Source organism: Hymenobacter sp. R533113, assembly GCF_056835965.1.
The window spans coordinates 1-922,746 of record NZ_JAKWBD010000001.1; the positions used below are offsets into that span (position 1 = coordinate 1).

Genomic DNA, 922,746 nt, shown 5'->3' on the forward strand with positions numbered 1-922,746 from the left:
CCTCCGGGTCTTTGCCCAGATTTCCAACTAAGATTACTTTGTTTACTCCTGCTGCCATCACTTGATTAATAAGGGGTTACGAAGCAAAATACGCCGCTTCCTATTCCTTTAAAGATACAAAAAGGCCCCCTGGCATCCAAACAAAAAATCGCTTAAAACCCAATTCTTTCCAAGTAATTACTGATCAAAACGGCCTTGGGCAACTGCTCGATTTCGGCCCTAGTGAAAGGCGCCAAACCGCTAGCTGCCAGCGCCGCCGCCGGCAGCGGAGCCTGCAGCCGAACGGCATGAAAACGAGCCTCCACCTTCTGATGACTGAGCACATGGCGGGCCGCATACGCGGGCTCCTCAACCGTATTTGTATCTAATTTGCCCCCCAGGTCTTCTACTTTATTCACCAGGTCGGTGGGGGGCAAATCCGGACTTTCCGACTCAGTGAGCGCAAAGTCGTAGAGGCCTTGCCAAATGTCTTTATCCGTGCGCTTGCGCAGATACACGGTATCCTCGTAGCGCAGCACCATGTAGTGAAAGTAGCGCGTGCGGGCCGCCTTGGCCCTGCTTTTGACGGGCAACTCCTGCACCATGCCGTGCTGAAAGGCAAAGCACTGGCCCTGTAGCGGACAAAACAAGCAATCCGGCTTCAGCGGCGTACACTGAATAGCCCCGAACTCCATAATGGCCTGGTTAAACTCGGCGGGCGCGGCGGTCGGAATAAGCGTATCGGCCAGCTGCTGAAACACTTTGCGACTGGCGGGCGCGGCAATATCGGCGCTAATGCCGAACACGCGGGCCAGCACCCGGTACACGTTGCCATCGAGCACGGCCACCTGCTCATCGTAGGCAAAAGAGGCAATGGCCGCGGCGGTGTACTGTCCCACGCCTTTGAGTTGCAGCAAACCCGCGTAGGAGCCCGGAAATTGCCCCCCAAACTCGCTGGTGACCTGTTTGGCGGTGTAGTGCATGTTGCGGGCCCGCGAGTAGTAACCCAACCCTTGCCAGTGGCGCATCACCTCATCCTCGGGCGCGGCAGCTAAGTTCTGCACGGTGGGGTAAGATGTAACAAAGTCAAGGTAATAGGGGAGGCCCTGCTTCACGCGGGTTTGCTGCAAAATGACCTCGGAGAGCCAGATAGCGTACGGGTCGCGGGTATGGCGCCAGGGCAGGTCGCGGCGGTGGCGCGGGTACCAATCGAGGAGAGCCGAAGCGAAGAAAGGGTGGGCGAGAGTAGAATTGGAAGAAGGCAATATATTGAGAGCAAATAATTTAGGAAAGAAAGGGAGAGGCGTGGGGAATCAGGGAATAATGTTGCAAAACCAAAAAAGGAAACTACCTTTGTGGCCCGAATTCATAAGCGAACAGCCTGCCGGGCAAAGGCTTACGTATTGAATCGGAACTTTTTGCCCTGCCTATTTTTTTCTCTTCATAGTACATTTCATTTACCAGCGTGACTAAAGCAGAAGTAATCGCCGAGATTGCCGACAAGACCGGCATCGAAAAAGGAGACGTGTCAGCTACCGTTGAAGCCTTCTTCAAAGTAGTAAAGGATTCGATGGCCGACGGCAACAACATCTACGTACGCGGCTTTGGCAGCTTCGTAAACAAGAAGCGGGCAAAGAAAGTGGCTCGTAACATCTCGAAAAATACGTCAATCATCATTGACGAACATTTCATTCCTAGCTTCAAGCCGTCGAAAACCTTCATTGGTAAAATCAAAAACAGCAAGAAAATCAAGGAAACGGCTCAGGCTTAATCCTTCTTTCTCTTCTACTTATCTCTTTGCTGGCTAGCCGTCGGGCGCTCCCTAACAGGAAGCCCGGCGGCCTGCTTTTTCTGCATGGCTTCACGTCCTTTGTCGCATCAATTACTGGTATTAGCTGTCGCCCTAGCGCTGATAGCTGGCTTGTTTGTGCTGCCTAAAGTAATGGTGAAGCCCAAAGAAGGCAAAGGTGAGCTAACCCAGGACGCGGCCCGCACGGCCAACCGCGACGGCGGTGGACCTGCTACTAATGGCTCTAAAGCTATTGCCTCTTCGGGTGAGCAGGAGCAAACCGCCGACCCTATTGCTGGTACGCCCGAGCAGCCTCACCAGCAAGCTACGGCCGAGCAAAGCCGCGAGATAAAGCAACTGGCCGCCCGCTACAATAAGGAGCGCGACCCGCAGGCTCGCCTGCGCGTGGCCTCCGACCTGGCCGCTAAGTATAAAGCCATCGCTAAGTTTGACAGCGCTGGTTATTACTACGAGCAGGTCGCTATTGCGCGTCCGGGCGAACAAGCTTGGAAACGGGCCGCTGATGAGTACTTTGAAGCCTTTGGCTTTGCTGCTACCGAGGAACGGGCCAAAGCATTAAGCACTAAAACTCGGGAACTGTATGAGAAGGTGTTGAAAAACAACCCCGATAATCTCGACGCTAAAACCAATTTAGGCATGGCCTATATGGCTAGCGACAACCCCGTGCAGGGCGTTACGTTACTGCGCGAGGTGCTGGCTGCCAACCCCCGCAACGAGAAGGCGCTCTATAACCTGGGCATCCTCTCTATTCAAAGCAATCAGTACGATAAAGCCGTAGAGCGTTTTCAGGAGCTTGTAAAAGTGAATCCGAATAACGTGAACGGCCAGTTTTATTTAGGCGTTTCTTTGGCCCAGACGGGTGCCAAAGACGAAGCCCGAACGGCTTTCACCAAGGCCAAAAGCTTAAGCAGCGACCCAAGTCTGGCGGCTTCCGTGGCCGAGGAGTTGAGCAAGTTGGAATAAATCAGCAGATTTGCGCTTCCAACGCCTACTGCTTTCCAGCAGTAGCGGCGGATGAGCAAGCAGCTATTCGAGCATAAAGTAATTCAACCATTTAACCTACAACCACATGCCCTGCGGTAAAAAGAGAAAGCGTCATAAAATCGCCACCCACAAGCGCAAGAAGCGTCTGCGCAAGAACCGTCACAAGAAGAAGTAAGCCCCGCGGGGTTAGCTGGCGGACGGTTGAGGCTTCAACCAAAGTCCGTTTATCTCTCATTTAGTATCCTTGAGAGTGGCTGGTTTGATGCTTTCCCCGTGGCTCGGAAGGGAAGCTGGTGCCTTGGTGCACTGGCTTCCCTTTGTGGGTTTCGGGGGGCAAATTCGGGCGCTTTTGGGGAGATTAGTTAAGCTACCGAGACATTGAGTAACGAATTAATCATTAATTCTGCTCAGGATGGCGAACGAATTGCCCTGCTCCAGGACAAGCGGCTCATCGAATACCATTTCGACCGCAACGACACCAACTATTCCGTTGGTGACATCTTCCTGGGTACGGTCAAGAAAGTGATGCCCGGTCTGAACGCTGCGTTCATTGACATCGGGTATCAAAAAGACGCTTTTCTGCACTACGGCGACCTGGGCGAGAATTTCCTGTCGTTGAATAAGTGGGTGAAAGGCGTACAATCGCAGAAAACTACCGTCGGGCCCCTGAAAACCTTCCAGTTTGAGGAACCGCTCGACAAAGTCGGCAAGATCGACAACGTGCTCAAAAAGGGCCAGCAACTGCTGGTTCAGATTGTAAAAGAGCCCATTTCGACCAAAGGTCCGCGCCTGTCCACCGATATTTCGATGGCGGGTCGCTACCTCGTATTGGTGCCTTTTTCCAATACCATCAGCGTTTCCAAGAAAATTGTCAGCCGCACGGAGCGGGATCGGCTCAAGCGCCTTATCGCCTCCATCAAGCCCGACAACTTTGGCGTTATCATCCGGACTGTAGCGGAGGGCCGCGAGGTAGCCGAGCTGGATAAGGACATGCAGAGCATGACGGCCAACTGGGAACAACTCTTCCAGACCCTGCGCACCGCCAAGGAGCGCGATAAGATACTGGGGGAGCTGGGCCGCACGAGCTCTATGCTACGTGATATGCTCAATGAGTCCTTCGATGCCATTACCGTCGATTCGGCGCCGATGTACGAAGAGATGCGCGCCTATCTGGAGAAAATTGCGCCTGATAAGCTGGGCCTGCTCAAGCACTACACCGGCAAGGTGAAGATGTTTGAGCAGTTCAACATCGAGAAGCAGCTCAAAACCCTGTTCGGCAAAACCGTGACAGTGCCCGGCGGCGGCTATCTTGTTATCGAGCACACCGAGGCCCTGCACGTTATCGACGTGAACTCCGGCAACAAGAGCAACCAGGAAAGCGACCAGGAAGCGAATGCCCTGCACGTAAATATGTCGGCGGCCCGTGAGGTAGCTCGTCAGCTGCGTTTGCGCGATATGGGGGGCATTATTGTCGTCGATTTCATCGATATGAAGGCGGCGGAGAGCCGTAAGAAGGTGGAGGACGCGGTGAAGGACATTATGAAGCACGATAAAGCGCGCTACACCATTCTGCCCATCACCAAGTTTGGGTTGCTGCAAATCACGCGGCAGCGCGTGCGGCCCGCCGAAAACATCATCACCGGCGAGCTATGCCCTACCTGTGGCGGCACCGGCAAGATTTCGGCCTCTATTCTCGTCACCGATGAGATTGAGAACAGCATCGAAGACTTGCTGGTGACCCAGAATCAGTCGGGCATTACGCTGCACGTGCATCCCTTCCTGTACGCATACTACACCAAAGGCTTGGTTTCCAAGCAGATGAAGTGGTATCTGAAGTATTATAAGTGGGTAAAAGTGACCAAGGATACCAGCCTGGGCCTCACCGATTACCGCATCGAGGACGAGCGCGGCGAAGACATTGAGCTGCACTCACCCGCAGCCGCTATGGCTCGTCTCCAAGACCGCGAAATAGAGATTACGGACTAACGGTTTTTTCTGCGAAAAGCCCCTGACCAAGACGAAAGCCCGCCTCGCTCTGGATGAGCAAGGCGGGCTTTATGGTGAAATAGTGAGTGGTGAAATGGTGAGTTTGACGTTCTCGCGCCGCCGACCACACGAGGATGATAACAACTAGAACGGTAAACTCACCATTTCACCACTCACTATTTCACCACTTAAAACTTAATGCCCAAGTCAAGCGCTACTTCCCCGTTTTTGATAGTTACATCGTTGTCAAAATAACGGTCTATGTTAGCAAGACCATGATGATACGAGAGGCCAGCAAATACTTTCGTGCTCTGTCCTACTTGGTATTCAGCCCCTAAGCCGCCAAGTAAAGCTGCATCAGGAATAATAAAGTGAGTGCGAGACCTTTCATTACCTTGGTAAAACTTGTCGCCGTCGATGCGAGCCGCCACTACACCACCAATTTTGCCCCCCAGCTGAAAATAGAGCTTGGTATCCGTGGTAATATCGTTGGTGAACAGCTTCACTGTCAGCGGTATTTCCAGGTATTGAAGACTAATCTTCTGCTTGTTATTTGAGTCGAATCCGCTGTAGGAAATTGTGCCGCCCTTGCTGGTAAGCTGCAAGCCCGTGCCGAAAGCGTAGTTCTGCCCAAAGAAATAATCGACGACCAGGCCACCACCGATGCCCAGCTTGCTCTTCTCTGATTGAAAATTGCTTGCGCCCGGCGAATCAGCCCGCAGATAGGCGATAGAAGGCGAAAGCTTGATGCCTATCTCAACCTGAGCGGAAGCCGTACCGAGGGAAGCGCCAAGTAAGAACAGGGCTAAGAGTATTTTTTTCATAATTAAACTGATAAAACGACACCTGAAACACGAAAGCTGACCGGCTAGCGTTTCGTTTTGGCTATTTTCGTCCCAAAGATAGAACCGTGTATTACAAATCTGCCCCCCTGCGTACCTGTTTTGCTATTTGGTTGAGTACTCTATTGCTGTTGACTGGCTGCAAAAAGGCCACTATCTGCGAAATAAACCCAGAAATAGCCAAGATAGAGGCTCCTGTACAAGTCGAGCGGCTGGAGCAATCATTCTTTGCAATCAAGAATGAGGCAGAGGCACAGCAGTTTTTGGCTCGAAACCCGCTGCTGGCTAACCAGTTTTTACAGCGCCGGCAGTATCCCTCCGATGCGGCGCTGGCTGCTACGCTTACCCGCCTGGCTACTAATCCGGGTTTGCAGAAGCTAGGCCGCGAGACGCTGGCTGAATTCTCCAGCACCGACACCCTGCAGATGGAGCTAAAGCAGCTCATGCAGCACGTGCGCTATTACTTTCCCGCTTTTCGGGTGCCGCCGGTCAAGACGTTTGTGAGCGGGCTCAGCCAGGACTTATTCGTGAATGATAGCCTGATGGTGCTCAGTCTTGACTTTTTCGTAGGTCCCAAAGCCAGTTACCGCCCCAATGTGCCCGCCTATATCCTGCGGCGCTACACCCCGGCTCACCTTATGCCGACAGTCGCCCAGGCTATTTCCAGTAAGTATAACCAGGCGCCGCCTGCCAAACAGCAAAACATGCTCAGCGAAATGGTACAGCTAGGTAAGGCGCTTTATTTCACGCAGGAAATGTTACCCTGTGCTCCTGATTCAGTATTGATCGGATATACAGCCACTGAGCTAACCAATCTGCAGTTCAATGAGGGCAAAGTATGGGCTCACTTTATCGAGAAAAATCTGCTTTATAATACCAGTCCATTCACAATCCAGAAATACGTGAGTGAGCGGCCTAATGTGCCCGAAATCGACAAAACGGCCCCTGGCCGCGTCGGGGCCTGGGTGGGGTGGCAAATTGTGCGTAAGTACATGGATACACACCCCAAAGTGACGCTCGCGCAGCTGATGGCGAATAAGGACCCGCAGGCGATTCTAAACGAGTCGCGCTATCGGCCGAAGCGCAAATAGGCTACCAGTATCAGCGGCTTTAAAGGGGGCAAAGAAGCGCTCAACTAGTGTACACTTATCAAATACCAGGTGCACATCGCGGTTTTCAGTCAGTATCATACGAACCCCGATTGTCCGGCTACCAGTCGGCACTATACGCTGCTGGCTCACCTAGCTCGTAAGCACCGCGTATCGCTGATTACTACGCATATCTGGGAGGCGCAGGCGCTAACTAAGCAGTTCCCGTGGCTTCCCGAAGGCGTAGAAATGCGGGCCGCTGCGGTACCTTATAACAACAAGATGGGCGTGGGCCGGCGGGCGCTGGCTTTTGGGCAATACGCGGCCTATGCTGTGCGCGAGGGACTGCGCCTGGACAAGCCCGATGTTATCTGGGGAATATCTACTCCGCTCACCGCTGCTTGGGCCGCCGCGCAAGTTGCGCGGCTACGTCGAGTACCGTGGGTGTTCGAGGTGCAGGACTTATGGCCATCATTTCCCATCGCCATGGGCGCGGTGCCCAGTCAGATAGCGCAAAAACAGTTATTTGCCCTGGAAAGGCGATTGTACGCCAGCGCCGCTCACATAATACCTCTGTCGCCCGATATGGCGAGTTATATTGAGCAACTGGGCGTAAGTGCCGAAAAAACAACCACTGTACTCAACGGCACGGATTTCGATTTAGCCGCTATTGCTACTGATAGCGCCGTGGCCACTCTACGGCAAGAGAAGGGCTTAACGGGCCGACGCGCTATTCTCTACGCCGGTACTTTCGGCCGGGCCAATGACATCCCGACGCTGGTGGCCACCGCCGAAAAAATGGCCCCCACGCATCCTGACGTACTCTGGTTATTTATGGGCCATGGCTTTCATGAGCCTCTGATTCAAGCAGCCGCGGCGCGCTGTGCTGGTATTCGGCTAGTCCCTCCTCAGCCCCGCCACGCGGTTTTTACCTGGTTCCGGATGGCCGAAGTTTCGGTGGTTTCTTTCCTAGCGCTGCCGGTGCTCGATGCCAACTCGCCGGCTAAGTTTTACGACAGCCTCGCCGTTGGCACCCCCGTAATAGTGACCAATAACGGCTGGACCCGGCAATGGGTGGAGAACTACCGCTGCGGTTGGTACTCGCCCGCCGGCAATGCTGACGCTCTGGCTTCGTGTATCAGCACCTTGCTGGCCGACCCTGCCAGGCTGAAGCAAGCTGGCACTAATGGGCAAGCCACGGCCCACGCCCACTTCGACCGACAGACATTAGCGGCGACAATGCAGACAATTTTAGAGTCAGCAGCCGGGCAGAGAGGTGTTAATACTACTTAAGACTAGTTTTGTGCTAAGTTGTACTGATTAGATAATTTTTTAGGCATTGGGGGGCAAATCTGAGTTGTTTGGCTCCGAAATGGGCGCGGCAACGTGCTGAGCGTAGTATTTGCAGAAATCAGTGAGAGGGCAGATAGCGCACTTAGGCTGGCGCGCCACGCAGATGTAGCGACCATGCAGGATTAGCCAGTGGTGAGCCTTCGGGACTAAGTTTTCCGGAATGTAGCGCACCAACTCTTTTTCTACCGCTAAGGGCGTAGTAGAAATGCGGTTTACCAAGCCGAGCCGATGCGAAACGCGAAACACGTGCGTATCCACGGCCATAGCGGGCTGATTATAAATGACCGAAACCACGACGTTGGCCGTTTTGCGCCCCACGCCCGGCAGGCGCTGTAGCTCCTCAATGGTGCTGGGCACTTCGCCGCCAAACTCTTCTATCAGCATCCGGCCCAGGCCCGCCAGGTGCTTGGCCTTGTTATTCGGGTAGGAAACGCTACGGATAAATGGATATACTTCTTCGGCCGAGGCGGCGCCCAGGTGGGCCGGCGTCGGGAACTGGCGCAGCAGTTCGGGCATCACCAGATTTACGCGCTTGTCGGTGCACTGGGCGCTGAGCACCACGGCCACGAGTAGCTCGTAGGGGTTGGCGTAGTGCAGCTCCGTTTGGGGCTCCGGAAAGTGCGTGGTGAAGTACTCTAGAAAGCGACGAAACCGCTCAGTCTTGCGCATAAAAAAGAGGGAAGGAGTAATGGAGCAGCAAAATACGCTACTCTCGTTACTCCTCCCCTCTGCTTTTTTGCTAAGAGGGGGTTAGAAAGGTCCGCGAGTACTGCAGGATAGCCTGCGTCGTGGCGGAGTGGGGGCCGCGCTGCAACCCGTTGAGGCAGCGTTGGGCTAGTAGCAAGTCGGCACAGCGGGCAGCCAATTCCGCATCATGTACTAAGGCTTGCTCTACTTCCTGGTGTTCCTCATCCGGCAACTCGTTGTACACGTACCGGATCAGCTTCTCGTGGGTAAATGTTTTGATCATAGAAAACAGGTTGCGCGGCCATTTTTTTCCGCAGGTTGATGAGCGCGTAGCGCATCCGACCCAGAGCGGTATTAATGCTGACCCCTGTCGCATCGGCGATTTCCTGAAAGCTCATATCGCCATAGTGACGCATAATGAGCACTTCCTTCTGCGCCGCGGGCAGATCCTGAATTAATTCGCGCAACCGGGCATGGGTCTCTTCGCGGGTGATGGCCGCTTCCGCGCCCTCCTCCGCTAAAGCCAACGAATTAAAGGCGTGGCTTGTTGTATCAAGACTCAATAAAGGCTTGCGTTTTTCGCGGCGGAAGCAGTCAATGGCCAAATTATGGGCAATGCGGCATATCCAGGAAGAAAATTTACCTTCCTCATTATAGCGTCCACCCTTCATGGTGTGAATGGCTTTAATAAAGGTGTCTTGCAACAGGTCTTCGGCCACCGCTTCATCCCGCACGATGAGCATAATAGTGGTAAAAACGCGGGCTTTATGCCGCTCTAGTAAGAGCGCAAAGGCATCTTCTTTGCCGGCAATGTAGAGCGAAATCAACGCGGAATCGCTCGGCTGCATGGTTTCCATAAAGGCTACGGGTTAAGGGAACGTAGAGCTTCAGGTCAAATAGTGCAGTTTGCCGGTGAAAGAGATAATTCTTGTAAAAAGATAACTGGGAAAGTCAAATGTAGAAAACTACTAGGGTATTCACAACGCCAATAGAAGCCAAACGAAACTTTTTTTTCTGTTGAGCTAAAACAATCTATTAAATATTATAAATCAATTATTTACTATTTCAGACGCACCAGACTTTTTAAGCGGACATTAGAGAAATGGTGAATAATTCTAGATGCAGCAAAAATAACACCGTAGTCAACTGCAAAGCGTTGTAGGTTCTCAGCGACTTGACGCAATTGCCCGAAACTGCCTGAAAGCTACGCCTCTACAATACGAGGGCTTTATAGCATCCGGATTTAGCAAGGCCAACAGTATATCGCGCAAAAAAAAGCCCCCCAGCGACGGTAGCCGTACTGGTCGTTGGTGTGAGAGAAGGTAAAAAGCTCCAGCATACTGGGTTCAAGCAGGTTGCGCTACCTTTGCCCGCGCTTTTGATTTGCGCCTTTCTATGTCCGCTATTTTTTCTGCTGGCTCCCACGATCCATACGCGGCCCTGCGGCTGCCGGAGTTTCGTCGTTTATTATCGGCTCGCGTGTGCATGACCGTCGCCACCCAGATTCAGGGCGTGGTGGTGAGCTGGCAGATGTTTCGGCTGACGAACGACCCGCTGGCTTTGGGCTTGATTGGTTTGGCCGAGGCGATTCCCAGCATTGTCGTGTCGCTCTATGCCGGGCACGTGGCCGACTCGGTGCGGCGCAAGAACATAATTGTGGCGGCCGTCGCGGTATTACTGCTGTGCTCTGTTTCACTGTTTCTGCTCACTCGGCCTGTTGGGTCGTGGCTACTGGCTAAAGATCAATTTTATACCCTGCCACTGTACGCAGTCATTTTCGTGAGTGGCATCGCGCGGGGCTTTCTGGGACCGGCGCTGTTTTCCTTCATGCCCCAGCTCATGCCCGACCGCGAGCGGCTGGCCAACGCTATTACCTGGAATAGCACCACGTGGCAAGCCTCGGCGGTGATAGGTCCGGCTGTTGGGGGCTTTTATTTGCCAAAGCCGGCATTAATACCGCTTATGGAGTAGACGCGGTGCTAATGGCCGTGGCCTTATTGCTGTACAGTAGCATTGCTAGTCGAGCATTGCCTGATAGGATAGGCGAGCGGCTAAATCTTAAGGAAAGTGTACTGTCGGGCGTGCAGTTTATCTTTAGCAACCAGCTGGTGCTAGCGGCCCTGTCGCTCGATCTATTCGCAGTGCTTTTTGGCGGTGCGGTAGCTCTGCTCCCTATTTTTGCCGACGATATTCTGCGCACTGGTCCCGAAGGCTTGGGTTTCCTCCGCGCCGCGCCGGCCGTTGGCTCAGTACTTATGGCCGTACTGATGACGTATTATCCGTTGCGTCGCCGCGCCGGAAGCAAGCTATTATGGGCCGTAGCAGGCTTTGGCGTAGCTACCATCTGCTTTGCGCTGTCGCACAGTTTCTGGCTGTCGCTGGTGCTGTTGTTTCTCACCGGCGCCTTCGATTCGGTATCGGTTATTGTGCGGTCCACGCTGCTGCACACCTTCACGCCGGAGCACATGAAAGGGCGGGTATCGGCCGTGAACAACATCTTTATTGGCTCCTCTAATGAAATTGGCTCCTTCGAATCGGGGGTGGCGGCCCGACTAATGGGCGTGGTGCCGTCGGTCGTGTTTGGCGGGGCTATGACCTTGCTGGTCGTGGCTATTACAGCTATTAAAGCTGATAAATTGCGCCGCCTGGATTTGACTCCCGAGCCTAAGCCTGTGGCCGCAACCTAGTCTGGCTTTTCTCGGTCCTTGGGGCATTATTTAGCTGAGTGTCTTTTTCAATTAAAGGATTTATCAGCTAGAATATAGCAATGTGTTGTGGGACATCATGTTGCAAAGTCGTAATGTTGCACCCAATTAGCCGGTACAGTATTTAGCTCCATCACCGGTTACGATCAAAGCTGGTTTTCAGCGGCCAAAATCCTACTGCCTGCTTATCCAAGGTAGCTGATAGCAGAGCGCATAATTTCGCTGTAATAAACCACGGAAGCGCGCTTGCTACACAGAGTGTACGAACAGTAGTTCAATCTTCCGCCGCTGTTATGACCACCGCTACTAACCCAGCCGCTGCCCTCGAACAACGCTTGGCGGGGCTGCAGCAAACGGATGGGGAAGCATTTATGGAGGCGCTGTATCGGGCCTACTACCGGTCTCTGGCCACGACTGCGGTGCGGGTGGTGCAGAACCGAGCGGTGGCCGAAGATCTGGTGCAGGAGGTGCTGCTCAACGTGTGGAAGAACCGCGAGACCCTCGTCATTACCTCCACTTATCAGGCTTACCTCACCCGGGCCGTGCTAAATGCGGCTTTACGCTACACAGATCGCCACAAGCGCCAGGTGGCTTGGGCCGAGGCGAGCCTGCCCGATGCGGGCCGCAATACGACCGAGGAGCACGTGCACGGGCAGGAGGCGGAAGCGGCCGTGGCGGCGGCGCTAGCCACGCTGCCCCCACAGTGCCGAGCGGTGTTTCTGCTCAGTCGCCAAGACGGGCTGAGCTACCAGCAAATTGCTGATGCTCTGGAAGTGGCCCCCAAGACGGTGGAAAACCAGATGGGCAAAGCCTTGCGCCTGCTCCGCCAGGGCTTGAAGGGGCTGTTGCCTAGTTTTCTATTATGGTAGAGAGCTGGGGGCAAAAAAATAGTTGTGAGCGGCGTAGGGGTAAAGCCGGAGCTGTGACTCTTAGTACTGAAAGCATCCTCATCTCCCACTCTATCACGTGTACGCTATGAAAAAGCTACTGCTCCTATTGGCTCTACCGGCCGCACTGCTCACCACTGCCTGCCACCACGAAGGCGACATAATCGGACCCAGCGTGCGCGGTACTGGTCCTAGCCAAACGGAAACCCGGACGCTCAACAGCTTCAACCGCCTGGAGCTCAAGATTGACGCCGACGTAATTATAACCCAAGGCAGCCCCCAGCAGGTGCGGCTGGAAGCCCAGCGCAATATTCTGGACATCCTCGAAACCGAATTGTCCGGCGACAAGCTCGAAATAGAGTACGGGCGCTACCGGGTGCGCGGGCACGACCCCATACGCATCTACGTTACGGTGCCTACCCTGACGGAAGTAGAGGTGTCGGGCTCGGGCAAAGTAAGCAGCACTTCGTCCTGGACGGCGGCAAGCTTCCGGGTCGGCGTGTCGGGTTCGGGCGAGGCCAATCTGAACTTAGCCCAGGTGGAGGCCCTGCGTACGAACGTATCGGGGTCGGGTGAGGTGAAGCTGAGCGGTACTGCTCCGAGCCACAATGTCAATATCAGCGGATCGGGGCGGGTAAGCGCTTTCGAGTTGGCTACCCAAGATAGCTACGTGGCTATCAGCGGGTCGGGCAGGAGCTATGTGCGGGCGGCGCGGACCCTCACCGCGGATATAGCGGGCAGTGGCTCCATCTATTATCGAGGCAACCCCACCGTAAGCAGCCGAATTTCCGGCTCTGGCAAGGTGCTGGCTGATAACTAAAGCAAGTATTTTGCTTTAGGATAAATGCTAAACTTCCTTCCAAGCCCCCGTCCGGTTTCCAGAAAATACCGACTTTAGCAGGCTCACTTGCCGCCCTCCTTCATGCCCGACCTGTATTTCGATGCGGAAGCCCCCTGGGACCTCCTGGCCAAACACCTGGCCGGTGAAGCCTCTGCGTCGGAACAGCAGGAATTGCATGCTTGGATAACGGCCACTCCCGACCATCTGCCCCTGCTTACCGATGCTACCAGGGCCTGGGAGCGAGGCGGCACCGTAACTGAGGAATTTTCGGATGCAGATGTAGAAGTAGCCTGGCAGCAGTTTCGCGTAGCCGCCGAATTAGCTCCAACTCTAACCGCCGTGCCCGCGCCGATAGTGACGGAAGGCAAGGTGGTACCGCTCTGGCCAGCCGCGCAGCCCTGGCTGCGCGTGGCGGCGGCTGTACTGCTGCTGATGGGCGTATGGAGCTTGTTGCGCATTTTTCTGCCACTCAATCAGGAGGAAATGGTAACTGTGGCGGCTGGTGCCCAGCGTCAGCAAACCACCTTACCCGACGGCAGCCAGGTCTGGGTAAATCGCCATTCAACCCTGAGCTACGCCGCCAACTTCAACGAAACGGTACGCGAGGTGCAGCTGCAAGGGGAGGCATTTTTGAAGTCAAGAAAGACCACGGCCGCCCCTTTACGGTGCTAGCCAACGAGACCCGGACGCAAGTGCTGGGCACCTCGTTTAACGTGCGGGCCTACGGTGCCGAAGACTCGGTGGAGGTAGCCGTAGTGACGGGGCGCGTAGCCTTCAGCCCGGTGCGCCGCCTACTAACCGGCTCCGATTCGGTGCTACTCACGCCGGGCCAGCGGGGTGTAATTCATCGAGTGGCTCCCACGGCCGCCGTCCAGAAACCTATTATAGATCCCAACTTCCGCGCCTGGCAGCAGCAGGAGCTGGTGTTCGATAACCAGTCGCTGGACCAGCTAGCCCAAACGCTGACTCGCTACTACGACACGCCCGTGACGCTGGCCAACCCAGCCCTCGGCAGCTGTCGTTTCACCGGCAATTTTGCCCGCACCAGCCTACCCCAGGTGCTGCGCGTGGTGAGCTTATCGGCCAATCTCACGGTAAGCCAATCGGCTACTGGCTACACACTTGACGGACCGGGCTGCCGCTAGCGCCCCGGCTTTTTCTCTCGCTTTTTATTTCCCTACTAGCTATGCGAAACCGCATATGCCTGGTCCTTGCCTTGTGTTGTGCATTGGCCGGCTCGCCGCTACCTGCTCATTCCCAGACCCGGCCCAGCTCCGTGCTGGACCGCCGGGTAACGGTCACCTTTAGCCAAGCTCCGCTCGAATCGGTGCTGCGGACGTTGCGGCGCGAGTACGGAGTGCGCATCTCTTATAGCAATACGGCGCTAAACTTAAGCCAGCCCGTGACGCTCAGCGTGCAGAACCAACCGTTGCGCACGGTCCTGAATACAGTGCTGGCAGATAAGAACATTGGCTACGAACTGGTAGGTGATCAAATTGTGCTGCACTCCGTGAAGCCCGCCAAGCCCAACCCGCCGAGTGATTCACCATCCAGCGCCGGCGGCAAAAGCTCAGCCGCCAAGCCTATTCCTGCTGATTCTCCGACCGCAAGAAGTAAGGCAACGGCGGCCGTTAAAGCGCCGGCTGCCAAGCCAGCACAGGTCAAGCAGCCGGCTCCTCAACCCAAAGACAGCAGCCCCACTGCCAGCTCTACATCGGGTGCTCAATCGGTTGAAACAGATGCGCCGGTAACACCTAGCACTACCGCCGTTGTTACGGCTATAACGGCAGCCGATTCGGTGGCACAGCCTGCTGTTGCTGAGCCGGAATTTGAAGAGCCAGCGCGGCCTACCCGTACCAAAACCGCGCAAGTATCTTTCCTGGGACCATTGGGCTCTAATGGAATACGTAGCGGGCAAACGGTAAATAAAGTGTCACTGAACGTGCTGGGCGGCTACGCGGCGGGAGTCGATGGATTTGAGGCCGCTGGCCTGTTCAACGTAGACCGCGACTCGGTGCGGGGCGTGCAGGTAGCGGGCCTGGCCAATGTGGTAGGCCGCCACCTCAACGGTTTTCAGGGAGCGGGCCTGCTGAACGTGCTAGGTGGTACGGGTACAGGCTGGCAGGCCGCAGGCTTGCTCAATGTCGCCACTCGCCCCGTGAGCGGAGTGCAAACTGCTGGTTTATTCAACTATGCTGGCCCTGTTAAAAATGCCCCCCAGGCAGCTGACTCAGCCAGTAGCGCCGCAAAAATGCCCCCCAGCCAGGCCACCATACAGGCGGCCGGCTTATTCAATGTAGCCCTGAGCGAAGTGCGGGGCGTACAAGCTGCGGGCTTGTTCAATGCGGCGGGTACTGTGCGCGGGGTGCAGCTCGCGGGCCTGCTCAACATTGCTGACTCGGTAGATGGCGTCAGCATTGCGCCGCTCAATTTTGTGCGCCGGGGCTACCACCGGTTCGAAGTGGTCAATACCGAATCCTGGCCGGTGAGTGCCAGCCTGAAACTAGGTGGCTCGGCCAGTTTTTACACCTTTTTCACAGGCGCCTACGACGGCTTCGGCAGCCGCGACCGGCGTTGGGCGCTGGGCTACGGCGCTGGCACTGAGTTGCTGGCCCGTCGGCGCATCAGCCTGAGCCTCGACGCAGTAGCCATGCACGTAAACGAGGAGAGCCGCGGCTGGACCGACGAGCTTAACCTACACAACCAATTGCGCTTCCTGGTAGGCTTTGCGCCGCTGAAGGCCGGGGGCCACTTCCGCATTGTGGCCGGGCCTACGGTGAGTGTGCTCGTCACCCAGCGCTACGATGCCGATAAGGGGCAAATTTACTCCAGCCTCCTGCAAAACCGCAGCCTCTGGCTCGACGAAGGCAACACGAATACCCGCGTGCTCGGCTGGTTTGGCTACTGCGTTGGGATCCGCTTGTAGCTGTGTGTGAATAGTCGCCTACGGTAGAGACGCAAAATGTTGTGTCTCTACCGCGTTCTGGGGGCAAATTCTCCCTCAATTTCCAACTCAAAAATATTTTCGAGGGAGGCGTAGGGGGAAAGCCCAGTCTATGTCTCTTATAAGCGGAACGTTCCGCTAAGCCGCCTCGCGCGGCACCGCTTTCTCTTACTCGGGCTTCGCGGCCAAATTCTGTCTTTTCCTGCTTTTCACCGACAGCTGCTAGCAGCTGGGCCAGCTACCGCAAAAATGCCCCCATGCCTCGCACATCATTTCCCTCGACATTCGAAATGCCAGCAATAACCAGAACATCTACGGCCGTTTCTACGATCGATATTCTCAGCAAATAGAAACCACCTATCAAACCTCACTCGTGCCGTTTCTGAACTACAGGGTAGAGTTTTAACCTAAAACTCAACATGCCCAACTCCTTCGCCAGTGCAATTGAGGCATCAGCGAACGAGTTGAGCATGTTGGGTTTTGACTTGATAAAACTACCGGCTGGCCTGACTTTTAGGCTGCTTAGTAGAGCTAGGCTTCAGACGTTTGAAGAAAGAAGCGGAAGACGCTAAAAATGAAGATGATGGCTTTTTAGCGTCGGGCTGACCGCTGCGCACCATTACCCACTCCCGAATAGTATCCAGTGCCTTGGGCGAGAAGGCAGGCTGTTGCTCCCCATTCACTACGGGCCAATCTTTAGCGTCGGGTTGAAAAGAGTGGTTAACGCCGGCCAGCTTCTCCACGGTTACGTCGCGGTTGGAATTCAGACCTTTCGACAAAATGATAAGGTTAGCGCGAGCCGCTACCTGCAAGTCATCGAGTCCATTGAGAGCCAATACCGGACACTTTACGTCCGTTAGCTTGAGGCTGGGGTCGAAATCCATAAAGTAGCGCGACCACGGCGTGGTAAGCTGAATGGCGCGGGCCTTAGCCATTACCGGATCTATATTCGTGTTGTTCAGCCGCAGAATGCCAGCCAGCTTAGCCCGCGCCTGGGTATTATCGGGCGTTTGCCGGATCACCTCTACCATCCGGTTGTATAGCTCCACGGCGGCTTTTACCTGCGGCGCATCAGCCCCAATCAAGCGCATAATTTCTACTTGCTGGCGCAGCAGCACGTCCCGCCCAGACACACCATAGCCAGCTAGTGAGACCACAAAGTCAGGAGTCTTGGTATGCTGGTCGGCGGCAGCCAGCAGCGCTACGTTGGCACCTTCTCCGTGGCCCAGCAAGCCCACATGCTGCGGATCGATGAGGTCGCGGGAGCGGAGGAAGTTCAAGGCGGCTTGCGCATCACCGACCAGGTCGACGGTAGTCGCGGTACGGTAGTCCCCACCCGATTTGCCTACGCCGCGGTCGTCGAAGCGTAGCACGGCAATACCGCGGCGAGTCAGATAATCAGCCAACTGCCCAAACATGCGGTAGTCCTGCTGTCCTGCGTCACGGTCTTGAGGGCCCATGTCGGAAAGTAAGACCACGGCGGGGAAAGGGCCGGGTCCGGCGGGCACAGTAAGGGTGCCGGCTAGCTTAATTTTGGCCGCAGCATTAGTAAATACTACGTCCTCTTCCCGATAAGGCGGGGTTAGGCGGGCTTTTTTGGCAATTGGGGGCGTCGAGACCAGTACGCGCTTCAGCACCAGTGGGGCCGTGAGACCGGGCTGCTTCCAGGTGCCGGTAATAGTAGCTGCCTCTTGGCCCACTTTGCCCGTGAAGCTGCTGCCGGCCTGCTCTATGCGTAGTACCAGATCGTTGCCTTTTAGCTCCACTTCTACCGGCATCCGGTTCACGCGTTGCTTGGGCACGTCGAGGGCCGCGTAGTAGGAGCCGTTCGTGAGCGGCACAATCGTAATAATCAGATCCAAAGTGCCCCCCGGCACTTTCAAGAGCCCCTTCCATTGGCCTTTCAGAGGGGCCGGGTCACCAGCCACGCCCACTAGCGGCAGCCACAGCGTCAACCAAATTAAGAGGGAAAAGAGTAAGCTTTTCTTCATAAAATTAAATTATAATCAACGGTTAAGATGCTTTCTGCGAAAGGTACACTAGAAATGATGAAATAGCCATAATCTTACCAATCATGCTTTTACGCAAGTAATAGGAATAATATATAGCAAGATTATTTCGCGCTTTCGAGAAATAAATAGCTTAAGGCTTCAGCAAGCTATATAAAAAAAGGAACAATTCGCTCGCAGCACCGCGCCCAGCAAATTGTTCCTTTTAGATAGTCCGCGCTAGGTACTAGCGGCCAGCCGCGTATTACTTAGCTCGTTGAGCAATCCAGTCGCCCATGGCTTGCAGAGCGGTGGGGGAGAAGGTTTCAGTAATGCCCTCGTACTCGGTTACGGCACCGGTAGAAGCCGTCTGAAAAAGATGATTCAGACCGGATAACTCCCGCACTGTTACGTCGCGGTTGCCACCGTTTTTTAGAGCTTTCTCGATAGACTTCAGATTAGGCTCGGCAGCGACCAGCAGATCTTTGGAGCCATTGAGGGCCAGCACCGGGCACTTGATGGTGCGCAGGTTGCGGGGCGGATTATCCTCCAGCATAAAGCGGTAGGCGGGAGTCGTCATCATGGCGGCTTTGTCCTCGGCTAGCTTCTGCATCTGGGCGGCTTGCTCGGGCGGCAACGGGATAGGCGGAATCATGGCCGGAATGAGGCGGGCCCGCGCGTGCTTATTGTCGCTGATCTGCTGCACGATGTTGAGCAAGGCCCGCTGGCGCTGCTCTACGCCAGCTAAGATTTTGGTGTCATTGGTTTTGAGGCGAGAGATATCCAAGGTCTGACGCACAATGACCTCTGGCCCCAGCACGCCAGGCGTAGCTAGCAATATTAAGAAGTCGGGGCTTTGCGCTTTATTGGCGGCAGCAATGGCAGCTGTGCCGCCTTCGCTGTGGCCTACCAGTCCCAGGTGCTTGGCGTTCAGGTCGCGGCGGGTGCGGAGGAAGTCCAGCGCGGCCTGGGCATCAGTAGCGTAGTCGGCAGCCGTAGCCGTGGCCGAATTGCCCCCCGACTGGTCTACACCCCGGTCGTCGAAGCGGAGCACGGCGATGCCGCGGCGGGTGAGATAGTCGGCAATTATCCAGAAGGGGCGGTGGCCAAACACGGCCTGGTCGCGATTTTGGGCACCAGAGCCGGAAAGCAATACTACCGCCGGAAACGGGCCGGCGCCTTGCGGCACCGTCAGGGTACCAGCGAAATTGATGCCGGCACTTTTGTTCGCAAATCGAACTTCCTCCTCGCGGTAAGGAAATGGTCCCTGTGGCTCTTGCGGGCGTTTTGAGTTCTTGCTTGCTACCGCTTTAGCAGGCGTGATGGTTGGCGTAGCGGCTGCGGCTGCGGCCACTACTGCGGTGCTCGTGCGCTGCAATAGAAGCGGAAGCCGCGCGCCGTTTTGCCGCCATTTGCCGGTTATCAATCCACCATTGGGTGCAATGCGGCCCGCAAAGGAGGCCCGAATAGCACTAGCCTGTAAGTGCAGACTGTCGCCCCGCACCTCCACGCGCTCCACGGTAATATCGTGAGCGTTTTGGGTGGGTATGTCGAGGCTGGCGGTGCGCTTACCATTCGTATCAGTGATATCGATTTGAAGCTGGAGCAGCTTACCGCTTGGTATTTTCAGGGTGCCGCTCCATTTGCCCCCCAGTGTCGGGAGTGGCGCAGCGCTCAGCGAGACTGCGCTAAAAGCAAGCAGTGCTTGAAAAAAAGCAGAAATGAGGTGGCGGGGCGCATAGGATGGGATAAGAATAGCTGACGCAACTAGGTGCAAAACGCCGGCCAGGGATACGAATAGTATAATCTTCTCGAAATTTTACTACACCAGAAATCTATACTTCGCTACTCCTAAGCAGGAGGCGCTAAAGTGAAACGCCTTTAAACAGGTTAAATTTTCGTTGCTGAAAGTTTATCTGGTCTGTGTGCTGCTGCCAGCCAACTCCAGTTTAGTAGTACCTTATCAAGCAGTCTCACTCTTTTCTGTCTACCCGTATGCTTAAGCCCAACTACCTGCAGTACAGTTTTGCACTTCTGCTGCTGTCGTGGCTGACGCTCACTAGTTATGCCCAAACGGCCCCGCCAGCTGTAAATCCTGCCCAGTGGACAATGGAGTTACAGGCTTTTGCCCGGCAAGACAGCCTGAAAAAGCCCCCCATAGCGTCCATTTTGTTCTACGGCAGCTCCTCCATCCGCATGTGGGAAACGCTGGCTACCGACTTCCCCGACCAGCCGGTGCTGAACCGCGGCTTCGGCGGCTCGCGCTTTCCAGATGCTATTCAGCTTTTCGATAAGCTGGTCGTGCGCTACCGGCCGCGGCAAGTGGTGCTCTACGAGGGCGACAACGACATAGCCGCCGGCGCCACGCCCCAGGAAGTGTACGCGTCATTCCGAGCGTTTGAGAAGCTGATGCGCCGGAAGCTGCCCAAGACGCAGCTGGTTTTTCTCGCCATCAAACCCAGCCTGGCGCGGTGGGAGCTATACCCCAAAATGCAGGAAGCGAACAACCTCATTCGCCAATACATTCAGGCTCACCCCAAGCGGTTGCGCTTCGTGGACGTTGGCGCGCCCATGCTGGGCGCCGATGGCAAGCCCCGCCCGGAGCTATTCTTGGAAGATGGCCTGCACATGACCCGCGCCGGCTATGAAATCTGGACGCGGGCGGTAGCGCCGTTTCTGGTGAAGTAAGGAAGCTGTTTAAGCGGTCGTCTGTTTGAGAGGTCGTCCGCAATAGTTTTGAACGTCATGCAGAGCGAAGTATCGCGCGCGCTGATGCTGAGCTTGTCGAAGCATCTCTACTGGATACTAACCACAAGGCCAGTGCAACGAAGCGGTAGAGATGCTTCGACAAGCTCAGCATGACAATACCGTTGCACGCGAGATGCTTCGCTGTGCTCAGCATGGTGGTCTAAAACTTTATAAACGGCTTTATTAAGAATAAAAAAGCCCCCCAGGCATCCTTTCAGGCTACTTCAGGCATCTGTTCGCCTACAACCTATTCTTTATCAAAAGCTAAACAGCAACAGTGAAACAAACACTACTTCTCCTCCTCACTACTACGCTGCTATGCGCAGGCTTCAGCAGCCACGTCAGCGCCCAGGCTCCCCTCGAAGTCGTGCTGGTGGCTTCATCCCACGGCAACCCCAGCAAGCCGGAAAAATATCGGCCTATTATTGACAAGCTAAAGGCCTATAATCCGGATATGGTGTTTGGCGAGTACATGTTGCCGGCGGAGCTGGCAGTGGCCGACGACAGCACCTACAGCCGCTTTGCGTTTATGCCCCGCTACCGCTATATCCTGCGGCGTACCCCGGCAATGCCCCGGAACTTGGCGCGGGAAATCAACAAGCAGGAAAAGACCATTCGCAAGTCGCCCGACAAGCACGCAACCCGGATAGAGCTGGCCCGCAACTACGTGCTGGCCTACGACTGGGCTAACGTCGAGTACCAGCTGCACATTCTGGAAAAGTATCAGAAGCCCAAATTCAGCCCCGCCGACCTGGCGCATTTCGATACGGTGCTCGGCGGCACCGACTCCCTGCGCAAGGTGAAGCTGCTGCGCCCCGGCACCGAATACGACCGCATTTATTTTCCCCTGGTGTATGAATTGAGGCACAAACAAGTGTACCCCATGGATTGCCAGAAGTACGATAAGCAATGGAGCGAGGAATGGAGCCGTACTACAGTTGCTCTAGAAGCGCTCCAGGCGCGGGTAAAAGCGGATTCCACTTCCGCCGAAGCGCTAACTGCCAGGAAAATGCAGGCCGCTGTGGCAGCCTACCAAACATTTGGCGATGATACGCAACCCAGCGAGACCCTGACGCAGGAGATGCTTACGTATCAGCTCCTGAATACGCCCGCCTACGATACGGTAGACGAGGCCATGAATTTCTACGGCGGCGAGGCACTCTACGGAATGCCGGGCTTTCCCACGGAGTCCGTGAAAGGCATGAAGGTGCAGTTTGAGCGGCGCAACCAGGGTATGTGCGAAAACATTGTGCGCCAAGCGCGCCAGCAGGGCGCTAAAAAGGTAGTCGTTGGGGTTGGGGCTTCGCACGGTAAAGGCATGCGCGACATCCTAGCGGCCATGCCCGGCGTGAAAGTGCTCAACTACAACGATCTGCCTTAGAGTGTGTTTGAATTTCAATTTTTTGTCATGCTGAGCCTGCCGAAGCATCTCTCCCGCTTCGTTGCAATAACGTTGAGATTACCATTGCGGGAGAGATGCTTCGACAAGCTCAGCATGACGTTCAAAAGGTGTTTCATCAAAATTCAAACAGCCTCTCAGCCCCCGCTGGGGGGCTTTTTTACGTCGGTGGCAGGCAGCTTGTAGCGCTGGGGGGCAAATTTGCCAGCCGCGTGCAGGCGGTTTCGGCGCGGGCTACTTTCTGGTCATCGGTGGGAGCGGCGGCTACCCACGCCACCCAGGCCTGTTGGTGCGCGGCGGGCAGCTGCTCGTAGGCTGCCAGCGCGCCGGGCACCTCCGCCAGGCACTCCCGAAAATCAACTTCTGACACGGTGAGGGGCGCCGCTTCCTCGGTGCGGAAGAGCACCAGCCGCACACTGTCCCCGGCCTGCTTACCGATCTGCTTGCGAATAGCGGCCTTCACCGGCAAAAACAGCCGGCCCTTGCCCATCGACATCAGGTGGGCCTCCGGCAACTCAAACGCATCAATGCGCCCGCTCACCCGCAGCGTGTTGAAATACGTTTTGGGGCCCGACTCAAACCACGGTACGGGCGCGTAGGTCCAGCCGCCTTTGCCGGGAAAGCGTTCCAGCGTCACGTCCGCATTGATGATTTCGATGGGCATAATGGGGAGGGAGTTTAGCCTAAAACGCCCGAGTGCTGGCGCGAGTTTAGCGCAGCGTAACTCGTGACTAACCCTGATGTGGGGGCTGTGCCTCCACTGCCGCGTTAGCGGCAAACTCACGTGAGAGTTAAGTACCGGGACGTTCTGATGCGAGGCACAGCCTCGCCCGAATAGGTGTCACGAGTTACGCTACGCTAAACTCGCGCCAGTTGGGGAGCCGGAATATTGCCAATGCAATGTTAGCGGCTGCCTTGGCCACTCCCATTTGTTGCATTTTCAGTCTCAATAATAAAATCCATAACAGGTTTAGCGCCTCTCACTGAATTGTGAAGGAGGCAAGATGTTACTAAATTTTCAAATGAGTTATCCCCACCTTGACTAACTGGTTGTATATGGTCAAGTGTCGCACTAAATCTAGTCAACTGCTTGTTACAATAGTGACATTTATAACTGTCTCGTTCAAAAACTTTTTGTCTATTTTCCTTAATATTATAATAGTCTGCTTCTTTTCTGGGATCAACCTTAGGTAGTTCTTCAATAATTATTTCTTTCATTCTAGCTTGACATATTTCGATTTCCTCAGGAAGAAATATTTGGTATAATGTTCCATCTCTATTCGTGTCACCAGCCTTTTTAATTACTCCTTTATTTTCTAATCCATTCAAAGCGGCTTGAACTCCATGATAACTTAATCCTTCCGATTGTCCCGAAGATGACTGGATAACCGTTCTTGGCTTGCCAAGTCCTCTTGTACTTACACGAACAAAAGTTTCTCCTGTTGAAATAATGCTTCGTCTAAACATGTACCAATAGATTGCTGCTTCATAAGGAAGTAAGAGCGGCTGCAAAAAGTCAATTACAGAAGAAATAATGTCAGGAAGTTCAAACAGTTCAAATGTCTCCTTAAATGACATTTCATCGTTTGTAGATTTGTCATTTTCAAGTTTGTCAAGTAATTCCCGAATTTGCTTTATTTCTTCTGTCATGATTAATTGTTATGGTCTGTCTGTAGGGTTGCAGCTAACATTTGTATTGCTGCTGCTCCTCAAAGCGACAATACGTCCTTAGCACGCAAGATAGTAGCGTAAAGCACACTAAAGGTAGAATGATTTACGCCACTCAACCATCTACTAGCAGCAACGCAAACAACTGTGCCATTACCAACCCAGCCACCCCCGCCGTACCTTTGCGAATTCAAACCACCGCAGACGAAACCTTCCGCCCGCTGCCGGCTGTTACGTTACCTATGCCCAAAACTGCTTCCCTCCAGGTGTCGGCCCCCGCGGACGACCCGATTGATGCGCTTGATCCGCGCGAGTTTATTCTGATTAAAAATGCCAGGGTTCATAATCTCAAAAACCTGAGCGTAGCGCTGCCGCGCAATAAGTTTATCGTGGTGACGGGGCTGTCGGGCTCGGGTAAGTCGAGCCTGGCGTTTGACACGTTGTACGCTGAGGGTCAGCGAATGTACGTGGAGAGCTTGAGCAGCTACGCCCGCCAGTTTCTGGGCCGCATGGACAAGCCCGACGTGGATTATATCCGGGGCATTTCGCCGGCTATTGCCATCGAGCAGAAGGTCTCCATCAAGAACAACCGCTCCACCGTGGGCACCAGCACCGAGATTTACGATTACCTCAAGCTGCTGTTTGCGCGGGTGGGCCGCACGTTTTCGCCCGCCAGCGGTGAGCAGGTGCGCAAGGATAACGTGGCCGACGTGGTCGATTTTCTGTTTAAGCTGCCCGACGGCACCCGCGTGATGCTGCTGGCGCCGCTGCTGGCCTCCGAGGAAGGCCGGAAGATGAGCAAGGAGCTGGATTTGCTGCTGCAAAAAGGCTACTCGCGGGTAGTGACCGAAGATGGCGAAGTGTCGTTCATCGAAGACCTGATTGGGGAAGGCAAGCCGGAAGTGAAGGGCGCGGTGCACATCATGATCGACCGCGCCGTTATCCGGCCCGGCGACGAGGACTTGCAGTTTCGCCTCTCCGACTCGGTGCAAACGGCCTTCTTCGAGGGCCACGGCATCTGCCTGGTGCGCCTCGACGACGAAACCCGCACCTTCTCCGACCGCTTCGACCTGGACGGCCAGAGCTTCGAGGAGCCGAGCGTCAACTTCTTCAGCTTCAATAACCCGTATGGCGCCTGCCAGACCTGCGAAGGTTTCGGCTCGGTGCTGGGCATTGACGAAGACCTGGTTATTCCCGACCAGAACCTGACCGTGTACGAGGGCGCAATTGCCCCCTGGCGCACCGACAAGCAAAGCGAGTGGCTGAAGCCCTTGCTGAAAAACGGCATCCGCTTCGATTTCCCCATTCACCGTCCTTATAACGAGTTGAGCGAAGCCGAGCGCACCTTGCTTTGGAAGGGCAATAAGTACTTCGACGGGCTGGATGATTACTTTAAATGGGTGAGCACCCAGACCCACAAAATCCAGTACCGCGTGCTGCAAAGCCGCTACCGGGGTCGCACCACCTGCCCCGATTGCCGCGGCACCCGTCTGCGCAAAGACGCTCAGTACGTCAAAATCGACGGCCAGAGCATCACCGACGTGGTGCTGCTGCCGGTGAGCAAGGCTCTGGAGTTTTTCAACAACCTGGCCCTGACCGAGCACGACGCCAAAGTGGCCGAGCGCCTCGTGACGGAGGTGACCAACCGCCTGGGCTACCTGCACCGCGTGGGCCTGGGCTACCTCACCCTCAACCGCCTGAGCAGCACGCTCTCGGGGGGCGAATCGCAGCGCATTTCGCTGGCTACGTCGCTGGGGTCGGCGCTGGTGGGCTCCATGTATATTCTGGATGAGCCCAGCATCGGCCTGCACCCCAAGGACGCGGAGCAGCTTATTGGCGTGCTGCGCTCTTTGCAGAAACTCGGCAACACCGTGATTGTGGTGGAGCACGAGGAGATGATGATGGAGCAGGCCGACCAGATTATCGATATCGGTCCCGAAGCTGGTTCGGGTGGCGGCAACCTGATGTTTCAGGGCACTTACCCGGAGATTCTCAAAAACACCAGCACCTACACCGGGCAGTATCTGGGGGGCAAAATGGAGGTGAAAGTGCCCACCTCGCGCCGCCCCTGGCGCAATGCGCTAGAAGTAACCGGCGCCCGCGAAAACAACCTCAAAAACGTCAACGTGAAGTTTCCGCTGAACGTGATGACGGTGGTAACGGGCGTATCGGGCTCGGGCAAATCGACGCTGGTGAAGCGCATTCTGGCCCCAGCGCTCATGAAGCAGCTCGGCGGCGGGGCCGGCGAAGCTACCGGCCGCTTCGACCGCCTCATGGGCGTAAACGGGCAGGTGACGCACGTCGAGTTTGTCGATCAGAACCCGATTGGCAAATCCTCGCGCTCCAACCCGGTGACGTACGTGAAAGCCTACGACGCTATTCGGACCTTGTTTTCGGAGCAGCCGCTGGCTAAAGCGCGGGGCTTGAAGCCTTCGCACTTCAGCTTCAATATTGAGGGCGGGCGCTGCGAAGTATGCCAGGGCGAAGGGCAGGTGAAGATTGAGATGCAGTTTATGGCCGACATCTACCTGACCTGCGAAAGCTGCAACGGCCACAAGTTCAAGCAGGATATTCTGGACGTGAAATTCCAGGATAAAGGCATCGACGACGTGCTCGACATGACCGTGGCTGATGCCGTGGAGTTCTTCAAAGGCCAGCCCAAAGTAGCCGAGCGCCTCAAGCCCCTCGACGACGTAGGATTAGGCTATATCCGCCTGGGGCAGTCGGCTAACACGCTTTCAGGCGGCGAGGCTCAGCGCGTAAAGCTGGCTTCCTTCCTGACCAAAGGTGCCACTTTGCAGCAGGACAAGATCCTGTTCATCTTCGACGAGCCCAGCACCGGCCTGCATTTCCACGACATCAACAAGCTGCTTAAAGCCCTGAACGCGCTCATCGAGCAAGGCAACTCGGTCCTTATCATCGAGCACAACATCGACATCATCAAGTGCGCCGACTGGGTTATAGACCTTGGCCCCGAAGGCGGCCTGAACGGGGGGCATTTATTGTTCGAAGGCACGCCCGAGGACCTGGTGAAGCTGAAGGACACGAATCATACGGCGCGTTTTCTGGCCGGTAAGGTATAGCGCATCGTACAGTTATTTTTAGCGTATAGAAAAGGAGTCGCGGCTATGCGGCTCTTTTTTTGTCCATACGATGTTACTAGGCGCTGAAGAAAAATTCTTAATAGGAGAACCAGACCCAGGGGAAGAGAATCGATTAATTGATAGTAAAGATTCACGCGAGGAGTTTGAAGTCATGTTCGACGATGATGGCACCACCGGGTACTTCTATGCTTTGCGCAACGCCGAGGAATTAGAATTACTCGATGCGCTTCACATCTACAACGTAGCCGATATCGAGGATCGGGAGGTGCCCGTAACTGCCCAGATTTTCTGGGACGAAGCCCAAAACACGGCCGTGCTGCTCATCAACGGCAAAAGCCATGCGCTTTATGATTTCCAGCGCCAAGCTGGATTTTGTCGTAACGCTTTTCCGCCCGCCAAAAATGGACAGCTAAGCTCACGGGAGCTAACGGATGAGCTGGTAGATAAATACTTTGCTGCCTGAAGACGGATTGGGGGGTAAATTTGGCTGTCAGAACGATGTAGAGACGCAACACTTTGCGTCTTGTCGTTGCTGATGTTGTTATGACTGAATCCTACAGTTCTGGTCGCTCAATGGCCGTAATGATGAGACGCAAAGTGTTGCGTCTCTACACCGTTCTGATAAACAACTATTGCTCCGCTGCCAAGCTGCGTCAAATGCCCATTTTTAGGCTGATTGGCTTCGTACTCTGGTACTGCTGTCCCAAATAGCATATAAGTATATTGAACAAGAAACTACTATCACTGTCATAGTACAGACGAGGAGCTTACGGAGCAGTGATACCGCCGCGTCCTAGTATTAACACCAGCGCCAACGCCTTCGTAAGAAGAGATACATGGCCTACACATCTACTCCTTCCTACGCATGACGACTACTGCTTCTTTCGGCTCCCCCACGGCTCCCGTTGCGGCCGCGCGAGTCTGGCGCTGGCTCGCGGCCCTGAGTATTCTGGGCAACATCGCCCTTAATTATTACAGCCAGGCGTACCCGTTCAATGGGCAAACGATGGGCGCAGTGTCGGCCCAATACCCCACCATAATCACCCCGGCGGGCTATGCTTTCAGCATCTGGGGGGCAATTTTTCTGGCCCTCACCATTTATGCCGTGTGGCAATTGCTGCCCGCTCAGCGCTACAATCTGCTGCCCGATACCATAGCCGTTCCGCTCACGGTGGCTAGCGTCGCTACGGCCGCCTGGGTGGTGCTCTTTGCCTACGAGCTGATCGGGCTCAGCGTACTAACCATGATACTTATTCTAGGCGCCCTGATCGTCGTTTATGGTCGGGCACGGCAGCAGGTGCTAGCCGAGGAAGTACCCCGTTGGGTCAGTGTGCCCTTCGCCTTGTATCTGGGTTGGATTTCGGTAGCTTCAGTCATCAATATTACCCTCGGATTGGGCGAAGTGGGCTGGCAGCCAGCCCTCAACATTGGCGTGCTGCTCGCGTTTGGCCTGCTGGCGGTAGTAGTTGCGCTGGGCCTGCTCATCAGCTCGGCTTTTCGGGAGAGTGTGTATCCGCTGGTGCTTACCTGGGCGCTGGTCGCCATTTGGGTGGCGCAGCGCGCTACCTACCCCGAGTTGGGTTGGGCGGCTCTCATCGGGGCCGTGATAGTAGGGCTGGGGGCATTTTTCTGTCCCGAAGTCGCACCTAGCGCCAACCCCGGTAGCCATTGCCGATACTCCACTTAACTTGCGGCTCCATCCATTCTCTCATCCTCTTACCCTTCGCTTATGCGCCAAAACCTCGTTGCCGGCAACTGGAAAATGAACATGACCTACCAGGATGGTCTGGCCTTGGTCTCTGAAATCACGAACATGGTAGCCGACGAGGTGTTCGGTCCTGATTCACCAGCGGTAGTGATTTGCCCTCCATTTCCATTTCTGCACAGTATTGGTCAATCTCTGCGACCTGGGTTTCACCTTGGTGCCCAAAACTGTCACCAGAAAGAAAGCGGCGCTTATACCGGTGAGGTTTCAGCTAAAATGCTGGCTTCCGTAGGCTGCGAGTACGTGATTCTGGGCCACTCGGAGCGACGCCAGTATTTCCGGGAAGACGACGAGCTGCTGAGCCAGAAGCTGAAAGCCGCGCTGGCCGCCGGCCTGAAGCCTATCTTCTGCGTGGGCGAAAGCCTGGATACGCGGGAGATGAACGAAACCAACGACTTTATTGGCAAGCAGCTCCAGAATGGCTTGTTTCACCTCTCCAATGAGGAGTTCGAGCAGGTAGTTGTCGCCTACGAACCCATCTGGGCCATCGGAACGGGCAAAACCGCCACCAGCCAGCAGGCCCAGGAAGTGCACGCTTTCATCCGCGAGCAGATTGCCCGCGCCTACGACGCCAAAGCAGCCCTCGATACCACCATTCTCTACGGCGGCTCGGCCAACGCCCAGAATGCCCGCGAGCTATTCTCTCAGCCCGACGTCGACGGTGGCCTCATCGGTGGTGCATCGCTTAAGTCGCGCGACTTTACCGAGATTATCAAGTCCTTCTAAGTAGTGAAGGCCGAAGTCACCGAACCAAAGCGAACGATAAATTTGTCTGGCAAGCAGGTATATTCTTACTAAGAAATCATGATGTTTTATCTGCTGCTCGTAAGTTGGCTGACGTCAGGTTGGGGGGCAAATTTTGCCTCCCAACCGGCTCCCGTTTTGCCCCCCGACGCGGTCCAGTCCATTGAGCCTTGCCGCATCTACGGCAGCATTTACCTCGAAACGGACCCACGCCGCCGCAGCAACTGCTTTGCTACTATCTACTTAGAGCCCGACGAAGCCTTCGCCGATGTGCTGGTGTTCAAGGAATCCAACAAGCTCTTCGCCGATAAGGCTGGGTTCTGGTACTTCACTATGGCCCGCGACTTCGCCGATTATTCCCTCTTTGTAACCGACAACCGCAACCTCGCCGACTTTAGCATTCACTACACCGACGTGCGCTCCTACGCCGGCTGCCGCAAGCAGTAAGCAGCCCCCACGGCAGCGTATTTTTTAGCGTAGCGCCCACCCAAAATAGTTTGGGTGGGCGCTATCTTTTTGTGTCATGGAGTAGATAGCGCCCGGCTGGTTTATGGTACCTTGTTGGCAAAACTGTTTGGGGAAAGCGCTCTGCTTATTCGCGTTTATACATCTTGTTATATGGAGCTAGAATTACGCAGTATTACCAAATCTTTTGGCCCCAAAACGGTCTTGCGTGATGTGTCGTTCGCGGCGCAAACGGGCTGTTGCGTGGGCGTGCTGGGTCGGAATGGAGCCGGTAAAAGCACCTTATTCAACCTACTCACCAACGTGCTGCTGCCCAGCAGCGGTGAGCTGTTGTTGGATGGCGTTCCGCTGGGCGAAACCTTTCCGGTGGCCGTAAAGCAGCGCATGGGCGCGCTCATCAACCAGGGCTACTTAGTAGAAGAGCTGACGCCCGTAGAATATTTGCAATTCGTGGCCCGCATCTACGAGCTGCACGACGCCATGACGCGCATCGAAAGCCTGCTGGCTCACTTGCTGGAAGACTACGAGACGGTACGCACCAAGCGCGTCAGCTCCTTCTCCACGGGTATGAAGCAGAAAGTAGCCGTGGCTTCCTGTCTGCTCCACCGCCCCGAGCTGCTTATCCTCGACGAGCCGTTCAATGGCCTTGATGTGTTCTCGGTTGAGCGTATGTTGGCTTTGCTCAACAGCTACCGTCCGCAAGCCATCACGTTCGTGTCGTCGCACAACCTTACCCACATCGAGAAGGTAGCCACCCATCTGCTTATTCTGGACGAGAGCGAAGTAAAATACTGGGGCACGATAGGAGACTTTCTGCAGGGCCAACAAGCTTACCTCAACGACGCGCTACTTCAGTTGCTCCAACCTACTACCGCCTCCACCCAGGACCTGACATGGCTGACAACCCAACGCTAGGGCACTTTCTGCCTTACCTGATAAAGCGGCGCTTTCTAGCCGTCGTCTGGCCCGCGGCTGGTGAAGAGCGCGCCGTAAGTATGCTGCTGCTCGGCGCGGGTTTATTCTACGGTGGGCTGCTTGGGGCCGTTTGCAACAGCGACATGAAAGTGGCCACACTACAGAGCTTCCTGCTGGGACTGAATAGTGTTCTGTTCACCTCTACTTTGTTGATAGATTTTGTACCCTCCTTTCGGACGGTGCAGCGGCCTTTGCCCGAGCATTTTCCCGTGTCAGGAAGGCTGAATTTGGTAACGGCTTTTCTACTTGATATTATTTCTCTGCGTCGGCTTGCCTTGGTTTTTGGGCTGCTGCTGGCCCTGGCCATCGCGCAGCGCCTGCGACTGGAGATAGGGTTGAGCCTGCTGCTGATTCTGAGCGCCACCGCTTCCAGCTTCAACCTGCGTTTGCTGTTGTCGCTGGGGCGCTGGCGCCATCCGGTAGTCGTGCTGCACTTGATTAGTCTGGCGGCAGGCGGCGTGTGGCTGGCTTTGCCCAAAGCGCCGTACCACGCGGCGCTGGGAGTAGTAATGGCCTTGCTGGCGTGGGTACTATGGGGCGTGCAGATGTGGTGGCTGGGGGGCTTTTTCAACGCCCGTCATCTGATAGCCGATACCACCGAAAGGTCTATCCGCCTACTGGACCGCTTAGCGCCCGAGAGCAAAGCCTACGTGTTGAAAGTCTGGGCGCCGCTGCTGGTAAGCCTGTTGTTCAAGTTAGTCATGATGGGTATTTGTACCATGATGGAGCTAATAAAAGACGACGGTACCATGAAAACGAATGGTATCTTCTACATAGCCTTCCTACCCGTGCTGAGCTTCACGTACATCAATAACAACCTCTTCGGCTACCTCATGCCAATGGTTGCCAACGAAATCCAGCGAATCGGCCTGACGCCGCGCATATTGAAGCTGTACTTTCGGCTGACGCTCCCCGTGGTGTTGACCGATTGTCTCATATCGGCGGTGTTGCTGCTGGTGCTGTTTCCGTCCAGCGTGTGGGAAGTGCTGTGGCTGTTGCCGCTGAGCGTAGGCGCGTTGATGAGTGTAGGCTTGTGGGCTAGCTTCTGCCATGCCAAGCCAGTGAAAAAAACCAGGGAGCTGAGTGCGATGCGCAATAATACCTCCCAGCTTATGAGTGCGGGGTCTGCTTTGCTGTCGGCTGACTTATGGTTCCTGCCGTGGTGGTGGGTGCGCGTAGCTATAGTAGCTGTCCTCATGGCGTCGGTGTGGCTTTTGGTTGGCCGTGTTCGGCGCAACGAGGGCTCCCTGCGCCGCCAGCTGTGGAGTGCTATCGGGGCCTAAGCCCATCACTTACGCCCGCTGTAAAGCAGCCTATTATAGCTGAGTTTTTCCTGCGAACTTTGCCGCCCCATCTTCGGGCGGCATTTTCGTTTCTGACTTTTCTTTTTGACCCTTATGGATTTTGTGGAAGTGCGCGTACTAGCCCCGCGCGAGTTGGCCGACATTCTGGTAGCCGAATTGGCCGAGGTTGGCTACGACACCTTTGAAGACAACGACGAGGGTTTTTGCGCCTACATCGGCGAAGGCGACTTCAACCCCGATGCCGTGGCCGAAGTCATGGCCCGCTACTCGGGTATCGGTACGCTCGACTACAGCCACCGCATCATCACGCGCCAAAACTGGAATGCGGAGTGGGAGAAGAACTTTCAGCCGCTTGTGATTGCTGATAAGGTATCGGTGCGGGCGCCGTTTCATCCCAAGCCCGAGCCCATTGAGTACGACATCGTGATTATGCCGCGCATGTCGTTCGGCACGGGCCACCACGAAACCACGGCCCTGATGATTGAAAACCAGTTGGGCGTAGACCACGCGGGCAAACGCGTGCTGGACATGGGCTGCGGCACGGGCATTCTGGCCATCATGGCCGCTCAGCTGGGCGCCCGCGAGGTGCTGGCCGTGGACGTAGAGCCCTGGACCGTGGAAAACGCCGCCGACAACGCCGCCGAAAATCACTGCGCCAATATCGAATGCCGCTTAGGTGGTGTGGAAGTGCTGGAAGGAGAAGCTCCATTCGACCTGATTCTGGCCAATATCAACCGCAACGTGCTGCTGGAAGATATGGTCGCTTACGCGGCCCTGCTGCCTACTGGCTCACCCATTCTGTTCAGTGGTTTTTACCAGGAGGATTTAGCCCTGATTGAGGAGGAAGCTAAAAAGCATAAGCTGGTTTTTCAGTCTCATCTCACCAAAAATAATTGGATTTCTGCCGTCTTCACGAAAGTAGCATAACGCTAAGCTTCGCGCTACACACTGACTTTTTTCCGGATAGAAGAATCCCGAATAATTAAGTCGGGCTGAAGCACGATGCGACGGGGTGAAAACTTGGTATTTTTTTCCTCTACCAGCTCCAGAAACAAGCGCACCGCCGACTGACCCATCTGCTCGCAGCGTTGGTCGACGGACGTAAGCATGGGCTCGGTGAGCGACGTGAACGACTCATTGCTGAACCCTACCAGCGCTATATCCTCCGGCACCCGCAAGTGGTGGGCTTTAAGCACCTGCATCGCCCCCACAATAGAAAAGTCGCTGGCCGAAAACACGGCATCCGGTACCTCAGGCAGCTGAAGCAGATGCTTTATGCCCGTAATGCCGTCTTCCAGAGTCATATCGCAGTAAAAAATCAGATCCTCGTTAATGGGCAAATCGTGCTCCCGCAGGGCATCGAGGTAGCCTTTGCGGCGGTTTTTGTAAATATTCAGGTGCTGCGGACCCGCAAAATGCGCAATGCGCCGACAGCCTTGGGCGATGAGGTGCTTGGTGGTCAGATAGCCGCCTTCGCGGTCGTCGATTACCACGGCATTCACATCCTGACCTTCCAAAACACGGTCGAAAAACACGAGCGGGATTTCACGCTTGCGGACTTTCTCGAAGTGCTTGAAATCGCGGGTGGTGCGGGCCAGCGACACCAGAATGCCTTCTACCTGCGCATTGATGAGCGTTTCGATGTTTTTCCGCTCGTGCGTCACATCTTCATTCGACTGACAGATCAGGACGTTGAAGCCCGCTTTGCTGGCCACCGTCTCGATGCCGTGCATCACGGAAGAGAAAAAGTGGCCATCGATATGGGGGACTATCACGCCCAGCAAATTGCTTTTGCCTTTGCGCAACGCCGCCGCCAGATGGTTGGGCTGGTAGTTGAGGTCCTGCGCCAGCTTCCAGACTTTTTTCTTGGTAGCCTCACTGATGCTGGAATGATTGCTAAGGGCCCGCGAAATGGTAGAAACGGATACATTCAGCTCTTTCGCCATATCCGAAATGGACGCTCGCTTGCTGGCCACAGATGTAAATTTTAGATAGTAGAGATGGAATAGCGCAACACTTTATGCAAAAAATAGCGCAAAACGTGGGGTAATCTACGCAAAAATCATCTTACTTTTTGCCCTCCGTAATACCTGGCCAGCTATCGGTGCGAAAGGAAGAGGCGGGCAGGTTTTCTCTGTTATAGAGATTGACGAAGGGACTGTTTCCCCAGGCGTAGCGCACGGCTACCGGCTTTGGTACCTGGTCGCTGTAAAGCACGAGCGTATTACCCTCCAGCTTGCCCTGTGCCCACACAAACTTGCGGTCGGGGCCGGCAATGGCGAAGCCTTTCAGGTGCGGGCCGCTGCTGTCTTTCAGCGCCAACCCACTACCAACATTATCGAATTGCAGCCGGACGCGGTTGCCATCCACCGTCATCGACTTATAAGTTGGCCCGGAAGAAATGACCGAGTTATCGCCATAAGCCACTCGTCGGGCCTCCAGGGCTAAGCGGTGTCCCACATCCTGCTTATTTAGAGGGTGAATGTCGTCGGGGTTGCCGAGGTCCAGGGCGACGGCCATGCCGGTGCGAGGCTGAGCGAGCGTCATCATTTGGGCCTCCCGCAACTCGGCCCAGGCATAGTCGGCGGGTTGGGCTTGCTGGGGGCCAAAGCTGGCAAGCTGCACGTATAAAAACGGCAACTCCTGCTGCCCGAACTGCGTGCGCCAATCCTGAATCAGGGCCGGAAAAAGCGTGCGGTACTGATACGCCCGCCCGGCATTGGCCTCGCCCTGATACCATATTATACCTTTCAGCGCGTAGGGGACCAGAGGAGCAATCATGGCATTGTAGAGCATCGCCGGCTGGTTTTGGGTGCCGCCGGGAAAAGGGTTTTTAGGAACGCCGGTCGGGTCGTAAGCCGTTTGGTATTGCCAGGAGCCGGTTAGCGGCATGGTTTGGGTGGCCGTTTTGAGGTAAAGCTCTTCGGGCTTGCCCCAGATGCCCCCACTTCCGCCGGTATCTACCACGCGCACCGTCAGCACGTTGCGGCCCGCGCGTACTGCCGCGGCTGGCACGGTATAGCGCCTGGGCTGATTGTAGCCCCTTGTGCTGCCCACCAGTACACCGTTGAACCAAGTAGAGTCGCGGTCGTCAATTTGCGCGAGCGAAAGGGTAAGCGGCTGTCCGGCCGCCGCCACCGGCAACGTTACTTCCCTGCGTAGCCAGAGGATGCCGTCGAAGCCGCTAAGCTCGGGATGATCGGTTTGTTCCTCCCAAAGGCCAGGCAGCTGCATAAGTGGCCAACTGGTAGCTACATAGGCCGGATCGGCCCAGGAAGGCTGCCCAGGAATTAAGCCACGATCTTGCCCGGCGGGGCTTTTCTTCCACGCGGCCAGGGCGGCCTGATAATCGGCCTGCTGGCGCGCCGGGCCCGTGCCGGACTCCAAAGCTGCTACTTGGGGGGCAAATTCCGGAAATTTGCGCAGGGTCTGCCCGCTGGTCCAGGCTTCGGCGGGCGTGCCGCCCCACTCACTCGAAATCAGCCCAATCGGCACTTTATATTGTTGGTGCAAATCGCGCCCGAAAAAGTAAGCTACTGCCGAAAAGCCCCCCACCGTCTGAGGGCTGCATACTTGCCAGCCTTCGCTGCTGAACTCCGTCTGCGGTGTGGCGGCCGTGGCATCCTGCACATTGAGCAAACGAATACGCGGAAAGTTAGCCTGCGCTATTTCCTGCTTGAAGTTGACCACATTCTGTTGCAGAGGCCACTCCATGTTCGATTGGCCCGACGCCAGCCACACATCACCGAGCAGAATGTCACGAATTTGAAGGGTGTTCGTGCCCTTAATGGTCATCTCATACGGGCCACCAGCTGGCTGAGCGGGCAACGTTACTGTCCATTTGCCCCCCGCTCCACGCGTTTTAGCCGGGTAGCTTTTTCCCCGGAACGCAACCGTCACGGCTTCGCCCGCGTCGGCCCACCCCCAGAGTTGTAGAGGTTTATCTCGCTGAAGCACCATATGGTCGCCCACCAGCTTGGGCACGCGCACGGTGGCTTGGGTGGGGAGTTGGGTGAATAAAGCCAACAGTAAGAAAGGGTATTTGATACGTCTCATAAATAGTAGTACTTAGAAAAGCAACTTGCTGGAAGACAGTTGATTAATAAGAGGCGGTCATGCTGAGCGGAGTCGAAGCATCTCTACTGGTTAGTAATCAGACGAAGCGGGAGAGATGCTTCGACTCTGCTTAGCATGACCTTTCGTAACCTAGCATCAGCACGCGAGATGCTTCGCTGTGCTCTGCATGACCGCCTGGGGGGCTTTTTGCGAAATTCCCTATGTCAGGCGGGGCTGGGGCGTGTAGGTAGGCCCTTGGCAACGTGGGCCTTCGGGCGTCCAGAGGAGCGGGTCGATGCATAGCTGCCGCTCTTTCATTGCTTCGTCCCAGGCATGATACACGAGCACTTCGGTTTTACCATCGGGGCTCATGGCGTGGGAATGATGACCGGGGCCGCGCACTTTGCCGGGCACTGAGTGCAGCACGCGGGCTCCTTTCTCGGCTCCGGCATCAGAGTATGGGCCGAGGATAGAATCGGCCACTACAAAATCGACGCCGTAGCGGTCGGTCAGGAAGTTGGCGCCGCTGTAGAAGCAGTAGTATTTGCCTTCGTGCTTGCGCATAAATGGCCCTTCCAGCGTGTGCCACTGCGCAAATACGCGGTTGTCGTAGATGGGCATGCGGCGGTTGGCTTCAAATAAGGTCCAGGGGTGGCGGGCCCGCATCACGGTCCGGCTCTCATTGCCTAGCTTGGTCATATCCACGAGCCGATCCACGACAAGGCCAGTACCGGGGTAATAGCCATTGTCAGTGTCGATGAAGTCGCGGGCGTAGAAGATGTACCACGAGCCGTCGGTGTCCTGAAAGGGGTGAGCATCAATGGTAAACTTGCTTTCCGGCACATCCATCAGCGCCACTTCCTGGTACGGACCGGCCGGTGTGTCACTGGTAGCCACGTGCAGGCGGTGGCCTACATTGGCATTGATGGCACCACCACCCCTGGAGTAGTACATGTAGAACTTGCCGTTGGCAAATACCACTTCCGGGGCCCAAAAATCGGCCCCTTCCGAGCCGGCCGGCGGCGTAAGCGCGCCGCCCGCTTCCTCCCAGTCGTAGAGGTTTTTTGAAGTCAGAATAGAGAAAATACGCCCATCTTTCTTCTGGCTTTGGCCAGTAGTGGCGAAGGCGTAGTAAATGCCTTCGTGCCGCAGCACAAACGGATCGGGAAATTGCCCGGCGTACACAGGGTTGGTATAAGTAGCGCTGGCTTTGCCTTCAGTAGCAGCCGTTTCTGCATCGGTGCTGGTGCGGGAAGTGCAGTAGGGCAACAAGGCAAGCGCACCCAGACCGAGAGTGCTACGCTGAAGAAATTCGCGACGGGAGGAGAAAGGAGACATGCGAGGGAATGAAAATGCTAGAATGAGAGGTGGAGCTAGCTCAAAAAGACGAGTTGGCATCAGTGCAAGTATGCGCAAACGTTTGCACAATATAATAATCTACCATAGATTGCCCTTAGCCTGCGTCCAAACTTATCTGGGCAACTTCCTACTCAGCTCTGGGCAACTTCCTACTCAGCAGCAGAAATCAACTGCGGCTACTTATGGACGACGATTTTTGTGCAGAATCAAAAGCTTGCGTGTACCATCTGATACCTCGCCTTTCATGAACCCCAAACGGCAATTTCTTCTGCTATTCCTGCTCATTGGCTTGACGTTCAGTGGTCAGGCTCAGGAAGCACCGGCTACCTTTACCAACCCGCTCCTGCCCGCCGGCGCTGATCCGTGGAGCATTTACAAAGACGGTTATTACTACTACACCCACACCACCGGCCGCAACATCACGCTCTGGAAAACCAAGTCATTAAGCCAGCTGAAAAATGCCCCCCAGAAGGTGGTCTGGACGCCGCCCGCGATGGGACCGAACTCCAAAGACATCTGGGCACCGGAACTCCACTTTCTGGGGGGCAAATGGTACCTCTATTATGCTGCCGACGCGGGTACGAATCAAACCCATCGGCTCTGGGTGCTGGAAAATTCGTCGCCCGATCCGCTGCAGGGCACTTGGGTAGACAAAGGCAAGATCTCAGACCCTACCGATAAGTGGGCTATCGATGGCTCGGTCTTCGACCATGCGGGGCAACTGTACTTTGTGTGGTCGGGGTGGGAGGGGGACGTGAATGGCCGCCAGGAAATTTATATCGCCAAAATGAAAAACCCCTGGACCATCGAAGGGGCGCGGCACAAGCTGTCGACGCCCGTGTTTCATTGGGAGCGCAACGGCGACCTTAATACGCCAACTGACCCGCCGCACGTCGATGTAAACGAGGGTCCGCAACTGTTGCGCCGCGGCCAGAAGCTGCACCTGATTTATTCGGCCAGCGGCTGCTGGACTGACACTTACGCGCTGGGTATGCTCAGCGCCTCGGCTACCAGCGACTTGCTCCAGCCCGGCTCCTGGACTAAAACCACCGTGCCCGTTTTTCAGCAGGTGCCCGTGGCTGGGGTGTATGCGCCCGGTCACAATTCCTTTTTCAAGTCGCCGGATGGCACCCAAGACTGGATTCTATATCACGCCAACGACGAGCCGGGGCAGGGCTGCGGCCGTTTTCGGACACCTCGTGCCCAGAAATTCACCTGGAACGCCGATGATACCCCCAACTTCGGGCAGCCTGTTTCGACTCAAACGCTCCTGCCAAAGCCTTCAGGCGAAAAGTAAAATTGCCTGCTTCTCCTACTGACTAAATTCTTATTCCACCCGAAAAATTTACACGCATGAAGAAAGCCCTGCTATTTGTCCTGCTACTGCTGCTGGCTGCTCCCGACGTTCAGGTACAAGCTCAGAGCCGGAAAGCGAAAGCGGCCAAAGCTGCCGTGGGTACGCGCTGGACGCCCGAGAAAGCCAACGCCTGGTATAAAGCGCATGACTGGCTTTCGGGGGCCAATTTTACTCCCAGCACGGCCATCAACCAGCTGGAAATGTGGCAGGCGGCCACCTTCGACCCCGCCACCATTGACAAAGAATTGGGCTACGCTGAAGGCATTGGTTTTAACACCATGCGCGTGTTTTTGCATCACCTGGCCTGGGAGCAAGACCCCAAAGGCTTCAAGCAGCGCATGGGCCAGTACCTCGACATCGCCGATAAGCACCACATCCAGACCATGTTCGTGTTCTTCGACGATTGCTGGAACAAAGATTACAAAGCGGGCCCTCAGCCCGCGCCCAAGCCGGGCATTCACAACTCAGGCTGGGTGCAGGATCCCGGCGGTGAGCCAACTTCCCAGGATTCGACCCAGTTTCCGGCCTTGCAGAAGTACGTGACCGACGTAATGACTACGTTTAAAAATGACAAGCGCATTCTGCTCTGGGACTTATACAATGAGCCGGGCAACAGCAACCACAAGGAAAACTCTTTGCCGCTGGTGCGCAACGTATTCCGCTGGGCGCGGGCCGTGAATCCCGACCAGCCGCTCAGCGTGGGTTTGTGGGCCTGGGAATTTGAGAAGCTGAACACCTTTCAGGCGCTGAATTCGGATATTATCACCTACCACTGCTACGACGATACGCCCGCCCACCAGCGTATCATTGAGCTGCTGGAAACCCACGGCCGGCCGCTCATTTGCACCGAGTATATGGCGCGTATTCGCAACAGCCGCTTTGCCAATATTATGCCCCTGCTCAAAAAACAGAACGTAGGTGCCATCAACTGGGGCCTGGTAGCGGGCAAAACTAACACGAAGTACCAGTGGGATACGCCCCTGACCGACGGCAGCGAGCCTATTGAGTGGTTTCACGAAGTGTTTCACCCCGACGGTACGCCCTATCGCCAGGATGAGGCGAGCGTGATTAAACGACTAAATGCTGAAAAGCCCGATGCAGCCATTGAAGCAGCACTGAAGGTCAAGTAGTTATTAGCTTCACAAAAAAGCCCCCCAGAGCGACTCTGGGGGGCTTTTTTGTGAATTCATAGCGGCTCTCGCAGCTAAAGATGCTCAGCTTATGCACTAAGCTACGGCCTATACCATGCGATTCAGCTAAACTAAAAAGCCACTGCGCTAAAACGGATACCTGACAAAAGCCTCCATTGCTTCGTATTCCGCCAACCCAAGCTCATTATAGCAATGAGCCGTCTCCCGGTTACGATCTTCGGCCCGCACCCAGAACTCACGCGCGTCATCCCCAGGGAATACCGGCCGGTCTTTCTGCGACTGATGCTTATAGATGGCATGACGCTTCTTCAGCACTTCCTGCGGCGAAAGCGGAACCGCCATTTCTATCTCATGGGTTTCAAACTCGTGCCAGGCGCCCCGGTAAAGCCACATCCAGCAGTCTTTTACCCAGTCCTCGGTTTGCTTTAGGCGCTGTAATGCCGCGAGCAAGATGTGAAAGCAAACTAAGTGCGTGCCGTGCGGATCGGCAAAATCACCCGCCGCAAACACCTGATGCGGCTTGATTTTTTGCAGTAAATCGACGGTAAGCTGTACATCTTCTTCGCTGAAAGGCTCACGCTTTATTTTGCCTTTTTCGTAGAAGGGCAAAGCCATAAAATGAATATTCGCGTCAGACAAACCGGCATAGCGTGCGCTTGCCGTGGCCTCGCTCTTACGAATTAGCCCCTTTACATTCATTATCTCCGGGGTGTCCGGCTGATTGGGCTGCTTGTGCTGAATAAAGGCCCGCATGTCCCGATAGATAGTCTTCAGGTGGTCAGCATCCTGGTGCAAAGTGGTTTCAAAGTCGATTGCCACTTCCATATAGCGTAATACTTCGTCATCCCAAACGGCGGTATTTCCCGAAGTCTGGTAGGCGACGTGTACCTCATGGTCCTGGTCTACCAAACGGATGAAAGTGCCCCCCATCGAAATTACGTCATCATCGGGGTGGGGAGAAAAGATCAGCGAGCGTTTCTTTACCGGCAGCGCACGCTCGGGCCGTTGCGAATCATCCGCGTTGGGCTTGCCGCCCGGCCAGCCAGTTATGGTATGCTGTATCTGGTTGAAAATGTCGATGTTGATATTATATACCGGGCCCTGTAATACGGCTAGCTGAGCCATGCCGTGGTTGTTGTAGTCCTCTTCGGTCAGCTTAAGCACGGGCTTTCCAAGATGCCGACCCAGCCAGATTACCGCCTTTTTCTTGAGCTGATTCGTCCATACACAATCCTTCACCAGCCAGGGAGTATCAAAGCGGGTAAGCTCAGAAGCAGCATCTTCGTCAAGCACAAACTCCACCTGATCGGATAATTGCAAATACGTGGCGGGCACTTCACTGGAAAGCTCGCCCTCCACCGCTTTTTTAATGATGGGGGCCTTTTTACGGCTCCACGCCATCAGTATTATTTCCCTGGCCTTAAAAATGGTGCCTATGCCCATGGTGATGGCTTTGGTCGGCACGTTTCCTTTGCCGCCAAAATCGCGCGAAGCATCGCTTCGGGTCAACTCATCCAGGGTAACCAGCCGGGTACCCGAATTGGGGGCCGAGCCCGGCTCATTAAACCCAATATGCCCCGTACGACCGATACCCAGCAGCTGTAAGTCAAGTCCGCCCAGCTCTTCAATCTGCCGCTCGTAAGTAAGGCAAAAGTCAACGACAGACGCTATGGGTAGCGTACCATCCGGAATATGGATGTTAGTCCGCTGTATATCGATATGGTCAAATAGATTCTCGTTCATGAAAGCAACATAGCTCTGCTTTGCTTCCGGCCGCATCGGGTAGTACTCATCCAGATTAAACGTAATAACGTTCTGAAAGCTTAGCCCTTCCTCCCGGTGCATCCTGACCAGCTCCGCATACACCTGCACGGGCGTGGCGCCGGTAGCCAGCCCCAGCACAGCATGTTTACCTTCTGCCTGCTTGGCTTGCACAACCGCCGCTATCCTTTCTGCTACCCGCACCGACGCTTCTTCGGCACTAGCATAAACTGTTACCGGTAACTTCTCATACCGGGTTTCTTCCAAAAAATTCAGTCTTGCCATAAAAGAGTTAGTAAGCTTTGGTTTTGAGATCAGAACTCTCTGTCAGTTTGATTTTATCCAACGTAGTCCATACCTGAAAAAGGGCTCGGGGTATGTGAAAGCAGCCCTTCCATTTCCCTCCTTTCAAGGGAAGCAATACCTCACCCCGACGGTTGAGGTAGCCAAACCACTCCCCGTACTCCGCGTCCCGAAAGTGGCTCCAGGTATACTGGTGCAACTTTTCAAACCAGTGCAAGCACTGCTTATTCCCGGTCAATTGGTAGGCTTTGGCCATGCAAACTAAGGCTTCTACGTGAACCCACCATAGCTTCTGGTCCCACTCCAGCTGCTGTACTGGATGATTTTTCAAGTCTTTGAAATATAGAATACCCTCAAACTCCTCGTCCCAGCCATACTCCACCATCCGAAGCGCGATAGCCACGGCTTTATCAATTAAAGCAGGATTATTCAATCTGGAACCCAGATCCATAATAAACCACATGGCTTCAATGGCATGCCCAGGGTTAACCAGCCGTCCTTCATGCGAATCAGATAATTGCCCATCGGCCTGAACGTTCTCTACAATTAACCCGCTTTCCTCCCGATAAAACACGTGCATTACCTCATGGATAACCTCATCAATTAAATTATTAATAAGCGTAGTATCCAGCAGGTGCTCCAATTCCAACGATAAGTTACACAGTATCATAGGCAGTGAAAAATTCTTTAGATTCCGGGTTCCGGGATAGGTTTTATTGTATTCCCCTTTAGGATTTTCTCGCCGCTTAAGAATATTTTCAAACGTAGAGCGCGCGGTTTCCGCATACATATCTTTAGGGTCTGCTTTATACAAAGCCCCAAAACCCAAGGCAGCAAAACAGTCCGAAAATATATTATAAGGCTGAACCAATGGGTTTCCCTGCTGATTTAAGGAAAAATAAAAATTGCCAGCATCGTCACGGCCATTCTTGAGTAAAAAATCCGCGCCATGCTGAGCAATTTCTAACCATTCTCTATTCTGCCCGACCTGATTATACAGCATGGAATAAGTCCAGACCTGCCGTCCTTGCAGCCAGATAAATTTATCCGTATCATACACCCGCCCGTAGCGGTCAAGGCAAGTGAAAAATCCTCCATGTTGATTATCAATAGAGTGCTTGGTCCAGAACGGAATAATGTTTTCTAGTAATTCCGTTTTATAAAGCTGCGCATGTTGTTTCATGATGACTTAAAATGCGGTTATATATTCTTTATATCGATTGTACAAATGCCCCGCTTGCAAATAAGCAGATTGAGGACTCATGAAATGTGAGAACTCAAACGTGATGGCTTTATCGTAACCTGCTTTGCGGGCCGCTTCCAGTTTTAAGCGAAGCTTTTCGAACTTAATGGGCAAAAATTTGATCGGCATATCCCGATCAAACGTTTCCGCATTTGTCCAGCACTCCAAGCCGAATTTGTCTGCCATGCTTTTATTAACCGCAAAAAAATCGTCCAGCTCATGGTAATCTATATGCCCATCCTGAAAAGCAACGGCATCTACGGCACCTTGTATGCCTTCAAATATTTCGCTCCACTCTTTCTCATGCTCCAGCACCGAAATGCTTTCTTGCTTGCTCAAAGATGCGGAAGCCGCTAATACCGCTTTTTTGCCATCTATCCAGGGAGAAATAAACGTTGGTAGCCCGTTGCTCACTGCTTTGCATTGTAATCCCAGCGTACGAAAAACGTCGGTCGCTTCTTTTGTTTGCCGACTAATTTCCATACTCAAGTACCATCCGCCGAAGCTTTTATAATGCCCATATTTGGTCCAAACTTCATCAATTACATAGCGGTTGGCGTCAATTTCGTGTTGCAGGTCGCCCGTGTCCCAATAATGACCACTATCATATAAGCCGAAATAAAACTTCATGTCATATTTATCCGCTAGCTTAAGATAAAGCTCAACTAAATCAACTGGTGGTTCATAGCAGCCAAACGTGTTTTTGAGGTAAGCTGATGGGTACGTAATAAACCGACGATACCCACTCCTAATCAGAATAACAGTATCAATACCTATAGCTTTCATATAAGCGAAATCACGGTCCCATTCCATTTCTCCCCAGTTTTGGTGAGGAATATCATGAGAGATTTCATCTATAAAAGTTCCGGTTAATTTCATCTTTACCCCGTTTTATCTAAGTTGTTTAATGGCTGACTTTTTGTTATTGTATATCAAAATCCTTTAAACGGTCCCACCAAAACTTCTTCAACCAGATACTAGTTAGTATTAATATTCCACACCAGATTATCATTTGCGTATTTTCTCTAATCATGAAGTAAATAGGAATAACCACTTGGGCCATTTGCCATATAATGCCTATAATAATATTAGAGAAGTCTCTTTGAAAGTCTTTGTTAGGTATAAAAGTGGCATCTTCAGCCATTACTTCTTTTTTAATTGGCCCCCAAAATCCCCATGGCTTGGTCGTGCGATAAAATTCTTTAACAGCTGCCAAATTGGAGAGTGGTTCTATATACGTACCGATAATACAGCCAAGTGTAGATATAAATAGAATTACTGGAAAAAAGTATATATCAACAATCTCTGGAAAGAAGAACAATTTAGTTGTAGAAGCAATAAGCCCAAACAGCATTCCCCAGAAATAACCATTGCCGGTAAATCGCCACCAAACCCATTTTAATAAATTAGCAGCAACGTATCCGCCATATAAGGCAGACGTTAGCCATAGGGTGAGCTTGGTTAGGGATGAAGCGTAGAAGCCGAAACAAATACCAACGATTACTAAAACAATAGAGGATATGATACTTAAGCGTATATATTTTTTATTTGAAGCATTAGGATTTATATATTTTTTATAGATATCATTTACAATATAAGCAGGGGCAGCATTCACAAAAGCAGAAAAGGTGCCCATAAAGGCGGAAAGAAAGCCAGCTAAAATTAGCCCCTTTAAGCCAATGGGCACGAAGCGGTTGATGGCTAGTGGCAGCACTTTCTCAAAATCAATGCTACCGCCCATCTTGCTCATCTCTGGGCCCAGGTATACTAAACCTAGCACTGCAAAAGATGCAACCATCAGATAGCGTGGAATATACATCACCAAGATGGTGCTGAAGCTCATCTTAGCTGCCTCCGCTGGTGTTCGTGCCGAAAGCACCCGCTGCATATCGTAACTCGGAACGGGGCCAGCAATGGAAGCAAATACGCCTTTGAAAAGCATCATCATGAATAGAGCACCGAACATGCTAAATCCATCATCTTGTATTTTATTGTTTACGTTTGGAAAAGCGGTTTTACTCCAGTCTAAATTCAGCTTCCAGCTAAATAATAAATCACCCCAGCCAGCAGGCACAGCCGCCTGAATTTGCTCAGCTGTGACACTGGTATAAGCAATGTATCCAATGCAAAAGCAAGAAACTGTCATAATCAGAAACTGCAGTACCTCAGTGGCCACCACACTGTACATGCCACCCTTAACCGTATAGATCGTAGTAAGCAGACATATAATAAGCGCGTATGAATGTTCCGATGACAACTGCCAATTGCCAATTTTGTAACTTAAGTCCCAGGGTAAGACTGCTGTACAGTATTTACCTATTCCTTCAAAAAAATACGCGATAAATCCAACGACGCTGATTACTGCAAAGACAACGATAATGATATGCGACAATTTTGCCCCCCGGCCCTCACCAAAACGGAATGTTATCCACTCGGCGCCCGTCATGACACCAGACCGACGCAGCCAAATTGCCAGATAAACAAAAATGAATACCTGATTCCATACCGGCCAGAGCCATGGTATCCAGGCGCTTTTTAATCCGTAGATAAATAAGATACTTACGGTCCACATAGTGCCTGACGTGTCAAACATGCCGGAGGCATTGCTTAAGCCGAGGTAATACCATTTTAATGTATTGCCCCCCAAGAAGTAGGAGTTCAAGTCTTTTGAGGCTTTTTTTGAGATATAAAAACCTAAAAAGAGTATGCCTACAATGTAAAGCAATATGATGGCTATATCGACAAAGCTTAAATTCATGAATTCTTAGTTAAATTCTGGTTTAGGTTGCTTAACCATAATTTTATTTTAAATTTGCCTTAGCTGTTTTTTTCAACGAATTCATTTAAATAATATTTAATCAACTCCTAAGTTACATAACCGCTATAATTTGTTTACTGAATTTATTGTTTGACTATCAAGCTTAGCTGATTCGATTTTTCCATTGAAGTTAATAGTTTGGGCAAAAGGATTTAAAAAATGGTCTGTTAAGACTGCAATAGCCCTTCTAGAAAGATTTTCTTTCTGTATTCCCTGGTATGGCTCTAGATCTTGTAACTTGAGATAATTTGAAATATCATTGGTGGTTATTGTTTTTTTTGTAATTAAAGAAAAAAGCCCCCCACAAAACTCTGTGTCAACTAATTTTCCTGAAGGAGTAGCAATATCAAGTTGTGGATAAAACGACTTAAACCCTTCAACTAATTCTAATTCATTAATTGGCATTTCGGGATAAAACCAGGTTTGGTTAGCCCACTTATAAGTAATGCCAGTGCCTTTAAGTATACCTGTTGCTCCAATTCGCTGTATTTCTTTGAAGTATTTATCGTCTGGTTTAATGTCAATGTAAGGCATGATATAAGCCTTACTGTCTAATAGAGCTGATTGTACATCCCGGATATTAATTTTTGAGACGGGCTGATTACGCTTAATAGAGACAGCCGCCAAAGCACCGGCAGCTTGACCTATGCCTAACACAACTGGCTGAAGCCTGGTAGTGCCAGCAACAATATTGCTTACACTGATACTCTTTTCCGCAACAATAATTCCTTCGGCGTTCACCGGAATTAAAGCGCCCAGGGGAATAGTATAAGAAGGCACTTTTACGCTGATAAACTCAATTTTTGGGGCCTTCGGGTTTTTGGCGTGGTGATGGTCTATTGGATAGTCACCTACCGCGATTCCCGTGCGGTACAAGGCGCTTTTTTGGTGATACGGCTCCGAAAGATCATTCGCCGTAAGCAGCACTTTTCCTTGTAAGCGTCTGGCTTCCCGGTAATAAGGAATTAATGGCAAATGGTCGGGGGTTGGATACTCATCTTCTGCCAATCCTAAGTTCCTGTACCCAAGCTTTGTCTGCATATAATAAATAAATCGTAGACTATGAGCTTTTGCTTCTTTTATAGCTTCAAATCGACTGTTTCTGTCCATGTCGATAAGATTTACATAATAATCATTTCCACATTTTGGCCAGTTGATCATGTATTTATTATTCGGAAGTTTACCATAGCCAAGCATTTTATCGCAGTCTGACTGGGATTTCACACCAGATGCTGCTGAACTGTCTGCCTTACACGAACATTCAAATTCAGCTGGGTCATATTTTGCTGGTTTAGTTATCGTTTTATCGGCAGTCGAGCCATAATCTTTTAAAGTTGCTACATAAGTTAAATCCTGAACAATATTATTGTTCTTATCAGGCGCAATTGTTTCACCCGTAACTTCCTTGCTGTCCATTCCAAGTGAATAAGGAATTTTAAGGTAGGCCATTACGTCACCTAGCTCAGTAGCATCAATAATCAACTTGGAATGAATAGTGGATTTTTCTGATTTGTTCTTAACTATAACTTCCCAACCATCCTTCTTTTTCTTGATGTCTATCCACTCTGTCTGATATAAAATAGAGAGGTTAGGGTTTTTAGCTAAGTCCTTGAGGAGCTTATTGGCTACTGAAGGCTCAAACAGCGTATTACTTACCCAGCCGGTCTCTACTGCTTTCGGTCCACCATAGTGGTTATAAAGCTTTTCCCGAAATTCTCCCCAGATACCTGAGGGCATTTGATGATTGCCGTCTATCGCAGATACGCCTGCTGCGCTTAGCATACCGCCCAGCCAAGGGGTTTCTTCCACTACCACTGTCTTTACCCCCATGCGTGAGGCCTGGATAGCTGCGGCAGTACCACTAGCGCCCCCGCCAATAATCAGAAGTTCTGTGCGTATGTCGGCTGCCAGTGCCGGGCGCAGGATAGCAGTTGCGGCTGTCAAAGCTAGAAGCAGGCACCTAAAGAACCGGTTCTGGTTTACCATAAAGCCATTCTTGATTGTAGTCATCGAGGCAAAATTGGAGGCGCTGTCCTTCAGGTGAGTAAGCCTGCTTTGCTGCTCGTGTGCTGGCTGGTTCTAGTATCAGAGCAGAGCAATGAGCTGCAAAGGGTGGCTATGGTGATGAATCTTTGTTTTATCAGGACTTCAGGGCTATGACTCGCGTCAAATAAAACTCCCAGATCAATTGGTGAGGCTAAATATACCTACACAGTTTTATTAAAAAAATTAATAAAACTGTGTATATTAAAAAATAAATTTTGTAACTATCGATGTTATGCTTCGGCAAATACTTCAGGCACAACACCAAGCTTTGTAACAACCCGCGCAGACACGACTCGATGGTAATCGGCTTAAGCTCGCAGGATGCTCGTACTCTTCGCGTAGTCGAAAGGCACAGGCAAGGCCATCAGTCTCCTGCGATTAGCGTGTCTGCCGGACGAATGACTGTTCGGATTTGAAGATATTGCAGGTGTTCCTGCTATGCGAAAGCCTGGCAGTATGGTTTAGGTGTTGCACACCTTCATAGTTGTTGTCATACTGAGGCAAAGAGTATGCTTTCTGCGCAAACACCTTACCTGAGTAGCTAGATTGTATTCTTAAGGCAGACTTTTCTATGTACTTGCGCATAGAAAGATACCGTAACGTTGCTTGGTAGCGCTAGAGTGATGAACTTAAATCCGCAAATTCAATTACTTGTAAAAGATGACTTTTTTGAAGAAATTAATCAAGAAAACTTAAGTGGAGTAGCTTATAAGAATATTGCGCTCAAAAAATCTATTATCTCTTTGTTCGCAAACAATGGCAACTGCACCATTGCAGATATTTGCGTAGAGGTTGGACTAAGCGCACCGAAAATAAATGCGGTGTTGACCGAGTTGATAGCCGATGGCTTAGTTATGGATTATGGTAAGATAGGATCAAAAAGCGGGAGAAAACCAAATTTGTATGGCTTGGTATTAGGGTCTGGATTTTTTCTTGGAGTCGACGTGAGGCAGGATTTTTTGTATTTTGGTTTCACTGATATTCAAAAAAATGGAATCAATCTCTTTAAGAAGAAGGCGTACCAATTTCAGAATAACAAAGAGTCACTTATTGAGCTGTGCTCAATTATAAATGCTTACATTAAAGAATCACGAATTCCGAAAGATAAAATATTGGCTGTTGGTATTAATCTTTCGGGAAGAATAAATTATTCTACGGGCTATAGTTTTAGTTTTTTTAACTTTAGCGAGGAACCATTAAGCAAAATGATCGAAAGCCGGATTGCATTAAAGGTTTATCTTGAAAATGATTCGCGAGCCATGGCTTACGGAGAGTTTTGTCTGGGTGTCGTTCACGAAGAGAAAAATGTTTTGTTTCTTAACGTTGATTATGGTTTAGGTATTGGCATCCTGATAAATGGCCAATTATATTATGGCAAGTCGGGATTCGCGGGTGAATTTGGTCATATTCCTTTCTTTAATAATGAGATTATATGCCGCTGTGGTAAGAGAGGCTGCCTGGAAACAGAAGTCTCTGGCTGGGCTTTAACAAGAATTTTTAAGGAAAAACTTCAGGAAGGTTCATCTTCAATCTTGTCCTCAATGAAAATTGAGGATATATCTATGGAACATATTATTAAAGCAGCAACAGATGATGATGTCTTAGCTATTGAATTGATTGCTTCCATTGGAGAAAAATTGGGTAGAGGAGTAGCCACACTTATTAATATATTTAACCCTGAATTAGTCGTTTTAGGAGGTAGGCTTGCCGCTGCCGACAGCTACCTGCGGCTGCCTATTAAGAGTGCGTTGATTAAATACTCATTGAGTTTAGTAAATAACGATACCCAATTAAAAATGTCGAAATTAGGGGAGCAAGCTGGAGTTGCCGGAGCATGCTTATTGGTCAGAAACAGGATGTTGTCTTTGTAAGGATCGTGCTGTTAGAGACAACACTCACCCATTGCTCTATATACAATTAATGCGTTAAGCGAGTGCATCCAACAGTCATAGTATTTGACATTGTTATTGGGGTTTATCTATCACTTGCTGAGCTAGGCCAGCTCTCTGGTTTTGCCCCCAGCGCAGGTTCGGCTTAGGTCCCATTACAAATTGTAAGGTGCCGCCTTGCATCAAATCTGAATGAGTTAAATACGTTTGGTCGTAAGGCCTACCATTCAGCTTTACGGATTGTATATATTTATTTTGTTTAGAATTATTCTTTGTGCTGATTACCATTTTTTTATTCGGCGATACCGTTATAGTAACTGCATCTGCCAAGGGACTGCCAAAAATGTATTGTCCGCTCACGGGATTTGCGGGATACATACCGGCTACATTCCATATTAACCAAGCACTCATCTGGCCACAGTCTTCGTTTCCGGCATACCCGTCCGGCCGATCGTGATACATTGACTCAGTAATCATCCTGACTTTTTCCTGCGTTTTCCAGGGAGCACCAACAAATGTGTATAAATAAGCGATGTGGTGGCTGGGCTCATTACCATGAGCATATTGCCCTATAAGGCCACTAATATCACCGGAAATATTTTCGCCTTTTATTACCGAGCTTATAGTGAACAAAGAATCCAGCTTTTTAATAAAGTTATTATAGCTGCCATGCTGCATTGCTAACCCTCTGGCATCGTGGGGGGCAAAAAATGAATGCTGCCAGGCATTACCCTCTATATAAGCAGCTTTTTCTTCGTGCTCGGAATAATAAGGGTCAAATGGTAAATCCCATTTTCCGTCTGAATTCTTTGCTCTGATAAAACCCGTAATCGGATCAAAAAGCTTTGTATACGCCATTGATCTTTTTAAATAGTTTTGGTAGTCATCCGTATACCCTAATTTTTTAGCAACCTGGGCAATACAATAATCATCGAAAGCGTATTCAAGCGTAACGGTGACGCTCCAACCGCCTTTGTCTTGGGGCAAATAGCCGTATTTAATATACTCTGGGGTACCTCTCTGCTGTTGCAGAGAGCTTTTCTTCATCGCTTCGTACGCTTTTTGTGCATTCAATCCAGGAAATCCTTTCATAATAGCGTCGGCTATAACCGGTATAGCATGATACCCGGTCATCGTATTTGCTTCCCAGGTGCTAATATCCCAGACAGGAAGTAGCCCATTCTCCTCATAGAAAGCCATCATGGAGTTCAGCATATCCGAATAGCGCTCTTTTTGCAGAACGGTGAATAGGGGATTTAGGGCCCGAAAAGTATCCCATAACGAATACACCGTATAACGCTGGCTGCCGTCAGCCATCTTTAACACTTGTCCTTTCGCGTTCTGATACTGCCCATCTGCGTCGGAGTATAGTATGGGCGCCAGATTGGTGTGATAAATCGCAGTATAAAATGTGCGTTTTAAATGCTCATCTGTAGTGCTGATCTGTATTTTTTCCAGTTCGCTTTCCCATTGTTTTTCTGCGGCAGCTTTTACTTTATTAAAATCCCAATCAGGTATTTCTTGCAAGGCTAGAAGTGCTTTATCTGTATTTACGGATGACAAGGCTACTTTCATCAGTATTCTTTTTACGGTTTGAGGAAATACGAGCTGGCCTTTTACAAGTAGTCCCTTAGCCTTAGGAGAAGGCACGGAAGAGCCATCAGCATATACTAATAGCTGCTTGAAAGGCACAGATGTGCGGGCCGCAAAATATACTCGTTGATTTTTTGCCCACCCGGTAGAAAAACGATAGCCAACTATAGTCGAGTCGTTTAGCTGCTGTATATATGCTTCGGTTGGTTTATCCCAATTAATAGCAAAACCAAGATCAAAGCGAATGACAGGAACGCTTTTATCTGGGAAACTATACTGATGTAGACCGCAGCGCGCCGTGGTAGTAAAAGAGGCTGCGATGCCATTATCTAGTGTAACACCATAATAGCCGGGGCTAGCTTTTTCATTGTTATGGCTGAACTTTACCTTAAATCGTTTAATGGTATCAGCTATAATATTTGTATTGGGCATGACCGATATATCGCAATAATCGCCGATGCCGGTGCCGCTTAAATGGGTATGGCTAAAGCCGGCAATAGTTGAATCGCCATAATAATAACCGCTGCTCCAGTCCCAACCTGCCGAGCCATTATCGGGGCTAAGCTGCACCATGCCAAAAGGAACAGTGGCTCCCGGATATGTGTGCCCGTGGCCACCCGTGCCGATGAAAGGATCTACATACTTCGTTAGCTTTTGAGAAAACAAGGATGTAAAACAAAATAGCAGCAAGTGCAGGAGTATGAGTTTTCTTTTCATTTGCGAGTTTTTGATAGTGCAGCAATAAAAATTATATGCTGATACTATTTGCCTATATTATAATAAAACAATTTATATTAGTAGCTGCAAATAAAGTAAAATCTTCTAATCATAAACGCACCTTGATGAGAGCTCAATTAAACAAAATTTCACGTGCCATCGTAGCGGCTTCTTTGCTAACAATATCTGCTTTTGCAAATGCTTCGCCGTGCGCAGCTAATACACAGAAAGAGGAAGAAACCGCCGCTGCTAATGACCCTATCAGAGGAGTTTGGCTTACGAATGTCGCTAGTAAAGTTTTAGATTCGCGGGAGAATATTCGGGAAGCGGTTGCTTTATGCGCACAAAGCGGAATTAATAACATCTATGTGGTTACCTGGAACGGCGGCCACACGCTGTATCCTAGCTTGGTTATGAAAACAACATTTAATAAGTTAATTGATCCAAGGTTTGCCGGCCGTGACCCTTTGCGGGAGTTGATAGAAGAAGCGCATCAAAAAAATATTAAAGTACATGCCTGGTTTGAGTTTGGTTTTTCTCCCTCACACAAGCAAAATGGTGGCGATATTATCAAGCGTAAACCCCATTGGGCTGCTATCGACAACCAAGGTAAGCTGGTTTCTAAAAACAACTTTGAATGGATGAATGCTTTTCACCCCGAGGTGCAAAGCTTTATGCTGTCGTTGATTAAAGAAGTAGTAGAAGAATATGATGTTGATGGAATTCAGGGAGACGATAGGTTGCCAGCAAATCCTTCAACGGCAGGCTACGATAAATATACTGTATCCATTTATAAAAAAGAACACCAGAATTTGTCCCCCCTGCTAATTATCAGGATGCTGCCTGGGTGAATTGGCGGGCAGATAAGTTGAATATGTTCATGAAGCGTTTGCACGACGAGGTAAAAGCGGTCAAGCCAACAATTATTATATCTATGGCGCCAAGTATTTTCCCGTGGAGTAAGGAGGAATATTTGCAGGATTGGCCAACTTGGGTTAAAAACCATTGGGTTGACTATATCTTTCCACAAGTTTATCGCTATAATATTGAGGCTTATACGGCCGCGTTAGACGCTAACCTGAAGCTTATATCTGCGGCTGATAAGAGTATATTTTATCCTGGGCTGCTTTTAAAAGTTGATGACTATTCTCCGTCGCAGCAATTTTTAAATCAGATGATCGAGGTAAATCGTAAGCGAGGAATCAGGGGAGAAGTCTTCTTCTTTTATGAAGGATTAAAATTGCATCCGGAGTTTTTTAAAAGTTACAGTTTGTCCCGCTGAATTCGCTCAAGGCTATATTCTTTAACATAAAATAGTGGTTTGCTATTTCTTATGGAATACGTTCTGCGCTTTGAGTAGCGCCCGTACTCCTTGCTTTAATTTAAATTGTAAGAGTTGGGACAGGTGGAAAAAGTACCCCAATTAAGGTTTATACTACTAAAAACAAATTGCCAGGCGTTCATCCCGGCAATTTGTTTTTAGTAGTATAAAATTTACTTCTCTGGGAGGCTAGTAATAGCTTTGTGTATAGATAGGAACCTACCGCAACTTATGGTTTGTCCCACCACACCCTGGTAGTCATGGTATTTGGCCCCTGAGCCGCTATTGCTGCCTGATACGCATCGGCATTTAAGCTGGCCTCAGCGGGTGGGTAGATAACCCGACGGGGAACCGTGCCGTTGGTTTCGCCTTGGTTAGGAATTGGCAGCAAAGCGGGGAAGCCGGTTCTCCGCCACTCGGCCCAGGCCTCAAATCCATCCGGGAATAAAGCCAGGTATTTCTGGGTAATGATCCGTTGTAAAGAGCTGTTGTAGGCTACGGTTGACTGGGCCAGATAAGCGTCTACCGCTGCCGTATTCGTAATGGCTCTTTTGGTCATAGAGGCGCGTATGCCCTGCTCATAGAAGGTAGCGGCGTTGCCGGAGACCCAGCCTTTCTGCACGGCTTCGGCCTTCAGGAAAGACACTTCTGGATAGGTAAGAACGTCGATCGGGGTGCCTTCCGCCCGGATGACGGTGCCCATTTTGGAATACAGGGTTTTGGCGTTCTGGGGCTGGGCCAGCTGCTGGGCATTCAGCCCGTTTTGCAAGCCCGCGTACGTTGCGGGGGTGACGCCCTCAACAACCGGCTGGGCATACGCGGCCAGCCGGGGATCATTCAGGCTTTTTAGCAGATCAACCATGGTTTTGCTGACCCGCAACTCATCGAAGTTGAATAGAATGGCTAAGGGGTAGCGGTTGATGAACTGCCCGGTTGGCTGGGTGTTCATCTGGGCGTTTTCCGCGTTGGAAGAAATCAGATTGTTCTCGGCCATTACTTCTGCCACCACTGACCGGGCAAAAGCAGGATCAGCCTTACTCAGGCGCATGGCTAACCGCAGGCGCAGGGAGTTGGCAAACTTCTTCCATCGGTCAAGGTCGCCCCGGTAGATCAGATCGTTGGTAGTGAACTTGATCGTGTTGGTGTTGTCAAGGGCCTGGGCAGCTTCTTTTAGCTCCTTGATCATGTCCTTGTAGATGAATTCCTGGGCGTCGTACTTGGGCGTGCGGAGGCCCGCAAACCCTTGGCCGGCCTCGCTATACGGAATGTCGCCCCAGTAGTCGGTGGCGCGGTGAAACAGCCAGGCCCGCCAAATACGAGCGACGTTGGTTTTGTTGCTCTGGATAGGATCCGCTTGGGTCAGGCGAATAACCTCTTGAATATTAATAATGTAATTCGAGTAGTACGTGTTCCAGAAGGTAGCCGCCCAGTTTGGATTGCTAACGTACTGATCGGTTTGAAAGCCAGGGTTAGTGTTGGCGAAATACTGCACAAACTGGTCAGCGTGCAGATTCTGCCCGATCTGATAAATATCCCAGTTTAAGGTGCCATTGCGGAGCGCGCCGGAAAAAAGCAGCTCCGGCGAAACCTCCGTTGGACTTACGGGATTGACGTTCAACTCATTGAATTTTTCGCAGCCCGACATGCTCAGCAATCCGGATGCGAAAAGAAGTATATACGTGATTTTTTTCATGATTTCTGATGTGTGCTCCGCTGAACTTACAGGCCTACGTTAAGATTAAATCCAAGGCTTCGGGTGCTGGGGAAGGCGGCAGATTCGATGCCCTGCACGTTGGTGATGTTGTAGCTGGCAACATCGGGGTCGAAGCCGGGCGTGTTGCTCTTCAGCAAAAACAAGTTGCGGCCAATAAATGACAGAGAAGCATTCTTGAAGGGCGTTTTAGTCAGCCAATCTTTAGGCAAAGAGAAACCGAAGGAAAGCTCGCGGAATTTGATGAAGCTGGAATCGTAGATGAAGGCTTCCGCGATGGCCGCATCAGGGGAAGCTACTCGGCGCCAGTAGGCTTCGGGATCGACAAACTTGGTATTGGGGGAGAAGGTGTCGTTGCCGTTATTAACCACGCCGGGCACCAAGAAGCCGCCGGTGCCGCTATACCAGGCATCTCGTCCTTCCAGGGTAAAGGCGGCGTTGCCGTTCTGGGCTGCGTAAATGTTGCTTAACGACAAAATATCACCTCCCTGGCGCATGTCTATCAGGAAGCTCAGGCGCAGATTTTTGTACGTAATAGTGTTCGTCAGGCCACCGATCCAATCAGGTAGGTAGTTGCCCAGCACTTCATCCACCGCCCCTCTGGTGGGCAGGCCATCAGCCCCCACGAGTATATCGCCATTGACATTGCGCGCGAAGCGCCGCCCCGGAAGTCGCCAAACGGACTGCCCGCCGAGGCTGCGATGGTGATGTTCCGGTCGTTGCCGATAAAGAAATTGTCGACTCCGTTGGCGGTTTCAACAATCTTGGAGCGGTTTCGGGACCAGTTGACGCCTATATCCCAGCGGAGCCCGGTGGCGGTGCTCACGGGCGTGCCCGTAAGCACAACTTCTACGCCGCTGTTCTGCACATTGCCTGCATTGATGAGGCTGGATGTGAAGCCCGCCGTAGCAGAGATGGGAGGAGTAAAGATCTGGTTGAGCGTGTTCTTTTTGTAGTAAGTGAAGTCCAGGCCGAGGCGGTTGTCGAAAAAGCGGATATCGGTGCCAAACTCCAGGGCGCGGGTAATCTGGGGCTTCAGATCGGCGAAGGGCAGCTGTGGCCGAATAGTGGCCGAGCCCTGATTCAGGTGGGGCAGACCCAGGTTATAAGTCAGGGCGAGCTGATAGGGTTGGGCGGCGCCGCCCACTTCGGCTACTGAAGCCCGCAGTTTGGCGAAGCTCAGCGCCTTGGGAGAGGATTTGAGCGCGTCGGTCAGCACGAAGCTTAGGCTGGCGGACGGGTAAAAGAACGAGCGGTTCTCTTCGGATAACGTAGAAGACCAGTCGTTGCGCGCCGTCAGGTCAAGGTACAGGTAACGTTTGAAGCCCAGCTGCGCGGTGCCGTACAGCGAGTTGGTTTGCAGCTCGGCAAAGCCGTACAACGGCACCTGCGCGGCTCCGTTGCTGATCGTGAACAGGTTAGGAATGTTTAGGCCGCTGGTCTGCGCGCCCACTTCCTCGCGCTTGAAGACGCGAATATTGCCCCCCGCCGTGGCGCCTAAAAAGAAGTTCTCGTTCAGGTCCTGATTGTAAGCCAGCAGAAAGTCGGAGTTGGTTTCCTGAATGGTGTGGGTAGTGATTACGTACTTGCCCCGGTCAACGGAGCTTTCAAACAAGGTGCGGGTAGCGGTGCGTTCCTCAATGCGCTGGGTGCTGTAATCAGTACCGCTCCGCACCTGCAAGCTCAGCCAATCAGTAAACTGATAGCGTAAGGACAGAAAGCCCAGAAACTTATTCAACTCGTCGTTATTGGTGTTTTTATATACCGACCAAAAGGGGTTTTGCCGGCGGCTGGTCAGAAAGCCATTCGTCGGATCGACGCCGGTTTGGGCCCAGGTAACCGGATTGCCAGCCTCGTTCTCGTACGTTCTTAAGTCATCCAGATCAATGCTTCTCGGCATAAAAAGGAAGCCGTAGACTGGGTTATCCGGGTTGTCCGTCAGGTTGGGACGGTTAAACGAGGATTGGTTGATGTAGCTGATTTTGCCATCGGCCGTGAGCTTATCCGTGATGGAAGCCGTGGTGCGTAAGCTCAGGGTTCCACGGTTTAGCTTGCTGTTGGGCAGCAGGCCCTTGTTATTCAGTAAGCCAGCGGAAAAACGGGTCTGGATTCGCTCGTTGCCGGAGCTGATGGCCAGCACATTATTATAGGTCTGGCCGGTTCTGTAAAAGTCCTCAATATTATCCGGCTGTGGCGAAAATGGCCGCACCTGCCCGGTCCAATCCAGCACGGGCTGCCCGGCCATGCGCGGCCCCCAGCTCGACTCGATGTTGCGGGGAATAAAGGCTTGGCCCTGCGCATTGATTGGATGCGCGCCGCCAACTCCCTGCCCAAACTCATTCTGAAAGTCGGGCAATACCAGCGGATTTTCAAACGTAGCGCTCGAAGTAAAGTTGATTCCGAAGCCCTGAGCGCCTTTTTTAGTAGTAATGATAATAGCCCCGGCAGCCGCCCGCTCCCCGTACAAGGCGGCGGCGTTGGGGCCCTTCAGCACGTTTACCGACTCTATATCCTCTGGGTTTACCGCGCCGATTCCACTACCGTAGTCTATACCGCCAAAGCGGCTGGGCGTGCGGTTGTTGGAGTTGTCCAGCGGAATGCCGTCTACCACGATAAGGGCGTTATTGTCGGTACCGGTCAAAGAATTTGCCCCCCGCAGCACTACCCGCGACGACCCGCCCACACCCGTAGCCGATTGCGTGATCTGCACGCCCGCCACCCGACCTTGCAGGGAGTTGAGCACGTTCACTTCCCTGGCCCGTGTCAGGTCTTCGCCTTTCACCTGTTGGGTAGCGTAGCCCAGGGTACGGGTGCTGCGCTCAATGCCGAGGGCCGTAACCACTACTTCTCCCAGCTGTTCAGTGCTTTCTTCTAAGGTGATGTTCAGGGTCGTTTGCTCACCAATGGTCACCTCTTTGGCCTGATAGCCAATAAAAGAAAATACCAGCACCGATGAAGGTTCGGCCGGGATGCTGAATCGCCCGTTTGCGTCGGTGGCGGTTCCGGTCGTAGATTCGCTAACCCTGACGGATACTCCGGGTAAAGCCGCCCCTTTGGCATCCGTCACAATACCTCCTACTGTCTTACTCTGAGCCATAGCCGCCAATCCGAAGATTGTCAGTAGAAAGCTCAACATTAGGCGCACAAGAAGTTTGCTTTGATGAGTAAGAAAATTTTGCATAATGGCCGGTTTAAAGTGTGCATTAAAAAGTGTTGTAATTAGCAAATTATTTTAATAAAAATACAGTGTTATTAATAATATTTTAAAATGCAGTCCACTGATACTCAATGCTTGGTGCAGGGAAACGCCTAGCCATAAAAATTAAACAAAAAAGCCCCCCAGAGCAGCTCTGGGGGGCTTTTTTGTGAAGGCCACTATTCGGATTCTCTATGGGGAAAAAATGCTGATTTGCTTCTTTCGCCTAATTGGGCCCCTCTTCTGTAGACGCTGTCTGCTTATAATGCACGGCCGGCAAGCTGCGCAAGCGTTCGGCGGCAAACTCGGCGGTTACGTCGCGCTGCGGGTTGGCCAGCATTTCGTAGCCTACCATAAACTTGCGTACCGTAGCCGAGCGCAGCAGGGGCGGAAAGAAGTGCATATGCAGATGCCATTCGGGGTGCTCCTGGCCGTCGGTGGGGCGCTGGTGCAGACCGGCCGAGTAGGGGAAGGAAATCTGGAACAGATTGTCGTAGCGGATGGTAAGCTGGCGCAGAATGGCGGCAAAAGCGTCTTTCTCGGCGCTGGTCAGCTGCTCAATGCTGGTTACGTGGCGGCGCGGCACTACCAGCGTCTCATAAGGCCAGATGGCCCAAAAAGGCACCAGCGCCACAAAATGCTCGTTTTCGACCACCACGCGGGCTTTATCGCGCAGCTCCAGCTCCAGGTAGTCGCTGAGCAGACTACGGCCGTGCTCCGCGAAGTACGCCGTCTGGTGCACGGTTTCCTTGGCCGGATCGGACGGGACGGTGCGCTGCGCCCAGATCTGGCCATGCGGGTGCGGATTGCTGGCGCCCATCATCGCGCCTTTATTTTCAAAAATCTGTACGTAGTTAATATCCGGCCGGGCGCCTAGCTCCAGATACTGCGCTACCCACACGTCCACCACGGTACGAATGGCCGCTTCGTCCATTTCGGGCAAGGTAAGATCATGGCGGGGCGAGAAGCAGATGACGCGGGCTAGCCCCGATTCGGCTTCGGCACGCAATAAGCCGCCCACGTTTATCTCGCCCACGGGCGCCTCGGCTTGCAGGGCGGCAAAATCATTAGCGAATACAAATGTGCTGTCGTAGGGCGGATTCACGATGCCGCCCACGCGGGTGTTGCCGGGGCAGAGGTAGCAGGTAGGATCATAGGTGAGCCGCTCGTCGGGCTCCGATTCCTCCTGCTGGCCCTGCCAGGGCCGCTTCGAGCGGTGGGGCGACACTAAGATCCACTCGCCGGTAAGGGCGTTATAGCGGCGGTGAGAGTGTTCGGCGGTATCAAATTTCATGGCGAATAGCGGAGTAAGGTTGAGCAATTAAGTAGTCGGTAGCCGGAGCCCAAGGCGGGCGAGCACCCTCGCCAGCAAAGGCGGGGGGCTTTTCTGACGCCTAGCGGCCGGCTAGCACCGCTTCCATTGCTTCCACGCCGTCCACGATAACAGCCTGGTACGTTTCCAACGATAAGTTTAGCTCCCGCTGATACCCAGCCGTCATGCGCTCCACGAAGCTCTCTACCTGCGCAACCTCTACCAGATTAATGGTGCAGCCGCCAAAGCCGCCACCCATCATGCGGGCGCCCAGCACGCCGGGCGCATCCTTGGCCAGCTCCACCAGTACGTCCAGCTCCCGGCAGCTTACTTCATATTTGTCGCGCAGGCCGGCGTGCGAGCCGTACATCTCTTGGCCAAACGCGGGCATATCGCCCGCCAGCAGGTGTTGGCAGGCCGCCTCCACGCGCAGGTTTTCCTCTACCACATATGAGCAGCGCCGGTACAGCACATCGCCCAACTCCTCACGGTGCTCTTCGAGCTGTGGTAGGGTTACGTCGCGCAGGGTCTTCACCTTCGGATAATAGTTGTGCAGCAGAGCTACGCCCTGCTCGCACTCCAGCCGTCGATTGTTGTACTCGGAGCTGGCCAATGAGTGCTTCACCCCGGTATTGCAAAGGATAAGGTGATAAGCGGTAGTATCAAAGGGAAAGTATTCGTAGTCGAGCGAGCGGCAATCGAGGCGAATAACGTGGCCCGCCCGCCCGTGCAAGCTGGCAAACTGGTCCATAAGACCGCTTTTTACGCCGGCAAACTCATGCTCGGCCGCCTGGCCCATGTGGGCCAGCTCCAGCCGGTCAAATTTGCCCCCCAGCAGCTTGTTTAGGGCAAATGCCAGCCCGCACTCCACCGCCGCCGACGATGACATACCAGCCCCAATCGGGATATTGCCGCCAAATACGCAATCGAAGCCGGGCACTTTGAGACCTCGGCGCTGCAGTTGAGCCACTACGCCCTTTATATAGTTGGCCCACTGCACATCACCGGGCTTTACCTCCTCCGTCAGTGAGAAGTCATAGCTTTCGTGCAGATCGTGGGCAATGAGATGAGCGGTGTCAGTCTTATTCAGGCCTACGGCAAAGTGAATCTCCTTATCCACAGCCGCCGGCAGCACGAAGCCAGCATTATAATCGGTGTGCTCACCAATCAGATTAACCCGGCCCGGCGCCCGCACTATTAGCGGAGCATAACCGAAGTGGCGTTGGAAAGCAGCAGATACAGATTGAGTCAACATAAGCGCGTGCGGCTAAAAATGGAACAAAAACAGGTAAAGATATGATCAGTCATAAAGGTGAAAAATGAGCACGGAAAACGCAAACGATTGCGTTGTTTGTTTCTTACTAAAGCTTCTCTTCGCCTCTTTATTACCGAGTGAAATAGAGCTTAACATGATGTTTAACAGCCGGGGGGTAATAAGCCGGATTTTAATTCCTTGGTCATATAGTTATTTAATCTGCTTATCGATATAAGTTGTTGACAAACAAAATCTTAATAATAAAACTGACATTTACTTAGACGAGATTCAGGCCCTGAGTTCGGTCGTGACAACGTAAGGGCTGTGAAGTGTATGGGAGGCCACTATTTTAAATGTAGCTGAACAATGGTTGGATATGGTGGCATACATCCGACTCAATATTGTACAGAAATTTCTGCTAACAATTTTATAGCTATAAAGTTAGGTACATAAGAATTGAATGATTTACTTTGGTATTAGTGCGATTTCATGGTACTCTTATACCGTTTTACAGAATGTAAGTGCACCCAGTGAGGCGCTTACCTGTTGAGCCCTCTCACCAATACAACCAGATTTTCAACGCAACTCAAGGACAATAAATCAATGGAGATTCTGTTTTTTTGTCCCTTACTCCGCAAACGTTTGCGGAAACTGCGTTCCAAACTTGGTTTTAGTCTTCCTGTTTACTCTCATCATTTCCCACCACCACCTAACGATTCCATATGAAAAAGCCCGTACCCAAACTGCGTTGGCTAGCCATTCCAGCGCTTCTCTGCTCCTTGCCGCTGACTGTGGCCGCTGAAGCCAGTGCCGCGGCTAGCGTTCGTGCGGCCCTGCCTTATGCGCTACTCCAAGCCGCCGATATTACGATCAGTGGTCGCGTCACCGATGAAAGAGGCGAAGGCTTGCCCGGCGTGAATGTGGTCGTAAAAGGTACTACCAACGGCGCCCAGACCGATGTAGATGGTCGCTATACCATCACTGCTCCCGACAATGCTACTCTAGTGATTTCCTATGTTGGCTATACATCTCGGGAATTAGCTGTGGGAGGCCGCACGACCATTGACGTGCCGCTAGCGCCCGATGCGCAGTCGTTGAACGAAGTAGTAATAGTTGGTTACCTTACCCAGAACCGCCAAGATGTAACGGGCTCGGTAGCTTCAGTTTCTTCCGAAGATATTCGGCGGGCACCGGTAGCCACCGTGAACGAAGCTATTCAAGGCCGCTTGCCCGGTGTAACAGTTACCAGCTCGGGTCAGCCAGGTCAGGCATCGAACGTAAACGTGCGGGGCATCGGCACGCTGGGCGGCAGCAGCAGCGGACCGCTGTATATTGTCGATGGTCTATGGACTGATAACGTGCGTGATTTCAATCCGGCTGATGCTGAATCAGTGCAGGTGTTGAAAGATGCCGCATCGCTGGCCGCTTACGGTTCGCGGGGGGCAAATGGCGTAATCATTATCACTACGCGCAAAGGTAAGGCAGGTACTCCAGCCATCACATTCAACGGCTACACCGGCGTGCAGAATATCGCCAACCGCTACGACCTGATGGGCGCACAAGAGTGGGCCGCGGTGAACAACCTGGCGTACGAGAATGCTGGCTTGCCGCGGCAGCCTGCATCCAGTCAGCTTACGGGTACCGATACTGACTGGCAGGATGAGCTGTTTCAAACGGGCCGAATCCAGGATTATAATCTGGGCTTTTCGGGTGGTGGCGAGTCGTCGAACTTCCTAATCTCGGCGGGCTATTTCAACCAGAAGGGCACCATCGTGGGTCCTAAGTTTGAGCGCTATAGTCTGCGCCTCAACTCAGGCTTCAATCGGGGCCGCTTGCGTGTTGGGCAAAATGCCTTGCTCACCCGCGCCGATCAGGTGCGCGTAAATGGTCTGCCCTTTATCGATGTAGTCCGGCTTCCCCCTACGCTGCCCGTCTTAGATCCGGCTAATCCAGGGGGCTTTGCGTTCGGTAATTCCAACAACAGCACGTTCGGAACCAACCCTATCGCTTCCCAGGATTTGTTGCGTAGCACGGGCCTTTCCTACCGTTTGCAAGGAAATATCTACGGGGAAGTATCCATCTTCGATTTCCTGCGTTACCGGCTCAACCTGGCAACCGAGCTGCACAACTTTCGCGATGAAGACCGCCGTAAATATGGACAGCAGCGTCAGAATGACCCCTTGAATCCCTCATTCTTGTTTCAGGGCCGGGGCAGTGAGCTGTTCCTGATGGCCGAGAACACGCTGACCTTTGACCAAAGCTTCGGCAACAACAATATCACGGCGGTAGCTGGCTACTCGGAGCAGAAGAATACGTTTGAAATCTCGCGCGCCACTAACCGGGGCTATGGCACCGGACCTACGTACTACTGGTCGTTGGATGCGGGCTCTCAGAACCCCGCCGTAAGCGGCGCCACCGACACTTGGACCAAGCGCTCTTATTTTGCCCAGGTGACTTACGACTACAACCAGCGCTACCTGCTGACGGGCGCGTATCGCCGCGATGGCTCGTCCCGCTTCAGCCCCGAAAACCTGTACGGTGACTTCTATGCTGCCTCAGCTGGCTGGCGCATCTCCGAAGAAGCTTTCTTCGATGGAATAACGGCCATCAGCAACCTGAAGGTGCGGGGTAGCTACGGGCAGCTCGGCAACGACGGCCTACCTGGCAACTACTTATATCAGGGCTTCATTAATCCGAACGTGAACTACCCTTTCGGCACAGGTCAGACAGTGCTGAATGGCAACGTTCAGACGCAATTGGCTAGCACCGGCATCAAATGGGAAACCCGCGCCACCACCAACATCGGCTTCGACATAGGGCTGCTGGAAGATCGGTTTACATTCTCGGCCGACTATTACGTATCGCGCACCAAGGATGCATTGGTGAATCCGGATCCGGCTTTCTTTTTGGGCAATGCTGGCATCAATCCTTACATTAATCTGGGCCGCATTGAGAACCGGGGCTTTGAGTTTATTGCGGCCTATAATGAGAACCGAAGCAAGCTTCGCTACGGAGTTCAGGCTAACCTGAGCACTATAAAGAACGAAGTGCTGGAGCTGACCGATGTGCCAGGCCAGGTATTCGTGGCCGGTCCTGAAGGTGGCATCACCCGTACCGAAGTCGGCTACCCTGTAGGTTCGTTTTATTTGTATCAGTTTGATGGCATCTTCCAGACAGGAGACAACATCGCCAACAGTGCCCAGCGTGATGCACAGCCCGGTGACGTGCGCTACAAAGATCTGAATAACGACGGAGCAATTACCGAAGCCGACCGGGCCCACTCTGGTAGCCCTTTCCCCAAGCTGCAATACGGCGTCAACCTGACCTCCGGCTACGGCGGATTCGACTTGGCGGTGTTCTTCCAGGGCGTTGCAGGCAACGAAGTTTGGAACGGTACCCGCTTCTGGACCGATCGGCTGGACGAGAACAGTGCATATCGGAGCGATTTGAATCCGTGGACTATCACCAATCCCTCAAACAGTACGCCTCGGCCAGTGAAAGAAGGTCCATCGGCTCGTAATAACAGCCGGGCGGCTTCTACACGCTGGTTGGAAAGCGGATCGTATCTGCGTATGAAAAACGTACAGCTCGGCTACACGCTTCCAAAAGAAATGATGGAGCGCGTGAAAGGGCTAGGCAGCGTACGAATCTACCTCACGGGCCAAAACGTGTTCACTATCACCGACTACACCGGATACGACCCTGAAACCATCGGTGGTGTAACGGGCGGAGTACTTACCCGTGGCCTCGATGAAGGCAGCTACCCCAACGTGCGAACCTTCACAGCGGGTATCCAGTTGGGTTTTTAGCCTCAGTCGTTTCCTCCAACTCTCAACTGATCAGACATGAATATTTCAAAACTCGGACTTTGCGCGCTGGCTGGCTCTCTGCTGCTGACTACAGCCTGCGAAAAAGATCTGCTCGAACAAAATAATCCTAACATAGCCACTACCCAGTCGTTCTGGCAAACCAGCGACGATGCTATTAAAGGGGTAAACGCCGTCTATAGCGGTCTGCAGCAACTCGGCACTTACCGGCGCTGGATTCACTTTGCCTTTGACCTGCGCTCCGATGATGGCTTTAGCTCCAGCCCCTGGGGCGAGTTGGCTGACTTTACCAAGTTCAGACAGGTAAACTATGACTTCGAGCCCTCGCGTGATATCTGGCGCGACCATTACCGGGCCATAAACCGAGCTAATCAGGTTATTGCGTCGGTGCCGGGCATTACCATGAACGAAACCTTGAAAAAGCGGGTGATTGCGGAAGCCAAATTTCTGCGGGCGCTTTACTACTACAACCTTGTGTCTTTGTACGGTAACGTACCGCTGGCTCTGGAGCCAGCTACGGTAACGTATCGGCCTGCGCAGGGTACGGAAGCTCAGGTATGGGACCAGGTTATTGCCGATTTGCAGGCAGCCGAGCCTGACTTGGAGGTAGCTTATACCGGCAGTGATGTTGGGCGTGCTACCCGTGGGGCGGCGGCTACTTTATTGGGTAAAGTGTATATGCAGCTGCGGCGCTGGCCCGATGCATCCACTCAGTTCCAGAAGGTGCTAGCCAATACGAGCTACAGCCTGGTAGCTAATTATCAGGATAACTTTAAGCATACCACCGAATACAACTCGGAGTCGATTTTTGAAGTTGGCTTCTCCGACGTGAACCTGGGGGGCAATGATGGCGACGACGCTAGCTCATCAGAAGGTGGTCAACGCTCGCAGTTCTGGGGCGTGCCGGGCGACGGATTTACCGATGGAGAGGCGCGGCCCTGGGTGCGCGATGAGTTTCTGACAGAAGCAACGGCTGCTGGCACCCGCGACCCACGCCTCGGAGCGACCTTCTTTTATAATCCTCAGCTCACTCCAAATACTATTCCCCGTGGTGCCGAGCCCATGGTATATGGTGAGCCGTTCAATACCCGTTTTGCCCCCGGCAGCGGTAATAACTCCCGCATCTACTGGCGTAAGTACTCCACCGATTATTATCGGACTTTCGAAAACTTCGACTCACCCATCAATCACCGGGTGATGCGCCTCGCCGACGTGCTGCTGTTGCAAGCTGAAGCACTGAACGAGCAAGGGCAGACTGCCGCGGCTATTCCGCTAATCAATCGGGTGCGGGCACGGGCTGGCATGACGCCGCTGGTAGCAGGCAGCTTTACGCAGGCCACTTTGCGCACGCGCATCATGCACGAGCGGGTAACGGAACTGTCGGGTGAAGGCCTGCGCTGGTTTGACTTAAAGCGCTGGGGCGTGGTAGATCCGCAGCCGGGCATCGACCAAGCAGCGGCGCTTAATGCTGCCAGACAGCGCGACCCTGACTTTACCAGCTTCGAGCTGAATAAGTCACGCTTGATACCCATCCTCCGTACCGATGTCGACGTAGCTCGTCTCACGCAGAACCCAGGGTGGCAATAAACGCCAGCCTAGTCAAATGTAGCGTAACAGCCGCGCCGGCCCAGGTCGGGGCGGCTGTTTCGTTGCCGGGCCTGCCAGTTTGTTCACCGCGTACGTGGTTTTAGCGTATTACTAATACCAGTTACTAATTACTCAACTTATGCTTCCCACCCCGTTTCGCCGCCTTCTGAGTTGCATGTTGGTGTTGGGGCTGCTAGCCTGTGAAAAAGACAAGCCTCAGGCCGTCGTTCCGCAGCCTACTCCCAGCGTTGATGCCACTACTTTCCAAAATCCTGTACTTTCCTCCGGCCCCGACCCGTGGGTAACTGAGAAGGGCGGGTTTTATTACTACATGCACACCACGGGCAACAACCTGCGGTTGTGGAAAACGGCGAAGATGTCGGAGCTGGGCTCGGCGACGAGTAAGGTCATCTGGACGCCGTCGGCTAGCGGTGCGGCTTCGCGGGATATTTGGGCCCCCGAAATTCACTTTCTGGACGGCAAGTGGTACGTGTATTTCACAGCCGGCCCTGGTAACTGCTGCGGTGGGCAGCGGATGTGGGTATTGGAAAACGACGCGGCCGATCCTACCACGGGCACCTGGGTGGAAAAAGGCCAGATTGCGGTGCCCAATCAAGATTTGTGGGCCATTGATGCGACTATTCTGGAGCAAAACAACAAGCGCTACCTACTATGGTCGGGCCAGGAGGCTGGCTCGGTGGAGCAACGCCTGTACATTGCCCCAATGAGCAACCCCTGGACTATAAGCGGTCCACGGGCAGAGCTGAGCCGACCTGAGTACCCGTGGGAAAGAAACGGCGAACCAAAGGTGAACGAAGGCCCCCAGATACTGAAGCGCAACAACAAGACCTTCATCGTGTACTCGGCCAGCCACTGCAACACCGACGACTATGCCCTCGGCCTGCTCTCCACCAGCAGCACCGCCGACCCTATGATTCCCACTTCCTGGACGAAGTCGGCTACGCCCGTCTTTACCAAAGATCCAGCGGACCGGGCGTACGGACCGGGCCACAACAGCTTCTTTAAATCGAAAAACGGTCAGGAAGACTGGATTCTGTACCACGCCAACGCGGGGCCCAACCAGGGCTGCGGCGACGCCCGTAGTCCGCGCATGCAAAAGTTTACCTGGAACGCGGATGATACGCCCAACTTCGGAACCCCGGAGCCCATTGGGGTTCAGTTGCCGGAGCCAGGCGGCGAGTAATCCTGAAAAATGCCCCCCAGCGTGCCTCCACCCATTAAAGTACTTGTAGCTCTCTCCTTTATGACACTAGAAAAGCCTACAAACCTGGTTTTAGGTCTAGCCCTATGCTTGCTCGGTGCTTGCCAACAAACAGCGTCTACTGTTGTCAGCACCCCGACGGCCAACACAGCCGAAAACCTGGCCGAAGCCGATGTGCCCGCGTTGAACATCGTCAATCCAGTATTAGCCGGCGACTTTCCCGATCCATCGATTACGAAGGTCGGTGACACCTACTGGGCCACGGCTACTTCCTCCAACTGGGGGCCGGCATTTCCATTGCTAAAATCAACCAACCTAACGGATTGGGAGCTGGCGGGCCACGTATTTCCGAACGAGCTGCCAACCTGGGCCGACTATTATTTCTGGGCGCCGGAAATCAGTCAGGAAGGTAACAAGACCTACATTTATTACACGGCTCATAAGAAAAATGGTCCCCTGTCCGTGGGCATAGCCAGCGCCGACAGCCCGGAAGGTCCTTACCGCGACCACGGCCCCATCGTAGGGCAGGAGGCCGGCTCCATTGACGGCTTTCCCATGCGCGATGAGAAAGGCGAGCTGTATCTGATCTGGAAAGAGGACGGCAACAGCCGCAACTTACCGACGCCCATTTGGGCCCAACGCCTCAATGAAGAGCACACAGCGCTAATGGGCGAGAAAACGGAGCTGTTTCGTAACACGGCGCCCTGGGAAGGCAACCTGGTGGAGGGCGTAGCCATGGTGAAGCGCAACGACTATTACTACGCTTTCTATGCCGGCAATGGCTGCTGCGGGCACACTTGTACGTATGGAATTGGGGTAGCCAGGTCCAAGACTTTGCTGGGCCCTTGGGAGAAATATGACAAGAATCCCATTCTGACTAAAAACGAAAAGTGGGCTTGTCCGGGCCACGGCACCGTATTCAACCGCGGCGACCGCTGGTATATGCTGCACCACGCCTACGACACCGGCAGCTTCGAGTTTGTGGGCCGACAGGGCGTAATAAGCGAGTTCACGTGGACCGCTACTGGCTGGCCTGAATTCCGTAGGGATGAGAAAATGCCCCCCACGGCTGCGCCTATGGCCAAGGCTCGTAATCTGAACGACGAATTCGACAATACTACCTTGTTACCCACCTGGCAATGGCCCGTGGAAGAGCGTCCCACCGTGGCCGTGCGCGACGGCAAGCTGCAACTAACCGCCCGGCCGCAGCACAGCGGAGCCGTGCTCGGCCAGCACACAACCACCGCCAACTACACTGCTACAACTATATTGCTGAGCCCCAGTACTTTGCCTGCCGGCACGGTAGCTGGTATTGCTGCCCACGGTGACCCGGAAAATACGCTTGCCTTAACAACGGGCAGCGGAAAGCTGCAACTATGGCAATTGGAAAAGGGCAAGCAGAAGACGCTGAGTGAAGTAAAACTGCCCGCTGCCTCGGCTCTGACCTTGCGCATGCAGGCTCAGGGCGGTAACCAGTTCAGGTTTGATTGGAGCGTTGATGGCGGCAAAACCTGGCAGTCTATGCCGGGCATTGCGGGTGCCATCAACGGCACGTATTTGCCGCCCTGGGATCGGGGTGTTCGGGCGGGAGTATTGGCCAAAGGTCCGGCTACGGCCACCGCGGCCTTTGAAAATTTTACGCTGCAAAATCAACCCGCCATTGCCCAAGCTACTGACACTAGAGAAGCTAAGTAAAAGAGGCGCATTGCGTCGTTCTACGATGCTTCGCACTTGCTCCTATCTATCGGCAAGGCGTTCTGGCTACTCAAGATTTAGCAGCCAGTGATGCTTTGCAATTCGACACGGCTTAAGGGTTGCCAGATTACATAGTGCAGTTAATATACTTAGAGGCCAGCTTGGTATATAATTTCTTATTGTACTGATTTTGGTGCAATAGTAATCATACAGTCAAGACGCATAACAAGCAAGGCGCTTATTACGGGTTTACTTGTGATTCCACAATGATAAAAAAGCCCCCCAGATTCACGACTGGGGGGCTTTTTTGATACATGGTTATTTTGAAGCGACTACAACTCTAACCCGACTGCTGATCTGAAGGACTCCGCAATAGGTTTTTTGTTTTTGTACTTTGGTAAGATTAGGTAGGAGGGTTTGGTTTCATTTATAGTGTATTAGCTAGGTACTATGCTATTCAAAAAGCCGCAAATCCTGCAACTACGCGGTTTTAAGGTCGTCACTAACAAAAACTGCGTGGTTTTTGCGAAATTGTAGGCGTCTTATTATGGTCCTGATGGCGTGAGTATGAAGTATCTTGTCTTTGGCTGGCTTTGGGGTTGGTTTTGTTTGCTGATAATAGGGGAAGCGTGCCCGTGTGGGCGCAGCAAGCCAAGCCGCCAGTCGCAGCTGCGCCTCGGACGAAGGCAGGCAAGCTTTCACCGGAGCCAGCTCAGTATATTCTGGATGTGCAGGCCATGATGGCCAGCACCAACAACGTGGCGGCTAAAGCCTCCGCTGCCAGCTTGCAGCAGCTATGGGCCAGCAATAAGCTTACGGCTACTCACCAGGCCACGATTATCGCCGTTTCCCAGCAGATGCTGGAGAAGAAATATCGGCCCCGGCCGCACTTTGAGTCACTCTTTAACGCCGTGCTGGCGGGAGCAAGCCAAAACCTCTCCGACCAGCAGACGACTGAGCTACTTGGGGTAGTAGCCAAAGCGGTGGATAAAGAGGATTTGCTGACTACAGAGAAGTTTTTAGCCAGCACCACTCAGTTTTTGAACACCAAGACCCTGTACCGCTCGCGCTACAACAATCTGCGCGTGCTGGGGGGCAATTTTACCTTTGCCTACAATGAAAACGACAACCCACTGCCTGCGCCGCCCCGGCCCAAGCCGGTAGCCGCACCCGCGCCAGTGGTGAAAACAGAACCGCTGGCTGCCACTCCCGCCGCCAAGCCTGCTGCCAAGCCCAAGCCCGCAAAGAAGAAAAGCAATGACGGTTGGGACACTGCCGACCTCTGGGACTCCGGCAGCGATAATGGCTGGGGCAACGACGATGGCTGGGGCACGCCCAAGAAGAAAGCCCCGGCGAAAGCGCCCGCCAAAACCGCCTCCAAAACGCCGGCTAAAGCCGCGGTACCCATAAAAGCGCCCGAGCCGGCTCCAGAGCCCGTATTTGCCGATAACAGCTACGATACGTACATGGCTCCGCCCACGCGCGGCCCGGTGCTCATCATAAAGGAAGCCGACCTGCTGATGGCCACTCCCGGCGACAGCATTGTGCTGCGCAAAACCAGCGGCATTGTGGTGCCCGGTCGTAGCCGCTTTGTGGGGCAGGGCGGGCAGATGGCCTGGACCTTGAACAATAACCCCGTCACGGCTGACATGACCAGCTACGACTTCGATATTGCCAAGGCCGAGTTCACCGCCGAGCCCGTCACGCTGACGTACCCAGCGGTGCTGGAGGCACCCATTGAGGGAGCATTTTCTTATAAAAGCGTGAAGAAAAAGCCCGGCGCTACCGACTCAGGCTACCCGCGCTTCATCTCCCTTACCAATGATGCCCGCGTAAAAAACCTCGGCGATAATATTCGCTACGTGGGGGGCTTTTCGTTAGCTGGCAGCAAGATGCTCAGTGCTTCCCTCGACGGCAGCCTGTCGCGCATTACGGTGGAGGCTGACGGCAAAACCAAGTTTGCAGCCACGTCGCGCGCCTATGTGCTCGGCGACTCCATTATCACGGCAGCCCGCGCCGGCGTTACCATTTATCAGGATAAAGCGGATTCCCTGACGCATCCCGGCGTGAAGCTTAAGTACAGCAAGCGCGGGCAGGTGTTGCAGCTAAACCGGGAAGATGGCTTGTATAAAACCACGCCTTACTACGACTCCTATCATCAGATGGAAATCGCGACGGAGCTGCTCACTTGGCCTATTCGCACGCCGCTGATCGACTTTTCCATGCTGACTGCCAAGAACCAGGTAACGGCCAGCTTCGAGTCGAAAGAGTTCTACACCAACACCCGCTACCAGCAAATCAAGGCCATTAACAAGCTTCACCCTCTACAGATGGTGGTGGGCTACAGTCAGACCCACGGCGATGCCAAAACCTTCACGGTAGCGCAGATGGCCGCCGATTTGAAAGTAAAGGAAGCCAACGTGCGCTCCGCCGTGTCCGGCCTCGCCCGCGACGGCTACGTGGCCTGGAATGCCACCACCGACGAAGTAACCCTGCTGCCCAAAGCCAGCCACTATGTGCGCTCGTCGCGGGGCAAAAAAGATTACGACCACATTGCTATCAAGTCGTTGTCGCCGAGCGGCAAGAATGCGACGCTCGACCTGAACAGTAACGACCTGATTGTGCGCGGCGTGGACCGCTTCAACTTCTCCGACGACTCCATAACGGTGTACGTAAAGCCCGACAGCAGCACGATTCGCATTCAGAAGAATCGCGGCGTGTTGTTCAACGGTACCGTGGTGGCCTCGGCGTTTATCTTCAAAGGCAAAGAGTTTAAGTTCGACTACGACGGCTTTTTCATTGATCTGGTGAAGATTGACTCCATCATCGTAAAGGGCAAAAACTCGAAAGGCTCCGTGATGAAGACGCGCAAGGACACCGACTTCGCCTTGACCAACAAGAAGAAAAGCTCGTCGGGAAAGCTCTACATCAACGACCCTAAGAACAAATCGGGCCGCAAGAGGCTGGGCGCGTATCCTTCCTTCGACGCTTCCACGGGAGCCTACGTGTTCTTTAACAAGCCCGAAGTATTGGGCGGCGCCTACGACACAGCCGTGTACTTCGATATTCCGCCCTTCCGCCTCGACTCGCTGAATAACAAGAACCGCTCGGCGGTCGGGTTTAAGGGCACCTTTATGTCGGGGGGCATTTTGCCGCCTATCAAGACCAAGCTTAGCTTGCAGGAAGACGGCTCGTTGGGCTTCAACTATAGCGCGCCCAAAGAAGGCTTGCCGGTATACGGCGGCAAAGGTCGTCTGTACAATAAAGTGCAGATGAGCAACCGTGGTATTCAGGGCAACGGCGAGCTGACTTATCTCGTGGGCAAGCTTCAAAGCGAGCAGTTTATCTTTTATCAGGACTCCGTCGTGACCTCGGGTAAGTCGGGGAATATCGCGCAGGGGCCGCTGAATGGAGTGAATTATGCCAACGTGGCGCTGTTGCCGGGCTATGAGATGAAGTGGGTAGTAAAAGCCGATTCCATGTACATCAGCACCCCGCGCGACGGCATGGCTATGAAGTTCTACGCCGGCGACTACGGCTTTAAGGGCACGACTATACTTACGCCTGGGGGGCTTTATGGCAACGGCGGTATGGACGGGCCGCAGTCATTTATTCGCTCGCAGCAGTTTACCTTTTTGCCTACCAGCTACAAGGGCAAAAAATCGACACTCAGCATTAAATCATCGGAAGCCAATAAGCCCGCGCTGACTGCCAACGAGGTAGCGTTCGACTACGACATCAAGCAAGGCTACGCCAACTTCACCCGCGAAGAAGGCAGCAAAGCCAGCATCGATTTGCCATACTCCGATTTCAAAACCACGCTGAGCGGTGGCCGCTGGGACTTCAAGAAGAAGTTGGTGCAGATGCGCGTTGCGCCCGGCGCCGATTCTACGAAATCATTCTTCTTCTCCACTAAACCAGAGCAGAAAGGGCTGAAGTTTAGAGGCACAACGGGCCAGTATGACCTGAGCCGCTACCGCCTGGTAGCGGGTGGTGTACCCTACATTGCCGCCGCCGACGCCTGGATTACGCCCGACAGCAGCAAAGTATATGTGCTGGGCAGCGGCCAGATGCGTTCCTTCCAGAATGCCGGCATCGTGATGGATACGCTGAGCAAATTTCACGAACTGTACAAAGGCCAAATAGAAATTAAGTCGCGCACGTCCTTCACAGGCAATGCTTTGTACAGCTACCAGAATGCTACGGCCGACTCGTTTGCCATCAAATTTGCCAATTTCGCCGTCGATTCGGTGGCCGTGAAGGGTAGCTTGGCTAGTGCTGGCAAAGGCAGCGGCAAAGGGTTGCTGGGGGGCAAAAAAGAGAACATCATGAGCCCCTTGTCGCCGCCTACGGTGGCGGTAGCGAATATTCAGGCCGCCGAAAAATTCCGGCTGGCACCGCGGGTACCTTATCGGGGTAATGTGCGCCTGAACTCCCAGCGGCGCGGCTTCATCTTCGATGGGCAGGCCCGCCTTGACTTCAGCTCACAGCCGTCGGCGAGCGGCTGGTTTGCCGTGCAGGACAGCATCGACCCCAAGGACATGCGCATCAAGGTGCAGGATTTGACGTCGGAAGATGGCGTGCCTATGCTCACGGGCCTGTTTATGTCGGGAAGCACGGCCAAAGTGTATCCGCTTTTCGTGGCCGTAAAGCCCGACGTAACCGACCTGAACATCTTTAGGGTGGACGGCACCATGCGCTTCGACGCCAAGAAGCGCAACTTTACCATTGCCCGCCACGACCCCAGCGACATCAACATCTATGAAGGTCAGGTATTAAGGCTGGACGACTCCACGGGCGTAATGAATTTCCGGGGTAAGATGGAACTCATAGCTTCCAACAAGGACTACTCGCTAACCGCCGCCGCCGTAGGTCGGGCCAAGCCCGATAGCAACCGCTACGAGCTGGACACCTTCATGGCATTTGATATTAACATGCCCGAAAAAGCCATTGAGGCAATGGCAGCCGACATAGCCGGTAGCATTAAAGGTGCTCCTGAGGCACTGGACGGCTCGCAGAATGAGCTGTATAAGCTGGGCGAGTTCATTGGCAGCAAAGCAGTGCAGGGCTACGCGGCCCGCAAAGGCAGCTATGTGCCCCTGCAAAAGCTGTCTTCCAAATTCCTGCATACACTGGTGCTGAGCAAGGTGAACCTGGAGTGGTCGGAGAAGAAAAAGGCCTGGTACTCGGTGGGCAAAATCGGTCTGGCGAGCGTCGGCAAAAAAGACCTGAACGCCCTGATTGATGGCTACATCGAAGTAAAGCGCGAGAGTGCCGGCGACGCGGTTGAAATCTATCTGGAAGCCGAGCCCCGCACCTGGTACTACATCAAGTACACCAACAACGTGGTGCTGGCCAAAGCCCAGCACGGCTCTTTCGACGAGATTATCAGCCTCAAAGCCAAGGGCGACTACAATACGGCCACCCAATACGGCTTCTACCTCGGCGACGACCAGGAGGTGCAGCTCTTCCTCGACCATTTCCGCAAGGATTATCTGGGCGAAGACCTAAAGAAGCGCAAAGCAGCCCCCATCGTAAGCGGCAACGACGACACCGGCAACTTCGATAACATGGTGGACAGCGGCAAAAAGAAGAAAAAGAAAAAGCAGGAAGCCGTAGTTGACGAAGGCACCACGCCCGCCCCCGACGCGCCGGTAGAAGAGCCCAGCCGCAAGAAGAAAAAGAAGGACGAAGCCGTAGACCAGGCCGCCCCACCCGCCGACGCCCCGGCTCCGGTGGAGGAACCCAAAAAGGAGAAGGAAAAAAAGAAGAAGAAAAAGGCTGACGAGGAAGACCCCTTCGGTGGCTCGTAAAGGCTTCACGTATAAAAAAGCCCCCCAGAGAATTTCTGGGGGGCTTTTTTATATGTGAAGCCGTTCTAGGTGGTCGGTAAAGTGTGTCGTGGTACCCATTATGACGGCCTTTTTAGGTAATCTCATGTAGCAGGCGTTACCACTTGCGTATAAGGGTGGAGTCAACTTCTATCTTTGAGCAACTCCGCCCTTTCTGCCCTTCCGCCCTATGAACATTGCTACCGTGCTTGGCCTCCTTGTGGCCGCTTACCTTGTCGGCTCCATTCCCACGGCTTTGTGGGTAGGAAAGTGGTTTTTCGGGCTCGATATCCGGGAGCACGGCAGCGGTAATTCGGGGGCTACCAATACCTTCCGCGTGCTGGGCAAGCGCCCCGGCTCCGTAGTAATGGCCATTGATGTATTCAAGGGCTGGGCGGCTACGTCGCTGGCCACGGTGATGCTCAATCAGGGAGCCATTCAGGCCGGGCACCTGCTGTACTTTCAGCTGGCGTGCGGTGTGCTGGCCGTGGTGGGTCACATCTACCCCATCTACGCGGGCTTTCGGGGCGGTAAGGGCGTGGCCACGGTGCTGGGCATGATGCTGGCCATTGCGCCGGGCACGGTAGGCGTGTGCATTCTGGTGTTCTTGGCCGTGCTGCTGCTCTCCCGCTACGTGTCGCTATCCTCTATGGCGGCGGGCGTGGCCTTTGCCTTGCTGCAGCTGCTTCCCCCGTTTCGCCCGGATAACTCGCTGCTACTCGTGTTTGGCTTCGTGCTGGCCGGGCTCCTAATTTATACTCACCGGGCTAATATCGGGCGGCTCAAAGCCGGGACGGAGAGCCGGGTGCCACTGTTTGGGCGGAAGTAGAAGAACAAAAACACTTTGTGTTATGAAGATTTTCTGGAAGTGTTGTAAGGAGTATAATGATGCTAAAGATTATTCTGGCGTCATCTATCTACATGAGTGGAATAGTAAACCTTTTTACTGGGGCAAAGCTCATAACAGCTTCTTTGGAGGCAACCGACGCCTCAGAAATGGCGTGAATTCATGCGGGCGCTATAACTCAGGCTATAAGCATTGGATTGAAGGATGCTTACGACATGGCGGGCTCTTGTATATAGGCATCCTCACCGCTGAAGCTCTACCATTGATCAATGAAATCGAGAATTTTCTCATTGATAGCTATCCATCTGAGATGAATCGTAAGTTACCAATACTCCGACCTGCTTTACAATTAGAGCATGAAGGCGATGTTCCGGTATCAATAAGGCAGATAGTGAGTTTTTCAATATAGAGTAAGATTTCCCCACAGTCGAGCGACGACAAAGACTCCTCCGCAGCCGCTCGGCTGCGCCGAGTGACGACGCCTACGCCGGAGCGGCTGTGCCGCGAGCATCCCGCGCCGGTCGCCCAACTATCAACCAGTCAAAGCAGATGCACACAGCACAGCTGCTTGAGCATAAAAGTCACGCGGCGCAGCCGAGCGACTGCAAAGAAAGTTTACTCTATTTGCCCAAGGGCGCTACCACCAATAACCCACATAGAACCAAGCTTAGAAAAACTATCGCCCCAACTCCTATTTGTTGGCGCGCAGTATTATTGGCTTCTACCGGATTCAGGAAAGGCAGGGCAGCATATAATAATGATGGCATCACAACAAGGCCAATAAGCATGTACTTACTACCGAAAGTATCTGCTCCGCCGCGCGAGAAATGTACGGGAATCTGCATGGGTAAGGCATTCCATTGCCACAGAAGACATCCAATAGGCATGAGAATAAGAGCGAACAGAAGCGCTTTTTTACCCGTCACTTGAGCAGGGGTCTTTAGAATGTTCATAATTAGATTATCAGGTTATATTTCCTGAGTTGGATATATCAAGGTAGGTAAAAGTCAACTCTTTAGCTTCGGAATAATGGCGCTCTGCCTGGTTGTCCTAAGTAGGCTTACGCTAGTTATCGAGAAAATTGTGCAAGCGTACCGTAGCAGTCAGCGTAAGGGGAGGAGATAAGCTGGAGTTAAGCAGAAATGCTGTTTATTGGTAATTACAACTATTATCGTGCAACGACGGGCGCGTACAACGTGCCCCTACTACCTTCGCATTCCCAATCAACCTCACCGCCCTATGCCCACGTACCTCGACCAAAACAAAGACCGTTTCCTCGCTGAGCTGCTCGACTGGCTCCGTATTCCCTCCGTTTCCGCCGACCCCAAGTTTCAGGGCGACGTGCTGAAGGCCGCTGATTTTCTCAAAACCCGCCTCGAAGAAGCTGGCGTAGAAAACGTGGAGCTGTGCCAGACCGCCGGATATCCCATCGTGTACGGCGACAAAATCATTGACCCCAGCCTGCCCACGGTGCTCGTGTACGGCCACTATGATGTGCAGCCCGCCGACCCGTACGAGCTGTGGACGTCGCCGCCGTTTGAGCCGGTAATTAAGGACGAAAAGATCTACGCTCGCGGGGCCTGCGACGACAAAGGCCAGGTGTACATGCATGTGAAGGCCTTCGAGATGATGAGCCAAGAAGGCGGCGTGCCCTGCAACGTCAAGTTTATGATTGAGGGCGAGGAAGAAGTAGGCTCCAACAACCTCGGTATCTTCGTGAAAGCCAACAAGGAAAAGCTGAAGGCCGATGTTATCTTGATTTCGGATACCGGCATGCTGTCCAACGACGTGCCCAGCATTGAGGTAGGCTTGCGTGGCCTGAGCTACCACGAAGTGGAAGTAACCGGTCCTAACCGCGACCTGCACTCGGGTATTTACGGCGGCGCGGTGCCGAACCCCATCAACGTGCTGTGCAAGATGATTGCCAGCCTGCACGACGAGCACAACCACATCACCATCGCCGGCTTCTACGACAACGTAGACGAGCTAAGCGCCGCGGAGCGCGCCGAGATGGCCAAGGCCCCGCACTCCGACGAAGATTTCAAGCAAAGTATCGGCCTGAAAGACATCCACGGCGAGCAGGGCTTCAGCACCATCGAGCGCACCAGCATCCGCCCCACGCTGGACGTGAACGGCATCTGGGGTGGCTACACGGGCGAGGGCGCCAAAACGGTGATTGCCTCCAAGGCCTACGCCAAAATCTCGATGCGCCTGGTGCCTCACCAGACTTCAGCCGAAATTACCCAGAAATTCCAGGAGCACTTCACGAAAATTGCCCCCCAGGGTGTCACGGTGAAGGTAACGCCGCACCACGGCGGCGAGCCCGTCGTGACGCCGACCAATTCCGTAGCGTATCAGGCGGCGGCCCAGGCCATTGAAACGACTTACGGCAAAAAGCCGGTGCCCACGCGCGGCGGCGGCTCTATCCCGATTGTGGCCATGTTCAAATCGGAGCTGGGCCTGGATACGGTGCTGCTCGGCTTCGGCCTGGATTCCGACGCCATTCACTCGCCGAATGAGCATTTTGGGGTCTTTAATTTCTTCAAAGGCATCGAAACCATTCCGCACTTCTACCGCAACTACGCGGCAGCCAGCAAGTAGCTTGTTCTACGATAGTGGTACTACGAGGCCCTGCGGGCGACTCGTAGTACCACAAAAAGCCCCTCAACACATGTATTGGGGGGCTTTTTGCTTTATTTCTTCTTATTAAAGAATCGATACGCGACATAAAACTGAAGCGCACCATTTCGAGCCTGGAGCTGCTGTATTTCATTCTCCGAAAACTGCACGGCCTTAAAAATATTGCTGAGGCCACCCAGGTAGCGCCAGCCCGCGCTGAGTCCCCCCGGATCCTGGTAGCCAAAGCCGAAGGCATAGCCATACTCCAGCTGACGAAAGGGGCCTTTTTCTAAGCTGAACTCCTCTACATTATCCAGATTGCTCTTCACTGACAGCAGACGCCCCATCTGCGGGCCGGCTTCAAAGAAGATATCGGTGGTAGTGTAGCGCAAGAGCACCAGGCCATCCAAGTAGCGCAGCTCCGATAAAATGTTCGGGCCGTAGGCCAGCGACTTGTCGCCTTTTATCGTGTACAGCCCTTCCGTCTGCAACGAAAAACGCTCCCCAACGCTCAAATTCAATGTAGCGCCACCGTGGTAGCCCACCCGGAACTTGCTGTCCTCCACATCCCGGCCCACGCCGCTGCTCAAATTGCCCCCCACCTTAATACCCGGCCGCAGGCGCACGAGCTGGGCGTGGCTAGTGGTGCTGGCTATGAGCAGCAGTAAGAAGCCTAAAAATGTCTTTATCATGTAGATGTCGAGGGCGAAAGACTACTAACGAAGTCATCAGTCAAAAGTAGCTACAGATGCTGAGGCTTTTTTCCAGGACTACTATCATAGTAAAAAGCCCGTCTTCCAAGGTGGAAAACGGGCTTTTCCAGTTTTTGCGAGCCCTAGTTTTTACTTAGCACCAAAAGTATAGCCCGCGAAAACCTGGAAAACAGAATGGTAACCTATTAACCGCGCCGAATTTGGGGGCGGGAACGGTTGAAAAATATTGCGTAAGCTTCTATTATAGCGGGCTGTTAAATTAAAGTGTTTAGAGACCCGGCAACCTAGCCCGGCTGCAACTCCTACATCAAGGCGATTATAAACCTCGTAGTCATAATTATTGGTAATCAGTATACCTATTTGCGGGCCAGCTTCGATAAAAAAACGTTTGATATTTAGTTGCGCTAGCACAGGAAGGTTAAGATAATTAATAGGTTCACGGTAGCCTCTGCCAAGACTTATTCCGAAGCCGCCACCACCACCAGAATAATACTGGAAGCCCTGCATAGAATAAAGCAGTTCTGGTTGCACTGAGAAGCGGTCTGATAGAGCAACGTTTAGAGTAATACCACCTGCCGCGCCCAGAATGGCGTACTGATCGGTGGGAGTAGTGCCAACGACAGTGGCTAAGTTGGCACCAGCTTTCAATCCAAGCTTTACGCCTTGCGCACGGCTAAAGGATGTAACAGTAACGGTTAGTAAGAAAAGAAGAACTAGCCTTGTCATTAGTTAGAAGAAGTTGGATTGTAGCACATGTTTGATTTCAAATATCGTTTCAGGACTGTAGAGTATAAACTATGCCACTTCTTCGTGAAAAAGCCCCCCAGCCTATCAAATAGATAGACCGGGGGGCTTTTTCGCACGGTTACTTACTCTAACTACCGGCTCGGAATCAAATAGCAGAGCGACCCCTGAACCACCTGATTGCGGGCGTTGCGCAGTTCTTCATCGCGGTAGTCACCGTTGGCAAAACCGGTGAAGGAGCCGTTGTAGGCCCCGCAAAAAGGAACTATCCGAGTTTTCAACTGCACAAAAAAGCGGGCTGCCATACCATGGCAACCCGCTTTTAAGAAGCTGAACAGCAACTACCTATTTTGTCGGAATCAGATACCCCAACTGTAAGGTGAAAGCATTGTTAAATGCTTTCGGCTCGTTGTCCTGATTCTTGGTGTCGATCAGCGAATTGAAGCCACGAGCATAACGTAGCCCCAAGCTTAGCCCGCCTTCCGTCATGTATCCGAGGCCGGCTACACCACTGATGTCGAACTGCGCCAAGTCAGACTTGTAGGCGTCGTCACGGCTGACGCCGGTGTAATCGCGGAAGCCTGAGTTGTCTTCAACTTTGTCCTTATCGCCGTTAGTATACTTGGTGGTTGTCTGGCTTTTGCTCTTAGAGCCGAACAAGTAGCTCACTTGCGGGCCAAGCTCAAAGAAAAGCCCCCCAGCGTTGATTTTAGCCAGCAAAGGCGCATCGATGTAGTGTAGTACGCGCTGCTGCTCCACTTCGAGCTTGTCGATCCCGGCTCCTGCGTTGCTTTGCGTAGAGCTAATTTCGTAGCCTTTACGGTTGTATAGCACTTCGGGAGCGAAGGAGAAGAAGCCATCGGAGCTAAGCGGAATGGTGAGTGCTACACCAGCATTATAGCCCAGTTTGTAATCGCCAAAATCGCCGCTATATCCTGCGCCGGTGATCTGCTCTACGTTGTCACCGCTGATGTTCGAGTAAGTGGCACCGGCTTTTAAGCCAATGCGAAAGCCGCCCGGGTCCTGAGCTTGGGCGACGGAGGCCGTCAGAAGGCCTAGAGCCAGTACTGCAAACTTTTTCATAAAAATGAATAAATGGTTTTGTAAAACATTGTAAATCTGGTGTTAATGCCAGAACGACAAACAATTGTCAGGCCCTCATATCGTAAAAGCGAGTATAAAAGTTGCGGCCCAGGTTGTAATTAATGTTAGTTTAATAACAGCGAAAACCTATTCTTAGCGCTTGTGTTTCCGACAAGTGCAATAAGGTCAGTTGCTTACTCGCTTGCTGGTCGTGGCCTTGTTTCCCAAACGCGGTGCCATAGGTTTTGCTAATTTTGAGTCGCGACACGCTGCTCTATGGTTATTTTTGGTCGGTTGAATTGGGGCCGTATTGTATTAGCTGCTTTTGCTGGACTCAACTTATTGGGCCAGTCAGTGCAAGCTCAAGGCACAGATGCCGCGGGGGCGCCACGCGGGCCGCTGGTGTTGGGCGCTTACGTGCAGGGCGGGTTTATTATTGCCCATACGCCGCGGGTAGTGCACCTTGTGCAGGCGCACCCAACGGGTTTTGAGTTGAACTGGCAGCGCCAAACCACCGGAAATGCCCCCTGGCACGCGTGGTATCGCTATCCGAAAGTGGGCGTGGCCTTTACCTACTACGACTACCACAATCCGGTGCTGGGCAAGTCGTACGCCGCTACCGTGTACCTGAACAAGGCGTTTCTGCGCACGGTGCGCCATGAGCTGAACCTGCGAATGGGCACGGGCCTGGGTTACTTTCCCGTGCGCTTCGACCAGGAAACCAACCACAAAAACCTGATTGTCAGCTCGCGCCTGAACGCGACCTTGCAGCTGCGAGCCGAGTACGATGTGGCCATTTCAGAGCATCTGGGCTTATTGCTGGGCGTGGGACTCAATCATTATTCCAACGGTGCTACCACCAAGCCCAATTTGGGCATTAATATCCCGACAGTAGTGCTGGGCTTGAACTATCATCAGCAGCGCCCGTTTCGGCCGGTGGCTGCGGTGCCGGGCTACACGCCGGAGAATATTGGCCGGAATTTCCTCAACCTAAGTAGCACGCTCGGCTACAAGCAGCGCAACGAATCGAGCCGGCAGAAGTACCTGGTAAACTCCCTGACGGTGGTTGCCGGCCGGCGTATTAATCGCAAAAGCAACCTCGTGGCCGGCGTAGAAGGCTTCTACGACCGTGGCCTGCTGGCCGAACAGCGCGATACTATTCGCAATGGGGAAGCCCTTATTGACGTGAAAAAAGCCGGGGTCCTTGTGGGTCATGAGTTGCTGTTTGGGCGTATGTCCGTAGTTACGCACCTAGGCATTTACGTGTATAATCCCTACAAATCGAACAGCTTTTACTACGAGCGCATTGGCTTGAAATACCACGTCACGGAGCGCCTTTTTGGCTCCATTGACTTGAAAGTGCACCGCGGCGCTGCCGATGTAATTGAGTGGCGGGTGGGAATGAAGCTCTAGGTAATTCAGCCATTACGGCGCTTTACGCGAGGTTGACCCGATAAAAAAGCCCCCCAGCGGCGCTCCAGGCCAGCAGCGCCACTCATCAGCCTAAGCCGTTACTTCGGCTGGTTATTCCTACGCTTCAGTATCTTTTCTGGCACACGCAGCCTGATTTCGTCCATGTTTGACAGCAAACAACCAGAATTGGTTGATATACTCGACGCTTATTGCTGCTGTCATGGAGGAGTTGTTGCTACTAAACCGCTGGGTACATATTGGCGCCGGCTTTGTGGGCTTTTTTGTGGCGCCGGCTGCTCTGGCGGTGCGCAAAGGTGGCGCCGCGCATCGGCTCTGGGGGCGTATCTTCTTTTGGGCCATGGTGATAGCAGGCACCACGGCTGTCTTCTCGGCCAGCGTCAAGGGGCTCACCTTCTTGTTGCTGACTGGTATCTTCAGCTTATACCTGGCTTGGTTCGGCTATCGCTCCCTCTACCACAAGCACATGGGCCAGGGCCAGCAAGCTGCCATCTACGACTGGATAGGAGTAGGGCTGGGACTGACGGTTTTTGGAGGCACTGTTGTCTATGGCTTGGTTACGCGCACTGTCATTTCGCTCGTGCTTGGCAGTATTGGGGTCAACTTTGCCGTGCAGCAGCTGCGCGCGTTTCGCCGCCTCGGTCCTTGGCCCGTAGGTCAATGGCTGCACAACCATATATCGGGGTTCGTGGGGGCTTATATCGCGGCAGTGTCAGCTTTTTCGGCTACCAGCCTTACGTTTATTCCCTGGCCCTGGAATTTTCTGTGGCCTACGCTGGTCATGGTGCCGCCGCTAGTGTGGGTACAACGGCGTTACAAGGCTAAATTCAAGCAAGGTCAGCGGCCCGAACAGATGGTAGAAGTGCGTTTGCAAAAACAAGCGCCAGCTTAAGTCTTCGTTGCCAGCACCAGCCGGAAAATTCTCTCTTGAGCTAACTAATACTCATTCAGAACGTCATGCAGAGGTGGAGCCGAAGCATCCTCGCGTGCTGACGTTGCCAAAGCTACTGTCATGCTGAGCGGAGTCGAAGCATCCCTACTGGGTACTGACCTCACGGCATTGCAACGAAGCAGCCACGATACTTTGACTTCGCTCAGCATGACCGCCTGTTTATTGGTGGATAGTACTCCAACCTCAGCACGCGAGATGCTTCGCTTGCGCTTTGCATGACGTTCTTATTAGAAAAGGTTATCGTACTAAGGCCTGATTGATACGCTTCACAAGCGCCGGGCCTTCATAAATAAAGCCGGTGTAAAGCTGTACCAGCGCCGCGCCGGCTGCTAGTTTCTCCTGGGCATCGGTGGCCGAAAAAATGCCCCCCACACCGATAATTGGCAGCTCGCCATTCGACTTTTGGTGTAAATACCGAATGACCTCCGTGGCGCGCTGCCGCAACGGACGACCACTCAGACCGCCTGCGCCTAGCTGCTGTACCTGCTGGGGGGCAATTTGCAGCCCTTCGCGACTGATGGTCGTGTTGGTGGCGACCAGACCGCTCAACTGCGTTTCGCGGGCGATGAGCAGAATGTCATCGAGTTGGCTATCGGTGAGGTCGGGCGCAATTTTGAGCAGCAGCGGCTTGGGATTGGGGTGGCTCTGGTTGCGGTTCTGTACTTGGTGGAGTAAGTCAATCAGGGGGGCTTTTTCCTGGAGCTGGCGCAAATTGGGCGTATTCGGCGAGCTGACGTTGACCACGAAATAGTCTACAACATCAAAAAGCGCGTCGAAACAGGCTATGTAATCGGCGGCGGCGCGCTCATTGGGCGTGTCCTTGTTTTTGCCAATGTTGCCGCCGATAAGCATAGCTGAGCGGCGCTGGTGAAGGCGCAGGGCTACTGCTTCAGCGCCCTCATTGTTGAAACCCATGCGGTTGATAAGGGCCGCATCGGCCGGCAGCCGAAACAGACGCGGGGCCGGATTACCCGGCTGGGCCTTGGGCGTCACCGTTCCAATTTCGACAAAGCCGAAACCCAGCGCCGCTAATTCATCGGTGAGGTCGGCGTTTTTGTCGAAGCCCGCTGCTAAGCCGACGGGGTTCTTGAATTTTAACCCAAAAACCTCTCGCTCCAGGCTGGGATGCTGAAAATCGTAGAGGCTGCGCAACAAGGCCGCTGTGCCGGGCAGCCGGTAGCCGCGCTTGAGATTATCGAAAACAAAGTGATGCGCGCGCTCCGCGTCGAGTTGAAAGAGAATAGGTTTGACGAAGCGCTTATACATTTAACAAGTAACATTTAACAATTAACACTGTGCAATTAAGCTATGAGCGTTAAGCATGTCAATCAGTTGATGTGCATTGCTCATTGTTAATTGATAATTGTCAAATGAAATCATCCTGCCCAGCCTTCCCGGTCAAGACTACGGTACTGAATGGCCTCGGCCAGGTGCTCGATGCGGATTTCCTCGGTGCCCGCTAGGTCGGCGATGGTGCGGGCTACTTTCAGGATGCGGTCGTAGGCGCGGGCCGAGAGGCCGAGGCGCTCCATGGCCGTTTTGAGCAGGGCGCGGCCGGCCGTATTTATCTGGCAAATGTCCTTTACCATTTGCGAAGGCATCATGGCATTGGAATGAATATCCGGGAAGTCTTTAAATCTGTTGCTTTGCACGGCCCGCGCCTTTTCTACCCGTTGCTGAATGTCGGCGCTGCTCTCCGATTTGCGGGTTTCGGTCATCTGATCGAACGTGACGGGTGTGACTTCCACATGCAAATCAATACGGTCGAGCAAGGGGCCGCTCACTTTATTAAGGTAGCGCTGCACCACGCCGGGGCCGCAGACGCACTCCTTCTCCGGGTGATTATAGTAGCCGCACGGGCACGGGTTCATGCTGGCGATGAGCATAAAGTTGGCCGGAAACTCAATGCTCACTTTCGCCCGTGAGATGGTTACGCGGCGCTCTTCCAATGGCTGGCGCATTACCTCCAGTACCGTGCGCTTAAACTCGGGTAGCTCATCCAGAAACAGCACCCCATTGTGCGAAAGCGAGATTTCGCCCGGCTGCGGATTACCGCCGCCACCTACCAGCGCCACATCCGAAATAGTATGGTGCGGTGCTCGAAACGGCCGCGTAGTCAGCAAGGAAGCATTGGTGCCCAGCTTGCCCGCTACGGAGTGAATCTTGGTGGTTTCGAGCGCCTCCTGCATGGAGAGCAGCGGCAGAATACTGGGCAGGCGCTTAGCCAACATGGTTTTGCCAGCGCCCGGCGGGCCAATCATAATGGCATTATGCCCCCCAGCCGCCGCTATTTCCAGCGCACGCTTGATGTTTTCCTGACCCTGCACGTCGGCGAAGTCAGCGGTGTATTGGTTAACCGTGTGCTGAAATACGTCGCGGGTATCGATGCGCAGGGGGGCAATTTCCTCGCGGCCCTCAAAGAAGTCGATAGCCTGCTGCATGCTGTCCACCGGAATAACGTCGAGGTTATTGACGATGGCGGCTTCCTGGGCGTTTTCGCGGGGCAGAATAAAGCCTTTGAAGCCTTCTTTGCGTGCCTGGATAGCAATAGGCAACACGCCGCGAATAGGCCGCAAGCCGCCATCGAGCGCCAATTCGCCCATGATAATATACTCGCCTAGTCGTTCAGTATTCAGCTGCTGGGAAGCGTGCAGAATACCCAAAGCAATGGGCAGATCGTAGGCCGAGCCTTCCTTGCGTACGTCGGCGGGGGCCATGTTCACGACTACCTTAGTGCGTGGCATCCGATACCCCCGAAACTTCAGAGCTGCCTCAATGCGCTGCTGGCTTTCCTTAATCGCATTATCGGCCAGACCGACTACGTAAAATAACGTGCCTTGTGATACAACTACCTCAATCGTAATAGTATTGGCATTTACTCCCTGCACGGCCGAGCCGTAGGTTTTGGTAAGCATTGATAAAAACTAAAGAAGATAGGTCGAAAGCTGGACCAAAGATAGACACCAAAAAGCCGGCCTCATTTGGAGGCCGGCTTTTTTCGCTGGGTTAATAAGAAGCTGAGTCGATTGTGTAAAGCCCTTGACAGGATTTAGCTTTCTGCTTTTTCGTTTACCAGCTCTTCAATCAGCATAATCATGATGTGAATGGCCTTGATATGAATCTCCTGAATTCTGTCGGCATAACCCGAATGTGGCGCCCGAATCTCCACGTCGCAGAGGGCAGCTAATTGCCCGCCATCCTTGCCGGTGAGACCTACAACGCGCATTCCGGCAGCTTTGGCGGCCTCGGCAGCGCGAAGGATATTGGGCGAGTTGCCGCTGGTACTGATGGCCAGTAGCACATCGTTGGGGCGACCCAAGGCCTGCACGAAACGGCCGAAGACGTGGTCGTAGCCATAGTCATTCGCTACGCAGCTCATGTGCGAGGCATCGGTGAGAGCAATGGCCGCCAGGGCAGGACGGTCGTGGCGGTAGCGGCCGCTGAGCTCCTCGGCGAAATGCTGCGCATCGCAAAGAGAGCCGCCATTACCGCAGCTCAGAATTTTGCCCCCCAGCCGCAAGCTGTCGGCCATGAGTCGAGCGGCTTGCTCGATAGCGGTAATGTTGGCCGGATCAGCCAGAAAACGGTCGAGGACCGTGCGGGCTTCAATAAGCTCAGCCTGAATGCGGTTGGTAAGCGAATTGGTCACTAGGGTTGCGAAGAGGGATACTGTGTAGTCCGCGGGGTCTCGAGGTCGGCGGCAGAAGCAGGCGGAACGTTAGAGTGTGGGGGCGTCTCGACTACACTGGTATTGGGGGGCAAATTGGTATCCGGCGTAGAATCAGCGGGCACTACATATACCGGGTCGAGGCGGGTAGTGGTGGTAGTCGTAGTTGCGGCTGGCGCTGGAGTTGGCTGCGCTACGGGAGTAGGAGGCGCAACGGGCGTAACGAGCGGCGCTGTCGTAACAGGTCGAGAAGGTGTTGCTGGAGCGGGGCGCGCTTGCAAGTCCCGGTCGCGCTGTTCCATCTGGTGGTCGTAGAGGCGGGCTTTCAACTCGTTTACCTTGCCTTCCTGGCGGGAAAGGTCGCGTTTCAAAGCCACGTTGTACAGGTTCTCCACGATCAACTCCAAAGCCAGCAATACGGCTCCGATGACAAACATCGTGTTATAAAATGTTGCCAACCCCAAGTCGCCACTCAATCCCATTGATGACATCATAAAGTCGCGGGACGCGGGCATCAGGATGAACAGCAGCGCCAGGAGCAAGTACACCATGACGACCACATTGACTAAGCGTTTGAAAGCAAGCATAGGAGGGGAGAGCTAAGTGGAAGAAAAGCCGGTGATTGGACCACGCGTGGAAGCCACAACGGCGGGCTAAATATAGGCCTTTACCCATTTTAGTCGCGCAGTGCAACCCCGGCACCATCCTGCTAAACGCAACCAAGCCGTATTCGGTTGAATGTAAGTGCTTTTTCCAAGGTCTGGGGCGCTTTTTAGGCGAGGCTCATTTATTTTCACCCGAGTTTTATACTAGTGCTTAGTCAGGGGGATTGGTTAACAAAACAAGCGGGTTAGCGTTGGGAATCTATGGCCCGTCCAATCACTCCCTTTCCCCTGCCGGCTGCTGACCAAGCCGCCCTCGAAAATTTTACGCGCACTGGTCGCCGGTCGGTACGGGCGGTGCGTCGCGCCCAGGCCCTGCTGGCGCTGGCCACCGGTATCGGCCAGCAGGCCGCCGGCCAAGCCGTGGGCTTAAGCCGACAGGCGGTGAGTCAGCTCCGCCGCCGCTACGAAGAAGGCGGCTGGCAAGCCGCCCTCAGTGAAGCGCCACGGAGCGGCGGCCCGCGGCGTTTCGACGGGGCAGACCGGGCCGCTATCACGGCCCTGGCCTGCACCCAGGCCCCGGTGGGGCACAGCCGCTGGACCCTGCGTTTGCTGGCCGACAAAGCCGTGGAACTGGCCCTGGTGGAAACCATTTCCCACGAAACAGTGGCGCAGGTGCTCAAAAAACGAATTGCAGCCTCACCGCCAGCAGCACTGGTGCCTGGGGGCGGTGAGTGCGGCCTTTGTGGCGCGGATGGAAGACGTGCTGGCCGTCTACGAGCGGGCCCACGATCCACGCTTTCCCGTTGTCTGCTTCGATGAGCGGCCCTGCGTGTTGCACGGCCAGCCCGTCGAGCCGCTGCCGCCTGTGCCGGCCCAACCCGCCCACGACGGCCAGCGCGCCAAAGCCGGCCGGCCCCGGCGCGAAAGCAGCACCTATGTACGCCAGGGCACGGCCTGTTTGCTGGCCGCTTTTGAACCAGCAACCGGCCAGCGCCTGGTCGAGGTTTCCGCCCGCCGGACCGGGGCGGACTACTGCCGTTTTATGCAGCGCCTGGCGGCGGCCTACCCGCAGGCGGAGAAAATCGTGTTAGTGCAGGATAATCTCAACACCCACACCGATGCCGTCTTTTACCAGCACCTGCCCGCCGCGCAGGCCCGCGCCCTGGCCGCGCGCTTCGAGCTCCATTACACGCCCAAAAATGCCTCCTGGCTCAACATGGTCGAACTTGAACTCTCGGCCATTGCCCGCCAGTGTCTCCACCAGCGCATCCCCACCCAGGACGAGCTCACCGCCCACGTGGCCGCTTGTGTAGCCGAGCGAAATGAGCGCCGGGCCACGGTCAACTGGCAGTTTTCCCTCGAAAAAGCCCGCACCAAACTCGGCCGACATTACCAGAAAATTAGGGTGCCTAATTCCCCTGACTAAGCACTAGCATACCGTTGGTTTGCATGCTATTCAGGCGCTGGTACAGGCCGCCAGCCTGTGCCAGCAGCTCTTCGTGAGTACCGCGCTCCACGATGCGGCCATTTTGCAGCACCACAATCTCATCGGCGTGCTGCACGGTGCTCAGGCGGTGGGCAATAACCAGCGACGTGCGACTGTGCATCAGGCGCGTCAAGGCTTCCTGCACCAGCTTTTCCGACTCCGTATCGAGGGCAGAGGTAGCTTCGTCCAGAATCAGAATGGGCGGATTGCGCAGAATAGCGCGGGCAATGCTGAGGCGCTGCCGCTGCCCGCCCGAGAGGCGCGAGCCCCGGTCGCCGATAAAGGTTTGGTAGCCCTCGGGGGTTTGCTGAATGAATTCGTGGGCGTTGGCAATCTTGGCCGCCTCTATCACCTGCGCTTCTGTGGCCTCCGTGTTGAAGCGGATATTATTGAAGATAGTATCGTTGAAAAGGATGCTTTCCTGCGTTACAATGCCCATTTGCTCGCGCACAGAATGGACAGTACAGTCGCGCACGTCGTGGCCGTCGATCAGAATTTGCCCCCCAGTAGGGTCGTAGAAGCGCGGCAGCAGGTCGGCCAGGGTCGACTTGCCGCTACCCGATGGACCTACCAAGGCCACAGTTTTGCCTTTGGGAATGATTAGGTTGATGTCGGTGAGCACAGGCTGGTCGCCGTAGCTGAACAGCAAATCGCGCAGCTCGATCTGGTGCTCGAAAGGAGGAAGCACATGCGCGTCGGGCTTGTCGCGAATAATGGGCTCTGTATCGACCACTTTCAGAATTCGCTCGCCGGCTACCAAGCCCCGCTGAATGTAGCTGAAAGCACCGCCAAGGGCTTTCACCGGCACCAACACCTGGGAAAACAAAATCAAATAGCCGATAAAATCCGATGCGGTTAGCTCCGATTCGCCCGACAACACCAGCGTGCCACCATAGAACAGCAACCCTGCTACTACGCCCACGCCCAAAAATTCAGAGATGGGCGACGACAAATCGCGGGAGTTGGCCATAGCCCGCAGCGTACGTGCGTACTCGTTGTTCTGCGCCCGAAACTTGCCCATGATATAGGGCTGGGCATTGAAGGCCTTGATAACCCGAATGCCTCCCAGCGTCTCGTCAATTACCGACAGCATGGTGCCCAGCGACTCCTGGCTCTGGTGGGCCTGCCGCTTGAGCCGCTTGGAAATACCCGAAATCAGCAAGCCCGACACCGGCAGAATAAGCAGGGTAAACAGCGTGAGCTTCACCGACATATACAGCAGCAGTATGAAATAAGCCACGATAAACAGCGGGTCGCGGATGACGCCGGTCAGCGTGTTTACGACGGAGCCTTCTACTTCCTGCACGTCGTTGGTGAGGCGCGACATCAGGTCGCCCTTGCGCTCGCCCGAAAAGTAGCCGAGCTGCAGCTGCGTGATGCGCTCGTACAACGCGTGGCGCATATTGCGGATGACGCGGGCCCGAACGCGGGCAATAAGGCGCAAGCCCAAATACCGGAACAGATTGCTCAGAAAAACTGAGATAATCAGAATCACACATACGAAGCTCAGCGCGCCCAGCTTGCCACGGGAAAGCGTGACCCGTGTGAAGTAATAATCGAACGTCGTTTTGATGTAGTCGATTGACAGCGCAAAGTCCGGCGGCGCGGCAGCAGTGGCGGTATGCTGCTCCGTGGTGCCAAACAGCACGTTGAGCAGCGGAATGACCAGCGTGAAGTTGCAGAGTCCGAATATGATGCCAAGCACCGTATACAGAAAATACAGGGGCACGAAATCGGCGAACGGCCGCGCATAGCCCAAAATGCGGAGGTAAGTTTTCATGGAAGCCGCAAAGGTAAGGCCGTAACGCGAAGCGCCGCTTCGCCTCGCGTTGTGGTCGTTGGAATGTAGCGCGAAGCTTCTGCTTCGCGTACCCTTGCTGAGGTTGAACAATTTCGTTCAACGATACGCGAAGCAGAAGCTTCGCGCTACATTCCAACGACTCACCAACCGAGACAACGCAGTCAGGCTGGAGCTTGGCGTTACACTATCCGACCACTCTCAGCAGCCATTTCTTCACCCACGCATGGCGCGCCAGGCCAAAGCCCGCGTTTACCAGCCAGGGCTTGGTGGAAATAAACCGCATCAGCCGGTAGCTGCGGGCCAGCTTCTTGCCTATCTGTTGATACACCGCTTGCTCGTACCGGCGCATTTGCGCCGCGCTAAAGTCCTGCTGTTCAAAGCAGCGTATGACCTGTTTAGCCGCCAGTATGCCGCTCTGAATGGCCGTGTCGATGCCGTGGCCTTGCAGTGGGTCGATAAGGGAAGCTGCGTCGCCGCAGAGTAGAAAACGGTGGCCGCTAATAGGCCTAGATTTGCCCCCCAGCGGCAATCCAAATCCGCTGACCGCGCTCAGCTGCTGAGCCTGGGCAAAGCGCTTGGCTACCTGCGGATGCTCGCGGGTGATGGCCAGCAGCACTTTCTTTAAATCAATCTTCTGGGCCGCCACGTCAGACGAGAGCATGCCGAAGCCGATGTTATAAACGCCGTCACCCACCGGGAAAATCCAGAAGTAGCCAGCCAGATACTCGCGCAGGAAGTAAAACTCGGTCGTGGTTTCGTCGGTGTCGGTGAGGCCCCGGAAGTAGGCGCGTACGGCTACGCACTGATGGGCGCGGTCGAGGGGGCGTTTAATAAGCTTGCGGGCCGCTACCGAGTTGGCCCCGTCGCAGCCAATCAGTAGCTGGCAGGTAAGCGGCGCCTGGTCATTGGCCGGAATTAAAGTGACTTGCCCGGCCGTGATGTGAATATCCTTGACCGGAAAATCAAGCTGCACCTGCGTTGCGGTATGCGCTTTTACCATCTCCAGTAGCCGCGCATCGAAGTGCAGGCGTGGACTGTTGAAGGTTTGAATCTGCCAACGCACCCGAATATCACCACCGTCGGGGGCAAACAGCCGACTGTCGCGGGTTTCGGCTTTCTGCGGCAGCGCGTACAGCTCCTCATACAAGGCGGGCGAGAGCTGTCGAATGGCTTTTAGCGCCAAGCCAGGAATGGCGTCGCCGCATACTTTATCACGAGGAAACTGGTCTTTATCTACCAGGGCCACGCGCAAACCACTTTCTCGGAGCGCCAGCGCGCAAGCCGTGCCCGCCGGCCCGGCCCCGAGAATAATGACATCGTAGTGGTTGGTCATTGTTTGTAGCGCGAACTTTCAGTTCGCGTATCGTTGCTAAAATGCCCCCAAGCTGCCTCGTTCAACGATACGCGAACTGAAAGTTCGCGCTACATCAAAACTCGTGGAGGCGCTGCGCGATATTCCAGCGAAAGGCCAGAGACGGGTACACCGTGCTATTCGTCAGGTTGTCTACGTCGGGGCTGGTTACGCGGCGCATAATGAGCTTCGCATCAAGCCATACATTGTGGCGGGCCTGATACGTAGCGGTAAAATCGGTGTGGATAAGGTCAGTTTGGATACCATCGCCCACCCGAAAGTCGTCGATGCGCAGGTTTCCATCTTCCTGGAGCGGACGGTTGGTGTAGGGCAGGCGTACATTGCCCCCGTAGTTTATTAGAAAGCCATTCTCGTCCACCACATCATTGCCCTGAACGGTGTAAAATCCTTTGGCCACTAAGTTCAGACGCGGCAAGGGCTGGTAGCTAATAATGCCGAGCAGCTCCACCAAATTGCCCCCCATCGGGTGGGCCAAAGGCTGATTGTAGTGCTGATAGTTGCGGTACTGATCGAGGTGCTGATAGGTGTAGGGCCGGATATAGTTGAACTCGCCCTGAAAATCGAGGTTCCGGATACCCGCTACGTTAATATAGCGGCCCCCTAGCTGTACGGATTGCTTGTTGCGCCACGAGCCTTGGCCCGCCCGTGCCTCACTAATAACGAACTCATCCAATACTACCTGCCCATACAACTGCAACCGCCGCTTGATATTCCACTTGAAATCGAGGCCCAGCAAGGCATTGTCGTTTGAGCCAATAGCCTGCTCAACAGATCGGTAGAAGATAATAGGGTTGAGGTATTGCAACTCATAGCGCCCCTTGCCCCGCCCAAATACCACCGACTCAAATACGCCCACATTAAAGTTAGGCGCCAGATCAAGGCTGAGGTGATGGAGCGCGAAGTACTTCTTTTGATAAATAGTGTCCTGATTGGCCTTTTCAGCCGTCATTTCCGCAAACAGATTCTGATAATTAAATTTCCAGATGCGAGTATTTACCTTCAAAAACAAATAAGGCGCCGCGTAGTCCGACAAAATAAGCGAGCGGTAGCCGTTGCCGATGGTATTGCGGTCGTAGCCAAACTGTAAGTTGATGTGCTTCGTGGCCGAGTACGTCAGGTAGCCGCGGCCCGAAAGGAAGTCGTACTGGTCGGAGCGGTCTTTGTAGGTTTTCCAGAAAGCCTCGTGAGGTACGATGTTGTCGCGCAGTACCCGTTGCTGTACATAAAATGGCGCTGCCGTCTGATTATCGGCCAAAAAGGTATAAAACCCCAGCTTCTGGTCGATGGTGCCTTCCACCTGCACGCCGCGGGTATTGAGGTAGCGCAGTCCGTCAATGTCGGTGTCGTGGCCCACGGAAAGATTGGCTACCGGATTCACGCGCAAGGTGAAACCAGGTGTTGCTACATGGAAAAAATCGGACTGGTTGCGGTAAAAGCGCCCTAGCACCGGCTTTTTTGAGGTATTGGCAGCGACACCCTGCTTGGTAAACTGCCAGTTGTCGCGCAGCAGATAACGGGCGTTGAAGCGGTCGGCGCGGGAAATGCCCGCTGTAGTACTGTCGCGGATGATGCGCTCGGCCAGGCGAGCTACGCTGGCGCGAGTGTAGGGCCGCACCGAAGTATGCGGGTCGTTGAGCGAATCGGGGCCGAAAAGGATGGCATAGCGGTCGATAAGCCGGTACACATCGCTGTCGAGCGGCACATACGTAGTGCCCTGCACATCGCTTTGCGGCTGAGTCGGAACGACTGGCGGCTTGGCGCCCAGCGTATCAATGCGGAGATACGTGGGGCCAGCTGGGTTCACCTGGGCGACGGCCTGCCCAGCCAGAAAGCTCAACGCTGTGAGCAGCAATACTGATTTTCTCATACTATTTAATAGGACCAAACGACCACTGAGGTGCCCGGCTGTACAAAACTACGCACTTGGGGGGCAAAGTAGGTTGCGCGCGAAAATCGGTCCGGCTTCGCTGGCTAGAATGTTCACTGGCTAAAATGTGGGTAGGCTGGTTTATTGAAACTTTTCATCTTAAAATAGCCCCCCAAGGCCGTGCTCCTTTTGCTTCGGGTTGCCGTACTAAGCTTCGTAACTTTCGACCGTACCCTTGCCGCTTCGTTACCTACGTCATTCTGAACTCAATTTGCCCGCTTGGGAAGCCTGCATCGCTGCCGCGCCCGAAGCTCTGCCGTATGTGCGCGCTTGGTGGCTGGCGGCAACTGCTGGCCGCTGGGATGCCGTGGTAGAGGTGAACGAGAGCACGGGCGCTTATGCCTCAGTATTTCCGCTGCCGATAAAATCGCGTCCCTGGGGCCGCGACGTGTATCAGCCGCCTTTTACCCAGCAGCTTGGCCTGATGACCACCGCTGCCAGTCGCCACCGCAATGTGCTTGACTATCTGGCTTTGCTGCCCGCTGGTCGGTTTGCGCATCTGTATTTGCAGCTAAGCACCCAAAATGAACTGGTATCCGCGCCGCCCAGCTTTAAGCTGGGGCAGCGCCAAACCTACCAGCTCAGTTTGGCGCCCGTTTATGCTACGTTGCTGGCCGCCTATGCCCCCGACTACCGCCGCCGTATTAGCCGTAGTAAGGAGCAGCCTCAGCCTTTAACAGTTGTTGAAACTACATTGGCAGCGCCTGTTATCGAGCTATTCAAAAAGGAAAAGGCCACTGTTGGGTTGAAAAGCCAAGACTATAAATGTTTGCTGACTTTGGTAGAAGCCTTGCAGATGCACAGCCGATTGCTGATACTGGAAGCGCGGGCGCCGGACACTGGCGAGTTGCTGGCTGGGGCACTGTTCGTCCGGGATGCTCACATTATTATTTATTTGTTCGCCGCCGCCTCGCTGGGGGGCAAAAAAGCCGGCACCCCACTGCTGCTGCTCGACCATGTAATTCAGCGCTACGCGGGCTCGCCCGGTTTAGTCCTCGACTTTGAGGGTGGAATGATTCCTTCTATTGCTCGTTTTTTCGCCAACTTCGGCGCCACGCCCGTGCCTTACGCGGCCCTCACTCAAACCCGCCAACCCTGGTATTTGCAATGGATGCGCTAAACCCTACGCCCGAAGCCACTTCCGACCTTTCCGAGCGCGTGCACATTGTGTGCGCCGAGCCTTCCATCGCTAATCATTTCCTGGCCGAGCTGCGCGACGTGGACGTACAGCGTGATAGTCTGCGCTTTCGGCGCAACCTTCAGCGCTTAGGCGAAATCATTGCCTATCGCATCAGCTCTTTGCTTAGCTATACCGATAAGGCCGTGCAAACACCTTTGGGCACCGCTAACAGCCAGCAGCTCCGCGACTTTCCGGTGCTGGCTACCGTGCTGCGGGCGGGCTTGCCGTTTCATCAGGGCTTTCTGAATTATTTCGACCAATCGCCCAGCGCTTTTGCGGCTGCCTACCGCATTGAAGGCACCTCGCAGGTGCAGGTACAGGTCGATTATCTGGCTGCTCCTTCCCTGGATGAGCGGGTACTTATTCTGGCCGATCCGATGCTGGCTACGGGTAAGTCGCTGGTGCTCACGTATCGGGCGATGCTGCGCTTTGGCACGCCGCGCCAGGTGCACATTGCGGCCGTTATTGCCAGCCCGGAGGGGGTAGCGTATGTAACCCGCGAAATTCCGGAGGCGACGCTTTGGGTAGCTGCCATTGATGAGGGCCTGAATGCCCAAGCCTACATTATGCCCGGCCTCGGCGACGCCGGCGACTTATCGTACGGGAGCAAACTGTAAGTAGGGGAGTGCTTGTGAGAAGGCGGCTTCACGAAGACGGCACACAACCTGCCGGCGTATAGGGAACCAAAGGTTGCACAGGCTTCGTGTTACCTTTACGCCCCGAAGCTATTGGCTGCTATTTGTCATTCAAGCTGTAAACATCTCTTGCTCGTGCTACCCGAACTCGCCAAAGAACTGGCCCAATATGCGTCCGTTTACCTGCTGAGCACTCTGAAGTTCTTTGCGGGCCCGGTTGCGGGCACGGCGGCGGGTTTGTCTTTCGCTCTTACCTGGGGGCTGACCGTGGCCGGCATGATGACCAGCGTCCTGATCGTGTCGGGCGTGGGTCGTGCCTGGGCGCTGCACATTCGGGAGCGGCGGCAGCGCAAGGGGAAGCCCGTATTTAGCAAGCGCAGCCGCCGCATCGTGAGCATCTTTCGTCGCTTTGGCATGCCTGGCATTGCTTTCCTGACGCCTATTCTGTTTAGTCCCATTGGTGGTACCGTCATTGCTACCCAATTGCACGTGCCCCGCTCCAGTATTCTGCTGCACATGCTATGGAGTGCGGCTCTCTGGGGTGTTGCCCTCACCTTTATAACCATCAAGTTTAGCCACCTGCCCATTTTTCAACATTGACACTAAAGTTGCGTGATATAACTACGTAGAAATGCCCCCCAGACTATCGGTCTGGGGGCATTTCTACGTAGTAAAAATTATGACGAAAATACCCTGATCTGGGTATTGGTTACAAGGAGATTATAGTGTTGCTTTGATGTAAAGTAAATCATAAATATTTGTGCTAAAGATAGTTAATCTTCGTTCGTGACCTATTATAGTTAGCTCTGTCTATTATCTAAGTTCTTGTTCTTCTCTCCCTCGCTGCTATGAAACCCCAATCATTCACCTTGCAAGGTCGTTCTTCAACCATACACGAACGGTCGTCTGCCGCTCCTGTATTGGTTTTCTTGCACACTAATGCTTTAGGAGTCAGGGTATATCTGCCGCTGTGCGAAGAAACCGTGCGGGCGGGCTATCGTCTGATGGCTTGCAACGAGTAAAACGGAGGGTAGAACCAAACTTTATTTGCGACGATTGCGGGCCTTAGCTACCGCTTTTTTCGCTGGCGACGACGACCGTCCCTTCGACGGATTAGCCTTACGCCCTTTCACGCTCCGGTTTGGGCCTTCTACATAAGGCAAACCAGTGCGCTTGTCGATATCCTTTTGCAGCGGTACCTTCTTCTCGTGGAATGCGCCCTTGAAGTTCGGATCGAGGCGGCGACGACGCTCATCCATCTCCCGATCCATGCCCTGTTGCTCATCAAAGGCAGTAGCGGCCACCGTTACGTCCGGCGGCAGGGGCAACTCTGGAATTGCTTGGTTAATAAGCTCCGCAATGCGACCCATATGGTGCATTTCGGCGGCGTTAGCAAACGTAATGGCCGCGCCCGTATGCTGCGCCCGCCCCGTGCGGCCGATGCGATGCACGTAATCGTCGTATATCAGCGGCACATCAAAATTGATAACATGGCTTACCTGCGGCACATCAATGCCGCGGGCCGCCACATCGGTAGCCACCAAGAAGCGCAGCTCACCAGCACGGAAAGCCTCCATCGCGTTGATACGCACATTCTGGCCCTTGTTGCCGTGAATAGCGCGTACCTCTCCCGTGCTTTTACGCCCCAGAAAGTGAGCCACGTTGTCGGCGTGTTCCTTGGTGCGGCAAAAAATCATGACGCGGTTGAAGACTTCCTCATCGCGCACCAGATAGCCCAACAAGTTGATCTTAGTGAGCAGATTAGGCACCTGATACATCGTCTGGCTCACGTTTTGGGCTGAAGTAGCCGATGGCGTCACTTCTACCCGCACCGGAAACTCCAGAAACTCCTCGCTCAGCGTGGCTACCTTATCCGGCATGGTGGCCGAGAACAGTACGTTCTGCCGCTTCGTCGGAATGACCTCCAGAATACGCCTGATCTGGGGCATAAAGCCCATGTCCATCATCTTGTCGGCCTCGTCGAGCACCAGGGTTTTTAGCTCTTTCAGAACCAAGTCGCCCTTCAGGTACAGCTCCAGCAACCGCCCTGGTGTGGCGATTAGAATATCAACGCCCTGGGCCAGGGTTTCGATCTGCGTTTTGGGCCCCAAGCCGCCATAAATAGCGTAAATCCGCAGGTCGGTTTGGGTAGCAAGGCGCTTTATGTGCGTTTCGAGCTGAATGGCCAACTCACGAGTAGGGGCCAAAATTAAGGCCCGGGGATGAATACCCTGCGCGTATTTTACCTTCATGAGCAAGGGCAAACCAAAAGCGGCGGTTTTGCCGGTGCCAGTCTGGGCAATGCCCAACACATCGTGCCCGGCGAGGAGAAGCGGAATGGTTTGCTGCTGAACCGGAGTAGGCTCCGTAAAGCCTGCTTCAGCCACGGCCGTAAGTAGCTGCTTATTGAGCTTGAAATCGGCGAAGGAAATAGGTTGGGGCGTGGCGTCGGACATGATAAAAAAAGCTAATGCGAAAGACAAAGGTACGACGCTTCGGTAGGAGAGTAGCGCGAAGCTTCCACTTCGCGCACGAGCATAGCGAGTTCCTACGCGTTGGCATAAGCAGGGCGGTGCCGCATACTCGTGTTGCTCGTGCGCGAAGCGGAAGCTTCGCGCTACTTCCGCGCTGCTCAAAAAACTCTCTCATATTTTTTGATTAACCCCGGCATACCGCTACTTTTGTCCCTCCATTACCCATCTGGTAGGCATAGCTCAGCTGGTTAGAGCATCGGATTGTGATTCCGAAGGCCGTGGGTTCGAGCCCCATTGCTTACCCTGAAAAGGTCCCCGAAAGTTTTTCCGGGGACTTTTTTTGTTTGTGCCGTTGTCAACTTCAAATCATCTGCTTGAATCACTTTTATTCCCTCTTCTTATGAGTCTGGTAGTTATCGGTTCGGTGGCGTTCGACGCCCTGGAAACGCCTTTCGGCAAAACGGACAAAATTATTGGTGGCGCGGCTACTTACATCACGCTGTCAGCCTCTTACTCCGTGAAGCCGGTGAAGCTGGTGGCCGTAGTAGGCGACGATTTCCCGCAGTCAGATGTGCTGTTGTTGCAAGAGCACGGCGTCGACACGGAGGGGTTGCAAATAAAAGAGGGGGAGAAGTCTTTTTTCTGGTCAGGTAAATATTCAACGGATCTGAACTCGCGCGAAACTCTGCAAACGGAACTCAATGTGCTGGCTGATTTCGACCCTATTATTCCAGATTCTTACCAAGACTGCAAATACCTGATGCTGGGCAACCTGACGCCCCAGGTACAGCGTCTGGTTATTCAGCGCCTCGTCAATCGGCCGAAGCTTATCGTGCTGGATACCATGAACTTCTGGATGGATGTGGCCCTCGAAGAACTCATCACGACCATTGAGATGGTGGATGTGCTGAGCATCAATGATGAGGAGGCTCGTCAGCTTTCCGGTGAGTACTCGCTGGTAAAAGCGGCCCGTAAGATCATGGCTATGGGGCCTAAGTATCTGATTATCAAAAAAGGGGAGCACGGTGCATTGCTGTTCTGCAAGAACAAAGTGTTTTTTGCTCCCGCGTTGCCATTGGAAGAAGTATTTGATCCAACCGGCGCCGGCGACACTTTCGCAGGCGGCTTCATCGGCTACCTCGCTGCCACTGATGATATCAGCTTCGACAACATGAAGCGCGCCGTCATTCACGGCTCGGCAATGGCTTCGTTTTGCGTGGAAAAGTTTGGCACCGAGCGCCTGATCAATTTGACCAAAGAAGAAATTGAAGCCCGCGAGCGGCAATTTGCTGACCTGGTAAACGTAGAGCCGATTAGCGTAGAAGCATAAGCCTGATTAAACCAAAAAAGCCCCCAGCCGTCGGTGCTGGGGGCTTTTTTATGTGCTTGCTTCTACCCTTTAAGCAACTAAATAAAGAGAAGCTGGGTAAAAGAGCGAAGTAATCTTCTCACCCTTAGCTCTACTATCATGGCAGAAAATAAGAAGCCCTCGAAGAAGAAATCTGTAGCCTCTGACTCGCCGCAGAATGAAATCAATTCTGTAGCACCGGATATGAAAGGCGGCTCCAATAGCGGCGGAACAAAAGTGCAGAACGCCAACCAGAATATACTCACCGAAGCGGGCAACAATATTAAGGGCAATACGCCCGGCGGCAACGTCAACGAAATATTGTCGGCTCGTACCAACAAGCCGCGCAGTAACCCCAATCCTTCCCAGCAGAAGGCGAAGTAAAAATTGGTATATCGCACAAAAAAGCCTCCCACAATTACATCTGGGGGCTTTTTTGTGCGATAAGCTACTGAGGCAGCAACAGACGCGCATACTTGATCTGAGGGGTGCTATCCGGGTAGTACTGCCGGATGATGAGCGTTTTATTATTCAGCCAGCGTACTTCTTCCGGTCCCCAAGTATTCACTACACGGTTCCAGCGCAACATCGGAATGCCACTCTCCAATGACCAAACCTGCAGGCCATTAGGTGAATAGTGCGCTTCCATATCGGAGTTGGACGTGACCAAGTGCGTGCCGTTGGGCGCTAACACTGGACGGCCCCAAAGCCGGGTGCGCCTACCCGTATGCTGATTAACGAGGAGCACAAATCCTGACTCCCACCGCGTAACATCCAGCACCCAGAAGTCGCTGTTATCTAAAGGTCCCCGAAAGCGGTAGACAACGTGTTTTTCCTCGTCGGGGTCGGTTATATTATTGGTTAGCGTAAGCGTACGGCCATTTGTGAGCGTAAGAAGAAGTTGATCAGCGCGGCGGTGGGCACGGCCCCCTGCCAACTGGATATATTTCTGTTCGGTGGTGTCAGTGTCAATGCCATTGAGGCGAGCAAACTCAGCTTCGCGGGCTGGAGTAAGCTGAGCTATACTGCCGTTGCGAAGCCGAAGAGTATCCGTCTCTGAGCGAAGGATTTTAGCCGTAGGTGCCGCCGTTGCTGGGGTAGCGGGTGCCGCAACCTTTGGCTGCACAGTTGCTACAGGTGGCCCTACTTGGGTTTTAGCGCCTTCTTGGGGACTACTATCGCAGCTTATCAGCGAAATGCCCCCCAGCGTAAGAAGAATCGGATACAAGTTCATACAAGCACAGAATTAGAAATCTTGCTTCAGCCACTGCCGAAAGCTCATTTGCTGTTCTGGCGTAGCATCGGGGCGTTTTTCAATGGTAATCTTCGGCCAAAAACGCTTGCTTGGATCAGCCACTAGCTGTACAGTAAGCAGGCGACTCTGACGAAACACGCTTACTTCATAGCTTGGTGCTCCGCTGTTGAGCAGCACCTGTAAGTTCATCTGCACCCGCTGCCCATTCACCGCTATTATTTCGTCGTCAACGGTAAGCGCTGCGGCCGCGGGCGAGTGGGGGAGGATGTTCGTTACTTCGGTTCGCTCGTTTTTAACAATTGTTTTAAAGCCAAATACGCCTTCCGCAGCCGATACGTTTTCCTGCTGCAGGAGAGTGCAGCCCACAAAGTGTAAAGCCTTCGTCAGAGGCTCTTCCAAGGGGGCTATGCCATAAATAAAACTGTCGAAGTATTGTCGCATGGGCCGGCCTGCTACTTCTTCTACCAAGCGGATATAATCGTCCTCGGTGTAGCCCACACCCGGCTGCCCAAACTCCAGCCACAGTCGCCGCAATACGTCGTCGAGGCTGCGTTGATGTTTGGAGAGCTGCCGCAGCGCCAGATCCAGGAGCAGCGCTACCAGCGCACCCTTGTGGTACACCGACACTTTACGATCGGGCACGCCGTTCTTATAGCCATCCAGCCAAAGGTCCACCGAGGCATCGGCCAGCGACAGGTTGAAGCGGCCGTCGTCTTCGTAGTGCTTGCGCAGCACCGTATTCAGCTCCTGAAAATACTGTTCGGCCGTGCGCACGCCGCTGCGCGCCAATAGGTACTCACCGTAATAAGTCGTGATGCCTTCGGCGATGTAGCAGGTGCGGAAGTATTGCTCCTGGGTATAATCGTACGGCAATAGCTCTACCGGTCGGATGCTTTTAATATTCCAGGTGTGGAACAACTCGTGGCAGCTTACCCCCAACAGTTCTTTATAAAGCCCCTCCGTCATCAGCAGCGGCGCGGGTCCCAGCGTGATAACCGTGGAGTTGGTGTGCTCAACGCCGTGATAATGGCTGTAAGGCAGTATTTGATTGAGAAAATGGTAATCAGCCACCGGAAAGCTGCCGAATAAACTTAGCTGCTCGTCCGAGAAGGCCGCAAAATCCTGGAGCAGACGCGGCCAGTCGGGGTCACATTCGCCCTGCACCCAGACATGAAAGGGTATACCCTGCGCCTGGTATTCGTGGTGCTGCAATGTGGGACTGGCTATCAGCGGACATTCGATGAGGTGCTCAAAACTATCGGCTTGCAGCATGTGGGGGGCTTTTTGGGGCAAGCCACACGCAATCTGATAGGTGTCGGGCAGTTCCAGCGTCAATTCGCAAGGCTCCTGCTGATGGCCCTCGGCGTACAGTAAGCATTGCACGCCATTTATGTATAGCTGACTCTCATCAAACCAGGAGCCGCCCGCATCCATCTGATGAGCATAAAAGTTGTAGCGCACCCGCACTGTTCGGCCCGCTGCTCCCGTCAGTTGCCAGCGGTCCTTTGTCAGCTTACGGTAGGGGAGAACTTCGCCCGAATCGGCATCATCTATCACCACCCGCTGAATCTTTTGCGCAAAGTTCTGCAATTCATAGCGCCCAGGGCGCCAGGCTGGCAGCTGCAGCTCCAGCGCCTCAGTAGCTTCAGCCGGCACAGTCAGGGTCAGCTGAATTTGCAGATAAAAAGTAAGCGGATTCTCAAACGAGACGTGATAGTGAATCATAAAGGGGATATATGCTTCGCGGCTGCAGTGTACGTCGGTGCTCCAAAAACAAGGTAGGTTGCTGAAGTCAAATGTATACGGAGTAGCTTCCCATACAAGCTCAAGCATATGGCTGAATACCTAAATAGGCCTGAAAGTCAACAAAGCAACTACTACTTTTCTATACTGTTTGGCATTTACAAATGAAGGCCTTACCTTTGCCGGCCATCCCCGAATAGCATTCCAAGACGATGAAAAGAACATTTCAACCCTCGCAGCGCAAGCGCCGCAACAAGCACGGTTTCCGCTCACGCATGGAAACCGCCAACGGCCGCCGTGTGCTGGCCTCCCGCCGCGCCAAAGGCCGCAAGCGCCTGACGGTATCCGACGAGGGTCGTCATAAGCGCTAAACCGCTGACGGCTCCCGCCGATTCGCCCCAGCCCGCCAACTCTATGGCGCCGGGCGCGCGCTCCTACTCATTTCCGAAAGAAGAACACTTGTGTCGCAAAAAGCTCATTGACGAGCTTTTCGGCCGGGGTTCTTCTTTTGGTTTATACCCTTTGCGGCTGGTCTGGCTGCCCGCGCCTGCGCCCACTACGGCCCCGCCCCAAGTACTGGTGAGCGTGTCGAAGCGCTCCTTCAAGCGAGCCGTGGACCGCAACCGGCTAAAGCGCCTGATGCGTGAGGCGTACCGATTAAATAAATATCGGCTGCTGGAGGCACCTGGGGGGCATTCTGTTGCATTGCTGGGCATTATCTATTCGGGCAAGGAAAAAAGCCTTTCGCGCTGGTTGAAAAAAAATTAATTTCAGGGCTGGAGCGTTTGCTAACTGATGCAACCCCCACCGTTGAGGTGGTGCCTGTATCGTAGGTTGTTTTCCACGCTTTCAGCCTTTTTATGCGCAAAAAATATCTGGCTGCCCTATTTTTAGGTGGGGCCACGTTGCTCGTCTCTTTCCGCAGTGCCTCCGATAATGAGCGCTACTTCGAGATTGCCAAGAACCTCGACATTTTCGCAACCTTATTTAAGGAAGTGAATACGTATTACGTGGACGAGATAACACCCGCGAAAATGGTGAAAACGGGCATCGACGCTATGCTCAAGTCACTGGACCCGTACACCAACTATATTCCCGAAGACGATATTGAGGACTTCCGTACCATGACCACCGGGCAATACGGCGGCATCGGGGCTGTGGTAGTAAAGCGGGGAGCAAAAACCGTGGTTCAGGCTGCTTACGAAGGCTATCCGGCGCAAAAAGCTGGCTTGCTGCCCGGCGATGAGATTCTGACTATTAATGGAGTCAACGTTGCGACCAAGAATAATTTCGATATCAGCAAGTTGCTGAAAGGGCAGGCCAACTCCGTGGCGAAGCTGTCGGTGACGCGCTATGGGCAGGAAGTGCCGGTAGAAATCAACATCACCCGCGACAAGATTCAAGTGGAAAACGTGCCGTATTACGGCATGCTGACGCCCGACATCGGCTACTTTCAGCTGGCTGGCTTTACCATCGACGCAGGTAAGGAGGCGCGCCTGGCCGTGATGAAGCTGAAAGAGCAGGGCGCTAAAAAAATCGTGTTCGATATACGCGATAATCCGGGCGGTTTGCTCAATGAAGCTGTTAACGTTTCTAACCTCTTTGTAAATAAGGGTTTGGATATTGTGAGCACCAAGGGCAAAGTCACGGACTGGAACAAGACCTATAAGGCGCTCGATGCGCCTCTGGACACGCAGATGCCGGTTGTGGTGCTGACCAGCAACCGCTCTGCTTCCGCCTCTGAAATCGTGTCGGGCGTACTCCAGGATTACGACCGGGCCGTGTTGGTCGGCAAACGGACGTTCGGCAAAGGACTAGTGCAGGCTACGCGGCCTTTGTCCTATAACTCCCAGTTGAAAGTAACAACGGCCAAGTATTACATTCCTAGCGGGCGCTGCATTCAGGAAATAGACTACGCTCATCGGGCCGACGATGGCACTCTGGGAAAAGTGCCTGATTCCTTACGCACCGCCTTCAAAACAACTAGCGGCCGCGTGGTGTACGATGGCGGCGGCGTAGCTCCCGATGTGGAAGTGCAGGAGCGCGCCATCGCCGATATCACCCGTGTGCTCCTGACGAAAAACTATCTGTTTGACTATGCTACCCGCTACCGCGCCGCGCACGCTACTTTGCCCCCGCTCGCGAGTTTCACCTCTCTGATGCTGAGTACCAGAAGTTCATTCAGTTTTTAGGGGGCAAGGATTTGAGCTACTCAACTGATATGGAAAAAAGCCTTACTCAGTTAAGTAGCAGGGCAAAGGAGGAAAAACATTACGACGACGTAAAAGCCGAGATCGAAGCTATTCGTCGTAAGGTTTCTACCAACAAGAGCAACGACTTAACTCGCTTCAAACCCGAGATTCGGGAGTTGTTGGAGCAGGAAATCGTGTCGCGCTACTACTTTCAGAAAGGCCAGATCGAAGCCAGCTTCGATGATGACCCGGATATCCTTATGGCTATGAATGTGTTGAACGATCAGGCGCGCTATGCAGCACTCCTAAAGCCAGGCACGCCCGAGGCCAAATCTCGGCCCGAGGGAAAGAAAACAGGGGAGAAGTAACCATTAGGCATTTTATGATAAGCAAAAGCAGGCTCCGTAGGGGTCTGCTTTTTTTAGTTTTGCCGGCCGAAAGGTGACTTTCATCCGATCAGCATGGCGCCTCTTTCTAGTTGTACCTTTGCACAAATAACCCTGGCTTATGCTTATTCTTTCCCTTGAAACCTCTTCTCCTGTGTGTTCTGTGGCCGTGCACCAAGCGGGTGTTTTAATGGGCCAGGCGGAACTGCGACGGGAAAAATCGCACTCATCTCACCTAAGCGTGTTAATAAACCAGTTGCTGGAAAACACGGGTCACAGACTGCAAGACGTGGCGGCGGTGGCTCTATCCGATGGGCCAGGTTCGTACACGGGCCTGCGGATCGGTGGGGCGGCCGCCAAAGGATTGTGCTTCGCCTTGGATATTCCGTTGCTGGCCGTTAGTACGTTACAGGCATTGGCTTGGCAAGTAGCCGCCTATACCGCGTCTCCCGAAACCTGTCTTTATTGCCCCATGCTAGATGCGCGGCGCATGGAAGTCTACACCGCTTTATATACCCACGACAGCCAGGAAGTTTTGCCCCCACAGCCTTAGTGTTGACTCCTGATGCACTAGCTGAACAATTAGGTGAGCATCGGGTGTTATTCTTTGGCAACGGAGCAGTTAAATTTCAGCCACTGCTAGCTGGGCAACTCAACGCTGGCTTCTTGGTGGGCATCGAGCCGTCAGCGGTGGCGGTGGGTGCTTTGGCCTGGGGGGCATTTCAGCGTCAGGAGTTTCGGGATGTTGCGTACTACGAGCCGTTTTATTTAAAGGAAGTATATACAACTACTCCAAAGGCGAAGTAGATAGTCTTAGAAACAATGCCATAGCGCTCCTGAGTCATCGAAGCTGTTTAGAAAGTAGTCGTTGGTCAACAGAAACGCAAAGGACTCCCACAATACGGGCGAAATTTGGGGTGCGACCCACCTCATCTCACCTGCTTCATGGAAGTCCTGCCCAAAGATATTATTCGTACCTGGATTCTGCCACATCTGCCCCAGTCTCCCATTGGTCGCCCTAGTCGGGTGGACCCGGTCGAGTTGCTTGAAGCGCTGCTCTACAAACTCAAAACCGGCTGCCAGTGGCGCTATTTGCCGGTTAAACAGTTCTTCACCGGTGCCATTGTGACTTGGCAAGGCGTATATGCCCGGTTCAATAAGTGGCGCAAAGATGGGTCGTGGAAAGTAATGTGGCTAAACGTGTTACGGCGCAACAAACACCTGCTCGATTGTTCCAGCGTGCAACTCGACGGCAGCCATACACCGGCCAAAAACGGTGGGGCGGCCGTGGGCTATCAGGGGCGCAAAAAGGCCCGCACCACCACGGCCCTGTTCCTGGCCGACAATCAAGGCCAGCCCCTGGCTTGTGCGACCCCGCAAGCCGGCAACCACCACGACAGCTACCGCTTGGCGGTCTTGTTTGAGGAGTTGTGCGTACTGCTCGAAGCGGCCGGCATTGCGGTAGCTGGGCTGTTTTTAAACGCCGATAGCGCCTTCGATACCACCGAGTTGCGCCAAGCTTGTGCCGCCCGTGACATCGAAGCCAACATCGCCCGCAACCGCCGCGCCACCGATTGGCAAACGGCTGATGACACGTTCTTTGACCCCGAACTCTACCGTCGGCGCGCCGTGGTGGAACACGCCAATGCCTGGCTCGATAGCTTCAAAACCTTACTCGTACGCTATGAAACCAGCATCGGCAACTGGCTGGCGTGGCATTGGTTGGCGTTCATCGTCCTCTTTCTGCGAAAAATCAACCCTAAACCGACTTTCTAAACAGCTTCATCTATTGATGAGTAGCTGAAGAAAATCTTTGCACTAATTTGAAGCCTTTTGGGTCTTATTTATATGGAAGAAATCATTAACCGCGTAGCACAAAGCGCCCTCACCACGCTTAATCTGGAATTGCTATTGCATCCCGGCGAGCGCATCGTGTATGATATCAAAGACAACCTATTTCAGGGGCTTATTCTGCGCGAAAAGGACTTTCGCGAATTCGTTAAGACCCACGACTGGAGCCAGTACGACGGTAAAAACGTAGCTATCATCTGCTCGGCCGATGCCATTGTGCCTACCTGGGCTTATATGTTGCTGGCCACAAAACTTCAAGGGCACGCCCATCGGTACGTATTTGGCGACTTAGAAGCCTTGGAGCAGGAGTTGTTTCAGGAGGCCATTGCAGCCATCGATGCCGAGGAATATCGCGACGCGAAAGTGGTAGTGAAGGGTTGTGGCAACATTCCGGTGCCGACGTATGCTTATGTAGCTATTATGCAAAAGCTATTGCCAGTAGCAGCCAGCATGATGTACGGGGAGCCATGCAGCACCGTGCCATTGTATAAGCGTCCTAAAATATAGCTGCTGATTTTGCAGTACAGTGAGCCAGTATAAGTGAGGTTGGTTTACGCCCTGTCTTATTATATAGAATACACTTGGTAAGAATGTGCTCTGAACTTGCCCTATTAGATAGGAAGACTTAACCGCCTTGCATGAGTAAACCCACGGCACCCGTTCCTACCATATTAGCTACTACTGGCGTTGCCTTAGTAGTAGCTAATATGGTAGGAACGGGTGTTTTTAACACCTTGGGCTTTAAGTTGCTTAATATCCAAAGTGGCTTTGTGGTGCTGATGCTGTGGGTTGTTGGGGGGCTTATTGCCTTATGTGGCGCCTAGTGCTACGCCGAGTTGGCTGCTGCCATGCCTCGCTCCGGAGGCGAATACCATTATTTATCCCAGATATATCATCCGGCTGTCGGCTTTTTGTCGGGCTGGGTATCCGCTACCGTGGGGTTTGCTGCTCCGACGGCGCTTGGCGCAATAGCCTTAAGCAGTTATGCTACCAGTGTATGGCCAGCCCTGAATCCGCTGTGGCTCTCTGTAGCGGTAGTGCTAGTGCTGACGGCTATTCATGCCACGAGCAGCCGGGCTGGAAGCTACTTGCAAGTGGTTATTACCGCAGTCAAAGTGATGGTGCTGCTGGCATTTATCGGAGCTGGATGGCTGCTTGCTGAGCCACAACCTATCCAATTTGCCCCCCAGCCTACCGATTGGAGTCAGTTGCTCAGTCCGGAGTTTGCTGTGTCATTGATCTATGTCTCGTATGCCTACTCCGGTTGGAATGCGGCTGTGTATTTGACCGGCGAGGTAAGAGCCCCCCAGCGCAACTTGCCGCGTATCTTGCTTATAGGTATATCAATAGTATCCTTATTATATGTGGCACTAAACTTCATCTTTTTTTATTCAACTCCTATTATCAAGCTTGCTGAACAAGTAGAAGTAGGATATATAGCTGCCAACCATCTTTTTGGACCGTCAGTAGGACAACTCATGGGGGGCATCATTGCCGGCTTGCTCTTGTCTACTATCAGTTCAATAATTTTTGCCGGCCCGCGGATCATGCAGATTATGGGTGAGGATCTGCCAGCTTTGCGCCAACTAGCAGTCGTAAGTAAAGCAGGTGTTCCAGTGCGTGCCTTGTTGATTCAAACGGCCCTCACGCTCCTGTTTATTTTTACCTCCACGTTCAAAGCGGTGCTGCTCTACGCGGGCTTTGTCCTCAGTTTGTTCACTTTTCTGACAGTAATGGGCTTATTTGTGCTCCGATGGCGTCAGCCCGACCTGGTGCGGCCTTACCGCGCGTGGGGCTATCCCCTCACGCCGATCCTATTTTTAACCCTTAGTGGCTGGACGCTACTTTTTATTCTTCGTAATAGCCCTACTGAATCAATTTATGGGTTGGCAACGATCTTGGTGGCTTAGTAGTTTATTATGGAGGGCACCGAACAAGGGCAAAGTCCTGAATGTTCATATATAAAGGTCTCAATCTGCCGGGCTTCTAGTAAACATCATTGGCAGAGATAATTACATGATATCACAACCACCTATTGCTGATATCATGAATGGTGATTTCCATATACTCTTACAAGCCTAGTATCTACAACCAATTGAGCTGTATTATTGAGGCAGTAGCGCTCTGTTAAAATAATTTGGAATAGGCAGTGGTACTAATCTGTTGTGTATCAGCACCATAATGGTTATTTAAGAAATTCGATGTCAAATAAAGCTCGAAAACACTTTTTCCCGCTTGCAAACAACAAATTTATCCTGCACTTTTGCGCTCCCAATCCGAAACGCGGTGGGCAAATAAGATGATTTGATTAGACTTAATGTAGTGAGCAAACAATTTTATAAAATTTATTTGCCTCTTTAGTTAAGACTTTCATATCTTTGCACTCCCAAATCGAGAAGCTAGTAAGTCAGGCAAAGTATCAAGGGTTTAAATTTGCATTCGAAAGAAAAACAGGGCTCAAGAAAGAGTTGAAATAAAGATTGTAAATTTTACCTCTTTCGCTTTACAAGCCAAAAACAACTCTTATATTTGCATCCCCAATCCAAAAGAAGGTTGGTTTTTAACAACAGTACGAGTCGCTCGACTCGCTAGGTTTCTTCGAAAGGAAGAGACAAATGTTCTTTGAATGATTGGAAAGTAACAAATGGTAAAGCTTTTAATTAGCTCTCGGTAACACGGAAGGCAAGTTAAAACAAGTAGAACCAAGCAACACGAATTAAATGATTACGTCAATACGTGAGCAAGGATTACGCCCAAGACAGCAGCCTATGTTCGCATAGGTGAAGAGAATTTATACAATGGAGAGTTTGATCCTGGCTCAGGATGAACGCTAGCGGCAGGCCTAATACATGCAAGTCGAACGGGTGTAGCAATACACTAGTGGCGCACGGGTGCGTAACGCGTAACCAACCTACCCGCAACTGGGGGATAGCCCGCCGAAAGGCGGATTAATACCGCATAATATAGAGTGACGGCATCGTCGTTTTATAAAAGATTTATTGGTTGTGGATGGGGTTGCGTAGCATTAGCTAGATGGCGGGGTAACGGCTCACCATGGCGACGATGCTTAGGGGACCTGAGAGGGTGATCCCCCACACTGGCACTGAGATACGGGCCAGACTCCTACGGGAGGCAGCAGTAGGGAATATTGGGCAATGGGCGAGAGCCTGACCCAGCCATGCCGCGTGCCGGATGAAGGCCTTCTGGGTTGTAAACGGCTTTTCTCAGGGAAGAAAAAGGTCTTGCGAGACCAACTGACGGTACCTGAGGAATAAGCACCGGCTAACTCCGTGCCAGCAGCCGCGGTAATACGGAGGGTGCAAGCGTTGTCCGGATTTATTGGGTTTAAAGGGTGCGTAGGTGGCTTGGTAAGTCCGGGGTGAAAGCCCACAGCTCAACTGTGGAACTGCCCTGGATACTGCCAGGCTTGAGAGTCGTCGAGGGTGGCGGAATGGACGGTGTAGCGGTGAAATGCATAGATACCGTCCAGAACCCCAATTGCGTAGGCAGCTGCCTAGGCGACATCTGACACTGAGGCACGAAAGCGTGGGGAGCGAACAGGATTAGATACCCTGGTAGTCCACGCCGTAAACGATGGATACTCGTTGCCAGCGATAGACTGTTGGTGACTTAGCGAAAGCGGTAAGTATCCCACCTGGGGAGTACGCTCGCAAGAGTGAAACTCAAAGGAATTGACGGGGGCCCGCACAAGTGGTGGAGCATGTGGTTTAATTCGATGATACGCGAGGAACCTTACCTAGGCTAGAATGCGCGTGACCGGTTCAGAGATGAGCCTTTCCTTCGGGACACAAAGCAAGGTGCTGCATGGCCGTCGTCAGCTCGTGCCGTGAGGTGTTGGGTTAAGTCCCGCAACGAGCGCAACCCCTACTTTTAGTTGCCAGCATGTCATGATGGGGACTCTAGAAGGACTGCCTGCGCAAGCAGTGAGGAAGGCGGGGACGACGTCAGGTCATCATGGCCCTTACGCCTAGGGCTACACACGTGCTACAATGGCCGGTACAGAGGGTCGCTACACGGCAACGTGACGCCAATCTCACAAAACCGGTCTCAGTTCGGATCGGAGTCTGCAACTCGACTCCGTGAAGCTGGAATCACTAGTAATCGCGTATCAGCAATGACGCGGTGAATACGTTCCCGGGCCTTGTACACACCGCCCGTCAAGCCATGGAAGTCTGGTAGACCTGAAGCTGGTGCTCGTCACAGAAGCCAGTTAGGGTAGAACAGGTAACTGGGGCTAAGTCGTAACAAGGTAGCCGTACCGGAAGGTGCGGCTGGATCACCTCCTTTCTGGAGCTACCTTGCTCACGACATAATTGTTCGTGCCTAATGATTTTACATGCCATTTGTTACTCCTTTCATTCAACGTTTTTAGGATTCGCTTTGCTTTCATTATAAAAATGATGGCAAAGTTGACTCGGGCTAGTAGCTCAGGTGGTTAGAGCGCGACACTGATAATGTCGAGGTCCGTGGTTCGAGTCCACGCTGGCCCACGGGAGAAGGTTGGATAGACAGAACATGGGGGATTAGCTCAGCTGGCTAGAGCACCTGCCTTGCACGCAGGGGGTCAACGGTTCGAATCCGTTATTCTCCACCTATATGCAACTACAATTGGTAGCTGCGTAAGGAGAGTAAACAGTACTAGTTAGCTGTCTTGGTGACAAGCAGCTAACACTATGTCTTCAACAGGAAGACACACGTTCTTTGACGTAGGATAACGAGTAAGAAGAAAAAGAAAGAAGCGAGGACTACTTTTAGTGGTTTCTTGTTACGAGCCGGCCTTCCTGTTTACGGGAGGGCTAGAAGGTAAGTAAGTAAGGGCACACGGGGGATGCCTAGGCTCTCAGAGGCGAGGAAGGACGTGATAAGCTGCGAAAAGCCGCGGGGATTGGCACATACGAAGTGATCCGCGGGTATCCGAATGGGGCAACCCACTACCGTGAAGCGGTAGGGCCTATAGCTTTAGTGCTATAGGGGCAAACCCGGGGAACTGAAACATCTAAGTACCCGGAGGAACAGAAAATAACAATGATTCCCTAAGTAGTGGCGAGCGAACGGGGACGAGCCCAAACCGAGTTGGTTACGGCCAGCTGGGGGTTGTAGGACCTCAAGATCTGATTGTTTGATTTTAGCTGAACGACGTGGGAAAGTCGACCAGAGACGGTGAGAGTCCGGTAAGCGAGCAAGTCAAGCACGGTAGAGGATTCCTGAGTAGGGGGGGACCGGAGAAATCCCCTCTGAATCCAGCGGCACCATCCGCTAAGGCTACATACTCCTGAGAGACCGATAGTGAACCAGTACCGTGAGGGAAAGGTGAAAAGAACCTCGAATAGAGGAGTGAAAAGAACCTGAAACCGTGTGCTTACAAGCGGTCGGAGCCTTCTAGTGGGGTGACGGCGTGCCTTTTGCATAATGAGCCTACGAGTTACTCCTCCCTGGCAAGGTTAAGTGTCTGAAGACGCGGAGCCGCAGCGAAAGCGAGTCTGAACAGGGCGCAGAGTCAGGGGGGTAGACGCGAAACTTTGTGATCTACCCATGACCAGGGTGAAGGTTGGGTAAAACCAACTGGAGGCCCGAACCAGTTTCCGTTGAAAAGGATTTGGATGAGTTGTGGGTAGGGGTGAAAGGCCAATCAAACTGAGAAATAGCTCGTACTCCCCGAAATGTATTTAGGTACAGCGTCGCGGTCAAGTCAGCCGGAGGTAGAGCTACCGATTGGACTAGGGGGTGTCACAGCCTACCGAATCCAGACGAACTCCGAATGCCGGTTGATATACGCGGCAGTGAGGCGTGGGGTGCTAAGGTCCCATGCCGAGAGGGAAAGAACCCAGACCATCCGCTAAGGTCCCTAAATCCGGACTAAGTTGAACAAAGGAGGTCCACTTGCCTTGACAGCCAGGATGTTGGCTTGGAAGCAGCCATTCATTTAAAGAGTGCGTAACAGCTCACTGGTCGAGCGAGAGGGCATCGATAATACGCGGGCATCAAGTCCGGTACCGAAGCGATGGATTTACACGGATGTGTAAGTGGTAGGGGAGCATTCTAGCAGCGGAGAAGGTATGCTGTCAGGCGTGCTGGAGCGGCTAGAAAAGCAAATGTAGGCATGAGTAACGATAAGGCGGGTGAGAAACCCGCCCCCCGATAGACTAAGGTTTCCTGCTCAACGCTAATCGGAGCAGGGTTAGTCGGGACCTAAGGCTACGCCGAGAGGCTACGTCGATGGACAGCTGGTTGATATTCCAGCACTTACTCTAAGAAGTGATGCAGTGACGCAGAAGTGAAAGATGCGCGGGCGGACGGAAGTGCCCGTTGAAGCGCGTAGGTATAGGGTTGGTAGGTAAATCCGCCGACCTTGCTGAACCGTGATAGTACCCTACGGCCTCGGCCACGGGGATAGTCATCCTAATCAGACTGCCAAGAAAACCTGCTAAGCGTTTTAACCTTAGAGTAACCCGTACCGCAAACCGACACAGGTAGTCAAGGAGAGTATCCTGAGGGGCTCGAGTGAATCACGGCCAAGGAACTCGGCAAAATGGACCTGTAACTTCGGGAGAAGGGTCGCTTCCTCTTAGCAATAAGAGAAGCCGCAGTGAAAAGGCCCAGGCGACTGTTTAACAAAAACACATGACTTTGCGAACGCGCAAGCGGAAGTATAAGGTCTGACACCTGCCCGGTGCCGGAAGGTTAAGAGGGAACTTAGTGGCGCAAGCTGCGAAGGTTTGAATCGAAGCCCCGGTAAACGGCGGCCGTAACTATAACGGTCCTAAGGTAGCGAAATTCCTTGTCGGGTAAGTTCCGACCTGCACGAATGGTGTAACGATCTGGGCGCTGTCTCAGCCGTGAGCTCGGTGAAATTGTAGTCTCGGTGAAGATGCCGAGTACCCGCCACGGGACGGAAAGACCCCGTGCACCTTTACTATAGCTTGACATTGACGCTGGGTAACACATGTGTAGGATAGGTGGGAGGCTTTGAGCCGGGGGCGCCAGCTCTCGGGGAGCCAACGTTGAAATACCACCCTTGTGTTACTCGGTGCCTAATCTCCTGAACGGGGAAACAGTGTCTGGTGGGTAGTTTGACTGGGGTGGTCGCCTCCAAAAGAGTATCGGAGGCTTTCAAAGGTCCGCTCAGACCGCTTGGTAACCGGTTGTAGAGCGCAATAGCAGAAGCGGGCTTGACTGTGAGGCCTACAAGCCGAGCAGGGTCGAAAGACGGATATAGTGATCCGGTGGTTCCGCATGGAAGGGCCATCGCTCAAAGGATAAAAGGTACGCCGGGGATAACAGGCTGATCTCCCCCAAGAGCTCATATCGACGGGGAGGTTTGGCACCTCGATGTCGGCTCGTCACGTCCTGGGGCTGGAGAAGGTCCCAAGGGTTCGGCTGTTCGCCGATTAAAGTGGCACGCGAGCTGGGTTCAGAACGTCGTGAGACAGTTCGGTCCCTATCTGTGGTGGGCGTGAGAGATTTGCGAGGACCTGTCCTTAGTACGAGAGGACCGGGATGGACCAGCCGCTCGTGCACCGGTTGTGGCGCCAGCTGCAGCGCCGGGTAGCGACGCTGGGATGAGATAAGCGCTGAAAGCATCTAAGTGCGAAACTCACCTCAAGATGAGATCTCTTATATAGGAAGAGTCGTGGGAGACGACCACGTGGATAGGCTACAGGTGGAAGGTCGGAAACGGCCGAGCCGAGTAGTACTAATGACTCGAACACTTACCAGACAATGCTCTTTTTCTGCTTTCTTCTTACCCGTTACCTGCGTCAACGTTATTTGTTGTGTCTGTGAACTAGACACGAGCGCCAGTAATGGTGGCTTTAGCCCGGGTGTTCACCTCTTCCCATTCCGAACAGAGCAGTTAAGCCCCGGTGCGCCTATGGTACTACCTTCACCGGTGGGAGAGTCGGTCGCCGCCAACCTTATATTCCAACAGCCCCCCAGCGTCCCACTATCCGGATGCGGGGGCTGTTCCCGTTTAGGCCAACTTGGAAGTAAAAAGAGGCTACCCGTCATAATTCTCGTTTTCAACTGAAAATATATTCCAACCAACTACTCTTCCCTTAACGTGTGCTAGAACTTCACTATGTATAAGCATAATAAAAGAGCAGCTATAGTTTGTGACTATAGCTGCTCTTTTATTATGCTTATACATAGTGAATTGTCAGTGTTTTCTAGTTCAAGCGATATGGAAGTTTCGGTGATTGTGAGTCAAGACCACCTATCGAACTGGTCCAGCAACTACTTCAATCATATTTTCAGGCGACAAGTATCTCTGGGCTAATTGCTGCAGAGTATTAGAATTCACTAAATTGATTTGTGCTAGAAAGTCAGAGTAGTGAGAACTGGGTAGACCAAGCAACACGACAGCTTTGTACTTGTCACACTGCTCGAAAACAGTGCTCAGCTCATTGGCAAATTTACCGGTCATATATGTTTTAACGGTTTGTAATTCCTCATTTGGAATTAGTTTTTCCTGCAATTGGCGTAATTCATGATGTACCTCTTTGATTGCTACTTCAGCACTTGCTGCATTTACATCAGTGCCGATAACAAACATATTTGCATGTTCACGGGGGGCTATGCTGGAATAAATACCGTAAGTAAATCCTTTATCCTCCCGGATATTCTTCATTAAACGAGACCCAAAATAGCCCCCCAATACCTTAACTAGTACTTGCAGATGATGTGCATCAGGGTGTATAGGTGCTGGCCACAAACGCCCGATTCGTAGTGAAGCTTGTAGGCTTTGTGCCACAGTAACATACTCGTGTTGAGCAACTGTTATGCTATGGGGGGCGTTTTGTTCGTTTAATGTGCCTGCCAAATCGGAGCCCTGGCCAAGAACTTGAACAACGAGCCGTTCGTGTTGGTCCGAAATGTCACCGCAAAGGAATATCTCTGCAGAGCCAAGTTGGTAAGCCGAATAATAGAAAGCCTTGACTATCTCAGGAGTAAGATTTTTAAACGAATTCTCATTAAAGGTTACACCATAAGGATAACCGTTGCCAAACAGGTTATGTGAGAAGCGTTCGGCAGCCAAATAACCCGTTTTTTGCCGTTCAATTAGCACGTTTTGAATCGTGCGTGACTGTAGTAAATTAAATTCAGTAGTTGGAAATGTAGCCTCTGTAGCTACATCTAGTACTAATGGTAATAGAGCTTCCAGATGGCGTGTAAGACAGTAGAGGGTTAAGGTAGCTCGATCGAAGCCCTGCTCACACTCAAGTGAAGCGCCATAAAAAGCTATAGTATCAGCAATTTGGCGAGCTGTGCGGTTGCTCGTGCCCTCCAGAAGCATACGAGCGGCAAGAAGTGATACACCAGGTTGTGGCTCATACCATTTGCCAGCCGGAAATACTATTTGCAGTCTGATTACAGGCTGCGCATCATTGCGCAGTACGTGCAGACGAGCACCATTAGGGAGTGAAAACACGTCAGCCGCGGGCAGTGTAACACTGGCCAGCGGCTGAACGGGAGGAGCGACTTGACGGTCGAGCATAGAAGCGAGTTAGTTGGTAGAGGAAGCGTCGCTGCCGAAGGCTTCTTCCAGCTTATTAAAGTTAAAGTGTAACGACACTCGAATAGTTTGGGCTAGGGGATTCGCGCGGGAGTTGGGCACTAAGTAAGCACCATCGATACCGAACACTTGGAACCGCCCTCCTAAGCCTAGGCTGAGGTAGCGACGGTCGCCTTTATCGGGATTTTCGTAAAAATACCCTACACGAGCCATCAACAAATCTTTGTACGTGTACTCCAGACCAGCCGAAAGGTTAATTTCTTGCAGCTCTTCTGAAAAGCCCCCCGGTGCGTCACTAAAAGAATTGGTAATAGCACTAACTACGCCTTGCTGTCTTCTTTTTTCATTCTCGGCATCACGACGCGCTAAGTACGCGCTTTGACTGGCATCATCAGTAGGCACATTATCTTCATAGTAAGGACTAGGAACCAATAGTTTAGTGCCATCGAGAGTCAACGTGAGCTTGTTATACGGATCAAGCTCGCGGGTGATGGCTGTGCCCAGCTTGATATTCATGGGCAGAAAATCGGCCTGATTGGCATCGGTATAAGTCATTTTGTTACCGAAGTTCGCAATCGCAGCACCCAGCGCCAAATTATAAGCTCCACCACCAATACTCAGGTCACGGGTATAATAAGTGCCTAAGTCAACAGCCAGCGCATTTCCAGGCTTGGAATCACCACCGCTGATAGGGCCAACAAGGTTGGACCGAATATAGCGTGCCGTTACGCCTACGCCTAGATACTCGCTGAGCTTCTGCCCGTATGATAAAGCAAAAGCGTACTCCTTTGGGTTAAACTGTCCTTCAGACTTATTAAATGCAGAGCGCAATTCAATTTCTCCCAAATCAAAATACGAGAGCGCCGCGGAAATAGCTGCCCTTTGGTTGAGCTTAGCGTAGCCTGATAAATAGGCTATGCCCATGTCGTCAGCAATAGGGCGCAGCCACGGCGAGTAAGATGGCGAAACGCTGTATTGGGTAGGTACGAAGCCTAATTTGCCAGCGTTGTAAAAAGAGGAGTTGGCATCGGGTGAGGTAGCCACACCAGCATCACCAAGCGCCGCGCCGCGCGAGTCGGGGCTAATCAAGAGAGTAGGGACGGCCGTAGTAATAACTTTGGTGCCGTAATCTTGAGCTGTGGCCACAAGTGACAAACCCAGCAAACCGGGGAGAAGCGCATAGCGCAGTGGCAGCTTCGACAAGAGCATATTAAGCGGGAAAAGATGAGCTGAAAGATAAACGTGAGGCCAGTAAGTTAATTCAGAAGAACTAGTTTTTCGTATTTGGAAGCAGTAGAGCCATCACGCGGGGAACGCACGCTGACCCGGTAGACGTATACACCGCGGGCTAATTGATCATTAAATTCATCCCGCCCATCCCAAGTAACATCGCCAAGGTGCGAGCCGCTGCTAATGGCTGTTGTGCGCAAAGTGCGAACCAATTTGCCAGATACGGTAAAAATCTGCACTTGAATGTCAAGATCGTCGCCGGCGCGGTTGTGGTCAAAGTGAAATGCTGTGGTGCTTGCAAACGGGTTGGGGTAGTTGAGTACGTGGTCGAGTGCCAGTTTTTCGGTGCGGGCCGCAATAAATTCAATTTCTTTTTCAGCGGAGTTATTAAACGTATCCCAGGCTTTCACCCGCAGCAGATGAGGCCCAGGAGCAAGATCTTCGAATTGGTAGCGGACCCGGCCAACTTGGAAGCTATCAACCTCGGCTGTATAATAATCGTTTAGAACGACGAGTTGGCTTACATCATTATCCAGGGTGGCCGTTATTTCGTGGCCAATACCTGAGCCCGCCGTGTTAATGCCATTATCGTCGCGCAGACGACTTATCAACGTGGTGGAAGTACCCGTAAGCCCGCCAAACACGAAGGACTCGGTATCCATGAACAGGCGGATGTCCGGCGGTATTGTGTCGGTGGCTGCATTGTCTAAAACGCCCCCCACAACTAAATTTGTGGCGCCGCTGGCATCGGTTCGCCGGATGGTGTCGGCGGCATAAAGGCTTATTTTACCTTGGCCGAAGCTGTAATTGATATCTTTGGGTACGATGAAGGTGAGCTTGAACTCACCGTTGCGCACGCTGGCCTGACCATCGTAGATGATATCGCGCTGCACGGCTACCGTGGGCCGTCCGTCGTTTATTTCATTGCCAAGTAGCGTAACAGCGGAAGGCTTATCAAACACGGTCACCTGCACTTTGCCTGTAAAACCAGCGTCGATGGTACCAGCGGCTGTTGTTACATCGCCAGCCAACTCCACTCGGGAGAGGGCCCGGAGCGTATCGGTAGCAGCAGCGAGTGGCTTTCCATTCAGCTGCCGAATAGCCGCCGACTGCTCGGGGTAGGCTAAGCGCGCAGAAGGGTCACCGAGCAGGGAGAAATTTCGATTGTTGTCGCCAGCCTGGCTACCGTTTTTGGTAAGCGCCATCACATCTCCTAAGCGGGGCATCCGACCATTGACGGGCGCAAAGACAACGGCAAAGAAACGCTCATTCAGAAAGCGATTAAACGTGGAGATAACTACGCGGGTCGTCGTGAGCAAACCGATAGCACCACCCGCCACATTGGTGAGCGCCACCTCGCCCGCTGAATCAAATTCTGGGTTGTCATAGGTACTAAAGTCGCAGGTGGCGGTGAGCATAAAAGTGGGCCGCGTGACGTTTTTTAAATTCAGAACGTCTGATTTGGTGAATATCTGCTCCTGAGTCCATCCCGTTATTCCTCCGTGACCAGCATAATTGATAATAAGCGACCCTTGCTCAATGGCTTCATCGATGGCACGGCTGGCACCAGGTGAATTTTGCTCCCCAGCACCGGCTACCTGCGGATACATATCGAGGTAAACCTTGTGCACGTTATACGCGGGGCGGCGCGATAGTAAGTCGTTAGCCAAGGGCTCAGTGGATGACAACACGTGCTCATTGGCGTCCCCATCGTCGGCAACGAAAGTCACGCGGTTGCGCCATTTGCCATACGCGGCCGGCGAGTCGTAGGTAATAAGCTTATCCACTACCAGCTTGGCCTGAGCAGTAGAGCGAGGCTGGTTGGCGGGTGTGCGCACGGGTAGGCGCCCAATTCCAATATCCAGGCCTTCACTAATGGGGCGGCCGCCTTCGTCCCAGCGGCCCTCAGTATCATCTAGGAGGCCGAAATAATCATCGGAGGAATAAGAAAGTGCCGGGGCGCCGGGGCGGGGAAAAACCAGGTTAAAGGATTCCCGCGACTCGTACACCGGCACGAAGTTTTGATTGATTCTATCGATATCAGGCGAACCACTTTCGGACAGGCGCCGCTGTTTCCACCACGTTGGAACTTTGGTCAGGTCGTTCGTAGGGTCAGATTTATAGTCATATGAAGCGTCGCCGAAGAGCAAGAGCATCGTGCGCTTGCCAGCCGGGGTTCGGTCATAAATCATCTTCATAAAGTCGCGGATGGCCGTTACATCCTGGCCGCCGGAGCTGAACTCGTTGTATATCTGCTCAGTAGTAACTACGGCTACGTTCAGCCTGTCAACTGAGCGGACGGGGTTGCGCCGATACTCGGCCAGGCGCTCAGCTTCGGCCCGAAACAGCGGGTGCGTAACGATGACAAAGTCCAGCCGTCCGTCGAGGTTGAGCGCGTGCAGGTTTTGGGGCGCTACCCGGCCAAAGCTGCGCGGAATTTCAAAGCTGCTGCCTGTAAAAGCGATGAACTCGCGCAGGGAGTCCGTTGGGGCTACAAAAGTGCCACTGGCATCAAGCGAACGAGCTACCGGACGACGTGGGTTAGTGACATCCCACACCGTAGCACTGGCTGCATTCGCTAAAGTGAATCGACTGAAAGCACCCAAAGCAATATTCTCGAACGAGCGAAATTCAAGCTGGGGAGCTACAAAGCGCAACTGACGCTGGGCGTTCAACTCCAGAAAGTCAAGGTAGCCGGCAGCGGACGGGCTATTAGCATTGTAGGTCAGCGATACACGCAAATCAGCGGTGCCCGGTGCTGGCACGGCCACCGTGAGTAAGCTGGTATTGGCTATTTCGGGAAAGAAATTAGAGCTATAGCCAGCTACCGATTGGGAAGCCACATTTTGCCCCCCAACGCTGATTTGGAAGCTAGAAGCACTGTTTGAGGCGGCCGCTACCGATGAAGTAAGCTGCACCGGGGAGCCGGGTACGAGGTCTGGAATGGTAAACGGAATTTCCTGGCGACTCCCTGACTCAAACTTCTCGCCCAGCCATTGCCGTCCCGATTTAAGCAGATTGATCAGATCAATCTCATAGAATTTTCGCTCAGCGAAGGTCGTGATGGTGGCAGTAGGAGCAGCCGTTACGGCCGGAGCCATGGCCACCCGCTTGCCCGACGCCGCGCCAACCGTTATAAAATAGTAGGCTGTATCGGTGTACAGGTGGTAAGAGTGACGAAAGCGGTTAACCGTAGGCGCCTCGCGTTCCCAGATGTGCGGGCCGCGGGCATAGAACAGCACGTACTCGTTGTCGTTGAAAGTGGCATCGTTGTTATCGTTGGCCACAAAAACGGCATTTTCAATTAAGTCATCGGGCCGGTAGGTGCTGTTGGGCTGCGGTAGCATACCCGTGGCGTTGCCGTAGAGTTGGAGACGGCGCGGATCAAGGGTCTGCGGATTGAGGCCCATAGCCGACAAAGCGGCCTTATCAAGCTTATAAATACCGCTAGCCGGCACTCCAATCTTAAACCAGTCGCCTTGCTGAAGTACTGAAGCATTGGGATGAGGACGCCCACCGCGTGAAGCCGTTGGCGGGGCAACTATATAGGTGTACTCGAAGGAAACCAGCCGTTCGGCCTGCCCACTCTGAGCGTGGCGCCGTACGGGCTGGAGAGTAAGAAAACTCACGGGAGCGCGCAGCTCCGTAGCGGTACGCAAGCTTAGTGCGGGCTCGGGGAGCAAATTTGCCGTAGCCAGAAGAGCGGCGTCAGCGGCAGGGAAGGGCTCATAAATGGCATTGCGTAACTGGCCGCTGACTACCCGACCAGCGAGGCGCAGCGTGAACATGCCAATGCGGTCGGTGGGGGCATAGGTGGCACCCCGAAACGAGGGGGTACGGCTGGCTTGCCCAGCCCGCGTGTACACGGTTTCGTAGCCCTGCCACTCCACGATGGTTTGCGCTGTCTGCTCAGTGGCTTGGGCCTGCGCAGTATTCGCAAAGCTCACCAACCCGCAAATGAGCAGCAAAAGCCGAAAAAAGCGCATAGATGTATAAAACGATAGAGAGCGGATATGCGAAGGATAAAAAACAGCTGCAAGCGAGCCAGCTATATAACTACCAGCAGATACAAATATTGTGGTACGCAGTTTCACGCCGGCAAATCATCCAAAAGATGGTTGAAACAAGGAAAGCAGCACGTAGAGTAAAATAATAAGCGGAATGGCTGCTGCCTGCAAAACAAACAACAGGATCATTGATACGATTAGAAACAGGAAACGCACCGAATTGTCCTGCCAGCGTAGGTTCTTAAACTTTAAAGCAAACAACGGCAGTTCCGCTACCAGCAAGCCCGACAATAACAGCGTCAGGCCAAGCAGCACCCACGGATTCAAGATAATCGACGTTAGATTGTAAGTGTCGTAAGCCAGAATCAGGGGCAGAGAAGCTACTACCAGCGTACAGGCCGGCGTGGGCAAGCCAATAAAAGAGCTAGTCTGGCGGGTGTCGTTATTGAACTTAGCTAAGCGTAACGCCGAAAACACGGTCACGATGAAGCCAGCGTAGGGCAGCCATTCAGGCAGTGAATTTGCCCCCTGACCCAGCAAATGGTACAGCATAGCACCTGGCACCACGCCAAAGGAAACCATATCGGCCAATGAATCAAGGTCTTTGCCAATGGGCGAGCTGGCGTGCAAAGCGCGGGCTACCAATCCATCGGCGAAATCAAAAACAGCAGCCAGGCCTACAAGGTAAGCGGCCAGCTCCAGGCGGCCGGCAAAGACGTTGCAAAGCGCCAGACAGCCCGCAAATAAATTAAGACAGGTAATTGCGTTGGGCAAATGATTCTTCATGAAGACTAAAAAACGACGTTAGCGCAAAAACGGATTGGAACGCCGTTCGGCCCCAATGGTAGTAGCCGGCCCATGCCCAGGATACACGGTCACCGAATCGGGGAGAGGTAGAAGTTGAGTACGAATACTTTCGATGAGCGTGTCATAATTGCCCCCCGGCAAATCGGTGCGGCCGATGCTGCTCTGAAACAGCACGTCGCCACCGATGACGGTTTCAGTAGGCTCGTGATAAAACACGACGTGGCCGGGCGCGTGCCCTGGAGCGAAGCGTACTTCCAAGCTAGTCTCGCCGAAAGTGACGGGCTCGCTAGGCGTTAAAAACCCAGTGGGTTCGGCTGGGTTATAATGGGGAAAGCCATAGCTGGGCGCATAAGTCGGTACAGCCCTTAGAACGCTCAGGTCAGCTTCGTGAATCAGGAAAGGCACCTGATACGTGTCGATTATAAACTGATTGCCAAATACATGGTCGATGTGGCAATGGGTGTTCAACAGCAATACAACCTGTAACTCCTGGGCTTCAATGAATGCTTTCAGGGCTTGTTGCTCAGCCTTCTCGTAGCAGCCGGGGTCAATGACAACGCACTGCCTAGTGGCATCATGCAGCAGGTAAGTATTTTCGGAAAAAGCGTTGAAAGTGAAACCAGATACGGTCATGGAGCTACTAAATGGGAACCGGCGCGGGCCGAATGAAATTGGGAGGGTAAGTTACGAGGAGCGGCGCGAAGTTGCGCGAGCACCGGCTAAGTCAAAAAGCGAAAGAGGTCCAAGCAATGTGCTTGAACCTCTCTGAAGCTGGATAAGCCGAAGTTATAAATTGGCTTTACAGAAACCGATACCGCAGGCCCAGGCCATAAGCGCGGGTGAGGCCGCCGGGTGCATCCAGGTATTGATACGTGCCCTTACTGAACTGCTCAATATTGCGGTTGACCAGCAAGTCCAGCACGGCCTCTACCCGGCGCGTCTTGCCGAAGCCGAAGCGCCCGCTAACGCCTCCGGTCAGGTAAGTGCCGGTGGTTTTTTGCGCATCGCGGTATTCCTCAATAACTTCGCTGCCTACCTCATATGTGCGGCGGGTATTGAAGCGAGTGCTAATGAAACTGACTCCAATTGCTCCATCAACTTGGAAACGACGCGTGGGCTGGCGGGTAAGGGTATAGCGTACTCCTATCGGAATAGCTGTGTTCCATGTGTTGTAGACGGCTTTAGTCGCAGTAGGCTCGCCCGTATCGCTGGTACCCGTACCAATGGAGCTTAAATTTCTACGGCGATATAAGCCACTAATTTGCACCGCTAAGCGCGGTGATAACCGATATCCTATAACCATCTGAAAAGGGTTAGGGCTACCCATACTAGGTAAACCCGAAGGATAAATTACAGCATAGTAATGAGAGGCCAACTGCGCACCAACGTACCACCGATGGTATGTTGGCTGGTCGGTTGACTGACCCCGGCAGGGAGTTCTACACCACAGCATTGAAGCCATAATCACAAACAAGATATGCTTGTTCATAGAGTATATCCTAACGGTTTTTATAGCAGAAATAAATATAATCACCTCCGGCCCTTTCATTCAAATCTTGATTATCAGCTTTCCTCCACCCTGATGGTGGTTGGATACTACTGCTATTCCCTCGTAATACACCTACTTCAATGCCTCGGCCCGTTGCTGTTTTACCCATGAATGGATAAATATAGTAGCCGCCAGCCCCATCATTTAAGTCTGGATGTTTCCACTCATTAAAGAAGGGGCCTGGGGCCCACACAGGAATACCATCTGGGATCCCCCATTTGTCCATATTTCCAGTTACAAGGGCAAAAGATTGTATCCAGCGTACAGCCCCTCTGATAGTGCGGTCGGTGCGGCCGGCTTCATCGCCGAGGCGTACTTTGCTGGGGTCACGGGTGAAAGTCAGGTAGATAGTTTGCCCACCCGCCCCGTAATTCAAGTTTATGCGGATGCTAGTGTAACCATCTAATGGATAAGCGTCAGGCTCGAAATTGGGGGCCTTCGCGATTTTTAAATCCAGGATGTCCCCGGCAAAGTTGCCGGCCCCACTGTAAGGAGCAATGCCCTCACTGCTTAAAAAGGCCGTGGTAGGGACGGGTGGGAGAGGAGGGGAACTGCAATCCGGGTCGTCGGGCCGGTCCTCACAGGGAATTTTCAAGATGCCGACGTCTCCATATTTGCTTGTCAACGCGACTCGTTCCGACACATCTAGTTTAGGCCGCATCGGGCGCGGGCTGGTGCCGTCACTCTCCACCCACGTATCATCGCTCACGTATTAGCCCACGGGGTCTTTCGCGATTCCTTTGCGGACATCAGTCACAAACTTGTCCCAGGCTTTTTGGGCTTTCTCAGCCGTGGAGCCGCCTTTACTCTTAGCCGCTTGTTGAGAAGAAGCCGCAGTCGGGCCGGTTGGCTCTAATTCTTCTTTGCCGCAGCTGTAGAGCGTGCAGAGGGTGGCGGCCAGAAAGGTCGCCATGCCCATATGTAATGGATGTCTCATACGAAATAAGGAATAAGTGAAAAAAGGAAATACGACACGACCGGCGCGGGCAATAATTGCCTGTTAAGCTCTCGGGCAAGGAGAGCCGGGCACCGGAAAATATTGCAATAGGTATAGGAGGGGCGGGTAGTCGGATTAGCAATCCGGCTATGATAGTTCTAGGTATAGAAAAATTACGATTAAATAATTACTAGGACAAGTGTTTATTTTTCAAGTTGTGACAATCACCTTTTAAAGGTATTGTAGCAAAGGAGGTGCAGTTAAATAAATCTAAATCAGGCGGCTGTTCATTACTCACCCTTTGTCTATAATAGCCAGGCTTCACCAAATTGCATCCTGTTCACCTTGCCCTCAATGACCACTTACGACTATCTCATTCTCGGTCACGGCCTGGCCGGCGCTACCCTGGCCTACGAGTTGCGGCAGCGCGGCCACGCGGTACTAGTGCTCGATGAACCCCGACCTGACTCGGCCTCCAACGTAGCCGCCGGCCTGATGAATCCCGTGACCGGCCAGCGCTTCGTCCTGACCTGGCTAGCCGACGAGCTGCTACCCGCCGCGGCCGTGTTTTACCGGCAGCTGGAAGCAGAATTTAAGCAGCAGTTTTTCTTCGAGACGCCTATTCTGAAGCTATTTGCCTCGGTGAAGGAGCAAAACTATATTATGGCCCGTAGCGCGGACCAGCCCTGGGGGGTATTTGTGGATGAAATCAGAACGGACCTGCCTGCCATACCAGGCGTAAAAACTGGTCTGGGGGGCATTTTTATTCGCCATTGCGGCCATGTAGCCGTGCGCGAAATGTTAGCCGCTCTTGCCGCTGATGGCCTCGAAAAAGGCTGGCTGCGGCACGAAACTTTTGCCTGGAATGACCTTGTTATCGACTCGGCTGGTGTGACTTACAAAGGCGCAATCCAGGCGCGTCACTTTGTTTTTTGCGAAGGCGCCACTGCCATGCAAAATCCGTACTTCAACTGGCTGCCGATTATTCCTAACCAGGGCGAGGTACTGGACGTGCAGTGCGAGGGTTTGTCGGCGGCGCAGGTGCTGAACAAAGGTGGCTACGTGGTGCCGCTCGGTGACGGGCAGTTTCGGGTAGGTGCTACGTACCGCTGGCCACCACTGCCGTTGGGCACTACGCCTGAGGCACTGACGGAGCTTGGGCAGCGCTTTATGGAGATGTCAGATCAGCCATTTACGGTGCTTGATCAGCGGGCCGGTTTTCGGCCCGCCGTGCGCGACCGAAAACCCGTGCTGGGCAGACATCCAGCTTGGCCGGTTTTGAGTATATTTAATGGCTTCGGCTCCAAGGGCGTGATGCTGGCTCCGCGGCTGGCAACCCATTTTGCCAACGTGCTGGAAGGCACCGAAGCACTTTGGCCCGAGGTCAATATTTCGCGGTATCATTCGTTGTATATTTCCGTACCTGCTGAGGTCGGCGTTTCTTCCTGATTTTCTGCCCTTTTGCTTTCTATATGGAGCACCTATCCTTTTTTATAACGCGCCGACTTTGGGTGGTTGGAGCGCTACTGCTGGGAGTATTGCTGGAGGCTGGCGAGGCCCAGGCCCAAACGGCCCAGGAGCAGTTCGGGCGCGTGCGCATCCAGTATAAGAATTTTGACTGGCAGCTGTTCAGCACTCAGAACTTCAACATCTATTACTACGCTGGCGGCGAAACCACCGCCCGTCGGGCCGCTGAGTACGCTGAAAAAGAGCTGCAGCGCGTCTCTTCCCTCATCGGCTACTACCCTTACTCGAAGACCACGCTTATGCTCTACAACTCCGTGGGCGACCTACGGCAGAGCAATATTGGCCTCGACAGCGACAAGTATCAAACCGGGGGCGAGACCTCGCTGCTGCGCATGAATAAGGTGCAAATCGCCTTTCAGGGCCAGCAAACGCTCTTCAAGCGCGATGTAAGCTCCCAGATTACCCGCGTGCTGCTCAACGATATGATGTATGGCGGCTCGCTGAAGGAAGTTATTCAGAGCACCTACTTATTGCAGCTGCCCGAGTGGTTTATTGCCGGAGCATCGTCGTACGCCGCCGAGGGCTGGAGCGTGGAGATGGACGACTACATGCGCGATATGACCCAGCAGTACGAGGGCGCCAAAACGGCTCCTTTCTTTCTGCGCAATCCGCAGCTGGCGGGTCAGAGCGTCTGGAATTATATTGCGGAGCGCTACGGCTACACCACCATCCAGAACATTCTGAACCTCACGCGTATTACCCGCGACGTAGAGGTAGGTATCAGCAGCTCGCTGAATGTTCCTTATAAGGTTTTCCTGCGCGATTGGCTGGCTTATTACCGTCAGCTGAACGCTCAGCCGCTGGTACCGCTAGTGCAGCCCGACGAGAAAAACCAAGTAGTAAGCAACAACCGGAAAGCAGTGCTGTACTCGCAGCCAGTGCTGAGCCCCAATGGGCAGCGGCTGGCGTACGTGGTCAATGACCGCGGCCGCTATCGGGTAATGACCGTCAACCGCAACGGTTCGGGCCGAACTACTATTCACCGTGGCGGCTACAAAACGCCTGATCAGCAGGTAGAAAATCGGCTTCCAGTGCTGGCTTGGCGCGGCAATGGCCAGGTAGCCGTGGCTGAGATGGACAAAGGCTACATGGCCTTGCGTCTGCGCCCTGCCGATGGCGGCGGGTTTGGTAGCATAGTAGACAATCTGCTGGAGGCCCTGCCTTTCAGCAAAGGGGGCTCATCTATATTCCAACCCTTCTCCCAGGTGCTCGACCTGGCGTACTCGCCCGATGGTAAGTCGTTGGTATTCAGCGGTACGCGTGGGGGGCAAAATGATCTGTATTTGTTGCGGGCCGGCAACCGTACGCCCGAGCGCATCACCAACGATCTGTTCGACGACGTGCAGCCGACCTTTCTGCCCAACGGCGCGGGCATTGTGTTCAGCTCCAACCGGTGGTCGGACGGCACGGCCGAAGGCAGCTTTGCCAGTGTTGTGAACAACTACGACTTGTTTCTCTATCACCTCGACGGACGGGAGCAGCCGGTTGAGTCGCTGGTGAGCACTATCTCTAACGAAGGCCGGCCGCGGGCCGTGTCCGATACTGAGATTTTGTACTTGGGTGAGGAAAGCGGCATACGCAGTTTGTACCGCTTCTCACTCACTACCCGTCAACGGACGGCCGCGAGTAACTTTTCGACCAACCTCAAAGACTTCGACTTCAACGCTAGTACCGGTGCTCTGGGCTTCGTAGCCGCCGACCGCGCCCGCGACATGGTGTATGTGTACCCTGCGTACGCATTGCCGGAGAATATGGCGCTGGCCAAAACAGCGCGTCAGGAAATACTGGAAGAGCGGTCAGCTCCCGCGCCGCCACCCGCTCCAGTTCCCGCGCCCGTACCCGCGCCAGCTCCTGATTCAACTTCCACCCTTGCAGATCAGACTGGGGGCAAATTACGACTGACTCGACGGCGACGCCGCAGCCGCAGGTGGCTCAGAAGCAGGATGAAGCGCCCATCAATACCAGCAACTACGAGTTTGATGAGGACGCGCCCACTCGCACGAATGCGCGGCGGCGGTCGGCTACGGCGGCTAACCTACCCACCGCCCCACCGGCTGATGCCTTCGCGCTGACGGGCCCCTACCGTTACCGCCCCCAGTTCAGCATCGACAATGTGGTGTCGTCGGTATATGTAGATCCGTTGCTGGGCTTTGGCTTGATCGGGCAGGCCAATATGACGGACCTGTTTGAGAACCAACGGATTCAGGCAGGCATCTTTGGTCTTACTGATTTAAAGACCAGCAACATATTCGCGGAGTACACTGACCTGCGCCGCCGCTTCGACTGGAGCATCCGCTACCAAAAACAAGCTTACTTCTTCGACCTTACTGGCTTGGGCCGCACCCGCTACGGCCGCCACGAGGTAGCGCCGACCATTGCTTACCCACTCACGCACAACCTGAGCTTGCGCGGCGGACCCCGATTTGTGAACGTGAACCGGACGCTGCTCAACGTGTTCGACGATTCGCTGGACGTGAGCCGCAACTATTTGGGCGCAACCGGCGAGCTGGTGTATGATAACGCCATTGCAACCGGCGTCAATATGTTGCAAGGCACGCGTATGAAAGTGGGCGTAATGAAGCTCAATAGCTTAAATGACAAGTCACAGAACTTCGGCAAGATCTACGTGGATCTGCGTCATTACCAGAAAATCCACCGTCAGATTATCTGGGCCAACCGCGCCAGCTACGGCCAATTCTTCGGTGATACGCGGCAGCAGTTTCGCCTCGGCGGCATGGACAACTGGCTCTTCAATGAATACGAGGGTGACCAGCGCGTTTTGCCCTCGACCTTCGATCCGACGCAAATGTTCTACCAGCAATTCGTGACCAACCTGCGCGGGTTTGACTACAGCAAGCGCGTGGGTCCGAAGTATGTATTATTCAACTCCGAGCTGCGGGTGCCCATTATTCAGTACCTCACCCGTAAACCCGTTGAGTCAGGGTTCTTTCGCAACCTTCAGCTGACTGCTTTTGCTGATGCCGGCTCGGCTTACTCCGGCCCGAACCCATTCAACGAAAATAACTCCTTCAACACCCAGATAGTGGGCGGCAATGGCAACGCCTTCTCGGCTACTGTTGTCAACTTCCGCAACCCCTTGCTCGTCGGCTACGGCTTCGGAGTCCGGACAACTTTGCTGGGCTTCTACGGAAAAGGAGATATTGCCTGGGGGCAGGAAGACTATAAGCAGCTGGGACCAAAATTCTACCTTACGCTCGGCTACGACTTCTAAAGTCGAAGGGCTGAAAACCTCGTTTTTTTAAGCTGAAATACATTGTAAAAAGCCCCCCGGAAATAATCTGGGGGGCTTTTTTTGGCCCTTCATTGTTTAGCTGCCTGCATAGCCTACCCCCTAAACATCAGGCCTGAAGCGCGAAAAACCAGCGGCCAGCGACTATCTTTGTGGTCCCATTCACTAGTCCCGTGGCCGTGTTGCTCCTTCGTGAGATTTGGTATTTAATGCAGAAGGATTTTCGTCTGGAGTGGCGGCAGCGGGCGGCGCTGAATGGTATGTTGCTGTACGTAGGCAGCACCGTATTTGTCTGTTATCTCAGCTTTGCGCTGCGTGGGGGGCAATTGCCAGCCCCAGCCTGGAACGCGTTGTTTTGGATCATCCTGCTTTTTACCGCTGTAAATGCCGCCGCCAAAGGGTTTTTGCAGGAAAGCCGGGGCCGCCTGCTCTACTACTATACGCTGGTCCGGCCCCAGGCCGTGATTCTGGCCAAAATAGCCTACAACGCGGTGTTGCTGCTGGGTTTGGCGCTGGTTGGCTTTGCGCTGTACGCCGTAGTACTGGGCAATCCGGTGCAGGATGTGCCACTCTTCGTTGGTAACGTTGGACTGGGCGCAGTGGGCTTTGCTACCACGCTCACGCTGGTGTCCGGTATTGCAGCCAAAGCCACGAACAGCAGCACGCTCATGGCTGTACTCGGCTTTCCCATCATGATTCCGATGTTGCTGCTGCTCATCAAGGTTTCCAAAAACGCCCTTGATGGGCTGGAGTTTGAGGCCAGTAGCGGCTCCCTGCTCACGTTGCTGGCTCTCAATCTGATTGTGACGGCCGTGTCGTACCTGCTGTTTCCGTTTTTGTGGCGCGGCTGATTTTTTTAGAAGTGAGAAGTGAGACAGGAGAAGTTAGAAAAATGCCCCCCAATTGTCACAAACCACTACATCGGCTTGTTAAGCACAGTAGCTACTGCCTACGCCTTCCACCATTATCAGTTCTCATGTCTCAGTTCTCACCTCTCACCTCTACTTAAAGACTCATGTCTATAAAAAGAAACTGGTGGAAAGTGCTCGCTATCGTGTTGGTGCTGTACACGGTAGTAGCGGGGTTGTTGGTGCCAGTGCCGCGGTTGGATATCGTGAATGAAAGCATTCGCAACCTCTACTTCCACGTGCCCATGTGGTTCGGCATGACTATCATTCTGACCACCTCGGTTGTGTACTCAGTTCGCTACCTCCGCACGCCCACTGCCCGCCTCGATACGCTGGCGCACGAGTCTGCCAAGACGGGTATCGTGCTGGGAATGCTGGGCTTAGCTACGGGCAGTATATGGGCGCGCTACACCTGGGGCGCCTGGTGGACCTCCGACCCGCGCCTTAATGGGGCCGCTATTGCGATGCTTATCTACGGAGCTTATATTGTGTTGCGCTCTTCCTTTACTGATGAGCAGCAGCGGGCGCGCATCAGCGCCGTGTACAATATCTTTGCGTTCGCGGCGGCTATTCCGCTGCTTTTTGTGTTGCCGCGCCTCACCGATTCGCTGCACCCCGGCGCGGGCGGCAACCCTGGTTTTAGCAACTATGACCTGGATAGCAACATGCGCATGGTATTCTATCCCGCCGTTATTGGCTGGACGCTCATTGGCTTTTGGATTACGCAAGTGAGCAGCCGCCTCGAATTCCTCAAACAGAAAATTTATGAAAAACAGCTGGCGTAACGCCTTTTTGCTCCTGCTGACGCTGCTTGCCTCTGCACTGCAAGCCGCCGCGCAAACCGCTGATACGCCTGAAATGGCAGACGCCTTGCGCCAAAGCGGCAAAATCTATGTGGTTGTAGCCGTGATTTTGATTGTAGTCATTGGCCTGATTGGCTACCTGATTTCGCTCGACCGCAAAGTGAGCCGGCTGGAGAAGGAGATTCAGTAAGCGAAATACTCATCTATAATTGCCCCCCACGGATTTTTCAGTCCACTTTAGTTGTTCAGAATTACCGACCCGCACCTTTCGCAACATGAAAAAAACCCACATTCTCGCCATCGCCGTAATTGCCATCGCTATTGGTATTATTATGAGCGCGGCCGGCGATGCCAGCGTCTATGTATCCTTTAAGGAAGCGCGTGAGCGCGCCGCCGAGGGCAACATGACCAAAGTACACGTAGTGGGCCGTCTGCCCCGCGACAATCAGAAGAACATCACGGGCCTGGAGTATAACCCCACGCTCGACCCTAACTACTTCGCTTTCACGTTGGTAGATACGAATCGAATTGCGCAGCGGGTGATTTATTTTAACCCAAAGCCCCAGGATTTCGATAAGTCGGAGCAGGTGGTAATTACTGGCGCTATGCGCAACGACATTTTCGTCGCCGACAAAATCCTGCTGAAGTGCCCCTCCAAATACGTGGAGACGGAAGTGAAAGGCGCAACAGCTGCTGTTAATTAAGGACTAGACGAATGGGTAAAGAACAAGCAGATTTGTGGGCTGAGAATGCACAAGTGCGTTTCTGGCTGCGCGTTTTCGTTGTTCAGATTCTCATTCTTCATTTTCCATTCCTTACTGAATCTGCGGCCGCGCAAGTCGCAAACGATGACATTGAGCGGCGCCTCGTGTTGAAGGCCGAGCAAACCTTGGCATCAAACACCACTAACTGCACCGTGCAGTGGCCATGCGTAGATGAGGCGCTAACAGGCAAGCGCATCAAGTACCACAACGACCAGTGGTTTGAGTTTACGCCAAAAGCTGCGGGCCGCTATTTCGCGAACATTGGGGGGCAAAAATGCCGCGATACGCGTGGGGTGCAGCTAGTGGTAATGACCGGCGAGCCGTGTCAGCCCAGTACCTACCAGATAATATCCTGCACCTCCCTAGGGACTCAGGATGATGTGTTTGTGACACTAAATAGCCTGAAAGCGGGCCAGCGCTACTTGCTCAACGTGGACGGCTACCTAAACGACTTCTGCTCTTTTGCTCTAACAGTAAGCACGACACCAAAAGGTTTGCCGGTAGCTGAACCAACGGATGCCGAGGCGGTTTTTACTCCGACGCAACTCGTAACCTTGAACTGGACCTTGCCCGATTCTACAACCACTACCCGAAGCCGTATTCTGCGGCGTGAGGCGCGCCAGAAGCAGGCTACGGCGGTAGGTGAGCAATCGGTGGTGCGCACTGTGTACGGCGGTCAGCAAGCCGACTATGTTATTACTGATACGTTGCCCGGTCCCGGACGGTATCATTATCAGGTAATCACTGCCGCCACCGATGGGCAGCCGCCCGTGGTAGTAAGCAGCCGTTGGGTGACGTGGATGGGTCCAAAGGTTAAGCGCAACGTGTACGAAGCCTTTTTGCCGCTGCAAGGTCAATCATCCTCGGCCGCTAAGGCAGCATCTTCCGCAGTAAGTGCAGAACGGCGCGGTCATCAGGCTCGAATGAAAAAGCTTATCCACTCGCGCCGCAAAGCAAACTAACGATTGGGCTCTGACCGGCTAATTCCTGTCAGCAGCCCCTACATTATACCCGATAACCATGCTTAATACTTTCATCGGCGACCTCGGACACTTAAGTGTCATTATAGCGTTTGTGGCCGCCACCGTAGCGGCCTATGCCTATTACATGGCTACCAACCGTCGGCCCCTAGGTGAGGACGACACTGACTGGCGCCGCTTGGGCCGGGGGGCTTTTTTAGTGCACGGCGTGGCGGTGCTATCCATTATCGGCTGCTTGTTTAGCCTGATTTATGGCCACCGCTACGAGTATTACTACGTTTGGAGCCACTCCAGCAACCATTTGCCGGTGTACTACATGATTTCCTGCTTCTGGGAAGGGCAGGAGGGCAGCTTCCTGCTCTGGATATTCTGGCAAGTAGTGCTGGGCCTGGCCATCATTCGCTTTAACAGAAAGTGGGAAGCCCCCGTGATGACCGTGTTTGCCGGCGTGCAGCTCTTCCTGACCTCCATGATCTTGGGCGTCGTAATCGGTGAGCTCAAAATCGGCTCGTCGCCGTTTATTCTGCTGCGCGACTTCCTCGTCGATCTGCCCGTCTGGAAAACTGACCCCAACTTCGTGCCCAAAGACGGTACTGGCCTGAACCCCCTGCTCCAGAACTACTGGATGGTGATTCACCCGCCCACACTCTTCCTGGGCTTCGCGCTTACGCTCGTGCCATTCGCTTTTGCCATTGCCGGCCTATGGAAAGGGGAGTTAAGCAAGTGGGTGAAGCCCGCTTTGCCCTGGACCTTGCTTGGCGCTTTGGTGCTGGGCGTGGGTGTGATGATGGGTGCTTACTGGGCTTACGAAACCCTGAACTTCGGGGGCTACTGGAACTGGGACCCAGTTGAAAATGCCGTGTACATTCCTTGGCTGGTGCTGGTAGCCTCCATCCACGGCATGATTCTGTGGAAGCGGAGCCGTTTGGGCCTGCGCACCTCTTTCGTGCTGGTTATTGCCTCCTTCCTGCTCATTCTGTACGCTACCTTCCTGACCCGTAGCGGTGTGTTGGGCAATGCGTCCGTGCACTCCTTCACCGACCTGGGCCTGTCGGGCCAGCTGCTGATTTACATGGGCTTCTTCTTTGTGGTGGCCATCAGCATGCTGGTGTGGCGCTGGAAGAGCATCCCGATTTCTGAGAAAGAGCTGACTACCTATAACGCTGAGCTGTGGGTATTTGTAGGGGCTACGGTGTTGTGCCTCGGCGCTTTCCAGGTACTGGTAACTACGAGCATTCCCGTTTATAATGCTTTCCTGGGCTTTCTGGGCATCAAATCCAACCTGGCCCTGCCCGCCGACCAGATTGCGCACTACACCAAGATTCAGCTGTATATCGGCGTAGGCGTAGCCTTACTTTCAGGCTTGGCGCAGGTGATGTGGTGGCAGAAAAACGACAAGCAAAGCCTGACGAACTCCTTGGCCGTGCCCGGTATCCTAACCCTGCTGGGCGCGGCGCTGGTTATTCTGCTGGTGCGCTATAACAAGCTGCAGATGAGCCCAACCTATATTTTGCTACTCACGGCGGCCCTGTTTGGAGTGCTGGCCAACCTGGGTATGCTGCTAAATCTAATCATGCGACGGGTGAGCTTGTCGGGTGGAGCTGTGGCTCACATTGGCGTGGCGCTGATGCTGTTGGGTATTCTGGCTTCGGCCGGCTACTCCAATATTATTTCCGCAAACGTGTCGGGTCTGGTGTATTCGCGCGAATTTCCGGAGGAGATAAACCGCGACAATGTACTACTCTGGCGCAACGACACCGCGCCGATGGGCAAGTACGATGTGAGCTATACCGGACAGTATTTTGAAGTGCCCGGCCTGCCCGACTACGTCAATAAAGAGTTGATTTACCGCACTGATGATGAGTACAAGGTCATTGCGCGGGGCGACATAAAAATCAAGGACAAGACGTATTACAAGACCGGCGATACGCTCGAAATCCTGCCTGAGAATACCTACTACCGCGTCGAGTACAAAGACCGTGAAACGCAGGAGGCTTTCACGCTTTTCCCGCGGGCACAGGTAAACGAGGAGATGGGCCTGCTGGCCTCACCGGCGCTCAAGCAGTTCGTTGACCACGACATTTACTCGCACATCAGCACCGTGCCCGACCCGAGCAAGGAGAAAGACTGGACCGAGGTAAAAGAGCACGAGATTACCGTAGGCGACACGATTTTCCTGAATGATTACTTCGCGGTGCTCCGCGCCATCGAGCCGGCTCATCAAACGGCTGGCCTGGGCCTGAAGCCCGGCGACTTAGCCATCCAAGGCGATTTTATCGTGCATGGGGAGAAGAAAAAATACCACGTGCACCCTATGTTTGTAGTGCGCGACCGGCTTATCGGCCGGGTACCCGATGAGGTGGAAGACCTGGGCCTGCGTCTGTCTTTCATCAACGTAGATCCTGAAAAGGGCAAGTTTACCTTCGGCGTGAGCACTACGGCCAAGGATTATATTATCCTGAAAGCGATGGAGAAGCCTTTCATCAACCTGCTCTGGAGCGGCACGCTGCTCATGACAATCGGCTTCGGTATGGCCTTCACGAAGCGCCGCCGCGAGTTGCGCGAAAATACCCCCAGCCCGTTCCCGCAGGCGCAAGCACCGTTAAGAAGACTCCCGCGCCGCGCCGCGCAGAGTCGGTAGCGTAGGAAGAGGTTGGATTTAAAGCGCTTGCAGTAAACTAAATTGATGACCTAGTAAAGAAGCCCTTCAGAACTTATCTGGGGGGCTTTTTTGTGAAGTTGAAGAGCTATTTCTGAATACTACTGCGCTTCACAGTTATTTAGCTATCGATCTAGTTCAACTACTGGTTTGTTGTGAGTAACCAGCTAATCGGTAGGGCCAGATTAAAGAATTAAGCACTTTCTTGCGCCCGATGAGTACCCTTCAGCCAACATTTGCCCCCCAGCGTATTGCCTTGCTTGGCGCGGGCCGCGTAGCCAGTCAGTTAGGCCCTGCGTTGATAGAAGCGGGCCACCTGGTCGTCTCGGTTTGGAGCCGAACGGCTGCCAGCGCCCAAAGCTTAGCCGCTAAGCTACCCGGCGCGGTTGCTAGCACCGGCCTCGATTTTGCCCCCCAGCCGCCCGCTGATCTTTATCTGCTATCGGTGCCCGACGCGGCGGTGCCGGTGGTGCTGGCTGCCGCTAACTTTCCGGCTGGTGCCTTGGTGGTCCACACTGCTGGTGCTTTACCACTGGCTCTTTTTGAAGCCTACCCCAAGGTGCGGGGGGCGTTTTTTACCCGTTGCAAACGTTCAGCCCCGGCCGCGTGATTGATTGGTCGGCCGTGCCGCTTTGTATTGAAGCTGCCAATGAAGCCGGGTTAGCCGTGCTTCTGAGCTTAGCACACAGTTTGAGCAAAATGGTACAGCCGGTTGCTACCATTCAGCGCCAGCATCTGCACGTAGCGGCCGTATTTGCCAGCAACTTCACTAATCACCTGTTGGGCATCAGTCACGCCCTGCTAACGGAGGCACACCTGCCCTTTGATCTGCTGGCACCCTTACTGCGCGAAACTGTGGAAAAAGCGTTGGCTGCACCACCTTTCAGCGTGCAAACCGGGCCCGCTGCCCGCCGCGACGCGCCCACGCTGGCCCGCCACCAGGCTGAGCTAGCTGCTCACCCCACGTGGTTAACTTTATATAAGTCGCTGAGCGACAGTATTCAGCAGCAATTGCCCCCCACGATACCAAACAACGGAGCGAGGTTCTAGCTTTGATTCGGGACCAGTGGTGCGTACCTTCGTGCCCGCAATTGCCCCCAAGAACCCTACTTTGTGAACACCGTTAACATCACCTTCCAGTTTCAGGATGGCCAGCCCACGCAGACTCACGTGGCAGCCCAAGGCGAGTCGGTGCTGGACGTGGCCCTCAACAACGATATTCAGCTCCAGCACAACTGCGGCGGTGTATGCGGTTGCAGCACCTGCCATGTGTACGTGCTGCAAGGCGAAGATGAACTACCCGAGATTTCTGATAAAGAAGAGGATTTCATCGACCGCGCCGTAAACCCACGCATCAACTCCCGGCTGGCCTGCCAGTGCGTAGTGCAGGCCGAGGGCAACGATCTGGTTATCCTTATCCCACCCCAGGATTTCCTGGGTCACTAAGGCTACTTTTGAAAGGTGGGAATGAAAGAGTCAGCAAGCTGGAAACTGCGTTAAGTCAGTTCTAACTAGATTCTTCTCTTCTCCACTCGCACACTTTCGTCTATTCAATTTCTGACCTTTCCAACGTCCAGCTATGAATCATTTCGAGCCCCCTATTCAGTGGAGCGACCACGAGGATATCGCCATTGCTCTCTACGAAAAGTTTGGCAATGACTTTACGGAGGCAAAAATTTACCGCATCCGCTTCACCGAGCTGCTGGAATGGGTACTCACATTGCCTAACTTCGAGGGCAACCGCGAACAAGCCAACGAAGGCCACCTAGAGCAGATTCAGGCCAAGTGGGTGTACGAATGGCGTGATAATCAATAGATACTTTATATGGTTAAATGGCTGGGGGTTAAATGGCTGCTTGTTCTTGTTTTAGCAACTCGTTAAACAAGCAGCCATTTAACCTCCAGCCATTTAACCATTCTTATTTTTACAATGGATACAACCATTACTCCTTCTAAGTTGCTTGCTATTCAGGCCTTTATCCTTGATGTAGACGGCGTACTTACCGATGGCACCCTGCTGGCCCTGAACTCGGGTGAGCAGGCGCGGGCCTTTCACATCCGCGATGGTTACGCTATTCGCTATGCCCTCACCAAAGGCTACCGCATCGTGGTTATTTCGGGCAGGGAGGAGGAGGGCGTCCGCAGGCGCCTGGAGTCGTTGGACGTGCGCGACATCTACTTGGGCGTGGATGATAAGATGAAGATTTTTAACACCTACATCAACTTGCACCGCCTCGACCCGGCTCACATTGCCTATATGGGCGACGACCGCCCCGACGTAGAAGTAATGCGCCGCTGCGCCATAGCCGCCTGCCCCGCCGACGCCGCTGCCGACGTGCGCGAAATCAGTAACTATGTGTCGGGGCTGCCCGGCGGCCACGGTGCCGTGCGCGAGTTGATCGAGGCAGTGATGCGGGCCCAGCAAACCTGGTAGTGTCTGGTAATGCAGGCGTTACGGCTGAGTAAGTAGATAATTTCTTAACCTCGACAGTGGGTTAATACAAGTTGTGTTTTTCCAAAATCCATTTATATTTACCCCATCATCCATTCAACCCATTTTTTATTTTTTGCATGAAAACAGGAACCGTAAAATTCTTTAATGAGTCGAAGGGCTACGGCTTCATTACAGATGACAATACGAAGGAGGACTTCTTCGTACATATTACCGGCCTTAACGGGGGCCAAGTCCAGCAAAACGACCGCGTAGAGTTCGAAACGCAGGAAGGCCGCAAAGGTGTAAACGCGGTAAACGTAAAGCGCGTGTAGGTTTCCTACCTGAATTTTACTTTCCAGAAAGCCTCTCCCTACACGGAGAGGCTTTCTTTTTGAACGTTTGGGGAAGATATTTGTCGGCTTACTTCGTGGGGGGCATTTTTATCCGGCCTCTCTGGTTTTTTATTTATGCTGCCTCCCGTCGCGTCCGCCGCATTTGCCTCTGCACCAGGAGGGACCACCGAGCCCCGAGGGTGGCGGCCGCTGCTGCGCTTGGTACGCCTGCCCAACCTGCTGCTCATGGCCCTGTGTCTGCTGCTGGTACGGGCCTGCTTACTCCAGTCGCCTCAACCGCTGCTCACCCTCTCGTTTGGCCTACTTATCCTGGCTTCTTTGTGTGTAGCGGCCGCGGGCTATATTATCAATGACTATTACGATGTCAAGATTGACAGCATCAACCGACCCGGTCGGCTGGTAGTAGGGCGTATCATCAACCGGCGCCATGCCATGATGGCGCACTTAGTCCTGACAGGTATAGGCTTATTGGTGGCGGGAGCTTTGTCGCCGCTGCTGGGATTGGTGCATCTGGGGTCGGCGCTGCTGCTGTGGGGGTATTCGGCCCGATTCAAGCGGTTGCCGCTGGTGGGCAACGTCAGTATTGCAACGCTTACGGGCGCTTTGGTGCTGCTGCCGGAGCTGCAATTGCGCACTGGCCATTCGGCGGTGTGGGTGTACGCATTGGCTGCTTTTCTGCTCACAGTAATACGCGAAATCATCAAGGATGTGGAAGATATGCGCGGCGATGCTGCACACAAATGCCTGACACTTCCTATTGTGTGGGGGGTAGCGCGCACCAAATGGATAACCGGCCTCTTCCTGCTCAACTTACTGGTGCTGATTGGCGCGGCCAGTGTGCAGGCCTTAGTAGTGGGGCAAACCCGCGGGCTGGGCTTATGGCTACTGCTGACTGTGTTAGTGCCATTATTAGGGCTGGGGTGGCGCTTATTGCGCGCCGATAGAAGGCTTCATTTTACGACGCTAAGTACTTGGTGCAAATGGATTATGCTGGCGGGTGTGCTGTCTATGCTGTGGGTAGCGGGCGGCAGCTAAAACAGTTTGGTTAGCTAAGCCGTTAGCGATGAAAACTGAATGGCATTTACTACCTTATCTGTGGGTTTGTGCTGCGGTTCGGTTTCCCCATCCTTTCTACCAAGCCATTTTATGCGCTTTCTCTACTCGTTGCTGACCCTAAGCGTGTTAGCTGCCCCCGGCGCCTTCGCCCAAGTAACTTCCACGCCCGACTCAGTCACCACCGCTCCGGCACCTGGCCTTAGCCAGCCGCGCAAATCTGCCTTTGCTCCGAGCGACAAGCCCAGCTTTATTCCGGTGCCGATAGCTTTTTATCAGCAGGAAACGGGCTTTGCGGCCGGGGCAGCCATTTTGCCGGTGTGGCGCTTCGGCACCGATACCACGGTGCGCAAGTCCAATGCCCGCCTCATTGCCTGGTTTAGCCAGGAAAAGCAGAGCACCCTGCAACTGACGCACACCATTTTTACACCCGGTGAAAAGCTTTTTCTATCCGGCGAGTTAAGCCGCTATGATCAAAAGCTGTTTTACTACGGTATTGGCAACGACAACAGGGAGGATGCCGAGTCGGATCTGGAGTTTAAGCTGATCGTTTTCGACGAGAAAGTAATGCCGCGCATCGCGCCCAATTTGTTCGTGGGCCTGCGCTACCGCCTTACTAGCCTCACCGATATTGAGGCGCCCGATAACGCCAAAGACGGCGGCCCCAACTTTTTCCTGCGTGATAACTTCCGCATTGACCCCCGCGAGCGGGAGAATACGCTGATATCGGGCATCGGTCCTTCGCTGCTCTATGATGGTCGCGACAATGTGCTGGCTACCTATAGCGGCAATTTTTTGGATGCCCATGTGCTGGTAAATGGTGGCGCGCTGGGTAGCGACTTTAAGTTTACGCGCTACCAGCTGGATGCCCGCCACTTTCAGCCTTTGTTTGGCTCTAATAATACGATTCTGGCCCTGCAATATCTCACTCAGCTCCATACCGGCGACGTGCCGTTTCGGGAAATGGGTGGCTTAGGGGCCAATTTGGGCGGTGCTATCTACAACAATGCGAGCCTGATGCGGGGACTTTATGAAACCCGCTTCCGCGACCGGCAGATGATGACCTTTCAGGCGGAAGTTCGTCAAAAGCTCTTCTGGCGCATCGATGCTGCTGCCTTCTTAGGCGCCGGTCAGGTAGGGTATAAGCTCTCAGATTACAGGTTTGATGGCACCAAGTTCGCCGGGGGCGCGGGCCTGCGCTTCCGCTTCAACCGCCGCGACCGTCTGAACATCCGCTTGGATTACGCTGGCGGCACCGATACGGCTCCTAGTATTTACTTCGCAGTAGGCGAGGCGTTCTAAGCCAGCTTTTCTGGTCAAACCCATCACAAAAAGCCCCCCAGCCGTCATTCGGCTGGGGGCTTTTTGTTTTATTTTAATTTAACTCAAAGCAAGCTCCCGCTACTCAGCGAAACGCAGCTGCAAGGAAGCCTCGGCGCAAAAACCATATTCCTATCCCAACGCGTATCTTCCGGCGCTACGGCTTGCTCTGGCCGTTTTTTGTTTTCGATATGCGCTTTTTATACTCCTGTTTGCTGGCTGGCTTTATAGCCGGTTCCGCCACCGCCCAAACAACACCCGCAACTCCCGATTCGGTTGTTGCCATCACTGAAAAAGCCCCCCAGCCTAAGCGCGACAAGCCCAGCTTTATACCTTTCCCCATCGTTTTCTCTCAGCCCGAAACCGGCCTCGGTTACGGCGCAGCCGTGCTGCCGGTATGGCGCTTCGGCACCGATACTACCGTGCGTAAGTCGAACGCTCGCCTCATTGCCTGGCGCACCCAGAAAAAGCAGAGCCTGGTTCAACTCTCCCACACCATTTTTACGCCCGGCGAGCGGTTTTTGCTTAGTGGCGAGCTGAGCTATTACTACAAATTTCCCATCAACTACTACGGCTTCGGCCCGAGTACAGATATTGATGATGCGTCGGTGATTGAGTATAAAGTGCTGATTTTTAATCAGCGGGTACTCAAAAAAATAGCCCCCAACCTGTTCGCTGGCTTCCAATATCGCCTCACCGACCTACGCGACGTGCAGGTGAACGCCGATATCAACGAGGGCAGCCCCACGGAGGAGCGTCCCAGCCGCCTCTATGAGCGCGATGCCCGCGAACGACAAAATACGCTCAGTTCCGGTCTCGGTCCATCTATCCTCTACGATGGCCGCGACAATGTGCTGAGCACTTTTCGGGGCAATTACCTGGAGCTGAGCAGCTATTTCAACGGCGGCCTGCTGGCTAGCGACTTTCGCTTCAGCCGCTTCCTGCTCGATGCCCGCCATTTTCAGCCGCTTACCAAAGACAACAAAACCATTCTGGCGACGCAGCTTGTGGGGCAGTTTCACACGGGCCGCGTGCCCTTCCGGGAACTGGCCAACCTAGGGGGTGAAAAAATACTGCGCGGCTACTACGAGGGCCGCTACCGCGACCGGCAACTGGTTGCCTTGCAGGCGGAGGTGCGCCGGCACTTGTTCTGGCGCTTCAATGGAGTAGTATTTGGTGGGGTGGGGCAGGTCGGAAACTCGCTTTCCTCGTTCGATGAAGGTGGGCTAAAGGCAACCGGCGGTGCCGGGCTGCGCTTTCAATTCAATCGCCAAGACCGCCTTAACGTCCGCTTCGATTATGGGGCGGGGCGGGGCGGCTCCTCCGGTTTCTACTTTAGCATTGGCGAAGCATTTTAATTTCCCTACTCAGGTTGACAGAATAAGGTAGTCGGATGTAATTTATATATCTGATTTCTAGCGTAATACCTCACTACTTCGCTGTTGCTCTAAACCATAAAAAACTGCGCCTGTTTAGTCTGCAAGTTCAACTGATGAAGCACAGCCTACCCGCCCGTTTTCATGCCGCCCAAGAGGCTACGGCCGCGCCTCCACGTATCCGGCTAGTGGCAGGGCCGCCGGCCGCTGAGCTGTTGGCTTCCGTTGTTATTCCGGCTAAAGACGAAGCCGAAAATCTGCCGTTGGCGTTGGCTGCTTTAGCTGCCCAGATCGATTTGCAGGGCCGGCCGCTGCCCCCACGCAGCTACGAGGTTATTGTATTAGCCAACAACTGTCACGACCAGACGGCGGCCGTGGCGCGGACGTTTGCCCGGCTTCACTCCCAGCTTGTCGTTCATGTGGTTACCATTACGCTTCCGTCCGCCCAGGCGCATGTAGGAACTGCCCGTCGCCTACTTATGGATGAAGCTTGTCATCGACTGGAGGCCGTAGGGCAGCCGATGGGCCTGATTGCCAGCACCGACGCCGATACGCAGGTCAGTAAGACTTGGCTTGCGGCTATTATGGCCGAAGCCGCTGCCGGGGTGGAGGCAGTCGGGGGCGTATTCTGACTACGCCTTCCGCCAGCCTCGAACCCTCGGTACGCCGCTATCACCTGCGCGATGCATCCTATCAGCTATTACGCGCCCAATTAGAGCATTTGCTCGATCCTGATGCAGCCGACCCCTGGCCGCGTCACCACCAACACTTTGGCGCGAGCCTGGCGCTTACGGCTCGGGCTTACCGCCGTGTGGGCGGGCTGCCAGCCGTCAGTTTTCTGGAAGATGAAGCCCTCGTACGGGCCCTGCGCCGCCACGATATCAGCGTGCGCCACAGTCCGCAGGTGCGCGTGTTTACCTCTGATCGGCAGGAGGGTAGGGTGGCTGTGGGCCTCTCGTGGCAGCTGCGCGTGTGGGCCACCATGAGCGAAGAGCAGCACGAGCCCCTGGTGGAAAGCGGCCCGTACTTATTTGCTCTATGGCAGGCCCGGCAAGCGTTGCGCATGCATTGGCAGGCTAGCCGCACTAGTCTGCCCGCCGCCATTGGAAATCATGGCTTTAGCAATGCGCTGGCAGCTACACTGCACGTGCCGGTAGTAGGGTTGATGAAAGCGTTTTATCGGGTCTCCACCTTTGGAGAGCTATGGGAATGGGTGCAGGCGCAGCAACACAAAACAATGCGGTGGGCCCGCCGGTGGCCGTTGGTGCCCTTGGGCCAGGCCCGCGGTGAGCTACGCCAACTTATAGGGCAGCTGGGGGGCTAAATTTTCTCTAGCAAGTCCAGCCGGTACTGCTCATAGCGTTGGCCGTGGAGGTGGCGCAAGGGGCCGTTGGCTAGGCTCTTCTGCAAAAAGAAAGCGTGTACCTCGTCCCCAGTGAGCGGGTAATCATGCACGGGTGGGGTCCAATGCACCAGCAATAATTGCCCCCCAGGTGCTAATCCATCCACTATCTGGTCAGCGGCACGCAGCAAATCGGCTGACGACCAGTAATAGCCGACTTCCGACACCACAATCAAATCGAAGGCAGCCGGTGCCGGAAATTCTTCGGGTACGCGTAGAAGTTGGAACTCAACCTGCGGTAAGTGCGCGCACCGCTGGCGGGCACGTAGCAAGGGCGCTTCCGCAACATCTACCGCCAGCAAATGCCCGCACCGGGCCGCTAACTGCTCGGTAAGCACGCCTAGGGAGCAGCCAATTTCGAAGGCCCGCGCATACTGTGAATGGGGCAGCGCGGCCAGCGTGGTAGCGTATTTCTCCCGCTCGTACGTGCTGGTTTCAAATTCCCACGGGTCCTCTTTAGCCCGATACACGTCATCGAAGTAGGCGGGTGGCAGGCTGTTGGGTTGATTTGGGTTCATAACAACGCAGAATTACTCCCTGATTTAAATTCGAGGTATACTTCAAATGGCTGGGCAAAGTGGGCCAACATAGCCGGCGAAAGTTGAAAGCCACTGGGGTCGTCATCAATCAGATCGGTAAGCTGGGAGCGGTGGGCAGCAATGCCTTGCTGTTTTTGCTCCAGGACCGAAGTAATATCCAGCCGCCAGCCTTCCACCTCCCCGGGCTGAGGCAAATCGGCGGGCGTGGCCCGCTCCCATGCCCACACTACGTATTCCAGGAGACGCGGTGGGGCAGTCAGCTGGGCTAACGCGGCCCGCACCAGCTGACTGGTAGCGCGGTGGTCGGGGTGCGGGTCGCGCCGCCAGGGAGCCACTACCGTAGTGGGAGAGAATTGACTGAAATACAGCCGTAGCTGCTCCACGGCCGCTTCGAAGCCTGCTGCGCCCGTTGTTGGCACGTTGCCATCGGGCAGGCCCAAGTAGTGCGGAGCCGTTGTGATGCCCAAGGTAACTAACGCCGCTTCAAACTCCGCTTCCCGTAATTGCCGACGAGCTGCCGGTGGGTATTTCCGCGAGTTGGGGTGCGACATGGTGCCATCCGTTATAAGAATGGCCATAACTGGCACTCGTGCCTTACGCAAAAGGGCCAGCAAGCCGCCGCACCCCAATGACTCATCATCGGGGTGGGGGGCAATGACTATCGTAGGGCCTAGCTGGGGGGCAAATTCTGCCGGGCGCAGCGGCTGCTCAGCAAAAGAGAACGGCGAGGTTTCTGACATGACTGAGGCGGCAACCTGCGCTACTATTGCCAGAGGCGGTGAGCGGGTTCCGTTTGAGTTAACGCAAAACGGCCGGCATCCGCGATGGCTGCATCGGGGGCGGGCTGGCGCAGATAGTGGGTCAGGTCGCGGTGGAGGCGCTCAAACGGCTCGGGCCGAAGCAGACCGCGGGCCCCCACGCAGCGCTCCGCTAGTTGCAGCACACGTAGGCAGATATCCTCAATGGCCGTGCGCACCAGGTTGGCATACGCCACGGTAGCCGTGGCCTCCGCCGCGGCCGTAGGGCGAGTGGCGTGGTCGGCGGCGCCGCGCAGCCACAGGTTACCGCCTTCCACTAGCCCCGCCAACTCGCCCAGGCGCATTTGCTGATACGGGTCGTCAGTTCGGCTAAGTTCCTGTAAAAAGCGTCTGGTTTCGTTGAAAACCGCCTCCGCCGCGCCCAGCTGCACCGCCGCAAACCGAATGGCACCCCCGCTGAAATCAGGCTGACGGTAATAGTCGCCGGGCTGGCCTACCAGGTCCTCCGCCCTGATTTCCAAGTCCGTCAAATCGACCCGAAAGCTAGCGGTGGCCCGCATGCCCAGCGGCCGCCAGAAGCTGGCGTCGAGCGTGGGGGGCATTTTGTCGGTTGGTAGAATAAACAGCTGCCAGCCGCCGTCGGGCAAAGCACCCGTGATAAGGGGGCGCGTCACATGGCCCGCACCCGAGCCAAAAGTTTTACTGCCCGCCAGCCGAAAAAGCCCCCCAGCCAGTGGCTCCAGCCGCACACCATCGTGGGCCTGCGTATTCCAGACGCCGAATAGGTGGCCAGCGTGGGCATCGGCCGCCCAGCGGCTGGCTTGTTTGGGCTGGGCGTAGCGCTGCATTAGTTGCAAGGCGTTTACGTGGCCTTCGTACACCCGCCCAACCGCTAGGTTGCCGCGGCCGATGTGCTTCAGGGTTCGAAGCAACGTCAGAGTGTGGGTGGGCAAGTGCAAATCGGCGCCACCCAACGCTTCGCTTAGAGGGGCCGTGAGCAGAGCCGCTTCGCGCAGCCACTCAAATTCCGCCACCGGAAAACTGCCTTCCTGATCCGACGCCGGGGCTTGCGCCGCCAAGCGAGGCACTAGCCGGGCGGCAGCCTCCTCGGGGGCCAGTGAGCCAGCCGGAGCCGCTATAACTGGCAAAACACGCTCTGTAACCTGTTCAACTTGCATACGCAACAGTGAGGTAGAATTAGCTCAACTTTGATAAGCGGGCATAGGTTTAGGTTTTATTGAAAAAGGCAGTTGCAGAAATCCAGCAGTGATATAGAAAGGCCTTATCATAATTCCGTACCCGAAAGAATTTGGTGGGGGCAAAGGCAGAGGCCTACCTTCGTACTGTCATTCTTTCAGCCCAAGCCCCTGTATTATGCCTTCTCAGCCAATTCGCTCCGCGCTTATTTCCGTGTATTACAAAGACCGTTTGGAGCCGCTGGTGGCGGTGTTGAAGCAACACGGCGTGAAACTGTACTCGACGGGTGGAACGCAGCAGTTTTTGGAGGAGCAAGGCGCCGAAGTAACGGCGGTAGAAAGCCTGACTGGGTTTCCCGCCGTATTTGGTGGCCGCGTCAAAACCCTGCATCCGAAGGTGTTCGGCGGTATTTTGCAGCGGCGCCACGAAGCCAGTGATACCAAAGAAGCGGAGCAACACGAAATTCCGCCCATCGATCTGGTGATAGTGGACCTGTACCCATTCGAGGAAACCGTGGCTTCGGGCGCGCCGGAGGCCGACGTGATTGAGAAAATTGACATTGGCGGCATTTCCCTGCTTCGGGCCGCCGCGAAAAACTTCCGCGACGTGCTCGTGGTCAGCGGCCGCGACCAGTACGAGGCCGTAGCCGCGCTGCTCACGGAGAAAAACGGCGCCACTGATCCGGAAGACCGTCGGCAGTACGCCGCCGCCGCTTTCGCCGCCACCTCGCACTACGACACCCAGATTTTTAATTACGTGAGCCAGGAAACGGACCTGGGGGGCAAATCTTTGCGCGTAAGTCAGCAGCCGGCCACGCCCCTGCGCTACGGCGAAAATCCCCACCAGGCGGGCACCTTCTACGGCGACTTGTCGACACTCTTTGACCAGTTGCATGGCAAGCAGCTTAGCTACAACAACTTAGTAGACGTAGATGCCGCTGTGGCTCTCATGGCTGAATTTGAGGACAGCCAGCCAGCTTGCGCTATTCTCAAACACACCAATGCCTGCGGCGTGGCCCAAGCCAACACGCTCCACGATGCCTACCTGCAAGCCCTGGCCTGCGACCCGGTTTCAGCCTTCGGCGGCGTACTCATTGTAAATAAACCTGTGGATGAGGCCACGGCGGAAGAGCTAAACAAGCTTTTCTTTGAGGTGCTTATTGCACCGGAGTTTGGTGAGGCGGCGCTGCCCATCCTGCAAAGCAAGAAAAACCGCATTCTGCTGCGCCAGAAACCAGTAAATTTCCCCCCAAGCAAATCAAAACGCTGCTTAACGGCATTATAGCGCAGGATTTTGACCGTCAGACCGAAACCGCCGCTGACTTCAAGGTCGTTACCAACTCGGCCCCGACAGCCGAAGAAACTGAGGCGCTGGTATTCGCGGCCAAAGTTTGCAAGCACACCAAGAGTAATACGATTGTGCTGGCGCGGCGCGGCCAGCTGCTGGCTTCCGGCGTAGGCCAAACCTCACGAGTAGATGCTCTAAAACAGGCCATTGAGAAGGCCAAAGCGTTCGGCTTCGACCTGCACGGCGCCGTCATGGCCTCCGACGCCTTCTTCCCCTTCCCCGACTGCGTGGAGATTGCCGGTCAGGCGGGCATCCGAGCGGTGGTACAACCCGGTGGCTCCATCAAAGACCAGGACAGCATTGCCGCCTGCGACCAGCTCGGCATGGCCATGGTCATGACGGGCGTACGGCATTTCAAGCATTAAAGACTTGAAATATAGAGGGTGACGCAAAAAAGTTTGCGTCACCCTCTAACTAGGCAGCACTATACTATTGTGAATGCTGGGGGGCATTTCTGCCACAATTCCGGCGCTCTTTTTTTGTTAAAGGGCCTGTTTAACTACGGAGTACCGTAATTTTTACTGGTAGCGCTTCGGTCAAACTTGCGTACTTTTGCCCCCTATTTGCGTGGCGCAACCCGCGCATTATCTTCTAATTGCCGTAAAATCAATGGGTTTTTTTAACTTCCTCACCAGCGATATCGCCATTGACCTGGGAACGGCCAATACCCTCATCATTCACAACGACAAAATCGTGGTGGATGAGCCGAGCATCATCGCTAAAGACCGCACAACCAATAAAGTAATTGCCGTGGGCCGGCAAGCGCAGCAAATGCACGAAAAGACCCACGACAATATTCGCACCATTCGGCCTTTGAAGGACGGCGTAATTGCCGACTTCCACGCCGCCGAGGAAATGATTAAGGGCATGATTAAGATGATTGACACGCGCAATCGTCTGTTTCAGCCCTCGCACCGCATGGTAATCTGTATTCCCTCGGGTATTACAGAAGTAGAAAAACGCGCTGTGCGCGACTCCGCCGAGCACGCCGGCGCCAAAGAAGTCTGGATGATTCAGGAGCCGATGGCCGCCGCAATCGGTATCGGTATTGATGTGGAGCAGCCCGTGGGCTCCATGATTATTGACATCGGTGGTGGCACCACCGAAATCGCGGTTATTGCCCTTTCCGGTATCGTCTGCGACCAATCAATCAAGACGGCCGGCGACGTATTCAATCAGGATATTCTGGATTACATGCGCCGGCAGCACAATCTGCTGATTGGTGAGCGCTCAGCCGAGAAAATTAAAATTGAAGTAGGTGCCGCCCTCACTGAGCTGGACGTTACGCCTCCCGACTACGAAATCCGGGGTCGTGACCTGATGACGGGTATTCCGAAGGTAATCAAAGTGACTTCTTCCGAAATTGCTATTGCCCTGGATAAGTCGGTGGCCAAAATTGAGGAAGCAGTGCTGAAAGCCCTGGAAATTAGCCCCCCAGAGCTGTCAGCCGACATTTACGACAACGGCATTCACCTGACCGGCGGCGGTGCGCTACTCCGTGGCCTCGATAAGCGCCTGGCAGCCAAAACCAAGCTCGCCATTCACATTGCTGACGATCCACTGCGCGCCGTGGTGCGCGGTACAGGCGCCACAATTAAAAATTTGCAGGGCTTCCGTAGTGTTCTGCTCTCGTAAAGAATAAGTGAATGGGTGAATGAGTGGATGGGTGATTGCTCTACGTTTGAGCAACAGGCCTTTTTCTCATTTACTCATTCACCCATTCACTCATTGACCCTCCGTGCGTAATCTTTTCACCTTCATTTTCCGCTACCGGGGCATCCTGGTGTTCGGGCTATTGGAGGTGTTAAGTTTGTATCTATTGATTCGAAACAGCTCGTACCAGCGGGCTGCTTTCTTCAATTCAGCCAACACCTACGCCGGGCGGGTGCTGGAAATGCGCACCCAAGTGCTCGATTACTTTCGGCTGGTTGACGTAAACCGGGGCCTGGTGGCCGAGAATGCCGCCTTGCGCCAGCAATTGTATCGCCCCGACCTCGCGGGCCGCCTGCCCGATAGTCTCGCGCCCGTTGAGCCCCTGCGTCCGGCCCGCCGCGATTCTATCTTACTGGGTTTACGCCAATTGCCCGCCACCGACCCTGATTATCCGCTCATTCCAGCCCGTGTGATAAGCAATACCCGTCGACGGGTTGATAATTATCTGACAATTAATGCCGGCACCCGCGAGGGCGTGCGGCCGGGAATGGGCCTGCTATCGGCCGATGGCGTAGTGGGTCGAGTAAAAGTAGCCAGCGAGCATTATGCTACGGCCACATCCGTATTGCATTCCAAAACGGTTATTTCAGCCAAGATAAAGCGCGACGGTACCGAAGGCGGCATCAAGTGGCTGGGCGACGACGCCGCTCACGTGCTCCTCGACCAGATTCCGCGGCAGAATGAGCTGGTACGCGGCGACACCGTCCTGACTTCCGGCTACAATGCCGTATTCCCAGAGGGGGTAATGATTGGTACAATTGACGCCTTTAGTAAGGAGCCAGACAAGGATTTCTGGACCATACGGGTGCGGCTGGCCGTTGATTTTTCGCGCCTGACTTATGTGTATGTGGTGAATAGCCGTCCCAAAGCGGAGCGTGACACGCTGCAAATGCGGGCCGGAGCTAAGCCCGAGGAAGAAGAGGAGATTCAGAAGCCATGAGAGCAGCCGGCGGATTCGTACTACACCTGATTTTGCTGGTTCTGTACGTGCTGCTGCACGTACTGGTGGCTAGTAAGTTGGTGCTGTTTGATCTGGGCTGGTGCTTTTTCTACCTCGGATTTTTGTTGTTTTTGCCTATTACTACACCTATCGTAGTGCAATTGCTCCTGGGTTTTGCGGTAGGCATCACTATGGATATTTTCTACGATACGGGCGGGGTGCATGCTGCTGCCGCTGTGCTAGTTATGTATTTGAGACCCTGGGTATTGCGCTTGCTCACGCCCCGTGATGGTTATGATGCCGCCGATGCCGTGAACGTGCACCAAATGGGGTGGCAGTGGTTCCTCGTGTATATGGCTTTGCTAGTAAGTATTCACCACTTAGCATTTTTTCTGTTGGAGCTGGGTAGTTTTCAGATTATTGGTGTTACGCTGATTAAAGTGGTAGTAAGCACCTTATTCACGGGCATCACACTGCTGATTGTGCAGTTGCTGTTTTTTCCGTCGCGCCGAAGTAATAGGTAGGAGTTGAGGGATGGCCACTTGTCTTACAGACTAAACAGTGAGCCTGTGTGTTGTGTACCTTTGTAAACCCAGATACTAGGCTGGGGGCTTTTTATTCAGTTTCATTCGCTTTGCAATACCTTGAAGGTCGTAAGTATGTGGTGCAGACCATTTTCGTGGTCGTGGCCCTACTGTTTGCGGCGCGCTTATTCTATATCCAGGTGCTCGATGGCAGTTATAAGCTGGCCGCCGACCGCAACTCCTTGCAGCGCATCGTGCAGGTACCCTACCGGGGCCTCATCTTCGATCGCAACGGGCAGCTGATAGTACAGAATACGCCGGTGTACGACCTGATGGTAGTGCCGCGCGAAATAAAACAGCTCGATACCGTTCGCCTCTGCGAGCTTCTTCAGCTGCCCGTCGAGGAGTTCCGCCTCGCTTTATCGGCTGCTAAAAGCTATTCGCGGGTAAAGGCCTCGCCTTTACTACAAAACCTAAGCACGCCCGAGTTGGCTGCTATTCAGGATAACCTGATCGATTTTCCGGGTTTCAGCATCAAGGCCCACATGGCCCGCTCCTACAAAACCGAAAACCTGGCGCACGCCCTGGGTTACGTGGGAGCTATTACTCCTAAGCTGCTAGAAAGCCCTAAGTACATCAAATACATTGCGGGTGATAATCTGGGAATCACAGGCTTAGAGTCTTTTTACGAGAAAACGCTAATGGGACGGCGCGGGGTGCAATACCGCATGGTGAACGTGCGCGGTATTGAGAAAGGCGCCTTCCGGGGAGGCGAATTTGACACCCTCTCAGTCGCTGGCTTAGATCTACACACCAGTATTGACAGCGAACTGCAGCAGTACGGCGAAATGCTCATGGCCCAAAAGCGGGGCTCGATCGTAGCTCTTGACCCCAAAACGGGCGAAATTCTCGCTTTCGTATCGGCCCCGAACTTTGAGCCGGCTCGGCTCAGCGGCAAGGGCATGGGCAACCGCTACATGGACCTGCTCAATAATCCTGAGCGGCCCCTTTTCAACCGGCCCCTGATGGCAACTTACCCGCCGGGCTCGGTATTTAAGCTGGTAAATGAGCTGGTGGCCTTGCAAATGGGAGTGGTTACCCCTTACACAAATTTTCCCTGCAATCAACGGCTGGTAAAATGCACCCACCGCCACGAGCCGCCCACCAATGTGGGCATCGCCATTAAGCAGAGCTGCAACCCGTATTTCTACCAAGTGATGCGCACGGCCATTATGCGCGGGCGCTCCAGCAACCCCAAGGAAGACGCCCGCCTGGGCCTGGCTGAGTGGCGCCGACAGGTAATGTCATTCGGGCTGGGCCAGCAGCTAGGCGTAGATCTGGGCTCGGAGCGCAAGGGCTCTATTCCATCGCCGGAACTGTACGATAAGATGTACGGCCGCCACGGCTGGAACTTCCGCACGATTTACTCTTTAAGCATCGGCCAGGGCGAAATCGGAATTACGGGTCTGCAAATGGCTAATATCATGGCTACTATTGCCAACCGCGGCTATTATTACACGCCTCATTTCGTGCGAGGTATTGGTCAGGATGGCCCGTTGCCGGAGTATCGGGAGCGCCATTATACAAATATTGCCCCCCAGCATTTCGCTGCTATTATTCCGGGTATGCAGGCGGTGGTAGATGGCCGTGGCGGCACCGGTAATCTGGCTAGTCTGGCGCAGTTTGGCATTTCGGTGGCGGGCAAAACCGGGACCGTGCAAAATGCCCACGGTCCCGACCACGCCACCTTCGCGGCCTTCGCACCCGCCGAAAATCCTCAAATCGCCATTGCCGTATTTATCGAAAATGCCGGCTTCGGCGGCACCTCCGCCGCCCCGATGGCTGCGCTGATGATCGAGAAATACCTGCGCGGCAAAGTGGAGCGCACACAGTGGGAAGCCTGGTTGGAGGGCGACGCTTCCAAGTTTATCAAGAAAAAGCACTGAGAGACGCCGCGCTTAATGAGGAATGGAGAATTTCGTTCTACCAGCCACTTCCTCATTCTTCATTCCTCTTTCTTCATTCAAAAAATGCCCTCCTCACCCGCCAGATACAGTCGCAGCCTTGATTGGGTAACCATCGGTATTTATGCCCTGATGGTGGGCTTGGGCTGGCTCAACGTGTACGCCGCCAGCTACTCACCCGATGCGCCTGCCGGCTTCGATGGCCAGAGCTTTCAGGAGCTGATGGCCAACAACTGGTTTAAACAAATCATCTGGATCGGAACGGCCATGGTGCTGATGGTCATTTTGGTGGTAGTCGATTATAAGGCGTACGATACGTTCGCCTATGTTTTCTACGCCGTGGTGGTCTTGCTGCTGCTCGTAACGCTGTTTGTTGCGCGGCCAATTGCAGGTTCCCGGTCGTGGCTGGAGCTGGGGCCAGTACGCTTGCAGCCGGCCGAGTTTGCCAAATTTGCCACTGCTCTGGCCGTATCACGCTTTATGGCCGGCATTAACCTGCGTCATCAGAACTGGCGCGACCAGGCAGTGCTGGCCGGGATGACCCTGTTACCGCCTCTGCTCATTATTGCCTCCAACGAAACCGGCCAGGCGCTCGTGTTCGGCGCGTTTCTGCTGGCCTACTTTCGCGAAGGAATGTCGCCGCTCATTCTCATCATTCTGGCCGCCGCGGGTGTCATTCTGATTCTGGCTTTGCTAATTCCCAAGCTCTGGCTCATTGGGGGAATCACCCTCATTCTGGGGGGCGTTTTCCTGGTCAATTCGCGGGTGATGCGCCACCATTTGCCCTTGGCCTTAGGCGTGTGGGCGGTAGTAGTCGGGATGGTATTTGGGGTTGACTTCTTCTTTAATCAGGTGCTCCAGCCGCACCAGCGCAAGCGCATTGAAGTACTCATCAACCCGTCGGCCGACCCGCTGGGCGTAGGCTGGAACGTAACCCAATCCAAGATTGCCATCGGCTCGGGTGGTTTGATGGGCAAAGGCTTTCTGGAAGGTACCCAAACCAAGTTCGACTTTGTGCCCGAACAAAGTACTGACTTCATCTTCTGCACTGTAGGCGAGGAGTGGGGCTGGATGGGCAGCCTGGTGGTAATTATCCTGTTCATGGCCCTGCTGATGCGCCTGGTGTACATAGCCGAGCGCCAGAAATCCGTATTTGGGCGCACCTACGGCTACTGCGTAGCCAGTATTTTCTTCTTCCACTTTGCCGTCAACGTGGGCATGACCATCGGTTTGGCGCCGGTAGTCGGTATTCCGCTGCCGCTGTTCAGCTACGGCGGCTCCTCGCTTTGGTCATTCACCATTCTGCTGTTTATCATGCTGGCCATTGATGCCTACCGCAAGCAGGATTTGGTGCGCTAAATATGAGCCATAGAGCTATGTAAATAGCCGTGCAGGGCACAAAAAAGCCCCCCAGCAAGTCGCCGGGGGCTTTTTTGTGCTTCTCTAAGCAAACTTTCGGTCGATGAGCTTAAGGAGCCGGCTGACGTGCTCTTCCTTACGCGTCCAGTCATATTTGGCCGACAGGTCCTGAGTCACGTAGCGTTTGGCCGATTCAGGATCATTGAAGGTATCAAGGTGCTGGATAGCATTATGATACTCCATATTTTCCCCATTAAACAACTCGTTGATAAAGCCAAAACGCTGATTAATGGAAATGGCCTCGCGCAGTGATTCCACTTTGGGGGGCTTCTCTGCCAGCGTAGCCCCGGCTTTTTCCGGCCGGAGCGTTTCGCTGAGCGGAGCAGCAGCAGAGCGTTCCGCTTTTAGCTTTTCGTAGAGAGGTACGCTGGTCGGGCCGGCTTCCGTGAGCGGACGACGGGACGCTACGGTCGGCTCATAAGCCGGCTTGGGTTCGGGCGCTGGTGCTGGCGTAGGTACGAAAGCGGGTGTGGGCACAAACGTAGGTGCCGCTACTGATGGCTGGGGGGCATTTTGTGCCGGGACAGGCGTCGGTATTGCTGCAACCGGTGCAGCTACCGGCTCCGGTGTATGTGCAGCAGGCTCGCTAGCGCGCACAGGCTCTGCAACTTGCATGGGTTCTGGCTTAGGCTCCGGCTGCGGCTGAACCGGACGAGGTGCTTCCGCAATGGGCGGCGCAGGTGTGCTCACGGGACCATCGGCCCATAAATCAGCCTCGGTGAGCGGGAGCAAAGCGCTGAACTCTGCTACCAGCTTTTCCATCAACTGGTGACCTTTATACGTAGCCTCCTGGTGCAGCCGGAAGCGCTCCAGCAGAAAATCGCGCTCCAGTGGCGCCTCTGGCGAGAGGCTGTCGATGAACTCCGCGAACAAACCCTTATTCAAATCCAGATAGCGCAACGCATCGCGCAGTTGGGTGGCCGTTGCGGTTGGTTGGTCGCCCAGCAGCTTTTCCTCAAAAGTCAGCACCGGATCGGCCACTACGCCGAGCGTGTCGGCAACAGCACGAGCTAATAATGGCTCGAAAGCTCCCCGCGTTAGCCGGATGCGGCGCGAAAGCGTGTTCATAAATTGGGTGAGCGCCTGCCGTACGTCGGGAGCCTCAAAGTCGAAATAGGGGCTGCGCAACCGAGCCATTTCGGCGGTCCATTGCGCCAACAATTGCTGCACTACTAACAGATTTACCTGCCGGATAGGAGTGAAGCGCAGTACCGCCGGGCCATCGAGGGTGGCGGTGGGCTGGGGGCCAAAATGCTGGTCGCAGAGGTGAGCGGCCAGCCGGCGGCCGTAGTGTTCGCGCTTGGCGTGGCTATATTTGTCCTTCATTTTAGATCCTGATTCAATCGGCAATTTAAGGAAAGATGCCTAGTCTGACCGTGCAAAACTTGCCGGACGCTGTAGTTTCGGTGCCCGCTGGCTCCACCTTGCTGGCTGCCCTGCATGCCGCCGGCCACGACTGGATGCACGCCTGTGGCGGCAAAGGTCGCTGCACCACCTGCCGTTTGGAGGTGCTTAGCGGCGCGGAAAACCTAACGCCGGATACGGAGGCAGAATTGCGTTATCGTCGGGCCGGTCGTTTGCTGCCCCACGAACGGCTCACGTGTCAAGCTCGCTTACCTGAGGGCGAACTTACGGCCCGTGTGCCGGAAGCTACCAAACTGCCGCACGTAACGTACGCGAAGTAGCGCGCAAATCCGTTCCGTGCTACTGGCGAAACCGTTACTTTAGAGGTTTAAAGTAAAGCCACGCCACGCGCGGCTGTCTTATATAAAAGTCCCTATGTTTCTAGAACCCCGCGTCGGCACCAACCGCGAGGCCCCTCGCCGGGGCTGGATCGAGGTAGTGTGCGGCTCCATGTTTTCGGGCAAAACGGAGGAGTTGATTCGCCGCCTCAACCGGGCCACCATTGCCCGGCAGCGCGTTGAAATTTTCAAGCCCGCTATTGATACTCGCTACCACGACCATGACGTGGTGTCGCACAATGCGAACAGCATCCGCTCGACGCCCGTGGCTTTGGCGCAGGAAATTCTGCTCATGACCAGTGGCTGCGATGTAGTCGGCATCGACGAGGCGCAGTTTTTCGACGAGTCGCTGGTGGAAGTGTGCGTGCAGCTTGCCAACCGGGGTACCCGCGTCATTGTCGCCGGCCTCGATATGGATTATGCCGGTAAGCCCTTCGGTCCGGTGCCCGCTCTCATGGCCGTGGCCGAATACGTAACCAAAGTACACGCCGTGTGCATGTGCTGCGGCGAGCTGGCCTCGTATTCGTTCCGTATTGCGGCCTCTAAGGATAAAATTTTGCTGGGCGAAACCGACTCCTACGAAGCACGCTGCCGGCCCTGCTTTTTAGAGGGAATGAAAGAAAAAACCTCTTCAGCTCGCGTTACCGCCAGCCACGATTCCTTATAGCACGAAGCTAAAGGTAGTGCAGCCACATACGTGGCCTGGGGGGCTTTTTGCAGCGGAACCCATCAACTGCCTCGCCGCGTCGGGCTGGGCTTCGCGTTATATCCTATTTTCGCCCATGACCTATCTGCTACGTACCTGCCGTTGGCTCAGCTTTATTGCTGCCTGGCTTTTCAGCCTGACCTCGGCCGTTGCTCAGGGGCCCGTAGGCTTTGGCGACTGGCAGCTGCATTTGCCTACCAACCAAGCCAAAGCGGTAGCCGATGCGGATAAGCGGGTGTATGTGGCTACTGAAAACTCTTTTTTCTATTTCGACAAAGAGCTGAACACAACCCGGCTGCTTTCCCGCCGCGACGGCCTCAATGACGTAGGCGTCAGCACCGTAGCCTACGATTCGGTTAGCCAGCAGCTACTTATCGCCTATAACAGCGGCAATCTTGATGTACTGCGTGCCAATGGCTCCATCCAGAACGTAACAGATATTCTGCGGGCTGGGATTAGTCAGGCAAAAACGGTCAATCACATAAACTTTAGTGGGCCTCGGGCTTATCTGGCGGGCAGTTTCGGTTTGGTTGTATTTGATATGACGCGCCTGGAAGTGCGTGATACCTACGTCAATATCGGGCCGGGCGGGCAGGCGGTGCAGGTGTACGCCAGCGCCGTGCTCCGCGACTCCGTGTATGCGGCTACCTCGGCGGGCCTACTGCGGGGCCGCCTGACGGACAACCTTGCCAATTTTCGCAGCTGGACCATCGATTTGCCCGCGCGGGCCGGTAATCCGTTTCGTACCCTCGCTACCCACAATGAGAAAGTATATGCGGGTGCTAATGGCGACCAGCTATACCGATTTACGGGTGGCACCGGCGCGGGCAGAGGCTGGCAGCCGGTAGCAGGTTTCACTGGGGGGCAATTTCGGCAGCTTACGACCTCGCGCGCTGGCTTATTGATAGTTGGGCTGGATAACCTATCGGTGCTTGACCGGCCGGGCGGCACGATCCGAACGTATCGAAATGCCTTGCTGCGCGATACGCGGGCCGCTGTCCGCTCCCGCGACGGTGCATTTTATGTGGCTGATTTTCAGAATGGCTTAGTGAAAACAACCGGCGCTCAGCAGTTCGAGAACTTTGTAACAAATGCGCCGGCCAGCGCCCGTGCTTTCAGCGTGTACAGCGATGCGCGTACGGGCATCACCGACGTCTTCAGCGGCGGCTTTTCCGACCGGTTTCTGCAAAACGGCTCTTTCGGCGGCTTCTACGAGTACAAGGACGGCCAATGGACCAACATTACCCCCCAAACGCTTCCTAACCGCACCCAATATCCCAATTTTCAGGACCCAAGCCACGGCGTACGCACCCCCGATGGTACCCTCTACATTGCCAGCTACGGCAATGGCCTACTGGAATGGAAAGGTCCAGGTGCTTTTCGCCAGTTTACTGATGGGAGCGGCAGTAGCCCGCTGAAGACGGCGCTGGCGCCGCCCAGGTTTCTCAACGTCGACCCCAACTACACTCGCATCACCGACCTGACCGCTGATGCGGAAGGAAACGTATGGGTAGTGAACCGGCATGAGTTTGCGGGAATACCGGGCGTACATATCTTTAATCCCGTAGCTACTACCTGGCGCTCACTGCCTTATTTTGCCGGAGTTGATAACCTCAATGGCATCGTGCTCGACGATAATGGCTACGTCTGGCTGTCTACCTCGCGCCAGCCTACGGGCAACGGCGTTATCGCCTACGACGAAACCACGCGCACGCCGCGCTATTTCTCCACGGCCAATGGCCTGCCTTCCAACGATATCTATGATATGGTGAAGGACCGGCAGGGCAGCATCTGGGTAACAACCAGTGCCGGCGTGGCCGTGCTTACCGATCCTGGTCAAACCTTTCCCACCAGTTTAGAAGCTGAATTTCAACCGCCTATTATTCTGCGTGGCCCACCAACTAGTCAAGGTTTTCCAGCCCTGAATAGCGATGTAGTGCGGTGCGTAGCCGTGGATGGCGCTAACCGCAAGTGGTTCGGGACTGACCGGGGCCTGTGGCTATTCACCGAAAGCGTAGATGAGGCGCTGCTCAATTTTACCACCGACAATAGCCCGTTGCCTTCCAACCGTATTCTGGATGTGGCGGTGAACGACCGCACAGGCGAAGTATTTGTCGTCACTGATGCCGGGGTGGTGTCTTACCGCGGTTCGGCCACCGTTACGGAAGGCAAGCCAGCCTGCGCTAAAGTATTCCCCAATCCTGTTCGCACCGATTTTACGGGCCAGGTCGGCATTTCGGGGTTAGCCAATAACGCCATCATCAAAATCACGGACGTAACGGGTAAGCTCGTGTATCAGACCCGCGCCAACGGCGGTACCCTCACCTGGAACCTGGCCGACTACAACGGCCGCAAAGTGCAGTCGGGAGTGTATATGGTTTTGTCGTCCGACGCTGATGGCAAAAACGCCTGTATAAGTAAGATAGCGGTGGTCAAGTGACATCTAACATTTATCAATTAACATTTAACAACCGGGCTATGATTGGGGGTAAGGAAAATGTGTTGTATGAAAAGGCTTATGCTTTCGCCCTCCGCATTGTGAAGGCATATCGGTTTCTGGTGGCAGAGAAGAAGGAATTTGTTTTGTCAAAGCAGCTGTTGCGTTGCGGAACAGCTATAGGAGCAGATATCGCGGAGGCCAACGGCGCTATTTCGGATGCCGACTTTTCCGCCAAAATTTCTATTGCCTATAAAGAAAGCTTGGAGGTAAAATACTGGCTTAGTTTGCTCCACGACTCGGAGTTTATTGGTACTAAAAACTTTGAAAACATACACGCCGACGCCGACGAGCTAAGCAAAATGCTGTTCACCACCATTCGCTCCACCAGAACTATGAAAAGTGCTCTACCCCAGCAAACAACATAAATAGCGGCTGTTAAATGTTAATTGATAAATGATAACTGTAAATCCGTGCTTATAAAAACGCGTGGCTTGGTTCTGAGCTACATTAGGTACCGCGAAACCAGCATTATCGCGCGGGTTTATACGGAGCGGCTGGGCTTGCAGACCTACATCGTAAATGGGGTGCGCAAGGCCAAGCCGCCGGGGCGCATTGCCTTATTTCAGCCCTTTACGCTATTAGACTTGGTGGCGTATACCTCGCGGACGGGCGGTATCACGCGCTTGTCGGAGTTTCGCTGCGCCGAGCAGTTTGCCAGTATCCCGTATGACGTGCGCAAGGGCAGCGTCGTGCTGTTTTTGTCGGAAGTGGTGAGCCGGACGGTGTTTGAGGAAGAAGAAAACGAGCCTTTGTTCACTTTTCTGCACGATTCTATTCTGGCTTTTGATAAGCAGGCCGCTGGCTACGAGAACTTTGCCCTGGTTTTTCTGCTTCAGCTGGCGTCTTATCTGGGCTTCGGCATCTTGTCGGGGGAGCAGGTCACGACTCAGGTTGCTTTTGCCGGGGAAGCCAGCAACCCGGCCACGAGCAGCAGTGCTCCCACGGTGCTGCGGTTCCGCGAGTTCGACCACTACTTCGACGAGCTGCTCCGCGACCCCGCCACGGCTACCGTGCCCAATGGTCGTGTACGGCGGGAGCTGCTGGCCGTGCTCATTCGCTACTATCAGCTGCACATCGAAAAGCTCGGCGAGATTCGGTCTTTAGCAGTTCTTTCGGAAGTATTGGGGGAGTAGCGCCCACTATTGTTGCCATAAAAAAGCCCCCCAGCGACGCTGGGGGGCTTTTTTATTTATTCACTTTCACCATTTCCAACTCAAATACCAGATCAGTATTCGGTGGAATAATGTAGCGGTTATCATCGTCGGGGTTGCGGGCGCCTTTAGCCCCGTAGGCCAGCGCGGCCGGTATCCAGACGCGGGCCCGGCTGCCGGCCGGCAACAGCTGCAATACTTCGTCCCAGCCTTTAATTACCTCGCCCCGCCCTACCCGGCAGCGCAATGGGCCCCCATCCGAAGCGGAGGAATCGAAGAGCTTACCATTGGGCAAAAAGCCCGTGTAGTTCACCGTTACTTTGTCGCCCACCTTGGCGGTAGCACCTTTGCCGGGCTGATGAATGTAGTAGCGCACGCCCGAGGCAGTACGAACCGTATCCGCCAGCCCTTGTGCCTGGGTACGCCCCGCGCTGCTCAGGAGCAGGAGTAGCAGCGCGATGTGCCACCCGTGAAAGGTTGTGGGGGACTTTTTCACCGAATTTCGGTGATTTCAACGTCGTAGATCAGCACCTGATTGGGTAGGATGTCGTAGGAGCCAGCACCGTTGAGGCGCCCGCTCGCCCCGTAGCCTAAATAGGACGGAATAATGAGCGTTTTACGTTCGCCTTTTTTCATCTCAATAAAGGCCTGATCTAAGCCCTTTAGCCCACTGTCGCCAGCTAAGAATTCGCCGCAGTCACAGGGAATGCGGCGGTCGAAGGAGCTGTCGAACACGACGCCATTTTCCAGAAACGTAGCCCGATACTTCACCGCCACCCGGTTGCCAGCTTTTACCTGGGGGCCGGTGCCATTTACAATCGGAACCATAAACAGGCCCGAGGGCATGCGGGTGAACTCCGTAATATTATTTTTGGTCAGGTAAGCCTGAATTTTGGTCTCATCAATTACTTTATACTCTTCTTCCTGCTTGCGCAGCTCTTTGGCAAATTTCTCTTGGGTGGTGTCGCCACAGGCAACCAACAAGGGCCCAACGGCCAGCAACAGCAAGAAAAGGCGGTTGAGCAAGGGGTAAGTAAAAAAAGTCTTCATCATCGTATCGCCTTTATTTTTAGAAGTAGCCAAGTAGACTTACAACGTAGTAGCGCGCCTTATTATTTAATGCTCACCAGCTCCACATCGAAGCGCAACACTGCGTTGGCCGGAATAGCTCCACCAGCACCACGAGCGCCATACGCCTGGGCTGAGGGAATCAATAGGATGGCTTTGCCGCCTTGGTTCATCAGCGAAATGCCTTCGTCCCAGCCAGCAATTACCTGGCCTACACCCAGTTGAAAATCAATTGGCTTGCCGCGCTTCACCGAGTTATCAAACTCCTGGCCGTTGAGCAACGTGCCCACATAATGCACGGATACCGTCTGGCCGTCCTTGGGCTTTGCGCCGGTGCCTTCCACTACTGGCACATAGTACAAGCCTGACTCCTGACGCTGAGCACCGGCAATATTATTCTGCGCGATGTATTCCTGAATGATTTTTTCATCCTCCTTTACATAATCGGTTTCTTTTTCGCAAGCCGTGAGCAACGGTACGCTGGCTAACAGCAGAACGGCTAATCGGGAGAAGATAGAGCGTTTGAGCAACTGAATCATAAAGGCAAAAAATGGATGATAAAAAAAGCCGCCGTGGCCGGCCTACCTAAAGTAAAGGCCCGCACACGACGGCTGGGGGGCTTTTTACTTTACGTCAACCAGCTCCACGTCGAAGCGGAGCACGGCGTCGGCTGGAATGTCGGCGCCGGCGCCACGCTGGCCATAGCCCAGCGTAGAGGGAATAAGCAGCGTAGCCTGGCTACCTTCGTTGAGCAGCGCAATGCCCTGATCCCAACCCGGAATTACCTGGCCTACGCCCAACGGAAACTCAATGGGCTTGCCTTGCTTGTCCGACGAGTCGAAGACTTTGCCGTCGAGCAGCATGCCTTTGTAGTTCACGGCTACGGTCTGGCCCTGCTTGGGCTTCGCGCCGGTACCGGCCTTGTTTACTACGTAGTAGATGCCGGAAGGAGATTTCTCGGCCTTCAGGTTATTCTTCTTGATGTAGTCCTGCAGGATGACGTCGTCTTTTTTGATCTGCTCTTCGGCGTAAGCCATCATCTTTTTCTGCTGCTCTTCCATCATCTTCTGCTGGTCGGCCATAGCCTCCTGCTCGGTCTGAAGCTTGTCAGCCTTCACGAACATGGTCATCGTGTTGCCGGCTTTCTTCATGAAAGGCGGCACGGGAGCCTTGAATGATTTAGCGAAAATGGTGTCTACGTTGAAGCGGAACACGGCGCTGTCGCCGGGCTGAAGCATAGAAAGCGCTTCCTCCAGGCCACCTTTGGTCTTCAACTCTTCCAGTTTTATGCGCATCGGCACGCCCATCTGCGCCTTACGCGAGTTGAAAAGGATTGAGTCCTTGGCGGTGCGATATTCTACGTTCAGGGCCAGAATCTTGCCCAGACGGTCTTTATAGGTTGCGTCGCCCTCGGGGCTTACTTCCCGCTCGGTGTACTTGCCACCTTCACTCTTGAAAAGTTTGTACTCAAAGCCGGATTTGGCCTTTGTGAAATCACCGCCGCCCTTGTTGCAGGAAGCGAGGCCTAAAATGCCGGCGGCAAGCGCCAAGCCTAGGAAATTGCGTTGAAAAAGCATGAAAAGGAAAAGAAGGTGAGTTTAAAATCGAGGCAAGTTACGCCACGGGCGGCGCAACCGCTAGCGGGGCCGTCACGAGCTTGGTTTGATACTGAGGCAAATAGCTTAGGAAGCGTTGCACGGTGTCGTCCAAAGACTCGTAGCTGATGCCACCCGATGCATTATGGTGGCCGCCGCCCTGGAAGTGCTGACGGGCAAATTCGTTCACCGAAAAGCCCCCCACCGAGCGGAAAGAGATTTTGACGGCCTGCCCACGGTCGATGAGTACGGCTGCAAACACCACGCCTTCAATGCTTAAGGCGAAATTAACGAGGCCTTCGGTGTCGCCGGTTTTGGACTCATACTGGCGCAGCTCATCCTGCGTAATGGCGATGTAAGCCGTGTTGTATTCGGGCAGCACCACCAGCTTATCCTTGAGCACAAAGCCCAGAAAGCGCAGACGCATTTCGGAGTGCGAGTCGTAAATGCGGCGGTGCACGGAGCTCAGGTCGATGCCTGCGTCGAGCAATTCAGCAATAATCAGGTGCACATTGCGTGAAGTGCTGGGGTGGCGAAACGAGCCCGTATCGGTCATGATGCCCGCGTAAAGGCTCTCGCCAATGCCCACGTCAATCATGTCCTGGTCGCCCAGGTCGCGGATTACCTCGAACACCAGCTCGGCCGTAGCCGCCGCTTTGGGATTGGAGAAATCGAGGTGAGCAAAGTTCTCCGGCTCGAGGTGATGGTCGATCAAGACCTTGGTGCCGGGGGCGTTGCGGATGTAGCCGCCCAACTCGTTAATACGACCCAAACAGCTAAAATCGAGGCAGAAAATGACTTCAGCCGTACCAATTATCTCACGTACCTGCGCATCATTGCGGCGCGCATCATACACGATAACATCCTCATTTCCGGGCATCCAGGCCAGAAAGTCGGGATAATCGGAGGGGGTGACGACGGTGACGTGGTGCCCTTTTTGCGGAGGTAGCCCGCCAGGCCCAGGGAGGAGCCTAGCGCGTCGGCGTCGGGTTTGTGGTGTGTGGTGATAAAAATCTGCCGGGGCTGCGCTAGCAGCTCCTTCAGAGCGGAGATTGTGGACATTGCCTACTGATAGGTGGCTGAAATTCGGTGGTTTAGGCCGGAAGCAAGGCGGCAAAATTCGGAAATAATCCGCAAATAATTTTCGTCCTAACAATAGACCGTTGGGTTTAGGTTCGGTAAGCGAGTAGGAGGCGGTAAAGTGTTGGGGTAAAGATGTTTCTGTTTTTGAGGCGCTTGTACTTCTATCATGTGGCCATTAGGCGCAATGCTCTGCCAATGATCGTCCGTAAGAAGTATGGCCGCCTGAAGCAGACTGGGGGGCTTTTTTCGTGTTGTTTGTGGCTTACCAACTCCTTACTATCTCAACCCGACCAACTTTAGCCTACTTTTGCCGCCGCAATCGCCTAACGATTTGCGCATCGCAAGCATTCCACATTTCCCAACATCACTTTACAATACTAGAATGGCCACTAACCGCACATTCACGATGATTAAGCCCGACGCGGTGCAGGAAAACCACATTGGTGGCATCCTGCACATGATCGAAGAGGGTGGCTTCCGCATCGTTTCGCTCAAGAAAGTACGCCTGACGCCCGAGCGCGCCGGCAAATTCTACGAAGTACATAAGGAGCGTCCTTTTTATCAGGATCTGGTAACCTATATGTCGTCGGGCCCCATCGTGGCGGCTATTCTGGAAAAAGACAACGCCGTTGCCGATTTCCGCACCCTGATTGGTGCTACCAACCCGGCTCAGGCCGAAGAAGGCACTATCCGGAAGAAGTACGCTAAGAGCATTGAGGCCAACGCCGTGCACGGCTCCGACTCCGACGAAAATGCCCAGATCGAAGGCGACTTCTATTTCAGCGCCGACGAGCAATTCTAAGCTTCTGTCGTTCTGAGCGGAGCAAGGACTCTACATGAAGGGTCTTGACAATTTTGACTCAGATTCCTCGCTTCGCTCGGAATGACAACTAAAAACCCGCTCTGCATTGTGCAGGGCGGGTTTTTAATTATACTAAGAATAGACTTATTTTGTGCTAATTTTATACTTCAGCGATGGTCTGCTCTCAATTATAATTCACTGGCGGTTAGTAACGGCCCGGTTGGCTCCACTTCTTCTTCGGCTAGTGAGTTGTGTTTATGTTTGAACAGGATGAGAAACAGCACCGCGACGACCAGAGCGTAACCGGCAAAAGACAGCCAGATGCCTTGCCAGTCCTTGGTGATGCCATCGGCGGCGGTGAAATACTCTTCGATAACAAAGCCACTTATCAGACTGCCGAAAACGGCACCAAAGCCGTTGGTCATCATCATAAACAAGCCCTGCGCACTGGCCCGGATAGACGGGGCGGTCTGCGTTTCGACGAACAGCGAGCCGGAGATATTGAAGAAGTCGAAGGCCATACCATACACGATGCACGAGAGGATGATCATCCACAGCCCGTCGATGGGGTTGCTGTAGGCGAGCAGCCCGAAGCGCAGCACCCAGGCTACCATGCTGAATAACATGACTTGCTTGATGCCGAAGCGGCGCAGAAAGAAGGGAATAGCCAGAATAAACAGCGTTTCGGAAATCTGCGAGATGGACAGGATGATAGCCGGATGCTGTACCGTGAACGTGTTCTGGTAGGCCGGTACTTTATCAAAGTCGTGCAGGAAGGTGTCACCGTAGGCGTTGGTGAGCTGCAAGGCCGCGCCCAGCAGCAGCGCGAACATAAAGAACGTGAGCATCTTGGTGTCGCGCAGCAAAGCGAAGGACTTCAGGCCCAGTACATCAACCAGCGAGCGGCTGGGCGTGTCTTTGGCAAGGGGCGGGCACTTGGGCAGCGTGAAAGAGTACAAACCCAGCAGAATGGCCGCGCCGGCCGCCACGTAAAACTGGTTGGCCGACTTCTCAAACCCCAGCAAGCTAACCGCCTGCATAGCTACAATGAAGCCAATGGTGCCCCACACCCGAATGGGCGGGTAGTCCTTGACCACATCGAGCCCCTCGCGCTTGAGCACCGAGTACGACACGGCAATGGACAAGGCCAGCGTGGGCATGTAGAAGATCATGTTCAGCAGCATCACCCAAAACATGATACCGGGGTCATTCACCATGGGTATAGTGAACAGCACGATGGCGCCCAGGATGTGCAGGGTGCCGTACAGTTTCTCGGCATTCACATACTTATCGGCGATGATGCCCATGATGGAAGGCATGAAGATGGAGGCAATGCCCATCGTCGAGAAGATGGCCCCGAACTGCGCCCCCGACCATTGCTTGGTCTGAAACCAGTATGCCCCGATGGTTATCAGCCACGAACCCCAAATAAAAAACTGTAAAAAGCTCAGGATAATGAGACGCAGCTTGGTACTCATGTATTATCAGGTTAGAGGAGGGGAATTTTCGGTAAGTGAGACGACTTGGCAGTTCCACACTGCCAAGCTGTAGCGTAGGCGTCTGAACATCGCCAGGAGCCACGAAGCTGGAACCAGGCCGATGAGCCGGACTTCTGAAAAGAAGTGAGAAAGGCAGAAAAAAGAACAACCCGGCCACTTGCGCAGACCGGGCATTCAAAGATAGAAAAAAACGAAAACGAAGCAGGCCGAAGTACGTCTGCTTTAGATAGTAAAAAAGTTTGCGTTGTAATTTGGTTTATAATGTAAAGTAGTTTACGTTTGTCATGTCCAATCACTACTAGCTACTCCAACCCATGAAAACGCTCGCCAGCTTCGCCGCCTCTGTTACCGCTAGCAACTTTGATAGCTCCGCTGCCGCTACTCCCAGCCAGGTAGTAGCGCTGGCTGATTTGCGGTCTTACGCCTTCACGTATATGCTCCGCGGCTCCGTGGTACTGATAGCATCTCTCAGCGAAGTAGTATTGGAGATTGTCGGATTTGCCGCGCCCTGGCTGCCTTGGATGATACTGATGCCGTTGATGGCCATTGTGCTGAGCGTGCGGAGCCGGCGGGAGCGGAAGCTGCGCCCGGCCAGCACAACTCCAGTCGCCAAAACCATGCGTCTGCTGCAGAAGAGCTTCATCATTATCATGCTCATCGCTATCATCTGCGCCATGCAGTTTGGTTGGGTAACTGCCCACCCCATCCTCCTGCTCTTTAACGGACTGGCCGCGCTGATTGCCGGGCGGGTGCTGAGCTTCCGGCCGCTGGTGCTGGGGGGCATTTCTTCGGTGGTGTTGGGCGTGGCAATCATCTTTATGCCGGCTCACATTCAATTGATTGTCATTGCCGCGGCTATGCTGGTGAGCTACGTGATTCCGGGTTATCTGCTCAATGCGCAAAGCCGCGCAGCTGCTTAGTTCGCGCACTGCTCTTTCCTCTGTCTTTCAACTTTACTTTTTATGGAACCCTTAGAAAAATCGATGTCGCCAGCCGATAGCATGCGCCTGATTCAGGAGATGATTCACACGGCCAAGCAGGACCTCAGCGACCACTCGTTTGAGCTGCTGCTGTGGGGCTGGCTGGTGTTTGTCGCGGCCCTGAGCCACTATGGCCTGCTGCAAATCGGCTACGACAAGCCGTGGCTGGCCTGGCCGGTGCTCATGAGCCTGGGTACGGTAGCTGCCTTCGTAAATGGAGCCCGCCGGAGCCGCCGTGAGCGGGTGCGCACTGCCCAGCACGACTTTATGATCTACCTCTGGGCCGGCTTTGGCGTACTAATGCTCATGCTCATCGGCGTGGGAACCGTCGCGGGTTGGAGGATTGCGTATCCGCTTATCATTGCTTTGTATGGTCTGGGCACGTTTGCCACGGGCGGGGCGCTCCGGTATCGGCCTCTGCTGTGGGGTGGGGCGGCCTGCTGGCTGCTGGCTACCGTCGCGTTTCGCGTATCATTCGAGACGCAGCTGCTGCTGGTAGCGGCGGCCGTGCTGGTGGCGTACATCGTGCCCGGACATTTGCTAAAAAACCAATACCGCCGTGGCCGCACCCTTTGAAGACCTCGATCCGCTATTGCACTCCCAGCTTCGATTGGCAATTATGTCCCTGTTGCTGAGCGTACGGGAGGCGGAGTTCAACTTCCTGAAAGAGAAGACCGGAGCTACGGCCGGCAACCTGAGCACCCAGATCAGTAAGCTCAAAGACGCGGGCTACCTCACCATGACCAAGGAGTTTAGCGGCAGCTATCCGCTCACGCGCTGCGCCATCACGCCCGAAGGTGTCACGGCCTTCGAGAACTACGTGCAGAGCCTGCAACGCTACCTCAAGCCCGAGTAAGCCTCCTTTCCTTTTCGCTGTTTTTTCCCTCTCTGGCCACTTTTTCGGGCTGGTCGGGCCGTGCCTTGTCTTTTTTTGTCCACTGTTTTTTCTCTACAACTATGAAAAAGTACCTGCTTCTGCTCGCGTTTGTGTTGTTGGTAATGCCTGGTCAGCTGTTGGCGCAGGCTGGGGGGCAAAATCAGTCGGCGGCTTCCGTGCTGACCAACATTCAACAGAAAATAACCTGGCGTACCCCCGCCGATTCGCTCCGACAAGTGGCGGCGGCCCTGAATGAGCTGCGGGCCAAAAGCCCCAATGCCTACCTGAGCTACTGGGGGGCTTTTACGCAATATCACCTGTATTTTCGCGCTGGTCAGGATAGGAAAACCGCCGAGAAAGCCCTGCAAACCGGTATTGCCCTGCTGGAAGAGGTCTCTGCCAAAACCGCCGAGCACTATGCGCTGCTTTCCCTGCTCCAGGGCCTGAACCTGGAATTTGCCAGCTTCCTGACCATTCCTTTTAAGGCGAATGCCGTGAAGGAAAATGCCGAAAAGGCCCTGGCCCTGGACCCCAACAACCTGCGCGCCCACTACGCCCGGGGCATCAATGACTTTTACACGCCCTCGCAGTACGGCGGCGGCAAAGTAGCGGCCGAGCACTTCAAGAAAGCTATTGCCCTGCCCGAAAAAACTGATCCTAACCCCTACGCTCCCGACTGGGGCAAGGCCGATGCCTACAGCTACCTGGCCCAGACGTATCAAAAAGCCGGGCAGGCGGATCTAGCCCGGCAGATTGCTGCCGAAGGCTTGGCCAAGTACCCAAACCACAGCCAGCTGAAAAGTCTGGTAGCCAAGCTGTAACGCGAACCGAAGGACGGCAAAGCCAAGCGGCGCTTCGCCTCGCGTTGAAGCCGGCTAAAAAGCCCCCCAGCGTCATCGTTCAACGGGCGAAGCACCGCTTCGTGGTACTCCCAACGCTTAACCTCCCTTCCCCATGTCACGTCTTTTCGCTTCTCAGGCCCGCCTTATGGTGCTGGCTCTGGCCTTGCTGTGCGCTTTCAGTAGTCCAGCGGCGGCGCAAAACCGCCTCGTATTGCGCGGCACCGTCACCGACCGCAACACCGGGGAAAAGCTGCTCGGGGCCACGGTGCGGCTGAGCAGCCTGCCCACCACCGCTACGGCCACCGACCTCGACGGCCGCTTCGGGCTGCCCACGGTGCTGGCTCAGGGCGATACGCTGGTCGTGACCTACATCGGGTACGCGCCGTATCGGCAGTTTCTGGGGGCTGGGGGGCAAAATCAGGCGGAGATACTGGTGCGTCTGCGGCCCCAGGCCAGTCAGCAGCTGGGGCAGGTGGAGGTGACGGCCAAGCGGCCTATTGCAGAGGAGTTTATTGTGCGCGAGCTGGATTATCTGCAAATAGTAACCAACCCGGCCGCCGCCGCCGATCCGCTGCTGGCCGTGCGCACCCTGCCCGCCGCCTCCAACACGGACGAGTCGGCCAGCATCAGCCTGCGCGGCTCCGACCCGGCCCAGACGGGCATTTACCTGAACAATGTGCCGATTTATGATGCCGTAAAATTTGCCCAGCTCAGCGGCATCGGCACGTTCAGCATCTTCAATGTGGATCTGGTGAAGTCGGTGCTGGTGTTTCCCTCCAATCCGCCCCTGGAATACGGCAATGCCGGCGCGGGCCTCATCAGTCTCACCACCGACGATAAGCCGCGGCCGCGCTTTGTGCAGGGTGGGTTGGGGCTGGCCAATTCGGGGGTGATGGCGGGCACGCCGGTAGGGGAGAAGGGCATGCTGAAAGTGTACGGCAACTACCAGACGGGCGAGCTGATCAAAGCCCTGAATCCGGAGTCGTTCCGCAAGCTTTCCAAGTTTGGCAACCGGGACTTTGGGGGGCATTTTTCGACCAGCCTGGGGCAATACGGCACGCTGAAGCTGTTTGCCTACGGTATCAGCGAGCAGTACGCCTATCAGTTTCAAAGCCCCTCGCTGAATGATACCTACCGCTACCGCAAAAACCGCAGTTTTGGCATCGCCAGCTACGAAAAAGTCTGGACCGGCGCCGACCTCAGCCTGAGCCTGGGTGCCAGCCGCAGCCGGGCCACCGACGGCGTGGGCAACTACCGCGCCGCCCGCCGCAACGCCGACTACTACGGCAGCGCCCACTACCGCCGCTACTGGTCCGATACCCTTTCCACCCGCGTGGGCCTAAGCTACGATGAGCGTACTATTCGCGTTGGGGGGCAATTTCCGGCCTTACCCTACGCCATGAGCGAAACGGCCCCGGCCTATGCGGCCACCATTCGGCAGCAGCGCACGCTCTGGGAGGCCTACCAGTACACCAAGTGGAAGCACCAGCGCTGGGTAGTAGGCGTGGGCCTGCGCACCAACGTGCCGCCCCGCCAGCAGGCCGCCTACCTGAGCGGGCAGCTCAACCTGCGCTACGATATCAGTCCGCGCCAGTTCCTGAACCTCTCGGGCGGGCAGTACACGTCGTTTTCCTCGCCTGATGCCGCGTATTATCCCTTTCTGCGCTACCGCACCCGCCAGGTAGCCCTCGACTATGCCTACACCTCCGACGAGCTGAACTTGTCGGCGGCCGTGTATGCCAAAGATGAAAGCTCCTTGCTCGACAGCCGCGTGTACGGGGTGGAAGTGTACGCCCAGCGCACGTTTTTCAAGAAGCTGAGCGCCGATATTTCCCTGGCTAGCATTCGGTCAAGCTTGCAAACGGATGACCCGGAGGCCGCGGCGCTGGTCCTCAATCAGCGGCGGTATAACCTGCCGTTTATCGTGAAAAACAACCTGAAATTTGGTTTTAAAGGCGGCGAAATCGGCAGCTTTACCCAGTACCGCTCGGGCGCGCCCTACACGCCCGTTTTGGGCGCTCAGCTCGACCCCGAATCCGGGTTTTTTGCCCCCCAGTACGCCGCCGAAGCCGGCACTGGCCGCTTGCCCAACTACTTTCGCACCGACCTGACGGCCAGCAAATTCATCCGCAGCCGTCAGAATCAAAACACGCTTGTGCTCTACGCGGTGCTAAGCAACGTGCTGAATACCCGCAACGTGAGCAGGTATTCGTATTCCGCCGATTACACCCAAGCCAACCCGGAGTATTTCCAGCGCCGCTTCCTGTACTTCGGCGCCGTCGTGACTTTGCAGTAGAGGTACAATATTTTGTGTATTGTCATTGAACGACCAGTCCTGCACCGGAACAAAGTCAGCAACGACGAGACGCAAAGTATTGCGTCTCTACAACCCACTAATTCATAAAAAAATCCCCTTAGCAGTGTGCTGGGGGGATTTTTTTATGAATGAAGAACGTCATGCTGAGGCAGCAAAGCGTCTCGTGGGCCGATGTTACCAAAGAAAAAGACGGTCATGCTTCGACAAGCGGACGCCAGATCCAGTATGACTGCCTCTGCATGACGTTCTGGCGTAATTGCTGGCTACCGTCTTAAGCGGCGGCTTGGAAACGCTTGTTCACTTCGTCCCAATTGATGAGGTTGTAGAACGCGGCGATGTAGTCGGGACGCTTATTCTGATACTTCAGATAGTAAGAATGCTCCCACACGTCGAGGCCGAGTACGGGCGTGCCTTTGCAGCCGGCGTCGGGCATGAGCGGGTTGTCCTGGTTGGGCGTCGAGCAGATTTGCAGGGAGCCGTCTTGCTGCTTGCACAGCCAGGCCCAACCCGAACCGAAGCGCGTGGTAGCGGCTTTGGTGAATTCTTCCTTGAATTTATCGTAGCTGCCAAACGACTGCGTGATGGCCTCACCGATAGCGCCGCTAGGCTGTCCACCGCCATTAGGCGTCAGGATCTGCCAAAACAACGAGTGATTCCAGTGGCCACCACCGTTGTTGCGGACGGCTGCCGGAGCGGCGGCAATGTTTTGCAAAATGTCCTCAATAGACTGGCTTTCCATCTCCGTGCCCTGAATGGCATTGTTCAGGTTGGTAACATAGGCCTGATGGTGCTTGGTATGGTGAATTTCCATCGTCTGCGCATCGAAATGTGGTTCGAGGGCGTCGTGGGCGTAGGGCAGTTGGGGCAGTTCGAAGGCCATGGGAAAGAAAGGTTTGGAGGTGAAAGGAAACGCGTAAGGCCGCCCGGCGTTCGAGCAGCTACTATATTTACTTAACTGACAAAGCCGCCGCAGGGTTAGAATTTGCCCCCCAGCCGCCACCAAAAGTAGTTATTTCCGCTTGCGGGCAAAAAACTCCTGCATTAGCTCAGCGCTTTCCGCTGCCATGATTCCGGTAACCAACTCCGTGCGCCGGTGCAGAAGGTTACCGTGCCGCCGAAACCCATGTTTTTCCTCCGGCGCGCCGTATACTAAACGCCGCATCTGAGCCCAGGCGCTGGCGCCCGCGCACATCACGCAGGGCTCCACGGTAACGTACAAAGTGCAATCGGTGAGGTATTTGTTGCCCAAAAAGTTAGCCGCCGCCGTGAGGGCCAGCATTTCGGCGTGTGCGGTTACGTCGTTTAGCTTTTCGGTTTGGTTGTAGGCCCGCGCAATAATCTGCCGCTCCAGCACTACCACTGCCCCGATTGGAATCTCGTCTTCGGCCAAGGCGTAGCGCGCCTGCTTCAGCGCCTCACGCATGTAGCTCTCGTCGCTATAAAGGGAAAGTGTCATAAGCTAATTGATAGTTCTTATGCTAAACTGAAACAGGCGGTCATGCAGAGCGGAGCGAAGCATCTCGCGTGCTTCGTTGAGTTACCCTTGCAACATCAGCACGCGAGATGCTTCGCTTCGCTCTGCATGACCGCCTGTTTTATAGTTACGTTACTTCAACGCAATACTTTTCATCATGGCTTGCGCCGTGGGCTGCCACTGGGGCTGCTCCTCGGCCGGACAGTTGAAAGTAAATACCATCAACTGGTCGCCCTCAATGGCGTACTGCACCAATTGGTAGCGACGGATGGGCGCCAAATTGCCCCCTCGCCGCGTATCCGCCACCGACGATACGAATTCTAGCACCACAAAATCACGCTTGTTGATGGTGCGGATGTCTTCGGCCAGGAAATCCACTTTGGTGTAGGTGTTCTGAATGCTGGCTTTGTAAATCTTGAGTAGAATGCCGTAATCCTTGCTGGTGAAGGTGCTGGGTTTCTGAGCTACGCTGAAATCGACGCGGCCACTGGGGTTAGTAAATACGGCCAGGGGCTTGCGCGGGGCGGGATATTTGGCGGCTATGCCATCGTCGGGCAAGGCTGAGAAGCCATCGGGCACCCCGATGGTGAGGTTTTTAGTGATCTGGGTTTTCTTGAGTTTGGGTGCCACAAAAGCGACCAAAACCAGGAGGAGCAAGGTCCAGGGGGCAAATCGGAGCAGACGCAAAGAGCTTTTCATATTGGGGAGAATCAAACGAGAAAGTTGCAAATGAACGGTGTAGAGACACATACTTGTGTCTCGCCGTTGCGGACACTGTTTAGTTCTGTCATCCTGAGGAACGAAGGACCTTATAAAATGAGAACGACAGGCGTAACAAAGACATGTGTAGATGAAATAAGGTCCTTCGTTCCTCAGGATGACAGAACTAAACAACTCTGCTAACATCACCACAAATAAAAAACCTCCGCAGCCGAAACGACTACGGAGGTAAAAAAGCTAACTAAATAGGCGGATTTAGCGTCGCTTCTTTTTTGCTGGCCACCGGTACCGATGGATACTTAATGCGCACCTTTTTCCAGTACACGTAGTTGCCGGTTTTAGCCTCTACCAAATATGTGCCAGCCGGAATGCGACCCAGATCTACGGGCTGGCCCGTGTTGTTCTGGGGGTTGATGGCGGCGGTGTACACGGGGGTGTTTTTGTAGTTGGTCATCACCAGCGTGCCGGGCTTAGTGAATTGCTGGGTGAAGCTCAGAAAAATAGTATTCGTATTCGGATCTGGGTACACGTCGATGCCCGAAAGGGTTTCGACGCGCTTAATCGGGCCATCCAGCACAATGGGCTCGGCGCTGGTCTTGGACTTGACGCTGGTGCCGTTGACCTGCGTTTTGGTCTTGCCTTTAGTGGAAGTTTGGGCTTGGGCAGATGCTACGGTGAGGAAGGCCGCGGCGAGAAGAGCAGTATATTTCATAGGAAGAATAGACAAAAGGCCGGAAAACAAGAGTGTCTTCCGGCCCTTTGCACAATCCGGGCCAAACCCAAAAAGCCCCCCAGCTAGCTCCGCGGTAAGTTTTTTAGGTTGTCGTCTGGGTCGCGGTCAATTAATTCATTAAATGGGTCAATACCAGCCTTTACGGGTTTCTCGGCCACAATAATTTCCAGCTTATTAGTGCCGGCTTTTAGGCGCGTTTTGCGCCGGTACAAAGGCTCGTCGCGCCACTTGCCGTTTACTTTGCGCTCGGTAAGCACCGCAATATCCACCCAGTCGTTCATGGGCGCGGGCCGCTCGTTACCCAGACTATCGGCGTAGAATTTCTTGCTGTTCAGGTTCAGCGTAACGCGGTATTTGCCCCCCGGCAGCTTTTTGTAAGACACCGAATCGACCCGGTTTTCATACAGCGTAATGCGCTCAAACATATCCGTGACCAGGTACTGCAAGGAGTCGGGCGTGACCTGGCGCAGGTGGCGCACCAAATCCGGCGAGGTAGTATAGGGCGGTTGCTGAAATTTCACCTCTTTAATATAGGCCGCCAACGCTTGGTTTACCTTGTCTTCCCCCACGTAATCCTGCAAGGCGTACATCGCCACTGAGCCCTTGCGGTAATGAATATATTGTTGATTTTCAACCTTATATAAGGGAAGTTCCTTGCTTTGCTCGGTGGCCCGGCCCGTGAGGTAGCGGTCCATTTCGTGCTTCAGGAACTTGCGCATCCGGGCCTCGCCGTAGAACTGCTTCATCACCATCAGGGCCGCGTACTGCGAAAGGGTTTCCGACATCAGCGTAGAGCCTTGCACGTTGGCCCCAATTACCTGGTGGGCCCACCACTGATGCGCCACCTCGTGGGCGGTCACGTAGTAGGGGTAATCCACGTCTTCAGGGTCGGCGGAGTCAATTCTGGCGACAAAACCGATGTTTTCAGAGAAAGGAATAGTGTTGGGAAAGCTTTGGGCGAAGGTCTGATAGCCCGGAAACTCGATAATGCGCACCTGCCGGTGCTGGTAGGGGCCGAAGTTCTTGGTGTAATATGTTAGCGCGTCCTGCACGCCGCGCACCATGCGGTCGAGATTGTACTCGTGGCCGGGCTGGTAATAAATGGCGATGTCCACGTCGTTCCATTTGGCCTTGCGCACGGCGTAGCGGGCCGATTGGAAGGAGTAGAAGTCGAGAATGGGCGCGTCCATCTCGTAGCGGAAATAGCGTCGGCCGTTTTCTTTCCATTCCTTTTTCAAATAGCCCGGCGCAATAGCTAGCTGGCCGGGCTCGGTGCTGACGGTGGCCGCGAAGCGCACCCAGTCCGAGTCGTGGCTGATATACGTGTTGCGCCGGGCGGCCGTATCGGTAAAGGAGGCCATGCGTGGCTTGGGGGGCAAATTGTAGTCCTTGCGCGTTTCCTCGTCGCTGATTTCGGCGTTGGAATTATAGCCAATGCTGGGCATGAACTGGAGGTTGTTGATAAAAGTGCCGTTGTATACCACGCCGGTACGGTTAGTCACGTTCTCAAAACCCGGCGCGGCGTAGTACAAATCGAAGCGCAACGGCAACGAATCGCCGGGCGCCAGAGGCTTAGGTAGGCGCTGCACGTAGAAACCCAAAAGTGAATCGGTGAGCACGGTGCGGGCCGGCGTAGCCCCAGCCACGCCGAGAGCCAGCAGGCGGATTTTGGCTTCGGCAGGCAGATTCAGATGGATGGAGTCGATGGGAAAGCTGGTCTTGTTGCGCAGCCAGTACTGGCCCCGCAGGCGCACTTCCTGCTTGCTCGGAAATAAGTCGGCTTGCACCTCCACGGCCGTGATACGCGGTTGGGGGCGACGGCCCAGGCGGCTGTATTTCTTCTCAAACTCAACCGTCAGCTTCTCCTGGGTTTTGGAGCCCTGGTAGCGGTTGAGTACATTGGTATTATAATAAATAAAGCCCCCCACAACCAGGAAAGTAAGCAGACCGGCACCCATCGCCAGGCGCGCGGGGCCAGTAAAGCGACTGGCTGCCAGCTTTTGGCGCACGCTGCCGCTGGTTTCGGTGCCGCGCACCCAGAGCAGATTGGCCCCTACGGCCAACACCAGCGCCAGCGCCGCCCAATACAGCTTAAACCATAAAAACGGCCCGATGAAGTGACCGAATTTATTCAGGGCCGAGTACTGCACGCCGGGATCGGAGCCATATATCGCCAGGTTGTGCTCCAATCCGATTTGGCTTGCGAAAAGCGTGAACATGTAGTAAAGCAGCATCACGAAGTGGCCCAGATACTTATGATTGACGAGCACGTGCACTGCTATTGCCAACACTACCAGCAACCAATAATCGATAAGCCGCAGTCCGAACAGGTATTGGAAGTACAGCCCTAACTCGAACTGGTAGTAGCCGGAGAATATCTGCGTCAGGAGGCCGCAAACCAGCACGACTACTTGCAGCACCACGGGCACCAGCAGCAGCGCGGCTAGCTTAGAAGCCAGAGGCACCCAGTTAGGCAGCGGCAGCGCGTCGTAAATCTGGTTGAGGTGAGCGTCCCGCTCCCGCCACACCAGCTCGCCGGCGTAGAAGGTGATAATTGCCAGCGAGAAGAGGCTAAATGACCCCGACAAAATGATGGCCACCTGAGCCGTTACGGGAAAGGTTCTGGTGTCGAAGATCTTACCGATCTGTAGGGCCGCGGCCAGCAAAAAGGCCAGACCTGCCACCACGATAGCAATGAAATAGGGGCTGCGGATAATGTCCAGAAACTCCAGCTTCGTCAGGCGCGCCCATTGCCGCAGATATTGACTAGTGCCAAATTGCTGGTGTACGCGGGGCAGTACCACGCTGGCTGTGGCGGGTACTACATCCAGGCCGGGCCGCTCAGCGCGGCGGCGCACAGGGCCTTCGGCGGCACTTTGGGCGAAGCGGAAACGCCAGAAGCAGAAGCCCAGCAGCGCCAGGCCCACCCCCAGCCACACCAGGCGGTTGCCGAGCAACAAGCCGGTCAGCGGTACGAGCTGGGTGTTTTTCTCGGCTGTCGTCCAGTATTTGGTGAGTTGGCGGGTGGCGCCGCTGCCCATCGGGTCGAGCAGGCTGCCAATGGTTTGGTTGTCGAGGTCGGAGAGCTGGCTCTGGGCTACAAAATACAGCACCAAAAACACGATGCTGCCCACATAGGTTGCCAGAGCCTTGCGCGTGAGCGTGCCTAAGGCAAAGAAAATGCCCCCCATCAGCACTACGTTGGGCAGCACCAGCGTGAGGTAAGGATTCACGTAGCTCATTAGTCGCTGCGGCCCAATGCGGTCAGCCGGCATGCCCGGTATCAGCGTTCCAATAAATAAGCCCACCGCAATGCCGCTGAGCACCAGCATTGTAATAACGAGCGTGCCGGCGAAGCGCCCGCCCAGATACCCCAACCGCGAGATGGGTGTAGTAAAGAGCAGCGGGTGCATGCGGGTTTCAAAGTCGCGCAAGATAGCCGGCCCGAACATAGCCGAAATCAGCAGCACGCCCGGCACCAGGGTAAGTACAGTGGTATAGCCATTCAGGGAGAATGGCGAATTCACAAACACCTTACTGCCCACACTCACCGATAAGTCCTTAAAAAAGCCCCCCGACGTGAGCATCAGGAGAAAAGCCAGCAGCAGCAGGATGCCGAAATAGATATACGTAGCTGGTCGCCGCAGTCGGTACCACAGCTCAAAGCGGAATATTTGGAGGAACATGGGAGAGGATGTTTTGAAGTCTTATGGATGGAGTGATAGTGACCTCACCCCCTAGCCCCCTATCCCCGGGGAGAGGGGGCTAGGGGGTGAGGTCACTAAGCCACTACTGTCACACCCCGTTCAGCCTCCGCAATGCGGGCGAAATACACATCCTCCAGCGAAGGCGTTACCGGCTCATAATCCGGCCCCGGCGACCCGTCGCTGACCACGTGCACAATGGTTTGACCGGCATACAGGCGGGAGGAAATTACCTGCTGCTCCTGCTGCAACGCCGGTAGCTGTTCTTTGGCAATGGCGCGGCGCCACACCTGGCCCTGCAACTCGTTCATCACCACCAGCGGGTCGCCGGTGAGCAGCACCTGGCCTTTATTGATGATGGCCATATTGCGGCACAAGTCACTTACATCCGACACGATGTGGGTGCTCAGGATGACGATAATGTTTTCTCCGATTTCCGACAGCAGGTTATGAAAGCGGTTGCGCTCGGCGGGGTCGAGGCCGGCTGTGGGCTCATCTACGATGATCAGGCGCGGGTTGCCCAGCAAGGCTTGCGCAATGCCGAAGCGCTGCTTCATACCGCCCGAATAGCCTCCCAGATTCTTGCGGCGCACGTCATACAAGTTGGTTTTGTGCAGCAGGGCCGCCACGGTGGCTTTGCGTTCCTTGCTGTCTGACAAGCCTTTGAGCACCGCGAAATGATCGAGCAAATCCTCGGCGGCTACTTTGGGGTACACCCCGAACTCCTGGGGCAAATAGCCCAGAATCCGGCGCACGCTGTCTTTTTCGCGCAGTACGTCCAGCTCGTCGAGGTGAATGCTGCCGCTGTCGGCTTCCTGCAGAGTGGCAATCGTGCGCATCAGGCTGGATTTGCCCGCACCATTGGGCCCTAGCAGGCCAAACATACCTGTGGGGATGGTGAGGTTCACGTCGCGCAGGGCCTGCACACCGTTTGAGTAGGTTTTCGACAGATTTTTAATGACGAGGGCCATGCGTAAGGGAAGAGAGTAAAGGGAGGAAGAATGGTAAACTCTAAAAGGTGGTCATGCTTGATCTGGCGTCCGCTTGTTGAAGCATCTCTATTGGGTAATAATCAAAGCATTGCAACGAAGCGGGAGAGATGCTTCGACAGGCTCAGCATGACGTTCTGGTGGAAAAGGCGGAAAGAATCAGCTGAAAGATAGAGCATAGGCTATAATAGTTGCCCTTATCGACAAGAATCTTTTCCAGCAGCTCAAGCCATAAATCGCAGCCTTGATGTGGGTATTACAGCGCCGAAAAAATAAAGTAGCCAACCCCGGCGCATTTTCGGGCCCGCCATATCTTCCTACCTTCGCTCTCAAAGTCCCGATTACCTCTTACCGACTATTCAAGCACATGCTCCGTACCCATACCTGCGGCGAACTTCGCCTCGACCACGCTGGCCAATCTGTTACTCTTTGCGGCTGGGTGCAGCGCACCCGCGACAAAGGCGGCATTCTCTGGGTTGACCTGCGCGACCGTTATGGCCTCACTCAACTGGCTCTGGAAGAAGGCGTTGAAACGGCCGAAGTCCGGGAGCAGGCCCGCCAGCTGGGTCGTGAGTTTGTGCTCTGCGTGACGGGCAAAGTAGCCGAGCGCCACTCCAGAAACGATAAGATGCCCACCGGCAACATCGAGATTCGGGTGGAGAAGCTGGATGTGCTGAACCCGGCCAAATTGCCCCCTTCCTCATCGAAGACGACACCGACGGCGGCGACGACCTGCGCATGAAGTACCGCTACCTCGATTTGCGTCGCTCGCCCATACGCCGCAACCTGGAGCTGCGCCACCGCGTGGCCCAGGCGACGCGCCGCTTCCTGGATGGGCAACAGTTTATTGAAGTAGAAACGCCAGTCCTCATTAAAAGCACGCCCGAAGGTGCCCGCGACTTTGTGGTGCCTTCGCGCATGAATCCGGGCGAGTTTTATGCCTTGCCCCAGTCGCCCCAGACGTTTAAGCAGCTGCTGATGGTGTCGGGCTTCGACCGCTATTTCCAGATCGTGAAGTGCTTCCGCGACGAAGATTTGCGCGCCGACCGCCAGCCTGAGTTCACCCAGATTGACTGCGAAATGTCATTTGTGGAGCAGGAAGACATTCTGCGCACCTTCGAGGGGCTGGTGCAGTATCTGTTTAAGGAAGTAAAGGGCCTGGAAATCGGGGAGCTGCCGCGCATGACTTACGCCGACGCCATGCGCTTCTACGGCAACGACAAGCCTGACACGCGCTTTGAAATGAAGTTCGTGGAGATGAAGAATGCCGAAAAAACGCCCCCCACGGCTGCTCAAACGCAGGATATCGTGTCGGGGCAAGGCTTTCCGGTATTCGAGAATGCTGAGTTGGTCGTTGGCATCAACGCCATCAACTGCGCCGTGTACACGCGCAAGCAGCTCGACGAGTTGACCGAGTTTGTCAAACGTCCGCAGATTGGCGCTACTGGTCTCATCTACGCCCGCGTGGAATCTGATGGCAGCGTGAAATCCTCGGTTGATAAATTCTATTCGCAGGAAGTTTTACAGCAGTGGAAAGCGTCGTTCAACGCGGCTCCCGGCGACTTGCTGCTCCTGCTGGCTGGCGAGGCCAGCCGCACCCGCAAGGCGCTGTCGGAACTGCGTCTGGAAATTGGCCAGCGCATGGGCCTGCGGGATAAGGATACGTTCTCCCCGCTTTGGGTGGTGGATTTCCCTTTGCTCGAATTCAACGAGGAGGAAAACCGCTACTTCGCCATGCACCACCCCTTCACCTCCCCCAAGCCCGAGGATATTGCCCTGCTCGACAACCCGGAAACTATCGGTCAGGTGCGCGCCAATGCCTATGACATGGTAATTAACGGCGTGGAAGTGGGAGGAGGATCCATCCGGATTCACGACCGCACGGTGCAGGCACGCATGTTCTCGCTGCTCGGCTTCTCCGATGAGGAAGCGCAGGCCCAGTTTGGCTTCCTGCTCGATGCCTTCGAGTACGGCGCGCCGCCCCACGGCGGCATCGCCTTCGGCTTCGACCGCCTCTGCAGCCTCTTCGGTGGCGCCGACTCCATCCGCGACTTCATCGCCTTCCCGAAAAACAACTCCGGCCGCGACGTGATGATCGACTCGCCTTCGCCGATTTCTGGGGGGCAATTAAAGGAGCTGAGTATTGCTACGGCGGTAGTGGGGAAGTAACAAGTGTAGCCGAAGGAGTACCCTCACGTTTTTTACAACGTGAAATGGGCGGGTTACTTTTGCCTTTTGTTCGGTATAGCAATCGTTCTGCTTGCCGTGTATGGGGTAGCGGTTAGGCCAGTAAATGGATTAGCTACATTCTGGGTTTTATGTGTTGGTTGTGTTTTTATATGGCTTGGCAAAAAGTCCGCAATGGAAACACAACCAGCCTTGCAACTTAGCCCTGCCGGACTTTGGACTCCGAAACTTGGGTTTGTAGCATGGAAACAAATTCAGGTGAGAATTGAGTCGGTTTCAAGTGGTAGAACTGGGCTTATGAAATATCTGATGATTGCTCATCATCAGACACGCAAACATTTAGATGCAGTATGCATTACCGCACTATCAGGCTCAACTCATGACTTGGAACATTTGATACGCCAGTATCAACAAGGTAGAATAGTTAGGTAATTGCCTAAAGCACCTTACGAAATAGGTGCTGCTTTCTTTTTTGCGATAAGGCACTTAAAAGACAAAATTTGCCCCCAGCGCCCAAAAACGCTATCTTCAGCAGTATCGCTCGCTAACCACACCTGTCTGCCCGCCATGCACTTTCGCCTCGACCGCACGGCCTTTCACGCCGGTACGCACGAACAAAACGCGCAATACCACGCTGCCCAGCAACCCGCTACGCCCACCGAGCGGCTACGGGTAGCAGCGTACTTAATTAGTGTGGCCTTTAGATACGACATTAACAACCCTCCTCGGTTAGACCGTACGGCATTCTCTTGCCGGCAACATACGCACAACCGTGAGTAACCTCTTTCATATTGATTTTCAGGATTTTTTGAGGGCTTTACAGCTAGCCCAGGTAAAGTACGTGCTGGTCGGCGGCTATTCCGTGATTCTGCACGGCTACAGCCGCACCACCGGCGACTTGGATATTTGGGTGGAGAAATCGGCGGAAAATTATGAGCGATTAGCGCAGGCATTTCAACGGTTTGGCATGCCTGTGTTCGATATGACTCCGCACAATTTTTTGCATAATCCGACGCTGGACGTTTTTACCTTCGGTCGTCCGCCAGTAGCTATTGATATTATCACGCGACTGAAAGGCTTGAATTTCACCGAAGCACACACGCAAGCAGCAGATACTGAAGTAGATGGAATAACTGTGCGCCTGATCCAGTATAAACACCTGCTTCAAGCGAAGCGAGCTGCCGGACGCCCCCGCGACCAAAATGACATTGAAAACCTAAGCAGAAGGGAAAGCCTATAGCGTAGCACATCTAGAAGTGGTTCAGAAGATAAGATTTGCCCCCCAGCGCCCAAAAACGCTATCTTCGGCACTACCAGCCGCTAGCCACACCTATCTCATGCAGATTCTGCGCAAAACTCCGCTCGACCAGATCTTTGTCCTCGACATTGAAACGGTGCCGTGCGTGGGCTGCCACGACGAGTTGAACGACATGCTGCGCCTGCTCTGGGAGCACAAGTGCCACGCCCTGCGGCGCGACAAAGGTTGGCGCACCGGCCCCGAGGAAGTGGAATCTATGCCCTCGCACCTGGAGGCTGCCAGCTTATTCGCTCAGGCGGGTATTTATGCTGAGTTTGGCCGGGTGGTATGCATTTCGGTGGGTTGTTTCAACTTCGATAGGCAGGAAGAAACCTGGCGCTTCCGCGTGAAGTCCTTCGCAGATGAAGACGAGAAGCTGATGCTGCGCGAGTTCTCGGCGCTGCTGGCCCGCAAGCCGCAGTACTTGCTTTGTGCCCACAATGGGAAAGAGTTCGACTTTCCTTACTTAGGCCGGCGGCTGCTCATCAACGGCCTGCCGCTACCGCCGCAGCTGGATATTGCCGGCAAAAAGCCCTGGGAGGTAGCCCACTTCGACACCATGGAGCTGTGGAAATTTGGCGACCGAAAATCCTACACGTCGTTGCCGCTGCTGGCGGCTATGTTCGGCATTCCCACGCCCAAAGACGACATCAACGGCGGCGACGTGGCCCGCGTGTACTACGATGAGAAGGATTTGCCGCGTATTATCAAGTATTGCCAGAAGGATATTATCACCACGGCGCGCGTGCTACAGAAGTTTCGGGGCGACGAGCCTTTTCACGATGAAGCCGTGGTGTACGCCGATGAAGCTAGCACGGTGATGCGGCGCTCCTAAAAGAGGCATCTGTAGCCCGTAGGTAGATGAAGTCGTATAAGACTCTTATAAGGCTAAATCCGGACCGGGGCAACCTCACTACAGGTGCTTCTCATACGTTGGCTGCTTCCTGTATACACTGTTGAGTTCCAGTATTTTGCTTCACAAAATATGATATTTATTCAATAAAAATTATTAATATCATGTTCTTTCGACGCATATTCATTCATCTACTGCTATGATTTACAATTTACTGGAAGCTGTAAAAAACCACTTCTCTTCAGAAGTTATTCGGCAAACCGGAGTAGCGGCAGTCGGAGAGAGCGAAGCTGGTATTGAGGGAGCTCTTAGCCGAGTTGTTTCTTTGGTAATAAACAGTTTAGCCACTCTGGCTGAGCAAGCTGGTGGTGCCGAAGTGTTATGGGGCATGGCTCGCGAAGCGCATGAGCAGGGCGTGCTGCGGCCAACCACCGGCCGACTAATCGGTGGCGGTGGTTGGCAAAGCCGGGGCGCTGAACTAATGAAGTCACTCCTTAGCGATAGGTATAATGGTACCATTGAGACGGTTGCAAATGGTGCGGGGAGCCATAATACGACCGTGGTCAACCTGCTAGGCTTGGCCACACCTATTACACTGGGCCTATTGGGCCAGCAGGCCGCCGAAAGAGAGCTGGATGCCAACAGCTTGAGTCATTGGCTACAGGAACAGCGCCGCATGATGGGTACGATTCAGCCCGAAATGACCCAGTCTTTTGCCTCTCAGCCTCGCTCAGAAGCCCAAGTTCAGCCGCAGACTATTCCCCGGCCGAGTCCGATGAGTTTCGAGCCGCGCATGAATGGGCAGGGATACAGCCCCGATATGGTTGGGCTACAAAACCGACGCACAACAGCCGTCGGCGATTACTATCATCCGGAAGAGGCGCCGGCCAAAACCTCCATCTGGTCCTCTAGCTGGCTGGGCTTGGGCATACTGCTTATAGCTATTGCCGCTGCTCTGGGCTACTTCTTGGGCCAAGACCGGATAGATGCAGGCTTGAATAGTTTGTCTGGGAACTCCGAATCGAATACTGAATCGACTTCAGCTACTAACGTGGTAGCTGCTGGCCCGGCCGGCGCTGGCCAAGGACGCTATGATGAGGCTACCGGCAACTACATTTACGACACCGGACTTCCCACTCTTATTAAGCTGAACGATGGCACCCGGCAAATGGTGGGCGCCAACTCGACGGAAAACCGGTTGTATCAGTTTCTGGCCAATGATGCCGCTCAGGTAGATTCGGTGAACCGAACGAAAGGCTGGATTAGCTTCGATCGGATTTATTTCGCTCCTTCCAGCGCCGTGCTCACCCCTGAGTCGCAGCAACAGCTTCGGAATGTCGCGGCTATTTTGAAAAACTTTCCACGTACTAAAGTCCGCATCGGTGGCTACACCGACAATAGCGGCAGCTTCGCCAGCAACATGAAGATGAGTGAGGACCGGGCCAATGCGGCTATGGCAGTTCTCGCCGATTTGGGCGTTGATGCTACCCGCATCACGACCAAAGGCTATGGCCCGAAAATCCCGATTGCCAGCAACGACACTGAGGACGGCCGCGCCCTCAACCGCCGCATTAGTCTGCGCGTTACCCGCAAGTAGATATTAGTGCCCCATTTTCATAAAAAAGCCTGCCTTATATACGAGGGGGCTTTTTTATGAAGATAGGGCACTAAAATGCCCCCAGAAGTTATCAAATCAGCCGACCTGGTTTGCGACTAAGCTATGCGGTAATGGAAGTATATTATTGGAAAAATGGAATGGCAGGCATGGGAATCAACTGGGGCGAGGTTTTGGCAAATGTTAGCGTATATGCGCTGCTCATTGGGGCCGCCTCGTGGGTGGCGAAGGCGCTGGGCGAGCAGTTTCTGAAAATGCGGTTTCGGGCGTATGAGAAGGAGTTGGAAAGCAAGTCGATTGAATTCAAGGCGCAGCTTGATCGGAGCCTGGAGCAGTTTAGGGCCGAGCTACAGCTAGCCAATACCAAGGATTCGCGGCTCCACGAAAAGCGCATGCTCGTGCTGGAAAGCCTGTACCAAAAAATAGTAAGCCTGAACGCGGCTCTGAAAGAGATGACGGCCACGCTAAAATTCATTCATGCGGATGCCGATCTGGAAGAAGAAGAGCGGATTAAAACCGCCAGTCAGGCATACGAGGCTTTTCTAACTTATTACACCGCAAACAAGATCTTCTTTTCTCTGGAGTCTTGCGCCCAACTGGATGCGCTGCGCAATAGCTACTTCGATAGTATGCACAAATACAGCGCGTCAGGATTTGGTGGGGAAAATGACTATTTCCGTCCTGATTTTGCGAAGGCACAGCTAGCTTCTGAAATAGTGCGAAAATCAATTCCGGTAGTTATGCGCAATATTGAAAATGATTTTCGACAATTATTAGGAGTTAAATAGGGCAGCCGCTTGCCTAAAGATAAATACAAGAAGTAATAGCGAATAAATCGTCTGTCATGCTGAGCAGCGCGAAGCATCTCGCTTGCTGATGTGGAATTAGTAACCCAGTTAAACACGCCAGATTCTTCACTGCGTTCTGCATGACCGGCTAATTTGAATCTATAACAAGAAAAGAGCGGCTTATTAAGCCGCTCTTTTCTTGTTATAGATTCAAATAGTATTCTCCTATAAAATTCCGCTTACTAAGCCAGGCAATATGCCAAGTACCACAGTAAGCAAAGCAAGGACAATCAGAACGGCCGACTGAAAGCTGCTTACAACGATAGGAGCCGCCGCTTCATCATCGGCAGGCTTCATGTACATGGCAATAATGGGCCGCAAGTAATAATAAATACCGACCATGGACATGATGACGGCGAAAACAACCAGGCCAATATAGCCTTTATCTACCGCCGCGCCGAAGAGGAAGAACTTGCCAAAAAAGCCCCCCGTAAGCGGAATACCGGCCAGGGAGAGCATAGCAATTGTCATCACGAAAGCCAGCAGCGGATTGGTGCGGGCCAGGCCGTTGAGGCCGTCGTAGTCCTCGCGCTGGCGCTGATCGTGCACGAGCTTGAGCACCCCGAAGGCGGCAATAGTGGCAATGGAATACGCCAGCGAGTAAAAGAAAATACCGTTGGCCGACAAGCCACTAAGCTGTCCATTGAACGCGACCAGACCGATAAGCAAATAGCCTGCGTGCGATATACTGGAGTAAGCCAGCATCCGCTTTACGCTCTGCTGGGCAACGGCACCCACATTGCCGATTAGCAAAGTGAGGGCGCACATAGCCACGATAGTCGGAATCCAGAAGCCTTGGGCGGCGGGGAAGGCCTGCACCAGCAACTTCAGAAAGGCGGCAAAACCAGCAGTTTTCACCACCGTACTCATGAAGGCGGCGAAGAACGTGGGCGTGCCTTCGTACACATCGGGCGTCCAGTAATGGAAGGGCGCCGCCGACACTTTAAAGCCAATACCAATGAGCATCAGCAGAATGCCGATATAAAGCATGGGCCGCAGCGAGTCGTTGGCGGGATTGGTAACCGCCGTGCCGATGTCGCTGAGCTGGAAAGCACCGGTGGCACCATACACTAAGGCAATACCAAAGAGCAGAATGCCGGTGGCAAACGAGCCCATCAAAAAGTACTTCAGCGCTGCTTCATTGGAGCGTACGTTGCGCTTGTCGGAGCCAGCTACCACATACATGGATATGCTCAGAATTTCGATGCCCACGAACAGCATGAGCATGTTGTCGTAACTAACCATCATAATGGCCCCCACGAGCGAGAACAGCAGCAATGAGTAATATTCAGCGAGGTTAGCCTCGTTGTCGTGCACGTACTTTTGGGAGAAAGGGAGCAGCAACAGCGTGGTGAGCACCACAATGCCCGTGAAAGCGACCGAGAAACGGTCGATGGTAAGCATGTTGTTGAAATACGACTGAGATGGCGCATTCCAATCGAATAGGTTGGCTCCGAAAACAATCAGCAGAATAACCATGGCCGCGGGCAGCAGCATGCGGTTGGAGCGCAGAAAGCCTAAGAAGAGGTTGGCGATGCCAAGAACGGAGAGTAATATAATAGAGGCCATTGGCAGAAGGTTGCCCCAAGCTCCAGCTTGGGGAATCGTTGAACGAAGTCGTTGTTTGTAGCGCGAACTTTCAGTTCGCGTATCGTTGCAGTTATTGAACAAGCCGTTGCAAAAGACCCTCAACCGGTCGTTTAACGATGCGCGAACTGAAAGTTCGCGCTACATTCTACCGCTGCATTAAGCTCAGAATCCGAACTACGCTCGGCTCCGACATTTGCAGGAACGTATTGGGAAACAAGCCAATCCAGAAGATCATAACAATCAGGGGCACCAGAACGGCCAGCTCGGCGCCGTTCAGGTCGCGGAAGGCAGCGGTAAACGAGGTAGACGGACCCAGCATCACGCGCTGGAACATGCGCAGCAAATAAACGGCCCCCAGAATGATGGTAACGCCCGCTACGGCGCCCAGCCAGTTGTTGTACTGAAACACACCCGCCAGCAGCAGAAACTCACCCACGAACCCACTGGTCAGGGGCAGGGCTACCGTGGCGAGCAGCACTACCAGGAAGCTCACGGAGAGCAGCGGCGTAGTTTGGGTCAGGCCACCCAGTTCCGGAATCAGGCGGGTGTTGGTGCGGCGCTGGATGATGTCGGCAATGAAGAACATGCCGACTACGTTCACGCCGTGGGCCAGCATCTGCACGACGGCGCCCTGCAAACCCATTTGCGTGAGCGAGAACACGCCCGCCGCCATCAGCCCGACGTGGGAGAGGGAGGAGTAGGCAATCAGGCGCTTCATATCGCGCTGCCGAATGGCGATGATGGCGCCGTAGATAATGCCGATAACGGCTAGAATCATCACCAGCCAGCCCCACTGGCTAACTCCCAGCGGGGTAATGGGCAAGAGCCAGCGCAAACAGCCGTAGATGCCCATCTTCAACATAATACCCGACAACAGCATGGTAGCCGGAGCCGGGGCTTCGGTATAGGTGTCAGGCTGCCAGGTGTGGAAGGGGAAGATGGGCATCTTCACCGCGAAGGCAATGAAAATCAACCAGAAAAGCCACGATTGCTCGGCCGCGGTCAGGCTCAGGTTGTAGAAAGCCTGGAGGTCGGAGGTATGGGGGGCCAGGCCATTGGCGGCGGGGCCGGTTTGATAATAGAGGTACACGAAGCCGGCCAGCATAAACAGCGAGCCGATGATGGTGTACAGAAAAAACTTGAACGTGACGGCCACGCGCCGCTCCCCGCCCCAAATGCCCGCCAGAAAGTAAATCGGAATGAGCGCCACTTCCCAGAAGAAGTAGAACAGAAACGCATCCATGGAGGTAAACACCCCAATCAGGCCGGTTTCCATAAACAGCACCAGCGCGTAGAAAGCCGACTCGTTTTTATAGTCGTGGCGGAAGGAAGCCAGCAGAATCAGCGGCACCAAGAAGGTGGTGAGCAGCACGAGCAGCAAGCTCAGCCCATCCATCCCGACGTGAAAACTGATGCCCGCCGAGGCAATCCAGGGCAGGTTCACCTCCAGCTGTCCGGCGTTGCTGCCGTTGAACGTAACCGCCGCATACACCGCGACCAGAAACTCCAGCAGCGCCGCCCCAAGGGCGAATACACGCCCGGCTTTGCCTTTGACAAAGTGCAGCAGCAGCGCGGCGGCAAGAGGGAAGAAAAGGAGAAGAGCTGTAAGCATTATTTACTGTGTGGTGCGTGTCGAGAATTATTTAATTTTTTTTAGAAAATACCCTATAAATATCTATTTAATAAACTTCCTTTTCTGGTTTATTCTTGTGAATAAAAAAATACTGACTGCTATTAAAGTAGTAAATAAGATTGGTGTTGACACATAAAAAACCTGATTAAAATAAAAGCTGAAAATATTGGTGTCACCAATATCTCTCACTAAAAAAATGTGCAAAACCAAATTTTGGATGAGGACAAAAGCGAAAAACAGTTTTATATAGTTTAAAAAGAATTTTTGAGAATTATAATATTTGATGATAAACGCCAAGCAAATAATAAATGGAATAAAAGTGAGCACTGCAACAATAAAAAGAATTACTACAGTATCAGTTATAATTAAATCAAATAACAGCATACATAGTATTCGTCTAGAACTTGCCAAAGTTCAGCGCCAGAATAAGCACGATACCTACCACCATTAAAATCAAATACACGCCAATTGTACCCGTCTGTACGTAGCGTAATAATTGCCCTCCACCGAGAGTCAGGCGGCCCAGTCCATTTACCAGCGGGTCGATGATGCCTTGCTCCACGAAGCGGTACAGTCCGCGCGATAATCCCATGATGGGGCGCACGAAGAGGGCGTTGTACAACTCGTCGATGTAGTATTTGTGGTACACCAGACTCTCGGGAGCCGAGCGTTGCGCTTCGTCCGAAACTGGGCGTACGCCGCGCGTAACGTACTGCACGTAGGCGAAGATGATACCTAGGACACCGGCCGCCACGGAAGCGCCAATAAGCATGAGTTCGGTGCTATGGTCAATTTCGCCGGCGAAGGCGGCCGGGTTGAGCTGGCGGGAATAAGTAAAAATGGGAGCTAAGAAGTCAGCCAGGTAATGTTTGCCCCCCAGGAATATGGGTGCGCCCATAAAGCCCCCCACGGCCGCCAAAATAGCCAGGATAATCAGCGGCAGCGTCATGGAGGCTGGCGACTCGTGCAGGTGGTGCTTCTGCTCCTCGGTGCCCCGGAACTCGCCGAAGAACGTGAGGAAGAGCAGACGGAACATGTAGAAAGCCGTCAGGAAGGCGGTGAACAAGCCGACTGCCCACATGAGCTTGCTGTGCTCGTAGGTATGCGCCAGAATTTCATCTTTCGAGAAGAAGCCCGAGAGCGGCGGAATACCTGAAATAGCCAGGCAGCCAATAAAGAACGTGAGGAAGGTAATGGGCAAGGCTTTGCGCAGGCCGCCCATGCGACGAATGTCCTGCTCGTTGCTCATGGCGTGAATCACGGAGCCAGCGCCAAGGAACATGAGCGCCTTGAAGAAGGCGTGGGTCAGGACGTGAAACAGGGACGAGGTATAGCCCATTACGCCCAAAGCCAGGAACATATAGCCCAGCTGGGAAACCGTGGAGTACGCCAGCACCTTCTTGATATCGTTCTGCGCCAGCCCGATGGTAGCCGCGAACAGAGCCGTTGCCAGACCGATAATGCCCACTACTTCGAGCGTAGCCGGAGCCAAGGTGAAGAGCACGTTGGCCCGGAGCACCATATAAATACCCGCCGTTACCATGGTAGCCGCGTGGATCAGCGCTGATACGGGCGTGGGGCCGGCCATGGCGTCGGGGAGCCAAGTGTAGAGCGGCAGCTGGGCCGATTTGCCCATGGCACCCACGAAGAGGAGCAGCGTAATGGCTGTCAGGATGCTAACGGTGTAGGGGCCAAACTGGCTGAGCGCGGCCTTCTGAAACACCTCAGCGTACTGCACCGAGTCGAAGGTAAGGTAGATGAGAAAGATGCCGAGCAGGAAACCCAGGTCACCGATCCGGTTGATGATGAAGGCTTTCTTGGCGGCGTTGTTGTAGTCGTGGTTTTTGTTCCAGAAGCCGATGAGCAAATAGGAGCATAGACCGACGCCTTCCCAGCCAATGAACAGAATCACAAAATTGGCCCCCAGCACCAGCACCAGCATACTGAAAATAAACAGGTTGAGGAAGCTGAAGAACTTACCCACGTTCTCATCGTGGGCCATGTAGCCGATGCTATACACATGAATCAGGAAGCCTACGCCCGTCACCAGCAGCAGCATAATCAGGCTGAGCTGGTCGATCTGGTACTGGAAGGGAATGCGCATGGAGCCCACCGTAATCCAGTCGAAGAGCTGCACGGTGTACTGACGCTCGAAGGTGGTAAACAGGTAGATCGAAATCAGGAAGGAGCCCAACACCGTGGCGCTGCCGATCAGGCCCGCCACGGTGCTGGATAGGCGCTTGTTGAGCAAGCCATTGATCAGGAAGCCCAGGAAGGGCAACAGCGGAATCAGGACGTACAGCAGCGTAGGATGAGGGGCGCCGTAATTGGGTAAAACGAGTTCTTGCATATGCTGGTGGGGACCTCATCCCCTAGCCCCTTCTCCTCGGGGAGAAGGGGGACTAGTTTTTAGCTTTTCTAGCTGCTAGTTATTCTACAAGATTAAAGCTAGTCCCCCTTCTCCCCGAGGAGAAGGGGCTAGGGGATGAGGTTACCATTACCACTTCAAACGACTCAATAAATTGACGTCGGTATTCTGAAAATTGCGGTAGATCATCACGATAATGCCTAGCCCTACGGATACTTCGGCGGCGGCCACGGCCATAATGAAAAATACGAAAACCTGCCCATTTGGGTCGGCGCGATACGCGGAGAAAGCGGTTAGTAGCACGTTTACGGCATTGAGCATCAGCTCTACGCACATGAAGATAATAATGGCATTGCGCCGCGTGAGCACTCCTACTACGCCAATGGCAAACAGGGCCGTGGCAAAGAAGACGTAGTACTGAAGCGGGACGGTGCGAATGACTTCCGGGATGGTCTGTTCCATGCAGTTGGGCTAGCCGACAAAGCAAAAAGCCCCCCGAAGCTCGGTCGGGGCTAATTAGCTGGCAAAGGTATCCTGAAAATCGGAAAACGCACACTCTATAATAGGTAACAACGCGCGCTTGCCCGGAGGGAGGTGGGAGTAGTAGGTACTTTATCGGCCTCCCGGGAAGACGATGGCTGGGGGCATTTTTAACAAAGAGTACCTCGGCACACATACTTTGTCGGGCATAAAGTAATTTACCGATTCATCCGTCTGTGTGAGCAGAATGGAAACGCTACCCCTCACGCTTGACGCCACGCTGGCCATGACCGCAGGCCACCAGGACCAGCAGATACAGGAAGCCGTACGCACCCAGCGCGGCCGGCTGCTGCAATTCATCCGCCGACGCATCCCCGATGAGGCCGAGGCCGAAGATGTGCTACAGGATGTCTTTGCCGAACTCGTAGAAAGCTACCGCCTGCTAAAGCCCGTAGAGCAAGCGGCGGCCTGGCTTTTTCGGGTGGCCCGCAACAAAATCACCGACCTCTACCGCCGCAAAAAGCCGGTTTCGCTGGAAAATGAACTCATTAGCGGCTTTGATGACGAGGAGAATTCTCTGCTGCTCGCCGATGTGCTGCCCGCTGCTGCTGACTCGCCCGAAAACCGTTTGTTGCGCGAGACCTTAATGGAAGCCTTGGCGGAAGCCCTGGAAGAATTGCCCCCCAACCAGCGTCAGGTGTTTGTGTGGCACGAGCTGGAAGAGAAAACCTTCCGCGAAATGGAGGCCGAAACCGGCGTCCCGCTCAAAACCCTGATTTCGCGCAAGCACTACGCTGTGCAGCACCTGCGCAAGCGCCTGCAGAAACTGTACACCGAGTTATTCACTGACTAAAAAAGCCCCCCAGAAGGCAACGCTCCGCATGAGTGCCTCCTCGGTGACAAAAATACTTCATAAATCGACCCTCATGAACCGTTCATTCTGGCTGCTGCGCGGCCTCAAGTTTTTCTTCTTCGCCACGCTGTTTGTGGCGGCTGCCGGCTTTGTAACCATGAGCTTGTGGAACTGGCTGGTGCCAACGCTTTTTAGCGGGCCTGCCATCGGCTTCTGGCAAACCCTTGGTTTATTGGCGCTTACCCGTATTCTCTTTGGTGGCTGGGGGCGCGGCGGCCGGCCTGGGGGCTGGGCCCCCAGCCGCGAAATCTGGCGCAAAAAGATGGAGTCCCGCATGGCTCACCTGACGCCCGAAGAGCAGGAGAAGTTTCGGCAGAAAATGCGCTCCAGCTGCGGCCCAGCCTGGATGCGGCGACCGGAAGCGCAGGAAGCCTCGGCGGCTACCACTGTTCAGTAATCAAAAAAGCCCCCCGATGCGTCGGGGGCTTTTTTGATGTACTACCACGCTGCCGTTTTATTCCACGCTACCACCAGCGGCCCAGCGCAGCGTGGCCTGTGTCTGGGCATATTTAGCTTGTAGCTCCGCCAGCTTTACCCGCGCACTGACCAGGGAAGCTTCCCGCGAATTGAGCAGGAACACCGAGCTTTCACCGTTCTCAAAGCGAATCTGCTCGCCGTTGCGCAGAGTCTGCGAGTTCTGAACCACTTGCTCTTGTACACGGAGCTGCTCGCGCAACGCCTCCCAATCATTGGCGACAGTACGCACGGTGGTTTGCACTTCCCGCGTGTCCTGCTGCAGATCGAGTTCGGCTTCGCGGCGTTTGAGCTGGTTGAGCTGGAGCTTGCTTCTTTCCTGGCGCAGCAACAGCGGATATTGAAAGCTCAGGCCCAGCTTATAGTTGTTGGAGAGGTAGGTGTTAGTCCACTGCATATCGCCTTCCGGTTGGAAGGGCTGACCAGTACGCAGGAGGTTATAATCAACCGAGAGCTTAGGTAATAGCTTGTTTGACAGGAGCCTGCGTTCTACGCCTAGCTGGTTGAGCTTAGCGCGGGTCTTGGCTAGTTCAGGATGAATCTGGCTGGCTAAGGTTACCAGCGCTTCTACCGAGTCAGGCGGTAGGGAGAGCCAGGCGGTAGGCGCGGGCAGCGCGTCGGGGCGCATTGTGGGGGGCAATTCGCGCGGCTGATTCTGCTCGTCCCAAAGGTAGTTGCTGAGCAGCAGCGTCACGTTTTGCCACTGCACCCGCGCCTGCACCAGCTGGGCCTGACGGTTTTGGAGTTCGGTAAGTGCCTCCACCGAGTCGATAGCCGCCAAATCGCCCTGCCGGACACGCTCGCGCACAGCCCGGAATCGTACTTCGGCCAGCTCCGCATTGTAGCGTAAAAGCTCCAGGCGCTGGTAGCTTAGGCTCCACTCCCAATAGTCCTTAGCGGCCGACAGCAACAGCTTGTTGAGGGCACCGCGGCGCTCAGCCTCCGCCAGGCCAGCCAACGCCTGAGCTTGGCGAATAGCCGCCCGCCGCTCATCAATAAGTAAGCCTTGCGCCAAGGGTACCGATACTCCTAAGTAGCTCAGGCCGTTTTCGGGCGTGCGTACTTGCTGGCTTACATAGGTGCCCACATTGCGCTCGAAGCCCGCTTTTACGTCGAAGCCAAACCACACCGGTATCCGCAGCGTGTTGTCCCAGGTGTTGAAATAGTCCTTGCTACCCAGGGTCTTGCCATAATACTTGCTGCTCACGGATGGGTCAAGTAGGCCGCGGGCATACCGAATTTCCTGCCGTGCGCGCTCAGGCAGCAAGCCCGCCTGACGGGCTATTGGGTGCCGCAGTGTGACGTGGGTAACCAAATCGGTAAGCGTGAAGACGGATTGCGTCGTATCGCGCGGCACTGCTTGCGCCGTCGCCCGGCTAGCCGGCAACAGCCCAAGCACACCAGCCAGAAGCACAACCAGCAAAAAGGCGTAACGAGCCATGGGGGGCAAAAAGGGGATATATGTGCAGCGAATGATAATGTCTTGCAACCTTCTGAACGAGCAAGGTTTATTCTTCAGCAGTGACGTACTTTTCTGCTTGAGCCGCTTTGTCGCCGGCCTTTACCAGCTTAGTGGCGCCGTTCGGCTGACCTACAAAATCAGGGGGAAGCCGTTGAGCTGGCGCCATAGCTCATACCAAATCGGTACGTCGTCGAGCAAGGCCCAGCCATACACGCCACTGCCTACGCGCAACGGGGCAGGCCAGGCTTCCTCAGCAGGATCAGGGGTGACGAGCACGCGGTACTGTCCTTGGCTATCGATATTATCAATGACGGCCACCACGCCCCCAAAGGTGCCGAAGCTGGTGCCAGGCCACCCCGAAAACACCAGCGCTGGCCAACCATCGAATTGCAGCCGAACCTTCCGGCCCACTGAGAGCAGCGGAATATCCATGGGCTTCACGTACAGCTCTGCCGCCAGCTGTGGGTGCGAGGGCATCACCGTCACGATGGGCTCGCCCTCCTTGATGATTTCGCCCAAACCTTGTTTCAGAGCACGTACCACGTAGCCATCCTGGGGGGCAGTTATGCGGTAAAAGGCGTTGCGCAGGCTCAGGTTTGCATATTCATTACGCATTTTGGCAATCTGGCCCTCCGTGTCAAACTGGTAAGCGGTGGCGCTGCGCCGGTCGCTTTCCGACTTAGCCAGCTTATCCTGATACTCGGCGCTTAGCGAAAGCAACTCCAGGCGCGAATTTATCAGCTCCTGCTGGCTGCCGCCCAGCTTGTTGGTCACCGCCTGCTGTTTAGCCGTCGACTCCTGAAACTTGAGGCGGCGCTGCTCCAGCTCCGTCAATGACTTCAGGCCCTGCTGGTAGAGCGTTTCCTGGCGAGCGAGCTGCTGCCGCGCAATGGCAAAATCGGCATTTACAGCCACTAGCTCGGCGCTGTCGCTGAGCACTTTAAGGCGGCTTTGGCGCACTTTGTTTTGAGCTTTATCCAGGCTCACCCGCAAAGCCTGCCGTAGTGCTACCTGCTGTTGGCTCAGCGCGACTGTCTTCGCACTATTCTCGCGTAGTGAGCCCTCTTTGGCCTGCAGTTGCTCACGGGTACGCAGCAGCAACTCAGGATCGAAATACTTGTCCTTGATTTCCGCTATTTCCACCAGCGTATCACCGCGCTGCACGAGTTGTCCCTCTTGCACGCGCCACCGCATAATGCGGCCGGCAATGGTGCTCGGTACCGTCTGAGGCCGGTCTTGGGGCCGTAGCGTAGTTAGGGTGCCCGTAGAGCGAATATTCTGAGTCCAGGGCAGAAAACCACATAGAAGCGCCAGCACACCCAGTGCGCCGCACCAACGGGCCAGCACCCGCCCAGTACGGGGCGTCTGCACCCGCGCAAACGACGTGAAGCGTTTGGCTTCGGGGTGCGTCTCAGGAAAAGTATACTCAGCGAAAGGCATGCTATGAAAAGCTAATAAATGTCAGGTAGAGGCTTGAGCGGCCAATGCTACTTTTTTCAGCATCAGAAGGAAGAAGCTGCCGGGGTAAAAGTTCTGGATTGGAGCCAGGTGAATCATCAATCAAAAACCGGCTGCTAGGCTACCTGGGCTTATATCAGACAAGCAGGAGATCCTGTAGGTGAGGCTCCTGGGCCATAGACTCGTAATCACCGCTAGCTACCAAGCGGCCTTCGCGTAGCACCGCGATGCGTGGGCATAATGCCAACAAGCGCGCGTCGCTGGAGGCCAGAATAAGCGTCCAGGGCATGCCAGTGGCCAGGAGACGCTTGAGAATTCGCAGTCGCTCAGCCAACTCTACCCCGGGCAGAAAGTGGTCGAGTAACAGCAGGCGGGGACGGCGTACCAAGGCCCGGGCCAGGAGCAGCTTCTGTCTCACATTGTCGGGTAAGGGTGTACCAGCAGTTATGTGCGTGGTCAACCCGTGTGGCCAGGCGTGCAGAGTATCACGCAGGCCTACCAGCTCCAGTACCCAGGCTACGTCGGTGGGCTTTATCTCCGGCTGATTAAGGGTCAGGTTTTCTACTACGGAGCCGCTGAATAAATGCTGATGCGACAAATTCTCGCCCAATGCCCCCGATAAGGCCTCGGGGGCAAGGTCGCGAAGCGCAATATCGTCGTAGGTTAACACGCCTTGATAGGTATCCAAAAGTCCACCCATAATGCGCAGGAGCGTAGTCTTACCCGAACTATCGTAGCCTGCTAAGCCCAGGTGCTCATTTGGTTGCAGCTGCATCGATACCTCCTCAATAGTAGAATGGTCGGCGTCGGGGTAACGGTACGAAACCATGCGCAAATCCACTTGCAAGCCCTGCGTATTGGTAGCCAAAAAGGTGAGGTTAGCTCCCGACTGCTTATTGATGGTGGGTAGCTCCAGCACATGGCCAATTTTATTAATTGAGGTCAGGGCGTCGTACAGTACATCCAGCTTGATTAAGATCTTTTCTACCGCTTGAATTGTCAAAATGATAACAATCTCAGAGGCTACAAACTGACCAATATTGATTTGCTTATTGACCAGTAGCCAACAGCCTATAGCCAGCAAACCCGCTGTTATAAGCGTTTTGAAGCCTACAAAGCCTAAATACTGCGTCATTAGTACCCGGAAATGCAAGCCGCGGGCCTTGAGGTAGCCATTTACATGGTCGTCGGTGCGGTCGAGGATTATCGCTTGGCGGGGAGCCAAGCGAAATGTGTGTACCGTGCGAGCTACGTCCTCAAACCAGGACACGACCCGGTATTTGTATTTAGACTCAGTCAGGCTCGTTTCGAGGCCTCGCCGCCACGTGAGACGCAACAGCAGGGTGAGCATGAAGACCAGTAAGAGGCCAAAGGCAATAAAGATGGGGTGATAAAAAGACAGCAGAAGCAGCCCAAACAATATTTGTAAGCCCGCCGATGAAAAGTCGATTAGCAGAATGGCTAATCCTTTCTGTAAGGTGGGCGTGTCGAACATGCGGTTCATGAGCTCCGGCAGGTATTCGTCGCCGAGCGCTTCCGTGCGTACGCGCGGTAAGTGCACGGCAAAATCGAAGGCGACCCGCGCAAACAAGCGCTGCTGCAAGAACTCTACAAGATAGATCTGCATGATCTGCAGGCCGCCCACCAGCACCGTGCCCACCGTAATAAAGGCAATGAGCACCACCAGCGACGTACTTACTGCTCCACTCGACACAAAGCCAATGACACTCTGCACGCCCAATGGCAACGATAAGGTAATAAGGCCAGCCAATGAGGCGTAGACATACAGATAAACGATGTCGCGGCGCTCAGAAAGCAACAACCGCCATAAGCGTCGGCCAGGGGTTGACTTTAATGGGGTTTTAGCCATGAGTATAGCCTGTTGAGGGTCAGTTATTGTGAAGAACTGAAAAGGCTAGGTTTTCTAGAAACTTAAAGATGTCCTGGCCAGCGGTGGCCGGCGTAGGAGTATCGGCCAGGGAGGGCAGATGCTGCGAGAAAAAGAGCTGTTTGCGGGCCGTTTCCAGCAAGGTGCTGACTAAAGCGTGCGGATAAAGATAGTGGGGGGCAATTTCCTGCACCACGGCTGTCACATCGGCACACAAACCTTTGTACTCACGATAAAAGCCGTTGTGATTTACTTCGTCAACGTCGTGCGTGAGATAGGTTTTGGAGGCCTCTGCCACCACTACCCGGTACAGCGCAGCCTCGTCAATTTCGGCGGTAGTAGCGCTGTCGCGATAAGCATTAGTGATGATGCTCAGAATTAGCCGAAGCCGTTCGCATGGATCAGCCACATTATGAGTATGAAACCGAATTTGAAAGCGAAGCCATGCCCAGTGCCAAGAAATAAGGTACACCAGCAGGCGATGCTTATTCTCGAAATAGCGGTAGAGCGATGCTTCCGTGGAGCCCATTTGCTGGGCTAGCTTTTTAAACGTAAACTGTTCAAAGCCAAGCTCATCAATAAGCCCTATGCTAGTTGCAACGATCTTGCGCCCCAAGTCAGTTTCCTGTGGATCACGTAAGAAAAGCTTGCTATTAAGCTCCGGACGTAGAGTAGTCATTGTAAGGAAGTGAGTATACACGATTAGGCTTGTAGGCCAGTATTTTAGTCCTGTGTAAGAGCTATAATCTGCTTCTCCAGTGCAAATATAAGCTACTTCTATGTATAATAGCTTTACTATTATACATAATTAATATGCTTTTAATAATAGAATTAAAATCAGATAAAAATCGAGTTGCTCAGAACGAATAACCTGACACGGTAGCTTTAACAAAAAGAGCGCGACCCCTGATGCATCAGGGGCCGCGCTCTTTTTGTGGGAAAGAACTTTAGAAGTTTCGCTCGCCGGTTTCCCGCTTACCCAGCATCATGGCACCTACCATAGCCACAATAAACAAAACCGACACCAACTCAAATGGCAGCATGTACTGCTTATAAAGTACCATACCCAGCCGGTCTACCATCCCAATTTGGGAATCGAAGGTAGTAGCGTTGGCGCCACCAGGCTGGATATCGCGTAGTGCTGCTACCAGGATGAGCAGTAAGGAGCCGCCAGCTATAGCCGCCGCTATTTTAGATAAAGCTGACTTATGAGGCTCCGTGTCAGCGTTTAGGTTCAGGAACATAATCACGAACAGAAACAGCACCATAATAGCCCCTGCATACACGATAATGTTCACGGCCGCCAAAAATTGCGCATTCAGCAGCAAGTAGTGCCCTGATATCGTAAAGAAGGTCAGAATCAGGAACAACACACTGTGTACTGGGTTCTTGGCGAGCACTACGCCCAAGGCGCTGAACAGGGCTACAAATGACAGGAAGAAGAAGAGAGGAGACATAAGCGAAGGTAACACCAAACTTCAGCTTGGCGAATCAGTGAACAGTATTAGGGCGGTAAAGATACTTCTCCACAACGCGAAAATTGTCATCATTGCACGCGCTGTACTAAATCACATTAGCTCTAAGCACATTTTCACTAACGATAATCATCCGGTAGCCAATGTCAAGGCAGTAAATAAAATCAGGTAGAAAAACGCAGATGCTTGTTGCTAGAAAAGCATCTGCAGAAGCAATGCAGGCGAGTTTATTTACCTGTTGACCAAACAGAAAAGGCAGCACAAGTGCTGCCTTTTCTGTTTTTTACCAATCAATCAGGAGTTATTCTACCGTTTCCAGCTGCTTAACTACCTGCTCGGCAATCCAAGGATACGTTCTTTCCAGTCCTTGACGGAGGTTAAGCTTAGGCTCCCAGCCAAGCTTTTCCCGGATTAGGGTGTTGTCGGAGTTCCTTCCGCGCACGCCAGTTGGACCGGGGATGTTCTTGATGTTCAACGGTTTGTTACCAATTTCCATTACCATCTTGGAAAGGTCGTTAATGGTAATCATCTCCTCCGAGCCGATGTTAACGGGACCAGAGAAATCGGAATCCATAAGCTGACGAACAGCATCGCAACAATCCTGTACGTGCAGGAAAGAACGGGTCTGCTTCCCATCACCCCAAATCTCGATAGTGCCACCTTCATCGGCAGAAGCTACTTTCCGGCACATAGCTGCAGGCGCTTTCTCCTTGCCACCCATCCAGGTACCTTCTTCTCCGAAGATGTTGTGAAAGCGGGCTATGCGCACCTCAATACCGTGGTTCCGGTTATAAGCGAGATACAGCCGCTCGCTAAACAATTTTTCCCAGCCGTACTCACTGTCGGGGGCAGCGGGGTAAGCCGACTCTTCGGAGCATTTAGGGTTGTCAGGGTCCATCTGATTGTATTCAGGATACATACAGGCCGAGGAGGAGTAAAAGATTTTCTTTACTCCTGCCAAGCGGCTGGCTTCAGCAATATTGAGGTTGATGGTAGCTGAGTTATACATCACAGCCGCATCGTTGTTACCAGTGAAGATGTAACCTGCCCCACCCATATCAGCGGCCAATTGGTAGACATCTTCTATGTCTTTTACTACTTCCCGGCAAATCACCGGATCAGTTAGATCACCCACGATAAACTCATCGGCAGGCGAGGAGCTGAATTCATTATGCTTCAGGTCACATACGCGTACCCAATAGCCTTCGCTTTTTAATCTTTTGACTAAATGGCCGCCAATGAAACCACCGCCGCCACAGACGAGAACTTTTTTGCTCATAACTGTTAATGTTAAATTTTTGAGTGTCTTAAATTTAAAAAGTTGTAGTAAACGAACAGCGGCACTATTTGTAAGTAGCGCTTCCAAAGACGCTTAGGCTCTACACACAGGCGGAAAAACCACTCCATGCCCATCTTTTGCATAAACCCCGGGGCCTGCACTACATTCCCAATATGAAAATCAAAGGCGGCCCCCACGGTGACAATAAAATGTACGTTAGTATAGCGAGCGAGTTGGTAAGCGAACTTTTCCTGCTTGGGGGTGCTAATGCCAACCCACACGACATTGATATCCAGGGAGTTGATTTTGTCACCTAATTCTTTGAATTCCTGATCTGATAATTCTCGGAAAGGAGGACAAAATGTCCCAGCGACGTTATGATTGTCGAACTTACTAGCGCAAGCCGCCTTCAGTTCGTCTGCCACTCCTTCCTTACCACCGCAGAAAAAGTGCCGGATTGGCGCTTTGCTCGTCGATTGCATCATTTCAGCAAAAAAATCGGGGCCGTAGCACCGCTGCATCTCTTTTTCTCCCTTCATTCTCCCCACCCATACCGTAGGCATGCCGTCGGGCAGATTTATATAAAAGCTAGAGAGAATATTTTTTAGGTTTGGGTCGGAGTGAGCCGTGACTAAGCCATGCGCCCCTGTAGCACTGATACAGTAATTGTGCCGGGGTTCTTCCCGCATCTCATTCCTCAGAATGCCAGACGCCTCCTGAATATTCCCCGCAAACAGAGGGATGTCCAAAACCTGGACTGATTTGATCTTTTTCATTAAAAGCGCGATTTGCAGCGAATACGAAAACGCAATAAAATCAGATGAAAAAATATGAAGATTTCTAACTAAATGACAGATAAGAATGAAGAAACGTCCAATTAGAGCAGTGTGCCTTGAGCTAAAATGTTACTTCTGTAAATAAGTGGAGTCCAGATGGCAGAACACTAAATGGCCTAGGTCAAGTTATAATAAGTGCAGTATAAAAGCTGACGTCCATATGGGCTTGTATCAAATTATAGCCCTACTGTCAAGGAGCTACTATTAGGGAACAGCATGGGCGTACGTAGCAATTGTCGTAGCATTTGAAGCTTGACTCACCTTTTAAGTGAGTCAGCTTGCTCTTTTACTATATGGTGAGGTATTGGTAGCGTCGCCGGACTTTACGATATATCCGGCTACAAGTTGGCAGATGATACTACACTACAACTTATTAACCTTTTGGGTATGGTTGCACAGAAGCTCTAACCAACCATATTTCGCACAATGAATGTAGCTAAATGGCCAGGTATGGCTAGTCCCCACGGCACGCAGACTAGGTGTATGGATGCAGGGAAACTGCTACATTATCCAACGCGCAATCAACTCCGCTTACTAAACAAGCGAAAGAATAGACGACGGCGGGCTCAAGCGGGCTGATTTATGATCAGTAGCCGCTCTATGGTTGTATGTAGATACTCAGAGTGCAGTTCACTATGTGTTGGCTAGTCGGCGGCAAGGGACTCAAACTGCACCTGGAGCCACGCGTTACCTCACCTGTTCGTGAATCGTAGGGCCGTTCCGAGTGCTTTAAATCTCGCCTACCCAGCGCAAAAAGTTGACCTCAATGGCATTCCGTATGGATGTCGTTTATGGAAGATGCTCCGCTCTTATTTGTCTTTAGCACAGATAAAAAGTCTGGCCTTCTATCACGCACCTAATTTAGATCACCTTGTGTACGGTACTCAGTATAATTATCAAGTGGAAGCAAGCTGTCTGTGAAATTCAGAGAGCTTGCTGGGCCATTTTATTATGTAATGCCTCCACCTGATCCGGCGTAAGCTGAATGCCGCGCTGGGAGCGGGCGTCCGGCGAAATAGGTTCTACCAGTCGGTCTTTACCGTAAATGAACTCATCACGCTCGAAGCGTGGTGGAGCCATTTTGTCGGCTTGCAGGTACACGGCAGCTTTCGGGCATGCTTCTTCACACAGGCCACAGAAGATGCAGCGCAACATGTTTACCTCGTAGCTGACAGCGTATTTTTCCTCGCGGTAGAGGCCTTCCTCACCTTTTTTACGCTCGCCGGCTACCATAGTAATAGCTTCGGCGGGACAAGCCACCGCGCACAAGCCGCAGGCGGTGCACCGCTCCCGGCCCTGCTCGTCGCGCTTGAGCACGTGCAGGCCCCGGAAAATAGGAGAAAACGGCCGCGTTTCCTCCGGGTACCGAATGGTAGCCTTCTTGGAGAAAAAGTGCCGCATGGTAATGCTTAGACCTTGGAAAATAGCCGGCAGGTATGCCCGCTCAGCGAGCGTCATCGGCTTCTTCGCCAGTATCTTGGCTCTATTGCTTAAGGGTTGCATGATGGTTGGGTTCTAAATCCGATTGAATCGGATGAGCAGCCTAGGAATCCACTTTTGGGCTGATTTACTGTAACAGCCACCACTTGGGCACCTGTGGGATGACGTTGAAAATAATTAGCCCCCCAGTGAGCAGAATGTTGAAGATGGCTAGCGGAATCAGGATGGTCCAACCTAGGCGCATGAGTTGGTCGTAGCGGAAGCGCGGCAAAGTCCAGCGCACCCACATAAAGAAGAAAATGAAGGAGAAGATCTTTACAAAGATGGCCACTACTCCTAAGCCCGTCACAATGTTATGAGCTGCAACCATCCCCTGCGACTCTGCCAGGAAAGCCCGTAACTCGTACTGGAATGGGAAGTTGAAGCCACCAAAGTACAGCACGCTCATCACGGCAGAAGCCACAAACACGTTGATATACTCGGCGAAAAGATACAGACCCATTTTCATAGAGCTGTACTCGGTGTGGTAACCGCCTACCAATTCTGTTTCGCACTCGGGCAAGTCGAAAGGGGTGCGGTTGGTTTCGGCAAAAGCGCAGACAATAAAGATAATAAAGCCTAAAGGCTGCTTTACAATATTCCAGAAGTGCCACTCGCCGGGTACTGACTGTTGCAGGGTGATTTCGCGCAGGGATAAGGTCTCACTGATCATTAAGACAGCAATCAGCGCCATGCCCATTGCTAGCTCATAGCTGATATTTTGCGAAGCAGCTCGAATAGCTCCCAGCAGGGAAAACTTGTTGTTGGAAGCCCAGCCGCCAATCATAATACCGTACACGCCCAGCGACACCACGCCAAAAATGTACAGCATACCAATATTTACCTCAATGCCCTGCAGCCAGATAATGGTGCTACCGAATTGGAGGTAGTTGCCGAAGGGAATGACTGCCGACGCCATCAGGGCCGTGACCATAGCCAAGCAAGGACCAAAAACGAAAAGCGCACGGTTGGAGCCGGCCGGAAAGAATTCTTCTTTGGTGAAGAGCTTCACGGCATCAGCCAGAGGCTGAAGTAGGCCGAAGGGACCAGCACGGTCAGGGCCGACGCGGTCTTGCAGGAAGGCCGCAATAACGCGCTCCGCATAAGTAGAGTAGGTAGCGATGAGCAGCGAGACGCCGAACACTACCAGAATAACGAGGGCTTGCCAGCCCAGTGCGGGAAGTTCCATGTGGAATGTTACTAGTTTTGGCGCTGGTTATGACCTGTCGTTTAGCTAATTAGCAAACCAATAGGCATAACTAGAGCCTAATTAATTACCCAATTTCAGGGGAGGATTTTGCTCCAAATCGCGAACTGAACTCTCGGGCAAATCTGCAATAATCTGCGGATTTACCACGGGCAGCTCATAATGGTTAGCTGCAATAACGGAGGCCCGATTAATGTGCGCGGGGCCTTCAATGGTCCAGTTGGCGGTTTCTTTTTTCTCGAAGCGGCACTCGTTGCAGATCCACTCTTTTACTTCGCCATACTCGTTTTTGCGAGCAGTTATACGCAGTACGTCTTTGCCTTTGTACCACAGCACAACGTTGCCAGTGCACTTGGGGCAGTCGCGGTGGGCGTTTACGGGTTTCGTGAACCACACTCGCTGCTTAAAGCGCCAAGTCTTGTCAGTCAGAGCACCAACCGGGCATACATCAATGACATTACCGGAGAAGTCGTTGTCGATGATATTCTCGATGTACGTACCGATTTCGGACGCATCGCCGCGGCCTAGTACGCCGTGCACGCGCTCGGGGGTGAGTTGGTCGGCGGTGTACACGCAACGGTAGCACAGAATGCAGCGCGTCATGTGCAGCTGAATCAGCGGTCCGATATCGATCTTCTCGAAGGTGCGACGCTCCTCTTCGTAACGGGTAGTGGATACACCGTGCTCGAAAGCGAAATTCTGTAAGTCGCACTCACCGGCCTGGTCGCAGACGGGGCAATCCAGAGGGTGATTGATGAGTAGCATTTCTACAATACCCTTGCGCACGTTGAGCACCTGCTCGGAGGTGGTATTTTCTACTACCATGCCGTCTTGCACGGGTGTAATGCATGAGGCCACTAGCTTGGGCATCGGCCGCGGATCCTTAGTGGAGCCAGCGGCTACGCGCACCAGGCAAGCCCGGCATTTGCCCCCTGAGCCTTTCAGCGGGGTATAGTAGCACATGGCAGGCGGCACGATACCGCCGCCAATCGTGCGGGCCGCGTTGAGGATGGTTGTTCCATCTGGAACTTCTACCTCGATGCCGTCAAAAGTTATTTTAGCCATTGTGAATGGTCAGAACCAATTAGCTTGAAGCAAAGGTAGTTCCCGCAGAGTTTCGCAGAAGAATACGCAGAGTTTCGCAGTGTTCGGGAGGAGTAGTTAATCAATTATTTTAAGCAAGCACCGCTTTGCCTGGGTATACTGCGCCGGGGCGAGTGGCCTCCTGCGAATGCTTTACGTGCCACTCAAACTCGTCGCGGAAGTGACGCACCGCAGCTGCCACCGGCCAGGCCGCCGCTTCACCTAGGGGGCAAATTGTATTGCCCTCAATCTGTTTAGCCACACTCACCAGCAGGTCAATGTCGTGCAAGGAGCCGTGGCCATGCTCTAGGCGATGCAGCACTTTTTCGAGCCAGCCCGTGCCTTCGCGGCAGGGCGAACACTGACCGCACGACTCGTGGTGATAGAAGCGCGAGAAGTTCCAGGTGTTACGCACGATGCAGGTTGTCTCGTCCATGGCAATAAAGCCCCCCGAGCCGAGCATAGTGCCGGTCACGAAGCCACCATCGGATAAGGACTCGTACGTCATCAGACGTGGCTCGCCAGCGGCAGTTTTCAGGATAAGCTCTGTGGGCAGAATCGGTACAGACGAGCCACCAGCTACCACGGCTTTCAACTCACGTCCTTTCCAGATACCACCACAGTATTCGTCGGAATAGATGAATTCTTCAACAGGAACACCTAATTCGATTTCGTAGATACCTGGCTTATTCAAGTGGCCGCAAGCGGAGATAAGCTTGGTGCCCGTGCTTTTGCCGATACCGATTTTAGCGTACTCGTCGCCGCCTTCGTTCACAATAACGGGCACCGCCGCAATCGACTCTACATTATTAACAACCGTAGGCCGAGCATAAAGGCCTTGGACAGCCGGGAATGGCGGCTTGTTGCGCGGGTTGCCTCGCTTGCCTTCCAGTGATTCCAGCAGAGCAGTTTCTTCCCCACAGATATAAGCGCCACCACCAGGGTGCACGTGCAAATCCAGTGAGTAGCCAGAGCCAAGGATGTTTTCGCCTAAGAAACCAGCCGCATATGCTTCTGCAATGGCTTTTTCCAGAATGCGCAGCACATACAGCAACTCGCCACGAATGTAGATATAGCTGGTGCGCGCACCTAAAGCGTAGCTACCAGTAATCATGCCCTCGATTAGCAAGTGCGGTAGCTTCGACATCAGTTGACGATCCTTGAAGGTACCGGGCTCCGATTCGTCGGCGTTGCAGACGAGGTAGCGCGGCACACCTTCTGGCTTAGCCAGAAAACTCCACTTCAGTCCTGTAGGAAAGCCCGCGCCGCCGCGCCCGCGCAGGCCCGACTTCTTGACTTCCTCCACCACCTCATCGGGCGTCATCGTCTTGAGGGCCTTTTCCACGGAGCGATAGCCGCCGTGTTTGCGGTAGACCTCAAACGTGTCGATTCCTTCGACGTTTATATGTTCAGTTAATAGCTTGCGTCCCATAAGTGCTATTCGTTTTCCGACTGACTAATGCGACCTTCGTGGTTGTCTAAGCGTCGCCGAGTTTCCTGAGCTTCATCCCGAAAAGCATCAATTAGCATCGTAGTGTTCTGGCGATTATCCTCCATCAGCGCTCGAAACTGATGATTGGTTTGCTGCTGCTGCGTCAGCATCAAGGAAGCCATTTGTTGCAAAGCCGTTTTGACTTCGCGCATATCCTGCTTCATCTCGTGCATCTCAATGAGAATTTCGGAGACAATTAATGGCAAATCTTTATTTCGGTCTTCCATAGTATCAGTGCTTAGTTATTAGCTACTGCGTCTGGCAGACCCGTTTCTTCCCAGGGCAGTGCCGGCCGGTGTACCATGTTGCGCAGTTCGTTCAGCATAGCGTCTACCGCTTCAGGCGTTTCGAGGCTCTCGTAGTACTTCTCCCGCACCTGCACAACCGGCGCAAAACCACAGGCCGCCAAGCACTCCACCATCTTGATAGTAAACATGCCGTCGAGTGAGGTTTCACCTACTTTAGCTCCCGTGATACGCTCCAGATTCTCCGTCAGCTCATCCGAACCGCGCAGCATGCAAGGGCCCGTGCGGCAGATTTCGAGCACATGTTTGCCTACCGGTTTGAGGTTGAACATGGTATAGAAAGACGAAACCTCATATACCTCGATTGGTTTGAGGTCCAGCGTTTCGGCTACCAAGTCCTGTACTTCGGGGCTTACCCAGCCACCAAACTCTGCTTGGGCAATGTGTAGCACCGGCAGCAAAGCCGATTTCTTACGGTCTTCTGGGAATTGCTTAATGATGCGCTTAATCTCGGCTTGGGCAGCGGCCGAAAACTGAGGCTTAGCGGGAGCAGTTGTAACTTCCATAGGGGGCAAATTCAGCAAAAACTACGCGTCCAGCTCGCCGGCAATTACGTTCATCGAACTCAGAATCACGATGGCGTCGGAGAGGCTGGTGCCTACCACCATTTCGGAGTAGGCTTGGTAGTAGATAAAGCAGGGGCGACGGAAATGCAGGCGATACGGCGTGCGGCCACCATCTGAAACAAGGTAGAAGCCCAGCTCGCCATTGCCACCTTCCACGGAGTGATACACCTCGCCTACCGGCGCTTCAATCTCACCCATAATGATTTTGAAGTGGTAGATCAGGGCCTCCATATTTTTGTATACGGCCTGCTTGGGGGGCAAATAGTAATGCGGCGCGTCGGCGTGGTAAGGGCCTTCAGGCAAGTTGTCAAGCGCCTGGTTAATAATGCGCAAGCTCTGCCAGATCTCCTCGTTGCGAACCAGGAAACGATCATAGGTGTCGCCGTTGGTGCCTACCGGGATTTCGAAATCGAAATCCTCGTAAGACGAATAGGGATTCATCACGCGCACATCGTAGTCGACACCGGCGGCGCGCAGGTTGGGGCCGGTAAAGCCGTAGTTCAGTGCCTTTTCTGCCGTGATTGGTCCCACGTTTACCACCCGATCCATAAAGATGCGGTTGCGGGTAAACATAGTCTCAAACTCGCGCATCACGGCCGGAAACTCCTTCAGCCACTTACGCAGCTTCTCGATAGCCACGGGCGTGAAATCCCGTTCCATACCGCCCACGCGGCCCATATTGGTTGTCAGGCGCGCCCCGCATACTTCCTCGTAGATCTCGTAGACCTTTTCCCGCTCCTGAAACACATACAGGAAGCCGGTAAAAGCGCCCGTATCTACTCCCAGAATCGAATTACAGATCAGGTGGTCCGTGATGCGGGCCAGCTCCATCATAATCACGCGCATATACTGCGCGCGCTTCGGAACGGTAATGCCCAATAGCTTCTCCACCGTCATGTGCCAGCCCATATTGTTGATGGGGCTGGAACAATAGTTCATCCGGTCGGTGAGGGGCGTGATCTGGTAGAATGGGCGCCGCTCGGCAATCTTTTCGAAAGCCCGGTGAATATAGCCAATGGTCGGGACGCCGGAAATAATCCGCTCCCCGTCCATTTGCAGGATATTCTGAAAGATGCCGTGCGTGGCAGGGTGCGTTGGTCCCAGATTCAGCGTCGTCAGCTCCTGGCTGAAGTCGTTGAGGGTGGGCACGAGCTGGTTATGCTGCTGCTCGCGGGCCTCTTGGTGAATCTTATGGGTACTTTCCAGCGTGTCGTTTACTGCCATGATAAGGGTATCAGGGGCCTAGCGGCCGAAAAACAGATCAGTTTTGTCTTCGCGGGTACCATCCTCCAGCGGATATTCACGCCGCATGGGGTGGTAGTCCATATCCTCAACATTCAGAATACGAATGAGGTTGGGATGACCCGTGAAGATGATGCCGAAGAAGTCGAAAGTCTCGCGCTCCATCCAGTTTGCCGTGGCATAGATGTCGGTGAGCGTAGGAACGGCCGGATCGGTAATCGGGAAGAAGATTTTCAAACGCAGGCGCACATTATGCACCAAGCTGTGGAGATGATAAATCATCCCCAACTCCTGATCTTCCTGCTCAGGATAGTGAATCCCGCACATGGTAGTCAGAAAGTTGAACTGCATGGTTGGCTCGCCATGCAGGGTCTGAATGATTTCGTGAATCCGCTCGCGCGTGGTAGTGGCCGTAAGTAAGCCGTAGGGCTCTTCTACATCCGTAAAAGCATCTTCGCCAAATAGCTGATGAAGGGTAGTAAGCACCCGCGCATTAGTCAACTTATTAGGGTCGGTTTCGGCTACAGCAGTTTGAGCAACAGTGGATTCTTCGTTCGATTCAGCCATTGGAGAGAGGTGAGAAGTAAGAAGTGGGAGGTGAGACTTTTGGCACTTTTTGGGGTAATGAGCCTCACCTCTCACTTCTCAATACTCAGGTCTATTTAATGTTATAGGAAGCCAACAGCGCCTGGTATTCAGGAGAATTGCGGCGCCGCATAGACTCGTTTTTAGCCAAATCCTGTACCCGCATTAGTCCGTCGAGTACTTGCTCAGGACGGGGTGGGCAGCCAGGCACGTACACATCTACGGGGATGATACGGTCGATGCCCTGAAGCACGGAGTAAGAGTCAAAAATGCCCCCCGAGCAGGCGCAAGCACCCATAGCCAACACCCAACGAGGCTCAGCCATTTGTTCGTAAACCTGTTTCACAATGGGCGCCATTTTCTTAGCAATGGTACCCATTACCATGAGCAAGTCGGCCTGACGGGGCGAAAACGACGGCCGCTCTGAACCGAAGCGAGAAATATCGTAGTGCGAGCCCATGGTAGCCATGAACTCAATGCCGCAGCAGGAAGTAGCAAAAGGTAACGGCCAGAGCGAGTTAGCGCGGGCAATACCAACGACCTTTTCCAGGGAAGTTGCAAAGAAGCCTGCGCCCTCAACTCCTTCCGGTGCGCCTACTGTTTTGATTTCAGGAACTCGTATATCAGTCATAAGAAAGAGTCAATTTCAGAAATGGGAACACCCATCTGACGAACACCAACCAAGTCGCAAAAGTTTGCCTTTTAGCGCTCTGTCCAGCGTAATACGCCCTTTTTGATGACGTACACAAAACCTGCCATGAGCAAGGCCAGAAATACAATCATCTGCACAAAACCTTCAGTACCTAACGAGCGAAAATTGACGGCCCAGGGATACATGAAGATCACTTCCACGTCAAATAGCACGAAGAGAATGGCTGTCAGAAAGTATTTGACCGAAATCGGAGTGCGGGCGTTGCCCACCGACTCGATGCCGCACTCGAAGGAGCTGTCCTTGACGACGCTCTTGCGATTGGGGCCTACTAGGTGAGATACGATCATCGCAAAAGCAACGAAAGCCAAAGCAAACCCAAGCTGAACCAGAATGGGTAGATAATCAGAAGGCTGGTATTGCGCAGCGGGAAGGGCAAGAAACATAGTAGCTAGATTAGGGCTAGAGGTAAATTCAGCACTGAAAAGCAAAGGTAAGGCCTACGGGTTTGGGAACAAAGGTGAAGGTGAGGGAGGGCGTGAAAGCCTTATATTTGAGAAAATGGAACAGCCAATGGAACAGGTACGTAACGCAACTACTCACTACACGGCCGAGGAGTACATGGCTTTGGAAGCGGCTTCTGAGGTGCGGCACGAGTTTTATCGTGGGGAGATTATGGCCATGTCGGGCGCAACAAGCATCCATAATCTGATTGTTTTGAATTGTGCATTTGGCTTGCGCTCTGTATTTGGAAATGGTTGCCGAGTATTCACAGAAAGTGTACAACTGGAAGTAGCACAGGGCCTTCAGTATACTTACCCCGATGTAATGGTAACCTGCCACGATGAGGATGTGACGGCCGAGCGCACTATGCGTCACCCGTTGCTGCTCATCGAGGTGCTTTCTCCTTCCACCAATGACCGCGACCGGGTTTGGAAACTGTTTCGCTACCAGCGCCTGCCATCGTTGCGGCACTATCTGCTCATTTCTCAGCAGTACCAGGCCGTAGAATGGTACTACCGCACCAGCGAAACCAGTGAATGGCAGCGGCAGCTATTGACCAAGCCGGAAGACGCAGTGGAAATCCCTGAGTTAGGAACTCGCCTGTTGCTGGCGGATATCTACGCTAATCTGCGTATTCCATTAGTAACCGACGACGAGCCGCAGGAACCTCAACTTTAACACTTAGCATATAGTACAGAAAAAGCCCCCCAAACATTTGCTTGGGGGGCTTTTTTATAAACAAAGAGAGTCGATTAGAATCCGCCTTGCCCAGTTATGTTCAGGTTCTCGCCCGTTTCAACACCCAGGAAAGGATAACGATAATCTACGGGTGTCACGAAGGTTTCCTTGATTGCGCGCGGCGACACCCAACGCAGCAGGTTCAGCATAGAGCCGGCCTTGTCGTTGGTGCCGCTGGCGCGGGCACCACCGAAGGGCTGCTGACCCACCACGGCTCCGGTTGGCTTATCGTTGATATAGAAGTTGCCGGCGGCGTTTGCTAAGCGCTTCGAAGCCAGATCAATAGCATAACGGTCCTGGCCGAAGACAGCGCCGGTCAGCGCATAAGGTGAAGTGCTGTCAACTAAGTCGAGGGTTTCCTCGAACTGGTCCGCGTCGTAGACGTGCATAGTCAGTACCGGGCCGAACAGCTCCTCACACATAGTCACATACTTGGGGTCTTTGGCCACCAACACCGTCGGCTCCACGAAGTAGCCTTTCGACTTGTCATATTTGCCCCCCGCAATGATTTCTACCGCCGGGTCCTGCTTGGCGCCGTCGATGTACTTGGCTAGTTTATCGAAGGAAGCTTCGCTGATAACGGCGTTGATGAAGTTGCCGAAATCTTCTACGTCGCCCATTTTCATCGACTTCAAATCTTCCTGCAAATAAGCTTTCACCTCCGGATACAGATTAGAGGGAATATAAACGCGACTCGCGGCTGAGCACTTTTGCCCCTGATACTCAAATGCGCCTCGGGAAATAGCGGTAGCCACCTGGCGCGGGTGCGCCGAATGGTGCGCTATGATAAAATCCTTGCCGCCCGTTTCGCCCACGATGCGCGGGTAAGACTTGTACTTGTGAATATTCTGACCAATCGTCTTCCAGATATTCTGGAAAACACCCGTCGAGCCAGTAAAGTGAATACCCGCGAATTCAGGGTGATTGAAAATTACATCGCCCGCTGTTGGGCCATCCACATATACCAAGTTGATAACGCCGGCCGGCACGCCTGCTTCCTGGAACAGCTCCATCAGCACATGAGCCGAATAAATCTGCGTGTTGGCGGGCTTCCACACCACCACGTTGCCCATCAGCGCCGCCGATGTAGGCAGATTGCCGGCAATAGAAGTGAAGTTGAAAGGCGTTAGCGCAAACACGAAGCCTTCCAGTGGCCGGTGCTCCAGACGGTTCCACATGCCAGGTGCCGACTCCGGCTGCTGCTTATATATTTCCTGCAAGAAATGCACGTTGAACCGGAAAAAATCAATCAGCTCGCAAGCTGCATCGATTTCGGCCTGATAGGCGTTCTTGCTCTGGCCCAGCATCGTAGCTGCGTTCAGGCGAGCACGATAAGGGCCAGCCAATAGCTCGGCGGCTTTCAGGAAAATAGCAGCCCGGTGCTCCCAGGGCAGCTCCGCCCAATCGCGGCGAGCAGCCAAAGCAGCTTCGATAGCCTGCGTTACGTGCGTGCCATCGCCCTCGTGAAACTGGCCCAGTACGTGCTTATGGTTGTGGGGGGGCGAAATGGTTTTGGTCTTGCCCGAGCGCACTTCCTGCCCACCGATATACATCGGAATATCTACCTGCTGCTGCTTCAGGTCTTTGAGGGCCTGCTGCAACTCGGCGCGCTCCTTGGAGCCGGGCGCGTAGCCTTTAACGGGTTCGTTAATCGGGGTGGGAACGTTGAAAAAGCCGTTGGCCATGGAGTTAGTCTTTGGGTGTAGGTTTATGGATGGGGGACGGGGGCAAAGGTAACAGGGAGTTGAACAACCATAATTGGACCTAGCTGCTTGCGCATCTCTGTGCCCAATTTAGGCTTGGCCTCGTCGGGAATGCTATAGGGCTACGTCTACAAACCAGCCAGTAGCGCCAGCACTTGCTCCTTTAATTCTTCCTGTGAGCCAGTATTGTGGATAATAGTAGCGAAGTGTGGATAAGCGTCCATCATCGTTTCGCTGGGGTGATTATCATCGCGGGTGCCGTCGCCGCGCTGACTGAGCGGGTCGCCTTCTATGCGCAACATTTGCCCCCCACGTTCCCGAATAGGGTCAGCTTCGTTGGCAAAACGTATATCAGGCACAATAACAAACTGATCCTCGGGGAGGCGAGCAAAGAAGGCTTTTACCCAAATTTCCGGCTCCCATGCGCGTAGGGCGTGGCCTACTTGCTGGAGCATTTCGCCGCGGGTACGACCAAAAACGGGCAGCAGCTGCGCCTTGCCGTCCTGGTAGTAGTAGGGGGCAATTGCCTCGCCGGCTAAGGTGGCGCACACCGCCTTGATAGCGTCACCAAAGGAAAGAATTTGCCAGTTGCGCTCCGGCTGTGATTGTTGGATGAGGCGGGCTACCGTATCCTTGCCGCTGCCTCGGCGGCCCGAAATACCAAGTAAGTGTATCATATCGGCGCAAAGGTAGGCGGCATCGGGGGGCTTTTGCTCCTACAATATCTCCTTTAGCTCGCTCAGGCAGCTAATCTCGTAGGTTATCTCGTTAAAGTGACGCCGCTTTTCCGGGTTGAAGTACACCTGATCAATGCCGGCATTAAAGGCACCCAATACGTCGCATTCGAGGTTGTCGCCAATCATAAGGCTCTCGGCGGCACTGGCACCGGTACGCTCCAGCGCGTGCTCAAACATGCGCCGGTCGGGCTTGAGGCAGCCGCTGCACTCGGAAGTAATTACCTCCTGAAAGTAGGGCGTAAGCTGCGATGAGTCGAGCTTGATATATTGGATTTCCTTGAAACCATTCGTGATTAGATGCAGCGTGTATTTAGTCTGCAAATACTGTAGCATGTCGTAGGTGAAGGGAAACACGGCCGACTTAGTAGGCAGCAAGTCGGTGAAATGCTGAGAAATACCCTCCGGCACGTCAGCTTCCTCTACGCCCAGGCGTACTAGTGTGCGCGTAAAACGCACGCTACGCAACTGCTGCTGCGTGATTTTGCCCCCTGATACAAGCGCCACAGCGCGTGGTTGATGTCGCGGTAGCGGTCGATAAATTCCTCCACTGTGAATGTACCAAATCGGCCTAAATCATAGTGAGTGAAAAGGGTGCGCAGGGTTTCGTCGGCGTTCTTCTCAAAGTCCCAGAGCGTATGGTCGAGGTCGAAGAAGAGGTGACGGTAGGCCTTAGTGGGGCGAAAGGAAGTGCTGGGGGGCATTTTTAATCAAGTAGGAGTTTAGATACAACGCGCCCGCCAAGCAGATGTTCGCGCACAATGGCTGAAGCGTCGTCGGGCTGCACGTCGCCGTAGAGGGCGCCTTCCGGATACACAACGACTGCCGCGCCGCAACTTTTTTTGCAGTGCTTGCACACATCGAGGCAGCCGGTGGGCATAGTGCGGTTGAGCTTTTTGCTCAGGCCGTGCTTTTTAATTTCTTTTTTGAGGGCCTTCACAACGTCGCGGCCTACCTCGTTTTTTTGGTTGGTGCAAACGTAAAGATGATGTTCGTACTTCATAAACTGCTTAGGTAAGCCCAACCGCTCCGTGAGCCAACAATGTTAGGTTTGTGGTTGGCCGGTCCACCGCCGATTCTGGAGCTTGTACGCGGCCAGTTCCCGATTCGACCAGAGTGTTTGGTAAATCTGCTGGTCGCGCACGAGCTGGGCATCTTTTTCCATATAACTCAAAAACTGATGAACCAGGTCCGCCATTTCGTCCTTTATAAAATAGAACGCCCAGTTGTCGAGGCGCCGAAAGCTGACCAAGCCCGCATTCTTCAGATACAATAATTGGCGGGATGTCTTGGTTTGGGTGAAGTCCAGCACCTGTTCGAGGTCGGAGATGCACATTTCCTGATTGCGCCAGAGCAAATGCAGCATCCGCACCCGCGACTCGTCGCCGAGGGCCTTAAATAGTTGTTGACCAAATGCAACGCTGAAGTGTTTGAGGCGCATCCTTTATCGAACAAAGCAGGGAAGTGCCCCGTGCATCGAACTGAACAAATTTACACCCCGTCCGGCTTCGACCTTCTAAAGAGCCGTATTATTGCAGTATAGCACGCCCAAGTATGTTTGATAAAAGTCGATTTTCTTTTGTTTTCGCCACCCTGGGGCTATTGTTAGTGCTGTTCGTGCTGGCACCCACCGCGAGCCATGCCCAAGGCCAACGACGCGTAGTACAGTTCTCGGGCATCGTGGCCACTGGCGACAGCCTGCTAGGCGTGCCGGGCGCTACTGTATTCGTGCCCTTGGCGGGGCGGGGTACGGCTACCAACCTCTACGGCTACTTTTCCCTGCCCGTTCTTACCGGCGACAGCATCGTGATTCGCTCCTTGGGCTATCGCAATCAGTACGTAATTATTCCGCCTGATTACCCGCGCCAGAGCTATTCAGTCATTGTCTCGCTCCAGGAAGATGTAACGGTGTTGCCGGAGGTTCGCGTTTTTCCTTATGCTACAGAAAAGGAGTTTAAGGAAGCCTTTCTGGCGTTGAAGCTGCCGAAGGAGCGCGGCAGTAGTGCCGCGAACAACCTGAGCGCGGATGTGCTCAAGCAAATTTTCATTAATGCGCCCGTCACCAGCGCTGGCAATTACCGCCAAACGCTTCAACAGCAGCAGAACAACTACGACCGCCGCATGGGCGTTGCCCCCAATCCTCAATCTAACAACCCGCTCCTGAATCCATTCAGCTGGATCCAGCTGATAAAGCAAGTCAAAGACGGCGAGTTCAAGAAAAAGGAGGGCGTAGACTACTAGCGTCTGTTTAGAGCAGTAAGCAAACAACCGATGATCAGGCAGAGGCGGAGCCGAAGTATCTCGCGAGATGCTTCGGCTCCGCCTCTGCCTGACCACTTACTTTACCGCCGCCTGATTTTTAGTTGGTAGAATAAGCGCCTAGACAAGCTGCCAAGCTCAACCATCTGAAAAACAAGACAACAAGTGAATGAGTTTTACTGTAAAACCATCTGTGCTAGCTTCGTGTGGAAGTTAGCCAGTGAGTGCTCCACGCAGCACCTTACCCCTTGTTTTTCAATTTTATGGATACGAACCTTCCGGTCTCTTCCCATCCGCGTGTCGTCATTATCGGCTGCGGATTCGCGGGTTTGCGGCTGGCCAAAGAGTTGCGCCACGCACCCGTGCAGGTGGTCATCATCGACCGCAATAATTACCACAACTTTCAACCTTTGCTTTATCAGGTTGCCACCGGCGCCCTCGAAGCAGACAGTATTGCTTACCCCATTCGCAAAATTTTCGCCGGCCAGAAGAACTTCTTCTACCGCATGGCCGACGTGCAGCGCGTAGATCCGCAACGCAATATGATACAGACCAGCGTGGGCGATATTCGCTACGATCATCTGGTAATTGCCACGGGCTCGCTCACCAACTTTTTTGGTATCGAGAGCATCGAGAAGAATGCTATGCAGATCAAGAGCATTCCGAATGCACTGAATCTGCGCAGCTTTATTTTCCAGAATTTTGAGAAAGCCCTGCTCACCGAGAACCCCGAGGAAAAGCAGGCCCTACTAAACATTGTAGTGGTAGGCGGTGGCCCTACGGGCGTCGAAATCAGCGGCTCGCTGGCTGAGATGCGCCGCCACGTGCTGCCCAAAGACTACCCCGAACTTGATCTGCGCCAAATGCAGGTCATTCTGGTAGAAGCTGGTAAGGAAGTGCTCGGGCCTATGTCGGTGAAGTCGCAGCAGGAAGCAAAGCAATACCTGGAGGAGCTAGGCGTGATTGTGCGCTTGAACACGTCCATCAAGCGGTTCGAGAATTGCCGGGCTTATTATTCTGATACGGAGTACATTCCGACCGAAAACCTGATCTGGGCCGCCGGTGTGAATGGCGCCGAAGTGCCCGGTTTGCCCCCCGAAGTGGTGGCCCGCAACAAGCGCATCACGGTGAATCAGTGGAACCAGGTGCAGGGCTTCCAGAACGTCTTCGCCATCGGTGACGTGGCTAATATGGTGACCGAGGATATGCCCAAAGGTATGCCCATGCTGGCGCCGGTAGCGCAGCAGCAAGCCGAACTATTGGGTCAAAACTTACAACGCATTATGCGCAATGAAGCGCCAAAAAACTTCAAGTATGTCAATAAAGGCGTAATGGCCATCGTGAGCCGCAACAAGGCCGTAGTTGACCTACCCAAAGACGTGCATTTCAGTGGTATTCTGGGCTGGTTTACCTGGCTTTTCGTGCACCTAATGACGCTGGTGGGCTTCCGCAACAAAGTGGTAGCCTTCGTCGATTGGGCTTTCAGCTATTTCAGCTCCGACCAGGCCCTACGCCTCATCATTCGTCCTTTCAGCCGCCGCGACGTGAAGGACGATCAAGGCAAGAAAAAAGCCGAGCATCAGAATTCTACGCCGGAGTATAACCCCACGCCGCCCGCTATTCAAACGCCGGTAGCGCGGTAAATCGAGGACGCAAAAAAGCCCCCCGGCAGCTGCTGGTGGGCTTTTTTATGGGTTTTTTGATAAAGCCGGCTACCGGCTAAAACGTGTAGCGGACACCAAGCTGAATCTGATACGGTGTGCCGTTTTTCTGGATGACGCCCACGTTGGGATTGATTGAGTAACTGTATTGCTGCGTTCCTTGGTCGAAGCCCGCGACGTTTAGTAAATTCCCATTTACATTACTTAAGTTAAAATTGCCCCCCAATCCTTATTCAGCAGGTTGGCGAAGTTGAACACGTCGATGGACAACTCCAGGGCCTGTGTTTTAAACGTCTTAATGGTTTTCAGCAAACGCACGTCTACTACGCCCGTCAGCTGCTTGTTTTCGCCGCCGTTGCGGTCCGCGATTTTGCCGAAGCTCTCCCGGATGTAGTCTTTGGCGCGGCTGTCCGACTCGTTCAGCAGGCGGTTGAGATCGGCGCGGATGTTCTCGGGCGTGTTGGGGTCGTTCGGGTCGGGCACGAAGGCCAGGTCATTGCGTACGCCGGTCTGGCCCACGAAGTCGCCGTTGATGTCGCCGGCCACCAGCAGGGAGTAGCGCGTGCCGCTAATGCCGCTGAAGCGGGCATTTAGGCTAAACCCTTTCCACACCGGCGACACCCCGTAGAGCACCACTTTATGGCGGAAATGATTGTCGGAGTAATTCAGCTCCGAGAGGCTGCGCGGGTCGCTCTTCACGGGTCGGAACGTGGAGGTGTTGGCCACGTTGCCGTTGTAGGAAGTGTTGTCGCGGGCATCATTCAGCGTGTAGCTGGCGTTGAATGCCCCGATTTTGGGTAGTTCCACCTGCGCGTCCACGATGAGAGAAGCGGTACGTAGCTTAGCGCCGTTGGTCAGAATCAGGGTGCGGCCCACCAGCGGGGAGCGGCGGCTGAGCACGTTGTTGGTCTGGCCCCGGCTCGAAATAGAGCTGGCGGGCACGAACACGCCCCGGTTGTCCTCGTTAGCCAGCCGGAAATCCGGCTCATCGCGCAGGTTGCCGTCTAGGTACACGTAGTTGTTGTTAGTGCGCGACACCAGTGCGTTCACGCCCACCCGCAGCCACTCGTTCACGATGCGGTTGTAGCTCAGATTGGCCTTGTACACGGTGGGCACCTCAAAATTGGGGTCCGTCAGGTTGATGGTCGCTACCGAGGTAGTGCCGGCCGGCACGCCCGGCACCGTAGAGGGGTCCTGGCGGTAGCTGGGAAAGTCGGGCCGGGGCACGGGGTTGGGCGCGGCAGGGTTGTTGGGCCTGGTCACGTCGATGGCCGCAATCTGGGTGCCATCGTTCTGAATATTGTTCAGCTGGGCGTAGTTGATGACGTAGGCCGAGAACACGCCCCCGCCCAGGCGGAAGATATTGCGGCTTTTGCCCCCCACGTCCCAGGTCAGCTGCAAGCGGGGCTGGATGTTGTTCCAATCGGTAATCTGCGCGTCGGTGCGCAAACCCAGCTCCTGATCCACCAGCGGGTTGTAGGCGGCGGGCGTGAGGTAGCTGGTTACGTCGTAGCGCACCCCCAGCTGGGCCGTCACGTCGGGGTGGGGGTTGTAGAGGGCCTGGGCGAACAAAGAGGCGTCCAACACAGCATGCTGCACGTCGGGAATGCCGTTCAGGGGCACCTCGCGGGCGTAGCGGGAAGGATTAAGGTTATTGAATTCGCGTAGGCTGTTGAAGATAAAGCGCCCGTTCTGCTCATTCGACACGTAATTGTCCAGGAACGTGAGCATGTTATCCGTACCGAAGGTGAAGTTGAAGCGGCCGGCCGTGAGGTAGCTCGTGTTTACCAACTGGAGTTGATTGACCTGCTGGGTTTCGGGCGTGAAGCGCTGCCCGCCCAGCTGCACGTCGGTCTGGCCCGTCCGGCCGTCGGGCAGTACCGAGCGCACCGTCACGATGGCCCGCGGAATATTATTGGCCGGCAGTTGGGAGTTGGGCTCGATGGCGTTGTACGAGTACACGTACTGCATTTTCAGCTCATTGAGCAGCTTACTGGAAAACGTAGAGCGCAAGGACAGCGCCGTGCTGTTCTCGCGGGAGCTGAAGCCCGCCCAGGTTTCGTAGAGGTTGATGCGGGAGTTGTCGTTGGTGCTGGTGGGGTTATCCCAGTCGCTGTAGTTGTTGCGCAGCGTGAGCCGGTGCTTGTCGTTGATCTGCCAGTCAAGGCGGGCGAAAATGGTATTAGCTACGGTCTGGCGGTCAAACGAGCCGGTTTGGCGCTCACTGCTCAGGCCATACTTTTCCCGTCCGATAGTCAGCACGCTGTCCAGTACGCTGCGGGTAATACCTAAAGCCTGCTCGTCGTCGGCCCGCTGAATGTCCGCAATGAAAAAGGGCAAGGCCTGCTGCTGCCGGTCCAGGGCCACGAAGAAGTGCAGCTTATCCTTAATAACAGGCCCGCCGAGGCTAAAGCCGTACTGGGTGGTGCTGAAATCCACGGTGCGCTCGTTGCCCCGGATGTCGCGCGGGTTGGCCAGCCAGTCGGCGCGGTGATACGTAAAGGCCGAACCCGTAAAGGTGTTGGTCCCCGACTTCGTAGCCGCGCTGATGGAGGCACCGCCCTGCCGGCCCTGGGTCACGTCGTACACATTATAGGCGACTTCAAATTCCCGGATGGCCTCCAACGACAGCGTGTAAGGGCCGCGACCTATCGGCCCGCTGGTGAGCATATTCCGGGCGCTCAGGCCGTCAACCAGGTAGTTAGTGGAGGAGGGCAACTGGCTGCCGACGCTGCGGCCGTTTGAGGTAGGTGCCAAGTCAGCTAGACTGGTAAAATCGCGGTTAAGGGCGGGCAGGCGGCTTATGGCCTGCGCCGTGATGGCGGTGCTGCTGCCCAGGCGGTCGACCCGGCTCGTCAGGGCATTCTCCGTCACCACCACCTCCTGCAGCTGGGCGGCCGACTCGCTGAGCTTGAAATCCACCGCTATCCGGTCGCCCTGGTTCAGGGTGTAGCCCGTGCGCTGCTGGGGGGCAAATCCTACGAAACTAACGTTAATCTCGTAGGGTCCGCCCAGGGGCAGTTGGCGCAAGGCGTAGCGCCCGTCTGCGCTTGTCGCTACGCCGGTCTGGAAGCCAGTGGAGGTGTTTTTAACCACAACTGTCGCGCCGGGTACGGCCTCACCCTGAGCATCTTGCACAAAGCCCGCGATAGATGCATCCGTGGATTGGGCTCGTGCCGGAAGATAAAGACACAAGAGGACCAGCGCCCATAGGAGCGCTACTGCTACGCGGGGCCGTTGCCTAGATGGCAGTAGAATAGGTGTCATACAAAGTGAAAGAGGTTAGATGGATTGGTACCCAAAAGTATCTCACCTTTGTATGGTTTTGCTTACCTATTCGTATGCTTTACATAAGCTTTATTGTTGGTTAACAGTGTGTTAACATTGATGAAACGTATATTATGTCTTGATTAATTTAAGATTGACTATTGGTTTTAAGCTATGGTTTGCTACTAGTATCGCCTGATGCGTGCTCACTTCTTGGATTGGTGATAAGCTGCGTTCACGTTAGCGTAGTGGAAAGTTAACGTTATGTTATATCTATATTAACTATAAAATATTCTGGAATAACGTGTCTTTGGTGCTCTAGCTTTGCTCCGCATCCTGCTCTATTTCTGCTCAATGAGTTCACGGTTACTTAGTTTCTACCCGCACTTAGCTGCGATCTGTTTAGTAGCCGCTCCAGCCGCCGCCCAGACTTCCGCAACGCCCGAAGCCGACACGACGCGGCGGGTTCGTATTCCCGAAGTCACGATTCTGGGCAGTCAGCAGAATGAGCTGTTTACGAACATTCCCGGCTCAGTAAGTAAGGTATCAGCCAAGGAAATTCGGCTGCTGGCGCCCGTGAGCAGCAATGAGGTATTTCGGCGGGTGCCCGGCCTGAACGTGGTGGACGAGGAGGGGGTGGGTTTGCGGGCCAACATCGGTATTCGCGGCCTCGACCCCGACCGCTCCCGCACGGTGCTCATCCTCGAAGACGGCGTGCCGGTGGCCCTGGCACCCTACGGCGAGCCGGAGTTGTACTACACGCCCGTCATCGACCGCATGGCTGGGGTAGAAGTGCTCAAAGGCAGTGGGCAGATTCAGTTTGGTCCCCAGACCATCGGTGGGGTCATCAACTACCTCACGGCCGACGCGCCCACGCAGGCGCTGACTACCGTACGGGTACGCGGGGGCGGGCGCGGCTATTTCTCGGGCCTGGCCAGCTACGGCAATACTTTTGGCAACACCGGCCTGATCGTGACCTACCTGCACAAGCGGGCTGATAACCTCGGGCCGGTGCAGTTTCGCCTGCACGATCTGAGCGCCAAGCTCACCGTAGCCCTGACGGCGCGCCAGACCCTGCGCCTCAATCTGGGCGCCTACGACGAGTTCAGCAACGCCTCTTACCTGGGCCTGACCCAAACCCAATACGACCGGGGCGACCAGGATTACGAACAATTGGCCCCCGACGACCGTCTGCCCGTGCGGCGCTACTCGGTCAGCGCCGGCCACACCGTCCGCCTCTCCGACCGGGTGCAGCTCAGTACCACCGCCTTCGGCTACACCACCAGCCGCAACTGGCAGCGCCAGGATTTCTCGTCCTCGCCCACGGCCGCCAACCAGACCGGGGTGGTGTGGGGCGACCCGGAAGTGCCCGGCGGGGCGGTGTTTATGCTAAACAGCAACGGCCACCGCAACCGCCAGTTTCAGGTGGCTGGCCTGGAGCCGCGCCTGACCTTAAACTACACGCTCGGCAGCCTGAACGGCGACCTGACTACGGGCGTGCGCGTTCTCCACGAGCAAGCCGAGGAACAATATATAGTAGGCAAAAAAGCCGACGCCCGCGGCGGCGATCAGCGCGACTTCGAGATTCGTAAGGGGCTGGCTTTCAGCGCCTTCGCGCAAAACAAGCTCCAGCTCACTGACCGCTTGGCGGCTACAACTGGCCTGCGCGGGGAGCGTTTCGCCTACGAGCGCGACATCCGGCGCGGCCTGTTTTCGATAAATGGCCGCAACCAGGTGCGCGACACCGTAGTCGTGGCCGAAAGCAGCGTCACGGCCCTGATTCCGGGCGCGGGCCTGAACTACACGCTCAGCGACCGGGCCACGCTATTCGCGGGCGTCCACCGCGGATTTGCCCCCCGCGCATCAAGGACGCTATTTCCGGTGCCGGCGTGGCCCTCCAGCTCGATGCTGAGCTGAGCTGGAACTACGAGCTGGGCACCCGCGCCCGCCCGCTGCCTGGTCTGGACGCGGAAGTAACCGGCTTTGTGATGGATTTCTCGAATCAGATTATTCCCGTCTCGCTGTCGTCGGGCAACGCGGGGGCGGGCTTCCTGAATGGGGGTGCCATCCGTCACCTAGGCGCGGAGGGCAGCCTGGCGCTCCATTTTGGCGAGCTGCTGACCCTGGCCCGGCCCGTACTATTGGATGTGAAAGCAACCTATGTGAAGGCCACTTACACCGACGACCGCCTCGCCGCGACGCCCACCAATGAGCAGCGCAACATTAAGGGTAATCAGACGCCCTATGCCCCCAACGTGTTGCTCTCGGGTGGCCTCAGCGCCGAGCCCCTGCGCGGTCTGAGCCTGCGCCTGACCGGCACCTACGTCGGCCAGCAGTACACCGACGAGCTGAATACGGTGCCCGCCACGGCCAATGGCCGCACCGGTCGCCTGCCTGCCTATGGCCTGCTCGATGCCACCATCCTCTACCGCCTGCCCGGCGACCATGTGAGCTTGAGCTTAGCCGGCAAAAACCTCACGGATGAGCGCTACATTGCCTCCCGCCGCCCTCAGGGTATTCGCGTAGGCACGCCAAGGCTGCTCACCGCTGGCCTGGATGTAACGTTTTGAAGCTGATTACGCGTAGGGGCGGCTCGCAGCCGCCCATTTTCCCGCGCGGTAGTGGGTGCCCGTGCCGCTCGTTATTCAACCAAATGCCAACATCAGCCAACGCCGGGCGGCTGCGAGCCGCCCCTACAAAACCCTCACTACCTATGAAACTTTCTGCCTTACTCGTCCCCGTTCTGGGCTTGCTGCTAGCCGGCTGCGCCTCCACAACGCGCCCGGATAAGGCCCCGGAAACGGCCGCTGCGCCGGTACTGCCGGGGCCAGTGGCGGCCACGCAGCAAACGCTCCTGCCCAACGGCTGGAAATTGGCCCCCGCTGGCCGCCAAGTGCCGCTTGGGGATTTGCCCCTGAATCTGGTGGTGAGTCCTAGTAACAAGCTGGCGGCCGTTATCAACTGCGGCTGGGGGGCAAATTCGGTGCAATTGCTGAATCCTACTTCCGGTGCCGTGCTTGATGAGCAAGTCATCAAAGCTGGTTGGGTGGGGCTAGCTTTTGGGCCCGAGGAAAAGACGATTTATGCTTCCGGGGGGCAAAAAAACCGCATTTATTGCTTCAAGATAGAAGGCCAGAAGCTGGTGCCCGACAGTGCCATCGTGTTAGGAAACGAGTGGCCTAAGCAGAAAATAGGGGTAGCCGGCCTGGCCGTAGATGCGCGCCGTCAGCTGCTCTACGCCGTCACCCGCGAGGATAGCGCCCTGTATACCTACGACCTGCGTACCCGCGCCCTGGTGCGCCGCCTGCCCCTGGGCAGTGAGGCCTACACCGCCGTCCTGGCGCCCGATGGTAATGCCCTCTATATCTCCCTTTGGGGCGCGTCGGCGGTAGCCGTGTACGACCCGCGCCAGCAGCGCCTCACGGCCCGGATTCCCGTCGAAAGTCACCCTAATGATATGACGATCAGCCGCGACGGCCGCCGCTTATTCGTGGCCAACGCCAACAGCAACTCCGTGTCGGTGCTGGATACGCGCGCGGGCCGCGTCATCGAAACCTTGGCTACCACGCTGTTTCCCAACGCCCCCGCCGGCAGCACCACCAACGGCGTGACGCTTTCAGCCGATGAAACCCAGCTTTTTGTCGCCAACGCCGACAACAACTGTCTGGCCGTATTCGACGTGCGCGAACCGGCCAAAAGCAAGTCCCTGGGCTTTATACCGACGGGCTGGTACCCTACCGCCGTGCGCACCGCGGGCCAAACGCTGCTGCTAACCAACGGCAAAGGCAGCGCTTCCGCCCCCAACGGCCAGGACGGCCCCAACCCGCTCAAAAATGGCCCCCGGCCGACCCAGTACATTGCCGGGCTGCTGCGCGGCTCCCTCTCGGTGCTGCCCGTGCCCGATGCGGCCACGCTGGGGGGCTTTTCGACCCAGGTGTACGCCAACACGCCCTATACCAAATCCCGCGAGCAGGCCCCCGATGTGCCCGCAGGCAACCCCGTACCCCAGCGCGTGGGCCAGCCTTCGCCCATCAAGCACGTGTTCTACATCATCAAGGAAAACCGCACTTACGACCAGGTATTGGGCGATATGCCCGAGGGCAACGGCGACAAAAGTCTGTGCTTGTTCGGGGAAGACGTGACGCCCAACCACCATGCTCTGGCCCGCGAGTTCGTACTGCTCGATAATTTCTACGTGGATGCCGAAGTCAGCGCCGACGGCCACAACTGGAGCACGGCCGCTTACGCCAACGACTACGTGGAAAAAACCTGGCCCAGCAACTACTCGGGCCGGGGCGGCAGCTACGACTACGAGGGCGGCCGGGGCGAAGTAGCCGTGCCCAAAGACGGCTTTATCTGGGACTACTGCCAGCGCGCCGGCGTGAGCTACCGCAGCTACGGCGAGTTCGTGGCCAAAGGCAAAGCCACCGTCAAGGCCCTGGAAGGCCACGTCGCGGCCGATTATCCCAGCTACGATCTGAAAGTGCTGGACGTAGACCGCGAGAAAATCTGGGAGCAGGACTTCGATAAGCTCGTGGCGGCGGGGCAGGTACCCCAGTTTCAGGTGATTCGCCTGCCCAACGACCATACGGCCGGTGCCCGGCTCGGTGCCCGCACGCCCCTGGCCTACGCCGCCGACAACGACTTGGCCCTGGGTCGCCTGATCGAGCATTTAGCCCAAAGCCCGGTCTGGAAAGAGTCGGTGGTGATGGTAGTGGAAGACGACGCCCAAAACGGCCCCGACCACGTGGATGCCCACCGCAGCACGGCCTACCTGGCCGGCCCCCACGTCCGGCGCGGGGCCGTCATTCACACCATGTACTCTACCTCCGGGATGCTGCGCACGATGGAATTAATCCTGGGTTTGCCCCCCATGAGCCAATACGACGCGGCGGCCGTGCCCATGTGGGAGTGCTTCACCAATAAGCCGGACCCCGAGCCCTTCGTCGCCCTTCCCGCCCACGTGGACCTGAATGCCAAGAATGTAGCCGTCAACCGCAGCTCCCGCGAAGCCGAAAAGTTTGACCTCTCCCGCGAAGATGCCGCCCCCGACATCCCCTTCAACGAAAACATCTGGCGTGCTATCCGCGGCGAGAACAGCATAATGCCCGCGCCACGTAGAAGCTCCTTCGTGCGCGTTGTGGCCGGGAAGGAGGAAGATGAGGATTAAAATAGCCTACCTTAGAACGTCATGCGCGGAATGCTCTGCATGACGTTCTAATCGAGCTTGTGAAAACAAAAAAGCTCCCAGACTGCTCTGGGGGCTTTTTCTGTGTTAGAAATTACTTGTGACTACAATGCGTAATCAGCCAGGGCCTTGCTCACGTCGTATATATTCCGGTCGTTGCGGAAGGTTTTGCTGATAGCATCCGTCTGGCCTCGCACCCAGATTTTTAGCTCCGCGTCGAGGTCGAAATGGCCGGTGGTTTCCATGGAGAAGCGCTCAATGCTGCGGTAGGGTACGCTCAGAAACTCCTTTTTCTTACCCGTTACTCCTTGTTTATCCACCAGAATCAGGCGCTTATTGGTGAAAATAAGCTGATCGCGGATAATGACGAAGGCTTTCTCTACCCGTTCGTCAGTGGCCAGTAGGCGGCTGAGTTCCTGTTGTAATTCCTGGGCATCGCTCTCCGAAGCATTGCCGATTAATCCGTCGAGAAGTCCCATAAGTGAGTAAGGTGAAATGGTAAAAGTTATAGGACTTACGCACTTGCGGGGAGCAGGGCAGGAATGAGGGGCTTGGCGAGCAGCTGGCTCAAGTAGGGAGCCCATTGGTGCTGGTGGGCCTGATAAATCGTTTGGGCCGTTGATCGGGCAAACTCGCGCAGGGACACCCACGCCAGGTAGCAGCAGGCCAGATGGTTGCGCTGGGCCTGGGCACGGCGGCACTGGCATTTCTCGGCCCCGGTCAGCTGCTTGAAGCTGCGGTGAAACTCTTCCACCTGCCAGCGGGTGCGGGTGGTGGCCTCGACCAGCGGTTGGGTAAGCGTAAAGGCGAAGTTGTTGGTCACGACCCATTCAATGTCGCCGTTTGGGGCGACCAGCCGGAACAAGCGCACCGCAAACGGCACCTTCTGCAAGCGTACTTCCAAGCCGGTGCTCCACCCACCCGGCGGCGGGGCTACGTCGGCCAGGGACTGGTAGCCCCCTCTTTGCTGGCACTCACTAACCGGTTGCTTTTCAGGGTCGTGAAAAACGTCCAACCGGCCCGCTGAATCAGCTTCAGGTTGTCGCTGCCGCTGTACCAGGCATCGAACAGGAGCGTGCGGGCCTGAATTTTATTTTCCGCCACGACGTGGGCGAACATGGCCTGGAAATGCTCGTTTTTGGTCAGGCCATCCAGCTCCGGGGCATAGACGCGGTAGTCCAGGGGCAGAAAATCCCCGGCCTGTCCGCTGCTGTGGACCAGGTTAACCAGGCAGATGCCGGTGACCAGGCCATGTTCGTTGCCCGAATACTGGCGTTTGGCTACTTCAATGAAGCGACTGTAGCGCTTGTCCTGCACGCTATCATCGACCAGCAAAAAGGCCTCCGGCGAGTCGTGGAGCAAGGGCAAGACCAACTCGCGCAACTGCGTGGGCGAAAACGAGCTGCGGCGCAGAAATCGGTTCACTTGATCGTGGCTCACCTGCGACAGGTGCTCGGCCAAGTGCGTACACGTATAATTGCGGGGCGTACTAAGCAGGTACTCGATGTAAGTCGCTTGCGTCACCATAAAGCCAGGCTTTTTCTCAAGTTACTACTAAGTGCGTAAGTCCTAAGTTAAAAGAAAAAGTAGCCGTTATGTGCTCTTAGCAAGCTGCCGCCGCAGCCAGTGAGTCAGCCGATTGGGGAGCCAGAAAGCCTCCATCTACGATAATAAGGGTAGCACCGTGTTCAGTAAAGGAGCGGTGTGAGCTTAGCTCATCCGACACTTTATACGACATGCCTTTGGTCATGAGATAAATTCTGCCGTCGGCTAGTTCGGTGGTCAACTCGCCTTCGGTTAAGAAAAGTAAATGACCTTTTTGGCACCAATGGTCAGCTTTATAACCAGGAGAGAGCTCGACCATGCGTACCCGCAAATTGCCAAACTGCAACGTGCGCCAGTAAGCCATACCGGTTTCGCCGGGATGCTCAGTGGTGGGAATATCTTGCCAGTCGGTTACTTGAAAAGGAATAGTCATTAGGGGTGCGACGGGCGTGAACAGAACGGGATGATAAAGCCCAAAAGACAAAACGCCAGATGATTGTCATCTGGCGTTTCTTAATTGGTTAATTCTAATTCGTACCGCCGCCCGTAGCACCGCTGCTGGCTGGCACGGTCGGCTGCGTGGCGCTGGGCTGCTGTTGCATAGGGTTGGACTGCGGGCGCTGCTGCTGCTCAAACAGCTCGAAGCGGCTGGGGGCCAATTTGCGCGGATAAGCGTTGTTGCTCAGGTCCGTGTCGGCGGTTTGCAGGAATGGGTCGAGGGTGAAGGCTACCACGGGCTTATCGGTTACGAATACCTTGGTCACCTGCTCGTTGTTGCGCCGCCAGATTTCGGCCGGAATGTTCACCACTTCCTGCTTGCCGTCTTCATAGGTCATTTGCACGACTACGGGCATTACCAAACCGCCAATGTTGCGCAGGCCCACTTCGTAGAAGTGAAGACCCTCATTGAGGCGCTTCTGCTGCTCGGGCTTCAGCGTCTTTACGTACTGCTGGTAGCGCTGTTTATCGGCCTCGGTGGTGGCGATGGGGTCATACGTGTTGTAGAAGTCCTTCAGGCCGGGCTTTTCATCGTCTACCAAGGTGCGCTTGATATCCTGAAGGTTGCGCTGCTGCGACAAGGTCTTCGGCTCAGCATTCAGTTCCTGCCGCTTGCGGGCATTCTCAATTTCGGGGTTTTTGGAATCGACGGTATACCACTTCACGCCTTCAATAGCTAGGTCGGTGCGGTCATTCGTGTAGAACCACCCGCGCCAGAACCAGTCGAGGTCAACACCGGAGGCGTCTTCCATGGTGCGGAAGAAGTCGGCGGGCGTGGGGTGCTTGTAGGCCCAACGGCGGGCGTACTCCTGGAAAGCATAATCGAATAGCTCGCGGCCCATAATGGTTTCGCGCAGGATATTCAGGCCGGTAGCGGGCTTGCCGTAGGCGTTGTTGCCGAGCTGCAATACCGACTCCGAGTTAGTCATGATCGGGGTTTGCAGGCTCTTATCCATGCGCATGTAATCCACGATTTTGGCCGGCTCGCCGCGGCGCGATGGATAGTTACGCTCCCATTCCTGCTCCGAGAGGTACTGCATAAAGGTGTTCAGACCTTCGTCCATCCACGTCCACTGCCGCTCGTCGGAGTTCACGATCATGGGGAAGAAGTTGTGACCCACTTCGTGGATAATCACCGAAATCAGGCCGTATTTGGTGCTGGCCGAATACGTGCCGTCTTTCTCGGGGCGGTAGCCATTGAAAGAAAGCATGGGGTATTCCATGCCGCCAATAGAGCCGTGCACCGAAATAGCTACCGGGTACTGATACGGAATGGTACGCTTAGAGTAGGTTTTGAGCGTGTGCGCTACGGCCTCCGTCGAGTATTGGCCCCAGAGCGGGTTGCCCTCTTTCGGGTAATACGACATGGCCACAATCGGCTTGCCTTCGATCTTCAGACCCATCGCATCCCAAACAAACTTGCGGGAGCTGGCGAAAGCGAAGTCACGCACGTTCTTAGCTGCAAAATTCCAGGTCTTGGTGCCTTTCGCGCGGCCTTTCTCGGCTTGCTCAGCCTCGGCTTGCGTCACGACAACCACGGGCTTTTTGGCATCGGTAGCCTGAGCCAGGCGCTTGCGCTGGGTGGTGGAAAGCACCTGATCGGGGTTTTGAAGCGTGCCCGTAGCGCCCACCACGTGGTCGGCGGGGGCGGTGATGCTCACCTTGTAGTTGCCGAAGGGCAGGGCAAACTCACCGCTGCCCAGAAACTGCTTGTGCTGCCAGCCGTTCACATCGTCGTACACGGCCATGCGGGGGTAGAACTGCGCAATTTCGTAGAGGTAGTTTTTATCCTCGGGGAAATACTCGTAGCCCGAACGACCACCAAGCTTAGGCTGGTCGTTGATATTGTAGCGATACACAATGCTGAACGTGAAAGACTGCTTGGGCTGCAAAGGCTGGGGCAGATCCACACGCATCATGGTATGGTTTACCACGTGCGGCAGTGCCTTGCCGCCTTTCTGCTTCACTGATTCAATCTTATACCCGCCATCAAAATCGGCGCGGGCTAAGTAGTCCATGGCTCCAAACGACATGCGCGGCTGTAATTCGGCCGTCTGCGTGGAGGTAGTCATGGAGTTTTGGGCGTAGATATTCTGGTCGAGCTGCACCCAGAGGTAAGTCAGCACGTCGGGCGAGAGGTTGGTGTAGGTGATGTCCTCGGTGCCCGAAATGGCTTGCTTCTCGTCGTCGAGCCGCACATTGATATCGTAGTCGGCGCGCTGCTGCCAGTACTGGGAGCCCGGCGCGCCCGACGCCGTCCGAAACGTATTGGGCGTGGGCAGCTCCGTGCCGAGCTGGGCAAATTTGTCGGTGCCGGAGTTGATGTTCTGGATGGAGGGCGTTTGCGCCAGAAGTGGCGCGGCGCTCAGGCCAACGCAGCCGACGAGCAAGAGAAGATTTCTCAACATAAAAACAAGCAGAAAATCAGGAAGGAGGAAAGCAAATTTACAAAAAACCACTTAATGATTCCGTAACAGATAATCTCTATATAATACCGTTATACAAGTTGGAATTTGCCCCCAGAATACGCTTTTAGTCAGCGAAGTTCCCCAGCAGCAGAATAACGGCAATGCCGGCTGCCGCGCCACTTATCACCAGCACCCAGTCGCGACGGGCGGCCCGAAAGCCGCGTAGCACGATAAAGCCTAACATTAAAATGAGCGTTACAATCAGCAGCTGGCCTATTTCCACGCCAATGTTGAATGCCAGCAGCTCCAGCACGGGGCGAGTATTCTGCCCCAGCAGCTCGCGCAGATAACTGGAGAAACCCAGCCCGTGAATCAGCCCGAAGATGGCTGCCAAGGCATTGGGTAGGGTCACTATAATAGGCTGATTACGCTTGAAGTCGCGGCTGGCCCGGCTCATATTTACCAGGCAGGTAAGCAGAATGGTAGCCGGAATTAAGACCTCAATCAGGCCCGCGCTGTACTGCACAAAGCCCAGCGTAGCCAGCGCCAGCGTGATGCTGTGGCCCACCGTGAAGCTCGTAACCAGGGCCACCACCCGCCGCCAATCACTCAAAACGTAAGGCGCACACAGGGCCAGCAGAAACACTAGGTGGTCGTAGGCCTGCAGGTTGAAAATGTGGAAAAAGCCGAGCTGTAGATAAGTTGAGAAAACGGACATGCAGCAAAGCTAATATTTATTCTAACGTGTGCTTTTCAGGGAATTAATACCAAACAGTGCCTTTTAGCGAGAAGGCAGAGCCGTAGTTTTTTATTCGGACCCGACCAGCTACTTTTCCGAATCTACACCATTCCCTGGTTTCCTCTTCTCATGCGAGTAGTAATAATGCTTTCCTGTAATGCTCCTTGTCGCTTCAGCAAAGCCTTTCTACCGCTGTTCCTTCTGCTTTGCGGCACGATGCTTCATGCTCAGACAATCATCCCGCCTTCGCCAGCCCCTGTCCCTGCTTCAGGTGGAGTGATGCTCGTAAATGACTGGTATTTACCGCCATATCAACCAACTGGATCTGAAGCGGACACTACCGGCGCGTTGCTCGCTTTATTTTTGAAGCAACGACGTGCGGGCTATGCGTTTGTGATTCCCTTTTTCACGGGAATGTTTCTGACTGTACCTCTTTCCACTAGTCATGGTGGCTACACCCAAACGGCTGAAAAGGCGATTTCACCACCACTTGGTATACCTATCCTAGCCGCTACAGTTGCAGGCTTTATTATCCATTCTACCTCCAATAATAAAGCTCGCCTGCTCGCTATAGACCAGGCATATATGGCTGGCAAACTTATCCCAGCTAAATACAGGCGACGTCTGAGACAGCAGCACTTTAGTGAAGCCGCCTGTATGAGGGAATCTTTTTTCAGCAAACTCAGTGTCAAGGCAACAACAAATGAGATGGTAAGCTACAGTAAAAAGCCCCCCAGATAGTGCCTGGGGGGCTTTTTACTGTAGCTCTGAATGATTGCCTGCAAGCTTTATGTTACCTAACAGAATACCGCTGGGCTACATGAAATTAACCTTCACAATCTCAAAAAACGGCGAAGTAGCCTGGTACGGATACAATACATACGCATCGGTGAGGCTGCGGCGGGTGATGGTGGTAGGGCCAACGGCGCCCGTAACGAAGCTGCCGGTAGCGCGGGCGGAGGCCCAGGTATCGGTGCTATTGAGGCGAAACACCGTCTGCTGACTACCGGATACTACTAGCAGCGTTTCGGGCGTGAGCAACAGCAGGCCATCGGCACCTACCAGGCTCTGCGTTTTGCTCACAGTAGTAAAGCTTTGGGGGTTGTTGATGGGCACCTTAAACAACGTCCCGTCATTGGCTTTGGCTACCAGCAAAAAGCCTCCTTCCCCCGGATGAAACACAATGCCATTCAGCCCAAAGCCCGTGCCGCCACTGAGCTGTGGGTTTTCCAGGAACACCGAGGCATTGCCTTGTAGATCTACTTTGTAGATAATAGGGGAGAAGCTGTCCGTGACGTAAGCATTGCCTTGCAAGTCAACCGTTATATCGTTGGCAAAATGCTGCTGGCCGGGGCGCAGGGCGCCCAGATCCACGTAGCGCTGGAGGCTGCCGTTGTTGGAGTTGAAGATGGCCAGTCCGGCTAGTTGCCGCAGCGTAGCTGGCGTCGAGCGGCTGGTGTTGCTTCCTCCATCCGACACGGCCGCCAGCAGGCGCTGCCGGGGCAAGTCGAGGTTCAGGCCGATAGTAGATACCAGGCGCGGATCGTCGGCGAAGGTCTGGTAGGTGCCGTTGTCCTTTACGGTGCCAATGCGCCCCTGCGTGCGGGAGCTGACGATGAAGCGCTGATTCAGCTCATCGTACTGCACGCCTTCGGGGTGCAGCCGCGCTTCGGCCACGGTTACTTTGGCAGGATTAAACGGGTTAGGAATAGTGCCGTCTTCGTTGACGCAGCTGGGCAGCACGCTGGTCAACCCAATGGCTAGTGCAACCAGACGAATAAAGCGCGGCAGGACAACGAGTCCTGGCCGACGGAAAGAGAAAGGGTGGAGCATAGAAATGGGTGTTAAAAGTCAATAGTTCAATTGACTAGCTATACGCACCCCGGTGTGAAGCGACTGCCCAAGGCAAAGATTATATACACGCCTGCAACAGAAGTGGGGCGGGTCGGTAAGCACCCGCCCTGGTACCTATATTCTTCTGGCAGAGCATGCAGGATCACGCCTACCGACCGGCATTAAGGTTAAAGCTGAACATTAGTGACACGTACAGGCTTTAGTAAAAACATTCCTGCCTTGAACATTCATTGCGCTGCTTAATAAGGAATACGTAAGCAGAAGACGGCTCTGCAAGAGTTTGCTACCTGCTCGACTATCCGTAACATAACTTTACCCCAACTATGAGCCCAATAATCATAGCAGCCCAACTTGTAGTGGCCTTTTCAATAGTGATTGTGTGGGTGTTTCGCTTCGATAATATCGTTAAGGAATTCAAGCAATACGGACTGCCCGATGTGGTGCGCACGATGGTCGGTGCTACCAAAATAGTCCTGGCTACTCTGCTTGTTGTGGGTATTTGGTATCCCGATCTAGTAGTTGTTCCCGCCTTGCTGATGGCCTTTTTGATGCTCTGCGCGCAGGTTGCCCACATTAAGGTGAAAAACCCTTGGCACAAGTATGTACCGTCGTTTTTCCTGCTGCTGTTGTCGCTCCTTGTTGCCGGTGCTTACGCGGGCGTTATCACCATTTAGGCTCAATGGAGACCATTCCTATTTGGGTTTCAAGCATCTCTTTCCTGTTTTTTGGAATTCATTATTTCGCCTTCCAGCACCTCAAGGACGAATTCAAGCGCTACGGCCTGGAAAAGTTTGGCCCACTCACGGCAACGCTCCAAATACTAGGGGCAGTGGGGTTGTTGGTAGGTATGAAAGTGCCGCTAATTCTGTCAATATCATCGGGTGGTTTGGCCCTTTTGATGCTGTTAGGCTTTGGCGTCAGAATCAAGATTAAAGATGGCTTTTGGCTGTCGTTGCCTTCGCTTCTGTTTGCGCTGCTGAATGGTTATATCCTGTATAACTCGCTGCAACTTATATAACTCGTTTTAAGGATTAGCAACGCCAAAATGAGCCTGTAGAACCAGCACATCCAAGCGCAATATTTCTTTTAATATCTTTGATTTATTCTGCACAAAAAAGCCCCCCAGCACAACGCTGGGGGGCTTTTTTGCACTCAAACCAAATGTACTCACACGCCCGGAATCTCCACGTTCACGTTGTTGAAATGAATGTGCCCGTCTTCCAGCACCGCTTCTACCACAGCGTCTTTGCTCACGCGACCCGAGAGGATGTCTTTCGACAGCTCATTCAGCACCAGGCGCTGCAACACGCGCTTGAGCGGCCGCGCCCCAAACTGCGGGTCGAAGCCCTGCTCGCCGAGGAAATCGAGCACGTCGTTGGTGGCTTCCAACCGGATGCCGGCCTCGTTCAGGCGTTGCTGAATCTGCTTGAACTGGATGTCCACGATGCGGCGGATTTCCTTGCGCTTCAGCGGCTGGAACATCACGATTTCGTCGATGCGGTTCAGGAACTCGGGGCGCATGTGCTGGCGCAGACGCTCAATTACTTCCTCACGGGTGCGGTCCACCACTTCGTCGTGGTTGTACTCATTCAGCTCCTTGAAATTGCGCTGAATGAGGTCGGCGCCCGTGTTGGAGGTCATGATGATGATGGTGTTCTTGAAGTTGGCCACCCGGCCTTTGTTGTCGGTGAGGCGACCATCATCCAGCACTTGCAGCAGGATGTTGAACACGTCAGCATGCGCCTTCTCAATCTCGTCGAGCAGAATCACCGAGTACGGCTTGCGGCGCACGGCCTCCGTGAGCTGCCCGCCCTCGTCGTAGCCCACGTAGCCGGGAGGTGCCCCGATGAGGCGCGACACGGCGTGGCGCTCCTGGTACTCGCTCATATCAATGCGCACCATCGAGTTTTCGTCGTTGAACAGGTATTCGGCCAGAGCCTTCGCCAGCTCGGTTTTACCCACGCCGGTCGTGCCCAGGAAAATGAATGAGCCAATCGGCCGCTTGGGGTCCTGCAAACCAGCCCGCGAACGGCGCACGGCATCCGAAATAGCCGCAATGGCCTCGCTCTGGCCCGCCACGCGCTTGCCCAACTCTTGTTCCAGGTTCAGCAGCTTCTCGCGGTCCGATTGCAGCATCTTGCTCACCGGAATACCGGTCCACTTGGCTACTACTTCGGCAATATCCTCGTGGGTTACCACTTCCTGCAGCATCGAGCCACCATCTTTATTAGCGTTGGCCTCATCCTGCAAGGCCTTGAGCTTGGCCTCGGCTTCCTGAATCTTGCCGTAGCGCAGCTCCGCCACGCGGCCGTAGTCGCCCAGGCGCTCGGCCTGCTCGGCCTCCACCTTAAAGCGCTCAATGTTTTCTTTCTCGGTTTGAATGCTGGTCAACGCCGACTTCTCGTTTTCCCACTGCGCTTTCAACGTGTCCCGCTTGGCGGTCAGCTCGCTGAGGTCTTTCGTAAGCACGTTTTCCCGGTCGTGGTTTTCCTCGCGGCGGATGGCTTCCCGCTCGATTTCCAGCTGCATAATGCGGCGCTGCACTTCGTCCAGCTCCACGGGCATGGAGTTTAGCTCAATGCGCAGCTTGGCGGCCGCTTCATCCATCAGGTCGATGGCTTTGTCGGGCAGGAAACGGTCGGTGATGTAGCGGCTGCTCAGCTCCACGGCGGCAATGACGGCATCGTCGGTGATGCGCACGCCGTGGTGCAGCTCGTACTTCTCCTTGATACCGCGCATGATACTGATGGCGTCCTCAATGCTGGGCTCATCCACCATCACGGCCTGGAAACGACGCTCCAGGGCCTTATCCTTCTCAATGTATTTCTGGTACTCCTTGAGCGTAGTAGCGCCGATGGCGTGCAGCTCGCCCCGCGCCAAGGCAGGCTTGAGCAGGTTGGCCGCGTCCATCGCGCCTTCGCCGCCCGCGCCGGCCCCAATCAGCGTGTGCATCTCGTCGATGAACAGGATGATCTGGCCGTCGGAGTCGGTTACTTCCTTGATGACGGACTTGAGGCGCTCCTCAAACTCGCCCTTGTATTTGGCCCCCGCAATGAGCAAGCCCATGTCCAGCGACATGATGATCTTATCCTTGAGGTTTTCGGGCACGTCGCCGGCCACAATGCGCTGGGCCAGGCCCTCCACAATGGCGGTTTTGCCTACGCCCGGCTCACCCAGCAGCACGGGGTTGTTCTTGGTGCGGCGCGACAGAATCTGGAGCACCCGCCGGATTTCCTCGTCGCGGCCAATCACCGGGTCCATCTTGCCGGTGCGCACCTGCTCGTTGAGGTTGCGGGAGTAGCGGTTGAGGCTCTGGTACTGGTCCTCGGCGGTCTGGCTGGTCACCTTGCGGCCCCCGCGCAGCTCCTTGATGGCAGCTTTCAGGTCTTTTTCATTGAAGCCGGCATCCTTCATCAGGGTAGCTACGGCATCTTTGCCCCCCAGCAGCCCCAGCAGCAGGTGCTCCACCGACACGTACTCATCCTCAAACTCCTTGAGGAAGCCGGTAGCCCGCTGCAAAGCCGCATTGGCATCATTCGCTATATATGGTGAGCCGCCGCTTACTTTCGGATAAGCCGCCACCAACGCATCAAGCCGGGGCGTAAGAATATTCAGGTTCACGCCCAGCTTCTTGGCCAGAAACGACAGCACATTCTCGTCGCTCTGGAAGAGACCGAGCAGCAGGTGGCCCGTCTCGATGGCCTGCTGCTGATTGCCCCCGGCAATTTCAGTGGCCTTCTGCACGGCCTCCTGGGCCTTGATCGTATAGTTATTAAAGTTCATGGCTGCTAGGTCTTTAGTAGTTGCTTCGGGTTAAGAAGTTCTACGAGAGGCGTAGCAAACGGGGTGCAGAAGAGGTTAGGCTGACGTTTTGGCGGGTTTTAATGAGACGTTTTCAACGAAAGCAGACTAAATTTCAGTTGGTCTCGTTGTCCCCTAATGCATCCGGTTTCGGCTGATCAAGTGCTTGTGGAATAATGTATAGCTCCCGAAACATCTGTTCCACCTGGGGTAGCAGGTCGGGTTCCAGGTTCGTTTTATTTTCCAGGAAATACGCGCTGATTTCAGGCATTGGACGGTGCCGAAACGATGTAGTGCTCACAAAAGTCACTACGGACTGGAAGTATACTCGGAAGCGTTTCGTGCGTGCTATGTCCTCACCTGCCAACGCCTCCCCAACGAAACCGGCCGACGCCAGCGGGTCGCGGCGTATGATATCAGCAAACACCCGCAAGCAGGTGCTCAGGATACGAAAAGCGTCGCCATCGTGTACCAGGAGTTTGAAGCGGTTAGGAGAATGCTTGAGGGATAAGGGGTAGAACTTTAGCACATACACATGATGCTGATACTGCTCGGCCTCCACCACGTAGCGACGGTTCTTGCGGGTTCGAAACGTATAAAAATGCGTGCAAACCAAAGGGCCATCCTGATGGGACGGCCCTTTGCGGTAAATAAACGAGTAGCCTTCGCCGGGTAGGCGCGGCTCAAATGAGGTAGGCATAAGCGTTGCGACGCAGGCGTTTCAATTCTTCCTCACTCAGCGTATCGAAGGTAAAGCGTTTGGCGTATTCGCGGGCCTGGGCCAAGCGCTGCTCTTTAGTGAGCTTGATGCTATTGGTTGGCTTGGGAGTATTGTCGGTGGTACCCATAATGCAGCGGAGTTAATAGCTGTATTACTGCGAAGGTACGGTAAAAGGTTCAGCAGGTGGTTCGTATTGGCAGTGCGGGCGTATTCGCAGCGTAGCTGCTCACACCCCCGCAGTCACTCGGCGCAGCCGAGTGACTGCGGGGGTGTGAGCAATTATTTGTTGATATTTTAGCTATATATAGCATATTTATTTCTTTAATATTAGCTCCTGTGTTTTGTTGTCAAAGCTCCATTGACTGAACTTATTGAGAAAGCTCTTTCCTAATAACAAGTACGGTGCATCAGGAACAACACATACTTCAGTATTTGGAATAGAGTAATTGCCTAAAATAATATTTCTTAATAAAAATCTTCTTGCCAATATCTTTCTACCATCTGCAAGGGTAATACTAACTGGAGGTAAATAGCTTAATTTAGTAATCAATCCTTCTAATAATAATTCTCTTTCCTCATTATCCGAAATAATTGTCCAACTAGCTCCTGTGTCAATAATAGATTTTTTATTATTTGATAATCAGTAGCTTGTGGGCATTAACAGTTCTTTTCATTTTTGTATGGCTTTCAGCATCTACCACAACCTGCGAACGGACAACCAATACAAAGCGGCAACCGGGCTAACTCAAGTTCAGTTCGACCAGCTTTACGAGCTATTCGCGCCTTTTTATGAACCCAAAATCCCGCAACCCTACCTAAAATCAAACCCGGTTTTAACCGATACACGCGAAGCCTTATTTTTTATTCTGCACTACTATAAAGCCTATCCCACGCTGCATAATATGGCCATCTACTTCGGCTTTTCTGAATTTGCGGTGAGCCAGTATTTAGAGCGACTAAAACCGTGTTTAAAAGCAGCTTTGCAAGCACAAGGCCTGACACAACGCGTTTTATTTACCAAGCAGACGCAATTTGACGACCTCTTCGCGGGTATCGACGATTTAGTCATTGACGTAACCGAAGTTCCGATTGAACGGGCTGCTAATCAGCAGCTTCAGGAGGAATTTTATAGTGGTAAAAAAAGGCACACCCTGAAATGGTTGCTCATCTGCTCGCTCAGCGGCCGGCTGTTGTGGATCAGCAAAGCCTATAGTGGCCGAACGCATGACTTCACTATTTTCAAAGAAATTTTCGCACATATAACCTTAAAAAACTATCGGATTCATGTGGATGCAGGCTTTGTGGGTATTAAAAAATTTATTAACTGCAAGTATGTTTTTATTCCTTTTAAGGCGCGAAAAAATCATCCACTCACGCCACTCGAACGTCTTATTAATCAGGTGTTGGCTCCACTTCGCGTCGTGGTGGAGAATGTCATTGCACGACTCAAATCGTTTTTCGTGCTTCGTACAACCAACCGGATGAGAAAAAGGAAAAGCTAACCGATGCCTTCGCTTTGTGCGCCGAAGTAGCACATTTCAAGAATATCTGCTCAATCTGCTGATTATCAAATAATAAAAACTCTAATAAAATAATAATTCTTCTCTGCCATTCTTATTCCAATAGCTTGGAGTTGATTTTCGAGAGTTAAAGTCTGAATTCTAGAGGGGTCTGTAGGTCCGTCTACACTACCGAGTATATTATTCGATCTGCTAAACACTTTGCTATCTGTTTGGGACTTCTTGGCGGATGTAACACACGGTAGAAGGACATTCTTCGCGTAGAAGCCATTAGGGTCCTTTACTTCTGCAAACTCCTTTTCACCAGGGTTGATGTATTTTATCTTATCATATATACACTCCAGTGCTACATTTATGTCTATATCCATTTTTGCAAGCGCTACTGTATCCATACTTGCAAGCATAGCCTTCTTCAAAGATTCTTTTTCAAAGACTTCAATCTTGTTAGGCCCTTTATTAATTGCAGATATTTGTATAAGAGTAGAGCTAAGACACTCTTTTAGCTTCTGATCAATCATGGGGTGGTCACCGTTGGCATTTTCAAAGGCTTTTTTATCAACACTGTTTGCATTAGTGTACCAAGTTAATAATTCAATTGATGCACATTCAAACCATATGTCCTCTACTTGACTAGAATACATTGTTGTATGGTGTTCTTTGAGGAGATTTTTTGTCTTATTGACAGCAGATTGATCGAACTTCTTGCTTTGTGCAGCGCTTGGAAATATTTGAAAAGCATATATTAATGTTATAATAATAATATTTCTCATATTAAAAAAGACAGTGTGAAATTTAAATGCTCTAACTCGCCCCCCAACTGGCGCGAGCTTGTAGCTCGTGACCAGCCATGCGGTGGAGGTTGTACCTCCGTTGGCACGCAGCGACAAGCTACGCAGGAAACAGCCCGGCTGCAAGTGGTGCGGCCAATAGAGGGAGCCAGAATGGGAAGCAGTGAATTTGGTGGCTACTTAACCAAGCTGTATTTCCTCCACAAACCCTGCCAGCGTCAGGATACGGGTTTTACGAATGCTGCCTAGTACCAGCAAATCCTCGTCGCCGGTGAGTAGCTAATCAGCTTGGCTGTCGAGGGCGAGATTGAGTAGAAAGTTATCCTTCGCATCGCGGCACAGCGTGACGGCCGACGTAACCGGCGTTGTTGGGAAAGCATCGAGATAAGCGCGGTATATTTCCAGATCAGCAGGTGTAAGATACTTGCGGAACTTAGGCCGCTGCATAACTTGACGGATTTCGTCTTTCAGCTCCTGACTAAAAACCAGCTCCAAGTCCTTCGCAGCAGAAAGCCGCTTCACTCGCTGACCAGTAAGGCTACCAGGCAGGATAAAGCGGCTTATCCAGGAGTTAGTGTCGATAATGACCCGCTGCTTACTTGCGGCGGGCATAACGCGCGGCACGTACGGTTTCTACTTCGCGGGCAATGTCTTCGTCGGTTAGTGCCGTAGGAGCCTGACGCACTCGGTCGTGTACCTTCTGGCTAGTAGCATCGGCCAACGAACTTAGGTTTCGCTGGATGCGGTTTGCTAAGAGTGCCTGCTGCTGCGGCGTGCAATGTAGTACGGCATCCGCTATTTCCCGGAAGTTGCCAGAGGAGTTTGAAACGGAGGCCATAAGCTGTGAGGATATAGTATACAATCAAGGCAACCAAAGTAACGAAGACACAATTTGCTCAGTTCAGTTTTCCCCCACCTAGCGCGAGCTTGCAGCTCGTGACCAGAAAGGGTGTACGTTGCACCTCCACCGGCGCGCAGCGACAAGCTACGCAAGAACCAGCCCGGCGGCTAGCGGCGCGGCTAACGGGAACAAGATACTGATACCAAGCAATATCGTCAGCCGATACCGCATCCTCTTCCTTATCAATCCAGTTCTCTAACTGAATGCCGCTCAACTCGGCGAAGTGGCGGGTGTTGCGGGTGACTAACGTGAGGCTGTGCGCTAGGGCCGTGCAGCCGATAAGAATGTCAAAATCATCAATGCGGCGGCCGATTCGCCGCAGGTGCACTTTCTGGTCAGCGAATAGTTAGAGGGTGGGGCCAATAGGCAATACTTGCTCGGCAAACAGCTCCCGGAATTCTGCTACCTGTCGGTGCTGCCGAGTCTGCCAGACCGGGGAACTGTTAGCTGCGCCAAAGAGCAGCTCCGCAATGGTTATCTCGGACACGAAGCATTGCGCCAAGCCAACCGTAGCCAGCTTCGTATCAAGCTGATGCTCTCCCCGCAGAAAATGGACGCAGATGTTGGTGTCGAGCAGATAGCCAGCGTTCATAGCTCGATATCGGGGCGGTTGCTTTGGCGGGATTCCCGCAGACGCTGATTTATTTCGTCGCCGGTCTCATCGGATGGCCAAGAGCCGAACAGAGCCATAAAACGCCGCTCCCTCTCGTCCAGTGATACTTTAGCTGCCGGCGAAGCCGTGGCTTTTACCCCCAGTCGCTGCGCCAGACTTAGCAGCAAATGCAGGTCAGAATCGTTGGTTGGCTCTAATACGATGGTAGTGGGCATAATTAACTGGACTACAACTGTGATAGGAAAAGGCTGCGCCTCGTTAGCTAAGTTACGATGAGTCCTGCGTTTCGCTACAGGTGGCGGCTCATAGGTCTACTGCGCGGGGCTGGTCTTGGCGGTCGGCATAGATGCGGCGCACCATTTCATCTCCGCTTTCCTCGGATTTCCACGAGCCAAATACCTCATGAAGCAATCGGGTTTGTTCCTCCGCAGAAGGATCAGCCTCTTTGTTAGTAGTGGCACCAGCCGACGCGGGATGTGATAGGATGCGGGCCGTAACATCGGGCACGCTTTGGAGCAGCCGTAGCACACGGGCGGCTTGATCGTCGGGAAATTCCAGTTCGAGGGCGAGTTTCATACTCTTGAAGATAGGATGTAGGCTTGATAACTGATGTTACGCAGCAACTGCATCCATTAGTCGGTAAGGCTGTTTCTGAGCGTAGCAAAAGCCGCTTTTTGAAGCGCAGCAGCAAGTCGTGCGTAACATGAGTTGATAACTCTACAACTACAACCTGAGTTTCTCCGAACACCTTCAGCCGCAGTTGTGGTGGACGCTGGGGGGCTTTTTTTGTCTTGCAGGGAACAGCTAGAATGTATGAGCCAATGCCACTACCCTAACCGGCGCGAGCTTGTAGCTCGTACCAAGTTATACCTCCACCGGATGGGTTATTTGCGGCTTATTTTTGCTTGCTGAATACCTTCTTGAATAGCAGCACTATTTTTTCAACCACAAAACCAATCATTAACCCGGCAACCGCACAGGCCAGCGCCTTGGCAAGCCAGGCCACAACCGGTATGTGAGCTAAAGCCTCATCCAGATCGTCCAGTAAATGACTGGTAAACGGAATGCCGTGGGCTATGATTTCGGCCCCTACCCACAGCATGGCGGCCGTACCCACGTAGCTTAAGATACTCAGGAAGTGCGGCATAAATTTCACGATACCGCGCCCCAATTTTTGAGCAGCGGGGTGGTATTTGTCCTGGGCCAGGTGTACCCCTATATCGTCGGCTTTCACAATTAAGCCCACAAAGCCATATACTGCCACGGTGATAAAAACGGCCACGGCCAGCATTACGACAATCTGGTTTACTATCGGCTGGTCGGCCACCTGGCTATAGGCAATGGCCATGATTTCGGCTGACAGGATAATATCGGTGCGAACGGCCCCCGCCACCCGCTGCTGTTCCAGCTCCTCCGGCGTAATCACTTTCAACTGCTCGCTTTCAACCGGCACGTCGGGGGGCTTGCTAAACATGGAGTGCACCTTTTCATACCCTTCGAAGCATAAATAAGCCCCCCAACATCAAAATGGGCGTAATAGCCCAGGGAGCGAAATACCCCAGCAGTAAGGCCGCCGGACTCAAAATGAGTATTTTATTGATCAGTGATTTCTTTGCTATCTGGTAAATGATAGAAAGCTCACGGGATGGGTCGAGGCCCACGACATACTTGGGCGTAACCGCCGTGTCGTCGATGACAATGCCGGACACTTTACCGGTGGTTTTGGCTACCTGGGCAGGCACATCATCTAAACTAGCGGCGCTTACCTTTACTAAAGCGGAAATATCATCCAGTAGCGCAAAAAAACCTGAGGCCATATTCTATGTGTTCGTTACTTGATTCTCGTTCTTAGATGGTTATGCGTTTTTGCTTTGCTCAGCTTGCCAGCAAGTTATAGCGATTTGGCTAACGGTACATGACTTGCCCTGGCTACGCAGCACCGTGCCCCCAACTGGTGCGAGCATGTAGCTCATGCCTAGCCGTGTAGCAAGCAACAACGCCCTGGAACCTGTGTGGTTGCGGGGCGTTGCTTGTTTTTATGTAGCTATGAACCTTTAATTACTTGTCTATCAATTCTTAAAAGACAATTCCATGGTTTATAAATTCGTCAACTGTTACACGGTCAGTTGCTATTGTGTGCAGTTTCGTGCCTCTACACCCCGCTACGCCAGCTGTCGGTTCTGATTGGAGCCTGTAGCGCTGGCGCGCCGAAACAGCCAACCCGCACCGGCCCACACTGCGGCGAAGAGCGCATTTGCAGCTATTTCATTAATCCTAAGCACGGAAGGTTCTGTAACCTCAGCCGAGGGCTTCCAGATGAATAAGGCTATTACGGTAATCACCACATAGGTAAGCGACGCGGCGAACATGGCGTTGGACATGCCTAGTGGCCGGAAGCGCGCAGCTATGGCCCCGATGATGGCGACGGCCAGCACCGCACCACACAGCAGGTTGGCGGGGTTGTCTTCGCTACCGACGAGCCCTACGGCCAGATTCGCCCACACGAGCATGAGTCCGGCTCCCACCGCTAAGCCAGCGGCCAGTCGATAGGTGGTATTGTCCCCCATCCGCGCAATCAGGACAAACGTGAGGCCCGCGCCGAATAGCAGGATGCCAGCGGCAACAAAATCGCCCACGGTCCAGAGCATATCAGCCATGACCAGCTTGGCCGTCAAGGGTATGAGCAACAGGAGCGCCGTAGCAAGCGCAACGAGAGAAATGCTTTTGGTGAGTGTCATGACAATTGGGTTTTGGGTTCAAGGATGAATGAAAAGCTCTGTTGCTAGTGGTATAGATGCTGTGCTGCCGAAAAGGTAGGCGGTTACTTCTGCTGCTCCTGAAGTGCTTTGCGAAAGGCTCCTTCTGCCTTATTAATGTCCTCCAGATACCCTTCCCGATCAATAAATGGGGTCACTGGGTCTTTTGCTGTGGTGCGTTCCTCAAACTTGCGCTTCAGGCTAAACGGCCGCGCATGGGAGGAGAGATAGATGTCGGCTGGAAGGCTCCGGAGCGTTGCAAAGCTGCGCTCCAGCTCGCGGCGCAGAGTCGCATCGTAATTCCAATTAAACATGGAGGTGGGCATGGGCAACGATAGGCTCCCAACGCTAACTGCCAGCAACTCTTGGTTGCCGTCGCGGACCGGAAACGCCCAGGTGGTGCAGCCCGGCGTGTGGCCTGCCGTAACATGCGCAGTGAGTTGAATAGGCCCCAGGCTGATCTGAGCGCCGTCCTTGAACTGGTGGTCCACGCGGGGCGCAGGGTATTTGATGAGGCCTAGGTACACCAGCCAGTTCACCGGAGCCATATTTCGGTAGCTGACCCCTCCCGACGAAATCATGTTGGCATCTCCTTCACTTATCCACAACTGCGCACCGGATGCTTGCTGCAGGGCCGCCAGGCCACCGGCATGGTCAAAGTGGGCATGTGAGTTGAGCAGAATTTTTACATCCGTGATGTGAAATCCGAGGGTAGCAATGTTCTTCAGAATCATGGGGGCGGTTCCGGGGTAGCCGCCATCAATCAGCACGTGACCCTTGAGGCCGGTGAGTAAAAAGGACGTTACGTCGCGGGCGCCGACGTAGTAGAGGTTGCCCGAAATGCGAAACGGTTGCCGGGGCAGCTGTCCGCCGTTGTTGATGGCGGATTTCCACTTCGTAACAACCAGCAGGGCACCCACAGTAAGAATAGCTGTAATACCGGCTAGAATCTGCCACTTGCGGTTCTTCCCGGGTTTGGTGCTTTCTGTGCTACTCATGGAAACAACCCTACGAATTCTTTGGTAATGTTCAGCCTGCATTGTTACGTCTTCAAAAGTACTTTGTTTTTCAAAGTAAACAAGCAAAGTCAAATAAATCTTGTCCTTTTCGCTCATGGAGCTACAGAGTAGCTACTGCAGCCGGATGGTCTGTTCCGCCCTCAGTTCCGGAGCCGCGTAGCGCCCACCGTTCGCCGCTTTGCACCTAGAAGTACAGGGCCTCGCGCCCCAGCAGGCGCGGGCCATAGCTGAAAGTCCATGATTACCGCCGCTCAACGTGTATGTTTGGGCTTTCACAGTCTTTCGTAGCTCACCCGTAGTCTATGCGCACCATTACCAGCTTAGTTGAATTAGAAAGCCTCGTAGGGCAGGAAATGGGCGTCTCGGCCTACCACACGGTCACCCAGGAGCAGATTAACCAGTTTGCCGCCGCCACGCTGGACCACCAATGGATTCATGTGGACCCCGAGCGGGCGCTGGCAGAGTCGCCATTTAAAACCACCATTGCTCACGGCTACCTCACGGTGGCACTACTGCCGTACCTGTGGCAGCAGATCGTGGCTATCGAGAACTTGAAAATGCAGGTCAACTACGAAATCGAGCAGCTGCGCTTCAACCAGGCCGTGACCGTGAATAGCCAGGTGCGCCTGCGCGCTACGCTGCTTTCGGTGGCTAATCTGCGCGGCATTGCCAAAGCGCGGCTGCAGGTTGCGCTGGAAATTCTGGATTCAAAAAAGCCCGCGTACACGGGGGTAATTACCTTTCTGTATCATTTCCAAGAGCAGTAAAATACTAGGAATAGGGCGACCCTGCTTACATGCCAAGCGTGCGCTGAGCTCATCAAATGGAAGGATTTGATGAAAAAAAGCCCCCAGACTACCGGCGGAAGCAAGACATAGCACGCCTTGTATAGGATAAATCAGAAGCAAAGTCAAGGCAGATAAGTAGCACCAAGCAATGCTAAGAATTTACTATATTTAAGTAGGCTCTCGCGTTTCCTCTCCCGTGTTTTTCCCTGATCCAATGAATACTGACACATTATTAGGCCCCCTGAAAAACGCTGAGCACCATGAAATCGGCGGCGTGCAGGTTGACGTAGTACGCACCGGCAATTCGCGCGTGAAGCGGCTGGTGTATCCGATTGGTTTCCGGTGGTCCAAGGATGTGAAGCCGGTGATTGGGACGGAGCTATGCGAGCATGCTCACGTCGGCTTTCTGGCGGCGGGCCGCCTTGCTATTCAGTACCGCGATGGAGAAACGGAAGAATATATCGCCCCCCAGATTGTAGCTATTGCGCCAGGCCACGACGGTTGGGTAGTGGGCGAGGAGCCCGCAATTCTTATTCAATTTGATTTTGAAGGCGAAACAGTGGAGCGTATGGGCCTGAAACGAAGCTAAGGCTCCTGAATCTCCCCTCCGAATTGGCGTGGCCCTCGCGTACGCAAGCCACCGCCGACATAATCTGGCCGGGCGTGCAATAGCCGCACTGAAAACCGTCATGCTTCAGAAGTGCTTCCTGCATAGGGAGCAGGTTGTCACCGTTGGCCAAGCCCTCAATGGTCGTGATTTTGCGACCTTCCTGCATCACGGCCAGCGTTAAGCAGCTGTCGATGCGTTGCCCATCGACGTGGACGGTGCAGGCGCCGCACTGTCCATAATCGCAGCCTTTCTTGGTGCCGGTGAGGTGGAGCTGTTCGCGCAGCAGGTCGCGCAGAGTGGTGCGCGGCTCCACCGGGAGCTTATGCCGCACGCCGTTCACATCCAGCTTCAGGGGTACCTTGTCGAAGGCGCCGGCTACTTTTTCGTCAAACTGCGCCGCGGCAGCCTGCACAATGGGGCCGGGCGTGAGCGCCATGGCCGTGAGCAGGGAGGACTAGTTGAGAAAGGTACGCCGAGCCTCATTAGGAGAAAAACCCGGTTCAGCGGGGTTGGTTTCCGGTTTATCGGCTGCCATGACGTGGTCGGTCAGGTTAACAACTCAGCGCAGAGGTTAGCAGGCTGAGAGTTGGTGAATGGCTGTGTATAAACCAAGGACGCCAATAACGAAGTAGCTGGTTGAGTAGAACGGGTAGAGACGCAAGAGTTGGAGTCTCCTTATTCAATAACCGAAACTACGTTATTTAGGTAGAGCAACCTCAGCACCCAAAGGTCAGCGGAGCTAACGACAAGACTCCAACTCTTGCGTCTCTACCCGTTCTGATCTTTAATGGCTAATTCAAACAGCTTCTCGGTAGGGCAGCAACTGATGCACTATATTCTGCAGTTGCTTGACGGCGTCAGGAAATGCTTTAAGCACACGCTGACATTGCTTGGTTTAACCGTGAGTTTTACGGGGTGGGCCGGCAAATGGCTGGGTATTTTTCAATGAAAAAGCCCCCCAGGTTTAGCTCGTCGGCAAAGCTGAACAGGTGCGTAACACTGAAGCTGCAGAAGAGTCTGTTAGAAACGCGAGCGTATGATCTGTTGGGAAAAAGACGGGTAGCAAACCAAAAATCACGTACAAGCCAACTTCATTCCATCCGTTTGCTATGCCTACGTACTACATTGGCTGCTCCGGCTTTTCCTACCGCGACTGGAAAGGCATTTTGTATCCCGAAGGCCTGCCGCCGCGCAAGTGGTTTGCATATTACTGCACCCAGTTTAATACGCTGGAGGTAAACGTAACCTTCTACCGCATGCCGGAGCTGAAAGTGTTCGAGACCTGGTATACGCAGAGCCCGGCGGATTTCCGGTTGGCCGTAAAAGCCCCCGCATCGTTACGCACTACAAGAAGTTCAACGCCGAAGCTGCACCCGTGCTGGCCGACTTCTACGGCACGGTGCGCGAAGGCTTAGGCGAGAAGCTGGGCCCCATTCTGTTTCAATTGCCCCCCAAAGCCGCTTACACCGAGGAGCTGCTGGGCCGCATCCTGGAGCAGCTCGACCCTGATTTTCATAATGTGGTGGAGTTTCGGCACCCGAGCTGGTGGGAAGGCGAAATCCTGCGGGAGCTGACGCGGCACGGCATCACGTTTTGTGGCCAAAGCTACCCGGCCGCCCTGCCCGATGAGGTGATAGTGAACACGCCGCAGGTATATTACCGCTTTCATGGCGTGCCGGTGCTCTATACCTCGGCCTACGACGACGCCTTTTTGCAGCGCGTGGCCCAGGAAATTCGGGCGCAGCCGATGGTAAAAGAAGCCTATATCTACTTCAACAATGGCATCGGTGGGGCTGGGGTGTTAAATGCGCAGCAGCTGCAAAAAATACTAGGCGCACAGCCTGCAATCAGCGCAAGCGTGGCGCTTACAAATAGTTAAAAAGTGCCGTAGCAGCATAGTCAGCCCTTATAAAAATGGCAAAGCCGTAGCAGGCGCTATCTTCTGCAGCAGGCTGAGCATAAGATGATATACTTCCCGTAGCTGGGCCGGATCTACAATAGCGGCGTCTTTGGTAAACATCAGATAAACTTCGGCGGCGGGGCTTTCGGAGGTGGGAGCCAGGGCAAGGCGCGCAGTAGGGTGGTGCAGCAGGGTTTGGCGTAGCTCGGGGTCGGAGAGCAGCAGGTCGCGGAGCGCATCGGCGCTATTGGTGGTGGTAATGAAGGTGGCATCCAGCTCCGGGTCGCCGAGCTCTATGTCGGTGAGGCCGAGCAGCTTCCCAATCTCATGCACCCAGTCCTGCTCGTGCATGGAAAAGCGCAGGGGCCTATGGTTGGGAACCAGAGCAGTAAAGGCCGTGGTTTCGAAGCCGCCCTCAAAACCGCCCCCCAGGTCAATATCGATGGCCATGCGGATCTGGTAGCCTGCCTGCACCAGTTCTACATCGTATTCAAACAGCTCGCTTTGCTGCTGTATATCGGCAGTTACTTGCTGCCACAAGGCGTCTTCCGTATCGGCGGAAAAAACGCGCGGGGTATCGGTATCCATTATTTGCAAAGAGTAAGGATTGATGGGGCAAGCCCGCGTGAGTGTCAGGTACAAATAAAAACGCCCCCCAGCCGAATTGGTTGGGAGGCGTTCTCAGCGGAGGATTGGTTTAGCGTCTGGCACTTTGTAATTGGGTGTTCATCAGGGTGGCCAGCATGGAATCGGGGAGAACCAGGCTGGAGAAAAAGTTGAATTTGGCGCTGACGGTGGGCAGCGAGCGGGCCTCGCCTTCCATCATGTCGTCGTAGCCGCCCTGGGCCACTTCGCGGGCGGAGGCGGGGTGGCTGGCGGCGCGGGTATGCTCGGCGTGGGCTACATGGAAGAAGTTGGTATCGGTGGGCGGTGGGCAGAGAATGGTCATCGTGACGGCCGATTTCTGCTGCTTCAGTTCGTGCTGCACGGCCTCGCTAAAGCTGAGCACGAAGGCCTTGGTGGCGGCGTATACGGCCTGGCAGGGGCTGGGCGAGAAGGAGGCAATGGAGCCCAGCTGCAAGATGCGGCCGTAGTTGCGCTCCACCATACCGCGCAGATACAGCTTGGTCAGGTGCACGAGCGAGGTCGCATTTACCTGAATCATGTTCAGCTCGGTGTCCATATCGGTATCGACGAAGTAACCGGTTTCGCCAAAGCCGGCATCATTCACCAGGGCGTCAATCTGTAGGCCACGCTTATTCGTTTCCTCAAAAATCATTAGAGGAGTTTGGGGATTGCTCAGGTCGAAGGGCAGCAGTATAATGTCAACACCTTCAAATTCCTGATGAAGCAGGCGGGCAGCCTCCTTTAGCTCATCGAGGTGGCGGGCTATCAGCACAACGCGATAATCGTCGCGGGCGAAGCACCGGGCCAGCTCAAAACCAATGCCGCTGGAGGCACCGGTGATCAAAGCGGTTTGGTCGTTCATGACTGAGAGGGTTTAAAGGTGATGATTGAACCTTAAGTTACTGATAAACAGACAAACTAATTTGGGAAAGGTGGCTTATTGGGTCGAGGATATACTAGCGTAGTATGGATATGATTTTGGCCTTCCCACCGTATGCGAAAGCCTCCTGAACAAAGCGCCTACCCTAAAGCAGCGGATAACGAGTTTTGCGCAGTGCTTACTTATGCTTTCACCCGGCGAATCGGGCAAAAAAGCCCCCCACGCGCCGACTCTTGCTCCGATTATCTTCGGCCCGACTGGAGCAGCTACTCAGTAATCCAAACCCGCATTTTTTGGATAGGAGCACGCTGATAACACTCCGCTAAGCCATCGGCCGTAAGCTCATCTTTGCGTAGCTCTTTATAGGGCAGCGTCACGCAAAAGTCCTCATCGAAGGGAAATGGCGCGACCTGCACTTGGCTCTTAGAAACCCATTTGGTTTGAATTAGCTGGTGGTCGGTGAAGTCGAAATAGTCGGAAAACGGAATGCCGTCTTTGTACCAGGGGTGCTCATGTTCTTTGGTCGCGCCCGGCTCATTCAGGCACAGGTACAGCGACAACCGATCAAGAAACTTGAGCAGCTGCACGTGGAAGTCGAGGGTAAGCTGCGACGAAGAAGTGAGGCCCAGCTGCCGCTTTAGCCGCTGCTGACGGCTTTCCTCGCGCTTTAGGAACTGCCGGCCCGCCTCGATTTTGTCCATCTCAGGAAACCCAGTGTAGTGCAGGCTGGATAGCAGACCCGCGTAAGGCGTAAGGTTCTCCAGCTCCGTGATGCCCTGTTCGTAGTGACGAAGGCGGGGCGCGGGCGGGAAATCCCGGAAGGAAAAGGGCGCCTGCTTCTGTTCGTTCCACAGTGGTTTGGCATCCAGCGACATCCAGCCGCGGTCGTGCTCGTACACGGCCAGCACGACATCTGCCCGACGCGCTGCATCGCCAAAATACACGCCCAGCCAATGATCCACCATGACCCCGGAAACATGGGCGTGGTCGTGCTGGCAGATGCAGGTAAAGCTGGAGGGCGTTTCTCGAACAATCATAGCTTAATAGAAAGCGCTAGTGGTGGATGAAGGCGAGAAAGCATACCGCACTTACAGCCGGGCCGCAGATCCGCAGAGCACATGGGCGCAGTAGTAAGCTAGAAAAGAAATAGGGTGGGTTGCAAGCGCCACCGTGGTCCGTCAGCGGAATTTCGGGCTGGTATTACGTTAGAAAAAGCCCCCCAGAAATGCTTCTGGGGGGCTTTTTTGATCTTTATTCACATTTGAAGTAATAGGCAGACTAGCCACCTGATGCTGGAGAACTATCTACGGCGCCTTTACTGACTTATGGAAAGCAATTGTAAGTTCCAACTCCCGGCTACGGTTAAGCTAGCGTGGAATTATCCATATATTTAGAACCTTAAACTTTATCAAAATAATAAGCCTGGGCGCAGAGTGTAGTTAGTCGCTGCGGAGACTTTATAAGCTATTTATGAAAATCAGATTCCTTCTGCTGGCCGTCTTGGCGGTAGTATTTTTATCCTCTCTGCCTGCTTTGAGCCAAAGTAGCATTCCCGCAGATAGCGGCGCTGTGGCAGCGGCGGTTGAAGCCGCAACCACGCGCTACACGAAGGCAATAGGTGATAACTCGCTGCTATACACGGGGCCTGAATACCTGGATTACAGCCAGCCTTATATGAACGGCAATCAATTTTTTGGTGCCGGCAAATTGCACAGCGGTACCGTCCATTATCACGGAACAGTCTATACCAAGGTTCCGCTGCTGTATGATATCAAGCTGGATCAGGTGGTAATACAGCCTCCCGCAAATCCGCTGCAGTTCAAATTGGTCGATGAAAATGTGAAGTATTTTGTAATCGATGGCCACACTTTCGTGCGAATTATAAAGGACGATACAGTACAATATTCGGTGCCAACGGGCTACTACGATTTAGTGGTTGATGGCCCGGCAAAAGTGTTAGCAAAGAGGACGAAAAAAACACAGACCCGACGCGGCCTTTACGGCTTGGAGGGAAGCTACCGGGAAGAGGCAAAATTCTACCTCCAAACAGACAATAAGTTTCATTCCGTGACGTCCCGGCAATCAATTGTGCGTCTATTTAGCGCTAAGAAAACGGACCTGGATAGCTATGCGCGGCAGCAGAAGCTGAAGTTTAAAAAAGCCAGTCAGGAAGCCTCCATTATCGAGCTGGTGAAGCACTATAATTCATTACAGAGCCAAACAACACAAACAAACTAAGCAGTGAAAGAAAATCTACACTCTCAAAAAGCGCCAGCTACAGTAAATGAAATTATTTAGCTGGATTAGCCTGATTTATCTTATTCTATTTAGTAGCCTTTCGGGTTATGCGCAAGAGTTGGCGCCATTAATTAGCGGCAGTTTTGAGAAGACAGACTTTGAAACTTTCGCCAAATCGGTAGAAGCAAAGACGCCGTATCGGTTTTACTTTAATCCTGCTACGGTCGATAGCGTGGTCATCAACGCGCAGGTACAGGAGCGGCCTTTAGCGGAAGTGTTGGATCTGGTGCTGAAAGGCACAAACCTGCGGTATGCAATTGACGCCGAAAAGCGCGTGTATATCACCGCTGGCTCACCGCTCACCACAGAATTGCCCCCCGGCTATTTCAGCCAGGAGCCCGCCGATAATCTGGCCACTACCGACACCGATGAAGAGGATGCTAGCAGGAAACCGGTGTCGGCGGCTACGCTGCAATTGAAGGTATATGAAATCGGGAGGAGCGGCGGCGCGAATGCGAAGGGCAACGCTACGCTGGCCGGGCATGTGCGCGACATCAAATCGGGCGAAGCGGTAATCGGCGCATCGGTATTCATTGAGTCGCCCTCCATTGGCGCCGCCACGGACCAGTTTGGCTACTACTTTCTCACGCTGCCAGTGGGCCGGCACGAGTTGAAAATAAGAGGAGTAGGGGTAAAAAACACCAAGCGGCAGATCGTGCTCCGCTCGGACGGCAAGCTTGATATTGAGGTGGAAGAGGACATCACTACGCTCCGGGAGGTGGTAGTGGAAGCCGAGAAAGACAAAAACGTAGCCGGCATGCAAATGGGCCTCGAACGGCTCGATATCAAAACCATGCGGCAGGTGCCCACCGCTTTTGGCGAAACGGATATTCTGCGCATTGTGCTCACGCTGCCGGGAGTAAAGTCGGTGGGAGAGGGCAGTACCGGCTTGAACGTGCGTGGCGGCTCCACCGACCAGAATTTGATTCTGTTCAACGACGCTACCATCTACAATCCGTCGCACTTATTCGGTTTCTTTTCGGCTTTCAATCCCGATATCCTAAAGACCGTAGAGCTGTACAAAGGCACCATTCCGGCGAAGTTTGGCGGGCGTCTGTCGTCGGTGCTGGATATAGCCACCCGCGACGGCAACAAAAAGAAATTTGCGGGCTCCGGCGGCATTGGTCTGCTGACCAGCCGGCTGGCCTTTGAAGGCCCAATTGTAAAGGATAAAAGCGCTTTCCTGGTGAGTGGGCGAACCAGCTATTCTGACTGGATTCTGAAACGGCTGTCGAACAGCAAGCTAAAGCAAAGCTCAGCGGCTTTCTACGATTTGAATGCCCACATCAGCCACGACATAAATGATAAGAACTCGCTCTACCTTACCGGGTACCGGAGCCGGGATGAATTTCAGCTGGCCAGCGACAGTGTGTATCAGTATGAGAACACCACGGCCAGCCTGAAGTGGCGGCATACGTTCAATAACCGACTGTACGGCGTGCTTACCAGCGCTTACAGCCAATACCAGTATAATATTTCGAGTCAGGACAATCCGGTCACCAACGCGCGCCTGCGCTACAGCATCAGGCAGCTAAATACGCAGGCTGATTTTAGCTATTTGCCCAGCGCCAGGCACACCATTGATTTTGGCGCCAGCTCCATTCTGTACAACGTGTCGCCGGGCAGCTTTTCACCCGTGGGGGGCGAATCATTGATACTTCCCAACACATTAGCCCGCGAACAAGCGTTGGAAAGCGCCCTCTACGTTTCCGACCTGATTACGCTTTCCCCGCGGCTGTCGGTTTCCGTTGGCCTGCGCTATTCGCTGTATAATGCGCTGGGGCCCAGAGAGGTGTATGAGTACTTGCCGAATGTATCGAAGTCGGTGAATACAATAACCGACACGCTTCAGGTTGGCAAAGGCAACGTACTGGCTACCTACCACGGGCCCGAATACCGTCTGTCGGCAAAGTATGCCCTCTCCGATAAATCATCGGTAAAACTGAGTGTCAACCGGATGCGCCAATACATCCACATGCTCTCGAATACGGCTTCTATGTCGCCCACGGATAGCTGGAAACTAAGCGACAGTAATATCCGGCCGCAGGTTGGCGACCAGGCATCAGTGGGCTATTACCGCAACTTTAAGAACAACACCATCGAGACTTCCGTGGAAACCTATTATCGGGTGATGCACGATTTTCTGGACTATAAAAGCGGCGCTACCTTGCTCCTGAATCCGCACATCGAAACGGACGTGGTAAACGCCGAGGGCAAAGCCTACGGCGTGGAGATGATGGTAAGAAAGCTGACGGGCAAGCTGAATGGTTGGCTTAGCTACACCTATTCTCGCTCCCTGGTGCAGGTAAACCTGGGAACAACCGGCGATATGATTAATGGGGCGCGTTTTTACCCCAGCAATTTTGACAAGCCGCACGACGCCACGCTGGTGGGTAACTACCGGTTTAGTCGGCGCTTCAGCGCTTCGCTGAACGTTAATTACAGCACTGGTCGCCCCATTACGCTGCCGCTGGCCAAGTACGTTACAAACGGCTCGACCAGGGTATTTTACTCCGAGCGAAACGAGTACCGGGTACCCGATTATTACCGCGCCGACTTTGCCCTGAACATTGAAGGAAACCACAAGGTGAAAAAGCTGGCCCACAGCTCCTGGACCGTGTCGGTGTACAATCTGACGGGGCGCAAAAACCCCTATTCTATTTATTTCAGATCCGAAAACGGGCAGATAAAGGGCTATCAGCTAGCCATTTTTGGCCAGCCCATTCCGACCGTTACCTATAACTTCAAATTTTAGATGCGCTGCTTTTTACACCTGCTGCACCGCGCCGGGCTTGGCGTAGTACTCCTGACGCTTGCGGGCTGCATCGATACCTTCGAGCCGGAAGTTATTGCGTCGGCCGAAAACTATCTGGTGGTGGATGGCACCATTAATAGTGCCGGCGTGACCACTATTCGCCTCTCGCGCACCGACAACCTAACCAGCACCGCGCCTCCACCCGCCGAGGCCAAAGCCACCGTATTTATTGAAGAGGAAGCAGGTCCGCGCTACACTTTATCAGAAACAGCCCCCGGCATTTATACATCTACCGCTTTGATGTTAGCCCCTTCCAGGCGGTATCGACTGTTTTTTCGGACCCAGGCGCGGCGCGACTACGCCTCAGACTACGTGGCTGCAAAGACTACCCCACCCATCGACTCCGTGACGTGGAAAGCTAGTGCCCAGGGCCTGCAAGTGTATGTGAGTACCCACGATAACAACGATGCTTCCCGCTTCTACCGCTGGGACTACGACGAAACGTGGGAATTTACCTCTGCTTTCCGCTCCTTTTATGAGTACCGAAATGGCCGGCTTGATTTCCGTCCCAGTGGAGACATCTTTTTTTGCTGGGGAAATGAGAGATCCTCAGCCATTAAGCTTGGCAGCACCTTAGCTCTTAGTCAGAATGTAGTGTCCGATTATCCGCTCACGCTCATGCCCCCGACTTCCACTAAGCTGCGGTATAAATACAGCATCTTAGTTAAGCAGTATGCACTGAGCGCGGAAGAGTTTGCCTACTGGGAGTTGCTGCAAAAGAACACCGAAAACATCGGTACTATATTCGACCCGCAGCCCAGCCAGCTTACGGGCAACGTGCGCAGCCTCACCGACGCAGCTGAGCCCGTTATTGGCTATGTAGGTGTGCAGTCAGTTACGGAGAAGCGTATTTTCATTGAGCGCAGCCGGCTGCCCCAAAGTTGGAGGGCTCTCACGGGCTACGAGAATGACTGTGGCCGGCCCGATACATTAAGGCCTGCAGTGATAGATTTTTTTAGGAATAGCAATTTTATTCCTATCGATGTGCTGGAGGGCGGCGGGTATCTTTATTCTACTGCTGAGTGCGCAGATTGTCGCAAGCGTGGCACCAATGTGAAGCCAGCTTTTTGGGAATAGATGGCCTGCCTGCACCACCAACCAGTCTAGCTTAAGTCTGCTTGCCTTCTACCGTTATTTCAGATGAAAACACACAAAATTATCCTGTTCTCTGTCTTCGTCTGGGCACTAAGCAGCGGTAAAATACACGGCCAATCAGACTCGCTCAAACGCATACAAAAACAGTTTGATACCTACAGCCAGCAGACGCTGCAGGAGAAATTATACGTGCACGTAGACCGCCCTTTTTATGTGAGTGGGGAGATACTATGGTTTAAGATAAACGCCGTGGATGGCACTCAGCACAAGCCTTTATCACTTAGTAAGATTGCGTATGTAGAAGTGCTGGATAAAGAGCACAAGCCAGTGTTGCAAGCGAAGGTTAGTTTGCAGAATGCAGCCGGCAGCGGCTCCTTTTCATTACCTGCTTCTTTGGCGTCCGGCAACTATGTGGTGCGAGCTTACACGAGCTGGATGAAAAACTTTAGCCCCGAATTTTATTCGTACACGCCTGTCACCATCGTTAATACCCGAAAGAATTCGGGGCTGAAAGCCAGCAAAGATTCGGCGGCATTAGATGTTCAATTTTTTCCGGAAGGCGGTAATCTGGTTAATGGACTAACGAGCCAGGTAGCCTTCAAAATTGCTGACAAAGCAGGCAAAGGAGTAGATGCCGAAGGTGCCATCGTAGATGCGCAAGGTGCGGTGCTAACTCAGTTCAAAACGCTGAAATTCGGCCTCGGAAGGTTTACTCTCACGCCAACGCAAGCAGGCTCGGGATACACGGCGATACTGAGGTTTGCAAATCGGCCGAGTGTTACCCAAAAACTACCCGTCGTGCAGGCGCAAGGGTATGTGCTGCGTTTGGAGGAGAAAGGCCAGGGCCAACTCAGGATAGCGGTAACAGCAAACGTGGCGGATAAGTCGGAAGAGGAGCTGTTTTTGGTAGGGCACGCCGGGCAGAGAATTTCCGTTTCGGCAACTACGCGCCTCGCTAACGGACGGGCAGAATTTGTGGTAAACAAGCTGGGTTTAGCGGATGGTATTACTCACTTTACGGTCTTCAACGGCCGCAAACAGCCACTTAGTGAGCGGTTATATTTTCAGCTCCCCAAGCAACAGTTAATCATTGCGTCCGCAACCAATAAGCCGCAGTACAGTACGCGGGAAAAAGTGTCGCTCCAACTGTCTGCTGCAACTTCCGGGGGGCAAATTTTGCCTGCTGATATGTCGCTTGCTGTGTATCGGCTGGACTCTTTGTCAATGGATTCCGGGGCTGATATCAACAGCGTTTTATGGTTGACTTCGGATTTAAAAGGGACTGTTGAAAACCCCAATTATTACTTCACCAGCACGGGTGCCGAAGCAGCTGAGGCAGCTGATAATTTGATGCTGACTCATGGCTGGAGTCGCTTCCGTTGGACGGACGTATTCTCGAATATTCTACCAAAGTTTGACTACCTGCCGGAGCTAAACGGGCACCTGATTGAGGGCAGAGTAATACACCGGTTTACGGGTAAACCGGTGCCGAAAATTGGCGCTTATCTGACTAGCCCCAGCCGCCTTAGCCGGTTATACACCGCTACCAGCGACGAGAGTGGCCGCGTCCGGTTTGAAACGCAGAATTTGAACGGTATCAAGGAGTTGATGGTGCAAACCAACACCCAGACGGATAGCATGTACCGCGTGGAAATCCTGAATCCGTTTTCGTTGCAATACCGCGCTGCGGTGATGCCGCCGCTGGTTTTGTCGGAGGCTTCCCGTAGTGATTTAAGCAAGCGCAGCCTGCAAATGCAGGTGCAAAACGCCTACTTCCGCAAGCAGCTTTCTACTTACCGAATGCCGGTGGCAGATAGTGTCTCGTTTTATGGCAAGGCGAATGAAACCTACAAACTAGACGATTATACCCGGTTTAAAGTGCTGGAAGAAGTAATGCGGGAGTACGTGCCGGGTGTGCTGGTCAGGCGGCGAAATGATGGCTTTCATTTCATGGTAGTGGACAACGTAAACGGCGGCGTTTTCAGTAAAAACCCGATGGTACTGCTGGATGGATTTCCGGTGTTTAACATCAATAAGCTTATGACCATCGACCCGCTTACTATTCAGAAGCTGGAGGTGTTTACCAGCCGTTACATTCAGGGTGCTATGATGTACGAAGGGCTAGTAAACTATACCACGTACAAAGGTGATTTGGGTGGCTTCCAGCCCAGCCCTAACGTGCTGGTGCAGGAATACGAGGGACCACAATGGCAGCGCGAGTTTTACTCGCCGCGCTACGAAACAGCCGCAGAAAAGCAAAGCCGGCTACCAGACGCGCGCAACCTTTTGTACTGGAATCCCAGCGTTGCTACCACCGCTGATGGCAAAAAAACCATCGAATTTTATACTTCCGACCAGCCAGGAAAATACATGGTGGTAGTGCAAGGAATTGCTCCGAATGGACTGGCCGGTAGTCGGCATATTGTCTTTGAAATAAAGCAGCCGCTGTAGATAAAAATTGAATTTTAGATTGTACTCACAAGTAAAAAAGCCCCCCAGAGGTAATTCCGGGGGCTTTTTTAGGCTCTAATTAGAATGCTGCTAGTTGGTAGCAGCCGAATACGGCACGCCCATGTTCTGAAACATGAAGGCCCATTTGTCGGTCTGCTCGCTGATGACCTGGGCGGTAGAGCGGCCCGCGCCGTGACCGGCTTTGGTCTCGATGCGGATGAGCACGGGCGCCGGACCTTTCTGCATTTCCTGCAAGCGCGAGCCGAACTTGAAGGAGTGCGCGGGCACTACCCGGTCGTCGTGGTCGGCGGTGGTGACCATAGTGGCAGGGTAGGCGGCCGGCTTCAGGGCGTGGTAGGGCGAATACTTGTAGAGGTACTCAAACATCTCCTTGCTGTCCTGGGCCGTGCCATAGTCGTAGGACCAGCCGGCGCCGGCCGTAAACTGGTTATAGCGTAGCATGTCCATCACGCCCACGGCGGGGAAGGCCACCTTAAACAGCTCCGGGCGCTGGGCCATCACGGCTCCCACTAGCAAGCCGCCGTTCGAAGCGCCCGAAATGGCCAGGTAGTCTTTGGAAGTGTAATTGTTCTTCACCAAATACTCGCCGGCGGCAATAAAGTCGTCGAACACGTTCTGCTTTTGCAGCTTGGTGCCGGCCACGTGCCACTTCTCGCCGTACTCGCCGCCACCGCGCAGGTTGGCCACGGCGTAGATGCCGCCGTTTTCGAGCAGCACGATGTTGGAGGTGCTGAAGCCGGGCGTCACGCTGCTGTTGAATCCGCCGTAGGCGTAGAGCAGCGTGGGGTTTTTGCCGTTCAGGGCCACGCCCTTTTTGTGGGTGATAATCATCGGGACGCAAGTACCGTCCTTGGAGTTATAAAACACCTGCTTCGACTCGTACTTGCTGGGGTCGAACTGCACGCCGGCCTTCTTGTACACCGTCGATTTGCCGGTGGTAATATCGTACTTGAAGATGGTGGGCGGGTAGATGTAGGAGGTGAAGGTGTAATACGTTTCCTTCTCCTCTTTTTTGGTGCCGAAGCCGCCCGCCGTGCCCACCGAAGGCAGGGTGATGCTGCGTTCCTTCTTGCCGCTCATGTCGTACTGCTCGATGAGCGAAGTGGCATCCTTGAGGTAGTTGGCGAAGATTTTGCCGCCGCCGGTGGTGGCGTTCAGCACGTTTTTGGTTTCCGGAATCAGGTCTTTCCAGTTGGCGGGCGTGGGGTTGGCCGCGTCCACGGTCACCACGCGCCTGTTGGGCGCGTTCAGGTTGGTTTCGATGTAGAGCTTGCTGCCCACGTTGTCGAGCAAGCCAACTTCGCTCTTCTCGTTGTCCACTACCTGCACAATAGCGCTGTTCTGCTTGCTTAAGTCCTGGATGTAGAGTTCGTTGCCGCTGGTAGTATTAGCCCCGCTGATAACCAGAAACCGCTCATCCTCCGTCAGGTAGGCGCCGATGTAGCGGCGGGGTGTTTTCTCACCGCCGAAAATTAACTTGTCGGTCCTTTGGGGCGTGCTCAGCTTGTGGTAGTACAGCTTGTGAATCTGGGTTTTGCCGGCCAGCTGGCTGCCCGCGGTGGGCTTGTCGTAGCTGCTGTAGTAGAAGCCGTCGTTGCCGCGCCAGGCCAGGCCCGAAAACTTCACGTCCTTCAGCGTATCACCAACGATGGATTTATCGGCCGCTTTGAGCACGATAACCTTACGCCAGTCGGAGCCGCCTTCCGAGATTTGGTAGGCGGCCATGCTGCCATCTTTTGAGAAGGAAAGGCCAGCCAGCGACGTAGTGCCGTCCTTGGAAAACTTGTTCGGATCGAGGAATACTTCCGGGGAGCCCTGCCCCACCTGCCGATACACAACAAACTGGCTTTGCAGGCCGGTATTTTTCGTGAAATACGTGTATTTGCCTTCCTTAAAAGGGGCGCTGTATTTTTCGTAATTCCAGAGCGTTTCCAGGCGCTTGCGGATGGCGTCGCGGTAAGGAATCTGGGCCAGATAGTTCTGGGTTACTTTATTCTGCTCCTGCACCCAAGCCTTGGTTTCCGCCGATTGGTCGTCTTCCAGCCAGCGGTAGGGGTCGGCTACCTTCGTGCTGAAGTAAGTGGTGACGGTGTCTACCTTTTTGGTTTGCGGGTAGGGCAGCGTTTTCGGGTTGCCTTGCGCGAAAGCCTGACTGCCAAGCAGCAAAGCAGCCAGGGCGGGAAGAAGTAGTTTCATTGTGTGAAGGCTTAGTGAGCAATAACTTCCGGTAAAATACTGGAAGTAACTCAGTTTTGCCTTCTAACCATTTCATTATCGGCTACAGCCCGCGGGAGAGAAGCAATAGTTGGAGTCTTGGTATTGCTGATGTTGGTAAGCTAAACGGCGCAGCTTCGATCATTGAACAACGAGACTCCAACTGTTGGGTCTCTACCTCGTTCTGGCGAAGCCAAAAAAGCCCCCCAGATAGTCTGTTTACTTAACTATTGCACCTGAATACAAAGTAGCTCACCACCGCAACCAAAAAAAGCGAGCCGAAGCGAATCAGGAGAAATACCCAGGCGGGAAGCTCAGGGCCTTTGGAGTTTTTTAGCATCGTTAAGGTGAAAAGAATTTAATCAGCCAATAGTTGCTGGTCTTTGAGCCAGTCGAAAATCAGCTGATCGACGGCCGATACCTGGGGGCGGTGCTGGTAGGTGAGCCAGACTACTTCCTCAATCTCGGCAGCGGGCTGTAAGTGGCCGGTGTAGCTGGCGCTATAGCACGTCATGCGAACAAAGACATCGGCCGCGTGGCCGTGTGCGGGCGCTTCAAACGTACCCCGATATAAGAGGCTTTCGGGCATCAACTCCACGGTTAACTCTTCCCTTATTTCGCGCCGCAAGGTTTGCTCATCTGTTTCGCCCGCCTCGCGCTTGCCACCCGGAATGTAGTAGCAGTCTTTGCCTCTGCTGCGCGTGCTTAGCAGCTGGCCGTCGTGCAGGTGCAGCCAGGCTATTTTGTCGATAAGCGTAGGGCTGGGGGGCATTTTTTGGCCTTGCATCAGCTGAAGGCCTTTTCCTGGGGCATGGTTTGAAGCAGCCATTTATATAGCTTGTCCACGTCGCTTTTGTGGAAAAGCTCGGTGCCTGGGTTCATGGTGGCGGCCGTGCCGCAGGCTACGCCCAGCCGTATTACTTCGCGTAGGGAAAGGCGGCTGGCCAGGCCATACACCATACCGGCCACCATGCTGTCGCCGGCACCTACGGTGCTGCGTTTTTTCACGGCCGGGGCGGGTACGTGGTCTGTCAGGTCCTGGGAAATAAAGCAGGCGCCTTGCGGGCCCATGGATGCGGCTATAAGCTCACATTTACCATCAGCAATAAGCTCTCGTGCGGCTTCCGCCACGCAGGCGCTGTCCAGCTCACTCACTCCCAATAGCTTGCTCAGCTCACCCAGATTGGGCTTAATCATAAACACGCCCCCATCTTCTACCACGCTCTGCAAGGCTGGCCCCGAGGTGTCAATCACTACCTTCACGCCCAGCTGTTTGGCGGCTTTCGCAATCCTGACCACAAATTCTGGCTCGACGCCCGGCGGTAAGCTGCCGCTGATAACCAAAAACTCCGGTCGTGGCGTGATGGATCTGAGCGCATCCAGAATGCGCTCCTGCTCCGCTGCTGTGAGCTCCCGGCCGGGCATGCCGAAGCGGTACTGCTGGTTAGTCGACGCATCGACCACTATAAAGTTCTCGCGGGTCCAGTTAGTCGTTTCGATGGCTTGCTGGGCAATACCTTCCTCTGTGAGTAGATGCTGAAGCAGGATGCCGGTGGGGCCGCTAGCCGGAAAAACCGCCAACGAATCGCCCCCCAGCCGCCGAAGCGCCCGCGACACATTGATGCCGCCACCTCCGGGCTCAAATTTGGGCGTAGCACACCGCAGCTTATGCTCGGGCACAATTTTGTCGACGGAGGTGCTTTTATCGACCGTGGGGTTCAGGGTAAGCGTAACTATAGGCTTCATCGGGAAGGGCCAAAAGACGATTTTCGTGACCAAATGCAGCTTCGGTCAGCGTTCATTACGTGTGTACTGACCACGTAGCTACGGGTTGCGAAGATCCGGCTAAGAGCGGGTAGCTATTGCATTGTAGCTGGTTTGCTTTAGTATAAAGCGGGGAAGCAGCTACGTAGCAAATTACTTGTGCTACTCAGATTTAGGTTTCGGAAACTGCGGATTCATATCCTGTAAAGCTTGGCGCAGCATTTTGGCTACCACATACGCTTTGTGCCAATTCTGGTCGGCGGGCACGATAATCCAGGGGCAAGATTTGGGGCTGCAATGGCGGAAAACGTCCTCGTACACGGCGCGGTATTCGGGCCACTGCTTGGCTTTGTCTTCGTCGCCGGCCTCGTATTTCCATTGTTTGGCCGGGTCCTTTACGCGCTCAGTCAGCCGTTCGCGCTGCTCCTTTTCCGAGACGTGCAGGTAGAATTTTAGCACCGTCGTGCCGGCCTGCTGCAACAGCTTTTCAAATGCATTGATGGCCTCGAAGCGGTGTTTGGCTTCCTTATCATCAATGAGGCCCAGTACGCGGGTGATAAGCACATCTTCGTAGTGAGAGCGGTTAAACACGTGGATCATGCCGTCCCGCGGCGCATGTTGATGCACGCGCCACAAAAAATCGTGGGCCAGTTCCTCTTCAGTGGGCTCTTTGAAAGCGTGCACCCGCACGCCCTGCGGATTGATGCCGCTGAAAACCCGTCGAATCAGGCCGTCTTTGCCGCTGGCATCCATGCCCTGCAATACCACCAGCACGCTCCGCCGGTTTTCGGCGTAGAGGCGGTATTGTAGCTCCTCCAGCTCCTGACGAATAGCCTCCAGCTCACGCTCGGCGTCTTCTTTCTCAAGGCTCTTAGGTGCGTGGGAGGAAACCGTGAGCAGGTTGTAAGCAGCAGGAGTTTTCATAGATAAAGGCTAAGTAGTTACTTATTCAGATACGCGCAGCCGACCAGAGCGTTAAGCTGAACCCTAACAACTCTGGCTTTTTGCCCAACGTAGCTTTAAACTGGTCGCTAGAGTAGCGAAGGAAGCTAAAAAAAGCCCCCCAGATGAAAAACCTCCTTGTCGGGCTGCTAACGTGGGCGCTGTGGCTGGTCAGTTCCGCGGCCTGGGCCTGCCGCGTTTGTCGGCCCCGCGTGCAAGCCACCATTCACACCCCCGAATACACCGGTAATCTACTGCTATTGCTTTTGCCCATAGCTATTCTGCTGGCGGGAGGCATCGGGCTGTACTTCGCCGCCCATATCAAACGCTTTTTCTTAACTCTACTTACGCATGACTAAACACGTACACCGAACCCCATTGGTCGCGGCCGGGGTACTAATGGGCGCCGGCCTGGGCGGCTTTGTTGATGGCATTGTGCTGCACCAGATCTTGCAGTGGCACAACATGCTATCCTCAAAAATGCCCCCCGATACGCTGGTCGCCGCTAAAACCAATATGTATTGGGATGGCATGTTTCACGCCGCCGTGTGGGTAATGACGGTCATAGGACTGCGCATGCTCTGGGCCGCCGGCCGCCGAACGGACGTGCCCTGGTCGGGTCGCACCTTTGGGGGGCGCTGGTGCTGGGCTGGGGCTTGTTCAATGTCATTGAAGGCGTGATTGACCACCAGCTGCTGGGCCTGCACCATGTGCACGAGTACGTGGCCGACAAGCTGCCCTGGGACTTGGGTTTTCTAGCCTTTGGGGTAGTGCAGCTGCTCGTCGGCTGGCTGTTGATTCGAGCAGGTCGGGCAGATGCAGTCGTGCGTGGATACTGATTAAAGTGTTATCTGAGTTAAAAAGAACGTCATGCAGAGGCGGAGCCGAAGCATCTCGCGTGCTGACTCATGATTAGTAATCAAACGACCGCGAGCGAGATGCTTCGTGTTGCTCTGCATGACGTTCTTTTTTGCAATAGAAGTATTTCACAGACTTAGCCTCCCAACTAACACTAAACCAACACGCTATGCCTGTTTGGCATAGTGGCTGTTCGGGGTATCACTATCGTCATTGGCGGGGCGTTTTCTATCCAGAAAAGCTCCCTATAAAGCGTTGGTTTGACTATTACAGTCAACACTTCCGGACGCTGGAGCTGAACGTGACATTCTACCGATTTCCGCAGCTCTCTTTTCTGGAAAACTGGTACCAAAGCAGCCCCGCCGACTTTCGCTTCGCCATGAAAGCGCCCCGACTGATAACACACTACACACAATTCAACGACGTAGCCCAGCTGTTGGCCGATTTCTACGGCGCAGCGCAGGAAGGCTTGCGCGAGAAGCTGGGGCCGATTCTGTTTCAACTGCCGCCCCGTCTTGCTTACTCCGATGAGCGTTTGCACCGCATGATAGAGAGCCTGCACTCAGAGTTTACCAATGTACTGGAGTTTCGGCACCCGAGCTGGTGGACGGGCGAGGTGTACCAAACCCTGGCCCGCCGAGGCATCAGCTTTTGCGGACAAAGCCACCCGCTGCTGCCCGATGAAATGGTGGCCAATACGCCGGTGCTCTACTACCGGCTGCATGGGTTGCCGGCGCTGTACCATTCGCCTTATGGTCCGGCAGCTTTGCAGCGGATAGCAGCCGAAGTAACGGCCGCTACCCACGTGCAGGAGGCGTATTTGTACTTCAATAACGACATCGGCGGCTCGGCCATTGGCGATGCTACATGGCTGCAGGCGTACGTGGGCGCAGGGCGCTAAGGGCTAACCCGATTTTTACGCCCGCTGGGAAGTAGAAACCACGGTGGCCGTAATCGGAGGAGCCAGCACGGTACTGACTGCCTGCAAACTCCGACTTGGTGTGGCTTTGGCGCCAGCCCAGACCTACGTAAAGGTCGAGGAAGACGGGGCCGGGCGGCAGGGGCGCCTGGTAGCCTATCTGCACGGATCCGCCGTAGCGAATGATGTTTTCGGTGAAGCGCACGGGTCCATACTCGTAGTAGGGCAGGTCGCCGGGGCCTTGGACTTCGCGCCAGCTGCTACGATGAAAAGCCATCGAAAAATACTGAAGGTGAGGTCCGTAGCTTAAATAAACGCCCGCTGGAAAGGCTGCCCTCTTGGCGGGCACGACATAGAACCGGTGCTGGCCCTGTACGCCAAAGCCGCGCACCGACTCATCTTCGTTCAGCGGGTTGGCTTCCCGCGTGCCGTCGGGCCGGCCAGTGGGGCCGCTATAAAGCTGCGGGGAAAGCGTGAAGCTCTGCTGCGGGTGGCGGGCTAACTGATGCTCTACTTCCAGCCAGTACCCACTCATTACCAGGTGCTGGGGGGCAAATTTGAGCGCCAAGGAATTTAGCGAAGGCAAATTTTGCCCCCCAGCCTTCAGACTAAAACCCAGCAAAGCCAGTACCAGCCCGAGGCCACCCCAGCGCGGCGCTGGGGGGCAAATTTGCAGCGGGGTAGTCATTACTTTTTCGTAATCGGTAAAAAGCTCAGCTGCTGCAGCTGGGCGCCGGCGTAGCTGTACTGGTACAACCCATCGGAGCCGATAGCCAGCAGAGTGCCGTTATTAGGAATCACGTCGGTGACGGCTACTTTATAGTGCTGCTTCTGCGTCAGCAAAGGGGCCTGACTGGTATCGAAAGTTTTCAAGCCGTCGGAGTCGCACACGAAGAGCTGATTTGTATCTACTCCTAAGCCTTGCGGGCCGGTCATCGGGTAAGTGCGGGCTAGTTTGGGGTTGCTTAGATTTGTGAGGTCAACTACTTGCAGCTCATTTACCTGCATGCCCCCGCCCCGGCAGAACATAGGGCCCGTGCGTAGGGTCACGTAGGCGAAGCGGTTGTCTACTACCACGGGGTCGCAGCTCATTACGTGCTGAAAATAAGAAACCTGGCGGGGCGACTTTGGCGTGGCGACGTCATAAATGTACATGCCGCGCTGGGTGCCCAGAAACAGGTAATGGTCGTAGGGGAAGATGGTTTCGACGCCAAACATCAGGGGCAGCTTGGGGCCGGGCGCGGGCGCGGCGGGCGAAGCAAGATCGAAGAGGCGCAGACTGTTCTCATCCACGGTGTACAGCATGTCATCGAGCACCGCGAACCGGGCCAGCGACCCAGCTTTACCCGTGCCGCCAGGGCCCCGATCCGAGGAGAAGAAAGTAGGTGAGTTGGCGGGCGACAAGGTGCGCCAATTAACTGCTGGGTTGATGGGCATGGTAACCTCTTTTTTCTGCCAGCCTACCACCACCGTATTCTCGGGCCGCTTGTCGGTATAGCACTCCGGATGCACGGGCATTTGCTCCGGCACCGGCAACTCGCGGAAGGCATCACGCACCCGGCTCACCACGCTCACCGCCACCGGATTGCTGATGTCAATAGTAACCAAGTCGGGCCCGTTGTCGGCGTAGAGCAGGTTGTCTTTGATGGCAATGTCTACGTTGCCAGGAATGCGCAGGAAGCTAATAATGCGTGGATTTTTCGGGTCCTGATTATCAATTACGTGCACGCCCTCATAGCGCTCATTTATGAACACATAGCGACCGCGCAGATAAATCTTGCCGGTGTTGTGCATGGCCTGTGCCGGCCGCGACGCCACCGATTGCTCCAGCACTTCGCGCGATATGAGCAGGGGACAATACGCCGTCATGCTGTTGCTGCCGCCCGGAAGCGTACCGGCCCAGTTGGTATCAATAAGCCTGCCCGGCTGCGGGGTTTCCTCCGATCCATCGGAGCAGGCGCCCAGGCCCAGTAGCAGCGCGCAGCTGAGCAGGTACGTGTAAAATCTAGCCATTGCAATAAGTAGCTTGAAGTGGAAGGAATAAGTATTGGGAGCGAAGCGTGGAAGTAAAGTCGCGGCTTCATTACTTGGAGACAGGAGCAGCGGAAATAGTTGCAATGCTTTTTGCGAAAAAAGAACACGCTAATTACTTAAGGTGGTCATGCAGAGGCGGAGCCGAAGCATCTCGCGTGCTGATGCAGGATTACTACTTTAATGACCGCTAGCCAGATGCTTCGCTGCCGCTCAGCATGACCGCCTTTTTTGGAATATTGGCTCAACGGCACAAAAAAGAACCGCGCCATCGGCGCGGTTCTGTAGGTTAAGCGGTAATTATACTTTGTGCTTAATTTGCCGGTGGAGTGGGGGCTTCTTTCACGTATTTATTCAGCCACGAATCCATTTCCCACAGCATGTGCATGATGGACTCGCGGGCCGCGTAGCCATGCGACTCGAACGGCAAGACTACGTAGCGGGCGGTGGCGCCGTGGCCTTTCAGGGCGTTGTAAAACCGCTCGCTCTGGATGGGGAACGTGCCGGAATTGTTGTCGGCCTCGCCGTGAATAAGCAGGATGGGGGTCTTGATTTTGTTGGCGGCCGTGAAGGGCGACATCTTATCATACACCTGTGGCGCTTCCCAGTAGGTGCGCTCCTCGGCCTGAAAACCAAAAGGCGTAAGCGTGCGGTTGTAGGCCCCGCTACGAGCAATACCAGCTTTAAACAAATTGCTGTGGGCAAGCAAGTTTGCTGTCATGAAAGCGCCGTAGGAGTGACCCATCACACCCACGCGCTTGGGGTCTACTACGCCTAGGCGCTGGCCTTCCTCAATAGCCGCTTTGGCACCGGCTACCAGCTGCTCGATATAGGTGTCGTTGGGCTCGGCATCGCCTTCGCCTACAATCGGAATGGAGGTGTTTTGCAGCACGGCGTAGCCCTGGGTTACCCAAAAGATGGGTGAGCCCGAGGTGATGCGAGTAAAAGTGTAGGGCGAGCCTTTTACCTGGCCAGCGTTGCTTTTGTCCTTGTACTCAGCGGGGTAGGCTTCGAGTAGCGTAGGCAGCGGGCCATCCGACTTTTTATAGTTGGGGGGCAAATACAAGTTGGCCGTGAGCGGTAAGCCATCGGCGCGCTTGTACTGGAGCACTTGCTTTTTGAGGGTGCCCAGGGCGGGGTAAGGGTTGGGGAAACTGGTAAGCGCGGTCAGCTTGTTTTTCTTCTTCGCGTCGCGCAAAAAGTAGTTTGGCGCCTGCTCCACCGACTCGCGGCGAGTTACGAGTAAGCGCTTATCCACGTCCAGAATATCGACGGGTACCTCATAAAAAGGTGCCTCCGAACGCCACCAGCGCTCCGTTTTGCGGGTTTTTAAGTTCAATTGATCCACAAAGGGGCGGTTGCCTTCGGGCGAGGCACCTTCGCCCAGCAGGTAAATAGTCTGCTGGTCGGGGCCGCCGAGGGCCAGCACGTAGCGACCCGCGGCGTTCTGCTTCTGGTAAGGCGTGCCGGGGTCTTTGTACGTGTCCTGGGAGGAGCGCTCAAAGAGGACTGTGGGGGGCATTTTCGTGCGCGGGTTAATAACCCAGGTCATCACTTTGCGGTCGGCCCAACGGTAGCCATTGACCAGGGCCGTCGAGTTGTTGCCCCACGTAATACCCCGAAAACGCAAAGGCAAATCCACCAGATCCATGGGGGTGGTGAAAGGCGCGGCCATAGTCACCACCTTGTCGCGTACGGCAACCACCTTTTTGGGGTCGCCGCCGTCCTGGGCTTCTACCCAATAAATAGTAGCCGGAGCGTCGTCGCGCCAGTCGTGGTTGCGCGGGCCGATAGGCACCGCGTCGAAGCTGGTGGGTACGTTGTCGGCCAGCGGCAGATCAGCTATGGACTTCACCAAATTGCCCGACAAATCCAGCACGTCAACTTTTACCGGGAAGCTGCCCACGGTGAGCTGGTAGGAGTAAGGCCGATGGCGGGTTTCCACCAGCAGGTACTTGCCGTCGGGCGAGGGCGAAGCTCCTTGAATCACGCCGGGCTGGCCCAGCGGCTGGCTTTTGCCATCCAGGCTCACTTTCATGAGTTGGGTGGTGGCGTAGTAATCAAAAATCTTCTCGTCGGCGGGGTTTTTCAGCAAGTCCTGGTAAGTGCGGGCAGCGGCGGTGCGGCCCACGTTTTCCTGCACAATGGGGCCAGTAGGCGCGGCGGTAGCATCCGGCACCTGGCCCCGATTGGCGGGCACGGTGCGGGCAATCATGGTTTGGTTGTCGGGTAGCCAGCGGTAAGCAGTGCCAAATACGCTGTTCAGGCGCACCCCCGGAATCTGGCGGGCCGTGGCGGTGGCTACATCCAATACCCACAGCTGAATTTGCCCCCCAGCCGCGGCCGTGGCCTCCGTGGTAAGCGTGAAGGCAATCTTGCTATCGTCCGGCGACCAGGTCACCTCGCTGATTTTAGCCGGCGCGGGTAAGCCCTTTACCGGTATTTCGGCGCCGCCCGAAAGGCGCTTCAGCCTCAGCGCCGTGGAGTAGCTCACGCGGCTAGGGCCGTTGGTGCGCGGATTCAGGCGCAGGCCGGCAATACGCAGTTCTGGCTGCGACAAGTCGGCGATGGTGGGCAAATCCTGCACGTCCATGAGCAGCATCCATTTGCCATCGGCGGCTATGCTCACGCGGGGCGTGATGGGCGCATCCACCAGATCGGCAATGGCCTTGGGGGGCGTTTGGTACGTTAAATCCTGCGCCTGCACCGACAAGTGGCTGAGGAACAGGATTCCTAGAAAGAAGAGTTTTTTCATGAGTTGAAAGATAAGTGAGGGTGCGGGTTGGAGGTGGTAAGATAAGTAAGTTGATGCAACGAAGCACCTGACTTCCAACGAGTGGCCTCACCCCCCGGCCCCCTCTCCTAAGGGAGAGGGGAGCCAGCCGCTCGGCCTACGCCGCCCTGTCGGCTCGCGCCTCCACGACGGCTACCGGTTCCATGCTGTCAGGTTAGTGCTATTCATACTAAAAATGCCTTCCAGAGCCATTATGGAAGCTTTTTTTAAATAATACGATAGTGGTTGCAGAGGCGGAAGCCGACGCAGCCGCGCAGGCCGAGCGGCTGGCTCCTCCTCTCCCCTTGGCGAGGGGCCGGGGGTGAGGCCACTCGTTGAACGACCGGCGCACCCCTCAGGCAACTGTAAGCACCCAAGCTGCATCTTTCCCAAACCTTCACTTAAGAAAGCCCCCGGCCTATGAATTTCCAACGGACCAATAACCTGCTTGGCTGGCTGATTTTTGCCAGCGCCCTCACGGTATATATACTCACGTTGGAGCCGACGGCCAGCTTTTGGGATACCGCCGAATTTATTGCCAGCGCCCATCATTTGCTGGTGCCGCACCCGCCCGGAGCACCGTTATTTTTGCTGCTGGGCCGGGTGTTTTCGTTGTTCTCCTTTGGTGATGCTACTCTGGTGGCGGGTCTTATAAATGGCATTTCAGCGTTGAGCAGCGCCTTTACGGTGCTGTTTCTGTTCTGGACCATCACGCTGCTGGCGCGCAAGCTGGTGCAAGGCCAGGGGCCCGCGGCGGAGCCTGCGTCAAGTGAGAAAATATTGATTCTGGGAGCAGGTGCCGTGGGCGCGCTGGCCTTTACCTTCTCCGATTCATTCTGGTTCAACGCGGTGGAAGCCGAAGTGTACGCCATGTCCACGCTCTGCACGGCCTTCGTGGTGTGGGCGATGCTGAAGTGGGAAGCCCGCGCCCATCAGCCCGATTCTGATCGGTGGCTTATTCTGATTGCTTACGCGGTGGGCCTGTCTATTGGCGTACATCTGCTCAATCTGCTGGCGCTGCCGGCTCTGGGCTTCATCTATTATTTCCGCCGTAGCGCCCGACCAACCTGGCAAGGCGGACTGCTGACTCTAGTGGTTAGCGGAACGATTCTGGGGGGCATTTTGGTGGGCGTCATTCCCGGCTTGCCGTCTCTGGCCGGCGACTTTGAGGTGTTTTTGTGAACTCCGTAGGGCTGCCGTTCAACTCCGGCCTGCTGATTTTTCTGGCCGTTTTTGCGGCCCTGATTGCGTTTGGATTTCGCTACGCCGCGCGTACTCAAAACCAGGTGCTGAACACGGCCATGTTGGCTTTCGTGTTTATCCTGATCGGCTACTCGTCGTATCTGATTGTGCCGATTCGCTCAAGCTTCGACCCCACTATCGACGAAAATAAGCCCGACGATGTGCTCTCCTTCGTCAGCTACCTCAAGCGTGAGCAGTACGGCGACCGGCCTTTGCTATATGGTCCGCAATTCAACGCCCAGCCCACAGCTCAAATCGAAGGCGCGCCGCGCTATGAGCGTCAGGGCGACAAATACATCATCATTGAACGTCGCATCGAGAATGTGTACGCCTCCGAAGACAAAACCTTGCTGCCTCGCCTTTACAGCAACCGCCCCGGTCATATCAGCGAGTATCAGAAGTGGGTGGATGTGCGGGAAGACGCGAAGCCTACGATGGCTCAAAACCTCAGCTTTCTGCTGCGCTACCAGCTGGGCCATATGTACTGGCGCTATTTCCTCTGGAATTTTGTAGGGCGCGAAAGCGACGTGCAGCAGGCCGGCACACTGTGGCCCACAGCTACCAAAGATGGCTTGCCCCAGCTTCTAGCCGATAATAAAGCCCGCAACAACTTCTTGCTGTTGCCCTTGCTGCTGGGCGGTCTGGGCCTGGTGTACCAGGTTCGCCGCGACGGGCGCAATGCCCTGGTGCTGGGGCTATTATTTGGCTTAACCGGCGTGGCTATTGTGCTGTATCTGAATCAGCCGCCAATTGAGCCACGGGAGCGGGATTATACGTTTGTTGGCTCCTTTTACGCCTTTGCCATCTGGATTGGGCTGGGCGTGCTGGGCCTGAATGAGGTGCTGCGGTATCTGCTGCGCACCTCCAATCTGCGAGTGGCTACGGCGATGGTGCTGGCCTTGCTGGTGCCGGGCATTATGGCCGTGGAAGGCTGGAACGACCACGACCGCTCCGGCCGCTATAGTGCCGCCGACTCGGCTCATAACCTGCTCAATTCCTGCGCCCCAAATGCCATTCTCATCACTTTCGCCGACAACGACACCTTCCCGCTCTGGTACGCCCAGGAGGTTGAAGGCGTACGCCGCGACGTGCGCATTGCCGTGCTTCAATACCTGCCCACCGATTGGCACATTGGGCAGCTGCGCCGCCAAAGCTACGACTCGGCCCCGGTGGCGCTTACTTTACCTCAAACCAGCTACCAATCGGGTACCAACGACTACCTGCCCTACGTGGCCAACCCCGCGGTGCCGGCCGTGAATGTGCGGGAGTTTATGCAGCTGGTGCGGCAAAATAGCCCCCTGCTGCAAGTGCAGACCCAGAGCGGCCAGCAGCTGCTGTCGTACCCATCCGATCAGTTTTATCTGCCCATCGACAAGGATAAAATCAAGCGCTTGGGCATTATCCCCAAAGAGCGGGAAGGCCAGCTGGTCGACCAGATGGAGTGGAGCGTGGGCAAGCAGTATCTGGATAAAAGCAAGCTGGTGATACTGGATATTCTGGCCACCAACGACTGGCAGCGGCCGGTGTATTTTGCCAATGCTGTGGCTCAGCAGGAAGGAATGGGCCTGGAGCCTTACCTGCAACTGGAAGGCATGGCCTACCGCATTCTGCCCTGCCGCAACCCGGATCCAAAGCCCCAGCGCGTGGGCTACGTAGCCCGCCAGCTTACCTACGATTCGCTGATGAACAAATTCGCGTATCGCAATCTGAATAATCCGGACGTACTCTACGACGAAATTAACCGCCGCACGCTGGCTCAATACCGCGACAAGTTTGGCCAGCTGGCCCAAGCCTACCTGCGGGCTGGCGAACCAATGAAGGCAAAGGAAGTAGCCCTGCGCTGCCTCCAGGTAATGCCCGACGCGGCTATTCCCTACGACCTCTACACGCCCGAGTTGGTGGCGCCCCTGGCCGCAGCCGGCGAAAAGCCCCGCGCCGATGAAATCATGGATACGCTCACCAGCCGCACCCAGCAGGCCTTGGCCTACTACAGCACCCACGACGAACAGGCTTTATTCGAGCAAGAAATAGCCACCAACCTCATGACCTTGCAGCGCCTCTACCAAGCCGCCGCCGACACCGGCGACCAAGTGCGCGCCGCGCGGGTGGTGGCGCTGGCGGAGCAGTACGGGCGGTAGGAGCTTACGTATGCCTCACCCCCCCCCAGCTTGTTCAACGGGTGCCTCCCCCGGTCCCCTCTCCTAAGGGAGGGGGCCGGGGAGGCACCCGTTGAACAAGCCGCGAGGAAGCACACGGCCAACGGCTAAGAAGTCCCGTCCAGCCACACACTAAACACCGTCCGCCTCTCTTCAATCGTCTCTAAGCTAAAGCGAAACCCGTGCTGCAGGAGAATATCCCGAATCATGGTTAAGCCAATGCCCTGGCCGTCGCGCTTGGTGCTAAAGAAGGGCGTGAATAAGCGGCGCTGCACCTCCGGCGCAATGCCGGGGCCGTCGTCCTCGATTTGCAGTAAGGGCGGATTCAGGCGGGTGCGGACAGTGATGTTGCCATTCTCACCGATGGACTCGAGAGCATTTTTGGTGATGTTGATGAGCACTTGTTCGAGCTGTTGCGCGTCAACATCAGCCCAGAAGGGTTCGGGGGCCAGGTCCCAGTGCCAGGTGACGTGGTGCCGTTGGCTGGGTACCTGCATGAGGCGGTGAATGTCGTGCAGCAGCTCATGCATTTCGCAGGCGCGCCGGGTAGGCACGGGTAGGCGCACGAGGTTAGCAAAGCTGGCTATAAAGTTGGCCAGATGCGTATTGCGGGCAATTGACACGTCCAACGCTTCAATGAAATCGGGGCGGTCGGCGGAGGTGAGCTGGGGCGCGTAGTGGTGGAAGCTTTGCAGAATGGAGTTGATGGCGCCAATGGAGTTATTAATTTCGTGGCTCATCATCCGGATCAGCTTTTCGTAGGCCTGCTTCTCCTGGCGGATGAGGGCTTGGGTCAACTCTTCCAGCAGAATAAAGTAGCGCGTAAAGCCCCGGTCCAAAAAGTGAGCCGTGGAAGCCCGGTAGGTTTGCAGGCCCGATAGCTGAATTACCAGGGGCTCATTGGGCTTTAACTGGCCTAAAAAGCCCCCCAGTCGCCGGGCAAATCGACGGGGTGCTGGCTTAGTAGATCGGTCGTGGTGAGCCCCAGGAACCGTTCGGCGGCGGGGTTCACGGCCTCTATCTTGCCATCAAAATCGAGCAGTAGAATACCAGCCGGCGAGGCGTGAATCAGGCGCTCCAGCAAAAAGCTTTTCTCGTGCTGGGCCACCCGTTCCTGCCGCAGCTCATCAATCATGTGATTATACACGTCGATAAGCTGGTCCATTTCGCGCTGGCCCACGGGCACAAATTTCATGGAGAAGTCCTTCGCCCGAATAGCCTCCGTGCCGGCGGCAATCAGCTGAAACGGTCGCACAAAGCCCCGATAGAGCTGGGTAGTAAGGATAATCGAAACAACAAGTAATGCCTCCGTGGCCAAAAACAGCACCGTGTTGGTGCCCGCAAGCTGGGCCGCCAGTGCAATCAAAACCCCGTGAATGATGACGACAAAAAGCAGGAATTTGACGCGCAGGGTCATAGATAGAATGAAAATTCGGGTGCCAAGCTAGAGAAATAGGTGGTTAGAACGAAGCTCCCCTCCTCAGATGAGGAGGGGACGCAGCGCCAACGGCGCGGCTGGGGTGGTTGAAGTCGTTGTTTGGTTGTTTAGTGTGAACGATAGAAGAGGCGGTCATGCCGAAGCATCTCGCTCGCGGTGCCAAGATTAGTAATCCAGCATCAGCACGCGAGATGCTTCGCGCTGCGCTGCATGACGTTTCTTTAAACAACTAAACAACGCCCACAACCACCCCCGTCTCAGCTTTGCTTCGACATCCCCTCCTCATCAGAGGAGGGGAGCTTCGTTCTAACCACCTATTTCTCCGCCGCGTCATATGGAATGCCGAATTTCTCCAGGCGCCGATATAGGGCCCCGCGGCTGAGGCCCAGGGCTTTGGCTACACGGCTCACGTTGCCGCTGTAGTGCTCCATCGACTTGCGGATCATCTGCGATTCCAGCTCGTCGAGGGTCATGGTGCCGACGGGGGGCAAATCGGTGATTTCTGCGCTTCTGGGGGGCATTTTTTGGAAGTGAGCCTGGAAGTCTTCGGGCCCCAGCTCGTCTTTGCCGCTGACCAGCACGGCCCGCTCCACCAGGTTTTTCAGCTCCCGAATATTGCCCGCTAAAGGCAGCCCGCGCAGCCAGTGCAGGGCGGCGGTACTGATGCGCAGGGCCGGCCGGTGGTAGGTAGTGCGTAGATTTTGGACGAAGAAATTGACCAGCAGCGGAATATCATCGGGGCGCTCGCGCAGGGCGGGTAGGCGTACGGTGATGAGGTTGATGCGGTAGAAAAGATCCTCGCGGAATCGGCCTTCGCGCACCAGCTCGGCCAGGTTGCGGTTGGTAGCGCAGAGTACGCGGATATCGAGGGTGCGGGGGCGGCTGTCGCCGAGCACTTCGTAGGTGCGGTCCTGGAGTACGCGCAACAGCTTTACCTGACTGCTCAGGTCCAGCTCGCCGATTTCGTCCAGGAAGATGGTGCCCTTGTTGGCCAGCTCGAAACGGCCCACGCGGTCGGCTTTGGCGTCGGTAAAAGCCCCCGGCGGTGCCCGAACATCTCGCTCTCAAACAACGACGCCGAAATGCCCCCCAGATTCACTTTCACGAAGGGCTTGTCGCGGCGGTGGCTGTTCTGGTGAATGGCTTCGGCAATCAGCTCCTTGCCCGTGCCGCTTTCGCCCTCAATGAGCACGGAAGCATCGGTGGCGGCCACCTGGCCCACGCTACGCAGCAGATGCAGCAGCTGCGGGTCGTGGCCCACGATGTTGCCGAAGTTGTAGCGCTTGTCCAGCTCCCGGCGGCTTAGGGTATCATCTTTGGCCGTGGCTTCCTGCAGACTCAAAATAGTGCGAATCGTCTGGAGCAGGGCGTCGTTGTTCCAGGGCTTCGTCACGAACTCAGCCGCTCCGGCCTTGATGCCTTCCACGGCCAAGGTGATAGAACCCCAGCCGGTGATAAGAATAACCGGCACCTGGGGGGCAATTTTCTTCACTTGCCCCAGCAGCGCCAGCCCATCCTGCCCGCTGGTGTCGAGCGAGAAGTTCATATCCATGAGCATAAGCTGAGGTGGAGCTTCCTGGAGGACTTGCAGCGCGTCGGTGGGCGTGGCTACGCCTTTAGCTTGGTAGCCGGCCTGCTTCAGCAGCAACCCCAGGGAGGTGCGCACCGCCACATCGTCGTCAATTATCAGAATCATGGAGTGAAGGTAAGGAGTGGGTTCAACGAGGCCTCAACCCCTAGCCCCTTCTCCAGGGGGGAGAAGGGGAACTAGCTCTAAAAATTGAATACTAGAAATGAGCTAGCAGTCTAGAACAGCTACAAGCTAGTCCCCCTTCTCCCCCTGGAGAAGGGGCTAGGGGTTGAGGCACCTACTCTTCCCGCAGGGCCACGGCCGGCTGTATCCCCGCTGCCAGCCAGCTCGGATACAGGGCGCAAACGGCCGTGAGGGCATAAATAAGCGCCGTGGCCAGCAGCATGGCCGTCAGGTACACGTTGGTCTTGACGCCCAGCACGCCCAGCAGCGGAAACTGCGCCGCCACCAGCAACCCAAGCGCCAGCCCAAAGGTGCTGACAACCAGAATCTCGCCCACGATCTGCGTGCTAATGGCCGGGCCGGTGGCCCCCAGCGCCCGGCGCAACCCAATTTCGGCGCGGCGCTGGTTGATGGTTTGCCACAGCACACCGAACAGGCCCAGGGCTACGTTGATAATCAGAAACACGCACACCACTACCAGCGCCACCAGCGGCGTCACTATTCGCTTCAGCTGGGCGGCCCGCTGCTCCGCCAGTGGCGTAATATTGCTAGACCAGCCCTTGCCAATGGCCAAAATCTCGGTGGTCATGCGCTTTTCCAGCGCGGCACCGGCTCCTGGCTGCACTCGCACCAGCAGGGTTTCCAAGTGCTCAAAGGATGTATCCTGAGGACTGACGCGCAGAAAAGCAGCCGCTCGCGGCTCGCTTAAATCGCCGCTGGCGCGATAGGTGCCTGCCACGCCCACTACCTGCATTTCCTGGTCGCTACCAGTAATGATTTTGCCTAAGGGTGATTCCCCCGGAAATAGTTTCTCTCTGGTTTCCTGGGTAATAATGACAGGCTGCCGCGTCGAGGCGTCGTCGCGCTTATCAAACCAACGGCCTTCGATAAGATGCGGGGCCAGTACGTCGCGCATAGCATCTTCCATGTAGTAAAAATTGCCGTTCACGTAAGCGCCACCGCTTTCTTTGGTGCGGCGCAAATCGCTCCGGGTACTATTGCCCGAAAAGGGCGTGTTCGAGCTGCTGCGTGCCACGAAACGCACCCCAGGCAGCGACTTCAGACGCTGAATAACCTGACGCTGCGTGGCGGCCCGCTGGCCTCGGGGCTGCATTCCGGGATCTAGGTCAACCTGCCACACCTGCTCGTAATCGAAGCCCAGCAGCGTACGGTAATTCTGCTGGTTGTAGACCAGAGTGCTGCCCACCACGAACAAGATCACGAAGGCGAAGAATATTTCGGTGATTAATAAAAAGTTGGCCCGCTTGCGGTTCCAGATCAGCGTAAATAAATGGCGTAGCATTAGTTGGTTCCTCCTTTCAGGGCCTGCACGGCTTGTAGTTTCGACATCTTATAAGCCGGGTACACGCCCGACAGCATTCCAAAAAACACGGCCACCCCCAGCGCCGCCCCAAACACCCGCCCGCTGAGCGTGAAATGGGCGTAGGGAATAAATTCGCTGCCGTTGAGCAGATGCAGCACCCCGGCGGCCAGTCCGAGCCCGAGCAGACCGCCCAGCAGAGTCAGAAAGATGTTCTCGACCAAAAATTGCCCCACCAGCACCCCGCTGGTAGCCCCAAAAGCCTTGCGGACGCCGATTTCGGAGCTGCGCTCCAGCATCCGGCTCACATTCAGATTAACCAGGTTCAGGGCTGGCAGCAGCATGAATAATAAGCTAAGTCCGAATGCCAGGGCCACGAACCGGCTTGTGCCATTGTCCGGGCCCGTTGCCTGGAAAAGCTCCCGCGTCAGGAGGTTGCCCAGTATCGGTTCGGCGTACACGCGCACCTCCGTATAGTCCTTCGGATCGGGTACGGGCACTCGGCTTACTACCTGGCGGAACTCTTGTTGAATAGCGGGCAGGTCGGCCGCATCGCGGGCCAGCAGAATGGCCATGCACGGCCCCAGGTAGCTGGGGTCGCGCAGGTCAACCGTACTCACGGTAATCGGTTTCCAGAGGTCAGCGGTGGAAAGCATCCGGGAAGCCGGCACGTCGCGCACGATGCCCACCACCCGAAAGCGCAGAGCATCGGCTTCAAGGAAGCGGCCTATTACGCCTTGCGTCGTGCCAAAGTAGCGCCGGCTGGTGCTCTCATTGATAACGGCTACGTAAGCTCCTTCCCGTACCTCGCGCACGGTATATGGCCGGCCGGCAATGAAGTCAAAGTCCAGCACCTGCCAGAATTCGCCATCCGTCGATTTGGTGTCCAGCTTCAGCTTCTGATTGCCCACGTAGGCCACCAGCGAGCCACCATCGGTGGCGATAGACACTTTTTCGGGCGTACGCAGCGGCCGCACGTAGCGGTCCAGAAAAGAGTAGCTAGCCCCGGAATTGCTCTGGCTATGGTCCGACCACAGCTCCAGCTTGGTGATGAACAGCAGCCGATCTACCCGCTTTTCCGGCGTGTGCGGTCCCATCGTATAGTCGTACATGGCGTACACCACCAGTAGAATCATCAGCGTAAAGCTGATGCCAAACAGGCTGATAAAAGTGAAGAACTTGCGCCGCAAGAGCACTTTCCAGGCAATTTTTAGATAGCTAAGAAGCATGAATATTTGGGGGTTTCAGACTTTATTAGAACGTCATGCAGAGCGAAGCGAAGCATCTCGCCCGCTGACGGCTGATTAGTAATCCAATGAAGAGGGCGAGATGCTTCGCTTTGCTCTGCATGACGTTCAGGCCACTTGGCTACCATCAAAAAAGCGAATGAGGCGCTCCGTTTTCAGGGCCTGATGCTCGTCGTGGGTCACCATCACGATGGTGGTGCCTTCCTCGCGGTTCAGGGTCAGGAGCAGGTCCATGATTTCCTCGCCCATCACCGAGTCGAGGTTGCCGGTGGGCTCGTCGGCGAGGATAATTTCGGGCCGGCCGGCCAGGGCGCGGGCAATGGCGACGCGCTGGCGCTGCCCACCGGAAAGCTGGCTGGGAAAGTGCGTAGTACGAGCACTCAGTCCCACTTTGTCGAGTGCTTCATGGGCGCGCTGCCGCCGCTCTTTGCCCCCCACACCGGCGCGGTAGAGCAGGGGTAGTTCCACATTATCCAGCACCGAGAGGTCATTGATCAGATGATAGCTCTGAAAGACGAAGCCGATTTTCTGGTTGCGCAGATGCGCCAGCTCCTTATCGGAATACGACTTCACGGCGCGCCCATCCAGCTCCAAAATGCCCCCCGTAGGCTCATCCAGCAGCCCAATGATACTGAGCAGCGTCGATTTGCCGCAGCCCGACGGTCCCATTACCGACACGAACTCGCCTTTGTTGATGCTTAGGTTTACACGGTTCAGCGCCACCGTTTCAATGGTTTTGGTCTGATATACTTTCTCGATGTTGGTGAGCTTAATCATGGGCGGCACGGTAGCAAGAAGGGACGATGAGGAAGTGGGGCGAGGCTGAGTTGTGGCGGAGTTCATGGCAAGGAGAAAATATCGGAAGATGAGTGAGTCAAAAAGTAGAACGTCATGCAGAGCGGAGCGAAGCATCTCGCTCGCGGTAGTAAGGCGTTGTTAGAAAAGAACGTCATGCTTAATCTGGCGTCCGCTTGCCGAAGCATCTCTCCCGCTTCGTTGCAGTGATATTCAGATTAAGCATGACACGTTCTGGGGAAGAATTATTACTTGCTGGCAATTAGCGGGCGTTGGCGTTCGAAGTCGTAAAGGGTGAGGGCGCGGAGGCGGTAGTAAGCAACCCAACCGTCGCGCAGGGCCAGAATGTAGGCGCGTTTGGCTTGGTCTTTTTCGGCTAAGGCAATGTTCAGATCGGTGAGGCTATAGCGGCCGACCTGGTAGGTAGCGCGGGCAATGGCGTAGCGGCGCTGGGCCAGCGTATCGGCGCGGGCGGCCAGGGCTAGCTGCTCGCTAAGGGTACTCAGCTGAGCAGCTTGGGCCAAGACCGTCTGCTCGAAGGTCGCTTGGTTTTGCTGCACGTTGCGCTGAATCTGTTGACGGGTCAGCTCGGCCGTTTTAATGATAGACTTTTGCCGGCCCCAATCCACCAAAGGCATGGAAAAAGCCAGGCGCACCTGCTGCTGACTCTGCGGGTCCTGGTAGCTCTCCACGAAGCCTTCGGAGCGGTTCACGTAGCCCAGGTTGGCCGTGAGGCTGGCGCGCAAGCCGGTGGCGCCTTTGGCGCCGGCCACACTGCTATCGGCCTGCAACAGCTGACGCTGATAAGTAAGCATTTCGCTGCGGTTTTGGCGGGCCAGACTCAGAGCCTGCTCGGGGGCTACTACTAGTTGGGCCGGGGGCGGCGGCACCAGCAGGGCCACGGCCATGCCTCCGATGCTGGTGTAGTTCTGTAGTTCCAGCGCCGCATTCTGCGCATCCAGCACGGCTTGTCCCTGGTTGCGACGGGCCGTGAGCACGTTTACTTCCAGCTGCAATAAGTCATTCTGGGAAAGCCGGCCGAGCTGATACCGCTCCCGGCCCGTGCGTAGCATCTCTTCATTGGTTCGCACGTTCTGGCCGGCAACTTCGGCGTTTACCTGCTGCTGTAGTACATCGAAATACAGCTCTGTTACGCGCTGGGCAATGTTTTCGCGCTGAGCCACAAACTGCCGCTGCGATTCCTCGTAGCGCAGGGGCTCGATGCGCCGCGCCCAGTACAGGGAGTTGTAGCCGCCAATGGGCTGGGTAAGGCCGATAATAGCCGGCGTGGTATTGTAGCGGCGCTGGTCGCGGTCGAAGTCATCGAAGCGCTGCACGTCGGAGCTGACGAAAATTTGCCCCCCAGTGAGCCCAATGTTCTGGCTCAGGGTCACGGCCAGGTTGGAATTGTTGTTGCGCACAGGCCGAAACTCGGTGGTGCCATCGGGCTGAACAACTGGGGCAATATTGCGGCTGAATTCGGGGATAACACCCTGTAAGCCAAGCTGGGGCATGAAGGTGGCCCGGTACGTGCGCCACCGCCAGTAGCTGGTTTCGCGGCTGGTCTGGGCCTGCTGGGCTACGGCCGATTCTCCCAGCGCCAACTCAATTACTTCCGCCAAACTCAGCGGCTGCTGGGCCTGAGCAGGCAATACCAAGGCCAGCAGCCAGCCGATACAAACGACCCGTACGCCGTTGAAAAAGGTTCTGGGGGGCATTTTAGAGCGTAGCATGGCGCGTTAGGGCTTTATGGTTAGCTCGGGAGTGTCGATAAAATCTTTCGTGTCGGTCAGGATGATTTCGTCGCCGGGGCGCAGGCCTCCGGTTATCTGCACGAAGTCGAAGTTGCTGTCGCCGAAGCGCACGGTGCGGCGCACGGCTTTATAGTCCTGCACCACAAACACAGCCTGCTCGTTGCCACCTTGGTAGAAAGGGCCATTTTTGACTCGCACCACACCTTTCAGGGCCTTCGTTACCACATACACATCCACGCGCAGGTTGGAGCGCAGAGCGGGGTGATGGTCCTCGTCGAGCTTAGCATAAAACGTAACCACGCCCTTATCTGCGGCCGGACTCACGGTGCTGATGGTGCCGCGCAAGTCGGTGTTATTTATCCGCACTACCACTGGGTCGCCAACATGCAAAGCATCGGCGTAGGCATCCGAAATAGTAGCGCGCACCCGGAAGCTGCTCAGGTCAGCTACCCGGGCCAGCACGTCGCCCTGGTTTACGGTCGCGCCGATGTCCTCATTCACCCAGGTCAGCACGCCGGGCTGCTGGGCGCTGATGTCGGCTTGGCCTAGTTTGCGGGCCAATTCGGTAATGCTGCGGTCCTGAATCTGCATGGTGAAACCCAGCTCGCGGGCGTCGGCGGCGTTGGCGCGGCGCTGGTTACGAATCTGGTCTTGCAGGCGCTGGAGTTCCAGCTTGGCCAGGCGCAGGCTAAGCTCAGCCTGGCGCACGTTTTCAGCCGTGCCGCTGCCTATCTTCAGCAAGTGCTCCTCGTCGCGCAAGGTCGATTCCAGGCTGCGGATTTTCACCTGTTGCACCTGCGCCTGGCTTTGCAGGTCGTTCAGGGTGCGCTCCAGGGTCAGGTTGAGCTGGGTGCTCTTGTTGCGGTTTTGTAATTGGGCGTCCTGGAGCTTGGCCAGCTCACTGCTGGTTAGCTCTTTGTCCAGCTCCAGAATGGTTTGCCCCGGCTGCACGGCCGCGCCCGGCGCCAGCGCCACCCGCCGCACCGTCGATTGAATAGGGCTGGTAATAACGGCTTCCCGACCCGGAATCACGAAACCCGTGGCCGTGAGAGAAGCTTCCAGGTCGCCGATTTCGGCCGTTGCCGTGAGAATATCCTGACGCTTGATGCTCGGCTTTAGCACGCTGCGGAAGGCAACCAGCACCGCAATGGACCCCAGCACTACCAGGCCGGCCAGCAGCCACGTACGACGGCGGCGCTGAAGGTGGGTGGCGGGAGAAATAGCTCTGTCCATTTTTGGGTAGAAAGTAGTTAGTTTCCTCCCTAGATAGCCAAGCGCTATGCCAATTCGCTAAGTGATTATAAATTAGATATTTATCAATAAAATTTGGTTTGGGTAGACTGAAAAAAGTGTCCATTCCTGGACAGGGTGTTCATTATTGAAAATGGAAATGAACAACGATGGACAATATTTCTAGAGCGATGTAGAGACGCAATATTTTGCGTCTTGGTGTCCGCGCCGTTTGCCTGAATCTGTAATCAAGGTCGTGGATCAGGGGCTTAACGGCTGAACAATGGCTAAGTAACCAAACAACATCAGCAACGTCTTCAACCACCCCAGCCGTGCCTTCGGCACGGCGTCCCCTCCTCAGATGAGGAGGGGAGCTGGTCGTTCTGACAACCAAAAATATTCTGACAACAAAAAAGCGGCAAGCCATATTGGCTTGCCGCTTTTTTAGCTGCTACTGTTGCCTGGGGGGCTATTTCTGCTCGCCTTCTGGCTTGGGCGTGTCGTTGGCTTCTTCCGGCAAGACGAGGTCGAACTCGACGCGGCGGTTGAGGGCGCGGCCGGCGGCGGTAGCATTAGTCGTGATGGGCTTCGTTTCGCCGTAGCCGCGCGACTGAATGCGTTCGGCTGGAATGCCCTTTGTCAGCATATAGGTGCGGGCGGCGGCGGCGCGGTCGTCGGAAAGCTTCAGATTGTAGGCGTCGCTACCCTGGCTGTCGGTGTGGCCGGCAATGCTCAGGATATAGTCGGGGTACTCGTTGAGCACTTTCGCCAAATCTTCGAGCGTGGGGTAGGAGCTAGGCTTAAGCACCGCTTTGTTCAACTCAAACTGAATGAACTTGGTGGCGGCTTCGAGGCGCTTTTTCGTTTCAACCTTAATCTCCGGGCAGCCTCTATTCGACGCTGGGCCCGCCGAGTTAGGGCAGCGGTCTTGGAAGTCAGGCACGCCGTCACCGTCGGTGTCGAGGGGACAGCCCGTGGCATCCACTTTCACGTTGGCAGGCGTATCGGGGCACTTGTCGTCAGCGTCGGTTACGCCGTCGCTATCAGCGTCGGGGCAGCCTTGCAACTCGGCTTTGCCCGGCGTGTCGGGGCATTTATCGTCGCCGTCGCGAATGCCATCACCATCGCGGTCTGGGCAACCTTCGAGGTTAGCCAAGCCTTTCTCGGTGGGGCACTTATCCTGATAGTCCGGAACACCGTCGCCGTCGCCGTCGAGTGGGCAGCCATTCGCATCCACGGCTACACCACTAGGTGTGCTGGGGCACTTGTCTTTGCGGTCGGCTACCCCATCCATATCCTCATCCTTGGGCTTGCCAAAGTTGTAAGTGATACCAGCCGAGTGCTGCAGGTAGCGGTCATTCAGGTCGCCTTTGTCTACGTTGTCAATCGTGTTGGTAGCGGCATAAATCTGGCCCGTCTGCACGAAGATGCCGAACGAAGGCGAGAAGTTCAGAGCAATACCGGCATTACCTTGCACGTAAGCGGCGTAATGGTCACGGTTGCCCAGGAATTGCTCCCCGCCGCCCACGTTGCTGAACTTGTCGGAGGAGGCAATCATCAAGCCCGGCGCTAAGCTCAGGTAGGGAGCAAATACGGCGTCCTCTTTCAAAGCCCAGCCGTTGTTGAGCTTAAACTTGATGGGCACCCCGATGGTGGTCACGTTTGCGTCGAAGCGGCGGATAGCGGGGGGCAAATCCTCAATGCCTTTGAGCACCTTGGTGGAGAACTTCATGTCCCCGTAGTTGGCGGCTATGCCAATGTCGAGGCCCGGCGTGAGGTAGCGCGAGAGGGTGATGCCCCCGCCGTACTCGATCTTGTTGGACTTGAACCACTCCGAGCCCAGGTCGCCGTGGTATTGCAGGGTGCTGCCGTAAAGGCTAATGCCGGTCTTGCGGTCCGCGCTTTGGGCGTGACCCTCGGGGGCCGCCGCCAGCAGCGCCAAGCCCGAAAGCAGCAGGTTGGATAAAGTAGGGAGTAACCTCACAGGAATAATTAGATGAAACAGATTTATTGAATTAAGGCTATATACTATCAATAGTGATAATGGGTTTCCTGCCTTTTCTATTGTTAAGATGAAAGCGACTTTTAGCGGGTATTTACCGTCTCATGTTCCAGCCAGAGCCTTCGGGTAGCACCAGAAACACGCTGTCCGGGAGGTTTTTGGCGCGTAGTGCTTCGCGTAAGTCGGTAACGGGCTCGGTCAGACCATCGTCGGCGAGCTGGAAGGTGCCGAAGTGGGTGGCAATGCTGCGCCGGGCGCCCAAATCCTGTTGAGCCTGCACCGCCTGGGCGGGCGAGATGTGAATAGGAGCCATAAACCACTCGGGCCGGTAAGCGCCAATGGGCAGAATAGCCAACTCAATCGGCCCCAGCCGCTGCCCGATTTGCTTAAAAAACGCGCCGTAGCCCGTGTCGCCGGCATAATAGATGTTGCCGCGCGCGGTGCCCAGTACCCAGCCCGCCCATAGTGTAGCGTCGCGGTCGCGCAGGCCGCGGCCGGAAAAGTGCTGGGCGGGTACGGCCGTGAGCTGCACCGTGGGGGTGAGCGGCAAGGCTTGCCACCAGTCTAGCTCCGTCACGTTGCCGATTTTTTCTTCGTCCAAAAACGCCTTAATGCCTAGCCCCACGAAGATGCGCGGCTGGTTGCGGGCGGCGAGGCGGCGCAGGGTGTTCAGGTCGAGGTGGTCGTAGTGGTTATGGCTGATGACGATGGCATCGATGGGGGGCAAATCGTCGAAGCGCAGGCCGGGTGGGCGCAGGCGTTTGGGGCCAATCCACTGATACGGGCTGGTGCGCTCACTCCAAATGGGGTCGGTCAGCACGTTCAGGCTATCAAACTGGAGCAGAAAGGTGCCATGATTGACGAAGGTAATGCGCACTTGGCCACGACCCACGCGGGTGGGTGGCTTGGGTCCGGGGGCAAATTCAGCTGTTCGGGCCACTCGCCTTTGTCGCGGTTCAGCATCCATTTCAGCAGAGGCCCCATTCCTTCCTGTGCCTTTACGCCGCCAGCATTCTCGAAAGTTTTGCCATTGAAATGATCAGGAACGGGGCCGCGGTATTTGGGCGCCGAGATGGAACAGCCTAGCATAAGGCCACCCGCGCTCAGCAGTACAAGCAGGCCCAAAAGCCAGAATAAAGAACGACGCAGCATAGGGAGGCAGTAGTAGGCTCCTCGTTTTACCGGCTTGCCCGTCAAATGGTTTGCTTAGCCAAATGCTTCGCCGCTGATCAGCTAGTGAATTTGCCCCCCGTGCGTAATTTGCCCCCCAACATGGCTGATTCAGGTTTCAGTGAACCAGTACGCGGACGTTTGGCCCCTACGCCCAGCGGCTACCTGCACCTGGGCAACGCGGTGAACTTCGTGCTCACCTGGCTGCTCGTGCGCCGGGCCGGCGGCATCCTGCACCTGCGCATCGATGACCTCGACCGGGCCCGCCTGCGCCCGGCTTACCTGGATAATATCTTCCAAACGATCCGCTGGCTCGGCTTGGATTATGATACCGGTCCCCGCGATTCGGTGGAGTTTGAGCAGCGGTATTCTCAGCTGCGTCATCTGGCCGAGTATCAGGCTCTGCTCGATGAGCTGCGCCTGAAGCCGGGGCTACTCTATGCCTGCACTTGCTCGCGCACCACCAATTTGCCCCCCAGCCCAATGGCGGCTGAACCGGGCTGCAGTAGCTGCCAGGCCACATTTGCTACGGCCGGCGCCGCCTGGCGCGTGCGTGTGCCCGCCACGCCCATTGCCGTTGTCGATGCGTGGCAAGGTACCCTGCTGGTAGACCTGGCGGCCACGGTGGGCGACTTTGTGGTGCGCAAAAAAAATGGATTACCCGCCTATCAGCTAGCTTCCTTGGCCGACGACTTACGCCTTGGGACTACACTTATTGTTCGTGGTGAGGACTTATTGCCCAGCACCGCCGCTCAGCTTTTTTAGCTTCTCACCTGTCAACTACGGCTGGTTTTGCGCAAACGCAGTTCGTACACCACGCCCTGCTTTCCGGTGCTGGGGGGCAAAAATTATCGAAGTCCCAACAGCAGCCTCTGGACTGCGGAATCATGGGTGCAGCCAGCTCGCCGCGAGCAGTATACGCCGCCGTAGCGAAGTTGCTGGCCCTGCCTAAAGCGGCCGGTGAGTCGCTGGCTGTCTTGCAGCAGACGTTTGCCGATTTCGGGGTAGAAAGCAAAAAGCAGCATAGTACGTACCCAAAAATTAAATAACCCTCCAACACAAGAACGTAATGCCGCCCAGCGCCCAGCATCTCGCATGCTGACGCCAATAGAGCATAACCGCCTTTTATAGAGCAACGAAGCGAGCGAGATGCTTCGCTACGCTCTGCATGACGCTCTAGTAAGGAAGCTTAGCGAATCTCTTTCTTGAACTGCTCCGCCCAATGATCCGCCAGGCGCGTGGGTTCTGGCAATTTGTAGCCGCGCGTACAAGCTATAGCCAGGCGGGTAGCAGTAGCTTGGTCGCAGCGGTGACCGGGGCTCACAAACACGGGCAGCACGCGGTCTTTGGTGCGCAATACTTCGCCGATCAGCTCGCCTTTATCAAGCAGCGGCGACAAACTGCCGGCCGAGGACGCTGGCTCTTCGAACTTGCCGGTAAGCAGGCTCTTGGCTACGCCGAATGTCGGCATATCGAGCAGTACGCCGAGGTGAGCGGCAATGCCCATGCGGCGCTTGTGCGCAATGCCGTGCCCATCCACCATAATCACGTCGGGCTTTTGCTGGAGCTTTTCGTAGGCTTTCAGCAGGTTGGGTGCTTCGCGAAAAGCTAGAAAGCCGGGCACATACGGGATAGTTACGGCCCCCACGCTATAAACCTTCTCCACCAGCTCCAGCGACGGGTAGCGCAGCAGCACGAATACCGACAAGATGGTTTCGGGCGTTGGAAAGGAAGAGTCGCAGCCGGCAATGAGTGTGGGCTCGGCGGCCAGCGGCTCTATTCGCACGTGGGTGCGCATTTCTTCCTGCTGCTGGGTCAGGTCGCGGACTACAAGCGGGTCGGCAGGCGGGTGGTAGGGGCGGTACATACGAGGGGAGGGGCTGGGGGGCAAATTTTCCTTCTACGGCCGGTTTGTCGAAAAGCTGAAAGAAGTTTGAGCCAATACGCCAGAACGGCGTGGTCCTACGACTTTGGAGTCGTAGGACCACTTTCGTTGCTGATGCCTGCCTACGCGTGGGGTCGTTCAACGATAGTGGTCCTACGACTTTGGAGTCGTAGGACCACTCCGCCGCCTCGCTTACATTCAACTCTACCTTCTCGCCTCCGTTAAACAAAACCCACGCACGCCTTAGCCCCGAATTCCTATGAGCAAAGCCGAACAACCAGCCAGCACCGGCTCCGGGCCGTTTTTTGAGCGCTGCTACCAGGTTTCTTTCCAGCACTCCAACCTTTCGGCCGCCGAGCTTTTCCGTACCATTACCTGCGAGCTGGAGCGTTTTTCGCCCAATTTACTGGCCGATTTCGAGAAAACGAAAGGTGCTGGTCACTGTCTGGGCGTAGGCGACGAGTTCAAGATTCGCATTCTGGGCCCCTGGAACGGCAGCGTGCGCGTCACAGAAATGGGAGCCGATTATTTCGAGCTGGTTACGCTTGAAAACCACCCCGAGGCCGGCCGCATCCGGTTTTCTCTGCGCCCCCACCCGCTGCTGCCGGATACTTTACAGTTCGAGATTCACTCCTGGGCGCGCTCCCGCGACGGTCTGGTGGCCTTCACCTACGACACGCTGGGCATTGGCAAGAAATTACAGGAGCATACCTGGCGCACGTTCTGCGAGCGAGTAGCCGACTACTGCGGTGGGCTGCCGCTGGGCCCGGTTTCGGTGGAGACGGTGAAGCAGCACGAGGCCGGAACGGAGGTGGAGCGTGAGGCCTAAGTCTGCCGCCGCGCCGCCGCTGTGGGAGCGGTACCACGACCGCCTGTCGGCCTTTAACGGGGCTAAGTACAACTTCGACCCTGAGCGCGCCCACGAGTACACTACCGCTACCGGCTGGAACGTAGATGATTACGCCACCGATTTGCCCCCCGAAGCCCCCGGCGCACCCGCCGAGCACGGCTCCTGGGCGGCGGCGCGCCAAGTACTGCTCAACTACACTTTCCCGCCGCCCGACCTGATTACCGGCATTTTCGTGCCCGACGCTCCGCTGGAAAAGCGCACGCTGTTGCTGCGCGGACAGTTTCTGGGCTTCTCTTTTTGGTTTGGGGTGCGCGTGGGGGGCGTTTTTGATGAAACCCGCCCCACCGACACCGGTCCCGAGCAGGTGTGGGGCTACAACTACCGCACGTTGGAAGGCCACTTTGAGCGTGGTGAAATAAACTTCACTGTCCACAAGCATTTGCAAACCGGCCAGGTTGAGTTTCGTATTCATGCGTACTCACAGCTGGGACGCATTCGCAACCCGTTTTATTGGTTGGGCTTTAAGTTATTTGGGCGCATGTTGCAGCGGCGCTTCGGCCGTGAGTCGCTGCGGCGGATGCGCGAGCAAGTGGAGGCCGCGCTGGCAACCTCGCCAGTAGCTACATAAGCTTTCCACAATTTGTTTATAACCTGTTGATATCAAAGGTAAAACACTGCTCAGGCCGGAGTAGGCAGTCGAACTGCTAAACTTCCCGCTCAGCAGTTGGTTATTGCATTTCGCTCTTTCTACAACTCTCCAAAACCAACACCATGACCCAAGTAAAAGGCTATGCGGCCGAGAAGGCCAACGCGCCCCTGACTCCCTTCAACTTCGAGCGCCGCGAAGTTGGCCCGCACGACGTCCAAATTGAGATTCTGTTCTGTGGCGTGTGTCACTCCGACGTACACCAGGTGCGCGACGAGTGGGGCGGCTCCATCTTCCCGATGGTGCCCGGCCACGAAATAGTGGGCCGCGTAACGCAGGTCGGCGACCATGTGAAAAACTTTAAAGCCGGCGACCTGGCCGGCGTGGGCTGTATGGTCGATTCGTGCCGCACGTGCTCTAGCTGCGAGCAGCAACTGGAGCAGTACTGCGAAGTCGGCTTTGTCGGCACCTACAACGGCCGCGAGTACAAAACCCAGGAGCCAACGTATGGGGGCTACTCAAACCAGGTAGTAGTCGATGAAGGCTTCGTGCTGCGCGTATCCGACAAGCTGGATCTGGCGCGCGTAGCGCCGCTTTTGTGTGCTGGCATTACTACTTACTCGCCGCTGCGCCAGTGGAACGTGAAAGAAGGCGACCGGGTGGGTGTAATGGGCCTCGGCGGCCTGGGTCACATGGCCGTGAAACTGGCCGCCGCTATGGGCGCTGAAGTAACGGTGCTCAGTACCTCACCCAATAAGGAAGAAGACGCTAAGACGCTGGGAGCTCACAAATTCGTGGTGACCAAGGATAAGGAAGCCATGAAAAGCATCCAGAACTACTTCGACATCATCATCAACACCGTGTCCGCCCCCCTCGACCTGAACCTATACCTGGCCACCCTGCGCCTCGATGGTACCATGGTGCTGCTCGGCGTACCGCCGGAAGCACCCCAGGTTAATGCCTTTAACCTTATCAGCAAGCGCCGCCGCCTGGCCGGCTCGCTCATCGGGGGCATTGCCGAAACCCAGGAAATGCTGGATTTCTGCGCCGAGCACAACATCATGTCCGATATAGAAATGATTCCGATTGCCAACATCAACGAAGCCTACGACCGCATGGTAAAAAGCGACGTGAAGTATCGTTTTGTAATTGATATGGCGACACTGTAATAAACTTCGCAAAACGCAACAAGAAAGGCCGTCAGCAATGACGGCCTTTCTTGTTGCGTTTTGATGCAATGCACTCTGCTCTAGAAGCTCAACTGCATGATCGCCTAGAGTTAAATTATTTTACTCCCGAAACAGCTTCTTATCGGCGTAAAAAGTGCCGAATGGTACTACCGAAGCTATGAAAGCCAACACTGCTTTCTTAAAGGACCAGTTCAGTTCGATAGTCGCCATAATGACCAGCAACACATAGAGCACAAACAATACCCCGTGGGCCATACCTACCATACGCACCGCTTCGGGCTGGCCGGCCAGGTATTTCAGGGGCATAGCAATGCCGAGGAGTACCAGAAAAGAAAGACCCTCCAGGAAGCCTACGATGCGCAGGCGGCCGAGGGTAGAGGAAAGTAACGTGAGCATAAGAAGTGTTTGGGGGGCAAAAGTACGGCTTAACAACAAGCTTGGCCTGTAAGGAGTTACAGCGTCCGGCCCGGATAAACGGCGAGGGCCTGCTCCAGGCAGGTTAAAGCTGCATTTAGCGTGTCAAGGTTGAGCACGTAGGCCAAGCGTACTTCGTCGCGGCCCCGGCCGGGAGTGGCGTAAAAGCCGGCCGCCGGCGTAATCATCAACGTTTGATTCTCGTACGAAAACGACTCCAGCAGCCATTGCCCGAACGCTTCACAGTCGTCGATGGGCAAGCGGGCCATCACGTAGAAGGCGCCGCCCGGCATGGGGCACTCTACGCCGGGCATAGCGCGCAGGCGGCGCACCATCAGATCGCGGCGGGCCAGGTACTCCGTTTTGGTGGCGTCGAAGTAGGTGGGGGGCAAATCGGTGGCGGCCTCGCCTAATAGCTGCGCCAGGCCGGGCGGACTTATCCGCATCTGCGCGAACTTTAAGGCCACGGCGTACAGCTCTTTGTTTTTCGTAATGAAAGCTCCCAAACGGGCTCCGCAGGCACTGTAGCGCTTCGAAATAGTATCCAGCAATACCACGTGCTCCTCCACGCCAGCCAAGTGCAAGGCACTCACGTAGGGCGAATCGTAGCAGAATTCCCGATAAGCCTCATCCGAAAGCAGATATAGGTGGTGGCGCAGGCAAATGTCGCGTAGCTGCTCTAACTCCTCGCGCCGGTACACGTGGCCCGTCGGGTTGTTGGGGTTGCAGATGAGAATAGCCTTGGTGCGCGGCGTAATAACGCGCTCGAATTCCTCGATTGGCGGCAGCGCAAAGCCATTCTCAATGTGAGCCAGAACCGGCACGATATGCACGCCAGCAGCAACGCTGAAAGCGGTGTAAGCGCCATAAAAAGGCTCCGACATAATGACCTCGTCGCCGGGGTTCAGGCAGCTCAGCATAGCAAACAGAATAGCCTCCGAGCCACCCGCCGTTACGATAATCTCGTCGGCCGTTACGTGGATGCCGGCACGCTCATAGTAGGCGGCCAGCTTCTGGCGGTAGCTTTCGTGGCCCGCGCTGGCGCTGTATTCCAGCACCCGGATGTTGGCTTTCTGTACCGCCTCAATTACCGCGGGCGGCGTTTCTATATCGGGCTGCCCAATGTTGAGGTAATGCACCTGAAGGCCGCGCTTCCGGGCCGCTTCGGCGTGGGGCAACAACTTCCTAAAAGGCGACACCGGCATGGCTTGGCCGCGCTGTGATACTGCTAACATAAGCGAAAGATAGGCGCAAGCCACCGCAAATGGCTGAAGTTTTTAGTGTACACCGGCTGGACTTATTGCAATTTCAAACACCGGGTACGCGGCACCGGCAGGCAGGTTACCTTTGCGCTTCCGCGCCCGAACTGCTAGTTTATTTCATGAAGATCTTATTGATAGAAGACGAAGCCAAGCTTAGCTCATTCATTCGCAAAGGCCTGGAAGGGGAAGGCTACTGGGTCGATACTGCCTTCGACGGCCAGCTGGGCCTGAGCATGGCCCTGCACGGCGACTACGAGCTGGTGATTCTGGATGTGAGCCTGCCCCAGCTCAACGGCTTTGAAGTGTGCCGCCGCCTGCGTGCCGAGCGGCCCCAAGCCGCTATTCTGCTGCTGACCGCCCTGGGCGGCATTGCCCACAAAACCGAGGGCTACGACGCGGGCGCCGATGATTACCTGGTTAAGCCCTTCGAGTTTCAGGAGTTGCTTCTGCGCATCCGCGCCCTCTACCGCCGCTACCACGATGCCGGCCCCGGCCGCACCCTCGGCCTAGCCGACCTCACCCTGCACCTGACCACCAAGCGCGTGGAGCGCTCCGGCCGGCCCATCACTCTTACCGCCCGCGAGTATGCCCTGCTCGAATACCTGCTGCTGAATCAGGGCCAGGTAGTGTCGCGGGTGGACATCGCGGAAAAAGTCTGGGAGCTGAAGTTCGATACCAATACCAATATTATCGACGTGTACATCACCTACCTGCGCCGTAAGATTGACAAAGACTTTTCGCCCAAGCTCATCCATACGGTAGTGGGTATGGGCTATGTATTGCGCGGATAAATTCCCATCTGCTTAGGCAGTTGTCATTCCGGGCAGTGCGAGGAATCCGGGGGCTTTTTCACTGGTTTCACTCAGATTCCTCGCGGTGCTCGGAATGACAACTGCCCCCAGCTTCCGCCAACCATCTACTACATGACCATTCGCGCCCGCCTTACGCTCTTCTTCGCCGGCCTGATGCTGGCTTTAGTCGCGGCCATGTCATGCGGGGTGTACTTTTTTGAGCGCACCAGCCAACGCCGCCTGTTCGAGCAGCTGCTGCTACGCAAGGCGGAGGCCACGGCAAAAGTGTTCGTGCGCCGGCACGAGCGCCTGGAGCCGACCGACGCCCTGTTGCTGCTCACCCAGCAAAACCAGTACGAGGCTATCTACAACAATAGCAGTGAGCTGCTTTATGCCAGCCGGTCCAATCCCGGACTGCGTATCACGCCCGACTTTCTGCGGCGGGTGCGCAAGGCCGGGCGGCTTTCTTTAAGCCAGGGGCCGGCTCAGGGAATAGCCCTCTACGCCCAGGACGGCAACGAGCGGTTCGTGGTAGTGGTAACGGCCGAGGACAGGTTTGGCCAGGATGGGCTGCTGAGCTTGCGCAACAATCTGTTGCTTACCAGTGCCTTGGGTTTGGCGTTGGTGGTCGTGCTGGCCAACCTGTTTGCGGGCCGCGCCCTGCGTCCGGTGCAGCAGCTAAGCCAGCAGATGCAGGCGCTTTCCTCCCGCACCCTCGACCAGCGGCTTTCTACCGGCAACGGGCGCGACGAGCTGGCCCACCTGGCGGCCCAGTTCAACGCCCTGCTCGCCCGCCTGGCCGATACCGTGGCCCGGAACCGCAATTTCGTGTGGCACGCCTCACACGAGCTGCGTACGCCTCTGGCCAATCTGCTGGGCACGCTCGACATCTCCCGGACCTACGACGAGCGCCCCCAGGACCTGCGCGCCACTCTGGCCTCGGCTACGGAGGAGGTGCGCCGCCTCATCTCGCTTACCAACGACCTGCTGCTGCTGGCTGAGCTAAGCCAGGAAAACTCCGCCCCCGACCTGCCCCTGGCGCCCGTGCTGCTGGCCGAGCCTCTGCTCGATGCCGTGCAGGTGGTGCAGCATCGTTACCCGGCTACCCCCATCGAGCTGCACCTGCCCGACGCGGTGGAAGACTGCCAGGCCCGCGCCCACCCCGACCTGCTTACCCTGGCCCTCATCAACCTGCTCGATAACGCCTGCAAATACTCGCCCGTCGGCTCGCCCGTGCGCGCCAGTCTGGCCCCTGGCCCTGGCGGCGGCCTCTACACCGTGCGCGATACCGGCGTGGGCATCGCCCCCGACGCTCTGCCGCACATTTTCGAGCCGCTGTACCGTGCCGAGGCCGTACGGGCCAGCATCAGCGGCAACGGCATAGGACTCAGTCTGGTGCAGCGAGTCGCTGAGCTGCACGGTGGCGGCGTGGCCGCCCAATCGGTAGCCGGAGGGGGCACGGAGTTCCGGCTGTGGCTGTGAGAAAAGGCCGTTACCGGCATTTCCCGCCTCTGGGGGGCTTTTTGGCCGGGGTAGCGACTTTCGCACCTTTAGTAATTGTCTGATCCCCATTTCGACGCTGATAAAAGCGGAAAGCCTTGGCCTGGCGGCAGTTACCCAAAGCAGACTTTTGCTGGTAACTACTCTGCATTAGAAAATTCTAATTTCATTCCAATCCTACGTTAATCATGCCTCCGCACCTTTACGCTTACTAAGGGGGAATAACTCAAGGGGATAGCCTCATTTCAGCGTTTTTCAGGGCTGCGGGCAATACCGGCGTGCATGGCTTCCGGCGGGTCGAGTTCTTTCGGCGAAAAAAAGAATGTTTATCCATGCCTTTTTAATAGAACTTTTCCTTGAAATCCAGCTGGCAAAAGCCTGTAGGCAAGCAGCCTATATACTCCAGCATCTTTTAGGATTACCAATCACCCCTCAGAGTACTTAAGGTCTTTATGAAAAGAACGTTCATGCTCGTCGTTATGAGCTTATGTGCCTTATACGGTGGCACAAGCTGCTCGACAGAAAAAAAGGAAAAGGAAGAAGTAATTAAGCTTCTGGTCACCAGCGCTTTACTTAAAGACTGATGTTACGCACGGAGTAGGCCAAGTTGGTGGTACATGGCTTTGAGGCCCACGGCGTAGAGCTGGGCTTTGAGGCGAAAATGGCCCATCCCACACTTGAGTTTGAGTATCTCGAGCTTGGTGTAGGCCAGCACGGCCGCGAAGAAATGATTGGCCTGCGTGGTCAGGGTTTTGGTGGGCGATTTGCCCATGGAGGCATTCTGTTTGAGCGATTTATGATATTCTTCCACTTTCCACCGTCTCTGGTAAATCGCAGTCAACTGGGCCTGGTTCAAGTCGGTGTCGCTGCTGACCAGATATAACACGCCCTGGCTGCCGTCTTGGTTTGTCAAGACGTGCCTGCTCACCAGCACCGCCTCTTGGACGGCCCGCAAATAGACCCGCAGGGGCTGCGTATCGGGAAACACCAGCGTTTGCACGGCCTGAAACTGGCCTTGCGCCCGTGCCGCTTCGCTCAGGGCCACGGTGCGGGAGGATTCGAGGGCAAAGACGAAATGGTGGCCCAGGGCTCGCACCAAGCTCATGTTCTCGGCCGAGGCATACCAAGTATCGGCCAGCAGGTAGCGGTAAGCCACTTGTTGCTGGGCCACGCGCAGCATCTGCTGCAGGTACTCGTTCTTGGTAAAGGCACTTTGATAGCTGGTTTGCTGGGTCTTGGCATGGTAGACCGGGACCGTTTTGCGCACCAGCTCGACGGCCAGCGGCAGGGCCAACTCGCCGGCCTGGTAGAGCAGGCTGACGAAATTCAAGCCCTTCACGTAGCGCTGCTGGCTGTGGTCCCAGTGGGTGCAAATCAGCTCGTTGGCAGCGGTATGGGCCTTTTCCAGAATCGAATCGTCGACGATAAGCACCGCAAATTCCTCGGCTCCACGCTGGGCTTCGGCCTGGCGAATCAGCGGCTTGGCCGCTCGCCAAATAGCGGCCGAGCCCCACGCGGTGCTGCTCAGCCAGCGCGTGATCTGGTCGTGGCTCAAGGCCCCGTCTACCAGGCGCGACAAGCCCGTGGCCGTTGTCGGACCCGTCGAACTCAACAAATAATCCGTGTACAAGTCCAGCGTGCAAGTCGTCATAAGCGTAGTAAACGGGCAGAAGCCGACTCTGACTGCGTAACAGCAGTTAAAGACACGACCGTTACCAAAGAGTACGTGGCGCAGATTCATTCCATTCAGCACATCGAGCTACGGGCCCTGGAGAAAGGCTACCTGGAAAAGATTTATGTCGACGAGGGGCAGCACGTCCAGCAGGGGCAGCTCATGTTTCAGATTAAGCCAACGATATACCAGGCCGAGCTGAAAAAGTCGCAGGCGGAAGCCAACTACATAGGACTCGAATACGACAACACCAAGAAGCTGGCTGACAAGAATATTGTGTCCAAGAGCGAGTTGGCGCTGGCTCAGGCCAAGTACGATAAAGCCAACGCCGATGTGTCACTGGCCCAAACGCACTTACAGTTCACCACCGTTAGAGCACCTTTTAGCGGCATCATGGACCATTTTGAGGGCCGGCTGGGGAGCCTGGTCGCGGAGGGTGATTTGCTGACGACGCTTTCCGATAATAGTAGAATGTGGGTCTACTACAACGTGCCGGAAGCGGAATACCTGGCTTATAAAACCCGCGTCAAAGCCACCGACAGCGCGACGAAAGTGAAGCTGAAGATGGCCAATAACGAGGTTTTCCAGCACCCTGGCGTAGTGCAAACCATTGAGGCCGACTTCAACAATGAAACCGGCAACATTGCCTTCCGGGCGACTTTCCCCAACCCCGACGGGCTGCTACGCAACGGCGAAACCGGCAGCATCCTCATGACGGTGCCGCTGAAAAACACCTTGCTTATTCCGCAGAAAACCACGTTCGAAATTCTGGAAAAGAAATACGTCTTCGTGGTCGATAAGAACAATGTAGTGCACCAGCGGGAAGTAACCCTCGCCTCCGAAATGCCGGACCTATATGCCATCAAGTCGGGCCTATCCGCGGGCGACAAGATTTTGCTGGAGGGATTGCGGAAAGTAAAAGATGGCGATAAAATCAGCTACGACTACAAAGACCCGCAGTCGGTCATCGCCCACCTGAAAGTGTACAGCGAGTAAGGTATCAAGCCTCAAGCCAGAACGTCCGGCTGACCGCCTGTTGGCTTAACAACTCATTAGCTATGTTTAGTAAATTCATTCGTCGGCCAGTATTTGCCATTGTTATCTCGGTGGTCATCCTCCTGATGGGCGGGCTGGCCATCATGCAGCTGCCCACCTCCCAGTTTCCGGAGATTTCGCCGCCCCTCGTGATGGTCAGTGCATCGTACCCCGGCGCCAGCGCCAAGGTGCTTACCGAGTCGGTGCTCATTCCCCTGGAGCAGGCCGTGAACGGCGTGCAGGGCATGAAATACATGACCTCCGATGCCGTGAGCGCCGGCGAAGCCAACATCCAGATTGTCTTCAACCTCGGCACCGACCCCGACCAGGCCGTCGTGAACGTGAATACCCGCATTGCCCAGGTGTTGAACCGTTTGCCGGTGCTGGTGCAGCGCGAGGGCGTTATCGTGAACCGGGTGGTGCCCAATATGCTGATGTACGTGAACTTGTACAGCAAAGACAAGAACACCGACATGAAGTACCTGTTCAACTTCGCCGGGGTGAACATGATACCGGAGCTGCAACGCCTGAGCGGTATTGGACGGGCCAGCATTCTGGGTAGCCGGCAGTACGCCATGCGTGTGTGGCTGAAGCCCGACCGGATGCGTGCCTACAACATCTCGGTCGATGACGTGATGAAGGCGCTGGAAGAGCAAAGCGTTATTGGCTCGCCCGGCCGCATTGGCCGCAGCGACGGCAAGCAAGCGCAGGCGCTGGAGTACGTGCTCAGCTACCAGGGCCGCTTCAACGACGTGGAGCAGTACAAGAACGTCATCCTCCGGGCCAACGCTAACGGCGAAAGCCTGCACCTGCGCGACGTGGCCAATGTGGAGCTGGGCTCGGAGTATTACGACATCTACTCCAACCTGAACCAGTACCCCTCGGCCGCCATCGTTCTGAAGCAAACCTATGGCTCAAATGCCAGCGACGTAATTAGGGAGGTGAAAGCCAAGCTGGAGGAGCTGAAGAAAACCAGCTTCCCGCCCGGCATGGACTACAAAATCACCTACGACGTTTCCAACTTCCTCGACGCTTCCATTGAGAACGTCATTCATACCCTGCGCGATGCTTTCATTCTGGTGGCCCTGGTGGTGTTCCTGTTTCTGGGCGACTGGCGCTCCACGCTGATTCCGGCCCTGGCCGTGCCGGTGTCGCTGGTGGGCTCGTTCATGGCCATGCAGGCGTTCGGGCTGACCATCAACATGATTACCCTGTTCGCGCTGGTGCTCTCTATTGGCATCGTGGTCGACAACGCCATTGTGGTGATTGAGGCCGTGCACGCCAAAATGGAGGAAGAGCACCTCTCGCCCTACAACGCCGTCAAGAAGGTGGTGGGCGAAATCAGCGGGGCCATTATTGCCATCACCATCATGATGACGGCCGTGTTCATCCCGGTATCGTTTATGAGCGGCCCGGTGGGCATTTTCTACCGCCAGTTCTCTATCACCATGGCCACGGCCATTGTAATTTCTGGTATCGTGGCCCTGACGCTGACCCCGGTGCTGTGCGCCATGATTCTGAAAAATCACCACGGCCAACCCAAGAAGAAAACACCCATTCAGCGCTTCTTTGACTGGTTTAACCGCGGGTTTGAGAACCTGACCAACGCCTACACCAGCCTGCTGGAGAAGATTGTGGCCAATCGGCTTGTCACCTTCGCCATGCTGCTAGCTTTCGGGCTAGGCATCTGGGCTATCACGGCCAAGCTGCCAGCCGGCTTTATTCCCAGCGAGGACCAGGGCCTCATCTATGCCATCGTGCAGACGCCACCGGGCACCACCCTGGAGCAAACGAATGCGGTATCGCAGCGCTTGGCCGCTTTGGCCAAAGACGTGCCGGGCATCGCCAACATTTCGACGCTGGCCGGCTATGAGGTGCTCACCGAAGGCCGCGGCTCCAACGCTGGCACCTGTCTGATTGACTTGAAGCCCTGGTCGGAGCGCAAGGAATCCATTGCCGACATTATTGGGAACTTGGAGAAAAAGGCACACGAAATTCCGGGCGCGACCATTGAATTCTTCGAGCCGCCGGCGGTGCCGGGCTACGGCGCGGCGGGCGGCTTCCAGCTGCAGCTGCTTGATAAAACCAATACCGGCGACTACAAAGCGCTGGAAAAGGTGAACGAGGAATTTATGAGCCAGCTGAAAAAGCGCAAGGAGCTGACGGGATTGTTCACCTTCTTTTCGGCCAACTACCCGCAGTACGAGCTGAAGATTGACAACGAGCTGGCCATGCAGAAAGGAGTGAGCATCGGCAACGCCATGAACACGCTCTCCATCATGGTAGGTAGCACCTACGAGCTGGGGTTTATTAAGTACCAGCGCTTTTTCAAGGTGTTCGTGCAGGCTTCGCCGGAGTATCGGAAGCTGCCCGAAGACATTTTGAACATGTGGGCCAAGAATGACAAGGGTGAAATGGTACCGTTCTCGGCCTTCATGAAAATCGTGAAGACCCAGGGCGCCAACGAAATTAACCGCTACAACATGTACACCACGGCCTCCATCCGGGGCGGCGCGGCGGAGGGCTACAGCAGCGGTGAGGCCCTCAAAGCGGTGCAGGAAGTGGCTAAGTCCCTGCCCCGCGGCTACGCTATCGACTGGGGCGGCCTGTCGAAAGACGAGGTGTCGCGCGGCAACGAGTCCGTCATCATTTTCCTTGTCGTGCTGGTATTTGTTTATCTGGTGCTTGCCGCCCAATACGAAAGTTTCCTGCTGCCTTTAGCAGTGGTGTTTTCACTGGTAGCGGGGGTATTCGGGTCGTTCCTGTTCATCAAGATAATGGGCTTGGCCAACGACATCTACGCTCAGGTGGGGCTGGTGATGCTGGTGGGGCTGTTGGGTAAGAACGCCGTGCTGATTGTTGAATTTGCCGCCCAGAAGCACGAGGAAGGAATGTCGGTGCGCGACGCGGCCATTGAGGGTGCCAGAGTACGTTTCCGCCCCATTCTGATGACCTCCTTCGCCTTCATCGCGGGCTTGATTCCGCTGGTAGTTGCTACCGGCGCCGGGGCCATCGGTAACCGCACCATCGGCACCTCGGCCCTCGGCGGCATGCTGTTCGGCACTGTCTTCGGGGTCATCATCATCCCCGGCCTGTATTACCTTTTTGGCACCCTGGCGGGAAACCACAAGCTGATCCGGGACGAAAACGAATTTCCGATACTGGAAGGCATTGAGCCTCGGGTATTAATTGAAGAAACCGAGCCGTATGCATAATCGACGCCTTTATCAATTCCTGAGCGCAGTTGGCTTAACGTTGGCGGTAGCGGCCTGCAAAACGCCGGAGCTAGCGGTGAAAACCGAGAGCCGCCGAGTGCCGGTCAGCTACGCCACCGCCCAGGACAGTGTCAATACGGCCCGCATCCGGTGGCAGGAGTTCTTCACCGACCCCGACCTGAAAGCCCTGATTGACACCGCCCTGCAAAACAATCAGGAGCTGAACATTACGTTGCAGGAAATCGAAATTGCCCGCAATGAGGTACGTGCCCGTAAAGGCGAGTATCTGCCCTTCGTGGGCTTGGGAGCCCGCACTTCGGTGGAAAAAGCCGGGCGGTATACACTTCAGGGTGCTACCGAGGAAAACGTCGACATTAAGCCCGCCCGACGGACGCCCGATCCGCTGACGGACTTTCAAGTAGGCGCCTTTGCCACCTGGGAGGTCGATATCTGGCGGAAGCTGCGCACGGCCCGCACGGCCGCGGCCACCCGGTATCTGGCAACCGTCGAGGGCCGGAACTTCATGGTAACGAATCTGATTGCCGAGATTGCCCGTTCGTATTACGAGCTGCTGGCCCTCGACAATCAGCTGGCCATCGTCAAGCAGAACATTGACATTCAAAGCAATGCCCTGGAACTGGTCCGTCTGCAAAAGGAGTCGGCCCGCGCGACGGAGCTGGCGGTCAAGCGCTTTGAGGCCCAGGTTCAGAATACCCGCAGCCTCCAGTATCAGCTCCAGCAGCGCATCGTCGAAACCGAAAACCAGCTGAACTTCCTGGCGGGTCGGTACCCGCAGCGCATTGCCCGCAACGATCAGTCTTTCAATGATTTACTGCCGGAAGTCATTCGGGCGGGCGTTCCTTCCCAATTGTTGAGCAACCGGCCGGACGTCCGGCAGGCTGAGCAGAACCTGGCGGCCGCCAAACTGGATGTGCGGGTAGCGAGGGCCAATTTTTACCCGTCGCTGAACATTTCCGGGGCCGTAGGTCTGGCCGCTTTTCAGCCCGGTCTGCTGGTATCCACGCCCCAATCCATGCTTTTTTCGCTGGCAGGCGACGTCGCTGCTCCCTTGATTAACCGCAATGGCATAAAGGCTACGTATTACAGCGCCAACGCCCTCCAAACCCAGACGGTGTATAAGTACGAGCGCACCGTGCTGAACGCCTACGTAGAGGTAGCCAATCAGCTGTCGAATATCAGTAACCTGGGAAAAAGCTACGAGGCGAAAGCGAGGGAAGTGGAAGCGCTAAACCAGTCCGTTGCGATTTCCAACAGCCTTTTCCGGTCAGCCAGAGCCGACTACACGGAAGTCCTTTTCACCCAGCGCGACGCCCTGGAATCGAAGTTTGACTTAATAGAAACCAGGATGCAGCAGCTGAATGCCACGGTCAACGTGTACCGGGCCCTGGGTGGGGGCTGGCAGTAAGACATGAGGCAACAGCCAATGGGTTTTTAAGGGCGCGAAACGGCTACGACAGCGCTGGGGGGCTTTTTTCAGCTTCTTCAGCCGCTGCCTGCTTTTATGCTGGCTGTCATTAGGCGCGTGAGGGCCGGTTCTGACAAGGCCAGTCCCTACCCGAACTGACTGATTAAGTTGCTCCACACGCTCTGGTCGAACACTACGGAACTCTACGTGACCGAAGGAGGACGAAGACAAACACTGCGGAGAATGATGCCCGGCTGGTTGCCAATTTAGCTTGTCCGCTCAGCTGACAGCGAAAGGCTTAACCTGGTAAAGCGCACGAGCGGCCCGCGGCCAAGGCAAGGGCTGGGAGGAAGGAGTTACTTTTGTTGGCTCGCCTTTCCTGCAAACCCGCCAAAAATGCCCCCCACCGATACCCATGAAGTCTGGTTGTGCGGCCCCCTGCCCGACGTGCCGTCGCTGCTCCAACCCGTAGCTCATGCCCTGCTACAAGCCCGCGAAGAAGTAGCCAAGCTGCTGCACGGCTTCCCGGAAACACTACTTTGGGAGAAGCCGGCGGGTGTGGCCTCGGTTGGTTTTCACCTCCAGCACCTCAGCGGCGTGTTGGACCGCACCTTTACCTACTCCCGCGGCCAACAGCTCACGCCCAAACAACTGGAGGCCCTGGCGCTGGAGGGAAAAAGCCCCCCAGCGGGCTGCACCGTACCAGAGCTGGTGCAGGCTTTTCATCAACAGGTAGAACAGGCACTTACCCAGCTACGTACCGCCGACGAGGCCACGCTAACGGAGCCGCGCGGCGTGGGGCGGGCCCAATTGCCGTCCACGGTGCTGGGGCTGTTGGTTCATGCTGCCGAGCACACCATGCGCCACGTCGGGCAGTTTTCCGTGACGGTGCGCGTGCTGCGCCACAGACTTTACTGAGGCAGCAGCACCGTGAAGGTGGAGCCGATGCCCGCCTCGCTCTGCACCTGAATGGTGCCGCCGGCATTTTCCACGATTTTCTTGATCATATACAGGCCCACGCCCGAGCCCTCCACATGGTCGTGCAGGCGGCGGAACAGGCCGAACAGCTGCGGTATCTGCTCGGAGCTGAGTCCCAGGCCATTGTCGGTTACGCTGAGCATCGTATTGGTGCCCACCGACTGGCACTGAATCAGCACGGATAACACGCGCGCCGGATCCCGGTACTTGATGGCATTGCTGAGCAGATTGTAAATGATGCTGCGCAGATTTTTGGGTGAGAAGGAGTGGGTCGGACAACCGCTGACGTTCACCGTTAGCTGCGCGCCGGCCGCCTTCACCAAAGGAGCCAGATCCAGCTGCACATCGGCGATAACCGCGGTCATGTCTACTGCCTCGTTGGGCTGAGCCATATTCTGCTCCAGGTGGGCAATGTCCGTCAGGTGGCCGAGGGTGCGCTGAAAGCGTGTTACCGCGTTCTGCATCATGGCCAGCAGGGGCTCTACGGCCGCTGTAATGGGGTGGTCGGCCGGTAGCGCATCGCCAACGGCGCTCAGCAGACCCTCAATGTTGCTGATTGGTGCCCTCAGATCATGCGAGGCAGTATACACAAAGGTGTCCAGCTCGGCATTGGTGCGCGCAAGCTGGTGGTTGGTATCACCCAGCTCCCGGTTGACGGTCCGTACTTCCCCGTTGGCCGCCAGCAATTCCTGGTTGATAGCGGCTAATTCTACGTTGGCGACACCCAGATCGAGGGCGGAGATGTTCAGTTGCGTCTGGCTCTGCTCTGCCTGCTTTCGGGCCAGCACCTGCTCCGTCACCTCAAAAGCAAACATGGAAATGCCGATGGTTTGGCCGTTACGCTGAAAGGGTTGGTACGTGAAGTCGAAGTAGCGCGCCTGCGGCGGGCCGCCCGCCGGGCTTTGCACCATCCCGAGCACTTCCGCCGCCTGATACGTCTCGCCGGTGTTATAAATTTTATCGAGCAGGGCTACAAATCCCTGGGCCACGGCTTCGGGCTGCGTTTCGGCTACGGTGCGGCCCATCAGCTCCCGGCCGGCATAAAGCTGCCCGAAAGCCGGATTGTGATAGTCCATCCGATACTCCGGCCCGCTGAGAATGCAGATCAGGGCCGGGGTTTGCTCAAATACCTGATAGAAACTCTCGCGCTGCGCCGCCAGCTGCTGCGCCGCGACCAGCGTTTCGGCCTGTAAGGCGTTGGCCCGCTGACGGATCAGCACTTGCTCGGTTACCTCGGAGCCGATTACCAGAATGCCATCTATCAAGCCGGCACCGCTGTAGCGGGCCTGATAGATGAAGTTGAAGTAGCCATCTTCTGACACGCCACCGGGCAAGCGGGTCAGCGGCAACCGTATCTCGCACTCCTCAAAGGAAAGGCCCGTCGTGTACACGTCGCGTAGCTGCAACGGCAGCGCCTGGCCCACTAGCTCAGGCAGCGCCTCCAACAACGGCAGGCCCAGCAGGAGCCGGTTTGGAAACAGCTGCTGGTAAGCGGGGTTAATCAGCTCGTACACAAAGTCGGGGCCGGCCAATACGCAGATCGGCGCGGGAGCTTGCTCAAAGAATAGGGCCAAGCACGCCTGATCAGCCGCTTTTCCGGATACTTCGGAGGCTGCTGGCGGAAGAGCAGCAGAAGCAGAAGATTTGGGTGTCGGGGAGATCAACATACTTAAAGGTACTCCTTCTACGGTCGTAACTGCGTAAAACTGCCTAAAAAACTGAGTGTTACGCTACCGTGACGCTACTAATTGCACTCCTCCTTCAGTTCGCGCCGTCACCAAAAGGGACACTGGGTGCTTGCATGGCATCTACATCTCCCAACAATGCTTGCGCTTACGCGGCAAATTTATATTCTGTCGGCAAGCAAATCATTTGTCCGGGGGGCTTTTTTGTGAAATAGAAGCTGTTTAGGAATTCGGGAAAATTATCCAGAACGTCATGCAGAGCAGCGCGAAGCATCTCGCGTGCTGACATTGCAATGGTAACTCAACGAAGCGAGCGAGATGCTTCGCGTTGCTCTGCATGACGTTCGGTTGTACTTCCCAAATAACGTCTTTGTAAATCTTGCTGCTATTCCATGCTCTCTTGGCAAACGCCATTGCGGGTGCTGTTCCCGCGTGCATTTCCGCTACTTTCATTATATCCCCAGCAGCCTTCTCGCCTTCCTAGGGTATTTTTGCGTATTCCCTGTAGCTGGGTTTGCCTTCTTCACATATATTACATTTATACAATGACACCGCGAATCAAAAGTGCAAACCCAAGGCATCACCGGGACATTGTGGTCATTGGAGCCTCGGCGGGGGGCGTAACAGCGTTGCTGGAGCTGGTGAAAACCTTGCCGGCCGATTTTCCGGCCCCGATTTTCGTGGTCCAGCACGTAGCCGCCGATTCGCCCAGTATTCTGCCGCAGCTGTTAAGCTCGTTTTCGGCCCTCACGGCCCGGCATCCGGAGAATGGGGAAAGCATCGAGCCGGGAGTTATCTACGTAGCTCCGCCCAATCATCATTTGCTGGTCGAGGACGATAAAGTGCTGGTAACACGGGGCCCGAAGGAAAACCGATTTCGGCCCTCTATTGACGCGCTGTTTCGCTCGGCGGCGTACACTTATGGCCCCCGCGTAATCGGGGTGGTGCTGACGGGCTACCTGGACGATGGCACCTCCGGCCTGTGGTCGGTGCAGCGCATGGGCGGCGTGGCCGTAGTGCAAGACCCACTGGATGCCCAGCAGCCCGCCATGCCCACCAACGCCCTGGAGTTTGTGACGGCCGATCATATCGTGCCACTGGCCGAGCTGGGGTCGTTGCTGGTTCGCCTGACCACAGAGCTTGCTCCTGGCAAGCCCCGCCTGCCTGCCGCTCAGCTAGACCTGCTCAAAATCGAGCTCAGCATTGCCAAGCAGGGCGGTGGGTTTGAACTGGGCATCATCGAAAAAGGCCTCCTGACGCCCTTTACCTGCCCGGATTGCCACGGGGCCCTCACTCAACTTATTGAAGGCAAGCTGATTCGCTACCGTTGCCACACGGGGCACGCTTACACCCTGAGCGCGTTGTTGGGCGAAGTAACCCAATCGGTGGAAAGCCTGCTTTACCAGTCGATGCGCGGACTGGAGGAAACCAAAATGCTGCTGCAAAGCCTGGGTGAGCATTTTAGTAAAGACAACCAACCCGACGTAGCGGCACTATTTCTCCAAAAAGCCGAGCAAACTGGCAAGCAGGCCCTCGTAGTGCACGATTCCATCCTACGGCACGAAGCCATCAGCGGCGACTTGCAGTTTCAAAAGATAAAGGCCAAAGTAAAGGAAGTCTAAGTAGTAGAATGTGAAAGGGAATATACTTCGGCTAGTACTTTACAGCAGGTTTACGAACGTTGTAGAGATGCGTATTCGCGTCTAATCGTCGCGGTCGTTGTTTATTTAGTCGGTAGCCGGTCGTTCAATGACGAGACGCAAGTATGCGTCTCTACAACGTTCGTGAAACCGCTATAATACCGCGTGCTGGGGGGCTTTTTCTGTCTGCAAATCCATTCTACAACAAGAAACCGGCCGCCACTGCCCATGAGCAGCGACGGCCGGTTAGCTTGCAGGCAACCGTTCACTTCTTATTCGCGGCCCGAATTGCCTTCACCTCCGGCGCTAGCACGGCCGTAGCTTTGTTGCCGAAGCTATTGCGCACATACGTCAGGACATCGGCAATCTGCTTATCGGTCAGCGCGTCGAAGGCGGGCATTATGTTGGCGTATGATTCGCTGTCGATGTCCTCGCCCTCCATGCCGTTGAGTACCACTTTCACCAGTCGGGCTTTGTCGCCGAGCACCCAGGTCGTTTGGGTCAGGGGCGGATTCATGCGGCCCGCACCGCCACCGTCGGCGAGGTGGCAGGTCAGGCAGTTCTGGGCGTAGACCGCTTTGCCCGCCGCAATAGTCGCTGCCGAAACGACGGCGACTTTAGGAGCCGTTGCAGCTGATTTGGCAGCGGCAGGTTCGGCTTTGGGGGGCGTTTTTTGTTGGGCAACGGCCAACTGGCTATACCAGGTCAGCGCGCCCACAACGGACAAGATCTGCTTCATCAAAGAGCTTATTTTTTAGCGTAAACAATACGGTAAATCGTGCCCTTTTTATGATCGGTGTGTGTGGGCGGGGTAAGCCGCGGCTGGCTCTAGGAAATTACCGGTCGCTACTTTCTTACCGTCGCCGCCGTACTCGGGGGCCATCATCTTTTTGCGCTGCACATTGTCGTAATATAGGTAGGGCCAGCCGGCGTTGTCGCCTTTTTTGAGCGCGTACATGCACTCGGCCGACTGCTTCGTATCGTAGGGCTCCGGGAAGTTGTCGTGCAACTGGTCGCGGCCGTGCTGCATCACAAAGACTTTTCGCCCAAGCTCATCCATACGGTAGTGGGCATGGGCTACGTATTGCGCGAATAAGCGGCAGCGGCTGACGGGTTGCTGAACGGCCATGGTGAGGTGACACACAGCCCCTGATCGGGCACTGCGCTTAACCCTACGAAACACTGCGGGAAATGATGCCCGGCTGGTTGCCAATTTAGCTTGTCCGCTCAGCTGACAGCGAAAGGCTTAACCTGGTAAAGCGCACGAGCGGCCCGCGGCCAAGGCAAGGGCTGGGAGGAAGGAGTTGCTTTTGTTGGCTCGCCTTTCCTGCAAACCCGCCAAAAATGCCCCCCATCGATACTCAGTGGCGAATATATAGTAAGCGTGTAGGAACGATACTTTATGATTAATTAAAGAAATGCGCCTAACGGATCTTAAGCCAGCTTGTGCTTCTCTATAACAATTAAAGATTCATCCGTTTAAGGGCTTGTATTTGGTTATACAAAAACGTTTGGCATTATTGAAAATTAATCAGTAAAAAACCAATAAAATAATGGAATTATATAAAAACAAGCTACCACGGTTGAACATTAGGTCATATTATACTCAAGTAGTACTATATAGCTTATGGTTCGGGCTAGTCCTATTACTGATGCCTCGACAAAGTCATTTTCTGGATATGCCAACTTTTGCCCGGTGGACTACCTACGGCTTTGAGCACGGAATAGGCAATATCTATTTGAATGACGATATTAATTATTTACCTGTTTATAATTATATTCTTTATCTGTATGGTCAATTGGCCGGGAGTGTGGCAGCTATATGGAATAATATCCATTGGTTAAAAGCATTCACATTAGTCTTTGATTTTATTGGGGCTTTAGTTGCCGTGTCTTTTGTACACGATTCGAAGAAACGGTTTGTCCTTTCGTTTTGGCTACTGCTGAATATTGGATATTTATATAACACCTTGGTATGGGGACAGACAGATGGCATTTATACGTGCCTTGCTTTTATTGCAGTGGCTCTAGCGTTGCGCGGACAACCAATTTGGAGTTTATTGTTCTTCGTGTTGTCTTTAAATACTAAAACCCAAGCTATCGTTTTTCTTCCTGCTTTATTAATGCTATGGCTTCCGCTGTGGCTAAAATCTGTCAGAGTATTGCCACTAGCTTTGCTAGCCGCAGCCGGACTACAATTTGTCCTTTTAGCGCCATTTATATGGCTTGGGGAAGAGAATTATCTGGCGACTATGTTTAGGCGCCATATCAGTAGTATCTATTTTTTCAATGTAATATCCTGGGATTCCTATAATTTCTGGCACTTGATTGCCGAAAATCACCCAGCTACCCACAGAGACGACATACTAGTAGTGGCAGGACTTACTTATAGAAAATGGGGAGTAATCCTGTTCTGTCTGTCTTCAGCTCTAGTGTTGTTTCCCTTATTTGCTTTTACAGTGCGAAACTTGCTTTTTCGTGCCCAAAGGGTCCCGATTGAGCGTGGACTAGTGTTTTTAAGTTGCGGTCTAGTGACTATCTGTCTGTGCTATTTCAAAACCGAGATGCACAGTCGGTATTGGCACCCAGCTATCATATTCCTGGCAGCCTATAGTTTCGTTAGCAAACGGTACCTGTTACTCCTGCTCTGCTCATTAGCTTATACGCTTAATTTAGAAGCGGCTATGCAATTCCTGAAAAAAGACATGCATATTTATCTTGCCTGGAATCCGCAGTTTAATTCTAAGTTTATAGCTAGCATTTTTACTGTAGTGTTTGTACAAGGAATACGTGAATTGTATGGTCATGCGGAAGTGAAACAGTATGTCAAAGAAATAATCGGGTCATTAACTGTTAAGAGGCAAGAAGAAATAACAGTGCAACTCAAAGGCCGCACGCAAGAATTGCAGTAATAGAAATTTAATGAGCACAGTTTTTTATGTTAATTGGCTCAGGTGGGTAGATCTACCAATAAGAAGGGCCCTCGCTGCTTAAAAGTAGCGAGGGCCCTTCTTATTGGTAGGCGAGCTTTTGCTTTTTATTCGCGGGCTTATTGACTTTACCTCCGGCACACCACGGCTGTGGCTTTGGTGCCGAAGCTATTGCGCACAATACGTCAGTACATCGGCAATCTGCTTATCGATGAGGACATCGACGGCGAGCATTACACTGGCGTATAATTTGCCGTCAATATCTTCGCTCTCCAGTCCATTAAGTGCCACTTTTACCAATTGAGCTTTATTGTCCAAATACCCAGATGGTGCCTGAATAAAAAGCCCCCGCGGCTTCCCTTTAGTATATTTAGTGGGTTGCGCCGATCATTTGCGAAAATATATCATTAAGCGTGCGGCCAAAATATGCATAATACATAGTTTAATATGTATATTTTGAAGATGAAGTATGCCCTAACGGTTAGTTTGATTACGTGTCTTGGTTTGCAGGGAAAAGCACAAGAAACTGCCCCATTGCCACAACCAACGTTTGCAGCGAAGGCACACCCTGCGCCGCAAATGCCATTAAGAAATAAGGTAGTCTACTTTGGAGCCAGCGTGGGGGGCAATTTGTCCGCTATGAACTTCAACAAGGGTTATCCGAAGCCGCCCTCTCCCGTTGAGAATAACTGGAAGCCGGGCTTTACCACTGGCTTGCTGGTAGGTATTAGCGTGAATGAAAAACTCGCTTTTCAGCAAGAATACCTATGGTCGCGCATGAAGGGTAAGGACACAAGTAGCACAACGGACTACGTTTTCGATTATCTTTCCCTGCCGGTTATGCTGAAATACACTGTTTTTCCACGCATTAGCCTTTTGGCAGGTCCACAATTTGATTTATTGATTCAAGCCAAAGCGCGTGTGAATGGCCAAGAAATCAATACTACACGCGATACAGAGGAGCGGGGTATTGGCGCTACGGCCGGCATAGGAGTGAGGCTATTGGATAACCTAAGCCTTAACGCTCGATATACGCACGGCCTAAATCACATAAATCTCAAGCAACGCTCGAGCCTGCAGGAATTCAAGTTGCAATCAGTGCAGATGTCCGTGGTCGCTATTTTTTAATAACACCACCGGCCCCACTGGCCCACTGGCGCGAGTTTAGCGTAGCGTAACTCGTGACTGTTATTGTATGAGGCTGCGCCTCATCCGTTAGAACGACAGCTCTATTTGATTTTATCTGGATGCAGCGCTTCCGGCTTGCCGCTGGTGCGGCAGTGGAGGTACAACCTCCACAATAAGACTAGTTACGAGTTACGCTGCGCTAACCTCGCGCCAGCTAGGAGCCGCCCAGTTTATGTAGGCGGCGCGGTTTCATTTTGCCGCTAACGCGGCAGTGCAGGTACAACCTCCACTTCAAGGCTCGTCACGAGCTACAAGCTCGCGCCAGTGGGGTATAGACTATACGCGTAATGACGTTGAGAAAGGTAAAGAAGGAATGGGTATATATCATGAACATGAATTTGAAATTGTTATAGTGAACTTGGCAAAAGAAACAAGATATTTAAGCCATGTTAGAGCCTGTTAAAAATTAGGCAGACTCTATGTTTTCGACATTCAATAACACCGTTCTGGGCGCTTTTAAAGCTTCAACCCTGTGCTGACCCAACCACAAATATGCCGTTTTTGGCTTGTTTCGGGATCGGAAGCATTAGCCAATACTAATTTTCAACAGGCTCTAAGAACAAAAATCCCGCGCCAGCTAAAGCCAACGCGGGATTTTTGTTAGGTGAGTTGGCAGAAGCCAAGCTACTACATATCCTTAATAATCTCATCCCCGAACTCACTGCATTTCAACAGCGTAGCGCCTTCCATCAAACGCTCGAAGTCGTAGGTGACGCGCTTGGAGGCGATGGCGGTTTCGAGGCCTTTGTAGATGAGGTCGGCGGCTTCCTGCCAGCCCAGGTGCTCCAGCATCAGGGCGCCGGACAGAATCACCGAGCCGGGATTTACTTTGTCTTGGCCGGCGTACTTGGGAGCCGTGCCGTGGGTAGCTTCGAAGATGGCGTGGCCAGTGAGGTAGTTGATATTGGCCCCCGGCGCGATACCGATACCGCCCACGATGGCCGCCAGTGCATCGGAGATATAGTCGCCGTTCAGGTTCAGGGTAGCTACCACCGAGTAGTCGGCGGGGCGGAGCAGAATCTGTTGCAGGAAAGCATCGGCGATGCTGTCCTTGATCAGGATTTTGCCACCGTCGAGAGCTGCTTTCTGCTGGGCGTTGGCTACGTCCTGGCCCTGCTTGGCCGCTACGCGGTCGTACTGGGCCCAGGTGTACACTTTGTCGCCAAACTCACGCTCGGCCAGCTCGTAGCCCCAGGTTTTGAACGCGCCCTCCGTGAACTTCATGATGTTACCCTTGTGCACAATAGTCACCGACGGCTTCTTGTGCTCAATGGCGTACTGAATGGCCGCGCGTACAAGGCGCTCGGTGCCTTCCTTCGACACCGGCTTAATGCCAAACGACGACGTCTCAGGGAAACGAATTTTCTTCACGCCCATCTCATCCTGCAGGAATTCCAGCATTTTCTGGGCCTGGGGCGTGCCGTTCATGTACTCGATGCCGGCATAGATATCCTCGGTGTTCTCCCGGAAGATAACCATGTCGGTCAGCTCGGGCTGTTTCACGGGTGAGGGCACGCCCTCAAACCAGCGCACGGGGCGCACGCACGCGTACAAGTCCAACTCCTGACGCAGAGCTACATTCAGGGAGCGAATGCCACCGCCCACGGGCGTGGTCAGGGGGCCTTTTATGCCTACCAAATACTCGCGGAAAGCATCTAAAGTCTCATTAGGCAGCCAGTTGCCGGTTTGCTTAAACGACTTTTCGCCGGCCATCACCTCTTTCCACATCAGCTGGCGTTTGCCGCCGTAGGCTTTCTCCACGGCCGCGTCAAGCACTCTCCGAGAAGCAGCCCAAATGTCCGGCCCCGTACCGTCGCCTTCAATAAAAGGAATAGTAGGCTTATCAGGGACATTCAGCTTGCCGTTTTTGATGGTGATCTTCTGTTCTGCCATTGTGTAAGAGTTGTCAGTGGTTAGTTGACAGTTATTGGTAAGATGAAGTTTTTTTAATGTGTTGGGGGGCTTTTTAGTACCCAAATATCTCTTTCAGCGTGAGCTGCTCTACTTTGCCATAGTTGGCCAGCTCCTTGAAATTCAGCCGGTCTTTCGACCCAATAACCAGAATCGTCTGGGCTTGATTTTTCACCTTGGCTTCCTGGAATTTCTTTAGGTCGTCGAAGCTCATGTTGGCCGTCTTCTCATACACGTCGCGGCGCAAATCGTAGTCGAGGCCCAGGCGCTTAGCGCGCTCGTAGCTGAACAGAATATCCGACTTGGTGATGCGCTCCGTGGCAATGCTGTTGCGAATGGAGTTCTTGGCGATTTGCAGGTTAGCCTCAGCCACGGGCATATCGTTGAGAAGTGTGGCCATACCGGTCATAGCTTCTGGCAGCTTGTCACTCTGGGTCCCGATGTAGCTCATCACGTAGTTGGAGCGGCCTTGCTTATCGGCATTCGAGTAACGCGAAGAGGCCGAGTACGCCAGCGCTTTCGATTCGCGCAACTCCTGAAACACGATGCTGCCCATGCCACCGCCGAAGTACTCGTTGTACAAGCTCACCGTAGGCACGATGTTCTTGTCGTACACGTCACCCTTGGTCAGGAACAGGATTTCGGCCTGTACCATGTTGTAGTCTACCCAATACACCTTGCGGTCCTTCATAGGCTGCTCGGCGAAATCCTTGTTGGCGGGTACGGGCGTGAGCGTGGGGGGCGTTTTGTGGGCTGTGTTCAATACGGCTACCAAACCATCGGCGGGGCGAGGACCGTAGTAGAGCGCACGGTGCTGATACGAAGTCAGCTTCTTCGTAAGAGCCGTCAGATCCTGGGGCTTCAGCGCTTTCAGCTCCTTCTCGGAAAGCTGCGTCGTGAAGGGATTCTTGGAGCCGTATTTGGCGTAGTTCACCATCGCCTGACTCAGAATCACCTGCTTATTCAGCTTGGCATCTTTGCGGGCTTTCAGTACGCCGGCCACCATGTCGCTGAGGGCCTTAGCGTCGGGCTTGGGATTAGCGAGCAGACTTTCAAAGAGCTGCAAAGCCGGCTCAAAGTTGCTGTCCAGACCGGCCAGGCTCACGTACACACGGTCGGCGCCGCTGCTCACACTGAACGAGCAGCCCAGCTTATAAAACTCCTGCTGCAGCTGGGCTGCCGAGTATTTATCAGTGCCGAGGTATTGCAGATAGTCGGCCGCCAAACCCAGCTTGGGGTCGTTGTTGGTGCCGAGGTCCAGAATATAGTACAGGTTAAATAGCTCGTTCTCCGTATTCTTGGTATAAAACACCGGAATACCTGAGGCCAGCTTCAACTCCTGAATATCCTTCTTGTAATCAACGAACACCGGCTGCAACTCCGGCGTCGGCTTGTCCACCACTTCCTTGTAGAAGGACGAAGCCACTTCCCGATTCACCGGCACGGGCGTAATAGCGGGCTTTACCACTTTGGGCGAGCTGGTGTCTTTGCCCGTGCGCTTGTAGATGAGGGCGTAGTTATTCTTGTAGTACTCGTTAGCCACGCGCATTACATCCTCCTTCGTTACGGCGGCAAACTCGTCGTACTGCTTCAGATAATCCTTCCAGGGCATGCGCGCCACGAAAGCCGCCACAAAAGCACCGGCGCGCGACTCGTTGCTCTCGTAGCTCTTGGTGCGCTGAAGCTTTTCGTTGTTGATGATGGCCGGAATCAGCCACTCCGGGAAGTCACCCTTCTTCACCTTATCCAGCTGAGCCAGCAGCAAGTCGCGCACCTGGTTCAGGCTCTGGCCCTGGCGAGGCGTCGCGTAGAGAATGTGAGAAGAATAGTCGTTGTTGATATCTGTGAATGAAGCCGCCTGCAACACCTTCTGCTGCTGGTTCAGGTTCAGGTCAATCAAGCCCGCCTGTCCGTTGGTCAGAATCTTATCAATCATGCGCAGCACCACCGCGTCTGGCGTAGTCGTGCCCGGAAAGCGAAAGCCCAGCATGACGTTCTCCGCATCCGGGCCCATAATTTCCTTCACGATAGGAGCCGTAATCGGGGCTTCCTGCGCGACGGAAAAGGTCGGTTCCGCCTTGCGGGGCAGCTTGCCGAAATACTGGTCGATGATGCGAATGGTCTGGTCGTAATCCAGGTCGCCACTCAGCGCCAGCGCTACGTTATTCGGGATGTAATACTTGTCGAAATAGCTCTTAATCTCCGTGATAGACGGATTTTGCAAGTGCTCAATCGTGCCGATGGTCGTCTGGGTGCCGTACTGGTGCTTCTGGTACAGACTGGCATTCAGGGCCTGAAACTCCTTGCTGAAATCGTTGTCGAGGGTCCGGTTTTTCTCCTCGTACACGGCCTCCAGCTCCGTATGAAATAGGCGCGGTACCATCTCGCCCATCCGCTCCGCCTGAATGGCAGCCCATTTCTCCAACTGGTTACTCGGAATATCCTCCTGGTACACCGTCTGCTCCACCGAAGTGTAGGCATTGGAGCCTTTGGAGCCAATGGTGCCCATTATCTTATCGTACTCATTGGCCACAGCATACTTAGCCGCCACCCCCGATACGGAGTCGATCTGATGATACAGTTGCTTGCGCTGAGCTGCGTCGCGGGTGCCGCGGTACTGCTCGTAAAGCGCTTCAATCTTAGCTAGTTCGGTCTTCTCGGCTTCCCAGTTCTGGGTGCCCAGGCGCGAGGTTCCTTTAAACACCATGTGCTCCAGGTAGTGCGCCAGGCCGGTCGCAGTGCTCGGGTCGTTCTTGGACCCTGCCCGCACTGCCAGATAGGTTTGGATACGCGGCGCATCGTCGTAATCCGACAAATACACCGTCAGGCCGTTATCCAGGGTGTAGATACGCGCCTTAAGTGGGTCGCCTTCTACCGTCTCGTATTTGTATTCTTTAGCGGCCGGGGCACTGGCTTGCGTTGGAGCATCAGTGGTAGCGTTGCCGGTAGAGGCCGTTTTCGTTGATTGGCACTCGGTAGTCAGGCCAAGCGCAGCTATGGCCGGAAATAGAAGCAGAAAGGGTTTTTTCACAGAATTTCCGGTGCAGAAAATAGGGCAGAGTAATAAGGAATCAAAGATACTTGGTGGGGGCTGGAATTAAAAACGATACAGCATTTAGGTAAGATTATGCTGTATCTAACCCAAAGGGCTGGCCCCGGGTGCTTCAGTCAGCAGCTATAGGAATTCCGGCTTTGAAAGCTTGAGGCCCAAAGCGTCAGCTTTCACTACTGCCTCAGTTCATTCGTATGTGGAGTTAGCCATTGTATTGAATAAAAAAGCCCCCCAGAATAGGTTTGGGGGGCTTTTTAACGTTTCTGTTGCTGGTGCACGGAAAGAATGGGGATGCCTTCTACCCGAATGGTATGCACCTCGCGCCCCAGGCCCACGCTATCGGGGTAGGAGTGCGGATAGTTGTGCTGGTGGTGGGTGGTTAGAAAGTAGCGAACTTCCGGGCGGTTGGCATTCCAGACGTATTCAAGCCTGGTTTTCTGGTCTTCGGCCAGCAGCAAAGTGCCGCAGTACAGCATCCACGGGTCGCCACTATAGGTTATTTTTGGGCTAGGGTCGTGGGCGAGAATCCATTCCAGGCCCTGACGGTAGGAGAGGCCCCAGTAGTCGCGGTCGAACTGCTTAATCACGGTATCGGGGGGCAAAAAGCTGAAGTACATGTGCTGGTACGGGTGCATTCTGACCATGCGCACAGCGGTATGAGCCACTTCCAGACCTCCCAGCAGCAAGAGCCCATACGCCAGCCGGCGCCGCGTAGCGGATTGTTGACCAAAGTGTACCAAAGTTCGCACGCCCTGCACCGCAAGCAGCAGCAGGGCCGGGTAGACAAAGTACAGGTGTCGCCAGCCATTGTAAACCACCGAGTGCAGCCCGATAACGAGTAGAATAGGTCCCAGCAGCCAGACGAGAACAAGCAACCCTAGCCGGGCTTGTAGTGAGCGCAGGTAAAGGATACCGCCGCGGAGGCCGGCCCGAACCTCGGAACCCAATCCGAGCCCGGCCGCTACCAAGTACGGCAGAGGCGTCGTGATACTGATCCAGACCGGAATGTAGTGCCACGGGATCTGACTGCCGGACAAATACTGGCCGAAGTAAAAGACGTTGGAGTGCCAGCCAAAATGGCTCATGCTGCGAAAAATTGCTACAAAATTGGCGAGGGGCGCTTCCCAGAGCGCGGGCCAGCCCATCACAACAAAAGCCGCCGCTGCTACCACGTAAACTAACGTGCTCTTGAAGAGCCGCTGCTTAATAAAGCGCTCAGCCTGTGGCCTCAGCAGCAACTCCAGGCCCACCATCCCGAGGGTAAACGCCACAAGCATAACCCCCGGAATGCGCACGTCGATAGTCAGAGCCGTAGCCAAAGCGTGCAGCAGGGCGCGGACGTACGTGGGGTGCCGCAGGAAACAGACCAGGGAGTAGATGCTCAGCGTAAACAGCGCCATGAACACAATATCCTGGGCATTATAGAATGCCTCGGCAAAAAAGCGTGGCGAGAGTACTAATAAAAATGCCGTTAGCAGACCCCAGCGCCAGCTTTGGAAGCGGATTGTACCCAACCCATACAACGCATAAACCCCCGCCACGAAAACCAGAAAAATACATAGGTGGCGCAGCCAATAAGCGGCCTGGGGATCATTGCGCGTAAGCGCAAAATTCAGCAGCGCCATTGGCACCTCGAAGCCCACGCCGTGGTCATTCTCGCTGAAGCCTTTGAGGGCTGGAATAAGCTCACCGCCCGTTTGCCCGCGCACGAGCTCTGGCGCCAGCAATTCGCCCACGTACTTGATGTTTACCATCGCATTGAGCCGATGGCGCGGCTCGTCGGTGGATACGCCGTAGTCGCGGTACAGCAGCAGGCCGGTGAGTAGCAGAAGCCCGAAAAAGAGACCAACTACCCCACGGGCAGTAAGCAACGACTTCAAGAACGAACCTGGAGATGGCATAAGGCAAAAGATAAAGCAGCTTACCAGCGCTTAAATACCGAGAAGATGCGCAAGCCATCGGCCCGGATGGTATATACCTCCCGCCCTAAACTGTCGGGATAAGTCTTGGGGCGTCCGCCGTAGTAATGGTAAGCTGTCAGAAAGTAGCGAGCCTCCGTGGGTGTCTCGGCCTGACTGGGAATGTAGCGGAGACGCGCGCGCTGGCTGGGGGGCAAAATCAGCATGTTATTGTCCAGATAGCTCGGGTTGCCGCTGAGGGTTATCTGCGGGCTGGAGTCGTGGGCGAGCACCCATTCTAAACCTTCTCTATATGACAGGCCCCAATAATCAAGCTCAAACAAGCGCTCAGCCGCGCTGGGGGGCAAAAAGCTGAAATACACGTACTGGTGCGGATGCATTCTGACCATGCGCACTGCGGTATAAGCAACTTCCAACCCTGCCGCAGCGAGTAGCAGCGTGGCGGCCCAGGCCCGCGCTCGGGAAGCGTGGCGCGTGAGAGTATACAGGTACTGCAGGCCCCGAACCGCCAGGATTAACAGCGCTGGATAAATGAAGAACAGATGCCGCCAGGCATTATAAATAATTGAATTCAGCCCAACAACCAGCAACGGCGGCACCAACAGCCACAGCAGCAACAGCAGGCTTTGGCGGGAATCAGGCGCCCCCAACCAAGTGCGCCACGATTGGAGCAAGAGCCGCAAAGTGAGCAAAAAGCCCCCACGGCCGCCAGCGTGTACGTCAGCGGCGTCGTGACCAGAATCCACCCCGGAATGTAGTGCCAGGGCAGCGAATCGGTTGGTACGTGAATGATATTTCCCCAATACAGAAGCCCCCCGGAAAGGGTAGCTTTTCAGGCTACGAAACGAGTGCAGTAAGTTGGCAACTGGTGCCTCCCAAAGCGCCGGCCACCCAATAAACACCAGCACCGGCGCAACAGCCAGACACAGCAGCGCACCACGTACAAGTTGTTGGTTGGTTACCCGTTTCTCGGTTGGCAGCAACAGTTCCAAGCTCACCATACCCACGGTAAAAGCCACCAGCAGCACACCCAGAATCCGGATATCCACGGCCAGGGCAGTGACCAAGGCGTGCAGCAATGCCCGCCGGTAAGAAGGCTGCCGCAAGAAGCGCAGTAGCGTATAAATGCCCCAAGTGAACAGCGCCATAAAGACGATGTCCTTGGGGTTGTAAAAACTATCGGCAAAAAGACGGGGCGAAAGCACCAGCAGCAGCGCCGTGAGTAGCCTCCAACGCCAGCTTCTCAGGTAAAGGCTGCTTAGCAGAAACAGGGCATACACCCCGGCCACGAAGATTAGAAAGATGCATAGGTGCCGCATGTAATAAGCACTTTGCGAATCGCTGCGCGTGAACAGGAAGCTCAGCACGGCCATGGGCACCTCAAACGCTACCCCATGGGTGTTGTCAACAAACCCTTTTAACGGGGGAATGAGCTGGTAGCCAGCTTGCTGGCGGGCCAAATCGGGCGCTACCAGTTCGGTGATGTACTTGACATTGATCATCCCATTCAGCCGGTCGATGCGCTCATCAGCAGATACGCCGTAGTCGCGGTGCAGCAGCAGGCCCGTGACTAGGAGCAGTCCGAAAAATAAGCCCGTAATCAGACGTTGATGACGAGCGGGCAAAAGCTTGTTGATCAAGCTGCTGAGGAAGGGCAAGCTGATTTGGGATTAAATGTATAAGAACCGTAGAGACGCGATACTTCGCGTCTTGGTGTTGAACGATTTGCGCTGCGCTGATCAAGCAGCCTCAGCAACGCCAAGACGCGAAGTGTCGCGTCTCTACACCGTTCGGCCAACTTAATCAGCTTCTTAAAAATCCGTGTCCAGCCCTAGTCGGTGCTTCATCTCGCGCAACGACGGAAACTTCTCGGCCAGGTACTCAAACTTATCGGCCGAGGTGTACAGCTTGCGCGCCGTCGGCGCCTGCTCCGTGATTATAGGCTGCACATTAAGGCGCGGGTAGCCCGTACGACGGCGCAGCTCGGTCAGAAACTCCTGCCGAAAATCGTTGAACTGATCAATTTGAATGGGGTTATCCACCGCCAGTTCAATCACATGCTGCTCGTTGGCAGTCACGTCCCGATTCAGAACCATGTACTCGCTCATGCGGTCCTGAGCCCGCTTTTCCTCTTTCAATTCCTGCCACACGCGCCGCAGTAGCTCTCCATCCACGGTGGGCAGACCAAGAGCCGGACCGCTCGGCTCCGCCACTTCCTGGGGGGCATTTTTAACCACCGCCGCCTGCTGAGCTACCTGGGCTTTCAGGTCTTTAAGGCTCGGAATTTTGGATGCGCCATTTCGTGGCATCAGAGAAGGTGCCAGCGAGGGACTGGGGGGCATTTTTGGCACTGTTTGCTCCGGCTCGTGACCAGCCATGCTGGGCGCGCCGGTATCCACATGCGGAACGCTGTCCAGCACCTGATGCTGCGCCGTCGGCAAATCAGCCTCTTCGTCTTCGATGCTGGGCGTGTCGTGCAATTCCTCCACGCCGCTTTCCACCGGAATTATCTCCTCCGGATCGGCCGGGGCCGAAATAAGTTCTGACTCTGGCAGAGCAGCACTGGGGGGCATTTTAGCTGCTCCATTGCTCGCAACCGCAGCCGTGGGCACTCCCGCACCTGACATAACTGCTGGCCGTGCCGCCGATCCACCAACTGCCGCCCCATTAGACGAAGCAGCCGCTCCCGAAGCGCCATTCGTAGCTATTTCATGTGGCTGGGGGGCAATTTGCGGAGCTGCGCCGGTTACACTACTTTTTTAGCCTCGCCGTTGGCTGACCCATTAGAACCAGCGCCCAGCTCGCGGGCAAACTGCACCGCTCCATTGAGATACGTCAGCTTCATCAGCATCAGCTCCACATGCAAGCGCTGATTCTTGGCCTGCTTAAACTCCCGGTCGCACTGACTTACCAGGTTCAGGGCCGAGAGCAGGAATGGCAGCGGAGCCGCTTGGGCCTGCTGCACGTAGCGCACCCGAATACCCTCGGATACTTCCAGCAGCTGCACCGTCACGGGGTCTTTGCACACCAGCAAGCCCCGCAGATGCTCGGCCGTGCCCACCACGAAGTTGTGCAGGTCGAAGCCGTTCTGCATGATTTCCTCCAGCAAAAGCAAGGAGCCGGACAGGTTTTCACTCACCAGAAAATCGACCAGCCGGAAGTAATACTCATAGTCCAGAATGTGCAGATTCTGCACTACATCCTGGTAGCGCAAGGAGTTGCCCGAAAACGTGACCATCTGATCAAAGATGGACAGCGCATCGCGCAAAGCGCCATCGGCTTTTTGGGCCACTAAATGCAGGGCGTCGGGCTCAGCCGTAATCTGCTCTTGCTTTGCGATGTAGCCCAGGTGCCCCACAATGTCATCGACCCGAATCCGGTTGAAGTCGAATATCTGGCAGCGCGACAAAATCGTGGGGATGATCTTGTGGCGCTCGGTGGTGGCCAGGATGAAAATGGCGTAGGAGGGCGGCTCTTCCAGGGTCTTCAAAAACGCATTGAAGGCCGCGTTGGAGAGCATGTGCACCTCGTCAATAATATAGATCTTGTACTTGCCGGTCTGCGGGGCGTAGCGTACCTGCTCCACCAGCGAGCGGATATCTTCTACCGAGTTGTTGGAGGCCGCATCCAGCTCGTGCACGTTGAACGACGCATTCTGGTTGAACGAGCGGCAGGATTCGCACTGGTCGCAGGCTTCAGTTTCGGGCGTGAGGTGCTGGCAGTTGATGGTCTTGGCCAGAATACGGGCGCAGGTAGTTTTGCCCACCCCACGGGGGCCACAAAACAGGAAGGCCTGGGCCAGATGATTGCTGACAATGGCATTTTGCAGCGTGGTAGTCACGTGCTGCTGCCCCACCACACTCCGAAAGGTGGCAGGCCGGTACTTACGGGCCGAAACGACGAAATTTTCCATACTTCTATCTACAAAGATAGCTAATCCAACTGGCGCATCCGATTGCGTTTTGGGCATTGCTGCCACAGAAAATCCTTAGCCGTATTTCTGCTGATAGAGTATTGTAATTATTTTATGTAATTGAATATCAATCGAATAATCAGTGTATCAGATTGACTTAGAGGAAATTCATGCCTACCTTTTTGCCACCATAGCAGCTAACGGATTGGAGCTAATAGGTCAGCTACTAAGACGCCGCACAGGTTTGGCGTTTCGGCAAGCACTTTCCTTTAGTAGTTATGGAAGTGGTACCGCATACAGACTGATTGCTTTATCAGCACACGCATTCAGGCATCCCAATACCAAGCAGTTTTCCCATTCTTCTTATTGGCAGCTAGTATGCTTTCCGTCCTGCCTCATTGCGGCCTCAATAGTCCTCTCTAACCTTTATCCTATGAGTCCCAAAGGTTTATTCCTGACGATTTGGTTGCTGGTGCTAAGTGTGCCTGCCTGGACGCAAACTGCACCCGCTACCCGCCCCGAAACTGGTTTTCTCAAACGTACCGTCACGATAGGCCAGCGCACCTACGGCTACCGCGTGTATGTGCCCGAAAATTATAAGCCTGACAAAGCTTACCCGGTCGTGCTCTACTTGCACGGAGTAGGCCAGTGGGGCCAAGACAACGAGCTACAGATGGGCGGTCCAAATCTGGGCAGCGTTATTCAACTGTACGCCAACAAACAGGCAGTATACAATCAGTTTCTGGCAGTGTTTCCGCAGGAGCCGGAACCTGAAATATGGTTTGGAGAAGGCGCGGAGCAAGCCCTAAAGGCCCTGGATCAGACCGTAGCAGAGTTTAAGGCCGACCCTACCCGGCTATATGTAACGGGACTATCGATGGGTGGGTACGGGGCATGGTATCTCACGGCCAAATACCCTGGCAAGTTTGCCGCTATGGCACCGGCGGCCGGGGGCGTGGTGGTTCCGGACTGGTTCGACCAAGCTTTTCCGTCGCCTATGCTGACTGCTTATAGGGGTCAGCCACTATATGCTTATGCGGCCACTGCCAAGGCGGTAGGCAATACCCCTGTCTGGATATTTCATGGGGCCAAGGACGAAGTGGTGCCCGTGACGGAAGCGCGGCAGATGGCAGCCGCTCTTAAAGACGCGGGCCACCCAGCCCAGTATACCGAATACGAGGCGGAAGGACATTTTATAGCCGATAAGATGTACACCGATCCTGCCTTTTGGCAGTGGCTGCTGGCCCAGCAGCTGCCCAGTGCTACGTCGCCGGCCGCTGCTACCGTGCCGCGTAGCAGACCACGCACGGCAAGCCCTAAATAGTTAATTACGAGACAGAGCGACTATTTCCCTTACATAAAACCAGCGTCCGTATGAACTCATCCTTCCTGAAAAATTGCGCTGTGATTCTGGCTGCATTGGCCTCTGTCAGTGCCCAGGCTCAAACCATCTTGTCCGCGGCGCCCGCAGTACCAGCTACCGACACCTATTTCGGAGGGAAGGTGGAGGACCCTTACCGCAACCTGGAAAACCTGCAAGACCCGGCCGTAGCAGCCTGGATGAAGGCCCAGAGCGAGTACGCGCGCAAGACGCTGGATGCCATTCCCGGTCGGCAAGGACTCATCGACAAAATGATGGAATTCGACAAGCGCAAAGCCACGCGCGTCGGCAAACTGCTGGTGGCCGACAACGACCGGTATTTCTATTAGGACTTACGCACTTAGTAGTAACTTGAGAAAAAGCCTGGCTTTATGGTGACGCAAGCGACTTACATCGAGTACCTGCTTAGTACGCCCCGCAATTATACGTGTACGCACTTGGCCGAGCACCTGTCGCAGGTGAGCCACGATCAAGTGAACCGATTTCTGCGCCGCAGCTCGTTTTCGCCCACGCAGTTGCGCGAGTTGGTCTTGCCCTTGCTCCACGACTCGCCGGAGGCCTTTTTGCTGGTCGATGATAGCGTGCAGGACAAGCGCTACAGTCGCTTCATTGAAGTAGCCAAACGCCAGTATTCGGGCAACGAACATGGCCTGGTCACCGGCATCTGCCTGGTTAACCTGGTCCACAGCAGCGGACAGGCCGGGGATTTTCTGCCCCTGGACTACCGCGTCTATGCCCCGGAGCTGGATGGCCTGACCAAAAACGAGCATTTCCAGGCCATGTTCGCCCACGTCGTGGCGGAAAATAAAATTCAGGCCCGCACGCTCCTGTTCGATGCCTGGTACAGCGGCAGCGACAACCTGAAGCTGATTCAGCGGGCCGGTTGGACGTTTTTCACGACCCTGAAAAGCAACCGGTTAGTGAGTGCCAGCAAAGAGGGGGGCTACCAGTCCCTGGCCGACGTAGCCCCGCCGCCGGGTGGGTGGAGCACCGGCTTGGAAGTACGCTTGCAGAAGGTGCCGTTTGCGGTGCGCTTGTTCCGGCTGGTCGCCCCAAACGGCGACATTGAATGGGTCGTGACCAACAACTTCGCCTTTACGCTTACCCAACCGCTGGTCGAGGCCACCACCCGCACCCGCTGGCAGGTGGAAGAGTTTCACCGCAGCTTCAAGCAGCTGACCGGGGCCGAGAAATGCCAGTGCCGCCGTGCCCAGGCCCAGCGCAACCATCTGGCCTGCTGCTACCTGGCGTGGGTGTCCCTGCGCGAGTTTGCCCGATCAACGGCCCAAACGATTTATCAGGCCCACCAGCACCAATGGGCTCCCTACTTGAGCCAGCTGCTCGCCAAGCCCCTCATTCCTGCCCTGCTCCCCGCAAGTGCGTAAGTCCTATCTATCTAAAAACCCGTCCCCAGGACCAGCAGCCCAAGCTCTATTGCCGCGATGGCTACAAAGGAGAAGAAGTGCTACTCTTCGACCCAGAGAGTTTTGAGAAAGGCAAAGTGTTTACTATCAATGCCTTTTCTCCTTCCTTTGATGGGTCGAAGGTGGTCTTTGGAATCAGCGAAAAAGGCTCGGAGATAGGGCAAGGGCTAGTAATGGAGGTGAAAACTAAAAAGCTGTACCCCGAGCGCCTTGCGCGGCTATCCTTAGTTGAGGCTGGCGAATGGCTGCCCGATAACACCAGCTATACCTACACGCCCCTCAACAGCGCCGACGTACAGGATGGCGCCGCCCGCCTGAATACCCAGTCGCTGCTGCACCGCGTAAGTACCCCACAAAGTCAGGATAAGGCGGTGTTCTCGTCTAAAACGGCGCCCGAACTGGCCATTAAGCCCGAGGAATATCCGTTTGCTTTCTACGACAAAGACAGCAAGCTCCTTATTGGCGTGCTTTACACCGTAGATCGGTATCTGAAGGCCCACTACGCGCCGGCGACTGAGCTGAAAAATGCCAAAATTGCCTGGAAGCCCTTGTTCAAGCCGGAGCAGGAAGTAACCGCCGTGGTTGCCGACGACCAGTACCTTTACTTCACGACGTCGAAAGACGCGCCGCGGCAGAAAATAATGCGCACGTCTGTCGCCAAGCCCGACGTAGCCACGGCCGAAGTGCTGGTGCCCGGAAGTCCCGAAGAGGCCATACTCGACGAGCAACTGAAAACCACCAAAGACGGGCTTTACTTTGTGCGCTCCCGCAACGGCGTGCAAGCCAAGCTCTACTTTGTGGCGAAAAATTCGAAAACGGTGCGCGAGCTGAAGCTGCCGCAAACGGCCGGCCGGCTGGAGCTAGTAGCTAAAAATGCTCAGTCATCGGATTTGTGGGTGACCATGGGCGGTTGGACGGCTGACCGCAAGCGCTACCGCTACGACGTGGCCAGCGACAAGTTTGTGCCCGAGCCGCTGTCGTCGGAGGCACAGTACCCCGAGTACGCCGACTTGGTGGTAGAAGAGCTGATGGTGCCCTCCCACGACGGCACGCTGGTGCCGCTTTCTGTCATATACAAGAAAGGCTTGAAGCGCGACGGTACCGCCCCCACGCTGATGGTAGGCTACGGCGCGTATTCCCGCTCAATGGAGCCCTCGTTCCTGCCACCTTTCTTGCTCTGGACCCAACAGGGCGGCATTTTGGCCTGCCCGCACGTGCGCGGGGGCGGCGAGCTAGGCGAGGATTGGCACAAAGCCGGGCAGAAAGCTACCAAGCCTAATACCTGGAAAGACCTGATTGCCTGCGCCGAATACTTGAACAAAAATGGCTACACCGCCCCCGGAAAAATTGCCATCAACGGCGGCAGCGCGGGTGGCATCCTTATCGGCCGGGCCATGACGGAGCGCCCGGACTTATTTGCCGCCGCCATTCCGGAAGTGGGTATTTTGAACGCCGTGCGCATGGAAAACTCGCCCAACGGCCCCGCCAACGTGCCGGAATTTGGTACTATGCAAAAGGAAGATGAAGCCAAAGCCCTGCTGGAAATGGATGCTTACCTGCACCTGAAGCCAGCCACGAAGTATCCTGCCACGCTGGTCACGGCCGGCATGAACGACCCGCGCGTCATTGCCTGGCAGCCGGCCAAGTTCGCGGCGCGCCTGCAAGCCAGCACCGCCTCCGGCAAGCCCGTGCTGTTCTTTACCGACTACGCCGCCGGCCACGGCATCGGCGACTCCAAGCAGAAGCAGTTTGAAAGTATTGCCGACCTGATGGCCTTTGGCCTGTGGCAAACTGGGGCGCCAGCATTTCAGCCCAAAGCCACGGCAGTGAAGTGATGCAATTGATAGTTAAAAGGTAGCCTGCTTACTATGAGTTGGGGCGTAGCACTGGCCCAGTAGATTCATGCGGTGGCCGCGACGGTGATTACGGGGTGGCCTTATCAGTAACTATATCTCCAGGCCTATCGGGCGGAACAAATTTGCCCCCCGGCAACGTTTTCCCGATGCTGTGCGTACATTCGCACCCCGCGCTTCGGGGCGGGTATCGTTCTTTCTAATTTGGGGCTGACTGGAATTGACAGCTTGTGCAGGTCGCGAGTAAGCGTGTCGGGAGTTGAATGGATCTCCCGCAAAAAAGTCATTCGAACAGTAAATGGCGAGTATAGCTACGCCATGGCTGCTTAGTCTAGGTACTAAGTAATGCCATCGTTCCGCATCCGTCCGCCTTTTCACGGGTGAGCACGGGACGTCGTAAGTAAAGGGCTAGTTTGGGCAGAGGTGTGATGCTCAGGCGAAAACAACTGCATCTAAGGGAAATTCAAAGGCCTGATGTGCGCCCGGATTTCCCCGACAATTCAAGCATAGATACACACGTAGAAAGCTCGTCGGTTTCCTTGTCTGGACCAGGGTTCAAGATTCGGACCTCCCAACCGGTGACGGTTGGGTAATAAAGCGGATGAATTCAGGGAAAGCTACGTCGGTTGCTTGCAGCCGATATGCCAATCCTGAGCCAAGCCGGCCGTACACGGCCGGAAGGTGCAGAGACTACCGGGGGACTAGAGCGTCCTTAATTACCGGCTAGAGCGTCCGCCTTCTCCCGTTGCTGGGAGAAGAAGAGATAGTCCACGCCGTTAGGAAACTAGCGGAAACAAGCCAGGCGAATCCCTGCAGCTCCACATAAAAAAAGCCCTCCGGTTTCGGGGGCTTTTTTTGTGTGGTTACACTACTACATTCTAGGTTGTGCTAGGCTCCTTTTTAAACAAGTATTCAGATGTCTGACTGTCGCCATATCTCCTGCATCGTAGTGATGCACCTTTAGGCTAGGTAATTCCGATTTGTCTAAAAGGAACCGCTCGTTTCCTTCTCTGTCAATGAATAAATACTTCTCGCTTACAGCGCCTAAGAAGATGAGAAATGGTTTACTAGTCGCAACCTTTTCCTTCATATCTTCAGTCATTACATAATTATATTCTTTGCCTGATCGAATTCTAGCTGCCTCAATCTGGCCGGAAACGACTGAATTTATGGTTAATAAGATAGCGCTGTAAAGAAAAAATATATTGGCTGTTTTTTGAATAAGGAAATCACCGTTCCTTTCCGTCTCATCTTTAAGGTGAAATTGAAATATTAGATACAGGATTATAATTAAGAATGAAGCAACAATAGATAGGGACATGCCGACGAATATGTTTTCTGGAAATTGACAAAAAAATACAAGTAATAATGGTGTAATAATACTTAAAAACGTCACCAATTTCTTTGTATTTGAAGAAAGTTTAAAGGTTTTATTTACTGCTAAAACCACTGCTATAGTTAATAAAATCAGGAAACAAAATATTGATAATATCCAGACTCCTGCGTAGCGTAAAGGGTATGCAATACCTTTTATTATATCTTCTACAGCCATGTATTGAAACACATTTATATCAAAGTTGCTCCAGAAGGATAAGTAATAAGCAACTGACAGGAAAAATAGAAATCCTAGTACAGATGCAGTAGATTTTATCATTGCAGATAGAGTTTAACAACAAAAAGCCTGGCCATTAGGCCAGGCTTTCATTTAAGTATTTGTTCTTGCGTACCAAGAAGAGGTCAATTATGCGGAGCTATTTAGGCTCTATCTTCTGATGTGGATGCTTTGCCATGTTAATGGCCGACACCGATACCGTTGCAGCAGAAGCAAGTAGCGCAACAATGCTAACGACAATAGCTAACGTTTCCATGATGAAGTAGTATGGGTTGCTGAAGCTATGATTTTAATCAGGGCAACAAATATAGCCGATGATTTTTGATTATGTAACGCTATAACTACTGAATATGTTTGAACAAACCTAATACCAGTTATAAATATGCCATTGGAAAGGCAAAATGACCATATTCGCCCAACATAATGTCCTAGGGGTTCTTTACTACTTTCCTTCACAGTGTTTTCCGCCTGTAATAGCACTAAGTTATAGTGCTTATAGCTCTACAAAAACCTCCGACCTCGGAGGCCCATTTGTTTGAAGCCGCACAGGATAACCAAGAAAAATGCCCCCCAGGCTGGTCCGCCTACGACACCACCTCATACGTCATCACGGGCAGAGCCTTGTTCTTAAGCGTGAATTCCTGCACGGGCTGGCATTGAAACGACTCTTTCACCTTTTGATAGGTAGCCTCCGTAATGAGAATCTGCCCTGGCTGCGCTACTGACTGCAAGCGTTGGCCCAGATTCACAACATCGCCGATGACGGTATAATCCAGGCGCTTCAGCGAGGCCGAACCGATATTGCCCGATACGACTTCTCCCGTGCTGATGCCGATGGCTACATCGGGCCGGTATGTGATGCCATCGGGGAGGGGCTCCGAGTTGGTTTGGAGCAAGGTCCGCACCGAGAGCACCGCATCGATGGCGCGGTCGAGGTGAAAGGTGCCCCGGAATACGGCCATTACGGCGTCGCCCATAAACTTGTCGATGTAGCCGCCTTGGGTAATGATTTCCTTCACCATCTGATCGAAGTACATATTCAGCAAGCGCACCAACGCATCGGCCTGGAGCTTCTCGCCCAGCGCAGTGAAGCCGCAGATATCAATAAAAACCACCGTGGCCTCAATACTTTCGCTGGCCATCAGGCGGTTTTCCAGGCCGGGGCGGGCCATAAAGTTGATGACCGTTTCGTCCACGTACATTTTCAGGATGTTGTTTTCCTGAATAGCCCGAAGCGTCTCGCGCAGTTGCTTTACCTGCCCGATCGTCTTCTCCAGCGTCACTTCCAGGTCAGCAAAATCGACGGGTTTGCACACAAAGTCGAAGGCGCCGCGGTTCATGGCCGTACGGATGTTCTGCATATCGCCATAGGCCGAAACTATCACGGTTTTAAGGATCGGATTTACCTCCGGCAGCTTGGTGAGCAGGGTCAGCCCATCCATCACGGGCATATTGATATCGGAGAGCACAATATCGACATCGGGCTGCTCCCTGAGCTTATCCAGCGCCTGCTGCCCATCGTGGGCAAACCGAAACTCATACGTGCCTTCGCGAATCTTGCGTCGAAACTTCTGCTTGATAAGCAGCTCTAAATCAGCCTCATCGTCTACCACCAGTATCTTAGTCTTCATAGCGTGACTTTCAGGTATTATCCAAAAGAAGTAGTTTTTGCCTTAACGTAGCAAAATCAAGCGGCTTTGATAAAAAATCATTGGCCCCCAGCTTCATAGCCGTGTCGTAGCTCTCGGCATCGGCATAAGCGGTAATCATCATCACCGAGGGAGGCGGATCAGGATGATCTTTCTTAATGTGGCGAAGCAGCTCCAGGCCACTCATGCCCGGCATGTTAATGTCGGACAAAATCAGCACTACTTCCGAGTAATGCGGTTCCTGTTCCAAATACGATAAGGCTTCCTCGCCGGAAAAAGCGAAAGAAAACGAAAATATTCCCTCCCGGATTTCCCGCCGAAAGCGCTGCTCAAACAGCAGTTGTACGTCAGCCTCATCATCGACAACCAGGATCTTTCTCATGTGGAATAACTTAGCGTTTGTGTCTGTACGTGCTCCTGGCTTATGGGCAGGGATACTGCAAACTCCGTGTACTCTCCCGGCTTCGTCGCAACCGTGAGGGTACCGCTGTGGCCTTTGGTGATGATGTCGTAGCTGAGCGAGAGGCCCAAACCGGTTCCCTCGCCGGGGGGCTTGGTAGTGAAAAAGGGGTGGAATATTTTTTGGCGGATAACATCTGGTATTCCCATACCATTGTCCTTCACCCAGACGCCTACCTGCTCATTGGGCAGGCGCTTGGTGGCCACGCACACCTCGGGCCGGTAGCCTGCCTGTTCTAGCCTTTGCCGCTGCTGAACGGCATAAAAAGCGTTGTTGATCAGGTTGAGCAGTACTCGGCCTATTTCCTGCGGCACAAGCTCTACGAGGCCCAGATTCTTGTCAAAATCGGTGGTGAGGGTGGCGTTGAAGTCTTTGTGCTTGGCGCGCAGGCCGTGGTAGGCCAGGCGCAGGTACTCGTCGGCCAAGGCGTTCAGATCCGTGGGCTGCCGCTCCCCCCGACTCGCGCGCGAATGCTCCAGCATGCCTTTCACAATGCTGTCGGCCCGCTTGCCATGGTAGGTTATCTTCTCAAGGTTTTGCGATAGGTCATCAACCAGCTCTGCGGCCGATTTTCGCTCCTTATCAGGCAAGCTGAGCAAGGGGCCGGCTGTTAGCTCCGTCAATAGATCTACTCCTACCTCGGCAAAGTTGTTGACGAAGTTTAAGGGGTTCTGAATCTCGTGGGCGATGCCGGCTGTCAGCTCGCCCAGCGAGGCCATTTTCTCGCTTTGAATCAGCTGCTGCTGCATGGCTTGCAGGTTGCTCAGGGTTTGCTGCAAATCGGCTGTGCGCTGCTGCACCTGCTGTTCCAGCAGCTCATTCTGCTGCGCCAGCAATTGCTGCTTTTCCTCCTGTTGGGCCGTAGCCTGGGCCGAAAGCCGGCGTACCTGGGCCAGCTTAATCATGAGCAGACGACTGTCCAGGGCAAATCGGCAGGCCAGGAACAGTGAAATAGCCAGCACGGGACACAAAAAAGCGGCGAACGTAAGCATGGTATGCACCGGAATACCCAGCACCTCCTGCCGAAGAATTTCTGACTGGAGTATAGACAGCAAAGCAAACGTCAACAGAAGCACGAAGGCGATGCCAAAGCCCAGAGCGATAATGCCCGCAGCCCGTTTGGCCTGCCGAAGGGCGCCCAGCGTAATACGCAGCTGCTCCGCCGTAACAAGCAGCATAAAGCCGACAGTAGGATACCAGCTCAGCCCCTGACAAAACATCAAGAGTAACAGGCTGAAAATATTAGCTATCCAGAGGCCATAGTAAATGCCCCCCACTCGCATGTAAAAGAAGCTGTAGAGCGCCCGAACGGCCAACACGCTCCCTATCTGCAGACTCGCGTAGGATACGATATCCATTCCAAGCCGTAGCCCATGCGCGCCGATATCATCCAGAAAACCAGTACAGAAAAAGGCGCTGGCTTCAGCCATGGTATATAGCGCGAAGTAAAAATTAGCCCGCTGATTGGGGTTATATACATAGAACGCGACATGCAGCGTGCTAAGCAGGAGCAGCGCCCCAAAAAGGAGCATGTCGGCCACTTTATATTTGGACTCCAACTGAAAATTCTCCTCGATCTGCGCTAGTCCGGCCAGGCGTGCCTGAAAGAAAGTAGGAACAAAAAAATCGTTGAAAGAGGAGAAGGGTGCCCAATGAGCAACCCGAACGGCCAATACCTGTTCGCCCTCATCAGCAAGGGGTAACTCGATAGGCTCCCGGTTGGGCCAATAGGCTTTTACCAGCACGGGGATAGAGCTAACTACTCCGTACTGACGCAGCAGTTTGCCATTCAGGTAGACCTCCGAGGCGGCGTATTGGGAAATGCTCAGTATCAGGGCTTGGCGCTGAAGCTCGGGGCTTACCCGAAAGCGCAGCCGCAGCCAGCCAAATCCCGCCTGCTGCACCTGCGGGAGCCGCCGGGGCGGGAGAGTCGGGTTGATCGGTTGCCAGCTCCGGTCGTCCGTTTCCAGCTTAGCCCATTGCTCATCGTCGCCAGCTTGGAATTTCCAGCCCTTGTCAAGCACAATGCCATTGGGGGGCATTTTATCGAAATAGACCGCCTCGGTAGTGCTCGGTTGTGCTATTCCTGCCCGTAGGACACAAACCAGTACCAGCAGCAACAGAGCTTTTATGGGCAGGTAGCAGTGCATAATAGGCAGTATTGCTTCTGATGCGGTGGCGAGAAATTCCAGCTACAACAGCTGGTTATGCTCGTAGTATGATAGAATGCTTATGCTTTAGTTGGGCATAAGTGCAACGGCCTAAGCAGATACATCATTCATCCTGCTTAAAGTCTCAGAGTCAATATTATGACTACTAAATATAGTATGATTATAAACGGAACAATTATAAATGAATCCGTTTCAACTAAATTACTTATTCTTAGCCAATCGGCATACCTGTTTCTCTCCACAAGCAACGATAGCCAAATGCGCTTGTCATTTCAGTAACACCCGCGCTGTTCTACTCTTAGTCAGTTAGTTCTGTTATGCTCACACTTCACAAGTCGGCTGGGGATGGTATTTCGGCTGGACTTCTGGCTAAGGTGGCTTCGCCCTTCAAGGAGCTGTGGAAGCGCATCATCAATATAGGTATCCACGAGGGACTTACTGAATGGCAAGGGAAGCGGGTGCGGCTGCTGAATGGAATTAGCGCTATTACCATTACCATCTATGCCGGCTACGTTGCCGTGTTCTTCAACTCGCCGGACTGGCTGACGTTTCGGATCTGCCTGGCGGGCGTGTTCCTGAATTTGCCCCCTTGATTCTCAATTACTATCGGCGCTATAACATCTCCGCGTATTACTGTATCCTGATTGTCACGGCGTTGTGCTCCTTTATTGCCATTGCCCGCAGGTACGATGGCGTCGAGTATTACCTGATTTCCAACAGCATTGTAGCCATGCTGTTCTTCCGCAGGTTCTGGAAAATACTCATGCTGTTTTCGCTTAATGTAGCCGCCTATTTTGCGGTGCGTTACGCCATGCAATATGTGCAACCCTTTCTGTATGTGAAGGATAGTACCTACTTCTACAATGCCAATGTGGTGCTGTTTTTCATGACGCTGTTTTTTGTGGTGTACTACTTCCGCGCCGAAAACTTTCGGCAGGAACAGATGCTTAGCCAGAAAAATGAAACCCTGGGCCAGTCGCTGGAGCATTTGCAGAACACGCAGGCCCAACTCGTGCAGCAGGAAAAGCTAGCCTCCCTGGGCGCCCTCACCGCCGGCATTGCCCACGAGATTCAGAACCCGCTCAACTTCGTCGATAACTTCTCGGAGGTAGGGATGGAGCTGGTGGAAGAGCTGCGCCAGGAGCTGGACCGCGAGCCCATTTCGGAGAAGCGCAAGGTTATGATAACGCTGCTGCTGGATGATCTGGCCCAAAGCCAGAAGAAGGTAAATGAGCACGCCGACCGCGCCGGCAATATCGTGCGGGGTATGCTCCTGCATTCGCGCGCTAGTCGGGGCGAGCGGCAGCCCACGGATCTGAACGCATTGGCCGATGAGTACCTGCGCCTGGCCTACCACGGCCTGCGCGCCAAGCACAAAGACTTCAACGCCACCCTCACCACCGATTTCAACCTGCAACTAAGGCCTGTAACCGTGGTAGTCGAGGATATCAGCCGGGTGCTGCTGAATTTGTTCACGAATGCTTTTTACGCTATTCATAAAAAAGCCTCCCAACTGCCGCCCGGCACTTATAAGCCAACCGTGTCGGTGAGTACGCAGCGGGCGGTGAATGGCGTGTTGCTGCGGGTGCGCGACAATGGCACCGGCATCCCGCTGGATGTGATTGACAGGATCTTTCACCCCTTTTTCACCACTAAGCCGCCGGGCGAAGGCACGGGACTAGGCCTCTCGCTCAGCTACGACATTGTCACCAAAGGCCACGGCGGCACCCTCACGGTGAACTCAGAATTTGGGGAGTATAGCGAGTTTACGGTGTGGCTGCCCGCGGCGCGCGCCTAAAAAAGCCCCCCAGCAGTTAAGCTGTAGAGACGCGACACTTCGCGTCTCCGCGCTGAACGACCGACAGCGTGTCAACTAAACAACCGAAGGTCAGCAGAGCTAACGCGGAGACGCGAAGTATCGCGTCTCTACATCGTTTCAGAAAACAACACTAAATGGTAGGGAATTATCCTACGTGAAAAAAGCCCCCAAGCTGGTTTATCTGCGCTTTAAAGTCGGATAAACCAGCTTGGGGGCTTTTTAAAAATAAAGTTGATGGCTTCCTGTAACCTTCGCGAGTTGGCGCGGTGTCCACATCAAAATAAGCCCAAAAACTACCTCCTCCCGGTTGAACTCGCTCACAGACAATGCGCTCATGCTTCGGGTGAAGGCCGGAGACGTGGACCGGATGGGGTTGCTCTTTGAGCGCTACCACCGCAAGCTGTTCGGCTTTCTGTATCACATGCTGGGCCAGGCCGATGCCAGCGAAGACCTGGTGCAAACGGTGTTCTACCGGATGCTGAAATACCGTCACACCTTCACTGGCGACGGGGAGTTCAGAACCTGGATGTATCACTTGGCCCGCAACGTGCTGGCCGACCATGTGAAGAAGAATCGGCACGCGGTTCGGCACTCCGACGTGGCTGATTATGCGGAGAAAATCGGGGGTGGGATAGGAGCTGATGAGCAATTACAGCGCGAGCAGGAAGTAGCTACCCTGCACTGCGCCCTGGCCCGGCTAAGTGCCGAAAACCGCGAGGTGCTGGTGCTGAGCCGTTTCCAGGAATTGAAATACGAGGAAATAGCCCGCGTGATGAACACGACCGAAGGGGCCGTGAAGGTGCGGGTGCACCGGGCAATGAATGAGTTGCAGACAATCTATCTGCGAATTGAAAACTGACGGGAAGGCCATGAACTGCGACCACATAAAAGAACAATTACCCGACTACCTGAACCACCAGCTGCCGGATGCCGAACGGTTTGCTTTGGAAACTCACGTAGCCAAATGCCCCGAGTGCCAGGAAGAGCTGCAAGCCATGCAGCAGATGTGGCAGATGCTGGGCAGCATGCCTGTGCCGGAGCCGAGCGAAAACCTGCGCCCCGAGTTCTATGCCATGCTCGCTTCCTATAAAGAAACCATGCCAGCGGCGTCGGCTAAGCCGCTCGGGGGCTTTTTTGAATGGCTGCAAGGGTTGTTGGTGCCCCAGCACGCGGTGCGGCTGGCGTATGGCCTCAGCTTGCTGGCTATTGGGCTGGTAGGTGGGTATTGGCTGAATAATAAAAAAACGGCCACACCTGAGCAGCAGCAACTCGCGACGCTGACCACGCAGGTAGAGCAAATGCGCCAGGTGATGCTGCTGTCGCTCATCAAAAACCCTTCGGCCAGTGAGCGGCTGCGGGCCGTGAGCTACACCAAGGAAATAAGCGGCCCCAACGACCGCGTGATTGACGCTCTGCTCAGCACCCTCAACCACGACGATAACGTGAACGTGCGCCTCGCCACGCTGGAAGCCTTAGCCGAGCTGGCCAATGAGCCGAAAGTTCGGATGGGGCTGGTGCAGTCGCTGCCGCGGCAGGAGTCGCCGCTGGTGCAGTCGGCTCTGGCCGATGTGATGGTGCAGCTCCAGGAAAAGCGGTCGGTGCAGCCTCTGCGCCGCCTGCTCCAGCAGCCTGACCTGAACCAGACGGTGAAAGATAAAATCAAAGAAAGCATCAAAACCTTGTCCACGGGCCAGCCAGCCGCGCCCTCAACTTCAACCGACTACGATGAAACGTTCCTTTCTCCCCAGCCTGACTGGTCTGCTGGTGCTATTGTCTAGCTGCCAGCTTTGGGCCCAAAACCGTGAAAACACGGAAAAGATTAACAAAGAGTTTACGCTCACCAGCGACGCATCTCGCAGCACACTGGCCGTGTACAACATCTTCGGCTCGGTGCGCGTGCAGGGCTACAGCGGCAATAAAGTGGTCATAGAAGCCACCAAAACCATCACTGGCCCCGATGGTAAAACCATAGAGCAGGGCGTAAAAGAGGTGAAGCTGGGCTTTGAGCAGCGCGGCGACAGCGTCATCGCCTACATCGCCGAGCCTTACGACTCGCGCCCCAACCGCAATAACAACCGCAACAATAACCACGAAATCGACTACAAAGCCACCATCGATTATGTAGTGAAAGTGCCCTCGCAAATGCATGTGCACGTCTCGACAGTAAACGATGGCGAGGTGATGGTGCAGGATGTCAGCGGCTCATTGCGGGCCTACAACGTGAATGGGGCCGTAACGCTCAAAAATGTGAGGGGCACCACGAAAGCACGCACCGTAAACGGCAACGTGGAAGCTATTTACCTGGCCAGTCCACCTGAAGCCTCATCCTACAACACCATCAATGGGGATATCAAAGTGACGTACCCCGCCAACCTCTCGGCAGATGTGCATTTCAAAAGTATGCACGGCGAGCTGTTCACGGACTTTCCCGAGGTAGAAACCCTGCCGGTTCAAGTCACTCAAAATAAGCAAAGTACCGGCAGCGGTACCAAATACAAATTAACCAAGGACACAGCAGTACGGCTGGGCAAGGGTGGAAAGGACTTCCGTTTCGAAACCCTCAACGGCGACGTGACCATCAAACAGCAACCCCAATGAAATCTCCTTTGCATAATCAATCCCGCCTTCGCCAAACCCTCCAAGCCAGTCTGTTAGCACTACTCCTGAGCTCCTCACTGCCGCTTCTGGCCCAAACCCGGGAGAAAACCAAGGAGCAGGTGAAAGAGCAGATAAAAGAGCAGGTAGTCGTGGCTCTGACCTCGCCCGGCAAGCCCGGAATGCTGAGCGTGAAACTGGTTGGTGGCTCCATCAGCGTGATGGGCTACAACGGAAAAGACGTCGTGATCGAAGCTTCGGCCCGCAGCGAACAACGCAGCAGAGGCACTTCCTCAGGCGAGAATACTTCCGGCATGCGCCGCATTGACCGCAACCCCAGCTTCGATCTGACCGCCGAGGAAAGAGACAATAAGGTCTATATCAAGACCAACTCCTGGCAGCAGCCTATCGACTTGGTTATCAAAGTTCCGCAGCAGTTTTCGCTGAAAATCGGCACGGTGCAGGACGGCGACATTATAGTGGAAAACGTGAGTGGAGAGCTGGAAGTCAGCAACGTGAATGGGAGCGTGCAGCTCAGGCAGGTATCGGGTTCGGCGGTGGCCAATACGGTGAATGGCTCTGTGGTGGCGACTTTCAAAAACGTGACCAGCGGCGCGCCCATGGCCTTTTCTACCGTGAATGGCAAAGTTGACGTGACCTTCCCAGCCAACGCCAAAGCGGCCTTCAAGATGAAGTCGGACTTCGGCGAGATTTATAGCGACTTCGATCTAGCCACGGAGAAAAGCGCTCCGAAAGTCAATCGGACAGCTCAGGGCGGCACCTACCGCGTCAGCACCGACGATTGGAGCTACGGCAAGATCAACGGTGGCGGTGCCGAGGTGATGATGAAGTCGCTAAACGGCAACCTGTACATCCGCAAGGCGAAGTAGAGAGGTTGTCAGATGTAGAAACGCAAAATCTTGCGTCTCGTCGTTGAACGATAATCGGCCGTCAGATCAAGGATGACATAGTAAAAAATGAAGCTGTTTAGGAAGTCAAAAGAACGACATGCTGAGCTTGCCGAAGCATCTCTCCCGCTTCGTTTAGGCAGTTCAATGAAGCGGGAGAGATGCTTCGGCAAGCTCAGCATGACGGACTGCCTAATTTCAGCCACTTCCTGAACAGCTTCAATATTAAAAAACGACCCTAGAGCGCATCCTTGATTACTGCTACGGCTTCGCGTAGGGCCAGATCCTTACGCAGCGGCTTCACAAAACGAGCAGCACGGTTGGTCAACGTGGTGTCGACAGTAGTGGCCGTAGAGGCCTTGAGGTTGAGGGGGCAATTTCCAGGGCCGGCAGCAGCTTTTGCGACTCCGTGTACTTTTTGGAAGCGGCGCGCGTCAGTTCCTGCTCGGCCCGGTAGCCCGCCAGATTCAGGGAAACCTTGGTGTCGTTCTTGCGCTTTTGCATCCGCTGTACTGATTCCGTAATGAGTTTTAAGCCTGGACTGGTGGCCACGCGGTTATTACTAGCGGCTACCAGCTGCGGCAGGGAAGCAGCCCCCGCCCACGTCTTATAAGGAGCAGGCGCAATTTCGTCCCAAGGCAATGGATACTCGGTATCTTTTTCCCCGTCGCCGAGCGTGCTGTAGGCATCCGGCACCACTACATCCGGTATCACGCCTTTGAACTGCGTGGAGCCGCCATTGATGCGGTAGTACTTCTGCACCGTCAGCTTGAGTGAGCCAAAAGGCTTCAGGTTGTCGAAGGTGGCCGGCAGCACCTGGTCTAAGTCGAACATCTGCTGCACGGTGCCTTTGCCGTAGGTGGTGTTGCCCAGAATAAGTCCCCGCTGATAATCCTGGATAGCGGCGGCCAGAATCTCGGAAGCGGAAGCGCTGTACTTGTTTACCAGCACTACCAGCGGGCCTTCGTACTGCACCTCATTGTCGGGGTCGCCAATAATCTGGGCGGGGCGCTGCCGGCTTTTTATCTGTACCATCGGGCCGTTTTTCACGAATAAGCCCGCCATTTCTACCGCATCCTGCAAGGAGCCGCCCCCGTTGAAGCGCAGATCGAGCACGACGCCCTGCACCCCCGCTTTCTTCAGCTTTTCTAATTCGTTCTTTACATCGTTGGCCGAGCTGCGGCCGCCGTTGTGGTTGAAATCGGCATAAAAGCTGGGCAGAAAAATATAGCCGATTTTGCGCCCGCCTTCATTCACCACCGCCGACTGCGCATAGGTGTCCTCGATAATGACTACGTCGCGGATGATGCTGATAACGTGGGTGCTGGCATCGGGCTTGCGCACTGTCAGGCGCACTTCCGTGCCTTTCTTGCCCCGAATCAGCTTCACCACTTTATCCCGGCGCATGCCGCTTATGTCCACCGGCTCCGCATCGCCTTGCCCCACCCGCAGGATGATGTCGCCGGTTTTGAGCTCGCCCTGCCGGTAGGCCGCGCTGCCCGGCACTATATCCGCCACCGAAATCTGGCCATCTTTCTCATTGAGTAAAGCCCCGGTGCCTTCAAGGCGGCCCGTGAGCGCAATATCAAAGTTGTCTTTGTCCTGGGGGGCAAAATATTCGGTGTGCGGGTCGTAGGCGTTTGTGAGAGCAGAGGCATAGAGCGCCAGGCGGTCAGCCGCGTCGGTTTGCTTTATGTCGCTGAACCACTCGTCATAGTATTTCAGTACGCGCTTGCGGGCATCCACTTCCAGCTCGGCCGCAGTGCGCTTGGTTATGGGGCCAGCTTGCTTAGAAGCTAAGGGTTTTTCGGCTTTTTTAGCTTGCTCGTCCATCATTTCTGACACCTGCACCAGCGTTTGATATTTGAGCAGCCGGTGCCAGTAATCGCGGCGCGCGGCGGCGTCGGCAGGGTAGTCGAGCTTGTCGGGGTCGGTTTCAAACGATTCGGCTATGGTCAAATCGAACGGCGTGGCCAGCAGCTCGCGGTACATCGTTTGGGTTTCCGCGATGCGCTGCTCAATCAGTTTGGTGCTCAGGTCCAGAAATGGATGGTCGCCTTGCTTCAACTCATCATCGAGCGCATTCTGATACTTGCGAAGCTGCTGCGCATCGGCTTGTAGCAGGAAGCGATGACCTGAATCCAGGCGCTTCAGATACAGCTCAAACACCCGTTGCGAGAACTTGTCGTCGACGGGCAGAGGCTGGTAATGTGCTTCGCTTAAACCCTGCACCAGCGTTTTCAACAACACCTCATCCTTCGGATTCTCCGCCTGCACGCTGCTCGACCTTAGCCACGAAGGCGGCGAGTTGAAGGCCGTTAAACCAGAAATACCGAGGAGCAGAACGGTGCCGTAGGTAGCAATAGCGCGGGAGGAAAGCATGGCGGAGCGAGTAAAAACGGAGAAAAGCAGGGTGAAAAGCCGATCAGGACACCTAGCAATAAGATACGAAGAATTCAGCTACAACATATATGGAGCCGGAATAGGATAAAGATGGAATCATAGTAGGCAGGTTGTTCCGATGCGGAAAATTATTTCGGTTGTGTGCAACTTCAATGATATGTCATAGTCTGTAGTACGAAATCTTTCGTGATGCTAAGCGAAATCCTCTTTTACTCTCTCGACCGGGCCATCCGCCAGTACCGCAAGTTTGCGCAAGCCAACATTGATCGGGCCGGTATCAACATCACCGTAGACCAGTGGCTGGTGCTGCGCGTGATTGAAGAGCACAACGATTTAACCCAAGCCGACATAGCCGACCGGATTTTCAAGGATCAGGCATCAGTGGCCCGCATTATTGCCCTGCTGCTGAAGCGGGGCCTGCTAAGGTCCGAGCCGTTGCCCAACGATGGTCGGCGCACCCGGCTGCGGGTAACCGCGGCGGGCCACGACACGCTGGTGGCCGTGCAGCCAGTGGTGCTGAGCAACCGCGCTACTGCACTGGAAGGCCTAAGCGAAGCCACCCTGGACCAGATGCGGCAGGGCTTGGAGCGCGTCTATACGAATTGCTTACCTCCTCAGGAAGCACTTGCGGAAGCAACTCAACTATCACCCGCTGCTGACAAGCCCTTGCCTGCTGTAAAGAGTTCTTAAGCACATTAGAGGCGTTTTTTATGGTTGCAAGTTATCGTCCGCCGCCTGCCTGCTAGGCCGTTTTGCCCCCGGCTTCTTTGTAAGCCCACCCCAAACTATTGCTTGTCAGTACCGTGGCCAAAATGGTCACGCTCCTCATTGTGCCCATACTTTTCTCCCTATAGCCATGCTATCCTTCCTTCTTTTTCGGCATTTACCGGCTACAAAGCGCGTTTTTCAACTTCTTCTGCCAAGCTTACTGGCTGGCTTCAGCGCCCCGGCGCAGAGCCGGGTGAGTGGCACCGTACGTAGCGAAACGGCGGGGGCAGCCATAGAATACGCCACCGTCACGCTGCATCGTGCCGCCGACTCTGCTATGGTCAAAACCGAGTTTAGCGATGCGCAGGGGGCTTTTCGCTTCGAGCAGGCAGCGCAGGGACGCTATTTGGTGTCGGCGGCCCAGGTCGGGTTTGTGCGGGCGTGGCGGGGCCGTTTGAGGTGGCGGCCGACAACTACACGCTGCCCGCTTTGGTGTTGAAGTCGAGCCAGGCTACGGCCCTGAAGGAAGTAACAGTGATCGGGCAAAAACCGCTGTACGAGCGCCTCGCCGACCGTACCGTGGTGAACGTGGAGGGCTCGGCGCTGGCCGCCGGCAATACGACGCTGGATGTACTGGGCCGCGCACCCGGCGTAACCGTGGACGGCAGCGACAACCTGGCTTTGCGCGGCCGTCAGGGCGTATTGGTGCTGATTGATGGCAAGCGCCAGCCCATGACCGGCTCGGAGCTGGCCGACTATCTGCGCGCGTTGCCCGCCAACCAGCTGAAAAGCATTGAGCTCATCACCAACCCACCCGCCAAGTACGACGCGCAGGGCGGCGCGGGCATCATTGCCATCAACCTCAAAAAAGACCAGCGCCAGGGCACCAACGGCTCCGTGAATGCCAGCTACGGCCGTAGCCAGTACGATAAGTCTACGGGGGGCTTTTCGCTGAACAACCGTCGTAAAGGCTTGAATACGTTTGGCAGCTACACCTACTCAAACCGCGAAGGCATTGGCAAGCTGGATATCCAGCGCGATTTTTTCAATAATGACACCGGTAGCCAGCAGCTCATTGGCAGCAGCGAACAGCAGAACCGCGGGGTCAATCACTCGAAGTCGCACAGCGGGCGGGTAGGCTTTGACTATACCCTCTCGGAACGGACGGTAGTAGGGACAGCGTTCAGCGGGCTTGCTAATAAAAGCCCCGGTCTGGCACTCAACAACACGACTGTTTCTGAAGGCACCGGCGCGCTGGCTGATGTGTATAACGCTAACACCGACCGCGATTTTCGGTCGGCAAATGGCACGGCTAACCTGAACTTCAAGCACACCTTTGCTGACTCGGCAAACAGCGGCGAGCTGACGGCTGATGTGGACTACGCCCGCTATACCTTGGACCGCTTGCAGGGGCAGCGCACGGAGTACTTGCTGCGGGAGCGTGTCAGCAATTTGCTCGTGGGTGACCAGGAAGGCGATTTAGCCATCATGTCGGCTAAAGCAGATTATACGCAGCCGCTGCCCCGCAAAACGCGGCTCGAAGTGGGGGCGAAGATCAGCCGGGTGACTTCGGATAACGACGTAATATTTCAGAATACCGGGGGCAGCGTCACGACGATTGACCTCAATCGTACCAACCGCTTTAAGTACGAGGAAAATATTGGTGCTGCTTACCTAAATCTGAATCGGACGTTGGCAAAAACCAGCTTGCAGGCCGGATTGCGGGTGGAGCAAACTAAAGCCATCGGCCGCCAGGTGGTGGGCGACAGCTCGTTCCGCCGCAACTATGCCCAGCTCTTTCCCAGCGCGGCGATAAAGCGTACCATCAGCGACAAGCATGAGGTGAATCTGACCCTGAGCCGGCGCATCAACCGGCCTTCGTACAACCAGCTTAACCCCTTCCGGATTATTATAAATCCGACTACTTCGGGAGCGGGCAACCCCAATCTGCTGCCTGAAACCAGCTACAACATGGAGTTGTCGCACACGTTCAAGCAAAAATCTACCAGCACCCTCAGCTATAGCCGCACCGACCAGCCCATCATCGGCGTGGTGCAGCCCGAAACGGACTCGACGGTTGTATCAACCAGCGTGAACCTGAGCCGCCAGGATTACTACGCCCTGACGCTGACGGCTCCTTTGGAAGTTAAGAAATGGTGGCAGATCTACAACAATGCCGTGTTCTATTACAGCCGCTTTGTCGGCGATTTGGCCGGTACGTCGCTTAATAAAGGTCGGCCGGCGTTTAACATCACCAGCAACAGCACCTTCACTTTTGAGAAGGGCTGGGGGGCCGAACTGAACACCAGCTTTCAGTCGGGCGAGCAGTATGGGTTTCTGCACGTGCAGCCCAATGGGCAAGTTTCGCTGGGCGTCCAGAAATCGGTGTGGGAGCGCAAGGGTAATATCAAGCTGAACGTAACCGACCTGTTTTACACCCGTAAAGTGCGCGCTACCTCTACCTACGATAACTACGTGGAGCGCTTCTACCAGCGCCAGGATTCGCGCGTGGCCACGCTCTCCTTCACCTATCGGTTTGGCAACGACAAACTGACCCCCACGCGTCGCCGCCAAGGTGGCGCCGAGGATGAGAAGCGCCGGGCCGGCGGGTCTTAACATCCTCTTCCTGAAAAAGCCCCCAGCTGTAGCGCGGTTACAGCTGGGGGGCTTTTTTGTGGGGTAGAAATCTGTTTTAAGAATCCTCTTTTCTTGTCATGCCTCGCGCTGCATGACGTTCTAAGATTTTATCATGTATTCCTGGACAGCTTTTTTACCTCCCCAGAAAAAAGTTTGCTACCCTTGTAACGATTGCCCGATCTCCCGGTACTCGCTGCAATCCAACTCCAAATCTTACGCGGTGGAAACCAGAAGCGACGAAGAATTAATGGCAGCCGTGCAGGCCGACGACCTCGACCAGGTGGTGCCGTTGTTCGAGCGCTACCAGGGGCCACTGTTCAACTTTCTCTACCGCCTCACCAGCGATTACGAAGCCAGCCAGGACCTCACCCAAACCGTGTTTGAGCGCCTGCTGAAGTACCGGGCCAGCTACCGGCCCGGTCAGCCTTTCCGGGCCTGGGCCTACCAATTGGCCCGCAACATCCACACTGACCACTGGCAGCGCCAGCAGCGGCTGCGCACTACCGACGTGGTGGAAGTGGAGCGCAAAGGAGCCTTGGGCGGAGCCGCCTTCCGTCACACGGCCGCCGTGGACCGCGAGCAGGATGTGCACGAAGCTATGGCCTTATTACCTCCCGCTCAACACGAAATCCTGGTGCTGCACCGCTTCCAGGGCTTCAGCTACGAGGAAATAGCAGACATGCTGGGCTGCACCGCCGGGGCGGCCAAAGTGAAAGCGCACCGAGCCTTACAAGCCCTGCGCACCATCTATTTCAACTAACGACCATGAATATTACGCCTAATTCTTCCGATTGCCTCGACGTAGCCGACCTGCTGGTGGACTACGCTGAGCACACACTACCCCCGGAGCAAACGGCCCGGATGGCAGCCCACGTAGCTGACTGTCCTCGCTGTCAGGAGCGCGTAGCTCAGCTGCGGGAACTGGGGGGCAAATTTGAAGCTGCCGAGCCCGTAAACCCGCCGCCAGCACTTCGCATGAGCTTTATGGCCGCACTTGAGCGGGAAAAAGCGGCGCTAGCGAAGCCCGAATCGGAGGTGCGCGAAGCGAAAGTAGTGCGCTTGGAGCCCGCTACGTCGGACCAGTCGGGTATGTGGTGGCTGCGCATTGCCGCCAGCTTGCTGCTATTAGCTACGGGCATTCTGCTAGGTAACCTGTGGCGGCCAGTTGGTCCCGAGGTGGCTGCTAATACTGCTACTACTGCCGATGAGCGCCTTCACGCCCTTAAAGTCAATCCTGCGACGCCTGCACTCTCCGCCAGCGACCGGATTCAGCTGGTAAGTGAGCTTGCCGGTGAGGCCGAAGGCGATAGCGACCCAACGGTGCAGGTGCTCATTAATACGCTCAATTTTGACCCCAACACCAACGTACGGCTGGCCGCCGGGCAGGCGCTCTATCGCCTCCGCGACGACCCACGAGTAGGGGAGGCCTTTGTGCAGTCGCTCACCATTCAGACTGACCCCAATGTGCAGATCATGCTCATTGAGCTGCTGGTAGCCCTGCGTGAGCGGCGCGCCGTGCCGGAGCTGGAGCGCTTGTCTCAACGCCGCGATGCCTTACCTATCGTGCGGCAGCAGGCGGAGTCGGGGCTGGGGCAACTGGTCCAGATATAAAGTGCAGTGTCATGTCTGACCGCCCCACAAGCTCGACACACACTGTTTCAATTCTCTTTCAGTTCATTTTTCCCAACGAACCGGGCTTGAAAAAGCCCCCGGAAGTCGCGGTTGCGGGTGCGTTCGACTCCTCTTTTACTATACTTCTCTTTGTCATGAAAAAGACTCTGTTTCTCACTCTACTCTACCTGCTGGCCGCTAGTCCTGCCTTGTGGGCCCAGGAATACAAGCTCAAGCTCGGCGGCAAGGCCCGCAAAATTGTGCTGGATATGCAAGGCAGCGACGTCACGCTGGAAGGCTACAACGGCGATGAGCTCATCATTCGGGGCAACGGCTATGAGCCGACGCCTAAGCGCGCCGAAGGGTTGCGGGCCGTGTACAACTCCGCCGTTGATAATACCCGAATTGGCCTCGCCGTTACCGAAAAGGATAATGTAGTGCGCGTGGTGCAGGCTTCCCGCAAGGATACCGACTACGTCATTCGGGTGCCACGGCAAACGTCGGTGGTATTCACCCAGAACCAATTTGGCAGTGGCGACCTGAAAGTAACCGATTTGCAGGGCGACATGGAAGTAAACATGAAGGATGGCAATGCGCAGCTCCTGAATATGGGCGGCGGGGTAGTGGCCAACAGCATCAGCAGCGACATTATAGTGCGCTACGCTGGGGTGGGCAAATCTCCCAGCTCTATTTCCAGCGTGAGCGGGGCGGTAGATGTCACAATGCCCGCCAACAGCAAAACCACCTTGCAGCTGCGCACCATCTCGGGCGAGGTTTACACCGACTTCGACATCAACATGGGTAAGGGCAATGAGAATGACGATATGCGCCGGGTAGGCGGCCAAACCGTGGAAGGCACCGTGAACGGCGGTGGTACCAAAATCGCCCTGCAATCGATAAGCGGCGACGTGTTCGTGCGCAAAGCCAAGTAAGTGGTGATTTAGGGAGATGGTGATTTAGGGAGTTTGTCGCCCGACTTGCGCAATCCTCTACTTCACCACTCTCCACTTCACCAAATCACCATCTCCCTAAATCACCATCTCATGAAACTCTTCCTGCTATTTGGGGCCCTAGTTGCCCTGCTCCTGGGCACTAGCCCTACCCAAGCCCAGAAAATTATTGAGAAAAAAGCCCCCCTGAACTCTAAGCAGCGACTGGTACTGGATCTGCAACAGGCGTCCAGCATCCAGATCAAAGGCGGCAGCGGCAAGGAAGTGGCCGTGCGCGCCAGTGTCACCATCAATCAGAACAAGCTGAACGACGCCCTGCTGCTGACCCTGGCTACGGACGGCTACGAGGTAAAAGTGAAATCGGCGTTCGACAAAGAGCTGCTACGCACCAGCCAGGAAGCTAATTGCCCTGATGGTGATGGACACAGCATGTGGAACAATACGAGCAGTAACGGCAAGGACGGGTACCGCCTCTGCGCCCGCATCGACTACGTGATTGAAGTGCCCGCCGGCGCCACCGTCAGCGTGAACACCATCAGCGGCAACATTGAGGTAAAAGGCCTGAACGGGCCATTGGAAGCCAAATCTATCAGCGGCTTCGTGGATGTAAGCTGGTCACCGGCCAAAGGCGCGGATGTGGCACTCAAAACCATCACGGGCGAAGTGTACACCAATCAGGATATTGCTCTCAATGGTCAAAGAAACAACTCGCCGGTAGGCTATCAGGTGCGCGGCACGCTGGGCAGCAGCAGCCCCGCCGTTCGCCTCGAATCCATTAGCGGCGACGTATTCTTCCGCAAGCAGAACTAGGCAGCCTCGCTCCGGTTGAACACTAGCCAGGGCGCAAATTGCTTGGGTCGTAGAAAGGGGGTATTTACTTTTACTAAAATGACGAATGAAATTTAAAATACTACATGATTTAAATTTCATTCATACATTGTAAGGTATGCTTTGTGAACGTATTAGCTACATATTTGGTGGATTCGAGAGGGAAGTTTATTTTAATAAATACGAAGCTCTGTAACCTATTCGTTATTTTTGACGCTGAGGGCTTGCGATTATCTTTTAATAGATAGCGCTAGTGCATTAGCACCTGATTTTGACCTCTTATTTTCCTTTTCAACTTATTACCACCTTATGAAAAAGTCCTTGCTTTTAGTCGCTTTGTTGGTTACCGGAATTTCTGCTGCTAATGCTCAGACTACCACAACGCAGAGCACGACCACGACGCAGCCCACCACGCCTACCACGACTCAGAGCACCACAACTCAGACGACGCCGGCCACTGACGCTACCATCAACACCACTACTACTGCCCCTACGCAAACCTCTACTACTGTAGAAACGCAGAGCACCACTACGCAGCCAGCCGTTGCCGCTCCTAAGAACAAAGCTGCTGACGTAAAAGTGAAGAACAAAAAGAAGAAGTCTAAAATGAAGTCTGATCCATCAAAATAAGGTTTTTAATCTGATTTTGATTAAGCTAATAAAGCCTGCTTTACAGATGTAAAGCAGGCTTTATTTTTTGCTATACTTATAATCTAAGCAATGCGTATTATCATTATTATTTGTGACGTTTGAATATTGTATGATGTAAAAAGGTCATAATTGTGTACATCGATAAAACTAAATTTGGTTATTGCAGGTTGTAACCCGTATATATTTTACTCTTTGATTCGTTTGTAAAGAAATTGTCTTGACCTAATTATCTAAATAATATGAAGACTAAATTTCTCTTTGCTGCAATGCTCTTAAGCGGAGGCACGTACGCCCAAACGACACCCGCGCCCGCCGCGCCACCAGCTTCTACCACTCCTCCGGCTGCGCCTCCGCAACCAGCCGCACCGACACCCATCAATCCGGCTTCAGACCCGCAGAATACCCAGCGCGGCACCATCGATGAAAGCGCGCCGGCTGCGGCTTCTACCCAAGAGCGCGTGCGCAAACGCCAGACAGTGATGGATGGCCAGGCTTCGCCGGGTGTGGAAACTAAGCAGCGTCGGCGCTCACCCGCAATACAGAATCGCCGCCTCCGCGAAACCCATCGCAATAAACCTTGAGCACAGCATTGTTTTCCCACAAAAAAGCCCCCCAGAAGATATCTGGGGGGCTTTTTTATGCGCTGCTATTATTCCTTGAGCTTGGCGCCGTGCTGTAACAGCAAGTCGCCGAGGGCGCGCAGGGCAGTTTGCGCGTCGGGGGTGGCGTGGGCAGCGGCTTGCAACGTCTGTGTGCCCAGCATATCCAGCGACTGCCCGACGGCAGTACCATCAATCCCATCGGTATTGCTGAGCAAGGATTGTAGATTACCTAGCTCACGATCAATATCCTGTAGCTCCGGAATGCCGCTTTGTTGGAGCATCTCCTGCCAAGTGTCGATGTTGGTATGGGCGGTGCTCAGGGGCAGGGCCGTAAGGCCGCCTTGCAGGGCGTGCACGGTGCCGGCAAGCAGATCGGCACCGGACTGGGGGGCATTTGGCTGGTTCATAGGAGGAAAAGTTACAGGGAATGAATAAGTTAGGCCGAGGCCACTAAAGGAGCAGAAGCCGCTAGGCCCAGCTCGCGCAGAATAGCCACGGCGCGGAGGGCGCTGGCTTCTTTGTCTTTAATTTCGAGCATCATATCCATGTCGAGGCCGTTGAGGTGAGTCACGAACTCGCGGAACCGGTCTTCGTCCAGCGAGGAGGTGTGCTTGCCTTTGCGCTCGCCCAACTGCTGGGAGCTGTAGTCCATCATCAGCACGCCGTCGCGGGTGGGGTGCCAGGTGCCGGCGGCCAGGCGCAGCGCTTCCTGCATGGGCTCCTCGTGGTTGAGGCACTCGTGGTGAAAGTTGTCGAACAAAATAGGAATGCCCACGGCCTCGTGCACCCGCAGACAGTCGCGCAGGCTGAACAGGCGGTCATCGTTTTCGATAACTAAGCGCACCCGCACCGCCTCGGGCAGGGTGCGGTAGGTAGCAATGAAGCGCTCAATGGCCACGTCCCGGTCACCGTAAAGGCCACCCACGTGGATTTGCAGCTTGGCGGTGCTGTCCAGGCCCATCAGATCCAGCATAGAGCCCTGGTACACCAGCTCGGCAATGCTGCGCTCCACAATACCCGGATCGGGCGAGTTGAGCACCACAAACTGATCGGGGTGGAAGGAGATGCGCATCCGCTCAGCTTTGATATAATCGCCAATGGCGCGGAACTGGGGGGCAAATTCCGTCTGCCACGGATACGTATTGATAGCGTGAGAACCAAACGGCACGATGCCCGAGCCAATCCGGAAAAAGAGCAGGCCACGCTGGACGTTAAACTCCAGAATTCGCTGCAAGCAAGCCAGGTTGTTGGTAACGGTAGTCACCAGGCGCTCATCGTTGTAGGAGGCCAGCCGAAAAGTGGTGGCGGCACTGCAGTCGAGCGTTTCATTCACGCAGGGATACCCGATTTTCATACTGGGGCTTACGTGCGTTGCGGGCTGCCTGTTATGGCAAGCAGCTGATCAGCGGGCTATGGGCGCGTCGCTGCCCTCGTGCTGGGCCTTGTTGGTACGCTCCACCGACACGGCGCGGGCCTCAATAAAAATGCGCTGTACATCGGGGTGCAGCTTGCGGATGCCTTTCTCCAGCCGGTCGACTGCCTCTTCCACTTCCATCGCTGACAAGCCCGGCTGAAAGTTCACGTCGAGGGCCAGAAAAACGTCGTTTGGACCAAAATGCATACTCAACGGCCGCTTGGCATTAAGAATAGCCGCATCAGCCTGCACCAGCGCCCGAATGCTTTGCAGCACCGCCGGGTCGGCGCCTTCGCCAATGAGCAGCCCTTTGCTTTCATAAGCTAAGAATATGGCCGTCAGGGCCAGAATGCAGCCAATAACAATAGAGGCCGCGCCATCGATATAGGGATTGTTCAAAGCATGACCCAGGAATACGCCGGCCGCCGCTACCACCAGGCCCAGCAAGGCGGCCGTATCCTCGAAGATGATGGCAAAGTTGCCGGGGTCTTTGCTGGCCCGCAGGGCAAACCAGAAAGGTTTGTCGCCGCGGGTGGCATTGAAGTTTTTCAGGGCCAGAAACAGCGCTGCCCCTTCAAAAGCGGCGGCCAGGCCCAGCACCACGTAGTTCCAGGTAGGGTCAGAAAGCGGCGCGGGGTTGCGGATGTGGGAGATGCCTTCATAAAAAGACATGCCGCCACCGATGGAAAAAATCAGAATGGCGACAATCAGCGACCAGAAATACAGCTCTTTGCCGTGGCCAAACGGGTGGTCATCATCAGGCGCTTTTTTGCTGCGCCGAATCCCGAGTAGCAGCAACAGGCCGTTGCCCGTGTCCACCACTGAGTGAATACCCTCTGAGAGCATCGCCGACGAGCCCGTGAAGCTGGCCGCTACAAACTTAGAAATGGCAATAGCCGTGTTGGCGGCAATAGCAGCGTAGATCCCGGTTTTGGAAGAGTTGGCCATAAGCAGAGTGGTTAGGAGCGATATGCACCGGGGCCGCAATAGCAACTACTTATGAGGTATCTATTGCTATCAACCAAAGCCCTGGCGCAGGTATATGGGCGTGGCGATGTACCTAAACAAACGCTGACGGGCGCGCCAGGGTTGGTAACTATCTCGCTTCGCAAGGAAGCCGTTTACTCGTAGCCTCGGTTATCCTTGAAATTGCGGTTGTAGCGCGCCCGGTCGCGGCGGGCTTGCTCCAGCTTCTTTTTCAGCGCCTCCTGCTGTTGCAGCTCCTCCAGCTTACGCCGCGCCTTGCCCTCCCGCGACAGGGCATCGTAGAGCAGGCTGGCGGGATTTTCCAGCGTAGCTACCGGAGCTTTGGGCGCCGTGGAATCGACGGGAAACAAGGGTTTGGGCGCTGGGGGGCGTTTTACGGCGTTGGCGGGCGGCTCGGGGCGGCGCACGTTGCGCAGGGCTTTCTTGATTTGAGCATCGGCCGGGCGGCCTTCCTGCACTCGCACTTCTCCCAGCTGAATGCTGGCGCGGTCCATTTTTACCTGCACAATAAGCTGGGAAAGACCCGAGCGGCCCAGCGCCAGGCGCTTGGTTTGGAAGCCCAGGGAAATAAACTCCAGCGTATCGGTGTACGCCACGTCGATGCGGAAGTCGCCGTCGTTGTTGGCTATCACGCCGATTTTACTGCCCTTAATGCGCACCGTAGTTCCGGGTATGGGCTTACCGTCGGCGGCATTGGTAATCGTGCCCGCCACGCGCAGCTGAGCCGAAGCCGACAAGGCCAGCAACAGGCTCAAAACCAGCAGCAGGGCAGCTTTATTCCAGAATCCGGTAACCAAACGAGACGATAAACCCATCAATTATTCTAACGCAACCAAACTGCAAGGTAGCCAACTACAGAGTCAAAAAAAGCCCGCACCGTTGCAGGTGCGGGCTTTTTTAAAACTCTAAAACAGATGAAGGGGTTCGTTATTCCTCTTTCATCTTGGTTTCGCCGTCGTCGTCCACTTTTAATTTGGAGCCGTCATCGGCCTTTATCTTCATCTCGCCGTCCGACTCCGCTTTCATTTTGGTGCCGTTGGCGGTCTTTATTTTCATCTCACCGTCCGATTCCGTTTTTACCTTAGTGCCGTTGGCATATTTGGTTTTCGTGTCGCCGTCGGCCTCTACTTTGGTTACGCCCTGGTCAACAGCTGCGGGGGCTGCATCCACATACATTTCCTCGGCGTAGTTCATGCGGTTGGCCACATACGCTTGGTACTGAGCGGGGTCGGAGAAAACGGTTTTGAACTCCGTATCGATTTCGGTATTAATGGTTTGCATGGCTGCGTACATGCCCGTGGTATCGGCGGTGTACTGCGCTTCCAACTCGGCAAGGCGGCGCGAACGGTTGAAGTAGATGTCCTCGGCGCGGGCTACCACAGTCGTGTCCGTGATTTTAAGGTCAGTAGCCATGCGTGTGGCAATGCGGTTAGCGCGGCTGCGGTACGTAGCCTCCGTCGCAGGCGTGCTCATCGTCTCGGTAGTCGTAGTGGTGGTCGTGGTTTCGGCCGCTTTTTCCTGTGAGCAGGATGCAAATGCCAGCGCACCGGCGCAGGAGAATAGTAGGAAGGTCTTTTTCATGACAAAATTTAAGAGAAAGAGGAGCAGTCCAAAAATCAGACCACGGCCGCTATACGGTTGAGGTTGTTTGTAGTTGTATAGTTGAATTATTATATATAAAAAAGCCCCCCAGGGTAATGAATGGGGGGCTTTTTTATATATAAATGATACGGCCGGTTATGCTCGCCGCAATTCAAACACGGTAATCTCGGGCAGGAAACCGACCCGGCCCGGATAACCCAGGAAGCCCAGGCCAGTGTTCACGTACAAGTATTGCTGCCCTTGCTTGTACAGTCCCGCCCACTGCTTGTACACGTATTGCACCGGGCTCCACTTGAAGAAGGGCAGGTTCACCCCAAACTGCATGCCGTGGGTGTGACCCGATAGCGTCAGGTCGATGTCGGGGTAATTCAGCACCTCACCTTCCCAGTGCGAAGGGTCGTGGGAGAGGAGGATTTTGAAGGGCGCGTCGCCGCTGGCGGCGTGGGCTTTGGGCAGGTTGCCGTACTTGGGGAAGCGCATCTGGGCGCCCCAGTTCTGCACGCCCAGCACGGCTATCTTCTCGCCGCCGCGCTCTATCGTGTGGCTTTCATCCAGCAGCAACCGCCACCCAATTTTCGCGTGATTCTGGGCCAGGCGGGCTAAGTTTTCGCGCTTGGCTTCGGGGCTGGGCCACTGCACGTAATCGCCGTAGTCGTGGTTGCCGAGAATGGAAAGCTTGGGCAGCTTGGACTGAATCTGGGCCAGCGTATCAATGTGTATTTCTACCTCCGTGGCCACGTTGTTTACCAGGTCGCCGGTCATAAAAATAAGGTCGGCCTGCTGATTATTAATCATCCTGACGGCCCGCTCCAGCGGCTCGCTGGAGCTGAAGCTGCCCGTGTGCAGGTCCGAAATCTGCAGCACCTTGAAGCCATCGAACGACGCGGGCAGGTTGGGAAAGCGCAGCGTCACGCGTTTCACCTGGTAATCGGTAGCCCCGCGCACCATACCCCAGATAAAGGCCACGAACGGAATGCCCGCCACTACCAGCGCCAGAGAGCTCAGAAACTGATTGCGGCTGATGGGCGAATCACTGGTTCCGGTATCCTGCTGGGTGAACTGGCGTACCACCCAACGCCCCAGCCGGATCAGGTCTTCGGGGAGCAAAAACAGGACGACGACCATCTTTGCCAGCAAAAGGCCCACTAACAAGCTGGATAAGTACGTTTTGTAAGGTGCTGGCCCGCTATGGCGAGTCGAGATGGCCCAAATTGCCAGAATCCAGGCCAGCGCAGTAACCAACCAATAGATAGTTCCGGCGATGCGGCGGCCGCTAATGGAGCTGGCCGGAATAATTGTGCGAATGGCCTGGTAACCATACCATTCGGCTAATACCAGAAAAAGGATAAAGGGAAAGCTCAGAAGTCTTGACATGAGGTGGGTAAAATGGATTCCGGAAGCTTTGGTTTAGTTATTGAAACTACCGGGTAAGAATAGGGTAAACGGCGAAGTACACGGTTTACTTTAAGCGCCAGCCCTCAGCAACAATAGTGCAGTATGAAATCAGTTGACAATCTGGCGGAGGACGCAGCCGCCCCCGTCCGTTACGTAGCGCCCACTTCTTTTGGTATTAAAAGCTGGGCCGAGGAAGACCGCCCGCGCGAAAAGCTCCTGCAAAAAGGCCGCTCTGCGCTGTCCGATGCCGAGCTGATGGGCATTCTGCTCGGCTCGGGCACCACCAAGCTGTCGGCCGTGGACGTGGCTAAGCTGATTCTGAGCGCGGTAGAAAACGATTTGAATGAGCTGGCTAAATTGTCGGTAAAGGAGCTGATGCGCCACAAAGGCATCGGGGAGGCGAAAGCTATAACCATCGTGGCGGCCTTAGAGTTAGGCCGCCGCCGCAAGGAAACGGCCGCCGCGGCCCGCACCACCATCACCTGCTCGCGGGATATTTACCAGCTCATCCGCCCTAATCTGCAGGATTTGCCCCACGAAGAATTCTGGGTGATTCTGCTCAACCGCGCCAACGTAGTCATGCGCAAGCAGTCCATCAGCAGCGGGGGCGTGGCCGGCACCGTCGCCGACCCGAAGATGATTTTCAAGCACGCGCTGGAACAGCTGGCCAGCTCCATTATCTTGGTGCATAACCACCCCAGTGGCAACCAGAAGCCCAGCGCCGCCGACATCGCCCTCACCCGCAAGCTCAAAGAAGCCGGCCAATTCCTGGACCTGCCCATCCTCGACCACCTCATCTACACTGACCATGGCTACTACAGCTTCGCCGACGAAGGCGTATTGTAGGATGTAGCGCGAAGCTTCCGCTTCGCGCATCGTTGTTTACAGCGAAATGTATTGCTAAGCCTCCGCTTCGCGCATCGTTGTTTAGGTGAACAAGGTGTTGAAAAATGCCCCCCACGCAAGTCGTACAACAATACGCCAAGCGGAAGCTTCGCGCTACAAACAACGAATCTTACCTTTGCCGCTACCATGCGCCTCAATCCCAAGCTTTTTATCCTTCTCGGCCTCGTCCTCGTGCTCGGCTATTTCCTCCAAGACCTTGTGCTGAACGACGAGCAGTACGTCGCTCGCATCGAGAAGGAGCGTCACGCCAAAAATGATGAATTCCGCCGCGTGCAGGGTTCGCCGCTTTCCGCCGAGCAGCGCCAGGAGTTCGACAGCCTGCACTACTACGAACCCAACAAAACCTATCGCCTCACGGCCCAGTTCGAGCCCTTCCCCGTGCGCGACACTATCGCCATGCGCCTCACCGACGGAAAGGCCGAAAAGTACCTGCGCTGGGGCCGCGCCTCCTTCGAGTGGCAAAAAGAAGCGCAGCGCCTCACCGTTTTTCGCAAAGCCAACGGCCCGGACACCACCCTTTTCATCCCCTTCACCGACAAAACCAACGGCTTCGACACTTACGGCGGCGGCCGCTACCTCGATGCTGACCCCGTAGCCGAGGGCGACGACGAAATTGTGCTCGATTTTAATGCCGCTTATAATCCGTTCTGTGCCTACAATGCGTCGTTTGCCTGCCCCGTGCCGCCCGCCGAGAATATTTTGTCGGCATACATCAAGGCCGGGGAGAAGACTTTTCACAAAGATTAAAGATGCTTTATGCTTCCCAAGCAAGATGAGTTACGAGTGTTACTTAAGGCTGAATACCCAAATGGCCCTAAGCTTCTTACATTGGTAAACTCTGTGGTTTCAACTGCTAAGATTGACTTCGTAATTTCCCGTCTTCATATGCATGATATTTATGAGACTCGACTTGGCCTGAGCCGAGAAGTGACGAATGAATGGTATGAAGGTCTTAAAGAAACAGTAGATGCTTTAGGAAGCAGCCCGTTAGAGGAAGTACGGTTTCTTGAGGTTGAATTCGAAGAAGGAGATTGTATAATTTTTGCTGATCAGGCTGTTAAAGAAATTCTTGGAGTGATTTATTTTCAAGAGAAGAAAGAATGAAGCTGTTTAGGAAGTAGTCAGGCGGTCATGCTGAGGAATCGAAGCATCTCTACCGCTTCGTTGCATGGCCCATACTAAGCGGTAGAGATGCTTCGATTCCTCAGCATGACGTTCCGAAGAATTTTAGCAACTTTCTAAACAGCTTCAATAATAAGCACCTTGTTTACAAGTGAAAATAGCAATTTATTATAGTTGATTATTCCTCACGCAGCGGCCGCAGGTCCAGCACGAAACCAGGCAGCACCGGCTCACCACTGAGTTCATTATCATAGCCTTGTACTTCCAATGGTGGCTGGTCGGGGCGGTAGACGAAGGCGGCTTCCGCTTCGGTGTCCAGCAGGAAGGCTAGCTGAACGCCGTTACGCAGCCACTGCTCCATCTTGGCGTGCAAGGTCGTCATGCGGTCGGAGGGCGACTTCACTTCCACCACAAACTCAGGGCACACGGGCAGAAACTTGTTGCGCTGCTCCGCTGGCACCTTTTGCCAGGTAGCGTTGCTGAGCCACGACACGTCGGGCGAAAGTGTAGCCTTATCCGGCAAAATAAACGCCGCTGACGACTCGCCCACGCGGCCTAAGCAGGTCTGCTTGTTCCAAAGCGTGACTTGAAAATGAACTTCGCCGCTGTGGGCGCTGGAAAGGAAGCCGGCGGGCGACATAAAGATTATTTCGTGGTCGGAGGTACGCTCCACGCGCAAGTCGGGGTTGTCCTGGCAGAATTGGAAAAACTCCTCGTCGCTGAAGCCCGTGATGAGGGGGCCACGCAGGATAACGGCTTCTTCCGAGATAGTGGGTCGGCTAGTCATAACGCGTTTCATTGCTTTTTTCGAAGATACGCAAAACTCTTCGGGCTGGGGGGCTTTTTGGCCCGCTTCGCAAATCCCTACCTTTGTCGGCCTGGCCGATGTTTACCCTCACCAAACTGCCGCTGAATACGAATATTCTATATGAAAATCTCCCTTGACTGGCTCCGCACCCTCATACCCACCGATAAATCGGCCACTGAGCTGGCCGCTCTGCTCACCGGCTCGGGCCTGGAAGTGGAAGGCGTAGAGGAGTTGGAAAGCATTCCCGGCGGCCTGCGCGGCGTGGTTATCGGCGAAGTATTGACCTGCGAAAAGCATCCCGACGCCGATAAGCTGAGCCTGACCACCGTAGCTGTGGGCGACGCTATCCCGCGCCAAATTGTGTGCGGCGCTTCCAACGTGGCCGCGGGCCAGAAGGTGGTGGTAGCCCTGGAAGGCGCCACCCTCCACCCAGCCCAGGGCGAGCCCTTCAAAATCAAGAAGTCCAAGATTCGCGGCGCCGCCTCCGAGGGCATGATTTGCGCCGAGGACGAACTCGGTATCGGCACCTCTCATGCCGGCATTATGGTCCTCGACACGGATCTGCCCAATGGCACGCCTGCCGCCGAGTATTTCGGTTTGGGCTCCGATGCCGTACTGGAAATCGGCCTGACGCCCAACCGCGCCGACGCGGCCTCCCACTACGGCGTGGCCCGCGAGCTGCGCGCCTTATTGCAGCAGCCCTGCCATTTGCCCAATGTAAGTGCGTTTTTGCCCCCCACAGCCGCCGCGCAGCAGGTGCGGGTGCTGATTGAGGACGAAGATGCCTGCCCGCGCTATGCCGGCTTGCTGCTGGAAAACGTGCAGGTTGGCCCGTCGCCGGAGTGGCTACAGCGGCGCTTGCGCAGCATCGGCTTGTCGCCGATTAACAACGTGGTAGACGTGACCAACTTCGTGCTGCACGAGTTGGGCCAGCCCCTGCACGCCTTCGACGCCGACCAGATTTCTGGGGGGCAAATTCGAGTAAAGCGCGCCGCTGAAGGCGAAAAATTCACAACCCTGGACGGCATTGAGCGCACCCTGCGCGCCGAAGATCTGGTGATTGCCGGTGGGGGCGGGGAGCCGCTGGCCTTAGCGGGCGTGTTTGGGGGGCAAACTTCCGGCGTGAGTCCGACCACCACGCGAGTATTTCTGGAAAGCGCCTACTTCTCGCCCGCCGTGGTGCGTCGTACCAGCCAAACGCACCAGCTCAAAACCGACGCCTCCTTCCGCTTCGAGCGCGGCACTGATCCAAACATGGTGCTGATAGCCTTGCAGCGGGCCGCCCTGCTGCTTCAGGAAGTAGCCGGCGCGCGTATCGCCGCACCCGTGGTGGATGAATATCCGAAGCATGTGCTGCCCGCCACCGTGCGCCTGCGCCTGTCGCGGGTGGAGCGCCTCGTAGGTCAGCACATCGCCACCGACCGAATCCGCCAGATTCTGACTGATTTAGATATAACCATTCAAAATGAAAACGGCGACGACTGGTGGCTGATTGTGCCATCCTTCAAAGTAGACGTGACCCGCGAGGCCGACGTTATTGAGGAAATCCTGCGCATCTACGGCTACAACAACGTCGCTTTGCGCCCGCACAACTCGGCTTCCTTCCTGGCCAAATTCCCGAACCCTGACCCCGAGATTCTGCGCCAGAACACAGCGCGTCTGCTCAGTGGCCAGGGCTTTTCGGAAGTCATCACCAACTCCATCACCAACGCCCGCTACTTCGAAGCCGAAGGCGAAACTAATGAGGCCCTGGTGCGCGTGCTGAACTACAATAGCGCCGACCTGAACGTGCTGCGCCCCACGGTGCTGCACAGCACCCTGGAAGTAGTCCGCTACAACCTCAACCGCCGCCAGCGCGACCTGAAGCTCTACGAGTTCGGCAAAACTTACTACCGCAAAGCCGACGGTCAGTACGAGGAGAAAAACAGCTTAGTGATTCTGCTCACCGGCAACTCCACCGCCGAAACCTGGCAGCACAAAGCCGAAAAAACGACCTTCCACCACTTGGCCGGCGCCGTGCAGCAAGTGCTGACGGCGCTGGGCCATGCCGCGCCGACTTCCCAGCCGGTACAGCATCAATACCTGGTGGGCGGCCTCACGTTGTTAGCGCAAAACCAGCCGGTGGCTCACCTGGGGGGCATTTCTGCGGGAGTGCTCAAGCGCCTCGACGTGAATCAGCCCGTGTGGTACGCTGAGCTGGACTGGGATTGGCTGGTGAAGAAATATAAGAACGCCCTCGTGGCCCGCGAGCTGCCTAAGTTCCCGGAGGTGCGCCGCGACCTGTCGCTGGTAGTCGACAAAGCCGTGACCTTCGACCAGCTGCGCCAGATTGCCCAGCGCGCCGAGCGCAAGCTCCTGCAAGGCGTGAACGTGTTCGACATGTACGAAGGCGATAAGCTGCCAGAAGGTAAGAAGTCGTACTCCGTCAGCTTCAGCCTCCAGGACCTCACCCAAACGCTCACCGACCAGGCAATTGATGGCGTAATGCAACGTCTGATTCAGCAATTTGAAAAGCAGGCCGGGGCTCTAATTCGAAAGTAATACGGCAAACAATCTATTATTGCCATGCATTACTAATTAAAAGGAGCCTGAGATATTTCTCAGGCTCCTTTTAATTACTTCCAAAATGCGATTTCAGGTATGACAACTCAAGAACAAGATGGTATCGATTGGAATGAAATAGCAGAGCTATATCCAATAGGAAGTGTAGTTGAGGGAATAGTAGTGCACCATGCTCCTTTCGGAATATTCCTCAATATCGGCCATCCCTGTGTTCTGGGTCTGGTTGCAATTGTGAGCTTCCTTGACGAAGGGCGTATGACACCTGATCAGTATCCACCTATTCATGCATCAGTGAAAGGTGTTGTTCTTTACTAATGCTAATGCGAACTACTTCGGGAGATTCGTACGTGCGTGCGCAAGATAAGCCCGGTGCGGACTGAGGACGCGCAGGTTGTGTAGGCCACAGGCTACGACCATGACCGTGTCGCGCACCCATGCGCCGCGCAGCCGCAGTGGGTCGCGGACCATGCGCAGGCGCTTAATACCGCTGTGGGCGTGCTCGATGACGACGCGCAACGAACTGAGCAGCTGGTTATAGCGCTTTTGCGAAAACGTCAACTCCTGCTTCGGGGGCTTCTTGTGGGGCATCTCCACCACGACCCCGGCCGGGGCATGGCCCAGCAGGCCCAGATCCTGGCGCACCACGCTGCCGGCCGGCAACTGCAACGGGTACTCGTCGGCCATTTTCTTGTCATGCACCCGTCCGCCTTCCGTGGCCGAGAGGAAATACACGTACTGCGTGGCATCGCACAAGGTCATGTTTTTCAGGCGATGCGCTTTTTTAGCACTGTATTCTTCCGCCTGCCCCTCACCGTCGGCGTTGCGCGGGATGCCGCGCTCGACGCCATCGTAGGCAAAGACCTTGTCCGGGTGCTGAGCCAGCCGCTGCACCAGTTGCGCCCCGTCGCGCACGGGCAGCAGGTGGCGGGCGGCCAGTACCTGGTTGAGCACGGCCAGCAACACGGCCGCCAGGCGGCTGACGCGGGTCTGGGAGACGCCGAAGCTGGCGGCCTGGTGTTGCTGCAAAGCATTGCTTTTGAGGTAGGTGAGCAGAAAAAAGAGCTTGGTGTCGGTACCCGGCAGCGTGGCGTTGGCCCGCTCCTGGTGAGCGGGAAACCCGCGCCGCTTCCCCTCCAGGGTATGGTAGCGGTGGTAGCGCTCCCAAGCGGGCGCAAAGTCGAGCAGTAAGTCGTCAAATTCAGCGGGCAGTAGGCTAGTCAGCGCCAGAAACTGCGTCGGACGCTCCCGTAGGGCCAAATAATTCATGCCCAAATGTACAGCCCCGACTCGCGGGTTATGATAGAAAGACTTTCCGCATCAGCACTACTATACTCCGCACAACAGACAGGTTAGGATAAGTATGAAGTCAACTGACTTATCCTCAATAGATCTTCAGTCGCCACTGTAAACAGTTTAGCTTCTATATACTGTAGGAAAGAGGATGAAGCAGGCGACATTTTGTTACTTTGCCTAACAAATTTATTTATTATGGCCTCCTCCCAGCAGCTTGCCCAACTAGACCGCCTGGAGCGGCAGGTAACCACCTTAGTGGCTGCCTATCAGCAGTTGCGCGAGGAACTGGCCGATGCCCAAACGACTATCCAGCAGCTCCACGCCGACGTGCGCGACCGGGAACGGCAACTCAAGGATTTCCAGAATCAGGAGAATATCGCTAAACTTGTCCATACCATAGCAGAGGAACCTGCCAACGCCAACGAGCTTAAACTGCGCCTAAACGAATATATCCGCGAGATTGATAAGTGCCTTGCCTATTTGAGGGAGTAACGACCATCGAACGTATAGATATCTGCTGATGAGTGATTTATCCATAAAGATCCGAATTGCCGACCGGGATTATCCCATGCGCGTGAGCCCCCGGAAGAGGAGCGCCTGCGCCTGGCCGGGCGACAGCTCAGCGAACGGATCAAGGAATTTCGCGAACAGTATGGCATCCAAGACAAGCAAGACTTGCTAGCCATGATTGCCTTATCCACTATGGCTGATGGCTTGAAAGTCAGCAAAGAGAAGGATGGCACTGATGCAGCTCTTACTGAGCGCCTTACGCGCTTAGATAAGCTGCTTTCGTCGCTGGTGCTCAGCTGAGCATTAGTGCAGTTTTAAGCCCGACCGGGCGGGGCAAATGCTCCGCTACTTGGAGACTGTTGGGCAGATTTTTTTGTTGTGGTTTAGTAGTACCCCTAAAAACCATAACTCATGCCCAACTACATAATCTATATTGTTCTGGCTGCCGTCGTTGCCCTTGTGGCCGGCGTGGTGCTGGGACGCCTGCTGGCCGGCAAGGCCCGGCAGGACCACGAGGCCCAGGCGCAAGCCCGCGCCCAACAGTTGCTTCAAGAGGCTGAAGATAAAGCCAACCGCGTCCGCGACGAGCGTATTCAGCAGTCAAAAGACAAGTTTCGGACCCTTAAAAACGAGTTTGAGCAGGAAAGTAAGCGCCAAAAGCAAGCCTTAGAGCAAGAATTAACCGAACGCAGAGCCACTGTACTAGAGCAGGAGCAGAGTATCAAGCGCCTCACTGAGACCACTCAAAAGCAGCTCGAACAACTACAGCGTAAAGAGCAGGACGTAGAAACCCTCCGCGAAAAGCTTCAGGCCGACGCTCAGCAGCAGCGTGAGCGTCTCGACAGCCAGGAGGAGAAGCGCCGCGTGACGCTCGAAACGCAGCAAGCTAAGCTTCAGCAGAAAGAGCAAGACCTCGACGCGCGCATCCACGACGTGCAGCATCAGCTCGAAACTATTGCCAACCTATCGGCCGCCGAAGCCCGCGAGCAATTGGTAGAGTCGTTGAAGAATGAGGCCCAGATTCAGGCTTCCTCTTATATCAAAGACGTGGTAGCTCAGGCTAAGTTGTCAGCTACCAAAGACGCGAAGAAAGTGGTGCTGGAGACTATTCAGCGCACGGCTGCTGAACACGCTATCGAGAACTGCGTATCGATTTTCAACATCGAGTCAGATGACGTTAAAGGCAAAATAATTGGTCGTGAAGGCCGCAACATCCGGGCGCTGGAAGCTGCTACCGGCGTAGAAATCATCGTGGATGATACGCCCGAGGCCATCATCATTTCCGGCTTCGACCCGGTACGCCGCGAGGTAGCGCGCTTGTCGCTGCACTTGCTGGTAAAAGACGGTCGTATCCACCCGGCCCGCATCGAGGAAATCGTGGCTAAAACCCGCAAGAACATCGACGAGGAAATCGTGGAAATCGGGGAACGGACTATCATCGACCTCGGTATTCACGGCCTGCACCCCGAACTGATTAAGATGGTCGGTCGGATGCGCTTCCGCTCCAGCTACGGCCAAAACCTGCTCCAGCACTCCCGTGAAGTAGCCAACCTCTGCGCCACCATGGCCGCCGAGCTGGGCCTGAACGTCAAGCACGCCAAACGCGCCGGCCTGCTACACGACATCGGTAAAGTAAGCACCGAGGAGCCCGAGCTGCCCCACGCCATCCTGGGTATGGAGCTGGCCAAGAAGTACAAAGAGCACCCCGACGTGATTAACGCCATCGGCGCCCACCACGACGAGATTGAAATGACCGCCATGGTCTCGCCTCTGGTGCAGGCCTGCGACGCCATCAGCGGCTCTAGACCTGGTGCCCGCCGCGAGATGATGGAGAGCTACATCAAGCGCCTTAAGCAGCTGGAAGAAACCGCCGTCGGTTTCGATGGCGTGCTTCAGTGCTACGCCATCCAGGCCGGCCGCGAGTTGCGCGTGATGGTCAACGCCGAGAACGTCTCGGATGAGCGGGCCCAGGAGCTGAGCTACGAAATCTCGCAGAAGATTGAGAAAGAGATGCAGTATCCCGGTCAGATTAAGATTACCGTCATTCGCGAAATGCGCGCCGTGGCCTATGCTAAGTAATTATCTGATTTCAGTAAGTAAAAAAGCCCCCCAGCGTCCGTGCTGGGGGGCTTTTTGGGGAAAGCAAATAAGCGTAGAATGTTTATTCTGCCTCTTGGCGTAATGTTGACTGGGCCTGCTTGGCTAACCAGAAGTAATACAACAGGCCATACACGCCGCCGCCCACGCCAAAGCTGACGATGTCGAGCGCCCTGGACTGACTAAACGTTGGAAACACCGTGACGATGACAACGGGACTGAACACGAGCACCACTACGATACTCATCGCCAGGACGCTGCCAATGCCGACCGATGCCCACCAGGTAGGTAGGGCGAGGCGTTGGAAAAGCAAAGAATGAAACCTGGTGAAGGGAAAATACACCCACCAGCCGTAAAACAGCATGATCAAAAAAACATAGATCAAGGTTGAGAGGAAACCTACCTTGCTAGAAATACTAAAGAGCATGGCTGACACTGCCAATGCAACAGCTACAGCGAGCAGAGTTTTGAAGAAAGCTTTCATAAGATGTAGGCGCTAATTACAGTCCAGTGTTGATAAGGGCTGACCATTTTATAAAGCATTTTGTAGCTAACTAAACTTGGAGTAAAATATCGTTGAAAAGTTAAGTGACACAGTTTACCACCACAATTTTGTATGTGGTGGTTTATCTACCCAGAAATAATATAGCATACCATACAAGCCGCCCCCAATACCAAAACTAGTAATAGTTCTTAGCTTACTTAATATAGGGGTCACAGTAAAAATAGGGGCAGAGCCACTCACCAAAATGGACATAATAATCACTGCCAGTACTCCCCCTATACCTGCTGATGTCCACCATGCATATCGGTTAAAATAATGGAATGCTATATAATGTATTACAATGAATGAACCATAAATCCATATTCCATAAATCATTATCATAAAAAATAAATAGATAGCTGTCGAATAAATTTCTGAAGAGTTAAAAGCACTTGCAAGTATAGACGAAATAACTAATGCAGTAGCTATAGATATTGTTAATTTGAAAAGAGTTTTCATACAGTTCAGCTTAATTACAATCTAAGGTTGACATTGAGCGACCGTTTTGTAAAGCTTCCTGTAGCTTATCAAAGTTAGTTCGATTGATCACTGGCGGTTTAATTTCGGCAGAGATGCCCTGATTACCAAAAATACCTCCAGCGTCAAATAAACCCTTCACATTTCCCATCAGCCCTTGCCATAGCCTATCACCTGCTTCAAACTGAAATGCATTTTTGCCTCCTCCTCCTTTAACATCTGATAGTGCGCCCAATGTATTATCAAGATAACCTGTAAGCCGATCTACCCCCTGCGTGTAAAAAATATATCCGTTTGCTGTTTCATACACACCAAAGTAGCGAGTACCAGAAACAGGATGATCATGATTGAGAGGGTCACGAATTGTGGTGAAGGCCCAACCTGCCGATTCATAACCAGGGCCATACTCACTGACAATCACAGACCCTCCGTCAACGAAAATCCCGATATCAATAACTGCGCTGAACGGAGAATTTTGCCAAAGCTGCGCTTCATACTCTGGAGCAGGAACTGCCGTGGAAGGAGTAAATGAGGTCCCTGAAAGTTCAGTTAAGTGCAAACGAATATAATTCATGAACTCAGTGAGCGACAATCTTTGGTTGTTGATTGTTGGTAGGTCTGATAAAAAGACTGAGTATTTATCCAAATTTATGATAGGGCCTACTGCATTCTGAATGGATTGTACATGGTAATCATGCTGAGTAGGAACTTTAGAATTAAAATTAAATCCCGCATTAGACAATTGTTGTAGCTTGTCTTTTATTGATTGTGGAGGCACATAAGAGATCTGCCACTGCCAATCCCTGATTAGCTCAGGGCAGGGGCCCAATAGAGCAGTTTCATTAGCAACAAGCTCATTGATTACTGTTTGCTCATAGGTCGGCGCGGGCGGCGTCTCACCACCCCCACCAGGGCTGGGGTACGGCTCTGGCGTGGGCCCACCCCCATAGCCTGGGTCGTAGGGATCGTAGGGCGGATACGGATCGTACGGATCACCTCCAGGGGGGCCGGGATCTTCCATGGGGGCACAAACGGTTATCTCATAGGGTGGGTCATGGGAGATAATGGTGTACGTGTCGCAACCCCACGACATCGTGCCCATCATCGGCTCGCCGGTACTCATGTCCGCTGAGCCGGCCGCATTCAGGCGCGGGGTACCGGCCTGGGCCACGCCCCGCACGTAGCGCGTACCAGACTGGTACTGATAATTAAGGTTATAGAAGAAGGCAAAGCCGGTAAAGCCCGGCTGATTGCCTGCGGCCTTGCCCTTTCGCTGCTGGTGAAGATTGAGAAGCAGCGTCTGCGCCTGCTGGTCCGTTTTACGTTCGTCTTCAGCCAAGACCTCCACAATCGTGGCTTGCCACGCTTGCTCGCTCGTGGGAGCGAGCAGCAGGTAACGGAAGCCGTGGTACTGGGTGCCGCGAAAAGTCTCTTTCGTCTCCAGCAGGGGCACCAGGACGAGGGCCTCCGGCTCTCGTAGGGCCGCTTTTTCCAAGCCAGGGGTAAGCGCCGGGCCGCCGGTACGTGCGCTTCGTACCAGGTGCGTGCCTGGGCCACGTTGCCCGGATGTTGCGTGTGGGTGGAGGAGGCTAGGTAGCTCGCCCGTGGCGCTTCCAGAAACTCAGGCTCCTGCGGGGTACAGGCGGGCAGGCCGACTACAAGCAAGCTAACGGCTAGGGCCGCTCGGCGAAGAAAAGGGTAATGCATAAGGAAAGTAGGTAGGATAAAGGGTGAAAAGAATATTTTCTTCCCGGCCCGCTCAGGCACACACAGCCTGCGGTACTTTCCTGCGAGGAAAGCCGGGCATGGGAACTCACTTGCAATAGGTAGTAGTAGCGGCGGCCAGAGCCGGGGTCGGGTAACGTAGGCCACACCCATAAAGAGGAGAGCGTTGCCGGGGCCAAGATTACGATTTCTTGGGAATGAGTAAGAATGCTATTTAAAAAATACTCAATTTATTAACTGATGTTACGCGGCAACTGCACCTCTGCCTCAGAAAGAAGCTATTGCTGCTTCAGGAAACATCCTTTCCAAGCAATCGACTAATATGCCGCGTAACATCAGTTATTAATATAGTAACTGTTACTTACGCCATACAGGCCGGCTGGGAGCTGCGCGTGCTGGTGAACGCGGAGAACGTGAGCGACGAGCGGGCCCAGGAGCTGAGCTACAAAAGCGTGCAGAAGATGGAGAAAGAGATGCAGTATCCCGGTCAGATCAAAATCACCGTGATTCGGGAGATGCGCGCCGTGGCCTACGCCAAGTAAAAATAGCGTCTGCTTCGACTGCCAATCGGCAGTAAAAAGCCTGCTCCACGAAAGTTGCGGCAAGCTTTTTATTTTTGTTCAGGCAGCAGTATAAAAAAGCACTTATATTAAGGGAAAGCCTAAAGTCATGAGCAATCAGCTAGTATCCATTAACCAAAACGTGATGAGCGGTACCCCGGTCTTTGCCGGCACCCGCGTACCGGTCAAAAACCTGTTCGACTATCTCGAAACGGGCGAAACGCTGGAAGCTTTTCTGGATGATTTTCCTTCCGTGCGGCGCGAGCAGGCCGTTGCCTTACTGGAACGAGCCCAGCGGTTTCTGACCTCTGATGATTTCCTGCGTGAAAGTGCTGCTTGACGAATGCCTGCCCCGTCGCTTGCGGCGCGAATTACCCGAATTCGAAGTCTACACGGTAACCGGGATAAACTGGAACGGTGAGTCCGACGACACGCTACTGCCCCGTGCCGCCGCTGCTGGGTTCGACTTTCTGCTCACGGCCGATCAAAACCTGCCTTTTCAACAGAATCTGGCGTTGCTGCCCTCGTTGCGGGTTATCGTGTTCCGTACTTATCGCAACACGGTTTCCGAGCTGTTGCCTTTGATACGGCAATTCGCAACACAGCATTCCCACTTACCAACTGGAGTAGCTACTGTTTTCAGTAGTCGCGATTAAGGCGAACCCTCATTAATTTAAAAATCTGGGCGGTGGTCTAAAGCGTGGTGATAAGCCTAATGCATGACCAACTGAAAAAGGCGCTGAACAAGCTATTCAAGCTCCTTTTGATTCAACCTGAAACGGCACCATCACCACGCTTTAGACCACCGCCAAAATCTGATATAATTGCTGACATCGCCCAGGAGCTGAGCTACGAAATCTCGCAGAAGATGGAGAAGGAGGTGCAGTATCCGGGCCAGATCAAAATTACCGTCATTCGGGAGATGCGCGCCGTGGCTTACGCCAAGTAACGTTTCAGATCTAATTATGAAAAAGCCCCCCAGCATTGGATACTGGGGGGCTTTTTTGTGCTCAACGGTAAGGAAGTAGTGCTTGACTACCAAGTTTATCGCATTTGATCAACGCACTGTTATCTCACTCAAATGAAGTAACTTCCGCAAACACCTAAGATGCTTTTCCCTTGCTGAAGTTTATTCTCAACAATCAAGAAGTAGATACGGACTTGCCGGCGGGTACAGTGCTGCTGGACTATGTGCGCTATCATCAGCATCTGCCGGGCACCAAAATCGGGTGTCGGGAGGGTGACTGCGGGGCGTGCACGGTGCTGCTGGGCGAGCTTGCCGATGACCAGGTGCGCTACCGCTCCTTTACTTCTTGCCTCACGCCGCTTGGCAATGTGCAGGGCAAGCACGTGGTAACGGTGGAGGGAATAAACATGGAGAGCCTTAATCCAATTCAACAGGCCATGGTGGACGAATCGGCGACGCAATGCGGGTTTTGCACGCCGGGCTTTGTGATGTCGTTGGCCGGCTTTTGCTTGAGCGGAAAAAAGCCAACGGCGCAAAATGCGGTGGCCGCCGTGGATGGTAATATCTGCCGCTGCACGGGCTACAAATCCATTGAGCGAGCGTCCGCCAAAGTAGCGCAACTGTTGGAAGCAGGTGAGGGAGAAGAGCCGGTAATTTATGTTGCCCAGCAGCAAATTCTGCCCGAATACTTTACCTCCATCAAAAGCCGTCTGCGGACATTAGCTGCGGATAGTGCACCCAACGGACATATCCTCAACGGCACGCTACAATTTGTGGGCGGCGGCACCGATCTGTACGTGCAGAAGCATGACCAGATGAAAGAACTGGCCACGCGCTTTCTCTTCAATCAAACTGATTTACGCGGGATTATCAAGCAGGAAGACCGCTGCGTAATCGGGGGCGCGGCCACAGTGAGCGACTTAGCAGAGTCGGCCGTTATGCAGGAGTACTTTCCTGATTTTCGGCGCTTTCTGCGGTTGGTGTCGTCAACGCCGATCCGCAATATGGCCACCGTGGCGGGCAACTTCGTCAACGCTTCCCCCATTGGCGACCTAACCATTATGTTCCTGGCCCTGGATGCGCAACTGGTACTGAGCGATGGACAAACGCAGCGGGAAGTTCCGCTACGCGAGTTTTATCAGGGCTACAAGGTGCTAGCTAAGACGCCACAGGAGAACGTTACGGCTATCTGGTTTGAGCTGCCAAGCTCTGCTACTCTTTTCAACTTCGAGAAAGTCAGCAAGCGGACCCACCTGGATATCGCCAGCGTCAACTCGGCCTGTTACTTTACAGTGCAGGATGGCTTTATTGTAACGGCTGCAATTGCTGCCGGTGGCGTAGGGCCAACTCCTATGCTTTTACACAAGGCTTCAGCCTATCTGGTGGGCAAAGAAATTTCCGAAGAGCTTATTCAGGAGACTTTGGAAATAGCACAGACAGAAGTTTCACCCATTAGTGACGCTCGCGGCACCGAGGCATACAAACGCCTCCTGTTAAATCAGCTGATTAAAGCGCATTTTCTGGCTCTGTTTCCGCAGTTGAATGTGCAGGAATTACTGCGTCGCTGAAATGCCTGCTAAAAAAGAACGTCATGCAGAGGCGAAGCCGAAGCATCTCGCTCGCTCCGTTAAATTAGTAACCTGGCATTAGCACGCGGGATGCTTCGGCTTCGCCTCTGCATGACGTTCTTTCATTACCAGTCAATACCATGAAAAATATAGATTCCGGTAACCACACAAAAGGGCAGTCGGTCTACCTGGATGACATTCCGTTGGTGGCCGGAACGCTATTTGGGGCCGTATTCAGCTCGCCGGTCGCGCACGGGCATATTCAGCAGCTGCATTTGGCCGAGGCTATGCAACACGCCGGTGTAGTGCGTATTTTTACTCACCAGGATATTACCGGCGAAAACCAGATTGGCGGCATCATTCCGGATGAGCCCTTGCTGGCGGAGCACGAGGTGGATTTCTGCGGAATGCCCATTGCCTTTGTCGTGGCAACGTCGGATGAGGCGGCGCGGGCGGCGGTGAAGAAAATAAAGGTTGATATCACGCCGCTGCCAATTGTTACCGACCCGCGCGTGGCGCATGCCCAGGGTGAGCTCATTGTGCCGCCGCGCACCTTCCGCCTCGGCGATACCGCGCAAGCCTGGGAGCACTGCGCGTATGTATTTGAAGGCACCGCCGACACTAACGGGCAGGAGCACCTGTATATTGAAACGCAGTGCGCCTACGCCATTCCGCAGGAAAACGGTGAGCTGAAGATCTATTCTTCGACCCAAAGCCCCACGGCCGGGCAGCGCACGGCGGCGCGGGTGCTGGGCGTGCCCATGCACCAGCTGGAGGTAGACGTGATTCGGCTGGGGGGCGGATTTGGGGGCAAAGAGGATCAGGCGAATGCCTGGGTAGCATTGTGCGCTCTGGCCGCGCATCACCTGCGCCGGCCGGTGAAATATGTGCTGCACCGGCTGGAAGACATGGCCATGACCGGTAAGCGCCACCCGTATTCCTCCGACTTCAAAATCGGACTGGATAAAGACCTCAAAATCATTGCCTACGAGGTAGACTTCTACCAGAACGCCGGAGCCGCCGCCGACCTGTCACCGGCCATTATGGAGCGGACGCTGTTCCATACCACCAGCACCTATTTTATCCCCCATGTGCGGGCCACCGCCTTTAGCTGCCGCACACATTTGCCCCCCAATACAGCTTTTCGGGGCTTCGGCGGGCCACAGGCCAAGTTTGTGATGGAAGCGGCCATTGCCACTGCCGCCGAGAAACTTGGCGTGGAGGCCTGTGTGATTCAGAAAAAGAACCTAAACCAAACCGGCGATGAGTTTCCTTTCGGGCAAAAAGCCGTGAGTGAGGCGCGCGCCTGCTGGCACAAGGCGGAAGAGCTATACGAGGTGGAAAAGCTGCGGCAGGAAGTTGAAGCTTTCAATGCAGCCAATATTCTCTATAAAAAAGGCTTGGCACTGATGCCAGTTTGCTTTGGTATCTCGTTCACCAACACGTCCATGAACCAGGCGCGGGCGCTGGTCCACGTCTACTACGATGGCAGCGTGAAGGTAAGCACGGGGGCCGTGGAAATGGGGCAGGGGGTGAACACCAAAATGCTGCAAGTAGCAGCCCAAACGCTTGCCATCAGCCCAGCCAAAGTGCGCGTGCAGACTACCAGCACCAACCGCATTGCCAACACGTCGCCTTCCGCCGCCAGCGCCACCGCCGACCTCAACGGTAAGGCTGTGCAGTTGGCATGTCAGGCAATCGTGCAGCGACTTAAAGAGGTAGCGGCCCAAGTGTTGCAAGCGCCAGAAATAGCCATTAAGCTACAGGATGAACAGGTATTGCTCAACGGCCAGCAAACGGAGTTGGACTGGAAAAAACTGGTTACGGCCGCTTTTCTAAAGCGGGTGAGCTTATCGGAGCACGCCCACTACGCCACGCCGGATGTACACTTCGATAAAGCCACCGAGAAAGGCCACCCGTTCGCCTACCACGTGTATGGCACGGCCATCACTACCGTGACCGTGGATTGCCTGCGAGGCACGTATCAGGTAGACGCGGTACGGGTGGTGCACGACTTCGGCCGCAGCATGAATCCCGCCGTGGACCGGGGCCAAATTGAAGGCGGTATTGTGCAGGGGATAGGCTGGATGACACTGGAAGAGCTGCTCTACGACCCGGCCGGCCAGCTGCGCTCCAACACGCTCTCCACTTACAAAATACCCGATATCTACTCGGTGCCGAAGGAAATTGCCATTGAACCCCTGCAAACCGAGCAAGACAACCTCGCCATCTTTCGGTCTAAGGCCGTGGGCGAGCCACCATTTATGTATGGTATCGGCACTTATTTCGCCCTGCGCAACGCCATCAAAGCCTTTAACCCCCATTCTCCCATTGCCTTCGACGCTCCGATGACTCCGGAAAAAGTGTTGCTAGGTTTATATCCGCAGTCGACTGTCGGCACCCCACTTGTACATGAGCAGAGCCTTCGCCACGTGGCAGCTTCTTGACGAAAGTTTGCGTCGTGGAGTCCCGGCCATGCTGCTTTATGTGGTTCAGAGCCAAAGCAGTAGTCCAGGGCGGCAAGGCTTTGCGATGAGCGTAGATGCGCTCGGAGCTATGCAGGGCTCCATCGGCGGTGGCATTATGGAGCACAAGCTGGTGCAGCTGTCCCGCGAACGGCTTACTCAGCCGGCACGTAGCAGCTCCTTGCACCGTCAGATTCACAACAAAAAAGCCCCCCAAGACCAGAGCGGCATGATTTGCTCCGGCGAGCAAACCGTTTTGCTGTATCCTATACAGCAAACTGATGCGCCAGTAATTCAACAACTTCTCACGGTTCTTGAACAAGAGCAAACCGGCATGCTGACCTTAACATCGGGGGGCATTTCTTTCGAGGCCGGTAAGCTGCCAACGCAAGATTATCTGTTCCGTCAGGAGTCCGAGAATGAGTGGCTTTACCAGGAAAAAATCGGCTATAAAAACCACCTGCATATTATTGGCGGCGGCCACTGTGCATTGGCTTTATCTCGCTTATTGCAGTCGTTGGATTTCCGTGTCCAACTCTACGAAGACCGGCCGCAACTCAATACTTTCTTAGCCAATGACTACGTCCACGAAAAAACGACCGTAGCCAGCTACGCCGACTTAAAAGAGTTGATTCCCGAAGGCCAGAATCAGTACGTAGTCGTCATGACGGTGGGCTACCGCACCGACGATATCGCCGTGCGGGCGCTGCTGGGCAAGCAACTGCGGTTTTTAGGATTGCTAGGCAGCCAAAAGAAGATAGAAAAAATGCTCCATGACTATCAGGCAAAAGGTGTTCCGCCCGAGCATTTACAGCGCTTACACGCCCCGGTTGGCCTTCCTGTCAATAGCCAAACGCCCGAAGAAATAGCCATCAGCATCGCCGCGCAGCTGATTGCGGTGAAGAACAAGAGAAATAATTAACAGGTGGTCCCGCCACATCGGATGCGGCGGGATAAGTTAACTTACAAGTGAAGGTGAGATAGGTAGTTTAATTATAAACGTAGTGAGTGAATCCTGCTTCGTATCAACAGATATATTTCCTTTATGATTTTTGATAATATCCTGACTGATGAATAGCCCTAAACCTGTTCCTTTCGAGGTAGGCTTGGTGGTGAAAAAAGGCGAAAACAACTGTTCTTTGTCAACATCTGAAATTCCTTTACCATTATCTTGAATTAGTATTTCCATGAATTCTTCGTAAAAAGAAGTTTTCACCGTAAGCTTAGGTTTGAAATCTGTATCTACTAATGCTTTTTCGTGTAAAGAATAAACAGCATTATTTAATAGATTAAAGATAACCAGACTCATTTCTGTGGGTAATATTCTTATGGAAAAGTCATTGTAATCAGAATCCTTTATTAATTCCAATGGAATATAATCGTAATATTGCTTGTTCTCATCTTTATATTTAACTATTTGATCCTCAATAAAAGAATGAATATTAGTTTCTGTGAAAAGGTCGGATTTAACTTGTAATAGTTTGTCCATGCTCCTTACTATTCTTGTTAAACTAAAGCCGTGTTCCTTTATTTTTTCGGTATTATCCTCAACCATAGTAAGTAGTGGTATCAATTCTGTCTGGATGTATTCATCGGATGTATATTTATCAACTGCTAATAGCTCTTTGCTTTCTTTTAGGAATTCGTTTGATAAAGCGGCGAAATTGTTGACGTAGTTTAAAGGATTAAGCAGCCTGTCAACTAATCCTTTGGTTAGTTGACCAATAGAGGCCAGTTTTTCCTGGCGTATTAGCTGCTCCTGCGTCGCTTTTAGATCAGTGAGCGTTTTCTTAAGATCTTCCAATAAGTCGTCCGACTTCTTCTTTTCTATTATTAATTCCCTGGTTCGATCTTCTACTTCCTGACGAGCCATTGATAAATCAGTGACCATTTTATTAAAGGCAATACCAAGCTCTCCAATCTCGTCTCGCGATTTATTTAAGACTCGCTGGGTAAGGTCGCCCCGGCCCACTTTAGTTGCCGCATCCCTTAGCTCCAATACGGGAACGGATATGTTTCTGGCTAAGCCAAAGCCAATTACAATACCTATACTAAAGACTAAAAAACTAAAGCTTAGCGAGGTAAGCCGAATTTGCTTTTTGCTTTGAATAATATCTCGAGTTGAGGAAGCTAATACTATTTCGCCTTTCATCATTGGCGTGCTAAAGCCTGCTCGTTTTACGACTGTTGAATCATTTGATATGGCGTTAACATCAATTTTTTTTGTGCAGGATAGGTTTTAAAAACTGTTCGGTTTATTTGATAACTAGAGTGGCTATTGTTCCAGACCGTGTCAGTCTGTACTAAGCTTACGAACTGCAACAGCGGATCCTTCTTAACATAATCCATGGCGGTTTGGACGCCTTGAAAGTTTTGTTCGGTCATAGCAATTTTAACCCCTAAAGCAACCGTATTTGCATGGTTCTGAACCTCTTTATTGAAATTACTTAATAGATATTTTTCCTGAATGGATGGTAAATAAAACAGAACGAAGAAAGAAAATAGTAATACAATACTAGTCACCGCCATCCAGATCTTAGTCTTGACCGTCAGTCGTATGTGCCTTATATTTTGAAATAATGATCTATATAGTCTGTTTGTCATACGAGACGTCAAGTAGTGTATTAGGCTTACTATCGTATGATATTCAGTGTGTTACACAAAATTGAGTACCATGCTTTGTTCTTGTCTGCAGCCAACCGGTGGCGCAATCTACTTGTAGCGGGTCTGGCTGTCTCTGATAGCCTCAACCGAAGCCATAAAGTGTATACTTTAAAAATTATTAACTATAACTTATTAATTAACCCTACATAACTACTTGACCATCAAGAAATAGTAAGCCTATTGTATAAAAACGTTTTTATAAAGATGTTTTTCCGTCAATGACTATGGTTTTATTACTAGTAGAGGGCTGGTTAATAACGCCAATAGCACCCTTTGTTTGCGACACAAATTCTTCAAGCTCAACTTCGGAATTAAAAAAATTAGGAGCATCTGCTTTTCCTTGAAATACCAGTGCCAACCAATACTTATTTAATTCATTTGCACTCATGTTATAAATCTTTTTACTAGTGTTCATTCCAATGGGAGTACTACTTTTCATGAGTGCTATGATAACCTTGCTGCCATCAGGCCAGCGTAGTTTTTCGCCTCTCATTGTCGATTTAAGCTGCGCCACCTTCATCTCTGCTGGTACGCCTTTACCATTAGCAATCACCACCAAGTTCATTTCTTGGGATCTTGCCGGTGAATGGCAGTATAGAGTAATTATGAATACGTTGAAAATAAGTCGACAAACCCAAGTCATAAGTATTTATCTTTAAAAACCAACCGCTATCTGGAAAATCACTTTGTTTGAATTATCCGACGTGTTGTTTATGGCGTATTGGTGTTCATTGGTATGTTGATATTCGAGCTTAAGGACGGCTAGGTAATTTAATTCATAGCGTAGTCCGCCAACGAATGATTGTACGTTGTTGTTTGAAAAGTACACTTCCTTGTTTCTATAATGAACATTATCAACTCTGACGTAAGGTATAATTTTATCGGTGAGCCTTAGGCCAGCATACGCGTAAGAAGCTATTGTATTTTGTACCCCAAGGCTGTCAGATTTATTTATTGCCATAGTGCTCTCTACTAGCAATTCATATTTTTTAGAGAAAAGCGAATCGTTGTAAGCAATCGAGGCGCTCATTAAATTCTGATTTATTTTGGTAAGCGCCCTGGTACTAATACCACCCGAGTGGTTATGAGTAATACTACCTTTTGAGATGACGTCATGATAAATTGATGCTCCAATACGCAAACCGTCCTTAGGTTTCACGTGCACAGCGACTGTAAGCGACTTGAAAATATTATTGTCAACTATATCACCTGATCCTAATCCATTCCCAACCATGACATCATATCCGAATCGGACTTGACCAAGATTTTGCCCTTGCAAGCTAACACCAGTGGTATGAAGCGGTATAATCCCTTGAGAAAATAGTAGTGGTCGGTCAATTGTAGGAAAAAATACTCTACCGTGATGATAAGTATCGTTCCAATAATTGACTGGGGTATGATGCTTTCCGATTAAAATACTATGATTTCCTGCGTAATTATATTTCAAAATTATACGCTCAATGCTAAGATCAAAATCAGTAGGTGAATCAAATGAATATTTAAAAACGGTTTCGCCCAGAAACGATAAGCGCTCAGTTATTTCTGATGTAATAAATAAATCCTGCTCGCCCAGGCCAAAATTTAGCTTGCCATTCTGGTAATAAGTATACGCATCCACAAATCCCCTGATTTGTGTTCGCTGTGCCGCTGCTCTTTGTGTTGAGCAAAGTATTAGGCCAACAATGGATAAAATAACGAGCGTATATTTTGTATTTTTCATACTTCGTTCTTTAGCTAGAACAGTCTCAAAGGTACCTTATTTTTTCACAGTTTAGTACTATATCATACTGCCAGCGCGAGAGTATCAGCGCCTGCCTTTGAGCGTCATGCCGGCCAGGCAACTAGCTGTAATTGGAGCACGGGCTGTGTGGAAGTGGCTGGGCAAACGCTCGGTCCTAATTAGCTTCGGGGAAAGCACGCTTAGGGTCCGTGAGTCACCAAGTCAAAAATGGCAGAGGGCCTTTGCAATAGCTTAAGTATCAAGCTTTCCATATTAAAATTCTCCATTACACTTATAGCACCTGGAAGCAAACCCAAACCAAGCGATAAGCGCACGCTGAAGTGGCGAAAGTGTTTTTTGCGGTAGAGGCATCAACTGTTGAATTTCACCAAAAAAACGTCATGCTGAGTCGCGGCCGAAGCATCTCGCGTGTTTAATGGGAGTACTAATCTTACTATCCCGAGCAGCGAGATGCTTCGTCGCTGCTTCATGCGTAGGATGCTTGGCCTGACTGCTTTGTGAGTAGTATTTTTAGCCGTTCACTCCCGCATTATCGTGCCGGTGATATAACCAAAAGGCTCATCGGTGGCCATGAAAACCTCGTTGTTATTTTCCACGCCAAATTGCTCCAAATTGAAGGGAATGTGGTGCTTGTTGGGCATGACAAGGCTGACTTCTTTCACTGCTTCATTCTCCAGTAAAATTTGCCCCCCAATAGCATACAAGGTGTGCTGCACCGAAAGGCTTTTGTGGCCGGCGAAAGTGCGCAGCAGCGACGTGCGAATCTGCTGGTAGGTAGCTTCGAAATCCAGGTTTGGAGTTGTGTATTCCCAAGTGGCTTCGCACTTGGTGGCCAGAATACGGTTGGTGGTTTCTTTCAGGATGGTGTACTCGTCTTGGATATACTTCGTGAAGGCTGAATCGGTGGTTTTTAGGAGTAGCAAATCCTGGAGGCCAGCAGAAACCTGCACGCCTTGGGCGGTCTGGGTAATGATGGCGCGACGCTTTTCTGTGCTGCCGCCCGTGAAGGAATGCTTGTGCGCTTCCCCGTCGAAAAACATGCGCTGCCAGCCGTGCTCCACCAGCTCAATTTTGACCTTGCTTAGCTGCGGATTTCGGGTGAAAAAGAAGTTGGCCAGATGAATACCAAAGGCCTCAATGGTGGACGTGAAATGCTCTTTAGCCAGCGCATACACTGTGTTCTTCTGCGTATCGGTAGGTAGGATTTGGGAGTTGTCGCCGAGCGTGTGGGCCGTTTCGAAATCACCTTCCAGCGCTACACTCACCGAAATCTGGCGAAACTCGTGGTGGTCGGCGTGGCGGATGATCTTGGATAGATTGACCGCGTTTTTGCCGTAGGCATTGATTCCTAGTTTGATACCCATTTGTGGTGGTTGGTTGCGCTGAGAAAGATTTCCAATCTAGAAAATTATCCTGCTAGATTGAAGGACCAATCTTGTCAATCTTTGATCCTGCCCTCATATATGCTGGATGCAGCTATAAAAAGCAAAAATGTAGTAACTCCGCAGGGTGTGCGGGAGGCGCTAGTGTTGCTGCAAGAAGGGCGCATTGTGGACGTAGTGCCAATTGATACAGCCGTCGACTGCCCAATTCATGACGTGCAGGAAAGGGCGCTGCTGCCGGGCCTAATTGACCCGCACGTGCACATCAACGAGCCAGGGCGTACCGAATGGGAAGGCTTCAACACAGCCACGCGCGCTGCCTTGGCCGGTGGCCTCACAACCTTAGTGGATATGCCCCTGAACTCGGCGCCGGTGACGACGTCAGTGGCTAATTTGAAGTTGAAACTATCTGCCACGGAAGGTCAGCTGCACACCAACTGTGGGTTTTGGGGTGGCGTCGTGCCGGGCAATGCTGGCGAAATAGAAGAGCTGATTGCGCACGGCGTGCTGGGTTTCAAAGCATTTCTGACCCACTCCGGCATCGATGATTTTCCGAACGCCACGGAGGATGATCTGCGGCAAGTGATGCCTGTTCTGGCCCGCTATGGTTTGCCGCTACTGGTGCATTGCGAGCTAACAACCGACAACGAGGCGTGGAAGCTAGGAGATAAGCGCTCTTACCAGAACTATCTCGCTTCGCGCCCCAAAAGCTGGGAAGATGAAGCCGTGGCGCTAATGATTCGGCTGTGTGAAGAATATAATTGCCCAACTCACATCGTGCATTTGTCGTCGGCCAACTCTCTTGCAGCCATTGCCGCGGCCAAAGCCGAAGGGTTGCCACTCACGGTAGAAACCGCGCAGCATTATTTAGCTCTCAATGCCGAAGACATCGAAGATGGTAAGACGCAGTTCAAGTGTGCACCACCAATTCGGGAAAAGTCTAACAATGACCAGCTCTGGGAGGCTTTGCAGGACAATATCATCGATTTTGTAGCCACCGACCATTCGCCCGCACCACCCGATTTGAAGCAGCTGGAGAGCGGAGATTTTACTACCGCCTGGGGAGGTATTGCCTCTTTGCAGCTGGCCCTGCCCGTGCTGTGGACAGCCGCTAAAAAACGTGGCGCCAATCTGACGGACCTCGCCCAGTGGCTAAGCACCAACCCAGCAAAGTTGATCGGGCAGCAGGGCCGCAAAGGTCAAATTGCCAAGGGCTACGATGCCGATTTATTAGTCTTGGAGCCGGAACAAGTTTTTACTGTAACGGCTGATATGCTGCACCATCGGCACAAAGTGTCGCCTTATATCGGGCAGGAGCTACGAGGTGTGGTAATGCAAACATTTCTTAAAGGGCGCCAAGTGTTCGATCATCCAAACTTTACTCACCTAACTCAGGGTGAAGTCATTACGCGCTAGTTGCATGGAGGCATACGTACGTCGCGCGGAGAAAATTCTACAGCGTATCAACGCCTTGGCGGCCATCAGCGAAGACTCAAATGGCGTGACGCGCACCTTTGGAACGCCCGCCTTTTTGGAAGGAAGCGCCTTGGTAAAAAGCTGGATGGAAGCGGCCGGCTTGGCTACCCGCACCGACAATATCGGCAACGTGCGGGGCCGGCTGGTCAGTTTACGATCGGGAGCCAAAACCTTTGTTATTGCTTCGCACATTGATACTGTAGTGAATGCCGGCAAATTTGACGGGCCGCTGGGCGTGTTGCTAGGACTTGATTTGCTGGAACAGCTAGCGCAGAAGCGCATAGAGCTGCCGTTCCACCTAGAGCTTATTGCTTTCAGTGATGAGGAAGGCTGCCGGTTTCATACCACCTATCTGGGCAGCAAGGTCGTGGGGGGCTTTTTTGAACCTGACTTACTTCAAAAGCGCGACGCGATGGGCATAAACCTGGCGACGGCCCTGGCGACTATGGGTGGCGATGCACAACAGCTTGCCAACGATGCTATTCCCGCTACTGATTGGCTCGGCTACTTCGAAGTACACATTGAACAAGGGCCAGTGTTGTATGAACGCAATATTCCCGTCGCTCTCGTGACGGCAATTGCGGGGCAGGAGCGTGTGGAGCTAGTCTTCAAAGGCATGGCCGGTCATGCAGGCACCGTGCCGATGAATATGCGCCAGGATGCGCTTTGCTGCGCGGCCGAAGTTATTTTGGCTGTGGAGCGGTTTGGCTTAAAGCATCAGCAGTCGCTCGTCGCAACAGTAGGCAAGCTTGATATTCGCCACGCGGCCAGCAACGTGATTCCCGGCGAAGTGGTGTGCAGCCTGGACCTGCGCAGTGCCGATGCAGCGCGCTTGGCGTGGGCGTCTCAAGTACTGCGGGAAGAGGTGCAAGCCCTTGCCCAGCAGCGTTCTATATCACTAGCATGGAACGCTGTGCAGCAAACGGCTCCCATTACCTGCGACGCTGCTTTGAACAGCCAACTTGCCCGCGCCATTGCTGACTCCAGCTACGAAGTAATTTCCCTGGTCAGCGGCGCCGGCCACGACGCAGTGCCGATATCGAAAGTCGCGCCGGCCACCATGCTGTTTGTGCGGTGCTATAAAGGCATAAGTCACCATCCTTTAGAGAACGTGGAGCTGCAAGACCTGGCGGCGGCATTGCGGGTGGCCGAGCATTTTCTAACCCAACTCATTACTCATCATTCGTAACTCTTCATGGAAATTTCCGCCCTAACGCGCTCCGTCGTCAAGCGCAACCACGCCGTCATCAGTCCCGATGGCTACATCAACAGTAACGTGCCGGGATGGACTGGCTGCACCGTCAACGTAATTATCAACGAGCAAATGGGGGCTCGGCTTTGCCAAACGCTGGTTACGTTGCAGGCTGGGGGGCAATTACTTGGCAAAACGAAAGCCTCACAGATTTTTTTCTACCTGGTCGAAGGTCAGATACAGGTTCGGGTTGATGGTGAGGAGCGCACGCTCACAACCGGGCAGTTTGTGTACGTGCCTATTGGTAAAGAATACCACTTTGAAAATCCCACGGCCGGCACCCAGATTCTGACTTTTCATAAAGCATATGAGCCACTGGAAGGCCAGGATGTGCCCGCCGTTTTGTTCGGCGAAAAGGACGATACTAAGGCGCCCATCTACATGAATGATGAGGCTCTGCGCATTCAGGTATTGCTTCCCGATCATTTGGGGTTCGATATGGCTGTGAACATCTTTACCTATCAGACGGGGGGCAATTTGCCCATGGTAGAAACCCACATTATGGAGCATGGTCTGCTATATCTCCAGGGCCAGGGTATCTACATGCTTGACCATGAGTGGTATCCCATCAAAAAAGGCGACTCTATCTGGATGGCTCCCTATTGCCAGCAGTGGTTCACGGCCATGGGCAAAGAGCCGGCCGTGTATATCTACTATAAAAACGTCAACCGCTTCCCAACGGTAGTGTGATTAAGCGGTCATGCAGAGCATTCTGCGTATGAAGCAGCGACGTAGCATCTCGCCAGTAGTAGTTAGATTACTAACCTTACATCAGCATGCGAGGTGCTTCGTCGCCGCTTCATACACAGACTGCTCTGTATGACGGGATTTTGGTTTATTTTAGTACAAATAAGTTTATAAGTCAAATGACCTTAGCTGAACTCAATACCCTGCCAGAATCCGCGCTACCTGATGCCCTGTGTAAATGCTGCGGTGCTAAGGCTTGGGTGGAGGCTATGACCCAAATCTTCCCTGTGCCAGATAAGGAAACTTTGTTTGAGCAAGCTTCCATCATCTGGTACAGCCTTTTGGAGCAGGATTGGCGCGAGGCATTCACCCATCATCCGAAGATTGGCGATGTCAACTCACTGAAGGAAAAATTTGCCACTACCAGCGCCTGGGCCGCTGGCGAGCAGGCGGCGGTGCAACATTCTTCCCAAACGGTGCTGGAGGATTTAGCCGAAGGAAATACCCGCTACGAGGAGAAATTCGGCTATATTTTCATCGTCTGCGCTACCGGCAAATCGGCGGAGCAGATGCTCGCCCTGCTACAGGCTCGACTGCCGAATGAGCCCGCCGAGGAAATGATAATCGCTATGGGCGAGCAAGCAAAAATCACTCAAATTAGGTTGGAAAAGCTATTAGCAGCATGAGCCAGATTACCACCCATATTCTCGACACAACTCGAGGCAAACCTGCTCAAGGTGTTACTATCGCCCTCTATGAGCAACGAGCCGAAACGTGGCAGGAACTAGCCCGCGGCACGACCAACCAAGATGGCCGCGTTGCGGATTTGCTGCCGGAAGGAGAGGTGCTGGCGCGAGGAATCTACAAGCTGAAGTTTTTCACCCAGGAATACTTTGAGCAGCTCGCAACCACCGCTTTCTATCCTTTCGTGGAAATTGCCTTTGCCGTCAGCGCGCCGGAGCACTACCATGTACCGCTGCTCCTGAACCCCTTCGGCTACTCCACTTACCGCGGTTCCTGAACAAGGTAAAGACGCGGATTCGCATCTGTCGTTGAACCGGAGGTCAGCGCAGCTAACGATTGGAACTGCACCAGCTAAACAACGACCGCAACGATTGAGACGCGAAGTGTCGCGTCTCTACAGCCCTTAACTATTACTTGATTTTCCTATGAAGCTCAGCATACAAGAATCTGATAAGGAACAGCTACTCAATCAGCTCGGTGTAGCCAACCTCAGGTTTCAGCAAGCCTACCCCGGCGACAAGCCTGACCGGCAGCCCGTGCACACGGTGTACGGCGGCGCCAACCTGTTCAAATCGGATACCTGCGTGCGCATGGGTGACATTGCACTGAACAACCTGCGCACCTACGCGCCCAACTTCGTGGAACTGGCCAATGTGCTTCAGCTCAAAGGGTGCGAGCACCTGCCGAAATCGGGAAAAGACATTGCGGAGCTAACTGCTAAGCTGGACGCTTTGTCGCCCGATGACCGCAAAAAAGAGGCGGCATGGCTGGCGTATTCGGTGTATAATAAGATTGTCGCCAAACTCAAGGCTGAGCCCGTCGAGGATTTCCGGATTGACTTTGAGGATGGCTTCGGCAACCGCCCCGACTCGGAGGAAGATGCCACGGCCGTGCAAGCCGCCAACGAGGTGGCCCGCGGGATGCAGAACGGCACGTTGCCGCCCTTCATTGGTATTCGTATCAAGCCCTTCACGGAGGATTTGAAGCAGCGCGGCGTTCGGACGCTGGACATTTTTCTGACGACGCTGCTGGCGCAAACCGGCGGCAGGCTGCCCGACAACTTCGTGGTGATGCTGCCCAAGGTGACCATTCCGGAGCAGATGACGACGATGGTGCGCTTGTTCGAAATCCTGGAAAAGGCGAACAATTTGCCCCCCAGAACTTTGCAGATGGAAACCATGGTGGAGGCTACCCAAATCATTATGGATGAGGAAGGCCGCAACCCTTTGATGCGCATCATTAGGGCCAGCGAAGGCCGCTGCGTGGCCGCCCACTTCGGTACGTACGACTACACGGCTTCGGCCGGCATTACAGCCCGCTACCAAACCATGGCGCACCCCGTCTGCGACTTTGCCCATCACATGACTAAAGTAGCGCTGGGCGGCACCGGTATATTTCTCTCCGATGGTGCCACCAACGTCATGCCCATCGGTCCGCACCGGGGCGAAAACCTGACGTTTGAGCAGCAGAAGGAAAACCGCGAATCGGTGCACAACGCGTGGCGGCAGGGATTTCACCACACTACGCACTCGCTCATCAATGGCCTCTACCAGGGCTGGGACCTGAACCCCGCACAGCTACCGATGCGCTACGCGGCTACGTATTCCTTCTTCCTCAGCAGCTATGAGGACGCCGTATTCCGCTTGAAAAGCTTCGTGGAGCGCGCCGCTATTTCCACGCTCACCGGCGATATTTTCGACGATGCGGCCACTGGTCAAGGCTTACTCAACTTCTTCCTGAAAGCACTTAATTGCGGCGCTATCACGGAAGAGGAAATTACCGCTACTGGCCTGACGAAGGAAGAAATTCATACTCGCTCCTTCTTCCGCATTCTGGAAGGCCGGCGTAAGCGGCAGACTCACTAGAGTCGATACTATCAAACTCTTGCAGTGTGTGGACAGTCAACCCCGTGAGGTCGGCATGCAGAGCGCAGCGAGGCATCTCGCCCGCTTGATTGTCATGCTCATCTGGCGTCCGGCACGAAGCATCTCGCGTGTTTAGTAGGATTACTACTCCAGCATCAGCACGCGAGATGCTTCGCTCTGCTCAGCATGACGTTCTTTTATCAATTGGCCACACACTATTGCTGCCGAAGCCTCTCATACACTCGCACAAGGTGTGCGGGGGGCATTTATGGAAAAGACAGCGCTGTAATCACTAGCGGATTGGTGAACAGGGTATAAAAGATGCTTTAGACCCGAAGCAGCATCTACTCCAGTCCAGTTGCGTCTTTATAAGTAGTGGTACAATTCATATCTTGTAATGGATTGTGCCAATGCTTAACGGATTGGCCCACGTAGCGCTGGCGTGTATAAAGAAGCTCCTGTTCATCTGCTGGCTTAGCGCACTTTCGAGGGGTGTAGACGCGCAGGATACGGCCACCAAATCTCTGCGAGTTGCCGTGCAGGCCTACCCGCAGCCTGATACCATTCGTGTCAATCGGCTCATAGCGTTTGCCGATAAGGAAAAGACGACTAGTCAAACCTTAGCCAGTTATCGGGAGGCATTGGAGCTGTCGCGCAAGCTTACGTATACATCGGGGGAGGCGCGGGCGCTAATGGGATTGGGGTATTATTACCGTTTCCGAGGCGATTACAAGGAGGGCCTTACCTATACGCGCCAGGCCCAGCAGCTATTTAGGCAACTCAACGACCGTCTGAACCAGATTTCGTGTCTGTACAATTTGGCCTTTGTTTATTACGGACAGGGAGATTTTACCCAAGCCATGGCCCACAGCTTCGATGGTCTGAACTTGGCTGAGTCGTTGCTCAATCAAAAATGGTTGACGCTTATGAATAGCCAGCTGGGGCTGGCGTGTGTGATTGTGGGCGAGTACGCCAGGGCCCAGCAATACTTAGAACGTGGCTTGAAGCTGGCAACGAAAGCAGGCGACAGGGAGGGCGCGGCATTTTGCGAGAATGGATTGGGGAGGCTGGCCGGTGCCCAAAGCAAGTGGTTGGAAGCGCTCCGTCACTTTGAGGAGCAGATGAGGCTGGCCCACGAAGCGGGCAATGAGCGGCTTGTTACGCTTGGGCAACTACGCAGCGCGGAGATGAACGAACACTTAGGTCGCTATTCAGAGACTTTTTCCGTTGGTCGGCTCGGCCTACGGCGCCTTAATCAAATGGAAGATATAGGCAACATTCCCCTCATTCAAGTCATTTTTGCGCGGGCTTTTCTGCATACCGGGCGGCCAGATAGCGCCTTGGTGTACGGGCGCGCCAGCCAGCGCAGCGGCACCAAACAGGTAATACATGATGCCGCCGACGTGCTGGCCCAGGCAAGTGCCCGGCTGGGCCACTTCGATGATGCCTACCGTTACCAAACGTTGTTTACGGCTTACAAAGACAGCCTTAGTACGCAGGATATTATCCGGCGCACGGCCGCGCTGCAGTACACCTACGAGCTGGACAAGCAGCAGTCGCAGATACGGCTGCTGACCCGCAATGAGCAGCTGAGCCGTCAGCAGAACCAGCAGCAGCAGTTGCTGCTCGTTGGGGCGCTGGTCGCTTTGGCGGTAGTGGCGGGGCTGAGTGTTCTGCTCTGGAACAACAACCAACAAAAGCAGCGGGCCAATGCCCAACTCCAACGCCAACAGGAAGAGCTGCAAGCCACACAAACGCAGCTGATTCAACGGGAGAAGATGGCCTCGCTGGGCGAGTTTACTACGGACATTGCCCACGAGATTCAGAACCCGCTCAACTTCGTCAATAACTTCGCTGAAGTGTCGACTGAACTTGTTGGCGAACTAGGAACAGCCAGCCAAAGCTCTAACCGCGATACAGCACTGGAAGCGGATCTGCTAGCGTATTTATCACAGAATCTGCAAAAGATTCGGGAGCACGGCGGCCGCGCCGCGCGCATCGTTCAGGGGATGATGGAACACGCCCGCCCCTCCACCGGGGAGCGTCAGCTAACCGACCTGAATGCTCTCTGCGAAGAGCACCTGCGGCTTGCCTATCATGGGCTGCGTGTCAAAGAGCCAAGCTTCGAAGTCAAGTTTACGACCAACTTCGACTCGGACCTGGGCCTGGTGCCGGTAGTGCCCCAGGAAATCGGGCGGGTGCTACTGAATCTGTACGCAAATGCCTTTTATGCCGTGCGTCAACAAGCTGCCCACCAGGAGAATGGCTATCAGCCGCAGGTGCAGGTAACTACCCGCCGCCGCAATGGGCAGGTGAAGCTGCGCGTGCGCGACAATGGTATTGATATCCCCGACGCTATTCAGAAAAAGATCTTCCAGCCTTTCTTCACCACGAAGCCCGCCGGCGAAGGAACCGGTTTGGGCCTCTCGCTTAGCTACGACATTATAACAAAGGGCCACGGGGGCACGCTCTTGGTAGAAAGTCAGGAGGGTAAATACACGGAAGTGATTGTTTCGCTGCCCGTCAGCAAAGAAGAAGGAGCATCTTAGGAAAAATATAGAAACTCATGCTCCAGGAAGCCTATAAACAAGAGCAAGGAAGGAAAGTGTAATTGCGTGTCCGTATCAATTGGGAATAGTATATATTGAAGCTTTTATAGCTATTGATATGATTCTGACCTTACTCCGCCTTGGCGTAACGGCGCTGGTCGTCTTGGTTTTAGGGGGTTTATCAGGCTGCTCAGTGTACGTGCCCCTGCAGCCCAGCGTGCCCCTGCTCCGCGACAAAGGGCAGTCGGAGGTAGCGGCCAGCCTCTACCTCTCAGGTCGGCTGGAGGGGTCAGTAGCTTATTCACCGGCCAAGCATGTGCTGGTGCGCGCGGCGGGCGGACTGTCACCTAACAATGAGGACTCCGTTAGTTTTCATATCCGCCAATTTGAGGTGGGAACTGGCACCTATTGGTCGCTTTCCGACCAGTGGCTGGTAGGAGCCTTGGGCGGCTACGGCCGGGGCCAGAGCCAGCGCCGCTTCACGATAAATGAATTTGAGTATTCCGGTCCCGATCCATCTATTAGGTTTAACTACGCCTCTCGCTTTCACAAGCTTTATGGCGAAGCTTTCGTAGCCTACGAGGGCGATTGGGCCACCGTTGGCGCGGCGTATAGGCTGTCACAGGTGCGGTTTTCTTCTCTGACCAATAACGGCTTGCCGGTAGATCTGCGGCGCATGACCCGGAGCGAGCCGATGTTGTTTATGCGCTTCGGCAACCGAACCGGCTTTCTGCCGTGGGGGCAGTTTCAGGTAGCTTTCAGCACGTCCTGGTCGCCAGATTACGATGAGAACATACCTATTGAACAGCACCGGGCATACATCAAAGAGCCCCGGGCTTTTACGTCGGTGGGCTTTGTTATTTATCCCCACCGATTTAAAAAGTTCGCCGACTACTAAGCCGAGAAATAAAGGACTGTCTGCCCCCAAAGGCGATTTACTGCTTCTTCGGCTCTTCCAGCTTCGCAAAGGCATTGTTCAGCGCTTCGGCCCACAGCGGGTGAGCAAAGATCATTCGCTCCAACACCTGGTACTTGAGCTTGCCCGTCATGGCCAGTTGCAGCATGGTCATGATTTCACCGCCCTCAGCGCAGAGGATGGCGGCCCCGATAATCTGATCCTTGGCATCGACCATTATCTTAAAAAAGCCCCCCATACGCCCAGTTTCGCGGGCCCGACCGATGGTGGCCACGGGCATCACGGCCACACGGTACGGTATCTTCTTTTCCTTAGCCTGCTCTTCGGATAAGCCGATGCGACCGAGCTGTGGGTCGGTGAAGACGGTGTAAGGCAACGGGCGTTGCTTAGCCGAGCGCGATTTGCCCCCCAGCAGCGCGTCGCGCACGATGCGGTAGTCGTCGTAGCTGAGGTGGGTGAACTGCGGGCCGCCGTGCACGTCACCGAGAGCATACACCCCGCGCACGTTGGTTTCCAGCCGGCTGTTTACCGCTATATATCCTTTCTCATCAACCCGGACGCCAGCCGCAGCCAGGTTGAGCTTATCGGAGTTGGGCGTGCGGCCGGTGGCTACCAGCAGGTGAGTGCCGCTCAGGCGCCGCTCGCCGCTGCGGGTGCGGGCCGTGACGGTAATTTGCCCCCCAGCGCCTTTGTTTGCGCGGTAAGCCTCCGCGCCGAGCACAAATTCAACGCCTTCGGCCTCCAATAATTCCTGCAAAGTGGCGCACACGTCGGCGTCCTCGTGCTCCAGTACCTGCTCGCCCGATTCAATAATGGTGACGCGGCTGCCGAAGCGCCGGAACATTTGCCCAAACTCCAGTCCGATGTAGCCACCGCCCAGAATCAGCAGATGCTCGGGCAATTCCGTCAGGTCGAGCAGCTCGGTGGTGGTCAGGAAGCCGGTTTCAGTTAAGCCTTCCACCTCCGGAATAGCGGCGCGGGTGCCGGTATTGATAAAGATGAGGGGCGCGGTCAGCTCTTTTTCGGGGCCGCTTTCCATGGCTACGCGCAGGCTGTGCGGGCCCGTAAAAACAGCCCGACCAGCCAGCACGGTAATGCCGGGGTGCTCTTGGGTGAGATTCTTACGCACGCCATCCCGCATCGCGCCAATTACCACGTCTTTGCGGGCCACCACGGCGGCCATGTCTACGCGGGGCGCGTTAGTTTGCACACCAAAGTCAGCGGCGGTGCGTACCTGGTGGGCGCGCTCGGCTGAGGCCAGCATGGTTTTGACGGGCGAACAGCCATAATTAATGCACGAACCGCCCAGCAGGTACTCCTCAATCAGCACCACGCGCCGACCGGCGTCGGCCAGAGCGGTAGCCAATGGATTGCCGGCCTGGCCGGAGCCAATTATCACAACATCATAGGAATCAGGCATAGAATGCGGAAATCAGAGAGCTAGAAGACGAGTAATGCGCGGGGTAATGCTATTTTTGCCCCCCAGAGCTATTCCTATACGGTTCAGCTTGCCAGCCGACCATCCTATCATCAGATTGTTGGCTCAGGTACTTTTAACAATAACTCCCGCCTTGTGGCTAATCGATTTCTGCGCCGCCTCGCCTTGCTTACCGTTCTGCCGGGGCTAGGCGCTTGTACGTCCCTGTACTTTCCGCCGCCGCCTAATGTGCCCCTGCTCACGCAGAAAGGCGAATTTAGCGGCGGTATTCATACCAATCTGGATAACAACCTTGCTCTTCAAGGGGCTTACGCCGTGGGCGAGCACATCGGCGCCATTGGCACGTTTACGACGCTGAATACCGACAAAAAACGCAAAGCTGAAGAGCACCGCTTCGCCGAAATAGGCGGCGGCTACTTCACCCGCCTCCCCGACAAACGCGCGCTGGAAGCCTATGTGGGCATTGGCGTCGGCTCCACCAAGCGCACCGATTTCAAAATCGAGAATAATATTAAAACCGTGGAGCGCACGGTAGAAGGCGACCTGAATAAATATTTCCTACAGGTAAATTACAGTTCTAAGGAAAAAAAGTCGTTTCGGCTGTTCGGCAACGAGTTCCCAGTTTCCTACGGCACAGCGTTGCGTCTGAGCTATCTGGAGCTAAGCAACTTGCGCGTCAATAATATAGCTACCACGCCTGAAGACAACGTTTTCGTGGAGCCCATCACCTTCACCCGCGTGCAGCTAGCCGGCCCGGTGCAGCTGCAACTCATCAGCGGCGGCATGTTTGGCTTGCGCAGCCAGAAATTTCTAAAAGCCTCTAACTCGGTGTTTAATTTTGGTGTGGTCGTGAATGTTGGGGGGCAAAGTGGGCGGAAGTAGTGCTACCTGCCTTGAGGTTGTAGCTCTTGCTAATCATACTGCTATCTAAGGATGATATTAAAATTATGCCTTACAGTAAGTAACATGAAAATAAGTAGCAACAGAACAATAACTGAGAAAGAAGGCTACGAAGCAATGCTTTATATGCTCAAAGCCTATTGGCAAGCCACAGGCTCAAATGATTTAACCGATATTTTAAGTGGCGGTGAATATTGGCTTGAAGATGACACACCAGCTGACAGTGCTTTTTGGGAGTATTGGTTGGAAGCCATTGAAAAAGTAAGAAAAGAAGGTCCGCCGCCATTGAAGGAATTGAGGTGACATAAAAAAGCCCCCAGCAATTTGCTGGGGGCTTTTTTGCTTTTAAAGCAGTGAAACCTACGCAGTTACCTTGTCGCCTTGCAGCACGCGCAGCATCGTGTCGCCAATCTCGGCGGGTGAGTCTACTACGTGGATACCGCACTCGCGCATGATGGCCATTTTAGCAGCTGCCGTATCATCAGCGCCACCTACGATGGCACCGGCGTGGCCCATGCGACGGCCGGGAGGTGCTGTTTGGCCAGCAATAAAGCCAACAACGGGTTTCTTATTACCGGTTTCCTTGATCCAGCGAGCAGCTTCCGCTTCCATGCCGCCCCCGATTTCACCGATCATCACGATGCCTTCGGTTTCGGGATCGTTCATGAGCAGCTCCACCGCTTCTTTGGTAGTGGTGCCGATGATCGGGTCACCACCGATGCCGATAGCCGTGGTCTGGCCCAGGCCGGCTTTAGTAAGCTGGTCAACCGCCTCATAAGTCAGCGTGCCCGACTTGGATACGATGCCGATTTTGCCTTTAGTGAAGATAAAGCCGGGCATGATGCCCACTTTACACTCGCCAGCGGTCATGACGCCGGGGCAGTTCGGCCCAATCATGCGCAGACCTTCGCGGCCTTTCAGGTATTCCTTTACCGCAATCATGTCCTTGGTCGGGATGCCTTCGGTGATGGTCACGATGACTTTAATACCCGCGTCGGCGGCTTCCATGATAGCATCGGCGGCGAAAGCCGGGGGCACGAAAATAATGCTCGTGTTGGCACCGGCCTGCTCTACGGCTTCAGCCACGGTGTTGAACACGGGACGGTCGAGGTGGGTGCTGCCACCTTTGCCGGGCGTCACGCCGCCAACTACGTTGGTGCCGTACTCAATCATCTGCTGGGCATGAAACGAGCCTTCGGAGCCCGTAAAGCCTTGCACAATCACTTTGGAATCCTTATTGACCAGAACACTCATTAGGAGAAGGGTTAGGGAAAAATTCGAGTTGGAGGTGGTACGGCCACCTTATAGTACTTGGGGTGGCCGGTCCGCAAAAGTAGGCTTTTTTGAGGCCGGGGCAAGAACCCATTGTACCCCAACCGGATAGTTGCCTCCTAGCGCCAAAAATTTGTCCTTAAGCTCCTCCATAACCAGTCCAGCAGAATTCCGACCCGGCCCAAAGGGTGAATTTCGTACCTTTGTGGTCCACCCAACTACTCCGCTTACCCAACTGTATGTATCTGAATAACATAGTTGAAGCCATCGGCAACACTCCCTTGGTCAAACTCAATAAAGTAGCCGACGGCATCAAAGGCACGGTACTGGCCAAGGTTGAATACTTCAATCCGGGCAACTCCGTGAAAGACCGCATGGCCGTGCGCATGGTAGAAGACGCGGAAAAAGCTGGCTTGCTTAAGCCCGGCGGCACCATCATCGAAGGCACCAGCGGCAACACCGGCATGGGCCTGGCCTTGGCGGCTATTCATAAAGGCTACAAGTGCATCTTCGTGATGAGCGACAAGCAAAGCAAGGAAAAGCAGGATATCCTGCGGGCCGTGGGTGCCGAGGTGGTTATCTGCCCCGTTGATGTGGCTCCCGAGGACCCCCGTTCCTACTACTCCGTGGCCCGTCGCCTGAACGCGGAGACGCCTAATTCCTTCTACCCAAATCAGTACGACAATCTTTCAAACACTGCGGCTCACTATGAGGGCACCGGCCCTGAGCTGTGGGCCCAAACAGATGGAAAAATCACTCATTTCGCTTGCGGCGTGGGCACCGGCGGCACCATCTGTGGTACGGCCAAGTATCTGAAGGAGCAAAATCCTGACCTCGTATCTATTGGCTTAGACACCTACGGCTCGGTATTTAAGAAGTATAAGGAGACGGGTATTTTCGACGAGAACGAGATTTATCCTTACAAAACCGAAGGCATAGGTGAGGATATTCTGCCCAAAAACGTCGACTTCGATCTTATTGACCTTTTCATTAAAGTAACCGACCAGGATGCGGCCGTAATGACGCGCCGACTGGCCAAAGAGGAAGGCTTATTTGTGGGCTGGTCTTGCGGATCGGCAGTGTACGGCGCCTTGGAATACGCCCGTGAGCACTTGCAGGAAGATGACACGATGGTGATTGTGCTGCCTGACCACGGCACTCGCTACCTGGGTAAAATTTACAATGACGACTGGATGCGCGCGCAAGGTTGGCTGTAAAGAAAAAATATCTTTATCGCCGGCTTCCGGTTTAGTATTCTCAATTATAAGTAATACATATACCTATGACTGTGACCAAAAAGCTGCGCAATATCGTGCTGGTGGATGATAACGAGACCACCTGCTTTCTGAACAATCGCTTGCTCAGCCGCCTCGATCTGGCCGATAATGTGCTGATTTTTACCCGTGCCCAGCAGGCTTATGATTTCTTCTGGGGCGAAGGTCGCAACCTCATTGACCCGGTGCCCAACGAAACGCCCGCCCTGGTCTTTGTCGATTTGAAGATGCCCGGTATGGATGGATTTGAGTTTCTGCAACGTTATAGCGCCCTGCCCGCCGAAGTGAAGGCTCGTACTGTGCTGGCCGTGCTCACCACCTCCATGCACGCCGCTGACACCGCCCGCGTGGCGCAGTATCCCGATGTGGAGTATCTGGCCAAGCCGCTCACGCAGGAAAAGCTGACCAAGCTGATGAGTAAGCGGTTTGCGGAGGTGTAAGCTTTTGAGGTCTAACCTTTAGTAAAAAGCCGTTGCACAGAAGTGCAGCGGCTTTTTTTAGTGCTTAAAGGCGGAACGTCATGCTGAGGTCACGAAGCATCTCGCGTGTTTAGTGGGATTAGTAATCCAGCATCAGCACGCGAGATACTTCGTGACCTCAGCATGACATTCTGAAATAAAGCTTGTCAGACGGCGTACTTCAGTCTACACTACAGCTTCCACGAACCGGAACGCTTCGCCATCAAATAAGCCTTTGTCACTGAGCTTTAAACTGGGAATTACCAACAGGGCCATGAATGACAAGGTCATAAACGGGGCGGCAAGTGGCGAGCCTAGCTCTTTGGCCAGTGCATCGACGGCAGCATATGCTTCGGCTACGCGGTAGCCATCCTGATCAGACATGAGGCCGGCTACGGGCAGCGGCAGCAGTATTTCCTCGAATTTGCCCCCCACAGCGGCCAGGCCTCCTTTCGCCTCGATAACCAGGTTTACGGCTCTGGCAATGCTCTCGTCATCGGTGCCGACGGCGGTAATGTTGTGCGAATCGTGGCCGACGCTGGAAGCTAAGGCGCCGCGCTTCAGGCCGAAGCCAGTAATAAATGCTACGGCTGGTGGAGCCACTTCGTAACGATTTACTACCGTGAGCTTCAGGATGTCGCGGGCTACGTCGGGCACGACAAGGCCATTTTCAACGCTGGCAAGTAAGTCGTGGCGGGCGGTGATGAGCTGGCCGTCGAAGCACTCAATCACACGAATTTCCGACGGCTGCGCCTGGGGGGCTTTTTGCGGTGTAGAAAGGTGAAAGTCGTTGGGCCTGACAGGCTGCGCGTGGAAATTATTAACCACGGCTACGGGAGAAGACGGAATGAGCGTTTGGCCGTTTTGGGCTACCAATTCGCCCCCCACGTAGGTTTGGCGCACCCGAAAATCAGTCAGGTTATCGACCACGATGAAATCGGCGGAGTCGCCTTCGCGCAGCAGGCCTACGGGCAAGTTGTAGTGCAGCACCGGGTTCAGACAGGCCGCGCGCAACACTTTTAGTACGTCTTGGCCGCGCGCTACGGCCCGCTGTACCAGCTGATTGATGTGGCCCAGGACCAGCGTATCCGGGTGCTTGTCGTCGGAGCAGAACATCATGTTCTCGTAGTGCTCAGGCAGCAGGTCAATGAGCGCTTCAAAATTGCGGGCCGCCGAGCCTTCCCGAATAAGAATTTTCATGCCCACGGCCAGCTTGTCGCGGGCCTCGTCGGCGGTGAAGCACTCATGGTCGGTGCTGATGCCGGCGGCCGCGTAGCGCTGGGCGTCGGCGCCGCGCAGGCCGGGCGCGTGGCCATCCACGGGGCGGCCGTAGCGCTGGGCCAGGGCAATTTTGGCCGCTACGTCGGGGTCGTTGTGGAGCACGCCGGGCCAGTTCATCATCTCGGCCAGGTAGCCGATTTCGGGGCTCTGAAACAGCTGCTCAATGTCCTGCACCGAAATAATCGCCCCGGCCGTTTCGAAAGGCGTGGCCGGCACGCAGGAAGGCGCGCCGAAGCAGAATTTAAACGGCACGCTGCGGCCACTGGCCAGCATATACTCCACGCCCGCCAAGCCCAGCACATTGCCGATTTCGTGCGGGTCGGAGACGGTAGCTACCGTGCCGTGCACCACGGCCAAACGGGCAAACTCGGCGGGCACCAGCAGGGAGCTTTCTATGTGTACATGAGCATCCACAAATCCTGGCAGCGCATAAGGCAACGTCGGATCAGGCGTGGGAGAGGAGAGTGGTTCGAGGCGCTGAATTTGCCCCCCAGCTACATAAATGGTAGCCGGAGCTATGGTGTTAGCAAACAGATCAATAACGTTGGCGCGCAGGCTGAATTCGGCGGGCATAAGGCAGAAAAGTAGACGGTTCAGAATTTGCCCCCCAGGCCGGCGGGCGGGTAAAGAACCTTATATTTGGTTAATTATCCCTGCCAAATTCGTCTCGTGAGAAAGATTATGACTCTTCTGCTGGCCGCAGCGCTGGCCGGTTCTGCCGTGGCCCCCCTGGCCGGTTGCGCTCAGCGCACGGCCCAACAAAAGAAAACCAAAGCCTTCAAGCGCCAGAGCAGAGGTGGCCGCATGCCCTGCCCCACCCACGACTGCTAATGCCGGCTGCCATATTTACAGCACTCAGCCGTCGTTTAGTAATTCTACTCGTGCTGGTTAGTGGAATGGCCGCTTCTGCCGCGGCGCAGCGGCGGCAGCCGGCCAATTTCCCGACGCCCACAACGCCATTGCCGCCCGAGGACCTCACCGTACGCCGGGAAGGAGCCAGCAACGGAACCAGCGTCCGTTACCAACTGCCCGACAGCACTTGGCATGAGGCGCTAGTGTATGAAATAAAGCGTGACCGAATATACCTGTCTGCCCTTGGAGCCAATGTTTCGCAGGCGTATTCACCGGGACAAATCATCCGCTTTACTGCCGACGGTGAAACGTACAGTGCTTTGCCGCAAGGCTTTGCCAGGGAGCTGTTCAACGCGGGTGGTTACACGCTATTTGAATTTCAAAAAAGCGATAACCCATCTGCTTTTCTGGGCTGGACGACGCGCCAACTTCTTCTGCGTGTAAATAATGAATTGCCCCGCCGCCTGCCCACTGGCCGGCGTAAGTTCAACAAAGCAATGTTGTCTGTTGTGGGTGATAACACAGACTTAGCTCGGCAGTTGCAGGCGAATGAGTTCCGGGCGTGGCCTGATGCGGCAAATATCCTGACGAGGTATGTGTTGGCGAAAAAGGATTTATCAAAGTGAAAAGCTTCTCCATTTACTAGATTCTGCCAAAAATGCCCCCCGAGCCAAATCCCTTAACCGCCCTCCGAGCCGCCGCTGATGCCGTGCGTCAGCAATTGCAGGTCAATGGCTTTGATGCCGCCGGTGTGCAACGCCTCTCCGACTTTATTGAAGGACAGCGGGCACAATTGCCCCCCGCGAGCCGCGAAGGCGTAATAAATGCTTTGGGTTGCTTTTTGGGCGAGTGCATCGCGCAAACCTACCAGGGCGAGTGGGCTGCCGGCCCTGATGGCACCACGGGCATAGGCTTGCGCAATAAGCTGTTTTTAAACCCTTTCTATCGCGTAGGGCAGCAGTTGAAGCATGGGCTCGCGGATTCGGTAATTACGTTTTTTGAGCAAATACCTGATCGTTTGGAGGCGGAGACAACACGTAAGAATTGGATTTAATTGACGTGTTTTCTCTGAATACCAGTCGTTATCTTTTGTAGTTTTAAAGCTCAACCAATTCGGTGATTTTCATTTCGACTCTGCTTTGAGTCGGTTATCGGATGCTACTTTTTTGCTACTATGGAAGAGCTAAGAAGCGCTGCCGAAGCCGTGCCGCAAAATTTAAACCTCGCCTCCTTTGATGAGTTAGCAGTGCGTCGGCTCACGGAGTTTATTGATCGTGAGCGCGCTGGTATTAGCCACGAGGCTAGAGCTGGTGTAGTAAATGCGCTGGGATGTTTTTTGGGGGAGTGCATAATCCGTAGCTTTGGGGGCCACTGGCACCGCGACGCCTCCGGGTTGGTCGGAGTACGGATAGCCGGTTGTACCTTTGTGAATCCGTTCAGCTACGTAGAGTGGCAGCTAGTGCATGGTGCGGACGAGGCTGTAATGGTACTCTTCCACTCTGTGCCCACCCGCTTAGCCGCGGCTGCCGTACCTCGTCGCCGGACCTGGATTCCTGTCCCCTTGCCCTCGCGCCGAACGACTTCCCCATGAGAAAAATCGTCATTGCCATCGACGGCTACTCTTCGTGCGGTAAAAGCACTACTGCCAAAGCCGTAGCCGCCGAGTTAGGCTATGCCTACATTGACACGGGCGCCATGTACCGGGCCGTGACCCTGTATTTGCTCGAACACAAAATAAGATTTGACGATTTGCCCCGTATCGAGCAGGCTCTGCACGAGTTGCACATCTCGTTTAAGCGCAACCGCCGCACGGGACGCAACGAATTGTGTCTGGACGGTGAAATCCGTGAAGATGAGATTCGCCAGATGTATATCTCCAACTCGGTGAGTGAGGTGTCAGTGATACCGGCCGTGCGCCACGCAATGGTTAGCCAGCAGCAGCGCATGGGCCGGAAGCGGGGGTAGTAATGGATGGCCGCGATATCGGCACTACGGTGTTTCCGGATGCTGAGGTAAAGGTCTTTATGACGGCCGAAACCGGCGTACGCGCCCTGCGCCGCCAAGAGGAGCTGGCAGTAAGTGGAGAGCATGTGAAAGTGGAGGAGATTGTCGAAAACCTCACGAAGCGTGACTACCTGGATACCACCCGCGCCGAAAGCCCCCTGCGCCGCGCCGCCGACGCGGTGTTGCTGGATACCACCCACATCACCATTGATGAACAGGTCGACTTCGTGCTGGAGCGCGTCTCAGCCACGCTTTTTTCGCTGGCGGCGGCCGGCCTGACGACGCCCAGCACCGAAGAAATGCCCCCCACGGCGCGGCATCCATAAAGCAGAAAGGCAGCCGGTTCCAAACACTAAGTTTTGTGGCTAAACAAGCTCAGCATGCTCTGCTGGTCTATAGTCATAGATATGTTACAGCTATGGCTTATGAAGGGCATTTTTCTGCGCTGAACTTCGTCTTACGCAGGAGCTTAGGTTCGTAAATGCCAAAAAAATGAACAAGGGCTCACGTTGCTGGTAGTTAGTTGGGGCACTAAAGTTGCAGCGGCAGCTACTGATATATTTCCTCTGCCATGAACATCACTATTGATAAAAACTCGGGCTATTGCTTTGGCGTTGAGTTCGCCATTCAAATGGCTGAAGATGAGTTGGAGCACGAGTCTACCCTGTATTGCCTGGGCGACATTGTGCACAACCGCATGGAGGTGGAACGCCTGCACCAGCGGGGCCTGCGCATCATTGACCGCGAACAGCTACAGCAAATACACGATAGCAAAGTGCTTATCCGGGCCCACGGCGAGCCGCCCGAAACCTACGAGCTGGCGCTGCGCAACAACCTGGAGCTGATTGATGCTTCCTGCCCGGTAGTGCTGAAGCTGCAAAACCGGGTGAAGCACGCCTATGATGTCAGCCGCCGCCACGAGGGCCAGATTGTCATTTATGGGCAGCCAGGCCATGCCGAAGTTACCGGTCTGGCCGGCCAAACCGGAAATCGTGCGCTAATCGTGATGACGGAGGCTGACCTCGATCAGATCGACTTTGCTCGCCCCATCACCCTATTCAGTCAGACGACCAAAAGCACGGCCGGCTTCTACCACATGAAGCAGCTCATTGAGGAGCGTATTGCGGCCGCGGGGGGCAGTTTGGATAGCTTTGATGCCAACGACAGCATTTGCCGGCAGGTAAGCAACCGCGAGCCGGCCTTAGCCAGGTTTGCCGTTGAGCACGACGTAGTGGTATTTGTGAGTGGGCGCAAAAGCTCGAATGGCAAGGCCCTGTTTACGGTGGTAAATCAAAATAATCCGCGCAGCTACTTCGTTGAGAATGAGCAGGAGCTGAATGAAGACTGGTTTGTGGGCGTTGACTCCGTAGGAATTTGCGGCGCCACCAGCACTCCCATGTGGCTGATGCAGCGCGTAGCCGACCGCATCGAGCAGGTAGCCCTGGCAGTTGCGTAAGGACGCACGGATTTCTGTCTTACATCGTCGTTATTTGCCCGGCCGGTTTCTTCTGGTCGGGCATTCTTTTTCTCTGCTGCTGTATGCGCAAGCTCTTTACTTATTTCCTCAACGGCTTTCTGATTGTAGCCCCGGTGGGGCTGACCATCTACATTCTATTCGCGACAATCCGGTGGCTGGATAGCTTGTTTCGAATGGATAATGTGCCCCCCGGTATCGGGTTGCTGATGGCTATGGTGCTGCTGACCATTGTGGGCTTTGTAGCCAAGTCCTTCATGGTGCGGCCCTTTCTCATTATTGCTGAGCGTATTCTGCATCGCACGCCTCTGGTGAGCATTATTTACTCCAGCCTCAAGGATCTGTTCGACGCCTTCGTAGGCGACAATCAGAAGTTTAACTGCCCCGTGGTGATGTGCATCAACCAGGAGGCCAAAATCTTTAAAATGGGGTTTGTAACCCAGGATAGCATAGAGCCCGCCAGCCGCCCCGATCTGGTGGCCGTGTACTGTCCGCACTCTTATAACTTCTCCGGTGAGTTGTTTCTGGTGCCCAAGGAAAACGTGACTTTCCTGGATTTGCCCAGTAGTGAGGTCATGAAGTTTGTGGTGTCAGGCGGCGTGTCGCGGCTGTAGTAAAGAGGCAAGGCAGGCTTTTGCCTCGCGCCATTACTGACGATGTTGGGCTGGAAAACGTAGTAGATTGTTTACTGGTAGGGTACCAAATCTGGCGTTTCTCCCTTATCCGACTAACTTCTTGTAGCGGCTTTCTTTGAAAACAACTCTGCATTATCAGACTTATGGCACTGGCCCGCGGGTGGTGCTGGCTTTCCACGGCTACGGGCAGAGCGAAGGCCACTGGCGCAGCGTGGCCGCCGTGTTGGGCGGTGCGGCCAGTATCTATGCCTTCGACTTATTTTATCACGGGCAAAGCCGCTTAGCCAAAGTAGATGCGCCCCTAACAAAAAGGTGCCTCGGGGAGCTGTTGGCTGCATTTCTGGCCGAAAAAAACATCGACACCTTTAGCCTGCTGGCTTTCAGCATGGGGGCCAAATTTGCCCTTACGGCCGTGGAGCACTTTCCTGGTCGGGTGCAGCAAGTCTGGCTGATCGCCCCCGATGGGCTACAACGACAGTTCTGGTATTCGCTGGCTACGTATCCGCCCTGGATGCGCGGCATATTGGGGCGGGCAGTGCTGCGCCCGCAGCGCCTGCTACGGTTCATTGATGCATTGGGTCAGCGCCGAGTGGTTGACACCAACCTGGTGCGCTTTGCTCAATGGCAACTCGAAAGCCGCGAAAAACGCCTGCGCGTGTACCGAAGCTGGGTGGGGTTTCGGCTGCTAGTATTCAACCTGAAAGACTTGGCCCGCAACCTGAATGAGCACCAGGTACCCGTCACGTTTTTTCTGGGCAAATACGACCGGGTGATTCCGCACGCGGGCTTGCAACAATTTATTGGGTCGTTACGGCAGGCAAAAACGGTGCTGCTGGAGGCTGGCCACGCTGGCCTGATCTACGATGTGGCGGCTTACCTGCGCCGCCACCCGGAAGTGATTACGCCGACGTCTTAGTCACCAGTTCACGCTCGTATAGTCGCTTGCTCTCTGCATCGAACACCACGAACACCACCTCTGCTGGCAGCTCATTGGTTTCCAGAAATGCCAGCACCTCGCGCACGGCAATGGCGGTGGCTCCCGGTTTAGGATACCCATAAATGCCGGTGCTGATGCCCGGAAAAGCAATGCTCGCCAGGTTATGTTGGGCGGCCAGACGCAGGCTGTTGCGGTAGCAGTTGGCTAATAACTCCGGCTCTTGCTTCTGCCCACCATTCCAAACTGGCCCCACAGTGTGAATAACATACGGAGAAGGTAAGCGCCCACCTGTAGTAATAACGGCCTCCCCTGTGGGTAAGCCTTTGTCATAGTGACTAGCTCGTAAGCGGCGACATTCTTCTAAAATCTGAGAGCCGCCAGCGCGGTGAATGGCACCATCTACGCCGCCACCGCCCAGGAGGGAGGAGTTAGCGGCATTTACAATAGCGTCGGTGTCGAGGGTCGTAATGTCACCTTGGCATAAATAGACCCGGCCAAATGATTGGGCACTGGAGCGCCAGGAACCGTTAGAAGGCTGATTGCTCATATCAGGATGGGAAATAGACGCTGGAAAGGATACACAGTTTTCTGGGAACGTCAGGCAGGTTTTAGGGTTTAAGCTAAAATGCCCCCCAGTTCGTAATAAAACACGTCCACATCTTTTTACGGTTCTATGCGTCTCCGCCTCTTCTTTGCTCCCTTATTGCTGAGTCCACTGGCTCTGGCCTTTACCACTGAGCGGCCCGCCGTAGCGCCCCCTGCCGAGTTGGCGCAGATAAAATTGCCCCCCGGCTTTACTATCAGCTATTTTGCTCAAAATGTAGGCAGCGCCCGCGAGCTGGCGCTGGGTCCCGACGGCACCGTGTACGTAGGCACCCGCGGCGATAAAGTGTATGCCCTGCCCGACCGAAACAAAGATGGTAAGGCCGACGAAGTCATCACCATTGCCAGCGGCCTGAACGCGCCCAATGGCGTAGCTATGCGCAACGGGGCGCTATATGTAGCAGAAATCAACCGCATTATTCGCTACGACAATATTGCCCAAAAGCTCAAGCAGAAGCCCAAGCCAGAGGTCGTATATGATCAGCTGCCCGATCGGGACCACCACGGCTACCGCTTCATCGCCTTCGGGCCCGATGGCAAGCTGTATGTGCCCGTAGGTGCTCCGTGCAATGTATGTGAGCCCGAAGAACCCATTTTTGGCACCATCAATCGGATGAATGCGGATGGCACCGGCCTGGAGACTTTCGCCAAGGGCGTGCGCAACACGGTGGGCTTCGACTGGAGCCCCGTTACCAAGGAGATGTGGTTTACTGACAATGGCCGCGATATGCTCGGCGACAACACGCCTCCCTGCGAGCTGAACCGCGCCCCGCAGGCCGGCTTACACTTTGGCTTCCCCTATGTGCACGGCGGCGACATTCTGGACCCCAAATTCGGGGCAGGCAAAAAGCCCGCTGACTATGTGGCCCCGGCCCGCAAATTAGGCCCCCATGTTGCGCCGCTGGGCATGACCTTCTATGCGGGCAAGGCGTTTCCGGCCCAGTACCGCAACCAGATTCTTATTCCCGAGCATGGCTCCTGGAACCGCAGCAACAAAATTGGCTACCGCATTACCTTAGTGCGCGTAGATGCCACTGGTAAAAAAGCCACTGCCTACGAAACCTTCGCCGAAGGCTGGCTCCAGAACGGCAAGTCGTGGGGCCGCCCCGTAGCGCTGTTGGAGCTTCCAGATGGCTCCCTGCTTGTGTCTGACGACCAGAACGACGCCGTATATCGAATCAGTTATAAAGGATAAAAGTGAGTGCCGAGAGGTGAGACGCTGTTCAGGAACAATCTGTCAGAAGAACGTCTCACTTCTCACTTCTCGGTACTCACTTCTATAGCTTATCTTGCCTCTGCCATGATAAAAAAGCGGGTTCCGAAGAAGATAGTAGGACGAAGAGAGTTGGTTGATTTCCCGCAATTAAAGCTGCGAGGCGTAGAGGCGAAGGTCGATACGGGGGCGTATACGGGGGCTATTCACTGCTCCAATATTCATATCGAAACTTTGCCCGACGGCCGCGAGCTGCTCTGTGTGCTCTTGCTCGACCCCTCACATCCAAATTTTAATGGCCGTGCGCTGCAGTTCGCTGAGTTCTCTTTGCGCGACATCAAAAGCTCGAATGGTGATGTGCAGGAACGCTATGTTATTCAGACAGTTATTCAGTTATTTGGCGAAGATATTTCCGCCGAGTTTTCTCTGTCCGACCGTTCCGATATGCGCTATCCCGTACTCATTGGGCGGGCCTTATTGCGCAAAGCACAACTGGTAGTTGATGTGGCTCGCCTACATTTGTCGTATAAAAGTCAGGCGGTGGCCAAACATCCGCGGCCCCGAATTGATTAGGCTTTTCCCCGCTTTCCTGCCTCCGCTCCCAACTCTCCTCTGACCTATCTTTCCAATGAAACTGGCCATTCTCTCGCGCGAGCCGAGGCTGTACTCCACAAAGCGCCTAGTTGAAGCAGCTACGCAGCGCGGCTACGAGGCGGTGGTCGTCGACCATCTGCATTGCAATCTGGTGCTGGAGCAAGGCGAACCAGGCATCATTTACGAAGGCAAAAAGCTTACGGGCATCGACGCCATTATTCCGCGTATTGGTGCCTCGGTTACGTTCTATGGCACGGCCGTAGTGCGGCAGTTTGAGATGATGAAAGTGCGCACCGCTGTTGATAGCCAGGCCATTGTGCGCTCGCGCGATAAGCTGCGCTCCATGCAGATTCTGTCGCGGGCCGGGTTAGGTATGCCCAAAACGGCCTTCACCAACTACTCTGATGAGGTGCCCGAAATGATCAAGCAAGTAGGTGGCGCGCCGGTGATTATCAAGCTGCTGGAAGGTACGCAAGGCTTGGGCGTCGTGCTGGCCGAAACCGAAAAAGCCGCTCAGTCGGTGATTGAGGCCTTTCATAACCTGAAGGCCCGCATCATTGTGCAGGAGTTTATTGCCGAGAGCAAAGGCGCTGATCTGCGGGCATTTGTGGTGAATGGGGAAGTGGTGGGTGCTATGAAGCGCCAGGGCAAGGAAGGCGAGTTTCGCTCCAATCTGCACCGGGGCGGCTCGGGCAAGCTGGTGAAGCTGAGCCGGGCCGAAAAAGCTGCCGCCTTGCTGGCTACCAAAGCGCTGGGTTTGGGTATTGCCGGCGTTGATATGCTCCAAAGCAAGCGAGGGCCTCTCGTATTGGAAGTAAACTCTTCGCCGGGTTTGGAGGGTATCGAGAAGGCAACCGGCCTGGATATTGCCGGCAAAATCATCGAATACACGGCTGCGCTGGTGCATAGCAAGCGCAAGGATTCCATTAAGAAAACGACCAGAAAAGCCCCCCAGCCCGATACCCAGCCCGATGTAGTGTAACGCGAAGCGGTGCTTCGCTCGTTGAACAACTGGCCTTGCGGTCGTTGTCGAAATACCTCCAACCTTATTGTTCAATGAGCGAAGCACCGCTTCGCGTTACAGCCCAGCCATTGCCCCACACCTACGGCCCAACCGACATGCTGATTAACGGCTTGGTTATCAGGCCGGGCGAACGAATGCTGACGCGGCTGGTGATTTCGCGCCTGCCGTCTCGCACCGTCATTGATATACCCGTGTACGTGTATCGGGCGCAGGAACCTGGGCCTACGGTGCTGCTGATGGCCGGTATGCACGGCGATGAAGTAAATGGCATCGAAACGATCCGCCGCCTGGTGCGCCGCGATTTGTTGCAGCCGTTGCGCGGTACTATCATCGCCATACCCATTCTCAACATCTATGGCTTCATTAACTTCTCCCGCGAGGTGCCCGACGGAAAGGATGTGAATCGCAGCTTTCCGGGCAATCCGCGCGGGTCGCTGGCTAGTAGGGTAGCGCACCGCTTCATGCGCGAAATCATGCCGCTGATTGATTACGGCATTGATTTTCATACGGGCGGCGCGGCGCGGGCCAATATGCCTCAGGTGCGCTGCCTGCTGGGCGAAGACGACCAAACGGATGCGCTGGCAGCCGCTTTTGCCGCACCATTTACGTTGCACGCGGCCTTGCGGCCCGGCTCCTTGCGTGAAGCCGCTATGCAGCAGGGCCGTCGCATTATCGTGTATGAAACCGGCGAGTCGCTCCGCCTCGATGAGGCCGGAATAGAATTGGCTATGGCGGGCACGTTTCGGGTGCTACAGCACCTGGGGATGGTAGAATCGGCGGCTTCGCCTTTGCAGCCGAGCGTCGTGTGTCGGCGGCATACGTGGCTGCGGGCCAAGTTCGCAGGCTTATTTCGCAGCCACGTACAGAATGGGCAGTTCCTGGAAAAAGGAGAGGTGTACGGTAGCGTAGCCGATCCGTATGGCGAAGGCACCGTGCGCCTCGAAACGCCGACGGCCGGGTACGTAATTGGCTTGAACCATATGCCGGTCGTGAATCAGGGCGACGCGCTGGTGCACATTGCCTGGCCGGATAGTTTGCCCCCCAGCCGCTCGTCGCATTGGCCCCACCTGGAAGAAACGCCCCCCAAAACCAAGGAGGAAGACGACGAGCAGGTTTAACTGCTTGTTTGAAGCGCTCTGAATTCAGCATCAACCAAGCGGCGCACGGCCCATATCCGGTCCTTAATTTCTGATCCTGCCGGTTTCTGCGTTTCTTTGGGGTGCCGACGAGGTGTCGGCCGCTACTATTTTTTGAATGAAGACGAATTCATTGCTCTTAGCCATCAACGCGGTCCTGGTTGTCGCCGTGGCCGTATTATTTTACCTGCACTTTGCCCAGAAGCCGGCCAGTGTGCCCGCTGTAGCCACTGCCGCTCCCGTCGCTGCTGCTGCTGACAGTATTACCACCGCCCCTGAGGATACAACGGCTGCTACTCCCGCTCCCGCAGTAGCCGCCGTTCCCGCCGCCCCCAAAATCGGCTACGTAGAATCAAGCAAACTGCTGGATGGCTACAAAGGTATGCAGGTAGCCCGTCGCAGCTTCGAGGCGAAGGCTAAAGGCTGGGAGAACCAGAACAAGACGCTGGTAACCAGCTTTCAGACGGCCGTGCAGAAATACCAGACCCAGGCCGCGAGTCTCACGCCTGAGCAGCGAGCCGCCACCGAGCAGCAGCTGCAACAGCAGGAGCAGAAGGTAGCCCAAGAGCAGCAAAAGCTTCAGCGCCAAGCGGCTGAGGAAGAAGCCAAAATGAGCCAGCAGGTACTGACCCGCGTGAACAAGCTGATTGAGCAGTATGGCAAGGAGAATGGCTACCAGTTTATTCTCATTGCGCAGCCCGGCGGCTCTATCGCCTATAGCCGCAAAGAGCTCGATGTCACGGCTCCCGTACTAAAGCGCCTGAACACCGAATACGGAAAAAAATAGCGCGTTTTTGGCGCTAATGAAGGTTAGAAAACGCCCGCTGCCCACTGAAGCAGCGGGCGTTTTGTATTGCTGGCAACTTTATGTAAAATTTCTGCTACGGTCTATTAAACGCATCGCGCTAATCTTTGTCTAATTATAAATGGAAGCCGAACCAAGGCGCCATTGTACAGACTATGAAAAAGCTGATAAAATCCTCTGTGGTACTGGTGGCGCTGGTTTTCTCGGCAGCACTGCTGACGGGTTGTGTGGCCTCTGCCCAACCCGGCGTTGTGGTGGCCGGCGGCCCCGCTTATTATCCGCCGCCTCGCCCATATTACGGGTATCGACCTCGGCCTTATTACCACCGCCCATCCCGGATAGTAGTAGTGGAGCGCCAGCCCGTTATCGTACGTCCCTACCGGCAGCGGCCCGTAGTGGTGCGGCCCCGGCCCGGCTACTACCGCCACGATGCTCGCCAGCCCGTGCGTGATGGGCGCTCCTATGGTCGTGAACGCGGCAGGATTCGCTAGCGGCAGCTAAGTCATTGCACAAAAAAGCCCCCCAGATAGCATCTGGGGGGCTTTTTTGTGGTTTAAATGAGGAAAGGATTGGTTCAGTGCCTTAGAAAACAAAACGTAAACTAAAGGCTGCATCTGAATAAAGGCCGGTATAGCCATCAAATACCTCAAAAAATGGCTTGTAGTCTACGCCTGCTACGAAGGGCAGATCCGGAAATTTGTACTCCAGGCCCAAAATCAAGTCAGCACCGAAGGCGATATAGGTACGGCCGTCATCATAGCCTCTGAGATCCTCCTTATTTCTGCCACGATAATAGCGTCTGTCCAAAAAATAATATTGTCCGTCATAGGCCCCTACGTGGCCCCCGGCCCCATAGTAAAATTGCAGGCCTCGAACGTCAGACACGGGCAGGTGTTTTTCCAGCAGTAAGGTGAGGCGACCACCCCGCGCTCTGTATTCCCTTGTCAATAAGCCTTCAAAAGCAACGTTATTCTTGCCACTCAAAAAGTGCTTTACGGTAAGGCCCGAAGAGTAGCCGCCGCCGCGCAGGCCAATACCCGTGGTGTAGCCGCCTTTTTGGGCGTAGGCAGCCGGGGCCGTTAGAAGTACTAATAAGACAAGATGGTACAAAAACTTCATTACGGAGATGTTAGGGTTAAAAGTCAATTGACCCCCTAAAGCACAAAATCCGTGCTCAACTTAGCCTCGCTCGTTGGCTTCAGCGCTCCTCGGCAATCTCATCGGACAGGTGAATGCGAATGCCTCCACCGTCTTCCTCGGCGGCGCGCAGCATAGCGCGGGCTACCGTAGCGGCCTCAACAGGTTGATACTTACGCAGTGGCCCCACCATTAGCGGACGCAAGGCTTTCATCAAAACGGCCCCAATCTGCTCGCCCAAGCGCTTTTCAGTGCGGTTACCCAGTAGCAAAGAAGGACGGAAAATATGGATGGCCCGAAAGGGCGCCTGCCGCACCGCTTGCTCCATTTCGCCCTTCACCCGATTATAGTAAATGCGTGACTCCGCATCGGCGCCCATGGCTGAAACTACTAAGAACTGAGCCGCGAAATTGCCGGCCGTAAGGGCTGCGAGCTTCACCACGTACAGGTAATCGACCTTATAAAATGCCTCTTTAGAGCCTGCCTGCCGCATAGTAGTGCCCAGGCAGCAGTACACATCATCGGCAATCAGACCCAGGCGGTGCTGATCCAGGTGGCCGAGGTCGAGTACGCGCTGCTCCAGCTTGGGGTGCACCTGGGGCAGAGGGCGGCGGCCAACCACGATGACTTTGGCGTAGCGCTCGGAGGCTAGCAAGAGCGTGAGGAGCTGGCTGCCAACCAAGCCGCTGGCGCCGGCAATGAGAGCAGTTTTTTGAGGTGTCATAAGGTGGCTGGAAGCACGGGAGCGGAGCGAAGGACGGTAGCAAACCTTCTACGATGAATACCACTTGAGGGCAAAGAAGCCAAAGGGCATCTCAAAGGAAACGGCGCCTGTTGTACTGTTTCCTTTGAATGTCAACTTCTTAGACTACGGCTTGCTTTGGCTGCCTATTCCTGCTCCAGTAGTCGGGTTTCATCGGGTGCTAGTTGCACCAGGCCACGCTTGTAGAGGGTGCCGAGCGCTTTTTTAAATACTTTCTTGCTCATGCCCAGGCGGCGGTAAATGTCGTCAGGCTCGCTTTTGTCGGAAAGCGCCAGGGTGCCGCCGTTGGCGCGCAGGGCAGTCAGAATGGTTTCGGTGGCAGCTAGAGCCTCGTCGTAGCCTACTTTTTGGAGGCTCACATCCAACTTGCCGTCGGGCCTGATTTGGCGCACGTAGCCATTTGGCGTATCGCCGAGGCGCAAAGGGCGAAATACCTCGTTGTGATACAATAGCCCGAGGTAAGCGCCATTCACGATGACGGTGTAGCCTAAATCCGTATCCTGCGCTACAAATAGTTGGACTTCGTCGCCAACTTGGCCCGGAAAAACCCCCTGCGGCAAGTATTTCTCCCATTTGGATGAGGCCACGATGCGGTCGGAATTCTCGTCGAGGTAAACGTAGACGGTAGCGCGCTGCCCCACGCGCAAGGCTTGGCGCTGATTGCGGTAGGGCAGAAAAAGGTCTTTTTCGAGGCCCCATTCCAGAAAAGCACCATTGGAAGATACATCCTTAACGGTGAGAGCCGCAAACTCGCCCACCCGCGCCAGTGGCTCTAAGGTGGTGGCGATTAGGCGGTCTTCGGAGTCGCGGTACACAAATACGCGTAGCCGATCACCGATTTGGGTGTCTGCGGGCACGTACTTAATGGGCAATAGCAAGTCGCCATCGTCGGAAGTCAGATAGAGGCCGAAATCCACGGCGCGGGCTACTTCCAGTTCGTTATAGTCGCCGAGGGCAAGCATGGGAGGGGCGTATGAGGTTGAAATAATTTAAGTATCCAAAGGTACTAAAGGCTGGGGGGCAAATTTCGCTTAGGTTTATCTGCCTTTTACGTAGATGTTCAAACCGAGTAAAGACGCGTTTTCGCGTCTCAATCGCTGCATTCGTTGTGTAGTCGGCGCTTGACCCAATTGCTCAACGATTAGACGCAAGATGTTGCCTCTTACTGATACGGCGCGACACCGGGGCGGGAGAAGTTGAAATCATTGAAGTCGTAATAGGCCCCCGAATTCTCAAAGATTCGATAGCCATTATTAGTCAGCTGGCCCCCCGGATAGAAGCCAAACAAAATCTGAATGGTGCGGAGTGCCGTGTACTCATTACGAAAACGCAAACCCAGGCCAAAGCCCGTAAATGGCTTGTCCAGAAAGGGAGAGTCGCGGCCGGGAGTTGTGGCCAGCCACGCCGCATCGGCAAAAGCTACGCCGGCCAGGCGAAAGCCCAGAAAAGAAACGGGCGTGTACATAGTAGCTTCGTAGTTGAGCACAAAACGACTGGTACCGCGCAGGGTGCCATCGGAGCGAAAGCCGCGCAAGCCCCGTTCGCCCTCGATAGATAGCAGCTGCTCACCAGGACGCCGGTCGAAGCCTAAGTCCATGCGGTTCCACAGAAAATGGCGCCACTGGTAATTGCCCGTGTTAAAAAGCCGCGTAAAATACAGCACCTGCGTGCTCAAAAGGCCCTGCTGCCAGTCATGGTCGCGCTGGCGCACAAAGGAACCGTACTCCCCGCTCAAATACAGGTAACCCCGGCGCACACTGTACAGGCCACTAGCGGCACGCACACCATAGTAGCGCCGATTACCCAGCTCATTCAACTCGTAGCCCCCGGTGAGGCTGAGCAAAGTGCCCGTTGGTACGTCCTCGGTGCGACCAAAGCCGAAGAGATATTTGTCCTTATAATAGTGCCGGACGCTATAGCCGATGGTGCCCAGAAAAAGGCTCGCATCCGCGTAATCCTCAATGGGCCGCTCGCCGTAGGTGGTATTCAAAAAGCGGGCTGAGATGACAAAGCGGGCCGGATTCTCATAGCCCAGATCGTAGCTTTTCAGGCGCAAGGCCCGCCCCAGCCATATATCGCGGGTGCTGTAGCGCAGCCGCTCCAGACGAAACGGGTCGATGGGGGGCAATTGTGGCAGCTGAATAAGCCGATCATAAAAATCGAGCGCCACCGCGCCGGCATACTGCGTATTAATGGAAACAAAGTCGCGGGCCACGTAAGCGCCTATTTCCTTGTTCTCGTACTCGTTGCGGTAGCGCACCTCCGCATTAACAAAGTTGCGGAAAGGCACCAGGTAGCTGCCCCGGTAGCGCCAGGGCTGGGGGCTGGCGCGGCCATACTCGTAGCGGTTCCGGAACTGATGGCCCAGCCCCATGAAGTTCACGTCGTTCAGCCCAATGACGGCCGCGTCCACATCGCGAATCTGGAGCGAGCCGCTCAGACTAAATACATCCTTGGTAATGATCTGCACATCCACGCTGTCGGGCGTGGTCGTGGCCTCGTTTACGAATACACGGGCGTCGAGCAGCTCCCCCGTCTGGCGCAACAGACGCTCCGATTCACTGAGTTCCTGCGGCTCCAGCTCCTCGCCCACCCGAAACAGCAGCAGTTGGCGCACCCGTGAAGGAGCCGTGCGAATGTGAAAAATATTCCCTCCTTTTTCCAGAAAGTTGCGCGGCTTACGGTCGGGGTTGTTGATGCTGTAACCGAAGGCGTTGAGGGTGGTGATATTGATGCTGCGTACAATCTTGTAGTTGTGCTGGCTGTATTGGCGGTCGAGCAGCGTAGCGTCGATGCCAGCCCGCTCCTCGGCGCGGGCCGTGAAGTTGAAGAGCGCCGCGACTGCCTTGCCCGCAATGGTCTTGCGCTTAGCATAAGCCTGCAAACCTGTGAGAATGCGCTCCTCATCGAAGCGCCGCCGCAGGGAGTCGGGGCGGGTTTCGGGCTGCGTACGCACGGAGTCGACGATGGGCGGCTGCGGGTCCTGAGCTTGAATTGTGCCTGCTAACAATACCAACGGCACCACCAGCCGCCACCGATTCCGGCACAGCAAATGGAAAGCAGACATGAGGTAAACGAGCATAAAGTGGAACAATACGAAAGCCAGATGGCACCCTGCAAGTTACAAACGAAGTAGGGCTTCAGGTAAGTACGAAGCTGAAGCTTAGCTGGAATTATCAACCCAGCCACCGGAGAATAATATCCCAAATCAAGGCCAAAAAAGCGCCGGGCGCACTAATCTGAGGATTGACGGTTTGGGGGCAAAATTCTAGCAGGAACCAGTCTTATTAAGCGGCGATATTGAAACCTTTCCTAAAAAAATTAGCTTAAGGTAGTATTGCGTATATGAAGTCTAATTGCTATTTTTAAGCCATCAAAAGCCCTCGAATGAACGAACGGATTCAGGAAAAGCTAAGTATTTTGGCAGACGCCGCGAAGTACGATGTGTCGTGCTCCAGCAGTGGCGGAAAGCGCAAAAACGAGAACAAAGGCCTGGGCAATGCCGAGGGCATGGGCATCTGCCATAGCTACACCGAAGACGGTCGTTGCGTGTCATTGCTCAAAATTCTGCTCACCAACTACTGCATCTTCGACTGCGCCTATTGTGTGTCGCGGCGAAGCAATGACGTGAAGCGCGCTGCCTTCACGGTAGACGAAGTGGTCGATCTGACGATGAACTTCTATCGTCGTAATTACATTGAAGGCCTTTTTCTGAGTTCCGGCATTTTTAAGGATTCTGACTACACGATGGAGCGCTTAGTGCGCATTGTGAAAAAGCTGCGTACGGAGCATAAGTTCAACGGCTACATTCACGTCAAGACCATTCCGGGCGCTTCGCCCGAGCTGATTGCGGAAGCTGGCTTGTACGCCGACCGCTTGAGCGTAAACATTGAGTTGCCCTCAGAGCTGAGCTTGCAGAATCTGGCCCCCGAGAAGAACTATAAGGAGATTCTGACCCCGATGAAGCAGATTCATCAGGGCATCGTGCAGAATAAAGAGGAGAAGGCCTTATTTAAGAAGGTGCCGGCTTTCGCGGCGGCGGGCCAAAGCACCCAGCTTATCATAGGCGCCTCCGATGAGAATGACCATCAGATTCTACAGCTTTCCGATTCGCTGTACAAAGGCTACGGCCTGAAGCGGGTGTATTACTCTGGTTACGTGCCCGTTACTGATGACGCGCGCTTGCCCCAGCTCACGCGCCCGCCGGTCATTCGGGAGCACCGCTTGTATCAGTCCGACTGGCTGATTCGCTTCTATGGCTTTCAGGCCGACGAGATTCTGGACCCCCAGCATCCGCACCTCGATCTGGAAATTGATCCTAAGCTTGCCTGGGCTCTACGCAACCGCCACGTTTTCCCGGTGGATGTCCAGACTGCTGATTACGAGATGATTCTGCGCGTGCCCGGTGTGGGCGCACGCTCGGCTAAGCGCATTGTGGCGGCCCGTCGCTTTGCTCCGCTCACCCTGGATCATCTGCACAAGTTTGGCGTGGTGCTCAAGCGGGCCAAGTTCTTTTTGACTTGCCGGGGTCAAGCCCTGGATAGCCGTGAATACGATGAGCAGAGCCTGCGTCGGCAGATTCTGTTCGGGTCAGGAGCGGTGCGCTCTGCCCTCGTTACCCAGCAGCTCGATCTTTTTGCTCAGGCTTCTTAATCTGTTAAAACTCATTCCTTTTTAAGTTTTAAAAGAAAAGTATAAGGACACTGCGGTATCCTTTTGGTGTTCAAAAAGCCCCCCAGAAAGCAACAGGTCTCACTTCAGTACACCTCCCATCACTGCGGTGCGACCTGTTGCTTTTTTCTCTGATTCTGCCACCCCCACGCCGCCTGGCGGCTCTTCATCCAACCAACCATTAGCGACTAAAAACTACTACCATGACTGTTTCTCACCGCGGCGCCGACGCGTCGGCCTGCTCCTTCTGAAGTCTCCAAATCCTTGAAAGTGGCACGCCTGGCCTGCTGCTGCAAGCTCAGCGACCTGTTGCCACTCGTTCGTCAGTTGCATGAGTCGGTGCGCACTGCCGCTGCTCGCGACGAGGCGCACCCGGAGGCCGCCTAATGCTGTGAGGGAGGTTTGTGGCTGATTTGCAACTTCTTACCGCAACAGTCGGTAAGACGGGTTGTGCGCTACGAACTTGAACACCACGACGTCCCTACGAATGGCATTACGCTGCACGTTGTGCAATGCGGACCCCAGAATGGCCCGCTGATTATCCTACTGCACGGTTTTCCCGAGTTCTGGTACGGCTGGCGACGCCAAATCCCGACTTTGGCCGAGGCGGGCTACCGTGTATGGGCCCCTGATCAGCGCGGCTACAACCTCAGCGACAAGCCTGCGCGCGTAGCTGATTATAAGATGCCGGTTTTGGCAGCCGATATCATCGGGCTGATTGATGCGGCCGGACACGAGCGCGCCTTTCTGGTCGGCCACGACTGGGGTGCGCTTGTGGCCTGGAACCTGGCGGCTTATTTCCCCACCCGCGTGGCGCGAGTAGCTATCCTGAATGTGCCGCACCCGCGAGTAATGACCCAGGAGTTGCGGCACAGCCTTCGGCAGTTGAGCAAAAGCTGGTATATTTTCTTTTTCAGCTGTCGTGGCTGCCCGAAAAGTCATTTGCCTTTAATAACTACCAGCTTGGCGAACAGACCCTGCGCGGAACCAGCCGTCGGGGGGCATTTAGCGCCGAAGATCTAGGTTATTACCGCGCAGCCTGGAAGCAGCCTAGCGCTCTGACTAGTATGCTCAACTGGTATCGGGCCGCCGCGCGCTACGTGCGGCAGCTGAATCCGCCGGGGCGCGTGCGGGTGCCCGTGCATATTATATGGGGCAAGCGGGATGCTTTTCTCAACCCCAACATGGCACAGGAAAGCTTAGCTTGGTGCGAGGCGGGCCGGCTCACGTATTTTGATAAAGCCACGCATTGGGTGCAGCACGAAGAGGCCGAAGCTGTTAACGAGTTGCTGATACGGTTCTTTGGCCAGACCCACGACACAGGAGAGCACTAAATAAGGGAGAGCCAAGGGTGAAACGCCCACTTACTTAACCCCAAAGTGCTGTATGCAGTAAGTGAGGTTATACTGTGTACTTAAACCCCATCGATTTATGAGCATTTCCCAATCTGCCGCCGCCACTCACCTAGGGGCCTCTCTCGATATTCTTAAAGGGAATATTACCAACGGTAAAAATCCCGGTATTAGCAATATTAATGGCTGGAGCCAACTGCTGAAAACAGGTGACGATCCGGCGTATGAAACCATTGCCGCCGATTTGCAAAGCTTGGAAGGCGTTATCAACGCGGGCGACGCGGCTCAGATCAGCAGCCTGCTACTGACCTTAGCTGAGCATATCAACAGCGTGGTAGATGGCGCTACGCCCAATACTATTGACCAACTCCATCAATTAGCTCAGGCCCTTAGCGACGCAGCTCGCCAACTGCAGCCCGTACAGGGGTAAGCTTGTATGTCATGCTGAGCGGAGCGAAGCATCGGGCTTGCAATCGTTGAATTCGTGCTCCGCCTAGATACGTCAGATGCTTTGCTCCGCTCAGTATGGCATACGATTTCTGTGTTTGCTTCCTACTTAAGGTGAGCTATTTCCTGCCCATTCCGCTTTATGCACGACTATACCTACGATGGCTCTTTCGATGGCTTGCTGACGGTATTGCTGGAGATGTACGAGCGCAAAACGCCCCCCAACAGCATTCAGCCGGCTGAAGCGGCACAGGGGGGCTTTTTACCGCTACGGTGCCCATTGCCACCAGTGAGGAAAAGGCCGCCCGCGTTTGGCAGGGCTTGCTCAAATACATAGATAAAGAGGCGCGTTCCCGGCTCTACCATGTATTTCTGTCGGAGCGAGCCGACCGCGAAATTATCATCTGCCGCTATGTGCAGCTGGCGGTGGAAGCTAAGGGTCGGGTTGATATTTCGGAAAACTATACCAATGACAGCGTGCGCCTCGTGGCCGACATCGATAAGCAGATGTTCCGCGAAAAGCACCGGATGGAGGCCTTTGTGCGCTTCGAGAAAACCCAGGATGAGCTATTCCACGCCACCATCGAGCCCGATTTTGATGTGCTGCCGCTTATTGCGGCCCACTTCACCAAGCGCTACGCCGACCAGCGCTGGCTGATATTCGACCGACGTCGCGGCTACGGTTTGTACTATGATTTGCACCGCACTGACATCGTGCAGTTTGAGGAAAAAGCCCCCCAGCGCTCCACCGACGTGTCGGCCACGGTGCTGGACGAGCGCGAGCCGCTGTTTCGGCTGCTGTGGCAAACGTATTTCGACCACGCCAATATTCCGGAGCGCCGCAATATGAAGCTGCACCGGCGCCACATCCCGCTGCGCTACTGGAAATACCTGAGCGAGAAGCAGCCCCGCGAAACCAGGTTTGAGCCAATTAAAAACAAGCGCTAAAAGGTGGCTTAAGCAAGCTGGCATCGTACGGGCTATCTGATTAAGGCGGCCAACGTTAGCCGAAACCGTGCGTACAGGAACGCGCCATAAGTAGCAACACGCCTTCCTCACCTTCTAGCTTATTTCTATGCACCGAACCCTGGAACTTGCGGTTCCGTCCTCAGCCACTGATATTCTTCAACAGGAATTAATTAATCTGGATGAGGTGATAGGCCTGACCGTACAGCGCGGCGCCTCGCTCAAGCCCGTGGGCGATGTATTGACCGTGCACGTACTCAACCGTGGGGCCGATGAGGTACTGCGCCGTGCCCGCGCCGCCGTGGCTGACGAGCACGCGTTGAGCGTAGTCACCAGCGAAGCAACCAGCTTTATTTCTCCGGCCAGCCACCACGCCGTGGACGACGACCGAGATGAGGCCATTTGGGAAGAAATGGAAAGCGGCCTCCGCCACCAAGGGCGCATCACCACCAATTACCTGCTGCTGATGGGCCTGGGGGGCATTATTGCCGCTATTGGGCTGGTGTCGGAGCCCGTGCCGCAGGCCATTGCGTTTGTGGCCTCAGCTATCATCGCGCCGGGCTTCGACTCTATGACCAAAGTGCCGTTAGGCTTAGTGCTCAGGCGCTGGCCACTGGTGAAGCGGGGACTGCTTTCGACGCTGGCCGGCTACGCCGTGCTAGTAGCGGCGGCAGCTCTGGCCATGGCGGCCCTGGTAGCGGCCGGCGAAACCAGCGCGGAGGCGTTGGCCGCCAATTCCGAAGTGCAGCACCTGGCCCACCCGAAGCTAATGGAACTGCTAATGGCCGGTAGCGGAGCCTTAGCTGGGGCAGTGATTCTGGCTTCCTTCCGGCGCAGCTTTCAGGCCGGGCCGCTGATTGCGATGGCCTTTATTCCGGCCGCAGCCCTGGTCGGGGCTGGGCTGGCCGTAGGCCGCACTGACTTGGCCGCCGAAGGGCTGGAGCGGTTTCTGGCCGACTGGGGCTTCATTGTTGCGCTGGGAGCCCCGGTTTTGTGGCTGAAACAGCGTTTTTTGCACCGGCGCAAGCCTTTAGTTTAAGGGCAATACGAATTACTTCCTACGTTGAATACCAGACGTTTGGCAACAGTCTGCAAGCCCTGAAACCGTTAAGATACAAACACTTACAGTTGAGCTTACCGAAACGGAAAGCGAACAACAAGCAGAATTCAGCCGTATGGAAGGCCATCTGCCGCAATGACAGGTGTATTTCTCCACTAGGTAGCCGGCCTAAGCCGCTTCCACAACCATGTATTCCATATGGCAACTGTTACTGATCCTAATGAGCCCAACCAAGTGGTCGCGTCCCTCACGGGCACCACTCATCCCACCCATTCTGCCGTAGCTGGCGCGGTGCCCGTCGTCAAACGCATTTCCTGGGGGGCTGTTTTTGCTGGTGCCGTACTGGCACTGGTAATTCAACTCTCGCTGAGCCTGCTGGGCCTGGGTATTGGCCTGGGCACTATTGATCCGCTGGAGGAGCAAAACCCGATGTCCGGTATTGGCATCGGGGCGGGCATCTGGTGGATAGTCAGCATGCTGGTTTCGCTGTATCTGGGCGCGACGGTCGCCAGCCGGCTGGCGGGTATGCCCCGGCCCACCGACGGGCTATTGCATGGCCTGCTGACCTGGGCCGTCGTGACGCTGCTGACTTTTTACCTGCTCACCACGGCTGTGGGTCGTATCATCGGGGGCGTAACGGGCGTAGCCGGTCGAGCATTGTCGGGTGCGGGCCGCGGCATTGCCGCCGTAGCTCCCGAAGCGGGGGAAGCCATCAAAGGCGAATTGCAGGAGCGCGGCATCGACGTGAATGACCTCAAGCGCGAGGCCCGCCTGTTGCTGCGTCAGACTGGCAAAGCCGAGCTGAGCCCCGAAAACCTGGAGCGCCAGGCTAAAGCCGCCGGGCGCGATGCCAAAGCGGAGGCTGGCCAGAGCGCGGCCAATCCGCAGGCCGCCGATGACAACTTCGACGACGTAATTGACCGCCTCACCAGCCGGGCCGAAAACATCGGCGCCGCCGCCGACCGCGATGCGGCCGTGAACGTAGTGATGCAGCGCACAGGCAAGAGCCGGGCCGAGTCGGAGCAGGTGGTGGACAACTGGATTGCCACGGCCAAGCAGGCCCGCGTGAAGTTTGACGAAGCCAAAGTTGCAGCCGAGGCACAGGCCCGCGAAACGGGTGATAAAGCCGCTGAGGGATTATCTAAGGCTGCTTTGCTAGCCGCGCTGGGCTTAGGCTTGGGAGCTGCTGCCGCCGCCTTCGGGGGGCGCCGCGCCGTGCCTCACGATGTAGCCGTAGCCGGTACGCCGGTTGCTTAATAGCCTAGCACTACAACAAAGAAGCCCCGCCGAAAGGCGGGGCTTCTTTGTTGTAGTGCTGGCTGTACCTCACAGTCAAGGCGTCTAGGGGCGGCGGTTGAGCGAGTCGCGCTTTTCTACGGCATCCAGCACTTCGCTGGCGGTGAACTCCTTATCGACATTCACGTAGCCAGCGGGCGCGATGCGCCGGCCGCTGCTGGTAACGAAGGTGGGCCGGATGCGCAATGTTAGGTGCAGAGGCTGCCGGTCGCGGTCGGCCAGGCCCAGCACCATATCAGCCAGACTCTCGATTGACCGTTCGCCCAGAGCATCGCGCAGATTGCTTTCCAACGTGACGGGTGCCAGCGCCACGCCCCCGTTGGGCGCTACCTCAATGCGCTCGGTGGTGCGGCCCGTTGCCACCTGCTTGCCGTCGATAAGGGCAATGTAATCCAGCTCGTTGAGGGCGGCCATCTCATCGTTGGGGTTGCGAATTTCCAGGTTCACGCGCATGCGCAGCGGCAGGTTGCCGGAGGCATAAGCTGCCGCCAGGCGGGCGCGGTCCAGGGTGCTCAGGTCGCCGGGCTGGCGGATCTTGGTCACGTCGATGCCCGCTACGGTGGCTTGCTCTACCGAGGCCAGGCGGAAGTCGGCATCTTTAAAGGCCTTGGCCTGCTGCACTTGCTCACTGATGCCGCAGCTACTCAGGCCCGCGAGGAGCAGCAAACTGGTCATTGCCCATATAGACCATGAAGGTTGGGAGAAGAAGCGCTGACGCATGGAGGTAGAATTTAGAAAGCTGTAGTAACACTGGTTGCGTGTCTTTCTACCATGACTTCCACGAAATAGTTGTACCGTGCCAGCCAGCACCATCACCGACAACAATCTGGACTACCAGGAAGGCAAGCAGGACGAGTGGCTGAACAACCTCCGGCGAAAAACCGGCCAGACAATGAACCACAGCAAGAATTGACTTCGGCGCACTTTTTAATTTATGTCCGCTACGCCGGATATTAAAAAGCCCCCCAGCATATTCCTACCGGCATCGTTTCTTATACAGGCCGGGCGTGATGCCTTCGTACTTCTTAAAAAGCGACTGGAAGTAGTTTGTGTTGTTAAAGCCAGCCCGAAAGCACACATCGGCTACCGTGGTCAATGGGTTGCGCAGCAGACGCTTAGCCTCACTCAGCCGCTCCTGAATAATATACTCCACCGGCGTCAGGCCGAACTCGCGCTTGAACAGGCGGAAGAAGGTGGCTTTGCTCATACAAGCCAGCTCACTGAGCTTTTCCACGGTTATCTGCTCCGTGAGATGGCGCTTGATATACTGCACCACGTGGGCGAAGCGGTGGGTGCTCAGGTGCTGGGCGTAGTTATGAAAAATAAGCTGGCGGGCTTGGGTTTGCATCAGCCGAATCAGCAGCTCTTGTAGGGTGAAGGAGGCCAATACATCCTTGCTGGCGTGGGTTTCCTGGGAAAGATGAATAAGGCGCTCTAGGGTACTTGTGAGTTCAGGCGTGTTGGTGAGGTGGGCATTATCAGTCATTGCCAGGCTCCAGGGGGCTTTTTCCTCGGCCAGCGGCAGGCGCTCATTTAGTAAATCAACGGTTTGACGGATGGTATCGGCGGGGATGGCCAGGGCAAGGCACTGGGTGGGATTGGTAGCGCTGGCTTCGGGAAAATCAATTTCCATCAGCTGTTGCTCGCCCACAATCACCGATTCGCCGGGCAGATACTCAAAAGCTGGCCGGCCCGCCAGATGCATTACTTTCTTGCCCCGCAGCATGGTAGTCAGCACCAGGTTGCCCATGCTCAGCGGCACTTTACTGGCCGTTTGGCGCGTCTCGAAAATATTCAGCTCAAAAGCATCCAGCGAGTACACCGTGCGGTTTTCGACCAAGGCATGGAGCTGATCGGGGTGGCGCAGCGCAACGGGCGAAGGCAAAAAGGCTTGAGACATGGCGGGCAGGCTGAAGGGCAGAAAAACTTGCGACTATAGGCGGGAAGACTGAGAGAATACTACACACTTTTTAGCAATAACGAAAGCTAACTTGGGCTAAGTGTTTCATTCATAACTCTCACCGCATGGAAACGTTAGAAAATCCCACCACGCTCATCGCTCGCCCCCAATTCAAATCCCACTACGACAACTTTATTGGGGGCAAGTGGGTAGCCCCGGTGAAGGGCCAGTACTTCGACAACCCGTCGCCCATCGATGGCAAGGCGTTCTGTAAAGTAGCCCGCTCCACCAAGGAAGATATTGAGCTGGCGCTGGACGCGGCCCACGAAGCGTTCAAAACCTGGGGCAAAGCCTCGCCCGCCACGCGCAGCAACGTGCTGCTCAAGATTGCCGACATCATGGAAGCGAATCTGGAGCATCTGGCCGCCGTGGAAACAGTGGAGAACGGCAAAGCCATCCGCGAAACCATGGCTGCCGACCTACCTCTGGCCATCGACCATTTCCGCTACTTCGCGGGCGTGATTCGGGCCGAAGAAGGCTCGGCCACGGAGCTAAATGAAAACACGCTTTCCCTTGTGATTCAGGAGCCGCTGGGCGTAGTGGGCCAGATTATTCCCTGGAACTTCCCGCTGCTGATGGCCACCTGGAAAATCGCGCCCGCCTTGGCCGCCGGCTGCTGCGTGGTCGTGAAGCCCGCCGAGCAAACGCCCGCCTCTATTATGGTGCTCATGGAGCTGCTTCAGGATGTAGTGCCCGCTGGTGTTCTGAACGTGGTGAACGGGTTTGGCCTGGAAGCCGGCAAGCCGCTGGCTAGCAACAAGCGCGTGCAAAAAGTAGCCTTCACGGGCGAGACAACCACGGGCCGCCTCATTCTGCAATACGCCGCCGAGAACATTATTCCCGTCACGATGGAGCTGGGGGGCAAATCGCCGAATATCTTCTGCAAATCGGTGATGGACCACGACGATGACTTCCTCGACAAGTGCCTGGAAGGCGCAGCCATGTTTGCCCTGAACCAGGGCGAAATCTGCACCTGCCCGTCGCGCCTGCTCATCCACGAAGACATTTACGACGAATTCATGCCCCGCCTGATTGAGCGCGTGAAAGCCATTAAGCTCGGCCACCCCCTCGACCCGGATACCATGATGGGCGCCCAGGCCTCGAACGATCAGTACGAGAAAATCCTGAGCTACCTCGAAATTGGCAAGGCTGAAGGGGCCGAAGTATTGGTAGGCGGCGAGGCCCACACCCAGGAGCACGACGAGCTAACAGAGGGCTACTACATTCAGCCCACTATCTTCCGGGGGCACAACAAAATGCGCATCTTCCAGGAGGAAATCTTCGGCCCAGTGCTGTCGGTGACCACCTTCAAGGACAACGACGAAGCCATTGAGCTGGCCAACGACACGCTCTACGGCCTCGGCGCCGGCCTCTGGAGCCGCGACGCCCACGAGTTGTATAAGATGCCCCGCGCCATTCAGGCCGGCCGCGTGTGGGTCAACTGCTACCACGACTATCCCGCCGGTGCGCCTTTTGGCGGTTATAAGGCGTCCGGTTTTGGCCGCGAAAATCACAAGATGATGCTCGCGCATTATCGCCAGACCAAGAACATGCTCATCTCGTACAGCCAGCAGAAGCTGGGCTTCTTTTAAAATCGTGAAACAGTGAGATGGTGAAATGGTGAGCTTCATGTTCTTATTGGCCAAGTTGAACGTCGGACTCACTATTTCACCATCTCACTGTTTCACCTTTCACCAATGTCCACTCCCCGCGTCCTCGTAACCGCCGCCGCCGAAGCCACCATTGATTTGCTCCGCGATGAGCACGGCCCCCTGATGTTTCACCAAAGTGGCGGCTGCTGCGACGGTTCCTCGCCCATGTGCTTCGCGGCGGGCGAGTTCCGAGTAGGCGGCTCCGACGTGTGGCTGGGCACTATTCACGGCTGCGACTTCTTTATGAGTGCCAGTCAGTTTGAGTACTGGCAGCACACCCAGCTCACGGTTGATGTCACGAAGGGGCGGGGCGCCAGCTTCTCGCTCGAAATTCCGCTCGGCGTGCGCTTTCTGATTCGCTCCCGGCTCTTCACGGAAGAAGAGTCGAAGCATATGGAGCCCGTGCTGGACGGGGAAGAGTACCTGGCCCGCGCTACCGAGTCGTAGCGAGAGCGCAAACATAAAAAAGCCCCCCACAGCTGACTGTGGGGGGCTTTTTTATGCATAGTATTAACGAGGACAGACCAAGTTATCTATTTAACGCGCACTGGCAAGCCTTCGAGCTGGGCGTAGCTCAGTTTCCAGCTGCCTTTCGGATTCTGTTTCCAGAGCAGAATGAAGTTGCCTTCGCCCTCGCCCAGGGGCGCACCCGGAGTTGAGGGTTCTACATCCACCGAGTACGTGCCGGCCTCATAGGCTATCTGCGCGTCGGTGCCGGAGCTTACCACGTTGGTGCGCAGATTAGATATGGTGCCCATCGTTTCGCGCACCCAGCGGTTGGCAACTTCCGACTTGCCCTGAAAATGAGCTTCACCTTGCAGGAAATGCACATCATCGGCAAATAAGGTGTCCAGCTGAATAGCATTTTTGCTGTTCCAGGCACTGATAAACTGCTGATTGAGCGCCTGCGCATTCACGGCGGAGTCTTTCTCATCAGTTTTAGTGCAGGATGCCGTCAGAAGTACGGTAGCGGACAAAATCCAGAGATAGGATTTCATAAAAAAGAAGTATTAGAATGAAGATTGTAAAGAAATTCGCCGACTCCAGCATAAAGCTAGGGTCGGCGAAAGTAGAAAAATTCCGAAGTTACCAGCTCTTCCGGCGCACTTCCGAAGAAGGATATGGCGTGTTACGCTCGCCATATGACTCATTGGGCAGATAAGCGGCATTTGAAGCGGTAGGAGCACCATCAGCCCCCATTAGCATCATAGGAGCAGTGGCAGCGAAGCCATTAGCCATCATGGGGTATTGCTGAGCCTGTGATTTCTGAGCAGTGGCTACAGCAGCTTTCTTCTCGGCAGCCTCTACGCGGCGGGCCAGGGCGGCACGCTCGGCGCGGTCGGCCGCGGCGCGGTTAGCAGCAGCTTGGTTGGCCGCCGCCACGCGGGCAGCCTCTTTGCGCTTGTTGTCGGTGCGCTTACCGATGGCATAGCCTACGCCAGCCCCAGCCGCGCCACCAACTACGCCACCCACCGCGCGGTTGCGCTTATTGATGATAGCACCAGCGGCCGCGCCGCCTACGCCCCCTATTATGGCACCCTTAGCCTGGGGGCTCCAGGGCTTTTTGGTCTGAGCCTGAGCGAAGCTGCTAAATGTCACCGTGAGCAGCAGAACCAGAGCGGTGATATAACTGAGCTTTTTCATGACCAGATTCTTTTGGTTGGGAGATTTTATACAAATTCTTAGCAGGTAAATACAAGCACCATGCCACAACAGCTCATCCATTGCTACAGCCATGAACGGAGTATAATGCAAAAATAATTATATAATTTAAAATAAAATACAGATAAGATGAGTATTTAGCTCTCTTTTAAGGAGAAAATCTCCGAGATTTTTTGCTCTTAAAGTGCTGTTTTTGTAAACAATAAATCAGAGAATGAACGGCAGAAATAAAGGCTTTCTAGAGTTCCGTCACGGTGATCTGAATATCCGTATTGCGGCCATGGTCATCGGCGCAGGAGATTTTCAATGGCCCCACCGATGGCCGGAAAAAGACACGCTCGGTAGCCGGTGCGGCACGCAGAAACTCATCATTCACGTACCAGTACACCTGTCGTACTTCACTGTCGGTCGTGCAGCTCAGCAGTAACTGCTGCCCCTCACCCCGGTTGAGCACATAATCGGTGCCCGCCAGCGGCGACACTATGCTGGGGGCCATTTCGGCGCCGCCCCGCACCAGTTGGCAAGCCGGATTGTGCGGTGGCAGACGCCGGTAGGGCAGACCCTGCGTTTCGCGGAAAGCCGCTACGCCGGGGGGCAAATTGGGATATAGCTCGCGCCGAAAACCGGCCGCTGGCGCGCAGGCCCGGCAATACACCGTCGCCCCATCAGCCGCTAGCAGTACTTCGCGCTGGTGCTGGCAGCGCTTCCCCGACGACACGCCCGGCAGGAAATAATCAATGAGCTGGTTGGGGCAATACTCGCCCGGCGGTCGGCCGCTCTCGGCGCACACTAACCGAAAGTCGAGGATGCTGGGGGGCAAAAACCAGTTGTTGGGCGAGTTGTAGGCTAGTGCATTAAACAAGTCGAACAGCAGGGGAGTAGCCACCTCCGAGCCGGTAAGCGCCGGCACTCCGTGCCCGTTGAAGTTGCCTACCCACACGCCAATGGTATACTCGCGGTTGTAGCCGATGCTCCAGGCGTCGCGGCGGCCGTAGCTGGTACCGGTCTTCCAGGCAATTTTGGGTAAGCGCCGGCTGGTTTCATAGCCCACGGGCAAGTCGGGGCGGATGAGCTGGGCGAGGATGTCGGTAGTGAGGTAGGCGGCCGATTCGGAGATTAGCTGGCTGTTCAACGAGGCCTCACCCCCTAGCCCCCTCTCCAAGGGGAGAGGGGGAACTAGCCTAGCCTTTTTCTCTAGGTTACTAGTTTTTATTGCTAGTTCCCCCTCTCCCCTTGGAGGGGGCTAGGGGGTGAGGCCAATCATTGGAGCTAAGGAAGGTCCACATCAGGGGCGCATACTGCCCGCCATTTGCTAGCGTCACATATAAGTTAGTCAGTTCCTCCAGCGTCGCCCCGCAGCCACCGAGAATAGTACTCAGACCTAGGTGCGGCGCATCGTGGGCCACGCGGCGGAAGCCAGCCTGAGTGAGCTTGTCGGTAAAAGTGGGGACGCCTAGTTTGGCCAGCACACCCACGGCCGGTATGTTGAGCGAAAAAGCCAGCGCCCGCTCTACGGTTACTTCGCCGTGGCAGCGCTTATCGAAATTCTCGGGGCGGTAGCCGTAGAAGTTGGTTGGCACGTCGGGCAACAGCTGCTTGGGCGTGAGCAAACCACGGTCCAGGGCCAAGGCGTAAAGAAACGGCTTGAGCGTACTGCCCGGCGAGCGAACGGCCTGCACGCCATCGTTCTGACCCTGGTTAGCGGCATCTCCGAAATCGGCGGACCCCACGTAGGCTTCCACGGCGCGGGTACGGTTATTAATGACTAATACCGCCGCATTGCTGATACCCAGCGAGTTCAGGCGGCGCACGTAGTTACGGGTCAGGTCTTCGGCCTTGGCTTGCTTGGCCCGCTGCAACGTAGAGCTAATGGTAGCCTGGCCCGGAAAACGCACCACCAGACGCCGCGCCAAGTGCGGCGCGAGGGCGGGCGCAGCGTGGCGGCGCACCTCCAGCGGCTCCAGCAGCGCGTCATCCACATCCTGTTTGGGAAACAGATTTTGCCCCCCAAAGCGCCGCAGCCAACGGTTTCTTTCCTGCAGAATAGCCGCGTTGTGCTTGCCTAAAACCAGACCCGTAGGCCGGTTCGGGATGATGGCCAACGTCACGATTTGGGCCAGGGAAAGGTAATCGGGAGTCTGTTGGAAATAGAGGAGCGCCGCTGACTTCACGCCTTCCACGTTGCCGCCGTAGGGTATCAGGTTCAGGTACAGCTGCAGGATTTCGTCTTTACTATAATGCGCTTCCATCTGCACGGCGCGCAGCATTTCGAGCAGCTTGTTACCCACGGTGCGCTCCTTGGGCTCCAGCAGGCGCGCCACCTGCATCGTGATAGTGCTGGCGCCTGTAGTGCGACCTTCTTTAAACAGATTACGCGCCGCAGCTTTGATAATTGCCAGCGGATTGACGCCGAAATGATAATAGAAATAGCGGTCTTCCTTTTCGATAATGGCAGTGCGCAAAACCGGCGTTATCTCCCGCAGCTCGGTCTTCATCCGCCACTTCTGGGTGGGGTTGAGGTAGGCGTGCAGCACCGAGCCATCAGCGGCCAACACAATGGGCGAGTACTGTGGAGCGGGCGGAAGAGGAAAGAATCGGTCTAAGCAAAGCAACGTCAGCAACCCCGCCAAGAGGGTGCCTAGTAGGTACAGTGCGGTTCGCCAAGTCATAGCCAAATATAGCCGTGCGCAGCTTGCAAGAACAGCACCCGGCGCCGATGATTAGCGCTAGTTTTTGGGGGAAGTAATCAAATCATCGGAGGCCATCAGAGGCAGTGAAAAGAGCGAAGGCTGGCTTACCTGATAAAAAAGCGAAGCCCTGTGGTGTTTCACTCGCACCTACAGTCGGTTGTGTAGGGTCAAAAATAACCGAAATCATATGTCACAAATAGGGGGTATTTTTTCCTTTTGCACAGGATAAATAAGCGCATTTAAGTAAATCCATTCGGGTAAGAAACAACGTAGCGCTCCTTCTTATGGAAGTTAATAAAATGCGTTTGGGCACGAATCCGATGATTTCAGCGCAGTATTTCCAGTGTTAATATTTAATAAAGATTCATAATTAATTACGTCACAAAATTTGTTTTATCTTCCTTTTTACGCTTGTGCCAAGTCCGTAACCTTGTAATGATAATAGACCCTTAAATATTATGAATTTATTTGCAAATAACTGTAAATCAATTCATAAAAGTAAAAAAATGGCTAATGCATCACTGCAAAGGCTTCTTACAAAGAAGAAATGCTGCCTTTATTTTTAGAAAAAAGTGCCTCACGATTTAGTTTTATAAAGGTTACAGTTGATAAAAATAAAGTAGAAAATTTTTATAAATCAAGAGTAAATCCGCTCATAAAACATCCATCGTAAGTAGTAGCGTAGGTGTAAGGCTGACCAAGCACATTTTTCTTTTAGTACCTCGTGTTTCCGCCTTTTTTAAAGCATTTCCCACCTGCTTCATTCTCTCATCAACCTCTCTCTATTCCAAACCACTACATGAAAGGCAAATTCTTAGTAACCCTCCTTGTGATTGGCCTCAAGGTCAGCACATCTTTTGGGCAGGCAACGGTTGATCCGGAGTTGCGCGCCGCCCTCAAAACCACTCCTCTGGCGCAAGTAATTGTCACCTTTAAAGGTGATGGTGCGCCGCAAGCCACCCAATTGAGCTTGCTTCAGCAACTCGGCATTACCAGGGGCATCACCTTTCGGGCTTTGCCAATCGCGGGGGTATTGGCAACCGCCAGTCAAGTGGATGCTCTGGCCAGCAATCCGCAGGTACGCTCGCTCTACATCAACAAGAAGCTCGACTACTACAACTTCGACGACACCAACCTGACCGGCGTAAAGCGCCTGCGCACCGATAAGGAGACAACTGCCCGCAACGGCGGCACGCCCGTATCCGGAAAAGGCATTGGGGTTCTTATCAATGATAGCGGCGTGGATGGTACGCACGACGATATCAAGTTTGGCTCGCACCTGGTACAGAATACGCTGGGCTCCACAAACCTGAACTCGGTGGATGCCATGTTGCCCGTTACTTATGTAGAAGGTGTGCCAAACACGGATACCAACTCTGGCCACGGCACGCACTGCGCGGGTACCGTGGGAGGCAATGGCGCTAAGTCGGGGGGCAAATATGAGGGCGTAGCGCCCGGCGCTTCGCTGTTGGGCTACGGCTCGGGCGGTGCGCTGCTTGTGCTCGACGCCATTGGTGGTTTCGACTACGCTCTTACGCACCAGGCTCAGTACAACATCCGCGTTATTAGCAACTCTTTCGGCACCAGCGGTGACTTCAACCCTGATCAACCGATCAATGTGGTGACCAAGAAGTGCTACGACCGTGGTATGGTAGTCGTATTTGCGGCCGGCAATGAAGGCCCCAGCGCTGATACGCATAACCCCTACGCAATTGCCCCCTGGACTATCTCGGTAGGCGCCGGCGACCGCAACGGCTTGCTGGCCGACTTCTCGTCGCGCGGTGTACGCGGTGAGCGAGGCACGTTCACCGTTGATGGCGAAACCTGGACTTTCAAGAATGAGCCCTCTATCGTAGCTCCTGGCGTAGATGTCGTTTCCACTCGCGCTATTGCTCCGGTGTCTTCATTGGGTGCACAGCAGGATGCTGAAGTACTTCCTCCCGGCCAGATTCCATTCTACACGCACAGCAGCGGCACTTCCATGGCAACGCCGCACGTAGCAGGTATTGTAGCTCTTATTTTGGAAGCTAAGCCTTCTTTATCGCCAGCCCAAGTAAAGGAGCTGCTGATGAAAACGGCCACCAACATGCCCGGCCATGAGTCGTGGGAAGTGGGTGCGGGCTACGTAAATGCCTTTGCTGCCGTGGATCAGGCCTTCCGCTCTTCCAACTTTGGCTCGACGGTGAATGCTACTCGTCGCTTCAACAGCAGCGTAAATGCACAAACCACCACCATTCCTTTTACGCTCAATTTCAACCCCATTTTGACCACGGGTAACTCACTTACTTTCCCCGTAAACCCGGGCACTAACAGCGTGGAGGTTAAAATTTCTTCCAGAGGCCTCTTAGGCGAAACGGGCAACCTCACAAACCTGGTTTTGATTGATCCGAATGGGGTTCGCTATACCTCCGGCACGCCTGTTACGTTCACCCTTACTACCGACCGGGGCGTAGCCGTTGCCTCTCCCATTGCCGGCACTTGGACTGTGCGGGTAGAAGGGGTACGCGGCGTGGCTGCTCCTGAAACGGTAACGGGTAATATTTCGCTCCTAACGCCCAGCGGTACCACTAACCTAGCCGACATCGTAGGCCATCCAGCTGAAGCTGCCATAAAAATGGCCGTTACCAGCCGCTTAGTTGATGGCTTAACTACAGGGTTCCAGCCTAACGCTAACCTAACCCGCATTCAGCTGGCTGATTACCTGCTGATGGGCCAAGGCATCCGTCAGTTTTTGCCCACTAGCGGCACGCGTACCTTCTCGGACGTAACCACGGCCAATGATATTCTGCTCACTGAAGCTGTAGCCGCCAAGGGCGCCGCCCAGCGCGACCGGTTCCACCAGTTCAACGGCGTAATGCGGCCCACGGCCACCGGCACTTTCGCGCCAAGCGGCACTGTTAGCCGCGCTGAGCTAGCTTATTCGCTCGTGCAAGGCTTAGGCTTCCAGCAGTTTGCGCTGGAGCGCAACGGTAAGCCAGTGACAGTGCAGGTAAATGGCCAAACCATCGCCGTTGATGATGCTTCCAAAATCCCAGCTGGCCTGGAAGGCTATGTGAGCATAGCGTTGGAACTGAACCTGATCAATGCTTACTACACCGTAAAGCAAGGCCCATTCGATTTGCAGCCGACCATTCAGGCTACCTTCAAGCCCGCGCAAACCGTAACCCGCGCCGACTTTGCCGTGATTGTGAGCCGCACGTTCCCACAGTATAACGCCCAGACGCAGCCCACCGCTCAGGCTAGCACGAGTGCTGCCACTACAACCAAGGGCGCAGTAGCCCAGGAAACGGTAGCGTATCCGAATCCCTTCTCCGGCACAACCACCATCAATTACTACGTAGCCGAAGAAGGCCCGGTAAGTGTGGAAGTGTTCAGCACGATGGGTCGCAAAGTACAGACCTTGGTGTCAGGCTCGGAAGCAGCCGGCAACCACCAGGTGAAATTCGACGCTGGCAACTTATCGCGCGGTACTTACCTGTACAAGGTGAAAACTGGGGCGAACATGACCACCAAGCGCTTGGTAGTGCAGTAAATCTGCTTTATAGAATTGCTTAAAAAGAAGCCTGCTCCACGGAGCAGGCTTCTTTTTTGGGTTTTGCTAAATGCAGCAAAGAATCTCAATTGGCTTTAAGCATTATCGAGGTGGTTCAAGATTCTGGTGCAGACCGGAGTAAAGGAAAAAGCCCCCTAGCACGAGCGCGAGAAACCAAAAGCGTACAGAGGTAAGAGGAAGCAGCAGTTTCATAAGTCGCACACGAAATAGGACTGGATAAACAACAGGACAGCCGGCGCTTGCTAAGCCGTCGGCTGTGTCTATGAGTAGTGAAGGTGTGTACGATTGAAGCTTGGAAAAAGCTTCTGATGAGCTTGTTAGACGATCCAAGAGGTCAGGGTGAAGCATATACCTATAGACAAACGAGCATTGCGAATAAAACAGATATGGCGTTAGAGCTTAATATCAGTCCCGTTCCACGTAACACTGAGTTACTTTCTCATCCTGAAATCTGATAAATAAAACGCTCGGATTTATTTGTATGAAACTTGGTTCATATCCTAATTCATAAAGCCATTGGTCGCCTTCAAAGTCAATAGGTTCGCCCAATATTGTTGCTACTTGCTTCTTCGAAAGACCTATCAGTTTTCCAGAATTAAGTAAATCATCAACCATTTCGTAACGGCTATCTTCTGATGTAGCTCAACGCTTCTGATCAAACGACCGATGAGGATAAGAAAAAGTAAGTGTTCCCCAAATTCCTACTGCGAATAAGATCAATAAGGGCGTAAAAAAGAGTGCTGTAGCTATAGTGAGAAGCCATTCCAACCAGACCGGTTTTCGTCTTTTTCGTAACGCTTTTAAGGCTAATACATAGCTTGTTCCAACTAATAATAAGATTGCAAAAAATTTCAACAGAGCCATTGTTCGATTACATTTTTTATCGCACCTGCACAATTCCAGCCCCATTATAGCTGTGATATTCTGCGTTGTACATAGCGTCGGCGCTTACCGGGCCTAGCTGGAAGGTGCCTTTCGAGACGGCGCGGGCGACGTAGTAGAAGGACTTGGGCTCGGCGGTGGCGGTGGTGAATAGGTTGAGGCGGTCGTCGCGGAGGTCGAGGTAGTCGGGTTGGGCGGCATCGGTGGCCCAGGTGATGTCGCGGATAGCCCCGATGCGTGGGTTCTCGATTTCCAGGCCGGCGGGTAGTAAGTCGGTGATGGCCACGTTGGGTACGTCGCCGGCCGCGTCGGGGGCTTGCAGGGTGATTCTGACGACCACCAGATCATTCTGCCGGAAGGTGTTGCCGATGGGTTGTCCTGCCCGGTTCAGGTACTGGCGGCGCACGCGCAGGTAGGCGTCCTCCTCCAGAATTTGCCCCCCAGCGCTGATTCCTTCCATTTCCCAGAAGTAAAAGAGGCTGCCGGTGCCGCTGGTGCGCAGGCTGAGCGCCCGGTTGGCTACGTTGTTTACCGTGAGGTCTTTACCCGAAAACTCGCCCAGCTTTTTGCCATCGGCCAGCAGCGTGGCCGTGGCGGTGCTGCGGGCGTTTTGGCGGGCTATTTTGCCTAAGGCCAACAAGCCGAAAGCCCGCTCCTGGGTGTTGAGCCAGCCGGCCTGCTTCATCTGGCGACTGAGCTGGCGGGCCTGGGGGGCAATTTGGGGATTGGTGGGGTCGGCGGCGAGCAGGGCGTTGAGGGTGAGGGCCTGGTCGCGGAGGGGCGAGGAGAAGCTGCCGTCGAGCTGGCGGCGGGCGGCGGTTTCGGTGCCGAGGCGGGTGGGCATTACGGCTTGGAAGCTGCGCTGGTCGCCGTTCAGAGCGTAGGTGGCGGCCAGCAGCACCCGCGAATCCTGGGAGAGAAGCTGGCGGTTGGCTTTGTAGTAATTCAGGGCTACAGCATCCTGGCGGCCGGCCAGGGCCAGCACGTAGAGCGAGTAGGCGATTTCCTTTTTGGCGATGGTGCGGAGGTGAATCGCGTTCTGGGCGTCGAGGTAGTTGTAGGGCTCGGTTTCGCGCTTGCGGAGGCGGAATTGCAGGTAAGCCAGGGTTTTGTCGAGCACGGCTTTGTTTACCTGAAAGCCGGCTTGCTGGGCTTCGAGCAGGAAATGGGCGGCGTAAGTGGTGGCCCACCAGTTGTCGTAGTCGCCCCCTGGCCAGTAGCTGAGCGAGCCGTTGTAAAGCTGCTGGGCCTCTATTTTGCGGATGGCCTCCTGCACGTGGTAGTTCGGATTGTAGCCCGCGGCTTTGGCTGGCTGGCCTTTCTGCTGACTCAGTGTGGCAGCCAGGTCGCCGTAGTAAAGCTGGGGAAACGCCGCCGACACGATTTGCTCCAGGCAGCCGTAGGGGTATTGCAGCAGGTAGCGCAGGTCCTTGGCAAACTCCGTCATGGGCGAGCGGCTGACTACCAACTGGCTCCGCAGGGAAGCCGGCAGGAAGTCGGTTTTCAGATTCAGGCTCTGCATTTGCCCCCTAGCCACTACCCCGGAGCCCGTGCGCTTCTGCAGCGGCGACGCGGGCCGGATGGGGATAGTTACTTCTTCGGAAAAAGAAACTTGTAATCCTGTTCTCTCCGGTTGAACAGGGTTTTTCTCTGGCTTGGGCAAATTGCCCGCTATGACTTCAGCGGTAATTTCTATTGAACCCTCACCAACCGATTTTCCATAAGCACCACTAAATACAAACCGGCTTTCCTGGTTGGGCTGCAATACTAGTTCATGGTTGTATTCAGTGTCAAAGAGTTTAGAGAATATAAAATAGCGGCCTTTAAATCTGGATTCATAGGTTGATGGAATTCTAATGTTACCCCTAGTAGTCAAGTCTAATTTAACTTTAAGTGGTTTGTCCGTCGTATTCGTCAGCGTTACCGGCACGTCAATCGTGTCGCCGGGGCTTAAGAAACGGGGGAGGCTGGTGCTGATGACCACCGGATCGGCGACGCGCAGGATGTGCTCGGCGGCCCCGAACGCTGCTCCCTTGTACGCCACGGCCATCACGCGCAGGGCACCCGAAAACTGCGGCACGCGCACCCGGTAGCGCACTTTGCCCTGGGCATCGGCGCGGAGAATGCCGCTCCATTTGGCTACCAGCTGCACCCGGCGCGAGGGCACGGGCGTGGTGCGGCGGCCGAGGTCGTAGCCGTCGCCGCCGGTGCTGGAATTGCCCCCCAGCTCGGGCAGCAGGAAGGGGTACACGTCGTAGGCCTGCACTTCCAGGGCGCGCTTCTGGTAGAAGTAGCCGTAGGGGTCGGGCGTGCGGGTATCCTTCATCTGTAAAATGCCCTCATCCACCACGGCCAGCGTCACGGCGGCGCGGGGCGCAGTGGTCACCTCAATGGTCTGCCAAGTTTGCGAACGGCTCTGCTGGGGGGCTTTTATAGAAATAAGAAGCCTAGTATCAGGCTTTTCCACAACCAAGGGCACGAAGCCCCGCGCCACCGTGAGCGGCAACCGGTTATCGGTGATGGCGCGAATGGCGGTGGCCGTCACGTACACGTTGGGCACATGGCCGCTGCTAATCGGGATGCGTACCCGCGCCGATTTCTGGTCGGTGTTGACGTAAAAATGGTTCAGCACTCTGTCGCGCTCCACGGTCACGAGCACGCGGCCGGGGAAGGGCGTTTTAAGCAGCAGGCTGGCCGTTTCGCCGGGTTGATATTTGGCTTTATCGGCCTCAATCGTGACTTCGCCCTCGTTGTTTACCTCGAAGGAATTGCTCTGGGTGTCGCCAAAGCCGTAGGCGTAAAAGCGGCTGGCCACGTAGGTGGCGGCCCCCGGCCGGCCCACGCGCACCTCGTACTCGCCAGAGTAGGTGGGCGTGAAGCTGAAGGCCGTTGCGGGGCCCGAATTACCTCCCACGGTGCGTTTTTGGGTACTCATTACTTCTTCCCGCTTCTGCGAATTGTAGATATAGCGGCCACCCTGGCGCTCAATCACGGTTTCCCAGAGCAGGCGCACCACGCGCACCTCAGCGGGCGCGCTCGTCGGCTGGCCCTGGGGCGTGAGGGCTACCAGCTGCGTTGTCACCGGCTGACGAGTGCTCACCAGCTCGGGCAGGTTCTGGATGCCAAACAGCACCGGCTGGGTTTGCACTTCAAAGGTCGCCAACCGATTCACCGGCCTGCCCGACTCGTCGAAAACCGTGGTGAAGGCCGCGCCTTCCAGGGTGCCCAGGTCGGTGTAGTCGGGTACTTCGTAGGTGGCGGTGCCGCGGCCGGCGGCGTCGGTGGTGCCTTCGCGGGTGGTTTTCTCGAAGCGGTCGGAGATGGGCGTGGCTTCCTGGTAGCCGCCGCCCGTGCGCCGCCGCTTGCCGCTGCTGATCTGAAAGGTGTAATTGGGGAAGTTTTTAGGCTTAAAAGTTTTTCCTTGAGCGAAAACTCCACCTCAAACTTCCGGTCGGCGGCCGGCGGACCGAACAAGTTGAGAGCCGTAATCTGAGCCTCCACGGGCTGGCTGGGCCGGGCCACGGTGGGCGCGGCCTGCACGGTTACTTTCAGGCGGTCGGGAATGAATTCTTCCACGCTGATCTGGCGCGAGGTCAGCAGCACGTCGTTGCCGGTGAGCACTTCCAGGGTGTAGAGGCCGGTCATGATGGCGGGGGGCAAAATGAAGCGCGACTCAAACGCCCCGTCGGCCGACAGCTTCTGGCGCAGACTCGCGTATTCCTTGCCCGTGGGCAGCAGCAGACGCAGCTTTACCGGCAGATTCGCGGGTGGAGCCTGCCAGGTTTCGGTGCGCACAATGGTGTTGGTGCGCACCGTGTCGCCGGGGCGGTAGAGGTCCCGGTCGCCGTAGAGGAAGGCCTGGTAGCGGGCGGCGTTGCTTTGCAGCCCGCCCACGTCGAAGCGCGAGGTCTCGACCCGGCTTTGGGGTAAGTTCAGGAAGGTAAAATCGGCGTCTTTCTGGGCCGTAATCAGGCTCAGCCGAAAGCGCGACGTAGCCGCCGTGCTGTCAAATACCGCTACGCCGTCGCGGTTGGTAGTACTGGAGTTAATCACCTGGTTGTTGCTGCTCACGAAGCGCACCGAAACGCCCCCCAGCGGCACCGCCGACCGGATGGAATTGGCAAAAACCAGCGTCCGCCCCTTCAGGCCCTGCTTCACGATCAGCCCGATATCCGACACGGCCACCAGCTTGCTTACTTGCAGCCACTGCCGCTCCGTATCCTGCACCCGCACCACGTACAGCCCCTTCAGCGGCCCCGAAAACTCCAGGTCTTTCAGGCTCAGATTCAGCAGCCGCAAACCATCTTGCTTGGGCAAGCCAGCCACTGTATAAGTGCGCTCGGTGAGCACATTGCCCAGGGTTTCGGTGTCGTAATAGTTGTAGGAACGGTCTTCGTATTCGCCTTCTTCGCCCTCGCCGCCACCTTCGTAGTCATCTGCTCCGCCGCCGTAGCCGTACTGCCGGCCGCTGCGCAAGAGGTGCTGAATATTGTTGGCGTAGACCTTGGCAATGGTCACCTTCACTTTCTCCACCTCCGACACCCGCAAACCCAGGTTGCGCGCCCCCAGCGCATTGAGGTACATAGACTTATCGCCGTGGGCAAACGCCAGGCTGGGCCGCTCATCCACAAAGGAAACTGACTGCGCAAACGCCGCTTCCAGCTGCCCACCCAGCGCCCCCCGAATGCCGGTATTCAGCCCGATCTGGTAGATTTTATCAACGTCAAAACTGCCTTTCAGCGTAAACCCGCTTTCCAGCGCCTCCACCGTATACGTCGCCATCGGCTGCACCGAAAGCAGGCGCTCCACCTCGCTCGCCACCACTGGCTGACTGGTCAGCACCGTAATCACCGGCTCGCCCTCCACCAGCGCACCCGTCGCTTCGCGCACCAGCAGGGTTTCCTGGCTGGGCACGGCGGCCTGGGCCGTGAGTGGTTTTTGGGTGGGCTGATCACCGCCCACGGCCCGCAGACCCGGCGCTACTTCCAAGAGTAACGGGCTGCCCGGCCGCACGCTCTGGGTCAGGGTCACGCCCACGGTGCTGTCGGGTTGGGTGGCGGTAATCTCAAACGCCACCGGCTGCCCCTCCTGGCTCACTTTCAGCAGAGACTTTACTTCGCCCGGCTGCACCAGGTAGTTAAACCGCAAAGTAGCGCGCATTTCCGCCGTGCCCGCCGCCCGCCGACTCTGCCCCCAATACGCCTGCGCCGCCCGCAGCTGCAGGTAGGGCGTATGAAACCGGTTCAGGTTCAGGGCTGGGGGCTTTTTTGCTGACTGGGGGGCAAATATTGGGGTTGGAGCGTGGCCGTAAACGCCGTAGTCGGCCGAAACGGCTCCAGGGGCGAAAACGTCAGCTCCCGCTCGCCGGTCCACTTAAACTTGCCCCGCACCGCCGGCTCGAAGCGCACGTACTGGGTCGTGTCCCAGCGGTTGAGCTGGGCTTCCGCCGCCACCGCCGCATCCAGCTGAAACACCAGGTTTTGATAGGGGCTAATCTCCTCGCCGTCAGCGGTATCGTTGTTGGTGCCAGGCTTGGAGCAAGCACACAGCAACGCCAGCAGCACCAGCAGCGGCAGGCGAGAACAGGGGAGGGGCAGCATGGTTAGGGAGGAGGTTGTAAGGACGCGGGAAGGTATAGAAAAACCTGAATCCCTTACCTCTATATCTTATAAACCCGCAGTCGCTTGGCTTAGCCAAGCGACTGCGGAAGGGCTTTTCTATATATCAAACCTAATAGGAACCTCAATGTCATCCTCCTTAACATCTACTTTTTCTAGGGTGAACTGCCCGTTTATTTCCGAACTGGTGGACCTCTTTCGATGGGCAGATACCACTACCACATAATAGCTACCAGGCAGCACTTTCTTAGTAAAAACGCCGGTGCCGTCCGCTGTAACTCTCTTTGATTTCCATTCAGGCCCAACATCCAGTTTTGCCATGACGGTACTAACTGAATCGTTCACCTCATTTAACCTAGCCAAAAGTGCAGGTTTATCGCCCAACCGTTCCTCTAAAGCTTTTTTTGCCTTCTCTGATCGGGCGTTAGCACGGGCATTATCGATTATGATCTTCAAATCGATTGGGTCTCCCCCTATACGTGTGTAGGCGATTAAATAGCGGTATAGTTGGCCTTCGGAAGTACCTAAAGCAGCAAGGTCTCCCTCGGTGAGGATGTAGGCCTTCGCTCCTGTGTCAGGTTTATCGCCGTAATTCTGATTAAAATAATAAGAGACGACGCCTTTAAGGGTATAGCGTCCATCTTGGGCTTGAACACCTAGAGCGGTGAAAGCCAGCAAACTGGAGAGTAGTAGTTTTTTCATGCTATAAGAATACAAAATTACCACTAGATTATACTAAAAAGAGGGTGATGCAGTCACCGATAGGTGAAGTAGAGTGTCCGTTTAGTTTTATAATGGTGATTCTCCGCAGTCGTTCGGTTGCAGAGACGATGGATAGGTTGTCTACTATGCTGCTAATGAAGGAACGTTTGTCTCTCTGCCGACTACTTGCCAATCAACTACCCGCAAACCATCATCTAATAATGACCCATGTATTCTAACCCTCACGGATCTATAAAATCTCTCCCCGATTTTTGTCTTTTGTTCTTCGGATAAAGAGTTCCACCAAGTGGGAGACATTGCTACGGTTTCATAGTATTCAAATACAAATCTCATTACAGCATGGATAATCTCGGTATCCGAATGCTTGCTCAAAGATTGTATTAGATTTAATACGTAAGGGTGTTTCTCTATCCAGCTGAATAGTATTAGGCCATTATCATTCCCGTAATCAATTATAGTTAATGTAACTCCTGTAAAATTCTTATTGTAATCCATAGCATATTTAAAAGACAGAATAGTTTTATCAGAGAAGTCTTTTAGAATCATTTGTGCTGATCCACTGCACATTATGTCTGGCTTCCTGTCAGTTATTATAGCATAATAGCTAGTGCCTGAGTAATCCTCTTTATGTGATGCTTCTTCATAGGCTTTTTTTGTTTTCTCCAAATCTTCTAATCCTTTTTTGATTCCGGCTTCATAAATTCTGAGCTGTTCTTGAATAAAGCGCTGTTCAACTTCGCTCATTCCTTTATCCATCTTCTTGTCTATATCTATAATGTTTATTTGAAACTGCTTTTGAAATAATTCATTGCATATAGACCTGTAATTGAGTAGATGAGCTGTTTTATTATTTAAAATAATAGCTTCATTTTCTATTTCTTTAAAAAGCAATGTGTCATGATAATTACAGAAGCCAGTAAATGTAGTAGCCTCTCTGATTCCGATAAGTTGAGGAAATATATTTCCCTTCATGTGAGTAGAGGGTTTTGGCCTGAACTGGTATACATGTCCTTTGTCCGCGATGGTGCTAAGTCTACCATTTCTCTGTATTGTATGTGCTCTAATTATATGGTTGCAATTATTCGGTGCTTCTGAATGAAAGCAGTAGCGCATCTTCTCAATAACTTTTCTCTTTTCATGGAATGTTTTTATAGGCAATTCAGGTTCTTCTTGCTCTCTGTTGATATGACACTTTTTATATTTAATACCTGAACCACACCAGCAGCTTTTATTTCTTCCAGGATTTTTCATTGCTTCTTTACTTATAATAATTTTATTTTGAATAACTGCTAATTAGAAAATCACACCCCTTCAAATACCTCATCCCATTCAATACTAAACCCTGCCAGCGTTTGCACCGGGATGGGGCCGGGGGTGTAAAATTCGCCGCGCACCTGGTAGCGACCGTCTTGCAGCACATACACCGTCACGCTCTTGTCGCCGGGCGATACAATCCAGTATTCTGGTACTTCATTTTCCTCATAGAGGTCGAATCTCTCCTTCGTGTCTCGGGCGAGGTTGCCGGGGCTCAGGATTTCAATAATCCAGTCGGGAGAGCCCAGGCAGCCTTTCTTATCAATTTTATTCGGGTCGCAGACCACGCACAAGTCAGGTTGCACAACCGTCTCAACGGTCGCGTCACCGTTGGCGGTAGCCTGGCTTAGCCGTACATCGAAAGGGGCCGCAAAGCCCCGGCAGGATTTACCGCGGAGCGCTGGTCCAATGCTGGTGTTCAGGTTGAAGGAAATTGACTGATGAATAGGCTGAGGCGCCGGACTCATGGGGCGCACCTTGCCTTTGATCAACTCTACCCATTCGCTGAACTGCCACGTCAAATAATCGGCGTAGGTGTATTTTTTAGATAAGTCGAGCTGGGAGATGTCGGTGATGGGCGGCATGGCAGGAATGGATTGGTGGCTGGTAAGAGCGAGTTTACGATTCTATAAAACTAGGCGGTCATGCTGAGCTTGTCGAAGCATCTCTACTGGTTACTAATCTCACAAAGCGGTAGAGATGCTTCGACAAGCTCAGCATGACCGCCTTTTACATTAACAACGACCACGGGCGAGATGCTTCGCGCCGCTCTGCATGACCTGAATAACACGTTCTAAAGATAAACGCAATACGCCGCCGTTTGCTACAGTGTGCAGCCAAAGCGCTAAACTTGCCCGCTCCACGTTTCCCTTGCTCCCTATGCGTCTGTCGCTACTCTCGCTGCTTCTGATTCTCAGTTCCTTGGTAGCGTCCGCTCAGCGCATTACCGAGCGAGATTTTCAAAAGTACTTCGACGAATACGGGCTGCAAGGCTCGTTTTTGCTGCTCGACGCCGACGCCAGACAGTACACGGCCTACAACCTGAAGCGCTGCCGCCAGGGTTTTCTGCCCGCATCCACCTTCAAGATTCCAAACACGCTCATCGGGCTGGAAACCGGCGCCGTGCGCGATACGAGCGAGCTGTTTCGCTGGGACGGCGTGACCCGCACCATCTCGGCGGCCTGGAATCAGGATATGACGCTGGCTACGGCCCTGCGCGTGTCGTGCGTGCCGTGCTACCAGCAGCTGGCCCGCCGTATTGGGGCGGCGCGCTACCAGCAGTGGCTGCCGAAGCTGCGCTACGGGCGCATGGCGGTGACGCCGGCCACGGTCGACATGTTCTGGCTGGAAGGCCCCTCGCGCATCACGCAGTTTGAGGAAATAGATTTTTTGCAGCGCCTGGAGCGCGGGCAGCTTCCGGTGGCGCGGCAGCATCAGGAAACGGTGAAGGCACTGCTGGTTTTGAGTAAGGGTAAGGGCTGGACGTTGCGCGGCAAAACCGGCTGGACCTCCATCAAAGACTACAACAACGGCTGGTTTGTGGGCTGGGTAGAGCAGGGCGGCAAGCCGTATTTTTTTGCTTTAAATGTGGAGCCTAAAAACAACGGTCCGGCGACGGAAGCCTTCATCAAAGGTCGCCGCGCGCTAACGGAAAAGCTGCTGCGCGAGGAGTTTAAGCTGATGCCGTAAATTGTAATCGGCCGTAGAGACGCGATGCTTCGCGTCCTGATCGTTGAACGGCTGGTATACTCCATGTTCAGGCAGAACAACTTTAGCAACGACCAGACGCGAAGTGTCGCGTCTCTACGGCGAATAAACCCCAAAATTTGCCCCCAGCCACTCGCTAACCCCTTATGCTTTCTCACAAGCACGAAATTTTCCTGGAAGTGGCCCGCCTGCTGAGCTTTACCAAAGCCAGCCAGACCTTGTTCATCAGCCAATCGGCCATCAGCAAGCAGATAAAGGCGCTGGAAGAATACTACAAAACCGGCCTCTTCGAGCGTCTGGGCAACAGCGTGGTGCTCACGCCGGGGGGCAAATTGCTGTACAAAAAGCTGCTGATAGCCAAGCAGCTGCAACACGAGCTGCACCAGGAGTTTGTAAAGATCAACTCCGACTTCTCGCCCCGTATTCAGATGATGATCGGGGCCAGCACCACCATTTCGCTCTACGTGTTGCCCCCCGTACTCTCGGCGTATCTGGAGCAGAATCCGAATACCCAGCTCACGCTCAAAAACCGCAACAGCGAGAATATTCTCCAAGCCTTGCTGGCGCACGAAATTGATTTGGGCATTATTGAGGGCATCAATAAAGTCAGCAACGTGACGTACACGCCCCTGCTTACGGATGAGGTAATTGCGGTGTGCTCGGCCAAGAATCCGTTGAAGATGCAGCAGCTCAGCGCTCAGGATTTGTACGGTATTCCGCTGGCTTTGCGCGAGCAGGGCTCTGGCACGCTGGCGGTGCTGGAGGAGGCGTTGGCGCAGCAGCATATCAAGCTCGGCGAGCTGCCGGTGAAGGTGCGGCTGGGCGGTACGGAGGCACTCAAAAATTTCGTGCGGGTGGATACCTGTTTGGCTTTCTTGCCCCGCCAAGCTGTCGGAAAAGAGTTGATTTCTGGTGAATTGGTACAGGTGCAGATTCCAGATTTGCCGATGGTGCGCCACTTCAACTTTATCCAGCGCAAGGGCACCGAAAACAATCTTCCCTACAAGAATTTCGTGCAGTTTACAAAGCGCTATTATTCCAAAAAGGAATAGACTATTCCAAATTGCTATTTTGTTTTCGCATAGCAACTAACCTACTTGCCGGGGTAATACCACCCACCCAAGATGTCAGTTAGCACCGAAACTACCACCCACCTGCAGGCCCTGGAATGCTCAGCCTGTGGCACTCCGCACTCCGCTTTTACGCTGCAAAAAGTATCGACGTGCTGCGCCATGCCCTTGGTGGCTACCTACGATTTGCGTCAGCCCCTGCCCAAAAGCAGCATCAACCAGGCCGATGGCAGCATGTGGCGCTATCAGGCTTTGCTGCCTTTGCTCGACGAGGCCAACAAAGTAACCTTGGGCGAAGGCTTTACGCCTCTGCTCAACCTGACCCGCTTGGCTGGGCAGTATGGGTTGCAGTCTTTGCTGCTAAAAGATGAGGGTCAGAACCCGACGGGCTCTTTTAAGGCGCGGGGCCTGAGCATGGCTATTTCCAAAGCGCTGGAACTGGGCGTGAGCGGCTGTATCATCCCGACGGCCGGCAACGCGGGCGTGGCTATGGCTGCCTATTGCGCCAAAGCTGGTTTGAAAGCCGTGGTGGCTATGCCCCGCCACACACCCAACGCCTTCAAGGAAGAATGCTACTGGTATGGCGCCGAAGTACAGCTAATCGACGGCCTCATCAACGACTGCGCCGCCTGGGTGCGCGAAAAAAACGCCAACGGCGAGCTACTGGACGTATCGACCCTGAAGGAGCCTTACCGTCTGGAAGGAAAAAAAACCATGGGCTACGAAATTGCCGAGCAGTTAGGTTGGCAACTGCCCGACGTGATTTTGTACCCCGCCGGCGGCGGCACGGGCCTCATTGGCATCTGGAAAGCCCTGCACGAAATGCAAGCGGCGGGCTGGCTGCCGCTGGGGGGCAAATTGCCGCGCATGGTAGCCGTGCAAGCCGAAAATTGCTGTCCGCTGCTGGAAACCTACCTGGGCCGCCAGCCCAACGCCCACAACTACATGGGCAAACCCACCATTGCCAACGGACTGGCCGTGCCGCGCCCCCTGGGCGAGCCGATGATGCTACGCGTGCTGCAAGAATCGGGTGGCACGGTGGTGAGTATTTCCGAGGAAGGAATGCTTAAAGGCATGCGTGAGCTGGCCCGCCACGAAGGCTTATTTGTGGCGCCCGAAGGTGCGGCCGTGTGGATGGCCGCCCGCCAATTGCTGCAAACTGGCTGGCTACAGCCAAACGAACAGCTCTTACTGCTCAATACTGGCTCGGGGCAGAAGTACATGGATAATGTAGCCGGCCGGTTCAGCGAGTAAGCCAGCATCTGCAAACTGTCAGCACCGTGCAGAGACGCGATACTTCGCGTTTCCTCGTTGAACGATAGATACTGCGCAGTAGCAGCTAACGACAACAAGACGCGAACCGAAGGTCAGCGGGCGCAACGAAGTGTCACGTCTCTATACGGTCCAATTTTTTATTCTAAACAGCTAGGCTATAATTAGTTAGCGCGCTCAGGCAATGGGCAGGGTGAAGCAGAAGGTGCTGCCGGCGCCCAGGTCGCTTTCCACCCACAGCCGACCGCCCTGAGTGGTAATAAACTCGCGGGCAATGCTCAGGCCCAGCCCGGAGCCGCCGCGGTAGCCGGATTTGTCGGGAATCTGGGCGAAGCGCTGGAAGATGCGCTCATGATAGTGTGGGGCAATGCCGGGGCCCCGGTCCTGCACCCCGATTTGTACTTGCTGGCCCTGAGTCGCGGCGCGTACCGTAAGCGGCTCACCGATGGGGGAGTAGCGAATGGCGTTGGCGAGAAGATTAATAAGTACCCAAGTCGTTTTCTCGACGTCGGCGCGCACGGGGGGCAAATCGGGGGGCAAATGTAGCTCCAGCGTAATGTCCTTATCGTCGAGCTGGGCCTGCACGGTGGCCGTAGCGTATTCTACCACGTCGGCCAGATTGGTGGCGCTCAGCTCCAACTGAATGCCCACGCCCGAGTCGAGGCGCGACACGTCCAGCAGCTCGCCCACCATGCGCTGCAAACGCCGGGTTTCCTGGCTGACGCTCGCCGTGATGCGCTGCCGCTCCTCCGGCGGCAGGCGCTCATCCTGCAGCAGCTTCAGGTTGATATTCATGCTCGACAAGGGCGTTTTCAGCTCATGCGATACGGTGGCCAGAAAGTTGGACTTCACCTGATCCAGGCGCTTAAACTCTGATACGTTGCGCAGCGCCAGAATATACCCCACAAATTGCGTCTCATCCACAGCCTCATTAAACGACACCATATCATGCACCGTGAGGCGGAAATAGGCTTCTTCGCCTTGCTGGGTAATCGTAAACAGGGGCGCCTCCGCCACCGCTTGTTGGCGCAGCGGCGCATTCAGCGGAACCAGCAGGGCCCGCAGCAGATCATTGGTACGGGCCAGCTCATCGGCGGCCTGGCCAATAAGACCGGCCGTAGGCACGCCCAGCAAAGTGGCGGCGGTAGCATTCACCAGCATAATGCGCCGGTGCTGATCAATGAGCAGCAAGCCTTCGTCGAGGCTGTTTACGAGGCTCTCCATGCGGTTGCGCTCCGTAATAAGCTCCGCCGTGGTCGATGCGCGAAAGGCCTGTAGCTGCACCAGCAAGTGGTTGAAAGCCGCCGCTACTTTTCCAAACTCATCCGCACTCTCCACCGGAATAGAGGAGCGATAATGCCCCTGGCTGGCGTGGTGAATGGCCGCCGATAGCTTTTGCAGCGGCAGTACGGCGGCCCGCGGCACGCTCAGCACCAGGCCTAGCCCCAGCAATATCGTGAGGGCGACAATGGTGAGCAGGTTGCGGTTGGCCTGCTCGGCGCTCTGGTTGCTGGCCGAGTTCTTGGCCGTGAGGGCCCGCACGTTCAGGTCGGTGATGCGGTGAGTTTCGCCCCGCAGCTGCTCCAGCTTGTTTGCTTGTTGTCTGGGCGCGGCAACAATTATCCCCCGCTGATAATCGGCCAGATGCCGGGTCAGGGAGTCAATCAGCTCCCGCTCGCCGGGCTCCGTGATGTTGCCGGCCGCGCGGGTGAGCGCCCGCTGAAACTGCCCCAACCCGTCGGGGGCTGCGGGCTCTTTCTCCATACGATCCAGGGCGCGCAGCATCTGCTGACCCAGCTCGATGCTGTAGAAATTGGCCCGTAGAATACTGCGCGAGGCCATATCCAGGCGTAGCATGCCGTAGTAGGCATAGCCGCTGATAGTCAGCAGCAACACCAGCATGGCCGCAAAACCCAAAGTTATTTTGGTTTGAAATTTCATGAGAAAGGAAAGGTAACAGCTGCGCCACGTTTGGCCGGCTCCGCGCTTATCACCACGTCAGTAGCTAACCAGAAACACGTCCAGGTCCTGACCGGAGCGGGCCACGGCGCGTACCAGGTCGGAGGTGATGCCGCGGCGCGTGAGGCCTTCCCACAGGCTTTTGTCGCGCGTCACGCCGCACACCAGCAGGGAGGCGTGTTTCTCGGCGGCCACGCGCAGCACAGCGGCCGCCACGTTGTCGGCCTTTACGCGCAAAATCTGCGCGCCCAGCTCCGTGGCTAGCTGCAAGTTGTTGAGCAGGTGACGCTGGGTGGCCAGTCCAATGCGGTCCGACGCTTCCTTCGGGGTCTGCACGTAGAGCACGTACCAGGCCGCGGCCGACAGGCGGTCGGCCAGGCGCGAGGTTTTGCGGATGATTTCCTTGGCGGCCGGCGCGTTGGAGTTAATGCAAGCCAGCAGGCGGTCGGTGTTGCGGCGCTCGGGCGCGACGGGCGCGGCCCCACCCGCGTCGCTTTCGATCTGCCGACCCAGCAGCAAGGCCACTTCGCGCACGGCCAGCTGCCGCAGCTGCAATAGATTTTCGGCCTGAAAAAGTTGCTCAGCGCCGCCGGTACCTTTTGCGGGTCGTATATCTTGCCCTCTTCCAGGCGGGCCCGCAGCTCGCCCACCGTCAGGTCGACGTTTACCACCTCATCGGCCTGCTTGAGCAACAGATCGGGCACGCGCTCCGTCACGTCGGTGCCCGTGATTTTCAGCACCTGGTCATACAGACTTTCCAGATGCTGCACGTTCAGGGCCGTAATCACGGAAATCCCCGCCTTTATTAGCTCCTCCACGTCCTGCCAGCGCTTATCGTTCCTGGAGCCCGGCACGTTGGAGTGGGCCAGCTCATCGACCACTACCACGGCCGGGCGGCGCTGCACAATGGCCGCTACGTCCATCTCTTCCAGGGCCCGACCTTTATAAAAGAGGATTTTGCGCGGCACCACGGGCAAGTCGCGCAGCTGAGCCACGGTTTCGGGGCGGCCGTGGGTTTCCACGTAGCCCAACATCACGTCTACGCCGTGCTGGCGCAGCTCGTGCGCTTCCTGTAGCAGCCGGTAGGTTTTGCCCACGCCCGCGGCCAGGCCCAGATACACCTTTAGCCGCCCGCGCCGCTTCTGCTGCACCAATCGCAGAAACCGCTCGGCCGATTGGTCGCGGGCGTCAGCGGCGGAAAGCTCATCGGGCGGCGTCATAGGGGGAGGATGAGAACTTTTTTATCTGGTAGCTGAATCTTAAAAAAGCCCCCCAGCAGGCTAACAGCGCAGTGGTGAGCTTAGAATGACACCGCAATGCTGCTGGTCAGGTTGCCGTAGCTATCCGTCGTATCGCCGTTTTTTTGCTGAAAGATATTGTCGCGCGCCTGCAACACGCGACCCTCCACGCGGAAAAGCACGTTACTGGCAGGCGCGTAATCGAAGTTAAGCGAAGCTCCCTGCACCTTAAAATCAGCATCGCCCAGGGCGGGCGAAATAGAGCTGATAATGACGCCCCGATCCGCATTGTAGTACTCACCCCGGAGCGTGGTGCTCCACTTAGCTGCCAGCTTGTAGCGCACAAAGGCTGCACCGGTATGCCAGGTGTCGGCCGGGGCGCCGCGCTCCTCGTGTTCCTGCTTACCTACGTCGAACACCAGCGCCAGCGCCAGCCGGTCGGTAGGGGCGTAGCTCGCGTAAAAATTGTGGAAGTAGCGGCGGCGGCGCACCAGGTCCTGCGGCTGCTCGCTGCCGTAAAAGGTGCTGCTGTTGAGGAGCAGCTCGTCGGTGGGCTTCCACTGAATCTGCGTGCCCAGGGCCTTGGCCTGGTTGTTTTCGCGGATGTTCTGCCAGCCGTTGAGCACCAGCGCAGTCAACGTCAGCTGGGGGGCGATTTCGTAGGTAAAACGCCCCCCAGCCTCGTAGTAGGGCGAGTTCTCGGCCATGAGCGAGCGGGTGAGCGTCCAGTTATCCTTGCTAATGGCCGACTCGAAGCCAATGTGGGAGCCAAAAATACCCACGTCGAGCCAGGCTTTTGCAAACGGCCGAAAGCCCGCGTACGCCTCAAAAATGTGCTTGAATACCTGATCTTCGGCCGCGTAGTTAGCCGCTACATAGGCGCCGGCGTGCAAGCCAATGGCTCCGCGCACCTGCCCGTTGTCGTAGCGCAGCCCAACGAGGCCCTGATTCACCGTGAACTCATTCTGGCGGTTGTGCGAGTAAAGAAATCCGGGTCGGCTGTTGGTGTCAGCATGGTTGAAATCGTAGCCGTAGTAGCCATCCACAAACCCGTAGAAGGTCAGCGGCTTAGGCTCGGCCTCCACCGGCGCGACCGCAAAAGGCACGGCCAGCGTGGAGTCGGTAGTAGGAGTAATTTGCGCGGAAGCAGCCGAGGTAAGCAGCAGGCTTGCGAGAAGAAAAACAGCTTTCATGGAGAAGGAAGCGTCAGAAGGCGGCAGTGAAAGGCGCGAAAAAGTGAAAACAAAAGCGACTAACCTCACCTACGAGAGTAAGCTACAGAATGAGAAAAACAGGGACAGTTAGTGGGCACTGAGGCTTATTCAGTACTCCTAGCGGCCTTGCAAGGAATCCAGCGCCAGGTTCAGGCGCAACACGTTCACCTTGGCCGGACCAAAGAACACAATCAGGGGCTCCTCTACGTGGGCAGCTACCAGCGCCCGGACTCGCGCTACGGGCAGGCCCCGCCGACGAGCTACCCGCTCGGCCTGCGCGTAGGCCCCCGCCGGCGACAGATGCGGGTCGAGGCCGGAGCCGCTGGCTGTAACCAGCTCCGCGGGCACCTGGGCGGTTGTTAGCGTCGGGTTCTGTTGCAAAAAAGCGCTTACTCTAGTGTGCACCTCCTTCAGGTAGGCCGGATTCGATGGACCTTTGTTGGAGCCCGCTGAGCCGCTGGCGTTGTAGCCTGCGGCCGAGGGCCGGGTGTTGAAGTACTCGGGCCGGTCGAATTTCTGGCCAACATTGGCAAAGCCTACTACGCGGCCTTTGTGAGAAATCTGTACACCCTCGCCCTTGCCAGGGGCAAGCTGGGCAGCACTCCACACCAGCGCAGGATAAAAGACGCAACACAAAAGGAGCATGGCCAGCGTGAGGCGAAAAGCAGGAAGCAGATGAGTTTTCATGTTGATTGAGTTTGGGTGGTTAAATTCCCCTCCTTACCAAGGAGGGGAGCGTTGACTTTCTACATTCCTACAAAAAGGCCCCCACCACCAAGTCCAGCAGCTTGATGCCGACAAAAGGCACCAGAATGCCCCCCAGGCCATACACCAGCAGGTTGCGACGCAGCAGCGCGGAGGCGCCAATGGGTTGGTAGGGTACTCCGCGTAAGGCCAGCGGTACCAGGGCCGGAATGATGAGGGCGTTGAAAATCACGGCCGACAGAATAGCTGACTGCGGGGAGTGCAGGCCCATAATATTCAGCGCCCGTAGACTGGGAATAGCGGTCATGAACAGGGCGGGCACGATGGCGAAATACTTGGCCACGTCGTTGGCGATGCTGAAGGTGGTGAGCGTGCCGCGGGTCATGAGCAGCTGCTTGCCGATTTCAACTACCTCGATGAGCTTGGTGGGGTCGTTATCCAGGTCAACCATGTTGCCGGCTTCTTTGGCGGCCTGGGTACCCGAGTTCATGGCTACGCCCACGTCGGCCTGGGCCAGGGCGGGCGCATCGTTGGTGCCGTCGCCCATCATGGCCACCAGCTTGCCCTGCTGCTGCTCGTTGCGGATGTACGTCATTTTATCCTCGGGCTTGGCTTCGGCAATGAAGTCGTCGACGCCGGCTTTTTCGGCAATGAATTTGGCGGTGAGGGGGTTGTCGCCGGTCACCATCACCGTCTTGATGCCCATCTTACGCAGGCGCTCAAACCGCTCCTGAATGCCGGGCTTGATGATGTCCTGCAACTCCACCACGCCCAATACCCGGTCGTTTTCGCTCACTACCAGTGGCGTGCCGCCGTTGCTGGCAATGGCTTGCACGCGCTGGCTGGTTTCTTCAGGGAACGGCTGGTTGGCTTTGGCCGCCAGCTGCCGAATAGCATCTGACGCCCCTTTGCGAATGCGGACGCCACTGGGCAGCGTAACGCCGCTGCTGCGCGTTTCGGCCGTGAACTTGATCAGCTCGGCACCTTGCAGGCGGGGCCGTAGCGCCTCGGGGCTTACCTGCTTTTCGCGGGCCAGCTCTACGATGCTTTTGCCCTCCGGCGTTTCATCGGTGAGCGACGAGAGGGTGGCAACTTCTACAAACTGCCGCTCATCGACGCCGGGAGCGGGCCAGAAGTGGGTGGCTTTGCGGTTGCCGATGGTAATGGTGCCGGTTTTGTCGAGCAGGAGCACGTCGATGTCGCCGGCCGTTTCTACGGCTTTGCCGCTTTTGGTGATGACGTTGGCCCGCAGGGCCCGGTCCATGCCCGCAATGCCGATAGCTGATAAAAGCCCGCCGATAGTAGTCGGAATCAGGCACACGAACAGGGCGATAAAGGCCGAAATGGCAATGGGCGTCCGGGAGTATTCGGCAAAGGGCTGCAACGTGACGCACACCAGCACAAACACCAGAGTAAGGCCCGCCAGCAGAATAGTCAGGGCAATTTCGTTCGGGGTCTTCTGCCGCGACGCGCCTTCCACCAGCGCAATCATCTTATCCAGAAACGACTCGCCGGGGGCCGTGGTGACGACTACTTTGATGCGGTCCGAGAGCACCTTCGTGCCGCCCGTCACGCTGGATTTGTCGCCGCCCGCTTCCCGAATTACCGGCGCCGACTCACCCGTGATAGCCGATTCGTCGATGGTGGCCAGGCCCTCTACTATTTCCCCGTCCGTGGGAATGATTTCGCCGGCTTCGACCAGAAAGATCTGACCTTTTTGGAGTTGGGAAGAGGCTAGGGAAGTGATGTTGCCCTGGGCGTCGATGACGCGGGCGGGCGTTTCCTGACGAGTTTTGCGCAGGCTTTCGGCCTGGGCCTTGCCCCGCGCCTCGGCAATGGCCTCGGCGAAATTGGCGAACAGCAAGGTCAGCAGCAGGACCAGAAACACGGTGAAGTTGTACCCAAAAGAGCCCTGCGCGGCATCGGGCTTGATGAGCAGGCCCAGCGTCACGAGCAGCATGACCACGGTCCCGATTTCCACGGTAAACATCACCGGATTGCGAAACATGATGCGCGGGTCGAGCTTCACGAAAGCCTGTTTTATAGCTTCATAAACCAGCGCCGGTTGAAAGAGAGATTGAGATTTGGGGGGCATTTTTGGAATGTTCTTGTGGTGCCTCACCCCCTAGCCCCCTCTCTCACGGAGAAGGGGGACTAGCTACTACATTGTAGAGCTAGTACTTGAATAAGAGGGCTAGGCAGTTGAATTTCTGGAGCTAAAAAGCTTGGCTAGTTCCTCCTCTCCAAGAGGAGAGGGTGCTAGGGGGTGAGGCTGTTAGTAGAGCGAAAAATGCTCGGCCAGCGGCCCCAGGGCCAGGGCAGGGAAGAAGGCCAGGGCGGCAATAATCCAGATGACAAAGAAGACCATCACGCCGAAGGTGGCAGTGTCGGTGGGGAGGGTACCGGCCGACTCGGGGATGTACTTTTTGCGGGCCAGCAGGCCGGCAATGGCTACGGGGCCAATGATGGGCAGGTAGCGAGCCAGCAGCAGCACGATGCCGGTGGAAATGTTCCACCACGGCGTGTTGTCGCCCAGCCCCTCGAAGCCCGAACCATTGTTGGCAGAAGCGGAGGTGTACTCGTAGAGCATTTCGGAGAAGCCGTGGAAGCCGGGGTTATTCAGCCAGCCGCCCAGCTCTTCGGGGTTGTTAGCGACCAGGTAGGCCGACATGGCCGTGCCGGTCAGAATCAGCAGCGGGTGGAGCAGGGCGATGAGAATGGCAATCTTCATCTCCCGGGCTTCTATCTTCTTGCCCAGCAGCTCCGGCGTGCGCCCCACCATGAGCCCTGAGATAAACACGGCCACGATGATGAACACGAAGAAGTTGAGAAAGCCAACCCCCACGCCCCCGTAGAAGGCGTTGGTCATCATGCCCAGCATCGCATTCATGCCGGAAAGCGGCGTGAGCGAATCGTGCATGGCATTCACGGAGCCGTTGCTGGTGACGGTGGTTTGAATAGCCCACAACGCCGAGGCCGCCGCTCCGAGCCGCATTTCCTTGCCTTCCAGTGAGCCCAGGCTTTGATCAATGCCCAGGCGGGTAAGCGCGGGGTTGCCGTGCATTTCCAGATAGATGGTGGGCAGTTGCAGCAGCAGGTAGCCGGCCGTCATCACCCCAAACACCATCCAGCCCAGGCGCGGCCGGCGCAGGTAAAAACCGAACGCCAGGGCCATAGCAATGGGAATCAGCGTGATGCTGGCATTCTCGACGGCGTTGGTGAGGAAAGTTGGGTTTTCGAGCGGGTGGGCCGAGTTGACCCCAAAAAGCCCCCCCGTTGGTCCCGATCTGCTTGATGCCAATCATGGCGGCGGCCGGGCCGCGGCTCACCGTAGCGGAGTCGCCTTGCAGGGTAATGATGGGCTGCCTGGCCCGAAAAGTCATGGGCGTGCCCTGGAAAGCGAGTACCAGGGCCACCGCCAGCGACAGGGGCAGCAGCACGCGGGTCACGCTCCGCACAAAGTACACGTAAAAGTTGCCCAGCTGGTCGGTGGTGCGCTCGCGCAGGGCGTTGAATACCACCACGCAAGCCGCCATGCCCGTGCCAGCCGTCACGAATTGCAGAAACATGACGACCACCAGCTGGGACAGGTAAGTCAGGCCCGACTCGCCGGAGTAGTGTTGCAGGTTGCAGTTTACCAGAAAGGAAATGGCCGTGTTAAACGCCAGATCGGGCGACATAGAAGGGTTGCCATCGGGGTTGAGCGGCAGGCTGCCCTGGGTGCAGAGCACCAGCATAGCCCAGAAAAACCACAGCAGATTGATGGTAAGCAAAGCCACCAGGTGCTGCTGCCAGCTCATTTCCTTGCCGGGGTTGATGCCAGCCACGCGGAATAGCCCGCGTTCCAGGGGCGCCAGAAAGTCGGTCCAGGTTCGGTCGCCGCGGTACGTGGCTGCCAGGTAGCGAGCCAGCGGAATAGCCAGCAGCACGGTAACCAGGTAGATGCCGGCAATGCCGGGAAGTTCAGTGTTCATGTAAGTCAGAATCGGGCAGCAGCTGGGCTCAGGGCACGGCCGGTAGAAGTGGTTAAAATCGTTCGGGGCGGAGCAGCACGTAGCAGAGGTAGCCGAACGTGGCCAGGGCCAGTACAAACAGGGCAATCATCATGGCAAGAAGGGGTGAAGGCCGGGCTAGATGCGGCCGAAAAAATCGACTGATTTGTAGAATAGCCCGAAGCCGGCGCAGCCAACGGCCGTAAGCAGCGGAATCATAAGAGCAGGAGCCATACGCATAGGATGTTTGAAGTATGAAACCCTGCTTGCCAACTCCGACCCGAAATGGGTTTATCTCTTCTCGATTAACATTATATGCTTGATTATCAGATATAAATAGCAGTAGTGCGTTAAGTGCGAATGGGCTTGAACGCAAAAAACCGAGTCGTTCTGACCCGGTGTGTTGGTCAAAACGACTCGGTTTGAAAGCCTGCTTTAAGACGTGGGTAGCGTGAGCAGTTCCCTGTCAGGCTTACTCTAGCGGCCGGGCCTTACGGTGGGCGGGTGGGCGCGTAGGTAGCTTTACAGTCCGTACTCCTGAATCTTGCGGTATAAGGTTTTGGTGCCGATGCCCAATTGCCGGGCGGCTTCCATCTTGTTGCCGCCGGTTTCCTGTAGCACCAGTCGGATTTGCCGCTTCTCCAGGGTGCGCAACGACTTATCGGCGGCTTCGTCGAGGCCGTCATTGGGGGTGAAGTAGTGCAGCTCGGTGGGCAGGTCATCGAGGCTTAGTGTATCGCCATCGGCGAGAATGACGGCGCGCTCCATCACGTTCTTTAGCTCGCGCACGTTGCCTTTCCAGTCGTAGCGCTGTAGCTCGCGCAGCACTTCGGGGTCGAGGCGACCCAGGCGGCGCCGCAGCTTGGCGGCGTAAAATTGCAGGAAATAGTTGGCCAGGGGCTCAATATCGTCGCGGCGCTCCTGCAGGCCGGGTACCGGCACGGTAAAGACGGCGAGGCGATAGTACAGATCAGAGCGAAAAAGCCCCCGGCAGCTTCCTGCTTGAGGTTGCGGTTGGTGGCGGCCACAAAGCGCACGTCCACTTTATTAGGCTTGGTATCACCCAGCTTGGTGAACGTCAGAGTCTCGAGTACGCGCAGAAACTTAGCTTGCACGTTCAGCTCCAGCTCCCCGATTTCATCCAGAAATAAAGTGCCGCCGTGGGCTTCTTCCAATAGGCCTTTCTTGTCGGTGAGGGCGCCGGTAAAGGCTCCTTTTTTGTAGCCAAACAGCTCCGATTCAAGTAAATCTTTGGGGAAAGCGCTGCAATTGACGGCTACAAACGGCTTGTTTTTGCGCAGCGAAGCCTGGTGAATGGCCTGGGCAAACAACTCCTTGCCCGAGCCCGTGGGTCCTTCCAGCAGCACCGTCGAATCGGTGGGCGCTACGCGCTGGGCCAGGCGCTGGGCTTCGGCCAGCGCCGCCGAGTGCCCGATCATGCTCTCGAAGCTGTATTGGGCGCCTACTTTCTTTCCAGGTCGGCCACGCGGCGCTGCAAGCGGGCTTTTTCGGCGGCTCGGTCTACTACTACCACCAGCTGGTCGTCGGAGTCGCCTTTGGTGAGGTAGTCGAACGCTCCCTCTTGCATGGCCCGTACGCTGTCGGGAATGGTGCCGTAGGCCGTAAGCAGGATCACCTCGGCCTGGGGGGCTTTTTGGCGGTAGCGGGCCAGCAAATCGAGGCCGTGGCCGTCGGGAAGCTTCACGTCGCTGAGCACGACCAGCACGTCGTCGGCGTGCTGCTGTAGGGTTTCGAGGCCACGCTGCGCGTTGGGAGCTTGCAGTACGGTGTAGCCTTCCAGCTCCAGCATGCGGGCTACGGCCTGGCGCAGCGCGGCTTCATCATCAATCAGGAGTAGCGTACCGTCGGGCATGGGGAAAGCTGAATACGAAAGGCCTTGCAAAGTACGGCGTTCAATTACTCATGGGCAGCCCACCTGAAGTCGGCATACCAATTCTTGTGGCGAAGTGCCGAGCGTTTAACTGCACCTCGATCTGTCCTGACCACCAATATAACACAACGGTACCAGTAGTGGTGGTCACTAGCCAAAAGAGCCGCTGGGGGGCAAAATACCTACGGCTGACCTTCATGCTGCGGCAGTTAATCGTACAAAACGATTAGCCAAAAGCCACCACTATGCCTGCCAACCAAACCCGTCTCTACGCCGACGTCGAGTTTCTGACGTCTATTCAGCCGGCCCGCAACTACCGCAACCTGGCGTCGCTGAACAAAGCCGCCGACTACATCAAGGCGGAATTTGCCAAGCTCAGCGCCCACGTAGAAGAGCAGCCATTTCGGGCCGATGGACGCGCGTATCGCAATATCATTGCCTCGTTTGGTCCGCCCGATGCCGAGCGCATTATCCTGGGCGCGCACTACGATGTGTGCGGCGACCAGCCCGGTGCCGACGATAATGCCAGCGCCGTAGCCGGCCTGCTCGAAACTGCCCGTCTGCTCCACGAGCAGCGTCCTGAGCTCTACCGCCGCTTCGATTTTGTAGCCTATCCCAACGAGGAGCCGCCCTACTTCGCCACCGACCACATGGGCAGCGCCGTGCACGCCCGTGCCCTGCACGAGCAAAAAGTGCGCGTCCGGGCCATGATCTGCTACGAGATGATCGGCTACTGCCGGGCTCCCAGCGCTTCCCCGACGAGCGCTTGGCCAAGCTCTATCCCAGCACGGGCAACTTCATTACGGTAGTGGGCAAAACAGGACAGGAGGAGCTAACCGAGCGTTTGCAGAACCTCATGCGCCAGCACACTGACCTGGACGTGCAGCGTATTAATTTGCCCCCCAGCCTGGGTTTGGCCGGCCTCTCAGACCACCGCAACTACTGGAACCACGGCTACCAGGCCGTGATGATCAATGACACATCCTTTCTGCGCAATCCCCATTATCATCAGCCCACCGATACTATCGACACCCTCGACTTTAAACGCATGGCTGAGGTAGTAAACGGCGTCTGGGGGGCAATTCTGGAATTGTAGAAGAAGGCGTTTCTTCCTGGCTTATACAAGCTAACGGTGTAATTACAGGTGCTTAGGCCCCATTACAACCTTTATTGTACCGCCTGTGCTGCAACCAGTGGCACGCGGCCGTTCATTACCCGAAACCACAGCGGCGGCACTGCCGCCAACAGCATCATGCCGGGGTAGCCGGTAGGCATCTGGGGGCTGGCGGGCTGAAAGCGCAGCGTCTGGTACGGCCGGGAAGCCTGGTAGTGATGGTCGGAATGGCGGGTAAGCTCGTAGAGCAGGATGCGGCCCAGCGCGTGCTCCGAGTTCCAGGAATGGTGAGGCTGCACCCGCTCGTAGGGTCCAGCCAACGTACGCCGACGGAGCAGGCCGTAGTGCTCCACGTAGTTTACCAGCTGAAACAGCACCACACCCACGGCCGCCGCGCTCATCCACGCCAGCAGCCCCACCAAACCAAAGCCCAGGCCCACCAGCCCCAGCGCTATTCCCTGCACCGCCAGGAACTGCAACATCTGGTTGTGCCCCGACCACACGGCCCCCGCCTGCCGGGCCAGGCGCGTGCGCTCCAGCTCCCAGGCCGAGCAGTATTCGCCCACCACGGAACGCCCCAGAAACCGGTAAAACGGTTCGTTGAAGCGGGCCGTAGCTGGGTCGAGAGGCGTGGCCACGTGACGATGGTGGCCGCGGTTGTGTTCGATGAAAAAGTGCATGTATAAGGTACTGAGCAAGAGCGCCTGCGCTAAGCGTTGCTCCCCTTCTTGGAGCGGTGCCCCAACTCATGCGCTACATTAATGCCCAAAGCGCCACAGCAAATACCAACGCTGAAAATGCCCCCCACCACTTCCCAGCCAGCCAAAGTATGATGGGTGAGCACGTAAAAAAGATACAGGAGCAAGCCGTACTGTAGGGGAACGTTCAGGTACAGCAGCCAATCAAAAAACACGGAGCGCTGCTCCGGCGTGGTGGCCGGCTCTGCCCCGGCAGGCGCGGGCTGGTGTAGCCACTCAAGCAAAGGCACCAAGCCAAACACGTAAGCTGGCGTAAGCCAAGTCCACCAGCCAAGGCCTGCGAGCCCGCAAAGGCTGCTAGTGGCACTGAGTATGCCAGCAAGTAACGCGAATTACGCAAGGAGCCATTCATGATAGTAAACTATAGTGTCATCTGAATATAAGCACTAGCTGGTTGAGAACCAAGTCATAGCTAAGCCGGTACCCAGAAGTTACTTATTGGCCGCATACCCTGCTTGCAGTCCCGGCGCGGACTTCACCTAAGCACCAATATAGCTACTGACAGCAGCTGTATGAGGTTCTTTCGTCGCGCTCCGCAGCATTATCTGGCTAAAGCGTCGCTACTAGATTTGCGCAGCATAGTAATAGCTAGTTTTGGATATTATGCCTTTCAAACGAAGAATTGTGTAATAATATATGATACATTTCTTGATAATTGACCTAAAACTTGAAGGTAGTTTTAATTAAACTATTGACTATTTGTTTAATTTGACCTAAAATCTGAAAGGTATCATTTTGTAAATTATGGAGCCAACTTCTACCGTTCGCCCTACCTACAGTCTAGTAGCTTTACTAGGTTTGCTACTGCTAAGTGGAGTAGCGGCTTTCGTGCCCGTTGCTCACCCCAGCGCCGCGCCCGGCAGCCTGAATGCCGCCGACGTAGCCTGGATGCTCACCGCCACGGCCTTTGTGCTGATCATGACACCCGGCCTATCTTTCTTCTATGGCGGTATGGTGCGGCCCAAAAATGTCATCTCCACCATGCTGCAAAGCTTCGTGGCGTTGGGCGTGATTTCGCTGCTGTGGTATTTCGTGGGCTTTTCGCTGGCGTATGGCACGAGCTGGCATGGCCTCATTGGCAACCCACTCACGTATGCGTTGCTAAATAATGTAGGCACGGCCCCGCACCCCGTGCTGTCGCCGGGCATACCGTTTGTCTTGTTCTTTGCCTTTCAGCTCAAGTTCGCCATTATCACTCCCGCCCTGATTACCGGCTCCTTTGCTGAGCGTGTGCGCTTCAAGGGATATCTGGCGTTTATGGTGCTGTTTTGCCTGTTTATCTATTGCCCTCTGGCTCACTGGACCTGGCATCCCGAGGGGTTTTTGCGCCAATGGGGCGTGCTGGACTTTGCGGGCGGCACGGTAGTACATATCTCGGCTGGTATTGCCGCATTGGCCGGAGCTATGGTGCTCGGCCGCCGCACCGGCCATGTGCGCAATACCTCCTTCTCAACGCCCAATGTGCCGTATGTGCTACTCGGCACGGGCTTATTATGGTTTGGCTGGTTTGGGTTTAATGCGGGTTCGGCGCTGGGAGCCAATGAGTTGGCGGCCATTTCATTTGTAAATACCAACCTCGCCTCGGCGGCGGCGCTGATTGCCTGGCTGCTGGTAGAAGTAGTGCGCGGCACCAAGCCTACGGCAGTAGGCGCGTGCACCGGCGCGGTAGTGGGCCTGGTCGCCATCACGCCCGCCGCGGGCTACGTACAGTACGGGCAGAGCATCCTGATTGGGGTAGTAGCTGCACTGGTGAGCCACGCCGCCGTGCACTGGCAGAATAGCCGCACCACCATCGACGATACGCTGGATGTGTTTCCCTGCCACGGTCTGGGGGGCATTGTAGGTATGCTACTCACCGGCGTATTCGCCGACAAAGTAGGCCTGGTTCATGGCACTGCCACCGTATTTGGCTACCATGTGCTGGGCTTGCTGATTGTGGTAGCGTATTCCTTCGTTGGCTCCTGGCTGCTGCTCAAGCTAACGGCTACGCTCTTCGGCTTGCGCGTGAAGCCCGCCGAAGAACAGCTCGGCCTCGACCTCAGCCAGCACGAAGAGTCCACGTACCATGTGGACGAGGAGTTTGAGCACACCTATCAGCGCCAGCGGCAGGAAAGCGGTAAAATGCCCAGGAAAATGTCGGACAGCTTCGTTAGTTGAAAATCTATTCGGCCATTTTGCTTAGAAAGAAGGACGCCAGAAAGCCGAGCACCGTAATCAGGCCCGTGAAATTGTGCGCCACCGCGAAGGCTTCCGGAATCATGGTATCGGCTAGCATGGCCAAAATAGCCCCCGCGGCCACCGCCGTAGTAGCCGATACTACCTGGGGTGAAAATTGGCTGAACACCGTGTAGCCGACCAATGAAGCCACCCCCGAAATAATGGCAATGCCGCTCCAAAGCAGCAGCACATAGCGCGCCGACCGCCCGGCCTTTTTCATGCCCGAGGCACTCGACAGACCTTCGGGAAGGTTGGATAAGAAAATAGCCACCACGGCTACCGTGCTCACGGCCCCACCGGCCAGCAAACTCAAGCCAATAACGATGCTTTCGGGAATGCCGTCGAGCAGGGCACCGATGGCAATGGCCATACCGTTGTCGCCCTCCGGCTCGTTATCCGCTTTGGCCTGGGCCTGCACGGCTTTGCGCTCGGTATGTTGGTGGTGGCCGGAGCGCTTGCGGTGCTTGGCGCCGTGGCGGGCCAGCAGCCAGTTGGCCAGGGTATACATCACTGCGCCGCCCAAAAAGCCGATGGCCGTAGAGTTGAAGCCGCCTTTTTTGTACGCTTCCTCCATCAGCTCCAGCGAAAGCGTCGAAATAAGCACTCCACTGCCAAAGGCAACGACAGCCGCAATCAGGCGCTGGGGTACGCTGAAGTAGTAGCCCACGGCCGCCCCGAGCAACAGCGCCGACCCCGACACCAAGCCCCAAAAGCCAGCCATTGCCCAGGTAGGGAAGGTCATAGAGAGGGAGAGAGAATAGAATTGTTAAGAAAAATCCACTCAGAGAGTGAGTAAAGCCAGCGGGCACTATACGAGAGCCGATAGCTATACGACATGCCCCTGGGGGTTATAGATAAAATAATATAAATTTATATTGTCATAGTTACAACTAAATAGTATACTTGTTTTTAAGACATACAACTAGCCTAAGCAGGCTTTTGCTTCCAAACAGGAAGCAACCTTTGTTAAATCAGACGCCCACGGACTTCGATAATTCGAAGGGAAACTCTGCGCGAAGAAACACTCTCGATTTCTTCGGAAAGATCAATAACAGCTCCTGGGGGGCATTTTGGCGTTGGCCACCCTTCGCGGCCAACTAGTGGGCGGACGGATGAAGTTCAACCTCCAGACTTTGTTTGAGCTATATCGGCAGGCTGGCCCTAGCCGCTGGTGTTTCAGTCAGCGCCAGGCGCAGGTAGGTTAGTTCCCCAACGGTAGCTCGGCCATCTTCAGATCCGATACCGCGCCAGCACCTTCTGGCAGTCCTCCGCACTCAGACCATCGAGCCTGACCTTTTTAAACGGCGCCGTATGGCCCGTGCTAATTGTAACGCTGGATTTAGCTACCCCAAACACCTCCGCCAGAAACGCTACCAGCTCAGTATTTGCCTGACCGGCATGAGCGGGCGCTTTAAGCCGCACGGTCAGCATTCCATCGGCCGCGACCAGCAGCTCATTGCGGCGGGTGTTGGGCTTGGCTTTGAGGTGAAGAATAGTACAAGACATAGGCACGGGCTAGCAAAGTAAGACTATCCAACCCATCTCTTCGACTTTCTGTCTACTATGAAAAAAAATTATACCGCACTGATCGGCGGGCCGCTTTCCTGGCGCTTGGGGGGCATTTTACTGCTGTTATTGCTAAGCTTTTCCGCCTCGTTTTGCAAGCGTGCGAAGCCCTTGGATGAGGGGTCTGCGGTCGGAGCCGCGCCCCCCGCTCTGGATGAAGACCACGATGGTGTGCCCGACCAGATTGAAGGGATGCCGACGCCACTGCCAGCCGGGGAAGAGCGCGAAGTGGCAGTTCAGGCTTCTATGGAACACCTGAATGTGCCCCCCAAAAGCCCGCCGCCCGGCCGGGCGCGGCCAAGCGAGCCAGCGTATGCCGCCGCCCCGCTGCCGCCTCGGAGCGAGCCCTCCATCATCGAAGACTTTGAGGAGCCGGGTCGCTTCGCTGCCTACTTGCCCGATACCATCGCTTGGGGCAGCACGGTAGAGTGGCGGCTCTCCATCGTGGCGGGGCCGCTGGGCGACGCGGCTAACCCCGTGTCCGATTCAGCTTTGGTACTGACTGTCAGGGCGAATGGGCACGATGATACGTTGGGGTCGCTGCCCGTCACCCGCGTGATGCGAGCCTACCTGCTGGACGTGGATGAGGCGTTCAAAATAGACCCCGATGTCATCCAGGAAAAAATCATCAGCCGCCGCAAGCATCGGCTGTATAGCTGGCAGCTGACCCCGCGGAAGCCGGGCGTTCATGTGCTTCAGCTAAAAATCATAAAGAAAGAGGCGGCTACGGCCACGGCTCTGGCCGACGAAGAAACCCTGCTCAAGCGCCGCGTGGTGGTGCCGCGCTCGGCTGCCTACTGGCAGGAGGCGGGGCTCAACGCGGTCAGCGACTACTGGGTAGGCTGGGCACTGGCCGCGCTGGGTGGCGCTTGGGCCTGGCTCCGGCGCAAAGCCGGCAAGCCGGCTGTCCTGCCGCCCGTTGCTAGCACCTGAGCCTTGCCTCTGGGGGGCATTTTCCCCATAATTCAATAATCTACTTATTATCAAACCAACCTACTATGAGCACGAACCCATCAACCCTACGCTCGGAGTATTTCACCGCCGACCGGGAAGTAGCAGCCTCCATGCAGGGGCTGAAAGCGTTTATTACCAGTACTCCTAACTGGGCTATTTCCGACGTGACCGACCAGCAGGGCAATCAGTACGTGGATTTGGTGATGGAGGGCGGCGGGATGCTGGGCGTGGCGCTGGTGGGCTACGTGTACGCTCTGGAGCAGGCCGGCATTCGGTTTTTGCGGCTGGGCGGCACGTCGGCGGGCTCTATTAATGCCCTGCTGATGGCGGCGGCCGGTCCGCGCCACGAGGCCAGCACCGACTGGATTATCACGCAGCTGGCCAATAAGAACTTCTACGACTTCGTAGACGGCGACCACGACGCCAAAGAGTTCATCGCCGACCTGCTCGACCGGGCCGAAACCCGCGGCGGGGGCGGCCTCGGTACCTGGGTCCGCAACCGTATTGACCTGGGTAAGCTGGGCGTGAGTGGCTTGCAGGTAATTGATAATCTGCGTGATAGGAAGGGCCTGAATCCCGGCGACCATTTTCAGGAGTGGCTGCGGCAGCTACTGGATGACAAAAATATTTCCAGCATAGCCGAGTTGAAAAAATTGCGCCTTCAATTGCCCCCCGGTGGGCTGCGGCGGCAAATGGCGGATGGCTCGATCAGTAGCTATAATCCGCAGTCGCTGGAGCGGGTGGCTATTGTGGCGGCCGACATCAGCACCCAAACCAAGGCCATCTTTCCGGAGATGGCTGGCCTGTACTGGCGCGACCCTGAGCAGACGCACCCGGCCAACCTGGTACGGGCGTCCATGTCCATTCCGCTGTTTTTTGAGCCGTTTGAAATCAACCAGATTCCCGGCTCCGGCCCGGATCGGACCCCGACTCCGGAGCAGGACCGCTACAAGCAGGCCTGGGTGGACTGCGGCTACACGGGAGCGATTCCCGAGCGGGTGCTTTTCATTGACGGGGGTATTATGTCCAACTTTCCCATCAATCTGTTTCACAATGCCCACAGTATGCCCGAGGCACCCACCTTCGGCGTCAAGCTAGGCATGGACCGCGACAGCGTACAGCCCACCAAGTCCTTCGTGCAGCTGCTGGGGGCTATTTTCGACGCGGCCCGCACCCAATATGACTTCGACTTTATTCAGCACAACTCCGATTACAAGCACCTGGTGCACTGCCTCGATGTGAAAGGCTACAACTGGCTCGACTTCGAGATGAAGCCCGAGCAGATGCGGGCCTTGTTTCGGGTGGGTGTGCGCGGGGCAGTGGCTTTTCTGCGCGGCTTCGACTGGAAAGCTTACAAAGAGCTGCGCCGCAAAAAGCTGGAAGTATTGGCCCAGTCCGAGCAGATGGAGCGCGACCGCAAAGAGCACGTAGAGCACCACAGTGAGCCGGCCAAGCCCGCGCCCGTGGCCGCCTGAGTTGCGCTAAGCGGGCGAATTATAAGCGTCGTACACGTTCCAGGCCCAGATCAGGAACGGCACGATAAGCGTCCAGGCAAGCAAAAAGCCCACTACGCCGCCTACGGCCCAGATAAGGAAGGCCTTGAGAATCTGACCTTTGATGAGCTGGCCTAAGCCGGGAATGAAGAAGGAAAAGATTGCGGGTACGCCGTAGGTTGGTTTCATGGGAGTTGTTGCTTGGCTGTTGGTGCTTGGAATTTATATAAAAGAACGTCATGCTGAGGAATCGAAGCATCTCTACCGCTTCGTTGAATTAGTAATCAGACGATAGCGGTAGAGATACTTCGATTCCTCAGCATGACGTTCTCAAGTGCTCATGCGCGCCTGCCCGAACGGGCACTGATCCAGCACTACGCAGCGCTGGCAGGCCGGCGCGCTAAAGTAACAGCATTTCTGCCCATGAAACATCAGGGCCTCGTGGTGGTCGTACACCTGCTGCGCCGACCAATCGGGGGGCAAAAGTTCGGCTAGCAGAGCATGGGCAGCCTCCGTGCCTACTTTAGAGCCGATAAGCGCCAGCCGCTGGGCTACGCGGTGGTGGTGGCTATCGACGGGCATAGCTGGTAGGCGCAACGTGCTGAATAGCAGGGTGGCGGCGCTGGTTTTGGGTCCCACGCCCGGAATAGACTCCAGCCAGGCCCGCGCTTCCGTAACTGGCACCTCCGCCAGAAACTCCAGGTCGCAAGGCCCGTCGCAGCGCGTACTGACTTCGCGGAGCACGGCCTGAATGCGGGGGGCTTTTTGCTCGGGCCAGGTGCAGGGACTGATGGCGGCCTGCACTTCCTCGGTGGGCGCGTCGCGCACTTCTTCCCAGGTCGGGAACCGGGCCACCAGTTGCTGGTATGCCTTATGCGACTCCTGGTTGCGGGTGCGGTGCGAAAGCAAGGCGCTGATTAGCTCGCTAAGCGGGTCTTTGGAGCTGAAAAAGCGAAAGGGCGCCCCGTACTCGGCGCACAGGCGCTCGTGCACCAGCAAGGCTTTGGCATGGCGGGCGGCGTAGTCGGGGGGCAAATTCGGGGCGAGGGTTTCCACAAGTATCGCCTACGCAAGCCAGGCCCGCCGAGGTTGCCGCCGCTTAGTTATTCCCCCGATTATAGAGTGAAATAGCCTGCCGGATATTGCGCTGCTGCTTGCCCTGCATAATAAGCGGCACAATAAACAACGGTATGCTCGCGTACGTCAGCGCTGAGATGCTGGGCCGCCCACCCGAGGAATTATTAAACGAAGCAAATAAGCCCGCCGCCACCAGGCCGCCGGCCGCCACGTAGCTCAGTGTGCTGTAAGTCTGGTATTTGCGCGCCTGCTCCAGCAAGCCCCGGCTGGCGGCGAAGTCGGAGGTGGCAATGCTGAGGTTGCGCAGGTTCAGGTCTTCAATCGGGCCATTGTCTTTGCTGAAATACTCGGTTTTGGTGGTGCGGTACATGGGGCCGCCAAAGCCCCCAAAACCGCCGTAGCGCCCATAGCCGTAGGGGTTGTAGCCATACGGCGAGTTGCCGGCGTATTGGGTGTTGGTAATGGAGTACAGGCTAATGCGGCCCACCCGGTCGCGGCGCAGGGTGGCCTCGCGGGTAGAGCGGCCCGGCAGCACCGTGCGCACGTAGTGACCGGTTTCGTCGTCGTAGTAGCTAACGGTGTTCAGATCGAAGCGCTGCTCCCCATCCAGCAGCAAAAAGGCCTTCCCGAAGATAGGCTGCTTGGTTTCAACATCATAGGCCTGAAACACGCGGCCGTCTTTGAGGCCCACGGCAAAGCGAGTGGTTTCGACGGGCGGCGCGGCGGTGCGGCGACGCTGCTGCTCGGCCCGCACGGAGTCGGGCAGGACGGGAGCTGTATTGACCGTAGAGGGAGGAGTAGCGCGGGCGGGCGCGGGGGCTGGGGCCGCAGGCTGGGGGCGCGTGTTAAGCTCGCGGGGCGCATCCTGCGCTACCACAGGCGCGGAGAACAGGGCCACCAGGGGGAAAGCCAGAAGGAAAAAACGGCTGGTCATGCGGGCAAAAGGCGGTAAGGTGGACAGCAGGATAGGCTCAGAAAACTACAGACGGCGACGATTTAGTATGCCGAAAAAGCCCCCCACCAAAAGATTTATTCATCGGCAATTACAGCCGAGGCTATCCGCTAAAAGGCGGGAAAAATAGGCGTAGGGGGCTTTTACACACAAGAGCCTAACAACCTCTGAAGCGTTGCGTCGGCGGCGCGCGAAATGGCTATTTACTTTTTAAGCCTTGGCTGCCCATGCATCTCCTTGCGTTGATACGGGCAATTATCTGCACTCTGACTTCTGTGGCGCTGGCTTTACTTCAGCAGCTTCTCCAGCAAGCTCAGACTGTCTACCATATCGGTAGAAGTTTCGAAGTCGATGGGCTTCAAAATATAGCCCGCTACGTCCATGTGTTGGGCTTTTAGCCGATCTACGTCCATGGCTGAGGTGGTCGTGATGAATACTGGAATATCGCGCAGCCTGGGCTGACCGCGCAGCTCTTCCAGAAACTCGTGCCCGTTCATTTTAGGCATGTTCAAATCCAGCAAAATTACCTCCGGCAACGGCTCGATTGCCTCCTGTCCATTGTGCCCCAACAGCATATCCAGCGCTTCGAGGCCGTTGAAGGCGGTGTAGAGCTTATGCTGCACGCTGAACTTGGCGAAGGACTTCTCCACAATCATCGTATCAAAGAAATCGTCTTCGACCAGGAGGACAGAACGCATAGGTGCTTGATAAACAGATACTAAATGAGGTTCGCGGCTGGTGCTGCTACCAACGAAGCAGGAGCCAGGGTTTTGGGCCACGTAAACACAAAGGTAGTACCCTGACCGACTACCGACTGTACCCGAATGCTGCCTTTATATTCTTCAATAGTCTTGCGAACGATACTGAGCCCGATGCCGGTGCTCTCCGCCGTGTTTCGGTCGCGCAGGGTCTGGAAAATTTGAAAGATTTTTTCGTGGTATTCCGGCGCGATGCCGGGGCCGTCGTCGGTTACGCTGAACTCATACTCTTTCTTCAACTCCTGAACCCCGATACGCAGGTGGCCCTGAACGCTGTGATGGTGCTTTACGGCATTGCTGAGCAGATTAGTGAATACCTGTTGCAGGCTAAGGCGGTCGGTGAGGAAGGGCGGGAGGCTGGGGGGCAAATCGATGGTGAACCCACGCGGAACTACCATTTCGGCCACTTCCGCTACCAGCTCACGCACATCCACCTGCTCCGGGAGCGGCTGGGCACGCCCGGCGCGCGCGTACGCCAGCAGGCCGTTGATAAGGTCTTCGAGGCGGGTAAGGCGCCCCTTCAACATCGTCAGATACTGGCGCATCTGCGCCGATAGCTCGTGCGCCGGTTCCTCTTCCATCCATTTTACCAGCGCCCCAATGCCGCGCAGAGGCGCTTTCAGGTCGTGGGAGGCCACGTAGGCAAACTGGTCCAGCTCCAGATTTCGCTTGCTCAACGCCTCGAAGGTCTGGTCCAGGGTTTGGGTCATGCGGTTGAGGGAACCAGCCAGCTTACCGAGGCTATCCTGCTCTTTATCCCGGATTTTTACCGTATAATCGCCGAGCACTACCTGCTCCGCCAGGTTTTCGATAAGTTGAATGCGTTGGGTGGTAGCGCGGTTCACGGCGGCCAGCTCAGCTTGTAGATGCTCTTTTTCCTTGAGCTCCTGCACAATTCGGCTAAATAGCCAGAGTACAATCAGAAAAGCCAGCACCGCCGACCCAATAATGGCCAGGGGCGCAGTGCGCTCCCAAATATCGCGGTAGCGCGTACGCTCGCGCAGCAGCAGGTCTTCCGAGGTTTTGATTCGCGCAATAACTGTCCGAATCTGGTCCAGCAGACGACGGTCGTCGCGCACCAGGTCGCGGGCCGCGTAGGGGCTCGATGGGCGCTGTCGCCAAGCATCCAGCAATAAAATTTCCTGCGCCATGAGGGTCCCAAGCGTATCCAGGCGGCGCTGGTGGTCCGGATTGTCGAAGGTAAGATGACGCAAGCCTTCGTAGTTGCTGTGGACGCCGTCCAGCAGGGTGTCATAGTTACTCAGATACGACTTGTCGCCCAGCAGCAAGTAGCCACGGATGGCGCCCTGCGCATCGCGCATCTGGGTGCGCAAGTCGGTAGTGTGCTGCAATACCTTATAGGTGTGCTCCACCCGATTGGTGTAATAAGCTACCTGCTGAATGCTCAGGTAAGCCAGCAGGGAAGTAAGCAGCAGCACAACCAGCGCAATGCCAAAGCCCAGCCTGATTTTGGTGTTAAGATTCAGCCGCACCTTATGTAAGAGTGAATGGGGAATGAACGAGGACTACTGGCAGCCTAAGCCGGCGCGTAAAGCTCGCACTTTTACGTTTGAGGATGAAAGTCAGCAGCTACTTATTGCCTCGTGTAGGCTATACCTTTGCTAGCCCAACTGCCCTGCGGGTTGGGGTTGCTCCTTGTTCGTCTTTACCCGGAAAAAATGCCCCCCGACCCGATTACCAGCCCCCAGAATCCGCGCATCAAGAACCTGTTGCGCTTGCAGCAAAAGCCCGCTGAGCGCCGGCAGCAAAACCTGACCATCATTGAGGGCTACCGCGAGCTGACTATTGCTCAGCAAGCCGGCGTAGAAGTCACCACGTTGTTTGTGTGCCCAGAGTTGACTGAGCCAGCGAGGCAGCAGGAGCTGGAGACGTTATTTGCCCCCCGCCCAGAGTATTTCACGGTATCGAAGGCGGTGTTTGAAAAGGTCGCCTACCGTGAAGGCTCCGACGGCATACTAGCCCTGGCCCGCCCACCGCGCCGCGTCCTCACCGACCTGAAATTGCCCCCCAGCCCGCTCCTGATTATTCTGGAATCCGTGGAAAAGCCCGGCAATCTGGGCGCCGTGCTCCGTACTGCCGACGCGGCCCGCGTCGATGCCGTTATCGTGTGCGACCCGCGCACCGACCTGTATAATCCCAATGTGATTCGGGCCAGTATCGGGTGTGTGTTTACCAACCAAGTGGTAGCCGCTCCTACCGCCGAGGTAGTTGCCTGGCTGCGCCAACATGGCATTCGCAGCTACGCCACCACCCCCGCCGCCACGGAGTTATACACCAACATGGACTTCAACGGCCCCAGCGCCATCGTGATGGGCACCGAAGCCACCGGTCTCAGCGACGAGTGGCTCGCGGCGGCCGATGCCCAGATCAAGATTCCAATGGCCGGCTACATCGACTCGCTCAACGTGAGCACCTGTACGGCCATCATGACGTTTGAGGCCGTGCGCCAGCGTGGGGGCAAAATTGAAGCCTTGCTTGGATTTCAGCGAATAACCTCCACCCAGCCTTTCAGCGTGAGGGCGCACTGCGGCTGGCTCACCTGGTAATAATAGATGCCAGCGGGTTGGCCCTCGGCTTGCCACTCGTTGCGGTAGGCCGCGCTCTGGTACACCTCGCGGCCCCAGCGGTTGAAAATGCGCAGCTCCGGAATACCAAGCTCCGAGGGTAGCACAAAAGTGTCGTTGCGCCGGTCGCCGTTGGGCGTAATGACGTTGAAGATATTCCGCTCCCCGGCGGGCTGTATGGTGAAGACAATAGTAGTAGGGCAGGGAGCATTTGTCGTCACGTTTACCCGATAAGTGCCGGCCGTCTTTACAATGATTGACCGCGTTGTTTCCCCCGTCGACCACTCATATTTGTTGCTTATCATGCCGGCATCCAGCGTGAGCTGGGCGCGGCAGTCCAGCGAGTCGAGACGCTCCACGAGCGCTGAATTTACTCTAACAGTGGTAGTAACAGTAAGGCGTTTGGGTCCACAACCACCCGTACGAGTCACAGTGAGTTGCACCTGGTAGTTGCCTCCCCGCTCGAAGCGGTGAGTAGGGCTTGCCGTTGTTTCTATGGGGCTACCGTCGCTAAAGTCCCATTCATACGTTTCGGCCCCGCTGCCGGCATTGCTGAACTGAACGGTGTAGGGCGCGCAACCTGCCGGTACCGGAGGCAGGGCGGCCGTCAGCGTTGGTAGGGAAGCACCCGCAGGCAGCATATTAAACTTGAATGCCGCTCCGCTATTGGAGCTACCTGCCGTTTTGGTGGGAGAATAAGTGCCTGGCGTCGTCGTGAAGGTTGTAGCAACTGTGCATTCGATGTGATACAGCACGCCCTGCTTTGTAATTTCGTTGGAAGCAGCCGGGTGCAGGTGCGTTTCTCCGTTGGCAGGTCCACCGAAATACGTGCCATACTCCAAGCGGCGGGCGCCCGGACTTAAAACAGCTAAATAGATGCTGCGCTGAGCGCTGGAAAAAGCATCGGAGGTAGTAGGGGAGGTGCTGTTGCTTCCGTAGGCGCAAAAATAAATGCGGTTGCAGGCGTCGAGGTTGAAGGCCGTAATCAGCGTGGAGGAACCAGTAGAACCGAGATTGGCGGTGGTAATCTGGGTGGAGAAAATGGTGCTGGTTAGTGCTGGATTGAAGCAATGAACAAAAACCTTCTCCGTATTCGGCGTCTGGAAGGTGAATGTGCCATCCGTAACGGGGTAGCTGCCAGCAGTAGCCCCAGCTACCAATACCTGCCCATCGGAATCAAAATCGATGAAGCGGGCCAGATCGGTGGCGGCTGTACCCAGATAAGTGCCCCCCAACAAGGTGTTGCCCGCAGCACTGAGGTGCAGCAGAAAGCCGTCTAGCTGTCCACCCCGATACGTACTGTTCAGCCCGGTGCTGCCCACCGAAAGGTCGGCGCTGGCAGTCTGGCCGCAAATGTAGATACTGCCATCGGGAGCTACTTTGATATCGTGCACCTGATCTTCGGCTGTGCCGCCCAGGTAAGTCGACCATTGAAGCGTAGATAAAGACTCATCCAGGCACGTTACAAACCCATCGTTGCCAAAAAAACCTGATATACTAGGGCTTCTAAGTGTAGGCTGCAGCGCATTGCGGACTGGAAAATTAGGCGAGTTCGTATTGCCCCCTATTAATACATCACCCGCTGGGGTGCTCGTAACGGTAGCGGGCTTGGAGGAAAGAAAGCCGCCTTCGTAGCCCGACCCGCCTAAGTAAGTAGAAGCTAACAGGGTTGTGCCATCAGCGCTTAGGCGGGAAATAACATAGTCTTGCCCTCCATTGGAGGTTTTATCATAAGCTGAAGTGGTCACCGGGTAGTTGTTGGAGCCTGAGAGGGCCAGCACGATCAGCTCATTCTTAGCTGTAACGGCCATGTCTAACGGGTAATCTGAGCTGTTGCCTCCCAGGTAAGTGGCAAATAGCACGGTGCGGCCCGTAGGATCCAGCTTGGAAATACCCATATTCTCACCCTGCTGCTGTCTCTGGTACGCCCCTATAGTCACGGGGTACGTTGCATCCAGCGAATACCCCGCCGTGTACATGTTGCCGTACTCGTCGCCCGCCGCTGAGTTAGCTGACAAAAACGTGGAGAAGGTAGTATAGGTGCTAAATACCAAGGCCGGATCGATAATCAGCGGCAGCTTCTTATCGTAGGTTTGTGTTAATTCGAACCGCACTTCTTTGTCATACAGGCGGAAGCGACAGGCTACGGGGCGTCGCTTCCCATTGGCCACCACCTGATACGCTATGGGCGCTTGCTCCGCTTGTACCCCCAATTGAGTATGGAGCTGAAGCTGCCCGTCGTGCAGTTCTAGCTTATCCAAGCCTTCATAGCGCATCCGAATCTGGCTGGGGTCGGCGCCGGGCGCTACTTCGTAGTCGTATTTCAGCTGCCCATCCACCGAGTGCCACACCATATCTACGCCAGCGTACACCTGCTCGTAGCGCACAGCGGCAAATAGCGGCACCTTGGTGGCCCATTTCTTAGGATCAGAGCCCAGGAAGTAATTATGGTAGGTTGGCTGTCGCTCTTGGCCCTGCGTTTTGGGCTTTATTTGAGCACCCACCAGTTGCATCCGGAAAGCATGGCCTTGCACAGGCTTGCCCGAGCCAACAGCCGAGTGACTGTACTCAGCTGGCAGGGCTTGCAGGTTGTAGGTAAACTGGTTGTTTTCTAGAAATAAAAGCCCCCAGGCACTGCCGTAGCATATTGTACCTGGGCAGGCCATTGTCCGGCGTTGGCAACAAACTGAAATGCCGATGGTGCGGGAGCGTTGGCAAAGCTGGTGAGAATAGTGAAAACGCTCAGTAAAACTGTAAAAGTCAGTCGCATAAGTTAAAATAAACAACCAGTAAAGAAGACGCTTTCTGCCCCATTATCAGCAGGTGTTAGACCTGTGAAATTTAGCGCTAAATAAAGGTATAGTGGAGACAGTTAGCGACGCAGACGAAGCGAGCGCGCCACTTTTATGTACTAGCTATTAATAGGCCCAATTCAGGCATTGGCGGCGTAGCAAAAGGCGCTGTTACGGCGGACGTACTTGACACTAGCGCAAGCTCCTATTTACTCCCAAAAAAGCCCCCGCTCCGTTATGGCTGGTCCTCGATGCTGACTTCCGTGAGCCGAAGCGTATGATCGAGGGCGTAGCGGATCGTGCGCTTGCCGCCCGTCGGCTCCAGGGGCGCGTCGGCGGGGCGGTAGATGGGGAAGGTGCGCACCAGGTCGGCACCCGCCACCGTGAACTCATCGTGGCCCTGGTAGCCAGAGATGGCCTCGGAGGGCAAAGTTGGCAGTTGAAATCGCTCCCAGTCCTGCGTGGTAAACTCAAAGCCGTATACTTGTCCGCGAGCATTAGCTGCGGTTTCGCGCACGAAAACCAACGCTTCCGGCAACTCATTCTGGTTTAAATCAGTAAGCAACGCCGCCGTAATTTCACCCGCGATTGAGTCACGAATGGCAGCCATTTCCCGGCCCGCACGTCGGGCCGTGAGCGCCAGCGCCCGGCGGTTGCCTTCGCCGGTCGAGGTGACATCGGCTGTAAAATCACCCTGCTCAAGGGTCTTGCTGAAAGTGATTTTGGCTGGTGCTTTTGGGGTTGGCGCAACTATCATAGTCTCACCCCGACGAGGCTCTGCCCGCTGCTCCTGCACCGTAGAGCCGCAGCCTGACGCCATCAGTACGAGGAAGCCGGCAGCAATTGACGCGTGTTTCATACTGCAAGCTACCGTGGGGCGGCTATATAGTATGCGGCTTTGCTTAAAAGTTTGACCACAATTCCCTGCTCGCATTATAATGAATCTGCTGGGGGGCAAAACTGCCGGGTTTTACACTCGTTTGAACTCCCGCACCCATACATCCAAGGTATCAGCAGCATACAATATCGGTTCCCCACTAGGCGAAGGCAAGCCGTGGCTTTCTACCAAAGTAGATTTCCACTCGCTTAAGCTGGCTTCGCGCAACGTCCACGGCTCATGGTATAACTTCCCGCGCCAAAGGTCGTTGCCGCGCACTCCTCGCTGCAAATCAGGTCCTGCCGTGTACAGATAGTAACGCTCGGTAAGGAAATGCTGCAAAGTTCCCGGCCGCGACGCTGGTAAAACTTTACCCAATTTCCAGGTGGCCTTGAATTCAGCGGGAGCTATGCCACGGTGCGTGCGCTCGGCGGCGGCGCGCAGCGTGTCGCCGGTTTGCATCACGCTCATGCGGGCGTGCAGGTAAGGGAGGTGAAAAAACGTGCGCGCCGCCCACACGCCCAGCGCCAGCGAGGCATCCAAGGAAAGAAACCACACGCCCGGCACGCCATCGAGGCGTGCATACGTGCGCACGTTCAGCTCGTGCAAATGATGGAGACCTGGCACGGCGGGCAAACCCAGCGGCCGAATGTGGCTCATGGTAAACGGCACCACGCCCAGCCACGCCCGCCCCTCAAACAGGTCCAGCTCCAGCCGCTCCGGCAGATAAGGCCGCAACAACTCTGGATCAACGGCCCAATGAGCAAAGAGCAGCTGACTCCACCGCTGCCGCATCAGGGGCAGGCCTGGGGGCTTTTTGTCGGTGATTTTGAGAGTGTAGTAGAAGGCATAGCGGCGAGTACAGCTTCCATAACAAACAGCTTGGAAGAATAGCCTGCGCGGGAACGTAAAACGATAAAAGACGCGACCGACGGCCGCGCCTTTTATGGATAATATACTACACTACGGCCAGTAAAAACTAGCTGGCTTTATTATACACGGCTTTTTCCAGATTCTCCACCCGCTGTTTCAATTCCCGCACTTCTGCTCCTTGTGTAGTCTGTACGTCTGCTGTCCGGTCGTAACGGTCCGTTTGACGGTTCATGGCATCCAGTACAGCGTTAGTCATGTGGTTGAAGGAGTTGACCATCCGGTCGAAGCCCTCGTTCATTTGCGCGCGCATCTGCTCCTGCGTTTGCAACATCTGCTCCTGCGTTTGCAACATCTGCCCCTGCGTTTGCAACATCTGCTCCTGCGTCTGTTCCATACGGTCTTGACGCTCAACTATTTTGTCTAGCGTAATCAGGATATCGGCTACCACTTCGGGCAAATCGCGCTTATTTTGGTTCTCAGAATCCATACTTGTCAGGGTAGAGGCGGGTTGGAAATATACGCAGCTTTACGCAGCAGTGTCTCGCAGCCTTTCAAGAAAAAAGAGGCACAGCCTGCGCCGCGCCTCTTTTTAAAAACAACCATCGGAAAACGCTTTCCTAGTCGATTTTCTTAGCGGAACGCAAACGCTCGTTTTCGTCCAACAGAATCTTGCGCATCCGTACCGACTTCGGCGTTACTTCCAGATACTCGTCTTTCTGGATGTACTCCATGGCCTCTTCCAGTGAGAACTGACGCTTCGGAACAATCTTCGCGTTGTCGTCGGAGCCGGAAGCGCGCATGTTTGTGAGCTTCTTGCCTTTCTGGATGTTGATGGTCAGGTCGTTGGGGCGGGTGTGCTCGCCGATAACCTGGCCAGCGTATACTTCCTCGCCCGGATCGACGAAGAACTCGCCGCGGTCCTGCATCTTATCGATGGTGTACGCGGTGCCGGCACCTGTATCCATCGAAATCAGCGAACCGGCAATACGACCGGGAATCACGCCTTTGTAGGGCTCGTAGCTCTGGAAGCGGTGATTCATGATAGCCTCACCAGCCGTAGCAGTCAGTACGTTGTTACGCAGACCAATCAGGCCACGAGCCGGAATATTAAACTCCAGGTGCTGTAGGTCACCCTTAGGCTCCATGATGGTCAGGTCGCCCTTACGCATCGTTACCAGCTCGATAACCTTACCAGCAGTTTCCTCCGGTACGTCCACTACTAGGTGCTCAATAGGCTCCAGGCGGTGGCCGTTGTCGTCTTCTTTGAACAGCACCTGGGGCTGGCCCACCTGCAATTCAAAGCCTTCGCGGCGCATGGTTTCGATCAGTACCGACAAGTGAAGAATACCGCGGCCGTACACTAGGAATGTGTCCTCCTTATCGGTTTCTTTCACGCGCAGAGCGAGGTTTTTCTCCGTCTCTTTAAACAAACGGTCACGCAAGTGACGCGAGGTCACAAACTTACCTTCCTTACCAAAGAATGGCGAGTTGTTGATGGTGAACAGCATGTTCATCGTGGGCTCGTCGATGCTGATAACAGCCAAACCTTCCGGGTTGTCGGCATCAGCCAGCGTATCACCGATATCGAAACCTTCGATACCCGTAACGGCGCAAATCTCGCCCGAGCTAACTTCAGCTACCTTGTTCCGGCCAAGGCCTTCGAATACGTGCAGCTCCTTGATTTTGACTTTCTTAATAGTGCCATCACGCTTCACCAGGCTCATGTTGGCGCCTTCTTTCAGCGTGCCGCGGTGTACGCGACCAATGGCGATACGGCCTACGAACGACGAGTAGTCGAGTGAAGTTACCTGCATCTGGGGCGTGCCGTCCAAGGTAGGAGCCGGAGGAATGGAAGCCACTACCGCGTCGAGCAGCGGAATAATGTTGTCGGTCTTTGATTTCCAGTCGGTGCTCATCCAGCCTTGCTTCGATGAGCCATACAAGGTCACAAAATCAAGCTGATCTTCCGAAGCGCCGAGGTTGAACATGAGGTCGAAAACCTGCTCGTGCACCTCGTCGGGGCGGCAGTTTTCCTTGTCCACTTTGTTCACCACTACAATAGGCTTCAGGCCCAAGTCAATGGCTTTGCCCAGTACGAAGCGAGTCTGCGGCATGGCGCCTTCGAAGGCATCCACGAGCAGCAGCACGCCGTCGGCCATCTTCAATACGCGCTCTACCTCACCGCCAAAGTCGGCGTGACCAGGGGTATCGATGATATTGATCTTAACGTCCTTATAACGAACCGATACGTTCTTGGAAACGATGGTAATGCCCCGCTCACGCTCCAGATCGTTGTTGTCCAGGATCAGGTCGTCGAAGTGCTGGTGCTCATCGAATAGCTTAGAGGCGTGAATGATTTTGTCCACGAGCGTCGTCTTGCCGTGGTCAACGTGCGCAATAATTGCGATATTCCGAATGTTCTGCATACAAAGGTTTTTGCGGGCGCAAAGGTACGTAATTGTCAGCGGATAAATGAGTGTGACGAAAATGTTAACTGTTTGAAACTGAAATAGCACCCGCTCTCACGAACCGAACCCAGACCCGGCCGCGTATGTTGTGCCAGTAGCCACCGCCGTGGCGCGCTACTCATTTGTTTCATTTACACTTCTTTCATTTCTCCCTGATGCGTAACTACGCCCTTATTCTGGCTTTTTCTTTTTTGACGATGGGCACGGCCTGTTCCCAGAAAAAAGATGGTCTGGCAACCGCTAAGGCTCAGGCAGCTACCAAACCCGGTCCCGCCGCCAAAGCCTACCCTACGGCTCAGCCCATGACCAACAAAGCCGACGAGTTTGCAGTTCGCAAAACGGAGGCAGAGTGGCGCAAACAGCTCACGCCCGAGCAGTTCAACGTATTGCGCGAAAAAGGCACGGAGCGGCCATTTGCCAACAAATACGCCGATAACCACGAGCAAGGCGTGTATTACTGTGCTGGCTGCGATAACAAGCTGTTCGACTCGGCCACCAAATTTGAGTCGGGCACGGGCTGGCCAAGCTTCTTTGCCGCGGCTACCGCTACCAGTGTAAAAGTGCAGCAGGATAACAGTTACGGCATGTCGCGCGACGAGATTGTGTGCGCCCGTTGCGGGGGGCACATCGGCCACGTATTTGATGACGGCCCAAAGCCTACCGGTCAGCGCTATTGCATGAACTCGGCAGCAATGATCTTTAAAAAGCAGTAACTCTGCTCAAAATAGCCCCCCAACGCGGCCCACCAGCATCTTTGCTGGTGGGCCGTGGCATTTATCCGGGCTGGCGGTGACTTTTTGCCCCCCGCTGTGTTGTAGCAGTCCGACCCTGCTTCGTGGACTCCAACGTACCACAATGCATCTGCCCAACCCCCTGAATTTACTATGCGCGTAGCTCAATAGCCGCGCAACTTCTTTCCTTTTATGCCTTCTATCAATTCTATTGCTGATTTGCAGCAACAGCTAATCCCGGCGCGCGAGCAGCTCGTGACCCATAGTGTGTACCAAAGCCTTCATTCCCTGGAGGATGTGCGCCTGTTTATGGAGCACCATGTATTTGCCGTCTGGGATTTTATGTCTTTGCTAAAAGCTCTCCAGCGCGACCTGACATGCGTGAAAGTGCCTTGGGTACCGGAAGGCAACCCCATCACGCGCCGTCTCATCAATCAGATTGTGTTGGAGGAAGAAAGTGATGTAGACCAGGAAGGTCATCCGGCCAGTCATTTTGAAATGTACCTGCGGGCTATGGAGGAATGTGGGGCCAATATGCAGCCCATCAACCGGCTACTAGCGGCCCTCGATGCGGGCGAAACGGTTACTTCCGCTCTTGCCATTGCAGAGGCACCGGCCTCAGTACGGCAGTTTGTGCTAACCACATTTGAGGTTATCGACTCGAAGAAAACCCATGCCATTGCTGCTGCCTTTACGTTTGGCCGCGAAGACCTGATTCCGTCCATGTTCCGCCACTTAGTAGGCGACCTGCGCCAGCGCTTTCCGGGCAAGTTCGATACGCTCACCTATTACCTCGACCGTCACATTCAGCTTGATGAGGAAGTCCATACTCCTTTGGCTCAGCAAATGGTGCGCGAGTTATGTCAGGACAGCTCCCGGCGCTGGCAGGAGTGCAGTGATGCTGCCGGGCAGTGCATAACGGCCCGCGTTGCGCTTTGGGACGCGATTCGGCAGGCGCTGGCCACTACAACCCCAGTCATTCGCTAAGCCAACTTGTTGCCGTGTGCTACGTTCTACCAGCGTAGGCTCGCCGCCGAACCTGCATTAAGGCCTCCAACTTATGTCTACGCATCTTTTCGGCTTGCCTTCGCGCGCTTGTTGGCTTGTCGGCTTAGTGTTTCTGGCGGCGGCTTGCACCGCTAGCCAAGAGCAGGCGGCCGAAGTAGACCGCGCCCCACTTCCTACGCAAATTCGTACGGATGCCGACCGGCAGGCCGTTTACAACAGTGGCATTGGCACTCGCGCCGCCATACCCGATGCTACGCCTGGGCGGGTGGAACTGGGTGAGCAGGCTGCTGGCACCAACGCCCGCCAGCGCATCGAAAACGTAAATACCAACGACCCAAATACCAGCACCCCAGAAACGCGTCTGCGTCGTCTGCCCGGTGCCCCCGCCGATACCATTCGTCGTCCTAGCTTGCCCTAGCCACTAACTGCCGGCTTGCGATTTAATCGCAAAAAAGCCCCCCAGCCAGGCATTTTGCAGCGGCTGGGGGCTTTTTTGCTAGATGACGCTACTGACTGACGCCGTTGGAATCGGCTACCGCGGCTGAGGTCTTAACCTCGGCTGGCTTACGCTGGCCAGTGCTGGGCTTGCGTGCATTAGTAGCTGCTCTGCTATTTCGATTTGCGGAAGCCGCAGCAGTAGTGCCTGCTGTAGTAGCCTGACTTTTACGCGGGCTGCCATCTTTGTTCAGTGTTACGGCCGGCCGGGGGGCAGACTTTCGATTGCGATTCGTAGGCTGCGTAGCCGGTTTGGAGGGCTCAGCAGGAGCAATACTAATGGTATCGGCCGAGTCGTAGTGCCGTACGATGGTGTGCAATGCTTCCTCAAACATACGCTCTGTCTCTTGGTCCAAACGCCGCGTAGCTTCTTTTACCACATCTTTCAGCTTGGCTTTCGTTTCTTTGCGAATACGTTTTACCACTTCATTCATGCGAGTGTCCAGCTCTTTCTCAAGTTGCTTAGCTGCTATCTTGAGCGATTTTTTCTGATCCGCTTTCTTAACAGCCCTGCCGTCATTCAGTGAATCGGTTGCGCGAACGGTTTCTTTCATCGTTTTGCGCTCCGCTTTGGGCACTTTCGGAGTAGGCTCTTTTTTGGTCTTTTTAGCGGATTTCTCCTGTTCGGTTTTTTTCATGATAGAAGCAGGTGAAGGGTTGGAGACGTGGCCTTTAATATCAGTAGAATTATTCGACCTATTCACTCAAATATAGCTGTATTTACTAGTTGCCAAATGTTATGCTTTTATAAAGCAGTCATGTCCTTGTTTTTAAACCTTCCTTTGCAAAAATACGCTAGCCTGCTACGGCATTCTGGCTACTCTCCTTTGATTACTTCTTTGGTTTAGCTTCTTCTTATGTCATCTGAATTTCAGCGTTATACCGTTACTGCCGCTCTGCCTTACGCCAATGGTCCGGTGCATATTGGCCACTTGGCAGGTGTTTATTTGCCGGCCGATATTTATGTGCGCTACCTGCGCAGCGCCGGTCGCGATGTAAAGTTTATTTGCGGCTCCGACGAGCATGGCGTACCAATTACCATTCGGGCGCAGAAAGAAGGTGTCACGCCCCAGCAAGTAGTAGATAAATACCACGCACTAATTCGGGATTCTTTCCTTGATTTTGGTGTGTCGTTCGATATTTATTCGCGCACTTCCTCTGCTACGCACCGCGAAGTTTCGAGTGGTTTTTTTCGTAAGCTTTACGAAGAAGGAAAATTTATTGAGCAAACGTCGCAGCAGTATTACGACGAGCAAGCAGACCAATTTTTGGCCGACCGCTACATCGTCGGTACGTGTCCTAATTGTGGCAACGAAAACGCCTACGGCGACCAGTGCGAGCGGTGCGGAACTTCGCTAAGCCCCACCGAATTAATTAATCCGCGCAGCATGCTTAGCGGCAATAACCCCGTGCTGCGTGAAACCAAGCACTGGTATTTGCCTCTTGACCAATACGAGCCCTGGTTGCGCGAGTGGATCGTGGAAGGCCACAAAAACGATTGGAAAGCCAACGTGTACGGGCAATGCAAATCCTGGATTGATCAGGGTCTGCACCCCCGCGCCGTCACCCGCGACTTGGATTGGGGTGTGCCCGTGCCGGTAGAAGGCGCGGAAGGCAAAGTGCTTTACGTATGGTTTGATGCGCCTATCGGCTACATTTCCGCTACCAAAGACTTGCTGCCCGAAACCTGGGAAACCTATTGGAAGGACAGCGGCTCGAAGCTGGTGCATTTTATCGGCAAGGATAATATTGTGTTTCACTGCATCATATTTCCGGCCATGCTCAAGGCCCATGGCGATTATATTTTGCCCGATAATGTGCCCGCTAACGAATTCCTGAATCTGGAAGGCGACAAAATCTCCACCTCGCGCAATTGGGCTGTGTGGCTGCACGAATATTTACAGGATTTCGAGGGCCGCGCCGATGTATTGCGCTACGTTTTGTGTGCCAATGCTCCCGAAAATAAAGACAACGATTTTACCTGGAAAGATTTTCAGGCGCGCAACAACAACGAGCTTTTAGCCACGCTCGGCAACTTCGTAAATCGTGCCGTGGTGCTCACGCACAAGTACTTTGGGGGGCAAATTCCGACGCGTAATGAGCTGACCGAATTTGACCAGGACGTGCTTCAGCAATTAGCTGATTTTCCAACTCGCGTTGGCCAGCTTATCGAGAATTACCGCTTCCGCGATGCGCTGAATGAGCTGATGAACCTAGCGCGTTTGGGCAATAAATACTTGGCGGATACGGAGCCCTGGAAACTCATAAAAACAGACGAGCCACGGGTAGCAACCATCCTTAATATTGCCCTGCAAATTACGGCCAGCCTTACTACACTAATGGAGCCTTTTCTGCCCAATACTGCCGCACGTCTGGCTGGTATGTTAAACACTGAAAAAGGCCCCTGGGCTGCCGCTGGCAACCCTGATGCGCTGCCTGCCGGACATCAATTGAGTGATGCTTTTCTGCTCTTTGAAAAGATAGAAGATGCTACGGTGGAGGCGCAGGTACAAAAATTACTCGACACTAAAAAAGCGAATGAGTTGGCCAATGCAACTACGGCACCAGTCAAGGAAAATGTGTCGTTTGAGGAGTTTAGCCGCATGGATTTGCGCGTGGGCACCATCACTGCCGCCGAGAAAGTTGCTAAAACCAAAAAGCTCCTCAAGCTCACCGTGGATACTGGCCTGGAGCAGCGCACCATCGTGAGTGGTATTGCGGAATCGTTTATTCCGGAAGCACTGGTTGGGCAGCAGGTGTTGGTGCTGCTAAATTTGGCCCCTAGAGAGATAAAAGGTATTCAGTCGCAGGGCATGCTGTTGCTAGCCGAAAACGCCGACGGCTCGTTGGCACTCATGCAGCCCGGTCAGCAGGTAAGGCCCGGCAGCGGAGTGATGTAAAACAGTAGCGCGGAAATCTGTTCCGCGTCGAGCAGAGTGAGAAGTCGGTATCGCGCCATTTGCGCACACACGTTGTCTCTCGCGGTGCTCGACGCGGAACAGATTTCCGCGCTACTTCACATTGACCACATTCATAGCCCGCTCAACACCCAAGGTTCCAAACGCCAGCACCGCGTCCGCAGCTTTTTCGATGCGCAAGGGCAAGTCAATCTGCTCGTCGGCTGAGAAAGGATTGAGCACATAATCCACTTGCCGGCCCTTGGAGAAATTAGCATCGACCCCAAAGCGCAGGCGGGCGTATTCATCCGTGCCGAGGGTTTCCTGAATAGACTTGAGCCCATTATGCCCCCCGGCCGAGCCTTTGCTCTTCAAGCGCAATTTGCCATAAGGCAACGCCAGATCATCCGTCACGACCAGCATCTGCTCTTTTTCCAGCTTGAGACTAGTGAGATAATGAGCTGCCGCTTTGCCACTCAGATTCATGTAAGTCGTAGGCTTTACTAACACGAAGGTTTTGCCTTTGTGCTTGATTTCTGTCACAAACGCATGTCGATTTATTTCAAACCGACCATCATGCTTATTCGCCAAATAATCGGCCACCATAAAGCCGATATTATGACGAGTATCGGCGTATTCGGGACCAATATTGCCAAGGCATAAAATCAAGTATTTCATTGAATCACGGATTAAATCGGATATGTCGGACTGCACAGATTTAGGGAATAATCAATCTGATTTCTGTGCTCAATATCACCTAAAGAAAAGCCCCCAGAATATTCTGGGGGCTTTTCTTTAGGTGATAGAACGGATTACAAAATCCGTGAATTAGACTTACTTGTCGCCACCAGCCATGGCACCTTTCAGCGCACGTGGAATAGCCACCGTGGCGATAGGAGCGAGGGGATTGGTAAGGATGGCGTAGTTAGTAGGCTCCACCTTGCTTACTTTAATAGACTTGCCTAGCTCCAGGTCCGAGATGTTCACCTCTACATAGTCAGGCAGGTTTTCGGGCAGCGCCTTCACCTTCAGCTTGCGCAGCTTCGAGATCAGCTTACCACCTTGCTGTACGCCGGGCGAAGTGCCAATGTATTTTACGGGGATGTCCATCTTCACTTCTTTGCCTTCCTGCAGCTGCAGAAAGTCAACGTGCATCAGCATCTCGTTCACGGGGTGGAACTGCGCCTCCTGCACGATAGCACGGTAAATTGTGCCTTCTACGTTCAAATCAACGATGTGTACTTCAGGCGTGTACAGCAATTCGCGGAAGAGAATGGCAGGAGCCGAGAAGTGTACCTGCTCCCCTGCACCGTACATTACGCACGGTACATAAGAATCAAGACGCAGCCGCTTTGCCTCTTTCTTGCCGAGATTCGCTCTTTTAAACCCTACAATCTCTAAGCTTTTCATAAAAAAGTGTTTTTGGAAAAAGTAATCTGTGTTCCCATCAGTCAATGGGGCCGCAAAGATAAGGTTTAGATTGATCAATTAAAAAACAGGCGATGATACTGCTTATCAGGCTGAGAGAACGTCATGCAGCGCGCAGCGCAGCATCTCGCATGTTTAACAGGATTAGTAACCTCACATCAGCACGCGAGATGCTGCGCTGCGCGCTGCATGACGTTCTGTCTACGAACGGTTCTTATTTATTTTTGGCTTGGGTTCTAAGTAAACAACGAGCTGATGGACTCATGCGTCACCACATTGCGGATAGCATGAGCAAACAAGTCAGCCAGAGATATCACCCGAATCTTTGAGTTCTCCTGCCGCAATGGAATAGTATCAGACACCACCAGCTCTTCGAGCACCGAGTTGCGAATCCGGTCGTGGGCCGGGCCGCTGAGCACGGGGTGCGTAATAACAGCGCGCACCGAGCGTGCACCACGCTCCAGTAGTAATTCCGCCGCCTTGCAGATAGTGCCGGCCGTATCCACAATATCATCGACTAGCACAACGTCTTGGCCGGTCACGTCGCCAATTACCTGCATGGAGGCAATTTCATTGGCTCGCAAACGCGTTTTGTCGCATACCACAATCTCGGCCCCAAAGCGTTTGGCAAAAGCGCGCGTACGCACCACGCCCCCAACGTCAGGCGAGGCGAAGATGATGTTTTCCAGATTCAACGACTTTATATAAGGCACAAACATGGCTGAGCCGTCGAGGTGGTCAACGGGAATATCGAAAAAGCCCTGAATCTGGCCCGCGTGCAGGTCACAGGTCATCAGGCGGTCGGTGCCCACGCTCTGGATGAAATCAGCCACCACTTTAGCCCCGATGCTCACGCGAGGCTTATCCTTACGGTCCTGGCGGGCATAGCCGTAATAGGGCATCACGATAGTGACGGAGGCAGCCGAGGCACGCTTAGCCGCGTCTACCATCAACATAAGCTCCATCAGGTTTTCGGCGGGCGGAAACGTACTCTGAATCAGGAAAACCGCACAACCCCGGACACTTTCATTGAAGCTGGGTCCTAGCTCCGTATCAGCGAAGCGCTGAATGCTTAGGTCGCCGAGCTGAGTGCCATAGGCAGCGGCAATTTTTTCACCGAGTTCATGCGAGGCGTTGCCTGCGAATATTTTAACCTGTTGAGACATAAGTTCAATTCAATTACGAACTAAGGGAAAATGAGAAGGGCGGATGGGCTATACGGCTGAACTGGGCTAATGGAAGCGGAAAGGTAAAACAGCTAAAGCCAGCGGAAAAGACAGCAGGCGAATAAAGCAAAAAAGCGAAAGGCGCTGACTTCCCAGAGGAAGAATCAGCGCCTTTCGCGTTACTAGTAGTTGTCCGACCAGGGCTCGAACCTGGACTTTCTTGAATCAAAATCAAGCGTGTTGCCAGTTACACCATCGGACAAAATTCCCATCAGCGTTGCTGTTTGGGTGTGCAAATGTACGAGGTGAATAATTCGAGGCAAATTCTCAGTGAATATTTTTTCAACAAACAGTAAATATTTTTTCAATGAATTCTGAAGCTGGGGGGCAAATAGTGAGTTTAAAGCTCCCTGAGTGCTTGATTTTCAATGCTTCAGCGTCGCGCGAACTTTCCGCTCGCGGGGGCTTTGGCAAAGCCGGGATTAAGCCGTAGTTTTGCGGCCTGAAAACGGTGCCACCCATCTATATAAAGACCTCCAATGGCGAATAACGGCAAAATCACCCAAGTAATTGGTCCCGTAGTGGACGTAAGCTTCGCCGGTGATGACACGCGCCTCCCCAACATTCTTGACGCGCTCGAAGTCACCAAAGAAAACGGGCAAGTCATCATTCTCGAATGCCAGCAGCACTTAGGCGAAGACCGGGTGCGCACCATCGCCATGGACTCGACCGAGGGCTTGTCCCGCGGCGCCATCGTGCGCGACTTGGGCTCGCCCATCTCGATGCCTACGGGCGAAGGCGTAAAAGGCCGCTTGTTCAACGTAATTGGCCAAGCCATTGACGGCATCCCGCAGCCTAAGAGCGACGGCCCCATGTCGATTCACCGCTCGGCGCCTCCGTTTGAGGATCTGGCGACGGCTTCGGAAGTATTCTTCACCGGTATCAAAGTAATTGACCTGCTGGCACCTTATGTAAAAGGTGGCAAAATCGGTTTGTTCGGTGGTGCTGGCGTAGGCAAAACCGTACTGATTCAGGAGCTGATCAACAACATCGCCAAGGCCTATTCGGGTCTGTCGGTGTTTGCTGGTGTGGGCGAGCGTACCCGCGAGGGAAATGACCTGCTCCGCGAATTCATAGAGTCGGACATCATCCGCTACGGCGCTGAGTTCAAGCACTCGATGGAAGAAGGCGGCTGGGACCTCTCGAAAGTAGACGAAGTGGAGCTGGCCAAGTCGCAGGCTACGCTCGTGTTCGGTCAGATGAACGAGCCGCCCGGAGCCCGTGCCCGCGTAGCCCTGTCGGGTCTTACTATTGCTGAAAGTTTCCGCGATGGCGACGGTACCGGTTCAGGCCGCGACATCCTGTTCTTCATTGACAATATCTTCCGCTTCACCCAGGCGGGTTCCGAAGTATCGGCTCTGTTGGGTCGTATGCCTTCGGCCGTAGGATATCAGCCTACGCTGGCCACCGAAATGGGCGCCATGCAGGAGCGGATTACCTCTACCAAGCGGGGTTCTATCACGTCGGTACAGGCCGTATATGTGCCTGCCGATGACTTGACTGACCCAGCGCCGGCTAACACCTTCGCTCACTTGGACGCGACGACGGTATTGTCGCGTAAAATTGCTGAGCTAGGCATTTATCCTGCCGTTGACCCACTGGACTCCACTTCACGTATTCTGTCGGTTGAGGTTCTGGGCGAGGAGCACTACAACACCGCTCAGCGCGTGAAGGAGATTCTGCAGCGCTACAAGGAACTTCAGGACATTATTGCCATCCTGGGTATGGATGAGCTGTCGGAGGAGGATAAGCAGGTCGTTAACCGCGCTCGTCGCGTACAGCGTTTCCTGTCGCAGCCTTTCTTTGTCGCTGAGCAGTTTACGGGCCTGAAAGGTGTGTTGGTTGATATCAAAGACACCATTCGTGGCTTCAATGAAATCATCGATGGCAAGCACGACCACCTACCTGAGGCGGCATTCAACCTCGTTGGTACTATCGAGGATGCCGTTGCGAAAGGTGAGCGTCTGATTGCTGAAGCAAAGTAATTGTTTTAACTGGCTGAATGGCTGAAGGGTTAAATAGTTGATTGTTCTTATTTACTCATTGAACGACCAACCATTTAACCCCTCAGCCATTCAACAATTCCACCAATATGCATTTAGAAATCATCACGCCAGACCGGAAAATATTCGCGGGTGAGGTCACTTCGGCTCAGTTTCCAGGGGCGGATGGGCTTTTTGAAGTGCTTAACAACCACGCTCCCCTCATCAGTGCGCTGCAAGCGGGTAGCATCAACGTGAACGGTGCCGCTGGCCGCGAGTCCTTCCGCATCGAAGGCGGCGTGGTGGAAGTGCTCCGCAACAATGTTATTGTGCTGGCTGAAGGCGTAGTTGCTTAAACTGGCTCAGACTGAAACAAAAAGCCTTTCCTTTGTTGGGAAAGGCTTTTTTGCTTTTGGTGAAGCTAGTGTCATGCAGAGCGCAGCGAAGTATCTCGCGTGTTTAGCTGGATTACTAATTCAATGCCAGCATGCGAGATGTTTCGTGCCGGACGCCAGATGAGCATGCCTGCCTAATTTGCCCCCCAATCCACAAAATCACTTTAAATCCGCAAAATCTGCGATTTATGCATATCCACCCCAAAATTACTCCCATCTATCAAACGTCGGTCTTCAAATTTGAAGATCTGGATGGCATAGCCCAGTATTTCGATGAGCCTGGTAGCCGCTACATGTACTCTCGTAACGGCAACCCTAACTCCGATGAGCTGGCTGAGGCCGTCAACCGGCTGGAAGGTGGGCGGGGGGCAATTGCAACTGGCTCGGGAATGGCGGCAATTCTGGCGGCAATTTTGGCTTACTGCGAGACGGGCGACCATGTGCTTTGTGCCGCCGATATTTATGGTGGATCGGCGGCTTTGCTGAATCAGGAATTAGGCCGCTTGGGAATCTCGGTGAGCTATGTGCCCTTCGAAGAACTCTACGACTTAAAGCCTCATCTGCAAACCCGCACTCGCCTGCTATTAGCCGAAACGATGAGTAACCCGCTGCTGCGGGTAGTAGACTTGCGGGCTCTGGCCAAAGAGTGCCAGCAGCATGGCGTAAAGCTGGTTATCGACAATACGTTTGCTACACCGTTGATTACTCGTCCTATCGAGTATGGCGCTGATATCACGCTGCACAGCGTAACCAAATACTTGGCTGGGCACTCTGATGTAACGGCTGGGGTAGTGGTGGCTGCCACCCCGAAACGGCCGCGCGCCTCCGCCAAATCGGAATGACATTGGGGTTAACCTTGAGCCCAATGGAAAGCTGGCTGGCCGTGCGAGGCCTAAAAACCCTGCGCTTGCGCGTGCAGGAGCATAGTGTCAACGCGTTGGCTATAGCCGAGATGCTGGACCGCCACCCGATCGTGCAAGCAGTTAATTATCCGGGCTTGCCAAGCCACACCGAACACCTACTTGCCACCGCTCAGGGCGGCACACAGTTCGGTGGTATGCTATCCTTTCGTCTGCCCGATGAGGCAAAGCTGGTAAATCAGTTTATGCGTCGCTCCCAGCGCTTTCCGTTCGCGCCCTCGCTGGCGGGTGTTGATTCGTCGCTCTCGCATCCACTCAGCACTTCGCATCGCGCCCTCACCTTAGAGCAGCAGCAGCGACTGGGCATTACAGTAGGCTTGGTGCGCCTGTCAGTAGGGATTGAGTTGAAAAAAGAATTATTAGCCGATTTGGAGCAGGCGTTGGAGCAAGGGTAGAGCTGTGGGCTTCCTCGTGAAGTAGGCCAGTGAAAAGTAGAGGAAGGGGAGGGTCTTCTCCATCCTTTTGCCTACTGCCCATGAAAAAGAGCCGTTTTAGCGAAGCGCAAATTATTGGCATCCTGCGCCAACAAAGTCAGGGCCAGGGCATCACCCAAATCTGTCGGGAGCACAATATCAGTGAGCCCACGTTTTACCAGTGGAAGAGCAAGTACGGCGGCCTGGAGCTCACCGAACTGCAACGCCTCAAGCACCTGGAAGACGAAAACCGCCGCCTCAAGCAACTAGCGGCCGACCTGAGCCTGGAAAACCAAATCGTCAAGGAGGTACTGCGAAAAAAGTAGTGGCCCCGGCCGAGCGGCGGGCCGTGGCCCAGCAGGCCGTAGCGCGGGGGCTGAGCCGTCGCCGGGCCTGCGCCCTGGAGGGCTGGCCCACGACAGCTACGCCACGCCGTCCGGTCGGGGCGACCAGGCCGCCCGGCAAGCGGCGGACGCCACCGTCGTGGCCGCCCTGCTGGCGCTGGTCAAACGCCATCCGGGCGGGGGCTTCTGGAAGTAGTACTACCGGTTGCGCAAAAACGGGCTGCTGCTCAACCATAAACGCCTTTGGCGCCTCTATCAGGCCCAGCGCCTGCAAGTACCATCGGCGGAAAAAGCGCCGCTTGCCCGCGCGCGTGAAGCGGCCCCTGACCGTGCCCGACGGGCCGAACCAGTGCTGGTGGATGGACTTCATAAGCGACGCGCTGACTGACGGGCGGCGCTTCCGCCCCCTAAACGTGGTGGAAGACTGGAACCGGGAAGTGCTGGGCATTGAGGTGGATTTCTCCCTGCCCGCGTTGTGCGCCTGCTACAGGCATTGGTCGAGCGCCACGGCCCGCCGGCCCGGCCAAGGGCCGCGATGTAGCCCGTCGGGCCCTGCGCTTCCAGGTGCTCATAATTCTCCCCAGAACTGTACCCGGCATCGGCTACGACAGCGGTCATCACAGAAGAAATAGTCGTCCTTCTTCTGTTCGTCATACTTAGACCACCTCACCTACTTTTTTTACCCCTGTCACCTCTGACTCAGCGCAGCAACTGGCAACGGCGAAACCGAAAACTATAAAACCTTAAGCTCCTCCTTAGGCACATAGATGGTGAGAAATGCAGCGTCAACCTACGTGCTAAATTATGTTGTTGTAACAAAATACACTAGCCTTATTAAGGCAGATAGCAGCTATATCGACAAGCAATACTGCCGTTATTAAATTGACTAATCCTGCTGCCACCTTGCCAGTAGCGTTCAAATCAGGGCAAATGATTAGAACAATTGCATTAAGTGCTAGCTAGTACAATTTGCGCTGCACTACTGACAATTGCTTGCATAGCAGGCTTGTTACTAGTTGGTGCCCAAAAAGATATACTAGGAATTATCGAGCAACAGTATACTTTAGCCATCCGAAACAGGGTAGTGTAAATGCTGGCCCTCTCAACATTAACTCCAACCGACGGGCATGCTTAGCGGTGCCGTGGATCTAATGTTCTATCCGACCGCCTGCCAACCGAAAAGGTAGCGGTAAAAAAGGGTCCCACCCCGCCCGCGCTGGTCAGTTTGCCTGGCCAGGCGTCACCTCCCTTAGGAGGACAACGCTCCCTGCTCGGGAGCATATTCCTTCAAGCCCGGCCACTGCCTAAACAGGACCGCTGGCATCGGACCAACCTTCAAGCTCACCTTACGATGAAAAAATTGCGAATGCGACGTTGCTGGCTGGCAACCGTGCTCAGCTATGGGCTGCTGGGAACTACCTATGGTCAAACCAGTACCGAGCAGGCAGTGCCCATTATTGCGGCCACTCCAAGCATCCCGACCGGTCAGGACTACTCGCCGTGGCTGGATGACGACCCCGCTAACAAGGTGCAGGACAGCTGGCTGCCGGCCAATTTTCAGTACGTCGACGTCACGCTTCGACTCAGCCAGCCCACGGCGCTCAGCCGCTTGTCTTTGTTTGATTTTCAAGGCGTATTTACGGATCGGCCGGCGACCATTTATGCCCAGCAGGGCACTGAGCGTACTCTACTGGGCACCTTCGATGGAACCCAGTACAATCAGTGGGTCGATTTGCCGGTAGCCGGAGCAGTAACAGCCGATGCCCTCGTTATTCATAAGTACAGCAACAATATTCCGGTCAAAATCAGGGTGTTTGGGCGCGCGCAGGGTGGAGCGCCAGCCCCAACTCCTGACCCGGCGCCGGTTCCTGTGCCAGTCCCCAATCCACCGGCGCCGGGGGGCAATTTGCCCCCCGGCAGCAAGATTCCGCTGCAAGCCGCTCGCTGGTACCAACTCAACAACGTTGGCAACGGTCTGGGGCCCCTATTTGATGGCTCCACGTCCACAACTGCTACCACTGGCTGGGGCAAAATCCTGCCCACCTTCGACGCCTATTATCCCTTGCATCCGGGGGAGGTGATGAGCCTGGAAAGTATCCGGCTCTACGACGGGGGTGGCAGCAACCCCCAGCACCCGATGACCTTGTCGGGCATTACGGATACGTGGCAGCGCATTCCGGTGGCCATATTCACGGGGGGGCAATCTGGGCAGTGGGTGGGCCCCGACCCGGCTCGGCCCCAGGAGTTTCGCCTCCGCTCGCCCCTCACCAATATCCGCTACCTCGTGCTCACGGCTTCTGGGGCTTACCCCACCGAAATTGAGTTGTACGGCTCCTACACGGCCGGTAATCCCCCGTCGGCACCCGACCCCTCGGTGCTGGCTCAGCAGAAACAGATCAAGCTGCGGCAGCAGCTAGGCGTGAACGCCTTTGAGTGGGACTTCGAGGATCCGAACGCGCCCAGCCAGATCGACGAGGCCCGGCTGGCGGCCGTGAAAAACTTTACCGGCATCCGGCACTACATCGACTGGGAAAAACTGGAGCTGACCGAAGGCAACTATACCTTCAACCCCACCCACCGCGGCGGCTGGAACTACGACGCCATCTATCAGCGCTGTAAGGCGGAGGGCCTTGAGGTGCTGGCGTGCCTGAAAACGCTGCCCCCCTGGCTGCTGGCGACCTACCCCGAGGGCGAGCGGGACCTGGAAAATGTGCCCGTGCGCTACGGCCGCGACTTCGCCGACCCGCGCTCCTACCTCGAGCAGGCCAAGGTGGGCTTCCAGTTTATGGCCCGCTACGGCTTTAACCCCAGCCTCGACCCCGCGCTGGTGCGGGTAAATTCCGGCCCGCGCTGGGGTGGCGACGCCATCAACCAAGTGCAAATTGGCCTGGGCCTGATCAAGTACATCGAGTGCGAGAATGAGCGGGATAAGTGGTGGAAGGGCCGCAAAGCCTACCAAACCGGCCGGGAGTATGCCGCCAATCTTTCGGCCTTCTACGACGGGCACCAGAACACCATGGGGCCGGGCGTGGGAGTTAAAAATGCCGACCCGTCGGTGCAGGTGGTGATGGCGGGCTTGGCCTCCCCCAACCCCGACTACGTGCGGGGCATGATCGACTGGTGCCGGGAGTTTCGCGGCCTGCGTCCCGATGGCTCCGTGAACCTTTGCTGGGACATTATCAACTACCACTTATACTCCAATGACGCGCGCTCCTCGCAGAATGGCAACTCCACGCGCGGAGCCGCGCCCGAAGTATCGGAGGCCGGGCAGGTGGCCCGCGACTTTGTGCGCCTGGCCCACCAAGACGCCGGTGGGATGCCCGTCTGGATTACGGAAACCGGCTACGATACCAACCAGGGCAGCCCGCTGAAGGCAATTTCCATCGGTAACCGCTCGGTACTGGAAACCCAGGCCGACTGGCTGCTACGCACGGCCTTGCTCTACGCCCGCTGGGGCGTGGAACGGGTATTTTTTTACCAACTCTACGATGATAAGCCGGGCGACCCGGTCCAGTTTAGTACGTCGGGGCTCCTTAATCCGGATAAAACGCCCAAGCCCGCCGCTGACTTTTTGCGCCAAGCCGCTCATTTGCTGGGTGATTACACCTATAAGGCCACCATCAGCCAAGACCCGCTGGTAGACCGCTATGAGAGCGGCAACAATACCGCGTACGCGCTAGTGGTGCCCGATGAGCGGGGGCGCACTGCCACCTACACGCTGGAACTGGGTGCCGATTCGGCGCGGGTGTATCGGCCTCGCGCGGGGCAGGCCAATATGAGCCTGACGTGGGTGCGTACTCCCGGTGGCCGATTGCAGCTGACTATAACTGAAACTCCCACGTTTGTGGTCGTGTCGGGCCGGAGTGGAAATTTGCCCCCACCACGAGCGCCTGCCCTGGCGCGGGCACCATTCAGTGGGAGCAATGGACTGGTATCGGCGGAACGGCCGTAGCAAGTATCCCCGTCCAGACACGCCCCGATAAGACACTTGCTTTAAGCCAGTTGGAGAGCCCCCGCAATGCGGGCGACAACTTCGGGGCCCGCATCCGGGGCTACGTCTGCCCACCCCAGACGGGCAGCTACGCTTTCCGTTTGAGTGGTGATGATGATTGCCAGCTGTGGCTCAGCCCCGACGATGACCCATCCCGGAAAGTGCAGATTGCGGGGTATTCGGGCTATACGGATTACGGCCAGTGGAATAAATATCCTGGTCAGCAATCGGCGCCGGTCAGTCTGGAAGCTGGTCGCCGCTACTACATTGAGGCCTTGCAAAAGGAAGCTGGCGGGGGCGACTTTGTGGCCGTAAGCTGGCAGCTGCCCGATGGCCAGACCGAAGCGCCCATTCCGGGCCGCCGACTGATTCCATTCTCAACTTCGATGGCTGCTAGTTCCTTGGTGCAGGCGGCCAGCACGTTGGCAGCCAGTAAGGTGGCGGTTGTGCCTGAGCTAACGGTATATCCTAACCCCTTTGCTGACCAAGCCACGCTTGCTATTACCTCGCCCAAGGCGGGGCCGGTTACCTTGGCTGTGTATGATGCGCAGAGTAAACTCGTGCGCCGAATCTTCACGGGGACCATGGCCGCCGGTGAGCAGAAGCGCTTCGCTCTTTCGAGCCAAAACTTGGCCGCGGGTGTGTACCTCCTGCGGCTGGAGACTCCCGGTCAGGTAGTGAGCCAACGCATTACCTTCATGCCCTAAGTAGCTGTTGCCGCACCTACTGGTTGGCAAATAGTGAAAGGCAGAAAACCCGGTAGCTCATGCTTTTTGCGGGCAGCCGGTTTTTCTGCCTTTCAGACACTGTGGGGGGCTATTTAAGTACGGAAGGTAGAAGGCCACATTGCCTCCTTTGCCTCTGTAAAAACTAAGACTTGCTTGGCCGGAGTTTTTGAAAAAGCACCGTTCCGCGCCGCACTACATCGTCTAAAGCTAAAGGGAGGATAGCCTGCAACCGCAGCGGTAGGTAACGACCCAGCACCACGTAGCCGTAGATGGTGCTGACCAGCAAGGTAAATACCGATGCTAGGGCGGCCCCGTACACGCTGCCGGTGAGTTTGATGCAGATAATATCGGCGGCAACGTTTACGCTCAGGGCCAGCAAGACTTTCACCAGGTTCAGGTGAGGCTTGTCGATGATATCGAGTGTGACGCCCAAAAAACGTTCGAGGGGAAAGAGCAGCGCTGAGCCTAGCATAAGGCGATAGATCAGGGCGGCCTCGGTCGTGACGTATTTTTCGCCCCCCACCACACTCACTAGCACGTCGGCCAGCAGCCCCGCCCCAACTGCTACTGGTAAAAACAAGAGGCTCAAAAAGCCGATGTAGCGCACCATGATAGCCGCTACTTCTGGTTCGCGCTGCCGGTTCATGGCAGCCGACATGCTGGGCATAGCCGTGGCCAGCCCACTCCGCAAGGGGATTTCGAGCACCTCGAGTAAGCGCATCGGCAGGTTGTAAACAGCCAATGCTGCCGGACCCAGCATGAACTTGATGATGAACGTGTCGGAGCTGCGCAACAGGTTGGCGCACAGGTAAGTGCCGAAGCTGTATTTGCCAAAATGGAATACTTCGCGCACGGTGGCGGCGGTGCGGTGCCGTAGGGCGCCGAGGCGTGCCCACCCGGCCCCAATGGCCACCGTGCTAGTGAGCAGGGCGCTCAGCACGAATGCGTACATCACAGCGGTCAGGCTAATGCGCTCGAGCATATAGGCGCCAAATACCAGCACAATGAAGGAGCCCTGATTGAGCAGGCGGATATACAGAATGCAGTCGAAGCGCTGCTCGGCCTGCAGCATCCAGGTCGCTACATTAAAAGGTAAGGTCACGGCTAGGGCCACGCCGAACCATTGCAACAGCACCAGTACTCCGGCGTCCGTAAGCCCCCCAGTCCACGGCAGGGCCAGAACATTGAGCGCTAAAAAGCCCCCCGTAACCAGTAGGGCCAGGAACCAAGCCGCGCCGGCCACCGCCTGCTGCCGGGCCTCATCGGCGCCGGCAAAAAACTTGATCAGGGCCGTTTGCAGCAGGCCCGTTCGGAAAGAGTCGAGCAGCAGAAAAGAGAACTGGAAAAACACCCAGTTGCCCATGTCGGCGGCGGCCAGAAAGCGGTAGAGCAGGCTGTAGGTGAGCACACTGAACACCGCCATGACCCCATTGCCGGTCAGGGACAGAAAGTGACGGTTCGTAAAAAACGCCCTCATGCCCGTGCGTGACTAAGGTGGAGCTCACTTGGTTGGTGCGCAGCGGTTGGCGGAGCGTGGCGGGCATAGTACGTCTGCACGGCGGCGTAAATCTTCTCGACGCTGTTCTCCCAGGTGTGGGTTGCGGCCAAGGCGCGTCGTTGGGCCTGGCGCTGGGGGCTATCTTCAGATAAAGCCCGTTCAATCAGCTCAACATACTCTTCGCCAGAGTCGGCCAGGTAGGTGCAGGCGGCGAACTCACCCATGGCCTGGGTCCGCGTGGCTACCACGGGCTTGCCCAGGGCCAGGTACTCATCCACTTTGCGCGGGTAGTTGCCGATGGTCATCTGGTTGAGCAGCTGCGGATTCAGACACACATCGAAATGCTGAATGTAAGCCGGCAGCTCCGCGGGCGCTTTGGTGCCCAGGAAGTGCACGTTGGGCCGCTGGTGCAGGGCACTGGCGCGGAAAGCCTCATCCTCGGGGCCCACGAGCACCAGGCTCCAAGCCGGCCGCTGCTGGCTGATATAGTGCAGAACGGCAATATCCAGCCGGGAGCTGACCAGGGCTCCCACGTAGCCAATAATGGGGCGGGCCAGCTGCTGGAGCGTGGCAGGTGCCGTTGTGGGGGGCAAATTTAGCGCTACCTCGCAGCCCTGGCCCACGTCGAAAGAGAAGTAGTTGTACTGCCGGCAGTAGTCGGCCAGGTAGCTGGAGTTGGCCACGCACACGTCGCTCTTGATAATAAGCTCGGGCTCCAGCCTTTGCCCGTGCTTGCGCCAGTAGTCGGCGGCCAGCATGTAGTCGCGGGAGTAGTACACGCTGACGCTGGGGGCAAGCAGCTCCTTTAAATGAAAGCTGCGGAATATGTCGTTGTCATTAAACAGAATGAAGTTCTGAAAGCCCACCTCGGCCAGGCCCCGCTGAATGGAGTCGGCGAACCGGCGGTTATTGATCTGGTTGCAGAAGCGGTAGAGGGCCGACTCGGGCAGCCAGTTGATGGACTCCAGGATGCTGTCGGGGGTGAGTACCCACAGGTTGGGACTGACGGCCTGCAGGCCCTTTTCCTCCCCCGCACCACCCGCCGCCGCGCCTGCACGCCCGCCTCGTGGCGCCCCCGCCACAGGGTGTTGCGGTCCAGGGGGGCATTGACGTACAGCACGCGGTTGTGACGGCTGAATTCCCGGGCAATATCCTTGCAGTTGCTGCCAATGGGGGTGTCCCAGGGCTGCTGACCTACCATAACAATGTCGCGGCCGTGAATTGAAGGTGCCATGGGGCTGGGGGCTGGAGTGAGAGGGAGTTTAGGCGTTAGGCGGGGTTCAGACTTGTTTCGGGCTGCCATCTTTGCAGTAGCTCGCGGTCAATGCGGTCGAGGATGCTGGCATCCTGGGTTATATCAAACTTGCGGGCGTAGAGCTTGGGGGAGTGGGCCAGGTCAGCGAAGTCGACGGCGGTGAGAACCTTCGGATTTGCCCCCCGCCCGACCAATCAATGTAGCGGTAGTTGTCGTTGACAATGCGGCCCTGCAAGGGCGAGTTTAATAGCACGGTGGCAATCAAAAACTCGTCGGAGCCCCAGGTAAACAGGCTGAAGCGCCGCAACTCCGGATGAGCATCCAAAAACTGAACGAGGTAGTCGGCGCCCTCCCGACTCAGGGTCCACCAGGAGCTGTCGGGGCCCCCGTACAGGCGGTAAGGCAGGGGAAAGCGGCGCCGGGGAAACAAGTGGTTTATCCAGTCCTGCAGCCAGTACTGCCCCCGAAAGTTGAAATAGGTAGTATGATACCGCTCAATGCGGGTAATGGCGTGGCGCCACCAGGCCGAGCCTTCGGGCTCAAACGAGAGAAACGACTGCCCAAGGTGGCGCGCCAGGAAGCGATGAATAGTAGAAGCAGACTTCAGTGGATAATCCTGCCCGCTCAGCAGGTTGATGAAATCGTAGGCGACGCCCGTGGCCAGCACGTCGCGCACGCTCTCCACGATGGCGCGCGTGAAGCGGTAGGACGCCCAGTGCACCAGAAAGCGCCGGGGGGTAAAGTACACGTTGGGCCGGCTAGCCAGATAGGCATACTCGCGCATGTCCGCTTTCCGGTCCAGGTGCAGGAAGCAATCAACGCCTTCGTGGGCCAGCGCCGTCAGTAGCCGCTCGACCTGCTCAGGGTTTTTGTGCACCATAATCAAGTGAGCTATTTTCATTGCTAATTGACTTTATAAGCCGGGTCACGCGGTTTTGGCCAGCGAAGGCACCCCAACGGGGTGACGGGTCGCTTTTTCCCAGGCGGCGGGCTGGGCCTTGCGCAGAAAGCGCCAGAAGCCGGCAAAAGCCGCCGCGTTCATCAGGCAGAAATACAGGGCCACCACCAGCCCCTTCGGGCTGCGCCCCGCGCGCGCGGCCTGCCAGCCCAGCCCAGCCCCGGCGTAGAGCAGCCCCTGACCCGCCAGCAGCAGGGCATACAGTCCGCCGTGCTGCACGGCCAGCACCGCGCTCAGGGGCAGCAGACCGGCCAGGGCCAAAGGCGCCAGGCTCCACCGCAGCACCCGGTGCGACACGTAGAGAAATGTTACCAAAGGATGGCGCGGCACGAGCAGGGCCCGCAGGCGCACCATGGATTGCCAGCCCCCCGCGCAGATGCGAACTTTGCGCTTCCACTCCTCCGTCAGAGAAACAGAAGGATCTTCGGTGGCGTAGGCTCGCGGCTCATACACCACCCGGTAGCCCTGCTGCACAATGCGCAGGGACTGCACAAAGTCGTCGAGCACCGTGTCGGCTTCGAGGGGCTGCACCAAGTCGGTGCGAAACGAGACGAGCTCCCCGGCAGCGCCCATCAGGCTGTAGATGCGCGAGTCGCAGCGCTTGAGAAAGGATTCGTAGCGCCAGTACAGGCCCTCGCCGGCGCCGGGCGCGGAACTCTGAGGGTTGATTTTTTCTCCCCCGAAACGCCCCCCACCCGCGGGTCCTGGTAGTGCTTTACCAGCTCGCGCATGGCGCCGGCGTTCAGGTTCGTGTTGCAGTCCGTAAATACGACGTAAGGCGTCGTGACGTGCTCCATCGCCCGGTTTTCGGCCACCGATTTGCCGCCCCGCAGTGGGGTGTGGAGGTGCCAGATGTTGGGGTGGCGGGCCAGTACCTGGGCGGAGTTGTCGGTGGAGCCGTCGGTAATGAACAGCAGCCGGAGCTTGTCGGCGGGGTAATCCAAGGCTTGGCAATTGGCAATCTTGGCCTCCAGAATAGGTGCCTCGTTGTAGGCGGGCACCACCAGCGTGACGTCGGGTTCAAAGCCGGGCAACGCGGCGCGCGGCCCCAACGCGCGGGCCCACACGCCAGCCAGCCCGGCGTACCCCAGGTAGGTATAGGCCAGCACCGCCAGGGCCGCCCAGCACAGAAATTCCAGCACAGTCATGGTAAAGTTGTTTCGATGAGCACTTAGTCAGCCGGGTTAATGCCGGACCGCCTAGGATTTGGTAGTTGGCGAGAGTAGATCGGAGTCGTCTTCCGGTTCGGGCTCGGGGCGGGCGCACAGGCCCCGGACAAAGCCCAGGATCAGGCAGGCCAGGGCCGGCAGGGCAATAATTTCAAAAGGCATACTGGGGGGCTATTTTGGCAGGTGAATGGGAGCCTCGTGCATTTTGTGCGGGGTCGCCAGAAAGGCCGTCTTGGTGCGGTTGATGCGAAATAGTGCGAGGACCATGCAGCCAATGGCGTAGGGCAGGCGCAGCACCGCGTGCAGGAGCTGCTGGTTGTACAAGCGGGCCGGCAGAGACAGGAGTAGGGTAAAAGCCAGCACCGCTAGCAGGCCGGCCCAAAACAGGATGGGCGGCCCCACCGGCAGCACCAGCGAGGCCAGGAAAAACAGTCCCAGCACGCCAATGAGCAAGGTGCGCGGCACGAGAAACGTCTGCACGACCTTATTGAAAAACTCCCCGTTGCCTTCCTTTAGCAGGAGCCGTACTCCCTCGCCGCTGTACTTTTTGAGAAACTCCAGCTGCGAGGCCAGCCAGCGCGTGCGCTGTTGGGTGAAGACCTGGGCATTCTCGATTTTCTCGTCGTAGACATACACCGTGTCCAGGTAGCAGATTTTCTGCTGGTCGCGGGCAATGCGGAAATCCAGCTCCTTGTCTTCGCCCACGGTCTCGCCAATGCCCGCGAGCAGGCGTTGTAGGTAAGCGAAGTCGAAGGCCATGCCCGAGCCGATGAGGGCCGACGAAAGGCCCATAGCGAAAGGGCCCTTGCGGTAGATATGGTTATTGATTTCCTCGTTGCAGGCGTCGAGCAGGGCAAAGGCCGTGTTCTGGTTTTTAGCCGTCCGGTGGGTCTGTACGACCCGATAGCCCGCCCCGAAAGCCGCGTTGAGGCTCGTCAGGCAGCCCGGTGCCATCAGGTTGTCGGCGTCGAGCACCACGGCCACCTCGTACTGATCAGCGGGAAGCTGGGTCAAGGCGTGCAGCAGGGCCTTGCCCTTGGTGCTGCGCTCAAACTGCACCGGAATAACCGTGGCGCCCAGCCGCTTCAGGGCCCGGAGCGTGGCGGCCTGGAGGCCATCGGCAATTACCACCACCTCGCGGAAGCCGGCGTACTGGTGGCGGAGCGCCGCCTGCGTGGTTTCCACAATCACGGCGTCCGCGCGGTAGGCCGGAATCAGGATGCACAGGCGCCGCAAATGCCCCCCGGCCAGCGCGGACGGCGCCAAAAACGGCAGGCGCACCCGGCGGCGGCCCACCACGGCGAAGAACAGCAGGTACAGGCAGTTCAATAGCAGAAAGGTGCCGACCGCGTAGAGCAAACCGTGGGCGATGGTGTAAATAATCATCATAAAGCTTTGCTTAAGAAATAGTTAGCTGTAGTTGGGGTATTGCAGGTGCCAGCGCAGCCCGCGGCCCAGGGCGCGCAGATGGTCCCACTCGCGGTGGCGCGAGAACTGCACGGCTTTTTTGGGGAGCGCGGCGGCCAGAAACACGGCGATGCTGGTCAGGCGCGCCCAGCCGTTGCAGTTGCGCCGGATAAAGAGCAGGCGATTGCGGTTCATGTAGTAGGTTTTCAGCACCGACGCTTTGCCCACCGACACCGACTCCTTATGATACACCCGCGAATCGGCCACGTAATGGCAGGTGTAGCCGGCCCGCTTGATCATCTCGCACCAGTCCAGCTCCTCGTAGTAGAGGAAGTACATTTCCGGCATCAGGCCCACGGCGTCCACGACGCGGCGCGGCACCATCATGGCGGCGCCGTCGGCGAGCTTGGTGGGACCGGAGTGGTTGTGCTGCCCGCGGTCCGGCTCGTACTGCCCCACCGTCACGCTACGCCCGGTCCAGGTATTGACGCCGCGCGAGCCGGCGTACTGAATGATGTTATCGGTGCCAAAAAACAGGATCTTGGGCGAGGCAATGCCTACCCGGTCGTCTTCCTCAAACAAGCGCACCAGGGGCTCCAGGAAGCCCGGATCCACTTCCGTGTCGTTGTTCAGGAACAGCAAATAGTCGCCTTGCGCCTGCGCCATGCCCAGATTATTGCCCCCCGCAAAGCCCAGGTTCTGGGCCGAGCGCAGGAGCCGCACCTCCGGAAAGCGCTCGGCAATACTGCTGGGGTCGTCGGTGGGCGAAGCGTTGTCCACCACGAGTATCTCCACGCGCGGATAGGTGAGCCGGCGCAGGGAGGCCAGCAGCGCACAGGTCACGGCGGCCTGGTTGTAGTTGATGGAAATAATGGAAACCAAGGGAGCAGCCATAGCTTGGATTGGTTAGGAATTCGCCGGGCGGGGCGTGTCGAGCCGGGGACCGGCAAACACGAATGCCCAGGTGAGGTACACGATCAGGGCGGAGGGCATGAAGTTGATGACCTCGTTGCCGTAGCTGGAAAACAGGCTGCCGGCGAAGCCCGCGGTGAGAGCCAGCAGCTTACCTTTCAGGTGTTTATCCTGGGTGGTCCACACGATGCCGCAGCACTTGCCCAGGATATAGAGCTGAATGCCCAGCCACAGGAGTAAGCCGATGATGCCGTACATGGCCCACACTTTCACCCAGTAGCTATCGGGCGGAATGGCGGCCAGGGTTTTGCCGGCGTTGTACTTGATGCCGGCGTGGCCGATGGAGCCCACGCCCCCCCGAAGGGCCGGCTGCGCAGGTAGTCGCGCAGCACGAGCTGGTTTTGGAGGCGCACGTTGAGGGAGGCATCCTGGGGGTCGAGGGCCGTGCGCATGCGGTAAATGCTGTAGTTGGTATTGCCGATGGTGGTGTATTTAAGCACCCCGAAGCAGCCCAGCACGAGCAGGCCGCCCAGCACCAGGGCCTTGATATTCTTGGTCACCAGCAGGGCCACCCCCAGACCGACGCCCAGGGAAAATAATGCCCCCCGGGTGCCCGAAATCAGCATGCCGATGAGTAAGAATATAGCCGCCAGCCCCAGCAGCAGGCGCTTCCACCTGGCATAAGGGCCCAGGGCTAAAACCAAAGCTACCACGGCCATGTGGGCCTGCGCCGCCCCGAACTGGCCCGCGTCGCTATAAAAGGAAAACACCCGCAGCTTGCCCCACAGCAGGTGGGTTTTGGCGTTTTCGTACAAGAAAGCCTGCTCGCCCGGCGATAAGCCGACAAGCTCCTGCTTGAGGCCATTGAGCGTGCCCAGCACCGACAAGCCGATAATCAGGTACAGAAACAGGTTCAGGTCGTGGCGCTGGTTGAACAGCAGCAGGGCCAGCGGCACGCTCAGGGCCCAGTAGAGGGCCGTGCTGCGCATTTCCTGAAACCAGCCCGCCACGCTCGCCCCGGCCGGGTTGCCCAGTTCCAGGATATTGAACCCAAACCAGAGCAGGGTCACCAGCATGAGGTCGGAGCGCAGCCGCTGCCAGGTGAACCGCTCCTGATTGAAGGCTACCGCAACCCAGGTTAGCACCAGCAGCACATCGACGGCCATACCATAGGGCACGCCGCCTATTTCCCGCACCGGAATAAAGAGCAGGAAGCAGTACCCGACAAGGGCAATTACGCCCAGGCGAGGCTGCCGGAAAAGCGCCAGCACAAACGGCCCGGCCAAAGCCAGGGTCAGCAGCAGCCCGGGCACCACCAGCCCCGCCCGCGCCGTCAGCCACCCCACTACAATAGCTAGCCCCAACCCGAGGGGCCAGAGCAGCTTTTTGGAGTGGAGACTGGTGAAGGTAGCTAGCTGATTCACTGGAGTGGGGCAGGAGAAAAGGATCGTGGAGGGCCGCCGCTCTACCCTAGATATAAGCAGGAGGGCGCCAAGTCGGCCAGACTAGGCCGAGGGAACAGAAGGGTGCGTTGGTAGCGCGGCGGCAGCTATAGCTTTCCGCCTTGACGGAGCGCTGGGGGGCTTTTTAGGAAGCTTGGGGGGATGGATGCAACAGGGCCTGCTCGGGGTGGGGCGGCAGCGCGGGGCTGGGGTAAGCACCCAGGGGCCGGGCCTGCTTGCCGATGAAGTCAGTCACGTAGTCGGGGAGCACCCCGTTCAGCACCAGCTCAATAGGCGAGCGGGCGATGCGCTTGATGTTGTCGAAGATGGTGCGGTCGGCCTGGTGCCAGGCCCGGTCGGCGCGCACGGCCACCAGAATCAGGTCCAAGTCCTGGAGCAGGGAAGCGGGGTAAGCCGACTCAAGCAAAGCCGGAAACTCGATGATCACCACCGTGTCCGGCGTAGTGGCCTTACCGGTGAAGTCGGCTACCGTGGCGCCGGGGGCTAAGCCCAGCAAAGGGGAGTAAAAGCGGCTCTCGTCGGGGTTGGTCGGGGGCTGATAATGAGTGTCGGGAAACAACAGCAGGGTCTTGAGGCGCATGGCCCGCAGGCTGGTAGCCAGGCTGCTGCACACGGCCGTCTTGCCCTCCCCGCTCTGGCTGCTGAGCACCCCAATCACGTAGGGCTTGTCGGGTGGGCGCGGCTGCTGAAACTTGAGCAGGAGCTGCCGGCCCAGGTGGTCGGCGGCGCGCTGGGCGTTCAGGCGCTGCTGCTGCGTCAGGCCGTCCGTTTTGGCCAGGATGCCGGCCACGGGAAACTTCGTGGTCCGGGTGGCCACGGCGGGCTGCTGCAGGGAGTTGTCGAGCATGCCGGCCGTAGCCAGCCCCGCCCCCAGCAGCAGGAAAGAGCCCAAAAAGCCCCCCACCATTAGCAGCAGGGTTTTGGAGCCGTTGGCGTCCAGGGGAAAGTAGGGCGGGTCAATCACCCGCAGCTGGGAGGCCAACACACCGTTTTGCTGGGACAGCTTGCTTTGCTTCATGCCCTCCATTTGCGAGAGATACTCCTTCTCGGCCACCTCCGCCTCGCGGCGGAGCTTGCGGATTTCGGCCCCCAGGGGCACGAGCTGGTTGTACTGGCTGGCCGAGGCTTCCTTCTGCTGGCGCATCAGCCCCAGCTGGCTGCGCAGGTCGGCCACGAGCAGGGTGCTTTTGGTATAGTCAGTGACCAGGTCCTTGGCCGCCACGCCCTGGGTGGCCTGGGAGCTGCTGTAGTAGCTGTTAACCGTCTCCCCGATTCTGTCGGACAGCTGAGTTGCCTCCTGCCTCAGGCTGGCGAGCCGGGCGCTGGCGGCCGGGCTGGGCTGGGCCTGGTTGAGCAGCTCCACTTCCGTGATCTGCCCGTTCAAATCCGAAAGGCGGTTGCGCAGGCGAATGATCTCCTGGCTTTTCAGGTTAGACACTCCGCGCTTGCTCAGGCTGCTTTCCACCGACTTCAGCGAGGAGGTGGCCCCGGCGTACTGCATCTGCAGGGCGTTGTACTTGTCGGCCGACAGCTGCCGCTCTTCCGTCGAGGCCACAATCTGCTTGTCGTAGTCCACAATGTTGTGCTGCTGATGGAAGGCCAGCAGGCGCCGCTCGGCCGCCTGCAGGCGCTGGTAAGCTTTCTGGGTTGCCTGATCGAAGTAGCCGATAACCGACTCGTTCTGGCCCGTAAACAAGTCCCGGTGCTTGCGGATAAATACCTGGGTGAGCAGCTCCAAAGTTTTCTGGCACACCCGCGGGTCAGCGGCGCTGTACTCAATCCGCACCAGGTCGCTGTCCTTGACCCGGGTGGCGTCGATGCGCCACAGGGCCTCCTCCGAAAACTCCGGGTCCTTGGAATGAATTAGCCGGTACAGAGGGTTGGAGGGCGTGGTTTGGTAAAAGGCCAGCACCCGATTCGTCGTTTCGACCAGCGTGGGGCCCGTCAGACGTTTCTTAAGTTGCGGGGACAGCAGCAGCTGATAGGCCGACGTTTTGTCCGCCGACGTTTTGCCCCCCAGGCGGCTAAGCAGCTTATCTACTGTACCCGCATTTGGTTCGGCAGCAGGTTCTTTGCCCCCCGCGCGGGCGTCGGTCATTAGGCGCCAGGCTAGCAGACGCAGGCATACCTCCTGGCGCGTGTCGCGGGAGTTGATGAGGGTGAGCAGGTTGTCGAAGGCCGTGGCCGTGGCATTCCACCCGCCCCCGCTGTCGTTGTTGCCGCCCTCAATCTTGTAGCCCGAGGCAATGCCGGTGTAGATCACCGTGTCGGAGGTATACTTCTTGGCTTGAAACCGGGTAAAGACGTAGATGGAGCCGGCCGTCGTGAGCGGGATGAGCAGCAGCAGCAGCCAGTGCCGCCGCAGGCGCCGGATAAAGTCGCGTACGTTCATCGTTGGGCCATTAAGGTGGGGATGGGCATGCCGATCAGATCTTCCAGCAGCAGCAGGGCCGTCTGGTACTTGTTCTTGGCTTCTTCCTGGGCGAGCAAAGCCTTGCCGTAGAAGTCCATGGCCGCCATTTGCTCGTCCACCTGAATCTCGCCTTCCTTGAAGCGGCGCTCCGCTATTTTGCGGCTGACGCTGGCCGTCTGCAGCGCGTCCTGGTAGTGCTGCAGGGCCGTGCGGGCCAGCAGCAGCTGCTGGTAGTGCACAATGACCTGCTGGCGCACTTCACTTTCCACCTGCCGGCGCTCGGCGGCGGCCTGGTCCACCACCAGCTCCTGGCGGTGCACCGCGCTGCGGCGGTTGACGAGCATATCCAGGGGCGCGACGAGGTTCACGCCCAGGGAGTACTGGGCCCTGGCACCCTGAGCAAAGGGGTTGAACTGCGAGCTTTGGGGCGGGCCGTCCACGGTGGCAAAGAAGGGCAAGGTGCCGTAGTTGTAGGAGGAGGTGACGGCCAGCATGTTCAGAGGCTTCCTGCGGGTCATCTTCAAATCCTGGCTGGCAATGGCCCGCACGGCTTCGTGCTGGGCCACCTCCGCCGAGTGGTTGATGGCCGCCTCGCAGAGGCGGGGCAGCACGAGCTCGGGCGCCCCAAAAAAGTCCAGCGGGGCCCCGGCCGGGGCGCTTTGCCCCCGAGCCGCTACCGCGAGTCCGGCAGCTAAGCCGAGCACTAGCAAGGTTGTTTTCATCAGACGTTTTCCTGTTGAATGAGAGCCGGCACGGTGAGCAGCAGAATGCGCAGGTCCTGGCGCAGGGAGTAGGTGCGGGCGTACTCCACGTCCAAGGCGATGCGCTCCTCCTCCGACATCTTGCCCTTGCCGCGCTTGCTGACCTGCCACAGGCCCGTGATGCCCGCCGGGGCGCTGAAGCGGGCCGCAAATTGGTCGGTGGTGAGCTTTTCCGCCTCGTACAAAGGCAGGGGCCGGTTGCCGACAATAGACATGTCCCCACGCAGCACGTTGAAAAGCTGCGGCAGCTCGTCGAGGCTGGTATTGCGCAGCAGGGCGCCCAGGCGGGTGACGCGGGGATCATTAGCGATTTTCACGAAGGTCGATTCCGTGCCCGCCTTCCGGCGCAGCCGGTACTGCCGCTCGCATACGCGCTGGCCGTGCTTATCGATGAGCTGGCCGCGGCACTCCCCGCCGCAGGCGCAGGCGCTGGCCACCGCCGGCGGCGCGGTCCGCTGGTACTGATTTAAGTTTTTGATGGCGGTCAGCTGCTGGTCGGCATCGGGGCGCATGGAGCGGAACTTCCAGAACCGGAAGATGCGGTAGCCCGTGCCCACCCGAAAGGAGTAGTAAAACACTGGCCCCCTCGATTCGAGCTTGATGAGCAAGGCCACCAACGCAAACAGAGGCAGTAGGCAGAGCAGGCCGCCGGCGGCGACCAGCACATCAAACACCCGCTTATTAAACGGCAGGATGCCGGGCGTTGGGGCCGGGCGGGCGGGGAATCGGGCCACCGGCGCCCGGCCCGTTAGAAATCGCCAGCGGGGTAAAAGCTTAAATCTAGCGGGGGCGTCGGGGTAAGCTTGGTTGAATAAGGCTTCCATGCGTTGCGTCAGTAATTGTTTTCCCGCCTCACCCTCGCGGGTGGGGCGGAATGAGTAAGCCGGGGCTCTAAGCGGCGCTCACCCGGTAGAAAATCTTCTGAATGCGGATTTCCAGCTCCTCCGGGTTGAAGGGCTTAACCAGGTAGTCGTCGGCGCCCTGGCGCAGGCAAAGAATCTTGGTGCTGGTTTCATCGGTGCCGGAGAGCACCAGAATGGGCGTGTTTTCGTGGGCCGGATCCAGGCGCACCCGCTTGATGAAGTCCAGGCCATTCATCAGGGGCATTTCGTAGTCGAGTACAATGGCGGCGGCCTGGTTGCCCCGCTCGAGCCAGTCTAGTGCCTCCTGCCCGTTGGCGGTGAGGACCACGCAGTAGGCGTGGGCAAAATAATGCTCCAAAATCAGCCGGATTGCGGGCTCATCGTCAATCACCAGCAAGTACTTCGCTTGCGCGAAGGAAGAGTTAAGGGTAGCGTGCGGCATAAAAATTCAAGGTTTGAGGTTAAAGCATAGGCAGCCAGGTCCGCCCCGAAAAGACCGGGCGAAAGTGAAAAAAGTACTATTGGGTGGGGTGGGGAAGTTGGTGCAGCCAGGACTAGCACTACTAGCCTGCTCTGCCGGACGGGTAGTTGGATCTAACTCCGACGAGGATAATACCCGCGGGAACGGTGACTAAAGAATATTATCAGTAGGACAGGATGTAAGTAAAGCACTTAAGCGAATAAGTGCTATTAATAGTCTAAATATATCTAATTAAATTTATAATGTCAATACACTAAATTACTTAAATTAAATAAATTATATGTTGAGCCATATTGGGTGCGAAGCTAATATGGCAAGTTTGAAACTGCGTTGCGCGTTGAAGAATAGCAGTAATAAGTACATTAAATTTGTATTAATATAATTATATTTATAAGTAAACGATTAAGTAAGAATCTTCAGCGGGACCGCTCAAACGACAAATAGGGCCGCATCTGAGAGTGTTGATGTTGCCGTAGTGGCTGCCCGTCCCCAACTCATGTTTAAAAGATGCAATATTATTAAATAGCTATAGCCCTGCTTGGCCAGCCAAGGCGGACTGTACCCCCCAGTAAGGCGCACCGGGAACAGGCCGCCCGCCCGCTGCAGCTAGTGCAGCTGGGCGGCGAAGGTGGCGACCAAGTCGCGGGCAATCTGCTGGACGGCGCGGTGGTGCTGACGCAGCAAGCCCACCTCCGGGCCCTGCTTGAGGTTTTCCTCCATCAGCTTCAGCCGCCGCAGGCCTTCCTCCACCTGCAGATTGCCAAACGAAGACTTGAGGTTGTGCGTCAGGCGGGTGGCGGCGGGCCAGTCGGGCAGGGTGAGCGCCTCACCCAATTCGGCTAACTGCTGGGGTACGGTGTCAATAAACAGCTGCTGCATTTTGCGGATGAAGGCCGGATCGTTGGCCAGTTTGCCCAGGCCCTGGAAGCCGTAGGCGGGCTGCTCGGCGGCCGCCACGGGGTAGCCCCGGCCGGTGTTGCGCACAATAACCAGGTACAGGTTATTCTCGTGGTAGGGCTTGACCAGCCAGTCCGTGAAGCCAGCGTGGGGATAAGAGTCCACGTCGGTTTTCAGGGCGTTGGCCGTCAGGGCCACAATGGGGGTGTGTTGGTTGGGGTTGGGCGTGCGGCGCAGGGTGGCGGTGGCTTCCAAGCCGTTGAGTTGGGGCATCTGGATGTCCATCAAGATCAGGTCGAAGGGCCGGGTGCGGGCCAGGCGCAGGGCCTGCTCCTCGTCGGTGGCTACCGCCAGCTCCACCTGCCACTCCTGCAGCAGGGAGCAGGCCAGCAGCAGATTCACGTCGTTGTCTTCCACCAGCAGCACCCGCAGCCCCCGCAGCAGGCCGGGGGGCAAATTCCAGGCGACGCCGGCGGCGGGGGCGGCTGCCTGGCTGGTGAGCGCGTAGGACAGAGTAAAGTAGAAGTGGCTGCCCCGTCCGGGTGCGCTGTCCACCCCAATTTGCCCCCCTGCAGTTCCACCAGGTGCTTGCTGATGGTCAGGCCTAGCCCCGTGCCCCCGTACAGGCGAGTGGTGGTGGTGCTGGCCTGGGTGAAGCTTTGAAACACCTGCTCCAGTTTGTCTGCCGGGATGCCGATGCCCGTATCGGCCACGCCGAAGCGCAGGGTTAGGGGGCCGCCGTCCGTGGGTGGGGCCGCCCAGTCTACCGTGACGGCTACGTGGCCCACGTTGGTAAACTTAATGGCGTTGGTAATCAGGTTGATCAGGATCTGGCTTAACCGCACCGGGTCGCCCGCCACCACGGGCAGGGAGTCTGCAGGCAGGGTGGTGCGCAGCTGCAAGCCTTTGGCTTCAGCTACTAGGGCCAGGGAGCGGGTAACCCCACGCACGGTGGCCGCCACGTCAAAGGGAATCGTCTCCAGGTCGAGGCGTCCCGCCTCAATCTTGGCAAAATCGAGGATGTCGTTGATGACCACCAGCAGGTTGTCGGCGTTGGCCAGAATCAGGTCGAGGTAGTCGGCCTGCTCCGCCGTGACGGTCGTTTTCTTGAGCAGGCGGGCCAATCCCACGATGCCATTCATGGGGGTGCGGATCTCGTGGCTCATGTTGGCCAGAAACACCTCTTTGGCCCGGGTGGACTCCTCGGCGGCTACCCGCGCGCGCTTCAGGTCCGTCACGTCGGACGAGATGCTGAGTAGGTATCGGGTCCCGTCGGGCTGCACCAGGGCCTTTTTGATGGTGTGATACCACGTGGGGGAAGCGGCCGCCGCGGCGTGACACTCCTCGCGGCTGACGGTGGCGCCGGTCGCCAGAAGCCCCTGGGTTTGGGCATCGAGCTCCTTGTCCAGTGGGGGGCTTGCCCCAGCAGCTCAGCCGGGCTGGCCTGGCGCAGGCGGGCGTACGCTTCATTTACTAGAATAAAGCGCTCAGCTGCGTCCTGCACGTAAATTGGGTTAGGACTCGCGTCAATCACCTGGCGGGGCAGCTCAGTGGGCGAGCCAAGCGGCAATGAGCTGGCCGCGCGCAGTAGCTCTTCCAGCTCGGTTACCCGGCGGCGCAGGGCGCTGATCTCTTCAGAGGTAGTCATAGGGGGCATCTCTTTCAGATTTTAGGTACGACCATTTCCCAAGGCAGCGGGCTGCTATGCATGGCAAACCCTAGCTTGACGAGCAATTTCAGCTCCTCCGCATGGGTGTGCCGCCGGACGTCCTCGAGGTGGGGGCTCCGCCTGCTTTATTTCCACAAGTAGGGGAGACGAGTTCTACATGGAGCAATATAAAGGAGTAAGCGACACCAAATGACTATGGAACGCGAAGCTACCGTAAGGTCCGATAACCTTCTCGTGGCTGTTGCAGAACTCAGGCCTTCTTGTAAGTGAATATCAATATCTTCATCCGTTTTCTGTTAGCCACCATTCGTCGTGTTCGCAGCTCAAAAAGCGGCGTTACAGGTGGAGGTGGGGGTAACGCAAGGGCAATCGTGCGGCATTTCTGTGGTTGATGCTTCGGGAGCTTTTTGAGATTGTAGGCCATGGCGGCGAGCAGCATCGTCTGATGCGCACTGGCACGGCTACGCGTGTTCACGCGGCGCAGGCCATAGTGTTGGAGCAAACTGCCAAACACGGGTTCCACCGTGCTCTGGCGCAGGAGCCGCATGCGTTGCCCCTGCGGGGTCTGCTGACGATGTAAAGCCCGTCGGTAGCAGGGATTACAGGGGTTCTCGTTACAACGGGATACTGTTGGCGAATTCGTTTTGGAGTAGAAAGGCTATTTTCGGAGGCATCTTAACCGCTTCTGCTCATGAGCCTACACTCCCAACCCAGCACGCCTGTTCCGCCCCAAACGCGCCAGGTGGTGCAGGCGGCATTCCCACGCGGCAATCGCTATATGCAGCTGCGCGACACCCTGGGCACGCTGTATGACGATGCCCTCTTTGCCGACCTGTTTCCGCAACGCGGGCAAGCAGCACAGTCTCCCTGGCAGTTGGCGTTGGTGACGCTGCTGCCATTCGCCGAAAATCTCTCGGACCGCCAAGCGGCCGATGCCGTGCGAAGTCGCATCGACTGGAAGTATCTGCTGGGCTTAGAGCTGACCGATGCCGGGTTTGACTTTAGCGTCCTGTCTGAATTTCGACAGCGTTTAGTGGCCGGCAATGCCGAAGAACGACTCCTTAATCACCTGCTGGTCTGTTGCCAGGACCACAACTGGCTGAAAGCCGGGGGTAGGGGTAAACAACGCACGGACTCGACGCATGTGCTGGCCCGTGTCCGGGCTATGAACCGTTTGGAGTGCGTCATAGAAACGATGCGCTTCACCCTCAACCGCCTGACCATGCTCGTGCCAGACTGGTTAGGGAAGCATCTGCAACCCGAGTGGGCCGCCCGGTACGGCCCCCGCGCCGAGGAGTATCGCCTGCCGCACACCAAACCCCAGCGATTGGCCTATGCGCAGCAAGTTGCAGGACGGGTGGTGGCTCCTGGAGCGAATAGAGCGGGATGAACAGGCCACCCTGCTGTGGCAGCTGCCAGCCGTTGACATCCTGCGCCGGGTCTGGCTCCAACCGTTTCGGGTAGTAGACGGCCAACTTGTCTGGCGCGTGGAGAATCAGGACGAATTACCTCCTTCCGCGCAGCTCATCCGCTCTCCCTATGATTTAGAAGCTCGTTTTAGTCGGAAACGCACCACGACGTGGGTGGGCTATAAAGTCCATTTGAGTGAAACCTGCGAAGACGACCAACCGCATTTGATTACGCAGGTAGCGACCACCGTCAGCACCGAGGCAGATTCGACTACCTTGCCTCACATTCAGCAGGGATTGGCTGACAGGCGGTTACTACCGTCGCAGCAGTTGGTCGACACCGCTTACGTGAGCGCCGAGCTGCTCGTCCAGAGTCAGCAACGCCATCAGGTGGAGTTAGTGGGGCCCGCCCGGAAAGACCAGAAATGGCAGGCGTTAGCGGGGCAAGGGTATGCGGCGGCGGATTTCCACGTGGACTGGGACGCGCAGCAAGCCACTTGTCCCCAGGGGCATCCGTCACAATCCTGGATTAGGACGCTGGAAAACGGCCAGCCCCGCGTGTTTATTAAATTCTCCCGTAAGCACTGCGGGCCCTGCCCCGTTCGCACGCAGTGTACGCGCATGAAACGCCGGGGTATTAAGCTGCGAGCCGATGCCCAGTAGGAAGCCTTGCAAGCGGCCCGCGCGCGTGACCGTCAGGCGGACTGGCCCCTACTCTATAATCGGCGAGCAGGCATTGAAGGCACCCTCTCGCAAGGGGTTCGCGGCTTTGGCCTGCGCCGTTCGCGCTACGTGGGTCTGGCCAAAACCCATTTACAGCACGTCTTTATCGCGACGGCAATGAACCTGTGGCGGATCGTTAACTGGGTAAACGACGTGCCGTTAGCCCAGACCCGTCGGGCCGCTTTCGAGCGATTAATGCCTCCCGCAATGGCTTGAAGATGAATTCGCCAACAGTATCCCGTTGTAACGAGAACCCCGTTATCGACGAACATAACTGGCGACTAGTGCTTAGTCAGGGGAATTAGGCACCCTAATTTTCTGGTAATGTCGGCCGAGTTTGGTGCGGGCTTTTTCGAGGGAAAACTGCCAGTTGACCGTGGCCCGGCGCTCATTTCGCTCGGCTACACAAGCGGCCACGTGGGCGGTGAGCTCGTCCTGGGTGGGGATGCGCTGGTGGAGACACTGGCGGGCAATGGCCGAGAGTTCAAGTTCGACCATGTTGAGCCAGGAGGCATTTTTGGGCGTGTAATGGAGCTCGAAGCGCGCGGCCAGGGCGCGGGCCTGCGCGGCGGGCAGGTGCTGGTAAAAGACGGCATCGGTGTGGGTGTTGAGATTATCCTGCACTAACACGATTTTCTCCGCCTGCGGGTAGGCCGCCGCCAGGCGCTGCATAAAACGGCAGTAGTCCGCCCCGGTCCGGCGGGCGGAAACCTCGACCAGGCGCTGGCCGGTTGCTGGTTCAAAAGCGGCCAGCAAACAGGCCGTGCCCTGGCGTACATAGGTGCTGCTTTCGCGCCGGGGCCGGCCGGCTTTGGCGCGCTGGCCGTCGTGGGCGGGTTGGGCCGGCACAGGCGGCAGCGGCTCGACGGGCTGGCCGTGCAACACGCAGGGCCGCTCATCGAAGCAGACAACGGGAAAGCGTGGATCGTGGGCCCGCTCGTAGACGGCCAGCACGTCTTCCATCCGCGCCACAAAGGCCGCATTCACCGCCCCCAGGCACCAGTGCTGCTGGCGGTGAGGCTGCAATTCGTTTTTGAGCACCTGCGCCACTGTTTCGTGGGAAATGGTTTCCACCAGGGCCAGTTCCACGGCTTTGTCGGCCAGCAAACGCAGGGTCCAGCGGCTGTGCCCCACCGGGGCCTGGGTGCAGGCCAGGGCCGTGATAGCGGCCCGGTCTGCCCCGTCGAAACGCCGCGGGCCGCCGCTCCGTGGCGCTTCACTGAGGGCGGCTTGCCAGCCGCCTTCTTCGTAGCGGCGGCGGAGCTGACTCACCGCCTGTCGGCTTAAGCCCACGGCTTGGCCGGCGGCCTGCTGGCCGATACCGGTGGCCAGCGCCAGCAGGGCCTGGGCGCGACGCACCGCCCGTACCGACCGGCGACCAGTGCGCGTAAAATTTTCGAGAGCGGCTTGGTCAGCAGCCGGCAGGGGAAAGGGAGTGATTGGACGGGCCATAGATTCCCAACGCTAACCCGCTTGTTTTGTTAACCAATCCCCCTGACTAAGCACTAGATGCAATACGCTAATCACCTACTATTTTACCACCGCCATATTTTTGATCAAATAATTAATCAGGATGAATATGTCTGTTTTTTTATAATAGGCAATATATAATTTTCAAAATCTTTTATGTATTTTCTTTCCTCAGCTTTGTTTTTAAAAGATGATAACTTCCTTCCATCATCAACGGTGATACCATTTACAGCTATATCGCAGCTTTTACCGAATATATTATAATCAAAACAATTTACAACATCAAACCCATAAAAGGTATTATTTCTACTTAAATAGACTACAAAGGCAGTTCTGCCAGATGAATTGATTGTATAATTATTTGCCTTAAGAAGATCTTTGTTCAAAACTTTTCCTCCTTCTTTGTGTATTTTATTCAACAATATTTCATTCCATCGCTCATGATTGACTTGTAATTCATGTGTATTTATTAGGTATTTTATTTTTTCCTCCAATTTATCGCGATTTGTATTGCTAACTTTAAACAATTTTATGGGATTTGACAGAGAAAACGATGTCATAATTAGTAAAAAAAGAAAGGAATACACAAAATTTAAGTGTTTTTTCATGTTGCAATGTATTAACGGAGTAGACTATTGAATAGTATTTTTGGGGTTGCAAGCAGTCCTAATCCTATTCCTGCGCCGTATGCTTGTACGCTATGTAGAGGTTGCGTAGTTAAGTACTTAGAGCCTAAATAAAATTGCTGCCCTATAAATCTGAGGTCTAGTGGTATTGCATCGGTAGCTCGTGTCAATCCTTTTAATCCAGCAATTCCTAGCATGTCGTAACCTTGATCGTGAAAAGACGATGGCCAATCAATAAAGCTCGATCCTGGTGCATCTCCGTGCCAAGGAATATTTTGTCCTGTAGCAGGATCTATATTTTCACCAAAAGGATTTTTAGGACCAGGATAATTAGCTTTAAAAATATTCCTATGTAATGATTCTTTATATGTAATAATTCTTTAACTAGGTCACCAGAGCCGTTATCTAAATGTGTTTTATATTATGCTTCCCATTTTGCAGACCAATGAGTAAATGAATCAACAGTATTTACTGCATCGCTCAAATTTACTAAAGCACCTAGGCTATATCCAGCATTCTGTAAAGATGAATTTCCCTTCTTGCCTGAGTAGTTGAATTGGCTCTTGTTCATATCATAAGAGGCTACTCCTAAGCTAAAAGAAACACTCGTTTGTCCACCACTTAACATATTCATCGCAACACTATTTGTGAACGAGCCAGCAAAAATGCCTGCTGTTTTAGCGAATGCCATACCACTGGATGCTACACCATTCGCAAAACCACCTGATAATCCACCAATTACTGCCCCTCCCAACATATACCCAGCCATCCCCCAGCCACTTGCACCCGCCGCCTGACCAACTTTGTTTCCCATATAAGCCCCGATAGCAGCACCAATAAGTATGGGAACAAAGGCAAAACGTCCATCTGGGTCAATGGTTATAACTGAGTTATTGCCCATTGCTACATATGGTGATGAGTATTGCGTAGCTGGATCAGTGCTGTGCCAGCGACCTAGTTGAGCATCATAATACCGCGCACCATAATCCGTCAACTCTAATCCTAAAGTGCTAATTCGCTCTTTACCTGTGTATTGCCACTGCTCACTTGGTTCCCCTGCTAGTTCCAAGTTTACTAGATTCTGTCCCCACGGATCGTAGTGGTTTTCCTGCACGATCAGATCCTCGGTCGCGAGGATGGAAAAATCATCAAACCACACATCGTCACGGGTCGTATTTTGCAGCGATACCTGCGCGTAGCCCTCCTCCCCGGCCCGGAAGCCCAATACGAGCTGCTGCCAGTCCTCTTGAGCGGCCTCGTCTAGGTACTTGACCTCAGAGTGCACCAGCACACTATCTTTATTGTATAGGTCATAGCGCACGCTGGCCCGCGGGGGCTGATTGCCGCCTGGATGCAAGAGTTGGGGCAGCGCACTCCACGCGAGGGCAATCCCGGCACCCGCGGCGCGGCAGCCACCGCCGCCGCGCCGCGGGCTGTCCCTCCGGAGTCCTAGGCACTGCTCCGGATTCGCTCATCAGAGCCAACGGGAGCAGCAATGGCGTTACCTTGCCCCGGCGACGCACCGCGTAGCGGCCAAATACCTCAATGCGCAGACTGTCTCCCGCTTTTACCTGCACGTCCGTAGCCGGCCCAGTCATGCGCTGCTGGTCGTCCAGAAACTGTCCCGGAGCCATTGCCAACCAATTGCAGAGGTGCAGGAAAACCAGCAGGTCCGGCGCTTTCTCGTTTCCCACCCGCGAGAGCGTGGCAGGACTGATGGGCCCGATTTCCTGGGCTACTTCCCGCAGGCCCCGCCCGGCCCGCTTGGTGCGCACGCAGTGGGCGAGCGCCTGAGTATTAAGTTGACAATCCATATGTTAGACGGGGGTGGAAAGGTCTTGGCCCGCCGTGGGCACGTGCAGATGGGCTAAGTACCGGTAAATAGTCGCCCGCCCGACGCCCAGCAACTGGCCAATTTCAGCGACCATATTCTCAGACACATCACCAACCGTCACGTTCAGGCCCTGGTGCAACGGCACGGCCTGATCCACGCGCCGTCCGGCGGCAGCCCGGCCATAGCGGCGCGTATACGTCAGGTTGACACTGGTTTCGTCAACCAACTTGAAGCGCGTCACGTCTTCGCCCGGCAGCGCTTCCAGGAAGGCCCGGCGCAGGCCCTTCACCCGCTCGGCGGCGTGAACACTCTTTTTCGCGCCGTAAGTCCAGCGTTTGCAGCGCCTGCCTGACCGTCGTGCGGCCCGCGGCGGGGGCGCCGGCAGCGGTCAATTGGCCGCGTAATTCCTCCAGCGTCGTATCGGGTTGCCGGGCCACGCAGGCCACCAACTGGGCGCGGGCCGCCGCGTCAAGCAGCGGGGTCGCCGCGGTGGGGCAAGGCCGCCAGCGAGCCCGTCGTGCGCTGGCGCCGGAGCAACTGGTGGACAAACGAGACGGACACGCGGAACTGCGCGGCCACCTCGCCCACTAAATGGCTCGCTTCGGCGCACACCGCCGCAACCCGTTCGCGCAAATCTTGTGAGTACATCTTCTGGCGCTAAGGAAAGCAAAGTAGTGTACACTGACTCCGAAACCGCTCTAAGCCTCAGTTGGAAATAAGGCTAAGAGCACAGGAAATAAGCGGTTATCGGGGCCGGGTTCCCCCTTGCATCAGGTCAAAGGTGACCTTGCACAACCAACTTTTCCCCTATCTGCTACCCAGGCTTGACTTGGTGCCAGTCGCGTTCCCTAAAACGCTCTTCGTTTTCTCATCTACCAGCCGTAGGGTGTAGCTGTAGCGGTACTGCTTGTCGAGCAGGCGGTACTGGTCGTGGGGCAGGGCGCCCCAGCTGTTGTCGCCGCCGACGCCGCGCTGTTTCAGGTCCACTTGCAGCGTAATGGCGCCGCGCATTTTCACGTCGGTGGGGTGTTGCTGCTTTTTGCTCAGGCCGGGGTCGAGGTCTTCGGTGCGGAACGGCAAGGCGCTGAAGCAGATGGGCTGTTGCTGGCCTTCCACCCGCAGCCCGAGGCCTTCGGCATTGGTGAGCGTCAGCCAGCGCACGTCGGTGCGGTAGCCGTTTTCCTGGGGCCGGATGTAGTTGCGCGTGAACTGCCCGTTCACCGAATCCTGGTAAGTACCCAGCAGGGCCGCCGTGCTGCGGTCCGAGTAGTTTTCGAAGGGGCCGCGGCCGTAGTACTGAATGCGGTTGAAGCGGCGCGGCAGCTCTAGGCGCATCCCGAAGCGGGGCAGCTCGGGCAGGCTCTGACCCGACACGTCGAGGGCGGCCGTTACCTGCACCGCCCCGTCGCTGGCTATAAGATAGTCAACGGTATAGGGCGAGTTGATGTCGGTGAGCAGGTATTCTACCCTGATGGGCAGGCCGGCGGCCGACTGCTTCCCTACCGTCACTTTTTGCACGCAGCGGGCGGCGTGGGCGGTACGCCAGACCCCGAGGCTCTGGGGCATGCCGTTGCCGAAGTCGTTGTCGGTGGGCGCGCGCCAGAAGTACGGCTCGGGGAAGCCATCCACTACCCGCTGGTCGCGGAGGCGGTAGCTGGTCAGGCGGCCCTGCTTGGTGTCGAACTCGCCGCGCACGTCACCGGCGCTGAAGGTCAGCTTGTTGCCGTCCTGCTGCACGTCGAGCTTACCCGCCGGGGTGGTTTTGGTGGCAAAGTAGGTGGCAGCTGGCGTAAGGACGAACTGCTCACGGGCCACCTCATGGCCGGCGGGCACCAGCGGCGCGGCCGTTTTGGTGACGGCAAACACATTGAGCACGTACTCAGCACCGCCCGGCATGGCAGGCAGCGGCAGCTTCACTTCCTTCTGCTGCCGGGCCGCCAGCTTGCCCACCGTCATCGTGCCCGACTTCGCCAGGGTGCCGTTGCGCAACAGCTCCCACCGGAAAGTGTAGTCGTCCAGGTTATTGAAGGAAAAACCGTTGACGACCGTTACGCGGCCCGTGGCGGGTTGGGCAGCGGTGAAGCGGATATCCTGGTACACCTTTTTCACCTCCCACAACCCCGGGTGCGGGGTACGGTCGGCGGCAACCAGGCCGTTGGCGCAGAAGTTCTCGTCGTTTTGCAGGTAGTAGCCGCCCAAGTCGCCGCCGTAGGCAAAGAACGGCCGGCCGTCGGTGGTTTGGGTTTGCAGGCCCTGGTCCACCCAGTCCCAGATGAAGCCGCCCTGCATGTGCGGCTTGCTCCGGATCAAGTCCCAGTATTCCTGAAAGTTGCCGTTGCTGTTGCCCATCGCGTGGGCGTATTCGCACAGGATGTAGGGGCGCGTTTTATCGGTGGCCTCGGCGTATTTTTTCATCGAACCCATGCCGGGGTACATCGGGCACACGATGTCGGTATTCACGTCTTCGCCGGCCTGCTCGAACTGAACGGGGCGACTCGGGTCGCGCTGCTTCAGCCAGGTATAGGCATCGTGAAACACGGGGCCGTTGCCGCACTCGTTGCCCAGGCTCCAGATAATGACCGACGGATGGTTTTTGTCGCGCTCCACCAGCCGCTCGATGCGGTCCTGATGGGCGGGGGCCCACTCGGGCAGGTAGGCCGGGTGCTTGCTCTTGTCGAACCCGCCTTGCAGCTCGGCCCCGTAGCCGTGGGTTTCGATGTTGGCCTCGTCCACGAGGTAGAAGCCCAGCTCGTCGCAGAGCTGGTACCACCGCTCGTCGTTGGGGTAGTGGCTGGCACGTACCGCATTCACGTTGAACTGCTTCATCAGCTCCAGGTCGCGGCGCATGCCGGCCTCCGTCACCGCGCGGCCCGTGGTGGGCTCCAACTCGTGCCGGTTCACGCCGTGCACTTCCACCGGCACGCCGTTCACCAGCAGCTGCGCGTTCTTGATTTCCACTTTGCGGAAGCCAATCCGGCAGCCAGTTACGGCCAGCTCCTTGCCCTGCGCATCAGCCAGGGTGAGGCGGCACTGGTACAGGTTGGGCTGCTCCGCGCTCCACTTGCGCACGTTTTTCACCGTGCCGCTCACCTGCACGGTTTGCAGGCCCGCGGCTGGTACCGGGGCTACGGCCTGCTGCTGGCGCAGCACGGTTTTGCCGGCGGCATCCAGCACTTCCACCGTCAGGCGGGCCGGGGTGCCAGCGGCTGTGGCGGCAAAATTGCGCAGCGTCACGTCGGCCGAGAACTGGCCGTGCTGGTAGCTGGGGTCGAGGTCGGCGTGGGCGAAGAAATCCCAGATGGTTTCCTTGGGCAAGCTGTAGAGGTACACGTCCCGGTCGAGGCCGGAGAGACGCCAGAAGTCCTGGTCTTCGAGGTAGCTGCCGTCGTGCCACCGCGTAACCTGCACGGCCAGCGTGTTGTCGCCGGGCTTCAGGTACTGGGTGATGTCGAACTCGGCCGGCGACTTGGCCACCTTGCTCATGCCCACGCGCTGCCCGTTCACGAACACCACCGCGTAGCCGGAAATCGAGCCGAAGTTGAGCATCACCTCCCGCCCCGCCCAGGTGGCCGGCACCGTAAATGTGCGCCGGTAGCTGCCCACCGGGTTGTCGCGCCCATCAATAAAGGGCTGGTTGCGCGGAAACGGGTAGGTGATGTTGGTGTAGATGGGCGTGCCGAAGCCCTGCATTTCCCAGTTCGAGGGCACGGCTATGGTTTTCCAGCTGGCGTCGTTGAAGGTGGGCTGCTGAAAATCCAGGGGCCGGTCGGCGGGGCGGGGCACGTAGTTGAACTTCCAGGAGCCGTTGAGCGACTGGTAGTAGGGCGAGCGGCTGTAGGTGTTGGTGGCGGCGTCGGCGGCGTTGGCGTACACCATGAAGCTGGCGTGCGCCTTCTCTTTGTTCTGTTCGAACACCCGCGGGTTTTCCCATTCGTTGGGCGTAGGCTGGGCACTGGCCAAGCCGCCGGCTAGCAGCAGAGAGGCGGTCAGGAAACGGGATGCAAGCATAAAATGGGCAGGTGGAAAGGCAAAGCCGGGCGGTGGAAGGCCTAGCTAACTCAAGTTGCGGAGTATAGTCTCATAAAAAAGCCTGTCCGCGTGTACAGGCGTAAGTTTGAAGTATCTGACCCCTTCCTTCTTACCTGCCTTATGCGCGAACAGACCGTGGCCGGCGTCACGGAGGTGGTAATGCCGTAGTGGCTCAGCTTCACGGAGTACGCATAGGCGCGGGCCCGCTCGTGTTCCTTGGGTGAGTCGTGATCCGCCTCGCCGGGCGCCACGCCCAGCTGGGGCGCGAGAAACACCTGCCCGTACTTGCCCCAGCCCGTGTCGCTCCCGTGTCGCTGCCCGAAGCCGCGAATGGGCTGCGCGGGCGAGTAGCCGTCCTGGTCCCCCTCCAGGGTCTGCGGACTGGGATTGATGGAGCCGAAGGGTAGCTGGGGACCAATTACGCAGTTCGAGGCCCCAGCCTTGGTGTCGATGACGCCGATGAACGGGTCCACGTAGTCAGGCAGTTGGCGCGCTTTCGCGGCTTCAAGTGGGGCCCCGCCGGCAGCCGTTTGGGCCAGCACCGGACTGCTCAGCCCCAGCAGCCTACCAAGTAGCCCGGTTCGAAAGGCGACAGAATTTTTGCTCATTTTAGGGAAGAGTAAGCTTAGTGAAAAAACGGGCTGGGGTGAAGCCGATGCTGCTTTCGACGCCTTTGCTCACAGCAGGTGTTTTATGGGTTCATCCCCAGTGCTCGGATATACCCCGCATTGATAGTGCAGTTTTTGTATTGGAGGTTACTGATTAACTCATCTAGGGCTGCTTTCACCTGCTGCTGATTGGGCCTTCGTTCCTGCGTCAGCTGGAGCGACCGGCGGTCACCACCGGTGTAATCCAGAATCAGCTTCCAGTTTACGGGCTCGGCAATGGTGAGCATACTGGTTGTGTTACCCATCTTTTTATAAGGCCAGAAGGTCCACCCAATGTTGTTTCGAGCCAGCATTCGGCAAAAGCCCGCTATCCATTGGTCGGGCTCGTGGCCGGTTTCTCCCATGTAAAAAGGCCGGTTGAACTTGGTGCGATAATCCAGAAAATCCTTAATTCCGGCTTCCGTAGTATCGCTGTGGTAACGATGACACGTGAACATGAGCTTGTCGTCGTACTGCCAGTCTTTGAAAATGGAATAATCCTGGCCCCAGCGTGAGCCGCTGACCATCACGATGTGATTATTGTCAACCTCCCGCACCACCTTGGTGACCCGTTGCAGGAGCTGGGCCAGCTCTGCGTTTAGCCGGGCGGTATCTTGTGGAAAAGCCGAGGAGGCAATGGGTTCGTTGATCAGATCGTAGGCCAGAACGGTGGGGTTTTTGGCGTACCGTTTGGCCACCTCCCGCCATATCTGACAGAACTGCTGCTTGTGCTTTTCGGTAACTAAAAGCCACGGGTAGCCATAGCTGTCGTCGATGTTGCTGCCGGTTTGGCCACCGGGGGCATCGTGCATGTCTAGGATGACGTAGAGCCCCTCTTGCTTGCACCAGCTGACTACGGTGTCCAACAGGGCATAGCCGTGTGATTTCGAAGCATACCCCATGTACGGCTCATCGGTAAGGAGCTTGTAGTGAAAGGGCAGCCGGATGGTATTCATCCCGGTTTGGCGGATGTAGCGGATGTCCTGCCGGGTCACGTAGTTTTTTTGGAAGGCCCGCCAAAAATCATCGGTCACGGCTTCTCCCACCATCTCCTTAAGCGCCTCATCAATCAAGCGGTAAGAATCTGCTGACCTTTTGAGCAGCAGCATATACCCTTCGGGGTTGAGCCAGTTGCCCAGGTTGATGCCTTCAATAAACAGCTTTTCCCCGTTGGGCTTGATCAAATCTTGGCCGCTTATGCGAACAAACCCTTTCCTGGGCTTACCGGCTTGTGCTTGCGCCGCAAGGATAGTCAGCAGTAGAAACAGCGTACATAGAAAAGCTTTTCTCATTGGATTAATATTTATTTATTCTACAATACCGCTACCTCACCACTTTAAACCGTACGGGTTGGCAAGGGCCCGCTCGTTTTCCATAGGCGGGTCGTGAGCATCCTCGCCGGGCGTCATGCTCAGCTTGCAGAGAGGGAAATGCCTACCGTACTTGCCCCAGCCCGTGCCGCTCCTATGCAACTGCCCAAAGCCGCGAATGGGCTGCGTGGGCGAGTAGCCGTCCTAAACCCTTGCCCCCCTCAGTGCGGCTGGGCCAATTGTCCATAATTTCATTCCAGGGTAAAAGCGGCCATTTGCACGTCGCGGGAGTTGCCGCCGCCGAACACCTGAAAGGCGCCCGGCTCGGCCACGAACTGCAACTCGTCGTTGTAGATTTTCAGGTCGTCAGTAGTAAGGCGGAAGGTCAGGCGCTGGCTTTCGCCGCGCTTGAGCAGTACTTTCTGGAAGCCCTTCAACTCTTTCTCCGGGCACTTCACCGCAGCTTGCTGGTCGTGCACGTAGAGCTGCACTGCTTCGGCCCCGGCAACGCGGCCGGTGTTGGTCACGCGCAGCTGCACGGTGGCGCTTTGCTGGCCGGGCGTCACGTTTAAGTTGTCATACTGGAAGGTGGTGTAGCTCAGGCCGTGGCCGAAGGCAAACTGGGGGGCAATTTTATAGGTATCGAAGTAGCGGTAGCCCACCCAGATGTCGTCTTTGTAGGTCTGCTTCAGCGGATTACCTGGGGTGCTGGGGTACTCGCCCAGCTGGTGGGCCGGCGCGTCTTCCAGCTTGACGGGGAAGGTGAAGGGCAGCTTGCCCGAGGGGTTCACGTCGCCGAACAGGATGCGGGCCAGGGCATTGCCGCCCTCCATGCCGGGGTACCAAGCTTCCACCAGGGCCTTGGCTTGCCCGGCAAAACCCGACACATCCAGGGGGCCGCCACCGAGTAGGACTACTACCGTGTTGGGGTTGGCTTTGAGCACGGCTTGCACCAGTTCGTCCTGCCCAAAGGGTACCTCCATATCGGGCTTGTCGGTGTCCTCGGCATCGTAGGCGTTGTCGGTCCACACCTTATAGTCATAGCCGTGGAAGGAGCCCCCACGTAAATCACCACGTCGGCGGCCTGGGCAGCGGCCACGGCTTTGGCAATCAGGGCCGGATCAGCCTTCTGGTCGCGGGCAATTTTGTAGCCCGGCGCGTAGGTGATGGCGGCCGATTTGCCCAAGGCCTTTTGCAAGCCTTGTAGGGGAGTGATTTCATCCTTGGCCTTGAGCTGGGCACTGCCCCCGCCGCCAGCATTTTCGCGGATAGCATGAGCCCCGATGACCGCCACCTTTTTCACCGACTTCGACAGCGGCAGCAATATCAAGTAGGGGTCCTCACTCAGATACTCGAAGTTGCGCCCGTTCAGCGGGGTGCGGATGATGTTGATGCCGGGCCCGAGAATGATGTCTTTGCCCCGAAAATTGGCCTCGCTGCCCAGCACCGCCCCGTAGGCGTAGCCCGAGGTGGGGTTCCAGGCCGAGGCCAGGGTGTTGTTGGTGGGCAGGTAGGTGCCGGCGTTATGGGGGCTGGCCACGGGGTTCCAGTCGCGGCCCTGCTCGGGGTGCACGCCGTGGGGGCCGTCCGAGGTCATCAGTTCGGGAATGCCCAGGCACTTGATGCCGCCCGCGGCAAAGGCCGAGTTGGCGTGGATCATGTGTACCTTCTCTTCCAGCGTCATTTGCTGCAGCAGGGCGTTGACCTTGGCGTCGTTGACGGTGAGAGAGGCCGGCGCCCCGGCTTCTGGGCAGGACGCTGAGGCGGAAGGCTCGGCCAAGTACAGGTAAAAGGCTGCGCAGGCTAGGTAGGTGCCTAGGGCGGCGGCTACGCGGGAAAATTGCTTGGGCATGGTTACGAGAGCGGCCAGAGTACGACAAGCAGCAGGGAAGCAGCCGAGCCTGGGAGCCTCGGTTTCCCTGCGGGAGTCCTGGGTAAAGGATAACCGGTAGCCAGGGTCAGGACAAACATAGTTTAATTATGATGAATAACAATTCATCATCGTGATTTTATAATCAAATTCTATTTTTAGTTTATCCCGACTACGCCTTGCTCCGTTTCTGCCAGTTGCTTGCTTATCCTGCCTCGCCTTGCTGGGGGCGGCAGCCTAGCTTTCCCTGCACCCGTTCGCCGCCTACTCCTGTGGCCAGATGGTATTGCGCCCTTACTCAAGTCGCGCGCCGCCCGTGCGCCAGGAGTGTGCCTATACTGCCGGGGCGCGCATCGGGCGGGGCCATGGGGGGCCTTTTCTTAGTCTTTTCCCTTCATCAACGCCTATCCCTACCCAGCAGCATAATGCGGAAACTAGGTTTATTGCCCTCTCTTCGCCCGCTGGAAGAGGCGGCCTCGTTTGAGCTCGCCGCCCCGAAGAAATCGCCGTGGGCGAAGACCCGCAGATGAGCGGCCAGCCGCTGCTCCTGAACTGGGTTGCGGCGAACGTTTCTGCCCTAATAGAAACGTGGTACCTCGGTCCGGAGGGCGACAGTGCCACTGCGGATGTGTTGTTTAGCAAGTACAACCCGTCGGGCAAGCTGCCCATGAACTTTCCCCTACAGCCTGGAGCCGGTGCCCATGTGCTACAATCAAAAAAACACGGGATGCCCCAACAAAAACTACCGGATTCGGCACGTCTCCCGCTACCTGGACATCCCCAATGGAATGCTGCATCCTTTCGACTATCGTCTGAGCTACAGTAAGTTCGACTACTCCTAAGGGCAGCTATGCAGCCAATCCCTCATCCTGACCGATTCGCTGCGGGTAGCCAGCCGGATCAAGAACCCCAGCAGCTACGATGGCCAGGAAGTGGGAGCGCTCTACCTCCACGACCTGGTGGCGAACATTACCCGCCCGGTCAAAGACCTCAAGGGCTTTCAGCAGGGACCCAGCCGGTAGCCTTTCTTGCGCCCCAGGTGTTCGAGGTAGTTTTTCTCAACCAGGGTTTGCAGAATGTTCACGCAGGTAGCCTGGTTCATACTCAACCCGGTGGCAATTTCCGTCAGGGAATACGTGCGGCCCGAACCACGGGCCACAAATTCCAGAATATCAAGCGCCTTGATGACAACGAGTACCATAAGTTTATACGTTAAGGCTTAGTGCCCCATCCAGCCTCCGTCTACCGTCACTATCGTGCCGTGGACGTAGCGGGAAGCTTCCGAGGCCAGGAATACGGTAATGCCTTTAAAGTCGTCGGGGTTGCCCCAGCGGCCGGCCGGAATGCGACCCAGGATGCTGGCGGAGCGGTCGGGGTCTTGGCGCAGGGCTGCGGTGGTATCGGTGGCGATGTAGCCGGGGGCAATGGCGTTGACATTCACGCCTTTGCCAGCCCACTCGTTGGCCAGGGCCTTCACCAGGGAGCCGATCGCGCCCTTGCTGGCCGTGTAGCCCGGCACCGTGATACCGCCCAGAAAGGTGAGTAGGGAGGCCGTGAAAATGACCTTGCCAAAGCCGCGCTCCAGCATGCCCTTACCTAGTTCCCGCGCCAGGATAAAGGGCGCCGACAGGTTGGTGTTGAGCACTTCGTCCCAGTATTCGTCGGGGTGCTCGGCGGCGAGCTTGCGCAGGATGGTACCCGCGTTGTTCACCAATATATCAATGACAGGAACCTCCTGCTTTAGCTGGCCCAGCAGCGCATACACGGCCTCCCGCCGGCTCAGGTCGCATTAGTAAGCCCGGAACGAGCGGCCGGTGGCCAACACCTCCTGCTCCACGGCGCTGCCCGCTAGCTCCAGCGAAGCCGAGACTCCGATGATAGCGGCCCCGGCTTCGGCCAACGCCACGGCCATGGGCCGGCCGATGCCGCGTTTGCAGCCCGTCACCAAGGCAGTCCGACCTGTCAGGTCAAACAGGGAGATTGTCATGATACTGTATTAAGGTTGAATTTGGAGCAATGTTATAACATTAATACAGAAACCAAAATTGCCCGGCATTTCCGCTGACCGGTCAGACGTGAGAGTTTTCCCTATAGCTGTCAGAAGAAAGAAGTCGATAAGGCACGGGTGCTGGGCTAACGAGCAGCTAGCAGGCAAACCATTAATAATCAACACAAAGAACGAATTTATCATTTTTACTTAGAGGCTAACACCCCCCTTCCGGACGCAGGCAGTGCCCTGCGGGGGGCTTTTTTCTGCTGGCAGCCGACCCCGTCAGCCGCTCAGCGACCCACCAAGTAGCAAGAATCTAAGAAATAATTTGCTAACCTGAAATTATTATGTAGTATTGTCATATCAAATTATAGTTCCACAATGTTAAACTAAATCCGCTACCGTATGAATAGCTTCTCTATTTATACCAGGCGGTGTTCACTGAGTATCAGCTTATTGCTTGCCGCTCGGCTCGGACTTGGTCAGTAACGCCAACGAACTGCTCAGTCGTCAGAAGAAACGCTCAACATCTTGATTACCAGCAGGGCAAAATGGTTGCCCTTCCCGCTACGCATCAAGTTTATATTCATTCACAATTTGTCTCCTTACCCATATGAATAAAAACGTTTACAGTTCGATGCAATCGATTACCCTAGTATCGCTCCTGTGTCTGAGCCGGACTGCGCTCGGCGATCCGGCGGTGTTGGCTCATCCGGGCAGCGTGCCCCAACCCAGCAGCGTCAAGGAGAATCGGATGCCCGAAAAAAGCATCGATAATACGGTTAGCGGCAAAGTAACCGACGCAAAAGGCGAGGCTTTGCCCGGCGTTAACGTTATCGTTAAAGGCACCGTAATCGGCACCAGTACCAACACATCAGGGAATTTTACTCTGCCGAATGTTGAAAAAGGGGTCACTCTGGTGTTCAGCTTCATTGGTTACGTGCCCAAAGAAGTCGTCGTCGGTGAGCAGTTGGTTTTCAACGTCACGCTGGCAGAGGAGTCGAAAACCCTGAACGAGGTAGTAGTGGTGGGTTTCGGTACGCAGAAAAAAGCCACCGTCACGGGGGCCATTGCCTCCGTCTCGACCAAAGAGCTGCTTCAGTCGCCGGTAGCCAACATCAGCAACTCGCTGGTGGGCCGGATGCCGGGTCTGTTCGCCGTACAGGGCAGCGGTGAACCGGGCAACGATGCCTCTACCCTCCGCATCCGGGGCGTCAGTACATTTTCGGGAGCCGCCGATCCGCTGATCCTTGTGAACGGTATCGAGGTGAACAACTACAATAACATTGACCCGAACGAGATTGAAAACCTGACCATCCTGAAAGATGCCAGCGCGACGGCTATTTACGGGATTCGGGGTGCCAACGGAGTGGTAATTATTACCACCAAGCGAGGCAAGATTGGCAAGCCGCAGCTGAGCTATACCTCTAACGTGGCCGTCACCAGCTTCCCCAGTCTGCGCAGTGGCATGAACGGATACGATTACGCCCGCTTATACAACGAGGCCCTGCGCAACGACTCCTACGTAACGGGCGCGGTGTACACCCCCCGCTTTTCGGATGAGGCGCTGGAAGCCTACCGCACCGGCAGCGACCCGATTTTCTTTCCCAGCACCGACTGGTACTCCCTCGTGCTAAAAAAGCAGGCCCTGCAAACCCAGCATAATCTGAATATCAACGGCGGCACCGAAAAAGTGCGCTACTTCATGTCGGCGGGTTTTTTCACCCAGGGTGGGCAGTTCAACAACAGCGACATCGTCAAAGACTTCGACGCCAACCGGAACTACAAACGCTACAACTTCCGCTCAAACTTCGACTTCGACGTAACCAAGAATTTCAAGGTGGCCGTGGATATAGCTTCGCAAACCGAGAACCTGCGGGGCAGCAACAGCGCCACCAACTCGATTATCGAAGGCATTGCCAAAGCCAATCCGCTGACCTCGCCGGGCATCGTCGACGGCAAGTTGGTCAATCTTACGGGCGTGGGTGCGGCGAACAACCCCGTAGCCGATATGTTCTCCAACGGTTACCAGCAGGAGTTCCGCAACTTCCTGCAAGGCTCGGTCCGGGCCGATTATCTGCTCGATTTTCTAGTGTCCGGCCTGAGTGCAACGGGGATTGTGAACTACCAGAACAACAATACCGAAACACTGATCAACCGGCGTCCGCTAATTACCTATAATGCCGTCCGGTTGCCTGATAACAGCATCAATTACCTTCCGCAAAACGTTGAGCAGCCGTTCATCTTCAGCCAGCGTATCGGTAAGAACCGGCGCACGTACGCGCAGTTCGGCTTCGATTATAAGCGGGCCTTTGGCGACCATTTCGTGACGGGTACGGTCAACTACAACCAGACCAAATACTTCGACCCGGAGCTGGCGTTCCTGGTGCCCAACGGGTATCAGGGGGTGGTAGGCCGGACCACCTACAACTACAAGGGCCGCTATTTAGGCGAGTTTACTTTTGGCTACAACGGCACCGAAAACTTCGCCGCTGGCAAGCGTTTCGGGTTCTTTCCGGCCTACTCGCTCGGCTGGGTAGCCTCGGAAGAGTCGTTTTTCCCGAAAAACAACGTAGTGACCAACCTGAAAATCCGGGGATCGTACGGCGAAGTGGGCAACGACCGCATCGGGGGTGACCGTTTTCTGTACCGCCCTTCGGCCTACACCTCGGCCACCAACGGCTACTTTTTTGGGGAAGTTGGCAGCACCCAAACTGGCTACACTCGCTCCATTGAAGGTAAGTTGGGCAACCCCGACGTGACCTGGGAGCGGGCCATTAAGCAGAACCTCGGCACGGAGGTTTCGTTCTGGAAAGGCAAAATCGCCGTCACCGCCGATGTATTCAGTGAAGAGCGGGACAACATCCTGGCCAATCTTGGTACGGTGCCCGCCACGGTGGGAGCAAACCTGCCCGCCTATAACTTAGGCCGGATGCGCAACCGGGGCTTCGAGGGCGACATGACCTACAACGACAACATTGGGGACTTCAACTTTACGATACGGGGCAACTTCACGTTCGCCCGCAACAAGGTGCTGTATCAGGATGAAAATGCCCGGCCGTTCTCGTATCAGTATCGCACGGGGCAGCGCTATGGGCAGTATTTCGGCCTTGTTGCCGACGGGCTGTATAACACCTGGGATGAAGTGAATGATGCCAGCCGGCCCGTGTCGGCCTGGAACAACAACAAACTGCAACCCGGCGACATCCGCTACAAAGACATCAACGGCGACGGTATCATCAACGAAGATGATGCCGTGCCGATTGGGTACTCCAACTTCCCCGAAAAAATCTTCGGCGTTTCGTTGGGCGGCAACTACCGCGGCTTCGACTTCTCCGTCCTGTTTCAGGGCGCCAGCAATGTGTCGCTGGCCTACAGCCGGCGGCAAGTGCGGGGCTGGTTTGAAAACACTGGCGCGGTGGATTACCTGATTAATAGCTGGTCGCAAGAGCGCTACGAGCAAGGACTGCCCATCGACTTCCCGCGCGTAACGACGGAGGCGGAAGCTAACCACAACAATAAGATGTCCACCTTCTGGGTACGCGACGGCAGCTACGTCCGGCTCAAAAACGCCGAGCTCGGCTATAGCCTGCCCAAGACGTTGCTCAGCCGACTCGGCCTGAGTGCAACCCGCCTGTTCGTGAGTGCCAACAATCTGTATACCTGGAGTTCGGTATTCCCCGGCGTCGACCCCGAACAGTCGGGCACGGTCCCCGGCGCTACGACCGGAGGTGTTACCAACCAGGAACCCTATCCCCTGACCCGGACCGTCAACTTCGGGCTTAACCTTCGATTCTAGTATTGACCATGAAAGCACTTATCAAAGCTCTGGTTGGTGGTATGCTGTGCCTGGCCACGTCGGCCTGCGACAAACCAATCGACGAATTTTTAAACAAGGCCCCCGGTGTTGACGTGACCGAGAACACCATTTTCTCGTCGCGGGCGCAGTTGGAGACCTTCATTACCGGCACGTACCGGATTGGGCTTCACTCCCCTTTTCCCTACAACGAACCCACCCTGATTCCTACTTCGCGCGTCTGGTGCATGAATGCGCCCATTACCGACGAGGCCGAGTGCGAAGTGACGTTTATGCACCCGGAGAGTTGGAACTCGGCCAACATCACCCCAACGACTCCGCTCGTTGCGTCGGAAGACGAGCGGTATTTTATCCGCTGGACGGCTATTCGCAACTGCAATATCATTCTGGAGCGGCTCGATGAGGTACCCAGCCTGGACGCGCCGTACAAGGACCAGGTGATTGGCGAAGTGAAATTTATCCGCGCGCTCAACTATTCGGAGATGCTCAAACGCTACGGGGGTGCCCATCATCGACAAACGATTCGGGTTGGCGGACGATGCCAAGGTAAACCGCAGTTCAATTGAGGACGTGGTTAATTTTATCGTGCAGGACTGCGACGAGGCTATTGCCAAACTGCCCACTACGTACCCATCTACCTTCCGGGGCGGGCCACCAAAACAGCGGCTCACCTGCTCAAATCGCGCACGCTGCTGTATGCCGCCAGTCCGCTCTTCAACTCGGCGACACCTTATCTGAGCCTCGGGAGTGAAGCTGACAACAAGCTTCTCTGCTACGGCGACCAGAACAACAGCCGCTGGCAATTGGCTGCCGACGCCGCCAAAGCCGCCATTGATGCTGCTCCGGGGGGCAATTTTGCGCTCATTACGGACAAAGGCGTAGATAAGAACTACAAGTTTGCGTGGGAGCAGAACGACAACACCGAAATCGTACTGGCCGAAAAAGTATTTACCGCCCGCCGGCGCGACCAGTTTCCTTTCCTCGGGATAGAGCCAGCAAGCTATATAAATTCCTGGGGAGGCATATCGGTGATTCACAATTTTGTTCGGAAGTACGAAAAGAGAGACGGCACCCCCCAAACCTGGCCGGGCGGCAATAATCTGCTCGTAAAATATGGCGAGTTGGACCCGCGCTTTGCCCAGACCGTCGCTTACACCTCCTCCCGCTATAACGGGGACGTGCCCTCCTTGGAAACGTTTCAGGGCGGTCGTCATGCTGCTGACTGCGAAGGTGGCGCCTGGCTAAAGAAATTTATCCCCGATGCGCTGTCTGCTTCGCAAACCGCCGTGCCGAACGCCATCGTGTTCCGGCTGGCTGAAGCTTACCTGAACTACGCCGAAGCCTTAAACGAAGCGCAAGGGCCAGTGCTGGCGGCCCACAATGCGGTCAATAGTATCCGGCAGCGGTCGGGCATGCCGAAGCTACCGCTGGGCCTGAGCAAAGACCAGTTTCGGGAGCGGGTTCGCAACGAACGCGACATTGAGCTGGCGTTTGAAAACCACCGCCTGTGGGACATCCGTCGCTGGAAGATTGCCGAGCAGGAGGGCGTTATGCGGGGAGCTATGCAGGGCCTGCGCATCACTCGCGTCACGGGCAGCACTGACTTTGCTTATCAGGTGTACAAATTTGAAGACCGGACGTTTCTGCCCCGGATGTACCTGCACCCATTCCAGGCCAACGAAGTCTTCAAAGGCTACCTCGTGCAGAACCCCGGCTACTAACCCCATAGCCTTTGGGGGGCATTTATTGCTGTTGACAAGAGAATAAATGCCCCCCAATGACAACTACAAGCCCACCCATCACATCAATTATGATGAAACACTACTATAGTCTTGGTTTACTGGCCTTGCTGGGAATGGGATTGAGCCAGTCCGCTCAGGCCCAGGCCCAGGCCACCGACAGCGACTCGCTCACCGAAGTTAAACCGGTGAGTCCGCAGAATTACTTTGATCGGAACGCCGACCGGGCGATTGCTTATGGGCGGCAACCTGCCTGGCGCGTGACCGGCGCGCTTTCCACGGTGTCAGGCGCTGATCTGGAGAAAAACTTTACGACCAATTTAGCTAACACGCTGTTTGGCCGCCTGCCGGGCCTGACCGTCATGCAGAGCGGGGGCGAACCCGGCAACGATTCGCCTTCCGTACTGGCGCGGGGTGTAAACACCTTCGGTCCGGGGCGCGACGTGCTGATTATGGTCGACGGCTTCGAGGGTACTTACGAGCAGTTGGTGCCGAGCGAAATAGAATCGATTTCCCTGCTGAAAGATGCCAGCGCGACGGCTATATACGGCCTGCGCGGAGCTAATGGAGTGCTGTTAGTCACCACTAAACGGGGTAGTAACAGCCCGCTTACGGTCGATTTCAGCACCCAGCAGGGATTTCATAGGGCCACCCGGCTACCGCAGTTCCTGGGGTCGTACGACTACGCCCGCCTGTATAACGAAGGCTTGAGTAACGACGGCAGGGCTCCGCTCTACACCGACGCTGACCTGGAAGCCTACGGCACGGGCAGCGACCCATATCTCAAGCCTAGCGTGAACTGGTACAAGGAAGTACTGAAAAAAACGGCGCCCATCTCAAACTACAACCTCAACTTCCGGGGGGAAATAATACGGTTCGGTATTTTGTTATGCTGAATGCCATTCGGAGCAACGGGCTGTACAAAAACGTGGGCGACATGGAGGAAGAGAGTGTCAACTCGCGGTATTTACGCTACAACTTCCGCTCAAACGTGGACGTCAACGTCACCAAACGGCTATCAGCCTCGCTTACCCTCGGCGGCACGGTCGAAGACAACGCCAACCCGGCGGCAAATACGACCGGCGACTTCTTCAACTCGCTGGCGACGCTCCCGCCTAACGCTTTCCCGGTGTACAATGCCGACGGCTCGTTTGGTGGTACAAACGCCCTGACGAACCCACTGGGCAACCTGCTCCAGACGGGGTCATACACCTCCAACGGCCGGGTGCTTCAGTCGAACCTGAGACTGACCGAGCAGTTGGATCAGCTTCTGCCCGGCCTGAGTGTCTCGGCGGCCGCGTCGTTTAATAACTTCTTCCGCAGCTATTCCAACAAAACCAAAACCTACGAGCGGTTTGCGGCCAGTACAAACGCGGCCGGAGAAATCGTATACAACCGCTTCGGCCAGAATACCTCTCTAGTAGGTAACGAAGCCAGATCCGATCAATGGCGCAACAGCATTTTTCAGGGATTTCTCAACTATGACCGCAGCTTCGGCAGGCACGACGTTTCGGCGGTGCTGCTGTATAATTCCAGCAGTTATACCAACATCAACAACGTCGTAAACGCCGTCAATAGCCTGCCATATAAGCACGTTGGACTAGGCGGGCGCGCGACTTACACCTACGCGGGCAGGTACATCGGCGAGTTTTCGGCGGGCTATATGGGGTCGGAAGCGTTTCCGAAGTCTAACCGGTACGGATTCTTTCCGGCCGCTTCGGTGGGCTGGATTGCCTCCAACGAAGCGTTCCTGAAGGGAAATGCCTTGGTCAGCTTCCTGAAACTGCGGGCTTCATACGGCCTGACCGGCAACGACCAGATTGGCGGTTCGCGGTATATGTTTGAACAGCGGTATCCCTACGGGGCGTCTTATTATGTGGGAACGGGCAACACGCAGGTTTTTGGCTTAGCCGAAGGTGCCCCCGCCCCCGCCAATTTGCGCTGGGAGACCGAGCAAAAGCTGAATGCTGGGGTTGAGCTCACCCTCGCCCAACGGCTTGACCTGAGCGTGGATGTGTTTCAACACAACCGGTATGACATTCTGGCGACGCCCAGCCGTACGGTACCACAGTACTTTGGGGTAGCACTGCCACTACTGAACTTGGGCAAGGTCCGTAACCGTGGGTTCGAAACCACGATTCGGTACCGCAGTAAGTCGGAGACAGATGCGCCGATCGGCCGGTTGCAGTACTCCATAGAAGCAAGCGGCTGGTACGCGCAGAACAAGATTTCAGACAACTTCGAGGCCATCCGACTTTACGACTACCAGTACACCACCGGACGGCCTATTGGGCAGCCCTTTGGACTGGAAGCCATCGGGTTGTTTCAGGATCAGGACGAAATTGCTGCTAGCCCCCGGCAGTCTTTTGCCCCCGTCCAGCCGGGCGACATCAAGTACAAGGATCAGAACGGCGACGGGCTGATCGATGGCAATGACACCCGAGCCATTGGCAATACGTCGGTGCCGACCCTAACGGTTAGCCTGCACCCGCGCGTTCAGTACCGGGGTTTCGATCTGGATCTTCTCTTCCAGGGCGTGACGGGCCGGACGGCTTATTTCGGCGGCTCTTACTTCCATGCCTTTCAGAATAACGGCCAGATTGCGCCCATCGCACTAGACCGTTGGACCCCCGAAACGGCGGCTTCCGCCACTTATCCCCGTTTGTCGGCATTCAATAACCTGAATAATTTCCGGTACTCTTCGTTCTGGCAGCGCGATGGCAGCTTCATAAAGATGCGCAGCATCGAGCTGGGCTACACGCTCCCGGTCTCGCTGCTCGAAAAAGTCAGGTTAGCTAACGCTGGAACGTCGGCCGTCCGGGTGTTTGTCAACGGTACCAATCTGTTCTCGCTCGACCGAATGAAGGGCTACATCGATCCTGAAGTAAGCAATGGCTATCCAGCCTTAAGGACCCTCAGTGGAGGTCTTCGTGTTCAGTTTTAATCTCAGCCTTTACACCCATATGAAACGTATTATATTTTTCCTTTCAATAGCTGCTATTGTCGGGCTGAGTGGTTGTGAGGACCTGGAGCGGGAGCTTAATAGTGACATCACCGAAAAGCAGCTTATCCGTTCATACGACCTCACGCTGAACCGGCTCAACTCGCTGTACGCGGACATTCCGGAAGGTTACCTGCAAATCGATGGGGCCATGACGGCGTCGGCCACCGACGAAGCCGAGCATACGCTCGAAACCTCGGCCGTACAGAGGTTCAACAACGGCTCCTGGAACGCCCTCGATAACCCCGAAAACCTGTGGGGGGCTTTTTACCGGGGCATTCGGAAGGCAAACCAGTTTCTGGTCTCAGCCGACAGCATCGATTTGGACCAGTTTCGGCTCGACCCATCCTCTCCAGGCCAGAATACCTATCGGGAACGCCTGAGCAACATAAAACGGTGGAAATACGAAGCCCGGTTTCTGCGAGCCTACTTCTACTTTGAATTGGTAAAGCGCTACGGTGGGGTGCCGCTGTTCACGGAGGCACTGTCGCTCAACGAAGATTTTAGCAGCGTGAAGCGCAATACCCTGGACGAATGCCTCAATTTCATTACGAGCGAATGCGACTCAGCGGCCCTCAACCTTCCCGTTACCTATCCCGCCGCCGAGCTAAGCCGGGCCACGCGGGGAGCCGCCCTTTCGCTGAAAAGCCGGGTACTGCTCTATGCCGCCAGCGACCTGTTTAACACCACCACCTGGGCGGGTGGTTACGCCAACCCCGAATTGATTTCACTATCTGGCGATAGACGGGCCCGCTGGACAGCCGCCGCGGCGGCGGCTAAAGCGGTTATTGATTTGCCCGGTACGGGCTACGTGTTGCACAATAACTACCGCAACCTGTTCTTCAACAACAGCTACACGTTCCCCGAGGTCATCTTCTCCCGGCGCAATAACGCATCCAACGAGTTTGAGCGGGCCAATTACCCTATTGGCTACGATTTAGGCGCAAGTGGCACTACACCGTCCCAAAATCTGGTCGATGCCTACGAGATGAGCAACGGCACCCGGTTCGACTGGAACAACCCAACTCACGCGGCCAACCCTTATGCCAACCGCGACCCCCGGCTGGGCCTGAGCATCATTCTGAATAACACGCCTTATAAAGGGCGGCCAGTCGAAGCCTGGACCGGTGGCCGCGACGGCCAGGGGGTAGCTAACGCGACGAAGACGGGCTACTACCTGAAAAAATACGTCAACGAAAACCTGAATCTGCTACTCAACAATACCAGCGTGAAGTCGTGGAATATTTTTCGACTGGCCGAAATCCACCTGAATTACGCCGAAGCCCTGAATGAAGCCTCGCCGGGCAATCCTGACATTAAGCTGTACGTGGACCGAGTCCGCACCCGGACGGGCATTGCCCTGCCTCCTTTGCCCGCCGGGCTGTCGCAGGCTGACATGCGCGAACGTATTCGCAACGAACGCCGGGTCGAATTAGCTTTTGAAGACCACCGGGGCTGGGATGTACGCCGGTGGATGATCGGCCCGCGGACGCTGGGCGCACCGCTGATGGGCGTTACCATCACCCGCCAAGTTAACGGCACCACCACCTCCTTCCTGTACAGGCCGGTAGAAGTTGAAAAGCGAGTATTTGAATCGAAAATGTACTTGTATCCGATTCCGCAAGGCGAACTGAACGTATCAAGTGGCTTGGTTCAAAACCCCGGCTGGTAAGGCATGTCAGGGCTGAGCTGGAGCTTGGCGATGTAATCAACACAAGGGCTTGGCTCCAGCTTGGCTCCGACAACCTACCTGAGCACATGATTTCCTTTCTTAATACTGCCCGCTTCGCTCTTGTCGGCATTGGGTGCTGTCTGTGGCTAAGTGCTTGCGAATACGATGAACTTCCCGAAGCCAATTATCCGGAACAAGTCATCTATATGCCAACGGCCCGGAATGGCGTATTCTCTATCAACAGCCTGCCACCAGCTACCGGCCCGTATCGGTTCACGGTGAATCTCAACGAGAGAGAATTAGTGGTGCCTTTGGGCATATTTCGGAGCGGGGTCTCTGCCGGGGGTAATGTGGCCGTAACGATTGCCGCTAATGCCGATACCGTGAACCAGCTTATCAATGCTAGAACACTGACTGCAACCGCCCTACTGCCAACCGACAAGTTCACTCTGCCTGAAGTGGTTACCCTGGGAAAGGGCCGGGATTCGGCGCCGTTCGACTTACGGATCAACTTAGATTACCTGCGGACGCTTCCGGTGACTCCTGGCCAGCGGCTGGCGGTGGGTGTGACTATCGCGAGTACGGAAACGACCGTCAATCCGCGGCTGAAAACGACCATCATCTCGGTGGACCCGGCTGTTCTGAAACCAACGCCCAATTTTACTCAGCGAGCCGACGCAACCTCTCCGCGAAGAATCACCTTCACCAACACCTCAACAAACGCGCTCAATTACACCTGGGACTTCGGCGACGGCTCTCCAGTTCAAACGAGCACGGCTCCAACCTATACCTATGCGGCTGCCGGAACCTATACCGTCACGCTGACCGCAATCGGTATCACGGGTAATCTGGACGCTGCGAGAAGACTAATGACCATTAGGGTACTCTAGCTCCTTTAAAGTGCGGGCAGATGCCTGGCCTGATAAGCCGGAGTAGTAGCGCGTAGCGTGGGTGGGCTGGCACATCCCCACCTCGCCCGAGGCGCTGGCCGCCTGGGACAACTGGGTATGGGCCATGGTGACTTACTACCAAGCGCAGGTGCCCCGATTGGGAAATCTGGAACGAGCCCGACCTTAAGCCCGCTTATACGGGCACCGAGCTGGGCCAATTCTATGTTCGCACCGCTCGCGCGGTAAAAGCATTACAGCCAAAGACCCGCCTCATTGCCTTAGATTTGGCGGGCGTGGATAAGGTGCAGTTCACCCGGGATTTCTACGAGGAGCTGCGGCGCGAAAATGCCCTGGACCTGGTCGAAGTCCAGACCTACCACGACTACACCTACAACCCCGACTCGCACTACCCCAAAGTCATGCAGCTGAAAGACCAGAAACCGGTGCATAGCGCTTCGTTCGCCCCGGGTTCGGCAACCCAGGAGTTCTTCTTCGCGCAGCCGGCCCAGGGCCGCCATCTCTGCCTGGAATCGCTCGATGCCCACGATGGCAAGCAGTTCGCTGCGGTGGCCAAGCTCGCCCTGCTCGATAAAGACGGGAAGGTCATGAACCAGTCGTCGTGGACGATTGCCTATGCCGACAGCGAGGAAATCATGCAGGAGGACGGCACCGCGCTCAACGCCATCAATGGGCAGACCGGCGACTACTGGCATACCCAGTGGAGCGGCGGCTCGCGCAATCCGGCGCAGCCGCACCGCCTGATCGTCGACCTTGGCCAAAGCGTCCCCGTCACCGGACGCATCAAATCGTACCGGGTGCTGATCGGCGAAGCGCTGGTCGGGGCGCCGACTTTCGGTCAGTGCAAGGCTTAAGGCCACGTTGAGGCCCCGGACGCGTCCGGGCCTTTTCACGTCAGCTCTTCTGCAACACCCATCCTGGCTTCTTATTCAATAATGAAAAAAATTTACTTGCTGGCGGCGTTAACGTTCTCGCTCACCTGTTCTGCTCAAGAACGCGTCGGAAAAAAACAGGAAGTCGATTACGTGAACCCGCTGATAGGCACCGCCTTCACGGGCTTTGCCAAAGGGCTGGAAGGCGGCGGCACCATGCCCAGTGTCGGGCTCCCCTTTGCCATGACGAATTTTGTCGCTCAGACCGGCGAAAACAAGATGGGCCGCATGAATTATGTCTACGAAGATGGCTCCATCATCGGCTTTCTCGCTTCGCACCAGCCAACTGTCTGGATGGGGGACTACGGCTACGTCTCACTCATGCCGCAGCTAGGTGCGCTTAACGTCTTACCCAAAGACCGCGCCCTGCCCTTTAGCCATGCCAACGAGGTAGCCACCCCGTATTACTACTCGGTCGTACTGGATGCCGGTACTCAGCAGATAGAGAGCGAAATGGCCGCCGGCTCCAAAGCCGCGATCTATCGATTTACCTTCCCGGCGTCGCAAAATGCACGCCTTGTCGTTCAAGGGATTAATTTAAATCCAGAACTGGCCGACTGGTCGAATGACCTCGCAGGGAGAGTAAAACGACTGAAGGGATACATGAAGATTAATCCGGCCAAAAACGAGATTACGGGCCACAATCCGGACCGGATGTCGGCCCAGCTTGGCCCCGAGCGACCCAACTTCAACGGCTACTTTGTCATCCAGTTCAGCAAGCCGTTCCACTCGTTTGGCACCTGGGATGGAAACGCCATCAAGGCATCGTCTACGGAACAGTACGGAACCCGGATGGGGGCGTACGTAAACTTCGCAACACGCGATAATGAACAGATAGAGGCACGCCTGGCGACCTCTTTCATCAGCATAGAACAGGCCAGAAAAAATCTCGCGGAAGAATTGCGGGGCAAAGATTTCAAGGCATTGGTTCAATCGACCAAAAACGAATGGCAGCGAAACCTGCGCCGGCTCACAATAAACGGGGCCAGCGAAGACCAAAAAAGCATCTTCTACACCGCCCTGTTTCACACAATGCAATTTCCGCGGGAAATGTCCGAGCAGGGCAACTACTACAGCGGTTTCGACGACCAGATTCACGTTGGTAACTCCTACACGGACTATTCATTATGGGATACCTTTCGGGCGCTTCATCCCTTGCTATTACTGACGCAGCCAGAGCGGTCCAATGGCATGATTGGCGCGATGCTGCAGATGTACAAAGAAGGTGGCCGATTACCGATCTGGCCGAACCCGGCGGAAACAAATATTATGATTGGCACCCACGCGGACGAAGTGATAGCCGATGCGTACGTGAAGGGTTATCGGGGATTTGACACGAAGCTCGCTTATGAGGCGATGCTGAAGGACGCGACCGTCCCGCCGTTTAACGATACGGGATTACGGTACGGTGACCGTGACCAGTGGAGCGGGAACGAAGCCCAGGCCGGCCTGACGCATTTCAACGCATTGGGTTATGTGCCCTCCGATAAGACAGCCGAGTCGGTATCGCGCACCATCGAATATTCCATAACGGCCTACGCAATCGCACAAGTTGCCAAGAAAAATGGGAAGACGGGCGACTACAAAAAACTCATTGCGTTGAGCAAAAACTATAAAAATCTATACGACACCACATCGGGGTTTTTTCTGCCAAGACGGGTTGATGGAGCGTTTGACCAGAAAAATAAAGAGGGCCACTGGCCGGGGTTCACCGAAGGCGATGAGTGGACCTATGCATTCGGCGCCATGCATGACATAGCCGGCATGGTGGAGTTGATGGGCGGCAGGGAAAAATTCACGGCCAGGCTGGACGAAAATTTTCGTGAAAACCATTATCGCCACGACAATGAACCCGGCCATCATTGTATCTATCTCTACGATTACGCTGGTCAGCCCTGGAAAACGCAGGAACTCATCAGAAAACATACTTCGTCTGAAAATTTCAGAAACGAGCCGATTGGCATTAATGGCAACGAAGACTGTGGCCAGATGTCCGCCTGGTATATTTTTAGCGTCATGGGGCTTTATCTGGTAACGCCCGCCTCGGGCATTTATGCAATCGGTGCGCCGCAGTTTCCAGAAATGACGCTTCGGTTAAACCCACAGCGCAAACAGCGGAGCTTTCGCATTATTGCGAAAAACCTTACTGAGAAAAATAAATATATTCAGCGGGTGACGTTGGATGGAAAAGTCATTGAACATCCCTTCATAAGCCATAGCGACATCATGCGCGCATCCAAGCTGGTTTTTGAAATGGGTCCAGTACCGAATTATAGTTGGAAGTAGAAACTGGGAGTATTCCCCGCGCCCATAAAAGGGTTGGAGAGCATCGGCGGCGAAATACGGCTGCAGTATAAATTGATTAACCACAACAAGTGGGGCGAAGGCCCAAAGGACGACAACGGCGACCTCTTGCAGTGCTATAGGCTACACGAGTATCCGCACCTGAGCCCGGCCCTGCGGGTGTTCGGGCAGTTAAAAAGCAGCTTGCTTCCCGGCAAAGCCGGCGGACCGCGTCATTTTTCGCCCCCTTGGAAGGATAAGCCCACCCACCGCGCTTGGTGCAGAATGCTGTCCATTTGCCAAAAGAACCTCTAGCTTTACCCGTAGGCGCCCCATTGTGGCTATCAACACGCCCCAAGACTACCTATAACCGGCTCTACCCCAGCCTCCTTCTACTCTCCTCCCGTCTCTCCTTGCTGGCTGCTTTTTATGCATCGACTCATCTTCCCTCTCCTTCTCAGTTTCTGGCTCGGCGGCGCCTTTGCCCAAGCCCCTAAGCAGCGTCAGCTGCTCTACGGCGTGGCGTACTATGACGAGTACACGCCCTACGAGCGGCTCGACCAGGACGTGCAGATGATGAAGGCCGCAGGCATCAACGTCGTGCGCATCGCCGAATCGACGTGGAGCACGCTGGAGCCGCAGGAGGGAGTATTCGATTTTTCGCACATCGACCGAGTGCTCAATGCCATGCACAAAGCCGGTATTCGCGTCATCATCGGTACGCCAACTTATGCCGTGCCCACCTGGTTGGTGCGCAAGTACCCGGCCGTGCTGGCCACCACGGCCAAGGGGCAAAACCAGTACGGTCCGCGCCAGAACATGGACATTAGCAACCCCGACTACCGCCGCCACGCCGAGCAGGTGATTCGGGCGCTGCTCGGGCACGTGAAGAATCATCCGGCCATTATTGGCTACCAGGTAGACAACGAGACCAAGGCCTACGGCACGGCCGGCCCAGCCGTACAGCAGCAGTTCGTGCGGTACATGCAGCAGAAGTTTCCCTCGCTCGACGCGCTCAACAAAGCCTACGGCCTGGACTACTGGAGCAACCGCATCAATGCGTGGGAGGATTTCCCCTCGACGGTGGGCACCATCAACGCCAGTTTGGGCAGCGAGTTCAGCGCCTTTCAGCGCCAGCTCGTGACCGACTTTCTAGCCTGGCAGGCCGCGCTGGTACGGGAGTATAAAAAGCCGGAGCAGTTCATCACCCAGAACTTCGATTTGAGTTGGCGCGGCTACTCGTATGGCATTCAGCCGGAGGTCGACCACTTCGCGGCGGCCAAGGCGCTCGACGTCGCGGGCATCGACATCTACCATCCCAGCCAGGACCACCTCACCGGTATCGAAATTGCCTTGGGCGGCGACCTGGCCCGCAGCATGAAAGGGGGGCAGAACTACCTGGTCCTGGAAACCGAAGCCCAAGGCTTTCCGCAGTGGGTGCCGTACCCCAGTCAGCTGCGCTTGCAAGCTTTCAGCCACTTGGCCTCGGGGGCTAATATGGTGGAGTACTGGCACTGGAGCTCCATCCACAACTCGGCCGAAACCTACTGGAAGGGCCTGCTCAGCCACGATCTGCAGCCCAATCCCACCTACGAGGAAGCCAAAACCATCGGGCGGGACTTCCAGCGCTTGAGCCCGCAGCTGGTGAACCTCCAAAAAACCAACAAAGTCGCTATTCTCTTCAGCAACCACGCCTTGACCGCCGAAGGGTGGTTTAGCAGCGGGCTGGACTACAACCAGGTTCTGCGCCCGTTCTATGACGCGCTCTATCGCCACAACGTGGGCTGCGATTTCGTGGACCCCAGTAGTGCTAATCTCGACCAGTATTCGCTGCTGATCGTGCCCATGCTCTACGCCGCGCCTACTCGCTTGCTGGAGCGGCTGAACCAGTACGTGCAGCAGGGCGGCCATCTGCTGTGCACCTACCGCAGCGGCTTTTCCGATGAGAATGTGCAGGTACGCACCACGGTGCAGCCCGGTATTCTAAGCGCGGCTTGTGGCGTGACCTACAGCCAGTTCACCGTGCCCGTTGACGTGGGGCTGACAGGAGACGCCTACCAAGCGGGTCGCCACGAAAACCAGGTCACGACCTGGATGGAGTTGCTCACGCCTACCACGGCCAAGGTACTGGCCCGCTACGACCATCCGGCGTGGGGCCAGTACGCCGCCATCACCGAAAACCGCTACGGCAAGGGGCTGGCCACCTACGTAGGCTGCCACACCAGCGAGGCGCTGGTGGAAAAACTGGTTACCGACGCCGTACGCAAAGCCAAGCTGTGGGGCCCGGACCAGAACCTCACCTTCCCGCTCATCACCCGCTCCGGCCTCAACCAGCGAAAAAAGGCGGTGCACTACTACTTCAACTACTCGGCCACGCCGGGCACGGTGCGCTACCCCTTCGGCGCGGGCAAAGAGCTACTAGCCGGTACCGCCGTCAGCTCCGGGCAGCCGTTGCAACTGGCTCCCTGGGGCGTACAGATTGTGGAAGAGAAGTAGTGCGGAGGCTTGAAAGCTAGACGGTAAGCAGTAAGCACTACGCTACTCACTAGGAGGTGTTAACAGTAGTTAGTAACTGATGTTACGCGGCATATTAGTCGATTGCTTGGAAAGGATGTTTCCTGAAGCAGCAATAGCTTCTTTCTGAGGCAGAGGTGCAGTTGCCGCGTAACATCAGTTAGTAAGTTGGCGCATGGATTTTCTGCTAACGGAAGCGCAGTGGTTGCGCATCGCGCCCCTGCTGCCGGGCCGGGAAGGCACGAAAGGCGGGCGGGGCCACGACAATCGCCGCTTTGTCGAGGCGGTGCTGTGGCTGATGCGCAACGGGTGCCGCTGGCGGGCCTTGCCGGCCGAGTGGGGCAACTGGCACACGACGTACACGCGCTTCCAGCGCTGGACGGCTTCAGGCGTGTGGGCCCGGGTGCTGGCGGCCGTGCAACAGGACGACGCGTTGCACACGCTGCTGCTCGATTCGACCACCGTGCAGGCCCACCAGCACGCCAGCGGAGCGCGCAAAAAAACGGCCCACAAGCCCTGGGACGCAGCCGCGGCGGGCTGACGAGCAAGCTGCACGTGGTGGCCGATGCCCGCGGCCGCCTCGTGCGCGCCCGTCTCACGGCCGGGCAGCGCCACGACGCCCCGCAAGCGTTGCCCCTGCTCCAAGGGCTGGCCCCGGCCTACGTCGTAGCCGACCGCGGCTACGATTCCGACCCGCTCGTGGCCGCGCTGGCCGCCCGCGGCACCTGCGCCGTGATTCCGCCCCGGCGCAAGCGCCCCGCCCCGCGGGCCTACGACGCGGCCCGCTACGCCCAGCGCCACCCCGTGGAGCGGCTCTTCAGCCGCCTCAAGCAATTCCGCCGGGTGGCGACGCGCTATGACAAGGTGGATACGCATTTTCTGGCCTTTGTTCACCTCGCCGCTACTATCCTCTGGCTGCGCGACTGTTAACACCTCCTAGGTGGCTGGTCAGGCTGATTGGAGCAGAACCTGGAGGTGACTATCGGTCAGGACGGGCGCGAAGGCCTCGCGCTGGCCGCGCTGGCGCCCGCGGCGCAGGCATTCGGCGGGTGGATGGCCGCTGGCCTGCCCCGCCCCGCCAGGCAGCGCCGCCAGAAAAGCATGGCCGTACCCGTCCGCGTTTTCAGCAGTGGCCCCAAACCCGGGGCTGTGCCACCACGTGCCTTCCGTGTACAGGGAAGCGCCGGCCGCCCCGCGGGTAACGCACCCGGCCTGCAAACTAAACCGGTGGGCCAGCCAGGGCAGGGCTGTTTCGGGGGCGGCCGGCTGGCCCTGCCACGTCATTACTTTGGCCAGCTCGGTTTCGGTGCATTTCACTAGGTCGGCCTGTTTCAGCAGGTACTTTACCACCTCGCGGGAGCAGTGCGCCGGATGTAAATCAAGGTTCAGCACCCGGAAGGGCGCGTGCGGTAGCAGCCGGTACAGGGTTTCGTGGCTGACCAGGCAGCGGGCCGCCAGCGGGCCATCTACCAGCATGTGGCTTTGCGTTACCGCCGTGCGCAGGTCCTCCGTATAGTGGATGTAGTCCCAGGCCCGCGGCTACATAATTTTCTGGTGCTTCCCTGCGCTGCTACTCTGCCCGGTGGTCTTGGCCAAGCCGGTGAGGTGGGTGGTGCTGAACTGCACCAGGGCCGCGTCCAGGCCGTGCGCCGTAAGCTGGGTCAGCATTTCGTGGCTAATGAGGCGCACGGGCTGGCCCAGCTGCTGTAGGTGCAGGGCCAGCCGGCACAGCGAGCCACTGGGCCGATGCCCGGTGGGCAGCAGGTCCCAGAGGGTTTTTCCAAAGCAGATGATGGCGGGCGAAGACATGAGCAGCAGCTGGTTTCAACAAAGGTCGACTGCCTGTCGAGGCCAGGGCGCGCTCTTTTCGCACAAAACCCATCCTTATTCCTTCATTGCCCATAATTTAGGCAAGCCTTTTGTTTTCAGTGCCTTGCATTGAATGGAAAGTCCGTAAAAAGCAGGCAGTAGCAGTTTTCTAGCAAGGTCCCTAAAATTGCGCGCCACCCCGTGGCCCAGCCCCCCAACTTACTCCCCCTGCTCGGGCTACCCAGCGGCTTTCGTTTCGCCGCGGCTCGCCGCAGCACCGGCCCTGGGCGGGCATCGAATCGGACCCCGCCGGGCGCGCTTCTACACCGTACCGGCCTGGTCAGCAGCGCGAAACCCGGTTAGCTCTCCACGCAGGGGTGCGCGGCGCGGAACGCGGAAGGTGAAACCTGGTATTTGGCCCGGAACGTGGCATGGGCGGCATGTGGTTGTGCCCGGCAAGTCGCCAACGGCGATAAGCCGCTAATAGCCAAACGCGGGCGGCCCATTCGCGGGCCTCACGCCCCATTTTTTATTGGGCGTATTTCCCATCACAAATGCGAGCGTGCCGCCCGCCACGATATCCTGGTGGGTCAGGTACGATTTGCGGTAGGGCTTGCCGTTGAGCGTAGCCGATTGAATGTAGACATTTTCCGACTTCGGATTTATTACCAGCACCTGGAACACCTTGCCGCCGGCCAGGGCGATGGTAGCGCTGCGTAGGCTGGGGGAGCCAATGGCATACACCCCGTTGGCCGGATTGACCGGGTAAAAGCCCATGGCGCTAAAGACGTACCAGGAAGACATTTGCCCACAGTCTTCGTTGCCCGCATAGCCCGAATTATCGGCGTTGTATAATTCGCGTTGCACCTGCGCCACGTACTGCTGCGTTCTCCAGGGCTGCCCGGCATAATTATACAGATAGGCCACGTGGTGGCTGGGCTCGTTGCCGTGCGCGTATTGGCCGATAAACCCGGAAGCGTGGCTGTTGCAAAAGTAGAGTAGGAGCCAACGAAACAGATCAGGTAGTGGTAGTGCTACCGTATTGCTAGCTGGCGGAGGAGAGGTAAAGCGCAAGTACTTCTTCAGATTACAGGCCATGGCGGCTACATACATGACTTTGGCAGCTCCTGCTTGGCGCTTCTTGCTAATGTGGCGCAAGCCATAATAGGTGATCAAGCTGCCTAGCACTGGCTCTACCGTTGAAGCCCGCAGCCGCATCATGCGTTTGCCGGCCCGCGTGGCTAATCGGGCAAGCATGCGGTCGTAGTGCACTTTGTAAGCGGTGTGATGCAGCCGCTTTTCCCGCGCCTTTTGACCCTTACACTGCGCCGCCAGTGGACAACGTTTGCAATCAGACGCCTTCGCCCAGTAGCGTTTTTTCGGGTTGCCTTGCCGATCATCGATCAGCTTGTCAAATGCTAGCCGTTTGCCCTGGCTACAGGTGTAGCTGTCACTGGCGGCATCGTAGGTAAAGCCGGAACGCTCGGCCTTGTACTTGCCAGGGGCCGCGATGTAGCCCGTCAGGCCCCGCGCTTCCAGGTGCTCATAATTCTCCCCAGAACTGTACCCGGCATCGGCTACGACAGCGGTCATCACTAAGCCAAAGGTCTTCAACCGCTGCTGAGTGGTGTTGACAATGGCGAGCAGATAGCGGCTGTCGCGCCAGTTGGCCAGGTCCGCATGGATGTGGGTAATGACGTGCTGGGCCGCCTCGACGCTCACACTAGCGGTATAGGCGGCCTGGTTTACCGGTCTTAAAGGCAACCCACGCATCGGGATCCGAGGGACTGTAGGGCGTTAAACGGCTGACGAGCTGCCTGGGCTTGTCAGGCCCCGCCTTCCGAATAGCGGCATGAAAGCGCTGAGTAGGCGGTAAGCGGTCGGCCGAAGCCGTAATAGGTGGGGTTTGGGGATTGCTGACAGTAGAGGTAGCGTCAGCCGACCACCGGGAAAGCTTAGGCTTGAGTCGGCTCATCGAAGCGTTGGCTTTGCTGTAAGCCGAGTCCATGACCTGCGGTGTGGCCACTCACCAGTCCCTGCTCAATACCCAAGCCGCCGCTATGGGTAAAGCAGGTTTCAAAGACGGAAACCGGGAGGCGTTGTCGGGTACGAGACACGGTGCTATGCCAAGGCAAGGGCTGCGCTAGATCATACCCCAGCCCAGGAAAGCACGGATGCCCAGATGCAGTTGGGCCAGTTCCAGCAGCTTGCGATCCGAGGTGATAGTCTCCAAGTGCCCCACTAAGAGCAGCTTGAAAAATACGACCGGGTCTAAGGAGGGTCGACCACCAGCACTATAGAAAGGCGCAAAAAGTGGCCGGACAAAGCGGAAGTCTACCTTCTGCAGTAGCTGCTGATAAAAGTGGTGAGCGGGCACCAGTTTTACTAAGGAAGTCTGGATGGTGTGAAAGCCGAGCATAGGCTACCAACACCCTACTCCCGTTGGGAGTTGACTTTTGCAACAGCCACTTATGTTATGACTGCCAACTTTGAAAAATCTAATATTTATCCATCTGTAATTGCCCCTGCTATTTATAACTCCATTAGGTTAATTGCCACTCTCAAGCATAGGCTAACCAATACCAACTACCTCCCGCACTGCCCCTGCTATGCGCCGCAAATCCTCATCTGTCATAGCGGAGCCGGAGGGCAGACAGAGGCCGCGCTGAAACAGATCCGCGCAGACGCTGCCGCCGTAGCGGGGGGCACTTTCAAAGAGGGGCTGCAGATGCAGGGGTTTCCAAAGGGGGCGGGCTTCGATGTTGCGTGTTTCCAGGTGCAGGCGGAGCTGCTCGGGCGTAATAGTGGTTTGGGCTGGGTCGAGGAGGAGGGTGGTGAGCCAGCGGTTGGATCGGCTGCCGACGGGCTCCTGGGGGGCAAATTGGATGGCCGGCAGGTCGGCGAGGTGGCGCTGGTACCAGGCGTAGATTTCGCGCCGCTTTTTTACGCGCTCGTCCAGCAGTTCCATCTGGCCCCGGCCGATGCCCGCGAGAATATTGCTGAGGCGGTAGTTGTAGCCGGTGGCGGAGTGCTGGTAGTAGGGGGCCGAGTCTTTGGCTTGGTGGCCAGAAAACGGGTTTTTTGCGCTAGCTCAGCTTGATTGGTTATAAGGGCCCCACCGCCGCTGGTGGTCAGGATCTTATTCCCGTTAAACGAAAAAACGCCAATTGCCCCGAACGTGCCCAGTGCCTTTTTATCGTAGCAGGAACCCAGGGCTTCAGCCGCATCTTCAAGCACTGGAATAGCGTACTCGTCGGCTATGGCTAATATCTCACGTAGTTGGGCTGGCATGCCATAAAGATGGACCAGCAATAGCGCTTTTGGCTTTTTGCCACGCCGTAGGCGGTCCTCGATAGCCTCGCGCAGACGCACCGGACACATATTCCAGGTTTGCGGCTCGCTGTCGATGAACACCGGCGTGGCACCCAGATACACAATAGGATTGGCGGTAGCTACAAAGGTGAAAGAGGAGCACAGCACTTCATCGCCCGCGTCTACACCCAACAGAATCAGCCCCAGATGGATAGCGGCAGTACCGGAGTTGAGGGCTATACAGTGGGCCGCGCCGGTATGTTGGCAGATATCGGCCTCAAAACCAGTGATATTGGGCCCTGTTGGTGCTACCCAATTATCCTCAATGGCCTTATGTACATAATTCAGCTCGTGACGACCAAGGTGAGGTGGGGAAAGAAAAATACGGTCGTGATCCTGGCTGCGCATAAAGGGAAATGGCGGATAGAAAAGTGTAGTGATAGCGCTAAGCTGAATTTCAAAAAGGTGGTCATGCAGAGCGGAGCATCTCGCGTGCTGACGTTGGGTTACTATTCTGGCTACCGCTGGCAAGATGCTTCGCTCCGCTCTGCATGACGTTCGCTTGTTTATGCCCGCCAACTCGTTTTACAGCTACTCAAACAGAGTGCCGCTTAATCACGGCGGCTGGAACACCTACAGCGGTGCAGCCGGGGGCAAATCGCGGACGGCCACGGCCCCAGCCCCGATAATAGCGTGGGCACCCACGCGCACCCGATCAATAACCGTAGCATTGGTACCTAGATACACGCCCGTTTCGAGGTGGGCCGCGCCGCCAATGTTAGCGTGCGGCATCAGTGAACAAAAGTCGCCTAGTACGGCATCGTGGCCGATGGTGCAGCCGAGGTTGAGGAGCACATGTTTGCCCAGCACAATATCACAGGTTAGAATACAGCCCTGGCTGATAATGCAGCCCACGCCCACGCCTATTTGTTGGTAAGGCTCGCAAGCCACGGCCGGATGAACAAGTGTAGCGAAAGTGAGTAGCGGTGACGTAAGTCGCTCCACCACGCTGGCCCGGCTCCAGCTGTTTCCGACGGCCACCGTTACGTGTAACGGTTGGGTTACAGCATTCAGATCGGCGGCGGTGCCTACGTACGGTATGCCATGAATGGTATCTGCCGGGGGCCGAACGTCGTCGTAGAAACCAGTAATGTGCCAGGTGGGCTCGTATGTGTTGATCTGATGAATCAGGATGAGCACTTCGCGGCCAAGTCCGCCGGCCCCGAAAATTGCCAACGGACGAGTGACTGGGGGCTGATCGGCTTGTTCGTATTCAGAGAAAAAAAGCTTGGTCATGAAGCTGAGGTGTCGGTAGTGGTGGTAGCAGGTGCAGAGCCCCGAAAGGCTTCCGTGGTCGCTTGGCCGGGGGCGGTTATGCCTTGGGCGCCAAGCACCCGCCGCACGGTACGCGCTAAAATGAGCAGATCAAGTCGCCAAGATACGCGTTCGACGTACCAGAGGTCGTAGGCAAATTTCTGCTCCCAGCTAATAGCGTTGCGCCCGTTTACCTGGGCCCAGCCTGTCAGGCCGGGGCGCACGCTGTGGCGCCGGGCCTGCTCAGGTGAATACAGCGGCAGATACTCCGGCAACAGCGGGCGCGGTCCTACCAGACTCAGATCGCCGCGCAGCACGTTCCAGAGCTGAGGCAACTCATCGATGGAAGTAGCGCGCAGCCAGCGACCCAGGCGCGGCAGCCGAGCTGCATCGGGCAGAAGCTGGCCGTGGGCGTCGCGTTGGCTGGTCATGGTTTGGAGCTTGTACAGCAAAAAAAGCCCCCCATGCAGGCCCGGACGCTGCTGCCGAAAGAGAATTTGTCCCCCGTTCTGCACGGCCAATAAGCCCCCCACCAGCAGGAGCACCGGCAGCGTGGCGACCAGCAGCGGGGCGGCCAGCACCACATCGAGCAGGCGCTTGCCCCAGGCTTGGTACCAATCGGCGGGCGGCGGGTGAGACATAGAAATGCGGAGTGGGCGAGGGGTAAATTTATTGTTTTCTGAGGCGTTCGTAGCGTAAGCTCCCGTTGTTTAAGGTAGGTTTGAGCTTTGAGCCATCGTACTAACATTGAGATAAACACCAAAGCGTCCCCATTGACCGCTGAACTCACCAGCCAACGCTTACCCTACTTATTATGCTCGTCTTTCCAAATGCCAAGCTCAACCTTGGCCTATACATCACCGGCCGGCGCCCCGATGGCTTTCGCAACCTCGAATCGGTGTTTGTGCCGCTGCCGTGGAGCGACGCTTTGGAAGTGCTGCCCGCCGATGTTACTTCTCTGGAACTGACTGGTATTCCAATTCCTGGCGAGCCCAGCACCAACTTGTGCTGGCGGGCCTACGAGCTGCTGCGGGCCGACTTCGATTTGCCCCCCGTGCAGATGCATTTGCATAAGATAGTGCCTATCGGCGCTGGTTTGGGCGGTGGCTCTGCCGATGCGGCCTTCGCACTGCGGGCGCTGAATGAGTTATTCGAGCTGAAAATACCCCCTGAAAAGCTGGAAGACTATGCTCGTCGGCTTGGCAGCGACTGTGCCTTTTTCATTCAAAACAAACCTGTATTCGCTCACGAGAAAGGCGACGTGTTTTCCCCAATCAGCTTGGACCTGATAGGCGTGGCATGCAAGGTTATTTATCCAAATCTGCACATTAGCACGGCTGAAGCTTACGCCCGTGTAACGCCGCGTACGCCGCACCACGATTTGCGCTCAAGCTTGGCTCAGCCAATAGAAACCTGGCGCGATACCGTCAGCAATGACTTTGAAGAAGCTTTGACACCGCACTACCCAGTGCTGGGCGAGCTCAAGGCTACCTTGTATGCAGCCGGAGCTGCTTATGCTAGCTTGTCGGGCTCAGGTTCTGCGGTGTATGGGCTGTTTCCAGGCAAAGAAATGCCCCCTAATGTGCCCGTTGCAGCTGATTATCTGGTGTGGAGTGGGGTGCTGTAGGTAGCTGTGAACCTACACGACGGTAGCCGGCCGCTGGCGGCGCTGATTCCACTGGTCGAGCACGGGGTGGATGAGGACGCTGAATAGAATGACGAGCGTACCCAGATAAAAGCCCCCCGACATCCTTTCTTCCGACCCAAAAATGAGAACGGCCAACACGATGCCGTAAACGGGTTCCAGGTTGGTTGTCAGATTAATAACGAAGGCCGACAAGCGTTTCATCAATTCTATTGAAGCCGAGAAAGCGTAGACTGTACATACGCCCGCGAGCACCAGCAGCCATAGCCAATCCCAGGAAGCAAGGGCCAGACGCAAGCCAGCGCCTTCGGTAAAATACAGGCTATAAATCGGGAAGAACAGCACGATAGACAAGCAGGCGCCCATCATCTCATAAAACGTCAGGCGCAGGGGCGAATGCTGCTTTACGAGCTTGACATTAAGCACGCTAAACAACGCCGACAAACCAGCTGAAAGGATAGCAACCCCCAGCCCTAATAGTTGGTCAAATTCGGCTTGCGACACCAGATACAGCCCGACCATCGTCAGCAAACCCAGGAAAACCTCGTAGCTCCGCACTCGCCGCCACAGCAGCAGGGGCTCCAATAGTGAGGTCCAGAGTGCCAGCGTAGCCATGCCCGCCAGGCACACGCTCACCGAGGAAAGGCGCGCGGCCAGAAAAAAGGTAATCCAATGCACGGCCACCAAGGAGCCCACACTGAGCAACCGTACGGCCTGGCCGACGGGCATCCGCAGACTTTGCTTTTTGAGGGTAAGCAACAAGCCCAAGCCGGTGGTGGCGAGCAGCGTCCGCCAGAACACCAATTCCACCGGCGGCACTGAAATAAGCTTCCCCAGAATAGCTGTGAAGCCCCACAACAGGACAATAAAGTGCAGACGCAGGTAATCTTTAAGCATATGTGAAAAAATGGCCTCAACCCCTAGCCCCTTCTCCGAGAGGGAAAGGGGAACTAGCTTCTGGTTTTACTGGAAAATTAGTGTTGATTAGCAGGCTAGTTGTTAGGGCTAGTTCCCCTTCTCCCCTCGGAGAAGGGGCTAGGGGTTGAGGCCATTCGTTGAACGTCTATCTATTTCGGTACCAACCGATACAAAACGAGGCCGATTACCGTGAATACCATACTGGGAATCCAGGCCGCCAGCATAGGCGACATAGTGCCCACCGCCGCCAGATTGCGACTCAAAATCACGAAGAAGATAAAGATAAAAGCCAGCACGAAGCCCAGCGCAATTTTGCCCCCCACGCCACTACGCGACTTGCCTGCGCTCAGAATGACGCCAATAACAGTTAGAATGAGAATGGCAAATGGGTACGCGTAACGCTCGTATTTCTCACTCAGGTACGTTTGGGTGTCGCTGGCGCCGCGGTCCACTTTCTGCTGAATATACCGGTTCAATTCGGGCAGTGTGAGCGTTTCAGCCAGGCGAAAGGTGCTGGCAAAATCCTTGGGATACAAGTTGAGCGTGGTGTCGCGGGCGGGATAGGACTTGAGGCTTTCGCTCTGCCCGTTGAAGGTGCGCACTAGCTGGGGCGAGAGGCGCCAGGCCCGCTTCACGGAGTCCCAGGTAATGGCGTCGGCGGTAAGGCGGCGCTTGAGCGTAGTACCCTCAATGTCCTCCAGAGCGAAGCGGTAACCGATATTATTGGTGTTGTCGTAGCTCTCCATATAGGCGTAGCTGCGCGGTCCCACCTTAATATGCACGTTGCGCTGGTCGAAGCGAAACTGCCGCTTGGTATACTTGCGCTCAAACTCTACTCGCGTTTTGTTGGCTTTAGGAATGACCCAGCCGATAAGACTAAAGGTGGCTACGCCGATAATTGCCCCCCATCACGTACGGCACCAGAAGCCGCGGAAAACTAATGCCGCTGGCCAGAATCGCGACAATTTCGGTGCGCGAAGCTAGCTGCGCCGTCACAAAAACGACGGCAATAAATACCGTAATGGGCGAAAGCAGATTAGCGAAATAAGGAAACAGATTGACGTAGTAATCCAGAATAATCGTCTTGGCTGCCAGATTATGCTTAATGAAATCGTCATTCTTCTCCGTGAAGTCAATCACGCAAATAACGGCCACCAACATCACCACCGTGAACAGAAAGGCAGTAAGGAATTTTTGGAGGATATATTTATCGAGAAGCTTCACAGGACAAACATTTAACATTTATCAATTAACATTCAATAGCAATCAACAACGAGCAATGGACAGTGAGCCATTAGAACGACATTGTTAAATGTTAATTGATAAATGTCAATTGACTTATAATCGGGTCATTACTTGTTTCACCATCTTCTCCTTCCACTCTCGGAAGGTACCGGCGATGATATGGGCCCGTGCCTGCTTCACCAGCCAGAGATAGAAAGTAAGGTTATGAATAGAAGCAATCTGCGGGCCGAGCATTTCCTGGCTCTGGAACAGATGCCGAACGTAAGCCCGCGTATAAAACGTACTCACGTAGCCACCAAGTTCAGCATCAATCGGCTCAAAATCGGTGGCCCATTTCTTATTCGTGATGTTGATAACGCCTTGCGTGGTGAAGAGCATGCCGTTGCGGGCGTTGCGCGTGGGCATCACGCAGTCGAACATATCCACGCCCAGCGCGATGTTTTCCAGAATATTGGCCGGCGTACCCACGCCCATCAGGTAGCGGGGCTCGCTGGGGGGCAAAATATCACAGACCAGCTCCGTCATTTCGTACATCAGCTCGGCGGGCTCGCCCACGCTCAGGCCGCCGATGGCATTGCCTTCGCGCTGCTGCTCAGCTATAAACTCCGCCGATTTGATGCGTAAATCTTTATAGGTACTGCCCTGCACAATGGGAAAAAGCGTCTGCTCGTAGCCGTAGTGCCCTTCGGTGCTGTCGAAGCGCTGAATGCAGCGTGTGAGCCAGCGGTGCGTCATGTCCAGGGAGCGGCGGGCGTAGTCGTACTCGCAGGGCCACGGCGTGCACTCATCGAAGGCCATGATAATATCGGCCCCGATGGTGCGCTGAATATCCATCACGCCCTCCGGCGAAAACAAATGCTGGGAGCCATCGATATGGGAGCGAAACTTAACGCCCTCTTCCTTGATCTTGCGCGTGTTACTTAAGGAGTACACTTGGTAGCCGCCGCTATCGGTCAGGATGGGCCGGTCCCAGCCGTTGAACTTGTGCAAGCCACCGGCCTGGCGCAGAATGTCGAGGCCGGGCCGCAGGTACAGATGGTAGGTGTTGCCAAGGATAATCTGGGCTTGTACGTCGTTGGTGAGGTCGCGCTGCTGCACGGCTTTCACGGTGCCAGCCGTGCCAACGGGCATAAAAATGGGCGTCTCGATAGCGCCGTGGGCAGTGTGTACTACGCCGGCGCGGGCTTTGGTCTGCGGGTCGTGGGCTACTAAATCGAAGGTCATATGTGCTAGAGGAGTTCCCGCAGAGGGCGCAGAAGGTTTGGGCAGATGACGCAGAAGAACGACCTCCGCGACTTCTGCGAAAACTTCTGCGCCCTCTGCGGGAACCGACGTTAGAATAACAAAGGTACTCGCCCCACCTCGAATGCCTACTTTTGCCGCCTGATTCATGACTGCGCTTTGCCCTTCCACCTTTCTCCCGCCATTTTACTGTTGCTAGCTTGTACGCTGGTACAGCTTTACTATGCGGGCTACTATTTTCTGCCCTTTACCCGCCGCCCCGCGTCCAATTTGCCCCCCAAAGGCGCTGCCGAGCCGGTTTCGGTGCTGGTGTGCGCCCACAATGAGCTGAAAAACCTGCGGCGGCTTCTGCCCTTGCTGCTGCGGCAAGAGTACCCGGCGGGTTTTGAGATACTTCTGATTGATGACCGCTCAACGGATGGCACGGCCGCTTTCATCCAGCAATACACCCAGATTTATCCTGAAGTACGCCTGGTAAGTATAAGTACTGGGCCTGCGGGACTTTCACCTAAAAAATACGCTTTGACGCTGGGTATTAAGGCTGCGCGGTACGAGCATCTGCTCTTCACCGATGCCGACTGTTGGCCTGCTACCACGCAGTGGATCAGGCAGATGCAGGCGCAATTTGCCCAGCCCGCTGACGTGGTGCTCGGCTATTCGCCCTACGCAGCTGCGCCGGGGTTTTTAAACAAGCTGATTCGGTTTGAAACCTTGCTGACCGGAGCGCAGTATTTGTCGCTCGCGTGGCGTGGTCATCCCTATATGGGAGTGGGGCGAAATTTAGCTTATACCAAAAGCTGTTTTCAGGCTACCAAAGGATTTGCTTCCCACTTGCGGCGCCTGGGCGGCGACGACGACCTGCTGGTGCAGGACGCCGTGGCTCAAGGGCAGCGAGTGGCAGTGCAAGCTCAACCAGTAGCTCAAACCGTAAGCCTCCCGGCTCAAACGTGGTCGGCTTGGTGGCGGCAAAAGCGACGTCATTTGTCGGCTGGGCCGCGCTATACATGGAAAGATCAGATCCGAATTGGAACGTTTATTGGTACTAATCTTCTTTTTTATTTCACAGCAACTTTGCTCGCGTTTTCCCGGCCCGATTGGATACCTTTGGCGGTTATATGGTCAGTGCGGATGGGAGCGATTAGCGCAACCTACGTGCAACTCGGCCGTCATTTAGCCGACCGGCTGCCTTTTTGGCTGTTACCGGTTCTCGACGCAGTTTATTTTTTTAATTATCTCGCTCTGGGAATTTCGCTGTTCCTCTACCGCACCCTCCGATGGAAGTAAACAACCAGGAAATACAGAAACAATTCTCCGCCAAAGCCAAGCATGACTTCAAGCTAATCCGCGCCGCCGTAGAGCAGGGCGACGAGAAGGCCTACGCCGAACTCATGCAGATTTATAAGAAGCCGGTGTATCACGTGGTGCTCAAGATGGTACGCAACCCCGACGATGCTGAGGACTTGACCATCGAGGCCTTCGCCAAAGCCTTCCGCAATCTGCATAAGTTCAATCCCGAGTACGCCTTCAGTACCTGGCTGTTCCGGATCGCCACCAATAACTGCATCGACTTTATCCGCAAGAATAAGATCAAGACGATGTCCATTGACTCGGCCATCAAGATTGATAACGGCGACGAAATCACCATCGACTTCCGCGACCAGAATCTGAACCCCCAGGAATCGGCCATCAAGAATCAGAAGATCGAAATCATGCAGCACGTGGTATCCCGGCTGCCTGATAAGTATCAGCGCCTCGTTACCCTGCGCTACTTTGATGAGCTGAGCTACGAGGAAATTGCTACTGAGCTAAAAGCCCCGCTCGGCACCGTGAAAGCCCAGCTGCACCGCGCCCGCGAGCTGCTCTATGACATGGTGAAGAACAAGAAGCATATCATCTAAAAAAGCCCCCCAGAGAATATCTGGGGGGCTTTTTTGATTATAACCGTGTGGTACTACGACTTTTTTGGTCGTAGTACCACTATCGTTGAACGACCCGCATGAGTGCAGGCGTCAGCAACGATAGTGGTACTACGACCAAAAAAGTCGTAGTACCACACATACCAGCATTGTAGTTTTGCCTCATGGACCTGATTCACCACTATTTTCCTAACCTCACCAATCAGCAGCGCCAGCGTTTTCAGCAGCTCGAGGTTGAGTTCAAAAGCTGGAATGAGCGTCTAAACCTCGTGGCACGCCCTGATGTAGAAAACTTAGTGGAGCGTCACTTCCTGCACTCCTTGGGTATTGCAAAGGTAGTAGAGTTCACAGCGGGCAGCTCAGTTCTGGATGTGGGTACCGGCGGCGGCTTGCCGGGCCTGCCGCTGGCTATTCTGTTTCCCGAAGTGAAATTTCACTTAGTTGATAGTATCGGTAAGAAGATCCACGCGGTGCAGGAAATGGCGCTGACCTTGCACCTGACCAACGTTACGGCCGAGCAGACCCGCGCCGAGCAGGTCCGCCCCAAATTCGATTACGTGGTCAGTCGGGCCGTAGCGCGCCTCTCCACCTTTCACACCTGGATTGCCCAGCGCTATAAGCGCACCGACGACGCTACCAGTGGCCTGTATTATCTGAAAGGCGGCGATTTGACGGAAGAAATTGCCGAAGCAGGTTTGCCTGCCACACTTTTTGAGCTAAGCGACTATTTCAAGGAAGAGTTTTTTGAGACAAAAAAAGTCGTTTTTGTACCGGCTACTACCTTATAGTTAAATGGTTATTCACGCAGCTTAAGCTGGTCCTTTGTCTGTTAGAAACTCAATAGCCCGGCGCTCCGAATAATAGTTGCCGTCAGGGGTGCCTTCGGGGAAGCCTACGTGCCCACCCTCACGGGGCGTTTCCAGAAATACGAACTGACTAGTGGCCGCCACCTCGCGCGGAAAGCAGCTGGGGGGCAAAAATGGGTCGTTCTCAGCGTTTACAATAAGCGTAGGCACCCGAATATATTCGATGTAGCGGCCCGAGCTGGAGTGCTCGTAGTAATCGTCGGCCGATTTGAAGCCGTGCATAGGAGCTGTGAAGCGGTCATCGAACTCTACGAAGTCGCGCAGCGCATCCAAGTTCTCCACGTCCACCTGGCCCGGCAACAACTCAGCCTTTTGACGCATTTTAGCTCGCAAGGACTTCAGAAACCGATTCAAATAAACTCGATTCTCAGGACGCGCAATGTGCTGAGAGCTGGATTTGAGGTCAGTAGGGACCGAGAACACGGCCGCCCGCTGCACTTGAACAGGTACACGGTCAGCCTTTTCACCAAGGTATTTTAGCGTTACGTTGCCACCAGCAGAAAAGCCAGTGAGATACACCCGGCGGTAACAGCCAGCGCCTAGTGCATAACGCACCACAAAATCGAGGTCGTCGGTGTCGCCGAGATGGTAGGAGCGGAGCAGGCGGTTCATTTCGCCGCTGCAGCTGCGGTAGTTCCAAGCCAAGGCATCGAAGCCAGCGCGGTTGAGGGCTCGCACCATGCCACGCACGTAAGGCCGGCCAGCATCGCCCTCCAGGCCGTGCGAAACGATGGCGAGCGTGTCAGCCGCTTTCCCCTCCGTCACCCGCGACCAATCGAGATCAAGGAAGTCGCCGTCGTCGGTTTCTACCCGTTCGCGCTGGTAGCGCACTTCAGGTACCGAGCGCCACAGGCTGGGTACGATGGTTTGCAAATGGCCGTTAAACATGTAAAACGGCGGCTGATAACGAGAGTTCTGAATAAGCGGCATGACCAAATAGATATAGAATGGCGTTTGCCCGGCGGTATTGCTCTAAAATAGACAAAATCTACCTGCTAAAGTATAAGCGCACTAAAAAGTTCGTCATGCATACCATTAGGATTGGACTAGGTAAAGCGGCCTGAAATCCAATCTGTTCATTCAACTGCTCCAACAAGGAGAGAAAGTGAGCAAATGCTATTTGGTATTTCCGTCCAAAGTCTTACCTTTGCCACCCGAACTGAAATTTAAATCGAGCAGAACGTCACTATTTCCATCTCATGGCGAATCATAAATCGGCCCTCAAGCGCATCCGTTCCAACGAAGCCAAGCGCGTGTTGAACCGTTACCAGGCCAAATCTACCCGCACCGCTATCAAGAAGCTGCGTGCTGCCACCGATGCTACCGAAGCACAAGAGCTGCTGAAGAAAGTATCGTCGATGCTGGACCGCCTGGCGAAGAAGAACATCATTCACAAGAACAAGGCGGCTAACAACAAGTCGAGCCTGACCAAGTTCGTGAACTCGCTGACTGTCGCTTAATTTATTTAAGAGGCTTTCTGCTCTAGCATAGAAAAGGCCCTGCGCGTAAGTGCAGGGCCTTTTCATGTTTCTATTGAGCTAAGCATAAACAGAAGCTGAGTTGGTATGCTCAGCTTCTGTTTTCACTCTGAATATTTACGCCACGCTCACCTTCACCATGTTCGTCTTGCCTTTCTCGCTGATAGGCATAGACGCGGTATTGATGAATACGTCCCCTGGCTTAAGGTTGCCGGTAGTAGTGAGCACGTACTTGATGTCAGAAACGGTATTGTCGGTGCTCACCATACGGTCGTAGTAGAAAGCACGTACGCCCCACACCAGGCTTAGTACCGTCAGGAGGTCGCGGGTGTCAGTGAAGACGAAAATATCAGCCTTCGGACGATATTTGGAAATCTGGAAGGCCGTGTAGCCGCGGTGCGTCAGGCCGGTGATGGCGCTGGCTTTCGTATTGCGAGCCAAGTGAACAGCAGCCGACAGCACGCTGTCAACCATAAAGGAAGGTGCGGCTGGGTCGATAGGATGGAAGCGGTGGAAAATATTATTGGCGTGGGTTTCAACACTTCGGATGGTATTTACCATCGAGCGGATAACCTCTACGGGGTACTCACCTACGGCTGTTTCGGCGGATAGCATTAGTGCGTCGGCCCCATCGAGCACGGCATTGGCTACGTCATTGGTTTCGGCGCGGGTTGGGCGCGGGTTTGTTATCATGCTCTCCATCATTTGAGTAGCGACGATAACCGGCTTACCGAGCTTATTGCACTTCTCAATAATCATCTTTTGAGCCAGCGGCACCTCGCCACCGTTTATTTCCACACCTAGGTCGCCACGGGCTACCATGACAGCATCCGTTAGCGCAATGATCTCGTCGATGTTACGCAGGGCCTCCGGCGTTTCAATTTTCGCAACCACGCGCGTCTGCTTGCCGCTTTCGGCAATCAAGGACTTAATAAAGCGGATGTCCTCGGCCCGGCGGGCAAAGGAAAGAGCTATCCAATCTACGTCGTGCTCCAACCCGAACTTTAGGTCCTCAATGTCCTTCTCGGTCATCGATGGAGCGGATACGTCCGAGTCGGGTAAGTTGATGCCTTTGCGGGGCTTCACAAGGCCTCCATATATTACTTCTACGTCTACTTCCTGCTCGCGGTCCGTTGCCAGCACCCGCAGCTCAATTTTGCCGTCGTCAATCAGAATCATGTCACCAGCCTTCACGTCGCGAGCCAAGCCCATATAAATGGTGCTTAGGCGCGTTGCTGTGCTGATTTCTTTTTCCCCGCACACGAGCTTAATCTTTTCGCCGGGCTTTATTTCAACACCGCCGCCTTCAACCTCGCCGAGGCGGATTTTGGGCCCTTGTAGGTCTTGGAGTAAGCCTACATTCGTACGCATATCCTTATTCAGGCGGCGAACAGTGTTAATGACAGCTAAATGGTCCTCGTAAGAGCCGTGCGAGAAGTTGAGGCGAAACACATCAACACCCTCCCGGATGAGCGTGCCCAGGCGTTCGTACGTGTTAGAGGCCGGGCCAACGGTGGCCACAATTTTGGTTTTATTGAAATGCGGACGAGGTTCCATAAGCAGGTAGCACCAAGCTCCAGCCTGGTGAGTCGTTGAACGAGTAAGTGGGGGGCAATTTGAATGACGTTTATGATAAGGCACCAAGCTGGAGCTAGGCGTTACTTAATCAAAACAGCAGGTTTTCTTTGAATTTTAATTCGTTGGGGTCGAACTGACATACGTACTGCACCGCGGGCAGGGCCGTGAGATGGGCTATCAACTCGTTGGCTGCCAGCGCGCCCGAGCCATGACTGACCTGCAGCAGATAATCGTATTCTTTAATATCGGGGGCAAGAAACGGCTTTTTCAGTGGCGATGGGTCCACCGATCGGTTGCGTAGCAGTCGTAATGTAAGCGTTTCCGTGGCGTACAAATAATTGCTGATAACTAAACGACCCTTCGTTAGGAGGTCATATATCAGGTCTTGCTGCTTTACTAAGCGCAAGCGTAAGGTCTGATTCAATGCCCAGGCCAGGGTGTGTTCCCGGCTCGACGAAACGAGGCCAAACAGTTCAAAATCACAGTCATACTCAACGTCCAGCGTTAGCATTTTCATAGGGTGCTTACGGGCTTAAGCAGAACAAAACAACGGACCGCCGGAGCCAACGGGAACTGGCTCGGCCGTAATCTTGTACCTGCAAGATTAGGGGTGGTTGGTTTGACAATGTTAGGGAAGTTAGTGTTATTTGTGCCGAGTTTTCTCTAAACCCCCACGGAAATGTCTGAAATTGCAGAAAAAGTAAAAGCTATTATCATTGACAAGCTTGGCGTTGAGGCCTCGGAAGTAACGCCGGAAGCTAGCTTCACCAACGATCTGGGCGCTGATTCGCTGGATACTGTCGAATTGATTATGGAGTTCGAAAAAGAATTCAACGTGTCTATCCCCGACGATCAGGCCGAGAACATCGCCACCGTGGGTCAAGCTATCAGCTACCTCGAGGAGCACGCCAAATAACCTGACGGCTGCTTAGCCGTTACCCGTTCTATTGCTTACCGGCCGGCCCGCCGCCGGCCGTTTTGCTTTCTAATTTCTCCCGTTAGCCTATGTCTCTTCGGAGAGTTGTTGTGACCGGCCTTGGTGCCCTTACGCCTCTTGGCAAAACCGTCACCGAGTATTGGGATGGCTTGTCGAGGGGCGTAAGCGGTGCCGCGCCCATCACGCGCTTTGATGCCAGCAAGTTCAAAACCCGTTTCGCCTGCGAGATAAAGGGGTACAACCCCGACGATTACTTCGAGCGTAAGGAAGGCCGCAAAATGGACTTCTTCACGCAGTTCGCCATCATTGCCAGCGACGAAGCTATCAAGGATGCGGGCTTGCTGGAAGGCGTGAACCGCGACCGGGTGGGCGTGATTTGGGGCTCCGGTATTGGCGGCCTCAAAACTTTTCAAGAGGAGTGCTTCAGCTTCGCGAAAGGCGACGGCACACCCCGCTACAACCCCTTCTTCATTCCGAAGATGATTGCCGACAGCTCGTCGGGCAATATTTCCATTCGCCACAAGTTCCGGGGGCCAAATTTCGTGACCACCTCGGCTTGCGCCTCATCGTCTGATTCCATTGTTGCTGCCTACAATTATATCCGCCTCAACTTGGCCGATGTAATGGTAACCGGCGGCTCGGAAGCGGCTATTACAGAAGCTGGTGTAGGCGGGTTCAACGCACTTAAGGCCATGAGTGAGCGAAACGACGCACCCGAGCAGGCTTCCCGCCCTTATGACAAGGAGCGCGACGGCTTTGTGCTGGGGGAAGGCGGCGGTGCTATCATTCTGGAAGCGTATGAGCACGCAATAGCTCGGGGGGCAAAAATCTACGCTGAGATTATCGGTGGCGGTATGTCGTCGGATGCTTATCACATCACGGCTCCTGACCCTGAAGGCAACGGCGTAGTGCTGGTAATGCAAAATGCCCTGCGCGACGCTGGCATTGGTCCGGAGGATGTGGACTACATTAATACCCACGGTACCAGCACGCCCCTTGGCGATGGTGCTGAGGTGAAGGCTATCGAGAAGGTATTTGGTGAGCACGCTTACGACCTGAACATTAGCTCTACCAAAAGCATGACCGGCCACCTATTGGGCGGAGCTGGCGGTATTGAAGCTATTGCGTGTATTCTGGCCTTGCAGCACGGCGTGATTCCGCCTACCATCAACCACTTTACCGCTGACCCGGAACTGGACCCCCGACTGAATTTTACCTTTAATGAAGCGCAGAAGCGGGATATAAATGTGACGCTAAGCAATACCTTTGGCTTTGGTGGGCACAACACGTCGGTTCTGTTTCGCAAATTTCAAGGCTAATGACGCGGCCGGGGCAGCCACTTCCACTGTTCGGATTCTTCCGGCGGTTGCTGGGGCAGGATAGGGCTTTCCGCCAAGCCATTGCCACGGTAACTGGCCGCACGCCGGATAATATCCGGCTGTATCAGCTGGCGTTTACGCACTCGTCATTAGTGCGGCAGCAGGCGGACAAGCTTCGTAACCAAAGCAACGAGCGCCTGGAGTTTCTGGGCGATGCCGTGCTGGGGACGGTGGTGGCCGAATATCTGTTTCGCAAGTACCCTTACGAGCAGGAAGGGTTCCTTACCGAAATGCGCTCCCGTATTGTAAACCGTGAAAGCCTAAACGCGCTGGCTCTGAAAATTGGGTTGGATAAGCTGGTGCAACTCGACCCAACCCAGGGTCGGGCCGCCCGTTCCCGCTCCGTAAATGGTAATGCCCTGGAGGCGCTGGTGGGGGCCGTCTATCTGGATCAGGGCTATAAAGCGGCTCGTAAATTCGTGCTGGCGCGCTTGATTAAGCCGTACGTAGATGTAAAGTCGCTCACCACGACGACTGCCAACTTCAAAAGCAAGCTTATTGAATGGGCGCAGCGCCAGGGTAAGCATCTGCGCTACGAGTTGGCGGGCGAGCCTCAGATGGGTGGCGTAATGGAATTTTCAGCTACCGTATTTGTGGACGACGAAGCCGTAGCAACGGGCATGGGCCTTTCGAAAAAACAAGCCGAACAAACGGCCGCTGAGCGCGCGCTTACCGCCTTGGGCGTATAGCCGCGTCTTCTTACTTAACCGCTGCTCGTCTATTTTCTACCGAAGGCGAAATACAAAGGTTCTGAGCGGCTAAGACAACTCTGGGGGGCAAAAAGTAGTTGTTGGCTAAACTATTCTCTCTTTCCATGCGACTAGCCGGCGCTGCCCTCAACCAGATTCCTTTCGATTGGCATCATAATCTGCGCACTATTCGCGAAGCCATTGAGCAGGCGAAGGCGGCCAGTGTCGATTTGCTGTGCCTGCCGGAGCTAAGCCTGACGGGCTACGGGTGCGAAGACCTGTTTCTGAGCGATTGGCTCTCGGCGTCGGCGCTGGAGTATTTACAGCAGATTCGGCCCTGGACGGCGGGCATTCTGGTGTGCGTGGGCTTGCCCGTACGCATTGACGGACGGACATATAACACCGCCGCCGTGCTGCGCGACGGCGAAATTCTGGGCTTTGCTGCCAAGCAGTTTCTGGCTAATGACGGCGTGCATTACGAGCCGCGTTTCTTTAACTCCTGGCGGGCGGGCGAAACCACAACCATTGAGTGGCAAGGCGAAGAATGGCCCTTGGGTGACTTGGTTTTTGAGCACCAGGGCGTGCGTTTTGGCTTCGAGATATGCGAGGATGCGTGGCGCCCGGCCGCTGACCGGCCCGCTGGCCGGTTGATGGAGCGAGGGGTACAGCTCATTGTGAACCCGTCGGCCAGTCATTTTGCTATGAGCAAAACGGACGTGCGCTACCAGCTCGTATTGCAGGCTTCGCGCAACTACAATTGCACGTATCTCTACGCTAACCTGCTCGGCAACGAAGCAGGGCGCATCATTTACGATGGCGAAATTCTGGTGGCGCGCAATGGGCATTTGCTGTTGCGTAACCAGCTGTTAAGCTTCAAGGAAGTAGATCTGGAATGCACAGACGTTGACTTTGCCGCCGATTTGCCCCCCACGGATGTTGTGCCCCTGCCCACACCCGATGAGTACCGCGAGCTAAACCAAGCGCTCAGCTTAGCCTTATTCGACTATATGCGGAAGGCGCGCAGCCGCGGATTCGTGCTTTCCCTCAGTGGCGGTGCCGACTCGTGTATGTGCGCCGTAGCCGTGGCCGAGATGGTGCGCCTGGGTACGGTTGAGCTGGGCACGGCGGAATTTATGCGCCGTGCGGGTTGCTTCACGGCCGAAGAAATTGCGGCCCTGGCTGGCCCTGTTGCGCCGGTGCCCGACCAGAATGAACCTGGCCCAAAAGACGCTTCTCTCCGCTCACTCAACTACGAGCAAAAATCAATTAACCGGAAGATTACGAGCCGCTTGCTCACCACTGCCTACCAAGGCACGGTCAACTCTTCCGATGATACGTTTCAGTCGGCTAAGGAGCTGGCCGACGAGCTGGGGGGCATTTTCTTTGACTGGAGCATTGACGAGGAAGTGAGCGGCTACGTGGCCAAGATTGAGCACGCCCTGAATCGGCCGCTGACGTGGCAAACCGACGATCTGGCTCTGCAAAACATTCAGGCGCGGGTGCGGGCGCCTGGTATTTGGCTGTTGGCCAACGTGCAAAACTGCCTGCTTCTCACCACGTCCAACCGCTCCGAAGCGTCGGTGGGCTACTGCACGATGGATGGCGACACGGCCGGCAGCATTTCGCCCATTGCCGGCGTTGATAAGGATTTTGTAAAAAAATGGCTGCGCTGGGCTGAAAAAGAGCTGGGCTACAAGGCTTTACGCCACGTAAATGCCTTGCAGCCCACGGCTGAGCTGCGGCCCCTGGAGGACAAGCAAACGGACGAGCGCGACCTGATGCCGTACGTGCTGCTCAACCGCATCGAGCGGCTGGCTTTCTATGAGCGTCTGAGTCCGCGACAGGTATTGGCCAAGCTGGTGCAGGAAGAAGCGGCTACGGATGCTGAGCAGCTCAAAACTTACGTTAAACGCTTTTACTCGCTGTGGGCGCGCAATCAGTGGAAGCGCGAGCGCTACGCCCCGGCTTTCCACCTCGACGACTACAATGTAGATCCGCGCTCCTGGCTGCGCTTCCCTATTCTGAGCGGTGGCTTCACTCAGGAGTTAGCTTCCCTATAATTTCCAGGTGGCACTACCGTTTGCTTTACTTTGAATGAAGCGCGCTTTCGAGCTGCTTTCTCGCCAACGCTGAATTCCTACCTTTGCCCTTATACCTCTCTTCCGCCTTCGCATGACATCGCTGCTCGCTTATATCACCTGGGACGTTGCGCCCGAAATCGTTAAAATAGGTCCCCTCACGCTGCGCTGGTACGGGCTGCTGTTTATGTCGGGCTTCGTGCTGGGCACCTTCGTGCTGTCACATATCTACCGCTCCGAGCGCGTATCACCGCAGTGGGTCGATGTAATCACGATTTATATGCTGGTGGGCACCATTGTCGGTGCCCGGCTCGGCCACTGCTTATTCTACGACCCTGGCTACTACTTGGCTCACCCGCTCGCTATTCTCAAAATATGGGAAGGCGGACTGGCTAGCCACGGCGCTACGCTCGGTATCTTATTGGCGGTGTGGCTGTTCAGTCGCAACAATAAGTTCGACTACCTCTGGACCCTCGACCGGATTGTGATTGTGGTGGCGCTGGGCGGTGCGCTCATTCGCCTGGGTAACCTGTTCAACTCCGAGATTTTCGGCCACGAAACCACCTTGCCCTGGGGTTCAAGTTTATGCGCGACACGGAGCATCTGGTCAATGGCGTAGTGGTACCGCGCCATCCTACTCAAATCTATGAGTCGTTGTTCTGCGTGTTTTTGCTGGTGCTGCTGTACCTGATGTGGAACCGCACGAAGGAAAAGACGCCCAGGGGGCAATTATTTGGCTTGTTCGTGGTGCTGCTGTTCACCTTCCGCTTTCTGGTGGAGTTTCTCAAGGAAGATCAGTCGGACTTCGAGAGCAGCATGGTGCTGAACATGGGCCAGATCCTAAGTATTCCGCTGATTTTTATGGGTTTATGGGTACTTATACGCGCCGGCAAATGGCCGAATAATCCCTTCGGATTTGCCCCCCGAGATCTGGAAGAAAGAGCTGCCGCCGAGCAAGCGCAAAAAATGGTAAAATCGAAGTAGCCTGTTCTTCTACTCATAAAAAAGCCCCCAGAGCATCTCTGGGGGGCTTTTTTATACTTATGAGGTAGCTGATATTTCCTCGCCGATTACTAGTTACTGGTCTCCAAGGTTTGCCCCGGATGTCGATTGGCCCTGCAACGAATACTGGTAAATGGAGCCTTCTTCCGTGCTGATAACCAACGTCTGATTGTCGGTGAAAACAATGCCTTCCGTTTGGCCCGCACCCGGCAACGCTATACGCTGGGGTGTAGATTTAAGCAACGCCTGAAACGTATCGCCTTCGTACAAAAACAGCTCTTCTTTGCCCAATAGGGCTAGGCGGTTACCATTAGGGCTCAGGTCAGCATCCGTCACCTCACCGCTGATAGACAGGCTGGTGACGAGGCGGGCGGTTTGCTGGCCGGGTTTATCGGGCACGGCGTACACCTTGCTGGTTGTTTGGTTGGCGCGGTCGCGGGTGAAGAGGTAAACCACGCCATCGTGCCAGAGCGCGGCCTCGCAGTCGAAGTTTCGCTCTTTTTTCGCGGGTGGAAATTCGCGCTGATCCGCGTAAGTGAACCAGATGGCGCCTATTTGCTTGGGATTGAGCGGGTTGAGGCGGTATATAGCCAGGTCCTGGCGGTTATTATTGTTATTGCCCGCATCTACCACGAACAGGTTGCCACGGTTGTCCTGCGCCAGACTTTCCCAGTCTTGGTTTGGTACTGAAAGCCTCATTTCCTTCAGCAGCTTGCCCGTCGCGTCAATCTTGTACAGAATAGGGGAGTTGCCGGCGTCGCCGTGGGTGTAGAAAGTGCCAGCCTGGTCGGCGCGGGCCAGGCCCGAGCTTTCGGGCACCGAATTATTTAAGGAGCCCGTGCGGCGCAGCCCCGGCACCGAGCTCTCTATCAAACGATTCTCTAAGCTTTCCTTCTTATTATTCTTTTTGCCCTTCTTGCCGCCTGATGCTTCATCTGACTGAGCCTGCGAACAGCTACAGCCAAGCAAGGCGCTGATCGACAGGGTAATAATGGCTATGAAACGCATGGTTTAAGAATGTATAAACTGAAAAACGTTGCCTGACTCAGTGGGAACAGGCAACGGTAGCGGTAAACTATACGCAATACGCTGATTAGGGTACGGGGTCGTAGCCATGGCTGCCCCACGGATGGCAGCGCCCAATTCGGCGCAGTGCCAGCCACCCGCCGCGCCAGGGGCCAAATTTCCCGATGGCCTGCGCCGCATAGGCCGAGCAGGTGGGCTGGAACCGGCAGCTGGCTGGGCTGAGCGGTGAGATAAAGTGCTGATACACCCAGATAAGGGCAAGAAAAAAGTGCCGGAACAGGGAAGCCATAGTTGGGGTTATGCGAAAAACTAGAGCAATTTACTTGTTAGGCTCATTCTCTCGCGCAACAAACAAAGAGGGCGCCTAGGTCAATGAAAGCGAAAAACATGTAGGCGGTTTGCTACTTGAGAAATAATAACTGCCCACTACTCGCCCCACCTGAGTAAGTTTGAGCTTTGCTGCACAGGAATACTTTTCTTATAATCTCACTCTCGTTTTTCATTCTCATTATTCACCCTTATGCTGAAAAAAATCTGGGCAAATGCGTTGCTGCTGGTGCTCTTGCTACCGCTCGCCGCTCGTGCCGATGAAGGAATGTGGCTGCCGATGTACGTGAAGCGCCTCAACTACGTCGATATGCAGAAGAAAGGCCTGCAACTAACGGCCGAAGAAATCTATGACATCAACAACGCCAGCCTCAAAGATGCGGTGGTGCAGCTGGGGGCTTTTGTACGGGCGAATTTGTGAGCGGCCAGGGTTTGCTGCTTACCAACCACCACTGCGGCTACGACGCCATTCAAAGCCATAGTACGCCCGAGAAAAACCTGCTTGCCGACGGTTTTTTCGCCGCTAATAAAAGCGAGGAAAAGCCCAACCCCGGACTGTTCGTGGATATTCTGGTGCGCATGGAAGACGTGACGGGTCAGGTGCTGGAGGGTATCACGCCCCAAACGCCAGAGCAGGAGCGCGCCACGCTGGTGCAGCAGCGGCAGAAGCAGCTGGCCGATGCTGCCAAAGAGAATGGCCAGTACGTAGCCTATGTGCGCGATTTCTTTGCCGGCAACGAGTATTATATATTTGTATATCAGCGCTTTGGCGATGTGCGCCTGGTAGGCGCCCCACCCGAATCGGTGGGCAAGTTTGGCGGCGATACCGATAACTGGATGTGGCCCCGTCATACCGGCGACTTCTCTATGTTTCGGGTGTATGCCTCCAAAGACAACAAGCCCACCACCGGCTACGTGGCTGATAATGTGCCTTATGTGCCCAAAAAGCATTTGCCCGTGAGTCTGCAAGGCGTAAGCGAAGGCGACTTTGCGATGGTGTTTGGCTTTCCGGGCCGCACCCAGCGCTTTTTGCCCGCCGCCGGCCTGCAGCTCACCCTCGACCAAAGCAACCCGGCCCGCATTAAGCTGCGCGATACCCGCCTGAAACTCTGGAAGGAAGACATGGACGCCGACCCGGCGCTTCGCCTGAAATACGCCTCCAAGTACGCCAGCATTGCCAATTACTGGAAGTACTTTATAGGTCAGAACGAAGGTATGAAGCGCCTGAAAACGGTAGATAAGAAGAAGGCGGAAGAAGTCCAGTTTGCCCAGTGGATTGCGGCTGACCCCGCCCGCCAGCAGCTCTACGGTAGCGCGTTGCAGGATATCAACCAGAATTACGCGGCCCTGCGTGAGTTTAACCTAAGCAATGTGTACCTGAATGAAGCCGCTTTTGGTACCGAAATCATGACGTTCGCGGCTCGCATGCTGCCCTTGTACACGTTGCTGAAAGACCCGAACGCTGACAAAGCCGCTATTCAGAAGGCTACCACCGATTTGAAAGAGCCAGCGGCCGAGTTTTTCAAAGACTACAGCGCCCCAACGGATAAGAAGGTTTTTGCAGCCCTGATGGGTCTGTACTACACCGATGTGCCCAAGGCGCAGCAGCCGGAGGTGTTTCAAACGGTGGCCAAACAGTATGGTGGCTCCATGAAAAAGTACGCCGACTATGTATTCAGCAACACCTTCCTGAACTCACCAACGAAGCTGAACGCATTTCTGGCGGCGCCTACCTTGGCCAAGCTCGAAGCAGACCCGGCGTTTAAGACGATGAACTCGGTGTACACGAACTACGTGCAGAAAATTGCCCCCCAGCTTCAGGCCAGCCAGGCTACCATGGGCCAGGCCAACCGCCAGTACGTAGCGGGTCTGCGGGCCAAAAACACCGATAAAGTGTACTCGCCCGATGCCAACTCCACGCTGCGCCTGAGCTACGGCACCGTACGCCCCTACGAAGGCCGCGACGCCGTGAGCTACGACTATCAGACGACAGGCCAGGGAATTCTGGAAAAAGAAGACCCAACAAACCCGGAATTTGTGGTGCCCGCCAAAGAATTAGCGCTGCTAAAGGCCAAGGACTTTGGCCCCTATGCCAACAAAAACGGCCAGCTTCCGGTGGCCTTTATCACCGATAATGACATTACGGGGGGCAATTCCGGCTCGCCCGTCATCAACGGGCGCGGCGAGCTGATCGGGCTGGCCTTCGATGGCAACTGGGAAGCCATGACCGGCGACCTGGCCTACGACCCCGACCTGAAGCGCTGCATCAACGTGGACATCCGCTACGTGTTGTTCTGTGTGGATAAGCTCGGCGGCGCTAAGCACCTCGTAGATGAGATGACGGTGGTGAATAAAGGTCCTAATCCCGGTATCGGCGCCGCCACGGCCAACAACTCCAACCTGCTGAATGGTACGAGCGAAAGCGAGAAAATGAAAATGAAGTCGCCTGAGGCCGGCAAGACCAAAATCAAGAAGAAAAAGAACAAAGAGAAAGCCGAAGCTAGCGCACAGATGTAAGGCTACGACTGTATTACCTTGCAAAAAGCCCCCCAGATGAATCTGGGGGGCTTTTTTATGTAGTATGCTTCTCAGTTAGCTTACTGCAATTCGGCTACGATGAGTTGGTCTTACATTCTAATTACAGTAAAAAGCAGAGCCAAATATTTGCCGCGAAATTTGCTACGGGCGTGCGAGGCCAGTATGGGCTTCTTATCTCATTATTATGCAAAACGGGTACTTATCGTTAGCGGTCTTATTTCTATCCTGCACTGTTTCTTCTGTAAGCGCCGGCAATGGTCCCGGCGTACGGGGGCGCGGTCCGCGGCGCTGGGCAACGCGTCGGTTACCATTACGGATGTTTGGGCAGTAGGCAACAACATAGCCGGACTTGGCCAAGTGAGCCAAACGAGTGTCGGCTTTTATGCTGAAAACCGTTATTTAAGCTCTGCATTCAATTCTGTGGCGCTTGTGGCGGCTACGCCGCTTGGGTCTGTTAATTCAGAAAAGCCCCCCAGGCGTGGTGTAATAGGCTTCGAAGCGCAGCGCTTCGGAAATAACCTGTACGCCGAACAGCGTTTAGGAGTAGGCTACGGGTACAAGGGCGGACAAGTAAGCGTGGGCTGCCGCGTAGATGTGTTGCAGGTCAGTATTCAGGGTTTGGGCAGTAAAAGAGTGGTAGCCGCTTCGTTAGGCGGGCAGGCCGAGCTGATTCCTAACCGACTGGTTTTTGGGGGATATTTATATAACCTGAATCAGGCACGCTTAGCGGCTTACGAAGATGAGCGGGTGCCTACCGTACTCAAAGCCGGCTTCTCGTATCGCCCCACGGGTAAGCTGATGCTTAACGTGGAAACCGAAAAAGATGTAGAGCAGGATGCTGATTTTAAGGCGGGTATCGAGTATCAGCTGCTGGAGGTACTGGCGTTCCGGGCTGGCTTTGCTTCGCTCGTGGAGCAGACCACAGCTGGCGTAGGCTTTAAAGCCGGCCGTTTTCAGATTGACTACGCCGCGGCCTGGCAATCAGCGCTGGGCTTGAGTCAGCATGTGGGAGTGAGTTTGCAGTGGGCTAAAAAGTGAGGACTGCATCCAAAAAAGCCCCCCAGGATATACCAATGCTGTGGGGCGCACACGACGAAACGCTAAGGTGCGCCATGGCCAGCAAACGTAGTTGGTGGCGGGCTGTAGCGTGGGCCTTCGGGCTGCTGTGTTTGATTTTGCCTTTCAGTCTTCAGGCGCAGGACTACGTGCGCCCCGCTGCCGATCTGGACCGGCTGGTGCAGGAGCTGTTTGCCGAAATACAGAGCGATGAGGTCGCTTTTGAAGACGTGTATGAAACGCTCCTGCTTTATTATCAGACGCCTCTAAACCTGAACACCGCCAGCCGCGAAGAGCTGCGAGGCTTGCTGTTGCTCTCGGAAACGCAGATTTCCGCCCTATTGGATCATCGGCAGCAGCTTGGGCCTCTCCTGAGTTTGTATGAGCTGCAAAGCATCACGGGCTTTGAGCAGCTGCGCTCTATTTATCGGGTGGCACCCTTCGTGACGGTGCAGTCCGGAAACCAGAATGCTGCTCGCGGGCCACTCTGGCAGCGTATCCGGCACGAAGACAATAATGCCTTATTCCTGCGCTATGAGCGGGGTTTGCAGGCTCGTCGCGGCTATGCTTCCCCCGATACTACCAGCACCGGCCGCCCGCTTAGTCGCTACCTCGGCTCGCCCGATAAGCTTTTGGTGCGCTACCGCGTCAGCCACACGCGCGACTTCAGCCTGGGCTTCACCGCTGAGAAAGATGCAGGCGAGCCACTGGTCTGGGAGCCTGGCAAGGGACGACTGGGAACCGATTTTTACTCCGCGCACTTCGTGGTGCAGGAGCGAGGTCGGCTCAAAACCCTGGCCTTGGGCGATTACCAGCTACAATTTGGGCAAGGCTTGTTGCTCTCATCAGGTTTGCAGGTAGGCAAGGGCGCTGAAACCATAACGACCCTGCGGCGCAGCAGTTTAGGGGTGAGGCCCTACTCTTCGGTGCTGGAAACTTCTTTCTTTCGCGGGGCAGCCGCTACTGTTAGCTTGCACAGGGCTGTGCGGGCGACAGCGTTTTTCTCGGCCAAAAAGTGGATGCAAACCAACAGTTTGCCACCGATTCGCTGGCCCAATACGATACATTTTCATCTGGTATCAGCACCAGTGGCTTGCACCGCACCGCTACGGAGCTGGCCAACCGCAAGCGTCTGCACGAAACTATCGGCGGCGGCAACGTGACCTACACGAGTCTGGGGGGCAATTTTGCGGCCGGGGCTACGGTGGTGGGTACGCACTACGGCATGGCTTTGCAGCGCCGCCCCGAGCCGTACAACCAGTTTGAGTTTCGGGGTAAAGACAATGTGGCGCTGGGCTTTCACTATAGCTATGTGCTGGGAAATGTGCTCGTTTTCGGTGAAACAGCGCGCTCCAGCAGTGGTGGCGTAGGTACTGTAAATGGCCTGTTGACCAGCCTGGCCACCAACGTAGAAGCCTCCCTTCTGTACCGCCGCTACGACCGGAACTTCCACTCCTTTTATGGTCAGGCATTCGGCGAAAATACGCGTAACATCAACGAAAGCGGAGTGTACCTGGGCCTGAAAGTGCGACCCGCGCCGCGTTGGGAAATCACGGGTTACTATGATCAATTCTGGTTTCCGTGGTTAAAATATCGCGTTGATGCGCCCTCGCGCGGCCACGATTATTTGCTGCGCTTGTCGTTTGCGCCCACCAAAACCAGCCAACTCTATGTGCAAGTTCGCTCTCGCACCAAAGACCAGAACGCCGACCTGACACCCTCGCGCCCCGTGCCCCAGCCGGTACCCACTGAGCGCCGTAGCCTGCTGCTCTTCTATGATGCCGCGCCCTCATCCATCATCAGTCTGCGTACGCGCCTGCAAGGCACTCATTACCGCGAAGACGGCGCCACTCCGCACACAGGTTTCTTATTGGCTCAGGATGCCACCGTGCGCCTCAACCGCTACCTGCGCCTGAGCGCCCGCTACGCCCTTTTTGACACCGACGACTACGATACCCGCCAATATGCCTTCGAGCAGGATGTGCTATACGCGTTTTCGGTGCCCGCACTCTTCGGCCGCGGAACACGCACGTACGCGCTGGCGGAGGTAAAATGCACCCGCCACCTTACGCTTTGGCTGCGCTATGCGGCCACCCAATACCGCCACCAGCAAGTAATCAGCTCCGGCCTGGAAGAGATAGAAGGCTCGCTCCGCTCTGATATAAAAGCGCAGGCTCGATACACATTTTAGTAGGGCCTATACGTATCGGGCCAGAGCTTGTCTCCGAGGCAGTGCTCGCGGAAGTGAGGTTGATTTTTACACGGTGGAGCAAGAGCTTTAAACCGTTGTGTCTACTCCTTCAACAGGCGTGTTACGCTGGTACCTTGGGGCATAGTCAGGCGTAGATAATAGATGCCCCGGCTGAGGCCGCGTAGGTCGAGGCGGTACTGGCGCGGAGCCACTAACTTATCTACTATTTCCCGGCTGATGATGCGCCCTATGGCATCCATAACGAGCAAGGTGATGGGCCCCGACTGCTGGTTATGCACGTTTAGTTGAAAAACACCAGTGCTGGGATTAGGGAAAACCTCGACTGCAATAGGTGCAACGCCGGCGGCAGAGCTGGCTAGTACGCTGGAGATAGTAAAATTCTGGGGGGAAATAGCGAAGAAAATATTGCCCGCCGCCTGCACCTTTATGCGGGCTGTGTTAGTGCTCAGGCCAGTAGGAACAAGCACCGTCTGAGAGCCATCATTAGGAGTAGCCGCAGCCAGGGTGGTAGGAAAAGTAAGTCCTCCGTCGGTAGAAAGCAGAATATCTACCTGCGCGGCATTGATGGGCACTTGATCTGTACCAGCCACGTCCCAGATGACTTCCTGACTAGCCCCGGCTACCCAGGTGGTTGGCGCTGTTGGGGCTTTAACCAGAAACGGACCAGCGGTACCTATTACGGCCACGCTGGTCGTATCATAATCGGTGCCCCCGGCCGGGCGGCGCTGGTCGCGGGCTACCAGGCGAAAGTGCAGACGCCGGGCGTAGGTAGGCAGTAGCTCGCCGGGCGGCGGGACGGTAGCCGCAAGCAAGCTGGCAAGGTCCGGGAAGGTGCGGCTGGGAAAGGCGCTGGGGGGCAAAAATCGGAACAGTGGCGCGTCACCCACCGGAGTAGTTGGGTTGCCGGCGGGGCCGAGGTCGTTCTGCTCCCAGGTGTAGGATACCGCGTCGCCATCGGGGTCAGAGCCGGTACCGGTAAGCGTGAAAGGTGTGCTGGCTGGAATGCGAAAATTGCCCCCGCATCCACTATCGGGGGCCGATTGCCGCTGGCCGTAATCTGGGCGCAGGTACCAAACGCGGCCACATAATCCAGGATTTGATCGAGGCTGCGTGAATGGAAGTAAGGAAAGCTGCTCGGTTGAATATTCTGGGGCGAGCAAAGGCCCGCATAGCTCATAATCGAGCCCCCACTGCCCGGCTCATACGCCCAGCTGGCAAAGCGGCTGCTGGCACAGAATCCGGTCGTGCCGTTGAAGGTGTGGTCGGCGCCAAACTGGTGACCTAGCTCATGCGCCACAAAATCCACATCGAACGCGTCGCCGCTGGGGTCGGCCTGGCCCGTAGTGCCGCCGGCTTTGAAGGAGGCATCACACACGGTGCCCACGTAAGCCAAACCTCCTACTCGCGTACCAAACACATGCCCCAGGTCATAGTTGGCCGAGCCAATCAGCGCATCCGTGGTGCGCTGGTTTTCCGTGAGCAAATCGGAAGCGTTGGTATTGGTGTAGGGGTCGGTGGTGGGATCAAGGAAAATTAGTGCGTCGTTGGCAGGTACCAGCTGCAGCTGAATGGCCAGCTCCTGCTCATAGATACCGTTCACCCGGTTCACCGTCGTCACGATGCCGGAGAGGGCGGCGGCCTTCGTTCCGCCTTTGGTAATCGCGTATTCGCCCGTGCAAGCCACGGCCAAGCGGTAGGTACGAAGCTGCGCCCCATTGGCCCGCAACTCATTGGTTGTGGGGGGCAATTTGCGCTTCACCTCGGTGGTAAGACAAGCCGCCCCATTCTGGCGCATCGCCGAGCGATAGAACACCCGATAGTTTACGGTATCACCCGGCGCGGCAGGGTCGATGTAAACGGTCGTGGTGCCCCGCAGAATCTGCGCGTGAAAGCCGGCGGGCGTCAGGTCGAGGTGGGCCGTAGTTGTTGGGTTATCAAGGCTTTGACCAGCATACGTTTTGATGCGCGGATAAAGCGCCGCCAGCCGGGGGTGCAGCACAGCGGTTTCTGTTATCCGAAACTGTTGGCTGGAGCCATCTGGTAAAGGAAGCGCCAGCACTATTTCCTGACTGAGCTTCGCACCTTTACCGAGAGCCGGAGCGGCTTGCAGCGCCGTCCGCATGGCCGACGTTTGGAAGCGAACCGCCCGAAACTGAGTTAGCCCGGAAACCGAAACCCGAGCGGCAGCAGAGGCCGGCGCGGCATCCACCCATATAGTTTTAGGCGCTTGCGCAACGGCTGCAACAGTACGCAACAACAGAAATAGACATAGCAGCCAGCGCCCCGCAGTGCGGCCGGCCCAGGAAAAAGTTGAGGGCATATCGTATCCGGAAGTAACTATCGGCAAACAAGTTACGCTTACGCCCGAGAAAGATGGTCTAGGAGCGAGGGGAGCGCGTGGATAGTATTTTATGCAACCAGAAAAATACATACAGAACGTCATGCTGAATCTGGCGTCCGCTTGCCGAAGCATGACGTTATAGAAGCTGCAATTGAATTCTTAAAACAGCCTCATAAAAAAGCCGGCTCAAAGCCGGCTTTTTCAGAATTCCAGGTTCGTTACGTTAAGCTTCATTTTTCAACAACACCAACTGTGCCTTATCAGCGGTACTGATTTTGCGCCGAAACTCGACATACGCCGGGTAATCGGTGCGGGGAAAACGGGTGCGGGGCATGTGCAGACGCCGTACGTATTGGAGCGTGCCGTCGGGCAACGTTTGGATTTGGCTGGAATACGTTCCAAAAGCAGTTGTAAGCTGCACCGGAGGCGGTAAGGTCTCTGCCTGGAAGCCGGCCGGCACATGAATGCGCACCGTATCAGCGTGCGAAAAGGCATGATCGAGCCAGATGTCGGCGCGGCGCTCACCCACGGGCGTTGCCAGGGCCGGCAGGCGGCTGAGCAGGTTGGGCGTGAGAAAAGCTCGTTTGCCGCTCGGGGGCGCAAAATTGGGTAGCGTGAGACCAAGCGTTTCTACCACGGCTGGCAAAGCTGTACGCCGATCAGAGCTAAGGTTAAACTTGGTGATGCTGAAGTTGGGTAAAGGCAACGATTCAGCAATTCGCTTCTTCTGGTCGGTGGGGGAGAGGCCGTATAGCAGCTGGCTTTGGTCGTCTTGTTCCTGCCCTGTGCGCATTGTCCGAACGTTGACGGTGGCCGTGCCCTGGGCATCCAGATAAAGGTCAGCACGCCGCTCGCGCCGGTTCTCGACGGCGCCGTAACGCGGCGTACGCACGATTTTGCCCCCCGTGGGTGTAAGCAGCAACGCGTGTCGGTTGCCGGTAAAGCTGCCCATGTAGCCGAACGCCTCATTCTGACTCGTGCATTCCAGCCAGACCGTATCCGCTTTGGCCGCTTTCAGCGGCACGCAAAGCACGACGTGGTTGAACTGATTGCTCGGAAACTCCGTCCGGATATCTGCTTCATCGGCCCGTACCAGGGCGCAGTAGGCAGTTACGTCGGCGGCCTTGAGCAGAGCCATGCAATAGTTCGTCAGCGCCTTGCAGTCACCGTAGCCGGTCGCACTCACGGCACTAGCCGGAAAGGTCTGCCAACCGCCGAGTCCCAGCTGAATAGAAATGTAGCGCGTGTTGGCCTGCAAATACTCATACACCTTACGGATGCGCGCCCGCTCGTCGGGAATATCTTTCACCAACGCCGCAATGCGCGCTTTCACGTCGGCGGGCAGCACATCGCGGCCCGCGTTCAGATCATAATTCCATTGGCCCAGCGTCTGCCAGGAAGTGAGGGCGCCGCGGTGGCCCTGCACCTCAAAGGCGGTGGGCGCAGTCAGCACTGCGGGCACCAGCTCCTCCAGGGGCGGACCGGCGGGCTCCTGTTCCAACGCGGCCAGATTGGCTACCTGCCACTGGTAGACGTCCAGCGCACCCTGCTTGCTTCGCACAACGGCTGAGCTGCCGGGCAAGTGGCGCTCCTGGTAGCGTAGGGGCAGCTCGGTGGGCGTTAGTACCCGAAATGAAGCGTGCTCTACTGCTACGTGCTCACCAGCCTGTGGGTGCCACGATGAATAAAACAGCGGATTGTCCGACGTGACTTCGTATTCAAATTCGACTGTGTACGGGTAACTGGCCTGACTTAAATCAGCGAGCCGGCCGCGTGTGTCGGTAGCCAGGCTGATGCCATCGGCGAGGCTGTAGTCTTTTACATCCGAGGCTTTCAGCTGCCGAATGAGTCGGCCGTTCGCATCATACACAGCGCCGCGCAGGTAGTTCACCGAGTTGAGCTGGTCGTAAGACACCAGCTCGCCCGCCCAATGCTTTCCGTTGTCGTTGAGGATGGTGGCTGCCCGGCGCACCGTCTGCACCGTGCGCCCCACCGATTTCACCAGCAAGGTTTCCTCGTATTCGCGCACCACAGCGTGGGCGTTTTCGAGCAGGCTGGGGGGCAAATCCGACAGCGCATATTTCGGTGGCTGCCCCCCGGCCCAAGCTGAGAAGACAAACAAGCCGCTCAGCGCAAAACCGCTGCCTATCCACCGCAGGCTATTTAAAATGCAGCTCATGATTTCTTTTTTAACACGATCTGCTCAGCGTGCTTAGCCAGCATGCGGCTATAAAATTCGCGCAGGTACGTGTATTCCTCCGCCGAATACACGGCCCGGCGCAGCGTCATCCGGCTCATAATCTGAATAGAGCCCGGCGAGGCCGCTACCTGATACGTGAATACGCCGCCATCTTCGGGCAGCTTTACGGCCGTTGGTTTGGGCATGTCCTCCGGCTCGTAGCCGGCGGGCAGCGTGATGTTCAACTGCACTGTTTCGTCAAAAGGAGCCGCGAAATCAACCGGAAAGCGGCGCTCTTCGTGCACGAAAGGGTTGCGCTCCGCGCTGAAGTGCCGCACCAGGTTCAGGTAAAGGGTAGCAGCAGGCACATCGGCACCGGGTGCGGTAAACTCATAATCAAGGGTAAGTGGCTTGTGCAGGGTTTCGCGCTCTTTGAAAGTGTAAGCGGGAATAGTCCAGCCCTCGTGGGTTTTGGCCATATCTTCCATAAACTTCTTCTCTCCCTTTTTTCCCAGGCTTTCACGTTGGTCCAGAGCCGCGTAGCCACCGTTTTCCTGGTGAACTTTGCCCTTTATGCCCCCACGCTCATCCATCGTGAGATGCACCTGATGATAGTTTACGTAGCGCTGCGTAGGCGTCAGGCTTACCCAGCGCGACTTGCCAGTGCCCGGCATCAGCAGGCGGCCCGTGCCGTTTAAGTAGCGCGTCGGCAGCATTCCAAAAGGAAGTAAGGCATCGGTAGCATCGGCTAGCAGCTCCTGATTGCCGGGCAAAGCTACATGAGCTACCACGTAGTTAAAGCTCGACATTAAGGGCAGCGTTTCCGTCAGTCGGCCGTGGCTGCGGGTGCTGAGCACGACGGGGTTAGCCTCCAAGCCAGCGTCGCGTAAGGCCGCGATGAGCAGCAGGTTTACGTCGGCCGAATTACCCATATGCTGATCATAGGTATGCTTGAGCGAGCCGGTGCTGAGCATCCAGTCGGTGCCGTTGTGCTTCACGGCTTTGCGCACCATCGCATGTACCGCTGCGGCGCGGGCCGCCGGGTCGGTGTGCTGGGCGGTGATGGCAGCTAGCTCGGCTTTTAAAAACCGCTGCGCTTGAGCTGAGACCCTAGATTCTCGTGATTAAGCAGCTCCTCGTCAATTTTCTGCCAGGAGCCGGCCACGCTTTCGTACGCCTGTTCAGGCCATTGGATTCCAGCCAGCTCAAAATCTACGCGGGCAACATAGTCCTTGGAAGTAGTCATGAAAGGCTCATCGCGGAAGCCCGGCACCTGCTTCATGGCCCAGCGGTAGTTGGTAACGCGCGGCGTAACGGTTGTGGAGCTAGGCCCAGTGCGTCCGGTACCTCCACTCAAACCACCGCCGTCATTAGTAAAAGAGCCGCCTTGACTAAAGCTAAACTGCATAATGCCATCGGTGCGCTCCTGCACGGCCAGGGGCTCATAACCTTGAAATAGCTGCTTATAATCGAAGTACTCCGGAATAGCGGCGCGGTACTCGCTCCAGCGCACGGGGATGTAATACTGAAACTGCCAGTCCTGGAAATTGAACAGGAAATCGGAGTTGACGGTGTAGGTATACTCAATTACAGAGCCCTCCCGCACGTTGGGCAGCGTAAACTTGCGAATGAAGTTGTTGGTCGTCTGCTGCTCCATGAATGTCGCGTCAGAAGCCATTTTTTCCTTCACCAACTGCCCGTTCACCATATTGTAAGTGAAGCCACGCAACGCCGAAATCTCCTCTTCATTAGACCCTTTCTTATACAAAGGCACCTTCACGGTAGCCCAGTCGTAGCCCGATTTTTTAAGGATTTTGATGCGGGTGACGCGCTCAAATACCAGCTTAAAGTCACCGCTGCCAGTTTCGAAGCGCGTGCGGCCGAAGTCGCACAGCACAACTGCTTCGGCAGCGCTGTCGGCTATGAAATTTTTAGCGTCAAAGTCGGCTAAGTCAGGCTTACCAAACTTAATCGGATCAGCCTGGCCAAAGACCGAAAGTTGAGACGCGCCCGTTAGTAGTAACAAGGTTAGAGCGCTGCAATGGAGTAACGTTTTTGGCATAAAGTATTGCTAGTGAATTAAGTCGGGATTATTCAGAAGAGGAAAAAGCGCTTCGAGAGGATATAGGAAGAAGTGAAATTTTACAGCTAGTTAGTTCGAGAGGTGTTATGGACACTTGTCGTCAAAAAACACAATAAACCTAGTGAGTCGCGAAGTGATATATAGTATAAATGCTTAGCTACTTGTGCTTTACCACAATGGCCTCCGCGTGCTTTGCTACTACGCGGCTATACAGCTCGCGGAGGGAAGCGTATTCCTGGGCTGAATATTCAGTTTTGCGAAGCTGGAGGCGGCTGGTGATGTGCAAGGTATTTTGCTGCGGCGTGATATTGAACTGAAAACGCCCCCCATCGTTGGGCAGGGTCAGCAGTAGGTTGGCGGGCAGTTCCTGCACTTCATAGCCAGCTGGTAAAGTCAGTGCTATAGTTTGGCTATGCTCGTGGGGCATTCCAAAATCAACTGGGAACTGCCGATCTTCAAGGCGAAAGGGGTTTTGAGCTTCCCCAAGATGGCGCAAAGGCTGCACGTACAGCGTGGTGGCCGGTGCTTCGACACCCGGTATTTTTACGCCGACTTCTACACTAAATGGTTGCTGCGAAGCGGCAACATTAGTAAACACTGAGCCTGTTAGCGTCCACTCGGGCCAGCGCTGCTGCAAATTCTTGACAAACTGTTGCTCGGTGGTGCCGGCCAGTTGCTCTCGCGCCTCTATGCCGGCATAGCCCGTGTGCTCCAGCTTAATTTTGCCCCCCAGTGCCCCCTGTTCATCTAGTTCTAGTTGAGCCGTGGTGTAGCGCATGTAGCGTTGCGTGGGGACCAGCGACACCCAGCGCCCGCCCGTCTTATCCACCAGCCGGCCCTTGCTGTTGAGGCAGCGCTCAGGCAAGATACCGGCCGTGATGAGCGGCTCTGTAGCATCTACCAATACTTCTTTATTGTCGGGTAGTGTAACGAGGGCGGCTACGTAGTTGAACTGACTGAGCACGGGTAAATCAGTCTGGATACGACCATGGTCGCGGGTGCTGATGAGCAGTGGCTCCGCCGTGAGTCCAGCCGCGCGTAGCGTATTAATGAGCAATAGATTCAGTTCGGCCGCGTTTCCAGTGCCTTGCTCGCATATGCGCTTCAGCGACGCGGTGGTGTACAAGCGATTTTGTCTGTTGTAACGCACGGTACGCTGCACTAATGCCAATGCCGCATTCAAGCGCTCCGTGGGGTTGGGGTATTGGGCGACCAGCGCTGTTGCAAGGTTCGTGAGCGGCGTAATCTTGCTCAGAGGTAAGCCAAACTGCTCTTCTTTGAGTAGCTCAGAGGCTATTTTCTCCCAGGTGCTGGTGATCTGCTGGTATTCCCGCTCAGGGTACTGAATGCCATCCAACTCAAAATCTAGGCTGCTGATATAGTCCCGTGCTGTCGTCATGTAGGGCTCGTCGCGAAAAGCCGCTACATCCTTCATCACCCAGCGTGAGCTGAGCGCTTGAGCGCTGATACTGATCATATCGGAAGTACTCATACTGCTGCCGTACGAGTCCTTCTGCGCCGAGCGGATACTAGTACTGTAGTGCACGGTCTGACTTTCCTTCACCGCAAAAGGCAGGTAGCTGCGGATGGTGGTTTTATACCGAAAGAACTGCGGAATCATGGTGCGGTACTCGCTCCAGCGCACCGGAATAGTCTGCTGAAACTGCCAGTCCTGCAGATTAAACAAGAAGTCGGACTTGATGGTGTAGGTGTACTCAATGATGGAACCCTCGCGCACATTGGGGAGCGTAAAGGCGCAACGCAAGTGGTTGGCGTCTAGCTTTTCTTCGAATATGGCTTCCTTGCCCAGCTTTTCTTTAACTACCTTCCCATTTACTAGGTTGTAGGTGAAGCCTTTGAGGTTGCGGATTTCTTCCTTGTTGCCGTCTTTGTGATAGAGCGGTACCTGTACGGTCGCCCACTCGTAGCCCGCTTTGCGGTGAATGCGCAAGCGGGTGGTGCGTTCAAATACCAACTCAAACCCTTCGTCTCCGCCCTTGATCTGTGAGTTGCCATAATCACACAGCACCTCCGCAACGGCGGCCGTATCAGCTATATGTTGGCGAGTAAAATCAGCGGTAGTAACTGCCCCAAATTGAATAGGAGCTTCTTGAGCTTGGCAAAAATGCCCCCCAACGAAGAGCAAGCCAATGAGTAGCGCTTGGCGACTCAGTACTAGAGACATAAAGAAGAAGTAAAGCGAGTATGAGTAGCATAAACTCCTTCAATGATAGCTTCTAAAAATAAGCCAAATAGCTGCTAAGGAAAGAGGCCGATAATTCGGCAACCAAAAGTGCAAGATTGGCGTGTCTCTTCCAAGTTTTCTGCTATATAGATTTTTGCCTACGTTAAGCCGTAGCGCGCACGCGCTCCTCTGCCCGCACACCCCACAGCAGGTAGACCAGTGCAGCTAGGGTTGCACTAGCTCCAAGTGCGTGTACATAAGGCAGATGGCTGGCAACATTACCGTATAGCCAGCCCGAAAGCAGCGCACCCAGTCCAATGCCGGCCTCCAGCGCGATATACATCGTCGCCACTGCCCGCCCGCGCCGCTGCTCGTGGCTCAGGTCGATGGTCCAGGCGTAAAGGGTGGGAGAATTAAGGCCCGCCGCCAGCCCGAATATCACGGCGGCGGTGAGAAATATGGGTACTGAATCGGCCACAATCAGCAGGATCATGGAGAAGGCCAGCAGGGCCGCCGAAGCCCGCAGAATCGGTACGCGGCCGTAGGTATCGGAGGCGCGCCCAGCCACTAGGCGCACCAGCAGCGACGCGGTGGTGAAGAAAGTGAAAAACAGCCCTTTATTGGCAATGCCCAGCAACTCACTTTGGTCGGGAATAACGGTGAGCACAATGCCGAAAGGGAACAGGCAGAGCAGCGTAACAATGGCAGGCGCACGCACCTGGGGTTCCAGCACCTCGCTCCACTCCAGGCGCAGCAGGCGCCAGCTAAACCGCTCACGCTGGGCCTGGGGTAAGGTTTCGGTCATGGTTCCCTGCACCGCCAACGACAGTAGCGCCGCCCCCGACGAGCAGTAAAACATCGTTCCGAGCGAAAACTGGTTGGTAATCAGGCTGCCCACCACCGGGCCCGCCGCCATGCCTAAGCTACCCGCCACGCCCAGCAGGCCCATTGCCTCACCCCGACGATGGAGCGGAATAATATCAGCAATAAACGCGGCCGTGCCCGTGGGCTTGAAGCCCGTGCTGAATCCGTGGAGCAGACGCAGCAGCAGAAACCCCGCAACCGTAGTAACCCAGGGATAAAAGAACCCGCACAGAAAACATACCAGCGAGCCAAACACCATCACCGGAATACGCCCCACGGTATCGGCCAGCTTGCCGCTGAAAGGCCGCGAAATGCCCGCCGTGAGCGTGAAAAGCGCGATAATAAATCCTTTGTAGTCAGCCCCACCCAAGCGCGTGAGGTAGTCGGGCAGCTCCGGCAGGAGCATGTTGAAGCTGATGAAAAACAGAAATGAACTCAGGCACATCAGCCAGAAGCCAGCCGAGTAAATACTGTTTTGAAAGAAGCGCATCGACGCAAAGGTACACCTGCTAATGCCAGTTGGTTAAAGTTTTTGCCCCCACGGCCAAGCAGCAGCGGAAACAGGAAGGCGAAGCTGTACAACCCCGGTGGCACCCATCCTGACTGCATCAGCAGCTGTATTTTACGGTAGAATCGTGACCCCATACTTGGCGCAGATTGCCGTCACGGCTGCAATATCCGGCGGACCGGGGGGCAAATCGTTCATTTCCTCAAACATGTGCTCTATACCAGCTGGAAAGATGGATAAATGAACTTTGGCTTTCGTATCGCCCACGATAGTGAAGCGGTGCGCCACGCCGCGCGGCACATACGTTAGCTCACCGGTCTTCAAGGTCTGTACCGTGTCTTCTATCTGAAACTCCACCGTGCCTTCCAGTACGTGAAATACCTCGTCTTCATTAGCGTGCACATGCTTCGGAACGCCAACCCCGGGGTCGTTCCATTGCTCAATCAGGGTGAACTGATTGTTGGTATCCTTTCCACTTAGCTTAATGCACTGATGATCACCTAGCACGGTTAGCCGCCTACCATCTTCCGCCTTCAGAATTTTAGCTTCTGCCTTCATATTCGTCCAGTATTTATCGTGTTAAGGAAGATATTAAAATTATCAGATATACACTGTGTATCTGGCTAATCTTCTCTAACAACCGCTAGCTTTTTCCCATTGCTTTTTGTTGTCTGAGAAGTCACCGCTTCTGGTAAGTGGAGGTGATCAAGTAACATATAAGTAGCTGCTGTTACGCAGGCGTGTCGTTCCGGCGTTGGCCTCACCCCCTAGCCCCCTCTCCAAAGGGAGAGGAGGGACTAGCTTTAGTTTTCTAGAAAACCTGCTACTTCTAGAAATTTAGCCTCTTTAGAGCTAGTTCCCCCTCTCCCTTTGGAGAGGGGGCTAGGGGTGAGGTCTATGCCAGAACGATACGCCTCCCGAGCAGCAGGTAGTAAGTCTAACCGCATCATGTACCGAGCTTGCTGCATATTCTGCCAAAACGGCGGCCTTTCCACTTCGGCGCGAAGTGTGCCCAGGCCATTGCCTATGCCTTGGTTCTCTGATTTCTTTGATAAAATTTCCGCCAAGCGACCCCGCCCCGATGGCAAGCCGGCCCTCACCGTACGGGAGCGGTTTTCGGCTCTAAAAAATATTCCGGCTTTCCTAAAGCTCATCTGGGAAACCAGCCCCGGCCTCACGCTCGGCAATATGGGTCTGCGCCTGCTGCGGGCGGTGTTGCCGGTGGCCATGCTGTATGTGGCGCAGCTTATTATTGACTCGGTGGTAAACCTGGCGCGCTCGGGGGGCAATTCTGATGCCTCGCTAACGCCGCTGCTGAGCCTGGTGGCGCTGGAGTTTGGGCTGGCCATTTTGTCGGATACGCTGGGGCGCGGGGTAGCCTTGCTGGATAGTCTGCTGGGCGATTTGTTTGCCAACCGCTCCTCCGTGCGCCTTATGGAGCACGCCGCCGAACTCGACCTCGATCAGTTCGAAGACAGCACGTTTTACGATAAGCTCGAACGCGCCCGCCGCCAAACTCTTTCGCGCACCGTGCTCATGGCGCAGGTTCTCAGTCAGGCCCAGGACGCCATTACGATGGCGTTTCTGGCCGTTGGGCTGGTGGCCTTCAATCCGTGGTTGCTGCTGCTATTGCTGGTGGCCGTTATTCCGGCTTTTCTGGGCGAGTCGCACTTCAATGAGCGCAGCTACTCGCTGGTGCACGGCTGGACGCCCGAGCGCCGCGAGCTGGACTATCTGCGCCAGACCGGTGCCAGCGACGAAACCGCCAAAGAAGTGAAGATTTTTGGCTTGTCAAGCTTTCTGATTGATCGTTTCAAGCTCCTGTCTGATCAGTTTTATCAGCAGAACAAAGCGCTAGTGTTGCGTAGGGCGGGCTGGGGGGCTTTTTTCGCTGCGGTAGGTGCGGTTGGCTACTACGCGGCCTATGTATATATCATTTCGCAGGCCGTCAGGGGGCAGATTTCGATTGGTCAGTTGACGTTTTTGGCGGGCTCATTTGCCCGGATGCGCGGCTTGCTCGAAGGCATTTTGAGCCGCTTTAGCAGTGTGGCCGAAGGCGCGCTGTACTTGCAGGACTTCTTCGATTTCTTTCGTATTCAGCCCCGCATCATTCGCGATGAGACACACGTCGTGCGGCCATTCCCGCAGCCGATTCAGATGGGGTTTCAGTTTGAAAATGTTGGGTTCAAATACCGAAATGCCGGTAAGTGGGCTATTCGCAATCTGAGCTTTACCCTGCAAGCCGGCGAGAAGCTAGCGTTAGTTGGCGAAAATGGAGCCGGCAAAACGACCTTGGTTAAGCTGTTGGCTCGCCTCTATGACCCCACGGAAGGCCGTATTCTGCTCGATGGTCACGACTTGCGCGAGTACGATCCGGCCGAGCTGCGTCAGGAAATCGGCGTCATCTTTCAGGATTTTGTGCGCTTCCAGCTGTCGGCTGGTCAGAACCTGGCGGTGGGCCGCATCGAGGAAAAAGAAAACCAGGACCGGATTCAGGCTGCGGCTGCCCAAAGTCTGGCCGATACGGTGGTGCAGAAACTGCCCGCCGGCTACGACCAGATTATTGGTCGGCGCTTTGCCGGCGGTGTAGATCTAAGCGGAGGCGAATGGCAGAAGATTGCGTTGGGCCGGGCCTACATGCGCGATGCTCAGCTTCTTATTCTGGATGAGCCCACCGCCGCCCTCGATGCCCGCGCCGAGCACGAAGTTTTCCAGCGCTTCGCCGACCTGACCAAAGGCAAAACCGCCGTGCTCATCTCGCACCGCTTCAGTACCGTGCGCATGGCCAACCGCATTTTGGTTATTGAGAACGGCGAGTTCGTCGAAATCGGCTCGCACCCGGAGTTGCTGGCCCGCGGGGGGCGCTATGCCGAGCTGTTCGCCTTGCAGGCGGCGGGGTATCGATAAGTAGATGGTTTGGGTTCTATACCTGCCAGAAGAATAAGCACGAACCAACCGCATCAGTGGCATTAACCAATTTTTTTGCTCCTTTTCAACTGATTATCAAACCCTAAACAAAATCCGTTTCGTATCTTGGGTAAAGGTATCAACCAATAGCTAACACCCATGAAACTAACGTTTACGCTGCTTGTGAGCTTGGTGGCGCTAGCCATGACGGGCTGTTTTGCCTCGCGCGAGGCCCGAATTGAATCGGACTATAGCTACACTGGCAATTTTCGCCGCTATCGGACCTATGATTTCATTACCGGCCAAGGTTTAGCTGCTGATACCAGTCGCTTGGGTGAAGTGCTGCGCGAAGCCATCCGGACCCGCATGCGGGTGCAGGGCTACCGGCCCGCCCGGAGCCGCGCGGACTTGCTGGTAAACTTCCGTGTATTTGAAGGCGACATGCGTTTTCGGGGCTATGCCCAGGAAGACCTCACGCGCTGGGTAACTACCGGTATCGTAGAAAATGACGAAACGCCTAAAGAGGATCGGCAAGGCTACAAACCAGTGAAGCTGCTACTCACTGAAGGCACCTTGTTGGTCACTCTCATTGATAATAAAACCAACCGCGCCGTTTGGAACGGCTACGCTTCGGGCGTAACGGTGCCGCCAGGAGCTCAGGGCGAAGTAGTGCTAAAACGCTCCGTGCGGTCTATTTTCGACCGCTACCAGATCTTTACGGAAGGCTATCTGGAGAATAACGGGCAATAGCTGCTTTATACTTTTGGCTGCTGCGTGGTTTCAGCCCAGCGTGGATTGTAGCGGATAAAGCCGAACATGTGCAGCATCAGGCCGCGGGAATAGCGGAATACTAAGGGCATACTCAGCAGCGTAATCACCGTCACCGTCAGAATGTACACCCACAGGGCGGGGTCGCCGGCCAGATAGTACAGGCCCACGCCGCTGATGGCAAAGATGGCGACGGAGAACGCATAGCTCATAAACATGGCTCCGAAGTAAAATCCTGGCTCAGGCTCGTAGGTCTGACCGCACACGGGGCACGACTTGGGCATGATGGCGAATTTGGTCAGGTAGTGGGCCGGGTACGGAAACATAGCCCCCTGGTGGCAGCGTGGACACCGTAGGGCCAGCATTGCCAGGAAGGAAGAGCGGATAGGCTTCATCGAATAAACTTAGGACTTACGCACTTAGTAGTAACTTGAGAAAAAGCCTGGCTTTATGGTGACGCAAGCGACTTACATCGAGTACCTGCTTAGTACGCCCCGCAATTATACGTGTACGCACTTGGCCGAGCACCTGTCGCAGGTGAGCCACGATCAAGTGAACCGATTTCTGCGCCGCAGCTCGTTTTCGCCCACGCAGTTGCGCGAGTTGGTCTTGCCCTTGCTCCACGACTCGCCGGAGGCCTTTTTGCTGGTCGATGATAGCGTGCAGGACAAGCGCTACAGTCGCTTCATTGAAGTAGCCAAACGCCAGTATTCGGGCAACGAACATGGCCTGGTCACCGGCATCTGCCTGGTTAACCTGGTCCACAGCAGCGGACAGGCCGGGGATTTTCTGCCCCTGGACTACCGCGTCTATGCCCCGGAGCTGGATGGCCTGACCAAAAACGAGCATTTCCAGGCCATGTTCGCCCACGTCGTGGCGGAAAATAAAATTCAGGCCCGCACGCTCCTGTTCGATGCCTGGTACAGCGGCAGCGACAACCTGAAGCTGATTCAGCGGGCCGGTTGGACGTTTTTCACGACCCTGAAAAGCAACCGGTTAGTGAGTGCCAGCAAAGAGGGGGCTACCAGTCCCTGGCCGACGTAGCCCCGCCGCCGGGTGGGTGGAGCACCGGCTTGGAAGTACGCTTGCAGAAGGTGCCGTTTGCGGTGCGCTTGTTCCGGCTGGTCGCCCCAAACGGCGACATTGAATGGGTCGTGACCAACAACTTCGCCTTTACGCTTACCCAACCGCTGGTCGAGGCCGCCACCCGCACCCGCTGGCAGGTGGAAGAGTTTCACCGCAGCTTCAAGCAGCTGACCGGGGCCGAGAAATGCCAGTGCCGCCGTGCCCAGGCCCAGCGCAACCATCTGGCCTGCTGCTACCTGGCGTGGGTGTCCCTGCGCGAGTTTGCCCGATCAACGGCCCAAACGATTTATCAGGCCCACCAGCACCAATGGGCTCCCTACTTGAGCCAGCTGCTCGCCAAGCCCCTCATTCCTGCCCTGCTCCCCGCAAGTGCGTAAGTCCTAAAACTAAAAATTGCCCCCTAGCCTGGTTCTACGTAGGCTAGGAATGACAAGCCGTAAGCATAAGGTGCTTACTCACCCTATGCTTACGGGACAAAGAAGCCGGGGTTGAAACCCAGCCGATTTGTTAGCGGCGACTGCCAGGGATTCGAAATTGCAGGCCGATGGAAGGTACTATAGTCACACCCTTCAGCGTAGTCGAGCGGTTATTCAGCAGCTGATACGTGCCGTAGTTTTGATAAAACACGGACACGGCCGGAATAACGTAGGCGTAGCGGTAGCCGATTTTGGCGTTGATAAAACCGCCGAAAGCGCCGAAATCCTGCTTCTGGCTTAAGCCTGCCAATAGGTTGTTGGTGCCGATCTGATATACTTTATTGGAGTCGAAGCCATAGCGTACGAACGTGTGCGTGTACACTACGCCGAACGATAACGCGCCGATTTCCTCTTCTGGCCCAAACGATTTGCTGAATACCAGCGGCACGATCAGGTCGTTGCGGTTGGCCCGAAAGCTTAGCACATCCGCGATGTTGTCAAGAAAAGGAATGTTAGGCAATTTGGCGCGCTGGGTAGCAAACTGTAGTCCAATGCTGCCATACAGGGCACCTGCTTGGCCGTCAGGGCTTTCCGGGGTGCCCGTTGGGCCCATAAACTGGTACATGGCATCGAAAACGTGGGAGCCGAAAGCGTACTTGTAGCCCGCATCCACACGGTCGGTGACGCCGTAGCGCACGTACAGGTCGGCGGTGGGCTGCACCGGGTCGAGCACGTAAGCCAGCGCTGCCGCCTGTAGTCGGTCGACGGCGGCGCTATACTGCACCGTATCTTTGCGGGCCGCCGCCGACGCGGCATCTTTTAGCGTTGAGCCGGCCTGGTCGATGGTTTCGGTGGCCACGTTGAAGGCCGTATTGCCGCCTACCCGAAACTCGCCGCGGGGCGTAACCTTGCCCGAGCTAGTGAAAGTGCGCGGCGCGGTGCAAGCTGTGGCCAGCAAGCCCAGCAGGGGTAAACAACGAAGGAAGAAAGAGCGGTGCATAGCCATGGGAGAGGAGTAAAGCGGGGCGAAGTTGGTGAAAAAGCCCCCCAGCACCAAAATCAGGCCGGAAGCCTAACCGATCGAACCATAGTACCATAATGCTCCTGCCTTCCCCAGGTTCGGCGGCGTCTGCTGATTTATAACTGCATCCTGGCATATTTGCCCCCAATGCTAATTAATAGCTGCCGCGACGACGACGGTGGGCCGGGCTACGTAGTGTTGACTACGTCACAACGTTTGCCTGGTACCGGGGAAGCATTGCCAATGGAGTGGCTCAGCCTGTTGGGCTCGTGCGTGTTGCTTTGCCGTACCGGATGAGGTAATATCGAAAGCCAGAAATCAGAAATAAACCTTCGTCAGCGAACCTTCCATTTGCCAATCAACTATTATTAAGCCCAGTGGCTGTGTTATTGAGGCGCACACCAAGCAAAAGTTGTATGATTCGTGTTAAATGGGGGCGAGTGCAAATGCTTGCTTTGGTATGCCTTATACTAATTGTGCTGCCAATGCGCGGTCAAAATCAGGGCCCGAAGCCAGTAGCCACGGTCTATGTATTTCTGGCCGAAACCTGCCCCATCAGTCAGCAGGCTACGTTAGCACTACGCAATCTGTATGCTACGTATGCTCCTCACGGTGTGCAGTTTGTGGGTTTGTTTCCCGACCAGCAAACGTCTGCGGCCGCTATTGCTGCGTTTGGCCGTGCTTATAAAGTGCCTTTTCCGCTAAAGCTGGACAGCAAAAAGCAGCTCACGCATCGTTTTCAGGCCCGTATTACGCCGGAGGTAGTTGTGGCCGCCGCCGATGGCCGCACCATACTCTATCAGGGCCGCATCGATAACAGCTATGTGCGCCTCGGTCAGCGCCGCACCGTCATCACCCAGCAGGAATTGCGCGATGCGCTGGCCGCTATTACGGCGGGTAAGCCGGTGGCCAAAGCGCGCACCGAAGCCGTAGGCTGCTTTATTACAGAATGAAAAATAAAAGTGTGGTGCCAGCGCAGTGGTAGAGCGTACTTTGATATGTACTGTTCTGATTACTAGTTGCTTGGTGCGCATACTAGCGTCAGCATCATTTTTTGGCTATTTTGGCCAACGATGACCTATCCACCCCTGCTATCCCGCCTCACCAAACTGCTTGCCTTTGGCTGCCTGAGCTGTTGGTTAGGGGCTTGTGCCACACCACGTACCACTGCGCCAGAAGTCGTTTCTGCTACTTCAGCCAATAAATTCGCGGCCGACTCAGTCCTGCGGCGAATTGCGACCGCGCAGGATGCTCGTCAGACAGCTTTGCTGCTACCTTATCTCAACCGACCCGAAGCTACGTATCGGCGAGAGGCGGCCTTCGCCTTCGCTTCGGTGCAGGACAAAGCCGCCACAACAGCCTTAGTTAGTTGCCTCAGCGACACTGACCCAAGTGTGCGACGGGCGGCGGCGTATGCCCTTGGGCAGACCGCTGACAGCACTGCTGCCCCAGCACTGCAACAGCGTGTAGCTGCTGAGCCCGACCCGGCCGCGCGGCGCACCATCCTCGAAGCCTTCGGCCGTTGCCTCACCCGCGACGAGCTGAATTTGCTGGTACGTTTGCCCCCCAACCTCACCGCCGATACAGCGGCTCTTGCGGGTCAGGCCTGGGGGCTATACCGCGCTGGCTTGCGCGGCGTGACCTCTGACGCGGCCGTGGCTCGTTTGATGCAGCTGCTGGAGCTTCCGAATCCGCACGGTGCACGCTTGGCTGCGGCCAATGCCTTGGCTCGTACCCGTGGCCTCGATCTAGCTATTTATGCTACTGCGCTCGAGCGAGCAGCCCAGGCCGATCCGGCTTATGCCGTACGTAGTGCCGCCGCTGCCGCACTGGCAAAAGCTGGCGAAGCGCCCTCAGTGCCCGGTGTACTAGCGGCCATTACGCGCCGCGACCCTGAGTATCAGGTGCGCGTGAGTGCTTTGCGAGCGATGAATGCGGCGATGTATGTACCGGTGAAAGAGGCGGCCTGGGCGGCCCTAACGGATAAGAACGATCAGGTAGCACTTACGGCCGCAGAGTTTTTTCTGACGCACGCCACCGAGGAGCCGGGTACGTTATTTTTAGAAAAAGCCAACAAGCTAAAGCAATGGCGGGTGCGGTCTACCTTGCTGGCGGCCGCCCTCAAACAGCGAGGAGAAGGCCAGGAAGCTATTCGTGGGGCCGTGCAGGAGCGCTACACCGCCGCCACCGATCCGTATGAAAAGGGCTACTTGCTGAAAGCTTTGGGCGAAGACCCGAATGCTTACGAATTTGTAACTACGGCCACATTTGCTCCCCGGCAGTCCGTTGTAATTGGCACCTATGGAATGGAGGCGCTACTAGCCATGCGGCGCTTACCTGACTTTCCGGAAGCCCAATATCCTGCTTTCGCCCTGCTGTTGCAGCGAGCCGTGGGCAGCGGCGACGTAGCTGTTATGGGCATTGCCGCCGAAGCTATCCGCGACCCCAAATTGAATGTGCAGCCGCTGCTCACCTCAACCGATTTCCTGACCCAGGCCCGCGACAAGCTAACTATGCCCCGCGACCTCGAAGCCTGGCAATCCTTGCAGCAAACGATTGATTACCTGAACAAAAAGCCCCCCACGCCGCTGGTAACCTCCTCCGTCGTAGCGCACCCAATCAATTGGACGACGGTAAATCGAATCCCAACCACGCAGCGGGCAATGCTGCACACAAGTAAGGGCGACATCGTTTTTCAGCTGCTGGTGGAAGCGGCGCCGGGCTCGGTGGCCAACTTCGTCGAGTTGGTAGAACAGGGTTTTTACAACGGCAAGAACTTCCATCGAGTAGTTCCCAACTTCGTGGCTCAGGGTGGCTGTCCCCGTGGCGACGGTTGGGGCAGCACCGATTACAACCTGCGCTCCGAATTCGCTGACCTACGCTATGGCGCGGGTGCCGTAGGGCTGGCTTCGGCTGGCAAAGACACTGAGAGCTGTCAGTGGTTTATCACCCACGCCCCCACGCCCCACCTCGATGGCCGCTACACTATTTTCGCGCAGGTTATCAGCGGGCTCGATGTGGTAAGCCGCCTGGACATTGGCGATAAAATTGACCGAATTGAGCTGGTACGCTAGCTTCTAAAAAAGCCCCCAGTCAGCCTACATTATTCTGTAGGCTAACTGGGGGGCTTTTTGCGACGATGAAAGCGCAGGCCTAAGCCTGCTTGTCTTCGCGGCCGTGAACCTGGTATGGGGGAGTAGTTGCTTCGACAGCGGTGAAGTTTTCCAGAATTTTGTAGGTATGGGCGGCGCCTTTTGGCACTACCCAGGAGTTGCCGGGCTCCAGTACTACTACCTGCCCTTCGGAGTGCAGCTCGGCGCGGCCGCTGATTACATAGCCTACCGTTTCGTATGGCCGTGACACGGGCTCTTTATCGTCGCTGGGCTGCTCATTTTCCCAGAGGCGCATCGATACGTTCTTGCCAGAGGCGAGGTATTTCTCCCCGTCGTTGCCTTTGGGCGAGTGGTGAGAGTCAACTTTGATGATGGTGGTATCAGACATAAATGGGGTGTATTGAGTGAAGTGTCAGAGGTTGTGCTTTCATAACGAGCAAGGCAGCGCTGCGGTTGTCCGTCTGTAGTCACCCTAAACCTTCGCTGCCACTGATTGTTGCTGCTACTTGCAATGACGTTATCTTAGGACCAACGCCTCTAATGGCCGTATCAGGATCAGGCCTGTAGTGCCTTTACGCATTTATTTTATGTCCGAAGAATTTGTTCAGACGCTGGCTTTAGCGCACCAACAAGCCACCGTCCCTTTGCCGGCACCCGCATTTTATCACTGGGCCGACCAATTATTGTCTTTGCTATTCCCGGAGCGCGCCGAGCGCCAATTATCCAGCGTGGACGCGGTGGTAGCTACATTAAGCCATCTGTGTGCCGACCTGATTGCCTTGCTTCGTCCCATTTCATTGCCACAGTCTCCTGATGCCGTGGCGTCGGCATTAAGTGCACAGCTCCCATACCTACGGCAGTTGCTTCTGCTTGATGCCAACGCTATTGTGGACGCCGACCCCGCCGCGCAGGGCATAGCCGAAGTTGTGTCCACGTATCCGGGTTTCTACGCTATTGCCCTGCACCGACTGGCCCACGCGCTACACCAGTTAGCAGTTCCCCGTGTGCCTCGCCTACTTAGTGAGTACGCCCACGCGCGTACTGGCATCGATATTCACCCTGGAGCCCACATTGGTTCTTCCTTCTGCATCGACCACGGCACCGGCATCGTGATAGGCGAAACGGCTGTCATCGGGGCTCATGTCAAGCTATTTCAGGGTGTTACGCTCGGCGCTCTGAGCGTAGCCAAACACTTGCAAGGCATTAAGCGCCATCCAACTATTGAAGACTACGTTGTGATTTATGCGAATGCGACCATCTTGGGCGGCAGTACGGTAGTGGGTAGCCGCAGCATTATCGGGGGCAACGTCTGGCTTACGGATAGCGTCCCTTCGCACTCCCGCGTCTACCACAAAGCGCAGCTCCACGTTACGCGCACCGAAGACCCGAGTGCGGATATTTCCTTTTCGATATGAAATAAATGCCCATCCAGACAGTCATGCTGCGCAGAGCGAAGCATCTCGCCCGCTTCATTAGAGTTTTTATTATTTGATAATCAGCAGATTGAGCAGATATTCTTGAAATGTGCTACTTCGGCGCACAAAGCGAAGGCATCGGTTAGCTTTTCCTTTTTTCTCATCCGGTTGGTTGTACGAAGCACGAAAAACGATTTGAGTCGTGCAATGACATTCTCCACCACGACGCGAAGTGGAGCCAACACCTGATTAATAAGACGTTCGAGTGGCGTGAGTGGATGATTTTTTCGCGCCTTAAAAGGAATAAAAACATACTTGCAGTTAATAAATTTTTTAATACCCACAAAGCCTGCATCCACATGAATCCGATAGTTTTTTAAGGTTATATGTGCGAAAATTTCTTTGAAAATAGTGAAGTCATGCGTTCGGCCACTATAGGCTTTGCTGATCCACAACAGCCGGCCGCTGAGCGAGCAGATGAGCAACCATTTCAGGGTGTGCCTTTTTTTTACCACTATAAAATTCCTCCTGAAGCTGCTGATTAGCAGCCCGTTCAATCGGAACTTCGGTTACGTCAATGACTAAATCGTCGATACCCGCGAAGAGGTCGTCAAATTGCGTCTGCTTGGTAAATAAAACGCGTTGTGTCAGGCCTTGTGCTTGCAAAGCTGCTTTTAAACACGGTTTTAGTCGCTCTAAATACTGGCTCACCGCAAATTCAGAAAAGCCGAAGTAGATGGCCATATTATGCAGCGTGGGATAGGCTTTATAGTAGTGCAGAATAAAAAATAAGGCTTCGCGTGTATCGGTTAAAACCGGGTTTGATTTTAGGTAGGGTTGCGGGATTTTGGGTTCATAAAAAGGCGCGAATAGCTCGTAAAGCTGGTCGAACTGAACTTGAGTTAGCCCGGTTGCCGCTTTGTATTGGTTGTCCGTTCGCAGGTTGTGGTAGATGCTGAAAGCCATACAAAAATGAAAAGAACTGTTAATGCCCACAAGCTACTGATTATCAAATAATAAAAAATCTATTTGAATACTATTGCAACGAAGTAGGCGAGATGCTTCGCTCTGCGCAGCATGACGTTCTTTTTTGTAAAACCATTCAACCATATATCCCAATGAAAGCGAATACCATTCTCGACACCATCGGCAATACTCCCTTGCTGCGCCTCAACCGACTGTTTGCCGACCGCCCCGACGTGGAGATCTGGATGAAGCTGGAACGCGCTAATCCTGGGGGCAGCATCAAAGACCGCATCGCCCTCTCCATGATCGAGCAAGCCGAGAAAGACGGCATCCTCGGCCCCGATAGCCTGATTGTAGAGCCTACCTCCGGCAACACAGGCGTTGGGCTGGCCATGGTAGCGGCCGTCAAAGGCTACAAGCTCACCCTGGTAATGCCTGAATCCATGTCGATTGAGCGCCGCCGCCTGATGGCCGCCTATGGAGCTAGCTTGGAGCTGACGCCCCGCGAGAAAGGCATGAAAGGCGCTATTGAAAAGGCGAAAGAAATCGTGGAAAATACGCCCGGCGCTTGGATGCCTATGCAGTTTGATAACCCCGCCAATATTAAGGTTCATGCTGAAACAACGGCCCAGGAAATCCTGCGCGACGCACCCGAGGGATTCGACTACCACATTACCGGAGTTGGTACTGGGGGGCATATTACGGCCGTGACGGAAGTGCTCAAGCCATTATTCCCCAAGATGCTAACCTTTGCCGTGGAGCCCGAGCTGTCGCCTGTTATCAGTGGCGGCGCACCTGGCCCACACCCCATCCAGGGCATCGGCGCGGGCTTTATCCCCAATAACCTGCACACCGACGTGCTCGACGGCACCATCCAGGTAAGCCAGCAAGCCGCCTTCGACATGGCCCGGCGCGCCGCCCGCGAGGAAGGAATATTTGTGGGCGCTTCATCTGGTGCCTCTCTGGCCGCCGTAGCCCAAAAGCTACCCGAGATGCCCCAAGGCAGCCGCGTGCTCACTTTCTGCTACGACACGGGCGAGCGTTATTTGTCCGTGGAAGGCTTATTTGTCTAACTAACTGATGTTACGCAGGCGTGTCGTTCTGACGTGGGCCTCACCCCTAGCCCCCTCTCCCGAAAAGAGGGGGAACTAGCTCTAAAAAAGGTAGATTTTTAGAGGCAGCTAGTTTTCTAAAAAATTACAGCTAGTTCCCCCTCTCTCCGAGGAGAGGGGGCTAGGGGTGAGGCCAACGGCAGAACGACACGCCTGCGTAACGTCAGTAACTAATAGATAAGTTAAAAGAAAAAGCCCCCCAGAATTATTCTGGGGGCTTTTTCTTATCTAGTGCTTAGTAACAACAACAATCTTTTGCTTACTGAACCTGATGAAAAACAAAAGGCCCGGCTGCATAAGCCGGGCCTTTCAAGTAAGTGGAGAATATCGGAGTCGAACCGATGACCTCTTGCATGCCATGCAAGCGCTCTAGCCAGCTGAGCTAATCCCCCAAGCTTGATACTACCAGTCGCCAGTTGCGATTTGGTGGGACAAAAGTACGGCGTGTTTCCGATTGTGCAAGGCTGGGGGGCATTTTTTGCGAAATTCTTTTCGACTAGCCCACAAAAAAAGCGACCGGAGAAATTCTCCGGCCGCTTTTTAATAAAATAGGGACTGAGCTTAATTGAAGGTGTAGCGTAAGCCCAACTGAATGCGCCAGCGTGAGCTTTCGCCCGTGTTGTAGCGGAAAGAATCGGTAAGAGGTAGACCTGGAGTAACCGTGCCGTCGGTTGCGCGCACAGGATCGACTTGGTAGTTGTAGACCATCTGCGGACGACCTTGCGCGTCAAAAGTAAAATTGCGGCCGTCGAGGGCACCCAGTACTGCGGTATTGGTAGTACTCTGCGATACACCCCAATTCTTGTTTAACAAGTTGCCAACATTAAACACATCTACACTGAATTGCAATGCGTTGCGGTTTTCACCAATATTAGTAAACAAGTCTTGTAGCAGACGAGCATCTACGAATGTAGCCCACGGGTTCTCAGCACCATTACGCTCAGCGTACGAACCACGGCGCTTACTCAGATAGCTGTCCTGTTGGATGAAAGCATCTAGGTCAGCGTATTGTTGATCAGCGGTATAGCGCGCATACTCCACGTTCTGAGTACCCTGGCGGAAAGTGAATACTTTATCCACCAAGGCAATCTCGCTACGGTTGCGCGGAATGTAAATTAGGTCATTGTTGAAGTTATTATCACCGTTCAAGTCATTGGCATACACGTAGGAGTTACGACCGCTCGGACCAGCATCCACAAATACCGACAGGGTGGTGGCCAAGTGGTTGGCGTACTCCAGGCGGTACGAAGCCGAACCTACGATGCGATGACGCTGCAAGAAATTAGAGTAGCTCAATTCATCGTCGTTCGGGTCTCCAGATACCTGACGGTCGCGCCAGATGGAGTTGGCAATAGAGCCACCATCGTTTACTGAGCGGGCTTCTGTGAAGTTATAAGCTAGGCTGGCAGACAAGCCATTATCAAACGATTTCTGGGCTTGGGCTGTCGCAGTGTAGGAATACCCTTTGTTAGTATTCGTCATCACAATAGCATCGCTGATGTTGCTATTTATGCGATTAGCCGTCTGAGCTAGGTTAGCTGGGTTGCGGAATACTACCCGGTTATCAGCACCACCCAGGCGGGTGGTAGAGTTAGGCAAGTTAGCATTGACTTGGTACACCGCGTTGAGGTCCTTGGTATAGATACCCTCCAAGGTCAATACCACATCGCCGGGCAGGCGCTGATCCACAGCCAGATTGGTACGGTATACCTGCGGAAATTTGAAATCACGCTCCGTAACCGCCAAGTTGTACTGGCTGCCGGGAGCTACACCAGCCGGCAGGTTGCGGAAAGCATCAACGTTTGGATCAAATGGCCGAGGATTATTAGCAAACTGGGCAGCTGTAGTGAGACGGTAACTGCCAAACAACACTCCATTATTGGAAGCTTGGTTTGAAATCCAGACATAAGGTACGCGGCCGGTAAAGATACCCGTGCCACCGCGCAGCTGCGTTTTAGCGTCATTGTTTACATCCCAATTGAAGCCCACGCGGGGCGACCACAGCAGTTGCGCTTTTTGTACTTGGTCGGTTAGAATGTTGTTGCCGTCGCGGAAGGTCAGGCTGGCCGCGTTTTCATTGCGGGCAATGTCGGCATCCACAATAGGTACATCCACACGCAATCCTGGACTTACTTTCAGGTTAGGCAGAATTGTCCACTCATCTTGAGCATAGAAGCCCAATTGATAAGCTTTGAATTCGGCAAAGTTGAAGTTTTGAGTAATATCACCGTTGGGCTGCTGGGCGTAGCGCAACTCGTACTCCGTGAGGGACGTGCCGTTAGGTCCGCCAGCGCGAGGCGTGAGCGCCAACGTCGAGGGGTTATAATCGAAGCCCGCTGAAGCGTAGAAGGCCGTCAGAGAAGGGAAACGGTAGCGACCATAGAAGTTAGGCGCAAAGCCATTACGAAATTTGTAGGCTTCGTTGTAAGTACCCAGCGTTAAGACGTGCTTGCCCAAGGATAGAGTTACGTTATCGGAGAGCTGATATACGTCGGTATTCAGAATGTTATTAGCCGAAAAAGGCTCGTAACCAAAAGAAGTAAGTGCCCGACCCGAACCATTTTCGATATCGACCAATGGAAAAATACCGCCGCTGCTTTCACGAAAATCGCGGAAGGCAGTATAGCCAACCTGCAAGCTGTTTGATACTTGTCCTGAGATCTGCGTATTCAACTCAGCAATAATAGAGTTCAGATTATTGTTGATGCGATAGTAAGCCGCTAGGTAAGGCAAGTTGGTGTTAGAAGGCCCACGGCCGTTTGCCGGCGCACCTGAAGTACTAGGAGGTACGTCGCGGTACGAAGTCAAATAGTTATACTTAATATTAAAGGTATTCTTGGTGTTAATGTTCCAGTCAATTTTCGCTGTGGCCTTATTACTGAAAGTTTCTAGTTGATAACCTTCATAAGGACCAGTGCTATAACCATAAGTATCGCCTAAAAATCGCGAGAGAGCATCTAGCTCGGCACCGGAGGCAGTTGAGGTGCTAGATCCCACGCCAGGAGCAGGTCGGCCATCACGGTTGGCACTAAATACTGTACCCCCTGAACCAGCAGGTGGATCGTCGCGGCGCTCACCTTCCACGCTTGCAAAGAAGAATAATTTGTCCTTAATAATTGGGCCTCCAACGCGGGCACCAACTTGCCATAAGCTGAAATCCTGAAAATCCTCTTTTAAATCACGCACTTCGCTGCCCACCAGATTTTGGTTGCGGCGGAAAGTGTAGACCGAGCCAGAAAACTTGTTCGTACCCGAGCGCGTCACGGCGTTAATGCCGGCACCAGTGAAAGCTCCCTGACGTACGTCGTAGGGAGCGATGTTTACCTGAATTTGCTCAATGGCATCTAAGGAGATGGGCTGTGCGTTAGTTTGGCCGCCGACAGTGTTTGACAAGCCAAAAGAATTATTAAACAGCGCACCGTCAATAGTTATGTTATTAAAGTTGCCGCTACGACCCCCAACACTTAAGCCACCCCGGTTTGCCTGGGGAGTAAGACGGGTGAAATCGTCAAAAGAACGGCTTAGCGTGGGCAAGCGCTCAATCTGTTCGCGGCTCACGTTGGTAGCGGCACCCGTGCGGCCCGAGTTGATAATCGGGTCGCGCCGGCCGCTTACTACTACCTCGTTTAGTTGTTGAGTTGCCTCGCTTAAGTTAATATCAAGACGTAAATTCTGACCCAGAGTCAGAAAAATATTATCCCGACTAACTTCTTGGTAACCAATAAACGTCACCCGCACGGTGTAAGGTCCACCTACACGCATGTTTTGGATGTTGAAGCGGCCCTCAGCGTTAGTAGGTGCCACGTACTGCGTGTTAGTAGGGGTGTGAACGGCAATAATCGTAGCACCAGGTAGTCCGGCCCCAGTCTGGTCGGTAATAATGCCGTTCATGGCCGACGTGGTAACGCCCTGCGCCCAACCCAGCCGCGCCGTACAGACGCTCAGCAGCAACAACAGCAAGTAGCGTAAACGTAACTGTTTCATAAAGAGGAAAAAAGGTGAAAAAAGAAAGATGCAAGGGGTATGCGCCGCAAAAGTACGGACGACTTAGCAGCTAAGCGTTATCGAATCATTAACTATTCTGAAAAAGTCAAAAGGTTCAATTTGCGGCCGCAAAGGTAGAAGGCAATCTCAAAATTTAGGTCGCACGGCCTTAATAAATCTACTGAGGTAGTAATCAGTATCTAGGCTGTTCTCGGTGACTCCTAAAGAGCTGGAAGCGTGAATGAACTGCACGCTTTCGGCGGTAGCTTCCGTGACCAGGCCCACGTGGGTGATGCGGTTACTGCCTGGCGAAGCACCAAAGAATACTAAGTCGCCTACCTGCAGTTCTTGCGGCCGCACGGGGGTACCCCATTCGGCTTGCTCATTCGAGGAGCGGGGGATATCAACGTTAATGGCACTAAATGAAGTGGCCAATAAGCCAGAGCAGTCCATACCCAGGCGGGTAGTGCCGCCCCATTTGTAGGGCGTACCCTCATACGAGCGGGCCGTTTGAATAACAGTGGCTAACTCCCGGCTGATGTTGGCCGGTAACTTCCGTCGTGCGCCACGCTTAGCTACTATTTTGGTTTTACCTCGCGCTGATGCGTACTTACTCTTTGTTTTAGAGCCCCCTTTGCGCCGCTCAGCAGCTTTGATGCGGGCCATTTCCCGCGCCGAATAATAGCGCCCGTTGCGGTAGTTTACTTTTTTGCGCCGCCACAACTGGCCAGCCACCCTAGCATTATTAGTAGCAGCAGAGCCATCAGGCGGCTATACTGTCCCGAAACATGTACCTTCGTAGGGTGTTTCTGCATTGGCGCAAAGATACGCGAATCAGTCATTTGCTTTCTAATTTCGATGAATTTTCAACCGCTCACCCCCGAACTACTGGTGGCTTTTGAGGCCATCGTGGGCCCGGCGCACCTTTTCACGGCTCAACGCGCGGAAGCTGCGGCTACTGCCGATGCCTACGCCGACTATGGCCGCGACCACACCGAGGATCTGCATTTTGCTCCCGATGTCGTCCTACGACCTGCTAACGCCGAGGAGATAAGCCAGATTGTCCGTTTGTGCCACCAGCACCATATTCCTGTCACGCCGCGGGGCGCGGGTACTGGGCTAAGTGGTGGCGCCTTGCCGGTGCATCACGGCGTAGTATTAAGCACGGAACGGCTCAATAAAATCATTGAAATAGACGAGCGTAACCTGCAGGCGACTGTAGAGCCGGGCGTCATCAACCAGGTGTTTCAGGAGGCAGTACAGGCAAAGGGCCTATTCTACCCACCGGACCCAGCCAGCAAGGGCAGCTGCTTTCTGGGGGGCAATTTGAGCCAAAGCAGCGGGGGACCAAAGGCGGTTAAATACGGTGTAACTAAAGATTACGTGCTCAATTTGCAGGTGGTGCTGCCCACCGGCGATATTATCTGGACGGGTGCCAACGTTCTGAAAAACGCTACCGGCTACAACCTCACTCAGCTGATGGTAGGATCGGAGGGAACCTTGGGCATTATCACGCGCGTCGTATTCCGGCTGATTCCGCACCCAAAGCAGGATATTGTGCTGCTCGTGCCTTTCCGCGACCAAACGCAGGCGGCGGCGGCGGTATCAGAGATATTTCGGGCAGGCATCGTGCCGTCCGGCATGGAGTTTATGGAGCGCGAAGCCATTGAGTGGTCGGCGCGCTACCTGAATATTCCGTTGAATTTGCCCCCCGACATCACCGCCCACTTACTTATTGAGTTGGATGGCAATGAATTGGAGCAGCTGTATAAGGATGCTGAGCTAGTATATGGCGTGCTGGAGAAGTATGACATTGGCGAAATACTGCTCGCCGACACGGCCACCCAGAAAGACGAGCTGTGGAAAATTCGCCGCAATGTGGGCAATGCCGTGCGCTACAACTCCGTATATAAGGAGGAGGATACCGTAGTACCACGCGCCGAATTACCGACCTTACTAAAAGGAGTAAAGGAAATCGGCCAGCGCTACGGCTTCACTTCTGTATGCTACGGCCATGCCGGCGATGGCAACCTGCACGTAAACATCATTCGTGGCGACCTCGATGACACCATGTGGCATGAAGGGTTGGGGGTACCAATTCGTGAGATTTTCCAGCTTTGCGTGAAGCTAGGAGGCACTATCTCGGGTGAGCACGGCATCGGACTGGTGCAAAAACCCTACATCGGCATTGCGCTGGGAGAGGTGCAGCTGAACTTGATGCGCGGTATAAAAAGCGTATTCGACCCGCACGGTATTATGAACCCCGGTAAGATTTTTTAAGTTAAATGCTTACTTGTTATACTGAAAAAGCCCCCAGAACTTGTCTGGGGGGCTTTTTTCTTAAAGAGTAACCAGCCACAATATCCGTGGCATCCGATTAATCCGCGTCAATCCGTGGTTCAGATAGCTTCTTGGTCACCCTTCAGTTTATCCTCACCACCATACGGAGCCCCAGCTGTGATATCGCCGCGCAAGCCGCCAGTCGAAATGCCGGGCCCCATACCAGGTTGTTGCGAAGTGGTAGTGTTCTCAGGGCTTACTTGGGAGCCGGTTGCGGGCTGCCCCGCTCCAGTTATGACAGAGGGTTGCTCGCCAACGGGGCCAGCAATCTCATTCACCTTTTCAATGTATTGGCGTTTCGCATCGTCCTCGCTTACGCCCTTAAACTTGCTCCATGAGTCCCACTGACCCTGCGACATACCCGGAGTTCCGCTAGGATTGTCGGGACTGTCGTCGCCCACTACTTCGCCTTTGGTATCATGGTCGCCCTCGGTGGCTTGTTTATACAGGCCATAGAGCTCCGTCATATGGGGTGCGGCCTGGTCGCCTGGCAGATTGTCTACGCGAGCGACGGCGGCTTCAAATTGTTGCTGTAAGTCCATTTGCTGCTGAAGGTTCATGGCAAAAATTAGTGGGAAAAGCAGTAAGCTAAGCTGTGTACTACCGTGGCACGGCTTTGGTTGCAGATGCCTGCGGCTACTTTTTTGGGCACACGTCTTTATAGTTTGTACTTTTGCCCGCCTATTATGTGTGGAATTACTGGAATATTCGCTTTCTCCGACGCTGGTCGCAATTCGCTCTCCGCGTTGCCGGCTTCAACTAATGCTATTATCAGCCGCGGGCCTGATTCGCAAGGGCATTATGTATACGACAACGTAGGTCTCGGCTTCCGCCGGCTGGCTATTCTCGATCTTTCCTGCGACGGCAATCAGCCCATGACCGATGAGTCGGGGCGGTATACCATTGTCTTCAACGGCGAGATATTCAACTTTCGCGAGCTACGGCAGCGCCTCGTTCGCAAGGGTCACCAGTTTCATTCCCAAACGGATACCGAAGTTATTCTGCGGCTCTACATCACCGAAGGGCGCAGCTGCTTGAAAAAGCTCAACGGCTTTTTCGCCCTAGCTATTTACGATAAAGAGGAAGATTCGCTGTTCATTGCCCGCGACCGAATGGGGGTAAAGCCCCTGTTGGTGTACCGCGACGAGGACAAGCTGTTTTTCGCTTCTGAAATGAAATCGTTGCTGGCCCTGGGAGTACCCCGCAAGATGGATTATGTAGCCTTGAGCCATTATTTACAGCTTAATTACATTCCTGGTCCTGCTACCATATTTAAAGGAGTTAAGAAATTACTGCCCGGCCATTACATCTATGTGAAAGGCCAAAAGGTGGTCGGTAAAGCGTGGTATCGTATTCCCTACGATCCTAAAAAGGCGCAAAAAAATAAGCTCAGCTACGAGCAGCAGCAAAAGAAACTGCTGGAACTGATGGATGATGCCGTGGCCCGGCGCCTGGTTGCTGATGTTCCATTGGGCTCTTTCCTCAGCGGCGGCATCGATTCTTCGGCTATTACCGCCCTGGCTGCCCGTCATACGCCCCACTTGAATACCTTCAGCATAGGCTTTCGGGATGAGCCCTTTTTCGATGAAACGAAGTATGCCAATCTGGTGGCCAAAATGCACCAGACCAATCACACGGTTTTCTCCCTAACGAATCAGGACCTGTATGAGCACATCTTTGACGTGCTGGAGTATATCGATGAGCCCTTCGCCGATTCTTCGGCTTTGGCTGTGTACATTCTGAGCAAGCGCACGCGTGAGAAAGTGACCGTTGCCTTGTCTGGCGATGGGGCTGACGAGCTGTTTGCCGGCTACAACAAGCACATGGGCGAGTTTCGGATACGGCGCGGCGGCTTCAAGGCTGAGGCCGTTACAGGTCTGAATCTGCTTTGGGATATTCTGCCCAAGTCGCGCAATACGTTTTTTGGTAATCGTATCCGCCAGTTTCAGCGTTTCTCTCGGGGTATGCTTAGCGGCCCCAAAGACCGTTATTGGGATTGGGCGTCTTTTGTAAGCGAACGAGATGCCCGCAACCTGCTAAGCCCAGCCTCTCGGCGTAAAGTGGGTAAAAAGCTGGCTGAAAAGCGCCGGCGCGACATCTTACAGCATTTACACGCCGATGGCGACCTGAACGAAGTGCTGCTCACCGACATGAACCTGGTGCTCCCCAACGACATGCTCACGAAAGTGGACATGATGAGCATGGCGAACTCCCTGGAGGTGCGCACGCCGTTTCTGGATTATAAAGTCGTCAATTTTGCTTTTTCTCTACCCGTGGAAAGCAAGATTAACGCGAACATGAAAAAACGCATTGTGCAGGATGCCTTTCGGCCTATGCTGCCGGAAGAGCTGTATAAGCGTCCGAAGCAGGGTTTTGAAGTGCCCCTGCTCAAGTGGTTTCGCAATGAGCTGCGCCCGTTAATCACAGACGACTTACTTTCTGACGGCTTTATTGAATCCCAAGGCGTTTTTGACGTAGAAGCCGTGCGGGCACTCAAGGCCCAGTTGTTTTCCCGTAACCCTGGTGACATTCATGCTCGTATCTGGGCCCTCATTGTATTCCAGCATTGGTGGAAAAAATGGATGATGGGCTAATTTTTGCCCCCCAACAGTATTTTAAACATAAACGCAGGATTTTTTACACTTTCATATACTATGAAAATTGCAGTAGTAGGCACCGGTTACGTCGGTCTGGTTACAGGCACATGCTTCGCCGAAGTTGGTATTGATGTTACGTGCATTGATATCGATCAGAAAAAGATTGATAATCTCAAGCAAGGTATCCTACCCATTTACGAGCCTGGCTTGGAGGAAATGGTGTCGCGAAACGTAGAGAAGGGCCGGCTGCACTTTTCCACTAATCTCGCCGAAAGCATCGTTGATGCCGATGTAGCCTTCATAGCGGTAGGTACGCCTCCCGGCGAAGATGGCTCCGCTGATCTGAAGTACGTGTTGGCCGTCGCCCGTGGTATTGGTGAGCACATGAACAGCTATGGTGTTATTGTCACGAAGAGCACGGTGCCCGTTGGTACAGCTGCAAAAGTGCGTGCCGAGATAGAAAAAGCGCTGGAAAAGCGCGGCGAGAACATCGACTTTGATGTGGCTTCCAACCCCGAATTTCTGAAGGAAGGCGCCGCCATTGATGATTTCCTCAAGCCTGATCGTATCGTAGTTGGAGTGGCCTCAGAGCGTGCCGAAGAGGTAATGACCAAGCTGTATAAGCCTTTCCTGCTCAATGGTCATCCTATTATCTTCATGGATATTCCGTCGGCTGAAATGACGAAGTATGCCGCTAACTCTATGCTGGCGACCAAAATTTCGTTTATGAACGATATTGCCAACTTATGTGAAATTATGGGTGCCGACGTGAACAAGGTTCGCCAGGGCATTGGCTCTGACGCTCGCATCGGTACAAAATTCATTTATCCCGGTATCGGGTACGGCGGTTCCTGCTTTCCCAAAGATGTAAAAGCACTCATCAAAACGGCTGCTGAAAACGGCTATGAGATGCAAGTGCTCAAAGCAGTGGAGAATGTAAATGAGGCGCAAAAGTCAGTGCTGTTCGACAAAGTAAACAAGCACTTCGGTGGCGACTTGCAAGGTAAGAAGATGGCTATCTGGGGTCTCTCCTTCAAGCCCAAAACCGACGATATGCGTGAGGCACCATCGTTGGTTATTATTGAGCGCTTATTAGAAGCTGGCTGCACGGTATCCGCCTACGACCCAGTTGCTATCAAGGAAGCCAAGCATTCGCTAGGTGATCGAATAACTTATGCCAAGGATCAGTTCGATGCTCTGATTGATGCTGATGCATTGCTGATTGTAACGGAGTGGCCTGAATTCCGCTCACCTAACTTTGATGTTTTAGGCCGTTTGATGAAGCAAAAAGCTATATTCGACGGTCGTAACATATACGATGCTAAGGAGTTGAGCGAGAGCGGTTTTACTTACCATTGCATTGGCATCCGGGCCAATCATAAGGAACCAGTAGTTCAGGCCTGATACTCATCAACATACATAAGCAAGTAAATTTATTTTTCACTACGCATGTCCGATAAGAAACGCATACTCATTACCGGCGGTGCCGGATTTTTGGGTTCTCACCTTTGTGACCGGTTTTTGGCTGAAGGTTACCATGTTATTGCCATGGATAACCTGATTACGGGTGACTTATCCAACATCGAGCATCTGTTTGGGCAGGAGGCCTTCGAGTTTCATCATCACGACGTATCCAAATATGTGTTCGTGCCTGGCAAGCTTGATTATATTCTGCACTTCGCCTCGCCTGCTTCGCCTATTGATTACCTCAAGATTCCTATTCAAACCTTGAAAGTCGGCTCGCTAGGCACGCACAATCTCTTAGGTCTGGCTCGTGTCAAGAATGCACGCATTCTTATTGCCAGCACTTCAGAAGTATACGGCGACCCAGAAGTGCATCCGCAGGTTGAAGAGTATTTTGGCAATGTAAACCCCGTTGGTCCTCGTGGTTGCTATGATGAAGCCAAGCGTTTCCAAGAAGCTATTACGATGGCTTACCACACGCACCATGGCTTGGAAACGCGTATCATTCGCATCTTCAACACCTATGGCCCTCGAATGCGCCTTGATGACGGTCGTGTGCTACCAGCATTCCTTTCTCAAGCGTTGCGGGGCGAAAACCTTACAGTATTTGGTGACGGCTCACAGACGCGTTCTTTCTGCTACGTGGATGACTTAGTAGAAGGAATCTATCGTCTGCTGTTATCCGATTATCCTATGCCCGTCAATATTGGTAACCCTTCGGAAATAACGATCAAGGAGTTTGGGGAAGAGATTGCACGTCTTACTGGGGTTGAATTTAAGCCTTCATACCAGCCTCTACCGGAGAATGATCCTATGAAGCGGCGACCAGATATTACGAAGGCCAAGGAAATCCTGGGTTGGGAGCCCCAAGTAGATCGTGCCGAAGGCTTACGTCGAACACTAGAGTACTTTAAAGAACACGTAAAGGGTAAGGCTAACGGAGAAATCAACAATACACCGCGTACTTTCTAAGGAATATAAGATCAGTATGCAAAATCCACACTTGATTACATTCCCTAAACTAGGAGCTTCGGACATTGGGTATATTTCAGTAAGTGATAGTAGTAGGGTTGTTCCTTTCGATGTACATCGTACTTTCTGGACGTATTATACTCCGGAAAGCATTGTACGAGGCCGGCATGCTCATCATAAGACCGAGCAGGTTTTAATTGCGGTTGCCGGTCGTATCATTGTCACTACTGAACTAGCCGATAATACGATTCAAACTTTTCGACTGGAAGATCCAAATATTGGACTTTATGTGCCGCCCTTTGCTTGGCACACGATGCAGTATTCTCACTCAGCAGTACAGTTAGTTTTCGCCTCCACTCCCTACGACGAAAAGGATTACATTCGAGGCTACGACGATTTCCGCCGTATATGGAGTACGAAAAACAGCTAAGCAGTAGAACGCAGCCGCTAGCAGCGCTGATCCCTTATTTAGCTATACCTCGCTTTGCGGCTAAGCCTGAAGTGATGGAGGAAATGGTGTGGAAACGACTGCGTGAGTTTGGCGGTCGGCCACACCAGTATGCTATAAAAGCAGGGTCGGCAGTTTCTCCGGTTTGGTTCCTATATGCAGATCTGCCTTGGGACTCACAATTCTTCGGAAAGCGGATGGCAAGGCTGCACGCCGTACTTTTTGAAGAAAATACGACTTCTACGGTATTAGTTTCTGCCTTTAATGAGTTTCATAACTTATTAAAGGCCAGCCACATTGTTCATTGCTACTGTGAAGTGGCGGCTACCGATCCCAAATTACTATATGCTTTAGGGCAAAGTAACTGGAGCCTAGTTGAAAGTCGCTTACAGTATTATCATGATTCCCTGGACAAAATTATTTCTGAACGGCAGAGTGTGCGTCCGGCTCGCTCAGACGAATCAGAACTGCTGCGCGCGATTTCAGCCCAAAACCGTAACCTCTTTGACCGCTTTCACGCTGATCCTGTATTTACTCCTGAGCAGGCGGATTCTTTTCTAGGAGAGTACGCCGCCGCTGCCGTTCGAGGATTCTGCGACCTTGTGCTGGTGCCAGACGATGTAGTAGTTGACAGCTTTCTAGCTGTTAGCCATCTCACAGAAGACGCACAAGTATTAGGTGCAAAGCTAGGACGCATCGTATTGACTGCAGTGGGCCCTTTGAACCGGGGATGGCATCGTAAATTAGTGTCTGAAACGCTGTGGCATACTTGGCAGCGCGGGGGAGAAGTTGTGCTGATGACCACTCAGGCTACCAACAGTGCTGTGATTCACAATGCCCAACAGCTAGGGTTTAAGCTTGGGGGGCTAACCCACATCTTAAGTCACCAGCCAATCAATTAGTCTTACTCATTATCCTATCCTGTTGAGTTCTTTAAAAAGTAACGTACTGCGTTTAACTACTTCTAGGTCACTAGAATGGACCTTGCTGATTGTCTCATTGCTGCCGTTCTTTCTGATCAGTGTATTTAATCAACCAACGGATGATGACTTTCATGATGCCAGCCGAGGACTAACTGACGATTTTCTCACTTACCAGAAGGTGTTGTATACTGCCTGGACAGGGCGTTATACCGGCAATCTATTATATGCGTTGGGTTATCGAATGCCCGACTTAGATTCTTGGTTGCTCATAATCAAGCTTGCACCAGTGTTTTGGCTGTTATCTCTCATTGGTGCCAGCTATTTCGCCTTGAAGGCTATCTTACCATCTATTGGGCGTGAAGTAGCCATACGTTTTGCTTTGTGGGGGGTATTGTTGCTCGTGTACGGAATGCCCCTGTTAGCTAGCGCGATATATTGGTATTGTGGGGCCGTGGTATACACTATCGGGAGTATACTGACGCTAGTAGTGGCTGGGGCTGCAGGTCACGCCCTTCGCGCCACTACAACTTCTGCGCGCTTAGGCTGGGGAATACTAGCTGCTATAAACATGATAGCTTTACTTGGCTGCAATGAAGTTTACGTTGGTGGCGTGGCTTGTGCGCTAGGAGTTATTATGCTGCTGGCTCACCGCCGAGCGCGCGCTGTTACTTATTTCTGGATACTAGCATTAATCTTGGGGGGGCAACTGTCATCTTGGCACCAGGCAATTTTCGCCGCGCTGCGATGGAGACATCAAACGTGGCCCAATTCAGCGTCAGTCGGTTATTTACTGTTGTAGTTAAGGACCTTTACCTTACACAATCTCACTGGGCGAGTTGGAGTAGCAATGCCATATTGTGGCTAGCTACTATCCTGTTTCTCCCGGTAGCATTACGTGTTCATGCTACCTATTTACCCTCGGTTACGAGCAGGAAAACATTCGCTTATCCCCACTCCTTGTTACTGATTATAGGGGCCCTTTGCGGTTTTATGTTGCTAATGGGGCTTCCTACGTTGTGGATCAGTAATGATGTTCCGCAGCGTATTTGGAACTACACTTACTTTTTGTTCTTGCCAACGTGGTTCTTGCTGATCTACTACTTAGTCAGCATTAATTCAGCATGGCACCCGTTTATAAACTCAATGCGACCTGCGTTTTTGGGGGGCTTGCGAATATTATTCTTTTTCCTGGTTCTTACCAGTCATAGAAGTGCGGTAAATCGGGCTTATATTGATTTAGCGTTTAAGGCTAATCAGTACGATCAAGCATATAAGGCTCGCTACGCGGCCATGCGAAAGGCACAGAAAGAAGGTAAAACCACGGTGTCCTTGTCCCCCCTCGTCGAACAGGAGTATCAATATCCACTCACTATCTTCCTGCATGACCTAAGCCCGGAGGTCGGCAATATTGCTAATACAGGTTTGGCTTCTTATTTCCAGCTTGATTCGGTTTACCTCTCGCACACACCAGTACCGGTCGTTCGGCATTTGCAAGACAATTGATCTTATGTATAAAGGACAAGAAGTCAAGCGGTTTGGTATTATGATCAAGTAAATCGATGTCGAATCGGCTATTGTCCTACGAATAGCTGTACTGAAGATAGTTATAGGAAGAATGCCAACTCACAAAACCCTGCAACTCAAATTAAAACAAGCAGTAGCCGCTATTACATCTTATCTCTAATTAATTTTGACCAAAATTAGATCTTGATGGCGACGCAAGTCAAGGCTTGTCTCAATAGCGAATCCATACGTTTTAGGACCACATCATGCCCAAGCTTTCGGTAATTATTCCCTGTTATTTCAATGAAGAGAATATTCCTATCACGGTGCGGGAGTTGGTTGCTAATGAAGCGCGGTTCCCTGCTGAGGTTAGCTTTGAGTATGTATTTGTAGACGATGGATCACGAGATAAGACCCTGCAAGCACTACTTACGGCCCGAACACAGTATCCCGACCGCATCCGGGTAATAGAACTAGTAAATAATGTAGGCTCATACAATGCGATTGTGGCCGGCATGGCCCACGCTACCGGCGACTGCATGGCTGTTATTACCGCCGATATGCAGGACCCGCCGGAGCTGATGGTGCAGATGTATGCTCATTGGCTGAAAGGCTTCAAGTTAGTTATTGGCAATCGGCAAGACCGTGAGGAAACGGGTCTGGCGAAGACCTTTGCCGAAACTTTTCATTGGTTGATGAAGCACTTAGCCCTTAACAATATTCCCGATGGGGGCTTCGACTTTGTTTTCTTTGACCGACAAGTGGCCAATGAGGTGCTGAAGATGCATGAGCGAAACAGCAATGTGTTTTATCTCATGGTATGGCTGGGTTACACATACGTGAATATTCCATATGTACGCCGCAAGCGGGAGGTAGGCAAGTCGCGCTGGACCCTGCAGAAAAAGATCAAGCTATTCATCGATTCTTTACTCTCATTTTCCTACTTCCCCATCCGGGCCATTTCGGTAGTAGGACTGGCACTAGGGTTAATTGCCTTATTATTTGGGCTATATGTAATTGGCCTGAAGGTATTTGCCCCCCAAGGCCCTGCCGGCTGGACGACGCTAATGGTGGTGGTATTATTTGTGTCAGCTTTTCAAATGATTGCCTTAGGTGTAATCGGTGAATATGTCTGGCGCGGCCTGGATGCCTCCCGTAGTCGTCCATTATATGTGGTTAAAACCACCTATGATGCTACGCAAGCATAAGTAGCAGCTGTTGACTTGTTGTTTACTATCTATCTACCTACCTAATCTCTAAACAGAGATTTCTACTAACTGCTCATGACCATTCCTTTCTTGTCTTTTGCCCCCCAGCACGATCCTATTCGAGAAGATATCCTTGCTGCTATTGCCAACGTCTATGATAAGCAGTGGTATGTATTAGGTGACCAGGTAAAAAGCTTCGAAACGGCTTATGCTGATTTCAATCAGGTGCGTCACTGTATTGGAGTCGCGAATGGGCTTGATGCTTTACATCTGGCGCTGGTGGCTTTAGAGGTGGGTCCGGGTGATGAAGTGCTGGTTCCTAGCAACACTTATATCGCTACCTGGCTTGCTATTTCTTTTGTTGGTGCTACTCCAGTGCCAGTAGAGCCCAACCCGGCCACCTATAATATAGATCCCGCACGATTGAAGGCTGCCATTACACCTCGCACGAAAGGAATTATGCCTGTTCACTTATATGGACAAGCTTGCGAAATGGGTCCTATTATGGAAGTGGCCCAACAACATGGCCTTTGGATAGTGGAAGACAACGCGCAGGCGCAGGGCGCTACCTGGCAAGGAGGAGTTACCGGGAGCTTTGGTGCTGTAAATGGTACTAGTTTTTACCCTGGAAAAAATCTGGGTGCGCTCGGCGACGCGGGTGCCGTTACTACAAATGACGATGCACTGGGGGGCAAAATTCGAACGCTGCGTAACTATGGCTCTCAAAAGAAGTACTACAACGAAGTGATTGGCCACAACTCTCGGCTCGATGAGTTGCAGGCTGCAGTGCTTAGCGTAAAGCTTCCTCACCTGATGGAGTGGACGCAGCAGCGGCAGGCAGTAGCTGAACTATACGATCAACACCTTGCTGGCTTAGGAGATTTAGTCTTGCCGACTGTAGCCGACGGGGCCACGCACGTGTACCACTTATATGTGGTTCGCACTGCCCACCGCGACGCCCTGCAAGAGTACTTGCAAGCGCATCAGATAGGCACGCTGATTCATTATCCTGTGCCTCCGCACCGCCAGCAGGCATACGAGCACTTGGCCATCCAGGAGGGAAGTTATCCGATTGCTGAGGAGTTGGCTCGTACTTCCTTAAGCTTGCCCATGTGGCCCGGCATGCAGGAAGAACAGGTCAAAGCAGTAGCGGAAGCTATCGACAGCTTTTTCAATTCCCTGTAAGAGGCAAGTGGTATAAAGAGCTTGTCTGTCAAGTCTGTATAGCCTATTGACAGCTCACAGGCAACCTTTAAAATCAATACCTAGTAAAAGGCGCCTATCTTTGCTCCTTCTTCTTAAAGCTCTGTAAATCAGCTGCACTGTAAAGCTGTCAAGCTAGATACAACTTTTGATTACATAAAATTTGACCCAAATTTATCATATATGAAGCGTGCTTTAATAACCGGTATTACCGGTCAGGATGGATCTTATTTAGCCGAGCTGCTGCTAAGCAAAGGCTACGAAGTTCACGGCATCAAGCGCCGGTCTTCTCTCTTCAATACCGAGCGTATTGATCATCTTTATCAAGACCCACACGAGAAGAATGTGCATTTCAAGCTGCACTACGGTGACCTGACGGATTCTACCAATCTTATTCGGATTGTACAGGAAGTGCAGCCTGATGAGATTTATAATCTCGGTGCTATGTCACACGTGAAAGTATCGTTCGACACGCCCGAATACACCGCCGATGTGGATGGTATTGGAACGCTCCGTTTGCTCGAAGCCGTTCGCATCCTGGGAATGACTAAGAAAACCCGGATTTATCAGGCCTCTACTTCTGAGTTGTATGGCTTGGTACAGCAAGTGCCCCAGTCAGAAACCACCCCGTTCTACCCCCGCTCACCTTATGCCGTAGCGAAGCTGTACGGCTATTGGATTACTGTAAACTACCGCGAGGCCTATGATATGTATGCCTGCAATGGTATACTTTTCAACCACGAGAGCCCCTTGCGCGGCGAAACCTTCGTGACGCGCAAAATCACGCGTGCCGTTGCCCGCATTGCCCTTGGCTTGCAAGAGAACCTGTACCTGGGCAACCTAGACGCCAAGCGCGACTGGGGCCACGCTAAGGATTACGTTGAGGCCATGTGGTGCATGCTGCAGCAGGAAACAGCCGAGGATTTCGTTATTGCCACAGGTATCACAACCACCGTGCGTGAATTCGTTCGTCTTGCCTTTGCCGAAGTTGGCGTTGAGGTCGACTTCAGTGGCGAGGGAATCGAGGAGAAAGGTACGGTAGTGGCTTGCCACAACCCGGAGTACCAAGTAGCGATAGGTTCTGTTGTAGTGCACGTTGACGAGCGCTATTTCCGCCCTACCGAAGTAGAGCTGCTTATCGGTGATCCAACGAAAGCAAAGCAGAAGCTAGGCTGGGTGCCAAAATATGACTTGCAGGGCTTAGTCAAGGAAATGATGCAGTCGGATGTAGAAGGATCACGCCGCGATGAGTATCTGCGCGAAGGTGGCCACACCATTCTTAAAAACTACGCTGAGTAGCTTGAACCCTATCAGCTCAAGCATTTGCATATGGAACTGAACGCTAAAATATATGTGGCTGGCCATCGTGGGATGGTCGGCAGCGCTCTAGTGCGCCGCTTACAAGATGCTGGCTATCAAAATATTGTTGCGCGCACTTCTAAGGAGCTAGACCTACGAAATGCCGTAGCAGTTGACACCTTTTTTGCCGAAGAAAAGCCCGAGTACGTGATGCTAGCTGCTGCCAAAGTAGGTGGTATTCATGCTAATAATGTGTTTCGTGCTGATTTTCTGTATGATAATCTACAGATTCAGAATAACGTTATTCATGCCAGCTTTGTGCAGGGCGTGAAGAAGCTGCTGTTTTTAGGCTCCTCTTGTATCTACCCCAAATTAGCCCCCCAGCCGATTAAGGAAGAGTACCTACTCACTGGTACCTTGGAGTCGACTAATGAGCCGTATGCCCTAGCCAAAATTGCTGGCCTAAAGCTCTGTGAAGCCTACCGCGACCAGCATGGCAGCAACTTCATATCGGCGATGCCAACTAACCTTTATGGACCTGGCGACAACTACGATCTACAAAACTCGCATGTGTTGCCAGCCTTGCTTCGTAAGTTTCATGAAGCAAAAGAGAGTAACGCCCCGGAAGTAGAAGTGTGGGGTACAGGCACGCCCCGCCGCGAATTCTTGCACGTCGATGATTTAGCCGATGCCTGCTTGCATCTTATGCTTCATTATGAAGGCCGGGAGCCGGTGAATGTAGGTACCGGCGAAGATCTGACTATTCGTGAGCTAGTGGAGCTGGTGCGCGACACTATTGGTTACGAAGGCAACATCCGCTTCAACACCGAAAAGCCCGATGGCACTCCGCGCAAGTTGCTGGACGTATCGAAGCTGGCCGAAGCTGGCTGGCGCTATAAAATTTCGCTGCCCGAAGGAGTCCGAACAGTGTATCAGGGGACTTTTCAGCCGACATCCGTGGCCTAAGCACAGCGTTTACGAAGCGTTTCTCATGCTGTATAGTTACCTTTGTGCCCGCAAGTAGCTGCTTACGGGCGCATTTATTTACTAACTCTCCCATTTTGGATACCACAAACGTTCTAACTAAACCAGAGCAGTTGCGAGCTGAAACCGGAGCGCAGGAGGAAAGCTGGACCGAGGTAATTGAGCCTCGTACTAACCTATTGGATCTAGGTCTCAATGATGTGTGGCGCTACCGCGACCTGGTGATGCTGTTCGTGCGCCGGGATTTCGTCTCGACTTACAAGCAGACTGTGCTAGGGCCGATCTGGTTCTTTATTCAGCCCCTGCTCACTACACTTACCTACGTCGTTATTTTCGGTAATGTCGCTAAGCTTTCCACCGATGGCCTACCCATGATGGTATTCTATATGTCGGGCATCACCATCTGGAATTACTTCGCTTTGACGCTGACCAGCACGTCCACAGTCTTCCGCGACAACGCTAGTATGTTTGGCAAGGTGTATTTCCCGCGCCTGACCATGCCGCTGTCCATCGTCATTTCCAATTTAGTGCGATTTGCTATTCAGTTCGGGCTTTTTATCGCTATCTGGTTGTACTATCTACTCAAAGAGGATAGCAATATCCACCCCAACTGGCTGATAGCTCTCACGCCGCTACTAGTGGCCATCATGGGTTTAATGTCCCTGGGTCTGGGCATGATTTTTAGCTCCCTTACTACCAAGTACCGGGATTTGGCCATGCTACTGGCCTTTGGTGTGCAGCTATTAATGTATGCTACGCCGGTTATTTATCCACTATCTAGTATCACTGATAAGTACCGCTATCTGATTTTAGCTAATCCAATGACGTCTATCGTCGAAACCTTTCGGTATGCGTTTCTAGGTTCGGGTACCTTTAGTTGGAGTTACTTAGGCTACAGTGTGCTCTTTACAATTGTTATTCTACTGATCGGCACTATTATATTCAACAAAGTACAGAAGAGCTTTACCGATACGGTATAAAGCCATACTCCCTGTTCAATTTTGGGAGTTGTCTACCTTTCAGAAGGACCAGTCCAACAGAGAAATTAAGATTTTAGATGAGTGACATTGCTATTAAGGTTGAGAATCTAGGTAAGCTCTACCGCTTGGGAGAGATCGGTACTGGCACCCTTAGCCAGGATATCAACCGTTGGTGGGCTCAGGTACGCGGCAAAGAAGACCCTTTTACCAGAATAGGTGAAACTAACGACCGCACTACTAAGGGTAACAGCGACTATGTATGGTCGCTGAAAGACGTCAGCTTTGAGGTAAAGCAGGGCGAGGTGTTGGGTATTATTGGCCGCAATGGCGCGGGTAAATCCACGTTGCTCAAAATCCTCTCAAAAGTAACGGCCCCTACCACGGGTAATGTTAAAGTGAGAGGGCGTATTGCCTCATTGCTGGAAGTTGGTACCGGCTTTCATCCTGAGTTGACAGGTCGTGAGAATATCTTTCTGAACGGTGCCATTTTGGGCATGAGTAAAACCGAAATCCGCAGTAAATTTGATGAGATTGTGGATTTTTCCGGTGTGGAGCGTTACATCGACACACCCGTAAAGCGCTACAGCAGCGGTATGTACGTGCGATTGGCCTTTGCTGTGGCCGCTTTTTTGGAGCCAGAGATACTAATTATAGATGAGGTGCTGGCCGTAGGCGATGCGGAGTTTCAGAAAAAGTGTCTGGGCCGTATGAAGGATGTCAGTGTTAAAGACGGACGAACGGTCTTATTTGTAAGCCATAATATGGCAGCCGTAAAACAGCTGTGCGACAGGGGAGTAGTGATGCGGCAAGGCAGCACGGTTTTCGAGGGAAGTCAGCTGGAAGCGGTCAATTATTACCAAAGCTCCAGTAGTACTAACTCATATTTTGAGCATACGGGGTCTATGGAGGATGCACCAGGCAATAGTAATATTAGAATACTGAAATTCAAAGTAGAGCCGTTGCAAGGAGACACCCTTTCAATTTCTTCGGGGCTTGAGTTCGAACTGACTTTTTATAATGAAAAAGAAGGGATAAATCTTGACGCCACCTTTGAACTACGTAATCTGGATGAAGTCGCGGTTTTTCACCATGGTGCTCTTATCACCACGGAAAATAACTCAAAGAGGGGAACTTATACTGTTAAAGGGCAATTGCCTTCTATTCTAAATGCCGGCACTTACCATTTCAAAATTATGTTTGGCGAAAATCAGCGGTATTTATTGTTTTCTGCCGAAGAAATTATTCAGTTTGAAATAATAAACGAAAGCTTGGGAAGTAATAATAGTGTTCTTCCTGGCGTGATAAGACCCAGTATAATTTATAATATTTGTTTTAACTCGGAAAAATAAAGTTGATGAACGATACAGAGAAACCTTACCTGATAGAGCTAGGCAAGGTTGGTAATCCTTCCTTGGGCTACCTGACTATGGCTCAGAATAGCATGATGCCATTCGAGATTAAGCGTGTTTATTGGACTTATTATACGCCCGATGATGTAATTAGAGGGCACCATGCTCACTATGATTTACAGCAAATAATATTTTCGGTTGGTGGATTAATTGAGTTTGTGTTGGAGTATTTATCTGGTGATGAAAAATATATATTATGAATAAAACGAATATTAGTTTGTATATTCCTAAGCTTTATTGGCGTACTATTAAATTTTAACATAATGCGGTTTTGCTATGCTTGACTTCACAAGAATATATTGCTGAGGATTATATAAGAGCCTATAATTAATTCAAAGCAATAGCCAGAAAAAATGCTAGTGAGTAAAGAGTATTTCGTGCATTCTGCTGCAATAGTTGAATCTGCGGCTATAGGAAAGGGGATAAGAATATGGGCTTTTGTGCATATTTTATCAACAGGAAGCACGTTATATTTTATTAGATTTTTTATTATTTGATAATCAGTAGCTTGTGGGCATTAACAGTTCTTTTCATTTTTGTATGGCTTTCAGCATCTACCACAACCTGCGAACGGACAACCAATACAAAGCGGCAACCGGGCTAACTCAAGTTCAGTTCGACCAGCTTTACGAGCTATTCGCGCCTTTTTATGAACCCAAAATTCCGCAACCCTACCTAAAATCAAACCCGGTTTTAACCGATACACGCGAAGCCTTATTTTTTATTCTGCACTACTATAAAGCCTATCCCACGCTGCATAATATGGCCATCTACTTCGGCTTTTCTGAATTTGCGGTGAGCCAGTATTTAGAGCGACTAAAACCGTGTTTAAAAGCAGCTTTGCAAGCACAAGGCCTGACACAACGCGTTTTATTTACCAAGCAGACGCAATTTGACGACCTCTTCGCGGGTATCGACGATTTAGTCATTGACGTAACCGAAGTTCCGATTGAACGGGCTGCTAATCAGCAGCTTCAGGAGGAATTTTATAGTGGTAAAAAAAGGCACACCCTGAAATGGTTGCTCATCTGCTCGCTCAGCGGCCGGCTGTTGTGGATCAGCAAAGCCTATAGTGGCCGAACGCATGACTTCACTATTTTCAAAGAAATTTTCGCACATATAACCTTAAAAAACTATCGGATTCATGTGGATGCAGGCTTTGTGGGTATTAAAAAATTTATTAACTGCAAGTATGTTTTTATTCCTTTTAAGGCGCGAAAAAATCATCCACTCACGCCACTCGAACGTCTTATTAATCAGGTGTTGGCTCCACTTCGCGTCGTGGTGGAGAATGTCATTGCACGACTCAAATCGTTTTTCGTGCTTCGTACAACCAACCGGATGAGAAAAAAGGAAAAGCTAACCGATGCCTTCGCTTTGTGCGCCGAAGTAGCACATTTCAAGAATATCTGCTCAATCTGCTGATTATCAAATAATAAAAACTCTATTATAAGTTGATAGCTTTTAGATAAGCAAATTCTTATTTGCATAACATGTAATATTATGAATAATGCAATTAAAGAAAATCACATGGATAAAAAACTAATACATAAAATAAAATATAATAACTATTGTTATAAGTTGTTGCTTGATATAGCAAATTATTATTTTGAAAAAAGTGACTTTGAGAAAAGTATTAAGCTGATATCTAAAGCTTCTGCTTTTAGTGTTACTAATTACTGTGGTTTCTATTCAGATAGCCGTATCGAAAAAATGTTAAATCTAATTGGCAAACGAGTGCTAAATAAAGTTTATGTCAATGAGAAACTCATAGAAATACATTCACTAAGAATCCTTCATTATGCTAGTAGTTTGTATAATGTAGGGGGACATTCAAAAGTTTTAGCAAACTGGATTAAAATAGATAATAAAAATCACCATGACCTTTTTTTGGGTAGGCAAGATAATGCTATTCCAGAATATATTAGGGAAATAGTTGAAATTAATAATGGTCAAATATATTTGTATAATTCAGGTGACAGCTATTTAGATAGAATTAAAATATTCAATGCCACTTCTGCTAATTACGACTTAATTATTTTACATCATCATCCTGAAGATATAATTCCAGTAGTTGCTCTAGCATATGACAGTCAAGTACCTGTAGCAATATTAAATCATGCAGATCATTTATGCTGGGTTGGGAGTTCAATATGTGATAATTTAATAGAGATTAGAGATAATATCATAGCTTCTGATAAATTAAGACGCGCAATAAACTCATTTAGTGTTTTGCCTATTCCGATAAAAAAATCAGAAAATACGTTAGATTATAAAGAAGCTAGACAATTTCTCAAGGTCAAGGATGATGAAATTGTTTTCCTTACAATAGGTACATATTATAAGTTTAAACCGTTTAAAAACAAAAATTTTTTAAAGATATAATCGAAATTTTAGATGAAAAAATTAAATGTAAAATTTTCATTATCGGGGTAAATAATGATAGTTTATTTGCAAATATTTATAGTCATGAAAGAATAATTTTTATTAACTCAACGCCGGATATTGAAGTCTACAAAAAAGCATGTGATATTTATCTGGAGGGTTATCCGTTTAGTTCTTTTACCGCTTTATTGGAAGTAGGTATATTAAGGAAGCCAATACATTTCATGTATGATGCACCACTGTTAAATACTTATTCCCTTGCTAATTATAAAGATGAATTTAAATACTACGAAAATAAAGCCGATTGGAAAAAAGGACTGCTTACCCTTATAGATCAGCCCAATGAAAGGTTACGTATGGCAAATAATATATACAGAAATGTAATGGATAACCACACAGGTGAGGGTTGGATGAATTACTTAAGACGCTTCTATTCTAATGTATGTAACTTAAACCATACTGTGCGCAAATTACCAGAGGAAAATATTGTAATAACTAATAATGAAGTATATCTAGATATGATTATTGGAGAAAATATTAGAGTTGATATATTGCATTTATTATATGACCTTTCATTTTGGAAAAAAATAAAGTATTCGTTTTTGTTATTTAATGCGAAATTATTGCCAAATATGAGTTTTAGAGACATCCTTTGGTTTATATTTAAAGCTAAATAAATTTCTCATTCATTATAGGAAATCAAAAAACAGTTTATGCGCTTTACTCCTAAGGTTTCTGTTATCGTACCTAATTATAATCATGCAGATTATTTGCATCAGAGGATAAGCTCAATTTTGTTTCAGACTTATCAAGACCTTGAGCTTATTATTCTCGATGATTGTTCAACAGACAGTAGCCGTGACATTATTGAAAATTTCGCCCTAAAAGATTCGCGAATAGTAACGATATTTAATAAGGCTAATAGTGGTAGTGTTTTTAAGCAATGGCAGCAAGGTTTTATAAATGCGCGTGGTAAATACGCATGGATAGCAGAGAGTGATGATTTTGCTGAACCAGATTTTTTAATGACACTAGTGCCAACTTTAGAAGATGACAACGAAATAGCTTTTGCTTATACAAATTCTTGGGTAGTCGATGAACAAGATAAAGTGTTAGCTATGACTTCAGATTGGAAAAATGAGCACTTTGCTACTGAGCACTGGGCTTCAGATTTTATAATAGATGGAAGAGAGGAAATAGATAAATACCTTTCATTACAATGTACGGTCAATAACGCCAGTTCTGTTTTGTTTAGACGTAGTGCCATAGATGCTGTTGATGGAATTGATTCTTCTTTTCGTTATGCAGGTGATTGGTTAGTATACATAAAACTAGGCCTGTATGGGCGTATTGCTTATAAAGCAAACTGCTTGAGTAATTATCGAGTACACGACTCCAATGCAAGCAAAAGTTCTATCAATGACGGTAGCCAGTTGTTTGAAAGACAAAAATGTTATGCATTTATGTACAAATCAAAAAAATTAGATAGAAAAGCAAATAAATTGATGTTAGATCAAGCGAGCAAAGAATTTTTGGATTTATCTTACATCTTACTGAAAAGAGATTATAATATTGTAAAAATGACATCCATGATTTCTCAAATAAGTAAAATAAGTTTGGCTTATTATGTAATAATTCAAGCCAATAGTTTGAAGCGTATCAAGAGCTTCAGATTTAAAATCTAATCCGACTAATGATGATTTTTATATGAACTTAGTTAGTATTATCATCCCATGCTACAATTACGGTTGGCTCCTGCCCGATACATTAAATTCAGTACTCTCCCAAACCTATCAACATTGGGAATGTATCATTGTGGATGATGGTTCCATCGATGATACAAAGCAGGTTGTTGAAATTTTCATTAAGCGTGATAAGAGATTTAAATACGTTTACCAAAAGAACGGTGGTGTGTCTCGTGCACGCAATAACGGTCTGAAGCACGCACGGGGAAATTATGTTCAGTTCTTAGATGCTGACGATTTGCTTTCAGAACGTAAATTTGAGGTGCAGCTCACTTATTTGAAGAATAATCCAACAGTAGACTTAGTGTACGGACCTGTATACTATTTCGACGATGGTGATTTTGGTGCCTTTAGACAGTCATTGGATCTTTCGTATTCTCCTTGGATGCCCAATATAAGTGGACAGGGCCAAGATATGGTTTGTCGTTTACTAAAAAGTAATATAATGGTGATACAGTCACCTTTAATTAAAAAAATAAAATTTGATGAAGCTGGCTTCTTCAATGAATCGCTTCGCTACAATGAGGATTGGTATTTATGGATCAAGTGCGCTTTGATTGGTATGAACATCGCCTATAATGAGAGCCTTGATGGTCTCTCTTATGTAAGAGTACACAGAATTAGCGCGAGTCAAGATCGAATTAAAATGATTGTAGGAGAAAGGGATATGCGCCTACTTCTCAAAGCTGATCTTAAAAATCCTATTTATATCGAGGCTATTGATTATAATCAAGTAAGGATAAACGAAATAGATCATGCTTTAGGCTGTATATATTTTGCCAACAAGCAATATATCAAAGGTGTAAAAAGCTTTCTTAAGAGTGCCAAAGAGACCAAGAGTTATTACAGTAATCTGAAGCATATCTTACATCATTTTAAAATGCAGCTTTTAAGCTCAAACTAGCTTTAACTAGTTAAAGCTAGTTTGGCTAATAAAATAAAAATTAGATAAATAGATAAGCTCAATGGAAATTGCATTTGTCTCCTTAATGAAGATATTGCCCTGGGGAGGCAGTGAAGAGCTATGGTACAAAACGGCTAAACTGGCATTAGCTAATGGTCATTCTGTCTGCTCACTCACACAGCAATGGCCTGCTGTACCTAGTAAAGTTGCCGAGTTACAGCAGTTAGGTGTTGATACCCAGTTCTATTATACTTTGGGTTATCCTTCTTTCGGGGATAGAATCGCAATCAAACTGCGGCTTAAACAACGGATAGTAGAAGTAGTCCCTGACGTTGTTGCCGACATATATATTATTTCTAACGGCTCAGTTTTCGATTTTATTCATCATCAACAGACGATAGAAAGTATTATAAATAGCGGTAAACCTTATATCATGATCAGTCAGCACAATTTTGAAAATGGGAATATAGTTGTCAACTCTCAACGAAATTATGCTATCAAAATAATTCAGAATGCCGCGAAATTCTTCTTTGTGTCCGAGCGTAATCTTCGTAATGCTGAGCGCCAGGTTGCATATTCTATAGATAATGCGGAGGTTATAAGTAATCCCGTAAATATAAAAGATATATCAATTAAAGAATTCCCACACAGCGAGAAGTTATTAATGGCTTGCGTAGCCAGATTGGATTGCGCTTTCAAAGGACAGGACATCTTGTTGCAGGTATTAAGCACTGAACCGTGGATGAGTAGAGATTTTTGTTTGAGACTATATGGGTCTGGTCCTCATCTGGAGTATCTTCAACAACTGATTCAGCTATATGGCCTCCAGAATAAAGTTGCTATAGAAGGTCATGTTAGTAATGTAGACCAGATATGGGAAACCAATCAGGTACTGGTCTTGCCTTCTTTGAGCGAAGGGACACCTCTGGCCTTAGTCGAGGCTATGCTCTCCGGTAGAGCAGTATTATCGACTGATGTTGGTGATAACAGTAAGTATGTGCTTAATGGCACAACGGGATTCTTGGCAGCTACCGCTTCTGTAGAGTGTATTGCCGCTGCTTTAGAAGATTTATGGGAGCATAAAGACAAGCTACAAGTGATGGGCGAAAATGCTTTTGCTCATTCTGTAAACATTACGGATCTCCACCCAGATGAGACCTTGTTAAACTTTATTGAATTGCTAAAATAGCAGGATTAGCTATTGAGCCGTAGTAAAAGGTAGTAATGAACAATTGGTATTGCTTATGAGTCAAACAGAGCCGCCGGGGTTTTCTATAATTATCTGTACCTACAATGGTAAGACCAGACTATCACCGACTCTAAAGCATTTGGCGCTATTAGAGATACCGAAGGACTACGGTATGGAATTACTACTAATAGACAATGCTTCAACTGATGATACAGCAGCATTCACCCAAGCAGCTTGGCTAGAGCTAGGCGCTCCATTCTCGCTGACTGTACTGAAGGAGGAGCGCCCAGGTAAAGGCTTTGCTATCGAAACAGGTTATGATGCGGCTTCTTACGCATACATTCTAACTGTCGACGACGATAACTGGCTGGATAAACACTATCTGACAAAGTCAGTAGAGCTGTTCACTACTTATCCTGACGTGAGTATTTTACAAGGATTTAGTGAGGCTGTATTCGAAACAACACCACCCTCCTGGTTTGCCGACCCCCGGATGGCCAAGCAGCTTGTAGTTGGGGGGCAATTCGATAAATCCGGCTACTTTCCTGACAACCACTTTCATGTGTGGGGCGCTGGTCTGGTGATATATCAAAAAGACTGGCTTGAATTAAGGCAGCGAGGCTTCTCTTTCCTAACGAGTAAGGTTCCTGGCAAAGCTGCTGGTGAAGACTCTGAACTAGGCCTGGGTCTGTCGCTATTAGGCCGGAAGGCATATTACTCCTCTGAATTGAAATTCAAACATTTCATGCCTGCAAGCCGGCTTGAGTGGAGAAAAATCAAACAGAATTTTGATACATTTGGATACGTCAGTTATTACTTTTCCCTATATGGTGCTGTAATAGATGCTGCCAAATCAAAAAGAGTGACTAATAATTATTTAATTAAAAAATATATATTAAATGAAGTATTTAAACAATTTAAATTGCTTACTATGAAGCAACACGTTGCTTTTTGGGTAATGCCCAAGGAGGAATATTATCAACTTCTATTAGCTGAATATTACTCGCGTTTAAAATGGATATTCAAGCTTTCTGCCTCCTTGCGTGAAGATGTTAATACAATAGAAAAATGGGTAAGGCCTTTGCTAAGTGGAAACGATAAGCCATGATTAATTGGCTTTACTCATGGACTTGTACTATTAAGTGTATCTCAGGCGGTTTATACATATATATTTCTTTCTGTAAAACCTAAGCCTTAAAAATTGATTTTAATCGCCGCCAGGCTTGCCCCACCTCCGGGTAGTTGAAGTATGTTTCCAGCGCACGACTTGAAAGCAGGTGAGTAAATCCTTGCCATGATATCTTTTTGGCGGCATAGCGTTGCGCAGGAGCATAAGTTGATTGTTGCGCGTACTTTCTATATAAGAATCTGAATTTATTTTCAGAGGCCCAATGCCACGGCTTAGGGGTTCCAGTATAATGTATGATTACTTTATCAGTCAAAAAATGCTCATAATCACGCCGAGGCAGGTCGTATGGGATATATTCGTTCATTACATTATAGCGCCAATTAAGTCGATACCATGTGCCCTGGAGCAGCATATTTAAGGCGTCTTGGTCGACCCACCCCTTTACCTTATCAGGAAAACGCACGGCAATATCACAAGCTCGTTCAGTAATGCGCTGAAGTCGCCACTGAGGTAAATTAATAAGTAATACTCCCGAATTAAAATAGTCATCCCGGCTGGTGATACCTAAATCCGTGCGTAAATGCATTTCTATATCCTGGACCGCACCGATTGCGAAATTGCCTAAATCGGTGTGAAAAACATTTCTTAAGCTGCCGATAACTAATGTGTCAATATCTATATATAATAACTTGCTCAAGTTTTTAGGTACAAGGTCTGCGAAAAATAGTCGGTAGTAATTCGCTAAGGTAAAATAGGATGTTTTGTGATCTGGCAATGCGAACCCCTGAGTTGCAGCGGCATCTAAGGCATAAAAATATATCTGTCCTCCTTTTTGCTCTATAAACTTAATAAGCGCGGCGTTGTCAGGAGCCGATATTTCAGGAGCCAGAGCATGGATAGTAATAGCTAAGTCAGCATTATGATGAAAGACTGATGTTAGCAGCACATACACAAATGGTACGTAGCCCTGGTCAAAAGAAATAGCGATGTGAATATTCTCGATTCCAGGTTTCATAAAGTATTATTAATTTGAAAACATGGTTACTTGATGAGTAGTCTTTCGCAAAGATATAGGATCATTGGTTATCCAGACACACTAAACAGAGACAGTAAGAGCCTTGGACATTCGTGGGTTGGAGGAAGCACAAAGCCTTGCTTCGATTGGGTTTTGAGCACGTCAACGGTGCTGTAGGCTACTGCGGGACAATGACCGCTACTGTGATGAGCAAACGAGATTTGCCAGACTTTCTCGATGTGGTCTAATCAAGTATAGTGTCGTCTGGCTCAATACTAGTTGCCGCCCGGCCCGCGGTTATAAGTGCTTGAGAATGCGGCTGCAATAACCTCATCTTCCTGGCTTTGCTCATTCGCTGCTCACTCCAAATTGAGGCGCGGTGATCAGTACGTGGTGGACGCTAGCAATAGTATTTAGTATATTTGCGATAAGAATATCTTGAAAAACAAGTCATGCATGTATGTCTAACACTGTCGTTAATCTAGCTTTAGCATTCGATGAAGGATATATCACGCCTTTTTATGTATTGCTGACATCAGTATTCACTAATAATAAAAATAATATAATAGCTCTTCATTTAATAGTGACGGGTCTATCCAGCGCTGAGGCACTGGCTATTCGTGATTTCGTCGAAAAAAACGGTGGTAGCATTACGTTTTATGCTGTACCTGAGAGGGGGATTGATAAATTCGTCCTTCCTGATCATGAAGAAAATTATTTGAGTGCTGCTATTTATTATAGACTTTTTTCCCTTTTCTTATTGAGGAAAGAATAAAAAAACTTCTTTATATTGATGTAGATACACTGGTTTTGGGAAATCTGATTGAGCTTTTTAGCCTCGATATGCACAGCCACCCAGTAGCGGCCGTTACAGATACTGATATGCCTGTCCGTTCCGACATAGGTATTTATTCCGCCGCCGATTATTTTAACTCGGGGGTATTACTTATTGACGTTGCTAAGTGGAAAGATCAGCAAATAACTGAGCAAGCCCTGAAGATTATTCGGGAAGAACCAGAGCGCATCAAGCGTTATCCTGATCAGGATGCGCTTAATATGGTGCTGAAGGATAACTGGTATAGGCTGCCCGTCTGTTATAATCTAATGCGCCTATATGTGCCCAATGAGGTGCCGAAGCGTAAATTTGGCACTTTTCTAAAAGACCAAAAGATTATTCACTACAACGGTAAAAAACCCTGGCACAGTGACTGTGAGCACCGCTTGCGGCATATATATCATCAGTATCTGCGATTGTCACCGCGAGCTAGTGAAAACAAAATTATTAAAGTGAAGCTGTCAAAGGAGAAACGCGATAATCTCTCTCGCTCCCGAATGATGGAGTTTTATTTCGATCATCCAGAGCTAGTAGTGGTGTGGCGCAGGTTCAAATCTTTTGTTGGTAAAGGGTAGAAGGGCATCATGGCGCATGGTTATGCGGGATGTGGTACTTTTGAGCGCGTTTACTCTAACGCCCGAGCATGAATATTCTTATTTCTACCTGGTCGCTACAAGTTGGTGGTGGTGAGATTCTAGCTATGAATCTGGCGGCGGGGTTGGCCCGGCTGGGGCACCAGGTAACAATTTTCAATCAGAAGGCAGAACTGTATGACGCTGAGTTGGTAAAACGGCTGTTGCCCGCTGGCGTGCGGGTCGTGTCAATGGCTGACCGGCCTTGGCAAAGTTTCTGGGCGTACAAGCTGAACGCGCTGGGACGGCGGCTAGGCCTGCGTTATTCTGTCTACGAGCGGGTTCAGCAAGCCTATTTCAAAAGTTGTCTGAAACGCTATAGTATTGAGTTGGTTAACAGTCACGCTACCTACTCTGACCGGATGTGTGCGCCGGTAATGCGCGACACGCGGATTCCTTTTATCATTACGGAGCATGGGGAGTATACTATGTTTCTGCGGACAGGCCAGCATGATTTTGCCCCCACTTTACGACAGGCCGACGCTATCGTGGCCGTATCCGACTATTGCCGGTGTACCATGCAAGCTGCTTTGCCTGAATTACCCCCCGTACACACTATTCTCAATGGTATTCGGGTTGACGCTTTGCCAGATGCAACGGCGATGCGAGCCGCGCTTAGGATTGATGCCGATGCCTTTGTCTTCGGCATGGTAGCACGTGGTATTCCTGAGAAGGGTTGGGAGGCTGCTATCCTAGCATTTCAGGAGCTTAGTAGTCGTACTAATGACAATATTCAACTGGTACTGGTGGGCGGTAGTTCGTACCTAGATAGCTTGCGGGAACGATATCAGGAGCAAGCAGGGATTCATTTCGTAGGCCGGGTATCAAACCCGGATTTTTATATTGCCGGCTTCGACGTAGGATTATTGCCTTCTTATTTTGCTGGCGAGGCCCTGCCGCTGGCCGTTATCGAATATTTGTTTTATGGCAAGCCGGTTGTGGCTACCAATGTAGGCGGCATAGAAGAAATCATTCACGATCCGGCTCTCGGAACGGCCGGCCTCCTGACCACACTGGACCCTCTAACCCACCGGCCCGACGTGTCGGCCCTGGTCTTGGCCATGCATCGCTATACAACCGATGCCGAACTCTACGAGCATCACAGAGCAGCGGCACACGTGCTACAAGCTAAATTTGCTTTAGAAGAATGCACCCGGAAGTACGAAGCTTTATTCTGGGAATATGCGAATGCTCGTACTAATTAATTTTCAATAGGCATGAACATACTGGTCTCCACTTTCTGCCTGGACAAAGCAGGTTCGCACGTATTGGCTTTGTCGTTGGCCTCGGAGCTGGCTAAGAAACATCAGGTATTTTTCTTCAACCAGAGCGAGCAGCTGGTCGACGAGGCGATGGTGGCGCACTATCTAAGCCCGGCCGTGCGCATGGTAACGATAGACCGCTACCCGCTGGTCAACATTGTTTGCTGGAAGCTGAACGCCCTATTCTTAAAATTGGGTTTTAAATTCTCTGTACACCAAGAAGCGAAGACGCTATTGATGGCCTACATCATTTGGCGTTACGGTATTCAGGTGGTGCATAGTCATGAGCCTATGGTAGCCAAATCGCGCATCACCCAGCTCTACCGCCTTACCAAAATTCCGATAGTTGTAACTGACCATCAGGGGTATACTATGCTCATTAAGCTAGGGGAGTTCTCCTTTGTGCCCTTTGCTAATCTGGCGAAGGCCGTAGTAGGCGTATCGCAGTACACCGCCGACATATTCACCGGGGCAATCATTGAAGAGCCAACCCAGGAAGAGCGGCGGGCCGGGGAGCAAATTATGGCTACGGATTATCAGAATGAATACGAAAACGCCAAGGAACAGACCGCAAGCAAAAAGCCCCGCGAGAAAATAACTACCCGCGTTGAGGTTATCTACAATGGAGTACCTCGCTATAATTCAAGTGGTTTCATCCCTAAGCTGCCTATACCAAGCGGTAGCTTCGTGTTTGGAATGGTGGGGCGCGGCACTGAGCAGAAAGGCTGGGGCGATGCCCTCGCCGCTTATGCACAAGTGAAAAAACAGTTTCCGGCGCAGCGCTTTGCTCTCATTGCGATGGGCGACGGTGCTTACCTCCAAACGTTGCGTGCCCAGTACGAGCAAGAAAATCCAGATATTTATTTCCTGGGCAACGTGCAGACACCACATCCTTATATGCAACAGTGTCAGGTTGGCTTGTTCCCGTCCCGTTTCTCAGAAGCACAGCCTATCTCTATTATTGAGTTCTTTGAAAACGGCGTTCCCGTAATTGCCAGTCCGCTGGGGGGCATTCCTGAGATGGTGCAGCCAACCGAGGAAGTATTTGGCGGAAGGTTGCTGAAAATGAATTCAGATGCTACTCCGCGACTAAATGACCTGGTACAGGCAATGAGTGCCTATGTCGCGGATGCGGCCTTGTTAGGTAAGCATTCGCAGACGGCGCGGAAGTTGCGCGATACGTATGATGTGGCAGTCTGCGCGGCACAATACGAGCAGCTCTTTGCCGAAGTTGGCCGTTAAGCCCGACCTTTGTCTCTCCGGTAGCCCCTGAAATAGCTGCGTGGAAGAAAGACTATTGGGTTGCATCTGACATATGCCTGTCTGCGCCTGATAGCTCAGAGTTTGTCGTACAAGCCATTTACCGTTCCTATTGCTTCTATGGTTCAAGTATCTATCATTATTATTAACTACAATACTTTCCGCCTTACCTGTGAGGCAATTGCCTCTATCGAGCAGCATACGCGGGAGGTGGCTTACGAAGTCATTGTAGTAGATAATGCTTCCTCGGAATGCGACCCTGGCTTATTTGTGGAGCGGTTTCCTGCTATCAGATTGGTGCGAAATTTAGAGAATTCGGGTTTCGCCAAAGGAAATAATCTGGGGATTCAATATGCCCAGGGAGAAACTATTCTGCTCTTCAATAGCGACGCGGCGCTTCTCAATAATGCCCTGTTTCTGACTTATAAAGCGCTGGTGGCTGACCCTAAGCTGGGAATTACTACGGGGCGGCTACAGTACCCGGATGGTCGGCTGCAATATCAGTGTGGCCGCTTTCCGTCGTTGCGCCTGCAACTACTCGAGTTGTTGCGCCTACAGAAGCTGTTGAGTGCGCAACGACGGGGAGAAGTGTTATTGGGGAGCTTTTTCGGACACGAAACCCCATTTCGGCCTGATTGGGTCTGGGGGACCTACTTTCACGTCAAGCGGTATATAATTGCGGAGTTGCCGGGGGGCAAATTGCCCGACGATTTTTTTATGTATGCTGAGGATCTCCAATGGTGCTTTGCTATCCGTAAGCTTGGGTACAGCATACAGTATGTGCCGGAGGCGCATATTATGCACCACTTCTCCCAGAGCACCCGACAAGAGAAAAAGCTGAATCAGATGAATATGATTCTGCGCAATGAGGATACCTTTCTGCGTCGGGAATACGGCGCTTTATCTACGGCCAGCTATTACTTAGCCAAAATGATGAACCTGTTGCTTGCCGGAGGGGGCAGCGCTGCCAACCGCTTCCTGGCCCAACAGTATGGGCGGTTGTTGCTGGGTAAAGAGCTGCTCAATCCGACCAACATCCCTGCTTAATGGAAGTGGCCCCGTTTTTTTCTGTAATCGTACCCTCCTACAATCGCGCGAGCATTATCACCCCAACCTTAGAGGCTATTCTAAGGCAGCAGGATTCTGATTTCGAGTTGATTGTAGTGGATGATGGCAGCCGAGATAATACAGAGGAAGTAGTAAAAAGCCTGCGAGATGCGCGCATTCGCTATTTGCGAAAAGAGAATGGTGAGCGCGGGGCGGCTCGTAACTATGGTGCTCAGCACGCGCGAGGTCAATACCTAAACTTCTTCGATTCTGATGATCAGATGTATCCGAACCACTTGCGAGTGGTACGGGAATTCATTGATTCCCACGGGGCAGTTGAAGTAGTGCACACCGGGTATGAAGTGCTGAATAGCGCTGGCAAAAAAATAAGTGAAGTGTGTGGCTTCGACAAGAGCACGAATGAGGTGTTGCTACACGACAATCCACTAGCCTGTAACACGGTATTTGTGCGTCGCGATATTGCCCTAGAGAATCCTTTTGAGGAAGATCGACGGCTAGCTTCAGCAGAGGATTGGGAGTTGTGGCTACGATTGGCTAGTAAGTATACCTTTCACCCAATCCGCGAAATAACGTTCTGCTTATACGAGCATGAGGGCCGAAGCTTAAATACCATAGCTCCCGAAACTGTGCGAGTGCGGGATGAGTTGTTTGCGCAACTCGTGCAGCGCAATTCCGATTTTGCTCGACGTTTTCCCAATCAGGTAGGTAGGTTTGTTGCAAATCGCTACACCTTTATCACGCTCACGATGGCTTTGAGCAAGCAGCATAGAATGGAAACGATTCACTATTTGTGGAAAGCGGTACAACAAGATATAACAGTGCTTTGGCGTCGGCGCTTTCTGGCGTCTATTAAGCACTTACTGTAGCTTACGGTAACGCGTGCGGTTGCATTCTGAAATAAATAATCTCGTTTGACATCTTAATTTATTGGAGATTATATTCAATAATTGCACTGGTTGTATGGTAAAGAGTTTATTGAAAAAAATACTGCCAGTGGTGCTACTGAAAAAAGCGCACATGTATTATAATACATTCCGAATTAGCACAGTAGATAAACTGCTGTTTCCGGAGCGTAATTTCACAAAAAAGGAATTTATCATTCGACGTGATGATTATCCATTTCGGCTCACAGCAGTTCAAAAAAATCATTTAGATGCGCGTTTGCAGCATCAAATCGGCTTGTACGAGAATTGGACGCAGGACGAGTATTTGCTGCTCTACGACCAGCCATGCATTATCGAGCCCAACTATGGCTGGGCTCTCTCCGATGATAAGAAGCTGATTTATCCTGCATTAGGCTTTAGCAGAGTGGCGTACTTACCAAAGCCTGACATCAAAATTTTAAGCCTGCGCAGGGATTCCTTGCCTACGTATGATGTGCTAATTTCCTTGCGCGACACTGGCGAGGAGAACTATTACCATTTCTATAATGACGTGCTAGCGAAGCTGTTTTTTATTGAGGAAAAACTAGCATTACCCTATGAAACTCCTCTATTAATTTCAGAAGCATTATATACTAAATCCTTCTTTCAATATTTTCTGCAGCATCCCTATTTACGAAACCGGAAGTGGGTAGTTCAGAAACCAGGGGAGTATATTAGAAGTCGAAAAACATATTTCTGCAAGCCCCTTACGCATACCTCTTCTTATTATAAGCGAATTCGAGATTTAGTTCAGCCGCAAGATCTAACTACGGTCGAAAGCTCTGAGCGCCGCGTGTTTATTACGCGTAGTCCTAAGCGGTTACGCTTTATTGAGAATACCGCAGCTATAGAAGCTATTTGTCGGGCGGAAGGGTTTGAAGTGATGGATTTTGATACTATGACAGTAGCGCAACAGGTCCGGCTGCTTAGCCATACGCGTTATCTGATAAGTATTCACGGGGCGGGACTGGTAAATATGCTGTTTCGGGGAGGCCAGCCAATGGGGCTATTGGAGGTATTGCCTCCCGGCGAGTATTATCCGTTTCATTACATGTTGATGGCGGCTCAGCTAGGCTATCAATATGATGGTCTCATTGGAGAAGCAAGCCAAAATAAGTACTCGGGGGGCTTTTATGTGGAGCCGAACAAGTTTCGAGAGCGAGTACAGGCACTACTGATGCTAACTTGATTTTAATACCCGCACGAATCGCAAAAGTGGGCGCAAGGCGCAACAAGACTTACCAAATGAAATGCGTAACAAGCTCTTAATGGTGATACCCAACCTGGGGTTAGGTGGGGCCCAACGGGTCTTTCACGACCACAGCGTTGAACTAAGTAAAGTGTATGAGGTAACGGAGGCAGTTTTCGATTTTGATAGCGATAATCTGTACCCTTCTGGAAATCCACTGCAAAGCTTAGGCGTGGAGGGTGGAGGAGGAGCACTACGAAAAGCCACCAACTTTTTTCGGCGCGTCAAGGAGCTGCGGCAGCTCAAGCAGCAGTTAAATACCGACATCTGCATAAGCCACCTGGAGGGCGCCGACTATGTGAACTTGCTTAGTAAAGGCCGCGAAAAAGTAATTTTACTTATTCACGGCTCCAAAACCCATGACCAGAATATAAGTGGTTTCACGGGATGGCTGCGCAAGGGCGTGCTGATGCCCATGCTCTACCGGCGCGCCGACCGAATAGTGTGCGTCAGTCGCGATATAATTCAGGAGATGGTACGGGATTATGGTGTAGACCCGCAAAAGCTCAGTGCCGTAAACAACTCTTTTGCAGTAGAGCAGGTATGGGAGCGGGCGCAAGAACCGTTGTCTATCGAAATGCAGCAAGTGTATAGTTCGGCGCCAACTCTCGTTACTTCGGGAAGGTTAGCTACGCAGAAGAATCAGAAGCCACTACTAAGCATTTTCGCCAAACTGCGTGCCCAGCAGGCTGCTAAGCTAATCTTTGTCGGAGATGGCGAGCTGCGAGCTGCGATGGTGGAGCATGCTCAGAGCTTGGGGCTGAAGGTGTATGAAGCTTGGGCCAACCAGCCAATTACAACGGCCTTTGACGTGTACTTTGTGGGATTACAGCAAAATCCGTTCAAATATATCCGGCCGGCTACTGTGTTTGTATTTCCTTCCGCCTGGGAAGGGTTTCCTATGGCCCTGGGAGAAGCAATGACTTGTGGCGTGCCCGTGGTAACCACCGATTGCCCAACTGGGCCACGTGAGATGTTGGCCCCGGAATCAGTGGCCCCGGCTACAGCTATTCGAAAAGCTGAGTGGACAAATTACGGCGTACTGATGCCTATGCTGACTGACCCGGCTACTCTATCCCGCGACGAGCAAGAGTGGGTAGCTGCGTTGACCACGCTGCTAAATAATGCGGAGCAGCGTAACCAATTGGGCAAAGCTGCCCGCCAAAGATCGAATGATTTCACGCACGCTAATACTTTCCGACGCTGGCAGAACTTGATCGACGAAGTGCTAGCAGAGTAAAGAATACATTACCCATTGCCTTAGTGCCCCAATCATAGTAACCATTGAGAAAGCCATTAATCTTTGTTCTTGACAATTCCAGAGCGGTGACGGGTGCGTTGAATGCTATACGCCACGCAACCCAACCGTTGCAAGATCGATTTGAGTTTGAGTACGTGCTGCCTACAGGCAGCGCAGCACGTGCCTTATTGGAGAAGGACGGCTATATAGTGCATGAGCTACCTTTTGTGGAAATCAGCCGCCGGAAAAAGGACTTGCTGCTCTATATTCCTATGCTCTTAATGAACGGGTGGCGATTATACAGGCTAGCTCAGCGCCGGGGGGCAAATATTATCCACCTCAACGACTTTTATAACCTAACTGGCTATATAGCCAAAGCACTCAGTGTAGGGAACTTAAAAGTCATAACGCATGTGCGCTTTTTACCCCAAAGTCTACCCCAACCGCTGGCCCGCCTCTGGCGGTGGCTCGGGGAGCAGTGGGCTGATCGGGTGCTGTGCGTGTCGGAGGCCGTACGACAGTACTTTGGTTCGGCCACCAAAATTCAAGTTGTTTTTGATCCTATTCCCGGCCCCGAACGCTATCCGGCACCAACAATTCCAGCTATCCGCCCAGATGGGACTATTCAACTGCTCTATCTGAGCAATTATATTCAGGGCAAGGGGCAAAACTTTGCGCTTGAGGCATTTCAACAGGCCTACGCTCAGGATTCCCGGCTGCGGCTAACCTTTATAGGAGGAGATATGGGGATGGAAAAGAACAAAAAATTCCGTGCAGACCTTGAAGCTACTGTACGAGCAGCAGGATTGGATTCGGTTGTTTCCTTTCAGGGCTTTGCGGCGGACGTGGAAAAAACGACTAAGGAGGCAGATATTCTATTGAATTTCTCCGAATCGGAGTCCTTTTCCTTAACCTGCCTCGACGCACTCTACTTTGGCACTCCCCTTATTGCCTCCGACTGTGGTGGACCGGCCGAGCTATTCGAAAATGGCGTTTCTGGGTTGCTAGTCCCTAATCGGGATGTGCAAGCAATGGCGAAGGCCATTGCTTCTTTAGCTTCCGATGCAGTTATGCGCACTCGTTTTGCCGCCGCCGGTCGCAGTTTCGTGCGTCATAAGTTTAGGCCCGCCGCCTCCTTCGAACGATTAGGGCTTATGTATGCACAAGTGCTCGGCTAATCAAGACTGGGTAATTTTGCTGGTAGCGGCTTCAACTTACCGCCCAAGTTCTGTCAGCCTACTTGGTCCGTAGTGTGCACCTAGGCTACTCCATAGCTTTCATTAGTTTGTATGCAAATTCTATTCTTGGTGCCATATCCCTTAGGTAAGGCACCATCGCAGCGCTTCCGATTCGAGCAATATTTTGAGTACCTAACGGCGGCTGGCTTTCAATTCCAGGTGGCGCCGTTTATATCAGACGCTACGTGGGCGGACCTGTACAAGCCGGGGCGCTACTTCAGCAAAACCCTAGGGATTATGGGGGGCTTTTTGCGACGCATAGCGCTGTTATTTTCCGTGTCTCGCTACGATTATGTATTCATTCACCGCGAGGCTTCTCCCATTGGCCCGCCCGTGTTCGAATGGATCATTACGAAGGTGCTCGGCAAAAAGATTATATACGATTTCGACGATGCTATCTGGCTGCCTAACACATCACAAGCCAACAAGATAGCGGCTGGGTTCAAGTGGCATCATAAAGTAGGTAGTATCTGTCGTTGGTCTTATAAAGTGAGTTGCGGCAATGCTTACCTCGGAGAGTATGCCCGTCAGTTTAATCCAAATGTTGTCATCAATCCTACAACTATCGATACCATTCACTTGCATAATCAGGTGCGGGATCAGCAGGCATCGGGCCGCCTTGTGATCGGCTGGACAGGGACGCATTCCACCCTAAAATATATTGAGCAGGTGGTGCCAGTGCTAGCGAAACTGGAGGAGGAATATGAGTTTGAATTTCGTATAATTTCGAATCAACCACCTTCATTAGCCCTTCGGTCTTTGGTTTATAAACCATGGCAAAAAGAAACGGAGATGCAGGATCTACTCGCTCTGCATATTGGCTTGATGCCATTGGAAAACGATCAATGGGCTAATGGCAAATGTGCGTTCAAGGCCTTGCAGTACATGGCCTTAGGCATCCCCGCGCTGGTTTCGCCAGTAGGTATGAATACCGAAGTTGTCACGAGTGGATTGAATGGCTATGTATGTGATACACTCGACGATTGGCAAATATCGCTTCGCGCATTACTTACCGATTCTGCATTGCGAACTCGACTAGGAAGTGAGGCCCGTAAAACCGTAGAAGAGCGCTATTCTGTAACTGCCAACCGGGGGCTTTTCTCGCTCTATTTACCTGACGGGGCTTTAGCTTAATTGCCTTCGCTTTGTATTGCATAATATAAAGCGCTGATAAAAAGAAAGGCATTAATGGTATTTTGTATCGTACTAGTGTGCCAAAATTTCCGCTGTTGGTTCCTACACCAATGGCGAAAATTAAAGAAAATATGAAACAGAAAGTGATAATAGGCTCGGCTGCAATAAGCTTAAAGCTTTTAACTAATCCTGTTCGGAAAAATAAGGTAATTGTTAAGTATAAAAATAGAGCGGCTTCTAGAGCTGAAAGTAACATAACAGGATTGCGAGCTTCAAATAAGAAAGGTCGAAATAAACTAACTATGATGGCTTGAGGCGCTACTACAACCATGGAAGTTAATGATCCATCGAAAGAACCAATATTATAAGAAGAACCTTGATCTTTGGTTAGCCCATATAAATACTCTTGGTTGATTTTTGTTCTTTCACCAATTTTATCAACGTCATAGCGCTCATCGCCTGCAGTTAAGTTGGTAGCTCCTAAATAACCTGCTACTCCCCCTAATAGCAAGAAAAAGGGACGCAATAACAGACGTGCAGCACTCGATTTTATCTGTTGGTTCTGCGCATTGAAAACCCACAGCAAGGCGGGGGCAAAAAGGAGAGCAGAATATATACTTTAACGGAAATTAGTATGTAGGCACCAAGTCCACCTAAAATGGCGGCTGTTGTTATATGCTTTCTTGCTATTAACAGGTGATAGAATCCGTAAAATACCCAGCCAAGCGCCCCAATACACAACGAGTCCTTCATCAACCCAGATCCCCAGAAAAATACAGAGGGAAGGAAGAAGACAGCAATGGCTAATTTTTTATAAGCAAGTGGGAAAATTCTTAAAAATGTAATATACATTGCCCACATGCCCGAAAAGCTTATTACAGCAAATAGAAGGGCTATAACTGAGTAGGTGCCGAAACAGAACAAAGCACATACCGACGCAACCTTGACTACAAAAAACTCAGTCGAAGATTCATACCAATATAATTGTCCTATATACTTAATTGTTTGCGAGTCAATTTCACCATTGGAGAAAATTAATTTTATGCCAGCGCTCGGGGAATCTAGAAAGGCTTGGTAAACTATTTTTACGTGATTATAGTAGTTATAAGTATCGCCTCCACTATAGTAAAACTGATATATCAGGCCCAGGGAAATAGCTCCTAGGAACTTAACTGACAATGCTGGAATAAAATATTTCTTTGTCAAAGCATTCGTGAAGCGACGGCGCACACCAAAAGCAATGGCATAGAAAATACCTAGATAAATTGGGGTCAGAAAAAGGTCTTTTAGCTCCATATGGTGGACTGGGGGGCTAAATCTTGTTTTTCTTTAGGTAGGCTTTCGCCTCCCGATATTGCTCCGATTTATGATCGGCTTTATCTCGCACGACCTCGTAATAACGCCGTGCGGCGGCCACGTCGGGGGTTTTAGCAGCTATGCGGGCTAAGTTGAAATTGGCGTAGACGTAAAAGCCTCCACTTGTCTCGTCGGTGCTTTCCGCAAACACAATGCAGCGCTGGTAGTAGTCCTGCGCTTTTTCGAGGTCTTTGTATTTGTTCTGCATCAGCCAACCTAAGAAATAGGTGGCGTAGCGTCCGCTGATGCCTTCGTAGCCGGGCATACCACGGTTAAGCTTATCTAATATATCCCGGCTTACACGCTCACACTCCCTAAAATCGCCTTCGTTGAAGCACAACAGAGCGTAGAAACGCTGAAAGTAACCATTGTCGGGGTAGTTGCTGGCCAGGTAACGCGCAACAGGCATGGATGCCGCCGGTTTATTCTCCTCGTTATTGAGGATGCGCATTAAAAAAATTTCGCTTCCGTGCCAGTGTAAAAACCGTTGTCAGCTACGTTTTTAAGCTGCTGTAACCCTAGCTCTCGGTTGCCTTTGGGAAAGAATAGCAGAACCGGGCGCAAAAGCGGGTATTCCTCCGAAATCCAGACGGCGTAGTAGTTAAATAAGGCTTGACCAAATAGAAATTCCGGGCTCAGGCCGTTTGCTTCCTTGCTTTTTTCCAGATACTCAAGGGCACGCCGGCTGCTCACGGTGGCTTTGCGCCAGTTGGCCCGCTCCGCGTTTAGCCTCGCATCGAAGCCATAAGCAGCAGAAAGGAAAAAGCAGGCTTCGTAGTTCTTCTTGTCGGCTTTGTACAGCTTCTCGCCGTAGGTGATGGCCGTATCCATGTAAGCGAAAAACAGCTTGTCGTACTGCTTGGTCTGGACGTTGGTGGGAACAATTTTCCACCAAGTGCTCAGGCCGAGCAGGAAGTAGGGCATTGGGTGCTCGGGGTAACGCCGCCTGAGCGACCGGAATTGCTTCTCAGCCTTGTCGTACTTGAAGTTGTAAAGGTTCTGGACGGCGCCGTCAAGCTCGGTCTGAATGTCTTTGTCCAGCAGCAGCCAGCCTTTGGTATTGGCGGTAGGCAAAACATCAACATTTTCTACTTCAATTGTGCGGATGGGAGGGGGTGCGGATACTGTCCTTTTTTTGTGCCCGAACCTCGGTTGCCAGAAAAAGTAATAACAGAATAAATCGAAGTTCTCGGGTCATGGGATATATTACTGCAATTGGCGGCGCTAAGCTAGGTTTGTGGGCTGTGCAGCTGCCAAGGGGACTAAAGTATGGCTTTTATCCTAGTTTTGGATAAACAACCTACGGCATATGCATCTGCTAAAATCCTTGTGTGAAATTTCGGCGCCAGCCGGCAACGAAGCCCCTCTGGCAGAATTCTTACTACGCTACATTAACGAGAATCAGGCAAGTTGGCGTGTGCAACCAACAATAATACATGGAGAAGAGTGGCAGGATTGCATAATGCTAGTATTTGGAACGCCTCGGACAGCGGTATTTGCTCATATTGACAGTATTGGATTTACGGTTCGGTACGGACGCCAGCTAGTACGAATTGGTGGACCACAAGTTGAAGCCGGCTACCGCTTGGTGGGCCACGATGCGCAAGGCGACATTGCCTGCACACTCGCCGTAGACGACGAAACGGGTGAATTAAGCTATGAGTTCACTCGCGACGTTGAGCGGGGCACGGAACTAACCTTTGCCTGCGACTTCCGCGAAACGGCCGATACGGTGCAGTCATGCTACCTCGACAATCGGTTGGGCGTATGGAATGCCTTGCGTCTGGCCGAAACGCTGGAGCATGGGATTCTGGTGTTTAGCTGCTGGGAAGAGCATGGTGGGGGCTCCGTAGCCTATTTGGCCAAGCACATATATGAGAAGTACGGAGTGCGGCAGGCTTTGATTTCGGATATAACCTGGGTAACAGAAGGCGTGCATGCTGGCCAGGGTGTAGCTATTTCCCTGCGTGACTCCCTGATTCCGCGCCGTTCGTACGTGGAGCGTATTCGCCGAATTGCAGAGGCCGCCGGCATTCCGCATCAACTGGAAGTGGAGGGCAGCGGTGGCTCTGATGCCAAAGAACTACAGCATAGCGCGCAACCCTGGGACTGGTGCTTTGTGGGCGCGCCTGAGGATAATGTGCACACACCCGACGAAATTGTGGACAAGCGCGATATTGCCAGTATGCTGGCGCTGTATCAGGTGCTTATGCGGGAACTGTAGGACTATAACTAAACTACTAAGGCAAAAAAGCCCCCCAGACTATTCTGGGGGGCTTTTTTCTGATAGGATTCTTATCCGAATATAAGAAACAGGTAATAATCAGGAGTTGATTGTAAAATGCAGGGATGTTTCTTATCTCACTTTTGCGGGATGAGAACTTGAGGATTAGGTAATAAACTCTATTTTACGATCCCAAAACATTCTTTCATCAATCCTAATCCCCAACACTTACTTCTCATCTCTGCTTCTATGATGGAAATTCTTTACGTAGCTCCCGCACTAGGCGTGCTGGCCCTGTTGTACACATGGTTGCGCTCGGGCTGGGTGGCCCGACAAGATGCCGGCGACGAACGCATGCGCACTATTGCGGGCTACATCGCCGATGGCGCTATTGCCTTTCTTAAAGCTGAATACAAAGTACTGGCTTTGTTCGTACTTATTGCCAGTGCCTTTCTGTGGTATCTGGGCAGTATTGACGAGAATTCAAGCCCTGTCATTGTCATTGCGTTTATAATTGGGGCCGTCTTTTCGGCACTGGCGGGCTTTATTGGGATGAAAATCGCTACTAAAGCCAACGTACGTACGGCCCAGGCGGCTCGCACAAGTTTAGCTAAAGCCCTGAACGTGTCATTCTCTGGTGGTTCAGTAATGGGCATGGGCGTGGCTGGCCTGGCCGTCCTAGGCTTGGGGTCGCTGTTTATTGTCTTCTACCAACTGTTCGTTGTAAGTCAGAATGGAGGGGCTAACGGTATCGAGATGCGAACCGCCTTGGAAGTGCTGACTGGCTTCTCATTGGGAGCCGAAAGCATCGCCCTCTTCGCCCGCGTTGGGGGGGGCATTTATACCAAAGCCGCCGATGTGGGGGCCGATCTGGTGGGCAAAGTAGAAGCCGGAATCCCGGAGGATGATCCTCGCAATCCCGCTACCATCGCTGACAATGTGGGCGACAACGTAGGTGACGTAGCTGGTATGGGAGCCGACTTATTTGGCTCTTACGTAGCTACTATTCTGGCGACGATGGTACTGGGCCGCGAAGTAGCCGCACCCAACGACCAATTCAACGGTCTTTCGCCCATCCTGCTTCCGCTCATCATTGCCGGCGTCGGCATCGTCGCCTCTCTCATCGGAATCCTGACGGTGCGCGTGAAGGAAGGCGGCAACGTGCAGGGCGCGCTGAATTTTGGTAATTACGTGTCCGTAGTTGTTTCGGCGGTAGCCTCGTTTTTTATTATCCGCTGGATGCTGCCGGCTGACGTGCTTAAAATTAATCGGGCCGACGCCGTGGCCTTTACCTCTATGGACGTGTTTTATGCTGTCTTAGTGGGGCTGGTTGTGGGTACGCTGATGAGCATCATCACCGAATATTATACCGCTATGGGTAAGCGCCCGGTGCTGAGCATCGTGAAGCAAAGCAGCACCGGCCATGCCACCACCGTTATCGGTGGCCTCTCGGTTGGCATGGAATCTACTGTGCTGCCGATTCTGGTGCTGGCGGCCGGTATCGTTTTATCGTTCCGGTTTGCTGGTCTCTACGGGGTGGCCATTGCTGCCGCCGGCATGATGGCTACTACTGCTATGCAGCTGGCCATCGACGCCTTCGGCCCAATTGCCGATAACGCCGGCGGCATTGCGGAGATGAGCGAATTACCCAAAGAAGTGCGCGAGCGGACCGATATTCTGGATGCCGTGGGCAATACCACGGCCGCTACCGGCAAGGGTTTCGCTATTGCTTCGGCGGCTCTGACTTCGCTGGCTTTGTTCGCCGCCTTTATGGGTACGGCTAATATCAGCGTCATCGATATCAGCCACGCCGACGTGCTGGCCGGCCTGTTCGTGGGCGGCATGATTCCATTTATCTTCTCCGGGCTGGCCATTTCAGCCGTGGGACGAGCGGCGATGGCGATGGTACAGGAAGTGCGTCGGCAGTTCCGCGAGATTCCCGGTATTATGGAAGGAACCGGCCGGCCCGAGTACGAAAAGTGCGTGGCTATTTCTACCCAGGCTGCTATCCGCGAAATGATGTTGCCGGGCGCTATTGCCCTGATTGTACCTATCATCGTGGGCTTCACCTTTGGCCCGGAAGTGCTGGGTGGCCTGCTAGCGGGCGTTACTGTTTCGGGCGTGCTGATGGCCATCTTCCAGAGCAACGCCGGCGGAGCCTGGGACAACGCGAAGAAGTCATTTGAGAAGGGCGTGATGATTGACGGAAGTATGCACTATAAAGGCTCCGATGCCCACAAGGCCTCTGTAACCGGTGATACCGTAGGCGACCCATTCAAAGATACTTCGGGGCCATCCATGAACATTCTTATTAAGCTGATGAGCATCGTGTCGCTGGTAATTGCCCCCCACATCGCCGTTATTGATGATACGGCGCGCGAAGGTGTAGCGCCGGTAGGAGTGAACCCTTTGGAGCGTATGATGGAGCCTAAAGCAGCGTCTGCCGACGTATCCGTGGCTGCTGGCAAAACGGCTTATGTGCTGCCACAGCGTGCTCGGAAATAGGGTAACCGTCGGCTGTTGCTTCTTAAAAACAGGTAGCAGATAATCCGGTTTTCAATTCATAAAGAGCTAGTGCTTAGTCAGGGGAATTAGGCACCCTAATTTTCTGGTAATGTCGGCCGAGTTTGGTGCGGGCTTTTTCGAGGGAAAACTGCCAGTTGACCGTGGCCCGGCGCTCATTTCGCTCGGCTACACAAGCGGCCACGTGGGCGGTGAGCTCGTCCTGGGTGGGGATGCGCTGGTGGAGACACTGGCGGGCAATGGCCGAGAGTTCAAGTTCGACCATGTTGAGCCAGGAGGCATTTTTGGGCGTGTAATGGAGCTCGAAGCGCGCGGCCAGGGCGCGGGCCTGCGCGGCGGGCAGGTGCTGGTAAAAGACGGCATCGGTGTGGGTGTTGAGATTATCCTGCACTAACACGATTTTCTCCGCCTGCGGGTAGGCCGCCGCCAGGCGCTGCATAAAACGGCAGTAGTCCGCCCCGGTCCGGCGGGCGGAAACCTCGACCAGGCGCTGGCCGGTTGCTGGTTCAAAAGCGGCCAGCAAACAGGCCGTGCCCTGGCGTACATAGGTGCTGCTTTCGCGCCGGGGCCGGCCGGCTTTGGCGCGCTGGCCGTCGTGGGCGGGTTGGGCCGGCACAGGCGGCAGCGGCTCGACGGGCTGGCCGTGCAACACGCAGGGCCGCTCATCGAAGCAGACAACGGGAAAGCGTGGATCGTGGGCCCGCTCGTAGACGGCCAGCACGTCTTCCATCCGCGCCACAAAGGCCGCATTCACCGCCCCCAGGCACCAGTGCTGCTGGCGGTGAGGCTGCAATTCGTTTTTTGAGCACCTGCGCCACTGTTTCGTGGGAAATGGTTTCCACCAGGGCCAGTTCCACGGCTTTGTCGGCCAGCAAACGCAGGGTCCAGCGGCTGTGCCCCACCGGGGCCTGGGTGCAGGCCAGGGCCGTGATAGCGGCCCGGTCTGCCCCGTCGAAACGCCGCGGGCCGCCGCTCCGTGGCGCTTCACTGAGGGCGGCTTGCCAGCCGCCTTCTTCGTAGCGGCGGCGGAGCTGACTCACCGCCTGTCGGCTTAAGCCCACGGCTTGGCCGGCGGCCTGCTGGCCGATACCGGTGGCCAGCGCCAGCAGGGCCTGGGCGCGACGCACCGCCCGTACCGACCGGCGACCAGTGCGCGTAAAATTTTCGAGGGCGGCTTGGTCAGCAGCCGGCAGGGGAAAGGGAGTGATTGGACGGGCCATAGATTCCCAACGCTAACCCGCTTGTTTTGTTAACCAATCCCCCTGACTAAGCACTAGTAGCGCTCAGATTTAGTTGACCAAAGCCTGAAAAGCAGCCTCTTCGCACGGGAGAGGCTGCTTTTTTTTGTCCTACCTTTGGCCATTCCTTCGTCCGGTTTTCAACCTTGCCCGGTATGCCTCATTCCGTTATCTCTCTGCACAACAAGCAGTTTGGTCCTTATCTCAACTCTGATCAACTGGCCGCCGCCGTGCGAGAGTTGGCCACCCGCCTGAATGCGGATTACGCTACTAAAACCCCATTGTTCGTGGCTGTGCTTAATGGCTCGTTCATGTTTGCGTCCGATTTGCTGAAAGAGCTGACAATCGACTGCGAAATCTCTTTCGTCAAAATGGCTTCCTATGAAGGCACTAGCAGCACTGGAACTGTGAAGGAGCTACTGGGGCTACGCGAAGAAGTGCAGGGTAGGCATGTGGTCGTGCTGGAGGATATCGTGGATACTGGCCACACCATTCGGGCCTTGCTCGATACGCTGGGGGGCAAAAATCCGGCTTCTTTGGAGGTGGCTTGTCTGCTGATCAAGCTCGAATGTTTGCAGCACGACCTCGATATTCGCTACCCGGCGCTTCGTATTCCCAATGATTTTGTAGTTGGCTACGGCCTTGATTATGACGGCTTAGGCCGAAACTACCCCGATCTGTACAAGGCGTTGTAATCTGGCAGGTTCAGCCTACTTTTGCCGCCTGCCGTATGGGGCACTTTAGTACCGATTCGCTATCTTTCCCAAACACCGTTTTTCTTTCCCTGCGAAAATCCTCGCTCTATGCTCAATATCGTGCTCTTCGGCCCGCCCGGTGCCGGCAAAGGAACGCAAAGTCAGAAGTTAATTGCCCGTTATAATCTGGTACACCTCTCGACCGGCGACCTGCTTCGCTCCCAAATCACGCAAGGCACCGAACTAGGTCTGCGCGCCAAAAAACTGATGGATGAAGGCCTGCTGGTGCCCGATGAAGTAGTAATTGGCATGATTGAGAGCCAACTAGCCAACAACACCGAAGCTGCTGGCTTCATCTTCGATGGCTTTCCACGTACGGTACCCCAGGCCCAAAGCCTCGATGAGCTGATGGTGCGCTACGACACCGGCGTATCGTGCATGATTGCCTTGGAAGTAGCGGAAGAAGAACTGGTGAAGCGCCTGCTGGAGCGGGGCAAAACCAGTGGCCGCCCCGACGATCAGGATGTATCCAAAATCCGTCGCCGCGTAAACGTGTACAACACCGAAACCGCGCAGGTTGCCGGCTACTACGCTGAGCAGCAGAAGTTTCACGCGCTAAATGGCATTGGTGTTATCGAAGAAATATTTACCCAAATCTGCGATATCATTGACCAGAAGCAGGCTGCGCCCTCGCTGTCTGATGGTCAGCAGGCTGCTGACGAAGTAAAAGCGTAACTTTGCAGTTGTAACCGCCTTCATCTGTCTGTCATCCTGACGAAGGAAGGACCTTATCACATTAGAATGGTTGTTGTAAAAACGACTTATTCAGCTGTGATAAGGTCCTTCCTTCGTCAGGATGACAGGCTTTTTGGGGCTATCCGCAGTACTTTTACTTCATTGCCAGTGGCTTCTAATAACTTCATCGACTACGTTAAAGTCTGCTGCCGTTCGGGCAAAGGCGGCGCGGGCTCTTCTCACTTCTTTCGGGCCAAAGGTTTGCCGAATGGCGGCCCCGACGGCGGCGATGGCGGCCGTGGGGGGCATGTTATTCTGGAAGGCAACTCCCAGCTCTGGACCTTATTGCATCTGCAATACCAGAAGCACGTAATTGCCGGCCACGGCCAGGGCGGGGCCGAAAGCCTGCGCAGCGGCGCTCAGGGCGAGGATGTTATCCTGCAAGTGCCGCTCGGTACCATTGCCCGCGACGCGGAAACCGGCGAGAAGAAAGTTGAAATCACGGAGCACGGCCAGCGCATTATCCTTACGCCCGGCGGGCGCGGCGGCCTCGGCAACGATCATTTCAAATCCGCTACCAATCAGGCGCCTACGTATGCGCAGCCCGGCGAGCCCGGCATTGAGGAATGGGTAGTACTGGAGTTAAAGCTGCTGGCTGATGTAGGCTTAGTAGGATTTCCGAATGCGGGCAAAAGCACGTTGCTTTCCGTAGTGTCGGCGGCCAAGCCTAAAATTGCCGATTACGCCTTCACGACGCTGGTACCCAACTTGGGCGTGGTGGCCTACCGCGACTATAAGTCCTTCGTGATGGCCGATATTCCGGGCATTATTGAAGGGGCTGCTGAAGGCCGTGGCTTAGGTACACGCTTTTTGAAGCACATTGAGCGCAACTCTATGTTGCTGTTCATGATTTCGGTGGATAGCGACGACATCGCCAAAGAGTATCAGGTGCTGCTGAATGAGTTGACGCAATTCAATCCGGAACTGCTGGAGAAGCGGCGCGTGTTGGCCATCACCAAAGCAGATCTGATTGATGACGAGTTGGAAGCCGAAATTCGCGCCACGCTGCCCACTGACTTGCCAAGCGTGTTTATTTCCAGCTTAGCGAATAAGAATATTCAGCGGCTGAAGGATATGATTTGGCAGGAGTTGAACGCAAAGTAAAAGCGGGTTGCACACGCGTTGAGTCGTTCAACGATAGTGGTGGTACGACTTTGGAGTCGTACTACCACCCACGGGCGCTCAACTGAACTAAACATTGCTGGTCAGAGGTTTCAGTGCCACTATGGCAGCCCTTCTGCCTTTGGCAAACTCATTGTTCCCGCTTCTTGCCAATCGGCTAAAATGAAGTGAAAAACCCGTTTCGACGAATATTCGATAAAATGGCTGACGATAATAACGTACCGCAGGACGACAACTTGACCGTTGAACCCAACCAGGTAGCTGGCGAAATGGCTGATGGTGAGGCCACAGTAACTACGGAAACTGAAAATGCCCCCCAGCCCGAAGTGAACAGGACTGAGACCGAGCTTACGGAGTTAAAAGACAAATACCTGCGCCTGGCAGCTGAGTTTGATAACTACAAGCGCCGTACTGCCAAGGAGCGCTCCGACCTTTTCAAATCTGCCAATCAGGAATTGATGACGGTGATGTTACCCGTACTCGACGATTTTGAGCGGGCTCGCACTCACACCCAGACGTCGGAAGATGTGCAGGTGGTGCGGGAGAGCGTAGATATTATCTACAACAAGCTCGTTAAGACACTTCAGCAGAAGGGCTTGACGGCTATGGAAACCAAAGGTGGCGACTTTGATCCCGACTTGCACGAGGCTATTACCCAAATTCCGGCTCCGAGTGAGGAGCTGAAGGGCAAGGTGGTAGATGAAGTGGAAAAGGGCTATTATTTGGGTGATAAAGTAATCCGCCACGCCAAAGTGGTGCTGGGCCAATAAACGACGCACAGGTTAAAGATCATGGCGCAGAAGCGAGATTATTACGAGGTGTTGGACGTGGCCAAAACCGCCTCGCCGGAGGAAATCAAGAAGGCTTATCGTAAGGTGGCCATCAAGTTTCACCCCGACAAAAACCCCGACGACCCTACGGCCGAAGACAAGTTCAAGGAAGCCGCCGAGGCCTACGAAGTACTATCGGATGAGCAGAAGCGCGCCCGCTACGACCGTTTTGGCCATCAGGGCATGGGCAGCAATGGTGGCGGCCCAAATATGGAAGACATCTTCTCGCAGTTCGGCGACATCTTTGGTGGCGGCGGCTTTGAGGGTTTCTTTGGTGGTGGCCGCTCTGGTGGCGGCCGCCGGATGAAAAAGGGCTCCAACCTGCGCATCAAGCTTAAGCTGGATCTGGAGGAAGTTGCCAACGGTATTGAGAAAAAGATCAAGGTGAAGCGCTACGTGGCGTGCAACACCTGTTCGGGTACGGGCGCTAAAAACGGCACTGATCTGAAGGATTGTGGTACTTGCAATGGCCAGGGACAGGTGAAGCGCGTGGTAAACACCATGCTGGGCCAGATGGTGAGCAGCTCGACATGCCCTACCTGCAATGGCGAAGGCAAAGTGGTGACCAGCAAGTGCGACGTATGCCACGGCGATGGTCGCCAGCTACAGGAAGAGATTATTCCGATCAACATTCCGGCTGGTGTGGCCGAGGGTATGCAGCTGAGCATGAATGGCAAAGGCAACTACCCTGAGCGTGGCGGCGTGCCCGGCGACTTGCTCATTCAGATTGAGGAAGAGCCGCACTGAGTTCCTCAAGCGCGACGGCAACAACATCATGTTCGACCAGTACATCACCTTCGTGGATGCGGCTTTGGGCGCGAGCATTGAAGTCCCAACCATTGAAGGCAAGGTGAAAATCAAGGTTGACCCCGGCACGCAGCCCGGCAAAATCCTGCGCCTTCGTGGCAAAGGCATCAAAGACCTGAACGGCTACGGCCGTGGCGACCAGTTGATTCATATCAACGTCTGGACGCCCAAGGTGGTGAACAGCCAAGAGCGCGAGCTGCTGGAGAAGCTGCGCGACTCTCAGAACTTCACACCTAATCCAGGTAAGAACGAGAAAGGCTTCTTTGAGAAAGTGAAGGAGTACTTCCAGTAAGGATCACAGATTTTGCAGATTCTTCGCTGAATTAACAGAGTGATTTTATTTGCCAAAAAAGCCCCCCAGAAACTTTCTGGGGGGCTTTTTTATGAAAATCAGGGTGGTTTACTAGCATAGCTGCTTTCTCATGCGAGGCTGGTTCAACGTGTCTCGGTTTGGGCCTCACGTTGTTGCTTGGCTTTGATATCGCGCCCAATCTGGTACCCCATCAAGGCAAGAGCCACGATGATAATAGTGATTGATAGATATTTGCGACTGGGCGATAAGCTACTCGGGGTGGCCGCATCCTGACCAGCCGGAATATACTGGAGGTCGGAAAGCAGAAAACCAATACTGAGCAGTAAACAGATACCGGTCTGGACCCAGTCGCCCAGCCACAGGTTAAGGAGGGCAAGCAAACCGAAAATAACGGCCGCTATTACATTCAGCTTTTTCATGGTAGATGAGTGTAGGTTGAGTTATCTTATAGATCGCACTTATGGCCAACGCATTACGGGCGACCCTTGAATTATTTTGCGATAAATAATTTTTTCGGTGACTTGTAATGCTGCACGTATGGCGGCGATATAGGTAGTGTATCTTGGATATTTCCTCGCTCTTGGCTCCTGACCCAAATACCGCTGAATTTCTGACGCTCATCAATGCGCATCAGGCTATGCTCCGGCGAATCTGTCGGCTGTATTGCCCCGACGCCGATGACCAGCAGGACTTGTTTCAGGAAATTGTGCTGCAACTGTGGCGAGCCTACCCGCGCTACGAGCCGCGGGGGGCAAAAATCAGCACTTGGATGTACCGCATCGGGCTGAACGTGGCCGTGTCGGATTTGCGCCAGCGTACGCGTCGTCCCGTTGCTGAGCGTTTTGGTGCTTCTATTCCTGATTTGGCTGCCCCACCCGCCGACGGCCCCGACCCCGATGATCTGGACTTGCTTTACCGTGCTATTGAGCGCTTATCCGATGTGGAAAAAGCCTTTGTGCTACTCTACCTGGAAGAGCGCACTTACGAAGAAATGGCCGACATCCTGGGTATTACCCAAAATAACGTGCGCGTGAAAATGCATCGTGTACAAGACAAGCTTCACCACCTACTAACCGTCGCTGCCTAATGCAACTCAATGATTTTTCTCGACGCTGGCAGCAACAGCCATTTACCGAAGCTAAAGCGGTAGACACCGTACAACTTCAGGAGTTACTGAAAAACCGGTTGGGGCTGGTGGAGAAGATGCGCCGCAATGCGCGCGTAGAAATGGCGCTCACGGCCCTGCTAGTGGTGGTATTTTGCCTGCTGCTGCTCACATCCGACAAGTTGCTATCCGTTGTGCAAGCAGGCTTTCTGCTGTTTGTAGGCTTAGGGCAGCTTTACTACTACTATTACAAGCTAGGCGTATTGCGTCGGATGGCTACTGTGGAAGGCAACGTGCAGGCGCACTTGCAGAAGATGTGTACAGAGCTACGCCGCTTGCTGCGTTTTTTCTATCAAGCCTCCCTGATTATGGGTCCCTTCACGCTATTCTTAGGCTTTTGCTACTCCCTAGGCACAGAACTCGTACGGCCAGAAGGTATACGAGTAAATTACTTGCTGAGCCTGGCGGGTGTGCTTATCCTATTCGGTATAGCACTACAGATAGGCGTTGTGTACGGCACCCGGTGGTATGTACGGCGTCTGTATGGTCAGCACCTCGACCGGCTCGAAGGATATCTGCATGAGCTACAGGCCGATTGAAAATTTGCCCCCTATCTCACCTCCATAACAGTAGCATTGCTATAAATGAATACATTTAACATTGAAAAAACCTTATTCCAACCGTGAGCAACATTCTACAAGCAATTGACGTGCACAAAGCCTACGAGGCGCACGTGGCCCTGAACGGCGTTAGTCTCGACATTCCCGAGCGCAGCATCTTCGGTTTGCTAGGCCCCAACGGAGCGGGTAAAACCTCGCTGATTCGCATTATTACCCAGATTACGGGTGCTGATTCGGGCGAAATCCGATTTCGGGGGAGCGACTAAATCCCAGCCATATTGCCCAGATCGGGTATTTGCCGGAGGAGCGCGGGCTGTACAAGAAAATGAAGATAGGGGAGCAACTGCTTTATCTGGCCCAGCTCAAGGGCCTCAACAAGACGGATGCTACCCAGCGCATTAAAGCCTGGATCGACCGCTTCGATCTACGGGCCTGGGTAGGCAAAAACGTGGAGGACTTATCGAAGGGCATGCAGCAGAAGGTGCAGTTTATTGCCACGGTGCTGCACGAGCCCAGCCTGATTATCCTCGACGAGCCGTTCTCCGGTTTCGACCCGATCAACGCCAACCTGATTAAGGACGAGATTCTGGAGCTACGCGAAAAGGGCGCCACCATCATTTTCTCCACTCACCGCATGGAATCGGTGGAGGAGATGTGCGACTCTATTGCCTTGATTAACCGCTCGCGTAAGGTACTCGATGGCCCCGTAGGCACCATTAAGGATACGTTCAAAACGAACACCTACGAAGTGGAAGGCAAAGGCCGCCTGATGGTTATTCACCCCGATTTTGAAGTAATAGAGCACAAAGAGCGCGAAAACGGCTACTTCTACGACCGCATCCGTCTGCACGAGGGCGTGACGCCCAACGACTTGCTGCGCTACCTCATTGGCCAGGTCGAAATTCACGCCTTCCGCGAGCAGATTCCGAGCATCAATGAAATCTTCATTCGGCGCGTGAAAGAGACGATGCCGGAATCGCTGGTGGAGGAGAGCGTGTAGCGTTTCATACAAAATGTTAGACCGTCATGCTGACGAAGGAAGCATCTCGCTCGCGGCAGTGGGATTACTATTCCAGCATCAGCACGCGAGATGCTTCCTTCGTCAGCATGACCGCCTTTTTTAATTAGCATCAAAACCAACAACCCCCAATGGATAAAATCTGGCTTATCATTCAGCGCGAATACCTCACGCGGGTACGCAAAAAGAGCTTTTTGATCATGACTTTTGTGGGGCCGCTGCTTATGTCGGCCCTGTTTGTAATCCCGGCCCTGCTCACGCAGATGGGTTCGGACGAAAAGAAAATAGTGACCGTAGCCGACGCCGGGGGGCTTTTTGCCGGCAAACTTCCCCAGAACGAGAAGAGCGATATCCGCTACGTTCACGCGCCCGCCGACCTAAAAACAGCCAAAGCCGAGTTTCGGAAAAGTAAGAACTCGGCCCTGCTCTACATCCCACCGTTCGAGCTGACCAACCCCACGGGCATCAAGCTTTTTGGGCGCGAAAACCTGAGCCTTACCCTCCAGCTCAACGTGGAGCGCATGATAAACCGCCAGGTAGAAGCGGCCCGCCTGCGCGAGTCGGGCATCAATCAGCAGGTGCTCGACAACCTCAAGGCCGACGTGGACGTGGCCACGCTGAACCTGAGCGATGAGGGCGAAAAAGCCAGCAGCTCCATCGTCACGTCGGGCGTGGCTTATTTTCTGGCGTTCCTGATTTACCTGTTCATTTTCCTCTACGGCGTCCAGATTATGCGCGGCGTGATTGAGGAGAAAACCAGCCGCATCGTGGAGGTGATTATGTCATCGGTGAAGCCGTTTCAGCTGATGATGGGCAAGGTGTTCGGCATCGCGGCCGTGGGCCTGACGCAATTACTACTGTGGGTGGCGCTATCGAGCATCGTCATCACCGGCGTGTCGGCCACGATGGGGCTGGATACAGTGGCTACTTCGCGCACCCAGCAAGTGCAAACCGCCGCCCAATCGGCTGGGGCCACGCCCGCCGAAACCGAAAAAAGACGGCTACCATGATGCAGACGGTGACGGAAGGCTTCGCCAACCTCAATCTGCCGCTCATCATCGGCAGCTTCCTGTTTTATTTTCTGGGGGGCTATTTGCTCTACGGGGCCTTGTTCGGAGCCATCGGGGCGGCCGTGGACAACGAGACGGATACCCAGCAATTCATGCTGCCCATCACCATGCCCCTGATTCTCAGCTTCATCGTGGCCCAAAGCGTGATGATTCGGGACCCGAACGGGACGGTAGCGTTCTGGATGTCGATGATTCCGTTCACCTCGCCCATCGCCATGGTTATTCGCATTCCCTTCGGCGGCGTCACGACGGGGCAGCTACTGCTCTCGATGACGCTGCTGGTTTTGGGCTTTATTGCCACGATTTGGGTAGCGGCTCGCATCTACCGGGTGGGCATTTTGCTGTATGGCAAAAAGCCAACGTACCGTGAGCTGAGCAAATGGATGTTTTATAAAGGATAGGAACGCGCCCCGGCCCGTTTGGCATCCGTGCCACTCAAGTATTTGTAGCTGTACTTGAAATAATGTTTCGCAACGATTGAACGCGCCATGGTGCCGTTCCTGTAAAAGCCCCGTCATTTGTCCACGGCAACAACGACGGGGCTTTTTGCGCATTATAAGGAACAACAAGGCAGCTCGCCGACTTTCTGTTCTACGCCACCAACTTTGCTTATGCGCCGCTTCTTCTTCCTGCCAATCGTGCTTAGCCTCCTGAGCTTCCGCACCGGCGACCGTCCCGCTTACCGCCTCTACACCGCCGCCGGCAAATCGGCCAGCTACGATAAGATGCTGAAGGAACTCGCCAAAGCCGATGTCGTGCTTTTCGGCGAGCAGCACAACGATCCCATCGCGCACTGGCTACAGCTGCAACTAGCCCGCGACTTAGCGCAGCGCAAAGCTGGCCAGCTGGTGTTGGGCCTGGAGATGTTTGAGCGCGATGTGCAGCCGCTCGTGGAGCAGTACAACACCGGCGAGCTGGACGATAAAGCGTTTGAAGAGCAAAGCCGGCCCTGGCCTAATTATGCCACCGACTATAAGCCCTTACTTCAGCTGGCGCGGCAAAACAAGCTGCGCGTAGTTGGTACCAACGTACCGCGTCGCTACGCTTCCCAAGTAGCGAAAGGTAGCCTGACCGCTCTCGATAATTTGCCCCCCAGCGAGCAGGAATGGCTGGCCCCGCTGCCCATTACCGTCGATTATGCACTGCCTGGCTATGCCAGCATGGCAAAGATGTTTGGGGGCGATGTTCACGGCGGCGCGGGAGCCCAGAATATCATTCAGGCCCAAGCCCTGAAAGACGCTACTATGGCGCATTTTATTCTGAAAAACCGTCAACCCGGCCAGCTGCTGCTGCACCTCAACGGCAGCTATCACTCCGACAACTACGACGGCATCAACTGGTATCTGCGTCAGGCCGAGCCCAAGTTACGCATTCGTACTATCTCCACCGTCTCGCAGGAGCAACTGGGAAAGTTGGAGGAGGAGCACCTACGCAAAGCCGACTTCGTGCTGGTAGTGCCAGCCGATATGACCAAAACGTATTAAATGAGTATGATTTGTCTTTATAAAGAGCAATACCAAGCTGCACTCGGCGTATTTGAGCTGAAAATCAATTCAATACTGAATATTTTAGACGTTGGTTCCGAAGGGTACGAAACCAATCTTGTGACAGCTGGTCATCAAATCAAGATAAGACGGGTGCAAGCTCCGACTGATTGACTACCAGCCAGGATGAGCGTATCGACTGCTGAAGCGTGGATGTTTTATATTCAGAAGCGCAACTCGGTGGGGGAGCATCTGACGGCGATGGTCTAAAGCGTGGTGATGGTGCCGTTTCAGGTTGAATCAAAAGGAGCTTGAATAGCTTGTTCAGCGCCTTTTTCAGTTGGTCATGCATTAGGCTTATCACCACGCTTTAGACCACCGCCCATCTGACATTTACTTTTAGTCTGGCAGAAGCAAATCCTGCTATTCAAACAGATGCTAGCACAGGTGAATGTTTAACAGCAATTGAACTCGAAAATGAAGCTCATCAAGTGCATATAGGTACACAGGATGAAGATTGGTTAGCTTCAAGAGCTGAAAAAAACGACTGGGTACCAAAACGGTTGGCGTACGCGCTGGGCACTTGGAGTCTTACTGTCACAACCATCGAAACAGATGGGCTAACAACTCAACTACCAGAATTGCTGGAAGGCGAACGATTCTATTTCCATTACATTTTGGCTGAGAGCCTGCGCCGTAAATCCGAAGTGTACCCTGATAATTGGGATGTATCGACATGGTATGCTGTCGATCAATCAAAAGAGGCTTTGGAACAAGCGTGGAGCCAGCAAACAAAAAAGCCACCGCAGTGACGGTGGCTTTTTATTGGAACTAAGAAACTCGATTTTCTATGCTGAGAATGACGAGCCGCAGCCGCAGGTGCTTTTAGCCTGGGGGTTATTGAAGACAAAGCCGCGAGCGTTCAGGCCGTCTTGGTAGTCGACTTCCATACCCAGTACATACATAGCGTGTTTTTTGTCCATGATAAGGCGCAGACCGTCAAGGTCGTACACCTCGTCATTGTCTTTTGCTTTATCGAAGCCGAGCAGGTAGCTCATGCCTGAGCAGCCGCCGCCCTGCACCCCAATGCGCAAGCCATATTCAGTAGGTACTTTCTTTTCTTCGATGATATTTCTGACTTCTACCAAAGCCCGCGAGGTGAGGCTGATGGGAGCAGTTTTGGTTGAAACGGCCGTTGCCATAATGAGTTCGTGGTTAAGAGAAGACTGGTGCAAAGATACGAAGACTGTCGCATTCGTATAGTGTTAGAACAGCCGGTTGGCCGGTCCGGTTCACTGGTTATCTTTGCTCAAACACCACGCCAGTCGCCTGGTAGTTACGGCCAACAGTTTCAGCCATTTATCCCTTACACTTCGCCAAATTCGGCTTGATACTCTCGCATGGATACTACTGCCTATATTTTTGAATTGCTCAAAATCATCCTGCCGGCTATTATCGTGGCCGGCTCGGTGTTTCTGCTGATTAAGCAGTATTTTGAGAAAGAGCAGCAGCGACGTCTGATTGAGCTGCGCTTGCAGAGTAGCAAAGAAACGCTGCCAATTCGTTTGCAAGCCTACGAGCGCGTAACGCTGCTGCTGGAGCGCATTACGCCTAATAACATTCTGGTGCGCCTCAGCAGCGCCGGCCAAACGGCACCCGAGTTTCACCGCCTGCTGCTCCAGGAGATTCGCGCCGAGTTTGAGCACAACCTTTCTCAGCAGCTTTACATGAGCCCCGACGCCTGGGACCACGTAAAGCAGGCCCGCGAAAACGTGCTCACGATGATTAATAAATCCTACCACGCGCTGCCCGCGCCCCAGCAAGCCCGTGGCACCGAGCTAGCTAAGCGCGTGCTGGAAACGCTAATTGCCGAAGAAGTAGATCCCACGGCCCGCGCTCTGAATGTAGTGAAACGGGAAGCCGCAAGTCTGTTTTAAGCTTGTTTAGCAATGAAGCTGTTTAATAATTCAGAAAAATCATCCTAGAACGTCATGCAGAGCGGAGCGAAGCATCTCGCGTGCTGATGGCTGCTTAGTAATCCAGCTAAACATGCGAGATGCTTCACTCCGCTCTGCATGACTGAAAAGTGAATTCGATAAACAACTTCAATGACAAAAAAGCCCCCCAGATAACTTCTGGGGGGCTTTTTTGTGCGTCAATACCAACTACACCGCTGCCAGCTGGGAATCAATGGCACGCTGATAACACGCCTCATACAGCGGCACAATCTTCTCCACGGCAAACTCCTCGGCTCGGGCCCGCGCGGCGGCTTTGAACCTGGGCAGATTTTCATCGGCCAGAATAAAGAGGGCATTTTTCACCATCGCCGCCACATCGCCTACGGCACTGGTAGTACCCGTTACGCCATCCACATTCAACTCCGGAATACCCCCCGCATTGGTACTGACAACCGGTACTTCGCAGGCCATCGCCTCCAACGCGGCCAAGCCGAAGCTTTCCTTTTCCGAAGGCATCAGAAATAAGTCGCTGATGCTGAGAACTTCTTCCACAGCCTCCAACTTGCCCAAGAAGCGAATGTCGCTGAGGTAGCCGGTTTCGCGGCAGAGCTTTTCGATGCGGGGCCGGTCGGGGCCGTCGCCGACGAGCAGGAGCTTGGCCGGAATTTCTTTGCGCACGCCCGCAAAAATGCGCACCACGTCTTCCACGCGTTTCACGGAACGGAAGTTTGAGGTATGGATGAGCAGCTTCTCACCTTCCGGCGCAATAGCGGCCTTAAAATGTGACTTATTCTGCTTCTTGAAACGCTCCAGGTTGATGAAGTTAGGAATCACTTCAACATCCTTTTCAATGGCAAAATACTGGTAGGTCTCGGCCCGCAAGTCGGCGGATACGGCCGTCACGCCATCCGACTGATTGATGCTGAATGTGACCACCGGCTCGTAGCTGGCATCTTTGCCCACTAGGGTAATATCGGTGCCGTGCAGAGTGGTTATGATCGGAATCTGAATGCCTTTGGTGCGCAGAATCTGCTTGGCCATGTAAGCTGCCGACGCGTGCGGAATGGCATAATGCACATGCAGCACATCGAGCTTTTCGTGCTGTACAATGTCCACCATTTTGCTGGCTAACGCCAGTTCATACGGCGGAAACTGGAATAGCGGGTACGGTGGCACATACACCTCATGATAGAAGAGGTTCTCATTAAAAAAATCGAGGCGGACGGGCTGACTATACGTGATAAAATGGACGCGGTGTCCTTTGAGAGCCAGGGCTTTACCTAGCTCCGTAGCAACTACGCCGGAACCTCCAAAGGTGGGATAACAAACAATGCCAATATTCATGGTAGGGGAGGTTTCACCAAAATTCAGGTGGGCTGTCATTGGTTGGTGAATGGGGGAATGGCAGCGCTAATCAGCACTGGCGTGGTGAGGTAATCTTTAAAAAAGCCCCCCAGCAAGCTTGTTGAGCGAACAAGGGCCGAGTAGTTAACCCGACCGCGGGTATGGTATTGCTCAACGCGTGCCTCCGCAGTAGGTTACTCTGCGTGGGGGGCAAAAATTGGCGGTAAGCCATCAGGTTGATGTCTTACCGCCACATACGGATCAGAAGCTTTGTGAAAACGACGGACAACAGGTCATGTCTTGGAAATGCTTTTACTAAAAGACTTATAAATAACGTCGTGGATGCGTGTGCGGACGTTGTTTTGAATCAATTTGTTGTTGCCTGCATCAGGGTACACCCGATTAGAAAGAAAGATGTAGACAATTTTGTTTTCAGGATCGAGCCACACGCAGGTACCCGTGAAGCCGGTGTGGCCGAAAGTAGCTGGTGGCGCCATGCTCGATGTAGGGCCCTGGCCCGGCCCCTTTTCAGGCGTGCCGTGGTCCCAGCCAAGTCCGCGGCGGTTGCCCGCAATCTGCGGGCGTGAGAACTCCGTCACGACGGGCGACTGGAAATAGCGTACTCCACCGTAACGGCCGTTCTGCAGATTCATTTGCATGAGAATGGCCAGGTCATTGGAATTGGCAAACAAACCCGCGTGGCCGCCCACGCCGCCCACTATGGCTGCTCCTTGATCGTGTACGGAGCCACGGAGCTGGGAGTGGCGATAGTACGTGTCGTTTTCGGTGGGGGCGATGCAGGAGCTGGGAAACCGCTGCAACGGATTGTAGGTCATGGTGTTCAGGCCCAAAGGCTGATAAAACTGCTCGGCCAGAAACTGCTCAATTGGTTGCTTCAGTAGCTTTTCGCACAGGCGCTTCACGATCACAAAGGTCAGGTCGCTGTACTCCAAAGGATACTTGCCCTTTATCTTGGGCAATAAGCCAGAGCGCATCGTCCAGGCCCACACGGAATCGTCGGCGGCTTTGAGGCTATACGTGCCGGGCACTACTTCATTAGGGAAGTCAGCTGTGCGGGTACTGGCGTAGAAAGTAGGCTTGAGACCCGTTTTGGTGATGGTGCGCTCCCACATCGGAATACCCGCCTTCAGCCCTGCCTGGTGCAGCAGCAGGTCGCGCACGATAATGTCCTTCTTATTGGTGTTGCGCAGCTCCGGAAGATAAGTCGATACTTTCTCGTCGAGGTTAATTTTACCCTGATCTTTCAGGTACATAGCCGCCTGCAGCGTGCCAGCCACTTTCGTCACCGAGGCCAGGTCGTAGAGCGTGCTGTTGTTTACTGGCTGGGTACGGTCGTAGGTATTGAAGCCGTAGCTTTTATCGAAAATCACGGCCCCATTCTTCGCCACCAATACCTGGCAGCCAGGGGCGGCGGCATAGGCTACGGTTTCAAGGGCGATGTTATCAATCTGAGCTAAAACACGGGAATCTAACCCTTCGCTTTCCGGGGTTGCATAGCGCAGACGACGGAAGTCAGGCGTCGGTAGGCCAGTGCCGGCTTTGAGCGTCGGCGACACCGTGACGGGCAGGCGGCCCTTGGCTGGTAAAGCGCCAAACAATACCTGCGGAGTTACCAGTTGGGAAGGGAAATTATCCTCGTAAGCACAAACCAAGGTTCGGGCCGACTCCAGATACTTGAGCGAGTAGGCATTGCCCATCGCTACCACTACCGTTTTTACGCGTGGGTTAGCTTGTAGCTGCTCAATAAATTTCAGGGCCCCATCACCCATACCATACTTATGCACGGGCGTACTGTTCATGCCATGCAAGCTTACCACCACGGTATTATACGGCCTAAGGCGCGACAGAATACGCGCATACGTCGAGTCAGGGGCGTAGCGATTGGGCACGGAGTACACCGTTCCACCCTGATACTTGTTCATCAGCGTAGCATAGGTGTTGCTGGTCGGTGCGCCAATGGTAACAGAAGCAATCCGCAGCGTATCCAGCCGATGAAAAGGCAGAAGGTTATCCTGATTCTTCACCACCGTAACCGCGTGCTCATAAATCTGCTGCTGCACCATCCGGCTCAGGGGCCGGTTCAGGCTAGCCATCAGAGTACTCACCTCAACAGGGCGGTAGCGGTTAAGCCCAGCCCAATACTTGGCTCGCAGAATCTTGCGTATTCTGTACTCCAGGTCAGCCGGTTGGATTTTGCCCCCCGCAATGGCTTCCCGAATCTTCTGCAGGGCTACGGGTACATCTTCCGAGAAGAGCAAAACATCGTTGCCCGCCTCCAAAGCCAAGGCATCTACTTCTCCGGGCTTGTACAGGTTCGCGACGCTCTTCATGTTCAGCGCATCGGTGAAAACGAGCCCTTTGTAGGCCATTTTCTCCTTGAGCAAACCCGTCACAAGATTATGCGATAGGGTAGTGGTTTGCGTGCGGAGCGTATCGAAGAGGGGCATATAAAGGTGGGCCACCATCACGCCCATCACGCCCGCGTCAAACGACTGCTGAAAGGGGTATAAGTCGACATTGGTAAGCCGAGCCATGTCGGTATTCACCACGGGCAGCGCCACATGGGAATCGGTGTCGGTGTCGCCGTGGCCGGGGAAGTGTTTGGCTACGGCAATGATGCCGTGGTCCTGCAAGCCCCGGATATATGCCACGCCCCGCTTGGAAACCTGCTCTTTATCTTCTCCAAATGAGCGGTTGCCAATTACAGGGTTATTAGGGTTGGAGTTGACGTCAATGACGGGCGAAAAGCTGACATGCACGCCAAGCGCCTTCATATTGAGCGCAATTTCGCGTCCCATCTGGTACACGTACTGGTCGTCGTCCATGGCGCCCAGGGTCATAGCCTTGGCAAAATGCATGGAGCTGTCGAGGCGCATATCGAGGCCCCACTCAGCATCCATAGCGATGAGTAAGGGCAGCTTGGCTAGCCGTTGATAGCGATTGGTAAGGGAAGCTTGCCGGCGCGGGCCGCCCTGCAAAAACATAAGCCCCCCGATGTGATAATCGCGCACCAGCTCCTCAATCTGGAGGACGTGTTTGCGGTCCTTGTTGGAGTACGCGGCCACCATGAACAGCTGGCCCAGGCGCTGGTCGGGAGTAAGAGAGCTATACACGCTATCCACCCAGTTCTGCTCGGCCGGCGACATAGGGCGGACGTCTTTGTCAATCGGAGACGACGACGAAATAATCAGACCCGTGATGGCCAGCAATAGCAGCAAGAGTCTAATCGAATAATCCTTGAGCATCGGCTCTCCTGGTGTGGTCGTAACGTTGAAAACGAGCGGAATTAGCCCTACTTTTGTCCCCTTCAGGAAGCACTGGCGAGTGGGGCTGTAGTCATTTTGGCTGACCCAGGGCACCCGGTTTTCGCACTGCTCAGGTAGCTGGTTCGGCAGCCCGGGACGGGGCTGCACAAACCGAATTTGACCGCGAACTTACGGATAATTTCTCGGCCTCGGACTGTTTTAGCGGTAGTTAAGGCCTTTTTACTCCTGTTAACCTCTTTCTTAACCTCCTCAGTTCCCGGTCGATGGCGGACGTGATACAATTGCTACCCGAGTACCTCGCTAACCAGATTGCGGCCGGCGAGGTGGTCCAGCGTCCGGCATCCGTGGTGAAGGAATTGCTGGAAAATGCCGTGGACGCGGGTGCTTCGCAGGTGCAGCTCATTATCAAAGATGCCGGTAAGCAGCTCGTGCAAGTGGTAGACAACGGTGCCGGAATGTCGCCGACCGATGCCCGCATGAGCCTGGAACGCCATGCCACGAGCAAGATTCGTTCCACCGAGGATTTGTTCCGGATTCGCACGCTTGGCTTTCGAGGTGAGGCGCTAGCGTCCATTGCCGCCGTGGCGCAGCTGGAGCTGCGCACCAAACAACGCGAATACGATACGGGTACGCTGTTATTGGTGGAAGGCTCCCAGGTAATGAGCCAGCAGCCCGTGGCCTGCCCCGATGGTACCAGCATCGCGGTCAAGAATCTTTTTTACAACGTGCCGGCGCGGCGTAACTTTTTGAAGAGCAACGCTGTAGAGATGCGTCATATTCTGGACGAGTTCCAACATGTGGCCTTGGCAAATCCGCAGACAACTTTTTCGCTTTATCAGAATGAGCTGGAGGTGTTCAACCTGCCGGCCGGTAAGCTAAGCCAGCGCATCGTGGCTTTGCTGGGCAACGGCTATAAGGAGCAATTAGCGGCCTGCGAGGAGGTAACGCCCTTTATCACCGTCAAGGGGTTCATTGGCAAGCCTGAGTCGGCGAAGAAAAGCCGGGGCGACCAGTTCTTTTTCGTTAATAACCGCTTTATCCGCTCGGCTTACCTCAACCACGCTGTGCTGGCGGCCTACGAGGGCCTCTTGCCCCGCGACACTCATCCGTTTTACGTGTTGTTTTTGGAGCTTGACCCCAAGACCATCGACATCAACGTGCATCCGACCAAGACGGAGATAAAGTTTGAGGACGAGAAAACGGTGTATGCCATTGTGCGGGCAGCGGTGAAACAATCGTTGGGCATTCACAATATGGCACCCTCGCTGGACTTTGAAGGCGATGTGAACTTCGCCCCGATTCGTCCGCTGCGCACCTCTGGGGCCAGCCACAACTCCTTTTCCGACGAGTACCGCCCCGATGCGCTATCCGCCGCCGCCGCGCAGGCAGCCTCGCCTTCGCCCCGCGAGCGGCAGCCTGATAGATTTGCCCCCCAGGATCGAAATTTGCCCCCCAGACCTACCGATCAGGCCAAACGGGATTTGGAAGACTTTTACCGCTCGCTCGGTCAGACCACCCTGCCCGATGTAGAGGCGGAAGCCACCGATACGCCGCCGTCAGAGGAGGAACTGGCGTCGATAGAAACGGCCAGCCCGGAGTTGCCCTTGCGCGAAAATCAGGCGGGGCCGGGGAGCAAGGTTATTCAGGTGCATCAGCAGTATGTATTGGTGCCGGTAAAATCGGGGGTGATGCTGATTGACCAGCTGGCCGCCCGTGAGCGGATTCTGTATGAGCAATACGCCCAGGCTTTGGAGCGGGAAAGTGGCGCTTCGCAAACCCTGCTTTTCCCGCGCACCGTTACGTTTTCGCCCGCCGATTTTGCCGTGTTGCGTGAGGTTACCGATCCGTTGCACGCGCTGGGGTTTCGCTTCACCGAATTTGGCCCCCTTACCATTGCCGTGGAAGGCATTCCGGCCGATGTACCGGCCCGCGACGAAAAGGAACTGTTTGAAGGCCTGATTGAGCAGTTTCGGACCCACGCCGGCCCCGTAAAGCTGGATCGGCGCGAGCAGATGGCGCGGGCCTTAGCTCGTCGCGTGGCCAGCAGCGCGGCCAGCGCCCGCCTGTCCGAGGTGGAGATGAACGCCCTGGTTGATCGGCTTTTTGCCTGCGCCGTGCCTGGCTACACGCCCGACGGCCGCAAAACTCTGGTGCTTTTAGAGCTCGATCAGCTGCAAGCGTTCTTCACTCGATAAGCAAGTAGATGGCACTGCATTCGGGCCGGTTATCGTTTCCGACGGTAATACCGTTTAAGCCGTAATAATCTGCTTGACTATCGCCCCGGTTAGCTGTTGCTAGCAGCGTAACTCATCTCATCCGCCTTTCCACGCTTCATGTTCAATCTGACTCCCACAGTTCGCATTTTACTGTTTATAAATATTGGCGTTTTCCTGCTCGCCTCGCAGCTAGGGCTGGGCTGGCTGGCATTATATCCGGTGGGCTCACAAAGCTTTCAACCCTGGCAGTTTCTGACCTATATGTTTATGCACGGCGGGCTGGGGCACATTTTTGGCAATATGTTCGGCCTTATTTCTTTCGGGCCGCTATTGGAGCAGCGCTGGGGTGGCCAACGGTTTCTGATATTTTGGTTGGTATGCGGAATTGGGGCTGGTATCCTGTATTCGGGCGTACGGTTTTATGAGCTGAATAAAATGAACGAAGCGCGGCTGGCGTTTCAGCAGGAGCCTTCCGGCGTGGCCTTCGCTGATTTCTTTCGCGATAATGCGCCCGAAGCCCGCGGCTTCGAAGTAGTGGCCGCCGCCTTGCAGCGCAACCCCAACGACGCGGGCCTGATTGCCTCCGCTAATGAAACTATCAATGCCATCTACGGCCGCAGCTTTAACTCGCCGATGGTGGGTGCTTCGGGCGCGCTGTTTGGTATTTTGTTCGCCTTTGCCTATTTATTCCCCAACACGGAGCTAATGCTCCTGTTCTTTCCCTTCCCGATCAAGGCAAAATACTTCGTCGCGCTGTATGGCATCTATGAGCTCTACTCCGGCTTCAAGCGGGTGCCGGGCGACAATGTGGCGCATTTCGCCCACTTGGGTGGAATATTGATTGGGTTCATTTTGTTGAAACTCTGGGAGCGCAACCGCACCCGGATGTACTAATAACGGTTAACACCTGCTGCGTTTTTCATGAGTATTGTAAACGATATCCGCACCGCCTTCAGCCGCCGCGACAATGCCCTGAATCAGCTTCTGCTGATCAATATCCTGGTATTTGTCGTGCTGATTCTGATTAAGGCGGTAGCGTTTTTGGCTGGGGGCTCGGGCATCTACGAAAGCATCGTGCGTCTGTTTAGCCTGCCTGCCGACCTGGGCGCGCTGGTGCGTCGGCCCTGGTCGGTGCTGACGTATGCTTTTCTACATCAAGGCTTTCTGCACATTATTTTCAATCTGCTGAACCTGTATTGGTTTGGCTCTTTAGTGCGCGAGTACCTCGGCGACCGGAAGCTGGTCAGTCTCTACATTTTGGGCGCGCTGGCCGGCGCAGCGTTATTTCTGCTGGCTTATAATTTGGTGCCGGCTTACCGCAATGGCCCGCTGGCTGAAGTATTGGGCGCCTCCGGGGCCGTTACGGCCATCATTGTGGCCGCTGCTACTTTGCTGCCAGATTATACGTTCAGCTTAATCCTGATTGGTCCGGTCAAGATCAAGTACATCGCCTTCGTAGTCGTACTCATTTCTCTGGCTGGCATCGATGGTGGCAACGCCGGGGGTGAAATCGCGCACATCGGGGGGGCCATTTTTGGCTTCGCATTTATTAAACTGCTCCAGCGCGGTACTGATCTGGGCCGCCCAGTGCAGGCCATCGGCGATTGGCTCGGGGGCTTTTCAGCGGCCGGCCGCGCCTACGGGTTACGCACCGAAGCAAGCCTGCTGAGCCAGCCACCGCCCGTAAAGGCAACATCGTGAAACCCGAGCAAGACGAGATTGACTTGATTCTGGACAAGATTTCCCGCTCCGGCTACGAGAGCTTGTCGAAGGACGAAAAGCAGAAGCTGTTTCGGGCGAGTCAGAAGTAAACTAAACCAGCAGAATATGAACTCATTAATGATAACTCCCAAGAGCAAATCAGATATGAAGCTAATAACTGATTTAATGAAAAAGCTGAATGTAGAAGTTAAAGTACTGACGCCGGAAGAGCGCGAGGACGCAGGCCTGCTGACGCTAATGAAGGAGGCTGAAGGCAGTCGTCATCTTTCACGAGCCAGCATCATGAAAAAGCTTGGCAATTCGAGAAAACAACCTTTACGCTCAAATTCAGCAAAGACATTGATAAGTTAGCGGAAGCAGCAATCAAAGCTGATGTAGCGGGAGTAATTAAGCAAGTGGAAGCAGTTGACAAATGCACTGAAATTGTGAATTTGAAGAAGCTGAAGGGGCACAAAACAGCCTATCGGATTCGCTTGGGTGACTACCGCATTGGCGTTTTTATCCAGCGTGGGACGGTAGAGTTTGCCCGCATCGTGCATTGCAAGGATATTTATAAAGTATTTCCCTAAATAGACTTTTACTACAAAAAGCCCCCCAGACGTGGTCTGGGGGGCTTTTTTATATCTACTTAACGAAAACTAAGCCGTTTGGGTCATTTTGTCGAGAGCTTCCATTACTTCCTTCACATGGCCACGCGAAGTTTCGAGCATCTGCTTCTCTTCATCATTGAGTTGCAGCTCGATAACGCGCTCGATGCCGTTTTTGCCCAGAATAACCGGAGCACCGAGGTAAACGCCATCAATACCGTATTCGCCTTCCAGCTTGATGCACACGGGAAACACGCGGCGCTGGTCGCGCACGATGGCCTCTACCATTTGCGCGGCAGCCGCGCCCGGTGCGTACCACGCCGATGTGCCCATGAGCTTCACCAGCTCGCCACCACCCACGGCCGTGCGCTGCACAATAGCGTCAAGCTCGGCTTTGCCGATCAGTTCCGTCACTGGGATACCGCCCACGGTAGTGTAGCGGGGCAAAGGTACCATCGTGTCGCCGTGGCCGCCCATGAGTACGGCCTGAATGTCTTTGGGGCTCACGTTTAGGGCTTCAGCCAGGAAAGCGCGGTAGCGGGCCGTGTCCAGGATGCCGGCCATGCCAAATACCTTCTCGCGGGGCAAGCCAGAGGTAAGGTGGGCCTGATAGGTCATCACGTCGAGCGGGTTGGAAACGACGATGATAATGGCGTTGGGCGAGTACTTTACCACCTGCTCGGTCACCGTTTTGACGATGCCGGCGTTGGTCGAAATCAGGTCGTCGCGGCTCATGCCGGGCTTGCGGGGCAGACCGGAGGTAATAACAACTACTTCGGAGTCGGCGGTGCGGCTGTAGTCGCCGGTGACACCCACGGTACGGGAGTCGTAACCGATAACGGGCGACTTCTGCCAGATGTCCAGCGCTTTGCCTTCGGCGAAGCCTTCCTTGATATCAACGAGAACAATTTCGTTGGCGATTTCGCGGGTGGCGAGTACATCAGCGCAAGTTGCGCCCACGTTGCCAGCCCCAACTACGGTAACTTTCATCGGGTGAGGAATTGGGTGTACAGTTTAGGATTCGTGGGGTAAAAGTAAGCGAAAACGGTTTTCGCGCCGGAGGTTTTTGCGAAGGGTAGTGAAAACCCGACGTATAGCGCTCAGCTTTCTGCTAATCTCATAAGGACAAACGAACCGAAAAAAGCAGCTGCGATGGCCGCAACACGTAAGTGTTCTGCACCAGAATGAACTGGTCGGCAAACGAGTATTGATACTGCCGAGTATTAAAAATATTGCTCCACTTCACTTCAAAGTCAATTCTACGACCCTGCGTGAGCGTGTAGCGGTACACGACATCCGAAAACACGGTGCGTACCGTTGGGCCTGGCCCCTGGCTTTTGTAGTAGTCGGTATACAGTAGCAACTGATGATTGCTGACTGGATACAGCGCCAGGGAAGCATGATGTTCCTGCAGAACCGCCGCAGGCAGCGCGGGCGCACTTTCTACCTCGTTTCGCAACGCGGTAATCGTCACGTTGTACTCCAGGTTGCTCCATTCAAAGGGTGCCATACTGGCTTTGAAAGTGCCACTAAGACTGCGGTTTCGCGCCTCCGCCAACACAGCGTTCAGAATCTGCTGCTGCCGGTTGAGACGGGCGCTGCCCTGCAAGGTCACGGTCGTCTTGATAGCGCTGAGAAACTGGCTCACATTGGCCGACAGGTTGTGTGACACCGCCTGATTATCCTGGTCGATTGCCACGGTGGTCAGCACCCCGTTATCCTGTACGGTATTGCGGTAGAGCCGGTTATTGCTAACGACCGTGAAGCCGTAAGTGGCGTGGTAGAATAATGATTTTAACGGATTCTTATAATACAGCCCGACGTTGGAATTCCAAGCTAGGCTATGGGCCAGGGGCGCATCGTTACGTTGCAGGGTCCGGTAGTCGCGCAGAATGTAGGCGTAATTGAGCTGCTCGATGGTACCGAAGCGGTTGCTCAGGCCGGTGCCGGCCGAGGCGTACCACAAAGGGCTCAGGTCGTAGCGTCCGCTCAGGCGCGGCTCCGCTGTCAGGGTGCGCAGGTTTTGCGTAGCGGCCAGCGGCGTATCCCGAATGGCGAAGTGCCACAGACTGACGGGCATTTCCAGGCTGGCGTTCCAGGTCGGCGCTTTATAGCTGATAGTCGGCTGCGCGTAGTATTTGCCCCGCCTCCAATTCAGGCTATTGCGCCGGAGCGTATCGGCGGCTGGAAACAGGTCTGGCGCAACTTCCAGCGCGGAGGTCAGCCGCTGGATTTCCTGCGAAAAGCCTAGCGCGCCGGTATAGCCCCAGCGCCCCCGGCTGGTAATGAGGCTGACGGAATTATCGGTGTAGAACGTGGTCAACCGGACGCGCTGCCGGGCCGTGTCGTAGGCCATATCGCCGTTCAAGACATCGGCAAACGGGCCGGGCGACACGGCCAGCCGCTGCGGACTATTCGTGTAAAAAACGACCGAAGCTACTTGCACCAGCTTTTGCCCCCCAGCGGGCCGCACCACGCCCAGCCGGTTCGTGACAGCATAAAATGGGTTGGTGGCCTGCTGGGTGATGGGGACCTGCTCGGCGCCCCGCTGCACGTCGCCGGCCTGCGAATCCCAAGTGCCTTGCAGGCTCAGGGTATTTTTGAGATACTGTTTTTTACCGTTTTTAATCAGCGCCAGATCGGTTTGCAGGTTGTTGAACCGCAGGCGGTTGCGCTTGGCCTCGGTCAGCACTACCGTTTCGTCGGGTAGGTAATAAAACGTCTGGGAGCCGCCTTCCTGCCGTTGGGTATCGTGCAGGTAGGAGGCATTCACCCGCAGCTGCGTTTCCTTACTCACCGTTACTAAGTGGTTAGCGCTGAGCAGGTGAGCCTGGTTGAAGAGGTAGCGGCTGCCGACGATGGGGGGCAAATTTAGGCCCTGAATGCCGGTCAGCGTGGGTTTCTGGTTGCTGCTTTGGTCGAGCTGCCGTAGCTCTTCCAGGCCCAGGGGCTTTAGCTCGGCCAATACGTCCTGGCCCGTATTATTGGTCTGGTAAGTGTCGATGAGCTGCTGCTTTTTGGTAAACAGCATGGGCGACAGGTTCACGTTCCAGAGGGCCGGGGCCAGGCCGGCCCCGAGGCGAGCCTGCCCGGTCAGGGTCACGGCCTTTTTCAGTTTAAGATTTAGGGAGGCCCGGTCGGAGCGCACCAGGCTGTCGAGGGCGCGGATGGGCTGATGGTTTTCCAGCACCTGCACGTCGCGCACGGCCCCGGCGGGTAGGTTGTTGCTGGCCAGGTTGTAGCGCCCTTCCAGCAAATCCACGCCGTTGATGTAGAACTTCTGAATGGCCTTGCCCTCGTAGAGAATGCGCCCGTCGGCTTCTATCTCAATGCCCGGCATCTTGCGGAGCACGTCAGCGATTACCCGGTCTTTCGGGTCGGTGAAGGAGCCGACGTTGTAGCTAAGCGTGTCGCCCTGCCGGCGAATGGGGTCGGATTTGACGATTACTTCTTTGAGCTGGGTAGTGCTGGTCGGTAGCGTCAGGCTTACGGCTTGGCTGCGGTTGGGTAGCCGGCGTACCTGCTCCGTGAAGCCCAGCGCCCGCACACTAAGCACCAAAGAATCGGCCGGCCACTCGACGCGGAGCGTAAATTGACCTGACTCGTCCGTTGTTACTACCGTTGAAATCTGAGTATCGCGGGCATTTTGCAATTCAACCAATGCTCCCGGTATCGGTTCCTGCTGCGCCGTACGCACTTGCCCGCTAATTGTGCTCTGCGCGGTGGACGGACGCCAACCGATTATTAACCAGATCAGGAATAATAAGTACGCAACAGCCCGCCATGACATAGGTAATTTGTACAACAGGTATACTTTTACTGCCAATTTAGCCCACGGCTTGTACAGTTGCTATACTCACACTATCCGCTATTTTATTTAAGCTCAATCGGATTATTCTTCCTGGCTTGCTTCTGCTTATAGTTTTGTATTAGCTGATGAGCCACCTCTGGAGAATTGCCTTTGGTAGCAACTTCCGTTACCTTCTGTAAGTAATATACAGATTCTCCTTTGGTATATTCGGTTGGAGTGGTAGAAACGGCCTGCACGGGAAGGCTCAATTTGGTGCCAGGACTTAATTTCGCGAGGCGAATGAGCGTAAATTTATAATGCCCCCGTGTATCCTCTATTTCCGTAATCAATCCGGGTAGTCCCGTAAACTTATAGGGTCCGTCGGAGACGGGTATTTCAGTTGTAAACCACGCTATCCACTGTCGTCCCCCAAATGAAGCCGTTGCCTTACGGCAGGCAAAGTTCGCAATTGCTTTAGATTCATTAGAAATTTTCCACGGGATAGTCGTAGAATTCTGCTTAATATTGTACGTTGTCTCACCAATTGTATCATAATGTTTAATGGTTTTATTTGAATATGATTTATATATTTTAAAATTGAAACCAGTCTTTATATACGTTACCAAAGCATTCACTGATGACTGATCGAATAAAGGACTAGTAAGTATAGAATCTTGGAAATGGGAATATTGACTCTCGAACCTAGAAGAGTTAGGAGCGATAGTAAGAAGCATAAGCTCAGATTTTTTCTCCTTACTTAAAGAGTCAGGCTGATAAGTTAGATTGTAAGTGCAGACAAAGGAGATTTCTTCCGATTGAAGTGAATTTGTTTGAAATGAAGTAGAGAAAAAACACGCAAGTAGAAGATAAGCGGCTAGAGTTAAATTTCTCATTATTTCTTTTTTTAGAGAAAGATTAATAAAAAGGCAACGAACAATTAGCCAGTTAAAAAACGTGCTAATTGTTCGTTGGGAATATCAGAATCATTTGTACTTTTGCTTTCCAGTCTTAACAGTAAATTTTTGCCAAAACTCTCACGAATTCACGCGCCTCAGCCCTAGATCCATAAATAGTTTCAGTATGCCCACATATACTAACTTCGTAAAATTCACCATTTACTTTAAAAAGAAGGTATTGTTGTTCGGGTGTTAAATCAGTTATCAAATGTGAGGCGATTTCACTAGAATTATCACCTTTTGCTGAAGGAGTCATTCCAAAGCTGGCAAAAGAGGTCCCGCACAATAGCGCGGCGAGAAATAAAGACTTTTTCATAATACAGTTGTAATTGAGATTAATTAACGACTTCAAGTAACCGTGAAATCAGCGGTCTACCTAACCGAACGGCAGAGGAGCAGCACCTCAGGTTGCCGTCGCATAACGTGGGTAGCCAGCCCATAATCAGCTTGCAGGCCGCCTATTAAAATCTGATTAAACCTGATAATCAAGTAGATAGGCGATACTGCTGGCAAATAATAAAAAAAGGGGGGAATCCTACTATCAGAAAGTAAAATATTTATAATGATATGTAATGTTCTGATAATGAGATAGATTTGTTTCAAGTCCAGAGCCTTAAATTAGTGCATTATCCCAAAACAGTGCTCTTTATTTTTTCGGTTACTCCATTAACTTGACATTAAATAATTAGCATTTTACTCTTGCCTACATCTGGCGCAGCACCAGCACCCGCTGCGTCTCCTCGGTCACTTTATACCGCTCATCGGGCCGAAAGCCGATAACCCAGGCAATGCGCTGATCGGCCGTGACAAGTACGCGCACGTCATCTTTGAGATTAAGCGGCACTTTTTGGTCAATGAGAAAGTCGCTGAGCTTCTTCTTACCCTTCATGCCGATGGGCATAAACCAGTCGCCTTCTTGCCAGCGCCGCACAGTGAGCGGAAATTGCAGGCGGTCGGCGTCGAGCGCCGCTTCGCTTTTCTTTCGGGACACGGTGAAGCCTTCGGCTTCGTGCAGGTCGGCGGTCAGGTGCAGGCCGTCGGCGAGCAGCTTGGTCTGACCCGCGTGCAGCTGGTGAGTACCAAAGCGGGTGAGGTTGCGGCGGGTAATAACCAGCTGGTCGCGGTCCTTCACCAGCAGGTGCGTGGGCGACTCGAAGCGGCGGCCGGCAGTGGCCTTGAAGGCAGCCACAATTTCTTTGGTAACGGGAAAAGAGAAGTTGAACGGCCGCAGCAACTCATGCAAAACTAGCGTAATGGCGGCCGTAGCTTGCAGGGTGGCAATATTGAAGTAGGTTACTTCCTCTTCCACTTTCCGGGCCTGAGCAGCCGTATCGGCCACATAGCGACGCACGATTTCCTCGGCGCCACCGACGCGCTCGGCAGTGTGTTCCAGGGTCTGGTCGAGGTTAGGATTGATGTCGCGCAGCACGGGCAGCACCTCGTGGCGGAGGCGGTTGCGCTGGTAGGTGGTGCTGTCGTTGGAGGCATCCTCGCGCCACACCAGGCGGTTTTCCATTACGTATTCAAATAACTCTTCTTTGCCAATACCTAGGAACGGGCGCACCACGTAGCCGTTTTTGGCCTGAATGCCGTGCATGCCAGCCAGCCCAGTGCCGTGTGTAAGGTTGAGCAGCATCGTTTCGGCCGCGTCGCGCTGGTGGTGGGCGGTGGCTATGTAGCTGAGCTGCTGCGTTTGACGGATGCGCTCAAACCACTCATAACGTAGCGCACGGGCTGCCATTTGGGTGGATATACCTTCCTGGGCGGCAAATTTCTTGGTCTGGAAAAACTCGGCGAAGTAAGGCACGTCATATTTCTTGGCCAGCTTGCGCACAAATTGCTCATCGGCGTCGGCCTCTTCACCCCGCAACCCAAAATGGCAATGCGCAATGGCAAACGGTACTTCCAGGCGGTGCAGCACATCGGCCAGGGCCACGGAATCGATGCCTCCGCTCACGGCAACCAAAAGCTGGTCGGTGGTAGGGGAGAAGAGATTTTTTTCTTCAATAAACTGGCGGACGCGGTCGAGCATGGCTGTGGTTGTTCTGGTGGTTGCCTCAACCCCTAGCCCCTTCTCCCGTGGAGAAGGGGGACTAGCTTTTAAGTTTTCTAGAAAATTTAGCCTTGACTAGAATACTAGTAATTTGAAGCTAGTCCCCCTTCTCCACGGGAGAAGGGGCTAGGGGTTGAGGCTTACATTGAGGGGCAAAATCCACTACGAAGGCACTACGCTGCAAAGATGGGCGTTACCACCGGGCCTTCTGTACCTTTGCGGCGAAATGCGCTTTCTACGACTCCTCTTTTTTCTGTTGTTGCTGCCCCTGACCGTGCTGGCGCAGCAACGTCCTGCACCTAAAATCGCCGCTCCGCCCAAAGGCCAACGCATCGAGCTGTTGACGGCGGGCGAGCTGGTGGGTGGTGATTTCAACGGGGTTGAAATTCGTAAGCTGATTGGTAATGTGAGCTTTAAACAGCAGAATACCTTTATCTACTGCGACTCGGCTTACCAATATATCGGCCGCAATGCGCTGGAGGCCTTTAGCAATGTGCGCATCGTGGAAAACGACACGCTGACTATTACCGGCGACCAAGCCTTTTACGACGGCGACACGCGGAAGGCGCGCATGACCGGCAACGTAGTGATGCGCGACCCGCGGATGACCCTAATTACCCAGGCTCTCGACTACGACCTGAACCGCAAGCAGGCCTACTATAGCACCGGCGGCCGCCTGACTGACCCCGAAAACACGCTCACCAGCCAGCGGGGCTACTATAATACCGTCTCGAAAGTGTTCAGCTTTCGCCGCGACGTGCGCCTGACTACTAAAGACAACCTCATCACCACCGACTCTTTGCAGTACAATACGGTGTCGAAGATTGCCTATTTCTTTGGCCCCACGCGCATTACGGGGTCAGAGGGTCGCAGCCTATACGCCGAGAACGGCTATTATAATACCGTCACGCGGGTCTCGAATTTTCAGCGCAACGCCAAGATTGAGACGCCGGATTATCTGCTCGGCGGCGACAAGCTGGTGTACGACGAAGCCCGGCAGTACGGCGTGGCTACCGGCAACGTGTCGATGACTTCCAAGAAAGATAACATCGTGATTCGGGGCGATGTGGGACGCTACTGGCGGGCGCTGGGCAAGGCCAAAGTGTATGGCACACCCGTGATGCGCAACATTTCGGACCGCGATACGCTGTATCTGGCCGCCGATACGCTGATGAGTGTGGAAGGGCAGCCGGGGCAAACGTCGGGGGGCGTTATTTACGCCTTTCCCAAAGTGCGCATCTTCCGCACCGACTTGCAGGGCCGCTGCGACTCGCTGACCTACGACCGGCAGGACTCGATTATCTACTTAAACCGAAATCCGATTCTGTGGAGCGATCAGAACCAACTCACCTCGGACAGTATGGAAATTCGGCAGCGGCGCGGCAAAATCGACCAGATGCGCCTGTACGCTAATGCCTTTATCGTGGGTCAGGATACGCTGCTCAACTTCAATCAGGTGAAGGGTCGCAACATGGTGGCGTACTTCGGTGATAATAAAATAAAAAAAGTTGATGTGGTTGGCAACGCCGAGAGCCTCTACTTTGCTCTTGAGGGTGACACGACTACCACCGGCATGAACAAAGCAGTAAGCTCCACCATGGCGCTACGCTTTGCCGCCAACAAGCTTCAAACCATCACCTTTCAAACCAACCCTGACGCCAGCTTTATTCCTCCCCACGAGCTAAAAGAGGAAGATAAAACCTTGAAAGGCATGCAGTGGCGAATCAAGGAACGCCCAACCCGCCGCGCTACGCTAGGCAAGCATTTCAATCTGCCTGCCAAGGCAAAACCGAAAAAAACCAATATCAAGACTAAAAAAGCCCCCCAAAGGCTACACCAAAAGCCGCTCCGAACGCCAAAAAGCCCCCCAGCCGCCCGGCACCTGTTCGTGCGGCGGTCAATTAAAAGAAGCGCTTCGCTACTGCTGGCGACGCCCGCGTTTTCTGCCGTTTGATTCGGCTCCGTAATCCGTTACCTTTGCGTCCTTATGCCCTTGTTTCGTCCTACCTTCTTTCTGTTGTTGCTGAGCGCTTTGCTGCTCGGCTCGTGCAGTGGCTACCAAAAGCTGCTCAAGAGCGACGACGTGAATAAAAAATACACCGCTGCCATTAAGTACTACGAAGAAGGCGACTTCTTTAAAGCCGGTACCTTGCTGGAAGAGCTGATTCCGCTGCTACGGGGCCGCCCGGAGGCAGAGAAGGCTCAGTTTTACTTCGCTAATACCAATTTCCGCCAGCGCAACTATACGTTGGCCTCGTATTATTTCAAGTCGTTTTTTGATACCTATCCCAATTCGACTTACGCGGAGGAGGCCATGTTTATGCACGCCAAGTCGCTGTTTCGCGACTCGCCGGAGTTTGAGCTGGACCAAACCAATACCTACACGGCCCTGGAGTCTATTCAGGAGTTTCTGAATCGCTACCCCGCCAGCCAGTTCCGCCCCGAGACGGAGAGCATGTCCCTGGAGCTGCAGAAAAAGCTGGATGTAAAGGCGTTTGAGAGTGCCCGGCTCTACTACCAGCTACGCTATTATCAATCAGCAGTGGTTGCTTTTACGGCTTTCCAACAGCAGTTTCCGGCCTCGGCTTACAATGAGGAAGCCGCTTATCTGAAGGTAGCTGCCCAGTATTATTACGCCAAGGAAAGCGTGGAGCAAAAGCAGCGGGAACGATATCTGGAGGCTATTGCCTTCTACCAGAGCTTCATAGATACGTATCCGCAGAGCAAAAACTTAAAAGCGGCCGAGTCGCTTTACGACGACGCCCGCGCTGAGGTAGCCAAGCTGAAACCCGTTCAGGAGGCCGCCGCAAACTAGATTTTAATGGTTAAATAAACGGGCTGTGAAATAGTTGATTGTGAAAAGCCGGGAAGCCAACCAGTAGTCACACCGCTGTTTAACAGTTCAGCCTTTAGCCATCCAACCAGTTAATAACCATTTGATTTAAGATGAAAACTCCGAATAACGTCCCTGCTTCCATCGTGACCCGCAACCTGTCGGAATTTGCTGACCAGACCGGCAATGTGTATGAGTCGCTGGCCATCATTGCTAAGCGGGCCAACCAGATTTCGGTTACGCTGAAGGAAGAGTTGAACAGCAAGCTGGCCGAGTTTGCCACCACGGTTGACAACCTGGAAGAAGTATTTGAAAACCGCGAGCAAATCGAGATTTCCAAGTATTACGAGCGTCTGCCCAAGCCTACTAACCTGGCGGTGGAAGAATTTTTGGAAGGTAAAGTACACTTCTCGACGCCCGCCGAAGGCGAGACGCCCGCCCGCGCTGCCGAGTAAGTATCGCTTCCTAACCACCGCACAATGGCACTGCAAGGCCGTAAAATTTTGCTGGGCGTGTGCGGGAGCATTGCCGCGTATAAGTCCGCCCTATTGGTGCGGCTCCTGGTAAAGGCCGGGGCTGAGGTGCAAGTCATTCTGACTGCCTCGGCCTCGGCCTTTGTTACGCCCCTGACTCTCGGTACACTGTCCAAAAATCCAGTTCTAACGAGTTTTTTGAAGAACGAAGCGGCGGGTGAGTGGCATAACCACGTGGACTTAGGTTTGTGGGCTGATGCGCTGGTGATTGCCCCAGCTAGTGCCAATACCATAGCCCAGCTAGCGAATGGCCATTGTCCTAATCTGCTGGCCGCCGTTTACCTCTCAGCCCGTTGCCCCGTGTTCCTCGCGCCCGCTATGGACCTGGATATGTATGCGCACCCGGCCGTAACCGAAAATCTCGCTCGCCTCCGCCGTTTCGGCAACCACGTATTCGATTCGCCCCCTGGTGAGCTGGCTAGTGGCCTTTCAGGACCTGGCCGCATGCTGGAACCGGAGGATATACTGCGGAAGCTGGAGGAGTTTTTTAGTAGATAAACAGGCGTTTGTCATGCTGAGCAGAGTCGAAGCATCTCTACCGCTTCGTTGAGATTACTATTTGGTAGAGATGCTTCGACAGGCTCAGCATGACCACCTATTTAGATTAATAGCGCTTCTTTTATAAGTCATTATGCGCGTTCTCATCACCGCTGGCCCTACGTACGAACCCATTGATCCAGTGCGCTTTATAGGTAACCACTCAACGGGTAAAATGGGCTACGCGCTGGCCGAAGCGTTTGCGGCGCGGGGAGCAAATGTGACGCTGGTAAGCGGCCCGACGCAGCTACGTATTCAGCATCCGCTGATTGAAGCAATAGCAGTACAGACGGCTGATGAGATGTACGCTGCGGCGTCCAAAATTGCCCCCCAGGCTGACGTTTGGGTGTTTGCCGCCGCTGTGGCCGATTATAAGCCGAAGTCAATGGCCCTGAATAAGATCAAGAAAGATGGCGATACACTAACGCTGGAGCTGGTAAAGAACGTGGACATTGCGGCCACGCTGGGCAAGCAGAAGCGGCCTGAACAATTTTCGGTGGGTTTTGCGTTGGAGACTAATGATGAGGAAGCCCACGCTCGCGCCAAGCTACGGCGCAAGAACTTCGACCTCATCGTGCTCAACTCCCTACGCGACGCCGGTGCGGGCTTCGGCTACGATACTAATAAAGTGACGCTGCTGACCGCTGGGGGGCAAATGACTATCTTTGATTTGAAGCCCAAAGCCGAAGTAGCCCGCGACATTGTGCAAACTGTTCTGGCCTCGCTCCCTGCCTTATCTACTCCCCATGCGTAATCTGCTGTACTTATTTGGCTGTCTGTTCCTGCTGCTGGTGCGCCCGGCTCAAGCCCAGGAGCTACTAGCTGAAGTAAGCGTAACCACCGAAAACGTGACCATTGCCGATCAGCAGATCGTGCAGCAGATGCGGACTGATATCCAGTCGTTTCTGAACACGCGCACCTGGACCAGCATCACTTATCGACCCGAGGAGCGCATCCGCTTTCGGCTATTTGTGGGCATCACGGGCATTCCCCAAACTGGCTCTTACCAGGCTACTGCCCGTATTATCACGGAGCGGCCCGTATACGGCACGGGCTATCAAACTAATCTGCTGTCGTTTGCTGATAGAGGTTGGTCGTTCAACTACTCGCCTCAGAACCCGCTCGACTATTCCGACAACGTATTTGTGTCGAACCTGTCGTCGCTGCTGAGCTTCTATGCCTATATCGTTATTGGTATGGACCAGGACAGCTTTTCGCCCCTGGGCGGCTCACCTTACTACGACCGCGCCCGCAACATCCTGACGACCACTGCTTCGCAAACTCAGGAAGGCGACAAGGGCTGGCGCGATACGGAGCCACGCAACCGTTATTGGCTGCTTAATAATCTGCAGGACCCGCAACTGGTAGCGTTCCGCAATGGGGTGTACGCTTACTATCGGCAGGGGCTGGACATTTTTGTGGAGAAGCCTGAGGAGGCCCGCGCCAGTGTATTTAAGGCACTTCAAGGAGTACAAGCTGCTACGGTTCGCCGCCCCAGTACGCTCTTAGCCCGCGCTTTTTTTGACACCAAAGCCGACGAAATCGCGAACATCTTCCGTACCGCCTCCGACCCGCAGCAGAAAGCTCAGGTAGTAGCTTTGCTTACGGAAGTGGACCCGACTAACACCGCCAAATATCAGGTAATCCTGCAACGCTAATGTGCTGGTTGGGGGATTGTCGCTAAGCGGACGTTGCTAAATAATTTGGCTTATTTTTGTTAGACCGCGGGAATCAACTAATTTCATTAGTTGTATCAAGTGATAATGCTTTGAAAGAAAGTCAATAGGCATCTTTTGCTTCTTTCGTGATGACTTTTTCTTACAAAAATCCCCCCAACCAAGCGTTTTGTGTGCTGTTTTGGGCTGCGGCTATCCTTATCATGTAAACGTGTATGCTGGTTGATCTTCGCATTCAAAACTACGCGCTGATTGAGGCGCTGGAGCTGCGGCCCTCGGCCCTGCTCAATATAATTACCGGTGAAACGGGCGCGGGCAAATCTATCATGCTGGGTGCCATCGGACTGCTGCTTGGCAATCGGGCCGACTCGCGTATGCTATTCAATACGGGCAGCAAATGCGTGATTGAGGGCCAGTTTGATATCTCCAATTATCAGCTACAAGACATCTTCGACTCCGAAGACCTCGACTACGATGCCCAGTGCATTCTGCGCCGCGAAATAAGCCCCACGGGCAAGTCGCGGGCCTTCGTGAACGACACGCCGGTAACGTTGGAGACGCTGCGAAAAATCGGCGCCAACCTCATGGACATCCACTCCCAGCACGATACGCTGCTGCTAGGAGATGCTGTTTTTCAGCTTAACCTGCTCGACCTGTATGCCGGTCTGGTTCCTACGCGCGGTCAGTATTCCAATGCTTACCGCCAGTACCGCAAGCTTGAGGCCGACCTGAAAACCCTCGAAAACCAAGTGGCGCAAGCCAACAAGGAGCTGGATTACCACAGCTTTCTGCTCAGTGAGCTGGAAGAAGCGCGCCTGGATCAGGAAAACCAGGAGGAGCTGGAGCAGGAAATAAAGCAGCTGGAACACGCCGAAGAGATTAAATATAAGCTCAGCCAAGCCTACCAAAGCTTGTCGGAGAGCGAATATTGCGCTACGGGCAGCATGAAGGAAGCCGCCACGATGTTAGGACAGATTTCAACGTATTCTGATGCTTTCCAAACCCTGAAAGCCCGGCTCGATAGCTGCCTGATTGAGCTGCACGACATTGCCGACGAAGTAGAAGCCGCCGAGCGCCGCACCGAAGGCGACCCCGCCCGCATCGACGAGCTGCAAGGCCGCCTCAATGTGCTCTACAACCTCCAGCGCAAGCACCAAGTCCGCGATCTGGCGGCCCTTATCGAAGTGCGCGACCAGTTGCGCCAGCAAGTAGGCTCGGTGCTGAACCTCGACAAAGAAATTGCCCGCTTGCGCAAAGACACCGATGGTGCCCTGGCTACCGTAACCAAGCAAGCCGCTCGCCTCTCGGAAAGTCGGCGGAAAGCATTTCCAAAGTTTGAAAAAGAGCTGGCCGCCTTGCTTTCGGAGCTGGGCATGCCCCATTCGCGCATTGTGGTGCAGCATACCACTAGCCAGCCCAGCGCCAGTGGCACCGATGTGGTGAGCATTCTGTTCACCGCCAACAAAGGTGCTCAGCCCCAAACGCTCAGCAAAGCCGCTTCGGGGGCGAATTTTCCCGCCTTATGCTCTGCATCAAGTACATGCTAGCCGATAAGACTGCCCTGCCCACGATTGTATTCGATGAGATTGACACGGGCATCTCCGGCGAAATCGCGGTGAAAGTGGGCCGCATGATGCAGCAGATGGCCAAGAAGCACCAACTCGTTGCTATTTCCCACCTGCCCCAGATGGCCGCCGCCGGCGACGCTCACTACTTTGTATATAAAGAGGACCGCGCCGATCGTACTATCAGCCGCATCCGTCAGCTAAGCACCGAGGAGCGCATCCGCGAAATTGCCCACATGATTGCCGGCGCCAAGCCCAGTGAGAATGCGTTCGAAAGCGCACGGGAGCTGTTGGCGATGCGCGGCGAGGCGGTGGCCGCATAGAGTAGAAATATGATAAGAAAGGTCAAAAGAAGATATTAAACAGAATGTCATGCTGAGGTCACGAAGCATCTCGCGTGTTTAGCAGGATTAGTAATCTTACGTCAGCACGCGAGATGCTCCGCTCTGCATGACGTTCTTATAGTAAAGGTATAATGCGGACAGCTTTGGCTTCGCTTCTGCATGACGTTCTTGTGAGGTATTGTAGTCTTTTTTATTTTTTTGCCTCTTTTACACTTCCTAACTACCAACTCCTACATTCTCTCCATGTCCAATAACCTACTCGCTGGCAAAGTCGGCATCATCTCCGGCGCCCTCGACCATAAATCCATTGCCTGGAAAGTAGCCCAGAAAGCCCACTCCGAAGGTGCCCGCTTTGTGCTGACCAATGCCCCGCTGGCCATGCGCATGGGCGAAATAAAGCAACTAGCCGAGGAGTGCGGCGCTCTTATCGTGCCCGCCGATGCTACTTCCGTGGAGGAGCTGGAAAACCTGTTTTCGCAAGCTACCGAGCACTTGGGGGGCAAATTGGACTTCGTGCTGCATAGCATTGGTATGAGCCCCAATATTCGCAAGAAGAAGCACTACGGCGAGCTGGACTACAAATTCTTCCAGCAAACCCTGGACGTATCGGCCCTGTCGTTTCACAAAATGATGGCCGTAGCCGAGCGCCAGGATGCCATGAAGGAGTGGGGCAGCATTGTGGCTCTGTCGTACATTGCCGCCCAGCGCGTATTCCCCGATTACACGGATATGTCGCAGGCCAAAGCCATGCTCGAAAGCATCGCCCGCAACTACGGCTACCGCCTCGGCAAGCTTAAGAAGGTGCGTGTGAACACCATTTCGCAGTCGCCCACCAAGACCACGGCCGGTACCGGCGTCGGCGGCTTCGACGCCTTCTACGACTACGCCGATAAGATGTCGCCCCTGGGCAACGCGCCCGCCGAAGCCTGCGCCGACTACTGCATCACTCTTTTCTCCGACCTGACCCGCTACGTAACCATGCAGAACCTGCTCCACGACGGCGGCTTCAGCAGCACCGGTATCTCGGAGGATGTAGTGGAGGCGTTGATGAAGATGAACAGCTAGTTTCTGGTAATTATTAATCCCGAGAAAGCCTCTTCTATGCACAGAAGAGGCTTTTTTATGAACCAGTAAATTGTTGATGGCTGAGGGGCTTTTTTACCTTAAGGTAGCCGCTCAGCCAGGTAGTAATACGGCTGGAAAAGATGATGCATAAACAACTTCTCTTGGTTGTCGGGAAACTTGGCTCGGTAAGCTGAGTCGGCCGGCAGCACGATGGTAGTGCCGGTGCGCACGTAGTGGCTGCTGGGGTAAAAAGCGGGTCCTTGATAATCAGGCACTTGCTTTTTCACAGCCCGCATCACGAAGTTGCCGAGGTAGCGCTGATACCGCCGCTGCGCCCGGCGCGAAGGCTGCTCCAGCTGATTGTAAGCAAAGCCCAGCGCCAGGCTTTTGGGAAACTTCTGCTTTTTGATCAGGGATTTGGCCCCTACAAATGGATTGACCGGATTGAAGTCGCTCAGCGTCTGGACGGAGAGCGGGAACTCCGGCACCCAATCGGCCGGATTTATCACGTTAAAAGCCCAGCCGCCCTGGGTGGCCGCTTCATAGTCGTAAGCAAAGTAGAGGTTGCCCGGTTTGGGGCCGGCGCTACAGTAGGTTTTGAACCGAATGTCACCTGGCAGGCGGCCTTGCTTTTGGAGGGAGCGGATGTGCGCCGTAAGCAAATAAGCCAGCGCGCCGCCCTGGCTATGGCCCATAATGATAATATCGTGGGTGCCACGCTTGTACAGCGAATCTATCTTGGTCAGAATATCATCGGCGAGAAAAGCCGTGCCCAAGAGCCAGCCCGCGTGTACGGCCGCCCGCGGATTGGTAGCCAGCGCGTAGGTAAAGGTGCGGGTAGGAGTGAGGCGCAGCTCGCCTTTGGCCGGGAGCATGGCAGCATAAAAATTCTCCAGCCAGCTCGCCGAGTTGGCCGTGGTGCCGCGCAAGCTAATAACGGCCACGGAGTTGGTGCTGATCCACAAATCCCAGCGGTTGTCGAGGCCCACGACCGGCGAGCGGTACACCATGCGGAAGCGGGCCGGCCGCGGAATCTCGCCAAAAAAGGTGGTGTCGGCGATGCGCGCATGCAGGCGCAGCAGCTCCAGGTATTCTGCTTTGTCAAAGCCAGGCTTCAACTGTTGGGCCTGCATACTGCCGGCTCCTACCAGCAAACAAAAGAGGGTGAGGACGACATTGCGCATCGGCAGGTAATATATGTATTACTTCAATATAGCTTACTGACTCAGGGGTTTAGTCAGGTCGAAATCGGCCTGAAACCGCAGCTGGCCGTCTCTTTTCAAAATGTAGCTGAAGGTCTTCTGGTCTTCACTCAATACCGTGGACCACTCATTGGTGGCAGCAGCCGGTATAAGCTTGGCCGTGTAGTCATCAGCCGGAAAGCTTTGGCTATAAATCGTGCCGCCGGCCTTGGCATAGCCCCCGTACATGGTCACCGAATCGGGGGTGCCGTCGGGGTGGCGGTGGTCGTGCTTGAGCAGGAGGCCCTGTTCGCTTTTGGTGAATACCCAGGTACGGGATTTATCCTCGCCCACCTGAAAAGGCACTCGAATCTCGGTGGGGGAGCAAGTTTGCACCCGCATCACCAGTGCCTTGCCCGCAAACGGATCTTTGCCGCCTTCCGGATACACGACCCTGCCCTGATAGGCCTGATTGCATAAGGTGCTCAGGCGCCCAAAGAAGTCCTGTGGGGGCGTGGGGGCTTTTTGGCAGTAGTGCAGCCTAATACAAAAAGGAACAGAAGGAGGTAAGCGTTTTTCATAAATGCTATGTATTGCTTATTGAATCCCAAACGGACGTTTACGGTGCCAGCCGTACAAAATACGCTTGGTGCGCTCTAAGTCTTGCTAAAATAAGCAGGCCAGCTGCCGCGCTGTAAGGACGCCGAGCCAGCAAAGTACGCGTTCTGCGCTTGAGCTTAGTTGACTACTTCTGCCCACCGCGAGGCACTTTGTAATTATAAAACCACCCTATTTTTAGTATCACCCATGCAGGACAATCATAACCTCGAAACGCTACTGAATACGCAGCAAAAGAAGCTGGGCTTTTTTCAAAATCTGGTACTAGTAGCCGCCGCCGACGGTATCCTCGACAAGAGCGAAGGAGAGTTTTTGCTGCAAATAGGTAAAAAGCTAGGCCTGACAGCTGAAGATGTGCTGCCCATTGCTGATAACCTCCATATACTCAGCTTCGTGGTGGCCTCCGAAGGCATGCAGCGCACCCTAGAGCTGCAAACCTTGGTGCAAATGATGTTGCAAGACGGCCAAATTGACCCCCGTGAATACGGCTTGTGCATGGAATACGCCAACCGCATTGGTTACAGCAAACATACTGGATGACATGGTGGCCCAACTAGCCGGAGGAACACCAACGGGCGGCAACCGCAATCCGCCTATGGTAAAGTAAGGCTGGGTTTATATCAGCGGCCTTGCACGCCGGGGTAAAGCGTTTGGACTATGTCACTCCGGACGAACTCCTTGGTGCGCACATTCAGCAGGCTCAACCGCCCGCCGTAGGCCGCGCCCTGGTCCAGGTTCCAGACGTTGGCCCGCTGGCACGGTACGGCGCTGGCGGGCCAGGTGGGCGTGTGGCCAATAAAGCATTCCTGGTAGCCTTCGGCTTGCAAGCCATTGCGCCACAGCGTCCGGTTCCAAACTAAGTCGTAGGGCTCTTGCTCTACTATTGGTTGGGTAGGATCATAGCCGCCGTGCACGTAGAGGTTGCCCGCTTCGTCTTCAAAATAGGGCCGTTGCTGGCCAAAAAAGTGCGAAAATGCCGCTGAATCTGCCCTTTCGGCCCGCGCTCATACGATTCGAACGTCGCTCTGCCGCCCTGCTGATACCACAGCATATTTACCTCCGCCCGCGGTAGTCTGGTCGCCATCCACTCAGCCGTCCACCAGTCGTGGTTGCCTTGTAGCCAGATGCTGTTTGGAGTGCTGAGCAGCCGTTCCACACATTCAGCTGTTTGGGGCCAGCCGTCGGAAATGTCGCCCAGATGAATCAGGCGGTCAATACCGGGCCGGAAGGGGCTGCGTTCCAATACCTGCTCCAGCGCACGAAAGGCACCGTGAATGTCACCAAGGGCATATGTTTCCATGCCAATTACTACGGGAGCAGCGGAAAGTGGGCTATAGTTGAGCTGGGGGGCTTTTTTGGAAAAACGGGAAAAGCTGCACGGGGTAGAGACGCGACACTTCGCGTCTAAGCGTTGCAGTCGTTGGTTAGCTGAATGAAGCAGTGCCAGTCGTTCAACGATTAGACGCGAAGTGTCGCGTCTCTACCCCGCTTGTATGCCCCATAAGAAAGCTATAATGGTAGCGCGCCTACGGCAGCAGCGGCATTTACGCGGCCCCAGCCGAAGCTACTGCTGCGGGCTGCCCGATTGGAGCTGGCCGCTACTAAGCGACTCATAATCTGGGCACGGGTTTCGGCAGGATGCTGCGCCCAGACAAGTGCCGTAATACCGGCCAGGGTCGCGGTAGCTACTGAAGAGCCGCCCACTGTGCTCGGCGCGTCGCCGCTCATAGCCAATGACAAGACCGTGCGGTCGTTGCTGAGCTTCTGCATAACTACCGCAAATTCAACCTTAGCCCCTACGTGGCAGTCATCGCAGCGGGAAGTAAGATTATCTTTTAAACCGGTCACGGCCATGGTTTCGGGTAGCGTAGCCGGATAGGTAACCCCCACGAACCCCGCCGACCAGTCGAAGGAAGTACCAGCGGCGCAGTAGATGAGCTTGCCTTGGTTGTAAGCGTAGCGGATGGCGTCAGTCATTTGCGATGAGCTGGTTAGTCGCCCCATGCTCATGCTGATAATGCGCACATCGGCACGGTTGCCAGCCAGAATATAAGCATCACACACGCCTTTTACTTCGCGGCTGGCATCCAAAAATACGTCCTGGGCGGCGCGAATCGTAATCAGGTTGGCATTGTAAGCCACACCGACTGCGGCGCCATCGGTGCCGCGCGGGGCCGCAGCGGCGCCGGCCATGCTGGTGCCGTGCCCGCAGCCGTCGTTGGGGGTTTCCACTGGGCCTGTAGGAATGCCAAAGATGGAAGCACGGGGCAAGGTTACCAGCCGCTCAACGGTGCGGCTCTGGCTCAAACCCTGATTAAACGCGGAGCCCAGATTTTCCTGTGCATCTGATGAGCCCGAATCAATAATGACGATTTTGATGCCCTGGCCCGTACTCTGGCTCCAACTAGACCGGATGCCGTGAAACTGGTCGGCCTGATTCCAGGATGATTTGCTGCCGTTGGCTAATACCGTGTAGTCGGTGCCGACTACCAGATTGGGGTTAGGTACATTGTTGTCGCAGCCGCTGCTGCTTAGAATGGCGGCACTGCTGTTGGCCGTAACTGCCTGGCGGCCGCTCGGCTCGTAGCCCATTGGCTCGGCGTAGCGCACCAGGCCCGAGGCCCGCAACTTCTGAATCGTGCTCAGCTCGCGCACTGTCACGTCGAGCACGGGCAACACATTCTCCTCAAAGGCAACTACCTGCGTCTGGGTTAAGTCTGGATTCGCTTTACGCTCCTCAGCCATAATCAGCTCCAGCATCTGCGCACGGGCCGCTTGCCAGTCCGCCGACGAGGCAGCATCGGTAGGCAACTCGCCCGCGAAGCCAGCCGGTTTATATCCCACCGATAGCACGTAATCAGAGCGGGTGAGGGCGCTCCAGACAAAGTGCTCCGACGCCTGGTTCCAGTCGAACAGGCCGGTTTCGCGCAGGCGGCCCAGTATCTGTGAGTCGAGCTGTTGGGTGCTCAGCGCCACCGTGGGGTCGGCTTGGGGTTGCGGGAGCAGCTGGTCATCGGCTTGTTGCTGACAGCTGGTTAGAAAAAAGTGAGCAACGCCGTGGAAAAAATAGCAGTAGAAGTACGCATGGGCTGTATAGTAAGGATGGAGTGGGAGTAACGTTCTCTAAGAGAATGAATATCAGCATTAAACTCAAGGAATGCTACGGTTATGAAAGCACCAAAAATCGGGTCGTTTTAGGCGACGCCTAGCCCTTAAAAGCAGCCACGCCCGTTAGCAATTTTCAATCATGAACATTCAAGAAGCCTACAACTCCTGGGCCGACAGCTACGACGACGTCCGGAACCAAACCCGTGACTTAGAAGTGCACGCCATTCGCTCCCTGGTGTCTGGGGGGCATTTTCAGGAAATACTAGAGCTAGGCTGCGGCACCGGCAAGAATACGGAATGGCTGGCCGCCCGCGCCACTCACCTCACCGCCGTCGATTTCTCTGCGAAAATGCTGCTCAAGGCTCAGCAGAAGCTTCAGCAGCCGCACATTACCTTCCAGCAGGCCGATATTATGCAGGCGTGGCACTTCGCTCAGACGCCCGCTAACCTGATTACGTGCAGTCTTATTCTGGAGCACATTCAGGATCTGAGCCACGTCTTTGCCCAGGCCAGCAAAGTGCTCCAGCCGCATGGCCTTTTCTACATCGGTGAGCTGCACCCGGTCAAGCAATACCAAGGCAGCAAAGCCCGCTTTGATACGGCCGCGGGGGGCATTTTTGAGCTGGAATGCTACGTCCACCACATCTCCGACTTCACCGAAACCGCCCGCCGCAACGGCTTCAGCTGCGTGAGCCTACAAGAGTGGTTTGACGACAACGACCGCACCACCACACCCCGGATAGCTGCTTTCCTATTCCAGCGGGAAAGGTAAGCTGGTTGAATGAGCCCCAGAGGCCTTTGAATGGTGTAGAGACGCAACACTTTGCGTCTCGTCGTCCGCGCTGTACACACGACATTGTTCAACGAGGAGACGCAAAGTGTTGCGTCTCTACACCGTTCAGGTATTTAAACAGTAGCCGAAGCCTCTTAGAAACTACCTCTAATGCGCCTAAAAGCACCAACACACAACAGCCGTGCGACCTGCAAGGCATTGCTGCTTTACACGTTGCACGGCTGAATGGGGGGGCGTTCCCCTTTTTCTAGCTTTCCTCTTCTATCAAATTGTCAGCCTGCGTGGTAGCTTCATAGGAGTCGGCGTACTTAAAGTCATCGAGCCAATAAGCGGAGCTAACCACGTCAAACACGACAGATTTTTCTTCGCCCTTCACGGGCTTCAGCTGCCAGATGATAGCCGGTGCTTCGGGGAAACTGGTGCCGTCGAGCTGCTCCCTGAACAGGCGCTTGAGCAGGGTGCTGTCGGGCATACCCTGGGCCAGCAGGCGTAGGAGTGGAGCTTCGGGCTGCGTGTCGAACAGGGCCAGGGCTTCGGCGTTATCGGCGGTGAGCTGCACTTGAAACTGCACGGCCTCGGCCCGCGGAAACTTGCCGTTGTAGGCGGTGTACAGCAGTTGGGTAGCTTTAAAAAAGCCTTCGTGCTGGTCCAGCTCCGGGTTTTCTTCCCACAGTTTCTCCGTGAGCATCTGGTGGGCCAGGTTTTCGATCTGGCCGGCCGTAAGCTGATCCTCGAAGAGGTGCTCCAACACGAGTTGGGCCGCTTCCGTGGGCTCCAGGTCGGTGAGGGCCATGTGAGTCATGGCTTGCAGCTCGTCGGGGGCTATTTCGTCGGGGTTATCGTAGCCGGTTTTGAGCAGGAGGGCTTTGTAGTCCTGGGCATGCCAGGAGTTGGGCAGCTCGGTAAGGGTGTCGAAGGAAAGGCGCTCTACGGTGAATTTTTGCATAATCAGGAATACGTGGGTGGCCGGCGTTGGCCACGGGCGGGGCGGGCCCGCCGGTATCATGTGTACGGAAGCTGGGCAGAAGCAACTAGAAATGCCCCCCAGCTTCTTGATTTGGGCTGTAACCGATAGTTGGGAAAGCGGCAACTGTAACTGTATAGCCGCAGATACAGAGAAGCAGCTTTCTACACCAGTTGCGCCAAAGCATCAACCGGCGTAAAAACCGGCAACAAGCTAACCCGAAAGCCTTTCGGGGCGCGGGTAACGATGGCTTCAATGGCCGGGATGGACGTTGCGGCGAAATGTTGCACCGCATCCTCAAAGTCGGCGGAGCCGGAGGCTAACGCCTGCCGGATGATGGCCGCGTCAACGCCGACGATCTGCACCTGTTGCGCTAGTTCCGTGAGCAGTTCCGTAATAACAGTTGGCGGCGTCTGGGCTCTGCGAACGATGTAGTGAATGTTGCTAAACGATAAGCTAGCTACGTATAGCGTCACTTGGCCCTGCAATGCTCGTTCGAATAATTGAACTGCCACGGCTGCAAAGGGCTGGCGCTTCGTCAGTACATCCAGCACGACGTTGGTATCCAGAAAGAAATGCCTCATACGCCGTAGCGCTCCGTCAAGGCATCCGTCAGACTCTGCTTGTAGTCAACATCGGCGGGCAGCTTGAGCGAACCGTAGAGCTTGAGCACCTGCGGCGACAAAGACAAGTCGTGGCTGCGAACCCGAACCATCGTTTCCAGGTATGTTTCTATCAGGCTGGCTAGGTCGTGACCGTTTTCGCGGGCGTAAGCTTCGGCCTGCTCCAACGTTTGAGAATCCAGTGTGAGGGTGATGGTAGTAGACATGGCGGTAACGGTTGGTTATGAAATATACGCAACTGTTGCCACGAAAGTGCCGGGAGTGACTGGGAGGCTTTTAATCTTTGTTTTCGGGCAACCACTCTTGCCTTTTCTGCATCTGCCAAATGCTATCATCTCCTGAAGTTACCTCCAACGGCTTACTCTATGTCATACCGAATACAGTCACCGATGAGACTGCTGATTTTGCCGCTACTATTGGCTGCGAGCAGCTTATTTGCCCAAACCAGAAAGCCCGACTCTCAGTCTTCGAAGGAGGTCGTGCAGTACATGGATACATTCCAACAGATCATAAAGAAGAACGCTCTGTTTGCTGATTCCATTGATTGGGCTCAGTTGAGCAACGAGGTCAAGGAAAAATCACAGGGTCTGGCAACCGTCGAGGAATGTAAACCCGTCATCGACCATATCCTGCTCACGCTTCGAAACGCGGGCGACAAGCATTCTTTTTTATGTCAAAGGAAAAAGCCACCAATCAGACCTCTTCGAGCTATGATGGCAAGCAAGCCGAAAGCAGGTATTTGGAAAATGGGATAGGTTACATAAAGGTGCCGGAATTCGTTTCGATGAACGCATCGGTAGGGCAGACCTTTTCCCAAGGCATACGGAGTCAGATGGAGGCGCTTGAAACCCAAAACAATATAACGAGTTGGGTTGTCGACCTGCGGCATAATACGGGTGGAAATATGCACCCGATGATCAGTGGTCTACATGCCCTAATCGGGGAGGGGACTTACGGCTATTTCATCTACCCACAGTCTAAGTATAAAAAGGAAAGACCTCTGCGAAGCTGGGGCGGTAAAGAAAAGGGACAAAGAGCAGTGGAAGCTGCTACAACGCAGCATAGGGTAGCTGTTCTGATCGACTCCCTAACCGGGAGTAGCGGCGAGATGGTAGCCATAGCCTTGAAGGGACTTCGCAACGCGAAGTTCTTCGGTCAGCCTTCTGCGGGGTATACCACCATAAACCAGGACTTCAAGCTTTCGGATGGGGCATACCTTTTACTGGCAACAGGCTATATGGCGGATAAAAACCGGAACACGTATTTGAACGGCATAGCCCCTGATGTGGTGGTGGAGTACTCGCCGGATGATGCCCAGGATAAGACGATAGAAGCAGCCAGAAGGTGGTTGCTGGAGGCAAAGTAGGGCAACCTCCTGCATAGAGCATTTTATAAGGTGATACTCTGATTTGAAAGAATATCCTCCACTGGCGCGAGCTTGTAGCTCGTGCCTGATTTGCCGGGAGGCTGCGCCTCCCCACCATAACATTACCAGCGCAACGATTCCGAAACCGTCTTGCCGCTAGCGCGGCAGATGAGGTGCAACCTCATCGTCATGGCTAGGCACGAGCTACAAGCTCGCGCCAGCTTGAGGTACGGAAGCTGGGCAGAAGCAACCAGAAATGCCCCCCAGCTTCTTGTGTTAACTTGTATAATTTAGAATGGACTGCCTATTGTTTTACCGCCTTGAAAATATGCATTCTTCAAGCTCTGAGTAAACATTCATTCCTTCTGTTATAGAAGTCGAAAGTGCTAGCTTAAAGGCTTCAGCATTTATACTTGTGTTGATTCCGCAGATAGTTTTAATTCTACCCGTTTCATCCTTTAAATTTTGATTATAAATATCACTTACGAATATATCATATGCGCCTTCGTTGAATGATAAAGCATTTGTTGAGCAATAATGTTTTAGCACTTCTTTATCATAAAGATAATTTTCAATTTCCCATCTTTTCAATACTCTGTGATTCAATGGATTTGTTTGTAAGTATACTTGCCTATCATTCTCAGTATTTGGTCTTCCTGAAGAAACGTCTCGGTCTTTTAAAACCAGAATTTCAATTTCGGAAAAGACTTTTGTCAATATTGCCAAGGCAATTTCACTACGCTGATCAAGCTCTGTATTACCACCACTTGATATAAATAATGTTTCATAATATTTCTCTGAAAAAATATTGTTGAAAACCTTTGCGTCAAAGCCCTTTTCTTGCCCATTAATCCCAGGTCTATCCTTGCCTTCACAATAGATGATTCTTTTGGGACTTATTAAGCCAGTTAAATCATCAAGAGCTGTTTCAAATATATCGCTCCAGTTTTTTAGTAGATTTTTTATTATTTGATAATCAGTAGCTTGTGGGCATTAACAGTTCTTTTCATTTTTGTATGGCTTTCAGCATCTACCACAACCTGCGAACGGACAACCAATACAAAGCGGCAACCGGGCTAACTCAAGTTCAGTTCGACCAGCTTTACGAGCTATTCGCGCCTTTTTATGAACCCAAAATCCCGCAACCCTACCTAAAATCAAACCCGGTTTTAACCGATACACGCGAAGCCTTATTTTTTATTCTGCACTACTATAAAGCCTATCCCACGCTGCATAATATGGCCATCTACTTCGGCTTTTCTGAATTTGCGGTGAGCCAGTATTTAGAGCGACTAAAACCGTGTTTAAAAGCAGCTTTGCAAGCACAAGGCCTGACACAACGCGTTTTATTTACCAAGCAGACGCAATTTGACGACCTCTTCGCGGGTATCGACGATTTAGTCATTGACGTAACCGAAGTTCCGATTGAACGGGCTGCTAATCAGCAGCTTCAGGAGGAATTTTATAGTGGTAAAAAAAGGCACACCCTGAAATGGTTGCTCATCTGCTCGCTCAGCGGCCGGCTGTTGTGGATCAGCAAAGCCTATAGTGGCCGAACGCATGACTTCACTATTTTCAAAGAAATTTTCGCACATATAACCTTAAAAAACTATCGGATTCATGTGGATGCAGGCTTTGTGGGTATTAAAAAATTTATTAACTGCAAGTATGTTTTTATTCCTTTTAAGGCGCGAAAAAATCATCCACTCACGCCACTCGAACGCCTTATTAATCAGGTGTTGGCTCCACTTCGCGTCGTGGTGGAGAATGTCATTGCACGACTCAAATCGTTTTTCGTGCTTCGTACAACCAACCGGATGAGAAAAAAGGAAAAGCTAACCGATGCCTTCGCTTTGTGCGCCGAAGTAGCACATTTCAAGAATATCTGCTCAATCTGCTGATTATCAAATAATAAAAACTCTAGTGTATTCTTGATTGGATATAGAGTGTGGGCGGTTGAAGCCAAATTAAGCCCGTCTTTAAATCGAATGATTTGGCATTCATTTTTTAAATCACTTTGCAGTGCTCTGAGAAATCCGATGCTATGAGTAGCAATCCATATTTGACAATCTGGTCCCACTAGTTTATTTATTTCAATTAATAATTTTTTTGAATAGAAGTGTTTATATGTAACTCAGGCTCGTCAATCAAAAATATGCTATTGTTATATTCTTCATTGCGTAGATAAAGGTCCAATAATATGTCAACAACTTCCTTCTCACCTGATGAGAGAACATTGAATTCGAATGATTTAGGATGATCTTCTTTTTTAAAGTAGATAGTTCCTTCATTTGCCTCAATATTTCCAATACTTGTTATTTCTAGATCAAGGCAATTTCTTAATGAATTATTAAGATCACCAATAATCTTCGTTTTAGCTTGACTAGGAGTACAATCCTGTTGATGTAAATATTTATTATATTTTATATATAAGCGCCTATAGTTCTCCTCCATCTTGTCATCTAAATCTGTTGAAGCTGTGGCTCCATAGTTATTTAACCTAATTTCTGATGTTGCCATAGATTGCTTTACTTTTAAATTGTTATTATAACGATAAGGGCTTCTGAAAGAGAAAATAGTGTTTTCTCTGCCGCTTATTTGTCTTTGCGATCTTATAGTCAAAAAATCACCTTCTTTAGAGCCTGTTAAAGAATGTAAGTAGCTGAGAGACAAAAAGAAACCAGCCAGGTTATTCCCTTTTCCTCATCCGACCAAAGATGTACGAAACGGACCTGACTGATTTCCAATGGCAAGTTATGGCAGAAATGTTGCCCGTCAAACGTCGTCGCAAGTATCCGATCCGACTCATTGTCAATGCCTTGCTCTACCTGACCAAGAGTGGATGCCAATGGCGGCTGTTACCGAATGACTTTCCGCCCTACCCGATCTGCTTTTACTACTTCCGGCGCTGGCAGAAGACGGGGCAGTGGGCAAGACTGAATAAAATGCTAGTCGAGCAAGAGCGGAAGCAGTCTGCCCCTTCGCGCCAGGCCAGCCCGAGCGTGGCCATTGTGGACGCGCAATCCATCAAATCCAGCGAACGAGGTGTGCCGGATAAAGGCTTCGATGGCTACAAAAAGGGACAAGGTCGCAAGCGGCAACTCGTCGTCGATACGGGCGGGCGGCTGCTGGCTGTACACGTGGGTCCGGCGCAGGAAAATGACCGGATCGGCGGCCAGCAGGCGTTGCAAAAACTAGCTTTACTGGGCTACAACCGGCTTTGTCTCATCCTCACGGATGCCGGCTATGCCAGCCAGGCACTGAGCCAATGGGTGCAGCAAGCCTGCGGCTGGCGACTGGCTACGGCTCCAGGGCTGAACGGACAAGGCGGCTTCACGCCGCAGCCCGTTCGCTGGGTCGTCGAGCGCTCCATTAGTTGGCTGCACTGGGACCGACGCTTAAGCCGAGACTACGAATGCGAGACCAGCAGCGCCGAAGCCACCTTGTATTTGTCCAGTATTCGGCACCTCATTCGTAAATTTTAACAGGCTCTTAAAGTCAATAACTATGTTGGTGTAGTTAAAATTTGGCGTTTGATTCATCGAATGGTAAGTGTGATCTTTGCCGCCCTTATTACCAAGTAGTCCATATGCATTATTATGAAATAACATTCCATCAAGGACACTGCTTTTTCCGCATCCATTAGGTCCAACAAGTGCTATAATTCTTTTTGGATCATTTCCTAAATCAATGGTTAAATTATGAAATCTTTTGTAACCATTTGTGAGCTGTATTTTCTTGATTCTCATTTCTTGATTTTGGGTTATTATTTTTTGTTGGTGCTAAGATACAAACTGCCTAATAATTACTCTTTAGGTTTTTAGAAATAGGTGTTTACGTTAATCGGCCTTATTATGATAAACAACATTTTTTAATAATCACCTCCTCACCCCGCCGTATTCTCCACCTCATCCCCATCATCCACCATCACCCGCGCCAGCTTCTCGATATTGAGGCTGCGGGCGGAGGCGTCGAAGATTTCGCGGTAGGTGCCGCGTTTGTCGTATAGCTCGTCGTGGGTGCCGCTTTCTACCATGCGGCCCTGCTTCATGACGTAGATGCAGTCGGCATCCACGATTTGGGCGAGGCTGTGAGAGATGATGACCACCGTGCGGCCCTGCTTGATGGCGTCGAGGGAGTTCTTGATTTGCTCGGTGGCAATGGCGTCGAGGGAGGCGGTGGGTTCGTCGAGGAAGATGATCGGCGGGTTTTTGAGGAAGAGGCGCGCAATAGCAATGCGCTGCTGCTGCCCACCCGACAGCTGCTGGGCATCCGACTGATACTGCTGGGGCAGGGCCAACACCTGCTCGTGGAGGTAGGCCTGCTTGGCGGCGGCCTTTATTTCCTCCAGCGAAGCCCCGAAGTTGCCGTAGCGGATGTTTTCCTCGATACTGCCCTTGAAAATGTGGTTTTTCTGGAGCACCAGCCCGATGCGCTGGCGCAGGGCGTGGGTGTCGTAGTCGGCGAGTGGGCGGCCGTCGAGGAGCATTTCGCCGCCGTTGGGCTCATAGAACTTACAGAGCAGATTGAGAATCGTGCTTTTGCCCGCGCCGGAGAGGCCCACCAGGGCGGTGGTTTGGCCGGCCGCGATGGTCAGGCTGACATCGTGGAGGGCCTGGATGCCGGTGGGATAGGTAAAGTCGACGTGGCGCAGCGAAAATGCCCCCCGGAGCTGGTCGGGCGGGGTGGGGCCGGTGCGCTCGGTTTCGGTGGTGGCGTCGAGGATGTCGAAGAAGCCTTCGGAGTAGGTGAGGGCCTCGTTCATCTCGTCGTATATGCGGTGGAGCTGGCGGATGGGCGCCGACACGTTGTTGAACAGCAGAATGTGGAACATGATAGCCCCAATAGAAATCTGCCGATCAAGCACCAAGTAGGCCGTCAGGATGATGATGAGCACCACGCCAATCTGCTCGACGAAGGTTTTGAGGCCGTCGAAGAGGAAGTTGGTTTTGCGCGTTTCGAGCTGGGTAGTCACGAGGTTGCGCTGCATGCCGGCCTGCTTCTCGCCCTCGTAATCTTCGCGCACGAAGCTCTTAATCACCACAATAGAGTCAATGATGTTGATGAGGCCCTGGCTGCGCTGCTCGCGCAGGCCCCGCAGGCTGCGGCGCACGCCGTTGAGCTTGTCGGCCTGGCGGTAGCTGATCCAGAAGTAGATGGGTAGGATGCCCAGCGCCACCAACCCCACGTATAGGTTGGCTGTGAACATGATAACAAGGGCCACGATGGAGTTGGCAAACAGCGGCAGGATGTCGATAAAGAAGTTCTGGACCAGCTTCATCAGGCTCTCCACGCCGCGGTCGATGCGGGTTTGGAGCTTGCCGGTTTGGTTGCCGCTGTCGGAGTAAAAGCCGAGCTGGTAGCTCAGAATCTTATCCACGGCCGACTGGTGTAGGGCACTCGACACGTTGATGCGGATTTTCTCGCCGTAGAACTTCTGCCCAAACTGAATAAAGGTGTTGATGACCTCCTTGCCCAGCAGCAGCGCGCTCACTACGAGCAGCAAATTTGCCCCCTGCGCCAGTCCGAGCCCTTTATCCAGCAGCCCCTGCACGGTATCCACGGTGTAGCGCAGCACAAACGGATTGACCTGCGCCGCCAACGACCCCACCAGCGTCAGCAGCAACGTGCTGATAACCAGTTTGCGGTAAGGCAATACATAGGGATATAGTCGGCGAATAATTTGCCAAAGACTCATAGCAGCAGCGGAACGGTAAGGGCTACTTGGTTAGACGCGGGAGGTGGGGATGGGGTTATTGGGGATAAAAAATTGAGAACACCAGAACGTCATGCAGAGCAGAGCGAAGCATCTCGCGTGTTTAGTGGGATTACTATCCTATCGTCAGCACACGAGATGCTTCGCTCTGCTCTGCATAACCGCCTTTATTTAATGTCTAGCCTGACCAAGTAGTTAGGTCAATAGGTGTCCACGTCGGGTTTATGGTAGAAATTAGCGCCTCTTTCTTGGCGCGGCTCCAGCCTTTGATTTCTTTTTCGCGTGCAATGGCCTGTACAGAATCAGGACAAACTTCAAAGTACACCAAGAGATTACATTGATAGCGGCCGGTGAATTTGCCAGCATTATATAGGTTCTGACTGTGTTCATAGAGGCGGCGCTCCAAGTTGTTAGTCACGCCTGTATAGAGGACTGATCGAGAAGGGTTGGTAAGAAGATAGATATACACTGGATGTTTGTAGCTATGCTGTAGCGCGTTCAATTTTAAAGGTATACCATTGCAACGTCAGCACGCGAGATGCTTCGCTTCGCTCTGCATGACGTTCTAGTGGATAACCATCTGCAACCCTTCTCCTTTCCCCGGTACTTTACTTATCAAACCATCTTTCACCACCAACCAAACCACATGACAGCACTCCGACTCCTAGCCCTGGCCGGTGGCCTGGCTCTGGCCATGCCTACCCTGGCCCAACAAGCCGAAAAAGTTGATCAGGCCATGATTGCCAAGATCAAAGACGAAGGCATGAACCGCTCCAAGGTGATGGAAACGGCCTTTTACCTGACCGACGTGTGCGGCCCACGCTTGGCTAACTCCGACGGCCTGAAACGCGCCAACGAGTGGACCAAAGGCCAGCTCACCAAGTGGGGCATGAGCAACGCCAACATCGAGCCCTGGGGCGAATTCGGGCGCGGCTGGGACATCGAGAAGTCGTACGTGGCTATGACGGCGCCGTATTATCACGCCATGATTGGCGCGCCCAAAGCCTGGACGCCCTCTACCAGTGGCAACGTGAAGAAGCAGGTGGTGTACGTGAATGCCACTACCGAAGAGGAGTTGGCCAAGTACCAAGGCCAGTTGCGCGACAAAATTGTGCTGACGGCCGTGGCCACGCCGCCCAAAACCACCTTCGAGGCCGACGCCAAGCGCTACACTGATGATGAGCTAACCAAAATGATGGAAGCTCAGCCTGCGCGCCCAACTACCGAGGACCCAGCTATGACGGAGCGAATGAACGCCCGTCGTGCCCAGGCCGCGCTGCGTACCAAACTCAACGAGATGCTGATGAGCGAAGGCGCGGCTGCGGTGCTAAGCACTCGTGGTGGCTCGCACGGCACTTTTTTTACCAGCAATGGTGCGCCTTACGCTGCCGATGCGAAGCCCGTACTGCCCGAAATTGAAATGTCGCCCGAGGACCAGCTGCGCCTGATTCGATTGGTGGAAGCCGGCATTCCGGTGGAAGTGGAAATGGAAACCAAGACCCGTTTCCAGAACACCGATTTGAAAGGCTACAACGTAATAGCCGAAATTCCCGGCACCGACCGCAAGCTGAAAAGCGAAGTGGTGATGCTTGGGGGGCATTTGGACTCCTGGCACGCCGCCACCGGTGCCACCGACAACGCGGCCGGCTGCGCCGTGATGATGGAAGCCATGCGTATCCTGAAAGCAACCGGCGTAAAGCCCCGCCGCACCATTCGCATTGCCTTGTGGGGCGAGGAAGAGCAGGGCCTGCACGGCTCACGCAACTACGTGAAAAACCACTTCGCTGACCCCGCTACCATGAAGCTGCTGCCCGACCACGAGAAGCTGGCTGGCTACTTCAATCTGGACAATGGCGGCGGCAAAATCCGCGGTATCTATTTGCAGGACAATGAGGGCGTAGCGCCCATCTTCACGGCTTGGCTCCAGCCCTTCGCCGACCTCGGCGCCACCACCGTCACGCCCCGTAACACCGGCGGCACCGACCACCTGGCCTTCGACGCCGTGGGCCTGCCTGGCTTCCAGTTCGTGCAGGATGGCCTCGACTATAACACCCGCACCCACCACACCAATATGGATACCTTTGACCGCCTCCAGGCCGATGACCTGAAGCAGGCCTCCGTCATCGTCGCTTCCTTCGTATACCACACCGCCATGCGCGACCAGAAGCTGCCGCGCAAGCCGCTGCCGGCGGCCGTGCCGAAGTCGTAAGGTTTGATTGTTAAGGCTTAAAAAAGCCCCCCAGAAATATTCTGGGAGGCTTTTTTGTGACCAATTTAGTAAGAACGTCTATTGAGGCTCATTCAGGATTTTCTGCTTCTCTATTTCATATTCCTGCTGAGTCAAAATCTTCTCGTCGAAGAGTTTCTTCGTGTCGCGCAGCCGGTCCGCCTTTGACTTGCCGTTGGTTTGAACAACGGACTGTGTGCTGGTGGGAGCGGAGTTTGGCGGCTGAGTGCCTAAGGGTCTTAGCTCGTACGTATGAGTCGGTTTGTACTTCATGGTCCACAGGAAGGGGAAGAGCAGAAAAACGCCCCCCACAATAGCCCCCGCATCTGCCTCCTCATCGCGGGAGAAATACGTGTCGAGGGGTTCGTAGCCCTCTTTTTCCAGGCGCACCGCCGTAGTGCTCCCGACAATCTTGGTATCGGTGTGGCGGTAGGGAGTAGTGCCCACAGACTCTCCATCCAGATACACTTTGGCGCCTACTGGGTCAGTTAGTAGCATGGTGCTGCTGGCGCAACTGCTGGCAAGCACAGTGCCCGCTAGTAATGCGGCAATAACAGGATGTGGTGTTTTCATATAATGTTAGATAGATTAGTAAGCAATATACTACTAGTAAAATATTTATCAGTTGATAAAATAGGATAAACTGGCTATTAGCGCTAGCTCATGGTTGTTGGACCAAAATGAACGGGTTAGGTGAAACGTACTCTATCGGGATGAATAAATAGAAAAGGTCCCAGAACTTCTCTGGAGCCTTTCTTTAGGCGTTAAACCTTCCTGTATTTTATTTAGCTTGGCGAAGCAAGTAAACAAGGCCGCTGTCCCCGTAAGAACTCATCTGTACTATTTCCCAACCTTCCGTTGTCGCGCCATTTAATACTTTCATCAACGAGTCACGCATTTTTTGCTCGCGTTCTTCCAGCGTTTTAATTTGCTTCTCAAATTTCTGTTTTTCTTTTTCTTGCCGCTCCTTCATCACCGCCCTGTATTTAGGGTCCTTTTGCTTGGCCTGTAGGTCGTCAAAATCGGTCACTACTTCTACCACCTCGGTTTTCTGAGGTTTGTCGAGCATGGGACTAAACATTTCCTCGACTATGCTCGGCTTATTAAATCTGACCTCCATTTGATTATGAAAAGAAGGTGCAAAAGTCATATACGCGGAACCAGGAGGAGTTTTGGGCCCATTGTAGAAGACTTGCATATAGGTGTAAGCCTTTGCAGTAGCAGTTTGGGCACACACAAGCTGCGGTAGCTGGCTGAGAAGCACAAACAGTAATAAGAATCTAAAGCAATTCTTTTTCATGAATAAAGGTTGGGTGTATAAGCAATCAATATAAATCTATGTTTCTGAATAAACTCAGCTTAAACTCAATCTAACATGGCATAAACCATTGTATTTCTACCAACAGTCCTTTATCAAAAAGCAAAAGCCAAGATTCGTCACTCACAATTCTGCCCATCGCTAAAGACACGCCTATTCGCTTGCCGGCTCTGTACACGTCCATTTCGCCTTGCTCTTTTACGGCTTGTGGGTAGATTTTAGCAAGTGACGACAAGGTAGTTTTACTGTTCAACTGAAGTGTAGGAGTTGATAGCTCTAATTCTGGATTTTTGCGAAAATCAATGGAGGTGATGACCGCAGTATCACCATATACTTCTGCCCGGCTTTCTTTAAAATAAGCATACTGGAAAGTCTTATCATCAAAGTAGTAAACGCACACATCATTAAAGTCTGGGCTTACCAAGCTATCCGGACGGCCTAAAAGCTTATATAGCTCCTCGGTTTTGCTAATCAGAGGCAGCTTGCTGTTAAGTTTCACGGCGTCCCAATCCAAGTATTCATCAACCGAGTCAGACGGTGTTGCCGCAGCTTCGGGTACTTGCACGACAGCCGGGGTGTCAAGTGCTTGGGGACTGGGAGAAACTGAAACTGTAGGAGTTTGCTTGGGCGGCGTTTCCTGACAACTCGCAGAAAATACCGTCCAGCACACAATCCCTAGCATTCTCACCGTAGATCTGAAGGGGAGTCTCATGGAGTTGGAATAGTCTAGCTCAACTCCTTCTTAAACAATCCCAATGTCCGCTCCCAAGCCAGCTTGGCGGCTTCGGCGTTGTAGCGGGCAGGGGACGAGTCGTTGTTGAAAGCGTGGTTTACGCCTTCGTACATAAATTGCTGATACTTCACATTGGCGGCTTTCAGCGCCGCTTCGTAAGCGGCTGCTCCGGCATTTACGCGCTCATCGAGGGCGGCGTAGTGCATCATCAGGTGCGCCTTGATTTTGGAAACGTCCGCGTCTTTGGGCTGGGTGCCGTAGTAGGCCACGGCGGCGTTGAGCTTGGGGTCGCTGAGGGCGAGGCGGTTGGCCATAGCGCCACCCCAGCAGAAACCGACGCAGCCGGTTTTGCCGTTGCTGTCGGGGCGCTGGCGGAGGTAGACGAGGGCGGCGAGGTAGTTGTTAAGCGTTTTCTGCGGGTCGAGCTGGCCGATGAGGGTGCGGCCTTGGTCCTCGTCGGTGGGCGTGCCGCCAAACTGGGACAGCGCATCGACGCCTAGCGCCAGGTAGCCAGCTTGGGCTACGCGGCGGGTTACGTCCTTGATATGGGGCGTGAGGCCGCGGTTTTCGTGAATCACCACCACGGCGCCCCGCTTCTTTTTGCCTTTGGGACGCACCAGGTAGCCCTGCATAGTGGTGCCGTCGCCGGGCCAGTTTACGGTTTCCTCCTCCAGCTTAGCGTCCTGCACAGGCACGGTGGCCGCTCTGGCGTAGCCGGGCTCCAGCACCGCTAAAGCGGCCGTGGCGAGGGCCGCGCCGCCAGTTATTTTCAGCAACCGCTCCATAAATTCCTTGCGGCTGAGCGGAGCGTGGGTGTATTCGTCGAAAAGGTTGATGATGCGCTGGTCCATAGGAATAAAGGAAGGAAGGGTGACTGCCAGTGAACAAGGTACAGGTTTGTCGGCGGTAGAAGGCTAGCAAACGGCGGGGGTGGTTGCATTCACCCGGACTTTTCCGGCGCTCCCACGTTTTTTCCGGCACTCCCGCGAATGTGCCTGACTGGTGCCGGGTGAAAAGCCACTTTTGGGCCATCATTCACTCTTTACCTCCTCAACCTCATGGACACGCAACAACTAGCCCGCGACGTACGATTTCTGAAAGCCTACGCCCTCACCGCCACGCTGGTACCGGCCGTGGCGCTGCTCTGCGCCTTTGGCAAACCCGACAAACCCGTGCGCTTCGGCGAAATATCGGTGGAGCGCCTGAACCTAGTGGAGCGCGACGGCACCGTGAAAATGATGATGAGCAACAAGGAACGGTTTCCGCAGGGCGTAACCCTCGATGGCAAGCACATAGACTACAAGCGCAGCAACCCCGGTATGATCTTCTACAACGATAAAGGCGAGGAGTGCGGCGGACTCATCTTCGGGGGGCAAAAGGACAAAGACGGAAAGGTGTCGGCCGGGGGGCATTTGTCCTTTGACCGGTTTGGGCAGGATCAGGTGATTGCGCTGACCTACCAGCAGCAGGGCCTGGGGTACACGGCGGGCCTGACCTTCAACGACGCCCCCGACGAATCGATGCCCACCATGCAGGAGCGGTACCAGAACGCCACCCCTGAGCAGCGCCGACAGGCCATGCGCGAAGGCAAGCTGGGCCTGACGCCGCGCGTATACATGGGCACCACGCTCAGCAAATCCTCGGCCCTGGTGATGAACGACCAGAAGGGCAGCAACCGCGTGATGCTGCTAGCCAATGAAGCGCAGTCGACCCTCGATTTCAAGGATGCGCAAGGCAAAACCCGCCTTACCATTGGCGTTGATGCTAACAACCAGCCGGTGCTCCGCTTCTTCGATGAGGCCGGCAAGGAGGCGAAAGTAGTGGGCCTGTAAGGTGGTGGAAAGTATACCGTGGCTGTCTATCTTCCGGCCGTTATGCGCAAAAGTCCCTGGTTCTACGTGTTCGTGTTTGGCCTCTCGCTGTTGGTGGCAGTCTTCACCCGGCTGACCATGGCCACCCAGGCCGCCGATTTTTACTTGTTTCCGGACGCGCCGTTCTGGCTTTTTCTGCAGGCGCTGCTTATCCTGTTCGTACTCGATAAGCTGGATGCGCGCTGGCAGGCGCGGGGCCGACGCCCGGTAGGAGCAAGGTACTATTTCTTGCTGCTGGCTGTGGGGGGCTGTGGTTTCTGGCAATCATTAATGGGCTGTCATTTGTGATTGGCTGGTTGCCCGGCGCTCGGAGCTGGAGCTGGGAGTGGTACCCGATAGTGCGCAGCTTCTTCTCCGATGTATTTCTGTACCTGATTGTAGGTAGCGTGTACCTGCCCTTCCTGTATCAGCAGCACGCCGCCACCGCCACCGCGGCCCTGGCCCAGGCCGAGCAAGCCGCGGCCCGGGCTCGGCTTCAGGCCCTGCAGCAGCACGTAGATCCGCACTTCCTGTTCAACAACCTCAACATTTTGGCTTCGCTCATTGAGCCCACCAACCAAACCGCGCACGAATACGTGACCCACCTGGCTGGTCTGTACCGTTACCTGGTGCGCACTCGCCACCAGGAGGTAGTGCCCGTAGCTGAGGAGCTGTCCTTCGCCCGCGACTACCATTACCTGCTACGCCGTCGGTTTGGTGCCGCTTATCAGGTGGAAGAAGACGTGCAGGCTACTGCGGCCGATTTGCAGCTGCTGCTGGTGCCGCCGGGCGTGGTACAGGAGCTGCTCACCAATGCCGTGAAGCACAACCTGGCCAGCCGGGCCCGGCCGCTGGGGGTGCGCCTGACCATCACGCCGCAGACGCTGACTGTGTCCAATGCCCGGCACCCGCGCCCAACTGCCGCGGAGGGCGTCGGTAGCGGCCTGGCTGGTATCCGGGCCCGGCTGGCCTTGCTTACCGATACGCCTGTGCAGATTATCGAGACACCCCATGAATTCACCGTTTCCCTCCCCTGTTGCCTGCTCTAACCTTGCCCGCGTATGCACATTCTGATCCTGGAAGATGAAGAGCCAGCGGCAGCCCAGGTGCGCCGGTTTGTGCAGCAGTACCATCCGGCTGCGCACGTAGTGGCCGAGTGCCAGCAGGTCAGCGAAGCCGCCGAGTACCTGCGTACGCATCCGGCTCCCGACCTGATTCTGTCCGACATTGAACTGCTCGATGGCAACGTGTTTGCGCTCTTCCGGCAAGTCAGCGTCACGAGCCCCGTCATCTTCATTACCGCCTACGACTCCTTTCTGGTGCAGGCCTTTGAGCAAAATGGCATTGCCTACGTGCTCAAACCCGTGCAGTACGCGCACTTTGCGGCCGCCATGCAGAAGTACGAGCGGCTACGACAATCGTTCCAGGGGGCGGCGCTGCAGCAGTTGGCGGCGGCCTACGCCGCGCCTGCCCCACGCTACAAGGACCGGCTAGTGAGCAAAAGCCGCGCGGGCCTGTACCTGCTCAACGTTGCCGACCTCGCTTACTTCCAGCTTCGCAACGGCGTTACGCACGCTGTGGATGAGCGGGGCCGGGCCTTCGTGCTGAACGAAACCTTGAGCCAACTCGAAACCCTGCTGGACCCGGCCGCCTTCTTCCGCCTCAATCGCGCCGAAATAGTGCACCTGCGGGCCATCGAAAAGTTAGAGCCTTATTTCAATGACACGCTGGTCGTCCACCTGAAAGGCCAGCCCCTTACCCTCACCAGCAGCACCCACCGTACGCCGGAGTTGCGCAAGTGGCTGGCCGGGTAAAGCGTCGCGCAAAGCCTAGAGCGCGTTTGGGAAGTCGTTTGACGGTCATGCTTTGACTCCGCTTCATTCAGCATGACCGTTAGTAGGCTTTTAGCGAATTTCTAAACAGCCTCCTCATCGGTCATCAAGAAAGCAGTCCATTACCTTATCCTTCCTCCCGGTTCACGGTGGCTGGACTGAAGGCGGGCACGCAAATCGACCAATATTCGCACTCGGCATCAAACGGGTTGGAGTACCGCACCCGTGCCCCGGCCTTAATCAGCAACGACTCGCCGGCGCTCAGCTCAATGATGTCGCCGTCTACCTCAAACCGCTTCTGGCCACGTACCACAATGGTAATTTCATCGAACTGGGGGCGCTGGTGCGGCTCGCTCCACTGGGGCGGCGCCACCATGTGGGCCACACTATACTCGCTGGTGTGGGTGCTGGCCAGGCCAATGTGCTCCTCAATGAGCTTGCCGTCGTTGGTGGGCACGCGGAAGGGGGCTTGCTGGCGGAAGTACTTTTTCTCGTTGGGCATATAGCTGGGGGGCAATTTTTTAGTTCTTTGGTTTCTCCGGGCATTCTCCCTTTGTGTAGGAGAGCACGCCCGCGCTGGTGGCTACACAATCGTTGCTGTAGGTCTTGCCATTGCAGCCGCACACGGGGTCGTATTGCATGGTGCAAATGGCAGCTCGGTCGATTTTGGTTGAATCGATGCAGACTGCCGCGGTTGCTGCCGGGGTAGTGGTGGATGTAGCGGGTGGCTGGCTGCAGGTAGCGAGCAAAGGCAGCAAGGCAGCCGCGAAAAGCAAGTTTTTCATACTACAAGATGGTAAAACAACCCAACTGCCCAATGTGGATACTAAAGTCAAATTACGGGCTGGGGGGCAAAACGTCTCCTTGACAAACCTTATATTTTATTTCAGCTATTTTTTATTCCCTAAATATAACCCAGCTTAACAGTGTTCGTATAGGCAGTCAGCTTAACAAGCCAGGCGCGCCCTCACTTCGCTGAATTCCACCTTTCGGAGTCACCGATTTTGGCGCCTGTTTTCAAGTATTCACTTTCTCTCCTTACCAACATGTCGTATCAACAAGAAGACAACTCGGGCAAAATTCTCCTCGCCGTACTAGCTGGCGCCAGCGCTGGCATCATTGCAGGGCTGCTGATGGCCCCTGATAAAGGCACCGCTACCCGTGGCAATTTGAAAAATGCAGCTACCAAGTATAGCGGTCAGCTCGGCGAGCAGCTCTCCAAATATGGCGAACAGCTGGATACCCAGTTCAAGGGCTACATCGAGAAGTTTGAAGAAATGGGCCTGACCGGCGCCGGCAGCGGCCTGAAGCTGAAAGGTGACTGGAACGAGAGCAAAGGCAAATTGCGTCAGCAGTATGCTCAACTCACCGACGATGACCTACAGTACGCTGAAGGCCAAGAGGAAGACCTCTTAGGCCGCCTGCAGCAGAAGCTCGGCAAAGGCAAGCGTGAAATCACGAAATTGCTGAACGATCTGTAAGCCAAATCCGGCTCTCGATTATCAAGGAAAGACCCTTTTCTAAATAGTAGAAAAGGGTCTTTTTTGTGATAACTTTCGGGTAACAAACTCGTTACAAGTTGCGGATTACCTGTAAGGCTACCGTGCCTTCATAGCCGATTCACCATCTACTCTTTATTCTTACTGCTTACGCTCATGAAAGACAAAAACGGCAAAATCATTCTTTCCCTGCTGGCCGGTGCCAGTGCCGGTATCATTGCAGGCTTGCTCCTGGCTCCCGAAACAGGCGAGGAAACACGCACTACGCTCAAGAAATCGGCTTCCAAGTTCAGCGACGACCTAACCAAGCTGTTCCAGGAGAGCTTGGCTAAAGTAAACGACCTGAAAGGCAGCGCTATCCAGAGTGGCCAAGATTTGGCTAACCGCGTCAACGCCGATGATATCCTCAACTCGCTCAAATCATCGGCCGGCACGCGTGCTGACCAGAGCGGCGACTTAGCCAGCGCACCGGGTGCCGGGCGTCGGGGCGGACAGGACATCACGGGTACCGGTTCAGTAGGTGGCAGCGCCATCGGTGGCACCGATGCCGACGATATCCTGAACCAGGAAGGTCCGAATCACGGACTTTAAAAAAACCGGAATTTTTTCGGCATTTCGTAACCTTAGTTGCGCAGTGCCGTTAAAGAAAACATAACCGGCTTGAAAGAAAATCGGAGAAGTATCGGAAGTAAAATTGCCGACAGTAAGAGCTTCTGCTAAGTATTGGTCAAACAGACTTAGTAGCAAAATCAGATTGTTCATCGCAAGCTTCTTCCTATCACCCCGATTGGAAGGGTAAGTCAGTTATAAAGGAAGGCCTCTCGTGATTATTGCGGGAGGCTTTCTGATTTTTATCTGAATCACGGATTTTGCGGATTAGTCGGATTTAACGGATTTCGGTGACGATTTTCAGCGAATTCGTCTAGTAATAAATTCGGCCAGCAAACTCATAAAAAAGCCCCCCAGAATAATTCTGGGGGGCTTTTTTATGAGTTGTGAATCGTCACCGAAATCCGTTAAATCCGACTAATCCGCAAAATCCGCGATTCAGACTTAATTATTCTCCGGCTTCATCTGGGGGAAGAAGAGCACATCCTGAATCGAGTTGGAGTTGGTCATAATCATGCTCAGGCGGTCGATACCGATGCCCAGGCCAGCCGTGGGGGGCATTCCGTACTCCAGCGCCCGCAGAAAGTCTTCGTCGAGTACCATCGCCTCCACGTCGCCGCGCTTGCCAAGCTCCAACTGGTCCTCGAAGCGCTGGCGCTGGTCGATAGGGTCGTTGAGTTCGGAGAAGGCGTTGCAGATTTCTTTGCCGTTGCAGATAGCTTCAAAACGCTCAACCAAGCCGGGCTTGGAGCGATGCTTCTTTGCCAGCGGCGACATTTCCACCGGATAGTCGGTAATGAACGTAGGCTGAATCAGTTTCGGCTCGCATAACTCGCCAAACAGCTCATCGATGATTTTGGCTTTGCCCATGCTGGGGTCCAGATGCACGTGCAGGGTGTGAGCCGTTTCGCGCAGTGCCGCCTCATCCATATCGGTGATGTCGATGCCAGTGAAGTGCTGGATGGCTTCGAACATGGTGAAGCGCTGCCAGGGCCGCTGGAAGTTGATGAGGTTGTCGCCCACCTGCACTTCCGTTTTGCCGTGCAGCTCGAAGGCCACGCGCTCTACCATTTCCTCCACCAGATCCATCATCCAGTAGTAGTCTTTGTAGGCCACGTACAGCTCCATCTGGGTAAACTCGGGGTTGTGAAAGCGCGACATGCCCTCGTTGCGGAAGTCCTTGCTGAACTCATACACCCCATCGAAGCCGCCTACGATCAGTCGCTTGAGGTACAGCTCGTTGGCAATGCGCAGATACAGCGTCATGTCCAGCGTGTTATGGAAGGTCTTGAACGGGCGCGCGGCCGCGCCGCCGTACAAAGGCTGTAGAATAGGGGTTTCTACTTCCAGATAGCCTTTATCGTTCAGATAGTTGCGCATGGCCTGCACTAGCAGCGTCCGCTTCGTGAATGTCTCGCGCACCTGCGGATTCACGACCATATCCACGTAGCGTTGGCGGTAGCGTTGCTCGGGGTCGGTGAAGGCGTCATAAATTTGACCGTCCTTCTCCTTCACCACCGGTAGCGGGCGCAGGGCTTTGGCCAGCAGTTTGAACTCCGTAACGTGTATCGAAGTCTCGCCCACCTGCGTTTTGAACACGCGGCCTTTCACGCCCACGAAATCACCCAGGTCAATCAGCTTTTTGAAAACTGTATTGTACAGCTCCTTATCCTCGCCGGGGCAAATTTCGTCGCGGTTGATATAAAGCTGAATGCGTCCGGAAGAGTCCATCAGCTCCGCGAAGGAAGCCTTGCCCATCACGCGCTGCGACATGATGCGGCCAGCCAGACTCACTTCCTGAAAGTTGTTGAGTTCAACGTGGTAGTTATCCAGAATCTCCTGCGCGGAGAAATTCACGTCGAACAGCTCGGACGGATACGGCTCAATGCCGAGCTTGTGCAGCTCGTCGAGCTTGTGGCGGCGTTGCTGTTCCTGTTCGCTGAGATGGTGCATGGTCAAAGGCTTTGAAATAAGGCGGCGAAGTTACGCCCGCCGCCCGGATTATACCGAAACAAAAAGCGCCGCCCCAGGGGAGCAGCGCTTACGTGTATCAGTAGTAAGACAGTAAAGAGAGCGGATTAAGCTGCGATGTTCATCTGGGTAGGAGCCTCGCCAGTCAGCAGCGGCTCGATGCGGTTGCGCAAGCGGTCGGCTACGAAGCTGTGCTGCAAGTGCTTCGGCAGGTCAGCAATAAGCTGCTGATAGCGCTCCAGGCCCATAGCCTTGGCCACATAGCTCTCATGAATACCATTGAGGTAGCTCACGATGTTGAGCAGCGACTGGTGGAAAAGCTTAAAGTCAATCTCGGCTTCCACGTAGCGCTCAATCTCGCGGCTGGTCTGCGAGATGCGCAGGCGGCTGAGCAAGTCGAAGATAGTAGTGTAGCCTAAGCGCCACGTAATCTGCTGCCAGTGCGCGGCCGTCCACTTGTCCAGCACCTTGCCGGTTTTCTGGCTGCGTAACGCGGTGTTGGAATTAGCCTGCACTTGCTGACGCGTAAACTGAGCCTTCATCTTACGCGTGGTGCGCAGGAACTGCCCGATCTGCGCCTGGGCCTCAATCTCCTTGCCCGCGATGTGCAAGCCGGCCTTGTAGCCCGCCAGCGGTAGGCGATGAATGCTGAAGTCGCCGTAAGCACCAGCCGCATAAAACGACACGGGCCGCGGATACGCATTGCGCACGACCAATCGGCCCACCTCGCGCTGAATCAGCGAAGAGTTGTTGGAGCGTACGCCGGTAGTGTACAGGAAAGCCTGCAAACCCGACAGAATAGTATGATACGCCTGCGGGAAGGTCCAGTGCAGGGCGTTGCGCAGGTAGTCTTCGTCGCCTAGCTCCGCGGTAGCACGCAAAGCGTACTCCGTGCTCCAGCAGGCGTGCAGGAGCTTGGTGATATTCGGGAAGTCGGCGTCGGTTAGCTCGGCTTGATGCGCCCGGAAGTAGGGCAGGTGCTGCAAGCCGCCAGTCGCGTCGTCGTTCTCCTGAATGTGGTAGTTGATGGCAAAGAAGTAATTGAGAAAAACCTGGGCAGGAATCGATTTGCGCCACGTTTCCTCCGCTTGCCGCTGCTCGTCCGTCACGAGCGGAATGATGTTGTTCTCTAATATCGTCGTCATGCTAAGTAAACAGCAGAGAACTAACCATAGTTGCACATTTACTAAAAATAATTGCTAATATTTTTGCCATATAATATGTTGATTACTAAGATATTGACCAATAAATATGCGGTCAGCTCAACTGTGTAATTTAGAGTCGATTTACTAATTTAGTTGTCATTGACTTTGAGGCATAAAAAAAGCCCCCAGAATCATTCTGGGGGCTTTTTTAGTAAGCTCTGTAAGCGACCTGTACGTTGCCTAGATCTGGTCTTTCACCACGGCTACAGCTTCACGCAAGGTAATATCCTTTTTCAGGTTGCGAGTAAAGCGGGTAGCCCGATTCACCTGTACTGTGTCGGAGCCTAACTGGCGCAGATCGGCGGTCAGCGGAGCGATATTCAGCGGCTGGGCTGCTTTCTGCAACTGCTCGTACTTATCCGACTCGGCTTTGGCCAATAGCTGCTCGGCACGGTAGGTATCCAGTTTCAGACTTACCATTGTGTCGTTCTTGCGCTTGATCATGCGCTGCACCATGCCGTTGATCAGCTTAAAGCTCTCGCTGTTATCTACGCGCTTCTTGCTGGCCTCGCTTAGCTTCGCTACGGCAGGCGCACCACTCCAGGGGCGGTAGCGAGCAGGACTGATTTCATCCCACTTCAAAGGATAGTCCGACTCCTTCTCGCCTTGGTCGAGGTAGCTGTACAAGTCGGGCAGGATGATGTCCGGCACCACGCCTTTAAATTGAGTAGAGCCGCCATTGATGCGGTAGAACTTCTGGGTTGTCAGCTTCAGCGAGCCGAAAGGCTTGATGTTGTTGAACTCGGCGGGCATCGCGTCGTCTAGGTCGAAGATGCGCTGGACCGTGCCTTTGCCATAGGTGCTGGCTGAGCCCATTATGACGCCACGCTTGTAGTCCTGAATGGCAGCGGCCAAAATCTCGGAAGCCGACGCGCTGTACTTATTTACCAACACCACCAGCGGACCAGAGTACTGCACGCGAGGGTCACGGTCGTTCAGGATGTTCGGCGCGCCCTGGCTGGAGCGAACCTGCACTACCGGGCCATTCTCCACGAAGAGGCCGGCCATTTCCACCGCATCCTGCAACGAGCCACCACCATTCGAGCGCAAGTCGAGCACAACGCCTTGCACGTTCTCTTTAGTAAGTTTTTCCAACTCCTTCTTCACGTCGGTGGCGCTGCTGCGGCCACCATTATCGTTGAAGTCAGCATAGAAGCCCGGCAAACGGATATAACCTATTTTCTTGCCGTTGTCATCAATGGTAGCTGACTTAGCAAATGTTTCCTCAACCACCACCACATCACGAATGATGGGGATAACTTGGGTACTGCCATCGGTTTTCTTTACCGTCAGGCGCACTTCCGTGCCTTTTTTGCCCTTGATAAGAACTACGGCTTTATCTAAGCGCATGCCTTCCACCGAAACTGGCTCAGCCGCACCTTGTGCTACGCGCATGATAATGTCGCCAGCTTTTAAATCACCTTGACGGTAAGAGGCGCTACCCGGAATCAAATCAGATACTTTAATCTGCCCATCCTTTTCCTGCAAGGAAGCACCGATACCCTCAAACTGCCCCGTCATTTGCTCATCGAACTTGTCTTTGTCGCGGGGGGCAAAATATTCGGTGTGTGGGTCGTAGGTATTTGCAATTACGTTAGCGTAAAGCGCTAGGCGCTCAGAAGCATCCGTCTGCATCATATCGCCAAACTGGCTATCGAAGTACTTCAATACGCGCTTGCGGGCTTCAATTTCCATCTCGGCTGGCGTGCGGTTGGGCTCGTTGGTCGCTACAATGGGGGTTTTATTGATCGACGCGGTTGGGGCCGAAGCTTTCTCTTTGCGCTTGGCCTGCTCGTCCATCATCTCCGATACCCGCGACATCGTCTGATACTTCAGATACTTACGCCACTCCTCACGCTGAGCTGCTTTGTCGACCGCAAAAGTCATCTTATCCGATTCGGTCTCGAATGACTCTTCTTTTGTGAAATCGAAGGGCTGAGTTAGAATCTCACGGTACATGACCTGCACATCTTTCATGCGCTGATTCAGGAGCTGCGTGCTCAGGTCCAGAAACTCATGGGTACCAGCTTTCACCTGATCGTCGATGGCCGTTTGATACTTACGGAGCTGAGCTACGTCCGATTGCAACAAGAACTTCTTATTGTAGTCGATGCGCTTCAAGTATAAATCAAACACCCGCTTGGAGAAAGTGTCATCCACTTTTTCTGGTTGGTAGTGGGCTAGAGTCAGCCCCTGAAGCATAGCTTTGATGAGGACTTCATCTTTCTGCGGCGTCCGGGCATCGGTACGCCGGTAGAGCTTGTAGGAAGCAAGCACAAAGATGGCCATCACCAGCGAGGCATAAAGCCCTATTTTCAAGCGGGGAGAAGACATGGAAATCAGCGTGAAATGGAGAAAATCGAAAGGAAATGAAACGCGGCCCGCTTATCAGCTACTTAGTCCGGAGCTGGTTACAAGCGCAAAACGCTAGCTATTGGCAAATAAGTGCCCAAAATGAAAGGAAAGGAAGTGAGTTTCCCGTTGAGGTTGCACCAACCTGGGCAAGCAAACCTGCTACAAGCAACTACAGATACGCAATAGAATGCCATTTGGATAAGGGAACCGAAGCATTATAGCTAAAATCAGATGGCAAGCAGTTAAGGTTATCCTTAAGTACAACAAAAAAGCCCTCTCCAGGTTGGAGAGGGCTTTTTATAAAGTGCTTAGTCAGCTATACAAGCAGCTACTAGTAGCGACGAACACGGTCGCCATTGTGGCGGCGGAATTCCTCTTCGAAGTACTTAGCATCTTCGTCGTTGCGGGGCTTCACACCCATTACGATACCACCTTGCTTGATGTCGCTTTCATACTCAGCGGCGTGCTCCTCAGGAATACCTGAGCCTACCAAGGCGCCTACTAGGCCACCAGTCAAACCACCAGCACCGGCACCAGCCAATGCAGCTGCGATAGGACCAGCGATGATAAGACCCAAGCCGGGCAGTGCCACCGAGGTGCCAATCGCAGCGATAGCACCAATAATAGCACCAGCAGTACCACCAATAGCCGAACCCACGCCAGCACCTTCCATAGCCTTATCGCCTAGGTCAGTATCAGCGGTGTTCTCGCCAAAATGCTTTTTGCGGGTTTCGTCCGACATAAGCAAGTTGACGTCATCTTTGCCATAACCACGCGATGACATAGAGTTATACGCACGCTCAGCGCTGTCACGGTCACGGAAAGAGCTGGTCATTATACCGCCGCTTTTGCTGGAGTCGTAAGGCTGACCGGTTACAGCGTGTGCTGCATGGTCGGCAGTGTTTTGTACGGCATCAATGCCAGCGCCTACTACTGCACCAGCAGTACCTGCTGCTGCTGCACCTTTGGCAGTTGCGCTATAATCATCGCCGCTAACATTAGAGCTTCCAGTGCTGGAGTTGCCCATGTTGCCGCTTGAGGTGGTATTACCCGTCGTACTGTTGCTCGTGCCCGTACCAGCTGAGCCAGTTCCGTAGTTAGCGCCTGAGCCTGTACCAGTATTCAGTGGGTTGTTACTGTTGTTCGTTTCCATTTGGGTAGAGTAGATTAAATTGATGAAGGGAGAGCTTAACCAACCGCGAGAACTTTAAAAACAGAAAAGCGCCCGACTAGCCAGTTGAGTAGCTAAACGGCGCGCTTAGGACGGGGGTTACAGAAATTTCTGTATAGCTGCTATTCTATCTTCAGATTCTGATCTATTTCAGCTTACAGATGAGCTATTTGTTCAATCTAAATCAGCCAAATTGCTCGTAGTTGGCATCTATTTGCCAAAACTCCCGACACTCGTGTCGGAGTTTTTTTAAAAATTCCGGGTCCTGCTTTAAGGTGCGCCACTCGCCCAACCCCAACCGTTCGCACAGCTTAAAAAAGGAATCGCCCTGCCCTTTCGAGCCGGCTACTTTTACCAGGCAGCTCAGGATGGGGCGCCCACTCTGATATTCTTTCTCTGAAATCTCACTTAGGATTTCATTCAGACGCGCCTTTTCGTGCGAAATCTCCAGATTGAGGCCCAACTCTGCTTCCTGCACCAGATTCAGGTAGCTGGTGGTGCCTACCTGATGGCGGGCAAATCGAATTAAGTGGCTGCGGACGCGAGCATTCATTAGACGAATGGGTGAGTAAACGGGCAGAAAAGATTAGCAATGTACTACTCTAAATGAATATAGTGTAGTAGTGCAAGGCCCGTAAACCAAAACTGTGCCGACGTAGGCCCATCTTTTGTACGTCCTATTTTTTGCTTTGCGTCGCGTTATTTCTCTTTGAATAAGCGAAAACTCCCGACTGCTTTGGCCCGCAATGGCGGTATTCTCGTCGGCGCGGCGCAGTAGGTAGGGCATAACTGCTTCCACCGGGCCGTAGGGTACGTATTTAGCCGTGTTGTAGCCCGCGTTGGCCAAATTATAGCTCAGGTTGTCGCTCATGCCATAGAGCTGGGCAAACCAGATGCGCGTATCCTGCGGCCGCAGGTTGCGCTCCTGCATCAGCTCCGTGAGCAGCAGGGAGCTAGCCTCGTTGTGGGTGCCGGCACAGATGCTGATACGGTCGGCGTGGGCCACGCAGTAGCGCAACGACTCATTATAGAGTTGGTCCGTCGCCTCTTTGGTAGGGTTGATGGGGTTTTGGTAGCCGCGCTGGGCGGCAGTGCGGCTTTCCTTTTCCATGTAAGCGCCCCGCACCAATTTGCCCCCCAGATAGTATCCGTCGCGCTTGGCAATTTCATAGGCTTGCTCAATAGCTTCCAGCCGGTCGTGGCGGTAGAGCTGGTAGGTGTTCCATACAATAGCCGACTCACGGTTGTACTTGGCCATCATCTCGTAGGCCAGCGTATCAATGGTTTCCTGAAACCAGCTTTCCTCCGCGTCTACGAATACGCGCACGCCATACTGATGGGCGCGGCTACAAATAGCATCAACTCGCGCTTTAGAGCGCTCAAAGCTGGCTTGCTCTGCCTGATTCAGCGGCTGGTTGGCCTGCACCTTTTCCAGAATAGCGCTGTCGGCGAGACCGGTTACTTTAAATACCGAGAAGGGAATATGGGTGGAGCGATGGGCCATATCAATGGTGGCCAGAATCTCATCGCGCGTATGATCGTAGCTTTTGTCGCTGCCTTCGCCCTCCACTGAATAGTCGAGGATGGTGCCGATGTTGTAGCGGCCCAACTCCTCAATTACGGGTAAGCATTCCTGAATCGTTTCGCCGCCGCAGAACTGCTCAAAGATGGTTTTTTTGATCAGAAACTTAACTGGCAGGCCCCATTTGAGCGCCGTTTTCATCAAGCCACCGCCGGCTTTCACCAGCGTATTATTGTTCATAGCCGCAAACAGAGCATACATCTGGCGCAATTCGCCATCAGACTTGGAAGCGAAGGCGACGGCGGTATCGTTGAAGGAGAGAGACGGAGCGTGGGTGGCTAACATAGAGCGGGTGGTTTTTAAACAACGCTTTTGGGTGGGCGAAGATAGGTTTTAAACAACGTTTTGACCGGCAGAGTTACCTTGCAGCCCGCTCTTTTTCCAATACCGTTACCTGGGGATCTGGGGGGCTTTTTGCGCCTGCTTGCCACTGAACCCGCCTTTGTTTTTCATGAATACTTCCTCTGCCACCACTTTTTTACCCGCCTCCTCGCCAGCAAAGGGCTGCCACTGCTCATTGCTGGGCCGTGCAGCGCCGAAACCGAAGATCAGGTGCTCACCACCGCCCGCGCCCTGAAGGCTATGGGGAAAGTAGACCTGTTTCGCTCGGGCGTTTGGAAGCCGCGTACCAAACCCGGTGGGTTCGAGGGCATGGGCACCGCCGCGCTGCCTTGGTTGCAGCGCGTGCGCGAGGAAGTAGGCTTACCCGTAACCATAGAAGTAGCCACGCCCCGCCACGTAGAAGACGCCCTGCGCTACGGCATTGATGTGCTCTGGATTGGGGCTCGCACTACGGTTAACCCCTTCGCCGTGCAGGAGTTAGCCGACGCATTAGCCGGTACCGGCGTGCCCGTGATGGTCAAGAACCCAGTGAACCCGGATGTGGCATTGTGGGCGGGTGCATTGGAGCGACTGGAGCGCGTGGGCATCACCGATCTGGCTGCCATTCACCGCGGGTTTAGCACGTTTGCGCCCTCGCGCTACCGCAACGCCCCGACCTGGCAGCTGGCATTTGAGCTAAAAGCGCGCTTTCCGCAAGTTCCCCTGATCTGCGACCCCAGCCACATCAGTGGGCGCCGCGACCTGATCCTGCCCGTCTCGCAAAAGGCCCTCGATCTGGACTACGACGGCCTGATGATTGAAACGCACCCCGACCCTGATAATGCCCTATCCGACGCGGCGCAGCAGGTAACACCGGCGCGGCTGGCCGAGATTTTAACGGAGCTGAAATACCGTTACCGTTCTTCCAACAATGCCGATTTCCTGAATAAAGCGGAAGAACTGCGTCAGCAAATCGATACGGCCGACCGTGAGTTGATGGAGGCGTTGGCCGCACGCATGGCGCTGGTAGAACAGCTGGCCGAATACAAAAAGGAAAACAACGTGAAGATTTTGCAGATGGACCGCTGGCAGGAAATCTTTACGTCGCGGCGGGAGTGGGGGGCAAAATTGCGCCTGAATGATCCGTTTGTGGCCAAGCTCTACGAGCTTATTCACCTGGAAAGTATCCGCAAGCAAACCGAGATACTAAACCAGAACCCGGAATAGCCGTCTTTACTACCTGTTCTTTCGATTGTTCTCCGTTAACCCGCTCATCCCTTGCAAGACACTCCTGCCATCGGTCCCCATGCGTTGATCGAACTTGCCGACTTGCTTCGCCAACCGGCGGTAAGTCAGGTTTTTGTGTTGGCCGATGCCAACACGATTCGGCTCTGCTACCCGCGTCTGCGCGATTTTCTGCCTGAAAATCACATCACTATCGAAATTCCAGCCGGGGAAGAATATAAGGTGCTAGCTACCTGCGAAACGGTGTGGGAAGCACTTACCGAAGCCCGCGCCGACCGTTTTGCGGTGCTCGTGAACCTCGGCGGGGGCGTCGTTACGGATCTGGGGGGCTTTTGCGCAGCCTTGTATAAGCGTGGTATCCGCTTCTTACAGGTGCCCACTACGCTGCTGGCGCAGGTAGATGCCAGCGTGGGGGGCAAAACCGGCGTTGATTTTCAGAATTACAAAAACCAGCTCGGCGTATTTCAGGCGCCTGCTGCGGTGTTTATCGAGCCCCGGTTTCTGAATACGCTCGAACCGCGCCAGCTCAAGTCGGGCTACGCGGAAGTGGTTAAGCATTGGCTTATTGCCGATGCCGCCGCGTTTGAACACCATCGTCGTACCGGCTTTTTCGTGGACGAATGGGGTCCTATTATTCACGAATCGGTCCGAACGAAGGAGCGCATCGTAGCCGCCGATCCGCTGGAAAGCGGTTTGCGCAAGGTGCTTAACTTCGGCCACACCGTGGGCCATGCCCTCGAAAGCTACCTGCTCAGTCAGCCCGGCCGCGAGATTCTGCACGGCGAAGCAGTTGCCGCCGGCATGATTTGCGAAAGCTGGCTATCCATGAAGAAAGGCCTCTTAAGTGAAGAAGAGTTAGATAAGATTGAGACTTTCCTGTTCTCTGTATTCGAAAAGGTGCAGTTTGTTACGCTCGAAACCGATGCTATTGCCGAGCTGGCCCTTCAGGACAAGAAAAACACGGGCTCGACCATCAACTGCACCTTGCTGAAAGGCATTGGCCACGCCATCTACGACCAGCCTATTAGTGTAGCCGAGATAGCAAGCTCCCTGCGCTACTATCACCGACTGTTGAGCTGAAAAACCAAGTCTGCTACGCACTGTGCGTCATATAATTAAGCACCCCGAATGCCCGAGTCAATAATGTTATCCTGGCCCGGCGGCCCTATGCAGGGCACCGCCCAACTGCCCGCCTCCAAGAGTGAAAGCAACCGCGCCCTGATTATTCAGGCGCTTGCCGGTAACGGTTCCCTCTCCAATCTTTCCGCCGCCAACGATACGCAGCTCATGCGCCGCCTGCTAGCCAGTGCCGCCGCCGATACGCTCGATGCGGAGGATGCCGGCACCGTGATGCGCTTCCTCACGGCGTACTTATCCGTCACCGACCGGCGTGTATTGCTCACCGGCACCGCCCGCATGCGGGAGCGCCCTATTGGCGTCTTGGTCGATGCCCTGCGCCAGCTCGGCATGCAGATTGACTACGCGGAAAAGGAAGAGTATCCGCCCTTAAATATTAAGGGGTGGGGGGCAAATTTGCCCCCCGCAGACATGGCCGAACTCACTGTGCGGGGTGACATCAGCAGCCAGTATATTTCGGCTTTGCTAATGATCGGACCCCGACTGCCCGGTGGCCTGCGGTTATTTTTAACGGGTAAAGTTGGTTCGCGACCCTATATCCGCATGACACTGGCACTTATGCAGCGTTTTGGGGCCGACTGCCGGGATTTAGGTTCCGTTCTGGAAGTACGTCCCACTCCCTACAAGCCCGCCGATTATGCCATTGAGGCTGATTGGTCGGCGGCGAGCTATTGGTATGCTATGGTGGCTTTGTCGTCTGTCGGGGGGCAAATTTATTTGCCGGGCCTACGCCGCCACTCCCTGCAAGGCGACCAAGCAATTGTTGGGATTATGGAAAAATTGGGCGTAGCCACTGAGTTTCTGCCCGATGGCGTAGGGCTCACTCAGCAACCTATAATTGGTGCTTTTTCTCAAGACTTCACCGATTGCCCCGACCTGGCCCAAACCGTTGCTGTAATAGCTGCCGCCCAAGGCGTAAACGTAGAAATGACTGGCCTGGAAAGCCTGCGCATCAAGGAAACGGACCGCATTCTAGCCCTCCAAACCGAGCTAGCCAAATTCGGCGCTACCCTCGCCGAGGAGCAACCAGACGTATTCCGCGTAACTGCCAATGAGTTTAAGGTAAATGGCCAAACCATAGCCACCTACCACGACCACCGCATGGCTATGGCTTTTGCGCCCCTAGCGCTCCGCGGCTCATTAACTATTGAAGCACCCCACGTCGTTCGCAAGTCTTATCCTAGCTTTTGGGATGAGTTGGAACAGGCGGGATTTATAGTATGAAGTACAGAGCGTATTTAAAAGGCGGTCATGCAGAGCGCAGCGAAGCATCTCGCGTGCTGATGCAGGAGTACTAATCCTACTACCGCGAGCGAGATGCTTCGGCTCCGCCTCTGCATGACCGCCTTTTATACTTTATGTCACAACAGCCGCTCTCAACTCAGCAAAATACGCGGTCGATTGTTGTAGTCGGCTGCCATACCAGCTGAATAATTCTCCGTTCACTATTTGAATCTGGGCCGGGGGACAAATTCCCTGAAACTCCGCAATGTGCTTAGCAGCAAAAGGGTAAGGCTCCGACGATAAGAGAATAACCCGTGGCGCGGCTGCTGCCAGCTGCTCAGCTGAAATCTCCGGATAGCGCTGCTGGGGGGCAAATACATTAGCAAAGCCCACTCGCGCCAGCATATCATTTATAAAAGTGCTACTCGCGGCCACCATATACGGCTTACGCCAAATAAAATAGGCAGCTGGAATCAAAGATTTGGGCGGCACAAGCTGCGTAAAAGAAGATTCTATAGCCTCTGCTATTCCGTCAGCCCTGGACTTCGCTCCGGTTATCACGCCTACCTGCCGAATCATGCGCAAGGCATCAGTCAAGGTAGAAATATCACTTAGCCACACCGGATAATGCACCGCCAACTGCTCAATGCCTTCCTGATAGTTTTCCTCCTTGTTACCAATAATAAGGTCAGGCTTCAGCGCAGCAATCTTCTCAAAATCAAACGATTTGGTGCCGCCAATTACGGTAGCCCGCTGACGCGCTTCGGCTGGATGAATGCAGAATTTTGTCACCCCAACTATTCTGCCGCCCAAACCCAAATCAAACAATAACTCCGTCTGCGAAGGCACCAGCGACACGATGCGTTGCGGCGGATAAGGCACCGCCACACGCCGTCCTATCTGGTCAATGAGCGTAAGGGGAATCGTTAGAGGTGAGAAGTCAGACATGAGAAGTAAGACAGTGTTCCTGCGTATAAGTTGAACAGAGTGAAAGCGAAAAGCGAGACTTCAAACCGATAGAATAGTATCAGTTTAAAGTCTCGCTTTTCGCTTTTTGGCTCTCACTTCTAGCTGAAATACCGGAAATCGTGGCCATCCTCGATGCGCAGCAGGGTTTCGTAAATCAACCGAATTACGTTCTCCACATCATCCTGGTGTACGGTCTCTACGGTAGTATGCATATACTTGAGCGGCAGGGAGATAAGCGCGGCCGCCACGCCAGCATTGGAGTACGCAAAGGCATCGGTGTCGGTGCCGGTGGCGCGGGTTGCGGATGCGCGCTGAAACGGGATATCAGCGGTTTTAGCCGTTTCAATGATCAGCTCGCGCAAGTTATTCTGCACCGCCGGGCCATAGGTAACTACTGGGCCTTTGCCACAGTGCAGGTCGCCGCTGGTTTTCTTCTCGTACATGGGCGCCTGCGTATCATGAATGACGTCCGTAATGATAGCCACGTCGGGCTGAATGCGGTGCGCTATCATTTCTGCCCCCCGCAGCCCAATCTCTTCCTGCACGGCATTCACTACGTAGAGGCCAAAGGACAGCTTCTGCTTGTTTTCCTTCAGCAGCCGGGCCACTTCCGCAATCATAAAACCTCCAATACGGTTGTCGAGCGCCCGCCCCACAAAATACTGCCGGTTCATCACCATAAACTCGTCTTCGAAGGTGACGACCGAGCCTACGTGAATACCCATTTGCTCTACTTCGTCTTTAGAAGTAGCGCCACAGTCCAGGAAAATTGTTTCAATAGTCGGCGCTTTATCCTGCTCCACCTTGCGCACATGGATAGCGGGCCAACCAAAGATGGCCTTCACAATGCCCTTGTCTGTGTGAATATTCACACGCTTGGATGGCGCTACCAAGGCATCAGAGCCGCCATTACGCCGCACATAGATGTAGCCCTCTTTCGTGATGTAATTCACGAAGTAAGAAATCTCATCGGCGTGCGCTTCAATAACGACTTTGTACTTGGCTTTCGGGTTAATCACCCCAACCACAGTTCCGTAGGTGTCAACGAAGTATTCGTCAATGTAGGGCTTAACATAGTCAAGCCACAGCTTTTGCCCTTCCTTCTCAAAGCCAGTCGGAGAAGGATTATTCAGATATTTCTGGAGGAAATCGAATGATTCGTTACGCATACTATTTATCATTTCGGACGTAGTGAGAAATCTGATTTAGCCGCACTACGTGTTAAGTTTTGAGAATGGGAGTAGCGAGAAGAACACTCAGATTCCTCCCGTCGCTCGGAATGACGCCTACAACGGGATATTTCCGTGTTTTTTGCGCGGCAACACATCTACCTTGTTCTCCAGCATTTTAAACGTGCGAATCAATTTCTGGCGCGTCTGGGAAGGCAGGATGACCTCGTCCACAAAGCCGCGATGCGCGGCGCGGTAAGGTGTCGCAAACTTCTGCTGATACTCGTCTACCTTTTCGGCCAGCTTCGCTTCCGGGTCGGTGGCAGCAGCTATTTCACGCTTAAAAATAATTTCTGCCGCGCCTTTGGCCCCCATCACAGCAATTTCGGCGGTAGGCCAGGCATAGTTCATATCGGCTCCAATGTGCTTGGAGTTCATCACATCGTAGGCGCCGCCGTACGCTTTCCGGGTAATAACTGTGATACGCGGCACCGTGGCTTCGCAAAAAGCATACAACAGCTTAGCGCCATTCGTAATGATGCCGCGCCATTCCTGGTCAGTGCCAGGCAAAAAGCCGGGTACATCTTCCAGCACCAGCAGCGGAATATTAAAGCAGTCACAGAAACGCACGAAACGGGCAGCTTTAGTACTAGCATTGATGTCGAGTACGCCGGCCAGCACAGCAGGCTGATTGCCCACAATCCCGATGCTGCGGCCACCAAGCGAGCAAAGCCTACGACAATATTCTCAGCAAAATTCTGGTGAACTTCCAGGAATGAGCCGGCATCAATAATCCCCTCAATTACTTCGCGGATATCGTAAGGCTGATTGGGGTTTTCGGGAATAATAGTATTCAGTGCTGGGCGCATTTCGTCAGCCTGAGGCTCATAGGGCAGGCTGGGGGCCGTTTCTTCGCAGTTCTGCGGCATGTAGCTCAGCAGCTGCTTGAGGTGGGTGATGCAGGCTACCTCATTCGCGCAGGAAAAGTGCGTTACCCCGCTTTTAGCCGAGTGGGTGCTAGCCCCACCCAACTCTTCACTAGTCACGTTCTCGTGCGTCACCGTCTTCACCACGTTTGGCCCCGTTACGAACATATAGCTCGTGTCTTCCACCATCAGAATGAAGTCGGTGATGGCCGGCGAATACACCGCGCCACCCGCGCACGGCCCCATAATGGCCGACAGCTGCGGAATAACTCCGGAGGCGAGTGTGTTTTTGTAGAAAATGTCAGCGTACCCGCCCAAGCTCACGACGCCTTCCTGAATACGTGCCCCGCCCGAGTCATTCAGGCCAATAACGGGGGCGCCATTCTTCATGGCCAAGTCCATGATTTTAACAATTTTCTCAGCATGCGTCTCACTCAGAGAGCCACCGAACACCGTGAAATCCTGGGAGAAAACATACACCAAGCGACCATTCACCGTGCCGTAACCTGTCACCACACCATCACCAAGGTAGTATTCTTTGTCCAGGCCAAAGTCCTTGGAGCGGTGCATCACAAACTTGCCGATTTCCTCAAATGAGCCTTCGTCCAGCAATAAATCTACCCGTTCTCGGGCCGTTAGCTTGCCTTTGCTGTGCTGTGCATCAATGCGAATTTGCCCCCCACCAAGCAATGCCTCGGCATTCTTTCGGTCGAGTATTTCGAGTTTGCTTAACTGGGCGTCGGCGTGCGGATCGGACATAGTTGGGTGGGAATTGATGTAGCTACTTAGGTTGGGAAACCAAAGGTAACGTACAGGTAAAGAAAAGCCGCCCCAAAAATTTGGAGCGGCCTACCAAGTTAGCTTACTATCATATAGCCCTGCAAAAACGAAGGCAGTCGACTCAGTAATAAGTAATTATTACGATATACCTGTGTCCTCATAAACATCCTTCATCGTAAGCGTTGTATTCATGCTCGTAAGATCAATCGTGCCTACCGGGTCTAGAATCTCAATAAAAGTCCACTGCCCTGTTCCGGTTCGGGTATATAACTCTGCCCGAATACTACGCGAATCAATCAGCAAATACTCCCGCACCGACTCAATACTGCGGTAGCGCATAAATTTGCCACTACGATCGTAATCCGCAGTTGAGTCTGACAGCACTTCAATAATAACCACGGGATTCACCAATAAATCCAGCTTGCCATTTCTCAGAATCCCCGGCTGCCCGCACACGACCAGCACATCCGGGTAGAGGTAGGTGCCGGTCAGGGGAATATGAACACGCATATCGCTGCCATATACCCGGCAACCTTTTCCTCTCAATTGGTTGCCTAAGGAAAGACTTACATTGCTGGTTAAAGTGTTATGCGGCAACGACGCGCCCGACATGGCCTGCACGTCATACATGCCCAGCATATCGGGGTGACCCCACGGGTAAATCCGCCCATCTACGAATTCATGCTTGAATTCGGAGGCATACTCCATAGCTAAATACTCCTCTTCCGTGTAGCGGCGTTTGCGCGGTGATTCCATAGCAGACAGGTTTTTTCAAAAATACAAAAATGGCCGGCTCCCTCACAGGAACCGGCCATTTTCAATTATTCAATTGACTTACTTGCCCTTGCCTTTAGTCGAGTCAGTGTCATCGGTATCTGGCTCGGGGGCTTCCTCCGGCCGCTCATCGCTGGCCAGATTCGTCTTTTCACCACTCTTGCTTACTGCAAAGGTTAACTCTTCAGCACCTTCCATGTAGTCAGCGGTAATTACGTCACCTTGAGCAATTTCCGCTTTCAAAATTTCCTCAGCAATCGGATCTTCGATATACTTCTGGATAGCCCGGTTCAACGGACGTGCACCATACTTGGGGTCATAGCCTTTGTCAGCTACGAAATCCTTAGCAGATTCCGTCAGCTCAACTTTGTAGCCTAAGGTCTGGATGCGCGACAGGAGCTTAGCCAGCGAGATGTCGATGATCTTGTGGATGTCTTTCTTCTCCAACGAGTTGAAGACAATCACGTCATCCAAGCGGTTCAGGAACTCCGGCGAGAAAGTCTTGCGCAGGGCATTGGTAATGGTACCCTTCATCATATCATCCATGTTTTCCAGCCGGTTCTTCGTGCCGAAGCCGATACCCGCACCGAAGTCCTGCAAATCGCGGGCACCGATGTTAGAGGTCATGATGATAATCGTGTTGCGGAAGTCCACCTTGCGGCCCAGACCGTCGGTCAGGATACCGTCGTCAAGAACCTGCAGCAGCAAGTTGTATACATCAGGGTGAGCCTTCTCAATCTCATCGAGCAGGATAACCGAGTACGGCTTGCGGCGGATTTTCTCCGTCAGCTGACCGCCTTCCTCGTAGCCCACGTAGCCGGGGGGCGCGCCCACCAGGCGCGATACGCTGAATTTCTCCATGTACTCACTCATGTCGATGCGCACGAGTGAATCCTCCTTATCGAAGAGATAAGTAGACAAGACTTTGGCTAGCTCCGTCTTACCTACGCCCGTTGGGCCCAGAAACACGAACGAGCCAATAGGCTTCTTCGGGTCTTTCAAGCCTACGCGCGTGCGTTGGATAGCCTTCACCAACTGCTTGATGGCTTTTTCCTGGCCAATTACTTTGCCTTGCAGCTCCTCACCCATGTTGAGCAGCTTCTGGCTTTCGTTCTGGGCCACACGCACCACCGGAATGCCGGTCATCATGGCGATTACCTCGGCCACGTTTTCCTCTTTCACCGTGTAGCGCTTCTTCTTGGTCTCATCTTCCCAGCTTTTCTTAGCTGAGTCGAGCTGTTCCAGAAGCTTCTTTTCCTTGTCGCGAAGCTGGGCAGCTTCTTCGTATTTCTGCGACTTTACTACGCGGTTTTTCTCCACCTTGATATTCTCAATCTGCTCTTCAAGCTTGAGAATGTCTTCGGGGACCACGATGTTGTTGATGTGCACGCGGGCACCAGCCTCGTCGAGAATATCGATGGCTTTGTCTGGCAGGAAACGATCGGACATATAACGGTCCGAAAGTTTCACGCAGGACTCAATGGCTTTGTCGGTGTACACGACATGGTGGTGGTCCTGGTACTTATCCTTAATGTTATGCAGGATTTCGATCGTCTCCTCGGGCGTAGTAGGATCTACCATTACCATCTGGAAGCGACGGGCCAAAGCACCATCTTTCTCGATATACTGACGATACTCGTCCAGCGTGGTAGCACCAATGCATTGAATCTCACCACGAGCCAAAGCCGGCTTAAACATGTTGGAGGCATCCAGCGAGCCGGAAGCGCCACCAGCGCCTACAATCGTGTGCAACTCGTCAATAAAGAGGATAACGTCGGGCGACTTTTCCAGCTCGTTCATCACGGCCTTCATGCGCTCCTCAAATTGCCCCCTGTACTTGGTGCCAGCTACCAGCGAAGCCAAATCCAGCGTCACCACGCGCTTGCCAAACAGCACCCGCGAGACTTTCTTCTGGATAATGCGCAAAGCGAGGCCTTCCGCAATAGCTGTTTTACCAACCCCAGGCTCACCAATGAGGATAGGGTTGTTCTTCTTGCGACGCGACAGAATCTGAGCCACGCGCTCAATTTCTTTTTCGCGGCCCACGATGGGGTCCAGCTTGTCATCCTCCGCCAGCTTGGTCAGGTCGCGGCCGAAGTTGTCGAGCACTGGCGTGCGTGACTTCTCGCCCGGCTTCTTAGCGGCCGAGCTGCTGCTACCCGAGCTGCTGCCGCGGCCGGAGCCGCCGAAAAGCTTGTCGTTGTCGTCGTCGTCGGTGTCGGGGGCGCGGTCGGTGGGGGCAGGGTTGCCGTGATAGTCCAGCGAGTCGCGTACGGATTCGTAGTTCACGTTGAATTTGCTGAGGATTTGCGAAGAAATATTGTCTTCATCGCGCAAAATTGACAGGAGCAGATGCTCGGTGCCAATAATTTCGCTTTTGAAGATTTTGGCCTCTAGATAGGTGATCTTGAGTACTTTTTCGGTTTGTTTGGTCAGCGGAATAGAGCCGGTAATGCTCGTGCCTTGCGTAGCCGTGTTGCGGGTGGCCTGCTCCAGTGCGTACTTAAGCTCTTCCACCGAAACACCCAATTTCTTGAGCAGTCCGATGGCTGTGCCCTCGCCTTCGCGGATCATGCCCAGCAATAGGTGTTCGGTGCCGATATAATCGTGCCCGAGGCGGATGGCTTCTTCCCGGCTCAAAGAGATGACCTCTTTGACTCGATTTGAGAATTTAGCTTCCATGCAGATAAGGTAGTGAGGAAAATATAGATCCCCGCTTGAAAAAACGGGTTGGGCCGGATCAACCTGAAAACAGGAAAGGGCGGGCGAAGGTTCGGGGGCAGCGCTGAGGAAATCTACGCGAGATAGCTGCCGGCGTTAGGGCCCTGCGAAAAGAGCAGATCCAATATGCTTAAATGAGGAACAAATTGCAGGCCAAAGGTCTGCGAATAAGGCCGCACCCGGCTGGGTTCGGACGGAGTGTCAGGTTCAGAGGGAGCAGGCGCTTTGGGTGTCAGCCAATCGCGCCGGTCGCGCACCGTAGGGTCAGAGTAGGAGGGGTGATATTCAGGGGTGAATGCCAACGGGATGCGCAGCCGAAGGCATCGTAGGTAGAAGTGCAGTAGGTTGAGGTTGAGGTCGAAAAGCAGCGGTGGTTTTTGTACGTAGATATCGTGCAGATAGTCGGCATAATATTCAAAATACGGACTGCCACCATAAGCGGTTTGCAGGGTGCGCCAATGCTGGTGCACCCAGTTTTGCCGATAATCTATCTCCAGATCTGCAGTTTTAACTTTCTCGCTACGATTACCATCCACTACAGGCACCGTAAGTGGCTTTACTCCTTGCGCAGTGAGGATAAGACACCGGTTCCGATAGGTTTGCTTGCGATAGTTTTCGTGGCTTTCTAATAACAAAAAATCAGCGCCGACTAGTTCGGCAAAAAAGGCAATAGGCGGATTATAAGGCAATTCAAATAAAACGGGCATGATGCTGGCAAGTCGGGCGCAAAAATGAAGGTCCTGCAATAGTAAGGAGTTCGGGGAGTACTTTTGCTCCGCCATTAATCAGCCAAAATGACAAAATCCTTTGCCTTCCGGTTGCTCGTCGGGTTGCTTATGCTCAGCAATGCCCTCGTAGCTCAAGCTCAGAAGCAGGGCTTATTGCTCGATGTCGCTCGCTTTCGCAACGAAAACAGTATCACGAAAGGAGCGGTGGTCGAGTTGTATGTAACGGTGCCCGGAAACGCCCTGATTTACCGCAAACGGGCACCCAAAGTATATCAGGCCGCCGCTTTGGTTACACTAGAGGTGCTGCGGGCCGATGGCTCGGCTGCTTATCAGGAAACTATTGCCCTAAAACCACCTGTGCTAAACGACACTAGCGGTGCCATTAAGAATTCAATTATTTTCCAAAAGCGTGTGGAACTTGCCGATGGGCAGTACACGCTGCGGGCAAAGCTGCAGGACCAGACAAGTAAAAAGAGCCTTGGACTGCTAGAACAGCCATTAGTGCTGGATTTCAATCAGGAGAGGACCCGCTTGAGTGATATCGTGTTGTTGAGTCGGGTGGGGGGCAAATCGGCTGTGGAAGGCGACAACTTTACCCGTGGTGGCTACAGTCTCGCGCGTACGCCCAACGGCCTTTATGCCCGCGGGGCCAACCGCCTGGCTTGGTACGCCGAGCTATATGACGCTCCTTCGCCCCTTGTGCTGGCCACCCGCGCCAGGGTGCGCCCGACAGCTGGGGGCGCTGACGTATTAACTTCCGCTGGCTTGGCCCGATCCGTGGCCGGCGGCCCTCATCTGGTGCTGGGCGATATGAATATTGCCAATCTGATGGCTGGCGACTACGACCTGATCGTGGAGGTGCGCGACGCAAAAGGCAAGCTACTGACCTCACAAACCACGCGTCTCCAACGCCGCCCCGACGAGTACGCGCCCGCCGCTGCTTCTTTGCCCCGATGAAAAAAGCCCCCCAGAGACTCTATCCGTGGTATTATCGGCCCCTGGAGTGGCTGCTGACCGGCTTGGCGCATTTGCCTTTATCGGTGTTGTACGTGGTGGCCGATGGGTTTTATCTGGTGATGGCCTATGGGCTGCGCTACCGGCAGCGGGTGGTGCTGCAGAATTTGCGCAATTCATTTCCAGATAAAACAGAGGCGCAGATCAGGCGCTTGGTGAAGGAGTTCTACCGGCACTTTGCCGAATTAATGATAGAGGTTTTGAAGCTGGGGGGCATTTCTGCCGCTGAGCTAAAGCAACGGGTGTTTATGCCCAATCCGGAAGTGCTGGAGAAACTACTGGCTAAAGGTGGGCCGGTGCTGGCTCTCGGCTCGCACGCCGGCAACTGGGAGTGGATTATTACGGCTGGCGCTGTCTGGTTGGGGCCGCGGGCCGATGGCGTGTACAAGCCGCTCACCAATCCGTTCTTCGAAGATTTCGTGTACCGCCTGCGCACCCAAACGGGCGCCCGACTAGTGCCCATGCGCGATACGCTACGCCACTTGGTGCGTCACCGCAACGAAGGAAGGGTCCTTAGTATGCTGAGCGACCAAAGCCCCAGCCGCGCCGACCAGCAGTACTGGACGCGTTTTCTGCACCAGGATACCGCCTTCTACACCGGTGCCGACAAGCTAGCTGCTCAGTTTCATTGCCCCGTGGTGTACGTCAGCATCCGCCGCCAACGGCGCGGCTACTACGAGATGCACCTCACCGAGCTATACGACGGCGAAACGCCCCTGCCCAAAGACGGCCACCAAATCACCGAAGCCTTCGCCCGCCAGCTGGAGCACGATATTCAAGCTGCCCCCGCGGACTATTTATGGTCGCACCGGCGCTGGAAACACGTTAGAGAAGTGAGAGGTTAGACATGAGAAGCGAGACTTCATTCTGGTGCAGTATAGCAGAACGAAGTCTCACTTCTCATGTCTAACCTCTCACTTCTAACTCACAAATACTGCTCAATATCGCCGGCGCCCTGGCGGATGATGTCGAAATCATCATTCGTGCAGTCAACTACGGTGCTGGCGATGTTGTTGCCAAAGCCGCCATCGATGACCAGGTCTACCAGCGGGCGATATTTCTCGAAAATCAGGTCGGGGTCGGTGGAGTACTCAATTAAAGTATCATCGTCGTGAATGGAAGTGCTGACAATAGGATTGCCTAGCTCGCGCACCAAGCTCAGGCAAATGTTGTGGTCCGGGACGCGGATACCCACCGTTTTGCGCTTCACGCCGCCGTAGCGCGGAGCCTTGGGGCTGGCCTCAAAAATGAAAGTAAACGGCCCTGGCAGCGCTTTCTTCAACACTTTATACACCGGCGTAGTGATACCGTGGGCGTAGTCGGTGATGTGGGAAAGGTCGTGGCAGATAAACGACAGGTTCGCCTTTTCGGGATGAATGCCCTTGATGCGGCAGAGCTTTTCGACGGCTTTCGCGTTGTGAATATCGCAGCCCAGGCCATAAATCGTGTCCGTAGGATAGATGATTATTCCTCCCTTGCGCAACACTTCCACGGCTTGCAGCAAACGGTTTTGGGGCGGATTATCGGGATGGATGCGAAGCAGCGTAGCAGACATGAGCGGGCGGATGAAAGGTGAAAACTAAGAAAACCGGCACCGGGCCGGAATCGGGCAAGATACTGCGGGAGCTGAATACCTGTCACTCCTTCGCAATTTTTTTGCGGAAGGTTGCTGTTTGCGCTCTTTAAATCCAAAAAAGCCCCCACCAATCATAATTGAACACTGGGGGCTTTTTTCGCGTTAGCAAAACCGGAAGTCTAGAACGTGTACTTTTGGGCCCGAAAAATCAAGCTGGTTAAAGTCGTGCTTTGCGCCGCTAGTTTATTCTTGTTAGCTGTATCTCTCTTTGCTCATGTCCCAAATTTCCCGCGCCGAATCCAAAGCTAAGGCCCAGAAGCGCCGCAACCGTTATGCCGCCGTGGTAGCGGTGCTCGGCGTCTTGTTCGTGTCGTTCTCGTATTATTTCTACCAGGTTTTCTATACGCCCAACGTAGATACCAAAGGCCAGCCGACGTATCTGCTGATTCGGCAGGGCCAAAGCTACAAGTCTGTAATGGACTCCATCGACGCCAGGAATGTCATTATCGACCGGCTTTCTTTTCGCTTCGTGGCCAAGCTGATGAAATACGACCAGCTAGTAAAGCCTGGTCGCTACGAGCTGAAAGACGGCTACACCAACCGCGAGCAGATCAACGACTTACGGCGCGGCATACAGTCGCCGCTCAGCCTGACTTTTCAGAATATCCGTCTGCGCCAGGATTTGGCCAAGAAGCTCAGCACCACCATCGACGCCCGCCCTCACGAGTTCGATAGCCTGCTTAGCAGCCCCAGCTACACCCGCTCCCTGGGATTCGACACGACCAGCATCCTCGGGATGTTTATCCCGAATACCTACGAGCTGTACTGGAATACTTCGGCCAAGAACCTCATGCAGCGCATGAAAAAAGAGTATGAGAAATTCTGGACGCCCGCCCGCGACGCTAAGGCTAAAGCCTTGGGCCTGAGCCGCGCTCAGGTAAGCACCCTAGCCAGCATCGTGGAAGCCGAGCAGCAGCAGCACGCCGATGAGCGTCCGCGCGTGGCCGGCGTGTACCTCAACCGTCTGGAGCGCGGTATGCTGCTTCAGGCCGACCCGACGGTGGTATATGCCAACGGCGATTTCGGCATCAAGCGTGTCTTGAACGTACACCTGGCTAAAGACTCACCCTACAACACGTACAAATACAAAGGATTGCCCCCCGGCCCCATCAATCTGCCCAGCATCGCCAGCATTGATGCCGTGCTGAACCCGGAGGAGCACCAGTACATTTATTTCTGCGCTAAAGAGGACTTCAGCGGCTATCACGCTTTCGCCACCAACGAGCGCGACCACCTGCTGAACGCTCGTCGCTACCAAGCTGCTTTGAACAGGAGCGGGATTATGAAGTAAATGGGTGAATGAGTGGGTGAATACGTATTTCTCTTTGAAAGCCAGCTACTCATTCACCAATCGCTCATTCAGTCATTTAATTATGTACTCCTCCGATATTCAAATCCGCGTCCGATACGCCGAAACCGACCAGATGGGCTACGTGTACCACGGCAACTACGCGGCCTACTTTGAAGTAGCCCGCACGGAAGCTTTTCGGCAGCTTGGTATTCGCTATAAAGACCTGGAAGCTGACGGCGTGGGTATGCCCGTGGGCGAAATTCGGACCCGCTTCCGCCGTCCCGCCCGCTACGACGACCTGCTGACGGTGCGGTTGATGTTGCGCCAGCCGGCCGAAGGATCGAGGGTGTTATTTGAATACGAGATTTATAATGAGGTGCAGGATCTGCTTACCGAAGGCCACACCCTAATGGTGTTTGTGAGTACCGCAACGGGCCGACCCGTACCCATTCCGGCCGATATTCAAGATAAGCTCTCCCCCTACTTCACCGACGACGAAACGGCCGGGCCGCTTACGCCTACCTCGTCCAAATTGCTCCCCGACGCGCCCGCGCCGGCCGCATTTGCTCCGAAACCAAATAGCTAAATGGGTATAGGTTGAACAGTTGAATGTCCTTGCTGCATATATGAGTTAGTAGGGGTCCTCTCAGGAAACGGAAAATATAGCACGTTAAGGCCTGGACAGGGGCCTCAGGGGCTGAAATTTGCCCGTAGCGCGTTTGGTGCGCCACGAATAGTCGCCCATCAGGTTGATAGGCTCCCAGCCCAGCGGCGATAAGAAGGACAAGAGCGCCTCGTCCACGGGTTGGCCGTGGGCCCGCAGGGCCTGCACGGCCTGCACGGCGCGCTGCACATACACCGTGTTCCAGAGCACGATGGCCGCCGTGAGCAGGTTCAGGCCGCTGGCCCGGTAGCGCTGCTGCTCGAAGCCCCGGTCCCGGATTTCGCCCAGCCGGTGGAAGAAGACGGCCCGGGCCAGCGCGTTGCGGGCTTCGCCTTTGTTGAGCCCCACCTGTACGCGGCGGCGCAAGTCGACGCTCTGCAGCTAGTCCAGAATGAACAAACTCCGCTCGATGCGGCCCAGTTCGCGCAGGGCCACGGCCAGGCCGTTCTGGCGCGGGTAGCTGCCGAGTTTGCGCAGCATGAGCGAGGCGGTCACGGTGCCTTGCTTGATGGAGGTGGCCAAGCGCAGAATGGCTTCCCAGTGGGCTAGGATGTGGCGCACGTTGAGGGTGCCGCCCAGCAGCGGCTGCAAGGCTTCGTACGCCGGGGAGCCCGGCGGCACGTACAGCTTCGTCTCGCTCAGGTCGCGGATGCGGGGCGCGAAGCGGTAGCTCAGCAGCGGCATCACGGCAAACAGGTGGTCGGTAAAGCCGGCCGTATCGGTGTAGTGCTCGGCGATGCACAGGTCGGACTCGTGGTAGAGCAAACCGTCGAGCACATACGTGGCATCGCGCACGCCCACGTTAATGACCTGACTGCTCTAAAGGGCGCGTACTGGTCCGAGACGTGGGTGTAGAACAGCCGGCCCGGCTCGGCCCCGTACTTGGGATTGAGGTGCCCGGTGCTCTCGGCGCGTCCCCCGGCCCGAAACCGCTGCCCGTCCGACGAGGACGTGGTGCCGTCGCCCCAGTGGGCCGCGAAGGGCTGGCGCAGCTGCGCGTTGACCAGTTCGGCCAAGGCCAGTGAGTAAGTGTCGTCGCGGATGTGCCAGGCTTGGAGCCAGGAGAGTTTGGCGGGGTACTGCCGGGGCAGGACTCGGCCATCTTCGTCAGGCCCAGGTTCAGCCCATCGGCCAGCAGGGTGGTGAGCAGCAGGGCGTGGTCCTTGGCCGGGGCCCCGGTCTTTAGGTGCGTGAAGTGGCGGCTGAACCCGGTCCACTCGTCGACTTCCAGCAGCAGGTCCGTAATCTTGACGTGGGGCAGCAGGCGCGCCACCTGGTCAATCAGGGCCTGGGCCGCCTCCGGCACGGCGGCATCCAGGGGCGTAATTTTTAGCCCCGCCGCCGTCAGGCTCGCGTCCGGTAATTCGCCGGCGGCGGCCAGGCGGTTAACCGTTTCCAGCTGCTGGGTTAGGTGCGCGAGGCGCTGCCGGAGGTAGTGTTCGCCGTCGGCTTCGACCGCCAGGGGCAGCTCGCCGGCCTCCAGCAGGGCGGCAAACGGCTGGGCCGGCACCAGGTATTCCTCGAAGTCCTTGAACTGGCGCGAGCCGACCACCCACATATCGCCCGAACGCAACGCGTTTTTGAGTTCGGCCAGGGCGCACAGCTCATAGTGGCGGCGGTCCAGGCCGTCCGCCGTCCGCACCAGTTTTTGCCAGCGCTTGCTGATGAAGGCCGTCGGCGCATCGGCGGGCAGCTTCCGGGCCCCGGTCGCGTTCAGCCCGCGCAGCACGTCAATCGCCGCCAATAGACTGCTGGCCGCCGGGGCCGCCCGCAGCGGCAGGGCCGCCAGAAACGCGGGGGCGTAGCGGCGCACGGTGGCGTAGTGCTCGCTCACCCGGTGCAGAAAATCAAAGTCGGCGGGCTGGGCCAATTGCTGCGCTTCGCCGACACGGGCGGTGAAGTCTTCCCAGGGCAGGACCGATTCGATGGCGGCAAACGGGTCCGCCCCCGTCGTGCGGGCCGTGAGCAGGGCCTGCCCAATGCGCCCGAACAGGCGAAGCTGCTGGTTGATGGATTTGCCCGCGGCCTGGAATTGCTGCTGGTGCTTGTTTTTGGCCGCGTTGAACACCTTGCCTATGATGCGGTCATGCAGGTCGAGCAATTCGTCCAGCACCGTGGCCGTGCCTTCCAGCGCCAGGGCCACCAACGTGGCCAGGCGCCGAGCGGGCTCGAACCGGGCCAGGTCGGCCGGGGTCATCTGCGCCCCCTCGCGGGCGATTTTGAGCAGCCGGTTCTGGTGTACCCGCCGCGCCAAGTCGGCCGGCAGGCCCAGGTGTTGCCACGCCGCGAGGCGGGTCAGGTGTTCCACCAGCTGGCGCGAAGTCGGGGCGGCGGGCGCTTGTCGGAGCCAGGCCAGCCGGGTCAGGTTGCTGCCTTCGCGGCGGGTGAGCAGGTCTTCCAATCCCTGCCGGGTTTCCAGGGTAAGGTCCTCGGTCAACGTGTCGTAGAGCTGCCGATTGGCCCGCGTCAGGGCCTCCGCGCTGAGCCGTTCGAGGACGGCCACCGCGGGCAATAGAATGCCTTGGCGGCGCAAATGCCCCATTAGGGCCTGGACGAGTAGCACGCCTTTGTCCGTTTGCAGCGCGACGTCGGTTAGCCAAGGCACGGCAGCCCGGTAATGCAGCAGGGCAAACGTCTGGAACCCGAAGGCCGCTTGCAGTTCCACCAGGTGCTCGCGCCGGGTTTGCTCCCGCCGGCCATAAACGGCCCACTCCGGGGCCGGGAGCTTCAACTGCGCGGCCACGAAGGCGAGCAGGGAGGGGGCCGGCACCTGGTCCAAGCCCAACACCACGCCCGGAAAGCGCAGGTAGCAGAGTTGCACGGCGAAGCCCAGTCGGTTGGCCGCGCCGCGGTGCTGGTGAATCAACGAGAGGTCGGCCTCACTGAGCGTGTAGTGCCGGATGAACTCCTCGGACGTTTCGGGCAGGGCGAGCAGTTGCTCCCGCTCAGCGGCGGAGAGCGTAGAACGACGAGGCATAGGCAACGGGCGTATGGGGAGACTGGTAGGCTAGAAGAAGGCGCCCCCTCTTCTATGCCAGCACAAGTCAACGGAAAGACAGTGTCTTGTCCTAAAATGAGTTGACCATCAATCCCCCGCAGATGGAACACTTATTTCTCTTTCGCAAGCAGGCGCATGAGCTGAAAATGCGCCAGATGGTCGAGGAAATTAACTTCGGCCGCCACACCATTGAGTCGGCGATGAGCCAGTACCAGGTGCTCACTCGCTCGACCGTCACCAAGTGGGTGGAACGTGTCCGGCAAGAAGAGCAGGCACGTACCCACGCCATGGAAAACACGCCGAAAAAGCCGCCCACCACGCTCGTCGAGCAAGTGGTGCAGCATGCCGATGCACTCACTGGTCAGGTCAAGCAATTGCAGAAACAGCTCGAACAAGCCGAGTTGCAGGTGCTCTACTACAAAAACGTGATCCGGGTGGCCGAGCAGGAGCTGGGCCTGAGCATCGAAAAAGTCCGGTACCAAGTAGTCCAGCTCCTGCGAGTCAGCTGCCCGCACTTTTGCCTGCGGCGGGTCAGTGGGGTACTTGGGTTTAGCCGGCAGGCCTACTACCAGCACGAAAATCGGCACTTCACCAGCGAGCAGCGGGAACAGTGCGTACTGGACCTCGTGGCCGAGGTGCGAAAGGACCATCCGCGCATGGGCGGCAAGAAGCTCTACTACCTGCTGAAAGAGCAACTGGTCCGTCAAGGCATCAAGTTAGGCCGGGATGCCCTGTTTGACTTGCTGGCCGCGAATAATTTGCTCATTCGGCGGCGCAAGCGCAAAACCATTACCACGTTCTCCCGGCACAAATTCCGTAAATATCCCAACCTGATTAAGGACCTGACGCCCTTACGGCCCAACCAGGTCTGGGTAGCGGATATCACCTACTGGTTTACCGAAGCCGGCTGTTTGTATGTCTCGCTGCTCACCGATGCCTACTCGCACCGTATCATGGGCTTCGCCGTAGCCGAGACGTTAGCCACGGTCCACTGCCGATGCGCGCTGGAAATGGCGCTGCGCCACATTACCAAACGGGCGGGCCGTCACCTGATTCACCACAGTGACCGCGGCATCCAGTATTGTAGCCAGGAATATCTGGCCCCCTTGGCGGCCTGGCACGTGCAGGTGAGCATGACCGAAAACTCCGACCCGCGGGAAAACCCGGTGGCCGAACGCATCAATGGCATCCTCAAGCAGGAGTATCTGAGTCACCAGCCGGTACGCTCCCTGGACGAAGCGCAGCAACACCTCGAACGGGCGGTGTTTCTCTACAACTACAAACGCCCCCATCTGAGTTGCAACTACCAAAGCCCCGATGAAGCACACCGCAGCTGGGGACCGTTGGAGCGGCGCTGGAAAAACTACTATAAACCACCCGTTGCTAGCGAACCAAAAGTCAGTAATTTTAGGACTACCACCGAAACGGTCAACGCAGGCCCGGACTACCACTAAACGGTCAACTTATTTCCGGACGAGACAACACAGTCTGCATGTTCACCAAAACGAACGTATTTCTGTACAATTCAGCTTACCACCTGTGGTTCAGTGAAGCGAAGCCAAAACCAGCTGATTTGGTACAGAAAACTTGTTCAGCAATCAAAGTACAAATATGGGTACCTTCGCTACGGATAACCTGTACTTTGCCCCATGAAAATCGGCTATGCCCGCGTCTCCACCCGCGACCAGCACCTGGAACTGCAACTCGATGCCCTCACCAAAGCCGGCTGCGAAGTCATCTACCAGGAAAAGGTGTCCGGGGCCAGCACCAGTCGCCCCGAGCTGGAGCGGCTGCTGACGCAGCTGCGCACCGGCGACACGGTCTACATCTACAAACTCGACCGCCTGGGGCGCTCGCTCAAGCACCTGCTGCAGGTGGTGGGCGACTTCCAGCAGCTGGGGGTAGGCCTGGTTTCCCTCACCGATGCCATCAATACCACTTCCGCGCAGGGGCGGCTCGTGTTTAACCTGTTTGCCTCGCTGGCCGAGTTTGAGCGCGAGCTGATTCGCGAACGCACCCACGCCGGGCTGGCTGCGGCCCGCGCCCGGGGCCGGGTGGGCGGCCGCCAGCGGGGCCTCTCGGAGCAGGCCGAACGCACGGCCATCATTGCCGAAACGCTCTACCGCGAGCAGCAGCTCGGCGTCAACGAGATTGCCCAGCGCCTAAACATCTCCAAGGTCACCCTCTACAAATACTTACGCCACCGAAACGTGGTCATCCATGCCCATCGAAAGACGGCTGCTACGGCCATCGATTAACTTTTGGACCAACCTTTCACCCAAGGCCAAAAATAAATTCGGAAGCGGTGTCCGGTTCGTGCACGTCTGTTCGTCTCCGGTCAAATCATCTTTTCATTTTTATCCCTTTTCTCATGGACAAGTTCTTGCTCCTTTTTCACAATACGGCCTACGACGAAGCGTACTGGGACAAGTCGCCCGAAGCCCTGCAGGCCGAGCTCACCAAGTGGAACAACTGGATTGGCGGCATCGCCGCCCAGGGTAAGCTGGTAAGCGCCGAGGCCCTGCGGCCCGAGGGCAAGGTGTTGCGCCGCCAGGGCGAACTCGTCACCGACGGCCCCTTCACCGAAGGAAAGGAAGTGGTGGGCGGCATTTTGCTGCTGCAGGCCGCCGACCTGGACGAAGCCATTCGGCTGGCCCAGGGCTGCCCCGCTTTCGACAACAACAACAACGGCGCCGTGGAAGTCCGCCCGCTGGTGAAATTCGACTAAGTTGGTGCCGTTCGCGTTCCTGCCCGGCGGGCCACGCCCCGGCTGGCCGGGTAGGAATACCTTTTTCACCGCCCCGCGCCATGCCGTTCGCCGCCGAGCACCTGGTTGACCACCTGTTTCGCCACGAGGCCGGGCGGCTGCACGCGCTGCTGCTGCGCTGGCTGGGCGTGCGGTACCTGGCAGAGGCCGACGACCTGGTGCAGGACACGCTGGTGGAAGCCCTGACCGCCTGGCGCTTGCACGGCCCCCCGACAACCCGGCGGGGTGGCTCTACCGCGTGGCCCAGCGTAAAACCCTGGACTGGCTCCGCCGGCAGCAGCGCTTCGACCGCCTCGGGCCCGGGCTGCGGGAAGCAGCGCAGCGGGTGGCGGACGCTCCCCCGCACTACCTGCCCGAGGAGCTGGCCGACAGCCAGCTGCGGGTCCTGTTCGTGTGCTGCCACCCGGCGCTGGCCCCGGCGGCGCAGGTGGCGCTGTGCCTGAAAACGTTGGGCGGGCTCAGCGCCGCCGAGATGGCCGCCGCGCTGCTGTCCACGCCCGATGCCCTCACCAAGCGCTTGTTTCGGGCCCGGGAAACCCTGCGTGCCGCGGACGTGTCGCTGGAGGTGCCCGCCGGCGCCGAGCTGACGCGCCGGCTGGCCGGCGTGCTGCACGCCCTCTACCTGCTCTTCAACGCCGGCTACGATTCCGAACAGCCGGCCGCGCCCATCCGCCAGGACCTGTGCGCCGAAGCCCTGCGCCTGGGCCAACTGCTGACGCAGCAGCCGCGCACCGACCTGCCCGACACCCACGCCCTGCTGGCCCTGTTCTGCCTGCAGGCCGCCCGGCTACCCGCCCGCACCGACGCGCAGGGCCACCTCGTACTGCTCGAAGACCAGGACCGTGGCCGCTGGAGCCAGCCGCTCATCGCCCGCGGGCTGCGCCACCTGGGCCGGGCCGCCGACGCGCCCGAAGCCGGCCCCTACCACCTGCAGGCGGGCATTGCATTGGAACACTGCCGCGCCCCTTCGTACGCGGCGACGGACTGGGCCGCCATCCGCGGGCTGTACGACCAGTTGCTGGCGCGGCGGCCGTCGCCGGTGGTGGCCCTGCACCGCGCCGTGGCCGTAGCCCGCGCCGACGGTCCGGCGCTGGGCCTGCAAGCCGCCGCGGGTGCGCAGGCGCTGGCCGGCACCTATCTCTACCACGCCGTACTCGGCGACCTGCACCGCCTCAACCACGACACGGCGGCCGCGTGCCGGCACTTGGAGCAAGCCCTGCACGGCACGAGCAGCCCCGTGCGCCAGCAGCTGCTACAGCGCAAGCTGGCGGCATTAAACGGGCCGGAGGATGGGCGCGAACTCAGGGAACGCTACAAGAAGTAGAACGAAATTTAACATCCATTCTTTCTCCACGCCCACTTTTTTCACCCTTTACCATGCACGCAACCCCAGAAAAAGTAGCCCTCATTACCGGCGCCTCGCGCGGCATTGGCCGGGCCATCGCCGAGCGACTTGCCCACGACGGCTACGCCATCGTCGTCAACTACACCAAAAGCACCGACCAGGCGCAGTCCCTCGTCCAGCGTCTCACCCAGCAAGGCGGCCGGGCGCTGGCCGTGCAGGGCGATGTGAGCCGCCAAGCCGACGTAACGACCCTCTTCGAGCGGGCCGTGGCCGAATTCGGCCGGCTGGACGTGCTAGTCAACAACGCGGGCATCTTCAGCGCGGCCGGCATTCCGCTCGAACACATCACGGACGAGCACTACGACGCCCTGTTCAATACCAACGTCCGGGGGCTGATTTACGCCTCGCAAGCGGCCAGCCGGTATTTTGACGAACGCGGCGGGCAAATCATCAACCTCTCGTCGGTGCTAGGCAACCAGGCCGCGCCTTATATGGCCGTGTACGCGGCGACCAAGGCGGCCGTGGACTCCTTGACCAAAAGCTTCGCGGCGGAATTGGGTCCGCGCCGCATCCGCGTCAACGCCGTGGCCCCGAGCCTGACCGAGACCGACATGATTGCCGACGTGCCCGCCGCCTTCCGGGAACAAATCACGCAGACCACGGCGCTCGGGCGCCTGGGCACCGCCGCTGACATCGCCGGAGTCGTGGCACTGCTGGCCTCGCCGGCGGGCTACTGGATTAATGGCCAAACCCTGTACGCCGATGGCGGCCTGCGGGGTTAACTCCTGCCAGTCCCTGAAACAAGTCATTTTTCGCGGGTTTGGCGGCCCGCGGGTGCTTCGCCTGGAAGAAATGCCCACTCCCGAACCGGGTCCGGGCCAGGTCCTCATCCGGGTTGAAGCAGCTGGGGTCAATTAGGCCGATGCCATGCCGCGCCGCGCCGCAACGTGTACTTGCACACGCCGGTCCTGTCGGCCGCACCCGGCGGCGACGTGTTCCGGCGCAGCTTCGAGTGCCTGGCCCCCTTCGGCCGGATGGTTAACTACGGCAACGCCAGCGGCCAGCCCACCGTGCTCGACACCTGACAGTTGACTCTTGCGAACCAATCAGTCAGTGGGTTCTGTGTCGGCGGGTATTTGGGGCAGCCGCCGCTGATCCAAACCGCCTACGGGGCTTTGTTTGGCGACGTTGCCAGCGGGCGACTGCCCGTGCACCTCGACCAGGCCCTGCCCTTAGCGCAAGCCGCGGAAGCCCACCGTCGGCTCGATAGCCGCCAAACCACGGGCAAACTCGTGCTTCTTCTTTACTCAACAATCAATCACCCCACTTCAACCATCAACAATCAATCAGCCCACTTCAACACTTTTTCTCATGACTCACTCCCCCACCCGCCCCCTTCAAATTCTGCGCATCGACAGCAGCCCGCGGTATGCCGATTCCGTGTCCCGGCACCTGACCGACCACTTGGTGGCGCGCCTGCTCCGGGAACATTCCGAGGCTAACGTCACGACCCGCGATTTAGCGGTAAGCCCACCACTCCCCACGGAGGCGTTCGTTGATGGGATTGTGTACGCCATGCAAAGCCCAACCCCGGCCATGCAAGCCGCTACGCAGCTTTCCGACGAAATGGTGGCCGAACTGCTCGCCGCCGACGTGGTGGTACTCGGCCTGCCGCTCTACAACTGGACTATTCCCTCCACGTTCAAGGCGTACGTCGACTATATCACCCGTCCCGGCTTGACCTTTGAAAACATCGACGGCGTTTCGCGCGGCAAACTCCGCGCACAAAGCGTGTACATCGCCTTTACCAGCGGGGGCACCGACATGGGCAGCTACAAGGATTTCGCGACTCCGTACACAAAGCATTTGTGGCAGACGCTGGGTATTCAACACGTGCAGTTTATTGAAGCTTCCGGGCTTTTGTTCAACGCTGCGGAAAACACGCGCAAAGCCGAGGCGCAGGTCGACCAACTCGAGTTACCCGTATTTAGCCTTGGTTAAAAGGTTGGTCCAAAAGTCGCATTTGGCGGGGCGAGGTTTTAGGTAGCAGTCTTTTCGGGAATTTTCACCCCCGCAAAGCGCAGGCTTTTGTAGCGGGTGCGGCGCGAGCCAATCTGGAAGTAGGCCATCAACTGGCGGGTGGACTGCTGGCGGGCCAAGTACGGCCATCGTGCTCTGAAACACGGGGTATGTGCAGCGCGCCGTGCAGGCCCTGCGGGCCCACGGCCAACCCGTGGACGAGGCGCTCTTGTCCTTCTTATCGCCGCTGGGCTGGGAGCCTATCAACCTGACGGGCGACTATTCGTGGCGCACCAAACGCGCTACGGGCAAATTTCAGCCCCTGAGGCCCCTGTCCAGGCCTTAACGTGCTATATTTTCCGTTTCCTGAGAGGACCCTTAGTAGAACAATCAGCCATTCAACCCGTAACCATTCAGCCATCAATCTTACCCCATGAGAAACCCCGTCCGCCGCTACCATTACTCCGAGGTGCGCCGCCGGCGTTCGTACCGCAAATTCATCGTGTGGCTCAAGCGCCTGCGCTTCAACCACGGCCGCGCGTCGGTGTACGACGTGCTCGACCGCATGATTCAGGAGCTGAAGCTGGACAGCATTACCAAGCGGGCCAGCTACATGGCGTTCAACTTTACCATTGCCATTTTTCCCACCATCATCTTCCTGTTCACGCTCATTCCCGTCGTGGCTACTCCCGAGCTGAACATTGATATTCTACAGTTTCTGCGCGATATTATGCCCCGCGAGATGTACGTGGCCACCGCCGATACCATCGAGGACATCATCAATATCCCCCACGGCGGATTGCTTTCCTTCGGTTTCCTGACGGCGCTAGTGCTATCCTCCAATGGTATTATGGCCCTGCTGGATGCATTTGAGAAGAAATACCCCTCCTTCAAGCGCCGAACCTACGTGCGTAAGCGCATCATTGCCACCCTGCTGACTATTGTGCTGTCGTTCGTGCTATTGTTCGCCATAGCGGGCATTTTCTTTGGCACTTACATCATTGACACGCTGGTATTCTACGAAATAGTACCTGCCGAGCTGACCAATCAGCTAATTAGTCTGCTCAAATACGGCTCAGTGGCGGGGCTGTTCTTGCTTACCACCTGTGTCATTTATTACTACGTGCCGCCCGTGCTGGATAAGTGGCCGTTTCTGTCGGCTGGGGCAGTGGTAGCCACGCTGCTGATCTTTCTGGTGTCGTTTCTATTTATTCTGTACATCAAGATTTTCGACAGCTACAACCATTTTTATGGCTCTATTGGTACGCTGGTGGGCTTTATGGTATGGCTGGATTTTGTGTGCATGACCCTGATTCTGGGCTTCGAGGTGAACGTGAGTATCGATGCCGTTACGGGGCGCCTGCGAACCATCGCAAACCTGCCCGTAGCTATCAGCGGCCGGCACCTGGCCACGGTTGATAAACCCTGAAAAGGAGCAAAGCGTAAAATTTCAACTATAATTACACAGTACTCATTGCAAATTGTCAATTGCCTCTTACTTTTGCCGTCCCCAAACCGCCTATTTGGGGAAGCGCTAGAGAGGTGGCAGAGTGGTCGAATGCGACGGATTCGAAATCCGTTATACCGGCAACGGTATCGGGGGTTCGAATCCCCCCTCTCTGCTTTTCATTCAACAATTATCATTTAACATCTACCAGTCGTTCGGACTGCGCGATGGAATGAGGAATGTTAAATGAAAGATGTTAAATGTTAAATGACTTAGAGAGCTGGCAGAGTGGTCGATTGCGGCGGTCTTGAAAACCGTTGAGGGTTAAACCTCCGGGGGTTCGAATCCCTCGCTCTCTACAAAAGCCCCCCGCTTCCAATTGAAAGCGGGGGCTTTTTTATGATCCCCAAAGCCCAAAAAGGTGCTGCCTTACTTCACTATTGGCATTCCCTTCGGCTACCGCTAGCCGATACTTATTGGAAGGCAAGAATGCATTAGTCGTTCAGCAGAAAGCACAAAAAGCCCCGCTCCCAAATAGGGCAGCGGGGCTTTTTGTATGGGGAGCTTACAGAGGAACCCCCTTGCTAAATACTGCTGGGGGGCTTTTTTATGCCTTCTTCCACTTAATGGTGCAGCCCACGGCTTTGGTAGAGTTAGTTGCGGCGGGTTTGCCGGCCATAATATCGGTGAGAGCATTCTCTACATACTTGGTTTTCACCGCAGTAGCCTCTTCGGAGTTGTCATCGATAGCGCCAATGTAAGCTACTTTCAGAGTGTTGCCCTGGCGGGTGAGTACGTAGAGATGGGGCGTGCGAGTGGCCCCGTAAGTCTGCGCAACACCCTGGGTTTCATCGAGTAAGTAGGGGAAAGGGTACTTCTTGCTGGTGGCGCGGGCTTGCATCTTCTCGAACGAGTCGCCGGGCGCTACGGCCGGGTCATTGGGGTTGATGGCCACGACGGGGTAGCCCTGGGGGGCAAATTTCTTGTGCAGATCAATAATGCGGCTTTCATAGGCTTGAGAATAGGGACAGGTGTTGCAAGTAAACACCACGATAAAGCCTTTAGCAGCTTTGTTATCGGCCAGCGACATGAGCTTGCCATCCACGTTTTTGAGCTTAAAGTCAGTGGCGGTGTCGCCTACCTGGTAGCCGGCGGAAGGCCGCACAAAAGCGCTCAGCAGCACGAAGCTAAAGCACAGGACGAAGAAGGAAGTCAGCTTTTTCATTGGAAGACAAGCAAGTTAGAAGTGAGAAAATACGTGCTGGCCCCCTTGGCTAGCGCAAAAACTTGGTAAGCTGCGCGGTAAGCTCGGCTTGGGTGAACTCCTGCTCGAAACCGGCACGCTTCTGCTTTTTATTGTTGAGCATCAGCGTGAAAGGAATAGCCCCCGACCACTGGTCATCTACTTTGCCGAGCCAGGTATTGGGGTCCGTTTCATTGAGCAGCAGCACCTCCGACTTGAGGCCGCGCTTCTGCACAAAAGGCTTCACTTTTTTATCGAGCTGAGAGGCGTAGTCCAAGCTCACCAACAGCACTTTCACTTTCTGGCCGGCGTAGGCCTTGTTGGCTTGCTCGAAATACGGCAGCTCCTTGATGCAGGGGCCGCACCACGTTGCCCAGAAATTGACCACATATGTCGTGTCGTTGGGCTGGCTCAGGCGCTTTTGCAGGGCCGGAAACTTCACTACTTCCACTTGCTGGGCCCGGCTGGGCGCGGCCAGCAGCAAAAGCATGCCGGCAACAAGCATTCTTATAATTAGCATAAGTACATAACGTTGATTGCTGGGCTTTGGTACGAAAGACGCAGGAAAGTGCAGGTAGTGACACTTTTACTTTTTTCTTTCTCAACCAACCTTCTTTTTCTAAATTAACACAGTATAACACCAACACCCTTAGTTGGATAACAGCCGCTACGGAGGAGTTTGCTAGGTAGAGGCCTGATCCAGATACCCCGTGCCTGATAGCGCTGCTTCTATGCCTCTCCTGATCGAAGTTCAACCTAAAAAAAGCGGAGTAGATGGCAGATATGGCTGATTGGAGCCGCTGTGGTAATAAGTATAATCGTAATTGTGCTAACCAGGCTTGATACCTCGCTGCGTGGAAGCCTGGAGCAGCAAGTACACCAGGCTTCCGGTGGCTATTATCGCCTTCGAATCAGCGAGCTTCACACCAGCATATGGGCCCGCACCCTGACAGCAAAAGGTTTGCAGCTGCGGTCCGGCCCGACGACAAACAGCCAGTTCCCGCCGGTGCGCGCCGATGTGAACTTAGTCCGCGTGCAGGGGGTAGGGCTGCTGAGCCTGTTGCGGCGCGGGGTAGTTCCGCTCAACAAAGTGCTGATAGAGAATCTGCGCCTGGACGTAGGCAAAATGCCCCCCAACGCTACCAAGCCGTCGAAACCTTTGCACGAACACCTGCCTCTGCAAGTAAAAGGCATCCGCTTAGGTCACCTGTTCCTGGTCAACGTGGGGGGCAATTATACGCCCGGTCAATTGCCGGTACTTACTTTGCGCCGCGCCGACTTAGAAGCGCATGATATTCTCATCAGCTCCGCTGGGGCCACTGATTCGCAGCGCCTGGGCTATGCCCGCCGCACCGCCTTTCAGTTGGCCGATGCTCGCGTAGTGGGGCAGGAGCATAGAGGCAGAGTAAAAGCGCTGCGGTTTTCTACCGACCGGCGACTGCTGGAGCTGGATTCGGTGAGCGTGCGGGCTGCAAGGCAAAGCAAAGAGCCAGCTGCCACCGCGCGCCTCACGCTCTCGTTACCTCGGGTGCGCCTTACAGGCATTCAGACCCCCCGATTAGCCCGCCAGCTCGTGCAGGCCGATTCCCTGTTTCTTGCTTCCCCCGACGTGACCTTTCTGGCGGGCTCACCGACCAAAAAAACTAAACCGGCCCCACTGCACCAGCAGCTGGCTCCCTGGCTGGCCCGTTGCATTTTGCGGTACGTAGCCTTGTCTGGGGGGCAATTTCGGCTGCCCGATATGGTGGGCTCGCCAACGGTCCGTGCCGTGAGTATGCAAGCCACCGACGTGCGGATAGACTCGCTGGGCGCCCGCGACCCGGCTCGTATTTTTTATGCCCGTGCCTGGAAAGTGCGCACGGGGCCAGCTACGGCGGTAGTCGATGCGCCTTTTTACCAGATTCGCTATGAAAAGCTGCAGCTCGATTCTCGTATCGGCGTAGCGCAGGCCGATGATTTGACCTTGACACCCACGATGGGTTCCGCCGAATTTGCCCGCCGCAAACGCCAGGCAGCGTACCGTATGACAGCTCGCCTGCCACAGCTGCGCTTGGTGGGCCTCGATTGCGCCGCCCTGGCACGCAGTGATGCCTTAGTGGCCAAGGTGCTGGAGCTGCGCAACCCTCGCTTGCAGATTACCGGGGATGAGAATTACCCGCGGTCAACTGAATTGTCCGTAATCTCGCCGGAGCAGCTTCGCCGGTTGCCTTTTCGTGTAAACCTGGGAACGGCAAAAATCACTAACCTGAGTTTTCAGAGTTCTGAAAAAGCTAAGGGAACCAAAAACCCCATTAATTTCACTATTAACCACCTTAATGCCAGCATCAGCCCATTTACGACTAGCCCTGCCGCTGGCTTATCCGTTGGGCGTGTATCAGGGTGGCTGGCAGGAAAGTGCTTTATGCAGGGGGTATTCAAATTCAATTTCAATGACCCGCAGGGACGCCACAGTTTGGTGGGGTCGATTGGGCCAGCTCCTTTTGGTATTCTGAATCCGGTGAGCGAGCCAGGCGCTCAGATCCGTTTCGAGCGGGGACAAGTAGAGCATATCCAGTGCAACTTCCAGTTTGATCGGCGGGGTGCTCGTGGCACCGTCTGGACGCGGTATTCTGATCTGAAAGTATCCTTTATAAAAAAGAGCCGTGGCCCCGATAAGAAGAATATTTTCACCCGAGCAGGGTCCTTTTTGACCAATAAGCTAGTTGTGCGCGGCAATAATCCGCGCAGTCCGGGCCAGGCGTTGGAGCCTGGCGAAGTTGAAATTGGGCGCGACCTGACGCATTCCGTGTTTTGGGTGTGGCGAATGGCCATGATCGAGGGGCTGCTAAGCAGCGTTGGTGTGCCCGACGCTTTTACCGACACGATGGAATAGACAAGGCGGCCGAATGGTAGGCCGAAGCGCGGCAAGAAGCATCTCGCTTGCGGTAATGGGAATAGCAATCCAGATAAACACGCGAGATGCTTCCTTTCGTCAGCATGACGTTCTTTTATTAGCGACCCACATCCGTAGTACAAAAAAGCCCCCCAGCATCATCGCACGGTAGTTGTTTAGATAAAATAAGCCTGTTGCTGCCTATTATAACTCCTGTTCAGCTTTCGCGTACTGACTAGTCTAAAAATCCTACTTTCAGCATTCCACCTTTTACTTCTCCGATCTACTATGCTGAAATGGCTTTTTGCCGCTTTGGCGGCCCTGTTGTTCTGCGCGCCATCAGCTTCTGCCTATTCTGTGCTTACTCATCAGGCCAACATCGATTCGACGATTGACGTGTGCCTGGTGCCCCTGCTCAAAAGCCGCTATGGCACCGCCACCCGTGAGGAGTGGATGGAGGCCAAGTCATTTGCCTACGGGGGGGCAATTATTCAGGATATGGGCTTTTACCCATTTGGGTCTGAGCTTTTTACCAACCTTACGCACTACGTACGCAGCGGTGACTTCGTGCGCAACCTGCTCGACGAGGCCCACGACCGCAATGAATATGCCTTCGCTTTGGGGGCTCTGGCGCATTATGTAGCTGATATTAAGGGGCACCCGGAAGGTACCAACTTAGCTATGGCCTCCGTGTACCCCGATCTAAAGGCCAAGTTTGGGACTGCCATTACCTACCACGAAGCGCCTGTGCAGCATACCCAGCTGGAGTTTGCCTTCGATGTAGTACAGCTGGCTGCCGGCCGCTACCGCTCGGCTGACTACCAAAACCTGATCGGGTTTCAGGTGTGCAAGCCCGTTCTGGAGCGCGCGTTTTTGAAGACCTATGGCTTGGAGCTGGGCCAGGTGCTGGTCAATGTCGATCTGGCGGTGGGCAGCTATCGCTTTGCCGTGCGCCAGCTCATCCCGATTGCCGCCCGCGCCGCCTGGCACGCCGAGCGCGCCGAAATCAGGAAGTTGAGCCCCCAAGCCCGCCGCCGCGACTATATGTACCGGCAAAGTGAGCGGAAGTATCGCCGCCAATATGGCACTGACTACCAAAAGCCGGGTTTTGGGGCCCGTATATTATCCTTGGTGGTGCGGGTGCTGCCCAAAATTGGCCCCTTGCAGCCTTTTGCCTTCAAGCTACCTACGCCGGAGGCCCAGGAGCTATTTAAGAAAAGCGTCCGCATTGTAATGAAGGAGTACTGCTACCTGGCCCAGCAGGAACAAACCACCAAGTCGCCCCCGCTGCCGAATGCCGACTTTGACACGGGCAAGCCCACGCGGGCGGGCGAGTACGCCCTCGCCGACGAAACCTACGGAGAATGGGTGCGCAAGCTCGCCGACAAAAAATTCGAGAATATCTCGGCCCCGCAGCGGCAAAACATCCTGACTTTCTTTGGGGATATGTCGAAGCTGCCCGTGGATAAGGAGGAAATAGAAGCCAAGAACCTGGAAAAAACCCGCGAAGCGCTGAAAGAGCTGCGAGACTTGCAGGCACCAGCAGAGGAAGCGAAGCCCAAAGGGTAGTCTGCTGAGCGTGGCCCGAGGAGCAAGCGCGCAACTCTGCGCCCCAGTGTAGCCATACTCTTCGACCATATAAACAGAAGAGCAGCATGATCTGGGGGCTTTTTTATTATTGTCCCTATGAAAGAACTACTGCGCGATGACCTGAAATTCCGTCTTAACGGCCGGCTATGGATGGAGGCCGATGAGCGCTTCATGGGCATTGGCCGGCTGGAGCTGCTAGCTCATATTAAGGCCCTGGGCTCTATTTCGAAGGCAGCACAGGCCATGAACATGTCGTATAAGCGGGCCTGGGAGTTGGTAAGCTCCATGAACGCGCGAGCCCGAAAACCGCTGGTGAGCACCCAAGTAGGTGGTAAGCAAGGAGGTGGGGCCGAGGTCACCGCCGAGGGCCAGCAAATGATTCGGGAGTTTGAGGAATTACAGGCACGTTTTCAGGCCTTCTTACGGGCCGAAGAACTACAATTAAAACTTTGACTTTAAACTGTAAGCTACTGCGGCTAGTTAGCGCTATATTTAGCAGAATATAACGACAGTATAGTTGCTTTATGAGGCCTACTGATAATGGTGCCTGCTGGCTGCTGGGCCTGAGCCTGATTGTGAGCGGCCCCGTGGTAGCCCAGCAGCCGGGCCCCACACCAGAAGCACCCGCCGATACAGTGCGCAAAAATATAGCGCTAGGGGAGGTAGTCGTGGCGGCTTCCAGGGTAGAGGAGAGCTTCCTGCAGTCGCCGGTGACGGTGGAAAAGCTGAATGCGCGGGCGCTGCGCCTGACGCCGGCCCCGTCGTTTTTCGACGCCATCGAGCACCTGAAGGGCGTGCAGGTAATCACTCCCAGCCTGAGTTTTAAGGTAATCAACGCTCGTGGCTTCACGAATACCACCAACGTGCGGTTTGCCCAGCTCGTGGACGGCATCGACAATCAGGCCCCGCACATCGGCGGACCGATTGGAAACGTGCTGGGGCCAAGCGACCTGGATATACAGGCAGTAGCGATTGTGCCGGGCACGGCAGCGGCGCTGTATGGGTTGAACGCCATTAATGGGCTGGCCAACTTTAGCACCAAAAACCCATTTCGTACTGAGGGCTTGAGTGTGCAGCAGAAAACCGGTATCAATCACCTGCAAGGCCCCAACAGTGTGGCGAAGCTTTTCTCCGAAACCAGTCTGCGCTACGCGAAAGCGCTGACGCCGAAGCTGGCCTTCAAAGTGAACGGCACCTACCTGCGCGGCTACGATTGGATAGCCAACGACCAGACGGAGCTGAATCCCAATGGCAATGCCACCACTAACCTTTTTGGAGGTGATAATCCGGCCCGCGACCTGGTAAACAGCTATGGCAATGAGTCCTCCAATCGTAGTACACTGGCGCTGGGGGGCAAAAATTATTCGGTAGCCCGCACCGGCTACAACGAGCGTGACGTAGTAGACTACCGGCTGCAAACTATCAAGTACGACGCGGCACTGCACTATAAGCCCAGCCCAGCCACTGAGGTAGTATATACGTATCGGGGGGCTTTTTTCGATAATGTCTATCAACGTTCCAACCGCTTTCGGCTGGATGGCTACCATTTGCAACAGCACGCTGCCCAGCTCACTACTCCCGTAGTACAGGCGCGGACTTATCTCACCACTGAAAACACGGGCAACAGCTATAATCTTCGCTCCGCCGCCGAAAACCTGGACCGCAGCTACAAGCCCGATGCCGCCTGGAACCGCGACTACATCACTGCCTGGAACGCCGCTACCACCGCCGGCCAGACGGTAGCGCAGGCGCACGCCGCCGCCCGCGCCGCCGCCGATGCGAGCCGGTTGCAGCCCGGTACGCCCGAGTTTCGGCAGCGGCTCGGTGAATTGCAGGATATCAATAACTGGGACCGGGGCGCAGCGTTGCGCGTGCAGGCGAAGTTGATACACGCGGAAGGGCAAGTGGATATTGCCGAAGCCCTGCGCCGTAGCGGAAGCGCTTGGCCCGCCGGCATAAGTCTGCTGGTTGGCGCCGACCATCGCACCTATCTTGTTCGGCCCGATGGTAACTACTTTATCAATCCTGAGCGGAATAAAGACCCCTACAGCACCCTGCTCTACGGCAAAACCGGTGGCTTTGTGCAGACTGGTCTGCGGCTACTGAATGATAAAGTACGGCTAACGGCTACGCTGCGCACGGATAAGAACGACTACTTTCGGGTACGCTTCAACCCGCGCTTTACGACGGTGTATTCGCCCGCGCAGCGCCACAACTTTCGGCTGAGCTACCAGAGCGGCTACCGGTTTCCGAGCTTGTTTGAAGGCTTTTCCAACGTGAACAGCGGTCAGGTAAAACGCATTGGTGGCTTGCGGGTGATGTCAGATGGAATATTTGAAAACAGCTACCTGCGCAACAGCATTGATGCCTTCAACGCGGCTGTGACAGCCACTATTAACGCCAATACCAGCCAAACTCCGGACGTCCAGAAGCGGCAAGCGGCCATCAGTGAAAAGCAGGGTTTGTTGGTTAAAACCCCATACACGTACTTACGGCCGGAGTACATCAAGTCCCTGGAGCTAGGCTATAAAGCCGCGCTATTGCCAAAAGGGCAGTTGATCCTCGATGTGGACTTCTACTACAACTCTTACCGCGACTTCATCGCGCAGGTAGAAGCCTATGTGCCCAAAACCAACAATCCCGACTCGGCGGCCATCTACCTCAGCACCCGTGCCACCCAAAACCGCTACCGACTATGGACTAATGCCCAAAGCCAAGTGTACAATTACGGCGGCTCGCTGGGGCTGCGTTACGAGTTGCCCGGTGGCTACCTGGCCGGTGCCAACACCACCTACACCCGCCTCGACCGCACGGAGTCGGGCGATGGACTGGAAGATGGCTTTAACACGCCCCGCTGGAGCTACAACCTCAGCCTCGGCAACGAAAACGTATATCGTAACCTTGGCTTCGCCTTAAACTACCGCTGGCAGGCTTCTTATTATTCCCAAACGTTTCTGGTGAGCGGCAATGTACCTGCCTACTACACCCTTGATGCCCAACTGAGCTACGCGGCACCGAGCCTTCATCTGCGTTTCAAGCTCGGGGCCAGTAACGTGCTAAACCAATATTACGAATCGTACCTGGGTGGGCCCAGTATAGGTGGGCTCTATTACCTAGCTATTACTTACGAGCTGTAGTAGCAACTATTGTTAACCCAAAAAGCCCCCCAAACCAGTTAGCCTAGGTTTGGGGGGCTTTTTTGTTGTCAGTTAGCCAGCTTATTAGGGCCTGGGCACGCCCTCCTGCACCAGATATCCGCTAAGGCGGCGCAAGGTTGTTTCGGCTTGCTTGGCTTGGTAGCGAATATCCAGTAGCCGCACTTCGGCGTCGAGCTGACTGCGCTGCGCCACGCGCAGATCCAGGGGCGTGAGCAGGCCCAGGCGGTAGCGGGCGAGGGCAATATTCACGTTCTCGCGGGCCAGCAGAATATTTTCTTCTTCCAATTCCAGTAGTTGCAGGCGGTTCTGGTAGCGAGCCAGCGCCTGCTCCGTTTCGGCGTCGAGGCCGAGACGGGTCTGGTCCAGTAGCAGGCGGCTCTGCTCTTCTATTACGCGGGCATTCTGCTCCAGGCGCCGCTGGTTGAAGCCGTTGAAAATAGGGATGGTAGCCACCACGCCGTAGTTCAAGCCCTGGTTGCGGCTAACGTTGGTGGCGAGCTGGGTACCAAAAAAGGCCGCGCCGTTGATGTTGCGCGTCAGGCCGTAGCCACTCGTCAGGCCTACCTGGGGCCAGCGGTCAGAACGGATGAGGCGGCGCTCATAGCGGGCCACATCGACTCCCAAACGCGCTTGCTGCAACCGCGGATTCTTGTCTAGTACGCCCTGCACAATCTCCTCGGCCCGCAGCCCTGTTGTAACAACGATAGAATCAACAGGCTGAAAATCAATGACCGTGGTGCGACCAAGTAGATTATTCAGATTGATTTTGGCGGCTGTCAGCAACTCCTGCTGCTGCAAAAGCAGTGAGCGGTCGGCGTTGAAATCAACGCGGGCCGTCAGCACCTCCACCTTCGCGCTCACGCCCACATCCACTCTGCCCTGGGTAAGGTCGATGCGCTGCTGCCCGATGTCGAGCGCTTCTTCAAGGGAGCGAATCTTGCCCGACTCCCGCACCACATTGTAGTAAGCGTCGGTGATGTTGGCCACGCTTTCCTCAATGGTAGCGCGCGTGATTTGCTGTTGCTGCTGCTCCAGCGCCTTCAGGCGGTCGTAGGCGATGAACATGCCTAGTCCGTCAAAAACAGTCCAGTTGAGGGCTACGTTGGCGTTGAGCTGATTTGATTCCGCCCCGTTGGCAATGCGCGGGTCCTGGTCGCCGAGCTGCTGCCGAACGTTGTTGCGGGTAAAGTTGCGCGTGAAATTGCCATTGACGGCGGGCAGCTGACCAGCATTACCACGGGTCACGTTATTGCTGACAATCTGCTCGTCGGTGCGGGCCAGACGAATGCCGTAGTTGTTTTCCAGCCCCATCTGAATGGCCTGCTGCAAGGTGAGCGGCGGGGCGGGTGCTACGGTTTGAGGCTTGGCAGTCTGGTCTTGTTGCCCCCACGCCAGCGGCGAAATACTGAACAGCAGAAAAGAGAAAAACAGCGAACGGGAAAACAAGGACATTCTTACCACAAAAAGGCAGACTACTAAAAAATAAGAACCGTTAAGGCCAACTACGAGTCGAATCTTCCACTCTGTGCCCTGGGGGGCATTTATCAGGCAGCTAAGGCTTTCTCGGCCTCTTCCTGCTTTTTGCCGTGCTTCTTAGCCGTGGCAAAATACGAGTACATCACCGGCACTACGTATAGGGTAAGACCAGTGGCGAAAAAAAGCCCCCCAACCACGCCAATACCCATGGCCCGACGGCTAAGCGCACCCGCGCCGGTAGCTATGGCAATGGGCAGAATACCCAAAATAGCGCACAAGCTAGTCATCAGAATGGGGCGCAGACGGGCGGTAGCACCTTCCACCAAGCCGGTCATATAGTCGGCGCCCTGCTCGACGCGCTGGTTAGCAAACTCCACAATCAGGATACCGTTCTTGGTCACCAGTCCGATGAGCATGATGATACCGATCTGCGAAAACAGGTTCAGGCTCTGATTGAAGTACCACAAGCTTAGCAGGGCTCCTGATAATGCCAAGGGCACCGTGACCATGATAATAAGTGGGTCGCGGAAGCTTTCAAACTGTGCGGCCAGTACCAAATAAATCAGTACTAGGGCCAGGCCGAAAGCAAAAACCAGGGAAGAAGAGCTTTCCTGGAAGTCGCGGGACGCACCCGACAACTCGGTGGAAAAAGTCTCATCCAGCTCCTTGTCGGCAATGGCCTGCATGGCGGCAATACCGTCGCCCAGGGTCTGGCCGGGCGCCAACGAAGCCGAGAAGGTAGCCGAGTTGTAGCGGTTCGTACGGTAGAGCTGCGGCGGCGTGCTACTTTCTGTCAGACGAATCACGTTGTCCAATTGTACCAGCGTACCGTCGGTGCTTTTCACCGAAAGCAGACGCACATCCAGGGGTTGGTTCCGATCTTCGCGGGCTACCTGGCCAATGATCTGGTATTGCTTGCTGCCCCGAATAAAGTAGCCGTAGCGCTGCCCGCTTAGCCCTGCTTGTAGCGTCTGGCTGATGCTCTGCACCGATACACCCAGGCTCTGGGCCTTTTCCCGGTCAATGGTGATGCGCAGTTCTGGCTTATTAAACTTCAAGTTGACGTCCACGAACTGAAATGTGGGGTCCTGCCGGGCGGCGTCCAGAAACTTCGGCACCACCGTGCGCAGCTTTTCAAAGTCCTGGGTTTGAATAACGAACTGAACTGGCAGTCCGCCCCCACCATTACCGATGCTCTGATCCTGGGAGACAGAGGTGCGAGCCGCAGAGAGGCCTTTGACGCCATCCGATAACGTGGCAGCAACTTTATCTTGCGTGAGCGGACGCTTGTCGGCCTCAGCCAAGAACACACGTGCTATGCCTGAGTTGCTGCCACCGCCGAAACCAGGAGAAGTTACAGTAAATAAGCTGCTTAAATTCTCCTTGCTGACAGAGTCGGTAATCAACTTCGTGATATCAGCCATATACTCGTCCATATACTCAAACGAGGCTCCTTCCGGACCAGTAGAATTAATATTAATGCGGCTACGATCTTCTACGGGGGCCAGTTCTGAGGGTATAACCTGCAAAAATCCCCAAATTCCTACACCTGTGCCCACTACCATCAACCACGCTAGCCAGCGGTTACGCAGGAAGGTTTTCAAGCTGTTTTCGTAGCCTGCAATCATGCGCTCAAAAAACGGCTCCGTCTTGCGATAAAACCAATTGTGCTTTTCCTGGCGCTTAAGTAGCACGGAGCACATCATGGGCGTAAGGGTGAGCGAGACGAAAGCGGAAATCAGGACCGAACCTGCGACTACAATACCAAACTCGCGGAAAAGTCGCCCCGTGATACCTGTCAGGAATACCACCGGCAGAAAAACTGCTGCTAGTACCACTGTCGTGCTGACTACAGCCAGCAGGATTTCCTCGGAGCCCTTAATAGCAGCCGTTTTAGGGTCCTCACCATCTTCTATCCGGGAATAGATATTTTCCAGTACCACAATGGCATCGTCTACTACCAGGCCAATAGCCAGGACAATGGCCAGTAGCGTGAGCACATTGATGGAGAAGTTGAGCAGGTACATTACAAAGAAAATACCCACCAAGGACACTGGAATGGCCACCACCGGAATAAGGGTGGAGCGCCAATCACGCAGAAACAGAAAGATTATAACTACCACCAGCACAAAGGCTTCGATAATCGTGTGCTGTACTTCGGAGATGGATTGGCGGATGAAGATAGAGTAGTCAACACCCGTTCGAAGCTTTAAATCCTCCGGTAAGTCCTTGCCATACAACTCAATGCGCTTGTTGAACTCATCGGCAATATCAATCTGGTTGGAACCCGGCTGTGGTACCACGGCCAAAGCCACGCCGGGCGTTCCGTTCACCCGGAAAATCGTCTGATCGTTCTCCGGATACAGTTCCGCGTAACCGATATCGGAGAGCCGTACCAAGGAAGAAGCATCTTTCCGAATTATAAGATTGTTGAACTCTTCAACTGAAGTAAGACGGCCCATAGTCCGCAGGGTAAGCTGCGTATTCTGGCCCGACACGGCTCCGCTAGGCAATTCCACGTTTTCACGGCCAAGGGCCGCTTGTACGTCCACGGGTGATACCCCTAGGGCCGATAGCTTCACAGGGTCCAGCCAGAGTCGCATAGAATACTTCCGCTCGCCATACACCCGGATTTCCGACACACCTGGAATGGTTTGGAGACGCTCTTTTAAAGTGTTGTTGGCGTAGTCAGTCAGCTCCAATAAGTTGCGTCGATTTGAACTCAGGTAAGTTATTACAATGGGCTGCGAGTCGGCGTTGGCCTTACTTACTACCGGCGGGTCAATGTCGCGGGGCAGGCGGCCCTGAGCCCCCGAAACCTTGTCGCGCACGTCGTTGGCAGCGGTTTCCAGGTCAGCGTCGAGGTCAAATTCTACCGTAATCTGGGTGCGGCCGTCGCGGGAGTTGGAGGTCAGGTTCTTGATACCGGCAATGCCGTTCAGGGCTTCTTCCAGCGGCTCTGTCACCTGTCCCTGCATTACATCGGCCGAGGCGCCGGTATAGCTGGCCGAAACAGTAATAATAGGTGGGTCAACGCTGGGGTATTCCCGAATACTTAAATACCGAAACCCGATAACGCCAAATATCACGATGACAAGGCTCATCACGATGGCGAGAACGGGCCGGTTGATGCTGGTGCTGGATAAGCTCATATACTTCGGCTGTAAGAACGAAAAACTCCCCTTCTCAGCTGAGGAGGGGAGCTTCCTGTTCTATTACTTGATTATTCTAACTGCGTCGCCGGGCTTCACTTGCAGGATGCCGGTTCGAATCACGGTGTCGCCCACGGCCAGACCATCGGTAATCTGAATTACTTTATCCGAGCGAATACCGATTTTCACCTTCTTGGGGGCCATTTTTCCGTTTTCCACCGTGTACACGCTGTAGCCGCTGGCTTCCGGAATTACTGCCTCGGTCGGCACCTGCAAAGCGTCCGTCGATTCGCCCAGCTGCAGGTTTACTTTCACGAAAGCGCCGGGGCGAAGCTCGTCGTTGGTGTTGGCGTAGCGGGCACGCACCGGCTGGGTACGGCTGACCGGGTCAATCTGGGGGTCGATGGCGTACACTTTGGCCTCATACTGCTTGTTTGTGCCTTCGTCGGTCACCTTCACCACGTCGCCGACGCGCACATTACTGGCAAAGCGGCCCGGCACGGCAAAGTCGATCTTGACAGGGCGCACGCGGGAAAGCGTCGTGATTTCAAAGCCAGGGCTGACGTAGGTGCCGACGGTGGCAGTAGTCAGGCCCAATACGCCATCGAAGGGAGCGCGCACAAAAGCGCGGTCAAGGGTGGCGCGCAGCGCCTGCAGGTCTGATTGGGATGTGAGGTACAGGTTGTTCGCCTGCTCGTATTCCTGCACGCTGATGTACTCTTTATCCAGCAACGTGCGCTGCCGCCGCTCCTGGTCGCGGTACAGCTTGATGTTGTATTCCTGCTTGCGAATGGCCGCTTGGGCTTCGTCGGCATTAATGCTGAAGAGCAGTTGGCCCTTCTTCACCGGTTGGCCTTCTTTAATATTGAGGCTGGTGATTTTGCCTGAAAGCTCGCTTTTAATAACCACCGACTCATCGGGGAGTACCGAGCCGGTGGCCGCCACCTGATCGGATAAATTGGTGGCTTGCACTACATATACCTGCACCGGAGCTTTGGCACCCGCGCCGCCCCCAGCACCTCCACGACCACCTCCGCCGCCCGGAGCACTTGTGCCCCCCGGTCCTCCTTTGCCCCCCGCCGTGGGCGAAGGGAAGTAGCGCATCTTAACAAAAACTGCCGCCACAATGGCTGCCACGGTCAGCACAATCCAGAGTATTCTGCGTCCGGGGCGCGACTCTTCTATTTCGGGCGCAAGTACTTCTTTCTCCTTTGTTTGCATGTGGTGAGGGAGCTATTTCCAACTCATTATCAGTGGTATAAATACCTGCTGGGGCAGCGAGGTATATCAACGCCATGGCCCCTCAGTAAGTTTAGTAGTAGCCGCCGCAAAAGGTAAATAAGTGTTTCAAACACAATGTCTGTACTCTAATTTTGCCCCCCAAGCGGTAGCCTGCTCTTTTAAAAATGGTTTGCTTAGCCACTTAAGACACAAAAAAAGCCTGCGGGTTGCAGGCTTTTTTTAGAAAAAATCAGGAAGCTTACATCGCTTTCTGGTTCAGGTAGTTCTTGGCTAAATCGTTGAGCTTGGTATCGGTCAGCTGCTCTTCCTGCAGTGACTGACGGAGCAGGGAAGCAGCTTCGCTGTGGCCGAGGCGCTCGGCATAGTGAGCGGCCGTGCCGTAGCCGGCAATTTCGTAGTGCTCGATGCGCTGGGAGGAGGCAATCAGGGCGGCGTCCATTACCTCATCGGTGGCGTTTTCCGACATGGTTTCCTTGCCTTCAGCAATCAGACCTTCCATCGCCTTGCAGGTGTGGCCGCTCAGCTTCAGGTCCATTGCCTTACCGATTTGCTCTAGTCGGGCTACTTGATTTTCGGTTTCGCTTAGGTGCTTCTCAAAGCCCTGGCGCAAACGGCTATCTTTGGCTGTGGCAGCCATTTTTGGCAACGCTTTCACCAATTGGTTCTCGGCACTGTACAAGTCTTTAAGCTGCATTTCAAATAAATCGTCGAGGCTTTCAAGTTTGTCGAACATAGTAGTTTGTTAGGTTGGATGGGGTGAGGAAATAAAGCGTGGGCTTTACTGGCCACGCGCTATCAGGTTACGCTACAACGCAGCTCAGGTTGGTATAAAAAATGGTTTTTTGCTACGGAGGAGCTTGTTTTGCTTTCCTCAGCGATGCGTTTTCTTTTTACTTTGCCCTATGAAAGCCCCCCAGGAACAGACGGATACTCAACGCAATTTTTTTCAGGATGTGCACGAGGTAGTACGCCTGATTCCGCCCGGTCGGGTGAGTACTTACGGTGCCATTGCTCAGTATCTGGGTGCGCGTCATGGGGCGCGCATGGTTGGGTATGCGCTTATTGCCGCCGTGCCCGCGCGGGGCCTGGAACAAGTGCCGGCTCAGCGCGTCGTCAATCGAAACGGTTTGCTCACGGGGCGCCACCACTTTGCTACGCCTACCGCCATGCAGGAAGCGCTCGAATCTGAAGGCGTTCAGGTAGCCGACGACCAGGTGCAGGACTTCAAAAACGTGTTCTGGGACCCGGCCCAGGAATTAGTCTAGGCTGCGATGCCAAACAACATGGGTCCACTCAAAAGTCGGTCAACGAACCCCAAAAAAGCCCCCCAGAAAATACCTGGGGGGCTTTTTGTGGAAAAAAATATGCTTTAAATTACTGCTTCACTACTGAAGTAAGCTGGAATGCCTTCTGCTGCATAACCAATTCGATAGTCTTGCGCACCTCCTCCGGATTCGCGTTTTTGAGCAGATAGCCGTGAGCACCCTCGGCCCGCAAATTATCGATCAGCTCCGGCTCATCGTGCATAGAAATGATAATGACGCGCACATATGGGTATTGAACCCGAAGCAGGCGAATCGTTTGCAGGCCGTCGAGCACGGGCATCTGCAGGTCCATCAAAATCACCTCGGGAACCACTCCAAAGTCAAGGCGCTCCAGAAGCTCCTGGCCGTTGCCGGCTTCGAAGAGAATTTCCATGCCGCCAAATCCACTTACCAAAGCACGCAGGCCTTTGCGAAACAATAAGTGGTCATCGACAACCGCGACTCGGATAATATTATTATTCATGGATAGATGCATTGGTATTAGACTGATTGGTAGCAATATAGGGAATCGGAAGTGTAATCCAAACCCGAGTGCCGTCGCCCGGCGCGGATTCGTGGTGAAGGGTACCGCGTAGCACGGCCACGCGGCTACGTAAGTTGCTAAGTCCCAAACCGGTACGGGTGCCAAGCATGGGTATCGCATCGTTGGCAATAGGGTTAAATCCTACTCCATCATCGCTATAATGCAAACTAAGCTGCTGCGGCTGGAAATCGACGGCAATACGCAAGAGGCTGGCTTGAGCATGCTTAAGCCCATTGCCCAGCAGCTCCTGCGCGATGCGGTACACAATCAGCTCCAGGCCGGGGTCGAGGCGGCGGGGAGTGCCACCCTGTTCAATAATCACCTTGGTTTGCGCATCAGGCGGCACCGTGCGAGCCAGAGAATCAAGCGCGAAGGGCAGCCCAAACTTCTGCAGAGCCGCCGGCAACAGATTGCGCGAGATACGCCGCACCTCCGTAATTACTTGGTCGAGCAAGTCGGTGGCTTCCTTCGTGCGATTGGGGTCGCCGAGGGAATGCAGGTGCATTTTGGCAATGGCCAGGGTGGTGCCTACCCCGTCGTGTAGGTCCGCAGCAATACGTTGGCGCTCTTCTTCCTGGGCCAGCAGCGCCGCCTCCAGGGCCTGCTGCTGAGCATCTTCGCGCATCCTCTGTAGCTCCTGCTGCTGCCGCAGACGCCGCCGCTGGTCGCGAATCACAAAGGTCACAATGCCCCCGGCCAGCAGCAGCAAAATGGGTGTGATCAGCAGTAAAGCAATTAGCTCTTTAGTCATAAGCGGCAGCAGAGCCAGAACATAGCCGCTTGGTAACGGATGCGCACGTGAGTGAGGGGTGATTCTTGAAAGCGTAGCAGAGGAAAAAAGCCCCCAGTACTCCTGATTCCGTTTAATGTGAAACCGGAATTAAGTTTTCATGCGGCAGCTTCTGAATGCGGGGCTGCTTGGTCAGGGTTTGATGCAGCAAGCGAAATGGCCGCTGCTGCCAGCGGCTATAGTGCAGCCACTTGGGCAGGGCTTGGCGAGGAGGGGTACTTAACGGGAAAAAAGTAAACATCCAAGCCAGCAGCGCCATTGCTACAGCAAAGAGAAGCGTATCGGGGACGCTAGCAAGTCTATCCAAGTGTTGCTTTGTAAGCTTATCATAATCAGAAGTATATATTATATTGACTGCTACGTAAGTAATACTAGAACTGGAGCAATAGAGTAATACGGCTACGCTTAAAATAAATGCGGGCTGCTCCTCTAGTGGTGTCGCGAAGAAGGAACGAGTGAGATAAGCGACATGGTACATAGCTAGAATAATGAGCAGAACGCACCCGAAAACGTGAGAATAGCTATTCAGGTGGGAGAGCAAGCCATTCAGGAAAGCAGCATCCAGAAATACTATCAGGGCAAAGAGCGCCAAGCCGAGAGAAATAGCTTGTTTGATGCGGCCAGGCACCAGCAGACGGTTATAAGTGGTAGCCAAAAAAAGACCAACACAACGGTTGATACGTAATAGATGTAGATGTTATTGTGAATAGTAATACGGCTTATTCTATCTAAAAAGTAAAGAAATGCTTCGATAGCAACGTAGTAGTAAACCGGCTTAAATTCGTAAGGGATGTGCCGCCGCCGCACCCAAGCGGTAGCTAAAGGAATCAACGGCGCAGCCTCAAGCACGCGATTAACGAGAAGAAGCTGCGCGTAATAATTCATGGTAGCTTGTATGGTTGATCGGGTAACGACCCAAGCACTATTGCATCATGGGACTGGTGTCGTCGCAGTTATCGGGGCACTTCATGGGAGTTTCGCCTATCTGGTCGTCGTTGTCATCGGGTAAGGTGTCATCGCTCTTATGGTGGGGCAGCAAGTCCTTTCCTGTGGCATCGACCCTGACTATTACCAGCCGGCCTATGCCTGCGTCGTCGATGGCCTGATAAAAGCGCAAACCGGCGCACTCAGGCTTCTCATTCAGCATACTCAGCAGAAAATCCCGGCCGAAGTAGTGCGATAAAGTAGGCTTTTCGGTGGGCAGGTTATGGTCGCGGCGGAATTGTTTGGTCCAGCGCGCCGCATCCTTGTTTTTCATGCGTTTGCCAGCGCGAGGGTCGAAAGGAGGCTTGGTAACGTCCATAAGGAGAGGGAGAAATAGGTGTGGTAGGAATAAGAATGAAGCCAAGTATGCCGGCGGGTATAATGGCGGATTCAAATATAGGTAGAGCCTTTTGTATTAAAATAGGCTAAACCTGTAATACTTGAAAATAAGGGCTACGCATTCTTATCCCAAATTCCTTCCATCTCAACCCTCTTTAGAAAGGCAGCTGGCCCGATGAATCGTGTGGCGGGACCGTAGGGCGGGCCCGCAGAGCCGGGCCGCTGGGAATGGGCTTAGAACCTGCCGAATCATTCTCCTCTTCGTCCGAGAAACCCTCGTCCAGCTCATCCTCTTCATCCAGGTGCTCAAACACCCGGTCGATGGCCGATTCGGCGGAGCGGAGCTTCTGCTTGCACAACCGAATCAGCTCGGCGGAGCGCTGCACGCGGGCTGTGAGGTCATCCACGTCCACGGTGTCGGTCTCGAGGGCGCGCAAAATGGTTTCCAGCTCTTCAATAGCTTGGCGGTAGGTCAGGTCGTTGGTCATGGGGGAAGGTATCAAGCGGCAGTTACTAAACTGGCCGCGCAGTAGAATGTGAAAATGTAGCTGGGAAGCCTTTTAAAGCGGAAATTGCAAAAAGCAGACTGCTCCGCCGCTTTTCCTTTGCATGACAGTATACAAGTTGGCTTGCAGCTTCAGATTTAGCCGAAAGAAGTGCCTTGTGGGGGAGGCGCAGCAGATGATCCAGCCAAAATGCCCCCCAGTGCCTCCGAATTAGCAGCGGACTGCAACTGCGCCAGCCGTAGCTCAGCGCGGTGCCGCAGACGCTCGGCGGCCAGCTGCAATTGGTAGCGACGACGCAGCAGCTGCAGCTGCTGCCGTTGCTGGTGCCGCCGAAACCGTTGCGCCAAGGCTCGGCCAAACGTGCGCAGCTGTCGTTGCTGACCAGCCAGCGCTTGCTGGGCCGCCCGTTGGGCTGAGTGGCGGGTGCGGTCCAGTAGGCGGTGCTGCTGGCGCAGCTGTGCCCGTGGAGCGGTGGCGGCTTGCCGAATGCGTTGATGCAAGAGCGTACGCTGCTCGGCAAATTGAGTTTGGGCTGCTTGCTGGGTGTGCCGGGCCAGCCGGCGCAGCTGGTCGGCTGCATCCTGTACTTGTCCGAAGGCTAGCTCTTGAATGCGTTCCGCGTAGCCATCAAAAGCTGCATCGAGGCGGGCCAATCGGTCCAAGAAGAAGATAGCAACGGCCGTAGGCGTTTTCAGCGCCGTGTGGGCCGCTAGGTCGACTACCGCCTCGTCGCGCTCGTGGCCTATGCCGGTGATAACAGGTAACGGGAAAGCCCCGACCGCGGCCGCTAAGCCATAATCGTCGAAAGCCAACAAGTCGGTTTTGCCCCCACCGCCCCGGATAATAACTACCGCATCGAAGTAGCGCCGCCGGGGCCGAATATGGTCCAGGGCCGCCCGGATGCTGGCCGGGGCCTCTGTACCCTGCATGAGAGCAGGCACCAGCGTTACGGAGAAATCAAATACCGATTCGCTGAGCTGCTGCATAAAATCCTGAAAACCCGCCGCCGTGGGCGAAGAAATAACGGCCAGGTGCTGAGGACCAATAGCGAGCGGCAGCCGCTTCTGCCGTTCGAGCAGGCCTTTGGCCGTGAGCTTGCGCACGGTGTCGAGGCGCTGCCGGGCCAGGTCGCCGACGGTGTAGGTAGGATCGAGGGCCAGCACATCGAGGCTTAGGCCGTACTGCTCGTGGAATTTGATTTGTACCCGCAGCATGACTTTAAGGCCCGGCTGCAACTCCTGGCCGGTGGCCTCCTGAAAAGCCGGCGCCAATGCCTGGTAGCGCTGACTCCAGATGGTAGCGCGGGCCTGGGCCTTCAGCTCCGCGCCGCGGCCGGTACGGTGCTGGTCGGTGAGGGTGAGGTAGCAGTGGGCACCATCGTGGCGGGGCGGGGTCAGCTCCGCGATTTCGGCGAGTACCCAGTAAGATTCGGGGAAGCGGTCGGTGAGCGTCTGCTTTACGCGCACCAGTAGCTCGGCTAGGGGCAAAGCCAGCGGCGGACGGCTGGGGGGCAAATTTGGCTCGGGGCGACGATTAAAGAGCGGCGGCATATGCCGCAATTTACGGAATTGAGGGCAGCGCGAACAAGTAAAAGCCAACAGGTGATAGTCAGCTTCATTTAGAGCATAAGGTCAACTTATGAACAAGCGAGCATACGCCCTAACCTGACTTTAACCTTATAAAAAAGGAGCGCATCAGGCTTGACGCGCTCCTTTTAGGATTAATCAGCTTCAATATTGATGCTGACAAACAAGATAGGTAAACCTGCATTTCCCGCTGCTAATGGGTAATCTGCACTCGTGCACGTATAGTCTGCCCTGTTGTAGACCGGACCCTTAGCATATATAAGCCGGAGCGGACGCGGCGGGTATCTACCCACGAGTTGCCCGCGCTAGTATGCCCGGAGAGCACGGCCACGCCGTAAGCATCAAACAACGTATAATCGAGGCGCACGCTCTGACCAAGCGTATTCGTGTTTCCCCTGGTATCATTTAGATCTGTGAGGTCAAAGCCCGCATCGGCCGGATTGGGATAGACCTGCAACTCTATTGGCCGGATGCGGTAAGCGGTAGCGCAACCTTCCGGACCGGAATAGACGTAGACGCTGCCAGTTCCACTAAGGCCAGCGCCCCCGCAGGAGCTTTGTGTGGTTACGGTAGCATCCGCGAAGCCGTTGGAGTAAGGAGTACGCACTCGAATTTCGCGGCCGGTAGCGCTGCCCACAATTTGCGCCCCCGGACTAACCGCCCACTGAAAGGTTGCGGCGGGATTCTCAGGTTGCACGGTAGCCCGGAAAGTAACCGTAACGCCGGGGCACATCTCAAAAGGTAAATCAATCGGTTCCACGGAGAGCGAGGAGCCACTTACTATTATTGTTTGTGGGGGTAGAGTAACTACGCACCCGCCACTGCTAACCGAGGCCGTAAGAGTTACCTGACCAGCATTTTGTGCCGAAACAGAAGTAGAGGCTCCGTTAGTAGTTGATAAGCTTATGACACCAGAGTTAGCTGGCGAAACCGTCCAGCTGACATTGCTGCCCGCAGGTATTCCAACGGCAGAAAATACCGTATTAGAGTTAATACATAGTTCATTTGGTCCCTGAACTACGGCCTCGGTCTGGTCAAAGCATTCAAACAAGCTCAGAAAGTATTGCCCTGTGAACTCAGGTGTATTATTTGGACTTAGGTTTTCCACCCGAACAAAGTAGGTGGAGCCAGGCGTTAAAGATGTCGTAATGCGTGAGAAGTTACTAGCGCCCGACAAGTTATCGTTAGCAGCTACTACCGTAACACCATCCGCCGCAAAAAGAGTGAGGCGAGTGTTTGGTTGCGCCTCTGTACCCACAGCGCTTGTGCGAATACTGACAGGCGCCGAGGAGGTTGCCGTAAAACGTACCCAATCTACGTCGGCAACTGTGCTGTTGGGTTGAGCGTGAAAAGCGTGGTGTTGAGATTCGTCGAATAAAATGGTATTGGCTTGCTGCCGGTAATTATCGTTTTCGTAGCGGTCTACGCTAGAGTTTAGATAAAAGGAAGTAGGGTTATTGCGGCGTTCGGGTGGATACAATGTGAAGCCGTTGCCATTAGGCTCAGATCGCCACTTAGTTTTATATTCACGGATATAATGGTAAATAACGCCGCGTTGCATGGGGGTAAACTGAGTGCGACAGCTCCTGCGAGAGTACGACATGATGTTACGGGTAGGTGGTATCCATGCGTCACCCCAACGGTCAGTACCACCTCCCGTATAATTACAATCAGGGGTTGGGCTAACATTTGTACCAAAAGCTAGTTCTGGATCAGCATCAGTATCGCATAGCAAGTCACCATTGACAGAGCATTTTAATTGATCATTGGTTCCGAAACAACCAAATCCTTGACGCCGAGTACGACTAACTGATTCTTGGTAGCAACTGCTTGCGTTGGCGTTATTACTCGCTAATGAATTACGTCCTGATTCATGCGTGTGAGATAAGTCGAAGCAGTGGCCAGCTTCGTGAACCATCGTGATAGCCATTTCTTCAGGCGAGTTGGTGAACGTTTGTGTCTCAACTGCAAAACTATACGAAGCAAAATCATCGGGCCGTTGAGCTGTGCCTGACCAACCAGCGTTGTTGTCACGAATGATATGAATATTAAGTGCGGTACGGTCAATATGCTCCTTCATCATATTGTTAGACCCATAGCTTACTCCAAATCCAGTGTTTCTACCATCAATCTGTTCGTAGTAGCCAGTATTTTGAATCCGAGTAATTTCCGACTTTAAGTAAAATCGCAAGCTTACATTGGTGGCGCGTAGACGGTTATTCATCAAATTAATTAGGTTCTCTACCTCTTCGTTCGTCGGCCCGCCTGTGCCCTGATTCGTTTGATATACCCATACACGCACTGGCATTTTATAGGCCTCCGGGGCTAAGCCGCCCGTAAAAGTGATACAATTATAACACGAACTACCTTCTACCTGAGATACTAAGTCCAGTAAGTATTGATTATTACCAAAATATGGCTGATAATAAGCCGCCACGGAATCCATCGGTGCCGTACCACAATCCGTTGATAGGCTGTTAGTCTGGGCCAAGGATGGACTAGTAAGAATTCCTAGAAATAAAAGCGCGATGCAAAGTGCGCGTACTGGTTGTAGTTGTTGGTTCATAGGATTTATCGTTTTATAAATTGGTAAAAGCCATTACCATCTGGTCCCATCCTACGTCCGTTGTAAAAAACACTATTGTACCGAATTATATCCGAACATTTAGCCTCCTCAATAGTGTAAGTGACATCAATGGTGTCCGTGTCGGTAGGTGATAATCGCAGAAATAAGCGCGCATCTGATTTGCCATCAAAACAGCAGTCAGTGTTTAGGGACACCACAGTTTTACCAACAAACGATGCCTCCTTAACCTCAAAGTCGAATGGCTTGTCTTGAAAAGTAACAGCTAGCGCATCAGCCTTATACTGTGAAGGAGATTCTCCAATAAGATTTTGACCAGCGGGTGACTGTAGAAAGAAGCTTAGATGATTGACGTCCGGTTCAACGTCGGAGCACTGGTTGCATCCGGCTGCCATAAAGCCGGTAGTTGCCACCAGCAGAGCTGATAATAATGTTCGCATCATTGCTATGAGGACTAAGTGGAGGGTATGTATGTGGAGAGTAGAAATTAAATCGGTGATGAGATCTGGGCACAAAAAAGCCCTGATCGTCACGGTTCACTAACGGCCGTGGCGGCTGTCAGCTAATAGTGCAATGAGGGCAAAAGGTGGGTGAGGAGGCAGGGCGGAAAGTGAAGGAAATGTATAGAAGAGTTTATTCAAAAGCAAGACGATATATATTATTTTTTTACTATTCAGTACTGCTCACCATTCTTGCTAACATCTAGGTAGAATTAATCCCTGATGTTACGCACGGAGTAGGCCAAGTTGGTGGTACATGGCTTTGAGGCCCACGGCGTAGAGCTGGGCTTTGAGGCGAAAATGGCCCATCCCACACTTGAGTTTGAGTATCTCGAGCTTGGTGTAGGCCAGCACGGCCGCGAAGAAATGATTGGCCTGCGTGGTCAGGGTTTTGGTGGGCGATTTGCCCATGGAGGCATTCTGTTTGAGCGATTTATGATATTCTTCCACTTTCCACCGTCTCTGGTAAATCGCAGTCAACTGGGCCTGGTTCAAGTCGGTGTCGCTGCTGACCAGATATAACACGCCCTGGCTGCCGTCTTGGTTTGTCAAGACGTGCCTGCTCACCAGCACCGCCTCTTGGACGGCCCGCAAATAGACCCGCAGGGGCTGCGTATCGGGAAACACCAGCGTTTGCACGGCCTGAAACTGGCCTTGCGCCCGTGCCGCTTCGCTCAGGGCCACGGTGCGGGAGGATTCGAGGGCAAAGACGAAATGGTGGCCCAGGGCTCGCACCAAGCTCATGTTCTCGGCCGAGGCATACCAAGTATCGGCCAGCAGGTAGCGGTAAGCCACTTGTTGCTGGGCCACGCGCAGCATCTGCTGCAGGTACTCGTTCTTGGTAAAGGCACTTTGATAGCTGGTTTGCTGGGTCTTGGCATGGTAGACCGGGACCGTTTTGCGCACCAGCTCGACGGCCAGCGGCAGGGCCAACTCGCCGGCCTGGTAGAGCAGGCTGACGAAATTCAAGCCCTTCACGTAGCGCTGCTGGCTGTGGTCCCAGTGGGTGCAAATCAGCTCGTTGGCAGCGGTATGGGCCTTTTCCAGAATCGAATCGTCGACGATAAGCACCGCAAATTCCTCGGCTCCACGCTGGGCTTCGGCCTGGCGAATCAGCGGCTTGGCCGCTCGCCAAATAGCGGCCGAGCCCCACGCGGTGCTGCTCAGCCAGCGCGTGATCTGGTCGTGGCTCAAGGCCCCGTCTACCAGGCGCGACAAGCCCGTGGCCGTTGTCGGACCCGTCGAACTCAACAAATAATCCGTGTACAAGTCCAGCGTGCAAGTCGTCATAAGCGTAGTAAACGGGCAGAAGCCGACTCTGACTGCGTAACAGCAGTTAATCCCTCATCCATTTGCACGCTTTCGTTTATCTTTCTTGCCTCAACCTCCTCTTCACTCATCCAAGTTTATATGAAAAACCTGAACAGTCTGACGCTGGCCGCCGTGGCCGCGGCGAGTCTTGCCTGGGCCGGATGTAGCTCGTCGAAGACGCCGACCTCCTCGGATACCGCTTCGACCACGACTACCACCGCTGCGGCGCCCGTTGTGAAAGGCGTGGGCCTGGACCCGGCCAATATCGATTCGTCGGTAGAACCTTGCGAGAACTTTTTCCAATATGCTTCCGGCACATGGCTGAAGAATAACCCCATTCCGGCCGCTGAATCGCGCTGGAGCTCCTGGAACGGGCTCATCAACCAGAACGAGGCCGTGATGCGCCAGATTCTGCAAGAGGCTGCCGCTAACACCAGCGCTGCCAAGGGCTCCAATGCCCAGAAAGTAGGCGATTTCTACGCCTCGGCTATGGATTCGGCTGCTATCGAAGCGGCTGGCTTGAAGCCCATTCAGCCTGAGCTGAACCGCATTGCCGCCATCAAAGATCTGAAAGGCTTGCAGGCGGCGCTGGCGCGGCAGCAGATGCTGCGCACCCGCTCCGTATTCGGCGCCGGCGTGGCCCAGGACCGCAAAATCAGTACGCAGTATGCGGTGTATCTGTCGCAGGGCGGCCTGAGCTTGCCCGACCGTGACTACTATCTGAAGGAGGATGGCCGCTCCAAAACCATTCGCACGGCTTACATGACATATCTGACCAATATGTTTACCCTGCTGGGTGATAATGCTACTACCGCCGCCAAGAACGCTAACACCGTGATGCGTTTGGAAACACGGCTGGCGAAGGCCTCAAAGGACCGTGTAGCCATGCGCGACCCGTACGCCAACTACAACAAAATGACGGTAGCCGAGGCCAACAAGCAATTTCCGAACATGAATGTGCCCGGCATGTTGCAGCAGCTGGGTGTAGGCTCAGCGAAGGAGGTTATTGTAGGCCAGCCTGATTTCCTGAAAGAGGCCAGCACGGCGCTGAAATCGGAGCCTTTAGCCGACTGGAAAACCTACCTGCGCTGGCACGTAGTATCGTCGGTGGCCGATGCGTTGCCGAAGGCTTACGCCGACGAATCGTTCCGCTTCACGCAGGTGCTGACGGGTGCTAAAGAGCAGCAACCCCGCTGGAAGCGCATGCTGCGTGCTACCGACGGCGCGTTGGGCGAAGCGTTCGGCCAACTCTACGTGGATAAGGCTTTCACGCCCGAAACCAAGGAAAAGGCTATGGAAATGGTCAACAACATCCGGGAGGCTATGTCGGAGCACATTAAGCAGCTGGAGTGGATGAGTGCTGCTACCAAGACCGAAGCGCAGAAAAAGCTGGACGCCTTCGTGGTGAAAATTGGTTATCCCGATAAATGGAAGGACTATTCCGCACTGGATATCGCGCGCGAGTCGTATGTGCAGAACGTGCTGAACGCCCGCATGTGGGATTATAAGTACAACGTGAGCAAGTTCGGCAAGCCAATCGATCGGGGCGAATGGGGTATGACGCCGCCCACGGTGAATGCCTACTACAACTCATCTTTGAACGAGATAGTGTTCCCGGCCGGCATCATGCAACCGCCGTTCTTTGACCCCAACGCTGATGACGCGGTAAACTACGGCGGTATGGGTGCCGTTATCGGCCACGAAATCACGCACGGCTTCGACGACCGTGGCCGCCAGTCGGATGCCGAAGGCAACCTGCGCGACTGGTGGACCAAAGAGGACGCTGAGAAATTCACCCAGCGCGCCGACATGGTGGGCGCGCAGTACAGCGCTTTCTCGCCTCTCGACTCGGTGTTTGTGAACGGCAAGCTGACCATGGGCGAAAACCTGGCGGACTTTGGCGGTCTGAACATTGCCTTTACGGCCTTGCAAAAGCAGCTGAAAAAGAAGTATCCTAACGGGGATGTGCCTAAGTACGACGGCTTTACACCTGAGCAGCGCTTCTTCCTGTCGTGGGCTCAAATCTGGCGCACCAACGCCCGGCCTGAGTATCTGCGCCAGCAGGTTTTGACCGATTCGCATTCGCCAGCGCAGTACCGCACCAACGGCCCACTGATGAACATGCCCCAATTCTTCGAAGCTTTCGGCTGTAAAGAAGATGCCAAAATGGTACGCGCCCAGAACCAGCGCGCCCGCATCTGGTAGGAATCGACTTAGTTTAATTAATGCTTAAAAAAGCCCCCCAGAAAAGTCTGGGGGGCTTTTTTGCAACGATTGGCCTCACCCCCCAGCCCCCTCTCCAAGGGGTAACGCGCATGAAGCGTTTGCGGGGGAGCCAGACGACTCGTTCAGGGCGGCTGCGGCGGCTGCCGCAACCGCTGCCACAGTACGGTCTCTGGCGAGAAAAAGCTTCCCATTTGTTATCGGGGGGCTTTTGTAGTATGAATAGCTGATGTTACGCAGTGAATCGCTCAAGATGCAGGAAAGAAGCTTTTGCTGCTTAAGAGAAGACTGTTTCCAGGTAATCAACCAATGCGGTGCGTAACATCAGTGAATAGTACTACCCTGCTAGCAGGAAACCGGTAGCCGTCGTGGAGGCGCGAGCCGATAGGGCGGCGTAGGCCCAGCGTCAGGCTCCCCTCTCACCTTGGAGAGGGGGCTGGGGGTGAGGCCAATCGTTGCACAACTTTTTCTTTATCTTTCTTCATCGAATTGTCTATTTCCCCTTCTTTTCTTGCATTTCCACCCACTTATGAAAAAACAGAAAAGCCTGACCCTGGCTATGGTAGCCGCGGCTGGGCTCGCCATGGCTAGCTGCGCCACTAGCACTCCGCCTGCCACCACTGACGCTGCCACCACCACTACTCCCGCCCCAGCCGAAGAGCCTATGGTAAAAGGCGTAGGTCTGGATGTGGCTAACCTCGATAAAACGGCTGATCCTTGCCAGGATTTTTTCCAGTATGCATCGGGTAACTGGCTGAAGAACAACCCTATTCCGGCCTCTGAGTCGCGCTGGGGTAGCTTCAACGAGCTAGCCGACAAGAACAACGCCGTGATGCGGCAAATTCTGGATGAGGCCGCGGCCAACACCAGTGCTGCCAAGGGCACCAACGCCCAGAAAGTAGGCGACTACTACTTCACGGCCATGGACTCGATGGCCATTGAAAAGGCTGGTATTACGCCTCTGAAGCCTGAGCTGGACCGCATTGCGGCCGTGAAGGACCTCAAGGGTTTGCAAGCGCTGCTGGCGCGCCATCAGATGTTGAGCACAGGCGCGTTTTTCGGAGCCCACGTATGGCAGGATGACAAGATTAGTACCCAATATGCTGTCAATCTGCTCCAGAGTGGCCTGAGTTTGCCCAACCGCGATTATTATCTTAAGGACGATGCCCGGTCCAAAGCCATTCGTACCGCCTACACAAGCTATCTGACCAATACGTTCAAGCTAGTGGGTGACGACGCGGCGACGGCGGCCAAAAATGCGGCCACAGTTATGCGCATCGAGACGCGCTTAGCCAAGGCCAGCAAAGCCCCTGTGGAGCTGCGCGACCCGTATGCCAATTACAACAAAATGACGGTGGCTGAGGCCAACAAGCAATTCCCCAATCTGGGTTTGCCTACCCTGTTGGCTAACAACAAGCTGGGCGCTGCCAAGGAAATAATTGTAGGACAGCCAGCCTTCTTGAAGGAAGCCAGCGGCCTCATGAAGGACACGCCGCTGGCTGACCTGAAAACCTACATGCGCTGGCACTTCGTGACCTCCATGACCCCGGCTCTGCCCAAGTCATTCGTGGATGAGTCGTTCCGCTTTAATCAGGTGCTCAGCGGCGCGAAGCAGCAGCAGCCCCGCTGGAAGCGTATGTTGCGCGCTACCGACGGGGCATTGGGCGAAGCGTTCGGTCAGCTGTACGTAGACAAAGCTTTCCCCGGCGAAGCCAAGGCAAAGGCTTTGGAGATGGTAAATAACCTGCGGGCCGCTTTCTCGGAACACATTCAGAAGAATACCTGGATGAGCGCCGCCACCAAGGCCGAAGCTCAGAAAAAACTGGACGCGTTCACGGTGAAGATCGGCTATCCTGATCAGTGGAAGGATTATTCGGCTCTGAACATCAGCCGCGATTCGTACGCTCAGAACGTGATTAATACCCGCATCTGGGGCTTTAATGACAACGTGAGCAAGTTCGGCAAACCCATCGACCGCAAGGAGTGGGGCATGACGCCGCCCACGGTGAACGCCTACTACAATCCGTCGATGAATGAGATTGTATTTCCGGCCGGCATCCTGCAGCCGCCGTTCTTCGATCCGAAGGCTGATGATGCCGTGAATTACGGAGGCATGGGTGCCGTTATCGGCCACGAGCTAACCCACGGTTTCGACGACCAGGGCCGGCAATATGACGCCGAAGGTAACCTACGCGACTGGTGGACCAAAGAGGACGCGGAGAAGTTTGAAGCTCGGGCCGCCATCGTAGGTGCGCAGTACAACGCTTTCTCGCCCCTCGACTCGGTATATGTAAACGGCAAGCTGACGATGGGCGAAAACCTGGCCGACCTCGGTGGCCTGAGCATTGCCTACACCGCTTTGCAGAAGCAGTTGGAAGGCAAGCCTAAAACCAAAATTGACGGCCTGACGCCGGAGCAGCGCTTCTTCCTGGCCTGGGCCCAAATCTGGCGCACCAATGCCCGGCCCGAGTATCTGCGTCAGCAGGTGCTGACCGATCCGCACTCGCCCGCGCAGTTTCGCACCAATGGTCCGCTCCAGAATATGCCTCAGTTCTTCGAAGCCTTCGGCTGCAAGGACGACGCTAAGATGGTGCGTGCTGAAACCAAGCGTGCCGTTATCTGGTAGAATGTCTGGCTTTTGAAGCAACCAAAAAGGCGGCCCGCATCATGTGGGCCGCCTTTTTTACTGTTAGAATAAGCAAGTCAGAGCAGAGTTCGTAGTAGCTGGATATAGCTATCAAATTTTGCCCCCCAGAATCTTATGAAAAGTCAATTTCCCTCGCGGCTGCGGTATTTACTGCCCAGTGTCTTCATTTCGTTTATGCTGCTGATTGGTTGTCAGAGTACGGAAGAAAAGCTGCAAGACCACCTCACCAATCCGAAAGCCGGTGATGTGTATGTGGTGAGCTACCAGCCCGCGGGCAGCACCAAGCCCAGCTACTTCTACTACCAGCTCGTCCGCTTCACCACCGACAGCGCCTTTTTTCATCCCGCCCGCCGCGAAGTGCCTTCTGCCGACATTAGCCTGGAAAAGGAGCCCGACTTATTTAACCCCGATGATACCAAAAGCTTCTCGCGCCAGGAACTGCGGGAGTTTACCCAAGCCCAGCAAGGCGACGCCTATAAGATTCTGCTCACCACTATTCGCCGCGAATAAGTAAGGGAGTACATTTCTAATCCAGCCTGTCATGCAGAGCGCAGCGAAGCATCTCGCGTGTAGTCGTTGCCACTCTATTCTGTCCTGCTTGATCTAGCGTCCGCTTGTCAAAGCATCTCTACTGACTACTATAACCTCAACGAAGCGGCTGAGATGCTTCCTTTCGTCAGCATGACCGCCTGTACTAGTGCAACTAAACACGCGAGATGCTTCGCGTTGCTCAGCATGACCAGCTTTTGGAGTTATTCTACTACTTCAGCTTTAATAGGAACGTCTTTCAGCGGCCATTTATAAGGATCTACGGGCTCGGAGGCTATTTTATCAATGACCTCTAAGCCTTCTACTACTTCGCCAAAAACCGTGTATTTGCCGTCCAAAGCGGGCACGCCGCCTACGCTGGCGTAGGTACGAACCTGCTCGGGGGTGAGGGGGCGGCCGGCCATTTGGCGCGATTGATCAGGGGTGAGCTTTTCGCCTTGCACGAAGTAAAAGTCGGTGGAGGAGGAGCGACGGTCGGGATTTTGATCGTCGTCGTAGCGGGCCATGCCCAGGGCGCCGCGCTTATGAAAACGCTGGGGTCGAAACTCCGGCGGCAGGCGGTAGCGGGCAATGCGGATAGTGCGCCGCTCGCCCCGTCCGCCCTGAATAGCAAACCCTTTAACCACACGGTTGAACACAGTTTCATCGAACACGCCCCGACGCGCCAACAGCAAAAAGTTGGCTTTATGAACAGGCGTATCGTCGTAGAGGCGTACGCGCATATTGCCGTGGCGGGTGCGGATGATTACCTCAGCGGCGGAATATTGCTGCAGGTAAGGAGTGAGCAACGCGGCCACGTTGCTATCGGCTAGAGCCGTGAGGTCGGGGCCGGGAGTAGTGGGGGTGGTGGGCGCTTCGGCCTCGGTGGGGGGCGTTTTTTCAGCTTGGCCGCAGGCAGTCAATAATCCAATGCTTAGTACGATAGCCCAGGAGACAAATCGGCGCTTTGGGGGGCAAATTTGAGGATAAGCAAAAGAAAAGCGCATAAGACCAAATAGATACATAAGTCGACTCCTGCCCACAGTCCGTTAGGTAAAACCTAAAGCTAAAGAATAGCGCGGAATCGATTTTCGCGCTACATCTCACCACAAAAAAGGGTGCTGCCCTCTCGGAAGAAGACAACACCCAAATCTAAGCAGCTACCGTTGAAAGCAGCCAGTTACATTTTCATCCCCATTTTCTTGGCGATGTGGTTGAACATCTCGGGGTCATAATCATCGGCACCAGGCGAGTTGAGCTGGGGTTCCTCTTCCAGCTTGGGATACGGCACGCCCTGAAAACCACCCTGAATTAATTCCAGCGGCTGGCCATCCTCGGGGTGAGCACCATTCCAGATAATCCCGGCCTGCTTGTAGTCGTCGGGGCTGAAGGTGTAGAGCTTGAGGTGCAGCTTCTGCTGGTCCTGCAGCTTTTTGGCTTCGGGGAAAGCATCATTGCTCAGCTCGGGTACGGGCACCAGCTTGGTTACTTCCACGCCGGTCAGCTTTTCGAGGGCTTTGGCATAGGCCACTACGTGCAGACCACCGCGCACTAGCAGGTAGCCAATCATGGTGCGGGCGCAAGGGTCCGATACCATTTCGTACACGCGCATTTTGTTGGCGCGGGCACCACACTCCAGGAAGAAATTATGCAGCAAATCCAGCTTCAGGTTGCCGCTGCTGAACACGTTCTGGCCGGTCCAAGGGTTACCCATAGAGTCGACGGGCAGGGCGGTCTGGCCGCTGGCAATAAAGTGGTACGAGTTGCGGGCATCTACGGCATCTTTGAGTGGTGCCGGCACGGGGTCTTTGCCCCGCACGGTAGAACCGGTCAGCAGCAGGTTGATAGCGTATGATACAGCCTCAATGTGGCTATACTCTTCCGCCGCAATCGAGCAGGTCAGATCGTAGAAGGGGCGGAGCCGGTCGCGGCCCCGGAAGTTGAACGACTGAAACGTGTAGTTCATTAGGGTCGACATCTCCCCGAATTTGCCCCCCAGCAGCTCCTGTATAGCGGCAGCATCATTGGGCGATGGATTTTTGGGCTTGGGCAATTCGATGGCCAGCCGATCATAGCGTAAGATCATAGCGGTAGTGTGGTGAAAGATGGAGTGAAGTGAAAGAATAGCGTACCCCGCCTAGCCCAAGAGCCCGACAAAGCCTATCTAACCTTACGGCCCAGTCATTCCTAAGTTCAGTATAAATAATTGAAGCTCAACTATATATTAAAATGCTCCTTGGTGCTAACTGGTTGATTACAACAGTGTCTGTGTGCTTGCTGCCCCCATTTTAATCGTAGAAATTAGCTGCGCCTTCCAAAGCAGGGCTAAAAAAACTTCCCCCAAAACCCGCTTGGAGGGGCCGTTGGGGGAAGTTGAAAGGGCGATGAAAGCGGCGCTGGGGGCAATTTTACCAGCCGTCGTCCGCTTTTTTGGCTTTAGCTTTTTGTTTCACGTTGCCAGCCTCCGTTTTCACTTTGGTCTTTACTTTTTCCGGAGACGCAGGCATAGAGGCTGGCTCGGGGGTCGGGATGATGGCAGGAGCCGGGGCGGGTGGAGCTTCGGCGGGTGCAGTAGTGGTTTGGTCGGCGGAGTTAATTTCGTCTGCCTTTTCCACTACCTTTTCTTTCTGCATGGCCAACAGCATATTCTGCGGCACCAGCTCGTTCTTGTCCCAAAGCTTTAGCTCGGCAGCAAGCTTGGCTTTTTCCTCTTTGCCGGGCTTGTGGCTCATCAGTGCGTTAAGATCGGGCTTGCCGGCATCCTGCCAGGCGGTGAGCCACATGGAAGCTACTGCCGTCGGTGCCTGCTTGAGCCGATACGCCACCATACCGCCCACTTTATCGTGGTAAGCATCCGCGAAGGCATCGGAGTAGGAGCGGCGCGTCTTGCCGTAGCGGTGCGAGAAGGTGTATTTGGTTTCCGGCGTGAAGTTGCGGGTTACGGCCTCTTCCAAATCGAAAGTAGCCCCCAGAAAGCCATATGACTCCTGCACCACCGCCCAGATAGCCGCCTGCGGGTCCTTGATGTATTTGGCGGGCTTGCTGTCCAGCTTGTACTTGGCAATATGGCGCTCCGGCAGCTTTGATTCCCAGAGGCTGTGCATGCCGGTCTGGCCGCTGAGCTGGCCATCGTAGTTCACGGTGGTGTGCAGGGGCACATACGCATCCGCGATGTAGTGACAAAGGTCGGCGGAGAGGGCGATGATGGCGGTAGTATCGCGCTGGCGAAACGCCTCCGTCAGCTTTTCCTTTACCTCTAACACCGTCCACGGCACCGTGCCGTACTTGCGCAGGGTATCGGCAGTGTATTTGGCCGTAGCTTCCTCCCAGGCTTTGGGCATATCGCCAAACGGGTCGTCGCCGAAGTGGTCCATATCGATGAAGTGGCGCGGCGCCTCCGTAGGGTCGGCTTCGCGGCGCTCATCGGGCGCAATGGACTTCTTTACTATTTCACCGAGGTGGCGAAAGTAAAAGGCCTGCATAGACTTTGGCAGGGCATACACGGCTACCTGAGCAATGGTTTTGTGGGCAAAAAAGCCCCAGCCATTGGATAGCACGGGCAACACCAGCACCAACGTAAGTGTGATAAAGAGTTTTTTCATAACGGCAGTAGAAAGCCAAATAGAAGGATGCCGCGAAGTTCGGTATTTTCCGGAGTAGGTGGTTAAAAGAGATTAGAGTTGTTCCTAAATACAGAAAAGCGCAACTCCGGCGGTCATGCTGGATCTGGCGTCCGCTGGTCGAAGCATCTCTACTGGTTACTAATCTCATTTAGCATTGCAACGAAGCGGTAGAGATACTTCGACCAGCGGACGCCAGATCCAGCATGACCGCCTTTTTTCGTTTCTGCTTATTCAGCAACAAGTCTATTAAGTAAAAAGGCGGTCATGCAGAGCGAATGCGCAGCATCTCGCATGCTGATGTTGCTCTACTCAAGGTGGTCATGCTGAGGAATCGAAGCATCTCTATTGGGTAATAACCTCAACCAAGCGGTAGAGATGCTTTGACAAGTGGACGCCAGATAACGCATGACCGCCTTATTACCTTATCTTATCTTCGCTCCGCCCATGACCAATATCTCCAAAAAGAAGATCTATTACTCCATCGGTGAGCCGCTTCGGCAGTACCTGCACGAGTTTGACCGCGAAACCCGCCTGCCCGTCACCTACAAAGACCTGACGCGCTTTAGTGGCGCCTATCCGCTGCTCGACCGCAACGGCCGCGATACGCTCTGGGAAACGGTTTACTATGAGCCGTCGGCTTTGCAGGAGCTGGCAGCCGGACTGACGGAAGTGTACGCGCTGCTGAAAACCGATGGCGACCTTTCCTTCAGCGAGCATCTGCTCACCGATAGAATCGACTATTGCCGCTTCGGCAACTCCAATCCCTTTCGGGTGCGCATTGTCAATCAGTTTAATGATAACTATGACTATTTCTACGTGAAGCGCGCTGATGCTTCGCGGGTGTATGGGCTGGAGTTGGAGCATATTCTGTCGCCTAATAGCATCAACTACCTGGTCTGTGGCGAATCGCTGATTGAAGAACATATTGCCGGCATTCCGGGCGACGATTTCATTCGCGACCACTTGCAGCGCCCTCACCTCAACCAAGTCCGCATTGCCAAGGAGTTTGTGAAGTTTAATGAGCGCTGCTTTGCCCGCCTGCTGGGCGATATGCGCGCCTATAATTACGTGATTGATGTAACGCCCGACTTCGAGGACGAGCAGTATCGTGTGCGGGCCATCGACTTTGATCAGCAGAGCTATGAGGGCAAAAAGACCATGTATCTGCCCCAGTTCTTCAAGGATAACCGGGCCGTGGTGCAGCTGTGCAGCAAGCTGCTCACGGGCGAAAGCATTCGGCAGTACCAAACCGAAGAGCGAACCCTAATGGCCCGCCGTGCCCGCGCCGAACGCTACCGCCTGAAAGACCTGATGGACTGCATGCGCCCCGACGAGCTATCGACGCCCGAAAAGACGACGATTTTGCAGCAGGAGCTGAATCAACACCATCATACTACTCAATTCAACCGCTGCCGCACAATGGGCGACATTGTGCGCCTGAATCTGCGGCTCATGCTGGGACGGCCGCGCCCGTAGTAGGCCGGGTGGCGCCACGACTTTTCAGCCGCAGTACCACTCCGCTTTAAACCGCCTTCCCACACCGATACCCTGGTCGTGCACCGTAACATCCAGAGCGCCACCAAACTCAATATACCTCCGAGCACATCTAGCCAGGCAGATGCTACAGCTCCCTGCGCTTCGGGCGTGGGAGAATGGCTTGCATGTTCCGGTAGAATTGGCGAAATTAAATGATGGTATTTGGCAGCTGGTAAAACTACGGTTGAAGTGCGCCTTGGACAGAAGCCAGGCTGAGCCTATTTGTGCTATTGAAAACAATCCTTGCTGATCTGGAAGGAAATAAATCCAATACACTTTAAAACCTCTGTTTATGATAGTTGAAAAGCATTGGCTGAAAGCCGAAAGCCCAAACGAGAAAATCGTAAAATCAGAGTCGCCAAATGTTAGGGATATAATCGACCCCGATTATTTAATTATTCATTACACGGCAGGCGATACGGCCAGATCGGCGGTTGATTGGTTTATGAATACGAGAGATAATCCGGATAGAATTGCTGCTCATATTGTCATTGACCTGGATGGAACCATTACGCAACTGGTTCCTTTCAACCACAGGGCGAATCATGCGGGAAGTAGCGTATGGGACGGGGTAGAAAACTTCAATTTTCACTCAATCGGTATTGAGATTGTAAATCCCGGGTTTTGCGAAAAGCTTACCGACGGTACCTTTAAAAGAAGGATTACGGCCACAAAACACCAAGTATATCCAATTGGGAGAGCTCAGGATATCCTGGAAGCAATGCATAAGCATAAGTTTTGGAACGCAAGCGATAATAAGCATTGGTTTAGATTTCCGGCGGCACAGCTTAGAGCGCTTTACACGTTAAGCAAGGTCTTAATGGACCACTACGAGCTAATTACGGTGTTGGGACACGATGATATCTCTCCACTCAGAAAATCTGATCCGGGGCCTTGTTTTCCCTGGAAGGAATTTAAAACAAACGTTCTGGGGAGAACAGACGACGTAGGAGACACCTTCGTGGTGACAACAGATGGTACCAATTTTAGAGTGGACCACTCAACCAATTCGGCGGTAATCAAAAAACTAAATAAAGGATATAATGTGGGTTTGATTGAAACCTTTGGTGCCTGGGATAAAGTCTATCTAGCGAATGAAAGAAAGGAATTATTAAAAGATAACCGTTGTGTAAAAACTATTGGCTGGATTCATTCATCTTTATTAAATATACATAGGAGTTAAAATTCTTGGGTTTGTCATTTAAAATAAGATTTAGGATTTTTCTCCCGCGCAGCGCGAATTACACATGAATAGTCATTAGCTACGTTTGATTCACGCTGCGCACGAGGCGGAACGGGTTTTCGCGCTACGGCCGAAGCGATTACTGCCCCAATCCAATGCTCATGCCCAAGGAAATTTCCAGGCCGCCAGGACTAATGGCCTGCACCAGGTTGCGCATCTCACGGGAAGGCTGCGAGCCGCTCATGTACGTTACCGGGTCGCCGGTGAGGCGCGCGCCGTAGCCTAGCGTACCGATGAGCCCGACGCGGCCTGGCTGCCAGCGCAGGCCGGAGCGCAGGTGCAGTATGCCGCTGGGAGTTATCGTATAAAAGGTTGTTTCCTCGTTGGGCAACCCTTCATTCAGGGTTAGCTTTACTTCATCGAGCCGGCCGGAGCGGGATAGGTTGGCCCCCAGGTATGGGGTAAGCTTTCTGTCTGGATTGAAGAAGTGCCGGACGCCAATGCCAATTTTGCCCCCCACGCCCAGCCCAATGCCCGCGTTTACGTCTGTGCCGGGGCCGAGAAGGTAGGCATAAGAAAAGCCCAGTCCGCCGTAGGGACCGCCCCAGCCCAGGTCTATGCCCAGCGACGACTGGCGGTAGAGGTTAGGGCTGGGGCTGCCAACAGGGGCTGGCTGTCCAGCATATATGGTGGAGCGGGTAGCGGGTGCCACGGGCGAAGATGGCATAGCAGGCGGCCGGGTATTCAACTCTGTTTGGGCCAGAGCAGGTACCGCTATGGCTATAGTCAACAGAGAGGTAAGCGTGGTGAAGATTTTCATGTAGATAAAATGAAATAAAATACGTTTAGTACAAAAGAAAACCGGAAACTACTCAAATATAGTAGTGCTGATAGAAACCCGTTATATCCAATTGGTTCCCAATTTTCAGTGCCCAACCCGTTAGGCAAGCTTCATGCCTATTCTTGTTTATATACCATTCCCTGCTTCATCACAAAACGCACGCGCTGCATAGTGGCAATATCTTGCAGGGGGTCGCCATCTACGGCTACGATGTCGGCGAGCTTACCCGCTTCAAGGGTGCCGAGCTGGTCGCTTTGGCCGAGTAGGTCGGCGGCGTGGATGGTGGCGGCGCGCAGGGCTTCGATGGGGGGCATTCCGGCTTCTACCATGTAAACAAATTCCAGTCCGTTGGCTCCGTGGCGAAATACGCCGGCATCGGTGCCAAAGGCAATCTTGACGCCTGCCTTATACGCCCGCCCAAACGTGGCTTGCAGCTTCGGCCCGATGCTCTGCGCTTTGGGCGTGACCACAGCCGGATAATACCCCGCGATTTTGGCTGAGTCGGCTACCGACTTACCAGCCGTGATGGTGGGGACGTACCAAGTGCCGTTTTTCTTCATCAGCTTCATGGTTTCGTCGTCCATGAGGGTGCCGTGCTCGATGCTGGTTACACCGGCCCGAATGGCGCGCTTCATGCCTTCAGCGCCGTGGGCGTGGCAGGCCACTTTCAGGCCCAGGTCGCGGGCCGTTTCCACGATGGCCCTGATTTCAGCCTCGGTCATCTGGGCACTGCTGCCGTCTTTGGCTACGCTGAGCACGCCGCCGGTAGCGGTTATTTTGATGAGGTCGGCGCCGTTTTTATACTGCTGGCGCACGGCCTGGCGGCCTTCGTCGGGACTGTTTACCACGCCGTCGTTGGGGCCCGGATTACCCATCAGGTCCTGGCGGTAGCCGTTGGTAGGATCGGCGTGGCCGCCCGTGCCGGAGAGCGACTTGGCGGCCGTGAAGATGCGCGGCCCGACCACCTGGCCGCGGTTGATGGAGTTACGCAGCGCCACATTTACGCCCGAGCCGCCCAAGTCGCGGACGGTAGTAAAGCCCGCCATAAGGGTTTTGCGGGCGTATTCGAGCGATTCAAACGCTACATCAGCGGGATTCTTAGTGAACTCGTCGAGCTGGTTGGTTTTGCTGGTTTGGTGCTCCAGATGTACGTGCATATCGAGCAGGCCGGGCATCACGGTTTTATTCTTCAGATCAATAATCTTATCGGTGCCGGTGCCAGCCGCATAGCCGCTTTTCACGGCGGCCACGCGCCCATTATCAACTACGATGGTCATTTCGGGTTGAATACGGCCCGTGCGTACGTCGAGCAGACGACCACATTGCACGTAAGTTTTTTGGGCGTGAGCGGCGGAGAGGCTTAGCAAAAAGCCCCCCAGTAGCGCAGTAAAAAGACGCATGGGTAGGGGTTTGGTGGGTTGTGAGTGGGGCAACGCGGGCTTGCCCGATACATATCGGATTCCCGCACTATTTGCAAGGTGCAGTAGAAAACTCGTAACTCGCAACTCTTGGTAAATAACCTGTTACTTCCACCTCATAACCTGACCCTCATGGCCACTACCGAAGAGTTTGAAGTCGCCGCACAGCGCGCCCAAGAATTACCCACCAAACCCTCCAACCTGGTTCTGCTTCAACTCTACGCCCTCTACAAACAAGCGACCGAAGGTGACATATCCGGGGACCGGCCCGGCGGCTTCGACTTTAAAGCTATTGCCAAATACGACGCCTGGGCTGGCATCAGCGGCAAGTCGCAGGACGCTGCCCGCCAGGAGTATGTGGATCTGGTGACGTTTCTGGCTGACGCTTAAATCATCTGAATCGCGGATTTTGCAGATTAGTCGGATTTCTCGGATTTCGAGGACGACTTTCAATTGATTCACACCGCTTTTATAAGAAAAAGCCCCCCAGAGTGTCTCAGGAGGGCTTTTCTTTTGGCAGCTGGCGGAATAAACAGAAATCGTCCTCGAAATCCGAGAAATCCGACTAATCTGCAAAATCCGCGATTCAGATTAAACCTTCGGAGCAGGCAAATCGAAGGCCGTGGCATCGTGCTCGAAATGGCCTTTGTGCGAACCGTCGCAGAAAGGTTTGTTGCTGGAAAGCCCGCACCGGCAGATGCTGATTCGTTCGCGCCCGCCGAGGCCGTAGACATTGCCCTGGGCGTCAACGAGTTCGATCTCGCCCTCCACGCGGAGAGAGCCGTTGCTAAGTACAGTGAGTTTAGTAGCCATGTTTTGGTTGGTTGATGAATTTTATCTGATGGTAGGTAATGCGCTAATGAGTATTGCTGGCACAGTAAGCCATACCCTATACGATTGAATCCTGAAAACGGAAAAGCTTAGTTCAGCTCCTTGCGCATCACGTAGTCATTCATCCAATATGGCCCGATAGCAACGTCCTCCTCCCGGTGTTGCTGGAAGCCCTGGCGCTCATAGAAGCTGATGGCGGGGTTGTAGCGGTTTACGTTCAGCTCCAATGACTGGCCGCCAGCTGAGCGCGCGGCTTCCTCTACGGCCAGCACCAGCTGCTGCCCCAGGCGTTGGCCCTGATGGGAAGGCAAAACGTAGATTTTATGCAGCTTGAATACGGCTTCGGTGGGCGCTGGCAAACGAGAAAAGGAGGCGTAGCCGGCTGGTTGCCCATCGGTGCGCATGAGCAAAAATACATGGCCTTCAGTCGTCATTTGACGCTCCAAAGAAGCCTGCGTGTAAATGACGCGGTACATATAGTCGATTTGCTCCTTCGAGATAATGAAGCGGTAAGTAGGTTCCCAGGTGGCTTCGGCCAGCTGAATAATAGTCGGGATATCAGCCAAGGTGGCTGGCTGAATGCTGACGGAAGCGGTATCGGTGGCGGGCATAAGCTGCAAAAACGCAAATTTTAGGATAACAAACGTGCATTCTTGCTAGTAGGAGGCATTTTGGGACGGAAATTGTATTGTGCCAGCAATAAATTGCCCCCTGGGGGGCGTTTTTACGTCACTCTCTACTTTGTTGTCATGAAAAATATTTTGCTTCCAGCTCTCTTCGGAGCCGCCAGTTTGCTACTCGCTCCACTAAGTGCCGCTGCCCAACAAACGAAGGAGCCTGCTTCTGCTACCAAGCCAACTTCGGCCGTAGAGCGTGACCTACGACGGTTTGGTGACTGGGTAAGTGAAAAAATGACCCGCGCCGAAGATGGTGCCCGCCGCGAGTGGCCCAGCGTAATGGCCGATTATGACCGTCAAAGTGCCCGCCTCGACCGCGCCACCGATAGCTTGTCGGTGCAGTCGCGCCGCGAGTACGCCGCCCAGAAAGCCCGCTACCAAACCTGGGCCGTCGAGCAGCAGCGCCTCGATAGCACCGCCCGCCAACCCGAGACGGTTGCCCAGATCCAGAGCCGCCTGCTGAGCGAAAATGTGAATATCAACCGCGCCCGCGCCACTGAGCTGCCCGATCTGTACGCTCGTCTGCTGGAAACTACCCGCGAGCAGCGCCGCCGCTGGACTGCCGCCAACTGGAGTGAGGCCTCTGCCGTGCTGGCCCGCCTCAATGCGCGCTACGAGGACGTACGGACCCAATTGCCCACCGAAGAGCGCCTACGGGTGCGGTCGTGGCAAGCCGAATTCCGGACGCTGGAAAAAGCCCGCGACGTAAAAGAAATCATCGATAACCGTTAAGCTGCTATTTGAACGAGTTAACGCGGTTCGTGGGCGATAGTAGGTGGGCTTCGGTGTGGATGCGCTACTTTTGCGCCTCACATTTTAGCTGCCCACCTCGCTCATGCACATCGCCATCGTCGGAAACATTGGAGCCGGCAAAACCACGCTGGCCAATAAGCTAGCGCATCACTTCAACTGGGAGGTATTTCTGGAAGACGTAGATGATAATCCCTATCTCAAGGATTTCTATGATGAGATGCCCCGCTGGGCGTTTCATCTGCAGGTGTATTTCCTGAACAGTCGCTTCCGCCAAACTCAGCGCATCAAGCAAATCCAGAAGGCAAATAAAGGCGTCATTCAGGACCGCACGATCTACGAAGACGCGCATATATTCGCCACCAACCTGCACCAGTCGGGCCTGATGGCCGAGCGCGACTACGACAACTACCGCAGCCTGTTCGACTCCATGATTAGCATGGTCGATCCGCCGGACTTACTGCTCTACCTGCGCGCCGATTTGCCCAAGCTCATTCAACAGATTGAGCGCCGCAACCGCGACTACGAAAACAACATCAAAATTGAGTACCTCAAGCACCTCAACGAGCACTACGAGCAGTGGATCAGCAGCTACAAGGAGGGAAAGCTGCTCATCATTGATGTCAACAATCTCGATTACGTGAACAATCCCGAGGATCTGGGTATCGTTATCGAGCGCATCAACAGCACGTTGTTTGGCTTGTTTTAAAGTACTTGTCTGTATGTAAAAAAGCCCCCAGAACTGTCCTGGGGGGCTTTTTTGTATGTAAGAAAGTACTGCCTATCCTTCCGTTAGCGCCTGATTCAGAAACTGAACCAGCGGCTGTGCGGCCCGCAAGGACGTCACTATCTCCTGCGCGAAGTTGAGCTTAAACACCTGAGCATCAGTGAAATAGCGCGATACAAAGAAGTCCTTGAGCTTTAGCCATTCCAAATTCGGGTCGTTCTTGTCGTAGCCCTTGGGTGGGCGCTGAAGCCGCTCGCCCTCCAGGCCATCGGGGTAATATCGGAGCATATCAGCTTCTTGACGGATGGCATGAAACGCGGGAGCGTTATAGTGAATCTCCTGGCGGATGCGCGCTACGGCTGGTGTTTCGGGCCGCCATTTGCCGGCTCCTACCCAACTGGTTCCATGGGGCCCAACGGCAAGGAAATAGCCCGCCCAGGGTGAGTGCCGCCCGTCGCGGGCAAAGCCAGCGCCCATGTGCTTTTTATAAGGCTCATTGCTTTGCTGAAACCTATCATTCTTGTTGATGCGGTACTGGCTGGCCGCGGCGGTAAGGCCCGCCAACTCCGGCTCAAACTGCTGCAAACCTTGCAGCGCAGTTTGCACCAGCTCCGTAAACGCCGCGCGGGCGCGCTGGTACTCGCCACGGTGCGCGTCCATCCAGGGCTTGTTGTTATTAACGGCCAACTCGCGCAGGAAACTCAAAACGGGGGAAAGGTCCATGTAGCCGTACAGTAGTGTTAATGCGGAAAAAATGCTTATGGATGCAAAAGCAAGATGGAAGTAAAATCACGCTATCTCACAAGCGAGGCTAACGCCCGCTTCGCGCGTTATTTTAACACCTTTTTCCGCATTAAGTCTAGTATACTGGTAAAAAGTGCAGAAGAGCGCAGTTGTGCGCCCTTTGGATCGTTATAGATGAGTTGACAGCCCTTATCACTTATAGCTAATCACCGTTAGCTCGTCTCCAACCTGGAGCTTCCCGTAGCCGGGGCCCGTCACGTTTTGGCCAAACATAACTTTGCCCCCCAGCGTGCGGTAGGAGGCGAGCGTACGCAACGTTTCGGGGTTTTTCTGGCCGGTCTTCTGGTCGATGGTAGTAACCACGCATCGTCCGCAGGTCTCTACGGCTTTAAACCCTAGCTCGCCAATCCGAAACTCCTGCCAGGTATCTTCAAGGTGAGCCAAACCGCCACTAAATACCAGGTTGGGCCTGAAGCGGTTCATTGGTACCGGCTCGGCAAGGCGGCCATTCAGCTCGTCCAGCGAACCTTGCCCGATAAGCAGAAAAGGATAAGCGTCAGCGAAGCTCACCACTGCATCAGCCGGATTAAGCTCAGGATCGACGGGCCGCATGGCCATATCCGACATATACACCAGGCGACAGGTGCGGCTAAGGGCCTCCGAAAGCCATTCGTCGGCCGCTCGCTCGCCGCGCCAGGCAAATACAAAATCATCCCAGATGGTAACAAACAGGCTGCGCTCGGGCCTGGCCTCAAATGGCACGAACAGAGGAAGCAAATCCGGGCGGGTGCGGTGGGTGATCAAGAAGCCATTGTGCGCCGGCGCCACCTGGAGCAGCGCCATCTCGGCCGTCTGCCGTTGGGTCATAAACTGGTTGCGCTCATTCACAATCAGCCAGCGCCGGTCGTAGCGCAATCCACGGGCTTCGATGGTGGCTTCCTGGAGGCGAATGCCCCCCAGCGACTTAACAGGATAAATATAAAGGTCTTGTAGATGCAGGGTATTGGACATGCAGCGAAGGTAAGCTCAGGCGGACAGATGCGCCCCAAGTTGGCAACTGGGGGGCAATTATAAAAAAGCTTCGGCGCAATGGAAGCCATTGCGCCGAAGCTAATAAGAAAACGAAAGGAAGCTTATTGCTTTATGAAGCGGGCATTTTGCGTGCTCCGATTAGCCCCTAGCACGCGTACCATATACACACCTACGGGCAGTGCGCGCACGGAGAGAGTAGCGGGGGCAGAGTCATTAAACTCCTGGCGCACTACCCGCTGACCACGAGCGTTATAGATCTCCGCAACATGCTTGCCAGCAGACAATCCGTTTAGGGTAAGTACGTCGGTAGTGGGTACCGGGCTTACCGAGAAGGCGACCAGGCCATCACCACGAAGCTGCACTGTTACGGGCTGCGAGTACACCGACTTGCCATCCAGATCGATCTGGCGCAGGCGGTAGTAGTTATTCACGCCAGCCACCGCCGAGCGGTCGAGGTAGTTGTAATTGTGGCGCTGGTTAGAAGTACCATTACCACCTACAAAGCCAATCTTCTTCCATTCGCCCAGATCAGTGCGGTGCTCTACATCAAAGCCTTTGTTTTGCTGCTCCGAGGCAGTAGTCCAACTCAGACGCACCGCGTTGCTTTCGGCCTTGCCCGTGAAGCTAACAAGCTCTACGGGTAGGGGAGCATTATTGGAGCTGAGCGAGAAGTAGCCGTTATTAAGCGTAGTGGTACCCACGAATTGCAGGAGGCTGGTGTTAGGAGTACCAGTGTCAATGCTATTTGTATTCACTCCATCAACTAACGCGTACGATGCAACCGGGTCTGCTGATCTATATAGCTTCAAAGACGAGGGTTCATTACCCTCAAGCTCATTAGGGCTATTCTTGCGGTAGCTAAACTGAATAGTCGTATTTACGGGTTGTCCATTAGTAGAAGTGAGCAAGAAACGCCGCCGAATTGTTTTGGTAGCAGTTGAGCTAGTTGGGTTTCCAGTTACACCAAAGCCGCCCGTAATTCGCCGGGCTGTCACATTACCTTCCTGACCTAAAGCAGAGTTGATCGTCAGCCCAATACCCTCCTCAGACGTGATACCACCAAACTTATAAGTGCCCGGAGTAACGATATTTCTGGAAGCCTGAATGTTACCTAGCAAGTACCCATTTGTTGCTTCCACAAAGGTCGCTTCAGGTCTTAGGGTTACTAGGTTTGAGCCCGTGGCAAGCGTTCCAGCATTAATAGCCAAGGACGAGGTAATGATTACATCACTGGTTAACGTCTTGGTGCCCGTTCCCTGAACAACTAAAGCACGATAGGTACTGCCTGTGATAGTTTGGTTGCCACCCGCCAGAATAACCTTTGTATCAGTCTGAAAAGAAGTTGGCTTTGTAAATAGTATGTCTCCACCAACACTAATACCACCGTTACCGCCATTACTTAAATAGGAGAACGATGGTTTGTCATCACCCCTTGGAGCGATGATCAGGCTGCCAGATATGTAAACAAAAGCATCAGAAGCATTTGTTGCTGGGCTGAAGTCAAGCATATTGTTGGGGCCAATAACCAAATTGCCCAAAATATTCCATTCTGAGGTATTTGGACGGGGAACGTCGGTACGGGTAACAGTACCTTCTGGTCTGTTTAATGTGAATTCTGGAGTGTTTAACGTGAAGTCGTAGGCCCGAAAGCTTCCGAAATCAGAAAAGCCTCCAGGTATATAGGTAAAGCTGGGAAGGGGAGTGTTGCCCGGACCCAAAAGTGGACCAAATGCATTGTTGTCCGAACCTGCTGATGTGTTTAGGACGGTGAAGTAGTAATTCCAGTTGAAACTACTTTTACTATCACGTGGGTTCTCTCGTGGTACCTGACCAGTGGTACCACCACGAATAGTTGGGTCTTTACAGAATACACCGGGCTCATCGCATTTTTTGTCTCCAATAAAGGGACCGTCCTCACCGTAGGCGATGTGGCCAAACCAATTGAAGTTTTCCGGGCGCTTACCACTCAGAGGGTTGCTAGGGTCAGTAAGTCTACCAATCCTGGCCCAGGGAAGGGAGAACTCCTTTATCGTACCAGGGAAGTTTCTTTCTGGGTTGCAATAACTCCACCTAACATCATCCTCACAATCCTCCGGAGTTTCTTCGCCGGTGGCATTGTCAGCATACTGGCCGGTACCTTCGCCAACTTCGGGGTCGATTGGGAATTCTACTTTCCCAGCCCACTGGTCAGATTCTTTGTTGTAGCGACGGTATTCATGGTGAAATTTTTCTGCGTTAATAATGATATCTGCCTGAAAGGGCAATTTGCCATTAACATCTAGTACAGCAAATCCATCTTGTCGGCCCGCTGGCCCATTTACTAATACCTCAGGGTCAATATCCAAATAAAGAACGGCGCCTTCCTGAAGATTAGCTTCCTCAATAGCAATGTAAAGGTTCTCATCGTCCCATGTCATGTGCCAGATTATACCATTAGCATCCTCTACTTTATTGCTTGTGGTCTGATACTCATTGCCATATTCACCCGGACTGACAATGCCATCAATAACAGGAGCCGGCCGAAATTGAGCCTGCGCTACTTGCGGCGCACCCAGTGAGAGAAAAACGGCCCCTAAAGCCGCTAATGCATTATGTAAAGATTTCATATAGGCGATTTTATTTTTGCAGTCTTAATACGGGCAAATGTAGGTAATAAGTTATATTATTTTGACTAAATATTGTGATAATAATTAGTTAATCTATATAAAGTGCCACAAAGTTCAACCAGATCAACCTCAACAGTACTTATAGAAGCAGGCAGAATTGTGCATTTCGCCTCCCTTCTTTTATCAACTACCTTTGACTTTCTGCTGCTAACCGTCACCAAATGACCTTCGTGTTCTCGCGCGCCGCCCTGCTTCTGCTGCTTCTGCCGATACTGGCGTCAGCCCAAACTCCTAAATCGTATTCAGCCGCCGACATTGCCTTGGGCTTGCGCAAATTGAATGTGCTGGGCTCGGCTCTCTACATTGCGGCTCACCCCGACGATGAAAATACCCGCCTGATTGCTTATTTGGCCAATGGGCGCTTGCTCGAAACGGGGTATTTGAGCTGTACGCGCGGCGACGGGGGGCAAAATCTGGTTGGTCCCGAGATTCGGGAGGGGCTGGGCGTCATCCGGACGCAGGAACTGCTGGCGGCTCGCCGCACCGATGGAGGCCGGCAGTTTTTACCCGCGCCAATGACTTTGGCTTCTCCAAAACTCCGGAGGAAACCTTCACCATCTGGGACCGGGAGCAGGTGCTTGCCGATATGGTCTGGATAATCCGGCAGCGCCGCCCCGATGTACTGATTACGCGCTTCTCACCCCAGCCCAGCGGTACGCACGGCCACCATACCGCCAGCGCCCAACTTGCCCTCAATGCCTTCGATGCGGCCGGCGACCCGAAGCGCTTTCCGGAGCAGCTCCAGTATGTGCAGGCGTGGCAGCCAAAGCGACTATTCTGGAATACTTCTTCTTTCTTTATTCAGCCAGGCCAGAAGTTTGACGCTACCGGTAAGATTGTAGTGGATGCGGGCAGCTACAACGCCTTGCTGGGTAAAAGCTACGGCGAAATTGCGGCTACCAGCCGTTCCCAGCACAAAAGCCAGGGCTTCGGCTCGGCCGCCACGCGGGGAGAGGCCATCGAATACCTGGAGCCGCTGAAAGGAGAGAAGGCCCAAAAAGACTTTTTAGAAGGTGTTGATCTGAGCTGGAACCGCATAAAAGGCGGCGCGCCCGTGGGCAAGCTGGTGAGCCAGACCATAAAGGAGTTTGACCCCGCTAACCCAGCCGCCAGCGTAGCCAGTTTATTAAAAGTGCGCGAAGCTTTATTGAAGGCGCCGGATGATGGGTTTTGGAAAAAGGAAAAGCAGGAGCAAGTAGAACAGCTGATAAAAGCCTGTCTGGGATTATACCTGGAGGCTACGGCTGCCGAGGCTACTACCGCTCCCGGCCAACCCGTTACCGTGACGGTGGAAGCCGTTAACCGCTCCGCAGTGCCTGTTACCTGGGTGGGAACTGGTTTGATAGCCTATCAGCGCGATACTACGTTGAATAAACCGTTGGCTATGAATGAACTGAGCCGAGTGCGGTTGCGCTTCCAGCTCAGTTCACAGGTGGAAGCATCGCAGCCTTATTGGTTGCGGCTGCCGGGTACGGTGGGAATGTATGCTGTACCGGAAAAGCTGCTGGTAGCCGAAAGCGGTTCCTCAGCCTTGCTTGGGCCCGTAACTGGTCAGCGGCTGTCGGCTGGGGGGCAAAAGGAGCCTGCGGTGCTGCTGATCAATCGGCAAAACCTGATTGGCACGCCCGAAAACCCGGCCAGCGCCTATGTTGGCTGCTTGTTGAATATAGCAGGCACGCCTATTTTCTATACCGTGCCTGTGCAGTACAAGCGCACCGATCCGGTGGAAGGTGAGTTGTATCGGCCCCTGACGGTGGTGCCGCCGGTAGCGGTAAACATTGGTGGCAAAGCATACGTGTTTGCTGAAAACCAGCCCAAGCTGGTGCCCGTTACGGTGAAGGCCGGGCGGGCTGGGGTGCGCGGCACCGTCGCGCTGAATTTGCCCTCCGGCTGGGTAGCTGAGCCTGCTTCGTTTCCTTTTACCTTGCAAAATAAGGAGCAGGAGCAAACGCTGGAGTTTCGGGTGCGGCCTACGGGCACCACCGAAAGCGCCGGTCAGCTCCGCGCGGTGGCTACCGTGGATGGGCAGACGTACGCGCATGGTTATCAGCCGATTGTGTATGCCCATATCCCCACCCAGACGCTCTTTCCGGAGGCTGTCGCGCCGCTTATTAAGCTGGACCTCAAGCGCAAAGGCAATGAGATAGGCTACCTCATGGGCGCCGGCGATGAAGTGCCGGATGCGCTACGCCAGATTGGCTACCAGGTAACGACGCTCAAAGAAACCGACCTTACGCCCGATAACCTGCGCCGCTTCGATGCCGTGCTGCTGGGCGTGCGGGCCTACAATACCGTAGACCGCCTGCGGTTTTTGCAGCCCGTACTGCTGGAATACGTGCAGGGTGGCGGCAATCTTATTGTGCAATACACCGTGAGTCGGGGTACGGTGCTGCCCGAAATCGGTCCGTATCCATTCAAGCTGTCCAACGACCGAGTGACGGTGGAAAATGCCGAAGTACGCTTCCTGAAGCCCCAGCACCCGCTGCTCAACACGCCGAATAAAATTACGAGCCGCGATTTTCAGGGCTGGGTGCAGGAGCAGGGCTTATACTATCCGAGCCAGTGGGACGCGAAGTACCAGCCCGTCATCAGCAGTAACGACCCCGGCGAGTCGCCCAAAGACGGCGCTATTCTGGTCGCTGACTATGGCAAAGGGCACTATATCTATACGGGTCTGTCGTTTTTCAGAGAGCTGCCGGCGGGTGTGCCCGGTGCTTACCGTTTGCTGACGAATATGATTTCGTTGGGTAAGTAAGCTGGATTAGGCTTTTTCCTTCACTTAAAAGCAACCTTCCACCCTTCGTCTGCTCCTTACTGTTCCCGCCCATCGTTTCACCAGTAAAAATGCCCCCCACGCCTGAACTGCTTCCTCCGCTGCTCCCTAATACGAATAAGCCGCCGCTTTTTGCCACGTGGCGGGGCTGGTACACACTGGTTATTAGCGCCCTAGTGATTGAGCTGGTCGGATTCACGCTTTTAACCTACTGGTTCGCGTGAGTGCACTCGATTGGCTGGTGCTCGGGGGCACGCTGCTGTTTATTGTGGGTTACGGCACGTGGCGCACGCGTGCCGCTGGCCGCACTCTCGACAGCTACTTATTAGGTGGCCGCCAGGCCAACTGGTGGGGGATAGGCCTGAGCATTATTGCCACCCAAGCCAGCGCCATCACGTTCCTGAGTACGCCCGGCCAGGCCTACGACGACGGGATGCGCTTCATTCAGTTCTACTTCGGGTTGCCGGTGGCTATGGTGCTCATTGCGGCCGTAGCCGTGCCCATCTATCATCGACTGCGGGTTTTTACGGCTTATGAGTACCTCGAAACGCGCTTCGACCGGCGCACCCGGACACTGGCGGCCGGCTTGTTTTTGGTGCAGCGCGGACTTAGCAACGGCCTCTCGCTGTATGCGCCGGCGTTGGTGCTGTCGGCTATTCTGGGCTGGAATATCAACCTTACCGTCTGGCTGATTGGGGGACTGATGATCAGCTATACCGTGGCAGGCGGCACCCGTGCGGTGGCCGTTACGCAACAGGGGCAGGTGGCAGTTATTTTCACGGGCATGGTGGTGGCGGGCTACTTACTTGTGCATTATTTGCCCCCCAGCATTGGTTTTGGGGAAGCCATGCAGGTAGCGGGTCATCAAGGCAAGCTCAATCTTATCGATTTCACGTTTGACCCATCTGACCGCTATAATTTTTGGACGGGCATGACCGGGGGCTTTTTCTGGCCTTGTCGTACTTCGGCACCGACCAGAGCCAAGTGCAGCGCTATCTGGCGGGCCGGAGTATCACCGAAAGCCGCCTGGGTTTGCTGATGAATGGCTTGGTGAAAGTGCCCATGCAGTTTGGAATCCTGCTGATTGGGGTGTTGCTGTTCGTGTTTTATCAGTTCAACCAACCGCCCCTCACCTTCAACCGGCCCGTACGCGAGCAGATAGCCAAGCAGCCCGAATTCGCCCCCCAGCTCCGGGCGCTGGAGCAGCGCCACGCTACGCTCTTCGACGGGAAGCGCGCCGCCACGGAACAATTGGTTACAGCGCTTCAACAGGATAATCCAGCCCAGCTGGCAGCTGCCCAAACCCAGCTGCAAACCACCCAAACCGCTATTCGGGAGCTGCGCGCCGATGCCCAGACGTTTTTCAAACAGGCGGCTCCTTTAGCCGAAGCCAAGGACACCGATTACGTCTTTCTGACCTTCGTGCTTCAGTATATGCCCCGCGGCCTGGTGGGCTTGCTCATTGCCGTGGTGCTGAGTGCCGCTATGAGCAGCGCCGCCGCTGGCCTCAACGCCCTGGCGTCTACCACCGTCATCGACCTGTATAAGCCCGCGCGGCCCCGCTCCGATGAGCGGCATTATGTCAGCGTGTCGCGCTGGGCTACCGTTACGTGGGGCGTATTAGGCATCGGTTTCGCTTTGTTTGCCGCCCGATTGGAGAACCTGATTCAAGCCGTCAATATTCTGGGCTCCCTGTTTTACGGCACCATTCTGGGCATTTTCGTGGTAGCCTTTTTCATGAAGAAAATTGGGGAAAACGCCGTTTTCTGGGCCGCTATAGTTACGCAGGGGCTCATCTTTTTGCTGTTTTTTACTACTGAAATTGCCTATCTGTGGTATAATATTATTGGCTGCGCACTGGTAATGCTACTGGCCGCTGGGGGGCAAAAGGCCTCATCCCCCAGCCCCGGTTCGCTTTAAGCGCGAAGTCCCCAAAAGAGGGGGAGCCTAACGAGTAGTTCTACCACAAGCTTTGGCTTGCTCACCAAATAAGAAGTTTATATAAGCGGTAGCGGTCTAAGCCTAAGCTTAGGCGGCGTAGGCCGAGCGTCAGGCTCCCCTCTTTTTGGGACTTCGCGCTTAAAGCGAACCGGGGCTGGGGGGTGAGGCCACTTATTGAACAACAAAAAAGCCCCCCAGCCAAAGCTGGGGGGCTTTTTTAAACCTAAAAGAGAAACTTACTTGGTAGCGCCGCCTTTCTTCGCGCCAGCAATCAACTCGTCGTTCATCTTCACGTAGTCGTCGTTTTTGGCTTCGGTAGCCAGCTTCTTCGACTGCTCAGCAGCAGCGGTAGCGCCTTTATAATCCTTCATTTTCATGCGGATTTTGGCCTCCGTATGCATGTTCCAGAACTTGGGGTCTTTCGCATTGGCTTTCTGCATCCAGGCCAGTGCCTGCTTCATATCCTTGTCGTTGTCGAGGTAATACACGGCGGCGGCGGCATAATCGGCGGGAGTGGCGGTGGCTGCCCCGCTAACCACTTTCTCGTTGATCTGGGCCATTACCTTGGAGTCAACCTCGGTGGTGATGCGGAACTTGGCGCCGATGTTTTCCCACTGCATGTCTACGTTGGCAGTGGCGGGAGTAAGGTCGCTGAAGTTTATAGTGAAGGTCTCCACCTTATTGGCCAGGTTGTAGGTTTTAGCCGAGATGGTAGCCACGTTGTCCTCGTCCTTGAAGCCGTCCACGTTAGCGCCCTGCTTGGTGTTTTTGCTCAGCACCACTGACCACGTATCCTTGTTCGGGATGGTGTACAAGCCATATTCGCCGGCTGGCACCTTCTTGCCTTCCAATATTACCTCGTCCGAAAACGTGATTTTGGTGGTGGCGTTGGCGCCCGTGCGCCAGCGTTTGCCCATCGGAATGAGCGTACCAGCCACCGTACGACCTTTAGCGCTCGGGCGCGAATAAGTGATGGTGATGTCGGTCAGGCCCACGCGCTGGGTAACGGTGCTGAGCGGGCTTGGCTGCGGCGTATTGATTTGCGCTTCGGCGCTGCCAGCTAGTAGCAATGCACCTAAAGCTAGAGCGGCGCTGGTAGTCTTGAAAAAATTAGTCATTGGAGGGAATAAATGGATGATTAATGGGCCAAAAATAGTAAAACCCGCGTCAAAAGCGGGTTTTAGATGTATGTGATCAGCGTATTGGCGTAATGCCAGGCTGCTTACAGATTTCTCTTCCTGTATTCTCACCTATCTCACGATGACGCGGTATGGCCGTTTGCTTGCCATTATCATTGTTGAGGTAAATAGAATGATTCGCCCCTTCACGAAGAAGCTCGCACTTATGCTTTGCCAAATGCTTTAACAGATCCAAACGCTTCATTAGGCAGCGTTAAGCTCACCAAACGACTCCCGCGTGAATACCTGACCTTGATAGTTACGAGTAGTCAACTCTTGTTGGGTTTCCAGGTAAAGAGCAAGTGCGTCCTGTAACATGAACTTCAACTCTTCCATTGTTCTGCCCTGCGTAATAACAGCAGGTAGTTGCTCAATCTGACCCGTGAGCCACCCATCTTCCCCGTGTTGAATAATTACAGTGAGCTGCATAACGATGTTTTAAATGACATTAGTGGAGTACTGCCGGCCATTAACATAAAGTTCTATCAAAGGATCCTTGTTTGTCAGTAAGGTATGAAGTCTGAGAATAGATAATTGAATAACAGGTTTATAAGCAATAAACGAAACTACACCGTGAGCTTCTGTTTCAATTAACTCACAAGGATTATTTGAATCCATCACTTCAAAAAAAATATCTGCTATCTGATTAGTCGTTAAATAACGACTTCCATGAGCCACCGTTAGTCTGGTAGGCATTACGTAATTATTTGGGACCTAAAAATAGCTACGACAACTCAAATTGCAGCTTCAACAGATTCGCATACAGCCCATTCTCGCTGTTGGAGAGCTCTTCATGCCGGCCTTGCTCCACAATACGGCCGCCATCAATCACCAGAATCTTATCCACTTTGCGAATGGTGCTGAGACGGTGGGCGATGATAATGCTGGTGCGGTCTTTCATTAGCTCGTCCATCGCATCCTGCACCAGCTTCTCCGACTCGGAGTCGAGGGAGGAAGTGGCTTCGTCGAGGATGAGAATGGCGGGATTTTTCAGGATGGCGCGGGCAATGGCTACGCGCTGGCGCTGTCCGCCCGAAAGCTTGATGCCCCGCTCGCCCACCACCGTATCCAAGCCTTCGGGAAAGGAGGAGATAAACTGCCAGGCGTTGGCCTTGCGGGCAGCTTCCGTGATTTCGGCGTCGGTAGCGTCAGTTTTACCATAGGCGATGTTCTCCCGAATAGAGCCGCCGAAAAGCAACGTTTCCTGGGGTACAATGCCGATGTGGCTGCGCAGCTCCGTGAGGTCGAACAAGCGCACATCGCGCCCATCAATCAGGATTTTGCCCGCGCTCAGTTCATAAAATTGCATGAGCAGCTGCACAATGGTGCTTTTGCCCGCGCCGCTCGGGCCCACCAAAGCAATCTTTTCGCCGGCCTGAATATCGAAGCTGATATCCTTGAGCACCGGCAAATCGGGACGCGTCGGGTAGCTAAAGGCTACATTCTGATAGTCGATGTCGCCGCGCACTTGCAGAGGTGCAATACCCGCCATGCGGGGACGGTGCGTCGGCTCCGACGGCTCATCGAGGATTTCGAGGATACGCTCCGAGGCGCCCAGCGTGCTTTGAACCTTGCCGTAAAGCTCGCCTAAGCCGCCTACTGAGGCGCCAATGAAGATGGTATAAAGCGCGAAGGACGTTAGATCACCAATGGTCATCTGGCCGGCCGCCACCAGCGAGGCCGCCCGCCAGAGCACCAGAATAATGCCCCCGAACAGCCCGATAATTACAAACGACACAAAGCCACCGCGGTAGCGGTTACTGCGCAGGGCGGCTCTTACGGTATTGGTGAGCGAGACGGTGTAGCGGTTGGTTTCAAACTGCTCATTGGTAAAGGCCTTCACCGTATTAATTCCCTGCAGAGTTTCTTCGACGATAACGTTGGTTTTGGCCAGCTCATCCTGCGTGGCCTTGGCTAACACCCGGATTTTGCGCCCGAAAAACATGGCCAGCAGTACAATGGGCGGAAATGTCGCCAGCATAAACAGCGACAATTTTACCGACACCATCATGATAAATATAGTACCCACAACCAGCGTCGTGACCTGGCGGAACAGCTCGGCCAGCGTGAGCGAAAAGGTATCCTGAATCTGGCCTACATCGGAAGTGATGCGCGAGGTGATAGCGCCAACGCGGTTTTTCTCGAAGTAAGGAATCGGCAGCGTCACGAACTTCCGATACAGGGCCTGCCGGATATCACGCACGGTGTACTCGCTTACCTGGGTGAAAAACCAGATACGCCCGAAGGAGAAAACGCCCTGAAACAGGATTATGATAAACAGGCCAATGGCGATGTAATCGATGGTAAGCGCGCTGCCATTAGGTAGCACGAACGGCCGGCCGTTGGCCGCGTCGGTCAGCTTGCCAATTACCCAGGGGAAGGCCATAACAGTGGCACTGGAAAAGACCAGCAGCACCATACCAATGATAAACTTGACACGATAAGGAAGCACATAGCGGAATATCCGCAAGCCTTGCCGAAAACTCTCTTTGGTTAATTTCTTCTTGGGCGCGTCCGAATCGAGGGTCGTGCCGCTGGTATTCATTCCACTTCGGGCCATTCTATTTTAGAAGTGAGAGGTGAGAAGTGAGAAGTGAGACGTTATTCAGTACAGCCACACTACTGCACAACATCTCACTTCTCACCTCTCACTACTCATGTCTTACTTACATTATTCAAACTTCATTTTGCCCTTCGGGTTCTCCACTTCAATAATCGATGAGTTGCCGAATGGCACGGGCAGGCGCACCTGCACGGCTACGGGCTGCCCTTTGCGGGTAGCAGGCTTCCAGGCCGGCATCTGCGAAAGCACGCGCAACGCTTCGGCGTCGCACTCGGGAGAAAGGCTGGTGGTCACGGCGGGGTTGCTTACGCGGCCATCCGCTTCCACCGTGAAGCTGGTGACTACGTTGCCGGTAATAGACTTGTCGCGCGCGGCGGCCGGATGCTTTACTTGTTGCTGAAAAAAATCATTGAGCGCCTGGGCTCCGCCCGGAAACTGCGGCGGCACATCGGGCCGATTGGCACCGGGCTTGGCCTGGGCCTGCATCTGGCCGGCCTTCAGCTCCGTGGGGGGCTTTTTGGCGGGCTGTTGGGCCCAACCCACCAACGGCAACCCCACAAGCAACAGCAGAAGGAAGAGGTTTTTCACGTTTCGAAAAAAAGATAGAACCAGGCCAGAGGCAAATTTCCCCACCAGAACCGTTTCGCAAAGGTACGAACCAGTAGTAGCCTATCCTTTTTTCAACAACTATTAGCGCGTAGGGTTCAACTCCGGCACTGCTTCTGCTGCCGCGGGCCGCGAAATAGCTAATAGACCCAGGAAAGTAAGTAATCCGTTGAGCAGTAGGATTTCAAATCCAAACTTATAGCCCCCCAGCCACGCCTCCGAGTTGGCATTGATGAGCAAAGTGAGCAACGGGGCCGCGATGCACACGGGCAGCACCAGCGGCTCACGCAGCATCCGGCTGGTAAGGATTCCAAAGGAAAATAAGCCCAGCAGCGGCCCATAAGTGTAGCCGGCCAGCTTAAACACGGCCGTAATCAAGCTCTGGTCGTTGATGGCGCGGAAAATCAGGATGATGACGATGAGCACCACCGAAAAACCCAGATGGGTAAGCTGGCGCAGCTGCGTCTGCTTGGCCTCCGGGTACTGCCGAATAGAAAGGAAATCGACGCAAAACGACGTTGTGAGGGCCGTAAGGGCGGAGTCGGCGGAAGCGTACGTGACGGCCACGATGCCCAGGATGAAAATGATGCCCGCAAACAAGGTGAAGTGCTCGGTGGCGAGCAGCGGAAATACGTCGTCGCCGATGATCTTGCCCGTGGCGGCGTTGATGGGGAGCTGAATGCCTTTGGCGGCGGCAAACTTATACAGTAGTACGCCCAGCGTGAGGAACAAAATGTTGACGAATACTATCACGATAGTAAACCAGAACATGTTTTTCTGGGCGTCGCCGAGGCTGCGGCAGCTCAGGTTTTTTTGCATCAGGTCCTGGTCGAGGCCAGTCATGACGATGGTAATGAAGGCGCCCGAGGCAAACTGCTTCCAGAAAAACTTGTCGTCTTTGATATCGGAGAAATAGATCTGCGACATGTCGCTGCTTTTCACCGTGCGCACCAGCTCCGCGAAGCCCAGATTCAGCTCCGACGACACCAGATAAATACTCACGCCCACGCAGGTAAGCATGGCCATCGTCTGGAAAGTGTCAGTCCAGAGAATGGTTTTTAGCCCCCCACGAAAGGTGTAGAGGTAAATAAGCATGATGCTGACAATCACCGTGACTATGAAAGGCACGCCCATATCATCGAATACGGCCAGCTGGAGCACGCCCGCCACCAAGTACAAGCGCAGGGCCGAGCCGGCGGCTCGCGAAATCAAGAAAAACAGGGCCCCGGTCTTGTAGCTCCAAAACCCAAAGCGCTGCTCCAGATACCCATAAATTGACATCAGCCGCAGGCGGTAATACAGCGGCATCAGCACCAGGCCGATTACCAGATAGCCAACCGTATATCCCATTACCACCGCCATGTAGCTCCAGCTCTGCGACTGCACCATGCCCGGCACCGAGATAAACGTGACGCCGGAAAGGGAGGTACCAATCATGGCGAAGGCCACCATGTACCAGGGGGCATTGCGGTTGGCAACAAAGAAGCTTTCGCTGGTGGCTTTGCGCGAGGTGAGCAGCGCAATGACAATAAGAATAACGAAATAGCCCGCAATCAGGCTCAGAATCAGGGTGGGGGACATGGAAGCAGGGAAGGAGAGCCGCAAAGATAGAACCGGCCAGGTAATCTAGTCCACGGCTAGTGAACGGGTGCCAGCGTAATAATACAGCTCTGCCAACGACTTTTCGTAACTGGCCCGTAGGCTCTCCTGTTTAATCAAAAGATCAATTAGCTTCGTTTCCCGGCTATTGATCAGAAATATGGTGCTCTCCCCCAAGTCATACTTCTGTAGCTCGGCCTGCAAAAGAGTGCGCTGATTGGCAATGGCCTGGGACTGCACGGTAAGCTGGCGCTCGTAAGCCTTGAGCGCATTGTAGGTGCTGGTGATTTGGGTAAGAATGGTGCGCTGACTTTGCTGCTGCTCCAATACCTTTTCCTGCACTTGGAGGCGAACCTGCTGGAGTTGGCCGCGCTGCTGCCGCAGAAACAATGGGAAGGCAAAATCAACCCCCAGCTTATAGTTATTGCGCCCAAAATCGTAGGCGGGCAGCACGTCGGTCTGGTAAAAGTCGCCTTGACTGAGGAGGGTGCCGCTCACATTAAGACGGGGTTTGAGTAGCTCGCGGCGGTAGCGCTCCTCCACGCCAAGCTGTCGGATTTGGGCCCCGAGCCCGAGTAGTGTTGGATGCTGGGTCGCGGCTTGGTCGGTGAGGCGCTGAAGCTCTTGGGCGTTAAGGTCACCGACGCGGGTGGGCTGCGGAACCGCCCGCGCGGGTAGCTCTACGGGTTGCCCTTGCTGATTCCAGAGGTGATTGGAGAGAACGAGACGCGCATTCTGTAATTCGACCAAGATCTGTTCGGCCTGCACCAAACGGTCCTGGATGGTGATGCGAGCCTCTACGGAGTCGACCGGAGCCTGATCACCCAGGGATACGCGCTGGCTGATGGCCCGAAAGCGGACTTCGGCCAAATTTACTCCCTCCTGAATAAGCAGGGCCTGTTGGTAGGTGTAATACCAGTTCCAATAATCTTTGGCCGCTTGCAGCCATACTTCGTTGATTTGCTTTACCCGGTCGGCTTCCGCTGCCTGAACCAGGATGCGGGCCTGCTGCAAGGTGCTGCGCCGGGCATCCAGAAGCAGCCCCTGCCCCAGGGGCACTGATAGGCCGATGCCTGCCAGGCCCGCCAGCGGGGTGTTGGTTTCCGGGTTGATATAAGTGCCTACGTAGCGGTCGTAACCCGCCTTTAGGTCGATGCCGCCTAGCCAAATGGGCACCCGCAGCTCATTAGCCCATTTGTTATAATAATTGGTGCCCCCAAATACTTTGCGGTCAAAACTGGCGTCTATGTTAGGATCGAAGCCGCCGCGGGCCTGTAGCACCTTTGCCCGCGCCCCGGCACTGAGCAGCGCTGCCTGCTTTACAATAGGATGATGAGCGAATACTATCTCAGCCAGGTCTTGCAGTGAGAACACCTGAGCCGTATCAACGACAGTCTGAGGCTCAGCCAGCTGGCGGCTTTGACCCGGAATAGGCTGTGCGACTGGCTTCTGCTGAGCTACACTTTGTACTGTAACAGCGAGCCAAACCAGGGTAAGCAAGATCAGCAACCGAAATTTGCCCCCCAACGAGCCAAATGAGCGGTTTGAGTAGGTAAAGGGCCTCATGACGGGGTTACCTTTTCGTCAGATGGCCCTTGGGTGGGCGTACTGTTGTTTGGTTCGGCTTGCAGGCTGGGAGGGAAGCCGTTCAATTGCCGCCAGATTTCGTACCAAACCGGGACCGAGTCCAGAATCACCCAGCCGTACACGCCCGAGCCAATGCGCAGCTGCTTTGGCCAGTCGTGGTCTGTTTGGGGCGTTTGAGAGGGGCGAATCAGGAGCCGGTAGCGGCCATCCGTACTGCTTACCACGTCAATTACCGCTACTTCGCCCCCAAACGTGCCGACCGCTACCGAAGGCCAGCCCGAGAACTGAATAGCTGGCCAGCCGTCGAACTGTAGCCTGGTGTGCCGGCCCTGCTGAATCAGGGGCACATCCATGGCCCGCACGTACAGCTCGGCGGCCAGTACAGGTGCCTCGGGCTGGAGGGTGGCAATAGATTCTCCTTGCTTGATGGTTTCGCCGATGCCAGCTTTAAGCGTCCGTACCACGTAGCCGGTTTGCGGCGCACGCACGATATAGCGCGCGCGCCGCGCTTCCACGTTGCTAATGCGGTTGCGCAGGGCCGCTACTTCCCCCTCCGAGCTAGCCTGGCTGGATACGGCCGAGCTACGGTCAGACTGCGTTTTGGCCAAAGTTTCCTGGTACCTGGCTCGGATTCCGGCTAGCTCAATGCGGGCATTGCTGAACGATTGGCGGGTATTGAGCAGCTTGTTGCGTTGAGCTACCACCTTGGCCAGATCTTCCTGAAGCTTTAAGCGCCGCGTTTCAATATCCGTGAGAGAAAACAGACCGTTTTTAAATCCCTCTTCATAGCGCGCCAGCCGGTTTTGGGAAATCTGGTAAAAGTTGGTGACGGCCACCAAATCGGCGCTGTCGATGGTAACGGTATTGCGCGCCTGCTCTACCCGGTTGCCAGCGGCCGCCAGCTGCACCGTCAGACCCGTTCGTAGGGCCGCAATCTGTTGGTTGGACGCTACAATCTGGGCGCCGCCGGCGGCCACGTTGCTGCGCTTGGCGGCTAACTGCTCGCGTAAGCGCTCGGGCAGATTAGGATCAAAGTATTCATCCTGAATTTCGGAGATGGTTAGTATAGTGTCACCTTTCTGCACAAGCTCTCCTTCGCGCACGGCCCAGCGTTCAATGCGGCCCGCAATAGCGTTCTGTACCGTTTGGGGGCGGTCCTGGGGCGTGAGGGCAGTCAGGCGGCCGTAGCCCTGAATGGTCTGCCGCCAGGGCAGAAACAGGACAATGACGAAAGCAGCCCCAACGGCCAGCAAGACGCGGCCCAGGCGGCGTCCGCTTTTGGGGTCGAGCAGCTCCTGACGGGTGGTAAGGGGAAACTCCTCTAATGCCTTCCGGGGGATATTTTGTTTGGATACGTTAAGCATGGGTTTCAGTCGGGGCGTTATCCAGTAGGGGTAGATCCGTCACGCCCGCCAGCTTTTCCACGCCGGTCAGCATATCGAAGACGGTACCGATGCCGGTTACCAGCTTTTCGATGGCGGCGCTGACTTGCACGATAATAACCTCTGCCGCCACAAACTGCCCCAGACTCATTTGCCGCGATACCACGAACAGCGTGCCGGCAATCAAAAGCCCCCCAATGAGAATGGTGCGCAGGAAGATGGCGTAGCCAAAATAATACTTGAGCACTTTAAAGTGGCCATTGCGGGCGCGTAGGTACTCGGCAGTCAGCTCGTCGGTGCGCATGATAGCCTGGCGCTGCTGCTGCTCATTGTTGCGAAACTCGGGCAGCCGACCGGCCACCTGCTCCAGCCAGTCCACCACTTCATACTTGTGAGCCGACTCCTGAATGCTCGTGCGCAGCGCCCGCCGATAATGTAGTACGTAAATCAGCACTAGCATCAGGATTGTGAATATTCCGAATGCAATAAAGATGGGATGGTAAAAGGACAATACGAGCAGCCCGAAAACTATTTGAAAGCCCCCAAACATCAAGTCAATCAGCAGCTTAGTAAGCCCTTTCTGTACCGTAAGAATGTCAAAAAAGCGGTTGACGAGCTCCGGTGGGTTTTCACCGACCAAGGATTCGGGCTGAATACGCGGCAGGCGGTAAGCAAACTCCAGGGCCGCCTTCGCAAATAAGCGCTGCTCAATAGCCTCCACCATCGTCATCTGCCCAATCAACAGAATGCCGCCCAGCAGTACGCCCAGCACAACAACGCCAATCAGAATATAGGTGGAGCCGAAGATGGCGCCCGTCGAGACGAGGTTAAAGACGGCCTGGGTCCCCAGGGGTAAAGTAAGGCTGATCAGGCCGGTGACAATGGCGTAAAAAAGAATGAAGCGGATGGTCTTACGTTCGGTGTCCAGCATGCCGGTCAGGCGCTGCCAGGGAGTAGGAGGAGGGGATAAGCCGGGGGAACGTGAAGCCATGTACTGTAAAGAGGTTAAAAAAACGGGCCAGCGGGATGACTTCAGCTTGCCCCAAAAACCGCATTCTGGCCACGGTATAGCCGTTTCTTCTAAGGTCGGCCTACGAACACACTGACTCTGGACGTGGCTGGTATGGGTTAGCTCCACACAACAGTCACTCAGCACTATCTGTTTTCCTCTCTCGTACGAAAGAAGACAATTATTCCCAATCCTGCCAGCGCATGACTTCGCCCACGGCGGGGGCGTGCAGCTCACCCCGCAGCATTTGCCCGTTGGCTATGTCCTGCAATATGCGCAGAGGCTCGGAGGCGGGCTCGTCGGAGAGGTTGAAGGTGCCGTAGTGCATAGGCACTACGTGGCCGGCGCGCAGAATATTGGCGGCTTTGGCGGCCTCGTGCGGGTCCATGTGGCTGAGCTGCATCATGAAGGCGGGCTTGTAGGCGCCGATGGGCATAATACAGGTGTCGAGGGGGCCAAACTGCTTTTCTATTTCCTCAAAATGCTCCCCAAAGCCACTGTCGCCGCTGAAGTAAAGCAGCTTGTCGGCCACGCGCAGCATAAAGCTGCCCCAGAGTACGCGGTTCATATCGGCCAGGCCGCGGCGGTGCCAGTGGGAGGCCGGCAAATAAGTAATTTCGAGCGGCGAATTGCCCCCCAGATCAAACTGCTGCCACCAGCCCGCCTCCTGCACTTTCAGGTTGGGCGCCATGCCGCCTAGCAGCTTGGCCATGTTAAGTGGCGCCAGCACCTGCATATTGGGGTTCTGCCGGGCTATTATCTTTATAGAAGCTTCGTCAAGGTGGTCGCGGTGGCCGTGGGAGAGGAGCAGGTAGTCGATGCCCGTGATATCCTCGGGACGGCAGGGCAGCGCATGCCGGTGGCGCAACCCTAAAGACGAGAATAAGATGGGGTCAAAAAGCAGTGTAGTGCCGTTGATACGCAGTAGAAAGGTAGCGTGCCCCAACCACACCAGCCCATCCAGGGTGCTCTTTAGAAAGGCTGTGCAGTCAGTTACTTCCGGTACCCAGGTGTCGGCTTTCTTCTCTGCCTTCTGCGGATTTTCCGTTAGCTGCCAGCGTATAAGTGTGCTAAACTGGGGCTCGTACAGGGCTTCACCGTTACAGAACTCGGTGCCAATCATCTTGTTGCCTGGGTAATTGGGCCGAATAGTGGTTAGGTTCTCGTTGCGGCGGTACGTGGTGCGGGCGGCCATAAAAGGCAAAGGTGAAGTGGGAAAAAGGCACGGTAAGGTAAACAAACTACTTTGGCGAAAAGATAAAAAGCCCCCAGCCGGAGCTGGGGGCTTTTTTGAGAAACTGACAACCAGCCAAACAAGGGCGGTGACAGCTTAGGCAGATAGGTTTGCGGCCGCCTCGGTTTCTTCCCGCACGCCCAGCAGGGAGCTGTGGTAGCGAGCTTCTTTCCAGGTTTCGCCTACTTTCTTCCAAATGATAGTGCTCAGGCAGGAGAAGCGCATGCGTTTACCACCGAAGACAAGCATCTGGTCGAAATCAACCACACTATATCCCATTTCAGACGTTTGCACGGCCTCGTAACGGGTTATTTCCGACCAAGTTTGAGCTTGGAGGGTAGTGAGCTGTGCAAAGAGACTCTGAAACCACTGCTCCCATTCGGTGCGGTTGCGAATGACCAGCGTGCCACCCTCGGCGTTGATATCGATAATACCGAAGTCATCATCGCAGAGGGCTGCAAGCTGGGCAAAATCATGGTCGCGGACGTAAGCAAAGAGCTGCTTGGTTTCCGCGAAGAATGGCTTGTCTTCCATCAGTGACTAATGGGAAAGGAAGATTAGGTACAGAGCAAGGAAGAAGGTACTATACCGTCGCGCCCGATACCCCGACCGGGGCCGCCTTCACCGCCGATTCGCTGCGGGCAATACCGTACACGACCAAGCCAAAGCCGATTTTGTTGATGGCATCGCCGATGTTATAAATCAGGTCGAGGTCGGTAGGGCGCAGCAAGCCGGCACCATCAGGACCGAGCCAACCACCGGGCATGGCCATATAGCCAATGGGGTAGATAGCCCAACCCACCAGAATAAACCACGCCAGGGCGCGCACGCCTTTTCGCACAGCTACCGAGTCGGATTTGGCGGCTAACTGCGCTACCTCACCTATCCAGGCCGAGTACAGAATGTAGAGGTAGCCCAGCGTGGAAAGCGAGCCCCAAAGTACCGAGTGTCCCATGGTGCCATCGGTAAAGGCCTCGCCAATGTAGCCAAACACGAGCATGACAAGAGCCGCAATGATCAGCTTCCAAAGCAGGGCCACCTTCGCGCCCGCCGCTCGCACCAACAAGTAAAACTCAACCACCATCAGCGGCACCGTTAGGGTCCAGTCGATGTAGCGCAGGGCAATCGGCGTCGTCCGCGACATCACATAGTAGTCGCGCATGTAGTAGTAGTGGACGGCCGCAATACCAGTAATTAATCCCGAAATGAGCAGCGAGGTTTTCCACTTATCAGCCACCGTGCTGCGCTCAAATAAGAAAAACACCGCTGCTGCCGCCATTGCCATGTACCCTATAAAGAAGGTAAAGGCAACTGGGTCGTCTACTGGTACTGTCAGGGCATCAAGTAGGATGGTTTTCATGGAGAAAAATGGTTGAGGTGAAACTGTCTGATATAGACAATGCATAATATAAATATGTTTAATGTTTTTGGTAAAAAGGTTCAACAAAATCATAAATAAATTTGCCACTACTGTCCAGTCCTTCCTGCGCGAGGATTTGTCTGATAAAAAATTAAGGTTGAGAAACTTAGAAGCGCTACTGAAAGCCTTATCGGCGCCACTTTAGTCGCCTTTAGCAACGTGTTCCTTTGAAGTAGCGGCATACCACTGCCCTGTGGAATACATTGGCGTTGTAGCCAAAAAATGCCCCCCAACCGAAGCTGGGGGGCATTTTTGAAAAGGTATTCTTGCTGAAAAATTACCAGCCGTAGGGTGAGCCTGGACCCATGCCCATGCCATAACCCGGAGCAGCACCCGTAGAGTAGCGCACCCCACCAGACACGGAGAAGTTTTCGGTGATGTGGTAGTCCACGCGTGCATTCACGCCGGAGCCCATATTACCACCACTGAAGCCTCGGATACCGGGCGCGGGGGGCAAATTGGAGAAGTCGCGCCACGCGGTGCCCGTCAGGGATACACGGGGGCTCAGAGCATATTCGGCGCCAACCTGCACCAAGTAATTATTCGTAGCCAATGGAGCACTCGTAATGGGGCCGCCGCCATCCGTAATAGCAGTAGGGGAAGAATACACGCCCGGTAACGAGCGTATATACGTCAGGCCCGTGAACAGGCGCAAGCGGTTAGTAGCCTGGTAGCTCATCGTTGGGCTGAGGTAAGTAGCCGAGCCAAAGCGGCCGGCAAACATAGCCCCGGCGCTTAAATTATACGACATCCGCGACCGAAGCAAGCTGGGCACCGATGGACCCGTTTCGGCGTCGGGGGGCGTTTGGGCCAGAGCGCTGCCCGTCAGACAAAGGCAGGCTGCGACGAGGAAGGCGGATATTTTGGAAAACATAGGCTGATAGCAAAAACCGGAAAGCAACTTCAAGGTACGAAGCTGGAAATTACTAGACCCTACTCAGACCGAATAGGTTGCTCTTCGCAACGAAGAAAAGCCTTCGATAGTGCTTTGCGATTTACGGATGGGTTACGGGGCTCAACTTCGCGCCACGCCCTGCTTGCCACGCTACGGCGCCCAGACACAGCGCAAACCAGGCCCACGGCAGCCGCAGATCCAGCACCGATAAACCCGCGAACACCAACGTGGTAGCGAAGCTGGCCAACCCCTGCAACGCCTGATTCAAGCCAAAGACTTCGCCCCGGTTTGCTTCCGTGGTGCGCTGGGCCAGCAGTCCTTCCAGTAAGCCCTGAATAAGGGAAAGGGTAAGGCAATCCAGTGTCACCAGCACATACAGGCTCACCCGCGACGAGCCTACAAGCCCGTAGGCGGCCAGTACCGGCACACCCAGCGTCGCCAACCAGAAAATGGTCCTCCGTTGATTGATACGGTCGGCGAAGTAGGTGTAAAACACATAGTTGAGCCCGATGCTCAAGGCCCCGAAAAACATGAAAAAGTATGATATAGCCTGCGCGTCCATCTGCTGCTCGCCCAAACTCACAAAAGGCACGAAGTAGAAATAATAGCCCGTGCTCAGTGTAAGTGCCACCTGCATGAGCACAATGCGACGGAGGTCTCCAGCGGGCGTGTCCTGGGCGCGCAGCCGGGCCCACAGCGTCAAGGGGTTCAGGCCGCGGCTTAGCTCGGCGCGCAGCTCGGCCCCACGCACGGGCGAGCGCTGGCTGTGGGTTTCGGGGAGAAGAAAGCTAAGCAGCACATTCACCGCCGCCAGACTCACCGCCAAGGCCGAGACATAGGCCGCTTCGTCGGCTGGAGGCACATCCAGCGTGGTCAGGAGCAGGCCGGCCGCCATTGGTCCCAGCACAAAGCCCAGAGAGATAATCGCCCCCTCAATGCCCAGATTTTTGAACAGGTCGTCTTTGTTCGAAATGTCGGTAATAGCGGACCGAATGGTGGCGTACATGCCGTTGGTGAGGCCGTCGCTCAGCCGATTGACGAAATACAGGCCCGTGCGCACTGGCAGCAGTAAAGTCGTGGCCAGTAGCGTACCCGCCGCCGACAAAATCAGGATGGGTCGGCGCCCATAGCCGTCGGAAAGGCGGCCCAGGAGTGGAGCCGAAAACAGCTGCACCCCCAAAAACAGACCCGTGCCCAACGACAGCCACAGTTGCGGCTGCGGCAACGCGCGCACATACTCCGGCAGAATCGGCCCGATAGCCGACCCCACGATGACATCGAGCAGAATAACCGCGTAAATAAGCGCGAGACGAGGATTTTCAATCAAAACAGCAAACCTATCTACTTCACTTTACTTCCCAGCCACATCGTCCGAAACGCCAGCTGCTCGGGCGTAGCCGTGGGGGCTGGTACTACTTCTACCGTCGGCACCTCGGCCAGCGTGACCTGCACGGTGCGCACTCCCGCGCGGGAGCGAACCTCTACCGGAACCACGTCGCCGGGCTTGTGCTTGCCCAGCAGCTTCTGCAGCTCCTTCTGATCCTTCAGCTTTTTGCCGTCGAGCTTGAGCAGCACATCCTCACGGTCGATGCCCGCCAGGTAAAGCGGGCTGCCGACCAGCGTGCTGGTGCTGATAGTGGCGCCCTGGGGGGCAAAAGTTAAATCTATGAACCCCATAGTAGGCTGGCCGGGCTGCGCCCTGCGCACCAGCAGGCCGGCAGGAGCCAGCAGCTCTTCATAGTTGGGAAGTTCGTGACCAGTAATATGCGTGCGGAAAAACTGCCCTGCGAAAGCCGTGTCGCGGGCAACTTCGCCCAGAATGCGCTGCAAATCCGGGAGCGTGTAGGGGCGCTGGGGGGCGAAATTCTGCTGGCCCTGGCCATGTTGCTGCCATACGGCCCGCATATACGCATCCAGATCGGTCTTATACTGCTGGCGCAACAGCAGATCAAGCGCCAGCGCATTTGCTCCCCCAATGGTATAGTACGAGAGGTAAGTATTCACGCGGTTATTCGGGTCGATAGCCGCCGCGGCATCCACGAACGGTGCCTGCTGGCTCATCTGCACCGGCGAGTACAAGCGGGCCCCCGGCGAGTTTACCATGCTGTTGACGATGGTCGTCAACTCTTGCATATACTGCGCCTCGCTGAGAATGCCCGCCCGGCGCAACAGTAGGTCGCCGTAGTACATGGTAAAGCCCTCGGCAAACCATAAGGCCTCACTCTGATTAGCGCGGTCAAACGCAAACGGCTCCAGCGACTTTGGCCGAATACGCTCCACGTTCCAGGCATGAAAAAACTCGTGCGATACGGTACCCAGGTTGTCAATTGCCTGTTGTCCGCGCAAGGGGCGGGCGCTGGTGAGGGAGGTGGAGTTGCGGTGCTCCATACCATCGCCGCTGGTTTGAGGCAAGTAGTTGGCAATGAAGGTGTAGCGCCCGAAATCGAAAGCCGGCAGCTCACCAAAAACGGCGCTGGCTTCGCGTACAATCTTCTTGGTCTGGTCGGCGTATGCGTCCAGTTCAGCCGCTGTGCCATCGTGCAGCACCGCTAGCTCAATGGTTTTGCCTTGCTCCTGCCAAGTGCGCACCTGCTGGGCACCCAGAGAAGTAGGCGAGTCCATAAGGTATTGTAGGTGGGGGGCAAAATACGTGTTGGCGGCCGTTTCGGGGTGCAGTTGCGTGGCTACCTGCCAGCTGGTGGGCAACTCAAACCGTACCTGGGTGGGGCGCTCCTCGAGGCCGCGAGCGTAAGCCAGAGTGGCGGGAATATTCAGGTGGGCGTGGCGCTCGTCGATGCCCACGTAGGTGCCGTCGGTACGGTCGCCGAAGAGCGTGTAGCTAAAGCGCACGGTGCCATCGTGGCCGACGACGTCCCAGCCGGAAGGGTCGGGGCGTGTGATGCTCAGCACTTTGCCTTTGGAGTCGGTAGCCTTTACAGTATATACGTTCTTGGCGAACTCATGCAAGGCATAGCGGCCTGGCGAGCTGCGCGCCATGCGCACCTGTAATGGGCCGGGTTTTAGATCAGAAAAAACCACTGTCACTTGCGCTTCATGGTGCACCGCGTTCGGAAAAGCTACGCTGTATTGCACCGGCGCCTGGGCCAGTGCTGCACTGGAAAGAACAAGAGCAAACAGGAGGTAGATATTGATTTTCCGCATGGAATAGGTGGGGTAGAAGGGAGAGTGGAAAGGTAAAAATGGGTGATTTTTCATGCCCTTGAGCCAAATATGTGTTGTGCCATTCAACTAAAAAAGCCTCCGGCGCACATAGCTTATACCGGGGGTTTTTTCGGGTGAAAGCAGCGGCGTAAAAATTTTGATTGGGATACTTTACGTAGGAAGCTTGAACGCAGTCGCTTCCACCATTCCTCCAAAAAACCGCTCCTGACTTACCCGATTCAGGCCGAGTCGGGCCAACTCTTCTGGCCAGGGCGGCAGCTTTCGGGCTTTGATATTAGCCGTTAGCCGAAAAAACTGATACATCACTCCCAGCAGCCAGCGTTGCCACCAAGCCTCTGGGGGCAAAAATCGGCCACCAGCCAAAACGTATCAGGGCGACTAACCGCTTGCAGGCGCTGGAGGAGCAGCCTCAGATCAGGTAGAACAAATAAATCGAGCAGGAAAAAGGTAACAATGGCGTCAAACTGAGCGCCGAGGGGTAAATCGGCATCCGTACCCAGCCTGAACTCAACCTGCGCGATGTGAGCAGGCGCTTGCCGCTGCAACAATGCCCGCGACTTGCGCAGCATAACCGCCGAAGCTTCCAGGTACAGAATGCGCGCCGCCGGTCGTCGCCGCAGCGTTTCCAGGAGCACCCAACCGGTGCCGCCGCCCACAATAAGCACGTACGGGGCATCGGGGGGCAAATGGGCCAATGCCGCTTGCTGTGCCCGCTGCAAAGCCGAGCCAAACACCATGTGCGCCAGCGGATCGTAGAAAGCCGCCACAAAATCGAAAGAGCCTGATTTACGTTCTATGAGTACGGCCTTTGACGTGGATGTTGTAGGCGTTGAAAGTAAAGAGTTGAAACTACACCTTACCAAAGTAAGCCTTAACGCAGGTGTTAATGTCTGGAATGTACTTTCTGGGATTTATATAAACATAGCAAAGCATGCGGCGTACTCGCTTCGCAACCCATATTCACCTTCCATGACCAATACTTTGCGCCGCTTACTGGCGGGCTTCTTATTATTCATCACCGAGTTTGCCATTACGCTGACCCTGGGAGTAGCGGGCGTGGTGTTCTTTTTGGCCGTAAGCAGGGAAGTGTTCGACCAGGATGCGGCCCGCTTTGATGCGCAGGCTTTTCGCTGGGCGCGCAACCTGATGGGTACCGAGCGCCAGACCTGGGTAGAAACCATCACCTTTCTGGCTTCGCGCAATTTCATTACCACCGTGGCCCTGACGCTGGTTGGGTGGTTTTTATTCCGTCGCCGCCACCGCTGGTATTCCCTGCTTATCCCGGTGGTGGCCCTGGGCAGCATCTCGCTCAATCTGGTGCTGAAGAATGTTTATAATCGGCCCCGGCCTTTGCTGCCGCTCACCTCCGCGTCGGGGCTGAGCTTTCCCAGCGGCCACGCCATGATTAGCGCCTCCTTCTATGGCCTGCTTATTTATCTGATATATACCCACGTACGACGTCCCACCTGGCGCTGGTTTCTGATAGCACTTCTGAGCCTTCTTATTCTGCTCATTGGCCTCACGCGCGTGTATCTGCGCGTGCACTACGCCACCGACGTGCTGGCGGGCTTCACCGCCGGCATTGTATGGCTGCTGATTGCTATTCCAGTGTTGCGGCGTATTGAGTTTCAAACAAAAAAACGGCTCAAACGCCGCCTGCAATCCGTTGAAGAACAGCCTGCAAGCTAGGCTAGCGGCTTGGTGAGTAGAAATTTTTGAGAAAAGAATTGTCGAAAAGCCTCGGCTGCTCCTATCTTTGCAGCGTTAAAAAGCACTTCACACGAGGAAATTGTAATTTAACCTATGCTGCGCTTGTGGCGAAATTGGTAGACGCGCTGTCTTCAGGCGGCAGTTCCGCAAGGTGTGGGAGTTCGAGTCTCCCCGAGCGCACAACAAAAAGCTGGTCCTTCGGGATCAGCTTTTTTTGTTTTTAAGCTACTAAAAAGCCCCCCAGATTCGTATCAACCCTCAGGTTCGTACTTGAAGACTAAAAGCTGACTTGCTTACTCTTTGAAGAAAGAATAGTGAGAAGGAAATAGGTGATGCGCTATTTTCCGGTATGAAAAACCTCACTACCAAATTCCTGAGACTATTAGGACTGCTGACGGCAGAAATTGTGTTGGTTAGCGTGTTGTTTCTAACGGCGTTCGTGGTGTTTTTTTACCTCACGCGCATTGTCTTCGAGCAGCAGTCGGAGGCGCTGGATGAGGCCGCATTCCAGTGGATGGATGCGCACCGAGTCCACTGGCCCGCGCTTACGCCGCTAATGCGCGGGGTTACATTTTTTGCCTCTGCGCCATTCCTGGTGGCTACCGCCATCTTGCTGCCCGCAGGGTTAGCCCTGCGCAACTACCGCCGCGAAGGCCTGGAGGTATTCTGGGCCATAGCCGGTTCGGCCCTACTGAATCAACTCCTAAAAACTCATTTCCACCGTCTGCGCCCCGATACGGCGCTGTTGCAGCAATACGGCCTAAGCTTTCCCAGTGGCCACGCCATGATTGGGTTAGCTCTATATGGCTGTTTGGCCTGGCTGCTGTGGCGTCATGGCCGCCACCCAGCTTGGGCGCTGACATTGCTGCTGTGGGCCTTTGTCATTGGTCTGAGCAGGGTGTATTTGCATGTGCACTACGCCACCGATGTGCTGGCTGGCTTCGCCGCTGGCTTGGCCTGGCTCATTGTGCTGCGCACGGGCCTGCACTTGTGGTGGCGAGAGAAGGCTTCGTTGAATGAAGAAGTGGTTGACTAAGCTCACTTCTTCATTAGAGTTTTTATTATTTGATAATCAGCAGATTGAGCAGATATTCTTGAAATGTGCTACTTCGGCGCACAAAGCGAAGGCATCGGTTAGCTTTTCCTTTTTTCTCATCCGGTTGGTTGTACGAAGCACGAAAAACGATTTGAGTCGTGCAATGACATTCTCCACCACGACGCGAAGTGGAGCCAACACCTGATTAATAAGACGTTCGAGTGGCGTGAGTGGATGATTTTTTCGCGCCTTAAAAGGAATAAAAACATACTTGCAGTTAATAAATTTTTTAATACCCACAAAGCCTGCATCCACATGAATCCGATAGTTTTTTAAGGTTATATGTGCGAAAATTTCTTTGAAAATAGTGAAGTCATGCGTTCGGCCACTATAGGCTTTGCTGATCCACAACAGCCGGCCGCTGAGCGAGCAGATGAGCAACCATTTCAGGGTGTGCCTTTTTTTACCACTATAAAATTCCTCCTGAAGCTGCTGATTAGCAGCCCGTTCAATCGGAACTTCGGTTACGTCAATGACTAAATCGTCGATACCCGCGAAGAGGTCGTCAAATTGCGTCTGCTTGGTAAATAAAACGCGTTGTGTCAGGCCTTGTGCTTGCAAAGCTGCTTTTAAACACGGTTTTAGTCGCTCTAAATACTGGCTCACCGCAAATTCAGAAAAGCCGAAGTAGATGGCCATATTATGCAGCGTGGGATAGGCTTTATAGTAGTGCAGAATAAAAAATAAGGCTTCGCGTGTATCGGTTAAAACCGGGTTTGATTTTAGGTAGGGTTGCGGGATTTTGGGTTCATAAAAAGGCGCGAATAGCTCGTAAAGCTGGTCGAACTGAACTTGAGTTAGCCCGGTTGCCGCTTTGTATTGGTTGTCCGTTCGCAGGTTGTGGTAGATGCTGAAAGCCATACAAAAATGAAAAGAACTGTTAATGCCCACAAGCTACTGATTATCAAATAATAAAAAATCTATTCAGCAGAATATTAGGGCTTCACCTTCACCCGAAGAGCCAGCAACCCTTTGACGCCTTGCAATTCCTCCAGCTCCAGCTCTTCTACTTCCGGCTCCAAAAGTCCTCGGTCCTGAAGATAATCTAGGTATTCGAGGTATTCATCGGCCTCGCGCTGCTGCGCGTAGACGAGGGCAATGTAGCCGGGCTGCGTTAGCCGCTCGCCCGTGCCCAGCACCGTGGCCTTATCAATCCGCTTCTTGATGATTTCATAGCGGATGTTGTAGGCACCATCCACGTCAAACTGGCGCTCATCGAGGCGAAAGCGGATGTTAAGCGGCTGACCGTGAATGAGAATCAGCTGGGTAGTTTCCAGCGGCACCGGCAGCTTGTCCCGAAGCAGGGTAGTCCGGCGGGTAATCTCTATCATTACCAGCAGCTGCCACAACCGTAGGTTTTTCAGGAAAACCAAGTCGAAGGGCTTGTTCTCTACCAGCGAGGCACCCACGTAGATATTGTGTTCTACGCCATCGGTTTTGAGGCGCTGAAAGTAGTGGGGAAACATCTCCTGCGCCTTTTCCTCTTCCTCATCGAGGTAGTCGCTTACAGTGTCATTAAGTAAAGTTACGCTCTGCTCAAACTCCTTGCGGCGCTTGTACAGAATGCCCAGATCGGGGTCCATATTGGACCAATAGTTCGCAATAACGGGTCGCAGGTCAGGGGTATTCTGGGATAAATAATCGAACAGGGGCTCTACTTCCGTCTTCAGCGACTCAAAAATGCTTACTTCATCGCCGGTCAGGATGCCCTGGCGCAAGCGGCGTAAGTGCTTGGAGACGTAGAACTTGAGCTCATCCAGAATAGGCAGGGCCTGAAACTCCGAGGCCTTTTTTAGTACCTTATTCGCCAGGGTAAGATGCTCAATCAAGTCGCCCTGAATGGCGTCGTTGCGGGCCGTGCTGCTGCTGCGAATGTCGCTGGAGCCATGCAGCGGATATACATCGTGAAACACAATGGGCTCTATCTCAGCGTTTTTATTGCCTTCTTCTACCTTAGCCAGTAGGTTCAGCGCCGCATCGGTAAAGCGCCACTCCATGGTGGGGTGAATGGCCGTAAACTTTTCCTTGATGATTGCCTGTACGCGCGTCTGTATCTCTTCGGCATTGCGCTTTACCGCCACCGCGAACAGGGGCACAAACTGGTTAACTTTCTCCAGGCAAAACTCATCCAGGTCGTTCACATTTGGCGAGCCCAGCTCAAGCAAGCCAACCGTATCGTCGCCATAAGGGAGCAGGGCCAGAATTGCGCTGCGAATACCGATGCCCAGAATCTGCTGGCGCAAATCTTCGGGAATGTCGGCCTGCTCTACATCTGCCAGTACCAGTGGCTGGCGGTCTTGCCAGAGCTGGGAATAAATCTGGCGGAAGCCGCTACCGACCTCCTGGTGAGCTAGCTGCTTGGTCAGAAAGCTATGGTTAATCTTGCGGCCAAAGTCTACAAAAGCCTTTTTCTTCTCATCGTAAGCAGCAATGCCCAACTGTAGAAAAGGCCGTCCAAACAGCACCCGCAGCTTTTCCTGAATCTGCTCGAGGCGGTCAGAGGCTTGTAGCACGTCGCGCTCCAGCAGGTCGTACTTCAGCTCCGAGAGAATTTCCTGTTCCGTGACGTCGGTCAGATTCAGGATGTTAAAACCCACCAACTCAAAGTTGCCGGGGGGCAAAAGCTCCTGCCACAAGTCGGTGCGGTGCAGGTTGTGCGTCAGCGTGTCCAGCTGCGCCGACGTAAGCGCGGGCCGCTCACCCACCACGCGCACATCCAGAAACGTAGAGTCGAAATCGACGCTATAGTGACGATACAGGCCGATGTTATAGTCGGGTACGGTAAACGTGATGGAGCCCGTAATGGGCAGCTTCACGCCATATACCTTGTCCAGAATCAGGGCGTAGGCCATCCGCGCCATGTACACTTCCATGGTGCGCGCATCCACGTTCAGCGGTTGCTTGATGTTTTGCTGCGGATTGAGCAGCACCTCCGCAAAGCGGGGCGTATGATAAAAGCTGTAGCGCTGAAAGGGCGGAATAACGCCGCTAATAGCCGTTTGGAAGGACGCGGCTGGAATTACAGCCAGCATGAGCGTCTCTACTAAGTCGCAGTTGCACTCAATGGCCGCATGGTCGAGGATGGGGCCGCGGGCCCAATCGGCGGCGGCCACCTGCTCGCCGATGGAGCGGGCCAGCAGCGCCACTCCCGGATTAGAATCAGTTTCGCGGGCCTGCCAATACGCAATCAGCGGCTCCAGGCTCAGAGTCGTGGTGAAGGGAAAGGCCGTGGCGACGTGAGGAGATAGTTCTTTGAGCATGATAAAGCGTATTACCCCGAGGATAATGAATTGATTTACAAACAACAGCCATTTAGCACGGCACCGCTAGTATACGCAAGATAAGTGAGTCTGAATACTGCTAGCTGCACGTTCAGTACCGGTACTCTAGCGGCTAAGCACAACGGGCTTGGGCTCGTCGCCTACGGCTGAGGTTATGTCTAAAACAGTGCCCGAAGTGCTAGGCTGTTCGGCCTTCGTTACGCGCAGCTTTTTGCCCTCATTTTGATAGCACGTGCAGCATCCATCGCCTACGAACTTGCCCGCCAGCGTAATGGAATCGAGAGAATAGAAAACTGTTTCGCGGCGGGGAGTAGTGCCGGCTGGGAAGCGCCGAACTACGAAGAGCTGGTACTTGTAAGCGTCGAGCTTGCGCCCACCGCCAGCGGTAAAGGGAGCAGTAGTATTGAGGATGATGGGCTCAGCCGCCAGCGCACGGGAGCGGATAATGCGGGCAGTATCATTGGGCACTTTGGGCGCGTTGGGTGGTAGCTGCACCAATGGATCAACGTAAGGGTAGCGCACCAACACGACGGTATCTACATCGGCGGACCGGAAGCCGGTAGCGCCCAGCGAGTCAGCGAGGTTGAACTGAAAGTAGATGGCATCTTCCAAAGTATCGTCGCACTCGCAGGATACGCTGCCGCAGCAGGCACTTACGGCCGTAGCCACCAGCAGGCCCAGTAGCCAGGTAAATAATTTACGTATCATAGCCGGTAAAGATAGGGGGAGGCGAGAATACAAATGCCCCCCAGGCCTTTATAAAGTCAACAGAAGAGGGACAAAAGTTACGCGGGCTCAAGCTTTTTTAACCGAATCAGAGGCAAATAACCTGCTCTGCCTAGCTGAGGTTAAAATAGGATTAAATTTATCAGAATTGTAACATATACAAATTAGGTCGGGTATCAACAAACAAATACACCAACCGAAGCACCCGCTATGACTGACACTACGCTTTACTCCATTTATATAATCTGCATGATTCTGGGGGCCATTTTATTCCTGTACTGGGGCCTAGCTGACCGGCGCGGCGTACCTCGAGCCGAGTACCTAGTGGCTTTTCTGATTCCGGTGTGGTCGGCTACGGCCTACTTTGCCCTATCTACGGGCCAAGGCACCACTGAAGTCGGCGATACCACCCATTTCGCCCGCTACCTCGATTGGGTGGTAACGACGCCGCTGCTGTTGTTTGCCCTAGCCTCCACGGGCATGTATTACATTAAAAAGGACCGGGTTATCATTGGCGGCCTGGTGCTGGCCGACGTGTTTATGATTCTGACCGGCCTGATTGCTGACTTATCTACCGGCTCCGTGCGCTGGGTATGGTACGGATTGGGCGTAATAGCTTTTCTAGGCATCATGTGGACCCTTTGGGGACCGGTGCGCCGACGCGCCCAGAGTCAGGGTCCGGCTTTGGCTTCGGTTTATAACCGTGCGCTCAGCTTCCTGACTATTCTTTGGATTGCATATCCCCTTATTTGGGCGCTCGGCCCCACGGGCATAGGCGCCCTCGATCCTTTCACGGAAAAGCTGCTGTTCGTCGTGGTGCCTATTCTTTCTAAAGTAGGCTTCAGCATCGTTGATTTGTCGGGGCTGCGCTCATTGCGCGAGCAGCCACAGGAGCTGGCGTTTGAGTAAGCTCACGGCATGACTCACAGTAAAAAAGCCCCCCAGCTACGTAGCTGAGGGCTTTTTTACTGCGGACTCGTAGCTACAGTCTGGCCCATTATTACCTCAATGGGGCCGCGGTTTACGAATTCAGTTTTTAGGGCGGCGGCGTCTACCTCCAGCTGGGGCCGGATCTGGTCAAGAGCATGGCGCAGGGCTAGTACATCGGCCAGCCGTGGGGCGTCGCTCTGGGAATAACCATGGTACATAGCCACCCGCACCGACGATTGGCCCGTGCCGGCATACGTGCCCAGTAGCTCACCGTGGGCATCATAGAGCTGCACTTCGGCCCGCACCCGACTGCAATACCACCCTAGCGGAATACCCAGCACGGAGGGTGTAAGTAAGGTCACCATCTGGAAAGCCTGCAAGGCGCGCCCTGGCCGCGACACCGAAGCTTCCATTATTAGGAGCTTCACGTAGCCAAACTTGGTGCTGTCGGTGGCGTCAATGATGTTCTGATTGAGTTCCTGCTCAAACATCTTGCGTGCGTCGTCATACTCGGTGGCCTCCGAAACCATGAGCAGGCTATTGTCAACATCAACCTGCAGAGCCGGTAGACGGCTGCTAAGGCTGGCTTGTGAAGCCTTAAACAATACTTTATCCGCCGATTTGCAGCCTGATAGGATAATTCCGGACAGTAAATAGAAGGTCAGGCACCGCAGAGCGTGTTTCATAAGCGTTGTCATTCAGAGCAATAAGCACAGGGCTATATCAAAAATAAGACAACTTTAGCACCTGACGGGGAGCTTTATTTACGCTTATTCAATAAATAATACATTAAATTGAATAAATGCCAGATTGGCTATGTATAAGCTCAACTGGCGTATTTGCAAATGAAACAGGTCCACTTATTCCTGCTTAGGAATAAGTGGACCTGTTTCATTTTTTCAATAAAATGACACCAGACTTTGCTGTCGCTCACTGTTGCAATACGCCTAAACGACGCCAACGCAGCTGTAAATTCTTAGTGTGTGTGCTGCGCTAGAGCGCTGTCTTCCTCGGCGAGTTCATCTAGGGGGGCGGCCACGTAGTTGTCTACAAATTCACCTTCCCAACGGGCTACTACGGCCGTAGCCAGGCAGTTACCAATTACGTTCACGGCGGTGCGGGCCATATCCATGAGCGCATCGATACCCAGAATAATGAATACCGGCCACGAGGGCAAGTTGAAAGAGGCCACTGTTGCCAGCAGAATAACGAGTGAAGCGCGGGGTACACCCGCTACACCTTTGCTGGTGAGCATCAGCGTAAACACCATAACCAATTGCTGACCAAAGCTTAGGTCTACACCCGCCGCCTGCGCCACAAACACGGCCGCCAGGGAAAGATAAAGCGTCGTGCCGTCGAGGTTAAACGAGTAGCCAGTCGGCATGACGAAGGCCACGATGCGGCGTGGCACCCCAATGCTTTCCATGGCTTCCATAGCCCGCGGCAAAGCGGCCTCCGAGCTGGTAGTGGCAAAGGCAATGCTCACCGGCTCGGCGATGGCCTGGATAAAACGCTTGATTGGAATGCGGGCGAAAAAGGCAATAGGCAGCAGCACCAGCAGCAGAAACGCGATAAGGGCCACATACAAGGTGAGCAGCAGCTGAAAAGCATTGAACAGGGGCGCAAAACCCATTTTGCCCACGGTGTAAGCCAAAGCTCCACCCACACCCAAAGGAGCGAAGAACATCACCACATTGGTGAATTTGAACATCACTTCCGACAGGCTTTCCATCACTTCCAGCATAGGCCGGCGATGCTTGCCGTGCACCATGGCTAAACCGATGGCGAAGATGATAGCAAACACAACTACCTGCAACACTTGCCCTTCCGCTACGGACTTAGCAATGTTTTCGGGGAAGATGTGCAGAATGATATCGGAGGTAGATTGCTCTACGGCCTGGAGCTTCTCGGTCGTATCGGCTCCGGCCTGGCTGATGCCAACGCCGGCTTTGCTCAGGTTAATAGCCGCCAAGCCGATGAATAGCGCAAACGTGGTGACCACCTCGAAATACACCAGCGCTTTAATCCCCATCTTGCCTACTTGCTTCAAATCGGCGTGGCCGGCGATGCCTACAACGAGCGTAGCAAAAACCAGGGGAGCAATAATGGTTTTCACCAGACGCAGAAACACGTCGCTGAGCACTTTCAGGTTTTGGGCGAAAACTGGGTAGTCATTGCCAATTTCGGCCCCCACAAACATGCTGACCACTATCCAGAAGGTGAGTGAGCGGCGCTGATACCCGTACACCACCAGCGCGGCCAGTGCCAGCCAGCGGGCTATCCGCGGCACGGCGAGTGGCAGCGCCACCATATTATAAGCTGACAGCACGGTGAGCACAATGGCCACCAACGACAAAATCAGAATGAGGGGAACGATGCGCGAAAACTTCATGCAGAGTAGGGTGGGGATTACCAGGGAATGTCAGCAAAGATAAGTTTTCAGGCAACAGTTAAAGGGTTTGAGCAGTGCGCTGCTAATTTATCGTTGTGGGGGGCTTTTTATACTGCGCTGTATCGCTGATTTTAGCTCCGTATAAAAGTAGCTTTGCGCACGGTCGTGCCATACTGCCGGCCAGCTCCATACTCTACTTCATGCTCTGGACCATCGAAACGCGTGAGCTGCCGTTGCGCTATACCTGGAAAATATCGCGCAACGCCTCTACTACCAAAACCAACCTGCTCGTGCGGGTGCAGCAGGAAGCTGGCGGGGCGGTAGGCTGGGGCGAGGCGGCGCCCAACGTGCGCTACGGCGAGTCGCCGGAAGGGCTGCAAGTGGAGTTTGAGCAGCTGGTAGCCAGTGGATTGAGCCGCGTAGCTTCGCTGGATGAGCTAACCGAGTTTTTGGCGCATCGCGCCGTGGCGCATGCCTTGAGCTTTGCTTTAGAGTCAGCTTACGTGCACTGGCTGGCCGCGCACACGAGGCAGTCGGTGGCGGCGGTGTTGGGCCTGCCCGAGCCAGCGACATCCGTACCTACGGCTTTGACCTTGCCCATAATGCCTCCCGGCGAGGTAGCGGAGTTTATTCGGGAGCAGGATATGGGCCGTTTTTCTATCCTTAAAATAAAGGTAGACCAGGCCAGCGGCTATGAGCTGCTGCGCGAAGTGACCCGTGCCTTGCCCGGCCGCCAACTCATCATCGATGGCAACGAGGCCTGGACCGACGCCGACGCGCTGTTGCAGTTTCTGGAAAAAATTGCCCCCCTGCCCGGCCTTGCGGTGCGCTTGCTGGAGCAGCCGATGCCGGCTGCCTTCACCGACCACTACCGCTACCTGCGCGCCCGCTCGCCGTATCCCGTTTTCGCCGACGAATCAGTAACCAACGACGCCGATTTTGCCGATATCGCCCAGCAGTTTCACGGCGTGAATATGAAGCTCATGAAAGCCGGCGGCTACCGCAACGGCCTGCGCCTGCTCGATCAAACCCGCGCCCACGGCCTCGACACGATGATTGGCTGCATGGTCGAGACGACGCTAGGTATCTGGGGGGCAATGCAGATAAGCAGCCAGGCCCAGGTATGCGACCTGGATGGGTTTATCATCATTCGTGACGAGCCATTTGGGCTGGTGCAGGAGGAAAACGGTTTGCTCCGGGCTCAAACCGCAGTGCCTGATCTTGACTAGCAGCCGGTTTACCCAAACACATACCAGCGGAACAGCATATTCAGGGTGTAGCTGCCGGCTGCGCTGAGCAACACGGTGAGAAAGGCCCGCCAGCCCGCCCCCGCCCAGGTAAGCCCGAGTCCCTGCCGGCCCACCAGAATCAGGTAAAGCAGAATAATGCCTATTTGCAGGCTGCTGGCCACGTTGCTGCTGGCCATGGTTTTGAAATGCACAGCCCATAAGGCAAATAGAATCAGCGCTAAATAGAGGTTGAAGGCTGATCCGATAATGACTTGCACGAAGAACGACTCGGCGTAGTTGAGGCCCCGCTTGCGGTAGACCAGCCACGTAAATAAGGCGTACATGGGCAAGGCCAGCAGCAGCCACCAGAGGTTGTAGTATTTGCCCACGTAATGAAAATACTTTACCATGCGGGCCAGTTCGTCGGCTGGCATTCGGCCAGCGAAGCGGCGCTGCATTTCGGCTCCCGTGGCTTCGTAATAACTCAAAAGTGCGGCTGCCGCGGTGGCCAGAGCTACCATGAGCAGCATAAACTGAAAGGGATTGAAATAGCGTTTGCGCCGGCCCGCCAAGTAGTCGGCTACCACCCGGCCCGGATAAAGCAATAGCTGAGGTATATAGCCCACGATGGTATTATCAGCATGGGTGAAGACATTGAATACCTCATGCGCTACGTGGCCTACCGTAAGGCGGTGCGGCTGGCGCTGCCCGCAGCTCGGACAGAAGGGGCCAGCTGGCAACTGCTGGTTGCAGTTCAGGCAGGCAGCGACAGTAGCAGAATCAGTAGCCATGACGGATGCAAGAAGTGGAAATAGAACTAAGGGGCTTTTCGTCTGATTCGTGGGAATATGCGTCTCTTATTGCGCCAGTATATGTCTGACACGCTTGCTTGAAAGAGCGGTAATGCTTTATTAGTTAGCTGGTTAAATTGATCGGATGGCCATTAGTTAACAGAGCACAACAGAGTACTTGGTGTAGCAGCAGTGCAACCATAAGGCTACCAGTGAGACTTTAAAGCTATATGGATTTACTGCTTCAATGAATCCTCCTGCCTAGCTTGCTGGCTATATAGTCAATGCGAGGATAATAAATATCTGTAATACGTAATAAAAATATTCTTGCGAAGCGTGTTGCAACATTAAATGTATGTACATATATTTGTAGCATCCTTCGGCAAGGGTACGCCGCCGCTCATGAAAATCGAAGACGAAATCAAGCAGCCTACTTTCAAAGACGCCTATCAAAAAGCCCATATCAATCTGATATACACCACGGGCTGGATACAGCTGCGTCAGGCAGCGGCTTTCCGCGAGTTCGACGTTACACTGCCTCAGTATAATATTTTACGCATTCTACGCGGTCAGCACCCCAAGCCTTCAACCGTGAATCTGCTTATTGAGCGCATGCTCGATAAAACCAGTAACGCCTCCCGTATTGTAGATAAGCTGCTAGCCAAAAACTACGCTACCCGCACCGTGTGTCCCAGCAACCGCCGCGCCGTGGACATTCATATTACCGAGGCTGGGCTGGAGCTATTGCGCAGTATGGAAAGCGTTGTTAGTCACCAGAATACAGGCTTACATAATCTTACCTCCGCAGAAGCCGCTCAGCTGAGCGACCTGCTCGATAAAATCCGTGACTGACGGCTTTCAGTTAACACAAGTTTACCTCTCCATTTTTTCTTTCCCTGATCATGAAAAAAATTGCTCTGTCAGCCATCTTCGTTGCTGCTCTGTTTACTGCTCCCGCAATGGCTCAACAGCCAACCGTTAAGAAAACTACTCCCGGTACCGCCAAAGCTGCTGGCACCGCTTACCAGGTTCAGCCTCAGCTCAGTACCTTAGGTTGGGTAGGTAAAAAAGTAACCGGCGAGCACAACGGCACCATTCAGTTCAAAGAAGGCAATGTGTTGGTGCGCGGCAACCAATTCGTAGGCGGTACTTTCGTGGTGGACATGAACTCCTTGAAAGTAGAGGATATCAAAGATGCTGATAGCAACGGCAAGTTGGTAGGTCACCTGAAGGCGGATGACTTCTTCGGCACGGAGAAAAACCCGACGGCTAGCTTTAAAATCACGAACATCACGCCTATCAAAGGTGCCGCTGCTGATGCCAACAACGCCACTATCACCGGCGACCTGACCATCAAAGGCATTACCAAGCCAATTACCTTCCCCGCCAAAGTAGGCGTGAAGAACGGCATGGCCGCCGCCACGGGCGTCGCTACCATCGACCGCACCAAGTACGACATCAAGTACGGCTCGAAGTCTTTCTTCGAAGGCATTGGCGACAAGGCCATCTACGACGAGTTCACGTTGAGCTTCAACGTAATTGCTAAGAAGTCAAGTGGCGTTGCTGCTAACTAAGTAGCCCTATTCCTTTAAGCAAAAAAGCCCCCCAGACCAGGTCTGGGGGGCTTTTTTAGTTTGGGATTACCAGCTCGCGCGGCAACACAAAGCGCAGGTTATGACTTTTGCTGCGATTATGCAGTTGGGTCAAGAAGTCGTCTAGTTCCGATTTGTATTCCAGCCACAGGTCCTCGTGCAGGTTGGTAAGCACGAGTTGCACGGCGCGGGCCGTCATGCGGGCGGTACTGACGTAAAAACCGTTGTAAGGGCTGTCGAACTGACCCGTGTAGTTGTCAAAAATCAGGCGCAGGGTATAGAGTATCAGATCTATTTCGAGGCGCTTGTCTTTGGTAACGCGGCGGGCGCGGGCCGTTTCTTTGGTGGCTTTGCCCAGCGCCTTATTGAGGCTGCGGTTGAGCAGGCGTCCCGTTACGGCCACGTTGAACAGCTCGTGAATGCGGTCGGCGGTCTGCTCATACACCTGCTCCACGGTCACATCGGGCAGTAGCTCGTAAGCAAAGGTTTCGTAGAGCTCCGCATCGCGGCGCACGGCCCGCAGCAGCAGGGCTTCTTTTTCCTTGTCGGGGAGCTGCTTGAGTGCTTTCTTGAAATCGGTGGAGGGAACGGGCATAGTAGAGAGAAGGAGCGAGGAGGCCGGCAGTTCTGAAGCTGGCTGCTACACTACAAATGAATAGACTTGTTCCCAAATAGTATTTTTGGGGATGCTAGACGTGAATACGATAACCGATGACCGGCAGATGCGGGCCTTGACGGGGCTAGATGTGGCGGCCTTTTGTGCGCTGGCCGAGCCGTTTGCGGTCGGCTGCCAACAAGAAGCGGATGCCCGCTTTACCGACCAGCGCCCGCGCAAACGGAAGGCTGGCGGTGGGCGTAAGGGCGTGTTAACCAGTCCGCAGCAAAAGCTATTGTTCATTCTGTACTACCTCAAAACTTACCCCACCTTCGACGTGCTAGCCGCCAGCTTTGGCTTGCCCCGCTCTAAAGCCTGCGAACACGCGCACCGATTGGCCAAAGCGCTGGAACGCACCTTGCGCACACGGGGCGTACTGCCGGCCCGCACCATCGACTCGCTGGCCCAGATGCAACAGGTCTTCGCCGAGATACCCGTGCTGCTGCTTGATGCCACCGAGCGCCCCCAGCACCGCCCGCGGGCCGTGGTGGACCGGGCCGCCGACTACTCGGGTAAAAAAGACTGACCCGTAAAAATACGCTCATTGCCGACCCGGCCCGCTACATTCACTACCTGGGACCCACTACCTGCGGGGCGACCCACGACTACCAAGCGCTTAAAAACGAGTTTGATATCAACCTGGGCTTGCTCGACCTTTTCGAACTGCTGGCCGATTTGGGCTACCTGGGCTTCGTCGCTGACTACGAGCTGCCCGCGGAAAGCTTGCCCCACCGCAAGCCCCGGCGCAGTAAAAAACGCCCGGATGCGGCCCTGACCGACACCCAACGAACTGAAAATGCCGCCCACGCCCGCCGCCGCGTTAAGGTTGAACACGCCATCAGCGGAGCTAAACGCCTGGGTTGCGTGGCCCAAACCTGCCGCAATAAGTCCGCCAGCTTCAACGACCGCCTGCTGGCGCTGGCTTGCGGAATCTGGAACTGGCATCTTGTTAAACGAAAAGAAGCTATTTAGGAACAAGTCTAATGTCTAAACCCCGAAACGAATCTGCCCGCGTGGCGGTTATGCTAGGCCGGTGCGGACCCAAATCGGCGCCTTTTTCCTTGATAATCCGTACTTTTGCGCCATGAACACCAAGCCGCAGATTGACTACAATGAGGACGTTTTATTACTCGAAGAAACCATCGACGTTCGCGACCTGATCGTGTACAATGATGACGTGAACACCTTCGACCACGTAATCAAAACCCTCATCGACGTGTGCGGGCATGAGCCCGAACAGGCCGAACAGTGCACCCTGCTGATTCATTATAAAGGCCAGTGCACCGTGAAGCACGGCGCCTACGACGAACTGGCCGGCATGTGCACCGCCATCCACGACCGTGGTATCTCGGCCGATATTCTTTAAATGATTAAATGGCTGAAGGTTAAAATGGCTGATTGTTCAACTGAAAAACGAGAACAGCCAGCCATTTAACAGTTGAGCCATTTAACAATATAGCTACATGGAATTCCCTTCCAAACTGATAGAAAACGCCGTGGCGGAGCTTTCTAAGCTGCCTGGCATTGGCCGCAAAACGGCTTTGCGCCTGGCGCTGCACCTGCTAAAGGCAGAGAGCGACAACACTGCTTCCTTGGCGGAGGCACTGGCCAAAATGCGCTTTGAAATCACCTATTGCCACACTTGCCACAATATTGCCGATACGGAGGAGTGCAGCATTTGCGCCAACAAGCTGCGCGACCACGCCATGGTGTGCGTTGTTTCCGACATCCGCGACGTGATTGCCATTGAGAATACGAGCCAGTATCAGGGCGTATACCACGTACTGGGGGGCGTTATTTCCCCCATCGAAGGCATCGGCCCTTCCGACTTGCAGATTGACTCTTTGCTGAAGCGCATTCCCGAATCAGAAATCAAAGAGGTCATCCTAGCCATCAGCCCCACGATGGAAGGCGATACCACGGCTTTCTACCTCACCCGCAAGCTCCGCGAATTCCCCGACGTGCACATCAGCACGATTGCCCGTGGTATTCCGGTGGGGGGCGAATTGGAGTACGCCGACGAAATAACCCTGGGCCGCAGCATCGTGGAGCGGCAGCGCCAGGCTCGGTAGCCGGCTGGGGGGCTTTTTTCAGCTGCTACTCTCAATTTCAGTTCTTTTAAAAAGGCTTGTCGCGCGCGGCAAGCTTCTTTTTAGCTAGTAGCACGGAATTCCGTTCCGCGTCGAGCGGCGCGCGAATTTAGACGTTAGCATACGCTTGCTTCTCGCGTTGCTCGACGCGGAACGGATTTCCGCGCTACTCACATATGTAGCAGTCAAGGATGCTGTTTAGTCCGTAACTTTCCCGGCCCACTCTTACTCCCGCTGCCGCCCGCCGTGAAGCTCTCCATTATTATTGTCAACTACAACGTCAGCTATTTCCTGAGCCAGACGCTGTTGTCGGTGCGGCGGGCTTTACAAAAACTGGAAGCCCCAGCGGAAGTATTTGTAGTCGATAACAACTCCGTCGATGGCTCCGTGGCGATGGTGCGGGCGCGGTTTCCGGAGGTTATCTTGCTGGAAAACAAGCACAACCCTGGTTTTGCCAAAGCCAACAACCAAGCAATCCGCCAGGCGCAGGGCGAGTATATCCTGCTGCTCAACCCCGATACGGTAGTAGAGGAAGATACCTTCCGGGCCTGCTGCGAGTTTCTGGACGAGCACCCGCAGGGCGGCGGACTCGGCGTAAAAATGCTGGACGGGCAGGGAAAGTTTTTGCCGGAAAGTAAGCGCGGCCTGCCCACACCGCGGGTGGCTTTCTACAAGGTTTTTGGGCTGGCGGCGCTATTTCCAGGTTCGCGCACCTTCGGCCGCTACCACCTGGGCTACCTCGATAAAGACCAAACGCACGAAGTAGATGTGCTGAGCGGCGCCTTTATGCTGCTGCGCAAAAGCGCCCTTGATGCGGTTGGTCTGCTCGATGAAGACTACTTTATGTACGGCGAGGACATCGACCTCTCGTACCGGCTAACCCGTGGGGGCTGGAAAAACTATTATTTCCCCGGCACCCGCATTATTCACTACAAAGGCGAAAGCACGAAGCGCACGAGCGTCAACTACGTGTTCGTGTTCTACCGGGCAATGATTGTGTTTGCCCGCAAGCATTTTGCCCCCAATCAGGCTGGCGTTTTTTCTCTGCTCATTCATTTGGCCATCTGGCTGCGAGCGGGCATGGCAGTCGGGCGGCGCATCTTCACGAGCATAGCGCCGATTGTATTGGATGCCGGGCTGCTCTATGGGGGCATGTATTTGCTGAAAAACTACTGGGAGGAGTATCAAAAACAGGGGCGTGCCGATTATCCATCCCCGCTGATGGAAGTGGTGGTGCCGGCTTACGTGCTGGTGTGGCTGGGTTGCGCCTACCTGAGTGGCAGCTACGATAAGCCCTTCAGCGCCTGGCGCATCATTCGGGGCATTGTGGTGGGTACGGTGCTTATCTCGGCTGGCTCCAATTTTCTGGAATCCTACCGCTATTCCAACGCGCTGATTCTGCTGGGGGGCATTTGGAGCATACTGGCGCTTATCGGCCGGCGGCTGATCAGTCATGTGGTGCGCCACCGCAACCTGCGCCTCATGCAAAGCCAACAGAAAAAGATTGCCATCGTAGGCTCAGCGGAGGAAAGCCGGCGGGTGCGCCACCTGCTCGAAACGGCCAGGGTGCAGGCATGCATTGTGGGCCACGTAACGCCTGTGCCCGCCCCGGCCGCCCCACCCAGCCGCTACTTACTCGGTCAGTTACATCAGCTTGACGAAATCATTCGGATTCACGCCCTTGATGAGCTGATCTTCTGCGGCAAAGATTTGTCGGCCACCCGGATTATTTCCCTCATGATCCGGCTGCCCCAATACCCGCCGGTGGCCTACAAGATTCTGCCCGAAGACAGTGAATACATCATCGGCAGCTCCTCAAAAGATGCGCCCGGCGAGTATTACGCCCTTGATATCGCCCTGAATCTGTTTCAGCCCCAGCGCGCGCGCACCAAGCGTTTGCTTGATGTGCTTACCAGCCTGAGCTTGTTGCTGGCCGCCCCGCTGCTTGTATGGTTTGCCCGCGAAAAAGCCGGTTATCTACGCAACTGCCTGCGGGTATTATTAGGTACCCGCACCTGGGTGGGCCTGCGCCACGCCGACGCTTCGCGCCGCACCACGCCCGCCGTGTTCTCGCCCGCCGACTCCACCGATGCTGCCGCGGCGCCGTTGCCCGAGGCTACCCGCCGCCGTCTGGAGCTGCTCTACGCTAAAGACTACACGCCCTCCACCGACCTCAATATTTTGGTGCGCCGCTTCCGGTGGCTGGGGCAGGAGTGAGACGCCGCGCTTAATGAGGAACGAGGAATTGAGGGCGCCTGCTCATTCTTCATTCCTTATTCCTAATTAAGCGCAGCGTCCAAATCCGTACTTTACCGGTACTTTTGTGTCCTCACTCAGCTACTTCGTTTATGCCTGCTTCCGCTGCGCTCGCTACTCCGTTTCTCTCTGATCGCATCAGCGCCCTGCAAGAGTCGCAGACAATTGCGATGGCCAAAAAATCGCGTGAGCTGGCCGCCCAGGGCCACGATGTGATTAACCTGAGCTTCGGCGAACCGGATTTTCAAACGCCGCAATACATTAAGGACGCCGCCAAGCGGGCCCTCGACGAAGGCTACACCAAGTACACACCCGTGCCCGGCTACGTGGAGCTGCGCCAGGCCATTGCCGATAAGCTGCACCGCGAAAACCGCCTCGAATACCAATGCGAGAACATCGTGGTGAGTACGGGCGCAAAGCAGGCCTTGGCCAATGCGGTGATGAGCATGGTAAATCCTGGCGAGGAGGTCATTATACTAGCTCCGTATTGGGTTAGCTACGAGGAAATGGTGCGCCTGGCGGAGGGCGTGTCGGTGCGAGTGATGGGCTCGTTGGAAAACGACTACAAAGCCACGGCTGCTCAAATTGAAGACGCTATTACGCCCCGTACCAAACTCATTATGTACTCGTCGCCCTGCAATCCCACGGGCGCAGTATTCTCGCGCGAAGAATTAGCCGATATAGCGGCCGTACTGGCTCGTTACCCGCAGGTGTTTGCTATGGCCGACGAGATTTATGAGTACATCAACTTTGAAAGCGAGCATGTGAGCTTGGCCGAGTTTGAGGAAATAAAAGACCAGGTGATTACCGTGAACGGGTTTTCTAAAGGCTACGCTATGACGGGCTGGCGCGTAGGCTACCTGGCCGCCCGCAAGGAGATTGCCAGTGCCTGCGAGAAAATGCAGAGCCAGATTACCTCGGGTACCTGCTCCATTGCCCAGCGTGCCGCGCTGGCTGCCCTGGAAGGCGGCCGCGGCTCCGCCGACGAAATGGTAACTGCCTACCACCGTCGCCGCGACCTGGTATTGGAGCTGGTGAAGGAAATTCCGGGCTTCCAGACACCAACGCCGGCCGGTGCTTTCTACGTTTTCCCGGATGTGAGTGCCTATTTCGGTAAAAATGCCCCCCAAGGCGAGACAATTGAAAACGCCACCGACCTGGCAATGTTTCTGCTCAATGATGCGCATGTAGCTGCCGTTACGGGTGAGGCATTCGGCGCGCCCAACTGCATGCGCTTTAGCACCGCAGCCGCCGATGAGAAGCTGCGCGAAGCCTTTATTCGCATCAAAACCAGCCTGGAAAAGCTGACGTAACACCAAGCTCCAGCTTGGAGAATCGTTAGGTTGTAGCGCGAACTTTTAGTTCGCGTATCGTTGAGTGATGACAGCTGAGTCATTTCTACAAGTAACTTGTTTAACCTCAGCACCGATACGCGAACTAAAAGTTCGCGCTACAACCTAACGATTCGCAAAGAGGGAGGTCTACGTTACATCGGGCTACTTTCTACCTTTGCGGCTTCCTTCGCCGAAAGTCGTCAAAATGCCCCCCACCGTACCGCCCACCTCACTGCCTGAATTATTTGCTGCTTTCAACCGCCTCACGGTGCTCATAGTGGGCGACGTGATGCTGGACGCCTACGTTTGGGGCAAAGCCGGCCGCATTTCGCCCGAGGCGCCCGTGCCCATTGTGCATGTAAGCCGCACTGAGCAGCGCCTTGGTGGAGCCGCCAACGTAGCCCTGAATGTGCAGGCCCTGGGAGCCACACCCTTACTGTGCGCTGTGGTAGGACAGGATACTGGTGGCGACCAATTGCTTGGCTTGCTGGAAGATAGAAACTTGTCGGCGGAAGGAATCGTGCGAAGCCCCGACCGGCCAACTACAATGAAGCAGCGCATCCTGGCTGCCGGCCAGCACCTACTGCGCATCGACTCAGAAGTAGAAACGGACCTGAATGCCCTCGAGGCCGCTGACCTTACCGCCCGCTATGAAGCGCTACTGCCCCAGGCCGATGTGGTTGTGTTCGAAGACTACGACAAAGGTGTGCTCAATGAAAGCCTGATTCAGCATTTCATCGCTCAGGCCCGGCGGCGCAACATCCCAACGGTAGTGGACCCCAAGCGCAAGAACTTTCTGGCCTACCGCCACTGCACGCTTTTCAAACCGAACTTGAAAGAGCTACGCGAAGGCCTGAAGCTGGATTTTGACGACACAGATGCCGACCGCCCGCAGTTTGAAGCCGCCGTGCAGCGCCTGCGCGAGCTGCTTACGCCCGCCATTATTCTGGTTACCCTCTCCGAGCGCGGCGTATTCAGCGACGCTGCCGCCACGGGCCGCAACTACATTCCCGCGCACTTACGCGCCATTTCCGACGTGTCCGGCGCCGGCGACACCGTTATCAGCATTGCCGCTTTGTGTGTGGCTCTGGGCCTGGAGGCGCCGGTACTAGCCGCGCTGGCTAACCTGGGTGGCGGGTTGGTGTGCGAGCAGGTGGGCGTGGTGCCCATCGAGAAGCAGCGGCTGCTGGAAGAAGCTCAGGAAGCGGGGTTATTCAGCGATGTAGTGCCGACAGAAAGTAAGCTTTCACTAAGGGATTAAGACATATATTCCATAAAAAAGCCCCCCAGACTATGGTTTGGGGGGCTTTTTTGTAATACAAAATCTATATTTCTCCCTCCCGCGCCAAAGTACTAAACTCCTTCACCGTTTGGATAAACACGCGCACATTGGCCGGATCGGTGTCGGGATACACGCCGTGGCCGAGGTTGGCGATGTGGCGCTGCGGACCAAACTGACGCAGCATCTCGATAGTAGCTTCCTGCACTTGCTCCGGCGTGCCGTAGAGGGCGCAGGGGTCGAGGTTGCCTTGCAGGGTGTAGTTGTCGCCGATGATGGCGCGAGCCGCCTTTGGGTCCAGGTTCCAGTCGAGGCCGATGGTCTGGCAGTCGAGCTGAGCGAAATCCTCCAAAGCGAAAAAAGCGCCTTTGGCAAACACCGTCACGGGTACATCGGGCAGGGCCGCACAGATCTGGGCGATATAGCGCGTGCTGAACTCGCGGTAGTGGCTGGGGGGCAAAATACCGGCCCAGGAGTCGAACACCTGAATTAAGTTGGCACCGGCTTGCACCTGGGCTTGTAGGTAGGCAATGGTGGTAGCCGTAATTTTCTCCAGCAGCTTGTGGGCCAGCGCGGGCTCAGCGTACAGCATGCGCCGGGCTTTGGAGAAGGTTTTGGAGCCGTGGCCCTCCACCATATACGCCAGAATAGTCCAGGGGGCGCCGGCAAAACCGATGAGCGGCACGCGCCCATTCAGCGCCCGCTTGGTCACGCGAATAGCCTCCAGCACGTAGCCCAGGTGCTCCTCGGGGTCCGCCACGCGCATTCTGTCGACGTCGGCAGCCGAGCGAATCGTTTCCGGGAAAAGCGGGCCGCGGGCTTCCACCATCTCGTAGGTGAGGCCCATAGCATCGGGCACTACCAGAATGTCGGAGAAAATAATAGCGGCGTCCACGTCGAGCGCATCCACGGGCTGAAGCGTGACTTCAGCGGCTAGCTCGGGCGTTTCTACTAGTTCCTTGAAGCCGCTGAGGCGGGCGCGCAGGGCGCGATATTCAGGCAGAATGCGGCCGGCCTGGCGCATCAGCCACACGGGCGTGCGCTCGGTTTGTTCGCCGCGAGCGGCCCGAAGTAAGAGGTCGTTTTTAATCACAGATTTTGCTGATTAAGCAGATTTCACAGCTGCCCGGAGATAATGTTAAAGCAAAGGTACAGGTAACAGCATACCATTACAGCTACTTGTGTTGCAGGAAGCAAAAGATGCTTTAACTGCTGCATCGATAGAAGATGATGGTGCGACGGTCACGTAGAAAACTGATAAAGCGGTACGCATTCTTATTAGAACGGCCTTTTGAGAAGGTTTTGAAATAATCTCTCGCCTGTATGCCCCTCGCAACATTGAAAAACTCATCGCTGCCAACAAAAGTAGTATCTGTTGTAAAATGAGTAGAGTTGAAAGAAGTGTCAGCGCTGATAGTACGCAAAAGCCTCTCGTAACTCTGTAGATCAACTTCCATTTTGGCGCAGGAAGAATAATCGCCGTGCGGATCAAGCCCAGATTCTTCGCCTTGCAGTATCTCCCCTGACTCGGGAAATCTTAGGCTAGTAATCCGCACGAACTCGCCTTCAAACACGGAGTCTGGTGGAAAAAACCAGCCATATTGGAAATAGATGTAAACCCCAACGAAGCATACGAAAAGGCCCTGGAACACCCGCGCCGACCGATAATGCTGTTGCCGACGCAGCAAACGAGCTAGCCACCACAGGCTACTCGCAGGGATAAGCACAACGACCGTAAAGAGTAAAGCGAATAGAAGAAATATAGCTAAGACCTCCCCCATGTCTCTTAGTCCTAAGCTCTACTCCTGAAACAGCGCCTTGATGGCCGTAGCCAGGAAATTAACCCCGATGGCCAGCGTAATAAAGCCCATAATCCGGGCCAGGGCCGCCATGCCGGGCCGCCCCAAAAACCGCGTCAGCCGCAAAGACGACATCAGGATAAGATAGCTAGCCAGGGCCACGAGCAGAAAGCCCAGAAAAATCAGGCTCATGTCGAAGTAGCTCAGGCGCTCGGTGAACAGGCTGATGCACACGGCAATGGAGCCGGGCCCGGACAACATGGGGATAGTCAGGGGCGTAAAGGAAATATCGTTCTTGTGCATACTTTCTTCCATCACCGCCGGCGACACCCGGTCGCGGTTGCCGCCGGGCGTGAGCAGTTCAAAGGCTGAGCGCATGAGCAAAATGCCCCCCGCGATGCGCAGATGATGAATATTGATGCCGAAAAAGTTGAGCACATACTGGCCCGCGAAAAACGAGACGGTCAGCACGCCCACCATGTACAAGCAGGCCCGCAGGCCAATCTGGCGGCGCTCGTGGGGCGTATCCTCCTCGGTGAGGGTAAGAAACACCGGCATGGCCGTGAAGGGATTTACAACCGAAAACAGCGTAGTGAACGTGGCAAGCAGAATTTCCATGAAGGAGGAAGCAGGATGAAAACGGCTAAAGGTACGAGGCGAGGGGAGAGCAGCAAGGCGGGAAAGTGCTATGTTTGACGAACCAACCGCAGCAGTAATGCCGCGTACAAGTCGCGTACAGCCGTCAGAGGCTCGTATAGTTCCCCTTTTTTCCTATGAGCCCCAACACACCCACTACTCCAAGTCCTGTTGAAGAAACCCGTGACACGCCCATTGTGGGCATTATTATGGGTAGCCAGTCTGATATCAAAGTAATGATGGCCGCTGCCGAGCTGCTCCGGCAGTTCAATATCCCGCACGAGTTTACGCTGGTGTCGGCCCACCGCACCCCACACCGCCTAGTTGAGTACGCCGAGTCGGCCCGCAAGCGCGGCCTACGCGTGCTGATTGCCGGTGGGGGCGGGGCAGCGCACCTGCCCGGTATGGTGGCCGCTTTTACCACGCTGCCCGTCATTGGGGTGCCCATCAACTCCACGACTTCTATTCGGGGCATCGACTCGGTGCTCTCTATGCTGCAAATGCCGGCCGGCGTGCCTGTGGCCACTGTCGCCATCGATGGGGCTACCAATGCTGCCATCTTGGCCACCCAGATTCTGGGCTTATCGAATGCCCGCCTGGTGGATGCGCTGGAGAAATACCGGACTTCCCTGAAAGATAAAGTAATGCGTACCATTGATGAGTTACGCAAAGGTGGCTTTAATGAAGAATAGCTGAAAAAGCTCCCCAGTCGCAGTTGGGGGGCTTTTTTCTTTCCATAAGTAAATTTAAATTCCAGATATCTTCCCTCCATGCCTGATCTTGACGCGCCATTTTGGATTTTGCTTGCGCACGGCTTGGTGCTGCTGCTCACGGCCGCGGCGCTGATAGCCACGCTGCTCCCGCTGCTACGCGCCGAGGCCTGGTGGATTCGGGTATTTGATTTTCCGCGTCTGCAAATTGTAGGCTTAGCCCTGCTTACCCTTGCCGCAGGACTGGTAATGGAGTGGCATAAATTGCCTAAATACTGGGGAATAGGACTGTTGCTGGCCCTGGCCGCGGCCGTCGTGTACCAGCTGGTCCGTATCGTGCCCTACACGCCGCTGGCCGGTAAGCAAGTGGGCGACAGTACCCAGCCCGATGACGTGCGCCACATTAGCTTGGCCGTTATGAATGTGCTTCAGTATAATAAGCAAGGCAAAGAAGCCTTGGCCGAGCTGGAGCGCATCGACCCCGATATTATCATGGCCGTGGAGACGGATAAATGGTGGCTGGAGCAGTTGAAGCCGTTAGAAAAAACCCATCCGCACACCTGTCACGAGCCGCTGGATAATACGTACGGCCTGCTTTTCTTCTCGCGGCTGCCCGTGCGCGACTGCCATATCAAGTACCTGCTCGATGACGATGTGCCATCCTTACATACCCATGTGCAGTTGCCCGACGGCAAAACCTGGGTGCGGCTCTACGGCCTGCACCCAAGCCGCCCGCGCCCCAGGAGTCTAAAACCAGTACCCGGCGCGATGCTGAGTTGCTGCTGGTTGGCAAGGACATAGAAAAGAAAGATGAGCCCACCATCGTGTTTGGCGACATGAACGATGTGGCTTGGTCGCACACCTCTGAGCTGTTTCGGCGCATCAGCGGCCTCATGGACCCGCGCGTGGGCCGCGGCCTGCTTCCTACTTTCCACGCCGATTATTCTCTGCTGCGCTGGCCCCTCGACCACGTATTTGTGTCGGCTGACTTTAAGGTGGAAGACATACAGCGCTTAAACTACGTGGGCTCCGACCACTTTCCCATCTACATCAAGCTCACCTACGAGCCCCACGATAAGCACATTCAGAAGCAAAACGCCGACAAAGCCGACGAAGAGGACCACGAAGAGGCCAACGAAAAGATTAAGGAGGGCTTCGAGCAGGAGCGTATAGAGGAATTAGAAGAAGCCGCCGGTGCCGACCAAAAGTAAGCGTTGACTACCTAGATATCAGTTTCATACAAAAAAGCCATTTGCCGATTATTCACGGCTGCGGGCACGCGGCGCATCACGGCATTGCGCAGGCCCACCAGCCACGGCTGCTCCATTTGGGCCACTTTACCTAACTGCCACGACTGATTAACGATGCGGGTAGTGCGCGGGCGGCGCTGACGGTCAAAAGCCTGGAAAGCGGCTTCTATTCCGGCCGCCTGGGCTAAACAGGTGGCTAATACAGCCGCATCCTCCACGGCTTGGCCTGCGCCCTGCCCCATATTGGGCGTAGTGGCGTGGGCCGCGTCACCCAGTAATAGCACGCGCCCGAAGTTGAAACGCGCTAAGGGCTTCAAATCAATAATATCTCCCCAAATAACCTGCTCGTCGCTGGTAAGCGCCAGCAGCTCGGGAATAGGGGAGTGGTAATTGGCAAAATGGCGCTGCAAATCGGCCAGCCGGAAAGCGCGGTACTGCGGATTTTGGGCTTTAGCGCTATTAATGCAGGCAAACCAGTACACCTGCCCATTGCCTAATGGCACCACGCCAAAGCGCCCGTTGCCGCCCCAGGTTTCGGTAGAGCGGCCAGCCGGCAGCCCCAGCGACTGGGCTTCTATCACGCCTCGCCAGCAGGTATAGCCCGCGTAGCGCGGCTGACTGTCCGGCAACAGCTGCCGCCGCACGCGCGACCGAATGCCATCTGCCCCAATCAACGCCTGCGCCTCCAACTGGCTGCCATCGGCGAAGTAGGTAGTTACGTGGTTGTCTTTTTCCTCAAATCGTTCCAGCGCCTTACCTAGCTGCACGACGCCGGGGGGCAAATTTGCCAGCAGAATTCGCTGCAAGTCGGCACGGTGAATAGCTAGGTTTTCATAGCCAATGCGGCGGGTGAAGGGGGTTGTGTCAATATCATTGAGCATACGGCCGTGGCGGTCCAGCAAGCTGATACGGGTGATGGGAAATCCGGCTGCCTGTACAGCATCGTGTACGCCCAGGCGGTCTAGGGCCTGCATCGCATTGGCACCCAATACCACGCCCGCCCCGATTTCGCGTAGCTCTGCGGCCGCTTCTACTACCTGCACTTCATGATTCTGCTGACGCAAAGCCAAAGCCGTGGCTAATCCCCCAATTCCTGCCCCAACGATGGTAAATTTCATGCGGTAGATAGTAGTGTTAATGCGGAAAAAATGCTTATGGATGCAAAAGCAAGATGGAAGTAAAATCACGCTATCTCACAAGCGAGGCTAACGCCCGCTTCGCGCGTTATTTTAACACCTTTTTCCGCATTAAGTCTAGTATCTGTAGCTCAAATAGAACGCGGTAGAGACGCGACACTTCGCGTCTAATCGTTGAAGCGGAACTGCACCGTTCGACCAAACAACTTCAGCAACGATCAGACGCGAAGTGTCGCTACGAATAAATAGTAACAAAAAAGCCCCCCAACCATCGGCTGGGGGCTTTTTTATCATCAGCAGAATTATTTGTTGCCGCCTACTTCTTCGTAGTCAACGTCGGTCACGTTATCGGCGGGCTGGCCTTGCTGGCCATTGCCGTTCGGCTGACCGTCGCCACCGGGGTAGCCTTGTGGCTGACCCTGGTCTTGACCTTGCGTGGCAGCGTACATCTCCTGCGAGGCAGCCTGCCAGGCGGCGTTGATAGCCGTCATGGCCGTTTCGATGGCGCCGAGGTCTTTGCTCTCGTGCGCCTTCTTCAGGTCAGCAAGCGCACTCTCAACGGCCGTCTTATTACCGCCGCTCAGCTTGTCGCCATACTCCGAAAGCTGCTTTTCAGTCTGGAAGATCATCGAGTCGGCGGCGTTTACCTTCTCAATGCGCTCCTTCTCCTGCTTGTCGCTTTCCTCATTTGCTTTGGCTTCGTTGCGCATCCGCTCGATGTCGGCATCGGTCAGGCCGCTACTGGCTTCGATACGGATTTTCTGCTCCTTGCCCGTGCCTTTGTCCTTGGCCGATACGTGCAGGATACCGTTGGCATCAATGTCGAAAGTTACTTCGATCTGCGGTACACCGCGGGGTGCTGGCGGAATGCTGTCGAGGTGGAAACGACCGATGGTGCGGTTCTGCGAAGCCAGCGGACGCTCGCCTTGCAGTACATGAATCTCCACCGAAGGCTGATTGTCGGAAGCCGTCGAGAACGTCTCCGATTTCTTGGTCGGAATCGTGGTGTTCGACTCGATGAGCTTGGTCATCACGCCGCCCATAGTCTCGATGCCCAGCGAAAGCGGAGTCACGTCGAGCAGGAGCACGTCTTTTACTTCACCCGTCAGTACACCACCTTGGATAGCAGCACCGATGGCTACAACTTCGTCGGGGTTTACACCTTTCGAAGGCTTCTTGCCGAAGAACTTCTCTACCTCTTCCTGAATGCGCGGAATACGGGTCGAGCCACCTACTAGGATTACTTCGTCAATATCGGAAGTACTCAGGCCAGCGTCCTGGAGGGCTTTTTTGCAAGGCTCCATCGAACGCTTCACCAGGTTGTCGGCCAGTTGCTCGAACTTGGCGCGGCTCAGCTTTACTACCAAGTGCTTCGGACCCGAAGCGGTAGCTGTCACATAAGGCAGGTTGATTTCGGTCTCAGTAGAGCTGGAAAGCTCCACTTTAGCCTTTTCAGCGGCTTCCTTCAAGCGCTGCAGAGCCATGGGGTCCTGGCGCAGGTCGAGGCCTTCGTTGTCGCTCTTAAACTGGTCGGCGAGGAAGTTAATGATCACCTGGTCGAAGTCGTCACCACCTAAGTGCGTATCGCCGTTGGTGCTCAGTACTTCGAACACACCGTCGCCCAGCTCCAGGATGGAAATATCAAACGTGCCACCGCCGAGGTCATACACGGCGATTTTTTGGTCTTTGTGCTTCTTGTCGAGGCCATAAGCCAAGGCCGCGGCCGTGGGCTCGTTGATAATACGCTTCACATCGAGGCCCGCAATGGCACCGGCTTCTTTCGTAGCCTGGCGCTGCGCGTCGTTGAAGTAAGCAGGAACCGTAATAACAGCTTCTGTTACCGTCTGGCCCAGATAGTCTTCAGCAGTCTGCTTCATCTTTTGCAGAACCATCGCCGAAATCTCCTGAGGCGTGTACTGACGGTCGCCAATCTTCACGGCTACCGTGTTGTTGGAGCCACGCTCCAAGGCATAGGAAACCATTTTCGACTCTTCGGTTACTTCCCCGAAGCCGCGGCCCATAAAGCGCTTGATCGACTGAATCGTATTCTGCGGGTTAGTAATGGCCTGACGTTTCGCCGGGTCACCAACTTTACGCTCGCCTTTGCCCCCGTCAAGAAACGCTACGATCGAGGGCGTCGTGCGGCGGCCTTCGCTGTTCGGAATAACCACCGGCTCGTTGCCCTCCATAACGGCTACGCACGAGTTGGTGGTGCCGAGGTCAATACCAATTATTTTGCCCATCTGAATGGTATAGTTAAGTAAGAGTAAATGTCAGAGTAAGGTGCGAGTTGCTCGCGTGGGGTGAATGGCAAGCAGCGTACCAGCCGCCAAATCAGGCCGTTTCCGTGACAGATTGTCATTTTTGAATATCTCAATCGGCCATTTCCCGCCGCTCTGACTTTCATGAGAAAATTACGAGGCCGCCGTCTGTCAGGTCGGCGGATTGGCCAACTGTTACGCTCCATTAGGATAGAACGGGGTAGAGACGCAAGATTTTGCGTCTCGTCATTGCTGAGGTTGTTATACCCGAACGGTGTGAGGCTGATTGTGCAACGACGATACTCCAACTATTGCGTCTCTACCCCATTCTAGCGGGTCGCAGATATATTCAACAAGACGCTTGGGGGCATTTTTACAACATATTCCGCTGCAAAAACCGCCGGATCGTGCTACGCCAGGCTATCTGGTGTTTGCTATGATAAGGCTCGTGGCCCACGCCCGCGAAGTAGCGCCGTTGCTTCGGGCCGCTGAGCGCAGCATAAATGGCATCCGTTTCCTGGCGAGTCACGCGCGGGTCGGTGAGGCCGTAGAGCAGGAGAGTGGGCGTCTGGATACGGCTGGCGTAGGCGCGGGCATCCAGGTCGAAAGCCCAGAAGCCGTTTTGTACGCCGCCCCAGAATACCAATAGGTTAGCTAGCGGAAAAGCGGGCACTTGCAGCGCATGAAAGCGGTTTTTGGCGGTCTGGAGCATGCTGCCGTAGGGGCATTCCAGGATAGCCGCCGTCGGCCGCACGCCCAGCTCGCTCTCCGCCCGCAGAATGGCTACCGCGCCCATCGAAACCCCATACAGAAACAGGGACGCCAACGGCTGCTGCTCTTTCAGAAACGCGAAAGCGGCGGCTACGTCGTCGGCTTCGCGGTAGCCCACGGTGGTTTGCACGCCTTCGGAGCCACCATTGCCGGCAAAGTCGAGCAGCAGAACCGAAAAGCCTTGGCTCCGAAAAACTCTGCCTCGGTCAGGAGCTTCGACTTGTCACCGGTGTAGCCATGAAACAGCGCCACTTGGCCCAGCGCATCTGGCACGGGGCTAAACCACGCTTCCAACCGTCCATTGGGGCTATTCAGCAAGACGGTCTGGTAGGGAAACGCCGGCGTGGCCTGATTGACCGGCTTTGGATTCTGGACGCCCGTGAGCAGCAGAGCCGCCTTTTGCAGAGCGGAAAGCTGCTCAGGGCTAGTCTGCTTCGCTCCAGCTTCGTCGGAGAAATGGGTGAAGCGCCAGGCGTGAAAGAAGGCTACCGCGTTGACCAATATAAAGGCCAACGCACCTGCGGTCAGCCAACGCCGTTTCATCGGGGGCGGGAAGTTTTGGGGCCGCGCTTGGGTCGGGCGTTGTCGCCTTTGGGCGTTCTATCAACCGAAGAAGAACCGCCAGACTTGGGACTTGCGGGCGTAAATGGCTTGCGTTTGGGCGCACCGTCAGGCTTGGAGCCCGGCTTCATGTTTGGGGCCGACTTTTTGGGCGCTGTGTCTTTCGAGAGTGGGGGCCGCTCGCCGGGCATTTTGGTGGCTGAGAAAGCAGCTTTCAGCTTGGCCGCCTCGGGCGCGGTTAGCTCGCGCCATTGGCCGGGGGCCAAATTTTCGACTTCCAAGTGCCCAATCTTCACCCGAACTAGGCGCAGCGTAGGAAAGCCCACGGCGGCGGTCATCTTGCGCACTTGCCGATTAATACCTTGTGAAATAGTGAGCTGGAGCCAGGAAGTAGGAATGTTAGCCCGAAAACGGATGGGCTTGGCGCGCTCCCAGATGGCGGGTGGCTCGGGCAGCAGCTCTACTTCGGCCGGGGCCGTGAAGCTGGTTTTAATGTCGACACCCCGCCGCAAAGTAGCTATTGCCTCTTCTGTTGGCACACCTTCTACCTGCACCCAATACGTTTTCGGTACCTTGAAGCGCGGCTCCGACAGGCGATGTTGCAGGGGCTTATCGTCGGTGAGGAGTACGAGGCCTTCGCTGTCGAAATCCAGGCGGCCGACGGGGTAAATCTTGGGGATGGGCACGAAGTCCTTGAGCGTGGCGCGGCCGTTTTCGTCCGTAAATTGGGTGAGAACTTCGAAGGGTTTGTTGAGCAGGACGTAGCGCATGAGGCAGAAGGGTGAAGGCAGAGTTAATTTCCCTGCCCACAATGAAGATTCGCAAAAGGCAGCGAAAAAGCAAAGGTCGGCAGAACCAGCCGCTTTCGCGCTAGCACCCGGCTTAAAGCAGAAAGTAGTCGGCTGGGGGGCTTTTATTTGGCCTTTACGCGGCTGCCCGGCTGCAGCGCTACCTGACCAGTGAACAGCACCACGACGTCGCGCGGCGGGTACACCACGGCGTCTACGCTGTCACGATTTGTGGTGCCGTCGGCATCTTCGCTTCGGTACACGTGGCGCACGAAAAGGCCGATGCGCGTGGTTTCAGCCTTTCGGGCCAGCAGCTGCTGGTGCTCCTGAGCGCGACGGGTAAAGTCAGCCGTGGGAGGCTGAGCGTTATTAGCCACCGCCGTAACGGCGGCAGTTGCTTCGTTGCGCTGATTCATTTTTACTATGTAAGCAATCGAGTCCTGACGCGTAAAGGGCTGGATATAAAAGGCTTCAGCGCGGTAGTTGCTCGTTTTGCTCATGCCATGCTGCACATATTCCGACACGGCCGCCTGTGCGTGTTCGGCAGGGGCCTGCTCGCAACTGATGAATAAAGCGGTTAGCGCGAAGGTGTAGAAAAAAGGGGATTTCATATTGCGAATAGTAAGAATGAGGCTGGGAGTGTTCCGCCGTTACTTTGCCCGTCGTTGATTTAGGTGGAGTAAGATTTTTATTGCGTTGCGGCGAGGTGGTAGTGATTTTATAATGCTGACCTAAGTATTATAGTGTGATGCATTACTGATAGTTCCAGCCAAAAATACCCGGATGAGTGTAGTTATTTTTATACCATAAAGTAGATTCTGGGTTTTATTTGACTATTGCAGTCCTATTTTAAGCGTCAACCAAATTATTTAATAATTTATAACTATGTTGGTATTTCTTACACCTCTACCTTGTTTATTTTCTGTTTATGCAATTACTAAGGTCGTGGTGCTGTACCACTACATTACTTTTACTCAGTGCCCTTACTGCTGCCAACTGGCGAACCGCAGCCGCCCAATCCAGTCCTTTTCAGGTGGCGGAGCAGCAATTTAAAGACCGTGACAATCGCCTAAATTATATAGCTCCTCTCAAGGCCTTGCTGACGGGTAAGCAGGAATTTGAACAGAGTCGTTATGAACAGGCGTTAGCCACTTATTACTCCTTCGTAAGCATTGTGCCACCCCTAGCTACTGTGGCCCTTCCAGCGGCCTATCAAGTAGCCCCCCTGGAGCCGATTCTACGAGCTCGCGCACAGGCTACTTCTATCGTACTGCTCAACGAAGCCCACAACCAGCCCGCCCACCGGGCTTACTGCCGCCAACTCCTTGCCCAATTGGCACCGCTGGGCTACACCACATTGGCCGTCGAAGCGCTTGAGCCCACAGATACGGGCATCAACCAGCGGCGGTACCCTATTGCCACCTCCGGCTTTTACACCTGTGAGCCAACTATGGGCAATCTGTTGCGCGCGGCTTCGGAGGCTGGTTTTTACGTTCTTGGGCATGAACTGAGGGAGGCACAGGAAAAAGAATTTGCCGATTGGAAGCGGCGCTCAAACTACCGCGATTCGATGCAAGCAGTGAATATTCTGACTGTGCTTCGTAAAAATCCTAAAGCTAAGATTGTGGCGCTGGTAGGATACGACCATATCCTGGAAAACGAACGGGATGGACTCAAACGCCTGGCTACTTATCTGCGGGAATTGGGCCACCTAGACCCGCTCACTATCGATCAGACCCTGAATTACCAGCCAACGGACCCAACAACAAAGCCCTTGGTGTTGACTAGAATCGATGGTCGTCCTGCTACCCTTGGCTTCAACCAAGGGTACGTTGATCTGCAAGTTATTCACCCTGCATTGACCCACGTCAACGGTCGCCCTAGTTGGTTGGCAACTAATTCGGATAATAAGGCGATAGAGGCCGCTATTCCAACTTCTCACCTAGGCAAATCCTGGTTGGTGCAGCTCTTTGATAAAGCAGAATATGCACGTCTAGGAGAAAAGGCAATTCCTGTGGATCAGTATCTGACAACGGCCACTCAGAGAAAAGTTTATCTGTTTCCCTACGCTGCCAACCGAGCGGTAGTCATTAAGTATAAGCTGGCAGAATTGCCGAAATAGTAGAAAAGAAGGGACCGACGAAAGGTGGAAACAGCTTATTGCCCCTTCTAAATGCCCCCCGAGTACTTGCGCGCGGCCCACTCAACCGATACCAGCGCCACTAACAGGAAAAACAGCCACTTCAGATTTATTAAATCCTTAATGCTCTCCTGGCTGTAAATCACAGGTTTGTAATTCGCCTTTTGAATGTCCTGGGTGAGCTGGTCGAACTGCTGCGGGTAGTACAGCCGCGAGCCGCTGCGCCGGGCGAGCTGGTAGAGCAGGTTGTGGTCGGCGCGGGCGTTGAGGGCTTCCAGCTGCTGCTCCTGCACCAGCAGCTCCCCCCGATCCTGCTGATTTTGCCCCCCAAGCGTGGCGCGGGCCACATAGCGGTACACGCCGCCGGGCAAGGTGCCCAGCCGCAGCGGAGCACTGTCCTCGCTATTTGTGAAGGAATAATTGCGGGTGCGCTGCTGCTCGTCGGTCAGCGTCAGCTCGATTTTCTGGCCGTAGATGCGCTCGAAAATGGCGTTGTAGGTTTCGGCCCCAAAGGTTATTTCGTCGGCGGTGATGAAGGCGTCCTGGGTGGGGTACACGTCGAGGCGCTTCTTGTTGGCGTTGGCGGTCAGCAGTTGCAGGGTGCGACTGATGAGGCGGTCGTAGGCCTCGGGGCGGTCGGCGTGGTCGGCGGCTTCCTGCAGCCGCCACTGCCAGCCGCCGTCGGTGAGCAGGGTAGCGCGGCGCTGCTCGGGCGTGCCGCCAAAAACCAGCAATGGCTTCTGCGTTTTCAGTCGGCCCACCTGCTGATACAGCGCTACTTCGGCCCCGCCGCCCAAGCGATATTCGCCAAACGGCACCGACGCGGGCGGATACGCCGCGAAGCGCCGCAGAGCATCTTCTTCAAACGAAAACCGCGAAAATGAGGCATTTAGCACGGGCGTTACCTCATCCGTCTGCTGACCCCGAGGCGCGATGCTGAGGCCCGCACCAAGGTTATTGTAAGCATTTAAATCGGACTGAGCGCCAATAATAAATAAGGTTGGGATGCGGCGACTGCGCACCTGGGCCAGCACTTCATTGCCCACGCCCGTGCGGGCCGGCAATTGGTGCAGAATGGCCACATCGTAGTCCTGCGCCTTCAAAGGCGAAATACCGGGCAAATAAATGGTCAGGTCGAAGTTGTCGTTCTGCAAAATTGCCCCCCGGAGCGCCTTGATATCGGGGTGGGGCGCGGCGCCGGCCAGCAGTACGCGCAGCTTGCCTTTCACCACTTCGATATAGGCGTTCTTGGTGTTGTTGAGGGTCGTGAATTCGCCGGTTTGGGCCTGAATAGCTATTTCATAGCGACGCTTGCCGGGAGCGGGAGCGGTCAGCAGGAAGGTGGTTTTCTGGCGGCGCTGGCCGGGGGGCAAATTCACTTGCTTGGTTTGCAGCACGCGGCCATTTTCGCGCAATTGCACCGTGGCAGTGCCGGCCCCGAAACCTTCGTAGCCGATTTCGGCCTCAATGGGAAAGCGGTTGCCACTGAAAGCGACGCGGTTGTAATTCAGAGTGGGCACGCTCAGGTCGCGCTTGGGCACCGTGTCGCCTACGGCCACGCTATAAATCGGGAAGTTAAACTCAGAGTATACCGGCGAGCGGCCCTGGTTCACCAGCCCATCCGACACGAGCACCACGCCGGCCAGATTACGTCCTTCGTAGCCCTCGCGCACATCAGTCAGCAAGCCATCCAGGTCAGTGGCGGGGGCCTGAAACCGCACTGAGTCGGGCCGAACAATGCGGGCCGGGCTGGGGGGCAAAACCTGCGTTTCGACCCGAAAACCCTTGCCTCGCAGTGTAGTAGCTAGCTGCTGCAAACCAGTAGTAGCCTGGCGCAACACCGCTGGCGCCGTAAACAGGCCTACCGACTGGGAGTTGTCCACGGCCAGCACAATGGTGGGGTCTTCGGTGGTGGTGGTGGTAGTTTTGACGAAGGGCGAGAGCAGCAGAAAGCATAGAAAGCTTACGACTACGAAACGCAGCGCGGCCAGCGCGTAATTCAGAGCCTTGCTCCACGGCGCTTTGGCCGAGTAGAGTAGCGCCGCGTAGCCCACGCCCACGGCCAGGCACAACAAAATCAACCAGGGAGAAGCAGCGACGGAAATCAAAGACGACGATAGACAGATGAGCGGTAAGAACTCCGAAGTAAGGGTGGAAGTTGCTTGGAAGCTATAGATACTAAAGGATATGGCGAAGTTAGGAAGTTATAAGCGTGAGTGGTGTACAGCAATGTTTATAGCTTTAAGGCATGAGCAAAGAACTTGACCAAGCTATTGAGAATTTATATGGAGTATTCGGCAAGTATCCAGTTAATCTGGATATGGATGGCAGCCCAGTGTATGATGAGCTAGAGCAATGGAATAAAGATTTAACGTCAAAGAATTTGAGACAGCTATCGGATGATGATCTACAAATATTTTATTTCAAATCTATGACTACGTGGGGTGATGTTAATGACTTTAAACATTATCTGCCAAGAGTATTTGAGCTATTAACAAAAGTCCCAAACGAATTTGAAGCATGAGTCGCACTTGATAAACTAAACTATGGCCATTGGCGAACCTGGCCTTTGGATGAGCAGCAAGTCATTGATGATTATCTATTAGTATTCTGGATAGATTTAGTGAATAAAAACTCTTTAGAAGTTGGAGGTATTTTGGATAATTATCTTGCTGCTATTGCCAATGTTTATAAAAAATTTGATGAATTATAGCGGTTTCGCGAACAGTGAATCCATTATGATGTAGAGACGCAACATTTTGCGTCTCGTCGTTGAACGGCGGTTCGCGACAGTCAACATCAGCAACGGCGAGACGCAAAATGTTGCGTCTCTACAATACCGACATACCGTTCGCGAAACCGCTATATTAGAGGTCTGGGAAGCATTTGATACTGATTACGCTATCGAGAATCTAGTTACATATATGGATTGGAACAAGGATATTTTGCTAGAACAAAAATCATTACCTGGCTTTCATGAATCTAAAAACAGAGGGGAGATATTCTATATATGGATGACTTCAGCAAAGGTTATAGAAATACTGCAAAATAATTTTTTTAAATATTCTGAAAGACCTTTTGCTAAACAGTTGTCAGATATTATTCAAATGATAGAGGATAAAAATTCGAATAAATTTTAATTAATTCCTACCGCACCATCACCAATTGTTTACTCTCAAACATGCGCACCGGCGAAATAACTTTTTCCGTCAGCGGAATTCGGTTGCCGTAGCGCTCTTTCAGCTTGGCTTGCACGGCAGGGTGGCTCAGATCAAATTCGCGCAGGGTCTGGAGCTGCCCGATTTCGCGGCCAGTGGCTTGCTGGTACATTTTCCAGAGCAGTTCGGAGCAATAAATCCGGTCGTCGGACCAGCCGAAGTAGAGGTCATAGCTTTTGCCGCGGTACTGCTCGCCGGCAGCTTGCAGACGTTGCAAAGCCGCTGGAGTTAATACCGTTTCGGCGTCACGTAGACGCTTTACCACAAATTGTCCGTCCTGACCCCGCGCGACCCACACCGCCAGAGAAGTTTCGCTGACGGGCTGCACCGCTTCAAACACGCGCCACTCATTATTACGCCGGAACAGGATGCCGCAATGGCTGTATTTGGAGTGCGTGGCTAGCTGTATGGCTTGGCTTTGCGCAGACGTAGAGGTTTGAAAAATCAAATCACCATTGCGCAGCTTGGGCGCGATCTGAGCCACGGCCGTGCTAGCCGTGCGGGCTTGTTGAAAGCGGCTAAAACGGCGGTGCAAACGCGGATACGCCAGAAACGCCAGTAACAGTAGTGGCAGCAGAAATAGCAGGATGTGCTTAGGCATAGTATGGTGGTTGAAGAATAAAATTGATAGAAAACCATTAGGCCGTCATGCAGAGCAAAGCGAAGCATCTCGCGTGCTGACGGGTGGTCTACTTTAGCAACGAAGCTCGCTAGATGCTTCGCTTTGCTCTGCATGACGTTTAATATACCCTGGCTGATTGCTCTGTTAGGGGCTATGTAATCAACTTATACCCCAGCCCCCGGATATTCAGAATCTCAATGCCGGGGTCGTGGCGCAGGTGTTTACGCAGCTTGGAGATGAATACGTCCATGGAGCGGGCGGTGAAAAAATTGTCGTCGCCCCAGAGCTGTTGCAGGCAGCGCTGCCGATCCAGAATGCGGCCCTGCTGCTGCACCAGCAGGCGCAGCAGCTCGCTTTCGCGGTGCGATAACTTAGCCGTGAGCTGGCCCGCAAACCATAGCTCTTGCTTGAACGGAAGAAAGGTGTAGCCGCCCACGGCCACGCTGGGGGGCATTTCGGGCGGCTCGGACGGCGCAGTGCGGCGCAGCAGCTCCCGGATGCGCACCAGCAGCTCGTCCAGACTGAAGGGCTTTTTGAGGTAATCGTTGCCGCCCACGGTGAAGCCGCGCACCACGTCGGCGGGCAGCGACTTGGCGGTGAGAAAGAGAGCCGGCGTTTGCGGATCGGTGCGGCGGATTTCGCGCACGAAAGCGAAGCCGTCGAGCACGGGCAGCATCACATCCACGATACACAGCGCGAAACTAGTCTGGTGGAAAGCGGCCAGGCCCTGGCGTCCATCCGTGACGTGGGTAACCTGATAGCCGCTCCGACTTAGGCTCTCGCTGAGCACGCGGGCCAGCGGCAGCTCATCTTCCAATAAGAGCAGATGGGGCAGGTTCATGCTGAGCCAGAGGCAAAGTGATAATAAATGTGGTGCCGCGCCCCTCGGCGCTACGCAATGAAATCTGCCCCCCATGCCGCTCCACAATGGTTTTGGCGTAACTCAAGCCCAGTCCGTAGCCTTTGGTAGCGTGCAGGTCGCCGGTGGGCACCCGAAAAAACTTATCGAACACTTTCAGTTGATAGGCTACCGGAATACCCAGCCCGTTATCCGATACTTCCAGACTAGCCGTGCCGGCTTGGGTGAGGCAGCGAATGGTAATCTGAGGCTGACGGAGGCTGTATTTGAGAGCGTTATCGAGCAAAGTAGTCAGCACATTGGCCAGATGGGTTTCGTCGCCAAGAATACGGATGGGAGTACTAGGCTCGTGGTAGGTAAGCTGAGCGCGGGTCTGGGTGAGTTGGGGGGCATTTTGGCGCAGCACCTGGGTGATGAGCTGCGCTAAGTCGAGAGGCTGGCGGGCCAAGTCGGGCGCGGCTTGCTCCAGTACCACGCTGCGCAGAATCTGGTCGATTAGGCCCGTAAGGCGGCCGGACTGCTGGCGGATAATGCCGAGGTAGTCGGCGGTGGCATCGGGGCTGAGGTCGAAGCTTTGCAGGGCCTCCGTGGCCAGACTGATAGTAGCCACCGGCGTTTTCAGCTCGTGGGTCATGTTGTTCACAAAGTCGTTTTTCAGCTCGGCCAGTTTGCGCTGACGCAGCAAGGTGCGCACCGTGAAGCCGAAGCAGCCCAGCACGATGAGCAACAGCAGCAAAGAGCTGCCGAGCACCCATTTCATGCGGTCCAGAAAAACCAGATTCGGGTCAGGAAACCAGGCCTTTACCAACTCCGGCTGGCCCATGATGCCCGTCCGGAACGTGCGCGTACCGTAGCCCTTCGCGGGTGTTGCTTCGGGGGGCTTTTTGCTGATGGTAAGCCGGAAAGCAGCCGTGATGTCGCGCTCTTTTAAGGCGGCGGCGTACAAAATCCGCAGTTGCTTTTGGTTGGCCCGGCTTTGCCTGCTGGCTTTATTTAGCTGGTTGCCCAGGCGCTGGGTATGATAAATAATAAAGCCTTGGCGTAGATGCCGGGCGATAGTGCCGGTGGTGAAGCGACGGATAAAAAACTCCCTGGCCTGGGGCGTAATGGATGTCAGCTTTTGCGGGAAATCATCAAAGCTGACGTCAAACGGCTGGGTTTTTTCGACCGGAGATGGGTTTTTGTCGGCCAGGGTGAAGATCGTGGTTTGATAAAGCGGATGTACATGGCAGCCAATAACCACTTGAGTCGTATCGGCCAGCCACGTTTGGTACTGGCGTACCAACTGCCTCCGTCGCTGGGCTACTTCCTGCTGCACAGCTGTTTCCAGGGCCGCGCTGGCGTCCTGGCGGAAGGTGCGGGTGGCGTTCTGGTAGGCCTGGTAATTCCAGTAGAACTGAAAGCCCAGCAGCCCCGCCGTGCAGGCCGTCATCAACGCTAAGACCAAGTGAATACTGCGCTTCATCTGCCTAAAGGTAGGTGGCGCGGGGCTGGCTTACGGGAGTTTTAACACTATTTAACACTGCTTAACGGGGCGTAACACTAGGGCATAGTGCTACGGGCGTGCTTTGTCAAAAAAAGCCCCCCACCATGAAAATCCTGTTTCTACCTGTCGTGCTCAGCTTGGCAATTTGCCCTCCACTACCTGCGTTGCTCGCGCCTGTGCCGCTTACCGCGCCTGCGCTAACCATTGCACCACCCGACAGCACCACGCTCCGCCTGACCTACGGGGCCGACAACCCAGAGCTGCGGAAGCTTATGTCGCGGGTGCTGCAAATCGAGCAGCAGCGCCTCAGTATTCAGGACGTACGTTTGGCGGGCAAGCAGTTTCACCTCACCTTTCAGGAGTATCGAAACGGGGTGCCCGGCCCGGAAAAGGAGCTGGTAGCCAATGGCTCCCGCCTCACCCGCTTCGACTCCACGGGCCACTTCTCGCTGGAAGTTTTCAGCCGTCAAGTGAGCGAAACGAAGGTGGAGAACCGATTTTCATTTGCAAACGGCATGACGGTGAAAGCCTTCGATATCGTGCCGCGAAAAGGTGATTTATACAGCCTGCGAGCCGATATTCGTCCGTTTCGGCAAGTGCGGGCGCGGCCGGTGGCCCCGCCGATAATCCAGTCACGGAAGCTCGTCTGCCGCTGGGTGAGAAAGTGCCCTTGCTGGTGTACACGCTGCCCTACGATGGAGGCGAGTACCTGCAGTGGTGCACCGTGGCGCAAAGCGGGGTGCCGGTGGGAGAGTGGTACAAGCGGTTTAAAATCCCACATTTCGTGGTGTACAATCTGCGCATTGAGATGTAGGGCGAAGCGGTGCTTCGCTCATTAAAGAAAACGTTGAAAAATGCTTCTAACGTCTTGCTCAATGGGCGAAGCACCGCTTCGCGTTACAGCTTAGGTCAGCATGCCGCCGTCTACCTGCAACACCTGCCCGGTGATATAGCTGCTGTCGTCGGAGGCCAGGAAGGCGGTGGCTTTGGCTACGTCTTCCGGGGTGCCGCCGCGCTTGAGCGGAATGGCTTTGCGCCACTCGTCTACTTGCTTGGGGTCGAGGGCGTCGGTCATTTCGGTTTCGATAAAGCCGGGGGCAATGGCGTTGCAGCGAATATTGCGCGAACCCAGCTCCAGCGCCACCGACTTGGTGAAGCCGATAATACCCGATTTTGAAGCTGCGTAATTAGCCTGGCCGGCATTGCCTTTAATGCCTACTACCGACGTCATATTCACGATGCTGCCGGCTTTGGCGCGCATCATGGGCTTAATGGCGGCTTTGGTCAGGTTGAATACCGATTTGAGGTTCACGGCCAGTACCTGGTCCCAGTTCTGTTCGCTCATGCGCATAAGCAAGCCATCCTGCGTGATGCCGGCGTTATTGACCAGAATATCCAAACGGCCAAATTCGGCCATCACATCATCGATCAGCTTCTCGGCGTCGGCATACACGGAGGCGTCGGAGCGGAAGCCTTTGATTTTGGTGCCGTGGGCGGCCAGCTCCTGTTCGAGCTGCTGTCCTTTCTCCACGCTGGAGAGGTAGGTGAAGGCGATATTGGCGCCGAGTTGGGCGAAATGGGTAGCAATAGCGCGGCCGATTCCTTTGGAGGCGCCGGTGATGAGGGCGGTTTTTCCGTCGAGCAGTTTTGTCATGTGGGCGAAGGTAACAACGATTAGCCTCACCCCCTAGCCCCCTCTCCTCCAGGAGAGGAGGGACTAGTTTTAGCTTTTCTAGAAAACCAGAACCTAGAGCTAGTTCCCCTTCTCCCCGAGGACTTCGCGCATGAAGCGAACCGGGGTTAGGGGATGAGGTCAGGCATCGTACCTTCGTCCCGACTTATGCGTGAAATTGATATCTGCATTCTCGGAGCCGGACCCGGTGGTGCTACGGCAGCCCTGCATCTCGCCAACGCCGGCCAGCGCTGCCTGCTGCTCGACCGCGCCACTTTTCCCCGCGACAAAATCTGCGGCGACGCGCTCAGCGGCAAAGTAGTCAGCGAGCTGCGCCGCATAGCCGAAAATCTGCCCCCCAGACTCGCCGCCGACGCCACCCAGCTGCCCGCCTGGGGTATCGACTTTTTCGCGCCCAACGGCCGCCGCCTCGGTATTCCGTTTCGCCCCCATTTCAACAAAGCCACCGACCCCGCCGCCGGCCACATCGCCAAGCGCGTCGACTTTGATAATTTTCTGGTAGAAGAAGTGCGGCAGCGTCCCGAAATTGAGTTGCTCGAAGGTGTGGACATTATTCACCACGAGCGCACCGCCGACGGCCGCTGGCGCTTGCGCACGGCCGATGGCGTGGTGGAAATAGTGGCTAAGCTGCTGCTTGTAGCCAACGGGGCGCAGTCGGCGTTTGCGCGCCAGATTGGTGGCCACCAACTGGAGCCTGACCATCATTGCGCCGGTTTACGGGCGTATTATCAGGGTGTAACGGGCCTCAGTAAAGACAACTTTATCGAGCTGCACTTTATCAAAGAGTTTTTGCCCGGCTATCTGTGGGTTTTTCCCTTGCCCAATGGCCAGGCCAATGTGGGTGTGGGGATGCTGAGCAAAACGGTGTCGCAGAAGAAGATAAATCTGCGCCAGCGCCTCACGGAAATCCTGGAAACCCACCCCGCCCTGCGCGAGCGGTTTAAGGATGCCGAGCGCTTAGGCCCGGTGCGCGGCTTCGGGCTGCCGCTAGGCTCCAAGCGCCGCCCACTTTCCGGCGAGGCTTACATGCTGCTCGGCGACGCGGGCTCCCTCATCGACCCCTTCTCCGGCGAAGGTATCAGCCACGCCATGGTCAGCGGCCGCCACGCCGCCGATTGGGCCGCGCGGGCCTTAGCAGTTCATGATTTCTCAGCTGGTTTTCTCAAAGGCTACGACGCGGCCGTGTATAACCGGCTGTGGCAGGAGCTGCGCCTGAGTCGGGCCATGCAGCGGCTGCTGGCGTTTCCGTGGCTGTTCAACGTGGTAGCCAACCGCGCCGCCAACAACCCCACGCTGGCCGAAACCATCAGCAATATGTTCCTGGATCTGAACCTGCGTGAGCGGCTGCGGCAGCCGAGCTTCTATGTGAAGCTGCTGCTGGGGGGCAAATAATTACTTGCCTTAAAGGGCGGTCATGCAGAGCGGGGCGAAGCATCTCGCGTGCTGACGCAGGATTACTAACCTCACTACCGCTAGCGAGATGCTTCGCTACGCTCTGCATGACCGCCTTTGTTAGGCCATTTTGGGGCGTTGAATCAGCTGCGACAGCGCTGACGGAATCAACGTTGCGGGGTGCGGTAGGCTCGCGCTTCACGGCGCGGCGAGCACTAGGGGTTGACTCATACTTAGCCGGTGCTTCCTTTTCGGGCGTGGTGGTGCATCGAGTGGTGAGCAGCAAGATGCCAGCGCCCAGCATAGAAAGTAGGGTTGTTTTCATGACATCAGGCAGAGGGAAGGTGCAAACCGAACCAACTATGATGCGGTTATACCTTTTACGTTGCGGTAGCGAGTGAGGCTGGCTGGGGGGCATTTTGCGTGTGTTTGCACCAAAAGCACCCCGGCAAAACCGAATTGTTGGGCTAACAAACCCTGGTTATCTTTGCCCGGCTCGGGTGGCTGGCCTGCCCACGCGAAAATTTTCTTTCTCTTCTCAAGCACAAGAACATGGCATTGCAATATGATCTGGTCGTGGTTGGCAGCGGGCCGGGTGGCTACGTGGCCGCTATTCGGGCTTCCCAACTGGGGCTGAAAGTAGGCGTGATAGAGCGCGAATCTCTGGGGGGCATTTGCCTCAACTGGGGCTGCATCCCAACCAAAGCGCTGCTCAAAAGCGCCCAGGTATTTGAGTATTTCAAACACGCCGAAGACTACGGCCTGAAGGTCGAAAACCCCAGCTACGACTTCGGTGCTGTGGTGCAGCGTAGCCGCGGCGTGGCTGATGGCATGAGCAAGGGCATCAACTTCCTGTTCAAAAAAAATAAAATTGAAACCGTATCGGGCACGGGCAAAGTGCTGGCTCCCGGTAAAGTAGAAGTGACCAAAGCCGACGGCTCGAAGGAAACCGTGGAGGCCAAGCACATCATTCTGGCCACCGGCGCCCGCTCGCGCGAGCTGCCCAACCTGCCCATCGACGACAAGAAAATCATCGGCTACCGCAAGGCCATGACGCTGGAGCAAATGCCTAAGCGTCTGGTAGTGGTCGGTTCGGGCGCTATTGGCGTCGAGTTTGCGTACTTCTACCGCGCTATGGGCTCGGAGGTGACCATTGTGGAGTTTATGCCTCGCATCGTGCCCGTGGAGGACGAGGAGATTTCGCGGCAGATGGAGAAATCCTTCAAGAAGATGGGCATGACCATTCTCACCAGCGCCGAAGTAACCAACGTGGATACCAGCGGCGCCGGCTGCAAGGTGACGGTGAAAACCGCCAAAGGCGAGCAGCAAATTGAGTGCGACGTGGTGCTCTCCGCCGTGGGCGTGCAAACCAACCTCGAAAACCTGGGTCTTGAAGAGCTGGGAATCCAGGTAGAGAAGGGCCGCATTATCGTCGATGAGTTCTATAAAACCAGCGTCGACGGCATTTACGCCATTGGCGACATCGTGCCCGGCCCGGCCCTGGCGCACGTTGCTTCCGCCGAGGGGATTATCTGCGTGGAAGCCATTACCGGCCACCACCCCGAGCCGCTCAACTATCAGAATATCCCCGGCTGCACCTACGCCCAGCCCGAAATTGCCAGCGTCGGCCTCACCGAAAAAGAAGCCCGCGACAAAGGCCTCGACATTCTGGTGGGCAAATTTCCCTTCTCCGCTTCGGGCAAAGCCAGCGCCGGCGGCGTAAAAGACGGCTTCGTAAAAGTCATTTTCGACGCCAAGTACGGCGAGTGGCTGGGTGCCCACATGATCGGCTCCAACGTGACCGAAATGATTGCCGAAGTAGTGGTAGCCCGCAAGCTCGAAACCACGGGCCACGAAATTATCAAGTCGGTGCACCCGCACCCCACCATGTCGGAAGCCATTATGGAAGCTGCCGCAGCGGCTTATGGTGAGGTGATTCACTTGTAAGCAACAAGATTGAGTTTTATAATTAAAAAGCCCTCCAGCTATACACTGGGGGGCTTTTTTGCCTTTATTGTAATCTCAGCAGGTTTGCTGCCTGTTTGTGATTTTCCCTCCAGTTTATGTCAGTTGCCAACGATATTCTTTTTACCAATTGCCCGACGGGCAAACGCAATTGGAAGTGCACCTGCAAAATGAATCGGTGTGGCTGACGCAGGCGCAAATGGCAGAACTATTCGATGTGTCGCGCCCCAATGTGACAATGCACGTTCGCAATGTGTTTAAAGAAGGCGAATTGGAGGAAAATTCAGTTGGTAAGGAATCCTTACTAACTGCCGCCGATGGCAAGCAGTATCGCGTCAAACACTACAATCTCGACGTCATTATCTCTGTGGGCTACCGCGTGAAGTCGTTGCGTGGCACGCACTTCCGCCAGTGGGCCACGCAGGTGCTGCGCCAGTACCTGGTACAAGGCTACGCCTTAAATGAAAAGCGCCTGCGCGAGAGTGCCCGCCAACTGGCCGACCTCAAACGCCTGGTGCAGTTGCAAGGTGAAGTAGCGGCCAGCCAGGAGTTGACCTCTGACCAATCGGATGCGCTGCTACGGGTACTGGGCGACTACGCTCGTGCCCTTGATGTGCTCGACCAGTACGACCACCAACGCCTGCGCGTGCGCGGAACGGCTATGGATGAGCCGTTTGAGCTAACGTACGAAGCGGGCCTGGAAGCCGTGGAAGGGCTGCGCACGCAGTTTGGGGGCAGCGCTTTATTTGGGCGAGAGAAAGATGCTTCGTTTCAAAGCTCAGTACGATCCATCTACCAAAGCTTCGACGGAGAAGATTTATATCCGAGCGTAGAAGAAAAGGCTGCTAACCTGCTCTATTTCGTGGTCAAAAACCATTCGTTTTCGGATGGTAATAAGCGCATTGCAGCCTTCTTATTCGTGTGGTTTCTTGACCGCAATAAGTGCCTGTATCACCCCGAAGGTACACGCCGCCTGGCTGATAATGCCCTGGTGGCCCTCACGCTGCTGATTGCCGAGAGCAAGCCCGAGGATAAAGACGTGATGGTGACGCTGGTCGTGAACCTGATCAACCAGGATAACTAGTCTAGAACGGGTTCCAGTGGTACCTGGGGCCTTGGCTTGCGGCTTACCAGAAAGACGCCGCCAAAAATCAGGGCCGCTTGCAAGGCCCGGCCCCAGGTAAAGTGGTCTTTGCCCAGGCTCACGGCAATGAGCACGGCCAGCACCGGCTGCAAGTAGATATACACGCCCAACAGGGCCGGGGAGGCGTATTTGAGCGCCCAGTTGTTGAGCAGATACGCAATAATGGTTAGGAACAGGACCATGTAAATAACCTCAGCCCAGATGTAAAGTGGGAAGTCAGCGTAGTTGGTAGTAAAGGCATCATGCCAGCCGAAGGGAACTGCCACCACGGCACCGACCAAAAAAATGCGCGCCAGTACAGTAAAGGCGTTGTACTTGCGCATGAGCGGGGTAACAAGCACCAAGTACACGCCAAAAGCCGTGGCATTCAGCAGAATAAAAATATTACCCAGCGTGGCATTCGGGTAAATGGCATCGGTGGGGTTGCGGCTCAGTATAAGCGTGGCCGCGCCTATGGCACCCAAAAAATGCCCCCCACACGGGCCCCAGTAATTTTTTCACCCAGCAATACCGCCGAAGCCAACACCACCACGATGGGCGCAATGGTTTGGAGCAAGGACGCATTGATGGGGGAGGTATAGTTCAGCCCCGAGAAAAACAGCAGCTGATTGACTCCAATACCTATGACCCCGCAGATGATGGAGCGCACAGTATCGGCGCGGCCCTGGATGCGGTCCTGGGGAGCAACCAGGCGGCTGAGCACGGCAAAAAATAGCGTCGCGCCCACTATACGCAGCGTCACGATGCCAGAAGGGCCCATGTAGTGCGGCATCACATCCTTGGAAAGACTGTAGCTGGCCGCGTAAATAAGGGCCACCAGAAATAGGGCCGCGTGGACGCGCAGGGAATTTTTCATCGGCGGCAAAGGTAATCGTAGCGCGAAGCTTCTGCTTCGCGTATCGTTGCATGATCTATTGGGCGACATTTTAAGAACTTTAGCAACACGAAGCGCCGCCCCACACTACAAGAAACGACCGCAACGATACGCGAAGCAGAAGCTTGACTCTGCCGTCCTTCGGTTCGCGCTACTACCTTTCCGCAGCTATGACTACCGGCTCTCTCTTCGATTCTGAACCTACGCCCGCGCAATTCACCAAGCCCAACTCCAATGCTCCGCTGGCGGAGCGGCGGCGTCCGCGCACGCTCGTGGAGTATGCGGGGCAGCAGCACTTGGTGGGGCCGGAGGGCGTGCTGCGCCGATACCTGGCCGGGGGACGGTTGCCGTCCATTATTCTGTGGGGGCCGCCCGGCGTAGGCAAAACGACCCTGGCCCACTTGCTGGCGGAGGAGCTGAAGCAACCATTTGTGGCCCTGAGCGCTATAAACGCCGGCGTAAAAGACGTGCGCGAGGTGATTGAGAAAGCGAAGTCGCGGCCGGGCACGGTGCTGTTTATTGACGAGATTCACCGCTTCAGCAAGTCCCAGCAGGATGCCTTGCTCGGAGCCGTGGAACGCGGCGTCGTTACGCTGATTGGAGCCACTACCGAGAATCCTTCGTTTGAGGTAATTCCGGCCTTACTGAGCCGGGCTCAGGTGTACGTGCTGGAGCCGCTGAGCAAAGAAGTGCTGACGAATTTGGTTGATAAAGCCTTAGTCGAGGATGAAACCCTGCGGCGCAAAAACGTGCGCGTGGCCGAATATAATGCTCTGCTTACCATTTCGGGCGGCGACGCCCGCAAGCTGCTCAACCTGTTGGAAATCGTGGTAGAAGCCAGTCCAGCGGATGCCAAAACGGGCGAAACCGTTATTACGGACGCTCTGGTGCAGGAGCTGGCCCAGCAGCACCTGGCGCGCTATGATAAAGGCGGCGAAATGCACTATGATGTCATTTCGGCGTTCATAAAAAGCATTCGGGGCTCCGACCCCAATGCGGCTTTGTATTGGCTGGCCGTGATGCTGGAGGGCGGCGAAGACGTGAAGTTCATTGCCCGCCGCCTGCTCATTCTAGCCTCCGAAGATATCGGCAACGCTAACCCCAATGCCCTTATGCTGGCCCAAAGCTGCTTCCAGGCCGTGACGGTAATCGGCCTGCCTGAAAGCGACATTATTCTGGGCCAAACAGTCGTGTACCTGGCGACTAGCGTGAAAAGCAATGCCAGCTATAAGGGCATTCGGGAGGCGCGGGCGCTGGTGCGCGAGCAGGGCGTGCAGCCCGTCCCAATTCCGTTGCGCAATGCACCCACCCGCCTCATGAAGCAGTTGGGCTACGGCCAGCAGTACCAGTATTCGCACGACTACGAAGGCAATTTTGCCCCCCAGGAGTTCTTGCCCGAAGCCCTCAGCGGCACCCGCTTCTACGACCCCGGCCACAATGCCAGCGAACAAAAGCTGCGTGAGCGGCTGCGGCAGTGGTGGGGGGCAAAATATGAGTATTAATACTGCAACGAAGCCTCACCCCTAGCCCCCTCTCCTAGGGGAGAGGGAGAACTAGCTTTAAAGAATTAATAGACGTGTTCCTAAATAGCTTCTTTCTTTTTGGTCAGATGCCAATTCCAAATGCCACAGGCCAGCGCCATAATTCGGTCGTTAAAGGAGGCGGATTTGTTGCGGTAGACTTGCGTGACGCAGCCCAGGCGCTTGGCCCCGCTGATGGCATGCTCGACCGTGACGCGCCGGCGGGCATGCGCTTGATTGGCGGTGCGGTGGGGTTCGGTCAGGGACGTGCGCGGGTTTTTTGCTGCGCCGGGGCTTGCGGTGGGGCAGGCTCTCGGGGACCACGTCATAGTCGGCGACGAGGCCCAGATAGCCCAAATCGGCCAGCATCTGGAACAAATCAAGCAAGCCCAGGTTGGCGTCAAATTCGGTTTTGAGCATCTGATAATCGTGCGTGGTCCCGTTGGCGGTCGGTCCCAGGTAGTGGATGTAGCGCATCGGGTCGGCGATGAGCGTGTTTTTACGGGTGGGCCTTTTTTTGCCCGAGTAGTCGGCCGGCCGGTCCGCCGCCGCCTGCGCCCGCTGGTACGGGCGTTCGGTGGCGTCGAGCAGCAACACGGACACGTCGGCAAACACGGCCTGCATCTGGGCCAGCGAGTCGATGGCGCGGGCCGGCAGCACCCCAAGCGTGCGCAAGGTGCGCTCCAGGGCCTTGGCCAGGCGGTGAGCGTGTTCGCAGGCTTTGGAGCGGGGCAGGCCAAAGGTGGCGGCCAGCACGTCAAACGTGGGGTAGGCTTTCAGGTAGTAGAGAATGAACAATAGTTTCTGTTCCGGGCTGGCCAGCACACCCTTGCGCCCGCCGCCGGCCCGGCGCTGACGGGGCCGCTGCTCCGAAAAACGCGCATCGGCTTCTTGCTGGCAGCCCGCCACGAATGGCTCGGACAAGGCGCAAAAAGCGGCCAGGTCCAAGCCCGTTAACGCCCGCATTTGCCGGTCATCTGTTATCGTATGTACATCAAGCATTCTCAAAATTACTATTTGGGAACAAGTCTATAGTCTAAAAAGAGCTAGTAGTCTAGAAAAGCTAGAAGCTGGTTCCTCCTCTCCCCTAGGAGAGGGGGCTAGGGGTGAGGCTTCGTTGACTAAACCCTTCTACATTTGTTAAGTACCCAGTTAATCTTCCTTTCTAATGAGACAGTTTTTGAAATATGTACTGGCCACAATAGTTGGTCTGATGGCATTCGCTTTCATCGGTTTTTTGGTGCTGGCAGGCATAGCCATATCAGCCGCCAGCTCTGATGATGAGGTCGAAATTGCCCAGAATTCGGTGTTGGAGCTGAAGCTCGATCAGCCCATCTCCGAGCGCGAGAACCCGGAGTCGCTGGGGAGTATGCTGGGCGGCGGGAGCAGTGCCAGCAGCGGCCTGGTGCAAATAAAAGAAGCCATCCGACGCGCCAAAAACGACGACAACATCAAGGGTATTTTCCTGAATGTGGAGCTGGTGCAGGCCGGTATGGCCACGCTGGAAGAGATTCGCAACGAGCTAATCGACTTCAAGAAGTCGGGCAAGTTTGTGGCAGCCTACAATGACCTGGCTTCGGAAAAGAGCTACTACCTAGCTTCTGTGGCCAACCGAATTTACCTCAATCCGCAGGGCACGCTGGAGTTTAATGGCCTCAGCTCGGAGACCTACTACTACAAAAATCTCTTTGAGAAGGCCGGAATCGAGCCGTACATCTTCCGCGTGGGCTCGTTTAAGAGCGCTGTAGAACCCTTTTTCGGGAGAATATGTCGGACTCGGCGCGGCTGCAAACTTCGTCGTTTCTGAACTCGATGAACGACTTTATGCTCGGCCACGTAGCCTCGGCCCGCCGCATTGCGCCCGCCCGCCTGCGCGTGATTTCCGACTCCATGCTGGTGCACAACGCCGATGACGCCAAGCGCCTGGGTCTGGTCACTAACATTGGCTACTACGATCAGGCCCTGAGCTTTATGAAAAAGAAGGTGGGCGTGGAAGAGGACGAAAAACTCGGCCTCGTAAGTCTGAGCACCTACCAGCGAGGCAATGACAATGACAGCAAGGGCAGCGGCTCTAACCGCATTGCCGTCATCTACGCCGATGGCGACATCGTGACCGGCAAGGGTGGCAACAACGATATTGGCAGCACGCGCTTCGCGGAAGCCATTCGTCAGGCCCGCCTCGACGACAAAGTAAAGGCCGTGGTGCTGCGCGTAAACTCGCCCGGCGGCTCGTCTTTGGCCTCCGATATTATTTATCGTGAGGTGGTGCTGACCAAAAAAGTGAAGCCCATCGTGTGCTCTATGTCGGACGTGGCGGCTTCGGGGGGCTATTTTATTGCTATGGCCTGCGACACCATCGTGGCCCACCCGAACACCATCACGGGCAGTATTGGCGTGTTTGGCGTGTTGCCCAATATTCAACCCTTATTGCGCGACAAGCTCGGCATCACCACCGACCGCGTCACTACCGGCAAATTCTCCGATTTGCCCACCATCACGCGTCCGCTCACGGCTTTTGAGCAGCAACAGCTGCAAGAAGAAGTAAACCGCATCTACGCCGACTTCACCACCAAAGCCGCCAAGGGCCGCAATATGCCCGTAGAAAAGCTGCGTGGCTATGCCTCCGGCCGGGTGTGGTCGGGCTCAGAAGCCAAAGAGCGCGGCCTCGTGGATGTGCTGGGCTCCTTTGAGGATGCGCTACAAATTGCGGCCCGCCGCGCCAACTTAAATGAGGGCGACTACCGCCTGCAAAGCCTGCCCCGCCAGAAAACCTTTGTCGAAAACATCTTCGAGAGCTTCGGCCTGGAAGCGCGGCAGCAACTAGTGAAGCAGGAGCTAGGCCCGCTATATCCTATGTATGAGCAGTATCAGAAGCTTATCAAGCTGGAAGGCGTGCAGGCCCGCATGCCGTACGAAATGCGCATTGAGTAACCTTCATGATTGTATGCATACACGGTAGAGACGCAACATTTTGCGTCTCGTCGTTGCTGATGCTGTTTCTCCTGAGTGTGCTATACAAATTGTTCAACGACGAGACGCAAAATGTTGCGTCTCTACCGTGTATGCTCGTCTCTTCCATTCGAAAAAAAGCCCCCCATGCAGCAATTACGCGAAGCCGCTGACCACATCCGCCGCCAGCTCGGCGACTTTCAACCTGAATTCGGCATTATCCTCGGCACGGGCCTGGGCGCACTGGTAAAGGAGCTGGAAATCCAGCATGAGTTCTCTTACGCCGACCTGCCGCACTTCCCGGTTTCGACGGTTGAAAGTCATTCGGGGAAGCTGTTGGGGGGCATTCTGGCCGGGCGCCGGGTGCTGGTGATGCAGGGGCGCTTTCACTACTACGAGGGCTACACCATGCAGCAGGTGGTGTTTCCGGTGCGCGTAATGAAGCTGCTCGGTATTCAGAAACTCTTCGTGAGTAATGCCGCTGGGGGGCTAAATCCCGACTTTGCCATGAGTGACCTTATGCTCATCGAAGACCACCTGAACCTACAGCCCACCAATCCGCTCATCGGCCCAAACCTGGACGAGCTGGGCCCACGTTTCCCCGATATGCTGGAGCCCTACGACCACACTCTGCTGGCTCAGGCTCAACGCGCGGCCCACGACTTAGGCTTTACCAATTACGTGCGCCGCGGCGTGTATGCCAGTCTGCCCGGCCCTATGCTCGAAACCCCGGCCGAGTATCGCTACCTGCGCACCATCGGGGCCGACGCGGTGGGCATGAGCACAGTGCCCGAAGTCATTGCCGCTCGCCAGATGGAGCTGCCCGTGCTGGCCATTTCCGTCATCACCGATTTGTGCTCACCGGGCAAGCTGAAAAAGGTAAACATTGCCGATATTCTGCGCGCCGCCGCCGCCGCCGAGCCCCGCCTTACTGCCTTGATCCGGGCGGTGCTGGAGCGTCAGTAGGTTTTGATTTAAACGAGCACAAAAAAGCCCCCGGAAACCAACTGGGGGGCTTTTTTGCGTATAGTTAAACTCGGCGCGCTGCTTTACGGAATTACTAGTGAGTGCCTTTCATAGCTTAGAATCGTGAATACGCCTACGCCACCCCGCACCGTGGACTGCACGGCGGCGGGCTGGCCGAAGGGGTTGCCGTTGGCATTGCGCGCATTCTCAGTCGATTGGAGAAAGCGGAAGTACGGCTCATCAAAATGATAGAGCGAAACAATCAGCGAATCGCCGGAGTCGAAGATGTAGCTGGTGCCCAGCGTAATTTCCTTGCCTTCGTTGAGACGGTCTTCGACGGTATAATCAACTTCTGGCTCCTGGGAAATACTGTCGCGGTGAATCTGGAAGCGGTAGAAATCGAGCGTTTCCAGCGGGTCGCGGAAACGAGCCAGAACAATAGCCTCCCGCAGCTGCGCTGGCCGGTCGTTGAAGTTGAACTCCACCGTATCGAGCGGCACGGCGGCGGGCATTTTGGCCGTACCCGTAACGACGCGCCCTTTGGTGTCTTTTGCCTCTAAAGTGAATACATCGCCGGGGCGAATAAGCAGACGATTCCGGCCGCGGTGCGTGTACACTTTGCCGGTTATAAAGTTGAAACCAGGCTCATAGAGCAGGGTTTCGCGTTGCCGGTTGGGCCCCGATATGACCACCGTCACATCTGTCGGCACTACGGGTATCGGCGATGATAGGTAAGGCGCCGTTTCGCTCACCGTGAGCTGGGCGCGCTGATTAGGCTCCAGATAACACTCAATCACCAGCTGAGCTGGCGCCGTCGGGATAACCACATCAATGTCTTGCTGCAAATTTTCGCAGCCCGCAACGCCCACCAGTAGCAATAAGGGCAGCAAGCGCCGGGTGCTGAAAGTCAGGAGGTTTTTCAAATAAAGTCCCATAGATCGAAACGCAGGCAGCGGTCAGAATTTGAAGTTGTAGGTCACGGAAGGAATAATGGGGAACAGCGACACCTGCCGGGCGCGGTAGCCGGTTACCTGATCCGTATCGGGGTCCTTTATCTGGTCGAAATACACGAAGTAAGGGTTGCGACGATTGTAAGAGTTGTACACGCTGAACGTCAGGTCCGACTCATCAAACCAACGGTTGGGCTTCATATTCCAAACCAGGCCCAGATCGAGGCGGTGGTAGGGCGCCAGGCGATACGTGTTGCGGTCGGGATAGATGGGTACGGCTACGGCTTCGGCCCCGTACACCTCCTGAAATACAAAGCGGCCCTGGGGCAAGGTGGTGGGCGCGCCGGAGCTATACACGAAAGAACCCGTCAGGTTCAGGCGCTCGGAGAGCCGATGCAGCAGTACCACGGTAAGGTTGTGGCGGCGGTCGTAAGTAGGGAAGAAGTCAGCGCCATTGTTAATGCCCGTTGTGCCGCGCTGGGGGCAAATTTGCGCTTACTCCAGGCCAGCGTGTAACCTACCCAGCCGGTCGTGCGGCCCGTTTTCTTTTCCAGATAAAGCTCGTTGCCGTAGCTCCAGCCTTTGCCAAACAGAAACTCCGCATCCAGGTCCGAATTCACAAAAAGCTGGGCGCCATCTTTGAAGTCAATCTGGTTTTGGGCCCACTTGTAATACACCTCGTTGGTTAGTAGAAATTGCCCCTTACCAAGCAAGAAGCTCACGCCGGCCGCTACCTGCTGGGAGCGCTGCGGCTTCACCGACTCCCGCGACGGGTACCAGATATCGGTGGGCAGCGAGGCGCCAGAGTTCGTAACCAGGTGTACGTACTGATACATCATCGCGTAGCTGGCCTTCAACGACGTGTTGGGCGTGAGCGAGTAGCGCGCCGCTGCCCGCGGCTCCAGGCCGGCGTAGCGGTCGGAGTCGCTCTGGAAATAGGTGCCCCGCAGGCCGTATTCCAGCTGAAGCTTGTCGGTGGCCCGGAAGTTGTCGCTGGCGTAGAGGGCCCCTTCCTGGCCCCGGTAGCTTACGTCGGAGCCAATGTCCAGACGGCCATCCTCGCTGCCGGCCTGTAAGCGACCCACGCCAAAGCGGTAAGCTTTTGTTGCGCCCCCAAATTTGAGCGTATGGCGCTCATTAGGCTGATATTCCACATCCGTGCGCAAGGCTATATCATGGATTCTGGAAGAAAGATTAAAGCTGAACTGGTCCAGCTTGTTGGTCACCGCATAATCATAGTTTGTGTACGAAGCGGTGGTGTTCACGAATAGCTTGGGCGAAAAAACGTGGTTCCAGCGCAGCGCGGCCACGGTATTGCCCCAGGTAAAATCAAAGTTGAAGCTGGTGGGGCTTTGAAAACCAAACACGTCGCGGCCGTAGTAGCCGGTCAGGAAGATCTGGTCTTTGGGGCCGAGCTTATAGTTGGCTTTGGCGTTGTAGTCGGCAAAGTAATAATTGGGAATGGGGTTGAACTCCGGGTCGTCGACGTTCAGCTTATTAATCTGGCGCGTAAATACATCGAAGTAAGTGCGCCGCCCCGACAGGATAAAGGAGCCTTTATCTTTCACGATGGGTCCTTCCACCGTCAGGCGCGAAGAAATAAGGCCCAGGCCCCCGCTCACCCCCAGCTTCTTGGTGTTGCCCTCGCGCAGCTTCACATCCACTACCGACGACAAACGCCCCCCAAACTGCGCCGGGAAGCCGCCTTTGTATAGGTCCACGCTTTGCACGGCATCCGGATTGAATACCGAAAACAGCCCAAACAAGTGCGAGGGATTATACACCACGGCCTCATCGAGCAGATACAGGTTTTGGTCGGCGGAGCCGCCGCGCACGAAGAGGCCGCTGGTGCCCTCGCCGCCGTTTTGCACTCCAGGTTTTAGCTGCAATGTTTTCAGCAAATCAACTTCTCCAAAAAGAGCTGGCAGCAGCTTGGCCTCGCGGGTAGTGAGGCGCTCCACGCTCATTTGGGTGGTTTGCAGCTTTTGTTCCAGAGTGCCCGAGCCTTCCACTATTACCTCGCCCAACTCGTTGGCGGCCTCAGGCAAAACGAAGGAAATGCGTTGGGTACGGTTCACGTTTATCTCCCTGGCTACCGTTTCGTACCCAATAAAGGAGACGACTACCTCGTAGCGCCCCGCCGGCAGGGGCAGGGAGTAAAAACCCTTCTCATCAGCCGTGACGCCGGTATTTAGAGTCGGTACCGCCACGGAGGCGCCCGGCAGCACGCCCTGATCGGTGGCGCCGCGCACGTAGCCGCTCAGCGTGACGGTGGCCTGAGCCAGCGCCAACTGGGGCAACACGCACAAAATCAGTAAGAAAACGAGGGATTGAAGAAAGGGTACTACTACACGCATAGCTTGACAACGAACAGAATCATAAATGTACTATGCAACGCTTCGCTCAATGAGGAAGTATTGATCTCTTCGATAATTCCTCATTCTTAATTCCTCATTGAGCAAAGCGTCCGATGGCCTGACTGAGCTGCTGGGCGGGCACCACCCCCGACTGCCGCCACACGGGCTGACCTTTGTGGAAGAGAATAAGTGTGGGAATGCCCTGCACGCGGAATTGCTGAGCCGCCGCCGGGTTTTTATCCACATCTATTTTAATCACTTTAACCTTGCCCTGGTGCTGATTGGCTACCTGCTCCAGAATAGGCGCCATCGTTTTGCAAGGGCCGCACCAGTCGGCATAAAAATCGACCAGAACCGGCATTCCGGGGCTGCTGATGAGTTCGGTGAAAGACTTTTTAGGCATGATCTGAGTTGAAAACGAAGTTGGAATTACTAAAATATAAACCACTAAGCGAGCAAAATGCCCCTCAGCTCCAATTCAGTAGTACGCAGCTAGGCCTAAAAAAGGGCGTACTGTTGCCTCAAACCCACAAAAAAAGCCCGGCGCTGCAACGCCGGGCTAGTACTAAGTGAGGAAGGGAGAACGCAAAAAAGCGAATTATTTGCGGTTATCCACTACCGTCACGTCATTGGCTACCGCAGGAAGTTCAAAACGCCCCCCAACAACCCGCTTTCCGCCTACCCGGCATTCCCAGGCGTACTTACCTGGTATAGCGCGGGCAGACTCGCCTTTCTCAGTTTTAAAGTAATCGGGCTCGGACGGCTCCGATGGGAACAGCACATCTACGCCACTTTTGCCTTTGTCCACTTCTTTCGTCAGCAAATACTCTTTACCCGAAGTCTGATTGGTTACAACGAACGTAGCCGTGTAGGTACCCAACTGACTAAACTTATCCATTACACCCAACTTAATGTACGCATCAGTCGAAACCAACCAGGTTTGCGCGTGGGCCTTTGTCGGCGTCAGCACGATCAAAGCCAGAAAGAAACCAGCGACCCGCAGTAAAAGTGCAAAGCGCCGAGGTAAGCGAAGAGTAAGAGTTTGCATAGGGAAAGTGGTGAAAATTGTGAAAAATATTTTGTGACTATTTTAATTAATTTTTGAATTTAATTTTTTGGATATCTGGTTGCTCTTGTTGATAAGTACCATACAATAAGCTTTATAAAGGATACGAATCCTTGTTTTATTGTTGATGGCGACGTAACCAAAGATAGAACTTATTCGGGCAAGAGTATTTAAATGAAAAATTATTTATTACGCCAGGCCTCCGCTAAATCTCTCTGCTATCATCGGGCCAACTTCTTACATAATTGCATTTTATGTCCCGTCGCCGCTTCAATAATGCTTCCATCAATTCCGCGGCTGGTCCTGAGTCGCAGTGTGAGCTATGTGAGCGGCATGTGCGCTTCGTGTCGCGCCATCATCTTGTTCCGCGCGAGGAAGGTGGCCGGCATGGGCCCACGGTGTCTCTCTGCCAACCTTGTCATAGTACCGTGCATCTGCTGCTCACTAACCGGGAGCTAGCCAAAAGATACGCTTCCGTGGAGGCCCTGCGCGGGGCCGAGGAGCTACAAAAATACTTGCACTGGGTGCGCCGTAGCCGTATAGAGCATATCTCCAACCGTCGAAAGCGGCGCTAACGTCCGTGCCTTGCTTGGTGAGAAACGCCAAAATTTGTTCTTGCGCGTAATTCCTCCTTCTCCATTTAACAGGTCCTGCTTTTGACGCATTATTTTGTTCCCTTCGCGGCGGCAAAGCATCAGCCAACCATTCTGGTTGATAGTACCGGCCTGCGGGCGGCCCTGGTACTGGCGCATTGGCGCGGAGCCGCCACGCCGGTGGCCCTGCGCGACGATACCAGCGCGGGCTCCACGCTGCGCGCCTTGCATGCGCCGCACACGCCCGGCCTGGAAGTAGCGGCCGTTAGCGCCAACCACTTCGACGTCGATGGCTTTGTGGGTGTGTGGAGCTTGCTCAACCCGGAGGCCGCCCTGCGCCACGAGCCGCTGCTACGCTTGGTGGCCATGCTCGGCGACTTTCGGGAGCTGGACTGGACCAGCCCGCTGGCCGACGATGCCCTAAAATTGGTGTGCTGGCTTAATGCCAAGGAAAAGGAGCTATTCTATCCACCCTTCGGCGCCCCCGCGCTACGGCGCAGCGAAGCCGAAGCTTCGGCCGAGAAATTTGCCTGGTTTCTGCCCGCCTTCGGCGAAATCTTAGAAAATCCGGGGCTGGGCCGCGCCGCCTGGGAACCGGAATACACCCGAATGCGCCGCGCTATGGAGGTGATGCAAAGCCCCGCCACGCGCCTCGTTCGCTACCCCGAACTTGGTCTGTTGGTAGTGCATACGCCTGAACCGCTGCCTTATTACGCCCTCTTTGGCCCTACAAGCGGCTTCGATATCGTGCTCAGCTGCTATGATAATCAGCGCTACGAGTTGGAATACAAATACACCACCTGGATTGATCTGGAGTCGCGCCCTACGCTGCCGCGCCTGCCACTGCATGACCTGGCCGCCCGTCTCAGTAGCCTGGAAATGCCCCCCAGCGCCTGGGTTTTCGATGCCATCACCGACACTGGGCCGCTGCTGCGCCTGGGGGCAAAAAACTCAGCAAAGCCCAGCGCTACGCCGACCCCGACCAGCGCCCGATTGACATATCATCAATTCCAGCCGAGACGATAGAGCAGGAAGTTGTGGCGTTTTTCCGGCAAGGCTACATGAATATCAAGCCGCGGCGATATTGGACGTGGGCGGAGATGAAGGCGGTCGGGAAAACTTTATAAAAAACTCAGCGCACGCTAGCTGCTAAGCCTTGTGTGTTGTCAGTATTTCGGTTTTTCTATACGTCTACTGTTACTTTGGCTACTGCTGCTGGGCAGCGCCGCTCCTGTTAGCAGCTTCGCCTTAGCCCGCTTACTTCTTCGGCCAATAACATCCTTCTGCTATGATTCGACTCTTCTTACTTGTTTTTCTGCTTTTTACTACCCCCGCCTTCGCCCAACACTCCATTGAGGACCTCGTCGCGGCAGAATATCAAGCAGGTCATTTCAACGGGGCTCTTCTGGCCGTAAAAGACGGCCGGGTTGTGTCGCAGGTAAACAAGGGGTATGCAAACTTCCAGTTTGCTGCACCGGTCACCCCCGATACCCGCTTCCCCATTGCCTCCATGACCAAGCTATTCACCGCCATTTTAACCTTGCAGCTCGTCGAGAAAACAACCTTGAAGCTCGAGGATAAGGCCGCTACCTATATCCCCGACTTACCCGCGGCCTGTCACTCGATTACAATAGCTGACCTCCTTACACATCATTCTGGCTTGAAGAGTGAACCTTCCACGCAAGTCTATCAGGCCAAGTATTCTACCACCGAGTTTGTGCAGAAATTTGTGGTGAAGAATGAGAGCAAAAAGGCCCCCTCCTTCAATTATAATAACATCGACTACATCTTGTTAACCCGGATCTTAGAGGTAGCTTCTAAGAAAACGTATGCCCAACTGCTGCGTCAGAACGTCCTCGCGCCGTTGCAAATGCAACACTCCGGTCTAGTACAAGAGTCCCGGATTACGCCCAATCTGGCTTATGGCTACCATAACTACACATTTGGGGCGGGTACTAGTAGGGATACCTTACGCAATGATGCGCCAAAGTATCTATCGAATTATGCCGGGGCCGGGGCTATGTATTCCACGGTTGCTGACCTCTACAAGCTGGTGTACGCCTTGAAGGCCCATACGCTATTATCAAGCAAGATGACGGCTCTCCTGTTAAAGCCGCAGCAAGCAGAGTATATAGAGGAGGCTCGGGGCTATCCTACGTTTGGGTTGTATTACAACGACAAAAGCTTGCCCAAGCCCATCTTTGAGCGTCGAGGCAGCATCGATGGCTTCAATTCCCTGTTGTTGACAAACAAGGATTTCTCTAGAGTGGTAATCATTCTTAACAATACCGATACGGGTGATTTAGAGAAATTGGGGGACCGTATTTATTCGGCACTTGACTAGCGTGATTTACTGACAATTAAGCAAGTGTCTTGTAGAATTGTAGCTAGTGTGGAAGCGAGCTATTAAATATTTGTACCAAACATTTAATTAAGGCTAGTAGCCAACGTGAGGCTACTACATTGCACGTGCACCGCTCGAGCCTAAGGTGTACACCTGTTTTTGAAAACGTTAGGAAAAGACCCGCCAAGCGGATGAAAAGGCAGGGCCTAACCTGTTGCATTTTCGTGCTCGGCTACGACTCGCTTTCCCCAAACCCAATCACGCGTAGGGTACTAATGCCCCCACGCCTTTGCGCACGTTAATCTGGGTGCTCACGCGCTCTTTCAACGCTTCCACGTGCGAGATAATGCCTATCATCTTGCCGGTGCCCTGCAGAATTTCCAGTGCAGTGAGGGCAACTTCCAGCGCATCAGCATCCAGGGTGCCGAAGCCTTCATCGATGAAGAGCGTTTCGATTTGGGTTTTGTGACCAGCCAACTCCGATAAGCCCAAAGCCAGCGCCAAGCTTACCAGGAAGCTTTCGCCCCCGGAAAGCGAGTTCATGGAGCGCGTGCTGTCGGCCTGGTAATGATCCACTACTAGCAAATCGAGATACTCCTGCGGGTTGCGCACGATGCGGTAGCGGTCGGTGAGGCGGGTAAGGTGACGGTTGGCCAACTCCGTGAGACGCGTGAGGGTGAGACCCTGGGCAAACTCGCTGAACTTCTTGCCATCGGCCGAGCCGATAAGCTCCGCCAACTGACGCCAGCGCCGGGCTTCCTGCTGTTGCTTTTCCAGGGTTGCGGCCAGTTCGGCGTGACGCTCCAAGCCTTGGTGATGATCCTGAAGGCGCTGCCGCCGCTGCCCAAGCTGCTGATGCAAGTCGGCTAGGTTTCGCTCGGCCGCGCGCAATTGCTCCCGTATCATCTCCGATGATTCAGAGGTTAATGCCTTGCTTTGCTCTAGCTCCAACTGTTGCTGAGCCTCAGTTAAAGCGCTTTGCGTAGCAATAATGGCGCGTTCGTGAGCGTGCAGCTGATCGGTTAGGCGGCGCGCGTCGGCGTCGGGGAGGAGGCGGGTGCGTAGCTCCTCGGGGCTGGGGGGCAAATTTGCGGCTTGCAAGTCAGCTATCAGCGTAGCGTGGAGTTGGTTGCGCTCCTGCTGTTCGCGAGCCGTTTCCTGCTCCAGCTGCCGCAGCCGCTCGTCGGTGCGGGACAGTTGGCTTTCGTGCTCGCAGAAGGTTTGGTGGCTCCGCTCGTACGCATCTGTAAGCGCTTTTACTGTATCCATCAGCTGCTTGCGGGCCTGCGCTACATCCAAGCCAGCGAAGAACTGCTGACGCTGCTCACGCTGCCGCTGAATTGCCTCGTGGTGGCGCACTAGGTCAGCTTTGCGGGTAGTAAGCCAATCCTGCGTTTCGGCTAGTGCTTTTTTCAGCTCTTCACCCTGCGCTTGGGCGGCGGCGCGCTGGCTTTCGGCCTTATTTAGCGTTTCTCTTTGCTGCTCATATTCTGTGGTGAGCTGCTCTAGCTGCCCCATCAGAGCCGCGCCATTATCACCCGTGAAGGTGAGCTGAAAGTAGGCCAGCATACTGGTTACCTGCTCCCGAATCTTGGGGGCCCGGTCGCGGGCGTCTTCCAGCTTTTCGGTGAGTTCGGTCAGCTTTGCTTCGGCCTGCCGCTTTTGCTCCGTGGCTAATTGCTGCTCCCCGTGGGCTTTCGTGCGAAGCACCGTGGCCGCGTGGTGCTGGTCTTGCAACTCACGCAGACGCTGAGCCCGCGCCCGCGCCTGCCTGGGGGCCATTTCTTCCTCTTCCCCTGACAACAGCCGATGGATTTGTAGGTTCTGCGCCGAAATTTGCCCCCCGGCATTCTCCAGCATGCCTACCGCAGTCAGCAACTTCTGCACGCGCCCACTCAGGGCTCTAACCTGCTGGCCCAATGATTCTTCCCGCTCTTTATCGCGTTGCAACGAATCAGCGGTTACACCTAGCGCGCCCAGGGCAAATGGGTGCTCGGCGGCTCCACACAGAGGGCACGGCTCGCCAGCCACCAAGTAGTGGCGCGCTTCCTCATGACTTAAGATCAACTGCTGGGTTTGAACCAGCGTGCGCAGATCAGTCAGGTGTTTTTCCTGGGCGGCGTGCTGGTCCTGCAAGCCTGCTACAAACTGTTGCAAGCGCGCCATCCAAGTGTCTCGCTCGGCTTCCGTTTGTTGCTGAGCAGTTGCCAGTTCGGTGGCCTGCTTTTCCGCATTGGCCTGCCGGGCGGCAGCCTGCGCGCCTAGTTGCTGGGCTTGCTGCAGCGCCAAGGTCTGGGCTTTTTGCTGCGTTGTCAGTTCTTGCAGTTCCCGATCTACGTCGGCCAGATCTTCTAAGTGACTGCTAAGTTGGGGCCGAATGTTGGGCAGCTCCGAGCGGCGGCCATGCAGCGTGAGCCAAGCGGTAAGTTCTTTCAGCTGCTCACCCAGACGACTTGCCTGACCAATAGCCTGCTCGTATTCCGCCTTTTGCCGCTTACAATGCTCGTTACGCTGTTCGTACTCCTGCTTTTCCTTAGTGAGCTGGGCTTCTTCCGCCTGAAGTACGGCGTCCAGCTTCTCTGCCTCCAGCAGCTGCGAACTTTGCTCCTCCTGATTCGCCAAGGCCTCGTCGCGCACCTGCTGCGCCGTAGCCCGACTGGCCTGCACGGCGTCGAGCTGCTGTTGCAGTTGGGGGCGCTGCTCCCGCGCTTGAGCGGCTTCGTGCTGCATTCGCTGCAACCGAGTATCAGCGGCCTGTAGCAACTCCCAGGGCGTACGAAAGGGCAGCGCCTGCTCGTGCGCGGTTAGGCGCTGGCGCTGGGGGGCAATTATCTCAGCCTCAGCGGCAAGGGCAGCTAATGTAGCTTCGGCGCGTTGCTGCCGGGCGGTGAGGTCAGCGAGCTTAGTGAGCCAGGCTTGCGCTTCCTGCAACTGTTGCTGCGTGGCCGTGCTAGCTTGCACCTGCTGCTCAATACTGGTCATTTCAGCCGCCAGCGCTTTTACTTCCTCGTTCGATAGGAGCGTGACGCCTGCCAAACCCGCGCGCAGGGTTTCTACCTGCTGGGCTTCCTCCTTGGCTTTTCTGAAAGCGAAAACCGAAATATCCGAGTACTTGCGCGTGTCGGTAATCTTCTCCAGCAGCTGGGCCCGCTCGCCGGGGCTCGACTTCAAAAACCGCGTAAACTCGCCTTGAGCTAGTAGTACCGAGCGCAGAAACTGCCGGTAGTCCAGGCCGCTCAGCTCCGCCACGCGGGCCGGCACCTTGGATTTATAGCTTTCAATAATGGGCCAATTGTCTTCGGGTGCGTCGGTGGGCGCGGTGGGTTCCTCGCTCAGCTCCATGCGCGAATCCTGAAGCTTGCCTTCCGCTTTCTTACGCGCCCGATATTGGCCCCACTTCGAGCGGTAGCGCCGGCTATTCACCTGAAACTCCACCTCCGCCCAGCTCTCGCCCGTGCCGTGGCTCATGACTTGCTCCACGCCGCCCTCGTGGCGCGGCACCTGTCCGTACAAAGCCAGTGTAATGGCGTCGAGGATAGTGGTTTTGCCGGCACCCGTGGGGCCGGTAATAGCGAACAGGCCCGCATCGGAGAGGGGCGAATGGCTGAAATCTATTTCGTGCTGTCCGCGCAGCGAGTTAAGATTGGAAAAACGGACGCGGAGTATTTTCATAAAATTGCGCAAGCTAAAATTTGCGCGCAGGTGTAGTGGCCCAGATTAGGGGTGAATAACAGCGGTTTGCTTGTTCTGAGGTTCATTGCGAATGCTAACCCAGTACTCTTCCCGCACATCTTCATCTATTCGGGTTGGTAGTCGCTCGCCATAAAGCCGGTCGGAACCATCTTTCTTGCAGCCCGATATCCAGTACTCTTCGCCAGTTTCAATGTCAAAATAATTGGTTTTAGGGCCTCTGCCTGACAAGCGCTGGAAGTGCTGCCCATTATAAAGGCTCCTGCCAGTTCTGGAAAACGTGACGCGGCCAATTGTTGCGGGCCCTGTAAGTTGACCAGCCTTCTTTTCGATGTACATGATGCGTGGCTCCATACTCACCCTTCCCGCATCAATTCCAACAACTCATCAAACGCCCCCAACAATTCCGTCCGTGCTTCTTCGGGCTCTTCCTCCAACCGCTTCTCGAAAACTTCCCGTTCGGTGAAGTCGTGAAGGCTGCGGGTGAGGGGTTCGGGCTCGTCGCCGAGGGGGCGCAGGGTGAGCAGGCGGAAATGGCGGCGCGCCAATACTTCGAGCTGGGTGCGGTCGAGCTGGGTGATGACGGCCAGCAGTTGCTCGGCTACTTCCAGCTGCGAAAGCTCGGAGAGCACTTCTACATCGGCCCAGGCTGGGAGATGGTAGCCAGTGTTATCGTAAGCCGCCAGGCGTACCAGCACTTCATCGAGCGGACCGTGGAAGCGTACCAGACGCCGGGCGCCGGGTACCGGCAGAGCCTCGATGGCAAGGCTCTGGGGGGCAAATTCCAGCAGTAATACTTCCTTGGGATGATCTATTTCGGAGAAAGACAGCGGAATGGGCGAACCAGAATAGCGAATATGCTCGCGCCCACCCACGCGCTGGGGGCGGTGCAAGTGACCCAGGGCCACGTAATCGAACACCGTGGGGAAATGGTCGGCCGTGACCTGGCCCAGATTGCCGACGTGAATGGTGCGCTCCGAATCGGAGGCCATAGCGCCGGCCGCGTAGAGGTGACCGGTAGCCAGCACGGGCACGCCGGCGGCTTTGAGCTGCCACACCATTTCTATTTCGGCGGCGCGGGCGTAGTGGTCGGCAATGCCTTGGCGGATGCGGGCTTCGCGCTCCTCGGCGGCCTCGCCGGGCACGGACAGGCGCACGTCACGGTCGCGCAGGAAGGGGATGGCGCACACCACGAGGCCGGGCTTGCCAGTCGCGTCATCGAGCACGAGCACCTGATCCTCAAAGCAATCGGGCACGCAGCCAACTACGTGCACGCGCAGGTGGCGCAGCAAACGGGCGGGGGCATTGAGCGTAGCCGGAGAGTCATGATTCCCGCCCACCACCACAATGTCGCGGCAGCTGGTGGCCTGCATTTGCAGCAGAAAGGAGTAGTACAGCTCCAGGGCCGCATTGGAGGGCGAGCCGGTATCAAAAATGTCGCCGGCTACTATCAGCACTTCCACGCGCTGAGCCTGAATGGTTTCGACCAGCCATCCTAAGAAATACCGATGCTCCTCGGTGCGCTCGTGGCCGCCATTAAAGCGTTGGCCCAAGTGCCAATCGGCGGTATGTAAAACGATCACAGATTTTCGCTGATTTTTGGCAGATAACGCAGATTCTAACGGCGCGGTAGATGACCTGTTCCGGAACCGTATTTGGTTTAGCAGCCGCTTTAGGGTTTGGTTTTGATGAAGCGTCGGAAGCGTAGACTGCTCTCACCGAAATTAATCAGCAGGCCAAGCTCTAGCTGGTAAGCAGTCAGATAATTGATAATCTGGTTGAAGTGGGCCGGAGTAAATTCGGCAACAGCCTTCAACTCGACTAATACTTGGTCAGCGGCTAAGAAATCGACTTGTCGGTACCCAACTATCTCGCCGTCGTAGTACACTGGCAAGCTTACTTCCCGTTGAAAAGGCACTCCTTGTTTATTCAGTTCCTGAGCTAAGCTGCGTTGATAAATAATTTCCGGGAAACCCTGGCCCAAGGCAGTATGTACCCGCATGGCACAACCAATAATAGTATGTGTAAGCTGTTGATGCTGATAAACTTCAATCATAAAATAGCTGTGTGATCAAAATAAATTCAAAATAGGTTATTAGCATTAGCAAGTCGCCGCACAAATCAGAGGTAAAAATAATACGGTGACGTATCAAACGCCACCGTATTCACTAAAACCAGTTGATAAAATACAAAAAGCAGCCAGCGCAAAAGCAATCAGCGAAATCAGTGTAAAATCGGCGTCATCTGTGATACGGCTTCACCCAAGTCTACTACCTCAGCGCCCGGCAAAGCAGCCTGCAAAATGCTGCTACCAGCGGCCGAGCGGTAGCCGCCGGCGCAATGCACCAGAATGGGCTTGTCGGTGGGTACTTCCTGGGCCCGCTCGCGCAGCTCGGGTAGCGGAATCTTGAGGGCCTCGGGGAAAATAGGCTGCTGAGTTTCGGCGCGGTTGCGGATATCGACGATGGTAAAATCTTCGGGCCGCTCGCGTACGCGGGTCAGGTCGAGTTCGGGGCTGGTGGCGGGCAGCTGAGCTGGGGTGAGCATGGCACCCAGAATATTGGTTTCGTAGCCGATTTTGGCGGCTTTGCGGATAACCGTGTCGAGGGCAATCTGGGTGTCAGCCAGCAGGTAAAACTTCTCTTTGGGACCTACTACGGAGCCCAGCCAGGTTTCAAACTTGCCCCCATCCATCAAATTGATGGCGCCGGGCAAGTGGCCCGCCCGAAATTGGGCCGCAGGTCGGGTATCGATCATCAATATGCCGGGCTCTAAAGTTTCTCCCGACTGTAGGCGCGGCACGGCTCGCACGCTATCCTCAAAAGGCTGGGCACCCAGGCGGTTCAGCACTACGTCGTGCCCGAAATATTTGGGCACAAAGGGCTGATCTTCGAGCAGGACTTTGATAAACTCCTCCTGCGACATGGGCTGCAGGGCGTAGTTGGTTTTCAGCTCTTTGCCAATGGTGCTGTCCAGGTCAGTGCTGGTGGTTTTGCCGCAGAGCGAGCCGGGGCCGTGGGCCGGGTACACCCGCGTGGTGGGGGGCAAAGTCATCAGCTTTTCGCGGGTGCTGTGGTAGAGCTGGCCGGCTAACTCCTCGCGCTTGTGGCCACCGACATTATCATCCTCGCGCAAGTCGGGGCGGCCGACGTCGCCCACAAAAAGCGTATCGCCAGTGAATACGGCGCGGGTCTGGCTAAGCTCATCAATCAGCAAAACGGAAATGCTGTCGGGCGAGTGGCCGGGGGTATTGATGGCGTGCAGCTCCACGGTGCCCAGCGCGATACGGTCGCCGTCGTCGAATGATTTATGCGGGTACAAGGCGTTTACCAGCTTGCTACAGTAAATAGTAGCGTCGGTTTCCTCGGCTATTTCGAGGTGGGAGGAAACAAAATCGGCGTGCGGATGGGTCTCAATAATGGCCACAACAGTGGCCTCGTGCTCGTCGGCGAAATCGTAGTAAGGTTGCGGGTCGCGGGCCGGATCGATGATGGCTACTTGGCGACCGGAGCGAATAACGTAGCTAGCGTGGGCAAGGCCCTTATCATAAAACTGTTGAATTTGTACCGACCCGGTACTACTAGGCAAGGGGCTCATGGTGGTAGGTTGTGGTGGCGAGGCGACGCACCGAATAGTTGAGGTGCGGCTGACCGGTAAAGCCAGCGCTCATTTTCAAATATAACAAGGAGTATCCCTTCTCTGAGAGGAACTGCAATAAATCAACTTAAGTTTAAGCACTAATCAAATGATTTTCAAGAGAGTACTTAGTTAAATTAAGTATAAGACCGGGTTCAGATGAGCTTCAATACCAGCTCGACCATCGTGTTGCTTTCTTCATATAGTTCGGCTTTCTCACTCTTCGCAGCGTTGGGCTCCAACGCAAAAAAGCCCCCCAACTAATCTGCTGGGGGGCTTTTTTGCTACTTAAACGTGGGCTTAGCCGCGGGCTTTCATCTTGGCTTTGCGATTGGCCATGCGCTCGGTGCGCTGCTGCTCGTACTTGGCGTATTGGTCTGCCGTCAAGATGGCTTTGAGCTGGGCTTGGTGCTGGTTGCGGGCAGCTTTGGCCTCCTCGCGGTTAGCAGCGTTTTTCGTCCGCACTGTCTGCATCTTCTGCGCCTGGGCAAGATTTAGCTTACGCAGTTTTTCAGTTTGATCGGCATTGAGTTGCAATGAGGTGGACAGCTGCTTAGTCTGCGCTTCGGCACGCTGCTCGGGCGTCCTCTTTGCCATCTGGCTGCGCTGGGCACGGCCTTGGGCGGGTTTAGCGGCCTGGGTTTGGGCAGAAGCTGCACCGGCAGTCAGGGTGAAAGCGGCGAGCAGGATGAGCATCTTTTTCATAAAAGGAGAGTCTGTGGGTGAAATTCTGCTGCTTGGATGCCGGTGCCATGCTAAGGTTTAATTGGACTAAGACGAGGACATATTAGGTCTCCTTGTGTCACCTGAATCGGATAATCGCCTATATTCGGGCCGCGCAGCCACATTTTGGGGCCGCCAATACCTCCTTTCACTCCATTCTCACCTCCTACACTCTCCTCTTTTTTCATTTTCTATGGCAAATATTTTCGCCAAAAAACCCCTGGCCCAGCTGCTGGGCGAAGCGAATACCTCCGGCGAAGGCACGCTGAAGCGTACTTTGGGTGCTTTGAATCTGATGGCTCTAGGCATCGGAGCCATTATTGGGGCCGGTTTGTTTGTGCGCACGGCGGCGGCGGCGGCGCAGGCTTCGGGCCCCGGTGTGACGCTGGCCTTCATCGTGGCCGCCATTGGTTGCGCCTTCGCGGGCTTGTGCTACGCCGAGTTTGCGGCTATGATTCCAATTGCCGGTTCGGCCTACACCTACGCCTACACCACCATGGGCGAGTTTGTGGCCTGGATTATCGGCTGGGCCCTGATCATGGAATACGCCCTGGGCGCGGCCACCGTGTCGATTGCCTGGAGCGAATATTTGAACAAGCTCTTGGAGGAATTTGGTACTAGTATACCCTACAATCTATGCCACTCACCCTTCGAAAGCTCCGTGGTAAACGGCGTCACTGAGCACGGCCTGATCAATCTGCCGGCGTTGTTGGTTATCGTGGCCTTGTCGCTGCTGCTCATCAAGGGCACCCAGGAGTCGGCCATGTTCAACGCTGTTATCGTGGTAGTGAAAGTGGCTATCGTATTGATATTCATTGCGGTAGGCTGGCAGTTTATTGACCCTGCCAACCACACGCCTTACCTGATTCCTGAGAATGCTGAGCCGGTGAAAAACGCGGCGGGCACCGTCGTGCGCGAATACACGGCCTGGAACAAGCACGGCTGGGGCGGTATAATGGGTGGCGCGGCCATCGTGTTCTTCGCTTTTATCGGATTTGATGCCGTAAGTACAGCGGCGCAGGAAGCCAAGAACCCCAAACGCGACATGCCCATCGGTATTCTGGGCTCGCTGGCTGTGTGTACCATTCTCTACATTCTCTTCGGCCACGTGCTGACAGGCGTTGCCAGCTGGCGCGAATTTGCCGACCCAGCGCTGGGCGGCGAGGCATCCGTAACCTATGCTATTTCGGCCCACATGCCCGGCTACGGCTGGCTGGCTACGGCCGTAACGGTGGCTATCCTGGCCGGTTTCTCATCGGTTATTCTGGTCATGCTCATGGGCCAGAGCCGGGTATTTTTCTCGATGGCCAATGACGGCCTGATGCCGAAAGCCTTCTCGGAACTGCACCCCAAGTTCCGCACGCCCTACAAGTCGAACCTGGCGCTGCTGGTGTTCGTGGGGGCTTTCGCGGCCTTCGTGCCCGGCTCTCTTGCCGGTGACCTGACCTCGTTTGGTACGCTGCTGGCCTTCGTGCTGGTATCGGCCGGCGTCTGGATCATGCGCCGCTCCGACCCCGAGCAACATCGCCCTTTCCGCGCGCCGCTCTCGTCGCCCTCGTTCCCCTTCGTGCCCATCATGGGCATCGTAGTGTGCGTAGGTATGATTCTGGCCCTCGACCTGTTCACCCTGAAAGTGGCCATGGGCTGGATGATCCTCGGCTTCATTGTGTACTTCATCTACGGGCAGCGCAATAGCAAATTGCAGCAAGGCATCGTGGTGGTGCCCAAGGAGATGGAAGAGCAAGCCTTCATTGAACCTGACAAAGACAATTTGTAAACTGCCTTCAGCATAAAAAAGCCCCCCAGAGAAGTTCTGGGGGGCTTTTTTATGCTGAAGGCAGTGCTACTTCTTCTTGGCAGTGGCGGCCGTTACTTCGCTTTGCAGCTTCACCACTTTGTCGCCGTTTTCCTGCACGATTACGAAAGCCGGATTGTCGGCCGTGCCGTTGCGGGTGATGTCGCTGCCCTTGATCTTTTTGGTGATGGACTCCTTGTGGACCTCCTCTATTTTGCCGCTGGCGGTGCCAGTGCCATATTTCCAGGTGACGGTGGTGCCTTTGCGCATGGGAATGGGGTGGTTAATGCTGAGTTGTATACTGCATCTACTGAGGCAGCTAGCACAATGTTGCAAGCCAAGCAGATAGAGAAGAAGAGAGGCTTGCGAAACGCCGCCGGTAGATGTCGGCAACCTTAATAAATAACTACTTTAGGACGTCCTTCACCTTCCGTCCCATCGGCTATGCCCCACTGCTACCGTACCGCGTTGCTTCTGCTCACAATCGGTCTTGCTGGACCGGCCGCCGCCCAGACGAAGCCAAAGCAGCAAGCACAGACACGCACTGTACACGAGCGGCTTTTTACCGTTGATACCCACCAGGACACGCCCGACAACAGCCTGCTCAAGCCTGACTTCGACCTCACCCTCGACCACGACCCAGCTACAGCCCAAGTGGATTTGCCCAAAATGCGCCGCGGTGGCATCGATGCCGCTTTCTGGGTGGTATACATGGGTCAGGGTCCCCGCACTACGGAAGGTACTGAAACCGCCCGCCAGCGGGCGCAGACTATGTTCGCGGGCATTCAGAGCGCGGTAGCTTCCCATCCTCAAGACCTGGCTCTTGTCACCACACCCGAGGCTGCTCGACGCGCGGGGGAAGCCGGCAAGCGAGCCATTTTCATTGGCATGGAAAACGGCTACCCCGTGGGCCGCGACCTAAGCCAGTTGCAGGCCTACTATAATCAGGGCGTGCGTTACCTTACGCTCTGCCACTCCTCCAACAACGAAATCTGCGACTCTGCCACCGACCCCAAGGGCCCCGAATACCAAGGACTGAGTCAGTTTGGCGAGCAAGTAGTGACCGAAATGAACCGTTTGGGCATGATGGTCGACCTCTCGCACACCTCTGATTCTACCTTTTATGATGTGCTGCGCCTGTCGAGGGTGCCAGTTATTGCCTCGCACTCCAGCTGCCGTGCCTTAGCTGATATGCCCCGCAACCTCTCGGATGAGATGCTGCGGGCCTTGGCCCGCAACGGCGGCGTGGTGCAAATCAACTTTTTTAGCCCTTATGTGAAAACAGAGGCTAAAAGCCCCGAAAGGATAGCCGCCGAGCAGGCTTTCTTTGCCAAATGGCAGATAAAAACTTCTTTGAATGTTTACGGCTTGCCACCCGAAGACCAAAAACAAGCCCTGGCGGAGCTGGGCCAAATCCAGAAGCAATTTCCGGTGCCACTAGCTACCCTCCAGGACGCCGCCAACCAGATAGACCACGCCGTAAAAGTGGCCGGCATCAACCACGTAGGCATCGGCTCCGACTTTGATGGGGGCAGCGTGCTCACCGGTCTGCGCGACGTAGGCGACTTCCCCGCCCTGACCGAGGAGCTGCTCCGGCGGGGCTATTCGCGCCGTGACCTTGCCAAAATCTGGGGCGGCAACCTGTTTCGGGTAATGAAAGCAGTGGCGAAAGGCAAGGGGACATCAGTAGCTGCGGCTCCTTGAAGTGGTATTTAGGGGGTGAGGTAATACAACAAGCTAACTAAATAGCTTAGCTCCGGTTTCAGCGCCACGCGCTAATTATCTACATTTGAAATAACGCCCGCCTTGCTGCTGGCCGACCTGCTTCTTCGTTTTTCCTCAACCCAAACCCTGCATGCAAACCTCTATTCCCCGCTTGGGGCTGGTGGGTGGGCTGCTGCTCGTCGGCCTCGGCGCGTATGCCCAACCCAGTACCTACCCCCGCAATGGCGTGTACGACCAACGGCCCGGCCTGTACGCCTTCACCCACGCCACCATTTTTACCGATTACAAAACCAAGCTCACCGACGCTACCCTGCTTATTCGGGATGGCAAAGTGGAGGCTGTGGGCCCCAACGTGAAAATTCCGGCCGGGGCGGTGGTGCAGGATTTGAAAGGCAAATATATCTATCCTGGCTTCGTGGATTTAGCTGCCAGCTACGGCTTGCCGGAGGTGAAAGCGCCCGAACGCACCGGCCGCCGGTCCGGGCCGCAGTTCGAGAGCAAAAAGGTGGGTGCCTACGACTGGAACCAGGCTATTCACCCCGAAACCGATGCCGCCAGCGAGTTTAAAGTAAACGACGAACAGGCCGATGCTTACCGCAAGCTGGGCTTCGGGGCCGTGCTTACCCAGCAGCCCGATGGCATTGCCCGCGGCACGGCGGCCCTCGTTACCCTGGCTACCACCAACCGCCGCGAAACGGACGTGATTCTCACCGACCGCGCCGCCGCGGGTTTTTCCTTCGATAAAGGCACCAGCACCCAGGATTATCCAGGTTCATTGATGGGCAGTATTGCGCTGCTGCGCCAAACATACCTGGATGCCGACTGGAACAAGCGTAACCCGAGCAAGGAGCAAAACCTGTCGCTACGGGCTCTGCAGGAGCAGCGCGGCTTGCCCCAAGTGTTTGAGGTGAGCGACAAGCTGAACGCCCTGCGCGCCGATAAGCTCGGCGACGAGTTCAAGACCCAGTATATCATCAAAGGCCGCGGCGACGAGTACCAGCGCGTTGCCGATATCAAGGCTACGGGCGCGCCATTTATTCTGAGCCTTAACTTTCCCGATGCCTACAACGTGGACGACGTGTACGACGCCTCGCGCATATCCCTGGAAGAGCTGAAGCACTGGGAAATGGCCCCCGCCAATGCCGCGCTGCTCGCCAAAGCGGGCGTCCCGATTGCCTTATCGGCCAGTGATTTAAAGGACAAAAAGAAGTTTTTGCCCAATCTGCGCAAGGCTATTCAATACGGCCTGACCGAGGAGCAAGCCCTACGCGCCCTCACTGCCACGCCCGCCGAGCTGGTAAAGGCCCAGGACAAAGTAGGTAGCCTGAAACCCGGCCTGGCGGCCAACTTCCTGGTGTGCTCCAACCGCCTGTTTGCCGAAGACAACGTGCTGCTCGACAACTGGGTGCAGGGCGAGCGCTACCAGCTCAGCAACTTGCCCGCCGACTACCGCGGCGTGTACACCCTGCAAGTTGGCAACCGCCCGGCCGTGCAATTGCTACTAGCCGGCAAGCCCGAAGCGCCCGAGCTGAAAATAGCCGTATCGCCCAAAGACACGGTGCGGGGGGCAATTTCGGTGCAGGGCGACCTGGCTACCATCGTGTACAACCCCACGCCCAAAGACAAAACCACCGCCGTGCGCCTGAGTGGCTACTACACCCCCGAAACCCGCCAGTTTCAGGGCGACGGTCAGCTCCCCGACGCGACCCGCGTGAAGTGGACGGCCAAGCGCCAGGAGGTAGCCAGCCAGGCCGCCAAGCGCGACTCAGTCAAAGCTGCGGAGGTAGTACAGCTGGGCTCCATGCTCTACCCGTTTGCCGCCTACGGCCGCGCGACCATGCCCCAGCAGGAAACAGTATTGATTAAAAATGCCACCGTCTGGACCAGCGAAGCCGCCGGCAAGCTGGAAGGCACCGACGTATTGCTGGTGGGGGGCAAAATTTCGAAAGTAGGTAAGAACCTAACCGCCAAAGATGCGCGCGTAATTGACGGCACGGGCAAGCACCTCACGCCGGGCATTATTGATGAACACTCCCACATTGCTGTAGTTGGTGGCGTGAACGAAGGCACTCAGGCGGTGACCTCCGAAGTGCGCATCGGCGACGTACTCGACCCGGAAGACGTAGACCTGTACCGTGACCTGGCCGGCGGCGTTACGGCAGCTCAGCTGCTACACGGCTCAGCCAACCCCATCGGTGGGCAGTCTCAGCTGATTAAGATCCGTTGGGGCGGCGCCCCCGAAGACTTAAAAGTGGCCGGTGCCGATGGGTTTATCAAATTCGCCTTGGGCGAAAACGTGAAGCAATCGAACTGGGGCGAGGCTAATGTGCTGCGCTTCCCGCAGTCGCGTATGGGCGTGGAGCAGGTGTTTGTGGATGCCTTCACGCGGGCAAAGGAGTACGAAAAGGAGTGGGCCGCTTACAACAAGATCGGCAAAGGCAAGCAGAAGAAAGCCGAAGCCCCGCGCCGCGACCTGGAGTTGGATGCCCTGGTGGAAATCCTGAACAACAAGCGTTTCATCACCTGCCACAGCTACGTGCAGAGCGAAATTAACATGCTCATCAATGTGGCCGACCGTCTGGGCTTTAAGGTGAATACCTTCACCCACATTCTGGAAGGCTACAAAGTGGCCGACAAAATGAAGGCCCACGGAGCTGCCGCCAGCACTTTCGCCGACTGGTGGGGCTACAAAAACGAGGTGCGCGACGCCATTCCCTACAATGCCGCCATCATGCACGACGCTGGCCTGACCGTCGCCATCAACTCCGACGACGCCGAAATGAGCCGCCGCCTCAACCAGGAAGCCGCCAAAACCGTGAAGTACGGTGGTTTGTCGGAAGAGGAAGCTATGAAGCTGGTCACCATCAACCCCGCCAAAATGCTGCACGTCGACAACAAGATGGGTAGCATCAAGGAAGGCAAGGACGCCGACGTAGTGCTCTGGAGCGCCCACCCGCTTAGCATCTATGCCCACGCCGAGCGCACCTTCGTCGATGGCCGTCAGATGTTTGACCTGGAGTCGGACAAGGACATGCGTGCGGAAATGGAGAAGGAGCGCCTGCGCATCGTGCAGAAAATGCTGGCCGCCAAGAAAAGCGGCGCCCCCACCCAAACCCCCACAGCCAAAGCCACCGGCCATTTCCACTGCGATACAGTAGGGGAGGAAAAGGAATTGGACAAGTAGAATGTCAAGCTCCCCTCCTCAGATGAGGAGGGGATGCCGCGCCATCGGCGCGGCTGGGGTGGTTGAGGTCGTTGCTGATGTTGTTTAGCGTGAACAATAGAAGAGGGGCGGTCATGCAGAGCAAAGCGAAGCATCTCGCGTGTTTAGTAGGATGAGTAATCACACGTCAGCACGCGAGATGCTTCACTGCGTTCTGCATGACCGCCATTTAGAACAACTACTAAACAACCTAACACCTGAATAACGCCCTCAACCACCCCCGTCTCAGCTTCGCTTCGACATCCCCTCCTCATCTGAGGAGGGGAGTTGCTCATACTAAACAACTTGATAATGAAACATATACTGCTTTCTTTAAGCTTGCTGGCCGCTATTTCGGCTTCTGCCCAAGTACCCACGCCCGCCCCACCGCAAAGCCGGCCCATCCTACTGGTGGGGGGCAATTTGCACGTGGGCAACGGCACGGTAGTGCCCGATGCGGCCGTTGCTTTCGATAAGGGCCGCATCACTTACGCTGGTGCGCAAAATGGCTTCACCCAGCGCGAAGGCTATGAGGTAGTGGACGTGAAAGGTCAGGAAATATACCCCGGCTTGATTTTGCCCAATACTACCCTGGGTCTTACCGAAGTGTCGTCCATCCGGGCGACGGTGGATGAGGAGGAGGTAGGCACGATGAACCCCAACGTCCGCTCCCTGATTGCCTATAATACTGACTCTGACATCATCCCGACGGTGCGGACCAACGGCGTGCTGCTGGCCCAGATTACGCCCCGCGGCGGCATGCTGTCGGGCCAAAGCAGCATTGTGCAGCTCGATGCCTGGAACTGGCAGGATGCAGCCGTGCGCGCCGACGATGCGCTGCACCTGAACTGGCCCCAGATGGTGCTCAAGCTGAACCCGGCCGAAGACGAGAAAGTGACGGAAAAACGCACTAAGGACCGTCAGGTTCAGCTACGCGAGCTGGAAGTCATGTTCGCGGAAGCGTCGGCGTATAAAAATTTGCCCCCTAGTCGTCGCGAAAACCTCCGCCTATCCGCGCTGGGGGGCATTTTCGATGGTTCCAAAACCTTGTTTATCCACGCCGACTACGGCAAGGAAATCATCGAGGGCGTAAACTTCGCCAAGCGCATGGGTGTGCAGAAAGTAGCCGTAGTAGGAGCCCGCGACGCCTGGATGATGCTCGATTTCTTGAAGCAAAACGACATTGCCGTAGTCTTGTCGCGCACCCACGCCTTGCCTCGTCGCCCCGGCGACGACTACGATTTGCCCTACAAGTTGCCGAACATGCTACAGCAGGCAGGCATCCGCTTCTGCCTTGACTATGAGGGCAGTATGGAAACGGCTGGCTCGCGCAACCTGGCGTTCATCGCTGGCACAGCCGCCGGCCACGGCCTCACCCAGGAGCAAGCCATCACGTCTGTTACCCTCAGCCCCGCCCGCATCATGGGCATCGACAAGGACTACGGCAGCCTCGAAAATGGCAAAAGCGCCACGCTGGTCGTGAGCAGCGGTGACTTGCTGGATATGCGCACCAACAACATCACCCATGCCTACATCGACGGCCGCGCCTTCAGCCCCGAGAATAAGCAAGCATACCTGAACCGGAAATTTCGGAGTAAGTATGGGATGCCGGTAGGTGTGAAGTAAATCTTTTACTGAAGTTATAGAAAAAGCCCCCCAGGCTATATCTGGGGGGCTTTTTCTAATTGTATATTTAACAGGCGGTCATGCAGAGCGCAGCGAAGCATCTCGCGTGTTTACTGAGATTAGTAATCCAGCGTCAGCACGCGAGATGCTTCGCTACGCTCTGCATGACCGCCTTCTATGTTTTTATTGAAGATGAAGAAGTAGGTTATTTTATCCCTCAATCTGATAACCGATCGGCTTGAAGGCGTAGTTATTCGACATCTCTGCTGAGCAGGCTGTTAAGCCGACCAGCAAGTCCATTTTGGCTTCCAGCACCACGTAGTCGCCGGCTTTGCTTTTGGGGGGCAAAACGCCCACTTTACCGGTGGTGCCATCCACGGTGACGTGCATGAAAATGTTGAAGCAGATAGGAATAGCATCGGGGCTGATGCCGTGCTCCGCGAGGGCGGCGCTCAAGTTGCCGAAGCAGCCCCGGTGCGGCTGCTGATGCCCGTAGATAATGCGAAACGTATCAGCCGAGCAGGGCGTGAGCAGGAAATCGTGGCGACCTACCGTATCTTCCACCATGTCGAACATGATATTGCTGCGGTTGGAGTAGAAGGGGTGGCCTTTGGTTAGGAAAATAGTTTCGGCGTAATCGATGGTGCGGCCCGACGACAGATATTCCGCTTTGTCTTGCAGGTTATAGCACACGAAGTCAGCTACCTGCTCACCTTCAATGTCGACCACGCGCAGGCGCTGACCTTTTTTGACGAGAAACGAGGTGCCGCTACGCGGCGGAATGATGATTAACTGCTGCATGTTGGCTTAAAAAAGGGCATTTCCAGGTTTCATCGTACACCCGGCCGCTGTATTGGTAGACCTCCGAAGCCTGGCCGTAGTCTTCCAACATGGGGTTGATGGAGCCTGAATACGCCATATCACGGGTGCGGATGGTGTTGCGCAGCCCATCGAAGCGGCTGGCTTCCCGGATCTGCTCGAACTGGGCGTGGGCGTTAAATACCAGCGTTGGATAGTTGAACTGGCGGGCCAGCCGGCTGCTGCCAGGGTGCAGACCGATGATAAAAAAGGCTTCTTCCTTCAGGCTAAAGCTGAAATCGGGAGAATTAGGGTCGGCTACCACACGCTTATCGTAGCCATAGCGCTGGGCATCCAGGTTGGATAATGCCTGCAAGCGTTGCCACAGAAACTCCTCAAACTGGGCTTCATTCGGGTTTTCAGGGCCCTTAAAGATGATAGCCAAGCTATGGTACAGCTTCGTCGACTGCCGGTACTCATCCACGAAATCATAGATGAATTGCAGAATGGCCGCGTCGTCTTTAGGGCAGGCCATATGATCAACTACCAAGCATTTTATCTGCTTCCAGGTCAGCGCGGTTTTGGCGGCTACGCAAGGGAATTCTTTGTTATTTATAAAATCAAAGTATTTCGATGTTATAATATTATCTTCAGCATCAGTCATATAAGCTACTCAGGTCAAAAACTACGGACGGAATAATTAAACTCCTCAGCTTAGTTTACGAGCAGATTATTCGAAAGGTTGAGGCTTTTGCTGCAAAAAGTTAAACAAAACAGTAGATTATAGTACTGGAAAAACAGCCATTTTTACGACAGAATAGCCTCCTTACTACCAATACTTCCCTAGATTCACGGTTTTAAGAAAAGCTTAGTTGTGCCCTCATTCTCTGTTTCATTCTGGAAAAATTATTCTTCACTGAGAAGAGGCATGCGAGGTAATGGATTATTATTACGGAAGAAGATTTATCGTATATTTCTACCTGCCGTTGCGGGCAAATTATCTAGGCGTAGTATAGTCTGCTATGGGTAGAAATTGCGTAACCTGTTCTTCTACCTGATCATTCGCGCCATATGAACGAACTATTAGCTGATTCATATATTCCTGTTTTGGTGCTCGATGATCACCAAATGGTAATAGAGGGCGTGAAGACGTTGCTGAAATCTCAGCCCAATATCCGGGTGGTGGCCGATGCAAACCGGGGCGCCGACGCCCTACAACTCCTGATCAAGCATCCGGAAGTGCGCGTCGTACTCACCGATCTGAATATGCCGCAGATGTCGGGCCTGGAGTTTATTCGGGCGGCGCGGGAAATCAATGATACGCTGCGTATTGTAGCACTCAGCATGTTTTATGATCATGCTTCCGTAACGGATGTGCTTAGCGCTGGCGGCTGTGGCTACGTGTTGAAAAGCCTTAGCCCGGCAGAATTAATACAAGCCATTGAGCAAGTAGCAGCGGGCCACAAATACTTCAGCCCGGAGGTAGGATCGATGCTGCTACAAAATCTGGAACTTGTTAGTCTCAAGGCAGCTCCCGCTACGGATGCCCCAGTACCGCTGACCTTACGGGAGCGAGAGATACTTGAGCTTATCAGTAAAGAGTATTCCAATCACCACATTGCCGAAAAGCTGTTCATTAGCGAACGGACAGTGGAAACGCACCGCAAGAATATCTTAACCAAGACCAAATCAAAGTCGATAATTGGTTTGATTCGATACGCCCTACGCCACAAGCTTATCCAGTAAATGCAACTTCCTGCATATTCTTAGCCTCTACATTTTGTGGGGGCTTTTTTATGCTTTTTGGTGTGGTTAGCCGCTAATACGCTTAAGAAGCAATTTGGGTTGCAGTTAACTCATGTATTCGGGTAGTAGTGATAAAGGCCTTATACGGGATTTAAATGCACTATTTATAGGTAGCATCCGGACTGGTACGGATAACATTATACGTACTGCCCCAGACAGAAAATTACGGGGTAATACGCATTTACTTTTGCTTACTAAATGAACTACCTTAGCATCGTTCAAAAAGATATTTCAATTTTTATAGTTAGTAGCTAAAAAAAATTGAAATATCTTTTTCCTCCTGAGTAGCACTTTCCCGCCAATCTATACACACCAAATTTTCACCTTTATAAAGCAAGTTTACCATGCCGTCCAAAATTCTATCCTTCATTTGCCACGCTCCGGGTATGATGCCTGGGTCGTACCCTTCAGTTCCTACCATGCCGAGCACCCGCTCGGTGGAGCGCAAGTCAGAAGCTAAGAGCGCTGCTCCAACGGGCCACTTTGCTGCTATCTATGAGAACGACCGGTTTGTTCGCTTTAAGTACATCAACAACGCTATCAGCTAATACTGCTTTATGCCTGTGTTATTTTAATGTATGTAATTCTACTTTAGCTACTTAGTCTTATCAACCGCCGCTTCTGCCCTAGGCAGAAGCGGCGGTTCTCGTTTGGGGCCCATCCGGTTCAGATTTAGCTAACTTGCGGCCCAGTCCATTCATTCGCGTGCATGCTCCCTTCGCCGCTTCGCCTTCTGCTCTTTTTATTGGCTTTTGCTACGGCAGGCCCACTTTTCGCCCAAAACACACCTTTTATTCCGGATGAAAAGGCTTACTACGGCATTGCCGCCCGCAGTAGTGGCCGGTCGCTGGATGTAGCCAACTCCTCGCTTGAGTCGGGGGCGGCCATGGTGCAGTGGGAGTTTACCCACGCCCCCAGCCAGCAGTGGCGCTTTGTGCGCGTCATGCCGGGCAGCGACTACTTCCGGATCGAAGGGCGCCAGAGCGGCAAGTGCCTGACGGTAGATAAACCTGATGAAAATGCCCCCCTGGTGCAGCGACCCTATACAGGCAGTCTGTATCAGCAGTGGCGCCTGGTGCCGGGCGGGCCGGCTGGCAGCTTGCAGCTCATCAGTAAGGGCAACGACCGCTGCATTTCCGTAGCCTCGGCCGATAAGGCTAATGGAACGCCCATTGTTTCGCAAAAGCCCGCCAACCGGGCCACCCAGCAGTGGCGCTTATTTAAGCTTCGCCTGAATGTAGATGCCAGCCTGCCCGGTTTCGGGCCGCCGCAGGCCTTGAATACGCTGAATACTGCCGGCAACGAGCTGCAACCCGTGCTGGCACCTGACAATGCGACCTTGTTTTTTGTGCGCACCAAGTTTGCCGGTAACATGGAAGGCGACGCCGAATCGGGGGATATCTGGATGAGCCGCTCCATCGATCAGGGCCGCACCTGGAACCCGGCTACGCGCTTCGATGGGCTGAATACGCCCCAGCACAACGGCGTGATGGCGGTGGTAAAGGATGGCTACTACCTACTGGTGCGCGGCTACTACGAGCGCGACGGCACCTTCCACGACGAGGGTATTTCGCGCGCTGCGCGCAACGTGGGGGGCAAAAATGGCAACCGCACCGAGCAGCTGGATATCATTAATTATTACTCCACCGGTACCGCCACTACCTTTTTTCAGACCAACGACGAGAAGGTTCTGCTGCTTTCCCTAGAGCGGACCGATGGCTACGGCGGCAATGACCTGTATATCAGTCAGCCGGCGGGTAGAGGCTCGTGGAGCGAGCCGCGCAACCTGGGCGACGTAGTGAACTCGCCGGGCTTTGAATTTGCCCCCTGGCTTTCGCCCGACGGCAAAACGCTGTATTTCTCCTCCTGGGGCCACGGTGGCTACGGCAGCGCCGACATCTTCGCCAGCACCCGCCTCGACGACTCCTGGACCAAGTGGAGCGAGCCGCGCAACCTAGGGCCTACCCTCAATGGGCCGGGTTTCGATGCCTATTTCAGCCTCACGCCCGACGGTAAACAGGCCTACTACGCCGCTTCGCGTACGGCCAACGGTCCCGCCGACCTGTTTCGGGTGGAGGTAGGCGCGGTGCCCCCCGACTCGGTGGTGGAAAAAGTGCCGGCTCCCACCTTTGCCGTGGCGCCACCGCGGGCATTGCTATCGGGCCGCGTGATTAATGCCAAAACCCAGCAAGCGGTAGCCGCCGAGGTGAAAATTGCGAGTCTGGGGGGCAATTTCTCGTACAACGCCACTGCCCGCGTGGAGGCCGGCACCGGCAGCTACCAGTTTACGCTGCCGCCCGGCCGCTACCGGCTCTCAGCCGTCAGCGGCGGCTTCCTGACGGCCACTGATACACTCACCGTTACGGCGCCACTTACCCGCAACCTCCTGTTAGTGCCCGCTGGGGTAGGCTCACGCCTGGAGCTGCCAACCCTGATTTTTGCCCAGGGCAAATACAATCTGCTCGGAGCATCATACGCTGAGCTGAACCGCCTGGCGGGCACTCTCACCGATAACCCCACGGTAAATATTCGCCTGGAAGGCCACACCGATAACCAGGGCAATGCCGGCCTCAATCAGAAGCTGTCGGAAGATAGAGTGGCGGAAGTGAAACGTTACCTCGTAAGTCGCGGCGTAGCCGAAGACCGCATCAGCACCGTTGGCTACGGTGGCACGAAGCCCCGCGCCAGCAATGAGCGCGAAGAAACCCGCCGCCTGAATCGGCGGGTAGAGTTTACCATTACGAAGGAGTAATAAGCCCTTTACCTAAAAGCCGTCATGCTCATCTGGCGTCCGGCACGAAGCATCTCGCGTGTTTACAAGAACGTCATGCTGACGAAGGAAGCATCTCGCGTGTTTAGTTGAATTAGTAATCCGGCATCAGTACGCGAGATGCTTCGCGCTACGTATGCCAGATCAAGCATGACGTTCTATTTGGATTAAGCTATCAGCCATTCTGCAGGCATATACATTTATGCGGAATAGCGGGTGCGTTGGTTGGTACGCACTAAAAAATGCCCCCCAGCGGCGCAGGTGCGTATGAAGAGGCGAAAAACAACGTTAGCTTGTGGAGCCTATCCTATGAAAGCAACCATCCTTCGTCAGTTCGATTTGCCTGATCTACCCTCCGCGTCAGGAGTAGAAGTAGTTGGCGACACGGCCTATATTATCGGCGACGACTCACCTTTCCTGTATTGTTTTGATGCGCGGGCCCTGAAGCCCAACGGCCGCATCACCCTCTTCGAAACGGTGCATTTCAGTTCTGGCCGCTTGCCCAAAAACCTTAAGCCCGACCTGGAGTGCCTCACGGCCGTGCCCGCAGCCCACGGCGACACGGCCCTGCTGGTGTGTGGCTCGGGCGCCACGGCGGAGCGGGAAAAGGGGTTTTGGGTGACGCTGCCCAGACAGTCGGGTGCCGGAGCTACGGTGTACCCACTGTCGTTGAGTGCCTTATATGCTGCTCTGCGCAAAGCGTTGCCCAAGAGTATGGTGCTAAATCTGGAGGCCGCTGCCGCCACCGCTACCGAGCTGCTGCTGTTTCAGCGTACGGTGGGTTCGGGAGAGGGTAATCTGCTGTTTCGGCTGCCTTTGACAGAGGCGTTAGATTTTATTCAGCACCGCTCAAGTCAACTGCCCGCTATCCAAACGCAGCTTTATCAATTGCCTGCCATCGGGCAGAAACCTGCCGGCTTTTCGGGTGCTACCATCTATAAGGACAAGCTGTTCATGACGGCCTCCGTAGAAGACACCAGCGACCCCGTAGCCGATGGCGAAGTGCTAGGTAGCTTCGTAGGTGTGCTGGACCTGGCGAAGCGCTCAGACAGGCCTTTGCAGACACGCTTTACCCAACTGGTATTGCCCAGTGGCCAGCCCTACCGCGGCAAGGTAGAAAGCGTCACCGTGCGCCGCGAAATAGCCCCCCAGCGCTACGAGCTGCTGCTTGTCACTGATGATGACGCCGGCGGCTCCACGGCGGTATTGGTAGAGCTGGAAGAGTAGCTGCATACCAGATGCCGGGCTCTAGGGCACGGCCTGAATCACTTACTTGCTAAACCCAAAGCAGCTTCCAGAAGTTAAAAAAACGGCAGTGGCATTCGCGCCTGCTTATTATTCATTTTGTTTATCTGAACAATGCCAACCAACACTAAAAACTGGTTTATCACGGGTGTCAGCACCGGCTTCGGGGCATCTCTGGCCGAACTACTCCTACAAAAAGGCGACAAAGTAGCCGCCACCTTCCGCCAGCAGCAGCAAGCTGATGAGTTCACCCAAAAAGCCGGCGAAAACGGCCGTGGCTTCGTCTGCGACGTTACGAATGAAGCCGAGGTAAAGCAGGCTGTCGCTGCTGCTGTTAAAGCGCTGGGCCACCTCGACGTGGTAGTAAATAACGCGGGCTACGGCTCTCTGGGCAGCATCGAGGAAATTACGGCCGAGGAAGTGCACCGCCAGTTCGACGTGAATGTATTCGGTCCTTTGCATGTCCTGCGGGCCGTATTGCCTCATTTGCGAGAGCGAAAAAGTGGCCACGTCATTAACATCACCAGCATTGGGGGGCTAAAAACGTTTCCCGGTGTGGGCGTGTACAATGCTTCTAAATTTGCTCTCGAAGCCATCGGCGAAAGCCTGGCTCAGCAGGTAGGTCCGCTGGGAATAAAAGTCACCAACATCGAGCCCAGCGGCTTCCGCACCGACTGGGCCGGCCGTTCCGCCAGCTTCGTTGATACCCAGATTGAGGACTACCGCGCCACGGTAGGCGAAAACCTCAAAGGTATCCAGAGCTACAGCGGCCGCCAGCCCGGCGACCCCGACCGCGCCGCCCAAATCATGTATGACCTCGTGCGTCAGGAGAATCCGCCCCTGCACCTGCCCCTAGGCAAAGCCGCCGTGAAAGGCGCCAAGGATAAGTTTACGGGTTTGGTAAAAGAGCTGGAAGAAGTAGCGGAAATCGGCAACTCAGCCGATTTCCCGGAAGGCGCTTAGTACGTTAGTAGAACATCTGAAAATGGCCCGGAAGTATTCTGCTTCCGGGCCATTTTCGTGTATAAGCTATACTGATTATCGTATTCTAGTCTGCGTCCGACCCCGCAGCAGGGCCTAGCGTCACTTGGCTCAACTCCGCCTTGTATGTCCGCCACTCGGGCATAAACTGGTCCATGAAGCCCCAGAACCGGGCGTTGTGGTAGCGCTCGTGCAGATGTACCAGCTCGTGCACCACTACATATTCCAGGCAGAGCGGGGGGCGTTTTATCAGTTCCAGATTCAGCCAAATGCGCTTTGCCTGGATGTTGCAGGTACCCCAGCGAGTCTTCATTTGCTTTACGCCCCAAGAGGCTGCTTGTTTGCCTACAATGGGTTCCCATTTGGTGAGCAGGGCCGGCAACTGCGCTTTTAGCTGAGCGCGGTACCAGGCCGTCAATATGCTTTCGCGCTGCTCCTTGGTAGTGCCTTCGGGCACGCACAAGTCTAAATACTGCGTATCCCGAATACCTACCCGCGGCCGTCCGTGGGTTTCGTGAACCTGCAACGCGTAGCCCTGGCCCTGGTAGAAATGCGTTTCGCCCGATACATAAGCAAGCTCCACCGGCCGCTCGCGCGCCGCAAACTTCGCCTGATGCTTTTGAATCCAGAGCCACCGGGCTACGACAAATTCCTCGATAGTACTGGCGGGCATACGCATTGGGGCCGCTACCCGCACTTTACCATCAGGCGCATACACGGTCAGTCGGAGGCTGCGGATGTTTTTGCGCACCAGTTCCACCTGCAAACCGTCAATCTCTAAAAGAGCCATGCGGATATAATGCTTTAAATCACTGCATGCAAAAAGCCTGAAAAATCGCATCTGTTTCCAGATCATCGATTTCTCAGGCTTTTTATTTCTGCTACTCTGTACCCAGAGCCGGAGTCGAACCGGCACACCTTGCGGTATTGGTGTTTGAGACCAACGCGTCTACCGGTTCCGCCATCTGGGCTTCACTACGCTCCCACGACTCAGGAACGGGTGGCAAACTTAGCCAGACTTTCGCGAATACGCAACAAGTATCGGCGTTTCAAATAATAGGTGCGCACTTGTTGAAGGGCCTGGGGGCGCACGTCGGGGGGCAAACCGGGGTAGCCAGCTAGTACCGGTTCGATGCCCGCGTCGAGGGTTTCAGCTAAGGCATTTACCTCATTCTCAACGCTTGCCACCACGCTGGGGTCAGGCTCCATTTCCAGCTCCATGAGCTGTTCGTTGAGCTCCATTACTTCCATCAAAAAATCGGGCGGAATTTCCTGTTTGCCTTCTTCCAGCAGGCCGTGGCGACTGAGAATATAGGCCATGCGCTGGTCGGGGTCGGAGAGGGTGCGGTAGGCGTTCGTGTTCTGGGTGGCTAGGTGCAGGATTTCCTGCTGCCGCTCGGGGACCGCGGTAGCGTGAAAATCGGGGTGATACTCGCGACTGAAGGCGTAATATTTTTGCTTTAGCGCATCCTCATCGGGGTGGAAGGATTCGGGCAGGTCGTAGAATTCGAAGTAGTCAGTCATGAATCGCAGATGTTGCGGATTGAGAGAATTGCACAGAGTGAGGCGCCGACTGATGTAGAGCCGGCGCCATGCTTATACGGAACATACGGTAACAGCATCAGAACCGGCTAAAGCAGAGAAATCTTCTTATTCGCCTACTCTGTGAGTGGAAAACGCTTGGGCGGGAGCAGCAAACAACGCCTTGGTAGCCGGCCACACTTCCCCAAACAAGGCTGACTTGCGGTACGCATTCAGGGCCTCCTCCGACTCCCAATGACTATAAGTACAGTAAATGGTGGGCGTGTTCGCGTCCTGCCACAGCTCCAGGTGCTCACAGCCCGGCATTTGACGGATACGGTCTGCGGACGCGCGAAAAATTTCCAGAAAGGCTGTGGTGTGCTCGGTCGGGAATGTCATGCGCACAATTCGGATCAGCATGAGAACGTGAATTTTGAGAAAGTAAAAATGCCCCCAACGTTGAAGAACACGATAATTCTTCTATGACAGGATGTCTTAACAAACTTAACATAATATAAAAACATAAATTGAATGCGTCATTAGGCGCAATAGAGGGTGTTTTTATGAGTTGAAGCGGGATACTCTTTGTGGGGCTCCTTCTACCGGAGTGCCCTCCACCACGAAGCGCACATCTACCTGCGAGTCGAAGTGAAGACCGAGCAGTTCGGCGGCGTGGCCTTGGTTGATGCCAATGCAAAGTACATCCTGGCTGTTATAAATGCACACGGCTTCGCCGGGATCGGTAGCCTGAAAGTGGGGGGCAATTTCGCGCACTGTTTCGCGGGCAAAGTGCACGGTGCACGGCCGGCCGTGACCCACGGCTTCGATGGCAGTGCGGGTGATGTTAGTAATGAGGTTGCCGTAGTGATCCACGTGCACCACATGACCAGTGATGCGATGATCCTGGATGCGCAACTGCCGGTTAAGGAGCTGATACAACTCCGTGGTGGCGGGTCCCAGCTGCTCCAGAAGCCGACCCTGCGCCAGGTGCACGGCGGCGGGCGCCAGTATATCGCGGGTAGGAGAGGGCGTGGCGGCGGCAGGCAGGCGCACTACATCGGCAGGGCGGCCGTCGATGAGCAAGGTGAGTAAGCCGTTGTCGGCACCCACGAAATAATGATTCTCGAACAACACGGCGTGCCAGCGACCCTGAGCCCCGCCGTAGTCGTTCACGCCCAAGAGATGTACGGTGCCGGCCGGAAAATCACGAAACACTGCATTTAGAACGTGTAAGGCGTGCGCGATGTTGAAGGGCTCAATGGCGTGGGAAATGTCCAGAACAGGCTGTGTGGGGGCCAATTGCAGTAGGCGCGCCTTCACGGCCGCTACATAATGGTCGCGGTAGCCAAAATCGGACAAAAACGTAATCAACCCCATTGCCGGAAATCCTGAGTTCTTCGTACTATTGTTTGACCCCGGTTTAGACCGGGGTGGGGGCGGCAAAAGTAGGCATTTGCTCCTACCGACGGCCCACATTCAATCTTTTTATCCAATTCTTCGCCTTAAAGCACTCATAATTTGGTCGAGAAAATCATCACCCTCGAAAATGTCTCCCTCGTTGAGTTCCTCGGACCCGACAATCAGAACATCCGCCAGCTGGCTGCCGCTTTCCCCGGCAGCAAAATCATCAGCCGTGGCAACGAAATAAAAATTCAGGGCCAGACGCCCGTCATTGCCCGCATCAACGAGATTCTGTCGTCCCTTATTGAGCATTATCACCAGTACGGCGCCATCACCGACCGCAACGTGAGCGAGTACATTGCCGCGGCCGATGACGAGCAGCAGGAGCGCATTATTGCCACCGCCTCGCCCGCCGATGTGATTGTGTTCGGGGCGAAAGGCGGCGTTATCAAGGCCAAAACTCCCAACCAGCAGAAGCTGGTGGATACGGTCATGAAGCACGATTTGACTTTTGCTCTGGGGCCCGCCGGAACAGGTAAAACCTACGTTTCGGTAGCGCTGGCCGTGCGGGCGCTCAAGAATAAAGAGGTCAAGAAAATCATCATTTCGCGCCCCGTAGTGGAAGCCGGCGAAAGCCTGGGCTTTCTGCCCGGTGATATGAAGGAGAAGGTTGACCCGTATCTGCGCCCTATTTATGACGCCCTGGAGGACATGATTCCGCCCGAAAAGCTGAAGTTCTACCAGGAAAACAAAATCATCGAAATTGCCCCCCTGGCTTACATGCGGGGCCGGACGCTGAATAATGCCTTCGTGCTGCTGGATGAGGCGCAGAACACCACGCCTTCCCAGCTCAAGATGTTCCTGACCCGTATGGGCCCGACGGCGAAGGTGATGGTAAACGGTGACCGCAGCCAGATTGACTTGCCTACCAAGCAGAAATCAGGTTTGCTGCAAGCCCTTGACATTCTGCGCGATGTACGCGGTATCGGTTTCGTGGAGATGACGGCTGAGGACGTGGTGCGCCACCGCCTCGTAAAGGAAATCGTGTATGCCTACGACCGCTACGACGTGCAGACGCAGCGCGACCAGGCTACCCGCCCGGCCCGCGACCTCTACCGTCCGCACCCGGATTCCCGTCCCGAGTCGGATTTTCCGCCTAGTGGTCCTGCGAGTCTGCCCGTTAACCGCGAGCAGCAACTCTAAATCACAGATTATAAGCTGATTTCGCTGCTTTAATCGCCGCGAATTGAATAAGTCGCCCCCGCATTAGCGGAAAATCATTTCCAAAAAGCCCCCCAGATTTCTGGGGGGCTTTTTTGTTTCGTGTACTTTCGCTGGCTAAGTAGCTAGAGGTACTGTCTTGCGGATTTGATATAGAAGCACAACATATTGTGTCTCCTCGTTGAGCAACTAACGACTGCAATGACAAGACACAAAAAAATATTGTCTGTCTATCTGCTTTGATACCTGTCTATTTAAATCCCCAACACTATCTGATACATGATTATCGCCGAAAGAATTACTGATCTGCGCGACCTTGATGACGCCTTTACCATCCGCGAAACCGTGTTCGTGCATGAGCAAGGCGTGCCCCTGAACGACGAATACGACGAGCATGACCGCACCGACGCCACCCACTATCTGGCCCGCGCTGCCGATGGCACGCCTTGTGGTGCTGCCCGCTGGCGCCCCACCGATAAGGGGGTGAAACTAGAGCGCTTCGCCGTACTCGCCGACTACCGCAATCAGCAAGTAGGCGCTGCCCTGCTGCACCGGGTGCTGGAAGACGCCCACGCCGCGTACCCAGAGGCTACATTGTATCTGCACGCTCAGCTACGGGCCATTCCATTCTATGAGCGCCACGGGTTCGAGAAAGTAGGCGAGCAGTTTTCGGAGTGTGATATTGAGCACTTTAAGATGATCTGGCGCGGGTGAGGGCACCTTGCAGGCGCCCGTCGTTGGACGACTCGCCTTGAGCAGTAACAACTAAACAACGATGGGCGCCTGCAAGGCTCCCTACAAAGTCCTTTCGCCTCAAATGCGGAAGGACTTTTGCATTAAAATTTTCCAGCGATTATTAAGGTATAATAAGTATTTCTATTCAAGTGGCTACGCGAATTACCGCTCAATTAATCAACTGTGAATAACCAGATTCGGTGGGCGCCTCTGGCATTTGTGCGGCTGGTTTTGACCCTGGCGGCAGGCATTCTTACCTATTTATACCTGGGCGAAATGCTGCCCGACCTGCTGCCGTGGCTGCTGGGGGGCATTTTGGTGTTCTTCGGCTGGCAGTTTTGGGCCGTGCGTCGCCTTACGCCTGGGGCCACGGATGCCGCTGGCCTGCTGGCGCTGGTAGTCGTGTTTCTGGCAGGGCTCACCAGCGCTCAGCTGGCTACCGAGTCGCGGCGCGCTGACCACCTCAGTCGGCTTGCGGGCCCCGTGGAGTTTTACCGAGCGGTAGTGGACGAGGCTCCCGTGGTGCGGCCAGCCACCTACGCCACTACATTGCGCGTGTCGGCGGTACGAATAGCGGGGCGCTGGCAGACGGCGCTGGGAGGTATTCGGGTGTCAGTGCCGCGCGAGATGGGCGTAGCGGCCCCGCGCTACGGGGAGGTGTGGCTGGTGCGCGGGCAGCCGGTGCCGGCCAAAGCGCCCCTCAACCCCGGCGAGTTTGATTACCGCCGCTATCTGGCTTACCATCAGATCTATCATCAGCAGTATATCCACCCCGACCAATACCGACGAATCGCTCTTTTGCCCCCAGCTACATCCGCGTGGTTAGCTTGCGAACGGCGCAGGTGCTCGATGGTATTTTCCGCCGCTACATCACGGCCAAGCGGGAATATGCGCTTGCCTCGGCGCTGGTATTGGGCCTGAAGGACGATATTGATCAGGAAACTAAGCAGGCCTACGCTAACACCGGTACTACCCACATTATGGCCGTGTCGGGCTTGCAGGTAGGATTGCTGTTTGGCTTGGTTACTTGGGTGTTACGTCGGTTGTTTGGCGCTACGCCAGGGTTTCGGTACTGGTCGGCGGGCGTAGGCCTGGCCGTTATCTGGAGCTATGCTTTCGTTACGGGCTGCTCCGCCTCGGTGCTGCGTGCGGCCGTCATGTTCAGCTTTATCATCGTGGCGCGGGTGTCCGAACGGCAGAGCACGATGTACAACACCTTGGCCGTGGCCGCTTTCGTACTGCTCTGCTACGACCCTTATTTGTTGGCTGATGTGGGGTTTCAGCTCTCCTTTCTGGCCGTGCTCAGCATCGTGTATCTGCAGCCACGCATTGCCGGCTGGATTGACTTTCGGGAGTTAGCAACTCGCCGGCAGCGACCTTGGCAGCCGCGCCCAGTCCGTAAATTGTGGCAAGCTAGTGGCTGGACCGCCGAATGGATATGGCAGGCGACGGCCTTAACGCTGGCGGCGCAGGTGGCTACGTTTCCGCTGGGGCTATATTATTTCCACCAGTTTCCGCTCAGTTTTCTGCTCTCTAATCTGGTGGCGGTGCCGCTATCATCAGGAGCGTTGTACGTGGGCCTGTTGCTACTGGCAATCACTGGTATTACGCAGGGCATCAGTGCGTTGGTGCCAGCTTTTGCTTCGGGGCTGGATGTAGCGCCGCGCCTGGTAGCGGTTTTACTGGAAAATATCATCTGGGCTTTCAACGAATATATCTTCTGGATTGGCCGACAAATGCCGCACGCCCTCATTAGTGGCGTTCGGCTCACAGCGCTGCAAACCTGGCTGGTATTTGGCGTTATTCTTTTGCTGCTCCTGTTTCTGGCCGTTAAGCGCCTCGCCTGGCTAAGCTTAGCCTGCGCGCTGCTGGGTGTCTTTGCCGGCAGTCGGGTGTGGGCCGCGCACCGCGTAAGCACCGATGAGGAATTAATAATCTACAGCATTCCGCGCCGCTCGGTCTGTGGCTTTTGGCAAGGCGCAGCCGCCGACATCGTGACCGTGGATTCGCTGCCGCTTTCCGAAACGGAGCGCACCTACCGCATCGTGCCGGGCTCTATTCAGCGGGCTGCACGCCGTGTAAGCTATCATCAGGGCTGGCAGGCGGCCCCCGTTCCGGCTACTTTGCAGGCCGATGATGGGTTGGTGCTGGTGGTATGGCACGGGCTGCGGCTGGCTTTCGTAACGGGGTATCTGAGCCCCGCCCGCCAACCCTGGCCGGTAGATGTGGTGGTGCTGCGCCGCAATGCCCGCGTGCACCCAGCTGAACTGGCGGCGGTGTTCGGCAAAAAGCCCCCCGTCGTCTTCGATTCCTCGTGCCGCAGCTGGTACGTGGCCCGGCAGGATTCAGTGCTGCGCGCGGCCGGTTTCCACACTCATGACGTGACCGCGCAGGGGGCGTTTCGGCAGCGGCCCAGCCAGTAAAAGCTCGCGCTTACAATACCGCGGCCGCTTTTAGCTACTGGCGTTTTTGGTACACGCCGAATAGAATATCACTCGGCTCCTGTTGTAAAAAACGGTCTTCCAATTCAAAGATCCGCTGCAAAAGCGCACGCGTTTCCGGGCTGTCGTCCAAAAAGTTGTGCGCAATATCCTTCAAGACCAATGCCAGCAGATTGCCACCTACGGCGCGTTGTTCCACTGTGTCGAATTGCCGTTGCAGCTCGGGCAAAATGCGCTCTGATTCGCCCGCCTCTGACGGGTCCGATACGAGCATTCGGAGAAGGCCCGGCCCCGATACCGCCGTCTTGATCCAATTGGTTTGAAAGCGCTTTCGGTAGGCAGTCGGCAGCTCTTCGCGCAAAATCCGGTTGCTTTCTGCCAGTTGGGCCGCTACCCATTGCAAGCGGTTAGGCCCTGCATAATCATTAATGATCAACAGGCCGTCCGGTTTCAGCGCAGCCCTGACTTTGTTGAGGATTCCTGCTACATCCCGAAAATGATGCAAAGCGGAGTGAAAAAGCACCACATCGTAAAGGGCATCTCCTGGGGCATACGTGTTGATGTCGGCTACTTCAAACTGCATGTTGAGGTAGCCGCGGTCCTGCGCCACGCGCTCTGCCCGCTGGAGCAGCGCCGTTGCAATGTCAACGCATTTTACAGTTGCAAATTCAGGATGGGCCGCAAAAGCTAGCTCGTGGCTGCACCCGCCACTACCCAAGGACAGCAAAGTGAGGCCAGAGCGACCTCGCAGATACTTTTCCACCACATAGGGCTCGTAGCTCTGGCGCGGACTACCACTAATCTTCTCGTTCCAGCGGGCGCGCACCGCCGGCACTATCCACCAGCTCGATTGGGTCAGCGCTTCGTCGTTGAACGTGCTCAGTGTACGAGCCAGCGGGTCAAGATTAAATTTTGATAGAATATACGAAAGCCCACGCTGCTTTATTTTCAGTACCGTTTCCAGGAAATCGTCTGTTGTGACTAAGCGCATCGTTTCACGTAAGCTATCCGGGCGTTTTTCAGATCAACAAATCGTGTTGTGCTGGCCTGTGGCTTTTGCCGGTTTAGCCAGGCAATAAATAACTTTTTAGGCTAAATCTGACTGAGGTGACGTGTCTGATGAGGAGGTCGCCAAGGCTGTTTCGTTTCTTTTACCGCACCATTTTTGTTAGGTTTGATCATTGCGCCGGCTCATTAGCGTCTGGGGGGCTTTTCTCAGCTTCCCGGCGCTGCCCGTACACTGCTAAGCCCAACGACCATGGAAAACACGCCAACCGAGGACCTGCAAGCCCTGCGCTACATTCGCTACGAGTGCCAGGAAGCCATAGGCTATATCACGCTCAACCGCGCCGAAAAGCGCAATGCCCTCAACTCTGATATGGTATCGGAGCTGAAGCTGGCCTTTGAATACGCCGAAGACGACGAAACCTGCAAAGTAGTGGTGCTGCGTGCCACCGGCGACGCGTTCTGCGCGGGCGCCGACCTGGCGTATATCCAAGACCTGCAAGGCTTTAGCTACACCGATAATCTGTCGGACTCCACGCATCTGATGCAGCTTTTCCACCAGATTTATACCCTCAAAAAGATTGTTATTGCCCAGGTTCAGGGCCATGCCTTGGCCGGTGGCTGCGGCCTGGCCAGCATCTGCGACTTCGCATTTGCCGTGCCCGAAGCCAAGTTTGGCTATACTGAGGTCAAAATCGGTTTTCTGCCCGCCATCGTGAGTGTGTTTTTACTGCGTAAAATCGGGGAAGCCCGCACCAAGCATCTGCTGCTTACCGGCGATGTCATTTCGGCCCAGGCTGCGCTCGATTTTGGCCTGATTAATTTCCTGGCACCGAAAGAGGAACTGGCCGAAAAGGTACGCGCGTTTGCTCGCCGGCTTTGTGTCGAAAACTCAGCGCAGAGTATGGAAAAAACGAAGGAAATGCTCGCGCGCATCCCCGAAATGCCCTTGGAGGATAGTTTGCGCTACGCCGCCCAGATGAATGCCGAAGCCCGCGGCTCCAATGACTGCCGCCGGGGTATTGCCGCTTTTTTGAGCAAGGAAAAGATTACCTGGGAGGATGCCGACGCTAATATGAGTCGTTGAGTGGAGCTTTATGAGCCTCAAACTCACCAGTTGGGGTTCAAACGCACCTTTTAAACATCCGTCTTGGTCTTTGGTTAATCCCCCATGACACCACTGGCAGCCGCAGCCGTAACGACAGCCACCTTTCTGGGAATGGAATTCGTTGCTTGGTTTATGCACAAGTACGTGCTCCATGGCGCACTATGGTTTTTGCATCGCTCGCACCATGTGCGCCATCCGCACCGCTTTGAGCGCAACGATTTCTTCTTTCTGTTTTATGGCTCCCTGTCCATGGGCTTTATCATGTACAGCTCCGAGACCAAAGACTGGCCTTTCTGGGTAGGAGTAGGCATAGCAGTCTATGGCACCGTTTATTTTTTCGTGCATGACGTGCTGATCCATGGTCGCCTACGATTCTGGCGCAAATCGCGCAGCGAATACCTGCGTGCCCTCAATATGGCCCACAAGATGCATCATAAAACCAGCGCCCGCGACGGCTCCGAGGAGTTCGGAATGCTATGGGTATCATCAAAGTATTTTGCTTTGGCCCGCCGAAAAAAGAAAATTATTAATTAGTAATTATTAATTGATAATTAAGCCAAGTGGGACAATTCTCAATAAGCGACCTGGAAAATCTTTCAGGTATTAAAGCGCCCACTATCCGCATGTGGGAACAGCGCTACAACGTGCTGCGCCCCGAGCGAACCGCTACTAACATCCGTACCTACTGCGACGCCGACTTGCGTCGTCTGCTCAACGTCGCTACTTTATGTAGCCGTGGCCAGCGAATCTCGCAGGTTGCGCGTCTTAGCGAGGAAGAGTTGGGGCAGGCCGTGTTGGCCGGCTCTGACGATCCGCATGACTACGCCCGTCAGGTAAACGCACTGTTGGCCGCTATGCTTGAAATGAATGAGCATCAACTGACTAAAGTGCTGACTGCCACCATTCGCCAGCTCGGCTTTGAGACGGCTATCATGTACGTAGCGTATCCGTTTTTGCAGCGTATTGGTCTTCTGTGGCAGGCAGGCAGTGTAAATCCGGCGCAGGAGCATTTGGTTACGAACCTGTTGCGGCAGAAAATGCTGGTAGCGACCGACAGTTTACCACTGGTAGCACCGGCTACCACGCGGCGCTGGGTGCTGTTTCTGCCCGAGGGCGAGCTGCACGAGCTGGCATTGCTGTTTATGAATCATGCCCTGCGCTCCCGAGGCCACCATGTGCTATACCTGGGGCAGAACATGCCGCTTGGTGACCTGGAAGTGGTGTATACTACGTATCAGCCCCACGCTGTTTGCTGCGTGATGACAGCACTGCCCGAGCGCGACAACGTTCAGGCCTATATAGATGAGCTGGCCCGGCTCTGCCCCGAAAGCGAATTGTTCCTGTACGGAGGTCAGGTACAGCAACAGGAGTTGAAAATGCCCCCCAGGGCAACCCGCATCCGCCTGATGACCGACTTTCTGGCCCTCGCCGATGAGGGGCGTCACTAAGGGGTAAACTAGTCCTTTAAGCTGAAAGGTACGTCTTGAAGACGTGCACTTTATAGGAATTTCTTGTTCGGAGTATAGAAAGCTGCCACATAAAAGTGGTCAAATCTCTGTGCTTTCTGCTCTTGGAATCCCAACGTGAGAAAAAGGAAGTTAATCCGGCAAAGTACCCGGTTCAACTGCCAAAAAAGGGCGAAGAGCGATTTTACGTTTCTTAATTATACCTGATTATCAACACATTCGTACATTGTCATATCCTAAACAAGTATGGAAGACCCAAGAAAATATTTGCTTCAAAGTTATCCTACTTTCAAATCTTCTCGTATATTTGTTTAACTTTTTGCCACGAAAAGCTAAACAGTATGACCTCTCTGGAATTCACCAATCAAGTACAAAAGATTTCCTATTCGCTGAAGCCCGTGGCGATGAACCTGACCCGCGACGCCGACGATGCAAAGGACTTGGTACAAGAAACTTTACTCAAGGCGTTGTTGAACAAGGACAAGTTCAAGGCTGGTACCAATTTGAAGGCATGGTTGTACACCATCATGCGCAACACCTTCATCAACAACTATAACAAGATTACCAAGCGTAACAGCAATATTGACAGCACGGAGTATTTCCAATACTTCAATACCGACGAGAACTACATCACCCACAACGGCGCTTCCAGCGACTTCGTGGTAACCGACATCAACGAGGCAATAGCCACGCTCTCAGCCGATTACCGTACTCCGTTTATGATGTACTATATCGGCTACAAATACCTGGAAATTGCTGAGAAGCTGCAAATACCGATTGGTACCGTTAAAAATCGCATTCACATTGCCCGCAAGGAGCTAAAGCAGGCATTGAAAGTATACGCCCCCGGTGAGTAGAGTATAGGGAGAGATAATACCGCCGCCCGGGCGTACAGCGGGCCGCAGGGTACAAAACCGAAAGGTGGCGTGTCTGCGGCCCGCTTTTTAATCGCAGATGACGCTGATTTCTCACTGATTTCGCTGATTCTGACGGCTTGTTCGGTTGTCTGTGTAACTCTACCTATATGCTATCCAGGCTATTATTGCCATGAAAAAACGAGTTGACAAACAGCCCGTACCTTTCCGCCATAGTAGCCGAAACAGCCCTCGTCGGAATCAGCGAAATCTGTACATAATCTGCATAATCAGTGATCAGTAAACACGTTTTAGTTATTGGGGCAGGCTTCGCGGGGCTGTCAGCGGCTACTTCTCTGGCCCAGCGCGGCTATCAGGTTACGGTGCTGGAGAAAAACGAAGGACCGGGCGGACGAGCGCGGGTATTTCGGGCCGAGGGCTTCACCTTCGATATGGGACCGAGCTGGTATTGGATGCCCGATGTATTTGAGCAGTACTTCAACCGTTTCGGGCATCGGGTAGCCGATTTCTACGATTTAGTGCGCCTCGATCCTTCCTACGCCGTCATTTTTGGCGATAACGACTTTCTGGATATTCCGGCCGCCATGCCCGCCATTCGGGCCATGTTTGAGCAGTTGGAGCCTGGCAGCGCGGTCCGGCTCGACGAGTTTTTGCGGCAGGCCGCCTACAAGTACGAGGTCGGGATAAACAAATTTGTACACATGCCCGGCCGCTCCCTACTGGAGTTTGCCGACCCCAGGCTGCTAGTTGATGCTGTGCGCCTGGATGTGCTGCAAAGCATGAGCCGGCACGTACGTCGCTTTTTTAAGCACGAGAAGCTCATCAAGCTGATGGAGTTCCCGGTTTTGTTTTTGGGCGCTACGCCCGAAAATACGCCGGCCCTGTACTCGCTGATGAACTACGCCGATCTGGCGCTGGGCACTTGGTACCCGCGGGGCGGCATGCACAAAATAGTGGAAGGCATGGTGCAGGTAGCCCAGCAGCAGGGAGTGAAGCTGGAATACAACCAGGAAGTGCAGGAAATACGCGTGGAAAACGGCCGCGCTACGGGCGTGCAAACCGCTGCCGGCTTCCGGCCCGCCGACATTGTGGTGGCCGGCGCCGACTACCACCACGCCGAGCAGCAGTTATTAGCCCCCCAGCATCGGCACTACGACGAAAAGTATTGGGACTCGCGCACGATGGCGCCTTCATCGTTGCTGTTTTATCTGGGAGTTAATAAGCGGCTCAACAACCTGCGCCACCACAATCTTTTCTTTGATGAGGACTTTGGCCGCCACGCGCAGGAGATATACGAGCAGCCACAGTGGCCCAGCAAGCCATTGTTTTACGCCTCCTTGCCTTCCCAAACCGACCCCACGGTAGCGCCCGAGGGCTGCGAGAACCTGTTTCTGCTGGTGCCCGTGGCTCCCGACCTTGCCGACCCCGAGGAAACCCGTGAGCGGTATTACCACCTCATCATGGATCGGCTGGAGCGCCTTACCGGCCAGAGCATCCGCGACGCGGTGATATACAAGCGCAGCTATGCTCATAGCGACTTCGTGGCCGACTACCACAGCTACAAGGGCAATGCGTATGGTTTGGCTAATACGCTCAAGCAAACCGCCATTCTCAAACCCACGTTGAAAAGCAAAAAGGTAAGTAATCTGTATTTTACGGGCCAACTTACCGTGCCCGGTCCCGGCGTGCCGCCTTCCCTCATTTCGGGGCAGGTAGTAGCGAAGGAAGTGGAAAGGGAGAACCAGTTATCATTCAACAATTAACATTTATCAGTTAACAGTTCGGTTCCGGGGCTGCTTGGGTGGTAAATGTTAATTGTTAATTGTTAAATGAAACAATGGACCACGTAGCTCTTTTTGATGACACCAGTTTGGCGTGTAGTAAGCTGATTACCAAGCGCTACAGCACGTCGTTCACCTTGGGCATTCGTACGCTCGACCCGCGGTTTCACCTGCCGGTGTACGCCGTGTATGGCTTTGTGCGCTGGGCCGACGAAATCGTGGACACTTTTCACGACCACGACAAAGCCGCGCTATTTGCCGATTTTCGGCGCCAGACCTATGAGGCCCTCGACACGCGCTTCAGTCTGAGCCCGGTGCTGCACGCCTTTCAGCTCATGGTGCACCGCTACGGCATAGATCGGGAGTTTATTGAGGCGTTTTTGCGGAGCATGGAAATGGACTTGGAGGACCGTAACTATAATCAGTCGCTCTACAATGACTACATCTACGGCTCAGCGGAGGTGATTGGGCTCATGTGCCTGCGTATCTTCTGCGAGGGCGATACCGCCTTGTTTGACCGCCTACGCGAGCCCGCCCGTCGCTTAGGTGCTGCTTTCCAGAAAATTAACTTCCTGCGCGACATCCGCTCCGACTACGAGGACCGGGGGCGGGTGTACTTTCCCGGCGTGAGCTACGAGCACTTCAATGATACCGTGAAGCGCGACATTGAGGCGGACATTCGCACTGATTTCGAGGCCGGCTACGCGGGTATCGTGCAGTTGCCGCGGGCGGCGCGCCTGGGCGTGTACCTGGCGTATGTGTATTACCTGAAGCTTTTTCATAAAATCCGCCAGCTGCCCGCCACGCAAATCCTCGGCGGCCGCGTGCGCGTGCCCGACAATACGAAACTATTACTACTGGTCGGCTCGTACTTCCGCTACCGGCTACGCGCCATATAATCTTCAAAAAGCCCCCCAGCACCTAAACCGGGCGCTGGGGGGCTTTTTCAGACGTTCCCAAATCAGAGCCCAAAACCCACCTACATTTTATGGATTCTACTTACGACCTCGCTACCCTCCGCAGCCACTATGAGCACGCCGCCGCCGATAAAGCCGCTGGCGAGAAGTTTTATAAGCTCCTGAGTACTTACCAGGGCAATGAAGCCTTGCCGCTCGCCTACAAAGCAGCCTCCGAGGCCATCAGGGCCCGCGATGCGTCGATGTTCAACAAGCTGACCTATGCCCAGGCGGCAGTCCGCATCTTCGAGCAAGCGGTGGCCGCTGATTCGAACAGCGCCGAAGTTCGGTTTTTGCGCTTCAGCGTGGAAAGTAATATTCCTGCTTTTCTGGGCCTGAGCCCGCACGTAGAAGAAGATCGGCAGTATTTGCTTGATGCGCTGCAACAGCACCCACAGTCGGGCCTCGATGCGCAAGCGTTCAATACGGTGCGCGGTTTCCTGATAGGCCGGGGCCACGTAAGTGCGGAGCAGGCTCAGGAGCTGGAGCAGCTTACGGCCTAAGCCCGGAGCTAATACTTCATTATTAGCTGCACTTTCACGCGGGGGCTGTGCACCACTACTTTCGCCTCGGCAAAAGATGGTGGCCCCATGGTGGCGCGGGGATTATTGGAGAATGCGTAGCCTTCCGTGGGAAGACCGATAAAGTTAGTGTCGAGGCGGCCGTTGTTGTTCTCGTCGTGGTAGGCGGCTATGGCGTAGTCGCCTTTAGGAAGCTTTTCGAAGGTGAAAACACACTCTTTAGCCGTTAGCTGTACTTTTTGGGTGGCCACCGACTTTTTGCCCGGAAATCCTTCTTTGCGATTGTAAAGCGACACGTAGCAGGTGCCGCGAGCATTGCGCAGGTTCGTGACGCTGCCGCTAATGGCATGGCTAGCTGGTACGTCGGAGTCGGTAGTGCCGGTGCAGCAAAGTGCCGAGGCCGCCGAAACGAATACTAATAGCTGAAGCAAGGTGAGGGAAACAAAGGAGTTGAACAAGAGGCAGGAGTAGGTAAGGAAAAGCAGATAGATGGCGGTGACTGACTCAAAGCAGCTCTCAAAGCTACGTTACACGATGTCTTCTAACGTGCACGACTGCTTAATCTTGTTGTTTTCCTTTTGAAGAGAAGCGAGGATTATCGAAATTGTAGAAGACAGATAATCAGCGGCTACGCACTGTAAGCTGAACGACAAGCCCAACTTATTGACTACCTTATCAGCAGTGTACGCTTCAGCTCATAACCTTCTGGCCATTTTCCTGGTTACCGATTTATGCCGCACCATCTGAGCGTCCGTATCGACCCCAACTCGGGCTTTTGCTTCGGCGTTATTTATGCCATTCAAATGGCCGAGGATATCCTGGAGGAACAGGGCTACCTGTATTGCCTCGGCGACATTGTGCACAATGACGAGGAAGTGGAGCGCCTGGAAGAGCGCGGCCTGCGCATCATCGACTACGAAACGCTGGCCCAGCTGCGTGATGAGAAAGTGCTCATCCGAGCCCACGGCGAGCCGCCCAGCACTTATCAAACTGGCTTGGAGAACAACCTGACGCTGATTGATGCCTCCTGCCCGGTAGTGCTCAAGCTCCAAAACCGTATCAAAACGAGCTACGACAAGCAGGAAAAAATCTTTATTTACGGTAAGCACGGCCACGCCGAAGTGCGCGGCCTGTTGGGCCAAACCAGCGGCAATGCCGTGGTTTTTGAAAACCTGGATGAGTTGCTTGGTCACGAATTGCCCCCCAACATCACGCTCTACAGCCAGACCACCAAAAGCACCGACAGCTTCTACCGCATCAAGGGCGAGCTGGAGGAGCGTGGCTATGCCATCAACGCCAACGATACGATCTGTCGGCAGGTAAGCAACCGGGATAAGGACCTGCGCAAGTTCGCGGCCCAGTTTGACCAGATTGTGTTTGTGTCGGGCACTAAAAGCAGCAATGGCAAAGTGCTTTATCAAGTCTGCAAGGATACTAATCCGCAAACCCACTTTATTTCGAAGGTGGACGAAATCTGCGCCAGCTGGTTTGAGCCGGGCCAGTCGGTCGGTATCTGCGGGGCCACCAGCACGCCGATGTGGCTGATGGAGGACGTACGCGAGGCCTTATTAGCGCTTTAAACCTATTAATAAAGGAATTATAAAGTAATATCTACTCTTTAAAGGACTTCGCGTTTTTATCCTAAGACGGTAGTCCTACATAAATCTACTTATACCTAATGCACACCACCGCCCCTGCTCAACGTTCTGCTACTCGTCTAAAGCCTGCTTCGATCGGTAATAAGGGCGTGCTCGTGGCGGGGGTAATCTTGCTGGCCTGGGGGGCATTATTGACGTTTTTGCTCGCTTTCTATGAGCCAGATTGGCGCATGCCGTGGCCTTATCTGCTGCTGCTGCTGCAAACGCACTTGTATACAGGCTTGTTTATCACCGCCCATGACGCTATGCACGGTGTAGTAAGCGCTGATAAGCGCCTGAATAACAGTCTGGGCATAGTAGCTGCGTTGCTATTTGCCTTCAACTGGTTTCCCCGGATGCTGCCTAAGCACCACCAACACCACCGCCACGTCGGTACACAAGACGACCCCGATTTTCATGATAGCCGCCACCCCGGTTTCTTGCCCTGGCTGGCACGCTTTGCCTGGAACTACGTTACATGGTGGCAAGTAGCACTCATGGCTGCTACCTACAATGTGCTCAAGCTGTATTTTCCGCAGGCTAATGTCATTGCCTTCTGGATGATACCAGCTATTCTGGCCACAGTACAGCTTTTTTCTTTGGCACGTATCTGCCCCACCGCGGCGAGCATGCCGAGCACAATCCGCACAAGTCGCGCAGTCAGTTTCGCCATCATCTGTGGGCTTTTATGAGCTGCTATTTCTTCGGCTATCACTACGAACACCACGACCAGCCTTATTTGCCTTGGTGGCGGCTCTGGCAGGCTAAAGAAGCTGCCGCCCATTAGGTATAAGTATAAAATATCCTCGAGTCAGAGTTTAAGGATATTAAAAATAGAGTTGTGAGTAAGGGTTTGAATAAAAATAGTTATATTATTAAATAAAATATTTGTATTGTCCGCTGAGCATTTTTGTGGCTTAACTGGTTGGTAAAGCGCTTTTGTGACAAAGAGAAATCTTCTAATGTTTTTTTCTAACTAAAAAAATACCAACTTGGCACTATATAGTGTTTTGGGTTGATATTTTGATAAGTACCCTCATTTTCAGTGCTCTGACAACAACCTGCGCCCGACAAGCTCAGCTAGTGCAGGTATGTCTGACAGTAGCAGCTTTACTAAAGGCAAGGTGGAGGAATAGCTTATCAGGCCTGCCATTCAGGGGTTCGGGTGTACCTATTACCGGGCTGCTTCTATGCGCTGGAGTAGCTACTACTTCGCACGCCGCCAGTCCGGGGCCGCTCACCTTTTCTCAACAACACCAGCTAGCTATTCACCCGGCTACCGTAGCCGACCCACAGCATTCTCTAAAGCAAGCCAAGGTTGTCTTGGAAGCTGCCAGCAAAGCCAAAAATGCCCCCCAGATTGCCAGTGCGCGGTTACAGCTAGGGCACGCTTTGGAGGCACTACACTGCTACGATGAGGCGGTGCCGCATTTTGCGGCCGCGTTGCGCTACCATTTGCGCACGCGAAATGTTTTTGATGCCGCCACTGCCCGCTACGCCTTAGGTAGTGCGCAGTTTAGCCAGGGCGACACCGGCAAAGCGCACGAGACGTATCTGCTTGCTTTAAAGTCATTTACTACGCTTCAGAATCTGGCTGGCGTGGCTCGCGGTCATGAATTGCTGGGCCACTTATACGCTAGCGAGGCCAAATGGCCACAGGCCCTGAGGAGCCACGAGCAGGCACTAGTAGCCTGGGAAAAGGCGGGTAACGAGTACCAGACGATAGTAGCCATGAACAATATGGCCCATGTGCACAGCCAGCAGCGGCATTACAGTCGTGCCCTGTATCATCTGCAACGTGCTTACCGCAAGGCATTGGCGTATCAGGATAGTGCCTGCACAGGCCAGACCCTTGCCAGCATCGGGCAGGTCTATCAGGCCATGAACAACCAGGAGGTAGCGATGGGCTTCTATGCGCAGGCGCTTACCAATTTGCCCCCCACCACGGCTCCGGGCTACATCGCTGACCTGCTGTACTCCTTGGCCACTGCCCATGATTCAATTGGTAATCATGAGCAAGCCAGCGCTTATCTGAGGCAAGCTTTGCCCTTAGCCCGGCAGGCACGTGCGCTTAGCCGGATCAGTAGCATTTACCAAGCGCTATCAAACCTCTACCGGCGCGACAATCAATACTCGTTGAGTCTGGAGGCTTTGCTGCATCATGCTGATTTGCAGGATAGTGTATTTGCCGAGCAGCGTTCGGCGCAGGTAGCCGAGCTGCGCACTCGCTACGAAACGGAAAAGAAAGAGCGCGAGATTCAACTGCTGACGAAAGACCGGCAGATTCAGGCTAGCCAGTTGCGCCGTCAGCAGCTGCTGCGTAACGTGCTGCTAACAGGTACAGCGGTGCTCATAGTGCTGGCCTTTGTGCTATACCGTAGCCGCCGCCGCCATCGCCGCCTCAACGGTTTGCTGAAGCAGCAGAACGTAGATATCCAAGCCCAAAGGGATGAGCTGGGGCGTTTAAACCGCACCAAAAACACGCTATTCTCCGTGATTTCGCATGATTTGCGTAGTCCCCTGGGATCTTTGTACTCGATGCTTTCCCTGCTCAATATGGGGGCGCTGCCGCCCGAGCGACTCGCGGTACATTCAGAAAGGCTTAGCCGCATGCTAGATACCACTCTGAGCCTGCTTGACAACTTGCTGAACTGGTCAGCGGCCCAAATGGAAGGGGAGGCGACCCGGCCCGAGCCAGTATACCTCGATGAGACCGTGGAAGAAACCCTGTCTCTGCTGCTCAGTGATGCCGAACGAAAAGGAATCTACTTGCTAAACCACGTGGAAGAGCCTTGCGTGGTTCACGCCGACCTGAATATGATTCGGCTGGTGCTACGCAATCTGGTGGCTAACGCAATTAAGTTTACGCCCGCCGCTGGAACCGTAACGGTGGCTGCTCAGCCCTTGGGTACTATGTGGGAAATTACGGTCACCGACTCCGGGATGGGCATTGCCACTACCGATCGGGAGAAGATCTTTGGGCACGGCGGCCCTCATACCACGCTTGGGACGGCCCGCGAGAAAGGCACTGGTCTGGGCCTGCTGCTCTGCAAAGATTTTGTGGAGCGTAACGGGGGAAAACTGACCTTTGAGAGTGAAGTAGGTCAGGGCACGATCTTCCGGTTTACCTTACCCGCCGCGACTCAGATTCTCGGGATTCATAGGAACACTAATGCTGCCGCCGGATAAGTGAGCGGCCAATGACACCCTCCGTCAGGCGCTCCCGGTAGGTTTGCCCCACGGGTAAACTATGGCCGCCTACCCGCACTTCCTGGGTACTCACCGACTCAATATGGTTAGCATTGACCAGATAAGAGCGATGCGTGCGCACAAACATGCCAGTGGGTAATTGTTCTTCCAGATTCTTAAGGTTGACTAGTGTTAGATGCGTACGCCCGTCAGCGGTATTGATTTTAGTGAAGTCCTTAAGCGCTTCCATATAAAGCACCTCCCGGTATTGTAGGCGCACGTATTGAGAATCTGTGCGGATAAAGAAGGAGCCCGGCCGCAGAATCTGGTCGTAGATCTCAGCCTCGCTTGCCGAAGAGTTGCGGATTAAACCCACTACTTTGCTTACGGAGCGCAGAAAACGGTCGAGGGAAATAGGCTTTAATAAGAAGTCAATTACATCGAGGTTAAAGGCCTCCATCGCGTACTGTGGAAACGAAGTCATCAGGACCACTAAGGGGGCTGACGCAGGGCCCGTACCAGGTCGAGGCCACTGAGGTGGGGCATTGTAACATCCGAGAACAGCACCTGCACGTCGTGGCTGGTTAGATAGCTGTGAGCCTCCAGCGGATCGGTAAATACGGCCTTCACTTCCAGCACATCCGTCATGGCTATGTACGCCTGCAACAACTCCAGCACTAATGGGTCATCGTCGAGAAGCAGACAACTGATCTTCATAAATGGAAATCTGATAATTAGTAGGGTGTGAATATAATAAGATTTAGATAATTAGGAATAAGGCTAGTCTTTTACTTTCAATACATAGCCAGTAAAAAAGGTCAGTTGATCTACTTATATACTGTATTGATCTATCTGAGACTTACTAAATAAATTATAAGCGTTATTTAGATCTGTTATCAATTTGTAAATATTGCTGGAAAATTTGCAATGTATTTAGACCGTGAGTTCTTAGTCTCCGTCTATGATGCGTTATATATGCTCCGACATTAGTAAGAGCTTCCGAAGGCAGTAATGGAGATCAAGCCCAACAAAGAGCCCGAACTATTACTAGCTCGGGCTCTTTGTTGGGCTTGGAAATACTAGTGCGTGGCTCCGTCGCTGTGGATACCGTTTGTTTTTTTGCAGCATTCGGGCAGCTTATCGTAGGCACGAGTGTCGGCGGGTTGGGCATCAGCGTCGTAGCCGGTGCGTTGTACGGCCGTGCGGAGGGCAGCAGGATTAGTCTTATCGGGGCGGTACGTAACCGTGAGCATCTGGGTAGGTACATCGAGGGTAGCCGCCTGAACGCCTTTCTCGTAAGCCAGCGACTTCTCAAGGCGAGCCTTGCACATACCGCACACGGCGGAAGTTTTGAGCGCAATTTGCGCCGTAGCATCAGCTTTGGCCTTGGCGGGTGCCTTCGTTTGGGCGTGCGCCAGTGGCGCTAAGGCTACCATGATGAAGGTGAGCAGAATGGACTTAAGGCTTTTCATTAGAAGGACATTTTTTGAGTGAAAAAAGAAAGGTTAAGCAACTGGGGGGCATTTTGTCTTGCAACAGTAATAAGCCGGGAAACTACTCCAGCCGGAAGCGAAAACCAACGTAAGTCATTCGGCCATAGACTGGTCCCCAGACCATAGCCGCGTCAAAATTCGGCCCAAATGGGTCGTTGGCTCCCATGATGGGGTTGCGCTGGCGATAGTTCGTCAGATTCTCTACGCCAATGTAGGCTTCCCAGTGCTTAAAGGCGCGGGTAACCTGAGTGTTGAACAAAGCAAAGCGTGGCGCCATCGGCAACGGCTCGCCCGGTACGTGCCCTCCAGGCTGCCCGCCCTCACCGGGGCTCATAGCCAGGGGGCGTTTGCCGAAACCCTGCATAGTCAGGTCGGCGCGCCACTTATCGAAGGCGGTGGCATAGCCGATGTTGGCGAAAATACGGTGGGGCGACGTGAGTGGCTTAGGCAGCAGCTGACTCGTGTACTCGGTGCGCACATCCAGGTATTTATAGGCCGCTTTGGCTGCCAAGCCCTTCACTGGCTCCACCTGCACTTCGGCCTGAAAGCTGCGCGAATAGGAGCGGCCACCCGGCAGCAGGTTGCTGATGTTGAGTTGATTAGACGAGTAATAAGCATCGGCCACCACTTGGTTCTGAAACTCGGTGTGGTAATAATCGGTAACGAAGGTGGCGGGCCGGCCAAGCAGTGTAAAGTACTGGGTAAAACTGCCCCCCACGTTCCAGGCTTGCTCGGGCCGTAGGTTATTCGACACCACAAAGTCGCGGGAGCTAACCAGCATGCCCGTGTTTTCAGCAATGGGATTGGCGGTCCGGAAGCCGGAGCCGCCGGCCAGGCGCAGCACCGTGTTCTTGGTGGCGTCGTACTTTATATTGAGGCGGGGCGTCAGGAACCAGCCGTACAGGTTGTGGCGGTCGAGGCGCAGGCCACCGACTACAGTCAGGTTGCGAGCGTTCTGATACGTGTACTCGGCGAAGGCACCCGGCACCCGTTCCTGGCGAATACGGTTTTCGCGCTGGAAGCGCTGGGCAGGGGTTTCGGAGGGGGCGGAGGCGTAATCAGGCTGCAATAATACCTCGCGGTAGTTATCGTGCAGATAACTCAGCCCCACGCGGTAAGTATGGGCAGTGTTGCCTAACACGCTTTGGAACAGCAAGGTGGCCAGGCCCGTGCGCTGGCGACCATCGTAGGTACGGCGGCCGTACTGAGAGTCAAACGCGTGGTCGGTGGCGGTTAGCAGTAGGCCCAGGCTCTGATAGGGTCGACCGGGCCAGGTATAGGAGGTTTTGGAGAAGCCCGTGTAGCGGTTGGTTTGCAGGGAAGTGCCATAATAAGGGTTGCCGGCTTCTTCCCGAAATCCTACCTGCCCGCCCTGGCGGGTTTCGCGCAGCGCACCAAGACCCAGTTCGCTTACAATACCATTGCCTGACTGGTATTTCCACTTGTTGAACACGTTGTACTGGGTAGCCAGGGGCAAATCCAGAAAGCTGTCCTTGTTGCGGTCTACGCGGCGGCCAAGGTAGTCGGAGTGGAGCAGAAGAGCCGTGCTCAGCTTTTTGCTGACGGGTGCGGAAAGGTTGAGGTTGAGGTCGAATTTACCCAGGTCGTTGACATAGGCGTTAAAGAGCAGGCGGTCGGTTTTGGCGGGGTCCTGCAAACGCACATTCACCTGCCCAGCCATGCTTTCGTAGCCATTTACTACGGAGCCCATGCCCTTGATTATGTCGATATTCTCGATCCAGGGACCAGCCAGGTAGCTCAGCCGGTAAGGGGTAGCCAGGCCGCGCAGGGCCGGCAGATTATCTACGGTAAGCAGTGAATAAGCGCCATCCAGACCAAGCAGCTGAATCTGCTTAGCTCCCGACACAGCATCGGTAGTCGATACTTCTACCGCGGCATTGGTTTCGAAGCTTTCCGCCAAGTTACAACACGCCGACTTGGTTAGGTCGCGGCTGGTGATGGTCTGGGTATTGGTCGGGGTAAGGCCAGAATAGGAAAGTGCACGCTCTTCTACGCGCACCTCACCTAGCTCGGCAGTGCGGCGGAGCGCCACGCGCGCAAAAACTTGTTCGCTCGCCTTGACCAAAATGGTATCAGGCCGGTAGCCTAAGGATTGAATGATAAGCTGGTGAGAAGCGCCGCGAGCGGGCCGCAGGATGCTAAAAATGCCCCCCGCGTCGGTGGTAGTTGAGCCGGCCGGATCTTCGAGCCAGCGCACGACAGCGCCGGGCAGGGGAGCCGCGGCGGCAGCATCGGTCACTTGGCCCCGAACGGGCAAGCTAGCCGGAGTTTGGGCGGCGGCTGATCCGCTGAAGAGTAGCAAAAAGCCCCCCAGCGCCAACAGCTGGCACCCTGAAAAGGAATTCATAATAGAAAGAGGTAGAAGTATTTCCAAAGACAACAGCGGAACCGATAGTCCCGCGCGGCCAAGCCGATGCAGCTCAGCTAAGCCAAATGACCAGGATATACTTTTATACTACCAATACGCAGCCAAAAGCCAGCAGCACGCGGCCGGCCCTAGGTGGGGGAGAAGCGTCCGTAGCATGCCAGCGACAGGCAGCCTTCGACAACAGGGGTGCAGCCAGAACAGGTGGCCAAACTGTAGATGGTGGCCAAGTACTGATAGCTGGACCAACGAGAAATTTGCCCCCCAGCAGCTGTGGAGCGGGGGCGCTCAGCTTGTGAAAATCGGTTGCGAGGTCGCAGCAGGCTTGTCGTAGTTCTTGGGTAGTGGAGGAGCTGCACTCAATAGCCTCACTGCTTGGCTGGCATACAGCCGTGGCGGCGCTGAGGGATAAGTCGGCCGTGGTACGCCCGCTTATACGGCAGGTGCGCCGCTGCACGCTCAAACCCACCGAAGCAGTAAGTATAAGCAAGGCCAGCAGGCCGCTAAAAATCCGATGTGTAAGTGGGCGCTTCACGGGGCAAAGATACGACACCAGGATTGCAAAACGCGGCGGGAAAAGTGCAGGATATGGGACGCGGCAAGCAGCCAAGTGCATAACTGTTCATCGCTCAACTAGGTGCCAAAGCGTGGGTGCGGCGGCTCCCTCAGACGCTTCAGTCACTGAGTTTACTTGCGCCGCGGCCCACGTAAGCAGGCTATTTCCTCGTCTTAAACTTTACTTCGTACGGCTTTAGCGGGTAGCCGTCTGCCGACCGGAATCCGCCTTCCGTTACGCTGCCTATCACGTTGAATTGGTAGGTGTGCCCCGGTTTTAGGTCCACTGGATAAGTAATAGATTTCTTATCTGCGGAGAAGCTCAACTTGCCAGTAATAGGCCACTGCTCTTTGCCACCGGGGCCAAAATCGGTGTTGGTAGTACGCCCCATTGCCCGCGAGAACTCCACCCGGATTTCCTTCACCGACGCATCCAGGTAGCCATCAGTAGAAATGGCCGGCGTCACGGCAACCACGATGGGACGGCTGTTTTCGTAGGCTTGCATCAGTTGGACTTTGTCTATTGGCTCAGTGAAATACCGCGTCTTTGCTAGAAAAGCTTCCACCATCTCATCATTGGTACAGTCCAATTCAATAAGCTCCTTCACGGCTTGCTTCTTGTTTTTGGCCTGCTGGTAGTAGCTTTTGCAGATGGCGTAGCCCATGTAGTAGCCCAGGTCGCCGACGTGGGTGGGGTCAGTGGATTCCTGATTATAAAACCAGTTGAGGTAGTAGGGCGCAAACATTTGAGCCTTGAACTTCTCTTTCAGCTCCGGCTCGTGCGCTGCCCCGTAGGTCATATAGGGGAAGGGAACAACTTTGCCGGTAATCAGTTCGGCCACCAAATCGCAGGTGCCTTCAAAAATAGCCTGCGCCAGTAAGGTGTTGCCGGAACCCTTCTGCTGGGTGTGCACATACTCGTGCACGTTCAGCGGGACGATGTTCTTATAAGGTTCCGTTTTATAAAGTCTGGTTAAAAAGGCTTTGCGGGCGGGCGGAAATTCCGATACATCTACCGCCGATGAGCCAGTAGCCAACTCAGCCCCGATCAGGACCAGGCTGTCTTGGACAGTACCGCCGGAGCGTAGTCCGCCAATCGTAAAATAGATGGCCGCAGGCCGCAGGGTTGGGTACAGACGCTTTAGCTTGCGCAGGTAAGGGTCAATATCTTTCGCGCTGGCTTTAGCCAATTGGGTACTGGAACGAATGGAATTCCAATACTTGGGATAGCGCCGAATCAAGCTGACCCATTCTTGGGCGGTGTATTCCCGCACTTCCATAAACGCTTTCAGGCCGGGCGTGCCCTTGGCAATGTAGAGTTCCTGGATGTAGTGCAGTTGCTGCAGGCTATCGTTAGTGGTGCTAATACTGTCGTAGGCCACCCAGAAATTATCGATGTCCGAGAAGAATACTTTCTGCTTAGAGCGCTGCCCAAAAGCTACGGGCGAACTGATCCATAAAAGGCTGAATAGTACTAGTACGCTGAGTTGTTTCATAAGATAGAGCTACCGCCGCATAAGGTACTACGAAGCGGCAACTTAGCATGTATTTGCGCAACTCACGCGCCTGCACAAGCGGAATAAATAGAAGCAGATTCAGGCCTGACATTTTGGCAAAGGCTCTACCACTGTCAGCCACTTTTCTCTTAGGATTAGCTTTTGCTTCCAAAAAAGCCCCCCAGCATCTTAAAAACGCGTTTTTGCGTAGTGGTAGAAAATGGTAAATCGTGGTTGCCTTTTGATAGGCAATCTGTACTTTTGCTAACCTCCCTATTTCACGGCTTGGCGGCCCGATTTCTCTCTATGAATCTTCTCTCTGGCGAATATGAGTGCAAGCTTGACCCGAAAGGGCGCTTGGTGCTGCCTGCCAAGGTGAAGGGAAATCTGCCGGAAGCCTCCGGTAATCAGCTGGTGCTGGTGCGCGGCTTCGAGCCCTGCCTGGTGCTGTATCCGCGCGCTGCCTGGCGCATAATTCATGATAAAGTGATGGCGCTGGACGAGTTCAACGAGGAGTATCGGCAGTTTCAGCGCAACTTCTTTCGCGGCATGACGGAAGTCGAATTCGACAGCATTGGCCGCTTTATGCTGCCGCGTACTATGCTGCGCTACGCCGGCATCGAGAAGGAAGCCATTATCGTGGGCCTGGGCAACCGCTGCGAAATCTGGGACCCTGAACGCTACGATGAGTTCCTGATTAAAGACCAACAAAGCTTCTCCAAGCTGGCCCAGAAATTTTTGTCCACTGAAACGCCCCCCGGTGGGCAACTGGCCGCATGAGTGCCGCTCAGCCCACCAACGGTTCGGTGTACCACCGCCCCGTAATGCTGGCCGAGTGCCTGCAAGCCCTGGACATACAGCCCAATGGCCGCTACGTGGATGTCACGTTTGGTGGCGGCGGCCACTCCAAGCCACTTTTGGAAAAGCTCACCACGGGCCACCTCTACAGCTTCGATCAGGACGCGGATGCCGAGCGCGAAGCCGCTGCTCTGGCTGGCCCAAACTTCACGTTTATCCGCGCCAACTTCCGCGATTTACAGCCAGAGCTGGCTGCTCACGGCGCGCTGCCCGTAGATGGTATTCTGGCCGATTTGGGAGTTTCCTCGCATCAGTTTGATACGGCCGAGCGCGGCTTTAGCACCCGCTTCGACGGCCCCTTGGATATGCGCATGGACCCCGAAGCCGACCGCACGGCCGCCGAGGTAGTCGCCGAGTATTCGGAGGCGGAACTGCACCGCATTTTCGGCATGTACGGCGAGGTGACCAACGCCCGCACTTTGGCTAATACGCTGGTGGCAGCCCGCCGCGGACAGGCAGTGCGGACCATTGGCGAGCTGAAAAAGCAATTGCCCCCTGCACGCCCCGCGGCAAGGAAAATAAGTACCTGGCTCAGGTATTTCAGGCCCTGCGCATTGAGGTAAACGATGAGTTGACGGCTTTGCAGGAAATGCTCTTACAAACCGCCCAAGTGCTCCGCCCCGGCGGCCGGCTGGTGGTTATGTCCTATCATTCACTAGAGGATAGACTGGTGAAGAACTTCATGGCGAAGGGCAAATTCTTCGGCGACGTTGAGAAGGATTTCTATGGTCACCAGCACACGCCCTTCACCGTGCTCACGCGCCGCCCGGTGGAAGCGTCGGCGGCGGAGGTAGCCGAGAACAGCCGCGCCCGCAGTGCCAAGCTGCGCATCGCGGAGAGAAGTCAGGAAAAAGCTAAGAGTTGACATGGCGATAAATACCATCAAACCACCCGTTGCAGCGCCCCGCTCCAACGTGCCCCGGCCGGTGATAGTGCCCCCAGCGCCGGCACCCGAGCCGGAGCAGGCTCCTGAGCCCGAGCCGCTGCCGATAGAGGAAGAAGCACCCCGCGCCCCGCGCCCGACAAAGCCGCGCAACTCCTGGAGCGTATTTACGCTGCTGGAGCGTATCACGCGCATGGATGGCTTGTTTCGGGAAGGCTTGCCCGTGCGCTATCTGCCCCACGTGCTGTTCATCATGTTTCTGACCTTGCTCTACATTGGCAACACGCACTACGGCTACCGCATGAACCGCAACATTCAGAAGCTGAAGCTGGAAACCGAAGACTTGCGCGCCGACTATACCACCCTCAAATCAGACTACATGGAGGCCAGCAAGCAGAGCGAAGTAGCTCGCAAGGTGGCCGCATACGGTTTAGTCGAAAGCTCCTCGCCTCCGTTCCGCATTACCGTGCCCGCTGGCCGCCTCGATGAAGCAGAGCTGGATAAGCTGCCCATCATCACGGCCGATTCGTTGGCAGCGCGGGCCGTGCGCGATTCGCTGGCTACCGTCGCCGCTGATTCCGTGGCGCTGGCTGAGGGCGAAGTAGTAGCCGAACCTGAAGATTGATTCACTGGCTTCGGACTCCAGCCTGACTTATGCTTCGAGGGAGGTGAAAAAGCCCCCCAGGTACTTATTCAACACAATACACACGGAATACTGTGAAAGGCAACGTTAAAAAATCCATCGTTACCCGCGTACGGCTGGCGTTTTTGGGCGTCTGCCTGTTCTCGGCGGCCATTGTGTGGAAGGTGTCGCGGATTCAGTTTAAGGAAGGCGACCGGTGGCGGGCATTGGAACAGGAGCGCCGGGTAGTGTATCAGCCGGTATTCGCCACGCGCGGCACTATCCTCTCGGACAACGGCAGCATTATGGCTACGTCGCTGCCCTTTTACCGCGTCGCCTGGGACCCAAGTGTAGTCGATAAGCAACTGTTTCGCAGCAACGTGGACTCGTTGGCTTTGCTCTTGTCGCGATTTTTCGGCGACCGTTCGGCCAAGGAATACAAGCGCAAGCTGATGAATGCCAAAAACTCGAAGGAGGTAGTGCGCTACCTGCGGTTGAATTCGCGGCAAATCAATTATCAGGACAAAAAGAAACTGGCTCTGTGGCCCATTTTCCGGGCGGGCAAAAACAAAGGCGGCGTTATTTTCGAGAAAGTTGACAAGCGTTTCCGGCCGTTCGGCGGCTTGGCTCAGCGGACTGTCGGCTTTCTTAACGAAGACAAAAACGGCGCGGGCCTGGAGTTTACTTATAACAGCCAACTCGCCGGAAAAGACGGCGAGGCGCTGTTTGAGCGGTTGCCGGGCGGTAATAAGCCCATCTATGATGGCACCGAAATAAAGCCCCTGCCCGGCTACGATATCAAAACCACCATCGACATCAACCTGCAGGATGTGGCTGAGAATGCCCTCTACAAGTCGTTGGTGGATAATGATGCCCAGTACGGCTGCGTGATTCTGATGGAAGTGCAGTCGGGGGAAATCAAAGCCGTGGCTAACCTGGGCAAGGCCGCCGATGGCGTGTACCGCGAGGACTACAACTACGCCATTGCCGACCAGGGCCGCACCGAGCCGGGCTCCACCTTCAAGCTGGCGTCGATGATGGCCTTGTTTGAGGATAACCCCGATTTGGAGCTAACCGACATAGTGGATACCGGCAATGGCCGCATGTACATCGGCGGCGCCGTGAAAACTGACTCGCACGCCAATGGCAAGATTTCGGTGCAGAAAGTGGTGGAGCAATCGTCTAACATTGGGGTGGCCAAGCTGGTAAACGACCATTTTCAGCAGAAGCCCGACAAGTACACGGACTACCTCAAACGGTTTGGGCTTGACAAGCCGCTGGGCTTCCAGATGCACGGCGAGGCGCGGCCTTACGTGAAAGACCCCACCGACCGAAGCTGGAGCCGCACCTCGCTCACCACCATGAGTATTGGATACGAGCTGAAATTAGCCCCCCTGCAAACCCTGGCCTTCTACAATGCCATTGCTAACGATGGGGTGAAAATTCAGCCCATCATTGTCAAGGAAATTAGGCAGGCCGATAAGGTAATTGAGTCTTTCGAGCCCAAGGTATTGAACGCCAAAATCTGCTCGGAAGAAACCCTGCGCAAGGTGCGTGCGATGCTGGAAGGCGTGGTGCTGCAAGGCACGGCAAAGGCCATCAAATCGAACGACTTCAGCATTGCGGGCAAAACCGGAACGGCCTGGAAGTTTAAGAACGGCCAGTACACGCGCACGTATTCCACCAGCTTCTGCGGCTACTTCCCGGCCGATAAGCCCAAGTACAGCTGCATCGTGGTAGTCGATTCGCCCAAGCGGGGCCGTATCTACGGCTCCGATGTAGCCGCGCCGGTTTTCCGGGAGGTAGCCGATAAAGCGATGGCGCGCGACATTGCCAGCCAGCGCCCGTTGCTGGCTCGGGTGCCGCTGAATAAAACGCAGGTGCCCGTAGTAAAAGCGGGCTTGCAGGACGAACTGACGCTGGTATGCGAAAAGCTTGGTGTGAACCAACAGGCGCAAGCCACGGGAGAGGAGTGGGTGCGGGCCGATACGAATACTCGCTCGCTGGCTTGGCAAGCGCAACCCGTGTACCGCGGCCAAGTGCCCGATGTAAGTGGCATGACCCTGCGCGATGCGTTGTTCTTGCTCGAAAACCGTGGTCTGCGCGTACGTGCCGTGGGTAGCGGCCGGGTGCACCGGCAGTCGGTAGCAGCGGGCACACCTCTGCGCCGCGGCACGGTCGTGATGCTGGAGCTACAACCCATTGGCGCTATGGCGGGCACGAAGCCTCAGCCCCCGCCGGCCCGAACTAAGCTGGTGGAAAACAAGCTGCTTACCCCCGCCGACCCTGATCCGGCCAAGCAGCGCGCTAAGCTGCTGCTACGCCAGGAGCAATTAAAAAAGAAGATGCTGGAAGAAGAATCGGAGCCGGTAGAAGCGAAAAAGCCGGAAGTAAGTAAGGATAAAAAGAAGGTATTAATAAGCAGCCTTCACTAGCACCCACAGCAACCGGAATACATTGACTAATTCAGCTCCCATAGCGCACCCACTAGCCAATCTGCTATCCGCCGTAACGGTGCAGGCTCAGCATGGCCCGACCGATGTAGTCGTGCAGGGCCTTACGCTGGATTCGCGGCAGGCGGCACCGGGTATGGTGTTCTTTGCCCTGCGCGGCGCCCAAACCGACGGTCACCAGTTCATCGACAAAGCCGTGGCCCAAGGTACGACGGTAGTAGTGTGCGAAAATTTGCCCCCCAGCCTCGACCTGACCACTGCCTACGTGCAGGTGCCCGATAGCGCCGAGGCTATGGCCCACATGGCCGCCGCATTTTACGGCCATCCGTCCCGCCAACTTCAGTTAGTGGGCGTGACGGGGACCAATGGCAAGACCACCTGCGCTACGCTATTGCATAAGCTGTTCCGGGAATTGGGCTATCATGTAGGCTTGCTCTCCACAGTGCAGAATCAAATTGATGAGGAGGTAATTCCAGCTACCCACACCACCCCGGATGCTATTCGGCTGAACGAGCTGCTGGCTCGGATGCTGCGCGCCGGCTGCACCTACGTGTTTATGGAGGTTAGCTCCCACGCGGTAGTTCAGCACCGCACTACGGCTTTGCGCTTCGTGGGGGGCATTTTTACCAATATTACCCACGACCACCTCGACTATCATGGCACCTTTGATGCATATCTGAAGGCCAAGAAGGGTTTCTTCGATCAGTTAGGTAAGGATGCCTTTGCGCTAACCAACGCCGATGACAAGCGCGGACCAGTGATGCTCCAAAACACCGCTGCCCGCCGCGAAACTTACTCGCTGCGCAGTCTGGCTACGTTTCGGGCAAAGCTGCTGGAGAATGCCGTGCATGGTCTGCATATGGAAGTAGATGGCCGGGAGGTGCAGTTCCGGCTGATTGGGGTGTTCAACGCCTATAATCTGCTGGCTGTGTATGGGGCAGCCGTATTGCTGGGTGAAGACCCGACGGAAGTACTTACGGTGCTGTCGGGCCTGACGTCGGCGCCAGGCCGCTTCGAGCCTATTGTGGCCGAGCGCACCCGCGTGACCGGCATTGTGGATTACGCGCATACGCCCGATGCCTTGGAAAATGTGCTTTCTACCATTGCCCAGATTCGCCAGCCCAGCCAGCAGGTAATTACGGTGGTAGGCTGCGGCGGCAACCGCGACGCGGCTAAACGCCCCGTGATGGCCAACCTGGCGGCCAAAGGTTCCAACCGCGTGGTGCTCACCTCCGATAATCCGCGCTTTGAAGATCCTAACGCTATTCTAAGTCAAATGCAGGCCGGCGTGCAAACCCAGGATTTGGGCAAAGTGCTGACCATTCCCGACCGGCGCGAGGCCATCAAAACGGCCGTTGCGCTGGCCCAGCCCGGCGACATCGTGCTGGTGGCCGGCAAGGGCCACGAGACTTACCAGGAGGTGCAAGGTGTGCGGGGGGCATTTGACGACAAACAGGTCTTGCAAGAGATGTTCGATTTATTGAATAAGTAACGCGAAGCGGTGCTTCGCTCATCGAACAATAGGCTGGGGGGCATTTTAGTACTGTCGCTCAAAGATTCAGACGCGAGGCGAAGCACCGCTTCGCGTTACACCAAAACCTTGAAAACACAACGTTTGACCTCAACCTAAAAAACTAAACCTTTGCATCTTGGCCCAACTCCACTTTCTATCCGCTGACCCTCGCGCCCATGCTTTATTACCTCTTCACGTACCTCAGTAAGCACTATAATCTGCCTGGGGCGGGCGTGTTTCAGTTTATCTCGTTTCGGGCGGCTATGGCCGTCATTACTTCCCTGCTCATTGCCCAGGTATTTGGCAAAAGCCTGATTCGCATTTTGCAGAAAAAACAAGTAGGCGAAAGTATCCGAGACCTGGGCTTGCAGGGGCAGTTAGAGAAAAAAGGCACCCCGACCATGGGCGGCCTGATCATCATTCTGGCCATTTTGGTCCCCGTGCTATTGTTTGCCAAGCTCGATAATATCTACATCGTGCTGATGCTGCTGAGCACGGTTTGGCTGGGGCTGATTGGGTTTCTGGACGATTACATTAAGGTGTTTCAGAAGAATAAAGAAGGCTTGAGTGGTCGCTTTAAAGTGCTGGGACAGATTGGTTTGGGTATTACAGTAGGCTGGGTGCTGTTTTTCAGTAATGATGTAACGGTGCGGCAATACCTGCTACCCAACGGGCAGCTATCGGCCGTAGATGCCAGCACGGTGTATCAGGATGTGAAGCTGATGATTACTACTATTCCCTTCGCCAAAAACAACGAGCTGAACTACGGTAACCTGTTTGCCTACGCCGGCCCGTATTTCAACGGCCTTTACAGCTTCCTTTACATTCCCATTGTCATCTTCATCATCACGGCTGTTAGCAACGGCGCTAATATCACCGATGGTCTTGATGGCTTGGCGGCAGGCACTTCGGCCATTATCGGTATCACGCTGGCTATCTTCGCCTTTGTGAGTGGTAACGCCCTGCTGGCTGATTACCTGGATATTATGTTCATTCCGAACTCTGGGGAGCTGGTAATATTCTGTACGGCTTTTGTGGGCGCCTGCGTGGGCTTTTTGTGGTACAACAGCTATCCGGCCCAGGTTTTTATGGGTGACACGGGCTCTTTGGCCATTGGCGGCATCATTGCCGTGCTGGCTATTATTGTTCGCAAAGAGTTGCTGATTCCGTTGCTGTGCGGGGTATTCCTGATCGAGCTGGTATCGGTAATGGCGCAAGTGAGCTACTTCAAATACACCCGGCGCAAGTATGGCGAAGGCCGGCGCTTGCTGCGCATGTCGCCTCTGCACCACCACTACCAGAAGCTCGGCTACCACGAGTCCAAAATCGTGTCACGCTTCTGGATTGTGGGCATTATGCTGGCCGTTTTTACGCTGGTCACTTTGAAACTACGCTAATGACATTTCCCACAGTGTTTCGCAGTGTTAAAGCGCAGTGTCGCGCAGTGTTCAGTCAGCACACTGCGCGACACTGCACCCGTCACCGCGAAACACTGCGGGAAATCCAACTTAAGCTATGCACATCGTAATACTAGGAGCAGCCGAGAGTGGGGTAGGGGCGGCGCTGTTAGCGCAAGCCAAAGGCCACGCCGTTTTCGTGTCGGACGGGGGATCTATCAAGCCTGCTTATAAGGAGAAGCTTATGCAGGCCGGTATTCGCTTCGAGGAAAACCAGCACACGTTGGAAGAAATTTTGTGCGCCGACGAAGTGGTAAAAAGCCCCGGTATTCCGGAAAAAGCGCCCGTCATTCAGGCGCTGCGTGGAAAAGGCACTCCTATTATTTCCGAAATCGAGTTGGCGGGTCGCTATACGCAAGCTAAGTGCATCTGTATCACCGGCACGAATGGCAAGACGACGACTACCCTGCTGACCTATCATCTGCTAAAGGAGGCTGGCCTAAACGTAGGGCTGGCCGGCAATGTAGGCTATAGCCTCGCCGAGCAGGTTATTGAAGATAAGCACGATTACTACGTAGTAGAGCTGAGCAGCTTTCAACTCGACGATACCCAGGATTTTGCCCCCTGGGTAGCCGTTCTGCTTAACATCACTCCTGATCACCTTGACCGGTACGGCTACAGCTTGGAGAACTATGCTGCTGCTAAAATGCGTATTGCGCGCAACGTAAGCCGCTGCTTTATTTACAATGCCGGTGACCCGGAAACGCGTAAAGCAGTAGAAACGTCGGCAGCTGCCAAAACCGCCTTAGCGTTTGATCGGCAATATGATGGTCATGCGGGCGCAAATCTTGCGGCTTGGTACGGACACGATGGAGCGCTACGGTTGCAGTTGCCTGAATGGGCCGAAAGCCAGGTTGATAGTGTTAACGTCGCCAACTCGCCGCTTATTGGTCAGCATAACCAGCAGAATATGGCGGCGGCTATCCTTGCAGCTCGCGTCGTCGGGCTGTCGTCGGAGCAAATTGAGAAGGGCTTGGTTTCCTTCAAAAATGCCCCCCACCGTTTGCAATTGGTAGGCGAAGTCAACGGCGTTAAGTTTATCAACGACAGCAAAGCCACCAACGTCGAAGCGGCGTGGTTTGCCCTTGATGGCGTACAGCAGCCTATCATCTGGATTGCGGGCGGTACGGATAAGGGCAACGACTATGCTTCCTTGCTGCCTCTGGCCAAACAAAAAGCGAAAGCGTTGATCTGCCTCGGAGTAGACAACGCAAAGCTGAAGGCCAACTTCGGAACGATAGTGCCGCACTTGGAGGAAACGCAAAGCATTGAAACGGCCGTGCATCGCGCCGCTGAGCTGGCCGCGCCCGGCGATGTGGTGCTGCTCTCGCCCGCCTGCGCCAGCTTCGATCTATTCAGGAACTATGAAGACCGTGGGGGGCAATTTGCCGCTGCTGTGGAAAAATTAATGAGTGAATGGGTGACTGAGTGACTGAATGTTTGAACGACCATCCATTCACTCAGTCACTCAGTCACCCATTCACTCAATCACTCATTGTAAGCCTATGGAACCCGTAAAACTCTGGCTGCAACGCAACCTCAAAGGCGACCCCATCCTGTGGGGCATTGTATTGCTGTTTTCTTTTATCAGTATCGCGGTGGTGTATTCGGCCACGGGTACGCTGGCGTATAAGAAGATGGGGGGCAATACTGAGTATTTCTTGGTAAAGCACACGGGTTTGATCTTCGTGGGGTTGGCATTCATGTGGCTTGCCCACCGCATCGACTATCGGTACTACTCGCGCCTGTCGCTATATGCGCTGCTACTGTCGGTGCCGCTGCTGCTGTTTACCTATTTCATGGGCTCGAATATCAACGAAGCATCGCGCTGGCTTACTATTCCGGTCATCAACCAAACCTTTCAGCCCTCCGACTTAGCCAAACTGGCGCTGATTTCTCACTTGGCTAGTATGCTCAGCCGTCGGCAGCAGCACGTGCAGGATTTCAAAACGACGTTGCTGCCCGTAATGCTGTGGGTGGGCCTTATCTGCGGCATTATAATCATGAGTAATGCCTCCACGGCGCTGCTATTGTTTGCCACTTGTCTGCTGCTCATGTTTATCGGCCGGGTGCCGCTCAAGCAAATGGCGGTGATGGTGCTTATCGGGGCGGTGGTAGGCGGTATTGGCCTTTCCTCTGGTCAGCGCTACAAAACGGTACTAACCCGCGTCGAGAGCTTTACCGACAAGACTAAGCCGGTGCCTTTTCAGCTCGAACACAGTTATATAGCCATTGCTACGGGCGGCATCAGTGGTAAAGGCCCCGGCAAAAGCACCGAGCGCAACATTCTGCCCCATCCGTATTCCGACTTTATCTACGCGGTTATTATCGAGGAATATGGCTTGATCGGGGGCGTAGTGGTGCTGTTTCTATATCTGGCTTTCCTCTATCGGGGCCTGAATACCGTAATCCATAGCTACGGGGCTTTTGGGGGGCTTTTATCAGCCGGATTAACCTTTAGTCTGGTTTTGCAGGCAATGGTTAATATGGGCGTGGCCGTAGGTCTAGGTCCTATCACCGGTCTGCCGCTGCCCTTGCTGAGTATGGGCGGTACCTCCCTGATTTTCACGGGTATTAGCATCGGCATTATCCTAAGCGTAAGCCGGGGTGAACGGGAAATTCGCCCCATGACGGGTGAGCCCGAGGATACCGCACGCATTCCCAAGAAGACAGCGTATGCGTAGCCAAACGATTGCCTCATCCCCTAGCCCCGGTTCGCTTCATGCGCGAAGTCCTAGGGGAGAAGGGGAACTAGATTTAGTATCTTTTTTAATGATAATGGCCTTTTCCAGCCTTCTG

General features: G+C 54.7%; 819 protein-coding genes, 9 tRNA genes, 3 rRNA genes, 1 other RNA gene and 32 pseudogenes. 440 read left to right on the top strand and 424 right to left on the bottom strand.

Going from position 1 to position 922,746, the window contains the following annotated elements:
• Positions 1-152: 152 nt before the first annotated feature.
• On the bottom strand, positions 153-1,244 hold the full coding sequence (gene mutY, locus MKZ35_RS00005; RefSeq protein WP_482511191.1) for an A/G-specific adenine glycosylase: 1,092 nt from the start codon (positions 1,242-1,244) through the stop codon (positions 153-155).
• A 200-nt stretch (positions 1,245-1,444) separates the two neighbouring features.
• On the opposite strand from mutY, the gene MKZ35_RS00010 reads away from it, so the two are divergent.
• The 3 genes from MKZ35_RS00010 (at position 1,445) to MKZ35_RS00020 (ending at position 4,759) form a co-directional block, all read left to right on the top strand.
• Entirely contained in the window at positions 1,445-1,750 is a 306-nt protein-coding gene (locus tag MKZ35_RS00010; RefSeq protein ID WP_084443967.1) for an HU family DNA-binding protein, read from the top strand.
• An 84-nt stretch (positions 1,751-1,834) separates the two neighbouring features.
• Entirely contained in the window at positions 1,835-2,752 is a 918-nt protein-coding gene (locus tag MKZ35_RS00015) for a tetratricopeptide repeat protein (protein ID WP_482511192.1), read from the top strand.
• Positions 2,753-3,151: 399 nt separating this feature from the next.
• Positions 3,152-4,759, top strand: coding sequence for an Rne/Rng family ribonuclease (locus tag MKZ35_RS00020; RefSeq protein ID WP_482511193.1), 1,608 nt, complete (start codon positions 3,152-3,154; stop codon positions 4,757-4,759).
• Positions 4,760-4,947: 188 nt separating this feature from the next.
• On the opposite strand, the gene MKZ35_RS00025 is transcribed toward MKZ35_RS00020, so the two are convergent.
• On the bottom strand, positions 4,948-5,583 hold the full coding sequence (locus tag MKZ35_RS00025; protein ID WP_482511194.1) for a porin family protein: 636 nt from the start codon (positions 5,581-5,583) through the stop codon (positions 4,948-4,950).
• Positions 5,584-5,708: 125 nt separating this feature from the next.
• Between MKZ35_RS00025 and gldB the strand changes: the two genes are divergently transcribed.
• Together gldB and MKZ35_RS00035 are read left to right on the top strand one after the other, a co-directional pair.
• A complete protein-coding gene (gene gldB / locus MKZ35_RS00030) occupies positions 5,709-6,692 on the top strand; it encodes a gliding motility lipoprotein GldB (protein ID WP_482512235.1) in 984 nt (327 codons plus the stop codon).
• A gap of 69 nt (positions 6,693-6,761) precedes the next feature.
• Positions 6,762-7,982, top strand: coding sequence for a glycosyltransferase family 4 protein (locus MKZ35_RS00035; protein ID WP_482511195.1), 1,221 nt, complete (start codon positions 6,762-6,764; stop codon positions 7,980-7,982).
• A 39-nt stretch (positions 7,983-8,021) separates the two neighbouring features.
• On the opposite strand, the gene nth is transcribed toward MKZ35_RS00035, so the two are convergent.
• From nth to MKZ35_RS00050, 3 genes are all read right to left on the bottom strand, one after another.
• A complete protein-coding gene (nth, locus tag MKZ35_RS00040) occupies positions 8,022-8,711 on the bottom strand; it encodes an endonuclease III (protein ID WP_482511196.1) in 690 nt (229 codons plus the stop codon).
• Positions 8,712-8,781: 70 nt separating this feature from the next.
• Positions 8,782-9,012: a hypothetical protein gene (locus MKZ35_RS00045; protein ID WP_482511197.1), complete on the bottom strand. Its 231-nt coding sequence runs from the start codon at positions 9,010-9,012 to the stop codon at positions 8,782-8,784.
• Entirely contained in the window at positions 8,951-9,586 is a 636-nt protein-coding gene (locus MKZ35_RS00050; protein WP_457082189.1) for an RNA polymerase sigma factor, read from the bottom strand. Before MKZ35_RS00050 ends, MKZ35_RS00045 begins: the two co-directional genes overlap by 62 nt.
• Before the next feature lie 628 nt (positions 9,587-10,214).
• On the opposite strand from MKZ35_RS00050, the pseudogene MKZ35_RS00055 reads away from it, so the two are divergent.
• The 6 genes and pseudogenes from MKZ35_RS00055 to MKZ35_RS00080 all read left to right on the top strand — a co-directional run bounded on the left by MKZ35_RS00055 (position 10,215) and on the right by MKZ35_RS00080 (position 16,088).
• A pseudogene (locus tag MKZ35_RS00055) lies at positions 10,215-11,416 on the top strand (MFS transporter).
• Positions 11,417-11,727: 311 nt separating this feature from the next.
• Positions 11,728-12,303: an RNA polymerase sigma-70 factor gene (locus MKZ35_RS00060; protein WP_482511198.1), complete on the top strand. Its 576-nt coding sequence runs from the start codon at positions 11,728-11,730 to the stop codon at positions 12,301-12,303.
• A gap of 106 nt (positions 12,304-12,409) precedes the next feature.
• Entirely contained in the window at positions 12,410-13,141 is a 732-nt protein-coding gene (locus MKZ35_RS00065) for a head GIN domain-containing protein (protein ID WP_482511199.1), read from the top strand.
• A gap of 504 nt (positions 13,142-13,645) precedes the next feature.
• Positions 13,646-13,872, top strand: a pseudogene (locus MKZ35_RS00070) (FecR family protein); the annotation flags it as partial.
• A 213-nt stretch (positions 13,873-14,085) separates the two neighbouring features.
• A complete protein-coding gene (locus MKZ35_RS00075; protein WP_482512236.1) occupies positions 14,086-14,307 on the top strand; it encodes a FecR domain-containing protein in 222 nt (73 codons plus the stop codon).
• Positions 14,308-14,348: 41 nt separating this feature from the next.
• Positions 14,349-16,088 carry a DUF4974 domain-containing protein gene (locus MKZ35_RS00080; RefSeq protein WP_482511200.1) on the top strand — a complete coding sequence of 580 codons (1,740 nt, stop codon included), beginning with the start codon at positions 14,349-14,351 and terminating at the stop codon, positions 16,086-16,088.
• Between the two features lie 512 nt (positions 16,089-16,600).
• On the opposite strand, the gene MKZ35_RS00085 is transcribed toward MKZ35_RS00080, so the two are convergent.
• Together MKZ35_RS00085 and MKZ35_RS00090 are read right to left on the bottom strand one after the other, a co-directional pair.
• Positions 16,601-18,097, bottom strand: a complete 1,497-nt coding sequence (locus MKZ35_RS00085) for an alpha/beta hydrolase family protein (protein WP_482511201.1) — start codon at positions 18,095-18,097, stop codon at positions 16,601-16,603.
• Positions 18,098-18,359: 262 nt separating this feature from the next.
• Positions 18,360-19,871 (bottom strand): alpha/beta hydrolase family protein, encoded by a 1,512-nt coding sequence (locus MKZ35_RS00090; protein WP_482511202.1) that lies wholly within the window; start codon positions 19,869-19,871, stop codon positions 18,360-18,362.
• A 218-nt stretch (positions 19,872-20,089) separates the two neighbouring features.
• Between MKZ35_RS00090 and MKZ35_RS00095 the strand changes: the two genes are divergently transcribed.
• Both MKZ35_RS00095 and MKZ35_RS00100 read left to right on the top strand, forming a co-directional pair.
• A complete protein-coding gene (locus MKZ35_RS00095; RefSeq protein WP_482511203.1) occupies positions 20,090-20,782 on the top strand; it encodes an SGNH/GDSL hydrolase family protein in 693 nt (230 codons plus the stop codon).
• 337 nt (positions 20,783-21,119) lie between these two features.
• Positions 21,120-22,223 carry a DUF5694 domain-containing protein gene (locus MKZ35_RS00100; protein ID WP_482511204.1) on the top strand — a complete coding sequence of 368 codons (1,104 nt, stop codon included), beginning with the start codon at positions 21,120-21,122 and terminating at the stop codon, positions 22,221-22,223.
• Positions 22,224-22,401: 178 nt separating this feature from the next.
• On the opposite strand, the gene MKZ35_RS00105 is transcribed toward MKZ35_RS00100, so the two are convergent.
• On the bottom strand, positions 22,402-22,905 hold the full coding sequence (locus MKZ35_RS00105) for a DUF1905 domain-containing protein (RefSeq protein WP_482511205.1): 504 nt from the start codon (positions 22,903-22,905) through the stop codon (positions 22,402-22,404).
• Positions 22,906-23,144: 239 nt separating this feature from the next.
• The gene (locus MKZ35_RS00110; protein WP_482511206.1) at positions 23,145-23,891 is read right to left on the bottom strand and encodes an HNH endonuclease; all 747 of its coding nucleotides are present in this window, start codon (positions 23,889-23,891) and stop codon (positions 23,145-23,147) included.
• Between the two features lie 260 nt (positions 23,892-24,151).
• On the opposite strand from MKZ35_RS00110, the gene uvrA reads away from it, so the two are divergent.
• The 8 genes from uvrA (at position 24,152) to prmA (ending at position 33,193) form a co-directional block, all read left to right on the top strand.
• The gene (gene uvrA, locus MKZ35_RS00115; protein WP_482511207.1) at positions 24,152-26,992 is read left to right on the top strand and encodes an excinuclease ABC subunit UvrA; all 2,841 of its coding nucleotides are present in this window, start codon (positions 24,152-24,154) and stop codon (positions 26,990-26,992) included.
• Between the two features lie 70 nt (positions 26,993-27,062).
• Complete coding sequence (locus tag MKZ35_RS00120; RefSeq protein WP_482511208.1) at positions 27,063-27,476, top strand: DUF2251 domain-containing protein; 414 nt, start codon at positions 27,063-27,065, stop codon at positions 27,474-27,476.
• A 402-nt stretch (positions 27,477-27,878) separates the two neighbouring features.
• Positions 27,879-28,700, top strand: coding sequence for a hypothetical protein (locus tag MKZ35_RS00125; RefSeq protein WP_482511209.1), 822 nt, complete (start codon positions 27,879-27,881; stop codon positions 28,698-28,700).
• Positions 28,701-28,742: 42 nt separating this feature from the next.
• Complete coding sequence (tpiA, locus tag MKZ35_RS00130; protein WP_482511210.1) at positions 28,743-29,504, top strand: triose-phosphate isomerase; 762 nt, start codon at positions 28,743-28,745, stop codon at positions 29,502-29,504.
• A gap of 78 nt (positions 29,505-29,582) precedes the next feature.
• The gene (locus MKZ35_RS00135) at positions 29,583-29,969 is read left to right on the top strand and encodes a 7(1) septoil knot domain-containing protein (protein ID WP_482511211.1); all 387 of its coding nucleotides are present in this window, start codon (positions 29,583-29,585) and stop codon (positions 29,967-29,969) included.
• Positions 29,970-30,140: 171 nt separating this feature from the next.
• Complete coding sequence (locus MKZ35_RS00140; RefSeq protein ID WP_482511212.1) at positions 30,141-30,902, top strand: ABC transporter ATP-binding protein; 762 nt, start codon at positions 30,141-30,143, stop codon at positions 30,900-30,902.
• Positions 30,881-32,245: a hypothetical protein gene (locus tag MKZ35_RS00145; RefSeq protein WP_482511213.1), complete on the top strand. Its 1,365-nt coding sequence runs from the start codon at positions 30,881-30,883 to the stop codon at positions 32,243-32,245. The genes MKZ35_RS00140 and MKZ35_RS00145 overlap by 22 nt, the downstream gene beginning before the upstream one ends.
• Before the next feature lie 114 nt (positions 32,246-32,359).
• Complete coding sequence (gene prmA / locus MKZ35_RS00150) at positions 32,360-33,193, top strand: 50S ribosomal protein L11 methyltransferase (RefSeq protein ID WP_482511214.1); 834 nt, start codon at positions 32,360-32,362, stop codon at positions 33,191-33,193.
• A gap of 14 nt (positions 33,194-33,207) precedes the next feature.
• Here the strand turns inward: prmA and MKZ35_RS00155 are convergent, their stop codons facing one another.
• The 3 genes from MKZ35_RS00155 to MKZ35_RS00165 form a co-directional block, all read right to left on the bottom strand.
• Positions 33,208-34,242, bottom strand: coding sequence for a LacI family DNA-binding transcriptional regulator (locus tag MKZ35_RS00155; protein WP_482511215.1), 1,035 nt, complete (start codon positions 34,240-34,242; stop codon positions 33,208-33,210).
• Positions 34,243-34,333: 91 nt separating this feature from the next.
• Positions 34,334-36,322 carry a sialate O-acetylesterase gene (locus tag MKZ35_RS00160; RefSeq protein WP_482511216.1) on the bottom strand — a complete coding sequence of 663 codons (1,989 nt, stop codon included), beginning with the start codon at positions 36,320-36,322 and terminating at the stop codon, positions 34,334-34,336.
• Positions 36,323-36,541: 219 nt separating this feature from the next.
• On the bottom strand, positions 36,542-37,660 hold the full coding sequence (locus tag MKZ35_RS00165) for a glycoside hydrolase family 43 protein (protein WP_482511217.1): 1,119 nt from the start codon (positions 37,658-37,660) through the stop codon (positions 36,542-36,544).
• Positions 37,661-37,925: 265 nt separating this feature from the next.
• Between MKZ35_RS00165 and MKZ35_RS00170 the strand changes: the two genes are divergently transcribed.
• Complete coding sequence (locus MKZ35_RS00170; RefSeq protein ID WP_482511218.1) at positions 37,926-38,978, top strand: glycoside hydrolase family 43 protein; 1,053 nt, start codon at positions 37,926-37,928, stop codon at positions 38,976-38,978.
• A 56-nt stretch (positions 38,979-39,034) separates the two neighbouring features.
• Positions 39,035-40,168, top strand: a complete 1,134-nt coding sequence (locus MKZ35_RS00175) for a cellulase family glycosylhydrolase (protein WP_482511219.1) — start codon at positions 39,035-39,037, stop codon at positions 40,166-40,168.
• Positions 40,169-40,315: 147 nt separating this feature from the next.
• On the opposite strand, the gene nagB is transcribed toward MKZ35_RS00175, so the two are convergent.
• The 5 genes from nagB to MKZ35_RS00200 all read right to left on the bottom strand — a co-directional run bounded on the left by nagB (position 40,316) and on the right by MKZ35_RS00200 (position 48,258).
• Complete coding sequence (gene nagB / locus MKZ35_RS00180) at positions 40,316-42,235, bottom strand: glucosamine-6-phosphate deaminase (protein ID WP_482511220.1); 1,920 nt, start codon at positions 42,233-42,235, stop codon at positions 40,316-40,318.
• A gap of 7 nt (positions 42,236-42,242) precedes the next feature.
• Entirely contained in the window at positions 42,243-43,436 is a 1,194-nt protein-coding gene (locus MKZ35_RS00185) for a n-acyl-d-glucosamine 2-epimerase (protein WP_482511221.1), read from the bottom strand.
• A gap of 6 nt (positions 43,437-43,442) precedes the next feature.
• Positions 43,443-44,375: a DUF4434 domain-containing protein gene (locus MKZ35_RS00190; RefSeq protein WP_482511222.1), complete on the bottom strand. Its 933-nt coding sequence runs from the start codon at positions 44,373-44,375 to the stop codon at positions 43,443-43,445.
• Positions 44,376-44,418: 43 nt separating this feature from the next.
• On the bottom strand, positions 44,419-46,254 hold the full coding sequence (locus MKZ35_RS00195; protein ID WP_482511223.1) for a sodium:solute symporter family protein: 1,836 nt from the start codon (positions 46,252-46,254) through the stop codon (positions 44,419-44,421).
• A gap of 123 nt (positions 46,255-46,377) precedes the next feature.
• A complete protein-coding gene (locus MKZ35_RS00200) occupies positions 46,378-48,258 on the bottom strand; it encodes an FAD-dependent oxidoreductase (RefSeq protein WP_482511224.1) in 1,881 nt (626 codons plus the stop codon).
• 725 nt (positions 48,259-48,983) lie between these two features.
• Between MKZ35_RS00200 and MKZ35_RS00205 the strand changes: the two genes are divergently transcribed.
• A complete protein-coding gene (locus MKZ35_RS00205) occupies positions 48,984-50,231 on the top strand; it encodes an ROK family transcriptional regulator (RefSeq protein WP_482512237.1) in 1,248 nt (415 codons plus the stop codon).
• Positions 50,232-50,324: 93 nt separating this feature from the next.
• On the opposite strand, the gene MKZ35_RS00210 is transcribed toward MKZ35_RS00205, so the two are convergent.
• Positions 50,325-52,559, bottom strand: a complete 2,235-nt coding sequence (locus MKZ35_RS00210; RefSeq protein WP_482511225.1) for a GH92 family glycosyl hydrolase — start codon at positions 52,557-52,559, stop codon at positions 50,325-50,327.
• A 35-nt stretch (positions 52,560-52,594) separates the two neighbouring features.
• On the opposite strand from MKZ35_RS00210, the gene MKZ35_RS00215 reads away from it, so the two are divergent.
• Both MKZ35_RS00215 and MKZ35_RS00220 read left to right on the top strand, forming a co-directional pair.
• A complete protein-coding gene (locus MKZ35_RS00215; RefSeq protein WP_482511226.1) occupies positions 52,595-53,410 on the top strand; it encodes a glycoside hydrolase family 10-like protein in 816 nt (271 codons plus the stop codon).
• A 23-nt stretch (positions 53,411-53,433) separates the two neighbouring features.
• On the top strand, positions 53,434-53,841 hold the full coding sequence (locus MKZ35_RS00220; protein ID WP_482512238.1) for a family 10 glycosylhydrolase: 408 nt from the start codon (positions 53,434-53,436) through the stop codon (positions 53,839-53,841).
• 268 nt (positions 53,842-54,109) lie between these two features.
• Here the strand turns inward: MKZ35_RS00220 and MKZ35_RS00225 are convergent, their stop codons facing one another.
• The 5 genes from MKZ35_RS00225 to galK all read right to left on the bottom strand — a co-directional run bounded on the left by MKZ35_RS00225 (position 54,110) and on the right by galK (position 61,354).
• On the bottom strand, positions 54,110-55,573 hold the full coding sequence (locus tag MKZ35_RS00225; RefSeq protein WP_482511227.1) for a SusD/RagB family nutrient-binding outer membrane lipoprotein: 1,464 nt from the start codon (positions 55,571-55,573) through the stop codon (positions 54,110-54,112).
• A gap of 26 nt (positions 55,574-55,599) precedes the next feature.
• Positions 55,600-56,184 (bottom strand): hypothetical protein, encoded by a 585-nt coding sequence (locus tag MKZ35_RS00230; RefSeq protein WP_482511228.1) that lies wholly within the window; start codon positions 56,182-56,184, stop codon positions 55,600-55,602.
• Positions 56,136-58,727, bottom strand: a complete 2,592-nt coding sequence (locus MKZ35_RS00235) for a SusC/RagA family TonB-linked outer membrane protein (RefSeq protein WP_482511229.1) — start codon at positions 58,725-58,727, stop codon at positions 56,136-56,138. Before MKZ35_RS00235 ends, MKZ35_RS00230 begins: the two co-directional genes overlap by 49 nt.
• 286 nt (positions 58,728-59,013) lie before the next feature.
• Positions 59,014-60,081 (bottom strand): UDP-glucose--hexose-1-phosphate uridylyltransferase, encoded by a 1,068-nt coding sequence (locus MKZ35_RS00240; protein WP_482511230.1) that lies wholly within the window; start codon positions 60,079-60,081, stop codon positions 59,014-59,016.
• Positions 60,082-60,181: 100 nt separating this feature from the next.
• Entirely contained in the window at positions 60,182-61,354 is a 1,173-nt protein-coding gene (gene galK / locus MKZ35_RS00245; protein ID WP_482511231.1) for a galactokinase, read from the bottom strand.
• Positions 61,355-62,076: 722 nt separating this feature from the next.
• Between galK and MKZ35_RS00250 the strand changes: the two genes are divergently transcribed.
• From MKZ35_RS00250 to MKZ35_RS00280, 7 genes are all read left to right on the top strand, one after another.
• The gene (locus tag MKZ35_RS00250) at positions 62,077-65,163 is read left to right on the top strand and encodes a SusC/RagA family TonB-linked outer membrane protein (protein WP_482511232.1); all 3,087 of its coding nucleotides are present in this window, start codon (positions 62,077-62,079) and stop codon (positions 65,161-65,163) included.
• A 36-nt stretch (positions 65,164-65,199) separates the two neighbouring features.
• Positions 65,200-66,768 (top strand): RagB/SusD family nutrient uptake outer membrane protein, encoded by a 1,569-nt coding sequence (locus tag MKZ35_RS00255; RefSeq protein WP_482511233.1) that lies wholly within the window; start codon positions 65,200-65,202, stop codon positions 66,766-66,768.
• A 139-nt stretch (positions 66,769-66,907) separates the two neighbouring features.
• Positions 66,908-67,972, top strand: a complete 1,065-nt coding sequence (locus MKZ35_RS00260; RefSeq protein WP_482511234.1) for a glycoside hydrolase family 43 protein — start codon at positions 66,908-66,910, stop codon at positions 67,970-67,972.
• Between the two features lie 108 nt (positions 67,973-68,080).
• Positions 68,081-69,685 (top strand): family 43 glycosylhydrolase, encoded by a 1,605-nt coding sequence (locus MKZ35_RS00265; RefSeq protein WP_482511235.1) that lies wholly within the window; start codon positions 68,081-68,083, stop codon positions 69,683-69,685.
• A 629-nt stretch (positions 69,686-70,314) separates the two neighbouring features.
• Positions 70,315-75,498, top strand: coding sequence for a hypothetical protein (locus MKZ35_RS00270; RefSeq protein ID WP_482511236.1), 5,184 nt, complete (start codon positions 70,315-70,317; stop codon positions 75,496-75,498).
• A 208-nt stretch (positions 75,499-75,706) separates the two neighbouring features.
• Entirely contained in the window at positions 75,707-76,345 is a 639-nt protein-coding gene (gene plsY, locus MKZ35_RS00275) for a glycerol-3-phosphate 1-O-acyltransferase PlsY (RefSeq protein WP_482511237.1), read from the top strand.
• Between the two features lie 22 nt (positions 76,346-76,367).
• Positions 76,368-76,772, top strand: coding sequence for a hypothetical protein (locus MKZ35_RS00280; RefSeq protein WP_482511238.1), 405 nt, complete (start codon positions 76,368-76,370; stop codon positions 76,770-76,772).
• 211 nt (positions 76,773-76,983) lie between these two features.
• Here MKZ35_RS00280 and MKZ35_RS00285 read toward each other — a convergent pair whose 3' ends face one another.
• Positions 76,984-77,316 carry a DUF1648 domain-containing protein gene (locus tag MKZ35_RS00285; protein ID WP_482511239.1) on the bottom strand — a complete coding sequence of 111 codons (333 nt, stop codon included), beginning with the start codon at positions 77,314-77,316 and terminating at the stop codon, positions 76,984-76,986.
• A 286-nt stretch (positions 77,317-77,602) separates the two neighbouring features.
• Here MKZ35_RS00285 and MKZ35_RS00290 point away from each other — a divergent pair, with 286 nt between their 5' ends.
• Positions 77,603-78,964: a dipeptidase gene (locus MKZ35_RS00290; RefSeq protein ID WP_482511240.1), complete on the top strand. Its 1,362-nt coding sequence runs from the start codon at positions 77,603-77,605 to the stop codon at positions 78,962-78,964.
• 92 nt (positions 78,965-79,056) lie between these two features.
• Here the strand turns inward: MKZ35_RS00290 and MKZ35_RS00295 are convergent, their stop codons facing one another.
• The 4 genes from MKZ35_RS00295 to MKZ35_RS00310 all read right to left on the bottom strand — a co-directional run bounded on the left by MKZ35_RS00295 (position 79,057) and on the right by MKZ35_RS00310 (position 81,522).
• Positions 79,057-79,674: a porin family protein gene (locus MKZ35_RS00295; RefSeq protein ID WP_482511241.1), complete on the bottom strand. Its 618-nt coding sequence runs from the start codon at positions 79,672-79,674 to the stop codon at positions 79,057-79,059.
• A gap of 150 nt (positions 79,675-79,824) precedes the next feature.
• Positions 79,825-80,421 (bottom strand): porin family protein, encoded by a 597-nt coding sequence (locus MKZ35_RS00300; protein WP_482511242.1) that lies wholly within the window; start codon positions 80,419-80,421, stop codon positions 79,825-79,827.
• A 152-nt stretch (positions 80,422-80,573) separates the two neighbouring features.
• The gene (locus tag MKZ35_RS00305; protein ID WP_482511243.1) at positions 80,574-80,744 is read right to left on the bottom strand and encodes a hypothetical protein; all 171 of its coding nucleotides are present in this window, start codon (positions 80,742-80,744) and stop codon (positions 80,574-80,576) included.
• A gap of 40 nt (positions 80,745-80,784) precedes the next feature.
• A complete protein-coding gene (locus MKZ35_RS00310) occupies positions 80,785-81,522 on the bottom strand; it encodes a porin family protein (protein WP_482511244.1) in 738 nt (245 codons plus the stop codon).
• A gap of 354 nt (positions 81,523-81,876) precedes the next feature.
• Here MKZ35_RS00310 and MKZ35_RS00315 point away from each other — a divergent pair, with 354 nt between their 5' ends.
• Together MKZ35_RS00315 and MKZ35_RS00320 are read left to right on the top strand one after the other, a co-directional pair.
• Complete coding sequence (locus MKZ35_RS00315) at positions 81,877-82,935, top strand: acyloxyacyl hydrolase (RefSeq protein WP_482511245.1); 1,059 nt, start codon at positions 81,877-81,879, stop codon at positions 82,933-82,935.
• A gap of 220 nt (positions 82,936-83,155) precedes the next feature.
• Positions 83,156-83,845, top strand: coding sequence for a DUF2306 domain-containing protein (locus MKZ35_RS00320; RefSeq protein ID WP_482511246.1), 690 nt, complete (start codon positions 83,156-83,158; stop codon positions 83,843-83,845).
• 297 nt (positions 83,846-84,142) lie between these two features.
• Here the strand turns inward: MKZ35_RS00320 and MKZ35_RS00325 are convergent, their stop codons facing one another.
• The 4 genes from MKZ35_RS00325 to MKZ35_RS00340 all read right to left on the bottom strand — a co-directional run bounded on the left by MKZ35_RS00325 (position 84,143) and on the right by MKZ35_RS00340 (position 88,159).
• Positions 84,143-85,171, bottom strand: a complete 1,029-nt coding sequence (locus tag MKZ35_RS00325; RefSeq protein WP_482511247.1) for a quinone-dependent dihydroorotate dehydrogenase — start codon at positions 85,169-85,171, stop codon at positions 84,143-84,145.
• A gap of 110 nt (positions 85,172-85,281) precedes the next feature.
• Positions 85,282-86,820 (bottom strand): YifB family Mg chelatase-like AAA ATPase, encoded by a 1,539-nt coding sequence (locus MKZ35_RS00330; RefSeq protein ID WP_482511248.1) that lies wholly within the window; start codon positions 86,818-86,820, stop codon positions 85,282-85,284.
• 134 nt (positions 86,821-86,954) lie between these two features.
• Entirely contained in the window at positions 86,955-87,554 is a 600-nt protein-coding gene (gene lpcA / locus MKZ35_RS00335; RefSeq protein ID WP_482511249.1) for a D-sedoheptulose 7-phosphate isomerase, read from the bottom strand.
• The gene (locus MKZ35_RS00340) at positions 87,554-88,159 is read right to left on the bottom strand and encodes a hypothetical protein (protein ID WP_482511250.1); all 606 of its coding nucleotides are present in this window, start codon (positions 88,157-88,159) and stop codon (positions 87,554-87,556) included. Before MKZ35_RS00340 ends, lpcA begins: the two co-directional genes overlap by 1 nt.
• A 279-nt stretch (positions 88,160-88,438) precedes the next feature.
• Between MKZ35_RS00340 and MKZ35_RS00345 the strand changes: the two genes are divergently transcribed.
• Together MKZ35_RS00345 and MKZ35_RS00350 are read left to right on the top strand one after the other, a co-directional pair.
• The gene (locus MKZ35_RS00345; RefSeq protein WP_482511251.1) at positions 88,439-88,996 is read left to right on the top strand and encodes a helix-turn-helix domain-containing protein; all 558 of its coding nucleotides are present in this window, start codon (positions 88,439-88,441) and stop codon (positions 88,994-88,996) included.
• Positions 88,896-89,603, top strand: a complete 708-nt coding sequence (locus MKZ35_RS00350; protein WP_482512239.1) for an IS630 family transposase — start codon at positions 88,896-88,898, stop codon at positions 89,601-89,603. The genes MKZ35_RS00345 and MKZ35_RS00350 overlap by 101 nt, the downstream gene beginning before the upstream one ends.
• Here the strand turns inward: MKZ35_RS00350 and MKZ35_RS00355 are convergent.
• The 3 genes from MKZ35_RS00355 to MKZ35_RS00365 all read right to left on the bottom strand — a co-directional run bounded on the left by MKZ35_RS00355 (position 89,587) and on the right by MKZ35_RS00365 (position 94,703).
• Positions 89,587-91,443 (bottom strand): ABC transporter ATP-binding protein, encoded by a 1,857-nt coding sequence (locus tag MKZ35_RS00355; protein WP_482511252.1) that lies wholly within the window; start codon positions 91,441-91,443, stop codon positions 89,587-89,589. The genes MKZ35_RS00350 and MKZ35_RS00355 overlap by 17 nt on opposite strands.
• Before the next feature lie 205 nt (positions 91,444-91,648).
• Positions 91,649-92,797, bottom strand: a complete 1,149-nt coding sequence (locus MKZ35_RS00360; RefSeq protein WP_482511253.1) for an NAD(P)/FAD-dependent oxidoreductase — start codon at positions 92,795-92,797, stop codon at positions 91,649-91,651.
• Between the two features lie 94 nt (positions 92,798-92,891).
• Positions 92,892-94,703 (bottom strand): capsule assembly Wzi family protein, encoded by a 1,812-nt coding sequence (locus MKZ35_RS00365; RefSeq protein WP_482511254.1) that lies wholly within the window; start codon positions 94,701-94,703, stop codon positions 92,892-92,894.
• Between the two features lie 271 nt (positions 94,704-94,974).
• On the opposite strand from MKZ35_RS00365, the gene MKZ35_RS00370 reads away from it, so the two are divergent.
• The 3 genes from MKZ35_RS00370 to MKZ35_RS00380 all read left to right on the top strand — a co-directional run bounded on the left by MKZ35_RS00370 (position 94,975) and on the right by MKZ35_RS00380 (position 97,178).
• Entirely contained in the window at positions 94,975-95,883 is a 909-nt protein-coding gene (locus tag MKZ35_RS00370) for a hypothetical protein (protein ID WP_482511255.1), read from the top strand.
• Positions 95,871-96,560, top strand: a complete 690-nt coding sequence (upp, locus tag MKZ35_RS00375) for a uracil phosphoribosyltransferase (RefSeq protein ID WP_482511256.1) — start codon at positions 95,871-95,873, stop codon at positions 96,558-96,560. The genes MKZ35_RS00370 and upp overlap by 13 nt, the downstream gene beginning before the upstream one ends.
• Positions 96,561-96,713: 153 nt before the next feature.
• Positions 96,714-97,178 (top strand): hypothetical protein, encoded by a 465-nt coding sequence (locus tag MKZ35_RS00380; RefSeq protein ID WP_482511257.1) that lies wholly within the window; start codon positions 96,714-96,716, stop codon positions 97,176-97,178.
• 443 nt (positions 97,179-97,621) lie between these two features.
• Here the strand turns inward: MKZ35_RS00380 and MKZ35_RS00385 are convergent, their stop codons facing one another.
• Positions 97,622-99,034, bottom strand: a complete 1,413-nt coding sequence (locus MKZ35_RS00385; protein WP_482511258.1) for a DEAD/DEAH box helicase — start codon at positions 99,032-99,034, stop codon at positions 97,622-97,624.
• 247 nt (positions 99,035-99,281) lie between these two features.
• On the opposite strand from MKZ35_RS00385, the gene MKZ35_RS00390 reads away from it, so the two are divergent.
• The 3 genes from MKZ35_RS00390 (at position 99,282) to MKZ35_RS00400 (ending at position 100,784) form a co-directional block, all read left to right on the top strand.
• Positions 99,282-99,355: transfer RNA gene (locus MKZ35_RS00390), tRNA-His, on the top strand.
• A gap of 97 nt (positions 99,356-99,452) precedes the next feature.
• Positions 99,453-100,382, top strand: coding sequence for a PfkB family carbohydrate kinase (locus MKZ35_RS00395; RefSeq protein ID WP_482511259.1), 930 nt, complete (start codon positions 99,453-99,455; stop codon positions 100,380-100,382).
• Positions 100,383-100,520: 138 nt separating this feature from the next.
• Positions 100,521-100,784: a hypothetical protein gene (locus tag MKZ35_RS00400; protein WP_482511260.1), complete on the top strand. Its 264-nt coding sequence runs from the start codon at positions 100,521-100,523 to the stop codon at positions 100,782-100,784.
• A gap of 64 nt (positions 100,785-100,848) precedes the next feature.
• Here the strand turns inward: MKZ35_RS00400 and MKZ35_RS00405 are convergent, their stop codons facing one another.
• Together MKZ35_RS00405 and MKZ35_RS00410 are read right to left on the bottom strand one after the other, a co-directional pair.
• Positions 100,849-101,526, bottom strand: a complete 678-nt coding sequence (locus tag MKZ35_RS00405) for a hypothetical protein (RefSeq protein ID WP_482511261.1) — start codon at positions 101,524-101,526, stop codon at positions 100,849-100,851.
• 120 nt (positions 101,527-101,646) lie between these two features.
• Entirely contained in the window at positions 101,647-103,380 is a 1,734-nt protein-coding gene (locus MKZ35_RS00410) for a M61 family metallopeptidase (RefSeq protein ID WP_482511262.1), read from the bottom strand.
• Positions 103,381-103,610: 230 nt separating this feature from the next.
• Between MKZ35_RS00410 and rpmH the strand changes: the two genes are divergently transcribed.
• The 15 genes from rpmH (at position 103,611) to rrf (ending at position 115,761) form a co-directional block, all read left to right on the top strand.
• Positions 103,611-103,769 (top strand): 50S ribosomal protein L34, encoded by a 159-nt coding sequence (gene rpmH, locus MKZ35_RS00415; protein WP_084444044.1) that lies wholly within the window; start codon positions 103,611-103,613, stop codon positions 103,767-103,769.
• A 43-nt stretch (positions 103,770-103,812) separates the two neighbouring features.
• A complete protein-coding gene (locus tag MKZ35_RS00420) occupies positions 103,813-104,166 on the top strand; it encodes a ribonuclease P protein component (RefSeq protein WP_482511263.1) in 354 nt (117 codons plus the stop codon).
• Positions 104,167-104,258: 92 nt separating this feature from the next.
• On the top strand, positions 104,259-105,590 hold the full coding sequence (locus tag MKZ35_RS00425) for a S41 family peptidase (RefSeq protein WP_482511264.1): 1,332 nt from the start codon (positions 104,259-104,261) through the stop codon (positions 105,588-105,590).
• Between the two features lie 29 nt (positions 105,591-105,619).
• Positions 105,620-105,958, top strand: coding sequence for a hypothetical protein (locus MKZ35_RS00430; RefSeq protein ID WP_482511265.1), 339 nt, complete (start codon positions 105,620-105,622; stop codon positions 105,956-105,958).
• A gap of 139 nt (positions 105,959-106,097) precedes the next feature.
• Positions 106,098-106,529 carry a tRNA (adenosine(37)-N6)-threonylcarbamoyltransferase complex dimerization subunit type 1 TsaB gene (gene tsaB / locus MKZ35_RS00435; RefSeq protein ID WP_482511266.1) on the top strand — a complete coding sequence of 144 codons (432 nt, stop codon included), beginning with the start codon at positions 106,098-106,100 and terminating at the stop codon, positions 106,527-106,529.
• Positions 106,529-106,783 (top strand): hypothetical protein, encoded by a 255-nt coding sequence (locus MKZ35_RS00440; RefSeq protein ID WP_482511267.1) that lies wholly within the window; start codon positions 106,529-106,531, stop codon positions 106,781-106,783. Before tsaB ends, MKZ35_RS00440 begins: the two co-directional genes overlap by 1 nt.
• 138 nt (positions 106,784-106,921) lie before the next feature.
• Complete coding sequence (locus tag MKZ35_RS00445) at positions 106,922-107,752, top strand: IS5 family transposase (protein ID WP_482511268.1); 831 nt, start codon at positions 106,922-106,924, stop codon at positions 107,750-107,752.
• Positions 107,753-107,824: 72 nt separating this feature from the next.
• Positions 107,825-108,334, top strand: coding sequence for a DUF2480 family protein (locus tag MKZ35_RS00450; protein ID WP_482511269.1), 510 nt, complete (start codon positions 107,825-107,827; stop codon positions 108,332-108,334).
• A gap of 131 nt (positions 108,335-108,465) precedes the next feature.
• Positions 108,466-108,651, top strand: a complete 186-nt coding sequence (locus MKZ35_RS00455; RefSeq protein ID WP_482511270.1) for a hypothetical protein — start codon at positions 108,466-108,468, stop codon at positions 108,649-108,651.
• 24 nt (positions 108,652-108,675) lie between these two features.
• Positions 108,676-109,737 (top strand): APC family permease, encoded by a 1,062-nt coding sequence (locus MKZ35_RS00460; protein WP_482511271.1) that lies wholly within the window; start codon positions 108,676-108,678, stop codon positions 109,735-109,737.
• Between the two features lie 885 nt (positions 109,738-110,622).
• Positions 110,623-112,135 (top strand): 16S ribosomal RNA (locus MKZ35_RS00465).
• A gap of 129 nt (positions 112,136-112,264) precedes the next feature.
• A tRNA-Ile gene (locus MKZ35_RS00470) sits at positions 112,265-112,338 on the top strand.
• Between the two features lie 27 nt (positions 112,339-112,365).
• Positions 112,366-112,439 (top strand) — tRNA-Ala (locus MKZ35_RS00475).
• Between the two features lie 210 nt (positions 112,440-112,649).
• Positions 112,650-115,565, top strand: a 23S ribosomal RNA gene (locus tag MKZ35_RS00480).
• A gap of 84 nt (positions 115,566-115,649) precedes the next feature.
• Positions 115,650-115,761 (top strand): 5S ribosomal RNA (rrf, locus tag MKZ35_RS00485).
• The 16S, 23S and 5S rRNA genes sit together here with 2 tRNA genes alongside, the layout of an rRNA operon.
• Before the next feature lie 299 nt (positions 115,762-116,060).
• On the opposite strand, the gene MKZ35_RS00490 is transcribed toward rrf, so the two are convergent.
• From MKZ35_RS00490 to MKZ35_RS00525, 8 genes are all read right to left on the bottom strand, one after another.
• The gene (locus MKZ35_RS00490) at positions 116,061-117,341 is read right to left on the bottom strand and encodes a M16 family metallopeptidase (protein WP_482511272.1); all 1,281 of its coding nucleotides are present in this window, start codon (positions 117,339-117,341) and stop codon (positions 116,061-116,063) included.
• A 9-nt stretch (positions 117,342-117,350) separates the two neighbouring features.
• The gene (gene porV, locus MKZ35_RS00495; RefSeq protein ID WP_482511273.1) at positions 117,351-118,568 is read right to left on the bottom strand and encodes a type IX secretion system outer membrane channel protein PorV; all 1,218 of its coding nucleotides are present in this window, start codon (positions 118,566-118,568) and stop codon (positions 117,351-117,353) included.
• Positions 118,569-118,615: 47 nt separating this feature from the next.
• Positions 118,616-122,575 (bottom strand): type IX secretion system sortase PorU, encoded by a 3,960-nt coding sequence (porU, locus tag MKZ35_RS00500; protein ID WP_482511274.1) that lies wholly within the window; start codon positions 122,573-122,575, stop codon positions 118,616-118,618.
• Between the two features lie 117 nt (positions 122,576-122,692).
• Entirely contained in the window at positions 122,693-123,382 is a 690-nt protein-coding gene (locus tag MKZ35_RS00505; RefSeq protein ID WP_482511275.1) for a CDP-alcohol phosphatidyltransferase family protein, read from the bottom strand.
• An 18-nt stretch (positions 123,383-123,400) separates the two neighbouring features.
• Positions 123,401-124,036, bottom strand: coding sequence for an MBL fold metallo-hydrolase (locus tag MKZ35_RS00510; protein ID WP_482511276.1), 636 nt, complete (start codon positions 124,034-124,036; stop codon positions 123,401-123,403).
• 166 nt (positions 124,037-124,202) lie between these two features.
• Positions 124,203-124,730, bottom strand: coding sequence for a hypothetical protein (locus MKZ35_RS00515; RefSeq protein WP_482511277.1), 528 nt, complete (start codon positions 124,728-124,730; stop codon positions 124,203-124,205).
• Between the two features lie 172 nt (positions 124,731-124,902).
• Positions 124,903-125,613, bottom strand: a complete 711-nt coding sequence (locus MKZ35_RS00520; RefSeq protein WP_482511278.1) for a hypothetical protein — start codon at positions 125,611-125,613, stop codon at positions 124,903-124,905.
• 51 nt (positions 125,614-125,664) lie between these two features.
• A complete protein-coding gene (locus MKZ35_RS00525; RefSeq protein WP_482511279.1) occupies positions 125,665-125,889 on the bottom strand; it encodes a hypothetical protein in 225 nt (74 codons plus the stop codon).
• A 354-nt stretch (positions 125,890-126,243) separates the two neighbouring features.
• On the opposite strand from MKZ35_RS00525, the gene MKZ35_RS00530 reads away from it, so the two are divergent.
• From MKZ35_RS00530 to MKZ35_RS00620, 19 genes are all read left to right on the top strand, one after another.
• On the top strand, positions 126,244-127,338 hold the full coding sequence (locus MKZ35_RS00530; RefSeq protein WP_482511280.1) for an NAD(P)/FAD-dependent oxidoreductase: 1,095 nt from the start codon (positions 126,244-126,246) through the stop codon (positions 127,336-127,338).
• Between the two features lie 23 nt (positions 127,339-127,361).
• Entirely contained in the window at positions 127,362-129,488 is a 2,127-nt protein-coding gene (locus MKZ35_RS00535) for a TolB family protein (RefSeq protein ID WP_482511281.1), read from the top strand.
• 1,387 nt (positions 129,489-130,875) lie between these two features.
• Positions 130,876-131,517, top strand: coding sequence for a heme exporter protein CcmB (locus tag MKZ35_RS00540; RefSeq protein ID WP_482512240.1), 642 nt, complete (start codon positions 130,876-130,878; stop codon positions 131,515-131,517).
• Positions 131,518-131,687: 170 nt separating this feature from the next.
• Positions 131,688-132,359, top strand: coding sequence for a cytochrome c biogenesis protein (locus tag MKZ35_RS00545; protein WP_482512241.1), 672 nt, complete (start codon positions 131,688-131,690; stop codon positions 132,357-132,359).
• Positions 132,340-132,567, top strand: a complete 228-nt coding sequence (locus MKZ35_RS00550; protein WP_482511282.1) for a CcmD family protein — start codon at positions 132,340-132,342, stop codon at positions 132,565-132,567. The genes MKZ35_RS00545 and MKZ35_RS00550 overlap by 20 nt, the downstream gene beginning before the upstream one ends.
• 85 nt (positions 132,568-132,652) lie before the next feature.
• Positions 132,653-133,081, top strand: coding sequence for a cytochrome c maturation protein CcmE domain-containing protein (locus MKZ35_RS00555; RefSeq protein WP_482511283.1), 429 nt, complete (start codon positions 132,653-132,655; stop codon positions 133,079-133,081).
• Between the two features lie 11 nt (positions 133,082-133,092).
• Complete coding sequence (locus MKZ35_RS00560; protein ID WP_482511284.1) at positions 133,093-134,103, top strand: hypothetical protein; 1,011 nt, start codon at positions 133,093-133,095, stop codon at positions 134,101-134,103.
• Positions 134,104-134,161: 58 nt separating this feature from the next.
• Positions 134,162-136,762, top strand: a complete 2,601-nt coding sequence (ccsA, locus tag MKZ35_RS00565) for a cytochrome c biogenesis protein CcsA (RefSeq protein WP_482511285.1) — start codon at positions 134,162-134,164, stop codon at positions 136,760-136,762.
• 232 nt (positions 136,763-136,994) lie between these two features.
• Positions 136,995-137,390 (top strand): NAD(P)-binding domain-containing protein, encoded by a 396-nt coding sequence (locus MKZ35_RS00570; protein WP_482511286.1) that lies wholly within the window; start codon positions 136,995-136,997, stop codon positions 137,388-137,390.
• Positions 137,387-137,830 (top strand): DUF2520 domain-containing protein, encoded by a 444-nt coding sequence (locus MKZ35_RS00575; protein ID WP_482511287.1) that lies wholly within the window; start codon positions 137,387-137,389, stop codon positions 137,828-137,830. The genes MKZ35_RS00570 and MKZ35_RS00575 overlap by 4 nt, the downstream gene beginning before the upstream one ends.
• Before the next feature lie 63 nt (positions 137,831-137,893).
• A complete protein-coding gene (locus MKZ35_RS00580) occupies positions 137,894-138,226 on the top strand; it encodes a 2Fe-2S iron-sulfur cluster-binding protein (RefSeq protein ID WP_482511288.1) in 333 nt (110 codons plus the stop codon).
• Positions 138,227-138,359: 133 nt separating this feature from the next.
• Positions 138,360-138,596: a Fe-S cluster assembly protein IscX gene (gene iscX / locus MKZ35_RS00585; protein ID WP_482511289.1), complete on the top strand. Its 237-nt coding sequence runs from the start codon at positions 138,360-138,362 to the stop codon at positions 138,594-138,596.
• A gap of 114 nt (positions 138,597-138,710) precedes the next feature.
• Positions 138,711-139,214, top strand: coding sequence for a KdsC family phosphatase (locus MKZ35_RS00590; protein WP_482511290.1), 504 nt, complete (start codon positions 138,711-138,713; stop codon positions 139,212-139,214).
• Between the two features lie 137 nt (positions 139,215-139,351).
• Entirely contained in the window at positions 139,352-139,546 is a 195-nt protein-coding gene (locus tag MKZ35_RS00595) for a cold-shock protein (RefSeq protein WP_084444074.1), read from the top strand.
• 135 nt (positions 139,547-139,681) lie between these two features.
• Positions 139,682-140,602, top strand: a complete 921-nt coding sequence (locus tag MKZ35_RS00600; protein ID WP_482511291.1) for a geranylgeranylglycerol-phosphate geranylgeranyltransferase — start codon at positions 139,682-139,684, stop codon at positions 140,600-140,602.
• 111 nt (positions 140,603-140,713) lie between these two features.
• Positions 140,714-141,922 carry a BamA/TamA family outer membrane protein gene (locus MKZ35_RS00605; protein WP_482511292.1) on the top strand — a complete coding sequence of 403 codons (1,209 nt, stop codon included), beginning with the start codon at positions 140,714-140,716 and terminating at the stop codon, positions 141,920-141,922.
• Positions 141,923-142,131: 209 nt separating this feature from the next.
• A complete protein-coding gene (locus MKZ35_RS00610) occupies positions 142,132-143,298 on the top strand; it encodes a BamA/TamA family outer membrane protein (protein ID WP_482511293.1) in 1,167 nt (388 codons plus the stop codon).
• A 134-nt stretch (positions 143,299-143,432) separates the two neighbouring features.
• Complete coding sequence (locus MKZ35_RS00615) at positions 143,433-143,948, top strand: glycosyltransferase family 2 protein (protein ID WP_482511294.1); 516 nt, start codon at positions 143,433-143,435, stop codon at positions 143,946-143,948.
• Positions 143,885-144,640: a hypothetical protein gene (locus MKZ35_RS00620; protein WP_482511295.1), complete on the top strand. Its 756-nt coding sequence runs from the start codon at positions 143,885-143,887 to the stop codon at positions 144,638-144,640. The genes MKZ35_RS00615 and MKZ35_RS00620 overlap by 64 nt, the downstream gene beginning before the upstream one ends.
• Here MKZ35_RS00620 and MKZ35_RS00625 read toward each other — a convergent pair.
• Genes MKZ35_RS00625 through MKZ35_RS00635 form a run of 3 tightly spaced genes read right to left on the bottom strand, consistent with a single transcriptional unit; the run spans position 144,637 to position 147,193 of the window.
• A complete protein-coding gene (locus tag MKZ35_RS00625; RefSeq protein ID WP_482511296.1) occupies positions 144,637-145,236 on the bottom strand; it encodes an SAM-dependent methyltransferase in 600 nt (199 codons plus the stop codon). The two genes, MKZ35_RS00620 and MKZ35_RS00625, sit on opposite strands and share 4 nt — an antisense overlap.
• Positions 145,233-145,997 carry a PIG-L deacetylase family protein gene (locus MKZ35_RS00630; protein WP_482511297.1) on the bottom strand — a complete coding sequence of 255 codons (765 nt, stop codon included), beginning with the start codon at positions 145,995-145,997 and terminating at the stop codon, positions 145,233-145,235. The genes MKZ35_RS00625 and MKZ35_RS00630 overlap by 4 nt, the downstream gene beginning before the upstream one ends.
• A 23-nt stretch (positions 145,998-146,020) precedes the next feature.
• Positions 146,021-147,193: an acyl-CoA dehydrogenase family protein gene (locus MKZ35_RS00635; protein WP_482511298.1), complete on the bottom strand. Its 1,173-nt coding sequence runs from the start codon at positions 147,191-147,193 to the stop codon at positions 146,021-146,023.
• Positions 147,194-147,389: 196 nt separating this feature from the next.
• Here MKZ35_RS00635 and purH point away from each other — a divergent pair.
• The 6 genes and pseudogenes from purH to rodA all read left to right on the top strand — a co-directional run bounded on the left by purH (position 147,390) and on the right by rodA (position 155,059).
• A pseudogene (gene purH, locus MKZ35_RS00640) lies at positions 147,390-148,924 on the top strand (bifunctional phosphoribosylaminoimidazolecarboxamide formyltransferase/IMP cyclohydrolase).
• A 244-nt stretch (positions 148,925-149,168) separates the two neighbouring features.
• Entirely contained in the window at positions 149,169-150,194 is a 1,026-nt protein-coding gene (locus MKZ35_RS00645) for a rod shape-determining protein (protein WP_482511299.1), read from the top strand.
• 103 nt (positions 150,195-150,297) lie between these two features.
• The gene (mreC, locus tag MKZ35_RS00650) at positions 150,298-151,212 is read left to right on the top strand and encodes a rod shape-determining protein MreC (RefSeq protein ID WP_482511300.1); all 915 of its coding nucleotides are present in this window, start codon (positions 150,298-150,300) and stop codon (positions 151,210-151,212) included.
• Positions 151,209-151,736: a hypothetical protein gene (locus tag MKZ35_RS00655; protein WP_482511301.1), complete on the top strand. Its 528-nt coding sequence runs from the start codon at positions 151,209-151,211 to the stop codon at positions 151,734-151,736. Before mreC ends, MKZ35_RS00655 begins: the two co-directional genes overlap by 4 nt.
• 110 nt (positions 151,737-151,846) lie before the next feature.
• Positions 151,847-153,682 (top strand): penicillin-binding protein 2, encoded by a 1,836-nt coding sequence (gene mrdA, locus MKZ35_RS00660; protein WP_482511302.1) that lies wholly within the window; start codon positions 151,847-151,849, stop codon positions 153,680-153,682.
• Positions 153,683-153,766: 84 nt separating this feature from the next.
• On the top strand, positions 153,767-155,059 hold the full coding sequence (gene rodA, locus MKZ35_RS00665) for a rod shape-determining protein RodA (protein WP_482511303.1): 1,293 nt from the start codon (positions 153,767-153,769) through the stop codon (positions 155,057-155,059).
• An 84-nt stretch (positions 155,060-155,143) separates the two neighbouring features.
• Here rodA and MKZ35_RS00670 read toward each other — a convergent pair whose 3' ends face one another.
• Positions 155,144-156,445 carry a hypothetical protein gene (locus MKZ35_RS00670; RefSeq protein ID WP_482511304.1) on the bottom strand — a complete coding sequence of 434 codons (1,302 nt, stop codon included), beginning with the start codon at positions 156,443-156,445 and terminating at the stop codon, positions 155,144-155,146.
• A 35-nt stretch (positions 156,446-156,480) separates the two neighbouring features.
• Between MKZ35_RS00670 and MKZ35_RS00675 the strand changes: the two genes are divergently transcribed.
• The 5 genes from MKZ35_RS00675 to recO all read left to right on the top strand — a co-directional run bounded on the left by MKZ35_RS00675 (position 156,481) and on the right by recO (position 161,200).
• Positions 156,481-156,804 carry a 2Fe-2S iron-sulfur cluster-binding protein gene (locus tag MKZ35_RS00675; protein ID WP_482511305.1) on the top strand — a complete coding sequence of 108 codons (324 nt, stop codon included), beginning with the start codon at positions 156,481-156,483 and terminating at the stop codon, positions 156,802-156,804.
• Between the two features lie 94 nt (positions 156,805-156,898).
• Entirely contained in the window at positions 156,899-157,528 is a 630-nt protein-coding gene (locus MKZ35_RS00680) for a thymidine kinase (RefSeq protein WP_482511306.1), read from the top strand.
• A 115-nt stretch (positions 157,529-157,643) separates the two neighbouring features.
• Complete coding sequence (gene porZ / locus MKZ35_RS00685; RefSeq protein ID WP_482511307.1) at positions 157,644-160,007, top strand: type IX secretion system anionic LPS delivery protein PorZ; 2,364 nt, start codon at positions 157,644-157,646, stop codon at positions 160,005-160,007.
• 38 nt (positions 160,008-160,045) lie between these two features.
• Positions 160,046-160,432 (top strand): four helix bundle protein, encoded by a 387-nt coding sequence (locus MKZ35_RS00690; RefSeq protein ID WP_482511308.1) that lies wholly within the window; start codon positions 160,046-160,048, stop codon positions 160,430-160,432.
• 45 nt (positions 160,433-160,477) lie between these two features.
• Complete coding sequence (recO, locus tag MKZ35_RS00695; RefSeq protein ID WP_482511309.1) at positions 160,478-161,200, top strand: DNA repair protein RecO; 723 nt, start codon at positions 160,478-160,480, stop codon at positions 161,198-161,200.
• A gap of 52 nt (positions 161,201-161,252) precedes the next feature.
• Here recO and MKZ35_RS00700 read toward each other — a convergent pair whose 3' ends face one another.
• From MKZ35_RS00700 to MKZ35_RS00720, 5 genes and pseudogenes are all read right to left on the bottom strand, one after another.
• Positions 161,253-161,714 (bottom strand): FKBP-type peptidyl-prolyl cis-trans isomerase, encoded by a 462-nt coding sequence (locus tag MKZ35_RS00700; RefSeq protein ID WP_482511310.1) that lies wholly within the window; start codon positions 161,712-161,714, stop codon positions 161,253-161,255.
• Complete coding sequence (locus MKZ35_RS00705) at positions 161,711-162,301, bottom strand: FKBP-type peptidyl-prolyl cis-trans isomerase (protein WP_482511311.1); 591 nt, start codon at positions 162,299-162,301, stop codon at positions 161,711-161,713. Before MKZ35_RS00705 ends, MKZ35_RS00700 begins: the two co-directional genes overlap by 4 nt.
• A 29-nt stretch (positions 162,302-162,330) precedes the next feature.
• Positions 162,331-162,825, bottom strand: a complete 495-nt coding sequence (locus MKZ35_RS00710) for an FKBP-type peptidyl-prolyl cis-trans isomerase (RefSeq protein WP_482511312.1) — start codon at positions 162,823-162,825, stop codon at positions 162,331-162,333.
• A gap of 84 nt (positions 162,826-162,909) precedes the next feature.
• The gene (locus MKZ35_RS00715) at positions 162,910-163,863 is read right to left on the bottom strand and encodes an FKBP-type peptidyl-prolyl cis-trans isomerase (RefSeq protein WP_482511313.1); all 954 of its coding nucleotides are present in this window, start codon (positions 163,861-163,863) and stop codon (positions 162,910-162,912) included.
• A gap of 37 nt (positions 163,864-163,900) precedes the next feature.
• Positions 163,901-164,943: pseudogene (locus tag MKZ35_RS00720) on the bottom strand (DHH family phosphoesterase).
• A gap of 403 nt (positions 164,944-165,346) precedes the next feature.
• Between MKZ35_RS00720 and MKZ35_RS00725 the strand changes: the two are divergent.
• A complete protein-coding gene (locus MKZ35_RS00725) occupies positions 165,347-165,766 on the top strand; it encodes a nucleoside-diphosphate kinase (protein WP_482511314.1) in 420 nt (139 codons plus the stop codon).
• A 188-nt stretch (positions 165,767-165,954) separates the two neighbouring features.
• Here the strand turns inward: MKZ35_RS00725 and MKZ35_RS00730 are convergent, their stop codons facing one another.
• Positions 165,955-167,244 (bottom strand): nucleoside permease, encoded by a 1,290-nt coding sequence (locus tag MKZ35_RS00730; protein WP_482511315.1) that lies wholly within the window; start codon positions 167,242-167,244, stop codon positions 165,955-165,957.
• A gap of 335 nt (positions 167,245-167,579) precedes the next feature.
• On the opposite strand from MKZ35_RS00730, the gene MKZ35_RS00735 reads away from it, so the two are divergent.
• The 5 genes from MKZ35_RS00735 to MKZ35_RS00755 all read left to right on the top strand — a co-directional run bounded on the left by MKZ35_RS00735 (position 167,580) and on the right by MKZ35_RS00755 (position 172,260).
• Positions 167,580-168,185, top strand: a complete 606-nt coding sequence (locus MKZ35_RS00735) for a hypothetical protein (protein ID WP_482511316.1) — start codon at positions 167,580-167,582, stop codon at positions 168,183-168,185.
• Positions 168,186-168,227: 42 nt separating this feature from the next.
• Positions 168,228-168,821 carry a hypothetical protein gene (locus MKZ35_RS00740; protein WP_482511317.1) on the top strand — a complete coding sequence of 198 codons (594 nt, stop codon included), beginning with the start codon at positions 168,228-168,230 and terminating at the stop codon, positions 168,819-168,821.
• Positions 168,805-169,101 (top strand): winged helix-turn-helix domain-containing protein, encoded by a 297-nt coding sequence (locus MKZ35_RS00745; RefSeq protein WP_482511318.1) that lies wholly within the window; start codon positions 168,805-168,807, stop codon positions 169,099-169,101. The genes MKZ35_RS00740 and MKZ35_RS00745 overlap by 17 nt, the downstream gene beginning before the upstream one ends.
• Positions 169,102-169,202: 101 nt before the next feature.
• Positions 169,203-169,943: a tetratricopeptide repeat protein gene (locus tag MKZ35_RS00750; RefSeq protein ID WP_482511319.1), complete on the top strand. Its 741-nt coding sequence runs from the start codon at positions 169,203-169,205 to the stop codon at positions 169,941-169,943.
• Positions 169,944-170,076: 133 nt separating this feature from the next.
• The gene (locus tag MKZ35_RS00755) at positions 170,077-172,260 is read left to right on the top strand and encodes a TonB-dependent receptor (RefSeq protein ID WP_482511320.1); all 2,184 of its coding nucleotides are present in this window, start codon (positions 170,077-170,079) and stop codon (positions 172,258-172,260) included.
• A 292-nt stretch (positions 172,261-172,552) separates the two neighbouring features.
• On the opposite strand, the gene MKZ35_RS00760 is transcribed toward MKZ35_RS00755, so the two are convergent.
• The 6 genes from MKZ35_RS00760 to MKZ35_RS00785 all read right to left on the bottom strand — a co-directional run bounded on the left by MKZ35_RS00760 (position 172,553) and on the right by MKZ35_RS00785 (position 179,883).
• Positions 172,553-173,161 (bottom strand): superoxide dismutase, encoded by a 609-nt coding sequence (locus tag MKZ35_RS00760; protein WP_482511321.1) that lies wholly within the window; start codon positions 173,159-173,161, stop codon positions 172,553-172,555.
• Between the two features lie 129 nt (positions 173,162-173,290).
• Positions 173,291-173,737 carry a nucleoside deaminase gene (locus MKZ35_RS00765; RefSeq protein WP_482511322.1) on the bottom strand — a complete coding sequence of 149 codons (447 nt, stop codon included), beginning with the start codon at positions 173,735-173,737 and terminating at the stop codon, positions 173,291-173,293.
• Between the two features lie 150 nt (positions 173,738-173,887).
• Complete coding sequence (locus tag MKZ35_RS00770) at positions 173,888-174,454, bottom strand: hypothetical protein (protein WP_482511323.1); 567 nt, start codon at positions 174,452-174,454, stop codon at positions 173,888-173,890.
• 262 nt (positions 174,455-174,716) lie between these two features.
• A complete protein-coding gene (locus tag MKZ35_RS00775; RefSeq protein WP_482511324.1) occupies positions 174,717-175,187 on the bottom strand; it encodes a hypothetical protein in 471 nt (156 codons plus the stop codon).
• An 83-nt stretch (positions 175,188-175,270) separates the two neighbouring features.
• Positions 175,271-178,894, bottom strand: coding sequence for an ABC transporter permease/M1 family aminopeptidase (locus tag MKZ35_RS00780; protein ID WP_482511325.1), 3,624 nt, complete (start codon positions 178,892-178,894; stop codon positions 175,271-175,273).
• Between the two features lie 95 nt (positions 178,895-178,989).
• Positions 178,990-179,883: an ABC transporter ATP-binding protein gene (locus MKZ35_RS00785; protein ID WP_482511326.1), complete on the bottom strand. Its 894-nt coding sequence runs from the start codon at positions 179,881-179,883 to the stop codon at positions 178,990-178,992.
• Positions 179,884-180,268: 385 nt separating this feature from the next.
• On the opposite strand from MKZ35_RS00785, the pseudogene aspS reads away from it, so the two are divergent.
• The 6 genes and pseudogenes from aspS (at position 180,269) to MKZ35_RS00815 (ending at position 186,641) form a co-directional block, all read left to right on the top strand.
• Positions 180,269-182,070, top strand: a pseudogene (aspS, locus tag MKZ35_RS00790) (aspartate--tRNA ligase).
• Positions 182,071-182,655: 585 nt separating this feature from the next.
• Positions 182,656-182,868, top strand: coding sequence for a hypothetical protein (locus MKZ35_RS00795; RefSeq protein ID WP_482511327.1), 213 nt, complete (start codon positions 182,656-182,658; stop codon positions 182,866-182,868).
• Positions 182,861-183,328 carry a nucleotidyltransferase gene (locus MKZ35_RS00800; RefSeq protein ID WP_482511328.1) on the top strand — a complete coding sequence of 156 codons (468 nt, stop codon included), beginning with the start codon at positions 182,861-182,863 and terminating at the stop codon, positions 183,326-183,328. Before MKZ35_RS00795 ends, MKZ35_RS00800 begins: the two co-directional genes overlap by 8 nt.
• A 97-nt stretch (positions 183,329-183,425) precedes the next feature.
• Positions 183,426-184,220 carry a 3'-5' exonuclease gene (locus MKZ35_RS00805; protein WP_482511329.1) on the top strand — a complete coding sequence of 265 codons (795 nt, stop codon included), beginning with the start codon at positions 183,426-183,428 and terminating at the stop codon, positions 184,218-184,220.
• A gap of 217 nt (positions 184,221-184,437) precedes the next feature.
• A complete protein-coding gene (locus tag MKZ35_RS00810) occupies positions 184,438-185,835 on the top strand; it encodes an OmpA family protein (protein WP_482511330.1) in 1,398 nt (465 codons plus the stop codon).
• A 131-nt stretch (positions 185,836-185,966) separates the two neighbouring features.
• The gene (locus MKZ35_RS00815; RefSeq protein WP_482511331.1) at positions 185,967-186,641 is read left to right on the top strand and encodes a hypothetical protein; all 675 of its coding nucleotides are present in this window, start codon (positions 185,967-185,969) and stop codon (positions 186,639-186,641) included.
• 225 nt (positions 186,642-186,866) lie between these two features.
• Here the strand turns inward: MKZ35_RS00815 and MKZ35_RS00820 are convergent, their stop codons facing one another.
• From MKZ35_RS00820 to nuoK, 4 genes are all read right to left on the bottom strand, one after another.
• Complete coding sequence (locus tag MKZ35_RS00820; RefSeq protein WP_482511332.1) at positions 186,867-188,270, bottom strand: NADH-quinone oxidoreductase subunit N; 1,404 nt, start codon at positions 188,268-188,270, stop codon at positions 186,867-186,869.
• Positions 188,271-188,436: 166 nt separating this feature from the next.
• Positions 188,437-189,903 carry a complex I subunit 4 family protein gene (locus MKZ35_RS00825; RefSeq protein WP_482511333.1) on the bottom strand — a complete coding sequence of 489 codons (1,467 nt, stop codon included), beginning with the start codon at positions 189,901-189,903 and terminating at the stop codon, positions 188,437-188,439.
• Between the two features lie 418 nt (positions 189,904-190,321).
• Positions 190,322-192,274 carry an NADH-quinone oxidoreductase subunit L gene (gene nuoL, locus MKZ35_RS00830; RefSeq protein ID WP_482511334.1) on the bottom strand — a complete coding sequence of 651 codons (1,953 nt, stop codon included), beginning with the start codon at positions 192,272-192,274 and terminating at the stop codon, positions 190,322-190,324.
• 147 nt (positions 192,275-192,421) lie between these two features.
• Complete coding sequence (gene nuoK / locus MKZ35_RS00835; protein WP_482511335.1) at positions 192,422-192,754, bottom strand: NADH-quinone oxidoreductase subunit NuoK; 333 nt, start codon at positions 192,752-192,754, stop codon at positions 192,422-192,424.
• A 265-nt stretch (positions 192,755-193,019) separates the two neighbouring features.
• Here nuoK and MKZ35_RS00840 point away from each other — a divergent pair, with 265 nt between their 5' ends.
• A complete protein-coding gene (locus MKZ35_RS00840) occupies positions 193,020-193,625 on the top strand; it encodes an RNA polymerase sigma factor (protein WP_482511336.1) in 606 nt (201 codons plus the stop codon).
• Positions 193,626-193,698: 73 nt separating this feature from the next.
• The gene (locus tag MKZ35_RS00845) at positions 193,699-194,082 is read left to right on the top strand and encodes a hypothetical protein (protein ID WP_482511337.1); all 384 of its coding nucleotides are present in this window, start codon (positions 193,699-193,701) and stop codon (positions 194,080-194,082) included.
• A gap of 57 nt (positions 194,083-194,139) precedes the next feature.
• On the opposite strand, the gene MKZ35_RS00850 is transcribed toward MKZ35_RS00845, so the two are convergent.
• The 17 genes from MKZ35_RS00850 to MKZ35_RS00930 form a co-directional block, all read right to left on the bottom strand.
• Entirely contained in the window at positions 194,140-195,600 is a 1,461-nt protein-coding gene (locus MKZ35_RS00850) for a TolC family protein (RefSeq protein WP_482511338.1), read from the bottom strand.
• Between the two features lie 150 nt (positions 195,601-195,750).
• A complete protein-coding gene (locus MKZ35_RS00855; protein ID WP_482511339.1) occupies positions 195,751-197,061 on the bottom strand; it encodes an HlyD family secretion protein in 1,311 nt (436 codons plus the stop codon).
• A gap of 154 nt (positions 197,062-197,215) precedes the next feature.
• The gene (locus MKZ35_RS00860) at positions 197,216-198,949 is read right to left on the bottom strand and encodes an ATP-binding cassette domain-containing protein (RefSeq protein WP_482511340.1); all 1,734 of its coding nucleotides are present in this window, start codon (positions 198,947-198,949) and stop codon (positions 197,216-197,218) included.
• Between the two features lie 19 nt (positions 198,950-198,968).
• Positions 198,969-199,646, bottom strand: coding sequence for a TetR/AcrR family transcriptional regulator (locus MKZ35_RS00865; protein WP_482511341.1), 678 nt, complete (start codon positions 199,644-199,646; stop codon positions 198,969-198,971).
• 268 nt (positions 199,647-199,914) lie between these two features.
• Positions 199,915-200,424, bottom strand: coding sequence for an NADH-quinone oxidoreductase subunit J family protein (locus MKZ35_RS00870; protein ID WP_482511342.1), 510 nt, complete (start codon positions 200,422-200,424; stop codon positions 199,915-199,917).
• Positions 200,425-200,743: 319 nt separating this feature from the next.
• On the bottom strand, positions 200,744-201,721 hold the full coding sequence (locus MKZ35_RS00875) for an NAD-dependent epimerase/dehydratase family protein (protein WP_482511343.1): 978 nt from the start codon (positions 201,719-201,721) through the stop codon (positions 200,744-200,746).
• 11 nt (positions 201,722-201,732) lie between these two features.
• Positions 201,733-202,497: a WecB/TagA/CpsF family glycosyltransferase gene (locus MKZ35_RS00880; RefSeq protein WP_482511344.1), complete on the bottom strand. Its 765-nt coding sequence runs from the start codon at positions 202,495-202,497 to the stop codon at positions 201,733-201,735.
• A 984-nt stretch (positions 202,498-203,481) separates the two neighbouring features.
• A complete protein-coding gene (locus tag MKZ35_RS00885) occupies positions 203,482-204,060 on the bottom strand; it encodes a NuoI/complex I 23 kDa subunit family protein (RefSeq protein WP_482511345.1) in 579 nt (192 codons plus the stop codon).
• 64 nt (positions 204,061-204,124) lie between these two features.
• Positions 204,125-205,225 (bottom strand): NADH-quinone oxidoreductase subunit NuoH, encoded by a 1,101-nt coding sequence (nuoH, locus tag MKZ35_RS00890; protein WP_482511346.1) that lies wholly within the window; start codon positions 205,223-205,225, stop codon positions 204,125-204,127.
• 81 nt (positions 205,226-205,306) lie between these two features.
• A complete protein-coding gene (locus MKZ35_RS00895; RefSeq protein WP_482511347.1) occupies positions 205,307-206,308 on the bottom strand; it encodes an NADH-quinone oxidoreductase subunit G in 1,002 nt (333 codons plus the stop codon).
• Positions 206,309-206,417: 109 nt separating this feature from the next.
• Positions 206,418-207,758, bottom strand: coding sequence for an NADH-quinone oxidoreductase subunit NuoF (gene nuoF / locus MKZ35_RS00900; RefSeq protein ID WP_482511348.1), 1,341 nt, complete (start codon positions 207,756-207,758; stop codon positions 206,418-206,420).
• A 5-nt stretch (positions 207,759-207,763) separates the two neighbouring features.
• A complete protein-coding gene (locus tag MKZ35_RS00905; RefSeq protein ID WP_482511349.1) occupies positions 207,764-208,045 on the bottom strand; it encodes a hypothetical protein in 282 nt (93 codons plus the stop codon).
• A gap of 11 nt (positions 208,046-208,056) precedes the next feature.
• Positions 208,057-208,629: an NADH-quinone oxidoreductase subunit NuoE family protein gene (locus MKZ35_RS00910; protein WP_482511350.1), complete on the bottom strand. Its 573-nt coding sequence runs from the start codon at positions 208,627-208,629 to the stop codon at positions 208,057-208,059.
• Between the two features lie 21 nt (positions 208,630-208,650).
• Positions 208,651-209,913, bottom strand: coding sequence for an NADH-quinone oxidoreductase subunit D (locus MKZ35_RS00915; protein ID WP_482511351.1), 1,263 nt, complete (start codon positions 209,911-209,913; stop codon positions 208,651-208,653).
• An 18-nt stretch (positions 209,914-209,931) separates the two neighbouring features.
• Positions 209,932-210,498: an NADH-quinone oxidoreductase subunit C gene (locus tag MKZ35_RS00920; protein ID WP_482511352.1), complete on the bottom strand. Its 567-nt coding sequence runs from the start codon at positions 210,496-210,498 to the stop codon at positions 209,932-209,934.
• 91 nt (positions 210,499-210,589) lie between these two features.
• Positions 210,590-211,147, bottom strand: a complete 558-nt coding sequence (locus tag MKZ35_RS00925) for an NADH-quinone oxidoreductase subunit B (protein WP_482511353.1) — start codon at positions 211,145-211,147, stop codon at positions 210,590-210,592.
• 71 nt (positions 211,148-211,218) lie between these two features.
• The gene (locus MKZ35_RS00930) at positions 211,219-211,611 is read right to left on the bottom strand and encodes an NADH-quinone oxidoreductase subunit A (protein WP_482511355.1); all 393 of its coding nucleotides are present in this window, start codon (positions 211,609-211,611) and stop codon (positions 211,219-211,221) included.
• Positions 211,612-211,726: 115 nt separating this feature from the next.
• Here MKZ35_RS00930 and MKZ35_RS00935 point away from each other — a divergent pair, with 115 nt between their 5' ends.
• Entirely contained in the window at positions 211,727-212,347 is a 621-nt protein-coding gene (locus MKZ35_RS00935; protein ID WP_482511356.1) for a Uma2 family endonuclease, read from the top strand.
• A 74-nt stretch (positions 212,348-212,421) separates the two neighbouring features.
• On the opposite strand, the gene pruA is transcribed toward MKZ35_RS00935, so the two are convergent.
• The 6 genes from pruA to MKZ35_RS00965 all read right to left on the bottom strand — a co-directional run bounded on the left by pruA (position 212,422) and on the right by MKZ35_RS00965 (position 216,285).
• Positions 212,422-214,092 carry an L-glutamate gamma-semialdehyde dehydrogenase gene (gene pruA, locus MKZ35_RS00940; protein ID WP_482511357.1) on the bottom strand — a complete coding sequence of 557 codons (1,671 nt, stop codon included), beginning with the start codon at positions 214,090-214,092 and terminating at the stop codon, positions 212,422-212,424.
• Positions 214,093-214,238: 146 nt separating this feature from the next.
• Positions 214,239-214,787, bottom strand: a complete 549-nt coding sequence (locus tag MKZ35_RS00945) for a nucleoside/nucleotide kinase family protein (protein WP_482511358.1) — start codon at positions 214,785-214,787, stop codon at positions 214,239-214,241.
• A 39-nt stretch (positions 214,788-214,826) separates the two neighbouring features.
• A complete protein-coding gene (locus MKZ35_RS00950) occupies positions 214,827-215,351 on the bottom strand; it encodes an HAD-IA family hydrolase (RefSeq protein WP_482511359.1) in 525 nt (174 codons plus the stop codon).
• The gene (locus tag MKZ35_RS00955; protein WP_482511360.1) at positions 215,282-215,548 is read right to left on the bottom strand and encodes a hypothetical protein; all 267 of its coding nucleotides are present in this window, start codon (positions 215,546-215,548) and stop codon (positions 215,282-215,284) included. The genes MKZ35_RS00950 and MKZ35_RS00955 overlap by 70 nt, the downstream gene beginning before the upstream one ends.
• 2 nt (positions 215,549-215,550) lie before the next feature.
• Entirely contained in the window at positions 215,551-215,847 is a 297-nt protein-coding gene (locus tag MKZ35_RS00960; protein ID WP_482511361.1) for a (2Fe-2S) ferredoxin domain-containing protein, read from the bottom strand.
• A 42-nt stretch (positions 215,848-215,889) separates the two neighbouring features.
• On the bottom strand, positions 215,890-216,285 hold the full coding sequence (locus tag MKZ35_RS00965) for an ArsR/SmtB family transcription factor (protein ID WP_482511362.1): 396 nt from the start codon (positions 216,283-216,285) through the stop codon (positions 215,890-215,892).
• A gap of 113 nt (positions 216,286-216,398) precedes the next feature.
• On the opposite strand from MKZ35_RS00965, the gene MKZ35_RS00970 reads away from it, so the two are divergent.
• Positions 216,399-217,085, top strand: a complete 687-nt coding sequence (locus tag MKZ35_RS00970; protein WP_482511363.1) for a carboxypeptidase-like regulatory domain-containing protein — start codon at positions 216,399-216,401, stop codon at positions 217,083-217,085.
• A gap of 281 nt (positions 217,086-217,366) precedes the next feature.
• The gene (locus tag MKZ35_RS00975) at positions 217,367-218,746 is read left to right on the top strand and encodes an NAD(P)/FAD-dependent oxidoreductase (protein WP_482511364.1); all 1,380 of its coding nucleotides are present in this window, start codon (positions 217,367-217,369) and stop codon (positions 218,744-218,746) included.
• A 222-nt stretch (positions 218,747-218,968) separates the two neighbouring features.
• Here MKZ35_RS00975 and MKZ35_RS00980 read toward each other — a convergent pair whose 3' ends face one another.
• Positions 218,969-221,902, bottom strand: coding sequence for an outer membrane beta-barrel protein (locus tag MKZ35_RS00980; protein ID WP_482511365.1), 2,934 nt, complete (start codon positions 221,900-221,902; stop codon positions 218,969-218,971).
• A gap of 483 nt (positions 221,903-222,385) precedes the next feature.
• On the opposite strand from MKZ35_RS00980, the gene MKZ35_RS00985 reads away from it, so the two are divergent.
• The 3 genes from MKZ35_RS00985 to MKZ35_RS00995 all read left to right on the top strand — a co-directional run bounded on the left by MKZ35_RS00985 (position 222,386) and on the right by MKZ35_RS00995 (position 227,201).
• The gene (locus MKZ35_RS00985) at positions 222,386-223,948 is read left to right on the top strand and encodes a TonB-dependent receptor family protein (protein ID WP_482511366.1); all 1,563 of its coding nucleotides are present in this window, start codon (positions 222,386-222,388) and stop codon (positions 223,946-223,948) included.
• The gene (locus tag MKZ35_RS00990) at positions 223,921-224,601 is read left to right on the top strand and encodes a TonB-dependent receptor domain-containing protein (RefSeq protein ID WP_482511367.1); all 681 of its coding nucleotides are present in this window, start codon (positions 223,921-223,923) and stop codon (positions 224,599-224,601) included. The genes MKZ35_RS00985 and MKZ35_RS00990 overlap by 28 nt, the downstream gene beginning before the upstream one ends.
• A gap of 143 nt (positions 224,602-224,744) precedes the next feature.
• The gene (locus MKZ35_RS00995) at positions 224,745-227,201 is read left to right on the top strand and encodes a bifunctional YncE family protein/alkaline phosphatase family protein (protein ID WP_482511368.1); all 2,457 of its coding nucleotides are present in this window, start codon (positions 224,745-224,747) and stop codon (positions 227,199-227,201) included.
• 122 nt (positions 227,202-227,323) lie between these two features.
• Here the strand turns inward: MKZ35_RS00995 and MKZ35_RS01000 are convergent, their stop codons facing one another.
• From MKZ35_RS01000 to MKZ35_RS01020, 5 genes and pseudogenes are all read right to left on the bottom strand, one after another.
• On the bottom strand, positions 227,324-227,698 hold the full coding sequence (locus MKZ35_RS01000; RefSeq protein ID WP_482511369.1) for a PH domain-containing protein: 375 nt from the start codon (positions 227,696-227,698) through the stop codon (positions 227,324-227,326).
• A gap of 35 nt (positions 227,699-227,733) precedes the next feature.
• Positions 227,734-228,746: pseudogene (locus MKZ35_RS01005) on the bottom strand (IS701 family transposase).
• 76 nt (positions 228,747-228,822) lie between these two features.
• Positions 228,823-229,197, bottom strand: coding sequence for a DHCW motif cupin fold protein (locus MKZ35_RS01010; RefSeq protein WP_482511370.1), 375 nt, complete (start codon positions 229,195-229,197; stop codon positions 228,823-228,825).
• 94 nt (positions 229,198-229,291) lie between these two features.
• Positions 229,292-231,670, bottom strand: coding sequence for a M1 family metallopeptidase (locus MKZ35_RS01015; RefSeq protein WP_482511371.1), 2,379 nt, complete (start codon positions 231,668-231,670; stop codon positions 229,292-229,294).
• 124 nt (positions 231,671-231,794) lie between these two features.
• Positions 231,795-232,388: a HupE/UreJ family protein gene (locus MKZ35_RS01020; RefSeq protein WP_482511372.1), complete on the bottom strand. Its 594-nt coding sequence runs from the start codon at positions 232,386-232,388 to the stop codon at positions 231,795-231,797.
• Positions 232,389-232,538: 150 nt separating this feature from the next.
• Here MKZ35_RS01020 and MKZ35_RS01025 point away from each other — a divergent pair, with 150 nt between their 5' ends.
• Positions 232,539-233,150: a hypothetical protein gene (locus tag MKZ35_RS01025; RefSeq protein ID WP_482511373.1), complete on the top strand. Its 612-nt coding sequence runs from the start codon at positions 232,539-232,541 to the stop codon at positions 233,148-233,150.
• Positions 233,151-233,225: 75 nt separating this feature from the next.
• Here the strand turns inward: MKZ35_RS01025 and MKZ35_RS01030 are convergent, their stop codons facing one another.
• Positions 233,226-234,242, bottom strand: coding sequence for a hypothetical protein (locus tag MKZ35_RS01030; RefSeq protein WP_482511374.1), 1,017 nt, complete (start codon positions 234,240-234,242; stop codon positions 233,226-233,228).
• Positions 234,243-234,586: 344 nt separating this feature from the next.
• Here MKZ35_RS01030 and MKZ35_RS01035 point away from each other — a divergent pair, with 344 nt between their 5' ends.
• Positions 234,587-234,937: a DoxX family protein gene (locus MKZ35_RS01035; RefSeq protein WP_482511375.1), complete on the top strand. Its 351-nt coding sequence runs from the start codon at positions 234,587-234,589 to the stop codon at positions 234,935-234,937.
• A 5-nt stretch (positions 234,938-234,942) separates the two neighbouring features.
• Positions 234,943-235,281: a DoxX family protein gene (locus tag MKZ35_RS01040; protein WP_482511376.1), complete on the top strand. Its 339-nt coding sequence runs from the start codon at positions 234,943-234,945 to the stop codon at positions 235,279-235,281.
• A 149-nt stretch (positions 235,282-235,430) separates the two neighbouring features.
• On the opposite strand, the gene clpB is transcribed toward MKZ35_RS01040, so the two are convergent.
• The 4 genes from clpB to MKZ35_RS01060 all read right to left on the bottom strand — a co-directional run bounded on the left by clpB (position 235,431) and on the right by MKZ35_RS01060 (position 239,404).
• Positions 235,431-238,046 carry an ATP-dependent chaperone ClpB gene (gene clpB, locus MKZ35_RS01045; protein ID WP_482511377.1) on the bottom strand — a complete coding sequence of 872 codons (2,616 nt, stop codon included), beginning with the start codon at positions 238,044-238,046 and terminating at the stop codon, positions 235,431-235,433.
• A gap of 133 nt (positions 238,047-238,179) precedes the next feature.
• On the bottom strand, positions 238,180-238,764 hold the full coding sequence (locus tag MKZ35_RS01050; protein ID WP_482511378.1) for a hypothetical protein: 585 nt from the start codon (positions 238,762-238,764) through the stop codon (positions 238,180-238,182).
• Positions 238,748-238,912 (bottom strand): hypothetical protein, encoded by a 165-nt coding sequence (locus MKZ35_RS01055; RefSeq protein ID WP_482511379.1) that lies wholly within the window; start codon positions 238,910-238,912, stop codon positions 238,748-238,750. The genes MKZ35_RS01050 and MKZ35_RS01055 overlap by 17 nt, the downstream gene beginning before the upstream one ends.
• Positions 238,913-239,098: 186 nt before the next feature.
• Complete coding sequence (locus MKZ35_RS01060) at positions 239,099-239,404, bottom strand: retropepsin-like aspartic protease (protein WP_482512242.1); 306 nt, start codon at positions 239,402-239,404, stop codon at positions 239,099-239,101.
• A 61-nt stretch (positions 239,405-239,465) separates the two neighbouring features.
• On the opposite strand from MKZ35_RS01060, the gene MKZ35_RS01065 reads away from it, so the two are divergent.
• Positions 239,466-240,287, top strand: coding sequence for a transposase (locus MKZ35_RS01065; RefSeq protein ID WP_482511380.1), 822 nt, complete (start codon positions 239,466-239,468; stop codon positions 240,285-240,287).
• Positions 240,288-240,352: 65 nt separating this feature from the next.
• Here the strand turns inward: MKZ35_RS01065 and MKZ35_RS01070 are convergent, their stop codons facing one another.
• The 10 genes and pseudogenes from MKZ35_RS01070 to bla form a co-directional block, all read right to left on the bottom strand.
• Positions 240,353-241,075, bottom strand: a complete 723-nt coding sequence (locus MKZ35_RS01070; protein ID WP_482511381.1) for a hypothetical protein — start codon at positions 241,073-241,075, stop codon at positions 240,353-240,355.
• Between the two features lie 297 nt (positions 241,076-241,372).
• A complete protein-coding gene (locus tag MKZ35_RS01075; RefSeq protein WP_482511382.1) occupies positions 241,373-241,705 on the bottom strand; it encodes a putative toxin-antitoxin system toxin component, PIN family in 333 nt (110 codons plus the stop codon).
• On the bottom strand, positions 241,689-241,931 hold the full coding sequence (locus MKZ35_RS01080) for a hypothetical protein (RefSeq protein WP_482511383.1): 243 nt from the start codon (positions 241,929-241,931) through the stop codon (positions 241,689-241,691). Before MKZ35_RS01080 ends, MKZ35_RS01075 begins: the two co-directional genes overlap by 17 nt.
• 58 nt (positions 241,932-241,989) lie before the next feature.
• Positions 241,990-242,322: a PIN domain-containing protein gene (locus tag MKZ35_RS01085; protein ID WP_482511384.1), complete on the bottom strand. Its 333-nt coding sequence runs from the start codon at positions 242,320-242,322 to the stop codon at positions 241,990-241,992.
• A gap of 18 nt (positions 242,323-242,340) precedes the next feature.
• Positions 242,341-242,586 carry a PIN domain-containing protein gene (locus MKZ35_RS01090; protein ID WP_482511385.1) on the bottom strand — a complete coding sequence of 82 codons (246 nt, stop codon included), beginning with the start codon at positions 242,584-242,586 and terminating at the stop codon, positions 242,341-242,343.
• Entirely contained in the window at positions 242,583-242,822 is a 240-nt protein-coding gene (locus tag MKZ35_RS01095; protein WP_482511386.1) for a hypothetical protein, read from the bottom strand. Before MKZ35_RS01095 ends, MKZ35_RS01090 begins: the two co-directional genes overlap by 4 nt.
• A gap of 88 nt (positions 242,823-242,910) precedes the next feature.
• Complete coding sequence (locus MKZ35_RS01100; RefSeq protein WP_482511387.1) at positions 242,911-243,183, bottom strand: hypothetical protein; 273 nt, start codon at positions 243,181-243,183, stop codon at positions 242,911-242,913.
• Positions 243,184-243,502: 319 nt separating this feature from the next.
• A pseudogene (locus MKZ35_RS01105) lies at positions 243,503-244,424 on the bottom strand (DUF808 domain-containing protein).
• 345 nt (positions 244,425-244,769) lie between these two features.
• Positions 244,770-245,345, bottom strand: a complete 576-nt coding sequence (locus MKZ35_RS01110; protein WP_482511388.1) for a hypothetical protein — start codon at positions 245,343-245,345, stop codon at positions 244,770-244,772.
• An 83-nt stretch (positions 245,346-245,428) separates the two neighbouring features.
• The gene (gene bla, locus MKZ35_RS01115; protein ID WP_482511389.1) at positions 245,429-246,361 is read right to left on the bottom strand and encodes a subclass B3 metallo-beta-lactamase; all 933 of its coding nucleotides are present in this window, start codon (positions 246,359-246,361) and stop codon (positions 245,429-245,431) included.
• Positions 246,362-246,684: 323 nt separating this feature from the next.
• Here bla and MKZ35_RS01120 point away from each other — a divergent pair, with 323 nt between their 5' ends.
• Together MKZ35_RS01120 and MKZ35_RS01125 are read left to right on the top strand one after the other, a co-directional pair.
• Positions 246,685-247,149 carry a MaoC family dehydratase gene (locus MKZ35_RS01120; RefSeq protein ID WP_482511390.1) on the top strand — a complete coding sequence of 155 codons (465 nt, stop codon included), beginning with the start codon at positions 246,685-246,687 and terminating at the stop codon, positions 247,147-247,149.
• 235 nt (positions 247,150-247,384) lie between these two features.
• Complete coding sequence (locus MKZ35_RS01125; RefSeq protein ID WP_482511391.1) at positions 247,385-247,759, top strand: cupin domain-containing protein; 375 nt, start codon at positions 247,385-247,387, stop codon at positions 247,757-247,759.
• On the opposite strand, the gene MKZ35_RS01130 is transcribed toward MKZ35_RS01125, so the two are convergent.
• On the bottom strand, positions 247,701-248,216 hold the full coding sequence (locus MKZ35_RS01130; RefSeq protein ID WP_482511392.1) for a (2Fe-2S)-binding protein: 516 nt from the start codon (positions 248,214-248,216) through the stop codon (positions 247,701-247,703). The two genes, MKZ35_RS01125 and MKZ35_RS01130, sit on opposite strands and share 59 nt — an antisense overlap.
• A 673-nt stretch (positions 248,217-248,889) precedes the next feature.
• On the opposite strand from MKZ35_RS01130, the pseudogene MKZ35_RS01135 reads away from it, so the two are divergent.
• Positions 248,890-249,659, top strand: a pseudogene (locus MKZ35_RS01135) (DUF72 domain-containing protein).
• A gap of 27 nt (positions 249,660-249,686) precedes the next feature.
• Here MKZ35_RS01135 and MKZ35_RS01140 read toward each other — a convergent pair.
• From MKZ35_RS01140 to MKZ35_RS01150, 3 genes are all read right to left on the bottom strand, one after another.
• Positions 249,687-250,268: a hypothetical protein gene (locus MKZ35_RS01140; protein ID WP_482511393.1), complete on the bottom strand. Its 582-nt coding sequence runs from the start codon at positions 250,266-250,268 to the stop codon at positions 249,687-249,689.
• Positions 250,269-250,377: 109 nt separating this feature from the next.
• Entirely contained in the window at positions 250,378-251,169 is a 792-nt protein-coding gene (locus MKZ35_RS01145; RefSeq protein WP_482511394.1) for an SDR family NAD(P)-dependent oxidoreductase, read from the bottom strand.
• Positions 251,170-251,453: 284 nt separating this feature from the next.
• Positions 251,454-252,224: a DUF3891 family protein gene (locus tag MKZ35_RS01150; RefSeq protein ID WP_482511395.1), complete on the bottom strand. Its 771-nt coding sequence runs from the start codon at positions 252,222-252,224 to the stop codon at positions 251,454-251,456.
• Between the two features lie 433 nt (positions 252,225-252,657).
• On the opposite strand from MKZ35_RS01150, the gene MKZ35_RS01155 reads away from it, so the two are divergent.
• The 4 genes from MKZ35_RS01155 to MKZ35_RS01170 all read left to right on the top strand — a co-directional run bounded on the left by MKZ35_RS01155 (position 252,658) and on the right by MKZ35_RS01170 (position 259,846).
• Entirely contained in the window at positions 252,658-253,425 is a 768-nt protein-coding gene (locus tag MKZ35_RS01155; RefSeq protein WP_482511396.1) for a hypothetical protein, read from the top strand.
• A 46-nt stretch (positions 253,426-253,471) separates the two neighbouring features.
• Positions 253,472-256,240 carry a carboxypeptidase-like regulatory domain-containing protein gene (locus MKZ35_RS01160; RefSeq protein WP_482511397.1) on the top strand — a complete coding sequence of 923 codons (2,769 nt, stop codon included), beginning with the start codon at positions 253,472-253,474 and terminating at the stop codon, positions 256,238-256,240.
• Positions 256,241-257,377, top strand: a complete 1,137-nt coding sequence (locus MKZ35_RS01165) for a DUF4249 domain-containing protein (RefSeq protein WP_482511398.1) — start codon at positions 256,241-256,243, stop codon at positions 257,375-257,377.
• Positions 257,378-257,440: 63 nt separating this feature from the next.
• A complete protein-coding gene (locus MKZ35_RS01170; protein WP_482511399.1) occupies positions 257,441-259,846 on the top strand; it encodes a hypothetical protein in 2,406 nt (801 codons plus the stop codon).
• Positions 259,847-259,936: 90 nt separating this feature from the next.
• On the opposite strand, the gene MKZ35_RS01175 is transcribed toward MKZ35_RS01170, so the two are convergent.
• From MKZ35_RS01175 to MKZ35_RS01190, 4 genes are all read right to left on the bottom strand, one after another.
• Entirely contained in the window at positions 259,937-262,063 is a 2,127-nt protein-coding gene (locus tag MKZ35_RS01175) for a prolyl oligopeptidase family serine peptidase (protein ID WP_482511400.1), read from the bottom strand.
• A 376-nt stretch (positions 262,064-262,439) separates the two neighbouring features.
• Positions 262,440-262,868: an NUDIX hydrolase gene (locus MKZ35_RS01180; RefSeq protein ID WP_482511401.1), complete on the bottom strand. Its 429-nt coding sequence runs from the start codon at positions 262,866-262,868 to the stop codon at positions 262,440-262,442.
• Complete coding sequence (locus MKZ35_RS01185) at positions 262,868-263,827, bottom strand: 1-phosphofructokinase family hexose kinase (protein ID WP_482511402.1); 960 nt, start codon at positions 263,825-263,827, stop codon at positions 262,868-262,870. The genes MKZ35_RS01180 and MKZ35_RS01185 overlap by 1 nt, the downstream gene beginning before the upstream one ends.
• Before the next feature lie 180 nt (positions 263,828-264,007).
• Complete coding sequence (locus MKZ35_RS01190; protein ID WP_482511403.1) at positions 264,008-264,769, bottom strand: PPK2 family polyphosphate kinase; 762 nt, start codon at positions 264,767-264,769, stop codon at positions 264,008-264,010.
• Positions 264,770-264,912: 143 nt separating this feature from the next.
• On the opposite strand from MKZ35_RS01190, the gene MKZ35_RS01195 reads away from it, so the two are divergent.
• The 3 genes and pseudogenes from MKZ35_RS01195 to MKZ35_RS01205 all read left to right on the top strand — a co-directional run bounded on the left by MKZ35_RS01195 (position 264,913) and on the right by MKZ35_RS01205 (position 266,546).
• Positions 264,913-265,146: a hypothetical protein gene (locus MKZ35_RS01195; RefSeq protein WP_482511404.1), complete on the top strand. Its 234-nt coding sequence runs from the start codon at positions 264,913-264,915 to the stop codon at positions 265,144-265,146.
• Positions 265,147-265,186: 40 nt separating this feature from the next.
• Positions 265,187-265,626 (top strand): annotated as a pseudogene (locus MKZ35_RS01200) (DUF2243 domain-containing protein).
• Positions 265,627-265,814: 188 nt separating this feature from the next.
• Positions 265,815-266,546, top strand: a complete 732-nt coding sequence (locus MKZ35_RS01205) for a DUF72 domain-containing protein (RefSeq protein WP_482511405.1) — start codon at positions 265,815-265,817, stop codon at positions 266,544-266,546.
• Here the strand turns inward: MKZ35_RS01205 and MKZ35_RS01210 are convergent.
• From MKZ35_RS01210 to MKZ35_RS01220, 3 genes are all read right to left on the bottom strand, one after another.
• The gene (locus MKZ35_RS01210; protein WP_482511406.1) at positions 266,509-267,252 is read right to left on the bottom strand and encodes a hypothetical protein; all 744 of its coding nucleotides are present in this window, start codon (positions 267,250-267,252) and stop codon (positions 266,509-266,511) included. The two genes, MKZ35_RS01205 and MKZ35_RS01210, sit on opposite strands and share 38 nt — an antisense overlap.
• Positions 267,252-268,577, bottom strand: a complete 1,326-nt coding sequence (locus MKZ35_RS01215) for an LVIVD repeat-containing protein (RefSeq protein ID WP_482511407.1) — start codon at positions 268,575-268,577, stop codon at positions 267,252-267,254. The genes MKZ35_RS01210 and MKZ35_RS01215 overlap by 1 nt, the downstream gene beginning before the upstream one ends.
• Positions 268,578-268,908: 331 nt before the next feature.
• Positions 268,909-271,350, bottom strand: a complete 2,442-nt coding sequence (locus MKZ35_RS01220; RefSeq protein ID WP_482511408.1) for an alpha/beta hydrolase family protein — start codon at positions 271,348-271,350, stop codon at positions 268,909-268,911.
• A 438-nt stretch (positions 271,351-271,788) separates the two neighbouring features.
• On the opposite strand from MKZ35_RS01220, the gene MKZ35_RS01225 reads away from it, so the two are divergent.
• A complete protein-coding gene (locus MKZ35_RS01225; RefSeq protein WP_482511409.1) occupies positions 271,789-272,550 on the top strand; it encodes a glycosyltransferase family 117 protein in 762 nt (253 codons plus the stop codon).
• The gene (locus MKZ35_RS01230; protein ID WP_482511411.1) at positions 272,547-274,748 is read left to right on the top strand and encodes a DUF2723 domain-containing protein; all 2,202 of its coding nucleotides are present in this window, start codon (positions 272,547-272,549) and stop codon (positions 274,746-274,748) included. The genes MKZ35_RS01225 and MKZ35_RS01230 overlap by 4 nt, the downstream gene beginning before the upstream one ends.
• A 125-nt stretch (positions 274,749-274,873) precedes the next feature.
• On the opposite strand, the gene MKZ35_RS01235 is transcribed toward MKZ35_RS01230, so the two are convergent.
• The 11 genes and pseudogenes from MKZ35_RS01235 to MKZ35_RS01285 form a co-directional block, all read right to left on the bottom strand.
• Complete coding sequence (locus MKZ35_RS01235; protein WP_482511412.1) at positions 274,874-275,605, bottom strand: sensor histidine kinase; 732 nt, start codon at positions 275,603-275,605, stop codon at positions 274,874-274,876.
• A gap of 77 nt (positions 275,606-275,682) precedes the next feature.
• Positions 275,683-276,183, bottom strand: coding sequence for a PAS domain-containing protein (locus tag MKZ35_RS01240; protein ID WP_482511413.1), 501 nt, complete (start codon positions 276,181-276,183; stop codon positions 275,683-275,685).
• A 335-nt stretch (positions 276,184-276,518) separates the two neighbouring features.
• A pseudogene (locus tag MKZ35_RS01245) lies at positions 276,519-277,900 on the bottom strand (sigma-54-dependent transcriptional regulator).
• Between the two features lie 172 nt (positions 277,901-278,072).
• Complete coding sequence (locus MKZ35_RS01250) at positions 278,073-279,260, bottom strand: ABC transporter permease (RefSeq protein ID WP_482511414.1); 1,188 nt, start codon at positions 279,258-279,260, stop codon at positions 278,073-278,075.
• Positions 279,260-280,507, bottom strand: coding sequence for an ABC transporter permease (locus tag MKZ35_RS01255; RefSeq protein WP_482511415.1), 1,248 nt, complete (start codon positions 280,505-280,507; stop codon positions 279,260-279,262). The genes MKZ35_RS01250 and MKZ35_RS01255 overlap by 1 nt, the downstream gene beginning before the upstream one ends.
• Positions 280,508-280,633: 126 nt before the next feature.
• Complete coding sequence (locus MKZ35_RS01260; protein ID WP_482512243.1) at positions 280,634-281,302, bottom strand: ABC transporter ATP-binding protein; 669 nt, start codon at positions 281,300-281,302, stop codon at positions 280,634-280,636.
• Positions 281,303-281,568: 266 nt separating this feature from the next.
• Positions 281,569-283,053, bottom strand: a complete 1,485-nt coding sequence (locus tag MKZ35_RS01265; protein ID WP_482511416.1) for a TolC family protein — start codon at positions 283,051-283,053, stop codon at positions 281,569-281,571.
• A 6-nt stretch (positions 283,054-283,059) separates the two neighbouring features.
• A complete protein-coding gene (locus tag MKZ35_RS01270) occupies positions 283,060-284,307 on the bottom strand; it encodes an efflux RND transporter periplasmic adaptor subunit (RefSeq protein ID WP_482511417.1) in 1,248 nt (415 codons plus the stop codon).
• A gap of 466 nt (positions 284,308-284,773) precedes the next feature.
• Entirely contained in the window at positions 284,774-286,288 is a 1,515-nt protein-coding gene (locus MKZ35_RS01275) for an OmpA family protein (RefSeq protein WP_482511418.1), read from the bottom strand.
• A gap of 112 nt (positions 286,289-286,400) precedes the next feature.
• The gene (locus MKZ35_RS01280; protein WP_482511419.1) at positions 286,401-287,198 is read right to left on the bottom strand and encodes an MBL fold metallo-hydrolase; all 798 of its coding nucleotides are present in this window, start codon (positions 287,196-287,198) and stop codon (positions 286,401-286,403) included.
• Positions 287,129-287,458, bottom strand: coding sequence for a hypothetical protein (locus tag MKZ35_RS01285; RefSeq protein WP_482511420.1), 330 nt, complete (start codon positions 287,456-287,458; stop codon positions 287,129-287,131). Before MKZ35_RS01285 ends, MKZ35_RS01280 begins: the two co-directional genes overlap by 70 nt.
• A gap of 45 nt (positions 287,459-287,503) precedes the next feature.
• On the opposite strand from MKZ35_RS01285, the gene MKZ35_RS01290 reads away from it, so the two are divergent.
• Together MKZ35_RS01290 and MKZ35_RS01295 are read left to right on the top strand one after the other, a co-directional pair.
• The gene (locus MKZ35_RS01290; protein WP_482511421.1) at positions 287,504-288,241 is read left to right on the top strand and encodes a glutamate--tRNA ligase family protein; all 738 of its coding nucleotides are present in this window, start codon (positions 287,504-287,506) and stop codon (positions 288,239-288,241) included.
• A gap of 27 nt (positions 288,242-288,268) precedes the next feature.
• The gene (locus MKZ35_RS01295; RefSeq protein WP_482511422.1) at positions 288,269-288,406 is read left to right on the top strand and encodes a hypothetical protein; all 138 of its coding nucleotides are present in this window, start codon (positions 288,269-288,271) and stop codon (positions 288,404-288,406) included.
• A 259-nt stretch (positions 288,407-288,665) separates the two neighbouring features.
• On the opposite strand, the gene nfi is transcribed toward MKZ35_RS01295, so the two are convergent.
• Positions 288,666-289,343 carry a deoxyribonuclease V gene (nfi, locus tag MKZ35_RS01300; protein ID WP_482511423.1) on the bottom strand — a complete coding sequence of 226 codons (678 nt, stop codon included), beginning with the start codon at positions 289,341-289,343 and terminating at the stop codon, positions 288,666-288,668.
• A gap of 277 nt (positions 289,344-289,620) precedes the next feature.
• Here nfi and MKZ35_RS01305 point away from each other — a divergent pair, with 277 nt between their 5' ends.
• The 3 genes from MKZ35_RS01305 to MKZ35_RS01315 all read left to right on the top strand — a co-directional run bounded on the left by MKZ35_RS01305 (position 289,621) and on the right by MKZ35_RS01315 (position 292,026).
• Positions 289,621-290,190 carry a DUF1990 family protein gene (locus MKZ35_RS01305; protein WP_482511424.1) on the top strand — a complete coding sequence of 190 codons (570 nt, stop codon included), beginning with the start codon at positions 289,621-289,623 and terminating at the stop codon, positions 290,188-290,190.
• A complete protein-coding gene (locus tag MKZ35_RS01310; RefSeq protein ID WP_482511425.1) occupies positions 290,180-290,839 on the top strand; it encodes a DUF1990 domain-containing protein in 660 nt (219 codons plus the stop codon). The genes MKZ35_RS01305 and MKZ35_RS01310 overlap by 11 nt, the downstream gene beginning before the upstream one ends.
• A 143-nt stretch (positions 290,840-290,982) precedes the next feature.
• Positions 290,983-292,026: an NAD(P)-dependent alcohol dehydrogenase gene (locus MKZ35_RS01315; RefSeq protein WP_482511426.1), complete on the top strand. Its 1,044-nt coding sequence runs from the start codon at positions 290,983-290,985 to the stop codon at positions 292,024-292,026.
• A 120-nt stretch (positions 292,027-292,146) separates the two neighbouring features.
• Here MKZ35_RS01315 and MKZ35_RS01320 read toward each other — a convergent pair whose 3' ends face one another.
• Positions 292,147-292,443, bottom strand: coding sequence for a DUF3817 domain-containing protein (locus MKZ35_RS01320; protein WP_482511427.1), 297 nt, complete (start codon positions 292,441-292,443; stop codon positions 292,147-292,149).
• Positions 292,444-292,499: 56 nt separating this feature from the next.
• The gene (locus tag MKZ35_RS01325) at positions 292,500-293,696 is read right to left on the bottom strand and encodes a pyridoxal phosphate-dependent aminotransferase (RefSeq protein ID WP_482511428.1); all 1,197 of its coding nucleotides are present in this window, start codon (positions 293,694-293,696) and stop codon (positions 292,500-292,502) included.
• Positions 293,697-293,842: 146 nt separating this feature from the next.
• Here MKZ35_RS01325 and MKZ35_RS01330 point away from each other — a divergent pair, with 146 nt between their 5' ends.
• Both MKZ35_RS01330 and MKZ35_RS01335 read left to right on the top strand, forming a co-directional pair.
• Positions 293,843-294,514: a winged helix-turn-helix domain-containing protein gene (locus MKZ35_RS01330; RefSeq protein WP_482511429.1), complete on the top strand. Its 672-nt coding sequence runs from the start codon at positions 293,843-293,845 to the stop codon at positions 294,512-294,514.
• A 132-nt stretch (positions 294,515-294,646) separates the two neighbouring features.
• Positions 294,647-295,996: a sensor histidine kinase gene (locus MKZ35_RS01335; protein WP_482511430.1), complete on the top strand. Its 1,350-nt coding sequence runs from the start codon at positions 294,647-294,649 to the stop codon at positions 295,994-295,996.
• 604 nt (positions 295,997-296,600) lie between these two features.
• Here MKZ35_RS01335 and MKZ35_RS01340 read toward each other — a convergent pair.
• Positions 296,601-297,665: an IS701 family transposase gene (locus tag MKZ35_RS01340; protein WP_482511431.1), complete on the bottom strand. Its 1,065-nt coding sequence runs from the start codon at positions 297,663-297,665 to the stop codon at positions 296,601-296,603.
• Between MKZ35_RS01340 and MKZ35_RS01345 the strand changes: the two genes are divergently transcribed.
• The 4 genes from MKZ35_RS01345 to MKZ35_RS01360 all read left to right on the top strand — a co-directional run bounded on the left by MKZ35_RS01345 (position 297,630) and on the right by MKZ35_RS01360 (position 304,280).
• On the top strand, positions 297,630-298,682 hold the full coding sequence (locus MKZ35_RS01345) for an efflux RND transporter periplasmic adaptor subunit (RefSeq protein ID WP_482512244.1): 1,053 nt from the start codon (positions 297,630-297,632) through the stop codon (positions 298,680-298,682). The genes MKZ35_RS01340 and MKZ35_RS01345 overlap by 36 nt on opposite strands.
• Before the next feature lie 62 nt (positions 298,683-298,744).
• Complete coding sequence (locus MKZ35_RS01350; RefSeq protein ID WP_482511432.1) at positions 298,745-301,936, top strand: efflux RND transporter permease subunit; 3,192 nt, start codon at positions 298,745-298,747, stop codon at positions 301,934-301,936.
• Positions 301,929-303,362 (top strand): TolC family protein, encoded by a 1,434-nt coding sequence (locus MKZ35_RS01355; protein WP_482511433.1) that lies wholly within the window; start codon positions 301,929-301,931, stop codon positions 303,360-303,362. Before MKZ35_RS01350 ends, MKZ35_RS01355 begins: the two co-directional genes overlap by 8 nt.
• Positions 303,363-303,758: 396 nt before the next feature.
• Positions 303,759-304,280 carry a DinB family protein gene (locus tag MKZ35_RS01360; protein ID WP_482511434.1) on the top strand — a complete coding sequence of 174 codons (522 nt, stop codon included), beginning with the start codon at positions 303,759-303,761 and terminating at the stop codon, positions 304,278-304,280.
• Here MKZ35_RS01360 and MKZ35_RS01365 read toward each other — a convergent pair.
• Complete coding sequence (locus MKZ35_RS01365) at positions 304,274-306,007, bottom strand: sensor histidine kinase (protein ID WP_482511435.1); 1,734 nt, start codon at positions 306,005-306,007, stop codon at positions 304,274-304,276. The two genes, MKZ35_RS01360 and MKZ35_RS01365, sit on opposite strands and share 7 nt — an antisense overlap.
• A 563-nt stretch (positions 306,008-306,570) precedes the next feature.
• Here MKZ35_RS01365 and MKZ35_RS01370 point away from each other — a divergent pair.
• Positions 306,571-307,647, top strand: coding sequence for a chemotaxis protein CheB (locus tag MKZ35_RS01370; protein ID WP_482511436.1), 1,077 nt, complete (start codon positions 306,571-306,573; stop codon positions 307,645-307,647).
• Positions 307,648-307,930: 283 nt separating this feature from the next.
• On the opposite strand, the gene MKZ35_RS01375 is transcribed toward MKZ35_RS01370, so the two are convergent.
• A complete protein-coding gene (locus MKZ35_RS01375; protein WP_482511437.1) occupies positions 307,931-308,404 on the bottom strand; it encodes a c-type cytochrome in 474 nt (157 codons plus the stop codon).
• Between the two features lie 48 nt (positions 308,405-308,452).
• Positions 308,453-308,794 (bottom strand): hypothetical protein, encoded by a 342-nt coding sequence (locus MKZ35_RS01380; RefSeq protein ID WP_482511438.1) that lies wholly within the window; start codon positions 308,792-308,794, stop codon positions 308,453-308,455.
• Between the two features lie 550 nt (positions 308,795-309,344).
• On the opposite strand from MKZ35_RS01380, the gene MKZ35_RS01385 reads away from it, so the two are divergent.
• Positions 309,345-310,577 carry a hypothetical protein gene (locus MKZ35_RS01385; protein WP_482511439.1) on the top strand — a complete coding sequence of 411 codons (1,233 nt, stop codon included), beginning with the start codon at positions 309,345-309,347 and terminating at the stop codon, positions 310,575-310,577.
• A 186-nt stretch (positions 310,578-310,763) separates the two neighbouring features.
• On the opposite strand, the gene MKZ35_RS01390 is transcribed toward MKZ35_RS01385, so the two are convergent.
• Positions 310,764-310,886, bottom strand: coding sequence for a hypothetical protein (locus MKZ35_RS01390; protein WP_482511440.1), 123 nt, complete (start codon positions 310,884-310,886; stop codon positions 310,764-310,766).
• Between the two features lie 156 nt (positions 310,887-311,042).
• On the opposite strand from MKZ35_RS01390, the gene MKZ35_RS01395 reads away from it, so the two are divergent.
• Entirely contained in the window at positions 311,043-311,723 is a 681-nt protein-coding gene (locus MKZ35_RS01395; protein WP_482511441.1) for a porin family protein, read from the top strand.
• Positions 311,724-312,410: 687 nt separating this feature from the next.
• Here MKZ35_RS01395 and icd read toward each other — a convergent pair.
• The 6 genes from icd to MKZ35_RS01425 all read right to left on the bottom strand — a co-directional run bounded on the left by icd (position 312,411) and on the right by MKZ35_RS01425 (position 322,578).
• Entirely contained in the window at positions 312,411-313,676 is a 1,266-nt protein-coding gene (gene icd / locus MKZ35_RS01400) for an NADP-dependent isocitrate dehydrogenase (protein ID WP_482511442.1), read from the bottom strand.
• Positions 313,677-313,749: 73 nt separating this feature from the next.
• Complete coding sequence (locus MKZ35_RS01405; protein WP_482511443.1) at positions 313,750-316,725, bottom strand: M16 family metallopeptidase; 2,976 nt, start codon at positions 316,723-316,725, stop codon at positions 313,750-313,752.
• 275 nt (positions 316,726-317,000) lie between these two features.
• Positions 317,001-318,647 (bottom strand): hypothetical protein, encoded by a 1,647-nt coding sequence (locus tag MKZ35_RS01410; RefSeq protein WP_482511444.1) that lies wholly within the window; start codon positions 318,645-318,647, stop codon positions 317,001-317,003.
• A gap of 20 nt (positions 318,648-318,667) precedes the next feature.
• On the bottom strand, positions 318,668-320,305 hold the full coding sequence (locus MKZ35_RS01415; protein ID WP_482511445.1) for a hypothetical protein: 1,638 nt from the start codon (positions 320,303-320,305) through the stop codon (positions 318,668-318,670).
• A 171-nt stretch (positions 320,306-320,476) separates the two neighbouring features.
• Positions 320,477-321,238 (bottom strand): hypothetical protein, encoded by a 762-nt coding sequence (locus MKZ35_RS01420; RefSeq protein WP_482511446.1) that lies wholly within the window; start codon positions 321,236-321,238, stop codon positions 320,477-320,479.
• 173 nt (positions 321,239-321,411) lie between these two features.
• Positions 321,412-322,578: a DNA polymerase III subunit gamma/tau gene (locus MKZ35_RS01425; protein ID WP_482511447.1), complete on the bottom strand. Its 1,167-nt coding sequence runs from the start codon at positions 322,576-322,578 to the stop codon at positions 321,412-321,414.
• A 433-nt stretch (positions 322,579-323,011) separates the two neighbouring features.
• Here MKZ35_RS01425 and MKZ35_RS01430 point away from each other — a divergent pair, with 433 nt between their 5' ends.
• The 5 genes from MKZ35_RS01430 to ssrA all read left to right on the top strand — a co-directional run bounded on the left by MKZ35_RS01430 (position 323,012) and on the right by ssrA (position 327,810).
• Complete coding sequence (locus MKZ35_RS01430; protein ID WP_482511448.1) at positions 323,012-323,902, top strand: carboxylesterase family protein; 891 nt, start codon at positions 323,012-323,014, stop codon at positions 323,900-323,902.
• Positions 323,903-323,952: 50 nt separating this feature from the next.
• Positions 323,953-324,288 carry a hypothetical protein gene (locus tag MKZ35_RS01435; RefSeq protein WP_482511449.1) on the top strand — a complete coding sequence of 112 codons (336 nt, stop codon included), beginning with the start codon at positions 323,953-323,955 and terminating at the stop codon, positions 324,286-324,288.
• A gap of 42 nt (positions 324,289-324,330) precedes the next feature.
• A complete protein-coding gene (locus MKZ35_RS01440; protein ID WP_482511450.1) occupies positions 324,331-325,344 on the top strand; it encodes an IS701 family transposase in 1,014 nt (337 codons plus the stop codon).
• Positions 325,275-327,218: a prolyl oligopeptidase family serine peptidase gene (locus MKZ35_RS01445; protein ID WP_482511451.1), complete on the top strand. Its 1,944-nt coding sequence runs from the start codon at positions 325,275-325,277 to the stop codon at positions 327,216-327,218. The genes MKZ35_RS01440 and MKZ35_RS01445 overlap by 70 nt, the downstream gene beginning before the upstream one ends.
• 231 nt (positions 327,219-327,449) lie before the next feature.
• Positions 327,450-327,810, top strand: a transfer-messenger RNA (tmRNA) gene (gene ssrA / locus MKZ35_RS01450).
• A 297-nt stretch (positions 327,811-328,107) separates the two neighbouring features.
• Here ssrA and MKZ35_RS01455 read toward each other — a convergent pair.
• The 4 genes from MKZ35_RS01455 to MKZ35_RS01470 form a co-directional block, all read right to left on the bottom strand.
• Entirely contained in the window at positions 328,108-328,890 is a 783-nt protein-coding gene (locus MKZ35_RS01455; RefSeq protein ID WP_482511452.1) for a hypothetical protein, read from the bottom strand.
• Positions 328,891-329,432: 542 nt separating this feature from the next.
• Positions 329,433-330,479, bottom strand: a complete 1,047-nt coding sequence (locus MKZ35_RS01460) for an adenylate/guanylate cyclase domain-containing protein (RefSeq protein ID WP_482511453.1) — start codon at positions 330,477-330,479, stop codon at positions 329,433-329,435.
• 10 nt (positions 330,480-330,489) lie between these two features.
• Positions 330,490-330,879, bottom strand: a complete 390-nt coding sequence (locus tag MKZ35_RS01465) for a response regulator (protein WP_482511454.1) — start codon at positions 330,877-330,879, stop codon at positions 330,490-330,492.
• Positions 330,876-333,107 (bottom strand): sensor histidine kinase, encoded by a 2,232-nt coding sequence (locus MKZ35_RS01470; RefSeq protein ID WP_482511455.1) that lies wholly within the window; start codon positions 333,105-333,107, stop codon positions 330,876-330,878. Before MKZ35_RS01470 ends, MKZ35_RS01465 begins: the two co-directional genes overlap by 4 nt.
• 338 nt (positions 333,108-333,445) lie before the next feature.
• On the opposite strand from MKZ35_RS01470, the gene MKZ35_RS01475 reads away from it, so the two are divergent.
• The 6 genes from MKZ35_RS01475 (at position 333,446) to MKZ35_RS01500 (ending at position 338,432) form a co-directional block, all read left to right on the top strand.
• Positions 333,446-333,721 carry a hypothetical protein gene (locus MKZ35_RS01475; protein WP_482511456.1) on the top strand — a complete coding sequence of 92 codons (276 nt, stop codon included), beginning with the start codon at positions 333,446-333,448 and terminating at the stop codon, positions 333,719-333,721.
• Positions 333,718-334,926 (top strand): sensor histidine kinase, encoded by a 1,209-nt coding sequence (locus MKZ35_RS01480; protein WP_482511457.1) that lies wholly within the window; start codon positions 333,718-333,720, stop codon positions 334,924-334,926. The genes MKZ35_RS01475 and MKZ35_RS01480 overlap by 4 nt, the downstream gene beginning before the upstream one ends.
• A gap of 355 nt (positions 334,927-335,281) precedes the next feature.
• Entirely contained in the window at positions 335,282-335,806 is a 525-nt protein-coding gene (locus tag MKZ35_RS01485; protein WP_482512245.1) for an RNA polymerase sigma factor, read from the top strand.
• Entirely contained in the window at positions 335,796-336,725 is a 930-nt protein-coding gene (locus MKZ35_RS01490; RefSeq protein WP_482511458.1) for a HEAT repeat domain-containing protein, read from the top strand. Before MKZ35_RS01485 ends, MKZ35_RS01490 begins: the two co-directional genes overlap by 11 nt.
• Entirely contained in the window at positions 336,673-337,545 is an 873-nt protein-coding gene (locus MKZ35_RS01495; RefSeq protein ID WP_482511459.1) for a DUF4097 family beta strand repeat-containing protein, read from the top strand. Before MKZ35_RS01490 ends, MKZ35_RS01495 begins: the two co-directional genes overlap by 53 nt.
• Positions 337,542-338,432: a DUF4097 family beta strand repeat-containing protein gene (locus MKZ35_RS01500; protein WP_482511460.1), complete on the top strand. Its 891-nt coding sequence runs from the start codon at positions 337,542-337,544 to the stop codon at positions 338,430-338,432. Before MKZ35_RS01495 ends, MKZ35_RS01500 begins: the two co-directional genes overlap by 4 nt.
• 342 nt (positions 338,433-338,774) lie before the next feature.
• On the opposite strand, the gene MKZ35_RS01505 is transcribed toward MKZ35_RS01500, so the two are convergent.
• On the bottom strand, positions 338,775-340,832 hold the full coding sequence (locus tag MKZ35_RS01505) for a carboxy terminal-processing peptidase (protein ID WP_482511461.1): 2,058 nt from the start codon (positions 340,830-340,832) through the stop codon (positions 338,775-338,777).
• Positions 340,833-341,042: 210 nt separating this feature from the next.
• On the opposite strand from MKZ35_RS01505, the gene MKZ35_RS01510 reads away from it, so the two are divergent.
• The 9 genes from MKZ35_RS01510 (at position 341,043) to MKZ35_RS01550 (ending at position 348,819) form a co-directional block, all read left to right on the top strand.
• Entirely contained in the window at positions 341,043-341,543 is a 501-nt protein-coding gene (locus tag MKZ35_RS01510; protein ID WP_482511462.1) for a MarR family winged helix-turn-helix transcriptional regulator, read from the top strand.
• A gap of 166 nt (positions 341,544-341,709) precedes the next feature.
• Complete coding sequence (locus tag MKZ35_RS01515; RefSeq protein WP_482511463.1) at positions 341,710-342,060, top strand: carboxypeptidase-like regulatory domain-containing protein; 351 nt, start codon at positions 341,710-341,712, stop codon at positions 342,058-342,060.
• Positions 342,003-344,177 carry an outer membrane beta-barrel protein gene (locus tag MKZ35_RS01520; RefSeq protein WP_482511464.1) on the top strand — a complete coding sequence of 725 codons (2,175 nt, stop codon included), beginning with the start codon at positions 342,003-342,005 and terminating at the stop codon, positions 344,175-344,177. Before MKZ35_RS01515 ends, MKZ35_RS01520 begins: the two co-directional genes overlap by 58 nt.
• Before the next feature lie 241 nt (positions 344,178-344,418).
• Positions 344,419-344,958: an RNA polymerase sigma factor gene (locus MKZ35_RS01525; RefSeq protein WP_482511465.1), complete on the top strand. Its 540-nt coding sequence runs from the start codon at positions 344,419-344,421 to the stop codon at positions 344,956-344,958.
• A gap of 5 nt (positions 344,959-344,963) precedes the next feature.
• Complete coding sequence (locus MKZ35_RS01530) at positions 344,964-345,809, top strand: HEAT repeat domain-containing protein (protein WP_482511466.1); 846 nt, start codon at positions 344,964-344,966, stop codon at positions 345,807-345,809.
• A 155-nt stretch (positions 345,810-345,964) separates the two neighbouring features.
• On the top strand, positions 345,965-346,741 hold the full coding sequence (locus MKZ35_RS01535; RefSeq protein ID WP_482511468.1) for a DUF4097 family beta strand repeat-containing protein: 777 nt from the start codon (positions 345,965-345,967) through the stop codon (positions 346,739-346,741).
• Between the two features lie 111 nt (positions 346,742-346,852).
• Positions 346,853-347,569: a DUF4097 family beta strand repeat-containing protein gene (locus MKZ35_RS01540; protein ID WP_482511469.1), complete on the top strand. Its 717-nt coding sequence runs from the start codon at positions 346,853-346,855 to the stop codon at positions 347,567-347,569.
• Between the two features lie 327 nt (positions 347,570-347,896).
• Complete coding sequence (locus MKZ35_RS01545; RefSeq protein ID WP_482511470.1) at positions 347,897-348,217, top strand: hypothetical protein; 321 nt, start codon at positions 347,897-347,899, stop codon at positions 348,215-348,217.
• Positions 348,218-348,477: 260 nt separating this feature from the next.
• Positions 348,478-348,819, top strand: coding sequence for a hypothetical protein (locus MKZ35_RS01550; RefSeq protein WP_482511471.1), 342 nt, complete (start codon positions 348,478-348,480; stop codon positions 348,817-348,819).
• Positions 348,820-348,887: 68 nt separating this feature from the next.
• On the opposite strand, the gene MKZ35_RS01555 is transcribed toward MKZ35_RS01550, so the two are convergent.
• The 6 genes from MKZ35_RS01555 to MKZ35_RS01580 form a co-directional block, all read right to left on the bottom strand.
• Positions 348,888-349,247: a hypothetical protein gene (locus MKZ35_RS01555; RefSeq protein WP_482511472.1), complete on the bottom strand. Its 360-nt coding sequence runs from the start codon at positions 349,245-349,247 to the stop codon at positions 348,888-348,890.
• 29 nt (positions 349,248-349,276) lie between these two features.
• Positions 349,277-350,194 carry a UV DNA damage repair endonuclease UvsE gene (uvsE, locus tag MKZ35_RS01560; protein WP_482511473.1) on the bottom strand — a complete coding sequence of 306 codons (918 nt, stop codon included), beginning with the start codon at positions 350,192-350,194 and terminating at the stop codon, positions 349,277-349,279.
• Between the two features lie 48 nt (positions 350,195-350,242).
• The gene (locus tag MKZ35_RS01565) at positions 350,243-351,202 is read right to left on the bottom strand and encodes a cation diffusion facilitator family transporter (protein WP_482511474.1); all 960 of its coding nucleotides are present in this window, start codon (positions 351,200-351,202) and stop codon (positions 350,243-350,245) included.
• A 173-nt stretch (positions 351,203-351,375) separates the two neighbouring features.
• Positions 351,376-352,038, bottom strand: a complete 663-nt coding sequence (locus MKZ35_RS01570; RefSeq protein ID WP_482511475.1) for a carboxypeptidase-like regulatory domain-containing protein — start codon at positions 352,036-352,038, stop codon at positions 351,376-351,378.
• Between the two features lie 130 nt (positions 352,039-352,168).
• A complete protein-coding gene (locus tag MKZ35_RS01575; protein ID WP_482511476.1) occupies positions 352,169-352,822 on the bottom strand; it encodes a hypothetical protein in 654 nt (217 codons plus the stop codon).
• Between the two features lie 156 nt (positions 352,823-352,978).
• Entirely contained in the window at positions 352,979-354,217 is a 1,239-nt protein-coding gene (locus MKZ35_RS01580) for a metallophosphoesterase (protein ID WP_482511477.1), read from the bottom strand.
• Positions 354,218-354,340: 123 nt separating this feature from the next.
• Between MKZ35_RS01580 and radC the strand changes: the two genes are divergently transcribed.
• From radC to MKZ35_RS01595, 3 genes are all read left to right on the top strand, one after another.
• Positions 354,341-355,084, top strand: coding sequence for a RadC family protein (gene radC, locus MKZ35_RS01585; RefSeq protein ID WP_482511478.1), 744 nt, complete (start codon positions 354,341-354,343; stop codon positions 355,082-355,084).
• 186 nt (positions 355,085-355,270) lie between these two features.
• Positions 355,271-355,891 carry a DUF1684 domain-containing protein gene (locus tag MKZ35_RS01590; RefSeq protein WP_482511479.1) on the top strand — a complete coding sequence of 207 codons (621 nt, stop codon included), beginning with the start codon at positions 355,271-355,273 and terminating at the stop codon, positions 355,889-355,891.
• Between the two features lie 9 nt (positions 355,892-355,900).
• Positions 355,901-356,248 carry a hypothetical protein gene (locus MKZ35_RS01595; protein WP_482511480.1) on the top strand — a complete coding sequence of 116 codons (348 nt, stop codon included), beginning with the start codon at positions 355,901-355,903 and terminating at the stop codon, positions 356,246-356,248.
• A gap of 196 nt (positions 356,249-356,444) precedes the next feature.
• On the opposite strand, the gene MKZ35_RS01600 is transcribed toward MKZ35_RS01595, so the two are convergent.
• Positions 356,445-357,053: a Uma2 family endonuclease gene (locus MKZ35_RS01600; RefSeq protein WP_482511481.1), complete on the bottom strand. Its 609-nt coding sequence runs from the start codon at positions 357,051-357,053 to the stop codon at positions 356,445-356,447.
• Positions 357,054-357,194: 141 nt separating this feature from the next.
• Here MKZ35_RS01600 and pheT point away from each other — a divergent pair, with 141 nt between their 5' ends.
• Positions 357,195-359,615: a phenylalanine--tRNA ligase subunit beta gene (gene pheT / locus MKZ35_RS01605; protein WP_482511482.1), complete on the top strand. Its 2,421-nt coding sequence runs from the start codon at positions 357,195-357,197 to the stop codon at positions 359,613-359,615.
• A gap of 99 nt (positions 359,616-359,714) precedes the next feature.
• On the top strand, positions 359,715-359,951 hold the full coding sequence (locus MKZ35_RS01610; protein ID WP_482511483.1) for a hypothetical protein: 237 nt from the start codon (positions 359,715-359,717) through the stop codon (positions 359,949-359,951).
• Positions 359,952-359,963: 12 nt separating this feature from the next.
• Here MKZ35_RS01610 and MKZ35_RS01615 read toward each other — a convergent pair whose 3' ends face one another.
• A complete protein-coding gene (locus tag MKZ35_RS01615) occupies positions 359,964-360,902 on the bottom strand; it encodes a transposase family protein (protein WP_482511484.1) in 939 nt (312 codons plus the stop codon).
• Positions 360,903-361,124: 222 nt separating this feature from the next.
• On the opposite strand from MKZ35_RS01615, the gene MKZ35_RS01620 reads away from it, so the two are divergent.
• The 3 genes from MKZ35_RS01620 (at position 361,125) to rny (ending at position 363,518) form a co-directional block, all read left to right on the top strand.
• Positions 361,125-361,421 carry a hypothetical protein gene (locus MKZ35_RS01620; RefSeq protein ID WP_133273963.1) on the top strand — a complete coding sequence of 99 codons (297 nt, stop codon included), beginning with the start codon at positions 361,125-361,127 and terminating at the stop codon, positions 361,419-361,421.
• Between the two features lie 138 nt (positions 361,422-361,559).
• On the top strand, positions 361,560-361,739 hold the full coding sequence (locus MKZ35_RS01625; protein WP_482512246.1) for a cell division protein ZapA: 180 nt from the start codon (positions 361,560-361,562) through the stop codon (positions 361,737-361,739).
• A gap of 111 nt (positions 361,740-361,850) precedes the next feature.
• Positions 361,851-363,518 (top strand): ribonuclease Y, encoded by a 1,668-nt coding sequence (gene rny / locus MKZ35_RS01630; RefSeq protein WP_482511485.1) that lies wholly within the window; start codon positions 361,851-361,853, stop codon positions 363,516-363,518.
• Positions 363,519-363,600: 82 nt separating this feature from the next.
• Here the strand turns inward: rny and MKZ35_RS01635 are convergent, their stop codons facing one another.
• The 3 genes from MKZ35_RS01635 to MKZ35_RS01645 all read right to left on the bottom strand — a co-directional run bounded on the left by MKZ35_RS01635 (position 363,601) and on the right by MKZ35_RS01645 (position 366,052).
• A complete protein-coding gene (locus MKZ35_RS01635; RefSeq protein ID WP_482511486.1) occupies positions 363,601-364,020 on the bottom strand; it encodes a hypothetical protein in 420 nt (139 codons plus the stop codon).
• Between the two features lie 114 nt (positions 364,021-364,134).
• Positions 364,135-364,539, bottom strand: coding sequence for a hypothetical protein (locus tag MKZ35_RS01640; protein ID WP_482511487.1), 405 nt, complete (start codon positions 364,537-364,539; stop codon positions 364,135-364,137).
• A 10-nt stretch (positions 364,540-364,549) separates the two neighbouring features.
• Positions 364,550-366,052 carry a hypothetical protein gene (locus MKZ35_RS01645; RefSeq protein WP_482511488.1) on the bottom strand — a complete coding sequence of 501 codons (1,503 nt, stop codon included), beginning with the start codon at positions 366,050-366,052 and terminating at the stop codon, positions 364,550-364,552.
• A 580-nt stretch (positions 366,053-366,632) separates the two neighbouring features.
• On the opposite strand from MKZ35_RS01645, the pseudogene MKZ35_RS01650 reads away from it, so the two are divergent.
• The 7 genes and pseudogenes from MKZ35_RS01650 to MKZ35_RS01680 form a co-directional block, all read left to right on the top strand.
• A pseudogene (locus MKZ35_RS01650) lies at positions 366,633-366,824 on the top strand (ribonuclease Y); the annotation flags it as partial.
• A 127-nt stretch (positions 366,825-366,951) separates the two neighbouring features.
• Positions 366,952-367,182: a DUF433 domain-containing protein gene (locus MKZ35_RS01655; RefSeq protein WP_482511489.1), complete on the top strand. Its 231-nt coding sequence runs from the start codon at positions 366,952-366,954 to the stop codon at positions 367,180-367,182.
• Positions 367,166-367,498 (top strand): DUF5615 family PIN-like protein, encoded by a 333-nt coding sequence (locus MKZ35_RS01660; RefSeq protein WP_482511490.1) that lies wholly within the window; start codon positions 367,166-367,168, stop codon positions 367,496-367,498. Before MKZ35_RS01655 ends, MKZ35_RS01660 begins: the two co-directional genes overlap by 17 nt.
• 59 nt (positions 367,499-367,557) lie before the next feature.
• The gene (locus MKZ35_RS01665) at positions 367,558-367,791 is read left to right on the top strand and encodes a hypothetical protein (RefSeq protein ID WP_482512279.1); all 234 of its coding nucleotides are present in this window, start codon (positions 367,558-367,560) and stop codon (positions 367,789-367,791) included.
• A 170-nt stretch (positions 367,792-367,961) separates the two neighbouring features.
• Complete coding sequence (locus MKZ35_RS01670; RefSeq protein ID WP_482511491.1) at positions 367,962-369,377, top strand: FAD binding domain-containing protein; 1,416 nt, start codon at positions 367,962-367,964, stop codon at positions 369,375-369,377.
• A 140-nt stretch (positions 369,378-369,517) separates the two neighbouring features.
• On the top strand, positions 369,518-371,824 hold the full coding sequence (locus tag MKZ35_RS01675; RefSeq protein WP_482511492.1) for a xanthine dehydrogenase molybdopterin binding subunit: 2,307 nt from the start codon (positions 369,518-369,520) through the stop codon (positions 371,822-371,824).
• The gene (locus tag MKZ35_RS01680; protein ID WP_482511493.1) at positions 371,790-372,764 is read left to right on the top strand and encodes an XdhC family protein; all 975 of its coding nucleotides are present in this window, start codon (positions 371,790-371,792) and stop codon (positions 372,762-372,764) included. Before MKZ35_RS01675 ends, MKZ35_RS01680 begins: the two co-directional genes overlap by 35 nt.
• A gap of 36 nt (positions 372,765-372,800) precedes the next feature.
• On the opposite strand, the gene MKZ35_RS01685 is transcribed toward MKZ35_RS01680, so the two are convergent.
• The 4 genes from MKZ35_RS01685 to pucL form a co-directional block, all read right to left on the bottom strand.
• Positions 372,801-373,994: a sensor histidine kinase gene (locus MKZ35_RS01685; protein WP_482511494.1), complete on the bottom strand. Its 1,194-nt coding sequence runs from the start codon at positions 373,992-373,994 to the stop codon at positions 372,801-372,803.
• Between the two features lie 708 nt (positions 373,995-374,702).
• Complete coding sequence (locus tag MKZ35_RS01690) at positions 374,703-375,071, bottom strand: hypothetical protein (protein WP_482511495.1); 369 nt, start codon at positions 375,069-375,071, stop codon at positions 374,703-374,705.
• Between the two features lie 90 nt (positions 375,072-375,161).
• Complete coding sequence (locus MKZ35_RS01695) at positions 375,162-376,226, bottom strand: hypothetical protein (RefSeq protein WP_482511496.1); 1,065 nt, start codon at positions 376,224-376,226, stop codon at positions 375,162-375,164.
• 539 nt (positions 376,227-376,765) lie between these two features.
• A complete protein-coding gene (gene pucL / locus MKZ35_RS01700) occupies positions 376,766-377,611 on the bottom strand; it encodes a factor-independent urate hydroxylase (RefSeq protein ID WP_482511497.1) in 846 nt (281 codons plus the stop codon).
• Positions 377,612-377,710: 99 nt separating this feature from the next.
• Between pucL and allB the strand changes: the two genes are divergently transcribed.
• The 8 genes from allB (at position 377,711) to MKZ35_RS01740 (ending at position 387,100) form a co-directional block, all read left to right on the top strand.
• Positions 377,711-379,045: an allantoinase AllB gene (allB, locus tag MKZ35_RS01705; RefSeq protein WP_482511498.1), complete on the top strand. Its 1,335-nt coding sequence runs from the start codon at positions 377,711-377,713 to the stop codon at positions 379,043-379,045.
• A 4-nt stretch (positions 379,046-379,049) separates the two neighbouring features.
• On the top strand, positions 379,050-380,294 hold the full coding sequence (locus MKZ35_RS01710) for an allantoate amidohydrolase (protein ID WP_482511499.1): 1,245 nt from the start codon (positions 379,050-379,052) through the stop codon (positions 380,292-380,294).
• Between the two features lie 6 nt (positions 380,295-380,300).
• Positions 380,301-381,047: a (S)-ureidoglycine aminohydrolase gene (gene allE / locus MKZ35_RS01715; RefSeq protein ID WP_482511500.1), complete on the top strand. Its 747-nt coding sequence runs from the start codon at positions 380,301-380,303 to the stop codon at positions 381,045-381,047.
• An 86-nt stretch (positions 381,048-381,133) separates the two neighbouring features.
• Positions 381,134-381,730, top strand: coding sequence for a 2-oxo-4-hydroxy-4-carboxy-5-ureidoimidazoline decarboxylase (uraD, locus tag MKZ35_RS01720; protein ID WP_482511501.1), 597 nt, complete (start codon positions 381,134-381,136; stop codon positions 381,728-381,730).
• Positions 381,727-382,065: a hydroxyisourate hydrolase gene (gene uraH / locus MKZ35_RS01725; RefSeq protein ID WP_482511502.1), complete on the top strand. Its 339-nt coding sequence runs from the start codon at positions 381,727-381,729 to the stop codon at positions 382,063-382,065. The genes uraD and uraH overlap by 4 nt, the downstream gene beginning before the upstream one ends.
• 148 nt (positions 382,066-382,213) lie before the next feature.
• The gene (locus tag MKZ35_RS01730; protein ID WP_482511503.1) at positions 382,214-383,653 is read left to right on the top strand and encodes a DUF6986 family protein; all 1,440 of its coding nucleotides are present in this window, start codon (positions 382,214-382,216) and stop codon (positions 383,651-383,653) included.
• Positions 383,654-384,063: 410 nt separating this feature from the next.
• Positions 384,064-386,202, top strand: coding sequence for a sensor histidine kinase (locus MKZ35_RS01735; RefSeq protein WP_482511504.1), 2,139 nt, complete (start codon positions 384,064-384,066; stop codon positions 386,200-386,202).
• Positions 386,203-386,320: 118 nt separating this feature from the next.
• Positions 386,321-387,100 carry a hypothetical protein gene (locus MKZ35_RS01740; protein WP_482511505.1) on the top strand — a complete coding sequence of 260 codons (780 nt, stop codon included), beginning with the start codon at positions 386,321-386,323 and terminating at the stop codon, positions 387,098-387,100.
• 37 nt (positions 387,101-387,137) lie between these two features.
• Here the strand turns inward: MKZ35_RS01740 and MKZ35_RS01745 are convergent, their stop codons facing one another.
• Positions 387,138-388,538, bottom strand: coding sequence for a mercuric reductase (locus MKZ35_RS01745; RefSeq protein ID WP_482511506.1), 1,401 nt, complete (start codon positions 388,536-388,538; stop codon positions 387,138-387,140).
• A 153-nt stretch (positions 388,539-388,691) separates the two neighbouring features.
• Between MKZ35_RS01745 and MKZ35_RS01750 the strand changes: the two genes are divergently transcribed.
• Both MKZ35_RS01750 and MKZ35_RS01755 read left to right on the top strand, forming a co-directional pair.
• Entirely contained in the window at positions 388,692-389,438 is a 747-nt protein-coding gene (locus MKZ35_RS01750) for a hypothetical protein (protein ID WP_482511507.1), read from the top strand.
• Positions 389,439-389,522: 84 nt separating this feature from the next.
• Positions 389,523-389,759, top strand: coding sequence for a hypothetical protein (locus MKZ35_RS01755; RefSeq protein WP_482511508.1), 237 nt, complete (start codon positions 389,523-389,525; stop codon positions 389,757-389,759).
• Positions 389,760-389,816: 57 nt separating this feature from the next.
• Here MKZ35_RS01755 and sucD read toward each other — a convergent pair whose 3' ends face one another.
• On the bottom strand, positions 389,817-390,710 hold the full coding sequence (gene sucD / locus MKZ35_RS01760; RefSeq protein WP_482511509.1) for a succinate--CoA ligase subunit alpha: 894 nt from the start codon (positions 390,708-390,710) through the stop codon (positions 389,817-389,819).
• Between the two features lie 257 nt (positions 390,711-390,967).
• Here sucD and MKZ35_RS01765 point away from each other — a divergent pair.
• Both MKZ35_RS01765 and MKZ35_RS01770 read left to right on the top strand, forming a co-directional pair.
• A pseudogene (locus MKZ35_RS01765) lies at positions 390,968-391,942 on the top strand (PLP-dependent cysteine synthase family protein); the annotation flags it as partial.
• Between the two features lie 68 nt (positions 391,943-392,010).
• Entirely contained in the window at positions 392,011-392,442 is a 432-nt protein-coding gene (locus MKZ35_RS01770; RefSeq protein WP_482511510.1) for a response regulator, read from the top strand.
• 204 nt (positions 392,443-392,646) lie between these two features.
• Here MKZ35_RS01770 and ade read toward each other — a convergent pair whose 3' ends face one another.
• Positions 392,647-394,314 carry an adenine deaminase gene (gene ade / locus MKZ35_RS01775; RefSeq protein ID WP_482511511.1) on the bottom strand — a complete coding sequence of 556 codons (1,668 nt, stop codon included), beginning with the start codon at positions 394,312-394,314 and terminating at the stop codon, positions 392,647-392,649.
• A gap of 108 nt (positions 394,315-394,422) precedes the next feature.
• Here ade and MKZ35_RS01780 point away from each other — a divergent pair, with 108 nt between their 5' ends.
• The 8 genes and pseudogenes from MKZ35_RS01780 (at position 394,423) to MKZ35_RS01815 (ending at position 399,622) form a co-directional block, all read left to right on the top strand.
• Positions 394,423-394,572: a hypothetical protein gene (locus MKZ35_RS01780; protein WP_482511512.1), complete on the top strand. Its 150-nt coding sequence runs from the start codon at positions 394,423-394,425 to the stop codon at positions 394,570-394,572.
• Complete coding sequence (locus tag MKZ35_RS01785) at positions 394,572-395,219, top strand: hypothetical protein (RefSeq protein WP_482511513.1); 648 nt, start codon at positions 394,572-394,574, stop codon at positions 395,217-395,219. Before MKZ35_RS01780 ends, MKZ35_RS01785 begins: the two co-directional genes overlap by 1 nt.
• A 32-nt stretch (positions 395,220-395,251) precedes the next feature.
• A complete protein-coding gene (locus tag MKZ35_RS01790; RefSeq protein ID WP_482511514.1) occupies positions 395,252-395,647 on the top strand; it encodes a hypothetical protein in 396 nt (131 codons plus the stop codon).
• A 120-nt stretch (positions 395,648-395,767) separates the two neighbouring features.
• Positions 395,768-396,184, top strand: a complete 417-nt coding sequence (locus tag MKZ35_RS01795) for a hypothetical protein (protein ID WP_482511515.1) — start codon at positions 395,768-395,770, stop codon at positions 396,182-396,184.
• Positions 396,181-396,923: pseudogene (gene cmk / locus MKZ35_RS01800) on the top strand ((d)CMP kinase). Before MKZ35_RS01795 ends, cmk begins: the two are co-directional and overlap by 4 nt.
• A gap of 245 nt (positions 396,924-397,168) precedes the next feature.
• Positions 397,169-398,053, top strand: coding sequence for a 4-hydroxy-3-methylbut-2-enyl diphosphate reductase (locus tag MKZ35_RS01805; RefSeq protein WP_482511516.1), 885 nt, complete (start codon positions 397,169-397,171; stop codon positions 398,051-398,053).
• An 83-nt stretch (positions 398,054-398,136) separates the two neighbouring features.
• Positions 398,137-398,685 carry a DUF502 domain-containing protein gene (locus MKZ35_RS01810; protein ID WP_482511517.1) on the top strand — a complete coding sequence of 183 codons (549 nt, stop codon included), beginning with the start codon at positions 398,137-398,139 and terminating at the stop codon, positions 398,683-398,685.
• 136 nt (positions 398,686-398,821) lie between these two features.
• Positions 398,822-399,622 carry an alpha/beta fold hydrolase gene (locus MKZ35_RS01815; RefSeq protein WP_482511518.1) on the top strand — a complete coding sequence of 267 codons (801 nt, stop codon included), beginning with the start codon at positions 398,822-398,824 and terminating at the stop codon, positions 399,620-399,622.
• On the opposite strand, the gene MKZ35_RS01820 is transcribed toward MKZ35_RS01815, so the two are convergent.
• Positions 399,606-400,190 carry an O-acetyl-ADP-ribose deacetylase gene (locus tag MKZ35_RS01820; RefSeq protein ID WP_482511519.1) on the bottom strand — a complete coding sequence of 195 codons (585 nt, stop codon included), beginning with the start codon at positions 400,188-400,190 and terminating at the stop codon, positions 399,606-399,608. The genes MKZ35_RS01815 and MKZ35_RS01820 overlap by 17 nt on opposite strands.
• Before the next feature lie 126 nt (positions 400,191-400,316).
• Between MKZ35_RS01820 and MKZ35_RS01825 the strand changes: the two genes are divergently transcribed.
• The 6 genes from MKZ35_RS01825 to MKZ35_RS01850 all read left to right on the top strand — a co-directional run bounded on the left by MKZ35_RS01825 (position 400,317) and on the right by MKZ35_RS01850 (position 405,509).
• A complete protein-coding gene (locus tag MKZ35_RS01825; protein ID WP_482511520.1) occupies positions 400,317-401,441 on the top strand; it encodes a PQQ-dependent sugar dehydrogenase in 1,125 nt (374 codons plus the stop codon).
• 105 nt (positions 401,442-401,546) lie between these two features.
• Positions 401,547-402,032, top strand: coding sequence for an ATP-dependent zinc protease family protein (locus tag MKZ35_RS01830; protein ID WP_482511521.1), 486 nt, complete (start codon positions 401,547-401,549; stop codon positions 402,030-402,032).
• Between the two features lie 55 nt (positions 402,033-402,087).
• On the top strand, positions 402,088-403,035 hold the full coding sequence (gene rimK / locus MKZ35_RS01835) for a 30S ribosomal protein S6--L-glutamate ligase (protein ID WP_482511522.1): 948 nt from the start codon (positions 402,088-402,090) through the stop codon (positions 403,033-403,035).
• A 74-nt stretch (positions 403,036-403,109) separates the two neighbouring features.
• Positions 403,110-404,195 carry a succinylglutamate desuccinylase/aspartoacylase family protein gene (locus MKZ35_RS01840; protein WP_482511523.1) on the top strand — a complete coding sequence of 362 codons (1,086 nt, stop codon included), beginning with the start codon at positions 403,110-403,112 and terminating at the stop codon, positions 404,193-404,195.
• A gap of 136 nt (positions 404,196-404,331) precedes the next feature.
• Positions 404,332-405,000, top strand: coding sequence for an OmpH/Skp family outer membrane protein (locus MKZ35_RS01845; RefSeq protein WP_482511524.1), 669 nt, complete (start codon positions 404,332-404,334; stop codon positions 404,998-405,000).
• 173 nt (positions 405,001-405,173) lie between these two features.
• Positions 405,174-405,509, top strand: a complete 336-nt coding sequence (locus MKZ35_RS01850; protein WP_482511525.1) for a hypothetical protein — start codon at positions 405,174-405,176, stop codon at positions 405,507-405,509.
• A 91-nt stretch (positions 405,510-405,600) separates the two neighbouring features.
• Here MKZ35_RS01850 and MKZ35_RS01855 read toward each other — a convergent pair whose 3' ends face one another.
• The 4 genes from MKZ35_RS01855 to MKZ35_RS01870 form a co-directional block, all read right to left on the bottom strand.
• Positions 405,601-406,137, bottom strand: coding sequence for a hypothetical protein (locus MKZ35_RS01855; protein WP_482511526.1), 537 nt, complete (start codon positions 406,135-406,137; stop codon positions 405,601-405,603).
• Positions 406,138-406,216: 79 nt separating this feature from the next.
• Positions 406,217-406,879, bottom strand: coding sequence for an NAD-dependent epimerase/dehydratase family protein (locus MKZ35_RS01860; RefSeq protein WP_482511527.1), 663 nt, complete (start codon positions 406,877-406,879; stop codon positions 406,217-406,219).
• A 164-nt stretch (positions 406,880-407,043) separates the two neighbouring features.
• Positions 407,044-407,880 (bottom strand): CvfB family protein, encoded by an 837-nt coding sequence (locus MKZ35_RS01865; RefSeq protein WP_482511528.1) that lies wholly within the window; start codon positions 407,878-407,880, stop codon positions 407,044-407,046.
• A gap of 200 nt (positions 407,881-408,080) precedes the next feature.
• Entirely contained in the window at positions 408,081-409,985 is a 1,905-nt protein-coding gene (locus tag MKZ35_RS01870) for a BamA/TamA family outer membrane protein (protein WP_482511529.1), read from the bottom strand.
• A gap of 320 nt (positions 409,986-410,305) precedes the next feature.
• Between MKZ35_RS01870 and MKZ35_RS01875 the strand changes: the two genes are divergently transcribed.
• From MKZ35_RS01875 to MKZ35_RS01910, 8 genes are all read left to right on the top strand, one after another.
• Positions 410,306-411,571: a putative DNA modification/repair radical SAM protein gene (locus MKZ35_RS01875; protein WP_482511530.1), complete on the top strand. Its 1,266-nt coding sequence runs from the start codon at positions 410,306-410,308 to the stop codon at positions 411,569-411,571.
• A 282-nt stretch (positions 411,572-411,853) separates the two neighbouring features.
• Positions 411,854-411,976 carry a hypothetical protein gene (locus tag MKZ35_RS01880; protein WP_482511531.1) on the top strand — a complete coding sequence of 41 codons (123 nt, stop codon included), beginning with the start codon at positions 411,854-411,856 and terminating at the stop codon, positions 411,974-411,976.
• 63 nt (positions 411,977-412,039) lie between these two features.
• Positions 412,040-412,612, top strand: a complete 573-nt coding sequence (locus tag MKZ35_RS01885) for an alpha/beta fold hydrolase (RefSeq protein ID WP_482511532.1) — start codon at positions 412,040-412,042, stop codon at positions 412,610-412,612.
• Between the two features lie 44 nt (positions 412,613-412,656).
• Complete coding sequence (locus MKZ35_RS01890) at positions 412,657-412,923, top strand: alpha/beta fold hydrolase (protein ID WP_482511533.1); 267 nt, start codon at positions 412,657-412,659, stop codon at positions 412,921-412,923.
• A gap of 97 nt (positions 412,924-413,020) precedes the next feature.
• Positions 413,021-413,371 (top strand): hypothetical protein, encoded by a 351-nt coding sequence (locus tag MKZ35_RS01895; protein ID WP_482511534.1) that lies wholly within the window; start codon positions 413,021-413,023, stop codon positions 413,369-413,371.
• Between the two features lie 290 nt (positions 413,372-413,661).
• Positions 413,662-414,336, top strand: coding sequence for a TIGR03915 family putative DNA repair protein (locus MKZ35_RS01900; RefSeq protein WP_482511535.1), 675 nt, complete (start codon positions 413,662-413,664; stop codon positions 414,334-414,336).
• Between the two features lie 127 nt (positions 414,337-414,463).
• Complete coding sequence (locus MKZ35_RS01905; protein ID WP_482511536.1) at positions 414,464-415,393, top strand: DUF389 domain-containing protein; 930 nt, start codon at positions 414,464-414,466, stop codon at positions 415,391-415,393.
• 219 nt (positions 415,394-415,612) lie between these two features.
• A complete protein-coding gene (locus MKZ35_RS01910; protein ID WP_482511537.1) occupies positions 415,613-416,671 on the top strand; it encodes a hypothetical protein in 1,059 nt (352 codons plus the stop codon).
• A gap of 84 nt (positions 416,672-416,755) precedes the next feature.
• Here the strand turns inward: MKZ35_RS01910 and MKZ35_RS01915 are convergent, their stop codons facing one another.
• Both MKZ35_RS01915 and MKZ35_RS01920 read right to left on the bottom strand, forming a co-directional pair.
• Positions 416,756-417,430, bottom strand: coding sequence for a hypothetical protein (locus MKZ35_RS01915; protein ID WP_482511538.1), 675 nt, complete (start codon positions 417,428-417,430; stop codon positions 416,756-416,758).
• A 256-nt stretch (positions 417,431-417,686) separates the two neighbouring features.
• Positions 417,687-418,610: an AraC family transcriptional regulator N-terminal domain-containing protein gene (locus MKZ35_RS01920; RefSeq protein WP_482511539.1), complete on the bottom strand. Its 924-nt coding sequence runs from the start codon at positions 418,608-418,610 to the stop codon at positions 417,687-417,689.
• Positions 418,611-418,735: 125 nt separating this feature from the next.
• On the opposite strand from MKZ35_RS01920, the gene MKZ35_RS01925 reads away from it, so the two are divergent.
• Positions 418,736-420,262 carry an aldehyde dehydrogenase family protein gene (locus tag MKZ35_RS01925; RefSeq protein WP_482511540.1) on the top strand — a complete coding sequence of 509 codons (1,527 nt, stop codon included), beginning with the start codon at positions 418,736-418,738 and terminating at the stop codon, positions 420,260-420,262.
• 105 nt (positions 420,263-420,367) lie between these two features.
• Positions 420,368-420,769, top strand: coding sequence for a DUF779 domain-containing protein (locus MKZ35_RS01930; protein WP_482511541.1), 402 nt, complete (start codon positions 420,368-420,370; stop codon positions 420,767-420,769).
• Between the two features lie 86 nt (positions 420,770-420,855).
• Here the strand turns inward: MKZ35_RS01930 and MKZ35_RS01935 are convergent, their stop codons facing one another.
• From MKZ35_RS01935 to pbpC, 4 genes are all read right to left on the bottom strand, one after another.
• On the bottom strand, positions 420,856-421,320 hold the full coding sequence (locus MKZ35_RS01935) for a YybH family protein (RefSeq protein WP_482511542.1): 465 nt from the start codon (positions 421,318-421,320) through the stop codon (positions 420,856-420,858).
• A gap of 88 nt (positions 421,321-421,408) precedes the next feature.
• A complete protein-coding gene (locus tag MKZ35_RS01940) occupies positions 421,409-421,966 on the bottom strand; it encodes a YMGG-like glycine zipper-containing protein (protein WP_482511543.1) in 558 nt (185 codons plus the stop codon).
• Between the two features lie 256 nt (positions 421,967-422,222).
• Positions 422,223-423,146 carry a penicillin-binding protein 1C gene (locus MKZ35_RS01945; RefSeq protein WP_482511544.1) on the bottom strand — a complete coding sequence of 308 codons (924 nt, stop codon included), beginning with the start codon at positions 423,144-423,146 and terminating at the stop codon, positions 422,223-422,225.
• 40 nt (positions 423,147-423,186) lie between these two features.
• Positions 423,187-424,653: a penicillin-binding protein 1C gene (gene pbpC / locus MKZ35_RS01950; RefSeq protein WP_482511545.1), complete on the bottom strand. Its 1,467-nt coding sequence runs from the start codon at positions 424,651-424,653 to the stop codon at positions 423,187-423,189.
• An 820-nt stretch (positions 424,654-425,473) separates the two neighbouring features.
• Between pbpC and MKZ35_RS01955 the strand changes: the two genes are divergently transcribed.
• Positions 425,474-428,206: a S8/S53 family peptidase gene (locus tag MKZ35_RS01955; RefSeq protein ID WP_482511546.1), complete on the top strand. Its 2,733-nt coding sequence runs from the start codon at positions 425,474-425,476 to the stop codon at positions 428,204-428,206.
• Positions 428,207-429,107: 901 nt separating this feature from the next.
• Here MKZ35_RS01955 and MKZ35_RS01960 read toward each other — a convergent pair.
• The 6 genes from MKZ35_RS01960 to MKZ35_RS01985 form a co-directional block, all read right to left on the bottom strand.
• Positions 429,108-432,272, bottom strand: coding sequence for an alpha-2-macroglobulin family protein (locus MKZ35_RS01960; RefSeq protein WP_482511547.1), 3,165 nt, complete (start codon positions 432,270-432,272; stop codon positions 429,108-429,110).
• A gap of 5 nt (positions 432,273-432,277) precedes the next feature.
• Positions 432,278-434,269 carry an MG2 domain-containing protein gene (locus tag MKZ35_RS01965; protein WP_482512247.1) on the bottom strand — a complete coding sequence of 664 codons (1,992 nt, stop codon included), beginning with the start codon at positions 434,267-434,269 and terminating at the stop codon, positions 432,278-432,280.
• Positions 434,270-434,358: 89 nt separating this feature from the next.
• On the bottom strand, positions 434,359-434,709 hold the full coding sequence (locus tag MKZ35_RS01970) for a hypothetical protein (protein ID WP_482511548.1): 351 nt from the start codon (positions 434,707-434,709) through the stop codon (positions 434,359-434,361).
• Between the two features lie 117 nt (positions 434,710-434,826).
• Positions 434,827-435,429 carry a hypothetical protein gene (locus MKZ35_RS01975; RefSeq protein WP_482511549.1) on the bottom strand — a complete coding sequence of 201 codons (603 nt, stop codon included), beginning with the start codon at positions 435,427-435,429 and terminating at the stop codon, positions 434,827-434,829.
• Positions 435,430-435,573: 144 nt separating this feature from the next.
• Positions 435,574-436,701, bottom strand: coding sequence for an SEC-C domain-containing protein (locus MKZ35_RS01980; protein ID WP_482511550.1), 1,128 nt, complete (start codon positions 436,699-436,701; stop codon positions 435,574-435,576).
• 50 nt (positions 436,702-436,751) lie between these two features.
• Positions 436,752-437,348 (bottom strand): Uma2 family endonuclease, encoded by a 597-nt coding sequence (locus tag MKZ35_RS01985; RefSeq protein WP_482511551.1) that lies wholly within the window; start codon positions 437,346-437,348, stop codon positions 436,752-436,754.
• Positions 437,349-437,643: 295 nt separating this feature from the next.
• Between MKZ35_RS01985 and blaOXA the strand changes: the two genes are divergently transcribed.
• The 3 genes from blaOXA (at position 437,644) to MKZ35_RS02000 (ending at position 440,795) form a co-directional block, all read left to right on the top strand.
• Positions 437,644-438,453, top strand: coding sequence for a class D beta-lactamase (gene blaOXA / locus MKZ35_RS01990; protein ID WP_482511552.1), 810 nt, complete (start codon positions 437,644-437,646; stop codon positions 438,451-438,453).
• Between the two features lie 164 nt (positions 438,454-438,617).
• A complete protein-coding gene (locus tag MKZ35_RS01995; RefSeq protein WP_482511553.1) occupies positions 438,618-439,523 on the top strand; it encodes a LysR substrate-binding domain-containing protein in 906 nt (301 codons plus the stop codon).
• A 72-nt stretch (positions 439,524-439,595) separates the two neighbouring features.
• Positions 439,596-440,795 (top strand): threonine synthase, encoded by a 1,200-nt coding sequence (locus tag MKZ35_RS02000; protein WP_482511554.1) that lies wholly within the window; start codon positions 439,596-439,598, stop codon positions 440,793-440,795.
• A 195-nt stretch (positions 440,796-440,990) separates the two neighbouring features.
• Here the strand turns inward: MKZ35_RS02000 and MKZ35_RS02005 are convergent, their stop codons facing one another.
• The 11 genes and pseudogenes from MKZ35_RS02005 to MKZ35_RS02055 form a co-directional block, all read right to left on the bottom strand.
• On the bottom strand, positions 440,991-442,754 hold the full coding sequence (locus MKZ35_RS02005) for a HAMP domain-containing sensor histidine kinase (protein ID WP_482511555.1): 1,764 nt from the start codon (positions 442,752-442,754) through the stop codon (positions 440,991-440,993).
• Positions 442,755-442,811: 57 nt separating this feature from the next.
• Positions 442,812-443,042 (bottom strand): adenine nucleotide alpha hydrolase family protein, encoded by a 231-nt coding sequence (locus tag MKZ35_RS02010; protein WP_482511556.1) that lies wholly within the window; start codon positions 443,040-443,042, stop codon positions 442,812-442,814.
• On the bottom strand, positions 443,033-443,992 hold the full coding sequence (locus MKZ35_RS02015) for a histidine kinase (RefSeq protein ID WP_482511557.1): 960 nt from the start codon (positions 443,990-443,992) through the stop codon (positions 443,033-443,035). Before MKZ35_RS02015 ends, MKZ35_RS02010 begins: the two co-directional genes overlap by 10 nt.
• An 80-nt stretch (positions 443,993-444,072) precedes the next feature.
• Complete coding sequence (locus MKZ35_RS02020; RefSeq protein ID WP_482511558.1) at positions 444,073-445,203, bottom strand: porin; 1,131 nt, start codon at positions 445,201-445,203, stop codon at positions 444,073-444,075.
• A gap of 138 nt (positions 445,204-445,341) precedes the next feature.
• The gene (gene kdpC / locus MKZ35_RS02025; RefSeq protein WP_482511559.1) at positions 445,342-445,911 is read right to left on the bottom strand and encodes a potassium-transporting ATPase subunit KdpC; all 570 of its coding nucleotides are present in this window, start codon (positions 445,909-445,911) and stop codon (positions 445,342-445,344) included.
• Positions 445,912-445,978: 67 nt separating this feature from the next.
• Positions 445,979-448,024 (bottom strand): potassium-transporting ATPase subunit KdpB, encoded by a 2,046-nt coding sequence (gene kdpB, locus MKZ35_RS02030; RefSeq protein ID WP_482511560.1) that lies wholly within the window; start codon positions 448,022-448,024, stop codon positions 445,979-445,981.
• Between the two features lie 180 nt (positions 448,025-448,204).
• Positions 448,205-449,903 (bottom strand): annotated as a pseudogene (gene kdpA, locus MKZ35_RS02035) (potassium-transporting ATPase subunit KdpA).
• 52 nt (positions 449,904-449,955) lie between these two features.
• Positions 449,956-450,036 (bottom strand): K(+)-transporting ATPase subunit F, encoded by an 81-nt coding sequence (kdpF, locus tag MKZ35_RS02040; protein WP_482512248.1) that lies wholly within the window; start codon positions 450,034-450,036, stop codon positions 449,956-449,958.
• A 407-nt stretch (positions 450,037-450,443) separates the two neighbouring features.
• A complete protein-coding gene (locus MKZ35_RS02045; RefSeq protein WP_482512249.1) occupies positions 450,444-450,803 on the bottom strand; it encodes an AAA-type ATPase lid domain-containing protein in 360 nt (119 codons plus the stop codon).
• Entirely contained in the window at positions 450,698-451,360 is a 663-nt protein-coding gene (locus MKZ35_RS02050) for a sigma-54 factor interaction domain-containing protein (RefSeq protein WP_482511561.1), read from the bottom strand. The genes MKZ35_RS02045 and MKZ35_RS02050 overlap by 106 nt, the downstream gene beginning before the upstream one ends.
• A gap of 23 nt (positions 451,361-451,383) precedes the next feature.
• Positions 451,384-451,794 (bottom strand): response regulator, encoded by a 411-nt coding sequence (locus MKZ35_RS02055; RefSeq protein WP_482511562.1) that lies wholly within the window; start codon positions 451,792-451,794, stop codon positions 451,384-451,386.
• A gap of 263 nt (positions 451,795-452,057) precedes the next feature.
• Here MKZ35_RS02055 and MKZ35_RS02060 point away from each other — a divergent pair, with 263 nt between their 5' ends.
• Both MKZ35_RS02060 and MKZ35_RS02065 read left to right on the top strand, forming a co-directional pair.
• Positions 452,058-452,621 (top strand): M28 family peptidase, encoded by a 564-nt coding sequence (locus MKZ35_RS02060; RefSeq protein WP_482511563.1) that lies wholly within the window; start codon positions 452,058-452,060, stop codon positions 452,619-452,621.
• The gene (locus MKZ35_RS02065) at positions 452,579-452,908 is read left to right on the top strand and encodes a M28 family peptidase (protein ID WP_482511564.1); all 330 of its coding nucleotides are present in this window, start codon (positions 452,579-452,581) and stop codon (positions 452,906-452,908) included. The genes MKZ35_RS02060 and MKZ35_RS02065 overlap by 43 nt, the downstream gene beginning before the upstream one ends.
• Before the next feature lie 71 nt (positions 452,909-452,979).
• Here MKZ35_RS02065 and MKZ35_RS02070 read toward each other — a convergent pair whose 3' ends face one another.
• Positions 452,980-453,606, bottom strand: coding sequence for an alkane 1-monooxygenase (locus MKZ35_RS02070; protein WP_482511565.1), 627 nt, complete (start codon positions 453,604-453,606; stop codon positions 452,980-452,982).
• 29 nt (positions 453,607-453,635) lie between these two features.
• Positions 453,636-453,917, bottom strand: a complete 282-nt coding sequence (locus MKZ35_RS02075) for a hypothetical protein (RefSeq protein ID WP_482511566.1) — start codon at positions 453,915-453,917, stop codon at positions 453,636-453,638.
• 511 nt (positions 453,918-454,428) lie between these two features.
• On the opposite strand from MKZ35_RS02075, the gene MKZ35_RS02080 reads away from it, so the two are divergent.
• On the top strand, positions 454,429-455,841 hold the full coding sequence (locus tag MKZ35_RS02080) for an ammonium transporter (RefSeq protein ID WP_482511567.1): 1,413 nt from the start codon (positions 454,429-454,431) through the stop codon (positions 455,839-455,841).
• 4 nt (positions 455,842-455,845) lie between these two features.
• Here the strand turns inward: MKZ35_RS02080 and MKZ35_RS02085 are convergent, their stop codons facing one another.
• On the bottom strand, positions 455,846-456,643 hold the full coding sequence (locus MKZ35_RS02085; RefSeq protein ID WP_482511568.1) for a ZIP family metal transporter: 798 nt from the start codon (positions 456,641-456,643) through the stop codon (positions 455,846-455,848).
• Positions 456,644-457,131: 488 nt separating this feature from the next.
• Entirely contained in the window at positions 457,132-457,407 is a 276-nt protein-coding gene (locus MKZ35_RS02090; protein WP_482511569.1) for a DUF167 domain-containing protein, read from the bottom strand.
• A gap of 57 nt (positions 457,408-457,464) precedes the next feature.
• Here MKZ35_RS02090 and MKZ35_RS02095 point away from each other — a divergent pair, with 57 nt between their 5' ends.
• Together MKZ35_RS02095 and MKZ35_RS02100 are read left to right on the top strand one after the other, a co-directional pair.
• Positions 457,465-458,400: a hypothetical protein gene (locus tag MKZ35_RS02095; RefSeq protein WP_482511570.1), complete on the top strand. Its 936-nt coding sequence runs from the start codon at positions 457,465-457,467 to the stop codon at positions 458,398-458,400.
• Between the two features lie 65 nt (positions 458,401-458,465).
• Positions 458,466-459,896 carry a patatin-like phospholipase family protein gene (locus MKZ35_RS02100; RefSeq protein ID WP_482511571.1) on the top strand — a complete coding sequence of 477 codons (1,431 nt, stop codon included), beginning with the start codon at positions 458,466-458,468 and terminating at the stop codon, positions 459,894-459,896.
• A 6-nt stretch (positions 459,897-459,902) separates the two neighbouring features.
• Here the strand turns inward: MKZ35_RS02100 and MKZ35_RS02105 are convergent, their stop codons facing one another.
• From MKZ35_RS02105 to MKZ35_RS02125, 5 genes are all read right to left on the bottom strand, one after another.
• A complete protein-coding gene (locus MKZ35_RS02105) occupies positions 459,903-460,103 on the bottom strand; it encodes a hypothetical protein (protein WP_482511572.1) in 201 nt (66 codons plus the stop codon).
• A gap of 141 nt (positions 460,104-460,244) precedes the next feature.
• Positions 460,245-460,970, bottom strand: a complete 726-nt coding sequence (locus MKZ35_RS02110) for an endonuclease III domain-containing protein (RefSeq protein WP_482511573.1) — start codon at positions 460,968-460,970, stop codon at positions 460,245-460,247.
• 43 nt (positions 460,971-461,013) lie between these two features.
• On the bottom strand, positions 461,014-461,925 hold the full coding sequence (locus MKZ35_RS02115) for a hypothetical protein (protein WP_482511574.1): 912 nt from the start codon (positions 461,923-461,925) through the stop codon (positions 461,014-461,016).
• Between the two features lie 305 nt (positions 461,926-462,230).
• On the bottom strand, positions 462,231-462,641 hold the full coding sequence (locus MKZ35_RS02120; RefSeq protein ID WP_482511575.1) for a response regulator: 411 nt from the start codon (positions 462,639-462,641) through the stop codon (positions 462,231-462,233).
• 20 nt (positions 462,642-462,661) lie between these two features.
• Positions 462,662-464,194, bottom strand: a complete 1,533-nt coding sequence (locus MKZ35_RS02125) for an ATP-binding protein (RefSeq protein WP_482511576.1) — start codon at positions 464,192-464,194, stop codon at positions 462,662-462,664.
• Positions 464,195-464,380: 186 nt separating this feature from the next.
• Between MKZ35_RS02125 and MKZ35_RS02130 the strand changes: the two genes are divergently transcribed.
• Positions 464,381-465,268 carry a TrmH family RNA methyltransferase gene (locus MKZ35_RS02130; protein WP_482511577.1) on the top strand — a complete coding sequence of 296 codons (888 nt, stop codon included), beginning with the start codon at positions 464,381-464,383 and terminating at the stop codon, positions 465,266-465,268.
• Here the strand turns inward: MKZ35_RS02130 and MKZ35_RS02135 are convergent.
• The 5 genes from MKZ35_RS02135 to typA form a co-directional block, all read right to left on the bottom strand.
• A complete protein-coding gene (locus tag MKZ35_RS02135; RefSeq protein WP_482511578.1) occupies positions 465,205-467,952 on the bottom strand; it encodes a DUF7948 domain-containing protein in 2,748 nt (915 codons plus the stop codon). The genes MKZ35_RS02130 and MKZ35_RS02135 overlap by 64 nt on opposite strands.
• A gap of 361 nt (positions 467,953-468,313) precedes the next feature.
• Positions 468,314-468,937 (bottom strand): hypothetical protein, encoded by a 624-nt coding sequence (locus tag MKZ35_RS02140; protein ID WP_482511579.1) that lies wholly within the window; start codon positions 468,935-468,937, stop codon positions 468,314-468,316.
• 111 nt (positions 468,938-469,048) lie between these two features.
• Positions 469,049-469,912, bottom strand: a complete 864-nt coding sequence (locus tag MKZ35_RS02145) for a YqjF family protein (protein WP_482512250.1) — start codon at positions 469,910-469,912, stop codon at positions 469,049-469,051.
• A 22-nt stretch (positions 469,913-469,934) separates the two neighbouring features.
• On the bottom strand, positions 469,935-470,315 hold the full coding sequence (locus tag MKZ35_RS02150) for a hypothetical protein (RefSeq protein ID WP_482511580.1): 381 nt from the start codon (positions 470,313-470,315) through the stop codon (positions 469,935-469,937).
• Between the two features lie 130 nt (positions 470,316-470,445).
• Entirely contained in the window at positions 470,446-472,254 is a 1,809-nt protein-coding gene (gene typA / locus MKZ35_RS02155) for a translational GTPase TypA (RefSeq protein ID WP_482511581.1), read from the bottom strand.
• A 197-nt stretch (positions 472,255-472,451) separates the two neighbouring features.
• Between typA and msrB the strand changes: the two genes are divergently transcribed.
• The 3 genes from msrB to MKZ35_RS02170 all read left to right on the top strand — a co-directional run bounded on the left by msrB (position 472,452) and on the right by MKZ35_RS02170 (position 474,453).
• Positions 472,452-473,009 carry a peptide-methionine (R)-S-oxide reductase MsrB gene (msrB, locus tag MKZ35_RS02160; protein WP_482511582.1) on the top strand — a complete coding sequence of 186 codons (558 nt, stop codon included), beginning with the start codon at positions 472,452-472,454 and terminating at the stop codon, positions 473,007-473,009.
• Between the two features lie 210 nt (positions 473,010-473,219).
• Positions 473,220-474,014, top strand: a complete 795-nt coding sequence (locus MKZ35_RS02165) for a DUF3050 domain-containing protein (RefSeq protein WP_482511583.1) — start codon at positions 473,220-473,222, stop codon at positions 474,012-474,014.
• A gap of 73 nt (positions 474,015-474,087) precedes the next feature.
• On the top strand, positions 474,088-474,453 hold the full coding sequence (locus MKZ35_RS02170; RefSeq protein WP_482511584.1) for a hypothetical protein: 366 nt from the start codon (positions 474,088-474,090) through the stop codon (positions 474,451-474,453).
• 88 nt (positions 474,454-474,541) lie between these two features.
• Here MKZ35_RS02170 and MKZ35_RS02175 read toward each other — a convergent pair whose 3' ends face one another.
• On the bottom strand, positions 474,542-475,168 hold the full coding sequence (locus MKZ35_RS02175; RefSeq protein ID WP_482511585.1) for a hypothetical protein: 627 nt from the start codon (positions 475,166-475,168) through the stop codon (positions 474,542-474,544).
• A gap of 219 nt (positions 475,169-475,387) precedes the next feature.
• Here MKZ35_RS02175 and metG point away from each other — a divergent pair, with 219 nt between their 5' ends.
• Entirely contained in the window at positions 475,388-477,430 is a 2,043-nt protein-coding gene (metG, locus tag MKZ35_RS02180; protein ID WP_482511586.1) for a methionine--tRNA ligase, read from the top strand.
• A 111-nt stretch (positions 477,431-477,541) separates the two neighbouring features.
• Here metG and pth read toward each other — a convergent pair whose 3' ends face one another.
• The 4 genes from pth to MKZ35_RS02200 form a co-directional block, all read right to left on the bottom strand.
• Positions 477,542-478,105 carry an aminoacyl-tRNA hydrolase gene (gene pth / locus MKZ35_RS02185; RefSeq protein WP_482511587.1) on the bottom strand — a complete coding sequence of 188 codons (564 nt, stop codon included), beginning with the start codon at positions 478,103-478,105 and terminating at the stop codon, positions 477,542-477,544.
• Positions 478,106-478,261: 156 nt separating this feature from the next.
• Positions 478,262-478,837, bottom strand: coding sequence for a 50S ribosomal protein L25/general stress protein Ctc (locus MKZ35_RS02190; protein ID WP_482511588.1), 576 nt, complete (start codon positions 478,835-478,837; stop codon positions 478,262-478,264).
• Positions 478,838-479,091: 254 nt separating this feature from the next.
• Entirely contained in the window at positions 479,092-480,021 is a 930-nt protein-coding gene (locus MKZ35_RS02195) for a ribose-phosphate pyrophosphokinase (RefSeq protein WP_482511589.1), read from the bottom strand.
• A 189-nt stretch (positions 480,022-480,210) separates the two neighbouring features.
• A tRNA-Gln gene (locus MKZ35_RS02200) sits at positions 480,211-480,283 on the bottom strand.
• A gap of 277 nt (positions 480,284-480,560) precedes the next feature.
• On the opposite strand from MKZ35_RS02200, the gene atpD reads away from it, so the two are divergent.
• The 4 genes and pseudogenes from atpD (at position 480,561) to MKZ35_RS02220 (ending at position 484,117) form a co-directional block, all read left to right on the top strand.
• Positions 480,561-482,066, top strand: coding sequence for a F0F1 ATP synthase subunit beta (gene atpD / locus MKZ35_RS02205; protein ID WP_482511590.1), 1,506 nt, complete (start codon positions 480,561-480,563; stop codon positions 482,064-482,066).
• A gap of 107 nt (positions 482,067-482,173) precedes the next feature.
• Positions 482,174-482,419 (top strand): ATP synthase F1 subunit epsilon, encoded by a 246-nt coding sequence (gene atpC, locus MKZ35_RS02210; RefSeq protein ID WP_457081699.1) that lies wholly within the window; start codon positions 482,174-482,176, stop codon positions 482,417-482,419.
• A gap of 227 nt (positions 482,420-482,646) precedes the next feature.
• A pseudogene (locus tag MKZ35_RS02215) lies at positions 482,647-483,773 on the top strand (trans-sulfuration enzyme family protein).
• Between the two features lie 80 nt (positions 483,774-483,853).
• Entirely contained in the window at positions 483,854-484,117 is a 264-nt protein-coding gene (locus MKZ35_RS02220; RefSeq protein ID WP_482511591.1) for a transposase, read from the top strand.
• Here MKZ35_RS02220 and MKZ35_RS02225 read toward each other — a convergent pair.
• Entirely contained in the window at positions 484,092-484,505 is a 414-nt protein-coding gene (locus MKZ35_RS02225) for a hypothetical protein (protein ID WP_482511592.1), read from the bottom strand. The genes MKZ35_RS02220 and MKZ35_RS02225 overlap by 26 nt on opposite strands.
• 981 nt (positions 484,506-485,486) lie before the next feature.
• Between MKZ35_RS02225 and MKZ35_RS02230 the strand changes: the two genes are divergently transcribed.
• Together MKZ35_RS02230 and MKZ35_RS02235 are read left to right on the top strand one after the other, a co-directional pair.
• The gene (locus tag MKZ35_RS02230) at positions 485,487-488,087 is read left to right on the top strand and encodes a hypothetical protein (protein ID WP_482511593.1); all 2,601 of its coding nucleotides are present in this window, start codon (positions 485,487-485,489) and stop codon (positions 488,085-488,087) included.
• A 50-nt stretch (positions 488,088-488,137) separates the two neighbouring features.
• Complete coding sequence (locus MKZ35_RS02235; RefSeq protein ID WP_482511594.1) at positions 488,138-488,833, top strand: PA14 domain-containing protein; 696 nt, start codon at positions 488,138-488,140, stop codon at positions 488,831-488,833.
• A gap of 163 nt (positions 488,834-488,996) precedes the next feature.
• Here MKZ35_RS02235 and MKZ35_RS02240 read toward each other — a convergent pair whose 3' ends face one another.
• The 18 genes from MKZ35_RS02240 to MKZ35_RS02325 all read right to left on the bottom strand — a co-directional run bounded on the left by MKZ35_RS02240 (position 488,997) and on the right by MKZ35_RS02325 (position 505,147).
• A complete protein-coding gene (locus MKZ35_RS02240; protein ID WP_482511595.1) occupies positions 488,997-490,331 on the bottom strand; it encodes an oligosaccharide flippase family protein in 1,335 nt (444 codons plus the stop codon).
• Entirely contained in the window at positions 490,328-491,434 is a 1,107-nt protein-coding gene (locus MKZ35_RS02245; RefSeq protein ID WP_482511596.1) for a glycosyltransferase, read from the bottom strand. Before MKZ35_RS02245 ends, MKZ35_RS02240 begins: the two co-directional genes overlap by 4 nt.
• Positions 491,435-491,704: 270 nt before the next feature.
• Positions 491,705-492,508 carry a beta-1,6-N-acetylglucosaminyltransferase gene (locus tag MKZ35_RS02250; RefSeq protein WP_482511597.1) on the bottom strand — a complete coding sequence of 268 codons (804 nt, stop codon included), beginning with the start codon at positions 492,506-492,508 and terminating at the stop codon, positions 491,705-491,707.
• A 24-nt stretch (positions 492,509-492,532) separates the two neighbouring features.
• Complete coding sequence (locus MKZ35_RS02255; protein ID WP_482511598.1) at positions 492,533-493,138, bottom strand: hypothetical protein; 606 nt, start codon at positions 493,136-493,138, stop codon at positions 492,533-492,535.
• Positions 493,138-493,713, bottom strand: a complete 576-nt coding sequence (locus MKZ35_RS02260; protein WP_482511599.1) for a glycosyltransferase — start codon at positions 493,711-493,713, stop codon at positions 493,138-493,140. Before MKZ35_RS02260 ends, MKZ35_RS02255 begins: the two co-directional genes overlap by 1 nt.
• Before the next feature lie 51 nt (positions 493,714-493,764).
• Positions 493,765-493,896: a hypothetical protein gene (locus tag MKZ35_RS02265; RefSeq protein ID WP_482511600.1), complete on the bottom strand. Its 132-nt coding sequence runs from the start codon at positions 493,894-493,896 to the stop codon at positions 493,765-493,767.
• Positions 493,897-493,905: 9 nt separating this feature from the next.
• A complete protein-coding gene (locus MKZ35_RS02270) occupies positions 493,906-495,123 on the bottom strand; it encodes a glycosyltransferase family 2 protein (RefSeq protein WP_482511601.1) in 1,218 nt (405 codons plus the stop codon).
• A gap of 21 nt (positions 495,124-495,144) precedes the next feature.
• On the bottom strand, positions 495,145-496,035 hold the full coding sequence (locus MKZ35_RS02275) for a glycosyltransferase family 2 protein (protein WP_482511602.1): 891 nt from the start codon (positions 496,033-496,035) through the stop codon (positions 495,145-495,147).
• Positions 496,036-496,047: 12 nt separating this feature from the next.
• The gene (locus tag MKZ35_RS02280) at positions 496,048-496,404 is read right to left on the bottom strand and encodes a hypothetical protein (RefSeq protein ID WP_482511603.1); all 357 of its coding nucleotides are present in this window, start codon (positions 496,402-496,404) and stop codon (positions 496,048-496,050) included.
• On the bottom strand, positions 496,323-497,477 hold the full coding sequence (locus MKZ35_RS02285; protein ID WP_482511604.1) for an O-antigen ligase family protein: 1,155 nt from the start codon (positions 497,475-497,477) through the stop codon (positions 496,323-496,325). The genes MKZ35_RS02280 and MKZ35_RS02285 overlap by 82 nt, the downstream gene beginning before the upstream one ends.
• Before the next feature lie 163 nt (positions 497,478-497,640).
• Complete coding sequence (locus MKZ35_RS02290) at positions 497,641-499,908, bottom strand: GumC family protein (RefSeq protein ID WP_482511605.1); 2,268 nt, start codon at positions 499,906-499,908, stop codon at positions 497,641-497,643.
• Positions 499,905-500,651, bottom strand: coding sequence for a TolC family protein (locus MKZ35_RS02295; RefSeq protein ID WP_482511606.1), 747 nt, complete (start codon positions 500,649-500,651; stop codon positions 499,905-499,907). Before MKZ35_RS02295 ends, MKZ35_RS02290 begins: the two co-directional genes overlap by 4 nt.
• On the bottom strand, positions 500,651-501,514 hold the full coding sequence (locus MKZ35_RS02300; RefSeq protein ID WP_482511607.1) for a sugar transferase: 864 nt from the start codon (positions 501,512-501,514) through the stop codon (positions 500,651-500,653). The genes MKZ35_RS02295 and MKZ35_RS02300 overlap by 1 nt, the downstream gene beginning before the upstream one ends.
• Before the next feature lie 67 nt (positions 501,515-501,581).
• The gene (locus MKZ35_RS02305) at positions 501,582-501,995 is read right to left on the bottom strand and encodes a response regulator transcription factor (RefSeq protein ID WP_482511608.1); all 414 of its coding nucleotides are present in this window, start codon (positions 501,993-501,995) and stop codon (positions 501,582-501,584) included.
• Between the two features lie 645 nt (positions 501,996-502,640).
• Positions 502,641-503,387 carry a response regulator gene (locus MKZ35_RS02310; RefSeq protein ID WP_482511609.1) on the bottom strand — a complete coding sequence of 249 codons (747 nt, stop codon included), beginning with the start codon at positions 503,385-503,387 and terminating at the stop codon, positions 502,641-502,643.
• Positions 503,330-504,169 (bottom strand): ATP-binding protein, encoded by an 840-nt coding sequence (locus tag MKZ35_RS02315; RefSeq protein ID WP_482511610.1) that lies wholly within the window; start codon positions 504,167-504,169, stop codon positions 503,330-503,332. The genes MKZ35_RS02310 and MKZ35_RS02315 overlap by 58 nt, the downstream gene beginning before the upstream one ends.
• Positions 504,166-504,579: a PAS domain-containing protein gene (locus tag MKZ35_RS02320; RefSeq protein ID WP_482511611.1), complete on the bottom strand. Its 414-nt coding sequence runs from the start codon at positions 504,577-504,579 to the stop codon at positions 504,166-504,168. Before MKZ35_RS02320 ends, MKZ35_RS02315 begins: the two co-directional genes overlap by 4 nt.
• A gap of 271 nt (positions 504,580-504,850) precedes the next feature.
• Positions 504,851-505,147 carry a transposase gene (locus tag MKZ35_RS02325; RefSeq protein WP_482511612.1) on the bottom strand — a complete coding sequence of 99 codons (297 nt, stop codon included), beginning with the start codon at positions 505,145-505,147 and terminating at the stop codon, positions 504,851-504,853.
• Between the two features lie 144 nt (positions 505,148-505,291).
• Between MKZ35_RS02325 and MKZ35_RS02330 the strand changes: the two are divergent.
• Positions 505,292-506,948: pseudogene (locus MKZ35_RS02330) on the top strand (IS1182 family transposase).
• Between the two features lie 72 nt (positions 506,949-507,020).
• Here MKZ35_RS02330 and MKZ35_RS02335 read toward each other — a convergent pair.
• The 11 genes from MKZ35_RS02335 to MKZ35_RS02385 form a co-directional block, all read right to left on the bottom strand.
• Entirely contained in the window at positions 507,021-508,184 is a 1,164-nt protein-coding gene (locus tag MKZ35_RS02335) for an IS630 family transposase (protein WP_482511613.1), read from the bottom strand.
• A gap of 116 nt (positions 508,185-508,300) precedes the next feature.
• Positions 508,301-508,762, bottom strand: coding sequence for a hypothetical protein (locus MKZ35_RS02340; RefSeq protein ID WP_482511614.1), 462 nt, complete (start codon positions 508,760-508,762; stop codon positions 508,301-508,303).
• Between the two features lie 487 nt (positions 508,763-509,249).
• Entirely contained in the window at positions 509,250-510,149 is a 900-nt protein-coding gene (locus tag MKZ35_RS02345) for an RHS repeat-associated core domain-containing protein (protein WP_482511615.1), read from the bottom strand.
• Entirely contained in the window at positions 510,139-510,642 is a 504-nt protein-coding gene (locus tag MKZ35_RS02350; RefSeq protein WP_482511616.1) for a hypothetical protein, read from the bottom strand. Before MKZ35_RS02350 ends, MKZ35_RS02345 begins: the two co-directional genes overlap by 11 nt.
• A gap of 3 nt (positions 510,643-510,645) precedes the next feature.
• Positions 510,646-510,951, bottom strand: a complete 306-nt coding sequence (locus MKZ35_RS02355; protein ID WP_482511617.1) for a hypothetical protein — start codon at positions 510,949-510,951, stop codon at positions 510,646-510,648.
• Positions 510,952-511,130: 179 nt separating this feature from the next.
• Positions 511,131-511,310, bottom strand: a complete 180-nt coding sequence (locus MKZ35_RS02360) for a hypothetical protein (protein ID WP_482511618.1) — start codon at positions 511,308-511,310, stop codon at positions 511,131-511,133.
• Positions 511,311-511,469: 159 nt separating this feature from the next.
• Positions 511,470-514,670 (bottom strand): beta-galactosidase, LacZ type, encoded by a 3,201-nt coding sequence (gene lacZ, locus MKZ35_RS02365; protein ID WP_482511619.1) that lies wholly within the window; start codon positions 514,668-514,670, stop codon positions 511,470-511,472.
• Positions 514,671-514,720: 50 nt separating this feature from the next.
• On the bottom strand, positions 514,721-515,299 hold the full coding sequence (locus MKZ35_RS02370) for a hypothetical protein (RefSeq protein ID WP_482511620.1): 579 nt from the start codon (positions 515,297-515,299) through the stop codon (positions 514,721-514,723).
• 83 nt (positions 515,300-515,382) lie between these two features.
• Positions 515,383-516,630, bottom strand: coding sequence for a glycoside hydrolase family 5 protein (locus MKZ35_RS02375; protein ID WP_482511621.1), 1,248 nt, complete (start codon positions 516,628-516,630; stop codon positions 515,383-515,385).
• Between the two features lie 269 nt (positions 516,631-516,899).
• Entirely contained in the window at positions 516,900-517,631 is a 732-nt protein-coding gene (locus MKZ35_RS02380; protein WP_482511622.1) for a glycoside hydrolase family 3 C-terminal domain-containing protein, read from the bottom strand.
• Positions 517,565-518,500, bottom strand: coding sequence for a glycoside hydrolase family 3 C-terminal domain-containing protein (locus MKZ35_RS02385; RefSeq protein WP_482511623.1), 936 nt, complete (start codon positions 518,498-518,500; stop codon positions 517,565-517,567). Before MKZ35_RS02385 ends, MKZ35_RS02380 begins: the two co-directional genes overlap by 67 nt.
• A 544-nt stretch (positions 518,501-519,044) precedes the next feature.
• Here MKZ35_RS02385 and MKZ35_RS02390 point away from each other — a divergent pair.
• Positions 519,045-519,197: pseudogene (locus tag MKZ35_RS02390) on the top strand (glycoside hydrolase family 3 C-terminal domain-containing protein); the annotation flags it as partial.
• Between the two features lie 22 nt (positions 519,198-519,219).
• Positions 519,220-519,360: a hypothetical protein gene (locus MKZ35_RS02395; protein WP_482512280.1), complete on the top strand. Its 141-nt coding sequence runs from the start codon at positions 519,220-519,222 to the stop codon at positions 519,358-519,360.
• A gap of 158 nt (positions 519,361-519,518) precedes the next feature.
• Here MKZ35_RS02395 and MKZ35_RS02400 read toward each other — a convergent pair whose 3' ends face one another.
• Together MKZ35_RS02400 and MKZ35_RS02405 are read right to left on the bottom strand one after the other, a co-directional pair.
• Positions 519,519-519,719 (bottom strand): helix-turn-helix domain-containing protein, encoded by a 201-nt coding sequence (locus MKZ35_RS02400; protein ID WP_482511624.1) that lies wholly within the window; start codon positions 519,717-519,719, stop codon positions 519,519-519,521.
• 18 nt (positions 519,720-519,737) lie between these two features.
• A pseudogene (locus MKZ35_RS02405) lies at positions 519,738-520,505 on the bottom strand (SDR family oxidoreductase).
• 616 nt (positions 520,506-521,121) lie between these two features.
• Here MKZ35_RS02405 and MKZ35_RS02410 point away from each other — a divergent pair.
• From MKZ35_RS02410 to MKZ35_RS02470, 13 genes and pseudogenes are all read left to right on the top strand, one after another.
• Positions 521,122-524,307, top strand: a complete 3,186-nt coding sequence (locus tag MKZ35_RS02410) for a SusC/RagA family TonB-linked outer membrane protein (RefSeq protein ID WP_482511625.1) — start codon at positions 521,122-521,124, stop codon at positions 524,305-524,307.
• Between the two features lie 8 nt (positions 524,308-524,315).
• Positions 524,316-524,891 carry a hypothetical protein gene (locus tag MKZ35_RS02415; protein WP_482511626.1) on the top strand — a complete coding sequence of 192 codons (576 nt, stop codon included), beginning with the start codon at positions 524,316-524,318 and terminating at the stop codon, positions 524,889-524,891.
• Between the two features lie 237 nt (positions 524,892-525,128).
• Positions 525,129-526,046 (top strand): RagB/SusD family nutrient uptake outer membrane protein, encoded by a 918-nt coding sequence (locus MKZ35_RS02420; RefSeq protein WP_482511627.1) that lies wholly within the window; start codon positions 525,129-525,131, stop codon positions 526,044-526,046.
• An 89-nt stretch (positions 526,047-526,135) separates the two neighbouring features.
• On the top strand, positions 526,136-526,960 hold the full coding sequence (locus tag MKZ35_RS02425) for a TonB-dependent receptor plug domain-containing protein (protein ID WP_482511628.1): 825 nt from the start codon (positions 526,136-526,138) through the stop codon (positions 526,958-526,960).
• Positions 526,954-529,008, top strand: coding sequence for a SusC/RagA family TonB-linked outer membrane protein (locus tag MKZ35_RS02430; RefSeq protein ID WP_482511629.1), 2,055 nt, complete (start codon positions 526,954-526,956; stop codon positions 529,006-529,008). Before MKZ35_RS02425 ends, MKZ35_RS02430 begins: the two co-directional genes overlap by 7 nt.
• A gap of 19 nt (positions 529,009-529,027) precedes the next feature.
• A complete protein-coding gene (locus tag MKZ35_RS02435; RefSeq protein WP_482511630.1) occupies positions 529,028-530,737 on the top strand; it encodes a RagB/SusD family nutrient uptake outer membrane protein in 1,710 nt (569 codons plus the stop codon).
• Between the two features lie 86 nt (positions 530,738-530,823).
• Positions 530,824-531,627, top strand: coding sequence for a PKD domain-containing protein (locus tag MKZ35_RS02440; protein WP_482511631.1), 804 nt, complete (start codon positions 530,824-530,826; stop codon positions 531,625-531,627).
• 61 nt (positions 531,628-531,688) lie between these two features.
• Positions 531,689-531,814 carry a hypothetical protein gene (locus tag MKZ35_RS02445; RefSeq protein ID WP_482511632.1) on the top strand — a complete coding sequence of 42 codons (126 nt, stop codon included), beginning with the start codon at positions 531,689-531,691 and terminating at the stop codon, positions 531,812-531,814.
• Positions 531,815-531,911: 97 nt separating this feature from the next.
• Positions 531,912-532,499, top strand: a complete 588-nt coding sequence (locus MKZ35_RS02450) for a discoidin domain-containing protein (protein ID WP_482511634.1) — start codon at positions 531,912-531,914, stop codon at positions 532,497-532,499.
• An 81-nt stretch (positions 532,500-532,580) separates the two neighbouring features.
• Positions 532,581-534,863 carry a GH92 family glycosyl hydrolase gene (locus MKZ35_RS02455; RefSeq protein WP_482511635.1) on the top strand — a complete coding sequence of 761 codons (2,283 nt, stop codon included), beginning with the start codon at positions 532,581-532,583 and terminating at the stop codon, positions 534,861-534,863.
• 72 nt (positions 534,864-534,935) lie between these two features.
• On the top strand, positions 534,936-535,175 hold the full coding sequence (locus tag MKZ35_RS02460; RefSeq protein ID WP_482511636.1) for a hypothetical protein: 240 nt from the start codon (positions 534,936-534,938) through the stop codon (positions 535,173-535,175).
• Positions 535,176-535,289: 114 nt separating this feature from the next.
• Positions 535,290-537,356 carry a beta-galactosidase gene (locus MKZ35_RS02465; RefSeq protein WP_482511637.1) on the top strand — a complete coding sequence of 689 codons (2,067 nt, stop codon included), beginning with the start codon at positions 535,290-535,292 and terminating at the stop codon, positions 537,354-537,356.
• Between the two features lie 193 nt (positions 537,357-537,549).
• Positions 537,550-538,304 (top strand): annotated as a pseudogene (locus MKZ35_RS02470) (IS5 family transposase).
• Positions 538,305-538,322: 18 nt separating this feature from the next.
• Here MKZ35_RS02470 and MKZ35_RS02475 read toward each other — a convergent pair.
• The 9 genes from MKZ35_RS02475 to MKZ35_RS02515 all read right to left on the bottom strand — a co-directional run bounded on the left by MKZ35_RS02475 (position 538,323) and on the right by MKZ35_RS02515 (position 544,450).
• On the bottom strand, positions 538,323-538,850 hold the full coding sequence (locus MKZ35_RS02475; RefSeq protein WP_482511638.1) for a hypothetical protein: 528 nt from the start codon (positions 538,848-538,850) through the stop codon (positions 538,323-538,325).
• A gap of 63 nt (positions 538,851-538,913) precedes the next feature.
• A complete protein-coding gene (locus tag MKZ35_RS02480; RefSeq protein ID WP_482511639.1) occupies positions 538,914-539,183 on the bottom strand; it encodes a hypothetical protein in 270 nt (89 codons plus the stop codon).
• Between the two features lie 480 nt (positions 539,184-539,663).
• The gene (locus MKZ35_RS02485; protein WP_482511640.1) at positions 539,664-540,905 is read right to left on the bottom strand and encodes a glycoside hydrolase domain-containing protein; all 1,242 of its coding nucleotides are present in this window, start codon (positions 540,903-540,905) and stop codon (positions 539,664-539,666) included.
• Between the two features lies 1 nt (position 540,906).
• Positions 540,907-541,191 (bottom strand): hypothetical protein, encoded by a 285-nt coding sequence (locus MKZ35_RS02490; RefSeq protein ID WP_482511641.1) that lies wholly within the window; start codon positions 541,189-541,191, stop codon positions 540,907-540,909.
• 135 nt (positions 541,192-541,326) lie between these two features.
• Positions 541,327-541,602 (bottom strand): transposase, encoded by a 276-nt coding sequence (locus MKZ35_RS02495; protein WP_482511642.1) that lies wholly within the window; start codon positions 541,600-541,602, stop codon positions 541,327-541,329.
• A 153-nt stretch (positions 541,603-541,755) separates the two neighbouring features.
• Entirely contained in the window at positions 541,756-542,178 is a 423-nt protein-coding gene (locus MKZ35_RS02500) for a DegT/DnrJ/EryC1/StrS family aminotransferase (protein ID WP_482512251.1), read from the bottom strand.
• The gene (locus MKZ35_RS02505) at positions 542,127-542,903 is read right to left on the bottom strand and encodes an aminotransferase class I/II-fold pyridoxal phosphate-dependent enzyme (protein WP_482511643.1); all 777 of its coding nucleotides are present in this window, start codon (positions 542,901-542,903) and stop codon (positions 542,127-542,129) included. Before MKZ35_RS02505 ends, MKZ35_RS02500 begins: the two co-directional genes overlap by 52 nt.
• A gap of 225 nt (positions 542,904-543,128) precedes the next feature.
• Positions 543,129-543,791, bottom strand: a complete 663-nt coding sequence (locus tag MKZ35_RS02510) for a NeuD/PglB/VioB family sugar acetyltransferase (protein WP_482511644.1) — start codon at positions 543,789-543,791, stop codon at positions 543,129-543,131.
• A complete protein-coding gene (locus MKZ35_RS02515; RefSeq protein WP_482511645.1) occupies positions 543,788-544,450 on the bottom strand; it encodes a sugar transferase in 663 nt (220 codons plus the stop codon). Before MKZ35_RS02515 ends, MKZ35_RS02510 begins: the two co-directional genes overlap by 4 nt.
• Positions 544,451-544,623: 173 nt before the next feature.
• On the opposite strand from MKZ35_RS02515, the gene ispE reads away from it, so the two are divergent.
• Positions 544,624-545,436, top strand: a complete 813-nt coding sequence (gene ispE, locus MKZ35_RS02520; protein WP_482511646.1) for a 4-(cytidine 5'-diphospho)-2-C-methyl-D-erythritol kinase — start codon at positions 544,624-544,626, stop codon at positions 545,434-545,436.
• A gap of 12 nt (positions 545,437-545,448) precedes the next feature.
• On the opposite strand, the gene MKZ35_RS02525 is transcribed toward ispE, so the two are convergent.
• The 4 genes from MKZ35_RS02525 to tgt all read right to left on the bottom strand — a co-directional run bounded on the left by MKZ35_RS02525 (position 545,449) and on the right by tgt (position 548,841).
• Complete coding sequence (locus MKZ35_RS02525; protein ID WP_482511647.1) at positions 545,449-546,351, bottom strand: DMT family transporter; 903 nt, start codon at positions 546,349-546,351, stop codon at positions 545,449-545,451.
• A 170-nt stretch (positions 546,352-546,521) separates the two neighbouring features.
• Positions 546,522-547,271 carry an LptF/LptG family permease gene (locus MKZ35_RS02530; protein ID WP_482512252.1) on the bottom strand — a complete coding sequence of 250 codons (750 nt, stop codon included), beginning with the start codon at positions 547,269-547,271 and terminating at the stop codon, positions 546,522-546,524.
• A complete protein-coding gene (locus MKZ35_RS02535; RefSeq protein ID WP_482511648.1) occupies positions 547,249-547,596 on the bottom strand; it encodes an LptF/LptG family permease in 348 nt (115 codons plus the stop codon). The genes MKZ35_RS02530 and MKZ35_RS02535 overlap by 23 nt, the downstream gene beginning before the upstream one ends.
• Positions 547,597-547,710: 114 nt before the next feature.
• A complete protein-coding gene (tgt, locus tag MKZ35_RS02540; protein ID WP_482511649.1) occupies positions 547,711-548,841 on the bottom strand; it encodes a tRNA guanosine(34) transglycosylase Tgt in 1,131 nt (376 codons plus the stop codon).
• A 177-nt stretch (positions 548,842-549,018) separates the two neighbouring features.
• On the opposite strand from tgt, the gene MKZ35_RS02545 reads away from it, so the two are divergent.
• The 3 genes from MKZ35_RS02545 (at position 549,019) to rsmG (ending at position 551,563) form a co-directional block, all read left to right on the top strand.
• Positions 549,019-550,143: a glycosyltransferase gene (locus MKZ35_RS02545; RefSeq protein ID WP_482511650.1), complete on the top strand. Its 1,125-nt coding sequence runs from the start codon at positions 549,019-549,021 to the stop codon at positions 550,141-550,143.
• Positions 550,134-550,757, top strand: coding sequence for an RNA polymerase sigma factor (locus MKZ35_RS02550; protein WP_084444334.1), 624 nt, complete (start codon positions 550,134-550,136; stop codon positions 550,755-550,757). Before MKZ35_RS02545 ends, MKZ35_RS02550 begins: the two co-directional genes overlap by 10 nt.
• Positions 550,758-550,939: 182 nt before the next feature.
• Entirely contained in the window at positions 550,940-551,563 is a 624-nt protein-coding gene (gene rsmG / locus MKZ35_RS02555) for a 16S rRNA (guanine(527)-N(7))-methyltransferase RsmG (RefSeq protein WP_482511651.1), read from the top strand.
• A gap of 21 nt (positions 551,564-551,584) precedes the next feature.
• On the opposite strand, the gene MKZ35_RS02560 is transcribed toward rsmG, so the two are convergent.
• Complete coding sequence (locus MKZ35_RS02560; protein WP_482511652.1) at positions 551,585-552,571, bottom strand: YheT family hydrolase; 987 nt, start codon at positions 552,569-552,571, stop codon at positions 551,585-551,587.
• 269 nt (positions 552,572-552,840) lie between these two features.
• Here MKZ35_RS02560 and rpsT point away from each other — a divergent pair, with 269 nt between their 5' ends.
• The gene (gene rpsT, locus MKZ35_RS02565; RefSeq protein WP_482511653.1) at positions 552,841-553,101 is read left to right on the top strand and encodes a 30S ribosomal protein S20; all 261 of its coding nucleotides are present in this window, start codon (positions 552,841-552,843) and stop codon (positions 553,099-553,101) included.
• A gap of 135 nt (positions 553,102-553,236) precedes the next feature.
• Here the strand turns inward: rpsT and pyk are convergent, their stop codons facing one another.
• Positions 553,237-554,676: a pyruvate kinase gene (pyk, locus tag MKZ35_RS02570; RefSeq protein WP_482511654.1), complete on the bottom strand. Its 1,440-nt coding sequence runs from the start codon at positions 554,674-554,676 to the stop codon at positions 553,237-553,239.
• A gap of 109 nt (positions 554,677-554,785) precedes the next feature.
• On the bottom strand, positions 554,786-555,208 hold the full coding sequence (locus tag MKZ35_RS02575) for an IPExxxVDY family protein (protein WP_482511656.1): 423 nt from the start codon (positions 555,206-555,208) through the stop codon (positions 554,786-554,788).
• A 168-nt stretch (positions 555,209-555,376) separates the two neighbouring features.
• Here MKZ35_RS02575 and MKZ35_RS02580 point away from each other — a divergent pair, with 168 nt between their 5' ends.
• From MKZ35_RS02580 to MKZ35_RS02605, 6 genes are all read left to right on the top strand, one after another.
• Entirely contained in the window at positions 555,377-555,613 is a 237-nt protein-coding gene (locus MKZ35_RS02580; RefSeq protein WP_073109216.1) for an acyl carrier protein, read from the top strand.
• Between the two features lie 89 nt (positions 555,614-555,702).
• On the top strand, positions 555,703-556,953 hold the full coding sequence (fabF, locus tag MKZ35_RS02585) for a beta-ketoacyl-ACP synthase II (RefSeq protein ID WP_482511657.1): 1,251 nt from the start codon (positions 555,703-555,705) through the stop codon (positions 556,951-556,953).
• On the top strand, positions 556,953-557,702 hold the full coding sequence (gene rnc, locus MKZ35_RS02590; protein WP_482511658.1) for a ribonuclease III: 750 nt from the start codon (positions 556,953-556,955) through the stop codon (positions 557,700-557,702). Before fabF ends, rnc begins: the two co-directional genes overlap by 1 nt.
• Positions 557,703-557,827: 125 nt before the next feature.
• Positions 557,828-559,762, top strand: a complete 1,935-nt coding sequence (gene nadE / locus MKZ35_RS02595; RefSeq protein WP_482511659.1) for an NAD(+) synthase — start codon at positions 557,828-557,830, stop codon at positions 559,760-559,762.
• A gap of 112 nt (positions 559,763-559,874) precedes the next feature.
• On the top strand, positions 559,875-560,399 hold the full coding sequence (gene lgt, locus MKZ35_RS02600) for a prolipoprotein diacylglyceryl transferase (protein ID WP_482511660.1): 525 nt from the start codon (positions 559,875-559,877) through the stop codon (positions 560,397-560,399).
• Positions 560,366-560,764: a prolipoprotein diacylglyceryl transferase family protein gene (locus tag MKZ35_RS02605; RefSeq protein ID WP_482511661.1), complete on the top strand. Its 399-nt coding sequence runs from the start codon at positions 560,366-560,368 to the stop codon at positions 560,762-560,764. The genes lgt and MKZ35_RS02605 overlap by 34 nt, the downstream gene beginning before the upstream one ends.
• Before the next feature lie 93 nt (positions 560,765-560,857).
• On the opposite strand, the gene MKZ35_RS02610 is transcribed toward MKZ35_RS02605, so the two are convergent.
• Together MKZ35_RS02610 and yidD are read right to left on the bottom strand one after the other, a co-directional pair.
• Positions 560,858-561,790 carry a hypothetical protein gene (locus MKZ35_RS02610; protein WP_482511662.1) on the bottom strand — a complete coding sequence of 311 codons (933 nt, stop codon included), beginning with the start codon at positions 561,788-561,790 and terminating at the stop codon, positions 560,858-560,860.
• Between the two features lie 85 nt (positions 561,791-561,875).
• Positions 561,876-562,097 (bottom strand): membrane protein insertion efficiency factor YidD, encoded by a 222-nt coding sequence (gene yidD, locus MKZ35_RS02615; protein ID WP_482511663.1) that lies wholly within the window; start codon positions 562,095-562,097, stop codon positions 561,876-561,878.
• A 231-nt stretch (positions 562,098-562,328) separates the two neighbouring features.
• Between yidD and MKZ35_RS02620 the strand changes: the two are divergent.
• The 4 genes and pseudogenes from MKZ35_RS02620 (at position 562,329) to MKZ35_RS02635 (ending at position 567,920) form a co-directional block, all read left to right on the top strand.
• Positions 562,329-564,652: pseudogene (locus MKZ35_RS02620) on the top strand (S46 family peptidase).
• Between the two features lie 441 nt (positions 564,653-565,093).
• Positions 565,094-565,711 carry a hypothetical protein gene (locus tag MKZ35_RS02625; RefSeq protein ID WP_482511664.1) on the top strand — a complete coding sequence of 206 codons (618 nt, stop codon included), beginning with the start codon at positions 565,094-565,096 and terminating at the stop codon, positions 565,709-565,711.
• Positions 565,708-566,892: a hypothetical protein gene (locus MKZ35_RS02630; RefSeq protein WP_482511665.1), complete on the top strand. Its 1,185-nt coding sequence runs from the start codon at positions 565,708-565,710 to the stop codon at positions 566,890-566,892. The genes MKZ35_RS02625 and MKZ35_RS02630 overlap by 4 nt, the downstream gene beginning before the upstream one ends.
• Positions 566,823-567,920 (top strand): hypothetical protein, encoded by a 1,098-nt coding sequence (locus MKZ35_RS02635; protein WP_482511666.1) that lies wholly within the window; start codon positions 566,823-566,825, stop codon positions 567,918-567,920. Before MKZ35_RS02630 ends, MKZ35_RS02635 begins: the two co-directional genes overlap by 70 nt.
• 101 nt (positions 567,921-568,021) lie before the next feature.
• Here MKZ35_RS02635 and MKZ35_RS02640 read toward each other — a convergent pair whose 3' ends face one another.
• From MKZ35_RS02640 to MKZ35_RS02675, 8 genes are all read right to left on the bottom strand, one after another.
• A complete protein-coding gene (locus MKZ35_RS02640; RefSeq protein ID WP_482511667.1) occupies positions 568,022-568,753 on the bottom strand; it encodes a T9SS type A sorting domain-containing protein in 732 nt (243 codons plus the stop codon).
• Positions 568,678-570,261: a reprolysin-like metallopeptidase gene (locus MKZ35_RS02645; protein ID WP_482511668.1), complete on the bottom strand. Its 1,584-nt coding sequence runs from the start codon at positions 570,259-570,261 to the stop codon at positions 568,678-568,680. Before MKZ35_RS02645 ends, MKZ35_RS02640 begins: the two co-directional genes overlap by 76 nt.
• Before the next feature lie 244 nt (positions 570,262-570,505).
• Positions 570,506-572,461 carry a DUF3857 domain-containing protein gene (locus MKZ35_RS02650; protein WP_482511670.1) on the bottom strand — a complete coding sequence of 652 codons (1,956 nt, stop codon included), beginning with the start codon at positions 572,459-572,461 and terminating at the stop codon, positions 570,506-570,508.
• Complete coding sequence (locus tag MKZ35_RS02655; RefSeq protein WP_482512253.1) at positions 572,458-573,525, bottom strand: hypothetical protein; 1,068 nt, start codon at positions 573,523-573,525, stop codon at positions 572,458-572,460. The genes MKZ35_RS02650 and MKZ35_RS02655 overlap by 4 nt, the downstream gene beginning before the upstream one ends.
• A 17-nt stretch (positions 573,526-573,542) precedes the next feature.
• On the bottom strand, positions 573,543-574,487 hold the full coding sequence (locus MKZ35_RS02660; RefSeq protein WP_482511671.1) for a DUF3857 domain-containing protein: 945 nt from the start codon (positions 574,485-574,487) through the stop codon (positions 573,543-573,545).
• Between the two features lie 214 nt (positions 574,488-574,701).
• Complete coding sequence (locus MKZ35_RS02665; RefSeq protein WP_482511672.1) at positions 574,702-576,729, bottom strand: DUF3857 domain-containing protein; 2,028 nt, start codon at positions 576,727-576,729, stop codon at positions 574,702-574,704.
• A gap of 163 nt (positions 576,730-576,892) precedes the next feature.
• Positions 576,893-578,083 carry an MFS transporter gene (locus MKZ35_RS02670; RefSeq protein ID WP_482511673.1) on the bottom strand — a complete coding sequence of 397 codons (1,191 nt, stop codon included), beginning with the start codon at positions 578,081-578,083 and terminating at the stop codon, positions 576,893-576,895.
• Positions 578,084-578,215: 132 nt separating this feature from the next.
• On the bottom strand, positions 578,216-578,659 hold the full coding sequence (locus MKZ35_RS02675; protein ID WP_482511674.1) for a cupin domain-containing protein: 444 nt from the start codon (positions 578,657-578,659) through the stop codon (positions 578,216-578,218).
• A gap of 468 nt (positions 578,660-579,127) precedes the next feature.
• Here MKZ35_RS02675 and MKZ35_RS02680 point away from each other — a divergent pair, with 468 nt between their 5' ends.
• Positions 579,128-581,008, top strand: a complete 1,881-nt coding sequence (locus MKZ35_RS02680) for an ABC transporter ATP-binding protein (protein ID WP_482511675.1) — start codon at positions 579,128-579,130, stop codon at positions 581,006-581,008.
• A 159-nt stretch (positions 581,009-581,167) separates the two neighbouring features.
• The gene (locus tag MKZ35_RS02685) at positions 581,168-581,758 is read left to right on the top strand and encodes a DUF4136 domain-containing protein (RefSeq protein ID WP_482511676.1); all 591 of its coding nucleotides are present in this window, start codon (positions 581,168-581,170) and stop codon (positions 581,756-581,758) included.
• Positions 581,759-581,763: 5 nt separating this feature from the next.
• Here the strand turns inward: MKZ35_RS02685 and MKZ35_RS02690 are convergent, their stop codons facing one another.
• On the bottom strand, positions 581,764-582,171 hold the full coding sequence (locus MKZ35_RS02690) for a DUF983 domain-containing protein (RefSeq protein ID WP_482511677.1): 408 nt from the start codon (positions 582,169-582,171) through the stop codon (positions 581,764-581,766).
• Positions 582,172-582,226: 55 nt separating this feature from the next.
• Between MKZ35_RS02690 and MKZ35_RS02695 the strand changes: the two are divergent.
• A pseudogene (locus tag MKZ35_RS02695) lies at positions 582,227-583,239 on the top strand (IS701 family transposase).
• A gap of 130 nt (positions 583,240-583,369) precedes the next feature.
• On the opposite strand, the gene MKZ35_RS02700 reads toward MKZ35_RS02695, so the two are convergent.
• Complete coding sequence (locus MKZ35_RS02700) at positions 583,370-584,278, bottom strand: hypothetical protein (RefSeq protein WP_482511678.1); 909 nt, start codon at positions 584,276-584,278, stop codon at positions 583,370-583,372.
• A 506-nt stretch (positions 584,279-584,784) separates the two neighbouring features.
• On the opposite strand from MKZ35_RS02700, the gene MKZ35_RS02705 reads away from it, so the two are divergent.
• Together MKZ35_RS02705 and MKZ35_RS02710 are read left to right on the top strand one after the other, a co-directional pair.
• The gene (locus MKZ35_RS02705; protein WP_482511679.1) at positions 584,785-585,252 is read left to right on the top strand and encodes a redoxin domain-containing protein; all 468 of its coding nucleotides are present in this window, start codon (positions 584,785-584,787) and stop codon (positions 585,250-585,252) included.
• A gap of 120 nt (positions 585,253-585,372) precedes the next feature.
• Entirely contained in the window at positions 585,373-587,373 is a 2,001-nt protein-coding gene (locus MKZ35_RS02710) for a peptidylprolyl isomerase (protein ID WP_482511680.1), read from the top strand.
• A 79-nt stretch (positions 587,374-587,452) separates the two neighbouring features.
• On the opposite strand, the gene MKZ35_RS02715 is transcribed toward MKZ35_RS02710, so the two are convergent.
• Complete coding sequence (locus MKZ35_RS02715) at positions 587,453-587,800, bottom strand: cupin domain-containing protein (protein ID WP_482511681.1); 348 nt, start codon at positions 587,798-587,800, stop codon at positions 587,453-587,455.
• A gap of 199 nt (positions 587,801-587,999) precedes the next feature.
• Here MKZ35_RS02715 and MKZ35_RS02720 point away from each other — a divergent pair, with 199 nt between their 5' ends.
• A complete protein-coding gene (locus tag MKZ35_RS02720; protein ID WP_482511682.1) occupies positions 588,000-588,827 on the top strand; it encodes a serine O-acetyltransferase in 828 nt (275 codons plus the stop codon).
• Positions 588,828-588,907: 80 nt separating this feature from the next.
• Here MKZ35_RS02720 and MKZ35_RS02725 read toward each other — a convergent pair whose 3' ends face one another.
• Complete coding sequence (locus MKZ35_RS02725; RefSeq protein ID WP_482511683.1) at positions 588,908-589,342, bottom strand: transposase family protein; 435 nt, start codon at positions 589,340-589,342, stop codon at positions 588,908-588,910.
• Positions 589,260-589,793, bottom strand: coding sequence for a helix-turn-helix domain-containing protein (locus MKZ35_RS02730; RefSeq protein ID WP_482511684.1), 534 nt, complete (start codon positions 589,791-589,793; stop codon positions 589,260-589,262). Before MKZ35_RS02730 ends, MKZ35_RS02725 begins: the two co-directional genes overlap by 83 nt.
• Before the next feature lie 152 nt (positions 589,794-589,945).
• Here MKZ35_RS02730 and cysK point away from each other — a divergent pair, with 152 nt between their 5' ends.
• On the top strand, positions 589,946-590,866 hold the full coding sequence (gene cysK / locus MKZ35_RS02735) for a cysteine synthase A (protein WP_482511685.1): 921 nt from the start codon (positions 589,946-589,948) through the stop codon (positions 590,864-590,866).
• Positions 590,867-591,223: 357 nt separating this feature from the next.
• Here the strand turns inward: cysK and MKZ35_RS02740 are convergent.
• The 3 genes from MKZ35_RS02740 to MKZ35_RS02750 all read right to left on the bottom strand — a co-directional run bounded on the left by MKZ35_RS02740 (position 591,224) and on the right by MKZ35_RS02750 (position 595,624).
• Positions 591,224-591,297 (bottom strand) — tRNA-Ala (locus MKZ35_RS02740).
• Positions 591,298-591,466: 169 nt separating this feature from the next.
• Positions 591,467-594,889 carry a TonB-dependent receptor gene (locus MKZ35_RS02745; protein ID WP_482511686.1) on the bottom strand — a complete coding sequence of 1,141 codons (3,423 nt, stop codon included), beginning with the start codon at positions 594,887-594,889 and terminating at the stop codon, positions 591,467-591,469.
• 147 nt (positions 594,890-595,036) lie between these two features.
• Complete coding sequence (locus MKZ35_RS02750) at positions 595,037-595,624, bottom strand: C40 family peptidase (RefSeq protein ID WP_482511687.1); 588 nt, start codon at positions 595,622-595,624, stop codon at positions 595,037-595,039.
• 123 nt (positions 595,625-595,747) lie between these two features.
• On the opposite strand from MKZ35_RS02750, the gene MKZ35_RS02755 reads away from it, so the two are divergent.
• Positions 595,748-597,169, top strand: a complete 1,422-nt coding sequence (locus MKZ35_RS02755; protein ID WP_482511688.1) for an FAD-binding oxidoreductase — start codon at positions 595,748-595,750, stop codon at positions 597,167-597,169.
• Positions 597,170-597,288: 119 nt separating this feature from the next.
• Here MKZ35_RS02755 and MKZ35_RS02760 read toward each other — a convergent pair whose 3' ends face one another.
• Positions 597,289-597,789 carry an acyl-CoA-binding protein gene (locus tag MKZ35_RS02760; RefSeq protein WP_482511689.1) on the bottom strand — a complete coding sequence of 167 codons (501 nt, stop codon included), beginning with the start codon at positions 597,787-597,789 and terminating at the stop codon, positions 597,289-597,291.
• Between the two features lie 126 nt (positions 597,790-597,915).
• Between MKZ35_RS02760 and asnB the strand changes: the two genes are divergently transcribed.
• The 21 genes from asnB to MKZ35_RS02865 all read left to right on the top strand — a co-directional run bounded on the left by asnB (position 597,916) and on the right by MKZ35_RS02865 (position 619,550).
• Entirely contained in the window at positions 597,916-599,823 is a 1,908-nt protein-coding gene (asnB, locus tag MKZ35_RS02765) for an asparagine synthase (glutamine-hydrolyzing) (protein ID WP_482511690.1), read from the top strand.
• A 60-nt stretch (positions 599,824-599,883) separates the two neighbouring features.
• The gene (locus MKZ35_RS02770; protein ID WP_482511691.1) at positions 599,884-601,230 is read left to right on the top strand and encodes a UDP-glucose dehydrogenase family protein; all 1,347 of its coding nucleotides are present in this window, start codon (positions 599,884-599,886) and stop codon (positions 601,228-601,230) included.
• Positions 601,231-601,275: 45 nt separating this feature from the next.
• Positions 601,276-602,262, top strand: coding sequence for a UDP-glucuronic acid decarboxylase family protein (locus MKZ35_RS02775; protein WP_482511692.1), 987 nt, complete (start codon positions 601,276-601,278; stop codon positions 602,260-602,262).
• 16 nt (positions 602,263-602,278) lie between these two features.
• Entirely contained in the window at positions 602,279-602,692 is a 414-nt protein-coding gene (locus MKZ35_RS02780) for a sugar 3,4-ketoisomerase (protein WP_482511693.1), read from the top strand.
• Positions 602,671-603,612 (top strand): hypothetical protein, encoded by a 942-nt coding sequence (locus MKZ35_RS02785; protein ID WP_482511694.1) that lies wholly within the window; start codon positions 602,671-602,673, stop codon positions 603,610-603,612. The genes MKZ35_RS02780 and MKZ35_RS02785 overlap by 22 nt, the downstream gene beginning before the upstream one ends.
• A 22-nt stretch (positions 603,613-603,634) precedes the next feature.
• Positions 603,635-604,432, top strand: coding sequence for a hypothetical protein (locus MKZ35_RS02790; RefSeq protein WP_482512281.1), 798 nt, complete (start codon positions 603,635-603,637; stop codon positions 604,430-604,432).
• On the top strand, positions 604,378-605,136 hold the full coding sequence (locus MKZ35_RS02795; RefSeq protein WP_482512254.1) for a DUF6056 family protein: 759 nt from the start codon (positions 604,378-604,380) through the stop codon (positions 605,134-605,136). The genes MKZ35_RS02790 and MKZ35_RS02795 overlap by 55 nt, the downstream gene beginning before the upstream one ends.
• 266 nt (positions 605,137-605,402) lie before the next feature.
• Entirely contained in the window at positions 605,403-606,344 is a 942-nt protein-coding gene (locus tag MKZ35_RS02800; RefSeq protein ID WP_482511695.1) for a glycosyltransferase family 2 protein, read from the top strand.
• Between the two features lie 75 nt (positions 606,345-606,419).
• The gene (locus MKZ35_RS02805; protein ID WP_482511696.1) at positions 606,420-607,529 is read left to right on the top strand and encodes a DegT/DnrJ/EryC1/StrS family aminotransferase; all 1,110 of its coding nucleotides are present in this window, start codon (positions 606,420-606,422) and stop codon (positions 607,527-607,529) included.
• A 201-nt stretch (positions 607,530-607,730) separates the two neighbouring features.
• Positions 607,731-608,846, top strand: a complete 1,116-nt coding sequence (gene gmd / locus MKZ35_RS02810) for a GDP-mannose 4,6-dehydratase (RefSeq protein WP_482511697.1) — start codon at positions 607,731-607,733, stop codon at positions 608,844-608,846.
• Positions 608,847-608,876: 30 nt separating this feature from the next.
• Entirely contained in the window at positions 608,877-609,812 is a 936-nt protein-coding gene (locus MKZ35_RS02815; RefSeq protein ID WP_482511698.1) for a GDP-L-fucose synthase family protein, read from the top strand.
• A gap of 95 nt (positions 609,813-609,907) precedes the next feature.
• Positions 609,908-610,810, top strand: coding sequence for an ABC transporter permease (locus MKZ35_RS02820; protein ID WP_482511699.1), 903 nt, complete (start codon positions 609,908-609,910; stop codon positions 610,808-610,810).
• Positions 610,811-610,887: 77 nt separating this feature from the next.
• A complete protein-coding gene (locus tag MKZ35_RS02825; RefSeq protein ID WP_482511700.1) occupies positions 610,888-612,159 on the top strand; it encodes an ABC transporter ATP-binding protein in 1,272 nt (423 codons plus the stop codon).
• A gap of 5 nt (positions 612,160-612,164) precedes the next feature.
• The gene (locus MKZ35_RS02830; RefSeq protein WP_482511701.1) at positions 612,165-612,419 is read left to right on the top strand and encodes a WxcM-like domain-containing protein; all 255 of its coding nucleotides are present in this window, start codon (positions 612,165-612,167) and stop codon (positions 612,417-612,419) included.
• Positions 612,420-612,759: 340 nt separating this feature from the next.
• Complete coding sequence (locus MKZ35_RS02835) at positions 612,760-613,644, top strand: transposase (protein WP_482511702.1); 885 nt, start codon at positions 612,760-612,762, stop codon at positions 613,642-613,644.
• A 78-nt stretch (positions 613,645-613,722) separates the two neighbouring features.
• Positions 613,723-614,604: a hypothetical protein gene (locus MKZ35_RS02840; protein ID WP_482511703.1), complete on the top strand. Its 882-nt coding sequence runs from the start codon at positions 613,723-613,725 to the stop codon at positions 614,602-614,604.
• Positions 614,605-614,828: 224 nt separating this feature from the next.
• Positions 614,829-615,281, top strand: coding sequence for a glycosyltransferase (locus MKZ35_RS02845; protein WP_482511704.1), 453 nt, complete (start codon positions 614,829-614,831; stop codon positions 615,279-615,281).
• Between the two features lie 36 nt (positions 615,282-615,317).
• Positions 615,318-616,289 (top strand): glycosyltransferase family 2 protein, encoded by a 972-nt coding sequence (locus tag MKZ35_RS02850; RefSeq protein ID WP_482511705.1) that lies wholly within the window; start codon positions 615,318-615,320, stop codon positions 616,287-616,289.
• A 22-nt stretch (positions 616,290-616,311) separates the two neighbouring features.
• On the top strand, positions 616,312-617,253 hold the full coding sequence (locus MKZ35_RS02855; RefSeq protein ID WP_482511706.1) for a glycosyltransferase family 2 protein: 942 nt from the start codon (positions 616,312-616,314) through the stop codon (positions 617,251-617,253).
• A gap of 61 nt (positions 617,254-617,314) precedes the next feature.
• A complete protein-coding gene (locus MKZ35_RS02860) occupies positions 617,315-618,442 on the top strand; it encodes a glycosyltransferase family 4 protein (protein WP_482511707.1) in 1,128 nt (375 codons plus the stop codon).
• A gap of 55 nt (positions 618,443-618,497) precedes the next feature.
• Positions 618,498-619,550: a glycosyltransferase family A protein gene (locus MKZ35_RS02865; RefSeq protein WP_482511708.1), complete on the top strand. Its 1,053-nt coding sequence runs from the start codon at positions 618,498-618,500 to the stop codon at positions 619,548-619,550.
• Between the two features lie 79 nt (positions 619,551-619,629).
• Here the strand turns inward: MKZ35_RS02865 and MKZ35_RS02870 are convergent, their stop codons facing one another.
• Positions 619,630-620,586, bottom strand: a complete 957-nt coding sequence (locus MKZ35_RS02870; protein ID WP_482511709.1) for a glycosyltransferase family 8 protein — start codon at positions 620,584-620,586, stop codon at positions 619,630-619,632.
• Between the two features lie 460 nt (positions 620,587-621,046).
• Here MKZ35_RS02870 and MKZ35_RS02875 point away from each other — a divergent pair, with 460 nt between their 5' ends.
• The 10 genes from MKZ35_RS02875 to MKZ35_RS02920 all read left to right on the top strand — a co-directional run bounded on the left by MKZ35_RS02875 (position 621,047) and on the right by MKZ35_RS02920 (position 631,427).
• Positions 621,047-621,361 (top strand): hypothetical protein, encoded by a 315-nt coding sequence (locus tag MKZ35_RS02875; protein WP_482511710.1) that lies wholly within the window; start codon positions 621,047-621,049, stop codon positions 621,359-621,361.
• Between the two features lie 35 nt (positions 621,362-621,396).
• On the top strand, positions 621,397-621,996 hold the full coding sequence (locus MKZ35_RS02880) for a glycosyltransferase family 8 protein (protein WP_482511711.1): 600 nt from the start codon (positions 621,397-621,399) through the stop codon (positions 621,994-621,996).
• A gap of 68 nt (positions 621,997-622,064) precedes the next feature.
• On the top strand, positions 622,065-623,258 hold the full coding sequence (locus MKZ35_RS02885) for a glycosyltransferase family 4 protein (RefSeq protein ID WP_482511712.1): 1,194 nt from the start codon (positions 622,065-622,067) through the stop codon (positions 623,256-623,258).
• 12 nt (positions 623,259-623,270) lie between these two features.
• On the top strand, positions 623,271-624,557 hold the full coding sequence (locus MKZ35_RS02890; RefSeq protein WP_482511713.1) for a glycosyltransferase family 4 protein: 1,287 nt from the start codon (positions 623,271-623,273) through the stop codon (positions 624,555-624,557).
• 138 nt (positions 624,558-624,695) lie between these two features.
• Positions 624,696-625,622 (top strand): glycosyltransferase family 2 protein, encoded by a 927-nt coding sequence (locus MKZ35_RS02895; protein ID WP_482511714.1) that lies wholly within the window; start codon positions 624,696-624,698, stop codon positions 625,620-625,622.
• 5 nt (positions 625,623-625,627) lie between these two features.
• Positions 625,628-626,509, top strand: a complete 882-nt coding sequence (locus tag MKZ35_RS02900) for a glycosyltransferase family 2 protein (RefSeq protein WP_482511715.1) — start codon at positions 625,628-625,630, stop codon at positions 626,507-626,509.
• Positions 626,510-626,603: 94 nt separating this feature from the next.
• Positions 626,604-627,755: a glycosyltransferase family 61 protein gene (locus MKZ35_RS02905; RefSeq protein WP_482511716.1), complete on the top strand. Its 1,152-nt coding sequence runs from the start codon at positions 626,604-626,606 to the stop codon at positions 627,753-627,755.
• Between the two features lie 61 nt (positions 627,756-627,816).
• Positions 627,817-629,055 (top strand): glycosyltransferase, encoded by a 1,239-nt coding sequence (locus MKZ35_RS02910; protein WP_482511717.1) that lies wholly within the window; start codon positions 627,817-627,819, stop codon positions 629,053-629,055.
• 44 nt (positions 629,056-629,099) lie between these two features.
• On the top strand, positions 629,100-630,233 hold the full coding sequence (locus MKZ35_RS02915; RefSeq protein WP_482511718.1) for a glycosyltransferase family 4 protein: 1,134 nt from the start codon (positions 629,100-629,102) through the stop codon (positions 630,231-630,233).
• A 111-nt stretch (positions 630,234-630,344) separates the two neighbouring features.
• Positions 630,345-631,427, top strand: coding sequence for a glycosyltransferase family 4 protein (locus MKZ35_RS02920; RefSeq protein WP_482511719.1), 1,083 nt, complete (start codon positions 630,345-630,347; stop codon positions 631,425-631,427).
• Between the two features lie 549 nt (positions 631,428-631,976).
• On the opposite strand, the gene MKZ35_RS02925 is transcribed toward MKZ35_RS02920, so the two are convergent.
• Genes MKZ35_RS02925 through MKZ35_RS02935 form a run of 3 tightly spaced genes read right to left on the bottom strand, consistent with a single transcriptional unit; the run spans position 631,977 to position 633,857 of the window.
• Positions 631,977-632,723, bottom strand: a complete 747-nt coding sequence (locus tag MKZ35_RS02925; protein ID WP_482511720.1) for a hypothetical protein — start codon at positions 632,721-632,723, stop codon at positions 631,977-631,979.
• A 16-nt stretch (positions 632,724-632,739) separates the two neighbouring features.
• The gene (locus MKZ35_RS02930) at positions 632,740-633,192 is read right to left on the bottom strand and encodes a hypothetical protein (protein WP_482511721.1); all 453 of its coding nucleotides are present in this window, start codon (positions 633,190-633,192) and stop codon (positions 632,740-632,742) included.
• A gap of 41 nt (positions 633,193-633,233) precedes the next feature.
• Entirely contained in the window at positions 633,234-633,857 is a 624-nt protein-coding gene (locus MKZ35_RS02935; protein WP_482511722.1) for a tetratricopeptide repeat protein, read from the bottom strand.
• Positions 633,858-634,092: 235 nt separating this feature from the next.
• Between MKZ35_RS02935 and MKZ35_RS02940 the strand changes: the two genes are divergently transcribed.
• The gene (locus tag MKZ35_RS02940) at positions 634,093-635,007 is read left to right on the top strand and encodes a M20/M25/M40 family metallo-hydrolase (RefSeq protein WP_482511723.1); all 915 of its coding nucleotides are present in this window, start codon (positions 634,093-634,095) and stop codon (positions 635,005-635,007) included.
• Between the two features lie 249 nt (positions 635,008-635,256).
• Entirely contained in the window at positions 635,257-637,512 is a 2,256-nt protein-coding gene (locus MKZ35_RS02945) for a sodium-translocating pyrophosphatase (protein WP_482511724.1), read from the top strand.
• 73 nt (positions 637,513-637,585) lie between these two features.
• On the opposite strand, the gene MKZ35_RS02950 is transcribed toward MKZ35_RS02945, so the two are convergent.
• The gene (locus tag MKZ35_RS02950; RefSeq protein WP_482512256.1) at positions 637,586-638,293 is read right to left on the bottom strand and encodes an IS630 family transposase; all 708 of its coding nucleotides are present in this window, start codon (positions 638,291-638,293) and stop codon (positions 637,586-637,588) included.
• Positions 638,193-638,750 carry a helix-turn-helix domain-containing protein gene (locus MKZ35_RS02955; RefSeq protein ID WP_482511251.1) on the bottom strand — a complete coding sequence of 186 codons (558 nt, stop codon included), beginning with the start codon at positions 638,748-638,750 and terminating at the stop codon, positions 638,193-638,195. Before MKZ35_RS02955 ends, MKZ35_RS02950 begins: the two co-directional genes overlap by 101 nt.
• A 173-nt stretch (positions 638,751-638,923) precedes the next feature.
• Here MKZ35_RS02955 and MKZ35_RS02960 point away from each other — a divergent pair, with 173 nt between their 5' ends.
• From MKZ35_RS02960 to dnaJ, 5 genes and pseudogenes are all read left to right on the top strand, one after another.
• Entirely contained in the window at positions 638,924-639,463 is a 540-nt protein-coding gene (locus MKZ35_RS02960) for a phosphoribosyltransferase (protein WP_482511725.1), read from the top strand.
• 108 nt (positions 639,464-639,571) lie between these two features.
• Positions 639,572-640,198, top strand: a complete 627-nt coding sequence (locus MKZ35_RS02965; protein ID WP_482511726.1) for an adenylate kinase — start codon at positions 639,572-639,574, stop codon at positions 640,196-640,198.
• 168 nt (positions 640,199-640,366) lie between these two features.
• Positions 640,367-641,362 carry a GTPase ObgE gene (gene obgE, locus MKZ35_RS02970; RefSeq protein WP_482511728.1) on the top strand — a complete coding sequence of 332 codons (996 nt, stop codon included), beginning with the start codon at positions 640,367-640,369 and terminating at the stop codon, positions 641,360-641,362.
• 218 nt (positions 641,363-641,580) lie between these two features.
• The gene (locus MKZ35_RS02975) at positions 641,581-642,150 is read left to right on the top strand and encodes a nucleotide exchange factor GrpE (RefSeq protein ID WP_482511729.1); all 570 of its coding nucleotides are present in this window, start codon (positions 641,581-641,583) and stop codon (positions 642,148-642,150) included.
• A gap of 21 nt (positions 642,151-642,171) precedes the next feature.
• Positions 642,172-643,309: pseudogene (dnaJ, locus tag MKZ35_RS02980) on the top strand (molecular chaperone DnaJ).
• Positions 643,310-643,452: 143 nt separating this feature from the next.
• Here the strand turns inward: dnaJ and MKZ35_RS02985 are convergent.
• Entirely contained in the window at positions 643,453-643,749 is a 297-nt protein-coding gene (locus MKZ35_RS02985; protein WP_482511730.1) for a hypothetical protein, read from the bottom strand.
• Between the two features lie 143 nt (positions 643,750-643,892).
• Here MKZ35_RS02985 and MKZ35_RS02990 point away from each other — a divergent pair, with 143 nt between their 5' ends.
• The 7 genes and pseudogenes from MKZ35_RS02990 (at position 643,893) to MKZ35_RS03020 (ending at position 649,439) form a co-directional block, all read left to right on the top strand.
• A complete protein-coding gene (locus MKZ35_RS02990; RefSeq protein WP_482511731.1) occupies positions 643,893-644,417 on the top strand; it encodes an RNA polymerase sigma factor in 525 nt (174 codons plus the stop codon).
• Positions 644,417-645,034 carry a hypothetical protein gene (locus MKZ35_RS02995; protein ID WP_482511732.1) on the top strand — a complete coding sequence of 206 codons (618 nt, stop codon included), beginning with the start codon at positions 644,417-644,419 and terminating at the stop codon, positions 645,032-645,034. The genes MKZ35_RS02990 and MKZ35_RS02995 overlap by 1 nt, the downstream gene beginning before the upstream one ends.
• A gap of 83 nt (positions 645,035-645,117) precedes the next feature.
• Positions 645,118-646,055: pseudogene (locus tag MKZ35_RS03000) on the top strand (ABC transporter ATP-binding protein).
• Positions 646,056-646,204: 149 nt separating this feature from the next.
• Positions 646,205-647,083: an ABC transporter permease gene (locus MKZ35_RS03005; protein ID WP_482511733.1), complete on the top strand. Its 879-nt coding sequence runs from the start codon at positions 646,205-646,207 to the stop codon at positions 647,081-647,083.
• Positions 647,080-647,544: an ABC transporter permease gene (locus MKZ35_RS03010; RefSeq protein WP_482511734.1), complete on the top strand. Its 465-nt coding sequence runs from the start codon at positions 647,080-647,082 to the stop codon at positions 647,542-647,544. Before MKZ35_RS03005 ends, MKZ35_RS03010 begins: the two co-directional genes overlap by 4 nt.
• Positions 647,545-647,754: 210 nt before the next feature.
• Entirely contained in the window at positions 647,755-648,627 is an 873-nt protein-coding gene (locus MKZ35_RS03015) for a ChaN family lipoprotein (RefSeq protein WP_482511735.1), read from the top strand.
• Positions 648,628-649,118: 491 nt separating this feature from the next.
• Positions 649,119-649,439 (top strand): hypothetical protein, encoded by a 321-nt coding sequence (locus tag MKZ35_RS03020; protein WP_482511736.1) that lies wholly within the window; start codon positions 649,119-649,121, stop codon positions 649,437-649,439.
• Between the two features lie 36 nt (positions 649,440-649,475).
• On the opposite strand, the gene MKZ35_RS03025 is transcribed toward MKZ35_RS03020, so the two are convergent.
• Entirely contained in the window at positions 649,476-649,829 is a 354-nt protein-coding gene (locus MKZ35_RS03025; protein ID WP_482511737.1) for a HesB/IscA family protein, read from the bottom strand.
• 198 nt (positions 649,830-650,027) lie between these two features.
• On the opposite strand from MKZ35_RS03025, the gene MKZ35_RS03030 reads away from it, so the two are divergent.
• Positions 650,028-650,564, top strand: coding sequence for a DUF7935 family protein (locus MKZ35_RS03030; RefSeq protein WP_133273785.1), 537 nt, complete (start codon positions 650,028-650,030; stop codon positions 650,562-650,564).
• Positions 650,565-650,792: 228 nt separating this feature from the next.
• Here the strand turns inward: MKZ35_RS03030 and bshA are convergent, their stop codons facing one another.
• A complete protein-coding gene (bshA, locus tag MKZ35_RS03035; RefSeq protein ID WP_482511738.1) occupies positions 650,793-651,929 on the bottom strand; it encodes an N-acetyl-alpha-D-glucosaminyl L-malate synthase BshA in 1,137 nt (378 codons plus the stop codon).
• A 293-nt stretch (positions 651,930-652,222) separates the two neighbouring features.
• Positions 652,223-655,363, bottom strand: a complete 3,141-nt coding sequence (locus MKZ35_RS03040) for a serine hydrolase domain-containing protein (protein WP_482511739.1) — start codon at positions 655,361-655,363, stop codon at positions 652,223-652,225.
• Positions 655,364-655,479: 116 nt separating this feature from the next.
• Here MKZ35_RS03040 and mutL point away from each other — a divergent pair, with 116 nt between their 5' ends.
• The 6 genes from mutL to MKZ35_RS03070 all read left to right on the top strand — a co-directional run bounded on the left by mutL (position 655,480) and on the right by MKZ35_RS03070 (position 659,723).
• Positions 655,480-657,411: a DNA mismatch repair endonuclease MutL gene (gene mutL, locus MKZ35_RS03045; protein WP_482511740.1), complete on the top strand. Its 1,932-nt coding sequence runs from the start codon at positions 655,480-655,482 to the stop codon at positions 657,409-657,411.
• Between the two features lie 138 nt (positions 657,412-657,549).
• Positions 657,550-658,326: a rhomboid family intramembrane serine protease gene (locus MKZ35_RS03050; protein WP_482511741.1), complete on the top strand. Its 777-nt coding sequence runs from the start codon at positions 657,550-657,552 to the stop codon at positions 658,324-658,326.
• A 27-nt stretch (positions 658,327-658,353) separates the two neighbouring features.
• Entirely contained in the window at positions 658,354-659,133 is a 780-nt protein-coding gene (locus MKZ35_RS03055) for a rhomboid family intramembrane serine protease (protein WP_482511742.1), read from the top strand.
• Complete coding sequence (locus tag MKZ35_RS03060; RefSeq protein WP_482511743.1) at positions 659,130-659,243, top strand: DUF6576 domain-containing protein; 114 nt, start codon at positions 659,130-659,132, stop codon at positions 659,241-659,243. The genes MKZ35_RS03055 and MKZ35_RS03060 overlap by 4 nt, the downstream gene beginning before the upstream one ends.
• 16 nt (positions 659,244-659,259) lie before the next feature.
• A complete protein-coding gene (locus MKZ35_RS03065; RefSeq protein ID WP_482511744.1) occupies positions 659,260-659,505 on the top strand; it encodes a hypothetical protein in 246 nt (81 codons plus the stop codon).
• Between the two features lie 11 nt (positions 659,506-659,516).
• Positions 659,517-659,723, top strand: a complete 207-nt coding sequence (locus MKZ35_RS03070) for a type II toxin-antitoxin system RelE family toxin (RefSeq protein WP_482512257.1) — start codon at positions 659,517-659,519, stop codon at positions 659,721-659,723.
• Between the two features lie 69 nt (positions 659,724-659,792).
• Here the strand turns inward: MKZ35_RS03070 and mdh are convergent, their stop codons facing one another.
• From mdh to tilS, 5 genes are all read right to left on the bottom strand, one after another.
• Positions 659,793-660,731 carry a malate dehydrogenase gene (mdh, locus tag MKZ35_RS03075; protein ID WP_482511745.1) on the bottom strand — a complete coding sequence of 313 codons (939 nt, stop codon included), beginning with the start codon at positions 660,729-660,731 and terminating at the stop codon, positions 659,793-659,795.
• Between the two features lie 127 nt (positions 660,732-660,858).
• Positions 660,859-663,531 carry a carboxypeptidase regulatory-like domain-containing protein gene (locus MKZ35_RS03080; RefSeq protein WP_482511746.1) on the bottom strand — a complete coding sequence of 891 codons (2,673 nt, stop codon included), beginning with the start codon at positions 663,529-663,531 and terminating at the stop codon, positions 660,859-660,861.
• Between the two features lie 83 nt (positions 663,532-663,614).
• Positions 663,615-664,424: a GLPGLI family protein gene (locus MKZ35_RS03085; protein ID WP_482511747.1), complete on the bottom strand. Its 810-nt coding sequence runs from the start codon at positions 664,422-664,424 to the stop codon at positions 663,615-663,617.
• Positions 664,425-664,539: 115 nt separating this feature from the next.
• Entirely contained in the window at positions 664,540-664,803 is a 264-nt protein-coding gene (locus tag MKZ35_RS03090; RefSeq protein WP_482511748.1) for a hypothetical protein, read from the bottom strand.
• Between the two features lie 387 nt (positions 664,804-665,190).
• Entirely contained in the window at positions 665,191-666,519 is a 1,329-nt protein-coding gene (gene tilS / locus MKZ35_RS03095) for a tRNA lysidine(34) synthetase TilS (protein ID WP_482511749.1), read from the bottom strand.
• Positions 666,520-666,766: 247 nt separating this feature from the next.
• On the opposite strand from tilS, the gene MKZ35_RS03100 reads away from it, so the two are divergent.
• The 9 genes from MKZ35_RS03100 (at position 666,767) to MKZ35_RS03140 (ending at position 675,093) form a co-directional block, all read left to right on the top strand.
• A complete protein-coding gene (locus MKZ35_RS03100; protein ID WP_482511750.1) occupies positions 666,767-668,494 on the top strand; it encodes an OstA-like protein in 1,728 nt (575 codons plus the stop codon).
• 33 nt (positions 668,495-668,527) lie between these two features.
• Positions 668,528-669,355, top strand: coding sequence for an outer membrane protein assembly factor BamD (locus tag MKZ35_RS03105; protein WP_482511751.1), 828 nt, complete (start codon positions 668,528-668,530; stop codon positions 669,353-669,355).
• Between the two features lie 131 nt (positions 669,356-669,486).
• On the top strand, positions 669,487-669,828 hold the full coding sequence (locus MKZ35_RS03110; RefSeq protein WP_482511752.1) for a DNA-directed RNA polymerase subunit omega: 342 nt from the start codon (positions 669,487-669,489) through the stop codon (positions 669,826-669,828).
• A 24-nt stretch (positions 669,829-669,852) separates the two neighbouring features.
• On the top strand, positions 669,853-670,404 hold the full coding sequence (locus MKZ35_RS03115) for a flavoprotein (protein ID WP_482511753.1): 552 nt from the start codon (positions 669,853-669,855) through the stop codon (positions 670,402-670,404).
• A gap of 133 nt (positions 670,405-670,537) precedes the next feature.
• Positions 670,538-671,197: a phosphopantothenoylcysteine decarboxylase domain-containing protein gene (locus MKZ35_RS03120; protein ID WP_482511754.1), complete on the top strand. Its 660-nt coding sequence runs from the start codon at positions 670,538-670,540 to the stop codon at positions 671,195-671,197.
• Complete coding sequence (porD, locus tag MKZ35_RS03125; protein ID WP_482511755.1) at positions 671,190-672,101, top strand: type IX secretion system protein PorD; 912 nt, start codon at positions 671,190-671,192, stop codon at positions 672,099-672,101. The genes MKZ35_RS03120 and porD overlap by 8 nt, the downstream gene beginning before the upstream one ends.
• A 233-nt stretch (positions 672,102-672,334) precedes the next feature.
• Positions 672,335-673,666 carry a DNA repair protein RecN gene (locus MKZ35_RS03130; RefSeq protein ID WP_482511756.1) on the top strand — a complete coding sequence of 444 codons (1,332 nt, stop codon included), beginning with the start codon at positions 672,335-672,337 and terminating at the stop codon, positions 673,664-673,666.
• Positions 673,642-674,007: a hypothetical protein gene (locus MKZ35_RS03135; protein ID WP_482511757.1), complete on the top strand. Its 366-nt coding sequence runs from the start codon at positions 673,642-673,644 to the stop codon at positions 674,005-674,007. Before MKZ35_RS03130 ends, MKZ35_RS03135 begins: the two co-directional genes overlap by 25 nt.
• Positions 674,008-674,271: 264 nt before the next feature.
• Positions 674,272-675,093 carry an enoyl-ACP reductase FabI gene (locus MKZ35_RS03140; RefSeq protein ID WP_482511758.1) on the top strand — a complete coding sequence of 274 codons (822 nt, stop codon included), beginning with the start codon at positions 674,272-674,274 and terminating at the stop codon, positions 675,091-675,093.
• 98 nt (positions 675,094-675,191) lie between these two features.
• On the opposite strand, the gene MKZ35_RS03145 is transcribed toward MKZ35_RS03140, so the two are convergent.
• Positions 675,192-676,277, bottom strand: coding sequence for a lipase family protein (locus MKZ35_RS03145; protein WP_482511759.1), 1,086 nt, complete (start codon positions 676,275-676,277; stop codon positions 675,192-675,194).
• A 33-nt stretch (positions 676,278-676,310) separates the two neighbouring features.
• Entirely contained in the window at positions 676,311-676,724 is a 414-nt protein-coding gene (locus tag MKZ35_RS03150) for a hypothetical protein (protein WP_482511760.1), read from the bottom strand.
• A 357-nt stretch (positions 676,725-677,081) separates the two neighbouring features.
• Here MKZ35_RS03150 and MKZ35_RS03155 point away from each other — a divergent pair, with 357 nt between their 5' ends.
• A complete protein-coding gene (locus tag MKZ35_RS03155) occupies positions 677,082-677,432 on the top strand; it encodes a hypothetical protein (RefSeq protein ID WP_482511761.1) in 351 nt (116 codons plus the stop codon).
• Between the two features lie 80 nt (positions 677,433-677,512).
• On the opposite strand, the gene MKZ35_RS03160 is transcribed toward MKZ35_RS03155, so the two are convergent.
• The 3 genes from MKZ35_RS03160 to MKZ35_RS03170 form a co-directional block, all read right to left on the bottom strand.
• Entirely contained in the window at positions 677,513-677,806 is a 294-nt protein-coding gene (locus MKZ35_RS03160; RefSeq protein ID WP_482511762.1) for a hypothetical protein, read from the bottom strand.
• Positions 677,773-678,192, bottom strand: a complete 420-nt coding sequence (locus MKZ35_RS03165; protein WP_482511763.1) for a metallophosphoesterase family protein — start codon at positions 678,190-678,192, stop codon at positions 677,773-677,775. The genes MKZ35_RS03160 and MKZ35_RS03165 overlap by 34 nt, the downstream gene beginning before the upstream one ends.
• 209 nt (positions 678,193-678,401) lie before the next feature.
• On the bottom strand, positions 678,402-679,868 hold the full coding sequence (locus MKZ35_RS03170; protein WP_482511764.1) for a S8 family peptidase: 1,467 nt from the start codon (positions 679,866-679,868) through the stop codon (positions 678,402-678,404).
• Between the two features lie 271 nt (positions 679,869-680,139).
• Between MKZ35_RS03170 and MKZ35_RS03175 the strand changes: the two genes are divergently transcribed.
• The gene (locus MKZ35_RS03175) at positions 680,140-680,772 is read left to right on the top strand and encodes a class I SAM-dependent methyltransferase (RefSeq protein WP_482511765.1); all 633 of its coding nucleotides are present in this window, start codon (positions 680,140-680,142) and stop codon (positions 680,770-680,772) included.
• Positions 680,773-681,040: 268 nt separating this feature from the next.
• Here the strand turns inward: MKZ35_RS03175 and MKZ35_RS03180 are convergent, their stop codons facing one another.
• The 3 genes from MKZ35_RS03180 to MKZ35_RS03190 form a co-directional block, all read right to left on the bottom strand.
• Positions 681,041-681,799, bottom strand: coding sequence for a hypothetical protein (locus MKZ35_RS03180; protein ID WP_482511766.1), 759 nt, complete (start codon positions 681,797-681,799; stop codon positions 681,041-681,043).
• Between the two features lie 122 nt (positions 681,800-681,921).
• A complete protein-coding gene (locus tag MKZ35_RS03185; RefSeq protein ID WP_482511767.1) occupies positions 681,922-682,341 on the bottom strand; it encodes a type II toxin-antitoxin system VapC family toxin in 420 nt (139 codons plus the stop codon).
• Positions 682,338-682,586: a DUF6364 family protein gene (locus MKZ35_RS03190; protein ID WP_482511768.1), complete on the bottom strand. Its 249-nt coding sequence runs from the start codon at positions 682,584-682,586 to the stop codon at positions 682,338-682,340. The genes MKZ35_RS03185 and MKZ35_RS03190 overlap by 4 nt, the downstream gene beginning before the upstream one ends.
• 464 nt (positions 682,587-683,050) lie before the next feature.
• Here MKZ35_RS03190 and MKZ35_RS03195 point away from each other — a divergent pair, with 464 nt between their 5' ends.
• A complete protein-coding gene (locus MKZ35_RS03195; protein WP_482511769.1) occupies positions 683,051-683,746 on the top strand; it encodes a S41 family peptidase in 696 nt (231 codons plus the stop codon).
• A gap of 312 nt (positions 683,747-684,058) precedes the next feature.
• Here MKZ35_RS03195 and MKZ35_RS03200 read toward each other — a convergent pair whose 3' ends face one another.
• On the bottom strand, positions 684,059-684,463 hold the full coding sequence (locus tag MKZ35_RS03200; protein WP_482511770.1) for a hypothetical protein: 405 nt from the start codon (positions 684,461-684,463) through the stop codon (positions 684,059-684,061).
• Between the two features lie 299 nt (positions 684,464-684,762).
• Between MKZ35_RS03200 and MKZ35_RS03205 the strand changes: the two genes are divergently transcribed.
• A complete protein-coding gene (locus MKZ35_RS03205; RefSeq protein WP_482511702.1) occupies positions 684,763-685,647 on the top strand; it encodes a transposase in 885 nt (294 codons plus the stop codon).
• A gap of 196 nt (positions 685,648-685,843) precedes the next feature.
• Here the strand turns inward: MKZ35_RS03205 and MKZ35_RS03210 are convergent, their stop codons facing one another.
• Positions 685,844-686,419 (bottom strand): AAA family ATPase, encoded by a 576-nt coding sequence (locus tag MKZ35_RS03210; RefSeq protein WP_482511771.1) that lies wholly within the window; start codon positions 686,417-686,419, stop codon positions 685,844-685,846.
• A gap of 44 nt (positions 686,420-686,463) precedes the next feature.
• Here MKZ35_RS03210 and MKZ35_RS03215 point away from each other — a divergent pair, with 44 nt between their 5' ends.
• On the top strand, positions 686,464-687,231 hold the full coding sequence (locus MKZ35_RS03215) for an IS5 family transposase (RefSeq protein ID WP_482511772.1): 768 nt from the start codon (positions 686,464-686,466) through the stop codon (positions 687,229-687,231).
• On the opposite strand, the gene MKZ35_RS03220 is transcribed toward MKZ35_RS03215, so the two are convergent.
• The 3 genes from MKZ35_RS03220 to MKZ35_RS03230 all read right to left on the bottom strand — a co-directional run bounded on the left by MKZ35_RS03220 (position 687,145) and on the right by MKZ35_RS03230 (position 689,931).
• Positions 687,145-687,495, bottom strand: a complete 351-nt coding sequence (locus MKZ35_RS03220) for an AAA family ATPase (RefSeq protein WP_482511773.1) — start codon at positions 687,493-687,495, stop codon at positions 687,145-687,147. The genes MKZ35_RS03215 and MKZ35_RS03220 overlap by 87 nt on opposite strands.
• A gap of 137 nt (positions 687,496-687,632) precedes the next feature.
• On the bottom strand, positions 687,633-689,444 hold the full coding sequence (locus MKZ35_RS03225; RefSeq protein ID WP_482511774.1) for an ABC transporter ATP-binding protein: 1,812 nt from the start codon (positions 689,442-689,444) through the stop codon (positions 687,633-687,635).
• A gap of 196 nt (positions 689,445-689,640) precedes the next feature.
• Positions 689,641-689,931 (bottom strand): GIY-YIG nuclease family protein, encoded by a 291-nt coding sequence (locus tag MKZ35_RS03230; RefSeq protein ID WP_482512259.1) that lies wholly within the window; start codon positions 689,929-689,931, stop codon positions 689,641-689,643.
• A gap of 177 nt (positions 689,932-690,108) precedes the next feature.
• Here MKZ35_RS03230 and MKZ35_RS03235 point away from each other — a divergent pair, with 177 nt between their 5' ends.
• Complete coding sequence (locus MKZ35_RS03235) at positions 690,109-691,671, top strand: M28 family metallopeptidase (protein WP_482511775.1); 1,563 nt, start codon at positions 690,109-690,111, stop codon at positions 691,669-691,671.
• Positions 691,672-691,749: 78 nt separating this feature from the next.
• Here MKZ35_RS03235 and MKZ35_RS03240 read toward each other — a convergent pair whose 3' ends face one another.
• From MKZ35_RS03240 to MKZ35_RS03255, 4 genes are all read right to left on the bottom strand, one after another.
• Complete coding sequence (locus MKZ35_RS03240; RefSeq protein WP_482511776.1) at positions 691,750-692,262, bottom strand: PEGA domain-containing protein; 513 nt, start codon at positions 692,260-692,262, stop codon at positions 691,750-691,752.
• A gap of 208 nt (positions 692,263-692,470) precedes the next feature.
• Positions 692,471-692,989, bottom strand: coding sequence for a hypothetical protein (locus MKZ35_RS03245; protein ID WP_482511777.1), 519 nt, complete (start codon positions 692,987-692,989; stop codon positions 692,471-692,473).
• Between the two features lie 70 nt (positions 692,990-693,059).
• Positions 693,060-693,572, bottom strand: a complete 513-nt coding sequence (locus MKZ35_RS03250; protein ID WP_482511778.1) for a hypothetical protein — start codon at positions 693,570-693,572, stop codon at positions 693,060-693,062.
• 161 nt (positions 693,573-693,733) lie between these two features.
• Positions 693,734-694,591 carry a dienelactone hydrolase family protein gene (locus MKZ35_RS03255; RefSeq protein WP_482511779.1) on the bottom strand — a complete coding sequence of 286 codons (858 nt, stop codon included), beginning with the start codon at positions 694,589-694,591 and terminating at the stop codon, positions 693,734-693,736.
• Positions 694,592-694,798: 207 nt separating this feature from the next.
• Here MKZ35_RS03255 and MKZ35_RS03260 point away from each other — a divergent pair, with 207 nt between their 5' ends.
• Genes MKZ35_RS03260 through MKZ35_RS03275 form a run of 4 tightly spaced genes read left to right on the top strand, consistent with a single transcriptional unit; the run spans position 694,799 to position 697,404 of the window.
• The gene (locus MKZ35_RS03260) at positions 694,799-695,572 is read left to right on the top strand and encodes a hypothetical protein (RefSeq protein ID WP_482511780.1); all 774 of its coding nucleotides are present in this window, start codon (positions 694,799-694,801) and stop codon (positions 695,570-695,572) included.
• A gap of 42 nt (positions 695,573-695,614) precedes the next feature.
• Positions 695,615-695,899, top strand: coding sequence for a hypothetical protein (locus MKZ35_RS03265; RefSeq protein WP_482511781.1), 285 nt, complete (start codon positions 695,615-695,617; stop codon positions 695,897-695,899).
• Positions 695,896-696,639, top strand: coding sequence for a sensor histidine kinase (locus MKZ35_RS03270; protein ID WP_482511782.1), 744 nt, complete (start codon positions 695,896-695,898; stop codon positions 696,637-696,639). The genes MKZ35_RS03265 and MKZ35_RS03270 overlap by 4 nt, the downstream gene beginning before the upstream one ends.
• Before the next feature lie 12 nt (positions 696,640-696,651).
• The gene (locus tag MKZ35_RS03275) at positions 696,652-697,404 is read left to right on the top strand and encodes a LytR/AlgR family response regulator transcription factor (RefSeq protein WP_482511783.1); all 753 of its coding nucleotides are present in this window, start codon (positions 696,652-696,654) and stop codon (positions 697,402-697,404) included.
• Between the two features lie 145 nt (positions 697,405-697,549).
• On the opposite strand, the gene MKZ35_RS03280 is transcribed toward MKZ35_RS03275, so the two are convergent.
• Entirely contained in the window at positions 697,550-697,924 is a 375-nt protein-coding gene (locus tag MKZ35_RS03280) for a cupin domain-containing protein (protein ID WP_482511784.1), read from the bottom strand.
• A 19-nt stretch (positions 697,925-697,943) separates the two neighbouring features.
• Positions 697,944-698,207: a Kazal-type serine protease inhibitor domain-containing protein gene (locus MKZ35_RS03285; protein ID WP_482511785.1), complete on the bottom strand. Its 264-nt coding sequence runs from the start codon at positions 698,205-698,207 to the stop codon at positions 697,944-697,946.
• Positions 698,208-698,468: 261 nt separating this feature from the next.
• On the opposite strand from MKZ35_RS03285, the gene MKZ35_RS03290 reads away from it, so the two are divergent.
• Together MKZ35_RS03290 and MKZ35_RS03295 are read left to right on the top strand one after the other, a co-directional pair.
• On the top strand, positions 698,469-698,903 hold the full coding sequence (locus tag MKZ35_RS03290; protein WP_482511786.1) for a YtxH domain-containing protein: 435 nt from the start codon (positions 698,469-698,471) through the stop codon (positions 698,901-698,903).
• A gap of 174 nt (positions 698,904-699,077) precedes the next feature.
• Positions 699,078-699,512, top strand: a complete 435-nt coding sequence (locus tag MKZ35_RS03295) for a YtxH domain-containing protein (RefSeq protein WP_482511787.1) — start codon at positions 699,078-699,080, stop codon at positions 699,510-699,512.
• Positions 699,513-699,974: 462 nt separating this feature from the next.
• Here MKZ35_RS03295 and lysS read toward each other — a convergent pair whose 3' ends face one another.
• The 6 genes from lysS to MKZ35_RS03325 all read right to left on the bottom strand — a co-directional run bounded on the left by lysS (position 699,975) and on the right by MKZ35_RS03325 (position 708,099).
• Complete coding sequence (gene lysS / locus MKZ35_RS03300; protein WP_482511788.1) at positions 699,975-701,483, bottom strand: lysine--tRNA ligase; 1,509 nt, start codon at positions 701,481-701,483, stop codon at positions 699,975-699,977.
• 125 nt (positions 701,484-701,608) lie between these two features.
• Positions 701,609-702,646, bottom strand: a complete 1,038-nt coding sequence (locus tag MKZ35_RS03305; RefSeq protein WP_482511789.1) for a hypothetical protein — start codon at positions 702,644-702,646, stop codon at positions 701,609-701,611.
• 240 nt (positions 702,647-702,886) lie between these two features.
• A complete protein-coding gene (locus MKZ35_RS03310; protein WP_482511790.1) occupies positions 702,887-705,040 on the bottom strand; it encodes a carboxy terminal-processing peptidase in 2,154 nt (717 codons plus the stop codon).
• A 352-nt stretch (positions 705,041-705,392) separates the two neighbouring features.
• A complete protein-coding gene (locus tag MKZ35_RS03315) occupies positions 705,393-706,214 on the bottom strand; it encodes a hypothetical protein (RefSeq protein WP_482511791.1) in 822 nt (273 codons plus the stop codon).
• 202 nt (positions 706,215-706,416) lie between these two features.
• Positions 706,417-706,785, bottom strand: a complete 369-nt coding sequence (locus tag MKZ35_RS03320; RefSeq protein WP_482511792.1) for a hypothetical protein — start codon at positions 706,783-706,785, stop codon at positions 706,417-706,419.
• A gap of 33 nt (positions 706,786-706,818) precedes the next feature.
• Positions 706,819-708,099 (bottom strand): proline dehydrogenase family protein, encoded by a 1,281-nt coding sequence (locus tag MKZ35_RS03325; RefSeq protein WP_482511793.1) that lies wholly within the window; start codon positions 708,097-708,099, stop codon positions 706,819-706,821.
• A gap of 219 nt (positions 708,100-708,318) precedes the next feature.
• Here MKZ35_RS03325 and MKZ35_RS03330 point away from each other — a divergent pair, with 219 nt between their 5' ends.
• The 3 genes from MKZ35_RS03330 to MKZ35_RS03340 are packed head-to-tail and all read left to right on the top strand — an operon-like array spanning position 708,319 to position 711,741.
• Positions 708,319-709,362, top strand: a complete 1,044-nt coding sequence (locus tag MKZ35_RS03330) for a chorismate mutase (RefSeq protein WP_482512260.1) — start codon at positions 708,319-708,321, stop codon at positions 709,360-709,362.
• Positions 709,363-709,413: 51 nt separating this feature from the next.
• The gene (aroB, locus tag MKZ35_RS03335) at positions 709,414-710,460 is read left to right on the top strand and encodes a 3-dehydroquinate synthase (RefSeq protein WP_482511794.1); all 1,047 of its coding nucleotides are present in this window, start codon (positions 709,414-709,416) and stop codon (positions 710,458-710,460) included.
• Positions 710,461-710,508: 48 nt separating this feature from the next.
• Positions 710,509-711,741 (top strand): 3-phosphoshikimate 1-carboxyvinyltransferase, encoded by a 1,233-nt coding sequence (locus MKZ35_RS03340; protein ID WP_482511795.1) that lies wholly within the window; start codon positions 710,509-710,511, stop codon positions 711,739-711,741.
• A 132-nt stretch (positions 711,742-711,873) separates the two neighbouring features.
• On the opposite strand, the gene MKZ35_RS03345 is transcribed toward MKZ35_RS03340, so the two are convergent.
• The 6 genes and pseudogenes from MKZ35_RS03345 to MKZ35_RS03370 all read right to left on the bottom strand — a co-directional run bounded on the left by MKZ35_RS03345 (position 711,874) and on the right by MKZ35_RS03370 (position 719,787).
• Positions 711,874-712,689: an ABC transporter substrate-binding protein gene (locus MKZ35_RS03345; protein ID WP_482511796.1), complete on the bottom strand. Its 816-nt coding sequence runs from the start codon at positions 712,687-712,689 to the stop codon at positions 711,874-711,876.
• A 119-nt stretch (positions 712,690-712,808) separates the two neighbouring features.
• Positions 712,809-713,879 carry a M42 family metallopeptidase gene (locus MKZ35_RS03350; protein WP_482511797.1) on the bottom strand — a complete coding sequence of 357 codons (1,071 nt, stop codon included), beginning with the start codon at positions 713,877-713,879 and terminating at the stop codon, positions 712,809-712,811.
• A 117-nt stretch (positions 713,880-713,996) separates the two neighbouring features.
• Positions 713,997-715,564 (bottom strand): annotated as a pseudogene (locus MKZ35_RS03355) (acyl-CoA carboxylase subunit beta).
• Positions 715,565-715,723: 159 nt separating this feature from the next.
• On the bottom strand, positions 715,724-716,341 hold the full coding sequence (locus MKZ35_RS03360) for a Uma2 family endonuclease (protein ID WP_482511798.1): 618 nt from the start codon (positions 716,339-716,341) through the stop codon (positions 715,724-715,726).
• 78 nt (positions 716,342-716,419) lie between these two features.
• Complete coding sequence (locus tag MKZ35_RS03365; RefSeq protein ID WP_482511799.1) at positions 716,420-719,041, bottom strand: ATP-dependent Clp protease ATP-binding subunit; 2,622 nt, start codon at positions 719,039-719,041, stop codon at positions 716,420-716,422.
• Positions 719,042-719,154: 113 nt separating this feature from the next.
• On the bottom strand, positions 719,155-719,787 hold the full coding sequence (locus tag MKZ35_RS03370; protein ID WP_482511800.1) for a WbqC family protein: 633 nt from the start codon (positions 719,785-719,787) through the stop codon (positions 719,155-719,157).
• Positions 719,788-719,874: 87 nt separating this feature from the next.
• On the opposite strand from MKZ35_RS03370, the gene MKZ35_RS03375 reads away from it, so the two are divergent.
• Together MKZ35_RS03375 and MKZ35_RS03380 are read left to right on the top strand one after the other, a co-directional pair.
• Complete coding sequence (locus MKZ35_RS03375) at positions 719,875-720,765, top strand: hypothetical protein (RefSeq protein ID WP_482511801.1); 891 nt, start codon at positions 719,875-719,877, stop codon at positions 720,763-720,765.
• A complete protein-coding gene (locus MKZ35_RS03380) occupies positions 720,762-721,667 on the top strand; it encodes a lysophospholipid acyltransferase family protein (RefSeq protein WP_482511802.1) in 906 nt (301 codons plus the stop codon). The genes MKZ35_RS03375 and MKZ35_RS03380 overlap by 4 nt, the downstream gene beginning before the upstream one ends.
• Before the next feature lie 80 nt (positions 721,668-721,747).
• On the opposite strand, the gene MKZ35_RS03385 is transcribed toward MKZ35_RS03380, so the two are convergent.
• Positions 721,748-722,377, bottom strand: coding sequence for an L-threonylcarbamoyladenylate synthase (locus tag MKZ35_RS03385; protein ID WP_482511803.1), 630 nt, complete (start codon positions 722,375-722,377; stop codon positions 721,748-721,750).
• A gap of 295 nt (positions 722,378-722,672) precedes the next feature.
• Between MKZ35_RS03385 and mltG the strand changes: the two genes are divergently transcribed.
• Both mltG and MKZ35_RS03395 read left to right on the top strand, forming a co-directional pair.
• Entirely contained in the window at positions 722,673-723,749 is a 1,077-nt protein-coding gene (gene mltG / locus MKZ35_RS03390; protein WP_482511804.1) for an endolytic transglycosylase MltG, read from the top strand.
• An 82-nt stretch (positions 723,750-723,831) separates the two neighbouring features.
• Positions 723,832-724,335 (top strand): acyl-CoA thioesterase, encoded by a 504-nt coding sequence (locus MKZ35_RS03395; RefSeq protein ID WP_482511805.1) that lies wholly within the window; start codon positions 723,832-723,834, stop codon positions 724,333-724,335.
• A gap of 84 nt (positions 724,336-724,419) precedes the next feature.
• On the opposite strand, the pseudogene MKZ35_RS03400 reads toward MKZ35_RS03395, so the two are convergent.
• Positions 724,420-727,390 (bottom strand): annotated as a pseudogene (locus MKZ35_RS03400) (Tn3 family transposase).
• 122 nt (positions 727,391-727,512) lie between these two features.
• Between MKZ35_RS03400 and MKZ35_RS03405 the strand changes: the two are divergent.
• From MKZ35_RS03405 to MKZ35_RS03455, 11 genes and pseudogenes are all read left to right on the top strand, one after another.
• Positions 727,513-728,865: an IS3 family transposase gene (locus MKZ35_RS03405; protein WP_482511806.1), complete on the top strand. Its 1,353-nt coding sequence runs from the start codon at positions 727,513-727,515 to the stop codon at positions 728,863-728,865.
• A 195-nt stretch (positions 728,866-729,060) separates the two neighbouring features.
• A complete protein-coding gene (locus MKZ35_RS03410) occupies positions 729,061-729,669 on the top strand; it encodes a recombinase family protein (protein ID WP_482511807.1) in 609 nt (202 codons plus the stop codon).
• A gap of 113 nt (positions 729,670-729,782) precedes the next feature.
• Positions 729,783-730,139 (top strand): YciI family protein, encoded by a 357-nt coding sequence (locus MKZ35_RS03415; protein WP_482511808.1) that lies wholly within the window; start codon positions 729,783-729,785, stop codon positions 730,137-730,139.
• 277 nt (positions 730,140-730,416) lie between these two features.
• The gene (locus tag MKZ35_RS03420) at positions 730,417-731,502 is read left to right on the top strand and encodes an RNA polymerase sigma factor (protein WP_482511809.1); all 1,086 of its coding nucleotides are present in this window, start codon (positions 730,417-730,419) and stop codon (positions 731,500-731,502) included.
• A 53-nt stretch (positions 731,503-731,555) separates the two neighbouring features.
• Positions 731,556-732,305 carry a 3-oxoacyl-ACP reductase family protein gene (locus MKZ35_RS03425; RefSeq protein ID WP_482511810.1) on the top strand — a complete coding sequence of 250 codons (750 nt, stop codon included), beginning with the start codon at positions 731,556-731,558 and terminating at the stop codon, positions 732,303-732,305.
• 393 nt (positions 732,306-732,698) lie between these two features.
• A pseudogene (locus tag MKZ35_RS03430) lies at positions 732,699-732,809 on the top strand (zinc-binding dehydrogenase); the annotation flags it as partial.
• 85 nt (positions 732,810-732,894) lie between these two features.
• Positions 732,895-733,524, top strand: coding sequence for an FMN-dependent NADH-azoreductase (locus tag MKZ35_RS03435; protein ID WP_482511811.1), 630 nt, complete (start codon positions 732,895-732,897; stop codon positions 733,522-733,524).
• 178 nt (positions 733,525-733,702) lie between these two features.
• Positions 733,703-733,888 (top strand): annotated as a pseudogene (locus MKZ35_RS03440) (Tn3 family transposase); the annotation flags it as partial.
• 87 nt (positions 733,889-733,975) lie between these two features.
• Positions 733,976-734,971, top strand: a complete 996-nt coding sequence (locus MKZ35_RS03445; protein ID WP_482511812.1) for a YihY/virulence factor BrkB family protein — start codon at positions 733,976-733,978, stop codon at positions 734,969-734,971.
• A gap of 104 nt (positions 734,972-735,075) precedes the next feature.
• A tRNA-Ser gene (locus MKZ35_RS03450) sits at positions 735,076-735,166 on the top strand.
• 97 nt (positions 735,167-735,263) lie between these two features.
• Positions 735,264-735,348, top strand: a tRNA-Ser gene (locus MKZ35_RS03455).
• Positions 735,349-735,596: 248 nt separating this feature from the next.
• Here MKZ35_RS03455 and MKZ35_RS03460 read toward each other — a convergent pair.
• Together MKZ35_RS03460 and MKZ35_RS03465 are read right to left on the bottom strand one after the other, a co-directional pair.
• Entirely contained in the window at positions 735,597-736,214 is a 618-nt protein-coding gene (locus tag MKZ35_RS03460) for a thioredoxin family protein (RefSeq protein WP_482511813.1), read from the bottom strand.
• Between the two features lie 49 nt (positions 736,215-736,263).
• Positions 736,264-736,737, bottom strand: a complete 474-nt coding sequence (locus MKZ35_RS03465) for a TlpA disulfide reductase family protein (RefSeq protein WP_482511814.1) — start codon at positions 736,735-736,737, stop codon at positions 736,264-736,266.
• A 321-nt stretch (positions 736,738-737,058) separates the two neighbouring features.
• On the opposite strand from MKZ35_RS03465, the gene MKZ35_RS03470 reads away from it, so the two are divergent.
• The 4 genes from MKZ35_RS03470 (at position 737,059) to MKZ35_RS03485 (ending at position 743,831) form a co-directional block, all read left to right on the top strand.
• Complete coding sequence (locus MKZ35_RS03470; RefSeq protein WP_482511815.1) at positions 737,059-739,104, top strand: hypothetical protein; 2,046 nt, start codon at positions 737,059-737,061, stop codon at positions 739,102-739,104.
• 288 nt (positions 739,105-739,392) lie between these two features.
• Positions 739,393-740,673, top strand: coding sequence for a zinc dependent phospholipase C family protein (locus MKZ35_RS03475; protein ID WP_482511816.1), 1,281 nt, complete (start codon positions 739,393-739,395; stop codon positions 740,671-740,673).
• A 117-nt stretch (positions 740,674-740,790) separates the two neighbouring features.
• Positions 740,791-741,147 carry a winged helix-turn-helix domain-containing protein gene (locus MKZ35_RS03480; RefSeq protein WP_482511817.1) on the top strand — a complete coding sequence of 119 codons (357 nt, stop codon included), beginning with the start codon at positions 740,791-740,793 and terminating at the stop codon, positions 741,145-741,147.
• 71 nt (positions 741,148-741,218) lie between these two features.
• Complete coding sequence (locus tag MKZ35_RS03485; protein WP_482511818.1) at positions 741,219-743,831, top strand: TonB-dependent receptor; 2,613 nt, start codon at positions 741,219-741,221, stop codon at positions 743,829-743,831.
• 84 nt (positions 743,832-743,915) lie between these two features.
• Here the strand turns inward: MKZ35_RS03485 and MKZ35_RS03490 are convergent, their stop codons facing one another.
• From MKZ35_RS03490 to MKZ35_RS03505, 4 genes are all read right to left on the bottom strand, one after another.
• Positions 743,916-745,304: a TolC family protein gene (locus MKZ35_RS03490; RefSeq protein ID WP_482511819.1), complete on the bottom strand. Its 1,389-nt coding sequence runs from the start codon at positions 745,302-745,304 to the stop codon at positions 743,916-743,918.
• A gap of 92 nt (positions 745,305-745,396) precedes the next feature.
• A complete protein-coding gene (locus tag MKZ35_RS03495) occupies positions 745,397-748,480 on the bottom strand; it encodes an efflux RND transporter permease subunit (RefSeq protein WP_482511820.1) in 3,084 nt (1,027 codons plus the stop codon).
• A gap of 63 nt (positions 748,481-748,543) precedes the next feature.
• Positions 748,544-749,701: an efflux RND transporter periplasmic adaptor subunit gene (locus MKZ35_RS03500; RefSeq protein WP_482511821.1), complete on the bottom strand. Its 1,158-nt coding sequence runs from the start codon at positions 749,699-749,701 to the stop codon at positions 748,544-748,546.
• A gap of 259 nt (positions 749,702-749,960) precedes the next feature.
• Positions 749,961-750,455, bottom strand: a complete 495-nt coding sequence (locus MKZ35_RS03505; RefSeq protein ID WP_482511822.1) for a YciE/YciF ferroxidase family protein — start codon at positions 750,453-750,455, stop codon at positions 749,961-749,963.
• Between the two features lie 169 nt (positions 750,456-750,624).
• Here MKZ35_RS03505 and MKZ35_RS03510 point away from each other — a divergent pair, with 169 nt between their 5' ends.
• Positions 750,625-750,987, top strand: a complete 363-nt coding sequence (locus MKZ35_RS03510; protein ID WP_482511823.1) for an MGMT family protein — start codon at positions 750,625-750,627, stop codon at positions 750,985-750,987.
• Between the two features lie 109 nt (positions 750,988-751,096).
• On the opposite strand, the gene MKZ35_RS03515 is transcribed toward MKZ35_RS03510, so the two are convergent.
• The 3 genes from MKZ35_RS03515 to MKZ35_RS03525 form a co-directional block, all read right to left on the bottom strand.
• Entirely contained in the window at positions 751,097-751,510 is a 414-nt protein-coding gene (locus MKZ35_RS03515; protein ID WP_482511824.1) for a response regulator, read from the bottom strand.
• On the bottom strand, positions 751,503-752,321 hold the full coding sequence (locus tag MKZ35_RS03520) for a sensor histidine kinase (protein ID WP_482511825.1): 819 nt from the start codon (positions 752,319-752,321) through the stop codon (positions 751,503-751,505). Before MKZ35_RS03520 ends, MKZ35_RS03515 begins: the two co-directional genes overlap by 8 nt.
• Positions 752,322-752,433: 112 nt before the next feature.
• Positions 752,434-752,838: a hypothetical protein gene (locus MKZ35_RS03525; protein WP_482511826.1), complete on the bottom strand. Its 405-nt coding sequence runs from the start codon at positions 752,836-752,838 to the stop codon at positions 752,434-752,436.
• 33 nt (positions 752,839-752,871) lie between these two features.
• On the opposite strand from MKZ35_RS03525, the gene MKZ35_RS03530 reads away from it, so the two are divergent.
• Positions 752,872-753,045, top strand: a complete 174-nt coding sequence (locus MKZ35_RS03530) for a hypothetical protein (RefSeq protein WP_482511827.1) — start codon at positions 752,872-752,874, stop codon at positions 753,043-753,045.
• A 237-nt stretch (positions 753,046-753,282) separates the two neighbouring features.
• On the opposite strand, the gene MKZ35_RS03535 is transcribed toward MKZ35_RS03530, so the two are convergent.
• From MKZ35_RS03535 to MKZ35_RS03560, 6 genes are all read right to left on the bottom strand, one after another.
• Entirely contained in the window at positions 753,283-753,663 is a 381-nt protein-coding gene (locus MKZ35_RS03535) for a hypothetical protein (protein WP_482511828.1), read from the bottom strand.
• Positions 753,664-753,838: 175 nt separating this feature from the next.
• Complete coding sequence (gene xseB, locus MKZ35_RS03540; protein WP_482511829.1) at positions 753,839-754,186, bottom strand: exodeoxyribonuclease VII small subunit; 348 nt, start codon at positions 754,184-754,186, stop codon at positions 753,839-753,841.
• A 140-nt stretch (positions 754,187-754,326) separates the two neighbouring features.
• Positions 754,327-755,739, bottom strand: a complete 1,413-nt coding sequence (gene xseA, locus MKZ35_RS03545; protein ID WP_482511830.1) for an exodeoxyribonuclease VII large subunit — start codon at positions 755,737-755,739, stop codon at positions 754,327-754,329.
• 229 nt (positions 755,740-755,968) lie between these two features.
• The gene (locus tag MKZ35_RS03550) at positions 755,969-757,255 is read right to left on the bottom strand and encodes a T9SS type A sorting domain-containing protein (protein WP_482511831.1); all 1,287 of its coding nucleotides are present in this window, start codon (positions 757,253-757,255) and stop codon (positions 755,969-755,971) included.
• Between the two features lie 1,091 nt (positions 757,256-758,346).
• Positions 758,347-758,802: a hypothetical protein gene (locus tag MKZ35_RS03555; RefSeq protein WP_482511832.1), complete on the bottom strand. Its 456-nt coding sequence runs from the start codon at positions 758,800-758,802 to the stop codon at positions 758,347-758,349.
• A 282-nt stretch (positions 758,803-759,084) separates the two neighbouring features.
• Entirely contained in the window at positions 759,085-760,149 is a 1,065-nt protein-coding gene (locus MKZ35_RS03560; RefSeq protein ID WP_482511431.1) for an IS701 family transposase, read from the bottom strand.
• A 120-nt stretch (positions 760,150-760,269) separates the two neighbouring features.
• Here MKZ35_RS03560 and MKZ35_RS03565 point away from each other — a divergent pair, with 120 nt between their 5' ends.
• The 3 genes from MKZ35_RS03565 to MKZ35_RS03575 all read left to right on the top strand — a co-directional run bounded on the left by MKZ35_RS03565 (position 760,270) and on the right by MKZ35_RS03575 (position 765,550).
• Positions 760,270-762,375 carry a M13 family metallopeptidase gene (locus tag MKZ35_RS03565; RefSeq protein ID WP_482511833.1) on the top strand — a complete coding sequence of 702 codons (2,106 nt, stop codon included), beginning with the start codon at positions 760,270-760,272 and terminating at the stop codon, positions 762,373-762,375.
• 547 nt (positions 762,376-762,922) lie between these two features.
• Complete coding sequence (locus MKZ35_RS03570) at positions 762,923-765,019, top strand: M13 family metallopeptidase (RefSeq protein ID WP_482511834.1); 2,097 nt, start codon at positions 762,923-762,925, stop codon at positions 765,017-765,019.
• Between the two features lie 135 nt (positions 765,020-765,154).
• Complete coding sequence (locus MKZ35_RS03575) at positions 765,155-765,550, top strand: hypothetical protein (RefSeq protein WP_482511835.1); 396 nt, start codon at positions 765,155-765,157, stop codon at positions 765,548-765,550.
• Between the two features lie 242 nt (positions 765,551-765,792).
• Here the strand turns inward: MKZ35_RS03575 and MKZ35_RS03580 are convergent, their stop codons facing one another.
• The 3 genes from MKZ35_RS03580 to MKZ35_RS03590 all read right to left on the bottom strand — a co-directional run bounded on the left by MKZ35_RS03580 (position 765,793) and on the right by MKZ35_RS03590 (position 769,170).
• On the bottom strand, positions 765,793-766,491 hold the full coding sequence (locus tag MKZ35_RS03580) for a peptidylprolyl isomerase (RefSeq protein ID WP_482511836.1): 699 nt from the start codon (positions 766,489-766,491) through the stop codon (positions 765,793-765,795).
• Between the two features lie 257 nt (positions 766,492-766,748).
• The gene (locus MKZ35_RS03585; RefSeq protein ID WP_482511837.1) at positions 766,749-767,654 is read right to left on the bottom strand and encodes a manganese catalase family protein; all 906 of its coding nucleotides are present in this window, start codon (positions 767,652-767,654) and stop codon (positions 766,749-766,751) included.
• Positions 767,655-767,976: 322 nt separating this feature from the next.
• Complete coding sequence (locus MKZ35_RS03590) at positions 767,977-769,170, bottom strand: zinc dependent phospholipase C family protein (protein ID WP_482511838.1); 1,194 nt, start codon at positions 769,168-769,170, stop codon at positions 767,977-767,979.
• Positions 769,171-769,635: 465 nt separating this feature from the next.
• On the opposite strand from MKZ35_RS03590, the gene MKZ35_RS03595 reads away from it, so the two are divergent.
• A complete protein-coding gene (locus tag MKZ35_RS03595) occupies positions 769,636-770,667 on the top strand; it encodes a hypothetical protein (RefSeq protein ID WP_482512261.1) in 1,032 nt (343 codons plus the stop codon).
• 352 nt (positions 770,668-771,019) lie between these two features.
• Entirely contained in the window at positions 771,020-771,910 is an 891-nt protein-coding gene (locus MKZ35_RS03600; RefSeq protein WP_482511839.1) for an N-acetylmuramoyl-L-alanine amidase, read from the top strand.
• Positions 771,911-772,049: 139 nt separating this feature from the next.
• On the opposite strand, the gene MKZ35_RS03605 is transcribed toward MKZ35_RS03600, so the two are convergent.
• Together MKZ35_RS03605 and MKZ35_RS03610 are read right to left on the bottom strand one after the other, a co-directional pair.
• Positions 772,050-772,730, bottom strand: a complete 681-nt coding sequence (locus MKZ35_RS03605; RefSeq protein ID WP_482511840.1) for a hypothetical protein — start codon at positions 772,728-772,730, stop codon at positions 772,050-772,052.
• Between the two features lie 137 nt (positions 772,731-772,867).
• A complete protein-coding gene (locus tag MKZ35_RS03610) occupies positions 772,868-774,151 on the bottom strand; it encodes an amidohydrolase family protein (protein WP_482511841.1) in 1,284 nt (427 codons plus the stop codon).
• Between the two features lie 150 nt (positions 774,152-774,301).
• On the opposite strand from MKZ35_RS03610, the gene MKZ35_RS03615 reads away from it, so the two are divergent.
• Complete coding sequence (locus MKZ35_RS03615) at positions 774,302-774,559, top strand: acyl-CoA-binding protein (protein ID WP_482511842.1); 258 nt, start codon at positions 774,302-774,304, stop codon at positions 774,557-774,559.
• Between the two features lie 201 nt (positions 774,560-774,760).
• Here the strand turns inward: MKZ35_RS03615 and MKZ35_RS03620 are convergent, their stop codons facing one another.
• Both MKZ35_RS03620 and MKZ35_RS03625 read right to left on the bottom strand, forming a co-directional pair.
• Entirely contained in the window at positions 774,761-774,982 is a 222-nt protein-coding gene (locus MKZ35_RS03620) for a CDGSH iron-sulfur domain-containing protein (protein ID WP_482511843.1), read from the bottom strand.
• Between the two features lie 107 nt (positions 774,983-775,089).
• Positions 775,090-775,611, bottom strand: coding sequence for a GNAT family N-acetyltransferase (locus MKZ35_RS03625; protein WP_482511844.1), 522 nt, complete (start codon positions 775,609-775,611; stop codon positions 775,090-775,092).
• Between the two features lie 138 nt (positions 775,612-775,749).
• Here MKZ35_RS03625 and MKZ35_RS03630 point away from each other — a divergent pair, with 138 nt between their 5' ends.
• Both MKZ35_RS03630 and MKZ35_RS03635 read left to right on the top strand, forming a co-directional pair.
• The gene (locus tag MKZ35_RS03630; protein WP_482511845.1) at positions 775,750-776,409 is read left to right on the top strand and encodes a hypothetical protein; all 660 of its coding nucleotides are present in this window, start codon (positions 775,750-775,752) and stop codon (positions 776,407-776,409) included.
• Between the two features lie 103 nt (positions 776,410-776,512).
• Complete coding sequence (locus tag MKZ35_RS03635; protein WP_482511846.1) at positions 776,513-777,136, top strand: deoxynucleoside kinase; 624 nt, start codon at positions 776,513-776,515, stop codon at positions 777,134-777,136.
• Between the two features lie 72 nt (positions 777,137-777,208).
• Here the strand turns inward: MKZ35_RS03635 and MKZ35_RS03640 are convergent, their stop codons facing one another.
• From MKZ35_RS03640 to MKZ35_RS03650, 3 genes are all read right to left on the bottom strand, one after another.
• Complete coding sequence (locus tag MKZ35_RS03640; protein WP_482511847.1) at positions 777,209-777,877, bottom strand: DUF2461 domain-containing protein; 669 nt, start codon at positions 777,875-777,877, stop codon at positions 777,209-777,211.
• 213 nt (positions 777,878-778,090) lie between these two features.
• Positions 778,091-778,909: an MOSC domain-containing protein gene (locus MKZ35_RS03645; protein WP_482511848.1), complete on the bottom strand. Its 819-nt coding sequence runs from the start codon at positions 778,907-778,909 to the stop codon at positions 778,091-778,093.
• A gap of 122 nt (positions 778,910-779,031) precedes the next feature.
• Entirely contained in the window at positions 779,032-781,536 is a 2,505-nt protein-coding gene (locus MKZ35_RS03650) for a T9SS type A sorting domain-containing protein (protein WP_482511849.1), read from the bottom strand.
• Between the two features lie 221 nt (positions 781,537-781,757).
• On the opposite strand from MKZ35_RS03650, the gene MKZ35_RS03655 reads away from it, so the two are divergent.
• From MKZ35_RS03655 to MKZ35_RS03670, 4 genes and pseudogenes are all read left to right on the top strand, one after another.
• Positions 781,758-782,195, top strand: a complete 438-nt coding sequence (locus MKZ35_RS03655) for a PIG-L family deacetylase (protein ID WP_482511850.1) — start codon at positions 781,758-781,760, stop codon at positions 782,193-782,195.
• Positions 782,183-784,351, top strand: a complete 2,169-nt coding sequence (locus MKZ35_RS03660; protein WP_482511851.1) for a PIG-L deacetylase family protein — start codon at positions 782,183-782,185, stop codon at positions 784,349-784,351. Before MKZ35_RS03655 ends, MKZ35_RS03660 begins: the two co-directional genes overlap by 13 nt.
• A gap of 238 nt (positions 784,352-784,589) precedes the next feature.
• Positions 784,590-785,408: a sodium:solute symporter family transporter gene (locus MKZ35_RS03665; protein WP_482511852.1), complete on the top strand. Its 819-nt coding sequence runs from the start codon at positions 784,590-784,592 to the stop codon at positions 785,406-785,408.
• A gap of 23 nt (positions 785,409-785,431) precedes the next feature.
• A pseudogene (locus tag MKZ35_RS03670) lies at positions 785,432-786,091 on the top strand (sodium:solute symporter family transporter); the annotation flags it as partial.
• A gap of 455 nt (positions 786,092-786,546) precedes the next feature.
• Here MKZ35_RS03670 and MKZ35_RS03675 read toward each other — a convergent pair.
• The 17 genes from MKZ35_RS03675 to MKZ35_RS03755 form a co-directional block, all read right to left on the bottom strand.
• Entirely contained in the window at positions 786,547-787,428 is an 882-nt protein-coding gene (locus MKZ35_RS03675) for a DUF2911 domain-containing protein (protein ID WP_482511853.1), read from the bottom strand.
• Between the two features lie 76 nt (positions 787,429-787,504).
• On the bottom strand, positions 787,505-787,693 hold the full coding sequence (locus tag MKZ35_RS03680) for a type II toxin-antitoxin system HicA family toxin (RefSeq protein ID WP_482511854.1): 189 nt from the start codon (positions 787,691-787,693) through the stop codon (positions 787,505-787,507).
• Positions 787,693-787,917, bottom strand: a complete 225-nt coding sequence (locus tag MKZ35_RS03685; RefSeq protein ID WP_482511855.1) for a type II toxin-antitoxin system HicB family antitoxin — start codon at positions 787,915-787,917, stop codon at positions 787,693-787,695. Before MKZ35_RS03685 ends, MKZ35_RS03680 begins: the two co-directional genes overlap by 1 nt.
• Before the next feature lie 9 nt (positions 787,918-787,926).
• Entirely contained in the window at positions 787,927-788,184 is a 258-nt protein-coding gene (locus MKZ35_RS03690; protein WP_482511856.1) for a hypothetical protein, read from the bottom strand.
• 28 nt (positions 788,185-788,212) lie between these two features.
• Positions 788,213-790,048: an ABC transporter ATP-binding protein gene (locus tag MKZ35_RS03695; protein ID WP_482511857.1), complete on the bottom strand. Its 1,836-nt coding sequence runs from the start codon at positions 790,046-790,048 to the stop codon at positions 788,213-788,215.
• Between the two features lie 111 nt (positions 790,049-790,159).
• Positions 790,160-790,639, bottom strand: coding sequence for an energy transducer TonB (locus MKZ35_RS03700; protein ID WP_482511858.1), 480 nt, complete (start codon positions 790,637-790,639; stop codon positions 790,160-790,162).
• A 102-nt stretch (positions 790,640-790,741) separates the two neighbouring features.
• Entirely contained in the window at positions 790,742-792,238 is a 1,497-nt protein-coding gene (locus MKZ35_RS03705) for a sodium:solute symporter (protein WP_482511859.1), read from the bottom strand.
• A 45-nt stretch (positions 792,239-792,283) separates the two neighbouring features.
• Positions 792,284-793,822, bottom strand: coding sequence for a TolC family protein (locus MKZ35_RS03710; RefSeq protein ID WP_482511860.1), 1,539 nt, complete (start codon positions 793,820-793,822; stop codon positions 792,284-792,286).
• Positions 793,819-795,207: an HlyD family secretion protein gene (locus MKZ35_RS03715; RefSeq protein WP_482511861.1), complete on the bottom strand. Its 1,389-nt coding sequence runs from the start codon at positions 795,205-795,207 to the stop codon at positions 793,819-793,821. Before MKZ35_RS03715 ends, MKZ35_RS03710 begins: the two co-directional genes overlap by 4 nt.
• Positions 795,200-796,216 carry an ATP-binding cassette domain-containing protein gene (locus MKZ35_RS03720; protein WP_482511862.1) on the bottom strand — a complete coding sequence of 339 codons (1,017 nt, stop codon included), beginning with the start codon at positions 796,214-796,216 and terminating at the stop codon, positions 795,200-795,202. The genes MKZ35_RS03715 and MKZ35_RS03720 overlap by 8 nt, the downstream gene beginning before the upstream one ends.
• Before the next feature lie 199 nt (positions 796,217-796,415).
• The gene (locus tag MKZ35_RS03725) at positions 796,416-797,429 is read right to left on the bottom strand and encodes an MBL fold metallo-hydrolase (RefSeq protein ID WP_482511863.1); all 1,014 of its coding nucleotides are present in this window, start codon (positions 797,427-797,429) and stop codon (positions 796,416-796,418) included.
• Between the two features lie 135 nt (positions 797,430-797,564).
• The gene (locus MKZ35_RS03730) at positions 797,565-798,002 is read right to left on the bottom strand and encodes a nuclear transport factor 2 family protein (protein WP_482511864.1); all 438 of its coding nucleotides are present in this window, start codon (positions 798,000-798,002) and stop codon (positions 797,565-797,567) included.
• 49 nt (positions 798,003-798,051) lie between these two features.
• Complete coding sequence (locus tag MKZ35_RS03735; RefSeq protein WP_482511865.1) at positions 798,052-798,828, bottom strand: bacteriorhodopsin; 777 nt, start codon at positions 798,826-798,828, stop codon at positions 798,052-798,054.
• A gap of 337 nt (positions 798,829-799,165) precedes the next feature.
• Complete coding sequence (locus tag MKZ35_RS03740) at positions 799,166-799,762, bottom strand: hypothetical protein (protein ID WP_482511866.1); 597 nt, start codon at positions 799,760-799,762, stop codon at positions 799,166-799,168.
• A 121-nt stretch (positions 799,763-799,883) separates the two neighbouring features.
• Positions 799,884-801,110, bottom strand: a complete 1,227-nt coding sequence (locus tag MKZ35_RS03745; RefSeq protein WP_482511867.1) for an MFS transporter — start codon at positions 801,108-801,110, stop codon at positions 799,884-799,886.
• A gap of 14 nt (positions 801,111-801,124) precedes the next feature.
• The gene (locus tag MKZ35_RS03750; protein ID WP_482511868.1) at positions 801,125-802,945 is read right to left on the bottom strand and encodes a M61 family metallopeptidase; all 1,821 of its coding nucleotides are present in this window, start codon (positions 802,943-802,945) and stop codon (positions 801,125-801,127) included.
• A gap of 323 nt (positions 802,946-803,268) precedes the next feature.
• Positions 803,269-803,733 carry a class I SAM-dependent methyltransferase gene (locus MKZ35_RS03755; protein WP_482511869.1) on the bottom strand — a complete coding sequence of 155 codons (465 nt, stop codon included), beginning with the start codon at positions 803,731-803,733 and terminating at the stop codon, positions 803,269-803,271.
• Between the two features lie 202 nt (positions 803,734-803,935).
• Between MKZ35_RS03755 and MKZ35_RS03760 the strand changes: the two genes are divergently transcribed.
• From MKZ35_RS03760 to MKZ35_RS03770, 3 genes are all read left to right on the top strand, one after another.
• Complete coding sequence (locus MKZ35_RS03760) at positions 803,936-804,655, top strand: phosphatase PAP2 family protein (protein ID WP_482511870.1); 720 nt, start codon at positions 803,936-803,938, stop codon at positions 804,653-804,655.
• Positions 804,656-804,774: 119 nt separating this feature from the next.
• Positions 804,775-804,856, top strand: a tRNA-Leu gene (locus tag MKZ35_RS03765).
• Between the two features lie 169 nt (positions 804,857-805,025).
• Entirely contained in the window at positions 805,026-805,712 is a 687-nt protein-coding gene (locus MKZ35_RS03770; protein WP_482511871.1) for a phosphatase PAP2 family protein, read from the top strand.
• A gap of 36 nt (positions 805,713-805,748) precedes the next feature.
• Here MKZ35_RS03770 and MKZ35_RS03775 read toward each other — a convergent pair whose 3' ends face one another.
• The 3 genes from MKZ35_RS03775 to MKZ35_RS03785 form a co-directional block, all read right to left on the bottom strand.
• The gene (locus MKZ35_RS03775) at positions 805,749-806,633 is read right to left on the bottom strand and encodes a transposase (RefSeq protein ID WP_482511702.1); all 885 of its coding nucleotides are present in this window, start codon (positions 806,631-806,633) and stop codon (positions 805,749-805,751) included.
• A gap of 74 nt (positions 806,634-806,707) precedes the next feature.
• Complete coding sequence (locus tag MKZ35_RS03780; protein WP_482511873.1) at positions 806,708-809,032, bottom strand: GAF domain-containing protein; 2,325 nt, start codon at positions 809,030-809,032, stop codon at positions 806,708-806,710.
• A 126-nt stretch (positions 809,033-809,158) separates the two neighbouring features.
• Positions 809,159-809,761 carry a hypothetical protein gene (locus MKZ35_RS03785; RefSeq protein ID WP_482511874.1) on the bottom strand — a complete coding sequence of 201 codons (603 nt, stop codon included), beginning with the start codon at positions 809,759-809,761 and terminating at the stop codon, positions 809,159-809,161.
• A gap of 228 nt (positions 809,762-809,989) precedes the next feature.
• Here MKZ35_RS03785 and MKZ35_RS03790 point away from each other — a divergent pair, with 228 nt between their 5' ends.
• Positions 809,990-810,688: a bacteriorhodopsin gene (locus MKZ35_RS03790; RefSeq protein WP_482511876.1), complete on the top strand. Its 699-nt coding sequence runs from the start codon at positions 809,990-809,992 to the stop codon at positions 810,686-810,688.
• A gap of 56 nt (positions 810,689-810,744) precedes the next feature.
• On the opposite strand, the gene MKZ35_RS03795 is transcribed toward MKZ35_RS03790, so the two are convergent.
• Together MKZ35_RS03795 and MKZ35_RS03800 are read right to left on the bottom strand one after the other, a co-directional pair.
• Complete coding sequence (locus MKZ35_RS03795) at positions 810,745-811,395, bottom strand: hypothetical protein (RefSeq protein ID WP_482511878.1); 651 nt, start codon at positions 811,393-811,395, stop codon at positions 810,745-810,747.
• A gap of 290 nt (positions 811,396-811,685) precedes the next feature.
• Positions 811,686-813,101 (bottom strand): dicarboxylate/amino acid:cation symporter, encoded by a 1,416-nt coding sequence (locus MKZ35_RS03800; protein ID WP_482511879.1) that lies wholly within the window; start codon positions 813,099-813,101, stop codon positions 811,686-811,688.
• Positions 813,102-813,301: 200 nt separating this feature from the next.
• Here MKZ35_RS03800 and MKZ35_RS03805 point away from each other — a divergent pair, with 200 nt between their 5' ends.
• A complete protein-coding gene (locus MKZ35_RS03805; protein ID WP_482511880.1) occupies positions 813,302-814,330 on the top strand; it encodes a dipeptide epimerase in 1,029 nt (342 codons plus the stop codon).
• Positions 814,331-814,338: 8 nt separating this feature from the next.
• Here MKZ35_RS03805 and MKZ35_RS03810 read toward each other — a convergent pair whose 3' ends face one another.
• Positions 814,339-815,121 carry a DUF3667 domain-containing protein gene (locus MKZ35_RS03810; protein WP_482511881.1) on the bottom strand — a complete coding sequence of 261 codons (783 nt, stop codon included), beginning with the start codon at positions 815,119-815,121 and terminating at the stop codon, positions 814,339-814,341.
• A 402-nt stretch (positions 815,122-815,523) separates the two neighbouring features.
• On the opposite strand from MKZ35_RS03810, the gene MKZ35_RS03815 reads away from it, so the two are divergent.
• Positions 815,524-815,973 carry a MarR family winged helix-turn-helix transcriptional regulator gene (locus tag MKZ35_RS03815; protein WP_482511882.1) on the top strand — a complete coding sequence of 150 codons (450 nt, stop codon included), beginning with the start codon at positions 815,524-815,526 and terminating at the stop codon, positions 815,971-815,973.
• Positions 815,974-816,023: 50 nt separating this feature from the next.
• Positions 816,024-816,695, top strand: coding sequence for a YceI family protein (locus tag MKZ35_RS03820; protein ID WP_482511883.1), 672 nt, complete (start codon positions 816,024-816,026; stop codon positions 816,693-816,695).
• Positions 816,696-816,750: 55 nt separating this feature from the next.
• Here the strand turns inward: MKZ35_RS03820 and MKZ35_RS03825 are convergent, their stop codons facing one another.
• Positions 816,751-817,308 carry a hypothetical protein gene (locus tag MKZ35_RS03825; protein ID WP_482511884.1) on the bottom strand — a complete coding sequence of 186 codons (558 nt, stop codon included), beginning with the start codon at positions 817,306-817,308 and terminating at the stop codon, positions 816,751-816,753.
• A 100-nt stretch (positions 817,309-817,408) separates the two neighbouring features.
• On the opposite strand from MKZ35_RS03825, the gene MKZ35_RS03830 reads away from it, so the two are divergent.
• The 7 genes from MKZ35_RS03830 to MKZ35_RS03860 all read left to right on the top strand — a co-directional run bounded on the left by MKZ35_RS03830 (position 817,409) and on the right by MKZ35_RS03860 (position 824,309).
• The gene (locus MKZ35_RS03830) at positions 817,409-817,894 is read left to right on the top strand and encodes a helix-turn-helix domain-containing protein (protein WP_482511885.1); all 486 of its coding nucleotides are present in this window, start codon (positions 817,409-817,411) and stop codon (positions 817,892-817,894) included.
• A 47-nt stretch (positions 817,895-817,941) separates the two neighbouring features.
• Positions 817,942-818,340, top strand: coding sequence for a transposase family protein (locus MKZ35_RS03835; protein WP_482512262.1), 399 nt, complete (start codon positions 817,942-817,944; stop codon positions 818,338-818,340).
• Positions 818,341-818,452: 112 nt separating this feature from the next.
• On the top strand, positions 818,453-818,734 hold the full coding sequence (locus tag MKZ35_RS03840) for an ATP-dependent Clp protease adaptor ClpS (RefSeq protein WP_084444557.1): 282 nt from the start codon (positions 818,453-818,455) through the stop codon (positions 818,732-818,734).
• A gap of 97 nt (positions 818,735-818,831) precedes the next feature.
• On the top strand, positions 818,832-819,440 hold the full coding sequence (recR, locus tag MKZ35_RS03845) for a recombination mediator RecR (protein WP_482511886.1): 609 nt from the start codon (positions 818,832-818,834) through the stop codon (positions 819,438-819,440).
• A 264-nt stretch (positions 819,441-819,704) separates the two neighbouring features.
• Positions 819,705-821,675, top strand: a complete 1,971-nt coding sequence (locus tag MKZ35_RS03850) for a glycosyltransferase family 2 protein (RefSeq protein ID WP_482511887.1) — start codon at positions 819,705-819,707, stop codon at positions 821,673-821,675.
• Positions 821,676-821,806: 131 nt separating this feature from the next.
• Positions 821,807-823,027, top strand: coding sequence for a pyridoxal phosphate-dependent aminotransferase (locus tag MKZ35_RS03855; RefSeq protein WP_482511888.1), 1,221 nt, complete (start codon positions 821,807-821,809; stop codon positions 823,025-823,027).
• A 226-nt stretch (positions 823,028-823,253) separates the two neighbouring features.
• Complete coding sequence (locus MKZ35_RS03860; protein WP_482512263.1) at positions 823,254-824,309, top strand: bifunctional heptose 7-phosphate kinase/heptose 1-phosphate adenyltransferase; 1,056 nt, start codon at positions 823,254-823,256, stop codon at positions 824,307-824,309.
• Between the two features lie 64 nt (positions 824,310-824,373).
• Here the strand turns inward: MKZ35_RS03860 and hemE are convergent, their stop codons facing one another.
• The 3 genes from hemE to MKZ35_RS03875 all read right to left on the bottom strand — a co-directional run bounded on the left by hemE (position 824,374) and on the right by MKZ35_RS03875 (position 826,744).
• On the bottom strand, positions 824,374-825,420 hold the full coding sequence (gene hemE, locus MKZ35_RS03865) for a uroporphyrinogen decarboxylase (RefSeq protein ID WP_482511889.1): 1,047 nt from the start codon (positions 825,418-825,420) through the stop codon (positions 824,374-824,376).
• Positions 825,421-825,532: 112 nt separating this feature from the next.
• Entirely contained in the window at positions 825,533-826,054 is a 522-nt protein-coding gene (locus tag MKZ35_RS03870; protein ID WP_482511890.1) for a hypothetical protein, read from the bottom strand.
• A gap of 72 nt (positions 826,055-826,126) precedes the next feature.
• Positions 826,127-826,744, bottom strand: a complete 618-nt coding sequence (locus MKZ35_RS03875) for a MarC family protein (protein ID WP_482511891.1) — start codon at positions 826,742-826,744, stop codon at positions 826,127-826,129.
• Positions 826,745-826,899: 155 nt separating this feature from the next.
• Between MKZ35_RS03875 and purE the strand changes: the two genes are divergently transcribed.
• Positions 826,900-827,454 (top strand): 5-(carboxyamino)imidazole ribonucleotide mutase, encoded by a 555-nt coding sequence (gene purE / locus MKZ35_RS03880; RefSeq protein WP_482511892.1) that lies wholly within the window; start codon positions 826,900-826,902, stop codon positions 827,452-827,454.
• 510 nt (positions 827,455-827,964) lie between these two features.
• Positions 827,965-828,683: pseudogene (locus MKZ35_RS03885) on the top strand (endonuclease/exonuclease/phosphatase family protein).
• An 11-nt stretch (positions 828,684-828,694) separates the two neighbouring features.
• On the opposite strand, the gene MKZ35_RS03890 reads toward MKZ35_RS03885, so the two are convergent.
• The 6 genes from MKZ35_RS03890 to MKZ35_RS03915 all read right to left on the bottom strand — a co-directional run bounded on the left by MKZ35_RS03890 (position 828,695) and on the right by MKZ35_RS03915 (position 834,850).
• The gene (locus MKZ35_RS03890; RefSeq protein ID WP_482511893.1) at positions 828,695-829,840 is read right to left on the bottom strand and encodes an FAD-dependent monooxygenase; all 1,146 of its coding nucleotides are present in this window, start codon (positions 829,838-829,840) and stop codon (positions 828,695-828,697) included.
• A 320-nt stretch (positions 829,841-830,160) separates the two neighbouring features.
• The gene (gene dnaK, locus MKZ35_RS03895; protein WP_482511894.1) at positions 830,161-832,101 is read right to left on the bottom strand and encodes a molecular chaperone DnaK; all 1,941 of its coding nucleotides are present in this window, start codon (positions 832,099-832,101) and stop codon (positions 830,161-830,163) included.
• Between the two features lie 391 nt (positions 832,102-832,492).
• Positions 832,493-833,059 (bottom strand): alpha/beta hydrolase, encoded by a 567-nt coding sequence (locus MKZ35_RS03900; protein ID WP_482512264.1) that lies wholly within the window; start codon positions 833,057-833,059, stop codon positions 832,493-832,495.
• Positions 832,981-833,433 (bottom strand): hypothetical protein, encoded by a 453-nt coding sequence (locus tag MKZ35_RS03905; RefSeq protein WP_482511895.1) that lies wholly within the window; start codon positions 833,431-833,433, stop codon positions 832,981-832,983. The genes MKZ35_RS03900 and MKZ35_RS03905 overlap by 79 nt, the downstream gene beginning before the upstream one ends.
• Positions 833,430-834,221, bottom strand: coding sequence for a pseudouridine synthase (locus tag MKZ35_RS03910; protein WP_482511896.1), 792 nt, complete (start codon positions 834,219-834,221; stop codon positions 833,430-833,432). The genes MKZ35_RS03905 and MKZ35_RS03910 overlap by 4 nt, the downstream gene beginning before the upstream one ends.
• Positions 834,222-834,364: 143 nt before the next feature.
• Positions 834,365-834,850 carry a hypothetical protein gene (locus tag MKZ35_RS03915; RefSeq protein ID WP_482511897.1) on the bottom strand — a complete coding sequence of 162 codons (486 nt, stop codon included), beginning with the start codon at positions 834,848-834,850 and terminating at the stop codon, positions 834,365-834,367.
• Between the two features lie 317 nt (positions 834,851-835,167).
• Between MKZ35_RS03915 and MKZ35_RS03920 the strand changes: the two genes are divergently transcribed.
• The gene (locus MKZ35_RS03920) at positions 835,168-836,361 is read left to right on the top strand and encodes a hypothetical protein (protein ID WP_482511898.1); all 1,194 of its coding nucleotides are present in this window, start codon (positions 835,168-835,170) and stop codon (positions 836,359-836,361) included.
• A 47-nt stretch (positions 836,362-836,408) separates the two neighbouring features.
• Here the strand turns inward: MKZ35_RS03920 and MKZ35_RS03925 are convergent, their stop codons facing one another.
• On the bottom strand, positions 836,409-838,487 hold the full coding sequence (locus MKZ35_RS03925; protein WP_482511899.1) for a VWA domain-containing protein: 2,079 nt from the start codon (positions 838,485-838,487) through the stop codon (positions 836,409-836,411).
• Between the two features lie 140 nt (positions 838,488-838,627).
• On the opposite strand from MKZ35_RS03925, the gene MKZ35_RS03930 reads away from it, so the two are divergent.
• From MKZ35_RS03930 to MKZ35_RS03940, 3 genes are read left to right on the top strand one after another with little or no spacing between them, the layout of a single operon-like run.
• The gene (locus MKZ35_RS03930) at positions 838,628-838,903 is read left to right on the top strand and encodes a hypothetical protein (RefSeq protein WP_482511900.1); all 276 of its coding nucleotides are present in this window, start codon (positions 838,628-838,630) and stop codon (positions 838,901-838,903) included.
• A gap of 45 nt (positions 838,904-838,948) precedes the next feature.
• Entirely contained in the window at positions 838,949-839,092 is a 144-nt protein-coding gene (locus MKZ35_RS03935; protein ID WP_482511901.1) for a hypothetical protein, read from the top strand.
• Positions 839,093-839,138: 46 nt separating this feature from the next.
• The gene (locus tag MKZ35_RS03940; RefSeq protein ID WP_482511902.1) at positions 839,139-839,519 is read left to right on the top strand and encodes a hypothetical protein; all 381 of its coding nucleotides are present in this window, start codon (positions 839,139-839,141) and stop codon (positions 839,517-839,519) included.
• A 7-nt stretch (positions 839,520-839,526) separates the two neighbouring features.
• Here the strand turns inward: MKZ35_RS03940 and MKZ35_RS03945 are convergent, their stop codons facing one another.
• The 3 genes from MKZ35_RS03945 to MKZ35_RS03955 form a co-directional block, all read right to left on the bottom strand.
• Positions 839,527-840,198 carry a YiiX family permuted papain-like enzyme gene (locus MKZ35_RS03945; RefSeq protein ID WP_482511903.1) on the bottom strand — a complete coding sequence of 224 codons (672 nt, stop codon included), beginning with the start codon at positions 840,196-840,198 and terminating at the stop codon, positions 839,527-839,529.
• Positions 840,199-840,370: 172 nt separating this feature from the next.
• On the bottom strand, positions 840,371-841,060 hold the full coding sequence (locus MKZ35_RS03950) for a response regulator transcription factor (RefSeq protein ID WP_482511904.1): 690 nt from the start codon (positions 841,058-841,060) through the stop codon (positions 840,371-840,373).
• Positions 841,026-842,543, bottom strand: a complete 1,518-nt coding sequence (locus tag MKZ35_RS03955) for a sensor histidine kinase (RefSeq protein WP_482511905.1) — start codon at positions 842,541-842,543, stop codon at positions 841,026-841,028. Before MKZ35_RS03955 ends, MKZ35_RS03950 begins: the two co-directional genes overlap by 35 nt.
• A 125-nt stretch (positions 842,544-842,668) precedes the next feature.
• Here MKZ35_RS03955 and MKZ35_RS03960 point away from each other — a divergent pair, with 125 nt between their 5' ends.
• Entirely contained in the window at positions 842,669-843,403 is a 735-nt protein-coding gene (locus tag MKZ35_RS03960) for a hypothetical protein (protein WP_482511906.1), read from the top strand.
• A 65-nt stretch (positions 843,404-843,468) separates the two neighbouring features.
• On the opposite strand, the gene fabG is transcribed toward MKZ35_RS03960, so the two are convergent.
• Positions 843,469-844,218 carry a 3-oxoacyl-[acyl-carrier-protein] reductase gene (fabG, locus tag MKZ35_RS03965; RefSeq protein ID WP_482511907.1) on the bottom strand — a complete coding sequence of 250 codons (750 nt, stop codon included), beginning with the start codon at positions 844,216-844,218 and terminating at the stop codon, positions 843,469-843,471.
• Between the two features lie 186 nt (positions 844,219-844,404).
• Here fabG and MKZ35_RS03970 point away from each other — a divergent pair, with 186 nt between their 5' ends.
• The 3 genes from MKZ35_RS03970 (at position 844,405) to MKZ35_RS03980 (ending at position 848,698) form a co-directional block, all read left to right on the top strand.
• A complete protein-coding gene (locus tag MKZ35_RS03970) occupies positions 844,405-845,649 on the top strand; it encodes an NAD(P)/FAD-dependent oxidoreductase (protein ID WP_482511908.1) in 1,245 nt (414 codons plus the stop codon).
• A gap of 552 nt (positions 845,650-846,201) precedes the next feature.
• Positions 846,202-847,596, top strand: a complete 1,395-nt coding sequence (lpdA, locus tag MKZ35_RS03975; RefSeq protein ID WP_482511909.1) for a dihydrolipoyl dehydrogenase — start codon at positions 846,202-846,204, stop codon at positions 847,594-847,596.
• 148 nt (positions 847,597-847,744) lie between these two features.
• On the top strand, positions 847,745-848,698 hold the full coding sequence (locus MKZ35_RS03980; protein ID WP_482511910.1) for a virulence RhuM family protein/type II toxin-antitoxin system death-on-curing family toxin: 954 nt from the start codon (positions 847,745-847,747) through the stop codon (positions 848,696-848,698).
• On the opposite strand, the gene MKZ35_RS03985 is transcribed toward MKZ35_RS03980, so the two are convergent.
• Both MKZ35_RS03985 and MKZ35_RS03990 read right to left on the bottom strand, forming a co-directional pair.
• Complete coding sequence (locus MKZ35_RS03985) at positions 848,695-849,222, bottom strand: DMT family transporter (RefSeq protein ID WP_482511911.1); 528 nt, start codon at positions 849,220-849,222, stop codon at positions 848,695-848,697. The two genes, MKZ35_RS03980 and MKZ35_RS03985, sit on opposite strands and share 4 nt — an antisense overlap.
• Positions 849,210-849,614, bottom strand: coding sequence for a DMT family transporter (locus tag MKZ35_RS03990; RefSeq protein WP_482511912.1), 405 nt, complete (start codon positions 849,612-849,614; stop codon positions 849,210-849,212). The genes MKZ35_RS03985 and MKZ35_RS03990 overlap by 13 nt, the downstream gene beginning before the upstream one ends.
• 188 nt (positions 849,615-849,802) lie before the next feature.
• Between MKZ35_RS03990 and MKZ35_RS03995 the strand changes: the two genes are divergently transcribed.
• Positions 849,803-851,134: a replication-associated recombination protein A gene (locus tag MKZ35_RS03995; RefSeq protein ID WP_482511913.1), complete on the top strand. Its 1,332-nt coding sequence runs from the start codon at positions 849,803-849,805 to the stop codon at positions 851,132-851,134.
• Positions 851,135-851,284: 150 nt separating this feature from the next.
• Here the strand turns inward: MKZ35_RS03995 and MKZ35_RS04000 are convergent, their stop codons facing one another.
• The gene (locus MKZ35_RS04000; protein WP_482511914.1) at positions 851,285-852,154 is read right to left on the bottom strand and encodes a helix-turn-helix domain-containing protein; all 870 of its coding nucleotides are present in this window, start codon (positions 852,152-852,154) and stop codon (positions 851,285-851,287) included.
• Between the two features lie 211 nt (positions 852,155-852,365).
• Between MKZ35_RS04000 and MKZ35_RS04005 the strand changes: the two genes are divergently transcribed.
• The 3 genes from MKZ35_RS04005 (at position 852,366) to MKZ35_RS04015 (ending at position 855,067) form a co-directional block, all read left to right on the top strand.
• Positions 852,366-852,959 carry a S49 family peptidase gene (locus tag MKZ35_RS04005; protein WP_482511915.1) on the top strand — a complete coding sequence of 198 codons (594 nt, stop codon included), beginning with the start codon at positions 852,366-852,368 and terminating at the stop codon, positions 852,957-852,959.
• Positions 852,920-854,083: a signal peptide peptidase SppA gene (gene sppA / locus MKZ35_RS04010; RefSeq protein WP_482511916.1), complete on the top strand. Its 1,164-nt coding sequence runs from the start codon at positions 852,920-852,922 to the stop codon at positions 854,081-854,083. Before MKZ35_RS04005 ends, sppA begins: the two co-directional genes overlap by 40 nt.
• A 165-nt stretch (positions 854,084-854,248) precedes the next feature.
• Positions 854,249-855,067 (top strand): purine-nucleoside phosphorylase, encoded by an 819-nt coding sequence (locus MKZ35_RS04015; RefSeq protein ID WP_482511917.1) that lies wholly within the window; start codon positions 854,249-854,251, stop codon positions 855,065-855,067.
• 83 nt (positions 855,068-855,150) lie between these two features.
• Here MKZ35_RS04015 and MKZ35_RS04020 read toward each other — a convergent pair whose 3' ends face one another.
• The 5 genes from MKZ35_RS04020 to MKZ35_RS04040 all read right to left on the bottom strand — a co-directional run bounded on the left by MKZ35_RS04020 (position 855,151) and on the right by MKZ35_RS04040 (position 859,422).
• Positions 855,151-855,990, bottom strand: a complete 840-nt coding sequence (locus MKZ35_RS04020; RefSeq protein WP_482511918.1) for a DUF4249 domain-containing protein — start codon at positions 855,988-855,990, stop codon at positions 855,151-855,153.
• Between the two features lie 33 nt (positions 855,991-856,023).
• Positions 856,024-856,425: a hypothetical protein gene (locus MKZ35_RS04025; protein WP_482511919.1), complete on the bottom strand. Its 402-nt coding sequence runs from the start codon at positions 856,423-856,425 to the stop codon at positions 856,024-856,026.
• Complete coding sequence (locus MKZ35_RS04030; RefSeq protein ID WP_482511920.1) at positions 856,392-858,374, bottom strand: TonB-dependent receptor; 1,983 nt, start codon at positions 858,372-858,374, stop codon at positions 856,392-856,394. The genes MKZ35_RS04025 and MKZ35_RS04030 overlap by 34 nt, the downstream gene beginning before the upstream one ends.
• A gap of 94 nt (positions 858,375-858,468) precedes the next feature.
• A complete protein-coding gene (gene trxA, locus MKZ35_RS04035) occupies positions 858,469-858,777 on the bottom strand; it encodes a thioredoxin (protein WP_482511921.1) in 309 nt (102 codons plus the stop codon).
• Between the two features lie 195 nt (positions 858,778-858,972).
• Entirely contained in the window at positions 858,973-859,422 is a 450-nt protein-coding gene (locus tag MKZ35_RS04040) for a hypothetical protein (RefSeq protein WP_482511922.1), read from the bottom strand.
• Positions 859,423-859,694: 272 nt separating this feature from the next.
• On the opposite strand from MKZ35_RS04040, the gene MKZ35_RS04045 reads away from it, so the two are divergent.
• The 3 genes and pseudogenes from MKZ35_RS04045 (at position 859,695) to MKZ35_RS04055 (ending at position 862,377) form a co-directional block, all read left to right on the top strand.
• Positions 859,695-860,015, top strand: coding sequence for an HNH endonuclease (locus MKZ35_RS04045; protein ID WP_482511923.1), 321 nt, complete (start codon positions 859,695-859,697; stop codon positions 860,013-860,015).
• An 81-nt stretch (positions 860,016-860,096) separates the two neighbouring features.
• Positions 860,097-861,160: pseudogene (locus MKZ35_RS04050) on the top strand (DUF6687 family protein).
• 161 nt (positions 861,161-861,321) lie between these two features.
• Positions 861,322-862,377: a serine hydrolase domain-containing protein gene (locus MKZ35_RS04055; RefSeq protein WP_482511924.1), complete on the top strand. Its 1,056-nt coding sequence runs from the start codon at positions 861,322-861,324 to the stop codon at positions 862,375-862,377.
• A gap of 258 nt (positions 862,378-862,635) precedes the next feature.
• Here MKZ35_RS04055 and MKZ35_RS04060 read toward each other — a convergent pair whose 3' ends face one another.
• The 6 genes from MKZ35_RS04060 to MKZ35_RS04085 form a co-directional block, all read right to left on the bottom strand.
• Positions 862,636-866,049, bottom strand: coding sequence for an SbcC/MukB-like Walker B domain-containing protein (locus tag MKZ35_RS04060; RefSeq protein WP_482511925.1), 3,414 nt, complete (start codon positions 866,047-866,049; stop codon positions 862,636-862,638).
• Between the two features lie 45 nt (positions 866,050-866,094).
• Positions 866,095-866,421, bottom strand: coding sequence for a hypothetical protein (locus MKZ35_RS04065; protein ID WP_482511926.1), 327 nt, complete (start codon positions 866,419-866,421; stop codon positions 866,095-866,097).
• Positions 866,422-866,423: 2 nt separating this feature from the next.
• Positions 866,424-867,650 (bottom strand): exonuclease SbcCD subunit D C-terminal domain-containing protein, encoded by a 1,227-nt coding sequence (locus MKZ35_RS04070; protein ID WP_482511927.1) that lies wholly within the window; start codon positions 867,648-867,650, stop codon positions 866,424-866,426.
• An 89-nt stretch (positions 867,651-867,739) separates the two neighbouring features.
• Complete coding sequence (locus MKZ35_RS04075; protein WP_482511928.1) at positions 867,740-868,123, bottom strand: GxxExxY protein; 384 nt, start codon at positions 868,121-868,123, stop codon at positions 867,740-867,742.
• A gap of 167 nt (positions 868,124-868,290) precedes the next feature.
• Positions 868,291-869,664: an MBL fold metallo-hydrolase gene (locus MKZ35_RS04080; protein ID WP_482511929.1), complete on the bottom strand. Its 1,374-nt coding sequence runs from the start codon at positions 869,662-869,664 to the stop codon at positions 868,291-868,293.
• A gap of 339 nt (positions 869,665-870,003) precedes the next feature.
• A complete protein-coding gene (locus tag MKZ35_RS04085; protein WP_482511930.1) occupies positions 870,004-870,408 on the bottom strand; it encodes a multiple ligand-binding protein 1 in 405 nt (134 codons plus the stop codon).
• A 211-nt stretch (positions 870,409-870,619) separates the two neighbouring features.
• Here MKZ35_RS04085 and MKZ35_RS04090 point away from each other — a divergent pair, with 211 nt between their 5' ends.
• A complete protein-coding gene (locus MKZ35_RS04090) occupies positions 870,620-872,203 on the top strand; it encodes an amino acid permease (RefSeq protein ID WP_482511931.1) in 1,584 nt (527 codons plus the stop codon).
• A 66-nt stretch (positions 872,204-872,269) separates the two neighbouring features.
• On the opposite strand, the gene MKZ35_RS04095 is transcribed toward MKZ35_RS04090, so the two are convergent.
• A complete protein-coding gene (locus MKZ35_RS04095) occupies positions 872,270-872,491 on the bottom strand; it encodes a hypervirulence associated TUDOR domain-containing protein (RefSeq protein ID WP_482511932.1) in 222 nt (73 codons plus the stop codon).
• A 174-nt stretch (positions 872,492-872,665) separates the two neighbouring features.
• On the opposite strand from MKZ35_RS04095, the gene MKZ35_RS04100 reads away from it, so the two are divergent.
• From MKZ35_RS04100 to MKZ35_RS04110, 3 genes are all read left to right on the top strand, one after another.
• Positions 872,666-873,925 (top strand): dipeptidase, encoded by a 1,260-nt coding sequence (locus tag MKZ35_RS04100; RefSeq protein WP_482511933.1) that lies wholly within the window; start codon positions 872,666-872,668, stop codon positions 873,923-873,925.
• Positions 873,926-874,076: 151 nt separating this feature from the next.
• Entirely contained in the window at positions 874,077-877,130 is a 3,054-nt protein-coding gene (locus MKZ35_RS04105) for an amidohydrolase family protein (protein WP_482511934.1), read from the top strand.
• Between the two features lie 330 nt (positions 877,131-877,460).
• Positions 877,461-878,774 carry an amidohydrolase family protein gene (locus MKZ35_RS04110; RefSeq protein WP_482511935.1) on the top strand — a complete coding sequence of 438 codons (1,314 nt, stop codon included), beginning with the start codon at positions 877,461-877,463 and terminating at the stop codon, positions 878,772-878,774.
• Between the two features lie 210 nt (positions 878,775-878,984).
• Here the strand turns inward: MKZ35_RS04110 and MKZ35_RS04115 are convergent, their stop codons facing one another.
• On the bottom strand, positions 878,985-879,575 hold the full coding sequence (locus MKZ35_RS04115; RefSeq protein ID WP_482511936.1) for a DUF1989 domain-containing protein: 591 nt from the start codon (positions 879,573-879,575) through the stop codon (positions 878,985-878,987).
• Positions 879,544-880,236: a guanitoxin biosynthesis heme-dependent pre-guanitoxin N-hydroxylase GntA gene (gene gntA, locus MKZ35_RS04120; RefSeq protein ID WP_482511937.1), complete on the bottom strand. Its 693-nt coding sequence runs from the start codon at positions 880,234-880,236 to the stop codon at positions 879,544-879,546. The genes MKZ35_RS04115 and gntA overlap by 32 nt, the downstream gene beginning before the upstream one ends.
• Before the next feature lie 407 nt (positions 880,237-880,643).
• On the opposite strand from gntA, the gene MKZ35_RS04125 reads away from it, so the two are divergent.
• The 5 genes from MKZ35_RS04125 to MKZ35_RS04145 all read left to right on the top strand — a co-directional run bounded on the left by MKZ35_RS04125 (position 880,644) and on the right by MKZ35_RS04145 (position 886,356).
• The gene (locus MKZ35_RS04125) at positions 880,644-881,318 is read left to right on the top strand and encodes a response regulator (protein WP_482511938.1); all 675 of its coding nucleotides are present in this window, start codon (positions 880,644-880,646) and stop codon (positions 881,316-881,318) included.
• Positions 881,319-881,797: 479 nt separating this feature from the next.
• Positions 881,798-881,926: a hypothetical protein gene (locus MKZ35_RS04130; RefSeq protein WP_482511939.1), complete on the top strand. Its 129-nt coding sequence runs from the start codon at positions 881,798-881,800 to the stop codon at positions 881,924-881,926.
• 161 nt (positions 881,927-882,087) lie between these two features.
• Entirely contained in the window at positions 882,088-884,130 is a 2,043-nt protein-coding gene (locus tag MKZ35_RS04135) for an RICIN domain-containing protein (RefSeq protein ID WP_482511940.1), read from the top strand.
• Positions 884,131-884,457: 327 nt separating this feature from the next.
• A complete protein-coding gene (locus tag MKZ35_RS04140; protein ID WP_482511941.1) occupies positions 884,458-885,375 on the top strand; it encodes a DUF6929 family protein in 918 nt (305 codons plus the stop codon).
• 132 nt (positions 885,376-885,507) lie between these two features.
• On the top strand, positions 885,508-886,356 hold the full coding sequence (locus tag MKZ35_RS04145) for an oxidoreductase (RefSeq protein WP_482511942.1): 849 nt from the start codon (positions 885,508-885,510) through the stop codon (positions 886,354-886,356).
• Positions 886,357-886,441: 85 nt separating this feature from the next.
• Here the strand turns inward: MKZ35_RS04145 and MKZ35_RS04150 are convergent, their stop codons facing one another.
• From MKZ35_RS04150 to MKZ35_RS04170, 5 genes are all read right to left on the bottom strand, one after another.
• Positions 886,442-887,164 carry a M48 family metallopeptidase gene (locus MKZ35_RS04150; protein ID WP_482511943.1) on the bottom strand — a complete coding sequence of 241 codons (723 nt, stop codon included), beginning with the start codon at positions 887,162-887,164 and terminating at the stop codon, positions 886,442-886,444.
• A 99-nt stretch (positions 887,165-887,263) separates the two neighbouring features.
• A tRNA-Leu gene (locus MKZ35_RS04155) sits at positions 887,264-887,345 on the bottom strand.
• Between the two features lie 19 nt (positions 887,346-887,364).
• Entirely contained in the window at positions 887,365-887,898 is a 534-nt protein-coding gene (locus tag MKZ35_RS04160; protein WP_482511944.1) for an iron-sulfur cluster co-chaperone HscB C-terminal domain-containing protein, read from the bottom strand.
• A 126-nt stretch (positions 887,899-888,024) separates the two neighbouring features.
• Positions 888,025-888,315: a putative quinol monooxygenase gene (locus MKZ35_RS04165; protein WP_482511945.1), complete on the bottom strand. Its 291-nt coding sequence runs from the start codon at positions 888,313-888,315 to the stop codon at positions 888,025-888,027.
• Between the two features lie 141 nt (positions 888,316-888,456).
• Entirely contained in the window at positions 888,457-889,272 is an 816-nt protein-coding gene (locus tag MKZ35_RS04170; RefSeq protein WP_482511946.1) for an SAM hydrolase/SAM-dependent halogenase family protein, read from the bottom strand.
• Between the two features lie 141 nt (positions 889,273-889,413).
• Between MKZ35_RS04170 and MKZ35_RS04175 the strand changes: the two genes are divergently transcribed.
• The 4 genes from MKZ35_RS04175 (at position 889,414) to MKZ35_RS04190 (ending at position 893,675) form a co-directional block, all read left to right on the top strand.
• Positions 889,414-890,499, top strand: a complete 1,086-nt coding sequence (locus MKZ35_RS04175) for a PhoH family protein (protein WP_482511947.1) — start codon at positions 889,414-889,416, stop codon at positions 890,497-890,499.
• 297 nt (positions 890,500-890,796) lie between these two features.
• Complete coding sequence (locus MKZ35_RS04180; RefSeq protein WP_482511948.1) at positions 890,797-891,231, top strand: GNAT family N-acetyltransferase; 435 nt, start codon at positions 890,797-890,799, stop codon at positions 891,229-891,231.
• A gap of 204 nt (positions 891,232-891,435) precedes the next feature.
• Positions 891,436-892,173, top strand: a complete 738-nt coding sequence (locus tag MKZ35_RS04185) for a ComEC/Rec2 family competence protein (protein ID WP_482511949.1) — start codon at positions 891,436-891,438, stop codon at positions 892,171-892,173.
• Positions 892,071-893,675 carry a ComEC/Rec2 family competence protein gene (locus tag MKZ35_RS04190; RefSeq protein ID WP_482511950.1) on the top strand — a complete coding sequence of 535 codons (1,605 nt, stop codon included), beginning with the start codon at positions 892,071-892,073 and terminating at the stop codon, positions 893,673-893,675. The genes MKZ35_RS04185 and MKZ35_RS04190 overlap by 103 nt, the downstream gene beginning before the upstream one ends.
• 34 nt (positions 893,676-893,709) lie before the next feature.
• Here MKZ35_RS04190 and MKZ35_RS04195 read toward each other — a convergent pair whose 3' ends face one another.
• Positions 893,710-894,684, bottom strand: coding sequence for a class I SAM-dependent methyltransferase (locus MKZ35_RS04195; RefSeq protein WP_482511951.1), 975 nt, complete (start codon positions 894,682-894,684; stop codon positions 893,710-893,712).
• 267 nt (positions 894,685-894,951) lie between these two features.
• Between MKZ35_RS04195 and MKZ35_RS04200 the strand changes: the two genes are divergently transcribed.
• From MKZ35_RS04200 to MKZ35_RS04230, 7 genes are all read left to right on the top strand, one after another.
• On the top strand, positions 894,952-895,785 hold the full coding sequence (locus tag MKZ35_RS04200) for an enoyl-CoA hydratase/isomerase family protein (RefSeq protein ID WP_482511952.1): 834 nt from the start codon (positions 894,952-894,954) through the stop codon (positions 895,783-895,785).
• Between the two features lie 132 nt (positions 895,786-895,917).
• Complete coding sequence (locus MKZ35_RS04205) at positions 895,918-896,340, top strand: sterol desaturase family protein (RefSeq protein WP_482511953.1); 423 nt, start codon at positions 895,918-895,920, stop codon at positions 896,338-896,340.
• A 26-nt stretch (positions 896,341-896,366) separates the two neighbouring features.
• A complete protein-coding gene (locus tag MKZ35_RS04210) occupies positions 896,367-897,254 on the top strand; it encodes a MerR family transcriptional regulator (protein WP_482511954.1) in 888 nt (295 codons plus the stop codon).
• A gap of 359 nt (positions 897,255-897,613) precedes the next feature.
• Positions 897,614-898,129 (top strand): sigma-70 family RNA polymerase sigma factor, encoded by a 516-nt coding sequence (locus MKZ35_RS04215; protein ID WP_482511955.1) that lies wholly within the window; start codon positions 897,614-897,616, stop codon positions 898,127-898,129.
• A gap of 290 nt (positions 898,130-898,419) precedes the next feature.
• Positions 898,420-899,910, top strand: a complete 1,491-nt coding sequence (locus tag MKZ35_RS04220) for a phytoene desaturase family protein (protein ID WP_482511956.1) — start codon at positions 898,420-898,422, stop codon at positions 899,908-899,910.
• Positions 899,911-899,984: 74 nt separating this feature from the next.
• Positions 899,985-900,827 carry a phytoene/squalene synthase family protein gene (locus MKZ35_RS04225; protein WP_482511957.1) on the top strand — a complete coding sequence of 281 codons (843 nt, stop codon included), beginning with the start codon at positions 899,985-899,987 and terminating at the stop codon, positions 900,825-900,827.
• An 89-nt stretch (positions 900,828-900,916) separates the two neighbouring features.
• Positions 900,917-901,387, top strand: a complete 471-nt coding sequence (locus MKZ35_RS04230; protein ID WP_482511958.1) for a hypothetical protein — start codon at positions 900,917-900,919, stop codon at positions 901,385-901,387.
• An 8-nt stretch (positions 901,388-901,395) separates the two neighbouring features.
• On the opposite strand, the gene MKZ35_RS04235 is transcribed toward MKZ35_RS04230, so the two are convergent.
• The gene (locus tag MKZ35_RS04235) at positions 901,396-901,863 is read right to left on the bottom strand and encodes a DUF2141 domain-containing protein (protein WP_482511959.1); all 468 of its coding nucleotides are present in this window, start codon (positions 901,861-901,863) and stop codon (positions 901,396-901,398) included.
• A 273-nt stretch (positions 901,864-902,136) separates the two neighbouring features.
• On the opposite strand from MKZ35_RS04235, the gene MKZ35_RS04240 reads away from it, so the two are divergent.
• From MKZ35_RS04240 to MKZ35_RS04250, 3 genes and pseudogenes are all read left to right on the top strand, one after another.
• The gene (locus MKZ35_RS04240) at positions 902,137-902,985 is read left to right on the top strand and encodes a 4-hydroxy-3-methylbut-2-enyl diphosphate reductase (RefSeq protein WP_482511960.1); all 849 of its coding nucleotides are present in this window, start codon (positions 902,137-902,139) and stop codon (positions 902,983-902,985) included.
• A 98-nt stretch (positions 902,986-903,083) separates the two neighbouring features.
• Positions 903,084-903,829: pseudogene (locus MKZ35_RS04245) on the top strand (fatty acid desaturase).
• Between the two features lie 536 nt (positions 903,830-904,365).
• Positions 904,366-906,231 (top strand): sensor histidine kinase, encoded by a 1,866-nt coding sequence (locus MKZ35_RS04250; RefSeq protein ID WP_482511961.1) that lies wholly within the window; start codon positions 904,366-904,368, stop codon positions 906,229-906,231.
• On the opposite strand, the gene MKZ35_RS04255 is transcribed toward MKZ35_RS04250, so the two are convergent.
• The 6 genes from MKZ35_RS04255 to MKZ35_RS04280 form a co-directional block, all read right to left on the bottom strand.
• Positions 906,212-906,715: a LytR/AlgR family response regulator transcription factor gene (locus tag MKZ35_RS04255; protein WP_482511962.1), complete on the bottom strand. Its 504-nt coding sequence runs from the start codon at positions 906,713-906,715 to the stop codon at positions 906,212-906,214. The two genes, MKZ35_RS04250 and MKZ35_RS04255, sit on opposite strands and share 20 nt — an antisense overlap.
• An 8-nt stretch (positions 906,716-906,723) precedes the next feature.
• Complete coding sequence (locus MKZ35_RS04260) at positions 906,724-906,948, bottom strand: response regulator (protein ID WP_482511963.1); 225 nt, start codon at positions 906,946-906,948, stop codon at positions 906,724-906,726.
• Positions 906,949-907,310: 362 nt separating this feature from the next.
• A complete protein-coding gene (locus tag MKZ35_RS04265; RefSeq protein ID WP_482511964.1) occupies positions 907,311-907,703 on the bottom strand; it encodes a heavy-metal-associated domain-containing protein in 393 nt (130 codons plus the stop codon).
• Positions 907,704-907,785: 82 nt separating this feature from the next.
• Positions 907,786-910,092 carry a TonB-dependent receptor gene (locus tag MKZ35_RS04270; RefSeq protein WP_482511965.1) on the bottom strand — a complete coding sequence of 769 codons (2,307 nt, stop codon included), beginning with the start codon at positions 910,090-910,092 and terminating at the stop codon, positions 907,786-907,788.
• Positions 910,093-910,195: 103 nt separating this feature from the next.
• Positions 910,196-910,645 (bottom strand): hypothetical protein, encoded by a 450-nt coding sequence (locus MKZ35_RS04275; protein ID WP_482511966.1) that lies wholly within the window; start codon positions 910,643-910,645, stop codon positions 910,196-910,198.
• Positions 910,646-910,826: 181 nt separating this feature from the next.
• A complete protein-coding gene (locus tag MKZ35_RS04280) occupies positions 910,827-912,161 on the bottom strand; it encodes an Ig-like domain-containing protein (RefSeq protein ID WP_482511967.1) in 1,335 nt (444 codons plus the stop codon).
• Positions 912,162-912,467: 306 nt separating this feature from the next.
• On the opposite strand from MKZ35_RS04280, the gene mraZ reads away from it, so the two are divergent.
• The 8 genes and pseudogenes from mraZ (at position 912,468) to MKZ35_RS04320 (ending at position 922,631) form a co-directional block, all read left to right on the top strand.
• Positions 912,468-912,941 (top strand): division/cell wall cluster transcriptional repressor MraZ, encoded by a 474-nt coding sequence (gene mraZ / locus MKZ35_RS04285; RefSeq protein WP_482511968.1) that lies wholly within the window; start codon positions 912,468-912,470, stop codon positions 912,939-912,941.
• Positions 912,938-913,884: pseudogene (gene rsmH, locus MKZ35_RS04290) on the top strand (16S rRNA (cytosine(1402)-N(4))-methyltransferase RsmH). Before mraZ ends, rsmH begins: the two are co-directional and overlap by 4 nt.
• Position 913,885: 1 nt before the next feature.
• Positions 913,886-914,527 (top strand): FtsL-like putative cell division protein, encoded by a 642-nt coding sequence (locus MKZ35_RS04295; RefSeq protein ID WP_482511969.1) that lies wholly within the window; start codon positions 913,886-913,888, stop codon positions 914,525-914,527.
• A 92-nt stretch (positions 914,528-914,619) separates the two neighbouring features.
• Positions 914,620-916,959, top strand: coding sequence for a penicillin-binding protein (locus tag MKZ35_RS04300; protein ID WP_482511970.1), 2,340 nt, complete (start codon positions 914,620-914,622; stop codon positions 916,957-916,959).
• Positions 916,960-916,981: 22 nt separating this feature from the next.
• Positions 916,982-918,469: a UDP-N-acetylmuramoyl-L-alanyl-D-glutamate--2,6-diaminopimelate ligase gene (locus MKZ35_RS04305; RefSeq protein WP_482511971.1), complete on the top strand. Its 1,488-nt coding sequence runs from the start codon at positions 916,982-916,984 to the stop codon at positions 918,467-918,469.
• Positions 918,470-918,666: 197 nt separating this feature from the next.
• The gene (gene mraY / locus MKZ35_RS04310; RefSeq protein ID WP_482511972.1) at positions 918,667-919,887 is read left to right on the top strand and encodes a phospho-N-acetylmuramoyl-pentapeptide-transferase; all 1,221 of its coding nucleotides are present in this window, start codon (positions 918,667-918,669) and stop codon (positions 919,885-919,887) included.
• A 118-nt stretch (positions 919,888-920,005) separates the two neighbouring features.
• Positions 920,006-921,379 carry a UDP-N-acetylmuramoyl-L-alanine--D-glutamate ligase gene (gene murD, locus MKZ35_RS04315; protein WP_482511973.1) on the top strand — a complete coding sequence of 458 codons (1,374 nt, stop codon included), beginning with the start codon at positions 920,006-920,008 and terminating at the stop codon, positions 921,377-921,379.
• 73 nt (positions 921,380-921,452) lie between these two features.
• Positions 921,453-922,631, top strand: coding sequence for an FtsW/RodA/SpoVE family cell cycle protein (locus tag MKZ35_RS04320; protein WP_482511974.1), 1,179 nt, complete (start codon positions 921,453-921,455; stop codon positions 922,629-922,631).
• Positions 922,632-922,746 lie beyond the last annotated feature (115 nt).

Coding starts and splice junctions, on each gene's coding strand:
- MKZ35_RS03375 (WP_482511801.1), top strand. CDS start 719,875: ATGACAAAATCCTTTGCCTTCCGGTTGCTCGTCGGGTTGCTTATGCTC.
- MKZ35_RS01440 (WP_482511450.1), top strand. CDS start 324,331: ATGGTGACGCAAGCGACTTACATCGAGTACCTGCTTAGTACGCCCCGC.
- MKZ35_RS02175 (WP_482511585.1), bottom strand. CDS start 475,168: ATGAAAAAAACCGAACAGGAGAAATCCGCTAAAAAGACCAAAAAAGAG.
- MKZ35_RS03785 (WP_482511874.1), bottom strand. CDS start 809,761: ATGATACGTAAATTATTTACCTGGCTACTGGGCCTGCTGGTGGCTACG.
- MKZ35_RS03280 (WP_482511784.1), bottom strand. CDS start 697,924: ATGCCCAACGAGAAAAAGTACTTCCGCCAGCAAGCCCCCTTCCGCGTG.
- MKZ35_RS02825 (WP_482511700.1), top strand. CDS start 610,888: ATGAGTGACATTGCTATTAAGGTTGAGAATCTAGGTAAGCTCTACCGC.
- MKZ35_RS02575 (WP_482511656.1), bottom strand. CDS start 555,208: ATGCTAACGCTGGACGTTGAGTATGACTGTGATTTTGAACTGTTTGGC.
- MKZ35_RS04075 (WP_482511928.1), bottom strand. CDS start 868,123: ATGATTGAAGTTTATCAGCATCAACAGCTTACACATACTATTATTGGT.
- MKZ35_RS00135 (WP_482511211.1), top strand. CDS start 29,583: ATGATGTTTTATCTGCTGCTCGTAAGTTGGCTGACGTCAGGTTGGGGG.
- nuoL (WP_482511334.1), bottom strand. CDS start 192,274: ATGCAAGAACTCGTTTTACCCAATTACGGCGCCCCTCATCCTACGCTG.
- MKZ35_RS01190 (WP_482511403.1), bottom strand. CDS start 264,769: ATGAAAACTCCTGCTGCTTACAACCTGCTCACGGTTTCCTCCCACGCA.
- MKZ35_RS04055 (WP_482511924.1), top strand. CDS start 861,322: ATGATTCGACTCTTCTTACTTGTTTTTCTGCTTTTTACTACCCCCGCC.
- MKZ35_RS02870 (WP_482511709.1), bottom strand. CDS start 620,586: ATGAAACCTGGAATCGAGAATATTCACATCGCTATTTCTTTTGACCAG.
- MKZ35_RS03065 (WP_482511744.1), top strand. CDS start 659,260: ATGAACTCATTAATGATAACTCCCAAGAGCAAATCAGATATGAAGCTA.
- MKZ35_RS02955 (WP_482511251.1), bottom strand. CDS start 638,750: ATGGCCCGTCCAATCACTCCCTTTCCCCTGCCGGCTGCTGACCAAGCC.
- iscX (WP_482511289.1), top strand. CDS start 138,360: ATGAATCATTTCGAGCCCCCTATTCAGTGGAGCGACCACGAGGATATC.
- MKZ35_RS00885 (WP_482511345.1), bottom strand. CDS start 204,060: ATGCAACCCTTAAGCAATAGAGCCAAGATACTGGCGAAGAAGCCGATG.
- MKZ35_RS00505 (WP_482511275.1), bottom strand. CDS start 123,382: ATGAAGAATCATTTGCCCAACGCAATTACCTGTCTTAATTTATTTGCG.
- MKZ35_RS02440 (WP_482511631.1), top strand. CDS start 530,824: ATGATTTCCTTTCTTAATACTGCCCGCTTCGCTCTTGTCGGCATTGGG.
- MKZ35_RS03615 (WP_482511842.1), top strand. CDS start 774,302: ATGGCCACTACCGAAGAGTTTGAAGTCGCCGCACAGCGCGCCCAAGAA.
- MKZ35_RS03320 (WP_482511792.1), bottom strand. CDS start 706,785: ATGAATGCTCGCGTCCGCAGCCACTTAATTCGATTTGCCCGCCATCAG.
- MKZ35_RS03535 (WP_482511828.1), bottom strand. CDS start 753,663: ATGGACGTTACCAAGCCTCCTTTCGACCCTCGCGCTGGCAAACGCATG.
- MKZ35_RS01680 (WP_482511493.1), top strand. CDS start 371,790: ATGAGCAGAGCCTTCGCCACGTGGCAGCTTCTTGACGAAAGTTTGCGT.
- MKZ35_RS01840 (WP_482511523.1), top strand. CDS start 403,110: ATGAGCGAAGCACCGCTTCGCGTTACAGCCCAGCCATTGCCCCACACC.
- MKZ35_RS03005 (WP_482511733.1), top strand. CDS start 646,205: ATGGATAAAATCTGGCTTATCATTCAGCGCGAATACCTCACGCGGGTA.
- MKZ35_RS02805 (WP_482511696.1), top strand. CDS start 606,420: ATGACCATTCCTTTCTTGTCTTTTGCCCCCCAGCACGATCCTATTCGA.
- MKZ35_RS01955 (WP_482511546.1), top strand. CDS start 425,474: ATGAAAGGCAAATTCTTAGTAACCCTCCTTGTGATTGGCCTCAAGGTC.
- MKZ35_RS00225 (WP_482511227.1), bottom strand. CDS start 55,573: ATGAAAAAAATCACGTATATACTTCTTTTCGCATCCGGATTGCTGAGC.
- MKZ35_RS00305 (WP_482511243.1), bottom strand. CDS start 80,744: ATGGCAGCCCGCTTTTTTGTGCAGTTGAAAACTCGGATAGTTCCTTTT.
- MKZ35_RS01380 (WP_482511438.1), bottom strand. CDS start 308,794: ATGGCCGTTCAGCAACCCGTCAGCCGCTGCCGCTTATTCGCGCAATAC.
- MKZ35_RS02410 (WP_482511625.1), top strand. CDS start 521,122: ATGAATAAAAACGTTTACAGTTCGATGCAATCGATTACCCTAGTATCG.
- uraH (WP_482511502.1), top strand. CDS start 381,727: ATGAGCCAGATTACCACCCATATTCTCGACACAACTCGAGGCAAACCT.
- MKZ35_RS00825 (WP_482511333.1), bottom strand. CDS start 189,903: ATGCTTACAGCTCTTCTCCTTTTCTTCCCTCTTGCCGCCGCGCTGCTG.
- MKZ35_RS00785 (WP_482511326.1), bottom strand. CDS start 179,883: ATGGCCCTCGTCATTAAAAATCTGTCGAAAACCTACTCAAACGGTGTG.
- MKZ35_RS02835 (WP_482511702.1), top strand. CDS start 612,760: ATGGCTTTCAGCATCTACCACAACCTGCGAACGGACAACCAATACAAA.
- MKZ35_RS03130 (WP_482511756.1), top strand. CDS start 672,335: ATGCTGGTTGATCTTCGCATTCAAAACTACGCGCTGATTGAGGCGCTG.
- MKZ35_RS02715 (WP_482511681.1), bottom strand. CDS start 587,800: ATGTCTGATACCACCATCATCAAAGTTGACTCTCACCACTCGCCCAAA.
- MKZ35_RS03825 (WP_482511884.1), bottom strand. CDS start 817,308: ATGCCCGTTCCCTCCACCGATTTCAAGAAAGCACTCAAGCAGCTCCCC.
- MKZ35_RS01865 (WP_482511528.1), bottom strand. CDS start 407,880: ATGCTTGCCCTCGGCGACTATAACGAACTGGAAGTAGCCCGCGCCGTG.
- radC (WP_482511478.1), top strand. CDS start 354,341: ATGAAATCAGTTGACAATCTGGCGGAGGACGCAGCCGCCCCCGTCCGT.
- MKZ35_RS04160 (WP_482511944.1), bottom strand. CDS start 887,898: ATGACTGACTACTTCGAATTCTACGACCTGCCCGAATCCTTCCACCCC.
- MKZ35_RS02290 (WP_482511605.1), bottom strand. CDS start 499,908: ATGAACGTACGCGACTTTATCCGGCGCCTGCGGCGGCACTGGCTGCTG.
- MKZ35_RS03840 (WP_084444557.1), top strand. CDS start 818,453: ATGAACACCAAGCCGCAGATTGACTACAATGAGGACGTTTTATTACTC.
- MKZ35_RS00735 (WP_482511316.1), top strand. CDS start 167,580: ATGAAAACGCTCGCCAGCTTCGCCGCCTCTGTTACCGCTAGCAACTTT.
- MKZ35_RS00310 (WP_482511244.1), bottom strand. CDS start 81,522: ATGAAAAAGTTTGCAGTACTGGCTCTAGGCCTTCTGACGGCCTCCGTC.
- MKZ35_RS02650 (WP_482511670.1), bottom strand. CDS start 572,461: ATGAGCTGCATTTTAAATAGCCTGCGGTGGATAGGCAGCGGTTTTGCG.
- trxA (WP_482511921.1), bottom strand. CDS start 858,777: ATGCCTAAAAAGTCTTTCACCGAACTCATCAGCAGCCCCGGAATGCCG.
- MKZ35_RS02105 (WP_482511572.1), bottom strand. CDS start 460,103: ATGAAACCAACCTACGGCGTACCCGCAATCTTTTCCTTCTTCATTCCC.
- cysK (WP_482511685.1), top strand. CDS start 589,946: ATGAAAGCGAATACCATTCTCGACACCATCGGCAATACTCCCTTGCTG.
- MKZ35_RS03570 (WP_482511834.1), top strand. CDS start 762,923: ATGAAAAAACAGAAAAGCCTGACCCTGGCTATGGTAGCCGCGGCTGGG.
- MKZ35_RS03395 (WP_482511805.1), top strand. CDS start 723,832: ATGTACTCCTCCGATATTCAAATCCGCGTCCGATACGCCGAAACCGAC.
- MKZ35_RS03310 (WP_482511790.1), bottom strand. CDS start 705,040: ATGTCTTCTCCCCGCTTGAAAATAGGGCTTTATGCCTCGCTGGTGATG.
- MKZ35_RS01265 (WP_482511416.1), bottom strand. CDS start 283,053: ATGCTACGCTCTAAAATGCCCCCCAGAACCTTTTTCAACGGCGTACGG.
- MKZ35_RS03500 (WP_482511821.1), bottom strand. CDS start 749,701: ATGCAAACAAAGGAGAAAGAAGTACTTGCGCCCGAAATAGAAGAGTCG.
- MKZ35_RS04080 (WP_482511929.1), bottom strand. CDS start 869,664: ATGAGCCCCTTGCCTAGTAGTACCGGGTCGGTACAAATTCAACAGTTT.
- MKZ35_RS03485 (WP_482511818.1), top strand. CDS start 741,219: ATGAGGCCTACTGATAATGGTGCCTGCTGGCTGCTGGGCCTGAGCCTG.
- MKZ35_RS01965 (WP_482512247.1), bottom strand. CDS start 434,269: ATGCGCGCTACTTTGCGGTTTAACTACCTGGTGCAGCCGGGCGAAGTA.
- MKZ35_RS02775 (WP_482511692.1), top strand. CDS start 601,276: ATGTCCGATAAGAAACGCATACTCATTACCGGCGGTGCCGGATTTTTG.
- MKZ35_RS03010 (WP_482511734.1), top strand. CDS start 647,080: ATGATGCAGACGGTGACGGAAGGCTTCGCCAACCTCAATCTGCCGCTC.
- MKZ35_RS00805 (WP_482511329.1), top strand. CDS start 183,426: ATGCAGATTCTGCGCAAAACTCCGCTCGACCAGATCTTTGTCCTCGAC.
- clpB (WP_482511377.1), bottom strand. CDS start 238,046: ATGAACTTTAATAACTATACGATCAAGGCCCAGGAGGCCGTGCAGAAG.
- MKZ35_RS03315 (WP_482511791.1), bottom strand. CDS start 706,214: ATGGAAACGAACAACAGTAACAACCCACTGAATACTGGTACAGGCTCA.
- MKZ35_RS02905 (WP_482511716.1), top strand. CDS start 626,604: ATGGTAAAGAGTTTATTGAAAAAAATACTGCCAGTGGTGCTACTGAAA.
- MKZ35_RS02490 (WP_482511641.1), bottom strand. CDS start 541,191: ATGGACTCGGCTTACAGCAAAGCCAACGCTTCGATGAGCCGACTCAAG.
- MKZ35_RS01610 (WP_482511483.1), top strand. CDS start 359,715: ATGACAACTCAAGAACAAGATGGTATCGATTGGAATGAAATAGCAGAG.
- MKZ35_RS01140 (WP_482511393.1), bottom strand. CDS start 250,268: ATGGATACCGATACCCCGCGCGTTTTTTCCGCCGATACGGAAGACGCC.
- asnB (WP_482511690.1), top strand. CDS start 597,916: ATGTGTGGAATTACTGGAATATTCGCTTTCTCCGACGCTGGTCGCAAT.
- mraZ (WP_482511968.1), top strand. CDS start 912,468: ATGAATCTTCTCTCTGGCGAATATGAGTGCAAGCTTGACCCGAAAGGG.
- rny (WP_482511485.1), top strand. CDS start 361,851: ATGCCCAACTACATAATCTATATTGTTCTGGCTGCCGTCGTTGCCCTT.
- mdh (WP_482511745.1), bottom strand. CDS start 660,731: ATGAAAGTTACCGTAGTTGGGGCTGGCAACGTGGGCGCAACTTGCGCT.
- MKZ35_RS03790 (WP_482511876.1), top strand. CDS start 809,990: ATGACTGACACTACGCTTTACTCCATTTATATAATCTGCATGATTCTG.
- MKZ35_RS03730 (WP_482511864.1), bottom strand. CDS start 798,002: ATGGAAGACAAGCCATTCTTCGCGGAAACCAAGCAGCTCTTTGCTTAC.
- MKZ35_RS03650 (WP_482511849.1), bottom strand. CDS start 781,536: ATGAAATCTTTACATAATGCATTAGCGGCTTTAGGGGCCGTTTTTCTC.
- nuoK (WP_482511335.1), bottom strand. CDS start 192,754: ATGGAACAGACCATCCCGGAAGTCATTCGCACCGTCCCGCTTCAGTAC.
- MKZ35_RS01270 (WP_482511417.1), bottom strand. CDS start 284,307: ATGGACAGAGCTATTTCTCCCGCCACCCACCTTCAGCGCCGCCGTCGT.
- MKZ35_RS01985 (WP_482511551.1), bottom strand. CDS start 437,348: ATGCCGCCCATCACCGACATCTCCCAGCTCGACTTATCTAAAAAATAC.
- MKZ35_RS02015 (WP_482511557.1), bottom strand. CDS start 443,992: ATGACGCCGCCCGATGAGCTTTCCGCCGCTGACGCCCGCGACCAATCG.
- MKZ35_RS01015 (WP_482511371.1), bottom strand. CDS start 231,670: ATGTTGAGAAATCTTCTCTTGCTCGTCGGCTGCGTTGGCCTGAGCGCC.
- MKZ35_RS03405 (WP_482511806.1), top strand. CDS start 727,513: ATGGAACACTTATTTCTCTTTCGCAAGCAGGCGCATGAGCTGAAAATG.
- MKZ35_RS04320 (WP_482511974.1), top strand. CDS start 921,453: ATGGAACCCGTAAAACTCTGGCTGCAACGCAACCTCAAAGGCGACCCC.
- MKZ35_RS02960 (WP_482511725.1), top strand. CDS start 638,924: ATGCCTCATTCCGTTATCTCTCTGCACAACAAGCAGTTTGGTCCTTAT.
- MKZ35_RS03205 (WP_482511702.1), top strand. CDS start 684,763: ATGGCTTTCAGCATCTACCACAACCTGCGAACGGACAACCAATACAAA.
- MKZ35_RS02165 (WP_482511583.1), top strand. CDS start 473,220: ATGCCTTCTATCAATTCTATTGCTGATTTGCAGCAACAGCTAATCCCG.
- MKZ35_RS00220 (WP_482512238.1), top strand. CDS start 53,434: ATGTTCATGAAGCGTTTGCACGACGAGGTAAAAGCGGTCAAGCCAACA.
- MKZ35_RS03525 (WP_482511826.1), bottom strand. CDS start 752,838: ATGTACCATGTCGCTTATCTCACTCGTTCCTTCTTCGCGACACCACTA.
- MKZ35_RS03305 (WP_482511789.1), bottom strand. CDS start 702,646: ATGACGACGATATTAGAGAACAACATCATTCCGCTCGTGACGGACGAG.
- MKZ35_RS04170 (WP_482511946.1), bottom strand. CDS start 889,272: ATGGGGTTGATTACGTTTTTGTCCGATTTTGGCTACCGCGACCATTAT.
- MKZ35_RS03810 (WP_482511881.1), bottom strand. CDS start 815,121: ATGGCTACTGATTCTGCTACTGTCGCTGCCTGCCTGAACTGCAACCAG.
- MKZ35_RS00970 (WP_482511363.1), top strand. CDS start 216,399: ATGTTTGATAAAAGTCGATTTTCTTTTGTTTTCGCCACCCTGGGGCTA.
- MKZ35_RS04105 (WP_482511934.1), top strand. CDS start 874,077: ATGCAAACCTCTATTCCCCGCTTGGGGCTGGTGGGTGGGCTGCTGCTC.
- MKZ35_RS00975 (WP_482511364.1), top strand. CDS start 217,367: ATGGATACGAACCTTCCGGTCTCTTCCCATCCGCGTGTCGTCATTATC.
- MKZ35_RS04130 (WP_482511939.1), top strand. CDS start 881,798: ATGCCGAGCACCCGCTCGGTGGAGCGCAAGTCAGAAGCTAAGAGCGCT.
- MKZ35_RS03385 (WP_482511803.1), bottom strand. CDS start 722,377: ATGTCTGCTACGCTGCTTCGCATCCATCCCGATAATCCGCCCCAAAAC.
- MKZ35_RS03370 (WP_482511800.1), bottom strand. CDS start 719,787: ATGCCCGTTTTATTTGAATTGCCTTATAATCCGCCTATTGCCTTTTTT.
- MKZ35_RS03490 (WP_482511819.1), bottom strand. CDS start 745,304: ATGTCCTTGTTTTCCCGTTCGCTGTTTTTCTCTTTTCTGCTGTTCAGT.
- rnc (WP_482511658.1), top strand. CDS start 556,953: ATGACGCGGCCGGGGCAGCCACTTCCACTGTTCGGATTCTTCCGGCGG.
- MKZ35_RS00285 (WP_482511239.1), bottom strand. CDS start 77,316: ATGAACATTCTAAAGACCCCTGCTCAAGTGACGGGTAAAAAAGCGCTT.
- MKZ35_RS02325 (WP_482511612.1), bottom strand. CDS start 505,147: ATGCGGCTCCTGCGCCAGAGCACGGTGGAACCCGTGTTTGGCAGTTTG.
- lacZ (WP_482511619.1), bottom strand. CDS start 514,670: ATGCTTGCATCCCGTTTCCTGACCGCCTCTCTGCTGCTAGCCGGCGGC.
- MKZ35_RS01910 (WP_482511537.1), top strand. CDS start 415,613: ATGGCAACTGTTACTGATCCTAATGAGCCCAACCAAGTGGTCGCGTCC.
- MKZ35_RS00490 (WP_482511272.1), bottom strand. CDS start 117,341: ATGCTCGACCGTCAAGTCGCTCCTCCCGTTCAGCCGCTGGCCAGTGTT.
- MKZ35_RS01185 (WP_482511402.1), bottom strand. CDS start 263,827: ATGAAGCCTATAGTTACGCTTACCCTGAACCCCACGGTCGATAAAAGC.
- MKZ35_RS01925 (WP_482511540.1), top strand. CDS start 418,736: ATGGAAACGTTAGAAAATCCCACCACGCTCATCGCTCGCCCCCAATTC.
- MKZ35_RS04135 (WP_482511940.1), top strand. CDS start 882,088: ATGCTCCCTTCGCCGCTTCGCCTTCTGCTCTTTTTATTGGCTTTTGCT.
- MKZ35_RS03640 (WP_482511847.1), bottom strand. CDS start 777,877: ATGGACCTTTCCCCCGTTTTGAGTTTCCTGCGCGAGTTGGCCGTTAAT.
- mutL (WP_482511740.1), top strand. CDS start 655,480: ATGGCGGACGTGATACAATTGCTACCCGAGTACCTCGCTAACCAGATT.
- MKZ35_RS01930 (WP_482511541.1), top strand. CDS start 420,368: ATGTCCACTCCCCGCGTCCTCGTAACCGCCGCCGCCGAAGCCACCATT.
- prmA (WP_482511214.1), top strand. CDS start 32,360: ATGGATTTTGTGGAAGTGCGCGTACTAGCCCCGCGCGAGTTGGCCGAC.
- MKZ35_RS00045 (WP_482511197.1), bottom strand. CDS start 9,012: ATGATCAAAACATTTACCCACGAGAAGCTGATCCGGTACGTGTACAAC.
- MKZ35_RS01000 (WP_482511369.1), bottom strand. CDS start 227,698: ATGGGACTTCTCGACGGATTAATCGGCAATGCTTCGGAGAGCGATGCC.
- MKZ35_RS00595 (WP_084444074.1), top strand. CDS start 139,352: ATGAAAACAGGAACCGTAAAATTCTTTAATGAGTCGAAGGGCTACGGC.
- MKZ35_RS03140 (WP_482511758.1), top strand. CDS start 674,272: ATGTCCAATAACCTACTCGCTGGCAAAGTCGGCATCATCTCCGGCGCC.
- MKZ35_RS02680 (WP_482511675.1), top strand. CDS start 579,128: ATGCCTTGGTTCTCTGATTTCTTTGATAAAATTTCCGCCAAGCGACCC.
- MKZ35_RS00425 (WP_482511264.1), top strand. CDS start 104,259: ATGCGCAAAAAATATCTGGCTGCCCTATTTTTAGGTGGGGCCACGTTG.
- MKZ35_RS00345 (WP_482511251.1), top strand. CDS start 88,439: ATGGCCCGTCCAATCACTCCCTTTCCCCTGCCGGCTGCTGACCAAGCC.
- MKZ35_RS01100 (WP_482511387.1), bottom strand. CDS start 243,183: ATGAAACTCGCCCTCGAACTGGAATTTCCCGACGATCAAGCCGCCCGT.
- recR (WP_482511886.1), top strand. CDS start 818,832: ATGGAATTCCCTTCCAAACTGATAGAAAACGCCGTGGCGGAGCTTTCT.
- MKZ35_RS01145 (WP_482511394.1), bottom strand. CDS start 251,169: ATGAACGACCAAACCGCTTTGATCACCGGTGCCTCCAGCGGCATTGGT.
- MKZ35_RS02550 (WP_084444334.1), top strand. CDS start 550,134: ATGGAAGTAAACAACCAGGAAATACAGAAACAATTCTCCGCCAAAGCC.
- yidD (WP_482511663.1), bottom strand. CDS start 562,097: ATGGCTTCCCTGTTCCGGCACTTTTTTCTTGCCCTTATCTGGGTGTAT.
- typA (WP_482511581.1), bottom strand. CDS start 472,254: ATGCAGAACATTCGGAATATCGCAATTATTGCGCACGTTGACCACGGC.
- MKZ35_RS01040 (WP_482511376.1), top strand. CDS start 234,943: ATGGAGACCATTCCTATTTGGGTTTCAAGCATCTCTTTCCTGTTTTTT.
- rpmH (WP_084444044.1), top strand. CDS start 103,611: ATGAAAAGAACATTTCAACCCTCGCAGCGCAAGCGCCGCAACAAGCAC.
- MKZ35_RS01510 (WP_482511462.1), top strand. CDS start 341,043: ATGCTAAGCGAAATCCTCTTTTACTCTCTCGACCGGGCCATCCGCCAG.
- MKZ35_RS01590 (WP_482511479.1), top strand. CDS start 355,271: ATGCGCCTCAATCCCAAGCTTTTTATCCTTCTCGGCCTCGTCCTCGTG.
- MKZ35_RS04280 (WP_482511967.1), bottom strand. CDS start 912,161: ATGAAACAACTCAGCGTACTAGTACTATTCAGCCTTTTATGGATCAGT.
- MKZ35_RS04040 (WP_482511922.1), bottom strand. CDS start 859,422: ATGCAAACTCTTACTCTTCGCTTACCTCGGCGCTTTGCACTTTTACTG.
- MKZ35_RS03185 (WP_482511767.1), bottom strand. CDS start 682,341: ATGAGGCATTTCTTTCTGGATACCAACGTCGTGCTGGATGTACTGACG.
- MKZ35_RS01875 (WP_482511530.1), top strand. CDS start 410,306: ATGAACGAACGGATTCAGGAAAAGCTAAGTATTTTGGCAGACGCCGCG.
- MKZ35_RS02875 (WP_482511710.1), top strand. CDS start 621,047: ATGTCTAACACTGTCGTTAATCTAGCTTTAGCATTCGATGAAGGATAT.
- MKZ35_RS01905 (WP_482511536.1), top strand. CDS start 414,464: ATGCACCGAACCCTGGAACTTGCGGTTCCGTCCTCAGCCACTGATATT.
- MKZ35_RS01035 (WP_482511375.1), top strand. CDS start 234,587: ATGAGCCCAATAATCATAGCAGCCCAACTTGTAGTGGCCTTTTCAATA.
- MKZ35_RS03560 (WP_482511431.1), bottom strand. CDS start 760,149: ATGACGACTTGCACGCTGGACTTGTACACGGATTATTTGTTGAGTTCG.
- murD (WP_482511973.1), top strand. CDS start 920,006: ATGCACATCGTAATACTAGGAGCAGCCGAGAGTGGGGTAGGGGCGGCG.
- MKZ35_RS00300 (WP_482511242.1), bottom strand. CDS start 80,421: ATGACAAGGCTAGTTCTTCTTTTCTTACTAACCGTTACTGTTACATCC.
- MKZ35_RS01845 (WP_482511524.1), top strand. CDS start 404,332: ATGAAGACGAATTCATTGCTCTTAGCCATCAACGCGGTCCTGGTTGTC.
- MKZ35_RS02340 (WP_482511614.1), bottom strand. CDS start 508,762: ATGACATCGTTTTCTCTGTCAAATCCCATAAAATTGTTTAAAGTTAGC.
- MKZ35_RS02090 (WP_482511569.1), bottom strand. CDS start 457,407: ATGTCTTGTACTATTCTTCACCTCAAAGCCAAGCCCAACACCCGCCGC.
- MKZ35_RS03760 (WP_482511870.1), top strand. CDS start 803,936: ATGACCAATACTTTGCGCCGCTTACTGGCGGGCTTCTTATTATTCATC.
- MKZ35_RS04115 (WP_482511936.1), bottom strand. CDS start 879,575: ATGCAGCAGTTAATCATCATTCCGCCGCGTAGCGGCACCTCGTTTCTC.
- MKZ35_RS03915 (WP_482511897.1), bottom strand. CDS start 834,850: ATGAAATCCCCTTTTTTCTACACCTTCGCGCTAACCGCTTTATTCATC.
- MKZ35_RS02000 (WP_482511554.1), top strand. CDS start 439,596: ATGTCAGTTAGCACCGAAACTACCACCCACCTGCAGGCCCTGGAATGC.
- MKZ35_RS02745 (WP_482511686.1), bottom strand. CDS start 594,889: ATGAAACAGTTACGTTTACGCTACTTGCTGTTGTTGCTGCTGAGCGTC.
- MKZ35_RS01365 (WP_482511435.1), bottom strand. CDS start 306,007: ATGTTGATCTCCCCGACACCCAAATCTTCTGCTTCTGCTGCTCTTCCG.
- tsaB (WP_482511266.1), top strand. CDS start 106,098: ATGCTTATTCTTTCCCTTGAAACCTCTTCTCCTGTGTGTTCTGTGGCC.
- MKZ35_RS01530 (WP_482511466.1), top strand. CDS start 344,964: ATGAATATTACGCCTAATTCTTCCGATTGCCTCGACGTAGCCGACCTG.
- MKZ35_RS02510 (WP_482511644.1), bottom strand. CDS start 543,791: ATGACCAAGCTTTTTTTCTCTGAATACGAACAAGCCGATCAGCCCCCA.
- MKZ35_RS00945 (WP_482511358.1), bottom strand. CDS start 214,787: ATGATACACTTACTTGGTATTTCGGGCCGCCGAGGCAGCGGCAAGGAT.
- MKZ35_RS02675 (WP_482511674.1), bottom strand. CDS start 578,659: ATGAAGGCAGAAGCTAAAATTCTGAAGGCGGAAGATGGTAGGCGGCTA.
- bshA (WP_482511738.1), bottom strand. CDS start 651,929: ATGAATATTGGCATTGTTTGTTATCCCACCTTTGGAGGTTCCGGCGTA.
- pucL (WP_482511497.1), bottom strand. CDS start 377,611: ATGGGTATCAAACTAGGAATCAATGCCTACGGCAAAAACGCGGTCAAT.
- MKZ35_RS03920 (WP_482511898.1), top strand. CDS start 835,168: ATGCAATTACTAAGGTCGTGGTGCTGTACCACTACATTACTTTTACTC.
- MKZ35_RS00860 (WP_482511340.1), bottom strand. CDS start 198,949: ATGGCTAAAACCCCATTAAAGTCAACCCCTGGCCGACGCTTATGGCGG.
- MKZ35_RS02255 (WP_482511598.1), bottom strand. CDS start 493,138: ATGGGCGCTGCCGGGGAGCTCGTCTCGTTTCGCACCGACTTGGTGCAG.
- ispE (WP_482511646.1), top strand. CDS start 544,624: ATGCTCGTCTTTCCAAATGCCAAGCTCAACCTTGGCCTATACATCACC.
- MKZ35_RS03955 (WP_482511905.1), bottom strand. CDS start 842,543: ATGAAGCGCAGTATTCACTTGGTCTTAGCGTTGATGACGGCCTGCACG.
- MKZ35_RS02220 (WP_482511591.1), top strand. CDS start 483,854: ATGAAAAAGAGCCGTTTTAGCGAAGCGCAAATTATTGGCATCCTGCGC.
- MKZ35_RS03260 (WP_482511780.1), top strand. CDS start 694,799: ATGGACACGCAACAACTAGCCCGCGACGTACGATTTCTGAAAGCCTAC.
- uraD (WP_482511501.1), top strand. CDS start 381,134: ATGCGAGGTGCTTCGTCGCCGCTTCATACACAGACTGCTCTGTATGAC.
- MKZ35_RS01575 (WP_482511476.1), bottom strand. CDS start 352,822: ATGAAAAAGACCTTCCTACTATTCTCCTGCGCCGGTGCGCTGGCATTT.
- MKZ35_RS01635 (WP_482511486.1), bottom strand. CDS start 364,020: ATGAAAGCTTTCTTCAAAACTCTGCTCGCTGTAGCTGTTGCATTGGCA.
- galK (WP_482511231.1), bottom strand. CDS start 61,354: ATGTTGACTCAATCTGTATCTGCTGCTTTCCAACGCCACTTCGGTTAT.
- MKZ35_RS03145 (WP_482511759.1), bottom strand. CDS start 676,277: ATGCGCAATGTCGTCCTCACCCTCTTTTGTTTGCTGGTAGGAGCCGGC.
- MKZ35_RS03800 (WP_482511879.1), bottom strand. CDS start 813,101: ATGAAGTTTTCGCGCATCGTTCCCCTCATTCTGATTTTGTCGTTGGTG.
- MKZ35_RS01500 (WP_482511460.1), top strand. CDS start 337,542: ATGAAATCTCCTTTGCATAATCAATCCCGCCTTCGCCAAACCCTCCAA.
- MKZ35_RS00880 (WP_482511344.1), bottom strand. CDS start 202,497: ATGAAAAAGATCAAATCAGTCCAGGTTTTGGACATCCCTCTGTTTGCG.
- MKZ35_RS01685 (WP_482511494.1), bottom strand. CDS start 373,994: ATGAAAGGCGAAATAGTATTAGCTTCCTCAACTCGAGATATTATTCAA.
- tpiA (WP_482511210.1), top strand. CDS start 28,743: ATGCGCCAAAACCTCGTTGCCGGCAACTGGAAAATGAACATGACCTAC.
- MKZ35_RS03680 (WP_482511854.1), bottom strand. CDS start 787,693: ATGAAGCGTTTGGATCTGTTAAAGCATTTGGCAAAGCATAAGTGCGAG.
- MKZ35_RS03100 (WP_482511750.1), top strand. CDS start 666,767: ATGCGCTTTCTACGACTCCTCTTTTTTCTGTTGTTGCTGCCCCTGACC.
- MKZ35_RS00215 (WP_482511226.1), top strand. CDS start 52,595: ATGCTGATACTATTTGCCTATATTATAATAAAACAATTTATATTAGTA.
- MKZ35_RS00625 (WP_482511296.1), bottom strand. CDS start 145,236: ATGAACCCAAATCAACCCAACAGCCTGCCACCCGCCTACTTCGATGAC.
- MKZ35_RS03740 (WP_482511866.1), bottom strand. CDS start 799,762: ATGTTTTCCAAAATATCCGCCTTCCTCGTCGCAGCCTGCCTTTGTCTG.
- MKZ35_RS02130 (WP_482511577.1), top strand. CDS start 464,381: ATGCCCCCCGACCCGATTACCAGCCCCCAGAATCCGCGCATCAAGAAC.
- MKZ35_RS00430 (WP_482511265.1), top strand. CDS start 105,620: ATGGAAAAAAGCCTTACTCAGTTAAGTAGCAGGGCAAAGGAGGAAAAA.
- MKZ35_RS00065 (WP_482511199.1), top strand. CDS start 12,410: ATGAAAAAGCTACTGCTCCTATTGGCTCTACCGGCCGCACTGCTCACC.
- MKZ35_RS00955 (WP_482511360.1), bottom strand. CDS start 215,548: ATGCCCCCCAGCACTTCCTTTCGCCCCACTAAGGCCTACCGTCACCTC.
- MKZ35_RS04110 (WP_482511935.1), top strand. CDS start 877,461: ATGAAACATATACTGCTTTCTTTAAGCTTGCTGGCCGCTATTTCGGCT.
- MKZ35_RS01340 (WP_482511431.1), bottom strand. CDS start 297,665: ATGACGACTTGCACGCTGGACTTGTACACGGATTATTTGTTGAGTTCG.
- MKZ35_RS03605 (WP_482511840.1), bottom strand. CDS start 772,730: ATGAAAATCTTCACCACGCTTACCTCTCTGTTGACTATAGCCATAGCG.
- MKZ35_RS01550 (WP_482511471.1), top strand. CDS start 348,478: ATGAAGACTAAATTTCTCTTTGCTGCAATGCTCTTAAGCGGAGGCACG.
- MKZ35_RS00460 (WP_482511271.1), top strand. CDS start 108,676: ATGCCTCGCTCCGGAGGCGAATACCATTATTTATCCCAGATATATCAT.
- MKZ35_RS03175 (WP_482511765.1), top strand. CDS start 680,140: ATGAACATTCAAGAAGCCTACAACTCCTGGGCCGACAGCTACGACGAC.
- MKZ35_RS03995 (WP_482511913.1), top strand. CDS start 849,803: ATGACTACCGGCTCTCTCTTCGATTCTGAACCTACGCCCGCGCAATTC.
- MKZ35_RS02985 (WP_482511730.1), bottom strand. CDS start 643,749: ATGAAAAAGCTGAATGTAATAGCGGCCGTTATTTTCGGTTTGCTTGCC.
- MKZ35_RS02815 (WP_482511698.1), top strand. CDS start 608,877: ATGGAACTGAACGCTAAAATATATGTGGCTGGCCATCGTGGGATGGTC.
- MKZ35_RS01120 (WP_482511390.1), top strand. CDS start 246,685: ATGCGCACCATTACCAGCTTAGTTGAATTAGAAAGCCTCGTAGGGCAG.
- MKZ35_RS00360 (WP_482511253.1), bottom strand. CDS start 92,797: ATGACCAACCACTACGATGTCATTATTCTCGGGGCCGGGCCGGCGGGC.
- MKZ35_RS03055 (WP_482511742.1), top strand. CDS start 658,354: ATGAGTATTGTAAACGATATCCGCACCGCCTTCAGCCGCCGCGACAAT.
- lpdA (WP_482511909.1), top strand. CDS start 846,202: ATGGCATTGCAATATGATCTGGTCGTGGTTGGCAGCGGGCCGGGTGGC.
- MKZ35_RS01855 (WP_482511526.1), bottom strand. CDS start 406,137: ATGAAGTTTTTGTACCATCTTGTCTTATTAGTACTTCTAACGGCCCCG.
- MKZ35_RS01030 (WP_482511374.1), bottom strand. CDS start 234,242: ATGCTCCACCCTTTCTCTTTCCGTCGGCCAGGACTCGTTGTCCTGCCG.
- MKZ35_RS02115 (WP_482511574.1), bottom strand. CDS start 461,925: ATGACCAGCCGTTTTTTCCTTCTGGCTTTCCCCCTGGTGGCCCTGTTC.
- purE (WP_482511892.1), top strand. CDS start 826,900: ATGAGCCCCAACACACCCACTACTCCAAGTCCTGTTGAAGAAACCCGT.
- MKZ35_RS00935 (WP_482511356.1), top strand. CDS start 211,727: ATGGAACAGCCAATGGAACAGGTACGTAACGCAACTACTCACTACACG.
- uvsE (WP_482511473.1), bottom strand. CDS start 350,194: ATGAAAATCGGGTATCCCTGCGTGAATGAAACGCTCGACTGCAGTGCC.
- MKZ35_RS00295 (WP_482511241.1), bottom strand. CDS start 79,674: ATGATAAAGACATTTTTAGGCTTCTTACTGCTGCTCATAGCCAGCACC.
- MKZ35_RS00420 (WP_482511263.1), top strand. CDS start 103,813: ATGGCGCCGGGCGCGCGCTCCTACTCATTTCCGAAAGAAGAACACTTG.
- MKZ35_RS03180 (WP_482511766.1), bottom strand. CDS start 681,799: ATGATACCGGCGGGCCCGCCCCGCCCGTGGCCAACGCCGGCCACCCAC.
- MKZ35_RS00260 (WP_482511234.1), top strand. CDS start 66,908: ATGCTTCCCACCCCGTTTCGCCGCCTTCTGAGTTGCATGTTGGTGTTG.
- MKZ35_RS00965 (WP_482511362.1), bottom strand. CDS start 216,285: ATGCGCCTCAAACACTTCAGCGTTGCATTTGGTCAACAACTATTTAAG.
- MKZ35_RS03265 (WP_482511781.1), top strand. CDS start 695,615: ATGCGCAAAAGTCCCTGGTTCTACGTGTTCGTGTTTGGCCTCTCGCTG.
- MKZ35_RS02705 (WP_482511679.1), top strand. CDS start 584,785: ATGCGCGGTCAAAATCAGGGCCCGAAGCCAGTAGCCACGGTCTATGTA.
- MKZ35_RS03950 (WP_482511904.1), bottom strand. CDS start 841,060: ATGAACCTGCCCCATCTGCTCTTATTGGAAGATGAGCTGCCGCTGGCC.
- plsY (WP_482511237.1), top strand. CDS start 75,707: ATGAACATTGCTACCGTGCTTGGCCTCCTTGTGGCCGCTTACCTTGTC.
- MKZ35_RS03715 (WP_482511861.1), bottom strand. CDS start 795,207: ATGCTTAACGTATCCAAACAAAATATCCCCCGGAAGGCATTAGAGGAG.
- MKZ35_RS03660 (WP_482511851.1), top strand. CDS start 782,183: ATGGTCTGGATAATCCGGCAGCGCCGCCCCGATGTACTGATTACGCGC.
- sucD (WP_482511509.1), bottom strand. CDS start 390,710: ATGAGTGTTCTGGTCAATAAGGATTCCAAAGTGATTGTGCAAGGCTTT.
- MKZ35_RS01250 (WP_482511414.1), bottom strand. CDS start 279,260: ATGCTACGCCATTTATTTACGCTGATCTGGAACCGCAAGCGGGCCAAC.
- MKZ35_RS01455 (WP_482511452.1), bottom strand. CDS start 328,890: ATGATAAAATCTACTGCATCTGTACTAGGATTTCTATTTTTCCTGTCA.
- MKZ35_RS03695 (WP_482511857.1), bottom strand. CDS start 790,048: ATGGCCCGAAGTGGAATGAATACCAGCGGCACGACCCTCGATTCGGAC.
- MKZ35_RS02690 (WP_482511677.1), bottom strand. CDS start 582,171: ATGAAGCCTATCCGCTCTTCCTTCCTGGCAATGCTGGCCCTACGGTGT.
- MKZ35_RS02380 (WP_482511622.1), bottom strand. CDS start 517,631: ATGGAGGTACCCTTTGGGCAGGACGAACTGGTGCAAGCCGTGCTCAAA.
- MKZ35_RS01330 (WP_482511429.1), top strand. CDS start 293,843: ATGAAGATCTTATTGATAGAAGACGAAGCCAAGCTTAGCTCATTCATT.
- MKZ35_RS03795 (WP_482511878.1), bottom strand. CDS start 811,395: ATGAAACACGCTCTGCGGTGCCTGACCTTCTATTTACTGTCCGGAATT.
- MKZ35_RS03620 (WP_482511843.1), bottom strand. CDS start 774,982: ATGGCTACTAAACTCACTGTACTTAGCAACGGCTCTCTCCGCGTGGAG.
- pyk (WP_482511654.1), bottom strand. CDS start 554,676: ATGGAACCTCGTCCGCATTTCAATAAAACCAAAATTGTGGCCACCGTT.
- MKZ35_RS01935 (WP_482511542.1), bottom strand. CDS start 421,320: ATGAAATCCTATCTCTGGATTTTGTCCGCTACCGTACTTCTGACGGCA.
- MKZ35_RS00840 (WP_482511336.1), top strand. CDS start 193,020: ATGGAAACGCTACCCCTCACGCTTGACGCCACGCTGGCCATGACCGCA.
- MKZ35_RS00865 (WP_482511341.1), bottom strand. CDS start 199,646: ATGACTACTCTACGTCCGGAGCTTAATAGCAAGCTTTTCTTACGTGAT.
- MKZ35_RS03555 (WP_482511832.1), bottom strand. CDS start 758,802: ATGATGCGAACATTATTATCAGCTCTGCTGGTGGCAACTACCGGCTTT.
- MKZ35_RS00855 (WP_482511339.1), bottom strand. CDS start 197,061: ATGCCTTTCGCTGAGTATACTTTTCCTGAGACGCACCCCGAAGCCAAA.
- MKZ35_RS00680 (WP_482511306.1), top strand. CDS start 156,899: ATGTTTCTAGAACCCCGCGTCGGCACCAACCGCGAGGCCCCTCGCCGG.
- MKZ35_RS03855 (WP_482511888.1), top strand. CDS start 821,807: ATGCCTGCTTCCGCTGCGCTCGCTACTCCGTTTCTCTCTGATCGCATC.
- MKZ35_RS03410 (WP_482511807.1), top strand. CDS start 729,061: ATGAAAATCGGCTATGCCCGCGTCTCCACCCGCGACCAGCACCTGGAA.
- MKZ35_RS04045 (WP_482511923.1), top strand. CDS start 859,695: ATGTCCCGTCGCCGCTTCAATAATGCTTCCATCAATTCCGCGGCTGGT.
- MKZ35_RS04200 (WP_482511952.1), top strand. CDS start 894,952: ATGGAAAACACGCCAACCGAGGACCTGCAAGCCCTGCGCTACATTCGC.
- MKZ35_RS02360 (WP_482511618.1), bottom strand. CDS start 511,310: ATGTACTCACAAGATTTGCGCGAACGGGTTGCGGCGGTGTGCGCCGAA.
- MKZ35_RS03030 (WP_133273785.1), top strand. CDS start 650,028: ATGGATACTACTGCCTATATTTTTGAATTGCTCAAAATCATCCTGCCG.
- MKZ35_RS01465 (WP_482511454.1), bottom strand. CDS start 330,879: ATGAGAAAGATCCTGGTTGTCGATGATGAGGCTGACGTACAACTGCTG.
- MKZ35_RS04030 (WP_482511920.1), bottom strand. CDS start 858,374: ATGCGTGTAGTAGTACCCTTTCTTCAATCCCTCGTTTTCTTACTGATT.
- MKZ35_RS00455 (WP_482511270.1), top strand. CDS start 108,466: ATGAGTAAACCCACGGCACCCGTTCCTACCATATTAGCTACTACTGGC.
- MKZ35_RS00320 (WP_482511246.1), top strand. CDS start 83,156: ATGGAGGAGTTGTTGCTACTAAACCGCTGGGTACATATTGGCGCCGGC.
- MKZ35_RS02580 (WP_073109216.1), top strand. CDS start 555,377: ATGTCTGAAATTGCAGAAAAAGTAAAAGCTATTATCATTGACAAGCTT.
- upp (WP_482511256.1), top strand. CDS start 95,871: ATGGATGCGCTAAACCCTACGCCCGAAGCCACTTCCGACCTTTCCGAG.
- MKZ35_RS03365 (WP_482511799.1), bottom strand. CDS start 719,041: ATGGAAGCTAAATTCTCAAATCGAGTCAAAGAGGTCATCTCTTTGAGC.
- MKZ35_RS00205 (WP_482512237.1), top strand. CDS start 48,984: ATGAACTTAAATCCGCAAATTCAATTACTTGTAAAAGATGACTTTTTT.
- MKZ35_RS00905 (WP_482511349.1), bottom strand. CDS start 208,045: ATGGAAGACCGAAATAAAGATTTGCCATTAATTGTCTCCGAAATTCTC.
- MKZ35_RS00755 (WP_482511320.1), top strand. CDS start 170,077: ATGTCACGTCTTTTCGCTTCTCAGGCCCGCCTTATGGTGCTGGCTCTG.
- MKZ35_RS01220 (WP_482511408.1), bottom strand. CDS start 271,350: ATGAAAAAACTCTTCTTTCTAGGAATCCTGTTCCTCAGCCACTTGTCG.
- MKZ35_RS01385 (WP_482511439.1), top strand. CDS start 309,345: ATGCCAACTTTTGCCCGGTGGACTACCTACGGCTTTGAGCACGGAATA.
- MKZ35_RS00290 (WP_482511240.1), top strand. CDS start 77,603: ATGCCCACGTACCTCGACCAAAACAAAGACCGTTTCCTCGCTGAGCTG.
- MKZ35_RS02830 (WP_482511701.1), top strand. CDS start 612,165: ATGAACGATACAGAGAAACCTTACCTGATAGAGCTAGGCAAGGTTGGT.
- MKZ35_RS00165 (WP_482511217.1), bottom strand. CDS start 37,660: ATGTCTCCTTTCTCCTCCCGTCGCGAATTTCTTCAGCGTAGCACTCTC.
- MKZ35_RS03155 (WP_482511761.1), top strand. CDS start 677,082: ATGCAGGACAATCATAACCTCGAAACGCTACTGAATACGCAGCAAAAG.
- MKZ35_RS03910 (WP_482511896.1), bottom strand. CDS start 834,221: ATGCGCTACGTCCTGCTCAACAAACCCTTCGAAGTTCTCACCCAATTT.
- MKZ35_RS03275 (WP_482511783.1), top strand. CDS start 696,652: ATGCACATTCTGATCCTGGAAGATGAAGAGCCAGCGGCAGCCCAGGTG.
- MKZ35_RS04125 (WP_482511938.1), top strand. CDS start 880,644: ATGAACGAACTATTAGCTGATTCATATATTCCTGTTTTGGTGCTCGAT.
- MKZ35_RS00535 (WP_482511281.1), top strand. CDS start 127,362: ATGGAGCACCTATCCTTTTTTATAACGCGCCGACTTTGGGTGGTTGGA.
- MKZ35_RS01225 (WP_482511409.1), top strand. CDS start 271,789: ATGAATTTCCAACGGACCAATAACCTGCTTGGCTGGCTGATTTTTGCC.
- MKZ35_RS01425 (WP_482511447.1), bottom strand. CDS start 322,578: ATGGAAAATTTCGTCGTTTCGGCCCGTAAGTACCGGCCTGCCACCTTT.
- MKZ35_RS01305 (WP_482511424.1), top strand. CDS start 289,621: ATGAGCAAAGCCGAACAACCAGCCAGCACCGGCTCCGGGCCGTTTTTT.
- MKZ35_RS02320 (WP_482511611.1), bottom strand. CDS start 504,579: ATGACTACCTCTGAAGAGATCAGCGCCCTGCGCCGCCGGGTAACCGAG.
- MKZ35_RS03590 (WP_482511838.1), bottom strand. CDS start 769,170: ATGAAAAAACTCTTTATCACACTTACGTTGGTGCTGGTGTTGCCCGTG.
- MKZ35_RS04205 (WP_482511953.1), top strand. CDS start 895,918: ATGGAATTCGTTGCTTGGTTTATGCACAAGTACGTGCTCCATGGCGCA.
- MKZ35_RS00765 (WP_482511322.1), bottom strand. CDS start 173,737: ATGACACTTTCCCTTTATAGCGACGAGAGCTACATGCGTGAGGCGCTG.
- MKZ35_RS01755 (WP_482511508.1), top strand. CDS start 389,523: ATGAAAATAAGTAGCAACAGAACAATAACTGAGAAAGAAGGCTACGAA.
- MKZ35_RS03080 (WP_482511746.1), bottom strand. CDS start 663,531: ATGTCATGGCGGGCTGTTGCGTACTTATTATTCCTGATCTGGTTAATA.
- MKZ35_RS03240 (WP_482511776.1), bottom strand. CDS start 692,262: ATGAAAACACCACATCCTGTTATTGCCGCATTACTAGCGGGCACTGTG.
- MKZ35_RS00525 (WP_482511279.1), bottom strand. CDS start 125,889: ATGAGACATCCATTACATATGGGCATGGCGACCTTTCTGGCCGCCACC.
- MKZ35_RS02150 (WP_482511580.1), bottom strand. CDS start 470,315: ATGGATTCTGAGAACCAAAATAAGCGCGATTTGCCCGAAGTGGTAGCC.
- MKZ35_RS02945 (WP_482511724.1), top strand. CDS start 635,257: ATGATGGAAATTCTTTACGTAGCTCCCGCACTAGGCGTGCTGGCCCTG.
- MKZ35_RS03820 (WP_482511883.1), top strand. CDS start 816,024: ATGAAAAAAATTGCTCTGTCAGCCATCTTCGTTGCTGCTCTGTTTACT.
- MKZ35_RS02140 (WP_482511579.1), bottom strand. CDS start 468,937: ATGAAACACGCGTCAATTGCTGCCGGCTTCCTCGTACTGATGGCGTCA.
- MKZ35_RS01475 (WP_482511456.1), top strand. CDS start 333,446: ATGCTCACACTTCACAAGTCGGCTGGGGATGGTATTTCGGCTGGACTT.
- MKZ35_RS04095 (WP_482511932.1), bottom strand. CDS start 872,491: ATGCGCAAAGGCACCACCGTCACCTGGAAATATGGCACTGGCACCGCC.
- MKZ35_RS00560 (WP_482511284.1), top strand. CDS start 133,093: ATGGGTAAAGAACAAGCAGATTTGTGGGCTGAGAATGCACAAGTGCGT.
- MKZ35_RS04100 (WP_482511933.1), top strand. CDS start 872,666: ATGCCCCACTGCTACCGTACCGCGTTGCTTCTGCTCACAATCGGTCTT.
- MKZ35_RS03350 (WP_482511797.1), bottom strand. CDS start 713,879: ATGCGTAACGAATCATTCGATTTCCTCCAGAAATATCTGAATAATCCT.
- MKZ35_RS01070 (WP_482511381.1), bottom strand. CDS start 241,075: ATGAGAAATATTATTATTATAACATTAATATATGCTTTTCAAATATTT.
- uvrA (WP_482511207.1), top strand. CDS start 24,152: ATGCCCAAAACTGCTTCCCTCCAGGTGTCGGCCCCCGCGGACGACCCG.
- atpC (WP_457081699.1), top strand. CDS start 482,174: ATGCATTTAGAAATCATCACGCCAGACCGGAAAATATTCGCGGGTGAG.
- MKZ35_RS03285 (WP_482511785.1), bottom strand. CDS start 698,207: ATGAAAAACTTGCTTTTCGCGGCTGCCTTGCTGCCTTTGCTCGCTACC.
- MKZ35_RS02670 (WP_482511673.1), bottom strand. CDS start 578,083: ATGCGCTTCTTTCAAAACAGTATTTACTCGGCTGGCTTCTGGCTGATG.
- MKZ35_RS02975 (WP_482511729.1), top strand. CDS start 641,581: ATGGCTGACGATAATAACGTACCGCAGGACGACAACTTGACCGTTGAA.
- MKZ35_RS00400 (WP_482511260.1), top strand. CDS start 100,521: ATGGCAGAAAATAAGAAGCCCTCGAAGAAGAAATCTGTAGCCTCTGAC.
- MKZ35_RS00875 (WP_482511343.1), bottom strand. CDS start 201,721: ATGAGCAAAAAAGTTCTCGTCTGTGGCGGCGGTGGTTTCATTGGCGGC.
- MKZ35_RS02710 (WP_482511680.1), top strand. CDS start 585,373: ATGACCTATCCACCCCTGCTATCCCGCCTCACCAAACTGCTTGCCTTT.
- MKZ35_RS03110 (WP_482511752.1), top strand. CDS start 669,487: ATGAAAACTCCGAATAACGTCCCTGCTTCCATCGTGACCCGCAACCTG.
- MKZ35_RS03135 (WP_482511757.1), top strand. CDS start 673,642: ATGCTCTGCATCAAGTACATGCTAGCCGATAAGACTGCCCTGCCCACG.
- MKZ35_RS03435 (WP_482511811.1), top strand. CDS start 732,895: ATGACTCACTCCCCCACCCGCCCCCTTCAAATTCTGCGCATCGACAGC.
- MKZ35_RS03600 (WP_482511839.1), top strand. CDS start 771,020: ATGATAGTTGAAAAGCATTGGCTGAAAGCCGAAAGCCCAAACGAGAAA.
- MKZ35_RS03565 (WP_482511833.1), top strand. CDS start 760,270: ATGAAAAACCTGAACAGTCTGACGCTGGCCGCCGTGGCCGCGGCGAGT.
- MKZ35_RS02415 (WP_482511626.1), top strand. CDS start 524,316: ATGAAAGCACTTATCAAAGCTCTGGTTGGTGGTATGCTGTGCCTGGCC.
- mltG (WP_482511804.1), top strand. CDS start 722,673: ATGTCCCAAATTTCCCGCGCCGAATCCAAAGCTAAGGCCCAGAAGCGC.
- MKZ35_RS00670 (WP_482511304.1), bottom strand. CDS start 156,445: ATGAAGGACAAATATAGCCACGCCAAGCGCGAACACTACGGCCGCCGG.
- MKZ35_RS02795 (WP_482512254.1), top strand. CDS start 604,378: ATGGAGACATCAAACGTGGCCCAATTCAGCGTCAGTCGGTTATTTACT.
- MKZ35_RS01090 (WP_482511385.1), bottom strand. CDS start 242,586: ATGAACGCTGGCTATCTGCTCGACACCAACATCTGCGTCCATTTTCTG.
- MKZ35_RS01175 (WP_482511400.1), bottom strand. CDS start 262,063: ATGAAACTACTTCTTCCCGCCCTGGCTGCTTTGCTGCTTGGCAGTCAG.
- MKZ35_RS02940 (WP_482511723.1), top strand. CDS start 634,093: ATGCATCTGCTAAAATCCTTGTGTGAAATTTCGGCGCCAGCCGGCAAC.
- MKZ35_RS01940 (WP_482511543.1), bottom strand. CDS start 421,966: ATGAAAAAGCTCAGTTATATCACCGCTCTGGTTCTGCTGCTCACGGTG.
- MKZ35_RS01890 (WP_482511533.1), top strand. CDS start 412,657: ATGCTCAACTGGTATCGGGCCGCCGCGCGCTACGTGCGGCAGCTGAAT.
- MKZ35_RS00050 (WP_457082189.1), bottom strand. CDS start 9,586: ATGGAAACCATGCAGCCGAGCGATTCCGCGTTGATTTCGCTCTACATT.
- MKZ35_RS01125 (WP_482511391.1), top strand. CDS start 247,385: ATGAATACTGACACATTATTAGGCCCCCTGAAAAACGCTGAGCACCAT.
- MKZ35_RS03735 (WP_482511865.1), bottom strand. CDS start 798,828: ATGAAAACCATCCTACTTGATGCCCTGACAGTACCAGTAGACGACCCA.
- MKZ35_RS01050 (WP_482511378.1), bottom strand. CDS start 238,764: ATGCCTACCTCATTTGAGCCGCGCCTACCCGGCGAAGGCTACTCGTTT.
- MKZ35_RS02785 (WP_482511694.1), top strand. CDS start 602,671: ATGGAGTACGAAAAACAGCTAAGCAGTAGAACGCAGCCGCTAGCAGCG.
- MKZ35_RS03015 (WP_482511735.1), top strand. CDS start 647,755: ATGCGCCGCTTCTTCTTCCTGCCAATCGTGCTTAGCCTCCTGAGCTTC.
- MKZ35_RS00060 (WP_482511198.1), top strand. CDS start 11,728: ATGACCACCGCTACTAACCCAGCCGCTGCCCTCGAACAACGCTTGGCG.
- lysS (WP_482511788.1), bottom strand. CDS start 701,483: ATGCACCATCTCAGCGAACAGGAACAGCAACGCCGCCACAAGCTCGAC.
- MKZ35_RS01285 (WP_482511420.1), bottom strand. CDS start 287,458: ATGCTGCGTCGTTCTTTATTCTGGCTTTTGGGCCTGCTTGTACTGCTG.
- MKZ35_RS01995 (WP_482511553.1), top strand. CDS start 438,618: ATGCTTTCTCACAAGCACGAAATTTTCCTGGAAGTGGCCCGCCTGCTG.
- MKZ35_RS02430 (WP_482511629.1), top strand. CDS start 526,954: ATGCTGAATGCCATTCGGAGCAACGGGCTGTACAAAAACGTGGGCGAC.
- MKZ35_RS01460 (WP_482511453.1), bottom strand. CDS start 330,479: ATGAAGACTAAGATACTGGTGGTAGACGATGAGGCTGATTTAGAGCTG.
- MKZ35_RS01735 (WP_482511504.1), top strand. CDS start 384,064: ATGCTTAACGGATTGGCCCACGTAGCGCTGGCGTGTATAAAGAAGCTC.
- MKZ35_RS00190 (WP_482511222.1), bottom strand. CDS start 44,375: ATGAAATTAACCGGAACTTTTATAGATGAAATCTCTCATGATATTCCT.
- MKZ35_RS00330 (WP_482511248.1), bottom strand. CDS start 86,820: ATGCTTACCAAAACCTACGGCTCGGCCGTGCAGGGAGTAAATGCCAAT.
- MKZ35_RS01795 (WP_482511515.1), top strand. CDS start 395,768: ATGGAAGAGCTAAGAAGCGCTGCCGAAGCCGTGCCGCAAAATTTAAAC.
- MKZ35_RS01410 (WP_482511444.1), bottom strand. CDS start 318,647: ATGCCATCTCCAGGTTCGTTCTTGAAGTCGTTGCTTACTGCCCGTGGG.
- MKZ35_RS01355 (WP_482511433.1), top strand. CDS start 301,929: ATGCATAATCGACGCCTTTATCAATTCCTGAGCGCAGTTGGCTTAACG.
- MKZ35_RS00520 (WP_482511278.1), bottom strand. CDS start 125,613: ATGCGGCCTAAACTAGATGTGTCGGAACGAGTCGCGTTGACAAGCAAA.
- MKZ35_RS01805 (WP_482511516.1), top strand. CDS start 397,169: ATGAACATCACTATTGATAAAAACTCGGGCTATTGCTTTGGCGTTGAG.
- MKZ35_RS02525 (WP_482511647.1), bottom strand. CDS start 546,351: ATGCTTAAAGATTACCTGCGTCTGCACTTTATTGTCCTGTTGTGGGGC.
- pheT (WP_482511482.1), top strand. CDS start 357,195: ATGAAAATCTCCCTTGACTGGCTCCGCACCCTCATACCCACCGATAAA.
- MKZ35_RS00015 (WP_482511192.1), top strand. CDS start 1,835: ATGGCTTCACGTCCTTTGTCGCATCAATTACTGGTATTAGCTGTCGCC.
- MKZ35_RS00125 (WP_482511209.1), top strand. CDS start 27,879: ATGACGACTACTGCTTCTTTCGGCTCCCCCACGGCTCCCGTTGCGGCC.
- MKZ35_RS01080 (WP_482511383.1), bottom strand. CDS start 241,931: ATGGCCTCCGTTTCAAACTCCTCTGGCAACTTCCGGGAAATAGCGGAT.
- MKZ35_RS04005 (WP_482511915.1), top strand. CDS start 852,366: ATGGCATTCGCTTTCATCGGTTTTTTGGTGCTGGCAGGCATAGCCATA.
- MKZ35_RS03340 (WP_482511795.1), top strand. CDS start 710,509: ATGCCCGAGTCAATAATGTTATCCTGGCCCGGCGGCCCTATGCAGGGC.
- rpsT (WP_482511653.1), top strand. CDS start 552,841: ATGGCGAATCATAAATCGGCCCTCAAGCGCATCCGTTCCAACGAAGCC.
- nadE (WP_482511659.1), top strand. CDS start 557,828: ATGCGACTAGCCGGCGCTGCCCTCAACCAGATTCCTTTCGATTGGCAT.
- MKZ35_RS03120 (WP_482511754.1), top strand. CDS start 670,538: ATGCGCGTTCTCATCACCGCTGGCCCTACGTACGAACCCATTGATCCA.
- MKZ35_RS03780 (WP_482511873.1), bottom strand. CDS start 809,032: ATGCTCAAAGAACTATCTCCTCACGTCGCCACGGCCTTTCCCTTCACC.
- kdpF (WP_482512248.1), bottom strand. CDS start 450,036: ATGATGATTGCCCTGTTTGTACTGGCCCTGGCCACGTTCGGCTACCTC.
- MKZ35_RS02910 (WP_482511717.1), top strand. CDS start 627,817: ATGCGTAACAAGCTCTTAATGGTGATACCCAACCTGGGGTTAGGTGGG.
- MKZ35_RS02850 (WP_482511705.1), top strand. CDS start 615,318: ATGCGCTTTACTCCTAAGGTTTCTGTTATCGTACCTAATTATAATCAT.
- MKZ35_RS01445 (WP_482511451.1), top strand. CDS start 325,275: ATGGGCTCCCTACTTGAGCCAGCTGCTCGCCAAGCCCCTCATTCCTGC.
- MKZ35_RS02195 (WP_482511589.1), bottom strand. CDS start 480,021: ATGTCTCAACAGGTTAAAATATTCGCAGGCAACGCCTCGCATGAACTC.
- blaOXA (WP_482511552.1), top strand. CDS start 437,644: ATGCGTCTGTCGCTACTCTCGCTGCTTCTGATTCTCAGTTCCTTGGTA.
- MKZ35_RS04090 (WP_482511931.1), top strand. CDS start 870,620: ATGGCAAATATTTTCGCCAAAAAACCCCTGGCCCAGCTGCTGGGCGAA.
- MKZ35_RS01745 (WP_482511506.1), bottom strand. CDS start 388,538: ATGCCTGATTCCTATGATGTTGTGATAATTGGCTCCGGCCAGGCCGGC.
- porD (WP_482511755.1), top strand. CDS start 671,190: ATGCGTAATCTGCTGTACTTATTTGGCTGTCTGTTCCTGCTGCTGGTG.
- MKZ35_RS01770 (WP_482511510.1), top strand. CDS start 392,011: ATGACTGTGACCAAAAAGCTGCGCAATATCGTGCTGGTGGATGATAAC.
- MKZ35_RS02755 (WP_482511688.1), top strand. CDS start 595,748: ATGAATTTTCAACCGCTCACCCCCGAACTACTGGTGGCTTTTGAGGCC.
- MKZ35_RS03685 (WP_482511855.1), bottom strand. CDS start 787,917: ATGCAGCTCACTGTAATTATTCAACACGGGGAAGATGGGTGGCTCACG.
- MKZ35_RS00675 (WP_482511305.1), top strand. CDS start 156,481: ATGCCTAGTCTGACCGTGCAAAACTTGCCGGACGCTGTAGTTTCGGTG.
- MKZ35_RS02475 (WP_482511638.1), bottom strand. CDS start 538,850: ATGCTGGTAGATGGCCCGCTGGCGGCCCGCTGCCTGGTCAGCCACGAA.
- MKZ35_RS01195 (WP_482511404.1), top strand. CDS start 264,913: ATGAAAAACCTCCTTGTCGGGCTGCTAACGTGGGCGCTGTGGCTGGTC.
- MKZ35_RS02930 (WP_482511721.1), bottom strand. CDS start 633,192: ATGCCTGTTGCGCGTTACCTGGCCAGCAACTACCCCGACAATGGTTAC.
- MKZ35_RS00445 (WP_482511268.1), top strand. CDS start 106,922: ATGGAAGTCCTGCCCAAAGATATTATTCGTACCTGGATTCTGCCACAT.
- MKZ35_RS03520 (WP_482511825.1), bottom strand. CDS start 752,321: ATGACTAAAGAGCTAATTGCTTTACTGCTGATCACACCCATTTTGCTG.
- MKZ35_RS00740 (WP_482511317.1), top strand. CDS start 168,228: ATGGAACCCTTAGAAAAATCGATGTCGCCAGCCGATAGCATGCGCCTG.
- MKZ35_RS02250 (WP_482511597.1), bottom strand. CDS start 492,508: ATGAAAATAGCTCACTTGATTATGGTGCACAAAAACCCTGAGCAGGTC.
- MKZ35_RS01430 (WP_482511448.1), top strand. CDS start 323,012: ATGAGTCCCAAAGGTTTATTCCTGACGATTTGGTTGCTGGTGCTAAGT.
- MKZ35_RS02895 (WP_482511714.1), top strand. CDS start 624,696: ATGGTTCAAGTATCTATCATTATTATTAACTACAATACTTTCCGCCTT.
- MKZ35_RS02860 (WP_482511707.1), top strand. CDS start 617,315: ATGGAAATTGCATTTGTCTCCTTAATGAAGATATTGCCCTGGGGAGGC.
- MKZ35_RS01290 (WP_482511421.1), top strand. CDS start 287,504: ATGGTTTGCTTAGCCAAATGCTTCGCCGCTGATCAGCTAGTGAATTTG.
- MKZ35_RS01240 (WP_482511413.1), bottom strand. CDS start 276,183: ATGACCCTGCGCGTCAAATTCCTGCTTTTTGTCGTCATCATTCACGGG.
- MKZ35_RS04215 (WP_482511955.1), top strand. CDS start 897,614: ATGACCTCTCTGGAATTCACCAATCAAGTACAAAAGATTTCCTATTCG.
- MKZ35_RS04065 (WP_482511926.1), bottom strand. CDS start 866,421: ATGGAGCCACGCATCATGTACATCGAAAAGAAGGCTGGTCAACTTACA.
- MKZ35_RS03445 (WP_482511812.1), top strand. CDS start 733,976: ATGAGAAACCCCGTCCGCCGCTACCATTACTCCGAGGTGCGCCGCCGG.
- MKZ35_RS00340 (WP_482511250.1), bottom strand. CDS start 88,159: ATGCTTGCTTTCAAACGCTTAGTCAATGTGGTCGTCATGGTGTACTTG.
- nth (WP_482511196.1), bottom strand. CDS start 8,711: ATGCGCAAGACTGAGCGGTTTCGTCGCTTTCTAGAGTACTTCACCACG.
- MKZ35_RS00775 (WP_482511324.1), bottom strand. CDS start 175,187: ATGAAATATACTGCTCTTCTCGCCGCGGCCTTCCTCACCGTAGCATCT.
- MKZ35_RS00235 (WP_482511229.1), bottom strand. CDS start 58,727: ATGTTGAGCTTTCTACTGACAATCTTCGGATTGGCGGCTATGGCTCAG.
- MKZ35_RS02560 (WP_482511652.1), bottom strand. CDS start 552,571: ATGCCGCTTATTCAGAACTCTCGTTATCAGCCGCCGTTTTACATGTTT.
- MKZ35_RS00355 (WP_482511252.1), bottom strand. CDS start 91,443: ATGAAAACTTACCTCCGCATTTTGGGCTATGCGCGGCCGTTCGCCGAT.
- MKZ35_RS03460 (WP_482511813.1), bottom strand. CDS start 736,214: ATGAAAAAGCTGACTTCCTTCTTCGTCCTGTGCTTTAGCTTCGTGCTG.
- MKZ35_RS03195 (WP_482511769.1), top strand. CDS start 683,051: ATGTCAAAGGAAAAAGCCACCAATCAGACCTCTTCGAGCTATGATGGC.
- MKZ35_RS03625 (WP_482511844.1), bottom strand. CDS start 775,611: ATGCCCGCCACCGATACCGCTTCCGTCAGCATTCAGCCAGCCACCTTG.
- MKZ35_RS00105 (WP_482511205.1), bottom strand. CDS start 22,905: ATGCCCATCGAAATCATCAATGCGGACGTGACGCTGGAACGCTTTCCC.
- MKZ35_RS02800 (WP_482511695.1), top strand. CDS start 605,403: ATGCCCAAGCTTTCGGTAATTATTCCCTGTTATTTCAATGAAGAGAAT.
- MKZ35_RS01110 (WP_482511388.1), bottom strand. CDS start 245,345: ATGACACTCACCAAAAGCATTTCTCTCGTTGCGCTTGCTACGGCGCTC.
- MKZ35_RS01350 (WP_482511432.1), top strand. CDS start 298,745: ATGTTTAGTAAATTCATTCGTCGGCCAGTATTTGCCATTGTTATCTCG.
- MKZ35_RS03890 (WP_482511893.1), bottom strand. CDS start 829,840: ATGAAATTTACCATCGTTGGGGCAGGAATTGGGGGATTAGCCACGGCT.
- MKZ35_RS01215 (WP_482511407.1), bottom strand. CDS start 268,577: ATGGCTAGATTTTACACGTACCTGCTCAGCTGCGCGCTGCTACTGGGC.
- MKZ35_RS02005 (WP_482511555.1), bottom strand. CDS start 442,754: ATGAAATTTCAAACCAAAATAACTTTGGGTTTTGCGGCCATGCTGGTG.
- MKZ35_RS00085 (WP_482511201.1), bottom strand. CDS start 18,097: ATGAAGAAAAGCTTACTCTTTTCCCTCTTAATTTGGTTGACGCTGTGG.
- sppA (WP_482511916.1), top strand. CDS start 852,920: ATGTCGGACTCGGCGCGGCTGCAAACTTCGTCGTTTCTGAACTCGATG.
- MKZ35_RS01315 (WP_482511426.1), top strand. CDS start 290,983: ATGACCCAAGTAAAAGGCTATGCGGCCGAGAAGGCCAACGCGCCCCTG.
- tgt (WP_482511649.1), bottom strand. CDS start 548,841: ATGACCTTCGATTTAGTAGCCCACGACCCGCAGACCAAAGCCCGCGCC.
- MKZ35_RS01640 (WP_482511487.1), bottom strand. CDS start 364,539: ATGAAAACTCTTTTCAAATTAACAATATCTATAGCTACTGCATTAGTT.
- xseA (WP_482511830.1), bottom strand. CDS start 755,739: ATGCCGCCGCTCTTTAATCGTCGCCCCGAGCCAAATTTGCCCCCCAGC.
- MKZ35_RS03465 (WP_482511814.1), bottom strand. CDS start 736,737: ATGCTTGTTGCCGGCATGCTTTTGCTGCTGGCCGCGCCCAGCCGGGCC.
- kdpB (WP_482511560.1), bottom strand. CDS start 448,024: ATGCCCCCCAAATCTCAATCTCTCTTTCAACCGGCGCTGGTTTATGAA.
- MKZ35_RS01010 (WP_482511370.1), bottom strand. CDS start 229,197: ATGACTATTCCTTTTCAAGTAACCGACTGGCAAGATATTCCCACCACT.
- MKZ35_RS03610 (WP_482511841.1), bottom strand. CDS start 774,151: ATGCGTCTTTTTACTGCGCTACTGGGGGGCTTTTTGCTAAGCCTCTCC.
- MKZ35_RS01335 (WP_482511430.1), top strand. CDS start 294,647: ATGACCATTCGCGCCCGCCTTACGCTCTTCTTCGCCGGCCTGATGCTG.
- kdpC (WP_482511559.1), bottom strand. CDS start 445,911: ATGAAAACTCATCTGCTTCCTGCTTTTCGCCTCACGCTGGCCATGCTC.
- MKZ35_RS01255 (WP_482511415.1), bottom strand. CDS start 280,507: ATGCTTCTTAGCTATCTAAAAATTGCCTGGAAAGTGCTCTTGCGGCGC.
- MKZ35_RS02685 (WP_482511676.1), top strand. CDS start 581,168: ATGAAACTAACGTTTACGCTGCTTGTGAGCTTGGTGGCGCTAGCCATG.
- MKZ35_RS00140 (WP_482511212.1), top strand. CDS start 30,141: ATGGAGCTAGAATTACGCAGTATTACCAAATCTTTTGGCCCCAAAACG.
- MKZ35_RS04230 (WP_482511958.1), top strand. CDS start 900,917: ATGGATTCTACTTACGACCTCGCTACCCTCCGCAGCCACTATGAGCAC.
- MKZ35_RS02925 (WP_482511720.1), bottom strand. CDS start 632,723: ATGGAGCTAAAAGACCTTTTTCTGACCCCAATTTATCTAGGTATTTTC.
- MKZ35_RS03050 (WP_482511741.1), top strand. CDS start 657,550: ATGTTCAATCTGACTCCCACAGTTCGCATTTTACTGTTTATAAATATT.
- MKZ35_RS00325 (WP_482511247.1), bottom strand. CDS start 85,171: ATGTATAAGCGCTTCGTCAAACCTATTCTCTTTCAACTCGACGCGGAG.
- MKZ35_RS00170 (WP_482511218.1), top strand. CDS start 37,926: ATGAACCCCAAACGGCAATTTCTTCTGCTATTCCTGCTCATTGGCTTG.
- MKZ35_RS01690 (WP_482511495.1), bottom strand. CDS start 375,071: ATGAACTTGGTGGTGATTGCTAATGGTAAAGGCGTACCAGCAGAGATG.
- MKZ35_RS00615 (WP_482511294.1), top strand. CDS start 143,433: ATGAAGCACAGCCTACCCGCCCGTTTTCATGCCGCCCAAGAGGCTACG.
- MKZ35_RS00530 (WP_482511280.1), top strand. CDS start 126,244: ATGACCACTTACGACTATCTCATTCTCGGTCACGGCCTGGCCGGCGCT.
- MKZ35_RS00385 (WP_482511258.1), bottom strand. CDS start 99,034: ATGTCCGACGCCACGCCCCAACCTATTTCCTTCGCCGATTTCAAGCTC.
- fabG (WP_482511907.1), bottom strand. CDS start 844,218: ATGACAAAACTGCTCGACGGAAAAACCGCCCTCATCACCGGCGCCTCC.
- MKZ35_RS03815 (WP_482511882.1), top strand. CDS start 815,524: ATGAAAATCGAAGACGAAATCAAGCAGCCTACTTTCAAAGACGCCTAT.
- MKZ35_RS04085 (WP_482511930.1), bottom strand. CDS start 870,408: ATGAAAAAGATGCTCATCCTGCTCGCCGCTTTCACCCTGACTGCCGGT.
- rsmG (WP_482511651.1), top strand. CDS start 550,940: ATGGACCTGATTCACCACTATTTTCCTAACCTCACCAATCAGCAGCGC.
- MKZ35_RS00175 (WP_482511219.1), top strand. CDS start 39,035: ATGAAGAAAGCCCTGCTATTTGTCCTGCTACTGCTGCTGGCTGCTCCC.
- MKZ35_RS03585 (WP_482511837.1), bottom strand. CDS start 767,654: ATGATCTTACGCTATGATCGGCTGGCCATCGAATTGCCCAAGCCCAAA.
- MKZ35_RS02865 (WP_482511708.1), top strand. CDS start 618,498: ATGAGTCAAACAGAGCCGCCGGGGTTTTCTATAATTATCTGTACCTAC.
- MKZ35_RS01025 (WP_482511373.1), top strand. CDS start 232,539: ATGCGAGTAGTAATAATGCTTTCCTGTAATGCTCCTTGTCGCTTCAGC.
- MKZ35_RS04260 (WP_482511963.1), bottom strand. CDS start 906,948: ATGAAGATCAGTTGTCTGCTTCTCGACGATGACCCATTAGTGCTGGAG.
- MKZ35_RS00255 (WP_482511233.1), top strand. CDS start 65,200: ATGAATATTTCAAAACTCGGACTTTGCGCGCTGGCTGGCTCTCTGCTG.
- MKZ35_RS02720 (WP_482511682.1), top strand. CDS start 588,000: ATGTCCGAAGAATTTGTTCAGACGCTGGCTTTAGCGCACCAACAAGCC.
- MKZ35_RS04060 (WP_482511925.1), bottom strand. CDS start 866,049: ATGAAAATACTCCGCGTCCGTTTTTCCAATCTTAACTCGCTGCGCGGA.
- MKZ35_RS00770 (WP_482511323.1), bottom strand. CDS start 174,454: ATGAAAAGCTCTTTGCGTCTGCTCCGATTTGCCCCCTGGACCTTGCTC.
- MKZ35_RS00510 (WP_482511276.1), bottom strand. CDS start 124,036: ATGACCGTATCTGGTTTCACTTTCAACGCTTTTTCCGAAAATACTTAC.
- MKZ35_RS02295 (WP_482511606.1), bottom strand. CDS start 500,651: ATGAAAACAACCTTGCTAGTGCTCGGCTTAGCTGCCGGACTCGCGGTA.
- MKZ35_RS02260 (WP_482511599.1), bottom strand. CDS start 493,713: ATGACTGTGCTGGAATTTCTGTGCTGGGCGGCCCTGGCGGTGCTGGCC.
- MKZ35_RS00410 (WP_482511262.1), bottom strand. CDS start 103,380: ATGATTCACTATCACGTCTCGTTTGAGAATCCGCTTACTTTTTATCTG.
- MKZ35_RS03905 (WP_482511895.1), bottom strand. CDS start 833,433: ATGAAACGGCGTTGGCTGACCGCAGGTGCGTTGGCCTTTATATTGGTC.
- MKZ35_RS03930 (WP_482511900.1), top strand. CDS start 838,628: ATGAGCAAAGAACTTGACCAAGCTATTGAGAATTTATATGGAGTATTC.
- MKZ35_RS01495 (WP_482511459.1), top strand. CDS start 336,673: ATGAAACGTTCCTTTCTCCCCAGCCTGACTGGTCTGCTGGTGCTATTG.
- MKZ35_RS02270 (WP_482511601.1), bottom strand. CDS start 495,123: ATGATGATTATTTACACCATCGCCCACGGTTTGCTCTACGCGGTCGGC.
- MKZ35_RS03595 (WP_482512261.1), top strand. CDS start 769,636: ATGACCAATATCTCCAAAAAGAAGATCTATTACTCCATCGGTGAGCCG.
- MKZ35_RS01210 (WP_482511406.1), bottom strand. CDS start 267,252: ATGACTACCCCGCTGCAAATTTGCCCCCCAGCGCCGCGCTGGGGTGGC.
- MKZ35_RS03495 (WP_482511820.1), bottom strand. CDS start 748,480: ATGAGCTTATCCAGCACCAGCATCAACCGGCCCGTTCTCGCCATCGTG.
- pruA (WP_482511357.1), bottom strand. CDS start 214,092: ATGGCCAACGGCTTTTTCAACGTTCCCACCCCGATTAACGAACCCGTT.
- MKZ35_RS01470 (WP_482511455.1), bottom strand. CDS start 333,107: ATGCACTGCTACCTGCCCATAAAAGCTCTGTTGCTGCTGGTACTGGTT.
- MKZ35_RS01155 (WP_482511396.1), top strand. CDS start 252,658: ATGAAAATCAGATTCCTTCTGCTGGCCGTCTTGGCGGTAGTATTTTTA.
- MKZ35_RS02965 (WP_482511726.1), top strand. CDS start 639,572: ATGCTCAATATCGTGCTCTTCGGCCCGCCCGGTGCCGGCAAAGGAACG.
- MKZ35_RS02400 (WP_482511624.1), bottom strand. CDS start 519,719: ATGGTACTCGTTGTCATCAAGGCGCTTGATATTCTGGAATTTGTGGCC.
- MKZ35_RS01370 (WP_482511436.1), top strand. CDS start 306,571: ATGACACCGCGAATCAAAAGTGCAAACCCAAGGCATCACCGGGACATT.
- MKZ35_RS00895 (WP_482511347.1), bottom strand. CDS start 206,308: ATGGCTAAAATAACTTTTGACGGCATCGAGGTAGAAGTTCCAGATGGA.
- MKZ35_RS02455 (WP_482511635.1), top strand. CDS start 532,581: ATGAAAAAAATTTACTTGCTGGCGGCGTTAACGTTCTCGCTCACCTGT.
- MKZ35_RS03245 (WP_482511777.1), bottom strand. CDS start 692,989: ATGAAAAAGAATTGCTTTAGATTCTTATTACTGTTTGTGCTTCTCAGC.
- MKZ35_RS00110 (WP_482511206.1), bottom strand. CDS start 23,891: ATGACAGAAGAAATAAAGCAAATTCGGGAATTACTTGACAAACTTGAA.
- MKZ35_RS02885 (WP_482511712.1), top strand. CDS start 622,065: ATGAATATTCTTATTTCTACCTGGTCGCTACAAGTTGGTGGTGGTGAG.
- MKZ35_RS03025 (WP_482511737.1), bottom strand. CDS start 649,829: ATGGCAACGGCCGTTTCAACCAAAACTGCTCCCATCAGCCTCACCTCG.
- MKZ35_RS00590 (WP_482511290.1), top strand. CDS start 138,711: ATGGATACAACCATTACTCCTTCTAAGTTGCTTGCTATTCAGGCCTTT.
- MKZ35_RS00915 (WP_482511351.1), bottom strand. CDS start 209,913: ATGGCAGTAAACGACACGCTGGAAAGTACCCATAAGATTCACCAAGAG.
- MKZ35_RS01810 (WP_482511517.1), top strand. CDS start 398,137: ATGCGCAAGCTCTTTACTTATTTCCTCAACGGCTTTCTGATTGTAGCC.
- MKZ35_RS00725 (WP_482511314.1), top strand. CDS start 165,347: ATGGCCACTAACCGCACATTCACGATGATTAAGCCCGACGCGGTGCAG.
- MKZ35_RS02495 (WP_482511642.1), bottom strand. CDS start 541,602: ATGCTCGGCTTTCACACCATCCAGACTTCCTTAGTAAAACTGGTGCCC.
- MKZ35_RS01780 (WP_482511512.1), top strand. CDS start 394,423: ATGACTCTTCTGCTGGCCGCAGCGCTGGCCGGTTCTGCCGTGGCCCCC.
- MKZ35_RS01675 (WP_482511492.1), top strand. CDS start 369,518: ATGAAAAATATAGATTCCGGTAACCACACAAAAGGGCAGTCGGTCTAC.
- porV (WP_482511273.1), bottom strand. CDS start 118,568: ATGCTCTTGTCGAAGCTGCCACTGCGCTATGCGCTTCTCCCCGGTTTG.
- atpD (WP_482511590.1), top strand. CDS start 480,561: ATGGCGAATAACGGCAAAATCACCCAAGTAATTGGTCCCGTAGTGGAC.
- MKZ35_RS01620 (WP_133273963.1), top strand. CDS start 361,125: ATGGCCTCCTCCCAGCAGCTTGCCCAACTAGACCGCCTGGAGCGGCAG.
- MKZ35_RS01505 (WP_482511461.1), bottom strand. CDS start 340,832: ATGCTTTCCTCCCGCGCTATTGCTACCTACGGCACCGTTCTGCTCCTC.
- MKZ35_RS03575 (WP_482511835.1), top strand. CDS start 765,155: ATGAAAAGTCAATTTCCCTCGCGGCTGCGGTATTTACTGCCCAGTGTC.
- MKZ35_RS01595 (WP_482511480.1), top strand. CDS start 355,901: ATGCTTCCCAAGCAAGATGAGTTACGAGTGTTACTTAAGGCTGAATAC.
- MKZ35_RS03105 (WP_482511751.1), top strand. CDS start 668,528: ATGCCCTTGTTTCGTCCTACCTTCTTTCTGTTGTTGCTGAGCGCTTTG.
- MKZ35_RS00845 (WP_482511337.1), top strand. CDS start 193,699: ATGAACCGTTCATTCTGGCTGCTGCGCGGCCTCAAGTTTTTCTTCTTC.
- MKZ35_RS01535 (WP_482511468.1), top strand. CDS start 345,965: ATGAAAAAGACTCTGTTTCTCACTCTACTCTACCTGCTGGCCGCTAGT.
- MKZ35_RS03720 (WP_482511862.1), bottom strand. CDS start 796,216: ATGGCTTCACGTTCCCCCGGCTTATCCCCTCCTCCTACTCCCTGGCAG.
- MKZ35_RS00280 (WP_482511238.1), top strand. CDS start 76,368: ATGAAGATTTTCTGGAAGTGTTGTAAGGAGTATAATGATGCTAAAGAT.
- MKZ35_RS01395 (WP_482511441.1), top strand. CDS start 311,043: ATGTATATTTTGAAGATGAAGTATGCCCTAACGGTTAGTTTGATTACG.
- MKZ35_RS03860 (WP_482512263.1), top strand. CDS start 823,254: ATGCCCCCCACCGTACCGCCCACCTCACTGCCTGAATTATTTGCTGCT.
- MKZ35_RS01975 (WP_482511549.1), bottom strand. CDS start 435,429: ATGAAAAAACTACTACTCTCCAGTTTGCTGGCTTTCACCGCTCTAGGT.
- MKZ35_RS02060 (WP_482511563.1), top strand. CDS start 452,058: ATGCCTGCCAACCAAACCCGTCTCTACGCCGACGTCGAGTTTCTGACG.
- MKZ35_RS00240 (WP_482511230.1), bottom strand. CDS start 60,081: ATGAAATTTGATACCGCCGAACACTCTCACCGCCGCTATAACGCCCTT.
- MKZ35_RS01695 (WP_482511496.1), bottom strand. CDS start 376,226: ATGAAAAATACAAAATATACGCTCGTTATTTTATCCATTGTTGGCCTA.
- MKZ35_RS02240 (WP_482511595.1), bottom strand. CDS start 490,331: ATGAGGGCGTTTTTTACGAACCGTCACTTTCTGTCCCTGACCGGCAAT.
- MKZ35_RS04165 (WP_482511945.1), bottom strand. CDS start 888,315: ATGCTGATCCGAATTGTGCGCATGACATTCCCGACCGAGCACACCACA.
- MKZ35_RS00570 (WP_482511286.1), top strand. CDS start 136,995: ATGAGTACCCTTCAGCCAACATTTGCCCCCCAGCGTATTGCCTTGCTT.
- MKZ35_RS02085 (WP_482511568.1), bottom strand. CDS start 456,643: ATGACCTTCCCTACCTGGGCAATGGCTGGCTTTTGGGGCTTGGTGTCG.
- MKZ35_RS01160 (WP_482511397.1), top strand. CDS start 253,472: ATGAAATTATTTAGCTGGATTAGCCTGATTTATCTTATTCTATTTAGT.
- MKZ35_RS01790 (WP_482511514.1), top strand. CDS start 395,252: ATGCCCCCCGAGCCAAATCCCTTAACCGCCCTCCGAGCCGCCGCTGAT.
- MKZ35_RS01580 (WP_482511477.1), bottom strand. CDS start 354,217: ATGTCAAGACTTCTGAGCTTTCCCTTTATCCTTTTTCTGGTATTAGCC.
- MKZ35_RS00985 (WP_482511366.1), top strand. CDS start 222,386: ATGAGTTCACGGTTACTTAGTTTCTACCCGCACTTAGCTGCGATCTGT.
- MKZ35_RS03090 (WP_482511748.1), bottom strand. CDS start 664,803: ATGAAAAAGTCTTTATTTCTCGCCGCGCTATTGTGCGGGACCTCTTTT.
- MKZ35_RS00815 (WP_482511331.1), top strand. CDS start 185,967: ATGGAAGTATATTATTGGAAAAATGGAATGGCAGGCATGGGAATCAAC.
- tilS (WP_482511749.1), bottom strand. CDS start 666,519: ATGCTCGACCGCGTCCGCCAGTTTATTGAAGAAAAAAATCTCTTCTCC.
- MKZ35_RS02435 (WP_482511630.1), top strand. CDS start 529,028: ATGAAACGTATTATATTTTTCCTTTCAATAGCTGCTATTGTCGGGCTG.
- MKZ35_RS04225 (WP_482511957.1), top strand. CDS start 899,985: ATGGACCACGTAGCTCTTTTTGATGACACCAGTTTGGCGTGTAGTAAG.
- porU (WP_482511274.1), bottom strand. CDS start 122,575: ATGCGCTTTTTTCGGCTTTTGCTGCTCATTTGCGGGTTGGTGAGCTTT.
- MKZ35_RS00635 (WP_482511298.1), bottom strand. CDS start 147,193: ATGCAAGTTGAACAGGTTACAGAGCGTGTTTTGCCAGTTATAGCGGCT.
- metG (WP_482511586.1), top strand. CDS start 475,388: ATGTCATCTGAATTTCAGCGTTATACCGTTACTGCCGCTCTGCCTTAC.
- MKZ35_RS00810 (WP_482511330.1), top strand. CDS start 184,438: ATGATTTACAATTTACTGGAAGCTGTAAAAAACCACTTCTCTTCAGAA.
- MKZ35_RS00730 (WP_482511315.1), bottom strand. CDS start 167,244: ATGAGTACCAAGCTGCGTCTCATTATCCTGAGCTTTTTACAGTTTTTT.
- MKZ35_RS00185 (WP_482511221.1), bottom strand. CDS start 43,436: ATGAAACAACATGCGCAGCTTTATAAAACGGAATTACTAGAAAACATT.
- MKZ35_RS03770 (WP_482511871.1), top strand. CDS start 805,026: ATGAAAAACCTCACTACCAAATTCCTGAGACTATTAGGACTGCTGACG.
- MKZ35_RS02375 (WP_482511621.1), bottom strand. CDS start 516,630: ATGAGAAAAGCTTTTCTATGTACGCTGTTTCTACTGCTGACTATCCTT.
- MKZ35_RS00160 (WP_482511216.1), bottom strand. CDS start 36,322: ATGAGACGTATCAAATACCCTTTCTTACTGTTGGCTTTATTCACCCAA.
- MKZ35_RS00450 (WP_482511269.1), top strand. CDS start 107,825: ATGGAAGAAATCATTAACCGCGTAGCACAAAGCGCCCTCACCACGCTT.
- lgt (WP_482511660.1), top strand. CDS start 559,875: ATGACATCGCTGCTCGCTTATATCACCTGGGACGTTGCGCCCGAAATC.
- MKZ35_RS03960 (WP_482511906.1), top strand. CDS start 842,669: ATGAAAATCCTGTTTCTACCTGTCGTGCTCAGCTTGGCAATTTGCCCT.
- MKZ35_RS01130 (WP_482511392.1), bottom strand. CDS start 248,216: ATGGCGCTCACGCCCGGCCCCATTGTGCAGGCTGCCGCGGCGCAGTTT.
- MKZ35_RS00210 (WP_482511225.1), bottom strand. CDS start 52,559: ATGAAAAGAAAACTCATACTCCTGCACTTGCTGCTATTTTGTTTTACA.
- MKZ35_RS03505 (WP_482511822.1), bottom strand. CDS start 750,455: ATGTTCGACAAACTTGAAAGCCTCGACGATTTATTTGAAATGCAGCTT.
- MKZ35_RS03235 (WP_482511775.1), top strand. CDS start 690,109: ATGACAGCACTCCGACTCCTAGCCCTGGCCGGTGGCCTGGCTCTGGCC.
- MKZ35_RS04015 (WP_482511917.1), top strand. CDS start 854,249: ATGCAGCAATTACGCGAAGCCGCTGACCACATCCGCCGCCAGCTCGGC.
- MKZ35_RS01325 (WP_482511428.1), bottom strand. CDS start 293,696: ATGTTAGCAGTATCACAGCGCGGCCAAGCCATGCCGGTGTCGCCTTTT.
- MKZ35_RS00080 (WP_482511200.1), top strand. CDS start 14,349: ATGCGAAACCGCATATGCCTGGTCCTTGCCTTGTGTTGTGCATTGGCC.
- MKZ35_RS00710 (WP_482511312.1), bottom strand. CDS start 162,825: ATGATTCAGTTGCTCAAACGCTCTATCTTCTCCCGATTAGCCGTTCTG.
- MKZ35_RS02055 (WP_482511562.1), bottom strand. CDS start 451,794: ATGCCCGACGGTACGCTACTCCTGATTGATGATGAAGCCGCGCTGCGC.
- allE (WP_482511500.1), top strand. CDS start 380,301: ATGGAAATTTCCGCCCTAACGCGCTCCGTCGTCAAGCGCAACCACGCC.
- MKZ35_RS01555 (WP_482511472.1), bottom strand. CDS start 349,247: ATGAACCAGCCAAATGCCCCCCAGTCCGGTGCCGATCTGCTTGCCGGC.
- MKZ35_RS03255 (WP_482511779.1), bottom strand. CDS start 694,591: ATGGACCAGCGCATCATCAACCTTTTCGACGAATACACCCACGCTCCG.
- MKZ35_RS01710 (WP_482511499.1), top strand. CDS start 379,050: ATGGAGGCATACGTACGTCGCGCGGAGAAAATTCTACAGCGTATCAAC.
- MKZ35_RS01820 (WP_482511519.1), bottom strand. CDS start 400,190: ATGAGCAATCAGCCTTCTAACGGTTCCTGGCGCTCCAGTGCCCAATCA.
- MKZ35_RS03360 (WP_482511798.1), bottom strand. CDS start 716,341: ATGGAATCACCGCGCAAACGCCGCTACACGGAAGAGGAGTATTTAGCT.
- MKZ35_RS00795 (WP_482511327.1), top strand. CDS start 182,656: ATGCACTTTCGCCTCGACCGCACGGCCTTTCACGCCGGTACGCACGAA.
- MKZ35_RS04150 (WP_482511943.1), bottom strand. CDS start 887,164: ATGGCTCTTTTAGAGATTGACGGTTTGCAGGTGGAACTGGTGCGCAAA.
- MKZ35_RS03990 (WP_482511912.1), bottom strand. CDS start 849,614: ATGAAAAATTCCCTGCGCGTCCACGCGGCCCTATTTCTGGTGGCCCTT.
- MKZ35_RS03710 (WP_482511860.1), bottom strand. CDS start 793,822: ATGAGGCCCTTTACCTACTCAAACCGCTCATTTGGCTCGTTGGGGGGC.
- pbpC (WP_482511545.1), bottom strand. CDS start 424,653: ATGACTTGGCGAACCGCACTGTACCTACTAGGCACCCTCTTGGCGGGG.
- MKZ35_RS01360 (WP_482511434.1), top strand. CDS start 303,759: ATGCCCCCCACCGATACCCATGAAGTCTGGTTGTGCGGCCCCCTGCCC.
- MKZ35_RS01205 (WP_482511405.1), top strand. CDS start 265,815: ATGCCTGTTTGGCATAGTGGCTGTTCGGGGTATCACTATCGTCATTGG.
- MKZ35_RS00550 (WP_482511282.1), top strand. CDS start 132,340: ATGAAAAACAGCTGGCGTAACGCCTTTTTGCTCCTGCTGACGCTGCTT.
- rodA (WP_482511303.1), top strand. CDS start 153,767: ATGCCCTCCTCACCCGCCAGATACAGTCGCAGCCTTGATTGGGTAACC.
- MKZ35_RS01615 (WP_482511484.1), bottom strand. CDS start 360,902: ATGAATTATTTGGCCCTACGGGAGCGTCCGACGCAGTTTCTGGCGCTG.
- nuoF (WP_482511348.1), bottom strand. CDS start 207,758: ATGGGACGCAAGCTATTAACTGAACATATAAACGTCGAAGGAATCGAC.
- MKZ35_RS01260 (WP_482512243.1), bottom strand. CDS start 281,302: ATGATTAAGCTCACCAACATCGAGAAAGTATATCAGACCAAAACCATT.
- MKZ35_RS04265 (WP_482511964.1), bottom strand. CDS start 907,703: ATGAAAAGCCTTAAGTCCATTCTGCTCACCTTCATCATGGTAGCCTTA.
- MKZ35_RS03190 (WP_482511768.1), bottom strand. CDS start 682,586: ATGTCTACTACCATCACCCTCACACTGGATTCTCAAACGTTGGAGCAG.
- MKZ35_RS00820 (WP_482511332.1), bottom strand. CDS start 188,270: ATGGCCTCTATTATATTACTCTCCGTTCTTGGCATCGCCAACCTCTTC.
- MKZ35_RS00760 (WP_482511321.1), bottom strand. CDS start 173,161: ATGGCCTTCGAACTGCCCCAACTGCCCTACGCCCACGACGCCCTCGAA.
- MKZ35_RS01545 (WP_482511470.1), top strand. CDS start 347,897: ATGAAAAAGTCCTTGCTTTTAGTCGCTTTGTTGGTTACCGGAATTTCT.
- MKZ35_RS02230 (WP_482511593.1), top strand. CDS start 485,487: ATGAAAAAATTGCGAATGCGACGTTGCTGGCTGGCAACCGTGCTCAGC.
- MKZ35_RS01825 (WP_482511520.1), top strand. CDS start 400,317: ATGCGTCTCCGCCTCTTCTTTGCTCCCTTATTGCTGAGTCCACTGGCT.
- fabF (WP_482511657.1), top strand. CDS start 555,703: ATGTCTCTTCGGAGAGTTGTTGTGACCGGCCTTGGTGCCCTTACGCCT.
- MKZ35_RS02515 (WP_482511645.1), bottom strand. CDS start 544,450: ATGTCTCACCCGCCGCCCGCCGATTGGTACCAAGCCTGGGGCAAGCGC.
- MKZ35_RS04255 (WP_482511962.1), bottom strand. CDS start 906,715: ATGACTTCGTTTCCACAGTACGCGATGGAGGCCTTTAACCTCGATGTA.
- MKZ35_RS02190 (WP_482511588.1), bottom strand. CDS start 478,837: ATGAAAAGCTTAGAGATTGTAGGGTTTAAAAGAGCGAATCTCGGCAAG.
- MKZ35_RS00515 (WP_482511277.1), bottom strand. CDS start 124,730: ATGGGTAGCCCTAACCCTTTTCAGATGGTTATAGGATATCGGTTATCA.
- MKZ35_RS02335 (WP_482511613.1), bottom strand. CDS start 508,184: ATGGCCCGTCCAATCACTCCCTTTCCCCTGCCGGCTGCTGACCAAGCC.
- MKZ35_RS03635 (WP_482511846.1), top strand. CDS start 776,513: ATGCACATCGCCATCGTCGGAAACATTGGAGCCGGCAAAACCACGCTG.
- MKZ35_RS02840 (WP_482511703.1), top strand. CDS start 613,723: ATGAATAATGCAATTAAAGAAAATCACATGGATAAAAAACTAATACAT.
- MKZ35_RS00920 (WP_482511352.1), bottom strand. CDS start 210,498: ATGGCTGAATCGAACGAAGAATCCACTGTTGCTCAAACTGCTGTAGCC.
- MKZ35_RS03945 (WP_482511903.1), bottom strand. CDS start 840,198: ATGCCTAAGCACATCCTGCTATTTCTGCTGCCACTACTGTTACTGGCG.
- MKZ35_RS00715 (WP_482511313.1), bottom strand. CDS start 163,863: ATGCTTTTTCAACGCAATTTCCTAGGCTTGGCGCTTGCCGCCGGCATT.
- MKZ35_RS01850 (WP_482511525.1), top strand. CDS start 405,174: ATGAAAAAGCTGATAAAATCCTCTGTGGTACTGGTGGCGCTGGTTTTC.
- MKZ35_RS03515 (WP_482511824.1), bottom strand. CDS start 751,510: ATGAATAATAATATTATCCGAGTCGCGGTTGTCGATGACCACTTATTG.
- MKZ35_RS01970 (WP_482511548.1), bottom strand. CDS start 434,709: ATGCTGCCCCTCCCCTGTTCTCGCCTGCCGCTGCTGGTGCTGCTGGCG.
- MKZ35_RS02275 (WP_482511602.1), bottom strand. CDS start 496,035: ATGGCTGCTCCCTTGGTTTCCATTATTTCCATCAACTACAACCAGGCC.
- MKZ35_RS04140 (WP_482511941.1), top strand. CDS start 884,458: ATGAAAGCAACCATCCTTCGTCAGTTCGATTTGCCTGATCTACCCTCC.
- MKZ35_RS00960 (WP_482511361.1), bottom strand. CDS start 215,847: ATGAAGTACGAACATCATCTTTACGTTTGCACCAACCAAAAAAACGAG.
- MKZ35_RS04240 (WP_482511960.1), top strand. CDS start 902,137: ATGCCGCACCATCTGAGCGTCCGTATCGACCCCAACTCGGGCTTTTGC.
- MKZ35_RS00645 (WP_482511299.1), top strand. CDS start 149,169: ATGGGTTTTTTTAACTTCCTCACCAGCGATATCGCCATTGACCTGGGA.
- bla (WP_482511389.1), bottom strand. CDS start 246,361: ATGAGTAGCACAGAAAGCACCAAACCCGGGAAGAACCGCAAGTGGCAG.
- MKZ35_RS02370 (WP_482511620.1), bottom strand. CDS start 515,299: ATGAGCAAAAATTCTGTCGCCTTTCGAACCGGGCTACTTGGTAGGCTG.
- MKZ35_RS01785 (WP_482511513.1), top strand. CDS start 394,572: ATGCCGGCTGCCATATTTACAGCACTCAGCCGTCGTTTAGTAATTCTA.
- MKZ35_RS01020 (WP_482511372.1), bottom strand. CDS start 232,388: ATGTCCGTTTTCTCAACTTATCTACAGCTCGGCTTTTTCCACATTTTC.
- MKZ35_RS00195 (WP_482511223.1), bottom strand. CDS start 46,254: ATGAATTTAAGCTTTGTCGATATAGCCATCATATTGCTTTACATTGTA.
- MKZ35_RS02265 (WP_482511600.1), bottom strand. CDS start 493,896: ATGCCTTTTGAAATTATTGCCCTGCCGGCCCTGGCCTGCCTGATCCTG.
- MKZ35_RS03475 (WP_482511816.1), top strand. CDS start 739,393: ATGCTGAAATGGCTTTTTGCCGCTTTGGCGGCCCTGTTGTTCTGCGCG.
- MKZ35_RS02700 (WP_482511678.1), bottom strand. CDS start 584,278: ATGCACCGCTCTTTCTTCCTTCGTTGTTTACCCCTGCTGGGCTTGCTG.
- MKZ35_RS02890 (WP_482511713.1), top strand. CDS start 623,271: ATGAACATACTGGTCTCCACTTTCTGCCTGGACAAAGCAGGTTCGCAC.
- dnaK (WP_482511894.1), bottom strand. CDS start 832,101: ATGGGCAAAATAATTGGTATTGACCTCGGCACCACCAACTCGTGCGTA.
- MKZ35_RS03805 (WP_482511880.1), top strand. CDS start 813,302: ATGCTCTGGACCATCGAAACGCGTGAGCTGCCGTTGCGCTATACCTGG.
- MKZ35_RS03415 (WP_482511808.1), top strand. CDS start 729,783: ATGGACAAGTTCTTGCTCCTTTTTCACAATACGGCCTACGACGAAGCG.
- porZ (WP_482511307.1), top strand. CDS start 157,644: ATGACCTATCTGCTACGTACCTGCCGTTGGCTCAGCTTTATTGCTGCC.
- MKZ35_RS02425 (WP_482511628.1), top strand. CDS start 526,136: ATGATGAAACACTACTATAGTCTTGGTTTACTGGCCTTGCTGGGAATG.
- gntA (WP_482511937.1), bottom strand. CDS start 880,236: ATGACTGATGCTGAAGATAATATTATAACATCGAAATACTTTGATTTT.
- MKZ35_RS02855 (WP_482511706.1), top strand. CDS start 616,312: ATGAACTTAGTTAGTATTATCATCCCATGCTACAATTACGGTTGGCTC.
- MKZ35_RS03510 (WP_482511823.1), top strand. CDS start 750,625: ATGAAAGCCCCCCAGGAACAGACGGATACTCAACGCAATTTTTTTCAG.
- MKZ35_RS01165 (WP_482511398.1), top strand. CDS start 256,241: ATGCGCTGCTTTTTACACCTGCTGCACCGCGCCGGGCTTGGCGTAGTA.
- MKZ35_RS02305 (WP_482511608.1), bottom strand. CDS start 501,995: ATGCCGCACGCTACCCTTAACTCTTCCTTCGCGCAAGCGAAGTACTTG.
- MKZ35_RS04295 (WP_482511969.1), top strand. CDS start 913,886: ATGGCGATAAATACCATCAAACCACCCGTTGCAGCGCCCCGCTCCAAC.
- MKZ35_RS01980 (WP_482511550.1), bottom strand. CDS start 436,701: ATGAAAAATCCTGGAAGAAATAAAAGCTGCTGGTGTGGTTCAGGTATT.
- MKZ35_RS02730 (WP_482511684.1), bottom strand. CDS start 589,793: ATGGCTTTCAGCATCTACCACAACCTGCGAACGGACAACCAATACAAA.
- MKZ35_RS02770 (WP_482511691.1), top strand. CDS start 599,884: ATGAAAATTGCAGTAGTAGGCACCGGTTACGTCGGTCTGGTTACAGGC.
- MKZ35_RS01665 (WP_482512279.1), top strand. CDS start 367,558: ATGCATGACCAACTGAAAAAGGCGCTGAACAAGCTATTCAAGCTCCTT.
- MKZ35_RS00120 (WP_482511208.1), top strand. CDS start 27,063: ATGTTACTAGGCGCTGAAGAAAAATTCTTAATAGGAGAACCAGACCCA.
- MKZ35_RS03225 (WP_482511774.1), bottom strand. CDS start 689,444: ATGAGTCTTTGGCAAATTATTCGCCGACTATATCCCTATGTATTGCCT.
- MKZ35_RS01095 (WP_482511386.1), bottom strand. CDS start 242,822: ATGCCCACTACCATCGTATTAGAGCCAACCAACGATTCTGACCTGCAT.
- msrB (WP_482511582.1), top strand. CDS start 472,452: ATGCGTAACTACGCCCTTATTCTGGCTTTTTCTTTTTTGACGATGGGC.
- MKZ35_RS02170 (WP_482511584.1), top strand. CDS start 474,088: ATGTCTACGCATCTTTTCGGCTTGCCTTCGCGCGCTTGTTGGCTTGTC.
- MKZ35_RS03220 (WP_482511773.1), bottom strand. CDS start 687,495: ATGAGAATCAAGAAAATACAGCTCACAAATGGTTACAAAAGATTTCAT.
- MKZ35_RS03690 (WP_482511856.1), bottom strand. CDS start 788,184: ATGCCTACCAGACTAACGGTGGCTCATGGAAGTCGTTATTTAACGACT.
- ade (WP_482511511.1), bottom strand. CDS start 394,314: ATGCCCGCCGAATTCAGCCTGCGCGCCAACGTTATTGATCTGTTTGCT.
- MKZ35_RS02350 (WP_482511616.1), bottom strand. CDS start 510,642: ATGGATTGTCAACTTAATACTCAGGCGCTCGCCCACTGCGTGCGCACC.
- MKZ35_RS01860 (WP_482511527.1), bottom strand. CDS start 406,879: ATGACACCTCAAAAAACTGCTCTCATTGCCGGCGCCAGCGGCTTGGTT.
- MKZ35_RS02605 (WP_482511661.1), top strand. CDS start 560,366: ATGCGCGACACGGAGCATCTGGTCAATGGCGTAGTGGTACCGCGCCAT.
- MKZ35_RS01895 (WP_482511534.1), top strand. CDS start 413,021: ATGAGCATTTCCCAATCTGCCGCCGCCACTCACCTAGGGGCCTCTCTC.
- MKZ35_RS02760 (WP_482511689.1), bottom strand. CDS start 597,789: ATGAACCTTCAGCAGCAAATGGACTTACAGCAACAATTTGAAGCCGCC.
- rimK (WP_482511522.1), top strand. CDS start 402,088: ATGAAACTGGCCATTCTCTCGCGCGAGCCGAGGCTGTACTCCACAAAG.
- MKZ35_RS04270 (WP_482511965.1), bottom strand. CDS start 910,092: ATGAATTCCTTTTCAGGGTGCCAGCTGTTGGCGCTGGGGGGCTTTTTG.
- MKZ35_RS02610 (WP_482511662.1), bottom strand. CDS start 561,790: ATGCGTTTCATAGCCATTATTACCCTGTCGATCAGCGCCTTGCTTGGC.
- MKZ35_RS00610 (WP_482511293.1), top strand. CDS start 142,132: ATGCGCTTTTTATACTCCTGTTTGCTGGCTGGCTTTATAGCCGGTTCC.
- MKZ35_RS00780 (WP_482511325.1), bottom strand. CDS start 178,894: ATGTTCCTCCAAATATTCCGCTTTGAGCTGTGGTACCGACTGCGGCGA.
- MKZ35_RS00995 (WP_482511368.1), top strand. CDS start 224,745: ATGAAACTTTCTGCCTTACTCGTCCCCGTTCTGGGCTTGCTGCTAGCC.
- MKZ35_RS00910 (WP_482511350.1), bottom strand. CDS start 208,629: ATGGAAGTTACAACTGCTCCCGCTAAGCCTCAGTTTTCGGCCGCTGCC.
- MKZ35_RS02080 (WP_482511567.1), top strand. CDS start 454,429: ATGGAGCCAACTTCTACCGTTCGCCCTACCTACAGTCTAGTAGCTTTA.
- MKZ35_RS03480 (WP_482511817.1), top strand. CDS start 740,791: ATGAAAGAACTACTGCGCGATGACCTGAAATTCCGTCTTAACGGCCGG.
- MKZ35_RS01730 (WP_482511503.1), top strand. CDS start 382,214: ATGAAGCTCAGCATACAAGAATCTGATAAGGAACAGCTACTCAATCAG.
- MKZ35_RS01065 (WP_482511380.1), top strand. CDS start 239,466: ATGGCTTTCAGCATCTACCACAACCTGCGAACGGACAACCAATACAAA.
- MKZ35_RS00850 (WP_482511338.1), bottom strand. CDS start 195,600: ATGGCTCGTTACGCCTTTTTGCTGGTTGTGCTTCTGGCTGGTGTGCTT.
- MKZ35_RS02395 (WP_482512280.1), top strand. CDS start 519,220: ATGTGCTACAATCAAAAAAACACGGGATGCCCCAACAAAAACTACCGG.
- MKZ35_RS03875 (WP_482511891.1), bottom strand. CDS start 826,744: ATGGAAATTCTGCTTGCCACGTTCACTACGCTGTTTTCGGTTGTAAAT.
- MKZ35_RS02225 (WP_482511592.1), bottom strand. CDS start 484,505: ATGAAGTCCATCCACCAGCACTGGTTCGGCCCGTCGGGCACGGTCAGG.
- MKZ35_RS00365 (WP_482511254.1), bottom strand. CDS start 94,703: ATGAGAAAATCAGTATTGCTGCTCACAGCGTTGAGCTTTCTGGCTGGG.
- MKZ35_RS03215 (WP_482511772.1), top strand. CDS start 686,464: ATGTACGAAACGGACCTGACTGATTTCCAATGGCAAGTTATGGCAGAA.
- MKZ35_RS01915 (WP_482511538.1), bottom strand. CDS start 417,430: ATGCGTCAGCGCTTCTTCTCCCAACCTTCATGGTCTATATGGGCAATG.
- MKZ35_RS01320 (WP_482511427.1), bottom strand. CDS start 292,443: ATGCTCACGTTACTTTCCTCTACCCTCGGCCGCCTGCGCATCGTAGGC.
- gmd (WP_482511697.1), top strand. CDS start 607,731: ATGAAGCGTGCTTTAATAACCGGTATTACCGGTCAGGATGGATCTTAT.
- MKZ35_RS02665 (WP_482511672.1), bottom strand. CDS start 576,729: ATGTCTCTAGTACTGAGTCGCCAAGCGCTACTCATTGGCTTGCTCTTC.
- MKZ35_RS01180 (WP_482511401.1), bottom strand. CDS start 262,868: ATGCAAGGCCAAAAAATGCCCCCCAGCCCTACGCTTATCGACAAAATA.
- MKZ35_RS03295 (WP_482511787.1), top strand. CDS start 699,078: ATGAAAGACAAAAACGGCAAAATCATTCTTTCCCTGCTGGCCGGTGCC.
- MKZ35_RS02845 (WP_482511704.1), top strand. CDS start 614,829: ATGTATGATGCACCACTGTTAAATACTTATTCCCTTGCTAATTATAAA.
- MKZ35_RS03115 (WP_482511753.1), top strand. CDS start 669,853: ATGGCACTGCAAGGCCGTAAAATTTTGCTGGGCGTGTGCGGGAGCATT.
- MKZ35_RS01920 (WP_482511539.1), bottom strand. CDS start 418,610: ATGTCTCAAGCCTTTTTGCCTTCGCCCGTTGCGCTGCGCCACCCCGAT.
- MKZ35_RS03290 (WP_482511786.1), top strand. CDS start 698,469: ATGTCGTATCAACAAGAAGACAACTCGGGCAAAATTCTCCTCGCCGTA.
- MKZ35_RS03970 (WP_482511908.1), top strand. CDS start 844,405: ATGCGTGAAATTGATATCTGCATTCTCGGAGCCGGACCCGGTGGTGCT.
- MKZ35_RS01150 (WP_482511395.1), bottom strand. CDS start 252,224: ATGATTGTTCGAGAAACGCCCTCCAGCTTTACCTGCATCTGCCAGCAC.
- MKZ35_RS00930 (WP_482511355.1), bottom strand. CDS start 211,611: ATGTTTCTTGCCCTTCCCGCTGCGCAATACCAGCCTTCTGATTATCTA.
- MKZ35_RS02995 (WP_482511732.1), top strand. CDS start 644,417: ATGCAACTCAATGATTTTTCTCGACGCTGGCAGCAACAGCCATTTACC.
- MKZ35_RS03725 (WP_482511863.1), bottom strand. CDS start 797,429: ATGGCCGCCCGCACCACGTACCGCCGCAACGAGAACCTAACCACTATT.
- MKZ35_RS02050 (WP_482511561.1), bottom strand. CDS start 451,360: ATGATCGGGCACTCGGCGGCGCTGGCCGAAGCCCAGCGCCTGGCCCAG.
- MKZ35_RS04180 (WP_482511948.1), top strand. CDS start 890,797: ATGATTATCGCCGAAAGAATTACTGATCTGCGCGACCTTGATGACGCC.
- MKZ35_RS03775 (WP_482511702.1), bottom strand. CDS start 806,633: ATGGCTTTCAGCATCTACCACAACCTGCGAACGGACAACCAATACAAA.
- MKZ35_RS02505 (WP_482511643.1), bottom strand. CDS start 542,903: ATGCGCAGCCAGGATCACGACCGTATTTTTCTTTCCCCACCTCACCTT.
- MKZ35_RS03425 (WP_482511810.1), top strand. CDS start 731,556: ATGCACGCAACCCCAGAAAAAGTAGCCCTCATTACCGGCGCCTCGCGC.
- MKZ35_RS01515 (WP_482511463.1), top strand. CDS start 341,710: ATGCTATCCTTCCTTCTTTTTCGGCATTTACCGGCTACAAAGCGCGTT.
- MKZ35_RS00925 (WP_482511353.1), bottom strand. CDS start 211,147: ATGACTGATATACGAGTTCCTGAAATCAAAACAGTAGGCGCACCGGAA.
- MKZ35_RS04195 (WP_482511951.1), bottom strand. CDS start 894,684: ATGCGCTTAGTCACAACAGACGATTTCCTGGAAACGGTACTGAAAATA.
- MKZ35_RS00145 (WP_482511213.1), top strand. CDS start 30,881: ATGGCTGACAACCCAACGCTAGGGCACTTTCTGCCTTACCTGATAAAG.
- MKZ35_RS00655 (WP_482511301.1), top strand. CDS start 151,209: ATGAGAGCAGCCGGCGGATTCGTACTACACCTGATTTTGCTGGTTCTG.
- MKZ35_RS00690 (WP_482511308.1), top strand. CDS start 160,046: ATGATTGGGGGTAAGGAAAATGTGTTGTATGAAAAGGCTTATGCTTTC.
- nagB (WP_482511220.1), bottom strand. CDS start 42,235: ATGGCAAGACTGAATTTTTTGGAAGAAACCCGGTATGAGAAGTTACCG.
- MKZ35_RS01075 (WP_482511382.1), bottom strand. CDS start 241,705: ATGCCCGCCGCAAGTAAGCAGCGGGTCATTATCGACACTAACTCCTGG.
- MKZ35_RS01830 (WP_482511521.1), top strand. CDS start 401,547: ATGATAAAAAAGCGGGTTCCGAAGAAGATAGTAGGACGAAGAGAGTTG.
- MKZ35_RS03750 (WP_482511868.1), bottom strand. CDS start 802,945: ATGCGGAAAATCAATATCTACCTCCTGTTTGCTCTTGTTCTTTCCAGT.
- MKZ35_RS00025 (WP_482511194.1), bottom strand. CDS start 5,583: ATGAAAAAAATACTCTTAGCCCTGTTCTTACTTGGCGCTTCCCTCGGT.
- MKZ35_RS02920 (WP_482511719.1), top strand. CDS start 630,345: ATGCAAATTCTATTCTTGGTGCCATATCCCTTAGGTAAGGCACCATCG.
- MKZ35_RS04145 (WP_482511942.1), top strand. CDS start 885,508: ATGCCAACCAACACTAAAAACTGGTTTATCACGGGTGTCAGCACCGGC.
- MKZ35_RS02300 (WP_482511607.1), bottom strand. CDS start 501,514: ATGGAAGCCTTATTCAACCAAGCTTACCCCGACGCCCCCGCTAGATTT.
- MKZ35_RS00095 (WP_482511203.1), top strand. CDS start 20,090: ATGCTTAAGCCCAACTACCTGCAGTACAGTTTTGCACTTCTGCTGCTG.
- nuoH (WP_482511346.1), bottom strand. CDS start 205,225: ATGGAACTTCCCGCACTGGGCTGGCAAGCCCTCGTTATTCTGGTAGTG.
- MKZ35_RS03655 (WP_482511850.1), top strand. CDS start 781,758: ATGACCTTCGTGTTCTCGCGCGCCGCCCTGCTTCTGCTGCTTCTGCCG.
- MKZ35_RS03675 (WP_482511853.1), bottom strand. CDS start 787,428: ATGACTAATTTTTTCAAGACTACCAGCGCCGCTCTAGCTTTAGGTGCA.
- icd (WP_482511442.1), bottom strand. CDS start 313,676: ATGGCAGAACAGAAGATCACCATCAAAAACGGCAAGCTGAATGTCCCT.
- MKZ35_RS02070 (WP_482511565.1), bottom strand. CDS start 453,606: ATGCACTTTTTCATCGAACACAACCGCGGCCACCATCGTCACGTGGCC.
- MKZ35_RS02385 (WP_482511623.1), bottom strand. CDS start 518,500: ATGCCCAAGCAATTTTCCCGCGTAGCCGCCGCCCTAGGCACCTACCTA.
- MKZ35_RS02645 (WP_482511668.1), bottom strand. CDS start 570,261: ATGCCCTCAACTTTTTCCTGGGCCGGCCGCACTGCGGGGCGCTGGCTG.
- MKZ35_RS00250 (WP_482511232.1), top strand. CDS start 62,077: ATGAAAAAGCCCGTACCCAAACTGCGTTGGCTAGCCATTCCAGCGCTT.
- MKZ35_RS03325 (WP_482511793.1), bottom strand. CDS start 708,099: ATGTTAGCCACCCACGCTCCGTCTCTCTCCTTCAACGATACCGCCGTC.
- MKZ35_RS00630 (WP_482511297.1), bottom strand. CDS start 145,997: ATGTCAGAAACCTCGCCGTTCTCTTTTGCTGAGCAGCCGCTGCGCCCG.
- pth (WP_482511587.1), bottom strand. CDS start 478,105: ATGAAATACTTGATTTTATGCCTTGGCAATATTGGTCCCGAATACGCC.
- MKZ35_RS02095 (WP_482511570.1), top strand. CDS start 457,465: ATGAAAAAAAATTATACCGCACTGATCGGCGGGCCGCTTTCCTGGCGC.
- MKZ35_RS02780 (WP_482511693.1), top strand. CDS start 602,279: ATGCAAAATCCACACTTGATTACATTCCCTAAACTAGGAGCTTCGGAC.
- MKZ35_RS01485 (WP_482512245.1), top strand. CDS start 335,282: ATGCTTCGGGTGAAGGCCGGAGACGTGGACCGGATGGGGTTGCTCTTT.
- allB (WP_482511498.1), top strand. CDS start 377,711: ATGCTGGATGCAGCTATAAAAAGCAAAAATGTAGTAACTCCGCAGGGT.
- MKZ35_RS01565 (WP_482511474.1), bottom strand. CDS start 351,202: ATGGCCAACTCTTCCAAAACCGGGATCTACGCTGCTATTGCCGCCAAC.
- MKZ35_RS00600 (WP_482511291.1), top strand. CDS start 139,682: ATGCTGCCTCCCGTCGCGTCCGCCGCATTTGCCTCTGCACCAGGAGGG.
- MKZ35_RS01420 (WP_482511446.1), bottom strand. CDS start 321,238: ATGCCCCCCAGTGCTGCTCTGCCAGAGTCAGAACTTATTTCGGCCCCG.
- MKZ35_RS02100 (WP_482511571.1), top strand. CDS start 458,466: ATGAGCACGAACCCATCAACCCTACGCTCGGAGTATTTCACCGCCGAC.
- ccsA (WP_482511285.1), top strand. CDS start 134,162: ATGCTTAATACTTTCATCGGCGACCTCGGACACTTAAGTGTCATTATA.
- MKZ35_RS00605 (WP_482511292.1), top strand. CDS start 140,714: ATGCGCTTTCTCTACTCGTTGCTGACCCTAAGCGTGTTAGCTGCCCCC.
- MKZ35_RS02020 (WP_482511558.1), bottom strand. CDS start 445,203: ATGAAAGCTGTTTTTCTTCTCGCAAGCCTGCTGCTTACCTCGGCTGCT.
- MKZ35_RS03645 (WP_482511848.1), bottom strand. CDS start 778,909: ATGTCCAATACCCTGCATCTACAAGACCTTTATATTTATCCTGTTAAG.
- MKZ35_RS01655 (WP_482511489.1), top strand. CDS start 366,952: ATGAGCAATCAGCTAGTATCCATTAACCAAAACGTGATGAGCGGTACC.
- MKZ35_RS01435 (WP_482511449.1), top strand. CDS start 323,953: ATGAACTCATCCTTCCTGAAAAATTGCGCTGTGATTCTGGCTGCATTG.
- MKZ35_RS01375 (WP_482511437.1), bottom strand. CDS start 308,404: ATGAAGCAGATCTTGTCCGTTGTGGGCGCGCTGACCTGGTATAGCCAG.
- nfi (WP_482511423.1), bottom strand. CDS start 289,343: ATGTACCGCCCCTACCACCCGCCTGCCGACCCGCTTGTAGTCCGCGAC.
- MKZ35_RS01740 (WP_482511505.1), top strand. CDS start 386,321: ATGATTCTGACCTTACTCCGCCTTGGCGTAACGGCGCTGGTCGTCTTG.
- MKZ35_RS03085 (WP_482511747.1), bottom strand. CDS start 664,424: ATGAGAAATTTAACTCTAGCCGCTTATCTTCTACTTGCGTGTTTTTTC.
- MKZ35_RS00870 (WP_482511342.1), bottom strand. CDS start 200,424: ATGTCTCCTCTCTTCTTCTTCCTGTCATTTGTAGCCCTGTTCAGCGCC.
- MKZ35_RS01540 (WP_482511469.1), top strand. CDS start 346,853: ATGAAACTCTTCCTGCTATTTGGGGCCCTAGTTGCCCTGCTCCTGGGC.
- MKZ35_RS02465 (WP_482511637.1), top strand. CDS start 535,290: ATGCATCGACTCATCTTCCCTCTCCTTCTCAGTTTCTGGCTCGGCGGC.
- MKZ35_RS00750 (WP_482511319.1), top strand. CDS start 169,203: ATGAAAAAGTACCTGCTTCTGCTCGCGTTTGTGTTGTTGGTAATGCCT.
- MKZ35_RS03165 (WP_482511763.1), bottom strand. CDS start 678,192: ATGGAAACATATGCCCTTGGTGACATTCACGGTGCCTTTCGTGCGCTG.
- MKZ35_RS00555 (WP_482511283.1), top strand. CDS start 132,653: ATGAAAAAAACCCACATTCTCGCCATCGCCGTAATTGCCATCGCTATT.
- MKZ35_RS01600 (WP_482511481.1), bottom strand. CDS start 357,053: ATGACTAGCCGACCCACTATCTCGGAAGAAGCCGTTATCCTGCGTGGC.
- MKZ35_RS02135 (WP_482511578.1), bottom strand. CDS start 467,952: ATGGCCTGCCCAGGTACAATATGCTACGGCAGTGCCTGGGGGCTTTTA.
- MKZ35_RS01870 (WP_482511529.1), bottom strand. CDS start 409,985: ATGTCTGCTTTCCATTTGCTGTGCCGGAATCGGTGGCGGCTGGTGGTG.
- MKZ35_RS03630 (WP_482511845.1), top strand. CDS start 775,750: ATGAAAAATATTTTGCTTCCAGCTCTCTTCGGAGCCGCCAGTTTGCTA.
- MKZ35_RS02480 (WP_482511639.1), bottom strand. CDS start 539,183: ATGTCTTCGCCCGCCATCATCTGCTTTGGAAAAACCCTCTGGGACCTG.
- mraY (WP_482511972.1), top strand. CDS start 918,667: ATGCTTTATTACCTCTTCACGTACCTCAGTAAGCACTATAATCTGCCT.
- MKZ35_RS00395 (WP_482511259.1), top strand. CDS start 99,453: ATGAGTCTGGTAGTTATCGGTTCGGTGGCGTTCGACGCCCTGGAAACG.
- MKZ35_RS00540 (WP_482512240.1), top strand. CDS start 130,876: ATGCAGAAGGATTTTCGTCTGGAGTGGCGGCAGCGGGCGGCGCTGAAT.
- MKZ35_RS01055 (WP_482511379.1), bottom strand. CDS start 238,912: ATGGGTACCACCGACAATACTCCCAAGCCAACCAATAGCATCAAGCTC.
- MKZ35_RS03705 (WP_482511859.1), bottom strand. CDS start 792,238: ATGTCCCCCACCCTGATTCTGAGCCTGATTGCGGGCTATTTCGTTATT.
- MKZ35_RS04000 (WP_482511914.1), bottom strand. CDS start 852,154: ATGCTTGATGTACATACGATAACAGATGACCGGCAAATGCGGGCGTTA.
- MKZ35_RS03380 (WP_482511802.1), top strand. CDS start 720,762: ATGAAAAAAGCCCCCCAGAGACTCTATCCGTGGTATTATCGGCCCCTG.
- MKZ35_RS02120 (WP_482511575.1), bottom strand. CDS start 462,641: ATGCGTTCTGTCCTCCTGGTCGAAGACGATTTCTTTGATACGATGATT.
- MKZ35_RS03345 (WP_482511796.1), bottom strand. CDS start 712,689: ATGTCTGACTTCTCACCTCTAACGATTCCCCTTACGCTCATTGACCAG.
- MKZ35_RS01170 (WP_482511399.1), top strand. CDS start 257,441: ATGAAAACACACAAAATTATCCTGTTCTCTGTCTTCGTCTGGGCACTA.